Source organism: Rhodoferax sp. SPJ21 (assembly GCF_058216335.1).
Genome location: NZ_JBYZMO010000002.1, coordinates 111,541 through 1,015,541, shown reverse-complemented (window position 1 = coordinate 1,015,541; position 904,001 = coordinate 111,541). Strand labels below are relative to the sequence as shown.

At 62.7% G+C, this 904,001-nt stretch carries 845 protein-coding genes, 8 tRNA genes, 7 pseudogenes and 2 riboswitches (2 of these 862 only partly in view); of the genes and pseudogenes, 427 read left to right on the top strand and 433 right to left on the bottom strand.

Features of this window, described 5'->3' with window-relative positions; genetic code table 11:
- The 4 genes from AC4BBN_RS12555 to AC4BBN_RS12540 form a co-directional block, all read right to left on the bottom strand.
- On the bottom strand, positions 1-1,318 hold the start of the coding sequence (locus AC4BBN_RS12555) for a non-ribosomal peptide synthetase (protein ID WP_490592314.1). 2,531 nt of this gene lie to the left of the window's left edge; only the first 1,318 of its 3,849 coding nucleotides appear in the window; its start codon is at positions 1,316-1,318; the stop codon falls past the left edge of the window.
- Complete coding sequence (locus AC4BBN_RS12550) at positions 1,306-3,084, bottom strand: patatin-like phospholipase family protein (RefSeq protein WP_490592313.1); 1,779 nt, start codon at positions 3,082-3,084, stop codon at positions 1,306-1,308. Before AC4BBN_RS12550 ends, AC4BBN_RS12555 begins: the two co-directional genes overlap by 13 nt.
- 136 nt (positions 3,085-3,220) lie before the next feature.
- On the bottom strand, positions 3,221-3,928 hold the full coding sequence (gene lolD, locus AC4BBN_RS12545) for a lipoprotein-releasing ABC transporter ATP-binding protein LolD (protein ID WP_490592312.1): 708 nt from the start codon (positions 3,926-3,928) through the stop codon (positions 3,221-3,223).
- Entirely contained in the window at positions 3,921-5,177 is a 1,257-nt protein-coding gene (locus AC4BBN_RS12540; protein WP_490592311.1) for a lipoprotein-releasing ABC transporter permease subunit, read from the bottom strand. The genes lolD and AC4BBN_RS12540 overlap by 8 nt, the downstream gene beginning before the upstream one ends.
- Positions 5,178-5,754: 577 nt before the next feature.
- On the opposite strand from AC4BBN_RS12540, the gene AC4BBN_RS12535 reads away from it, so the two are divergent.
- The 7 genes from AC4BBN_RS12535 to AC4BBN_RS12505 all read left to right on the top strand — a co-directional run bounded on the left by AC4BBN_RS12535 (position 5,755) and on the right by AC4BBN_RS12505 (position 13,472).
- Positions 5,755-6,636, top strand: a complete 882-nt coding sequence (locus AC4BBN_RS12535) for a helix-turn-helix domain-containing protein (RefSeq protein WP_490592310.1) — start codon at positions 5,755-5,757, stop codon at positions 6,634-6,636.
- A gap of 148 nt (positions 6,637-6,784) precedes the next feature.
- Positions 6,785-7,513: an SDR family oxidoreductase gene (locus AC4BBN_RS12530; protein ID WP_490592309.1), complete on the top strand. Its 729-nt coding sequence runs from the start codon at positions 6,785-6,787 to the stop codon at positions 7,511-7,513.
- Positions 7,514-7,515: 2 nt separating this feature from the next.
- Positions 7,516-9,081, top strand: a complete 1,566-nt coding sequence (locus AC4BBN_RS12525; RefSeq protein WP_490592308.1) for an FGGY-family carbohydrate kinase — start codon at positions 7,516-7,518, stop codon at positions 9,079-9,081.
- 66 nt (positions 9,082-9,147) lie between these two features.
- Positions 9,148-10,221: an ABC transporter substrate-binding protein gene (locus AC4BBN_RS12520; RefSeq protein ID WP_490592307.1), complete on the top strand. Its 1,074-nt coding sequence runs from the start codon at positions 9,148-9,150 to the stop codon at positions 10,219-10,221.
- Between the two features lie 6 nt (positions 10,222-10,227).
- Positions 10,228-11,052 carry an ATP-binding cassette domain-containing protein gene (locus AC4BBN_RS12515; protein ID WP_490592306.1) on the top strand — a complete coding sequence of 275 codons (825 nt, stop codon included), beginning with the start codon at positions 10,228-10,230 and terminating at the stop codon, positions 11,050-11,052.
- Positions 11,049-12,311 (top strand): sugar ABC transporter permease, encoded by a 1,263-nt coding sequence (locus tag AC4BBN_RS12510; RefSeq protein WP_490592305.1) that lies wholly within the window; start codon positions 11,049-11,051, stop codon positions 12,309-12,311. Before AC4BBN_RS12515 ends, AC4BBN_RS12510 begins: the two co-directional genes overlap by 4 nt.
- Before the next feature lie 147 nt (positions 12,312-12,458).
- Positions 12,459-13,472 (top strand): hypothetical protein, encoded by a 1,014-nt coding sequence (locus AC4BBN_RS12505; protein WP_490592304.1) that lies wholly within the window; start codon positions 12,459-12,461, stop codon positions 13,470-13,472.
- Between the two features lie 72 nt (positions 13,473-13,544).
- Here the strand turns inward: AC4BBN_RS12505 and AC4BBN_RS12500 are convergent, their stop codons facing one another.
- Positions 13,545-13,865 (bottom strand): hypothetical protein, encoded by a 321-nt coding sequence (locus tag AC4BBN_RS12500; protein WP_490592303.1) that lies wholly within the window; start codon positions 13,863-13,865, stop codon positions 13,545-13,547.
- 179 nt (positions 13,866-14,044) lie between these two features.
- Between AC4BBN_RS12500 and AC4BBN_RS12495 the strand changes: the two genes are divergently transcribed.
- From AC4BBN_RS12495 to AC4BBN_RS12480, 4 genes are all read left to right on the top strand, one after another.
- On the top strand, positions 14,045-15,550 hold the full coding sequence (locus AC4BBN_RS12495) for an aminotransferase-like domain-containing protein (protein ID WP_490592302.1): 1,506 nt from the start codon (positions 14,045-14,047) through the stop codon (positions 15,548-15,550).
- A 195-nt stretch (positions 15,551-15,745) separates the two neighbouring features.
- Positions 15,746-16,915, top strand: a complete 1,170-nt coding sequence (gene ampC / locus AC4BBN_RS12490) for a class C beta-lactamase (RefSeq protein ID WP_490592868.1) — start codon at positions 15,746-15,748, stop codon at positions 16,913-16,915.
- A 33-nt stretch (positions 16,916-16,948) separates the two neighbouring features.
- The gene (locus tag AC4BBN_RS12485) at positions 16,949-17,569 is read left to right on the top strand and encodes a DUF1294 domain-containing protein (protein WP_490592301.1); all 621 of its coding nucleotides are present in this window, start codon (positions 16,949-16,951) and stop codon (positions 17,567-17,569) included.
- Between the two features lie 224 nt (positions 17,570-17,793).
- Positions 17,794-20,748 carry a PAS domain-containing protein gene (locus AC4BBN_RS12480; protein WP_490592300.1) on the top strand — a complete coding sequence of 985 codons (2,955 nt, stop codon included), beginning with the start codon at positions 17,794-17,796 and terminating at the stop codon, positions 20,746-20,748.
- Between the two features lie 71 nt (positions 20,749-20,819).
- Here the strand turns inward: AC4BBN_RS12480 and AC4BBN_RS12475 are convergent, their stop codons facing one another.
- The 5 genes from AC4BBN_RS12475 to AC4BBN_RS12455 form a co-directional block, all read right to left on the bottom strand.
- A complete protein-coding gene (locus tag AC4BBN_RS12475) occupies positions 20,820-21,710 on the bottom strand; it encodes an SMP-30/gluconolactonase/LRE family protein (protein ID WP_490592867.1) in 891 nt (296 codons plus the stop codon).
- Positions 21,707-22,468: an SDR family NAD(P)-dependent oxidoreductase gene (locus AC4BBN_RS12470; RefSeq protein ID WP_490592299.1), complete on the bottom strand. Its 762-nt coding sequence runs from the start codon at positions 22,466-22,468 to the stop codon at positions 21,707-21,709. The genes AC4BBN_RS12475 and AC4BBN_RS12470 overlap by 4 nt, the downstream gene beginning before the upstream one ends.
- A 40-nt stretch (positions 22,469-22,508) precedes the next feature.
- On the bottom strand, positions 22,509-24,665 hold the full coding sequence (locus AC4BBN_RS12465; protein ID WP_490592298.1) for an alpha-galactosidase: 2,157 nt from the start codon (positions 24,663-24,665) through the stop codon (positions 22,509-22,511).
- Positions 24,666-24,677: 12 nt separating this feature from the next.
- Positions 24,678-26,408 (bottom strand): IlvD/Edd family dehydratase, encoded by a 1,731-nt coding sequence (locus AC4BBN_RS12460; RefSeq protein ID WP_490592297.1) that lies wholly within the window; start codon positions 26,406-26,408, stop codon positions 24,678-24,680.
- Between the two features lie 79 nt (positions 26,409-26,487).
- On the bottom strand, positions 26,488-27,234 hold the full coding sequence (locus tag AC4BBN_RS12455; protein WP_490592296.1) for a FadR/GntR family transcriptional regulator: 747 nt from the start codon (positions 27,232-27,234) through the stop codon (positions 26,488-26,490).
- Between the two features lie 94 nt (positions 27,235-27,328).
- On the opposite strand from AC4BBN_RS12455, the gene AC4BBN_RS12450 reads away from it, so the two are divergent.
- Genes AC4BBN_RS12450 through AC4BBN_RS12440 form a run of 3 tightly spaced genes read left to right on the top strand, consistent with a single transcriptional unit; the run spans position 27,329 to position 29,176 of the window.
- The gene (locus AC4BBN_RS12450; protein WP_490592295.1) at positions 27,329-28,249 is read left to right on the top strand and encodes a 2-dehydro-3-deoxygalactonokinase; all 921 of its coding nucleotides are present in this window, start codon (positions 27,329-27,331) and stop codon (positions 28,247-28,249) included.
- 2 nt (positions 28,250-28,251) lie between these two features.
- The gene (locus AC4BBN_RS12445) at positions 28,252-28,869 is read left to right on the top strand and encodes a 2-dehydro-3-deoxy-6-phosphogalactonate aldolase (protein ID WP_490592294.1); all 618 of its coding nucleotides are present in this window, start codon (positions 28,252-28,254) and stop codon (positions 28,867-28,869) included.
- 49 nt (positions 28,870-28,918) lie between these two features.
- Complete coding sequence (locus tag AC4BBN_RS12440; RefSeq protein WP_490592293.1) at positions 28,919-29,176, top strand: hypothetical protein; 258 nt, start codon at positions 28,919-28,921, stop codon at positions 29,174-29,176.
- Between the two features lie 3 nt (positions 29,177-29,179).
- On the opposite strand, the gene AC4BBN_RS12435 is transcribed toward AC4BBN_RS12440, so the two are convergent.
- From AC4BBN_RS12435 to AC4BBN_RS12380, 12 genes are all read right to left on the bottom strand, one after another.
- The gene (locus tag AC4BBN_RS12435) at positions 29,180-30,160 is read right to left on the bottom strand and encodes an ABC transporter substrate-binding protein (protein WP_490592292.1); all 981 of its coding nucleotides are present in this window, start codon (positions 30,158-30,160) and stop codon (positions 29,180-29,182) included.
- Positions 30,157-30,429 carry an Mpo1-like protein gene (locus tag AC4BBN_RS12430; RefSeq protein ID WP_490592291.1) on the bottom strand — a complete coding sequence of 91 codons (273 nt, stop codon included), beginning with the start codon at positions 30,427-30,429 and terminating at the stop codon, positions 30,157-30,159. The genes AC4BBN_RS12435 and AC4BBN_RS12430 overlap by 4 nt, the downstream gene beginning before the upstream one ends.
- A 38-nt stretch (positions 30,430-30,467) precedes the next feature.
- Complete coding sequence (locus AC4BBN_RS12425) at positions 30,468-31,388, bottom strand: lactate/malate family dehydrogenase (protein ID WP_490592290.1); 921 nt, start codon at positions 31,386-31,388, stop codon at positions 30,468-30,470.
- A 9-nt stretch (positions 31,389-31,397) separates the two neighbouring features.
- Positions 31,398-31,832: a TIGR02594 family protein gene (locus AC4BBN_RS12420; protein WP_490592289.1), complete on the bottom strand. Its 435-nt coding sequence runs from the start codon at positions 31,830-31,832 to the stop codon at positions 31,398-31,400.
- Between the two features lies 1 nt (position 31,833).
- On the bottom strand, positions 31,834-32,544 hold the full coding sequence (locus tag AC4BBN_RS12415) for an SOS response-associated peptidase (RefSeq protein WP_490592288.1): 711 nt from the start codon (positions 32,542-32,544) through the stop codon (positions 31,834-31,836).
- Between the two features lie 42 nt (positions 32,545-32,586).
- Complete coding sequence (locus AC4BBN_RS12410; RefSeq protein ID WP_490592287.1) at positions 32,587-33,804, bottom strand: diguanylate cyclase domain-containing protein; 1,218 nt, start codon at positions 33,802-33,804, stop codon at positions 32,587-32,589.
- Complete coding sequence (locus AC4BBN_RS12405; protein ID WP_490592286.1) at positions 33,801-34,547, bottom strand: substrate-binding periplasmic protein; 747 nt, start codon at positions 34,545-34,547, stop codon at positions 33,801-33,803. Before AC4BBN_RS12405 ends, AC4BBN_RS12410 begins: the two co-directional genes overlap by 4 nt.
- 283 nt (positions 34,548-34,830) lie before the next feature.
- Positions 34,831-36,243 carry an amidohydrolase family protein gene (locus AC4BBN_RS12400; RefSeq protein WP_490592285.1) on the bottom strand — a complete coding sequence of 471 codons (1,413 nt, stop codon included), beginning with the start codon at positions 36,241-36,243 and terminating at the stop codon, positions 34,831-34,833.
- A complete protein-coding gene (locus tag AC4BBN_RS12395; protein ID WP_490592284.1) occupies positions 36,240-37,031 on the bottom strand; it encodes an ABC transporter permease in 792 nt (263 codons plus the stop codon). Before AC4BBN_RS12395 ends, AC4BBN_RS12400 begins: the two co-directional genes overlap by 4 nt.
- A gap of 13 nt (positions 37,032-37,044) precedes the next feature.
- The gene (locus AC4BBN_RS12390; protein WP_490592866.1) at positions 37,045-37,848 is read right to left on the bottom strand and encodes an ABC transporter ATP-binding protein; all 804 of its coding nucleotides are present in this window, start codon (positions 37,846-37,848) and stop codon (positions 37,045-37,047) included.
- A gap of 16 nt (positions 37,849-37,864) precedes the next feature.
- Positions 37,865-38,917 (bottom strand): aromatic ring-hydroxylating dioxygenase subunit alpha, encoded by a 1,053-nt coding sequence (locus AC4BBN_RS12385; protein ID WP_490592283.1) that lies wholly within the window; start codon positions 38,915-38,917, stop codon positions 37,865-37,867.
- A 245-nt stretch (positions 38,918-39,162) separates the two neighbouring features.
- Entirely contained in the window at positions 39,163-40,161 is a 999-nt protein-coding gene (locus tag AC4BBN_RS12380; RefSeq protein WP_490592282.1) for an ABC transporter substrate-binding protein, read from the bottom strand.
- A gap of 334 nt (positions 40,162-40,495) precedes the next feature.
- Between AC4BBN_RS12380 and AC4BBN_RS12375 the strand changes: the two genes are divergently transcribed.
- Positions 40,496-41,446: a phosphoglycerate mutase gene (locus AC4BBN_RS12375; protein WP_490592281.1), complete on the top strand. Its 951-nt coding sequence runs from the start codon at positions 40,496-40,498 to the stop codon at positions 41,444-41,446.
- Positions 41,443-43,167, top strand: coding sequence for a single-stranded-DNA-specific exonuclease RecJ (gene recJ / locus AC4BBN_RS12370; RefSeq protein ID WP_490592280.1), 1,725 nt, complete (start codon positions 41,443-41,445; stop codon positions 43,165-43,167). The genes AC4BBN_RS12375 and recJ overlap by 4 nt, the downstream gene beginning before the upstream one ends.
- Before the next feature lie 257 nt (positions 43,168-43,424).
- Here recJ and AC4BBN_RS12365 read toward each other — a convergent pair whose 3' ends face one another.
- From AC4BBN_RS12365 to hmpA, 4 genes are all read right to left on the bottom strand, one after another.
- Entirely contained in the window at positions 43,425-45,227 is a 1,803-nt protein-coding gene (locus AC4BBN_RS12365) for a methyl-accepting chemotaxis protein (RefSeq protein ID WP_490592279.1), read from the bottom strand.
- Between the two features lie 117 nt (positions 45,228-45,344).
- Positions 45,345-45,497 (bottom strand): hypothetical protein, encoded by a 153-nt coding sequence (locus AC4BBN_RS12360; RefSeq protein ID WP_490592278.1) that lies wholly within the window; start codon positions 45,495-45,497, stop codon positions 45,345-45,347.
- Entirely contained in the window at positions 45,484-45,642 is a 159-nt protein-coding gene (locus tag AC4BBN_RS12355; protein ID WP_490592277.1) for a hypothetical protein, read from the bottom strand. Before AC4BBN_RS12355 ends, AC4BBN_RS12360 begins: the two co-directional genes overlap by 14 nt.
- A 51-nt stretch (positions 45,643-45,693) precedes the next feature.
- Positions 45,694-46,875: an NO-inducible flavohemoprotein gene (gene hmpA, locus AC4BBN_RS12350; protein ID WP_490592276.1), complete on the bottom strand. Its 1,182-nt coding sequence runs from the start codon at positions 46,873-46,875 to the stop codon at positions 45,694-45,696.
- Positions 46,876-47,002: 127 nt separating this feature from the next.
- Between hmpA and norR the strand changes: the two genes are divergently transcribed.
- Both norR and AC4BBN_RS12340 read left to right on the top strand, forming a co-directional pair.
- The gene (norR, locus tag AC4BBN_RS12345; RefSeq protein WP_490592275.1) at positions 47,003-48,574 is read left to right on the top strand and encodes a nitric oxide reductase transcriptional regulator NorR; all 1,572 of its coding nucleotides are present in this window, start codon (positions 47,003-47,005) and stop codon (positions 48,572-48,574) included.
- Between the two features lie 33 nt (positions 48,575-48,607).
- Positions 48,608-49,093 (top strand): acyl-CoA thioesterase, encoded by a 486-nt coding sequence (locus AC4BBN_RS12340; protein WP_490592274.1) that lies wholly within the window; start codon positions 48,608-48,610, stop codon positions 49,091-49,093.
- Between the two features lie 58 nt (positions 49,094-49,151).
- Here AC4BBN_RS12340 and AC4BBN_RS12335 read toward each other — a convergent pair whose 3' ends face one another.
- The 4 genes from AC4BBN_RS12335 to AC4BBN_RS12320 are packed head-to-tail and all read right to left on the bottom strand — an operon-like array spanning position 49,152 to position 51,906.
- Complete coding sequence (locus AC4BBN_RS12335) at positions 49,152-49,691, bottom strand: NYN domain-containing protein (protein ID WP_490592273.1); 540 nt, start codon at positions 49,689-49,691, stop codon at positions 49,152-49,154.
- A gap of 5 nt (positions 49,692-49,696) precedes the next feature.
- Positions 49,697-50,089, bottom strand: coding sequence for an SMU1112c/YaeR family gloxylase I-like metalloprotein (gloA2, locus tag AC4BBN_RS12330; protein WP_490592272.1), 393 nt, complete (start codon positions 50,087-50,089; stop codon positions 49,697-49,699).
- 25 nt (positions 50,090-50,114) lie between these two features.
- Positions 50,115-50,855 carry a LytR/AlgR family response regulator transcription factor gene (locus AC4BBN_RS12325; RefSeq protein ID WP_490592271.1) on the bottom strand — a complete coding sequence of 247 codons (741 nt, stop codon included), beginning with the start codon at positions 50,853-50,855 and terminating at the stop codon, positions 50,115-50,117.
- Between the two features lie 13 nt (positions 50,856-50,868).
- A complete protein-coding gene (locus AC4BBN_RS12320; RefSeq protein ID WP_490592270.1) occupies positions 50,869-51,906 on the bottom strand; it encodes a sensor histidine kinase in 1,038 nt (345 codons plus the stop codon).
- A 104-nt stretch (positions 51,907-52,010) separates the two neighbouring features.
- Between AC4BBN_RS12320 and argH the strand changes: the two genes are divergently transcribed.
- From argH to AC4BBN_RS12300, 4 genes are all read left to right on the top strand, one after another.
- Entirely contained in the window at positions 52,011-53,402 is a 1,392-nt protein-coding gene (gene argH / locus AC4BBN_RS12315; RefSeq protein ID WP_490592865.1) for an argininosuccinate lyase, read from the top strand.
- Between the two features lie 186 nt (positions 53,403-53,588).
- Complete coding sequence (locus tag AC4BBN_RS12310; RefSeq protein WP_490592269.1) at positions 53,589-54,026, top strand: universal stress protein; 438 nt, start codon at positions 53,589-53,591, stop codon at positions 54,024-54,026.
- Between the two features lie 69 nt (positions 54,027-54,095).
- Entirely contained in the window at positions 54,096-54,755 is a 660-nt protein-coding gene (locus AC4BBN_RS12305; protein WP_490592268.1) for a response regulator, read from the top strand.
- Entirely contained in the window at positions 54,752-56,056 is a 1,305-nt protein-coding gene (locus tag AC4BBN_RS12300) for an ATP-binding protein (protein WP_490592267.1), read from the top strand. The genes AC4BBN_RS12305 and AC4BBN_RS12300 overlap by 4 nt, the downstream gene beginning before the upstream one ends.
- On the opposite strand, the gene AC4BBN_RS12295 is transcribed toward AC4BBN_RS12300, so the two are convergent.
- The gene (locus AC4BBN_RS12295) at positions 56,053-57,270 is read right to left on the bottom strand and encodes a glycosyltransferase (RefSeq protein WP_490592266.1); all 1,218 of its coding nucleotides are present in this window, start codon (positions 57,268-57,270) and stop codon (positions 56,053-56,055) included. The genes AC4BBN_RS12300 and AC4BBN_RS12295 overlap by 4 nt on opposite strands.
- Before the next feature lie 100 nt (positions 57,271-57,370).
- Here AC4BBN_RS12295 and AC4BBN_RS12290 point away from each other — a divergent pair, with 100 nt between their 5' ends.
- A complete protein-coding gene (locus AC4BBN_RS12290; protein WP_490592265.1) occupies positions 57,371-58,546 on the top strand; it encodes a right-handed parallel beta-helix repeat-containing protein in 1,176 nt (391 codons plus the stop codon).
- A 55-nt stretch (positions 58,547-58,601) separates the two neighbouring features.
- The gene (locus AC4BBN_RS12285; protein ID WP_490592264.1) at positions 58,602-60,275 is read left to right on the top strand and encodes an asparagine synthetase B family protein; all 1,674 of its coding nucleotides are present in this window, start codon (positions 58,602-58,604) and stop codon (positions 60,273-60,275) included.
- Between the two features lie 122 nt (positions 60,276-60,397).
- Here the strand turns inward: AC4BBN_RS12285 and hisD are convergent, their stop codons facing one another.
- From hisD to AC4BBN_RS12210, 15 genes are all read right to left on the bottom strand, one after another.
- Positions 60,398-61,720, bottom strand: a complete 1,323-nt coding sequence (gene hisD, locus AC4BBN_RS12280) for a histidinol dehydrogenase (RefSeq protein WP_490592263.1) — start codon at positions 61,718-61,720, stop codon at positions 60,398-60,400.
- Positions 61,721-61,725: 5 nt separating this feature from the next.
- On the bottom strand, positions 61,726-62,376 hold the full coding sequence (gene hisG / locus AC4BBN_RS12275; RefSeq protein ID WP_490592262.1) for an ATP phosphoribosyltransferase: 651 nt from the start codon (positions 62,374-62,376) through the stop codon (positions 61,726-61,728).
- Positions 62,373-63,653 (bottom strand): UDP-N-acetylglucosamine 1-carboxyvinyltransferase, encoded by a 1,281-nt coding sequence (gene murA, locus AC4BBN_RS12270; RefSeq protein ID WP_490592261.1) that lies wholly within the window; start codon positions 63,651-63,653, stop codon positions 62,373-62,375. The genes hisG and murA overlap by 4 nt, the downstream gene beginning before the upstream one ends.
- A gap of 21 nt (positions 63,654-63,674) precedes the next feature.
- Positions 63,675-63,917 carry a BolA family protein gene (locus tag AC4BBN_RS12265; protein ID WP_490592260.1) on the bottom strand — a complete coding sequence of 81 codons (243 nt, stop codon included), beginning with the start codon at positions 63,915-63,917 and terminating at the stop codon, positions 63,675-63,677.
- A 15-nt stretch (positions 63,918-63,932) separates the two neighbouring features.
- Positions 63,933-64,688 carry an ABC transporter permease gene (locus AC4BBN_RS12260; RefSeq protein WP_490592259.1) on the bottom strand — a complete coding sequence of 252 codons (756 nt, stop codon included), beginning with the start codon at positions 64,686-64,688 and terminating at the stop codon, positions 63,933-63,935.
- Positions 64,685-65,623: an ABC transporter ATP-binding protein gene (locus AC4BBN_RS12255; protein ID WP_490592258.1), complete on the bottom strand. Its 939-nt coding sequence runs from the start codon at positions 65,621-65,623 to the stop codon at positions 64,685-64,687. The genes AC4BBN_RS12260 and AC4BBN_RS12255 overlap by 4 nt, the downstream gene beginning before the upstream one ends.
- A 67-nt stretch (positions 65,624-65,690) precedes the next feature.
- Positions 65,691-65,957 (bottom strand): STAS domain-containing protein, encoded by a 267-nt coding sequence (locus tag AC4BBN_RS12250; protein WP_490592257.1) that lies wholly within the window; start codon positions 65,955-65,957, stop codon positions 65,691-65,693.
- A 2-nt stretch (positions 65,958-65,959) separates the two neighbouring features.
- Complete coding sequence (locus tag AC4BBN_RS12245; RefSeq protein ID WP_490592256.1) at positions 65,960-66,601, bottom strand: MlaC/ttg2D family ABC transporter substrate-binding protein; 642 nt, start codon at positions 66,599-66,601, stop codon at positions 65,960-65,962.
- Between the two features lie 125 nt (positions 66,602-66,726).
- A complete protein-coding gene (locus AC4BBN_RS12240; RefSeq protein WP_490592255.1) occupies positions 66,727-67,449 on the bottom strand; it encodes an MlaA family lipoprotein in 723 nt (240 codons plus the stop codon).
- Positions 67,450-67,470: 21 nt separating this feature from the next.
- Entirely contained in the window at positions 67,471-67,971 is a 501-nt protein-coding gene (gene mlaD / locus AC4BBN_RS12235; RefSeq protein ID WP_490592254.1) for an outer membrane lipid asymmetry maintenance protein MlaD, read from the bottom strand.
- 9 nt (positions 67,972-67,980) lie between these two features.
- Positions 67,981-68,763, bottom strand: a complete 783-nt coding sequence (mlaE, locus tag AC4BBN_RS12230) for a lipid asymmetry maintenance ABC transporter permease subunit MlaE (protein WP_490592253.1) — start codon at positions 68,761-68,763, stop codon at positions 67,981-67,983.
- Complete coding sequence (locus AC4BBN_RS12225) at positions 68,760-69,602, bottom strand: ABC transporter ATP-binding protein (protein ID WP_490592252.1); 843 nt, start codon at positions 69,600-69,602, stop codon at positions 68,760-68,762. Before AC4BBN_RS12225 ends, mlaE begins: the two co-directional genes overlap by 4 nt.
- Before the next feature lie 167 nt (positions 69,603-69,769).
- Positions 69,770-71,248, bottom strand: coding sequence for a glutamate synthase subunit beta (locus AC4BBN_RS12220; RefSeq protein WP_490592251.1), 1,479 nt, complete (start codon positions 71,246-71,248; stop codon positions 69,770-69,772).
- A gap of 34 nt (positions 71,249-71,282) precedes the next feature.
- A complete protein-coding gene (locus tag AC4BBN_RS12215) occupies positions 71,283-76,013 on the bottom strand; it encodes a glutamate synthase-related protein (protein WP_490592250.1) in 4,731 nt (1,576 codons plus the stop codon).
- A 180-nt stretch (positions 76,014-76,193) separates the two neighbouring features.
- Positions 76,194-76,892, bottom strand: coding sequence for an REP-associated tyrosine transposase (locus AC4BBN_RS12210; protein WP_490592249.1), 699 nt, complete (start codon positions 76,890-76,892; stop codon positions 76,194-76,196).
- A 155-nt stretch (positions 76,893-77,047) separates the two neighbouring features.
- On the opposite strand from AC4BBN_RS12210, the gene AC4BBN_RS12205 reads away from it, so the two are divergent.
- A complete protein-coding gene (locus AC4BBN_RS12205) occupies positions 77,048-77,404 on the top strand; it encodes a hypothetical protein (protein ID WP_490592248.1) in 357 nt (118 codons plus the stop codon).
- A gap of 3 nt (positions 77,405-77,407) precedes the next feature.
- On the opposite strand, the gene AC4BBN_RS12200 is transcribed toward AC4BBN_RS12205, so the two are convergent.
- The 12 genes from AC4BBN_RS12200 to AC4BBN_RS12145 all read right to left on the bottom strand — a co-directional run bounded on the left by AC4BBN_RS12200 (position 77,408) and on the right by AC4BBN_RS12145 (position 89,581).
- Positions 77,408-78,292: a class I SAM-dependent methyltransferase gene (locus AC4BBN_RS12200; protein ID WP_490592247.1), complete on the bottom strand. Its 885-nt coding sequence runs from the start codon at positions 78,290-78,292 to the stop codon at positions 77,408-77,410.
- Positions 78,279-78,977, bottom strand: a complete 699-nt coding sequence (locus AC4BBN_RS12195; protein WP_490592246.1) for a DUF1415 domain-containing protein — start codon at positions 78,975-78,977, stop codon at positions 78,279-78,281. Before AC4BBN_RS12195 ends, AC4BBN_RS12200 begins: the two co-directional genes overlap by 14 nt.
- Complete coding sequence (locus AC4BBN_RS12190; protein WP_490592245.1) at positions 78,974-79,621, bottom strand: hypothetical protein; 648 nt, start codon at positions 79,619-79,621, stop codon at positions 78,974-78,976. Before AC4BBN_RS12190 ends, AC4BBN_RS12195 begins: the two co-directional genes overlap by 4 nt.
- Before the next feature lie 31 nt (positions 79,622-79,652).
- Positions 79,653-80,807 (bottom strand): deoxyguanosinetriphosphate triphosphohydrolase, encoded by a 1,155-nt coding sequence (locus AC4BBN_RS12185; RefSeq protein WP_490592244.1) that lies wholly within the window; start codon positions 80,805-80,807, stop codon positions 79,653-79,655.
- A gap of 77 nt (positions 80,808-80,884) precedes the next feature.
- Positions 80,885-82,009, bottom strand: a complete 1,125-nt coding sequence (aroB, locus tag AC4BBN_RS12180) for a 3-dehydroquinate synthase (protein WP_490592243.1) — start codon at positions 82,007-82,009, stop codon at positions 80,885-80,887.
- 46 nt (positions 82,010-82,055) lie between these two features.
- Positions 82,056-82,580, bottom strand: coding sequence for a shikimate kinase (locus AC4BBN_RS12175; RefSeq protein ID WP_490592242.1), 525 nt, complete (start codon positions 82,578-82,580; stop codon positions 82,056-82,058).
- Position 82,581: 1 nt separating this feature from the next.
- Positions 82,582-84,507 (bottom strand): hypothetical protein, encoded by a 1,926-nt coding sequence (locus AC4BBN_RS12170; protein ID WP_490592241.1) that lies wholly within the window; start codon positions 84,505-84,507, stop codon positions 82,582-82,584.
- Between the two features lie 30 nt (positions 84,508-84,537).
- Positions 84,538-86,676 carry a type IV pilus secretin PilQ gene (locus AC4BBN_RS12165; RefSeq protein ID WP_490592240.1) on the bottom strand — a complete coding sequence of 713 codons (2,139 nt, stop codon included), beginning with the start codon at positions 86,674-86,676 and terminating at the stop codon, positions 84,538-84,540.
- The gene (locus AC4BBN_RS12160; RefSeq protein ID WP_490592239.1) at positions 86,673-87,215 is read right to left on the bottom strand and encodes a pilus assembly protein PilP; all 543 of its coding nucleotides are present in this window, start codon (positions 87,213-87,215) and stop codon (positions 86,673-86,675) included. The genes AC4BBN_RS12165 and AC4BBN_RS12160 overlap by 4 nt, the downstream gene beginning before the upstream one ends.
- The gene (locus AC4BBN_RS12155) at positions 87,212-87,871 is read right to left on the bottom strand and encodes a type IV pilus inner membrane component PilO (protein WP_490592238.1); all 660 of its coding nucleotides are present in this window, start codon (positions 87,869-87,871) and stop codon (positions 87,212-87,214) included. Before AC4BBN_RS12155 ends, AC4BBN_RS12160 begins: the two co-directional genes overlap by 4 nt.
- Before the next feature lie 10 nt (positions 87,872-87,881).
- Positions 87,882-88,505 carry a PilN domain-containing protein gene (locus AC4BBN_RS12150; protein WP_490592237.1) on the bottom strand — a complete coding sequence of 208 codons (624 nt, stop codon included), beginning with the start codon at positions 88,503-88,505 and terminating at the stop codon, positions 87,882-87,884.
- The gene (locus AC4BBN_RS12145) at positions 88,502-89,581 is read right to left on the bottom strand and encodes a pilus assembly protein PilM (protein ID WP_490592236.1); all 1,080 of its coding nucleotides are present in this window, start codon (positions 89,579-89,581) and stop codon (positions 88,502-88,504) included. The genes AC4BBN_RS12150 and AC4BBN_RS12145 overlap by 4 nt, the downstream gene beginning before the upstream one ends.
- A gap of 254 nt (positions 89,582-89,835) precedes the next feature.
- Here AC4BBN_RS12145 and AC4BBN_RS12140 point away from each other — a divergent pair, with 254 nt between their 5' ends.
- Positions 89,836-92,226 (top strand): penicillin-binding protein 1A, encoded by a 2,391-nt coding sequence (locus AC4BBN_RS12140; RefSeq protein WP_490592235.1) that lies wholly within the window; start codon positions 89,836-89,838, stop codon positions 92,224-92,226.
- Here AC4BBN_RS12140 and cyaY read toward each other — a convergent pair whose 3' ends face one another.
- Complete coding sequence (cyaY, locus tag AC4BBN_RS12135; protein WP_490592234.1) at positions 92,227-92,556, bottom strand: iron donor protein CyaY; 330 nt, start codon at positions 92,554-92,556, stop codon at positions 92,227-92,229.
- A gap of 11 nt (positions 92,557-92,567) precedes the next feature.
- Here cyaY and lptM point away from each other — a divergent pair, with 11 nt between their 5' ends.
- Both lptM and lysA read left to right on the top strand, forming a co-directional pair.
- Positions 92,568-92,759, top strand: coding sequence for an LPS translocon maturation chaperone LptM (gene lptM / locus AC4BBN_RS12130; protein ID WP_490592233.1), 192 nt, complete (start codon positions 92,568-92,570; stop codon positions 92,757-92,759).
- Positions 92,760-92,892: 133 nt separating this feature from the next.
- Entirely contained in the window at positions 92,893-94,170 is a 1,278-nt protein-coding gene (gene lysA / locus AC4BBN_RS12125) for a diaminopimelate decarboxylase (protein WP_490592232.1), read from the top strand.
- 71 nt (positions 94,171-94,241) lie between these two features.
- Here lysA and AC4BBN_RS12120 read toward each other — a convergent pair whose 3' ends face one another.
- Entirely contained in the window at positions 94,242-94,706 is a 465-nt protein-coding gene (locus AC4BBN_RS12120) for a hypothetical protein (RefSeq protein ID WP_490592231.1), read from the bottom strand.
- A 20-nt stretch (positions 94,707-94,726) separates the two neighbouring features.
- Positions 94,727-95,896 (bottom strand): hypothetical protein, encoded by a 1,170-nt coding sequence (locus AC4BBN_RS12115; RefSeq protein ID WP_490592230.1) that lies wholly within the window; start codon positions 95,894-95,896, stop codon positions 94,727-94,729.
- A 106-nt stretch (positions 95,897-96,002) separates the two neighbouring features.
- On the opposite strand from AC4BBN_RS12115, the gene AC4BBN_RS12110 reads away from it, so the two are divergent.
- Genes AC4BBN_RS12110 through AC4BBN_RS12100 form a run of 3 tightly spaced genes read left to right on the top strand, consistent with a single transcriptional unit; the run spans position 96,003 to position 98,525 of the window.
- On the top strand, positions 96,003-96,608 hold the full coding sequence (locus AC4BBN_RS12110; RefSeq protein ID WP_490592229.1) for an RNA polymerase sigma factor: 606 nt from the start codon (positions 96,003-96,005) through the stop codon (positions 96,606-96,608).
- Positions 96,598-97,128: a hypothetical protein gene (locus AC4BBN_RS12105; protein WP_490592228.1), complete on the top strand. Its 531-nt coding sequence runs from the start codon at positions 96,598-96,600 to the stop codon at positions 97,126-97,128. Before AC4BBN_RS12110 ends, AC4BBN_RS12105 begins: the two co-directional genes overlap by 11 nt.
- On the top strand, positions 97,125-98,525 hold the full coding sequence (locus AC4BBN_RS12100) for a caspase family protein (RefSeq protein WP_490592227.1): 1,401 nt from the start codon (positions 97,125-97,127) through the stop codon (positions 98,523-98,525). The genes AC4BBN_RS12105 and AC4BBN_RS12100 overlap by 4 nt, the downstream gene beginning before the upstream one ends.
- A 60-nt stretch (positions 98,526-98,585) precedes the next feature.
- On the opposite strand, the gene AC4BBN_RS12095 is transcribed toward AC4BBN_RS12100, so the two are convergent.
- The 7 genes from AC4BBN_RS12095 to AC4BBN_RS12065 all read right to left on the bottom strand — a co-directional run bounded on the left by AC4BBN_RS12095 (position 98,586) and on the right by AC4BBN_RS12065 (position 109,076).
- Complete coding sequence (locus tag AC4BBN_RS12095) at positions 98,586-100,865, bottom strand: CHAT domain-containing protein (RefSeq protein WP_490592226.1); 2,280 nt, start codon at positions 100,863-100,865, stop codon at positions 98,586-98,588.
- Entirely contained in the window at positions 100,865-102,961 is a 2,097-nt protein-coding gene (locus AC4BBN_RS12090) for a TonB-dependent receptor plug domain-containing protein (protein ID WP_490592225.1), read from the bottom strand. The genes AC4BBN_RS12095 and AC4BBN_RS12090 overlap by 1 nt, the downstream gene beginning before the upstream one ends.
- Before the next feature lie 57 nt (positions 102,962-103,018).
- Positions 103,019-103,654 carry a protein-methionine-sulfoxide reductase heme-binding subunit MsrQ gene (gene msrQ, locus AC4BBN_RS12085; RefSeq protein WP_490592224.1) on the bottom strand — a complete coding sequence of 212 codons (636 nt, stop codon included), beginning with the start codon at positions 103,652-103,654 and terminating at the stop codon, positions 103,019-103,021.
- 22 nt (positions 103,655-103,676) lie between these two features.
- Positions 103,677-104,678, bottom strand: coding sequence for a protein-methionine-sulfoxide reductase catalytic subunit MsrP (msrP, locus tag AC4BBN_RS12080; protein WP_490592223.1), 1,002 nt, complete (start codon positions 104,676-104,678; stop codon positions 103,677-103,679).
- A gap of 171 nt (positions 104,679-104,849) precedes the next feature.
- Positions 104,850-106,193: a c-type cytochrome biogenesis protein CcsB gene (gene ccsB / locus AC4BBN_RS12075; RefSeq protein WP_490592222.1), complete on the bottom strand. Its 1,344-nt coding sequence runs from the start codon at positions 106,191-106,193 to the stop codon at positions 104,850-104,852.
- Positions 106,190-108,307, bottom strand: a complete 2,118-nt coding sequence (locus AC4BBN_RS12070; RefSeq protein WP_490592221.1) for a cytochrome c biogenesis protein ResB — start codon at positions 108,305-108,307, stop codon at positions 106,190-106,192. The genes ccsB and AC4BBN_RS12070 overlap by 4 nt, the downstream gene beginning before the upstream one ends.
- 130 nt (positions 108,308-108,437) lie before the next feature.
- Positions 108,438-109,076, bottom strand: coding sequence for a c-type cytochrome (locus AC4BBN_RS12065; RefSeq protein WP_490592220.1), 639 nt, complete (start codon positions 109,074-109,076; stop codon positions 108,438-108,440).
- A 95-nt stretch (positions 109,077-109,171) separates the two neighbouring features.
- On the opposite strand from AC4BBN_RS12065, the gene yihA reads away from it, so the two are divergent.
- A complete protein-coding gene (gene yihA / locus AC4BBN_RS12060) occupies positions 109,172-109,942 on the top strand; it encodes a ribosome biogenesis GTP-binding protein YihA/YsxC (protein ID WP_490592219.1) in 771 nt (256 codons plus the stop codon).
- Between the two features lie 60 nt (positions 109,943-110,002).
- Here the strand turns inward: yihA and AC4BBN_RS12055 are convergent, their stop codons facing one another.
- Entirely contained in the window at positions 110,003-110,869 is an 867-nt protein-coding gene (locus AC4BBN_RS12055) for a lysophospholipid acyltransferase family protein (RefSeq protein ID WP_490592218.1), read from the bottom strand.
- Positions 110,870-110,882: 13 nt separating this feature from the next.
- On the bottom strand, positions 110,883-111,737 hold the full coding sequence (locus tag AC4BBN_RS12050) for a lysophospholipid acyltransferase family protein (RefSeq protein WP_490592217.1): 855 nt from the start codon (positions 111,735-111,737) through the stop codon (positions 110,883-110,885).
- Positions 111,738-111,888: 151 nt separating this feature from the next.
- Between AC4BBN_RS12050 and metK the strand changes: the two genes are divergently transcribed.
- The 3 genes from metK to AC4BBN_RS12035 all read left to right on the top strand — a co-directional run bounded on the left by metK (position 111,889) and on the right by AC4BBN_RS12035 (position 114,831).
- Positions 111,889-113,070, top strand: coding sequence for a methionine adenosyltransferase (gene metK / locus AC4BBN_RS12045; protein WP_490592216.1), 1,182 nt, complete (start codon positions 111,889-111,891; stop codon positions 113,068-113,070).
- Between the two features lie 8 nt (positions 113,071-113,078).
- Positions 113,079-113,465 carry a hypothetical protein gene (locus AC4BBN_RS12040; RefSeq protein ID WP_490592215.1) on the top strand — a complete coding sequence of 129 codons (387 nt, stop codon included), beginning with the start codon at positions 113,079-113,081 and terminating at the stop codon, positions 113,463-113,465.
- Positions 113,466-113,607: 142 nt separating this feature from the next.
- The gene (locus AC4BBN_RS12035; protein WP_490592214.1) at positions 113,608-114,831 is read left to right on the top strand and encodes a multidrug effflux MFS transporter; all 1,224 of its coding nucleotides are present in this window, start codon (positions 113,608-113,610) and stop codon (positions 114,829-114,831) included.
- Between the two features lie 16 nt (positions 114,832-114,847).
- On the opposite strand, the gene galE is transcribed toward AC4BBN_RS12035, so the two are convergent.
- The 3 genes from galE to hrcA form a co-directional block, all read right to left on the bottom strand.
- Entirely contained in the window at positions 114,848-115,858 is a 1,011-nt protein-coding gene (gene galE, locus AC4BBN_RS12030) for a UDP-glucose 4-epimerase GalE (protein WP_490592213.1), read from the bottom strand.
- 27 nt (positions 115,859-115,885) lie between these two features.
- A tRNA-Ile gene (locus tag AC4BBN_RS12025) sits at positions 115,886-115,962 on the bottom strand.
- A gap of 32 nt (positions 115,963-115,994) precedes the next feature.
- On the bottom strand, positions 115,995-116,999 hold the full coding sequence (hrcA, locus tag AC4BBN_RS12020; RefSeq protein ID WP_490592212.1) for a heat-inducible transcriptional repressor HrcA: 1,005 nt from the start codon (positions 116,997-116,999) through the stop codon (positions 115,995-115,997).
- Between the two features lie 28 nt (positions 117,000-117,027).
- Here hrcA and AC4BBN_RS12015 point away from each other — a divergent pair, with 28 nt between their 5' ends.
- From AC4BBN_RS12015 to rapZ, 3 genes are read left to right on the top strand one after another with little or no spacing between them, the layout of a single operon-like run.
- A complete protein-coding gene (locus AC4BBN_RS12015) occupies positions 117,028-117,921 on the top strand; it encodes an NAD kinase (protein ID WP_490592211.1) in 894 nt (297 codons plus the stop codon).
- A 3-nt stretch (positions 117,922-117,924) separates the two neighbouring features.
- The gene (gene recN, locus AC4BBN_RS12010) at positions 117,925-119,574 is read left to right on the top strand and encodes a DNA repair protein RecN (protein ID WP_490592210.1); all 1,650 of its coding nucleotides are present in this window, start codon (positions 117,925-117,927) and stop codon (positions 119,572-119,574) included.
- A gap of 5 nt (positions 119,575-119,579) precedes the next feature.
- Positions 119,580-120,494, top strand: a complete 915-nt coding sequence (gene rapZ, locus AC4BBN_RS12005) for an RNase adapter RapZ (RefSeq protein WP_490592209.1) — start codon at positions 119,580-119,582, stop codon at positions 120,492-120,494.
- 70 nt (positions 120,495-120,564) lie between these two features.
- On the opposite strand, the gene mutY is transcribed toward rapZ, so the two are convergent.
- From mutY to mutM, 3 genes are all read right to left on the bottom strand, one after another.
- Positions 120,565-121,647 (bottom strand): A/G-specific adenine glycosylase, encoded by a 1,083-nt coding sequence (gene mutY, locus AC4BBN_RS12000; RefSeq protein ID WP_490592208.1) that lies wholly within the window; start codon positions 121,645-121,647, stop codon positions 120,565-120,567.
- Entirely contained in the window at positions 121,644-123,596 is a 1,953-nt protein-coding gene (locus tag AC4BBN_RS11995) for a dynamin family protein (protein ID WP_490592207.1), read from the bottom strand. Before AC4BBN_RS11995 ends, mutY begins: the two co-directional genes overlap by 4 nt.
- 75 nt (positions 123,597-123,671) lie before the next feature.
- Positions 123,672-124,487 carry a bifunctional DNA-formamidopyrimidine glycosylase/DNA-(apurinic or apyrimidinic site) lyase gene (mutM, locus tag AC4BBN_RS11990; protein WP_490592206.1) on the bottom strand — a complete coding sequence of 272 codons (816 nt, stop codon included), beginning with the start codon at positions 124,485-124,487 and terminating at the stop codon, positions 123,672-123,674.
- 93 nt (positions 124,488-124,580) lie between these two features.
- Here mutM and AC4BBN_RS11985 point away from each other — a divergent pair, with 93 nt between their 5' ends.
- From AC4BBN_RS11985 to pth, 7 genes are all read left to right on the top strand, one after another.
- Positions 124,581-126,323 (top strand): tetratricopeptide repeat protein, encoded by a 1,743-nt coding sequence (locus AC4BBN_RS11985; RefSeq protein ID WP_490592205.1) that lies wholly within the window; start codon positions 124,581-124,583, stop codon positions 126,321-126,323.
- Positions 126,320-126,811, top strand: coding sequence for a lipoprotein insertase outer membrane protein LolB (locus AC4BBN_RS11980; RefSeq protein ID WP_490592204.1), 492 nt, complete (start codon positions 126,320-126,322; stop codon positions 126,809-126,811). Before AC4BBN_RS11985 ends, AC4BBN_RS11980 begins: the two co-directional genes overlap by 4 nt.
- A gap of 2 nt (positions 126,812-126,813) precedes the next feature.
- Positions 126,814-127,659 carry a 4-(cytidine 5'-diphospho)-2-C-methyl-D-erythritol kinase gene (ispE, locus tag AC4BBN_RS11975; protein ID WP_490592203.1) on the top strand — a complete coding sequence of 282 codons (846 nt, stop codon included), beginning with the start codon at positions 126,814-126,816 and terminating at the stop codon, positions 127,657-127,659.
- Positions 127,660-127,691: 32 nt separating this feature from the next.
- A tRNA-Gln gene (locus tag AC4BBN_RS11970) sits at positions 127,692-127,768 on the top strand.
- Between the two features lie 61 nt (positions 127,769-127,829).
- Positions 127,830-128,804, top strand: a complete 975-nt coding sequence (locus AC4BBN_RS11965; RefSeq protein WP_490592202.1) for a ribose-phosphate pyrophosphokinase — start codon at positions 127,830-127,832, stop codon at positions 128,802-128,804.
- A gap of 128 nt (positions 128,805-128,932) precedes the next feature.
- The gene (locus tag AC4BBN_RS11960; RefSeq protein WP_490592201.1) at positions 128,933-129,571 is read left to right on the top strand and encodes a 50S ribosomal protein L25/general stress protein Ctc; all 639 of its coding nucleotides are present in this window, start codon (positions 128,933-128,935) and stop codon (positions 129,569-129,571) included.
- A 72-nt stretch (positions 129,572-129,643) separates the two neighbouring features.
- A complete protein-coding gene (gene pth, locus AC4BBN_RS11955; RefSeq protein WP_490592200.1) occupies positions 129,644-130,291 on the top strand; it encodes an aminoacyl-tRNA hydrolase in 648 nt (215 codons plus the stop codon).
- On the opposite strand, the gene AC4BBN_RS11950 is transcribed toward pth, so the two are convergent.
- Positions 130,288-130,548, bottom strand: a complete 261-nt coding sequence (locus tag AC4BBN_RS11950; protein WP_490592199.1) for a YfhL family 4Fe-4S dicluster ferredoxin — start codon at positions 130,546-130,548, stop codon at positions 130,288-130,290. The genes pth and AC4BBN_RS11950 overlap by 4 nt on opposite strands.
- Positions 130,549-130,582: 34 nt before the next feature.
- On the bottom strand, positions 130,583-131,266 hold the full coding sequence (gene rpe / locus AC4BBN_RS11945; RefSeq protein ID WP_490592198.1) for a ribulose-phosphate 3-epimerase: 684 nt from the start codon (positions 131,264-131,266) through the stop codon (positions 130,583-130,585).
- A 60-nt stretch (positions 131,267-131,326) separates the two neighbouring features.
- On the opposite strand from rpe, the gene apaG reads away from it, so the two are divergent.
- The 5 genes from apaG to priA all read left to right on the top strand — a co-directional run bounded on the left by apaG (position 131,327) and on the right by priA (position 136,784).
- A complete protein-coding gene (gene apaG, locus AC4BBN_RS11940; RefSeq protein ID WP_490592197.1) occupies positions 131,327-131,725 on the top strand; it encodes a Co2+/Mg2+ efflux protein ApaG in 399 nt (132 codons plus the stop codon).
- Positions 131,726-131,733: 8 nt separating this feature from the next.
- Positions 131,734-132,726 (top strand): thiamine-phosphate kinase, encoded by a 993-nt coding sequence (gene thiL, locus AC4BBN_RS11935; protein WP_490592196.1) that lies wholly within the window; start codon positions 131,734-131,736, stop codon positions 132,724-132,726.
- An 18-nt stretch (positions 132,727-132,744) separates the two neighbouring features.
- Entirely contained in the window at positions 132,745-133,191 is a 447-nt protein-coding gene (locus AC4BBN_RS11930) for a CoA-binding protein (RefSeq protein WP_490592195.1), read from the top strand.
- Between the two features lie 50 nt (positions 133,192-133,241).
- A complete protein-coding gene (gene hemE, locus AC4BBN_RS11925; RefSeq protein ID WP_490592194.1) occupies positions 133,242-134,330 on the top strand; it encodes a uroporphyrinogen decarboxylase in 1,089 nt (362 codons plus the stop codon).
- 342 nt (positions 134,331-134,672) lie between these two features.
- Positions 134,673-136,784, top strand: coding sequence for a replication restart helicase PriA (gene priA, locus AC4BBN_RS11920; protein WP_490592193.1), 2,112 nt, complete (start codon positions 134,673-134,675; stop codon positions 136,782-136,784).
- A 216-nt stretch (positions 136,785-137,000) separates the two neighbouring features.
- Here priA and AC4BBN_RS11915 read toward each other — a convergent pair whose 3' ends face one another.
- The 4 genes from AC4BBN_RS11915 to ffh form a co-directional block, all read right to left on the bottom strand.
- Positions 137,001-137,627 (bottom strand): tRNA-uridine aminocarboxypropyltransferase, encoded by a 627-nt coding sequence (locus AC4BBN_RS11915; protein ID WP_490592192.1) that lies wholly within the window; start codon positions 137,625-137,627, stop codon positions 137,001-137,003.
- 66 nt (positions 137,628-137,693) lie between these two features.
- Positions 137,694-139,283 (bottom strand): methyl-accepting chemotaxis protein, encoded by a 1,590-nt coding sequence (locus AC4BBN_RS11910; RefSeq protein WP_490592191.1) that lies wholly within the window; start codon positions 139,281-139,283, stop codon positions 137,694-137,696.
- 207 nt (positions 139,284-139,490) lie between these two features.
- Entirely contained in the window at positions 139,491-141,068 is a 1,578-nt protein-coding gene (locus AC4BBN_RS11905; protein ID WP_490592190.1) for a methyl-accepting chemotaxis protein, read from the bottom strand.
- Between the two features lie 380 nt (positions 141,069-141,448).
- Positions 141,449-142,813 (bottom strand): signal recognition particle protein, encoded by a 1,365-nt coding sequence (gene ffh / locus AC4BBN_RS11900; RefSeq protein ID WP_490592189.1) that lies wholly within the window; start codon positions 142,811-142,813, stop codon positions 141,449-141,451.
- A gap of 89 nt (positions 142,814-142,902) precedes the next feature.
- On the opposite strand from ffh, the gene AC4BBN_RS11895 reads away from it, so the two are divergent.
- The 8 genes from AC4BBN_RS11895 (at position 142,903) to AC4BBN_RS11860 (ending at position 153,079) form a co-directional block, all read left to right on the top strand.
- The gene (locus tag AC4BBN_RS11895; protein ID WP_490592188.1) at positions 142,903-143,703 is read left to right on the top strand and encodes a cytochrome C assembly family protein; all 801 of its coding nucleotides are present in this window, start codon (positions 142,903-142,905) and stop codon (positions 143,701-143,703) included.
- Positions 143,700-143,918 carry a PP0621 family protein gene (locus AC4BBN_RS11890; RefSeq protein ID WP_490592187.1) on the top strand — a complete coding sequence of 73 codons (219 nt, stop codon included), beginning with the start codon at positions 143,700-143,702 and terminating at the stop codon, positions 143,916-143,918. Before AC4BBN_RS11895 ends, AC4BBN_RS11890 begins: the two co-directional genes overlap by 4 nt.
- The gene (locus AC4BBN_RS11885; protein ID WP_490592186.1) at positions 143,918-145,597 is read left to right on the top strand and encodes a sensor histidine kinase; all 1,680 of its coding nucleotides are present in this window, start codon (positions 143,918-143,920) and stop codon (positions 145,595-145,597) included. Before AC4BBN_RS11890 ends, AC4BBN_RS11885 begins: the two co-directional genes overlap by 1 nt.
- 2 nt (positions 145,598-145,599) lie before the next feature.
- The gene (locus tag AC4BBN_RS11880; protein ID WP_490592185.1) at positions 145,600-147,084 is read left to right on the top strand and encodes a sigma-54-dependent transcriptional regulator; all 1,485 of its coding nucleotides are present in this window, start codon (positions 145,600-145,602) and stop codon (positions 147,082-147,084) included.
- Positions 147,074-147,676, top strand: a complete 603-nt coding sequence (ampD, locus tag AC4BBN_RS11875; protein ID WP_490592184.1) for a 1,6-anhydro-N-acetylmuramyl-L-alanine amidase AmpD — start codon at positions 147,074-147,076, stop codon at positions 147,674-147,676. The genes AC4BBN_RS11880 and ampD overlap by 11 nt, the downstream gene beginning before the upstream one ends.
- A 353-nt stretch (positions 147,677-148,029) precedes the next feature.
- Positions 148,030-150,954 carry a ribonucleoside-diphosphate reductase subunit alpha gene (locus AC4BBN_RS11870; protein WP_490592183.1) on the top strand — a complete coding sequence of 975 codons (2,925 nt, stop codon included), beginning with the start codon at positions 148,030-148,032 and terminating at the stop codon, positions 150,952-150,954.
- A gap of 142 nt (positions 150,955-151,096) precedes the next feature.
- On the top strand, positions 151,097-152,305 hold the full coding sequence (locus AC4BBN_RS11865) for a ribonucleotide-diphosphate reductase subunit beta (RefSeq protein ID WP_490592182.1): 1,209 nt from the start codon (positions 151,097-151,099) through the stop codon (positions 152,303-152,305).
- A 174-nt stretch (positions 152,306-152,479) separates the two neighbouring features.
- Positions 152,480-153,079 (top strand): histone, encoded by a 600-nt coding sequence (locus AC4BBN_RS11860; protein WP_490592864.1) that lies wholly within the window; start codon positions 152,480-152,482, stop codon positions 153,077-153,079.
- Between the two features lie 58 nt (positions 153,080-153,137).
- Here AC4BBN_RS11860 and AC4BBN_RS11855 read toward each other — a convergent pair whose 3' ends face one another.
- From AC4BBN_RS11855 to AC4BBN_RS11830, 6 genes are all read right to left on the bottom strand, one after another.
- Positions 153,138-154,205, bottom strand: a complete 1,068-nt coding sequence (locus AC4BBN_RS11855) for a zinc-ribbon and DUF3426 domain-containing protein (protein ID WP_490592181.1) — start codon at positions 154,203-154,205, stop codon at positions 153,138-153,140.
- A gap of 34 nt (positions 154,206-154,239) precedes the next feature.
- On the bottom strand, positions 154,240-155,124 hold the full coding sequence (gene prmA / locus AC4BBN_RS11850) for a 50S ribosomal protein L11 methyltransferase (protein ID WP_490592180.1): 885 nt from the start codon (positions 155,122-155,124) through the stop codon (positions 154,240-154,242).
- A gap of 6 nt (positions 155,125-155,130) precedes the next feature.
- Positions 155,131-156,480: an acetyl-CoA carboxylase biotin carboxylase subunit gene (gene accC, locus AC4BBN_RS11845; protein ID WP_490592179.1), complete on the bottom strand. Its 1,350-nt coding sequence runs from the start codon at positions 156,478-156,480 to the stop codon at positions 155,131-155,133.
- Positions 156,481-156,501: 21 nt separating this feature from the next.
- Positions 156,502-156,966, bottom strand: a complete 465-nt coding sequence (gene accB, locus AC4BBN_RS11840; protein WP_490592178.1) for an acetyl-CoA carboxylase biotin carboxyl carrier protein — start codon at positions 156,964-156,966, stop codon at positions 156,502-156,504.
- A gap of 137 nt (positions 156,967-157,103) precedes the next feature.
- On the bottom strand, positions 157,104-157,640 hold the full coding sequence (locus AC4BBN_RS11835) for a TlpA disulfide reductase family protein (RefSeq protein WP_490592177.1): 537 nt from the start codon (positions 157,638-157,640) through the stop codon (positions 157,104-157,106).
- The gene (locus tag AC4BBN_RS11830; RefSeq protein ID WP_490592176.1) at positions 157,637-158,224 is read right to left on the bottom strand and encodes a hypothetical protein; all 588 of its coding nucleotides are present in this window, start codon (positions 158,222-158,224) and stop codon (positions 157,637-157,639) included. Before AC4BBN_RS11830 ends, AC4BBN_RS11835 begins: the two co-directional genes overlap by 4 nt.
- Before the next feature lie 65 nt (positions 158,225-158,289).
- On the opposite strand from AC4BBN_RS11830, the gene mpl reads away from it, so the two are divergent.
- Entirely contained in the window at positions 158,290-159,663 is a 1,374-nt protein-coding gene (mpl, locus tag AC4BBN_RS11825; RefSeq protein WP_490592175.1) for a UDP-N-acetylmuramate:L-alanyl-gamma-D-glutamyl-meso-diaminopimelate ligase, read from the top strand.
- A gap of 65 nt (positions 159,664-159,728) precedes the next feature.
- On the opposite strand, the gene AC4BBN_RS11820 is transcribed toward mpl, so the two are convergent.
- The 4 genes from AC4BBN_RS11820 to AC4BBN_RS11805 all read right to left on the bottom strand — a co-directional run bounded on the left by AC4BBN_RS11820 (position 159,729) and on the right by AC4BBN_RS11805 (position 165,351).
- Positions 159,729-160,853: a 3-deoxy-7-phosphoheptulonate synthase gene (locus AC4BBN_RS11820; protein ID WP_490592174.1), complete on the bottom strand. Its 1,125-nt coding sequence runs from the start codon at positions 160,851-160,853 to the stop codon at positions 159,729-159,731.
- Between the two features lie 232 nt (positions 160,854-161,085).
- Entirely contained in the window at positions 161,086-162,558 is a 1,473-nt protein-coding gene (gene tldD, locus AC4BBN_RS11815) for a metalloprotease TldD (protein ID WP_490592173.1), read from the bottom strand.
- 63 nt (positions 162,559-162,621) lie between these two features.
- Positions 162,622-163,776 carry a rod shape-determining protein RodA gene (rodA, locus tag AC4BBN_RS11810; protein ID WP_490592172.1) on the bottom strand — a complete coding sequence of 385 codons (1,155 nt, stop codon included), beginning with the start codon at positions 163,774-163,776 and terminating at the stop codon, positions 162,622-162,624.
- 39 nt (positions 163,777-163,815) lie between these two features.
- On the bottom strand, positions 163,816-165,351 hold the full coding sequence (locus AC4BBN_RS11805) for a GGDEF domain-containing protein (RefSeq protein WP_490592171.1): 1,536 nt from the start codon (positions 165,349-165,351) through the stop codon (positions 163,816-163,818).
- 144 nt (positions 165,352-165,495) lie between these two features.
- On the opposite strand from AC4BBN_RS11805, the gene AC4BBN_RS11800 reads away from it, so the two are divergent.
- From AC4BBN_RS11800 to AC4BBN_RS11680, 25 genes are all read left to right on the top strand, one after another.
- A complete protein-coding gene (locus tag AC4BBN_RS11800) occupies positions 165,496-167,544 on the top strand; it encodes a ribonuclease catalytic domain-containing protein (RefSeq protein WP_490592170.1) in 2,049 nt (682 codons plus the stop codon).
- A gap of 2 nt (positions 167,545-167,546) precedes the next feature.
- Entirely contained in the window at positions 167,547-168,416 is an 870-nt protein-coding gene (locus AC4BBN_RS11795) for an energy transducer TonB (protein ID WP_490592863.1), read from the top strand.
- 29 nt (positions 168,417-168,445) lie between these two features.
- The gene (aroE, locus tag AC4BBN_RS11790) at positions 168,446-169,273 is read left to right on the top strand and encodes a shikimate dehydrogenase (RefSeq protein WP_490592169.1); all 828 of its coding nucleotides are present in this window, start codon (positions 168,446-168,448) and stop codon (positions 169,271-169,273) included.
- Between the two features lie 3 nt (positions 169,274-169,276).
- The gene (locus AC4BBN_RS11785) at positions 169,277-170,026 is read left to right on the top strand and encodes a transglycosylase domain-containing protein (RefSeq protein ID WP_490592168.1); all 750 of its coding nucleotides are present in this window, start codon (positions 169,277-169,279) and stop codon (positions 170,024-170,026) included.
- 51 nt (positions 170,027-170,077) lie between these two features.
- On the top strand, positions 170,078-170,872 hold the full coding sequence (trpC, locus tag AC4BBN_RS11780) for an indole-3-glycerol phosphate synthase TrpC (RefSeq protein WP_490592167.1): 795 nt from the start codon (positions 170,078-170,080) through the stop codon (positions 170,870-170,872).
- Between the two features lie 24 nt (positions 170,873-170,896).
- A complete protein-coding gene (locus tag AC4BBN_RS11775) occupies positions 170,897-171,715 on the top strand; it encodes a uracil-DNA glycosylase (protein WP_490592166.1) in 819 nt (272 codons plus the stop codon).
- An 86-nt stretch (positions 171,716-171,801) separates the two neighbouring features.
- Positions 171,802-171,887, top strand: a tRNA-Tyr gene (locus AC4BBN_RS11770).
- A gap of 97 nt (positions 171,888-171,984) precedes the next feature.
- Positions 171,985-172,058, top strand: a tRNA-Gly gene (locus AC4BBN_RS11765).
- Positions 172,059-172,119: 61 nt separating this feature from the next.
- Positions 172,120-172,194 (top strand) — tRNA-Thr (locus tag AC4BBN_RS11760).
- A 42-nt stretch (positions 172,195-172,236) separates the two neighbouring features.
- Positions 172,237-173,427, top strand: a complete 1,191-nt coding sequence (gene tuf, locus AC4BBN_RS11755; RefSeq protein WP_490591558.1) for an elongation factor Tu — start codon at positions 172,237-172,239, stop codon at positions 173,425-173,427.
- A gap of 6 nt (positions 173,428-173,433) precedes the next feature.
- A tRNA-Trp gene (locus AC4BBN_RS11750) sits at positions 173,434-173,509 on the top strand.
- A 98-nt stretch (positions 173,510-173,607) separates the two neighbouring features.
- Positions 173,608-173,991 carry a preprotein translocase subunit SecE gene (secE, locus tag AC4BBN_RS11745; RefSeq protein WP_490592862.1) on the top strand — a complete coding sequence of 128 codons (384 nt, stop codon included), beginning with the start codon at positions 173,608-173,610 and terminating at the stop codon, positions 173,989-173,991.
- Positions 173,991-174,578 carry a transcription termination/antitermination protein NusG gene (gene nusG, locus AC4BBN_RS11740; protein WP_490592165.1) on the top strand — a complete coding sequence of 196 codons (588 nt, stop codon included), beginning with the start codon at positions 173,991-173,993 and terminating at the stop codon, positions 174,576-174,578. Before secE ends, nusG begins: the two co-directional genes overlap by 1 nt.
- 130 nt (positions 174,579-174,708) lie before the next feature.
- Positions 174,709-175,140, top strand: a complete 432-nt coding sequence (gene rplK, locus AC4BBN_RS11735; RefSeq protein ID WP_092762877.1) for a 50S ribosomal protein L11 — start codon at positions 174,709-174,711, stop codon at positions 175,138-175,140.
- Positions 175,141-175,836 (top strand): 50S ribosomal protein L1, encoded by a 696-nt coding sequence (gene rplA / locus AC4BBN_RS11730; RefSeq protein WP_490592164.1) that lies wholly within the window; start codon positions 175,141-175,143, stop codon positions 175,834-175,836.
- 233 nt (positions 175,837-176,069) lie between these two features.
- On the top strand, positions 176,070-176,609 hold the full coding sequence (gene rplJ, locus AC4BBN_RS11725; protein WP_490592163.1) for a 50S ribosomal protein L10: 540 nt from the start codon (positions 176,070-176,072) through the stop codon (positions 176,607-176,609).
- Between the two features lie 93 nt (positions 176,610-176,702).
- The gene (gene rplL, locus AC4BBN_RS11720) at positions 176,703-177,074 is read left to right on the top strand and encodes a 50S ribosomal protein L7/L12 (protein ID WP_490592162.1); all 372 of its coding nucleotides are present in this window, start codon (positions 176,703-176,705) and stop codon (positions 177,072-177,074) included.
- A gap of 265 nt (positions 177,075-177,339) precedes the next feature.
- Positions 177,340-181,452, top strand: a complete 4,113-nt coding sequence (rpoB, locus tag AC4BBN_RS11715) for a DNA-directed RNA polymerase subunit beta (protein WP_490592161.1) — start codon at positions 177,340-177,342, stop codon at positions 181,450-181,452.
- Between the two features lie 26 nt (positions 181,453-181,478).
- Positions 181,479-185,702: a DNA-directed RNA polymerase subunit beta' gene (gene rpoC, locus AC4BBN_RS11710; protein WP_490592160.1), complete on the top strand. Its 4,224-nt coding sequence runs from the start codon at positions 181,479-181,481 to the stop codon at positions 185,700-185,702.
- A gap of 118 nt (positions 185,703-185,820) precedes the next feature.
- Positions 185,821-186,372: a LemA family protein gene (locus AC4BBN_RS11705; RefSeq protein WP_490592159.1), complete on the top strand. Its 552-nt coding sequence runs from the start codon at positions 185,821-185,823 to the stop codon at positions 186,370-186,372.
- Positions 186,373-186,400: 28 nt separating this feature from the next.
- Positions 186,401-187,756: a 16S rRNA (cytosine(967)-C(5))-methyltransferase RsmB gene (gene rsmB, locus AC4BBN_RS11700; protein ID WP_490592158.1), complete on the top strand. Its 1,356-nt coding sequence runs from the start codon at positions 186,401-186,403 to the stop codon at positions 187,754-187,756.
- Positions 187,716-188,348, top strand: a complete 633-nt coding sequence (locus AC4BBN_RS11695; RefSeq protein WP_490592157.1) for a DUF4390 domain-containing protein — start codon at positions 187,716-187,718, stop codon at positions 188,346-188,348. Before rsmB ends, AC4BBN_RS11695 begins: the two co-directional genes overlap by 41 nt.
- On the top strand, positions 188,345-190,600 hold the full coding sequence (locus AC4BBN_RS11690) for a sensor histidine kinase (protein ID WP_490592156.1): 2,256 nt from the start codon (positions 188,345-188,347) through the stop codon (positions 190,598-190,600). Before AC4BBN_RS11695 ends, AC4BBN_RS11690 begins: the two co-directional genes overlap by 4 nt.
- A gap of 46 nt (positions 190,601-190,646) precedes the next feature.
- Positions 190,647-191,336: a response regulator gene (locus tag AC4BBN_RS11685; protein WP_490592155.1), complete on the top strand. Its 690-nt coding sequence runs from the start codon at positions 190,647-190,649 to the stop codon at positions 191,334-191,336.
- Positions 191,337-191,359: 23 nt separating this feature from the next.
- Positions 191,360-191,435, top strand: a tRNA-Phe gene (locus AC4BBN_RS11680).
- 525 nt (positions 191,436-191,960) lie between these two features.
- Here AC4BBN_RS11680 and AC4BBN_RS11675 read toward each other — a convergent pair.
- Complete coding sequence (locus AC4BBN_RS11675) at positions 191,961-192,227, bottom strand: Txe/YoeB family addiction module toxin (protein ID WP_490592154.1); 267 nt, start codon at positions 192,225-192,227, stop codon at positions 191,961-191,963.
- Between the two features lie 4 nt (positions 192,228-192,231).
- Positions 192,232-192,486: a type II toxin-antitoxin system Phd/YefM family antitoxin gene (locus AC4BBN_RS11670; RefSeq protein ID WP_490592153.1), complete on the bottom strand. Its 255-nt coding sequence runs from the start codon at positions 192,484-192,486 to the stop codon at positions 192,232-192,234.
- 77 nt (positions 192,487-192,563) lie between these two features.
- On the opposite strand from AC4BBN_RS11670, the gene AC4BBN_RS11665 reads away from it, so the two are divergent.
- From AC4BBN_RS11665 to AC4BBN_RS11640, 6 genes are all read left to right on the top strand, one after another.
- Positions 192,564-194,843 (top strand): FUSC family protein, encoded by a 2,280-nt coding sequence (locus AC4BBN_RS11665; RefSeq protein ID WP_490592152.1) that lies wholly within the window; start codon positions 192,564-192,566, stop codon positions 194,841-194,843.
- A gap of 4 nt (positions 194,844-194,847) precedes the next feature.
- Positions 194,848-196,050 (top strand): MFS transporter, encoded by a 1,203-nt coding sequence (locus AC4BBN_RS11660; protein WP_490592151.1) that lies wholly within the window; start codon positions 194,848-194,850, stop codon positions 196,048-196,050.
- An 8-nt stretch (positions 196,051-196,058) separates the two neighbouring features.
- On the top strand, positions 196,059-196,550 hold the full coding sequence (locus AC4BBN_RS11655) for a hypothetical protein (RefSeq protein ID WP_490592150.1): 492 nt from the start codon (positions 196,059-196,061) through the stop codon (positions 196,548-196,550).
- A gap of 140 nt (positions 196,551-196,690) precedes the next feature.
- A complete protein-coding gene (locus AC4BBN_RS11650; RefSeq protein WP_490592149.1) occupies positions 196,691-198,784 on the top strand; it encodes an ATP-dependent helicase in 2,094 nt (697 codons plus the stop codon).
- A complete protein-coding gene (locus AC4BBN_RS11645; protein WP_490592148.1) occupies positions 198,781-199,227 on the top strand; it encodes a hypothetical protein in 447 nt (148 codons plus the stop codon). The genes AC4BBN_RS11650 and AC4BBN_RS11645 overlap by 4 nt, the downstream gene beginning before the upstream one ends.
- A complete protein-coding gene (locus tag AC4BBN_RS11640; RefSeq protein WP_490592147.1) occupies positions 199,224-200,423 on the top strand; it encodes a phospholipase A in 1,200 nt (399 codons plus the stop codon). Before AC4BBN_RS11645 ends, AC4BBN_RS11640 begins: the two co-directional genes overlap by 4 nt.
- A 102-nt stretch (positions 200,424-200,525) precedes the next feature.
- On the opposite strand, the gene AC4BBN_RS11635 is transcribed toward AC4BBN_RS11640, so the two are convergent.
- The gene (locus tag AC4BBN_RS11635; RefSeq protein WP_490592146.1) at positions 200,526-200,924 is read right to left on the bottom strand and encodes a hypothetical protein; all 399 of its coding nucleotides are present in this window, start codon (positions 200,922-200,924) and stop codon (positions 200,526-200,528) included.
- Between the two features lie 146 nt (positions 200,925-201,070).
- On the opposite strand from AC4BBN_RS11635, the gene dbpA reads away from it, so the two are divergent.
- The gene (gene dbpA, locus AC4BBN_RS11630; protein ID WP_490592145.1) at positions 201,071-202,501 is read left to right on the top strand and encodes an ATP-dependent RNA helicase DbpA; all 1,431 of its coding nucleotides are present in this window, start codon (positions 201,071-201,073) and stop codon (positions 202,499-202,501) included.
- Between the two features lie 206 nt (positions 202,502-202,707).
- Here dbpA and AC4BBN_RS11625 read toward each other — a convergent pair whose 3' ends face one another.
- The 14 genes from AC4BBN_RS11625 to AC4BBN_RS11560 all read right to left on the bottom strand — a co-directional run bounded on the left by AC4BBN_RS11625 (position 202,708) and on the right by AC4BBN_RS11560 (position 217,386).
- On the bottom strand, positions 202,708-203,160 hold the full coding sequence (locus tag AC4BBN_RS11625; protein WP_490592144.1) for a GNAT family N-acetyltransferase: 453 nt from the start codon (positions 203,158-203,160) through the stop codon (positions 202,708-202,710).
- On the bottom strand, positions 203,157-204,032 hold the full coding sequence (htpX, locus tag AC4BBN_RS11620) for a protease HtpX (protein ID WP_490592143.1): 876 nt from the start codon (positions 204,030-204,032) through the stop codon (positions 203,157-203,159). The genes AC4BBN_RS11625 and htpX overlap by 4 nt, the downstream gene beginning before the upstream one ends.
- Before the next feature lie 51 nt (positions 204,033-204,083).
- Positions 204,084-204,860 (bottom strand): DUF3025 domain-containing protein, encoded by a 777-nt coding sequence (locus AC4BBN_RS11615; protein WP_490592142.1) that lies wholly within the window; start codon positions 204,858-204,860, stop codon positions 204,084-204,086.
- Complete coding sequence (gene pyrC / locus AC4BBN_RS11610) at positions 204,860-205,900, bottom strand: dihydroorotase (RefSeq protein WP_490592141.1); 1,041 nt, start codon at positions 205,898-205,900, stop codon at positions 204,860-204,862. The genes AC4BBN_RS11615 and pyrC overlap by 1 nt, the downstream gene beginning before the upstream one ends.
- 34 nt (positions 205,901-205,934) lie before the next feature.
- Positions 205,935-207,581, bottom strand: a complete 1,647-nt coding sequence (locus AC4BBN_RS11605; RefSeq protein WP_490592140.1) for a methyl-accepting chemotaxis protein — start codon at positions 207,579-207,581, stop codon at positions 205,935-205,937.
- A gap of 29 nt (positions 207,582-207,610) precedes the next feature.
- Positions 207,611-208,348, bottom strand: coding sequence for an amino acid ABC transporter ATP-binding protein (locus tag AC4BBN_RS11600; RefSeq protein ID WP_490592139.1), 738 nt, complete (start codon positions 208,346-208,348; stop codon positions 207,611-207,613).
- Positions 208,349-208,369: 21 nt separating this feature from the next.
- A complete protein-coding gene (locus AC4BBN_RS11595; RefSeq protein WP_490592138.1) occupies positions 208,370-209,056 on the bottom strand; it encodes an amino acid ABC transporter permease in 687 nt (228 codons plus the stop codon).
- A 1-nt stretch (position 209,057) separates the two neighbouring features.
- On the bottom strand, positions 209,058-209,780 hold the full coding sequence (locus tag AC4BBN_RS11590; RefSeq protein WP_490592861.1) for an amino acid ABC transporter permease: 723 nt from the start codon (positions 209,778-209,780) through the stop codon (positions 209,058-209,060).
- A 117-nt stretch (positions 209,781-209,897) separates the two neighbouring features.
- Positions 209,898-210,797: an amino acid ABC transporter substrate-binding protein gene (locus AC4BBN_RS11585; protein ID WP_490592137.1), complete on the bottom strand. Its 900-nt coding sequence runs from the start codon at positions 210,795-210,797 to the stop codon at positions 209,898-209,900.
- Positions 210,798-210,962: 165 nt separating this feature from the next.
- On the bottom strand, positions 210,963-211,856 hold the full coding sequence (locus tag AC4BBN_RS11580) for an amino acid ABC transporter substrate-binding protein (protein ID WP_490592136.1): 894 nt from the start codon (positions 211,854-211,856) through the stop codon (positions 210,963-210,965).
- 11 nt (positions 211,857-211,867) lie between these two features.
- Complete coding sequence (locus AC4BBN_RS11575) at positions 211,868-213,163, bottom strand: dicarboxylate/amino acid:cation symporter (protein ID WP_490592135.1); 1,296 nt, start codon at positions 213,161-213,163, stop codon at positions 211,868-211,870.
- A 344-nt stretch (positions 213,164-213,507) separates the two neighbouring features.
- Positions 213,508-214,440, bottom strand: a complete 933-nt coding sequence (locus AC4BBN_RS11570) for a LysR substrate-binding domain-containing protein (protein ID WP_490592134.1) — start codon at positions 214,438-214,440, stop codon at positions 213,508-213,510.
- 41 nt (positions 214,441-214,481) lie between these two features.
- Entirely contained in the window at positions 214,482-215,423 is a 942-nt protein-coding gene (locus AC4BBN_RS11565) for a 2-hydroxyacid dehydrogenase (protein ID WP_490592133.1), read from the bottom strand.
- A gap of 103 nt (positions 215,424-215,526) precedes the next feature.
- Positions 215,527-217,386 carry an ABCB family ABC transporter ATP-binding protein/permease gene (locus AC4BBN_RS11560; protein ID WP_490592860.1) on the bottom strand — a complete coding sequence of 620 codons (1,860 nt, stop codon included), beginning with the start codon at positions 217,384-217,386 and terminating at the stop codon, positions 215,527-215,529.
- A 41-nt stretch (positions 217,387-217,427) separates the two neighbouring features.
- Here AC4BBN_RS11560 and AC4BBN_RS11555 point away from each other — a divergent pair, with 41 nt between their 5' ends.
- Positions 217,428-217,838 (top strand): acyl-CoA thioesterase, encoded by a 411-nt coding sequence (locus tag AC4BBN_RS11555; protein ID WP_490592132.1) that lies wholly within the window; start codon positions 217,428-217,430, stop codon positions 217,836-217,838.
- Between the two features lie 23 nt (positions 217,839-217,861).
- On the top strand, positions 217,862-218,281 hold the full coding sequence (locus AC4BBN_RS11550; RefSeq protein WP_490592131.1) for a hypothetical protein: 420 nt from the start codon (positions 217,862-217,864) through the stop codon (positions 218,279-218,281).
- Between the two features lie 40 nt (positions 218,282-218,321).
- Here the strand turns inward: AC4BBN_RS11550 and AC4BBN_RS11545 are convergent, their stop codons facing one another.
- Both AC4BBN_RS11545 and AC4BBN_RS11540 read right to left on the bottom strand, forming a co-directional pair.
- Complete coding sequence (locus AC4BBN_RS11545; RefSeq protein ID WP_490592130.1) at positions 218,322-219,284, bottom strand: chemotaxis protein; 963 nt, start codon at positions 219,282-219,284, stop codon at positions 218,322-218,324.
- 174 nt (positions 219,285-219,458) lie between these two features.
- Positions 219,459-220,046: a chalcone isomerase family protein gene (locus AC4BBN_RS11540; RefSeq protein ID WP_490592129.1), complete on the bottom strand. Its 588-nt coding sequence runs from the start codon at positions 220,044-220,046 to the stop codon at positions 219,459-219,461.
- A gap of 341 nt (positions 220,047-220,387) precedes the next feature.
- On the opposite strand from AC4BBN_RS11540, the gene trpE reads away from it, so the two are divergent.
- The 5 genes from trpE to trpD are packed head-to-tail and all read left to right on the top strand — an operon-like array spanning position 220,388 to position 224,510.
- Positions 220,388-221,890 (top strand): anthranilate synthase component I, encoded by a 1,503-nt coding sequence (gene trpE, locus AC4BBN_RS11535; RefSeq protein ID WP_490592128.1) that lies wholly within the window; start codon positions 220,388-220,390, stop codon positions 221,888-221,890.
- On the top strand, positions 221,887-222,222 hold the full coding sequence (locus AC4BBN_RS11530; RefSeq protein WP_490592127.1) for a chorismate mutase: 336 nt from the start codon (positions 221,887-221,889) through the stop codon (positions 222,220-222,222). Before trpE ends, AC4BBN_RS11530 begins: the two co-directional genes overlap by 4 nt.
- Positions 222,219-222,794, top strand: coding sequence for an anthranilate synthase component II (locus AC4BBN_RS11525; RefSeq protein WP_490592126.1), 576 nt, complete (start codon positions 222,219-222,221; stop codon positions 222,792-222,794). Before AC4BBN_RS11530 ends, AC4BBN_RS11525 begins: the two co-directional genes overlap by 4 nt.
- Positions 222,791-223,477, top strand: coding sequence for a LysE family translocator (locus AC4BBN_RS11520; RefSeq protein WP_490592125.1), 687 nt, complete (start codon positions 222,791-222,793; stop codon positions 223,475-223,477). Before AC4BBN_RS11525 ends, AC4BBN_RS11520 begins: the two co-directional genes overlap by 4 nt.
- Before the next feature lie 13 nt (positions 223,478-223,490).
- A complete protein-coding gene (gene trpD / locus AC4BBN_RS11515; RefSeq protein WP_490592124.1) occupies positions 223,491-224,510 on the top strand; it encodes an anthranilate phosphoribosyltransferase in 1,020 nt (339 codons plus the stop codon).
- A 113-nt stretch (positions 224,511-224,623) separates the two neighbouring features.
- Here trpD and AC4BBN_RS11510 read toward each other — a convergent pair whose 3' ends face one another.
- The 6 genes from AC4BBN_RS11510 to AC4BBN_RS11485 all read right to left on the bottom strand — a co-directional run bounded on the left by AC4BBN_RS11510 (position 224,624) and on the right by AC4BBN_RS11485 (position 231,294).
- Positions 224,624-226,420 carry a diguanylate cyclase domain-containing protein gene (locus AC4BBN_RS11510; RefSeq protein ID WP_490592123.1) on the bottom strand — a complete coding sequence of 599 codons (1,797 nt, stop codon included), beginning with the start codon at positions 226,418-226,420 and terminating at the stop codon, positions 224,624-224,626.
- Positions 226,421-226,506: 86 nt separating this feature from the next.
- A complete protein-coding gene (locus tag AC4BBN_RS11505) occupies positions 226,507-228,561 on the bottom strand; it encodes a methyl-accepting chemotaxis protein (protein WP_490592122.1) in 2,055 nt (684 codons plus the stop codon).
- A gap of 248 nt (positions 228,562-228,809) precedes the next feature.
- Entirely contained in the window at positions 228,810-229,319 is a 510-nt protein-coding gene (locus AC4BBN_RS11500; protein WP_490592121.1) for a DoxX family protein, read from the bottom strand.
- Positions 229,320-229,322: 3 nt separating this feature from the next.
- Positions 229,323-230,075: an HvfC/BufC N-terminal domain-containing protein gene (locus AC4BBN_RS11495; RefSeq protein ID WP_490592120.1), complete on the bottom strand. Its 753-nt coding sequence runs from the start codon at positions 230,073-230,075 to the stop codon at positions 229,323-229,325.
- Positions 230,072-230,932, bottom strand: a complete 861-nt coding sequence (bufB, locus tag AC4BBN_RS11490) for an MNIO family bufferin maturase (RefSeq protein ID WP_490592859.1) — start codon at positions 230,930-230,932, stop codon at positions 230,072-230,074. Before bufB ends, AC4BBN_RS11495 begins: the two co-directional genes overlap by 4 nt.
- A 56-nt stretch (positions 230,933-230,988) precedes the next feature.
- Complete coding sequence (locus AC4BBN_RS11485; protein ID WP_490592119.1) at positions 230,989-231,294, bottom strand: BufA1 family periplasmic bufferin-type metallophore; 306 nt, start codon at positions 231,292-231,294, stop codon at positions 230,989-230,991.
- Positions 231,295-231,444: 150 nt separating this feature from the next.
- Between AC4BBN_RS11485 and AC4BBN_RS11480 the strand changes: the two genes are divergently transcribed.
- The 4 genes from AC4BBN_RS11480 to AC4BBN_RS11465 all read left to right on the top strand — a co-directional run bounded on the left by AC4BBN_RS11480 (position 231,445) and on the right by AC4BBN_RS11465 (position 237,602).
- Complete coding sequence (locus AC4BBN_RS11480) at positions 231,445-232,476, top strand: NAD(P)H-dependent flavin oxidoreductase (protein WP_490592118.1); 1,032 nt, start codon at positions 231,445-231,447, stop codon at positions 232,474-232,476.
- 225 nt (positions 232,477-232,701) lie between these two features.
- Entirely contained in the window at positions 232,702-235,836 is a 3,135-nt protein-coding gene (locus AC4BBN_RS11475; protein ID WP_490592117.1) for a glycoside hydrolase family 3 protein, read from the top strand.
- Between the two features lie 26 nt (positions 235,837-235,862).
- The gene (locus AC4BBN_RS11470; protein WP_490592116.1) at positions 235,863-236,534 is read left to right on the top strand and encodes a PEP-CTERM sorting domain-containing protein; all 672 of its coding nucleotides are present in this window, start codon (positions 235,863-235,865) and stop codon (positions 236,532-236,534) included.
- Positions 236,535-236,594: 60 nt separating this feature from the next.
- Positions 236,595-237,602 (top strand): LacI family DNA-binding transcriptional regulator, encoded by a 1,008-nt coding sequence (locus AC4BBN_RS11465; protein WP_490592115.1) that lies wholly within the window; start codon positions 236,595-236,597, stop codon positions 237,600-237,602.
- On the opposite strand, the gene AC4BBN_RS11460 is transcribed toward AC4BBN_RS11465, so the two are convergent.
- The 3 genes from AC4BBN_RS11460 to AC4BBN_RS11450 all read right to left on the bottom strand — a co-directional run bounded on the left by AC4BBN_RS11460 (position 237,599) and on the right by AC4BBN_RS11450 (position 239,759).
- The gene (locus AC4BBN_RS11460) at positions 237,599-238,756 is read right to left on the bottom strand and encodes a patatin-like phospholipase family protein (RefSeq protein WP_490592114.1); all 1,158 of its coding nucleotides are present in this window, start codon (positions 238,754-238,756) and stop codon (positions 237,599-237,601) included. The two genes, AC4BBN_RS11465 and AC4BBN_RS11460, sit on opposite strands and share 4 nt — an antisense overlap.
- Before the next feature lie 131 nt (positions 238,757-238,887).
- Positions 238,888-239,427, bottom strand: coding sequence for a pseudouridine synthase (locus tag AC4BBN_RS11455; protein WP_490592113.1), 540 nt, complete (start codon positions 239,425-239,427; stop codon positions 238,888-238,890).
- Positions 239,428-239,429: 2 nt separating this feature from the next.
- Entirely contained in the window at positions 239,430-239,759 is a 330-nt protein-coding gene (locus AC4BBN_RS11450) for a hypothetical protein (protein ID WP_490592112.1), read from the bottom strand.
- A gap of 164 nt (positions 239,760-239,923) precedes the next feature.
- Here AC4BBN_RS11450 and AC4BBN_RS11445 point away from each other — a divergent pair, with 164 nt between their 5' ends.
- From AC4BBN_RS11445 to AC4BBN_RS11435, 3 genes are read left to right on the top strand one after another with little or no spacing between them, the layout of a single operon-like run.
- The gene (locus tag AC4BBN_RS11445; RefSeq protein ID WP_490592111.1) at positions 239,924-240,934 is read left to right on the top strand and encodes a DnaJ domain-containing protein; all 1,011 of its coding nucleotides are present in this window, start codon (positions 239,924-239,926) and stop codon (positions 240,932-240,934) included.
- Between the two features lie 13 nt (positions 240,935-240,947).
- The gene (locus AC4BBN_RS11440; RefSeq protein WP_490592110.1) at positions 240,948-241,295 is read left to right on the top strand and encodes a hypothetical protein; all 348 of its coding nucleotides are present in this window, start codon (positions 240,948-240,950) and stop codon (positions 241,293-241,295) included.
- A gap of 25 nt (positions 241,296-241,320) precedes the next feature.
- A complete protein-coding gene (locus AC4BBN_RS11435) occupies positions 241,321-242,232 on the top strand; it encodes a J domain-containing protein (RefSeq protein ID WP_490592109.1) in 912 nt (303 codons plus the stop codon).
- Between the two features lie 225 nt (positions 242,233-242,457).
- On the opposite strand, the gene AC4BBN_RS11430 is transcribed toward AC4BBN_RS11435, so the two are convergent.
- The 6 genes from AC4BBN_RS11430 to AC4BBN_RS11405 all read right to left on the bottom strand — a co-directional run bounded on the left by AC4BBN_RS11430 (position 242,458) and on the right by AC4BBN_RS11405 (position 250,775).
- Positions 242,458-245,439 carry an L-glutamate gamma-semialdehyde dehydrogenase gene (locus tag AC4BBN_RS11430; protein ID WP_490592108.1) on the bottom strand — a complete coding sequence of 994 codons (2,982 nt, stop codon included), beginning with the start codon at positions 245,437-245,439 and terminating at the stop codon, positions 242,458-242,460.
- A gap of 118 nt (positions 245,440-245,557) precedes the next feature.
- Complete coding sequence (locus AC4BBN_RS11425) at positions 245,558-246,163, bottom strand: MarC family protein (protein ID WP_490592107.1); 606 nt, start codon at positions 246,161-246,163, stop codon at positions 245,558-245,560.
- A gap of 5 nt (positions 246,164-246,168) precedes the next feature.
- Entirely contained in the window at positions 246,169-247,110 is a 942-nt protein-coding gene (gene rocF / locus AC4BBN_RS11420; protein ID WP_490592106.1) for an arginase, read from the bottom strand.
- Positions 247,107-248,201 carry an ornithine cyclodeaminase gene (gene ocd / locus AC4BBN_RS11415; RefSeq protein WP_490592105.1) on the bottom strand — a complete coding sequence of 365 codons (1,095 nt, stop codon included), beginning with the start codon at positions 248,199-248,201 and terminating at the stop codon, positions 247,107-247,109. The genes rocF and ocd overlap by 4 nt, the downstream gene beginning before the upstream one ends.
- Positions 248,202-248,406: 205 nt before the next feature.
- A complete protein-coding gene (locus tag AC4BBN_RS11410; RefSeq protein WP_490592104.1) occupies positions 248,407-249,441 on the bottom strand; it encodes a porin in 1,035 nt (344 codons plus the stop codon).
- 332 nt (positions 249,442-249,773) lie between these two features.
- A complete protein-coding gene (locus AC4BBN_RS11405; RefSeq protein WP_490592103.1) occupies positions 249,774-250,775 on the bottom strand; it encodes a porin in 1,002 nt (333 codons plus the stop codon).
- A 249-nt stretch (positions 250,776-251,024) separates the two neighbouring features.
- On the opposite strand from AC4BBN_RS11405, the gene AC4BBN_RS11400 reads away from it, so the two are divergent.
- The gene (locus AC4BBN_RS11400) at positions 251,025-251,450 is read left to right on the top strand and encodes an Lrp/AsnC family transcriptional regulator (RefSeq protein WP_490592102.1); all 426 of its coding nucleotides are present in this window, start codon (positions 251,025-251,027) and stop codon (positions 251,448-251,450) included.
- Positions 251,447-251,923 (top strand): Lrp/AsnC ligand binding domain-containing protein, encoded by a 477-nt coding sequence (locus tag AC4BBN_RS11395; RefSeq protein ID WP_490592101.1) that lies wholly within the window; start codon positions 251,447-251,449, stop codon positions 251,921-251,923. The genes AC4BBN_RS11400 and AC4BBN_RS11395 overlap by 4 nt, the downstream gene beginning before the upstream one ends.
- Positions 251,924-251,930: 7 nt before the next feature.
- Here AC4BBN_RS11395 and AC4BBN_RS11390 read toward each other — a convergent pair whose 3' ends face one another.
- Positions 251,931-252,635 carry a YggS family pyridoxal phosphate-dependent enzyme gene (locus tag AC4BBN_RS11390; RefSeq protein WP_490592100.1) on the bottom strand — a complete coding sequence of 235 codons (705 nt, stop codon included), beginning with the start codon at positions 252,633-252,635 and terminating at the stop codon, positions 251,931-251,933.
- Positions 252,636-252,673: 38 nt separating this feature from the next.
- Between AC4BBN_RS11390 and AC4BBN_RS11385 the strand changes: the two genes are divergently transcribed.
- From AC4BBN_RS11385 to AC4BBN_RS11370, 4 genes are all read left to right on the top strand, one after another.
- Positions 252,674-253,717 carry a type IV pilus twitching motility protein PilT gene (locus AC4BBN_RS11385; protein ID WP_490592099.1) on the top strand — a complete coding sequence of 348 codons (1,044 nt, stop codon included), beginning with the start codon at positions 252,674-252,676 and terminating at the stop codon, positions 253,715-253,717.
- A gap of 22 nt (positions 253,718-253,739) precedes the next feature.
- Positions 253,740-254,372, top strand: coding sequence for a cyclic nucleotide-binding domain-containing protein (locus tag AC4BBN_RS11380; protein WP_490592098.1), 633 nt, complete (start codon positions 253,740-253,742; stop codon positions 254,370-254,372).
- 12 nt (positions 254,373-254,384) lie between these two features.
- The gene (locus AC4BBN_RS11375) at positions 254,385-255,521 is read left to right on the top strand and encodes a PilT/PilU family type 4a pilus ATPase (RefSeq protein ID WP_490592097.1); all 1,137 of its coding nucleotides are present in this window, start codon (positions 254,385-254,387) and stop codon (positions 255,519-255,521) included.
- Between the two features lie 165 nt (positions 255,522-255,686).
- Positions 255,687-256,601 carry an NAD(P)-dependent oxidoreductase gene (locus tag AC4BBN_RS11370; protein ID WP_490592096.1) on the top strand — a complete coding sequence of 305 codons (915 nt, stop codon included), beginning with the start codon at positions 255,687-255,689 and terminating at the stop codon, positions 256,599-256,601.
- 74 nt (positions 256,602-256,675) lie between these two features.
- Here AC4BBN_RS11370 and AC4BBN_RS11365 read toward each other — a convergent pair whose 3' ends face one another.
- From AC4BBN_RS11365 to AC4BBN_RS11355, 3 genes are read right to left on the bottom strand one after another with little or no spacing between them, the layout of a single operon-like run.
- Positions 256,676-257,314: a BON domain-containing protein gene (locus AC4BBN_RS11365; RefSeq protein WP_490592095.1), complete on the bottom strand. Its 639-nt coding sequence runs from the start codon at positions 257,312-257,314 to the stop codon at positions 256,676-256,678.
- Between the two features lie 32 nt (positions 257,315-257,346).
- The gene (locus tag AC4BBN_RS11360) at positions 257,347-257,946 is read right to left on the bottom strand and encodes a phosphoheptose isomerase (RefSeq protein ID WP_490592094.1); all 600 of its coding nucleotides are present in this window, start codon (positions 257,944-257,946) and stop codon (positions 257,347-257,349) included.
- A gap of 60 nt (positions 257,947-258,006) precedes the next feature.
- Positions 258,007-258,408: a YraN family protein gene (locus AC4BBN_RS11355; protein WP_490592093.1), complete on the bottom strand. Its 402-nt coding sequence runs from the start codon at positions 258,406-258,408 to the stop codon at positions 258,007-258,009.
- Between AC4BBN_RS11355 and rsmI the strand changes: the two genes are divergently transcribed.
- On the top strand, positions 258,408-259,322 hold the full coding sequence (rsmI, locus tag AC4BBN_RS11350; protein ID WP_490592092.1) for a 16S rRNA (cytidine(1402)-2'-O)-methyltransferase: 915 nt from the start codon (positions 258,408-258,410) through the stop codon (positions 259,320-259,322). The two genes, AC4BBN_RS11355 and rsmI, sit on opposite strands and share 1 nt — an antisense overlap.
- A 49-nt stretch (positions 259,323-259,371) precedes the next feature.
- On the opposite strand, the gene AC4BBN_RS11345 is transcribed toward rsmI, so the two are convergent.
- Complete coding sequence (locus AC4BBN_RS11345; protein ID WP_490592091.1) at positions 259,372-261,348, bottom strand: site-specific recombinase; 1,977 nt, start codon at positions 261,346-261,348, stop codon at positions 259,372-259,374.
- A 99-nt stretch (positions 261,349-261,447) separates the two neighbouring features.
- Positions 261,448-261,523, bottom strand: a tRNA-Arg gene (locus AC4BBN_RS11340).
- A gap of 132 nt (positions 261,524-261,655) precedes the next feature.
- Here AC4BBN_RS11340 and AC4BBN_RS11335 point away from each other — a divergent pair.
- Positions 261,656-262,237 carry a c-type cytochrome gene (locus AC4BBN_RS11335; RefSeq protein ID WP_490592090.1) on the top strand — a complete coding sequence of 194 codons (582 nt, stop codon included), beginning with the start codon at positions 261,656-261,658 and terminating at the stop codon, positions 262,235-262,237.
- A gap of 87 nt (positions 262,238-262,324) precedes the next feature.
- Here AC4BBN_RS11335 and AC4BBN_RS11330 read toward each other — a convergent pair whose 3' ends face one another.
- The 12 genes from AC4BBN_RS11330 to AC4BBN_RS11275 all read right to left on the bottom strand — a co-directional run bounded on the left by AC4BBN_RS11330 (position 262,325) and on the right by AC4BBN_RS11275 (position 271,817).
- Entirely contained in the window at positions 262,325-262,873 is a 549-nt protein-coding gene (locus tag AC4BBN_RS11330; RefSeq protein ID WP_490592089.1) for a DUF2946 family protein, read from the bottom strand.
- A gap of 20 nt (positions 262,874-262,893) precedes the next feature.
- A complete protein-coding gene (locus tag AC4BBN_RS11325) occupies positions 262,894-263,892 on the bottom strand; it encodes a YheT family hydrolase (protein ID WP_490592088.1) in 999 nt (332 codons plus the stop codon).
- A 55-nt stretch (positions 263,893-263,947) separates the two neighbouring features.
- A complete protein-coding gene (locus AC4BBN_RS11320; protein WP_490592087.1) occupies positions 263,948-264,397 on the bottom strand; it encodes a YybH family protein in 450 nt (149 codons plus the stop codon).
- Between the two features lie 170 nt (positions 264,398-264,567).
- Positions 264,568-264,984 carry a F0F1 ATP synthase subunit epsilon gene (locus AC4BBN_RS11315; RefSeq protein WP_490592086.1) on the bottom strand — a complete coding sequence of 139 codons (417 nt, stop codon included), beginning with the start codon at positions 264,982-264,984 and terminating at the stop codon, positions 264,568-264,570.
- Between the two features lie 82 nt (positions 264,985-265,066).
- Entirely contained in the window at positions 265,067-266,494 is a 1,428-nt protein-coding gene (gene atpD / locus AC4BBN_RS11310) for a F0F1 ATP synthase subunit beta (RefSeq protein ID WP_490592085.1), read from the bottom strand.
- A gap of 60 nt (positions 266,495-266,554) precedes the next feature.
- On the bottom strand, positions 266,555-267,430 hold the full coding sequence (gene atpG / locus AC4BBN_RS11305; protein WP_490592084.1) for a F0F1 ATP synthase subunit gamma: 876 nt from the start codon (positions 267,428-267,430) through the stop codon (positions 266,555-266,557).
- A gap of 20 nt (positions 267,431-267,450) precedes the next feature.
- Positions 267,451-269,004, bottom strand: coding sequence for a F0F1 ATP synthase subunit alpha (atpA, locus tag AC4BBN_RS11300; RefSeq protein ID WP_490592083.1), 1,554 nt, complete (start codon positions 269,002-269,004; stop codon positions 267,451-267,453).
- 75 nt (positions 269,005-269,079) lie between these two features.
- Positions 269,080-269,610, bottom strand: coding sequence for a F0F1 ATP synthase subunit delta (locus tag AC4BBN_RS11295; protein ID WP_490592082.1), 531 nt, complete (start codon positions 269,608-269,610; stop codon positions 269,080-269,082).
- Positions 269,611-269,624: 14 nt separating this feature from the next.
- Positions 269,625-270,095, bottom strand: coding sequence for a F0F1 ATP synthase subunit B (locus AC4BBN_RS11290; RefSeq protein WP_490592081.1), 471 nt, complete (start codon positions 270,093-270,095; stop codon positions 269,625-269,627).
- A gap of 38 nt (positions 270,096-270,133) precedes the next feature.
- Positions 270,134-270,379 (bottom strand): F0F1 ATP synthase subunit C, encoded by a 246-nt coding sequence (gene atpE / locus AC4BBN_RS11285; RefSeq protein ID WP_058721792.1) that lies wholly within the window; start codon positions 270,377-270,379, stop codon positions 270,134-270,136.
- Positions 270,380-270,430: 51 nt separating this feature from the next.
- Positions 270,431-271,330: a F0F1 ATP synthase subunit A gene (gene atpB / locus AC4BBN_RS11280; protein ID WP_490592080.1), complete on the bottom strand. Its 900-nt coding sequence runs from the start codon at positions 271,328-271,330 to the stop codon at positions 270,431-270,433.
- Between the two features lie 13 nt (positions 271,331-271,343).
- Positions 271,344-271,817: an ATP synthase subunit I gene (locus AC4BBN_RS11275; protein ID WP_490592079.1), complete on the bottom strand. Its 474-nt coding sequence runs from the start codon at positions 271,815-271,817 to the stop codon at positions 271,344-271,346.
- Between the two features lie 359 nt (positions 271,818-272,176).
- Between AC4BBN_RS11275 and AC4BBN_RS11270 the strand changes: the two genes are divergently transcribed.
- From AC4BBN_RS11270 to lipB, 3 genes are read left to right on the top strand one after another with little or no spacing between them, the layout of a single operon-like run.
- Positions 272,177-273,067: a D-amino acid aminotransferase gene (locus tag AC4BBN_RS11270; RefSeq protein WP_490592078.1), complete on the top strand. Its 891-nt coding sequence runs from the start codon at positions 272,177-272,179 to the stop codon at positions 273,065-273,067.
- A 5-nt stretch (positions 273,068-273,072) separates the two neighbouring features.
- Positions 273,073-273,378 (top strand): HP0495 family protein, encoded by a 306-nt coding sequence (locus AC4BBN_RS11265; protein ID WP_490592077.1) that lies wholly within the window; start codon positions 273,073-273,075, stop codon positions 273,376-273,378.
- A gap of 59 nt (positions 273,379-273,437) precedes the next feature.
- Positions 273,438-274,064: a lipoyl(octanoyl) transferase LipB gene (lipB, locus tag AC4BBN_RS11260; RefSeq protein ID WP_490592858.1), complete on the top strand. Its 627-nt coding sequence runs from the start codon at positions 273,438-273,440 to the stop codon at positions 274,062-274,064.
- Here lipB and AC4BBN_RS11255 read toward each other — a convergent pair.
- The gene (locus AC4BBN_RS11255) at positions 274,061-274,633 is read right to left on the bottom strand and encodes a restriction endonuclease (protein WP_490592076.1); all 573 of its coding nucleotides are present in this window, start codon (positions 274,631-274,633) and stop codon (positions 274,061-274,063) included. The two genes, lipB and AC4BBN_RS11255, sit on opposite strands and share 4 nt — an antisense overlap.
- A 27-nt stretch (positions 274,634-274,660) precedes the next feature.
- Positions 274,661-275,242 carry a 3'-5' exonuclease gene (locus AC4BBN_RS11250; RefSeq protein ID WP_490592075.1) on the bottom strand — a complete coding sequence of 194 codons (582 nt, stop codon included), beginning with the start codon at positions 275,240-275,242 and terminating at the stop codon, positions 274,661-274,663.
- A gap of 75 nt (positions 275,243-275,317) precedes the next feature.
- On the opposite strand from AC4BBN_RS11250, the gene chvE reads away from it, so the two are divergent.
- The 3 genes from chvE to AC4BBN_RS11235 all read left to right on the top strand — a co-directional run bounded on the left by chvE (position 275,318) and on the right by AC4BBN_RS11235 (position 278,474).
- Positions 275,318-276,397: a multiple monosaccharide ABC transporter substrate-binding protein gene (gene chvE / locus AC4BBN_RS11245; RefSeq protein ID WP_490592074.1), complete on the top strand. Its 1,080-nt coding sequence runs from the start codon at positions 275,318-275,320 to the stop codon at positions 276,395-276,397.
- Between the two features lie 102 nt (positions 276,398-276,499).
- Complete coding sequence (locus tag AC4BBN_RS11240; protein WP_490592073.1) at positions 276,500-277,876, top strand: esterase-like activity of phytase family protein; 1,377 nt, start codon at positions 276,500-276,502, stop codon at positions 277,874-277,876.
- Positions 277,877-277,901: 25 nt separating this feature from the next.
- On the top strand, positions 277,902-278,474 hold the full coding sequence (locus tag AC4BBN_RS11235; RefSeq protein ID WP_490592072.1) for a PEP-CTERM sorting domain-containing protein: 573 nt from the start codon (positions 277,902-277,904) through the stop codon (positions 278,472-278,474).
- A 155-nt stretch (positions 278,475-278,629) separates the two neighbouring features.
- Here the strand turns inward: AC4BBN_RS11235 and AC4BBN_RS11230 are convergent, their stop codons facing one another.
- Positions 278,630-281,365 carry an Hsp70 family protein gene (locus AC4BBN_RS11230; protein ID WP_490592071.1) on the bottom strand — a complete coding sequence of 912 codons (2,736 nt, stop codon included), beginning with the start codon at positions 281,363-281,365 and terminating at the stop codon, positions 278,630-278,632.
- A 92-nt stretch (positions 281,366-281,457) separates the two neighbouring features.
- Positions 281,458-282,237 carry a sigma-70 family RNA polymerase sigma factor gene (locus AC4BBN_RS11225; RefSeq protein WP_490592070.1) on the bottom strand — a complete coding sequence of 260 codons (780 nt, stop codon included), beginning with the start codon at positions 282,235-282,237 and terminating at the stop codon, positions 281,458-281,460.
- A 77-nt stretch (positions 282,238-282,314) separates the two neighbouring features.
- Here AC4BBN_RS11225 and AC4BBN_RS11220 point away from each other — a divergent pair, with 77 nt between their 5' ends.
- Entirely contained in the window at positions 282,315-282,908 is a 594-nt protein-coding gene (locus AC4BBN_RS11220; RefSeq protein ID WP_490592069.1) for an ATP-dependent Clp protease proteolytic subunit, read from the top strand.
- A 167-nt stretch (positions 282,909-283,075) separates the two neighbouring features.
- On the opposite strand, the gene AC4BBN_RS11215 is transcribed toward AC4BBN_RS11220, so the two are convergent.
- From AC4BBN_RS11215 to AC4BBN_RS11205, 3 genes are all read right to left on the bottom strand, one after another.
- Complete coding sequence (locus AC4BBN_RS11215; RefSeq protein ID WP_490592068.1) at positions 283,076-284,908, bottom strand: Hsp70 family protein; 1,833 nt, start codon at positions 284,906-284,908, stop codon at positions 283,076-283,078.
- The gene (locus AC4BBN_RS11210) at positions 284,905-285,468 is read right to left on the bottom strand and encodes a DUF2760 domain-containing protein (protein WP_490592067.1); all 564 of its coding nucleotides are present in this window, start codon (positions 285,466-285,468) and stop codon (positions 284,905-284,907) included. The genes AC4BBN_RS11215 and AC4BBN_RS11210 overlap by 4 nt, the downstream gene beginning before the upstream one ends.
- A gap of 92 nt (positions 285,469-285,560) precedes the next feature.
- Entirely contained in the window at positions 285,561-286,073 is a 513-nt protein-coding gene (locus AC4BBN_RS11205; protein WP_490592066.1) for a phasin family protein, read from the bottom strand.
- 190 nt (positions 286,074-286,263) lie between these two features.
- On the opposite strand from AC4BBN_RS11205, the gene lipA reads away from it, so the two are divergent.
- The 3 genes from lipA (at position 286,264) to pssA (ending at position 291,443) form a co-directional block, all read left to right on the top strand.
- Complete coding sequence (gene lipA / locus AC4BBN_RS11200) at positions 286,264-287,253, top strand: lipoyl synthase (RefSeq protein ID WP_490592065.1); 990 nt, start codon at positions 286,264-286,266, stop codon at positions 287,251-287,253.
- Positions 287,254-290,667 (top strand): DEAD/DEAH box helicase, encoded by a 3,414-nt coding sequence (locus tag AC4BBN_RS11195; RefSeq protein WP_490592064.1) that lies wholly within the window; start codon positions 287,254-287,256, stop codon positions 290,665-290,667. It abuts the gene before it with no gap.
- Positions 290,668-290,816: 149 nt separating this feature from the next.
- Entirely contained in the window at positions 290,817-291,443 is a 627-nt protein-coding gene (pssA, locus tag AC4BBN_RS11190) for a CDP-diacylglycerol--serine O-phosphatidyltransferase (protein WP_490592063.1), read from the top strand.
- An 89-nt stretch (positions 291,444-291,532) separates the two neighbouring features.
- Here the strand turns inward: pssA and ptsP are convergent, their stop codons facing one another.
- From ptsP to AC4BBN_RS11165, 5 genes are read right to left on the bottom strand one after another with little or no spacing between them, the layout of a single operon-like run.
- On the bottom strand, positions 291,533-293,350 hold the full coding sequence (ptsP, locus tag AC4BBN_RS11185) for a phosphoenolpyruvate--protein phosphotransferase (protein ID WP_490592062.1): 1,818 nt from the start codon (positions 293,348-293,350) through the stop codon (positions 291,533-291,535).
- Positions 293,351-293,393: 43 nt separating this feature from the next.
- Positions 293,394-293,663 (bottom strand): HPr family phosphocarrier protein, encoded by a 270-nt coding sequence (locus AC4BBN_RS11180; protein ID WP_490592061.1) that lies wholly within the window; start codon positions 293,661-293,663, stop codon positions 293,394-293,396.
- Positions 293,632-294,075 (bottom strand): PTS sugar transporter subunit IIA, encoded by a 444-nt coding sequence (locus AC4BBN_RS11175; protein WP_490592060.1) that lies wholly within the window; start codon positions 294,073-294,075, stop codon positions 293,632-293,634. Before AC4BBN_RS11175 ends, AC4BBN_RS11180 begins: the two co-directional genes overlap by 32 nt.
- 31 nt (positions 294,076-294,106) lie before the next feature.
- Positions 294,107-294,625, bottom strand: coding sequence for a hypothetical protein (locus AC4BBN_RS11170; RefSeq protein ID WP_490592059.1), 519 nt, complete (start codon positions 294,623-294,625; stop codon positions 294,107-294,109).
- Complete coding sequence (locus tag AC4BBN_RS11165; protein WP_490592058.1) at positions 294,626-295,327, bottom strand: DUF4197 domain-containing protein; 702 nt, start codon at positions 295,325-295,327, stop codon at positions 294,626-294,628.
- Positions 295,328-295,341: 14 nt separating this feature from the next.
- Here AC4BBN_RS11165 and AC4BBN_RS11160 point away from each other — a divergent pair, with 14 nt between their 5' ends.
- The 6 genes from AC4BBN_RS11160 (at position 295,342) to AC4BBN_RS11135 (ending at position 300,516) form a co-directional block, all read left to right on the top strand.
- A complete protein-coding gene (locus tag AC4BBN_RS11160; protein ID WP_490592057.1) occupies positions 295,342-295,845 on the top strand; it encodes a TlpA family protein disulfide reductase in 504 nt (167 codons plus the stop codon).
- Positions 295,846-295,968: 123 nt separating this feature from the next.
- Positions 295,969-296,457: a GNAT family N-acetyltransferase gene (locus tag AC4BBN_RS11155; RefSeq protein WP_490592056.1), complete on the top strand. Its 489-nt coding sequence runs from the start codon at positions 295,969-295,971 to the stop codon at positions 296,455-296,457.
- A gap of 81 nt (positions 296,458-296,538) precedes the next feature.
- A complete protein-coding gene (locus AC4BBN_RS11150) occupies positions 296,539-297,138 on the top strand; it encodes a methylamine utilization protein (RefSeq protein WP_490592055.1) in 600 nt (199 codons plus the stop codon).
- Complete coding sequence (locus AC4BBN_RS11145; RefSeq protein ID WP_490592054.1) at positions 297,135-299,507, top strand: bifunctional diguanylate cyclase/phosphodiesterase; 2,373 nt, start codon at positions 297,135-297,137, stop codon at positions 299,505-299,507. Before AC4BBN_RS11150 ends, AC4BBN_RS11145 begins: the two co-directional genes overlap by 4 nt.
- Positions 299,508-299,584: 77 nt before the next feature.
- Positions 299,585-299,806 (top strand): hypothetical protein, encoded by a 222-nt coding sequence (locus tag AC4BBN_RS11140; protein ID WP_490592053.1) that lies wholly within the window; start codon positions 299,585-299,587, stop codon positions 299,804-299,806.
- Positions 299,807-299,889: 83 nt separating this feature from the next.
- A complete protein-coding gene (locus AC4BBN_RS11135) occupies positions 299,890-300,516 on the top strand; it encodes a LysE family translocator (protein WP_490592052.1) in 627 nt (208 codons plus the stop codon).
- Between the two features lie 221 nt (positions 300,517-300,737).
- On the opposite strand, the gene AC4BBN_RS11130 is transcribed toward AC4BBN_RS11135, so the two are convergent.
- The 4 genes from AC4BBN_RS11130 to AC4BBN_RS11115 form a co-directional block, all read right to left on the bottom strand.
- On the bottom strand, positions 300,738-301,148 hold the full coding sequence (locus AC4BBN_RS11130) for a DUF6691 family protein (protein WP_490592051.1): 411 nt from the start codon (positions 301,146-301,148) through the stop codon (positions 300,738-300,740).
- Between the two features lie 10 nt (positions 301,149-301,158).
- A complete protein-coding gene (locus AC4BBN_RS11125) occupies positions 301,159-301,593 on the bottom strand; it encodes a YeeE/YedE family protein (RefSeq protein WP_490592050.1) in 435 nt (144 codons plus the stop codon).
- Entirely contained in the window at positions 301,593-301,916 is a 324-nt protein-coding gene (locus AC4BBN_RS11120) for an ArsR/SmtB family transcription factor (RefSeq protein WP_490592049.1), read from the bottom strand. The genes AC4BBN_RS11125 and AC4BBN_RS11120 overlap by 1 nt, the downstream gene beginning before the upstream one ends.
- A gap of 344 nt (positions 301,917-302,260) precedes the next feature.
- Complete coding sequence (locus AC4BBN_RS11115) at positions 302,261-302,668, bottom strand: DUF3224 domain-containing protein (RefSeq protein WP_490592048.1); 408 nt, start codon at positions 302,666-302,668, stop codon at positions 302,261-302,263.
- Between the two features lie 615 nt (positions 302,669-303,283).
- On the opposite strand from AC4BBN_RS11115, the gene kdpF reads away from it, so the two are divergent.
- The 7 genes from kdpF (at position 303,284) to AC4BBN_RS11080 (ending at position 312,401) form a co-directional block, all read left to right on the top strand.
- Complete coding sequence (gene kdpF / locus AC4BBN_RS11110; protein WP_490592047.1) at positions 303,284-303,382, top strand: K(+)-transporting ATPase subunit F; 99 nt, start codon at positions 303,284-303,286, stop codon at positions 303,380-303,382.
- Positions 303,382-305,181 carry a potassium-transporting ATPase subunit KdpA gene (gene kdpA, locus AC4BBN_RS11105; RefSeq protein WP_490592046.1) on the top strand — a complete coding sequence of 600 codons (1,800 nt, stop codon included), beginning with the start codon at positions 303,382-303,384 and terminating at the stop codon, positions 305,179-305,181. Before kdpF ends, kdpA begins: the two co-directional genes overlap by 1 nt.
- An 82-nt stretch (positions 305,182-305,263) precedes the next feature.
- Positions 305,264-307,336 carry a potassium-transporting ATPase subunit KdpB gene (gene kdpB / locus AC4BBN_RS11100; protein WP_490592045.1) on the top strand — a complete coding sequence of 691 codons (2,073 nt, stop codon included), beginning with the start codon at positions 305,264-305,266 and terminating at the stop codon, positions 307,334-307,336.
- Between the two features lie 10 nt (positions 307,337-307,346).
- Entirely contained in the window at positions 307,347-307,919 is a 573-nt protein-coding gene (kdpC, locus tag AC4BBN_RS11095) for a potassium-transporting ATPase subunit KdpC (protein ID WP_490592044.1), read from the top strand.
- A gap of 22 nt (positions 307,920-307,941) precedes the next feature.
- On the top strand, positions 307,942-310,701 hold the full coding sequence (locus AC4BBN_RS11090) for a DUF4118 domain-containing protein (protein ID WP_490592043.1): 2,760 nt from the start codon (positions 307,942-307,944) through the stop codon (positions 310,699-310,701).
- Positions 310,698-311,396 carry a two-component system response regulator KdpE gene (gene kdpE, locus AC4BBN_RS11085; protein WP_490592042.1) on the top strand — a complete coding sequence of 233 codons (699 nt, stop codon included), beginning with the start codon at positions 310,698-310,700 and terminating at the stop codon, positions 311,394-311,396. Before AC4BBN_RS11090 ends, kdpE begins: the two co-directional genes overlap by 4 nt.
- A 69-nt stretch (positions 311,397-311,465) precedes the next feature.
- Positions 311,466-312,401 carry a pseudouridine synthase gene (locus tag AC4BBN_RS11080; protein ID WP_490592041.1) on the top strand — a complete coding sequence of 312 codons (936 nt, stop codon included), beginning with the start codon at positions 311,466-311,468 and terminating at the stop codon, positions 312,399-312,401.
- A gap of 50 nt (positions 312,402-312,451) precedes the next feature.
- Here AC4BBN_RS11080 and aqpZ read toward each other — a convergent pair whose 3' ends face one another.
- Positions 312,452-313,165, bottom strand: coding sequence for an aquaporin Z (gene aqpZ, locus AC4BBN_RS11075; protein WP_490592040.1), 714 nt, complete (start codon positions 313,163-313,165; stop codon positions 312,452-312,454).
- A 230-nt stretch (positions 313,166-313,395) separates the two neighbouring features.
- Here aqpZ and htpG point away from each other — a divergent pair, with 230 nt between their 5' ends.
- Together htpG and AC4BBN_RS11065 are read left to right on the top strand one after the other, a co-directional pair.
- A complete protein-coding gene (gene htpG, locus AC4BBN_RS11070) occupies positions 313,396-315,378 on the top strand; it encodes a molecular chaperone HtpG (protein ID WP_490592039.1) in 1,983 nt (660 codons plus the stop codon).
- 221 nt (positions 315,379-315,599) lie between these two features.
- Positions 315,600-315,914, top strand: a pseudogene (locus AC4BBN_RS11065) (hypothetical protein); the annotation flags it as partial.
- A 166-nt stretch (positions 315,915-316,080) separates the two neighbouring features.
- Here AC4BBN_RS11065 and AC4BBN_RS11060 read toward each other — a convergent pair.
- Together AC4BBN_RS11060 and AC4BBN_RS11055 are read right to left on the bottom strand one after the other, a co-directional pair.
- Positions 316,081-317,070, bottom strand: a complete 990-nt coding sequence (locus AC4BBN_RS11060) for a dienelactone hydrolase family protein (RefSeq protein ID WP_490592038.1) — start codon at positions 317,068-317,070, stop codon at positions 316,081-316,083.
- 344 nt (positions 317,071-317,414) lie between these two features.
- On the bottom strand, positions 317,415-317,537 hold the full coding sequence (locus AC4BBN_RS11055) for a hypothetical protein (protein ID WP_490592037.1): 123 nt from the start codon (positions 317,535-317,537) through the stop codon (positions 317,415-317,417).
- A gap of 136 nt (positions 317,538-317,673) precedes the next feature.
- Here AC4BBN_RS11055 and AC4BBN_RS11050 point away from each other — a divergent pair, with 136 nt between their 5' ends.
- From AC4BBN_RS11050 to AC4BBN_RS11040, 3 genes are all read left to right on the top strand, one after another.
- Positions 317,674-318,714, top strand: a complete 1,041-nt coding sequence (locus AC4BBN_RS11050; protein WP_490592036.1) for a M14 family zinc carboxypeptidase — start codon at positions 317,674-317,676, stop codon at positions 318,712-318,714.
- On the top strand, positions 318,711-319,466 hold the full coding sequence (locus AC4BBN_RS11045; protein ID WP_490592035.1) for an alpha/beta fold hydrolase: 756 nt from the start codon (positions 318,711-318,713) through the stop codon (positions 319,464-319,466). Before AC4BBN_RS11050 ends, AC4BBN_RS11045 begins: the two co-directional genes overlap by 4 nt.
- A 121-nt stretch (positions 319,467-319,587) precedes the next feature.
- Positions 319,588-320,631, top strand: coding sequence for a Stealth CR1 domain-containing protein (locus AC4BBN_RS11040; RefSeq protein WP_490592034.1), 1,044 nt, complete (start codon positions 319,588-319,590; stop codon positions 320,629-320,631).
- An 85-nt stretch (positions 320,632-320,716) separates the two neighbouring features.
- Here the strand turns inward: AC4BBN_RS11040 and AC4BBN_RS11035 are convergent, their stop codons facing one another.
- Entirely contained in the window at positions 320,717-324,415 is a 3,699-nt protein-coding gene (locus AC4BBN_RS11035) for a response regulator (protein WP_490592033.1), read from the bottom strand.
- 182 nt (positions 324,416-324,597) lie between these two features.
- On the opposite strand from AC4BBN_RS11035, the gene AC4BBN_RS11030 reads away from it, so the two are divergent.
- Complete coding sequence (locus AC4BBN_RS11030; protein ID WP_490592032.1) at positions 324,598-326,340, top strand: methyl-accepting chemotaxis protein; 1,743 nt, start codon at positions 324,598-324,600, stop codon at positions 326,338-326,340.
- Here the strand turns inward: AC4BBN_RS11030 and AC4BBN_RS11025 are convergent.
- A complete protein-coding gene (locus AC4BBN_RS11025; RefSeq protein ID WP_490592031.1) occupies positions 326,337-327,566 on the bottom strand; it encodes a zinc-binding metallopeptidase family protein in 1,230 nt (409 codons plus the stop codon). The genes AC4BBN_RS11030 and AC4BBN_RS11025 overlap by 4 nt on opposite strands.
- 218 nt (positions 327,567-327,784) lie before the next feature.
- Here AC4BBN_RS11025 and AC4BBN_RS11020 point away from each other — a divergent pair, with 218 nt between their 5' ends.
- The 4 genes from AC4BBN_RS11020 to AC4BBN_RS11005 all read left to right on the top strand — a co-directional run bounded on the left by AC4BBN_RS11020 (position 327,785) and on the right by AC4BBN_RS11005 (position 333,400).
- On the top strand, positions 327,785-329,152 hold the full coding sequence (locus AC4BBN_RS11020) for an NAD(P)-dependent oxidoreductase (protein WP_490592030.1): 1,368 nt from the start codon (positions 327,785-327,787) through the stop codon (positions 329,150-329,152).
- On the top strand, positions 329,145-330,452 hold the full coding sequence (preA, locus tag AC4BBN_RS11015; RefSeq protein ID WP_490592029.1) for an NAD-dependent dihydropyrimidine dehydrogenase subunit PreA: 1,308 nt from the start codon (positions 329,145-329,147) through the stop codon (positions 330,450-330,452). The genes AC4BBN_RS11020 and preA overlap by 8 nt, the downstream gene beginning before the upstream one ends.
- A 178-nt stretch (positions 330,453-330,630) precedes the next feature.
- A complete protein-coding gene (hydA, locus tag AC4BBN_RS11010; protein WP_490592028.1) occupies positions 330,631-332,073 on the top strand; it encodes a dihydropyrimidinase in 1,443 nt (480 codons plus the stop codon).
- Positions 332,074-332,149: 76 nt separating this feature from the next.
- Entirely contained in the window at positions 332,150-333,400 is a 1,251-nt protein-coding gene (locus AC4BBN_RS11005; RefSeq protein ID WP_490592027.1) for a Zn-dependent hydrolase, read from the top strand.
- A 157-nt stretch (positions 333,401-333,557) separates the two neighbouring features.
- Here the strand turns inward: AC4BBN_RS11005 and AC4BBN_RS11000 are convergent, their stop codons facing one another.
- The gene (locus AC4BBN_RS11000; protein ID WP_490592026.1) at positions 333,558-333,773 is read right to left on the bottom strand and encodes a DUF4287 domain-containing protein; all 216 of its coding nucleotides are present in this window, start codon (positions 333,771-333,773) and stop codon (positions 333,558-333,560) included.
- Between the two features lie 156 nt (positions 333,774-333,929).
- Between AC4BBN_RS11000 and AC4BBN_RS10995 the strand changes: the two are divergent.
- From AC4BBN_RS10995 to AC4BBN_RS10980, 4 genes and pseudogenes are all read left to right on the top strand, one after another.
- A pseudogene (locus AC4BBN_RS10995) lies at positions 333,930-334,067 on the top strand (ribbon-helix-helix domain-containing protein); the annotation flags it as partial.
- 11 nt (positions 334,068-334,078) lie between these two features.
- Entirely contained in the window at positions 334,079-334,318 is a 240-nt protein-coding gene (locus AC4BBN_RS10990; RefSeq protein WP_490592857.1) for a type II toxin-antitoxin system RelE/ParE family toxin, read from the top strand.
- A 106-nt stretch (positions 334,319-334,424) separates the two neighbouring features.
- The gene (locus AC4BBN_RS10985) at positions 334,425-335,156 is read left to right on the top strand and encodes an MOSC domain-containing protein (RefSeq protein WP_490592025.1); all 732 of its coding nucleotides are present in this window, start codon (positions 334,425-334,427) and stop codon (positions 335,154-335,156) included.
- Positions 335,157-335,449: 293 nt separating this feature from the next.
- Complete coding sequence (locus tag AC4BBN_RS10980; RefSeq protein ID WP_490592024.1) at positions 335,450-335,914, top strand: Lrp/AsnC family transcriptional regulator; 465 nt, start codon at positions 335,450-335,452, stop codon at positions 335,912-335,914.
- Positions 335,915-335,943: 29 nt separating this feature from the next.
- Here AC4BBN_RS10980 and AC4BBN_RS10975 read toward each other — a convergent pair whose 3' ends face one another.
- The 4 genes from AC4BBN_RS10975 to AC4BBN_RS10960 are packed head-to-tail and all read right to left on the bottom strand — an operon-like array spanning position 335,944 to position 340,058.
- Positions 335,944-336,783, bottom strand: coding sequence for a fumarylacetoacetate hydrolase family protein (locus tag AC4BBN_RS10975; RefSeq protein ID WP_490592023.1), 840 nt, complete (start codon positions 336,781-336,783; stop codon positions 335,944-335,946).
- The gene (locus tag AC4BBN_RS10970; RefSeq protein WP_490592022.1) at positions 336,780-338,432 is read right to left on the bottom strand and encodes a bifunctional 3-(3-hydroxy-phenyl)propionate/3-hydroxycinnamic acid hydroxylase; all 1,653 of its coding nucleotides are present in this window, start codon (positions 338,430-338,432) and stop codon (positions 336,780-336,782) included. Before AC4BBN_RS10970 ends, AC4BBN_RS10975 begins: the two co-directional genes overlap by 4 nt.
- Positions 338,429-339,214 carry an IclR family transcriptional regulator gene (locus tag AC4BBN_RS10965; RefSeq protein ID WP_490592021.1) on the bottom strand — a complete coding sequence of 262 codons (786 nt, stop codon included), beginning with the start codon at positions 339,212-339,214 and terminating at the stop codon, positions 338,429-338,431. The genes AC4BBN_RS10970 and AC4BBN_RS10965 overlap by 4 nt, the downstream gene beginning before the upstream one ends.
- Positions 339,215-339,221: 7 nt before the next feature.
- On the bottom strand, positions 339,222-340,058 hold the full coding sequence (locus AC4BBN_RS10960; protein WP_490592020.1) for a VOC family protein: 837 nt from the start codon (positions 340,056-340,058) through the stop codon (positions 339,222-339,224).
- Positions 340,059-340,323: 265 nt separating this feature from the next.
- Here AC4BBN_RS10960 and AC4BBN_RS10955 point away from each other — a divergent pair, with 265 nt between their 5' ends.
- Genes AC4BBN_RS10955 through AC4BBN_RS10945 form a run of 3 tightly spaced genes read left to right on the top strand, consistent with a single transcriptional unit; the run spans position 340,324 to position 344,469 of the window.
- Complete coding sequence (locus tag AC4BBN_RS10955; RefSeq protein ID WP_490592019.1) at positions 340,324-341,508, top strand: MFS transporter; 1,185 nt, start codon at positions 340,324-340,326, stop codon at positions 341,506-341,508.
- 45 nt (positions 341,509-341,553) lie between these two features.
- Positions 341,554-343,011: a carotenoid oxygenase family protein gene (locus AC4BBN_RS10950; RefSeq protein WP_490592018.1), complete on the top strand. Its 1,458-nt coding sequence runs from the start codon at positions 341,554-341,556 to the stop codon at positions 343,009-343,011.
- 9 nt (positions 343,012-343,020) lie between these two features.
- Complete coding sequence (locus AC4BBN_RS10945) at positions 343,021-344,469, top strand: aldehyde dehydrogenase (protein WP_490592017.1); 1,449 nt, start codon at positions 343,021-343,023, stop codon at positions 344,467-344,469.
- Between the two features lie 15 nt (positions 344,470-344,484).
- On the opposite strand, the gene AC4BBN_RS10940 is transcribed toward AC4BBN_RS10945, so the two are convergent.
- A complete protein-coding gene (locus AC4BBN_RS10940; protein ID WP_490592016.1) occupies positions 344,485-345,465 on the bottom strand; it encodes a helix-turn-helix domain-containing protein in 981 nt (326 codons plus the stop codon).
- Positions 345,466-345,728: 263 nt separating this feature from the next.
- Here AC4BBN_RS10940 and AC4BBN_RS10935 point away from each other — a divergent pair, with 263 nt between their 5' ends.
- On the top strand, positions 345,729-346,715 hold the full coding sequence (locus AC4BBN_RS10935) for a SphA family protein (RefSeq protein WP_490592015.1): 987 nt from the start codon (positions 345,729-345,731) through the stop codon (positions 346,713-346,715).
- An 84-nt stretch (positions 346,716-346,799) separates the two neighbouring features.
- On the opposite strand, the gene AC4BBN_RS10930 is transcribed toward AC4BBN_RS10935, so the two are convergent.
- Together AC4BBN_RS10930 and AC4BBN_RS10925 are read right to left on the bottom strand one after the other, a co-directional pair.
- Positions 346,800-347,210 (bottom strand): hypothetical protein, encoded by a 411-nt coding sequence (locus tag AC4BBN_RS10930; RefSeq protein ID WP_490592014.1) that lies wholly within the window; start codon positions 347,208-347,210, stop codon positions 346,800-346,802.
- Positions 347,211-347,247: 37 nt separating this feature from the next.
- Positions 347,248-348,129: an aldo/keto reductase family oxidoreductase gene (locus AC4BBN_RS10925; RefSeq protein WP_490592013.1), complete on the bottom strand. Its 882-nt coding sequence runs from the start codon at positions 348,127-348,129 to the stop codon at positions 347,248-347,250.
- Positions 348,130-348,222: 93 nt separating this feature from the next.
- On the opposite strand from AC4BBN_RS10925, the gene AC4BBN_RS10920 reads away from it, so the two are divergent.
- Positions 348,223-349,125 (top strand): LysR family transcriptional regulator, encoded by a 903-nt coding sequence (locus AC4BBN_RS10920; protein WP_490592012.1) that lies wholly within the window; start codon positions 348,223-348,225, stop codon positions 349,123-349,125.
- 15 nt (positions 349,126-349,140) lie between these two features.
- Here AC4BBN_RS10920 and AC4BBN_RS10915 read toward each other — a convergent pair whose 3' ends face one another.
- From AC4BBN_RS10915 to AC4BBN_RS10795, 25 genes are all read right to left on the bottom strand, one after another.
- The gene (locus AC4BBN_RS10915) at positions 349,141-350,115 is read right to left on the bottom strand and encodes an MYG1 family protein (RefSeq protein WP_490592011.1); all 975 of its coding nucleotides are present in this window, start codon (positions 350,113-350,115) and stop codon (positions 349,141-349,143) included.
- A 106-nt stretch (positions 350,116-350,221) separates the two neighbouring features.
- Positions 350,222-351,265, bottom strand: a complete 1,044-nt coding sequence (locus AC4BBN_RS10910; RefSeq protein WP_490592010.1) for an LLM class flavin-dependent oxidoreductase — start codon at positions 351,263-351,265, stop codon at positions 350,222-350,224.
- A 2-nt stretch (positions 351,266-351,267) separates the two neighbouring features.
- Complete coding sequence (locus AC4BBN_RS10905; RefSeq protein WP_490592009.1) at positions 351,268-352,200, bottom strand: ABC transporter substrate-binding protein; 933 nt, start codon at positions 352,198-352,200, stop codon at positions 351,268-351,270.
- Between the two features lie 26 nt (positions 352,201-352,226).
- A complete protein-coding gene (locus AC4BBN_RS10900) occupies positions 352,227-353,162 on the bottom strand; it encodes an ABC transporter substrate-binding protein (RefSeq protein ID WP_490592008.1) in 936 nt (311 codons plus the stop codon).
- Positions 353,163-353,281: 119 nt separating this feature from the next.
- Entirely contained in the window at positions 353,282-355,081 is a 1,800-nt protein-coding gene (locus AC4BBN_RS10895) for an amino acid ABC transporter permease/ATP-binding protein (RefSeq protein ID WP_490592007.1), read from the bottom strand.
- Positions 355,078-355,668 (bottom strand): GNAT family N-acetyltransferase, encoded by a 591-nt coding sequence (locus AC4BBN_RS10890; RefSeq protein ID WP_490592006.1) that lies wholly within the window; start codon positions 355,666-355,668, stop codon positions 355,078-355,080. The genes AC4BBN_RS10895 and AC4BBN_RS10890 overlap by 4 nt, the downstream gene beginning before the upstream one ends.
- A gap of 16 nt (positions 355,669-355,684) precedes the next feature.
- Positions 355,685-356,875 carry a M20 aminoacylase family protein gene (locus AC4BBN_RS10885; RefSeq protein ID WP_490592005.1) on the bottom strand — a complete coding sequence of 397 codons (1,191 nt, stop codon included), beginning with the start codon at positions 356,873-356,875 and terminating at the stop codon, positions 355,685-355,687.
- Positions 356,875-358,221 carry an LLM class flavin-dependent oxidoreductase gene (locus tag AC4BBN_RS10880; RefSeq protein ID WP_490592004.1) on the bottom strand — a complete coding sequence of 449 codons (1,347 nt, stop codon included), beginning with the start codon at positions 358,219-358,221 and terminating at the stop codon, positions 356,875-356,877. The genes AC4BBN_RS10885 and AC4BBN_RS10880 overlap by 1 nt, the downstream gene beginning before the upstream one ends.
- A 26-nt stretch (positions 358,222-358,247) precedes the next feature.
- Entirely contained in the window at positions 358,248-359,249 is a 1,002-nt protein-coding gene (locus AC4BBN_RS10875) for an LLM class flavin-dependent oxidoreductase (protein ID WP_490592003.1), read from the bottom strand.
- A 210-nt stretch (positions 359,250-359,459) separates the two neighbouring features.
- The gene (locus tag AC4BBN_RS10870; protein WP_490592002.1) at positions 359,460-360,428 is read right to left on the bottom strand and encodes an ABC transporter permease; all 969 of its coding nucleotides are present in this window, start codon (positions 360,426-360,428) and stop codon (positions 359,460-359,462) included.
- Complete coding sequence (locus AC4BBN_RS10865) at positions 360,421-361,551, bottom strand: ABC transporter permease (RefSeq protein ID WP_490592001.1); 1,131 nt, start codon at positions 361,549-361,551, stop codon at positions 360,421-360,423. The genes AC4BBN_RS10870 and AC4BBN_RS10865 overlap by 8 nt, the downstream gene beginning before the upstream one ends.
- The gene (locus tag AC4BBN_RS10860; RefSeq protein ID WP_490592000.1) at positions 361,548-363,113 is read right to left on the bottom strand and encodes an ABC transporter ATP-binding protein; all 1,566 of its coding nucleotides are present in this window, start codon (positions 363,111-363,113) and stop codon (positions 361,548-361,550) included. Before AC4BBN_RS10860 ends, AC4BBN_RS10865 begins: the two co-directional genes overlap by 4 nt.
- 132 nt (positions 363,114-363,245) lie before the next feature.
- Positions 363,246-364,217: a BMP family lipoprotein gene (locus AC4BBN_RS10855; RefSeq protein WP_490591999.1), complete on the bottom strand. Its 972-nt coding sequence runs from the start codon at positions 364,215-364,217 to the stop codon at positions 363,246-363,248.
- Positions 364,218-364,387: 170 nt separating this feature from the next.
- On the bottom strand, positions 364,388-365,260 hold the full coding sequence (locus AC4BBN_RS10850) for a phytanoyl-CoA dioxygenase family protein (protein ID WP_490591998.1): 873 nt from the start codon (positions 365,258-365,260) through the stop codon (positions 364,388-364,390).
- 5 nt (positions 365,261-365,265) lie between these two features.
- Positions 365,266-366,192 carry a pseudouridine-5'-phosphate glycosidase gene (locus AC4BBN_RS10845; protein WP_490591997.1) on the bottom strand — a complete coding sequence of 309 codons (927 nt, stop codon included), beginning with the start codon at positions 366,190-366,192 and terminating at the stop codon, positions 365,266-365,268.
- A 23-nt stretch (positions 366,193-366,215) separates the two neighbouring features.
- Positions 366,216-367,136: a PfkB family carbohydrate kinase gene (locus AC4BBN_RS10840; RefSeq protein ID WP_490591996.1), complete on the bottom strand. Its 921-nt coding sequence runs from the start codon at positions 367,134-367,136 to the stop codon at positions 366,216-366,218.
- Positions 367,133-367,786, bottom strand: a complete 654-nt coding sequence (locus AC4BBN_RS10835; protein ID WP_490591995.1) for a TetR/AcrR family transcriptional regulator — start codon at positions 367,784-367,786, stop codon at positions 367,133-367,135. The genes AC4BBN_RS10840 and AC4BBN_RS10835 overlap by 4 nt, the downstream gene beginning before the upstream one ends.
- Before the next feature lie 109 nt (positions 367,787-367,895).
- The gene (locus AC4BBN_RS10830) at positions 367,896-368,903 is read right to left on the bottom strand and encodes an ABC transporter substrate-binding protein (protein WP_490591994.1); all 1,008 of its coding nucleotides are present in this window, start codon (positions 368,901-368,903) and stop codon (positions 367,896-367,898) included.
- Positions 368,904-368,936: 33 nt separating this feature from the next.
- Positions 368,937-369,761 carry an ABC transporter permease gene (locus AC4BBN_RS10825; RefSeq protein ID WP_490591993.1) on the bottom strand — a complete coding sequence of 275 codons (825 nt, stop codon included), beginning with the start codon at positions 369,759-369,761 and terminating at the stop codon, positions 368,937-368,939.
- Positions 369,762-369,880: 119 nt separating this feature from the next.
- On the bottom strand, positions 369,881-370,795 hold the full coding sequence (locus AC4BBN_RS10820; RefSeq protein ID WP_490591992.1) for an ABC transporter permease: 915 nt from the start codon (positions 370,793-370,795) through the stop codon (positions 369,881-369,883).
- Positions 370,782-371,585, bottom strand: a complete 804-nt coding sequence (locus AC4BBN_RS10815; RefSeq protein ID WP_490591991.1) for an ABC transporter ATP-binding protein — start codon at positions 371,583-371,585, stop codon at positions 370,782-370,784. The genes AC4BBN_RS10820 and AC4BBN_RS10815 overlap by 14 nt, the downstream gene beginning before the upstream one ends.
- A 132-nt stretch (positions 371,586-371,717) precedes the next feature.
- Positions 371,718-372,707, bottom strand: coding sequence for a response regulator (locus tag AC4BBN_RS10810; protein ID WP_490591990.1), 990 nt, complete (start codon positions 372,705-372,707; stop codon positions 371,718-371,720).
- Between the two features lie 3 nt (positions 372,708-372,710).
- A complete protein-coding gene (locus tag AC4BBN_RS10805; RefSeq protein ID WP_490591989.1) occupies positions 372,711-377,114 on the bottom strand; it encodes a response regulator in 4,404 nt (1,467 codons plus the stop codon).
- Positions 377,115-377,283: 169 nt separating this feature from the next.
- The gene (gene ssb, locus AC4BBN_RS10800) at positions 377,284-377,826 is read right to left on the bottom strand and encodes a single-stranded DNA-binding protein (RefSeq protein WP_490591988.1); all 543 of its coding nucleotides are present in this window, start codon (positions 377,824-377,826) and stop codon (positions 377,284-377,286) included.
- Between the two features lie 25 nt (positions 377,827-377,851).
- A complete protein-coding gene (locus AC4BBN_RS10795) occupies positions 377,852-379,018 on the bottom strand; it encodes an MFS transporter (protein ID WP_490592856.1) in 1,167 nt (388 codons plus the stop codon).
- 212 nt (positions 379,019-379,230) lie between these two features.
- On the opposite strand from AC4BBN_RS10795, the gene uvrA reads away from it, so the two are divergent.
- Positions 379,231-382,164: an excinuclease ABC subunit UvrA gene (gene uvrA, locus AC4BBN_RS10790; RefSeq protein ID WP_490591987.1), complete on the top strand. Its 2,934-nt coding sequence runs from the start codon at positions 379,231-379,233 to the stop codon at positions 382,162-382,164.
- Between the two features lie 66 nt (positions 382,165-382,230).
- Here uvrA and AC4BBN_RS10785 read toward each other — a convergent pair whose 3' ends face one another.
- From AC4BBN_RS10785 to AC4BBN_RS10770, 4 genes are all read right to left on the bottom strand, one after another.
- On the bottom strand, positions 382,231-382,560 hold the full coding sequence (locus AC4BBN_RS10785; RefSeq protein ID WP_490591986.1) for a YqjK family protein: 330 nt from the start codon (positions 382,558-382,560) through the stop codon (positions 382,231-382,233).
- A complete protein-coding gene (locus tag AC4BBN_RS10780) occupies positions 382,541-382,942 on the bottom strand; it encodes a phage holin family protein (protein WP_490591985.1) in 402 nt (133 codons plus the stop codon). Before AC4BBN_RS10780 ends, AC4BBN_RS10785 begins: the two co-directional genes overlap by 20 nt.
- A 29-nt stretch (positions 382,943-382,971) precedes the next feature.
- Positions 382,972-383,283 carry an ElaB/YgaM/YqjD family protein gene (locus AC4BBN_RS10775; protein WP_490591984.1) on the bottom strand — a complete coding sequence of 104 codons (312 nt, stop codon included), beginning with the start codon at positions 383,281-383,283 and terminating at the stop codon, positions 382,972-382,974.
- Between the two features lie 118 nt (positions 383,284-383,401).
- Entirely contained in the window at positions 383,402-385,030 is a 1,629-nt protein-coding gene (locus AC4BBN_RS10770; protein ID WP_490591983.1) for a methyl-accepting chemotaxis protein, read from the bottom strand.
- A 206-nt stretch (positions 385,031-385,236) separates the two neighbouring features.
- On the opposite strand from AC4BBN_RS10770, the gene AC4BBN_RS10765 reads away from it, so the two are divergent.
- Positions 385,237-385,428 (top strand): hypothetical protein, encoded by a 192-nt coding sequence (locus AC4BBN_RS10765; protein WP_490591982.1) that lies wholly within the window; start codon positions 385,237-385,239, stop codon positions 385,426-385,428.
- 214 nt (positions 385,429-385,642) lie between these two features.
- On the opposite strand, the gene pyrF is transcribed toward AC4BBN_RS10765, so the two are convergent.
- The 4 genes from pyrF to tsaB are packed head-to-tail and all read right to left on the bottom strand — an operon-like array spanning position 385,643 to position 388,499.
- Positions 385,643-386,470: an orotidine-5'-phosphate decarboxylase gene (gene pyrF / locus AC4BBN_RS10760; protein WP_490591981.1), complete on the bottom strand. Its 828-nt coding sequence runs from the start codon at positions 386,468-386,470 to the stop codon at positions 385,643-385,645.
- Between the two features lie 33 nt (positions 386,471-386,503).
- On the bottom strand, positions 386,504-387,322 hold the full coding sequence (locus tag AC4BBN_RS10755; protein WP_490591980.1) for a uracil-DNA glycosylase: 819 nt from the start codon (positions 387,320-387,322) through the stop codon (positions 386,504-386,506).
- Positions 387,319-387,804: a ribosomal protein S18-alanine N-acetyltransferase gene (rimI, locus tag AC4BBN_RS10750; RefSeq protein ID WP_490591979.1), complete on the bottom strand. Its 486-nt coding sequence runs from the start codon at positions 387,802-387,804 to the stop codon at positions 387,319-387,321. Before rimI ends, AC4BBN_RS10755 begins: the two co-directional genes overlap by 4 nt.
- On the bottom strand, positions 387,801-388,499 hold the full coding sequence (gene tsaB / locus AC4BBN_RS10745) for a tRNA (adenosine(37)-N6)-threonylcarbamoyltransferase complex dimerization subunit type 1 TsaB (RefSeq protein ID WP_490591978.1): 699 nt from the start codon (positions 388,497-388,499) through the stop codon (positions 387,801-387,803). Before tsaB ends, rimI begins: the two co-directional genes overlap by 4 nt.
- A gap of 102 nt (positions 388,500-388,601) precedes the next feature.
- On the opposite strand from tsaB, the gene dacB reads away from it, so the two are divergent.
- The 3 genes from dacB to AC4BBN_RS10730 all read left to right on the top strand — a co-directional run bounded on the left by dacB (position 388,602) and on the right by AC4BBN_RS10730 (position 392,051).
- A complete protein-coding gene (dacB, locus tag AC4BBN_RS10740; protein WP_490591977.1) occupies positions 388,602-390,041 on the top strand; it encodes a D-alanyl-D-alanine carboxypeptidase/D-alanyl-D-alanine endopeptidase in 1,440 nt (479 codons plus the stop codon).
- Between the two features lie 113 nt (positions 390,042-390,154).
- Positions 390,155-391,357 carry an SGNH/GDSL hydrolase family protein gene (locus AC4BBN_RS10735; RefSeq protein WP_490591976.1) on the top strand — a complete coding sequence of 401 codons (1,203 nt, stop codon included), beginning with the start codon at positions 390,155-390,157 and terminating at the stop codon, positions 391,355-391,357.
- A 25-nt stretch (positions 391,358-391,382) separates the two neighbouring features.
- Positions 391,383-392,051, top strand: coding sequence for an OmpW/AlkL family protein (locus AC4BBN_RS10730; RefSeq protein WP_490591975.1), 669 nt, complete (start codon positions 391,383-391,385; stop codon positions 392,049-392,051).
- 67 nt (positions 392,052-392,118) lie between these two features.
- Here the strand turns inward: AC4BBN_RS10730 and AC4BBN_RS10725 are convergent, their stop codons facing one another.
- The 4 genes from AC4BBN_RS10725 to purE form a co-directional block, all read right to left on the bottom strand.
- Positions 392,119-393,075: an SGNH/GDSL hydrolase family protein gene (locus AC4BBN_RS10725; RefSeq protein WP_490591974.1), complete on the bottom strand. Its 957-nt coding sequence runs from the start codon at positions 393,073-393,075 to the stop codon at positions 392,119-392,121.
- Between the two features lie 62 nt (positions 393,076-393,137).
- The gene (locus AC4BBN_RS10720; protein ID WP_490591973.1) at positions 393,138-394,142 is read right to left on the bottom strand and encodes an L-threonylcarbamoyladenylate synthase; all 1,005 of its coding nucleotides are present in this window, start codon (positions 394,140-394,142) and stop codon (positions 393,138-393,140) included.
- A 2-nt stretch (positions 394,143-394,144) separates the two neighbouring features.
- Positions 394,145-395,305 (bottom strand): 5-(carboxyamino)imidazole ribonucleotide synthase, encoded by a 1,161-nt coding sequence (locus tag AC4BBN_RS10715; protein WP_490591972.1) that lies wholly within the window; start codon positions 395,303-395,305, stop codon positions 394,145-394,147.
- Positions 395,302-395,805 carry a 5-(carboxyamino)imidazole ribonucleotide mutase gene (gene purE / locus AC4BBN_RS10710; protein WP_490591971.1) on the bottom strand — a complete coding sequence of 168 codons (504 nt, stop codon included), beginning with the start codon at positions 395,803-395,805 and terminating at the stop codon, positions 395,302-395,304. Before purE ends, AC4BBN_RS10715 begins: the two co-directional genes overlap by 4 nt.
- Before the next feature lie 78 nt (positions 395,806-395,883).
- Between purE and trxA the strand changes: the two genes are divergently transcribed.
- Entirely contained in the window at positions 395,884-396,843 is a 960-nt protein-coding gene (trxA, locus tag AC4BBN_RS10705; RefSeq protein ID WP_490591970.1) for a thioredoxin, read from the top strand.
- Positions 396,844-396,910: 67 nt separating this feature from the next.
- Here trxA and AC4BBN_RS10700 read toward each other — a convergent pair whose 3' ends face one another.
- Positions 396,911-397,273: a transposase gene (locus tag AC4BBN_RS10700; protein WP_490591969.1), complete on the bottom strand. Its 363-nt coding sequence runs from the start codon at positions 397,271-397,273 to the stop codon at positions 396,911-396,913.
- Positions 397,273-398,322 carry a fatty acid desaturase gene (locus AC4BBN_RS10695; RefSeq protein ID WP_490591968.1) on the bottom strand — a complete coding sequence of 350 codons (1,050 nt, stop codon included), beginning with the start codon at positions 398,320-398,322 and terminating at the stop codon, positions 397,273-397,275. The genes AC4BBN_RS10700 and AC4BBN_RS10695 overlap by 1 nt, the downstream gene beginning before the upstream one ends.
- A 151-nt stretch (positions 398,323-398,473) precedes the next feature.
- Between AC4BBN_RS10695 and AC4BBN_RS10690 the strand changes: the two genes are divergently transcribed.
- The gene (locus AC4BBN_RS10690) at positions 398,474-399,496 is read left to right on the top strand and encodes a LacI family DNA-binding transcriptional regulator (RefSeq protein ID WP_490591967.1); all 1,023 of its coding nucleotides are present in this window, start codon (positions 398,474-398,476) and stop codon (positions 399,494-399,496) included.
- 234 nt (positions 399,497-399,730) lie between these two features.
- Here AC4BBN_RS10690 and AC4BBN_RS10685 read toward each other — a convergent pair whose 3' ends face one another.
- From AC4BBN_RS10685 to AC4BBN_RS10655, 7 genes are all read right to left on the bottom strand, one after another.
- A complete protein-coding gene (locus tag AC4BBN_RS10685; protein WP_490591966.1) occupies positions 399,731-400,894 on the bottom strand; it encodes a DUF4268 domain-containing protein in 1,164 nt (387 codons plus the stop codon).
- A gap of 132 nt (positions 400,895-401,026) precedes the next feature.
- Positions 401,027-401,740, bottom strand: coding sequence for a creatininase family protein (locus tag AC4BBN_RS10680; protein ID WP_490591965.1), 714 nt, complete (start codon positions 401,738-401,740; stop codon positions 401,027-401,029).
- A gap of 5 nt (positions 401,741-401,745) precedes the next feature.
- Positions 401,746-402,720 carry an aldo/keto reductase gene (locus tag AC4BBN_RS10675; protein ID WP_490591964.1) on the bottom strand — a complete coding sequence of 325 codons (975 nt, stop codon included), beginning with the start codon at positions 402,718-402,720 and terminating at the stop codon, positions 401,746-401,748.
- Positions 402,721-402,732: 12 nt separating this feature from the next.
- The gene (locus AC4BBN_RS10670) at positions 402,733-403,656 is read right to left on the bottom strand and encodes a sugar ABC transporter substrate-binding protein (RefSeq protein WP_490591963.1); all 924 of its coding nucleotides are present in this window, start codon (positions 403,654-403,656) and stop codon (positions 402,733-402,735) included.
- Between the two features lie 555 nt (positions 403,657-404,211).
- Complete coding sequence (locus tag AC4BBN_RS10665; protein WP_490591962.1) at positions 404,212-404,577, bottom strand: ribbon-helix-helix domain-containing protein; 366 nt, start codon at positions 404,575-404,577, stop codon at positions 404,212-404,214.
- A 61-nt stretch (positions 404,578-404,638) separates the two neighbouring features.
- The gene (locus tag AC4BBN_RS10660; protein WP_490591961.1) at positions 404,639-405,220 is read right to left on the bottom strand and encodes a DJ-1/PfpI family protein; all 582 of its coding nucleotides are present in this window, start codon (positions 405,218-405,220) and stop codon (positions 404,639-404,641) included.
- A 234-nt stretch (positions 405,221-405,454) separates the two neighbouring features.
- Complete coding sequence (locus tag AC4BBN_RS10655) at positions 405,455-406,390, bottom strand: LysR family transcriptional regulator (protein WP_490591960.1); 936 nt, start codon at positions 406,388-406,390, stop codon at positions 405,455-405,457.
- Between the two features lie 171 nt (positions 406,391-406,561).
- Here AC4BBN_RS10655 and AC4BBN_RS10650 point away from each other — a divergent pair, with 171 nt between their 5' ends.
- The 10 genes from AC4BBN_RS10650 to AC4BBN_RS10605 all read left to right on the top strand — a co-directional run bounded on the left by AC4BBN_RS10650 (position 406,562) and on the right by AC4BBN_RS10605 (position 415,653).
- Entirely contained in the window at positions 406,562-407,263 is a 702-nt protein-coding gene (locus tag AC4BBN_RS10650) for a pirin family protein (protein ID WP_490591959.1), read from the top strand.
- 171 nt (positions 407,264-407,434) lie between these two features.
- Positions 407,435-408,088: an isochorismatase family protein gene (locus tag AC4BBN_RS10645; protein ID WP_490591958.1), complete on the top strand. Its 654-nt coding sequence runs from the start codon at positions 407,435-407,437 to the stop codon at positions 408,086-408,088.
- 166 nt (positions 408,089-408,254) lie between these two features.
- Positions 408,255-410,138, top strand: a complete 1,884-nt coding sequence (locus AC4BBN_RS10640) for an amidohydrolase (protein ID WP_490591957.1) — start codon at positions 408,255-408,257, stop codon at positions 410,136-410,138.
- Complete coding sequence (locus tag AC4BBN_RS10635) at positions 410,138-410,545, top strand: DoxX family protein (protein WP_490591956.1); 408 nt, start codon at positions 410,138-410,140, stop codon at positions 410,543-410,545. Before AC4BBN_RS10640 ends, AC4BBN_RS10635 begins: the two co-directional genes overlap by 1 nt.
- The gene (locus tag AC4BBN_RS10630) at positions 410,535-411,530 is read left to right on the top strand and encodes an SLAC1 anion channel family protein (protein WP_490591955.1); all 996 of its coding nucleotides are present in this window, start codon (positions 410,535-410,537) and stop codon (positions 411,528-411,530) included. Before AC4BBN_RS10635 ends, AC4BBN_RS10630 begins: the two co-directional genes overlap by 11 nt.
- 60 nt (positions 411,531-411,590) lie before the next feature.
- The gene (locus AC4BBN_RS10625; protein WP_490591954.1) at positions 411,591-412,427 is read left to right on the top strand and encodes an alpha/beta fold hydrolase; all 837 of its coding nucleotides are present in this window, start codon (positions 411,591-411,593) and stop codon (positions 412,425-412,427) included.
- Positions 412,424-412,786 carry a helix-turn-helix domain-containing protein gene (locus AC4BBN_RS10620; RefSeq protein ID WP_490591953.1) on the top strand — a complete coding sequence of 121 codons (363 nt, stop codon included), beginning with the start codon at positions 412,424-412,426 and terminating at the stop codon, positions 412,784-412,786. Before AC4BBN_RS10625 ends, AC4BBN_RS10620 begins: the two co-directional genes overlap by 4 nt.
- Before the next feature lie 124 nt (positions 412,787-412,910).
- The gene (locus AC4BBN_RS10615; protein WP_490591952.1) at positions 412,911-413,825 is read left to right on the top strand and encodes an AraC family transcriptional regulator; all 915 of its coding nucleotides are present in this window, start codon (positions 412,911-412,913) and stop codon (positions 413,823-413,825) included.
- A gap of 143 nt (positions 413,826-413,968) precedes the next feature.
- Positions 413,969-414,322: an H-NS histone family protein gene (locus AC4BBN_RS10610; protein ID WP_490591951.1), complete on the top strand. Its 354-nt coding sequence runs from the start codon at positions 413,969-413,971 to the stop codon at positions 414,320-414,322.
- 113 nt (positions 414,323-414,435) lie between these two features.
- Positions 414,436-415,653: a DUF2252 domain-containing protein gene (locus AC4BBN_RS10605; RefSeq protein WP_490591950.1), complete on the top strand. Its 1,218-nt coding sequence runs from the start codon at positions 414,436-414,438 to the stop codon at positions 415,651-415,653.
- 54 nt (positions 415,654-415,707) lie between these two features.
- Here AC4BBN_RS10605 and AC4BBN_RS10600 read toward each other — a convergent pair whose 3' ends face one another.
- The 7 genes from AC4BBN_RS10600 to cyoA all read right to left on the bottom strand — a co-directional run bounded on the left by AC4BBN_RS10600 (position 415,708) and on the right by cyoA (position 422,549).
- Positions 415,708-416,244: a response regulator transcription factor gene (locus AC4BBN_RS10600; RefSeq protein WP_490591949.1), complete on the bottom strand. Its 537-nt coding sequence runs from the start codon at positions 416,242-416,244 to the stop codon at positions 415,708-415,710.
- Positions 416,234-417,565: an ATP-binding protein gene (locus tag AC4BBN_RS10595; RefSeq protein ID WP_490591948.1), complete on the bottom strand. Its 1,332-nt coding sequence runs from the start codon at positions 417,563-417,565 to the stop codon at positions 416,234-416,236. The genes AC4BBN_RS10600 and AC4BBN_RS10595 overlap by 11 nt, the downstream gene beginning before the upstream one ends.
- An 8-nt stretch (positions 417,566-417,573) precedes the next feature.
- Positions 417,574-418,353 (bottom strand): SURF1 family protein, encoded by a 780-nt coding sequence (locus AC4BBN_RS10590; RefSeq protein WP_490591947.1) that lies wholly within the window; start codon positions 418,351-418,353, stop codon positions 417,574-417,576.
- Positions 418,353-418,760, bottom strand: a complete 408-nt coding sequence (gene cyoD / locus AC4BBN_RS10585; protein ID WP_490591946.1) for a cytochrome o ubiquinol oxidase subunit IV — start codon at positions 418,758-418,760, stop codon at positions 418,353-418,355. The genes AC4BBN_RS10590 and cyoD overlap by 1 nt, the downstream gene beginning before the upstream one ends.
- Positions 418,757-419,392, bottom strand: coding sequence for a cytochrome o ubiquinol oxidase subunit III (cyoC, locus tag AC4BBN_RS10580; protein WP_490591945.1), 636 nt, complete (start codon positions 419,390-419,392; stop codon positions 418,757-418,759). Before cyoC ends, cyoD begins: the two co-directional genes overlap by 4 nt.
- The gene (gene cyoB, locus AC4BBN_RS10575; protein WP_490591944.1) at positions 419,385-421,388 is read right to left on the bottom strand and encodes a cytochrome o ubiquinol oxidase subunit I; all 2,004 of its coding nucleotides are present in this window, start codon (positions 421,386-421,388) and stop codon (positions 419,385-419,387) included. The genes cyoC and cyoB overlap by 8 nt, the downstream gene beginning before the upstream one ends.
- Before the next feature lie 87 nt (positions 421,389-421,475).
- The gene (cyoA, locus tag AC4BBN_RS10570) at positions 421,476-422,549 is read right to left on the bottom strand and encodes a ubiquinol oxidase subunit II (protein ID WP_490591943.1); all 1,074 of its coding nucleotides are present in this window, start codon (positions 422,547-422,549) and stop codon (positions 421,476-421,478) included.
- A gap of 165 nt (positions 422,550-422,714) precedes the next feature.
- Between cyoA and AC4BBN_RS10565 the strand changes: the two genes are divergently transcribed.
- Entirely contained in the window at positions 422,715-424,058 is a 1,344-nt protein-coding gene (locus AC4BBN_RS10565; RefSeq protein WP_490591942.1) for an MFS transporter, read from the top strand.
- A gap of 107 nt (positions 424,059-424,165) precedes the next feature.
- Here AC4BBN_RS10565 and AC4BBN_RS10560 read toward each other — a convergent pair whose 3' ends face one another.
- The 3 genes from AC4BBN_RS10560 to AC4BBN_RS10550 form a co-directional block, all read right to left on the bottom strand.
- Positions 424,166-424,765 (bottom strand): SIS domain-containing protein, encoded by a 600-nt coding sequence (locus tag AC4BBN_RS10560; protein ID WP_490591941.1) that lies wholly within the window; start codon positions 424,763-424,765, stop codon positions 424,166-424,168.
- A 364-nt stretch (positions 424,766-425,129) separates the two neighbouring features.
- Entirely contained in the window at positions 425,130-425,438 is a 309-nt protein-coding gene (locus AC4BBN_RS10555) for a BON domain-containing protein (protein ID WP_490591940.1), read from the bottom strand.
- A gap of 194 nt (positions 425,439-425,632) precedes the next feature.
- Positions 425,633-426,103 carry an Lrp/AsnC family transcriptional regulator gene (locus AC4BBN_RS10550; RefSeq protein WP_490591939.1) on the bottom strand — a complete coding sequence of 157 codons (471 nt, stop codon included), beginning with the start codon at positions 426,101-426,103 and terminating at the stop codon, positions 425,633-425,635.
- A 130-nt stretch (positions 426,104-426,233) separates the two neighbouring features.
- On the opposite strand from AC4BBN_RS10550, the gene AC4BBN_RS10545 reads away from it, so the two are divergent.
- From AC4BBN_RS10545 to AC4BBN_RS10520, 6 genes are all read left to right on the top strand, one after another.
- Positions 426,234-426,389 (top strand): hypothetical protein, encoded by a 156-nt coding sequence (locus AC4BBN_RS10545; protein ID WP_490591938.1) that lies wholly within the window; start codon positions 426,234-426,236, stop codon positions 426,387-426,389.
- Entirely contained in the window at positions 426,386-429,934 is a 3,549-nt protein-coding gene (locus tag AC4BBN_RS10540) for an indolepyruvate ferredoxin oxidoreductase family protein (RefSeq protein WP_490591937.1), read from the top strand. The genes AC4BBN_RS10545 and AC4BBN_RS10540 overlap by 4 nt, the downstream gene beginning before the upstream one ends.
- Positions 429,935-430,129: 195 nt before the next feature.
- Entirely contained in the window at positions 430,130-430,465 is a 336-nt protein-coding gene (gene yajC / locus AC4BBN_RS10535) for a preprotein translocase subunit YajC (RefSeq protein WP_490591936.1), read from the top strand.
- Positions 430,466-430,492: 27 nt separating this feature from the next.
- The gene (gene secD, locus AC4BBN_RS10530) at positions 430,493-432,373 is read left to right on the top strand and encodes a protein translocase subunit SecD (RefSeq protein ID WP_490591935.1); all 1,881 of its coding nucleotides are present in this window, start codon (positions 430,493-430,495) and stop codon (positions 432,371-432,373) included.
- 12 nt (positions 432,374-432,385) lie between these two features.
- Positions 432,386-433,336: a protein translocase subunit SecF gene (gene secF / locus AC4BBN_RS10525; RefSeq protein WP_490591934.1), complete on the top strand. Its 951-nt coding sequence runs from the start codon at positions 432,386-432,388 to the stop codon at positions 433,334-433,336.
- A gap of 14 nt (positions 433,337-433,350) precedes the next feature.
- Positions 433,351-435,777, top strand: coding sequence for a DUF1631 family protein (locus tag AC4BBN_RS10520; RefSeq protein WP_490591933.1), 2,427 nt, complete (start codon positions 433,351-433,353; stop codon positions 435,775-435,777).
- A gap of 22 nt (positions 435,778-435,799) precedes the next feature.
- On the opposite strand, the gene AC4BBN_RS10515 is transcribed toward AC4BBN_RS10520, so the two are convergent.
- Genes AC4BBN_RS10515 through AC4BBN_RS10505 form a run of 3 tightly spaced genes read right to left on the bottom strand, consistent with a single transcriptional unit; the run spans position 435,800 to position 438,720 of the window.
- On the bottom strand, positions 435,800-436,303 hold the full coding sequence (locus AC4BBN_RS10515) for a Smg family protein (protein WP_490591932.1): 504 nt from the start codon (positions 436,301-436,303) through the stop codon (positions 435,800-435,802).
- A 45-nt stretch (positions 436,304-436,348) separates the two neighbouring features.
- Entirely contained in the window at positions 436,349-437,494 is a 1,146-nt protein-coding gene (dprA, locus tag AC4BBN_RS10510) for a DNA-processing protein DprA (RefSeq protein WP_490591931.1), read from the bottom strand.
- Between the two features lie 11 nt (positions 437,495-437,505).
- Positions 437,506-438,720, bottom strand: a complete 1,215-nt coding sequence (locus tag AC4BBN_RS10505) for a LysM peptidoglycan-binding domain-containing protein (protein ID WP_490592855.1) — start codon at positions 438,718-438,720, stop codon at positions 437,506-437,508.
- Between the two features lie 271 nt (positions 438,721-438,991).
- Here AC4BBN_RS10505 and def point away from each other — a divergent pair, with 271 nt between their 5' ends.
- Genes def through AC4BBN_RS10485 form a run of 4 tightly spaced genes read left to right on the top strand, consistent with a single transcriptional unit; the run spans position 438,992 to position 441,547 of the window.
- Positions 438,992-439,513, top strand: coding sequence for a peptide deformylase (gene def / locus AC4BBN_RS10500; RefSeq protein ID WP_490591930.1), 522 nt, complete (start codon positions 438,992-438,994; stop codon positions 439,511-439,513).
- A complete protein-coding gene (gene fmt / locus AC4BBN_RS10495; protein ID WP_490591929.1) occupies positions 439,513-440,478 on the top strand; it encodes a methionyl-tRNA formyltransferase in 966 nt (321 codons plus the stop codon). Before def ends, fmt begins: the two co-directional genes overlap by 1 nt.
- Positions 440,478-441,212, top strand: a complete 735-nt coding sequence (locus AC4BBN_RS10490; protein WP_490591928.1) for an AzlC family ABC transporter permease — start codon at positions 440,478-440,480, stop codon at positions 441,210-441,212. The genes fmt and AC4BBN_RS10490 overlap by 1 nt, the downstream gene beginning before the upstream one ends.
- Complete coding sequence (locus AC4BBN_RS10485; RefSeq protein WP_490591927.1) at positions 441,209-441,547, top strand: AzlD domain-containing protein; 339 nt, start codon at positions 441,209-441,211, stop codon at positions 441,545-441,547. The genes AC4BBN_RS10490 and AC4BBN_RS10485 overlap by 4 nt, the downstream gene beginning before the upstream one ends.
- Positions 441,548-441,558: 11 nt before the next feature.
- Here AC4BBN_RS10485 and AC4BBN_RS10480 read toward each other — a convergent pair whose 3' ends face one another.
- Both AC4BBN_RS10480 and AC4BBN_RS10475 read right to left on the bottom strand, forming a co-directional pair.
- The gene (locus tag AC4BBN_RS10480; protein WP_490591926.1) at positions 441,559-442,341 is read right to left on the bottom strand and encodes an anti-sigma factor; all 783 of its coding nucleotides are present in this window, start codon (positions 442,339-442,341) and stop codon (positions 441,559-441,561) included.
- Between the two features lie 19 nt (positions 442,342-442,360).
- Entirely contained in the window at positions 442,361-442,954 is a 594-nt protein-coding gene (locus tag AC4BBN_RS10475; protein WP_490591925.1) for an RNA polymerase sigma factor, read from the bottom strand.
- A 203-nt stretch (positions 442,955-443,157) separates the two neighbouring features.
- Here AC4BBN_RS10475 and AC4BBN_RS10470 point away from each other — a divergent pair, with 203 nt between their 5' ends.
- The 4 genes from AC4BBN_RS10470 (at position 443,158) to AC4BBN_RS10455 (ending at position 448,082) form a co-directional block, all read left to right on the top strand.
- A complete protein-coding gene (locus AC4BBN_RS10470) occupies positions 443,158-443,592 on the top strand; it encodes a c-type cytochrome (protein WP_490591924.1) in 435 nt (144 codons plus the stop codon).
- 122 nt (positions 443,593-443,714) lie between these two features.
- Positions 443,715-444,905, top strand: coding sequence for a phosphoglycerate kinase (locus AC4BBN_RS10465; protein ID WP_490591923.1), 1,191 nt, complete (start codon positions 443,715-443,717; stop codon positions 444,903-444,905).
- Between the two features lie 131 nt (positions 444,906-445,036).
- Positions 445,037-446,770 carry an ABC transporter permease gene (locus AC4BBN_RS10460; RefSeq protein ID WP_490591922.1) on the top strand — a complete coding sequence of 578 codons (1,734 nt, stop codon included), beginning with the start codon at positions 445,037-445,039 and terminating at the stop codon, positions 446,768-446,770.
- Positions 446,771-446,780: 10 nt separating this feature from the next.
- Positions 446,781-448,082, top strand: a complete 1,302-nt coding sequence (locus AC4BBN_RS10455) for an ABC transporter ATP-binding protein (protein WP_490591921.1) — start codon at positions 446,781-446,783, stop codon at positions 448,080-448,082.
- 65 nt (positions 448,083-448,147) lie between these two features.
- On the opposite strand, the gene AC4BBN_RS10450 is transcribed toward AC4BBN_RS10455, so the two are convergent.
- Both AC4BBN_RS10450 and AC4BBN_RS10445 read right to left on the bottom strand, forming a co-directional pair.
- Positions 448,148-448,738: an OmpW/AlkL family protein gene (locus AC4BBN_RS10450; protein ID WP_490591920.1), complete on the bottom strand. Its 591-nt coding sequence runs from the start codon at positions 448,736-448,738 to the stop codon at positions 448,148-448,150.
- Between the two features lie 138 nt (positions 448,739-448,876).
- Entirely contained in the window at positions 448,877-449,983 is a 1,107-nt protein-coding gene (locus AC4BBN_RS10445; protein WP_490591919.1) for a fatty acid desaturase, read from the bottom strand.
- A 262-nt stretch (positions 449,984-450,245) separates the two neighbouring features.
- Here AC4BBN_RS10445 and pyk point away from each other — a divergent pair, with 262 nt between their 5' ends.
- From pyk to AC4BBN_RS10430, 3 genes are all read left to right on the top strand, one after another.
- Positions 450,246-451,679: a pyruvate kinase gene (gene pyk, locus AC4BBN_RS10440; protein WP_490591918.1), complete on the top strand. Its 1,434-nt coding sequence runs from the start codon at positions 450,246-450,248 to the stop codon at positions 451,677-451,679.
- 281 nt (positions 451,680-451,960) lie between these two features.
- The gene (fba, locus tag AC4BBN_RS10435) at positions 451,961-453,025 is read left to right on the top strand and encodes a class II fructose-bisphosphate aldolase (RefSeq protein WP_490591917.1); all 1,065 of its coding nucleotides are present in this window, start codon (positions 451,961-451,963) and stop codon (positions 453,023-453,025) included.
- A 99-nt stretch (positions 453,026-453,124) separates the two neighbouring features.
- Positions 453,125-453,592, top strand: a complete 468-nt coding sequence (locus AC4BBN_RS10430; protein WP_490591916.1) for a YidB family protein — start codon at positions 453,125-453,127, stop codon at positions 453,590-453,592.
- Positions 453,593-453,655: 63 nt separating this feature from the next.
- On the opposite strand, the gene AC4BBN_RS10425 is transcribed toward AC4BBN_RS10430, so the two are convergent.
- The 3 genes from AC4BBN_RS10425 to AC4BBN_RS10415 all read right to left on the bottom strand — a co-directional run bounded on the left by AC4BBN_RS10425 (position 453,656) and on the right by AC4BBN_RS10415 (position 456,783).
- Entirely contained in the window at positions 453,656-455,134 is a 1,479-nt protein-coding gene (locus tag AC4BBN_RS10425; RefSeq protein WP_490591915.1) for a M20 family metallopeptidase, read from the bottom strand.
- A gap of 85 nt (positions 455,135-455,219) precedes the next feature.
- Positions 455,220-456,107, bottom strand: coding sequence for an alpha/beta hydrolase (locus AC4BBN_RS10420; RefSeq protein WP_490591914.1), 888 nt, complete (start codon positions 456,105-456,107; stop codon positions 455,220-455,222).
- Between the two features lie 73 nt (positions 456,108-456,180).
- Positions 456,181-456,783: a TetR/AcrR family transcriptional regulator gene (locus tag AC4BBN_RS10415; RefSeq protein WP_490591913.1), complete on the bottom strand. Its 603-nt coding sequence runs from the start codon at positions 456,781-456,783 to the stop codon at positions 456,181-456,183.
- Between the two features lie 172 nt (positions 456,784-456,955).
- Between AC4BBN_RS10415 and AC4BBN_RS10410 the strand changes: the two genes are divergently transcribed.
- The 7 genes from AC4BBN_RS10410 (at position 456,956) to AC4BBN_RS10380 (ending at position 463,209) form a co-directional block, all read left to right on the top strand.
- Positions 456,956-457,381: an RbsD/FucU family protein gene (locus tag AC4BBN_RS10410; RefSeq protein WP_490591912.1), complete on the top strand. Its 426-nt coding sequence runs from the start codon at positions 456,956-456,958 to the stop codon at positions 457,379-457,381.
- Positions 457,381-458,061, top strand: a complete 681-nt coding sequence (locus AC4BBN_RS10405) for a GntR family transcriptional regulator (protein WP_490591911.1) — start codon at positions 457,381-457,383, stop codon at positions 458,059-458,061. Before AC4BBN_RS10410 ends, AC4BBN_RS10405 begins: the two co-directional genes overlap by 1 nt.
- 32 nt (positions 458,062-458,093) lie before the next feature.
- Positions 458,094-459,008: a dihydrodipicolinate synthase family protein gene (locus AC4BBN_RS10400; protein ID WP_490591910.1), complete on the top strand. Its 915-nt coding sequence runs from the start codon at positions 458,094-458,096 to the stop codon at positions 459,006-459,008.
- 23 nt (positions 459,009-459,031) lie between these two features.
- Complete coding sequence (locus tag AC4BBN_RS10395) at positions 459,032-460,348, top strand: extracellular solute-binding protein (protein WP_490591909.1); 1,317 nt, start codon at positions 459,032-459,034, stop codon at positions 460,346-460,348.
- 84 nt (positions 460,349-460,432) lie between these two features.
- Positions 460,433-461,296: a carbohydrate ABC transporter permease gene (locus tag AC4BBN_RS10390; protein ID WP_490591908.1), complete on the top strand. Its 864-nt coding sequence runs from the start codon at positions 460,433-460,435 to the stop codon at positions 461,294-461,296.
- Positions 461,289-462,119, top strand: a complete 831-nt coding sequence (locus AC4BBN_RS10385; RefSeq protein ID WP_490591907.1) for a carbohydrate ABC transporter permease — start codon at positions 461,289-461,291, stop codon at positions 462,117-462,119. The genes AC4BBN_RS10390 and AC4BBN_RS10385 overlap by 8 nt, the downstream gene beginning before the upstream one ends.
- A 25-nt stretch (positions 462,120-462,144) precedes the next feature.
- Positions 462,145-463,209, top strand: a complete 1,065-nt coding sequence (locus AC4BBN_RS10380; protein ID WP_490591906.1) for an ABC transporter ATP-binding protein — start codon at positions 462,145-462,147, stop codon at positions 463,207-463,209.
- Between the two features lies 1 nt (position 463,210).
- Here the strand turns inward: AC4BBN_RS10380 and pdxR are convergent, their stop codons facing one another.
- Positions 463,211-464,662, bottom strand: coding sequence for a MocR-like pyridoxine biosynthesis transcription factor PdxR (pdxR, locus tag AC4BBN_RS10375; RefSeq protein ID WP_490591905.1), 1,452 nt, complete (start codon positions 464,660-464,662; stop codon positions 463,211-463,213).
- 96 nt (positions 464,663-464,758) lie between these two features.
- Between pdxR and AC4BBN_RS10370 the strand changes: the two genes are divergently transcribed.
- The gene (locus tag AC4BBN_RS10370) at positions 464,759-465,421 is read left to right on the top strand and encodes a pyridoxamine 5'-phosphate oxidase family protein (protein ID WP_490591904.1); all 663 of its coding nucleotides are present in this window, start codon (positions 464,759-464,761) and stop codon (positions 465,419-465,421) included.
- Between the two features lie 93 nt (positions 465,422-465,514).
- On the opposite strand, the gene fusA (AC4BBN_RS10365) is transcribed toward AC4BBN_RS10370, so the two are convergent.
- The 3 genes from fusA (AC4BBN_RS10365) to AC4BBN_RS10355 all read right to left on the bottom strand — a co-directional run bounded on the left by fusA (AC4BBN_RS10365) (position 465,515) and on the right by AC4BBN_RS10355 (position 469,237).
- The gene (fusA, locus tag AC4BBN_RS10365) at positions 465,515-467,521 is read right to left on the bottom strand and encodes an elongation factor G (protein WP_490591903.1); all 2,007 of its coding nucleotides are present in this window, start codon (positions 467,519-467,521) and stop codon (positions 465,515-465,517) included.
- Between the two features lie 416 nt (positions 467,522-467,937).
- The gene (locus tag AC4BBN_RS10360; protein ID WP_490591902.1) at positions 467,938-468,612 is read right to left on the bottom strand and encodes a response regulator; all 675 of its coding nucleotides are present in this window, start codon (positions 468,610-468,612) and stop codon (positions 467,938-467,940) included.
- 151 nt (positions 468,613-468,763) lie between these two features.
- Positions 468,764-469,237: a MarR family winged helix-turn-helix transcriptional regulator gene (locus tag AC4BBN_RS10355; protein ID WP_490591901.1), complete on the bottom strand. Its 474-nt coding sequence runs from the start codon at positions 469,235-469,237 to the stop codon at positions 468,764-468,766.
- 148 nt (positions 469,238-469,385) lie between these two features.
- On the opposite strand from AC4BBN_RS10355, the gene recA reads away from it, so the two are divergent.
- Together recA and recX are read left to right on the top strand one after the other, a co-directional pair.
- A complete protein-coding gene (gene recA / locus AC4BBN_RS10350; RefSeq protein WP_490591900.1) occupies positions 469,386-470,489 on the top strand; it encodes a recombinase RecA in 1,104 nt (367 codons plus the stop codon).
- A 54-nt stretch (positions 470,490-470,543) separates the two neighbouring features.
- A complete protein-coding gene (recX, locus tag AC4BBN_RS10345; protein ID WP_490591899.1) occupies positions 470,544-471,008 on the top strand; it encodes a recombination regulator RecX in 465 nt (154 codons plus the stop codon).
- Between the two features lie 79 nt (positions 471,009-471,087).
- Here the strand turns inward: recX and argC are convergent, their stop codons facing one another.
- Entirely contained in the window at positions 471,088-471,999 is a 912-nt protein-coding gene (gene argC, locus AC4BBN_RS10340) for an N-acetyl-gamma-glutamyl-phosphate reductase (RefSeq protein WP_490591898.1), read from the bottom strand.
- 125 nt (positions 472,000-472,124) lie between these two features.
- Here argC and sucC point away from each other — a divergent pair, with 125 nt between their 5' ends.
- The 9 genes from sucC to AC4BBN_RS10295 all read left to right on the top strand — a co-directional run bounded on the left by sucC (position 472,125) and on the right by AC4BBN_RS10295 (position 481,645).
- A complete protein-coding gene (sucC, locus tag AC4BBN_RS10335) occupies positions 472,125-473,291 on the top strand; it encodes an ADP-forming succinate--CoA ligase subunit beta (RefSeq protein WP_490591897.1) in 1,167 nt (388 codons plus the stop codon).
- 9 nt (positions 473,292-473,300) lie between these two features.
- Positions 473,301-474,197: a succinate--CoA ligase subunit alpha gene (sucD, locus tag AC4BBN_RS10330; protein ID WP_490591896.1), complete on the top strand. Its 897-nt coding sequence runs from the start codon at positions 473,301-473,303 to the stop codon at positions 474,195-474,197.
- 101 nt (positions 474,198-474,298) lie between these two features.
- The gene (locus AC4BBN_RS10325; RefSeq protein WP_490592854.1) at positions 474,299-474,985 is read left to right on the top strand and encodes a TerC family protein; all 687 of its coding nucleotides are present in this window, start codon (positions 474,299-474,301) and stop codon (positions 474,983-474,985) included.
- A gap of 237 nt (positions 474,986-475,222) precedes the next feature.
- Positions 475,223-476,008 carry a Stp1/IreP family PP2C-type Ser/Thr phosphatase gene (locus AC4BBN_RS10320; RefSeq protein WP_490591895.1) on the top strand — a complete coding sequence of 262 codons (786 nt, stop codon included), beginning with the start codon at positions 475,223-475,225 and terminating at the stop codon, positions 476,006-476,008.
- A 46-nt stretch (positions 476,009-476,054) separates the two neighbouring features.
- Positions 476,055-476,735: an FHA domain-containing protein gene (locus AC4BBN_RS10315; RefSeq protein WP_490591894.1), complete on the top strand. Its 681-nt coding sequence runs from the start codon at positions 476,055-476,057 to the stop codon at positions 476,733-476,735.
- Between the two features lie 116 nt (positions 476,736-476,851).
- The gene (locus AC4BBN_RS10310) at positions 476,852-477,640 is read left to right on the top strand and encodes a 3',5'-cyclic-nucleotide phosphodiesterase (RefSeq protein WP_490591893.1); all 789 of its coding nucleotides are present in this window, start codon (positions 476,852-476,854) and stop codon (positions 477,638-477,640) included.
- A gap of 206 nt (positions 477,641-477,846) precedes the next feature.
- Positions 477,847-478,278, top strand: coding sequence for a pilin (locus AC4BBN_RS10305; RefSeq protein WP_490591892.1), 432 nt, complete (start codon positions 477,847-477,849; stop codon positions 478,276-478,278).
- 95 nt (positions 478,279-478,373) lie between these two features.
- Entirely contained in the window at positions 478,374-480,113 is a 1,740-nt protein-coding gene (locus AC4BBN_RS10300; RefSeq protein ID WP_490591891.1) for a PglL family O-oligosaccharyltransferase, read from the top strand.
- Positions 480,114-480,190: 77 nt separating this feature from the next.
- A complete protein-coding gene (locus tag AC4BBN_RS10295) occupies positions 480,191-481,645 on the top strand; it encodes a PglL family O-oligosaccharyltransferase (protein ID WP_490591890.1) in 1,455 nt (484 codons plus the stop codon).
- A 13-nt stretch (positions 481,646-481,658) separates the two neighbouring features.
- Here AC4BBN_RS10295 and AC4BBN_RS10290 read toward each other — a convergent pair whose 3' ends face one another.
- Positions 481,659-482,741 (bottom strand): adenylate/guanylate cyclase domain-containing protein, encoded by a 1,083-nt coding sequence (locus AC4BBN_RS10290; protein ID WP_490591889.1) that lies wholly within the window; start codon positions 482,739-482,741, stop codon positions 481,659-481,661.
- 54 nt (positions 482,742-482,795) lie between these two features.
- On the bottom strand, positions 482,796-483,290 hold the full coding sequence (gene moaC / locus AC4BBN_RS10285) for a cyclic pyranopterin monophosphate synthase MoaC (RefSeq protein ID WP_490591888.1): 495 nt from the start codon (positions 483,288-483,290) through the stop codon (positions 482,796-482,798).
- A 56-nt stretch (positions 483,291-483,346) separates the two neighbouring features.
- Between moaC and tfpZ the strand changes: the two genes are divergently transcribed.
- Together tfpZ and AC4BBN_RS10275 are read left to right on the top strand one after the other, a co-directional pair.
- Positions 483,347-484,105 (top strand): TfpX/TfpZ family type IV pilin accessory protein, encoded by a 759-nt coding sequence (gene tfpZ, locus AC4BBN_RS10280; RefSeq protein WP_490591887.1) that lies wholly within the window; start codon positions 483,347-483,349, stop codon positions 484,103-484,105.
- A 74-nt stretch (positions 484,106-484,179) separates the two neighbouring features.
- Positions 484,180-485,664 (top strand): M48 family metalloprotease, encoded by a 1,485-nt coding sequence (locus AC4BBN_RS10275; RefSeq protein WP_490591886.1) that lies wholly within the window; start codon positions 484,180-484,182, stop codon positions 485,662-485,664.
- Positions 485,665-485,691: 27 nt separating this feature from the next.
- On the opposite strand, the gene AC4BBN_RS10270 is transcribed toward AC4BBN_RS10275, so the two are convergent.
- Together AC4BBN_RS10270 and AC4BBN_RS10265 are read right to left on the bottom strand one after the other, a co-directional pair.
- The gene (locus AC4BBN_RS10270) at positions 485,692-486,027 is read right to left on the bottom strand and encodes a phage holin family protein (RefSeq protein WP_490591885.1); all 336 of its coding nucleotides are present in this window, start codon (positions 486,025-486,027) and stop codon (positions 485,692-485,694) included.
- Between the two features lie 33 nt (positions 486,028-486,060).
- Complete coding sequence (locus tag AC4BBN_RS10265; RefSeq protein WP_490591884.1) at positions 486,061-486,756, bottom strand: TerC family protein; 696 nt, start codon at positions 486,754-486,756, stop codon at positions 486,061-486,063.
- Positions 486,757-487,137: 381 nt separating this feature from the next.
- Between AC4BBN_RS10265 and AC4BBN_RS10260 the strand changes: the two genes are divergently transcribed.
- Positions 487,138-487,563: a DUF3717 domain-containing protein gene (locus AC4BBN_RS10260; protein WP_490591883.1), complete on the top strand. Its 426-nt coding sequence runs from the start codon at positions 487,138-487,140 to the stop codon at positions 487,561-487,563.
- 47 nt (positions 487,564-487,610) lie between these two features.
- On the opposite strand, the gene AC4BBN_RS10255 is transcribed toward AC4BBN_RS10260, so the two are convergent.
- Both AC4BBN_RS10255 and purB read right to left on the bottom strand, forming a co-directional pair.
- On the bottom strand, positions 487,611-488,171 hold the full coding sequence (locus AC4BBN_RS10255) for a YaeQ family protein (protein ID WP_490591882.1): 561 nt from the start codon (positions 488,169-488,171) through the stop codon (positions 487,611-487,613).
- A gap of 207 nt (positions 488,172-488,378) precedes the next feature.
- Positions 488,379-489,782 carry an adenylosuccinate lyase gene (gene purB / locus AC4BBN_RS10250; protein ID WP_490591881.1) on the bottom strand — a complete coding sequence of 468 codons (1,404 nt, stop codon included), beginning with the start codon at positions 489,780-489,782 and terminating at the stop codon, positions 488,379-488,381.
- Positions 489,783-489,902: 120 nt separating this feature from the next.
- Between purB and AC4BBN_RS10245 the strand changes: the two genes are divergently transcribed.
- The 8 genes from AC4BBN_RS10245 to AC4BBN_RS10210 all read left to right on the top strand — a co-directional run bounded on the left by AC4BBN_RS10245 (position 489,903) and on the right by AC4BBN_RS10210 (position 497,935).
- A complete protein-coding gene (locus AC4BBN_RS10245; RefSeq protein WP_490591880.1) occupies positions 489,903-490,517 on the top strand; it encodes a glutathione S-transferase C-terminal domain-containing protein in 615 nt (204 codons plus the stop codon).
- Positions 490,518-490,684: 167 nt separating this feature from the next.
- A complete protein-coding gene (metX, locus tag AC4BBN_RS10240; RefSeq protein WP_490591879.1) occupies positions 490,685-491,818 on the top strand; it encodes a homoserine O-succinyltransferase MetX in 1,134 nt (377 codons plus the stop codon).
- Positions 491,815-492,399 carry a methionine biosynthesis protein MetW gene (gene metW / locus AC4BBN_RS10235; RefSeq protein ID WP_490591878.1) on the top strand — a complete coding sequence of 195 codons (585 nt, stop codon included), beginning with the start codon at positions 491,815-491,817 and terminating at the stop codon, positions 492,397-492,399. The genes metX and metW overlap by 4 nt, the downstream gene beginning before the upstream one ends.
- Positions 492,400-492,476: 77 nt before the next feature.
- Complete coding sequence (locus tag AC4BBN_RS10230) at positions 492,477-493,370, top strand: phosphoribosylaminoimidazolesuccinocarboxamide synthase (RefSeq protein ID WP_490591877.1); 894 nt, start codon at positions 492,477-492,479, stop codon at positions 493,368-493,370.
- A gap of 13 nt (positions 493,371-493,383) precedes the next feature.
- Positions 493,384-494,745 (top strand): adenosylmethionine--8-amino-7-oxononanoate transaminase, encoded by a 1,362-nt coding sequence (bioA, locus tag AC4BBN_RS10225; RefSeq protein ID WP_490591876.1) that lies wholly within the window; start codon positions 493,384-493,386, stop codon positions 494,743-494,745.
- Positions 494,711-495,955, top strand: a complete 1,245-nt coding sequence (gene bioF, locus AC4BBN_RS10220) for an 8-amino-7-oxononanoate synthase (protein ID WP_490591875.1) — start codon at positions 494,711-494,713, stop codon at positions 495,953-495,955. The genes bioA and bioF overlap by 35 nt, the downstream gene beginning before the upstream one ends.
- Before the next feature lie 64 nt (positions 495,956-496,019).
- The gene (gene bioD / locus AC4BBN_RS10215) at positions 496,020-496,712 is read left to right on the top strand and encodes a dethiobiotin synthase (RefSeq protein WP_490592853.1); all 693 of its coding nucleotides are present in this window, start codon (positions 496,020-496,022) and stop codon (positions 496,710-496,712) included.
- Positions 496,709-497,935, top strand: a complete 1,227-nt coding sequence (locus AC4BBN_RS10210; RefSeq protein WP_490591874.1) for a cytochrome P450 — start codon at positions 496,709-496,711, stop codon at positions 497,933-497,935. The genes bioD and AC4BBN_RS10210 overlap by 4 nt, the downstream gene beginning before the upstream one ends.
- Before the next feature lie 122 nt (positions 497,936-498,057).
- Here AC4BBN_RS10210 and gyrB read toward each other — a convergent pair whose 3' ends face one another.
- From gyrB to dnaA, 3 genes are all read right to left on the bottom strand, one after another.
- Positions 498,058-500,673 carry a DNA topoisomerase (ATP-hydrolyzing) subunit B gene (gene gyrB / locus AC4BBN_RS10205; RefSeq protein ID WP_490591873.1) on the bottom strand — a complete coding sequence of 872 codons (2,616 nt, stop codon included), beginning with the start codon at positions 500,671-500,673 and terminating at the stop codon, positions 498,058-498,060.
- Between the two features lie 113 nt (positions 500,674-500,786).
- Positions 500,787-501,893, bottom strand: a complete 1,107-nt coding sequence (gene dnaN, locus AC4BBN_RS10200) for a DNA polymerase III subunit beta (protein ID WP_490591872.1) — start codon at positions 501,891-501,893, stop codon at positions 500,787-500,789.
- A gap of 163 nt (positions 501,894-502,056) precedes the next feature.
- A complete protein-coding gene (dnaA, locus tag AC4BBN_RS10195; protein ID WP_490591871.1) occupies positions 502,057-503,469 on the bottom strand; it encodes a chromosomal replication initiator protein DnaA in 1,413 nt (470 codons plus the stop codon).
- 378 nt (positions 503,470-503,847) lie between these two features.
- Here dnaA and rpmH point away from each other — a divergent pair, with 378 nt between their 5' ends.
- From rpmH to mnmE, 5 genes are all read left to right on the top strand, one after another.
- Complete coding sequence (rpmH, locus tag AC4BBN_RS10190; RefSeq protein ID WP_092757190.1) at positions 503,848-503,982, top strand: 50S ribosomal protein L34; 135 nt, start codon at positions 503,848-503,850, stop codon at positions 503,980-503,982.
- A 63-nt stretch (positions 503,983-504,045) separates the two neighbouring features.
- On the top strand, positions 504,046-504,492 hold the full coding sequence (locus tag AC4BBN_RS10185) for a ribonuclease P protein component (RefSeq protein WP_490591870.1): 447 nt from the start codon (positions 504,046-504,048) through the stop codon (positions 504,490-504,492).
- Complete coding sequence (gene yidD, locus AC4BBN_RS10180; RefSeq protein ID WP_490591869.1) at positions 504,489-504,752, top strand: membrane protein insertion efficiency factor YidD; 264 nt, start codon at positions 504,489-504,491, stop codon at positions 504,750-504,752. Before AC4BBN_RS10185 ends, yidD begins: the two co-directional genes overlap by 4 nt.
- An 8-nt stretch (positions 504,753-504,760) precedes the next feature.
- A complete protein-coding gene (yidC, locus tag AC4BBN_RS10175; RefSeq protein ID WP_490591868.1) occupies positions 504,761-506,464 on the top strand; it encodes a membrane protein insertase YidC in 1,704 nt (567 codons plus the stop codon).
- Between the two features lie 92 nt (positions 506,465-506,556).
- On the top strand, positions 506,557-507,930 hold the full coding sequence (mnmE, locus tag AC4BBN_RS10170; RefSeq protein WP_490591867.1) for a tRNA uridine-5-carboxymethylaminomethyl(34) synthesis GTPase MnmE: 1,374 nt from the start codon (positions 506,557-506,559) through the stop codon (positions 507,928-507,930).
- 20 nt (positions 507,931-507,950) lie between these two features.
- On the opposite strand, the gene AC4BBN_RS10165 is transcribed toward mnmE, so the two are convergent.
- Positions 507,951-508,505, bottom strand: a complete 555-nt coding sequence (locus tag AC4BBN_RS10165) for an adenine phosphoribosyltransferase (protein ID WP_490591866.1) — start codon at positions 508,503-508,505, stop codon at positions 507,951-507,953.
- 64 nt (positions 508,506-508,569) lie between these two features.
- A complete protein-coding gene (locus AC4BBN_RS10160; RefSeq protein ID WP_490591865.1) occupies positions 508,570-510,555 on the bottom strand; it encodes a monovalent cation:proton antiporter family protein in 1,986 nt (661 codons plus the stop codon).
- 74 nt (positions 510,556-510,629) lie between these two features.
- On the opposite strand from AC4BBN_RS10160, the gene AC4BBN_RS10155 reads away from it, so the two are divergent.
- The 4 genes from AC4BBN_RS10155 to AC4BBN_RS10140 are packed head-to-tail and all read left to right on the top strand — an operon-like array spanning position 510,630 to position 513,601.
- The gene (locus AC4BBN_RS10155) at positions 510,630-511,628 is read left to right on the top strand and encodes a KpsF/GutQ family sugar-phosphate isomerase (protein WP_490592852.1); all 999 of its coding nucleotides are present in this window, start codon (positions 510,630-510,632) and stop codon (positions 511,626-511,628) included.
- On the top strand, positions 511,628-512,176 hold the full coding sequence (locus AC4BBN_RS10150) for a KdsC family phosphatase (protein ID WP_490591864.1): 549 nt from the start codon (positions 511,628-511,630) through the stop codon (positions 512,174-512,176). The genes AC4BBN_RS10155 and AC4BBN_RS10150 overlap by 1 nt, the downstream gene beginning before the upstream one ends.
- Positions 512,173-512,802, top strand: coding sequence for an LPS export ABC transporter periplasmic protein LptC (gene lptC / locus AC4BBN_RS10145; RefSeq protein WP_490591863.1), 630 nt, complete (start codon positions 512,173-512,175; stop codon positions 512,800-512,802). The genes AC4BBN_RS10150 and lptC overlap by 4 nt, the downstream gene beginning before the upstream one ends.
- Before the next feature lie 4 nt (positions 512,803-512,806).
- Positions 512,807-513,601: an SDR family oxidoreductase gene (locus AC4BBN_RS10140; protein WP_490591862.1), complete on the top strand. Its 795-nt coding sequence runs from the start codon at positions 512,807-512,809 to the stop codon at positions 513,599-513,601.
- Between the two features lie 71 nt (positions 513,602-513,672).
- Here the strand turns inward: AC4BBN_RS10140 and rbp (AC4BBN_RS10135) are convergent, their stop codons facing one another.
- The 10 genes from rbp (AC4BBN_RS10135) to AC4BBN_RS10090 form a co-directional block, all read right to left on the bottom strand.
- Positions 513,673-514,212, bottom strand: a complete 540-nt coding sequence (gene rbp / locus AC4BBN_RS10135; RefSeq protein WP_490591861.1) for an RNA-binding regulator — start codon at positions 514,210-514,212, stop codon at positions 513,673-513,675.
- A gap of 262 nt (positions 514,213-514,474) precedes the next feature.
- Positions 514,475-514,831 carry an RNA-binding regulator gene (gene rbp / locus AC4BBN_RS10130; protein ID WP_490591860.1) on the bottom strand — a complete coding sequence of 119 codons (357 nt, stop codon included), beginning with the start codon at positions 514,829-514,831 and terminating at the stop codon, positions 514,475-514,477.
- A gap of 221 nt (positions 514,832-515,052) precedes the next feature.
- Entirely contained in the window at positions 515,053-515,262 is a 210-nt protein-coding gene (locus AC4BBN_RS10125) for an anti-sigma factor family protein (protein ID WP_490591859.1), read from the bottom strand.
- Entirely contained in the window at positions 515,259-515,828 is a 570-nt protein-coding gene (locus AC4BBN_RS10120) for a sigma-70 family RNA polymerase sigma factor (RefSeq protein ID WP_490591858.1), read from the bottom strand. Before AC4BBN_RS10120 ends, AC4BBN_RS10125 begins: the two co-directional genes overlap by 4 nt.
- Positions 515,829-515,873: 45 nt before the next feature.
- Positions 515,874-517,091, bottom strand: coding sequence for a hypothetical protein (locus tag AC4BBN_RS10115; RefSeq protein WP_490591857.1), 1,218 nt, complete (start codon positions 517,089-517,091; stop codon positions 515,874-515,876).
- Complete coding sequence (locus AC4BBN_RS10110) at positions 517,034-519,859, bottom strand: ATP-binding protein (RefSeq protein ID WP_490591856.1); 2,826 nt, start codon at positions 519,857-519,859, stop codon at positions 517,034-517,036. Before AC4BBN_RS10110 ends, AC4BBN_RS10115 begins: the two co-directional genes overlap by 58 nt.
- Before the next feature lie 4 nt (positions 519,860-519,863).
- Positions 519,864-520,544, bottom strand: a complete 681-nt coding sequence (locus tag AC4BBN_RS10105; RefSeq protein WP_490591855.1) for a hypothetical protein — start codon at positions 520,542-520,544, stop codon at positions 519,864-519,866.
- The gene (locus AC4BBN_RS10100; protein WP_490591854.1) at positions 520,541-521,875 is read right to left on the bottom strand and encodes a hypothetical protein; all 1,335 of its coding nucleotides are present in this window, start codon (positions 521,873-521,875) and stop codon (positions 520,541-520,543) included. Before AC4BBN_RS10100 ends, AC4BBN_RS10105 begins: the two co-directional genes overlap by 4 nt.
- 2 nt (positions 521,876-521,877) lie before the next feature.
- A complete protein-coding gene (locus tag AC4BBN_RS10095; RefSeq protein WP_490591853.1) occupies positions 521,878-522,579 on the bottom strand; it encodes a 16S rRNA (uracil(1498)-N(3))-methyltransferase in 702 nt (233 codons plus the stop codon).
- A 76-nt stretch (positions 522,580-522,655) separates the two neighbouring features.
- Positions 522,656-523,744 (bottom strand): aminoglycoside phosphotransferase family protein, encoded by a 1,089-nt coding sequence (locus tag AC4BBN_RS10090; RefSeq protein ID WP_490591852.1) that lies wholly within the window; start codon positions 523,742-523,744, stop codon positions 522,656-522,658.
- An 87-nt stretch (positions 523,745-523,831) separates the two neighbouring features.
- Here AC4BBN_RS10090 and AC4BBN_RS10085 point away from each other — a divergent pair, with 87 nt between their 5' ends.
- The 3 genes from AC4BBN_RS10085 to rsmA all read left to right on the top strand — a co-directional run bounded on the left by AC4BBN_RS10085 (position 523,832) and on the right by rsmA (position 528,461).
- Positions 523,832-526,198: an LPS-assembly protein LptD gene (locus AC4BBN_RS10085; RefSeq protein WP_490591851.1), complete on the top strand. Its 2,367-nt coding sequence runs from the start codon at positions 523,832-523,834 to the stop codon at positions 526,196-526,198.
- Positions 526,199-526,270: 72 nt separating this feature from the next.
- Positions 526,271-527,656, top strand: a complete 1,386-nt coding sequence (locus AC4BBN_RS10080; RefSeq protein WP_490591850.1) for a peptidylprolyl isomerase — start codon at positions 526,271-526,273, stop codon at positions 527,654-527,656.
- 13 nt (positions 527,657-527,669) lie between these two features.
- On the top strand, positions 527,670-528,461 hold the full coding sequence (rsmA, locus tag AC4BBN_RS10075) for a 16S rRNA (adenine(1518)-N(6)/adenine(1519)-N(6))-dimethyltransferase RsmA (protein WP_490591849.1): 792 nt from the start codon (positions 527,670-527,672) through the stop codon (positions 528,459-528,461).
- A 71-nt stretch (positions 528,462-528,532) separates the two neighbouring features.
- Here rsmA and AC4BBN_RS10070 read toward each other — a convergent pair whose 3' ends face one another.
- The 9 genes from AC4BBN_RS10070 to AC4BBN_RS10030 all read right to left on the bottom strand — a co-directional run bounded on the left by AC4BBN_RS10070 (position 528,533) and on the right by AC4BBN_RS10030 (position 535,612).
- Positions 528,533-528,739 (bottom strand): hypothetical protein, encoded by a 207-nt coding sequence (locus AC4BBN_RS10070; RefSeq protein WP_490591848.1) that lies wholly within the window; start codon positions 528,737-528,739, stop codon positions 528,533-528,535.
- Positions 528,718-529,140, bottom strand: a complete 423-nt coding sequence (locus tag AC4BBN_RS10065; RefSeq protein WP_490591847.1) for a barstar family protein — start codon at positions 529,138-529,140, stop codon at positions 528,718-528,720. The genes AC4BBN_RS10070 and AC4BBN_RS10065 overlap by 22 nt, the downstream gene beginning before the upstream one ends.
- Before the next feature lie 47 nt (positions 529,141-529,187).
- Positions 529,188-529,592, bottom strand: coding sequence for a guanyl-specific ribonuclease (locus tag AC4BBN_RS10060; protein WP_490591846.1), 405 nt, complete (start codon positions 529,590-529,592; stop codon positions 529,188-529,190).
- A gap of 158 nt (positions 529,593-529,750) precedes the next feature.
- Positions 529,751-532,084 (bottom strand): NADP-dependent malic enzyme, encoded by a 2,334-nt coding sequence (locus tag AC4BBN_RS10055; protein WP_490591845.1) that lies wholly within the window; start codon positions 532,082-532,084, stop codon positions 529,751-529,753.
- A gap of 121 nt (positions 532,085-532,205) precedes the next feature.
- Positions 532,206-532,457, bottom strand: coding sequence for a translation initiation factor IF-1 (gene infA, locus AC4BBN_RS10050; protein WP_092757223.1), 252 nt, complete (start codon positions 532,455-532,457; stop codon positions 532,206-532,208).
- A 48-nt stretch (positions 532,458-532,505) separates the two neighbouring features.
- A complete protein-coding gene (locus AC4BBN_RS10045) occupies positions 532,506-532,973 on the bottom strand; it encodes a hypothetical protein (RefSeq protein ID WP_490591844.1) in 468 nt (155 codons plus the stop codon).
- Positions 532,974-533,039: 66 nt separating this feature from the next.
- Positions 533,040-534,425 carry an aminopeptidase P N-terminal domain-containing protein gene (locus AC4BBN_RS10040; protein WP_490591843.1) on the bottom strand — a complete coding sequence of 462 codons (1,386 nt, stop codon included), beginning with the start codon at positions 534,423-534,425 and terminating at the stop codon, positions 533,040-533,042.
- An 11-nt stretch (positions 534,426-534,436) separates the two neighbouring features.
- Positions 534,437-535,141: an N-acetylmuramate alpha-1-phosphate uridylyltransferase MurU gene (murU, locus tag AC4BBN_RS10035; RefSeq protein WP_490591842.1), complete on the bottom strand. Its 705-nt coding sequence runs from the start codon at positions 535,139-535,141 to the stop codon at positions 534,437-534,439.
- 96 nt (positions 535,142-535,237) lie between these two features.
- Positions 535,238-535,612 (bottom strand): tautomerase family protein, encoded by a 375-nt coding sequence (locus AC4BBN_RS10030; protein ID WP_490591841.1) that lies wholly within the window; start codon positions 535,610-535,612, stop codon positions 535,238-535,240.
- A gap of 244 nt (positions 535,613-535,856) precedes the next feature.
- Here AC4BBN_RS10030 and tkt point away from each other — a divergent pair, with 244 nt between their 5' ends.
- The gene (tkt, locus tag AC4BBN_RS10025; protein WP_490592851.1) at positions 535,857-537,860 is read left to right on the top strand and encodes a transketolase; all 2,004 of its coding nucleotides are present in this window, start codon (positions 535,857-535,859) and stop codon (positions 537,858-537,860) included.
- A 169-nt stretch (positions 537,861-538,029) separates the two neighbouring features.
- Positions 538,030-539,028, top strand: a complete 999-nt coding sequence (gene gap, locus AC4BBN_RS10020; RefSeq protein WP_490591840.1) for a type I glyceraldehyde-3-phosphate dehydrogenase — start codon at positions 538,030-538,032, stop codon at positions 539,026-539,028.
- A gap of 225 nt (positions 539,029-539,253) precedes the next feature.
- Here the strand turns inward: gap and AC4BBN_RS10015 are convergent, their stop codons facing one another.
- Both AC4BBN_RS10015 and AC4BBN_RS10010 read right to left on the bottom strand, forming a co-directional pair.
- Positions 539,254-540,786 carry an amino acid permease gene (locus AC4BBN_RS10015; protein WP_490591839.1) on the bottom strand — a complete coding sequence of 511 codons (1,533 nt, stop codon included), beginning with the start codon at positions 540,784-540,786 and terminating at the stop codon, positions 539,254-539,256.
- Between the two features lie 41 nt (positions 540,787-540,827).
- Positions 540,828-541,595 (bottom strand): SDR family NAD(P)-dependent oxidoreductase, encoded by a 768-nt coding sequence (locus AC4BBN_RS10010; protein WP_490591838.1) that lies wholly within the window; start codon positions 541,593-541,595, stop codon positions 540,828-540,830.
- 105 nt (positions 541,596-541,700) lie between these two features.
- Between AC4BBN_RS10010 and AC4BBN_RS10005 the strand changes: the two genes are divergently transcribed.
- The 6 genes and pseudogenes from AC4BBN_RS10005 to AC4BBN_RS09980 all read left to right on the top strand — a co-directional run bounded on the left by AC4BBN_RS10005 (position 541,701) and on the right by AC4BBN_RS09980 (position 548,075).
- Positions 541,701-542,699, top strand: a complete 999-nt coding sequence (locus AC4BBN_RS10005) for a helix-turn-helix domain-containing protein (RefSeq protein WP_490591837.1) — start codon at positions 541,701-541,703, stop codon at positions 542,697-542,699.
- Positions 542,700-542,739: 40 nt separating this feature from the next.
- Positions 542,740-542,850, top strand: a pseudogene (locus AC4BBN_RS10000) (Lrp/AsnC family transcriptional regulator); the annotation flags it as partial.
- A 115-nt stretch (positions 542,851-542,965) separates the two neighbouring features.
- Positions 542,966-543,844, top strand: a complete 879-nt coding sequence (gene rarD / locus AC4BBN_RS09995) for an EamA family transporter RarD (RefSeq protein ID WP_490591836.1) — start codon at positions 542,966-542,968, stop codon at positions 543,842-543,844.
- A 159-nt stretch (positions 543,845-544,003) separates the two neighbouring features.
- Entirely contained in the window at positions 544,004-544,966 is a 963-nt protein-coding gene (locus tag AC4BBN_RS09990) for a TerC family protein (RefSeq protein WP_490591835.1), read from the top strand.
- Positions 544,966-545,544 carry a DUF2062 domain-containing protein gene (locus AC4BBN_RS09985; protein ID WP_490591834.1) on the top strand — a complete coding sequence of 193 codons (579 nt, stop codon included), beginning with the start codon at positions 544,966-544,968 and terminating at the stop codon, positions 545,542-545,544. The genes AC4BBN_RS09990 and AC4BBN_RS09985 overlap by 1 nt, the downstream gene beginning before the upstream one ends.
- A gap of 191 nt (positions 545,545-545,735) precedes the next feature.
- The gene (locus tag AC4BBN_RS09980; RefSeq protein WP_490591833.1) at positions 545,736-548,075 is read left to right on the top strand and encodes a PhoX family protein; all 2,340 of its coding nucleotides are present in this window, start codon (positions 545,736-545,738) and stop codon (positions 548,073-548,075) included.
- Positions 548,076-548,163: 88 nt separating this feature from the next.
- Here the strand turns inward: AC4BBN_RS09980 and AC4BBN_RS09975 are convergent, their stop codons facing one another.
- The gene (locus tag AC4BBN_RS09975) at positions 548,164-549,081 is read right to left on the bottom strand and encodes a LysR family transcriptional regulator (RefSeq protein ID WP_490591832.1); all 918 of its coding nucleotides are present in this window, start codon (positions 549,079-549,081) and stop codon (positions 548,164-548,166) included.
- Positions 549,082-549,296: 215 nt separating this feature from the next.
- Here AC4BBN_RS09975 and AC4BBN_RS09970 point away from each other — a divergent pair.
- The 6 genes and pseudogenes from AC4BBN_RS09970 to AC4BBN_RS09945 all read left to right on the top strand — a co-directional run.
- Positions 549,297-549,443: pseudogene (locus tag AC4BBN_RS09970) on the top strand (SDR family oxidoreductase); the annotation flags it as partial.
- A gap of 15 nt (positions 549,444-549,458) precedes the next feature.
- Positions 549,459-550,445: an aldo/keto reductase gene (locus AC4BBN_RS09965; RefSeq protein WP_490591831.1), complete on the top strand. Its 987-nt coding sequence runs from the start codon at positions 549,459-549,461 to the stop codon at positions 550,443-550,445.
- Between the two features lie 300 nt (positions 550,446-550,745).
- The gene (locus AC4BBN_RS09960) at positions 550,746-551,933 is read left to right on the top strand and encodes an efflux RND transporter periplasmic adaptor subunit (protein WP_490591830.1); all 1,188 of its coding nucleotides are present in this window, start codon (positions 550,746-550,748) and stop codon (positions 551,931-551,933) included.
- Positions 551,934-551,947: 14 nt separating this feature from the next.
- Positions 551,948-553,894, top strand: coding sequence for a MacB family efflux pump subunit (locus AC4BBN_RS09955; protein WP_490592850.1), 1,947 nt, complete (start codon positions 551,948-551,950; stop codon positions 553,892-553,894).
- Positions 553,891-555,264, top strand: coding sequence for an efflux transporter outer membrane subunit (locus tag AC4BBN_RS09950; RefSeq protein WP_490591829.1), 1,374 nt, complete (start codon positions 553,891-553,893; stop codon positions 555,262-555,264). Before AC4BBN_RS09955 ends, AC4BBN_RS09950 begins: the two co-directional genes overlap by 4 nt.
- Positions 555,265-555,456: 192 nt before the next feature.
- Entirely contained in the window at positions 555,457-556,812 is a 1,356-nt protein-coding gene (locus AC4BBN_RS09945; RefSeq protein ID WP_490591828.1) for a Fic family protein, read from the top strand.
- Between the two features lie 20 nt (positions 556,813-556,832).
- Here the strand turns inward: AC4BBN_RS09945 and AC4BBN_RS09940 are convergent, their stop codons facing one another.
- From AC4BBN_RS09940 to AC4BBN_RS09930, 3 genes are all read right to left on the bottom strand, one after another.
- Positions 556,833-557,774 carry a bestrophin family protein gene (locus AC4BBN_RS09940; protein WP_490591827.1) on the bottom strand — a complete coding sequence of 314 codons (942 nt, stop codon included), beginning with the start codon at positions 557,772-557,774 and terminating at the stop codon, positions 556,833-556,835.
- 300 nt (positions 557,775-558,074) lie between these two features.
- Entirely contained in the window at positions 558,075-558,464 is a 390-nt protein-coding gene (locus AC4BBN_RS09935) for a hypothetical protein (protein ID WP_490591826.1), read from the bottom strand.
- Positions 558,465-558,810: 346 nt separating this feature from the next.
- Positions 558,811-559,107 carry a cupin domain-containing protein gene (locus AC4BBN_RS09930; protein ID WP_490591825.1) on the bottom strand — a complete coding sequence of 99 codons (297 nt, stop codon included), beginning with the start codon at positions 559,105-559,107 and terminating at the stop codon, positions 558,811-558,813.
- Positions 559,108-560,154: 1,047 nt separating this feature from the next.
- Between AC4BBN_RS09930 and AC4BBN_RS09925 the strand changes: the two genes are divergently transcribed.
- Entirely contained in the window at positions 560,155-561,237 is a 1,083-nt protein-coding gene (locus tag AC4BBN_RS09925; RefSeq protein ID WP_490591824.1) for a GTP pyrophosphokinase, read from the top strand.
- A gap of 47 nt (positions 561,238-561,284) precedes the next feature.
- Here the strand turns inward: AC4BBN_RS09925 and mltA are convergent, their stop codons facing one another.
- From mltA to AC4BBN_RS09900, 5 genes are all read right to left on the bottom strand, one after another.
- The gene (gene mltA, locus AC4BBN_RS09920; RefSeq protein ID WP_490591823.1) at positions 561,285-562,517 is read right to left on the bottom strand and encodes a murein transglycosylase A; all 1,233 of its coding nucleotides are present in this window, start codon (positions 562,515-562,517) and stop codon (positions 561,285-561,287) included.
- Between the two features lie 101 nt (positions 562,518-562,618).
- Entirely contained in the window at positions 562,619-563,245 is a 627-nt protein-coding gene (locus AC4BBN_RS09915; protein ID WP_490591822.1) for a response regulator transcription factor, read from the bottom strand.
- A 23-nt stretch (positions 563,246-563,268) separates the two neighbouring features.
- Entirely contained in the window at positions 563,269-565,263 is a 1,995-nt protein-coding gene (locus AC4BBN_RS09910; RefSeq protein ID WP_490592849.1) for a two-component system sensor histidine kinase NtrB, read from the bottom strand.
- 5 nt (positions 565,264-565,268) lie between these two features.
- Positions 565,269-566,084, bottom strand: coding sequence for a carbon-nitrogen hydrolase family protein (locus AC4BBN_RS09905; protein WP_490591821.1), 816 nt, complete (start codon positions 566,082-566,084; stop codon positions 565,269-565,271).
- Positions 566,081-570,139: a YhdP family protein gene (locus tag AC4BBN_RS09900; protein ID WP_490591820.1), complete on the bottom strand. Its 4,059-nt coding sequence runs from the start codon at positions 570,137-570,139 to the stop codon at positions 566,081-566,083. Before AC4BBN_RS09900 ends, AC4BBN_RS09905 begins: the two co-directional genes overlap by 4 nt.
- Before the next feature lie 34 nt (positions 570,140-570,173).
- Between AC4BBN_RS09900 and glnE the strand changes: the two genes are divergently transcribed.
- The 6 genes and pseudogenes from glnE (at position 570,174) to AC4BBN_RS09870 (ending at position 581,227) form a co-directional block, all read left to right on the top strand.
- The gene (gene glnE / locus AC4BBN_RS09895) at positions 570,174-572,945 is read left to right on the top strand and encodes a bifunctional [glutamate--ammonia ligase]-adenylyl-L-tyrosine phosphorylase/[glutamate--ammonia-ligase] adenylyltransferase (protein WP_490591819.1); all 2,772 of its coding nucleotides are present in this window, start codon (positions 570,174-570,176) and stop codon (positions 572,943-572,945) included.
- A 111-nt stretch (positions 572,946-573,056) separates the two neighbouring features.
- Positions 573,057-574,700 (top strand): diguanylate cyclase domain-containing protein, encoded by a 1,644-nt coding sequence (locus AC4BBN_RS09890; protein ID WP_490591818.1) that lies wholly within the window; start codon positions 573,057-573,059, stop codon positions 574,698-574,700.
- 185 nt (positions 574,701-574,885) lie between these two features.
- On the top strand, positions 574,886-576,325 hold the full coding sequence (locus tag AC4BBN_RS09885; RefSeq protein ID WP_490591817.1) for an efflux transporter outer membrane subunit: 1,440 nt from the start codon (positions 574,886-574,888) through the stop codon (positions 576,323-576,325).
- A gap of 26 nt (positions 576,326-576,351) precedes the next feature.
- Positions 576,352-577,503 carry an efflux RND transporter periplasmic adaptor subunit gene (locus AC4BBN_RS09880; RefSeq protein WP_490591816.1) on the top strand — a complete coding sequence of 384 codons (1,152 nt, stop codon included), beginning with the start codon at positions 576,352-576,354 and terminating at the stop codon, positions 577,501-577,503.
- 173 nt (positions 577,504-577,676) lie between these two features.
- Positions 577,677-580,832: an efflux RND transporter permease subunit gene (locus AC4BBN_RS09875; RefSeq protein ID WP_490591815.1), complete on the top strand. Its 3,156-nt coding sequence runs from the start codon at positions 577,677-577,679 to the stop codon at positions 580,830-580,832.
- Between the two features lie 72 nt (positions 580,833-580,904).
- Positions 580,905-581,227, top strand: a pseudogene (locus AC4BBN_RS09870) (low molecular weight protein tyrosine phosphatase family protein).
- Between the two features lie 358 nt (positions 581,228-581,585).
- On the opposite strand, the gene AC4BBN_RS09865 reads toward AC4BBN_RS09870, so the two are convergent.
- Positions 581,586-583,274 carry a retron Ec67 family RNA-directed DNA polymerase/endonuclease gene (locus AC4BBN_RS09865; RefSeq protein ID WP_490591814.1) on the bottom strand — a complete coding sequence of 563 codons (1,689 nt, stop codon included), beginning with the start codon at positions 583,272-583,274 and terminating at the stop codon, positions 581,586-581,588.
- Between the two features lie 462 nt (positions 583,275-583,736).
- On the opposite strand from AC4BBN_RS09865, the gene AC4BBN_RS09860 reads away from it, so the two are divergent.
- The 5 genes from AC4BBN_RS09860 to AC4BBN_RS09840 all read left to right on the top strand — a co-directional run bounded on the left by AC4BBN_RS09860 (position 583,737) and on the right by AC4BBN_RS09840 (position 588,292).
- Complete coding sequence (locus AC4BBN_RS09860; RefSeq protein ID WP_490591813.1) at positions 583,737-584,555, top strand: hypothetical protein; 819 nt, start codon at positions 583,737-583,739, stop codon at positions 584,553-584,555.
- Between the two features lie 353 nt (positions 584,556-584,908).
- Positions 584,909-586,180: an AAA family ATPase gene (locus AC4BBN_RS09855; protein WP_490591812.1), complete on the top strand. Its 1,272-nt coding sequence runs from the start codon at positions 584,909-584,911 to the stop codon at positions 586,178-586,180.
- Entirely contained in the window at positions 586,180-586,854 is a 675-nt protein-coding gene (locus tag AC4BBN_RS09850; RefSeq protein ID WP_490591811.1) for an RloB family protein, read from the top strand. The genes AC4BBN_RS09855 and AC4BBN_RS09850 overlap by 1 nt, the downstream gene beginning before the upstream one ends.
- Positions 586,855-587,029: 175 nt before the next feature.
- Complete coding sequence (locus tag AC4BBN_RS09845) at positions 587,030-587,284, top strand: helix-turn-helix domain-containing protein (protein WP_490591810.1); 255 nt, start codon at positions 587,030-587,032, stop codon at positions 587,282-587,284.
- 189 nt (positions 587,285-587,473) lie between these two features.
- Positions 587,474-588,292 carry a shikimate 5-dehydrogenase gene (locus tag AC4BBN_RS09840; protein WP_490591809.1) on the top strand — a complete coding sequence of 273 codons (819 nt, stop codon included), beginning with the start codon at positions 587,474-587,476 and terminating at the stop codon, positions 588,290-588,292.
- Positions 588,293-588,376: 84 nt separating this feature from the next.
- Here AC4BBN_RS09840 and AC4BBN_RS09835 read toward each other — a convergent pair whose 3' ends face one another.
- Both AC4BBN_RS09835 and rfaE2 read right to left on the bottom strand, forming a co-directional pair.
- Positions 588,377-589,501, bottom strand: coding sequence for an SLC13 family permease (locus AC4BBN_RS09835; protein WP_490591808.1), 1,125 nt, complete (start codon positions 589,499-589,501; stop codon positions 588,377-588,379).
- Positions 589,491-589,994, bottom strand: coding sequence for a D-glycero-beta-D-manno-heptose 1-phosphate adenylyltransferase (gene rfaE2, locus AC4BBN_RS09830; protein WP_490591807.1), 504 nt, complete (start codon positions 589,992-589,994; stop codon positions 589,491-589,493). Before rfaE2 ends, AC4BBN_RS09835 begins: the two co-directional genes overlap by 11 nt.
- Positions 589,995-590,072: 78 nt before the next feature.
- Here rfaE2 and AC4BBN_RS09825 point away from each other — a divergent pair, with 78 nt between their 5' ends.
- On the top strand, positions 590,073-590,957 hold the full coding sequence (locus tag AC4BBN_RS09825; protein WP_490591806.1) for an HD-GYP domain-containing protein: 885 nt from the start codon (positions 590,073-590,075) through the stop codon (positions 590,955-590,957).
- A 25-nt stretch (positions 590,958-590,982) separates the two neighbouring features.
- A complete protein-coding gene (locus tag AC4BBN_RS09820) occupies positions 590,983-592,185 on the top strand; it encodes an HD-GYP domain-containing protein (RefSeq protein WP_490591805.1) in 1,203 nt (400 codons plus the stop codon).
- A 19-nt stretch (positions 592,186-592,204) separates the two neighbouring features.
- On the opposite strand, the gene AC4BBN_RS09815 is transcribed toward AC4BBN_RS09820, so the two are convergent.
- Positions 592,205-593,065 (bottom strand): ferritin family protein, encoded by an 861-nt coding sequence (locus AC4BBN_RS09815; protein WP_490591804.1) that lies wholly within the window; start codon positions 593,063-593,065, stop codon positions 592,205-592,207.
- A gap of 396 nt (positions 593,066-593,461) precedes the next feature.
- Here AC4BBN_RS09815 and AC4BBN_RS09810 point away from each other — a divergent pair, with 396 nt between their 5' ends.
- The 9 genes from AC4BBN_RS09810 to AC4BBN_RS09770 all read left to right on the top strand — a co-directional run bounded on the left by AC4BBN_RS09810 (position 593,462) and on the right by AC4BBN_RS09770 (position 602,075).
- Positions 593,462-594,745: an NAD(P)/FAD-dependent oxidoreductase gene (locus tag AC4BBN_RS09810; RefSeq protein ID WP_490592848.1), complete on the top strand. Its 1,284-nt coding sequence runs from the start codon at positions 593,462-593,464 to the stop codon at positions 594,743-594,745.
- A complete protein-coding gene (locus tag AC4BBN_RS09805; protein ID WP_490591803.1) occupies positions 594,742-595,485 on the top strand; it encodes a DUF1365 domain-containing protein in 744 nt (247 codons plus the stop codon). The genes AC4BBN_RS09810 and AC4BBN_RS09805 overlap by 4 nt, the downstream gene beginning before the upstream one ends.
- A gap of 5 nt (positions 595,486-595,490) precedes the next feature.
- Positions 595,491-596,723: a class I SAM-dependent methyltransferase gene (locus tag AC4BBN_RS09800; protein WP_490591802.1), complete on the top strand. Its 1,233-nt coding sequence runs from the start codon at positions 595,491-595,493 to the stop codon at positions 596,721-596,723.
- A gap of 41 nt (positions 596,724-596,764) precedes the next feature.
- Positions 596,765-597,259 carry a chalcone isomerase family protein gene (locus tag AC4BBN_RS09795; protein ID WP_490591801.1) on the top strand — a complete coding sequence of 165 codons (495 nt, stop codon included), beginning with the start codon at positions 596,765-596,767 and terminating at the stop codon, positions 597,257-597,259.
- A 152-nt stretch (positions 597,260-597,411) separates the two neighbouring features.
- A complete protein-coding gene (locus tag AC4BBN_RS09790; RefSeq protein WP_490592847.1) occupies positions 597,412-598,644 on the top strand; it encodes an MFS transporter in 1,233 nt (410 codons plus the stop codon).
- The gene (locus AC4BBN_RS09785; RefSeq protein ID WP_490591800.1) at positions 598,641-599,168 is read left to right on the top strand and encodes a DUF3833 domain-containing protein; all 528 of its coding nucleotides are present in this window, start codon (positions 598,641-598,643) and stop codon (positions 599,166-599,168) included. Before AC4BBN_RS09790 ends, AC4BBN_RS09785 begins: the two co-directional genes overlap by 4 nt.
- A gap of 211 nt (positions 599,169-599,379) precedes the next feature.
- Complete coding sequence (locus tag AC4BBN_RS09780) at positions 599,380-600,150, top strand: SDR family NAD(P)-dependent oxidoreductase (protein ID WP_490591799.1); 771 nt, start codon at positions 599,380-599,382, stop codon at positions 600,148-600,150.
- Complete coding sequence (locus tag AC4BBN_RS09775) at positions 600,147-600,584, top strand: nuclear transport factor 2 family protein (protein ID WP_490591798.1); 438 nt, start codon at positions 600,147-600,149, stop codon at positions 600,582-600,584. Before AC4BBN_RS09780 ends, AC4BBN_RS09775 begins: the two co-directional genes overlap by 4 nt.
- Before the next feature lie 60 nt (positions 600,585-600,644).
- On the top strand, positions 600,645-602,075 hold the full coding sequence (locus AC4BBN_RS09770; protein ID WP_490591797.1) for a sensor histidine kinase: 1,431 nt from the start codon (positions 600,645-600,647) through the stop codon (positions 602,073-602,075).
- A gap of 19 nt (positions 602,076-602,094) precedes the next feature.
- On the opposite strand, the gene AC4BBN_RS09765 is transcribed toward AC4BBN_RS09770, so the two are convergent.
- Complete coding sequence (locus AC4BBN_RS09765; protein ID WP_490591796.1) at positions 602,095-602,658, bottom strand: cytochrome b; 564 nt, start codon at positions 602,656-602,658, stop codon at positions 602,095-602,097.
- Between the two features lie 309 nt (positions 602,659-602,967).
- Between AC4BBN_RS09765 and AC4BBN_RS09760 the strand changes: the two genes are divergently transcribed.
- Positions 602,968-603,657, top strand: a complete 690-nt coding sequence (locus AC4BBN_RS09760) for a VIT1/CCC1 transporter family protein (protein ID WP_490591795.1) — start codon at positions 602,968-602,970, stop codon at positions 603,655-603,657.
- Here AC4BBN_RS09760 and AC4BBN_RS09755 read toward each other — a convergent pair.
- The 4 genes from AC4BBN_RS09755 to AC4BBN_RS09740 form a co-directional block, all read right to left on the bottom strand.
- Entirely contained in the window at positions 603,654-604,622 is a 969-nt protein-coding gene (locus AC4BBN_RS09755) for a bifunctional helix-turn-helix transcriptional regulator/GNAT family N-acetyltransferase (RefSeq protein WP_490591794.1), read from the bottom strand. The two genes, AC4BBN_RS09760 and AC4BBN_RS09755, sit on opposite strands and share 4 nt — an antisense overlap.
- 53 nt (positions 604,623-604,675) lie before the next feature.
- Positions 604,676-605,281, bottom strand: coding sequence for a DUF4337 domain-containing protein (locus AC4BBN_RS09750; RefSeq protein WP_490591793.1), 606 nt, complete (start codon positions 605,279-605,281; stop codon positions 604,676-604,678).
- A 79-nt stretch (positions 605,282-605,360) separates the two neighbouring features.
- Complete coding sequence (locus AC4BBN_RS09745; RefSeq protein WP_490591792.1) at positions 605,361-606,206, bottom strand: DUF4399 domain-containing protein; 846 nt, start codon at positions 606,204-606,206, stop codon at positions 605,361-605,363.
- A gap of 389 nt (positions 606,207-606,595) precedes the next feature.
- Positions 606,596-607,582, bottom strand: coding sequence for a sodium-dependent bicarbonate transport family permease (locus tag AC4BBN_RS09740; RefSeq protein ID WP_490591791.1), 987 nt, complete (start codon positions 607,580-607,582; stop codon positions 606,596-606,598).
- Between the two features lie 84 nt (positions 607,583-607,666).
- On the opposite strand from AC4BBN_RS09740, the gene AC4BBN_RS09735 reads away from it, so the two are divergent.
- Positions 607,667-608,578 (top strand): LysR family transcriptional regulator, encoded by a 912-nt coding sequence (locus AC4BBN_RS09735; protein WP_490591790.1) that lies wholly within the window; start codon positions 607,667-607,669, stop codon positions 608,576-608,578.
- A gap of 3 nt (positions 608,579-608,581) precedes the next feature.
- Here the strand turns inward: AC4BBN_RS09735 and AC4BBN_RS09730 are convergent, their stop codons facing one another.
- From AC4BBN_RS09730 to AC4BBN_RS09715, 4 genes are all read right to left on the bottom strand, one after another.
- Positions 608,582-609,028 carry a DUF3429 domain-containing protein gene (locus tag AC4BBN_RS09730; protein ID WP_490591789.1) on the bottom strand — a complete coding sequence of 149 codons (447 nt, stop codon included), beginning with the start codon at positions 609,026-609,028 and terminating at the stop codon, positions 608,582-608,584.
- Between the two features lie 53 nt (positions 609,029-609,081).
- The gene (locus tag AC4BBN_RS09725; RefSeq protein WP_490591788.1) at positions 609,082-609,366 is read right to left on the bottom strand and encodes a DUF3297 family protein; all 285 of its coding nucleotides are present in this window, start codon (positions 609,364-609,366) and stop codon (positions 609,082-609,084) included.
- Positions 609,367-609,424: 58 nt separating this feature from the next.
- Complete coding sequence (locus tag AC4BBN_RS09720) at positions 609,425-609,850, bottom strand: GNAT family N-acetyltransferase (RefSeq protein ID WP_490591787.1); 426 nt, start codon at positions 609,848-609,850, stop codon at positions 609,425-609,427.
- A 161-nt stretch (positions 609,851-610,011) separates the two neighbouring features.
- Positions 610,012-610,521, bottom strand: coding sequence for a GNAT family N-acetyltransferase (locus AC4BBN_RS09715; RefSeq protein ID WP_490591786.1), 510 nt, complete (start codon positions 610,519-610,521; stop codon positions 610,012-610,014).
- A 182-nt stretch (positions 610,522-610,703) separates the two neighbouring features.
- On the opposite strand from AC4BBN_RS09715, the gene AC4BBN_RS09710 reads away from it, so the two are divergent.
- Positions 610,704-611,912 carry a methyltransferase gene (locus AC4BBN_RS09710; protein ID WP_490591785.1) on the top strand — a complete coding sequence of 403 codons (1,209 nt, stop codon included), beginning with the start codon at positions 610,704-610,706 and terminating at the stop codon, positions 611,910-611,912.
- A 51-nt stretch (positions 611,913-611,963) separates the two neighbouring features.
- Here AC4BBN_RS09710 and AC4BBN_RS09705 read toward each other — a convergent pair whose 3' ends face one another.
- From AC4BBN_RS09705 to AC4BBN_RS09685, 5 genes are read right to left on the bottom strand one after another with little or no spacing between them, the layout of a single operon-like run.
- Positions 611,964-612,716 carry a dienelactone hydrolase family protein gene (locus AC4BBN_RS09705; protein WP_490591784.1) on the bottom strand — a complete coding sequence of 251 codons (753 nt, stop codon included), beginning with the start codon at positions 612,714-612,716 and terminating at the stop codon, positions 611,964-611,966.
- A 21-nt stretch (positions 612,717-612,737) separates the two neighbouring features.
- Positions 612,738-614,063, bottom strand: a complete 1,326-nt coding sequence (locus AC4BBN_RS09700) for a voltage-gated chloride channel family protein (protein ID WP_490591783.1) — start codon at positions 614,061-614,063, stop codon at positions 612,738-612,740.
- 8 nt (positions 614,064-614,071) lie between these two features.
- Positions 614,072-614,779, bottom strand: a complete 708-nt coding sequence (locus tag AC4BBN_RS09695; RefSeq protein ID WP_490591782.1) for an SPOR domain-containing protein — start codon at positions 614,777-614,779, stop codon at positions 614,072-614,074.
- On the bottom strand, positions 614,776-615,552 hold the full coding sequence (locus AC4BBN_RS09690) for a biotin--[acetyl-CoA-carboxylase] ligase (RefSeq protein ID WP_490592846.1): 777 nt from the start codon (positions 615,550-615,552) through the stop codon (positions 614,776-614,778). Before AC4BBN_RS09690 ends, AC4BBN_RS09695 begins: the two co-directional genes overlap by 4 nt.
- The gene (locus AC4BBN_RS09685) at positions 615,552-616,055 is read right to left on the bottom strand and encodes an SET domain-containing protein (RefSeq protein ID WP_490591781.1); all 504 of its coding nucleotides are present in this window, start codon (positions 616,053-616,055) and stop codon (positions 615,552-615,554) included. The genes AC4BBN_RS09690 and AC4BBN_RS09685 overlap by 1 nt, the downstream gene beginning before the upstream one ends.
- A gap of 146 nt (positions 616,056-616,201) precedes the next feature.
- On the opposite strand from AC4BBN_RS09685, the gene AC4BBN_RS09680 reads away from it, so the two are divergent.
- A complete protein-coding gene (locus AC4BBN_RS09680; RefSeq protein ID WP_490591780.1) occupies positions 616,202-619,129 on the top strand; it encodes a DNA topoisomerase III in 2,928 nt (975 codons plus the stop codon).
- A gap of 156 nt (positions 619,130-619,285) precedes the next feature.
- Here AC4BBN_RS09680 and AC4BBN_RS09675 read toward each other — a convergent pair whose 3' ends face one another.
- Positions 619,286-620,203, bottom strand: coding sequence for a LysR family transcriptional regulator (locus AC4BBN_RS09675; RefSeq protein WP_490591779.1), 918 nt, complete (start codon positions 620,201-620,203; stop codon positions 619,286-619,288).
- A gap of 97 nt (positions 620,204-620,300) precedes the next feature.
- Here AC4BBN_RS09675 and gstA point away from each other — a divergent pair, with 97 nt between their 5' ends.
- Positions 620,301-620,912, top strand: coding sequence for a glutathione transferase GstA (gstA, locus tag AC4BBN_RS09670; RefSeq protein ID WP_490591778.1), 612 nt, complete (start codon positions 620,301-620,303; stop codon positions 620,910-620,912).
- A 91-nt stretch (positions 620,913-621,003) separates the two neighbouring features.
- Here gstA and AC4BBN_RS09665 read toward each other — a convergent pair whose 3' ends face one another.
- Positions 621,004-622,272, bottom strand: coding sequence for an MFS transporter (locus AC4BBN_RS09665; RefSeq protein ID WP_490591777.1), 1,269 nt, complete (start codon positions 622,270-622,272; stop codon positions 621,004-621,006).
- Between the two features lie 160 nt (positions 622,273-622,432).
- Here AC4BBN_RS09665 and AC4BBN_RS09660 point away from each other — a divergent pair, with 160 nt between their 5' ends.
- Positions 622,433-622,888 (top strand): MarR family winged helix-turn-helix transcriptional regulator, encoded by a 456-nt coding sequence (locus AC4BBN_RS09660; protein WP_490591776.1) that lies wholly within the window; start codon positions 622,433-622,435, stop codon positions 622,886-622,888.
- 80 nt (positions 622,889-622,968) lie between these two features.
- Here AC4BBN_RS09660 and AC4BBN_RS09655 read toward each other — a convergent pair whose 3' ends face one another.
- Entirely contained in the window at positions 622,969-623,322 is a 354-nt protein-coding gene (locus tag AC4BBN_RS09655; RefSeq protein WP_490591775.1) for a RidA family protein, read from the bottom strand.
- A 155-nt stretch (positions 623,323-623,477) separates the two neighbouring features.
- On the opposite strand from AC4BBN_RS09655, the gene AC4BBN_RS09650 reads away from it, so the two are divergent.
- The 3 genes from AC4BBN_RS09650 to AC4BBN_RS09640 all read left to right on the top strand — a co-directional run bounded on the left by AC4BBN_RS09650 (position 623,478) and on the right by AC4BBN_RS09640 (position 625,502).
- Entirely contained in the window at positions 623,478-624,170 is a 693-nt protein-coding gene (locus AC4BBN_RS09650) for an acid phosphatase (protein ID WP_490591774.1), read from the top strand.
- Between the two features lie 97 nt (positions 624,171-624,267).
- Positions 624,268-624,714, top strand: a complete 447-nt coding sequence (locus AC4BBN_RS09645; protein WP_490591773.1) for an SRPBCC family protein — start codon at positions 624,268-624,270, stop codon at positions 624,712-624,714.
- A 164-nt stretch (positions 624,715-624,878) separates the two neighbouring features.
- Positions 624,879-625,502 carry an FMN-binding negative transcriptional regulator gene (locus AC4BBN_RS09640; RefSeq protein WP_490591772.1) on the top strand — a complete coding sequence of 208 codons (624 nt, stop codon included), beginning with the start codon at positions 624,879-624,881 and terminating at the stop codon, positions 625,500-625,502.
- Positions 625,503-625,512: 10 nt separating this feature from the next.
- On the opposite strand, the gene eutC is transcribed toward AC4BBN_RS09640, so the two are convergent.
- From eutC to AC4BBN_RS09610, 6 genes are all read right to left on the bottom strand, one after another.
- Positions 625,513-626,310, bottom strand: a complete 798-nt coding sequence (eutC, locus tag AC4BBN_RS09635) for an ethanolamine ammonia-lyase subunit EutC (RefSeq protein ID WP_490591771.1) — start codon at positions 626,308-626,310, stop codon at positions 625,513-625,515.
- Entirely contained in the window at positions 626,307-627,698 is a 1,392-nt protein-coding gene (locus tag AC4BBN_RS09630; RefSeq protein ID WP_490591770.1) for an ethanolamine ammonia-lyase subunit EutB, read from the bottom strand. The genes eutC and AC4BBN_RS09630 overlap by 4 nt, the downstream gene beginning before the upstream one ends.
- 153 nt (positions 627,699-627,851) lie before the next feature.
- Positions 627,852-629,219, bottom strand: coding sequence for an aldehyde dehydrogenase family protein (locus AC4BBN_RS09625; RefSeq protein ID WP_490591769.1), 1,368 nt, complete (start codon positions 629,217-629,219; stop codon positions 627,852-627,854).
- Positions 629,216-630,019 carry a gamma-glutamyl-gamma-aminobutyrate hydrolase family protein gene (locus AC4BBN_RS09620; protein WP_490591768.1) on the bottom strand — a complete coding sequence of 268 codons (804 nt, stop codon included), beginning with the start codon at positions 630,017-630,019 and terminating at the stop codon, positions 629,216-629,218. The genes AC4BBN_RS09625 and AC4BBN_RS09620 overlap by 4 nt, the downstream gene beginning before the upstream one ends.
- A complete protein-coding gene (locus AC4BBN_RS09615) occupies positions 630,019-631,152 on the bottom strand; it encodes an iron-containing alcohol dehydrogenase (protein WP_490591767.1) in 1,134 nt (377 codons plus the stop codon). Before AC4BBN_RS09615 ends, AC4BBN_RS09620 begins: the two co-directional genes overlap by 1 nt.
- Positions 631,153-631,155: 3 nt before the next feature.
- Positions 631,156-632,538: a glutamine synthetase family protein gene (locus AC4BBN_RS09610; protein WP_490591766.1), complete on the bottom strand. Its 1,383-nt coding sequence runs from the start codon at positions 632,536-632,538 to the stop codon at positions 631,156-631,158.
- A gap of 284 nt (positions 632,539-632,822) precedes the next feature.
- Here AC4BBN_RS09610 and AC4BBN_RS09605 point away from each other — a divergent pair, with 284 nt between their 5' ends.
- Together AC4BBN_RS09605 and AC4BBN_RS09600 are read left to right on the top strand one after the other, a co-directional pair.
- Positions 632,823-634,301 (top strand): amino acid permease, encoded by a 1,479-nt coding sequence (locus AC4BBN_RS09605; protein ID WP_490591765.1) that lies wholly within the window; start codon positions 632,823-632,825, stop codon positions 634,299-634,301.
- 84 nt (positions 634,302-634,385) lie between these two features.
- Entirely contained in the window at positions 634,386-635,144 is a 759-nt protein-coding gene (locus tag AC4BBN_RS09600) for a phosphonate utilization associated transcriptional regulator (RefSeq protein ID WP_490591764.1), read from the top strand.
- Here AC4BBN_RS09600 and AC4BBN_RS09595 read toward each other — a convergent pair.
- Positions 635,076-636,527, bottom strand: a complete 1,452-nt coding sequence (locus tag AC4BBN_RS09595) for a tetratricopeptide repeat protein (RefSeq protein ID WP_490591763.1) — start codon at positions 636,525-636,527, stop codon at positions 635,076-635,078. The genes AC4BBN_RS09600 and AC4BBN_RS09595 overlap by 69 nt on opposite strands.
- 114 nt (positions 636,528-636,641) lie before the next feature.
- On the opposite strand from AC4BBN_RS09595, the gene AC4BBN_RS09590 reads away from it, so the two are divergent.
- The 4 genes from AC4BBN_RS09590 (at position 636,642) to AC4BBN_RS09575 (ending at position 641,591) form a co-directional block, all read left to right on the top strand.
- Positions 636,642-637,256, top strand: coding sequence for a 3'-5' exonuclease (locus AC4BBN_RS09590; RefSeq protein WP_490591762.1), 615 nt, complete (start codon positions 636,642-636,644; stop codon positions 637,254-637,256).
- A gap of 228 nt (positions 637,257-637,484) precedes the next feature.
- Positions 637,485-638,003 carry a PadR family transcriptional regulator gene (locus AC4BBN_RS09585; RefSeq protein WP_490591761.1) on the top strand — a complete coding sequence of 173 codons (519 nt, stop codon included), beginning with the start codon at positions 637,485-637,487 and terminating at the stop codon, positions 638,001-638,003.
- Entirely contained in the window at positions 638,004-638,822 is an 819-nt protein-coding gene (locus AC4BBN_RS09580) for a siderophore-interacting protein (RefSeq protein WP_490591760.1), read from the top strand. It begins immediately after the preceding gene.
- Between the two features lie 153 nt (positions 638,823-638,975).
- Entirely contained in the window at positions 638,976-641,591 is a 2,616-nt protein-coding gene (locus tag AC4BBN_RS09575) for a sensor domain-containing protein (RefSeq protein WP_490591759.1), read from the top strand.
- A gap of 367 nt (positions 641,592-641,958) precedes the next feature.
- On the opposite strand, the gene AC4BBN_RS09570 is transcribed toward AC4BBN_RS09575, so the two are convergent.
- Complete coding sequence (locus AC4BBN_RS09570) at positions 641,959-642,456, bottom strand: Spy/CpxP family protein refolding chaperone (RefSeq protein ID WP_490591758.1); 498 nt, start codon at positions 642,454-642,456, stop codon at positions 641,959-641,961.
- A gap of 233 nt (positions 642,457-642,689) precedes the next feature.
- Here AC4BBN_RS09570 and AC4BBN_RS09565 point away from each other — a divergent pair, with 233 nt between their 5' ends.
- On the top strand, positions 642,690-643,652 hold the full coding sequence (locus AC4BBN_RS09565; RefSeq protein WP_490591757.1) for a recombination-associated protein RdgC: 963 nt from the start codon (positions 642,690-642,692) through the stop codon (positions 643,650-643,652).
- Positions 643,653-643,742: 90 nt separating this feature from the next.
- Here the strand turns inward: AC4BBN_RS09565 and AC4BBN_RS09560 are convergent, their stop codons facing one another.
- The 20 genes from AC4BBN_RS09560 to AC4BBN_RS09465 all read right to left on the bottom strand — a co-directional run bounded on the left by AC4BBN_RS09560 (position 643,743) and on the right by AC4BBN_RS09465 (position 664,157).
- Positions 643,743-644,471, bottom strand: a complete 729-nt coding sequence (locus AC4BBN_RS09560) for a sterol desaturase family protein (protein ID WP_490591756.1) — start codon at positions 644,469-644,471, stop codon at positions 643,743-643,745.
- A 29-nt stretch (positions 644,472-644,500) separates the two neighbouring features.
- Positions 644,501-644,746, bottom strand: a complete 246-nt coding sequence (locus AC4BBN_RS09555) for a hypothetical protein (RefSeq protein ID WP_490591755.1) — start codon at positions 644,744-644,746, stop codon at positions 644,501-644,503.
- Positions 644,734-646,047, bottom strand: a complete 1,314-nt coding sequence (locus tag AC4BBN_RS09550; protein ID WP_490591754.1) for a hypothetical protein — start codon at positions 646,045-646,047, stop codon at positions 644,734-644,736. The genes AC4BBN_RS09555 and AC4BBN_RS09550 overlap by 13 nt, the downstream gene beginning before the upstream one ends.
- A gap of 79 nt (positions 646,048-646,126) precedes the next feature.
- Positions 646,127-646,804: a hypothetical protein gene (locus AC4BBN_RS09545; RefSeq protein ID WP_490591753.1), complete on the bottom strand. Its 678-nt coding sequence runs from the start codon at positions 646,802-646,804 to the stop codon at positions 646,127-646,129.
- Positions 646,805-647,115: 311 nt separating this feature from the next.
- On the bottom strand, positions 647,116-647,772 hold the full coding sequence (locus tag AC4BBN_RS09540) for a hypothetical protein (RefSeq protein ID WP_490591752.1): 657 nt from the start codon (positions 647,770-647,772) through the stop codon (positions 647,116-647,118).
- On the bottom strand, positions 647,744-648,757 hold the full coding sequence (locus AC4BBN_RS09535; RefSeq protein WP_490591751.1) for a hypothetical protein: 1,014 nt from the start codon (positions 648,755-648,757) through the stop codon (positions 647,744-647,746). Before AC4BBN_RS09535 ends, AC4BBN_RS09540 begins: the two co-directional genes overlap by 29 nt.
- Before the next feature lies 1 nt (position 648,758).
- Positions 648,759-651,614, bottom strand: coding sequence for a type VI secretion system Vgr family protein (locus AC4BBN_RS09530; protein ID WP_490591750.1), 2,856 nt, complete (start codon positions 651,612-651,614; stop codon positions 648,759-648,761).
- A 244-nt stretch (positions 651,615-651,858) separates the two neighbouring features.
- Positions 651,859-652,842: a DUF6976 family protein gene (locus AC4BBN_RS09525; protein WP_490591749.1), complete on the bottom strand. Its 984-nt coding sequence runs from the start codon at positions 652,840-652,842 to the stop codon at positions 651,859-651,861.
- Positions 652,843-652,854: 12 nt separating this feature from the next.
- The gene (locus AC4BBN_RS09520; RefSeq protein ID WP_490591748.1) at positions 652,855-653,070 is read right to left on the bottom strand and encodes a hypothetical protein; all 216 of its coding nucleotides are present in this window, start codon (positions 653,068-653,070) and stop codon (positions 652,855-652,857) included.
- 557 nt (positions 653,071-653,627) lie between these two features.
- Complete coding sequence (locus AC4BBN_RS09515; protein WP_490591747.1) at positions 653,628-654,362, bottom strand: aspartate/glutamate racemase family protein; 735 nt, start codon at positions 654,360-654,362, stop codon at positions 653,628-653,630.
- Positions 654,363-654,561: 199 nt separating this feature from the next.
- Positions 654,562-655,308, bottom strand: coding sequence for a GntR family transcriptional regulator (locus AC4BBN_RS09510; RefSeq protein WP_490591746.1), 747 nt, complete (start codon positions 655,306-655,308; stop codon positions 654,562-654,564).
- A 23-nt stretch (positions 655,309-655,331) separates the two neighbouring features.
- Entirely contained in the window at positions 655,332-656,204 is an 873-nt protein-coding gene (locus AC4BBN_RS09505; protein WP_490591745.1) for an ABC transporter permease, read from the bottom strand.
- Between the two features lies 1 nt (position 656,205).
- Positions 656,206-657,120 carry an ABC transporter permease gene (locus tag AC4BBN_RS09500; protein WP_490591744.1) on the bottom strand — a complete coding sequence of 305 codons (915 nt, stop codon included), beginning with the start codon at positions 657,118-657,120 and terminating at the stop codon, positions 656,206-656,208.
- A gap of 394 nt (positions 657,121-657,514) precedes the next feature.
- On the bottom strand, positions 657,515-658,798 hold the full coding sequence (locus tag AC4BBN_RS09495; protein WP_490591743.1) for an ABC transporter substrate-binding protein: 1,284 nt from the start codon (positions 658,796-658,798) through the stop codon (positions 657,515-657,517).
- Between the two features lie 35 nt (positions 658,799-658,833).
- The gene (locus AC4BBN_RS09490) at positions 658,834-659,910 is read right to left on the bottom strand and encodes an ABC transporter ATP-binding protein (protein ID WP_490591742.1); all 1,077 of its coding nucleotides are present in this window, start codon (positions 659,908-659,910) and stop codon (positions 658,834-658,836) included.
- 142 nt (positions 659,911-660,052) lie between these two features.
- Positions 660,053-660,700, bottom strand: coding sequence for a DsbA family oxidoreductase (locus AC4BBN_RS09485; RefSeq protein WP_490591741.1), 648 nt, complete (start codon positions 660,698-660,700; stop codon positions 660,053-660,055).
- Positions 660,701-661,145: 445 nt separating this feature from the next.
- Positions 661,146-662,249, bottom strand: a complete 1,104-nt coding sequence (locus tag AC4BBN_RS09480; RefSeq protein ID WP_490591740.1) for an alkene reductase — start codon at positions 662,247-662,249, stop codon at positions 661,146-661,148.
- Between the two features lie 59 nt (positions 662,250-662,308).
- Complete coding sequence (locus AC4BBN_RS09475) at positions 662,309-662,590, bottom strand: YkgJ family cysteine cluster protein (RefSeq protein WP_490591739.1); 282 nt, start codon at positions 662,588-662,590, stop codon at positions 662,309-662,311.
- 53 nt (positions 662,591-662,643) lie between these two features.
- Positions 662,644-663,222: an NADPH-dependent FMN reductase gene (locus AC4BBN_RS09470; RefSeq protein WP_490591738.1), complete on the bottom strand. Its 579-nt coding sequence runs from the start codon at positions 663,220-663,222 to the stop codon at positions 662,644-662,646.
- Positions 663,219-664,157 carry a helix-turn-helix transcriptional regulator gene (locus AC4BBN_RS09465; protein WP_490591737.1) on the bottom strand — a complete coding sequence of 313 codons (939 nt, stop codon included), beginning with the start codon at positions 664,155-664,157 and terminating at the stop codon, positions 663,219-663,221. Before AC4BBN_RS09465 ends, AC4BBN_RS09470 begins: the two co-directional genes overlap by 4 nt.
- Positions 664,158-664,281: 124 nt before the next feature.
- Between AC4BBN_RS09465 and AC4BBN_RS09460 the strand changes: the two genes are divergently transcribed.
- From AC4BBN_RS09460 to AC4BBN_RS09425, 8 genes are all read left to right on the top strand, one after another.
- Complete coding sequence (locus tag AC4BBN_RS09460) at positions 664,282-665,073, top strand: ThuA domain-containing protein (protein WP_490591736.1); 792 nt, start codon at positions 664,282-664,284, stop codon at positions 665,071-665,073.
- Positions 665,070-666,119 carry a Gfo/Idh/MocA family protein gene (locus AC4BBN_RS09455; RefSeq protein WP_490591735.1) on the top strand — a complete coding sequence of 350 codons (1,050 nt, stop codon included), beginning with the start codon at positions 665,070-665,072 and terminating at the stop codon, positions 666,117-666,119. Before AC4BBN_RS09460 ends, AC4BBN_RS09455 begins: the two co-directional genes overlap by 4 nt.
- Before the next feature lie 30 nt (positions 666,120-666,149).
- The gene (locus AC4BBN_RS09450) at positions 666,150-666,395 is read left to right on the top strand and encodes a hypothetical protein (RefSeq protein ID WP_490591734.1); all 246 of its coding nucleotides are present in this window, start codon (positions 666,150-666,152) and stop codon (positions 666,393-666,395) included.
- Between the two features lie 44 nt (positions 666,396-666,439).
- Positions 666,440-666,931, top strand: coding sequence for a C40 family peptidase (locus AC4BBN_RS09445; protein ID WP_490591733.1), 492 nt, complete (start codon positions 666,440-666,442; stop codon positions 666,929-666,931).
- A 66-nt stretch (positions 666,932-666,997) separates the two neighbouring features.
- Positions 666,998-667,771, top strand: a complete 774-nt coding sequence (fliD, locus tag AC4BBN_RS09440; protein WP_490591732.1) for a flagellar filament capping protein FliD — start codon at positions 666,998-667,000, stop codon at positions 667,769-667,771.
- A gap of 78 nt (positions 667,772-667,849) precedes the next feature.
- The gene (locus AC4BBN_RS09435) at positions 667,850-668,899 is read left to right on the top strand and encodes an NAD(P)-dependent alcohol dehydrogenase (protein ID WP_490591731.1); all 1,050 of its coding nucleotides are present in this window, start codon (positions 667,850-667,852) and stop codon (positions 668,897-668,899) included.
- Between the two features lie 82 nt (positions 668,900-668,981).
- Positions 668,982-669,449, top strand: a complete 468-nt coding sequence (locus tag AC4BBN_RS09430) for a heme-degrading domain-containing protein (protein WP_490591730.1) — start codon at positions 668,982-668,984, stop codon at positions 669,447-669,449.
- A gap of 26 nt (positions 669,450-669,475) precedes the next feature.
- Positions 669,476-669,955 carry a hypothetical protein gene (locus tag AC4BBN_RS09425; protein ID WP_490591729.1) on the top strand — a complete coding sequence of 160 codons (480 nt, stop codon included), beginning with the start codon at positions 669,476-669,478 and terminating at the stop codon, positions 669,953-669,955.
- An 87-nt stretch (positions 669,956-670,042) separates the two neighbouring features.
- On the opposite strand, the gene AC4BBN_RS09420 is transcribed toward AC4BBN_RS09425, so the two are convergent.
- The 4 genes from AC4BBN_RS09420 to AC4BBN_RS09405 form a co-directional block, all read right to left on the bottom strand.
- Positions 670,043-671,047, bottom strand: coding sequence for a transporter (locus tag AC4BBN_RS09420; protein ID WP_490591728.1), 1,005 nt, complete (start codon positions 671,045-671,047; stop codon positions 670,043-670,045).
- Positions 671,048-671,194: 147 nt separating this feature from the next.
- On the bottom strand, positions 671,195-672,820 hold the full coding sequence (locus AC4BBN_RS09415; RefSeq protein ID WP_490591727.1) for an inorganic phosphate transporter: 1,626 nt from the start codon (positions 672,818-672,820) through the stop codon (positions 671,195-671,197).
- A 147-nt stretch (positions 672,821-672,967) separates the two neighbouring features.
- Positions 672,968-673,891 carry a DUF808 domain-containing protein gene (locus AC4BBN_RS09410; protein WP_490591726.1) on the bottom strand — a complete coding sequence of 308 codons (924 nt, stop codon included), beginning with the start codon at positions 673,889-673,891 and terminating at the stop codon, positions 672,968-672,970.
- Between the two features lie 166 nt (positions 673,892-674,057).
- Positions 674,058-674,336: a DUF2164 domain-containing protein gene (locus tag AC4BBN_RS09405; protein ID WP_490591725.1), complete on the bottom strand. Its 279-nt coding sequence runs from the start codon at positions 674,334-674,336 to the stop codon at positions 674,058-674,060.
- A gap of 151 nt (positions 674,337-674,487) precedes the next feature.
- Between AC4BBN_RS09405 and mnmG the strand changes: the two genes are divergently transcribed.
- The 12 genes from mnmG (at position 674,488) to AC4BBN_RS09345 (ending at position 685,505) form a co-directional block, all read left to right on the top strand.
- Entirely contained in the window at positions 674,488-676,479 is a 1,992-nt protein-coding gene (gene mnmG / locus AC4BBN_RS09400; RefSeq protein WP_490591724.1) for a tRNA uridine-5-carboxymethylaminomethyl(34) synthesis enzyme MnmG, read from the top strand.
- Positions 676,476-677,120, top strand: coding sequence for a 16S rRNA (guanine(527)-N(7))-methyltransferase RsmG (gene rsmG, locus AC4BBN_RS09395; RefSeq protein WP_490591723.1), 645 nt, complete (start codon positions 676,476-676,478; stop codon positions 677,118-677,120). The genes mnmG and rsmG overlap by 4 nt, the downstream gene beginning before the upstream one ends.
- Before the next feature lie 40 nt (positions 677,121-677,160).
- Positions 677,161-677,775 carry a LysE family transporter gene (locus AC4BBN_RS09390; protein WP_490591722.1) on the top strand — a complete coding sequence of 205 codons (615 nt, stop codon included), beginning with the start codon at positions 677,161-677,163 and terminating at the stop codon, positions 677,773-677,775.
- 24 nt (positions 677,776-677,799) lie between these two features.
- Positions 677,800-678,570, top strand: a complete 771-nt coding sequence (locus AC4BBN_RS09385; protein WP_490591721.1) for a ParA family protein — start codon at positions 677,800-677,802, stop codon at positions 678,568-678,570.
- A gap of 57 nt (positions 678,571-678,627) precedes the next feature.
- Positions 678,628-679,161 (top strand): RBBP9/YdeN family alpha/beta hydrolase, encoded by a 534-nt coding sequence (locus AC4BBN_RS09380; RefSeq protein WP_490591720.1) that lies wholly within the window; start codon positions 678,628-678,630, stop codon positions 679,159-679,161.
- Positions 679,162-679,174: 13 nt separating this feature from the next.
- A complete protein-coding gene (locus AC4BBN_RS09375; RefSeq protein ID WP_490591719.1) occupies positions 679,175-680,095 on the top strand; it encodes a ParB/RepB/Spo0J family partition protein in 921 nt (306 codons plus the stop codon).
- A gap of 15 nt (positions 680,096-680,110) precedes the next feature.
- Entirely contained in the window at positions 680,111-680,842 is a 732-nt protein-coding gene (locus AC4BBN_RS09370) for a class I SAM-dependent methyltransferase (RefSeq protein WP_490591718.1), read from the top strand.
- Positions 680,843-681,136: 294 nt separating this feature from the next.
- Positions 681,137-682,564 carry a COG3014 family protein gene (locus AC4BBN_RS09365; RefSeq protein ID WP_490591717.1) on the top strand — a complete coding sequence of 476 codons (1,428 nt, stop codon included), beginning with the start codon at positions 681,137-681,139 and terminating at the stop codon, positions 682,562-682,564.
- A 23-nt stretch (positions 682,565-682,587) separates the two neighbouring features.
- Positions 682,588-682,968, top strand: a complete 381-nt coding sequence (locus tag AC4BBN_RS09360) for a YcfL family putative periplasmic lipoprotein (RefSeq protein ID WP_490591716.1) — start codon at positions 682,588-682,590, stop codon at positions 682,966-682,968.
- A gap of 113 nt (positions 682,969-683,081) precedes the next feature.
- Complete coding sequence (lpoB, locus tag AC4BBN_RS09355; protein WP_490591715.1) at positions 683,082-683,687, top strand: penicillin-binding protein activator LpoB; 606 nt, start codon at positions 683,082-683,084, stop codon at positions 683,685-683,687.
- Positions 683,688-683,697: 10 nt separating this feature from the next.
- Positions 683,698-684,570, top strand: a complete 873-nt coding sequence (locus tag AC4BBN_RS09350; protein WP_490591714.1) for a hypothetical protein — start codon at positions 683,698-683,700, stop codon at positions 684,568-684,570.
- On the top strand, positions 684,570-685,505 hold the full coding sequence (locus AC4BBN_RS09345) for an alpha/beta hydrolase family protein (protein WP_490591713.1): 936 nt from the start codon (positions 684,570-684,572) through the stop codon (positions 685,503-685,505). Before AC4BBN_RS09350 ends, AC4BBN_RS09345 begins: the two co-directional genes overlap by 1 nt.
- Before the next feature lie 78 nt (positions 685,506-685,583).
- Here AC4BBN_RS09345 and AC4BBN_RS09340 read toward each other — a convergent pair whose 3' ends face one another.
- A complete protein-coding gene (locus tag AC4BBN_RS09340) occupies positions 685,584-687,008 on the bottom strand; it encodes an FAD-binding oxidoreductase (protein ID WP_490591712.1) in 1,425 nt (474 codons plus the stop codon).
- Between the two features lie 72 nt (positions 687,009-687,080).
- On the opposite strand from AC4BBN_RS09340, the gene AC4BBN_RS09335 reads away from it, so the two are divergent.
- The gene (locus tag AC4BBN_RS09335) at positions 687,081-687,644 is read left to right on the top strand and encodes a cob(I)yrinic acid a,c-diamide adenosyltransferase (RefSeq protein WP_490591711.1); all 564 of its coding nucleotides are present in this window, start codon (positions 687,081-687,083) and stop codon (positions 687,642-687,644) included.
- Positions 687,645-687,691: 47 nt separating this feature from the next.
- Here AC4BBN_RS09335 and AC4BBN_RS09330 read toward each other — a convergent pair whose 3' ends face one another.
- Positions 687,692-688,114 carry a hotdog fold thioesterase gene (locus AC4BBN_RS09330; RefSeq protein ID WP_490591710.1) on the bottom strand — a complete coding sequence of 141 codons (423 nt, stop codon included), beginning with the start codon at positions 688,112-688,114 and terminating at the stop codon, positions 687,692-687,694.
- A 122-nt stretch (positions 688,115-688,236) separates the two neighbouring features.
- On the opposite strand from AC4BBN_RS09330, the gene AC4BBN_RS09325 reads away from it, so the two are divergent.
- The gene (locus AC4BBN_RS09325) at positions 688,237-689,139 is read left to right on the top strand and encodes a DMT family transporter (protein WP_490591709.1); all 903 of its coding nucleotides are present in this window, start codon (positions 688,237-688,239) and stop codon (positions 689,137-689,139) included.
- Positions 689,140-689,151: 12 nt separating this feature from the next.
- On the opposite strand, the gene AC4BBN_RS09320 is transcribed toward AC4BBN_RS09325, so the two are convergent.
- From AC4BBN_RS09320 to AC4BBN_RS09280, 9 genes are all read right to left on the bottom strand, one after another.
- Complete coding sequence (locus AC4BBN_RS09320; protein WP_490591708.1) at positions 689,152-690,342, bottom strand: Gfo/Idh/MocA family protein; 1,191 nt, start codon at positions 690,340-690,342, stop codon at positions 689,152-689,154.
- Complete coding sequence (locus AC4BBN_RS09315) at positions 690,339-690,860, bottom strand: heme-degrading domain-containing protein (protein ID WP_490591707.1); 522 nt, start codon at positions 690,858-690,860, stop codon at positions 690,339-690,341. Before AC4BBN_RS09315 ends, AC4BBN_RS09320 begins: the two co-directional genes overlap by 4 nt.
- 5 nt (positions 690,861-690,865) lie before the next feature.
- Positions 690,866-691,138 (bottom strand): MurR/RpiR family transcriptional regulator, encoded by a 273-nt coding sequence (locus tag AC4BBN_RS09310; RefSeq protein WP_490591706.1) that lies wholly within the window; start codon positions 691,136-691,138, stop codon positions 690,866-690,868.
- A 1-nt stretch (position 691,139) separates the two neighbouring features.
- Entirely contained in the window at positions 691,140-692,030 is an 891-nt protein-coding gene (locus tag AC4BBN_RS09305; RefSeq protein ID WP_490591705.1) for a sugar phosphate isomerase/epimerase family protein, read from the bottom strand.
- Positions 692,031-692,054: 24 nt separating this feature from the next.
- Positions 692,055-692,996 carry a sugar phosphate isomerase/epimerase family protein gene (locus AC4BBN_RS09300; RefSeq protein WP_490591704.1) on the bottom strand — a complete coding sequence of 314 codons (942 nt, stop codon included), beginning with the start codon at positions 692,994-692,996 and terminating at the stop codon, positions 692,055-692,057.
- An 18-nt stretch (positions 692,997-693,014) separates the two neighbouring features.
- Complete coding sequence (locus AC4BBN_RS09295) at positions 693,015-694,028, bottom strand: Gfo/Idh/MocA family protein (protein WP_490591703.1); 1,014 nt, start codon at positions 694,026-694,028, stop codon at positions 693,015-693,017.
- Positions 694,029-694,170: 142 nt separating this feature from the next.
- Positions 694,171-695,091, bottom strand: a complete 921-nt coding sequence (locus tag AC4BBN_RS09290; protein WP_490591702.1) for a sugar ABC transporter substrate-binding protein — start codon at positions 695,089-695,091, stop codon at positions 694,171-694,173.
- Between the two features lie 110 nt (positions 695,092-695,201).
- Positions 695,202-696,212: an ABC transporter permease gene (locus AC4BBN_RS09285; protein WP_490591701.1), complete on the bottom strand. Its 1,011-nt coding sequence runs from the start codon at positions 696,210-696,212 to the stop codon at positions 695,202-695,204.
- A complete protein-coding gene (locus AC4BBN_RS09280; protein ID WP_490591700.1) occupies positions 696,209-697,723 on the bottom strand; it encodes a sugar ABC transporter ATP-binding protein in 1,515 nt (504 codons plus the stop codon). Before AC4BBN_RS09280 ends, AC4BBN_RS09285 begins: the two co-directional genes overlap by 4 nt.
- 140 nt (positions 697,724-697,863) lie before the next feature.
- Between AC4BBN_RS09280 and AC4BBN_RS09275 the strand changes: the two genes are divergently transcribed.
- A complete protein-coding gene (locus AC4BBN_RS09275; RefSeq protein WP_490591699.1) occupies positions 697,864-698,916 on the top strand; it encodes a LacI family DNA-binding transcriptional regulator in 1,053 nt (350 codons plus the stop codon).
- A gap of 48 nt (positions 698,917-698,964) precedes the next feature.
- On the opposite strand, the gene AC4BBN_RS09270 is transcribed toward AC4BBN_RS09275, so the two are convergent.
- The 3 genes from AC4BBN_RS09270 to aptA form a co-directional block, all read right to left on the bottom strand.
- Positions 698,965-702,255, bottom strand: coding sequence for an ATP-binding protein (locus AC4BBN_RS09270; RefSeq protein WP_490591698.1), 3,291 nt, complete (start codon positions 702,253-702,255; stop codon positions 698,965-698,967).
- Between the two features lie 148 nt (positions 702,256-702,403).
- Complete coding sequence (locus AC4BBN_RS09265) at positions 702,404-702,697, bottom strand: cupin domain-containing protein (protein ID WP_490591697.1); 294 nt, start codon at positions 702,695-702,697, stop codon at positions 702,404-702,406.
- Between the two features lie 5 nt (positions 702,698-702,702).
- Complete coding sequence (gene aptA / locus AC4BBN_RS09260; protein ID WP_490591696.1) at positions 702,703-704,055, bottom strand: omega-aminotransferase AptA; 1,353 nt, start codon at positions 704,053-704,055, stop codon at positions 702,703-702,705.
- A gap of 90 nt (positions 704,056-704,145) precedes the next feature.
- Here aptA and AC4BBN_RS09255 point away from each other — a divergent pair, with 90 nt between their 5' ends.
- Positions 704,146-705,075 carry a LysR family transcriptional regulator gene (locus tag AC4BBN_RS09255; protein ID WP_490591695.1) on the top strand — a complete coding sequence of 310 codons (930 nt, stop codon included), beginning with the start codon at positions 704,146-704,148 and terminating at the stop codon, positions 705,073-705,075.
- Between the two features lie 30 nt (positions 705,076-705,105).
- On the opposite strand, the gene AC4BBN_RS09250 is transcribed toward AC4BBN_RS09255, so the two are convergent.
- The 9 genes from AC4BBN_RS09250 to AC4BBN_RS09210 all read right to left on the bottom strand — a co-directional run bounded on the left by AC4BBN_RS09250 (position 705,106) and on the right by AC4BBN_RS09210 (position 712,903).
- On the bottom strand, positions 705,106-705,933 hold the full coding sequence (locus tag AC4BBN_RS09250) for a shikimate dehydrogenase family protein (RefSeq protein ID WP_490591694.1): 828 nt from the start codon (positions 705,931-705,933) through the stop codon (positions 705,106-705,108).
- Between the two features lie 15 nt (positions 705,934-705,948).
- Complete coding sequence (locus AC4BBN_RS09245) at positions 705,949-706,920, bottom strand: 2-hydroxyacid dehydrogenase (protein WP_490591693.1); 972 nt, start codon at positions 706,918-706,920, stop codon at positions 705,949-705,951.
- An 8-nt stretch (positions 706,921-706,928) separates the two neighbouring features.
- Complete coding sequence (locus AC4BBN_RS09240) at positions 706,929-707,834, bottom strand: sugar kinase (RefSeq protein WP_490592845.1); 906 nt, start codon at positions 707,832-707,834, stop codon at positions 706,929-706,931.
- 98 nt (positions 707,835-707,932) lie between these two features.
- A complete protein-coding gene (locus tag AC4BBN_RS09235; RefSeq protein WP_490591692.1) occupies positions 707,933-708,697 on the bottom strand; it encodes a sugar phosphate isomerase/epimerase family protein in 765 nt (254 codons plus the stop codon).
- A complete protein-coding gene (locus AC4BBN_RS09230) occupies positions 708,694-709,440 on the bottom strand; it encodes an amino acid ABC transporter ATP-binding protein (protein ID WP_490591691.1) in 747 nt (248 codons plus the stop codon). Before AC4BBN_RS09230 ends, AC4BBN_RS09235 begins: the two co-directional genes overlap by 4 nt.
- The gene (locus tag AC4BBN_RS09225) at positions 709,427-710,077 is read right to left on the bottom strand and encodes an amino acid ABC transporter permease (protein ID WP_490591690.1); all 651 of its coding nucleotides are present in this window, start codon (positions 710,075-710,077) and stop codon (positions 709,427-709,429) included. Before AC4BBN_RS09225 ends, AC4BBN_RS09230 begins: the two co-directional genes overlap by 14 nt.
- A complete protein-coding gene (locus AC4BBN_RS09220) occupies positions 710,074-710,811 on the bottom strand; it encodes an amino acid ABC transporter permease (protein WP_490591689.1) in 738 nt (245 codons plus the stop codon). The genes AC4BBN_RS09225 and AC4BBN_RS09220 overlap by 4 nt, the downstream gene beginning before the upstream one ends.
- Before the next feature lie 57 nt (positions 710,812-710,868).
- Complete coding sequence (locus AC4BBN_RS09215; RefSeq protein WP_490591688.1) at positions 710,869-711,672, bottom strand: transporter substrate-binding domain-containing protein; 804 nt, start codon at positions 711,670-711,672, stop codon at positions 710,869-710,871.
- 181 nt (positions 711,673-711,853) lie between these two features.
- The gene (locus AC4BBN_RS09210) at positions 711,854-712,903 is read right to left on the bottom strand and encodes a LacI family DNA-binding transcriptional regulator (protein WP_490591687.1); all 1,050 of its coding nucleotides are present in this window, start codon (positions 712,901-712,903) and stop codon (positions 711,854-711,856) included.
- Between the two features lie 824 nt (positions 712,904-713,727).
- Between AC4BBN_RS09210 and gad the strand changes: the two genes are divergently transcribed.
- Complete coding sequence (gad, locus tag AC4BBN_RS09205) at positions 713,728-715,152, top strand: glutamate decarboxylase (protein WP_490591686.1); 1,425 nt, start codon at positions 713,728-713,730, stop codon at positions 715,150-715,152.
- Positions 715,152-716,852 carry an aspartate:alanine exchanger family transporter gene (locus AC4BBN_RS09200; RefSeq protein WP_490591685.1) on the top strand — a complete coding sequence of 567 codons (1,701 nt, stop codon included), beginning with the start codon at positions 715,152-715,154 and terminating at the stop codon, positions 716,850-716,852. Before gad ends, AC4BBN_RS09200 begins: the two co-directional genes overlap by 1 nt.
- Before the next feature lie 85 nt (positions 716,853-716,937).
- On the opposite strand, the gene AC4BBN_RS09195 is transcribed toward AC4BBN_RS09200, so the two are convergent.
- Positions 716,938-718,389, bottom strand: coding sequence for an aldehyde dehydrogenase family protein (locus tag AC4BBN_RS09195; protein WP_490591684.1), 1,452 nt, complete (start codon positions 718,387-718,389; stop codon positions 716,938-716,940).
- A 157-nt stretch (positions 718,390-718,546) separates the two neighbouring features.
- On the opposite strand from AC4BBN_RS09195, the gene AC4BBN_RS09190 reads away from it, so the two are divergent.
- Positions 718,547-719,830, top strand: a complete 1,284-nt coding sequence (locus AC4BBN_RS09190; RefSeq protein WP_490591683.1) for a D-amino acid dehydrogenase — start codon at positions 718,547-718,549, stop codon at positions 719,828-719,830.
- A gap of 16 nt (positions 719,831-719,846) precedes the next feature.
- The gene (locus tag AC4BBN_RS09185) at positions 719,847-720,755 is read left to right on the top strand and encodes a LysR family transcriptional regulator ArgP (protein WP_490591682.1); all 909 of its coding nucleotides are present in this window, start codon (positions 719,847-719,849) and stop codon (positions 720,753-720,755) included.
- A 56-nt stretch (positions 720,756-720,811) separates the two neighbouring features.
- Here AC4BBN_RS09185 and AC4BBN_RS09180 read toward each other — a convergent pair whose 3' ends face one another.
- The 3 genes from AC4BBN_RS09180 to AC4BBN_RS09170 form a co-directional block, all read right to left on the bottom strand.
- Positions 720,812-721,483 (bottom strand): flagellar basal body L-ring protein FlgH, encoded by a 672-nt coding sequence (locus AC4BBN_RS09180; protein ID WP_490591681.1) that lies wholly within the window; start codon positions 721,481-721,483, stop codon positions 720,812-720,814.
- 52 nt (positions 721,484-721,535) lie between these two features.
- A complete protein-coding gene (locus tag AC4BBN_RS09175) occupies positions 721,536-722,036 on the bottom strand; it encodes a cell division protein FtsI (protein WP_490591680.1) in 501 nt (166 codons plus the stop codon).
- A gap of 79 nt (positions 722,037-722,115) precedes the next feature.
- Positions 722,116-722,604 (bottom strand): hypothetical protein, encoded by a 489-nt coding sequence (locus AC4BBN_RS09170; protein ID WP_490591679.1) that lies wholly within the window; start codon positions 722,602-722,604, stop codon positions 722,116-722,118.
- A gap of 331 nt (positions 722,605-722,935) precedes the next feature.
- On the opposite strand from AC4BBN_RS09170, the gene AC4BBN_RS09165 reads away from it, so the two are divergent.
- A complete protein-coding gene (locus AC4BBN_RS09165) occupies positions 722,936-723,553 on the top strand; it encodes a TetR/AcrR family transcriptional regulator (RefSeq protein ID WP_490591678.1) in 618 nt (205 codons plus the stop codon).
- A 49-nt stretch (positions 723,554-723,602) separates the two neighbouring features.
- On the opposite strand, the gene AC4BBN_RS09160 is transcribed toward AC4BBN_RS09165, so the two are convergent.
- The gene (locus AC4BBN_RS09160) at positions 723,603-724,427 is read right to left on the bottom strand and encodes a metallophosphoesterase (protein ID WP_490591677.1); all 825 of its coding nucleotides are present in this window, start codon (positions 724,425-724,427) and stop codon (positions 723,603-723,605) included.
- A gap of 174 nt (positions 724,428-724,601) precedes the next feature.
- Here AC4BBN_RS09160 and AC4BBN_RS09155 point away from each other — a divergent pair, with 174 nt between their 5' ends.
- Positions 724,602-724,796 (top strand): hypothetical protein, encoded by a 195-nt coding sequence (locus AC4BBN_RS09155; RefSeq protein WP_490591676.1) that lies wholly within the window; start codon positions 724,602-724,604, stop codon positions 724,794-724,796.
- 5 nt (positions 724,797-724,801) lie between these two features.
- Here the strand turns inward: AC4BBN_RS09155 and AC4BBN_RS09150 are convergent, their stop codons facing one another.
- Positions 724,802-725,758, bottom strand: a complete 957-nt coding sequence (locus AC4BBN_RS09150) for a LysR family transcriptional regulator (protein ID WP_490591675.1) — start codon at positions 725,756-725,758, stop codon at positions 724,802-724,804.
- A gap of 403 nt (positions 725,759-726,161) precedes the next feature.
- Here AC4BBN_RS09150 and AC4BBN_RS09145 point away from each other — a divergent pair, with 403 nt between their 5' ends.
- On the top strand, positions 726,162-726,701 hold the full coding sequence (locus AC4BBN_RS09145) for a hypothetical protein (protein ID WP_490591674.1): 540 nt from the start codon (positions 726,162-726,164) through the stop codon (positions 726,699-726,701).
- A gap of 122 nt (positions 726,702-726,823) precedes the next feature.
- Here the strand turns inward: AC4BBN_RS09145 and AC4BBN_RS09140 are convergent, their stop codons facing one another.
- Positions 726,824-728,689, bottom strand: a complete 1,866-nt coding sequence (locus AC4BBN_RS09140; RefSeq protein WP_490591673.1) for a phosphoenolpyruvate carboxykinase (GTP) — start codon at positions 728,687-728,689, stop codon at positions 726,824-726,826.
- A gap of 424 nt (positions 728,690-729,113) precedes the next feature.
- Complete coding sequence (locus AC4BBN_RS09135) at positions 729,114-729,266, bottom strand: hypothetical protein (protein ID WP_490591672.1); 153 nt, start codon at positions 729,264-729,266, stop codon at positions 729,114-729,116.
- Between the two features lie 203 nt (positions 729,267-729,469).
- On the opposite strand from AC4BBN_RS09135, the gene AC4BBN_RS09130 reads away from it, so the two are divergent.
- Together AC4BBN_RS09130 and AC4BBN_RS09125 are read left to right on the top strand one after the other, a co-directional pair.
- Positions 729,470-731,785 (top strand): ATP-binding protein, encoded by a 2,316-nt coding sequence (locus AC4BBN_RS09130; protein ID WP_490591671.1) that lies wholly within the window; start codon positions 729,470-729,472, stop codon positions 731,783-731,785.
- Between the two features lie 4 nt (positions 731,786-731,789).
- Positions 731,790-733,148: a putative bifunctional diguanylate cyclase/phosphodiesterase gene (locus AC4BBN_RS09125; protein ID WP_490591670.1), complete on the top strand. Its 1,359-nt coding sequence runs from the start codon at positions 731,790-731,792 to the stop codon at positions 733,146-733,148.
- A 189-nt stretch (positions 733,149-733,337) separates the two neighbouring features.
- Here AC4BBN_RS09125 and recQ read toward each other — a convergent pair whose 3' ends face one another.
- On the bottom strand, positions 733,338-735,242 hold the full coding sequence (gene recQ, locus AC4BBN_RS09120; RefSeq protein WP_490591669.1) for a DNA helicase RecQ: 1,905 nt from the start codon (positions 735,240-735,242) through the stop codon (positions 733,338-733,340).
- Positions 735,243-735,414: 172 nt separating this feature from the next.
- Here recQ and AC4BBN_RS09115 point away from each other — a divergent pair, with 172 nt between their 5' ends.
- Positions 735,415-736,059 (top strand): AbiU2 domain-containing protein, encoded by a 645-nt coding sequence (locus AC4BBN_RS09115; RefSeq protein ID WP_490591668.1) that lies wholly within the window; start codon positions 735,415-735,417, stop codon positions 736,057-736,059.
- Here the strand turns inward: AC4BBN_RS09115 and AC4BBN_RS09110 are convergent.
- Positions 735,971-736,810: an oxidoreductase gene (locus AC4BBN_RS09110; protein ID WP_490591667.1), complete on the bottom strand. Its 840-nt coding sequence runs from the start codon at positions 736,808-736,810 to the stop codon at positions 735,971-735,973. The genes AC4BBN_RS09115 and AC4BBN_RS09110 overlap by 89 nt on opposite strands.
- Positions 736,811-736,902: 92 nt before the next feature.
- Between AC4BBN_RS09110 and AC4BBN_RS09105 the strand changes: the two genes are divergently transcribed.
- Genes AC4BBN_RS09105 through AC4BBN_RS09095 form a run of 3 tightly spaced genes read left to right on the top strand, consistent with a single transcriptional unit; the run spans position 736,903 to position 739,900 of the window.
- Positions 736,903-737,811: an AraC family transcriptional regulator gene (locus AC4BBN_RS09105; protein ID WP_490591666.1), complete on the top strand. Its 909-nt coding sequence runs from the start codon at positions 736,903-736,905 to the stop codon at positions 737,809-737,811.
- A gap of 36 nt (positions 737,812-737,847) precedes the next feature.
- Complete coding sequence (locus AC4BBN_RS09100) at positions 737,848-738,891, top strand: homocysteine S-methyltransferase family protein (protein ID WP_490591665.1); 1,044 nt, start codon at positions 737,848-737,850, stop codon at positions 738,889-738,891.
- Between the two features lies 1 nt (position 738,892).
- Positions 738,893-739,900: a Gfo/Idh/MocA family protein gene (locus tag AC4BBN_RS09095; RefSeq protein ID WP_490591664.1), complete on the top strand. Its 1,008-nt coding sequence runs from the start codon at positions 738,893-738,895 to the stop codon at positions 739,898-739,900.
- Positions 739,901-739,946: 46 nt separating this feature from the next.
- Here the strand turns inward: AC4BBN_RS09095 and AC4BBN_RS09090 are convergent, their stop codons facing one another.
- Positions 739,947-740,873, bottom strand: a complete 927-nt coding sequence (locus AC4BBN_RS09090; protein ID WP_490591663.1) for a LysR family transcriptional regulator — start codon at positions 740,871-740,873, stop codon at positions 739,947-739,949.
- 109 nt (positions 740,874-740,982) lie between these two features.
- Here AC4BBN_RS09090 and AC4BBN_RS09085 point away from each other — a divergent pair, with 109 nt between their 5' ends.
- The gene (locus AC4BBN_RS09085; RefSeq protein ID WP_490591662.1) at positions 740,983-741,420 is read left to right on the top strand and encodes a PACE efflux transporter; all 438 of its coding nucleotides are present in this window, start codon (positions 740,983-740,985) and stop codon (positions 741,418-741,420) included.
- A 97-nt stretch (positions 741,421-741,517) separates the two neighbouring features.
- The gene (locus tag AC4BBN_RS09080; protein WP_490591661.1) at positions 741,518-742,597 is read left to right on the top strand and encodes a YncE family protein; all 1,080 of its coding nucleotides are present in this window, start codon (positions 741,518-741,520) and stop codon (positions 742,595-742,597) included.
- A gap of 41 nt (positions 742,598-742,638) precedes the next feature.
- Here AC4BBN_RS09080 and AC4BBN_RS09075 read toward each other — a convergent pair whose 3' ends face one another.
- Positions 742,639-743,247: a cyclic nucleotide-binding domain-containing protein gene (locus tag AC4BBN_RS09075; protein WP_490591660.1), complete on the bottom strand. Its 609-nt coding sequence runs from the start codon at positions 743,245-743,247 to the stop codon at positions 742,639-742,641.
- Positions 743,248-743,353: 106 nt separating this feature from the next.
- A riboswitch (S-adenosyl-L-homocysteine riboswitch) is annotated at positions 743,354-743,436 on the top strand.
- 26 nt (positions 743,437-743,462) lie between these two features.
- Between AC4BBN_RS09075 and metH the strand changes: the two genes are divergently transcribed.
- From metH to AC4BBN_RS09055, 4 genes are all read left to right on the top strand, one after another.
- Positions 743,463-746,210 carry a methionine synthase gene (gene metH, locus AC4BBN_RS09070; RefSeq protein WP_490591659.1) on the top strand — a complete coding sequence of 916 codons (2,748 nt, stop codon included), beginning with the start codon at positions 743,463-743,465 and terminating at the stop codon, positions 746,208-746,210.
- A 147-nt stretch (positions 746,211-746,357) separates the two neighbouring features.
- A complete protein-coding gene (locus AC4BBN_RS09065) occupies positions 746,358-748,589 on the top strand; it encodes a putative bifunctional diguanylate cyclase/phosphodiesterase (RefSeq protein ID WP_490591658.1) in 2,232 nt (743 codons plus the stop codon).
- Entirely contained in the window at positions 748,586-749,677 is a 1,092-nt protein-coding gene (locus AC4BBN_RS09060) for an ABC transporter substrate-binding protein (RefSeq protein ID WP_490591657.1), read from the top strand. Before AC4BBN_RS09065 ends, AC4BBN_RS09060 begins: the two co-directional genes overlap by 4 nt.
- A complete protein-coding gene (locus tag AC4BBN_RS09055; RefSeq protein ID WP_490591656.1) occupies positions 749,674-751,956 on the top strand; it encodes a sensor histidine kinase in 2,283 nt (760 codons plus the stop codon). The genes AC4BBN_RS09060 and AC4BBN_RS09055 overlap by 4 nt, the downstream gene beginning before the upstream one ends.
- A 73-nt stretch (positions 751,957-752,029) precedes the next feature.
- Here the strand turns inward: AC4BBN_RS09055 and AC4BBN_RS09050 are convergent, their stop codons facing one another.
- Complete coding sequence (locus AC4BBN_RS09050) at positions 752,030-753,559, bottom strand: YifB family Mg chelatase-like AAA ATPase (RefSeq protein WP_490591655.1); 1,530 nt, start codon at positions 753,557-753,559, stop codon at positions 752,030-752,032.
- Between the two features lie 273 nt (positions 753,560-753,832).
- Here AC4BBN_RS09050 and glnK point away from each other — a divergent pair, with 273 nt between their 5' ends.
- From glnK to AC4BBN_RS09030, 4 genes are all read left to right on the top strand, one after another.
- The gene (gene glnK / locus AC4BBN_RS09045) at positions 753,833-754,171 is read left to right on the top strand and encodes a P-II family nitrogen regulator (RefSeq protein ID WP_490591654.1); all 339 of its coding nucleotides are present in this window, start codon (positions 753,833-753,835) and stop codon (positions 754,169-754,171) included.
- 35 nt (positions 754,172-754,206) lie between these two features.
- A complete protein-coding gene (locus tag AC4BBN_RS09040; RefSeq protein WP_490591653.1) occupies positions 754,207-755,769 on the top strand; it encodes an ammonium transporter in 1,563 nt (520 codons plus the stop codon).
- 141 nt (positions 755,770-755,910) lie between these two features.
- Positions 755,911-756,810: an SMP-30/gluconolactonase/LRE family protein gene (locus AC4BBN_RS09035; protein WP_490591652.1), complete on the top strand. Its 900-nt coding sequence runs from the start codon at positions 755,911-755,913 to the stop codon at positions 756,808-756,810.
- Between the two features lie 71 nt (positions 756,811-756,881).
- Positions 756,882-757,628, top strand: coding sequence for a YoaK family protein (locus tag AC4BBN_RS09030; protein WP_490591651.1), 747 nt, complete (start codon positions 756,882-756,884; stop codon positions 757,626-757,628).
- A 6-nt stretch (positions 757,629-757,634) separates the two neighbouring features.
- Here the strand turns inward: AC4BBN_RS09030 and AC4BBN_RS09025 are convergent, their stop codons facing one another.
- Positions 757,635-758,273 carry a glutathione S-transferase family protein gene (locus AC4BBN_RS09025; RefSeq protein WP_490591650.1) on the bottom strand — a complete coding sequence of 213 codons (639 nt, stop codon included), beginning with the start codon at positions 758,271-758,273 and terminating at the stop codon, positions 757,635-757,637.
- Positions 758,274-758,580: 307 nt separating this feature from the next.
- Here AC4BBN_RS09025 and xylF point away from each other — a divergent pair, with 307 nt between their 5' ends.
- From xylF to AC4BBN_RS08975, 10 genes are all read left to right on the top strand, one after another.
- Complete coding sequence (gene xylF, locus AC4BBN_RS09020; RefSeq protein ID WP_490592844.1) at positions 758,581-759,603, top strand: D-xylose ABC transporter substrate-binding protein; 1,023 nt, start codon at positions 758,581-758,583, stop codon at positions 759,601-759,603.
- 80 nt (positions 759,604-759,683) lie between these two features.
- On the top strand, positions 759,684-760,883 hold the full coding sequence (locus AC4BBN_RS09015) for a sugar ABC transporter permease (protein WP_490591649.1): 1,200 nt from the start codon (positions 759,684-759,686) through the stop codon (positions 760,881-760,883).
- Complete coding sequence (locus AC4BBN_RS09010; protein ID WP_490591648.1) at positions 760,884-761,663, top strand: ATP-binding cassette domain-containing protein; 780 nt, start codon at positions 760,884-760,886, stop codon at positions 761,661-761,663.
- A gap of 34 nt (positions 761,664-761,697) precedes the next feature.
- Positions 761,698-762,855 (top strand): ROK family transcriptional regulator, encoded by a 1,158-nt coding sequence (locus AC4BBN_RS09005; RefSeq protein ID WP_490591647.1) that lies wholly within the window; start codon positions 761,698-761,700, stop codon positions 762,853-762,855.
- A gap of 18 nt (positions 762,856-762,873) precedes the next feature.
- Positions 762,874-764,190, top strand: a complete 1,317-nt coding sequence (gene xylA, locus AC4BBN_RS09000; RefSeq protein ID WP_490591646.1) for a xylose isomerase — start codon at positions 762,874-762,876, stop codon at positions 764,188-764,190.
- Between the two features lie 921 nt (positions 764,191-765,111).
- A complete protein-coding gene (locus tag AC4BBN_RS08995) occupies positions 765,112-765,747 on the top strand; it encodes a YiiX family permuted papain-like enzyme (protein ID WP_490591645.1) in 636 nt (211 codons plus the stop codon).
- A gap of 108 nt (positions 765,748-765,855) precedes the next feature.
- Positions 765,856-766,365, top strand: a complete 510-nt coding sequence (locus AC4BBN_RS08990) for a hypothetical protein (RefSeq protein ID WP_490591644.1) — start codon at positions 765,856-765,858, stop codon at positions 766,363-766,365.
- 88 nt (positions 766,366-766,453) lie between these two features.
- On the top strand, positions 766,454-766,888 hold the full coding sequence (locus AC4BBN_RS08985) for a GNAT family N-acetyltransferase (RefSeq protein ID WP_490591643.1): 435 nt from the start codon (positions 766,454-766,456) through the stop codon (positions 766,886-766,888).
- Between the two features lie 374 nt (positions 766,889-767,262).
- On the top strand, positions 767,263-767,487 hold the full coding sequence (locus AC4BBN_RS08980; protein ID WP_490591642.1) for a type II toxin-antitoxin system Y4mF family antitoxin: 225 nt from the start codon (positions 767,263-767,265) through the stop codon (positions 767,485-767,487).
- Positions 767,484-768,740 (top strand): type II toxin-antitoxin system HipA family toxin, encoded by a 1,257-nt coding sequence (locus tag AC4BBN_RS08975; protein WP_490591641.1) that lies wholly within the window; start codon positions 767,484-767,486, stop codon positions 768,738-768,740. The genes AC4BBN_RS08980 and AC4BBN_RS08975 overlap by 4 nt, the downstream gene beginning before the upstream one ends.
- Positions 768,741-768,759: 19 nt before the next feature.
- Here the strand turns inward: AC4BBN_RS08975 and AC4BBN_RS08970 are convergent, their stop codons facing one another.
- The 6 genes from AC4BBN_RS08970 to lplT (AC4BBN_RS08945) form a co-directional block, all read right to left on the bottom strand.
- Entirely contained in the window at positions 768,760-769,674 is a 915-nt protein-coding gene (locus AC4BBN_RS08970) for a glutaminase (RefSeq protein WP_490591640.1), read from the bottom strand.
- Positions 769,675-769,900: 226 nt separating this feature from the next.
- Positions 769,901-770,329, bottom strand: a complete 429-nt coding sequence (locus AC4BBN_RS08965; protein ID WP_490591639.1) for a thiol-disulfide oxidoreductase DCC family protein — start codon at positions 770,327-770,329, stop codon at positions 769,901-769,903.
- Between the two features lie 134 nt (positions 770,330-770,463).
- Positions 770,464-770,745, bottom strand: coding sequence for a TIGR03643 family protein (locus AC4BBN_RS08960; RefSeq protein WP_490591638.1), 282 nt, complete (start codon positions 770,743-770,745; stop codon positions 770,464-770,466).
- 65 nt (positions 770,746-770,810) lie between these two features.
- The gene (locus AC4BBN_RS08955; RefSeq protein ID WP_490591637.1) at positions 770,811-771,311 is read right to left on the bottom strand and encodes a glutathione peroxidase; all 501 of its coding nucleotides are present in this window, start codon (positions 771,309-771,311) and stop codon (positions 770,811-770,813) included.
- Between the two features lie 34 nt (positions 771,312-771,345).
- The gene (locus AC4BBN_RS08950) at positions 771,346-772,221 is read right to left on the bottom strand and encodes an EamA family transporter (RefSeq protein WP_490591636.1); all 876 of its coding nucleotides are present in this window, start codon (positions 772,219-772,221) and stop codon (positions 771,346-771,348) included.
- Between the two features lie 40 nt (positions 772,222-772,261).
- Positions 772,262-773,542 carry a lysophospholipid transporter LplT gene (lplT, locus tag AC4BBN_RS08945; protein ID WP_490591635.1) on the bottom strand — a complete coding sequence of 427 codons (1,281 nt, stop codon included), beginning with the start codon at positions 773,540-773,542 and terminating at the stop codon, positions 772,262-772,264.
- A gap of 289 nt (positions 773,543-773,831) precedes the next feature.
- Between lplT (AC4BBN_RS08945) and alr the strand changes: the two genes are divergently transcribed.
- Positions 773,832-774,953: an alanine racemase gene (gene alr, locus AC4BBN_RS08940; protein WP_490591634.1), complete on the top strand. Its 1,122-nt coding sequence runs from the start codon at positions 773,832-773,834 to the stop codon at positions 774,951-774,953.
- Positions 774,954-775,014: 61 nt separating this feature from the next.
- Here alr and AC4BBN_RS08935 read toward each other — a convergent pair whose 3' ends face one another.
- Positions 775,015-775,557 carry a gamma carbonic anhydrase family protein gene (locus AC4BBN_RS08935; RefSeq protein WP_490591633.1) on the bottom strand — a complete coding sequence of 181 codons (543 nt, stop codon included), beginning with the start codon at positions 775,555-775,557 and terminating at the stop codon, positions 775,015-775,017.
- 131 nt (positions 775,558-775,688) lie between these two features.
- Between AC4BBN_RS08935 and AC4BBN_RS08930 the strand changes: the two genes are divergently transcribed.
- The 3 genes from AC4BBN_RS08930 to AC4BBN_RS08920 all read left to right on the top strand — a co-directional run bounded on the left by AC4BBN_RS08930 (position 775,689) and on the right by AC4BBN_RS08920 (position 779,014).
- On the top strand, positions 775,689-777,122 hold the full coding sequence (locus AC4BBN_RS08930) for a lipopolysaccharide biosynthesis protein (protein WP_490591632.1): 1,434 nt from the start codon (positions 775,689-775,691) through the stop codon (positions 777,120-777,122).
- A 141-nt stretch (positions 777,123-777,263) separates the two neighbouring features.
- On the top strand, positions 777,264-777,950 hold the full coding sequence (locus AC4BBN_RS08925) for a class I SAM-dependent methyltransferase (protein ID WP_490591631.1): 687 nt from the start codon (positions 777,264-777,266) through the stop codon (positions 777,948-777,950).
- Complete coding sequence (locus AC4BBN_RS08920) at positions 777,923-779,014, top strand: glycosyltransferase (protein ID WP_490591630.1); 1,092 nt, start codon at positions 777,923-777,925, stop codon at positions 779,012-779,014. Before AC4BBN_RS08925 ends, AC4BBN_RS08920 begins: the two co-directional genes overlap by 28 nt.
- 84 nt (positions 779,015-779,098) lie before the next feature.
- Here the strand turns inward: AC4BBN_RS08920 and AC4BBN_RS08915 are convergent, their stop codons facing one another.
- Positions 779,099-781,051, bottom strand: coding sequence for an alpha-amylase family glycosyl hydrolase (locus AC4BBN_RS08915; protein WP_490591629.1), 1,953 nt, complete (start codon positions 781,049-781,051; stop codon positions 779,099-779,101).
- A 183-nt stretch (positions 781,052-781,234) separates the two neighbouring features.
- Here AC4BBN_RS08915 and AC4BBN_RS08910 point away from each other — a divergent pair, with 183 nt between their 5' ends.
- Complete coding sequence (locus AC4BBN_RS08910) at positions 781,235-782,200, top strand: AraC family transcriptional regulator (protein WP_490591628.1); 966 nt, start codon at positions 781,235-781,237, stop codon at positions 782,198-782,200.
- Between the two features lie 708 nt (positions 782,201-782,908).
- On the opposite strand, the gene AC4BBN_RS08905 is transcribed toward AC4BBN_RS08910, so the two are convergent.
- Positions 782,909-783,934, bottom strand: coding sequence for an IS110 family RNA-guided transposase (locus AC4BBN_RS08905; protein WP_490591627.1), 1,026 nt, complete (start codon positions 783,932-783,934; stop codon positions 782,909-782,911).
- Between the two features lie 99 nt (positions 783,935-784,033).
- Here AC4BBN_RS08905 and AC4BBN_RS08900 point away from each other — a divergent pair, with 99 nt between their 5' ends.
- The 5 genes and pseudogenes from AC4BBN_RS08900 to AC4BBN_RS08880 form a co-directional block, all read left to right on the top strand.
- Positions 784,034-784,606 carry a LysR substrate-binding domain-containing protein gene (locus AC4BBN_RS08900; protein ID WP_490592843.1) on the top strand — a complete coding sequence of 191 codons (573 nt, stop codon included), beginning with the start codon at positions 784,034-784,036 and terminating at the stop codon, positions 784,604-784,606.
- A gap of 119 nt (positions 784,607-784,725) precedes the next feature.
- Positions 784,726-785,562, top strand: coding sequence for a DODA-type extradiol aromatic ring-opening family dioxygenase (locus tag AC4BBN_RS08895; RefSeq protein ID WP_490591626.1), 837 nt, complete (start codon positions 784,726-784,728; stop codon positions 785,560-785,562).
- Positions 785,563-785,594: 32 nt separating this feature from the next.
- Positions 785,595-786,152: an ester cyclase gene (locus AC4BBN_RS08890; protein ID WP_490591625.1), complete on the top strand. Its 558-nt coding sequence runs from the start codon at positions 785,595-785,597 to the stop codon at positions 786,150-786,152.
- Between the two features lie 112 nt (positions 786,153-786,264).
- Complete coding sequence (locus tag AC4BBN_RS08885) at positions 786,265-787,026, top strand: glucose 1-dehydrogenase (protein ID WP_490591624.1); 762 nt, start codon at positions 786,265-786,267, stop codon at positions 787,024-787,026.
- Positions 787,027-787,069: 43 nt separating this feature from the next.
- Positions 787,070-787,375: pseudogene (locus AC4BBN_RS08880) on the top strand (NADPH-dependent FMN reductase); the annotation flags it as partial.
- A gap of 302 nt (positions 787,376-787,677) precedes the next feature.
- Here AC4BBN_RS08880 and AC4BBN_RS08875 read toward each other — a convergent pair.
- Positions 787,678-788,940: a YXWGXW repeat-containing protein gene (locus AC4BBN_RS08875; protein ID WP_490591623.1), complete on the bottom strand. Its 1,263-nt coding sequence runs from the start codon at positions 788,938-788,940 to the stop codon at positions 787,678-787,680.
- Positions 788,941-789,384: 444 nt separating this feature from the next.
- Here AC4BBN_RS08875 and AC4BBN_RS08870 point away from each other — a divergent pair, with 444 nt between their 5' ends.
- Positions 789,385-789,603 (top strand): hypothetical protein, encoded by a 219-nt coding sequence (locus AC4BBN_RS08870; protein WP_490591622.1) that lies wholly within the window; start codon positions 789,385-789,387, stop codon positions 789,601-789,603.
- 365 nt (positions 789,604-789,968) lie between these two features.
- Here AC4BBN_RS08870 and AC4BBN_RS08865 read toward each other — a convergent pair whose 3' ends face one another.
- Complete coding sequence (locus AC4BBN_RS08865; protein WP_490591621.1) at positions 789,969-790,883, bottom strand: LysR family transcriptional regulator; 915 nt, start codon at positions 790,881-790,883, stop codon at positions 789,969-789,971.
- Between the two features lie 97 nt (positions 790,884-790,980).
- Here AC4BBN_RS08865 and AC4BBN_RS08860 point away from each other — a divergent pair, with 97 nt between their 5' ends.
- The 9 genes from AC4BBN_RS08860 (at position 790,981) to AC4BBN_RS08820 (ending at position 800,413) form a co-directional block, all read left to right on the top strand.
- Positions 790,981-792,183 carry an MFS transporter gene (locus AC4BBN_RS08860; protein ID WP_490591620.1) on the top strand — a complete coding sequence of 401 codons (1,203 nt, stop codon included), beginning with the start codon at positions 790,981-790,983 and terminating at the stop codon, positions 792,181-792,183.
- A gap of 62 nt (positions 792,184-792,245) precedes the next feature.
- The gene (locus AC4BBN_RS08855; RefSeq protein WP_490591619.1) at positions 792,246-793,433 is read left to right on the top strand and encodes an MFS transporter; all 1,188 of its coding nucleotides are present in this window, start codon (positions 792,246-792,248) and stop codon (positions 793,431-793,433) included.
- A 94-nt stretch (positions 793,434-793,527) separates the two neighbouring features.
- Positions 793,528-794,898, top strand: coding sequence for a DNA repair protein RadA (radA, locus tag AC4BBN_RS08850; protein ID WP_490591618.1), 1,371 nt, complete (start codon positions 793,528-793,530; stop codon positions 794,896-794,898).
- Between the two features lie 47 nt (positions 794,899-794,945).
- The gene (locus tag AC4BBN_RS08845; protein WP_490591617.1) at positions 794,946-795,173 is read left to right on the top strand and encodes a hypothetical protein; all 228 of its coding nucleotides are present in this window, start codon (positions 794,946-794,948) and stop codon (positions 795,171-795,173) included.
- Between the two features lie 164 nt (positions 795,174-795,337).
- Entirely contained in the window at positions 795,338-796,288 is a 951-nt protein-coding gene (locus AC4BBN_RS08840) for a branched-chain amino acid transaminase (protein WP_490591616.1), read from the top strand.
- Between the two features lie 133 nt (positions 796,289-796,421).
- Complete coding sequence (locus AC4BBN_RS08835) at positions 796,422-796,628, top strand: zinc-finger domain-containing protein (RefSeq protein ID WP_116607525.1); 207 nt, start codon at positions 796,422-796,424, stop codon at positions 796,626-796,628.
- Entirely contained in the window at positions 796,618-797,625 is a 1,008-nt protein-coding gene (waaF, locus tag AC4BBN_RS08830) for a lipopolysaccharide heptosyltransferase II (protein ID WP_490591615.1), read from the top strand. Before AC4BBN_RS08835 ends, waaF begins: the two co-directional genes overlap by 11 nt.
- Before the next feature lie 128 nt (positions 797,626-797,753).
- Positions 797,754-798,824 (top strand): GGDEF domain-containing protein, encoded by a 1,071-nt coding sequence (locus tag AC4BBN_RS08825; RefSeq protein ID WP_490591614.1) that lies wholly within the window; start codon positions 797,754-797,756, stop codon positions 798,822-798,824.
- Positions 798,825-798,913: 89 nt separating this feature from the next.
- The gene (locus AC4BBN_RS08820) at positions 798,914-800,413 is read left to right on the top strand and encodes a protein adenylyltransferase SelO (protein WP_490591613.1); all 1,500 of its coding nucleotides are present in this window, start codon (positions 798,914-798,916) and stop codon (positions 800,411-800,413) included.
- A 94-nt stretch (positions 800,414-800,507) separates the two neighbouring features.
- Here the strand turns inward: AC4BBN_RS08820 and AC4BBN_RS08815 are convergent, their stop codons facing one another.
- Positions 800,508-800,816, bottom strand: coding sequence for a BON domain-containing protein (locus AC4BBN_RS08815; RefSeq protein WP_490591612.1), 309 nt, complete (start codon positions 800,814-800,816; stop codon positions 800,508-800,510).
- A 282-nt stretch (positions 800,817-801,098) separates the two neighbouring features.
- Complete coding sequence (locus AC4BBN_RS08810; RefSeq protein WP_490591611.1) at positions 801,099-801,380, bottom strand: hypothetical protein; 282 nt, start codon at positions 801,378-801,380, stop codon at positions 801,099-801,101.
- A gap of 156 nt (positions 801,381-801,536) precedes the next feature.
- On the opposite strand from AC4BBN_RS08810, the gene AC4BBN_RS08805 reads away from it, so the two are divergent.
- The gene (locus tag AC4BBN_RS08805; protein WP_490591610.1) at positions 801,537-802,079 is read left to right on the top strand and encodes an NUDIX domain-containing protein; all 543 of its coding nucleotides are present in this window, start codon (positions 801,537-801,539) and stop codon (positions 802,077-802,079) included.
- Here AC4BBN_RS08805 and AC4BBN_RS08800 read toward each other — a convergent pair.
- Positions 802,063-802,227 (bottom strand): hypothetical protein, encoded by a 165-nt coding sequence (locus AC4BBN_RS08800; protein WP_490591609.1) that lies wholly within the window; start codon positions 802,225-802,227, stop codon positions 802,063-802,065. The genes AC4BBN_RS08805 and AC4BBN_RS08800 overlap by 17 nt on opposite strands.
- Here AC4BBN_RS08800 and AC4BBN_RS08795 point away from each other — a divergent pair.
- Positions 802,226-803,005: an N-acetylmuramidase domain-containing protein gene (locus tag AC4BBN_RS08795; RefSeq protein WP_490591608.1), complete on the top strand. Its 780-nt coding sequence runs from the start codon at positions 802,226-802,228 to the stop codon at positions 803,003-803,005. The two genes, AC4BBN_RS08800 and AC4BBN_RS08795, sit on opposite strands and share 2 nt — an antisense overlap.
- 15 nt (positions 803,006-803,020) lie before the next feature.
- On the opposite strand, the gene AC4BBN_RS08790 is transcribed toward AC4BBN_RS08795, so the two are convergent.
- Entirely contained in the window at positions 803,021-803,458 is a 438-nt protein-coding gene (locus AC4BBN_RS08790; RefSeq protein WP_490591607.1) for an EamA family transporter, read from the bottom strand.
- A gap of 160 nt (positions 803,459-803,618) precedes the next feature.
- Positions 803,619-804,518: a LysR family transcriptional regulator gene (locus AC4BBN_RS08785; RefSeq protein ID WP_490591606.1), complete on the bottom strand. Its 900-nt coding sequence runs from the start codon at positions 804,516-804,518 to the stop codon at positions 803,619-803,621.
- A 124-nt stretch (positions 804,519-804,642) separates the two neighbouring features.
- On the opposite strand from AC4BBN_RS08785, the gene AC4BBN_RS08780 reads away from it, so the two are divergent.
- Together AC4BBN_RS08780 and AC4BBN_RS08775 are read left to right on the top strand one after the other, a co-directional pair.
- A complete protein-coding gene (locus AC4BBN_RS08780) occupies positions 804,643-805,191 on the top strand; it encodes a carboxymuconolactone decarboxylase family protein (RefSeq protein ID WP_490591605.1) in 549 nt (182 codons plus the stop codon).
- A gap of 57 nt (positions 805,192-805,248) precedes the next feature.
- Positions 805,249-805,731 carry a nuclear transport factor 2 family protein gene (locus AC4BBN_RS08775; protein WP_490591604.1) on the top strand — a complete coding sequence of 161 codons (483 nt, stop codon included), beginning with the start codon at positions 805,249-805,251 and terminating at the stop codon, positions 805,729-805,731.
- 44 nt (positions 805,732-805,775) lie between these two features.
- On the opposite strand, the gene AC4BBN_RS08770 is transcribed toward AC4BBN_RS08775, so the two are convergent.
- The 6 genes from AC4BBN_RS08770 to AC4BBN_RS08745 all read right to left on the bottom strand — a co-directional run bounded on the left by AC4BBN_RS08770 (position 805,776) and on the right by AC4BBN_RS08745 (position 813,110).
- Positions 805,776-807,347, bottom strand: coding sequence for an EAL domain-containing protein (locus tag AC4BBN_RS08770; protein WP_490591603.1), 1,572 nt, complete (start codon positions 807,345-807,347; stop codon positions 805,776-805,778).
- Positions 807,348-807,594: 247 nt separating this feature from the next.
- On the bottom strand, positions 807,595-808,068 hold the full coding sequence (locus tag AC4BBN_RS08765) for a VOC family protein (protein ID WP_490591602.1): 474 nt from the start codon (positions 808,066-808,068) through the stop codon (positions 807,595-807,597).
- Between the two features lie 167 nt (positions 808,069-808,235).
- Positions 808,236-809,285: an L-glyceraldehyde 3-phosphate reductase gene (gene mgrA / locus AC4BBN_RS08760; RefSeq protein WP_490591601.1), complete on the bottom strand. Its 1,050-nt coding sequence runs from the start codon at positions 809,283-809,285 to the stop codon at positions 808,236-808,238.
- 250 nt (positions 809,286-809,535) lie between these two features.
- On the bottom strand, positions 809,536-810,843 hold the full coding sequence (locus AC4BBN_RS08755) for a sensor histidine kinase (RefSeq protein WP_490591600.1): 1,308 nt from the start codon (positions 810,841-810,843) through the stop codon (positions 809,536-809,538).
- 83 nt (positions 810,844-810,926) lie between these two features.
- Entirely contained in the window at positions 810,927-811,643 is a 717-nt protein-coding gene (locus AC4BBN_RS08750; RefSeq protein WP_490591599.1) for a response regulator, read from the bottom strand.
- Between the two features lie 180 nt (positions 811,644-811,823).
- Positions 811,824-813,110, bottom strand: a complete 1,287-nt coding sequence (locus AC4BBN_RS08745) for an AmpG family muropeptide MFS transporter (protein ID WP_490591598.1) — start codon at positions 813,108-813,110, stop codon at positions 811,824-811,826.
- 140 nt (positions 813,111-813,250) lie between these two features.
- Between AC4BBN_RS08745 and AC4BBN_RS08740 the strand changes: the two genes are divergently transcribed.
- Positions 813,251-814,063 carry a M48 family metallopeptidase gene (locus AC4BBN_RS08740; RefSeq protein WP_490591597.1) on the top strand — a complete coding sequence of 271 codons (813 nt, stop codon included), beginning with the start codon at positions 813,251-813,253 and terminating at the stop codon, positions 814,061-814,063.
- A 19-nt stretch (positions 814,064-814,082) separates the two neighbouring features.
- Positions 814,083-814,388, top strand: a complete 306-nt coding sequence (locus AC4BBN_RS08735; protein WP_490591596.1) for an NIPSNAP family protein — start codon at positions 814,083-814,085, stop codon at positions 814,386-814,388.
- An 87-nt stretch (positions 814,389-814,475) separates the two neighbouring features.
- Here the strand turns inward: AC4BBN_RS08735 and AC4BBN_RS08730 are convergent, their stop codons facing one another.
- The 3 genes from AC4BBN_RS08730 to AC4BBN_RS08720 are packed head-to-tail and all read right to left on the bottom strand — an operon-like array spanning position 814,476 to position 816,249.
- Positions 814,476-815,273, bottom strand: a complete 798-nt coding sequence (locus tag AC4BBN_RS08730) for an inositol monophosphatase family protein (RefSeq protein WP_490591595.1) — start codon at positions 815,271-815,273, stop codon at positions 814,476-814,478.
- Complete coding sequence (locus tag AC4BBN_RS08725) at positions 815,270-815,413, bottom strand: hypothetical protein (RefSeq protein ID WP_490591594.1); 144 nt, start codon at positions 815,411-815,413, stop codon at positions 815,270-815,272. The genes AC4BBN_RS08730 and AC4BBN_RS08725 overlap by 4 nt, the downstream gene beginning before the upstream one ends.
- 14 nt (positions 815,414-815,427) lie before the next feature.
- Positions 815,428-816,249, bottom strand: coding sequence for an exodeoxyribonuclease III (locus tag AC4BBN_RS08720; RefSeq protein WP_490591593.1), 822 nt, complete (start codon positions 816,247-816,249; stop codon positions 815,428-815,430).
- A gap of 11 nt (positions 816,250-816,260) precedes the next feature.
- On the opposite strand from AC4BBN_RS08720, the gene pyrE reads away from it, so the two are divergent.
- Both pyrE and AC4BBN_RS08710 read left to right on the top strand, forming a co-directional pair.
- Positions 816,261-816,953, top strand: a complete 693-nt coding sequence (pyrE, locus tag AC4BBN_RS08715; RefSeq protein WP_490591592.1) for an orotate phosphoribosyltransferase — start codon at positions 816,261-816,263, stop codon at positions 816,951-816,953.
- 23 nt (positions 816,954-816,976) lie between these two features.
- Positions 816,977-817,573 carry a DUF4124 domain-containing protein gene (locus AC4BBN_RS08710; protein ID WP_490591591.1) on the top strand — a complete coding sequence of 199 codons (597 nt, stop codon included), beginning with the start codon at positions 816,977-816,979 and terminating at the stop codon, positions 817,571-817,573.
- Between the two features lie 9 nt (positions 817,574-817,582).
- Here AC4BBN_RS08710 and gatB read toward each other — a convergent pair whose 3' ends face one another.
- From gatB to gatC, 3 genes are read right to left on the bottom strand one after another with little or no spacing between them, the layout of a single operon-like run.
- Positions 817,583-819,040 carry an Asp-tRNA(Asn)/Glu-tRNA(Gln) amidotransferase subunit GatB gene (gatB, locus tag AC4BBN_RS08705; protein WP_490591590.1) on the bottom strand — a complete coding sequence of 486 codons (1,458 nt, stop codon included), beginning with the start codon at positions 819,038-819,040 and terminating at the stop codon, positions 817,583-817,585.
- 1 nt (position 819,041) lies between these two features.
- A complete protein-coding gene (gene gatA, locus AC4BBN_RS08700) occupies positions 819,042-820,514 on the bottom strand; it encodes an Asp-tRNA(Asn)/Glu-tRNA(Gln) amidotransferase subunit GatA (RefSeq protein ID WP_490591589.1) in 1,473 nt (490 codons plus the stop codon).
- A 6-nt stretch (positions 820,515-820,520) separates the two neighbouring features.
- Entirely contained in the window at positions 820,521-820,820 is a 300-nt protein-coding gene (gene gatC, locus AC4BBN_RS08695) for an Asp-tRNA(Asn)/Glu-tRNA(Gln) amidotransferase subunit GatC (RefSeq protein WP_490591588.1), read from the bottom strand.
- Positions 820,821-821,019: 199 nt separating this feature from the next.
- On the opposite strand from gatC, the gene AC4BBN_RS08690 reads away from it, so the two are divergent.
- Genes AC4BBN_RS08690 through mrdA form a run of 4 tightly spaced genes read left to right on the top strand, consistent with a single transcriptional unit; the run spans position 821,020 to position 825,629 of the window.
- The gene (locus AC4BBN_RS08690; RefSeq protein WP_295952839.1) at positions 821,020-822,063 is read left to right on the top strand and encodes a rod shape-determining protein; all 1,044 of its coding nucleotides are present in this window, start codon (positions 821,020-821,022) and stop codon (positions 822,061-822,063) included.
- 35 nt (positions 822,064-822,098) lie between these two features.
- Complete coding sequence (mreC, locus tag AC4BBN_RS08685; protein WP_490591587.1) at positions 822,099-823,013, top strand: rod shape-determining protein MreC; 915 nt, start codon at positions 822,099-822,101, stop codon at positions 823,011-823,013.
- A 25-nt stretch (positions 823,014-823,038) separates the two neighbouring features.
- Positions 823,039-823,566 (top strand): rod shape-determining protein MreD, encoded by a 528-nt coding sequence (gene mreD, locus AC4BBN_RS08680; protein ID WP_490591586.1) that lies wholly within the window; start codon positions 823,039-823,041, stop codon positions 823,564-823,566.
- Positions 823,563-825,629, top strand: a complete 2,067-nt coding sequence (gene mrdA / locus AC4BBN_RS08675; RefSeq protein ID WP_490591585.1) for a penicillin-binding protein 2 — start codon at positions 823,563-823,565, stop codon at positions 825,627-825,629. The genes mreD and mrdA overlap by 4 nt, the downstream gene beginning before the upstream one ends.
- 57 nt (positions 825,630-825,686) lie before the next feature.
- Here the strand turns inward: mrdA and AC4BBN_RS08670 are convergent, their stop codons facing one another.
- The 4 genes from AC4BBN_RS08670 to AC4BBN_RS08655 form a co-directional block, all read right to left on the bottom strand.
- Positions 825,687-826,445, bottom strand: a complete 759-nt coding sequence (locus AC4BBN_RS08670; RefSeq protein WP_490591584.1) for a sulfite exporter TauE/SafE family protein — start codon at positions 826,443-826,445, stop codon at positions 825,687-825,689.
- Positions 826,446-826,738: 293 nt separating this feature from the next.
- Entirely contained in the window at positions 826,739-828,364 is a 1,626-nt protein-coding gene (locus AC4BBN_RS08665) for a GMC family oxidoreductase (protein ID WP_490591583.1), read from the bottom strand.
- 16 nt (positions 828,365-828,380) lie between these two features.
- A complete protein-coding gene (locus AC4BBN_RS08660; protein ID WP_490591582.1) occupies positions 828,381-828,845 on the bottom strand; it encodes a hypothetical protein in 465 nt (154 codons plus the stop codon).
- Between the two features lie 368 nt (positions 828,846-829,213).
- Entirely contained in the window at positions 829,214-829,573 is a 360-nt protein-coding gene (locus AC4BBN_RS08655) for an EF-hand domain-containing protein (RefSeq protein ID WP_490591581.1), read from the bottom strand.
- Positions 829,574-829,847: 274 nt separating this feature from the next.
- On the opposite strand from AC4BBN_RS08655, the gene AC4BBN_RS08650 reads away from it, so the two are divergent.
- Positions 829,848-830,570: a response regulator transcription factor gene (locus tag AC4BBN_RS08650; RefSeq protein ID WP_490591580.1), complete on the top strand. Its 723-nt coding sequence runs from the start codon at positions 829,848-829,850 to the stop codon at positions 830,568-830,570.
- Positions 830,571-830,596: 26 nt separating this feature from the next.
- Complete coding sequence (locus tag AC4BBN_RS08645; protein ID WP_490591579.1) at positions 830,597-831,880, top strand: sensor histidine kinase; 1,284 nt, start codon at positions 830,597-830,599, stop codon at positions 831,878-831,880.
- 48 nt (positions 831,881-831,928) lie between these two features.
- On the opposite strand, the gene AC4BBN_RS08640 is transcribed toward AC4BBN_RS08645, so the two are convergent.
- A complete protein-coding gene (locus AC4BBN_RS08640) occupies positions 831,929-832,282 on the bottom strand; it encodes an aminoacyl-tRNA synthetase (RefSeq protein ID WP_490591578.1) in 354 nt (117 codons plus the stop codon).
- Positions 832,283-832,404: 122 nt separating this feature from the next.
- Between AC4BBN_RS08640 and AC4BBN_RS08635 the strand changes: the two genes are divergently transcribed.
- Positions 832,405-833,742 (top strand): MATE family efflux transporter, encoded by a 1,338-nt coding sequence (locus tag AC4BBN_RS08635; protein ID WP_490591577.1) that lies wholly within the window; start codon positions 832,405-832,407, stop codon positions 833,740-833,742.
- 51 nt (positions 833,743-833,793) lie between these two features.
- Here the strand turns inward: AC4BBN_RS08635 and AC4BBN_RS08630 are convergent, their stop codons facing one another.
- From AC4BBN_RS08630 to AC4BBN_RS08610, 5 genes and pseudogenes are all read right to left on the bottom strand, one after another.
- A complete protein-coding gene (locus AC4BBN_RS08630; RefSeq protein ID WP_490591576.1) occupies positions 833,794-834,339 on the bottom strand; it encodes a lipocalin family protein in 546 nt (181 codons plus the stop codon).
- A gap of 169 nt (positions 834,340-834,508) precedes the next feature.
- On the bottom strand, positions 834,509-836,305 hold the full coding sequence (locus tag AC4BBN_RS08625) for an ankyrin repeat domain-containing protein (protein WP_490591575.1): 1,797 nt from the start codon (positions 836,303-836,305) through the stop codon (positions 834,509-834,511).
- A complete protein-coding gene (locus tag AC4BBN_RS08620) occupies positions 836,306-836,518 on the bottom strand; it encodes a hypothetical protein (protein WP_490592890.1) in 213 nt (70 codons plus the stop codon).
- An 81-nt stretch (positions 836,519-836,599) separates the two neighbouring features.
- Positions 836,600-837,229, bottom strand: coding sequence for a MarC family protein (locus AC4BBN_RS08615; protein ID WP_490591574.1), 630 nt, complete (start codon positions 837,227-837,229; stop codon positions 836,600-836,602).
- A gap of 79 nt (positions 837,230-837,308) precedes the next feature.
- A pseudogene (locus AC4BBN_RS08610) lies at positions 837,309-837,719 on the bottom strand (SDR family NAD(P)-dependent oxidoreductase); the annotation flags it as partial.
- A gap of 92 nt (positions 837,720-837,811) precedes the next feature.
- On the opposite strand from AC4BBN_RS08610, the gene AC4BBN_RS08605 reads away from it, so the two are divergent.
- The gene (locus AC4BBN_RS08605) at positions 837,812-838,498 is read left to right on the top strand and encodes a dienelactone hydrolase family protein (protein ID WP_490591573.1); all 687 of its coding nucleotides are present in this window, start codon (positions 837,812-837,814) and stop codon (positions 838,496-838,498) included.
- A complete protein-coding gene (locus AC4BBN_RS08600; RefSeq protein WP_490591572.1) occupies positions 838,495-839,142 on the top strand; it encodes a glutathione S-transferase family protein in 648 nt (215 codons plus the stop codon). The genes AC4BBN_RS08605 and AC4BBN_RS08600 overlap by 4 nt, the downstream gene beginning before the upstream one ends.
- A gap of 144 nt (positions 839,143-839,286) precedes the next feature.
- Here the strand turns inward: AC4BBN_RS08600 and AC4BBN_RS08595 are convergent, their stop codons facing one another.
- Positions 839,287-840,168 (bottom strand): LysR family transcriptional regulator, encoded by an 882-nt coding sequence (locus AC4BBN_RS08595; protein WP_490591571.1) that lies wholly within the window; start codon positions 840,166-840,168, stop codon positions 839,287-839,289.
- Positions 840,169-840,374: 206 nt separating this feature from the next.
- Between AC4BBN_RS08595 and AC4BBN_RS08590 the strand changes: the two genes are divergently transcribed.
- The 3 genes from AC4BBN_RS08590 to AC4BBN_RS08580 all read left to right on the top strand — a co-directional run bounded on the left by AC4BBN_RS08590 (position 840,375) and on the right by AC4BBN_RS08580 (position 844,429).
- Positions 840,375-840,674 (top strand): DUF4148 domain-containing protein, encoded by a 300-nt coding sequence (locus AC4BBN_RS08590; RefSeq protein WP_490591570.1) that lies wholly within the window; start codon positions 840,375-840,377, stop codon positions 840,672-840,674.
- Between the two features lie 115 nt (positions 840,675-840,789).
- Positions 840,790-841,089 (top strand): DUF4148 domain-containing protein, encoded by a 300-nt coding sequence (locus tag AC4BBN_RS08585; RefSeq protein WP_490591569.1) that lies wholly within the window; start codon positions 840,790-840,792, stop codon positions 841,087-841,089.
- 451 nt (positions 841,090-841,540) lie between these two features.
- On the top strand, positions 841,541-844,429 hold the full coding sequence (locus AC4BBN_RS08580) for a sensor domain-containing phosphodiesterase (protein WP_490591568.1): 2,889 nt from the start codon (positions 841,541-841,543) through the stop codon (positions 844,427-844,429).
- Positions 844,430-844,449: 20 nt separating this feature from the next.
- Here AC4BBN_RS08580 and AC4BBN_RS08575 read toward each other — a convergent pair whose 3' ends face one another.
- Both AC4BBN_RS08575 and hemB read right to left on the bottom strand, forming a co-directional pair.
- A complete protein-coding gene (locus tag AC4BBN_RS08575; RefSeq protein WP_490591567.1) occupies positions 844,450-845,559 on the bottom strand; it encodes a magnesium transporter CorA family protein in 1,110 nt (369 codons plus the stop codon).
- A gap of 73 nt (positions 845,560-845,632) precedes the next feature.
- Positions 845,633-846,652, bottom strand: coding sequence for a porphobilinogen synthase (hemB, locus tag AC4BBN_RS08570; RefSeq protein ID WP_490591566.1), 1,020 nt, complete (start codon positions 846,650-846,652; stop codon positions 845,633-845,635).
- 353 nt (positions 846,653-847,005) lie between these two features.
- On the opposite strand from hemB, the gene AC4BBN_RS08565 reads away from it, so the two are divergent.
- The 21 genes from AC4BBN_RS08565 to AC4BBN_RS08465 all read left to right on the top strand — a co-directional run bounded on the left by AC4BBN_RS08565 (position 847,006) and on the right by AC4BBN_RS08465 (position 861,622).
- Positions 847,006-847,434 (top strand): CopD family protein, encoded by a 429-nt coding sequence (locus AC4BBN_RS08565; RefSeq protein WP_490591565.1) that lies wholly within the window; start codon positions 847,006-847,008, stop codon positions 847,432-847,434.
- A gap of 20 nt (positions 847,435-847,454) precedes the next feature.
- Positions 847,455-848,549, top strand: coding sequence for a VanZ family protein (locus AC4BBN_RS08560; RefSeq protein WP_490591564.1), 1,095 nt, complete (start codon positions 847,455-847,457; stop codon positions 848,547-848,549).
- A gap of 9 nt (positions 848,550-848,558) precedes the next feature.
- A complete protein-coding gene (locus tag AC4BBN_RS08555) occupies positions 848,559-848,918 on the top strand; it encodes a (2Fe-2S) ferredoxin domain-containing protein (RefSeq protein WP_490591563.1) in 360 nt (119 codons plus the stop codon).
- A gap of 68 nt (positions 848,919-848,986) precedes the next feature.
- Positions 848,987-849,613, top strand: a complete 627-nt coding sequence (locus AC4BBN_RS08550; RefSeq protein WP_490591562.1) for an alpha/beta hydrolase — start codon at positions 848,987-848,989, stop codon at positions 849,611-849,613.
- 100 nt (positions 849,614-849,713) lie between these two features.
- Entirely contained in the window at positions 849,714-850,871 is a 1,158-nt protein-coding gene (locus tag AC4BBN_RS08545; protein ID WP_490591561.1) for a D-alanyl-D-alanine carboxypeptidase family protein, read from the top strand.
- Between the two features lie 162 nt (positions 850,872-851,033).
- Positions 851,034-851,411 (top strand): 30S ribosomal protein S12, encoded by a 378-nt coding sequence (gene rpsL, locus AC4BBN_RS08540; RefSeq protein WP_011466063.1) that lies wholly within the window; start codon positions 851,034-851,036, stop codon positions 851,409-851,411.
- A 148-nt stretch (positions 851,412-851,559) separates the two neighbouring features.
- Entirely contained in the window at positions 851,560-852,033 is a 474-nt protein-coding gene (gene rpsG, locus AC4BBN_RS08535) for a 30S ribosomal protein S7 (protein WP_490591560.1), read from the top strand.
- Between the two features lie 80 nt (positions 852,034-852,113).
- Complete coding sequence (gene fusA, locus AC4BBN_RS08530; protein ID WP_490591559.1) at positions 852,114-854,216, top strand: elongation factor G; 2,103 nt, start codon at positions 852,114-852,116, stop codon at positions 854,214-854,216.
- A gap of 149 nt (positions 854,217-854,365) precedes the next feature.
- Entirely contained in the window at positions 854,366-855,556 is a 1,191-nt protein-coding gene (gene tuf, locus AC4BBN_RS08525) for an elongation factor Tu (protein WP_490591558.1), read from the top strand.
- 18 nt (positions 855,557-855,574) lie between these two features.
- Positions 855,575-855,889: a 30S ribosomal protein S10 gene (gene rpsJ, locus AC4BBN_RS08520; RefSeq protein WP_019575636.1), complete on the top strand. Its 315-nt coding sequence runs from the start codon at positions 855,575-855,577 to the stop codon at positions 855,887-855,889.
- A gap of 202 nt (positions 855,890-856,091) precedes the next feature.
- The gene (gene rplC / locus AC4BBN_RS08515; protein WP_490591557.1) at positions 856,092-856,766 is read left to right on the top strand and encodes a 50S ribosomal protein L3; all 675 of its coding nucleotides are present in this window, start codon (positions 856,092-856,094) and stop codon (positions 856,764-856,766) included.
- Complete coding sequence (gene rplD / locus AC4BBN_RS08510) at positions 856,766-857,386, top strand: 50S ribosomal protein L4 (protein ID WP_092759960.1); 621 nt, start codon at positions 856,766-856,768, stop codon at positions 857,384-857,386. The genes rplC and rplD overlap by 1 nt, the downstream gene beginning before the upstream one ends.
- Positions 857,387-857,391: 5 nt before the next feature.
- A complete protein-coding gene (gene rplW / locus AC4BBN_RS08505) occupies positions 857,392-857,712 on the top strand; it encodes a 50S ribosomal protein L23 (protein WP_369821623.1) in 321 nt (106 codons plus the stop codon).
- A 2-nt stretch (positions 857,713-857,714) separates the two neighbouring features.
- The gene (rplB, locus tag AC4BBN_RS08500) at positions 857,715-858,539 is read left to right on the top strand and encodes a 50S ribosomal protein L2 (RefSeq protein WP_490591556.1); all 825 of its coding nucleotides are present in this window, start codon (positions 857,715-857,717) and stop codon (positions 858,537-858,539) included.
- A gap of 11 nt (positions 858,540-858,550) precedes the next feature.
- Positions 858,551-858,829 (top strand): 30S ribosomal protein S19, encoded by a 279-nt coding sequence (rpsS, locus tag AC4BBN_RS08495; protein WP_076196164.1) that lies wholly within the window; start codon positions 858,551-858,553, stop codon positions 858,827-858,829.
- A gap of 9 nt (positions 858,830-858,838) precedes the next feature.
- The gene (gene rplV, locus AC4BBN_RS08490) at positions 858,839-859,168 is read left to right on the top strand and encodes a 50S ribosomal protein L22 (protein WP_490591555.1); all 330 of its coding nucleotides are present in this window, start codon (positions 858,839-858,841) and stop codon (positions 859,166-859,168) included.
- Positions 859,169-859,182: 14 nt separating this feature from the next.
- The gene (rpsC, locus tag AC4BBN_RS08485; RefSeq protein ID WP_490591554.1) at positions 859,183-860,085 is read left to right on the top strand and encodes a 30S ribosomal protein S3; all 903 of its coding nucleotides are present in this window, start codon (positions 859,183-859,185) and stop codon (positions 860,083-860,085) included.
- 2 nt (positions 860,086-860,087) lie between these two features.
- Complete coding sequence (gene rplP, locus AC4BBN_RS08480; protein WP_029708121.1) at positions 860,088-860,504, top strand: 50S ribosomal protein L16; 417 nt, start codon at positions 860,088-860,090, stop codon at positions 860,502-860,504.
- 13 nt (positions 860,505-860,517) lie between these two features.
- Positions 860,518-860,727: a 50S ribosomal protein L29 gene (gene rpmC, locus AC4BBN_RS08475; RefSeq protein ID WP_490591553.1), complete on the top strand. Its 210-nt coding sequence runs from the start codon at positions 860,518-860,520 to the stop codon at positions 860,725-860,727.
- Between the two features lie 11 nt (positions 860,728-860,738).
- Positions 860,739-861,008: a 30S ribosomal protein S17 gene (gene rpsQ, locus AC4BBN_RS08470; RefSeq protein ID WP_092759968.1), complete on the top strand. Its 270-nt coding sequence runs from the start codon at positions 860,739-860,741 to the stop codon at positions 861,006-861,008.
- A gap of 104 nt (positions 861,009-861,112) precedes the next feature.
- Positions 861,113-861,622, top strand: coding sequence for a peroxiredoxin (locus AC4BBN_RS08465; protein WP_490591552.1), 510 nt, complete (start codon positions 861,113-861,115; stop codon positions 861,620-861,622).
- 85 nt (positions 861,623-861,707) lie between these two features.
- On the opposite strand, the gene AC4BBN_RS08460 is transcribed toward AC4BBN_RS08465, so the two are convergent.
- On the bottom strand, positions 861,708-862,580 hold the full coding sequence (locus tag AC4BBN_RS08460) for a LysR substrate-binding domain-containing protein (RefSeq protein ID WP_490591551.1): 873 nt from the start codon (positions 862,578-862,580) through the stop codon (positions 861,708-861,710).
- Positions 862,581-862,651: 71 nt separating this feature from the next.
- Between AC4BBN_RS08460 and asd (AC4BBN_RS08455) the strand changes: the two genes are divergently transcribed.
- Positions 862,652-863,491 (top strand): archaetidylserine decarboxylase, encoded by an 840-nt coding sequence (asd, locus tag AC4BBN_RS08455; RefSeq protein ID WP_490591550.1) that lies wholly within the window; start codon positions 862,652-862,654, stop codon positions 863,489-863,491.
- 133 nt (positions 863,492-863,624) lie between these two features.
- On the opposite strand, the gene purU is transcribed toward asd (AC4BBN_RS08455), so the two are convergent.
- The 4 genes from purU to AC4BBN_RS08435 form a co-directional block, all read right to left on the bottom strand.
- Positions 863,625-864,473 carry a formyltetrahydrofolate deformylase gene (purU, locus tag AC4BBN_RS08450; protein WP_490591549.1) on the bottom strand — a complete coding sequence of 283 codons (849 nt, stop codon included), beginning with the start codon at positions 864,471-864,473 and terminating at the stop codon, positions 863,625-863,627.
- A gap of 120 nt (positions 864,474-864,593) precedes the next feature.
- Positions 864,594-865,394, bottom strand: a complete 801-nt coding sequence (locus AC4BBN_RS08445; protein WP_490591548.1) for a ChaN family lipoprotein — start codon at positions 865,392-865,394, stop codon at positions 864,594-864,596.
- Positions 865,395-865,396: 2 nt separating this feature from the next.
- Positions 865,397-865,690: a BTH_I0359 family protein gene (locus AC4BBN_RS08440; RefSeq protein ID WP_490591547.1), complete on the bottom strand. Its 294-nt coding sequence runs from the start codon at positions 865,688-865,690 to the stop codon at positions 865,397-865,399.
- Positions 865,691-865,777: 87 nt separating this feature from the next.
- Positions 865,778-866,893, bottom strand: a complete 1,116-nt coding sequence (locus AC4BBN_RS08435; RefSeq protein WP_490591546.1) for a DUF3108 domain-containing protein — start codon at positions 866,891-866,893, stop codon at positions 865,778-865,780.
- 44 nt (positions 866,894-866,937) lie between these two features.
- Between AC4BBN_RS08435 and AC4BBN_RS08430 the strand changes: the two genes are divergently transcribed.
- The 4 genes from AC4BBN_RS08430 to AC4BBN_RS08415 all read left to right on the top strand — a co-directional run bounded on the left by AC4BBN_RS08430 (position 866,938) and on the right by AC4BBN_RS08415 (position 871,079).
- On the top strand, positions 866,938-867,927 hold the full coding sequence (locus AC4BBN_RS08430) for a fumarylacetoacetate hydrolase family protein (protein WP_490591545.1): 990 nt from the start codon (positions 866,938-866,940) through the stop codon (positions 867,925-867,927).
- Between the two features lie 22 nt (positions 867,928-867,949).
- A complete protein-coding gene (locus tag AC4BBN_RS08425; RefSeq protein WP_490591544.1) occupies positions 867,950-868,366 on the top strand; it encodes an energy transducer TonB in 417 nt (138 codons plus the stop codon).
- A 163-nt stretch (positions 868,367-868,529) separates the two neighbouring features.
- Positions 868,530-869,765, top strand: a complete 1,236-nt coding sequence (gene lplT / locus AC4BBN_RS08420) for a lysophospholipid transporter LplT (protein WP_490591543.1) — start codon at positions 868,530-868,532, stop codon at positions 869,763-869,765.
- A 54-nt stretch (positions 869,766-869,819) separates the two neighbouring features.
- A complete protein-coding gene (locus AC4BBN_RS08415; protein ID WP_490591542.1) occupies positions 869,820-871,079 on the top strand; it encodes a glycosyltransferase family 4 protein in 1,260 nt (419 codons plus the stop codon).
- Here AC4BBN_RS08415 and asd (AC4BBN_RS08410) read toward each other — a convergent pair.
- Entirely contained in the window at positions 871,060-871,941 is an 882-nt protein-coding gene (gene asd / locus AC4BBN_RS08410) for an archaetidylserine decarboxylase (protein WP_490591541.1), read from the bottom strand. The two genes, AC4BBN_RS08415 and asd (AC4BBN_RS08410), sit on opposite strands and share 20 nt — an antisense overlap.
- A 29-nt stretch (positions 871,942-871,970) precedes the next feature.
- On the opposite strand from asd (AC4BBN_RS08410), the gene AC4BBN_RS08405 reads away from it, so the two are divergent.
- Positions 871,971-873,620 carry an aminotransferase class III-fold pyridoxal phosphate-dependent enzyme gene (locus tag AC4BBN_RS08405; RefSeq protein ID WP_490591540.1) on the top strand — a complete coding sequence of 550 codons (1,650 nt, stop codon included), beginning with the start codon at positions 871,971-871,973 and terminating at the stop codon, positions 873,618-873,620.
- Positions 873,621-873,663: 43 nt separating this feature from the next.
- Here the strand turns inward: AC4BBN_RS08405 and AC4BBN_RS08400 are convergent, their stop codons facing one another.
- The 3 genes from AC4BBN_RS08400 to AC4BBN_RS08390 all read right to left on the bottom strand — a co-directional run bounded on the left by AC4BBN_RS08400 (position 873,664) and on the right by AC4BBN_RS08390 (position 877,031).
- Positions 873,664-874,269 (bottom strand): hypothetical protein, encoded by a 606-nt coding sequence (locus AC4BBN_RS08400; RefSeq protein WP_490591539.1) that lies wholly within the window; start codon positions 874,267-874,269, stop codon positions 873,664-873,666.
- Between the two features lie 143 nt (positions 874,270-874,412).
- Positions 874,413-875,342 (bottom strand): UDP-2,3-diacylglucosamine diphosphatase, encoded by a 930-nt coding sequence (locus AC4BBN_RS08395; RefSeq protein WP_490591538.1) that lies wholly within the window; start codon positions 875,340-875,342, stop codon positions 874,413-874,415.
- Between the two features lie 141 nt (positions 875,343-875,483).
- Positions 875,484-877,031 (bottom strand): T6SS phospholipase effector Tle1-like catalytic domain-containing protein, encoded by a 1,548-nt coding sequence (locus AC4BBN_RS08390; RefSeq protein ID WP_490591537.1) that lies wholly within the window; start codon positions 877,029-877,031, stop codon positions 875,484-875,486.
- 129 nt (positions 877,032-877,160) lie between these two features.
- On the opposite strand from AC4BBN_RS08390, the gene AC4BBN_RS08385 reads away from it, so the two are divergent.
- From AC4BBN_RS08385 to AC4BBN_RS08355, 7 genes are all read left to right on the top strand, one after another.
- Positions 877,161-877,520, top strand: a complete 360-nt coding sequence (locus AC4BBN_RS08385) for a DUF2946 family protein (RefSeq protein WP_490591536.1) — start codon at positions 877,161-877,163, stop codon at positions 877,518-877,520.
- Positions 877,521-877,596: 76 nt separating this feature from the next.
- Positions 877,597-878,154 (top strand): YcnI family protein, encoded by a 558-nt coding sequence (locus tag AC4BBN_RS08380; RefSeq protein ID WP_490591535.1) that lies wholly within the window; start codon positions 877,597-877,599, stop codon positions 878,152-878,154.
- 13 nt (positions 878,155-878,167) lie between these two features.
- Positions 878,168-878,665: a copper chaperone PCu(A)C gene (locus AC4BBN_RS08375; RefSeq protein WP_490591534.1), complete on the top strand. Its 498-nt coding sequence runs from the start codon at positions 878,168-878,170 to the stop codon at positions 878,663-878,665.
- 160 nt (positions 878,666-878,825) lie between these two features.
- A complete protein-coding gene (locus tag AC4BBN_RS08370) occupies positions 878,826-880,229 on the top strand; it encodes a PepSY-associated TM helix domain-containing protein (protein ID WP_490591533.1) in 1,404 nt (467 codons plus the stop codon).
- Between the two features lie 113 nt (positions 880,230-880,342).
- Positions 880,343-880,590, top strand: a riboswitch (cobalamin riboswitch).
- A gap of 188 nt (positions 880,591-880,778) precedes the next feature.
- A complete protein-coding gene (locus AC4BBN_RS08365; protein WP_490591532.1) occupies positions 880,779-881,456 on the top strand; it encodes an energy-coupling factor ABC transporter permease in 678 nt (225 codons plus the stop codon).
- Between the two features lie 78 nt (positions 881,457-881,534).
- Positions 881,535-882,242 carry a PhaM family polyhydroxyalkanoate granule multifunctional regulatory protein gene (locus AC4BBN_RS08360; protein WP_490591531.1) on the top strand — a complete coding sequence of 236 codons (708 nt, stop codon included), beginning with the start codon at positions 881,535-881,537 and terminating at the stop codon, positions 882,240-882,242.
- A 27-nt stretch (positions 882,243-882,269) separates the two neighbouring features.
- On the top strand, positions 882,270-883,544 hold the full coding sequence (locus AC4BBN_RS08355) for an FIST signal transduction protein (RefSeq protein WP_490591530.1): 1,275 nt from the start codon (positions 882,270-882,272) through the stop codon (positions 883,542-883,544).
- 82 nt (positions 883,545-883,626) lie between these two features.
- Here the strand turns inward: AC4BBN_RS08355 and AC4BBN_RS08350 are convergent, their stop codons facing one another.
- Positions 883,627-884,358: a helix-turn-helix domain-containing protein gene (locus AC4BBN_RS08350; protein WP_490591529.1), complete on the bottom strand. Its 732-nt coding sequence runs from the start codon at positions 884,356-884,358 to the stop codon at positions 883,627-883,629.
- Between the two features lie 214 nt (positions 884,359-884,572).
- On the opposite strand from AC4BBN_RS08350, the gene AC4BBN_RS08345 reads away from it, so the two are divergent.
- Positions 884,573-886,516 (top strand): MFS transporter, encoded by a 1,944-nt coding sequence (locus tag AC4BBN_RS08345; protein ID WP_490591528.1) that lies wholly within the window; start codon positions 884,573-884,575, stop codon positions 886,514-886,516.
- Here the strand turns inward: AC4BBN_RS08345 and AC4BBN_RS08340 are convergent.
- Positions 886,499-887,341, bottom strand: coding sequence for a PA4780 family RIO1-like protein kinase (locus tag AC4BBN_RS08340; RefSeq protein ID WP_490591527.1), 843 nt, complete (start codon positions 887,339-887,341; stop codon positions 886,499-886,501). The genes AC4BBN_RS08345 and AC4BBN_RS08340 overlap by 18 nt on opposite strands.
- A 154-nt stretch (positions 887,342-887,495) precedes the next feature.
- Between AC4BBN_RS08340 and AC4BBN_RS08335 the strand changes: the two genes are divergently transcribed.
- From AC4BBN_RS08335 to AC4BBN_RS08315, 5 genes are all read left to right on the top strand, one after another.
- Complete coding sequence (locus AC4BBN_RS08335) at positions 887,496-887,969, top strand: YiaA/YiaB family inner membrane protein (protein WP_490591526.1); 474 nt, start codon at positions 887,496-887,498, stop codon at positions 887,967-887,969.
- 15 nt (positions 887,970-887,984) lie between these two features.
- Complete coding sequence (locus AC4BBN_RS08330) at positions 887,985-888,443, top strand: hypothetical protein (RefSeq protein ID WP_490591525.1); 459 nt, start codon at positions 887,985-887,987, stop codon at positions 888,441-888,443.
- A 6-nt stretch (positions 888,444-888,449) separates the two neighbouring features.
- The gene (locus AC4BBN_RS08325) at positions 888,450-889,253 is read left to right on the top strand and encodes a DUF2145 domain-containing protein (protein WP_490591524.1); all 804 of its coding nucleotides are present in this window, start codon (positions 888,450-888,452) and stop codon (positions 889,251-889,253) included.
- Between the two features lie 10 nt (positions 889,254-889,263).
- A complete protein-coding gene (locus AC4BBN_RS08320) occupies positions 889,264-890,295 on the top strand; it encodes a serine endopeptidase (protein WP_490591523.1) in 1,032 nt (343 codons plus the stop codon).
- A 113-nt stretch (positions 890,296-890,408) separates the two neighbouring features.
- Positions 890,409-891,623, top strand: coding sequence for an MFS transporter (locus tag AC4BBN_RS08315; RefSeq protein WP_490591522.1), 1,215 nt, complete (start codon positions 890,409-890,411; stop codon positions 891,621-891,623).
- Positions 891,624-891,695: 72 nt separating this feature from the next.
- On the opposite strand, the gene tgt is transcribed toward AC4BBN_RS08315, so the two are convergent.
- The 3 genes from tgt to AC4BBN_RS08300 form a co-directional block, all read right to left on the bottom strand.
- Positions 891,696-892,892 carry a tRNA guanosine(34) transglycosylase Tgt gene (gene tgt, locus AC4BBN_RS08310; protein WP_490591521.1) on the bottom strand — a complete coding sequence of 399 codons (1,197 nt, stop codon included), beginning with the start codon at positions 892,890-892,892 and terminating at the stop codon, positions 891,696-891,698.
- Positions 892,893-892,894: 2 nt separating this feature from the next.
- Positions 892,895-893,944, bottom strand: coding sequence for a tRNA preQ1(34) S-adenosylmethionine ribosyltransferase-isomerase QueA (gene queA / locus AC4BBN_RS08305; RefSeq protein WP_490591520.1), 1,050 nt, complete (start codon positions 893,942-893,944; stop codon positions 892,895-892,897).
- A gap of 84 nt (positions 893,945-894,028) precedes the next feature.
- Positions 894,029-895,255 carry an HD-GYP domain-containing protein gene (locus AC4BBN_RS08300; RefSeq protein WP_490591519.1) on the bottom strand — a complete coding sequence of 409 codons (1,227 nt, stop codon included), beginning with the start codon at positions 895,253-895,255 and terminating at the stop codon, positions 894,029-894,031.
- A gap of 143 nt (positions 895,256-895,398) precedes the next feature.
- Here AC4BBN_RS08300 and recG point away from each other — a divergent pair, with 143 nt between their 5' ends.
- The gene (recG, locus tag AC4BBN_RS08295) at positions 895,399-897,483 is read left to right on the top strand and encodes an ATP-dependent DNA helicase RecG (RefSeq protein WP_490591518.1); all 2,085 of its coding nucleotides are present in this window, start codon (positions 895,399-895,401) and stop codon (positions 897,481-897,483) included.
- On the opposite strand, the gene AC4BBN_RS08290 is transcribed toward recG, so the two are convergent.
- A complete protein-coding gene (locus AC4BBN_RS08290) occupies positions 897,473-897,847 on the bottom strand; it encodes an alpha/beta fold hydrolase (protein WP_490591517.1) in 375 nt (124 codons plus the stop codon). The two genes, recG and AC4BBN_RS08290, sit on opposite strands and share 11 nt — an antisense overlap.
- Before the next feature lie 153 nt (positions 897,848-898,000).
- Between AC4BBN_RS08290 and AC4BBN_RS08285 the strand changes: the two genes are divergently transcribed.
- Positions 898,001-899,035 (top strand): helix-turn-helix domain-containing protein, encoded by a 1,035-nt coding sequence (locus AC4BBN_RS08285; protein ID WP_490591516.1) that lies wholly within the window; start codon positions 898,001-898,003, stop codon positions 899,033-899,035.
- On the opposite strand, the gene AC4BBN_RS08280 is transcribed toward AC4BBN_RS08285, so the two are convergent.
- Both AC4BBN_RS08280 and AC4BBN_RS08275 read right to left on the bottom strand, forming a co-directional pair.
- Entirely contained in the window at positions 899,030-900,262 is a 1,233-nt protein-coding gene (locus tag AC4BBN_RS08280) for a cyclic di-GMP phosphodiesterase (protein ID WP_490591515.1), read from the bottom strand. The two genes, AC4BBN_RS08285 and AC4BBN_RS08280, sit on opposite strands and share 6 nt — an antisense overlap.
- Before the next feature lie 430 nt (positions 900,263-900,692).
- Positions 900,693-902,219, bottom strand: coding sequence for a methyl-accepting chemotaxis protein (locus AC4BBN_RS08275; protein ID WP_490591514.1), 1,527 nt, complete (start codon positions 902,217-902,219; stop codon positions 900,693-900,695).
- Positions 902,220-902,436: 217 nt separating this feature from the next.
- Between AC4BBN_RS08275 and AC4BBN_RS08270 the strand changes: the two genes are divergently transcribed.
- The 3 genes from AC4BBN_RS08270 to AC4BBN_RS08260 form a co-directional block, all read left to right on the top strand.
- The gene (locus AC4BBN_RS08270; RefSeq protein ID WP_490591513.1) at positions 902,437-902,592 is read left to right on the top strand and encodes a hypothetical protein; all 156 of its coding nucleotides are present in this window, start codon (positions 902,437-902,439) and stop codon (positions 902,590-902,592) included.
- 65 nt (positions 902,593-902,657) lie between these two features.
- On the top strand, positions 902,658-903,611 hold the full coding sequence (locus tag AC4BBN_RS08265) for a LysR substrate-binding domain-containing protein (protein WP_490591512.1): 954 nt from the start codon (positions 902,658-902,660) through the stop codon (positions 903,609-903,611).
- A 17-nt stretch (positions 903,612-903,628) separates the two neighbouring features.
- Positions 903,629-904,001: the 5' end (the start) of a Dyp-type peroxidase gene (locus tag AC4BBN_RS08260; protein ID WP_490591511.1), read on the top strand. It continues 515 nt past the right edge of the window; only the first 373 of its 888 coding nucleotides appear in the window; the start codon lies at positions 903,629-903,631; its stop codon lies beyond the right edge, outside the window.

The window sequence follows — 904,001 nt, the reverse complement described above, 5'->3', positions numbered from 1 at the left end:
CGCTGTACACCGGGGCCTGGGGCGTATCGATGGCAGCCTGCACCAGGTTCAAGATGCGGCGCCCCAGCAGCTCCACTTCGCCAGCGGCAAAGCAGGCGTCGCTGGCTTCCAGCGCCAGCTCCACATCCTGGTCCGGGTCGAACTCACACACCGTCACGCCCAGCGGGAAGCGCGCCACGCCAGAGAACAGCTGGCGCGACTCCACCACCTTGGCCTGGCCAAACGACACCGCATAGTCCTGCCGCTCAAAAGACAACAACAGGTCGAACAGGCCATCGCGTCGATGGCGCGCCATCTCCAGGGTACGACCCAACTCGCTCAAAGGGTAGCGCGGGTGGCGCAACGCGGACCGCATGGCGCTGCCCACGGCGGCCAGCAGCCCCTCCAGCGTCATATCGGGTGTCAGACTGACAACTACGGGCATCACGCCGACAAACATGCCCAGGGTGTCGCTGAAGCGCCGCCCGCCCCGGTTCAGGCTGGGTACGCCCACCACCACTTCCTGGCGGTTGGCGATGCGCGCAAAGTACAACACCAGCGCCGCCAGGAAATAATTGAAGGCGCTGGAGCCCCGCTCTGCAGCCACTTGGCACAGCTTCGCGTAGTCCGCGCGCGCCAGGCGCTGCAGGGCGATATGGGCGCGTGGCAGCTCTTGCTGGCGGTTGCTGGCGTAGCGCCGCTCTATCAAGGGCTGCGGCAGCACCGGCATCTGCGATTGCCAGTACGCGGCATCGCGCTCGAAGGCAGGCGACTCGCGGTAGGCCTGCGATTCTTCGATAAATTGGGTGTAGCCCGGCACCCGCTTGGGGATGGGCACTTCGCCGGCTTCCAGCGCGTTGTAGATCTCGCTCCAGCGCTTGCCAACCTGGGTGGTGCCCCAGCCGTCCATCACCAGGTGGTGGAACTGGATCAACAAGCCGTGCAGCACGTCACTGCCGCGCAGCAGCACAAAGCGCCAGGGCGGCGTGCCATCCAGCACAAAGGGCACGGCCATGCGCTGCTGCCACCAGGTACGCATGGCGTCCTTGGGGTCGGGCTCGGTGGACAGGTTCACCAGGTCCAGATGCACAGCAACGTTGCTCAGCAGCTTCTGGCTGCCGTCGGCCATGGGTGCCAGGCGCAGGGCCTCGTTTTCCTGCACCAGCAGGGCCAGCGCGGCCTGGAAGCGATGCAAGTCCAGCGGCCCCACCAGATAGCAGCAACCGCCGATGTTCAGATGCGCGCTGCCAGCCCAGGTGGCCTGGTCCAGCCAGACCTCGCGCTGGCTCAGGGACAGATCGAGGTCTGCGTGCAAACCTGCAGGGCTTACGGTGTCCATTGCGCAATCTGCTCCACAGCGTAGCGGTAACCCAGCTCGGCAATTTCGTCGGCACGGCGGTAGGCCATCATGGGGAAATCTGCCACCGGCGGCTCCAGGTAATGGTCGGCCTGGGCCATGGTGGCGCTACGTTGGTTCAGCCCCCCGATGTGCCCGGCGCGGTAAAGAATGTCGGCAATACCCGGCGTAGCCCGGGCGCCGCGTGAGAAAAAACCCTTGACGGTCTGCCGCACGGACAGGCGATTGAGCGCCACGTCCACGCCCATATCCTGGCGCACATCCACGTCAATGGCGATGATGGTGCCGTTGCCATTGCGGCGCTCCAGTGGCGTACCCAGGCGCATGCGCATGGCCTCCACGGGCACGTTCTCCAGGATGGCGCCGTCCACCAGCAGCTCGCCCTGGTGGACCACCGGCGGAAACAGGCCAGCGGGCGAGTTGCTGGCCAGCACGGCGCGCCACAGCGGCCCGTTTTCCTGCACCGTGGTGCGGGCCGTGGTGAGGTTACAGGCGGCAGCGAAATACGGCGTCCACAGCGCGTCGATCTGGGTGTCGCCAAACATCAGGCGCAGGTCGCGCGCGACGCGCTGGCCCGACACCAGCGAGATCACCGGCAAGGTCAGCCGCTCGCCACCTTCGGCAAACTTGCGGGTCTGCTCGCGGATCTGCTCCAGCGGCAGACCGTAAGCGTACTGGGCGCCGATCAGCGCACCCATGCTGTTGCCGCCCACCACGTCCACCGGAATCTGAGCCTCGTGCAGGGCGCGCAGCACCCCTAAATGGGCAAAGCCACGGGCGCCACCGCCACCCAGTACCACACCCACCGCGCGCCCGGTCAGAAAGCGCGCCAGGCGTGCATAGTCGGCAGCATGTCCGCTGCGCACCGGGTAGACGCGCTCCAACGACCGGCCGGCGCGCCAGGGCCGGCGCGCCTCAGGCCACACGGCCTGGGCCGGGTGCAGCAGCACCATATGCTGGCGCTTCATGGCAAAGCCGGGCTCGGCAGCCAGGCTCTGCTCCAGTGCGTTCAGCTCCAGCGGGCTGCCCGCCGAGGCCACAAAAATGACCTGGTCGGCCTGCCGAAAGGCCTGGCGCGTCCAGGCCGATGGGCTGGTGTCGGCCTCGTACACCAGAAAGTCGAACTGGTCTTCCAGCACATCGAAATGGTGTTTGTGCACGTGCGTCTCGGCGGCAGGCGGGCCTATGTGCTGTACCGTGCCCATGCGGGCCAGTGCTGCCATCAGCGCCCGGGCCACCTCGGTGGCGGCTGCGCCGTCGCACAGAGGAACCACCACAAAAGCCTGGGCCTGGTGCCGCTTGGCGTGCTGGGTGGTGTGCCGCAGGTGGTCAAAGATCACTTGGGTGAAGACGCGGTTCAGCTCCAGCGGATGCTGCACCAGCAGCGCTTCAAAATCGGCCCGGCTGAGCACCGCCAGGGTGGAGTCGCGCACCGCCGTCACGTCCGCCGTGCGGGGCTGGCCCAGAATCAAGCCGACCTCGCCCACACTCTCGCCGGAACGGATTTCGTTGTAGAGCAAAACGCTGCCCTCGGGCTTGCGGCGCGACACCCGCAGCCGCCCAGTCACCACGAAAAGCATGCTGTCGGCAGGGGCGCCCTCCTCCAGCACCAGGTTGCCACCGCGCACATCCTGCTGCTGCAGCCCGGCAGCCAACGCGTTGAGCGTGGCTTCGCACAACGAGCCAAACACCCGGCTGTCGCGTAGCACCTGGATGACCCGCGCGTGGAACATCTCCCGCTCTAACATTGGTTCACGTCCTCGTCTTTGCCTCTGACGCGTTGTACTCCACGCCGCCTCAGTTCTGTATACAAATTAGCACATTGTTACAAGTGTACGTCGGCTGTATGACGGTTTGGCAGTTAGCCAATAACGTGTTGAAAGACTATGACAAGCTGCTGGACGGTGCAGGAGGGGCCGCAGAGAACTGCCCCAGGTTCAAACGCAGGGTGCGGCCGCAGCGGGCGGCCAGGGACTCGTCATGCGTGACCAGCACAAAGGCGGTGCCCTGGTCGCGCGCCAGCTGCAACATCAGCGCAAACACGCCGTCTGCGGTGCTGCGGTCCAGGTTACCGGTGGGTTCGTCGGCCAGCACACAGGCCGGCTGGGTCACCAAGGCACGGGCGATGGCCACGCGCTGGCGTTCACCGCCCGACAGCTCGGCCGGCCGGTGGTGGATGCGCTCGCCCAAACCCACGCTTGCTAGTATTTTGGTAGCTTGCTGCGCAGCATCGGCGCGCGGCATACGCCGAATCCACAGCGGCGTAGCGACGTTGTCCAGCGCGCTGAACTCAGGCAGCAAGTGGTGGAACTGGTACACAAAGCCCAGGTGCTGGTTGCGCAGCTGGCCCTGTTGTGCCGGGCCCAGCCGCGCCAGGTCCTGCCCATGCAGCTGTACCGAGCCACTGGTGGGCGCATCCAGCCCGCCCAGCAAATGCAGCAGCGTGCTCTTGCCGGAGCCGGAGGCACCCACAATGGCCAGGGTTTCGCCGGCAAACACCTGCAGGTCCACGCCCTTCAACACAGTCACGTCCAGACGGCCCTCGGTAAAACGCTTGGTCAGGCCTTGCGCCTGTAGAACTAACTTACTCATAGCGCAGAGCTTCCGCTGGATTGACGCGGCTGGCGTGCCAGCTCGGATAAATAGTGGCTACAAAAGCCAGGATCAGCGAGATCACCGCGATCGGCACGATGTCGGCCTGCTGCGGCTCGCTGGGCATGCGGCTGATGAAATACACCTCTTTGGGCAAAAAGCTGGCGTGGAACAAGTGCTCCAGCGCCGGCACGATGACGTCGATATTGAACGCCACGCCAAGGCCCAGCAGCAGCCCGACCAGGGTGCCCATCACGCCCACCATGGCGCCCTGCACCATGAAGATGCCCATGATGCTTTTCGGGCTGGCGCCCAGGGTGCGCAGGATGGCGATGTCGGCGCGCTTGTCGGTCACCGTCATCACCAGGGTGCTGACCAGGTTGAACGCGGCTACGGCGACGATCAGGGTCAGGATGATGAACATCATGCGTTTTTCCACCTCTACGGCGGCAAACCAGGTTTTGTTCTGCTGCGTCCAGTCGCGTATCAGCAGGTTGCCGCTGAGGCTGCCGGCCAGTTGCTGCGCCACCTGGCGCGCCTGGTGCAGGTCCTGCAGCTTGACGCGGATGCCGGTCGGGCCTTCCAGGCGGAAGATGCGGGCCGCATCGTCCATGTGCATCATCAGCAGGGCCGAATCGTATTCATAGTGGCCCGACTCGAAGGTACCCACCACCGTCATCTGCTTCAGGCGCGGCACCACGCCAGCCGGCGTCACCTGCCCGCTGGGGGCGATCAGTGTTACCGGGTCGCCCTCGCGCACGCCCAGGCTGCGCGCCAGGTCTATGCCCAGCACCACGCCAAACTGGCCCGGCACCAACTTGTCCAGCGTAGCCTTGGGCAGGGCCACGGCCAGATCGGTGACCTCACCCTCAACGGCCGGGTCTATGCCGCGCACCAAAGTGCCTTTCATGTCCTCACCGCGCGCCAGAAGTGCCTGGCTTGCTATGAAAGGTGCAGCACCCACCACATTTGGATTGTGTTTGACCTCGGCCAGGGTCTTGGCCACATCGGGCAAGGCCTGGCCGTCGGGGGCAAATATTTCGATATGCGCCACCACCGACAGCATGCGGTCGCGCACCTCTTTCTGGAAGCCGTTCATCACGCTGAGCACGATGATCAGCGCCGCCACCCCCAGGGCAATGCCCAGCATGGAGACACCGGAGATGAAGGAAATGAAGCCATTGCGGCGCGTCGCACGGCCAGCCCGGGTGTAGCGCCAGCCCACCAGGAGTTCATAAGGGATTTGCATGGAGCGGTTGGAAGCAAAACAGCGGCGATTGTGGCATCCCGTCCGCGCGGAGCCGGGGGCGCCCGCCACAAGCCCCCATGAAAAAAGCCTCTGCCACATAGAAGCTATGCGCCAGAGGCTGAAACCCAATACGGGCCGCCGTTGCCCTGGGGCGTCGGCGGTGTCGGGACTACAGGAAGAGTCCTCGAAGCCAACCCATGGGGAAGACAACGAGGCCGCAATCCTCCCAAGCGCGCCGCCTGGCTATGTGTCGGAATCGTGCGGGCAATGTTGCATTTGCAATCTAAGCCACACATTTACTATAAAAAATGTAGCTACTTGTGCACGGTATATATGCGCCAGAGGCCAAAAATACCTATGAAATACAAAACCCCGAATACATGCATTTGGGTGCCGATCTCGGCCCGTTTCCCGCCCACTGATACAAACTAAGTACTTACCCTAGAAGCAAAAAAAGTATCAGTAATGCAGGGCTTGCGCAGTAGTAAGACCGTAGGCGGCTTTCTAAACTAAGGCCATCGCAGGGTGCATTGCCCCTGCCAAGTGCAACCCCTACAAAAACACAAGGAGATGGTTGATGTCACCGTACCTCGAATTGGTAGGCATACAGCAGCAGGAATCGTTCAAGGTATGGTCGCATGGCTACCCCTATGAAACCGTGCGCTGGCACTTCCACCCGGAGTACGAGCTCAACTACATCAGCCACACCTCGGGGCGCTTTTATGTGGGCGACCGCACCGGCACCTTCGAGCCTGGCCAGCTGATGCTGATCGGCCCCAACCTGCCCCACAACTGGATCAGCGAAGTGCCGGCCGGCGTATCGGTGCCCGAGCGCTGCACGGTGCTGCAGTTCTCCGGCAAAAGCATCCAGGGCGGCATCGAGGCCTTTCCTGAGCTGGGCCAGCTGGAGACGCTGCTGGCCGATGCGCAGCGCGGCATTCTTTTCTCTCCCGAGGCCACCGCCAAGGCCGTGCCGCTGCTGACCGCATTGCTGGACGCGAAAGGCTTTCAGCGGGTCTACAAATTCCTGGCGCTGCTGGAAATCCTGTCGCAGGACCAAGGCTGCACGCTGCTGGCCAGCCCCACCTTTCGACCCGACACGCAGGGCTACCAGTCGTCCACCATCAACCAGGTGCTGGCCTACCTGGCTGACCATCTGCAAGAACGCCTGAACGAATCCGACCTGGCGCAGTACGCCGGCATGGAAGCCAGCGCCTTCTCGCGCTTCTTCCGCCGCCACACCAGCCTGCCGTTCATCCAGTACCTGAACCGGCTGCGCGTGAACCGGGCCTGCGAGCTGCTGATCTCGTCCGAGCAGCCGGTAACCGACATCTGCTACGCCTGTGGCTTCAACAACCTGTCGAACTTCAACCGCCAGTTCCTGGCACAGAAGTCCGTTCCGCCCTCGCAATTCAGGCGCTACTACCGGCTGAACGCGGACTGCGAGGCGGCAGCCTAGCGCCACCGCCCCCCCCTAACCCCGCCCCCCCGAAGAGGCTGCCGATGGCGGTCGGGGGAGAGCTTTATCCAAAATTTTCTCAACCTAGAACGACTATGCAGACACACAGCGCTTCCCTCCCCCACACCCGCAACCGGAGAGCACAGGCATGAACCACGCACTCCACGGAAAAGTTGCAGCCGTCACGGGCGCCGCGTCCGGCATCGGACTGGAATGCGCGCGCGCCATGCTCGCTGCGGGCGCCACGGTGTTTCTGGTGGACCGCGCAGCCGACCGGCTGGCAAGCCTGTGTGCCGAGCTGGGCGAGCGCGCCATTCCGCTGACGGTCAATCTGCTGGACGCCGCCAGCGTGGCCGGCATGCTGCCCGCCATACTGCAGCGCGCCGGCCAGCTGGACATCTTCCACGCCAATGCCGGTGCCTATATCGGCGGCGAAGTCGCCACCGGTAACCCGGACGACTGGGACCGCATGCTGAACCTGAACATCAACGCCTGCTTCCGCTCCATCCAGTCGGTGCTGCCGCACATGAAAGAGCGCAAGACCGGCGACATCATCGTCACCAGCTCCATCGCCGGCATCGTGCCCGTGGTGTGGGAGCCGATCTACACCGCCTCCAAATTCGCGGTGCAAGCCTTTGTGCATACCGTGCGCCGCCAGATCGCTCCGCATGGGCTGCGCATCGGCGCGGTGGCCCCCGGCCCCGTCGTCACCGCGCTGCTGGACGACTGGCCCAAGGCCAAGATGGACGAAGCCCTGGCCAACGGCAGCCTGATGCAACCCACAGAAGTGGCCGACTGCGTGATGTTCATGCTGACCCGCCCGCGCAACGTGGTGGTGCGCGACCTGGTCATACTGCCCCTGAGCGTGGACCTCTGACCATGCCACATACAGCGTATGTCATCGGTGTCGATATCGGCACCCAAAGCACCAAGGCGGTGTTGGTCAGCGCGCAGGGCGACATCGTGGCCCAGTGCGCACAGAGCTACCAGGTCGAAACGCCAAAACCACTGTGGGCCCAGCAGTGGCCGGACGTCTGGCTGGAGGCCGTGGAATATTGCATAAAAGGCGTTCTAGCGCAGGCAGGCATTGCGGCGGCTGCTATCAAATCCATATGCGTCAGCAGCCTGTATGGCGGCAGCGGCATCCCGGTGGATGCAAGCGGCAAGGCGCTCTACCCCTGCCTGATCTGGATGGACCGGCGCGCGCAGGACGAGGTGCGCTGGGTGCACGAAAACGTCGATCTGGAACGCCTGTACGACATCACCGGCAACGGCGTAGACAGCTACTACGGCTATACCAAGATGCTGTGGCTGCGCGAAAAGGAACCCGCCGTGTGGGCCCGCACCCACCATTTCCTGCCGCCCAACAGCTATGTCAACGCCCGCCTGACCGGAGAGGTGGCGGTAGACCACAGCTCGGCCGGCAATATCGGCGGTGTGTACGACGTGAAGGCCCGCGCGTGGTCGGATGAAGCCCTGCAGATGCTGGGCATTCCGCGCCGCATGATGCCGGACCGCCTGGTCGAATCCAGTGGTGTGGTCGGCCCGCTGCTGCCCGAGTGGGCCGAGCGCCTGGGCCTGCTGGCGGGCACACCGGTGGTCGCCGGTGGTGTGGACGCCGCCGTGGCCACGCTGGCCGCAGGTGCCGCGCAGCCGGGCAACCATGTGGCCATGATTGGCACCAGCATGTGCTGGGGCACCATACGCCCCAGCGTGGATGCGCGCCACGGCCTCATCAGCATGCCGCATGTGTTCAACGGTGCGCAGGACTTGTATGTATTCGGCGGCGCCATCACCGCCGGCGCATCGGTCACCTGGTTCCGCGAAACCTTTTGCCAGGCCGAGATCGCCGCCGGCAAGGCCCAGGGTGTGGACCCGCACAGCCTGCTGGAAAAAGACGCTGTGCTGCTGCCTCCCGGCAGCGATGGCCTGCTGTTCCTGCCCTACCTTATGGGCGAGCGCAGCCCGGTATGGGATGCACAGGCCAGCGGCAGCTTTGTGGGCCTGGGCCTGCACCATGGCCGGCCGCACCTGTACCGCGCGGTACTGGAAGGCGTGACCTACGCGCTGCGCCACAACATCGAGGCTGGCGTAAAAGGTATCGCCCAGCTGGACGAACGCCTGGTCGTGGTCGGCGGCGCCAGCCATTCGGACATGTGGATGCAGATCATTGCCGACGTCACCGGTCGCCCGGTCTACACCCTGGCCGACGACGTGGAGGCCTCGCTGGGCGCGGCCATGCTGGCCGCCTTTGGTGCCGGCTTGATCGGTGCCGACGCGGTACGCCAGGGCTGGGTCACACCGCTGCCGCGCACCACGCCCCAGCCGGCCGCACACGCCGCCTACAACCATTTCTTCCAGCAGTACGTGGAGCTGTATCCCGCACTCAAATCCACCATGCACCGCCTGCGCCAACCGCCCCAAGGAGACATACCGACGACCTAAGCACCGCTTTCACACCCTGCATTTGTTGAATTGCCAATTTAAGAATTACATCCATAGGAGATAGACATGCCAAAACTCACACACCTCACACACATCGCCGCACTGGCCACCCTGGTGCTGGGCACCACCACCGCGTATGCCCAGACCATCACGCCAGGCAAGGTCGCCTTTCTGATGCCCGACCAGGCATCCACCCGCTACGAAGAACACGACAAGCCGGGCTTCGTGGCCGAGATGAAAAAGCTCTGCGCCGCCTGCGAGGTGCTGTACCAAAATGCCGACGGCGATGCGTCGCGCCAGCAGCAGCAATTCAACTCGGTGATCTCGCAGGGTGCCAAGGCCATCGTGATCGACCCGGTGGACTCCACCGCCGCCGCGTCCCTTGTCAAAGCCGCCCAGGCCAAGGGCATCAAGGTCATTGCCTATGACCGGCCCATCCCCGATGCCAAGGCCGACTACTACGTGTCCTTCAACAACGAAGGCATTGGCAAGGCGATTGCCGATTCGCTGGTGGCACACCTGAAGGCCAAAGGCGTATCGCCAGCCGATGTGGGCTTGCTGCAGATCAACGGCTCGCCCACCGACGCCGCTGCCGGCCTCATCAAGAAGGGCATCCATTCCAGCCTGGACGCCAGCGGCTACAAGATCCTGGCCGAATACGACACCCCGGAATGGGTACCCGCCAAAGCCCAGCAGTGGGCCAGCGGCCAGATCTCGCGTTTCGGCAAAAAGATCGTCGGCGTAGTGGCTGCCAATGACGGCACCGGTGGCGGCGCCATTGCGGCCTTCAAGGCAGCCGGCGTGAACCCCGTGCCACCGGTCTCCGGCAACGACGCCACCATCGCCGCGCTGCAGTTGATCATTGCTGGCGACCAGTACAACACCATCTCCAAGCCCAGCGAAACCGTGGCCGCGGCCGCCGCGCAGGTGGTGGTGAAACTGCTGGCCGGTGAAACCCCGAAAGCCGAGACCACGCTGTACGGCACGCCGTCGCAGCTGTTCGTACCGGCCGTGGTGACGGCCGAAAACCTGAAGGCTGAAATCATCGACAAGATGGTCAGCGGCAAGCCCATCCAGACCGCTGCCGTACTGTGCGTAGACCGCTACGCCGAAGGCTGCAAGAAGCTCGGCATCAAGTAAACCACCATGACAGCACAATCAATGCAACAACCTGCCTCCGCACGCGAACCGGTACTGCGCCTTCGCGGCATCAACAAGCGCTTCGGCGCGGTGGCGGCCCTCACCGATATCGATCTCGACGTGCATCCAGGAGAGGTGGTTGCCTTGGTTGGGGACAACGGTGCCGGCAAGTCCACCCTGGTCAAAATCCTGGCCGGGGTGCACCAACCCACCTCGGGCACGATGCACTTCTGCGGCCAGCCGGTATCGCTGGACGGCCCCAGCGCCTCCTTGGCGCTGGGCATCGCCACCGTGTTCCAGGACCTCGCCCTGTGCGAGAACCTGGACGTGGTGGCCAATATTTTTCTCGGCAACGAGCTGCAGCCCTGGCAGCTGGACGAAGTCAGCATGGAGGTCAAAGCCTGGCAGCTGCTGAACGAGCTCAGCGCGCGCATCCCCAGCGTGCGCATTCCGGTGGCATCGCTGTCTGGCGGCCAGCGCCAGACGGTGGCTATCGCCCGCTCGCTACTGCTGGAGCCCAAGCTGATCTTGCTGGACGAGCCCACCGCCGCCTTGGGCGTAGCCCAGACCGCCGAGGTGCTGAACCTGATCGAACGCGTGCGCGACAAAGGCCTGGGTGTGGTGATGATCAGCCACAACATGGAAGACGTGCGCGCCGTGGCCGACCGCATCGTGGTACTGCGCCTGGGGCGCAACAACGGTGTGTTCACCCCCAACTCATCGAACCAGGAACTCGTAAGCGCCATTACCGGTGCATCCGACAACTCCGTCTCGCGCCGAGCAGGCCGCCATGCCCCCGCCAGCACCCCCACCGAACAAAGCACAGCATGACCCGCGAAACCCACACCATTCCACCAGCCGCCACACCACTACTAGACCGCAGCGACGAACGCTACAAGGTCGAAACCGGCGTGGGCGGAGCCATCCGCAGCTTCATCGACCGCGTGCGCGCAGGCGACCTGGGCTCGCTGCCGGTGATCGTCGGCCTGGCCGTGATCTGGACCATCTTCCAGAGCATGAACCCGATCTTTCTGTCCAGCAACAACCTGATCAATATGCTGTTCGACGCATCGACCATCGGAGTAATCTCGCTGGGCATCGTCTGCATTTTGATGGTCGGCGAGATCGATCTGTCGGTCGGCTCGGTCAGCGGCTTTGCCTCGGCCATGGTCGGCGTGCTGTGGGTCAACCACGGCTGGCCGGTAGGCCTGGCGATTGCGGCGGCGGTGGCTGCGGGCGCCGTGGTCGGCATCGTCTACGCCCAGTTGTTCAACCGCTTTGGCATGCCGAGTTTTGTGTCCACGCTGGCCGGCCTGCTAGCCATTTTGGGGGCGCAACTGTATGTGCTGGGCGGCACCGGTTCGATCAACCTACCGTATGAGTCGCCGCTGGTGAACCTGGGCCAGTCGCTGTTCATCCCGGTGTATGTGTCCTATGTCGTGGTGGCCATGGCAGGCCTTGCCATCTACCTGAGCGGCAAGGGTACCGCCGCGCGGCGCCAGGCGGCCGGTCTGTCGGCCGAATCGCATAGCCGCCTGCTGCTGCGCGCCGGGGTGTTCACCTTGGTGCTGGAGACCATCGCCTACTACTTCAACCAGGACCGGGGCATCCCCTGGCTGTTTGGCATCTTTGTCGGCCTGGTGGTGGCGCTGGACTATGCCTTCACCCGCACCCAGTGGGGCCGCATGGTGAACGCCGTGGGTGGCAACCGCGAAGCGGCGCGCCGATCCGGCATTGATGTGCGCAAGATCTACACCAGCGTATTCATCCTGTGTGCCTCGCTGGCGGCCCTGGGCGGCGTGCTGGCATCGGCCCGCCTGGCGTCGGCCAGCCAGCAGGCCGGCACCGGCGATGTGAATCTGAACGCGATTGCGGCGGCGGTGATCGGCGGCACCAGCCTGTTTGGTGGCCGTGGCAACGCCTACTCGGCGCTGCTGGGCATCATCGTGATCCAGTCGATTTCCAGCGGCCTGACGCTGCTGGACCTGTCGTCCTCGCTGCGCTACATGATCACCGGTGCGGTGCTGGCGGTAGCGGTCATCGTGGACTCCATAGCACGCCAGTCGCGTGTGTCGCACGGCCGGGCTTGAGCCTGCTGCGCTTGCCCTGATCCCTGGCCCCTATAGGGGCCAGGATCGCGCACAGGGGATGGGTGGCCAGGGTTGACACGAATCTTTCATCAAACTGCCACAAAGCACACCTACATTCCAGGCTTTTATCCTGCTAGGTGCATCCCCATGTTTGTCAAAAGTCTGGTTGCCGCCATTGCCGCGCTGAGTCTGGTTTCCTGCGCCACCACCGGTGCGTCTACGCCAGCGGGTTTCTCCTTCGGGCTGTGGGGTGACATGCCTTACAAGAAGGCGGGCGACGACCCCAAGCTGCCAGCGGTACTGCAGAGCATCAACCAGTCCGACATCGCCTTCTCGCTGTACGACGGCGACATCAAGGACGGCAGCTCCAAATGCACGGACGACATCTATGCCGATGCGCTGAAGATGTTCAACACCCTGGTCAAACCCGTGGTGTACGTGCCTGGCGACAACGAATGGACCGACTGCCACCGGCTGAACAACGGCGGCTATGACGGGCTGGAGCGCCTGGCCTACCTGCGCCGTGTGATGTTCCCCACCACCGCCAGCCTGGGCCAGACCCAGATGCCGCTGGAGCACCAGGGCAAGCTGGGTGAGAAGTATGTGGAGAACACCCGCTTCAGCCACGGCGGCGTGGTGTTTGTGGGCCTGAATGTGCCCGGCAGCAACAACAACCTGATCCTGAACGCCAAGGAATGCACGGCCAAGAGCGCCCGCAAGGCCGAGCAGTGCGACGCGTCCAACGCCGAATACCTGGAGCGCGACACGGCCAACATCGCCTGGCTGCAAGCCTCTTTCGCCCAGGCCAAGGCGCAGAAGGCAAAGGGCATAGTGCTGGTGCTGCAGGCCGACCCCGGCTTTGACCTGCCCGAAACCGAAGACGTGGACGAAAGCACCGCCCCCGGCTATGCCGGCTACCGCAACTTCATGGCGGCCGTGGTGAAGGAGACCGAGCAGTTCTCCGGCCAGGTGCTGTTTGTGCACGGCGACACCCACTTCTTCAAGGTAGACAAGCCCCTGTACAGCCCCACCAAGCTGCTGCCCAACCTGACCCGACTGCAGACCTTCGGCAGCCCCTCGCTGCACTGGGTGCGCGTGACGGTGAATACGGCCTCGGACAACGTCTTCACCATCCACCCGGTGATCGTGCGCCAGCCGTGATGGCCTGCTTCAATTGCTATTAAAAAAGTAGCTACTAGCGCAGGTGTTATCTGCGCCAGCGGCATAAATCGCTTAAAACTTGTTCGCAGCCGCTGGTGCTGCGGGTGTGCGTGGCCAGTAGGCGGTCAGCAGGGCCAGCCAGCTGCGACGTGGTTGCACAGACAGACAGGCGGGGGACAGGGCCTCGATCTCCAGCCAGCCGCCAGCCGATACCCGGTGGCTCTCGCCTGCGCCCAGGTACACCGGCATATACGCCCAGTCGTGCGCCAGGTACAGGCGCTGGTGCAGGCATATGCTGCCCTGCTCCACCCGGATTTCAGCGCCCGGCGGAATGCGCTCCCAGGCGCGCTGGTGGGTTTGCAGTTGCAGAGAGGATACGGTGGCAGAGGTCATGCGGCACTCCTTGTGGGTATGCCTGTAGCGTAAAAAATCTGGCCCCTGCGCAACAGCCACAGAGCAGGCCTATCTGTTACGCAGCAGTGCAGAAATTGCGCATCTGTTATGGTCTTCAGCATGCCCGTCTGTACCTGTTCAGCCCGCCCCAGGCCCCGCATCATGCAGGGGCCATGAGCATGCCCACTACCGTCGCCTCCGCACCTGCCACACCCAAATACCAAAGCCTGGCCGAGCACTACCGCAGCGCCATCCAGGCCGGTAGCCTGCTACCCGGCCAGCGCATGCCCTCGCTGCGCGAGCTGATGCGCCAGCACGCGGTCAGCCTGTCCACCACCATGCAAGTCTGCCGCCTGCTGGAGAGCGAAGGCTGGCTGGAGGCGCGGCCACGCTCGGGCTATTTCGTGCGGCCGCCCGCATCGGCCCACCTGGCTCCGGTGAACGACCCGCCCATGCAGCGCGCGCCCGACCCGGCGCAGTACGTGGGCATCCACACCAAGGTGTCGGAGTTTCTGGCGCTGGGCCGCATGCAGCGCTTCAAGACCAATCTGTCCACCGCCCGCTGCGCGCCTGAGCTGTACCCGGCGCAGGCCCTGCAGCAGGCCGCCCTGCGCAGCCTGCGCCAGCACCCGGACCAGCTGGTGCGCGCAGCACCACCGCAAGGCTGCCTGGAGTTCCGCGAGGTGCTGGCCCAGCGCGGGCTGGCCGCTGGCATGCGGCTGTCGGCCGGCGACATCCAGATCACCAACGGCTGCACCGAGGCGCTGAACCTGGCACTGCGCGCCGTGGCCAACCCCGGCGACACGATTGCGGTGGAGTCGCCCACCTTCTACGGCCTGCTGCAAACCCTGGAGGCCCTGGGCCTGAAGGCGCTGGAGATCCCCACCAGCCCGCGCACCGGCATCTCGGTGGACGCGGTGGAGCTGGCGCTGCGCAATGCTCCCGGCGTCAAGGCCGTGGTGGTCATCCCCTACCTGCAAAACCCCACCGGCAGCATCATGCCCAGCAGCCACAAACAGGCCCTGCTACGCCTGTGCCAGCAGCACGATGTGGCGCTGATCGAAGACGACACCTACAGCGCCCTGGTGGATGAATCTGTGTTGCGCGATGAGCCGCTGCGCGCCATCAAGTCCTGGGACGACAGCGGCCACGTGGTGTACTGCGCGTCACTGCACAAATGCCTGGCACCCGGCCTACGACTGGGCTGGGTCAGCGCCGGGCGCTGGCAGGCGCGGGTGGAGATGCTGAAGTTCGCCGCCTCGCGCAGCAACGAGCGCCTGGCCCAGATGGCCGCCGCCAGCTTCATAGCCTCTGCCGCTTATGACCGCTACCTGCGCCGCCTGCGCAGCGCCCTGGCCACGCAGCGCACGCAAACCGCCCAGGCCGTGGCCCGCTACTTCCCGCCTGGCACCAAGCTGACCGTGCCGCGCGGCGGCCTGTCGCTATGGGTGGAGCTGCCCGAAGGGTTGTCGGCCACCGCCCTGTTCCACGCCGCGCTGGCGGAGAACATGGTCATCGCGCCGGGCACCATCTTCACCAACTCGCAGCGGTTTGAAAGCAATCTGCGCGTCAACTGCGGCTGGCCCTTCACGCCCGAGATCGAGCATGCGTTTGCCCGCCTGGGGCAGCTGGTGAACACCTTGGTCGTGCCGCCAGCTGCAAGCAAATTGCTATCGAAAAAATAGCTGCTTGCGCAGGTATTACCTGCGCCACAGCCGGGTTTAGCCCAAAGATGTCGCGTCGTCTTTGATGGCGTCGGAAAACTTGACCATGAGCCGCACCAGGTCCTCGACATCCTGTGTGTCACTGGAGGCAAGGCAGGCCCTGATTTGTACGACCGATAAAATTTGACTAAGAGAGGGCTTGTTCCCTTGTGCCGAATGGTTAAAAAATTGAACAAACGATTGTTGGCTGGGGCTTTGTCTGCACTGGTGGTGGGCCTGGCATCTTTGTGCCATGCCGCCGACATATCCCGCGAGGACGCACTGCGCGCAACATCCGCAGTCGTCCTGCCCGCGATGGAGAAGAACCAAATACCGGGCGTGGCTGTCGGGCTGGTTCTGGGCGAGCACACCTACGTTTTCAATTTCGGCGTGGCATCGGTGGAGGGTCAACGCCGCGTAAACGATGCCACCATCTTTGAAATTGGCTCGGTCAGCAAAACATTCACCGCCACGCTGGCAAGCTATGCGGAGACTCTTGGCAAGCTGCAGCTTAGCGCCCCGGTCGCAAGCTACCTGCCAGAGCTCGCAGGCACAGACTTCGGGAGCCTGCAGCTCTATCACCTGGGCACGCACACCACCGGCGGGTTGCCCTTGCAAGTGCCAAACGACGTTCAGAACGAGGCACAACTCCTCAGCTACTTGAGAGCCTGGAAACCACCCTACAAGACAGGCGCCGTGCGCACCTATGCCAACCCGGGCATAGGCACGCTCGGCATGGTCACGGCGAAAAGCATGGGGCAGGATTTCAGTGTTGCCATGGGCCATGCAGTGTTCCAACCTCTTGGCCTGAAGAGTACCTACTTCAATGTGCCTTCCGAGAAGATGGCCAGTTACGCTCTTGGCTACACGAAAGACAATGCGCCGGTGCGGGTGAATCCGGGCATGCTTTCAAATGAGGCCTACGGTGTGAAGACTACCGCCCAAGACCTCACCCGGTTCCTGAAGGCGAACATGGGCATGCTCCATGTGGGCGGCGCACTGCAGACGGCCCTGGACAACACCCACAAGGGTTACTTCAAGGTCGGCGCCATGACACAAGACCTGATTTGGGAGGAATATGCGCTGCCAATAGATTTGCAAGTTCTGCAAAAAGGCAACTCCGGCGCACTGATCTACAACCCCACCCCCGTCATTGCCCTGGTTCCGCCTACGGCCCCGCATCCCAACGTATGGCGAAACAAGACCGGCTCAACCAACGGTTTTGGTGCGTATGTCGCTTTCGTCCCCGTCGAGCACTTTGGCATCGTCATACTGGCCAATAAGAACTACCCGAATGAGGAGCGCGTCGAGATTGCCCACAAAATCTTCGAGGCCTTGGCACGTTGAGGATGCTTTGCATCACTCTGGCGAAGACGTCCCATGCGATTCAACGGCAAGCTCCGCTCCTGGAACGATGAACGCGGGTTCGGGTTCATAGCGCCGGCACTTGGCGGGCAAGACATCTTTGTCCACATCTCAGCATTCCCGCCCGGCACCGGGCGCCCCGGCGTGGGCTTGCCGGTGTCGTTTGAGGTGGAAACAGGGCCGAACGGCAAGAAGCGGGCAAAGGCGGTCGCCTTCATCCGCATGAGCGCCAGGCGCAAGGCCCGCCGCGCGGAATCTGCGGCACGCTGGACGCCTGTGCGTGCGCTGGCCCTACCGCTGTTCGCCGGGGTCTATGTCTGCGTGGCTGCCATCTGGTCGGTGAAGCCTGCCGTCGCTCTGGCATATGCGGTTGCCAGCCTGGTCACCTTCATGGCCTACGCGCTGGACAAGTCGGCAGCCGTACAGGGCCGCTGGCGCATCGCCGAGTCCACCCTGCATACCCTGTCGCTGGCCTGCGGCTGGCCGGGTGCCTTGCTGGCGCAGCAGCTGCTGCGGCACAAGACCGCCAAGCCATCGTTCCTGGCGGTCTACTGGGCGACGGTGGCGCTGAACGTGGGCGGGTTCATCACCCTGCATTCACCCTGGCTGGCGGCGCTGGCAAGCGCCTTCAAATAACTCTCAAAGTGATAGCACACTGCGTAGACCCAATATGCGCCTAAGCCGCTTTTTACATACAAATAGCCCTGCGAAAAATACCGCAGAACGGCAACTTGCGCGAAAAGGGCTGCGCTCTTCCAGTTTCCACGTTTACCCTGAGCAGAGTATGGCCCACCCCGCGCTCCGAGTGCCCTAAGATTCAGCCACCCGGCAGAGCTTTCCAAGCCCGGAAGAAAGAAGACATGACTTACGCCGCGCCCATCCCGCTGGACGAAGATAAAAGGCTGAGCCGACTGCATTCCCTCGGTGTACTCGATACAGCGCCTGAGCCGATATTTGATGCCCTTACGCGCATGGCCTCGGCGGTATGCGGTGTACCGATCGCGCTACTGAGTCTGGTGGACGCAAACCGCCAGTGGTTCAAATCCAATATCGGGCTGGACGGGGTTGCGCAAACACCGCGCGACATCGCCTTCTGTGCCCACACCATCCTGCACCCCGCATTGATGGAAGTCACTGACGCGCTGCAGGACCCACGTTTTGCAGACAACCCTTTGGTAACCGAAGCCCCGCACATCCGCTTCTACGCCGGGGCTCCCATCGTCTTGCCTACCGGAGAAAGCGTGGGCACGCTGTGCGTGATAGACCAACAGGCTCACGTACTAAGCCCGCAACAGCGCACGGCCTTGAGCGATCTGGCGCTGGTGGCGGCCAAAGCCCTGGACATGCGCCGCAGCGCGCTGGAGCTGGATCGCCTGCATGCATTGGCCATCCGAAGGGCAGAGGAAGACAGCGCCAAAAGCGCGCTATACCACGCCATTGTGGAAGACCAGACCGATCTGATCTCGCTGGCATTGCCCTCGGGGGAGCTTACTTTTGTCAACTCGGCATATGCCAAGCATTTTGGTGAATCGCCCGAATCCATGGCAGGACGCAATCTGCTGGAGTACGTTGCCGAAAAGGACAGGGAATCGGTTGCAGCCCATTTGCGTGCCGTATGCAGCCAGCCAGGCACCGCCCAGGGCGAGAACCAGATGCGCTCGGTCTCGGGCGAGGAACGCTGGTTTGCCTGGTCCAATCGTGCCATCAGCAACGACCAAGGCCAGGTGATTGCGCTGCATTCGGTAGGCCGCGACATCACTGACAGAAAGCGCGCAGAACTCGCGCTGAAAGCCAGCCAGGATAGCTTTCGCGTCCTGTACGAAGCAACGCCGGCCATGCTGCACTCCATCGACCCACAAGGCCGGCTGCTGCACGTCAGCGACACCTGGCTGACCCAATTGGGCTATACGCGGGAGGAGGTCATTGGCCGCACATCGGCGGAATTTCTAACGCCTGCCTCCAGAGACTATGCGCGCTCTGTGGTGCTACCCCAATTCATGCAATCCGGCCGGTGTGTCGACATACAGTACCAGATGGTGCGTAAGAACGGCAGCACCATGGATGTGCTGCTGTCGGCCGTGCTGGAGCGGGACGCCCTGGGCCAACCCGTGCATTCACTCGCCGTGATCCAGGACGTGACGGAGAAAAATGCCATCTCCCGGGCCCTGCGTGCCAACGAGGAGCGCCTGGCCCTGGCAACCAGCGCCAACGGCATCGGTATCTGGGAGGTGGACCTGGCCACTGGCAGGCTGGACTGGAGCGACACCATGTTCGGCATTTTTGGCGGCACGCGCGCCAATTTTGATGGGCGGCTGGAGGACTGGTCGAGCAGACTGCACCCCGACGATATGGAGCGCAGCCAACAGGCGTTCCAGTCCTCCATCGACACGGGCGCCCCGCTGGACTACGACTTCCGCGTAGTGCATGGCGACGGCAGCATCCGCCACGTGAACGCCCGGGGCATGGTGATCAACGACGCCCAGGGAAAACCTATGCGGGTACTGGGCACCAACTACGATATTTCAGAGCGCAAAGAGGTGGTGCGCGCACTGGAGCACAGTGAGCAACGTATGCGGCTGATTGCAAACAATCTGCCGGTGCTGATCTCGCACATAGATACCGACTACCGCTACACCTTTACCAACGACAACTACCAGAAATGGTTTTCGCTGCCAGGTGGCACAGTTGGAAAAACCATCGCCGAGGTATTTGGCAATGCCGTTTTTGAAACCATACAACCGCGCATAGCCGAGGCCCTGGCGGGAACAGATGTTTCGTTCGAAATGAGGAACGTGCTCGCTGGCGCACCTTCCCATCTGTTTGTGCACTACGTACCTGACCGGGACGAAAACGGCAAAGTCATCGGCGTTTTTGGCATGGTGCTGGACCGATCGGAGCAGCACCAGGCTCAGGACCGCATAGAAGCCAGCGAACGCCAGCTGCGGGCCGTGACGGACAACCTACCAGCCTTCGTCGCCTATGCGGATACCCAGGAGCGTTACCGATTCATCAACAAAACGTACCGCGAATGGCTGGGTTTGGAGCAGGACGCCATCCTGGGCCGGCCCGTGGAGGAGGTACTGGGCCCCGAGCTCTACGCACAGCGGCGGGACGCGTTGCGGCGCGCGCTGCAGGGCGAACGTACGGCGTTCGAAGTCCGCTCGGTGTTGGATGGCGTCTCGCGCGATCTACAGACCACCTATGTGCCGGACGTATCGGCGGACGGCGAGATACACGGTGCATTCGTACTGGCCTCCGACGTAACAGAGCTCAAGCGCGTGGAGCAGGAGCTGCGTGACCTCTCACGCACCGACACCCTCACAGGCCTGCCCAATCGGCGCCAGTTTGGTGAGAATCTGGAACAAGCCCTGTCGCGCAGCTGCCGCACCAACAGCCCCATGGCGCTGATGTTCCTGGACGTGGACCACTTCAAATCCATCAACGACTCGCTGGGACATGCCGCAGGCGACGTGGTGCTGTGCGAGTTCGCCAAGCGCATACGTGCGGGCATACGTATCACCGACGCTGCCGCCCGGCTGGCCGGTGATGAGTTCGTGGTCATCCTGGAAGACGTGAAGACGCTGCCCGAGACGGAGGCGGTGGTGAACAAATTGATTGCAGCCGTACGGCAGCCGATTCAGGCCGAGGGCCACGAAATTCTGATCACCACCAGCATAGGCATTGCGTTTTTCCAGCCGGCAGGCCAGGCAGAGGCCCTGGGCGCCAGCGAACTGTTGGCACGTGCAGACCGGGCCCTGTACCGCGCAAAAGCAGCCGGCCGGAACACCTTTATGGTGGACGACAGCCCGCCATAGCAGCCCCACGTTACTATCAAATAAATAGCTACCAGCGCATATTCCACCTGCACTAGAGGCCATTTTTTTAATTAATTCGCCAGACCCCAGGCGTGGGCCGGCAGGCCCCGCACACCGGTACGCAGCGCAAAGGCCGAGCCGGCCAGGGGCTGCTGCGCCAGTTGCTCTGGCGTCAGGTCCACTCGGGCGCTGGTGACCAGCATCAGGTCCATGTCCGCGCCGCCAAACGCCACGTTGGTGATCTGGCTGGCAGGTAGATTGATGCGTTGCAGCTCAAGACCGGCCAGGTTGAAACGGCGCAGGCAACCGCCACCCCACATAGCCACCCACACATGGCCTTCGGCATCGAAGGTCATGCCGTCGGGCTCGCCCTCTTCCGCCGCAAAAGTCTTCCACAGCGTCTTGTTCTGCAACTGGCCATCGGCACCCAGGGTGTAGCGGTAGATGCTGCGCAGCAGGCTGTCGGTGTGCAGCATCACCGTGCCGTCGGCCGAGATGGCCGGGCCATTGGCAATGTGGATATTGCGCTCTACCACCTCGATGCGGCCGTCCGGGTGCAGGCAGGCCAGCTGGCCGCGCGCTTCTTGCGGGTTGTCGGAAAACATAGAGCCGGCCCAGATGCGGCCGGCCGCGTCGGCCTTGGCGTCGTTCAGGCGCACACCGGGCTGGTCGGGGTGCGGCGTGCCCAGGCGCTCGATACGCAGCTCGGGCTCCAGCGTTAGGCGCACAAAGCCGGACCGGAAGCCGGCCACAAAGCCCTGGCCATCGGCGCAGGGAATGATCCAGCCCACGTGCTCGGGCATGGGCCAGCTGTAGCGCTGGTCGGTGCTGGGCGACCAGGCATGCACCGCGCGGCCCATGATGTCCACGAAGAAGAAGCGCCCGCTCTCGGCATGCCACAGCGTGCCTTCGCCCAGCTGCAGGGTGGGCGTCCAGACTGAAGTGACGTCCACGCTGCTCATGTCCACCCCGCGTCCACCACGAAGTCTTGCGCGGTGACCATGCAGCTGTCATCGGCCGACAGGAACAGGGCCATGTTCGCCACGTCAGCACCTTTGATGCGGCCGGGCAGGCACTGGTTGGCGTCCAGCGCGCGTTCGCCTTCGGCGTCTACCCACTGGGTCAGCTGCTTCTCGGTCATGATCCAGCCGGGGGTCAGGGTGTTGACGCGGATGTTGTCCGGCCCCAGGTCGCGCGCCAGGCTGCGCGTCAGGCCCACCGTGGCGGCCTTGCAGGTAGCGTACAGCGGGTAGCCCTTGCCCTTCATCATCCAGCTGATGGAGCCCAGGTTGACGATAGCGCCGCCGCCCATGCGCCGCATGCCCGGCACCACGGCCTGGGCTGCAAACACGTGCGGACGCAGGTTGACGGCCACGCGCCAGTCGAAGTCTTCCACCGTCACGTCCATCAGGTCATGGCGCTGGTCATTGGCCACGTTGTTGATCAATACGTTGATGTCGCCGTGTGCCGCCACGGCCTGGGCCAGCGCCGCCTGCAGGGCCGCCACATCACTGGCCTCGCTTTGTAAAAACAAGGGTGTGGGTCCGACCGCGCTGGCTGCCGCCACCACTTTGGCTGCCGACTCGGCATTGCGGCCGGTAAATGCGACCTTGGCACCCTGGCGCGCAAAGGCCTCCACGATGTCGCCACCAATGCCGGAACTGCCACCAGTGACGAACACACTGCGGCCCTCCAGGCTGGGGTAGTTTGCGTATTTCAATCGATGTCTCCTGGTAAGGAAGAATGTAAAAAACGGCCCGTCAGCCCTCTGATCCGGGCACGCGGGAGAAAGAATAAAGCAGTGCCGACTCGGGCTGCATCACCGGTACCGGCAGGCCCATGCGGGCCAGCTCGCTGCCGGCTACGCGCACACCGTCCGCCTGGCGCAGCGCATCACCCCAGGGGTCCGGCGCGTCACCGCGTGCACGCGCCTGGCCAGCGCTGGCCAGCAGGCGCAGCTGCCACACACCGGTGCCGGCCAAGGAAGGCAGGCGCAGCGGCGGCTGGTAGGTGTAATTGGGCGGCTGCAAAGTAAACACGCCCAGCACGGCGCGGTCTGCGGCTTGCACCAGCCACCACACCAGGCCGTCCTCGGTGCGGCCCTGGTGGAACTGGCCGGTGTGCAAAACCCCGCGCAGCGATTTGTACAGGGCTATCCAGCGGGCCAGCGTTGCGCGGTCGGTATCCGGCAGCTGGCGCACATCGGCCTCCACGCCCATATGGCCAAAGCAGGCCACGGCGCAGCGGAAGTCCATGCTCTGGCTGCGCCCGGTGGCGTGCGCCGGCGCCGGGCCCACGTGGCTGCCCATCAGCTCCAGCGGAAACAGGCGCGCCGCCCCGCTCTGGATGGTGACGCGCGACACCGCGTCATTGTTGTCGCTGGTCCACAGGCGCTGGGTGTAGCGCAGCGCGCCCAGGTCGGCACGGCCACCGCCGGAGGCGCAGGTTTCAATTTCCAGCTGCGGGTGGGCCGCACGCAGGCGCTGCAGCAGCGCATACCAGGCGGTGATCTGGCTGCGCATGGCGACACTGCCGTCCAGGCCCACGGCCTGGGCGAAGGTGCGGTTCATGTCCCACTTCAGGTAGGCGATTGGGTGCGCCGTCAGCAGTGCGTGCAGCTTGTCGAACAGGTACTGGCCCACCTCGGGCCTGGCCACGTCCAGCACCAGCTGGTTTCGGCCCAGCACCAGGGCGTGGCCGGCCACCTGCAGCGCCCAGTCAGGGTGGGCGCGGAACAGGTCGCTGTCGGGGTTGACCATTTCGGGCTCGACCCACAGGCCGAACTCCATGCCCAGGCTGTGCACATGGGCGATCAGCGGGCCCAGGCCTTCGGGGTATTTGGCCGGGTCGGGCCACCAGTCGCCCAGGCCGGCGCGGTCATCCTTGCGGGCGGGGAACCAGCCGTCGTCCAACACAAAACGCTCCACACCTACCGCCGCAGCGGCGCGGGCCAGATCGAACAGCACATCGGCCTGGTGGTTGAAGTACACGGCCTCCCAGGTATTCAGGTGCACCGGGCGCGGGCGCATGCTACCGCCGGCCCATTGCAGCACCTGGCTGCGGGTGAATTGCTGCAGGCGCGCGCTGGCGCCGTTCATGCCGGCATCGGACCAGCCCAGGTGCAGGGTGGGCGTTTGCAGTGTGCCGCCTGGGGCCAAGACCACCTCGCCGGGGGCAAGCCATTCGCCGGCTTGCAGGCACAGGCGGCCGTCTTCGGCGCGGTCCAGCGCAAAGCGGTGGTTGCCGCTCCAGGCCAGCTGCGCGGCCACGGCCTCGCCCTGGTGGTCGCCGGCATCACGCGCCAGCACGAACACCGCCGGAGGGGCCTCGTGCCCGCTGCGGCCGGTACGGTTGTCGCGCTGCCAGCCGGCCATGGGCACGGGCTGGCGGGTCCATTGGAATTCATGCGACCACTGGCCGTGGAAGCTGCCCAGCTCTTGCAGCACGGGAGGCAGGGCCACGCTGGCGCAGGCCAGGTGGTCCACCGTGAGATCGGCCGTGCCGGTATTGCGCAGCACGCTGTGCAGGCTGAGCACGCCGCTCTCGGCACACAGCTGCAGGGTCACATCCACTGCAACCGCGGCTACCTCGTCGCGCAGCTGCAGCACCAGACTATGGGGATTGGTTTGTACAAAACCGGTGGCGCGCAGGTCCTGCACCGCGTCCAGGCCGGCACGGTGCGCGCGCAGCGCGGGTGCGCCGGGCTCGCCGTTGCCCCAGCAGGCTAGCAGCGGCACACCGGCGAGGCGGTCTAACGTGCCTGGTGCCATGCGCAGCAAATCGGTGGCCGGCCAGGCATCCATCAGCGGGGTGTGGGCCAGGGCGGCACCCCAGTAGCGCCACACGGGCATCTGGCCCACGGCAAATTCCAGCACCACCGCCACGCCGGCGGCCTCCATACGCAATAACTGGTTCATCGCAAGCAGGGCTTAATGGGAGTCACGCGGCACGGCGGAGCCACGGGTGCCCACCAGGAAGTCCATATCAGCGCCTTGGTCGGCCTGCAGCACATGGCGGTGGTACATGCGCACATAGCCAGAGGCCGGCTCGGGCGGCGGTACCCAGGCGGCGCGGCGGCGCGCCAGCTCTTCGTCGCTCACATGCAGGTGTAGGCCACGGCCGGCAACGTCGAGTTCGATCTCGTCACCGTCCTGCACCAGGGCCAGCGTGCCGCCGGCAGCTGCTTCGGGCGCCACGTGCAGTACCACCGTGCCGTAGGCGGTGCCGCTCATGCGGGCGTCCGAGATGCGCACCATGTCGGTAATGCCTTTTTGCAGCAGCTTGGGCGGCAGGCCCATATTGCCCACCTCGGCCATGCCGGGGTAGCCCTTGGGGCCGCAGTTCTTCAGCACCATGACGCAGTTCTCGTCGATGTCCAGGTCCGGCTCCATGATGCGTTCCTTGTAGTGTTCGATGTTCTCGAACACCACGGCACGGCCCCGGTGCTGCAGCAACTTGGCTGTCGCCGCCGAGGGCTTGATCACCGCGCCCTGCGGCGCCAGGTTGCCACGCAGAATTGCCAGGCCGCCCTGCTCCACCAAAGGCTGGTTCAGCGGACGGATCACCTTGTCGTTAAAGCACTCGGCGTGCTCAACGTTTTGCGCCTGGGTGCGGTTGTTGACGGTGATGGCGTCGCCGTGCAGCAGGCCGGCTTCCAGCAGGCGCTTCATCACCACCGGCAGGCCGCCGGCGTAGTAAAAATCTTCCATCAGGTACTCGCCGGACGGCATCAGGTTCACGATGGTCGGAATGTCCTTGCCCAGGCGGTCCCAATCGTCCAGCGACAGCGGCACGCCCATGCGGCCGGCGATGGCGATCAGGTGGATCACCGCATTGGTCGAGCCGCCGATGGCGCCGCAGACGCGGATGGCGTTTTCAAAGGCTTCGCGGGTCAGCACCTGCGACAAGCGCATATCGCGCTCGACCATGTCAACGATCATGCGGCCGGAGCGCTGCGCGAGCTCCAGGCGGCGCGAATCGACAGCCGGAATGGCGGCATTGGTCGGCAGCGAAACACCTAGCGCCTCGACCATGCTGGCCATCGTAGAGGCAGTGCCCATGGTCATGCAGACGCCCGCAGAGCGCGACATGCAGCTCTCGGCCTGCATGAACTGCGGCAGGGTCATCTTGCCGGCGTTCACCGCTTCAGAAAACTTCCACACATGGGTGCCAGAGCCAATCGCCTCGCCCCGGTAGTTGCCGTTCAACATGGCGCCGCCAGACACCACCAGGGTGGGCAAGTCCACACTGGCCGCGCCCATCAGGGTGGCAGGCGTAGTCTTATCGCAGCCGGCCAGCAGCACCACGCCGTCCAGCGGATGGGCGCGGATGGCTTCTTCCACGTCCATGCTGGCCAGGTTGCGGTACAGCATGGCGGTGGGGCGCATCAAGGTTTCGCCCAGCGAGGAGACCGGGAACTCCACCGCAATGCCACCGGCCTGCAGCACGCCGTGCTTCACGCGTTCGGCGATCTGGCGGAAATGCTGGTTGCAAGGGGTCAACTCGCTCCAGGTGTTGCAAATGCCGATGACCGGACGTCCGTCAAAGCTATCGTCTGGCAAACCTTCGCTTTTCATCCAGCTGCGGTGGATGAAGTTGTCCTTGCTGGTGCCGCCAAACCAATGCTGGGAACGGCGCTTTTTGGGGGATTCGGTGGTCATGGCGGCCTTAAACGGAGCGAGTGGGGTGTTTTAAATAAATCATACAAATAAAGCCCAAATTAAAACCTAGTGGATACCCTTAAACCGGGGCCACGTCGTCCAGCATGTCGGCCTGCTGCATCAGCTCACGGGTGTCTGACAGCATCACCGCCATGCGGTGCAGGGCGCGCTGCGGGTCGCCGTCGCGGATGGCGTCCAGCACCTTGCGGTGGTCGGGCAAAGCATCGTTGAAACCGCCGGCCTGGCGCGCCGTGATGCTGAGCAACGACTCCAGCGCACTGCTGGTAATGGCCACCAGCGGCACCAGCAGGGGGTTGTTGGTGGCCTGCAACACGGCGTTGTGGAAAGACAGGTCCGCCGCCACCCATTCGCCCACATTGCACGCGTCTTCCATGGCCTTGAAAGCCTGCTCCATTTCCGCCAGCTGTTCGGGGCTGCGGCTGCGCGCCGCCAGGGCTGCCGCTGCGGGTTCGATGATTTCACGCAGCTCCAGCAGGTGGCGGTAGAACTGCGCATCCGGCCCGGTGGCGCAGCGCCAGGCCAGCACATCCGGGTCCAGCATATTCCAGCCCACACGCGGCCGCACCCAGGTGCCCACGCGGGGCCGCGACTCCAGCAAACCCTTGGCCGCCAGAACCTTGATGGCCTCGCGCAGCGCCGTACGGCTCACATCCAGACTGCGGCACAAAGCCTCTTCATTGGGCAACAAAGCGCCCACCGGGTAGGTGCCGCCCACCACCGCATGGCCCAGGTTTTTAACCACCTGCCCATGCCGGTGGCGCCCGGCATACGTCGCCGCAAAAGTGTGTGTGGCAGTTGCCGTCATTGCATAAACCCCCGCTGAATGGCGCTGCACCTGTTCCCTACCAACCCGATTCGCAGCATAATAAATCATACAATCTAAAACAGAGACACATCTTATGGCAACTACCAACCCCGGCTGGATCGGCGTGGACTGGGGCACCACCCACCGCCGTGGCTACGCCATCACCCCCGAAGGCCAATGCATAGCCGAAGCCGACGACGACCAGGGCGCGCTGGCCGCGCGTGGGCGCTATCCCGAAGCATTGGCCGCCCTGCTCTCCCCTTTGCTCCCGCAAGCCGATGCCGACGCGCGCGTCGTCATGTCCGGCATGGTGGGTAGTGCCTTTGGCTGGCAGGAAGCCCCCTATCTGGGCCCGGAAGTCGCACTGGAAGAACTGCCCCGGCACCTGGTTGCGGTGGCCGGCCAGACAGAGCGCTACATCGTGCCCGGCTACTGCGTACGCAATGCCCAGGGCCAGCCGGATGTGATGCGCGGCGAAGAAACCCAGCTGCTGGGCGCCGTGGCCATGGGCCTGCGCGACGGCTGGTTCGTCCTGCCCGGCACGCACAGCAAATGGGTGCTGCTGCGCGACGGCCGAATTCAACAACTGCGCACCTATATGACGGGCGAGCTGTTCGCCCTGCTGTCGCAGCACGGAACGCTGGCCGCTGCAGCCCAGCCTGCCGGCACGGAGCCGCTGTGGAGCCAGGCCGCCTTTGCCGATGGCGTGGCCGCAGGCGGGCCCGGCGCACTGGCACACCAGCTGTTTGCCTGCCGCGCCCGTGTGGTCACCGGCACCATGCCGGCCAGCCAGGCCCAAGCCTATTTGAGCGGCCTGTTGATAGGCAGCGAGCTGCAGGACGTGCTGCGCGACCTGGGCAGCGCCAACAGCGCAGATTTCCACCTGATAGGTTCGCCCGCCCTAGCCCAGGCCTACCAGGTCGCCGCCACGCAGCTGGGCAGCCGCCTGCGGGTGCTATCGCCACGCGAGGTGATCTTGAGCGGCTTTCACCACATCCAAACCCACGGAGCTTGACTATGCACGCACCCCATCCACCCTTGGTCGCCATCTTGCGCGGCCTAGATACCGCTTCGGCCGAAGACGTTGGCCAGGCCTTGTTCGACGCCGGCTTCCGCATTCTGGAAGTGCCGCTGAACCGCCCGGGCGCGCTGGAATGCATACGCATTCTGTCGGCCATTGCGCCCAGCGACGCGCTGGTCGGCGCCGGCACGGTGCTGCGCACCGCCGATGTGGATGCGGTCAAAGCCGCCGGCGGCAAGCTCATCGTCTCACCCAACTGCAACCCGGCGGTGATCCGCCACAGCGTCGCTTCGGGCCTGTACAGCGCGCCGGGCATCGCCACGCCCAGCGAAGCCTTTGCCGCGCTGGAGGCCGGCGCCCACGCACTGAAGATATTCCCCGCCGAACAGGTCGGCACCGCCGGCCTAAAAGCCCTGTTGTCGGTGCTGCCCAGCGGCACGCCGATCTGGCCGGTGGGCGGCATCACGCCCGAAAGCATGGCGGCTTGGGTGAAAGTGGGCGCCACCGGCTTCGGCATTGGCGGCCAGCTGTATGCGCCCGGCACGCCAGCCGAGCAGGTGCGCACACGGGCCGCCGGCTTTGTGGCGGCGTGGAAGGCCTGCCAGCCGGGGTGAGCCAGCAAGGGGTTTACGATCGGCGCTCCTAGACATCCGCAAGACGCATATGAACGACGACATCGCGCGTGCCCTGCACGCACTCATCCAAGCCCAAGCCGGGCAGCTTCGGGCCATGCAGGTCATCAACGACGTGCTCATCACCACCCTGGGCCGGGCATCGCCCGAGCTGCTGGACGCGCTCAGCGAAGGCATAGGCACCATCACGCACTGGGGTGCTGAAAACCTGGAAGAAGGCAGTCTGGACAGCTACCACGCCATGATGGGCAACACCACACGCCTCATCGAGACGCTGCAGGAAAGCTAAAAACTAGTGCCCTAGCTGCACCGCCTCAGGCGCCACTTTGCGCAGCAGGGTCGGATCGACCACGTTGAGCAGGGTGTCCGGCCGGGGCTGCACCCGCATCTCGCGGATGGCCCAGCGGGCCTGGCTGTCCATGGTGTCTATCAGCGAGAAATCCAGCCCAAGGCGGAAGTCATGCTCACGCATCTGGGCTGCGGCCTGGGCCGGGGTGACACCCAGGCGGGCCACCATTACCTGCTGTGCTTTCAGAGGCTGCTCGGCGATGAAGCGCTCGGCCTGTTGCAAGGCCCGCAGCAGTTTCAGCAGGTCTACCTCCCGGGTCTTGATGAGCGCCCGGCTGGTAATCAAGCCAAACTGCTGGGTGTACAGCCCCGGATTTTCAAACAACACACCATCCGAGCCCAGGGCTGCAGCCGCTTTGCTGGCCACCGGCTCCCAGATCGCAGCGGCATCAATCTCACCGCGCTGCAATGCGGCAGCGATGCGGCCCGGCTCCATGGAAACGATGGCGCTGTCACGCCCCAGAGGATTGTCCAAAGCCAACCAGCGGCCCAAAAAATACGCGGCCGAGCTTCCCTGTACCGTGCCTACACGTTTGCCAGCCACCTGTGACGGCGCCGCAATACCCGCGCTGCGCCGGGCCACGATCTTGATCTGCGAAGACGATGCGCTGATAGAGGCGATGTAAGACAGGTCCTGGCGGGTGAAACTGTTCAGCGTGGCTATCAGCTCTGCGGCGGTGGCCAGCTGCACCGTCCCCTCGGCCATCAGCTTGTAGCAATCGCGGCCGCTGCTGCAGCTGCGGGTGGACAGGCTCAGGCCTTCGCGGTCAAAGTAGCCATTCGCCTGCGCCACATAAATCGGCAGGGATACCGGGCCGTCGGACACGCCCAGGCTCAGGGTCTGCGCAGCTGCGCCGACCACAAAGCCGCAACAGCTGACCAGCGCCAGCCCCCATGTTCGCATCCAGAATCTGATCTTGGTCAACTTGCGTCCTTGTCCTCATATGCAGTGCATCCGTGCCGGCCACAGCCGATAGCGCTCCAGGCGCCAAACCACACGGCCAACGCGGGCGTGAACACCCAGCCCATGGCGCGGACCGAAGGGCGTGACAACAGTACCGCAGTCGCGACAACCATCAGCGGAATGCCCACGCAATGGATCCGAACATTGCGCGGATGCCGGTGGTATGCAGCATAGCGGGACAGCTGCTCTACCAGGTTGCGCATCGCTCGCTCCGATACTACAAAATCCATAGCACTCCGCGCTTATAAAACGTGCGCTGCAGCCGAAATCACGCTACAGACGCCCGGGCCGCCCGCAGCACCTCGGCCGAATGCGCCAGCGCCGCACGCTCCACCGCATCCAGGGCCGGCTCCAGCACCTGCAGAGCGCCGCCGGCGCCCACGATGCACGGCAAGGACAAGGCCACGCTTTGCAAGCCCAGGGCGCCGGTCTGCACCCGCGACACCGTGAGCACGCGCCGCTCGTCGCGCAGCATGCCCGCCAGCAGGGAGGCCGTGACCAGGCCGATGGCATGGTTGGTTGAACCTTTGCGCCGTATCACCTCGTAGGCAGCGGTGCGCACGGCGTGGGCCATGCCCGCCTCGTACTCTGCCTGCCAGCCACTCCACTGGCGCAGCGGCACACCGCCGATGTCGGCACCTGACCACAGCACTACCTCCGAGTCGCCGTGCTCACCCACCACCTGGGCGTGGATGGAATGCGCGTCCAGCGCCAGCTGCTGGCCCAGCATCTGGCGCAGCCGGGCCGTATCCAGCATGGTGCCGGTACTGATGACGCGCTCGGGCGGCAGGCCGGACACCTCGGCAAAGTCGTACACCAGCACATCCACCGGATTGGTGACCACCACCACCACGCCCTGGTAGCCGCGCAGCTGCACCGCAATGCCCCGCAGAATGGCCAGGTTCTCCTTCAGCAGGTCCAGCCGGGTCTGGGTGGGGCTGCCGTTCTTGCCGGCGGCGATGACGATGGCACGGGTGCTGCGCATGTCCTCAATCTCCACCGCCCGCACCACGGCGGAAGGGTAAAAGGCCGAGCCCTGCGCCAGGTCCATGGCCTCGCCCTCGGCGAGGTCGGGCCGGGCGTCATGCAGCAGCAGCTCCTGCGCCGCGCCGCTGTGCAGCACCGACATGGCCACACTGGTGCCCACCCAGCCGGTGCCAATGATGCCGATGGAAGAACGCTCAGCCATGGTGTAGTCCTAAAGTAGCGACGCAGGCCAACGGTAACCCAGTACCGTGTGCGCAGGGTAAAAATGTTCACGCACGGCGTCAAGCTGGTTGCCGCCGAGCAAGTGCACATGCTCGGCGTCTGCGCGCAGGAAGAAGCCCACATGCCCCTTCCAGCCCGCCGGGTCCTCGCGCGACAGCACGGCAATGCAACCCGGCACCGGTACCTGCAGCGGCACGCCCCAATCCAGCCAGGAGCGGGCCAACGCCGAGCCGGTGCCGGCAATGCCCACCTGGGCCAGGCTCCAGTTGACAAACGACGAGCACCACGAGGCCTTGTCGTCATAGCCCGCTATATTGGTGTGGCCGTGGTATTGCGTGACACGCGGGTTGCTCTGGCCGGGTGGGTAGGTCTGCACACCCATCTCGGCCCGGGCTATCGGCATCCAGACAGCTGTGCCTGGCATGTCAGAACAGGCCCTTGGGCACTTTGTCGGCCTTGGTTTCCACCGGGTTGGCCGCCAACGACTGCGCTGGATAAGGACGCATGAACTCCTTGGCCTTCTCCACCCGGGCGTTCAGCCAGGCGTCCAACACGCCGTCGCCCAGGATGACCGGCATGTGCTTGTCGTTGCCCGCCGGCTGGTAGCGACGCATCAGCGCGTGGCTGTTGGCGTTCACCGTCAGCATGGCGTAGCTGAACAGCGGCTCGCCCTCGGGGCTGGTCCAGCAGGCCCACAGGCCGGCGACAGCCATGGGTTGCCCATCTACCCGCGAAATGCGCGTGGCCACGGCCTTGCCGCTGCGCCAGTCGTCCTCGTAAAAAGCCTGCACCGGCACGATGCAGCGCTGGCCGTTGAGCCAGGCGTCGCGGAAGTTCTGCGAGGTGGACGCCGTCTCGGAGCGCGCCACCACCAGCTTGGGCGCGCGCAGCTTGCCGTCCGATGCCGACTTGACCCAGTGCGGCACCAGGCCCCACTGGGCGGGCAGCAGCTCGCGCACCCGCGGCGCAACGGCGGCGGTGTCGGCCGAGGTATCCGCGGGTACCTCCACGGAACGGATGCAAAACCCCGGCTTGCGCGGCCACAGATGGCGTTCGCCCAGAACGGCGGGCGGCTCCACCTTGAAGGCATCGCGGTAACTGTCGGCTTGCTGCAGGGATTCGTAATGGCTTGTCATGCAGGGATGGTAGCAACAGCCGCAGCCCCGCCAGGGCAGGCTTCAGTCCTGCGGGTTGAAACAATGGAACTGGTTCTTGCCGGCCTTTTTGGCCTGGTACATGGCTTGGTCGGCCTGGCGCAACAGGAGGTCGGCATCGGGCGCGTCCTGCGCATCAAACCACGCCACGCCAATGCTGACCGAGACATGCAACACATGCGCCCCCACGGTGACCGGCTGCGCAGCCGCCCGCAGCAGGCGCTCCAGCAGCGGCGTAGCATCGCCCGGGCGCTGCAGGTCTATCAATATCGCCACAAACTCATCGCCGCCAAAGCGCGCCAGGGTGTCGCCCTCGCGCAGCACGGCTTGCAGGTGCTGGGCCACCGCCTTCAGCAACACATCGCCTACCTCATGGCCATGGCTGTCGTTGACACCCTTGAATCCATCCAGGTCCAAAAACAGCAAGGCCAGTGGCAGCTTGCGGCGCACGCTCTGGGACATGGCCTGCTGCAGCCGGTCGCCCAGCAGCACGCGATTGGGCAGACCTGTCAGCGCATCGTAGTGGGCGGTGTGCACCAGCTGCCGTTTGTGCATTTCGATAGCCGAAAACTGCTCGTGTAAAGCCGTCTGCATCTGCCGCATACGGTCTGCCAACTGGCCGATCTCGCGGATGCGGGCCTGGGCCACGGGCGTGGAGAGATTGCCGCCCGCAATCGCATCGGCAAAGCTGCCCAGTTTGCGCAGCGGGCGTATCACCCAACGGCCTAGCAGCGCCACCACCAGCCACACCGCCACCAGCAGCTGGGCCAGCGCAGTGAACACATAGAGCAAGCGATGACGCATCTGCAAAGCAGCGGCCAGGTGGTCGTCTATCTCGACCCGCACCTGCCCAATCTTCACGCCGTTGCGTACCACGTCGCGTTCACCCCGGTATTGGTGGCCGGTGGCGCGCTCGGGCCTGGACTCACGGTAGAAATCGCCAGCCGTTTCATGCTCCACCACCTGGACACTGACCACGTTCGGCGAGGCCATGACCGCCGAAACGACATTCGCAACACCCCGCTCCTCCAGGTTCCAAAGCACGTCCGGCAAACTCTGGGACAACAGATCCAGCTTGCTCTGCAGCTCTAACTCTTGTTCTTGTGCGGTGAGTTGCGGCTCGACAAAGCCCATCACCACCCCGCCAAGCACCAACACCGGAAGCAGTAAGCCAAAAGACGTGGCCAGCACAACCACCCACAGCAGGGAACGGGGGGCCGCGCGGGTCTGGTCTTGCGTCATAGGCCGGCCCTGGGTTTCACGCGCAGGTAACGGGCCTCTATCTGGGCCAAATTACCAGATTGGCGTATTTGCGCCAGGCCCGTATTGAAGGCATCCCGCAGCGCAGGCTCCCGGAAAACGATGCGGTAAGGAATCTCGTCAAACACCGCAAATATGTCTACCGCAAACGGCTGCTCAGTGAACGCGCTCTGGCGCAGCTGCTCGGTATGGTATTCAAAAATACGCGGGTCGCAAACGATGGCATCGGCCTGGTGGCCAAACAACATGCGGGCCTGCGAAAGCTGGTTGGCCTGCTCGGAATAGCGCCGATTGGCCTTGGCCATGGCGGCAAACTCAGCCCCCAGGTACAAGGAAGCATTCTGAAAACCAACCACCCGCAGGCCCTGCAGGTCGGCCATGCGCAAAGGCGAGGGCAACTGTCCTTTGGGTGCAATCACCATGTCCAGGTAATGCACGTACACCTCGGAATAGGCACCGGCCACGCCGGAATCCGGGGTGAGCGTAGCTGCGCCGTCAAACTGCGCATCCCGCATGGCCAAAGGCACCCGGGCCTGCGGAAGGAACATGGGCGACAGCGTGTGCCCAACGACCTTGAGCGCGGCACGGATGATGTCGATCTCCAGGCCCTTGCCGGTTTTTTCGTCGGCATAAGGCGCAAGCGACTGGCCAAACGCGATACGCACATCGGCGCCCTGGGCGTGGGCGCACCCCAACAGCAAAAGCACAATCCACCAACGACGCATGCAGGGCACTCCTCTGGACAGATATTCAAGCTGCGGGTCGTGGCTAGTCTACACCGCACCTGAATGCCCAAGCTGGCCGGCCACCGCCCCTAAATCCCCGGGCGTCCCCCACGTTAACGACAAACCCCAGCTTAGGGCCGAGCAACCAGCAAGCACGAGCACTTTAGGGCACTAGCGCATCACGTAGCGGTGAACCCTGCCCAGGCAAGACTACATTTTTAATAGCAGCTTGCGCAGGTACTACCTGCGCTACAGGCCTATTTCTTATAAACAATGGCTGCGCCTACGACGCCATCAATTGCCGCACGGCGGCCCGCGCCTGGGCCCGCAGCTCGGCCACATCCACACCCTGGGCCTGGTCGTCCGCCACCACCTTCTGCCCGGCTACGAACAAGGCCTTCAACCTGGGCCGCCCGCCGCTGACCACGGGGCCCAGCGCCACATCGTGCAAGCCAAAGTAGCGAGGGTCGTCCAGCGCGTAGATGGCCAGGTCTGCCGCCATGCCGGGCGCCAGCGTGCCGACGTCACCCAGGCCGAGCACGCTGGCACCGCCCGAGGTGCCCCAGGCGACCACGTCGTCGGCGCTCACCGCAACCCGATCGCCCTCGCCTGTGCCGCCACGGAACAGCGGCTGGGCCCGGTCACCCTGGGCGGCGCGCTGCATCAGCCAGACGGCATGGACTTCGGAAATCATGTCCGCCGCCTCGTTCGATGCCGCGCCGTCCACGCCGATGGAGATAGGCACGCCGGCGGCCTGCAGCGCCATCACCGGTGCGGTGCCGCTGCCCAGGCGGCCATTGCTTTGCGGGCAGTGGGCGATGCCGGTGCGGGTGCTGCCCAGCAAGGCGATTTCTTCGGCGTCCAGCTTCACCAGGTGGGCGAACCACACATCCGAGCCCAGCCATTCGTGCTCGGCAACAAAGCGCACCGGCGACATGCCGTGCATGCTGTGCACCGAGTCCTGGTAGCTCACGGTTTCCGACAAATGCGAATGCAGGCGTATGCCCAGCCGCCGCGCGGTGCGGGCGCACTCGACCAGCTCGCCCGGCGCCAGCGAATACGGCGGCGTGGTGGGCGCCAGGACGATGCGGCGCATCGCATCAGACGCCGGGTCGTGGTAGCGCGCGGTGAGGTGCTCCACATCGGCCAGGTAGGCGTCCAGCGTCTCGGGCCGCATGGCTTGGGGCAGCCCGGCCTCCAGCTGGCGGGTACGGGTGGCACCGCCCCGGCACAACACAAAGCGCAGGCCCATGCGCTCGGCCTCCTCGAAAAGAATAGCCGAGCTATCGAACGGCATGCCGGGGTAGTACAGGTAGTTGTGGTCGGCCACCGTGCCGCAGCCGGAGAGTGCCAGCTCCAGCAGGCCGATGCGCGCAGCGATACGGAACAGCCGCTCGTCAAACGCCGCGCGGAAGCGGTACGGCGTGGCCGCCAGCCAGGCCGTCAGCGGCAGGTCGATGCCATGCGCGTCCCCCTTCAGCAGCGACTGGAACAGATGGTGGTGGGTGTTGACCCAGCTGGGGTAGACGACGCAGTCGGTCGCGTCGACCACCGTCTCGCCCGGTTTCGGGCTGAGTTGGCCAATAGCCTCGATGCGCGTGCCACGCAGGCGGATGTCGGGACCGGCAAGGCGGGATGCAGCGCCGGGTTGGCCGCTGAGGATGGCAGCGGCGTTGCGAATCAAAGTGGTCGTCATACGGTACTTTCGTGCCAGTGGCCTAAAGCCCTATTGGAGAGCCAGACCATGCTGATAAAGAGTAATACACCGGTGACCGAAATCAGCACCAGCGCCGCAAATAGGCGCGGGATATTGATCTGGAATCCGGCCTGCAAAATCTCATACGCCAACCCTGCGCCGGTGCCGCCGGTGCCAGCCACAAACTCGGCCACCACCGCGCCGATCAAGGCCAGGCCGCTGGAGATGCGCAGGCCGCCAAAGAAGAACGGCAAGGCACTCGGAATGCGCAGCCGCACCAGGGTCTGCCAGCGGCTGGCGCCGTTCAGTTTGAACAGATTCAGCAAACCCGGGTTCACGCTGCGCAGGCCCAGCACGGTGTTCGACAGGATGGGAAACAGCGTCACCAGCGTGGCGCACAGCACCAGGGCGAAGGTGGGGTTCTTCACCCAGATGATGATCAACGGCGCAATCGCCACTACCGGCGTCACCTGCAGCAGGATGGCGTAGGGAAACAAGCTGGCCTCGATGAAGCGGTTCTGCACAAACAGAAAAGCCCCGGCCACACCCAGCACCACGGCCAGCGCAAACGCCAGTACCGTGACCTTCATGGTCACGCCCAGCGCGCGCAGCAGCGAGGGGCCGTCGGTCAGCAGGGTCTGGAAGATGTCACTGGGCTTGGGCACCAGGTACACCGGCACCTGCCAGGCACTGCACAGCGCCTGCCAGACCAGCAGCAACACGATGCCGAAGCCGATCGGGGCCAGCCAGTTAAGCACGCCGGGGCGTTGCAGCAAAGGGGTTGTCATGGTCATTACTCCTTCAATGTGCCGACATCAGCAGGGCTGAGAGCTCGCGGCAGTGGTCGGCGAATGTAGGGGACAGGCGGTAGCTCTCGGAGCGGTCCGATTCAATCAGAGGCACATCGGCCATCAGCCGGCCCGGCCGCGCCGCCATCATCACCACCCGGCTGGACAAGAACACCGCCTCGTAGATGCTGTGGGTGACGAACACCACCGTCAGCCCGCGCGCCGCCCACAGCGCGCGCAGGTCGGCATCCAGCTTGTTGCGGGTGAACTCGTCGAGCGCGCCGAAGGGTTCGTCCATCAGCAACACATCGGGCTCGGTGACCAGGGCGCGGGCAATCGAGGCACGCATCTGCATGCCGCCCGACAGCTCGCGGGGGTACGACTGGCCAAACGAGCCCAGCCCTACCTGCTCCAGCGCCGTGGCGACCCGGGCATCGGCCTCGGCGCGCGGTACGCCGTGCAGGTCCAGCGGCAGGCGCACATTCGCCGCCACCGTGGTCCAGGGCATCAGTGTGGCTTCCTGGAACACCATGGCCGTCTTCAGACCGGACTTGGCCGGCGCATCGAGGCCAGCCCAGCGCACATGGCCGTGCGACGGCGATTCCAGGCCGGCAAACATCTTCAACAGCGTGCTCTTGCCGCAGCCAGACGGGCCGAGCAGCGACACAAAATCGCCGCGCTGGATGCGCAGGCTCATGCGCGACAAGGCATGGGTGCCATTGCCGTAGGTCTTCTCCACCTGGTTGGCGTGGAGCACGGTGGCCGCGTCCGGCGGCAAAGACGGCAGGGACTGCACGGGGATGGGCAGGGCTTGCATCAGCATGGTGCGCTCCTTACGTGGATACAGGGTGGATGGGAATGCGCCGGTTGCCCTGGTGCACTTCTTCCTCGCCATGGGCCTTCAGCAGGTCCAGCAGCTGGCGGCGGACCATCAGGCCCGGGCGGTCGCTGGGCATGTGGAATTCCTGCCGGCGCGTGGTGTCGATGCAGGCATCGAAATCGGTGGCCTCCAGGATGTCGCGGTCTTCGGCGGTGATGGCCGCGTCCCAGGCTATCAGCTCCTGTGTGCTGCACTGGGCTTCGCTGTCATTGCGGTACAGCCACTGCACCAGCATCAGCCGGTCGTCGCTGATCGGCGTGGCGCAGTTGTAGATGATGTGGTCGATGCCGCTGTCCGGGTACTGGCAGCCAAAGCGGCGCGCAAACGGCAGGTAGTAGCGGTTGGTCAGATGCCGCTGCGTCATGGGCGCGGTGCTGCCGGTGACGCGGTGGCCGGCCGGCGGGTTCTTGATCGGCACCAGGGTCTCGGCTTCGAAGCCATAGTCGGTGTCATGGATCTCGTACTTCTGCGGCACCGGCTGGTCGATGTCGCCAAAGTTGGCCTTGTGGACAAAGCTGAAGTGCGAGTTGTCGAAGGCGTTTTCCATCACCCGTACCGGGCTGGTTTTCCATTCCTCATAGAACTGGAAGATGCGGCGGTAGCCGGGCGCGCCGTCTTCGGGGAAGTGTGGAATATCGCGCAGCGGGTCTTCCAGCGCCACCCACACATAGCCATAGCGCTCCTGGCAATGGAAGGCCGGCACCTTGGCCCCGGCGGGGATGTTGCCATCGGGGCTTTGCGGAATGCGCACGCAGCTGCCGCTGCAGTCATAGGTCCAACCGTGGTAGCCGCAGACGATGTTGTCGCCTTCGACAAAGCCTTTGGACAGCTTGGCCGTGCGGTGGCAGCAGCGGTCGCGCAGCGCGGCGGGTGTGCCGTCCTGCTTCTTCCACAGCACCAGGTTTTCACCCAGCAGGGTGAAGGGCTTAGGGCCGTCGTCCAGCTGGCTAATGGGCATCAGCGCGTACCAGAAGCGGCGCAATACGGGTTGTTGGGTGACTAACATTTCTCTCTCCTCGATCGGCGCAGAGCTGCATTGCAGCGGCTCTGCGCCACCGGCCGGCGCGCCAATGCGGTCGCCTTCGCCAGGGTCTCATCGTCTAGATCATCTAACTACTTACCACCCAACGACGGGCATACCGGCTTTCAAGCCAGGGAACCCGTGGAACCGGCTTTGCCGGGCCACTGGGTTCGCCCCCTGCAAGGGGGTTGGCGGAAACACGCAGTGTGGAGCCTGGGGGTGAGCAATCATTACGGAAGGACCTTCAGGTCTTTCACGAACTGCGTGGTGTAGGCCTTTTTCCAGTCCACACCGGGCTTCAGCAGGCCGGCGGAAAGCATGAATTTGTAGGTCTGCTCCCAGCGGGTGTCGGTCATCACACCGACGCCTTGCGTGGCTGCATCGCCGCCATCCACGGCCTTGACTTCCTTCATACGTTTCACCGCGAAGGCGAGCAGGTCGTCTTCCATCTTGGGGTTATCTTTCTTGATCAGCTCATTGCCGGGTGCCGGGTTCGCCAGGTAGCTTTTCCAGCCCTCCATCGAGGCGCGGACAAAGCGAGCCACCACGTCGGGCTTGTCGGCCACCATCTTCTGCAGAGTGACGATGGTGGTGCCGTAGGGCGGGTAGCCCTGGTCGGCCAGCAGAAAGAAATTGGCCGGCACATTGCTCTTCATGGCCATGAAGGGCTCGGACGACAGGTAGGCGCTTTGCGCCACGTTCTTGTCGGCAATGAAGGGCTGCAGATTGAAGGTGTAGGGCCGCACCTGGTCCATGCTGTAGCTGTATTTGCCGAGCAGCCAGGGCAGCCAGCTGGTCTGGGCGGAGGTGTTGGCCAGAATGGTCTTGCCCTTCAGGTCAGCCAGGCTCTTCACGTCGTCGTGCGCCATGATGCCCTGCAGGTCTTTCTGGAACGAGGCTGCCACCGTCACCACCGGCAGGCCTTTCTCGATGGAGTTCAGGGTCTGGATGTCGTAGCCCATGATGAAGTCGGCCTGGCCCGCTGCCAGCAGCTGGATGCCGTTGATCTGCGGGCCGCCCATTTTGATGGTCACGTCCAGCCCGTACTTTTTGTACAAGCCGGTGGCTGCCGCCTGGTAGAAGCCCCCGTGCTCGGCCTGGGCGTACCAGGAGGTGAGCAAGGTGACCTTGTCTTGCGCCCACGCGGCGCTGGCGAGAGTGGTGGTGGCCAGCGCGAATGTCAGGCGGGCACACCAGTGAACGGCGGGGGATGCTAGGTTGCGTTGCATTGTCGATCTCTCCTAAAGCTACTTGCTGTGGAAAGACGAAAGCACCGCGCGGAGTGGGCTGGCAGACCGCACGCAAAGGCACGGGGCACCACAGCTGATCTCCGTTGCGCCCACCGCCAGGTGTGGCACAAATGCCCACGCGGTAAGGCGTGGACATGCGACGGTACTTCCGTCACCGGAGCAATGACCGACAACCAACGCCTGACATGTATTGAGGCGGGTTGCTGACAGCTTCTACTCCAGCCCAGGCCATGCAAAGCCTGTGCCAGGGGCTTTGCACGGCTTTGGTGCCACCACTGCAACGGGGCGCGGCGGCATCCGGGACAATAGGCCCATGTCCACCTCTCTACACGTGTTGATCCCCCTTGCGGCCAGCGAGGTCGAGGGCTGCCGCCAAGCCCTGTCCAGCCTGCGCCTGCCCAACCTGGAACGCCTGCTGGCGCGCCTGACGCCCGCCGTGCTGGACAGCGGCCCCGACGACAGCCTGTCCCCCCCGCACGAACGCGCGCTGGCCCGCCACTACGGCCTGGGCGCCGCCGACGGCCAAATTCCCTGGGCCGCCTGGCAGGCCGGTGAGGCCGCCGACGGCCATGCCTGGGCCTTCATCACTCCCTGCCACTGGCAGGTGATGACGGACCACATCGTCATGCCCCACCCAGATAGCCTGGACCTGCAGGAGGCCGAGTCCCGCACCATCCTGGCCGCCGTGCGGCCCTTCTTTGAAGAAGATGGCATCCAGCTGGAATACGTCAGCCCCACGCGCTGGCTGGCACACAGCGAGGTCTTTCGCGGCCTGGCCACCGCCTCGCTGGACCGCGTGGTCAGCGGCGTGGGCGCGCGCAATGTAGACGAATGGATGCCCCCCACCGCGCAAGCCGGCCCGCTGCGCCGTCTGCAGAGCGAGATGCAGATGCTGCTCTACACCCATGCGGTGAACGACGCGCGCACCGAGCGCGGCCTGGCGCCGATCAACTCCTTCTGGGTCAGCGGCGCAGGCGCCCTGCCCGCCCCGCCGCCGCCAGTGGCCGCCCCGCGCATGCCGCCAACCCTGCTGCAAGCCGCGCAGTTTGAAGACTGGGCTCACTGGGCCGCCGCCTGGCAGCAGATCGACGCCAGCGCCTGCGCCGAGCTGCTGGCCGCGCTGGACCAGGGCCACAAGGTGCAACTCACCCTGTGCGGCGAACGGAATGCGCAAAGCTTCGAGGCTTTGCCGCGCAGCTTCATGCAAAAGGTTTCAAGCATTTTTGGCCGCCAGCGCATATCTACCGTGCTGGAGATGCTATGAAAATTACAGCACGCGACATCCCCCCGCGCGCCGTCTGGGCACTGGAACAGGCTGGCGTCCACCCGCTGCTGGCGCGCCTTTTCGCAGCCCGTGGCGTGGCCAACAAGGACGCGCTGGACGACGGCCTGGGCAAGCTGCTGCCGCCTTCCAGCATGCTGGGCGCGCAGGCCGCCGCCGTGCTGCTGGCCGACGCGATTGCCGCCGACAAGAAGCTCTGCATCGTGGCCGACTACGACTGCGATGGCGCCACCGCCTGCGCCGTGGGCCTGCGCGGCCTGCGCCTGCTGGGCGCCAAGCACGCCACCTACATCGTGCCCGACCGCGTGACGGACGGCTACGGCCTGACACCCAGCATCGCCCGCCGCGTCAAAGACAGCGGCGCCGACATGCTGGTCACGGTGGACAACGGCATTGCCAGCCTGGAAGGCGTGGCCGAGGCCAAGGCCCTGGGCCTGCAGGTACTGGTAACAGACCACCACTTGCCCGCACTGAAAGACGGCCAGATCGTGCTGCCCGACGCAGACGTGCTGGTCAACCCGAACCAGCCCGGCTGCACATTCGAGAGCAAGTCCATCGCCGGCGTCGGCGTCATGTTCTACGTGCTGCTGGCCTTGCGCGCCGAGCTGCGCAGCCGTGGTGTCTACACCGCCGAGAACCAACCTAAGCTGGACCCGCTCTTGACCCTGGTGGCACTGGGCACGGTGGCCGACGTGGTGAAGCTGGATGCCAACAACCGCCGCCTGGTAGCCCAAGGGTTAAAAAGGCTGCGCGCGCAGGCACAACCTGCGGGACTAGCTGCGTTATTTGTAGCAGCCGGCCGCCAGGCCAAGGTCGCCACCACCTTCGATTTCGGCTTTGCACTGGGCCCGCGCATCAACGCCGCCGGCCGCCTGGCCGACATGACGCTGGGCATCGAATGCCTGCTGACCGACGACACGGCGCGCGCCACCGAACTGGCCACCACGCTGGACAAAATCAACCGCGAGCGCCGCGAGATCGAAGGCGGCATGCGCGACCAGGCGATGCTGGTGGCCGAGTCGCTGTTCGACGAATCCGAAGAGCCGCCGCCAGCGGTCTGCGTGTTCGACCCCGACTTCCACGAAGGCGTGGTCGGCATCGTCGCCAGCCGCCTCAAAGACAAGCTGCACCGCCCGATCTTCGTGTTCGCCGCCAGCAAGGCGCCGGGCAAGGAACATGAGCTCAAAGGCTCGGGCCGCTCCATCCCCGGCTTCCACCTGCGCGACGCACTCGACCTGGTGGCCAAGCGCCATCCCGGCGTGCTGCTGCGCTTTGGCGGCCACGCCATGGCCGCTGGCTGCACCGTGCACGAGGACAATTTCGAGCAGTTCGAGCAAGGCCTGCAGCAGGTGGCGCTGGAATGGCTGGACGCCGCCACGCTGACGCGGCGCCTGGAAACCGACGGCCCGCTGGCGCCCGAATACTGCCGCGCCGAGCTGGTCGATGTGCTGCACAAGGAAGTCTGGGGCCAAGGCTTTGCGCCGCCCACCTTCAGTGAAGAAGTCGAAGTGGTGTCGCAGCGCCTGGTGGGCGAAAAGCATTTGTCGCTAAAACTCAAGCACCAGGGCCAGCCGGTGGACGGCATCTGGTTCGGCCACACCGAAAGCCTACCGGCCCGCGTAACGCTGGCCTTCCGCCTGGATGTGAACGAGTGGCAGGGCCAACGCCGGGTGCAGTTTCTAGTGGAAGCGGCGGAAGATTAATTATTTAGAGCGACGCTGAATAAGTCTGCGCGAGACTGCGTGCCCTGGATCGGGATGGGATGCAACGCCGCAGACCACCCAAGGCCAGCGATACGTAGACCGCGAGGGACTTGTTCAGCGTTGCCCTAAGGCACTTATCCAATCAAAAAAGAGCCTGATTAGGTACATGCCTCAGAACGGAACCACGCCCATGAAAAAGAGCTTCTAGCGCAGGTATTACCTACGCCAGAAGCTCTTTATTTGATAGCAAACCGGATTTAGAAACTTTCCCACTCGCCCTCGCCACCCGAAGCCGCCGCTGGCTTGCTGGCAGGGGCCAGGGCCTTCATCGGGGCGCGGATGGGAGCCTTTGCTGCGGGCTTGGCTGGCGCTTTAGCGGCTGCTTTGGCGGGGGCTTTCAAAGCGGCTCTGGCTGGGGCGCTCACAGCCGACTTGGGCACCGGCGCAGCGGCTGTTCGCGACGCGGGCGCATGCCGCAACGGCGGAGATGCAGCACGGCCACCCGCTGCGGCATGGCTGCCCACGTTGAAGATCGACACCACTTCAGCCAGGCGCTGGGACTGCTCGCGCAGGCCAGAAGCTGCAGCAGCGGATTCCTCCACCAGGGCGGCGTTCTGCTGCGTCATCTGATCCAGATTGGCGACAGCCTGGTTGACCTGGTTGATGCCGTCGCGCTGTTCGCCCGACGAGGCGCTGATCTCACCGATCAGGTCGCTGACGCGGCGCACGCTGCTGACGATTTCCCCCATGGTTTCACCCGCCTGGGCCACCTGCTGGGTGCCGGACTCCACGGTTGCTACCGAGGCACCGATGAGCACCTTGATCTCCTTGGCCGCCTGTGCCGAGCGCTGCGCCAGACTGCGCACTTCGCTGGCCACCACGGCAAAGCCACGGCCCTGCTCGCCTGCGCGGGCGGCTTCCACTGCGGCGTTCAAAGCCAGGATGTTCGTCTGGAAGGCAATGCCGTCGATAGTGCCGATGATCTCGGAAATTTTGTGTGAGGCCGAGCTGATGTTGTGCATCGTGCTGACCACCTGGGCCACCACTTCGCCGCCACGCGTGGCAGCCTGGGCGGCGGTGCTAGCAAGTTGGTTGGCCTGGCGCGCCGTGTCGGCCGACTGAGTGACTGTGCTGGTTAGCTCTTCCATGCTGGCGGCGGTTTGCTGCAGGTTCGAAGCTGTCTGCTCGGTGCGCTCAGACAGGTCGTGGTTGCCGGTAGCGATCTCGTTGGATGCGGTAGACACCGAGTCCACACCCAGACGCACCTCAGACACCACGCCACGCAGCTTGACCACCATGACTGACAGGCTACGTAGCAGCTGGCCAAACTCGTCTTTGCGCTCTTCCTGGATGTCATGCGTCAGGTCGCCGGACGCAATGGCGTCCGTCAGCGCAATTGCACGATGCAGGGGGCGGATGACCGAGCGCACCAATGCCACGACAAAGGCTATGCCTATTCCGAAGACGACACAGATACTGGCAAAGCCCCACAGAGCAACGTTGCCGAGGGCTTGCTCCGCTTGCAACTTGGCCGCGTCACGGTGCTGCTCCTGCAGTTTCAAGAACTCGTCCAGCGCCGAGAAATAATTCGCAATCGCAGGGAAAAATGTCTTTTCCACATAGGACTGTGTTGCAGCAGCATCGCCAGCAGCCTTCAGTTCCTTGCTTTTTGCCACTGCGGCGAGAACCGGAGACCGAGCAGAATTTATTTTTTCCAGGGCAGCCTTGTCATCGTCAGCGGTCGCGCCTTCTTTGATAGTGCTGTAAAGCTTGGAAATCTTGGCGATGAATTCTTTGAGTTGCGCATCCATGATGGCGACGTGCGCCTCATCAGTCGAGATGGCCCCGCCCACCGTTGCAGCCACCGCAGTCTCCACGTAACCACGCCACCGAGTGGCCATGGCAATTTTCTCTTGTGTCTGCTCAATGGACGCCATCGCCTCTGCATGGGCAATACTGGATCGATGTTGCGCCCAAAACGATACTGCCAACATGGATAGCAGAAGACCCAGAATGACCGCCCACAACTTGGTCGCGACACGGAGATCGTTGAATTTCATGGTTTCCCTCTTTTTGGTGGATGTTCAACACCACCAGCCCGTTAACAAATTGGGCCGTATGCTACATCTGGAAAATGCTGCTTCAGCTAGGGATTTAGCCTCCCCGGGGCGCTTATTTCAGTGCAGCTTGACGTGCGATTCGGTACGCCGTGTGATGGCGCGAGTGAGGGTTTCCAGCGCCACCTTGGTCACGCCGTGCAGCGCAAGTTCATGCATCTTGTACAACGAGGTGTACATCACGCGTGCCACCAGGCCGTCAATGTCTTGCAAGCAAACTGGCGCCTTGGTGCCCAGGCCGTTCGGGAGGGTCCAGCGCGACAGCGGAAATGCGCGGCGAGCTGGCCACGGCCACGCCGTCTTCGTCGATGAAGGGCTCCACATGGACCAGCTTGTTGGCGCGGTCCAGGCCATTCATCTCGCCCAGACCGCTCCGGAAAACTCTACGATGCTCCCGTAGCTCTATCGACTATTCGAGTGCGCCAGCCGGGCCGAAGAATTCATAGCGGGTTTGTGCCTCGGGCACGCCCAGGTCCCGCAGCTGCTTTTTCATCTGGCGCATAAAGGGCTTGGGCCCCAAAAAGTACGCATCCACATCGCGCGATGCGGGTAGCCACTGGGCCAGCTGCTGCGGCTGCAAATGGCCCACGGCGTCGGGGGCATCATCGGCGCCCACATGTTCGTCGTAGGCATAAAAGCGCCGCAACTGCGGGTGCTTGGCCAAGCGCGACTCGATCGCATGGCGGAAGGCATGCACCTGGCGGTTGCGCGCGCAATGGATGAAGTGCACCGGCCGCGTGCCCTGCAGCGCCGCGTCCAGCATGGCCAGGGTGGGTGTAATGCCGACGCCGCCGCTGATGAGCACCAGCGGCTTGTCGCCCGCAGCCAGCACAAAGTCACCGGCGGGCGGGAACACATCCAGCACCGTGCCGACCTGCACCTGGTCATGCAGGTAGTTGGACGCCACACCGCCGGCCTCGCGCTTGACGCTGATGCGGTAGTCCACGCCATTGGGCGCGGCCGACAACGAGTAGTTGCGGCGTATCTCGTTGCCGTTCACCACCAGGCGCAAGCCGATGTACTGGCCGGGCTGGAAGGCGATCAGCGCGCCAGCGTCCTGCGGCTGCAGGTAGAACGAGGTGATTTCATCACTCTCCGCTTCCTTGCGGGCTACGCGGAAGGCCCGCGCACCACGCCAGCCACCGGGCGCGGCTGCCACATCGGCATAGATTTTTTCTTCCGCGCCGATGAGGATGTCGGCCAATTGGCCATAGGCCGCGCCCCAGGCTGCGATAACGGCATCGGTGGCGATCTCGGCGCCCAGCACCTCGCGGATGGCGCGCAGCAGGCAGGCGCCAACGATGGGGTAGTGCGCGGCCTCAATCTGCAGCGACACATGCTTGCTGATGATCTGCGACACCAGGCCGCCGAGTTGCTCCAGTTGGTCGATGTGGCGGGCGTACATCAGCACGCCATTGGCCAGCGCGCGTGGTTGGTCGCCGTTGGCCTGGTGCGCTTGGTTGAAGAAGGGCCGCACCTCGGGGTGCTCGGCCAGCATGGTTTTGTAGAAATACGTGGTCAGTGCCTCGCCGCCGCTTTCGAGCAGAGGCACGGTGGATTTGACGATGGCACGTTGTTCAGAGGTCAGCATGGAGTGGCTTTCAATCGGATGCAGGGCGGCGCCCGGCTGCAAGTGCTAACTCAAGTTCCATGCCCGCCATTCACTCTATAAAAATCAACTACTTAGGCATGCAAAATATCTTTTTGATACATTCATAATGATCCACCAAGGAATCATTTTGATAACAAAAAACCTGCTCCAAACCCTGGTGCCGCTGGTCGATGACCTGGCGCGCGAACTGCCCGACGGCGAACGCTACCGCCGCCTGCTGGCCGCCGTGCGCGCCCTGCTTCCCTGCGATGCAGCTGCCCTGCTGCGGCTGGACGGCGGCTGGCTGCTGCCGCTGGCGGTAGATGGCCTGAGCCACGACACCCTGGGGCGGCGCTTCAAGGTCAGCGAACACCCGCGCCTGCAGCAGCTGCTGCAAGCCCCCGGCCCAACCCGCTTCCCGCCCGACAGCCCCCTGCCCGACCCCTATGACGGCCTGATCGACGGCGTGCAGCTGGAGGTGCACGACTGCATGGGCTGCCCGGTACTGCTGGGCGACACTCCATGGGGCGTGCTGACCCTGGACGCGCTGGACAAAGAGCGGTTTTCCAGCGTCGATCTGGGCGACCTGCAGGCCTTCGCCAGCCTGGCAGCGGCCACCGTCAGCGTGGTGCAGCGCATGGCCGGGCTGGCACAGCAGTTCGAGGCCGAGCATGCGCGCGCCGAAAGCTACCGCGCGCTGGCCGAAGAGCACCCAGCCCCCACGCTGATCGGCCAGAGCCCAGCCCACCAGCGCCTGCTGGCCGACATCGCCACCGTAGGCAACAGCGACTTGACGGTGCTGATCACCGGCGAAACCGGCGTCGGCAAGGAGCTGGTGGCCCAGGCCCTGCACGCCGCCTCGCCGCGCGCCAGCCGACCGCTGATCAGCCTGAACTGCGCGGCCCTGCCCGAGTCGCTGGTGGAAAGCGAGCTGTTCGGCCATGTGCGCGGCGCGTTCTCGGGCGCGGTGGCCGACCGGCGCGGCAAGTTCGAGCTGGCCGACGGGGGCACCCTGTTCCTGGACGAGGTGGGCGAGCTATCGCTGAGCGTGCAGGCCAAGCTGCTGCGCGGGCTGCAGGGCGGCCAGCTGCAGCGCCTGGGCTCGGACCGCGAGCACCGGGTCGATGTGCGGGTCATCGCCGCCACCAACCGCGACCTGGCGCAGGAGGTGCGCGCCGGCCGCTACCGCGCCGACTTCTACCACCGGCTCAGCGTCTACCCACTGCCGGTGCCACCGCTGCGCGAGCGCGGGCACGATGTGCTGCTGCTGGCCGGGCATTTCCTGGAGCTGAACCGATCCCGCCTCGGCCTGGGCAGCCTGCGGCTGGATGCCGACGCCCAGGCCGCACTGCTGGCCCATGGCTGGCCTGGCAATGTGCGCGAGCTGGAGCATCTGATCGCACGCAGCGCGCTGAAAGCCCTGCAGGGCGCGGCACCCCGGGCCCGCATCGTCAGCCTGACGGCTGCGCACCTGGACCTGGGAGCCCAATCCGCCCCGACCGCCGCCCCGGTCGCCTTGCAGAACGGTGTGGCCCCACCCGCCGATTTGCGCACCTCGCTGGACGACCACCAGCGCCAGCGCATCGCTGAAGGCCTGCAGCGCCACCAGGGCAACTGGGCCTCGCTGGCGCGCGAACTGGGCTTGCATCGGGCCAATTTAGTCCGGCTGGCCGGGCGGCTGGGTTTGCGCAAACAGTAATAATCGGCACCAAGAATTACACGAAAGCCCGCGATGGAACTCCCCGCACACCAACTGAGCATGACGGTCTTGATGACCCCGGATATGGCCAATTTTTCAGGCAATGTGCACGGTGGCGCCGTGCTCAAGCTGCTCGACCAGGTGGCCTACGCCTGTGCCAGCCGCTATGCCGGTCGCTATGTGGTCACCGTCAGCGTGGACCAGGTGATGTTCCTGCAGCCCATCCACGTGGGCGAGCTAGTGACCTTTCTGGCCAGCATCAACCACACCGGCACCTCGTCGATGGAAGTGGGCATCAAGGTGGTGGCCGAGAACATCCGCAGCCGCAGCGTGCGCCATGTGAACAGCTGCTTCTTCACCATGGTGGCCGTGGACGACGACCGCAAGCCCGCCCCCGTGCCGCCGCTGGTGCCCAGCACGGACGACGAAAAGCGCCGCTTCGAGCAGTCCATCATGCGCAAGAAAGTGCGCCGCGAGCTGGCCGCACGCTTCGCCTCCATCAAGGAAGTTGCTGAATAAAAAGTGGCTGTGACGCAGGTAAAACCAGCACCACCAGCTACCAATTCAATAGCAAACGCTATTTATCAATGGATGAGCCCATGTCATCCAGCCACAGCACGCGGTCGGCGTAGCACTGCAGGTCGGCCGACAGCGTGGCCTGTGCGCCGTTGAGCCAGACCTCTTTGCGCAGATCCGACTTGAGGTAGGAGATGGCGTCTTCAAAGTCGCCGTCGCCGGCCGACAGGATCACCCGGTCGTAAATGTCCTGGGCGGCGAGCTTGATCATCAGCGTGGCAATGGCCACGTCCACACCTTTTTGCACCGTGCGGTCGAAGTGGGTTTTGCACGACGGGCACTGGTTGTGCTGCTCCTTCAGCTTGTACAGCTGCACCCGCATCTGCGGGCCTTTGGGCGGCGCGGATTTGATCCAGGTATGAAAGGCGTTCTGCGCTTCGGCGTTCGGGTCGCCGGTGGAGTTCAGGTAGTAGCTCTCGTAGATCGGCCCGCCATTGGCCTTGACCAGCTCGTGCTTGAGCTTCAGGTAGTCAAAGCCGTTCGGCCGCGAGCGGCCGAAGTTGTACATATAGGCGGCGTCAACGATCCAGACGGTTTTCATGGGGGTCACGGATTCACTTCGTAGAGTTCAAGGGGCAGGCCGTCGGGGTCGGCAAAAAAGGTGAAACGCCGGCCGGTGAATTCATCGACACGCACAGGCTCCACGGCCACGCCGTCGGCTTGCAGGCTGGCGATATTGGCGTCCAGGTCGGCCACCGCAAACGCCAGGTGGCGCAGGCCGCAAGCCTCGGGGCGTGAGGGGCGCGGCGGCGGCGTGGGGAAGGAAAACAGCTCGATTTGCGAGCCGTCGGCCAAGGCCAGGTCCAGCTTGTAAGACTGGCGCTCGGCGCGCAGGTTCTCGGCCACGATGCGCAGGCCCAGGATGCGGGTGTAGAAGTCCCGAGACCGCGCATAGTCGGAACAAATAATGGCGGCGTGGTGCAGGCGGGCTAATTCCATAGGCCCAGAGCTTAACCCGCCCGAATTACCCCGCCATGGCTTCACGCACCGCCGCCAGCTGGCGGCGCGACACCATCAGCGCTTCATCCAGCCCTTGCAGGCGCACGGCCCAGCCCTCGCCCTCCTCGGGGTCGAAATGCTTCTCCAGCGCACGCAGCGCCCGGCGTGACACCAGGGCGTTGCGGTGCACGCGGATAAACACACTGGCGTGGCGCGCCTCCAGCTCGCTCAGGGAGCCGTCCAGCACATAGCTGCGGCCAGCGGTGCGCACGGTGATGTATTTCAGCTCGGCCTTCAGGTACAGCACGCTGGCCAGGGGCACGCGCTCGGTGCGGCCACGGTCGTGTATCACCAGCACATCTTGCATCAAATCGGGCTCTGGCGCAGGTGTTACCTGCAGCAGGCGCTCTACTTTCTGCAGCGCTTGCTGCAGGCGATCCAGCCGCACCGGCTTGGTCAAATAGTCTGCCGCCGCCAGGTCAAAAGCCTGCAGCGCATGGCCGGCGTGGGCGGTGACGAACACCACGGCCGGCGGCCGGGGCTGGGCCTGCAGCTGCTGGGCCAGTTGCAGGCCGTCCATGCCGGGCATATGGATGTCCAGCAGCAGCAGGTCTACCGTCTGGCCGGCCAGCGCGGCGCAGGCCTGCTGCGCGTTCGCCGCTTCGGCCACCACTTGGGCGGCCGGCGCCTTGCAGTCGCCCAGCAGGGTGCGAAGCCGGGCGCGGGCCAGCGCTTCGTCGTCCACGATCAATACCCTCAAGGTCATGGGCTGCGTCCTTTCATACCGGGATTTCGATGCGCACCAGGTAGATGCCATCCTTCAGCACCGCCTGGAACTGGCCCTGCACATCGTGCAGCAGCTTCAGGCGGTCGCGCACATTGTCCAGCGCCACGCCAAAGCCGGCCGCGCCCGGCCCGGCGGGCACAGTGTTGCTGATCTTGATGACCACGGTGTCGCCGCGCCGCTCGGTGCTAATGCGCAGGTCGGCCCCGCTGGCGCTGGGCTCCACACCGTGCTTCACCGCGTTTTCCACCAGCGGCTGCAGCAGCAGGGGCGGCAGCTGGGCCTGGGCGGCGCGGGGGTCCAACGCCCAGTGGATGCGCAGGCGCTCGCCAAAGCGCACCTGCTCGATGGACAGGTAGCGCTCGGCCAGCGTGGTCTCCTGCTCCAGCGTGACGGATTCGCCCTGGTCCACCAGCGCGTGGCGGAACAGGTCACTCAGGTCTTCCAGCAGGGCCTCGGCCCGGGCCGGCTCGGCGCGCACCAGGGCGATCGCACTATTGAGCGTGTTGAACAAAAAATGCGGCCGTATGCGTGCCTGCAGCTCGCCCAGCCGGGCCGTGGTGGCCGCCGGCGTGCGGGCGCGGGCGCGCAGCACCAGGCCAGCTACCACCAAGGCGGACAACCAGGCACCCGCAGCCGCGCAGGCCAGCCAAGGCACGGGGTCCATCAGGCCGATCAGGGCCAGCATGCCGCAGCCGTACAGGCCGGCCAGCGCGCCCAGCAGCACGCCGGCCACATACTGTGCCCAGGATGGCAGGCGCGCCAGCGTGCGCTTCACGCTGCAGGCGGCCAGCAGCCAGACCAGCACGGCGGGCAAGGCGCCGCCGGTCCACAGGGCCAGCCGGGTCAGCCAATCGGCAGCACCCTGTGCGCCAAACAGCGCCGCCACGGCCACCGCCAGCTCGACAAACAGCACGGCACGCAGGATCACGCCCACCTGGCAGGCATCAAATACCAAGGCCCTGGGCACGCGTGTGGGGGCGTCCGGGTCGGCTAGCGCGTCGAAGCTCGATAAAATTTGCGTCTCTTGCATACCAACTTCCATGACAAGGCCCGATTATTGGGTATGAACCGGCCGTTGGTAAGCCACTCCATCTCCCCCTCTGCCACATTGGTGCCTGCTGCATGTCCTCCTCCATCAACCAACTCGACAAAAAATCCGAAGCCTGGTCGGCCCTGTTCTCCGAGCCCATGAGCGACCTGGTCAAGCGCTACACCTCCAGCGTGTTTTTTGACAAGCGCCTGTGGCAGGCCGACATTGCCGGCAGCCTGGCCCACGCCGAGATGCTGGCCGCGCAAAACATCATCACGGCCCAAGACCACGCCGACATCCAGCGCGGCCTGGCGCAGATCAGCTCCGATATCGAGTCCGGCAACTTCGAGTGGAAGTTGGACCTGGAAGACGTGCACCTGAACATCGAAGCCCGCCTGACCCAGCTGGTTGGCGACGCCGGCAAACGCCTGCACACCGGCCGCAGCCGCAACGACCAGGTCGCTACCGACGTGCGCCTGTGGCTGCGCGGCGAGATGGACCTGATCAACGGCCTGCTGACCGACCTGCAGCTGGCCCTGGTCAGCATCGCCGAAAAGAATGTCGACGTGGTGATGCCCGGCTTCACCCACCTGCAGGTGGCCCAGCCGGTAAGCTTTGGCCACCATATGCTGGCCTATGTGGAAATGTTCGCCCGCGACGCCGAGCGCATGCTGGACGTGCGCAAACGCGTGAACCGCCTGCCGCTGGGCTCGGCCGCGCTGGCCGGCACCAGCTACCCGCTGGACCGCGAGCGCGTGGCCAAGACCCTGGGCATGGAAGGCGTGTGCCAGAACAGCCTGGACGCCGTGAGCGACCGCGACTTTGCGATCGAATTCACCGCCGCTGCCAGCATCGCCATGGTGCACATCAGCCGCTTGAGCGAAGAGCTGGTGCTGTGGATCAGCCAGAGCTTTGGCTTCATCGACATTGCCGACCGCTTCTGCACCGGCTCCAGCATCATGCCGCAGAAGAAGAACCCCGACGTGCCCGAGCTGGCGCGCGGCAAGACCGGCCGCGTGGTCGGCCACCTGATGGGCCTGATTACCCTGATGAAGGGCCAGCCCCTGGCCTACAACAAGGACAACCAGGAAGACAAGGAGCCGCTGTTCGACACCGTGGACACGCTCAAAGACACGCTGCGCATCTTTGCCGAAATGGTCGGCGGCATCACCGTCAAGCCCGAGGCGATGGAACGCGCTGCCCTGCGCGGCTACGCCACCGCCACCGATCTGGCCGACTACATGGTCAAAAAAGGCCTGCCCTTCCGCGACGCGCACGAGGCCGTGGCCCACGCGGTGAAGGCCGCCATCGCGCACAGCGTGGACCTGTCCGAGCTGCCGCTGAGCGTGCTGCAGCAGTTCAACCCGAAGATCGAAAAAGACGTGTACGACGTGCTGAGCCTGCGTGGCTCGATGAACGCCCGCAACACCCTGGGCGGCACCGCGCCCGCCCAGGTCAGCGCCCAGATTGCACGGCACCGCGCCCGCCTGGCCTGAACCGAATCGCTAGCAAATACATAGCTGCAAGCGCAGGATTTATCTGCGCTTGCAGCTATTTTTGCTTATGGTCAAACAAAGCCTTACAGCTGATACACGCAGGCTTGACCCAGATCAACAGCAGGGCCGGGGCACCGGTCGCACAATGCCATCACACACCACACACAGTGGATGGAAGGAGCGACTATGCTGAAACACATTTTGCTGGCCACCGACGGTTCTGCCGCCTCTGACCATGCGGCCGCACTGGCCGTGGACCTGGCGCGCAATATGGGCGCAAAACTGACCGCCCTGTACGCGGTGGACCCCTACCCCTACCTGGGCGTGGGTGAAGTCAGCGCCGAGGGTCTGCAGTACTACATGTCGGCCGCGCAAGAAGATGCCGCCACAGCCCACGCCAAAGTCGCCTCGCTGTGCAGCCAGGACACACCGGTGACGCTGATCCCGGTCACGGTAGAAGACCGCGCCGTGGCATCCGCCATCCTGGAATACGCCCATGGCCAGGGCGTGGACCTGATCGTCGTCGGCTCGCATGGGCGCTCGGGCATTGCCCGGCTGCTGCTGGGCAGCACCGCCACCAAGGTACTAGCCGAGTCCAAACTGCCGGTGCTGGTGGCCCGCTGAGGCTGGCTCTTTAAGCCCGGTCTAAGCCCGGGCGGGCATACTCGCCATCCAGAAGGAGCGAAGACCTGGATGCGACTGCTGCTGGTAGAAGACGACCCCATGATCGGCGAAACCGTGCTCGACGTACTGCGCGCCGAGCACTTTGCCGTGGACTGGGTCAAAGACGGCGCCATGGCCGATACAGCCTTGTGCACCCAGCAGTACGAGCTGGTGCTGCTGGACCTGGGCCTGCCCAAGAAAGACGGGCTGGACGTGCTCAAGGCCCTGCGCCAGCGCAAGGACTGCACGCCGGTGCTGATCGTCACCGCGCGCGACGCCGTGGCAGAGCGTATCAAGGGCCTGGACGCCGGGGCCGACGACTACGTGCTCAAACCCTATGACATCGACGAGCTGCTGGCCCGCATCCGCGCCCTGACGCGGCGCAGCGCCGGCCGTGCCGACCCGGTGCTAGAAATCCACGGCCTGCGCCTGAACCCTGTCACCCACGAAGCCACGCGCGAAGGCCAGACTATCGCCCTGTCGGCCCGTGAATGGGCTGTGCTGGAGGCGCTGATGGCACGCCCCGGCGTGGTGTTCTCACGCGCCCAACTGGAAGAAAAGCTTTACAGCTGGAAGGACGACGTCAGCAGCAACGCCGTCGAGGTCTACATCCACGGCCTGCGCAAGAAGCTGGGCAGCGAACTGATCCAAAACGTGCGTGGCCTTGGCTACGTGATACCGAAGCCATGACCAGCCCGTATTCCCTGCGCCGGCGCCTGCTGGGTTCGGTGATGACGGCCATCCTGGCCGCCGCACTGTTCCAGGCCGCGTCCGCCTACCACGGCGCGCTGCAGCAGGCCGACGAAATGTTCGACTACCACCTGCAGCAAATGGCCTACGCGCTGCGCAATGGCACCCCCAGGCAGCTCGATCCATTGGAGGCAGACGACGACGCTGACTACGAAGTACAGATATGGAGCGCCAACGGCGTGCAGCTGTTCCAGTCGCACCACAACCGCCTGCCACCGCAGGCCGTGCTGGGCTTTTCTGACGTAGTGCAAAACGGCACACGCTACCGGGTGTATTCCATCCAGACGCCAGCACAGACCATACAGATCGCCCAGGACATGAGCGCCCGCCAGGCCCGCGCCCGTGCCCTGGCGGTACGCGCCATGCTGCCCATGGCCTGGATGGCGCCACTGCTGATGCTGGCCCTGTGGTGGGCCATACGCCACGCGCTCAAACCGCTGGAGCGCACGCGCCGCCAAATTGCCACCCGCGCCGCCGACGACCTGTCGCCCCTGCCTGACAGCGGCCTGCCCGACGAAGTGCGCCCCCTGGTGCACGAGCTGAACCTGCTGTTCGCCCGGCTACATGCCGCGTTTGATGCGCAAAAGTCGTTTGTGGCGAATGCCGCCCACGAGCTGCGTTCGCCCCTGAGCGCACTCAAGCTACAGGCCCAGGCCCTGGGCCGCGCGGCCGATGGACCGGGCCGCGATGTCGCCGTGGCCCGGCTGCACCAAGGCATAGACCGCGCCATCCGGCTGATGAACCAGCTGCTGGTGCTGGCGCGGCAGGAGTCCGCCGCCGACACCCCGGCCAAGCCGCTGAATCTGCAAGACCTGGTGCGTCTGGCCGTGGAAGAAGCCCTGCCGCAGGCGCATGAGCGGCAGATGGACCTGGGTGTGAATGCCGACGCCCCGGCATGGGTACAAGGCCACGCCGAGGCCTTGCGCATCCTGCTGCGCAACCTGCTGGACAACGCGCTGAAGTACACGCCCGCACAGGGCCGGGTGGATGTGGGACTGGTAGCTACGCCGGGCAGCACTACGTTGACGGTAGAAGACTCCGGCCCCGGAATTGCGCCGGCCGACCTGCCCCATGTGTTTGACCGCTTCTACCGCAGCACGGACGCGGGTGCTAGCGGCAGCGGCCTGGGGCTGGCCATTGCCCAGGCCATCGCGCAAGCCCACAAGGCCACACTGACGCTGGACGCATCGCCCATGCTAGGCGGGCTGCGCGTAAAGCTGACCTTCCCCAGCGCAAGTTAAAGCGTATCTAGCAGCCGCGCAAAGGCCTGGGAACGACCCTGGCGCGAGGCATCGCGCACGGCAGCCGGGTTGGGCAAGGCCACCGACTGGCTGCGCACCGCGGCCAAAAAGCGCGGCAGCAGTTCGACCATGGCATCGACGGAATCCAGCGGGGCGATGGCATCCAGGCCCGCACCGCGCAGCACGCCCGCCGTATCGCCGACAGGGTCGGTCAGGCCCAGCAAGGGCCTGCCGGCGCGCAGGTATTCATAAATCTTGGCGGGAATCTGCGCATTGCAGTTGCTGGCCTGCATGACCAGCAGCGCATCGACTGACAGCATCTCGGCCAACGCCTGGCGGTAGGGCACGGCGGGGCAGAGTTCAAGGAAGTCCTGCACGCCGTACTGGCTGGACAGGCTGGTCAGCAGATCGTCGTGCGCCGAGGCGCGGAAGCGGATCTTCAGCTGCTGTGGCTGCAGGCTGCCCTGCGCACGCAGGCGCTGCAAGGCCTGGAACAGCTGGGTCGGGTCGCGCTCCGAGGGGTAGACGATGCCGCTGTGCAGCAACACCACCGGCTGGTCCGCCGCCAGCGGCTGGGCTGCTGCGGCCGGAGCGTTGGCAAAGCTTTCCTCGTCATAGCCGTTTTCCAGCACCGCAATGCGGCTGGCGGCCTGGGGGTAGCGCTCGCGGTACATCTGCGCCGCGCCGGGCGTGGTGAATAGGGAGTAGCGCGCCTGCTCCAACGCCTGCTGTTCGATGCGCTGGTAGCTGCGCCAGGTTTCGGGGTCGGCGGGGTAGCCGTCCTGGGCCATGGGGTCGCGGAAGTCGGCCACCCAGGGGATGCCAGTCTTCTGGTGCAGCTGCTGGCCAATCACATGGGCCGTGGCAATCGGGTAGGTGGACCAGATGGCGTCGGGCTTGTACTTCTTGATCATCTGCAGACCCTGGCGCACGGCGTCGAAGCGCCAGCTGACCCAGCGGTCCGGCCGGGCCATCCAGCCCATGTAGCGGCCCTTGATGTTCAGATGGCGCGCGGTGTCCAGGGCGAAGGCGCGCTGCACCACCGTCTCGGGCGGCACATCGGCCAGCAGGTCGGGGCTGGTGCGTTCGTAGGCGCGGTCTTCGGCCGTCAGCACCAAGGGGCGCCAGCCCAGCGCGGGCAGATGCTGCACAAACCGCAACGTGCGCTGTATGCCACTGCTGCCCGCCAAAGGCGGGAAGTGGTAGGCGATCATTAAAACTGTTTTCAAACGGCTAGCCCTGGGGTTGTGTTCTATGCAGCCAGAGATCATACGGGCAGACAGCGGGCCACCCGCATCCGGCAGAATGCCTGCCATGCGCAGCACCCCCTCCCTGTTCGCTACCTTATGCCGCCTGTGGCTACTAGCCTGGTTGCTGCTGGCAGGCGCTGCCGACGCGGCCACGCTGCTGCGGGTCGGCCCCCAGCGCACTATCAAAACAATAGCTGCAGCCGCAAAGACGGCGGGCGACAACACGGAAATTGAAGTAGATGCCGGCGACTATGTGGGCGACGTAGCGGTATGGACCCAGTCCCACGTCACCCTGCGCGCCGTGGGCGGCCGCGTGCGCGTGCAGGCCAATGGCATGGCGGCAGAGGGCAAAGGCATTTGGGTGGTGCGCAGCTCCCAGTTCACAGTAGAGGGCTTTGACTTTTCCGGCGCGCAGGTAGAGAGCCGCAACGGCGCCGGCATACGCTTTGAAGCCGGCAGGCTGGTGGTGCGCAACTGCAGCTTCACCTACAACGAGATGGGCCTGCTGACCAGCAACGACGCCAACGCGGTGCTGGAGGTGGAAGACAGCGAATTCGCCTACAACAGCCGCCCGGACGGCCACAACCACAACCTCTACATAGGCCGCATCGCGCGGGCCACCGTCAGCGGCAGCTATTTGCACCACGCCCGCACCGGCCACCTGCTGAAAAGCCGGGCCTCCACCAACTACATCCTCTACAACCGCCTGACCGACGAGGCCGGCGGCAGCGCCAGCTACGAGCTGGAGTTCCCCGACGGCGGCGTGGCCTATGTGATCGGCAACACCATTCAGCAAGGCCCGCAGACCGAAAACCCGCATGTGATTTCCTTCGGCGCCGAGGGCTATGCCTGGCCCAGCAACCAGCTGTATCTGTCGCACAACACCCTGGTGGACGATCTGCCCGGCGGCGGCACCTGGCTGCGCGTCAAACCCGGCGCCGACGCGGTGCTGGCCGTCAACAATCTGTTCATAGGCCCTACGCCCCTGCCCGGCACACCCGGCACCTGGCGCAACAACTTCCGGCTGGACCGCAGCGCCTTCGCCCCCGGCTACGACTACCGGCTGCGCGCCGACAGCCCCCTGGTCGGCAAAGCCATGGCCCCTGGCAGCGCCAACGGCCAGGATCTACGGCCCCAGCGTGAATATATTCACCCCGCGCACAGCGCGGCCCTGAACCCTGTGGGCAATGCCCCGCATAATCCCGGAGCGCTGCAGCAGCTGAACCCGGCCCGGCCTTGAGCTTTCAAGCCCCCGCGCTACTGCACTTGTATCGGCTTTTTTACCCTATCCGCCCATGTCCTTGACTGCTTCCTCACTGGTGCTTGGTTCCCCCCTGTTTGCAGATGCCCGCCTGGCCGCGCTGGCCCGCTCCGGCGGCGCGGAGGCCGCCTGGCAGGCCGCCTTTGCTGACAACCCGGCCACGGCCGCGCTGCAGGCCAGCGGAGACTTTGCCGTGGCGCTGCAAGAGGCATCCGGGCGCACCTTTCTGGCGGTAGACCGCTTCGCCGTACGCAGCCTGTGCTACCGCATCCAGGACGGCCAGCTGCGCTTTGCGGCCCGCGCGGACGAACTGGCCGATAAGCACGCCGAGGTGGACCCGCAGGCGATTTTTGACTACCTGTTCTTCCACGCCATCCCCTCGCCGCGCACCATCTTCAAGGACGTGTTCCGCCTGCCGGCCGGCCACTACGCCGTGTTCGACAAAGGCCAGCTGCTGGTCGCACCGTACTGGGTGCCCACTTTCAACGAGCAGACCGGGGCCTCTTTTGACACCCTGCGCGACGAGTTCCGCAGCCTGGTGCGCAGCGCCGTGGCAGGCGAGCTAGACGGCGGCAAGGCCGGCTGCTTCCTCAGTGGCGGCACCGACAGCTCCACCGTGGCCGGCATGATCGGCCAGGCCGCCGGCAAGCCCGCCGCCACCTATTCCATCGGCTTCGACGCCGAAGGCTATGACGAGATGGAGTACGCGCGCCTGGCCGCACGCCACTTCAAGACCGAACACCACGAGTACTACGTCACCCCCGAAGACCTGGTACGCAGCATTGCCGATGTGGCCGGCTCCTACGACCAGCCATTTGGCAACTCGTCCGCCCTGCCCTCGTACTACTGCGCGCGCATGGCCAAGGACGACGGCGTCACCAAGATCCTGGCCGGCGACGGCGGCGACGAGCTATTTGGTGGCAACAGCCGCTACGCCAAGCAGCGCGTCTTCGGCTGGTACGACGTGGTGCCCGCCCCCATCCGCAGCGGACTCATGGAGCCGCTGCTGGGCAAGACAGCCAACAGCGCCATCAGCCTGCTGAGCAAGGCCTCCAGCTATGTGGAACAGGCCAAAGTGCCCATGCCCGACCGGCTGCAGATGTACAACCTGCTGCTGCGCCTGGGCATCAGCGATGTGTTCACCCCCGATTTCCTGGCGCGCATCGACGTGCAGGGCCCGGCCGTGCAGCAGCGTGGCGTGTGGCAGCAGGCCCGCACCGACAGCCTGGTGAACCGCATGCTGGCCTTCGACTGGCGTTACACCCTGGCCGAAACCGACCTGCCCAAGGTCTGCGGCACCACCCAGCTGGCCGGTCTGCAGGTGGGCTTCCCCATGCTGAACCAGGCCCTGCTGGAGTTCTCGCTCAAGCTGCCCACCGAATACAAGCTCAAGGGTCTGAAGCTGCGCTGGTTCTTCAAGGAAGCGCTGCGCGGCTTCCTGCCGGACGAAATTCTGACCAAGAAGAAGCAAGGCTTCGGCCTACCCTTCGGCGTCTGGGCCACGCGCCACGACGGTCTGAAGAAACTGGCCAGCGACTCACTGAACAGCCTGGCCACACGCAACATCGTGCGCCCGGAATTCATCCGCAGCCTGCTGGCCGAGCGACTGCAAGAGCACCCCGGCTATTACGGCGAAATGGTCTGGATTCTGATGATGCTGGAGCAGTGGCTGCAAAAGCACGCGCCGCAGTTCAAGATGCCCAGCTGAGGTTGCCACCGGGTATTCGCTCTCTTTTTTAGCATCAAAAAGAATAGCTGCTAGCGCATATATCTACTGCGCTAGCAGCTATTTTTATGCCCGGAAAACGGGCCTATTTTTCCAAGTCCGGCTTAGGCTTTGTCCAAGCGCATCTCGGCGGCCTGGGCATGGGCCTGCAGGCCTTCGCCATACGCCAGCTCAGCCGCTATCGGGCCTAGCAGCTGGGCACCTGCCTGGCTGACCTCGATGATGCTGCTGCGCTTCTGGAAGTCGTAGACCCCCAGCGGGCTGGAGAAGCGTGCCGTGCCCGAGGTCGGCAGCACATGGTTTGGGCCAGCGCAGTAGTCGCCCAGGCTCTCGCTGGTGTAAGCGCCCAGGAAGATGGCGCCGGCGTGCTTGAGCAGCGGCTCCCAGCGGTGCGGGTCGTTGCTGCTGACTTCCAAGTGCTCGGGCGCGATGCGGTTGCTGATCTCGCAGGCCTCTTCCATGCTGCGGGTGTGGATCAGCGCGCCACGGCCGGTGAGGCTCTTGGCGATGATCTCGGCGCGCGGCATACCGTTCAGCAGGCGGTCGATAGCGGCCTGTACCTGGGCGATATAGCCAGCGTCCGGGCACAGCAAAATGCTTTGCGCCAGCTCGTCGTGCTCGGCCTGGCTGAACAGGTCCATCGCCACCCAGTCGGGCGGCGTGGTGCCGTCGGCCAGCACCAGAATTTCGCTCGGGCCAGCAATCATGTCGATGCCCACCGTGCCAAACACGCGGCGCTTGGCGGCGGCCACATAGGCATTGCCGGGGCCGGTGATCTTGTGCACGTTCGGAATGGTGGCCGTGCCATAGGCCAGCGCGGCCACGGCCTGCGCGCCGCCGATGGTGTAGGCGCGGGTGACGCCGGCCACGTAGGCGGCGGCCAGCACCAGGGCGTTCTTCTCGCCGCGCGGTGTGGGTACCACCATGATGATCTCGGCCACGCCGGCCACATGGGCGGGGATGGCATTCATCAGCACGCTGGATGGGTAGGCCGCCTTGCCGCCGGGCACGTAGATGCCCACGCGGTCCAACGGCGTGACCTTTTGGCCCAGCAGGGTGCCGTCGGCGTCACGGTAGCTCCAGCTCTCGCCCGAGGCTTTTTTCTGCGCCTCGTGGTAGCTGCGCACACGGGCAGCGGCGGCTTGCAGGGCTTCGCGCTGGGCGGCGGGAATGGCATCGAACGCGGCTTTCAGCTCGGCCTGGGTCAGCTCTAGCTCCGCCAGCGAAGTGGCGCTCAGGCCGTCAAAACGGTTGGTGTATTCCAGCACCGCCGCGTCGCCACGCTGCTGCACATCGGCCAGGATGTCTGCGACCGTCGTTTCGATCGCCGTGTCCGCCTCGGCAGACCAATGCAGGCGCGCCTTGAATTCGGCCTCAAAAGTGGCGCTAGCGGTGGAAAGATGTGCGGGAGCAGCTACAAATGTCATAGCAATCAGGAGGTAGAACGTTCGGCAACCGCCGCCGCGAAGGCGTCGATCAATGCGCGGATAGGGGCCTGCTTGAGTTTGAGCGCGGCCTGGTTGACCACCAAGCGCGAGCTGATGTCCATGATGCGCTCCACCTCTTTCAGGTGGTTGGCCTTCAAGGTATTGCCGGTGGACACCAAATCCACGATGGCGTCGGCCAAGCCGGTCAGCGGCGCCAATTCCATGCTGCCGTAGAGCTTGATCAGGTCCACGTGCACGCCTTTGGCGGCGAAGAATTCGCGTGCGATGGCTACATATTTGGTAGCAACCCGCAGCCGCGAACCCTGCTTCACAGCGCGTTCGTAATCAAAGTCGTTGCGCACCGCCACGCTGATGCGGCACTTGGCGATCTGCAGGTCCAGCGGCTGGTAGAGCCCAGAGCCACCGTGTTCAATCAGCGTGTCCTTGCCGGTAATGCCCAAGTCGGCACCGCCGTTTTCCACATAGGTGGGCACGTCGGAGGCGCGCACCAGCACCACCCGCATGCCGGGCTGGTTGGTGTCCAGAATCAGCTTGCGCGAGGTGTCTGGGTTGTCCAGCACCTCGATGTTGGCGGCACGCAGCAGCGGCAGCGTGTCGTCAAAGATGCGGCCTTTGGAGAGGGCTAAGGTAATCATGCTTTCACTCGCTCGATATCTGCGCCAATGCCGCGCAGCTTGGCTTCCATCTGGTCGTAGCCGCGGTCCAGGTGGTAGATGCGGTCCACCATGGTTTCGCCCTCGGCCACCAGGCCGGCGATCACCAGGCTGGCGGACGCGCGCAGGTCGGTGGCCATCACGGTGGCACCGGACAGCTTGGCCACGCCTTCGGTCACGGCCACCTTGCCGTCGATCTGGATGTGCGCGCCCAGGCGCACCAACTCGTTGACGTGCATGAAGCGGTTTTCAAAAATCGTCTCGGTGACCTTGCTCGGGCCCTGGGACACGCAATTCAAGGTCATGAACTGGGCTTGCATGTCGGTAGGGAAACCGGGGTATTCGGTGGTGCGGAAGCTCTGCGCCTTCAGATGCGTGTGGGCCGGGCCGGCAGAGTGCACGCGGATACCGTCCACTTCGGGCTCCACCGTCACCCCGGCCGCACGCAGCTTGTCGATCACGGCGTCCAGGTGGTCGGCACGGCCGTGCTGCAGCAACACGTTGCCACCGGTGGCCGCCACGGCGCACAGGAAGGTGCCGGTTTCGATGCGATCCGCCACCACCTGGTGGTTGCAGCCGTGGAGCTTGTCAACGCCCTGGATGCGGATGCGGTGCGTGCCGTGGCCTTCGATCTTCGCGCCCATCTTGATCAGCATCTCAGCCAGATCGGAGATTTCAGGTTCTTGCGCGGCGTTTTCCAGAATGGTCTCGCCTTCGGCCAGGGCTGCGGCCATCAGGAAGTTCTCGGTACCGGTAACCGTCACCATGTCGGTGGTGATGTGGCAGCCCTTGAGGCGGGTCCAGCCCTTGGGCAGCTTGGCGATCATGTAGCCATGCTCGACCACGATCTCGGCGCCCATGGCCTGCAGACCCTTGATGTGCTGGTCCACCGGACGCGAGCCGATGGCGCAGCCGCCGGGCAGCGACACCGTGGCTTCGCCAAAGCGCGCCAGCAGCGGGCCCAGTGCCAGCACCGAAGCGCGCATGGTTTTCACCAGCTCATAGGGCGCTTCGGGCGACGACAAGGCGCCGGCATTGATGCTCACCGTTCCGTCTTCAGAGCGCTCTGCGGTCACGCCCATGTTGCGGATCAGCGTGAGCATGGTGGCCACGTCCTGCAGGCGCGGCACATTGGTCAGGGTGACAGGGTCAGCCGTCAGCAAGGCTGCGCACAGCTCGGGCAACGCGGCGTTCTTGGCGCCAGAGATGCGGACCTGGCCTTGCAGGCTACGGCCACCGCGTATAAGAAGTTTGTCCATGGAAATGCAATCGGAATAGGGTTAGCGGGGCAAAGCGGCCCACTCTGCCGGGGTGTAGGTTTTCATCGACAAGGCATGCACTTCGTCGGTATGCATCTTGGCACCCAGCGTGGCGTAGACCCGCTGGTGGCGCTGGATGGCGCGGCGGCCTTCGAACTCGGCCGAGACAATGGTGGCATACCAGTGGCGGCCATCGCCTTCCAGTGTGATGTGCTCGCAGGGCAGGTGCAATGCGATGAGGTTTTGTAGTTCTTCTGCTGTCATGGGAGTGTTTTTGTATTAGCCGCGGATCTTGTAGCCGATGCGCAGCAGGTTCACGGTGATGGCGCTGACCACCAGCAAGGCCGTGCCGACGATGCCCAGGCTCAGCCAGGGCGACACATCGCTCACGCCAAAAAAGCCGTAGCGGAAGCCGTCGATCATGTAGAAGAACGGGTTCAGGTGGCTGACGGTCTGCCAGAACGGCGGCAGCGAGTGGATGGAATAGAACACGCCGCTCAAGAAGGTCATGGGCATGATGACGAAGTTCTGGAACGCCGCCATCTGGTCGAACTTCTCGGCCCACAGGCCGGCGATGATGCCCAGCGTACCCAGCAAGGCCGCGCCCAGCACCGCGAACACGATGATCCACAAGGGAGCCACAAAGCTGGAGCCAGTGAAGATGGCGGTCACCGCAAATACGCCGGTACCGACCAGCAGGCCGCGCGCCACGGCCGAGCCGGTATAGGCCCAGAACCAGCCCCAGTGCGATATCGGGGTGAGCAGCACAAACACCAGGCTGCCCATGATCTTGCTCTGGATCAGCGAGGACGAGCTGTTGGCAAAAGCGTTTTGCAGCACGCTCATCATCACCAAGCCGGGCACCAGAAAGGCGGTGTAGTTGATGCTGCCGTAGACCATGGCCTTGCCTTCCAGCACATGGCCGAAGATCAGCAGATACAGCACGGCGGTCAGCACCGGCGCGCCCACGGTCTGGAAGGCCACCTTCCAGAAGCGCAGCGATTCTTTGTATAAAAGGGTTTGCCAGCCGGTCATGCTGTTGCCTCAGTAGCCGTATAGCCGTTGGTCATCACGTCAAGGAACACATCTTCGAGATCGGCCTTGCGAATTTCGACATCTTCGGCAACCAAGCCGGCCTCACGGACCGCCGCCAGGTAGCGCTCAATCTCGGCCGCGTTGTGCGCGGGGAACTGTACGATGCGGCCCGTAATCCGGGCCTGCTGCGCCAGGGCGCTGGGCAGTTCGCTATCGACTTTGAAGCGCAGCACATTGCTGGAAGCGTTTTTCAGCAGCTCGCTGGTGCGGTCCAGCGCCACCACCCTGCCCTGTTTGAGCATGGCGATGCGCGAGCACAGGGCTTCAGCCTCTTCCAAGTAATGGGTGGTCAGCAGCACCGTGTGGCCTTGCTTGTTGAGCTTGGCGATGAACTGCCACAGGGTCTGGCGCAGTTCCACATCCACACCGGCGGTGGGCTCATCCAGCACGATCACCGGTGGCTTGTGCACCAGCGCCTGTGCGACCAGCACCCGGCGCTTCATGCCGCCGGAAAGCTGGCGCATGTTTGAGTTCGCCTTGTCGGCCAGGCCCAGGCTTTCCAGCAGTTCGTCAATCCAGGCGTCGTTGTTCTTCACGCCGAAGTAGCCGGACTGGATGCGCAGTGCCTCGCGCACATTGAAAAAGGGGTCAAACACCAGCTCTTGCGGCACCACGCCCAATTGGCGACGCGCGTTGGCGTAGTCACTGACCACGTCGTGGCCGTGCACCAGCACCTTACCGCTGGTGGCTCGGTTCAGGCCGGCCAGGATGCTGATCAGCGTGGTCTTGCCCGCGCCATTCGGGCCGAGAAGGCCAAAAAACTCCCCCTGGGCAATGTCGAAGCTGACGCTGTCGAGGGCTGTGAGCGGAGGGGTTTTAGCGCCGCGTGGGCTGGCGTAGGTCTTCGAGACCTGCTGGAAGGAGATGGCTGGCATGGGCCGGTGATTTTAACGGCTAGGCCCGGCCGCCGTCGGAGCAGGGCTTTCCTACCGGCGGAGCAGTTTAAGCCGCCGGCAGCAAGCCCGCGACACCGTACAGGCCAGCAAGGTCCGCCAGGCGCTGGGGCAAACCTCGCACCGCGAACGAGCGGCCCAGGCTGAAGCTCTCGCGGCGGCATTCCAGCAGCACGGCCAAGGCGGACGAATCGAAGCTGGTCAGCGCCGTGGCGTCCACGACCACCGCACCGGGCTGCGAACGCAGGCCCTGCAGCAGCATGTGCAGGGATGCGGTCGCCTGTGCGTGGGTCAACTCAGCGGGCAAGACCAACACGTTCAGCCCTTTTTGGCGTTGGTCTGGTTGCGCGTGGTCAGCGTGGTGATCAGACCGTCAATGCCCTTGGCGTTGATCTCGGATGCAAACTGGCTGCGGTAGGTTTCCACCAGCCAGACGCCCAGCACGTTCAGGTTGAAGATCTTCCAGCCTGCGCCGTCGCCCGGGGTCTTTTCCAGACGGTAGTCCAATTGGATGGGATCGCCATGGCCCTTGACTTCGGTACGCACGACAACTTCCTTGTCGTCCGCAGCCGCGCGGAAGGGCTTCAGGCTAATTTCCTGGTCGCTAGTGACTTGGGCCAGGGCGCCGGAATAGGTGCGCACCAGCAAGGTCTTGAACTCATCCTGCAAGCGCTTTTGCTGCTCAGGCGTGGCTTGGCGCCAGCCAGGGCCGACTGCGGAGGCCGTCATGCGCTGGAAGTTCACATTGGGCATGATCTTGGTATCGACCAGGCCCATGATCTTGTTCACGTTGCCCTGCTGCAGGCTCTTGTCCGCCTTGATGGTGTCCAGCACATCGGTGGAGATGCGCTTGACCAGGGCTTCTGGCGCCTCATCGGCGGCAAACACCTGCACAGACGTGGCAGACGCCACAGCCAACACCACACCAGCGGCCCAATGGCCCAAAGAACGACGGTTCATAAACACTTTCTCTTAGCGGGAAAAGCCCGCATCTCAATAATGGAACGGCCTACCGATGGGTTGACCCACACGGCGGCAGCGGCGTGCAATTTGCACAAGGCTTACACAGCAAGCCGGTAAAACATCTATTTGGGCGCATCCGTCGAAGGATCGGGCGGGTTGCCGTCATACACCTCGTTGGTGCGCAACTGCAGGTAGAAATCACGGGTGAACGTGTATTTGTCCAGCGCGGCCTCTTCCAGAGTAGCGGTGGCACGTAACAGATTGGCCCGTGTATCGATCAGGCTCAAGCCATACAGGCGGTCGTGGTCACCCGCGTGCGGCACGGCGTTCAGCAGGTTGCCCTGGGCGTCCACCGGCAAGGCGGCGGCATCACGCACGGTGGACGGGCCCAGCAACGGGATCACCAGATAAGGGCCAGACGGCACACCCCAGCTACCCAGGGTCTGGCCGAAATCTTCCTTGTGGCGCTCCAGGCCCATATCGGTCGCCAGGTCAAATACACCGCCTATGCCGAACACGGTGTTGATGCTGAAGCGCATCCAGCTCTCCACCGCGTTTTGGCCCTTGCCCTGCAAGGCGTTGTTAGCGGTATTCCAGACTTCGCCCAGGTTGGAGAAGAAATTAGTCACTCCGGTACGCACCAGCACAGGCGTTACTTTGGTGTAGGCCGTGGCCACGGGTTTGAACACCGCGTTGTCCACGACGTCATTGAAGCCGTAGATCTTGCGATTCATCGGCTCCAGCGGGTCGCGTGGATTGGCCTGCGGGCCTGTGGCGCATGCAGACACCAGAGCCAATAGGCCTCCAGCGCAGGTATATCGTGCGTATCTAGCTATTTTTTTCATAGTAAGCAAGCTTGTGTATTTTTATTTTTTGGTCGCGGGCGCCGTGGCGGCAGCCGGCGTGGAGGGGCCATCGGCTGCTTTGCTGTACAGAAACTGGCTGATCAGGTTTTCCAGCACTACGGCCGATTGCGTCGTGGAAATCGTGTCACCAGCCGCCAGCGTCTTTTCTTCGGCACCGGCTTCTATGCCAATGTATTGCTCACCCAGCAAGCCGCTGGTCAAAATTTTCAGCGAGCTGTCTTTCGGAAAAGCGAAACGCGTATCCATGGACAGCGTGACCTTGGCCTGGAAAGATTTGTCATCAAAAGTAATGCTCTCGACCCGGCCGACCACGACGCCCGCGCTCTTCACTGCCGCCTTTGGCTTGAGCCCGCCGATATTGTCGAACTTGGCACTCACGGTGTAGCCGGTCTGGAAATTCAGCGACAGCAGATTGGCCGACTGTAGGGCCAGAAACAGCAAGGCCGCCGCGCCCAGCAGCACAAAAAAACCAACCCACACATCGTTTTTCGAGCGTTGCATAAAACTGCCTTAAATAGAAAACATGGTGGCGGTGAGCAGGAAGTCCAACGCAAGCACCGCCAACGAAGCCACCACCACCGTGCGCGTGGTCGCGCGCGAAACGCCTTCGGGCGTGGGCTGGGCCTCATAGCCTTGCAGCAGCGCGACAAAGCTTACGGTGAAGCCAAAAACCACACTTTTGATTACACCGTTGCCAACGTCCTTGAAGACGTCTACGCCACCCTGCATCTGGCTCCAGAAAGCCCCGGAATCGACGCCAATCATCAACACGCCCACAATCCAGCCGCCGATAACGCCTACAGCGCTGAACAGCGCAGCCAGCAAAGGCAGCGTAATCACGCCGGCCCAAAAACGCGGCGCAAGGATGCGCTGCACCGGGTCCACGGCCATCAGCTCCATGGCGCTCAGCTGCTCACCCGCCTTCATAAGGCCGATGCCAGCCGTCAGCGAAGTACCGGCGCGCCCGGCGAACAGCAAAGCCGTGATGACCGGCCCCAGCTCGCGCACCAGGCTCAGCGCCACCAACAGCCCTAGGGCCTCCGAAGAACCATAGCGCTGCAGCGTGTAATAGCCCTGCAAGCCCAGCACAAAGCCGACGAACAGGCCGGACACGCCGATCAGCGCCAGCGAATAATTACCCAGAAAGTGGATCTGGTCACGCACCAGGCCAAAGCGCTTGAGGGTCGGCCCCAGCGATGCCAGCAGGCGCAGAAACAAACGCGTGCCGTGGCCTATGTCGGCCAATTTGGAGCGCACGGCAAAACCGACGTCCGAGGGCTTGTACCAGGTCATGGCCGACCTCCCGCACGCGGCACCGTGGGCAATCCGGCGCCAAAATCCTGCTCCACAGTCGGACCAGGGTAATGGAAGCGCACCGGGCCATCGGGCAAGGCATTGATAAATTGGTGTACCAAAGGGTCAGTGCTGGTCCGCACCTCGTCTGGCGTGCCCTGGGCCACGATCTTGCCGTTAGCCAGAACCACCACCTTGTCGGCAATATGGAAGGTTTCGTCCAGATCGTGCGAAACGATGACGCTGGTCAGGCCCATGGTGTCGTTGAGTTCCCGGATCAAACGGGCCGAGGTACCCAGAGAGATAGGGTCCAGACCGGCAAAGGGCTCGTCGTACATCACCAGATCCGGGTCAAGCGCAATCGCGCGGGCCAGGGCGACGCGGCGGGCCATACCGCCCGACACCTCGCTGGGCATCAAATCGCGCGCGCCGCGCAGGCCTACAGCGTTGAGCTTCATCAGCACGATGTCGCGCACCAACGCTTCCGACAGATCAGTGTGCTCGCGCAGCGGAAAGGCCACGTTGTCAAACACGGTCATATCGGTAAACAGCGCGCCGAACTGGAACAGCACGCCCATGCGGCGCCGCGCTGCGTACCAACCTGCCTGGTCAAATGCGGCAACGTTCTTGCCGTTCAACAGCAACTCGCCCGCCTGGGCCTTGATCTGGCCGCCAATCAGGCGCAGGACGGTCGTTTTACCGCCACCAGAGGCACCCATGAGTGCCGTCACCTTGCCTCGCGGGATGCTCAGCGTAATGCCGTCCAGCACCGGGCGCTCCCCGTACCCGAAGGTAAGCTGGCGTATTTCAACGAGGTTGTCTGGTGTGGCTGTGGTCATAGAAAGGCAAAAGCCGGAACGCTTCCGGCTTTTGCATGATAAGGGATTGTCCTAGGGCTTGGCCTGTAGCGCCTCGCAAACCTATACATACTTGTATGTATGTATGCAAAGCCCAACACCCTGGCGCCCTCATGGAGCGCAGCCAATGGCCGCACTCCATCTGGCTTTTAACGAGGCAGGTCGCTGAAACCCATCAGGAACTCATCGACAGCACGGGCCGCCTGACGCCCCTCGCGAATCGCCCACACCACCAGGCTCTGGCCACGGCGGATGTCGCCTGCCGCAAACACCTTGGGCACGTTGGTGGCATAGCCACCGGTAAAGTCGGTATGCGCCTTGGCATTGCCACGCGCATCCTTCTCGATTCCGAACGCATCCAGGATGCCTGCGACAGGGCTGACAAAGCCCATGGCCAGCAGCACCAGATCGGCCTTCATCGTGACTTCGGTACCAGGAATCTCGACCAGCTTGCCGTCCTTGAACTCCACACGCACGGTTTTCAGACCGGTGACCTTGCCCTTTTCGCCAATGAATTCCTTGGTAGAGATGGCGAACTCGCGCTCGCAACCTTCGTCATGGCTGGAGCTGGTGCGCAGCTTGATCGGCCAGTAAGGCCAGGTCATGGGGCGGTTTTCTTCTTCCGGCGGACGCGGCATGACTTCGAACTGGGTCACGCTGACCGCGCCGTGGCGGTTGCTGGTGCCCACGCAGTCGGAGCCGGTGTCGCCACCGCCGATGACGATGACGTTCTTGCCGTCTGCACGCAGCTGGCCCTTGAGCTTGTCGCCCGCGTTGACCTTGTTTTGCTGGGGCAGGAATTCCATTGCGAAATGGATGCCATCCAGGTCGCGGCCGGGCACGGGCAGGTCGCGCGATTGCTCGGCACCACCGGTCAGCACTACGGCGTCAAAGTCTTTTTGCAGTTGCTCGGGGCTGATGGTTTCCTTGGCCCAGTTGGTGACCTTGGAACCCTTGCCCAGCGGGTCTTTGGCGGCGCCGACCAGCACGCCGGTGCGGAAGGTGACGCCCTCGGCGGTCATCTGCTCGACGCGGCGGTCGATGTGGCTCTTCTCCATCTTGAAGTCGGGAATACCGTAGCGCAGCAAGCCACCGACGCGGTCGTTCTTTTCGAACAGAGTCACGTCATGGCCGGCGCGCGCCAGCTGCTGGGCTGCTGCCAGGCCGGCGGGGCCGGAGCCGACCACCGCGACCTTCTTGCCGGTCTTGTGCTTGGCCACGCGGGGCTGGACCCAACCCTCGTCCCAGGCGCGATCGATGATGGCGTGCTCAATCGACTTGATGCCCACTGCCTGGTCACTCACGTTCAGCGTGCAGGCTGCCTCGCAAGGTGCGGGGCAGATGCGGCCCGTGAACTCGGGGAAGTTGTTGGTGCTGTGCAGCACCTCGATGGCGTTCTTCCAGTCGCCGCGGTACACCAGATCGTTGAAGTCCGGAATGATGTTGTTAACTGGGCAGCCGTTGTTGCAGAACGGAATGCCGCAGTCCATGCAGCGCGCGCCCTGGATTTTGGCTTGCGACTCGTCGAGCCCGACGACGAATTCCTTGTAGTGTTTCAGACGCTCGGCCGGTGGCTTGTAGCCCTCTTCCAGCCGACCGTATTCCATGAAGCCCGTGACTTTTCCCATGATTAGATCCTGTTCGTCTTTGATATGGCTGCGCTTACTTCGCAGGAACCACTTCAGTTTTTGTAGCACCTTGCGCAGATGCAGCCTGCGCTAGAGCCACTTTTTTTGCATGCAATTCCGCCAGGGCGCGCTGGTATTCCAGCGGGAACACCTTGACGAACTTGCCGCGGGCTTCGGACCAGTTGTCCAGCAGGTCGCGGGCGCGCTTGCTGCCGGTCCAGCGGTTATGGTCTTCCAGCAGCTTCTTCAGCTGGGCTTCATCCGTCTGGCCGTTGTGCCACTGGTCGGCCACGCCCAGGCCCTGCTGTTCGCCGGATGGCAACACTTTTTCAAGCGACACCATAGCCATATTGCAGCGCTTGGCGAACTGGCCATCTTCGTCATAGACGTAGGCGACGCCGCCGCTCATGCCGGCAGCAAAGTTGCGGCCCGTCTTGCCCAAAATCAGCGCGGTACCGCCGGTCATGTATTCACAACCATGGTCGCCCGTGCCTTCGACCACCGTGGTGGCGCCCGACAGACGCACGGCGAAACGCTCGCCAGCCACGCCGCTGAAGAAGGACTCGCCGCTGGTGGCGCCGTACATCACCGTGTTGCCCACGATGGTGTTCTGCGTGGCCACGCCTCGGAAGTCGATGCTGGGGCGCACGACGATGCGGCCGCCGCTCAAGCCCTTGCCGGTGTAGTCGTTGGCATCTCCAATCAGGTACAGCGTGATGCCCCTGGCCAGGAAGGCGCCGAAAGACTGGCCGCCCGTGCCTTCGAGCTGGATGCGGATGGTGTCATCCGGCAAGCCCTCAGGGTGCACCTTGGTCAGAGCGCCGGACAGCATGGCACCCAGCGAACGGTTGACGTTGCGCGCGACTTCCATGAACTTGACCTTCTCGCCGCGCAGGATGGCGGGCTGGGCCTTTTCGATCAGCACGTTGTCCAGCGACTTCTCCAGGCCGTGCTCTTGGTTTTGCACGTGGTAGCGCGGCACATCGGCAGGCACCGGAGCCTGGGCGAACAGGCGGTTGAAGTCCAGGCCGCTGGCCTTCCAGTGGGCGATGCCCTTGCGGGTATCGAGCAGGTCGGCGCGACCGATCAGGTCGTCGAACTTGCGGATGCCCAGCTGGGCCATGATTTGGCGCACTTCTTCGGCGATGAAGAAGAAGAAGTTCACAACATGTTCGGGCTTGCCCTGGAATTTCTTGCGCAAGACCGGGTCTTGCGTGGCCACGCCCACTGGGCAGGTATTCAGATGGCATTTGCGCATCATGATGCAGCCCTCGACCACCAGCGGCGCGGTGGCGAAGCCGAATTCATCTGCACCCAGCAGCGCGCCGATGGCGACATCGCGGCCGGTCTTCATCTGGCCGTCGGCCTGCACGCGCACACGGCCGCGCAGACGGTTCAGCACCAGGGTCTGCTGGGTTTCGGCCAGGCCGATTTCCCACGGGCCGCCTGCATGCTTGATGGACGACCAGGGCGATGCGCCCGTGCCGCCGTCGTGGCCGGCAATCACGATGTGGTCACTCTTGCACTTGGTCACGCCTGCGGCGATGGTGCCCACGCCCACTTCCGACACCAGCTTGGTGCTGATGCTGGCGTGCGGTGCCACGTTCTTCAAGTCGTGGATCAGCTGGGCCAAATCTTCGATCGAATAGATGTCGTGGTGCGGCGGGGGCGAAATCAGGCCCACGCCTGGAACGGAATGGCGCAGCTTGCCGATGTACTCGGACACCTTGCCGCCGGGCAGCTGACCGCCCTCGCCTGGCTTGGCGCCCTGGGCCATCTTGATCTGGATCTGGTCAGAAGACACCAGGTATTCGGCGGTGACACCGAAGCGGCCGGACGCCACCTGCTTGATGCGCGAACGCAGCGAGTCACCGTCTTGCAACGGGTAGTTGGTGGTTTCCACCACTTCAGGGCCAATGATCTCGCGCAGCGTCTGGCCTTGCTTGATCGGGATGCCCTTCAACTCCTGGCGGTAGCGGTTGGAGTCCTCGCCGCCTTCGCCGGTGTTGCTCTTGCCGCCGATGCGGTTCATGGCCACGGCCAGCGTGGTGTGCGCCTCGGTGGAAATCGAGCCCATGGACATCGCGCCGGTGGCGAAACGCTTGACGATCTCCTTGGCGGCTTCGACTTCTTCCACGGGAATCGCCTTGGCCGGATCGATCTTGAACTCGAACAGACCGCGCAGCGTCATGTGGCGGCGGCTCTGGTCGTTGATCAGCTGAGCGTATTCCTTATAGGTGTTCCAGTTGTTGGCACGGGTGCTGTGCTGCAGCTTGGCAATGGCGTCAGGCGTCCACATATGCTCTTCGCCGCGCACGCGCCAGGCGTATTCACCTCCGGCATCCAGCATGGTGGCCAGCACGGGATCGTCACCGAATGCAGCCTTGTGCATGCGCAGGGCTTCTTCGGCAATCTCGAAGACGCCAATGCCTTCCACCCGGCTGGAGGTGCCGGTGAAATACTTGGACACGGTCTCTTGGTTCAAGCCAATCACCTCGAACAGCTGCGCGCCGCAGTAGCTCATGTAGGTGCTCACGCCCATCTTGGACATGATCTTCGACAAGCCCTTGCCGATAGCCTTGACGTAGTTGTAGATGGCTTTCTCAGGCGACAGCGCGCCGCTCAGGTCCTTGTGCAGGTCAGCAAGGGTTTCCATCGCCAGATAGGGGTGGACGGCTTCTGCGCCGTAACCGGCCAGCACGCCAAAGTGGTGTACTTCGCGGGCAGTACCGGTTTCCACCACCAGGCCGGTGGTGGTACGCAGACCGTTGGTCACCAGATGCTGGTGGATGGCGCTGCTGGCCAGCAGCGCAGGGATGGCGATCTGCGTGGCGCTGACGTTGCGGTCGCTGACGATCAGGATGTTCTTGCCGCTCTTGATGGCATCCACCGCCTCGGCACACAGAGAGGCCAGCTTCGCTTCCACACCTTCGCGACCCCAGGCCGCGGGGTAGGTGATGTCGAGCGTGGCGCTCTTGAATTTGCCGTGGGTGTGGCGTTCGATGTCGCGCAGCTTGGCCATGTCCTCGAAGTCGAGGATGGGCTGGGCTACTTCCAGGCGCATCGGTGGGTTGACCTGGTTGATGTCCAGCAGGTTGGGTTTGGGCCCAATGAAGGACACCAGCGACATGACGATGGCTTCGCGGATCGGGTCGATCGGCGGGTTCGTCACCTGGGCGAACATCTGGCGGAAGTAGTTGTACAGCGGCTTGTTCTTATCGCTCAGCACGGCCAAGGGGCTGTCGTTGCCCATAGAGCCAATACCCTCTTCACCGGCCTGGGCCATGGGCGACAACAGGAACTTCACGTCTTCCTGGGTGTAGCCAAAGGCCTGCTGGCGGTCCAACAGGGACGTAGCGCTAACGGGCGCAACTGCCGCATCCGCAGGCACGTTGTCCAGCTTGATGCGCAGGTTATCGATCCACTGCTTGTAGGGCTTGGTGTTGACGATGTTGGCCTTGAGCTCTTCGTCGTCGATCATGCGGCCTTGTTCTAGGTCGATCATGAACATCTTGCCGGGCTGCAAGCGCCATTTGCGGACGATCTTGTTCTCTGGCACAGGCAGCACGCCCGATTCCGACGCCATGATGACCAGGTCGTCGTCGGTGACGCAATAGCGCGAGGGGCGCAGGCCGTTGCGGTCCAGTGTGGCGCCGATCTGGCGACCGTCGGTAAACACGATGGACGCCGGGCCGTCCCAAGGCTCCATCATCGCGGCGTGGTATTCATAGAAAGCGCGGCGGCGCTCGTCCATATTGGTGTGCTGCTCCCAGGGCTCAGGGATCATCATCATCACGGCCTGGCTGATCGGATAGCCGGCCATGGTCAGCAGTTCCAGGCAGTTGTCGAAGGTCGCCGTGTCGGACTGGTTGGCGAAGCTAATGGGGTACAGCTTGGCCAAGTCGGCTGCCAGAACGGGCGAGGCCATCACGCCTTCGCGGGCCTTCATCCAGTTGTAGTTGCCCTTGACGGTATTGATTTCACCGTTGTGCGCCACATAGCGGTATGGGTGAGCCAACGGCCACTCGGGGAAGGTGTTGGTGGAGAAACGTTGGTGCACCAAGCCGATAGCCGAGATGCAACGCTCGTCAGACAAATCCTTGTAGTACACGCCAACCTGGTCGGCCAGCAGCAGACCCTTGTAGATGACCGTGCGACTGGACATGCTGGGCACGTAATACTCTTTGCTGTGCTTGAGCTTCAGGTTCTGAATATTGGCGCTGGCGGTCTTGCGGATCACGTACAGCTTGCGCTCCAGCGCGTCTTGCACGATGACATCGTCGCCGCGGCCAATGAAAACCTGCTTGAGCAATGGCTCGGTCTTGCGCACGGTGGGCGACATGGGCATGTCTTTATCGACCGGCACGTCGCGCCAGCCCAGGAACACCTGGCCTTCGGCGGTAATCGCACGTTCCATTTCCTGCATACAGGCCTGGCGGGAGGCGTGTTCTTTTGGCAAGAAGATCATGCCGACGCCGTACTCACCCGCTGCGGGCAAGGTCACACCCTGCTTGGCCATTTCTTCGCGGTACAGCGCGTCGGGGATCTGGATCAAGATGCCCGCGCCGTCGCCCATCAGCTTGTCAGCGCCCACGGCGCCTCGGTGGTCGATGTTCTCCAGTATCTTCAGCGCCTGGGTGACGATATCGTGGCGCTTTTCGCCTTTGATATGAGCCACAAAACCCAGACCGCAAGCGTCATGCTCGTTGCCGGAAGAATACAAACCGTGTTCGTTGAGATACTGGATCTCGGCAGCCGTTGTCATGGCGCTCTCCTATAGTGTTTCGCGGGGATTGCAAGCATAAAGGACAGCAACAACAATGCCAAGCACAATAATCGGGGTCAGATTCCAATTAACTCAAAATGAACTGCATCAAAAAATATTTAGGGACAAATCAAAATAAATAGCAAAGAGTGTTTATTTAATAAGCGCTGAAAGCCTTTTTCATATCCCCTCTTTTCGCGAAACTGGGCGGCCAGCAACAGACTGCGTCAACCTGCGATCGGTTCTCTTTTGTAAATCCGCAACAAAATCCGCATCCCCTAACGCCCACCCCCGGAGCGCGGATTCGGTCAGTTCATGCTGCTGGGTCGCCGTGATGCCGGCCTGCACCAAATTGGCGTAGGCCGCTTCACGGGCAAATGGCGTATTGCCCAAGTTCCACCACAGCGGGTGGGGCGCGACCAGCTTGTCCGCACGCAGGCCGATCGCATGGCCGTAGCTGGACCACGGATAGTCGCGCGGGTCCTGCACCAGGCCGGCACGCACGGGGTTCAGGTCAATATAGACCATGCAGGCCAGCAGATAGCGCTCGGTCTGCACCAGCGTGGACCGGTAACGCCCTTCCCACAACGTGCCGCTGCGGCCCTGCTTATCGTTGAAGTAGCGCACATAGCGCCGCCCGACCGCCTGCATCATCTGTGGCAGGCCCCGGTCCGTTTCCGGCGTGGCCAGCAGATGGAAATGGTTGCCCATCAGCACATAAGCATGCACCTGCACATCAAAACGCTTAGCGTTCTCGGCCAGCAGATCGATGAAGAAGTTGTAGTCCGCCGCTTCCTCAAAGATAGCCTGACGGTTGTTGCCGCGCTGGATCACGTGGTGGGGAACACCGGGCAAGGTCAGTCGGGGAAGGCGGGCCATACGCAAAAAAGTTGGAGCCAAGGAATGCCGATGGTAATTGGAATCTGACCCCTATTTTTCTTTACAAAAGATTACGGCAAAAGTTGTAGATGTCTGACGGCTGTGAATTGTTATAGAAGGGTCGGCAACATATGGCTTGCCACGGAGAAAACACAATGCGTATTCGATTTGCGGTTCCGGTTCTGGCGGGTTTATTGGGCGCTGTAGCGCTGTCTGGCTGCGTAGTGGCACCGCCCAGGCAACAGATCGTCTACACCACGCCTGCACAACCCGCAGGCCCCGTGGTGTACACCGAAGTTGCACCTCCTCCGCCCCAGGTGGAGGTGATTGGCGTAGCACCTGCCCCCGGCTATTTCTGGCTGTCAGGCGTGTGGATCTGGGAAGGTGGCCGCCATGTATGGCACCCCGGCCACTGGGAAGCCCACCGCCCGGGCTACGCCTGGACTCCGCACCGCTGGGTGCAGACCGGCCACGGTTGGCAACTGCACGGTGGCTTCTGGGCGCATGGCTAGAAGCTAAGCACTGGCTATAGTGCTGGTTTCAGGCAGCTTGAAACGGGTATCCGCCAGGCCAGACAAGCCAAACTCAGCCAGCAGACTAGCCAAGCGCTCGGCTGCGGCCCGCTTTTTCTGGCCGGTATATTTGGCGATGATGAGCTCGTTCTTCATGCTGTGCTCCCAGCCCACCAGCTCGGTCACGGTGACCTGGTAGCCCCAGGCTTCCAGGTACAGACAGCGCAGCACATTGGTGACCTGGCTGCCCAGCTCCCGGGTGTGCAACGGGTGACGCCACAGCTCGGCCAGCGGAGTTTTGGTGCCATTCAAGGCCTTGTTCTGGCGCAGACAAGCAGCCACCTCGGCCTGGCAGCAAGGCACGAGCACCATGGCCCTCGCCTTCTTTTGCAAGCCGAAGGCAATGGCGTCATCGGTCGCGGTGTCGCAGGCATGCAGCGCGGTCACAACGTCAATGCGCTGTGGCAACAGGTCTGAGCCAGTGGACTCGGCCACACTCAGGTTCAGAAACGACATCCGGGCGAAGCCCAAGCGTGCCGCCAACTCCTGCGACTTCGCGACCAATTCGGCACGGGTCTCTATGCCATAGATATGGCCCGCCCCCAAAGCCTTGAAGAACAGGTCGTAGACGATGAACCCCAGATAGGACTTGCCCGCGCCGTGGTCGGCCAGGGTCAAGCCGGCCTCGCCCGCAGGCATCTCTTTCAGCAGCTTTTCGATGAACTGGAACAGGTGGTAGACCTGCTTGAGCTTGCGGCGCGAATCCTGGTTAAGTTTGCCGTCACGGGTAAGGATGTGCAGCTCTTTGAGCAGCTCAACGGACTGGGCCGGGTCGATTTCAGGCGGCAGCGCAGGAGCCACTAGCAACTTGTGTTTAGGAATCTTCATGGGGTGATCGTAACGACTCGGAGGCCACACCAGGAACCCATGGGACCGGCTGTGCCGGACCATCGGGTTCGCCCCCTGCAAGGGGGTTGGCGGCCACACGAAGTGGGCAAGCCTGGGGGTGTGCAGTTGCAGCCACGCCAAGCGAATCCCAGCCGGCTTGCCCCAATGCCTCCAGTGTTTCCATATTGCGCTCGAAGATGGCCTCGGCCTCGGGGAAGGCCGCTACGGCGCGGTCGATGCTAGCCTCGCGCAGCAAATGCAGGCAGGGGTAAGGGGCGCGGTTGGTGTAGTTGGTGATGTCGTCAGGCTCGGTGCCGCCAAACTGGAAGTCGGGGTGAAAGCTGGCGATCTGCACCGTGCCTTCCAGTCGCATGCGGCGCAGCACGCGGTCTGCCTCGCCCAGGAAAGCATTGAAGTCCAGAAAGTCTTGCAGCACCCTAGGCGCTATCAAAAGTGTAGTATCCCGCGCAGACGGTTCCTGCGCTAGAAGCCCATTAAGCTCTTCAATCAACTGCTCGCGCAAAGCCTCGGCATCCAGCGCTGGACTGACGGCATAGTGGATCTGGCCCTTGGTATGCACGGCCTTGGCGAAGGGACATAGGTTCAGGCCAATCACGGCGCGCTCAAGCCAGCGGCGCATGTCATCCACCACAGTGGCATCGCTTGGGACCAAGGCATTAGTCATAGAAATCGGTTCGGCTGGGCCAGCAGCAGGCGCGCCAGCTCGTCCATCAGGCCTTGGTTGATTTCTGCGGCGGGTCGCTCGGCGCTCAATACATCAAAGCCATTGGCGTTGCTGATGCGGAATGCCAGCAGGGCCTGGTCATGGTCGGGCGTGATGCGTACGCTGCCCATCAACTCGGTCATGTATTCAAAGCGGATAGATAAGAGCTTGCGCGACTCGGGGTGGCGTATCTCTTGCCGATCGTGCTTCAGGCGGCCCAGAGTCAGTCGCGACTCAACGCGCTCCAGATCGGGCGGAAAGTTGACGCTGACCGCCCCCTTCACCGGTGGCCCATCCAGCGGCACCACACGCCAGCCCATGCCAATGTAGTCCACCACATCGACCCCACGCAGCCGCTTCTGGCGCACATCGCAACGAAAATCGACCAGGCGCATGGCGGGCCAGGGGGTCTTGCCGTCGAGCGAGAAAGCCGGCGCGAGCGGCGTGATCACACTCAGCTGCTGTGCCAGGTCAACCAGGTAGCTAGCAATCGTCTTGCAGGCTGCCTCGGTCTGGGCCAAACGGGTCTCGGCCGTGTGCTGTTGCGCACTGTGCTGGTCGCGCAGTGCATGGGCCTGGTTTTTGAGTTGGTTCAGAAAACTCATCGCGGCTCCAAATCACATAGGCATGGGGTCATCATCCCCACAATTTCTGGCCCGTCAAGCGTTCGTGCTCGCGGGCGGCGTAACGGTCCGTCATACCGGCGATGTAGTCGGCCACATTGCGCGGCACGGCCTCCGTCTCGCGCGAGGCAAAACGCGCCGGCATCTCCTGAGGCGCGGCCAGATAGGCGTCGAACAACTGGCGCACCATGGTCTTGGCCAGGTCCATCGTCTCTACCACGCGGGGGTGGCGGTACAGGTTCTTCATCAAAAAACGCTTCAGCTCCAGGGACTGGACGCGCATGTGTGGGGTAAACGACAGCAGGGGTGGACACAGCCGCGCGGCATCCGCATCCATGGGGCCAGCTGCCTGCACGGCGGCTTGGGTGGCCGCAATCACGTCATACACCTGGGCACTGAGCATGCGGCGGATGGACTCGTACAACAGGCGGCGGGCCGGCAGCTGTGGGTATTCAGCCAAGGTCTGGTCATGGAAGTGGGCCACCAACGGCACCTCTTGCAGCTGCTCCAGCGTGATCAGGCCAGACCGTACGCCGTCGTCAATGTCGTGTGCGTTGTAGGCGATTTCGTCCGCCAAATTGCACAGCTGCGCCTCCAGGCTGGGCTGGGTGTGCGCCAGAAAGCGCTGGCCTACGTCACCACGGCCATCGGGGTGTACGGGCGCCAAGGCCTCCAGCTTTTCGGCGTTGCTGCGAGAGCAGTGCTTCAAAATGCCTTCACGGGTCTCAAAAGTGAGGTTCAAGCCGTCGAACTGAGGGTAGCGCTCTTCCAGCGCATCGACCACGCGCAGACTTTGCAGGTTGTGCTCGAAACCGCCGTAGTCAGCCATGCAGGCGTTCAGCGCGTCCTGGCCCGCATGGCCAAACGGGGTATGACCCAGATCATGCGCCAGAGCAATCGCCTCCACCAGGTCTTCGTTCAGTGCCAGCGCCCTGGCGATGGAGCGACCCAGTTGTGCCACCTCGATGGAGTGGGTCAGGCGCGTACGGAACAAGTCACCTTCGTGGTTCAAAAACACCTGGGTTTTGTAAACCAGACGCCGAAAAGCGGTGGAATGGACGATGCGGTCACGGTCGCGTTGGTATTCAGTGCGCGTGGGCGCAGCCACTTCCGGAAAGCGGCGACCCCGCGTAGCGGCCGGGTTGCAGGCGTAAGGGGCTAATTGCATCATTCCAATCCAACAGGCCGCTAGCGCATATAGAGCCTGCGCAAGCAGCTACCAATTAAATAGCAAACAGGTGCAGACTAGGCGCAGCAGTAATCAACCACTTCACGCACCAGTGCATCGGGCGCACCGCGCATCACTGCGTTGCCTGGCGGCTGAATGAGCACGAACTTGATTTCACCGGCCTCGGACTTTTTATCCACCCGCATCAGCTGCAGGTAGCGGCCCGCGTTGTCGGTAGCATCCAGCACGGCGCCGCGCGTGGGCAAACCCGCCTGCTGCACCAGGCGGGTCAGGCGCTCAACAAACGGCATGTCCACGCCGCCCAGGCGCTGGGACAAATGCGCCGCCATTACCATGCCGCTCCCCACGCCCTCGCCGTGCAGCCAGGCGCCGTAGCCCATGCCGGCCTCGATCGCATGGCCGAACGTGTGGCCAAAATTCAGAATCGCCCGCAGGCCGGACTCACGCTCATCCTGGCCCACCACATGGGCCTTGATCTCGCAGCTGCGCTTGACGGCGTAACCCAGGGCGGCTGGGTCGCCCGCGCGCAAAGCATCGATATTCGCCTCCAGCCAATCCAGCAGCGCCATGTCGGCAATCGGGCCGTATTTGATGACTTCGGCCAAGCCAGCGCTGAGCTCACGCGCCGGCAAGGTGGCCAAGGTATCCAGGTCGCACACCACTTTGCAGGGCTGGTAGAAGGCGCCCACCATGTTCTTGCCCAGCGGATGGTTGATAGCTGTCTTGCCGCCCACCGAAGAGTCCACCTGGGCCAGCAGCGTAGTGGGTACTTGCACAAAGGGCACTCCGCGCATGTAGCTGGCGGCGGCAAATCCGGTCATATCCCCCACCACTCCGCCACCCAGCGCAAACAGCACCGTCTTGCGGTCGCAGCCGTGGCCCAGCAGGGCATCGAAAATCAGATTCAGGGTTTCCCAGGTCTTGAACGCCTCGCCATCAGGTAGCACCACGGTGTGGATGGCCGCGTAGCGCCCCTGCAGTGCGGCCTGCAAACGCTGGGCATACAGCGGACCCACCGTAGTGTTCGTCACGATCAAGGCCGCAGCGGCGCGCGGCAGATCGGCCCAGGTGGCGGGGTTGTCCAGCAACTGGGTGCCGATCACGATGGGATAACTGCGGTCACCCAGGCTGATGGAAACGGTTTGAGGGGCAGCGGCGGAAGTAGCAGAAAGGGCATGCATAGCCGCACAGTTTAAGGCGGAACGCCGGGCCTACCGCCAGCGCCACTCACTCAGTTGGAGGATGGGGCGTACCCAGCTCCAGCTGCATCACAATCATGTTCACCAGATTGGCGACCGATGGACGACCGGTCTCAATCACGAAATGCGCCGTCTCCCGGTACAGGGGGTCCCGCACCCCAAACAAATCGCGCAAACGGGTCAAAGGATCATTCACCTGCAGCAAAGGCCGGTTCACGTCGTTGCGCACGCGGCGAAACACTTCTTCAGGTGTGGAACGCAGGTAAATCACCTGGCAACGCTCCTTCAGGTGTAGGCGATTGGCCGGCCGCAAGGTTGCGCCGCCACCGGTCGCCAGCACGCCATGCGGCTGCAGCGTCAGTTCGTCCAACACAGACTCTTCCACATCGCGGAAACGCGCTTCCCCCTCACGTTCAAAGAACTCACGGATGGAGCAGCCGATGCGCTGCTCTATGACGTGGTCCGAGTCAGTGAAGGGGACTTGCAGCCGCCGGGCGAGTTGGCGGCCGACGGTGGATTTACCGGAGCCGGGGAGGCCTACGAGAGAGATCAAATCAGAAAGGAACCCGGGTTACATTGCCTTTGGGCGTAGTAACAGTCACAGTTACCTGCACTGTGGTGCAGTCTGAGGCGCCGTCCAATGCCACCACATGGGTAGTAGCACTTATAGCCCCCCCCGGCACAGTAGCAGAGGTTACAGACTTAACAGTACACAAAGGACTCGTCGAAGTAATGGCTGCAGCCACAGTGGAGCCACTGGGCATCGCATTCCCTCTATTGGTGGAGTCTTGGATAATGACGGAGAAACCCGATGCAGTACGTGATCCACTGAGCGCCATTCGGGCATTCAAGCCCGCAGACCAAGTAATGGTTGTCTGGCGGCGAACCTTGATAGAACTACTCCACCTGCCGTCACATGTATTCGCAACCCAGGGAGTATTCGAATCAGTCGCCACGCAAGCAGTGGTACCAGTCTGGCCACCGTTAACCAACTCATCACCTGCGTTAAAAGTCAAATTACCGTCTACATCTTTGTAGGCTTGACCTATATCGGTGAACGTTTCACCACTGTCGTACGCACCACTGCCGTTGGTATCTACAAAGCTTTCCTCTCCATCCAAATAAGCCAAAACAATATCCCGTCCATTCACAGGCGGCGTGCCAGCATCGGCCCTGTAAGTCACAGTACAAACAGAGTTAGACAGCACGCACCCGCCGTCGACGTTGCCAGATGCTGCAACAAAAGTCACGGCAGTGCCGTCTGGTACGTTGTTACCAGAGCGGTCGCTGACAGAAAAAGTTAACTTCGTGGTCAAACCTGTCCAAGATAAAGCCTCCAAACTATGTTCATTGGCCTCCAGCACAGCCTTCGACTGCGACGGTGTGCCCGATGTCACCACCAGGCTATTAGAGGACGCCGTGATCGCTGTGTTGGAATCCAAAGTTGCGACAACAACCACCGGAACTGGGATAGTGCCCGACGCGATCGTGACAGACACATATCCATCGGTATCGGTGGTCAACCCCGTACTGGCGCTGGCAAAAGTGACTCCCGCCGCTGCGACGGTAGTGGGCAGTGAAAAACTCACCGCCTGCGAAGCCAAGCCGGTGGTTCCGCTGGCATCTACAACCCTGAATCTCAACGTCGCGTTTTTAACGCCAGTCGGCGCTGTAGACACATAAATCTTGCCTGTCGTGGGCGACGTCACCGAATCAAACACCATATTGGTAGCCGTCGCAGCTGCCACCACCACCGACGTAGTTTGGTCGGTGGCACCTGTTGCAGAAGCAGTCAACGTGACAGAGCGCCCTCCGCAAGCGGACAAAGACTTGTAAGTGGAGCTCGCCACACCATTACTTGGGGTGGGCACGCTAGCAGGACTGAAAGTGCCACAACTGGCAGTAAATTTCACATTCACGCCTGCTGCAGCCGCGCCCTCCACCATACCCACCACAGATACAGACGAAGTACCCAGGGCAGCAATACTGGCAGGCGAAGCCGCCAAATTGGAAAGTGACACGTTGGCCGCAGTGGTGCTGAAATTAAGGCTGGATGAAACTGTGGTGCTGCTCACGGTCGTGGTTGCAGTCAGTCGTGCGGCGCCCGTCGTGGTGAGATCAAGCGGGCTGATCAATATCTTTGCAACGCCGCTGCTGTCGGTCAACGCAGCAGTATCTGAGGCACTACCCGCCAAGGTTGCAACCGTGTACGTGGTGGAAAAAGTTACCAACTGGTTAGGCAATGCCGCGCCACTAGAGTCGGTCACGACGGCTTTTGCATAGTAATTGGCACTTTTACTAATGGCATTTGCAGTGAGCGCCGCGCCAGACCCATTCACCAAGGACAAAGCAATGGCTGGCAAAGAGGTGGTTGTTGTCGTAGTGGTGGAGCCACCTGTAGCCCCAGGATTCCCCCCACCTCCGCAAGCGGCCAGCACAACTGCGGCCAATAGCAACAACCAATATTTCACATAACGCATAGATCTTCCCTGCTTTGAATTCGACAGCAATTACCGCGCGGCGGAGCGCTCAATAATCATCTTGGGCGTAATAAACACCAGCATTTCTTTCTTGGTACTTGCCTGAGTTTTTGTTTTGAACAGATTACCCAAATAAGGTATGTCGCCCAATACGGGCACCTTGGTCACGCTGTCTGTCTCATCGAGAGTAAAGATACCGCCAATAACCACTGTCCCGCCGTTTTCCACCAGAACCTGAGTCTTAATGTGCTTGGTATCAATCGCTATACCCGCTGAGGTGGTTTCACCACGGCTATCTTTATTGATATCAAGATCCAGAATGATATTGCCCTCAGGGGTGATCTGCGGGGTGACTTCCAGCTTCAGGTTGGCCTTGCGGAAAGCGACAGATGTTGCACCGCTGGATGTTGCCTGTTGGTAAGGAAACTCGGTACCCTGCTCAATCAATGCCTTAGTCTGGTCGGCGGTCACAATGCGCGGGCTCGATACCAGCTTACCCTTCCCATCGTTTTCCAAAGCCGATATCTCCAAGTTCAAGAAGCGATTCGCTGCACTGCTAAAAATGGACAACGCAAAAGACGCTGCGTCATACCCTCCCTGCCCTACGGCCCCCAGATTCACAAAATTGCTACTGGTATCCACAGCCGCCCCACTCGAGCCATTGCTAGCCGTCACATTGCTGTAACTCGTACCAACCGTAAAACGGGTGTTACCAGAAAGTCCGTAGCTGCCTGCGGCAGTTCCCGAAGTAGTCGAACTTCCCGCCGTAGAGCCCAGCTTTACACCCAGTGATTTACCGAATGTATCTGAGGCCTCGACAATTCGCGCCTCAATCAAAACCTGACGTACGGCAATATCCAGCTTTTTGATGAGTTCCTGAACAGCTAACAAACGGCTCGGAATATCTGTTACGAACAACTGGTTGGTACGCGGCTCAGATATCGCGGTGCCACGAGCGCTGAGAAAGCGCGGGCCGGTGCTGACAGTTCCGTTCGCAGAGCCACCCAATTGCGTCACGATATCCGACGCTTTGGCATAGTTCATTTGGAACGACTGGGTCTGCAAAGGCTCCAATGCCTGCATAGATGCGATGGATTCCAAGTCCTTTTTGGTACGCGCGTCAATTTCGTCCTTGGGGGCAATCCACAAGACAGAACCCGACTTGCGCATGCCCAAGCCCTTGGAGTCCATGATGATTTGTAGTGCCTGATCCCACGGCACATCTTTCAGGCGCAAGGTAACCGACCCGGTTACCGAGTCAGAGGTCACCACGTTGAAGTTAGTGAAGTCGGCAATGACCTGCAGCAATGCCCGCACTTCAATGCTCTGGAAGTTCAGCGACAGCTTTTCACCAGAGAACCCTGGCGTTTGCACCAGCTTGGTGGTGTCTACTTTTTGTTGGCGTATCTCGACTACAAACTGGCCATCGCTTTGGTAGGCGCTGTGGTCCCAGGCGCCTTTAGGCTCAATAACCATGCGAACACGATCACCTTGTTGGGTGGTGGTGATGGTTTGAACGGGGGTACCAAAATCAGCGACATCCAAGCGGCGACGCAAACCCTCGGGCAAGGTAGAGCTCAAGAACTCCACCACCAAACTCTGGCCTTGCTGGCGCACATCCACACCGACCTGGCTGTTTTGCAGGGAAACGATCACACGACCCGCATTGTCATCAGCGCGGCGGAAATCAATATCCTTTAGCGGCGCCTTGTCTCGGCTGCCGTTATCCGCAAAAGTGGGCGCCGCAGCCATAATCGGAGCCGAGGCAACTGGGTCGAGCACCACCAGCAAAGATTTGCCCTTGATTTCCGCCTTGTAGGAAGTAGCTTGCTTGAGATTGAGCACCACGCGCGAACGCTCACCCACTTGAACCACATTCACAGAACGCAAATTACCCTGGTTCACATCAATAGACGAACGGCCAATGCCGTTGGACACACCAGGGAAATCCAATGCGATGCGGGCAGGAGACTGGATGGACACACCAGAAGGCAAAGCGGCCAATGGCGCAGAAAGATCAATCCGAATAACTTCGGATCCCCCTTGCAGGGAACCTGTCACAGATTCGATCGCAGTCTGGGCATGTGCTGTGACCGAGACCACAGCCATTACCAATGCGATTGCCAAACGGTCTAGCATGTGCCACCCCTTCAGATTTTGCTTTTTCATTTCGCTCTCTCTTGTAGCACCAAACTAGCCTGCCGCTCGACCCAATCACCCGTGGCGTCTTGCACGATTTCCCGCAAACTCATTTCGGACTCGTCAATCTTGGTCACCAAACCGTAGTTCAAACCCAAGTGGTTGCCTACACGGACCTGGTACAACAAATTATCAATACGCACCAAAGCCACGGGTTGACCGGCTTTGCGCAAGCTACCGACCATGACCATGGAGTCCACAGGATAGGCCTCAAGTGCCTCCTTACGACGGGCCAATTCTGGCGCGATCAATGCAGTGTTCGCCACGCTCTGGGTTGAATCGCGCTTAAGTGCCTGCGTCAACTTCTGCAGGTTAAACGGGTCTACAGCGCCTTCTTGAGTATAGGCCTGGGGAATAAATTTCTTAGGCTCAACCAATGGGATGACACGTGGATGAACCGTGCTGCGTTGCTCACTCATCCATTGGCGCAACTCATCTTCACCGGATGCACCGCACCCAGCCAACAGCGCAATCGAAAACCCAACCAATGCATACGACAGGAACCTCATTTTTTGGCTCCTGGTTTCTGCGCCGCAATTTCATCGGCATCCAGATATCGGAAAGTGCGCGCAGTCACATCCATCGACAAGTTGCCATCTGCTAATGGCTGAATTGAAAGATTATTTAAAGTCACAATGCGCGAAAGATTCGCCACATCGGAAGCAAAAGATCCAATATCGTGATAACGCCCAGTAACTCTTACGGCAATAGGAAGCTCTGCGTAATAATCTTTAACAATTACTTGCCCAGGACGGAAAACTTCAAACTGCAAACTTCGTCCCAAGCCTGCCTGGTTAATATCCGACAGCAATGCCGCCATTTCCGCCTTGCTTGGCAATTGCTTTTCCAGCTGCGTCACATATTGCTGCACCTGCTCACGCTGCTTCTTCAGCGCATCCAAGTTCACCGCCTTGGCAAATTTTTTCTGGTACGTGTCGCGTAGCTCTACTTCTTTGGCGCGCTCAGCATTGAGGTCATCTTCGTAGCTGCTAAGCCAGGCAAACCAGAGAGCAAAAACCACGGCCAAAATTACAGCCAAAAACAATAGCGCGCGAGGCACCACGGGCCATTGCGACGGATCACTGGGGTGCAAGTTGCGAAACTGCTTTTGCACCGTCTCCTGTACCGCAGGGAGGTCAATATTAAATGAAGGTTTTTTAGCCATGACAGTCTTGCTATGGACGAGCGGGAGCAGAAGCTGGAACGGCATCGGAAGCATCAGCGGCTTTTTGCACTTCGCTGGATCGCATCAATCGCACACGTAGATTGAATTTGGCCACGCGCCGTTGATCCCTTGGCGTCAACGCTACGCTGCCTGCGACGATTTCCGTCAATTCGGGACGTGAGAGCCAAGGGGAGTTGTTTGCCAAATTCCTCAATAGCTCGGAAATACGCTCGTTCGATTGCGCCACGCCTTGTATGGCGACGCTTTGGCCTTCCTGCTTAAGGCTGGTGATATAGGTGCCGTCCGGCAGCTGTTTCACCAACTCATTCAGCAGATACACCGGCAGATTTCTATCCGCCTGCAAGTCTTCCACCGCCTTCTGGCGTTCCGTCAAAGCCTTGATCTCCGCCTCGATATTGGCGATTTCCTTGATCTGCCCGTCTAGCACCGCGACTTCTTTGGTCAAAAAAGCATTGCGCTCTTGCTGATCAGATATCTGGTTTTCATACCAAAGAAATCCCACACCTATCAGCAAGGCGCCAAACACTGCAGACAGCGCCAAGGTGGCGTTGAAAGTCTCACGCCTACGCTTTCGGGCCGCCTCACGGTGCGGCAATAGATTGATCAGAATCACTGCAGAAACCTCCGCATGGCCAGACCACAAGAGGTCAAATACGAAGGCGCTTCGCGCATCACTTTGTTCAGACGCACGTCACTACCCATTTCCATGCCATCGAACGGATTGACCAAAGTGCAGGCAAATGAAGAAACCTGGGTCACCGCCTCGACAAGGCCCGGCAAGGAGGCAGAGCCTCCAGCCAGAAACACCATGTCCACCGAGTTATACGGCGTACTGGTGAAGAAGAATTGCAGCGCCCGCCCGACTTCCTGGGCCAAGCTATCCACAAAGGGCTGCAGTACGACGCTGGCGTAGTCCTCTGGCAGTTCACCGCTGCGTTTTTTGGACTCTGCCTCTTCCGGGGAAAACCCATACTGCCGGACGATCAGTTGCGTCAGCTGAGCACCACCAAACGCCTGGTCACGCTCATACAAGACCTCGTCGTTGCAAATGATCTGCATACTGGTGGTCAAAGCTCCTACCTCAAACAGTGCCACCTTGAGGTTGACACCTTGGTTGGGCATGCGCTCAATCAACCGCGAAGCTGCCAAGCGAGAGGAGTAGGACTCAATGTCCAAAACGACTGGGTTCAGGCCTGCAGCCTCCGCCAACCCTTGTCGATCTTGAACTTTTTCTTTGCGCGACGCGGCAATCAACACATCCACATCGCCTGCAGAACTTGCACTCGGGCCCACCACACAAAAATCCAAGCTCACTTCTTCCAGAGAAAACGGGATGTATTGATTGGCCTCTGATTCGACCTGGACTTCCAACTCCATATCAGACATGCCACCAGGCAACACGATTCGCTTGGTAATCACGGCCGATGGAGGCAACGCCATGGCCACGTTCTTGGTGCGAGTACCGCTTTTCTTGACCAACCGACGCACAGCTTCCGCTACTTCGTCGAATTTTTCGATATTTCCATCGGTGATCCAGCCGCGTTCGAGCGGCTCAATCGCGCACCGCTTCAAAACCAAATTACCGGCAGCATCGTGGTCCAGCTCGACCAGCTTCAGGCTGGATGAGCTCACGTCAATACCCAATAGCGGCAAAGGTTTACGGCTGAATAACGATCCCAATGAGATCAAATCCTTCTCCTGGTAGTGCGCAAGACGCTACAAAATCTAACAAATTTTGGGGATGCTATCAGCAAGATTGGGGCCGGCAAAGCATATTTATCAATACGCCGAACCCATTCGTGGCTGAAAAACACCGCTGCTGCGGCATGGTATCCGGACAATGCGCCAAGTCTACTGCGTGAGCCATACCGAGCGTAAAGGCAAAATGAGGGCAATTTACGTAGCTTTCATTCCCATCGTCCCTATTTGGCACTCTGTTTGTTATGCCCACAAAACCCACGTCTAGTGCCCCGCCTCCCGCGCCCAAGTCCCGATCCACTCTGGCCACCTGGTCCCTACGTTTGCTGCTGTGGGGCTCAGGTATCGTTGCTGCGGGCGTACTGGCTGTTGCATTAGTTATCGGCATCGCACTGGCGGTTGCATACCCCAACTTGCCCGATATTTCGGATCTTTCCGACTATCGCCCCAAGCTTCCTTTGCGGGTGTTCTCGTCCGAGGGCATCTTGTTGGGCGAATATGGGGAAGAACGCCGCTCCTTAACGCCCATCAAAGAAATCCCGCAGGTCATGAAAGATGCCGTTCTGGCCATCGAAGATGCGCGCTTTTACCAGCACGGCGGCGTGGATTACAAAGGCATGGTGCGCGCCACGCTGGCCAATTTGGGGCACGTCAAAAGCCAGGGCGCCTCGACCATCACCATGCAGGTGGCGCGTAACGTCTATCTGACCGCTGAGAAAAGCTATACACGCAAGATCTATGAAATCCTGCTGACCTTCAAGCTGGAGCACGCCTTCAGCAAGGACCAGATTCTGGAAATCTATATGAATCAGATCTTCCTAGGCAACCGTGCCTATGGCTTTGCAGCTGCGGCAGAAACCTATTTCGGCAAACCACTGAAAAACATCTCGGTTGCCGAGGCCGCCATGTTGGCAGGCCTGCCCAAGGCACCCTCCGCTTACAACCCGATCACCAACCCGTCCCGCGCCAAGGTGCGTCAGCAGTACATCATTACCCGGATGGAGGAAAACGGCTTCATCACCGAGGAACAGGCCAATGCCGCGCGCAAGGAAGAGCTGAAAGTTCGCTCTGGCGCCAGCAACGACCGCGTACATGCCGAATACGTGACCGAAACCGTGCGACAGCTGATGTTCAACCAATACGGCGAAGAAACCTACACCCGTGGGCTGAATGTGTACACCACGCTCAAAGCCGAAAACCAGGACGCAGCCTACAAATCCCTGCGCAGGGGCTTGATGGACTTCGAGCGCCGCCAGATCTACCGCGGCCCGGAAAAATTTGTCACTTTGCCCACCAAAGCCGATGAAGTGGACGATGCGATTGACGAAGCCTTGACCGACCACCCAGACAACGGCGACGTAATGTCAGCCATCGTGCTGGACGCCAACCCCAAGAAGATCACTGCCGTGCGCCAAAACGGCGATGCAGTGGAAATCACCGGCGACGGGCTCAAGCCAGCCCAATCCGGCCTGTCCGACAAAGCCCCGCCCAATATCAAGATCCGCCGCGGCGCCATCATCCGCGTCACCAAGACGCCGAAAAACACCTGGGAAATCACCCAGCTGCCCGAGGTCGAAGGCGCTTTCGTGGCCCTGGACCCACGCGACGGAGCCATCAAGGCTCTGGTCGGAGGCTTCGACTTCCAGAAAAACAAGTTCAACCACGTTACCCAGGCCTGGCGCCAACCCGGCTCCAGCTTCAAGCCTTTTATTTACTCTGCGGCGTTGGAAAAAGGCTTTACGCCGGCCACGGTGGTCAACGATGCGCCGCTATTCTTTGATGCGGGCGTGACCGGCGGCCAGCCCTGGGAGCCCAAAAACTACGACGGCAAGTTTGAAGGTCCGATGCCATTGCGCACCGCCCTTGCCAAGTCGAAAAACATGGTGTCCATTCGCATTCTGCAGGCCGTGGGACCCCAAACGGCCCAGGAATGGATCACCCATTTCGGCTTCGAGGCCGAAAAGCACCCGGCCTACCTGACCATGGCACTGGGCGCGGGCTCGGTCACACCCATGCAGATGGCCACGGCTTACTCGGTATTTGCCAATGGCGGCTACCGCATCAACCCCTGGCTGATTACCAAGGTCACAGACCAACGCGGAAAGGTGCTGGTCGAAACCAAGCCCAACGGACTGAACGAGACCATGCGCGCCATCAGCCCGCGCAACGCGTTCATGATGTCTAGCCTACTGAATGAAGTCACGTTGCGCGGTACTGCCGCCTCGGCCCAGCGCATCTTGAAACGCCCCGACGTGTACGGGAAGACCGGCACCACCAACGACTCGATAGATGCCTGGTTCGCGGGCTACCAGCCCACGCTCACCGCCATCACCTGGATTGGCTACGACACCCCACGCAACCTGGGCGCACGCGAAACCGGCGGCGGGTTAAGCCTGCCGGTGTGGATCAGCTTCATGGAAAAGGCCCTCAGCGGCGTACCCGTGGCAGAACTCGTGGCACCCGAGGGCGTGACCAACGTGGGCGGAGAATGGTTCTACAACGAATACAGCCGCACCAGCGGAGTCTCCAGCCTGGGCCTGGACGACAAGGGGGCCGCCACCAATGGCGGCACAGCGCCCCCAGCACCACCGGCCACCGAGGAGCGCAACCGCATCCTCGACCTGTTCAAAAACTGATCAGGCGGAGAACACCAGCGGCAGGCCCGCCTGCGCGCTGGCATCACGCGACAGGCTGGCAAAAAACTCGCCCTGGCCCTTGGTATCTCTCCACTGCTCGCTATCAAACTTGTAGTGGTAGCCGCCCGACTTGGCGGCCATCCATACCTCTTGCAGAGGCTTTTGCAGATTGATGATGATCTGGCTGCGGTTAGGGAAGGTCAGCGTCACCATGCCGCCGGTGCGCTGGTTGTCGATATCCGCGTCGGTGCTGTCGTTGATGCGGTCGCAGCTTGCCTCCACAGCCTGAAGCAAAATTTCTGCGCGGTCCATGAACTCGGGGTCGGTCATACAATTTCGCCATGTTGAAGTTAAGCCAAATTCTAGTCAGACCCGTTGTTGCTACCGCCTGTATGGTGATTCTGGGCGCCTGCGGCCAGAAGGGTGAGCTCTACCACCCGACCGAGCCAGCCGCAGCCAAGCGCGCCACGCTGCCGCAAACACTGACGCCAGAGATACTTAAACCGGCAGAAAAGCCAGCCTCTGCCCCCTGAAAACCGCGACTTAAAGTGTTTTGCCGGAAAAGCTTGGATCTACAGGCTCGACCGTGAAAACACCTTGTATTCGCCATGGCCTTTGCCCTGCTGGCGCAACTAACATGGCACAAACTTTTTGCTCGACCATCCTATGACCTCCACGCCCCTGCCCGGCCAGCCCCATATTGCCTACCAAGACAACGTCCTCTGCGTGGAAGGCCAGTCGCTGGCGGCGCTGGCGCATACCCACGGCACGCCCTTGTACGTGTACTCCAAAGCCGCGATGCTGGACGCGCTAGCAGCCTACCAGCGCGGCTTTGCAGGGCGCAATGCGCAGATCTGCTACGCCATGAAGGCCAACTCCTCCCTGGGCGTGCTGCAGGTCTTTGCCGAAGCAGGCTGCGGTTTTGACATCGTGTCCCAAGGGGAGCTGGAGCGTGTGCTGGCTGCAGGAGCCGTGCCGTCCAAGGTGATCTTCTCAGGTGTGGGCAAGACCCGCGCCGAAATGCGCCACGCCCTGCAAGCGGGTATTGGCTGCTTCAACGTGGAAAGCACAGCCGAGCTGGAAGTGCTGAACGAGGTAGCCCTGTCCCTGGGGCTGCGTGCACCCATCAGCATCCGCGTGAACCCGAACGTAGACCCCAAGACCCACCCCTATATTTCCACCGGGCTCAAAGGCAACAAGTTCGGTATTGCCCACGAAGACACCCTCGCCACCTACCAGCGCGCGGCCAGCTTGTCCGGCCTGGAGGTGAAGGGCATTGACTGCCATATCGGCTCGCAGATCACCGAAGAAACGCCCTACCTGGACGCCATGGACCGCGTGCTGGACCTGGTGGACGCCATCGAAGCCGCCGGCATCACCCTGCACCACATCGACTTTGGTGGCGGCCTGGGTATCAACTACCAAGGCGACACGCCACCTGCCGCCGACGCGCTGTGGCACAAGCTGCTGGCCAAGCTGGACGCCCGTGGCTACGGCCAACGCCAGCTGATGATCGAGCCCGGCCGCTCCCTGGTGGGCAATGCCGGTGTCTGCCTGACCGAGGTGCTCTACCTCAAGCCCGGAGAGCAAAAGAACTTCTGCATCATCGACGCGGCCATGAACGACCTGCCCCGCCCGGCCATGTACCAGGCTTACCACCACATAGCACCAGTCACGCCACGCGCAGATGTCACCACTGCGTACGACGTGGTCGGCCCGGTGTGTGAAAGCGGAGACTGGATTGGCCGCGACCGCGACCTGGCGGTGCAACCCGGCGACGTGCTCGCCGTGCTGTCCGCTGGCGCCTACTGCATGAGCATGGCCAGCAACTACAACAGCCGGGGCCGCGCGGCGGAAATCTTGGTGGATGGAAACAAGGCCCACGTCATTCGCGCCCGGGAAAGCCTGGCCGACCAACTGCGGCTGGAAACACTGGTGCGTTAAATACTATTATTTTGATAGCTACCAGCGCATGTATTACTTGCGCCGGCGGGCTATTTGATCAATAAATGGCTTTAGCTTTTGAGTGGAATGCCGCCCAGCCTCTTCAGCACGGGCTGCACTTTCAGGATGTGCTGGATCTCGGTGCCGAACATGAGGTACAGCAACCCCCAATACACCAACAGCGCAATCAGGGGCGCCATGCCGTTCGTTACCGAGGCAATGCCTCCGTAGATCGCAGCGCCAAACCCTAGGCCCATCAGCAGCACAAAAACCAAGGTCGCCATGCTGCGGGACCAGTAGTAAATCTTGCCTCCGGGCAGCTTCACGCCGACGATGTTTTTGCCCGCCAGGTACAGCGTTACCGGATGGCCCAGGCCCCGGGGCATGAAGTCCTCCAGGCTTTGGGCCGTGGTGACTTTTTGCAGGATATGGTCCCCAATTTCGATGGTGTCGTAGCGGACAAATGATTTGCCCGCCGCGTTGCGGGTGACTGCTGCACTGCCGAGCATGGCCAGTGTTCCAGATATTTCTTGCATGGCGATGTCGCTTTTGGAAGTTACTTCTTGCTGCACAAGGTGACGCTACGGGCACCATCGCGCTCCACCGCCAATACGCTGGCCGACAGCGGCAGCGCCAACACGCCACTTCCGTTGAAAGTGCTGACAACCATGCCTGGGAAGGTCAGCAAGGCTCCATTGCTGGCGTTCACCTTGTTGTAAGACAGGGTTTCTGTCCAGCTGCTGGGGGTTTCTGCAGGGTTGGTCACGGCGTTGGTGTTGCCGTTGATCGCCAGGGTGGCGGTAGCGTTGCCGACCGGGCAGGTCCATCCGCCATTGAGCTCATTGCTCTGCAAGGTTTGCGCCTTCACCGCGTAAAAGTTACCCACACGCACCGTGTTGCTCAAGCCGCTGTCGCCATTGCCATAGCGGTCGATCAGCAGCACGGTGCCCAGGTTGCCGTTTTGCACCAGCAGATTGCCAAAGTCGTGGGTCTGGTTGTCGCCGCCTGTGATGGTTAATTTGTAGAAGCCTCCATTGCTGCCGCTCACCTTGCTGACGGCCAGCACGCCCTTCTCGGGTGCCTGGCCACTGCTGTCTACCACGGTGCAATTGCCGCTGCTATCCACCCCGCCACCCACACACAGGGTTGCGCTGGCGCCATTGCTGGAAATCGACAGCTGGCCTGCATAGAACTCGCTGTTCGTGCCGCCTACCTTGTCGCGGGTGGTGCCGATGAAGTTGTAGATACCGGCCAGCTTGCTGGCGTCAGCCACTTGGTAGGGCGTGCCCGAGACTTGGGCGGTTTGCCCTCCCACAGTCATGCTGCCCAGCAAGGCGCCCGTACGGGTGTCTTGGGTCAGGCTGACTTTGTTGGCCAACGTGTAGGTAACCACATCGCCCACAACGGTACGGCTCAGGGTGCCGGACTCGGCAGCCAGGGCGTATTGCGAGTTGTTGGGCGTCAAGGTGTAAGCCCCTGTGGTTTTGTTCACCACCAGGCGCCAGGTGTCGCCGATGCTGGCCAGCACGTCAAAGGCTTCTGAATTGCTATCGCTGGAGATAGCGGTGGCCGACAACGCGGTCAGGTTGTTGGAAGCCGCAGTTGCCACCGGCGAGGCCGTGTTGCTGCTCGTATCCGATGTCCCGCCGCCGCTACCGCCGCCGCAGGCGGTCAAAGCAGCAACCAAAAGAGCCGAGAGAGTCAGATGGATTTGTGGTGTCTTCATGAGGGGGGTCCGTAGTAAAAAAAGTAGCCGCCCGTCTTATTCGCTGCCGCGACACATTCGGTTCAAAAAATATGCACCGCTACGCAGCTATCATTCCGCCGACCCCATGCAGCCCCAGTCCCATCCGTCCGAACTGCTCGCCGCCATCCGCACCGGTGACACCCGCGCCCTTGACAGCCTGTACCGCAGCTGGTCGGCCAAGGTGCGGCTGTTTGCGCGCATGCAACTGGCGCCCAGCGGCTTGGATGCAGAGGCGCTGGCCGACGAAATCACGATTGATGTGTTCCACGACCTGTGGCGTGCGCCCGAGCGATTCGACGGACGTGTGGCCTTCAGCACCTGGTTGTTCACCCTGGCACGTAACAAAGCCATTGACCGCCTGCGCCATCTGCAACGCCGCGTGCCCACGGAAAGCCTGGACGATCTGGATGGCATAGACCCACCCGCCGACACGCAGTACGAGCCCCCTGCACAACTGGCACAACGGCAACGGCAGCACGGCGTAATGGACTGCCTGCGCCGCCTGCGCAACCCGCTGCAGCGCGAGGGCCTGATGCTCTGGGCGCTGGAGGACATGCCCCTGGCCGACATCGCCCTGCTGCAAAACAGCCCTGAAAACACCGTCAAGACGCGGCTCTACCATGGCCGCCTGAACCTGCGCGCCTGCCTGGAACGCTGGTTGGCCCAAGAAGGAGGCTCCGATGGCACATAGCCATTTAGACAGCGATGCGGACGCCGCACTGCACACCAGCCTGCAGCAGGCCCTGCACGCCGAGCTGACACACATCGATCCCGAAGCCGGGCTGGCCCAGTTGCACGCCCGCCTGCAAGCCGACGCAGCCCATGCTCCGGTACGCGCGCCCCAGCCGGCCTGGCACGATAGCCTGCGCCGCTGGTTCACCCGCTGGCCCACCGCCCTGGCCAGCCTGGTCATCGTGCTGCAGGCCGGGCTGCTGGCCTGGCAGAACCACGCGCCCCAGGAAGCCGCGGTGGCCTGGCGCGGCGGCGAGTTAGATGCCCTGCGGGCGGCCACGACCCCCGTGGTGGTGCAGTTCGCACCCCAAGCCTCGCTGCAAGAAGTCAGCGCCCTGCTGCACAGCCTGCAAGCTGAAGCCGTTGCCGGCCCTGATGCCCGTGGGCAATGGACATTGGCCCTGCCGGCCACGCAGGCCGAAGCGGCGCTGGCAAGCCTGCGTGCAAGCCCCCTGGTGCACTCGGCCACGGCCCCGTGACACTCCGCTCGCTGAGCCGCACACTGTGCGCCGCGCTGGCGTGCCTGGTACTTGTAGCCACAGCCCACGCTGAACGCTATGCCGTCTTGGTAGGCGTGTCGCAACTGACCTACCAGCCACGCAACCTGTGGCTGGACGGACCGCAACACGACGTACAAGCCCTGCAAGCCACCCTGCCCGCCCAAGGCATTCGTGCAGACCACACCACCGTGCTGGCGGACGGCGTCGCTGGCGCCACCCCACCGACCCAGGCCGCTATCCTGAATGCGCTGGACGCACTCACTCCCCGGCTGCGGTCTGGCGACAGCGTGTTGCTGTACTGGTCGGGCCACGGCGTGCGCAGCCCGGCCCCACCCAAGCTGCGCCAGGAACCCGATGGGCAAGACGAATACCTGCTGGCACGCGATGCGCAGCTTGAGCGCCGCAGCGGCACCCCTGTGCTGCGCGGGGCCGTGCACGATGCTGCGCTGGGTGCGCGCATCGACGCGTGGCAAACCCGGGGCGCACAGGTGTTTGCGGTGTTCGACTCCTGCCATGCCGCGTCCAGCACGCGAGATATGGCGCCCACCGGGCTGCGCTGGCGCGGGCTGGAACTACGCCAACTCTCCCCAGCGCCAGGCCGGCCCAACATAAACATTGACCCCGACGGCTCTCTGCCTGCACCCCAGCCGCGCCCCGCATTTGTGGCGTTTTACGCCAGCGAAAGCCACCAACGTACGCCCGAATGGAAGGGCGCAGGGCTATTCACCCAGGCCCTGCTGGCGGCCTGGACCGCAGGCCAACCCAGCTACCGCAGCCTGGCGGCCTCCACCCTGCAGCAGTACCAGCAGCTGGCCGCCCGCCTTCCCATTGCCCGCAGCACCTGGCCATCGCCTTTGTTCGAAGGAGATCTGGATGCACCGCTGTGGGGGCACAGCCCTCCGCGCAGCGCAGATGAGCGCTTGCCTGGAGCTGCTGAGCTTTCGGCGCCGGCCCCGCTACCAGCCGGTGTGCGGGCCGGCATCACCCTGCAGCGCCCCGGTCAAGCTACGCAGCGGATCAACGCCCAGGGAAACAACGACCTAGGTCGTTTGCCCGCAGGCAGTCTGCTGACGCTGGTGGTGGAGAACACCAGCGGCACGTCGCTGGACATGGCAGTCACCTACCTGCCCCGCCAGGGCGCATCCCGGGTGCTGTACCCAGCGCAGGCCGGCGATACCAACCGGTTAGAAGCCGGCACACCCGCCGCTCCGGCACGCTGGCAGCAGGCTTTTGCGCTAATCGATGACGGCGCCAAGAGCCAAGAATCACTGCAATTGACCCTGGCGCCTGCATTGCCACAGTCGCTACCGCGAACCTTTTCCGCCGGAGAAGATAGCGGACCTGCGCCTTGGTGGGCGCGCATTACGTGGCGCTGAGCAGCCGCAATACGCGCCTGTCTTTTGTGCCTCTAGCGCATATAAATAGTACGCAAGCAGCTATATTTTAGATAGCAAAACAAACGCCCCCCAGTAATACGGGTGGCGGCCCTCGCCGCCTGGCGCAAGTGGCTGTAGACCCCGAGCCGGCTGGGCCCCGCTGGTTAGCAGCGTCCCTTGGCCCAATTCAGCCAGCTGGGCCGCGCGCAGGGCGTCGGCTTTGCTTTGGCCCTCGGCCAGGTGCTGGTAGAAGCGGCCCATCAGCGTGGCGGTGGACGCATCCGGCACCGGCCATAGACTGGCCAGTACATTCTTGGCGCCGCGTGTGTGGGCCAGCCAGGCCAGGCCGTCGAGGCTGCGGCCCTGTGCGTCTACACCCAGAGGTACAGCCGTGTCGCAGGCGCTGAGGGTCAGCAGGTCCAGCCCGTCGAAGCGGTACGCACCACCCGCCATCGCCGCCAAGGAAACATGTTGGCCATTGCCCAACTGCAACCAGGAAGCACGGCTGTCACCCGGCGCCAGAACGAAATGGCTGGCGATGTGCACCACACTGCGTTGGGCCAGGGCCGCCTGCAGACGCGCCACGGTAAAGCCCGCGTTCAGCGCCAGTGCGCTGTCTGGCGGCGCGGCGCGGCGGATACTGGCCAGCTCGCGCGCGACCTGGGGCAGAGGTGCCAGCCCTGCCTCGCCCCGGCTAGCGCCGAACAAAGCCCAGCCGCCCCGGTCCGCACCAGGAGTCTGCGCAGGCACTGCGCCGCCATCGGCGTTCAATGCCAAGGCATAGCTCTCCACCAGCCAGTGCATGCCATCGTGCAGGGTGCCAAACGGCAGGTAGCGCAGCACGCCTTCGGGGTGCAACAAGACCGGCGTGCCGGTGGGTGGGGGCAAGAGGTGGGCGATAGGGGCCCACAGCAGCGCATACAGGGCCTGGGCCTGCGGGCGGGCATCGCGGCTGGGGTTTTGCAGCGCACGGCGCAGCGCCGCAACCTGCTGCAGCAGCTCCGGCTCGGACACGGGCACATCCACCACGTCCAAGGCGTCGCCACGGGCGACAGCAATCCGCAGGCGGTCGGGCGTGGGCAGGTAAAACACCTGCGGAGTGCCGGTAGCGCTTGAAACCGTGGGCGCAGTGGGCGCCAGGGGCTGGGCCTGCGGCAATGCCTGGCCAGCCAGCAGTGCGGCCACGGCAGCATCCAGAGCCTGCTGCAGCGGCTGCTCCGCCAGGCCCAAGGGCGGGTCCTGGCGGCGCCATTCAGCATAGGCGCGCTCTAGCCGCTGGCGGTGTTGGCCCAGTGCCTGAGCCAGCGGCAGCTCGGCCCCAGTAAATGCCAACCGCTGCCGGCGCGGCTCTTGGCTGCGCACAAGCTGGTGGTAGTCCTCCTCACGGGCCATGGCCAGCACCTGCTCGGCTTCGGGCAGGCGGCGCTGCTCCAGCAGGGCGTCGGCCAGGTCCACGTAGTCCTCGCGCTTATCTTGCATAAAGCTTTGCTGGCGCGTGGGGGGCAAGTCCAAGGTGCTGCTGCGCTCGGTTTGGGCCGCGTTGATGGCCCACTTGGCATAAAAAATTTGTGCAGCGGGAAGTGCAGCCCGGCGGGCACTGTTGGACAGCCGCAGCCCGGAATACAGCTGCAGCCCGGGCTCCTGCAGGGCCCAGCCAATGGCCAAGGACTCCGCCGCAAGGCGCGCCGCAGCCGCCGTGTCACCCAGGCGTTTGACCAGCGTGGACTGCAGGCGCAACAGACTGGCGCGCTCGGCACTGGCACGGCCGTGAAGTTGTTGCGCGTGCGCGGCCATGGCGGCAATATCGGCGACGGCCGGGCCCAATACGGCGGGATCGTCCACCTCGAAATGGGCCAGCAGATCCAAGCGGGCGCGCTGCGCGGTTTGCCGTGGCGCGCTATCAGGGGGCAAGCTGGCCGCACGCGACAAGGCGGTGTCCAGCCATTGCAGGGCGTCGGGCTGGCGGTCCATCCGGCGGGCCAGGTCGGCCAGGTTGATGGCGTTCCAAGCAGCACCTTCGGCAGATGTGGACGCGGCGTTGCGCTCTATGGTCTGGGCCAGGGCGTAAGCAGCATCCAGCTCACCCAGGGCCTTGTGCAGCAGCAGCCTGTCTACTTGCACCTGGCGGCAGCGCTGGTCGGCGCAGGCCTCATCCGATGGCAACCGGGGCTGCAGCCATGCCACCTGGGCCTGGGCGGCCCCCCATTGCTGCAGGCGAACCGCCTGGTGAAGCTGCTGCACATGCCCTGCCAAGAACTGCACAGCAGGGGCCGCCTGCAGGCTGGCACAGGCGCACTGGGCTATGACCAGGGCTGCACGCAACATGCGGGGCCAAGGCATCAGAACTCTTTCTCCAGCGCGACAGAGGCTGCCCACAGCCGGGTTTGCCGCAGTGCAGTGCGCTCAGCGTTGCCGTAGGTATCGGTCATGAGGTAGGAGACGCTGGTGTTGCGGGCACCCAGCTGCGATGCGTTCAGGCGCAGACGGGTGCGCGGGTCGAACTGCCACTGGGCGTAGAGGTCCAGCGCTCGGCGAACACCCGTATCCACGGTCTGCTGGCTGCTGGTGCGTGCGGTGTAGCTGGGCGCAACGTTCAGGTTGCCACCCCAGGAGAGCGGCCAGCGGGCGCTGTGTACGTCAAACCCCAGGTTGAGCAGGGCTCGGGGCTGGCCCGGCAAGCCGTTGGGGCTGGCCACGTCGTCCAGCCGGGTGCGGTACAGGCCCAGGCTGCCGCGCAGGGTCAGCGGCAAGGCGGCTGCCGTGTGGGCCAAGGCCCAGCGGCCATCCAGCTCCAGGCCCTGCACCCGTGCGCCGCCGGCGTTCACCGGAGCCAGCAGCCAGCGGTCGTCTACCCAATCCAGCTGGTACTGGATACGCTGCTGGATGCGGCGCTGCAGCAGGGTGATGCCGAATTCGCCCTGCTGGCCGTCTTCATCCAGCAGCTGGGCCAGGCCCAGCTCTATGCCCGTGGCGCGCTCGGGCTGCAGCAGAGGGTTGCCTTCGGTATCGGGATTGCCAGGCACATTCCAACTGGTGCTGCGGCGGCTGGGCGACAGGTCTTTGAGGCGGGGCGAGCGGTAGGTACGGCCCGCATTCAGGCGCAGGGTGCGCTGTGCATCCAGGCTCCAGGCCAAGGTGGCCGATGGCAGCCAGATGCCCTGCGCGGTTTGGCGCGCCATGCTGTCGTCGGCCACGTCGAGCTGGGTGCGCTCATGGCGCAGGCCGGCCTCCAACTTCCAGCCGGGGGCCAGCTGGGCGATAGCCTGCACGAAGGTGGCCGTTTGCCGGCGCTGCACGCTGCTGTGGCTTTCGTCGCCCCCTTCTGTGTCGGTTTCGCGCTGGGCTTCGGCGTCCACGCGGTAGCCCAACACCCAGTGCAGTGCGTCGTTGGTGGCCACGTCCCAGCGCAGGCCGAGGTGGTGGCCGCTTTGGCGGGTACGCCATTGCTGGTCCTCGGATGAGATTTCGCTGCCCGTGGCATCCCACTGCTGCTGGGCCCAGCTGCCGACATTCCAGCTGCGGTTGCCGCCGACATCGACGGTGAAACGGTCGCCGTTGTCCAGGCGGTGCTTCCACTGCATCTGCGGGCGCAGGCTCCAGGTATGGCTGCGCTCGCGGGTGGGCATGCTGGCGTAGTCGGCTGGCCAGGGAGCTTGCAGACTGTAGGTTTGGTCGGTGTCCAGGCGCTCCATGCTTTTCTCGGCCATGCTGGTAAAGGTCAAGGTGTCGCGCGGGCTGGCGCGCCAGACGATTTGCGGCTCCATGGAAAGGCCACCAGTCTGGTTGGTGCGCACAGTACCGGTCTGGCTGGTGGCGTAGGCCGCACCGCCGGCATCCAGACTGGCACCATCGGCCTGGTCGCGGGGCGCCACGCGGCGTTGCTTGGCGCGGGCGCTAAGCTGGTAGTCCACATCGCCCAAACTACCACTCCACACCAGGCCCAGGGTGGCGCTGGGGCGGCCAGCGTCGGCCCCCCACTGGGTGCTGACGCGCAGCCGCTCGCTTCCGCTGGCGGCGCGGGTGGTGATGCGCAGAATGCCGGCCACGGCCTCACCGCTGTTGGTCGCCGATGCGCCTCGCACCAGCTCCACCTGCTCCACCATATCCACGGTCAGGCCGTCCAGCACAGGGCCGGCGCCAAGTCCGCCAACCGCCTCGCCGTTCACTTCGATACGGGTATAGCCGTTACCCATCCCGCGCAGTTGGACACGACCCTCGGGGCTGATCTGCACGCCGGGCAAGCGGCGCAGCACCTCACTCAAATCGCCACCGTCGCCGAACCGAGCCAGTTCGTCACGGTCGAACACAAGGGTATTGGGGCTAGGCGCCAGCGGGCCGATGACTGTGATGGGTGTCAGTTCAGCGGCATAGGAGACGCCGACAGCAGCGGTAGTGGCCACAAAAGCCACACAGAACAAGGAGCGGGGAGTATTCATACCCCCGCAAGTATCTCAAAATGTAACCAACCTTTTACAAAGCAGTCACTATTCTTTTCATAGCTGCCCGCGCATATTGTTTGTGCGCTGCAAGCCCTTTTTCTTTAAAAACTGCAGCACGCGCCAACCCAACAACACCGCAATGATGGCGGCATACACCGCCACTTCGGCAAAGTTGTGCTTTCCGGCACGCATCCAGAAAAAGTGCAGCACGCCCAGGCCGGCAATCAGATAGACCAGCTTATGCAGCAGCTGCCAGCGTTTGGCGCCCATGGCCTTGATGGCGCGGTTGAAGGACGTGGCAGCCAGCGGTGTCAGTAGCACAAAGGCCAGAAAGCCCACCAGGATGAACGGCCGCTTGGCGATGTCATGAGCGATGTCGCCTACGTCAAAACCCATGTCAAAGCCGCTGTAGCTCAGCAGGTGGACCACCACGTAGAAATACGCAAACAGCCCCAGCATGCGCCGAAACCGGGCCAAGGCAGGCCAGTTGGCGATGGTGCGCAGCGGTGTCACTACCAGCACGATGCAGATAAAGCGCAGAGTCCAGTCGCCGGTGGCGCGGATCAGGTACTCGGCCGGGTTCGCCCCCAGACCGTTGGTGAATGCGCCATACACAAGCCAGGCAAACGGCAGCAAACACAAAACAAACACCAACGGCTTGGCCGCCGGATGCAACAGCAACTTTTTCATGGCAGAACTTTCCGGCGAGCGCTCAGTAGAACTTTTTCAGGTCCATGCCGGCGTACAGCTGGCCAACCTGGGCCTCGTAGCCGTTGAACATCAGCGTCTTGCGCTTCTTGGCGAACAGGCCGTCTTCACCGATGCGGCGCTCGGTCGCCTGGCTCCAGCGCGGGTGGTCCACATCGGGGTTCACGTTGGAAAAGAAGCCATATTCGTTGGAAGCAGCCTTGTTCCAGGCGGTTGCCGGCTGCTTGTCGGTGAAGCGGATCTTGACGATGCTCTTGCCGCTCTTGAAGCCGTATTTCCATGGCACGACCATGCGCACTGGCGCACCGCTTTGGTTGGGCAGCACCTCGCCGTACATGCCAAACGTTAGCAAGGCCAACGGGTGCATGGCCTCGTCCAGGCGCAGACCTTCGACATAGGGCCACGACAAGACCCGCGAACCCACAAAAGGCATGGTCTTGGGGTCTGCCAGGGTGACGAATTCCACATACTTGGCGCTGCCCAAGGGCTCCACGGCCTTGATCAGCGCGCTGAGCGAATAGCCCACCCAGGGGATCACCATGGACCAGCCCTCTACGCAGCGCAGGCGGTAGATGCGCTCTTCCATGGGGCTGAGCTTGAGCAGGTCTTCCAGGGTGTACTTGGCCGGCTTTTTGACCATGCCCTCGATCTCGACCGTCCATGGCTTGGTTTGCAGCGTGCCGGCGTTTTTGGCTGGGTCGGCCTTATCGGTGCCGAATTCGTAGAAGTTGTTGTAGCTGCTGGCGTCTTTGTAGTCGGTGACTTTCTCCATCACCACCGCGCCCGCCACGGACGACTTGGCGCCCACCAGCGGCGGCAGCTTGCCCCCACCTTGTCCAGCCCCCTGGGCCATTGCCTCACGCCCGGCCCAGCCTGCCAAGGCCGCCCCGGCTACCCCCGAGGCCATCAGCTTGACCATGTCACGCCGGCCCTCATAGATGCGCTGCGGCGTGATGTCGCTGGGGGTGGAATGGATGAAACCGTTAGCGCGGGACTTGATCAACATGGAGACTCCTTGGATACATGAGTATCAGTCGTCCGACACAAAAAAACCTTACAAGTTTCCTTCACTGTCCAACTTCTCCATTCCAGAGATACCGTGGAGCCGGCTTCGCCGGGCCACTGGTATCGCCACCTGCAAGGGGGTTGGCGCAGCCTGGGGGTGTTTCAAAGCCTTTTACAAGGTTCCGTAGCTGTGCAATCCACTCAGGAACATGTTCACCCCCAAGAAGGCAAAACTGGTGACGCCCAGGCCGGCCAGCGCCCACCAGGCCGCCACAGTCCCGCGCAGACCCTTCATCAGACGCATATGCAGCCAGGCGGCATAGTTGAGCCAGACGATCAGCGCCCAGGTTTCCTTCGGGTCCCAGCTCCAGTAGCCGCCCCAGGCCTCGGCAGCCCACAAAGCCCCCAGCACAGTGGCGATAGTGAAGAAGGCGAAGCCGACGGCGATGGACTTGTACATCACGTCGTCCAGAATATCCAAAGCGGGCAAGCGCGAAGCGATGCGCTTGCGCCCGGCCAGTATGCCGCCCATGATGGCCGCCGAAATCGCAAAATACACGGCCCAGTAGCTGCCGCCAGCCTCCGCCGTGGTCTTGCGGAACACCAACGGCATGAAGCACAGCACGATGCCCAACAGCCACAGCGGCGTGAGCTTGTGCCAGCGGGTTTCCAGCGCCTGCTGCTTGACCAGATAGGCGAACGCCACCATCGCCGCCAGGGAAAACGTGCCGTAGCCGATGAAATTGGCCGGCACATGCAGCTTCATCCACCAGCTCTTCAGGGCGGGCACCAGGGGCTGGATTTCATGCGCTTCGCGCACCACGGTGTACCAGAGTAAGAAACCCACCGCAGCACTGACCACCAGCATCACCATGGCACCCAGCGCGCGGGTGTTGTATTGGGCCTCGAAGTACAGGTAGAAGGTGGTCGTGAGCCAGCAGAACAGCACAAACACTTCGTACAAATTACTGACTGGAATGTGACCCACATCGGCGCCGATTAAATAGCTTTCGTACCAACGCACCATGGTGCCCACCAAGGCCATGGTCACTGCGGCCCAGGCGATACGCGAGCCTATGGATTCCAGGCTGGCACTATTGCTGCCCGCAGCCACCACGCCCAACCAATAAAAAATGGTGGACATGAAAACCAGCACGCTCATCCACAGAATGGCCGACTGGCTGGACAGGAAATACTTCAACCAGAACACCGACTCCGAGCGCGGCAAACTGCCCTGGCCGTCCACCTGGTAGGACCAAATCGCCAGCAGCGACAAGGCCGTCACCAGCAGCATCAAAGCCCGCAAGGGCCGCCAAAACCAACCCACCCAGATAGCGGCGGGCATGGCGGCCAACATGATGCCTTTTTCATACACGTCCATATAGGCCATGTAGCGACTGAAGGCGAACAGCCCACCCGCCAGCACCAGGACGGCAAACACCCAGTCGAAGGTGTTGCGGCGAGAGAAATAGCCTTCGTTCAACTGGACAGTTGCGGGCGTGGATACGGTGTTCATAGTAGCTCCTTGGCCCCAATCAGCCTTCTCTTGAGGTGGTCAAATTCGCGGTCACCGTCCAGGGTCTTGCGGTTGGTGGACAGGGCCATGGTGGCCTGCGTCCCGCCATCGCGGCGGCTGAGCCAGACCCATACCCGGCGTTCACGTACGTACAACATGGCAAACACGCCCAGTATCAGGAAGGCACAGCCAAGATACACCACTTTTTTACCCGGCGCGCGCGCCACCTGGAACACACTGGCCTGCACCTGGTGAAAGTCAAGCAACTCAAACGCCATGGGTGCGGGGTAGAGCTGCACATCGCTCAGCGCCAATACGGCCTGGGTCATGAAGCCCTGGTTGTGGACATTGGGCTCCAGCGGAGGCAGGCCGGCTTTCTCCTGGCCGACCTGGGCCAATTCAAACAGCACGCCGTTCAGGATACGCACCAGCACCTCGCCGGCCCGTGGGCGCTCGGCTTCAGGCACATTGGCCTCGATGAAATCAGAAATTGCCTGCAACCCGCCCTTGGCCGTACCCGCTGCGGAGGGCGACTGCGCGCCAGCAAACAAGGCCATAGCCCGGCCGGCGGACACCGACAATTGCTGCGCCAGCTCAGGGCGGGACGGGTCCACCGCCTTGGCCGCATAGCGCTGCACCGCACGCTCACGCTGCACAGGATCGGCCAGGGCCGCACGCAAACGCTGGAAGCCGTCCATGCCACCTTGCTCGTCCGCCGGTATGCGCAGATAACGGAAGGCATCGGCCGGGTTCTCGCGCACGCCCAACAGGAAGGCGGGGACACCGTCGCCGGTATCCACGGGCAGCATGTAGTTGTGGAATTCGCGGGCCTGGCCTGCAGCGTCGCGTAGCTTGTAGCCGATGCTGGGGCCGACGTTACGCAGCACCTTCTGGGTTTGCGTCTTGTTCGCAGCCCCCAGGCGCGAGTCAATGGAGTGGCGCAGGTCTACCTTGCGTGGGTCGGCACCGGAGCCGCCCGCATCGCCAAAATTCTCCACGTTGATCACCCGCAGCGCGGTGTATTCCAGCGTCAGCTTGTCACCGTCGATGCCGTGGCTCAGTGGGGTGTTGCCGCCAATCACACCATTGACCTCGAATGGCTTGTTGCTGACGACCATGGGCACGGCCCGCAGCTTGACCGACGAGCCGCCATCGTCAAAGCTGGACTGGTAAATCTCCACGCCCTTATAGCTGGCCGGATGGTTGACCTCAACCCGCGCCGGGATGGCGGCGCCGGTTTCCTTGTCATGGATGACGATATCGCTGGCAAACAGCTTAGGCATGCCGGTGGAGTAGTACTCGACGATGAACTTCTTCAGCTCAATGGCAAACGGCAAGTCTTGCAGCACCACGCCATCGGCGCGGTTCAGGATGGCCACACTGGCCTGCGAGCCTTCGGCCACCAGGATATTGCCGCGAAACGTCGGGTTGTTCGGGCCCAAACGGTTGGCCTGCGGCACATCGGCAATCAATCCACCGCCGGTGTAGACCGACTTGCCATTCAGCAGCATTTGCGCCTTCACCACCAAATCACCATCGGACAGCCCCCCCAGGCAAATCAGCACGATGGCACTGTGTGCGGCGATGTAGCCCAGCTTGTTGGCCGCGCCGGCCTTGGCTGCCACCATCCAGCCATGGTCGCGCTGCTGCAGCTTGACCTTCCAGCCCCCGCTGACCAGAGTTTGCCCGATACGGCGTGCAGCCGCTTCGGGCTCTTCGTCAAGGGCCGCCTCAGCACGATGGCCAAACGCCCTCAAACTCTGTTCGCGGATGTTTTCCTTGTAGGCGCGCAGATCCACCAGTATCTTGGGTGTGCTGCGGGCGATGCACAGCGAGGTGCTGAGCACCAGGAACGCCAGGATCAGCATGAACCACCAGGCGCTGTAGATGGTGGTCAGGCTGGCTGCGGCAAACACTTGGGCCCAGAACGGCCCAAACTGGTTCACGTAGTTCACCAGCGGCTCTTGCTGCTTGAGCACAGTGCCGATGACGGAGGCAATGCAGATCACCGTCAGCAGAGAGATCGAAAATCGCATCGACGACAGCAGCTCCACAGCAGAGCGCAGTGCCTGGGAGCCGGTTTTGACGCGAACGCCGTGGGTGGTAACGGTCATGTGAAAGAGAGGGAAACTGCGGTGGCAGGAATCAAAAAAGGCGGACCATCGAGGATGGCCCGCCTTTTAGGGTATCGGTGGCGTGCTTGGTTCCATCACAGAACCCGCACCAGGGCTTATCTCTGGGCAATCAATGCAGGCCGGCCACGTAGTCGGCAACCGCCTTGATTTCACGGTCGTTCAGCTTGGCCGCTACCTGGGTCATCTGCAGGCTGTTATTGCGAACACCGTCACGGAACGAGGTCAGCTGTGCCGCCACATAGTCGGCGTGCTGACCGCCCAAACGGGGGTACTGTGCAGGAATGCCTGCGCCATTGGGGCTGTGGCAACCAGCGCAGGCGGCGATCTGGCGGTCGGCAATGCCACCACGGTAGATGCGCTCACCCAATGCGACCAGTTCCTTGTCCTTGGCGAAGCCAGGTTTGGCCTTCTTGGTGGTGACCCAGTAGGCGATATTGCGCATGTCCTCATCGCTGAGAGTGCTGGCAAAGCCTTTCATGATGGCATTGTTGCGCTTGCCGGACTTGAACTCCTGCAGCTGCTTCACCAGGTACTGAGGATGTTGCTGGGCCAGCTTGGGATTGGCCGGAACGCCTGAATTACCGTCGGCGCCATGGCAGGCTGCGCATACCGCCGTGAAGCTTGCCTCGCCTTTGACCAGATCCGGCTTCGCTGCCGCCGATGCAGGGGCGGCCGCTTCGGCCGCTGTGGCTGAGAACATGGGTACGGCCAGAGCGACGGCGGTAAGCAAGGAGACAAGAAGCTTCATATCGTGTTTCTTATTAATGTCTGTTCGTGTGCATACAACCCGATGATTCTACAATGCGGGTCCGGTTCTCTCCATGAGAACCTCTTGAAGATCGCATGATTCCTACCTCTACACCGCCCTCCGACGGCTCCGCGGCGAGCCCGTCCGGCGCGCCCCGCAGCCCTGCTGCACCTGCTACACCGGCACCCCCCGCCAAAAGCCAGGCCATCATCGCCTCGGGCTGGATGCACACGGCCAGGTTCCTGACCACCGCACCGCAGTTGCACCATTTGCCGCCGCTGACCGTGCCCGAGATCGCTTTCGTGGGCCGCTCCAACGCAGGCAAGTCCACCTGTATCAACACGCTGACCCAACAAAAACAGCTGGCCTACGCCTCCAAGAAACCCGGCCGCACCCAGCACATCAACCTGTTCAGCCTGGGCAAACAGGGCGTGATGGATGCCGTGCTGGCCGACTTACCCGGCTATGGCTACGCAGCCGTGCCCAAGGCCGACAAGATCCGTTGGCAACAGGTGATGGCCAACTACCTGGTCACCCGGGAAAACCTGGTGGGCATCGTGATGATGTGCGACCCGCGCCACGGCCTGACCGAGCTAGACGAAATCCTGCTGGACATCGTGCGCCCACGCGTGGTGGAGGGGCTGAAGTTCCTTATCCTGCTGACCAAGGCCGACAAGCTGAACCGTGAAGAGTCCACCAAGGCCCTGTCCATAGCGCGCCTGCAGGCCGGTGGCGGCGAGGTGAAGCTGTTCTCGGCGCTGAAAAAGCGCGGCATTGACGAAGCCAGCCAGCTGCTCTGGGACTGGGCCCATCCAGCCACGCCACAAGGCTCAACCCTGCCACAAGAGCCAGCCGAAGAAGAATAGTCTTTTAGGCCTCTGGCGCAGGTAGAACCTGCGCCAGCAGCTCCTAAAAAAAGAGCAAACTCAGTACACCTCGGCCGATCCTTCGGGCCGGGTCTTGAAACGTTTGTGCACCCAAAAGTACTGCTCGGGCATGCGGAGGATGTAGTCTTGCAGGCGCTGGTTCATCAGCGCTGTATCCGCCTCTACATCGTTCGTTGGGTAGTCCGTCCAGGCCGGCAGTATCTGCACCTCATAACCCTGTGGCGTCATGCGCGTCAGCACCGGCACCACCTTGGCCCGGCCCAGGCGGGCAAAGCGTGGCAACGACGGTACAGTGGCGGCCAGCACACCAAAGAAGGGGACGAAGAACGCATCTTTGGCACCGAAGTCCATATCGGGCAGCAGATACAGCGGTTGACCTTTGCGCAGCGACGCCACGATATCCTTTACCCCCTGACTACGGTCAAACAACCGGGCATTGCCAAAGCGCTGGCGCCCGCGGGCAATCCATCCATCCATGATTTTGTTGGACTGCGGGGTGAAAATCGTATTGAAATCGCGCGGCACCTGCTGGGACAGCGCGGTCGCCCCCGCATCCAGACCCACAAAATGCGGCGCAAACAAAACGGCGGGCGCGTCGCCCTCCAACTGGGCCACATCGCCAGTCAGCCTCAAGCGGCGTAAAGTCCGCGCAGGCGAACCGCTCCAGAGCCAACCACGGTCCAGCCACGCCTGGGTAAAGTGCACGAATATTTTGCGCACCAGCGTACGCCGATCCTGCACAGAGCGCTCCGGAAAGCATAGCGCCAAATTGGCCATCGCCACCGCGCGCCGACTGGCCAGCAGCCCGTACAAAAGCATGCCCAAAGCCCAGCCGATGGCACGCAACCAGGACAAGGGCAAGCGCGCCAGCAGGCGCATCACAACAATCACAGCATGGGACAACATCAACGCTCCAGAATCAGGCCAAGGGCGGGGTTTCTTTGCGCGGCTGCTTGTAGCGCGCGTAACTCCAGAGGTACATGCCGGGACGCTGGCGAATCAGCGCTTCCATCGCCTGGTTCAGCGCGGTAGCAGCCACTTCATCACCCTGGTCCAGCGGTAATTGCAGGGAGTGCACATGAATGACATAGCCACGCCCCCAGGGCAAACGGTCACCTAAGGCTACCAGGATTGGGGCCCCGGTTTGGCGCGCCAAACGTAAAGCCAAGGTCATGGTGTAGGCCGGGCGGCCAAAGAACGGCGCCCATACGCCCTGCCCTTCACCGGGCACCTGGTCGGGCAGCATGCCAACCACGCGGCCCTGCCTCAGCGATTTGAGGATCATGCGCACGCCAGCGGTGGTGGTGGGCGCGGCTTCCAGTCCCGGCGCCGAGCGGGCATCTTTCAGCAAGCCGTCGAGCCAGGCGAATTTGGAGGGCTTGTACAGAATCGTCATGGCACCGTACTGCGCGGAAAAGCGCGCGGCATGCGCCTGCGGCACAACTTCAAAGCTGCCCACATGGGGCGTCATGAAGACCAGGCCTTTGCCCTGGGCCAGTGCGGCCTCCAGCAGTTCCACTCCCTGCCAGGTGATCTTGGGCAGTTTCTGCGCCCGTGGACGCAACCACAGCCAGGGCAGCTCGGTCACCAACTTACCGGCTTCGGCAATCGCGCGACGCGCTTGGCGCGGCGCAATGCCAGCCTGGGCTACGTTCTCACGAAAGCGCCTGCGGTAGGTGGGCGAAGCCAGGTAAGCCACCCAGCCCAGCAGTGCGCCCACCATGTGCAACACCGACAGAGGCAAATAAGCAGACCATCGAAATATCAGGGACATAAAACTAGGCGGTAAAATAAAAACTGTCGCTGAGTTAATTGAACTACTTGCAGGGCGACTTAAAACACATCTGCTAAAGCGTTCGCCAAGGCCCCAAGCTAGAAGCAACGCATCCCGTGTATTGTCTTCAAAACGAAGGAGCTTAATCAAAATGGCGAACGACTTCCTCTTTACCTCCGAATCCGTCTCCGAAGGCCATCCCGACAAGGTAGCCGACCAAATCTCTGACGCGATTCTGGACGCTATCTTCAAACAAGACCCGCTGAGCCGCGTCGCCGCAGAGACGCTGACCAACACCGGCCTAGTCGTGCTGGCCGGTGAGATCACCACCAACGCGCATGTGGACTACATCCAGGTGGCGCGCGACACCATCAAGCGCATCGGCTACGACAACACCGAATACGGCATCGACCACAAGGGTTGCGCGGTCATGGTTTGCTATGACAAGCAGAGCAACGACATCGCCCAAGGCGTGGACCACGCGAGCGACGACCACCTGAACACCGGCGCCGGCGACCAGGGCCTGATGTTCGGCTACGCCTGCAATGAGACGCCCGAGCTGATGCCCGCGCCTATCTACTACGCACACCGCCTGGTTGAGCGCCAGGCCCAGTTGCGCAAAGACGGCCGCCTGCCCTTCCTGCGCCCCGACGCGAAGAGCCAGGTGACCATGCGCTACGTGGACGGCAAACCGCACAGCATCGACACAGTGGTGCTGTCCACCCAGCACAGCCCGGACCAGAGCGAGACCGACAAGAAGATGAAGGCATCGTTTACCGAGGCCATCATCGAAGAAATCATCAAACCCGTGCTGCCTAAAGAGTGGCTGCTGGACACCAAGTACCTGATCAACCCCACCGGCCGCTTCGTCATCGGAGGCCCACAAGGTGACTGCGGCTTGACCGGTCGCAAGATCATTGTGGACACCTACGGCGGCGCCTGCCCGCACGGCGGTGGCGCATTCAGCGGCAAAGACCCCACGAAGGTGGACCGCTCGGCAGCCTACGCGGCCCGCTATGTGGCCAAGAACATCGTGGCCGCCGGCCTGGCGCGCCAGTGCCAGATCCAGGTGGCCTACGCCATCGGCGTGGCACGTCCGATGAACGTCACCGTCTACACCGAAGGCACGGGCGTGATTCCTGACGAGCAGATCGCCGCCCTGGTGAACGAGCACTTCGACCTGCGCCCCAAGGGCATCATCCAGATGCTGGACCTGCTGCGCCCAATCTACGAAAAGACCGCAGCCTACGGCCACTTCGGCCGCGAAGAACCCGAGTTCACCTGGGAGCGCACTGACAAAGCAGCCGCACTACGGGCCGCAGCAGGCCTGTAAAGACCTCCGTGGCACGCACAGCAGCACGCCGTTGGGGCGCGCTGGGTCCATGGGATGCCTTGCGGCAGCCCCTGCCGCGCAAATTGCTGATCCTGGGTCCGCAAGGCCTGGGTGATGCAATTGCCCTGCTGCCCGCGTTGCGCATGCTGCAGCGCCACGTCAAGATAGACATCAGCTGGACGGGCAGCCGCACCCACCAGCACCAGGCAGCAGTTGTGGACGCAAGTGATTTCATTCCACTCGACGCGGACCAAACCACAACCTGTTTTGACCCGCCGCAAAGAGTGGAAATACGAATGAACCTGCGAGCACCCGCAGTACGCCGCACGCATATCCGTCCGACCGCTACGACTCGTCGCCCTATGCCTGCATGCACGACCTGTTACCAAGAGTGATCGCACCAACAATACCTGCAATGCCAAGCGACGGCATCCAGCTACAAGCCACTCCACCAAGGTGCCTGATGAGCAAGACCCAGTTCAACGATGTTGCCGGCGACACCTCAAGCTACGCGGGCAGCACGGCCCCCCTCGCACCATGAACCCTAACGCCGCCCAACTATGGGTCGCGCCCCGCTGGGCCCTGGCCATATTGCTGGCGGTGCTGGGCATGCTGGGGCCGTTTTCCATCGACACCTTCATACCCGCATTCGACGGAATAGCCAACTCCTTGGGGGCCTCGCCGGCACAGATGCAGCAGACGCTATCGGCCTATCTGTTTGGCTTTGCCTTCATGAATCTGTTCCACGGAGCCCTGTCCGACAGCTTCGGCAGGCGTCCGGTGGTGCTGACCGGGTTGGCCGTGTTCACGGCAGCCAGCATGGGCTGTGCGCTGTCGCAAAGCGTTGCACAACTGGTGTTCTTCCGCGCGCTGCAAGGCCTTTCCACCGGCGCGGGCATCGTGGTATCGCGCGCCGTAGTCCGCGATATGTTTCCACCGGCGCAGGCACAAAAGGTGATGAGCCAGGTCACCATCTACTTTGGTGTGGCGCCTGCCATTGCGCCCATCATCGGGGGGTGGCTATTCGTCCACCTGGGTTGGCACAGCATCTTCTGGTTTCTGGCGGGCGTTGGATTGCTACTGTGGATCTCCAACTTCCGTTATCTGCCGGAAACCCTAGACCCGACCCAGCGCCAGCCCTTCAATGCACGGCATCTGCTTCAGGGCTATGGCGAGCTGTGCTCCAACCCGCGCTTTCTGCTGCTGGCACTGGCCAGCGGCATTCCGTTCAACGGCATGTTTTTGTACGTGCTGTCCGCACCGGCCTTCCTGGGACAAATCCTGGAGCTACGGCCCACAGAATTCTTCTGGTTTTTTGTGCTGACCATCAGCGGCATCATGACGGGTGCATGGATCAGCGGACGCATGGCAGGCAAGGTGCCACCCAAGACACAAATCCGCCATGGCTTTGCCATCATGGTGCTGGTGTCCGTCGGCAATGTGGTGGCCAATTTGCTGTTCAAAGCCCACGTGGCCTGGGCCTTGATTCCTGTGGCGATCTTCGCCCTGGGTTGGGCCATGATGGTGCCGGCCGTCACCCTGTTGGTGTTGGATCTCTACCCGGCGCGACGCGGCATGTCCTCGTCTCTGCAGGCCTGCCTGGGTTCCATTGCCAATGGCTTGGTGGCAGGCATACTCGCGCCGCTGGTCATGCATTCTGCGCAAGCCCTGGCACTGGCATCGCTAACCATGATGTCCATTGGCCTTTTTGCCTGGATGTGGCTACATCGGCGCTGGCCGGACATCGGCCGCTCGGCCTGATTGAAGGAAAGCGGCTTTAGGCCGCAAACCCACGCGGGTTCGCGCTTTGCCAACGCCAGGCATCGGCGCACATGGCATCCAGGCCCCGCTCGGCACGCCAGCCCAGCAGCTCTGCTGCCGCATGCGGTTCGGCATAGCAAGCCGCCACATCGCCCGGGCGCCGAGCCGCAACTTGGTAAGGCACAGGCTTGCCGCTGGCCCGCTCAAAGGCTTTGACCATGTCGAGCACGCTGTAGCCTATACCGGTGCCCAGATTCACCGTGAGGAAATCAGGCACGGACTGCAAACGCTCCAGCGCCTTCAAGTGGCCCACGGCCAGGTCCACCACGTGGATGTAATCACGCACACCGGTGCCATCGGATGTGTCGTAATCGTTGCCCCATACATTCAAAAACTCTCGCTGCCCCACAGCCACCTGGGCCACGAAAGGCATCAGGTTGTTGGGAATGCCGCGAGGATCCTCACCAATCAGGCCGCTGATGTGCGCCCCCACCGGGTTGAAGTAACGCAATATGCCAATGCGCCAGGACGCGTCGCTGCGGTGCAAGTCGCGCAGCAGATCTTCCACCATCAGCTTGCTACGGCCGTAAGGGTTGGTCGCGGACAGTGGATGGTCCTCGGTCAGCGGCAGCCGCTGCGGGTCTCCGTATACCGTGGCCGACGAACTGAACACCAGCGTCTTCACGCCGCACTCGCCCATGGCCTCCAGAAGACGCAAAGTGCCCACCACATTGTTGTCGTAATAACGCAGGGGCTGCTGCACCGATTCCCCCACGGCCTTCAGGCCTGCGCAATGGATAACGGCAGTAGCGCCGCTGCCACGCAGTGCCGCAACCAGTACCGCACGGTCCCGGATATCGCCCTCAATCACGTTAGGCTTCTTGCCAGTGATGCGTTCCACGCGCGCGAGGGACTCGGGCTGGCTGTTGCAGAAGTTGTCAAATACCGTGACGTCTTGCCCTGCATTCAGCAGTTCAACGCAGGTATGCGTCCCGATATAACCAGCACCACCCGTCACGAGAATCATGGGAGCCTTTTCATGCGAAAGATGAAATGGTAGGGCGTGAGTGACTTGAACACTCGACCAAAGGATTATGAGTCCTCTGCTCTAACCAACTGAGCTAACGCCCCACACAACCCAGCATTCTAACTGGCGCCGGGGCCTATTTTTGGTGGCTGAGGGCGTTGCTGACTAGCTTGGACGTAATGTCCACAATTTGGATCATGCGGTCATAGGCCATGCGGGTGGGGCCGATGACGCCCAGGGTGCCGACGATCTGGCCATCGACCTCGTAGGGGGCGCTGACGATGGACAGCTCTTCGAAGGGCACGACCTGGCTTTCACCACCGATATAGATGCGCACGCCCTCGGCCCGGCTGGAGACATCCAACAGGCGCATCAGCTGCGTCTTTTGCTCGAACAGATCAAACGCCCGGCGCAAGTGGCCCATGTCGCTGGAAAAGTCGCTGACGGACAGCAGGTTGCGCTCTCCCGAGATAACGACCTCGTCCTGCTCGCGCGCCAGGGCTTCGGAGCCGGCATTCACCGCCGCCTGCATCAGGCTGGCGATTTCGCCACGCAATGACTCGACCTCGTTCTTCAACCGCTCGCGCACCTGCTCAATGGATAGGCCGGCGTAGTTACCGTTGAGGTAGTTGGCCGCCTCGACCAGTTGCGAGGATGAGTAATCGACCTCGGTGAAGATCACGCGGTTTTGCACGTCGCCATCGGGCGAGACGATGATGACCAGAAAGCGCCGCTCGGACAGACGCAAGAATTCGATATGGCGAAACACCGAGGTACGCCGGGGCGCCATCACCACGCCGACAAACTGCGACAGGTTAGACAGCAGGTTGGCGGCGTTGACGATGACTTTTTGCGGCTGCTCGGCGACCAGCTTGGGCGGCGCCAACGGGCCGGGCTGGGCGGTGAGCATGGTGTCCACAAACAGGCGGTAGCCGCGCGCCGTGGGAATGCGACCGGCCGAGGTGTGCGGACTGACAATCAGGCCCAACTCTTCCAGGTCGGACATTACGTTGCGGATGGTGGCCGGCGACAGGTCCAAGCCAGAAGCTTTAGATAGCGTGCGCGAGCCAATCGGTTGGCCATCGGCGATATAGCGCTCGACCAGCGCTTTCATTAACAACTTGGCACGGTCATCGAGCATGTCACCATTTTAATGATGTAATTTGTGGATGAAATCACAATTCCGCCACGTGGCGCTATTTGGGAAATATGCTGCACCAGGCACCCTTGTCGCCAACGCCTCGTCGTGCAAGGTGCTGGAGGACATTGCGCAATTTTTAAGCAGCCAGGGATGCACCGTGGTGGTGGACCTGGAGACAGTGGCCAACACCGGCCTGCAGGGCTATCCGGCGCTGGATGTGGACGCGATTGGCAGGCAATGCGACCTGGGCCTGGTGGTCGGCGGCGACGGCACCATGTTGGGCATAGGCCGGCAGATGGCCCAGTACGGCGTGCCGCTGATCGGTATCAACCAGGGGCGCCTGGGCTTTATTACCGACATCCCTCTCAACAACTACCAGGCCACGCTGACGCCCATGCTGCTGGGCGCCTTCGAGGAAGACCACCGCAGCCTGATGCACGCGAGGGTGATGCGTGGTGGCGAGTGCGTGTTCAGCGCACTGGCCATGAACGACGTGGTGGTGAACCGCGGCGCCACCTCCGGCATGGTGGAACTGCGGGTGGAGGTGGACGGCCACCTGGTGTCCAACCAGCGGGCCGACGGCCTGATCATCGCCACGCCCACCGGCTCCACCGCCTATGCACTGTCGGCTGGCGGGCCGCTGATGCACCCCTCCATCCCTGGCTGGCTGATGGTGCCCATTGCCCCGCACACATTGACAAACAGGCCTATCGTGCTTGCAGATGCTGCAGAGGTAGCTATAGAACTCATAGCAGGCCGAGATGCCAGCGCGAACTTCGACATGCAGTCGCTGGCCACCTTGCAGCACGGTGACCGCATCGTCGTGCGCCGCTCCGAGCACCGTGGGCGCTTTCTGCACCCCCAGGGCTGGAGCTACTTCGACACCCTGCGCAAAAAACTCCACTGGAACGAGGGCGCCTGAGCCATGGCATTGAAACGCATCACCCTGCGCGACTTCGTGATCGTGCGCGAACTGGAACTGGACCTGCACACCGGCTTCAGCGTGCTCACCGGCGAAACCGGTGCCGGCAAATCCATACTGATCGACGCGCTGCAGCTAGCCCTGGGCAGCCGGGCCGACGCAGGTACGGTGCGTGAAGGTGCAACCCGAGCCGACATCAGTGCCGAATTCGACACCGCCCCCGCCACCACGGCCTGGCTGGAAACCGCTGGCTTTGACCTGGGCGACAGCCTGCTGCTGCGCCGCACCGTGGACACGCAAGGCAAGAGCCGCTCGTGGATCAACGGCAGCCCAGCCACCGCCACCCAGCTGCGTGACATCGGCGACCTGCTGCTGGACATCCATGGCCAGCACGCCTGGCAAAGCCTGACCCGGCCCGACACCGTGCGCGGCCTGCTGGATGCCTACGCGGGCTGCAACACCGCCGCATTACAAACCCGTTGGACCCAGTGGCGCAGCGCCCAAAAAGCGCTGGCCGACGCCCATGCGGCCCGCGACTCGCTGCAGCAGGAGCAAGAGCGCCTGGCCTGGCAAATTGGCGAGGTCGGCAAACTGGCGCCCGGCACCGACGAGTGGGAGGGGCTGAACGCCGAACACACCCGCCTGTCGCACGCCCAGGCCTTGCTGGACGCGGTGCAGACTGCCATCGACGCCCTCGAAGGCGAAGACTCCGGCGCCCTGTCCGGCCTGTCGCGCGCCCACACCGCGCTACATAATCAGGAGCACATTGCGCCCGAATATGCTGCGCTAGCCGAGGTTTTGGCCTCCAGCCTGGCGCAGGCCGAAGATGCCGCCCATTCGCTGCACGCCACGCTGCGCAAGACCGAGCTGGACCCGGACCGCCAGGCCCAGCTGGACGAACGCATGGCGCAATGGGTGTCGCTGGCGCGGCGCTACAAACGCACGCCACCCGAGCTACCGGCCCTGCTGGACAGCTGGAAAACCGAGCTGGCCCGGCTGGACGCCGCCGCCGATGCCGGCAAGCTGGAAGCCGCCGAGCGCCAGGCACACAAAGCGTATCTGGCCGAAGCCCAGGCGCTCACCAAGGCCCGCACCCTCGCCGCCCCCAAGCTGGCCAAGGCCATTACCCTGGCCATGCAGGGCCTGGGCATGCAAGGCGGCCAGTTCCAGGTGGCGCTGCAAAAAACCGAGCCCAGCGCCAGCGGCATGGAAGAGGTGCAGTTCCTGGTGGCAGGTCACGCCGGCAGCACGCCACGCGCCGTGGGCAAGGTGGCCTCTGGCGGCGAGCTGTCGCGTATCGCGTTGGCGATTGCAGTGACCACCAGCGAACTGGGCACGGCACAGACATTGATTTTTGACGAAGTGGATTCCGGCGTGGGCGGAGCCGTGGCCGAGACGGTGGGCCGGCTGATGAAGCAGCTGGGCCGCGACCGCCAGGTGCTGGCCGTCACCCACCTGCCCCAGGTAGCAGCCTGCGCCGACCACCATCTGGTGGTAGCCAAGCAGCGCGACGGCAAAAGTACGGTCAGCAGCGTGGCCTTGGTACAGGGCGAACAGCGCGTGGCCGAAGTTGCGCGCATGCTGGGCGGTGAAAAATTATCCGGCACCACCTTGGCACACGCCAAAGAAATGCTGGGCCCCACCTACTCCTAAGTGCCATGAAACTTGAAATCATCCTCATCACCGGCATGTCCGGCTCGGGCAAGTCGGTCGCCCTGCATGCGCTGGAAGACGCGGGCTACTACTGCGTGGACAACCTGCCGCCCGAGCTGCTGCTGAGCTTTGCCAAGCTGGAGCAAACCCAGGGCGCGCAGAAGGTGGCGATTGCCATGGACGTGCGCAGCGCCACCTCGCTGCCCCTGGTGCCGCAGTACCTATCCACCCTGCGCAAAAGCGGCGTCACGGTCAAGTCACTGTTCCTGGACGCCACTACCGACACCCTGGTGCAGCGCTATTCTGAGACCCGGCGCAAGCACCCGCTGTCGCGCTCGGACCAGGTGGACCAGCAGCACGCTCTGGTGGAAGCCATCGAACTGGAACGCGAGCTGCTGTCTGACTTGCGCGACCTGGCCCATGTGATCGACTCCAGCATCATCCGACCCTCGCAACTGCAGAGCTATATCAAGTCCCTGGTGGCCGCAGCCGATGCACAGCTGACACTGGTGTTCGAGTCCTTCGCCTTCAAGCGCGGCATTCCCGTGGACGCGGACTATGTGTTCGACGTGCGCATGCTGCCCAACCCGCACTACGAGCCTGACCTGCGCGCGCTGACCGGGCGCGACGCGCCGGTAGCCGAGTTTCTGCACAAGAGCCGCGACGTGGCGCAGATGTTCACCCACATCGAGCAATTCCTTTCACACTGGCTGGATCGGCTGGCGCGCGACCACCGCAGCTATGTCACGGTGGCGGTGGGCTGCACCGGCGGACAGCACCGCTCGGTCTACCTGGTGGAGCAATTGGCCGCCGCGTTCAACACCCGCTGGGTCACGCTGAAGCGGCATCGTGAGCTGGATGCCCGTGCCAGTGCCCGGGGCCCGTCCAGCGAACCTACGGCAGGCGCCACTATTTTTTAAACAAAAAGTGCCTCCAGCGCAGGATATACCTGCGCAAGCAGCTACACAATCAATAGCAAATCAACTTAAATCAAGCGGCAGACAGCAGCTTGCGTATGGGTGCCGGCAAGCCCACCTCGGGCCACCGCGCAGCCTCTACCCAGTCGCCTTCCAGGCCTGGGCGGGTGCCCGGCGCCAACTGCAGCTGCACCGGGTGCAGATACAGGTCTTTGTGCGTCAGCACATGCAGAAATACCGGCAGATCGTCCAGCTCCGCGGCCCCGGTCGTAGCGGCCAGCGCGTCGCGGCTTTCGAACACCGGCAGGCAGTACAGGCCGGCCCACACGCCAGCATCCGGCCGTCGCTGCAGCCACACGCGGCCGGCCGCGTCCTGTGCCCACAGCAGCCACCAGGATTCGGTGCTGCGCTTGAGCTTGCGGGTCTTGACCGGATATTTTTCTGGCGCGCCCTCGCGCTGGGCGGTGCACACCGGCTGTACCGGGCACAGCAGGCAGGTGGGCTGGCGCGGCATGCAGACGGTGGCGCCCAGGTCCATCAGGCCCTGGGTGTAGCGCGGCATGGTGTGCAGGCCGGCCTGCGCGGGCAGCAGGGCCGTGGCCTGGTCCCACAATGCACGCTCATTGGCGGCCACAGCCAGGTCGGCATCGAAACCCAGCACCCGGGTCAGCACCCGCTTCACATTCGCGTCCAGGATGGCGGCACGCTCGCCATAGCAGAACGAGGCGATCGCAGCAGCAGTCGATCGGCCTATGCCGGGCAGGGTCTGCAGCAGCTCCGCCGTGGGCGGAAAGCGGCCGCCGTGCACCTCCATGACCTGCTGGGCGCAGCGGTACAAGTTGCGGGCACGGCTGTAGTAGCCCAGGCCGCTCCATAGGGCCAGCACATCGTCCAGGCTGGCGGCAGCCAGGCTTTGCACATCCGGGAAGCGGGCCAGAAAGCGCGGAAAGTATTCCAGCACCGAGCTCACCTGGGTCTGCTGCAGCATGATTTCAGATAGCCAGACGCGGTACGGGTCCTGCGTGTTCTGCCAGGGCAGACTGTTGCGGCCATGGCTTTGCTGCCAGTGGATCACCTGCGAGGCAAACGCGGTCGCCACCGCCTGGTGCGACGCGAATGGTGGCGCGGCCTCGCGCGCGGCCAGGACCTCCGTCATGCGCCCTCAGGCCGGGGCGGCAAATGCGCGCCTGCGGTGGAAATGAAGTACGAGGTCAACAGCTGCAGGCGGGTGTCGAACTGGCCCAGCACCGCTTCTTGCGCCTCGATTTCGGCGACCCGTTCATCCAGGCCGCCAGCAGCTTCCTGGATGCGGTCTATGGCGTCTATGCGCCGCACAAAGCTTTTTTGCCGCTCTTTGAGCTGGTCGTCCAGTTGGGCTGCGGCGGACTTGCTCCACAGCTCGACATCGCCAAACGCCGACTCGAAAACCAAGCGCAGGCGCGCGGTCAATGCCCGCACCAGCCGTTCGACAAACTCGGGCTGGGCCAGCTTCATCACATTGCGCAGGCCCAGGTACTGGATGTGGCTGTTTTCGATCTGGTCCAACTCGCCCTGGTAGTGCGGCACATCGGGCATGCCGTACAGCTGCAGCGAGAAGCTGTATTCGGCATTCAGCTGGCGGAAGGTGCCGTCCAGCATCTGCTGCATCTCCAGCGCCAAGGTCTGGGCGCGGGCCAAGTTGTCACGCAACCGGGTAAAAGTGGCGGTGTAGACGCCCTTGGCGCCCAGTTTCAGGCCAGGTTGGCGCAGGGCCTGGGCCAGCAAAGCCATCTCGGCCTTCACCGCGCGGCTGCCCAGCAGCGCAAACACATCCCCCAGCAGGCGGTGCTGTACGGAGCGCACGGCCTGTATCTTGGTACTGCCCATCTCGAAAGCGCGCTTTTCCTGTTCGATGCGGGAGCGCATGTTTTTCACCACCACCGTGTTCTTGCCGCCCAGGCCTTGTAGCTCCTGCTTTTGCTCGGCCAGGTCGCGGCGGCGGATGTGCAGCACACGACCGGTTTCCTTGCGCAGATCAGAAATGCCGCGCGACAGCTCGTCGCGCAATATGGCATGGCGCTGGCCCAGAATGCCTTCGCTAAGCGCGGTCTCCAACAGAGGCAAGCCACTGGCCTCCAGCAGGGCCGCGTTGGCGCCGATCTTGGCGACCAGGCCCTTCTGGGCCGAAACGGCCAATACACGTTCCACCGCCACCCCCAGCAGGGCAGCCGACTCGGAACGCTGGCGGTCGATTTGTGTCTTTAGCTGCTCGGCTGTGCTCAGCGTGTCCCACAAGGTGTCAACCTTGTTCAACACAACTAGACGGGCATGGCTGTTTGCAGCATCCAGGCCCAGGTGCTCGCGCCATACCGCCAGGTCGGACTTGGTCACGCCGGTGTCAGCCGCCAACAAAAACACCACGGCATTGGCCTGGGGGATCAGGTTGACAGTCAACTCGGGTTCGGCGCCGATGGCATTCAGCCCTGGCGTATCCAGAATCACCAGGCCTTGCGCCAGCAGGGGGTGCTCCACATTCACCACGGCATGCCGCCAGCGCGGCACTTCCACCTTGCCTTCGGCGTCGAGCACGGGGTTGTCCTCGGGCACTTCGTCATGCCAGAAGCCCAAAGCACGGGCCTCGGACTGGCTCACACGGCGGACTTCGGTGACTTTTTCCAGCGCGTTGGCCAAATGCTCGGCGTTGTCCACGTCAAGCTCGAACTGGGTCCACTTGTCGGGCGACTGGCGCCATTCGGCCAGGGACTGGGGCAGCAGCCGCGACTCGATGGGCAGCAGGCGCAGGCTGGGCGACGTACCTGCATCGAAGCGCAGCTCGGTCGGGCACATGGTGGTGCGGCCAGCGCTAGCGGGCATGATGCGCCGCCCGTAGCCAGCGAAAAACAAAGCGTTGATCAGTTCCGACTTGCCACGCGAAAACTCGGCCACAAAGGCCACCGTGACCTTGTCGCTGCGCATCTGCTCTTCCAGACGCTGCAGGCGGGCCTCCACCCCGGCGTCCATCAAGGCGTGCTCTTTCATCCAAGCTGAAAGCAGCTTCAAACGCAGCACGAACTCGCGTCGCCAAGCTGCGTATTCGCCTAATTGTTGGTTGATGGAGGTCACCACGGTGGGCTGTGCTTTACTTGATATAAGGCGTTAAAAAACCAATATAGCACCGCCAGGTAACGCCATTTGCGGGCACTAGCGCTTTTGGCATTGTGGGCAGAAGTAGGTCGACCGCTGACCTTGCCGCAGAAGCTGTATTGTGCTGCCACAAACCCGGCACGGCAGACCCTGGCGGTCATAGACCATCGCCTCCAGCTGGAAATAACCACTTTCGCCGTGGGCATTGGAAAAGTCACGCAAGGTGCTGCCGCCCTTGAGCACTGCACGCGCCAGCACCGTGCGCACCGCTTCGTGCAACCTGGCCACCCGCGCGCGGCCAATGCTGGACGCCTTGGTGGTCGGCCGTATGCCCGCCATAAACAGCGCCTCGGACGCGTAAATATTGCCAACCCCCACCACCACCTCGCCCGCCAGCAGCACCTGCTTGATGGCCGTCTTGCGCGCATGCAGGCCCGCGTAAAACGCAGTCAGGGGAAATTCGTCGCCCAGCGGCTCCATGCCCAGGTGGCCCAACAGCTTGGTCGCCACTGGTGCATCCTGGCTGTCGGCATACACCACGGCGCCGAACCGGCGCGGGTCGTGCAGGCGCAACGTACCCCTGCTGGTAAACAGATCGCAGTGGTCGTGCACCCCGGCAGGCGGCAGCTCTGACGCGAAATGTAGGCTGCCCGACATGCCAAGGTGCAGCAATAGCAGGCCACGGTCCAGGTCCAACAGCAGGTATTTGCCACGCCGACGCACCTGCAGCACCGTGCGCCCCTGCAGCAAGGATGTGTCACAACCCAAGGGCCAGCGCAAAGGCTTACCCATGCGCAGCTGCTGTATGCGCGCACCCTGGATGCGGTCGGCAAAACTCAGTCGGGTGACTTCTACCTCTGGTAATTCGGGCATGGCGGGCAGGGGTTCAAGTAAAGTATTTTCAAGGCCAAGGGCGGCAAGCCCCCGTGCAGTCGCAAGTTCGCAGGCTTGGATTATTATGAGTCGATGAAGCGATTCCACCGTTTAGCCGCCACCAGTCTTGCAATACTGGCCATAGTCACAGGCAGTTTGCCCGCACAGGCGCAAACACCTGGCACGCCCTCTACAGAGCCAGCGCAGTCCGCATTGAATGGCGAGCTGTTCTACATTCTGCTGCTGGGTGAGCTGAATGCGGCAGGCGGCGAGCCGGGCTACGCCTACCAGCTCTACCTGGAAGGCGCACGCAAAGCCAACGATGCCAGCCTGTACCAACGCGCTATCGAAATTGCGCTGCAGTCCAGATCTGGCGATGCCGCGCTGCAAGCCGCACGCGCATGGAACAAGGCCCAGCCCCACTCCCGCGAAGCCAACCGCTACGTGCTGCAAATTCTGCTGGCGCTAAACCGCGTCGCGGACACTGCCGAACCACTGAAAACCGAGCTGGCCATGGCCCCGGCCATGGAGCAGGCCGCAGCCATCAACGCCATACCTCCCAGCTACGCACAAAGCTCCGACAAAAAACAAGCTGCCAATGTGGTGGAAACGGCATTGGCAGACTACCTCGCCAGCCCCAGCGTAGGCGCATATGCTTGGACCACCGTGGGCCGTATGCGCCTGGCTGCAGGCGACAGCACCAGCGCCCTGGATGCCGCACGCCGCGCCCAGGAGATAGACCGCAACGCACCGGGTCCCGCCATGCTGGCCCTGGAAATGATGGGCCCCCAAACTCCTTTGGCCGAACCCATCGTGCAGCACTATATGGCGGGCCAGCCGGCGCCAGAGCTGCGCATGAGTTATGCGCGTGTGTTGATCGACGGACAACGCTTCGACGATGCAAGTGCGCAAGCCAAGCTGCTGACCGAGCAAAACCCTGACTTTGCCGATGGCTGGCTGCTGCAAGGCAGTCTGCAATTGCAAGATAAGCGGCCTGCAGCAGCCGAAACCTCGTTCAAACAATTCGTAGCACTGGCCCACCCCCTGCCTGCAGGAGAGGCGCGCAGCCGTGGCCTGGCTCAGGCATATTTGTCGCTGGCCCAGATCGCCGAAAACCGCAAGGACTACGCCGGGGCAGATGCCTGGCTGCAGAAAGTCGATGATGGACAAGACCGTATCGCTTTGCAGGGCCGCCGGGCAAGCCTGCTGGCCAAGCAGGGCAAGCTGGCACAAGCCCGCGCCTTGCTGCAAGCATTGCCGGAACAAAGCGCCACAGACGCACGGCAAAAGCTGGTGGCCGAAGTACAACTGCTACGCGACAACAAGCAATACAAGGCTGCGTATGACCTGATGGCCACGGCCATCAAGCAGGCGCCCGACGATACCGACTTGCTCTACGACCAGGCCATGCTGGCCGAAAGACTCAACAAGATGGATGAGATGGAGCGCCTGCTGCGCCAGTTGATTCAGCTCAAGCCGACTTACCACCATGCGTACAACGCTTTAGGCTACTCCCTGGCAGACCGCAACATCCGGCTGCCAGAAGCCCGGGACTTGATACGCAAGGCCCTGGAGTTCGTGCCCAACGATCCCTTTATTTCCGACAGCATGGGCTGGGTGGAATTTCGCATGGGCAACCAAGCAGAAGCTTTACGCGTACTGGACTCTGCCTACAAGGCCAAGCCCGACGCCGAAATTGCCGCCCACCTGGGCGAAGTCCTGTGGGCCCTGGGCCAACGCGAACGAGCCGCCAGCATCTGGAAAGAAGGGCTGCAACTGAATGCCGACAACGAAACACTGCAGGAAACACTCAAGCGCCTGCACGTAAAACTTTGAAGCACCTCGCTCGCCGCACAGGGCTGCTGCTGTGCATCGCACTGCTCAGCGGCTGCGCCCATCTTGGCACCACTACGCAGCGCACCGAAGGCACGCCTTTCTGGAGTGGCCGTTTGGCTTTACAGGTAGAGGGCTCTGCAGCCCAGTCCTTTTCGGCAGGCTTTGAGCTCAAAGGCTCGGCCCAAACGGGCGAACTCAACCTGTTTAACCCACTCGGCGGAACCGTTGCCCGCATGGCATGGCAGCCCGGCTCCGCCACACTACTGGCGCGTGGTGAGACACGCCAGTTTGACTCGTTGACCAGCCTGGTTGAGCAAGCCACAGGCGCCCCGCTGCCCGTCGCGGCGCTATTCGACTGGCTGCGCGGCGACAATACTGCCGTCGCCGGTTGGCAGGCCGACTTGTCGCAACTGGCCGACGGGCGCCTGAGCGCAGTGCGCAGCCAGCCCCCGCCCACAGCCACGCTGCGGGTCGTTATCGACCAATAAACATGCAAGCCCTGTACGACGTAGCCGCCCCGGCCAAACTGAATCTTTTTTTGCACATCACCGGCCGCCGTGACGATGGCTACCACCTGCTGCAATCCGTTTTCATGCTGATCGACTGGTGCGACACACTGCACTTCGAGCTGCGCAGCGACGGCCAGCTCAGCCGCGAAGACCTCAGCACCCCATTGCCGCCAGACGATCTGGTGTTGCGCGCGGCGCGGGCTTTGCAGGCGGCCACCGGCACACGGCAAGGTGCACATATCGGCGTGCACAAAGACATACCCGCGCAGGCCGGCATGGGCGGCGGTTCATCGGATGCTGCATCCTGCCTGCTGGCGTTGAACCGCCTGTGGAACTTGAAATTCAGCGTGGCCCAGCTACAGGCCATCGCTTTACCTCTCGGCGCCGACGTGCCATTTTTTGTAGGCGGGCGCAATGCCTGGGTTGAAGGTATCGGCGAAAAAATCACCCCGCTGTCACTACCCCCCAGCCGCTTTCTGGTCGCAAAACCACCCGAAGGACTGGATACGAAATTAATTTTCTCCTCGCCAGATCTAAAGCGCAATTCAGACCATGCTATACTCGCAGGCTTTGCTGCTAGGCCACTTCACTTCGGTGAAAACGTCTTGCAACCAGTCGCAGAAAATCTTTGCCCTGCTGTAAAACAAGTCCTTGAGTGGCTTGAAAGCAAAGGTTTACATGCTAGAATGACTGGCTCAGGAAGCGCAGTATTTGCGCAAATGCCAAGCGATGTAGATGCAACAGATGCGCCAAGCGCCTGGAGCATTCGCAAATGCAGCAATATGGATGTTCATCCTCTGGTGGGTTGGGCATTCAGCGATGGTTAATAGGTTAGCAGCGTCACGCTGTTGACCCGTGTAGGGGAGTCGCCAAGTTGGTTAAGGCACTGGATTTTGATTCCAGCATGCGAAGGTTCGAATCCTTCTTCCCCTGCCAAATATTTTGAACCTGCGGATGTTCAAAATATGCACACAGTCAATTCATCGCAAAGACGTTCATGCAGCCCCACCACACTGATTTCATGATTTTCACTGGCAATGCCAATCCTGGCATGGCCTCCGATATTGCCAAACACCTGGGCATCTCACTGGGCGCAGCCCGTGTAGGTCGCTTCTCGGATGGCGAAGTAACCGTTGAAATCAACCAAAACGTGCGCGCTCGCGACGTTTTCGTGGTGCAAAGCACATGCGCGCCCACCAATGAAAACCTGATGGAATTGCTGATCATGGTCGATGCGCTCAAGCGTGCATCGGCAGAGCGCATCAGTGCAGTCATTCCTTATTTCGGTTATGCCCGGCAAGATCGCCGCCCCCGCTCGGCACGTGTGCCTATCACCGCCAAGGTCGTGGCCAATATGCTGCAGGCAGTGGGCGTGGACCGCGTCCTCACCATGGACTTGCACGCTGACCAAATCCAGGGCTTCTTCGACATCCCGGTCGACAATATTTACGCATCGCCCGTACTGCTGGGCGATCTGCGCCAAAAGAATTACGAAGACCTGATCGTGGTATCGCCCGACGTGGGCGGCGTGGTGCGCGCACGCGCCCTGGCCAAACAGCTTGGCTGCGACATGGCCATCATCGACAAGCGCCGCCCCAAGGCCAATGTCAGCGAAGTGATGCACGTGATCGGTGAAATCGATGGCCGCAACTGCGTGATCATGGACGACATGATCGACACAGCAGGCACCCTGGTGAAAGCCGCCGAAGTGTTGAAAGAGCGTGGCGCCAAGAAGGTCTACGCCTATTGCACGCATCCTATTTTCTCGGGCCCCGCCATCGAACGTATTGCCAATGGCTCTGCGCTCGACGAAGTGGTGGTGACCAACACCATTCCGCTCAGCCCAGCTGCTGCGGCATGTTCCAAGATTCGTCAGCTCACCGTGGCGCCGCTGATCGCTGAAACGATCCAGCGCATTGCCAACGGCGAGTCGGTCATGAGCTTGTTCTCGGACCAAGACAGCGCGTTTTAAGGTTGCATCCCAGCAGCCTCCCCTATTTGTTCTGAACAGGACAAAAAGTAGACCGGTGTGCACTGTGCCCACCGGTTTTTTGAAATCGGAGTGACACTGGTCGCGGTGCACTCTTACAGGAGTTAGTTATGAAATTCGTCGCTTTTGAGCGCGCAAAGCAGGGCACGGGTGCGAGCCGCCGTCTCCGCATTACTGGCCGTACCCCCGGCATCGTTTACGGTGGCGCTACGCCTGCCAGCCAGATCGAAGTCGATCACAACGCGCTGTGGCACGCCCTGAAAAAGGAAACCTTCCACTCCACCATTCTGGACATGGAATTGGACGGCAAGGAAAGCAAGGTTCTGCTGCGTAACGTGCAAATGCACCCCTTCCGCCAGTTGATCCTGCACGTGGACTTCCAACGCGTGGAAGCCGACACCAAGCTGACCATGAAAGTGCCACTGCACTACAGCGGCCAGGAAGTGTCCCCCGCCGTGAAGACGGAAAACTGCATGGTCACCCCCGTGGTGACAGAGCTGTTGATTTCCTGCCTGCCTGCCGATCTGCCTGAGTTCATCGCTGTGGACCTGAGCGGCCTGACCAAGGGATCTTCCTTGCACGCCAAGGATCTGACTTTGCCCAAGGGCGTGTCGGTTGTGACCCGCGGCAAAGAAAACCCCGCTCTGGTGTCCGTCGTGGCTCTGGCTGAAGAAGTGGCCGTGGACCCCGCTGCCGCTGCTGCACCCGCCAAGGGCAAGGCCGGCGCCAAGCCAGCTGGCAAGAAGTAATTCACTTCTTAGCTCTGCACAACGGCCCACTTCGGTGGGCCGTTTTTGTTTCTGCTTCGGGATAATCTGCGCATGATCAAATTGTTTGTTGGCCTGGGAAACCCCGGCCCGGAATACGAGGCGACCCGCCACAACGCCGGCTTCTGGTGGATAGACGCCTTGGCTCAAGAGCTGAAAACCAGCCTGCAGCCGGATAAAAGTTATTACGGCTTCGTGGCCCGCACGGTGGTGGACGGCGAGCCGCGCTGGCTGCTCAAGCCACAGACCTTTATGAACCTGTCGGGCAAATCGGTGGCGGCATTGGCCCGTTTCTTCAAGATCCAGCCCGCCGAGATTCTGGTGGTGCACGACGAGCTGGACGTGGTCCCCGGCCAAGCCAAACTCAAGCTGGGCGGCAGCCATGCGGGCCACAACGGCCTGCGCGATATCCACGGCCAACTGGGCAGCCCGGACTACTGGCGGCTGCGCATCGGCATAGGCCACCCTGGATCCAGGGAGGAAGTCGCCAACTGGGTACTCAAAAAACCCTCGGCAGAGCACCGCCATGCCATAGAAGACAGCATGCACCGCGCGCTGAAAGCCCTGCCGGCGCTGCTGGCCGGCGATATGAACAAGGCCACCATGGCCATCCACACCACGAAACCGCCACGCCCCAAGCCAGAGCGTCCGCCGGAAACCCCCAAAGCGCCAGAGGCTCCGGCGACCCCTGACAAGAGCTAGGGTTTGGCTATACCGGCCTGCAGCCGCCGGTATTTCTGCAGCAGGGTTTCCTTGTCTTCCACAAAGTCCGGGTTCACCGGAATGCAGGACACCGGGCAGACCTGCACGCACTGCGGTTCGTCGAAATGGCCCACGCACTCGGTGCACTTGTGCGGGTCGATCTCGTAGATCTTCTCGCCCAGGTAAATTGCATCGTTCGGGCACTCGGGTTCGCACACATCGCAGTTGATGCACTCGTCGGTGATGATCAAAGCCATGGTGCGGTCCGGTCGTTCATATGCGGATGGTAGGTCACACGCCCGCCAAAGCGCTGCGCATGCTGTCAATCACCGCCTTGTAATCAGGGTTGCCGAAGATCGCGCTGCCCGCCACAAAGGTATCTGCGCCGGCCGAGGCCACACGCGCAATATTGTCGGTTTTGATGCCGCCGTCCACTTCCAGGCGGATGTCCTTGCCGGAAGCCTCGATACGCTTGCGCGCCTGCTCAATCTTGCGCAGGGCTGAATCGATAAAGCTCTGCCCGCCGAAACCCGGGTTGACGCTCATGATCAGGATCAGGTCGATATCGTCAATCACCCAGTCCAGCACGTCCAGCGGCGTGGCGGGGTTGAACACCACACCGGCCTGGCAGCCCTTGGACTTGATGGCCTGTACGCTGCGGTGCACGTGGCCCGAGGCTTCGGGGTGGAAGCTGATCAAGGAAGCCCCCGCATCGGCAAACGAAGCGGCCAGCGCGTCCACGGGCTGCACCATCAGGTGCACGTCAATGGGCACAGGCGTGCCGTCAGGCTTTTTGGCATGCGGCTTCAGGGCGCTGCAGATCATCGGCCCGAAGGTCAGATTGGGCACGTAATGGTTGTCCATCACGTCAAAATGGATCCAGTCGGCACCGGCCTGGATGACATTTTTGACCTCGTCGCCCAGGCGGGCGAAGTCGGCGGACAGGATCGAGGGGGCGATGCGGTAATTTTTCATGGGCCGTATTTTCGCAGGCCTTGTCCAGCAAGGGCCAAAACGGCGCTGTACGATGCCGCCATGCCCAAATACCAGTTCACCATCGAAGCGGTGCCGCAGTACCTGCCCGAGCAGTCTGCGCCCGCGCAATCCGTGTTCAGCTTCGCCTACACCATCACCATCCGCAACACCGGCAGCGTGGCGGCCCAGCTGATCTCGCGCCACTGGAACATCAGCGATGCCAACGGCCATCTGCAAGAGGTCAAAGGCCTGGGTGTGGTGGGCCACCAGCCGCTGCTACAGCCCGGCGAGTCCTTCCAGTACAGCAGCGGGTGCCAGCTGCGCAGCAGCACCGGGGCGATGCGCGGTAGCTACTTCTTTGTGGCGGAGGATGGCGAACGCTTTGACGTGCCCATTCCTACCTTTGTGCTCGACTCCACCGGCGACACCGGCCTGCCCGCGTCGCACACGCTGCACTGAGCGCCAGCATGGGTGAATTCGACCTGATACGGCGCTATTTCACGCGCCCCACGCCGCGCGCCGTACTGGGCGTGGGCGACGACTGCGCCCTGCTGCAGCCACGCCCCGGCATGCAGCTGGCCATCTCCAGCGACATGCTGGTCGAGGGCCGGCACTTTCTGTCCACCGTGGACCCGGCCGCGCTGGGCCACAAGGCGCTGGCGGTGAACCTCAGCGATCTGGCCGCCTGTGGTGCCCAGCCCCTGGCCTTCACCCTGGCCCTGGCCCTGCCCAGCGCCGACGCAAACTGGCTGAAGCCGTTCTCGCAAGGCCTGCTGGCCCTGGCCGACGCCCATGGCTGTGAACTGGTGGGCGGCGACACCACGCGCGGGCCCTTGAACATCTGCATCACCGTCTTCGGCGAAGTGCCGCCTGGCCAGGCCCTGCTGCGCTCTGGCGCAAGCGTGGGCGACGACTTGTACGTGAGTGGCACGCTGGGCGATGCCCGGATGGCGCTGGAGGTATTCCGCGGCACGCTGTCGCTGCCCGAAGCGGCTTTTGCCCAGGCCCGCCAGCGGCTGGAGCGCCCCACACCCCGCGTGGCGCTGGGCCTGGCGCTGCGCGGCGTGGCCAGTGCCGCAGCCGACATCAGCGACGGCCTGCTGGGCGACCTGGGCCACATCCTGCAAGCCTCCGGCGTGGGCGCCGTGGTGGATGCCGATGTTGCTGCCAATTTGATAGCTACCCGCGCAGATATTTCCTGCACCAACGGCAGTTTTGGCTTGAAAAAGCAAAGAGAGTACGCACTGGCTGGCGGCGACGACTACGAGCTCGTATTTACCGCCCCCGCAAGCGCACGCCAGGCGGTACAAGCCGCAGCGGCCCAGGCCCAGACACCGGTGACCCGCATTGGCCTGATCGAGACCCGCGCAGCCCAGGGCCTGGCCATCCGCCTGGTAGACGCCCAAGGCCTGCGCCTGGACTTGGATTTGCCCGGCTTCGACCACTTCGGCCAAGGGTAAACACGCAGCACAGCCGCCATGCGTAAACTGTGGCGCATGAACGAAGCTGACGCCATCCGCCAAATACTGACCCATGCCCGCACCATCGCGGTCGTAGGTCTGTCGCCCGATCCGGGCCGGGCCAGCCATGACGTTGCCAGCACCCTGCAGTCGCGGGGCTACCGCATCATTCCGATCAACCCGGCCACGGATGCAACCGAGATCCTGGGTGAAAAGGTCTACCCCAGCCTGCAAGCTGCTGCGCGGGAGCACACCATCGAGGTGGTGAACTGCTTCCGCAAGAGCCAGGATATTCCGCCCATCGTAGAAGAAGCTATTGCCATCGGCGCCAAGGCCATATGGATGCAACAAGGCATATCCCACCGCGAAGCCGCCAAGCGGGCCACGACCGCCGGCCTGCGGGTGGTACAGAACAAATGCATCAAGACAGCGCACACCGTCCTGTCCGCGCGCGGAGTGATCTAGCCAGGTGGGTACGGTAAGCTTGGCGTTTCCCCACGCCCCGCTTGCACACCATGTCCTTCGCCCCGCTCCAGAACGATAGCTTCCTGCGCGCCTGCCTGCGCCAGTCCACCGACCACACCCCTGTCTGGCTGATGCGCCAGGCCGGCCGCTACCTGCCGGAATATGTGGCCACGCGGGCCAAGGCGGGCAGCTTCATGGGCCTGGCAACCAACACCGACTACGCCACCGAAGTCACGCTGCAGCCCCTGGAGCGCTACCCCCTGGACGCGGCCATTCTGTTCAGCGACATCCTCACCGTGCCCGACGCCATGGGCCTGGGCCTGAGCTTTGCCCAGGGCGAAGGCCCGCGCTTTGCCAGCCCGGTGCGCGACGAGGCCGCCGTGGCCGCGCTGCAGGTGCCCGACATGGACAAGCTGCGCTATGTGTTCGACGCCGTCACCTCCATCCGCAAGGCCCTGAACGGCCGGGTGCCGCTGATTGGCTTCTCCGGCAGCCCCTGGACCCTGGCCTGCTACATGGTCGAAGGCAAGGGCTCGGACGACTACCGCCTGGTCAAGAGCATGCTGTACAGCCGCCCGGACTTGATGCACCGCATGCTGCAAGTCAACGCCGATGCCGTGGCCGCTTACCTGAACGCTCAAATCGAAGCTGGCGCCCAGGCGGTGATGATTTTCGACAGCTGGGGCGGCGTGCTGGCCGACGGCGCTTTCCAGCAGTTCAGCATGGCCTATACCCAGCAGGTTCTCAAGCAACTCAAGACCGAGCACAACGGCCAACGCATTCCGCGCCTGGTGTTCACCAAGGGTGGCGGACTCTGGCTGGACGAAATGGCCGGCCTGGATTGCGAGGTGCTGGGCCTGGACTGGACGGTGAACCTGGCCAAGGCACGCGCCCTGGTCGGCGGCAGCAAAGCATTGCAAGGCAATATCGACCCGAACGTGCTGTTTGCCCCGCCCGCACAGATCGAAGCCGAGGTGGACAAGGTGGTGCACAGCTTTGGCCGGCCCCACCAGGGCGCTGGCACCGGACCAACGCATATCTTCAACCTGGGCCACGGCATCAGCCAGTACACGCCACCAGAGCACGTAGCCGCGCTGGTGGCCGCTGTGCACCGTGCTTCGCGCCGTATCCGGGCCTAAATAGCGGTCCTGCCCGCTAAAAATAGTTTTGGCAAGCCCCAGTTATGCACAAAACTTGTGCTTGCCATTTGGTGAAGCCGCCGCAAAGCGGCAAGCCGCTATAAAACGAATAGCGCATCTAAGTGATTGATTTATATAGTCATCTGAAAATGCTTTTTTTACAGGCAAAGTGTTGAGAGCCTTGATTTACGGGCCTTTACAGCGCCCCCGCCAGGGATATCAACAAAGTTATCCACAGCTTCTCGGGATAGCTTTCAAATCATTTGTAAATCAAGCACTTAGGCTCCAATCCACAAGTTTCTGTGAACAAACGCACATAAGCTGCACCCTCCGCCCCCCTCCATGTCCCACCGGCTTTCCGTCGTTGTCCAAACCCCCGCCCACAGCGCGCTGTCCGGCCCGCTGACCTACAGCCACGCCACGCCGCTGCCTCCGGGCAGCCTGGTGCGCGTGCCACTGGGTAAGCGCGAGACCCTGGGCGTGGTGTGGGACGTAGTGCCCGAGGAAAGCGAATTCGAGATCCGCCCCCTCAGCGCCGCGCTGGACGGGCTGCCGCCGCTGAACGCCGCCTGGCGCGGCCTGGTGCAGTTTGCCGCCCAGTACTACCAGCGCGCCGTGGGCGAGGTGGCGCTGGCCGCCCTGCCCCCGCAGCTGCGCGAGCTGGACACCACCCAGCTGGCACGCCGGCTGAAGCGCCCGCAGGCTGGCGCAGCGGCAGGCACTGAGGATGCTACACATTCAGTAGCACTCAGCGCAGAGCAAACCTGCGCCATCGCCGAATTTGATGCACAGGCCGGGCCGTTCCTATTGTTCGGCGCCACCGGCAGCGGCAAGACCGAGGTCTACCTGCAGCTGGTGCAAAGCCTGCTGGCCCGCGACCCCACCGCCCAGGCGCTGGTGATGGTGCCCGAGATCAACCTCACGCCCCAGCTGGAAGCCCGCTTCCGCGAGCGCTTCGAGCCGCAATATGGCGCTGCGTCGGTCGTGTCCATGCACAGCGGCATGACGCCGCCGCAGCGCCTGAAAAGCTGGATGGCGGCGCACTTTGGCACGGCCCGCATCGTGCTGGGCACGCGCATGGCGGTGTTTGCCTCCATGCCGCGCCTGAAGCTGATCGTGGTGGATGAAGAGCACGACCCCAGCTACAAGCAGCAGGAAGGCGCGCGCTACTCGGCCCGCGACCTGGCCGTCTACCGCAGCCAGCTGGAAACCCGCCTGGCCACCCAGGGCGATGCGGCAGCCACACCCTGCAAGGTGCTGCTGGGCTCGGCCACGCCTTCGCTGGAGAGCTGGCACCACAGCCGCCCGGCCGCAGAAGGCGGCCGCTACGTGCGGCTGTCCATGCCCAGCCGCATAGGCGCCGGCGCCCTGCCCAAGGTGCGCCTGGTGGACATGAACCTGCAGCAGAAGAAAACCGTGTTCTCGCCCCAGCTGCTGGCCGCCATCCAGCAGCGGGTGGAGCGCGGCGAGCAAAGCATGGTGTTTTTGAACCGGCGCGGCTACGCCCCGGTGCTGGCCTGCAACGCCTGCGAGTGGAAGAGCGAATGCCCGCACTGCAGCGCCTACCGCGTGTTCCACAAAATCGACCGCAGCCTGCGCTGCCACCACTGCGGCTACGCCGAGCCGGTGCCGCGCGCCTGCCCGACCTGTGGCAACCCCGATATTTCACCCGTGGGCCGTGGTACCGAAAGGCTGGAGGAATACCTGGCCGAGCTGCTGGTGGACCTGCGCCGCCCCGACGGCGGCCGGGTGGTGGTGGCGCGCATCGACGCCGACAGCACCAAGGCCAAGGGCGCACTCGAAGCCCAGCTGGACCAGGTGCACACCGGCGCGGTGGACGTGCTGGTCGGCACGCAGATGATTGCCAAGGGCCACGACTTTCGCCGCATCACCCTGGTGGCCGCCATCAACCCGGACGGGGCGCTGTTCTCCAGCGACTTCCGCGCGCCGGAGCGCCTCTTCAGCTTGCTGATGCAAGCCGGTGGGCGCGCCGGCCGCGACGCAGCCCACAGCCAGAGCAGCGAGATGTGGGTTCAGACCGAGCACCCCACACACGCCCTGTTCACCGCGCTGCGCCAGCACGACTACCCGGCCTTCGCGCAGAGCCAGCTGGGCGAGCGCCTGGGGGCCGGCATGCCGCCGTTCAGCTACCAGGCCCTGGTGCGGGCCGAAGCACGCACGCAGGAAGCCGCCCAGGCCTTTTTGACCCTGGCCAGCGCAGCCGCCTGCGATGTGCCAGACGCCGACCGCGTCACGCTCTACCCCGCCGTGCCCATGGGCGTGCAGCGGGTGGCGAATATCGAGCGCGCCCAGATGCTGGTGGAGAGCCCATCGCGCCAGGCGCTGCAGCGCTTCCTGGCGACCTGGCAAGCCGTGCTGCGCGCCACCCGCAGCCAGCCCGAGGCCAAGGGACTGATCCGCTGGGCCATCGACGTAGACCCGTTAGGGATTTAAGAGAAATCACCTGATTAGATACATGCCTCAGATCGCAACACGCACATGAAAGACCCCGTGCGCCCTGAGCTTGTCGAAGGGCTTGCAAATGGAGCCCTTCGACAAGCTCAGGGCGAACGGTTGTGGTTGTGTGTCTGAGGCAAGTAGCTAATCAGGAGAAATCAGGCTCTGGCGCAGGTAGCACGTGCGCGAGAAGCTATCAAAACTGCAGCAAACCTAATCTGGCCTATATGCCAGCTGCTGCGCCACAAAGCCGTCGAACGCATCCAGCAGGGGTCGGTAGCGCTCGGCGTCGCCCTCCAGCTGGGCCAGGGCCTGGCAGGTCGCCTCCAGGGTGGAAAGCTGATCTGGCCGGTGCGCCTTGCGGATGCGGTAGCGCGAGGCTGGCACGTCGCGCAGGCCCAGGCGCGGCAGCTGCTGCAGCGCGGGGCTTTGGTAGAGCATCTTGCGGCTTTTGCGCCAGGTGCCGTCCAGCACCACCAGGCGGATCTGCGCGGGGTCTGGCAGCGCGGCGGGGTCCAGGGCGGGTGCGGGCAGCAGGCCCAAAGCGGCGTCTTCCGGCGTATCGGGGTAGAGCAGCACGGTGTGGCGCGGCGCAGCCCGGCTCCAGGGGGCGCTTAGCAGCGCGGCGTCCGGCAGGGATTCGCAGACCAGCATGCGGCTGTGCGGCAGGCTCAGGTGCAGCAGGCGCGCGCTGCCCTTGGCCTGGTCCACTTCCAGCGGGTGCTGCAGCAACAACAGCTCGACCGCATGTTCAGTCGGCCGCACCCAGGCGCAAATGCAGGTCCGCTGCGGGCGCAGGCAGACCGGGCAACGGGGGCGTGAGATGGCAAGCGCAGGCATGGGCGCTGGATTCTACCCAGCCCCCAGCAAAAACCTAGCTAGCGCATATAAAACCTGCGCAGGCAGCTATGCATTCAATAGCAATCTACGCGACTCCACGGCTCCCAGCGGCTGCTCGGGCAGGGTAAAAACCTCCACGGTGGCAACCAGCTCGTGCGCCTGGGTCTTCATGCTGCGGGCCGAAGCGGCCATTTCCTCGACCATGGCCGCGTTTTGCTGGGTCGCCTGGTCGATCTGGCCCACGGCCTGCAGGATGTGGGCCACGCCCGCGCTTTGGCCGCTGCTGGCGGCGCTGATCTCGGCCACGATGGCGGTCACCTGGCGGATCGCGTCCACCACCTCACCCATGGTGGTGCCGGCCTTGTCCACCAATGCCGTGCCCTGGGCGACCCGGTCCACGCTGGCGGAAATCAGCAGCTTGATTTCCTTGGCCGCATCGGCACTGCGCCCGGCCAGGCTGCGTACTTCGCTGGCCACCACGGCAAAGCCCCGGCCCTGCTCGCCGGCGCGGGCGGCCTCCACGGCGGCATTCAGCGCCAGGATATTCGTCTGGAAGGCGATGCCGTCGATCACACCAATGATGTCGCTGATCTTGCGTGAAGAGGCATTGATGCCCTGCATGGTGGTCACCACTTCGGCCACCACAGCACCACCCTGCAGGGCCACCGTACTGGCGCGCTGGGCCAGTTGATTCGCCTGTACAGCGCTGTTGGCGTTGTGCTGCACGGTGGCGCTGAGCGTGTCCATCGATGCGGCCGCCTCCTGCAGTGCGCTGGCCTGTTGCTCGGTACGCACGCTGAGGTGGTGGTTGCCCTGGGCGATTTCGGCACTGGCAGCCGCCACGGACTGCGCCCCCTGACGCACATTCACTACCACAGTGGACAAGCTGCTCTGCATAGCGGCCAGGGACTGCATCACGGCGGCCACCTCGTCTCTGCCGGCCGTGTCCACGGTTTGGTCCAGGCGTCCGCCGGCCACCGCTTGAGCCAGATCGCCGGCGCGCAGCAGGGGCACGGTGATGCCACGCACCAGCGTCCAGCCAAACAGCACAGAGAACAGCAGGCCAAATGTGATGGCGGCAATGCAGGCGGTACGGATGGCGTGGTAGCGCAGCACAGCGGCGTCATAGTCTTGCTGGGCCTCGTCGGCGGTGAGCTTGAGCAGTGCCACGATGTCGTTGCTGATGGGGTTGAACAAGGCGGTGAACTTACCCAGCACCAGCACCTGGGCGGGCAGAAAGTCGTCGTCGCGCAGACGCTCCATCACCGGTTTGAGGCCCTCTTGCTGGAAGCTTTGGCGCTTCTGGGTCAGCTCCTTCACCAGGCCTTCGGCGGCGGGGGACATCGGGGTGGCAATGAAGATGTCCCACGCCTTCTGGGATGCGGCGCTGATGGCATCCACCTCCTGGATATTTTTGGCCACCACCAGGGGCGCGGGGTCGATCAGCGTGTCGGAAATCACCTGCCGCGCGCGCATGGCCAGGAACTGGTAGTTGCCCAGGGCGGCAATCGACTGCATCCTCTGTTTGTACATGGCCTCGACCACCGTATTCGCCTGGGCAATGCCCAGCAGGCCAAGGCAGCCCACGGCGACCAGCAAGCTGGACAGAACGCCCACCAGTACTAGCAGGCGGGTGGATATTTTGAGATGTTTCATGTGCTAACCCTGTGCAACGGGCAAGGCCAGACAAGTGCTGCCTGCTGCTACGCCCGGTAATGTTGCGCCACCGATGTGGCGATCTAGGGTTAGACCTTAGCGGTTGTAACTACATGTCTTTGTGACAAGTCCACAAAATTGTCACACTTCTCCTTAAAACATGGCGTGCAGTGCGGCCCATCGACCTGGTGGGCTTAGAACGCGTTCTTAGGTGTGGGCAATCGGCACCAGAGCCATGTGGTCCTGCGGCAGCCGGAACACGGCCACCGCGTCCACCAGGTCTTGGGCCTGGGTGCGCATGCTGCTGGCGGCCGCCGCCATCTGCTCGACCAGCGCGGCATTTTGCTGCGTGGTTTGGTCCATCTGGGTCACGGCTTCGCCTATCTGGGACACACCCAGGCTTTGCTCCTGGCTGGCGGAGCTGATCTCGCCCATGATGCTGGTGGCACGGTGGATGGCATCTACCACCTCGGTCATGGTGGTGCCAGCCTTGTCCACCAACAGGCTGCCCTGGGCCACACGCTCCACGCTGGCAGAAATTAGCTGTTTGATTTCCTTGGCTGCGTCGGCCGAACGTCCGGCCAGGCTGCGGACCTCGCTGGCCACCACCGCAAAGCCACGCCCCTGCTCGCCGGCGCGGGCGGCCTCCACGGCGGCATTCAGCGCCAGGATGTTGGTCTGAAAAGCGATGCCGTCAATGACACCGATGATGTCGCTGATCTTGCGCGAAGACTCATTGATGCCCTGCATGGTTGTGACCACCTCGGCCACCACCTCGCCGCCCTGCATGGCGACCTGGCTGGCCCGCAGCGCCAACTGGTTGGCCTGGGACGCGCTGTCAGCGTTCTGGCGTACGGTGGAGCCCAGCTCCTCCATGGACGCAGCGGTTTCTTCCAGTGCGCTGGCCTGGTGTTCAGTACGGGCCGACAAATCATGGTTGCCTTCGGCAATCTCGGCGCTGGCATTGGCCACGCTCTCAGAACCACGGCGCACCGTGGCCACCACCTGCGACAGGCTGGACTGCATGGAACTGAGCGCCAGCATCACGGACGACACTTCGTCCGTGCCCGTGGTGTCGATCTGCTGGCTCAAGTCGCCACTGGCTACCGCATTCGCCACCTGGCTGGCCTGCTGCAGCGGCCGGGTGATGCTGCGCATCAAAGCGAAACCAAACAGCACCGCGAATACGACGCCGACGACGATGGCAGCGATGGCGACATTGCGAATCACCAGGTAGCGCGCCTCGGCATCTTGGTAATCATGTAACGTGGCCTCTTTGGTCAGGGCCAGCAGGGCGCTGGTGTCGTCCAGCAGCGGGTCGAACAGGTCGGCAAACTTGCGCACCACCAGCACCCGCGCCGTGGCCGTGTCTTCGCTGGTCAGGGCCGCCATGGCAGGCTGCAGCCCCTCCTGCATGATCTTTTGGTTCTGGTCGCCAATCGCCTTGATCAGCTTGCTGCCCTCCGGCCCCATCGGCACTGCCGACAAGGAGGCCCACACCGTATTCACCTTCTGGATATTGGCGGTGGCCTCGGCCATCGCCTTGGCAACCTTCTCCGGCACCGGCGACATCAGCGCATTGGACACCAACAAGCGGTTGCGCGTGGTCAGCAGCAAGAAGTCAGACACCCAGGTCTGGGTCTGCATGCGGTCCTTGTACATGGAATCAATGGCCCCATTCGACTTGGCTATCCCAAACAGCCCCAACGCGCCAATGGCCACCAGCAAGGCCGACAAAACACCGACCAACACCAGCAAACGGGTGGATATATTGAGATTTTTCATTCGTGCGGTCCTGCACCCAAAATGTAAGTGGATGTCAGAATAACCCAGCAACTGCGCGCTGGGGCCATCCAAAGGGGGCAAACCGGGACAACCCAGGGTAATGCCGGATACGTTTTTTGTAACCGAAGCATTGCCATATGGGTATGGGCCCTTACCGGGCAGCCCTCAGCCAACGAGAGCCCCCCCCTGCGAGGGCTTGGGCTCGGACACACAGGGCGGCACAACTTCAAACCCGCAAGAATGCCCGTCCGCTCCACAAGACAGAAAGGCGCGTGGAAAACGCCTTGCTGGCGATGTGGAAAATCAACCAGGGTTGATTCAAAAATCATAGCTACTGGCGCATATTCCACCTGCGCCAGCGGCCTAAAAGGCTTAAAAGCCTAGAACGGCATCTTGGGCATGCCCTTCATGCCACCCATGCGTTTGAGCATCTTCATCATGCCGCCGCCCTTCATCTTTTTCATCATTTCCTGCATCTGGCCAAACTCGTTCAGCATGCGGTTCACTTCCTGCACCTGCACACCAGCGCCGGCGGCGATGCGGCGCTTGCGGGTGGCCTTGATCAGGTCGGGCTTGCGGCGCTCCAGCGGGGTCATGCTGTGGATGATGCCCTCCTTGCGGCGGATGTCGCGCTCGGCCTTGTCCATGTCCATCTGACCAGCCTTGGCGGTCATTTGCGTGGGCAGCTTGTCCATCAGGCTGGACAGGCCGCCCATTTGCTTCATCTGCTGGATTTGGCCCAGGAAGTCGTTCAGGTCAAAACTCTCGCCGCTCTTCACCTTCAGGGCGAGCTTTTGCGCAGCCGCCATGTCCACGCCGGCCGTGACCTGTTCGACCAGAGCCAGGATGTCACCCATGCCCAGCACGCGGCCAGCATGGCGCTCGGCGTCGAACACTTCCAGACCGTCGATCTTTTCGCTGGTACCGGCAAACTTGATGGGCACGCCGGTGACATGGCGCACCGACAGGGCCGCGCCGCCGCGCGAATCGCCATCGGTCTTGGTCAGGATGATGCCGGTCAGCGGCAGCGCATCCGAGAAAGCCTTGGCGGTGTTGATCGCGTCCTGGCCCTGCATGGCATCGACCACGAACAGGGTTTCCACCGGCTTGAGCAGCGCGTGCAGGCCCTTGATTTCGTTCATCAGCACTTCGTCGATGGCCAGGCGGCCGGCGGTATCGACCAGCAGCACGTCAAAGTAGTGCTTGCGGGCGTAGTCGATGGCGGCTGCGGCAATGTCCAACGGCTTTTGGTCGGGCGTGCTGGGGAACCATTCGGCACCGGCTTGCTTGGTGACCATCTTCAGCTGTTCGATAGCGGCGGGGCGGTAGACGTCGCCCGACACGGTGAGCACCTTCTTCTTGCGTTTTTCAATCAGGTGCTTGGCCAGCTTGGCGGTGGTGGTGGTCTTGCCTGCACCTTGCAGACCGGCCATCAAAATCACGGCGGGCGGCTGGGCGGCCAGGTTGATGTCGCTCACGCCCTCGCCCATAGTGCGGCTGAGCTCGCGGTTGACGATGCCCACCAGCGCCTGGCCAGGAGACAAAGAACCCATCACCTCCTGGCCCAGGGCCTTCTCCTTCACCCGGGCGATGAAGTCGCGCACCACCGGCAGGGCCACATCGGCCTCCAGCAGGGCCATGCGCACTTCGCGCAGCATGTCGGCCACATTGGACTCGGTGATACGGGCCTGGCCCCGGATTTCTTTGACCAGGCGGGAGAGTTTGTCGGTGAGGGCGGAGGCCATAAGAAATTTCCGGAGAGGGTTGTGCGGGTGCTGCGCAAGGCAGGCCCAAGCCAAGGACTGGGTACGGGGCGAAACGCTAAACTGTGCCCATGATTTTAACGACTGCGCCCTTCGCCAACGTGCTGCTGTGCGTGGCTGCCGCACTGGCCTACGCGGTACCCGCGCTGGGCGCCCCGCACCTCAGCATGCGGGCCAGCAAAAGCGCGTTGTGGCTGGCCTGGCTATTGCACGGGCTGGCCCTCAGCATTGGATTGTTTGACTCGCCGCCCCACTTCGGCTTTGCCCCGGCACTGTCGGTCACGGCCTGGCTGGTGCTGACGGTGTATGCGGTGGAAAGCCATTTGTTTCCACAGCTGGAGGCGCGCTGGGCCCTGGCCGGACTGGGAGCGGTGGCGGTGCTGCTGGCCCTGCTGTTCCCTGGCAGCTCGCTGCACGACATGGCCTCACCCTGGCTGCCTCTGCACTGGGCCCTGGGCATTGCGTCCTATGGTTTGTTTGGGGCGGCGGTGGTGCACGCCTGGCTGATGACGCGGGCCGAACGCCAGATGCGCAACGCCGCAGAAGCCCCCAGCGGCCTGCCTTTGCTGACCCTGGAGCGGCTGACGTTCCGGCTGGTCGCAGCGGGATTTGTGCTGCTGTCCGCTACGCTGCTGGTGGGCTGGTTTTTTGACGAACAGCTGTATGGCGTGCATGGCTGGCGGTGGAGCCACAAGACGGTGTTCTCGCTGCTGTCCTGGCTGACCTTTGCGATTCTGCTGCTGGGGCGTAGCCGCTTTGGTTGGCGCGGGCGCAAGGCCGTGCGGGTGCTCTACATAGGCGCCGGCCTGCTGTTGCTGGCCTATGTGGGTTCGCAGTTTGTGCTGGAAGTGGTGCTGAGGCGCGGCGTATGAAGCTGTTGCTGGTTTTGCTGGCCGTGTTGTTCGGCGTATGGCTGTGGCGATCGAGACGACTCGCCGAGCGCCCCCAAACGCCACGCCGTCCTGCGGAATTGCAAAACATGGTGACTTGCCGGGTGTGCGGCGTGCATTTACCGTCCACCGAGGCGGTCCGTACAGCGCATGGCGCTTACTGTGGCGAAGGACACCGCAAGCAGGCGGAGAAGTGATGGCAGACGCCACCTCCGCCCAGCCAGCCCCCACTGAGCCGCTGGCATTGGCGCGGGTCTGGTACGGGTTCATGACGGCCCGGGTCAGCATTGCGCTGGCAATTTTGCTGTTGCATCTCTCGCTATGGGCACTGGGCCAGGACGCATCACTATGGATGCTGCTGTTCTGCGCTGGCTATTTCGCCAGCACCCTGGCGGTACGCCTGCGCATGCACCCCAGCGGCGATGCGCAGCCGCCAGCCCGCTTCTGGGCCGGCACGGTCGGGGTGGATGCGCTGGTGTTCTCCATCTTGCAGTTGCTGGAATCCAGCAGCATCAACTACAGCCCGCTACTGGCGCTGCCGGTGCTGCTGGCTGCGGTACAGGGTTCGCGCCGCATCGCCCTGGGCACGGCCGCCTGCATGACCCTGCTGCTGCTGCTGGAAGCCTGGTGGACAACCCACCACAGCGCGGACGGCACCGCCCGGCTGGTGCAAAGTGGGCTCACCGGCATGGGATATTTCGTGGTTGCCTTCCTGGTTAATCAGCTGGCAGCCCGGCTGGTGGGGGAAGAACAGCTGGCCCTGCGCAGCCAGATGGATGCACAACTGCAGACCCGCGTAAATGAATTGGTGATCGAAACCCTGGCCGACGGCGTGCTGGTGGTCGATATCCACGGCACCACCCGTACGGCCAACCCGGCAGCCCGCTGGCTGCTGGGAGCAGAGGCGGGCCCTCCGCTACTCCTGTCCAGCGAGCCCGGTTGGCGCACTTTGCTGGCGCTGGCGCAAAAGACCTTTGCCACAGAGAGCCCCCAGAACGGCGATATCAGCATTCACGCCACGGGCAAGAGCCCGCGCCGCGTACGGGTTCGCACCCGCATGACGGTGGCGCAGGCCGCTCGCACGGAAAGCCTGTGCGTGCTGTTTTTGCACGATCTGCGCGAAATTGAGGCCCGGCTGCGTACCGAAAAAATGGCCGCCATGGGCCGCATGTCGGCCGCCGTAGCGCATGAAATCCGCAACCCGCTGGCCGCCATCACGCAGGCCAATGCGTTATTGGAAGAAGACCTGACAGACCCGGCCCACCAGCGGCTGACGCATATGGTGCAACAGAATGCATTGCGACTATCCAAGATTGTCGATGAAGTACTGGGCATTGCCCGCCTACAGCACGCTGGCACCGGCCGCCCGCCGCAAACCCGGTTGGACGAAGCCATCAACAACATTTGCTCGGATTGGATGCAACAGGATGCGCGCCGCCAGCCGGTCAAGGTCACGCCGGCCACCCTGGGTATGCCAGTGGACTTCGATGCCGACCACTTGCGGCGCGTGCTGCTGAATCTGCTGGACAACGCGGCACGCCACATCAGCACCCAGCCAGAGGCCATTCAGGTCAGCACCAGCCTGTCGACCAACCAGCAATCGCATCTACAGGTCTGGAGTGATGGTCCTGCACTGGAGCAAACCGTAGAGCAACATTTGTTTGAGCCTTTTTTCAGCTCCGAGAGCCGCTCCAGCGGCCTGGGTCTGTATATTTGTCGGGAGTTGTGCGAGCGCCACCGCGCCAGCATCGGCTACCAGCGTGCGACACGGGTGCGCAACGGCCAGGAAGTACAAGGCAATGAGTTTTTTGTGCAGTTCCGCCCGCCCAAGCCAAGCAGCCTGGCGGCACGTCCTTTCGATATCCAACCTGTCTGACCATGGCTCCACCCAGTGCATCCCTCCCGGCATCCGTCTTGGTGGTGGATGATGAACCCGATCTGCGCACGCTGTATGAGCTAACCTTGCTGCGTGAGGGCTACCGCATTGATACCGCCGCCGACCTGCAAGAGGCCAGCCTGATGCTGGCCCAGCAGCGCTTCGATGTCGTAATCACTGATATGCGCTTGCCCGACGGACTGGGAAGCGCACTGCTGCACAGCCTGAAAGCCCAGCAACGCTCAGAGCGCGTCATCGTCATGACCGCCTACGGCTCGGCCGAAAATGCGGTGGAGGCGCTAAAGGCAGGTGCGTTCGACTACCTGACCAAACCTGTGGACCTGAAGCAGTTTCGTACCGTAGTGGCTTCGGCCATCCAGGACAGCAACCGAACACAGCGTGCCAGTACCGTGAATGAAATAGCCCCCCAGCGCACAGCGGCCGGGGACAGCGCGCTACAAAAATTGGTAGGTACCTCGGACGCCATGCAGCAGGTCAAGCAGCGCATCGTCAAGGTCGCGCGCAGCATGGCGCCGGTACTGGTACGCGGCGAGTCGGGTACGGGCAAGGAGCTGGTGGCCAAGGCCTTGCACGCCAACAGCCACCGCGCCTCGGGCCCGCTGGTGGCGGTAAATTGCAGCGCCATTCCGGAGAGCCTGCTGGAGGCCGAGTTCTTCGGCGCCAAAAAGGGCTCCTACACCGGCTCCACGCAGGACAGGCAAGGCTACTTCCAGGCCGCCCGCGATGGCACCTTGTTTTTAGATGAAATTGGCGACCTCCCACTGGCCATGCAGTCCAAGCTGCTGCGCGCCATACAGGAGCGCAGCGTACGCGCCCTGGGTTCGGTCCAGGAAGAGGCAGTAGACGTGCGCATCGTCAGCGCCACGCACAAGGACCTGGCCGCAGATGTCAAGGCCGGCCGCTTCCGCCAGGACCTGTATTACCGGCTGAACGTGATCGAGATTGCCATACCGCCGCTGAGGGAACGCCGGGGAGACTTGCCATCGCTGTGCGAAGCCTTGCTGGAGCGCATCGCACAAGAGTCGGGCATGCCGCCACCGCGCCTATCCCGTGAGTTGCTGGAGCAGTTGGCCAACCACCCACTGAGCGGCAATGTGCGCGAACTTGAAAACCTGCTGCACCGCGCGGTCGCCATGGGCGATGGCGAAGCCTTGCACCTGGACCTGGACTTTGAACCTACGCAGGACATGGGGTTGGCAGCACTACCAGAAGCTTCTCCAGAGCCGGCCGTACCTGCCGCTCCAGGCATCACATCCAACCCTTGGACCCTGGACACGGTCCCCTCCGACCTTCAGGCATTTCTGGACCGGCAGGAGCGCGAGATCCTGGTCAAGGTACTGCATGAGACCGGCTTCAACCGCACAGCGGCGGCCAACCGCCTGGGCCTGAGCCTGCGCCAGATACGCTACCGCATCGAACGGCTCAACATCGCCACACCGCAGGACAACGAGCCCCATGACGCCTAAAGCACCCACCGCCCCCAGCCGCCCCCTGTGGTCGAACGGCTGGTATCGCTTTGCCCACCAGCAACGCTCACCCAATTACGGCCCACGTCCGCCTCAGGCCCGCATCGACTTGGTGGTAGTCCACTCCATCAGCCTGCCGCCAGGTCAATATGGCGGAGACGAGGTGATGGCGCTGTTCGCCAATACCCTGGACTGGGACGCCCACCCTTATTTCAGCAGCATCCGCGGGCTGCAGGTATCTGCCCACTTCTATATACGCCGCAATGGCGAACTGTGGCAGTTTGTGAGCACGGAAGACAGGGCCTGGCATGCCGGGGTATCCCGGTACCGGGGGCGCAGCAACTGCAACGATGACTCCATAGGCATCGAACTGGAGGGGCTGGAGGGCGACAGCTTCGAAGCCGCGCAATATGAAACCTTGGCCAGCCTGGTTCCAGCGATTGCACAGGCCCATCCGATCCGCCATATCGCGGGCCATGAACATATTGCCCCGGGCCGCAAAAACGACCCGGGAGCCGGATTCAGCTGGCAAGAACTGCAACGCGGAACCGGCTGGGACGCGCGCTATTTCCCGCCCGGCACCGGACTCTGAGAAATATTTTTAGCCTGCTGGTGGCAGCCAGAAACACCCGGACACATGCCTCGCCCTAGGAGTTACGCTGCCAAACAAGGCAAACTCTTCCGAAACCCGCATCCAGCCTAGGTTTTTGTGCCACAGACAAGGCAGCGCAACACTTGCCGGAGGGTTGCACCAGCAACCCTCATAAAACCTGTCCCGCCATGCGCCATTCGCAGGGCGGTACACTACCGGTAGTGGCTTGAATTGATTTGAGACCCTATATATAGTGTCCAGCCAGTGCCGCGAGGCACCTCTATTTCACTGCGGCGGTTGCCATAACCGCCCTTCCCACTCCTCATACTGTCCCAAAAGTCTAAAAGGAAGCTATGCAAACCGCATTGAACACACCGTCTACCGTCCCCCAGCCACATTCAACGCTCCACGACACAAGCCATGGCGACGCCACAGTGCAAGGAACGCTGGCCCACTACCAGGTCATCCGTCGCAATGGCGCAGTCGTGCCTTTTGAGCCGGGCAAGATTGCTATCGCCATGATGAAAGCCTTCTTGGCTGTGCACGGCACGCAAGGCGCCGCATCGGCCAGCGTACGTGAAGTGGTAGACACGTTGACGCAGGGCGTGATTCGGGCCCTGGTGCGCTCGCGTCCAGGCGGCGGCACCTTCCATATAGAAGACGTGCAGGACCATGTGGAACTGGGCCTCATGCGTGGCGGCCACCATGAAGTCGCACGCGCCTATGTGCTGTACCGCGAGCGTCATTCCCAAGAGCGCGCCAAACAAAGCGTTGAGCAGGCACCGGCAGCCCCTGTTCTGCATGTGCTGGACGCGGGCCAACGCGTGCCACTGGACACAGCACGTTTGCAACAACTGATCGAACAGGCATGTGCGAACCTGGGCAGCGAAGTGACGGCCGCCCCTATCGTGGCGGAAACCATGCGCAACCTGTACGACGGCGTGCCCATGGAAGAGGTCTACAAGGCGGCCATTCTGGCTGCCCGTACCCTCATCGAAACCGACCCTGACTACACCTACGCCACGGCCCGCCTGCTGCTGCATACCATTGCCAAAGAAGTGCTGGGCAAGGACGTCACTCAAACCGAGCTGGCGCAGGAATACGCAAACTATTTCCCCGGTTACATCCAAAAAGGTGTAGAGGCTGAACTACTGGATGCCAAGCTGTTGACATTCGATCTGCAAAAGCTCGGCGCGGCACTCAAGCCCCAGCGCGACCTGCAGTTTGACTACCTGGGCCTGCAAACCCTATATGACCGCTATTTCCTGCACATCCGCAAGACCCGCATCGAGTTGCCACAGGCCTTCTTCATGCGCGTAGCCATGGGCCTGGCACTGAACGAAACCGACCGCGAAGCCCGCGCTATCGAGTTCTACGAAGTCATGTCGGCGTTTGACTTCATGTCCAGCACGCCTACGCTGTTCAACAGCGGCACGTTGCGCCCCCAACTGTCGTCCTGCTATCTGACCACCGTGCCCGACGATCTGGACGGCATTTACGAGTCCATCAAGGAAAACGCCCTGCTGTCGAAGTTTGCCGGCGGCCTGGGCAACGACTGGACCCGCGTGCGCGCTTTGGGCAGCCACATCAAGGGCACCAATGGCGAGTCGCAAGGTGTGGTCCCCTTCCTGAAGGTGGTAAATGACACCGCTGTCGCGGTGAACCAGGGTGGCAAGCGCAAGGGCGCTGTCTGCACTTACCTGGAAACCTGGCATCTGGACATCGAAGAGTTCCTGGAGCTGCGCAAGAACACGGGCGACGACCGCCGCCGCACCCACGACATGAATACCGCCAACTGGGTGCCCGATCTGTTCATGCGCCGCGTCATGGAAGGTGGCAGCTGGACGCTGTTCTCGCCCTCCAATGTGCCCGACCTGCACGACAAGTTCGGAGCCGATTTCGAAAAGGCCTACACCGCCTACGAAGCCCAGGCACAACGCGGCGAAATCAAGCCTTCGCGCACCCTGCAGGCCAGCGACCTGTGGCGCAAGATGCTGACCATGCTGTTCGAAACCGGCCACCCCTGGATCACGTTCAAGGACGCCTGCAATGTGCGCAGCCCGCAACAACACGCTGGTGTGGTGCACTCCTCCAATCTGTGCACTGAAATCACGCTGAACACCAGCGATACCGAAACCGCTGTCTGCAATCTGGGGTCGGTCAATCTGCGCCAGCACATCACCAATGGCCAACTTGACCACGCCAAGCTGCGAAAGACCATTTCCACGGCCATGCGCATGCTCGACAACGTGATCGACATCAACTACTACGCTGTCAAAAAAGCCCGCGACTCGAATATGCTGCACCGCCCAGTCGGCCTGGGCCTGATGGGCTTCCAGGACAGCCTGTACGCGCTACGCATCGCCTACGCAAGTGAAGGCGCTGTCGCATTCGCCGACACCTCGATGGAAGCTATCTGCTACTACGCCTACTGGGCGTCCAGCGAACTGGCCAAAGAGCGTGGCCAATACTCCACCTACAAGGGCTCGCTGTGGGACCAAGGCATCCTGCCACTGGACACGCTGGACCTGCTGGCCCAAGCCCGCGGCGGCTATGTGGATGTGGACCGTTCGGCGACCCTGGACTGGGATGCGCTGCGCCAAAAAATCAAGGCCGATGGCATGCGCAATTCCAACTGCGTCGCCATCGCCCCCACCGCCACGATTTCCAACATCATCGGCGTGGACGCATCTATTGAACCTTGCTTCGGCAACCTGTCCGTCAAGTCCAATCTGTCCGGCGAGTTCACCGTCATCAACGGCTACCTTGTGCATGACCTGAAGCGCCTGGGCCTGTGGGACAACGTAATGCTGATGGACCTGAAGCACTTCGATGGTTCGCTGCAATCGATCGACCGCGTGCCGAATGAAATCAAGGCCCTGTACCGCACGGCCTTCGAGGTGGAAACCACCTGGCTGGTAGAGGCCGCGTCACGTCGCCAGAAATGGATAGACCAAGCCCAATCGCTCAACATCTACATGGCCGGCGCATCGGGCAAGAAGCTCGACGACACCTACAAGCTGGCGTGGACACGCGGCCTGAAAACGACCTACTACCTGCGTACCCGCAGCGCCACCCATGTGGAAAAATCTACCGTGGCCGCCGGCCGCATGAATGCCGTTTCGTCAGGCCAAGCTCCTGGGCAAACCATGAGCGCAGTCGATGCAGCAGCAGTTGCTGCACGCCAGCAAATGAACGCCGATGCACTGGCCACCAGCCCGGCAACGGACATCAAGTTTTGCGCCATTGACGATCCAGGCTGCGAAGCCTGCCAATAAACCCAAGCCCGCTTGCCACGCATCGTGAAACCCTGTTTTCACGATGCGCATGAGCAACACAAACGGCACAAAATAGCGGCGTTGAAAATGAATACTTTTCATTTTGTGGCGCTGCTCTCATAATCCTAGCATTGGAAAATTTATGTTGACCTGGGACGAAGAAGTCACGCCCTCATCGCCATCTGCAGCGCAAACCGGTTTACCCATCAACCGTGAGTCATCACACGCCGTTTTTACGGCGACACAAGCCGCAGCAACACCCACTCCATCGATTGCATCTCAGCCTGCTATGGCTACCGCCGCAGTGCATGTCACCGCACAAGCCACGGCCGCTCGCCGCGTGAATGCCGCCGACAAGCGCATCATCAATGGTCAGACCGATGTCAACCAGTTGGTGCCCTTCAAATACAAATGGGCCTGGGAGAAATACCTGGCCTCCTGCGCCAACCACTGGATGCCGCAAGAGGTCAATATGACCCGCGACATCGCACTCTGGAAAGACCCCAACGGCCTGACCGAAGATGAGCGCCGCATTGTCAAGCGCAACCTTGGTTTCTTTGTGACTGCCGACTCTCTGGCCGCCAACAACATCGTGCTGGGCACCTACCGCCACATCACGGCGCCCGAATGCCGACAGTTCCTACTGCGCCAGGCGTTTGAAGAAGCCATCCATACCCATGCCTACCAGTACATCGTGGAATCGCTGGGCCTGGATGAAAGCGAAATCTTCAACGCATACAACGAAGTCGCATCCATCCGCAACAAGGACGAGTTCCTGATCCCCTTCATTGAAGCGATCATGGACCCGAATTTCCATACGGGCACGCCGGAAAACGACCAGACCCTGCTGAAGTCGTTGATTGTGTTTGCATGCCTGATGGAAGGCCTGTTCTTCTACGTCGGATTCACCCAGATCCTGGCTTTAGGCCGGCAAAACAAGATGACGGGTGCAGCCGAGCAGTACCAGTACATCCTGCGCGACGAGTCCATGCATTGCAACTTTGGCATCGATTTGATCAACCAACTCAAGCTGGAAAATCCGCACCTGTGGACCGCTGAGTTCAAGACCGAAATCAAAGACCTGTTCATGAAAGCCGTCGAACTGGAGTACCAGTACGCAGAAGACACCATGCCGCGTGGTGTGCTGGGCATGAATGCATCCATGTTCAAAGGCTATCTGCGTTACATCGCCAACCGTCGCGCGACCCAGATCGGCCTGGAAGCCTGCTTCCCGCACGAAGAAAATCCATTTCCATGGATGAGCGAAATGATCGACCTCAAGAAAGAGCGCAATTTCTTTGAAACCCGCGTGATTGAATACCAATCGGGCGGCGCGCTCTCCTGGGATTAAGCTTTTCTTGCCCCATGCTTTCCAACAACGCGCAAACCACCATTCGCCTCGAAGAGCGACTAGGTGTATGCGCTCCCGAGTACATGGTGCTGGGCATTGGCCCAACGCCATGCATCGCTTGATGCCAACCAACCGGCAGCAAGTGCTCTTTGTAAACAGATCAAGGAGAAAATAATGGCAACTGCAAAAAAACCAGCCGCAAAAAAGGCTGTTCCCGCAAAGAAAGCGGCCCCCGTGAAAGCGGCACCAGCAAAAAAAGTAGCGGCGGCTAAGCCCGCTGCAAAAAAAGCAGCGCCCGTGAAGGCTGCACCAGCAAAGAAAGCTGTCGCACCCGCCAAGAAGGCTGCGCCTGCGAAAAAAGTAGCGGCTCCGGCCAAAAAAGCTGCTGTCGCTCCAGCAAAGAAAGCTGCACCAGCCAAGAAGGCCGCTCCCGCCAAGAAGGCAGTTGCAGTCAAGGCCCCAGCAGCCAAGGCCGCTCCCGTAAAGGCAGCAGCCAAGAAAGCAGCTCCCGTCAAGGCAGCAGCAAAAAAGGCCGCTCCTGCGCCCAAGGCCGCCGCCAAGAAGGCAGCACCAGCCAAGAAAGCCGCACCGGCGAAAAAAGCAGCTGTTGTAGCCAAGAAAGCCCCTGCGTCCAAGAAGGCCACAAAAACGGTAGCAAAAAAAGCTACAAAGGCGCCTGCAGCGAAGCCTGCACCTTCCCCCGCAGCATCTTCGGCACAGACCACGCTCAATCCGCAAGCTGCTTGGCCGTTTCCGACTGCAAGCAAACCCTGATCGAGCAGGTGTTTTTCGTCTCAGGCCTGGCATCGCGAGATGCCAGGCCTTTTTTACCTCAGGGGTAAAACGCTAGCAAGCGGTAGCCGACGATACGGGCCTTCAGGGCATCGTCCAACACCTGCACATCGACCGTTGTCGCCCATTCCCGTCCAGCAAATAATAGCCGGGATGCGCCACCGAAATCCGATGGGGACAGCACGCGGCGGACCAACGCCTGTTCATCGCCGTCCGTCAGCACAAACTCCAGCGCAGGCATCGCCAAATCAACCATCGCATGGTTTTTTAACACTAGGCTCAAATGGTAGGCATCGTTGCGAGCAACACTCAGCGATGAACTGTCGATAGCGATGGACTCGATGTGACGCAACGCCCGGACCTCACACCCTAACAGCCCACACGCCGAATGAAACCATGGTTTTGTAACCGACCAGCTGGCAACAATACGGTCACGCCCGTACAACAGCATCTGCAAGCCCAGCAGCAAACCCAGCAAGCCCACTCCCACCAAGACGCCCCCGCGCGCAAACCATGTCTGGCCATAGCGTGGAGGGGTTGGGGCCCGGGCAAAAGAGTAGTTTGCAGCCAATGATTCCTCAGAAGGCTCCGGCGCAAAAAGTACAGGAGAAGAACGTAGCCCTTCCTCGAACTCTGGCGCACCCTCAGCTTCCGTCTCAAACTTCGCTTCGGGCACCAACACTGTATCGACTTGCTCAACTGCAGGAAAAGCATCCGATGCCTGAGGGGCAACTTCTATATCCAGCGGGAGTGGCGGCACCGCAGGCTCATCTTCGGGCTCGCCAAATAAAACCTCTTCCTGAACAGGAAGCTCAGGCACCGATACCGGATTCAGGTAATTGGTAAAAGACTCGGGCTCTATCGGACTCACATACGGAGCATGGGCCGGCGTCGCAAGCTCCACAGGTGCTACGTCAAGAACGGGATCGGCCGCAGGGCCTAAATCCGAAGTCCCCGGCATCTCCATCTCGCCCTGCTGGAGATCACTGGACGCATCAAAAACCTCGGCGCATTGACCACAGCGCACCCAGCCCTCGGAAATCCTGAGCTGGTCAGGAACAACCTTGAACTGGGTACCGCAGACAGGACAACGTGTAATCAAGGCCATATACTTTTGTAGTTCCAGCCAACACCTGAATGCGCTACAAGCTTGCCGTCATCAGTACCCAACCATCTTCCCGGTCCGATACCTCCAACTGCGCCCAGGGCGCATAAGCCTGTTTCAGCTCTTCCGACTGGCGCTCCAAAATGCCTGCCAGCACCAAAGAGCCGCCCGGCGCCACATGGGAACACAACAAGGGTGCGAGCACCTTCAATGGCGTCGCCAAGATATTGGCGAGCACCGTGTGATACTGGCCCTTGGCGCGGTCCGGCAAACCGGCGTGCAACTGCACATGGTTTGCATGTGCGTTAAGAACCGTAGACTCCACAGCAGCATCGTCAATATCGACTGCATCAATTTCAGCGGCACCAAACTTGGCTGCACCAATAGCCAAAATGCCAGAACCACAACCGTAGTCCAGCACTCGGACCAGGCGACTGGCATCCTGGCCCGCAATCCAGCGCAAACACATACGGGTTGTGGGGTGGGTTCCGGTACCAAATGCCAAGCCCGGATCCAAACGAATTACGCGCGTCGCCTGCTCCGGCGGCTCGTGCCAGGTCGGCACGATCCAAAAAGCAGGTGTAATTTCCACAGGTACAAACTGGGACTGCGTCACGCGGACCCAGTCTTGCTCAGGCACGGCAGCCACACCCAGCACACTGCAATCGGCAAAAAAGTCCTGCGCAGCCAAAACTTCAGCGGCATCCCGCGCCAAAGCCTCGTTGGCAAACAGCGCCTGTATGCGGGAGCGCTGCCAACCATCCTGCGGCGGTGGCATGCCGGGCTCGCCAAACAGCGCCTGCTCGGCATCGGTTTGCGCGTCTGCATCTTCCACGCTCACGCTCAGGGCATCCAGAGCGTCCAGCGCATCGCTGAGCATCTCCACCCGGTCTTGCGGGCACATCAGACTGATTTCAAACATCTGCGCTTACCGTTTGTGCTGAGACAGCCACTCTTCCAGGTAATGGATATTGGTGGCTCCGGCCATGAACTTGGCGTCCACCATCAACTCGCGGTGCAACGGAATATTGGTGTTGATACCTTCAACCACTGTCTCCAGCAAGGCCGTACGCATACGGGCCAAAGCCTGCTCGCGGGTGTCGCCGTGCACAATGATCTTGCCGACCATCGAGTCGTAATTCGGTGGTACGTAGTAGTTCGTGTAGACATGCGAATCCACCCGCACGCCAGGACCACCAGGTGGATGCCACATGGTGATACGCCCAGGGGACGGAGTGAACTTATAGGGATCTTCAGCATTCACGCGGCATTCAATCGCATGTCCACGAATTTCGATCTGGCGCTGGGCAAACGGCAGCTTCTCACCGGCCGCCACCATGATCTGCGTGCGCACAATGTCGATGCCCGTGATCATCTCGGTCACAGGATGTTCGACCTGTACCCGGGTGTTCATTTCAATGAAATAGAACTCGCCGTTTTCGTACAGAAACTCGAAGGTACCCGCACCGCGGTAACCGATCTTCTTGCACGCAGCAACACAGCGCTCGCCGATACGTTCGATCAGCTTGCGTGGAATGCCAGGCGCAGGCGCTTCTTCCAGCACCTTTTGGTGACGGCGCTGCATGGAGCAGTCGCGCTCGCCCAGGTAGACGGCGTTCTTGAACTTGTCCGCGAGGATCTGGATTTCAATATGGCGCGGGTTCTGGAGGTATTTCTCCATGTACACGGCGCCATTGCCAAATGCAGCCAAGGCTTCCGCCTTGGTCATCTGGACGGCATTGACCAGTGCGGCCTCGGTATGCACCACGCGCATACCGCGACCACCACCACCACCGGCCGCCTTGATGATGACCGGATAGCCCACAGCTTTCGCGGTACGGCGAATAATGACCGGGTCATCCGGCAACTCACCTTCCGAGCCGGGCACACAAGGCACACCGGCCTTGATCATGGCCTGCTTGGCAGACACCTTGTCACCCATGGTGCGGATGTTTTCCGGGGTTGGGCCAATGAACTGGAAGCCGCTTTTTTCCACGCGCTCCGCAAAATCGGCGTTTTCACTCAAGAAACCATAGCCGGGGTGAATCGCCTCAGCATCCGTGACTTCTGCCGCCGAAATCAGGGCTGGCATATTCAGATAACTCAGAGCAGAAGACGCAGGCCCAATGCAAACTGCCTCATCTGCCAGCTTGACGTACTTGGCGTCTCGGTCGGCTTCTGAGTACACCATGACTGCCTTGATACCCATTTCGCGGCACGCGCGTTGGATACGTAGGGCAATTTCGCCGCGATTCGCGACCAGTATTTTTTTAAACATGCTCCACCAAATCCTGCGGGATCACTCGATCACGTACAAAGGTTGACCGTATTCCACGGCCTGCCCGTTTTCACACAAGACCTGCACCACCGTGCCGGCCTTGTCCGCTTCGATTTCATTCAAAATCTTCATCGCTTCAATAATGCAGATGGTGTCGCCTTCTTTGACCTGGCTGCCCACCTCCACAAAGGCCTTGGCACCCGGACTAGACGAGCGGTAGAAGGTACCCACCATGGGCGACTTGACCACATGGCCCGTAGCGGCCTCTGCAACCGGTGCTGCCACCACTGCAGCGGCTGCCACGGGAGCCACGGGAGCCACCGTTTCAGCATGCGCAGGCGCCATCATCACGGGAGCGGCTTGGTACACCATGGCGCCACCACCTTTGACAATGCGGACCTTGCCTTCGGCTTCGGTAATTTCCAGTTCCGATACATTGGAATCAGACACCAGGTCGATCAACGTTTTGAGTTTGCGCAAATCCATAAAACCTCCAGCCACGACGTAAGAAAATGGGGCAATCTACCCCAAATAGATCGAACAGTCGCTTATTTCTTTGATTTTGATTTACACGCCAGGTCGGAATTTAGTCCGAAAGAGGGCGTGCATGAAGGTTGAAGCCACTACTTCAACCCGGCCCACAGCTGTAAATCAGCGGGGCTTAGCTTACCCATTTTACGATGAAGCACCACCCCGGATGCCCCCAAGAGCAGTGTAAAGGGCAGGCCTCCGCTCAGGTTGCCCAAAGACCGGCCCAACTCCGTGCCGCCCAAACCGGCCATTCCGATGGGATAACTGACAGGGGTTTTCTGCAAAAATTGCCGCACCGCCCCAGGCTGATCCACCGCCAACCCGACGACTTGCCAGCCGTTACCCGCATTTTCTTTAAAAAAGCGATCAATCAACGGCATCTCTTCCACACAGGGTGGGCACCATGTGGCCCAGAAGTTCAGCAGCACCGGCTTGCCGCGCATTGCCTGCATATCCAGCACGCCGCCAGAGGGCGTATCGAACTGAAGCCTCCACAGCGCCTGTTCAGCCTGGCTCAATGCGGATTCCGACTGGTGTTTCCACCAAGCCAGCCCTGCCCCCGCCAAGCCGGCCACTGCTGCAACGCCACCAACCAGTCGCCGGCGATGCACTGAAGTGGGTGTACTCATGCCGCCCCCTGTAATAAGTTACGCACGGCGGCCGTATCACCACGCGGACTCCGTCCCTTGCTGTCCGGCTTCAGCGCGCCGCGCAAATCATCCAGGTCGTACACCATCAAATGCACCCCCACGGCCAAACCCAACTCCGAGCTCTGGCTGGCGAAACTCAAGGCCTCAACCGGCTCGCCCCGAAAACCGGTGACCGTGGCCGGTTCATACGGCACGCGGTGGTCAATCAGGGCAATCTCTGCCGATTTGGAGTCATCACAAAACAGCTGGATGGAAATATCCGACATGCGGGTTGCCGTGCCGTGCCAGACCGCACCACACAAATGGGGACGGAATACGGCCAAGCGCTCCATCCATACCAGAGCCATGGAGCGCAAGGCCTGCAACTCGGCCGGCTGCGTATCCTCACAAAACAGTTCGATGTACTCACGCACAGCGTCTTCCAGCTCGTCATTGCTGGGCAGCGGCGCACGGCCGACGCCCAACTGGGATGCTGCACGGCGCTTCGCAGGGCCGTACTCCAGCCCCTCCTCGACCACCAGGCGGGCGGCCGTGGCCGCAATTTCAGAAGTCAATGCTTGCATGACCCGGATTTTGCACCTTTTGCCAAAGCCCTGAAGGCGCCGTCCAGCACCCTAAAATCCCCGCCATGCACATTCATATTCTGGGTATTTGCGGTACTTTCATGGGCGGACTGGCGGCTTTGGCGCGCGAAGCCGGGCACCGGGTTACCGGTTGCGACGCCGGGGTCTACCCCCCCATGAGCGACCAGCTGCGCGCACTGGACATCGGTTTGATCGAAGGCTTCTCGGCCGACCAATTGGCGCTCAAACCCGATATGTTCGTAGTCGGCAATGTGGTGTCACGCGCCCGCCTGGCCGACGGCAGCCCCAAATTCCCGCTGATGGAAGCCATCCTGGACGCCGGCCTGCCCTATACCAGCGGCCCGCAGTGGCTGGCCGAACATGTGCTGCAAGGCAGGCACGTGCTGGCCGTAGCCGGCACCCATGGCAAAACCACCACCACCGCCATGCTGACCTGGGTGCTGGAACACGCCGGGCTGGCCCCCGGCTTCCTGGTGGGTGGCGTGCCGCTGAACTTTGGCGTGTCCGCGCGCCTGGGCAGTGGCAAAACCTTTGTCATCGAGGCCGACGAATACGACACGGCCTTCTTCGACAAGCGCAGCAAGTTTGTGCATTACCGCCCGCGCACCGCTGTGCTGAACAACCTGGAGTTCGACCACGCCGACATCTTTGACGACCTGGCCGCCATCGAGCGCCAGTTTCACCACCTGCTGCGCACCGTGCCGCCCAGTGGGCGCGTGGTGAGCAACGGCCTGGAAGAAAGCCTGACCCGCGTGTTGCACCAGGGCTGCTGGAGCGAGGTGCGTAGCTTTGGCGCGGCGGTCAGCGACTTTAGTGCGCGCGGCGAGCCACACCATTTCGAAGTACTGCAACAGGGCAAACCTGTCGCTACGGTGGAATGGTCACTGGGCGGTGTACACAACCAGCTCAATGCCCTGGCCGCCATTGCTGCGGCAGACCATGTGGGCGTCGCGCCCGCCGTGGCGGCCGAAGCCTTGGCCCGTTTTCAGAATGTGAAGCGGCGCATGGAAGTGCGCGGCACGGTACGGGGCATCACGGTCTATGACGATTTTGCCCACCACCCCACGGCCATCCGCACCACGGTGGACGGACTGCGCCGACGCCTGCCGCCGGGCCAGCGCATCCTGGCCGTGTTCGAACCGCGCAGCAACACCATGAAGCTGGGAGCCATGAAAGCCCAGCTGCCCTGGAGCCTGGAAGAAGCCGACCTGGCCTTCTGCCATGCGGGCGGACTAGGCTGGGATGCGCGCGGCGCCCTGGAACCCATGGGCGCCCGGGCCCAGGTCGCCGACAGCATCGACGCCCTGGTGCAGCAGGTATGTGCTGCCGCCCAGCCTGGCGACCACATACTTTGCATGAGCAACGGCGGCTTTGGCGGCATCCACGCCAAATTACTGGATGCGCTACAAAATAAATAGCTACCAGCGCAGGTACAAGCTGCGCCAGAGGCCTATTTCCCTTAATCCCCTGGCGCAGGCAGCAATCAGCGTGCGCGGCGCGCCTTCACCGCATCGGACAGGATTTCCAGGGTCTGCAGGGACTGGTCCCAGCCCAGGCAGGCATCGGTAATGCTGCGGCCGTATTCCAGGGTTTTCTGGTCGGTCTTGCCGGGGGTGAACTTTTGTGCGCCTTCCTGCAGATGGCTTTCGACCATCAAACCAAAGACCTGGCGCGATCCACCCGCCACTTGACCAGCGATGTCGCGGGCCACGTCGATCTGCTTCTCGTGCTGCTTGCTGCTGTTGGCGTGGCTGCAATCCACCATCAGGGTAGCCGGCATCTGGGCTGCAGCCAACTCCGCACAGGCAGCAGCGACGCTGGCAGCATCGTAGTTAGGCGTTTTGCCGCCGCGCAGAATCACGTGGCAGTCCTTGTTGCCATTGGTTTGCACGATGGCGACCTGGCCGCTCTTGTGGATGGACAGGAAGTGGTGGCCGCGCGCAGCTGCCTGGATGGCGTCAGTGGCGATACGGATATTGCCGTCAGTTCCGTTCTTGAAGCCGATGGGCGCCGACAGGCCCGAGGCCAGCTCGCGGTGCACCTGGCTCTCGGTGGTGCGCGCACCGATCGCGCCCCAGGAGATCAGGTCGCCGATGTACTGCGGAGAAATCACGTCCAGGAATTCGCTGCCAGCAGGCAGCCCCAGGCGGTTGATCTCGATCAGCAGCTGGCGTGCAATACGCAGGCCCTCGTCGATACGGTAGCTCTCGTCCAGGTAGGGGTCGTTGATCAGGCCCTTCCAGCCCACGGTGGTGCGTGGCTTTTCGAAGTAGACGCGCATCACGATTTCCAGCGTGTCCGCGTATTTCAAGCGCTGCTCTTGCAGGCGGCGGGCGTATTCCAATGCTGCAGCCGGGTCGTGAATGGAGCAAGGGCCGATCACCACCAGCAAGCGGTCGTCCGAGCCGGAAATGATGTTGTGGATGTTCTTGCGGGTGTCGGTGATCAGTGTCTCCACCGCGGTACCGCGGATGGGGAAGAAGCGGATCAGATGTTCTGGAGGTGGTAGCACGGAAATATCCTTAATACGTTCGTCGTCGGTTTGGCTGGTTTTTTCGACGCTCGCATACCAGGCTTCACTGCTGGCGGGATAGGTTTTCGCATTCATGGGGTGACTCCTGTAAGGATTGGTATAGGAATGAAACAAACGAAAAAAAACCGCCGGAGTTTTGGACTCCGGCGGTTTTTTAGGAAGGACTTGCAGTTTTTACAGCTTAGCCTCTCATCCGCCGGGGACCGAGAACCAAAAGTAAAAAAAGGCAAACACGTGTTTTTGCATAGAGGTTCAATGTACCACAGTCAATTGCACAACATGCCGGGGCGAAACCCTAGGGCCGTGGTCAGGCCGTACCACCGACCGTCAGGCCGTCGATGCGCAAGGTGGGCTGGCCCACGCCCACAGGCACGCTCTGGCCTTCCTTGCCGCAAGTGCCTACGCCCGGGTCCAGCTTCATATCGTTGCCGATCATGCTGACCTTCTTCAGGCATTCAGGTCCGCTGCCGACGATGGTGGCACCCTTCACGGGGTAAAGGATCTTGCCGTTTTCCACCCAGTAGGCTTCGCTGGCAGAGAACACGAACTTGCCCGAGGTGATGTCCACCTGGCCGCCGCCAAAGTTGCTGGCGTACAAGCCCTTCTTGATGCTGGCGATGATTTCTGCGGGCTCTTTGTCGCCACCCAACATATAGGTGTTGGTCATGCGGGGCATGGGAATGTGGGCATAGCTCTCGCGGCGACCATTGCCAGTGGGCTTGACACCCATCAAGCGGGCGTTCATCGAGTCCTGGATATAGCCCTTCAAGATGCCGTCTTCGATCAGCACATTGCGCTGGCTGGCGTGGCCTTCGTCGTCCACGTTCAGCGAGCCGCGGCGGTCTTTGATCGTGCCGTCGTCCAGCACCGTCACGCCCTTGGCGGCCACCCGCTGGCCGATGCGGCCGCTGAATGCGCTGGAGCCCTTCCGGTTGAAGTCCCCTTCCAGCCCGTGGCCGATAGCCTCGTGCAACAGGATGCCAGGCCAGCCGGAACCCAGCACCACTGTCATCACGCCGGCCGGCGCGGGGCGCGATTCCAGATTGGTCAGAGCCGCATGGACAGCGTCGTTCACATATTGGTTGATCATGGCGTCGTCAAAATAGGCCAGACCGAAACGGCCACCGCCGCCACCCGAGCCGACTTCGCGGCGCACGACGCCCTTGACCGTGGCCTCGGCAATCACCGTGACGCTCAGGCGCACCAGCGGGCGCACGTCGGCGGCCAGCGTGCCGTCGGCACGGGCAACCATGACCACATCGTATTCGGCGGCCAGGCCAGCCATGACCTGCGCCACACGCGGGTCCTTGGCACGGGCCAGCTTTTCTACGCGCTCCAGCAGCTTGACTTTGGCCGTACTGTCCAGCGAGGCGATGGGGTCCACACCAGGGTAAAGACTGCGCCCTTTTGCTACCTTTTGTGTAGCTACCTTCGTACGTTTTGTCTGCGCCGCAGCCGAAATAGACCGCACGGTGCGTGCCGCATCCAGCAGCGATGCCTCGGATATATCGTCGGAGTACGCGAAGGCGGTTTTCTCACCGCTGACGGCGCGAACACCCACACCCTGGTCGATGCTGAAAGAACCGGTCTTGACGATGCCCTCCTCCAGGCTCCAGCCCTCGCTGCGGGTGTACTGGAAGTACAGATCGGCGTCGTCCACCTTGTGCGCGGTGATTTCGGCCAGCGCCCGGCTCAGGTGAGCAGGCGTCAGACCAAACGGGTCCAGCAACAGGGATTGGGCAATGGCGAGGCGTTCGAGGGTGGGTTCACGGAGGGTCATGCAGGCATTTTAGGCCTGCACCAAGGGCTGCGCGCACCACGCAGCGCATCCCCATGGCGCCGCCTAGGACAACACCATCCGCCGGGCCTTGGCGATGGACATCAAGATGCCCAAACCCAGCCCCAAAGTCACCATCGCCGTGCCGCCATAGCTGATGAAGGGCAGGGGCACCCCCACCACCGGCAAGATGCCGCTGACCATGCCCATGTTCACAAAGGCATAGGTAAAGAAAATCAGCGTCACACTGCCCGCCAGCAAGCGCGAGAACATGGTGGGCGCGTCCATGGCAATCACCAGCCCCCGCATGACCAGGAACAAGAAACCTGCAATCAGCAGCAGATTGCCGATCAGACCGAACTCTTCAGAGAAGGCGGCAAAGATGAAGTCGGTGGTGCGCTCTGGGATGAACTCCAGATGGGTTTGCGTGCCCTGCATAAAGCCCTTGCCCAGTACGCCGCCCGAGCCGATGGCAATCATGCCCTGGATGATGTGAAAGCCCTTGCCCAACGGGTCGCGGCTCGGGTCCAAGAGCGTACAGATGCGCTGCTGCTGGTAGTCGTGCAACACCACCCAGCGCACGCCATCGGCGCACAGTGCCGGTTCGTTCCACACCACCAGACCAATACCCACTAAACCCAAAAGCACCGGCGGCACAATCAGCTTCCAGCTCAAACCGGCAAAAAACAGCACGGACAAGCCCGTTGTCATCACCAGAATGGCGGTACCCAGGTCGGGCTGTTTCACGATCAGCCCCACCGGTATCGCCAGCAACACGCCGCCGACCAGGAAGTCCAGCGGACGCAACTGGCCTTCCCGCCGCTGAAACCACCAGGACAGCATCAAGGGCATCGCAATCTTCAGAATCTCGCTGGGCTGGATGGTGATGCCCACATTCAACCAGCGCCGGGCCCCCTTCTTGGTAATGCCGAAGATGGCCACGGCAATCAGCAAGGCCACGCCCACTGTATAAAGCGGCACGGCAAAAGCCATGAGGCGCTGCGGTGGAATCTGCGCCACCACAAACAAAATAGCCCCGGCCAGCAACATATTGCGGCCATGGTCCACAAACCGGGCACCATGGTCGTAGCCGGATGAATACATGGTCAGCAGTCCGGCGCACACCAGCATGAAGACAGCAAACGCCAATGGCCCGTCAAAGCCGCGGAACATGGGGGCGACGCGCCGCCACAGAGGTGGTTTTTCAAAAACAACAGACATGGCGCAATTATCGGCGCACGCTGTGAACCAGGTCGCCCGCTAGCCGCCCAACACCCGGTTCTTGCCGGTGCGCTTGGCCAGATACATCGCCTTGTCCGCCCGCTTGATGCATTCCTGACCGTCCTCGTCGGCGGCCAGTTGGGCTACGCCGGCGCTGAAGGTGATCAGCACCTTCTGGTTCTCACGCAGAAAGAATTTCTTGGTTAACTCGCGCTGCAGCCGGGTCAGGGCGACAACTCCCATGTCCATCACGGTATCGGGCAGCACGATTACAAACTCTTCGCCGCCAAAACGGGCCAGGCTATCCTGCGGGCGCATGGATTCACGCGTCACCTGGGCCAGGTGGCTCAGCGCCTCGTCGCCGGCCTCGTGCCCGAGGTCGTCGTTGAGCTTTTTGAAGTTATCCACGTCCAGCAACGCCAGGCACAAGGGCGTACCCTTGCGCCGGGCGTTGGCGATCTCGCGCTGGATGACTTCGTCCAGGCCGCGGCGGTTCAGGGCGCCGGTCAGCGGATCGTGCCGGGCCTGCACGCTCACGCGGTCCAGCTCTTGGTGCAGCTTGAAGATTTCGGCCTCGGCTTTGTCGGTCTTGTCCCGCATCGCCTGTAATTGGTCGCGCGCCGCCTGGGTGTCGTGCGCCATGTGGCGGGTCGCCCCCAGCGCAGCCTGCAGCACGGGGCTCAGCTCTTCAATCGACTGGGCTTGTTCTATCTGCCGGGCGCATTCTTCGATCTTGCTCTGGTAGGCGCCACTGGCCTCACCCATGATGGACAAACGGTCCACAAAAGCCACCAGCAGCTGGCGCATCTCCTGTTGTGCTTCGACGGCGCGCTCCTTGGCCTCGGACTGCTTGGCGATCACATCCACCAGCCGACGTTGCACATCGTCCAGCCGGCGCAGGCTCAACGGCGGCTTGGAGGCCTCCATCAAGGCGTCGATCTGTCCTGTCAGCCACTGGTCGTCTACGCACAGCACGCCGATATTGGTGAACACCAGGTGCAGCAGCTGCAGCAGCACTGTTTTGATCTCGCCCTGGTCTTCTGCCGTGAACGACAAGCGGTGGCTGAAATCGGCCAGCATGGTCTTGGTACGTGGTAAATCAGGCACCGGCTGTCGCATAAAGCTAAGTAGCTCCTCGGCTTGCCCCAAAAACCGGGTGTCCTCATCGCCCAGCGCCGGCAGCATATTGCCGATCAGGCGCGCAATCTGCTCCATGAACTCGGGGGTCAGCGCCGGGTTGCTCAGGTTAGACGCTGCGGTCAGGCCGCTCTGCTGGCTGTCGGAAGCGGCTACACCGAAGCTGGCATAAGCCATCAGCGCGTTATGCACGCCGTCCCAGCTGCGCTGGCCGATGGCGGACTCCATCAGCCCCAACTGGCGCTGCTGCCCGGGGTTTCTGGCCGGCAGAGAGGCCGCGATCTGTCGCAGCGGCTCATAGGGGAAATGGGCCGGCACCATGGTACCGGCCACCTCATGGTAGAGCGCTTGGTAGTTGTCCGGCGTGGGCGCCAGCTTACGGGTAGTCAGCAGCTTAAGAGTTTCGCGTGCAATTTCGCCAGAAGATCGGGTAGACATGGGTTTTCACAATTAGGTCGGCTGCGGACAATCGCATCGACAGGCTGTGATCGTAGCGGCTAAGCCCCACATATCCAAACCACCAAACCAAGCGCTTTACGCCCACTCGGCAGACCCCGGCCGCCGCATGGGAGAATTCATCCCATGTTTGCAATATTTGAAGAAGCCGGAAAATTCATGGCCGGGCGTATCCTGTCTGAGGCGGAGTCATCCGCCCAGGTAGAGCTGGACAGCGGCAAGCGGGTCAAGGTCAAGGCCGCCAACCTGCTGCTGAAATTCGACAAACCGGCTCCCGCCGTACTGCTGCGCGACGCCCAGGCGCTAAGCCAAACCATTGAGCTGGAGCTGGCCTGGGAGTTTGCCCCCGAGGAAGACTTCGGCTTCGCCGACCTGGCGCGCGACTACTTCAGCGCCAACGCCACGCTGGAGCAACAAACCGCCATGCTGCTGCGCCTGTTCGAGGTGCCGCACTATTTCCGCCGTGCCGGCAAAGGCCGTTTCCGCAAGGCACCGGCCGATATCCTGCAGCTGGCACTAGCCGCCATCGAAAAAAAGGCCCAACTGCAGTTACAGATCGCCGCCTGGGCCGAAGAGCTGGGCCGTGGCGAATGCCCACCGGCCGTGCGCGAACAGCTTTACAAGATTCTCTTCAAGCCGGACAAAAACGGCCCCGAATACAAGGCCGTGGTCGAAGCCTCCCGTGCCACCCACAAGGCGCCGCTGGTGCTGCTCCAGCATGCCGGCGCCATCGACTCGCCTTACCAGTTCCACTGGCGCCGCTTCTTGCTGGAGAACTTCCCCAAGGGCACGGGCTTCCCCGCGCTGGAGGCACCACAGATCAAAGACGAGCTGCCACTATCCACCGCGCAAGCCTTTTCCATCGACGACTCGCAAACCACCGAGATCGACGATGCGCTGTCGGTACAAAACCTGGGTTCGGGCACGGTCACGGTCGGCATCCACATCGCCGCGCCTGGCCTGGCCATCACACCGGGCAGCGCTGTGGACCAGTTGGGCCGCTCCCGCCTGTCCACGGTCTATATGCCTGGGTACAAGCTGACCATGCTGCCCGACGCCGTGGTGCAAAACTACACCCTGCAAGAAGGCCGCGACTGCCCGGCCGTGTCGCTGTACGTCACACTGGACGAGGCTACGCTGGAGATCACCGCCAGCGAAACCAAACTGGAGCGCGTGCGCATCGCCGCCAACCTGCGCCATGACCAGCTCGACACCCTGGTCACCGAGGCCTGGCTGGAAGACCCCGCGTTTGAGCATGAAAAAGGCCTGCAGCGCACAGATATACAGCGCGAGCAGCTATCATTTTTATACCGCCTGGCAAAACACCTGAAAGGCCTGCGCGAAATCGCACGCGGCAAGCCTGAGAACTTCAACCGCCCCGACTACAACTTCAAGCTGGTCGGCAACGACGGCGCCGAGCCTAGCGGCAACGAGCTGGTGCAGATCAGCACCCGCCAGCGCGGCGCGCCGCTGGACCTGATCGTGGCCGAGGCCATGATCCTGGCCAACAGCACCTGGGGCGAATGGATGGCCGACAACGGCGTGCCCGGCATTTACCGCAGCCAGGCCAGCCTGCTGCCGGGCGTGAAGGTGCGCATGGGTACCAAAGCCCTGCCGCACGCCGGCATCGGCGTCAAAAGCTATGCCTGGAGCACCTCGCCCCTGCGCCGGTACACCGATCTGGTCAACCAGTGGCAGATCATTGCCTGCGCCCGGCACGGCAAGACCGCCGCGCTGGCAGCGCCGTTCAAGCCGAAAGACGCCGACCTGTTCTCTATCATCTCTATGTTTGACGCGGCGTATGCCACGTACAACGGCTACCAAGGTGCGATGGAGCGCTTCTGGACGCTGAAGTATCTGCAGCAAAACAGCATCAGCGACATCGTCGGCACCGTCTTCAAAGAAGGCATGGTGCGCGCCGACAACCTGCCCCTGGTGCTGCCGGTGCTAGGCACGCAAGACCTGCCGCGCGGAGCCAAGGTGCGGGTGCAGCTGGGTGCCATCGACGAAATCACGCTGGACATTGCCGGCACCGTCGTGGAACGGCTGGACGCGCCCGCCGAAACGCCGGCGGACGACACCGAAGAAGACGACGAACCCAGCGCCGGGCCTATCGCCATCGCTGTCGATATCGACGAAACTGAGCCCCCCGCCGCCACCGACGCCACACCGTGATCTTGCGCATCCTCAGCACCATTCGCCATCTGGGTACTCTGCAGTGGGCGCTTGGCGCCTCCATCGGCGTGCACGTGGTCCTGCTGACGGTGCGCTTCATAGACCCCGAAAGCTTCAACCGCGTGTTCCAGGACACGCCGCTGGAGGTGATTCTGGTCAACGCCCAGTCCACCAGCCCTCCAGACAAGGCCACCGCCATTGCCCAAGCCTCGCTAGCAGGCGGCGGCGAGGCCGACAAAGGACGCGCCACGTCGCCGCTGCCGCCTTCGGCGTTCACCGACATCGGCGAGACCATGGAGGAAACCCAGCGCAAGATGGACGCCATGCAGCAGCAGCAAGCCATGCTGCTGGCGCAGGTCAGTCAAAAGCTGGCTACCATGCCGCTGCCCGACCCCAAGCTGGCCAGCAATGCGCCCGAGGCCACCGCCCAAGAGGAAAAGCGCCGCCAACTGCTGAACCTGCTGGCCGAAATCGAGCGCCGCATCAACCAGGAAAACTCGCGCCCCAAACGCCGATACGTCAGCCCCTCGACCCGCGAGGAGGTCTATGCGGTGTACTACGACAGCCTGCGCCACAAGGTGGAAGACCGCGGCACCGAGAACTTCCCCGAGTACGGCGGCAAAAAACTCTACGGCGCACTCACCATGATCGTCACCGTCAACTTTGACGGCCAGGTGCTGGCCACCCAGATTGCAGAAAGCTCGGGTAACCGCGTGCTGGACCGCCGCGCCGAAGCCATCGTGCGCAGCGCCGGCCCTTTCGGCCCCTTCTCTGATGCGATGCGCAACAAAGTGGACCAACTGGTGGTGGTTTCACGCTTTCGCTTCACCCGCGACCAGACGCTGGAAACCAAGGTCAGCGCCTCTCCCTGAACCCTTCCCTATTTGTAAAGAGCCTTTTCATGGACCAGTATTGCGTAATGGGTAACCCGGTAGAACACAGCCGGTCGCCCTGGATCCACGCCCGCTTCGCCGAATTGACCGGACATAGCCTGCAGTACAGCAAAAAGCTGGTCCCGCTGGATGGTTTTGACGCTGCGGTTGCAGCCTTTCGCGCCGAGGGAGGCTTGGGCTGCAACGTCACCGTACCGTTCAAATTTGACGCGGCCCGCATCAGCACCTCACAAACACCCCGGGCCCAGTTGGCAGGCGCCTGCAACACCCTGCACCTGCGCCCCGACGGCATCTTTGCCGACAACACCGACGGTGCCGGCCTGGTCAATGACATCCAATCCAATGCCGGCTTCACCCTGGCCGGGCGCGATGTGCTGCTGATTGGCGCGGGCGGCGCGTCCGCAGGCGTCATCGGCCCGATGATTGAGGCCAAGGTACGCAGCATCACCATAGCCAACCGCACACTGGCCAAGGCCGACGACCTGGTGGCACGCCACGCGGCACTGGCCCAGCAGCATGGCGCCTTATTGCGCGCCAGCGAACTGCACGGCGTACAGAGCCCATTCGACGTGGTGGTCAATGCCACCGCCAGCAGCCTCAGCGGCGCCGGAGTCCCGGTGTCGCCCGCAGTACTCAAACCCGGTGCACTGGCGCTGGACATGATGTACGGCCCCGCCGCCGCAGGCTTCATGGACTGGGCCCGTGCGCACCAAGCGGTGCCGCGCGACGGACTGGGCATGCTGGTGGAACAGGCGGCCGAAGCCTTCCTGATCTGGCGCGGCGTGCGCCCGCCATCGGCGCAGGTATTGGCCGAATTGCGCGCCACACTGGCCTGATCCATGCGCCCGCTATTGCGCTGGTGCGTGCTGGCGGCGTGTGCCACGCTGGCACTGCAGCTGTTTTTTATCGGCCGCATTGCCATGATGGCGGCTATTGCCCCTGAATCGACGGCATTTGAACGCTCGGAAGCCTGGCGACTGCTGACCAGCCCCGACAGCCCGGGACTGCGCTGGAGACAGCAGTGGGTGCCGTACACGCAGATCTCCGACAACCTCAAGCGCGCCGTCATCGCGTCAGAAGACGGTTCTTTCGTCAACCACGACGGCGTGGACTGGGAAGCACTAGAGAAGGCCTGGCAGAAAAACGAAAAGGCCCAGGAACGCGCCACCAAGCAAGCCGCCCCCACCAAAGCCAAGACGCAGACGCCAATACGGGCCCCAAAAATCATTGGCGGCTCCACTATCACCCAGCAATTGGCCAAAAACCTGCTGCTATCGGGCGAACGCACCCTGCTGCGCAAGGGACAAGAGTTTGTGCTGACCATGGCGCTGGAACTGCTGCTGGACAAGCAGCGCATCCTGGAGATTTACCTCAACAACGTGGAATGGGGCGAAGGTGTATTTGGGGCGGAGGCCGCGGCCCAGCATTACTTTCGCAAGCCCGCAGCGCGTCTGAGCGCATTTGAAGCCGCCCGCCTGGCCGTGATGCTGCCACGCCCCAAATATTTCGAGAAACTGCCAAACTCGGGCTACCTGAGCAGCCGGGCGGGCACCATCGTCGCCCGCATGTCCAGCGTGGAACTACCTTGAAGGGTGTAGAGGGATAATGCAGCCCGACCCATCTGAACCTGCCCAAGCCCCATGTCCGACATCCTGAACAAAATTATTGACGTCAAGCGCGAAGAAATCGCCCAAGCCAGCAAGCGTAAGCCCTTGGCGGAAATGCGTGCCGACGCTGAATCCCGCGTGCTGACCCGAGATTTCGTGGGTTCGATTCGAGCAAAGATCGCCGCGGGACAAGCTGCAGTGATCGCCGAGATCAAGAAAGCCAGTCCGTCCAAAGGCGTCATCCGTGCAGACTTCATTCCCGCAGACATCGCCCAGAGCTATGCGGAATATGGAGCTGCCTGTCTTTCGGTGTTGACCGACAAACAGTTTTTCCAGGGCCAGATCGACTATCTCAAGCAAGCACGCGCCTCCTGCCAACTGCCGGTACTGCGCAAGGATTTCATGGTCGACGCGTACCAAATATACGAATCCCGCGCCATGGGGGCCGATTGCATCCTGTTGATCGCGGCCGCGCTGGACGACGCGCAGATGGCTGACTTTGAAGCCATTGCCCGCACCCTGGACATGGCAGTGCTGGTGGAAGTGCACGACGCAGCAGAGCTACAACGAGCCCTGAAGCTGAAAACCCCCTTGGTAGGCGTGAACAACCGCAATCTGCGAACCTTTGAAGTCAGCGTAGAAACCACACTGGCACTGCGTAAAGACGTACCTGGCGATCGTATCCTTGTCACCGAGAGCGGCATCATGACCCCTGCCGATGTGCAGCGCATGCGTGATGCAAAAGTGGACGCTTTCTTGGTTGGCGAAGCCTTCATGCGCGCCGAAGAGCCCGGAGCCGCACTGTCCAAACTATTTAGCCTGGACTGACTTACGGCATCCGAGACACCCCGAATGCCGACGCCGGCCCAAGCCCAGCGACAACTGGCGTTGCTCGACGCTTCAGATGCCGTGCCAAGTTTGCGCACATGGCCCCCAGAACCAGGAGCCGTGGCACCTGACTGGCAAGCAACGGTGGCGCTGTTTTGGGCCAGCCCCCAGGGCAAGAAGCTGTCGCAGTTTGTCACCACGCGCCTGGCCGAGCAGGCGATCATTTACCCACCCGAACCACTGCGAGCCCTACGACTAACGCCATTGAACTCCGTGCGCGTAGTCATATTGGGCCAAGATCCCTACCACGGCCCAGGCCAAGGCGAAGGTCTAGCCTTCTCTGTAGCGCCAGGCGTCATACCTCCTCCCTCGCTCCGCAATATCTTTAAAGAACTGCACCAGGAAGGATTGCGCCCCGCACACCAAGTCAGCACCAACGGATCCCTCACATCCTGGGCACAACAAGGCGTACTGCTCCTAAACACCTGTCTGACGGTGGAAGACGGCCACCCCGCCAGCCATGCAAAAAAGGGATGGGAAGCACTCACGGACGCCATCGTTGCGCAAATCGCTCAAACCGCGCAAATCTGCGTCTTCATGCTGTGGGGCGCCCATGCCCAGGCCAAGGCCCCCATGGTTCAGCAACTGGCGGCTGCACATAGTCGCAATATTTTGATGTTGCAGGCCAACCATCCATCCCCCTTGTCGGCGAATCGTCCGCCGACACCATTCATGGGGTGCGGCCACTTCCAGGCTGCCAATGATTTTTTGGTACACCATGGAGCCCAGCCGATTCATTGGAACAACATACTGCAAGCAGAATTTCGAAGCTATCACGCATAGACAAGAAAGCACGCTATAATAGAAAGCTATCGAACATAGACGCACAAAATGCAACAGCATTGTGATGCTATAATTCGAAGTTCGCCGGAGAGGTGGCCGAGTGGTTAATGGCAGCAGACTGTAAATCTGCCCTCTTACGAGTACGCTGGTTCGAATCCAGCCCTCTCCACCAGCGACAAGCTTGCTTGCGAGCTGTGAGTTTTTTGATGTGTTGATGCGCGTTTTTGGATTTAGCGGCGGCGTTTCGCATAGAAGTTTCGACTTCATATGCGGGAGTAGTTCAATGGTAGAACCCTAGCCTTCCAAGCTAATGACGCGGGTTCGATTCCCGTCTCCCGCTCCAAAAGCGATCGTCGGCGCGAAAGTTTTGTTTAGGTTGCTGCGAATTTGCGGCAACTTGAAATGCCCATTTGGCTCAGTGGCAGAGCACTCCCTTGGTAAGGGAGAGGTCCCGGGTCCGATTCCCGGAATGGGCACCAATATTTCGGTTGATTTGGTTTGTTTTTTTCGGAGTCGAAAAAATGGGAAAAGAAAAGTTCACGCGTACCAAGCCCCACGTCAACGTGGGCACGATCGGTCACGTTGACCACGGCAAGACCACGCTGACAGCCGCCATCACCACCGTGCTGGCAGCCAAGTTCGGCGGCTCGGCCAAGGCCTACGACCAAATCGACGCGGCACCTGAAGAAAAGGCCCGCGGTATTACCATCAATACCGCCCACGTCGAATACGAAACCGCCAACCGCCACTACGCCCACGTGGACTGCCCAGGCCACGCTGACTATGTGAAGAACATGATCACCGGCGCTGCTCAAATGGACGGCGCTATCTTGGTGTGCTCGGCTGCTGACGGCCCAATGCCCCAGACCCGTGAACACATCCTGTTGGCTCGCCAAGTGGGCGTGCCTTACATCATCGTGTTCCTGAACAAGTGCGACATGGTGGACGACGCCGAACTGCTCGAACTCGTTGAAATGGAAGTGCGCGAGCTGCTCGACAAGTACGATTTCCCAGGCGATGACACCCCCATCATCCACGGCAGCGCCAAGCTGGCCATGGAAGGTGACAAGGGTCCTCTGGGCGAAGAAGCCATTATGAAGCTGGCCGATGCACTGGACAGCTATATCCCCCTGCCAGAGCGTGCAGTTGACGGCGCGTTCCTGATGCCTGTGGAAGACGTGTTCTCCATCTCCGGCCGTGGTACCGTGGTGACCGGTCGCGTTGAACGCGGCATCGTCAAGGTCGGCGAAGAAATCGAAATCGTCGGTATTGCTGACACCCAAAAGACCACCTGCACCGGCGTGGAAATGTTCCGCAAGCTGCTGGACCAAGGCCAAGCGGGCGACAACGTCGGCATCTTGCTGCGCGGTACCAAGCGCGAAGACGTGCAACGCGGCCAAGTGCTGTGCAAGCCAGGCTCGATCAAGCCACACACGCATTTCACTTCGGAAATCTACGTGCTGAGCAAAGATGAAGGCGGCCGCCACACACCTTTCTTCAACAACTACCGTCCCCAGTTCTACTTCCGTACCACGGACGTGACCGGTGCGATCGCGTTGCCAGAAGGCAAGGAAATGGTCATGCCAGGCGACAACGTGTCGATCACCGTCAAGCTGATCAACCCCATCGCCATGGAAGAAGGTCTGCGTTTCGCCATCCGTGAAGGCGGCAAGACCGTCGGCGCCGGCGTGGTTGCCAAGATCATTGCTTAATTTTGTAGGGGCGTAGCTCAATTGGCAGAGCGTCGGTCTCCAAAACCGAAGGTTGATGGTTCGATTCCTTCCGCCCCTGCCACCTAATCTCTAAAGGTGGCGATAAACAAAGCCCGTCATGACCTGACGGGCTTCTGTGTCTCAGGACACACCATGTATCAGAAGCAGGAAAAGCCAAAAATGGCCACCCCACAAGTTGAAACAGTAAACACCAACGCAGACAAAGCCAAACTAGGCTTGTCTGCCGCGCTGGTTATTGCTGCATTGGCCGCCTTTTACCTCCTCAGCAAACAGGGGCAAATTGTCCAATGGGGAGCATTGATAGTTGGTATAGCCGCAGCTATTGCTTTGTTTATGGCATCCGAACCTGGTAAGCAATTGCTGGTGTTTGGGCGCGATGCTTGGCGAGAGGTCAAGAAGGTTGTCTGGCCTACCCGCAAAGAGGCCACACAGATGACACTTTACGTCTTCGGCTTTGTGGTCATCATGGCCTTGTTCCTCTGGCTCACTGATAAGACGCTGGAGTGGGTTTTTTACGACTTGATTCTGGGCTGGAAAAAGTAATGACTGATGTTGTAGAAACCGGCGCAGCAGAAACGCCCGCCACCCCCGTTAATCCAGACTTACGCTGGTATATCGTGCACGCTTACTCCGGAATGGAAAAAGCAGTCGAACGCAATATTACCGAGCGCATCCAACAGTCTGGCATGCAGCAAAAGTTTGCGCGTATTCTTGTTCCAACAGAAGAAGTCGTTGAAATCAAGAATGGTCAGCGCAAGACCACAGAACGCCGTCTATTCCCAGGCTATGTTTTTGTCGAAATGGTCATGGATGACGAGTCCTGGCATTTGGTCAAGCACACAAATAAAGTGACTGGCTTTGTTGGCGGAGCTAAAAACCGCCCTGCCCCAATCTCTGAATCTGAAGTTCAGAAAATTGTGAGTCAAATGCAAGAAGGCACGGACAAGCCCCGCCACAAGGTGGAATTCTTGGTTGGAGAGTTTGTGCGTGTGAAGGAAGGTCCTTTCACCGACTTCAATGGCTCCGTAGAAGAGGTGAACTACGAAAAAAGCAAAGTTCGCGTCTCGGTCACCATTTTTGGTCGAGCCACACCGGTTGAGCTGGAATTCAGTCAGATCGAAAAGACCTGATCCTTCGTTCCAAATTTTAGGATTCCAAGCTTTACGACTCGGCTTGGATGTTTTAAGAGTCGCAACCCCGGGGAGCTGATGTATGTCTGTTATGACGACCATCAGCGATATCACCCGCAAGGAGTAAAAAATGGCGAAAAAAATCGTCGGTTTTATCAAGCTGCAAGTTCCAGCAGGTAAGGCTAACCCATCCCCCCCGATCGGCCCCGCACTGGGTCAACGTGGTCTGAACATCATGGAATTCTGCAAAGCATTCAATGCGCAGACCCAAGGTGTTGAGCCCGGCTTGCCTCTGCCAGTGGTTATCACGGCATTCGCAGACAAGAGCTTCACTTTCATCATCAAGACGCCCCCTGCGACCGTTTTGATCAAGAAGTCGATCAAGCTCGACAAGGGCTCTTCCACGCCACACAGCGCCAAGGTCGGCAAGATCACCCGCGCTCAACTGGAAGAAATTGCAAAGACCAAGATGAAGGACATGACGGCCGCCGATTTGGACGCCGCCGTTCGCACCATCGCAGGTACCGCCCGTTCCATGGGTGTGAATGTGGAGGGCGTGTAAATGTCCAAATTGACAAAAAAGCAAAAAGCCTTCGTTGGCAAGATTGATACCACCAAGCTGTACCCTTTGGGTGACGCTTTGGCCATCATCAAAGAATGCGCAAATGCCAAGTTCGATGAGTCCATCGACGTCGCAGTGCAACTTGGTATAGATGCAAAGAAATCAGACCAAGTGGTGCGTGGCGCTGTCGTGTTGCCCAACGGCACCGGCAAAACCAAGCGCGTTGCAGTGTTCGCCCAAGGAGCCAAGGCAGAAGAAGCCAAGGCTGCTGGTGCAGACATCGTCGGTATGGACGACTTAGCTGCAATGATCAAGGCGGGTGATATGCCTTTTGACGTTGTGATTGCTGCTCCTGATGCAATGCGTATTGTCGGAACCTTGGGCCAAATCCTAGGCCCACGCGGCTTGATGCCCAACCCAAAGGTTGGCACGGTAACGCCAGATGTCGCAACGGCTGTGAAGAACGCGAAAGCTGGTCAAGTCCAGTTCCGTGTTGACAAAGCCGGTATCGTGCACAGCACGATTGGCCGCCGCTCGTTCGACTCTGACAAGTTGCAAGGTAACTTGGCTGCGTTGATCGACGCCTTGGCAAAAGCTAAGCCTGCATCCAGCAAGGGTTTGTATTTGAGAAAAGTTGCGGTTTCGAGCACGATGGGTGTGGGCGTTCGCGTCGACACGCAAACCATCGCAGCGTAATCGCAAAATTTGGAGGCTTTGAGAAAAGGCTCCAAAGTGGTGGGTCGTCGGGATATTTCTATCCAGGCGAGCCATCCAAGACCGTTGGTGTGCAGCTTGTCTGCGCTTAATCAGTGAAAACCAACGCAGATGGCGATCCCGCTGCAGATGGAATATGTTCCTAAACAGTTGGTCGCTGCAAAGTAGTGTGTTGAACGGCAATCAGCCGAACGGCACTTTTTAAGGAGTAGACCTTGAGTCTTAATCGCAGTGAGAAAGAAGCGGTCATTACCGATGTGACCAGCCTCGCCGCTAAAGCTCAAACGCTCGTGATGGCGGAGTACCGTGGCATCACGGTCGCTGACATGACCAAATTGCGCTCGGCTGCGCGTAGCAACGGTGTGACCCTCAGCGTGTTGAAGAACACTCTGGCTCGCCGTGCTGTAGCAGGCAGTGCATTTGAAGTTGTGTCCGACCAGATGACCGGTCCGCTGATCTATGGCTTTTCTGTTGACGCCGTCGCCGCCGCAAAAGTGGTGGCTGAGTTTTCGAAGACCAACGACAAGTTGGTAATTCGTGGTGGCGCTTTCGGCGGAAAAGTTCTGGACGTAAACGGCGTTAAGCAGTTGGCAAGCATTCCTTCTAAGGAAGTTTTGCTGGCTCAATTGCTGGGCTTGATGCAGTCCCCCATTTCGCGTACGGCACGTGTGCTGGCCGCTCTGGCGGACAAGAAGGGCGCAGGCTCTGCAGCCGAGGCAACCACCGAAGCGGCTGCAGAAGTTGCTCCGGCCTAACGTAGTTGTTACGGTCGATATTGACAAAAACTTTGTTGGATAGTGCTTTGCATATGCGAAGTCTGTCCCCAACTGAAATTACTGGAAATCAAAATGGCATTCGATAAAGACGCATTTTTGACCGCGCTGGACAGCATGACGGTCTTGGAACTCAACGACCTGGTGAAAGCCATCGAAGAGAAGTTTGGCGTGAGCGCTGCCGCCATGGCTGGCCCCGCTGCTGCCGCTGGCCCAGCCGCTGCTGCCGAAGAAAAGACGGAGTTCAATGTTGTGCTGGTCGAAGCTGGCGCCAACAAGGTGTCGGTCATTAAGGCTGTGCGCGAAATCACCGGCCTGGGCCTGAAAGAAGCTAAGGACCTGGTTGACGGCGCCCCCAAGGCAGTCAAGGAAGGCATTGCCAAGGCTGACGCTGAAGCAGCTCTGAAGAAGCTGGTGGAAGCCGGTGCTAAGGCTGAATTGAAGTAATCAAGTTACTTTGCCGAGGCTGGGAGCTCCAAAAGGGCTCCCAGCCTTTGGCGCTTGTAAGAGAACACTGAAAAGTAGCGCTGGTCGTTCTTTTTCAGTGTCTTCTGGCTCCGACTGCGGAAGATGCCTTGGTTCGGATTGCGTGCAATGCGCAATCGTCCGCCATGGTTGGTAGTGGCCAACCGCCAAGTTTGTTGCGCATGATGCGCAAAACGACAGTTGACAGGCCCCCTTGGACCCCCAGTCCTTGCCCCCCGGAGATCTCATGGCTTATACGTACACCGAACGCAAACGCATTCGTAAAAATTTCGGAAGTCGCGACAGCGTACTTGAAGTCCCCTACTTGTTGCAGATGCAAAAAGATGCTTACACCGCATTTTTGCAAGCCGATATCGCCCCCCAAAAACGTACCGTAGAAGGTTTGCAGGCGGCATTCGACGCAGCATTCCCAATCGTTTCCCACAACGGTTTTGTGGAAATGAAGTACGTTGAATACAACCTCGCCAAGCCTGCATTCGACGTACGCGAATGCCAGACGCGCGGCCTGACATTTGCATCTGCAGTGCGGGCGAAAGTACAGCTGGTCATTTATGACCGCGAGTCTTCCACCTCCCAGTCCAAGGTCGTCAAGGAAGTCAAAGAGCAAGAAGTCTATATGGGTGAAGTGCCCTTGATGACTGAAAAAGGCTCGTTCATCATCAATGGCACGGAGCGTGTCATCGTATCGCAGCTGCATCGTTCGCCCGGTGTGTTTTTCGAGCACGACAAGGGTAAAACCCACAGCTCGGGGAAGCTGCTTTTCTCTGCACGCGTGATCCCATACCGTGGCTCCTGGCTCGACTTCGAGTTCGACCCCAAAGACATTCTGTACTTCCGGGTGGACCGCCGCCGCAAGATGCCGGTCACCATTCTGCTCAAAGCGATTGGATTGACCCCCGAATCCATTTTGGCGAACTTCTTCGTCAACGATAACTTCCGCCTGATGGACAGCGGCGCACAAATGGAATTTGTCGCCGAACGTCTGCGCGGTGAAGTGGCACGTTTCGACATCACGGATAAAACCGGCAAGGTGGTCGTCGCTAAAGATAAGCGCATTACCGCTCGCCACACCCGTGATATGGAGCAATCCAACACGACCCACATCAGCGTGCCTGAAGACTTCCTGGTGGGCCGCGTGGTTGCCAAGAATATCGTTGATGCTGACACCGGTGAAATCATTGCCAAGGCCAACGAAGAGTTGACCGAAGCACTGCTAAAGAAGCTCCGCGGTGCTGGCGTGCAAGATTTGCAATGCATTTACACCAACGAATTGGACCAAGGCGCTTACATTTCGCAAACCTTGCGTAGCGATGAAACCGTGGACGAATTTGCCGCCCGCGTTGCCATCTATCGCATGATGCGTCCTGGCGAGCCACCGACGGAAGACGCAGTGCAGGCGCTGTTCCAACGTCTGTTTTACAACCCCGATACCTACGACCTGTCGCGTGTTGGTCGTATGAAGTTCAACGCCAAGATGGGCCGTAACGAGTCCACCGGCCCCATGGTGCTGACCAACGAAGACATCCTGGCGGTCGTTAAGATTCTGGTGGATCTGCGCAATGGCCGCGGCGAAGTAGATGACATCGACCATTTGGGTAACCGCCGCGTGCGTTGCGTCGGTGAACTGGCAGAAAACCAATACCGTGCAGGTTTGGCACGCATTGAAAAAGCCGTGAAGGAGCGCCTGGGTCAAGCAGAGCAAGAGCCCCTGATGCCGCACGACCTGATCAACAGCAAGCCGATTTCTGCGGCCCTGAAAGAGTTCTTCGGTGCGTCGCAGTTGTCTCAGTTCATGGACCAGACCAACCCGCTGGCAGAAATCACCCACAAGCGCCGTGTTTCGGCCCTTGGCCCGGGCGGTTTGACCCGTGAACGTGCTGGCTTCGAAGTGCGTGACGTGCACGTGACCCATTACGGACGCGTATGCCCGATTGAAACGCCTGAAGGCCCAAACATCGGCCTGATCAACTCCTTGGCTTTGTATGCGCGCCTGAACGAATACGGATTCATTGAAACGCCGTACCGTCGTGTGGTGGACAGCAAGGTCACCAACGACATCGACTATCTGTCGGCTATTGAAGAAGGCAAGTACGTCATTGCCCAGGCCAATGCGGCTCTGGACAAAGAAGGCAAGCTCACTGGTGACCTGGTTTCTGCGCGTGAAAAAGGCGAATCCATCTTGGTCGGCGCCGAACGTGTGCAGTACATGGACGTGTCGCCAGCACAAATCGTTTCCGTGGCGGCTTCGCTGGTTCCTTTCCTGGAGCACGATGATGCAAACCGCGCATTGATGGGCGCCAACATGTCGCGCCAGGCTGTGCCCGTACTGCGTCCTGAAAAGCCCCTGGTTGGTACTGGCATTGAACGTGTTGCAGCAGTCGATTCCGGCACCGTGGTAACCGCAACCCGTGGTGGTATCGTTGACTATGTCGATGCAACACGTATCGTGATCCGCGTAAACGACGCTGAAGCCGCGGCGGGTGAAGTGGGTGTGGACATCTACAACCTGATCAAGTACCAACGTTCCAACCAGAACACCAACATCCACCAGCGCCCCATCGTCAAGAAGGGCGACAAACTGGTTAAGGGTGATGTGATTGCCGACGGCGCATCCACCGACTTCGGTGAAATCGCCATTGGTCAGAACATGCTGATCGCCTTCATGCCATGGAACGGCTACAACTTCGAAGACTCGATTTTGATCTCCGAACGCGTGGTTGCGGATGACCGCTACACCTCGATCCACATCGAGGAATTGGTCGTGATGGCTCGTGACACCAAGCTAGGCGCGGAAGAAATCACCCGCGATATTCCCAACCTGAGCGAGCAGCAGCTGAACCGTCTGGACGAATCCGGCATCATCTACGTGGGAGCAGAAGTGCAACCCGGCGATACCCTGGTCGGCAAGGTCACACCCAAGGGCGAGACCACCCTCACGCCAGAAGAAAAATTGCTGCGCGCCATCTTCGGCGAAAAAGCTAGCGATGTGAAAGACACTTCCTTGCGTGTGGACCAAGGCTCACAAGGCACGGTGATCGACGTGCAGGTGTTCACCCGTGAAGGTATCGTGCGCGACAAGCGCGCCCAACAGATCATCGATGATGAACTGAAGCGCTTCCGCCTGGATTTGAACGACCAATTGCGTATCGTGGAAGCCGACGCGTTCGACCGTATCGAGAAACTGTTGACTGGTAAGGTTGCCAATGGCGGCCCGCAAAAGCTGGCCAAAGGCACCAAACTCGACAAGGCATATCTGTCCTCGGTGGAAAAGTTCCATTGGTTCGATATCCGCCCTGCAGACGAAGAAGTGGCAACCCAGTTGGAGTCCATCAAGAACTCTCTGGAACAAACCCGTCACAGCTTCGACCTTGCCTACGAAGAAAAGCGCAAGAAGCTGACACAAGGCGACGAGCTGCCCGCTGGCGTGCTGAAGATGGTCAAGGTTTACCTGGCCGTGAAGCGCCGCCTGCAGCCTGGTGACAAGATGGCCGGCCGCCACGGTAACAAGGGTGTGGTGTCCAAGATCGTTCCGGTCGAAGACATGCCTTACATGGCCGACGGTACGCCATGCGACATTTGCTTGAACCCGCTGGGCGTGCCATCACGGATGAACGTCGGTCAGGTTCTGGAAGTGCATTTGGGTTGGGCTGCCAAGGGTATTGGTCAACGCATTGGCGATATGCTGCAAGCCGAAGCCAAGGTCGCAGAAGTCCGCAGCTTCATGGACAAGCTGTACAACGGTTCTGGCCGCAAGGAAGACCTGAGCCAACTCAGTGACGAAGAGGTTCTGAACATGGCTGCGAACATGTCACACGGCGCCACCTTCGCAACGCCTGTGTTCGATGGTGCTTCTGAAGAAGACATCCGAGGCATGCTGCAGTTGGCCTACCCGGACGACATCGCAAAGCACAAAGGCCTGACTGCTACGCGCACCCAGGCAAATCTGTTCGATGGCCGCTCGGGTGAGCCTTTTGAACGTCCAACCACCGTGGGCTATATGCACTTCTTGAAGCTGCACCATTTGGTCGACGACAAGATGCACGCACGTTCTACAGGTCCCTACAGCTTGGTTACGCAACAACCATTGGGCGGTAAAGCCCAGTTCGGTGGCCAACGTTTCGGGGAAATGGAAGTGTGGGCACTGGAAGCGTATGGCGCGTCCTACACCCTGCAGGAAATGCTGACCGTGAAGTCCGACGACGTGGTGGGCCGTACCAAGGTGTACGAAAGCATCGTCAAGGGCGAACACGCTATTGAAGCAGGCATGCCGGAATCGTTCAACGTGCTGGTCAAGGAAATCCGTTCCTTGGGTCTGGACATCGAACTCGAGCGTAGCTAATTGCGGACAAGAAAAGGATTTAACACATGAAATCATTACTCGACCTGTTCAAGCAGTTCACCCCCGATTCGCATTTCGATGCCATTCGGATCGGTATGGCTTCGCCCGAAAAGATCCGTTCGTGGTCTTTCGGTGAGGTCAAAAAACCTGAGACCATCAACTACCGTACATTCAAGCCGGAGCGTGATGGTCTGTTCTGCGCCAAGATTTTTGGCCCTATCAAGGACTACGAATGCCTGTGCGGCAAGTACAAGCGCCTCAAGCACCGCGGTGTTATCTGCGAAAAATGCGGCGTTGAAGTTACACAGACCAAGGTTCGCCGCGAGCGTATGGGCCACATCGATCTGGCCGCACCTTGCGCCCACATCTGGTTCCTGAAGTCGCTGCCATCGCGTCTGGGCCTGGTGCTGGACATGACGCTGCGCGACATTGAACGCGTGCTGTACTTTGAAGCATATGTAGTCACCGACCCTGGCATGACCCCGCTGAAGAAATTCGCGATCATGTCGGAAGACGACTTCGATGCGAAGACGAAGGAATACGGCGACGAATTCGTGGCCAAGATGGGTGCGGAGGGCATCAAGGACTTGCTGGAAGCGATCGAAATCGATTCGTCCATCGAGCGCCTGCGCAACGACCTGACCGGTTCCGAAGTCAAGATCAAGAAGAACGCCAAGCGCCTCAAGCTGCTAGAAGCATTCAAGAAGTCAGGCATCAAGCCTGAATGGATGGTGCTGAATGTGCTGCCCGTGCTGCCACCAGACCTGCGTCCATTGGTGCCCCTGGACGGCGGCCGTTTCGCGACCTCCGATTTGAACGATCTGTACCGTCGCGTCATCAACCGCAACAGCCGTCTGCGCCGTCTGCTGGAACTGAAGGCTCCGGAAATCATTGCCCGCAACGAAAAGCGCATGCTGCAAGAAGCTGTCGATTCGCTGTTGGACAACGGTCGCCGCGGCAAGGCCATGACCGGCGCCAACAAGCGTGCACTGAAGTCCCTGGCCGACATGATCAAGGGCAAGAGCGGTCGTTTCCGTCAGAACTTGCTGGGCAAGCGCGTCGACTACTCTGGCCGTTCGGTCATTGTGGTGGGCCCAACCCTCAAGCTACACCAGTGCGGCCTGCCTAAGCTGATGGCTCTGGAACTGTTCAAGCCGTTCATCTTCTCGCGCCTGGAAGCCATGGGCATTGCGACCACCATCAAGGCGGCCAAGAAGGAAGTGGAATCTGGCACGCCCGTGGTGTGGGACATTCTGGAAGAGGTGATCAAAGAGCACCCCATCATGCTGAACCGTGCGCCTACGCTGCACCGTTTGGGCATCCAGGCTTTTGAGCCTATCCTGATCGAAGGCAAAGCCATCCAGTTGCACCCACTCGTCTGCTCGGCATTCAACGCCGACTTTGACGGTGACCAAATGGCTGTCCACGTACCCTTGTCGGTAGAAGCGCAGATGGAAGCCCGCACGCTGATGCTGGCCTCGAACAACATCTTGTTCCCTGCCAACGGTGAACCATCGATCGTGCCAAGCCAGGACGTGGTGCTGGGTCTGTACTACACGACCCGTGACCGCGTAAATGGCAAGGGCGAAGGTCTGATCTTCTCCGATACCGGTGAAGTGCAGCGCGCATTTGACGCAGGCCAGGTCGAACTGACGGCCCGCATCAACGTCCGCCTGACCGAGTACACCAAGGACAAGGCCACCGGCGAGTTTGTGCCATCGACCAAGCTGTGGGAAACCACCGCCGGCCGTGCGCTGCTGTCCGAGATCCTGCCCAAGGGCCTGCCTTTCTCCAACATCAACAAGGCGTTGAAGAAGAAGGAAATCTCCAAGCTGATCAACGTGTCGTTCCGCAAGTGCGGATTGAAAGAGACCGTAGTCTTTGCCGACAAGCTGTTGCAAAACGGTTTCCGTCTGGCAACCAAGGCCGGTATCTCGATCTGCATCGACGACATGCTGGTGCCGCAAGAAAAGCACGGCATCATTGCCCGCGCTGAAAAGGAAGTCAAAGAGATTGCCAACCAGTATGTGTCTGGTCTGGTGACGGCTGGCGAGCGCTACAACAAGGTGGTGGACATTTGGGGCAAGGCCGGTGACGAAGTCTCCAAGGTCATGATGGCCCAGCTCTCCAAAGAGAAGACCATTGACCGTGACGGCAAGGAAGTCGAACAAGAGTCCTTCAACTCCATCTACATGATGGCCGACTCTGGCGCCCGCGGTTCTGCAGCCCAGATTCGCCAGGTGGCCGGTATGCGGGGTCTGATGGCCAAGCCGGACGGCTCCATCATTGAAACGCCGATTACCGCGAACTTCCGCGAAGGTCTGAACGTGTTGGAGTACTTCATTTCCACCCACGGTGCCCGTAAGGGTCTCGCGGATACGGCTTTGAAGACCGCCAACTCGGGTTACCTGACCCGTCGTCTGGTGGATGTGACGCAGGACTTGGTCGTGACCGAGAATGACTGCGGTACGGCCAACGGCTACCTGATGCGCGCCATCGTCGAAGGCGGTGAAGTCATCGAATCGCTGCGCGACCGCATCCTGGGTCGTACCGCCGCAGAAGATGTGCTGCACCCAGAAGACCGCTCGGTTCTGGCTAGCGCCGGCGCCATGATGGACGAGGACATGCTCGACATCCTGGAAACCGCTGGTGTGGACGAAGTCAAGGTGCGCACGGCGCTGACCTGCGCTACCCGCTTTGGTATCTGCGCCAAGTGCTACGGCCGCGATCTGGGTCGTGGTGGTCTGATCAATGGTGGCGAGGCCGTGGGTGTGATTGCTGCGCAATCCATCGGCGAACCTGGTACCCAGCTGACCATGCGTACCTTCCACATCGGCGGTGCGGCATCCCGTGCGGCCATCGCCTCCAGCGTGGAAGCAAAGTCCAACGGCACGATCGGCTTCAACGCCACAATGCGTTACGTGACCAACAGCAAGAACGAGTTGGTCGTGATTGCCCGCTCCGGTGAAATCATCATCACCGAGCATGGCCGTGAACGCGAACGCCACAAAGTGCCTTACGGCGCTATTCTGTCGGTCAAGGTGGACCAGGCTGTCAAGGCCGGCACCATTCTGGCCAACTGGGATCCGCTGACCCGCCCCATCATTACCGAGTTCGCTGGTACCAGCAAATTCGAGAATGTGGAAGAAGGTCTGACGGTCGCCCGCCAAGTGGACGAAGTGACCGGTTTGGCAACTCTGGTGGTTATCGATCCGAAGCGCCGTGGCGCTGCCAAGGTTGTGCGTCCGCAGGTCAAGCTGATCGACGCGTCGGGTAACGAAGTGAAGATCACCGGTACAGACCACTCAGTGACCATCGGCTTCCCCGTCGGCGCGCTGATCCAGGTGCGCGACGGCCAGGAAGTGGGCCGCGGCGAAGTGCTGGCACGGATCCCGATCGAAGGTCAAAAGACCCGCGACATTACCGGCGGTTTGCCACGTGTGGCCGAATTGTTCGAAGCCCGTACACCGAAGGACAAGGGCATGCTGGCCGAAATGACCGGAACCGTGTCGTTCGGCAAGGAAACCAAGGGCAAGGTTCGCCTGCAGATCACCGATCCAGAAGGCAAGGTCTGGGACGAACTGATCCCCAAGGAAAAGAGCATCCTGGTGCACGAAGGCCAAGTGGTCAACAAGGGCGAAAACATTGTGGACGGCCCAGCCGACCCGCAAGACATTCTGCGCTTGCTGGGCATGGAAGAGCTGGCCCGCTACATCGTGGACGAAGTCCAGGACGTGTACCGCTTGCAAGGCGTGAAGATCAATGACAAGCACATTGAAGTGATCGTGCGTCAGATGCTGCGCCGCGTGGTGGTAGAGAACGCAGGTGACTCTGGTTACATCAACGGCGAACAAGTGGAACGCAGTGAAATGCTCGACACCAACGACGCACTACGCGCCGAAGGCAAGATCCCTGCTGTATTCACCAACCTGCTGCTGGGTATTACCAAGGCATCGCTGTCCACCGACAGCTTCATCAGCGCCGCGTCCTTCCAGGAAACCACGCGCGTGCTGACCGAAGCCGCCATCATGGGCAAGCGCGACGAGCTGCGTGGTCTGAAGGAAAACGTGATCGTCGGCCGCCTGATCCCCGCAGGTACCGGCATGGCTTACCACCAGGCACGTGTGGCCAAGGACCTGATGGACGACGCCGAGCGCCGTGCCATCGCCGAAGCCGAAGCGGCTGAGCTTGCAGGAACGCAAGATGAAACTGCCAGCGTGGAAGTCAGCGAAGGCCACGTCGGAGAGTAACGAAAGCCGACGGCCTTAAGCCAAGCACCTCAAGCCCTCAACGGGGCTTGGGGTGTTTTTTTATGGGGCCTGGCTTACGTGACATCCTTCTCCCCGCTTTGTACTGGAAGCTCTGCCGTTGACCTCTTCAACCATCATCTGGTGGTGTCTATTAGCCACCTTGCTATTTTGGTCTGTAGGCGCCTACAACCGGCTGGTTCGGCTGCGCTCGCAGGCGTCTCGTACTTTTGCGGCCATCGCACTGCAGTTGCCGCGCTATGCTGAGATCATTGCAGCCGCTCAAACCTTAGATACCCCTTCGGACAGCCCCTCGGTTGAGAAGGCATCCGACCAAGGATGGGCGGGGCTGCTCGGTGCGCTCCAGCAACTCACTGCCACCCTGGCAATGGCGCGCGATCGCCCCTTGCAGGCACCGGCCATCCGCGCCTTGACTGCAGCCGATGAAGTGGTGCAAAACGCCTGGCTACGGGTCTGCGCAGACGGACGCAGCCAGGACGGCGCCCCCCTCCCCGCTAGCCTGCTCTTGCAATGGCAAGATGCAGAACAGCAGGTACAGCACGCGCGCATTGCCTTCAGCGAGGCCGTACACAGCTATAACGCCGCCATTGCGCAATTTCCGGCCCGGCTATTGGCTTGGCTGTTTGGCTTTCGCATGGCCCAAGCATTTTGAAACTCTGCCACCCGAGATACTTTCACCTATGACCGAATCCCCCGCGCAGGGTCAAAAAATGGCGCCGCACAATGCCGCGCCGATTCCTCTTTGGCGCCAACTGCAAGCTGCAGCGGACGTCTTGCTTGCCATCCGTGGCGGGGCGTCGGCCACGCCCTCTTTGGCGGCCGTCAATGGCCTCCTGCGCCCCGGGGTGCAGGCTATCGTGTTCCATACCCTGCGCAACCTGGGCCGCGCCGAAGCCCTGCGTTTGCAGCTGGCGCGCCGCGCACCACCGGCGCCGGCAGACGCGCTGCTGTGCACAGCCTTGGCTCTGGTTTGGCTTGACGGCGAAGCGCCCTATGAAATCTTCACGCTGGTGGACCAAACGGTGGAGGCTGCACTACGTGGCAAAGCCAAGGCGCAGGCCAGCTTCATCAACGCCTGCCTGCGCCGCTTTTTACGGGAGCGAGAGGCGCTGGTGGCGGCTACCAACCGCGACCCGGTGGCATTGTGGAACCACCCCCGTTGGTGGATTCAGCGGCTCAAGCAAGAGCAGCCACAGCAGTGGCAAAACATCTTGCAAGCCAATAATACGCACGCCCCCATGAGCCTGCGGGTTAATGCAAGAAAATCGACTCCAGCGCAGGTAATATCTGTGCTGGCAGCTATGAATATTGCAGCAACCCCGGTCGGCGCTTCTGGCGTACTCCTGGCCAACCCCATGCCGGTCCAGCAGATCCCGGGCTTTGCCGAAGGCGCCGTCTCGGTACAAGATGCCGCCGCACAACTAGCCGCGCCCTTGCTGTTGCAGGGCTGGGACCTGAGCCAGCCCTTGCGCATTCTGGACGCCTGTGCCGCCCCGGGTGGCAAGACCGCCCACCTGCTGGAGTTGGCCAACGCAGACGTCACCGCCCTGGACATCGACCCGCTTCGCTGCGAACGCATTGGCCAGAATCTGCAGCGCCAGGGCTTGAACGCCACGGTGCGGGCGGCCGATGCCAACCAACCCGCCAGCTGGTGGGACGGCCAGTTGTTCGATGCCATCTTGCTGGATGCGCCCTGCACTGCGTCCGGCATCGTGCGCCGCCATCCGGATGTGCGCTGGCTGCGCCGCGAGACCGATATTGCCCAATTGGCCGCCATACAGGCCAGCCTGCTGCAACAGCTTTGGCCTCTGGTACGCCCCGGTGGACGCCTGCTCTACTGCACCTGCTCGCTGTTCCATGCGGAAGGGCGCGACCAGGTGGAAACGTTCCTTGCGCGCCACACCGACGCGCTTTTACAACCCTCACCCGGGCACTTAATCCCCCACACTACGACTTCGGCGGATACCCTAGCCGACAATGTTCTGTGTGATAACGATGGATTCTTTTACGCGTTACTGGAAAAGCGTGCGGCTTAGCCGGGTCCTGCTGCGCTTGTGCGCCTATGTTGTGCTGTGCCTGCAGACCCATGTCTGGGCCGAAAACACCATTGTGGAAATCAACCAGATGCAGGTAGAGCGCGAAGACGGCGGCGTGTTTTTCTCCGCCAACCTGAAGTTCGAGCTGCCCAGCCTGGTAGAAGATGCCTTGCACAAAGGCATCCCCATGTTCTTTGTGGCCGAGGTGGAAGTTCTGCGTGACCGCTGGTACTGGTACGACCGCAAGCAGGCCTCGGAGGCGCGCCATATGCGTCTGGCCTATCTGCCGCTGACACGGCGCTGGCGCCTGAACGTTTCTCCGACCCCCATAGGCAATAGCGGGCTGGGCGTGACGCTGAGCCAGAACTTCGAATCCCTGTCTGACGCACTCACCTACATACAGCGCTTTTCCCATTGGAAAATTGCCGACGCAACCGATGTCGAGTTCGATGGCAAGACCCACCTGGACTTCAGCTTCCGCCTGGATGTATCACAGCTCCCCCGACCGTTCCAGATCAGCACCTTGGGCCAGGCCGACTGGAGCCTCTCCGGCAGCCGCAATATCCGCCTAGGACAAGAAGGCGGCAAATGAAGCAGCCATCCGCACGTAGTGCGCAAAGCAGCACCCGCGCACTACGCTGGGCGGTGGTGGTCGGCGTCGTGGTGGCTATGGCGGTAGGGTTGATTCTGCTGCTGCTGCTGACCCAATCCACCAGCAATCGGGCTTTATTCGAACGCAATTACACCCGCCTTTTTGCTGTCAACGTCGTGGTGGCGGCCACCTTGCTCTCGGTGATTGTGTGGATGGCTGTGCGCCTGTTGACGCGGCTACGCAAAGGCAAGTTCGGCAGCCGCTTGCTGGTCAAACTAGCCACTATTTTTGCGCTGGTCGGCCTGATGCCAGGCTTGCTGATCTATGTGGTGTCCTACCAATTCGTGTCCCGCTCCATCGAGAGCTGGTTTGACGTCAAGGTGGAAGGCGCGCTGGACGCCGGCGTGAACCTGGGTAGAACGACCCTGGATGTATTGGCCAATGACCTGGCCGACAAGGCCCGTAGCGCCAGCCGGCAGCTCTCGGATACCCCGGATGCCGCCGCTGGCCTGACACTGGAGCGCATGCGCGACCAGCTCAGCGTAAATGACGTGGTGCTGTGGAATGCCAGTGGACAGCCGATTGCCAGCGCCGGCCAATCTCGCTTTCTACTGAATCCGGAGCACCCCAGCAGCCAACAACTGCGCAATGTGCGCAGCCAGAAGGCTGTTGCTTCTATCGAGGGCCTGGACGAAACCGGGCTTACACCGGGCACGCCAGCACAAATCAAGGCATTGGCGGTCGTGGCCAGCCCGGGCGTGGGGCTGCTGGCAGAGCCACGTTACCTGCAGCTCACCCAAACCCTGCCCCAGCAACTGGTGGACAACGCTCTGGCGGTGCAAGCCGCCAACCGCGAGTACCAGGAGCGCGCCCTGGCCCGTAACGGGCTCAAACGCATGTACATCGGCACGCTAACACTGAGCCTGTTTTTGGCCGTCTTCGGCGCGGTTCTGCTGGCCGTGGTGCTGGGCAACCAGCTAGCGCGTCCACTACTGCTGCTTGCGGAAGGTGTGCGGCAGGTGGCTGCCGGGGATCTGACGCCCAAGTCGGTACTACAGGGTAAGGATGAGCTCGGTGGATTGACGCGCTCCTTCGCCGACATGACACAGCAACTTGCGGACGCACGTTCGGCGGTGGACCACAGCATGGCCCAGGTCAGCGCCGCGCGGGCCAATCTGCAAACCATTTTGGACAACCTGACTGCCGGTGTGATCGTGCTGAGTCAGCAGAATGTCATCGAATCCAGCAACCCAGGTGCCACCCGCATCCTGCGCGTACCGCTGGCTGCGTACGAGGGCAAGCCACTCGCCGAAGTAACGGGGCTGGAACATTTCGCGCAGCGCGTACAAGAGCAATTTTCCGCCTTCGCCAGCGAGCAAGCACACCACGGGCTGGACCATTGGCAGCAGTCGTTTGAACTGAACGGCACGCAGTCACCATTTGCACAAGATGCTATTGTTTTAATAGCGCGAGGTGCTGAACTACCTGGCAGCAACCGGTTGCTGGTATTTGATGATGTCTCCGAGATGGTATCGGCCCAACGTGCCCAGGCCTGGGGCGAAGTCGCACGCCGACTGGCGCACGAAATCAAGAACCCGCTGACGCCCATTCAGCTGTCTGCGGAACGGCTGGAGATGAAGCTCACTGGCAAGGTGGCCGACCCGGAACAAGCCTTGCTCACCAAATCCGTCAAAACCATTGTGGACCAGGTCGAAGCCATGAAACGCCTGGTCAATGAATTCCGAGACTATGCCCGGCTACCTAGTGCGGATCTCAAGCCACTCGACCTGAACCACCTCGTACAGGACGTGCTGCAGTTGTACGATGCATCTGCAGTGCAAATCTCCGCCGAACTCGACGATCTATGCCCTCCGATTCTGGGCGATGCAGAACAGCTGCGCCAGGTCATCCACAATCTGCTACAGAATGCGCAAGATGCCTCCGAAGCCAAGGCCGCATCCGGCCAAACGCAGCAAGTTCTTTTGCGCACACAATGGATTCCCAGCGTACAACGCGTGCGCCTGACGGTGAACGACCACGGCTCCGGTTTTCCAGAAAATATCTTGAAGCGCGCTTTTGAGCCCTACGTGACCACTAAGAGCCGAGGCACCGGACTTGGACTCGCTGTCGTCAAGAAAATCGCCGATGAACACGGCGCCCGTATAGACCTCTCCAACCGCATCGCAGATGGTATGGTGGTTGGGGCGCAAGTATCGTTATCATTCTCCATACACAACAAAGCAGCTGCCTAACACGCGCTGCAACGTTTTATTTTCATTCGGGAACGCGCTCTCAACCATGGCAAACATTTTGGTCGTCGACGATGAACTCGGCATACGCGATCTCCTCTTCGAAATCCTCAACGATGAAGGCCACAACGTCGAACTTGCAGAGAATGCCGCCGAGGCCCGAGCTGCACACCTACGCACGCGCCATGATTTGGTCTTGCTGGACATCTGGATGCCCGATACGGACGGCGTCTCCCTCCTGAAAGAATGGGCGGCTACCGGCACACTCACCATGCCCGTCATCATGATGAGCGGGCACGCCACCATCGACACCGCCGTAGAAGCGACCCGCATAGGCGCTTATTCTTTCCTGGAAAAGCCCATCACACTCCAGAAGCTGCTCAAAGCCGTAGAACTTGGCCTGACACGCAACGCCACACGCAAGCCAGCTGCCCCAACGCCAACCCACCCCGTCGAGCTCAAAGCCGCAGCCTCCGAATTACCCAGCGAACTTGCCAGCATCGGCTTGCAAACACTACATAACGCTGACGGAAGCCCACATGCTCAACAGACGTTCAACCTGGACAAGCCATTGCGCGAAGCACGAGATGGCTTCGAGAAAGCCTACTTTGAATTCCACCTCGCCCAAGAAGGTGGATCCATGACACGCGTAGCCGAACAAACCGGTTTAGAGCGCACACATCTGTATCGGAAACTAAAGCAACTAGGAATAGATCTTAGCCGTGGAAAACGCACTTAAATTTGGTATATAATAGTGGTCTTGGCCCGGTAGCTCAGTCGGTAGAGCAGAGGATTGAAAATCCTTGTGTCGGCGGTTCGATTCCGTCCCAGGCCACCAAACAATCCTTATGGATACCAAAAAGCCTGCTATCTAATACATAGCAGGCTTTTTCATTGCTGCTCCATGTTGCCACCAAGTGGTCGGCGGTACGGTTTTTTGCACCGCGCAGCTCCTCCTGCCATGCGTACAAAAGAAAACCCACACGCAGCGGGTTTGTCATTCGGTCTAATGGCTCCAGGCCATTGCTGACCTTCTCGATCATGACCCGGATTCCGTGGGCGCCGAACTTGCATTTATCGCCCTTTTTGCGCACGTCTTGCTGCGGCATGCGTTGGCCAATCGCTCTGCCCCACGGGTCCATGCCTTCCAGCCGGCGCACAGCAGCACCACATAGTCCCTTTGTTTCCAACTGCAACTTTGTTTTATGTGTCCGTACAAGCCCCGAACGCCGAGGATGCCGTCTTCCAAATATAGAAATTTGGCCAGCCCGTACACCGCCCAGCCAAGGGACACATCACATGGCCAGCCCCAGTTTCAGAGGCCCATACTTAATCAGCTCAGGTCTGCCGCGTGTGCGCAGCCTCAATAGTCGTAATGCCCCCGGCAAGCCACCACATCCAGATCGGCATCGTCCACGGCATACACCAGCCGATGGGTTTCATCGATACGCCGGCACCAATAGCCGGCCAAGTTGCCCAGCAGCGGCTCTGGCTTGCCGATACCGGCGAAGGGCTCGCACACCGTGGCTTCGATCAGGGTGTTGATACGCTTCAGGGTTTTCTTGTCTTGGCCCTGCCAATAGGTGTAGTCGACCCACGCCGCCGGGGTGAAGCGAATGGAGCGCGCCACCGGTTTAGCCTTTGGCCAGTTCCCGGCGCACAGCCTTGCCGGCCTTGTGCTGGGCGATGGACTTCGCCAAATGGGCGGCATTCGCGGGGGTGGACAGCAAATGCATGGTTTCCATGATGCTTTGGTAATGGTCCAGCGACATGACCACGGCGTCCGCACCGTCTCGGCGGCTGATGATCGTGACATCAGCGTCGTCGCTCACAGCATCCAGCACCGATTTCAGCGAGCTGCGGGCTTCCGAATAGGTAATGATGCGCATGAAAGCCCCCTCAAACTTGTACAAAAACCAGTGCAAGTATAAACCTGCGTCAGCTTGAGTCTGCTAAATTGACCAGCATGCCCCCTGTATCCCGCCAGATAGACCCCAACCTCTCCACCCGCCTCCTCTCCCGAGGCGAAAACTTCCTGCGCGTGGCGCTGAGCCACTACGTGGCCAATGGACTGAGCGTGACGCTGGGGCTGATCGCCATCATGTTGCTGATCTTTGAGGCGGCGGGTCTGGCGGGGGCGTCCAGCGCGGCGGTGGGGGTGCTTATTACCAGTCTGCCGGACGTACCCGCGCCGCGCCGGCGCAAGATCATGCAGATGTTGCCGGCGCCGCTGCTGGGCACGCCGCTGTTCATGCTGGTGCAGCTAGTACGCGAAGACGTGCTGCTGCTGGGCGTGGTGCTGGTGGCGGGCACGTTCCTGGCGGTGATGGTGATGGCCTGGGGCAAGCGCGGCGGGCCGCTGACGTTTTCGCTGCTGTTCTCGATGCTGTTTTCCATGGCCGCGCCGCCCGTGGGCGAGCTGGACCAGATAGCGGTGCACGGCGGCTGGTTTGCGCTGGGTGCGGGGCTGTACCTGGTGTGGGGTGTATGCACCACGCACTGGCTGAACCGGCGCTACCGCGTACAGCTGCTGGCCGAGTGCATGCACAGCTTTGCGCAGATTCTGCGCACCCAGGCGCAGCGCTTCTCGCCCAGCGCCGACCCGCAGGCGCTGCTGGCCAAAATGCTGGAGCAGCAAGCCACTTTTGCCGAACACCTGCAAAACACACGCGACGTGGTGCTGGAGTCGCCCACCAACCCGGCGCGCATGCGCATGGCGGCGGTGCTGCTGGGCCTGCTGGAGGCGCGTGACCACCAGCTGGCCTGCGACCTGGACCTGGACATGCTGCTGCTGGTAGAGAGCAGCGCCGTGCGCCTGCCCGCGCTGCAGCAGGTGCTGAACACCACCGCACTGCAGCTGGAGCAGCTGAGCCTGTCGCTGCTGCTGGGCAAGCGCTTGCAGGCGCTGGCGCCCATCGCCCCGCTGCGTGGCGACCTGATCCAGTCGCTGCCGCCGCGCCACAGCTTCATGGACGAGGCCGTGCTGCCGGCCGAGCGGCGCGCCGTGGCCCTGCTGCACAGCATGGCCGACCGCATCAGCCACATCAACGACGAGGCGGTGCGCATAGCCGCCCTGGCGCGCGGCGACGTGCCGCCCGAACTAGCGGCGGTGCGCACGCAATGGCAGCTGTTTGTGAGCCCCACGCGCTGGGCCTGGGCGCCACTGCTAGGCCAACTGACCTGGCGCGCCCCCACGCTGCGCTATGCGCTGCGCGCCACGCTAGCGGTGGGTGCAGGCTACCTGGTGTCGCAACACCTGCCCTGGGCGGCGCACAAGTACTGGATATTGACCACCATCGTGGTGGTGATGCGCGGCAACCTGGCGCAGACGCTGCAGCGGCGCGATGCGCGGGTGGCGGGCACGGTGCTCGGCTGCCTGATGGTGATGGGGGTGCTGGCCACGCACCCCGGCGCGCGCACCCTGCTGGCCATTACCGCGCTGTCCATGGGGCTGGCCCATGCGTTTGCGCTGCGGCGCTACCTGTACACCACTATTTTTGCCACGCTGGCCGGGCTGTTGCAGGCGCACATGCTGCTGGTGGGCGTGGCGCCCAGCTTTGCCGTGGTCGAGCGCGTGGGCGACACGCTGCTGGGCGCGGCGCTGGCCTGGATCTTCAGCTACGTGCTGCCGGCCTGGGAGCGAAACCAGCTGCCCGGCCTGGTACGGCGCAGCATGCAGGCGCAAAGCCAGCACGCCAAGCTGGCCCTGGCGCTTAGCGAGCCGGCACAGGCGTCAGACCTGCCCTGGCGGCTGGCGCGGCGCGAGGCATATGACAGCCTGTCGGCCCTGACGATGGCCACCCAGCGCAGCCTGGCCGAGCCCAGCCAAGTGCGCCCGCCGCTAGCGCCGCTGGAGGCGGTGCAGGCCCGCAGCTACCGGCTGCTGGCGCAGCTGACGGCCATCAAATCCCTGCTGCTGCTACGCCGTCCCCAGCTGGACATGGCGGTGGCCGGGCCAGCCCTGCAAAAGGCCGCGCAGCAGATCACCGATGCACTAGCCGCCCCGCCCAAGGACGCACCCGACACGATCATGACCGGACTGGACGGCGAAGCGGGTGGTGGCGTGGGCAGCGCCGACATGGACGAAGAAAGCCCTGAAGCGCTGATAGAGCGCCCCTTCCAGCCCCGGCCCGACCCGCTGCAGCAAGACGACCTGACACCCTGGCTGATGCGCCGCCTGGCCCTGGCCACCGGCATGGCGCGCGACCTGCGCCGCGCCGCCACGCAAGCCCAGCGGGTGGGCTGAGCCCATGGCCGCACCACACGCCCCCAGCACGCTGGGCCAGATACCGCGCGGCATTTGGGTGCTGGGCTTTGTCAGCATGCTGATGGATATTTCTTCGGAGATGGTGCACAGCCTGCTGCCGCTGTTCATGGTGACGGTGCTGGGCACCAGCGCGCTGACGGTGGGCATCATCGAGGGGCTGGCCGAGTCCACCGCGCTGATCGTCAAAGTGTTCTCTGGCACGCTGAGCGACTACCTGGGCAAACGCAAGGGCCTGGCGCTGCTGGGCTACGGCCTGGGCGCGCTGACCAAGCCGCTGTTTGCCATCGCCCCTGGCATGGGCCTGGTGCTGACGGCGCGCCTGCTGGACCGGGTGGGCAAGGGCATACGCGGTGCGCCACGCGACGCGCTGGTGGCCGACATCACGCCGCCCCATTTGCGCGGCGCGGCGTTTGGCCTGCGCCAGTCGCTGGACACGGTGGGCGCCTTCATCGGGCCGCTGCTGGCCGTGGGGCTGATGCTGCTGTGGGCCAACGATTTCCGCGCCGTGTTCTGGGTGGCGGTAGTGCCCGGCCTGCTGGCTGTGGCCCTGCTGTTCTTTGGCCTGCAGGAGCCCGCGCCCCAGCCCGGCGCCAAGCGCAACAACCCCATCAGCCGCGAGAACCTGCGCCACCTGAGCCCGGCCTACTGGTGGGTGGTGGGCATAGGCGCGGTGTTCACGCTGGCGCGCTTCAGCGAGGCCTTCCTGGTGCTGCGCGCCCAGCAAGGCGGCATGCCTGTGGCCCTGGTGCCGCTGGTGATGGTGGCGATGAACCTGGTGTACGCCGCGTCGGCCTACCCGTTTGGCAAGCTGTCGGACCGCATGGGGCACAGGCAGCTGCTGGCTATCGGCCTGCTGGTGCTGGTGGCCGCCGACCTGGTGCTGGCGCACAGCAGCCACTGGGGCGTGGTGCTGGCCGGCGTGGCGCTGTGGGGCGTGCACATGGGCATCACCCAGGGCCTGCTGGCCACCATGGTGGCCGACACCGCGCCGGCCACGCTGCGCGGTACGGCCTATGGCCTGTTCAACCTGGTCAGCGGCCTGGCCATGCTGGTGGCCAGCGGGTTGGCAGGTCTGCTGTGGGACGGCTGGGGCGCGGCGTCCACGTTTTATGCGGGAGCGGGCTTTTGCGGTGTGGCGCTGCTGGGCCTGGCCTGGCAGCCGGGGGCGCAAAAACCGGCCGTTTAAAATTTCCCATGCCTAACGACACCCCGCACGACGAAGCCCCCACCAAGATACAAGAACCCCGCCTTTGGACCGGCGACGGCTGGACCGCCCAGGTCATCAAGAACGAAGACGACGACGGCTGGGCCGTGGCCATGCTGAAAGACGGCGAGCCCGAACCGGCCCTGGTAGGCCCCTGGACCATGGGGCGCGACAAAAAGAACCCCAAACCGCTGGACAGCAGCGCCTTCAGCACCCTGGTGAAGACGGCCAACGAGTTCGTGCGCCGGCACGAGCAACAGCTGCACGCCAGTCTGCACCAGAGCATCACCGTCACGGCCAACGCAGGCCGCGTCACCGTCTACCTGGACATTACGCCCGACGAAGACAACCCCAGCGCCACCCTGCGCGCCGAAGACGATGGCGGAGACACCCTGGCCGAGGTGCGCGTGGCGCCCAGCTTCAAGCTGAACCGCAGCAGCGCCGTAGCCTGGGCCGATGGTGGCTTTGCCAAACCACGTTAACGCTATTTAATTGATAGCTTCCCGCGCAGGCATTACCTGCGCCAACCGCTTATTTCACCATAAGAAATAACCCCGGATTTCCAGCCAGACACGGTGGCTCTGTATGATCCAACGCTTTGTCTAAAGCATCCCCCCACACCATGTCCGCCGGAATGAACCCTGCCCAGCAGGAGGCAGTGAACTACATGCACGGGCCTTGCCTGGTGCTGGCGGGCGCGGGCTCGGGCAAAACGCGGGTCATCACGCACAAGATCGGCCGGCTGATCCAGTCCGGCATGGCGCCCAAGAAGATTGCCGCCATCACCTTTACCAACAAGGCGGCGATGGAAATGCGCGAGCGGGCCAAGGCGCTGATTGGCCGCGAGGCGAAGGACGTGGTGATCTGTACCTTCCACGCCCTGGGCGTGCGCATGGTGCGCGAGGACGGATTCCGCGTGGGCCTGAAGCCTCAGTTCAGCATCCTGGACGCCGACGATGTGACCAGCATCCTGAAAGACGCCGGCGGCAGCACCGACGTGGCCACCGCCCGCACCTGGCAGTGGACCATCAGCAAGTGGAAGAACATGGGCTTGAACGCTGAAGCAGCAGCAGCCCAGGCAGCGGACGACAACGAGGCCATCACCGCCCGCGTGATGGCGCTGTACGAAGAGCGCCTGACGGCCTACCAAAGCGTGGACTTTGACGACCTGATCAGCCTGCCGCTGCGCCTGCTGCGAGACCATGAAGAGGTGCGCGCCAAATGGCAGACCGTGCTGGGCCATGTGCTGGTGGACGAATACCAGGACACCAACGCCACCCAGTACGAGGTACTGAAGTACCTGGTGGGTGAAAAAGCGCACTTCACCGCCGTGGGCGATGACGACCAGTCCATTTACGGCTGGCGCGGCGCCACGCTGGACAATTTGCGCAAGCTGCCGATCGACTTCCCGCAGCTCAAGGTGATCAAGCTGGAGCAAAACTACCGCTCCACCAGCGCCATCCTGCGCGCGGCCAACAACGTGATTGGCCCCAACCCCAAGCTGTTCCCCAAGACCCTGTTCAGCGAGCTGGGCGAGGGCGAGCCGGTGCGGGTGATAGACGCAGACAACGAAGAGCACGAGGCCGAGCGCGCCGTGGCCCGCATCCAGAGCCTGCGTGCAGGCACGGTAGTGACGCAGGGGCCGCAGTTCCAGGACTTCAAGCACTTCGCCATCCTGTACCGCGCCAACCACCAGGCCAAGCCGTTTGAAAAAGCGCTGCGCAAGGCCGGCATTCCGTACAAGGTATCGGGCGGCACAGGCTTCTTTGACAGGGCTGAAATCAAGGACCTGTGCGCCTGGTTCCGCCTGTGGATCAACAACGACGACGACCCAGCCTTTCTGCGCTGCATCACCACGCCCAAGCGCGGCATAGGCCACACCACACTGGCCAAGCTGGGCGAGTTCGCCACGCAGTACAAGCTGAGTTTGTTCGAGTCGCTCTTTGCCTCCTCGCTGGGCGCCGTGGTGCCGGCGCGCGGGCTGGAAGGTCTGCACGAGTTTGGCCGCTACGTGAACGACCTGGAATACCAGGCGCGGCGCACCATAGGCGCCGAAGACTCGCTGGCCTTCATGCTGCAGTGGCTGAAGGACATCGAGTACGAGCAGCATCTGTACGACAACGAAGACAGCGAAAAAGCCGCCGCCGCGCGCTGGACCAATGTGCTGGAGTTCTGCGACTGGATGGCGGCCCGTGCCGGCGGCCAGACTGACGAGGATTCGGGCACAACGACCGTGCGCGAGACCAAGAGCCTGCTGGAGGTGGCGCAGACCATCGCCCTGCTGTCCACCATCAGCCAGCGCGAGAAAGAGGCCGACGTGGTCACCCTGTCCACCCTGCACGCCTCCAAGGGGCTGGAGTGGCCGCACGTGATCATGGCCGGCGTGACAGAGGGCATGCTGCCCTTCAAGCTGGACGACGACGAAGGCCGCCAGCAGGTGGTGAGCGACGACATCACGCAGAAGCTGCAGGAAGAGCGCCGCCTGATGTACGTGGGCATTACCCGCGCCCAGCGTAGCCTGGCCGTCAGCTGGACCCGCCGCAAGAAAAAGGGCCGCGAAATGGTGGCCGCCCAGCCCAGCCGCTTCATCAAGGAAATGGCGCTGGACGCGAACACCGCCAAGGAAGACCCGCGCGAAAAGCTGCGCGCACTGCGCGCCGAATTCGCCAAGAAGTCGCAAGACAGCGCCGCTGCCCGCGCGGCACAAGAACCATGAAGCCCCGCAACGCTCTGCTTTTGATAGCTGTCTGCGCAGGTATTACCTGCGCTAGCGGCCAAAATCTTATAAATCCAGCGCCCACCGCCTGCCCAGCGCCGCGCGACCTGGCGCCGCTGCAGCTCTACGGCCAGTGGCAAGTGCAGATAGACGGCCAGCCCGGCCCAGCCAGCCTGCGCCTGGAAAAAGACCCCGAGCAACCCGACAGCCTGGTCGGCAGCATCCACCGCGCGGGCAAGCAGGCCCAGGTGGCGGGCGAGATCGAGCAGGGCAACTTCAACCTCGAAGAGTCAGACGACGGCACGCGCATCAGCGCCACCTGGACAGGCCAGGTGAGCGAAGGCTCGTGCGGAAAAGAAATTACCGGACTATGGACCAACACACTGCAGGACAACGCCACCCCGCTCGCCTTCGTGCTGCGCAAATCAAGCGGCTGGGAATGAAACCGCTGGCAAGCATCTGCGCCGGGCTGGCGCTGGCCACTGGGACCGCCGCCGCGCAGGCCCAGCCAGCCAACACCGTATCCAATATTGCCTCAACCACCAACGTGGCACCTGCGAGCGCAACCGCGTCTGGACCAGTGCCGTCCGCACCGTGGTTGTCTTGCGCCCGCCTGATCAACGACAAAGATGCACGGCTGGCCTGCTATGACGAACTGGCAGAGCAACAGACTGCGGCAGTAGCACCACCCGCTCCGGCCCTGGCCACATCCACCGCCGCCTTGCCGGCGGTGCCTCCACAGCCCGTGGCTGTGGCCTTGGCTATCGCCGCCGACAAGGGCTGCGAGGACAAGCGCTATTCGGAGTTCTCACGCTTCTGGGAGCTGGAGGCCGGCAGCGACTGCGGCACCTTCGGCATCCGCGGCTACCGGCCCATCAGCCTGTCGGTGATCGGCAGCGACAGCGTGAACGAACTGCCTAGTTCGCCCGCCGCCGGCCACACCGCCACCACTGCCATCGACTACAAGCGCACCGAGACGCGCATCCAGCTGTCGGTGCGGACCAAGGTGGCCCAGGGCCTGCTCACCCAGGGCGAACCCAGCCTGCGCGACTCGCTGTGGTTTGGCTACACCCAGCAGTCGTACTGGCAGCTGTTCAGCGCCGACCTGTCGCGCCCCTTCCGCAGCACCGACCACGAGCCCGAGCTGGTCTACGTCTACCCCACCACCCTGGCGCTGCCCGGAGACTGGAAGCTGCGCTACAGCGGCATGGGTCTGGTGCACCAATCCAACGGCCAAAGCCTGCCGCTGTCGCGCAGCTGGAACCGCGTCTACCTGATGGCCGGGCTGGAAAAAGCCGGCCAGTGGAATGTGCAAGGCCGTATCTGGCAGCGCATCAACGAGAGCAATGGCAGCGACGACAACCCCGGCATCAGCGACTACATCGGCCGGGGCGAGCTCAGCGCCCTGTGGCACGCCAGCAAAGACAGCACCTTTGGCGTAACGCTGCGCCACTCCATGCGGCAAGACGCGCGCGGTTCGGTGCGGCTGGAATGGCTGCAAGCCCTGGGCGGCAGCGACAGCCACAAGAGCGACCTGCGCTTCCATACCCAGCTGTTCAGCGGCTACGGCGACAGCCTGATCGACTACAACCGCCGCCGGACTGTGCTGAGCGTGGGGCTGAGCCTGGTGGATTTTTAGAACTGACGAGGATTCACCCACCTCCCGTTCGGGCTGAGGTCGAAGGGCTCCATTAGCAGGCCCTTCGACACCTCAGGGCGAACGAGAGCCACACCCGGGTGGCTAAACCGTAGAGCTGGCCTTGCTGGCGGATTTGAAGGGTTTGGTGTTGAACTTACCGTGCGGCAAGGTAGCCAGGCGCTTGAGCATCCAGCGGCAGTAGCCCTGTATGCCCAGGCATTTGTTCAGCTCGTCCACCGGCAGCGGGCCGGACACCACCACGATGTCGTTGGCGCTGTCTTGCGCCCCCGCCGCCCGCAGCCGCCGGCGTGCGCCCATGGCCCAGGACTGGATGCGCGTAGGGTCGCCATGCTGGTGCAGCTCGCCGGTGCTGGCGTCAAAGGCAATGGCCACCGTGTCCGTCTTCAACCGAAAGCGGCGCTCACCCGTGACCGCGCTGGGAGGCGTGGACATGTCGTACAGGTAGTAGCTGCCACCTTTGAGTTGGTATTGCAAATCCATAGGGTTTACGGCGGAGGGAGGACCTCATTGTGGACGAATTTTGGCGACGCCCAAATAAGTATTACGAGCATACCCCAAGCCGCCCCAGCAGACGTCCGCGCAAGGCCGCGACAGGCGGACCTGCAGCCCCCAACGATAATCGGGGCATGACTACACCGCACACGCCCGCCATCTCTGGCACCTCCTCGTCCGATTTCAGCAGCCTGCCCCTGGCACCGGCCATGCTGGCCAACCTGGAGCAACTGGGCTATTTACAGATGACGCCCATCCAGGCCGCCAGCCTGCCTTTGGCGCTGCTGGGGCAGGACTTGATCGCCCAAGCCATGACCGGCAGCGGCAAGACCGCCGCCTTCGCCCTGGCCCTGCTGGCCAACCTGAACCCACGCCGCTTCGCCATCCAAAGCATGGTGCTGTGCCCCACGCGCGAGCTGGCCGACCAGGTAACCACCGAAATCCGCCGCCTGGCGCGCGCCGAGGAAAACATCAAGGTCGTTACCCTGTGTGGCGGCGTGGCCCTGCGCGGCCAGAACGCCAGCCTGGAGCATGGCGCCCACATCGTGGTGGGTACGCCAGGCCGCATCATGGACCACCTGGAGCGCGGCAACCTGGACCTGTCGGCCCTGAACACCCTGGTGCTGGACGAGGCCGACCGCATGCTGGACATGGGCTTCTTTGAAGACATGGTGACCGTCATCAAGCAGTGCCCGAAAGAGCGCCAGACCCTGCTGTTCTCGGCCACCTACCCCGAGGGCATCGAGAAACTAAGCCAGCAGTTCATGCGCACGCCCAAGAGCATCACCGTGCAGGCGCAGCACGCCACCACCAAAATCTCGCAGCGCTGGTACCAGGTGGACAAGTCTGAGCGCCTGGCCACGGTGGGCAAGCTGCTGAACCACTTCCGCCCCGAGAGCGCACTGGCCTTCTGCAACACCAAGGCCCGCTGCCGCGAACTGGTGGACGCGCTGCAGGCCGAAGGCTTCAGCGCACTGGCGCTGTACGGCGAGCTGGAGCAACGTGAGCGCGACCAGGTGCTGGTGCAGTTTGCCAACCGCAGCTGCAGCGTGCTGGTGGCCACCGACGTGGCCGCACGCGGGCTGGACATTGCCGACCTGGCCGCCGTGATCAACGTGGACGTAACGCCCGACTCCGAGGTGCACATCCACCGCATCGGCCGCACCGGCCGCGCGGGAGCGGAAGGCCTGGCGCTGAACCTGGCGTCGATGAACGAGATGGGCTTCGTCGGCAAAATCGAAGTGCTGCAGGACCGCGAGTCCGAATGGCACAAGCTGGACGAGCTGACGCCCACCAGCAAAGAACCGCTGCGCCCACCGATGATGACGCTGCAGATCACCGGCGGCCGCAAGGAAAAGATCCGCGCCGGCGACGTGCTGGGCGCACTGACCGGTGACGCTGGCTACACCCGCGAGCAGATCGGCAAGATCAATGTGAACGAATACTCCACTTACGTGGCGGTAGACCGCCGCATCGCCCATGAAGCCGAGCGCAAGCTGAACGCCGGCAAGATCAAGGGCAAGAGCGTGCGGGTGCGGCTGCTGACTGAACAGACCGATTTATAAGAAATAAGGCGATGGCGCAGGTAACACCTGCGCCAGTAGCTATCAAATTTGACATGCAATTAGACCAGCAGCGACTCCGCCCCCACACAGTTTGGTGAACAAGCCTTCCAAAAACACCGCAGAACTGGCTCCGCCAGGCTGCTGGTGTTGCCCCCTGCAAGGGGGTTGGCGAAAAGCGCTTGCGCTGTAGCCTGGGGGTGAGCCACTCACCCGGGGCGCAGCATTTCGATGTGCGGAATGTCGTCTTCCAGGTACATCTCGCCCATCGGTGCAAAACCAAAACTTTGGTAAAACTTCAGCAGGTACTGCTGGGCGCTGATGCGGTTCGCCAGGCCGGGCCAGGTCTGGTCGCAGCGCTGCAAGGCCTCCGTCAGCAACTCTTGCCCCAAGCCCTGGCCACGGAAGTCCGGCGCAGTAAGCACCCGGCCTAGCGAGGGCTCGGGGTATTTGCTGCCGGGGTCGGTCACGCGCAGATAGGCCGCTAGGTCGTCACCCGCCCAGGCCAGCAGATGCCAGCATTGCAGGTCGTAGGTATCGGTGTCCTGGTAGACGCAGTTCTGCTCCACCACGAACACCGTGTCGCGCAACAGCTTGGCGGCGTGGAAGTCGCGGGCGCGCAAGTCGTCCATGCGCGCCCACTGGAAACGCAGAGCTGTCATGTTTGTGCGTTTTGCAGAGCGGCGATGCGGGCCTCAATCGGCGGATGGGTGGAGAACAGCTGGCCTATGCTGCCGGCAATGCCGAAGGCGGCCACGCTCTTGGGCAGCTCGGCGGTGTGCAGGCCGCCCAGGCGCGCCAGGGCGTTGATCATGGGCTGGCGGCGGCCCATCAGCTGGGCGGCACCGGCGTCGGCGCGGAATTCGCGGTGGCGCGAGAACCAGGCCACCACCATGGAGGCGGCAAAGCCCAGCACGATGTCCAGTACGATGGTGCTGATGTAGTAGCCAATGCCGGGGCCGCTGTTGCGGTCGTCACCCTTGCGCAGGAAACTGTCCACCGCGTAGCCGATGACGCGGCTCAGGAACACCACAAAGGTGTTCATCACGCCCTGGATCAGCGTCATGGTGACCATGTCGCCATTCGCCACGTGGGCGATCTCGTGGCCCAGCACGGCTTCGATTTCTTCGTGCGTCATGTTTTGCAGCAGGCCGGTAGAGACGGCCACCAGGGCCGAGTTCTTGAACGCGCCGGTAGCGAAGGCGTTTGGGTCGCCTTCAAAAATACCCACCTCGGGCATGCCGATCTGGGCCTTGTCGGCCAGGCGGCGCACGGTGTCCACAATCCAGGCCTCGTCGGCGTTCTGCGGCTGTTCGATCACGCGCACGCCCGAGCTCCATTTGGCCATGGGCTTGCTCATCAGCAGCGAAATGATGGCGCCGCCAAAACCCATCACCAGCGCGAAACCCAGCAGCGCGCCGAGGTTCAAACCGTTGGCCGTCAGGTACCGGTTCACCCCCAGCAGGCTGGCCACAATGCCCAGCACCGTGACCACCAGAACGTTGGTAAGAATGAACAGAAGAATGCGTTTCATAGTTTTTCCCGTGGAATGACTGGGGTTTAGATGGGGTTTCGCCGCAGAAGTTCAAGCCAAACTGCGCGGCGGACGGAACACCTGGGCATCGTCATAAAACTCCGGCTGCGTGTTCTCGGGCCACCAGCCAGGCACACCCAGCACCGGCATGGGCAGAAACGGCTTGCTGGCAAGACTCGATGCACTCAGCTGGGCCGCCACCTGCGCGTCCACATCCGCTATTGAATGTATAGCTACCGGCGCGCAGTATATGTGCGCCACCATCGCTTTTCTAGGCTTAACCAGCTTCTCCATGAGGGCATGGCCAAAGAGCAGCAACTGGGCCTGGCCCCACAGCGGGCGCAGGGTGACAAACAGGCGGTGCCAGTCGCGCGCCTGCAGCGCGTCCCATAGCGCAGGCGGGGCGATAAGGAAGGCCCCGTTCTCGTCCAGCACCGTCAGCGCGTCGCGCACCGGGCCGCGCAGAGGCTGGACGCCAACGGCGGCAATCTCGGCCGCCTGCAGCTGGTTCAGCCGGGTCTTGGTCTGCGGGAAATGCAGCCAGCACAGGCCGTTGAAGAAGTCGTGCAGGTTGTCGCGCGTGGGTACGGTGCGGGTGCGGAAAATGAAGGCTTCATAGGCCTCGCCAGGCAGCAAAGCGCTTTGCGGCACAAAGCCCACCGGCGCGGAGTGCTGCGTGTTCAGCGCATGGGGCAAGGGCACCCCACGGGCGAGCGCGGCGCATACGCGTTCGCCCTGCATGCGAATGCGCTGCATCCAGGGGCGGGACCAGTCTATGGCCTGCAGATCCAGCGCAGCAGGCACCGTGTCCAGCCCCCAGGTGGCCATCAGCCCAACAGTTTCCAGGGCAAGGACTCGCCCGAGCGCAGCGGCTTGAGCTGGGCTTCGCCGAAGGGGAAGCTTTCGGGCGGAGTCCAGCTTTCCTTCACCAAGGTAATGGTGCCCTGGTTGCGCGGCAGGTTGTAGAAGTCTGGCCCGTTAAAGCTGGCAAAGGCTTCCAGTTTGTCCAAGGCTCCGGCGTTGTCAAAGGCCTCGGCATACAGCTCCATCGCGGCATGGGAGGTGTAGCAGCCGGCGCAACCGCTGGCGTGCTCTTTCAGGTGCGCAGCATGCGGTGCGCTGTCCGTTCCCAGGAAGAACTTGTGGCTTCCGCAGGTAGCCGCCTCCACCAGCGCCACCCGGTGGGTTTCGCGCTTCAGCACCGGCAGGCAGTAGTAATGCGGGCGGATACCACCGGTGAAGATGGCATTGCGGTTGTACAGCAGGTGGTGGGCGGTGATGGTGGCAGCCGTGAACTGGTCAGACGCTTGCACGTATTGCGCAGCCTCTTTGGTCGTGATGTGCTCGAAAACAATCTTCAGCTCGGGGAAGTCGCGGCGCAGCGGGATCATCTGGCGGTCGATGAACACGGCCTCGCGGTCGAACAGGTCGATGTCGGCGTTAGTCACTTCGCCATGCACCAGCAGCAGCATGCCGGCACGCTGCATGGCTTCCAGCGTCTTGTAGATTTTGCGCAGGTCGGTCACACCGGCGTCGCTATTGGTGGTGGCGCCAGCGGGGTACAGCTTGGCGGCGACCACGCCGGCGTCTTTAGCGCGGGCAATCTCGTCGGGTGGCAGGCTGTCCGTCAGGTACAGCGACATCAGCGGCTCGAAAGTTGCGCCTGCGGGCACGGCGGCCAGGATGCGCTCTTTATAGGCCAGCGCCTGGGCGGTACTGGTGACCGGCGGGCGCAAGTTGGGCATGATCAGGGCGCGGCCGAACTGGGCGGCTGCGTGCGGCACAACGGTGTGCAAAGCGGCGCCGTCGCGCACATGCAAATGCCAGTCGTCTGGCCGGGTCAGGGTAATGGTGGAGGCGGTGGTCATGCCCCAGATTGTCGCTGAAGCTGCCCCGCCGGTATCAGCCCTGGCTAGGCCCTGACAGGCTGAGGCCGGTGCCGCTGCCGTAGCCGCCAGCGACCGGCACCTTGCCATTGCGCTCCAGCTTGAAGGTGCTGACGGCTGCAGCCAGTTGCACCGCATGGCCGTTCATGGTGTCGGCTGCGGCAGCGCTTTGCTCCACCAAGGCCGAGTTTTGTTGCGTCATCTGGTCCAGTGCGGCAATGGCAGAGTTGATCTGGCCAATGCCCCGGCTCTGCTCGGTGGCAGCGGCGGTGATTTCGCTGAGGGTATCGGTCACGCGCTGCACCGAACTCACGATCTCGCCCATGGTGGCGCCTGCATCGGCCACAAGGCGTGTGCCTTTTTCGACCCGTTCGACGCTGGCGCCGATCAAGGTCTTGATTTCCTTGGCGGCCTGGGCCGACCGGCCGGCCAGGCTACGCACTTCGCTGGCCACTACGGCAAAACCGCGACCCTGTTCGCCCGCGCGCGCAGCTTCCACCGCTGCATTCAAGGCCAGGATATTGGTCTGGAAAGCAATGCCGTCAATGACAGCAATGATGTCGGCAATCTTCTTGGAACTGCCATTGATGTCGTCCATGGTGGTCACCACTTCTGACACCACCGCACCGCCGCGCGCTGCCACCTGTGCAGCCGACATGGCCAACTGGTTGGCCTGCTGGGCCGCGTCTGCGCTGTGCGAAACGATACCGGTCAGGTGGTCCATAGCATGCGCGGTTTGCTGCAGATTGGCGGCCGTTTGCTCGGTACGCTGGCTCAGGTCCTGGTTACCTGCGGCCACCTCGCTGCTCGCCACCTGGATGGAGTCCGCCGCCAGGCGGATGCCGCCGACCAGGGATTTGAGCTTTTCCTGCATGGCAGAGATGGCCTGCAATACCCGGCCGGTCTCGTCAAAAATACGTACTTCGACCTGGGACGACAAGTCACCAGTGGCAATGCGTTCAGCCAGCACCACCGCGCGGTTCATGGGCGCGGTCAAGGTCGTGGTGATATGCCAGGTAATGACACCTCCGGCCACCAGCGCAATCGCCACCAGCACGCCCTCTACCAGGAAGGCCTGCTTTTCCAGGGCCTCCACCTCGGCGGCGGCCACCTCGGTCTGCTTGCGCTGCAGCTCGATCAGCTCAGACACCTTGGCACGCAGATCGGCCTCGGCAGGGCGCACCCGCTTCATCAAGGTCATCACGGCGGCCACGTTGTCACCGTCCATGGCTTGCTTCAAGGCTTCCCCGACTTCGGGAAAGGCCTTTTTGCTGATCTGGGAAATATCGGCGATCAGAGCCCGCTCCTGCTCCGACGCACCGGGCTGGGACAACAGCGCATTCAGCTCTTGCTCGGTCTTCAGATAGGTGGCTTCGGCGGTCTGGGCGGCCTTGAACTCCACATCCAGTTGCTTGGGGTCCAGCTCGGTAAACAAAGCCACCGAGCGGCTTTGAATGGCCACACTGCTGATGGAGCCCATCAGCTGGTTGGCCAACTCGCTCTTGCGGTTATTGGTGTGAACGATGCGGTCCACATGGGCACCCAGGAGGTGCATGGCATACATGCTGGTGGCAGCCACAGCCACCAGCAGGGCCAGTATGTTCACAAACCCCAGGGTGAGACGACGGGCAATCGAGATGGAGCGAGAGAGGTGGAAAGCCATTGTTTACCCTGGATGTTTAGTGGTCTGGCCTAGTGCGCCAGGATCTTGTTCAAAAAGTCTTTGGTACGCGGTTGGCGGTTTTCGGGATGGCTGAAGAACTCTTCCTTGGAGCAATCTTCCAGAATCCGGCCACCCACGTCGATAAAGATCACGCGGCTGGCCACCTTGCGTGCAAAGCCCATTTCATGGGTCACGCACATCATGGTCATGCCTTCTTTGGCCAGGGTCACCATCACGTCCAGCACTTCGCCGACCATTTCGGGGTCGAGCGCCGAAGTAGGTTCGTCAAACAACATGACCATCGGGTCCATGCTCAACGCACGGGCAATCGCCACACGCTGCTGCTGGCCGCCGGAGAGCTGGCCGGGGAACTTGTCCTTGTGCGCCATCAGGCCCACGCGGTCGAGCATCTTCAGGCCACGGACCTTGGCGTCGTCAGCGGAGCGGCCCAGCACCTTGATTTGCGCCAGGGTCAGGTTTTCGGTCACCGACAAATGCGGGAACAGCTCGAAATGCTGGAACACCATGCCGACGCGGCTGCGCAGCTTGGGCAAGTCTGTCTTGGGGTCATGCAGAGGAATGCCATCGACAAAAATCTCGCCCTTCTGGAAGGGTTCCAGCGCGTTGACGGTTTTGATCAGCGTCGATTTGCCCGAGCCCGACGGACCGCACACCACCACCACATCGCCCTTTTTAATGCTGACATTGCAGTTGTTCAGCACCTGAACCGGGCCATACCATTTGGAAACGTTTTTAATTTCAATCATGTTTTACTCCACGAATCTGTATCAGCGAATGATCGCAATCTTGAGCTGCAGCTTTTTAACGATGTAAGACAGGCCAAAGCAAAGCACGAAATACACCACAGCGGCCAGCAGATAGGCTTCTTCCGGGCGTCCATACAGCTTGCCAGCGGTAGTGAAGCCCTTGAGCAAATCGTAGGCGCCAATCGCATAGACCAGGGAGGTGTCCTGGAACAGGATGATGGTCTGCGTCAGCAGCACCGGCAGCATGTTGCGAAACGCCTGGGGCAGGATCACCAGTTTCATGTTCTGACCATAGGTCATGCCCAAAGCCTGGCCTGCATGCACCTGGCCACGCGGGATGGACTGGATACCGGCGCGCATGATCTCGCTGAAGTAGGCAGCTTCAAACGCGATGAAGGTGATGGCGGCCGAATATTCCGAGCGGTAGTTGGCTCCATCGGGCAGATACGAATAAAAGCCGCTAGGCACCAGCAGGAAAAACCACAAAATCACCATCACCAGCGGGATGGAGCGCATCACGTTGACGTACACAGTCGCCGGCCACATCAACAGCTTGGCGCCCGAAAGGCGCATCAAAGCCAGCACCGTACCCAGCAAAATGCCGCCGATCGTGGCGATCACTGTCAGTTCGATACTGAAGAGAAAGCCCTTCTGCACGAACTTGCTGATGATCTCCCAGCTGAAAAACGAAAGGTCTAGTCCGCCCATATCAATGTCCCCCTCCGGTACCGCCGGCTACGATAAAGCCGGGGATCGCCATTTTTTTCTCTACAAAACCCATCACACGGTTCACGGCAAAGGCCGACACCGCATATAGCAGTGTTACGCCCAGATAGATCTCGATTCCACGCGAGGTTTCTTCCTGGGCCTGCATAGCAAACATGGTGAGTTCAGAAATCGACACCGCAAACGCCACGGACGAGTTCTTCAACAGGTTCATGGACTCGCTGGTCAGCGGCGGGAAGATGATGCGAAACGCCATTGGCAAAATGACATAGCGGTAGGTCTGAAAAGTAGAAAATCCCATTGCCATGCCCGCATAGCGCTGCCCCTTGGGCAGGGCTTGGATACCAGCACGGACCTGCTCGGCAATACGCGCCGAGGTGAAGAAGCCTAATGACATCACCACCAGTGCAAAGCCCGGGACTTTCTGCATGGGCGGGAAAATCTTGGGTACGACAAAGTACCAGATGAAAATTTGTACCAGCAGCGGGATGTTGCGAAACAACTCCACCCACATATTGGCGAAACGCACGAGCCACGGGCTGTTTGGCAGGGTACGCAGGGTTCCCATCAAGGCCCCGACCACCATAGATACAACCCAGGAACAGCCTGCCACGGCCAAGGTCCAACGCCAAGCCTCCATCATCCACTGCAGATAGGTGCGCCCACTGCCGTCATCGTTGAGAAATACCTGCCAATCCAAACCCATAACGCTCTCCTCCAAAAATATGCCACCCAGATGGGTTGCAGCCATAGCGCAGCCCGTTGGCAAACAAAAACCCCGCCCCTGTAAATAAGGGAGGCGGGGTTGGGTTTACCTATTCACTTATTTTTTTGCGTAATCTTCGGCAGGCTTGTCGTTCAGATTTGCCCAGGCAGCCTTGGTCGCATCGCTGGCGGGCAGACCCACCTTGGTGTTCTTGGGAGGAATGGGCTGCATGAACCACTTGTCATACAGCTTTGCCATTTCACCCGACTTGACCATGCCGGCAATCGTCTCGTCTGCCAGCTTCTTGAACGCAGGGTCGTCCTTGCGCAGCATGATGCCGATGGGCTCCACGCTCAGCACTTCGCCAACAATCTTGTAGTCGGCAGGCGACTTGGAGGTGGCGATGTTGCCTGCCAAAATTTGGCCGTCCATCACGAAAGCGTCGGCGCGGCCGGACTCCAGCAGCAGGAAGCTGTCGGCGTGGTCCTTGCCAAAGACTTCCTTGAAGTCCACGCCCGTGGCGCGCTCATGCTTGCGCAGCAGTTGGACCGAGGTCGTACCCGTGGTCGTTGCCACGTTCTTGCCGTTCAGCTGCGCGATCGAGGTAATACCGGAATTGGCCTTGGTAGCAATGCGCACTTCTTCCACATACACGGTGTTGGCAAACGACACGTCTTTTTGGCGCGTGGCGTTGTTGGTGGTGGAGCCACACTCAATATCCACTGTGCCGTTTTGCACCAATGGAATACGGTTTTGCGAAGTTACCAGCTGGTACTTGGTTTCAACTTTCTTGCCCACGGCCTTTTCCAGACTGGCAATGATGTGCTGGCAGACTTCGACATGGAACCCCGCAAACTTACCATCACCCAGGGTGTAGGACAGTGCGCCAGACGAATCGCGCACACCCATGGTCACCACGCCCGATGCCTTGACCTTGCCAATGGTGTCGGAGGCTTGCGCAAAAGCGCCGCCTACTGCCAAAGCGGACACAGCCAAAGCCAACAAATGCTTCTTCATGAAAAACTCCTGGATAAGAAAGTAATAACTACACAACGCAAATTTTAGGGACTGCGCCCCGCGGGATAACCCTTGCGCCCGCATTTGGTGCACATCATGTGCGCACAAATACACATTTCACACTATGCAGACTCTGTGCCTGCCATCATGCAACCACCGCATAACTTACTCCGGTTTGGACACCAAGGACTGAAAAATGGTGGCCAACTGGGGACTCATGGGTAAATTAATGCCGGGGCCAGATGGCAAAGGACGCAAAAACCAGCGGGTATACAGCCGCTCCAGGTCCCCCTCTTCCGCCTGGCGGCGAAAGCTTTGGTCCACGAGTTGCGCCAACGCAGCGTCGTCCTTGCGGAACATGATGCCATAGGGGTCATAGGATAGAAACTCGCCCACCACCACAAAGTCGGCCTGGGCCTTGTTTTGCGCCAGCAGGCCGTAAAGCAGGACATCATCGGTTGCGAACGCATCCACCTGGCCCGCCTTCAGCTCGGCAAACGACTCTGCGTGGTCATGCGCCACCACCAGTTGCATCCCCAGCTTGAATTTGTCCGACAGGGCGCGCATGGTTTTCTCATTCGTCGTGCCTTCGGTGACCACGACGCGCTTGCCGACCAGGTCGCGGAACGAACGCAGGGCAGACCCTTTGCGGACCATCAACTTGGTGCCGGATACAAAGGTGACAGGAGAGAACGCCACCTGTTTTTCGCGCTCGACGTTATGGGTCGTGGAGCCACATTCCATGTCCACCTGCCCTGAGCTCACGGCCTGCATGCGCGACTCGGCTGTCACCGGCTGCCAGCGCAGCACCAACTCGCGGCCCAGCGCATCCTCCATGGACGCCACCAGGGCACGGCAGATATCGATGGCGTAGCCTATGGGCTCACCCCGGGCTGATAGATAAGAAAACGGCACCGACGAAGCCCGGTAGCCTAGGGTCACAGCCCCGGTATCCCAAGCCTTTTTCAAGGTCCCAGTCAGCGCCTGCGCATGGCCGGCACTGGCCATCAGGACGGCCGCTGCGCCGGTCAGCAGGCATTGAGTCCACTTAAACGGCATGCTGTGCACCTTTATGGGCTGACGACCCGCACGGCCGCTGCGTCCATGGCGCGGGCATTCATGTCAGCTGCCTCTTCTGGCAGCAGCTCACCTTCCCACTTGGCAACGACAGCGGTGGCGATGGAATTGCCCACCGCATTGGTGGCCGAGCGGCCCATGTCCAGAAAGGTATCCACACCGAGAATCAGCAACAGACCGGCCTCAGGAATATGGAACTGGTTCAGCGTCGCCGCGATCACCACCAGGGACGCACGCGGCACGCCAGCCATGCCCTTGGAGGTCATCATCAAAATCAGCAGCATGGTGATCTGCGTGGACAGCGGCAGATGGATGTCGTAGGCCTGGGCAATGAACAGCGTGGCAAAGGTGCAATACATCATGGAGCCGTCCAGATTGAATGAATAGCCCATGGGCATCACAAAGCTGGAAATCTTGCGCTTCACGCCGAAACGGTCCAGTGCGTCCAGAATCTTGGGGTAGGCGGCCTCGGAGCTGGCGGTGGCGAACGACAGCAAGAACGCCTCTTTGATCAGCACCAGCAGCTTGAACACGCGCGGCCCCAGGAAGGCAAAGCCCGCCAAGATCAGCACGCCCCAAAGCAGAAACAGGCCCAGATAGAAGTCGCCCATAAAGACCGCGAACTTCAGCAAAATCTCCAGCCCATTCACAGAAACTGTAGCAGCCATCGCAGCCAGCACGGCCAGCGGCGCCAGTTTCATCACATAACCGGTAATCTTCAGCATGACGTGCGACAGCTCGTCAATAGCCGTCACCAGCACCTTGGCCTTGTCGCCCAGCGCGGCCATGGCCACGCCAAAAAACATGGAGAACACCACGATCTGCAGAATTTCGTTATTCGCCATGGCTTCGGCGAAAGACTTGGGCACAAGATGGCTAACAAAGTCCTTGAGGGTAAATTTAGAGGTGGCCAAACCAGCAGACGCACCAATGTCGGGCAAGGGCAGGCCCAGGTTTTTGCCAGGTTCCAACAGATTGGCCATCACCAGGCCCAGCACCAGCGAGATCAGCGAAGCGGTCACGAACCAACCAAGCGCCTTGCCGAACACCCGACCCACCGCCGATGCATCGCCCATGTGCGCGATACCAACCACCAGGGTAGAGAACACCAGCGGCGCAATCAGCATCTTGATCAGGCGCAGAAAGATGTCCGACATGATGGAGATGTAGCCGGCTATCTCGCTGGCGGCCTTCTTGTCGGGGAAGTTGAGGAACACCACATAGCCGATCAGGATGCCCAGCAGCATGGCTAAAAGTATGGTGACTGCCGGAGGCATTTTGCGTTTCATGTGTCTTCCTAATTCTGTACATCGGACCCGTGGCGGGAGCGCATGCCCCGCACAGGCCGTGGTGATCCATGGTGCGGCTGGGCAGCCAGCCCCAGGCCGGCATCCGCCGCCCAAGTGCAACAGCACCGCCTATCCACGGTGCTATATCGCCCCAAAACCTCCATGCAACGCGGCTGTCCGCCGAGGTCCAGCCCCCTTGGCTTCATGAAGGTGGCGAACTGTAAATGTCTGTTTGGCCAAACACCAATGCTGATTGCGCGCCGCCATATGCAAACTTTTCATAGTCTGCCAACTGCGCTTATCCTGGCATTTAGACCACCGGCGCAAGGGCGCCAGCGGCCGACTTACTTTGTGGCTTTTTGCGATGCCAGGTAGGTCCACAAAGCCTGGGCCGTGCCCTTGGCGGCCGTGGGGCCACTGGGCTTTTCGCGGTAAGCCCGCACATCCATGGTCATCTCCAGCCCGGTGAGGCCGGGTGGCGCAGCACTGACCAGCTTGCGCGTTCGTAGCTCTTTCTTGACGGCACTGTAGGGCAAAAACGCAATGCCGTGGCCCTCCAGAGCCATCGCTTTCAAGCCCTCGGCCATGTCGGTCTCATACACCCGGTCCAGGTGGATGGGCGTGGCCGATTGCTTCAAAATCATGTCCACCGTCTGGCCCAGATAAGCGCCCGGAGCGTAGCCCAAGTAGGGCAGCAGTTGGCCCGGTCGGCCCGGCAACTGGAACAGCGGTGCGCCCTCAGAGTCCGCCTTGACGTAGGGTGCAATCACCTCCTGCCCCAGGCTGACCATCTCGTAACGGTCGGCCGCCAGCTGAAAGGGCTGGGAGCTGTGGTGATAGGCAATCAACAGGTCGCAGCTGCCTTCCACCAGACGCATCACCGCGTCGTGCACATTCAGGGCAATCAGGCGGCTCTTGATCGGGCCAAACTTCTCGCGCAGCAAGGACACCCAGGCCGGGAAAAAGGTGAACGCCAGGGTGTGCGGCACGGCGAACTCAATCACGTCCTGCCCGGCCGAATGGTGGCCGCGCAGCATGGCGCGCGTACTTTGCAGCGCCTGCAGCATCTCCAGCGATTGCGCGTAAAGGGTTTCGCCTGCGGGTGTGAGCCGCGTCGGGTACGAGCTGCGGTCCACCAGATCGGTACCGGCCCAGCCCTCCAACGCCTGGATGCGGCGTGAGAACGCCGGCTGGGTCACGTGTCGCAACTGGGCGGAGCGGCTGAAGCTGCGGGTTTCAGCCAAGCTGATGAAATCTTCTAGCCATTTGGTTTCCATGGCCAGATTATCGCCGCAGCCCCCAAAACCACACGCCAAGGCTAAATGGGAGAAACCACCGGCTGACCCGCAAAGTGCCGGGTCGCGTTCTCAAGGAAGCGCTGCACCGACGCCTCAATCGCCTGGGGCGACCAGCCACCCAAGTGCGGCGTCAGCACCAGATTGTCGAAGTCCAGTAGCGCCGCAGGCGGCTGAGGCTCGCTCTCGTACACATCCAGGCCGGCACCGGCGATCTGGCCGCTGCGCAAGGCGTCGGCCAGCGCAGCGGTATCCACCACGCTGCCGCGCGCCACGTTGACCAAATATCCACCAGCCCCCAGCGCAGCCAGCACCTCGGCATTCACCAGATGGCGCGTCGCCGGCCCGCCGGGCGTGGCCACCACCAGGAAGTCGGCCCAGGCCGCCAACGACTGCAAATCGGCAAAGTAGCGGTGCGGCACCTGCTCTTGCTGCTTTCGGCCGTGGTAGCCAATCTGCATGCCGAAGCCCTGCGCTCGTTGGGCCACCTTGTGGCCGATGCCGCCCAGGCCGACGATGCCCATGCGACGGTGCGACACGCTGGCCGGCAACGGCAAGACATCGCGCCACAGGCCCTGGCGGCATTGCTGGTCCAGCTTGGGCACGTTGCGCACCACGGCCAACAGCAAAGCCATGGCATGGTCGGCCACGCAGTCGTCGTTGGTGCCGGCGCCGTTGGCCAGTACCACGCCGCGCGCCCGAGCGTGGGCCAGGTCGATATTTTCAAAGCCCACGCCCAGGGCGCAGACCAGTTGCAGCGCGGGCATGGCGTCCATTTCGGCAGCCGTGAGCCCTACGCTGCCGATGGTCAGCACCACCTGGATGGCCGGGCCATCGGTCGCTATATGGGCGGCCCGCAAGTCCGCCGTGGGCGCGTAAATCAGGTCAAAAAATGGCGTGACCATGGCCTGGTGGACATCGGCCATGAAGTTCAAGACAAGCAGTTTGGGGCGTAGAGATGGCATGGTCAGAACGGTCTACTCAGTCGGTGAACTCCACCGGTTACTATTAAATTCATAGCTGCTCGCGTAGGTAATATCTGCGCCAGAGGCATATTTCCCTTAAATTCTATTCAGCGCTTTGCTGTAGCGCCCACATGGCGGCATAGCGGCCATTGGCCAGCAACAGCTGGCTGTGCGTTCCGCGCTCGATGATGCGGCCCGCGTCCATCACCAGGATCTCGTGCGCGTCCACCACGGTGGACAGGCGGTGGGCGATCACCAGCGTGGTCTTGTTGCGTGCGGCGGTTTGCAGCTCGGCCTGGATGGCCCGCTCGTTGGCCGAGTCCAGAGCCGAGGTGGCTTCGTCGAAGATCAGGATGGGCGGGTTCTTCAGCAGGGTGCGGGCAATGGCCACGCGCTGCTTTTCGCCGCCCGACAGCTTCAGCCCGCGCTCGCCCACCATGGTGTCGTAGCCCTTGGGCGTGGCACTGATGAAGCCATGGATGCGCGCGGCCTGGGCGGCCGCTTCCACCTCGGCCCGGCTGGCGCCCGGGCGACCGTAGGCGATGTTGTATTCCACCGTGTCGTTGAACAGCACAGTGTCTTGCGGCACGATGCCTATGGCCTGGCGCACGCTGGCCTGGGTCACGCTCTGGATGTTCTGCCCGGCAATCAGGATCTCGCCCTGCTGCACATCGTAAAAGCGGAACAGCAGGCGGGCCAACGTGGACTTGCCCGAGCCCGAAGGCCCCACCACCGCCACCGTCTTGCCTGCCGGAATATGCAGGCTGACGTCCTGCAGAATCGGCCGCGCCGGCTCGTAGGCAAAGAACACATGCTCAAACCGCACATCGGCATGGCCGTCGGTCGCGTCCAGCTGCAGCGGCAAGGCGCCTGGCCGGTCGGCGATTTCGCGCTCTTTCTCCAGCAGGGCGAACATCTTTTCCAGGTCGGTCAGGCTTTGCTTGATCTCGCGGTAGATCACGCCCAGAAAGCCCAGGGGAATGTAGAGCTGGATCATGAAGGCGTTGACCATCACCAGGTCGCCCAGGGTCATGCGGCCATCCACCACGCCCTGGGTGGCACGCCAGAGCATGGCCACCAGGCTGGACGCAATGATGAGCTGCTGGCCGGTGTTGAGCAGGCTCAGCGTGGTCTGGCTCTTCACCGAGGCGCGGCGGTAGCGCTCAAGGTTCTCGTCGTAGCGCTTGGCCTCAAAGGCTTCGTTGTTGAAGTATTTGACGGTCTCGAAGTTCAGCAGCGAATCAATAGCGCGGCTTTGCGCATGCGAGTCCAGCTCGTTCATGGTCTTGCGAAACTGGGTACGCCATTCGGTCACCGTCACGGTAAACGCGATATAGAACACCAAGGCAATCAAGGTGATCCAGGCGAACCACACGTCGAACTTCACGGCCAGCAGGGTCAACACAAAGCCGACTTCGATCAGCGTGGGGATGATGCTGTAGAGCGAGTACGAGATCAGCGAATTCACCGCCCGCGTGCCGCGCTCGATGTCGCGCGTCATGCCGCCGGTCTGGCGCTCCAGATGGAAGCGCAGGCTCAGGGCGTGCAGGTGCTGAAACACCTCCAGCGAAATCCGCCGCGCCGCGCCCGCCGTGGCCTTGGCAAACACCAGTTCACGCAGCTCGGTGAACAAAGAGGTTGAAAGGCGCAGCAAGCCATAGCCCACCAGCAGCGCCGCCGGCACGGCAATCACCAGGGTGGGGACCACCGCCTGGGCCGACATCCCGGCCACATGCCCGCCCCCGGGGCTCATGGCGTCGACAAGCTTTTTCAGCAGCAAGGGCACGCTGACGCTGGCCGCCTTGGCCCCGACCATGAAGGTCAGCGCGGCGATCACCCGCCATTTGTACTCCCACAGGTAAGGAAAAAGGCGACGCAGGGTATGCCAGTCGGACTGCGTGGGCGCAGCTGCGGAATGGCCAGGCATGACGGGAAGAGGGGCAATTTCGCCAGAGCGGCGCATCGGGGAGAATCTCACGTGTTATTACCAACCGATTGTCCCTGATGTCCGCACTTTCCGACGCGCATGTGGCTTTGCCCACCGATATGGAACTGGTACTGAAAGTAGTTCCCATGCCGAACAACTGCAATTCCAGCGGCGACATTTTTGGTGGCTGGGTCATGTCGCAAGTCGATCTGGCGGGATCGGTCATCCCGGCCCGCATCGCGCAGGGACGGGTTGCAACCGTGGCCGTGAAGGAATTCGTATTCAAGCAGCCCGTGCATCTGGGTGACATCTTGTCACTGTATGCCGCCACCACCCACATCGGGCGCACCTCCGTCACCGTGCAGGTAGAGGTGTATTCGGAACGCCTACACCGCCAGGGCCGCTACACCAAGGTCACAGAAGCCTCACTCACCTATGTCGCCATTAACGAAACTGGTGAACCGCGCCCCCTGCCCCCGCAAGACTAAACAACCCTCAGGTACCTTCATACATGCCTATTGCCCCCCACTCCGCCCTGATCGAAGAATGGCGCACCCTGCAAAACAACCATGAGCAATACGAACGCGGCGCTTTGCTGCTGAAGCTGGCGGCCCTGCTGGCTTTTGCCACGGGCTACGTGCTGGCGCTACCCTATGAACTGACGGCCGGCCTGGCCTTGCTGGTCTGGATTCAGGAGAGCATCTACCGCACATCCCAAGCGCGCCTGGGAACCCGCCTGGTGCGGGTGGAGCAACTGGTGCAAAGCGATGGTCCCGCTACCAGCGCCTGCCAGCTGCACACCGAGTGGCTGGCAAGCCGCCCCAGCACCACCGGCCTGCTGGCTGAATATGCCAGCCATGCGCTGCGGCCTACCGTAGCTTTTCCGTATGTGGTGTTGGTGATTTTGGAACTGGTCGGCTACCTGGGGTGATGGCCGAAGAGACCCGAAAGGGCCGCCACCCCAAGGGCAATTAGCCCGCTTGGGCCAGAATTTTGCGGATGGTTGCCGCCAGTTCCTCGGCCACGAACTTGCCGACGTAGGCATCTGCCCCCACGCTCTTCACATGCACCTCGTTGGCCGAGCCCGACAGGGACGAGTGGATGATGACTGGAATCGATTTGAGCCGCGAATCTTTCTTGATGTTGCGGGTCAAGGTAAAGCCGTCCATCTCGGGCATTTCCAGGTCGGTCAATACCAGGGCAATCTTGTCCTGGATGGACTTGCCTTCTGCCTGCGCAGCCTCGGACAAAGCCTGGACCTTCTCCCAGGCCTCCTTGCCGGTCTTGCACATGATGTAAGGCACGCCGACGGCGGTCAGACCTTGTTCGACCAAGGTGCGCGCCAGCGGAGAATCGTCGGCAGCGATGACCACAGAACCAGGGCGCAAGGTGATCTTCGGACCCACACTGGCCGGGTCCACATCTGGCTCTTTGGGAGGCATCACGTTGCGCAGAATCTGCTCCACGTCCAGCACCTGGGCCAGACGGGTGTTATCTATGTCACCGTCGAGGCGCGCGATGCTGGTGATCATGCCGCCAGCGGTGTTGGACTCAGCCGACAGAACTTGCCCCCAGTCCAGGCGCACGATCTGGTCCACTTCTTCCACCGCGAACGCCTGCGTAGAGCGAGCGTATTCAGTGACCATCAGGATGTTCAGGCCATTCTTTGGCAGGCAACCCACGGCACCGGCCAAGTCGATCACCGGAATCACCTGGCCCCGGATATTGGTCATGCCCAGCAGATGTTTGGACGAGCCCGCCACAGCGGTAATCGTCGGCATCACCATGATTTCACGCACCTTGAACACGTTGATGCCGAACAGCTCGCGATTGGCGGAATGCGGGGCTTCACCGAGGCGGAACAACAAAAGCTCAAATTTGTTGCTGCTGGTCAGGTTGGTACGTTCGTCAATCTCTTGCTGTACGGTCGCCATAGTTTTCCCCTTTAGTGCGTGCCATTAGAACTGGATTTGGATTTTTTACAAGTTTTAACATGATCACCCAAAATACAGCGCGAGCCCCTAGATACCTGTTCAATATTTATTCAGGGCAGAAGAATGTAACAACATGCTTTGAGACTTGTCGATAGCCGTTACACCTGAAAAACATCAACCCGGCTTGCCAAGCAGGGCGTCCTTGAGCTTCCAGTCCGCCGGGCTGCTCCCCAGCCAGATACGCAGCAAGGCATTGAAAAACTCGGGTTCGGGGAAAACCTCGCCCTGTTGCTTACCTTTGACGAACAGCAGAGTGCCCTCGCCCGGCGTCCACTCCAGCACAAAATTGTCGCCCGGCAGCAGCTTCTTTTGCTCTGCAAACACCTGGCCCATGCGGAACAGGCTGGGCACCAGCTTGGACAATTCGCTACGGCTGGTGTTGTCCTCCACACCCCGGGTAAACAGCTTGCCCAGCTCGTTGGCATCAATCTCGCGCAGCATGGTGATGCTGACACGCTTGGGGCCGGGCAAGCCAAGCACATCCTCGGGCGTGTTTGCCTTTTTGCCCAGGTAAAGGCCCGCGCTGTAGACCTTGAATACCGCCTTGTAGCGCACACCCGCGCCATTCAGCTGCAGCGCCACACCCCGCTGCTCCACGCTGTCCGGGTAAGCCACGCCGGCCAGCGTCACGCCATAGGCCGCCCCAGCCGCCCACAAACACAGCAAAATCGTGCCCCCAAAACACCTCGCAAGCATATGCATCCACCTTGTGTAAGCGGCCTCGACCGCAGCAAATGCATTCTCGTCTTTGCAAAGGCTCAGCCGGGCCGCCGGGCTCCTGACAAACCCTGAGCCCGGGTCACCTAGGCGACCAGTGGCCAGCGGTTTGCTACACTTTAGCCATGTCTATCCCATGCACGATCACTGCAGGTTGCCTCGGCCAGGGAGCCTGGTCTTGGCGTAAGCCAATTTCTGCGCGCACCTGATCTGCACGGCCCCGCCGTGCGCCCCGCGCCTCGCCCAGAGGCAATGCTTGATAGACCCAGCACAACGTGCTGACGCCCAGCCCCCAGCGGCTTGGCATTTCACATAAGGTGAATTTCGTGATTACCGAACTTGAATTCAAAAGCCTGGCCCAGGACGGGTACAACCGCATCCCCTTGATGCTGGAAGCCTTCGCCGACCTGGAAACCCCGCTCTCGCTCTACCTGAAACTGGCCTACACCCGCAACGGCGGTGCCTACAGCTTTCTGCTGGAATCGGTGGTTGGCGGCGAGCGCTTTGGGCGCTACAGCTTCATAGGTCTGCCAGCCCGCAGCTTCCTGCGCGCCAGCGGCTTTGGTGCTGAGGCAAAAACCGAAGTGGTGTGCGACGGCGTCGTAGTGGAGACCAACCACGGCAATCCGCTGGACTTCATCGCTGCCTACCAAAAGCGCTTCAAAGTGGCGCTGCGCCCCGGCCTGCCGCGCTTCTGCGGCGGCCTGGCAGGCTACTTTGGCTACGACGCGGTGCGCTACATCGAGAAAAAGCTCGAAGCCACTTGCCCGCCCGACACCCTGGGCTGCCCTGACATCATGCTGCTGCAGTGCGAAGAGCTGGCGGTGATAGACAACCTGTCCGGCAAGCTGTACCTGATCGTTTACGCCGACCCGGGCCAGCCCGAGGCCTATGCCACCGCCAAGAAGCGCCTGCGCGAGCTCAAGGAGCAATTGAAGTACTCGGTTAGCGCGCCCATCGTCAAACCCACGCAAAGCCACCCCACCGAACGCGAATTCGCCAAGGCCGACTACATCGCAGCGGTAGAACGCGCCAAGGAGCTGATCGCCGGTGGTGACTTCATGCAGGTGCAAGTCGGCCAGCGCATCAAGAAGCGCTTCACCGAATCTCCGCTGTCGCTGTACCGCGCGCTGCGAGCGCTGAACCCCTCGCCCTATATGTTCTTCTACAACATGGGCGACTTCCATGTGGTGGCGGCCTCGCCCGAAATCCTGGTCCGCCAGGAATCCATGCCCGGCGGTGAGCAGAAGGTCACCATCCGCCCACTGGCCGGCACACGGCCCCGCGCCTCGTCGCCCGAAGCCGACAAGGCCGTAGAAGCCGAGCTGATCGCTGACCCGAAAGAACGCGCCGAACACGTCATGCTGATCGACCTGGCGCGCAACGACATTGGCCGCATCGCCAAGATCGGCAGCGTCAAAGTCACCGAAGCCTTTGCGGTGGAGCGCTACAGCCATGTGATGCACATCGTGAGCAATGTCGAAGGCACGCTGCTGGACGGCATGAGCGCCATCGACGTGCTCAAAGCCACCTTCCCCGCCGGCACCCTGACCGGCGCGCCCAAGGTGCATGCGATGGAGCTGATCGACCAGCTGGAGCCCACCAAGCGCGGGCTGTACGGCGGCGCCTGCGGCTACATCAGCTACGCGGGCGACATGGACGTGGCCATCACCATACGCACCGGCATCATCAAGGACCAAACGCTGTACGTGCAGGCCGCAGCTGGCGTGGTGGCCGACTCGGTCCCCGAACTGGAGTGGAAAGAGACCGAAGCCAAGGCCCGGGCTCTGCTGCGCGCCAGCGAACTCGTGGAGGAAGGCCTGGAATGAGCACGCCCATCAAAGCCCAGCACTGCAACAACATGGCCGAGGTGCGCCAGCACATCGACGCCCTGGACGAGCGCATTGTTGCCCTGGTGGCCGAGCGCAGCGACTACATGACCCAGGCTGCGCGCATCAAGCAGCGCGCCGACCAGATCGTCGATCTGGAGCGGGTCGAGTTCATCGTCGCCCGCGTCAAGGCCCAGGCCGCCCGCCTGGGTGCGCCGCCGGAAATTCTGGAAGCCACCTACCGCGCCATGATCGATGCGTCCATCGTCTATGAGCAACGCACGTTTGACAAAATCCACGCAGCACACAACCAAGCAGGGGTATCCGCATGAAACTGCTGATGATCGACAACTACGACAGCTTCACCTACAACATCGTCCAGTACTTCGGTGAACTGGGCGCCGATGTAGACGTGGTGCGCAACGACGAGATTACCCTTGAGGAAATCACCGCACGCAAGCCGGACCGGCTGGTGATCTCCCCCGGCCCGTGCTCGCCCAAAGAAGCCGGCATTTCGGTCGCAGCGATCCAGCACTTCGCCGGCAAGCTGCCTATCCTCGGCGTCTGCCTGGGCCACCAGGCGATTGGCGCGGCCTTTGGCGGCACCATCATCCGGGCACAGCAGCTGATGCACGGCAAGACCAGCGTCATCACCACTACCCAGCAAGGCGTGTTCGCCGGCCTGCCGGAACAGTTCACCGTGAACCGCTACCACTCGCTGTCCATCGAGCGCAGCACTTGCCCAGCGGACCTGGAGATTACCGCCTGGACCGATGACGGCGAGATCATGGGCGTGCGCCACAAGACGCTGGCTATCGAGGGTGTGCAGTTCCACCCCGAGTCCATCCTCACCGAGCACGGCCACGCCATGCTGAAGAACTTCCTGGACCAGGGCGCACGATGACCCCCTTCAGCCTTGACGGCCTGGGCATACAGCACCTGCCGCTGTTTGTCGGCGCTGGCTGGCTGTTGAACCTGACGCCGGGGCCGGATGTGTTCTACATCCTGGCCAACGGCCTGCGTGGCGGCTGGCGTGCGGGTGTAGTGGCGGCGCTGGGCATCACCGGCGGCTGCTTTGTGCACATCTTTGCCGCTGCGATTGGCGTCAGCGCGCTGATCACCGCCTCGGCCACGGCTTTCACCGTGCTGAAGTGGCTGGGCGCGGCCTACCTGGTGTGGGTCGGCATCCAGATGCTGCGCTCCCCTCGCCCCGCAGATGCTACAGATTCAATAGCTTCCCCCGCAGGTGATACCAGCGCCAGCGCCCCAAAAAGCTTGAAGAAGGTATTTCTGCAAGGCTTCTGGACAAATGCGCTGAACCCCAAGGTAGCGCTGTTCTTCCTGGCCTTTCTGCCGCAGTTCATCACGCCCGGCGCGGCGCACCCAACCCTGTCGTTTGTGCTGCTGGGCCTGCTGTTCAACGTGAATGCCATCCCCATCAACCTGGGCTACGCCGTGCTGGCGGCCTGGGCGGCCCGCCGCATGGGCGCCGTGCGGCGCGGCATGCACCGGCTGGAGCAAGGCGCAGGCGCGCTGTTCGTGGCCTTTGGCGTCAAGCTGGCGCTTTCAGCCACTCCCCACCATTGAACCGGAAACACCCATGATCACCCCCCAACAAGCCCTGCAGCGCACCATCGAACACCGCGAAATATTCCACGACGAGATGCTGCACCTGATGCGGCTGATCATGAACGGCGAGATGTCGCCGGTGATGATGGCCGCGCTGGTCACCGGGCTGCGCGTGAAGAAGGAAACCATCGGCGAGATCACCGCCGCCGCCCAGGTGATGCGCGAGTTCTCCAACAAGGTACACGTGGCCGACACCACCCACATGGTGGACATCGTGGGCACCGGCGGCGACGGTTCGCACACCTTCAACATCTCCACCTGCAGCATGTTCGTGGCAGCGGCAGCCGGCGCCAAGGTCAGCAAACATGGCGGGCGCAGCGTCAGCAGCAGCAGCGGCAGCGCCGACGTGCTGGAAAGCCTGGGCGTGAACATCAACCTCGCCTCGCCGGCCATCGCCCAGTGCATTGCCGACGTGGGCATAGGCTTTATGTTCGCCCCCAACCACCACCCGGCCATGAAGAACGTGGCCCCGGTGCGCAAGGAACTGGGCGTGCGCACCATCTTCAACATCCTGGGCCCGCTGACCAACCCGGCTGGCGCCCCCAACATCCTGATGGGCGTGTTCCACCAGGACCTGGTCGGCATCCAGGTGCGGGCACTTCAGCGCCTGGGCGCCGAGCATGCGCTGGTGGTCTACGGCAAGGACGGCATGGACGAAGTCAGCCTGGGCGCTGCCACCCTGGTGGGCGAGCTGAAGAATGGCGAGATCACCGAATACGAAATCCACCCCGAAGACTTCGGCATGACCATGACCAGCCACCGCAATCTGCGCGTGGACACGCCTGAGCAATCCAAGGCCATGCTGATGGGCGTGCTGAACAACGACCATGGTGCTGCACGCGACATCGTGATCCTCAACGCCGGCGCTGCGCTGTATGCCGCCAATGTGGCCGATTCGCTGGCAGCGGGCTTGCAGCTGGCGCGGACCGCGATCGAATCCGGCGCGGCCAAGTCCAAGTTGGCCCAGCTGGTGCAGGCGACCAACGCCTAGTTGCGACGCCTGGCAAGCGCGGCCCATCGCCGCGCTTGCTTCTATTTTGATAGCTGCCTACGCACAGAGTATTTGCGCCACAGGCATAAAAGGCATTGAAGCGGCCAAAACCGCTAAAGGCGCGAATCCCCGGCGTCCATGTATTGCGCGTAAAACCGGTAGCCATTGCGCCCTTCCTTCTTGACGCGGTACATGGCGGTGTCGCTGTGCTTCAGCAGGCAGTCCACATCTTCGCCATCGACCGGGTAGACCGCGATACCTATGCTGCAACCGATGTTCAGCTCCCGGCCGTCCACGTGGAATGGCTGGGACAGCGCGGCCACCAGCTTGTCGGCCAGCGTGGCGGGGCCATGGGCGTTTTCCAGGTGCGGCATGAAGACGATGAATTCATCGCCCCCCTGGCGCGCCACGGTATCTTCGCTGCGCACACAGGCGCGCAGGCGTTGCGCAGCCTGCACCAGCAGTGCGTCGCCCACGTCATGGCCCAGCGAGTCGTTGACCACCTTGAACGCGTCCAGGTCGATGAACAGCACGGCGGCCAGTGCGCTGGCGCGCCGTTCGTCGTTCAGCGCGTGGGCCATGCGCTCGCGCAGCAGGCGCCGGTTGGCCAGCCCCGTCAGCACGTCATGGGTGGCCACGTGCAGCATGCTTTGCTCGGACAGCTTGCGCTCGGTCACGTCGATGCAGATAGAGATGAAGCGCGCCACCTGGCCCCTACCGTCTTTCAGCGGCACCACGGCCGCGTCCACCCAGAACAAATCGCCGGTCTTGTTGCGGTTACAGATCACGCCGCGCCAGGTGTTGCCGGCCCGGATGGTGTGCCAGAACTGCTCCCAGAAGGCTGCGCCATGGGTACCCGAATTCAGCACCCGGTAGTCCTGCTCCAGCAGTTCGTCAAGGGCGTAGCCGCTCAAGGCCAGCAGCTTGTCGTTGGCCTGCAGAATGCGGCCCATGCTGTCGGACACCGACATCATTGCGTGCTGGTCGATTGCCTGCATATAGCTGGACAGCTCGGTCAGCGCGGACTCCACGCCCTGCTTGGCCTCTAGCAAGGCCTGGGCAGATTGCATCTCCCGCTCGGCGTTTTCCAGCCGCAGGGCAGTCTCAAGCAGACTGGTTTCGCGCCTGGCCAGCCGGGCGTTGAACCAGGCCATGGCCAGAAAACTGGCCACCAAAATCGCACAGATGAACACGCTGGCGCGGCGAATCTCGATGCCGGCCACCTGTTCCGCCCGGTCCAGCGGCACCGTGATCGACAGGGCGCCCAGCAGCTGGTGCTGCACCCACTGCTTGCCCACGGGCACGCCGCTGGCAGCGCGCATGGCCATGATTTCGGGCCGTTGCTCAAAGCTGTTGTGGCAGGCCACGCAGGCCTGCTGCGACGCGGGGTCGGCGATCAAATAGCGCAGCACGCGCTGGCCGTTCTGCTGCTCGTAGCGCGACACCGCCTGCCAGGCAATCGGGGCCACGGGCTTGGCGCGGTCCTGCTTTTCAAGTTGCGGCCAGGCCCAGCGCAAGAAGCCGTCCCCCAGGCCCTGGCTAGGTTCCAGGTTCCAGCGGCTGACGGGCTTGTATTCGTAGAGCTTGTTCGATTGGGCCGAGGTCGCCTGGCCCACCAGTTTTAAAAACTTCGAAGGAATCGGGATGGCGTCTGTCGCGGGCATCTGGCCCAGCAGGGTCACTACGCGCTCTTCCACCAGTTTTTCTGCCACATCGTGGGAATAGACCGAGCGCGCTGTGGTCGCCTGGTTCGCGACGATTTCGGCAATGGCGAGCGCCTGGTGTTCCACGGTATTGGTCACCGCATCTTTCACCACCAGGTACCCGAGGGCACCGGCCAGCAAGAACACGGCAAGCAAAACGCCCAGGGTCCGCGATCGCCGCATTCTTTGGACCGACAAGGTGTCCATGGGGGGCGTGCCGTTGTTCATGAGCCGCAGATTTTAGTCGGCACGCAAACCAACGGCAGGCCTTTACATCCTTGCTACACGCGTGCTTAAAAGGTTTCCCAGTCACCCTCGCCACCCGTAGGTTGGGCGGGTTTGGCAGGTACGGGCTTGCGGGCCGATGGCGCCGGCAGCTTGGCCGCGATGGGCCGTGCTGGTGCCTGGGTCTTGGCCGCCGAGGCCAAAGGTTTGGCAACTGCGGCCTTGGTCACGGGCCGCGGTGCAGGCGCCACGCTGGCCCGGTGCGGTGCGGCCACCGGGGCCAAGGCATTGCGCTGCGGCTTGCGGGACGTTTGAGGTGTCGGCGACGAATGCGATGCCAGTTTGAACACGCCCACCACGTCCACCAGATCGCCCGCCTGGGACTTGAGGCTGCTGGCCGCTGCGGCCATCTGCTCCACCAGCGCGGCGTTTTGCTGGGTCACCTGGTCCATCTGGGTGACGGCCTCGCCGATCTGCGACACGCCGGAGCTTTGCTCGGCACTGGCAACGCTGATCTCGCCCATGATCTGCGTCACGCGCTGGATGGAACCCACCACCTCGGTCATGGTGGCGCCGGCCTGGTCCACCAGGGCCGTGCCCTGCTCCACCCGCTCCACGCTGGTCGAAATGAGTTGCTTGATTTTCTTGGCCGCGTCGGCGCTGCGCCCAGCCAGGCTGCGCACCTCGCTGGCCACCACGGCAAAGCCCCGGCCCTGCTCACCCGCGCGGGCGGCTTCCACGGCGGCGTTCAGTGCCAAGATGTTGGTCTGGAAGGCGATGCCGTCGATCACGCCAATGATGTCGCTGATCTTGCGCGAGGACTCGTTGATGCCCTTCATGGTCTCCACCACCTGGCCCACCACCTCGCCGCCCTGGATGGCCACAGAGGACGCGGTCATTGCCAGCTGGTTGGCTTGGCGCGCGCTGTCAGCGTTTTGTTTGACGGTGGCGCCCAGCTCTTCCATGGATGCAGAAGTCTGCTCCAGCGCGCTGGCCTGGTTTTCGGTGCGCGCGCTCAGGTCGTTATTGCCCTGCGAGATTTCCACACTGGCCATGGCCACGCCGTCGGCGCTGGTCCGCACCTGTTGCATCACGGCGTGGATCTTCTCGACAAACTGGTTGAAGCTGGAGGCAATGGTGGCCAGCTCGTCGTTGCCGCTGGTGGCCACGCGCAGGGTCAGGTCGCCGTCGCCCGAGCCTACCTCTTGCATGGCGTCGCGCAGCACGGTCAGGCGGCTCAGGGTCTTGCTGAGCACTGTGGCAATGATGGACAGCACGGCTACCGCCACCACCAGAGCGCCAATGACCGAGGACCACAGCATGGCGCGGATGCCAGCCGTGGCTTCGTCGCGTTGCAGGGCCACGACCAGCGACCAGTCGGTGCCCGCAATCGGCGCAGCATAGACCAATCGCGGTTCATTGCGGATCACCACTTCGGTCAGCCCGTGCAGGCCGGCCACACCACTTTGCCCCAGGCTGGGGGCAATATCGGACAAGGGTTTTAGCAGCAGGCTGCTATCTTCATGCACCACGATCTTGCCGCTCTTGGAGACGATGAAACCGTAGGTCCCCGGGGTGGGCCGGATGGATGCGATGTTCCGGGAGATCGTGTCCATGTAGACATCGGCTGCCACCACCGCTTTAACCGCGCCACCCTCTCTGCTCGCAGCGGCAAAAGTAATGACGAGCTTCTTGGTGCTGGCATCTACGTAGGGGTCGGTCACCACGGGCCCCGATGCGGCTGCAGCCTGCAGGTACCAAGGCCGGGCTGTCGGATCCCAGCCTGGCGGCACGGTGGGTGTTTCAGAGAAAAATGCCTTTTTGTCGGGGTACCCGATATAGACACTATCGACAGCGCCTGCGATTTTGGCCTGCACCAGAGACTTCACCGGGTTCTCTTCGCTCACCGCAGCAGCCAGGGACGCCACCACTCTGTGGTTCTGCGCAACCCACTCGGCGACCCCCTCCGCATGTGACGTCGCGAGCGAGCGAGTCTGACTGTCCAGCGCTTCCTGTGCGTACTGGCGCGAAGTCCAGACGTTGTTGATGGACAAACCGGCCAGCCCTACCAACAGTACGGCGGCGGTGATAGCGACGAGCTTGCCGCGAAGAGAGGTAAACATTGCAAGCATAGGTTCTCCAGGCTGGTGAGGTGTGCGTGCAGAGACCGTTTGGCACGGCCCATGTTACGAAAAGTAAGACGCATCTATTCTTGCCGAGAACACCTCCGCTGCGTAGGGTTTTGTGATGGCAGAGCCATATTTATTACATGTTTGCATAGAGCCAGCACGCCGCAGAGATTTAAACAAAAATGGCCGGCTAGCGCATGAAATACCTGCGTTAGCAGCTATTCAAACCATAGCAAACAGCATCAACCGTAGCGGCGGGCGATGGCGTGGTCCAGCGACAGCTTGCCTGGCCCTTGCGCCACCAGGTACAGCAGCAGGGCTGCCCAGGTGCCGTGGGTGGGGTAGGCCTCGGGGTAGACGAAGAGCTGGATGGTCAGCGTCATGCCCAGCAGCGCCAGTGCCGACAGGCGCGTGCCCAGGCCCAGCAGTATCAGCAGCGGGAAAAAATGCTCGGCGCAGGCAGCCAGGGGCGCGGCCATCTCGGGCGGCACCAGGGGCAGCTTGTATTCCTCGCGAAACAGCGCCACCGCCGAGTCCGACAGGTGCGGCCAGCCCAGGTGGAACTCCCCGCCCACCAGGTCGATGGCCAGGCCCTGCACCTTGGTCTGGCCCGACTTCCAGAACACCGCAGCGATGGAGAAGCGCGCCAGAAAGGCGATCGGCGTATGCGGTATCTGCGAGCACAGCGCGATGAGCTTGCGCAGTGCGGCGGCAGGGGGCGATACGGTCGATGGGGTGTGTACGGTCTGCATGGTTCAGTCTCCAAAATCAAGGTGGGTGATCAGCTGCTGGCGCACCAGGTGGGCCAGCGTGGCCGGTAAATCGAGCTCACTGTCGGCGCTGGCGGCGGCCAGCAGGCTTTCGCCTTGCAACACAGCGCGGATGAACTGGCCGGTGGCCGGGCTGACCGCCACTGTCTGCACCTGCATGTCCTGGCGGTAGACCAGCGCGGTCTCGGCCTGGTCGGGGTCCACACTGGCCAGATCCAGCGCGCCCTGGTGCGCGGCCCACAGCGAGAACACCGCGTAGCGTGAGGCCAGCACCTGCATCGACGGATGCAGACCCAGCCGCAAAGTTGCCAGCCGCTCGGGCTGCGACAGGGCGGCCTGCAGGGCTTTGGGCATTACAGCGGCCACATCGGCTGCGTGGTAGGCCCGCACGCGGGCCATTTCCAAGCGCGCCACGTCGGCCAGGTAAGGCAGGCTGGCGGCGGGCTCAAAACGGTCCATGAAGTCAGGCAGCTCAGTGCCGTACCAAGCCAGGATGCGCGACTGCGGCGGATGGGTACGCACAAACAGCGCGGCCATGGCGCGGAAGAATTCCTCGCCGACCAGGGCTTGCACCACCGGAAACGTTGCGGCCAGCGCATCGACCAGCGAGACCAGCACGTTGTTGCGGTACACCGCGAAACGCAGCGCCGGGTCAGAGCCGTTCCAGGTGCGCAGGCCCTCGGGGCAGGCTTGTGCAGGCTGCAACAGGGCCTGGGCGAATAGGTTTTGCGTGCTCATGCCGGCACCCGGATGGTGTGCAGCCGGTGCTCGGCCATTCCGGCCTCGGCCAGCAGCACCGGCAAGGCGGGTAGATCGTTGTCACGCTCTATCAGCGTGGCGACCGGGCCGGTCAAGCCCAGTACGTAGTCGTACAGCTGCCATACCGCCGCGTCCACCGGTGCGCCGTGGTGGTCGATCAGCAGCGGGTCGCCGGCGGCGTCTACCTGCTCGGCAAAGCCGGCCAGATGGATCTCGCCCACCCGGTCCAGTGGCAGTGCGCGCACATAGGCCTGGGCGTCGAAGTGGTGGTTGACGCTGCTAACAAACACATTGTTCACGTCCAGCAGCAGGCCGCAGCCGGTGCGTTGCAGCACCTCGGCGATGAAGGCCGCTTCGTCCCAGCTGGACTCGGCAAACTGCACATAGGTGGCGGGGTTCTCCAGCAGCATGCGCCGGCGCAGGCGGGTCTGTACCTGGTCGATGTGCTCGCACACGCGCTGCAGGGTGCGGCCGGTATAGGGCAAAGGCAGCAGGTCGTTCAGGAACACCCCGCCATGGCTGGACCAGGCCAGGTGTTCGGAAAATGATGCGGGCTGGTAGCGGTCCAGCAGGGCCGCCAGCGCGTCCAGATGGCAGGCGTCCAACGGGCCTTCGGCACCTATGGACAAACCCACACCGTGGATGGACAGCGGGTAGTACTCGCAAATGCGGGTGAGGTGCTGGTGGAAGGGGCCGCCGTCCACCATATAGTTTTCGGCATGCACCTCGAAGAAACCGAGCGCGGGCAGGGTCTGCAAAATCTCGCCCACATGCGCGGATTTGAGGCCTATGCCTAAGCGGGCGGGCAAGCCCACAGGGCTTGCACCGCTTGGCAACGACTGTGTATCAAAGAATTGGGACATGGCAGTCGCTGCGCAGGCTGAAGCTGTGCTTACATCTTTGCAGTGAAAGCCATTTTCTGGCCCATGCCGGTGGGCGATGTGGCGGACTTCATGGTTTCGCAGGTGCCGGCGGGCACGAACTTCCAGGAGTTGGCTTGGTAGTCCATCTTGGAGGTGCCTGCACAGGTGGTGCCGGCGCCTGCAGCGCAGTCGTTCTTGCCGGCCATGGCCACGCCGAAGCACTTTTCCTTGGCGTCGTCTGCAGCAGATGCGGGGGCCGCGGCCATGGCAAGGGCAGAGCCCAAAGCCAGGGCCAGAACAGCGGTGGAAGCGAAGCGGGTGTTGGTAGCGGTCATGGTGATCTCCAGTCAATAAAAATGAAAAAGGGTTTTGTCTGCAGCAAGGTGTGCGGTATGCAGTCTTGCTGTGAAGTAGTCGCGGCAGCGCCAGGGTTCTTACAGGCTCTGTATAGTTTTTTCATATTCTTTTTTCAGACAGGACACGCCATGCCACTCGCTTTAGGTACCGCCCTGCCCCTGGTCCAGGCGCCCATGGCAGGCGTACAAGGCAGTGCCATGGCGGTCGCTGTCAGCGAGGCCGGTGGCCTGGGTTCGCTGCCCGCTGCGCTGCTGGGGCTGGATGCCTTGCGCGACGAGCTGGAACGCATCCATGCGCAGACCCGCAAGCCCTATAACGTCAACTTCTTTTGCCACACACCACCGGAGCCGCAAGACGGCCAGCCAGCGCGCTGGCACGCGGCGCTAGCCCCCTACTACGCAGAGATGGGGCTGGACATGGCGCAGATTGCCTCCGGCCCGGGGCGCGCGCCGTTCAGCGATGCGGCGGCCGATGTGCTGCAGGCCTTTCGCCCGCCGGTGGTGAGCTTCCACTTCGGCCTGCCCACGCCCGCACTGCTGGAGCGGGTGCGCAGCTGGGGCAGCAAGATACTGGCCTCGGCCACCACGGTGGACGAAGCGCTGTGGCTTCAGGCGCAGGGGGTGGACGCCATCATTGCCCAGGGTTTGGAGGCCGGTGGCCACCGGGGCCACTTCTTGTCGCACGACCTATCGCTGCAAATGGGCAGCTTCACGCTGCTGCCGCAGATCGTGCGCGCAGTCTCGGTGCCGGTGATTGCCGCCGGCGGCATTGCCGATGCACAGGGTGTGGCCGCCGCCATGGCACTGGGCGCGGCCGGGGTGCAGGTGGGTACCGCGTATCTGTTGAGCGATGAGGCCACCACCAGCAAGCCACACCGCGCGGTGCTGCAATCGCCAGCGGCACGGCATACGGTGTTGACCCATTTGTTCACCGGGCGGCCCGCACGCGGCATCGTCAACCGGGTGATACGCGAGCTGGGCGCACTGAACGATGCAGCCCCCGCATTCCCCATGGCCACGGCGGCCATGGCACCGCTGCGCGCCCATGCCGAGCGCCTGGGCAGCGGCGACTTTTCGCCCCTGTGGTCAGGTCAAAACGCCAGCAGGTGCTTGGCCTTGCCGGCGGCGGAAATTACGCGGATGTTGGCCAAGGGCTTCTAAGAGCCCGCTAGGGCTGCGCGTTACACCCGGACACAAATGGACCCCGGTTACGGGGCGGTACTACGGGCAATTCCCGATGCTCCGCCCTACTGCGCAGAGAAAATGTAACCGCTTACATTTGCTTTGCAAACGCGACATATGTAGGTACACAAACCTGTCGAAGCAGCGTCTGCGGCAAGCTTGCACGCACGACCGGGCCCGGCATGACCACCCGTTGGAGACACCATGCACTACACATTTCACACGTCCAGACGCAGAGGCCTCGCCGCGGCCCTTGGCGCCGCAGCCTGGCTCGCCGGCTGCGGGGGCGGATCAAGCCCTGATGCACTGGACGCCCAGGCCAAAGCCGCGGCAGCCGCCACCATTGCGCAGTACGCAGACTGGCCGCATATCACCAGCGAGATTCCGACCGACGCGGCGATGGAGTCCAGGATCAAAGCCATCGTGAACGGCATGACGCTGGCCGAAAAAGTCGGCCAGATGACGCAACCCGAAATCAAGAGCATCACGCCGGCACAGGTAACGCAGTACTACATAGGCTCGGTGCTGAACGGCGGCGGCTCCTGGCCGCAGAACAACAAGCACGCGCTGTCCAGCGACTGGGTGAAGCTGGCCGACGACTACTGGATGGCCTCCATGTCCACCGACTCCAAGGTGAAGATTCCGGTGATCTGGGGCACCGACGCGGTACACGGCCACGGCAATGTGTATGGCGCCACGCTGTTTCCGCACAACATCGGCCTGGGTGCCGCCAACGACCCGGCGCTGATCCGCCGCATCGGCCAGGCGGTGGCCACGCAGGTGGCCTCCACTGGCATCGACTGGAGCTTTGCGCCGACGCTGGCGGTGGTGCGCGACGACCGCTGGGGCCGCACCTACGAGGGCTATTCGGAAGACCCGCTGATCGTCAATAAATACGGCTACGAAATGATCAAGGGCCTGCAGGGCGACTTCGCCCGCCCGGCCACTGTGATCGCCACCGCCAAGCATTTCATGGGCGACGGTGGCACCGACCAGGGCAAGGACCAGGGCGTCAACATGTCGACCAAGGCCGAGATGATCAACATCCACGGCCAGGGCTATTACTCGGCGCTGGGTGCGGGTGCACAGACCGTAATGGCCTCCTTCAACAGTTGGACCAACGAGGCCGCAGGCATCACCATTGGCAAGATGCACGGCAGCAAGGAAATGCTGACCGATGTGCTGAAGACCAAGATCGGTTTTGACGGCTTCGTCATCGGCGACTGGAACGGCCACGGCCAGGTACCGGGCTGCAGCGATGCCAGCTGCGCCCAGGCCATCAACGCCGGGGTGGACATGATCATGGTGCCCGACCAGTGGAAGGCCTTCATTGCCAACACCATCACCCAGGTGCAGAACGGTGCCATTCCACTCGCCCGGATTGACGACGCCGTGACCCGCATCCTGCGCGTCAAGATGCGCGCCGGCATCTTCAACGCCAAGCGCCCGCTGGAGCGCCTGAACGCCGGTGACGCAGCCCAGCTGCAGCACCGCGTGCTGGCCCGCGAGGCGGTGCGCAAATCCCTGGTTCTGCTGAAGAACGACAAGCAGCTGCTGCCCCTGGTGCGCGGGCAGAAGGTGCTGGTGGTGGGCAAGTCGGCCGACAACCTGTCGAACCAGACCGGTGGCTGGTCGCTGACCTGGCAAGGCACGTCCAACACCAATGCCGACTTCCCGAACGCCGACAGCATCCTGGCCGGCATCAAGGCCGCCACCGGCGCGGCCAATGTGGTCTACAGCGAGACCGGCACCGACGTGAACATCAGCGACTTCAAGACCGTGATTGCCGTGATCGGCGAAACGCCCTATGCCGAGGGAGTGGGCGATATCGGCAAGACCGGCACGCTGGAACATGCACGCCGCTACCCCGAAGATCTGGCGGTGCTGAACGCCGTCAGCGGCAAGGGTGTGCCCGTGGTCACTGTGCTGGTCACCGGCCGACCGGTACTGGTCAACAAGGAGATCAACCGCTCCGATGCCTTTGTGGTGGCCTGGCTGCCCGGCACCGAGGGCAAGGGCGTGGGCGACGTGCTCTACCGCACCTACAACGGCAAGGTGAATTTCGACACCGTGGGCAAGCTGTCCTTCTCCTGGCCCAAGTCTGGCTGCCAGACACCGCTGAATGTGGGTGATGCAGCCTACGACCCGCTGTTCCCTTACGGCTACGGCATGCGCTACGCCGACCTGAAGACGCTGGCCAAGCTGGATGAAACCGTGCCCGCCCTGGGCTGCGGGCAAACCGCTGGCGGCGGCACGGCCACAGTCGATCTGGAAATCTTCAAGTCCACCGACAAGCCCCCATTCGCGCTGGGCATAGGCTCGCCGGAAAACTGGGGCGGCACCGCCATAGGTTCCGACCTGAATGCCGTGGTGTCACACGCCACGATCAAGGTCGAAACCACCCAGATCAATGTGCAGCAAGATGCCAAGAAGGTCACCTGGACCGGCACCGGCCAGTTCTACTCGCAGGCACCTAGCACCAGCGACCAGCAAAGCTACCTGAACGCCGACGGCGCCCTGGTGTTCGACACCATCGTCCACAAGACACCGGACGGCCTGGTCAAACTGCGCATTGACTGCAGCTACCCCTGCATCGGCGAAGTGGATGGCACAACGCTGTTCAGCACCCTGGGCCTGGATACCAAGCGCACGGTGAAGATTCCGCTGGCATGCTTTGCCGCCAAGGGCACGGACTTCGCCGCGATCAACACGCCGATCCTGGTCTACACCGAGAAGGCCTTCACCGCCTCGTTTGCCAACATCCGCTGGGTACCGGGCGCCGCCAAGGACGCCGATGCCGTGGCCTGCGACAGCCTGGTGCCGCCCACCGCCGCCCTACCCACGCCCAAGCCCGGCCCGAGCTACACCATGTTCAGCAACGGCGTGGTGTCGGACGGCTTCAAGATCAACACCTATTCCACCAACAATGTGCATACCAGCTACAGCGTGTTGTCCGGTGGCGAACTGGCGCTGAACTTTGCAGCCGATGGCGGCGATGGTCTGCTGTTCTTCAACGACGGTGCCCCAATCAACCTGGTCAACTTTGCCGGCGGCAAGCTGGAGTTCGAACTGAACGTCAGCAGCTACGGCAGCAACAGCGGCGGCCTGGTGGTGAAGATGGAAAGTGCAGGCACCAACTGCACCACCGGCGACGTGCTGTTCGGCCGGCCCGCAGCCGGTAGCTGGCAGACCGTCAGCCTGCCCATGGGCACCCTCACCGCCGCCAAGACCGCCTGCTTTGATGTGCGCCGCACCAGCGTGCCGTTTGCCATCTTCCCCAAGTGGGGCGACCAGCAAGGCGTGCAGTTCCAGGTGCGCAACGTGCGCTTCACCCAATAGTCCAATCCCCCTTGAACGGAAACACCATGTTCACTACCACTTCGAAAATCATGGCGGCGGCGCTGCTCGCCATCGGCCTGGCCACGTCGGCGCAGGCCACGCTGGTCACCTTCACTGGCGGCACGGTTACCCACAACGATGGCTCCACAGTCGTCACCAACAACGCCGTCAACTGGGACGATGTGCGCAGCTACCAGGAGGCGGGCTACCGCTTCGACTTCTTCGGCACCGACTCGGCCTTCTCCAGCAATGTGGGCGACTTCTATGAGGTCGGCAACGACGTGCTGCAAGGCCACTGGGCTACGGGCAACTTTGGCTACCTGACGCAGATACGGTTGACCCGGATCGACGGCGGCGCCTTCAGCCTGAGCAGCTTCGATATCGTCTCCAACACCGATACCGGTGGCGGCCCGGCATCCGGCAACGAACAGGTCTACATCCATGCGTCGGCCAACGGCGTCTCTGACGACTTCGCCCAGCTGCTGACCAGCGAAGACTCGGGCTTCCCGGCCAGCAACTTCGGCCTGGGCTCGCCTTTCTCGAACGTGAAAGCCGTATGGTTTGACGTGACCGGAGCCTCCGACAGTTTTGGGGCCGACAACTTCCTGCTGCAAACCGTGCCCGAACCCGGCTCCTTGGCCTTGTTTGGCGCGGCGGCACTGGGCCTGTTCGCCAGCCGACGCCGCCGCCCTGGCTAAGTGACACGGCCGCCGGGCCGTGGTTGGTAAGATGCTGCGGCCACTTGCATCGCTACCACCATGTCCACCATCCATACCGTCGCGGCGCGGGCCGGCGTCTCCAGTGCCACGGTGTCGCGGGTCATGAACGAACCGCACAAGGTGCGCGAAGCCACCCGGCTGAAGGTGGAGCAGGCCATGCGCGAGCTGGACTTCTCACGCAACAGCTTTGCCGCCTCGCTGGCCAGCCGGCGCTCAAACTGCGTGGGGTTGGTGGTGCCCCATCTGTCTAGCGCTTTCTTTGCACCCCTGGTGAACGAGATTGAAAACGCCGTGAGCGCCGTCGGCAGCTACCTGGCCATCACCTGCGGCAAAAACAGCCAGGCCGAGGTGGCGGGTGGCCTACAGTTCTTACGCCAGCGGCGCTGCGACGCCATCATCCTGTATCCGGGCGAGCTGACTGACCAGGCGCTGGCCGACATACTGCGCAACAACCCGCATGTAGTGGTGATCCACCGCACCGTACCCGGCTTCGAAGCGCGCTGCGTACAACTGGACAACCCCAGCGGCGGCCGGCTGGCAGCTGAATACCTAGTGGGCTGCGGCCACCGCGCCATTGGCGTCATTGCAGGCCCCAACAGCAACCCCGAAAGCAAGCAGCGCCTGGCCGCCTTTCGCAAAAGCTTGCGCGCAGCCGGTGTGAAGCTGCCAGCGAGCCAGGTGGTCGAAGGCGATTTCCATTTCGAGTCCGGCCGCCAGTGCATGGCCGCGCTGCGGGCCGCCCAACCGGCGTTAACCGCCGTGTTCTGCCTGAATGACCAGATGGCCTTTGGCGCGCTGAACTACTGCCGCGCTGCAGGCATTGATGTGCCGTCCCAGTTGTCCTTGGTCGGCTTTGACGATGTGGAATACGCCGATCTGATCCAGCCCCGCTTGACCACCGTACACCACCCGGTCGCCGCATTGGCTCGGACTGCTGCCCAGCTGGCACTGCGCCTGGCCATGGGCGAGACCTTGACCGAAGCTCAAGGCTTGCTGGAACCCCGCCTGGTGGTGCGCGACTCCGTGCAACCTTGCTCTAAAGCTTAGTCCTTCTCAGGCCGCGTCAAATCCAGCACCGTGATGCCGACCTGCGAGCGGCAGCGTTCTGCCCAGCGTGGATCGGCCAGGCTGCGCTCCACATCTGCACGACCGGCATCCCAGTGTTCACGCACCGTGGTGCGCGAGAACTCGTAGTCCTTGGACTGGGTTTCGTAGTGCTTGCTGCGGTGGATCAGGTGCACGATGGTCAAGGCGGCCGCCGAACCAACGTTCAGCAACTGCTGCAAGTCCGGGTCGTTGGCAAATTCGGGCGGCAGTTTGGCGGCCAGTTTTTGGGCTGCGCTGGACAGCCTTTGTTGTGTGGCTACCAGGTCGGTATTGAAGCGGGTACGGCTGGCAAACTGGATGTCCTTGCCCCGCTCGGCCACCTCGCTCAAATTGCGCGGAAGCCGGCCCCGCGCACTGAACAGGTCCACCTGGAACACCAGCATGTCGTGCACCGCAGGCTGGTCGATCACGTACTGCAAAGGGGTGTTGGACACCAGGCCGCCATCCCAGTAGAAATCGCCGTCGATCTCCACCGGCGCAAAGCCGGGCGGCAGCGCGCCACTGGCCATGACGTGCTCGGGCCCCATAGGCTTGCGGGTTTGTGCCACGTCCTCCGAGTCGAAATAGGCGAAGTTGCCCGTCGTCACATGCACCGCACCGACCGACAAGCGCACCTTGTCGTTCACCTTTTGGGCATTGATGCGGTCAAAGTCCACCAGCCGCAGCAAGGTGTCGCGCAGCGGCCCGGTGTCGTAATAGCTGAGGGCTGCCGGCGTGCCATGCGGCTGAAAAGGTGCGGGCGGCACACGCGGGTTGAAGAAGCCCGGCACGCCAAACATCGACACCCAGGCCGCGCTGGACTCGTTGAAGAATTCCCGCGCCTCTATCCCATAGCTGGCGGGCAGCGGTGGTGCCAGCAGGTTCGCAGATACCCCCTCCCAAAACTCCCGCAGGCGGGCCACCCGCAGCTCGGGCCGGTTGCCCGCAATGATGGCGGCATTGATGGCACCAATGGACACGCCCGACACCCAGTCTGGGGCAATACCGTGGTCATGCAGGGCTTCGTACACCCCCGCCTGGTAGGCGCCCAGGGCACCACCGCCTTGCAGCACCAGCGTGCATTGTTCGGGATAGGGTACGGGGGAAGCGCTCATGCAAACACCTTTCAGACGCAGTAAATGCTGCATTGCAGTATAGGGTGACAGGGTAAAGCCAGGTTTACAGAAGAACCCCTTTTGCTCTCAAAAATATAGCTACCTGCGCAGATACCAATTGCGCTACAGCCCTATGGAGCTGCAAGCCGCCAGGCACCCTGCGGCAGATCCCCTAGTTGGTAGTCGCCTATTTGCACGCGTACCAAGCGCAAGGTGGGCAGGCCCACCGCCGCCGTCATGCGCCGCACCTGGCGGTTGCGCCCTTCGCAGATGCGTATCTCCAGCCAGGAGGTCGGCAGCTGCGCGCGATACCGCACCGGCGGCGTGCGGTCCCAGACAGCGGGCGGCTCCATGGCCTGGGCGCTGGCGGGCAAGGTCATGCCATCGTTGAGCAGCACGCCCTGGCGCAGCGCCTGCAGCGCCGCCTCGGTGGGCAGGCCGTCCACCTGCACCCAGTAGGTTTTGAACTGCTTGCGCCGGGGCTGGGTAATGCGCGCGTTCAACGCGCCGTCGTCGGTCAGCAGCAGCAGGCCTTCCGAATCGCGGTCCAGGCGCCCCGCCACGCGCAGGCTGGGGTCTTGGATGTACTGCGCCAGCGTCGGCCGGTCGCCATCCGGGCGGAACTGGGTCAGCACGTTGAACGGCTTGTTGAAAAGAACAACTTTGGACATGGCTAATTGCCGAAATAAGCGAAATACATTTCCACCAGCCAACCCACTACAGACAGGCCCACGCCCACCATAGAAGCCGCCAGCGTCCAACGGTTCTGGCGCGAAGGCCGGGAGCGGCGCGAAGCCAGCCGCGCCCAGCCACCCACAAAATAGTAGGCCGGGTCGAGAGCGGCGACCAGCAGCACGATGGCCAAGCCAGCGCCCTGCAGAGCACCCCATCCATCCAGGTCGTGCGCCAGCTTGAGTGTATAGACCAGCGCCACCAGCCCGCAGGCCAGCAGCAAGGCGCAACCAAGCAGCTCAGCAATCGAAAAAGGGGAACGGTCTTGCATGCGGGGTACCCAGGCCGGGCAAAACGAATAAGGCGGCAGCTTGAAAAGCCGAAGTGTGGCGACCAACATCTGCGGCAACAGGCCTGCAGCGCTTCATGCAACTTCAAACTTGTTCACGCGAAGGGCAAAGACGGTACCATAGCCAGCGAAATATTTCGTAACACATGCCCGTCGCCACAGGCATGCCACCCCGCTGTGCAGAGTTCAATGTGACCCCTCGCAAGAAAACCCTTTACGAGTTCCTGAAAGTACCCGCCACAGCCACGGATGCCGACATCCAGGCGGCTTACGAACGCGTAGGCGCCCAGTTGCAAGCACAGAAGGACCGCATCAGCCCGGATGACTTTGACTTCAAGCTCAAGGTGCTGAACGTCGCTTTCAAAACCCTGTCCTCCCCCAGCGAGCGCGCGGCGTACGACGCCAGAATCGCACCGCCCGTACCCGAGCCCTCCTCTCTACCGGCTGCGGCCCCGTTGGCCATAGCACCGCTGCCGGCCGATGCCGAAGCCATGGCCTTGCGCGCCGAAGCGATGGCACTACGGGCCGATGCAATGACCATGCGGGCCGACGCCATGGCCTTGCGTTCCGGGGCCACCGCGTCCTACCCGGCTTTCCGGGAAAGCAGCAGCTTCTCCGCCCACCTGGCAGCGTCGGCGGCTCAGCGCACAAGCTCCATGCCGCGCAAGCTGGCGATGGTCGTGGGCACCATGGTGGCAGTGCTGGCCATCGCCCAGGTCGCCACCATGGTGGTCAACAGCCGCCGGGCCGAAATGGCCGAAGCCGCCGCTGCGGCCGCCGCAGCCAATGCCCAGGCCAACGACAAGGTGCTGCTGCAGGAGTACTACCAGACCCACGGCGTACGCCCCGCAAACCGGGCCGAGCTGGAACTGCTGCAGGCCGAAGACCGCCGCAAGGACAACGAACAACGCCAGGCCGACCGCAACAAAGCCCAGGCCGAGCAGAACGCCAAACGCTTTGAAGACGAGTCTCGTCGGCGCGGCGAGCAGGTATCAGCCGAGCTGCGCATGGCCGAGCTGCAAGCCAAGGAACAGGCGCGCCGAGAAGACGAGCGCCTGGCCTGGCAGCAAAAAGAAGACCAGCGCGTAAAGGAGCAGATTGAGCGCAACCGCATCGAGCGGCAAAAGGCCGAGTGGAATAGTGTGTTGCGGCGTTAACCCACGGCGTGCGTTGCTGCTGGCAGCCTGCGCGGCCACGCTGCTGGCCCTGCCCGCTTGCAACCGGCACACCCCCATCGACGCCAAGGTCTTCGTCGGCAAATGGCATTCCTCCCGCCTGGCCACGCCCTTGTACCTGTATGCCAACGGTGAATGGGAAATCCGGCAGGACGACGGCACGGTGCTGCAATACGGCGTGTGGGAATACAAGGACCGCCACCTGTTGTGGAGCTACAAGCTGGGCAAGCAGTTTGGCCATGAGACGACGACGGTGCTGGCCGCCAGCCCGCAGGAAATCCGCCTGCAGGAAAGCGACAACAGCACCACCGTCTTCACCAAGCTCGGCCCGGTGACACACTAGCCCGTTGCACCGCACACCACATCCCATGGCCGAGCAACCCGCGAACTACTACGACATCCTGGAAGTCAGCCCCCGCGCCAGCGCGGAGGTGCTGCGCGCCGCCTACAAAAGCCTGATGCAGCGCCACCACCCGGACAAGCACGGGACCGACAGCCGCATGGCCCAACGCGCCAGCCTGATCGCCCAGGCCTATGGTGTGCTGTCGGACAGCAGCCAGCGGGCCGCATACGACGCCCAGTTGGCACGGCAGCAAGCGCCCAGGCCACCGCTGTCCGCCGCCCATGCGCCCAGCAACACCCGCCGCGCCGCCGCCCCCGCGCCACGCTCGAACTGGTACCTCTGGCTGCTGGCCACGGTGATCGCCTTGTGCGGCGCTGCAATGTGGGCGCTGTCCGGTAAAAAGCCGATCACCCGGCCAGATGCCAGCGCTGCACAGCCGGCAGCCAGCCAACCCGTGGCACAGAAGCCGGAAACCGCCAGCCCGACCACTACCGACAGCAGCAGGGCCAACGACAGCAAAGCGCCCAGCCCCCTGCAAATCGCCCTGCTGGGCTCCGACCTGCGCATCGTCCTGGCCAGCAGCGAGCCCCTGCCCGAGAACGTGGAAGCCAGCCGGCATATCCTGACCATACCGGCACTCACGGTGGACATAGGCCCGGCGGACGCCGACAAGTTTGCCAGCGCCCTCACCCAGCACAAAGAGACCGTGCTGGCCAAGCTGGCCGACAAGCTGGTCTACGCCAGCTACCCCGAACTGAAGATTGACGGCGACAAATACCTGGCCCGCTTCATCCAGGACGCGCTACGCGAGATCACCGGCACCCAGGGGCTGGACGACAAGACATCTCCCAGCGCCAACAGCACCCCGGCCAACACCGAAACACCACGCTACGGCATCGTCGCCGTCACGCTACCGGCGTCTTTCGGGCTGCGCTGACTGCAAGGAATTTAGCCTGATTAGCTGCTTGCCTCAGACACACCACCACAACCGTTCGCCCTGAGCCTGTCGAAGGGCTTGCTGATAGAGCCCTTCGACAGGCTCAGGGCGAACGGGGTCTTTCATGTGCGTACTTGCAATCTGAGGCATGTAGCTAATCAGGGAATTTAGCCCGCTAGCGCAGATAGCACCTGCGCCAGCAGCTCTTTATTCCATAGCAAACGCTTAGGGCAGCGAAGCCAGCAGCGCCGCGTTGCCGCCTGCTGCCGTGGTGTTCACCGTCAGCGTCTGCTCGGCGCAGAAGCGGTACAGGTAATGCGGGCCACCGGCTTTGGGGCCGGTGCCGCTCAAGCCTTCGCCGCCGAAGGGCTGCACACCCACCACCGCGCCGATGATGTTGCGGTTGATGTAGACATTGCCAATGTGGGCGGCGGCGGCCAGCGCGTGGGCGCGGCTGTCGATGCGGGTCTGGATGCCCAGGGTCAGGCCGTAGCCCAGGGCGTTGATCTGCTCGATCACCGCCTGCGGATCGCCCGACCAGCGCACGATGTGCAGCACCGGGCCGAAGATTTCCTGCGCCACGTCGCTCACCTGGTTCAGCTCAAAAGCCTGCGGCGCTATCAAGTTAGTAGCTGCCTGCGCAGGAGCTACCTGCGGCAAAAGCACTTTCGCGGTGGAATTCAGGCGCTGGATGTGCTTCTGGATGCCGTCGAAGGCTTCCTTGTCGATCACCGGGCCCACGTCGGTCGCCCACGCTGCGGTATTGCCCAGCACCAGCTCTTTTGCCGCCCCCTGGACCATCTCGATCACGTGGTCGGCAATCGCATCGTGCACGCACAGCAGACGCAGAGCCGAGCAGCGCTGCCCGGCGCTACGGAAGGCGCTTTGCACCACGGCATCGACCACCTGCTCGGGCAGCGCGGTGCTGTCCACCAACATGGCGTTGATGCCGCCGGTTTCAGCGATCAGCGGCACGATGGGGCCGTCTTTGGCGGCCAGCGCGCGGTTGATGATGCGGGCTACCGGGGTCGAGCCGGTGAACACCACGCCGGCGATACCGGGCAGCGCCACCAGGGCCGCGCCCACAGTTTCGCCAGGGCCGTGCAGCAGCTGCACCGCGCCCTCAGGCACACCGACCGAGTGCAGCAGGCGCACGGCTTCCAATGCGACGAACGGGGTTTGCTCGGCCGGCTTGGCCAAGACCGTGTTGCCGGTGGCAAGTGCCGCCGCGACCTGGCCCATGAAGATGGCCAGCGGGAAGTTCCAGGGGCTGATACAGACCCAGACGCCGCGCGCGCTCAGGCGCAGCTCGTTGGTTTCACCCGTGGGGCCGGGCAAGGCGACGGGGGCCATGATGCGCTCGGCCTCGTCGGCGTAGAAGCGCAGGAAGTCCACGGCTTCGCGCACTTCGGACACGGCGTCGCCCCAGGTCTTGAAGGCTTCTTTCACCAGGATGGCGCAAAAGCGTGGCATCTGGTGTTCCAGCGCGTCGGCGCTCTGGCGCAGCAGGGCGGCGCGCTCGGCAACCGGGGTTTTGCTCCATATTTTGTAGCTAGCTGCGCTGGTGGAATATGCGCTAGCGGCCTGTTTTGCATCAAACTCTGGCACCGAGGGAACGGTCAGGTTGTCATAGGCGGTTTGCAGCGCGGCGCGCTGGGTAGCGACTTCCAGATCCAAACCGGCGCTATTTTTGCGGCCGGTACCAAACAGCTTGGGCGGCAGCACAAAGGCGGACTCTGGCTCCAGGCGCAGGGGCGACACCAGAATTTCCTCCATGCCCACCGACTCGTCGGCCAGCTGGTGCACGAAGGACGAGTTCGCGCCGTTCTCCAGCAGGCGGCGCACCAGGTAGGCCAGCAGGTCGCGGTGCTTGCCCACCGGGGCGTACACGCGGCAGCCAATCAGCGGATTCTTCAGCACCTCGCGGTACACGCCCTCGCCCATGCCGTGCAGGCGCTGCAGCTCGAACGGGTTGCCGCTCTTGGCCGCCAGGCTCAGGATGGCGGCGATGGTGGCGGCGTTGTGCGTGGCGAATTGCGGGTAGATGGCATCGGGCGCGTCCAGCAGCGCCTTGGCACAGGCCAGGTACGACACATCGGTGTGGTGCTTGTGCGTGAACACCGGGTAGTGCGGCAGACCCAGCTCTTGGGCGCGCTTGATTTCCGAATCCCAGTACGCGCCCTTGACCAGGCGGCACATCAGGCGCAGCTTGTATTTGCGGCCGATGCTGGCGATATGCTGGATCAGCTCCAGCGCCCGGGTTTGGTAGGCCTGCATGGCCAGGCCAAAGCCGCGCCACTGCGGCTGGTGCTGGGCCACCAGCGCAGCCAGGGCTTCAAACACGTCGAGCGACAGCTCCAGGCGGTCCACTTCTTCGGCGTCGATGGTCAGGTTGATGTTGGCACGGGCGGCTTGTTCGCACAGGCTCCAGACGCGCGGCACCAGCTCGGCCAGCACGCGTTCGCGCTGGGTCCACTCGTAGCGTGGGTGCAGGGCGCTGAGCTTGATGGAAATACCATCATTCTTCTCGGTAGCGCCCGTCTTATCTGCGCGGCCAGCTATGGCTTCGATAGCATTTTTGTAACTTTGCAGGTAGTTCAACGCATCGGCATCGGTGCGTGCACCCTCGCCCAGCATGTCGTAGCTGTAGGTCAATTGGGACTGCTTTTTACGGGCCGCATCGGCTTCGTCCATGGCGTCGCCAATGGTCTGGCCGAGCACGAACTGGCGGCCCAGCAGCTGCACGGCACGCACGGTGGCGGCGACCACGGTCTTGGCGCCCAACTTGGTCAACAAACCGTGGGGCGCTTCGGCGTCGGGCAGGAATTTTTTCGACAAGGCTATGGCGCTACTGGACAGCTTGGCCAGCGTAGAGCGGCCCAACACCTGGGCGGCTCCGGTTTCGTCCATGCCGTCAAAGTCGGCACGGCCCAATTGGTCGGCTGTCAGGGCGATGGCGGTTTCAGCATCAGGCACGCGCAGCAGGGCTTCGGCCAGGCGCATCAGGGCCAAACCTTCGGCACTGGAAATGGGGTATTCGCGCAGCAGGCTTTCCATGGCCCAGAACGGCGGCGGGTTGTCGCGCACAGCCTGTACCCAGGGGCGCGCGGGGGCGGAGGCTATGGCCCAGTCCAGCGCACCCGACAAGGCGGCAAGACGGTGGGCAACGACTTCGGCCTCGGGCCGGTAAGGGGTGGGCAGACGCATGGTGAACTCCGGTGGAAATGAGGAACAACAAATTGCAACATCCGCTAGTTTGCCGCGCATACACCCGATAATTTCACCAAATTTTTAATGCAAACTAGTTTAAAAAACTACGCCCATGCTATTGAGCGATTCCAGGAAAGGCGTTGCGCAGCCCCGAAATGAGCATCTCCACCGCCATCGCCGCCAGCAGCAGTCCCATCAGCCGCTCCAGCGCGATCAGGCCGGATTTACCCAGGCGCCGCGCCAGGGCGCTGGCCGATAGCAGCACCAGCCAGACCACCACCATGCTGAGTGCAATGGCGGCAGCCCAGGTCCAGGCGCGCTCGGGCTGGCGCGAGGCCAGCAGCAACACCGTGGCCAGCGAGGACGGACCGGCAATCATCGGAATGGCCAAGGGCACCAGCACCGGCTCGCCCTCTTCCTCCGGGCCGGAGAAGCTAACCCCCATGCTGGGGAACGCCATGCCCATAGCGATCAGGAACAGGATCACGCCGCCCGCAATCTCCAGCGAAGCGTCAGTGAGGTGCATGACGTGCAGCAGCCGGTCTCCACCCCACATGAAGACCAGCAAAATCACCAGCGCAAAAAAGCATTCGCGGCTGACGACGGCAAAGCGCCGCTCGCGCGGCGTATTGCGCAACAGGCTGAGCACGATGGGCACGTTGCCCAGAGGGTCGAGCACGATCAACAAGACCATCAAGGCCGAATAGAAATCGTGCTGCATGGCGATTAGCTGTTGGCGGGCGACACCTGGCGCATCAGCGTGCTCTTGCCGAACAGGCTTTCCACCAGGTCCACGGCCAGTTCAGCCGTCTGGTTGCGCACGTCCAGCGCCGGGTTCAGCTCGACGATGTCCAGCGAGGCCAACAGGCCGGTGTCGGCAATCATCTCCATGCACAGCTGGGCTTCACGGTAGTTGGGGCCGCCACGCACGGTGGTGCCCACGCCGGGGGCGATGTCGGGGTCGAGAAAGTCCACGTCCAGGCTGATGTGCAGATGGGTGTTTTCATCCAGTCCGTCCAGCGCCATTTCCATGGTGTGGCGTATGCCCATCTCGTCAATGAAGCGCATGTCGAAGACTTCGATGCCGATCTCGTGCACAAAACGCTTTTCGCCTGCGTCCACACTGCGGATGCCGATTTCGACGATTTCCGACGGGCTGATGGCGGGCACATGGCCACCGATTTCGATCAGCGACTTCGGGCCATGGCCGCACAGGCAGGCGACCGGCATGCCGTGGATGTTGCCGCTGGGCGTGAGGGCCGCAGTGTTGAAGTCGGAATGCGCGTCCAACCACAGCACGCGCAGCTTCTTGCCGGTTTCACGGCAGTGGCGCGCTACCGCGCTGATCGAGCCAATGCCCAGGCAATGGTCGCCACCGAGCATGATGGGCATGCGGCCCGATTGCAGCTCGAAGTGCACCACCTTGTGGACCAGCTCGTTCCACTGGGCGACTTCCGGCAGATGGCGGTAGCCATCCACGGGTTCTTGCCAGGGGTTGGCCGGGCCACGGATATTGCCGCAGTCGCGCACATCCAGGCCCGCCAATTCCAGGGCCTGGGCCAGGCCCGCAACGCGCAAGGCCTCGGGCCCCATGCGGGCGCCCCGCGTGCCGGCACCGATGTCGGTGGGAACGCCAATCAGGCTCACGCCCTTACTCGAAGATGTCATGCTGCTACTGCTTCCGGTGAGAGTGCTGGTGCGGATACCCCGGTCTTTACAACCGAGGGACGTACCAAACTATACAAATCTTTGGGGTCGTCCAGCCCAGGAATCAGCGCCAAGCGCTGGCCCAAGCCAAGCTCTTGTGCAGTGTCGCGCATAAAGCGCAGTGCGGAGTAGTCCTCCAGCGCAAAACCTACCGAATCGAAGACCGTAATTTGCGCCTCGCTGCTACGGCCCACGGCCTTGCCGCTGAGGACTTGCCACAGCTCGGTCACGGCAAAGTCGGCTGGCAGCTGTTGCAGGTCACCTTCGATGCGGGTTTGCGGCTCGTATTCCACGAAGACGCTGGCAGCGCGCAGCACGTCGGGGTGCAGCTCGGTCTTGCCGGGGCAGTCACCACCCACGCCGTTGATATGCATGCCAGGCTCCAGCATGTCCGGCGTGAGGATGGTGGCATTGGTCTTGTCGGCGGTCACGGTGGTCACGATGTCAGCACCGCGCACGGCCTCTAAGGTGCTGGCACAGACCACAACCTTCAAGGCGGTGCCGCGCAGGTTGTCCACCAGCTTGGCCGTGGCCAGCGAGTCGGTGTCGAACAAGCGCACTTCTTCGATCCCCATCAGGTGGTGGAAAGCCAGGGCCTGGAACTCGCTTTGAGCGCCATTGCCAATCAGCGCCATGCTGCGGCTGTTCGGGCGGGCCAAAGCACGCGCGGCGACCACGGAGGTGGCGGCGGTGCGGATGGCGGTGGTGAGGGTCAGCTCGCTCAGCAGCTCAGGTACGCCGGTGGCCACGCTGGCCAGTACGCCAAACGCCATGACCGTCGGCAGGCCGTGCAGCGCATTGTTCTTGGGGTGGCCGTTGACGTATTTGAAAGCGTAGCTGTGGTCGTCGGCAATCGGCATCAGCTCGATCACGCCTTCGGCGGAATGGCTGGCGACGCGGGCACATTTGTCAAAAGCCTGCCAGCGCAAAAAATCGGCCTGGATGGTGTCGGCCATGCCGCGCAAGCAGGCGGACAGCCCCTTTCGTTGGACGATGCTGGCCACGTCTTGGGCGCTAAGGAATTGGGTGGGGACTAGTGCGATGTTGTGCATGGTGCAGGTCTTTCTAGGAATGCACGCAGTGTCGCAACAGAGACTGTCAATGTACATCGTCAATATTGCCATCTTTTAGACAAAAAACTATCGTTTTGCTATAAATTTCTATCTAAATGACAATTCAGGATAAAAAAAAGCCACCCGGAAAACCGGGTGGCTTTTTTGCATAACTAAATCCAAACCGGCTTAAGCCGGCAGGGAATTAGAAAGCGTGGCGAACGCCCACAGCGAACACGTCAGACTTCAGATCAGCAGCGCCGTCTTGCTTAGCCTTGGAGTAGTTCAAAGCGGTGTACACGGAGGTACGCTTGGACAGGCTGTAGGAAGCGCCAACTGCGAAACCGTTGCCGGTCACGTCGTTGATGCCAGCCAATTCGCTCTTGGAGTGAGCGTAACCAGCGGACACAACCAGAGCTGCGCCAACTGGAATGTCAGCACCGATTTGGTACACGCGTTGCTTGTCGAAACTGACGCTGTTGAAACCGGCAACCAAACCATTGGTCGTGGTGTTCTTCACATCACGGTAGCTAGCCAAGATCTTGGCAACGCCCAGATCGTACGTAGCGTTCAGGAAGGTGTCCTTGTTGTTCTTGCCGGTACCAATGAAGGTCTTCTTGTCTTGTTGGTGAGCGAGACCAATGTACAAAGGACCAGCAGCATATTGAACGTTCACAGCTGCAACGCCTTCAGCGCTTTGGTTAGCCGTCTTGTTTTCACCCAGAGCGTAGCTGACTGCACCGGAGAAACCGGAGAAGCTAGGCGTCAGGTACTTGATTTGGTTGTTGGGGTTGGAGTTGTAGCCGGACTCGATGAACACGGAAGGCGAGAAAGCCGAGTCAAACACTGCGTGAGCAGCGCCGTTGATGTCATCACGTGCGGTGTAGTCGTTACCCAGGCGGATTTCACCGAAACCACCGGAGAAGCCAACCCACGATTGACGGTTGAACTGGGCGCCAGCAGCGGCACCGGTGCTCGCGTCAAAACCGTTTTCCAGAACGAAGTTGGCCTTCAAGCCACCGCCCAGATCTTCGGAACCCTTCAGGCCCCAACGGCTGGTGGAAACGCCACCGCTGGACAAGGTGTTTTGACGAACAGCGGCAGCACCTGCAACGCTATTGATTTCGTCTTTGCCAGACTGCAAGCTCAAGTCAACGATGCCATACAGGCTCACCGACGACTGGGCCATTGCAGCACCAGTGGAAGCCAGAACGGCCAAAGCAATCAAACTCTTTTTCATGGGATTTTCCTAACGGGTTGAAAAATTGGTGTTTGAAGTTTGCCCCCAAAACACATAGCAACCCGCAATAACCCTGCAATTTCTTCAGAACCTGTTGTTATTGAGATACAACTTCACGGACCTTTCACACACCAAACGTTAGCAATTACTTTTTTTGAATCCAATTGTTAATGCTGTGTGTAGTTATGAAAAGAGACGGTGTTTTAACCATAATTTCTCAAGATCCCGTCATCGTCGATACGCCGGAATGCCCCCATGATCACTTGGTCTATCAGGGAAGCCCCCCCGGCTAGGGGTGGCTTTCAAAGCAAGCCGGACAAGCCGGCATCTACTTAAAACGAGTGATTCAGGCCTACCGTGTAGATGTCGGTCTTGACCTTGTCGCCAACCGCAGGCTTGCTTTGTTCCCACATTGCGCCGGTGTACAAGAAGGTGCGCTTGGACAGGCTGTACTTCGCACCCAGACCCAGGCCGTCACGCTTCGTTCCACTGACGCCATTCGTGTCCTTATCCTTCGAATAAGCATAGCCGGTGGACAGAACTAAAGCTGGGCCAACGGGAACGTCCACACCGAATTGGAATTGATTGGACTTCAAGTCCAGATCGGTCGTGTTTTGGTTGTAGCTACCTTCGAGCTTCACGACGCCGAGATCATATGACGCGTTAAAAAGCACGTCTTTGTACGAAGCTGCGCCAGTACGGCCAGCTGTAGTGTGTGCCTTGCTGTCTTCTTGGTAAGCCAAGCTCAGGTACAGAGGACCGCCGGTGTACTGCACATTCACAGCAGCAACGCCCTTAGCGCTGGTCGTAGCCGTCTTGTTTTCACCCAATGCATAGCTCGCAGCAACAGTCACGCCACCAAAGCTGGGGGAGCTGTACTTGATCATGTTGCCTGGCTTGCCGTTGTAGGCAGCACCGTTCTGCCACACGGTGTAAGCAGGAGCCAACAGGCCGTCCCACAGCGGATCGCTGTTGATGGCAGTGTCATCGTACGCCGTACCGGTATTGCCGAAATCGAACTCACCAAAAGATCCCGCCAGACCGACATACGACTGCCGGTTAAAAATAGAGCCAGCCTTACCAGTACCGGTGTCCACGTTAAAGCCACTTTCCAGATTGAAGACAGCCTTCAAGCCGCCGCCCAAATCTTCAGCGCCTTTGAGCCCCCAACGGCTACCGTTAATGCCGCCGCTCTCCAGCAAGGTTTTACGCAAGTCGTTTGCCTTTGTAGACTGCAAATTCACATCAATGATGCCGTACAACGTGACCGAAGACTGGGCCATCGCAGCACCAGTCGAAGCCAACACGGCCAAGGCAATCAGACTCTTCTTCATGGGAAATTCCTAATAGATAAAAATTGGTAGAAATAGTGGCCCCAATCGGCCACAACGCGAACTGATAGAGCCACGGTCGACATCACGTCCATGGTTTGCTGTTATTTGCTTACTGCTTTCCAGCCGTTACACAATTAACGTAGCATTAATGCAAATCCCATGCCACAAATCGCCAGCGCACTAGCAGCAAAAGCACGCAAGATTGGCGATTTTTGGCTATTTCATGTCCATTAGCAGCAAAATGACACCATGGACGCAACCGACCAACAGCTCATCTCTCTACTGCGCAAGGACGCTCGCACCACAGTGGCAACCCTTGCGCACAAGCTTGGCGTGTCACGCGGCACCGTCACCAACCGCATTACGAAACTGGAAGATGCCGGCGTCATCGTCGGCTACACCATACGGCTGCGGCCCGACGCACAGCCCAATGAGATCCGCGCCTGGATGGGTATTGCCGTAGCAGGCAATGCCACACGCGCAGTCATTGACAGCCTACTGGGTGAACCCGGTGTGGCCGCACTGCACGACACCAACGGCCGCTGGGATTTGCTAGCAGAGCTGCGTGCAGCCAACCTTGCCGAGCTATCGCAAGTACTGGAACGTATCCGCTTGGTACGCGGCATCAGTGCCACAGAGACCAGCATCCACCTTGAAACCTACCGCTTGTCGTGACCAGCACCCTTTTAGACCTAGACCGCATCGACCTGAAAATCCTGGACTTTCTGCAGGAAGATGGGCGCATCTCCAACCTCAAGCTGGCTGAAAAGGTCAGCCTGTCGCCCACTGCCGTGCTGGCGCGAGTGCAACGCCTGACGAAAGAGGGCTACATCCTGGGCTACGAGGCTCGTCTCAACCCCCTGCAGTTGGGCGCGTCCATGATGGTCTTCGTCGAGGTTCTACTGGACCGCACCACACCAAACGTCTTCGAAGCCTTCAAAGCGGCGGTGCAAGTGCGTCCCGAAATCATGGAGTGCCATATGGTCGCGGGCGGCTTTGATTACCTGCTCAAGACCCGCATGGCCGACATGCTGGCCTACCGCGAGTTTGCAGGCACTGTGTTGTGGCAGCTGCCCGGGGTTCGCGAAACCCGCACCTACGCCGTCATGGAAGAAGTGAAGAACTCCACCCGTCTGCGCCTGGGCTGAGCCCCCCTCAAGCGGGGTAGCTGCGTCCACCAAAAATCGCAGTCCCCACGCGCACCATGCTGCTGCCCGCCAGCACTGCGGCCTCCAGATCCGCGCTCATGCCCATGGACAAGGTATCAAAGCGGTCCACCCCAGGCAATGCGGCCGCCACGATGGCGTCGAACAGGGCGCGGGTTTGCTGGTGCACCGCCAGTTGCTGCGCAAACTCGGACAAGGGCTCCGGTATCGACATGATGCCGCGCAGACACAGGCGGGGCAAAGCGGCAACCTGGGCGGCCAAGGCCTGGACCTGCCCGGGCTCCACACCCGACTTGGTAGGCCCGCCATCGACGTTCACCTGTAGGCAAACATTCAAAGGCGGCAAATGGACCGGGCGCTGGTCACTGAGCCGCTGCGCGATCTTCAAACGGTCTACGGTATGTACCCAATCGAAGTTCTCTGCAACCAGCCGGCTCTTGTTGCTCTGGATCGGGCCTATGCAGTGCCACTCCAGCGGCAGATCGCGCAGGGCAGCCATCTTGTCCACCGCTTCCTGGATGTAATTCTCACCAAAACAAGTCTGGCCCGCTGCATGGGCTTCACGCACGGCGGACGCGCCCCAGGTCTTGGATACGGCCAGCAAAGTCACCGCGTCGGTGGGGCGCTGCGCCTGCGCGCAGGCGGCAGAAATCCTTTCTAAGACCTGCTGGAGATTGTGGCTAATGGTCGTCATAATCAAAGCCCACAGCGTACCAAAACATCGAGGGATCCGTGGACATCACCCAACTGCTTGCGTTCAGCGTAAAAAACAAGGCCTCCGACTTGCACCTGTCCGCGGGGTTGCCCCCCATGATCCGGGTGCACGGGGATGTTCGGCGCATCAATGTGGAGCCACTGGACCACAAGACCGTTCACGCCATGGTGTACGACATCATGAGCGACAGCCAGCGCAAGCATTACGAAGAATTTCTGGAGGTGGACTTCTCCTTCGAAATCGAGGGTCTGGCGCGCTTCCGCGTGAATGCATTCAACCACGCCCGTGGCGCAGGCGCCGTGCTGCGGACCATCCCGTCCAAGATCCTGACCCTGGACCAATTGAACGCCCCCAAGATCTTTGCCGACCTAGCGCTCAAGCCCCGGGGCATGGTGCTGGTCACAGGTCCCACAGGCTCGGGCAAATCCACCACCCTGGCAGCCATGGTCAACCACCTGAACGAAACCGAGTACGGCCACGTCCTGACCGTGGAAGACCCTATTGAATTCGTACACGAGTCCAAAAAATGCCTGGTCAACCAGCGTGAAGTAGGCCCGCACACCCTGAGCTTTTCCAACGCATTGCGTTCAGCACTGCGTGAAGATCCAGACGCCATCCTGGTGGGTGAAATGCGCGACCTGGAAACCATCCGACTGGCGATGACGGCGGCCGAAACCGGCCACCTGGTGTTTGGCACTCTGCACACCTCCAGCGCGGCCAAGACCATAGACCGGATCATTGACGTGTTCCCAGCCGAAGAAAAGGAAATGATCCGAGCCATGCTGTCGGAATCCTTGCAAGCGGTCATTTCCCAGACGCTGTGCAAAACCAAGGACGGCCAGGGCCGCGTGGCAGCGCATGAAATCATGCTGGGCACCAGCGCCATCCGCAACCTGATCCGTGAAGCCAAGGTGGCACAGATGTACTCCACCATCCAAACCGGCAACGGTGTTGGCATGCAGACGCTGGACCAGAACCTGACCGACTTGGTGCGTCGCAATATCATCAGCCCGGCCGAGGCCCGGGGCAAAGCGAAAATACCGGAAAACTTCCCCGGCTGAACACTGACCATTGGAGCGCCCCATGAAGGGTATTCTCGAGTTTCTACTCAATAAAAAAGAACCAGAGCCCGGCGCGACCACCCCCGACTCGGTGCTGTTCACCACGGCCTTCAACGGCCAGGATGTGGACCCGTCCATGCTGGTGCCCTGGGATGCGCGCGCCGTCGAAGTCGGCGCCAAGCGCCTGGCCTCCTCCAGCAGTGTCAAGCTGCTGCAAAACCTATGGGCCAAAGACAAGAATATGGAGCACCTGGAAGCGGCCTCCATCGAGCGCATGGAACGCTTTTGCCAGTTTGCCGTGGTACCCGGCGGACGAGACATCATCCGCCAGGGCGAATACGGCAACTTCATGGTCGTCTTGCTCAAGGGCACCATCGCCATCGACCGGCTACAGCCCTGGGGAGAGCATCTTCGCCTGGCAGAAGCCAAGCCGGGTGACATCCTGGGTGAAATGTCGCTGTTGGACAGCGGCATGCGGTTTTCTGCCTGCACCACCCTGGACGACTGCGAGATCGCCGTGCTCAGCGCCGAGTCCATGGACGACATGATGAACACCGACCCCCGTCTTGCTGCCAGCCTGATTGCCTTGCTGGCACGCAAACTCTCGCTGCGCCTGCGCGCCATCAGCGCCCGGTTCAGTGACCGACCCAACTAAAAGGGCAACACAATGGAACGTGACCAGGCCAGCAAGTTCATCAACGACCTTCTGAAATTGATGGTCAGTCGCAGCGGCAGCGACCTGTTCTTGACCGCAGAATTCCCACCTGGCATCAAGGTCGATGGCAGCGTCACCAAGGTTTCGCCCCAGCCACTGACCTCGGCCCACACCTTGGCGCTGGCCCGCGCCATCATGAGCGACAAGCAAGCAGCCGAGTTCGAGCGCACCAAGGAATGCAACTTTGCCATTTCCCCTGCTGCGATTGGCCGATTCCGGGTCAACGCCTTCATGCAGCAAGGCAAGGTTGGACTGGTGATACGTGTCATACCCAACTCCGTGCCCACCATCGACGGCATGGGCCTGCCGCCCGTACTGAAAGACGTGGTCATGAGCAAGCGCGGCCTGTGCATCCTGGTGGGCGCCACCGGCTGCGGCAAGACCACCACCCTGGCCGCCATGGTGGACTGGCGTAACGACCAATCCTTTGGACACATCATCACCATCGAAGATCCAGTGGAGTTTGTGCACGCCCACAAGAATTGCGTGGTGACCCACCGCGAAATCGGGCTGGACACAGACAACTGGGACATCGCACTGAAGAACACCCTGCGCCAGGCACCCGATGTGATCATGATGGGCGAAATACGCGACCGTACCACCATGGAGCACGCCATCGCATTCTCGGAAACCGGCCATCTGTGTCTGGCCACGCTGCACGCCAACAACTCCAACCAGGCGCTGGAGCGGATACTCAACTTCTTCCCCGAAGACCGCCGCCCCCAACTGCTGATGGACTTGTCGCTGAACTTGCGCGCCATCGTGTCGCAACGCCTGGTGCCACGCCAAGACAACAAGGGCCGCACAGCAGCGGTCGAAATCTTGCTGAATACGCCGCTGATCTCTGACCTGGTATTCAAGGGTGAAGTCTCGGAAATCAAGGAGGTGATGAAGAAAAGTCGCAACCTCGGCATGCAGACTTTTGACCAGTCCTTGTTCGATGCCTACGAAAGCCAGCTCATCAGCTACGAAGATGCCCTGCGCAACGCCGACTCGCTCAACGACCTGCGCCTGCAGATCAAGCTCAACAGCCAGCGTGCCAAGACCCAGGACCTGGCGGCGGGCACGGAACATTTCGCGATTGTTTAGGCTCACCCCCAGGCTACACACTGCGTGTTTCCGCCAACCCCACTTGCATCGGTTTGCCAAAACCGATGCGACATGCAGGGGGCGATACCAGTGGCCTGGCGAAGCCAGTTCCACGGTATCTCGCGGGGCATGCGTTCCGTCTATTAGTTCCGTCTCATTATTGATATGTCCAGTACCAACCCGAAAACCTACGATTCCGTTCCTTCCAAAAAAGTCGCCTTCATCGGCCTGGGCGTCATGGGCTACCCCATGGCGGCGCATCTGGCCTTGGCCGGACATGCGGTCACGGTGTACAACCGCACCACTACAAAATCCATAGCATGGTGCGCAGAATATTTCAGCACTACAGCCCCAAAACATGCTGAAACCCCACGGCTGGCAGCAATAGGTGCCGACATCGTTTTTTGCTGCGTGGGCAATGACGATGACCTGCGCGCCGTCACTCTGGGCGCCGACGGTGCGTTTGCCGGCATGGAGCCAGGTGCCATTTTTGTGGACCACACCACGGCATCGGCCGAAGTCGCGCGCGAGCTGGATGGTGCCGCACGCACGCTGGGCCTGCGCTTCATCGACGCGCCCGTATCCGGCGGCCAGGCGGGTGCGCAGAATGGCCTGCTGACAGTCATGTGCGGTGGCGATGCACAGGCATTTGACGCTATCGCCCCGACAGCCATGGCCTTCTCCCGCGCCATCACCCGGGTCGGCGAAAGCGGCGCCGGCCAACTGGCCAAGATGGTCAACCAAATCTGCATTGCTGGGCTGGTACAAGGCCTGAGCGAGGCCGTGGCCTTCGGCCAGCGCGCTGGTCTGGACATGCTGCAGGTGCTGGAGGTGATTGGCAAGGGCGCCGCCCAAAGCTGGCAGCTGGACAACCGTGGCAAGACCATGGTGGCCGACAAGTTCGATTTCGGCTTCGCGGTGGACTGGATGCGCAAGGACCTGGGCCTGGTGCTGGACGAGGCCAAGCGCAACGGCGCGCGCCTGCCTGTGACGGCCCTGGTGGACCAGTTCTATGCCGATGTGCAGCTGATGGGTGGCCAGCGCTGGGACACGTCCAGCCTGATCAAGCGCCTCAAGTAATTCCGCGTTTCACCCGACCATAAAAAAGCCCCCGGCATCTGGATGCCGGGGGCTTTTTTTTATGGTGCCAGGACTCAGGAAGCCGGCGTTGCCGTGCTCACCGGAGCCGGTTGGGGAACGGCGTTCTTCAACTCGTCCTCGCTCAGCACTTCAAACACGCGCACCACTTTCTGCACGCCGCTGACGTTGCGGGCCAGCTCGGTGGCCCGGTCAGCCTCGCGCTGCGAAACACGGCCCATCAGGTAGACCGTGCCTCGCTCGGTCACCACCTTGAACACATTCGACTGCAGGTCACGCGCATCGACCAGTGCAGCCTTGACCTTGCCCGTCACCAGGGTGTCAGACGACCGCTGCGACAGCGAGGTCGAGCCCAGCACTGCCACCTCGTTCACTACCGAACGCACGTTGTCCACCTTCAGCACCAGGTCATCGAGCTTTTGCTTGTCGGCAGCGGTGGGTACTTCACCGGTCAGCAAGACCTGGCGGTTGTAGCTGGTCACGTTGATGTGGGCCTGCTCGCTCAGCGCCTGGCCGATACGGTTGTTGGAGCGCAGCTCGATGCCCTCGTCTTCCAGCTGTGCACCGGACGTGCGGCGGTCCGTGGCCACCATGGTCGAGCCCACAAATGCACCTCCCATCACCAGCGGCACGCACGCCGAAAGGCTCGCACCCAATACCACCGAAGCCACGCAAGTCAAATAAAACGGACGCATAGTGTCTTTCAAATTCAAAGGGGTTAAAAAGCCTAGAGAGGCGCCTCAAGGTCGCCTAGCAGCTGCGAGTCCACGCCGTCGCACAAGCAGTGCAAGACCAGCAAATGGACTTCCTGGATGCGGGCCGTACGGTCGTGCGGCACGCAGATGTGCACGTCGGTCTCCCGCAGTGCCGCGCCCATCTTACCGCCGCCCTTACCGGTCAAGGCCACCACGGTCATCTCGCGCTCGTGGGCAGCCTCGATGGCCGCCAGCACATTGGCCGAATTGCCGCTGGTGGTTATCGCCAGCAGCACGTCGCCCGGCTGCCCCAGGGCGCGCACCTGCTTGGAGAAGATCACATCGAAGTTGTAGTCGTTGCCGATAGCGGTGAGGATGGAGCTATCGGTGGTCAGCGCGATCGCGCCGAGCTCGGGCCGCTCACGCTCGAAACGGCCCACAAACTCTGCAGCGAAATGCTGTGCATCGGCTGCCGATCCGCCGTTGCCGCAGGCCAGCACCTTGCCGCCGCTGGTCACACTGGCCAGCATGGCCTGGATGCCCGCCGCAATCGGCTTGCTAAGGGGTTGCGCAGACTGGTATTTGAGGTCGGCGCTGTCGATGAAATGCTGCTGAATACGTTGTTCAATCATGGTCAGCGATGATACCCCCGCCCTATGTAGTCACGGTGTAGCTACGAGGTAAGCCGCGTTTCAACCCGCGTCGAACGCGGCGCGTAGCCATTGCAGGCCTTGCGCCTCCAGCACCACCACGTCAAAACGGCAGGGCGGTGGCGTAGCCAGGCCCAGCAAATAATGGCGCGCCGCCAGCACAATGCGCTTTTGCTTGGTAGCGCTGACGCTGGCCGCAGCGCCGCCGAACCCCGCGTGGGCGCGCTTGCGCACCTCGACAAACACCAGCGTACCGTCGGGTGCGCGCATCACCAGATCGATTTCACCGCCGCCTCGCCCGGGCGTCCGATAATTGCGCTCCAGCAGACGCAGGCCCTGGGCCTGCAAATGCGCCAGCGCCTGGTTTTCGGCCGCATCACCGGCCTGTTTGGTGGTCGGCGCAGTGCCGGTACGAACCAGAGCTAATTTTTTGAGGAAACCCATTGAGCGCTTCTTTTGCTTCCGCCTTGAACGCCGCCCACGAGGCCGCGTCTTCGCAGCATTATCCGGCGGGCACGCTCTACATCGTGGCCACGCCGATTGGCAACCTGTGCGACATCAGCCTGCGCGCCCTGCATGTGCTGGGCCTGGTGGATGCGATTGCCTGCGAAGACACGCGCCACACCCAGTCCCTGCTACGTGCCTACGGCATCGACAAGCCCTCGGCCCAGCTGCTGGCAGTGCACCAGCACAACGAGTCCGAGGCCGCCCAGAACGTGGTGCGGCGCCTGCAGCAGGGCGAGCGCATCGCCTATGTGAGCGACGCAGGCACGCCTGCCATCAGCGACCCCGGCGCCCGCGTGGCCGCCGCAGCACGGGCCGTGGGCCTACCCGTGGTGCCGCTGCCCGGTGCCAGCAGCATCACCACCGCGCTCAGCGCCGCCGGCATCGTGCAAGACACGGGCTTTGTGTTCATCGGCTTTCTGTCCAGCAAGGCGGCCGAGCGCGATACCGCGGCCCAGGGCCTGCTAGCCGAGCCCCGCGCCGTGGTGCTGCTGGAAGCCCCGCACCGCATCGAGGCGCTGGCCCGCAGCCTGGCCTGCCTGGGCGCACGGCCCGTCACCATGGCGCGCGAGTTGACCAAGCAGTTTGAAGAAATTGCCACCGTCCCGGCGCAGGATCTGCCCAGCTGGCTGGCGGCCCAGGCATCGCGCACACGCGGAGAATTTGTGGTGGTGGTGCACCCAGCCCCACCCTCCGAGACGCCAGAACAAGACCTGCGCGTACTCAAGCTGCTGCTGGCCGAGCTACCTCTAAAAACTGCGGTGCAACTGTGTGCCGACATCACCGGCCAGCCGCGCAAGCTCTTGTACAGTGCCGCCCTGGCGTTGAAGCCGGCGCCCGAGGAAGACTCCTAAAATAATAGCTGCCGGCGCAGGTATTACCTGCGCTGCAGGCCTATTTCTTTTAAGACTTTCGGCGCGGCCAGAGAAAGCTCAACGGCTGCTGGCGCACCCGCTGCCACACGGCCGAACGCAGGCGCAGGCGGTCCAGGCCGCTGACGCTGTGGGCGCCCAGCGCCAGCTGCAGGGCCAAGTAGAAGCTCACCGTCAGATTCAGCGCGCCAATCAGCGGAATCGCCGCAACGCACCACCAGAAAGCCGACATAGTCCACACCTGGGAGCCCACCGCCGAAGCCGCCGCAGCCAGTTGACCCGACGACAAAGTGACGTGGCGGGCCTCCAGCCCCAGGCCCACAAAAGCCAGCACCGGCGGCAACAGACCCAGCATGAAACCCAATGAAATGTTCGACGCAAAGCCCGAAATGTGCTCCCGCATGAAATGCGCCCAGCGGTCGGCCCGCGCCACGCCCAGCACGGCGGTGATGCGCGGGTTGTAGCGCAGGGCAGAGTCCAAGCGGTGCAACACAAACCAGTTCTCCGTCGCGCCAGCAATCAGGCTGGCCAGGAACAACAACACCCCGGTGAACGCCGCAAATAGCAAGGTGCTGGGCGTGAGCAGGTGCAGGGTCTGGAACACATGTGCGGCCTCAGCCTTGCTGATCATGGGTTTGCCGCCCAGCCACAGCATGCCAAAACTGATCAGGCAGACACAGGGCACAACCATGCCCACATTGCCCAGCACGGCCGCCACCTGGGAGCGCACCAGGTGGGTCACCTCGTCCACAAATTCGTCCACCGCACTGCCGCCGCTCAGGTCCTTGAGCTTGGCCGCCATGGCCGGCGCTGTCATGGCCGGTTGCTTGGTGGCCAGCGTCCAGTGCAGCAGCTGGATCAGCACAAAGCTGGCCGCATACATCAGGCCGGACGCCATGCCCGACCAGAACGCCGTCAGGCCCAGGGCGCCGATGGCGAACTTCAACAAGGTAGTCAACGAGGTGGCCGCCCCGCCGCCGGCCGCCTTGGCCAGCATGCCTCGGTATTCGGCATGGTCGCGGGTGATGTAGTGCGCGCCGGTTTCCGCACTGCGCTCGGTTACCTTGGCCGCCAGCATGGAGGCATTCACACGCACCAGGGCACGCACACTGCGCCGCTCCTGCCCGGCTTCGGCCAGCTTGGACACCAGGCGTGCAGCACTGGCCTCAGGCGTGATGGATACCAGACCATCCATCAGATCACGCACCCGCAAGACCCGCTCGCGCAGCTGGCGCAGCATGAACACCAGGTTGATCGAAATGCCGTGTTCGTTCAAATGCGGATACACGCTAGCTGCCGCCTGGCGGCACAGTTCCAGGCGCTCACGCAGGCGCTGCGCCGCAGCCTCCAGCTCCTGCGGCTCGCGGGGTGTGGCAATAAAGGCCAGGCGGAAGGCATCCACGTCGGCCGACAAATCGCTGAATGGCTGGGCCTGGCGTGCACCGTCGCTCATGCGCAGACGCAACTCCGAGGCAAAGCCCGTGGCGCGGATCTGGCTGGTGCAGAACACAATCGCCTGCAGCAAAGCGTCTTGCCACAGGGTGACGCAGGGCGTGCGGGAAGGCGCCGTTAGCAGCCCAGCCAAGCGCTGCAGGCTGCTGCTATCCAGCGCAGCCAACCACTGCGCATCGCCCTTGTCGCGCAGCACCAGGCTGAACAGCTCTGCGGCATCGGTTGTTTCGGGGGTCGCGGGCAGAATCTTGCGGCCAAGGCGACCGCCCAGCTCACTCAAAAATGCCGAGCTATGCGAGAAGCCATAGTCGGCCAACACGGTGGTGCTGTCCACGGTTTGCAGCAACACCAGCCACCAGGCGCGCAGGCTCTGCTGCAGCTGTGGCCGTGTCTGCAGCGCATCCAGGAAGAACTGCATCCGGCGTACCGATGCATCGGCAGAGCTACCATCGCCGCGTATCCAATCCAGCAAGCCAATCAGCCACAGATGGCGCTGCGCCAAAGGGGCATTGGCATCCAGCGCGTCGAGCAAAAAGGGGAGGTCAGATTGTGTCAATAGTGCGTTCAGAAGAGGTGTCGCTGCAGGAATAAACCTGCCGGGAGGGAAAGCGCAAACTGGGGGATACCAACAACTTGCGCGGCTTCTAACGGTGATTGGTGCGGCTGGCGGGGATCGAACCCACGACCCTTGGCTTCGGAGGCCAATACTCTATCCACTGAGCTACAGCCGCAACGCAGCCGATTGTAGCCGCTGCGTACAAGGCCTTGCGCAGATACCCGGACGCCGCGCCAGACAAGGCCAGACGAGGGGTGACAGGTATACTCGCGCGTTGAACAAAGCCCCCGATTTTTTTGAGGACATCATGAGCGCCAATTCCCACGATCATGCGGCCGAAGAAGCCCACACCGGCCCCATCAAAAACCCCAAGCAATTGCTGGTGGCGGTCTTCTTCTCGTTCGTTGTGCCGATTTTCGCCATCATCGGCCTGGTGTACTTCGTGGTGTCCGCCGCCAAGCCGGCAGGCACCAATATCGAGGAATCCATGGCTCTAGGCGGCGTGACAGAACAATCCCAGAACATTGCGGTGGCCCAGCGCATCCAGAAGGTGGGCGCGGTAGAAATCCGCGATGCCAACCGCGAACTCAAATCGGGTGAAGACGTATTCAAGGCCCAGTGCACCACCTGCCATAGCACAGGCGTTGCTGGCGCCCCTAAATTCGGCGATGCAGCCGCCTGGGGTCCACGCATTGCCACCGGCTTTGAATCTCTGCTGCACTCCGCCCTGAAGGGCAAGGGTGCCATGGGTGCGCAGGGCGGCGGCGACTTTGAAGATACCGAAGTGGCCCGTGCCGTGGTCTACATGGCGAATGCCGGCGGCGCCAAGTTCCCAATTCCGCAAAAGCCAGCTGCTGCTGCATCCGACCCTGCAGAAGCTGCGAAGTAAGCCACACTCTGGCGCATCCTACAGGCCGGCATTGCCGGCCTTTTTATTGAAAAAGGCTGCCAGCGCAGGATTTACTTGCGTCAGCAGCTATTTTTTATGTAGCGCCTGAGGACTTAGAACATACCCAAACCGAGCCGGCAGTTCTTGGGTCTCGAAGGGCTGCGGCACCCACAGGCCCTGCTCCACCGCTTCAGCGGCAAACCCCATGTCCAGGCTGTGCACAAGACCGAAACCAATATCAGTGTCCAAGTAGACGCGGCCCTCGCTGTCGAGCACACAACGCTGCACACGAGCCGCCTGGCCGGTGTGGGCCAACACTGAGAAGTCGGGGTGCACCCGCCACACCAGCGGCGCCGCTTCCAGTTCCACATACACGCGCTGCGGACCATTCTGGAAGAACCACTGCCCGGAGGCATCGGCCTCGTAGTTGCGTTGAATGAAGTCGATCAGCTTGGTATGTTGCAAGCGGCTGCCCTTGCTGAGCGTATTACCACCAGCCGATGCCGCAAACGGACCCGCCGCCTGGGCCGCGTCGTCGCGCATATACCAGCTGCCCCGTGCATCCAGGCCCAGCCAGCCGTAGCAGTCGGGCACATTCGGCCATTTGGCGATGGCTTGTCTGACGATGTCGTCCATGGTTTCAGTCGCTCCGCAGCTCAGGCCTGGCTGGCCTGCAACAACCATCCACCTACCGCGTCCGGCAGGCTGCGCACATGCCCCGGAATCGGCCCCTGCGGAAACCCGACATGGCCGCCGTGCGCTGGCTGCCAAAGGGTGACATGGTTGCCCACAGCATCCTGGTGCGGCAGGCTCCACACCGGCACAAAAGGGTCGTTCATGGCGTTCACCACCAGCGCAGGGATCTGGATGCGTGCCAAGTGCGGCTTGGCCGATGCGCGGGCCCAGTAATCTTCCGTGCTGTTAAAGCCGTGCAGCGGGGCGGTAAACACGTTGTCAAATTCGTAGAGGTCACGGGCCGCCAGCATGGCTTCGCGGTCAAACAACCCAGGGTGCTGGTCCAGCTTCTGCAGAGCCTTGGGCTTCATGCTGCGCAAAAACATACGGGTGTACACCTGCCGGTTCAGACCCCGACCTATGGCCCAGCCTGCAGCCGCAAGATCCAGCGGCGCACAGACAGAAGCCACCGCACGCACGATCCGCCCGGCCCGCTCGCCCATTTCCTCGGCCCAGCGTAGCAAAGCATTGCCACCGAGCGACACGCCGACCGCAATGATCTCACCTTTGTGGCGGGCCTTGAGGCGTTTCAAGACCCAGCCTATCTCCTCGTAGTCGCCAGAGTGGTAGGCGCGCGGTGCCAGGTTCAGCTCGCCACTACAGCCCCGAAAGTGCGGTACGGCATAGCCCATGCCGTGGGCCCGCGCGTAGTCACCAAAAGCCTCGGAATAGTGGCTGGAGGAAGATCCTTCCAGACCATGGAACAACACCAGCAGAGGTCGCGCATCCTCGCTCAGTGCAGGATCGGCCACCATCGCGGGCGGGTCGCAGAAATCGACATCCATGAAGTCCAGGTCGGGGGTGATCCAGCGTTCCCGCCTGAAGCGCAAAGACGGGCCGAAGACCCGCCGCGAATACAGCGCCGGCCAAATCGTCTGCGCGTGCCCGCTGGGCAACCACCAGGGCGCTGCATAATTCATAGCACGCCTCGTAGGTGGAATGTGCGGCAGAAGGCTAAAAGGTTTGAGACCAGCATCAGTGCAGCACCTGCGGGGCGCCACTACTTTCCTGCATCTCCAAGCCGGTGCCAGGGCTGGCATGGTGGGCCACCATGCGCCAGCCCTGGGCCGTCTTGTGATAAACGTTGGTGGCAATGGCAAACGCCTGGCGAGGGCCGTCGGCAGTCATGACCTCAATGCTTTCGACGACGTTGTGCATGGCACTGCCCAGCGATTCAACCTTGCGCACCTGCAACGGCGTAGCGCGGATACTGCTCTGCGCAAACATGGCCTCAAAGGTCGTACGCACGGCCGCAACGCCCACCACCCGCAGCCCACCGGGGTGCACGCAGACCACATCGTCCTCGTCGGCCCAGCAGGCCATGAGCTTGTCGATGTCGCCGTTGTGCAAGGCCTCGTAAAAAGCAGCTTCCGTATCGTCAGCACTGCCACCCATGGTGGCGGCGTGCAACTTGGCTTTGGACATAAAACGCACCCGCGTGGAACAAGCTTTGATTTTGCCCTGCTTTATGCGGCCTGCGCGCATCGTCTCACCCAGTAAAAAACACGAACCGGTGGCTGCCGGGCAGCCCGGAAGACGCGCACAAAAAAGCCGCTCGAAAGCGGCTTTTTTGAAGATCGTCGTCCTTTTGGGGATCAACGCTTTTGGCGAAACTTGCGCAGAGCAGAAATCTGGGCTGCCATGATGGCCAGCTCGGATTGCGCCTTGGCAATATCCAGTTCACCCTTGGCATTGCGCAGCGCGTCTTCGGCTGCGGCCTTGGCCGTGTTGGCCTTTTCATCGTCCAGATCCTTGCCGCGGATGGCGGTGTCGGACAGCACGGTGACGCAGTTGGGTTGCACTTCCAAGATACCGCCGGCTACGAAAATGAACTCTTCTGTGCCGTCAGCCTTCTCGATGCGAACCGAACCGGGCTTGATCCGGGTGATCAGCGGGGTGTGACGTGGGTAAATGCCCAGCTCGCCAGACTCACCAGGCAAAGCCACAAACTTGGCTTCGCCGGAGAAGATGGAGGCTTCGGCACTGACAACGTCCACATGAATGGTCGACATACGTTTCCTTTGGGGTCAGCGTGGTGAAGGGAAAAGGCAAGACGCTGGCAGCGCCACAAAGGCACTGCCCGCGCCCAAGGCATTAAACCTTCTTGGCCTTTTCAATGGCTTCGTCGATCGTACCCACCATGTAGAACGCTTGTTCTGGCATGTGGTCGCATTCGCCGCTGACAATCATCTTGAAGCCACGGATGGTTTCCGACAATGGCACGTACTTGCCGGGCGAACCGGTAAACACTTCGGCCACGTGGAAAGGCTGGCTCAGGAAACGCTGGATCTTGCGGGCGCGGGCCACAGCCAGCTTGTCCTCAGGAGCCAAGTCATCCATACCCATGATGGCGATGATGTCGCGCAGTTCGCGGTAACGCTGCAGCGTACCTTGCACAGCACGGGCGGTGTTGTAGTGGTCTTCACCCACGACCAGCGGGTCCAGCTGGCGGCTGGTGGAGTCGAGTGGATCGACCGCAGGGTAGATACCCAACGAAGCGATGTCACGGCTCAACACCACGGTGGAGTCCAAGTGGGCGAAAGTCGTCGCAGGCGACGGATCGGTCAAGTCATCCGCCGGCACGTAAACAGCCTGGATGGAGGTGATCGAGCCCACCTTGGTGGAGGTAATACGCTCTTGCAGGCGGCCCATTTCTTCAGCCAGGGTAGGCTGGTAGCCCACGGCGGAAGGCATACGGCCCAGCAGTGCGGACACTTCGGTACCGGCCAGGGTGTAGCGGTAGATGTTGTCCACAAAGAACAGCACGTCACGGCCTTCGTCACGGAAGGATTCCGCAATGGTCAGACCGGTCAAAGCCACGCGCAGACGGTTGCCTGGGGGTTCGTTCATCTGGCCGTAGACCATCGCCACTTTGGACTCAGGCAGGTTTTCCAGATTCACAACGCCGGAGTCGGCCATCTCGTGGTAAAAATCGTTCCCTTCACGGGTACGCTCACCCACACCAGCGAACACGGACAAGCCGCTGTGCGCCTTGGCGATGTTGTTGATCAACTCCATCATGTTCACGGTCTTGCCCACACCGGCACCACCGAACAGACCGACCTTGCCGCCCTTGGCGAACGGGCAGATCAAGTCAATCACCTTGATGCCGGTTTCCAGCAGTTCTTGCGAAGGGCTGAGTTCGTCGTAGGCCGGAGCCTTACGGTGGATGGTTGCGGTCAGTTCCTGGCCGACAGGACCACGTTCGTCGATGGGCGCGCCCAGCACGTCCATGATGCGGCCCAGGGTGGCCTTGCCCACGGGAACGGTGATACCCGCGCCGGTGTTGTAGACCATCAGGCCACGGCGCAGGCCGTCGGAAGAACCCAACGCAATAGTACGGACGATGCCGTCACCCAATTGCTGTTGCACTTCCAGGGTCAGCGCGGAGCCTTCCATTTTCAGTGCATCGTAAATGCGGGGCATATGGCTGCGTGGGAACTCCACGTCCACCACGGCGCCAATACACTGGACAATTTTTCCCTGAACGCGGGCGTTCACTTCTGCATTTTCTTGAGCCATGTTTGCTCCAATAAATTGAATCTTTAAATCGACCGATGACTAACCGGGACGGTTGGCTGTTTAAACAGCCGCAGCACCTGCCACAATTTCGGACAGCTCTTTGGTGATCGCAGCTTGGCGGGTCTTGTTGTAGACCAGCTTCAGCTCGCCAATCACGCTACCTGCGTTATCCGTAGCAGCCTTCATGGCAACCATGCGCGCAGCATGTTCCGAAGCCATGTTTTCAGCGACCGCCTGGTAAGCCAGCGCTTCGACATAACGCACCAACAGGTCGTCAATCACCGATTGCGCATCTGGTTCGTAGATGTAGTCCCAAGCATGCGCACCTGCTGCCTTGGTTTCCGCCAGCATCTTGGACGCCGACAAAGGCAACAACTGCTCAATAACCGGCTCTTGTTTCATGGTGCTGACAAACTTGTTGTAGACCAGATGCACGGCACTGATTTCGCCTTTTTCGTAGGCGTCCAGCAATACCTTCAGCGGTCCGATCAGCTTGTCCAGATGCGGCTTGTCGCCCAGATGAGTGACATGTGACACCACCTTGGCGCCGATGCGAGTCAGAAAACCCAAACCCTTGCCACCGATGGCCACCGCCTGCGCGCTATTGCCCGCAGCCTGCGAGTCGCGCAGCTTGATGGTCAAGGAGCGAAACAGATTGGTGTTCAAACCGCCGCACAAACCTTTATCGGTCGTGATGACCACAAAACCTTCGGCTTTGGCGCCGTTGGTTTGCATAAAGGTGTGCACGTACTCCGGATTCGCCTGACCCAGGTTTGCAGCGATGTCACGGATCTTCTCGCTGTACGGACGCGCTGCGCGCATCCGCTCCTGCGCTTTACGCATCTTGGAAACGGAGATCATCTCCATCGCCTTAGTGATCTTCTTGGTGTTTTCCACCGATTTGATCTTGCTGCGTAGTTCCTTGCCTGATGCCATGGGTGGCTCCTAGTTTGGAATTAAGCGAACGTCTTTTTGAACGCTGCCACAGCGGCGAGCAATTCAGCCTCAGCTTCCTTGTCCAGCGCTTTGGAAGCTTCAACCTTGGCCAGCAAGGCAGCGTGTTTGTCTTTGAGGTAGCCGTGCAGGCCATGCTCAAATGCCAACACCTTCTTTACCGCGATATCGTCCATGAAGCCCTTGTTCACCGCGAACAGCGTGGCGCCCATCAAGGAGATGGACAGCGGGCTGTACTGGGCTTGCTTGAGCAGTTCGGTCACGCGGGCACCGCGGTCCAGCTGCTTGCGGGTGGACTCATCCAGGTCAGAAGCGAACTGGGCGAAAGCCGCCAATTCACGATACTGCGCCAAGTCGGTACGGATACCGCCGGACTGGCCCTTGATGATCTTGGTTTGCGCTGCGCTACCCACGCGAGACACCGAAATACCAGCGTTGATCGCGGGACGGATGCCGGCGTTGAACAACGAGGTTTCCAGGAAGATCTGGCCGTCGGTAATCGAGATCACGTTGGTCGGCACGAATGCAGACACGTCACCGGCTTGCGTTTCAATGATGGGCAGAGCCGTCAAAGAACCGGTCTTGCCCTTGACTTCACCCTTGGTGAAGGCTTCGACGTAGTCGGCATTCACGCGGGCGGCACGTTCCAGCAAGCGGCTGTGCAGGTAGAACACGTCGCCTGGGTAGGCTTCGCGGCCTGGTGGACGGCGCAACAGCAGGGACACTTGGCGGTAAGCCACGGCTTGCTTGGACAGATCGTCGTACACGATCAGTGCGTCTTGGCCGCGGTCACGGAAGTATTCACCCATGGTGCAACCGGAGTAGGCGCTGACGTACTGCATAGCAGCCGACTCAGAAGCCGAAGCCGCCACCACAATGGTGTACTCCATCGCGCCAGCTTGTTCCAGAGCGCGCACCACGTTCTTGATCGATGAGGCCTTTTGACCAATCGCGACGTAAACGCAGGACATGTTCTGTCCCTTTTGGTTGATGATGGCGTCGATAGCCACGGCGGTCTTACCCGTCTGGCGGTCACCAATGATCAGTTCGCGTTGGCCACGACCCACAGGCACCATGGAGTCAATCGACTTCAGGCCAGTCTGCATGGGCTGGTCCACCGACTTACGGGCGATCACGCCCGGTGCGACCTTTTCGATCACGTCGGTGAGCTTGGCGTTGATAGGACCCTTGCCGTCGATAGGCTGGCCCAGTGCATTCACCACGCGACCCAGCAACTCAGGGCCGACGGGCACTTCCAAAATACGACCCGTGCACTTGACGACGTCGCCTTCGGAAATGTGTTCGTATTCACCCAAGATCACGGAACCGACCGAGTCGCGCTCCAGATTCAAGGCCAGGCCGTAGGTGGGTTGACCGTCGCTGCCGGCAGGGAACTCCAACATTTCGCCTTGCATCACGTCGGACAAACCATGGATGCGGCAAATACCGTCGGTCACGGACACCACGGTGCCCTGGTTGCGGATGTCAGCCTGAGCCGTCAAGCCTTCGATACGGCTCTTGATCAGTTCAGAAATTTCTGCGGGATTGAGTTGCATGACTCTTTCCTTCTCTTTCTTTGGTTAGCAAACAACCGGAGCCACGGGCTCTGGCCGAAAACGCTGGCTCCAACCTTAGGCGGTCAGGGCCAATTTCATATGTTCCAGGCGGGCTTTGATCGAAGTGTCCAGCACCTCGTCACCCACCACGACGCGAATTCCGCCAATCAACTCCGGCTCTAACGCTACGGTGAGATTGAGCTTCCGTCCAAAACGCTTTTCCAAGGCTGAAGCCACGCCCGCCAAAGCCGCTGCATCCATCGCAAAGGCACTAAAGACCGTTGCATCGGAAGAGCCGCCCACCGCATTTTTCAATGCGCGGAACTGGGTAGCAATCTCGGGCAGCACGCTCAAGCGGCCGTTTTCAATGACCAGCTGCAGAAAGTTCTTGGCAGCTTCTGGCAAGGCCGACTTGGCCACACCAGCAATCACTTCGAACACCTGGGCGGCTTCCACCTTGGGATTGTCGGCAAACTGCAGCAGCTGAGAATTGCCTGCAATCGCAGCCAATTCATCCAGCCACACAGCCGTACCGGCCAAGTTGGAGGCGCTTGCCTTGAACAGTGCTTCTGCGTAAGGACGGGCAATGGTTGCTATTTCAGCCATGGTCGTTCTGTCGCTCAGAGTTCAGTTTGGAGTCGGTTCAGCAAGTCCGCGTGGACACCGGCATTGACTTCCTTGCGGAGAATCTGCTCGGCACCCTTGACTGCCAGTGCGGCGACCTGCTCACGCAGTGCTTCACGGGCCTTCACGGTTTGCTGGTCGGCTTCGGCACGAGCTGCGGCCACGATCTTGTTGCCTTCTTCCGTTGCACGGGCTTTGGCTTCTTCGATGATGGTCTGGGCACGGCGGTCGGCATCAGCCAGGCGCGATGCGGTCTCGGTACGCGACTTGGCCAATTCTTCTTCCACGCGCTTGTTGGCGCTGGTAAGTTCAGACTTGGCTTTATCGGCGGCGGCAAGACCGTCAGAGATTTTCTGTGCCCGCTCGTCCAATGCCTTGGTAATGGGAGGCCACACGAATTTCATCGTGAACCACACCAGAATCGCAAAGACAACGGCCTGCAGGAACAGGGTTGAATTAATGTTCACGGCTTAATTCCTTTCGGTCGTGAAAGGTCGGCCAAAAATTAAATCGCGAAAGGCTTAGCGAAAGCGAACAGCAGGGCAATAGCCACGCCGATCAGGAAAGCCGCGTCGATCAGACCGGCCAAGATGAACATCTTGGTTTGCAATTCGTTCATCAGCTCAGGTTGGCGAGCCGAAGACTCAAGGAACTTGCCGCCCATCAAAGCGATACCGATGGAGGCACCCAGTGCGCCCAGACCAACGATCAAACCACAAGCCAAAGCGACGAGACCCAGAATGTTTTCCATGATTGCTCCTAAAAATTACAGGTAAAAGAAAAAGAAAAGCGAAAACGAACCTTAGTGCGCCTCATGGGACTGGCCCACGTAAATCAGCGTCAGCATCATAAAGATGAAGGCTTGCAAGGTGATCACCAGAATGTGGAAGATGCTCCACGCTGCTCCAGCGATAACATGCCCAACACCTAGCCAGAACCCGCCCACCAGGGGGTTGAACTGCCAGGCCCACGTGCCGCCCATCAGGGCGATCAACATGAATACCAATTCACCAGCGAACATGTTGCCGAACAACCGCATGCCGTGCGAAACCGTTTTTGCCAGGTACTCGATCACTTGCATCAGCAAGTTGATGGGGTACAGGAACCAGTGGTCGCCGAATGGCGCTGCGACCAACTCGTGCGCCCAGCCGCCCAGGCCCTTGATCTTGATGTTGTAGACCAAGCAAACAAACAAAACGCTAACCGACAGACCCAGCGTGGTGGACAAATCGGCCGTGGGGACCACTCGCATGAAAGCATGGTGCGCATCATTACCAGCGGACACATAAGCGTGCTCCCACAGCTTGGGCAGCAAGTCGACCGGCAGCATGTCCATGCCGTTCATCATGAAGATCCAGACAAAAACAGTCAGCGCCAGAGGAGCCACCAGCTTGCGGCTTGTCGCGTTATGAATTACGCCCTTGGCCTGCGTGTCGACCATTTCCGAAAGAATTTCTACCGCCGCCTGGAAGCGGCCAGGGACACCCGACGTAGCCTTGCGCGCCGCACGCCACAAAAAGAAGCAGCCGACGATACCGAGAATGATCGAATACAGCACCGAGTCTAGATTGAACAAGCTGAAATCCACGATGTGGCTTTGCTTGACGCTCTGAAACGAAAAGTCTCTTTGCAAATGCTGCAAATGGTGAACGATGTATTCGCCCGCCTTCGGGCCTTCTGTAGCAGCGTGTTCAGTCGACATATTTAGCAGTCCATCAATTATGTTGAGCCGGATGTGGGCGTTTGGAGCGGAACATAAGCGCCAACCAAACCACCTTCATCGTCACTACAAAGCCGGCCACCAGGGCCAACCAATTTAACTCTGTGACCCACTTCGGCGCCGCAAACAACATCGCGACGGTCAAAATGATCTTCACCAATTCCCACACAAAAAAACCCAGCATCGCAGCACCCGGCACAGCCTGCGCCAAACGCCCCGTGACGCCGCGCGCAAAAACTGCCGCAGGCAACACCACTGAAAGTGCGCCATAAGCGGCTGACCACCCCATGCTGGACTTGCCCGTCAGGAGCCAGGCCACTACTGCAACCAGACAACCTGCCAGACTTTGCCCCATCAGCACCCGCCACATCGACAGCGGCGGATTCTGCCTGCGCCACTGTTGCGCCTCGGCTGCCGTCAGGGGCTTGAAACCTTCGCCTTGCTCCCCATCTTCTTGGTCAAAGGTCATTGTTCACCTGTTTTATGACACCCAGGTTTACCCTGAACAATTTAGCAAAGCCTACTATTATATGTAGAAACTGCTGGCTATCAAATGACAATGACAGAGCGTGAGAAATGGCCTGTTTTACGCAAGCTTTACACATATGGTACCCGTCACAGCTGGCGTCACGCTTACACGCACCCGCCGGGGGCAGATTGTGCCCTTATTCGGTGCACACCAAACCCATTAGCCCCTGAATCCCTCCGGCCTCTTCGACAGGCACTTGTCCGCTACCGCAGATCTCATACCCATGGTTGACGAAACCCGGGCGCGGTCTGCTCGCAAGAACGGTCCAAAATAACGAACTTAGCTTCTCCTTTCCCGCCATGCATTCCCTGCCCGACTTTCCCTGCTACCTCAACGGCAACTACACACCGTTGTGCGACGCCAAGATCAGCGTCATGGACCGTGGCTTCATCTTCGGCGATGGTGTCTACGAGGTCGTGCCGGTCTACGGCGGCCGCCTGTTTCGCTTTGAACAGCACATGGCGCGGCTGGACCGCAGCCTGGCCGAGCTGCGCATCCCCAATCCGCACACGCACGAGGCCTGGCATGCGATTGCTTCTAAATTAATAGCATCTCGCGCAGAACATACCAGCACCGACGGCACAAAAGCCTCACATAACAACCAACTGGTGTACATCCAGGTAAGCCGTGGTGTCGCCATGCGAGACCACGCCATGCTGGCCGATATGCAGCCCACGGTCTTCGCCATGGCCAACACCATGAACCTGCCTTCCGAAGCACAGCGCCGCCTGGGCGTGATGTGCGTCACGGCCGACGACTTCCGCTGGGAAAAGGCCCACATCAAAAGCACCAGCCTGCTGGGCGCGGTGTTTGCCCGGCAGATTGGCGTAGACGCGGGTGCGGTAGAAACCGTGATGTTCCGCGACGGCTTTCTGAGCGAGGCCGCCTCCAGCAATGTATGGCTGATCAAGGACGGCGCAGTCTACGGCCCGCCGAACGACAATCTGGTGCTGGAAGGCATACGCTACGGCCTGATCGCAGAGCTCTGCCAGGCGCAGGGCATTCCATTCCAATTGCGCCGCATCAGCCGCGATGAGGTGCGGACCGCCGACGAACTGCTGCTGTCCAGCGCCTCCAAGGAAGTCCTGGCCATCACCAGCCTGGACGGCCGACCGGTTGGCAACGGCCAGCCCGGGCCGGTCTACCAAAAACTGTATGCGGCCTACGTCGCCACCAAAGAAAGCCTTTGAACCCCATGAGCACACCGACCACCAACACGCCCGCCGAGCCCACCGATCCACGCAAGGACTCGCTGATCGAATACCCATCCCAGTTCCCCATCAAGGTCATGGGCCTGCGCGCAGAGGGCTTTGTCCACGCCATCACCAGCATCGCCAAACAGTTCGACCCCAGTTATGACGCCAGCACGGTTGAGTTGCGCGAAAGCAAGGGCGGCAACTACCTGGGCATCACCATCACCATCACGGCCACCAGCCGCGAACAGCTGGACGAGCTCTACCGCACGCTGAGCACCCACCCCATGGTGAAGATGGTCTTGTGACCGCCTCTCTGCCCTGTCAGCTACTGGGCCGCGTGGACTACCTGCCCACCGTCCAGGCCATGCAGGATTTCACCGCCCAGCGCACGCCGGATGCGCGTGACCAGCTATGGATTTGTGAGCACCCGCCGGTGTTCACCCAAGGCCTGGCCGGCAAGGCCGAGCACCTGCTGCTGCCTGGCGACATCCCCGTAGTGCAAACCAACCGTGGCGGCCAGGTGACCTACCACGGGCCAGGCCAGGTAGTCGGCTACCCGCTGCTGGACCTCAAGCGGGCCGGCTACTTCGTCAAGGAATATGTGTTTCGCATTGAAGAGGCCGTGGTGCAAACCCTGGCGCACTTCGGCGTGACTGGCCTGCGTGTACCAGGCGCACCGGGCATCTATGTTCGGCTGCAAGACCCGTTTGGCCATGCGCGTCTGGAAGCCGGCTTTGCAGCCAAGGAACTGGAGACCAGGCCCGATTACCTGGGCAAGATCGCCGCACTGGGCATCAAGGTCAGCCGGCACTGCACTTACCACGGCGTGGCGCTGAATGTCGCCATGGACCTGGAGCCCTTCCAGCGCATCAACCCCTGCGGCTACGCCGGGCTGCAAACCGTGGACCTTGCCCGCCTGGACGTGCATGTGCCCTGGCAGGATGCCGCCCTGGTGCTGGGTGAAAAGCTCGGCCGCTACCTGCCGGCCTAAGCCGCGTCTTGCAGCAACTGCGCCAGCGTGGTACCCGACACCAGCTGAATACCCTGCTCCTGCGCAAAAGCGCGGGCCTTGCCTGTCACTTCGCCAGCGCTGATGTAGATGCAGGCATCGGCACCACGCCGCTCTTTTTCCGTCGCCAGATCGCGCAACGACTCCACGCCCTGGTTCGCAGCCTTCCAGCGCTTAGCGGCCACCAAAGTACTTTTCCCGTCTTTCGACAGCTGCAAATCCGCTGCCGCCCCATTCAGCCGCGTCACCATATGGCCCTGGGCGCGGTAGGCCGCGTCCAGGCTGTCGGCAAAGTCGCGCCAGGGCATGGCGCCCGCACGCTCCAGCAGCTCGGCCACGCGGGCAGCACTGGGCACATTCCATTGACGCTGCAAGGCCATCAGGCCGATCACGAAGAAGGGCAGCGCGCCCATCACACCGAAAGGCACATACGCCTTGGGCAGCAGGGCCGCCGACGCCAGGCCGAAAGCCAGCACCAGCAGCATGCTGATCCACCACGGCGAGCGCAGCAAGACTGCGAAAAGAGAGTTCTTGGCCATTTTGAGTTTCATGCCCAAGAGTGTACGAGTCGCTGGAGGCTACAAGGCCTGGTACACCCGCAGTGCCGCAAAGGCATCGTTGGCCGCATACAGCATTTGCGTCGGGCTCAGCTGGGGCTGGGCCCAGTTCGAGGTGGTGGTCTTTTTGGACTTGTGGAAACGCTGGCGCAGCACCACGCCTACCGCCGCGCGCACTCCCATGGAGGTGCCATACCCCTGCTGGCGAAAAATGCTGTTCAGGTCCAACACGGCCTGCATCGTCACGCCCAGCCGGGCGTGGATTTGCCCACGGTCCTGCTCCAGGCCGAAACCCACTTTGCGCACCGCAGGCGACTGCAGTATCTGCACCAGACAGGGCAGCGATTCCGGCCGGTGCAGCTGGAACAAGAAAGCCTGCGTTGGCAGCGCGAACTGCACCACATGCGGCCCGCTGCTGACCTCGCCCGGCGCAAACGTGGGCTTGGCTTCGGTATCAAAACCCACGGCGCCGGCTGCCAGGATATGCGCCGTGGCGGCCGCAAATTCGGCTTCGGTGCGGGGCACCAGAATGCGGTCCAGCGGCAGGCCCTGGAACGGCGGCAGCACACCGGTTTCGGCTTTGGTGGGTGCGGTTTTTTTCATTTTTTAGTACCAAGAGGGAAGCAGCCGGTCTGCTACGATCAAATCAGAACAATACACATTTGGAGACAAGTAGCCATGCAATCTGTGCGCAGACAGCTGTTAGGAGGTTTGGTGGGCGGATTGCTGCCCGGATTGCTGCCTTTGGGCGTCTTTTCCCAAACTGCGGAAAAAGGGGTGATCGGCATCTCCCTGCCCACCATCACCTCGCTGCGCTGGGTGATCGAAGGCCTGGCCATGACCCGCTTTATGGACAAGCTGGGCTACCGCGCCATTTTGCAGTACGCCAACGACGACCTGGCCGCCCAGACCGCCCAGATTGAGGACATGATCGCCAAAGGCGCCTCGGTACTGGTGATCGGCGCCATTGACGGCACCAAGCTGGCGCCCGTGCTGCAGAAGGCCGCTGACAAAAAAGTGAAGGTCATCGCCTACGACCGGCTGATACGCGGCAGCAACCATGTGGACTACTACGCCACCTTCGACAACTTCCAGGTCGGCGTGCTGCAGGGCAGCGACATCGCCAACCGGCTGGGCCTGGCCGAGGGCAAAGGCCCCTTCCGCATCGAACTGTTCGCCGGCTCGCCCGATGACAACAACGCCCACTTTTTCTACAACGGCGCCATGTCGGTGCTCAAGCCGTTTATCGACAAAGGCCAGCTGGTAGTGGGTTCGGGCCAGATGGGCATGGACAAGGTGTCCACCATGCGCTGGAGCGGCAGCGTGGCGCGTGCCCGCCTGGTCGGCATACTGGAGCGCAACTACGCCAAACAACACCTGGACGCCATCCTCTCTCCCTACGACGGCATCACCATCGACCTGATCGAGGCATTGAAAAAAGCCGGTTATGGGCAAGGGGGCCAGCCCCTGCCCTTCACCACCGGCCAGGATGGAGAACTGCCCTCGGTGCGCTCCATCATCCGGGGCGAGCAGAGCTCCACCATCTTCAAGGACACGCGCGAACTGGCCCAGGTCACCGCCACCATGGTAGACGCCATCCTGTCCGGCAAAAAGCCCAACATCAACGACGAGAAGACCTACAACAACGGTGAAAAAGTCGTGCCCGCCATGCTGCTCAAGCCGCTGCTGGTGGATGTGAAAAACTGGCGTGCCGCCCTGGTGGACAGCGGTTTCTACAAGCCCGAGCAGTTCCGCTAACGGCGTGTATACAACCTAGACGGCGGTGCGCAGCGGCGCACAACGTCACCACACCGTCACACGGCGTACGCATGATGCGTCCTTTTTGCACCAAGGACACCCATGCGCTACCCGCACTCGCGTATTTCCCTGCTAACCGCAGCCCTGGTCTGCGCCCTTACAGCCATGTCCGCCCAGGCCATCGACCTGGTGGCTATCGGCAAACTCTCCGCGACCGCCAGCGACCTGTCCGGCCAAAGCGGTGCACTGGAAAACGGCGTGCGCGGCGACCTGCTGGGCGGCGTGGGCTCCGGCCTCACCTGGGCCGGCGGCAGCACCTTCCTGGCCCTGCCCGACCGTGGCCCCAACGCCACCGCCTGGAACGCCAGCGTAGACAACACCGCCAGCTACATTCCCCGCTTCCACACCCTGAACCTGGCACTCAGCCAAACGCCTGACGCGACCACAGGCCTGCCCTTCACCCTGAGCCCCAGCCTGCTGGGGACCACCCTGCTGTACAGCCGCACCGCACTGCATTACGGCGAACCCGTCGCAGGCTACTCGGCCGTGCCAGCAGCCAACACCACAGGCAAGTTCTACTTCTCGGGCCGCTCGGACAACTTTGCCGCCGCCAGCACCTCGGCCGACGTGGCCGACGCCCGCTTGGACCCAGAAGGCATACGCCTGTCGCGCAGCGGCAGCTCGGTGTTCATCTCCGACGAATACGGCCCCTACATCTACCAGTTTGACCGCGCCAGCGGCGGCCGTGGCCGCACCATCACCCTGCCGGCCAGCCTGGCCATCGCCAAAAAAGCCGCCTCCGGCGCCACCGAAATCAGCGGCAACACCAGCGGCCGCGTGGCCAACAAGGGCATGGAAGGCCTGGCCATCTCGCCCGACGGCACCACCCTGTTCGGCTTCATGCAAAGCCCGCTGATCCAGGACGGCGGCGACGGCGGCCGCGCCAACCGCATCCTGAGCATCAACATCGCCTCCGGTGCCACCCAGCAGTACGTCTACGACAACTACCTGGCCGACATGGGCAAGGGCTATAACAGCAGCGAAATCCTGGCCCTCAACAGCCATGAAATCCTGGTGCTGGAGCGCGACGGCAAGGGCCTGGGCGACGACAGCAAAGCCGTGGTCAAGCGCGTCTACAAGATCGACCTGGCCGGCGCCACCGACGTCAGCCAGCTCAGCGGAGAAGCCAACCTGCTGCCCTATGCCGTGCCCAAGACCCTGTTCCTGGACATCGCCGCCAAGCTACAGGCCGCTGGCCTGAAGAACACCCAAATCCCCGCCAAGCTCGAAAGCATGGCCTTTGGCCAGGACGTGGTGGTGAACCGCGCGGTCAAGCACACCCTGTACATCGGCAACGACAACGACTTCCTGCCCGTTACCGCCGGCGGCCTGGCCAACCCCAACCAGTGGTTCGTCTTCACCTTCGACGACGCAGACCTGGGCGGCTCCAGTTTCGTCAACCAAATCTTGCCCAACTAAGCCCCCATCTTCCTAGGCCCACACCATGTACTCCAAATTTCTCGCCATCTCCGCCCTGGCCCTCGGGCTGGCTGGCACCGCCCACGCCGACTTCGTGCTGAACACCGCCCCCGCCAACTGGACCACGGCCAACAGCAATGGCGGCAACGGCACCGTCGTGGCCAACAGCAGCACCTTGACGCTGAACTCGTCCAACTTCAGCGACTTCAACAGCGCGCCGCTGGACCCGACCACGCTGAGCTACAGCCTGCTGTTCAACCAGAACACCCTGCTGAGCTTCAACTGGAACTACAGCACCGCCGACGACGGCGGCTCCAGCAACGACAGCTTTGGCTACATCCTGGACGGCGTGCTGCACCAGCTCAGCACCGACGGGCTGTTCGACCCGCAGTCCGGCAGCCTGTCGCTGCTGGTGAATGCTGGCAGCACCTTCGGGTTTGAAACCACGTCGGTGGACAGCCTGTTTGGCGGCGCCCGCACTGTGGTGTCCAACTTCAGCGCCACCAACCAGATTCCCGAGCCCGGCAGCATGGCGCTGGTGTTCACCGGCCTGCTGGCGGCGGGTGCCGTCGCCAAGCGCCGCAGCAAGCAGGCTTGAGGCTACGTCTACCGTTCGCCCTGAGCCTGTCGAAAGGCCCTTCGACAGGCTCAGGGCGAACGGGAAATTTCACTCTGCAGTCTTAAATCTGCGAATGTTTTAGGCCTGCAGCGCAGGTAATACCAGCGCAAGCAGCTATCAAACAAATAGCAGCCTCAGTCCACCAGCTTCAAGCCCACCGGCAGCGATTCGCCGAATACGCGCCGGGTATCGGCCTCGTCCAGCACCGTCACCTCGCGCACCATGGCCACCCAGGCGGGTGCGGCACGGACGGCCAGCAAACGGTCTACCACGCGCTGGCGCAGGGCATCGGGCACATCGCGTGCGCGGTCGCCAGTGGTGCGGGCGATCTGGGTGGCGGCAAAGGCCGCCGGCTCCACCTTTGACCAGTCTTGCGCCAGCACGGCCTCCAGCCATTGCGCTGCCACCTCGGGCGGCACCACGTGGTGCAAGCTGGCATACAGCGGCTGGCGCGCGCCTATGCGGCCCAGCGCCCACCAGCTTTGCGGGTTCTCGCCGGGTTTCTGCAGGCGCTGCACCAGCCATTGGCCCAACTGCACCTTGTGGGCAACCGCTAGGCGCTCGAACGAGGCCGCCATGCGCAGCATCTCGTCCAGCGCCAACATGGGCGGGCCGCCGGGCGCTTCAATGTCTTGGCCGCCCACGGGCTGCAGGTAGTAGGCGATGGCCTCATAGACCATGTCTTGTTGCTCGGCCGTCAGCCCGCCGGCCACGCGGCGCCACAGCGTCCACCATTCGGACCACTGCTGTGGCTCGTGGCTGTGGGCGATGCCGGGCTCGAACAAGTCCCACATCTGCTGCACACGCCAGTCGTCCAGCGGGTGGCCGAAGCCGGGGCGCAGCGCATAGCCGGTCAGGTTGAACCACTGGCGCTCGTGCTGGGCCGTGCGGCGCCTGCGCTTGGCGCGCTCCAGCAGCTGGCCGAACAGGGTGCGCAGCAGCGGCGTATCCCAGCTATCGCGGCTGCCCAGCAGGCGCTCTAGATGGGCGCGCAGCTGCTTCACCTCCTTGGCGTCCACGCCCTGGGCGCGGTCGCCGTAGACGCGGTCTATGGCCGCGCTGGCGTCCGCCAGGCGCGGGTGTGGCGGAGCCTCCTGAGTGGCTTCAGGTATATCACCTCGTAATTGGAATTCCAGCTGCCACTGCTGGGCCGGGGCGTCCACGGCGATGCAATGCATCTCCAGCGTGCCCACCTCGGTCAGCGCGGTGCGCAGCTGCACCAACACCTCGCGGGCGCTGCCCTGCACCACGGTAGCGATCGGGGGTAGGCGCACGAAGTGGCCGGTGGACAGGTCGATCAGCTCGCCCGGCTGGTGCCGGGTATCGGTGACGCTAGACGCCAGGTAAAAGCGCACCGGCCGCCCCAGGCGCAGCGCAAACGTGCGGTCGGCCAGCAGGATGGGCTTGCCTTCCTCCGCGCCGTGCGGCAGCACGCAGATGCCACGCTGGCTGGTCAGGCCGCCATTGTCGCCATCGTCCAGCACCAAGAAGTAGCTGCGGGCCGAGCCCCCGCCAATGCGCGGTGCCTTGCCCGCGCGGGCCAGCGCATAAGCCACGGCACCACGCGCCACGGCGGCGTCCAGCTGCGGGTTGTGCAGCAGCTGCAGCGGCTGAGCGCTCCAGCTGTTCAGGGTGTCATGCAGGCGCTGCACCAGGGCCTCGGCATGGAACACCCCTCCGTTCAGCAGCAGCGCATCCGGCCGCACGCCGGGGTGGCGCTGCAAGAAGGCCGCCACATGCCGGGTGATAGCCGCGTCGCTCGCATACGGCAGGCCAAACGCTACCAGGCCACCACGTCCGCCATGGGCACGCTGGGGCTGGGCGTCAGCGGCAACTTGCGGAAAGAAGCCTTCAACCAACAGCTGCTGTAAATCCGCCCGGTGCAGGGGGGCAGAACGCGCGCCGCCTATGAGTCGGGAGCCGCTGCCCAGCAGCGTCACCGTGGTGCTGTCCGGTGCGCCGGGGCTCCACAGCAGCTCCTTGGCGGCGCGGCAGCGCTGGGTCAGCTGGGCCAATTGGGTGGCGCTCAGGCGCTCGCTGCCCAGGCGCGACTCGACCAAATGCGCCAGCGCCAGGTCCATGTTGTCGCCGCCCAGCACCAGGTGGTCGCCCACGCCGGTGCGGGTCAGCCGGGGTTCGCCGTGGACGACGTCCACGTCGATCAGCGTCAGGTCGGTGGTGCCGCCGCCCACGTCGCAAACCAGCACGCGGCGGGTGGTTTTCAAATCTTCGGCCAGGGTGTCGCGGTGGCTGTAGACCCAGTCGTAAAACGCGGCCTGGGGTTCCTCGATCAGCCTGACGCCAGGCAAACCGGCCAGGCGCGCGGCCTCCAGCGTGAGTGCGCGCGCACCTTCGTCGAAGGAGGCGGGCACGGTCAGCACCAGCTCCTGCTGCTCCAGCGGGGCTTGGGGGTGCTGGGCGTTCCAAGCGGCGCGCACATGGGCCAGGGTGCTGGCGCTGGCGGCCAGGGGCGAAACCTTGGCAATGTCGTCCGGTGCGCCCCAGGGCAGGATGGGCGCGGTGCGGTCCACCGCCGTGTGCGACAGCCAGCTCTTGGCGCTGGCCACCAAGCGCCCGGGCACCTGCGCGCCCAGCTCCAGCGCAAAGCGGCCCAATACCGCAGATTCCGCCGACTCGGTAGACGGCCAGGGCAGTTGCACATCGGCCGGCGCCAGCGTGCCCGGCGCGGGATGGAAGCGCACCGAAGCCAGTTGCGGCAGCGCCGCCACCTCGCCCGCCGCTACCAGCTGGGCGATGGGGAACAGCTGGATCTGCGCCGCCCCGCGTTCGGCAAACGCCACCACCGTGTGGGTGGTGCCCAGGTCGATACCAACGGTGTAGCGCGGCTTCTTGCTTGCTACATTAACCATAGCTGCTTGCGCAAACAACATCTGCGGCGGAGGCATTTTTCATACTTGAAGTGTAATCAGCCCACGGCAACGGCCAGCCCGGACTGCGGTTCTCAATGCAGCGCAGCTTCCGGCTCACACTCGGGCCGCACGCCCAGCGGCAGCACACACAGCCGGACGCCGTCCAGGCTGAGCACCAGGCCGAGTTGACCACCTATCTGCACGACGCCGCAGGTGGTCGCAGGCGATGCTGTCGTGGCTGCTACCGTCAGCGTGGACATAGCCGCCAAGGCGCTGATCGGCGGCCGGCGCAGCATCGCCCACAGGGTGTGCGGATCGCGCAGCTGCAGGGATTGCAGGTAGAGGCGGAAAACGGTCTCTTGCTCCGCCGCTGGCTCCGAATCGACCTCGGGGCCAGCCGCTTGGCGCAGCCGCAGCAGCGCCCGGCGCAGCTGCTGCCGGCTGGCGGCTTCGGACCGGCCGCTGGCCTCGGCAATCTCGGCATGGGCGGCCTCAAAGACTTCGTGCAGCAACAAGGCCGCGCCGTCTTCCGGCGCCAGCTGGGACGCGAGCAGACGCAAAGCGTGGGTGGTTTCCTCGGCCAGGGCAGCGTCCATCTCGGCCGAGGGGGATGTGGCGGCGTCGGCGTCCATTCCGGCCAGCCATTGCTGCATCCAGTCGCGGCGACGCAGGCGGTCTATGGCCAGGTTGCGCACCACGGTGAGCAGCCAGGCCTGGGCCACATTGGGCGCCTGTGCGTCTGGCGCCAGCGCACGCAGGTAGGCGTCTTGCACCGCATCCTCGGCTTCCGCCGGGCCCAGCAAGCGGGTGGCGGCGCGCAGCAGGCGGCGGCGGTCGGAATCCAGCAGAACCCAGTGGTGTTCGTCGTACATGGGCACAGCATGCCACAGGCGGCATGTCACAAACGCCGTGCCGTATCCGTCTAGGCAGTTCAATCACAAGGAAACCCATGGACACCCCAGACAAGCCAGACACCGCCACGGCCGAGCCGCGTACCTCCTACCTGGAGGAAAAAGCCTTCAAGTCCCGCACACTGCTGGTCTTCGGCACCGTCACCGACGTGATGGCCGCCGACATCACGCGCCGGCTGATCGCACTGGATGCCGACAGCGCCGAGCCCATCGACGTACTGGTCAGCTCGCCGGGCGGACACCTGGAGTCAGGCGACGCCATCCACGACATGCTGCGCTTCATTGCCGCGCCGGTGAATATGGTCGGCACCGGCTGGGTTGGCAGTGCCGCCACCCATTTGTTCCTAGCCGCGCCGCTTGAGAAGCGCTACTGCCTGCCGAACACGCGCTTTCTGATCCACCAACCCAGCGGCGGCGCGGGCGGGCCGGCCAGCGACATCGCCATCCAGGCCCGTGAGATCGTCAAGGCCCGCGAGCGCATCGCCCGCACCATCGCCCGCGAAACCGGCAAGCCGCTGGAGCAGGTGCTGGTGGACATAGAGCGGGACCGCTGGCTGTCGGCCGAGGAAGCGGTGGAGTACGGCCTGGTGTCGCGCATCATCGAGCGCAAGACCGAGCTCAGAGAGGCGTGATGCTCTCTAATTAATAGCTGCTGGCGCAGGTAATACCTGCGCCAGCAGCCTGTTTAACGTGAACATTCCCTGCCAAAGAACCCGTGGAACCGGCTTTGCCGGGCCACTGGGTTCGCCCCCTGCAAGGGGGTTGGCGGAAACGCGCAGCGTGGAGCCTGGGGGTGAGCCTAATTCCTGACTTCAAACTCGATCTTCCAGCCTTCGCCGCCGTTGCGTGGAATGGCTTGCAGCTGCAGCGTGCCGGCTTCAGTCACCGCAGCGCGCAGCTTGACGGGCACCACCTCGCCAGGCGCGCGGCCGTCAGCGGGCAAGTGGGCTTCGATCTCGGCCAGTTCCTGCAATTCGTCGGGGGTCCAGAAGTCCAGCAGCATGCCGACCGCGTCTTCGCGCCGCACGGACGAGCCGAAGAAGCGGAAGCGCACGGCCTCGCCGACCACCAAGCCGAATTCTTGCGGCGGCAAGTCGGCTTGGCTGCCCTCCTCCATGCCGAACGGTGCCACGCACAGGGCCTGCACCGGCGGCTCCAGGCCGGGCACGGCGGGCATGGCGGACTCAATGCCCACGTAGTAGGACTGGGCCGTGCCACCGCGGATGCGAATGCCCTGGCCTTGGCGCACCGTGCCGTAGTAGGCGGCGCCCCGGGCTACGGCGTAGTCCAGATCGGCACCGTCGAGCAAGCGGGCTACGGGCGCGCCTTCGGCCTCCAGCCAGCTGTTGAGCGTGGCCAGGGTGCGTTGCACCAGCAGGTCCGACTTGAACACGCCGCCATTGAACAGCACGGCCGTGGGGTGCAGGAAGCTGGCGTTGGCATCGGGCGCAAAGCCGCCAAGCGCGGCAGTGGCGCCCACCTGGCGGCCCAAGAGCGCAGCCAGGTGGCGGGTGACGGCGGCGTCCTGCGCATAGGGCAGGCCCAGCTGCGTCAAACCGGCGCGGGCCCGGCTGATGGGGCGGGCGCTGCTGTCCACCTGGGGGAAGAAGCCTTCGAGGATGGTGGCCGTCAGCGCTTCGCGGCGCAGCTCGGCGTTGATGGAGCCGCCGATCAGGCGTGCGCCGCGGCTGGGGATGACCAGGGGCACGGTTTGTACCTCAGCGTCGCTGAGCAGCTTCTCTTTGGCCAGACGGCAGGCGTAGGTGAGTGCGCGCAGCTGCCAGGCATCCAGCGACTTGCCATCTGCCGCCAGTTGCCGGGCCACCCCGTGTGCCAATGCCAGGTCCATGTTGTCGCCGCCGAGCAGGATGTGCTCGCCCACGGCGACGCGGTGCAGCTGCAGATTGCCTTCGGATTCGACCACGGCGATCAGCGAGAAGTCGCTGGTGCCGCCGCCTACGTCGACGACCAGAATCACGTCGCCCACCTTGACCTGCTTGCGCCAGCCGCCACCGCTCTGAGCGATCCAGCTGTACAGCGCGGCCTGGGGCTCTTCCAGCAGCGTAACGCCGGTGTAGCCAGCGGCCTGGGCGGCCTCGGCCGTGAGTTCGCGGGCGGCGGGGTCGAAGGATGCGGGGATGGTCACCGTCAGCGCCTGCTGGCCGAACGGGGCTTCAGGATGCGCGCTGTTCCAGGCATCGCGCAGATGCGCCAGGTAGCGGGTGCTGGCCTCCAGCGGCGAGATGCGCGCCACCTCGTCCGCTGCAGCACCAGGTAAGTCGGGCGGCAAGATGGCCGCGCGGCGGTCCACACCGGGGTGGCAGAGCCAGCTTTTGGCGCTGGACACCAGGCGGATCGGCGTTTGCGCGCCATGGCTGCGCGCCCATTCGCCAACCACGCCCGTGGGTGCTGCGTCCCAAGGCAAGGCCAGGTCGCCAGGGGCGAATTCGCTGCTGTGGGGCAGGTAGATGAAGGACGGCAGCAGCGCGTAGTCCTGCACCGCACCGGGGCCGCTTTGCTGCGGGATGGGCAGCAGCTGGGGCGCAGCGTCTGGATTGCCCAGCTCGGTGAAAGACAGGGCACAGTGGGTGGTGCCCAGGTCTATACCGATAGCGTAGCGGGCCTCACTCATAGCTCCACCTCGGCCGCGGCGATGACGTGCGGGTCATGGCCCTCGGTGGTGCGCGGCAGGCGCACGTCGGTGGCTTTCCAGCCCGGGTGGCGCAGCGTGCCACGGAACGGGGCCTGGCCAACCACATTCCCGGTCAGGCGCACGCTGCTGGCGTCAAAGCCGGCCTCCAGCACCACGCGGCTGCCTTCGGCCTCGCCGCGGGCGGGTACCAGGGTGAAATGCTCTTGCAGCACCTTGCGGCAGCCGGTGTGCACCAGGCGCGCGGCGCCGCCAATGTCGGCGTCTGAATAGGCGGCCACATCTTCCTGGATGAAATCCACAAACCGGGCTTCACGCTGCAGCAGGCCCAGCAACTGCAGGGCGGCGTCGGGCGTGGAGACTTTCACCACCGGAGCAGGCGGTGGCACGGGAACGGGTGGCGCAACGGGAGCGGGGGCAGGGGCCGGTGCGGCCGGCACGCCATCACGCAGTGCTTGCAGGCGGGCGGCCAGTGCGCCATCGCCCAGCACGGCAAATGCCAGGGCCAGGCGGCTGAAAAAAGAGGGGCTTGGGTTGGTCATACAGGTTTTCCACAAAGACAAACGGCCCGGTGATCCACCAGGCCGCAGGGCATATTGTCAGGGATGGACGCCGTAGCGCCCGAGCACAGGTTTTAAGCCTTGGCTTCCAGCGTGGCTTCCACCGCTTCGACGGCCTTGTCGGTGGCTTTCTTCGCCACTTGCTGGGCGGATTCGAGGGCGTTGGTGGCGGCAGCCACGGCAGACTTCACCAGGGCCACGGCGTTTTCGGAGCCAGCAGGTGCGTTTTTGGCAGCGGCTTCCACGAAGCTGCTGATTTCAGCCTTGGCATCGGTGGCAGCCGCTTCCACGTATTCGCGCACTTCGTTGCCGCTGGCGGTCACGATGGACTGCACGTGGCGCAGGTAGGAAGCAGCCTTTTCGGGAGCAGCCTTCAGGGCCTGGCTTTGCAGCTCGGCAAAAGCCTGGGGGTTTTGGGCACCGGCCAGAGCCTGGCTGGCGTCGGCGGCTTCTTGCAGCGTGGCCTTGGCAGCTTGCAGATTCAGGCGCACCAGGCTTTCGGCGCTGCCGAACAGGGAGTTCGACAGGTCGAACAGGCCGGCAACAGCGGATTTTTGGGTAGCGAGGATGTTTTCGAAATTCAGCATGGATAGCTCCAGTGGTAGTGAACGGTGGAAGTAGATGGTGGTGATCAGGTCGGGCGGTACAACAATATGTTGCACTGCAACATAATTCAAACTATACGCCCCAAACCATGGCAATTCCAAGACAGGAAGCTCTAATCTGTGTGCCGGGCGATAATCCACCCCCTGGCAAACCATTCGAAGCACCACGCCCATGAGCACCAATGAAGTCGTCCGCGACGCGCAATCCGTAGAGTCCTACAACCCGCTGGCCAAGCAGAAAGCGGGCGCCAAGCTGTCGCGCATCCCGGTCAAGGTCGTGCAAGGCGAAGTGTTGAAGAAGCCCGAATGGATCCGTGTGAAGGCCGGTTCGCCCAGCACCCGGTTTTACGAAATCAAACAAATCTTGCGCGAAAGCAATCTGCACACGGTGTGCGAGGAAGCCAGCTGCCCCAACATCGGCGAGTGCTTCGGCAAGGGCACGGCCACCTTCATGATCATGGGCGACAAGTGCACGCGCCGCTGCCCCTTCTGCGACGTGGGCCATGGCCGCCCCGATCCGCTGGACGTGGACGAGCCGCTGAACCTGGCCAAGACCATCGCCAAGCTGAAGCTGAAATACGTGGTGATCACCAGCGTGGACCGCGACGACCTGCGCGACGGCGGTGCCCAGCACTTTGTGGATTGCATCAAGAACATCCGCGAGCTGTCGCCCCAAACCCAGATCGAGGTGCTGGTGCCCGACTTCCGTGGCCGCGACGACCGGGCATTGGAGATCCTGAAGCTGGCCCCGCCCGACGTGATGAACCACAACCTGGAAACCGCGCCGCGCCTGTACAAGGAAGCCCGCCCCGGCTCCGACTACCAGTTCAGCCTGAACCTGCTCAAAAAATTCAAGGCCCTGCACCCCAATGTGCCGACCAAGAGCGGCATCATGGTCGGCCTGGGCGAAACGGACGAAGAAATCCTGCAGGTCATGCAGGACATGCGCGACCACAACATCGACATGCTGACCATCGGCCAGTACCTGTCGCCCAGCAACAGCCACCTGCCAGTGAAGCGCTACGTGCACCCCGACACCTTCAAGATGTTCGAGGAAAAGGCCTACGCCATGGGCTTCAGCCACGCCGCCGTGGGCGCCATGGTGCGTAGCAGCTACCACGCCGACCAACAAGCCGAACACGCATTGGCCGCCCAGCAATAAATGGCAACTGTCGGGGGCCTGTGGTTCAACCCTAGAAACCTGGGCAACTTCGTCTCCAGCGCGGTGCTGGAGCGGGGCCTGACCCTGTACCGGGGCCAGAAGGTACTGGACATGGAAGTCCGCGCCATCGACAACGGGCGCTGGCAGCTCAGCGGGTCGGTACAGGGCAGTGAACGCAGCCCGTACACGCAAAACATCCGCCTGCACATCAATGTGCACGGCATGCTGACGCACTGGGATGCCGACTGCAGCTGCCCGGTGGGCGTGGACTGCAAGCACGCAGTCGCGCTTTCGCTAAAAGCCGCCTACCGCACCCAGACCAGCAACACCCCGCCGCCCGCCAAACCACCCACCGAGGCGGAGCTGGCCGCCGCCCGCCAGGCCGCCACTGAGCGCAGCCGCGCTGCGGCGCAGGCCAAGGTGGGCCACTGGCTGGCCCAATTCGATGCGCTGGAACGCGGCCCCTCGGCCGCCCATACCGAGCTGTGGGAAAGCTTTGTCTATGTGCTCGGCCCCAACCCGGGCGCGCATTTGGCGGGCATGCTGGAGCTCCAGCTGCACAAATCCCGGCCCAAGAAAAACGGCGACTGGAGCAAGCCCAAGAGCATCGCCACCCTGCCCACGCCCGGCCACCCCATGTGGGACGACGCCAGCCCGCAAGACCAGGAGCTGCTACTGCTACTGAAGGGCCAGAGCGTGGCCTCGCCCAGCCCGTCCTACGGCATCAGCGCCGTGGTGGCCGGTGCGGCCGGCCTGCTGGCGCTGCAGCTGGCCTCCGCCACCGGGCGGCTGTTTGCACTGGCCGATGGCGGCTTTCTGGGCAAAACCCTGCAGTGGAGCCCGCCGCGCGACATGGCCTGGGAATGGCAGGCCAGCAAGGACAGCAAGGCCGATGAACCGTTCTGGAACCTGCGCGCCCGGCTGGACCGTGGCCAGGACACTGCACAGATCTACGCCAACCACCCGCCGCTGTACCTGGACCTGGCCCAGGGCTGCTGCGGCCTGGCACAGACCCAGGGCATCCCCGCCGCCCAGCTGCCCCTGCTGCTGAACGCGCCGCCCGTGCCGCAGTCTGCCCTGCAACCGCTGCAGGCGCCACTGCTGCGCCGCCTGGCCGCCGTGGCCATGCCGCCCACCTTGACGCCCCTGCCCTCGGTGCAGGGCGTGGCACCACGCGGCCTGTTGCACCTGTCACCGGTCAGCCCCAAGGACGAAGCCAGCCACGGCTTGTTGCGCGCGCAGCTGACGTTTGACTACGCCGGCCTGCAAGGCCAGTGGGACCACCGCGAGCCCACCGTGCTGGTGCAGAACGGCAGCACCCGTACCCTGCTCTTCCGCGACCAGGAAGCCGAAAAAAACCTCTGCGCCCGGCTTGAAGACCTGGGCCTGCAAGGCTCGCCGACCACGGGCTACGGAATTCCCGGCCAGCAGCCTCAGCAGCCCTGGCTGGACTGGGCCGACGACGACTTTGCCGTCTTCCGCACAGCCGGCTTCCAGGTCAGCCAGGACGCGGCCTTGCAGCACTGGCTGCAGCGCGCCGATGTGCTGCAGGTGGAAATGCAACCCCAGGGCGCAGCCGACCCTGAGGCATCGCCCTGGTTCGACCTGTCGCTGGGCATGGAGATCAACGGCCAGCGGCACAACATCCTGCCCTGGCTGCCCAGTCTGCTGGCCCAGCTGGCCAATGCCCCGGTGGATGCGCACAGCGGCGAGCGCGTGCTGCCGCCCCATGTCTTTTTGCGCCAGCCCGAGGGCGAGGCCTTCATCCGCGTGCCCACCGAGCCGCTGCGGCCCTGGCTCTCGGCCCTGCTGGAACTGGCGGGCAGCCGCCAGCACGACCTGGGCGGCGACAGCCTGCGCCTGAGCCGCATGGAGGCGCTGCGCGCCGGTGCGGCACTGGGCCAAGGCGCGGTATGGAGCGGAGCCCAGGGCCTGCAGGAGCTGGTGGCCCAGCTCGCCGGCCAGCAAGCCCTGCCCGAAGTAGCCCTACCAGCCGGCGTGCAGGCCAGCCTGCGGCCCTACCAGCAGCAGGGCCTGAACTGGCTGCAGTTTCTGCGCCGTGCCGGGCTGAACGGCATCCTGGCCGACGACATGGGCCTGGGCAAGACCCTGCAGACCCTGGCCCATATCCAGGTCGAAAAAGACGCCGGCCGGCTGACCAACCCAGCGCTAATCATTGCCCCGGTGAGCCTGATGGGCAACTGGCAGCGCGAGGCCCAGCGCTTCTGCCCCGGCCTGCGCACCCTGGTGCTGCACGGCGCCGACCGCCACGAGGTGGCCGACACCACGCATGCCCACGACGTGGTGATTGCCCCCTATTCCCTGCTGCAGCGCGACCGCGACAGCTGGCTGCAAGCCCCCTGGCACACGGTGGTGCTGGACGAGGCGCAAAACATCAAGAACGCCAGCACCCAGGCCGCGCAGGTGGTGGGCGAACTGAACACCCAGCACCGCCTGGCGCTGAGCGGCACGCCCATGGAAAACCACCTGGGCGAGATCTGGAGCCTGTTCCACTTTCTGATGCCCGGCTTTCTGGGCAGCCAGGCGCAGTTCAATACGCTGTTCCGCGCGCCTATCGAGAAGGCCGGCGACAGCGAGCGCCTGGCCCAGCTGCGCCGGCGCATCACGCCCTTTATGTTGCGCCGGACCAAGGCCCTGGTAGCCCACGAGCTGCCGCCCAAGGTAGAAACCGTGATGCGCGTGGAGCTGGCCGGCGCCCAGGCCGACCTGTACGAAACCATACGCCTGAGCACCGAGAAGGCCGTGCGCGAAGCCCTCAGCGGCAAAGGCCTGGCGAAGTCGCACATCACCATCCTCGACGCCCTGCTGAAGCTGCGCCAGGTCTGCTGCGACCCACGGCTGCTGCCGCTGGAAGCCGCGCAAAACATGCAGCAGTCGGCCAAGCTGGAGCAACTGATGGAAGTGCTGCCCGAGATGCTGGCCGAGGGCCGCCGGGTGCTGCTGTTCTCGCAGTTCACCAGCATGCTGGCGCGCATCGAGGTGGAGCTGAAAAAACGCGGCATCGCCTGGACCAAGCTCACCGGCCAGTCGCAAAAGCGCGACGAGATCATTGAGCAGTTCACCAGCGGCGCCGTGCCGCTGTTCCTGATCAGCCTGAAGGCCGGCGGCGTGGGCCTGAACCTGCCGCAGGCCGACACGGTGATCCATTACGACCCCTGGTGGAACCCGGCGGTGGAGGCTCAGGCCACCGACCGCGCCCACCGCATCGGCCAAACCCAAAGCGTGTGGGTGGTGAAGCTGGTGGCCCAGGGCACCATCGAAGAGCGCATACTGGCCCTGCAAGACCGCAAGGCCGCTCTGGCCGAGAGCATGTACAGCGGCGCCCAGGCCCGCAAGGAGCCGCTGTTCTCGGAAGACGATCTGCAAGAGCTGCTGAAGCCGCTATCGAAATAAGAGCTGCCTGCGCAGGAAATACCTGCGCTAGCGGCCTGTTTCTTATAAATCCCCTACAACCGGCCTGCGGCGCAGGTGGCCTAGCGCCGCTACAGCCGCTATCCTTGGCGGGTTGACCATCTACTTGCATCCAAAGGAACTGATATCCCATGACACCCGGTACACCGCCCAAGCCGTTTTCGATGATCCGCGAATTCCACTTGGCCGATTGGTTCACGCTGGCAAACGCCGTGTGCGGGGTGGGCGCGCTGTTCTCCATCATGACCTATCTGGAGATACGCGACGTGCGGCATGTGTACTTTGCCTGCTGGCTGGTGCTGGCGGCCTTTGTGTTCGACGTACTGGACGGCAAGATCGCCCGCTGGCGGCAAAAGACCTCCATTATGGGCCGCGAGCTGGACTCGCTGGCCGACGTGATCTCGTTTGGCGTGGCGCCCGCCATCATTGCCTACGGCTGCGGCATGCAGGGCCTGTATGACCGCATCGTGCTGGCCTTCTTCGTGGCCTGCGGGGTGTCGCGGCTGGCGCGCTTCAACGTTACGGCCGAAATGCTGTCCGACGGCGGCAACAAGGTGAAGTACTTCGAAGGCACACCCATCCCCACCTCCATCATTCCCGTGTTTGTCATGGCCCTGGCCGCCTGGTCGGGTGCGCTGCGCGAGAACCTGTGGTTCGGCAGCCTGGAGCTGGGCGGCTTCCACTTCCACCCGCTGGTGCTGATGTTCGCGGTGTCGGGCTCGCTGATGATCAGCCGCATCCGCATTCCCAAACCTTAGTTGCTATAAATTCAGGAGCTGCTTGCGCAGGCATTACCTGCGCCAATGCCTGATTCTGCTGTGTAACGCCCCGGGCGTGCAGCGGAATTTCAGTACGTGCTCAGCGGCCCCATACCGGAATCCCACCCTACGCCTTCGCTACGGGCGCTCAGCGGCAGGTTGATGGCCTCCGACGGGTCTTCGGACTGCAGCACGCCCTGCGCCCAGGGTGCCAGGCGCGAGGTGTCGGCGCGCAGCACCTCCTGCTTCACGGCCAGGATCTGAGCCGGGTGCATGGAGAAGCTGCGCAGGCCCAGGCCCAGCAGCAGCCGGGTCATGGCCACATCGCCGGCCATTTCGCCGCAGACACTGACCCCCTTGCCCTGCGCATGGCAGGCCTGGATGGTGTCAGCCAGCAGGCGCAGCACGGCCGGGTGCAGCGGGTCGTACAGGTGGGCCACTGACTCGTCAGCACGGTCGATCGCCAGGGTGTACTGGATCAGGTCGTTGGTACCGACCGACAGAAAGTCAAAGTACTTCAGGAACAGCGACAGGGACAGCGCCGCTGCCGGAATCTCGATCATCGCGCCCAGCTTCAGCGGGCCGTAGGCAATGCCCCGGTTGTCCAGCTCCGCCCGCGCGAAGTCTAGCAACGACAGGGTCTGCCGTATCTCGCTGCCGTGCGCCAGCATGGGGATCAGCAGATTCACCTGGCCGTGCACGGCGGCTCGCAAAATGGCGCGCAGCTGGGTCAGGAACATGGCCGGGTCGGCCAGGCTCCAGCGTATGGCACGCAGGCCCAGCGCGGGGTTGAGGTGGGTGTCTTCCTTCTGGCCCTTGTCCAGCGGCTTGTCGGCACCGATGTCCACCGTGCGGATGGTGACCGGCATGCCCTGCATGCCCTCCACCGCGCGGCGGTAGGCCTGGTATTGCTCTTCCTCGTCGGGCAGGCGGCCCTGGCGACCCATGAACAGGAATTCGCTGCGGAACAGGCCCACGCCCAGGGCGCCAGCCTCCACTGCACCGCCAGCGTCTTCGGGCATCTCGATATTGGCCAGCAGCTCGACCTTCTGGCCGTCCAGGGTGATCGCTGGCGTGTGGCGCAGGCGCACCAGGCGCTCGCGCTCCAGCGTGCCCTGGCGCTGCTTGAAACCGTATTCGGCCAGGATGATGGTGGACGGGTCCACGATCACCACACCGGCGTCGCCGTCAATGATGACCCAGTCGTCCTGGCGCACCAGCTGGCTGGCCGTACGAGCGCCCACTACGGCGGGGATGTCCATGCTGCGCGCCACGATGGCGGTGTGCGAGGTTTTGCCGCCCACATCGGTCACAAAGCCAGCGAACACGCTTTGCTTGAACTGCAACATGTCGGCCGGCGACAGGTCGTGTGCGATCAGCACCAGGGGCACGGGCAGGTTTTCGTCGGGGAACAGGCCTTCACCAGACTTGCGCCGCACCGGCGCGGGGGGTGCCACCGGCGACACCACGCCCTTCATATAGCGCAGGATACGTTCGACCACCTGCTCCAGGTCGGCCTTGCGCTCGCGCAGGTATTCATCCTCCATCTCGTCGAACTGGCGCGAAATGATCTCCAGCTGGGTGGTCAGCGCCCATTCAGCGTTGTACAGGCGGTCGGTGATCCAGTGCTTGATGCCGATGGTCAGGGTCTCGTCTTCCAGCAGCATCAGGTGCACGTCTAGCAAGGCGGCCAACTCGTGCGGCGCGTCCTTGGGCATGTCGTGCTGCAGGCGCTGCAGCTCATCCACCACCGCATTGCGGCCGACGCGCACCCGGTTGATCTCGGCCTCGACCTGGTCGGGAGTGATGAAGTAGTGCGCCACCTCGACCCGGCTGGAGCCCACCAACACGGCGCGTCCGATGGCAATGCCGCGGGCAACAGGAAGGCCGTGGATGGAAAAAGTCATGGATGAATTATCCGCAGTAAAAGTGACGCGACCGCGCCGTCAATTACTGTCCTTCACCAAACTTGTCGTCAATCAGTGCCAGCAGCGCGTCCATGGCCTGTTGCTCTTGAGGGCCGTCGGTGTCGATGACCACGGTGGAGCCTATGCCGGCGGCCAGCATCATCACGCCCATGATGCTTTTGGCGTTCACGCGGCGTTCGCCCCGGGCGATCCAGACCTCACACGGGAAACTGCCCGCCAGCTTGGTGAGCTTGGCGGACGCGCGGGCATGCAGGCCCAATTTATTGCTGATGGTCGTAGTGGCTTTGATCATGCTTCTTGCGGGCTTGGTTCTGGGGTGCGGTGATGGCGACTTGCATGATGCCCTGCGAACCGCCAATCAGCGCGCGGGACACCAAGGCCTCCAGCGATTCATGGCGGTAGCTGACAGTGCGCAGCAGCATGGGCAGGTTGACGCCGGTGATGAGCTTGGATTTGACGCCATCCACCAGCTTCTGCGCCACATTGCAGGGCGTGGCACCGAACACGTCGGTCAGCACCAAAAAATGGGAGGAGCGCATCTGCTCCATGGCGATGCGCGCCATGGAGAAAGTCTCTTCGGGAGAGGTGTGCGGCTGTACATCCAGCGCTACCACGCCTTCCGCGCAGTCGGGAAACACGTGCAAGGCGCATTCGCGCAAGGCATGGGCCAACGGAGCGTGGGCGATGATGAGAATGCTGTTCATAGCGCTTTATTATGGTCTGAGGCGAAGAGCCTCATTCAAGTTTCAATCCGGCAAAAAAAGTATCGGCTACGGCGCTATCGGCCTGGTCGGCCAGCACCACTGCATGAAACAGGTCCACAGCTGCCGGACTGCGGCGGGCAAACCACACGGCCTGAGCACTGAAAACGCGGCCATCAGCGCGCTGGCCCTGGGCCTGCAAGCGCACGCCGGCGGGCTGGGGTGTACTGCCGGGCAGGGCAAACGGCTGCTCCTGCACCGCGCTGGCGTGCCAATTCGCCAGCGTGGCGCTCTTCCAGCCGGCCAGGGCTTCATCAGCCCGCGCCGGATCGGCCAGGCGCACATGGGAAACGGCAAAGGTGGCGCCGTCGGCCTCGCAGCCCTGCATGTCCAGCGGCACGCTGGCGCCGGCCATGGGCACCTCGCGGCTGCCTTTGTCGGGTTTGCAGGGCAACAGCATCTGCAGGGCATGCTGGTCCGAGCGCACGCTGCGCCAGTTCAGCGTGGGGCTGCAGGCCGCCAGGGCCAGCACAAACACGGGCAAACAGCGCATTCAGGAAGCGCCGAACACCTTTTTCAGCAGCGCGCTGCCGGTGCCCACCGGGTCCTGGCGGATGTTCTTTTCCTGCTCGCCAATCATCACGTACAGGCCGTCCAGGGTTTTGCGGGTGATGTACTGCTGGATGGAGGCATCCTCTTGCTTCAGCAGACCCAGGCCCACGGCCTTGCCGGCCAACTGGTTGTATTTCTCGGCGGCACCCACGCGCTCGGTGGCCTGTGTGACCACCGGCAGAAACTTGCCAAACAGCGGCTCACGGGTTTTCTCGGCGAAAAACGTGGTCATGGCGGTGTCGCCCCCGCTCAGGATGTTCTTGGCATCGGTAAAGCTCATGCTTTTCACGGCGCTGACCAGTTGGTCCTTGGCCAGGGGCACGGCGGCCTCGGCAGCGCGGTTCATGGCGGTGACAAGCTCGTCCACGCGCTGGCCCTGGCCCAGCTTTTTCAGCCATTTGGCGGCATCTTCCAAAAAACCAGGCAGGGGAATGCGAACTTTTTCATTGCCCAGGAATCCATCGGTGCGGCCCAGCAAGCCAACGGCCGCCACAGCGGACTTCTCTAGCGCGGCTTTCAGCCCCTGAGAGGCCTCTTTATCGCTCAGGTCGGAAAAAGACAGGGCATGCACCTGCTGCGCTGTGCCCCAGAGCAGCAAAGTCAGCGCAGAAAGTGAAGCGGAATTAAAATCGCGGCGTTCCATAGGGTCCCCTTGAAATGAAAAAAGCCATCTACATAGCCGGTATCGCAGCCATCCTGGCCGCAGGTTCAGGGGCCTATTATCTGACTGCAGGCAGCAGCAATGCGGCGCCCATGGCCACTTACGTGCTGCTGGATGGCAGCCAGAAAACCACGGCCGACCTCAAGGGCCGGGTCACCCTGGTGAACTTCTGGGCCACCAGCTGCGTCACCTGCGTGGGCGAAATGCCCAAGATCATCGCCACCTACAACAAATACCATACCCAAGGCTTTGACACCCTGGCGGTGGCCATGTCTTACGACCCGCCCAGCTACGTGGTGAATTACGCGGAAACCCGCAAACTGCCCTTCCAGGTGGCGATAGACAACACCGGTGCGGCCGCCAACGCCTGGGGCCAGGTACAGCTCACACCCACCACCTTTCTGGTCAACAAGCGCGGTGAAATCGTCAAACGCTTCGTGGGGGAGCCTGATTTTGACGACCTGCACCGCCTGATCGAAAAACTGCTGGCAGAAGCCTGAAACCGCTCCAACGCAGACAGAACCTGCGACAGAAGCTACAAAAAAAGTAGCGCCTCACATGTCCGAATTGAAGCATTCGGTACAGGGCTAAACTGGCGGCGTTGCTTTTCTCTAACGCCCGCCTTGACCACTCCATTGATTGAGATCGTGACGCCCACGTCTGTGGGCGCACTGGACGCCACCCGCAGCATCTTCCAGGAATATGCGGCCCAGCTGGGTATCGATCTGCGCTTTCAGTCTTTTGACGAAGAACTGACCCAACTGCCCTGGGACTATGCCGCGCCGCGCGGCAGTTTGCTGTTGGCCCTGGTGGACGGCGAAATCGCCGGCTGCTGCGCCCTGCGCCCGCTGGACAATGTGGACTACGCCAACGCCTGCGAAATGAAGCGCCTGTTTGTGCGCAAGGCCTTCCGAGGCTTTGGCCTGGGGCGCCAGCTGGTCGAGGCCACCCTGGACAGTGCCCGCGCTATGGGCTACAGCTGCGTGCTGCTCGACACATTGGACGACATGGAAGCCGCCCGCACCTTGTACGAAGATATGGGCTTTCAGGACATTCCCCCGTACTACCACAACCCCATCCCCGGCGCGCACTACCTAAGGGCAAGTATTTGATGCCGGGCCAGCCTGCCAAGCGCTGCTCGTATTAATATCCCGTAGCGTCTTGCCCAGCGCACCCCTACCCGAATGACAAACATGCGCCTACCCTTGCTGTTCAGCTCTTTCCTTTGCGCCGCTGTGCCCGCGCTGGCCGCCAAGCTGCAGGTGCAAGTGCAGGACGGTGCCGGCCGACCGCTGAGCGAAGCCGTGGTGTTCCTGGAATCACGCGAGGCCCAGGCCGCCGTCAAGCCGCTACAGGGCGCTGAAGTCGCCCAGGTCAACAAGCAATTCGACCCGCAGGTTCGCGTGGTCACCGTGGGCACCGCCGTCAGCTTCCCCAACCACGACACGGTGCGCCACCAGGTGTATTCGTTCTCGCCCACCAAGACCTTTGAGCTCAAGCTGTATGCGGGCACTACCGCCAACCCGGTGGTCTTCGATAAGCCCGGCATCGCCGTGCTGGGCTGCAATATCCACGACAAGATGGTCGCCTGGATCGTGGTGGTGGAAACGCCCTACTTTGGCCGCAGCGGTGCGGATGGCAAGTTCCAGCTCGATAACGTACCGCCCGGCAACTACCACCTGCGCATCTGGCATGCCAACCTGCCAGTCGGTGCGCCCGCGCTAGACCAGCCCCTGGCGCTGGCCGCCGCCGGTGGCAATGTGAGCGTGCGTGTGCCAGGACTGGCTCCATGAAACTACGCTGGAGCTGGTGGCCCGACATAGGCGGTTGGCGCCTGTCCACCCGCATCGTGATGATGTCCATGCTGCTGCTGCTGCTCGTGCAGGCGGCAGGCATGCTGGTAGTGCGCAGTGGCATTGAACGTAACGCCCGCGCCCAAGTGGCCAAAGATCTGGAAGTGGCCGAGCGCGTGTGGGGCAACCTGGTCGAGCAAAACGCTGAGCGCCTGACCAAGGGGGCAGAAGTACAGGCGACCGACTACGGCTTTCGCGAGGCGGTCAGCTCGCACGACATGAAGACGATGGGTACAGCCCTGGAAAATCTCAGCGAACGCATGGAGGCAGGGACCGCAGCATTCCTCGACCCCCAGCTAAACCCCGTGGCGATCTACGAGGGCCAGCTCAAGATGGAAGCGACCCTGTTTTCGCAGATTGCCGCACCGCTGCGAGAGCCCAAGGGAAAAGGTGGGCAGCTGGCCTTGCTGAACGGCCACCCCTACCTGTTTGTGATGGCTCCCGTGCGCTCACCGTTGCTGGTCGGCTGGATACTGATGGGCTTTGCGGCTGACGACAAGCTGGCAAAAAGCCTGTATGCGCAGTCCGGCGTCTGGCTCGCGGCAGTGGTCAGCAGCCCCGGCCAGTCCGCGACCGTCCCTATCACGACGCTGTCTGCGCAGAAGCTGGCAGACCTACAGCGCAGCGGCCTCTCGGCGTCTGAGTTTCGTAGCGAAGGCGATACGCTGATCATCCGCAGCATGCACCCACCCACCATAGGCGGCAATGTCAACACCTTGCTGCTGCGCTCGCTGAACCAGGCAGTTGCGCCATTCAACGACCTGCAGTTGTTTTTGCTGCTGATCACCGGTGGCGGTCTGTTGCTGTTTGGTGTGGGCAGCTTGTGGGCCGCGCGTCGCATCGCGACGCCCTTGCGCTCACTGGTCGAGGGGGCGGACCGCCTGGGCAGCGGCAACTACGAACAGCGCATGCTCTACACCGAGCGGCGCGACGAAATCGGCGACCTGGCGAACGCGTTTGACCGCATGCGTAAAAGCATCTCCATCAGCCGCAACGAAATCCAGCAACTGGCCTATTGGGACCGGCTGACCCGCCTGCCCAACCGGGTGCGCTTTCGCACTGCCATCCAGGAGGTCATAGCCCAGCGCGACCCCAGTAGCTACAACACCCAGTCCCTGGCGGTCATCACGCTGAATCTGGACCGTTTCAAACACGTTAACGACATCCTGGGCTACGCCGTGGGCGACCGCCTGCTGGTGGCAGTTGCCGAGCGCCTGCTGGTGCGCATGGGCGACCAGATGCTGGTGGCACGCCTGGGGGGTGACGAATTCGCCGTATTGCTGCCCATGGCCAATGCCGACAGTGCACTGGTGGTGGCGCAGGCAATTGGCACCTCGTTCGAATCCCCGCTGACCTACGACGAACACACGGTGGATCTCAGTGCCAGCCTGGGCGTAGCCTGCTGGCCGCAGCACGCTACCGACGTGGACAGCTTGCTGGGCCGGGCAGAGGTCGCCATGTATGCGGCCAAGCGCAAGGCCACCGTGACCCAGCTGTACGACCCGGCCCTGGACTCCAGCAGCAAGCAAACCCTGTCCCTGCTGTCCGAGCTGCGCCACGCGGTGGAACACAACGAGCTACGGCTATTCCTGCAGCCCAAGATTTCCCTGGCCACCGGCCAGGTGGTGGCCGCCGAAGCCCTGGTGCGCTGGCAGCACCCGCAACGTGGCCTGGTGCCGCCGGACTCCTTCATCCCCTTTTGCGAACAGACCGGCTTTGTGCGCCAGCTCACGCTGTGGATGTTCGACGAAGCCGCTCGCCTATGGGCCCAGCTACAGGTGCCCGGCCTGCCGCTGCGCATCGCCATCAACCTGTCCACCCGCGACCTGCTGGACCTGGAGTTCCCGGCCCGCCTGGAGAGCCTGCTGTCCAAACACAACGTGGCGCCCGAGGGCTTCTGCCTGGAGATCACCGAAAGCGCCATCATGGACGACCCGCTGCGCGCCGAGGGCACGCTCAAGCGCCTGTCCGACCGGGGCTTCAAGCTGTCCATCGACGACTTCGGCACCGGCTACTCGTCCCTGGCCTACCTCAAGCGCCTGCCGGTGGACGAGCTGAAGATCGACAAGTCCTTTGTGATGGCCATGGAGCGTGAGCCAGACGACGCCAAGATCGTGCGCTCCACCATCGACCTGGCCCACAACATGGGCCTGACCGTGGTCGCCGAGGGTGTGGAAAACGCCGCCATCTGGGACCTGCTGCGCGAGCAGGGCTGTGACGAAGCCCAGGGCTACCACATGAGCCGCCCTTTGCCGGTGGCCGACTTCATGCTCTGGCGCGAACGCTGGATGCAACGCGCCGAAGCCTGAGCCAGCAGCGGCGTAGCGCAAAATGCAGCTCCTGCGGGTTTTAGCGCCCGCTTCGCCATCCTTCCGAAAGCCCCTCCATGAACGCAGTCAAACTGTTTGCCGTTGTCCTCATCGCCGCCGGCACCCTGGCCCTGGTGTACGGCAGCTTCAGCTACACCAAGGACACCACCGCCGTCAAAATCGGCCCGCTGGAGCTGTCGGTGAAAGAGAAGGAAACCGTCAACGTCCCGGTCTGGGCCGGCGTGGGTGCCATCGTGGTCGGCGGCCTGCTGCTGGCCTTTGGCGGCAAAAAGGGCTGAGCCAGCCACTATTAAAAACATAGCTGCCAGCGCAGATACTGTCTGCGCTAGCGGCCAATTTCCCTTGAAACTCTAAGGCCCGCATGTTGTCGCTGGATACCTGTATCGCTTTCTTCACCCTGTCGCTGCTGCTGGGCTTCACGCCCGGGCCGGACAATATTTTTGTGCTGATGCAGTCCGCCACCCAGGGGCGCAAGGCGGGCTTTGTGGTCACCCTGGGCCTGTGCGCCGGCCTGGTAGTGCACACCCTGGCCGTAGCCTTTGGCCTGGCGGCGGTGTTTGCTGCGTCGGCCACGGCCTTTACCGTGCTGAAAGTGGTGGGCGCGGCCTATCTGGTGTACCTGGCCTGGCAGGCATTCCGCGCGCCGGTGGGTGCGCTGGCGTCGCAGGTGGAGCAGCAGCCAAACCTGCGCCGCATGTTTCTGCGCGGCTGGATCATGAATCTGACCAACCCCAAGATCGTGTTCTTCTTTCTGGCGCTACTGCCGCAGTTTGTGCATGCCGAGCGCGGCGCAGTGGCCCTGCAGCTGTGCGCGCTGGGCGGTATCTTCATCCTGACCACACTGATCGCATTTGGCGCCATCACCTACTTCGCCGCCACGGTCAGCACCCGGCTGCGCCGCTCGCCCGCAGCCCAGCTGTGGCTGAACCGCGTGGCGGGCACGGTGTTCCTGGGCATGGCGGCGCGGCTGGCCATGGCCGAGCGTTGAGCCAATTGCTGCATAAAAAGTAGCTGCTTACGCCCGTAGGATCAGCGCAGGCAGCCTAAGACCTTGCACACGTTCTAAGCGACTAAACCTTTTAAACCAGGACATCCTGAGGGCCGCATCGGTCAAACCCGGCCTGCGCCAGCAGCGCCTCGTAGCCCGCCAGGATCCGTAGGGTGGCCCATGCGGCCAGCCAGGTGGCGTTGCCCGTCATGGCGGCCTGGCTACCGCCGTTCCAGCCACGCGAACAGGCCCATGCCCACCAGCATGGCTGCGACGAATGCCATGGCCTTGGCCAGGCCCATGCCCACACCGACCAGGGCCGGCCCCGGGCAGAAGCCCGCCACGCCCCAGCCCACACCAAACAGCAGGCTGCCCAGCACCAGGCGGCGGTCGATGTGGAGGGCATTGGGCAGGCGCATGGGGGTGCCCAGCAGCGACGTGCTGCGCCGCTTGGCCACGGCAAAAGCCACGGCCCCCACGGCGATGGCGCCGCCCATCACGAACGCCAGCGACGGGTCCCACAGGCCACCCAGATCCAGAAAACCCAGCACTTTGGCCGGATTGGCCATGCCGGAGACGATGAGGCCCAGGCCAAACACCAGGCCAGACAGCAATGCAGAGATAAAAGCCATGGAGCCCTCCTTACCAACCCAAGATATGGCGGACCACGAACACTGTGGCAAAACCTGCGACCATGAAGGCAGTTGTCGCCACCAGGGAGCGCGGCGACAGGCGCGACAGTCCGCACACGCCGTGCCCGCTGGTGCAGCCCGCGCCATAGCGCGTGCCCACGCCCACCAGCAGCCCGGCCAGCACCAAGCTGCCGTAGCCCGCGTCGATCTGGGGCGTGGGAAGCGCCCTGAACAAGCCGTACACCAGCGGCGCGCCCACCAATCCCAGCACAAAAGCCAGTCGCCAGGCGACATCGCCCCGCGTGGGCACCAGCAACCCGCCCAGCACGCCGCTGATGCCGGCAATGCGCCCGTTCAGCAGCACAAACAAGGCTGCGGCCAGGCCGATCAAGGCGCCGCCGGCCAATGCAGCCAGCGGGGTGAAATGGTTCCAGTCCAGGGTCATCACGCCTCCTTGGGGCAGTACAGGCGGTACAGCACCGCCAGGATTTCCAGCATCGCCGGGTCGGCCACGCTGTAGTAAATGTTCTTGCCCTCACGGCGCGGGACGATCACGCCCTCATTGCGCAGCACGCCCAGTTGCTGCGACAAGGTGGGCTGGCGGATGTCCAGCCGCTGCTCCAGATCACCCACGCACATCTCACCCTGCGACAGCTGGCACAACAGCATCAAACGGTCTTCATTGGCCAGCACTTTCATGGCGGCCACCGCATGGTGGGCGGCACCGCGTAGCACGGCGGTGTCGATGGCATCAGAGGCTTGTGTCATGGGTACGTATCGAGGAAGCGGCTCTTTTATTATATAAATTTATATAATATTTATCAGTCAAAAGTAGGCAGTTATACGCCTCCATCTACCGCCTGCGGACGACAACGGTGTGGCTACGGGCGTATCCCGCTGAACGCGCTGCCGGTGCATGGGCGAATAGATTGAATTGCTACTAAAAGCGTAGCTGCTTGCGCAGCATTTATCAGCGCAAGCGGGCGAATAACACACTATTCAACCCACCCATGCTGACCGAAAATCAAGCTGCAACGGAAGAGTTGAACGAACAGAAAGAGCGGCTATGAGGTAAGCCGAGTACAAGGGGTTTTTACAGTGCCAATGTCCGGCTAGGCATTGGGTGCAAACGAGTAGTGGAACGATGCCTGCGCGGGCTCACCGTGCCCGGCTATATAGTTACCTTCGCCTTGAAGGCCCGTGAGGCCTTCGGTGCCAGAGCCGACAACTACCGTCCACGCACTATAAGCCTTGCCATCCGCGAAGCTGCCAACGTGCTGAAGGACAAACGTTCCAGTTCGTCCCTCAACCGTGCCAGTGACTCGCTCGAGGCCGACAAAATGGGCTGTACCTTGAGTTGTGTAGGACATGAGGTACTCGATGCTGCTCGTGCCCTCGATGGCCCCGGAATAAGTCTGCGTGACCTTCGCATTTGAGAGCTTTGCGCCGCCCCCAATGTCTTCGTACGTCTTTTCGTCCCAGCCGGTGATCTGGAACGAGCATTTGGTTTCTGCTGACATCTGCATGCCTCTGATGTGATGAAAAATTGAACCGTGCCCACGATGGCTTTGACCGGCATGCAGCACGTGCCTCGCAGCGGTATTCTGCAGCTGTGTGTCCGAGATGGGCCGCGCGTGGGTGTTGCGCCTTTTATCTCGGCGTCTGCGGGCCAGACGCTGAACCACTATAGCCCGCGGCAAACGTGCGGCTCCCAGTCCGCTGGCATCTTTCCCTTAAAAAGGTGGAACTACCACGTGCTCTATTTTTTATAGCTGCTTGCGGAGGTTGAATTTGCACTGGAGCCAGTTTTCTTTGAAGATTTATGTGCGGTTTGGGTGGTGCGGACGGCGTCTGGCGTCCATGCGATCCCTGGCCGGGCGCACATCCCGGCCAGGGAGCCCATAAGCCCCCAGACCCCAAGAAGACAGCAGGCATTTTTACGCTTTCTTTATACCCCCGCCCCTGCTCTCTACCCCGTTTTTACGCCCGTTTACATACGCTTACCCCATCAATTTCTGAAGAAAGAGGGATCGTATGGACGTGGTCTATCTGGCAGGCGCAGGCCTGCTGTGGGGCGTGATGGTGTTGCTGATGAAGGGCTTCCAGAAGCTCGAAAAACCCAAGGGAGGCCGCGCATGATCCCGCTCGACATGCTCTATGGCCTGGGCGGCGTCTGCGCCGTTCTACTGCTGGCCTACCTGGTCTACGCGCTGATCTGCGCCGAGGAGTTCTGATGAACGCCAATGCTTGGGGCCTGCTGGCCCTGTATCTCGTAGTCTTGCTGGCCACTGCCTGGCCGCTGGGCCTGTGGCTAGCGCGGCTGGCCGAGGGGCGCATTCCTGGCTGGATGCGCCGCGTCGAAGCGCCACTGTACCGCCTGGCCGGTACCGACCCCGACAAGTCCATGCACTGGGCCCACTACACGCTGGCCCTGCTGGCCTTCAACACGCTGGGCGTGCTGGTGGTGTACGCACTGCAGCGCCTGCAGCTGTGGCTGCCGCTGAACCCGCAAGCCCTGGCGCCTATCAGCCCGGACTCGGCCTTCAACACCGCTGTGAGCTTTGTCACCAACACCAACTGGCAGGGTTACGCAGGCGAGTCCACCATGGGCTACCTGACGCAGATGCTGGCGCTGGCGGTGCAGAACTTCTTCTCGGCCGCCACTGGCGTGGCCGTGGTGTTTGCACTGATGCGCGGCTTTGCGGCGCGCTCCACCGCCGTCATCGGCAACTTCTGGGTCGACATGGTGCGCGTCACCGCCTGGGTGCTGGTGCCGCTGTCGCTGGTGTTCGCCGTATTCCTGATCGGCCAAGGCGTGGTGCAGAACTTTGACAGCTACAAGGACGTGACCACGCTCGAAGTCACCGCCTTCCAACAACCCAAGGTGGATGCCGCCGGCCAGCCCGTGCTGGACGCCAAGGGCCAGCCGGTGATGGAAGACGCCAAGACCCAGACGCAAACCCTGCCCATGGGCCCGGTGGCGTCGCAAGAGGCCATCAAGATGGTCGGCACCAATGGTGGCGGCTTCTTCAACGCCAACTCGGCCCACCCGTATGAGAACCCTACGGCGCTGAGCAACTTCTTCCAGATGCTGTCCATCTTCCTGATCCCGGCCGCACTGTGCTTCTGCTTCGGCAGCGTGGTGGGCGACAAGCGCCAGGGCTGGGCCGTGTTGGCGGCCATGACGGTGATGTTCGTGGTGGCGGTTATCGCCATCATCCCCGCCGAGCAGGCCGGCAACCCGCTGCTGACACCGCTGGGTGTGGACCAGGTCGCCAGCAGCCTGCAGGCCGGCGGCAATATGGAAGGCAAGGAGCTGCGTTTTGGTATCAACGCCAGCAGCCTATTTGCAGTGATCACCACAGCAGCATCCTGCGGCGCGGTGAACGCCATGCACGACTCGTTCACGCCCCTGGGCGGCATGGTGCCGCTGGTGATGATGCAGCTGGGCGAGGTGGTGTTTGGCGGTGTCGGCACCGGCCTGTACGGCATGCTGATCTTCGCCATCCTGGCGGTGTTTATCGCCGGGCTGATGATTGGCCGCACGCCGGAATACCTGGGCAAGAAGATCGAGGTGCATGAGATGAAGCTGACCTCCATCGCCATCCTGGTGACACCCATCGTGGTGCTGTCGGGTACGGGGGTAGCTGTGCTGTCGGGTGCGGGTGTGGCAGGTATCGCCAACCCCGGCGCGCATGGCTTCAGCGAGATTTTGTACGCATTCAGCTCGGCTGCGAACAACAACGGCAGCGCCTTCGCCGGGCTGTCGGCCAACACGCCGTTCTACAACGTGCTGCTCGGCATCGCCATGTGGCTAGGCCGCTTTGGCGTGATCGTGCCGGTGCTGGCGATTGCCGGTGCACTGGCCGCCAAGCAGCGCCTGCCGGTGACCAGCGGCACCCTGCCCACGCACGGCCCGCTGTTCGTTACGCTGCTGATCGGCACGGTGCTGCTGGTGGGCCTGCTGAACTACGTGCCAGCCCTGGCGCTGGGCCCAGTCATCGAACACCTGACGCTGTGGAGCGGACGATGAACGCTACATATTTCATAGCTGCTTGCGAAGCTAGTACCTGCGCTACAGGCCTTATTCGTTTAAATTTCAGAAAGTCATTGGTATGACTACATCCAAATCCCTGGTGCTGATGGACCCGGCTTTGCTCAAGCCGGCACTGCGCGCTGCCTTCACCAAGCTCAGTCCCCGCGTGCAATGGCGCAACCCGGTGATGTTCGTGGTTTACATCGGCAGCCTATTGACCACCTTGTTCGGCGTGCTGGCGCTGCAAAGCGGCGACGGCACGGCCAGCTTCGTGCTGAACGTGGCGGTATGGCTGTGGTTCACCGTGCTGTTCGCCAACTTTGCCGAAGCCCTGGCCGAAGGCCGGGCCCAGGCCCAGGCCGCATCACTGCGCGGGCTGAAGAAAAGCACCGTCGCCAAGAAGCTGCAAAAGCCGGTGCATGGCGCCACATGGCTTCCTGAGCCAGCAGAAAACCTGCGCAAGGGCGACGTGGTGCTGGTGGAACCAAACGACCTGATCCCACTGGACGGCGAGGTCATCGAAGGCGTGGCCTCGGTGGACGAGAGCGCTATCACCGGGGAGTCGGCCCCTGTGGTACGCGAGTCGGGCGGCGACTTTGCATCGGTCACCGGCGGCACCCGCGTGCTGTCCGACTGGCTGGTGGTGCGCATCGCGGTGAACCCCGGCGAGTCCTTCCTGGACCGCATGATCAGCATGGTCGAAGGCGCCAAGCGCCAAAAGACACCCAACGAAATCGCGCTGACGATTCTGCTGGTGGCACTGACCATTGTGTTTCTGGTGGTCACCGTGACGCTGCTGCCCTTCTCCATGTTCAGCGTGCAGGCCGCGGGCGCAGGCACCGTGGTCAGCATGACAGCGCTGATTGCGCTGCTGGTCTGCCTGATCCCGACCACCATCGGCGGCCTGCTGTCGGCCGTGGGTGTGGCCGGCATGAGCCGCATGATGCAGGCCAACGTGATCGCCACATCCGGCCGCGCGGTGGAAGCCGCTGGCGACGTGGACGTGCTGCTGCTGGACAAGACTGGCACCATCACCCACGGCAACCGCCAGGCCTCGGCCTTCTTCCCCGCCCCAGGCGTGAGCGATACCCAGTTGGCCACCTGTGCCGCCCAGGCCTCGCAGGCCGATGAAACGCCCGAAGGCCGCAGCATCGTCACGCTGGCCCAGCGCCTGGGTGCGGTACAGCCGCTGGTCGGTAGCGTCATCGAAGTACCGTTCACGGCGCAGACCCGCATGAGCGGTGTGGACGTGCAAGCCGCCGACGGCTGTGTGCGTGTGCTGCGCAAGGGCGCGGTGGATGCCATGCGCAAATACGTGCAGGCCCAAAACGGCCGCATGCCCACCGAAGTCTCCCGCCATGCAGACGACGTAGCCCGCCGTGGCAGCACACCGCTGGTGGTGGCAGAGGGCAACACCGTGCTGGGCGTGGTGGAGCTGAAGGACATCGTCAAATCAGGCATCAAGGAGCGCTTTGGCGAGCTGCGCCGCATGGGCATCAAGACGGTGATGATCACCGGCGACAACCGGCTCACCGCTGCGGCAATAGCCGCCGAAGCCGGTGTGGACGACTTCCTGGCCGAAGCCACTCCCGAACAAAAGCTGGCCCTGATCCGCCAGTACCAGAGCGAAGGCCGCCTGGTCGCCATGACCGGCGACGGCACCAACGATGCGCCCGCACTGGCCCAGGCCGACGTGGCCGTGGCCATGAACAGCGGCACGCAGGCAGCCAAGGAAGCCGGCAATATGGTGGACCTGGACTCCAACCCCACCAAGCTGCTGGAGATTGTGGAAACCGGCAAGGCGCTGCTGATGACGCGCGGCTCGCTGACCACCTTCTCGATTGCCAACGACGTGGCCAAGTACTTCGCCATCATCCCGGCGATCTTTGTCAGCACCTACCCGCAGCTGAAGGCGCTGAATGTGATGGAGCTGGGCAGCCCTTCGTCGGCGATTTTGTCGGCGGTGATCTTCAACGCCCTGGTCATCATGTTCCTGGTGCCGCTGGCCTTGAAGGGCGTGCGCTACCGGCCCGTGGGTGCCGCCGCGCTGCTGCGCCGCAACCTGCTGGTCTACGGCCTGGGCGGGCTGATCGTGCCCTTCATCGGCATCAAGATCATTGACGTGATTTTGGTCGCCCTGCACCTTGTTTAAGGAGTTCAACGTGAACGCAATTCTTCGCCCTACTTTGGTTTTATTCACCGCGCTGACCGTGCTGACCGGTGTGGCCTACCCGCTGGTCGTCACCGGCGTGGGCCAGGCGGTATTCCCGGCCCAGGCCGCAGGCAGCCTGGTGCTGCGTGACGGCAAGGCCGTGGGTTCCGCGCTGATCGGCCAAAACTTCAGCGACCCCAAGCACTTCTGGGGCCGCCCCTCGGCCACCGGCCCGCAGCCCTACAACGGCACGGCCTCCAGCGGCTCCAACCAGGGCCCGTTGAACCCCGCGCTGACCGATGCCGTCAAAGGCCGCATCCAGGCGCTGCGCGATGCCGATCCCGGCAACACCGCGCCGGTGCCGGTGGACCTGGTGACGGCGTCGGCCAGCGGCCTGGACCCGCACATCAGCCCCGCTGCTGCGGCCTACCAAGTGGCCCGCGTGGCCAAAGCCCGTGGCCTGCCCGTGGCGACGGTGCAGGCCTTGGTGGCACAACAAACGCAAAAGCCCCTGGCCGGCTTTCTGGGCGAGGCACAGGTCAACGTGCTGCAACTGAACCTGGCACTGGACGCCCCACAGTAACGCCATGCAGTAACCTCTGCGAATGACCGACAACCGCCCCGACCCCGATGCCCTGCTGCAGCGCCTGCAGGAGCAGGACGTGGCGCGCAGCCGGGGCCGGCTGCGCATCTACTTCGGTGCGAATGCCGGTGTCGGCAAAACCTACGCCATGCTCAGCGCCGCCCAGCAGGCCCAAAAAGCCGGCAAAGAGGTGCTGGTGGGCGTGGTGGAAACCCATGGCCGCAGCGACACCGCCGCGCTGCTGCACGGTCTGGACCAGCTGCCCCTGCGCCAACTGCCTTACCGGGGCAAGTCGCTGCCCGAATTTGATCTGGATGCAGCACTGGCGCGCAAGCCCGCCATCCTGCTGGTGGACGAGCTGGCCCACACCAATGTGGAGGGCTCGCGCCACCCCAAGCGCTGGCAAGACGTGCAGGAGCTGCTGGCCGCCGGCATCGACGTGTGGTCGGCCATCAATGTGCAGCACCTGGAAAGCCTGAACGGCACGGTGGGCGCCATCACCGGCATCCGCGTGCATGAAACCGTGCCCGACACGGTGCTGGACAGCGCTGACGAAGTCGTCCTGGTGGACGTGACGCCAGACGAGCTCACCGCCCGGCTGCAGGCGGGCAAGGTCTATATGCCGCAACAGGCCGCGCGCGCCACGCAGAACTTCTTCCGCAAGGGCAACCTGATCGCACTGCGCGAAATCGCCCTGCGCCGCACCGCCGAGCATGTGGAAGACGATGTGCGCAGCTACCGCGTGGAGCAGTCCGGCGGCGGCCAGCAGGCGGCATGGAACACCTCGGGCGCCATCCTGGCCTGCATCGGCCCACAGGAAGGAGCCGAGCACACGGTGCGCAGCGCAGCCCGCCTGGCCGGCCAGCTGAACGTGCGCTGGTACGCCGCCTATGTGGAGACCCCGCAGCTGCAGCTGCTGGTAGCGGCCGAACGCGACCGCATCCTGACTGTGCTGCAACTGGCCGAAACCCTGGGCGCAGACACCGCCGTGCTCACCGGCAGCAACCCCGCCGTGGAGCTGGTGCGCCAGGCCCAAACGCTGAACTGCGCCACCCTGGTGCTGGGCCGGCCCAGCGTGCCGCCGCGCTGGCAGATCTGGCGCCGCTGGGAGCGCTCCATGACGCGCCAGCTGGCCACCCTGGCGCCCACGCTGGAGCTGGTGGAGGTAGGCCACAGCCACAGCGCGCGCCGCCTGCCGATCAGCCTGGTGCGCAGCGTGGACGACGAGGAACAGGCCACACTGCGCCAACCCTGGCTGCCCCTCGCCTGGGCCGCTGGCAGTTCAGCGCTGGTCACCCTGCTGGTGCTGCCCCTGGCCAACCGGCTGGACCTGGCCAATATCGTGATGCTGTTCCTGGCCGCCGTGGTGCTGGTGGCACTGCGCTTTGGCCGTGGCCCGGCCGCGCTGGCAGCAGTGCTGAACGTGGTGGCCTTTGACTTCTTTTTTGTGTCGCCACGCTTCTCGTTTGCGGTGAGCGACATCCAGTACCTGGTGACCTTTGCCGTGATGCTGGCGATTGGCCTGCTGATCGGCCAGCTGACGGCTGGGTTGCGCTTTGCCGCACGCATCTCAGCCAGCCGCGAGCGCCGCGCCCAAGCGCTGTTCGACCTGAGCCGGGAGCTTTCAGGCGCCCTGCTGACCAGCCAGGTGGTAGAAATTGGCCAGGCCGCCGTGCAGCGCCTGTTCACGCAAGTGGAAGGCCTGGCCTACGACCCGGTCAAAGGCGGCAAGGTGATGGTGCTGGTGGCCGAACACGGCGATGCCGCGCAGGGCGGCGCCAGCCATCTGCAGCTGCCCGCACTACTGCCACACGACTTCGACCCTGGCATTGCCGACTGGGCGCTGCGCACCGGCCAAAGCGCCGGCCTGGCCACCACCACCCTGCCCGCCCACCCCTGGCATTGCGTGCCGCTGCAAGCCCCCATGCGCGTGCGCGGCGTGCTGGCGCTCAAGCCCACGCAGGCGCGCTGGCTGCTGATACCCGAGCAGCAGCAACTGCTGCAAACCCTGGCCCGGCAGATCGCTATTGCGCTGGAGCGTGTGCACTACGTGGAGGTGGCGCAGCAGGCCGTGGTGCATATGGAGTCCGAGCGCCTGCGCAACACCTTGCTGGCCGCCATCTCGCACGATGTGCGCACACCGCTGACGGCGCTGATGGGCCTGGCCGAGTCGCTGCAAACCTCGCAGCCGCCGCTGGCCGTGGCGCAGGCCGGCATGGCCCAATCCATGGCAGTGCAGGCACGCGAGCTGTCGGCCCTGGTCACCAACCTGCTGGACATGGCGCGGCTGCAGAACGGTGGCGTGGCGCTGCGCAGCGAATGGCAGTCGGTGGAGGAACTGGTGGGCTCGGCCATCCGCGCCGCCGGCCCGGCACTGGACGGCCAGCCGGTGGAAACCGACATTCCGGCCAACCTGCCGCTGGTGGAATATGACGCCGTGCTGATGGAGCGCGTGCTGGTGAACTTGCTGGAGAACGCCGCCAAATACGGCCAGCCGCCCATCGTGCTGCGCGCCCGCGCCACGCCCACCAGCCTGGTGCTGGCCGTGCGCGACCACGGCGCCGGCCTGCCCAAGGCGGTGCTGGGCCGCGAGGCCGCACTTTTCGACAAATTCACCCGAGGCAATGCCGAGTCCGCCACGCCTGGCGTGGGCCTGGGCCTGGCCATCTGCAAGGCCATTGTGGACGCCCACCGGGGCCAGATCGTTGCCACCAACGCCGGCGGCGGTGGGGCAGAATTCAGCATCACCCTGCCACGCCGGCCCGCACCGGAAATACTTTGAGCACACTTGTTGCCGTCCTGATCGAAGACGAACCCCATATCCGCCGCTTTGTGCGCAGCGCGCTGGAGGGCGAAGGCTGGCAGGTGTTCGAGGCCGACACCGCCAAGCAGGGCCTGACCGAGGCCGGCACCCGCAAGCCCGACCTGCTGGTGCTGGACCTGGGCCTGCCCGACGGCGACGGGCTGGACGTAATACGCGACGTGCGCGGCTGGTCGGCCGTGCCCATCATCGTGTTGTCGGCCCGCAGCGACGAGGTCGACAAGATCGCCGCGCTGGACGCCGGAGCCGACGACTACCTGACCAAGCCCTTTGGCGTGGGCGAGCTGCTGGCCCGGGTGCGCGCCAACCGCCGCCGCCCACGCGCCGCCACCGCCGACGGCAGCACAGAGGCCGACCCGGTATTCCGCTTCGGCACAGTAGAGGTAGACCGCACCGCCCGCCTGGTGCGCCGCGATGGCGCCGAGGTACACCTAACCCCCATTGAATACCGCCTGCTGACCGTGCTGATTGCCAACACCGGCCGGGTGCTGACGCAGCGCCAACTGCTGCGCGAGGTGTGGGGCCCAGCCCACACCCAGCAAAGCCACTACCTGCGCATCTACATGGGCCATCTGCGGCAAAAGCTAGAGGCCGACCCGGCGCAGCCGCAGCACCTGCTGACCGAAACTGCGGTGGGCTACCGGCTCGTCGCTTAAAATATAAGCAAAATCTGCCTCTGACGCTGGTACATCATGCGCAGGCAGCTATTTATTTGATAGCGCACCATGAACACCCCCATCAAGCCACCGAATCCCACCGTCGCCTTCCGCCGTGCCGCGCCACCTGCCGGGCCCGCCGCCAGCAATGAACCCACGCGGCTCAATAAGCGCATGGCCGAGCTGAACATGTGCTCGCGCCGCGAGGCCGACGAATGGATCGCCAAGGGCTGGGTCAAAGTGAATGGCGCCGTGGCAGAGATGGGCGTCAAAGTCACACCCAGCGACCGCATCCAGATCGACAAGGCGGCCACCGGCCAGCAGGCCAACCAGGTCACCATCCTGATCAACAAGCCCCTGGGCTTTGTGAGTGGCCAGGCCGAAGATGGGCACGAGCCCGCCATCACCCTGGTGCAGCCGCAGAACCGCTGGCGCGACGACAACGCCCGCTTCTTCTTCCACGGCAGCCAGCTCAAAAGCCTGGTGCCGGCCGGTCGGCTGGACATCGACTCCACCGGCCTGCTGGTGCTGACGCAGGACGGCCGCATTGCCCGCCAGTTGATCGGCGAAGACTCGGTGATGGAAAAGGAATACCTGGTGCGCGTGGCCTACACCGGCGTGGCCAACCCCGCCGCCGCCAACTCGGCCGCCGCCACCTATGGCGGCCTGCAATCCAGCGGTAAGACCCAACAACTGGTGCGCATTGACGACGACGACCCGGTCACCAGCGATGTGCAAAGCGCCTTCCCGCCGGCCATGCTGGCCCGCCTGCGCCACGGCCTGAGCCTGGACGGCCAGGCCCTCAAACCCGCCCAGGTGAACTGGCAAAACCCCGAGCAGTTGCGCTTTGTGCTGACCGAAGGCAAGAAACGCCAGATCCGCCGCATGTGTGAACTGGTGGGCCTGAAGGTGGTGGGCCTGAAGCGCGTGCGCGTGGGCAATGTGATGCTGGGCAATCTACCGGTAGGCCAGTGGCGCTACCTGGCGCCGCACGAGAAGTTCTAAGCACAAAAAAGCCGCGACACATCGCGGCTTTTTTGATGGGCCAAGGCCGGTTATTCGTCGCTAAGCAGCACGTTGTAAATCACCGCACCGATCACGGCACCGACGATAGGCGCCACCCAGAACAGCCACAGATCGCCCATGGCACCGGGCACAAACAGCGCCGGGCCGGTGCTGCGGGCCGGGTTCACCGAGGTGTTGGAGACCGGGATCGAGATCAGATGGATCAACGTCAGGCACAAGCCGATGCTGAGGCCACCAAAGCTGCCAGCCGCACGCTTGGCGGTGCTGCCCAGTATGACGATCAGGAAGATGGCTGTCATCACCACTTCGGTGATCAGCACCGACTGCATGCTGAAGCCGCCGGGCGAGTGGGCGCCATAGCCATTGGTGGCAAACGCGCCGGCACCGGTGAAGGCCTTGGCCGCATCAAAGTCAGCCTTGCCAGAAACGATCAGGTACAACACGCCCGCAGCCGCGCAAGCGCCCAGCACCTGGGAAACGATGTAGCCCAGCAAGCCAGATACCGGAAAGCGCTTGCCCACGGCCAGGCCAATCGACACAGCGGGGTTGAAGTGGCCACCAGAAATCGGCCCCAAGGCATACGCCCCCGTCACTACCGTCAGGCCAAAGGCCAGCGACACACCCAGCAGACCAATGCCCACGCCGGGGAAGGCCGCTGCCAGCACCGCGCTACCGCAGCCGCCCAGCGTCAGCCAGAAGGTACCGAGAAACTCCGCCGACCACTTTTTGAGATTGCTATCCATTTTTGTACTCCTTTGTTGTTGGGTATTGCACCGCCCGGGATGTTCGCAAGCGTATGTGACAAGGTCAAGGGGCGCGCTGGCAGAGCTGGCCAGCCATCCCCCATTGAAATGAAAACAGGGTGCGGCGGCAACGGGGCTTGAAGTTTGACGAAACGGCCATAATTGAAGGCTGCCCGGCACATGGCTGCCGGAGTTCAGTTTTTTGATATTTCCAAGGCATTGATCCCAACATGACCAAGCAAACCATGAATTTCCAGGCCGAAGTAGCCCAGCTGCTGCACCTGGTGACCCACGCGCTCTACTCCAACAAAGAAATCTTCATGCGCGAGCTGGTGTCCAACGCGTCCGACGCCTGCGACAAGCTGCGCTACGAAGCCATCAGCAACAGCGCCCTGCTGGAAGACGCGCCCAACCTGGAAGTGCGCGTGGCCTTCGACAAGGATGCCAAGACCCTGACCATCACCGACAACGGCATCGGCCTGTCACAGCAGGAAGCCATCGACAACCTGGGCACCATCGCCAAGAGCGGCACCAAGGACTTCGTCAGCAAGCTGTCTGGCGACCAAAAGTCTGACTCGCAGCTCATCGGCCAGTTCGGCGTGGGCTTCTACTCCGGCTTCATCGTGGCCGACCGCATCACCGTGGAATCGCGCCGCGCCGGCCTGCCCGCCAGCGAAGGCGTGCGCTGGACCAGCGACGGCGGTGCCAGCGGTGGCGGCGCCTTCGAAGTGGAAAGCATCACCCGCGAAAAGCGCGGCACCAGCGTGATCCTGCACCTGCGCGACGACGCCCTGGAATACGCCAGCGCCTGGAAGCTCAAAGGCATCATCAGCAAGTACTCTGACCACATCAGCCTGCCCATCCTGATGGAAAAGGAAGAGTGGAAAGACGGCGACCTGATCGACCCGTCGAACGAAGAAGCCGGCCGCCTGCCCGGCGGCATGGTTGCCACCGGCGAATGGGAAGCCGTCAACAAGGCCAGCGCCATCTGGACGCGCGCCAAGAAGGACATCACCCAAGAACAGTACGACGACTTCTACAAGCAAATCAGCCACGACTTCGAAGCCCCACTGGCCCACACCCACAACCGCGTGGAAGGCAGCACCGAATACACCCAGCTGCTGTACGTGCCAGCCAGGGCCCCGCAAGACCTGTGGAACCGCGACCACAAGGGCGGCCTGAAGCTATACGTCAAGCGCGTCTTCATCATGGACGACGCCGAAGCCCTGCTGCCCAGCTACCTGCGCTTTGTGAAGGGCGTGGTGGACTCCGCCGACCTGCCCCTGAACGTGAGCCGCGAGCTGCTGCAAGAAAGCCGCGACGTCAAAGCCATCCGCGAAGGCTGCACCAAGCGCGTGCTGGGCATGCTGGAAGACCTGGCCAAGTTTGACAAGGCACCTGCTGCCGCTGAAGGCGATGTCACCGACGTGCTGTCTGAAGAAGACAAGGCCAAGGAAGGCAAATACGCCAAGTTCTACGCCGAATTCGGCGCGGTGCTGAAAGAAGGCCTGGGCGAAGACTTCGCCAACCGCGACCGCCTGGCCAAGCTGCTGCGCTTCGCCAGCAGCACCACCGACAGCACCAGCGTGTCGCTGGCCGACTACAAGGCCCGCATGAAAGAAGGCCAGGAGGCCATCTACTACATCACCGCCGACAACGCCGCCGCTGCCAAGAGCAGCCCGCAGCTCGAAGTCTTCAAGAAGAAGGGCATCGAAGTGCTGCTGATGACCGACCGCGTGGACGAGTGGGCGCTGAACTACCTGCAAGACTTCGACGGCACACCCATGCAGTCCGTCGCCAAGGGCGCCGTGGACCTGGGCAAGCTGCTCGACGAAGACGAAAAGAAAGCCGCCGAAGAAGCCGCCGAAACCTTCAAGCCCCTGCTGGCCAAGCTGAAAGAGGCGCTGAAAGACAAGGCCGAAGACGTGCGCGTCACCACCCGCCTGGTGGACAGCCCTGCCTGCCTGGTGGTGCAAGACGGCGGCATGAGCACCCAGCTGGCCCGCATGCTCAAGCAAGCCGGCCAGACCGCGCCCGAAACCAAGCCCGTGCTGGAAGTCAACGCCGAACACGCCCTGGTCAAGAAGCTGGAAGGCTCGGTGCACTTCAACGACCTGGCCCACATCCTGTTCGACCAGGCCCTGCTGGCCGAAGGCGGTTTGCCTGCCAACCCAGCGGCCTACGTGAAGCGCGTGAATGCGCTGCTGGTGTAAGCCGGTTTGAAAGAAATGTGCCGCTGGCGCAGATAGATACTGCGCTGGCAGCTATTGAATAAATAGCAAATGCGCAATCTAAAAAGCCCCGCAGTTGTGAGACTGGCGGGGCTTTTTTTATGGCCGGCGCGCAGCCAGCTTCACGGAACCAACCGGTACGGGATATGCCAGTTGCAATACCGCAATTGCTTACAAGTGACTGTTCGCATCCTGTTAGTCTTATGTTGATGTCTAACACACACACTGTCACTGCCATCGTTTCCAGCCTTCTACTCAGCGCCTGCAGCTCCGTCGGCGTGGGCGTCAGCGTGCCCCTGCTGCCAGGTGTCAGCATCGGCGTGGGTGCGGGCTCGGGCGGGGTGCATCTGGGCGTGGGGGCCGGGGTGGGACCGGTGGGGGTTGGGGTGGGTGTGAACCAGCGCGGCCAGGTGGGTGCCGGGGTGGGGGTGGGCACCAGCACCCATGTCGGCGGCGCGCAGGTGGGGGTTGGCGTGGGGACCGGCACCACGATTTACGACCCGGCACAGCCCAAGGCAAACCGCTAGCAGCGTGCGGACACGCATTTTTTCATAGCAAATTTTGCCTATACAAATAGGCCGTCACCGCAGGTTTTATCTGCACAAGCAGCTACTGAATAGATAGCATTTTCTTCAAAAAAGCCCTGCTGCAATACACCTGCGCAGGGCTTTTTTGTCTACCGTTTTAGAGGTTGTTGCGGAAGAAGCGTGTCACGCGGTCGCGGGACTTGTAGGCCTGCGCCACGTCTGGAATGGCGATGACATTGGGCATGGCGGACAAGCCCAGCAGATAGCTGCCCTGGTTGGCGAATGGGTCGGGTGCGGTCATGGGCACCATCAGGCGGTCGAAGTCATGGTAGGCGCCGGGGTATTCCGCCACGCTCACCACGCCGCCGTTGCTGGGGTTGACGCCAGCCGCCAGCGCCTGGCAGGGCGCGGCGCTGTTGTCGTAGCTGTCCTTGCTGCCGATCTGGATCAGCACCGGGGCGCCGGTGAGGTTCAGGTACTGGGTGCCGGCCTGGGCGGGCGCCACGCCAAATGCACGCAGGATGGCCGCGTTATTGGCGCCGTAGCACACAGGGTAGTTGGCCACGTGGGCCGCGAACTTGCGGCCACCGCCGAACTGGCCCGCATACAGGCGCTCGGATGTACCCAGGCTGATCACGCCACCCCAGGAGAAGCCCAGCACGCCGATGCGATCCGGGTCGATATGGGCCTGGCTGCTCAAGAAGGCTAGTGCCGAAAAGGCGTCGGGGTAGGTGAGGATGGGCAACTGCGGGCGATTCGCCAGCCCGGTCACGCCGCGCGCTTCCCACATATCGATCTGCAGGGTGGCAATGCCGGCGGCGTTCAGCGCCTCTTCATAAAAATTGCCTCGCGCATCGATGCCGGCCGTGCCGTGCAATAGAACCACCGCGGGCAGCTTTTCGTTGCGGTATTTCTTATTGCCAAAAGGGAAGCAGTTCCAGCGGCCGTCCACCTTGCCGGGCAGGCTGAGCTTGCCCTTGATGGTCAGCGGACTGGCCGGCGCGGCAAGGTTGGGCGACTGGAACTGGATGAAGCTGATTTGTGGCTGCCCACGTTCTCTGCAGCCCTCGTCATCGGCGTGGGCCGCCGCCGCCATACCTGCCACGAACGTTATAGCCAAGGCCCGAAGCCACTTGGAATGCAGCATGCAATTCTCCTGTGTAGAAATAATGGATCACCCAAAACCGGTCGCTGTGACCGCCCTGGTGCGCGGCCCACATTAACCACCGCCCCAGGGTGTGTCAACGCGCGGCAGATGGCAGCGCAGCTGCTGAAAACCTGCTGGGTGGCTGGGTGCAATGGGCCGTTTACACAGTTAGCCATTCATATGTCAAAGATGGCCCTGGCGCACATGAATACTGCGCAGCCAGCTATTAAATAAGTAGCGCTATGGATGGGCAGCAGGCGCTTGCTACAGCGATAGCGACAACGCCAAACGGGCGGCCTTGGGTACGCCCACCACGCCCCAAAGCTTCATACATATTGGGTACCTCAGTGCCCGAAGCGGCGCTGCTCCCAGCGTGCGCGCTGCAAGGCCCACAGCTCTGCCAGGCCCCAGGCCAGGCAGGCGGGCACGGCGAGTAAGCGCATCAGCGTGGTTCTGCGAAGCAGCATGTCGGAGGCTCCCCTTGGGTGGTGTGCGGACCACCTTAGGCATGGCATATGACAGCGGCGTGTCAGCCGTGTAATAGCCGTACACCCGGCCACATTTCGCACCGCGCAAGCGTCTGTGTGGCTATGCTGCGGGGCTGTGCCCGCCACCTCCTCCACCGCCCTTGAACTGCCCGAACTGCTAGCGTTGGAGCGCACCATCGCGCTGGGCGGGCAGCATCTGCAGGCGCGCACCGTCTGCACAGTAGCGCTGCCGGGCGGCACCCACTTTCCGGTGCACGCCATCACCCTGGGCAACCCCTCGCTGGACGTACCAGCCGTGGGCTACTTTGGCGGCGTGCATGGGTTGGAGCGCATAGGTGCGGGCGTGGTGATCGCCTATCTGCACAGCCTGGTGACCCGCCTGCAATGGGACAGTGCACTGCACCGCCAGCTGGAGGCTGTGCGCCTGGTGTTCATGCCCATCATCAACCCCGGTGGCATGGCGCTCGGCACGCGGGCGAATCCGCAGGGCGTGGACCTGATGCGCAATGCGCCCGTGGAGGCGCGCGACCCCGTGCCCTTCCTGGTAGGCGGCCAGCGCCTCAGTGCCCGCCTGCCCTGGTACCGTGGCCGCTATGCGGCGGCCATGGAGGCCGAGAACCTGGCCGTGTGCGAGGTGGTGCAGGCCGAGCTGCTGTCGCGCGCCTTCAGCGTATCGGTGGACTGCCATTCGGGCTTTGGCGTGAGCGACCGGCTGTGGTTTCCGTATGCGCATACCCGCACGCCGATTGCGCACCTGGCGGAGATGCATGCGCTCAAACGCATCTTCATGGAGTCGCACAGCCACCACCGCTATATTTTTGAGCCGCAAAGCCTGCAGTACCTGGCGCATGGCGACCTGTGGGACCACCTGTACCAGCAAGCCTGCCGCCAGTCGCCTGAGCGCGTCTTCTTGCCGCTGACGCTGGAGATGGGATCCTGGCTATGGGTGAAGAAGAACCCGCGCCAGCTGTTCTCGCGCCACGGCATCTTCAACCCGCAAATCGCCCACCGGCAGCAGCGGGTGCTGCGCCAGCACCAGTCCTTGCTGGACTTTCTGGGCCGCGCCGCACAAGGGCACAGGCTGTGGCTGCCCAACGTGGAGGCACGCACCTACCACCACGCCCAGGCCCGGCACGACTGGTACGGCCCCAAATGAAGACCTGGCTACTGCTGCGCGGCCTGACGCGCGAGAGCGGCCACTGGGGCAGCTTCGTCGCGCAACTCCAGGCCGCGCAGCCGGGCAGCCGCATCGTGGCGCTGGACCTGCCGGGCAACGGCAGCCTGTACGCGCAACGCAGCCCCAGCCACATCCGTGCGATGGTGGAGCACTGCAGCGCCGCGCTGCAAGCGCAGCAGATCACCGGCCCGGTGCACATCCTGGCCATGTCCCTGGGGGCGATGGTGGCAGCCAGCTGGGCCAGCAGCGCCCCACAAGAGGTGGCGGCCCAGGTGCTGGTCAACACCAGCCTGCGGCCGTTCAGCCCGTTCTACCAGCGGCTGCGGCCGCGCCACTACGGCCTGCTGCTGCGCCTGGCACTGGGGGGCGCATCCGCACTGGACTGGGAGCGCAGCATTCTGCGCATCACCAGCAACGGCCAACATCCAGACGTGTTGGAGCAATGGCTGGCGCTGCGCCAGCAGCATCCGGTGACACGGGGCAATGCACTGCGCCAGCTGTTGGCGGCGGCGCGCTACCAGGCCCCTGCTAGCCCGCCGCACACGCCGACCCTGCTGCTGGCCAGCGCACAGGACGGCCTGGTGTCTGTCCGTTGCTCGCGCAGCCTGGCGGTGCAATGGAACTGCACCCTGCGGGAGCACCCCTGGGCCGGGCACGACCTGCCGCTGGACGACGGCGCCTGGGTGGCAGGCCAGGTACGGGATTGGCTGCAGCACCTAGCGCAGAAATAAGTCAATTTAACGACTTTACAAACGCCCCCGCCAAATCTGGCTAACATGCGCGACTTGCCTGCGGGTGGCGCCCTCTGTCTGGCCGCCCACAGGCTGTACTCCACGCAACAAACACGGGCCCATGGATCACTTTGCGTTTAACAAGCCTGCGATTGATGTCGTCTACCTGTGGGTGGATGGCAACGACCCAGCATGGCGAACCAAGCGGCAGCGAGCCGCCGCAGCCCTGAGCAGCGACACCCTGAACCACATGGCCCTGTACGGTAACGTGGAGGGCCGCTTCCGCGACAACGATGAGCTGCGCTACAGCCTGCGCGCGCTGGAGCGCTTCTTTCCGCAGCACGGCCATGTGTACATCGTCACCGACGGCCAAACGCCCGCCTGGCTAAAGCCCAGCGATCACCTGACCGTGGTGGACCACCGCACGCTGATACCTGCGGCGCAGCTGCCCACGTTTGACTCGGGCCATATCGAGTCCTATGTGCACCGCATTCCGGGCCTGTCTGAGCGCTACTTCTACCTCAACGACGACGTGTTCTTTGGCGCGCCGGTGCACACCGCAGACTGGTTCTCGGACGACGGCGTGTTTGTTGCCTGGTCGGACGAGCCCGCCGTCAGCGACGAGGCGCTGCGCCCCGATGCCACCGCGCTGGAGAACGCCTGCCGGCTGTCGCACCAGTGGCTGCGGGCGCACCCGCCGCTGACACAGGGCTACCTGCACACTTTCCGCACTTTTGCCCATGCGCCGCGCCCGCTGCGCAAGTCGCTGCTGAACCGGCTGGAACGCGAGGCACCAGAGATGTTTGCCAGCGTGCGCTCCACCGTGTTCCGCAGCTGGGACAAGCCGGCCATCGTGTCCGACTTCGTGCTGCGCTGGGCGCTGGCCCAGGGCGTGGCGCAGCTGCGCGAATACCGGCATATGCACCTGTCCACCGGAGACAGCAACAGCCAGGCCGGCCTGGCCCAGCTGGAGGCCGATGTAGGCGCGCTGGACTTCTTTTGCCTGAACGACACCACCGACAACGCCGCCCCGCAGGACCCGCGCCTGGCCCGCGTACGCCATAGCCTGCAGCGCATGTTCCCCTCGCCCTCAGGCTTTGAGCGCGCAGCCCCGGCACAGCCGGCGAACGCCCAGGCCGGACGCATGCAGGGTGCCTACGTTTAGAACCTGTTCTTAAAACTGTTGTCTGTAGAAAAATAGCCTGTAGCGCAGTCTCTACCTGCGCGAGTAGCTCCTAATTCAATAGCAATCAGGACTGCGCCTGCTCCAGCTGCTGCAGCGCAGCCCCGAAGTCGTAGCGCGCTACCGCAGCGGCGATGCCGGCGTAGGCGTCTTGCAGGCCGTGGCGCAGCAAGCTGGCGTGCTGCTGTAGCAGCTCAATGGCCTCGGCATCATCCTCCCGCAGCAGGCGGGCGAGCTGCGCACGCACGGCCTGGGCCTGCTCACTGTCCACCACGGGCGGCTCCACCGGAGCACGCTCTGCCGGCAACTGCGGCGTGATGGCGGCAACCAGAACCTCCAGCTGATGGCGGGTGCGGTCGGCCAGCAGCTGCACCGCATCTGCGGGCTGGTGGTGGATGGCCTGCTCCAGAACCTCGGCCTCGGCCTGTAGGGCCGTGGCGCCAATATTGCCAGCCGTGCCCTTCAGCGTGTGGGCAGCGCGCTCGGCGCTGGCCAGGTCGCCGGCCCGCAGGTGCTCCAGAACCTCGTCCACCGCCCCACCCTGACCGGCGGCAAAGCGGCGCAGCATGTCCAGGTAGCGCTGCGGCTTGCCCATGGCGCGGCGCAGACCGGGCGCCACGTCCAGCCCGGGAATCGCGCGCAAGGCGGCTATGCGGGCCTCATCGGTCAGACTGGCAGAAGTACTTTCGGTGCGCCGCACCTGGCCCAGGCCATGGTGCGGGCGTATCCAGCGCGCCAGTACGCGCCACAGTTCTTCGGGCTCCACGGGTTTGGCCACAAAGTCGTTCATGCCGGCGTCCAGGCAGCGCTGGCGGTCAGAGGCCATGGCATTGGCCGTCATGGCGATGACCGGCAGCGCGGTGTTGCGGTTGTCCTGGCGGATCAGACGGGTGGCGCTGACACCGTCAAGCACCGGCATCTGCATGTCCATCAGCACCAGGTCATAGGCCTGGGCGGTATGGGACTGGGCAATCAGTTCCAGAGCGTGTTGGCCGTTGTCGGCCAGGGCCACCAGCATTCCTGCCTCGGCCAGCAGCTCGCTGGCGACCTGTTGGTTAAGCTCGTTGTCTTCCACCAGCAGCACCCGGGCACCGGCCAGGGGGGCCAGTGCGTCCAGCCCTGCGCGGGCATCGTCCACCGCGCGGGCCGACTGCACGCCACGCCCCATGGCTTGCATCAAGGTGTCAAACAGCAAAGATGCGTTGACCGGCTTGATCAGCAAATCCTGGATGCCGGCGTCATGCGCAGTGGGTACCAATTCCTCGCGGCCGTAGGCGGTCACGAGGATCGGCTTGGGCTGCTTAGGCAAGGGCAACGCTGCGATCGCGCGGGCGGTTTGCAGGCCGTCCATGCCGGGCATCTGCCAGTCCAGCAATGCGATGTCAAAAGCCTGGCCCATGGCTGCGGCGTCGCGGGCTGCCGCCACGGCCAGCGCCCCGGAGTGCACGGACTCCACCTCGAAACCCATGGCTTGCAGCATCTCGGCCAGCACCTGGGCGGCGTGCGCGTTGTCGTCCACCACCAGCACCCGGCGGCCGCGCAGGTCCAGGTCGGCCCGGCGCTGGGGCGGGCGCGTGCGGTCCAGGCCGACGCGGGCGGTAAACCAGAAGGTTGACCCCTCACCAAAGGTGCTGCAGACACCCACCGCGCCGCCCATGGCCTCGGCCAGCGCCTTGCTGATGGCCAGGCCCAGGCCGGTGCCACCGTATTTGCGGGTAATGGAGCTATCGGCCTGGCTGAAGCTCTGGAACAGGCGGCCCTGCTGCTCGGCCGTCATGCCAATGCCGGTGTCGCGCACCTCAAAGCGCAGCAGGACGTGCTCGGCCGCACTGTCCTGCACCCGCACGGTAATGCTGATCTCGCCCTGCTCGGTAAATTTGACGGCGTTGTTGACCAGATTGATCAGCACCTGGCCCAGGCGCAGCACGTCACCGCTCAAACTTTGCGGTACGTCGGGGCGCACATCGCACACCAACTCCAGTCCCTTGGCGCCGGCCTTCTCGGCCACCACATTGGCCACGTTGTCGAGCAGGCCGTCCAGGGTGAAGGGCTGGTTTTCTACCGTCAGCTTGCCGGCCTCGACCTTGGAGAAGTCCAGGATGTCGTTGATCACGCCCAGCAGGTGCTGGCCAGACTGGTGGATCTTGCCCAGGTAGTCGCGCTGGCGCGGCGACAGGTCGGTCTTCAGGGCCAGGTAGGACATACCGATGACCGCGTTCATGGGCGTGCGGATTTCATGGCTCATATTGGCCAAGAAGTCGCTCTTGAAACGGTTGGTGTCCTCGGCCAATTCTTTGGCGCGGCGCATCTCGGCCTCAGCATGCTTGCGCTCACTGATGTCATCCAGCAGCCAGATCACCGCTTCCACATAGGCCGCAACAGCCACACGCAGCCCCACCAGCCGGCCTTCAAACACGCTGCCGTCAGCCCGGCAAAAGCTGCGCTCCAGCACCACCCGCTCGCCATTGGCCAGCGGCAGCCCCACCTCGGCCTCAAAAGCAGCAAACGCCTGCGGCGTGTCAAACAGCATGGCCAGGCTGCGCTCGCCCAGCTCCGCGCCAGGCAGCCCAACGATGCTGGCAAAACCCGCGTTGTACTGGCGGATCAGGCCGTCGGCGGCGAACACCACGCCGGAGGGGATGTTGTCAAAAATGACCTGCTGCTGCTCGGTCACCTCGCGCAAGCGGTTTTCGCGCTCCTTGATGGCATCCACCACCTGCAGATAGCCGGTGAACATGACCGAGCCATCCGGCAAGGCCCGGGGTACCGAGGCACAGTGAACCCAGTGCGTGTTGCCGTTCGGGTGCCAGATACGCAAGTCTTGCGCGGCGGGCTGCAGATGTAGCAGGGCCTCAGCCTCCACCCGCGCCCGTTCGCCCCGGTCGGCGGCGTGCACCACCCGGTCCAGCTCCGAGGGATCGCGCAATACCGCATCCACCGAGATGCCCAGAATCTCCTGCGCCCGGTCGCTCATATAGGTGTAGCGGCGGGTGCCGTCCGCAAAGCATTGCAGGCGGTACACCACCAGGGGCAGCGCGGCGGTGATCTCCTGCAAATCGGCCTGGGCAGCGCGTTGCACGGCCTCGGTTTCCAGCCGGACGCCGGCCTCCAGCACGTGCAGCCGCTGCGCCTGCGCCTGTTGCCGGGACGCCTCGCGCTGGCGGTACTGTAGATAAAACGCTAGCACCAGGCCGAATGTCAGCAATGCCTGGAACAGCGTCAATAGCCGGGTGGTGGTGATTTGGCGATGCACCTCCACCGTACGCCGGTCCCCCACCTCGGATGCGGACTGCGAAGCCTCCAGCGAGAGATTGCGTATGGGCTCGCGCAACGTGGATACATGGCTTTGCAAAGCCAGCAGTTGCTCTAGGGTTGGTGGCTTGGCCGCCGGGTCCAGCACCGCATCGGCCTCCGCAACAAACTGCTGCACCAAAGAGCGAACCTCCTGCATGAGCTGCTGGTTCTTCAGCAAGGCCGCCGACTCACCTGTCTTGAGCGAAGCTACGCGGCTCACAAACAGGTCGTAGCGCAGCTGCAGCTCATCCTGGGCGGCGTCCTGCGGACTCAGGATACGGTGGTCCAGCGCGGCAGAGAACCGGAAATACTCGACTTCCAGCTGCACCACGCCCCACACCACTTCCCGGTCGCCGCGTCGGCTGACCTGGCTCAAACCGTCCTGCTGGTTCAGCTGGACGACCGCAATGGCCGCGTAAACGACCAGCAGTACGGCGATCAACAGGGCCAGGATTTTGCTGCTACGAGCCATAGAAAAAGATCAAACAGACCCACGGGGGGCGAATCCACACATTGTGGCGTACGGCACCTGGCCGCTGCTATTGTCAAATTAGCTGGGTAGATTTGCAACAATTTGCAAGATCACAATTGCTCTTGTAATTCACCCGCGTCGCTTGTACAAAGCAACACCTTCTACGCCACGAGGACACCGCCATGGCAGCTTCTAGCTCTGACATCTCCATCACCAAGCGCCTGGGTTTGGGATTTGCCTTCATTTTGCTGCTGTCTTTGACCTCCATGCTGGTGGGTATCAGCAAACTCAACAGCTCGGCGGAATCGACCCAGTTCATGCTGAACAACCCGATCCAGACCGAGCGCATCATCAGCGACTGGTACCGGGACATCCACACCAGCGTGCGCCGCACCACGGCCATTGCCAAAAGCAGCGACCCGTCACTGGCCACCTATTTCGCCAAGGACGCGGCCGAGGCCTCTGAACGCTCCAGCAAGGCCCAGAAGGCCGTAGAAGCGCTGATGACGTCTGACGAGGAAAAGAAACTCTTCGCCGCAGTGGGCGAGGCCCGCAAAACCTATGTCACCAACCGCGACGCAGTTTCGGCCCTGAAAAAGGAAGAGAAATCCGAAGAAGCCAACCAGTTGCTGGAGCAGAAATTTGTGCCCGCCGGCAAGGCCTATCTGGATGCGTTGGACGCCTTGATGAAAGCCCAGCGCGTGAAGATTGACCTGAGTGCCCAGAGCATTGCCTCCGCCAACACCCAGGGCCGCAACCTGCTGATCGGCCTAGGCGTGTTCGGCGTGGCGTTCGGCGTGGGCTGCGCCTGGTGGCTGTCGCGCTCCATCATCCGGCCGCTGACCCAGGCCAACGGAGCAGCGCGCCAGGTAGCCACCGGCGACCTGACCGGGCATATCGAAAAAAGCGGTAACGATGAAGTCGGCCAGCTGCTGTCCAGCCTGCAGGACATGCAGGCCAACCTGGTCAAAGTAGTGACCAGTGTGCGCCAGGGCGCGGACGGTGTATCCACCGCCAGCGCCGAAATCGCCCAGGGCAATAACGACCTGAGCGCGCGCACTGAAAACCAAGCCAGCGCACTGGAGCAGACCGCTGCGTCCATGGAAGAGCTGAACTCCACCGTCAAGCAAAACGCCGACAACGCGCGCCAGGCCAACCAGCTCGCCATGAGCGCCTCTACCGTAGCTATCCAGGGCGGAGAAGTGGTGAACCAGGTGGTGGAGACCATGAAGGGCATCAACGACAGCTCGCAAAAGATCGCCGACATCATCGGCGTGATCGACGGTATCGCCTTCCAGACCAACATCCTGGCCCTGAACGCCGCCGTGGAAGCTGCGCGCGCCGGCGAACAAGGCCGTGGTTTTGCCGTGGTGGCCAGCGAGGTGCGCAGCCTGGCCGGCCGCAGTGCCGACGCCGCCAAGGAAATCAAGAACCTGATTCATGCCAGTGTGGAACGCGTGGCGCAGGGCACAGCCCTGGTGGACCGGGCCGGTACCACCATGACCGAGGTGGTCAGCTCCATTCGACGCGTGACCGACATCGTGGGTGAAATCAGCGCCGCCAGCAATGAGCAAAGCCAGGGCGTGGCCCAGGTGGGTGAGGCTATCAACCAGATCGACCAGGTCACGCAGCAAAACGCCGCCCTGGTGGAACAAATGGCCGCTGCGGCAGGCAGCCTGCAAACCCAGGCCGCCGACTTGGTACAGGTGGTGTCGCAGTTCAAGCTGGAAGGCGGCCACATGGTGTCTGCGCCCTCGCGCCCCGCAGTAGCAGCCCCGCACCGCCCGGCCATGTCCAAGCCGGCAGCGGCGCCCAAGGCACTGGCCAAAAAGCCTGCCCGCCCGCCCCTGGCCGCCCCGCGCGCCTCGGCACCGGTGGCCAAGGCTCCGGCCAAACCGAACGACGACGACTGGGCTGCGTTTTAAGAAGCCGTCTGCTGCGCCTGCACTTGCGTCGGCATAGGTGCAGGCGCATCGGGCTGCACCGGTTGGCGCGCCTGCAACACCACGCAGTGGATGAACTGCAGCTTGGCCACCACGGCCGGCGTCAGCACAAAGGGGTAGAAATCGGGCTCGCCCATGCTGCGCGACATCTCGTTGAGCACGCCGGTCAGCTCCACCCAGCCATTGACGATCTGTAGAAAGCCCTCGGCATCCGGGTTTTGCGGGCGCCACAGCGCATCCACCGTGAACGGTGCATACGGCAGCTCCACGTCTTTCGCGTCCAGGCCAAAGCGCATGGCCGTGCCCAGGGTGTCCACCATGTGCAGGTAGTGCGCCCAGGTCTCGGCCCAGTCTTCCCAGGGGTGGGTGCTGGCATAGCTGCTGACGAAATGCTGTGGCCAGTCGGGCGGGGGGCCCTGGGTGTAGTTGCGCTGCAGTGCCTCGGCATAGCTGGCCCGCTCGTCGCCAAACAGGCCACGGTAGTCGTCCAGCCAGGCGCTGTTCAGCACCAGCCGATCCCAATAGTAGTGCCCCACCTCGTGCCGGAAATGCCCTAACAGCGTGCGATAGGACTCGCCCATTTGCGCGCGCACCTGCTCGCGGCGGGCGTCGTCGGCCTCGTCCATGTTCAGCGTAATCAGGCCGTGGTCGTGCCCGGTCAGCACTGGCTGCTCGGGCGTGGGGCGCAGGAAGTCAAACGCCAGGCCCAAAACGTCCGGGGCCTGTGGATTGCGCGGCTCCACCGGCAGGCCCATGGCCAGCAACTGCGCTACCAGGTGGCGCTTGGCCATTTCCAGCGCGCGCCAGGCGGCCAGGTTCACAGGGTCCGATGGGTCGGACACGGTACGGTTCAGGCTGCAGGCCAGGCACACCCTGCCAGGGGCTGCATCGCCCGGCACCAGCCAGTTGCAGCCCACCATGTCCAGGTTGGCACAGCGCCGAAATCGCGGCCCATCGGGAGCGCTCCAAAGCGTCCACTGGTCCGGCGCATCGGCCACCGGCGCCAGTGGCTCCAGGCGCGATCTCTCAGCCACAAAACCCAGCGGCGTGCCGCAGGACAGGCAAGCACTGTTGCGGAAGAAAACCGGCCGCCCGCACTGGCACACATAGGCGCGCGAGGCACGGATGGCGCCGTAGTCCTCCGTGCGCTGGGTCCAGAAGCTCTCAAAGCGGGCGAAAGGGCGAAAAACGGTGGTGAAAAAGTCCATGGCAATACTCTACGCGCTGCAGTCTGCTGCGGTCTGTAAGACACCTGGCCGTTGGGATGCCCGTAAATACCCTATATGCCTGGCATGGCTTTTGCAATAACGTCGGCACTTCTTGACCATTTGGTCAGGATTTGGACACCCCCAGCCAATTCCGGGCATGGCGTGCTGCAGATTGGTGCAGCACGCCCCGTCTGGGAACCACAGCCACAGGAGTTACCGTGCCAGAAACTTCCTCCACCGCCGCGCCGGACATCCGCGCCGGCCGCCTCAGTGCTGCGCAGTACGCGCAGCACTTTGCGGATGCCACCCCGCCCATGAACGCATCCCAGGCCATGCTCGAATCCGAGCGCTGCCTGTACTGCTTCGATGCACCCTGCCAGACCGCCTGCCCCACCGACATCGACGTGCCCAGCTTCATCAAAAGCATCTCCGATGGCAACCTGCGCGGCGCGGCACGCACCATCCTAGAAGCCAACCCGCTGGGCGGCATGTGCGCCCGGGTCTGCCCCACCGAGGTGCTGTGCGAACAGTCTTGCGTGCGCAACACCCAGACCGACACACCGATCCAGATCGGCCGGCTGCAGCGCCATGCTGTCGATGCACTGATGGCCAGCCCCCAGCCGCAGCTGTTCACCCGCGCAACCCCCACCGGCAAGCGCATCGCCGTGGTCGGCTCCGGCCCCGCCGGCCTGGCCTGCGCGCACCGTCTGGCACGGCTGGGCAACGATGTAATCATCTTCGACGCCAAGCCCAAGGCCGGCGGCCTGAACGAGTACGGCCTGGCCAGCTACAAGACCACCGACGACTTCGCGCAGAAGGAAGTGCAGTGGCTGCTGGACATCGGCGGCATCACCATCCAGAACAGCTGGCGCTTCGAAGGCGCAGCCTCGCTGGACAAGCTGCAGACCGAATTTGATGCCGTGTTCCTGGGCCTGGGCCTGTCCAAGGTGCAAGCCTTGGGCGTACCGGGCGAGGCATTGGCCAACGTGCGCAATGCAGTGGATTTCATCGCCGAGCTGCGCCAGGTCGAGCATGTGAACCAGTTGCCGGTGGGCCGGCGCGTGGTGGTGATCGGCGGCGGTATGACCGCCGTGGACGCTGCCGTGCAGGCCAAACTGCTGGGCGCTGAAGAGGTGCACATGGTGTACCGCCGTGGCGTGGGAAGCATGGGCGCATCTGCGGCCGAGCAAGAGTGGGCGCAAACCAACGGCGTGGTACTGCACCACTGGCTGGCCCCGGTGGAAGTGCTGGGCAGCAGCCACGCCACCGGCGTACGCTTTGTCGAGCAAGCCCTGGTGGACGGCAAGCTGCAAGCCACCGGCAAGGAGCTGGTGCTGAGCGCCGACATGGTGTTCAAGGCCATTGGCCAAAAGCTGGACGACAGCCCGCTGCAAGCCACCGGCCTGGCCCTGCAGGGCGGCCGCATCGTGACCGCAGAGGACGGCAAGACCAACCTGAAGGGCGTATGGGCCGGTGGCGACTGCCGCGCCGGGGGCCGCGACCTGACCGTAGAAGCCGTAGAGCACGGCAAACGCGCCGCTGAAAGCATGCACAAGGAACTCAACCTGGAGGCCACCCATGGCTGATCTGTCTACCACCTTCGCCGGCGTGAAGACGCCCAACCCCTTCTGGCTGGCCTCCGCGCCCCCCACCGACAAGGCCTACAACGTCAACCGCGCTTTCGAAGCCGGTTGGGGCGGCGTGGTGTGGAAGACGCTGGGCGAAGCCGGCCCGCCTGTGGTCAACGTCAACGGCCCGCGCTACGGCGCCCTGCTGTCGAACGACCGGCGCATGCTGGGTTTCAACAACATCGAACTCATCACCGACCGGGATCTGGAACTGAACCTGCGCGAAATCACCGAGGTGAAGCGCCTGTGGCCCGACCGCGCGATGGTCGTCTCGCTGATGGTGCCTTGCGTCGAGGAGTCGTGGAAGGCGATCCTGCCGCGCGTCGAAGACACCGGCGCCGATGCCATCGAGCTGAACTTCGGCTGCCCGCACGGCATGAGCGAGCGCGGCATGGGCGCGGCAGTGGGCCAGGTGCCGGAATACATCGAAATGGTCACCCGCTGGTGCAAGCAGTACAGCAAGCTGCCGGTGATCGTGAAGCTCACGCCCAACATCACCGATGTGCGCCTGCCCGCCCGCGCCGCCAAGCGTGGTGGGGCTGACGCGGTGTCGCTGATCAACACCATCAACTCCATCATCGGCGTAGACCCGGACAGCCTGATGATGTCGCCCACCACCGGCGGCATGGGCTCGCACGGCGGCTACTGTGGCCCGGCGGTCAAGCCCATCGCGCTGAACATGGTGGCCGAGATTGGCCGCGACGCCGAAACCCGTGGCCTGCCGATCAGCGGCATCGGCGGCGTGGGCAACTGGCGCGACGCGCTGGACTTCATCGCGCTGGGCGCCGGCACGGTGCAGGTCTGCACCGCCGCCATGGTGTTCGGCTTCAAGATCGTGCAAGAGATGACCTCTGGCCTGTCGGACTACATGGACAGCAAGGGCTTCAAGAGCCTGGACGACTTCCGAGGTGCCGCCCTGCCCACGGTGAAGGAATGGAAGAACCTGAACCTGAACCACGTCAGCAAGGCGGTCATCAACCAGGACTCGTGCATCTCCTGCGGGCGCTGCCACATCGCCTGCGAAGACACCTCGCACCAGGCCATCACCAAGATGAAAAACGGCGTGCGCCACTTCGAGGTGATGGAAGACGAATGCGTGGGCTGCAACCTGTGCGTCACCGTCTGCCCCGTGCCCAACACGATTTCACTGCGCGATTTGAAACCGGGCGAAAAAGACTTGCGCACCGGCCTCATCGTGAGCGATAAACATGCGGATTGGACGACGCACGCCAATAACCCGATACGCACCGCCGCTTAACCAAGGCCCTCCCCCGTTCGGGCTGAGCTTGTCGAAGCCTTTCCCGTTTGACCAGGCCCTTCGACAAGCTCAGGGCGAACGGGGGGAGATGGTAGGTTGAGGTCCAACAAAATAGGTATTAAACATGCTTGCAGTGCAGACAATACCTGCGCTAGCAGCTACTAATTTAGGAGCAACCATGTCCAGTGTTTTGATCCGAGGCGGCACGGTAGTCAACGCCGACCGCGCCTTCCGAGCCGATGTTTTGTGTATCGACGGCAAGATCGCCGAAGTGGGCGACAACCTCGCGGCCCCCGCAGGCGCCCAGGTGGTAGACGCCGGCGGCCAGTACGTCATGCCCGGCGGCATCGACCCGCACACGCATATGCAGCTGCCGTTCATGGGCACGGTGACGATGGACGACTTCTACAGCGGCACGGCGGCGGGCCTGGCCGGTGGCACCACCAGCATCATCGACTTCGTTATTCCCAGTCCGAAGCAGCCGCTGATGGACGCCTACCGCACCTGGCGCGAGTGGGCTGAAAAGTCCGCCGCCGATTACAGCTTCCACGTCGCCGTCACCTGGTGGGACGAAACCGTGCACCGCGACATGGGCACCCTGGTGCATGAAGAAGGCGTGAACAGCTTCAAGCATTTCATGGCCTATAAAAACGCCATCATGTGCGATGACGAAACCCTGGTGAACAGCTTCAAGCGCTCGCTGGAACTCGGCGCCATGCCCACCGTGCACGCCGAGAACGGCGAGCTGGTGTATCTGCTGCAGGCCGACATGAAAGCCAAGGGCATCTTCGGCCCCGAAGGCCACCCGCTGTCGCGCCCGCCCGCCGTGGAGGCCGAGGCCGCCCAGCGCGCCATCGCCATTGCGAATGTGCTGAACGTGCCGATCTACGTGGTGCATGTGTCCTGCGTCGAATCGGCCGAGGCGATTGCCCGCGCCCGCGCCGCCGGCCAACGTGTGTACGGCGAGGTACTGGCTGGGCATTTGACGGTGGACGACAGCGTCTACCGCAACCCCGACTTTGCCTACGCCGCCGGCCACGTAATGAGCCCGCCCTTCCGCAACAAGACCAACCAGGACGCGCTGTGGCACGGCCTGCAAGCCGGTCATCTGCACACCACCGCCACCGACCACTGCACCTTCTGCGCCGCGCAAAAGGCCGCCGGCAAGGACGACTTCAGCAAGATCCCCAACGGCTGCGGCGGCGTGGAAGAGCGCCTGGCCGTGATCTGGGATGAAGGCGTGAACACGGGCCGCCTCACGCCCAGCGAGTTCGTCGCCATTACCTCGGCAAACGCCGCCAAGCTGTTCAACATCTACCCGCGCAAAGGCTGCGTGGTGGCCGGCGCCGATGCCGACCTGGTGGTGTGGGACCCGGCGGGTACCAAGACCCTGTCGGTCAAGACGCAGAAGTCGCTGGGCGACTTCAACATCTTCGAGGGCCGCACCGTCACCGGCGTGCCCAGCCACACGCTGAGCCAGGGCAAGGTGGTCTACGCGAATGGTGATCTGCGTGCCGAGCGCGGCGTTGGCAAGTACGTGAAGCGCCCACCGTTCGGCCCGCAGTTCGACGCGCTGGCCAAGAAGACCGCGCTGCAAGCGCCCCACCCTGTCAGCCGCTAACTCCCCCACTCCCTCTCCCTCCGGGAGAGGGCCGGGGTGAGGGCAGGCCGCCACCCACCCAATCCAAAGGAACCCCATGCCCCCCAACATTGAATCCCTGCGCATCAACGGCGAGCGCCTATGGGCCTCGCTGATGGAACTCGCCCAGATCGGCGCCACGCCCAAAGGCGGCGTCTGCCGCCTGGCCCTGACCGAGCTGGACAAACAAGGCCGCGACCTGGTCACCCGCTGGGCCCAAGAGGCTGGCATGAGCGTCACCATCGACAAGATCGGCAACGGCTTCATGCGCCGCCCAGGCCGCAACAACAGCCTGCCGCCCATCATGACCGGCAGCCACATCGACACCCAGCCCACGGGCGGCAAGTTCGACGGCAACTACGGCGTGCTGGCGGGCATCGAGGTGGTGCGCACGCTGAACGACCACGGCATCGAAACCGAAGCGCCGATCGAAGTGGCCTTCTGGACCAATGAAGAAGGATCGCGCTTTGTGCCGGTGATGATGGGCTCGGGCGTGTTCGCCAAAGCCTTCACGCTGGAGCATGCCTACGCGGCGGTGGACACCGAGGGCAAGAGCGTGCAAAGCGAGCTGCAGAGCATCGGCTACATCGGCGACCAGGAGCCCGGCGACCACCCGATTGGCGCGTACTTTGAAACCCACATCGAGCAAGGCCCGGTGCTGGAAGACAACGACATCACCATCGGCGTGGTGCAGGGCGTGCTGGGCATACGCTGGTTCGACTGCACCGTCACCGGCATGGAAGCCCATGCCGGCCCCACGCCCATGGCGCTGCGCAAAGACGCGATGCTGGCCGCCACCCGCATCATGCAAGACGTGGTGGCCGCAGCCCACCGCCACCCGCCGCACGGCCGTGGCACGGTGGGCATGGTGCAGGTGTTCCCGAACAGCCGCAACGTGATTCCAGGCCGCGTGAAGTTCAGCATCGACCTGCGCAACAGCACGGACGCGCTGGTGGACCAGATGGTCGAAGAAGTCAAAGCCTTTGCCGCCAGCGTTGCCAAAGAGCACGGCGTGGACGTGAAGATCGAAATGGTCTCCAGCTACAACGCGATCGCCTTCCACGACAACTGCGTAGACGCCGTAGCCCGCGCCGCCGCCAAGCTGGGCTACTCCAACATGCCCGTCGTATCCGGTGCAGGGCACGACGCGGTGTACATGGCCAAGCTAACTTCCAGCGGCATGACCTTCATCCCCTGCAAGGACGGCATCAGCCACAACGAGATCGAGGATGCGAAGCCCGAGCACATCACCGCCGGGTGCAATGTGCTGCTGCATGCGATGTTGGAGCGGGCGGGGGTGGCTGGCTAGGCTGACCGGCCGTTGCTCCGCCCTGCGGGTGCCACGAGGTGAATTGACCTCTGGCGCCAGTACCTACTGCATAAACAGCTCCTGATTTAGGAGCAAATAGCCTGATCGATTCAGGCTGTAGTGCAAGTACGGTCAAGCTACCCACGCGTCCCTGGTGCTACTCTTTCACCCCGGCCAAGCAAAACGCCACCACCGCATTCGCATGGCCATGCCCCAGGCCGTGCTCTGACTTGAGCCAGTTCACGATCTCCATGTGCTTCAGGCCCTGCTGCGTGCGCACCAAGGCAAACCAATGCTCCATAGGCTGGCCGTAGGTTTTCTCGATGGACGGGAAATACGAGGCCGGGCCTTTGACTTTCTCGGGTGCTGCCATGCTGGACTCCTTGGGATTGGGCTTGCTGTGAGGTTCCTATTGTTACCACGCCAACCTGGCCTGCGCATGCTTACGAAGTACCGCAAGCAACGGACATACGGGATGGGTCAAACCTCACATCTGGCAAATTTTGCCCATCTTTCTAGAAACGTCCACATGACCGCCATGAACATCTCCCTGCCCGACAGCCTCAAGGAGTTCGTGGACACGCAAGTCGGTTCGCGGGGCTTTGGCACCAGCAGCGAATATGTGCGCGAGCTGATCCGCAAAGACCAGGACCGGCAACAGCTGCGCCCTTGGGCTTTGTGAATGGTTTTGTGGATGCGTTAGAGCGTGCCTACATCCATATCGGCAAGCACTCCGCCAAGGGGTTACCGCGCTACGCGCATGCGCTGGACATTCCCGGTCTGCGCTCATGGCCTCTCAGCAAGTATCCTTACCTGGTTTCCTATGTGGAGCGCACTGACCATATCGACGTGTGGCGCGTGCTCCATATGCAGCGCAACATCCCGGCCTGGATGACCGATGGCTCGGAAGACGCGTAGAAGTCTTTAAGATCAAATCGACCTCCAGCGCATATACAACCTGCGCGAGCCGCTACAAATTTAGCAGCACCCTATGCACAAGCCCGCCCAAGCTAACACGCCCGATATGAACACCCTACCCTGGTCGCCTGCAGGGCAGGTGCTGGCCCTGTACCAGCGCGTGGCCAAGGAGCCGGCGCCGCGCCGGGTGACGCAGGTGCAGGCGGTGGCGCACTACGGCCTGGTGGGCGACAAGCACGCGCTACCCCATTCGCCACGCCAGCTGCTGCTGGCCGATGTGGCGACCTACCAGGATTTCCATCTGCCGGAAGCGGCGCTGCGGGAGAACATGCTGATCGACTTCAGCGCGGCAGACTTGGCATCAGGTACCTTGCTGCGCATAGGTGCAGAGGTGGTGCTGTGGATCACCTTCCACTGCGAGCCGTGTAGCCTGCTGGAGCGCCGCTGCCCTGGTACCTTGAAGGCCATTGGCCAGCGCCGGGGTGTGCTGGCGCGGGTGGTGCGTGGCGGAGTGGTTCAGCAAGGGGATGCCATTTGTACCGCAGCGTCTGGAATGCACGCCATCAGCGGCGACTGGCAGGCGCGGGTTTTGTGGGTGGCCCAGTCGGTGCCTGCGGGCCAGCACATTTCTTACCGCTTGCTCGCCGAGATGGCGGGCGTGGCCAGCGGGTACTGCCGCGCATTTCCCAAGGTGTTGGCCCGCTTGGCGCCTGAGGTGGCCAGCAGAGTGCACTCTGCAGCCAGCGCACAACCGGGCCCAACGTGGAATGGGGCAGAGCTTTTCGACACCAGCGGCCATATCGGCGCGGCAGCGCCTGCAAGCCATAGCCGCACATAGGCGTGCCGCTTTTCGCACGCACCACGCGGGGCGACAGAGGGCTTGAGATGTGATGGGCTGGGGGGGAGAAGCATGCTCCCCGGGCCTGGATACGCCCGGGGATTCGGCTTGGTGGTCGCGGCCTTTGTGGGGCCGGTGGGTGCGCTGCTGGCTTGTGACCAGGGTGGCGGGGGTCTGTGTGTTGCAGAGACTTCAGTGTAGGCCAAGGCCAGGGGCAGAATATTGCGTTGTTGGCTCTCAATTCTCTATTCTTGGCATAATCTGCCAACATTCTGAAAATTCAAGGCATACGTATGGATTTAGACCGGTATGACAGGCAAATTCTGGAAATCCTGCAGGTCGATGGTCGGGTCAACAACCAGGACCTGGCGGACCGCATTGGCTTGTCACCCTCGCCCTGCCTGCGCCGGGTGCGGGCGCTGGAGGAGTCGGGCCTGATCCTGGGCTACCGGGCCTTGCTGGATGCCAAGAAGCTGGGGCTGTCGCTGATGGCCCTGGTGCACATCTCCATGGACCGGCACACGCCGGAGCGCTTCGCCAACTTCGAAGCCTCGGTAGACGTATTGCCCGAGGTGCTGGAGTGCCTGCTGATCACCGGCCAGTCTGCCGACTACCAGATCAAGGTGGCGGTGCGCGATATGGACCACTACCAGGACTTGCTGCTGAACAAGCTGACGCGCATCGAGGGCGTGACCGGCGTGCATTCCAGCTTTGTGCTGCGCCGGGTGGTGGACAGGACCGCACTGGCGCTGTCCTAAGCCCGCCCCCCCCCGGGCAAGCTGCGGGTTCAGCCGGGGTCGCGCTCTATCGTGTTCGACAACACACCCACCTGGCTGACCCCCACCTCAACACGGTCGCCCGGCTGCATCCACACGGGTGGATTGCGCTTGGCGCCCACGCCGCCGGGGGTGCCCGTCACGATCACATCACCGGGCTGCAACGTAGTGAAGGTGGAGATGTACTGGATCAGCACCGGGATGGGGAAGATCATCGACGCGGTGGTGGTGCGCTGCATGAGCTCGCCGTTGAGGCGCGTCTCCAGCGTCAGCTCGGCGCCGTCGGCGATCTCGCTGCGCGTGACCAGCCAGGGGCCAAAGGCGCCGGTGCCGCTGAAGTTCTTGCCGGCGGTGAACTGCAGGGTGTGGCGCTGCCAATCGCGGATGGAGCCGTCGTTGTAGGCGCTGTAGCCGGCCACATGCTCCCACGCGTCTTCTTCGCGGATACGGCGGCCAGCCTTGCCGATGACGATGGCGATCTCGCCCTCGTAGTCCAGCTGCGTGGATTCAGGCGGCAGCAAGATGTCCTGGCCATGGGCCGTCTGCGATTCGGCCACCCGCATGAAGAGCAGCGGGAACTGGGTCTTGTCGCGTGCGGTCTCGATGCGGTGTTCCTCGTAGTTGTGGCCTACGCAAAAAATCTTGCCCGGCGCGGGGATGACCGGCAAAAACACAATGTCAGCCAACGGCAGTACCGGGGCAGTTGCTTCGGCGGCGATGGCATCCAGCGTGCCCGCCTGCAGCGCGCTCAGCAGGCTGGGGTAGCGGGCACTACCCAAGGGCTGCACGCCGGCATCGGTGAACATGCCCCAGCTGGGTTGGTCTTGGTAGAGATAACTGATCAGTTTCATGCTGCACTTTCTAAAGTGGTGGTGGGTTGATTGAAATAAGGGGTCAGCGGCTGCAGGCGCTGCTGGTCAGGCGTGCCGGCACACCCGAGGTAGGCCAGCACATAGCGGTCGGGCCGCAGCAGCAGCGCACGGGCTCCGGCGCTGCGGAGGATGCGTTCCAGCACACCATCCACGTCGCGCAGCACGGCGTCCACGCCGTCTGCGGCGGGCAAAAAGTCGTCCTGCTGGGCCAGCACGCGCAGGGTGCGGCAGGGCAGGTGGAAGGCGGTGGGCAGCGGGGCAGCGGACAGGCCCAGCCATACGAAGCCGTGGCCCAGCAAGTCGTCCAGCGGCACATGGGTGCCACCCGGCAGCTCCACCTGCGGCTGGGGTAGCAGTTGGCCCGCAGGCACGAGCGCATCGGCATGCTCGCCAGACACAAAAAAGCCTTCAAAAAAGCGCGGCTTGGGCTTGAACTTGAGATGCAGCACATAGTCGCGCACCGGCCGATACAGGCTGCACAACTTCAGCGCACCCTGCGTCAACATGGCCGCCAGCACCGACTTGGGCTGCATGAAGGTGCCGATGCGCACTGCCATGCGTATCAGCGACCAGGCATGGGGCTTGCGCTCCTGCGCGTAGCTGGCGAGCAGACTGGGCGCCATGTCGCCGCGCACCACAGCGGCCAGCTTCCAGGCCAGGTTGGCCGCATCGCGCACGCCGCTGTTCATGCCCTGGCCGGCGAACGGTGGCGTGAGGTGGGCCGCATCACCCGCCAGAAACACCCGGCCCGTTTGCCAACGCTCGGCCACCCGCGCATGGAAGGCGTAGACCACCTTGCGGGCAATGGCCAACTCCGCGTCGGCCGGGTTGCGTGCGCGTATCCAGGCCCGCACGTTCGCCTCGTCCAGCACCTGGTCCGGGTCTTCGCCGGGGTGCAGCATGAACTCGTAGCGCAACGTACCCTGTGGCCCGGGCAGGCGGATCGCAGGCCGCGCCGGGTCGCAATAGGTGCGGGTGTGGCGAAAGGCCGAGTCACGTTCCAGCAGATCGACGATCAGCCACTTTTCATCGTAGGTGCTGCCCGTGAGCTTGATACCCAGCTGCTCGCGCACCGGGCTGCGGCCACCGTCGCAAGCCACCAGCCACTGGCAGCTGATGTGTTTCGTCTCGCCTGCGTGGTGGAGCTGCAGGTGCACGGCCTGGCCATCTTCGCCCTCGTCACGGAACTGCACCAGCTCGTGGCCAAACCAGATGGCGGTGTGCGCAAAGCGCTGCAGGCCATCTCGCAGCTGGCCCACCAGCAGCTGCTGGCGAAACGCATTGCGCTTAGGGAACCCGTACTCCTGGCTCTGCGGCTCGATGCGGGCGAACTCCTTGTTACGCCATGAGTAGTAGTGCACGCCATAGCCTTGCACCACCTGGGGCAGCACCTCGCCAATTAGGCCGGTGGCCTGCACGGTGCGCAGGCTTTCATCGTCGATGGTGACGGCACGGGGCTCGCCCACCGTATTGGTGCTGCGCTCAACCACCAGCGTGCGTATGCCCTGCTGGCCGAGCAGGTTGGCCAGTGCCAGCCCGGTGGGGCCGGCTCCAATAATCACCACGGGAAAATGTGTCTCGTCGGCCATGCCGGGGGGAATGGCGGACAAAGGCAGGGCTGCGTTCATGGGGTCTCCGTTTTGCTTTTTTGGGCGCGCGCCTTGTCGCGCTGGTCTTGCAGCCGCCCTTCGATGCGGCCGGCTGCGCTTTGCAGGCGGCTCAATGTGGTTTTGCGCTGTGCTGCAGTCAGCGTGGCAGCTGGCATCACCACGCTGAGGCTGCCCAGCAGCTGCTCGCCGTCGCGCAGCGGCACGGCAAAGCCCACCGCATCGGGATCGACCTCGCCCGTGGTCACGCAGTAGCCGGTCTGCCGCAGCGCGGCCAGCACCTCGACGAGCTGGGCGTAGTCGTCGGGCAGGCCTGCAGCCACCAGGGTGGCGCGCTCGCTGGCCCACAGCTGCTTCAGCTGGGCAGGTGGCAAGCAGGCAAGGATGATCTTGGACGTGGCACCACGGTACAGAGGCATGGCGCGGCCACGCTCATAGCTCACCGACAGCGACGGGTTACGGCCATTGACTTGGTGGATACACATCACCTTGTTGGCATGGAAGCGGCACAGCAAAATGGTGCCACCGGTCTCGTCGGCCAGCTTGCCAGGCAGTTCCTGCGCGGCTTCCAGCAAGGGGTCGGTCAGGCGGATTTGCCGGTCCAGCTCGACCACCATGGGGCCGAGCACATAGCCCCGGTCGGCCACGCGTTCGAGCATGCCGGCACGTGTCAGCTGGCCGAGGTCGCGGTACACGCTGGCGCGCGACACCCCAAGCTCTTCCATCAGCCACTCCGGCGATATCACCGGGCGGTCCAGGGCGAACAGGCCAAGGATGCGCAGCATGCGGTTGGTACTGGGCATGCTGTTCTCAGCTGCGCAAAATGGCCTTGCCCCAGAGGTTGAGCGTGCGCTCCTCGTGGGCCCATTCGCCGGCGGGACGGCCGGGTTCGCAATGCTCTATCTCGGCGGAAATCTCGGCCAGGTTGCCGTCCGGGTCGCGCACCATGAAGAACACGTCGTTGCCCGGGCCATGGCGCCCAATGCCCCAGACGATGGGCTCGCGCAGGCTGGCCATGTGGTCGCCCCAGGCCTTCATGCTGGCCCAGTCGGGTGCTTCAAAGGACTGGTGGTCAAAGCACGATACGGGCGCAAAAAACAGCGCCAGCGCATGGTGCAGATGGTCGCTTCGCAAAAAGCAGGCACGCAGTTGGCCTTCGGCGTCGCGCACCGCGTCGGACAGCACAAATCCCAGCTGCTCGGTATAGAAGGCCAGCATCTGCGGCAGTTGCTGTGTGCGCAAGGCGAAGTGCTGCAGCGTGGCCGCCGGCAGTTCGGCATGGCTGCCGGCCAGGGAGAAACGATCCGGCGCAGTGAAGACGATCAGGTTGCCATCGGGGTCGCGCACGGCGACGGATCCAGCGGGGCAGTGGGCGGGCACGGCCTGGGTTTCCAGTGCCTGGACGCGTTGGCACAGATGCTGCCAGGCAGCCGGCGTGTGCAGCGCGAACTGTGCATAACCCAGCTGGTTGGCGGGGCCGGTGGTGATCTGCACCTGGCGGCCCGGGCCACGGCAGGCATAACCGCCCTCCACCGCCTCCAGCGACATGCCATACGCAGCGCTGTAGAAGCTGGCCATGGCCAGCGGGTTGGGTGAATACAAGCTGATGGTGTGCAGGGCGGCCTGCAGGTCTGTCGTGTTGTGCATAGCGGCAATCAAGGTGATGGAGCAGTGCAGCAACTGTCGCCTCCATTCCCAAGACCGTCAACGCAAAGTCTCAATAGGTGAGACTGAAAAGCACATTCTCCCCATCGGATCTGGCCTCGCCATATGCAGCCATAGGCCGACTACAGGGCGCCAGGGAAATCCCTGAGACGGCGCTGACACGCTCAGTCAATCCCGGCGCGCTGATGCCAGATGCATGCGGCCGTATTTCCTATTCTTGCCTGACCCAATCTACGGAGACAGTGCTATGCACGCAATGACAAAAATCGACAGCAAGACCACCATGTTTGCGCTGGCCCTCTGCATGGTGACCGCCATGGGAACCATACAAATGCAGCCCGTACTCGGCGGTGCCCTGGTGGACCGCATGGGCATCAGCCTGCAACAAATGGGCATGCTGTTTGGCATTGAATTGGTGTCCATGGCGCTGGCCTGCACCATCACGGCCTTTGGCGCGCATCGGCAGAACCGGCAGCACCTGATGCGCATCGCCCTGGTGGTTCTGTTGGCCTCCAACGCCTGGAGCATGGTGGCCGATAGCTTTGCCCTGTTTTGCGCGGCCCGCTTGCTGTCGGGCGCTGCGGGCGGCGTGGCCCAGGCCGTGGTCTACGCAAGCACTACCTTGCGAACCCACAAGGACAAAACCTTTGCCACGCTCAACATCTGCGTCCTGCTGTGGGGCGCGATCTCGCTGGGCGTGCTGCCGCCGGTCATTGCGGCGCACGGTATTCCCGCCGTGTTTGCTGGCTTCGTTGTGATGTGTGTGGCGAGCCTGCTGGTGTGTGGACGGATTCCTGCACATGGGCTGGCAGCGGAAAGCAAGGGCACAGGCTCGATTGCATCCAATCCCCTGCAGCTGAACCACCTACTGCTGCTGGTGCTGGTGGTGCTGCTCTTCGCCGGACATGGCGCCCTGTGGATCTACCAGGAGCGCATCGGCAAAGCCATCGGCATTGCGCCCGAGCACATCGGCATGATCCTCGGACTCAGCGTTCTGTCGGGTGCGGCAGGCGCAGCGTTGGCAGGCATGCTGGGGCAACGCATTAGCCACCGTAGCGCCCAGCTACTGGGGTTTGCGGGCTCTATGGTTGCGACGCTGCTCATGGTCTATGGCGACAACGTAGCGGTGTATGCGCTTACCGCCTGCGTCACCATGCTGGTGTGGTTCTTCGGGCTGACCTATCTGTTGACTCTTTCCGCCGAGATGGACACCACAGGCCGCTTGCCAGGCCTGGCCAATGCGTCCGTCTTCATGGGCCAGGCATTGGGCCCCGCTATCGGCGCCTTCGCTGTAGGGGCCGGCAGCTTCAGAAACGTGGGCTGGGCAGCAGCCCTGGTCTACGCCATTGCGCTGGCCGTGTCTGTGGTGGTGACCTCGCGCCATGCGCACGGAGGCCATCGCCGCAGTGCTTCACCGCTCAGCCCCACTTGAAGCTGCAAGCACCCACTCCCCCTAACCACCCAACCATCCCTAGCCATGCCTAACGATTCAAGCCCCAGCCGCCAGTTTCCCCCCCTGCCGCAATTCAGCGGAATGAATGCGCCCTCTCGCATCGAATGCCACATCAAAGACCTGGAAGTGGTGGGTGAGCTGCCCCAGGCACTGCAAGGCACCTGGTACCGGTGCGGCCCCGACCCCCAATACCCGCCGATGCTGGGCGACGATATCTACATCAACGGCGACGGTGCCGTGAGCGCATTCAGCTTTGCCGACGGCCGTGTGGATTTCACGATGCGCTACGTGCGCACACAGCGTTTTGAAGCCGAGCGTGCGGCCCACCGATCCCTGTTCGGCTTGTACCGCAACCCGTACACCGACCATGCCTCAGTGCGCGGGCTGGACCGTGGTACGGCCAACACAACCGCCTTCGTGCATGCAGGGCGCTTGTTCGCACTCAAGGAAGACAGTCTGCCCTACGAGCTGGACCCGGTGACACTGGAGACCAAGGGCCGGCACGACTTCGACGGCCAACTGCGTTCGCGCACCGTCACCGCCCACCCCAAGCGGGACCCCGAGACCGGCGAATGGCTGTTCTTTGGCTACGAAGCGGCCGGCGATGCCAGCAAGGACGTGGCCTTCTGCGTAGCCGACAAACACGGCGCGCTGGTACGCGAAGAATGGTTCGAAGCGCCTTACGCCGCCATGCAGCACGATTTCGCGGTGACGCGCGACTACGTCATCTTCTCCGTCTTCCCTACGGTCTGCGATCTGGACCATATGAAGGCCGGCGGCACGCACTGGATGTGGGACGGCACACTGGACACCTGGATAGGCGTGATGCGCCGAGACGGCTCGGTCAAAGACATGCGCTGGTTCCGCCGGCCGGCCTGCTATTCCTACCATGTCGGCAACGCCTTCAATACCGGCAGCCAGATCACCATCGACCTGTGCGTATCGGCACGCAATGTCTTCCCCTATGTGCCGGCGCGGGACGGCAGCGCGCACGACCCGGAGGCCAATGCGCCCTACCTCACGCGCTGGAGCTTTGACGCCGACAGCCCCGAATCCTCGTTCACCTCCCGCGTCTTGAGCCCGATACCAGGGGAGCTGCCGCGCATCGACGACCGCGTGTCCATGCACCCGCACCGCTTCATCTACTACGGCGGCATCGACCCCCGCAAAAGCCAGCTCATGGCTGGGCCCATAGGCCCGGGCTCGAACCACCTGGTGCGCGTGGACACGCAAACGGGTGGCGTCACCGCCCTGTTTCTGTCGAACACCACCACCTTCCAGGAGCCGCAGCTGGTGCCGGTTCCCGGCGCGGAAGGCCTGCTGCTGGCCGTGGTGGACCACCACGACACAGGGCTGGCCTCTGTCGTGGTGTTGAACGCCGCCGACATCACAGCCGGCCCCATCGCGCAGATCAAGCTACCCATCCGGCTGCGCGATGCCTTTCACGGCGACTGGGCGCCATTGACCCCCAAAACCATTTAGGAGATCCCCATGAACACTGTGCAACTTCTCATCCAAGGCGAATCTGCCGATGCCCGCTCGGGGGCCACATTCCAGCGCCGCAACCCGGTCACCCAAGAGGTCGTCACCACCGCTGCGGCGGCCAGCCCAGCAGATGCCGTGGCGGCCGTAGTCTCGGCACAGCTGGCCTTCCCAGCATGGTCGCAAACCGGCCCAGCCCAAAGGCGCTTGATGCTGACAAAAGCGGCAGACGAATTGGAGCGCAACCAGGCCAGCTTGATCGCAACCATGGTGAGCGAGACTGGCGCCAGCGAACTCTGGGCCGGCTTCAACGCCATCACCGCCGTAGGCATACTGCGCGAAGCAGCCGCGCTCACCACCCAGATCAATGGCGAAGTCATCCCCTCCGACGTGCCCGGCAATCTGGCGCTGGCGGTGCGCCAGCCGGCCGGCGTGTCTCTGGGCATCGCCCCCTGGAATGCGCCGCTGATTCTGGGCGTACGCGCCATTGCCGTGCCCCTGGCCTGCGGGAACACCGTGGTTTTCAAGGCATCGGAATCCTGCCCGGCGACCCACCGGGCTATCGCCGATGCGTTCACCCGCGCCGGCGTGCCTGCGGGCGTGGTGAACTTCATTAGCAACGCGCCTGCCGATGCGGGCGCCGTGGTGGCCGCCATGGTTGCACACCCCGCTGTACGCCGCGTCAACTTCACCGGCTCCACCAAGGTGGGCAAGATCATCGCCGCCCAATGCGCCGAACACCTCAAGCCCGTGGTGCTGGAGCTGGGCGGCAAAGCACCGCTGGTCGTGCTTGACGATGCAGACCTGGACCAGGCGGTGGACGGCACCATCTTTGGCGCATTCCTCAACTCGGGGCAAATCTGCATGTCCACCGAACGCATCATCGTGGACGAGAGCGTTGCGGACGAATTTGTGGCGCGGCTCGCGCGCAAGGCCCGTACGCTGGTGCCTGGCGCAGCAGGCTCAGGCGCCGCCCTGGGCTCCGTCATCGACCAGACCACGGTAGATCGCTGCAATCTGCTGCTGGACGACGCGCTGCAAGCCGGTGGCCAACTGCTGTGCGGTGGCCGCGCAGACAGCACGCTCATGCTGCCGACGCTGATCGACCACGTCACCCCCGCCATGAAGATCTACAGCGAAGAATCCTTCGGTCCGGTCAAAGGCATCGTGCGAGTCCGTGGCGTGGAAGATGCTGTGCGCTGCGCCAATGACAACGCATACGGCTTGTCGGCAGCCGTCTATGGCCGAGATATTGCCCGCGCACTGCAGGTGGCGCAGCGCATTGAGTCCGGCATCTGCCACGTCAACGGCCCCACGGTGCACGACGAGCCACAGATGCCGTTTGGCGGAGTGAAGGCCAGCGGTGTCGGCCGGTTTGGCGGGCGCGCCGGTATCGACGCATTTACCGACTTGCGCTGGCTCAGCGTGCAGACCACGCCCCGGCACTATCCGATCTGAGCTTGGAACGTGGTCTTAGGCCGCCGCGCGGTAGGCCTTGGGGGAGACCCCCAGGCTGCTGCGGAACACCCGGCTGAAATGCGAGGAGCTGGAGAAGCCCCACTGCATGGCAATGTCCGTCAAGGAACGGGATGCATGGCGCGGGTTCTTCAGGTCGCTGGCGCACTGGGCCACCCGCTGCTGCCAGATGTATTCAGAGGCGGAGCCCAGGGCATCGTCGGCAAAGGCGCGGTGCACCGTGCGCACAGAGCAGCCGCAGCCCTGGGCCACCATCTCTACACACAGCCCGGGCTCGGCCAGGTGCTTGTCAATAAAGGCCTTGAACTTGTTGCGTTGGGTGTCGCGCACCGTGTCCTTGCCTGGGGCTGCGAACCGTTCCTGCACCGCATGCCAGGCCAGCGCCGTGATCGCATCGGCCAGGGTTTTGGCAGTGGTGGCCGGCAGCCGGTCAAACTGCCCATAGGCCTCGCGGACCATGGTTTGCACCAGGCGCGACGAGCCGCTGCGCCCGTCACAGCGCGATGCGCGGGTGCGCGCGATCAGGTCTACCAGCGCGGGGTCGGAGGGGCGGGGCGGCGTCAGAATGATCTGGTCGCATCCATACGGGTGGTCCACCACAAAGGGCTGCGCGGCGTCCAGGATGCACCAGTCGCCCGGCTCCAGCATCGCACTGCGCCCATCCTGCTCCAGCAGGGCACAGCCTTTTTGCTGCATCAGCAGCATCAGCGGGCTGGGGATGTCGTCCTGCCGGGCGGCCATCGCCCGGCTGAACCGGTGTGGCGTAGCCACCAGGCGGCAAAAGCCGGCGCCGCCCAGCATGCCGTATTCCAGGCTGCCGGAAAAGGTTTGGCCGACCAAGGGCTCCCAGTGGCTGGCATCCCGCAGGCGAAACGACTCTGGCGTGCGCCCCACATGGGTGCTGATCAAATCGTGCCAGGCCGGTAGCCGCTGGGATGGGCTTACGGCATCTACCGAAACGTGGGTGCGACTGGGCATGTGTGTCTCCTTCTTCTGCTCCAGCATATTCGGCAGACCTCTGCCTTCTGTCAAACCACAGTCTCAGCATATGAGACAGCCCACCAAAATCCTGGCCGCCAGCGGACTGCACATTTTTAGCCCGCCCGGGTTAACCACGACGACACAGCGGCAGACCTGGGCAAGTGTGTCACCCTCAAGCAAGCTGCATCAGGCCACCATTTTTATCCTTCAGGCATCGGAGCACCCCGCTGCGAAACACAGAGTTCTGGAGGAGACCATTGATGAAAAAGAAACATGCCCACGCCACCTGGTTGATAGCTGCCGCAAGCGCACTGGCGGCGACTAGTGCAAGCGCACAGGTGCCAACCGTGAGCCAGACCGCCGGCCTGAACCTGGGCGGCACCAGCTTCTATGACGGCTTCTCGGGCGCGCCGGGATGGACCTGGCTGAGCTGGGTACGCAACGCATCGGCGAACGCCATCAAGGACAACAGCGGCAACAACGTCGCGGCGTTCAACAGCCCCAAGATCAGCAGCACCTCGTGGGCCAACCAGCTCAGCTACTCATCGCCCACCAGCATCGCGGGCTGGCACCCAGGCGTTACCGCCATCTTGCCGCTGGTCGCCCTCAACAGCAGCTTTGGCCCGGGAGCGTCGATGACGGACGGTGGCACCAACCTGGGTGGCATCACCGTCGGCGCATTTATGCAGAGTGAGCCGTTAATGACCGAACAAGGCCAGCCCCTCTTCGTTCAGCGCCTGTCCCTCGATGCCATCCTGCCCACTGGCAAGTACGACCAGCACACCGACATCAACCAGAGCGCGGGTTTCGCATCGCTGAACCCGTACTGGGCGGCCACGCTGTTCCCGGCCGACCGCTGGGAAGTCAGCTGGCGGCTGCACTACCTGTACAACTTCAAGAACGACAAGCCGGCCTCCAGCAACCCGCAGCAAAGCTACAACGGCGCCCCGCTCACCAGCACGCAGGCCGGACAGGCCAGCTGGGTGAATTTCACCGCCTCCTATGCGGTGACGCCCGAAGTCAGCCTGGGCATCAACGGCTACCTGTTCCAGCAGCTGAGCGATAGCAAGGCCAACGGCAGCACGCTTGCCGACGCGAAAGAGCGTGTGCTCGGCATCGGCCCCGGGCTGATGTGGCGCATCAGCCGCGACACCTCGCTATGGGTCAACACCTACCACGAGACCCTGGTGCGCAACCGCACAAGCGCCCCGCTCACCGCCCAGGTGCGGCTGGCGATGCACTTCTAGCAAGATTTATAAGAAATAGGCCTGTAGCGCAGGTAGTACCTGCGCAAGCAGCTCCTTATTTAGGAGCAAATCAGGAGCTACCAGTTAGCCCCGCAGCGCGGCGTTCTCCGCCTCCAGCTGCGCAATGCGCTGCTCTGCGGCCTGAAGCGCCTGCGTCAAATGCTCCACTTGCGCAGCCAGGCCATCGGCCACCTCTGTGACCCGCTCGCGCGTGCCGTCGCGGGTCTGGGCCAACTGCCCTGCAATTCCGTCCAGCCAGGCCATGATCTCCACCCGCGTCGTGTCCTTGTGCACGGGGTTTTGCAGCGTGGCCTTTTTGACGTCGGCGCGGCGGCACAGCTCGGACTGGGTCACGCGGCCAAAGTTGAAGGGATAGATGCCCTGGTGCGCCGCAATCTCGGCCTCGATGTCGCGCATGGCCTTGTGCAGGCGGGCCAGCGCGGCTTCGGTGCGGGCATTGGGTTTGTCGATGGACGGATTCGAGTCGGTAGTCATGGCAAAAGTTTAAGCGCCCTGGCCGACCCGCGTCGCATCAGGCCGGCGGGGTTTCGCCCGCGATCTGGTCCAACCGCGCCACAGTGCTGGACGGCAGCACTAGCTGGGCCGCTGCCAGGTTTTCGCGCAGATGCGTGACCGACGAGGTTCCGGGAATCAGCAGGATATTAGGCGAGCGCTGTAGCAGCCAAGCCAGTGCGACCTGCATGGGCGTGGCGCCAAGCTCTTCGGCCACGGCGGAGAGGCCCGCCGACTGCAAGGGGCTGAAGCCGCCCAGCGGGAAGAACGGCACGTAAGCCGTGCCGTCGCGGGCCAGGTCGGCGATCAGGCCGTCGTCCGCACGGTGCGCCAGGTTGTACTGGTTCTGCACGCACACAATGCTGCAGATGCTGCGCCCTTGGGCGATTTGCGTGGGTGTGGCGTTGCTTAAACCGATGTGGCGCACCAGGCCCTGCTGCTGCAGCCCGGCCAGCACGCTGAGCGGTTCTTCCAGCGAGCCTTCGGCCGGCCCGTGGATGCTGAACATGCTGCGCAGGTTGACCACGTCGAGCACATCCAGGCCCAGATTGCGCAGGTTGTCGTGCACCGCCTGGGTCAGTTCCTCGCGTGCAAAAGCTGGGTTCCAGGAGCCATCCGCGCCGCGCCGGGCGCCGATTTTGGTGACGATGGTGAGACCGTCGCGGTAGGGGTGCAGCGCCTCGCGCAGGATCTGGTTGGTGATGTGCGGGCCGTAAAAGTCGCTAGTGTCGATGTGGTTGACGCCGCTTTCCACGGCCTCGCGCAGCACGGCGACGGCCGCCTTGCGGTCCTTCGGCGGGCCGAATACGCCGGGGCCGGCGAGCTGCATGGCGCCGTATCCCAGACGCTGTACGCTGCGGTCGCCGAGTGTGTAATTTCCTGCTTGGCCAATGTCGATCATGTTCGTTCCTCTTTGGTGAGCCACGAATGTAGGCAAGAACACCGCGTACGATAAGTGGGTTGAATCAGCACAGCTTGTGCAGAAAGGCGAACAATGACCGCAAACCTGGCAGACCTGACGGCCTTCGTGGCGGTGGCGCGTGCAGGCGGCTTTCGGGGTGCGGCCCTTGCCAACGGTGGCAGCGCCTCCAGCCTCAGCGAGGCCGTGCGCCGGCTCGAAACCCGGCTTGGCGTACGGCTGCTCAACCGCAGCACGCGCAGCGTCGCACTGACAGAGGCAGGCGCCCGTCTGCTGGAGCGGCTGGGCCCGGCGCTGGGCGAGGTGGAGGCCGCGCTGGACGTGGCCAACGGTTTTCGGGACCGGCCCGCCGGTACGCTGCGGCTGAATGTGCCGCTCAGCGCGGCCCGCCTGGTGCTGCCGCGCATCGTGCCGCCATTTCTGGCCGCCTACCCCGACATCGTGCTGGAGGTGATCGCCGAAGAAAGCTTTGTGGACATGCTGGCCGAGGGCTGCGATGCGGGCATCCGCTACGAGGAGCGGCTGGAGCAGGACATGGTCGCCATCCCCATCGGCCCGCGTGTGCAGCGCTTTGCGGCCGCTGCCGCACCCGCCTACTTGGACCAGCGTGGCCGACCCGAGCATCCACGCGACCTGCTGGGCCACGCCTGCCTGCGTGGCAAATTCGCCAGCGGCGCCATGCCAGCCTGGGAATTCGAGAGGGACGGCGAAACCATCAAGGTGGACACCAGCGGCCCGCTGATCGTCAGGATAGGTGGTGCCGTGGAACTGGCGGTGGATGCAGCTGTGGCCGGCAGCGGCGTCATCTACCTGTTCGAAGACTGGTTGCGCCCCCATCTCGACAGCGGCGCCCTGGAGCCGGTGCTGCAAGCCTGGTGGCCCAGCTTCTCCGGCCCCTACCTGTACTACCCCAGCCGCCGCCAACTGCCCGCGCCGCTGCGCGCCTTTGTCGATTTCATCCAGGCGCTGCGCCCGTAGCGGAGTACCTTTTAATCAGACGGGCTCCGCCAATGCCAGTTCGGCCAGCTTCAGCGCGCCTTCGAAGCTACGGGCTCCGCCGATGAACAGGTTGAGGTGGCAGAACACACTGTCGGGCACGCCGGTGACGGCGGCCAGTTCCTGGTCGCGCAGGCCGGCCCAGCTGGCGGGCAGGTCCATGCGGGTGTCGAACGAGCCAGGCTCCGTCGGCACGGTCTTGATCTGGTACTGATTGCCGTCGGAGTCGGGGTAGATGACGAACATCACCTCGGGCATTTCATCGACCACCACGCGGGTCCAGGGCATGCCGCCCTCACGCAGGTGCAGCAGCTTGCCGCCCAGCAGGCGCGGCGCCTGGCGCACGATGTCCATGGCGCGGATCTGCGCCACTTTTTTGCTGATGGCATGGTCCAGAAACTTACGGGTGATGGCGATGGCCTCGCGGAATCGGGTTTCCAGCAGCTGGGCCTTGGCGGCCAGGTCCAGGCCCTGCTCTTCCAGCCAATGCGTGTTCAGCTGCGCAACCAGGCTGGACAGGCCGAAGATGCCGGGCGCCACATCGCCCTGGCCGGTGTCGACGATGTCGAGGTACTGCACCAGCGAGTGATCGATGGTGTGCACCACGCTGGCCACGGCCTCTTCGTCCAGCGTATGGCCATGGGTCTGGGCCCAGGCCTGCACATAGGCCGTGCCGAAAGCCGACCAGACCAGGCCAGCGCTGGCATAGCCCACGCCGGGTACGCTTTGGCCGTCAACCAAGCGGGCCGGGCGCGCGCCTTCAAAGCCGCGCTGGTGGTGGTCGAAACGGCCGGTCGCCGCATCCCAGGTGCCGCCCACGTCGACCACAAAGTCGGCGGTAGCGATCAGGGCCTTGTCACGCGTGCGCAGCAGGCTGTGCGCGGGGAACACCCCCATCAGAACGCCAACGCCAAAAACGTCGTCGGCATGGAAAGTGCCACTGTGGGTGGCGATCGTGGTGTTTTTTGTCATCGGCCGATTTTAGCGAGGCCCCTGCAGTGGCACACCCGGGGTTTAAGCAAAATCAGCCTCCAGCGCAGGTAATACCTGCGCCAGCAGCTATCAAAACCATAGTGCTTTAAAACACAGCCTCCGGCACCGGCGCAACCGCCTCGGCAGCAGGCTGCCAGCCCAGCGCCGGCGCGATGGAGCGCACCACGTCGTGCAGGATTTGCGCGTAGTCCTGCGGCGCAAAGTCGTAGGGCAGCTCCAGGCGCAGCTCGCGCACCAGCGGCAGCACAGGGTCTTGGTGCAGCAGCTCCAGAATCTCGTCGCTGGTGCCTACCAGGTCGGGCGCATACAGCGTACGGCGCTCGCCTTGCGGCTGCAGCGTGCGGGCCTTGCGGCTCTCGGCATAGGCGCGGTAGCGCTGGCGGGTGGTGGCGTCGGCGCTGTCCAGCGGCACGATGACGCGGCCCAGGGCGATGCGGGGCGTGTAGTCGGCCGCCCAGTGCTGCTGGAACAGCGCCACATGGCCGTACTGGGTCACGTAGAAGTCGTCCGACGTTTCGCCGGTATTGATATTGCCCAGCAACAGGTTGAAGCCGTTGCGCCCGGCCCACTCCACCGACCGGCGCGAGCCGCCGCCGTACCACAGGCGCTCGGCCAGGCCCGGCGCCCAAGGGTGCAGACGCGCGCGCTGTGGCCCTGCCGGCGATGGGATCAACGCGGTCTCGTCGCCGATCCAGCCGCCCTGCAGATTGCCGCGCAGCCGGGCAATGCGCTGGTGCGAATAGTCCACGTCCTTGGCGTCACCGTCCAGAAAACGCTCGCCCAGCAGCGGTCCATAGGGCGGCGCACCCGCACTCAGGCCCACAAGCAAACGACCGCGCGACAGCACATCCACCGTGGCCAAGTCTTCGGCCAGGCGGAACGGGTTTTCATAGCCCATCTGGATCACGGCCGTGCCCAGGGCGATGCGGCGGGTGCGCTGGCTGGCCGCAGCCAGAAACACGCTGGCCGAGGACACGGCGCGCTCCAGGTGCCGCTGGCGCACCCAGCCGTGGTCGTAGCCCAGGTCTTCGCCCTGCTGGAACAGCTGCAGGCTCTGCTCCAGCCCGGTGAAGGGGTCGGTATCGGTGTAGTTGCCGGGGGTCAAGAAGCCCAGTTTTTCGATGGCCATGGTTAGAACTTGGGCAAGCCCGGCGGGTTGGTTTCCGATGCCGCCAGTGCCTCTTCGTTCAGGCTCCAGCGGGCCAGCGCTTGCTGGTATTTGCCGGCCCTGATAAGGCCGTTGCCCGCGATGGTTAGCGCCTGCGCCAGGCCGCTGCCCTTGCGCGTGGTGATGGCCACGTCGGACTTCAGCGGCCAGCCGGCGTTCACCGTGCCGACCAGCTTGATCTTGCCCTCTTTGGCCGCGTGGTAGGCCTGTGGCGCATTGGGGTTGAAGTTGGCATCTGCGCGCCCCGACACCACCGCCAGCACCCGCGCCACGTCGTCGTCAAAGTACTGCAGCTCCAGCGGCTTGAGGCCCGCAGCGGTGTTCTGCCGGTTCCATTCCAGCAGGATTTTTTCCTGGTTGGTACCGGCCCCGGTGACGATCTTCAGCCCCGCCACGTCCTTGGGTTCCTTGATGCTTCGGATAGCGCTGTCGGCCCGCACGTAGAAGCCATGCAGGCCCAGGCGGTAGGTCGAGAAGTCGAATTTCTCTTTGCGCTGCTCGGTCACGCCCACGTTGGAGATCACCGCGTCGTATTTGCCGGAGACCAAGCCCAGCGGCCAGTCGGCCCAGGCAATAGGCTGCAGGTCCAGCTTCAGGCCCAGGGCGTCGGCCACCAGCTGCGCGTAGTCGGGGTCGAAGCCGACCACGGTCTTTGCGTCGGTGGCGTAGCTCGAAATCGGCGGTGCCATAGGCGAAATCGCCACGGTAAACACCCCGTCTTTTACAAAGCGGAAGTCCTTGGGCAGGGCCTTGATGGCCTCGGCGTCTTTGGTGGCGCGCACGCGGCCCGCCTGCTCGGGGCTGAAGTCAAAGCGGTCAGCGGCCCCAGCCGCTACCGCGTAGAGCCAAACAGCGGCCAAGGCAGCGCGGCGGCAGAAAGATGAAATACACAGCATGGTGTGGTTCCTAGCAACATTCCGCATCAGGACTTGGGCAGACCGGGCGGGTTGGTGCGCGACTTCTCAATGGCCTCGGAGCCCAGGTTCCAGCGGGCCAGCGCCTTGGTGTAGTTGCCGTTGCGGATCTGTTCGTTCAGCGCGGCGGTCACCGCGTCGGCCAGGCCCGAGCCCTTGCGCGTGGTGACGGCAATTTCGGCGCTGAGTGGCCAGCCGCCAGAGAAGGTGCCGGCCAGCCGGGTCTTGCCGTCGCGGGCCTCGTAGGCAGCCAACGCGTTCGGGCCCAGGTAGGCATCGGCGCGGTTCGACTGGATCGCCAGGCGCTGCACCACATCATCGTCGTAGTACTGGATCTCCACCGGCTTCAGGCCGGCGGCCACGTTCTGCTGGTTCCAGCGCAGCAGGATTTGCTCTTGGTTGGTGCTGGCGCCGACGATCACGCGCAGGCCGGCTATGTCTTTAGGCTCTTTCACGCTGGCGACCTTGCTGTCGCTCTTCACGTAGATGCCCAGCGTGTCGTTGCGGTAGGTGGAGAAGTCGAACTTCTCCTTGCGCGCCTCGGTCACGGTGACGTTGGACACCACCGCGTCGAACTTGCCAGACTGCAGGCCCAGCGGCCAGTCGGCCCAGGCGACGGGCACCAGCTCCAGCTTGCGACCCAGGCTGTCGGCCACCAGCAGTGCGATGTCGGGCTCGTTGCCGACAAAGGTTTTGTTGTCATTGGCGAAAGAGCCCAAGGGCAACCGTCCCAGCGCGATACCCACGGTGAAAGTGCCGTCCTTGGTGAACTTGTAGTCTTTGGACAGCAGCTTCAGCGCTTCGTCGGACTTCTGGGCGCGGATGCGGCCCGGCTGCGCGGGGTCCAGGTCACCGGCCTGGGACCAGGCGTGCAGCGGCAGCAAAGTGGCGGCGGCGGTAGCGATGCCGATCAGGACATTTCGGAAGGGGGCATGAAGTCGCATGGTGTGGGTCCAATCAAAAGGTTCAGGTTGAGAAAAATCACGGCAAGCCTCTCCCCTGCCGGCCGCACAGGGCGTACGGCCAGCCAGAGGATCAGCGTGGGTAAGTGATGGGCTGTGGGCTACAGCACCTTGGCCAAGAAGGCTGCGGTACGCGCGTGTTGCGGGGCGTTGAACACCTGGTCGGGCGTGCCCACTTCGACGATGCGGCCCAGCTCCATGAAGACGATGCGGTCGGCCACCTCACGGGCAAAACCGATCTCGTGCGTGACGATCAGCAAGGTGGTGCCTGAGCGCGCCAGCTCCTTAATCACGTCCAGCACCTCGCCCACCAGCTCGGGGTCCAGCGCAGATGTGGGCTCATCAAACAGCAACACCTTGGGCCGCAGCGCCAGCGCCCGGGCAATCGCCACGCGCTGCTGCTGGCCGCCCGACAGCTGGAGCGGATAGGCGTGGGCCTTGTCGGCCAGACCCACGCGGGCCAATAGCTCGAAGGCTTGCGACTCGGCATCCGCCCGGTGCTGGCCGCGCACGGCAATCGGTGCCTCGACGATGTTTTCCAGCACCGTCAGGTGCGGGAACAGATTGAAGCTCTGGAACACCATGCCGACATCGACACGGCGCGCCAGGATGTCGCTCTCGCGCAGCTCGTACAGCGTGTCGGCGTCTTTGCGGTAGCCGACCAGTTCGCCGTCGATGGCGATAAAGCCCTCGTCCACGCGCTCCAGGTGGTTGATGGTGCGCAGCAGGGTCGATTTGCCAGAGCCTGACGGGCCGAGCACCACGGTCACGCTACCGCGTGGCACGCTCAAGGTCACGTCCTGCAGCACCTTCAGCGCGCCAAAGCTCTTCGAAATGCCATGCACCGTGACCTCGCCACCCGTGCTGGGTGGCACGGCACGGCGCGCCGGAGCTTCGCGGCGCACCGCTGGCGCTGTGGCCTGCGCTGGGAGGCGTGCGCGCAACCAGCGGGCCCAGGGTGCAGCCTGGTGGTTGCGCAGCGCACCCTTGGAGAAGTGACGCTCGATCTGGTGCTGGGCAATCGACAGCACCGTCAGTATCACCAGGTACCAGACCGTGGCCACCATCAGCAACGGAATCACCTCCAGGTTGCGGCGGTAGATGATCTGGATGGTGTAGAACAGCTCGGGTAGCGCCAGGATATACACGTTGGAGGTGCCCTTGGCCAGGCCGATGATTTCATTGAAGGCGCTAGGCAGTATCGAGCGCATGGCCTGCGGCAACACGATACGAAACGCCTGGCGGCGGCGTGGCAGCCCCAGCGCGGCAGCCGCCTCCAACTGGCCCTGGTCTACCGACAAGATGCCGCCACGGATGATCTCCGAAGAAAACGCCGCCTGGTTCAAGGTCAAGCCTAGTAGCGCCGCCACAAACGGGCTGATCAGTTGCGTCGTGGGGTACGAAAAAAACACCGTGCCGGTGAATGGCACACCCAGCGACACCGTTTCATACAGGTAGCCCAGGTTGTTGATGATCAACAGCAGCACGATCACCGGAATCGAGCGGAAGATCCACACAAAACCCCAGGACAGGCGCGCCAGCAGGGGCGAGCGCGAGACCCGCGCCAGCGCCAGCCCGGTGCCGAGAATGAAGCCAAACAGCGCGCCCGCTGCCGTGAGCAGCAGCGTGCGGCCCAGGCCGATCAGCACCGGCTCGGCAAAGAACCATTCGGCAAACACGCCCCAGCCCCAGCGCGGATTGGTGAACACCGACTGCAGTACGGCGGCAATCACCAAGACCGCCAGCACCGTGCCGACGGTACGGCCCGGGTAACGCGCAGGGACGACCCTGTACTGCGAGTAGTCGCCTTTTTCCCGTGCAGCCGGAGCGGGTGCGGGCGCCGCCACATTGGGCGCTGCGGCGGCCTCGGGGGCCAAGTCAAAATAGGTGGTACTGGTCATGGTGCGACGGCTCCTTCCAGTGCAGCAGCGCTGCGCAGCGCGAGCACACCTTGCAGCAGATCGCTGCGCTTGGCCACGATCTCTTGAAACTCGACCTTGGCGCTGGGTACCAGCAGCTTCTGGAACGGCAGGCTGCCGATGGTGGCCGGGTCCTGCGCCAGATCGAACAATGGCGTGTAGCCATGGCCCAGGTACAGCGCCACCGCCTCGGGCTGGCGAAAGCCGGTGGTCAGGTAGCCACGGCTATAGCCCTGGCGCACGGCCTGCGCCTCCAGCTCGACCATGATCTTGCGGGCCAGGCCCTGGCGGCGCAACTCGGCATGGGTCCAGATGCGTTTGAACTCGGCGGTGTGCGGGTCCAGCCGCATGAAGGCGCCGCCGCCAATCGCCACACCATCGCGCAGCAGCAGCACAAAGTTGCCGTGCGGTGGTGCAAACACCTCGGGCGGGTACCGGTCCATTTCTTTCGGCTCGCCCTCGGCGCGCGGTATGTCGCCGTAACGGGTGTCGTACTCGCGCGTCAATGCCTCGATCAGCGGCCGGGCGGCCGGATCGTGCGGTTGGGTGTAGAGGAATGTTTCGCTCACGGAAAGTCTCCTTGGCTTATACAGCGGGTGCCAGAAACCGCTCGGCCAGCCGGGTCCAGTAGGTGGCGGCCAGGCCCAGCACGGCGTCGTTAAAGTTGTAGCGCGGGCTGTGCAGCGAAGCGCCTTCGCCGTTGCCCAAAAACACATAGCTGCCCTTGCGCGCCTGCAGCATGTAGGCGAAGTCTTCGCTGGCGGTGCGCGGGCGAAAACCTGCCTCGACCTGGCCGGCGCCGAAGGTGTCTTCGGCCACGCTGCGGGCAAACGCGGTCTCGTCCACATGGTTCAGCACCGCCGGAAATCCCAGCTGGTAGTCCACCTCGGCTTCGGCACCAAAGCTCTCGGCCTGGGCCTTGGCCAGCGCGGGTACGCGCTCTTGCAAGAGCTTGCGGATTTCGGGACGGAAGGAACGCATGGTCAGCTTCAGCTCCACCGCGTCAGGGATCACATTCGAGGCCGATCCGCCGTGGATCGAACCCACCGTAACCACGCCCATGTCCAGCGGGTCCACATTGCGCGAAACAATGGTCTGCAGCGCAGTGATCAGGTGTGCGCTGACGACCACCGGGTCCACCGTGCGGTGGGGCTCGGCACCATGGCCGCCCTTGCCGCGAATGGTGATGACGGCCTGGTCGATAGAGGCCATGGCGGGACCGGCCACGCAGCCCAGGTGGCCGGCAGGCACGCCCGGCCAGTTGTGCAAGCCAAACACTGCGTCGCACGGGAAGCGGTCGAACAGGCCCTCGGAAATCATCCTGCGGGCACCCGTGCCGGTTTCCTCGGCCGGCTGGAAGATCAGCTGCAACTGGCCGTCGAATTGGCCCACCTCGGCCAGCGTGCGCGCCGCCGCCAGGAGGATGGCGGTGTGCCCATCATGGCCGCACGCATGCATCACGCCGGCATTCACGCTGGCATAGGGCAGGCCGGTGGCTTCCTGGATGGGCAGAGCGTCCATATCGGCGCGGATACCCAGTGTCTTGCTGCCGTTGCCACGGCGCAGACTACCGACCACACCGGTGCCTGCGATCCCACGCGTGACTTCATAGCCCCACGATGCCAAGCGCGCAGCCACGATGTCAGAGGTTCGGTGCTCTTTGAAAGAAAGCTCGGGGTGTTGGTGGATGTCCTGGCGCAATGCCACGAACTCGTTGATATACGACGCCACGCGAGATTCCACGCGGCGGACGTCGGTAGCTTCTTCACGCGGCATCAGGCTACCTTCCGTTCGGCGTGCGCAGAGCTGCTGGGCTCGGCATAGCGGCTGGCCTTGCGCGGCAGACCCAGGTGGTCCCGCAGGGTGGTGCCAGGCAGCGTGCGTTCATAGCGGCCGCGGGCTTCCAGCACGGGGATCACATGCGCAATGAAGTCATCCAGGCCTTGCGCCACCACCGGGAAACCGAGGATGAAGCCATCGGCCGCCTCGGCGTCGATCCAGCGGATGATTTCATCGGCAATGCGCTCGCCGGTGCCGACAAACTGCGACTTCGGCGTAGCCACTTCCAGCGCCACCTCGCGCAAGCTCTGCCCGCTTTTCGCGGCCTCGGCCTTGATGCGGTCGGTGGTGGAGCGAAAGCTGTTTTTGCCGATGTCACCCAGCTCAGGGAACGGTGCGTCCAGCGGGTACTGGCTGAAGTCGTGGTGGTCGAAAAACCGGCCCAGGTAGGCCAGGGCCTCGTCGATGCTGAGCAGCTCGCGGATCGCCTGGTACTTGGCGTCAGCCTCGGCCTGCGTGGCGCCCACCACCGGTCCGATGCCGGGAAATACCTTCACGTCGGAACCGGCACGGCCCTGGGCAATCGCGCTGGCCTTCACCTGCCGCGAGAAGCTGCGGGTTTCTTCCAACGAGGGCGAATGGGTGAACACCGCGTCGGCGTATTTGCCAGCCAGGCCAATGCCTGCATCAGATGAACCTGCCTGGAAGATCACCGGCTGGCCCTGGGGCGAGCGGCCGATGTTCAGCGGGCCAGCGACCTCGAAAAAGCGGCCTTTGAAGTCCAGCGTGTGCAGCTTGCTCTTGTCGAAGAACTGGCCGGTGCTGCGGTTGCGCACCACGGCATCGTCGTCCCAACTGTCCCACAGGCCTTGTGTGACCTGCAGGTATTCGTCAGCGATCTGGTAGCGCTGCGCATGCTCGGGGTGCGTGCGGCTGTAGTTTTTGGCCGTGCCTTCGAGGGGCGTGGTGACCACGTTCCAGCCAGCGCGGCCCTGGCTGATCAGGTCCAGCGAGGCGAACTGCCGCGCCACGGTAAACGGGTCGCTGTACGAGGTGGAGATGGTGCCGGCCAGGCCGATCTTGCGGGTCACTGCCGCCAGCGCCGACAGAATGGAAATGGGCTCAAAGCGGTTCAGGAAATGCGGTATCGACTTCTCGTTGATATACAGCCCGTCGGCGACGAAGGCGAAGGCGATGCCTGCAGCTTCGGCCTTCTGAGCGGTACGGATGTAGAAGTCCAAGTTGACGCTAGCGTCGGCCGGGCCGCTGGGGTGCTTCCAGGCGTTCATGTGGCCGCCGGCGCCGTGCAGCATGATGCCGAAGCGAATGGGTGTCTGTGCCATGGTGGTGTCTCGTTCTGGGTCAAAAATCAAGCAGCTATGGCGTGCTCTGCGCCGGCCAGCAGCTCTACGGAAGCCCAGCGGTCGGCAAAGCCCACCACCGGGGTGTCGATGACAAATTCGTGGATGCCGTAGCGGGCGCTCAGGGCGTCCAGCGCGTGGCGCACGCTCTCGGGCGTGCCGGTGAGCACGTAAGGCCGCGTCTCTTCAATGCGGTAGTCGGCCACGCCGGCCTGGCGCGCAAACTCGGCTGCGGCCTCTTCGCTCGGCAGATTCACACTCTGGCCAGTGGACAGGTGCAGTTTGAAGATGCGCAGCGCCCCCACCAGGCGCTCGGCTTTGTCCTTGCTTGCGGCGGCAAAGGCATATAAGGCCAGCGCCGCAGGTCGGCCCGTGGCCTGCTGGTAGGCCGCAACCGAGCGCTCGATGTTGGCCGGATCGGCATTGAAATGCCCAGCGTAGGTGAAGTCCCAACCCAGCCGCGCAGCCAACTCGGCGCTGGCCGCACTGCCGCCGAGCAGAATGCGCTCGGGCAGCTCTGGCGGTGTGGGGTAGGCCACAGCGCCGCTGAGTGGATGGCCGTCGATCACGGTTCCTTCCAAAAATGCATCCAGGTCGGCCAGTTGCTGCGCAAAGTCGGGCTTACGCGCTGCGTCATGCAGCCACTGCAATGCGTGGCTGGCCAGCGGCAACCCACCCGGCGCCTTGCCGACGCCCAGGTCCACACGGCCAGGCGCCAGCGCGGCCAGCAGCTTGAAGACCTCGGCCACCTTGAACGGGCTGTAATGCTGCAGCATCACGCCGCCGGAGCCGACGCGGATACGCGTGGTACGGGCCAGGATGTGGGCGATCAGCACCTCGGGCGCGCTGCTGGCCAAGGTCGGGTTGCCATGGTGCTCTGCCACCCAGAAGCGCTGGTAGCCCAGTTCTTCGGCGCGCTGGGCCAGCGCCACGGTACGCTGCAATGCCTGGGCAGCGCTGGCACCTGGCGGGATGGGGCTCTTATCGAGCAGAGAAAGTGAATACGGCATAGCGGTGGCACGGTGCGTGGTAAGAATGTCGATTCATTCTGGCCCGTCAGAGCACTGCCGTTTGCGCTATCTTTTTCTATCGATATGCGCGAATCACCAGCGTTGCTTCAACACAAGTCCCACGCATAAAGATGGGGTTCGCCCCAAGAAAAAAGGGGTGCACGCCCCACTGGCGAACACCCCTTTTTAATCAGCTCGAAAGCACCTGCTTCAGCGCTCTTTCACGTAGGGCTGGCCCAGCGCCTTGGGCACGGCTGTCTTGCCGATAAAGCCGGCCAACAGCACGACCGTCAGCAAATAGGGCAAGGCCTGCACGGCCTGCACTGGTACCTCGCCCACGCCGGGCAGGCTGACGCCTTGCAGGCGGATGGCCATGGCGTCCAAAAAGCCAAACAACAAGCACGCCCACAGCGCCCGCACCGGACGCCAGTTGCCAAAGATCATGGCGGCCAGGGCCATGAAGCCACGGCCGGCGGTCATATGCGGCACAAACGAGGCGTTCTGCGCCAGCACCATATAGCTGCCGGCCAGGCCGCACAGAATGCCGTTCAGCGTCAGCGCGGTGTAGCGCAGGCGCAGCACCGAGACGCCGGCAGCATCCACCATGTGGGCGTTTTCGCCCACTGCGCGCAGGCGCAGGCCGAAGCGCGTGCGGTACACCAGCCACCAGACTGCGGCTACCAAAGCCAGCGCCAGGTAGACCATGATGTTGTGGCTGAGCAGGCCTAGGCCGATGATCTGCCCGACCAGCGGAATGCCTTGCAAGGCGTCTGCCGCGCCGGGCCACAGCGCGTGCAGGCGCACGCCATCGGCCACGGTAGGTGTCTGCCCGCCCTGGTGGAACCAGGCCAGGCCCAGCACCACCGTCAGCCCCGTGGCAATGATGTTCAAGGCCACGCCGGACACCACCTGGTCCCCCCGATGGCTGACGCAAGCATAGCCATGCATCCAGGACAAGGCCACGGCGATGCCTATGGAGGCTAGCAAGGCGATCGTGATGGAGCCAAAGGCGGCGCCGCTGGCACCGGCGATGAAGGCGGCAAACAGCATCTTGCCCTCCAGCCCCACGTCGATGACGCCGGCGCGTTCGGACAGCAGGCCGGCCAGGGCGCACAGGATCAGGGGCGTGGCCATACGCAGCGTGGACGCCAGCAGGTCCGCAATCAGGGCTTCATCCATGCTGGGCTCCTGCGGTCTTGGGGGTCAACAAGGCCAGGCCGCGCGACAGCATGGGCGCGAACACGTAGGCCATGGCGCCCGAGAACATCACGATGAAGCCTTGCAACATCACCACCATGTCGCGGCTGAAGCCGGGCACATCAAAACTCACTTCGGCCCCGCCCTGGAACAGCGCACCAAACAGGATGCTGGCCAGCACGATGCCAAATGGGTGGTTACGCCCCATCAAGGCCACGGCAATGCCGGTGAAGCCGGCACCGGCCACGAAGTCCAGCAGGAGCTTGCCGTTGACGCCAGCGATTTCGTTCATGCCGATCATGCCGGACAGGCCGCCCGACAAGGCCATGGCAAACACCACCTGGTGCTTGGCATTGATGCCAGCATACGAGGCCGCACCTTCGCTGGAACCCACGGCCCGCAAGCGATAGCCGGCCCGGCTGTGCCAGAGCAAAAAGTACACGCCTACCGCCGCTGCCAGGGCCAGAATCAGGCTGACGTTGAGCGGCGATGAAGGCCATTCCACCCCAACCCAGGCCAACGCCTGCTGCATACCGGGCAGCTTGGCCGAGTCGGCAAAGGGGGCGCTTTCCACCGACATGGTGCCCGGTGGCTTCAGCCGGTTCACCAGCAGATAGGCCAGCAGGCTGGTCGCCAGGAAATTGAACATGATGGTGGTGATCACCACATGGCTGTGGCGGTAGGCCTGCAAATAACCGGGTATGGCCGCCCACAGCATGCCGAACAGCACGCCGGCCAGCAGCATCAAGGGCAGCATGACCACAGCTGGCAGACTGTGCGACAGCCACAGCGCAATCAGGCCCGTGCCCAGCCCGCCCACCACGGCCTGCCCTTCCACGCCGATGTTGAACAGGCCGCCGTGGAAGGCGACAGACACCGCCAGCCCGGCAAAGATGAAGGTGGTGGCGTAGTACAGGGTGTAGCTTAAGCCCCGCTGCGTGCCAAAGGCGCCGTGCACCAGCACTTCCATCACCTGGCGCGGGTTCTGGCCCACCAGGGCCACCACCACGCCGGCCACCAGCAGCGCAATCAGCAGATTCACCGCAGGCAGCAGGAACACATCGGCCCATCGCGGCAGGGGCTTGGCCGTATTCGTCGCGCTCATGCCTTCAATCCTTGTTCTTTGGTTTCCACCATGAGCAGGCCCAGCCGGGCCTCGCTGCAGTCTGCAATCGGCAGCTCGCCCGTCACACAGCCCTGGTTCAGCACCAGCACGCGGTCGGCCAGGGCCAAAATTTCGTCCAACTCGCTGGACACCACCAGCACGGCACAGCCCGCATCGCGCATGGCGCGCAGCTGGGCGTGGATGAATTCAATCGCGCCAATGTCCACCCCGCGCGTGGGCTGGCCCACCAGCAGCACCTGGGGCGCCTGGCCGATCTCGCGCGCCAGCACCAGCTTTTGCTGGTTGCCCCCGGAGAATTTGGAGCTGACCAGATCCGGGTCACGCGGGCGTACATCGAAGCGCTCCATCATGGCCGCCGTGGCCGCGCGCATCGCGCCGTGGCGCATCCAGCCGCCCGCGCTACTGTATTCGGGCAGGGCCTCATAGCCCAGCACCGCCGATTCCCAAGCGGCAAAGTTCATCACCATGGCGCGGGCGTGCCGGTCCTCGGGCACATGGGCCAGGCCGAGGCTGCGGGCTACACCGGGGGTGAGCCACTGACCTGGGGTAAAGCTGCGTCCACCCAGCTGCAGCTCGCCCGCGCTGGGGGCCAGCAGGCCGGACAAAACCTCCAACAGCTCACTCTGGCCGTTGCCAGCCACGCCGGCCACGCCAACGATTTCGCCGGCACGCAGGCTCAAGTCAAAGTCTTGCAGACGGGTCACTTGCAGCGCGTCGCGCACCACCAGCCCGCGCGCCTGCAGCAGCACCGCACCCAATGCGATGGCCGCATGGCCCTGGCGGCCCATATTCACTTTGCGGCCCACCATGGCTTCGGCCAGTATCTCCACCGAGGCCTGGGCAATGGCACATTCATGCACCACGCGCCCGCTGCGCATGACGGTGACATGGTCACACAAGCGCATCACTTCCTTGAGCTTGTGGGTGATCAGCAAGATAGTGGTGCCCTGCGTGCGCAGACGCGCCAGCACCTCGAACAATTGTTCGGTTTCCTGCGGGGTGAGCACGGCGGTGGGCTCATCCAGAATCAGTATCTTGGCGCCGCGGTACAGCGCCTTCAAAATCTCCAGGCGCTGGCGGTCGCCCACGGAGAGCTGGTCCACCGTGGCGTCCAGGTCCACGTGCAGGCCAGTAGATTGCATCAGCGCGCCCAGCTTGCTACGCACGATGCTCTCTGCTTTGCTCAACAGAGCGTGGGGCTCGGCGCCCAGCATGACGTTTTCCAGCGCCGTCAGCGTGTCCACCAGCATGAAGTGCTGATGCACCATGCCAATGCCCAGCGCGATGGCTTCATGCGCATTGCGGATGCGGGCCGGCTGGCCAAAGACTTCGATGCTGCCGCTGTCGGCACTGTAGAAGCCATACAAGATGGACATCAGCGTGCTTTTGCCCGCGCCGTTCTCGCCCACGATGCCGTGCACCGTGCCAGAGCGCACACGCAGGTCTACGCCATCATTGGCCCGCACAGCGCCAAAACGCTTGCTGATGCCCGCCATGTGCACAGCGGTCGCATCCACCACAGAAGATTGTTGGGTTGTCATGGAAATCCGAGATGCCGAGGGCTACAACTGTGTCCCGCCAGAGAACCCGTGGAACCGGCTCCGCCGGGCCACTGGGTTCGCCCCCTGCAAGGGGGTTGGCGAAAACACGAAGTGTGTAGCCTGGGGGTGTGCTTACTTACAAGCGTTGGCGGTCATGTAGTCCACGACCTTGATCTTGCCGCTGACGATGTCGGCCTTGGCGGCATCGACCTTCTTCTTCATCTCGGGCGTCACCAGCTTGGCGTTGAACTCGTCCATGGAGTAGCCCACGCCATCTTCCTTCAAGCCCAGGGAAGTCACACCGGCCTTGTAGTTCTTCAGGATGTTGTACACCGCCACGTCCACGCGCTTGACCATGGAGGACAGCATGGTGCCGGGTTGCACGTAGTTCTGGTTACTGTCCACACCGATGGCGAGTTTGCCAGCGTCTTTGGCCGCCTGGTACACGCCAATGCCGGTACCGCCGGCAGCGGCGAACACCACGTCAGCGCCCTTGGCAAACTGGGACTTGGTCAGCTCGCCGCCACGGCCTGGGTCGTTCCAGGCAGCACCGGTGGTGCCGGTCATGTTGGCAAAGGTTTCCACCTTGGGGTTGGCGTACTTGGCGCCTTGTTCATAGCCACACTGGAATTTGCGGATCAGCGGAATGTCCATGCCGCCCACAAAACCGACCTTGCCGGTCTTGCTGGCTTCTGCGGCCAACATGCCGACCAGGAAGCTGCCTTCGTGTTCCTTGAACACTACCGACTGCACGTTGGGTGCTTCCACCACGTCATCGATGATGGCGAATTGCAGCTTGGGGAATTCCTTGGACACCTTGGCCATGGCAGAAGCCTGGCTGAAGCTGATGCCAATGATGGGGCTGGCACCGCGCTCTGCCATGCGGCGGATGGCTTGCTCGCGCTGGGTTTCGTTGGCGACTTCGAATTCGAGGTAGGGCTTGCCGGTTTCCTTCTTCCAGCGCTCCATGCCTTCATAGGCGCTTTGGTTGAAGGATTTGTCAAACTTGCCACCCATGTCAAAAATGATGGCCGGATCGGCCCAAGCGGAGAAGGTGGAAACCAGCGCGGCGGCCAAGAAGCCCAGTTTGAGTGTGTTTTTCATGTTGGTTTAAGTTTCAGGGTGGTGGTGGACGAAGAACCCGCTGCAATTGAGTGGGCAGAATGTAGCGCCATTTCAATTCAGCCGGAATTGTGCCTGTTATAGGCAAAATATGAAAAGTGGTATGCGGTGTAAAGCCGATGCAATCCTCCTCGTGTTCGTGCGGTCTGTGCTTACGCAAAGCCGGTAAATGGCGCTCCGTGGGGTTGTATCCAGTTGCTGTCCGGATAATGCGCCCGACCGTCCACCGCATGCAAGGTATAGGCGTGGCGCGACTGGGCCGAGCGGTTGGGTTCTGACAAATGGGGGAACAGGCCGTTGAACACAATCAAGCTGCCCTGGCGCACCTCCAGCCACTCTAGCTGCTCCATATCCCATGGCGCGCTGGCTTGCAGCTGCTCCAACCGTAAAGTCCCATCGGCCTGGCGGCGGAACACCTCTTTCAGCCCATGGCGGTGCCCGCCTGGTACGCCACCCAGGCAACCATTGCTGCGGTGCGCATCCTCGATCGCAAACCAGAAGCCCACTACCGACTGCGGCTCGGTGTACAGATAGGTCGCGTCCTGGTGGCAGTTCACCTCGCCGCCAATGCCGGGCTGCTTGAAGATGTACATGGACTGGACGAGCCGGGCATCTGCCAGGCCGAGACCATCCGCCACCGCCTGCAAGCGCGGGCCGCGCGAGAAGGCCTGGAACACCGGGTCCAGGTCATGCATGGCATGGCCCAGCTTGTTGATGGCGCGCTCCAGCGGCACCTGCAGCTGGCCCTGCGCATCGAACGCCCCCTCTTCAAAGAACGCGCCTATGCCCCGGGCCGAAGCGGCAAAGTAAGCGTCCTTGGCATGGCGCTGGTCGCGGGCAGAAAAAACGGTGCCGGGCGCACGCGGTGCATGCTCGGCCACCAGTTCGAGTGCGCGTGCCTGCAAAGCCTGGCATTGGGCAACAGACACAAAGTCCTCCAGCACCAGCACGCCGTCGCGCGCATAGGCGGCGCGGGCGTCCGCCGAGAGGCCCTGTGCGTCGTCCAGCACCGTGCGGTAAACCATGGCGCTCAGGCCACCCGCTGCTGGTAGGCGACGGCAATACCTGCCGCCAGCCGCGCATTGTTCAGCACCAGCTGGATGTTGGAAGCCAGGCTGTTGCCACCGGTGATCTCGCTGACGCGGGCCAGCAAGAATGGGGTGGACTGCTTGCCCGCCACGCCCTGGGCGCGGGCCTCTTGCAGCGCCTGCTCGATAGCGGCGTCAATGGTCGCGCGCGGCATGGCATAGGCCTCAGGAATCGGGTTGGACACCACCATGCCACCCTGCAGCCCCATGGCCCACTGGGCCTGCATGGCGCCGGCGATGGCGTCGGGCGTATCCAGCCGGTAGTCCACCTTGAAGCCGCTTTCACGGGTGTAGAAAGCCGGCAGATTATTGGTTTGGTAGCCCACCACGGGCACGCCGTGTGTTTCCAGGTATTCGAGCGTCAGCCCCAGGTCCAGAATCGACTTGATGCCGGCACAGACCACGGCCACCGGGGTTTGCGCCAGCTCCAGCAAGTCGGCCGAAATATCAAAGCTCTGCGCCGCCCCCCGGTGCACGCCGCCAATGCCGCCGGTGGCGAACACGCGGATGCCGGCCATGGCCGCAATCAGCATGGTCGAGGCCACGGTGGTGGCACCGGTCTGGCCTGCGGCCACAATGAACGCCATATCGCGGCGGCTGACCTTGACGACGTCGCGCCCGCCACGCCCCAGTTGTTCAATTTCGTCGTGGCTGAGGCCGACTTTCAAACGCCCCTGCACGATGGCGATGGTGGCTGGCACAGCGCCATGGGCGCGCACCTCGGCCTCTACCTGCAGCGCCGTGGCCACATTGTTCGGGTAGGGCATGCCATGGGCAATGATGGTGGACTCCAGCGCCACCACGGGACGTTTGGCGGCCAGGGCAGCCGCTACTTCGGGATGGATGTCGAGAAAAGGAATAGCCGTCATCAAAATCTTTCTAGGTCACATATTCAGGTCATGCATAGCGATTGTTGCACCAGTGCCTGCGACAGTTGTGGGTGGTTGGCACCCTGCACACCCAGCGTCAGGGCCGCACAGGCAGAGCCAAAGTCCACGGCCTCCGACAGAGTCTGGCCCTGGGCATGCGCATGCATCAACCCGGCCATGAGTGCGTCGCCCGCGCCTGTGGCGTTCACTACTGCGACGTAGGGGGCGCTCTGCAGGCCCTGGCTGCCATCCGCATCGCTCCAGAACACACCTTGCGCGCCAAAACTCAGCACCACCTGCCGCACGCCCTTGCGGTGCAGCCAGGCCGCCACGGCGGGCGCGTCGGCCAGGCTGTCCAGCGGCAAGCCTGTCAGGGCCTGGGCTTCGAGCCGGTTGGGTTTGAGCAGGTGCACATGCTGCAGCCAGGGGGCAATGCGCTGGCACTTATGGGTGGAGACGGTATCCACAAAAATCGGCGTGCCGCCGCTGTGCGTGCACAGCCAGGCCAGGGCTGCATCGGTCAAATTGCAGTCCAGCAGCAGGGCCTGGGCGGCGACGATATCGGCGGCCAAGGGCGCCAGCCGTTCGGGCGTGATGCGGGCCACGATGCGCATATCGTTCACCGCCATGGCCATATCGCCGTCCGGTCCATGCAGCGACAAATAGCTGGAGGTAGCCTCGCCCGGCAGCACCCAGCAGGCACGCAGATCCACTCCGGCTGCGGCTGTGGCGTCCAGCAGGCTGCGGCCTGGCGTGTCGTCGCCCACCGCGCTGACCAGCCGTGTGCAGTTACCCAGGCGCGCCAGGTTTTCTGCCACATTGCGCGCCACGCCGCCCGGGGCCAAAGCGATATGGCCGGGGTTGGAGTCGCCCAGCACCACGGCCTGGCTGCTGTGGCCGGCAATGTCCATATTCGAGGCGCCCACGGCCAGCATGTAACTCATGGCGCGGGGTCTGGGTTCAGGCCGCAGCCGCGCAGTATCAAGGCCAGCACATGGGTGGTGGCGCGGCTGTGGTCGTTGCGGGTCAGGGCTGGCTTACCCAGCACGGCGCTGACCTGGATGTCGAAGTCGGCATAGGTCTGGGTCGCGGCCCAGATGGTGAAGAACAGGTGCGTGCTGTCTACCGGGGCCATCTTGCCCTCGGCAATCCATTGGTCGATGACGGCGGACTTGGCGCGCACGGTGGCACGCAGCTCGGTGGCCAGCAGCTGCCGCACCACGGTGGCGCCGTGCAGCAGCTCGTTGGCCCAGACTTTGGACGCATGCGGCCGCGCAGCAGACAGGGCCATCTTGCTGCGGATGTAAGCACCTATGGCCTGGCTCGGGTCGGCCTCAGGGGTGATGCCGTGGGTGGGTGCCAGCCAGTCCTCCAGAATGCGGGCCAGCACCGCGCGGTACAGCGCTTCCTTGTTGCCAAAGTAATAGTGCAGATTGGCCTTGGGCAGGCCGGACTCTTCGGAAATCTGCGCCATGGTGGCGCCACTGAAACCCGCCCCGGCAAACACACGTTCTGCTGCGGCGAGTATCAGCTCTTCATTGGCCTGGCGGATCTGGCCCTTGGTATCCGCCGTGCTGGCTGTCAATCGACTCATTCCCTGTCCACTTCCATACGAAATTCGGTGTGCTGCCCCTGGCCGTGCTGGCCTGCGACAAGAAAACCCGACACCATAACGGATGAAAACGATGGAAGCGGACCGGCGATCACTTTTTGGAGGCCGCGTCCCACACCACATGGCTCATGGCGGCGGCGCCCGGGTCCTTCTTGATGACGGGTGCGCTGCCGCCAGACATCAGCACCTTCACCGTACGCTCATAGGCGGCGGGTTCCAGATAGCCCATCTTCGGCGTGTTGGCGGTGGTGATCAGCTTGGCCACGTTCTCCATCTGGCGCTTTTGCACTGCCAGGGTGGCGCTGCCGGACATGTCGTTGGAGACCACGATCTTGGCGGCTTCTTCGGGGTTCTTCACCGCGTCGTTCCAGCCCTTGAAGGTCGCCTTCAGAAACTTGGCCATGCGGGCCACGAAGACCGGGTCTTTGAGCTTGGATTCGAGCACGTACAGGCCGTCTTCCAGCGAGGCCACACCCTGGTCTTCATAGAAGAAGGTGACCAGGTCGCTCTCTTTCACGCCGGCGTCAATGATTTGCCAGTACTCGTTGTAGATCATGGTGGACACACACGCGGCTTGGTTCTGCAGCAGCGGGTCCACGTTGAAGCCTTGCTTCAGCACTTTGATGTCGGTGTCGGGCTTGAATCCCAGCTTGCCCATCCAGTTCAGGAACGGGTATTCATTGCCGCCATACCAGACGCCCAGGGTCTTGCCCTTCAGGTCCTTCGGGCTGCTGACACCGCTGGCCTTTTTGCAGGTCAGCATCAGGCCGGAGCGGTTGAACACCTGGGCGATGTTTACTAGCGGAACACCAGCCTCGCGGGCGGCCAGCGCATCGGGCATCCAGTTGACGATTACGTCAGCGTTGTTGCCGGCGATCACCTGCACCGGCGAAATATCGGGGCCGCCGGGTTTGATGGTCACGTCCAATCCCTCGGCCTTGTAGTAGCCCTTGGCGGCCGCCACGTAGTAGCCGGCAAACTGGGCTTGCGGCACCCATTTCAGCTGCACGGTGACCTTCTCTTGCGCCTGGGCGGCGAGGCTGCCAACCGCAAACGCGGCGGCCAGCAGGCATTGACTCAACTTGGACAGTTTTTGCATCAAATACTCCTAGGTGGGGACAGGTGGGGAAATCTATTTTTGGGACCGGACCGACGGGTGCCAGAACGCAAAGCGCCGCTCCAGCTGAACCAACAGGGCATAGGCCGCCGAGCCGGTGATGGCGGCCACCACAATTGCGCCCCACACCAGCGGCATGTGCATCTTGGCCGCCTCGGTGGAAATGCGAAAGCCCAGGCCCGCCGTGGGCGATCCGAAGAACTCGGCCACGATGGCGCCGATCAAGGCCAGCGTGGCATTCACCTTCAGCGCGCCAAAGATGAACGGCATGGCGCTGGGCAGGCGCAACGCCAACAGGGTTTGGCCATAGCCCGCCGCGTAGCTGTACATCAGCTCGCGCTCCAGCTTGCCTGCGGCCTTCAGCCCGGCCAGCGTGGACACCAGCATGGGGAAGAAGGTCATCAAGACCACCACCGCCGCCTTGGACGGCCAATCAAAGCCAAACCACATCACCGCAATCGGCGCCACACCGACCAAGGGCACGGTGCTGGTCAGCGAGGCGATAGGCAGCAGGCCGCGCTGCAGAAACGGCATACGGTCAATCGCCACCGCCACGGCGAACCCCAGGCCGCAACCCAGCAGCCAGCCGGTCAGCACCGACTTGAGTACGGTCTGTACAAAGTCGGTCCACAGCACCGGCCACTGCTCCGCCATGGCCTGGGCAATGAACGAAGGCGCAGGCAGCAGAACGCGCGGCACCTCGAAAGCCGTCACCAGCAGCTGCCAGAAGTACAGCAGCCACAGGCCGAACAGGCCGGCCGTCAGCATGCCGTAAATGGCCCGACCGTCTAGCGCAGCGCAGGCCCGCACCGTCCACACGGCCAATGCCAGCACCAACACAATCCCAGGATAAAAAAGGCTGCTAGCGCTTGAAATACCTGCGGGAGTAGCTATAAAAATAGAAGCAAAAACAGCACTGGCGAGCACCAGGCCAGCCACGGCCAACGGACTGCGCGCCTTCATGCTGCAGCCCCTGGCCGCACACCGTGGCGGCGCAGTACCAGGCGCTCCACGCCCAGCACGGCGGCGGTCAAACCCAGGCCCAGCAAGGCCGACATCAGCAGGGCCGACCAGATAGCAACCGTATTGCCGTAGTAGGAGCCCAGCAGCAGCTTGGCGCCCAGGCCGGCCTGGGCACCGGTAGGCAGCTCGGCCACCATGGCGCCCACCAGACCTGCAGCGATGCCCACGCGCAGCGCGGGAAACAAGAACGGCAAGGCCGCAGGCACACGCAGCAGCCAGAAGGCCTGCCAGGGCGAGGCGGCGTAGGTGTAGAGCAGCTCGGTATCGATCTTCTGTGGCGAGCGCAAGCCCTGCACCATGGCCACTGTGACCGGGAAGAAGCACAAGTACATGGCAATCACCGCCTTGGGCCAGACGCCAGAGAAACCCAGGCTGCCCAGAATGATCAGCACGATGGGCGCAATCGCCAGCACGGGAATGGTTTGCGAGGCTACGATCCAGGGCATCAGCGCCCTGTCCAGGGTGCGCGAATGCACGATGCCGGCCGACAGCAGCAGGCCAAACACCGTGCCCATCACAAAGCCCAGCAGGCTGGACTGGGCGGTCACGGCCACGTGGTACAGCAGATTGCGCGGCGAATCCACCGGCCAATCGACCAGGCTGGACCAGAAGTCCAGCGCTACCTGCTGCGGCGCGGGCAGCACCGGGCGCTGCATGGACAGTGTGGTCTGCACCAGATCGGCCCAGGTCCAGCTGGCACCGGGCGCCAGGCGGGGCGTGAGCACGCGCTCGATGGCACCAGGTGCGTTTAACCACACGGCACCCACGTACCAAAGCAAAATAACCGCCAGTAGCACGGTGGCCATGGGCATAGCGCTATCGAAAGCAGAGCGGTTTTTAATGGTGGCCATCTGCTAATGACTCCCGCACTGCGTGCGCCAAGGCCATGAATTCCGGCGTGTCGCGCAGGCCCAGGTGGCGTGCGTCGGGCAGGGTGGATTCGATCACCTTCACGATGCGCCCAGGCCGTGGCGACATCACCACGATGCGGGTGGACAGGTACACCGCCTCGGCAATCGAGTGGGTGACGAAGACCACGGTGCGGCGCTCGCGCTGCCAGAGCTGTTGCAGCTGCTCGTTGAGCCGGTCGCGGGTGATTTCATCCAGCGCTCCAAAGGGCTCGTCCATCATCAGGATGCGAGGCTCGAACGCCAGCGCACGGGCAATCGACACGCGCTGCTGCATGCCGCCGGAGAGCTGCCAGGGATACTTCTTCTCAAAGCCTTTCAGGCCCACACGCTCCAGCTGTTCCAGGGCGATGCGCTGGCTCTCGGCCTTGCCGCGCCCTTGTATCTGCAGCGGCAGCACTACATTGGCCAGCACCGTACGCCAGGGGAACAGCGCGGGAGCCTGGAACACATAACCGTAGGAGCGGGCCAGGCGCGCATCATGCGGACTGACGCCGTTCACCAGCATGGTGCCGGAGCTGATGGGTTCCAGGTCGGCAATGGCACGCAACAGGGTTGTCTTGCCGCAGCCGGACGGGCCGATCAGCGAGACAAATTCCCCCTGGCGCACCGTCAGGTCGATGTCCTGCAAGGCATGCACCGGCGCATCGGCAGCGGGGTACACCACGTTCGCCTTGCGCACCTCTACGGCGGGTAATACGGCAACGCCGGCGGAAGGATCAGATGGCTTCATGGATACCTGGCTAGCTGATGGATGGACATGGGAACCCACTATAAAGCTAACCAAACGGTCAGCTTCTTGGGGTTTAAGCTAGTTTTGTGCCAGTTTCTGGCCATCGATTGCACCGCAGGGGTGCACAGGCTCTTAGCCGGCCTCTACCCGCATCCAATGGGTCCGGATGTCCAGCAGCTCCGGAAGAATGCTCTTGAACGCCCGCACCATCGCCGGGTCAAAGTGGCATTCGGCGTCGGCATGGATGTAGTCCAGGATCTGCTCCACCGTCCAGGCTTCTTTGTAGGGGCGGCGCATGCACAAGGCATCGAACACGTCGGCCAGGGCCACAATGCGCGCGGACTGCGGAATTTCGCGCCCACGCAAGCCGCCGGGGTAGCCGCTGCCGTCCCATTTTTCGTGGTGCCGCAATGCCACTTCAGCGGCCAGCTGGAATACCGGCGCATCGCTTTTGCTGAGGATGTCATAACCGATCTGGGGGTGCGTCTTCATCACCTCCCATTCCTCGTCGTTCAGCGGCCCAGGCTTGCGCAGGATGGCATGGGGTATGCCCAGCTTGCCCGTGTCGTGCATGGGCGCGGCCAGTTCAAGCTGCATGCTGCGTTCGGTATCCCAGCCTACCGCCTGAGCCAAAGCACGGGCGTAGGCCGCCATACGCCAGATGTGCGAGCCGGTGTCGTTGTCGTTGTAATGCCCGGCCTGGCCCAGCATCAGCACGGCTTCGCGGTAGCTCTTCTCCAGCGCTGTAGCCCGCACCAGAGACAAATGCGCGGCCACACGGGCACGCACAATCGGCGGCGATACCGGCTTCACGATGTAGTCCACGCCACCGGCATCGAAGCCTGCGGCCTCGTGCGCGACATCGGTATAGCCCGTAACAAAAATCACCTCTACAGCATGGGTGGGGTCGGTTTGCTTGATCTGCCGGCACAGGTCGTAGCCGTTGGTGTCCGGCAAACCTACGTCCAACAGCACCATGGCGGGCAGGTGCTTTTGTACCGCTGCCAGGGTCTCCATTCCATTGCGTGCAAACACCAGCTTGTAGCTGCTGGCCAAGATATCGCGCATCACGGCCAAATTGCCGGGCTCGTCATCCACAACCAGAATGGTGGGTGAAAGCATGGCTTACTCCTGCAAAGGAATGCCCTGCACCCGGGCCAAGGCATAAACGGCGGCCTCGGCTCCCCGAAAATCGAAACCATGCACGCAGGCCTGGATCTCTTCCAATGCATGGGCGGGCATATGGTGCGCCAATTGCGCCAGCAGCGGCTCGACCGGCGTGGGGTCGTCCGCGTCCAAAGCCCCCAGTATTTGCCGGAACAAATCCTTCAGATTGAACGCCCCCGCCGTCGTCGATGCTGCGGCTTGCGGCGCGTTCTTGGCCACCACCACGGGCGGTACAAAGCGGCCAATCGCGGACACCGCATCTTTGATTGCCTCGTCCAGGCGGGCCAGCACATGGGTGGGGTCGTAGCCTGCGGACAAGACGCGCTCGGCCTCCCCCGCCAGGCGGGCAGTCTCGGGCAGCGCCATGTTCGCCGCCGCCCCCATCAGCTTGTGCGCCAGAGCGGCGGCGGCGGGGCGGTCTGCGATGGCCAAACTGGCATTCATGACGGCCACGGCGCCGCCATAGCTGTCCGCAAAGCGCCTCAGATAGCCTCGGTAAATATTGACGTCCGACCAAAGCTGCAGCCCCTGGGCAACATCCATCACACTCAGGATCGCCGGCGCGGGTACCTCGGCATGCGCAAGCGGAGGGACTGCGGTGACGTCCGAATTCTCAGGCGCCCGTGGCCTTGGGCGGCGACGCAGCCGCTGGATCAAGGCAATGGTGGACGGCACGTCAAAAGGCTTGCTGATGAACTCGGTCATGCCCGCTGCAAATGCCGCTTCCTGCTGCGATTTAAAGGCGCCTGCGGTCAACGCCACCACCGGCAGGTCCTTGAAATGGGGAACTCGGCGCAACCTGCGTGTCGCCTCGATGCCATCCATCACCGGCATTTGCACATCCATCAGCACAAGGTCCACCTCTTCGGGGTGTGCCATGAGCCACTTCAACGCGTCTTCGCCGTCTTCCGCCAGTGCCACGATGGCCCCCTGATCCGCCAGGATGCGCTGCGCGACCTCGCGGTTGATGTCGCTATCGTCCACCACCAGCACCCGCACATCTACCAGACTGCACCCCTCCGCCTGCTGCATCGCATGCGGTATGCCCACCGTGGCAGCACGACGGCGCTGCGCTTCGATGACCGCGTTGTAGAGGGTCGAGGTAGTCACCGGCTTGTTCAGGATCGCATCCACCAGTTCTGCACCGGGTTGGCTGGACAGACTGGACAGTGAATAGGCGGTGGCCATGATCACGATAGGGCATTCGTCGGGCGGCACGCTGGCCCGTATGGCACGCGCCGTAGCCAGCCCATCCAAACCCGGCATCTTCCAGTCCAAAACCACTACGTGGGGCAGCTTGCCGCTCTTGCGCTCCTGCACCTGCGACAGCACGGCCTCGCCAGAGTCCATCGCATCCACCTGCCAGCCAAGGCCCTGGGCAATCGCCACCACGGCCTGCAAGGCGATCTCGCTGTCATCGGCCACCAGGGCATCAATGCGCACCATGTCGGGTGACGAAAAGTCGGTGTGGGGCACCTGCTGCATGGGCAGCGTGAACCAGAATTCACTGCCTTCGCCTGGCGTGCTGGTCAGCCCAATCTCGCCGCCCATCAAACCCACCAGTTGGCGGCAGATGGTCAACCCCAGTCCCGTGCCACCATAGCGGCGCGTGGTGGAGCTATCGGCCTGGGTGAAAGCAGAGAAAACGTCCTTTTGCAAGGCCGGAGCAATGCCTATGCCGGTGTCCTTGACGCAGAAATGCAGAACAAGCTTGTTGTCATACATGGACAACAGCTCGGTACGTACCTCAACCCGGCCCACATGGGTGAATTTGATGGCATTGCTGGTCAGGTTGGTGAGCACCTGCTCCAGCCGCAAAGCGTCGCCTTTGACCACGGAAACACCAGGAGGCAGCGGCTGAATCACCAGCTCAATATTTTTGTCCCCTGCGTTGATGCCCATGGTGCCGGCCAGGTTGTCCATCACATCACCCAAGCGGAACGGCGTTTGCTCAATCACCATATGGCCAGCATCGATCTTGGAGACGTCCAGGATATCGTTGATGATGCCCAGCAGCGAACGGCCGGAGCCGCGTATCTTGCGCACCATATCCAGCGCGTCTCGCTCCAGCCGCCCCTGTTCCAGCAGGTAGGCCAAGCCCAGAATTGCATTCAATGGCGACCGTATTTCGTGGCTCATATTTGCCAGGAATTCAGCCTTGCTGCGGTTCGCCGCCTCTGCCACATCGCGGGCCTGAAGCAATGCTGCCTCCGCCTGTTTCTGGGCCGAAATATCCTGGGCGAATACCAGCGTGGCAGGCCCATCGGCGAGGTCAACGCGGGTTGTGGTGTTGAAGATCGACACCAACTGCCCGTCCTTACCCAGACTGATTGCCTCAAACATCTGCTCTATGGGCGAGTCTTCGTTGACGCGGGCTTCCTCGACCAACAAGCCAGCCCGTGATTTTGGAGCGATCATGCTGCTCCACATGCATCCAACGAGATTGTCCGAATCTTCGTAGCCGTGCAAACGGTGGTAACGCGGATTCACATAGACAAAGCGACCCGCCCGAAGAATCGCAATCGCCAGTGGCGCATCTTCAATCAAGGTACGAAACCTCGCCTCGCTCTCACGCAAGGCATTGGTCAGCCGACGCTCTGAAACGTCTTTGCAGGCAACGATCAGTAGCGCCATCTCTCCTGATACGTCATAAATGGCGGATGTGCTGTGCTCTACAAAAACAGACGTGCCACTGTCTTTGCGGCGGACTTCGAACTGTAAGTCCCGCATGAATTGACCGCGCACGCCCTGCTGGCTAGGCCATTGGTCTGCTTGCAACAAATTGCCGTCCATTTGCACAAGCTCAATGTTGTTCACCACATTCTCAAACGGGGTATCGGCATCGAACAAGCCGTGCATGGACCGCCCAGCGCGGTTGACGCGGACCAATTGATGGTTTTGGTCAAACACAAAGACAGCATCTGCCAGACTGTCAAAAACATTCAGAAGCTCGTTACGGCCCCGAACAACCTCCTGCTCGGCAAGCTTGGCAGCCGTGACATCCATATGCGTGCCCATGATGGTGATGGCCCGGCCATCACCATCCCGCGCAATCGCCTGTGCACGGCACATGACCCAGACCCAGTGGCCCAGCTTGTGCCGTATGCGGTAAGTCGCCTCAAAAAAGGGCACGCTGCCGTCAATACACTGCTCCTTCGCCGCTGTGTAGACCGGCAAATCCTCCTCACAAATGCGGCTGTTCCAGAAGTCCGGTTCCTTCTCCATGTCGTGTGGAGAGTGCCCCAGCATGGCAAAGGAGTTCGCATCAAACGTACGTGCAGAGGTGGGCACATGGAAACTCCACAGCCCCAGGTTTGCCCCACGCAAGGCCAGCTTCAACCTATCGGCGGCCTCCAGGCGCTCACGGTCGAGTTCTGCCTCCATCGTCTCCATACGCGCTCGGCGCAATTGGGTCCAATACAGCGCCATGCTGCACAAAAAAGCCAGGACGGCATAAAACACACCATAGGTGATGGCCTGACGCCTTAGCGGTTGTGCAATCACGGCCAACTCGCGACTGACACCAACGATCAAAGGCTTGTCCATATCCAGCACCGCCGGCTGTACGGTATAGGTGGCGACCTGTCGCTCCTCACCCCCTGGAAACAAAGCGCCAGTCAATTCACTGCGGGTACGAGCACTCTGCATGTGCTGGTTGAACAGGCTACCGGCCTGGCTGAAGTTCGCGCTTTGAAAGCTCGTCACAGGCGGATAGCTGAGCAGGGGCAAGCCACTACCGTGGATCACAAAAGACAACACATCCGGGGCATACATGATGGGCCGAAATATGCCCGCAAAGTAAGCCGGGTCCAGCGTTGCAAAAGCCAGGCCCATGAACTGCCCTTCGGCATTCGGCACCATGCGAGACAGAGTGATCACCACCTCTTTCTGGACGGACACAAACGGTTCAGAAACATACAGCGTCGACACACTGGGGTGGTCGCGCACCGTCTTGAAATACTCCCGGTGGCTGAGGTCCATGCCCACGTATTCAGGTCGGTGAGCTGCAATGGACATACCGTTGGCATCCAACACCACCATGGACCGAACGCCCGGCATGGCGTCAACCAAGGCCCGCAAACGCATTGCAAGCTCCTGGCTACGTACCGGTTCAGGCCCCACCATATAGTCTTTGATGACCTCTTGCAGGGCAAGGCTAGCTACCGTCAAATTTCCCTGGATGTCATTGGCGACCACGTTGGCCTGGGTGCGTAGGCGCTCACGCTCTGTCGCGTTGACGCGGTCCACTTCGGCGGTGTAGATATAGGCAATGAAAATGCCTACCAAGCCCAGCACCACGACCAGGGAGCGCCACTCGAAGGAAACACGTCGGGGAAGCAAGTGGGGTGTAGTAGAAGCCATTCACTTCATGCTATCGACTCGACCACACCCGCACAACCAGGGTTGTAATACCGTACTCTGCCCTGTGTTTAAACATCCCCCATTTGTAGGACGGGCACAAAAAAACCGCCCGTGCGCTATATGCACACGGGCGGTTAGAAGTTGAGCTTAAACGCTGCGAAAGTGCAGGTTAAAACGGGATATCGTCGTCCATATCATCGAATCCGCTCGAAGAGCGTGCTGCAGGAGCGGGTGCTGGCGGGCGCGACGGGGGCGCCATCGCCGGGCGGGCGGCGGGTGCCATTGGGCGGCGGGCCGGCGCAGGCGGTGGGCTGTTGTCGTAGCCACCGTCGTCATAGCCGCCGTCATTGCCACCACCTTGCGGGCCGCCCATGCCCTGGCGGCTACCCAGCATGGTCATTTCACTGGCAATGATTTCGGTAATCGACTTTTCCATGCCGGTCGCGTCGTTGTACTTGCGGCTACGGATAGAGCCTTCCACATAGACCTGCGAACCCTTGCGCAGGTACTGCTCGACGATGCCGGCCAAACCACCGCGAAACACCACACGGTGCCATTCGGTAGCTTCGCGACGCTCGCCGGTCTGCTTGTCTTTCCAGGTTTCGGTGGTAGCAATGGTGACATTGGCGACCCGATCGCCGCTGGGGAAAGTGCGCACTTCAGGGTCGCGGCCCAGGTTGCCGACGATGATGACTTTGTTGACGGATGCCATGGTGAATTCCTCTAGAGGGGGTAGATTATGCTTTGCCGGGGACCCGCATTGGCCAAGCAACCATCAGCCAGACCAGCATAGCCCCACCGCAGACCGCAAACAAGCCCTGGGGGCCAAGATGCTTCAACAAGGCCCCTCCGGCCAGCCCCCCTACAAAAAAACCCAAGGACTGCAGCGTGTTGTACACCCCCAATGCCGTACCCCGCACATGGGCCGGAGCCAATCGTGACGCCAGGCTGGGCTGGCTGGCCTCCAGTACATTGAAGCCGCAAAAAAACAAAAACAACAAAGTTGCCAAGCTACTGATATGCGGTGCATCTGCCACCCAGAAGAGCCCCAACTGCACCAGCGCAATCAAAGAAATGGCCACCAGGAACACCGCACGCAGGTAGCCACGGCGCTCCAGCGGAAACAGCCCGCCACCCATCACCACGAACGAACCCAGCACCGCAGGCAAATACACCCACCAATGGTGCGCCTTGTCCAGCCCGGCCTGCACCAACAGCGCCGGTACGGCCATCCACATCGCCAACTGAACCGCATGCAGAATAAACACGCCCGCATCCAGCCGCAGCAGCCCTGCATGTGACAACACCTCGGACAGCCTGCCACGGGGCTGCTGCGTGTGCAGCAACGGCTCGGGCGGCACCACCCACAGTACAACGGCAATACCGGCCAGCGCGAGACTGCCAGTCAGCACGAACAGACCGCCCAGCCCTACGACTGCCGCCAACGCCGGCGCCAGCACCAACGACAAGGCAAACATCAACGCGATGCTGCCGCCCACCAAAGCCATGGCCTTGGTACGGACGGCATCGCGTGTCTGGTCGGCCAGCAAGGCGGTCACAGCGGCCGATACGGCGCCCGCGCCTTGCAGCGCACGCCCCAGGGTCAGCGCGGTCAAGCTATCGGCCCAGGCGGCCACAAAGCTACCCGCCGCAAACAACAACAAGCCCAGCACAATCACACGCTTGCGGCCAAACCGGTCTGAAGCCATGCCAAACGGCAGCTGCAAAAAGCCCTGCGTCAGCCCATATATGCCCATCGCCAAGCCCACGCGGGCGGGATCGTCACCACCTGGGAATTTGGCCGCCTCCAGAGCAAATACAGGCAATACCAAAAACAAGCCCAACATACGCAGGGCAAAAATACCCGCCAGCGACAGGCTGGCGCGCCGCTCCAACGCAGTCATGGCGAGTGACACAACCGGCATAGCAACAGCGGGGGGGATGGACGCAGAGGAAGAAGCAGAAGACTGGGGCACGCAAGACACCATGGACGAAAGCAAGCACGAATTGTGCGATTCTCCTTGATCTTCACTATCATGGCGGGTTTACTCTTGCTTTTGGGCTCTGTGGGCGCCTGCCCTGGCCTGAAGCCGATTTCTCCCAAGGCCGGCCCACATTGAACCCCGCTCATCCCGAAGCCTCGTCTGAAGGCACCTACCTGCGCAATGCTTTGCAGCTGCAGCGCATCAGCATCCGTGGCGCACGCACGCACAACCTGAAGAACATCGACCTGGACATCCCACGCAACCAGCTGGTGGTGATCACCGGTCTGAGCGGCTCGGGCAAGTCCAGCCTGGCGTTTGACACCCTGTACGCCGAAGGCCAGCGCCGCTATGTGGAAAGCCTGAGCACCTACGCCCGCCAGTTCCTGCAGCTGATGGACAAGCCGGATGTGGATCTGATCGAAGGCCTGAGCCCGGCCATCTCCATCGAGCAAAAGGCCACCAGCCACAACCCGCGCTCCACCGTGGGCACGGTGACGGAAATCCACGACTACCTGCGCCTGCTGTTTGCCCGCGCTGGCACGCCCTACTGCCCAGACCACAACCTGCCGCTGCAGGCCCAGACCGTCAGCCAGATGGTGGACGCAGTGCTGGCCCTGCCGGTAGACACACGATTGATGGTGGTCGCCCCCATCGCCCGCGAACGCAAGGGCGAATACGCCGATGTATTCACTGAAATGCAGGCCCAGGGCTATGTGCGCTTCCGGGTGGACGGCCAGACCTTCGAGTTCGACCAACTGCCCAAGCTCAAGAAGACCGAGAAGCACAACATCGACGTGGTGATAGACCGCGTCAAAGTGCACGGCGACAGCGAACCCCAGGCAGTAGCCGCCCAGCGCCAGCGCCTGGCCGAAAGCTTTGAAGCCTCGCTGCGCCTGGCCGAGGGCAAGGCCATCGTGGTGGAGATGGCATCAGGCCAGGAGCACCTGTTCAACGCCAAGTTCGCCTGCCCGGTGTGCAACTACTCGATCGCCGAGCTGGAGCCGCGCCTGTTCTCGTTCAACTCCCCCGTCGGCGCCTGCCCCACCTGCGATGGGCTGGGCATGCAAGAGCTGTTCGACCCGACACGGGTCGTAGCCTTCCCGTCGCTCAGCCTGGCCAGCGGCGCCATCAAAGGCTGGGACCGGCGCAACGGCTACTACTTCGCCATGCTGGAAAGCCTGGCCAAACATTACCAATTCGACATCGAAGTGGCTTTTGAATCCCTGCCCGCACCCGTACAGCAAGCCCTGCTGTACGGCTCGGGCGAGGAAGACATCAAGTTCAGCTATGTGATGGACTCGGGCGCCTCCCAGGGCAAGAAGGTCAGCAAGAAGCACCCGTTCGAAGGCATCATCCCGAACATGCAGCGGCGCTACCGCGAGACCGACTCCAACCTGGTACGCGAAGACCTGGCCCGCTACCGCACCAGCCAGCCCTGCGCCAGCTGCAATGGCTCGCGCCTGCGCCGCGAAGCCCGCCACGTCAAAGTGGGTGAAGGCACGCAAGCACGCGCGATATTTGAGATCAGCCACACCACGCTGCGCGAAAGTTTTGAGTACTTCAACCAGCTGACCATGGGCGGCGCCAAGGGGGAGATTGCCGGCAAGATCGTGCGCGAAATCGGCCTGCGGCTGAAGTTTCTGAACGACGTGGGCCTGAACTACCTGAGCCTGGACCGCAGCGCCGAAACCCTCAGCGGAGGCGAGTCACAGCGCATCCGCCTGGCATCGCAAATTGGCTCCGGGCTGACAGGCGTGATGTACGTGCTGGACGAGCCCAGCATTGGCCTGCACCAGCGCGACAACGACCGCCTCATCGCCACGCTGCAGCACCTGCGCGACATCGGCAACAGCGTGCTGGTGGTCGAGCATGACGAAGACATGATGCGCGCCGCCGACCATGTGATCGACCTCGGCCCCGGCGCCGGCATCCACGGTGGCCGCATCATGGCCCAGGGCACGTTTGACGAGGTCAAGGCGAACCCTGATTCGCTGACTGGCCAGTACCTGGCGGGCACGCTGAAGATCGAGGTGCCTACCGAACGTCACACCCAGAAGCAGCCCGCGCCTGGTGAAGGCTGGCTGTCCATCGTGGGCGCCAAGGGCCACAACCTGAAGGGCGTCAACGTGGACTTCCCCGTGGGGCTGCTGACCTGCGTGACCGGTGTGTCGGGCTCGGGCAAATCCACCCTGGTCAACGACACGCTCTACACCGCCGTGGCGCGCCAGCTGTACCGGGCGCACAACGAGCCTGCCGAGCACGAGGAAATCATCGGCATCGAGCAGTTCGACAAGGTCATCAACGTGGACCAGTCGCCCATCGGCCGCACCCCGCGCAGCAACCCCGCCACCTACACCGGCCTGTTCACCCCTATCCGCGAGCTGATGGCCGAAGTGCCCATGGCGCGTGAACGCGGCTACGGCGCGGGCCGCTTCAGCTTCAACGTGGCCGGTGGCCGCTGCGAAGCCTGCCAGGGCGACGGCATGGTGAAGGTCGAGATGCACTTTTTGCCCGACGTGTACGTGCCCTGTGACGTGTGCAAAGGCCAGCGCTACAACCGGGAAACCCTGGAGGTGCAGTACAAGGGCAAAAACATCGCGCAGATTCTGGAGCTGACAGTCGAGGCCGCGTACGAATTCCTAAAGGCCGTGCCCACCATCGCCCGCAAGCTGCACACCCTGCTGGACGTGGGCCTGAGCTACATCAAGCTGGGCCAGTCGGCCACCACCTTGTCGGGCGGCGAGGCGCAACGCGTCAAGCTGGCACTGGAGTTGAGCAAGCGCGACACCGGCCGCACGCTCTACATCCTGGACGAACCCACCACCGGCCTGCACTTTGCCGACATTGCATTGCTGCTCAAGGTGCTGCACCAGCTGCGCAGCGCCGGCAACACCATCGTGGTGATCGAGCACAACCTGGATGTGATCAAGACGGCAGACTGGCTGATCGACATGGGCCCCGAAGGCGGCGCCGGCGGCGGCACCGTGGTGGGCGTGGGCACACCGGAGCAGATTGCAGCCAACCCCGCCAGCCATACCGGCAAGTACCTGGCGCGCATCTTGTAAAAAAAATAGGCTGCTAGCGCAGGTATTACCTACGCTAGCAGCTACTTATTTAATAGCAATCGTAGATTAAATGAAGCGGCGCAGCAGCTGCAGCAAAGTGCCGGGCTGCCACTGCTGCACCATGCGCCAGCCGCGCCATAGAAAGAAGCCGCGCTTTGCCATGCGCCAGGCCATGCGTGGCTTGAACACCAGCACGACAGCAGCGACGGCCCCCAGCGTCAATGGGTTCTGCCGCGCAAAAGCCAGCAGCTCGGCTGCCAGCCCTGCCAGGTGATCACCCTTTTGGGCCACGCGCTGCAGCGGGGCACATTCGCGCGCCAGCAAGCTGCGCTGGTACTGGATGCGTTCCAGCAAGCGCCCACGCTCGTAAGCCAGCTCAGTGTGGGTCTTGCCCATGGCCCGCTTCGGCTTTGAGTTGGCGCAGGTCTTCCTGCAGTTCGGCCAGGCTGGCGGCAAACATATTGTCGGACGCCACGGCAGAGCGGCGCAGCAGGGCATAACAAATCACAGCCAGCCCCACAAACAGCACAGACAGGCAGGACAACACGGCCACCCGCTGGTCCCACAACAAGCTCAGTACCAACACCACGGCCAGCACGACACCCAGCCCGGCGAAGGCCACCATGGCCAGCACCAGACTGAGCTCACGCAATACATGGAGTTTGGCGGTCTGCAGCTCGTTGCCGAATAGCTGCAGACGCGTGCGCACCACGGTCAGCAAAGTGACCGGGATGCCTTTCAAAGCGGCGTACAGCCCGCCGCCGAACAAGTTACGCATAGAAACCCAGGCCCGCAGCGGGCCAGGATTCAGCGGCGGCCAATGATGAGACCAACCAGCAGGCCTACGCCAGCGGCCACGCCCACGGCGGTCCAGGGGGACTCGTGCACGTAGTCGTCAGCAGCACGGGCGGCAACCTTGGTGTTGTGGCGCAAGGCGGCTTCGGCGTCGATCAGGCGTTCACGGGCGTCGCTCAGGCGGGCCTTGACGCGGGCGCGCAGGCTGGCAAGCTTCTCACCAGTCTGGTCGGCGGTTGCGCTGAGCATGTCTTCCGCGTCTGAGATGACCGACTTGATATCACTGACCAGTTGTTCTTGGGATTCGATGCTGGTTTTAGCCATGGCGGTTCTTTCAAGTAGGTTGTACGAATAAAGGTTATCAGATTGGTGAGGGCAAATTCAGCAATCACAAGCACCCTATGACATTTTGAAACACTTTACCCACCTGAGCCCTCAGGCCTCAGGCGATACGCAGCGGCCTGCCGCCTCCCGCAACCATCGCGGCAGGCACAGCTGCATGCCGCGCATGCACGCCTTGCCCTAACTTGAAGACAGACACGGCCGCCACCAGGTCGTCCGCCTGGCCCTTCATGCTGTTGGCAGCCGCAGCCATCTCCTCGACCAGCGCGGCGTTCTGCTGGGTGGCATTGTCCATCTGGGTCACCGCTTCACCGATTTGGGACACACCGGAACTCTGCTCGTTATTCGCGGCGCTGATTTCCCCCACCAGGTCGGTCACCCGGCGGATGGAGCTGACCACCTCGCTCATGGTGGCACCAGCTTTGTCCACCAGCGCCGTACCTTGCTCGACCCGCTCCACGCTGGTCGAGATCAATTGCTTGATTTCCTTGGCGGCCTCGGCACTGCGTCCGGCCAGGCTACGTACCTCACTGGCCACCACGGCAAAGCCTCGGCCTTGCTCGCCGGCGCGCGCCGCTTCAACCGCCGCATTCAGCGCCAGGATGTTGGTCTGAAACGCAATGCCATCGATCACACCAATGATGTCGCTGATCTTGCGCGAAGACTCGTTAATGCCCTGCATGGTCGTCACCACCTCGGCCACCACATCGCCGCCTTGCTTCGCAACCTTGCTGGCGCTCACCGCCAGCTGGTTGGCCTGGCGGGCGCTGTCGGCATTCTGTTTCACAGTGGCGCCCAGCTGTTCCATGGAGGCGGCAGTTTCCTCAAGCGCGCTGGCCTGCTGTTCCGTGCGGGAGCTCAGGTCCTGGTTGCCCTGGGAAATCTGGGCGCTGGCAGCCGCCACGCTCTCAGAACTTTGGCGCACGCCGGCCACCAAGCGGACCAAACTCTCCTGCATGGTCTTCAGCTGGGCCATCAGGCTGCTGTTGTCGCCCTGCTGCAGCTGGATATGGATGCTGAGATCGCCCGACGCCACGCCCTGGGCCAGGGCGGCGGCCTCGCTAGGCTCAGCACCCAACTGGCGCAGGATGGAACGGGTGATCAACCAGCCGCACCCCGCCGCCAAAGCAACGCTGATCAAGCACGCCGCCCACAGCAGGTTGCGCGCATGAACATAGTCCGCCAAGGCTTCTTCGTACTGGCTGTTGTTCTGTGCCTCTTGGTAGTTGATGTTTTCGAGAATCGCATCCTGCCACTTCGTGTTGGCGGGGTTGGCTTCTTTCAAGAGCAGTTCCTTGGCTTCATCGGCCTTGTTGGCCAGGCCGAGCTCCACTAACCGGTTGTTGATGGGGCGGGTCTTGGCAGCCTGCTCCTCAATCTTGGCGCTCATGGCCTTGGCGGCATCGGTGTCGGGAAGACTCTGCAACGCAGCCCAGCTTTTATCGTAGCTGGCACGCGCCTGGGTAATTTTTTCTTTTTCGACGGCCATCTGGCCCTCGTCTTCCAGAATGATCAAAGTGCGGATCACCCGGGCCACCACATGTATCGCCTGAGACATGTCATTGTTCAAGCGAATCTTGTAGTTGTTGTCCTTCACCACGTCTTCCAGACTAGCCTGCACGCTGGCGAGCTTGTTCAAAGACAGGCCCGCCGACAGCAGCGACAAGAGGACAAGCAAACCAAAACCAAAGGTCAGACGGGTGCTGATTTTCAATTGGGACAACTGCATGCAAGGCTCCTTGGGGTGATTCAACAGGAAAGCCACAGCCACTTTGGCCTATGGAGTGACGATCGTAAGCTTTTGTAAATTTATTGCATGCAAATTCACCCTACGCAGATTGTTGCTTTCAACTGCTTTGGGGATAAAACAGCGCAGCACAGACCGCTGGAAAATTGCCAGCAGCGCACTACACTTCGCAAAAGAAGAGGCCCCCTATGCCAAATAGACCGCCGCAACGATTTTGGGAAGTTGACCTGCGCGTAGTGCTGCTGCAGTGGTGGAATGACATTGCCGCGTTCGCCATGACCACGCTGATGTTTTGCGCTCTGTCACTGCCCGTAGTCATACCCACGCTGATTTTGTGGTTCATGCTGGCCAACGACATCAGCTTCCAAGCCACGCCCTGAGCTGGGTACCCAAGCGGCCTGATTAGCTACTTGCCTCAGACACACCACTACAACCGTTCGCCCTGAGCTTGTCGAAGGGCTCCATTTGCAAGCCCTTCGACAGGCTCAGGGCGAACGGGGTCTCTATTGCGAGCGGTTGTCGATCTGACGCATGCAGCCAATCAGGAAAAACCGCCTCCAGCGCAGGCGATACCTGCGCAAGAAGCTATTCTTTTTATAGTGGCAGTGCGGCCTGCAACTGGTCGCGCGTCTGCTGGGCAGCACTGCGTGCGGCATCGGCGAAGTCGTCGCCGGACGATGCGTACAGCACGGCACGCGAAGAGTTGACGATGAGCGGGCCGTTGGCGGTCCAGCCGGCCCGCACCGTGGCATGGGCATCGCCGCCCTGCGCGCCCACGCCGGGCACCAGCAGCGGCACGGTGGGTGCCAGAGCGCGTACACGGGCGATTTCCGCCGGGTAGGTCGCACCCACCACCAGGCCGAGCTGGCCGTTCAGGTTCCACGGGCCTTGGGCCAATTGGGCGATGTGCTCGTACAGCAGGGGCTGGCCGGGCACGCTGGCCAGGCGCTGGTTTTGCAGGTCGTCACCGCCGGGGTTGGAGGTGCGGCACAGCAGGAAAGCGCCCTTGCCGGGGTACTTCAGGTAGGGCTGGAGCGAGTCGAAACCCATGAAGGGCGACAGGGTGACGGCGTCGGCCTGGTAGCGCTCAAATGCTTCGACAGCGTACTGCTCGGCGGTGGAGCCGATGTCGCCGCGCTTGGCGTCCAGGATGATGGGCACATGCGGCGCGACGCGGCGGATGTGCGCCACCACGCGCTCCAGCTGGTCTTCGGCGCGGTGCGCGGCAAAGTAGGCGATCTGGGGTTTGAAGGCGATGGCCAGGTCGGCCGTGGCGTCCACGATGCGGTTGCAAAAGTCGGCAATCTTGCTGGCATCACCGCGCCATGCGCCCGGAAAGCGGGCCGGATCGGGGTCGAGCCCCACGCAGAGCATGGAGGCATTGCGCTGCCCGGCGTTTTGGAGCATGTCTAGAAAGGTCATGCCCCGATTTTACGGGCCGGCGCTAGAACGTATTTACGCTGAAGCCGACATCGCCAGGCACAGGTCGGCCCAGGCCTTGGCTTTTTCAGCGGGGTTGCGCAACAAGGTGGCCGGGGCATAGGACACCACCACCGGCACGCCCTGGTAGCGGTGCACACGGCCGCGCAACTGCCCCAAAGGCGTGGCGTCGCGCAGCAGCAACTGGGCGGCAAACGGGCCCAAGGCCAGGATCAGCCGGGGCTGCAGCAGGCGCACATGGCGCTCCAGATGGGGCGCATTGAAGACCAGCGGGTCGGCATCGGGCTGGTCCGCAAGCCGTGTTTTCAGCACGCTGGTCAGTTGGGCCGAGCGCTGCGGCGCCTGGGCGCGGATGCCTACCGCACGCAGCATATTGTCCAGCAGCACACCAGCATCGCCCACAAACGGCGCGCTGGCGGGGTCGTCGCTGATGGCCAGCGCCTCGCCCAGCACCAGCCAGTCGGGCGACGCGCCGGCAGCCGCACCCAGCGCGCGGCTGGCCTGGCACGCGCTCCAGCCGGCACGCAGGGCCGCCATGTCGGCATCACCCATATCGGCGCCAGAAAAATCCAAGCCATTTTTGGCTTCGGCGCTTGTATTACCTGCGCGAGCAGCTATTAATTCAGGAGCATTTTGCATGGCCTCTGCCAGGCTGTGCATGCCGCTGCGGGCGGGTGCCGGTGCCTCAGGAGCGGGGGCAGGGACGGCCAATGCTACGGGCGGAGCTGCCCGCGCCGGTGCCGTGGCAACCGACACTTCTGCAGCCGGCCACCAGACCGGCACCTGCATTTCGGCCAGCATGGCGCGCTGGCGGGCGTCCAGGTCCAGGCTCATAGCGGCAAGCTCATCACCACCGCATGCTCGCGCTGGCCGGGCCCGTTGGGGTAGTAGTCCTTGCGCAGGCCGACGCGGCTGAAGCCGAACTGGGTGTACACATGCAGTGCCCGCAGATTGCTGGCGCGCGCTTCCAGCCACAGCCACTGCGCTCCCTGGCCGCGCGACCACAGGGCCAGCGCGTCCAGCATCAAATGCGACCAGCCCTGGCGCAGGTAAGCCGGGGTCACGGTGATGTTCAGCAGATGCACCTCGTCAACGCCCTTCATGGCCACGAAGTAACCCAGCACGGTGGTGCCGGCCAGCAATATCTGGCATTCATAGCCGGCGGCCAGCGTGTCTTTGAAATTGGCGAGCGACCAGGGGTGGGCATAGGCGGTCTGCTCTATGCGGACGATCTCGTCCAGCCACAGCGCGGTCAGCGGCTCGAAGCGGACCTCCGCTGGCTCCGGCGCTTGTGGCGATTGCAACTGGGCGCTCATGGCGCTACCGCCCCGGCCGCCGCCTTGGCGGCCATGCGTTCGTCGGTGGTCTGGGCCACTTTGTCACGGATATAGCGCGGCAGGGCCTGGTCGGCTGGCACCGCCTGGCCGGCGGCCAGCAAGGCCGGGGCCAGGCGCAGCATGGCGGCTGCGGCAGGCAGCACCGCGTAACGCGGGCCACTGGAAGGAGGAATGCGGTCGGCATACACAGCCAGTGCATTGCCGGCCAGCGCCCAGCCCTCTTCCTGCAGCACAGCTTCGGGCCGCAGCAGCTGGAAGTCGGCGCGTTGCTGCCAGCGGCCTTGCGCGTAGGCATAGAAGCCGGTGTAAATCTCGTCCATGCGCGCGTCCAGCAGGGCCTGTACCTGCTCCACGCCGTGCTGCACACGGGCTTCTTCGGCCACTGCCATCAGCGTGTCGATGGGCAGCACCGGCTTGCCGGCGCCAAACGCCAGGCCTTGCGCCACCGAGCAGGCGGTACGCAGACCGGTGAACGAGCCCGGGCCGCTGCCAAAAGCGATGGCATCCAGCTGGTCCAGCCGCAGCCCGGACTGGGCCAGCAGCGCCAGGATGGCCGGAATCAGCGTGGTCGATGCCTGGGCGCCGCCCGCGCCGCTGTGCAGCCACACCTGTGCGCCATCGCCCACGGCGATGGAAAGGGTGTCGGTGCTGGTGTCAAAGGCAAGAAGCGGCATGGGCAATAAGTTAGACAAGAAATGGGTGTGTGGCGCAGGATTATCCTGCCCAAGCTGCTACTATTTCTATAGCTATTTGATAAATGTCTGCAGATCGGAACCATGGCTATTTTCACTCCTATTAAAGCGGCGCTGGTGGCCCTGGCCTGCAGCACGCTGCTACTGGCCTTGCCCAGCCAGGCGCAGCGCCTGCCGCCCGACATCGCCACAGCCCTGGCTCGCGCCAAGGTGCCGCCCGACGCGGTCAGCCTGCTGGTGCAAGCCGCCGACGGCAATGCCCGGCCACGCCTGAGCCACCGGGCCGAGGTGTCTGTGAACCCGGCCTCGGTGATGAAGCTGGTCACCACCTTTGCCGCGCTGGACCTGCTGGGCCCCGACTACACCTGGAAGACCCGCTTCTACGCCGATGGCCCGGTGCGCGACGGCGTGCTTTACGGCAACCTCTACATCCGGGGGGGTGGCGACCCCAAGCTGGTGCTGGAGCGCATCACGCCCATGTTCCAGGCCCTGCAGGCGCGCGGCGTGCAGAAGGTGCGCGGCGACATCGTGCTGGACCACGGCTTCTTCGAGCCGGTGGCACGCGACCCGGCAGCCTTTGACGGCCAGGCCCTGAGCCCCTACAACGCCACGCCGGACGGCCTGCTGGTCAACTTCAAGTCGCTGATCCTGAGCTTCACACCCGAGCCCGGCAGCCGCACGGCCCAGGTACGTAGCGAGCCCCCAATGGCCGGCGTCGCCATAGACGCGCAGGTGCCGCTGGACAGCCAGGCCTGCGGCGACTGGCGCGGCGGGCTGCAGGCAGACTTTTCCGACCCCAACCAGGTGCGCTTTCTGGGCAGCTACCCGGTGCGCTGCGGCGAACGCAGCTGGCCCGTAGCCTATAGCGACCCGGCCAGCTTTGCGCGCCGGGTGCTGCAGGCCCTGTACCTGGGCGCGGGCGGCACGCTGGATGGCATGGTGCGCGACGGCCATACGCCGCCCACCGCCGAGTGGTTGATGGACGCGCCATCGCTGCCGCTGGGCGAGCTGATCGCCGACGTCAACAAGTTCAGCAACAACGTGATGGCGCAACAGGTCTTTCTAACCCTGGGCGCGCAGGATGGCCAGCCCGGCAGTTTTGCGGCCTCCCGCGCAGTCGTCGCCGCCTGGTGGCCGCGCGCCATCGGCCGCGAGGTGCCCGCACCCACGCTGGAAAACGGCTCCGGCCTGAGCCGCGAAGAGCGCACCAGCGCACGCGCACTGGGCCAGCTACTGCGCCGCGCGGCCAGCCACCCGAATGGCGCGGTGCTGGCCCAGTCCCTGTCCATCGCCGGGGTGGACGGCACCACGCTGCGCATGCGCGATCGCGGCCTGGCCCCCGAAGCCATGGGCCGCGCCCAGCTGAAAACCGGCACGCTGGACGGCGTCGCCTCGGTGGCCGGCTATGCCACCGGGCGCAGCGGCAAGCGCTATGTGGTGGTGGGCATCGTCAACCACGGCAACGCCGCTGCCGCCCGGCCGGCACTGGATGCACTTATCGAATGGGCCGTAAAAGAGGAATAAATCACACATGGATACCCGACTTATCCGTACTAACCCTTTGCGATTTTTGAAGCGACCCGCGTAACATTCAGCACAAACGAACGACCGTTCTTTTTTACTACAGGAGCCCCCCAATGCATTGGAATCCCACAAAACTCACCGCCCTGACAGCGGCCTTGCTCTTGTCCGCTTGCGGCGGCGGCGGCAGTGAAACCAGCACCAAAGTCACGTTCACATCTTTGGTGTCATTTGGCGACAGTCTGAGCGATGTGGGCACCTACAAGGTGGGCACGATTGCAGCCGTAGGCGGCGGCAAGTTCACGGTCAACAACAGTACCTCCACCTCGCCCCAGAACTGGACCGAATTCCTGGCTGGCCAACTAAACCTGAGCGCGCCGTGCGCAGCAGAAACCGGCATATTGCCCAACGCAGCCATGGTGTCCGCAGGCATTGTCTCGGTCGCCGTTACCGAACACACCAGCTGCACAAACTACGCCCAGGGCAGCGCCCGCGTGACATCGACGTTTGCCCCCGGCAGCGTGGCATTGCAAAGCCTGAGCACTGCGGCAAATCTGGGCCTGATGGCAGTACCGGTCAAGACCCAGATCTCCAACCATTTGTCGCGCGTCACACAGTTCTCTGGCACTGAGCTTGTCACCGTGCTGGCCGGCGCCAATGATGCCTTCATGCACCTGAATGCGGTCTCGGCCGTCACCACCTTGCTGACCACCGACACCACGACCACCCGCACCGCCGCCTATGGAGCAGCTGTCGCTGCGGGCTGGTCTCCCACCCTCCAAGGCCAGATCATCGGTGGCACGCCCGCCGCGACCCTGGCAGCAGCAGCCCCTGCAGCCGCTGTCACCGGCATGGCCACTGCGGCAACGGAGCTGGCGGGTTATGTCAAGAACTCGATAGTCGGCAAGGGTGCCAAGTACGTCGTCGTCGTCACTGTGCCCAACATCGTGCAAACCCCCAGAGGCCAAAGCCTGAGCGCCTCGGCCCAAACCCTGTTGGGCACCATGGTCACGACCTATAACAGCACGCTCACAGCCGCTTTGCCCACCAGCGTGGTGCAGGCGGACGCCTATGCACAAGGTATGGACCAGTACGGCAACCCTGCGCAATACGGCTTGACCAATGTGACCACCTCGGTCTGCTCCGCAACGGGCAACATCCTGGCTGGTTTGTCCCTGGTCTGCAACTCCAGCAACCTGGTTTCGGGTACAGATTTCAACACCTACCAGTTTGCCGACGACGTGCACCCCACGGTCGCTGGCTACAGGCTGTTGAACCGTTTCGTCGCCCTGAAATTGGCCGCCGCTGGCTGGCTGTAATCCGTCTAGACACAAGGACACCCCCATGAAATTCCAAACCACCTGCCTGGCTGCGACCCTGTTGCTGATGGCCGGCGCAGCCCAAGCCCAAACCGCAGGTACCTGGATGGTGCGCGGCGGCATTACCAACATCACGCCGGCCGTGGACAGCGGTGATCTGTCGGCTTCTAGCCTGCCCCATACCAAGATCGATTCGAATGGCAATACCCAGCTGGGTGGCGGCATTACCTACATGGTGGACGACCACTGGGCCGTGGATCTGCCCCTGGCGACGCCGTTCACACACAACCTGTATGGCGCTGGCGCCATTTCCGGCGCCGGCAAGATCGCTGAAACCAAGGCTCTGCCCATATCTTTGTTTGGCCAGTACCACTTTGGCGAAGCCAACGCACAGTTCCGTCCCTATGTGGGCGCCGGCCCCACCTATGCCAAGTTCTACAAGGAAAAGGGTACGGCCGTGCTGACCGCCATCACCGGTGGCTCATCCAGCACCCCCACGACCTTGTCGCTGGAGTCCAGGCTGGGACTGACCGTACAGGTGGGCGGCACGGTAACGTTGAATGAACGCTGGTTCATCGACGGAATGATTGCCAAGACCTTCGTGAAGACCCGTGGCACGCTGTCTACCGGCCAGACCATCGACGTTACGCTGAACCCCGTGACCGTTGCAGTCGCCGTCGGCTACAAGTTCTAAATAGCTTCGGCCCAACAAAAAGCCGACCCAAGGGTCGGCTTTTTTACGTCTGGATATTGCTGCAGCCTTACCAGCGCGCGTGTACCTTGCCGTAAGCGTACACGCCAAACAGGCGCTGCACCGCAGGGGTCACGTAAAGGCGGTCGGCGAACATGTACAAATCGTAGGTCGTGCCAGACGAATTGGCCGTGATGGCTGCAATCGTGGAGGTTGTGCACAAAGACGAATTGACCTGGCCCGTGCCGGTGCCGATGCCCGCACCCGAATCTGTCGAAGTACACGCCAGATCGGTGCTATTGGTCAGACCATACGAGGTAGGGGTAGCCTGCACCAGGTTGAAGTAATAGGCAGCATCCACGTACAACACGGTGTCACCCAGGTCCACGATGGACACCAGCATGGCCTCGTTGAAGGCACTGCTGGCGCTCTTCAACAAGCTGTTCTGACCAATCGCCGTGGCCCAGGGGCTGACGCCCAGGTTGTAAGGGCCGACCACCACCACGTGCTTGCCGCCAGCGTTCACCAATCGCCGCACTTGCGCGCCCAGGTCTTTGCCGTACTGTTTGGCATTGGCCAGCATCGTGTCCGAGTTTTCGGTATTGGCTGTCACGGCCGCCATCTCCACCACCAGGTCGCTGATGCCTCCATTGACTACCACCACATCGTTAGCGCTGAGGGTGTTGCTGGCCAGAAAGCTGTCGATCTGCTGCGTCACCGTCAAAGTGCTGGTGCTGCCCGCTGCGTCCGTCGTAGCGCTGATGCGGGCATTGCCCTGTGCATATACCAACGATGTATTCAAAGTCTGGCCATAGCTGGAGGCGAATTGCGCCAACCAGGTATTGATGGCCGAGTCGTTCACCGTATAGCTGGCACCCGACTTGACCACGTTGAACGCGTCACCAAAGCCAATGATGCGCGACGGCGTGAGTTGCGACTCCACCGTGCTGGAACCGCAGGCGGTCAGCAGGGTTGCTGAGGCACATGCCAGCCACACAAAGGCCCGGCGCAAACTAGAAATAGCCATGAGGACTCCAAAAATCAATCAGGTAGTTTAACGAGGCACGGGTAACGGAGCGTAAAGACATGTCAAGCCGCCGATGCGCGCTGCAAACGATCGCGCACACCTTCCCATTCCGGGGTGTCCGGCGGGGTTTCTATCCAGATCAGCCGCACGCCCTGGGCATCGAAATTGCGCAGCGCTGCGAACAGCTCCTGGGCTGCCGCAGCCGCGTCGTCGGGCATGGCGCGCAGCAGGGCCTGGCGCGAATGGTTGTGCAGTGCGCTGCGTGCATACACGCCAATTGAGCCGGGCACGCCGTCCTGCACCTGGCCCAGCAGGTCCAGCGCGGTTTGCAGCACCTTGGTGTCCATCAGCCGCACCTTGGCGCTGGGCGCGTAATGGGCCTCCAGCGTGCCCGACGCGCGCGGATCGGGCGCGGCCAGGTCTTCCTTGGAACGCAGCGGCTGGCCGCAAGCCTGCTCGATCTGGTCGCGGCTGATGCTGCCGGGGCGCAGCAGTACCGGCACGCCACGGGTGCAGTCCACGATGGTGGACTCGATCCCCATGGTGCAGGGCCCGCCGTCCAACACCAGCAGGCCATCATCAAACTCGGACTGCACATGGGCCGCCGTGGTCGGGCTCACGCGGCCAAACTTGTTGGCGCTGGGTGCCGCCACACCGGCCACACCCAGGGCCGCAGCGGCGCGCAACACTGCTTGCGCCACCGGGTGCGAAGGGCAACGCAGGCCAATCGAATCCTGCCCGCCCGCCGCTGCCGCACCCACGCCATCCCGGCGCGGCAGGATCAGCGTCAGCGGGCCAGGCCAGAACGCCTCCATCAACTGCTGGGCGAATGCTGGCACCTGGCTGGCGAAATGCGCCACGCCGGGGCCGTCGGGCGCTATGTGCACGATCAGCGGGTGGTCGCTGGGCCGGCCCTTGGCAGCGAATATCTTGGCTACCGCAGCGTCATTGGATGCGTCCGCAGCCAGCCCGTACACCGTCTCGGTGGGCAGGCCCAGCAGGTCGCCACCGGCCAGCGCCTGCGCGGCTTGCTGGACCGCTGCCGGGTCACGACCGTCGAGCAGCATGCTCAAAACGCCTCTATGCCCAGCAGCGCCGCTGCCTGCAAGGCGGTGGCGCGCACAGCCTCCACCGAAGCGCCGGTCATCGTCAGGTGGCCCATCTTGCGGCCGGGCTTGGCGCCAGACTTGCCGTACAGGTGCAGATGCGCGCCCGGCAGAGCCAGCACGTCGGCCCAAGGCGGCGTGGCAGCTTTTTCAGAGCGCACGAACCACAGGTCGCCCAGCAGGTTCAGCATCAGCGCCGGGCTGTGCTGGCGCGGCTGCACCAGGGGCAGGCCGGCAAGCGTGCGCACCTGCAGCTCGAATTGCGACACGTCGCAGCAGTCCATGCTGGCGTGGCCGCTGTTGTGCGGGCGCGGCGCGATCTCGTTGACCACCAGGCTGCCATCGTCCAGCACGAAGAACTCCACGCACAGCACGCCCACGTAATTCAGCTCGTTTGCTATTGATTTCGCAGCTGCCAGCGCATGTTCTTCCTGCGCTGCAGGCATATTTCCCTCATAAACCTCGGTGACGGCCAGAATGCCGTCACGGTGCAGATTGCGCTGCACCGGCAGGTGGACCATCTGGCCGTCGGCACCACGCGCGACGATGACCGAGCACTCGGCGGCCAGCGGCAGCATCTTCTCCAGCACGCAGGGCACGCCCTTCAGGTCCAGCCAGGCCTGGGCCAACTCGGCGTAGGTCGCCACGCGGACCTGGCCCTTGCCGTCGTAGCCCATGCGGGCGGTCTTCAATATGCCGGGCAGCAGGTCGTCTGTCACGGCGGCCAGTTGCGCCGCAGTTTCAATCACCGCATAGGGTGCGCAGGGCACGCCGCAGGCCACAAAGTGGGCTTTCTCCTGCGCGCGGTCCTGGGCGATGGCGACGGACGCGGCTGCGGGCGACACGGTGGTGTACACCGCCAGGCGGGCCAGGGCCGGGGCGGGCACGTTCTCGAACTCGGTGGTGATGGCGTCGCAGGTCTCGGCCAGCTGGCCCAGGCCAGGGGCGTCCATGTAGTCGGTGGCGATATGGTGGTGGCTCACGCGGCCAGCGGGGCTGTTGGCGTCCGGGTCCAGCACGGCGGTGAAATAGCCCATGCGTTGGGCCGCGTGGATGAACATGCGGCCCAGCTGGCCGCCGCCCATCACGCCCAGCGTGGCACCGGGTAGTAAGACCTGGCTCATAGGGCGTGGGGCGCGGGTGGCAGGGTCATATTGCGCGCCACTTCGGTCTGGGCGGCACGGAAGGCCTCCAGCTGGGTGCGCAGCGCGGGGTTCTCGTTAGCCAACAGGGCTACGGCGAACAGCGCCGCGTTGGCTGCACCGGCCGTGCCAATAGCGAACGTAGCCACGGGGATGCCCTTGGGCATCTGCACGATGCTGTGCAGCGAATCCACACCCTGCAGGTGGCGGCTGGCCACCGGCACACCCAGCACCGGCACCGTGGTCTTGGCGGCCAGCATGCCGGGCAAGTGGGCGGCGCCGCCGGCGCCAGCGATGATGGCTTTCATACCCCGGCCAGCGGCGGCCTCGGCGTAAGCAAACATATCATCGGGCATGCGGTGGGCGGAAACCACTTTCGCCTCGAAGGTGATACCAAACTGTTGGAGAATCTGCACCGCGTGCTGCATGGTGTCCCAGTCGGAGCTGGAACCCATCACCACACCAATTTGAATAGAAGTCATAGGGCTTTGTTCTAAGAGCGCCCACGATGGGGCTGCCAAAACCTCGATTTTACTTTTTGCCCCCAAGAGACACCCACCATGATCAACGTTACCGTCGAAAACTTTGAAACCGAGGTCATTGCCGCCTCCATGACCACGCCGGTACTGGTGGACTTTTGGGCGCCCTGGTGCGGCCCCTGCAAGGTCATCGGCCCGCTACTGGAAAAGGTCGAAGCTGAATACGGCGGTCGCTTCAAGCTGGCCAAGATCGACTCCGACCAAGAGCAACAACTGGCCGCCGCCTTTGGCATACGCAGCATCCCCACCTGCATCCTGGTGATCAACGGCCAGCCGGTGGACGGCTTCCAGGGCGCAATTCCCGAAGGCCAGCTCAAGGAATTCCTGGACAAACACGTGCCCGAAGGCGAGCCGCTGGACGCCGAACCCACGGAAGCCGAGCAAGCCCAGGCCCTGCTCGAATCCGGCGACACCGACGCCGCCCTGCACAAGTTACATGAAGCCCTGGCCCTTGACCCGGCCAACGACGACGCCCGCTATGACTACGTGCGCCTGCTGGTTGAAACCGGCAACCTGGAAGAAGCCGAGGCCGCACTGCAGCCCACGCTGAAATACATACCGCTGCAGCTGCGCTTTGAAGCCTTGGCGCAATGGATAGCCGCTCTCAATTTCGCAGCTAGTGACGCAGCACAGGCCAGCGGCATAGCCGGTTTTGATGCTCAGATCACCGCTAACAAACGCGACTTTGACGCCCGCTTCGCCAAGTCCCAGGTCCTGATGGCCCTGGGCGACTGGACCGCTGCCATGGACGAGCTGCTGGAGATCATCATGCGCGACAAGAAATGGAACGACGAAGCCCCCCGCAAGCTCTTCGTCGCCATCCTGGAGCTGCTGACCCCGCCCAAGCCCAAGGCCAGCGCCGATGCGGGCACCAAGAGCGCCGGTGGCATCGAGATCTCGGGCAAGTCCGTCACCGAGCAAGACCCCCAGGCCCAACTGGTATCCACCTACCGTCGTCGCCTCAGCATGATGCTGAACTAGGCTTCCGCAGCCCCCCGCTTACACCAGGCGTAATAGCCTGCCCGTGTCACCTGGTAGTACTGGCACATCAGTTGCACGGAATAGGTGTCCCGGTTTGCCCCGATAAAACGGAAAACTTCGGCTTTGGATCGAAAGCAAACCGGATGGCTTTTTTTAGCAGTTCATGCTCCTGTTGCAGGCGTTTGAACTGCTGCTCCACGGCGCACAGGCGCTGCAGCTCCACCACCGTATTCGCATCCACGGCAGCAGGCGGGCCGACCAGCTCGCCGTCGCGCACCTGCTTGCGCCATTTGGACAGCATAAACGGGTGAATACCTAACGTGGCCGCCACGTCCTTGATGCGCACACCGCTTTGCTGGCTCATCTGCACCGCCTGCAGCTTGAATTCAGCGCCGTAGCGGTGCACTTTCTGGGGCCCGGGCGTGGCCATTACACGGCTCCGGGTACAGGCCGGGTGACCTGGAAGCTGGCGTCATGGGCCTGGCGCTGCAAGGCGGGCAGGATCTCGGCCCAGGCGGCCCACACGCTGGGGTAGACCGGCGGGCACTGGGTCTTGATGGCCGCGTGCAGCTTGGGCAGCTGGTGCCAGGGCACCATGGGCAGGCTGTGGTGCTCGATGTGGAAGTTCATATTGCAGTACAGCCACTGGAACACCGGGTTCGTCACAAAGGTGCGGGTGTTCAGCCGGTGGTCGTACACGTCTTCGGCCAGGCCGGTGTGCTGGGTGGCGTTGAAAAACTGGGCAAAGAAGCCGCCGTAAAAGCGCGGCAACACGACATACATCGCCGGCAGGATGCTCTGGCTGTAAACGCAGGCGGCGATCACGGCGGCAAACACCAGCATGAAGATGCGTGCCGAGCGGATGACCTTGCTGCGCTCGGTAGCGGGGATGAAATGCTCGCCGTCCGGGCTGATGCGGCCCACCGACTGCAAGGCAATGTCACGCAGCAGCAGCACGCCCGATTTCAAAAAGAAGAAATCCAGCAGCGCATACAGCCGGTTGGCCGGGCGCGGAAAGGCGATTTCTGGGTCCTTGCCCACGATGATGGTGTGCGTGTGGTGGCGCGTGTGGCTCCAGCGCCAGTAGTGGCCCTCGTGCAGGGTCATGAAGGCGTTGAGGTGGTAGAGCGCCTCGTTCAGCCAGCGGGTTTTGAAGGGCGTGCCGTGCGACAACTCATGCGCCCGGTGGTCGCTGGTGGAATACAGCACGCCGTAGACCAGGAAGCAGGGCACGGCCCACCAGGTGCCCCAGGTAAAGAAGCCCGCCACGCCGCTGGCCACCAGCAGTGCGATCCACAGGCCGTAGTTCCACAGCGACTCTGTGTCAGAGCGTTTCATGAGCTGTTTCAAAAGCTTGCGGTCGATCTGCGGCGTAAACCAGCGGGCGCTGACTTCGGACTCGAATTCCTCCCGGCGCAAGTCGCCGGTGGGGGCCTGGTCGTCCCGCAGGGCGTAGCGGGAATAAGTGGGTTTTGGCATGGTTTTTTGTCTCCGTTTTGGCGTGACTGGATGCTACGAGGCCACACTCTTTTTGGGTACTACTGGCGCCGTTTCTGCCCCATAATGTGTCAAACCAATGCCTACTTTTGACACAAATATGTCAAGCAAAACCCCCTCCCGCCGCCCCACCATGGATGACGTAGCCCGCCACTGCGGGCACAGCCGTTCCACCGTGGACCGGGTGCTGAATGGCCGCAGCAATGTGCGCGAAGACACGGCCCAGCGCATCCGCGCCTCCGCCGAAGCCCTGGGCTTTTACGCGGCGGGTGTCATCACCGAGCGCCTGCGCGATGTGCGCCCGCGCCTCACGCTGGGGTTTTTGCTGCAGCTGCCCAACGCGGTGTTCTACCGGGGCCTGGCCGCCGCGCTCACCCAGGCCACGCAAGACTGCCCCACGCTGCGCGGCCGCGCGGTGGTGGAGTACCTGAAGGACCAAACCCCCGAGTGCGTGGCCGAGCACCTGGCCGACCTGGGCCAGCGGGTGGATGCCATCGCGGTGGTCACGGCAGACCACGCCCTGGTCAACAACGCCATCGAGGCCTTGCACCAGCGCCAGGTGCCGGTGTTCGGGCTGATTTCTGATTTGAGCTCGCCCTTGCGCGCAGGCTACGCAGGGCTGGACAACCGCCGGGTGGGGCGCACGGCAGCCTGGCTGATTTCGGAGCTGGCGCACGCACCCGGCCCGGTGGCGATTTTTGTGGGCAGCCACCGCTTCCAGTGCCAGGAGCTGAGCGAGATCAGCCTGCGCTCGTACATGCGCGAGCACGCCCCCGACTTTGACCTGCTGGAGACCATTTCCACGCTGGAAAGCGATGCCTATGGCGAGGAACGCACCCACGAACTGCTGGACAGCCACCCCGACCTGGTGGGCTTCTACATGGGCGGCAGCGGCATTGAAGGCGTGCTCAAAGCGCTGGAGCAGCGCCGCCAGCGCAACCGAGCTGGCCAGCGGGTGGTGGGCATAGGCACCGAGCTCACGCCCGTGACCCGCGCCGGGCTGATCCACCGGCACTTCGCCGCCGTGCTGTCGCACCCCCTGCCCCAACTCTGCCGCGAACTGGTGGCCCAGATGGCCGAGGCGGTGGTGCAACCGACAGCAGGCATACGGCAGGTGCTGGTGCCGATGGACATCCACCTGCCCGAAAGCGTGTGAGCCAGCGGGCTTTGCTATCGTATTTAACTCTCTTTTTGATAGCTGCTGGCGCTGGTTTTTACTGCACCGATGGTTTATTCGATGCTTGGAAAATGGGGTAAAACACGTAACAGGCGACTAAGGACGATACCCCAGTGGGAGCATCCATATGTGCTGGCCCCTCTTGGCGGCTGGACGTGCCTCCTTGGTAAGGTGTTACCTGCTCCATCGCATGCCGTGGACTAGCTTGCCGCCTTACTTGCCATCTCCATCAATGGTCTGCACACCCACTCCCAGTGACTGCCTAAGCGCAGACCTTAGCATTGGTACTTGTGGGCTAAAAGCCTTTTCCATACGTTGCACATGCTCCACCAGCCATGCCACCATCTCGGGCCAACTGGCCCGGTTGTGGCCGTCAAACGCCTTGCCGCAGCCGATAATGGATACCTTTTTGTCATCCATGCGCCGCCAAGTCAGGGGAGCACCGAACACGGATTCCAGCTCCATCGAGCGGGTATGCAGCAGGTCAAACAGGGCTTTGTTTTGTTCTTGAGAGGCCCGATTGAGTTCAAAGTGGACGCGGGCCTCGTCCTTGTTAAAGATCATGGCGTAATGCACACCACCCAGCCCCGATCCCGTGGTCAGCCAATGGTCTCGGCTGGGCGACTTGTTGGCATATAGATCGACCTTGGCTTGCTCCAGTGCTTCCAGCGTCTGGTGCCAAAAATCGGCACGCAGCAGTTCACGGGGGACTTGATTGCGCTCGGCAGATTGCTCCTCTACCTCTTTTTCTGAGATGCCGATCATCAGCTCTTCGGCTTCGGGGAGCGGGATGAGCTGCTCCACGGTCAGGAACACATCCGCGCCGTCCTGGAAGGGCGTGGCTTTGAAGCATTTCACAAAGACCCTGTGCTTCAACAGCCACAGTACCGTCGAAGTGACTTCTTTGCGAAACTCGGCCGCCACCATGATGATGCGCTGGTCGTTGCCGGGGTTAAGCACCACTTCAGCAAACTCTTCCTTGCCCAAAAACTCACAAATTTGCGCCAAGGCATCTTTGCCAGGATCGGTTTTATCCAGATATTTTTGGTACATCACTCCAATCTGGGTTTTCGACAAAGTAGAACAGTACGAAGCGTATTTGAGTGACTGCCAGACAACGTTGCGCCCTGAGTCGTCCAGCTTGTTTTCAATGACGACCAGCGTGCCCATTTTGTCCAGCGCCAGCAAGTCCAGCCGCTCCCGCGTATCGTCAAAACCGTCGAACTCTTTTTGTAGTATCAGCAGCTCTTCGCCCAGAGCATCGGGTTGGTTAGCTAGCCACTCCTGCAAGTGATTACGCTCCGAAAATCCCAACTCGCTGAACTTCATCTGCTGGAGCTTGGTTATGCGGTTGGTCTGGTGGTTAATGCGGTACATGCAATGCGTTGCGCTTGTGTGGCTGGAGGGGTCTATAAATATAACTGAGTAGCTATATTTCTCCTTTTTTGATAGCTTTCAGCGCTGGTGTTTACTGCGCTATCGGCCTATTTAATGCCTGAAAATTCAAATTCAGGCCACCTCCGCCACCAGCCAGGCCACCACCGCCTCCAGCAGCTCTGGCCCACGCGCCGGGTCGAAGTCGCGCGGGTCCGGGCCCACCACGCCCCACAGGGGGTGGCCTTGCACATGGCGCTGCGGGCCCCAGCCGTCTTCTTCGATGTTGCCGGTGCGCACGGGCTTGGGCGGCAGCTGGGCTATGTCCACCCGATCAGGCCACAGGGCGTGCAGCAGCGTGGTCTCGAAAGGGCCGGCGTGGTCGGGGGCGATGGGTGGCTGGGGCAGCATATTGATGGACAGCGCCTGCACCTGCAGCGTGTGGCCTTCGACCTGCCAGTCTTGGGCCAGCTGGCGCACCATGGCGATCTGCTCGTCGGCAAAGTGCCCGGTGAACAGCACCGCCTGGGCCACGCCAAACACCTCCAGCCGGGCCAGGGTTTTACGCAGCTGGGCGACGATCTCGGAGCCGGTTTCCATCATCACCGTCCACGGGTAGATGCCGTGGCCGCCGCCGGTGCCGTAGTGCAGCGTGGGGTAGACCAGGCCGCCGCTGCGCTGGGCGGCACGCAGGCACACGCCGTGGGCGGTCAGCGCGTCCAGCCCCACCGGCAAATGCTCGCAATGCCATTCGATGGTGCCCAGCGGCAGGTAGACGCGGGAGGCGCGGGCCAGCTCGGCGCGGATTTCATGCGGCCGCAACAGCTCCAGTTGGTGCGCTTGCAGCAAGGTGCTCATTGGTAGTAGTTCCGAATCCAAAGGTGTTCACCCAGCTTTTCCAACAGCTCGGCAGGGAAGGCCTGGCCATCGGAATACACCAGGTTCATATCCACCTCGGCACGGGTTTGCATGCCCGGGATGAGGGTGGACACCTGCCGGGAATCCAGCACGTAGCGCATGGCCGCCTCGGCCAGGGTGGGGTAGTAGGGGGCGCACAACTTTTTGAGTCGCTTCACCCGCTCCAAGGTCTCGGCAAACCGGCCCTCGCGGAACATGGTGTGCGGCACCGAGCCGGGGGCCCAGCGGGCGTAGGTATCGGCCGTCCAGTGGCCGACCAGCGCGCCGGAATCCAGCGGCACCCGGGCGATGAACGCCGTCGATGACTGCTCGCCAGCCGGAAACAGGCCGTGGCGCGGGCGCTGCTCGAACAGGTTGTAGACCACCTGGATGGAGTCCACCAGGCCAAAGCGGGCCAGGTCTATACCCTCGTCGGGCCGGAAGTCGCGCAGGGACACACCGATTTTGTCGATCTTGCCCTCGGCGCGCAGGCGGTTCAAGGTCTCCAGCCAGTCCAGCGCGTACAGGCCGTCGCCCATCCAGCTGTGCAGCTGCAGCAGGTCCAGCCGCTCCACGCCCAGGCGCTCCAGCGACTTTTCGACGCTGTCGCGCAGATACCAGTCGGGGTAGCGGCCGCGCATGGCCGGGTGGTCGTCGTTTGCGTTAGGCCACTGGATGGGTTGCACCTTGGTGGCAACATAGATTTTGTCGCCATGCCAGGCCCGCAGCGCCCGGCCAATCACCTCCTCGCTGTGGCCTTTGCCGTACAGCTCGGCGGTATCGACGAAGTTGATGCCTTTGTCAAAGGCGTACAACAAGGTGTCGATAGAGCGCATATCGTCTACCGCGCCCCAGTCGCCACCGATCTGCCAGGCCCCAAAGGCCACCTCACTCACCTTCCAGCCGGTGCGGCCAAAGTCGCGGTATCGCATACAGGCCCTGCTTTACTTGGCGTATTTGGCCAGGTTGGCAGGCGTAACCAGCTCAAACGGGATGTTCACAAAGCGGTCCACCGGCTGCTTCTTGATCAGCTTGATGGCGGCTTCAAGCGAGCCCCGGCCCTGGCCTGCGGCGTTCTGGAACACGGTGACTTTCAGGTCGCCGGCCTTCATCGAAGCCAGGGCATCGGGCGTGGCGTCGATACCGGCGACCATGAAGTCGGGCGTCCAGCGCTTGGCGGCTTTCAGGGCCTGCACCGCACCGATCGCCATTTCGTCGTTGTTGGCGATGATGGCGTCAAACTTCAGTCCGGCGGTGATCCAGTTCGACACGATGTCCGTGCCCTTGGTGCGCAGCCAGGTGCCTTCGCGTTTGTCCAGAATCTTGATGCCCGCGCATTCCTTCGTGGCCAGCACTTCCTCGATGTCCTTGGTGCGGGTGCGTGCAGCTTCGTTGGACAGCTCGCCCATCAGCACCACGATATTGCCCTTGCCCTTCATCACGCGGCAGACTTCCTGGGTTTGCAGCGTGCCCGAGACTTTTTCGTCCGAGGCCACAAAGGCCACGTTCTTCGGCAGCTTCTCGAAGTCCACCGGCTTACGGTTCACATAGACCAGAGGGATGCCGGCCTCGGTCACCATCTTGGTGATCTTGGTGGTGGCATCGGTATCCACCGGGTTGACGATGATGGCCTCTACCTTCTGGGTGATGAAGTTCTGGATCTGGTTGAGCTGCTTGCTCACGTCGTTCTCCGCCGACTCCATCTGCACATTGGCCCCGACGGTTTTCGCCTGCGCCAGCAGGGCGTCGGACATGTAGGCCAGGAAGGTTTCCTGGTTAGCCATGGCCAGGCCGATCTTCTGGGCATGCGCGGCAAAAGGGGTCAACACAGAGGCGGTGACGGCGGCGGCGATAAAGAGCTTTTTCATTTTGAAAATTTCCTAGTGGTGGGTATAGGGTTTATCGGAACGCCGCTACTTTAAACACCAATTTGAATAAATTTTCTAAGTAGTTACTCCTAGAGAAATTAATTTCTTTGATTTATTCAACAATAAAAAATGCCGCCAAAGTTAGTTACCTGGCGACCTGCACAGGCATTCAAAACCTCCAATTTCATTGGTGAAACACCTTATTTCAGCGAGGAAAATCGACCTACTCCTCGGCGCACCGCATACATTATCCGGACGCCTGTAGATAATAAAAATTATCAAAAGTTAGTTAATTGACACTTAAACCTAACCGTCGCCATCCAATCAAGATGTCGATTAATCCAGAAAATAAAAATTAGCAGCCAGCGCACACTTGGCAATCGCGAGATTGAAAGAAAATTAGCCACGCAGCACTGCGCAGGCGACTGCAAGCCAAAGGCGTAACGCCACGCTGTAGTTACAAAGGAAAAGTGCCTGCATCGCAGGCATGAACTGCGCTAGAAGCTATTGATTTTGTAGCACACGCCTTGCGGCCAACGCGGACCGCCAACAGGCTTATGCAGCCCGCGCCAATAGGCTGCGGTGCCCTTCGGTCGCCAGCACTTGTGGCGCATTCAGGCTGCGGATGGAAATCGAGGTGTCCTGCGGGATGCCGCCCGACAGCTGCAGCGCCATGTAACGGCCACAGCAGACGCGCAAAAAGGACGCAAAGTTGTCCACCGCTCCGCGCTCGGCCACCAGCTCGTCATACAGCTTGGCGCAGAGCTGCGGCACGCCCATGCCGTCGCGCTGGGCGATCTCGGCCAGCACCTGCCAGAACAGATTTTCCAGCTTGATGCTGGTCGCCACGCCATGCAGGCGCACGGAGCGGGCGCGGCTGTCGTACAGATGCGGATCGGCGCTGATGAAAACTTGGCACATGGTGATTACCCCTGGAACGGCCTCCATCATCGGAGGCCGCAGGGCTGCGGTCAATGGCGGATTACAAGCTGATGCGCGTGCCCAGCAGGGCCAGAAACTGCGCAATCCAGGCCGGGTGCGCCGGCCAGGCGGGGGCGGACACCAGGTTGCCGTCCGTCACCGCCGCGTCAATCGCAATCTCGGCATAGGTGCCGCCCGCAATCTCCACCTCGGCCCGGCAGGCTGGGTAGGCCGAGCAGGTGCGGCCCTTGAGCACGCCGGCACCGGCCAGCAACTGCGCGCCGTGGCACACCGCTGCCACGGGCTTGTTGGCTTCAAAGAAATGCTTCACCGCCGAGATCACCGCCGGGTAGGTGCGCAGGTACTCGGGGCCACGGCCGCCGGGGATCACCAATGCGTCGTAGCTGGCCACGTCCAGGCCGGCGAAGGTGGCGTTCAGTGTGAAGTTGTGGCCGGGCTTTTCGCTATAGGTCTGCGCGCCTTCAAAGTCGTGGATCGCCGTCTTGATCGCGTCGCCGGCCTTCTTGTCTGGGCACACCGCATGGACGGTGTGGCCCACCGCCAGCAGCGCCTGGAACGGCACCATGGTTTCGTAGTCTTCGCAGTAGTCGCCGCAAATCATCAGAATCTTTTTCGCTGCCATGGATGTCTCCTCAAGGGTGGTTGGGAGCCCATTGTTGGGCGATGCGGGGGGCGGCGGGTGTTAGCCGGCTACTACATGGGTGACGGGGTGTATCGGGGTGTATCGGGGTGATGCAGGCTGCCTTTTGTGCGCCGCCCCATTCAGCGTCGCCCTAAGCGCGCGGCAATCCCGTGTTCAATGCATGAAGTTTGATTTTCCATTCCTGTAGCGGGCATCGGTCGCGTGCCTGAGAGGCTAGCGCCCTGCTCTTGCTTCCGGCTCCTGGGCCCACGGCGCCTGCGCAAAATGGTGGGCCAGGAACTCGATGAGCGCCTGCACCCGCGCGGGCCGTGCGCGGCCCGGGGGGGTGACGATGTGCAGGGCAATCGGGGGCACCTGCCAGTCGTCCAGTGCCGTCTCTAGCAACCCCGACTGCAGGTCGTGCCAGGCCAGAAACTCGGGCTGCAGTGCCAGGCCCAAGCCGGCGTGCAGCGCGGGGATCAGGCCTTCGGCGTTGTTGGCGCGCAGCGTGGCTGGGACCACCTGTGAAAACTCGCCCAACCGCGCGTGCTGAAAGCGCCAGGCCTCGCCGGTGCGGGTGTGCACATAGCGCAGCGCCCGGTGTGTGGCCAGATCGCGCGGATGGCTGGGGCGGCCATGTTGCGCGAAGTACGCGGGGGCGCCCACTAGCAGCAGGCGCACGGTGCACAGGCGGCGCGCCAGCAGGCTGGAGTCGGGCAGGTTCGAGATGCGCAGCGCCACGTCAAACCCGTCGGCCACCATGTCGATCAGCTCGTCGCTGAAATGCAGGTCCGGGGCCACGTCGGGGTGCAGGGCCATGAACGCAGGCAGGGCGGGCGCCAGGTGCGACACACCAAACGACATGGGCGCTGCAATGCGGATGGGGCCGCGCAGGTTCTTGGACTGCTCGGTAACTTCCGCCTCCACGGCTTCGCCTTCGCTGAGGATGCGGGCCGCCCGCTCCAGCGAGGCCTGGCCGCTGGCGGTGAGCGACATGCGCCGCGAGGTGCGGTGGAACAAGGTGGTTTTGAGCCGGCCCTCCAGACGTGTCAGCGCCTTGGACACGGTGGGTTGCGAGATGCCCAGCTCGGCCGCCGCCTTGGCGAAAGAGCCGGTTTCGGCCACCTTGGCAAAGATGGCCCAGGCTTCGAGGTCAGGCAGTCTGGTCATGTGTCAGTGGCGCCCGGCCGCCCGAAGCCACTGAGCGCCCCCTCGGGGGGGCAGCGATGAGCGTGGGGCATGCAGATTTTGGAATGGATTGTTTTCCATCTTTTCTATTCTCTTATTGATCGCCGAATCATAAAGTCTCTCCATCGCAACACAACTTCTCGGAGAAACACCATGATTGAACGCAGACCTTTCGACTCCCTCGGCGGCGCAGACCACGGCTGGCTCAATGCCAAGCACCATTTTTCGTTTGCCGAATACCACGACCCGGCACGCATGGGCTGGGGTGCCCTGCGGGTCTGGAACGACGACACGATTGCCGCCGGCACCGGCTTCCCTCCGCATGCCCATGCCAATATGGAAATCATCACCTACGTCCGTGAAGGTGCCATCACCCACCAGGACAACCTGGGCAACAAGGGCCGCACCGAAGCAGGTGACGTGCAGGTGATGAGCGCGGGCACCGGTATCCGCCACTCGGAATACAACCAGGAACCCGGTGTGACCAAGATCTTCCAAATCTGGATCATGCCGGACGGCCGAGGCCTGCCACCTTCCTGGGGCGCCAAGCCCTTCCCCAAGGGCGACCGCTCCGGCAGCTTTGTTGCGCTGGCCAGCGGCCTGCCGGGTGACGAAGGCGCCTTGCCCATCCGTACCAATGCACGGGTGTCCGGTGCCACGCTGAAGGCCGGTGAAACGGCGGAATACCACCTGGGCAAGAACCGCCGCGCCTACCTGGTGCCCGCCATCGGCGAAGTGGAAGTGGACGGCGTGCGCCTGCTGGCCCGCGACGGTGCCGCCATCAGCGACGTGGAGACGATCCGTGTCACAGCCATCGCCGATGCCGAGCTGGTGCTGGTGGACACCGCACCGTAAGTTGGGGGCGCTGCTGCAAGGGCTTGTAACAAGCTCTTGCACTGCCAGCGCACATTTGTCCAAAAAATCGCGCAAACCGTCTATCTGTTGCGGGCCGCTGCATCTAACGTGCACCGGGTAAGTACTTAGTCGTTCGCAACATCGATTTTTCACATCCCAGGAGTTCTCACCATGGCCATCACCGCTACCCCCACCGCCGGCGCCAAGTTGCTCACCCCCCATGACCACACCCTGGTCATGATCGACTTCCAGTCGCAAATGGCGTTTGCTACCAACTCCATCGACCCGGTGCTGCTGCGCTCCAACGCGGGCCTGGTGGCTAGCGCTGCGGCCGGCTTCGGCGCATCGACCATCCTCACCACCGTGGCCGAGAAAAGCTTCTCGGGCCCGATGTTTGAAGAAGTCACCGCGCCCTTCCCTGGCCAGGCCTTGCTGGACCGCACCTCTATGAACACCTGGGAAGACGCGGCTGTGATCCAGCGCATCAACGAAATCGGCAAGAGCCGCATCGTGCTGGCCGGTCTGTGGACCAGCGTGTGCATCGTGGGTCCGGCTTTGTCGGCCATTGACCAGGGCTTCGAGGTGTATGTGATTGCCGATGCCTGCGGCGATATTTCCAATGAGGCGCACAACCGCGCCATGGAGCGCATGGTGCAGGCCGGCGCACAGCCCATGACCTCGCTGCAATACCTGCTGGAAATGCAACGCGACTGGGCGCGTACCGACACCTACGACATGACCACCGGTGTGGCGAAGAGGTTTGGCGGCGGCTACGGTATCGGCATCAACTACGCCCGCGCCATGTTTGGTGCACACGAAGGCTGAGAGCCTAGGCCATCTGCCTACTGCGCGGCCCGATCTCGTGTCTGCGGTCCTCGCCGTACGGGAGTACGGCTCCGGTCCTCAACGCGACCTCGGCCCGCTCGCTACGGCATCTGACCCAGCCTCTCGCCGCCATATTGTTTCGATTGCTTCACTGAAAGACTGTCCCATGGCTGATGTATATCCCGACCTGATCCTGCACCGCGGGCTGTTCACCACACTCGACCGCGCCAACCCAACGGCCAGTGCGGTGGCGATCCGGGACGGGCGCTTCACCCATGTTGGCAGCGACCAAGAAGTCATGCCGCTGGCGGGGCCGAACACCAAGCGCATCGACATGCGTGGCAAGCGCGTGTTGCCAGGTCTGATCGACAACCACCTGCACATCATCCGGGGTGGGCTCAACTTCAACCTGGAGCTGCGCTGGGACGGCGTGCGCAGCCTGGCCGATGCCATGGGCATGCTCAAGCGCCAGGTGGACATCACGCCCGCGCCGCAGTGGGTGCGGGTGGTGGGCGGCTTTACCGAACACCAGTTTGCCGAGAAGCGCTTGCCCACCATCGCCGAACTGAATGCGGTGGCGCCCGACACGCCCGTGTTCCTGCTGCACCTGTACGACCGCGCCTTGCTCAACGGCGCCGCGCTGCGCGCCGTGGGCTACACCAAGGACACGCCCGCGCCACCCGGCGGCGAAATCGTGCGCGACAGCGCGGGCAACCCCAGCGGCTTGCTGCTGGCCAAGCCCAACGCGTCCATCCTCTACGCCACGCTGGCCAAGGGCCCCAAGCTACCGTATGAATACCAACTGAATTCCACACGCCATTTCATGCGCGAACTGAACCGCCTGGGCGTAACTGGCGCCATCGACGCCGGCGGCGGTTTCCAGAACTACCCGGACGACTACCAGGTCATAGCAGAACTGGCCAAGGCCGACCAACTGACCATTCGCCTGGCCTACAACCTGTTCACCCAAAAGCCCAAGCAGGAGAAGGCCGATTTCCTGAACTGGACGGCCACGTCTCAGTACAAGCAGGGCACAGACTACTTCCGCCACAACGGTGCGGGTGAGATGCTGGTGTTCTCTGCCGCCGACTTTGAAGACTTCCGCCAGCCGCGCCCCGACATGGCGCCCGAGATGGAAGGCGAGCTTGAAGAAGTGGTGCGCCTGCTGGCGCAGAACCGCTGGCCCTGGCGCCTGCATGCCACCTACGACGAAACCATCAGCCGCGCGCTGGACGTGTTCGAGCGTGTCAACCAGGATGTACCGTTGCAAGGCCTGAACTGGTTCTTTGACCACTGCGAAACCATCTCCGACCAGTCCATCGACCGCATCGCCGCACTGGGCGGTGGCATCGCCGTGCAGCACCGCATGGCCTACCAGGGCGAATACTTTGTCGAGCGCTACGGCCATGGCGCAGCCGAGGCTACGCCGCCGGTGAAGAAAATTCTGGAGAAGGGCGTGAAGGTCTCTGCCGGTACCGACGCCACCCGTGTCGCCTCGTACAACCCCTGGGTATCGCTGTCCTGGCTGGTCACCGGCAAGACCGTGGGTGGCATGCAGCTGTACCCACAACGCAACTGCCTGGACCGCGAAGCCGCCCTGCGCATGTGGACCGAGAACGTGACCTGGTTCAGCAATGAAGTCGGCAAGAAGGGCCGCATCGAAGTGGGCCAGTTCGCCGACCTGGTGGTGCCCGACCGCGACTTCTTCGCCTGTGCCGAATCCGAGATTGCCGACACCACGGCGCTGCTGACCATCGTCGGCGGCAAGGTGGTCTATGGCAAGGGGGATTTCGCCGCGCATGACGACAGCCCACTGCCACCGGCCATGCCCGACTGGTCGCCGGTGCGCCGCTTTGGTGGCTACGCGGGTTGGGGCGAGCAGGGTGCGCCCATGCAAGCCGTGATGCGCCAGGCCGCAGCGGCCTGTGCCTGCGCCAACGACTGCAACGTGCACGGCCACCAGCACGCCACGGCCTGGAGCAGCAAGCTGCCTATTGCCGACCTGAAGAGCTTCTGGGGCGCGCTGGGTTGCGCCTGCTGGGCGGTCTGATGGACGCGCTGCGGCAGGTTTTCACAGCGCCCTGGGTGCACGGCCTGGCGCTGCTGTGTCTGTGCGCTGCCTATCTGCAGGGCGCGTTCGACAAGGCGCGTGACTTCCAGTCTGCAGTGGCAGAAATGCGGCGCTTTGGCTTGGCGCCGGCGGCACCCTTGGCGGCCCTCACCATCGCTTTTGAATTCGGAGCTTCGGCCATGGTGCTGACCGGCTATTACCGCTGGCTGGGGGCTGTGATGTTGGCGGCCTTCACGGCGCTTGCGAATTGCCTGGCGGACCGCTTCTGGTCCACAGACGGTGCGCGAAAGCGCGTGGTGGCGAATGCATTTTTCGAACATTGGGGTTTGGTCGGGGGCTTCATCGTGGTTGCCTGGTACGACCTGGGAGGTCACAGTGGTATCTGAAGCAAGCCCCGTCCCTACGCTGGCACCCGCAGTGGAGAAACCGTTGTTGGCGCGCTTGTCCATCTCCATGTTTTCCATGGTGATGGGCATAGGCGGCCTGGCCAACGCCTGGGCGGGCGCGCACCGGGTTTTTGGCCTGCCCTTGGTCATCAGCCAGATCTTGTTGTTCATCGCCGTGCTCAGTTTCGTGGTGCTGGTGCTGCTACACCTGGCCAAGCTGAAGTTTTGTTTTGCCGAGGTGGTGGAGGAGTTTGCGCACCCTGTGCGGTCCAGCTTCTTCCCGGCGGTGTCGGTAGCTACCGTGGTGCTGTCCATCGGTCTGCGGGCCTATTCCTGGGCATTGGCAGATGCGCTGTGGTGGATCGGCGCGACCATGCATTTCACATTCGCCGTGACATTGATTCGCCGCTGGATACTGCATCCGCAGGACGAAGGCGTGCTGACGCCGGCCTGGTTCATCCCGGTGGTGGGCAATATCCTGGTGCCGGTAGGTGGCGTGCCGCTGGGCCATGTGGAGATCAGCTGGTTCTTTTTCTCCATCGGTCTGATTCTGTGGCTGTCGTTCTTCACCATCGTGCTGCACCGCGTGCTGTTTGTGCCCACGATGAGCCAGCGCAGCATGCCCACGCTATTCATCTTGCTGGCGCCGCCGTCGATTGGTTTGTCGGCCTATCTCGCCTTCACGGGTGGGCAGCCCGGGCCGCTGGGCGACATGCTGTACTGCCTGGCCTTGTTCATCGCCATTTTGTTAGCCAGCTTGGGTCGGCATCTGGCGCATGGTGCGTTCTTCATGAGCTGGTGGGCGATGACATTTCCGGCCGATGGCTGGGCCGGTGCCACCCTGGGCTACTACCTTGCGCGCCCAACGACCTACACCCTGGTGATTGCGGCCGTGGCGCTGACGGCCGCCACCTTGATCGTGTCATGGGTCGTGGTGCGCACCGCTCTGCATATGGCTAGCGGCGCGGCATTTCGTGAAGACTAGTCCATTCTTTTCTCAACCGCAGCAGAAGCCGCTGCAGCAACCCTCGGAGATATTTCAAGCATGTCAACTGTTACGACCCAAGACGGCGTCCAGATCTTCTACAAAGATTGGGGCCCCAAGAGCGCACAACCGATCATGTTCCACCACGGTTGGCCACTGTCCAGCGACGACTGGGATGCGCAAATGCTGTTCTTCCTACAGCACGGCTACCGCGTGGTTGCGCACGATCGGCGCGGCCACGGGCGCTCGGCGCAGGTGAGCGAGGGCCACGACATGGACCACTATGCTGCCGATGCCTTTGCGGTGGTGGAGGCGCTGGACCTGAAGAACGTGGTCCACATTGGTCACTCCACCGGCGGGGGTGAGGTGGCGCGCTACGTTGCCAAGCACGGCCAGCCCAGCGGCCGCACGGCCAAGGCGGTGCTGGTGAGCGCGGTCCCGCCATTGATGCTCAAGACGGCCAGCAATCCCGAGGGCTTGCCCATGGAAGTGTTCGACGGCTTCCGCAAGGGCGTGGCCGAGAACCGCGCGCAGATGTTCATGGACGTGCCTGCAGGCCCGTTCTACGGCTTTAACCGCCCAGGGGCCAAGGTCTATCCGGGCGTGGTCCAGAACTGGTGGCGCCAAGGCATGATGGGCAGCGCCAAGGCGCACTACGACGGTGTGAAGGCCTTCTCGGAAACCGAGCAAACCGAAGACTTGAAGGCGATCACCCTGGCAACGCTGGTGATGCACGGTGATGACGACCAGATCGTGCCGATTGCGGACTCCGCCCTGAAGGCCGTGAAGCTCTTGAAGAACGGCTCACTCAAGGTCTACACGGGCTACCCCCACGGCATGCTGACCACCCAGGCCGACGTGATCAATCCAGACTTGCTGGCCTTCGTGCGGTCGTGACAGCCCAGGCGCCCCTGCCACCGGGGGCGCCCGCATTGCCGGAGCAGGAGCACGAGGCGATTCTGCAGGCGCTGGTGGAGGCCTTGTTGGCGGCGCTGGAAGCCCCGTATCCCATCGACAGCCCCTTCGTTGGGCAATTGCTGCAGGCGCTGCAAACCCATGTGCAGGCGCAGGTGGGCGCCACCTATCTGGGCCGCTTGGTGCCGCAGCAGCGGTCTCTGCACTACAGGCTTGCTTTGTCGGTGGTGCTGCTGCAGTGCGGTATGCCTCTGGCCGATATTGCCGCTGCATGCGGCTTCAAGGACGTGCGCCATTTCTCGCGCAGTTTCCGTCGCGTGATGGGCATTCCGCCGAGGTAAACGGTACCCGTCTGCTGCGACTGCTTGTGTCGCCACTTGCCACTAAAAAGTGCTACCGTACAAACACTTATGCTTCTTCAACGCTCTTCCGGTCTGCCCGTACGCTGGGACGCAAAGGCGCGCAATGCGGCTTGAGCACATGCCTACTGTGCAGCCGCAGACGGTGCAGGCCAAGGACTCCCTGGGTTGCCTGGCCAGCGGGCTCCACCAAGACCAGGAGCTGGCCGGCGCGGGTGCGCGCTTCTACCGTAAACGCGTCGAAAGCCCCGGCCTGAGCCCGGTCTTCACCCCGGCCAGCGACCGGGGCTACCTGGTGGGCATTTCACTCAACGGGGGCCACCGGCGCCGCATCTTCCACGAGCACCACGCTTCCTCGCACGAGTTCGACGCCAGCGCTGTGTATGTGCGGAATTTTGCCGACGATTACCGAGCCGACCTGCAAGGACCATTCGACTTTTTGCTGGTGGAAATTTCGCGTGAATTCTTCAACAGCGCCACCGATGAGCGCGACGGCCGGCGTGTCACCGGCCTGGAATGTGTGACCGGCATGCACGACCCGGTGCTGGCCAACCTGGCCCGCGCCATGGCCCCCACGCTGGCGCGGCCGCATGAAGCCAGCACGCTATTTGTGGACCAGATGAGTGTGGCCATAGGCACCTACCTGATTGAACAGTACGGCGGTGCGGCAGTGCGGTCACCGCGCCCGAAGCGGCGCCTGTCGCGGCAGCACGAGGCGCGCGCCAAGGAGATGCTGCTGGGTAGCCTGGACGGCAGGCTGTCGGTCAGCGACATCGCCCAGGCCTGCGGCTTGTCGCGCAGCTATTTCATCCGCGCATTCCACGACACCTTGGGCCAGACGCCGCACCAGTGGCTGATGAAGCAGCGGGTGGACATGGCTTGCGGCCTGCTTGTGCAAGGTGCTCAGTCACTGGCCGATATTGCGGCAGGCTGCGGCTTTGCCGACCAGAGCCATTTCAGCCGGGTATTCACCCAACACATAGGCACGCCGCCGGGCACATGGCGGCGGCGGCACGGCTAACCGGGCTTGCGTTTTCCGGTTTTCTGGCCATGGCTACCAAGTTAGCGCGAAAATACGGACGGTGGAGCAAAACAGATTAGATTGCTGCCACGCCACCGCAGCGGTGGTTCCAGCCCGATAACGACGTTACCTTGGAAATCTTCATGGCAAAAACTTTGGCAAGCATTCAGCGTCAAATTGACAAACTTCAAAAAGAAGCCACTGCGATCCGTGCAAAAGAAGTCGGCGGCGTGATTGAGCGCATACAAAGTGCCATCAGCTTTTACGGCCTGACCGTGGACGATCTCTTTGGTGCCAAGCCTGCAGCCAAAACCCGGGGCCGGCGCAAGGCCACGGACCCGGCGGCAAAAGCGGCTGCCAAGCCCAAGGCCGAGCGCGTCATCAAGTACCGGGACGAAGCGGGTAACAGCTGGACTGGGCACGGCAAGCGCCCCGGCTGGTTCAAGGCCGCGCTGGAAAGCGGCAAGACGGCCGAAGACCTGCTGGTGAAGTCCTGAGCCTGCTATCTGCACCTGCAGTGTTTCGGCGCAATAATTTATAAAAAATAAGGCTCTAGCGCAGGTATTACCTGCGCTGATAGCTCATATTTTTGTAGCGCCTGTGTGGATCGATGGGAGGCAGCATGGACGTGGTGCGGCAGATTTTGGACTTCAACGCAGGCCGCGAGCCCGAGCGCCTGCAGCTCAAGTACGACAAGATGCAGGCCGATGCATTTGTCTTCCTGCGCGGTAGCTGCCATCTGTTCTACCAGCAGCTGGCGTGCAAAGGCGTGTTCAAGTCGGCGCCGCCGGTGTGGTCTTGTGGCGACCTGCATTTTGAGAACTTCGGCAGCTACAAGGGCGACAACCGGCTGGCGTATTTCGACATGAATGACTTCGACGAAGCCATTCTGGCGCCGGCCAGCTGGGACCTGGTCCGCATGCTTACCAGCCTGCAGGTGGGCGCGCACAGCCTGGGCCTGCGCGCCGATGAGGCACGGCAGCTGTGCGAGGGCTTTCTGCAAAGCTACGCCAGCACCCTGTCGCAGGGCAAGGCCTATTGGGTCGAGACGCAAACCGCGCGCGGTCTGGTGGGTGACTTGCTAGACGGGCTGCGCAATCGCCTGCGCCCGGCATTGCTGGATGCCTATGCCCCCATGGCCGGCAAGAAGCGCGCATTCAAGGGTGGCCGCAAAAAGACCCTGCCCGCCAGCCGGGAGCAGCGGGCGCAGGTTATCGAGCAGATGGCCACCTTTGCGGCCACCCAGGCCGAGCCCCGGTTCTACAAGGTGCTGGACGTGGCACGCCGCGTCGCCGGCACCGGCAGCCTGGGGGTGGAGCGTTACGCGGTGCTGGTGCAGGGCAAGGGCTCGCCAGACGGCAACTACCTGCTGGACCTGAAGCAGGCCCTGCCCTCGGCGGTGCAGGCCTATGTACCGTGTGCACAGCCGGCCTGGCCGTCGCAGGCGGCGCGCATTGTGGAGCTGCAGCGGCGCGTGCAGGCGGTGTCCATGGCGTTTTTGCAGCCCGTGGTGCGCGGGCGCACCTCCTACGTGCTGCGCGGGCTGCAGCCGACCGAAGACAGGGTCAGCCTGGACCGCGCCCGGCAGTCGCTGGCGGATATCCAGAAGGTGATGGCCACCATGGGCCAGATCGTGGCCTGGGGCCAGCTGCGCAGTGGCGGACGGCAGGGTTCGGCCACGGCAGACGAACTCATAAACTTTGCCCAGGGCCGCAAGTGGCAGTCCAAGCTGCTGGAGGCCGCTGCGGACTGTGGCCAGCAGGTGGAACGGGACTATCACCTCTATGCCCAGGCCTATGCGGATGGGCTTTTCCGTATATGGAAATAATGCCTCTGGCGCAGGTAGCACCTGCACAGACAGCTATTTATTTAGTAGCAAGCCTTATTTGACCTGCTGCTTTTCCAGCTTGCGTGCCAGGGTGCGGCGGTGCATGCCCAGGCGCCGCGCGGCCTCGGAAATGTTGAAGCCGGTTTCCGCCAGGGTCTGGTGGATACGCTCCCATTCCAGGGTTTTCAGGGTGCTGGCACGGTTGGTCAGCTGCACCTCGGCATTGCCGGCGGTGGACTCAAACGCGGCTTCAATGTCGTCGGTATTGGACGGCTTGGCCAGGTAGTGGCAGGCGCCTAGCTTGATGGCCTCCACTGCGGTGGCGATGCTGGCAAAGCCGGTCAGCACCACGATCAGCATGGCCGGGGCGTGCGTGGCCAGCATCTGCACGCAGGCCAGGCCGGAGGCATCGCCATTCAGTTTCAGGTCCACCACCGCATAACCGGGGGTATGGGTTTGCAGCAGGGTGGTGACCTCTTCCAGGCTGCTAGCCTGCCGCACCTGGTAGCCCCGGCGCTCGAAGGATCTGCTGAGCGTGCGGGCAAAAGCAGCGTCATCCTCCACGATCAGCAACTGGCGCTCAGTGGACATACGCGGCGCCGCCTTGCAACACAATGGACGAGAGCGGCAGGCGTATGCGGACTTCAGCACCCCCTACGGCGGGGTTGCTGGCCGAAACCGTGCCGCCCAGGGTGCGCGCCACGTTGACCACCAGGAACAGGCCCAGGCCGCTGCCAGCCCGGCCCTTGGTGGACTGGTAGGGCTTGCCTACATGCTCCAGCATGGCGGGCGGAAAGCCGGGGCCGGCGTCGGTGACGCGCAGGGTCAATATCTCTTCATCGCACGAGGCTTCCAGGCGTACTAAGCGGGGTGAGGCCTCGAAGGCGTTGTCCAGCACATTGCAAACCATTTGCTGGATGGTGGAGTCGGAAACCATGGGTAAGTCTTGCACCAGCTGATTGTCGTAGACCAGGGCCGTGGCCGAGCGGGTAGCCCGCCATTCCCTTACCAGCTCGTCCAGAAAGGTGCAGATGGAGGTCTTCGCGGGCGCCTCGCCGCGCGTCTCGCCGGCTGACAGCAGGATGCCACTGACGATGCTTTTGCAGCGTTTCACCTGTGCCTGCATTTCGCCGACCTCTTGCAGCAGTTCTGGGTCACTGGTGAAGGTGGGCATGCGCTTCCAGTCGCCCAGGATGACCGCCAGCGTGGCCAGTGGCGTGCCCAGCTCGTGCGCGGCCCCCGAAGCCAGCAGGCCCATGCGCACGATGTGCTCTTCCTCGGCGGCGCGTTGGCGCAGGCTGGCCAGGCGCGCGTCGCGCTGGCGCAGATTGCGCTCGATGCGGGTGATGAAGATCACCAGCAAGATGGCGTTCAGCGCAAAGCAGACCAGCATGCCTTCCACGTAGGGGCTGTACAGACCCAGGTCGTGGGCCATGGGGAGCGGCAAGGGCTGGGCGAAGACAGCCAGGCCGGCAAAGCAGGCTGCGGTAATCGCCACCATGGTCCAGGTGGCCCAGGTGCGCAGCAGCACGGCACCCAGTGTGACCTGCAGCAGGTACAGAAAGGTGAACGGGTTACTGACGCCACCGCTGAGGTAGAGCTGGGCCGTCAGCGTGCCCACATCGACCAACAGGGCAATGAACAGCTCGCCGTTGGACACATCGCGGTGGGTGCGCCAGTACAGCAGGCTGGTCAGGTTGAACAGCAACAGGCAGCCCAGCACGGCCAGCATGGGCTGCAGCGGCAGGTGGATGCCGAAACCGTAGTGCACGATGAAGATGGTGGCCACTTGTCCGAACGCGGCAAACCAGCGCAGCTGTATCAGCTGCTGCATGTTCATGATGTCCGCAGTGTCGTCCCGTTCAGCGCTGCTGACAGTGTCTGGACTGGTGCTGGTGGGGGCTGGCTTCATGGCGAGAGTCAGGATAGCGCAACACCCTTTGCTGCGCGCCGCAGCCTCCATTCGACCCTTGCCACAAACCAGCTGGCACCCGCCACCATCAAGGCCAGGGTGTACCAGGTGAGTGCGTACACCAGGTGGCTGTTGTGGAAGTTGATGACCGTCAGTCCGCCCACCGGCAAGATGGCATCGTTGGCCGCAGCGTCCGCATCCACGAAATACGGTGCGACAGGCGCCAAGCCATGGGCCTCAGCGATTGCCTGTACATCGCGCGAGTACCAGCGGCCTGCAGCGGCATCGTTGCGGCGCAGAAAGCCACCGTCGGGCTCGGTCAAACGCAGCAGTCCAGTGACGGTGGTGTTGCCCTGCGGCTCGGCGTCGCGCCGGGTGGCTCGTTCGCGTGCCTCGGGCGGCACAAAGCCTCGGTTCACCAGAACCAGGCTGCCGTCCGCCAGTTGCAAAGGGGTCAGCACCCAGAAGCCGGTACCTTGCACCGTGCTGGCCTGTACCAGGGTTTCCTTGTCGTGCAGGTAGCTACCGCTCAGGGTCACGTGGCGGTATTCATCTGCCGTGGCGTTGATCTGCGGCCATTGCGCCTGGCCGGGGGCTGGTGTGGGCGTGGCATGCACGCGCTGTTCCACGCGGGCAATCAGGTCCAGCTTCCAGGCACGGCGTTCAACCTGCCAGGTGCCCAGTGCCAGGAAGCCGACAAACAAAAAGGCCGCGCACAGTGCGAGCGCGGCCAGGGCCCCGGCAGGGCGCGGACCACGTCCGGGCGCTGCAGTGGAGTCTTTTGCCATCAAGGCATGTTCTTCATTTCATGCGCGGAGACGGGCATCATGTTGTGGTTGAGGTGGTACATCACCCACAGCGAGCCAGCCAGCATGATGACCACGACCATGACGGTGAAGATCAGCGCCAGCAGCGTCCAGCCGCCTTCGGACTTGGTGTTCATGTGCAGGAAGTACACCATGTGCACCACGATCTGCACGGCGGCAAAACCCAGCACCACAAAGGCGGTGGTTGAGGGCTTGTCGAAGACCTTGGCCATCACCAGCCAGAACGGAATCGCCGTCAGGATGATGGACAGCACGAAGCCCGTCATATAGCCGCCAAAGGTGCTGTGGGCAGCGCCGTCGTCATGGCCGTGGCCATGGTCGTCTGCGCCATGCGCGTGGCTATTGTGGCTATCGTTGTGTGCGCTCATGCCAGCACTCCCATCAGGTAGACAAAGGTAAATACGCCGATCCAGACCACGTCCAAGAAATGCCAGAACATGGACAGGCACATCAGACGGCGACGGTTGGCAGCGGTGAAGCCGTGCTTGCTCACCTGCACCATCAGCGTGATCAGCCAGATGATGCCGAAGCTGACGTGCAGCCCATGGGTGCCTACCAGCGTGAAGAACGATGACAAGAACGCACTGCGTTGCGGGCCCGCGCCTTCGTGGATCAGGTGGATGAACTCATACAGCTCCAGGCTGATGAAGACCGCACCGAACACGCCGGTGATAGCCAGCCAGCCCAGGGTGGCACTGACCTTGTTCTTCTGCATCTCCAGCATGGCAAAGCCATAGGTGATGGAAGACAGCAGCAGCATGGAGGTATTGACCGCCACCAGGGGCAGGTCGAACAACTCGGCGCCCGAAGGGCCGGCCGCGTAGCTGCGCCCCACCACCGCATGCACCGCGAACAGGCAGGCGAAGATGAGACAGTCGCTCATCAGGTAGATCCAGAAGCCCAGCGCCGTGCTGTTTTCGACGTGGTGCTCGTTGGGCAGGTAGTAGCGGTATTTGTCCGACGCGCCTGCGGCGGAGGTGTGGGCAGTGGTGTTAGACATGTTGGGCAAGCAGACGGGTACGGACGGCTTCGGTACGGACGACTTCGTCCGCGCTGATGTGGTAGTCACGTTTGTAGTTGAAGGTATGCACGATCGTGGCGACCACCAGGGCGAGGAAGGCCAGGATGGCCAGGGGCCACATATGCCAGATCGCTGCGAAGCCAAATACCGTGCTCAGGCCTGCCAGGATGGCGCCAGCGCCGGTGTTCTTGGGCATGTGGATGGCGATGAAGCCGTCCGTGGGGCGAACATAGCCGTTTTTCTTCATGTCCCACCAGGCGTCGTTGTCATGCACCACGGGGGTGAAGGCGAAGTTGTAGGCGGGCGGTGGCGAAGAGGTCGCCCATTCCAGGGTACGGCCTTGCCATGGGTCACCGGTGTGGTCGCGCAACGATTCACGGCGGATATAGCTGACGACCAGCTGGATCAGGAAGCAGCCAATACCGATGGCGATCAGTGCAGCACCGAAGGCTGCGATCTGGAACCAGATCTGCAACGAGGGGTCTTCAAAGTGGCTCATGCGGCGGGTCACGCCCATCAGGCCCAGCACATACAGCGGCATGAAGGCGAAGTAGAAGCCGACGAACCAGAACCAGAACGAGCACTTGCCCCAGAACGAGTCCAGCTTGTAGCCGAAGGCCTTGGGGAACCAGTAGGTGATGCCGGCCATCAAGCCGAACAGCACGCCACCGATGATCACGTTGTGGAAGTGGGCAATCAGGAACAGGCTGTTGTGCAGCACGAAGTCGGCTGGGGGCACAGCCAGCAGCACGCCAGTCATGCCGCCGATCACGAAGGTGATCATGAAACCAATGGTCCACAGCATGGGCACTTCAAAACGGATACGGCCACGGTACATGGTGAACAACCAGTTGAAGATCTTCGCCCCGGTGGGGATGGAGATGATCATCGTCGTGATGCCGAAGAACGAATTGACGCTGGCACCCGAACCCATGGTGAAGAAGTGGTGCAGCCACACCAGGTAGGACAAGATGGTGATCACCACCGTGGCGTACACCATGGAGGCGTAGCCAAACAGACGCTTGCTGCAGAAGGTGGCAACCACTTCGGAGAACACGCCAAACACCGGCAGCACCAGGATGTAGACCTCGGGGTGACCCCAGATCCAGATCAGGTTCACGTACATCATGGCGTTGCCGCCGAAGTCGTTGGTGAAGAAGTTGGTGCCGACATAGCGATCCAGCGACAGCAGTGCCAGCACAGCGGTCAGGATGGGGAAGGCAGCCACGATCAGCACGTTGGTGCACAGTGCGGTCCAGGTGAACACGGGCATGTTCATCATCTTCATGCCGGGTGCGCGCATCTTCACGATGGTGGCCAGCAGGTTGATACCCGATAGCAGCGTACCGACACCGGCAATCTGCAGTGACCAGATGTAGTAGTCCACCCCCACGTCAGGGCTGTACAGCAGGCCGGACAGCGGCGGGTAGGCCAACCAGCCGGTGCGGGCGAATTCACCCACGAACAGCGACATCATCACCAGCACGGCACCGCTGGCCGTCATCCAGAAGCTGAAGTTGTTCAGGAACGGGAATGCCACGTCGCGTGCGCCGATTTGCAGCGGCACCACAAAGTTCATCAGACCGGTCACCAAGGGCATGGCCACGAAGAAGATCATGATCACGCCATGGGCGGTGAACACCTGGTCATAGTGGTGCGGCGGCAGAAAGCCGGCGTTGTCACCGAACGACAAAGCCTGCTGTGCACGCATCATCACCGCGTCAGCAAAGCCGCGCAGCAGCATCACCAAGCCGAGGATGACATACATGATGCCGATGCGTTTGTGGTCGATGCTGGTGAACCATTCGCGCCAGAGGTAACCCCAGAGGCGGAAATAGGTCAGCGCGCCCAGCACTGCCACGCCACCGATCGCCACTGCGATGAAGGTGGCCAGCAGAATCGGCTCGTGGAATGGAATGGCGTCCCAGGTGAGACGGCCGAATATGAGCTTTGTTAGGTCGAGGTTGTCGAACATCGTGATTCCGGATGCCAAAAAATAAACGGCTCAGGCCGAAATGCCGGTATGAGCGGCGCGGGGAGAAAGAACTGGCTGGGCTAAGCCTCAGATCGGCTGGGTCGCGGCGCTAGCCGTTGAACCCAGAGGATCATTGACCGTGCACATGGCGCCCACATATTTGCGGTTGGTGGCGTCCACACCAATACGGTTGCGGGTCGCGGCATCCATCGAGGCAATGTTGTACTTGCCTTCCGGGCCGGCCACGCCACCCTGGGCATCGATGGCCATCATGTCCTTCATGCACATGCGGTTGCTTTCCACACAGCGGTTCAGGATGGCGTCATACAGGTCTTCGGACACGGAGGCATAGCGGTGCACCGGGTCACGGTTGCTGGGTTGTTCCAGCTTCAGGTAGGCGTCGCGGCCCAACGCGCCGCCGTCACCGGCTTTGGCGGTCTTGACCCACTGGTCGAAATCGGCTTCGTTCACGCCATGGAACTTGAAGCGCATGCCCGAAAAACCGGCGCCGCTGTAGTTGGCCGAAAAGCCTTCGTATTCACCCGCCTTGTTGATCACGGCATGCAGCTTGGTTTCCATGCCTGGCATGGCGTAGATCTGGCCGGCCAGCGCGGGTACAAAGAAGGAATTCATCACCGAGGAGGCGGTGATCTTGAAGCTGATCGGGCGGTCTACCGGTGCCACCAGCTCGTTTACCACGGCAATGCCTTGCTCGGGGTAGATGAACAGCCACTTCCAGTCCAGCGCCACGACTTCCACCACCAGCGGCTTGGTGTCGGCGGGAACCACGCGGTCCGCGTCCAGGCGTTGCAGCGGACGGTAGGGGTCCAGCGTGTGGGTGCTGATCCAGGTAATGGCGCCCAGGGCAATGATGATCAGCAGCGGTGCGCCCCAGATCATCAGCTCCAGCTTGGTGGAGTGGTGCCACTCGGGGTCGTAGGTAGCTGCGGTATTGCTTTTGCGGTAACGCCAAGCGAACACCAACGTCAGGATGATCACCGGAATGATGATCAACAACATCAGCAAAGTGGAAACAATGATCAGGTCACGTTGCTGAACAGCGATGTCGCCGGACGGGCTCATGAGTACGGCTTTGCAGCCACCCAACAAGGCGATGGCCGGCAACAGAAGCAATCCGCGGAGTTTTTTGAAGGAGGGCATGCCAGTCAGTTAGAAAGAGCGGAAACACAATGGGTTACGTATTTTCCCTGATATATGCGCCAAAAAACTGGGACATTTTGTCCTATGCATGTGGCAACATGTCCCTAACAGTGCGATCTCGCGACACCCGTCCGCCGCACAGTTTCAATATAGCAAGGAGAAAGTATGGTGCCAAGCATCGCGCAAGAATATCCCTCCACGCCAATACGTACTTCGGCGCCCGCGGGCCATTCAGATGGCCCCGAAGACCAGGGTCACGTAGCCCCCAGCGACATCGCTGTGGGAGTGGTGATAGGACGCACCTCCGAGTATTTCGACTTCTTTGTGTACGGCCTGGCCTCGGTGCTGGTGTTCCCTTCGGTGTTTTTCCCGTTCGATGGACGACTGGAAGGCACGCTGTATTCCTTCATTATCTTTTCCTTCGCATTCATTGCACGCCCCATCGGCTCGGCCCTGTTCATGGCCATCCAGCGGCGCTGGGGGCGCGGCGTCAAGTTGACCACGGCGCTATTCCTGCTGGGCATCTCTACGGCGGGCATGGCGTTTTTGCCGGGCTATGCCAGCCTGGGCTTTACCGCCATCGTGATGCTGTCGGTGCTGCGTTTCCTGCAAGGGATTGCACTGGGCGGCTCCTGGGACGGCCTGCCTTCGCTGCTGGCGCTGAACGCACCACCAAACCGCCGTGGCTGGTACGCCATGCTGGGCCAGCTGGGCGCGCCGATCGGCTTCATGGCGGCCAGCGGACTGTATTTGTATCTGCACTCCAGCCTGTCCTCGGTGGACTTCCTGGATTGGGGCTGGCGCTTTCCCTTCTACGTAGCCTTTGCCATCAACGTGGTGGCCTTGTTTGCGCGCTTGCAGCTGGTGGTGACCGATGAATTCACCCGTCTGCTGGAAGAGCGCGAGCTGGAGCCTGCCGGGACCATCGAGCTGTTGCGTGCAGAAGGCTACAACGTGTTTCTGGGTGCGTTTGCTGCGCTGGCTAGCTACGCGCTGTTCCACCTGGTGACGGTGTTCCCGCTGTCCTGGATCAATCTGCATGCCTCCCAGCCGGTGAACAGCGTGTTGGTGGTGCAGATCTTCGGTGGCGCCATCGGCATCGTTGGCGTGATTGCCTCGGGTCTGATAGCCGACCGCATCGGCCGGCGCAGCACCCTGGGCCTGCTGGCCTGCCTGATTGCGGTGTTCAGCGTGTTTGCGCCCATTTTGCTGGACGGCGGCCCGGCCATGCAGGATGCCTTCATCTTGATCGGCTTTGCACTGCTGGGCTTGTCGTATGGCCAGGCAGCTGGCGCCATGACCAGCAACTTCAGCGCCAAGTACCGCTATACGGGCGCGGCGTTCACCACCGACATGGCCTGGCTGATTGGCGCCGCCTTTGCCCCTCTGGTTGCACTGGGCTTATCTGCCCGCTTTGGCCTGGCCTATGTGAGTATTTATCTGCTGTCGGGCGCGATCTGCACCCTGGCCGCCTTGCGCGTCAACCGGGTACTGGCCGACCGCGACTAAAGCGTACGCGACACGGGCGCCCTTGCGGCGCTCGGCTAAGGCATAAAAATAGCTGCTAGCGCAGGAACTACCTGCACTAGCAGCTATATTTTTTGTAGCCCTAAAAATTAGACTGCAGCGCTGGCGTAGTTCTGTGGAAACAGCTTGCGCTCAATTAGCTCAATCAGGATGTGCAGCACCTTGATATGCAGCTCCTGCACCCGGTCAGCGAACTGGCCGCCAGGCGTGCAGATGTAGACCGTGCTCAAAGCTTCCAGTGCCTGACTACGCTTGCCACTGAGGATGATGACTTCCATACCCACTGCACGGGCGGCGGCGGCGGCACGCACCACGTTCTTGCTGGTGCCGCTGGTGCTCAGCGCCACCAGGCAGTCGCCGGGTCGGCCATGGGACTCGACATAGCGCGAAAACACCTGCTCGTAGCCCAGGTCATTGCCCACGCAGGTCATGTGGCCGGCATCGCTGATGGCGGTGGCGGCCAGGCCGGGGCGGTCCAGGCGGTAGCGGCCGGTCAGCTCCTCGGCGAAATGCATGGCATCGCACATCGATCCGCCATTGCCGCAGGAATACACGCGGCCCTTGTTTTCGAACACGCGTATCAGCAACTGGGCCGCATCTTCGATGGTGGCCAGCGCCACAGGGTTGCTCAACAGAGCAGTCAGTGCTGCCTGGGCCTCGGTCAGGCTGGCTGTGATGTGGTTTTGCATGGGCTCTCCTGTGGTGTGTGCGCCGGGGCGTTTGGCGGGCTGGCGACTATAGCCCAGGGCCGGCTTCCGCGTCGCGGGCGTGGTGGACGCGGTTGGTGACAGGCTTGCGAGCCACAAGAAAAATCATCGGCTAGCGCAGGTATTAGCTGCGCCAGCAGCTATTTAACGTATAGCAAGGCATCCATAAAAAAGCGGTGCATGCCACGCTTGCGTGGCATGCACCGTCAATGTAATCAGCCGATGGATGCGGCCCGATGCAGTCTGGCTGGCCTTGGGCTTGCCGGGGGCAGGGCAGGCCTAAAGCCGGCGGTGCAAACCGCATCAGGTCGCACCCATCGCGGCTCCCGCAGGAGCCGCCACGGTATCAATCGTTGCTGGCTTGAGAGAAAGTGCGGACCGTGCTGTAGGCATTGCCCACACCCGGCACTTTGCTCGCGACATAGCGGGCTTTGGATTCTTCACGTGGGCCTTGTGCCCAGCCGTGTAGGGTCACGGTGCTGCCTTCGGCGGTTACGGTGAGCTTCTTGGCTGCGTCGCCCATACTGCTGTCCAGGGCGGATTGCACGGCTCCGGCCAAGTCGGCATCGTTGGTGGCAGCGTGGGCGGGCAGGAAGGCGCCGGCGGTCAGTGCAAACAGGGCGGAAGCGGCGAAGCGGGTGAAAGTGCGTGTCATGGTGAATCCTTGTGTTGTTGCACCGTTGTCGGTGCGATGGAGTGATCTTCCCAAATCTGGCTGGTTTTTGTGTTTCGGCGACCCGTTAGCCGTATGACATCTGCAATCTAGGGTTAAACCCTAGGTGTCTCAGGTGCTGCGAAATTCATAGCTGCCGTCGCAGGTTTTATCTGCGCTATAGCCCTAAAAGATGCTTATTTAGCCAAGTGCCCCAGCGGCAAGACGCCGTGGCCCTTCACCTCGCCCAGCGAGAAACTGGTGTGCAGGTCTTTCACATTGGGCAGATTCACCAGCACTTGCCGGGCGAACTGGCTGAAGGTATTTAAGTCGCGCGACACCACCTGCAACTCAAAGGTGCCGGTGCCGCTGATGTAGTGGCAGGACACCACCTCGGGGATGTTGCGTATCGCCTCCTCCAGCCCCTGCAGCGCCGGGCCGCTGTTTTGCACCGCGTCCAGCCGTACAAAGGCCAGCACGTCCAGGCCGATCTTGTGGCGGTCTATCTCGGCGCGGTAACCACGGATATAGCCGGCCTCCTCCAGCGCCCGCACGCGCCGCCAGCAGGGCGCGGCCGACAAGCCCACGCGCTGGGCCAGCTCGGCGTTGGTCAGGCGGGCGTTGGCCTGCAAAGCATCGAGGATGGTGAGGTCAAACTTATCCAGCATGGATTCACTGTATCTGCGCAAGATCCTTTCGCGCAGTAGGGGAAACGAGGCAAAGAACGCAAACACTTACCGGGCTTGCAGGCATACACTTTTTCGCAAAGCGGAGCCCACTCCGTTGGAGACAAGCACGATGAATGCACCGTTGCCCGACAGCATCCGCAAGGCCCTGGAAAGTGCCTCTCTGGACGACAAGCCGCATAGCGGCTTGCGCCGAAGGCACACATACAGCGCGGGCGGCGTAGCCGGACGCACGGTATTTGGCGTCGAGCCAGGAGGTACGGTATGAACGCCCCGCTACCTGAACACATTCTCCAGGCCCTGGAAACGGTCACGCTCGACGACAAATACCGCCTGGAACACGGGCGCGCCTTCATGAGCGGGGTGCAAGCCCTGGTCAAACTGCCCATGCTGCAGCAGCTGCGCGACGTGCAGGCCGGGCACCACACGGCGGGCTTCATCAGCGGCTACCGAGGCTCACCGCTGGGCACCTACGACCAGGCGCTGTGGAAGGCCGAGAAATACCTGAGGGCGCAGAACATCGTGTTCCAGCCCGGCGTGAACGAAGAGCTGGCCGCCACGGCAGTCTGGGGCACACAGCAGCTGGGCTTTTCCCCCCCGGGCACCAACAAGTTCGACGGCGTGTTCGGCATCTGGTACGGCAAGGGGCCGGGCGCGGACCGCTGCTCCGACGTGTTCAAGCACGCCAACATGGCCGGCACCACAGCCTTGGGCGGCGTGATCGCGGTGGCGGGCGACGACCATATTTCCAAAAGCTCCACCGCCGCCCACCAGAGCGACCACATCTTCAAGGCCTGCGGCTTGCCCGTGTTCTTCCCCACCAATGTGCAGGAGATCCTGGACCTGGGCCTGCATGCGTTTGCCATGAGCCGCTTCTCCGGCGTGTGGGCCGGCATGAAGACCATCCAGGAAATCGTTGAGTCCAGCGCCACGGTGTGGGTGGACCCGGAGCGGGTGCACATCCAAATCCCCACAGACTTTCTGATGCCGCCCGGTGGCCTGCACATCCGCTGGCCCGACCACGCGCTGGAGCAGGAGGCGCGCCTCATGCACTACAAGTGGTACGCCGCCCTGGCCTACATCCGCGCCAACCGCCTGAACTACAACGTGATCGAGGGCCCCCACGATAGATTCGGCGTGATCGCTAGCGGCAAGGCCTACAACGACACGCGCCAGGCGCTGCTTGATTTAGGGTTAGATGACGCAACGTGCCGCCGCATCGGCCTGCGCCTGCACAAGGTCGCCGTGGTCTGGCCGCTGGAGGCCCAGCTGACGCGTGAATTCGCCACCGGCCTGCAAGAGATTCTGGTGGTCGAAGAAAAGCGCCAGGTCATCGAATACCAGCTGAAGGAAGAGCTGTACAACTGGCGCGCCGATGTGCGGCCGAATGTGCTGGGCAAGTTCAACGAGCCCGAGGGCGACCTCAGCGGCGGCGAGTGGTCCATGGCCAACCCGACCGCCAACACCTTGCTGCGCGCCAATGCCGACCTGTCGCCCGCACTGATCGCCCGCGCCCTGGCCCAGCGTCTGAAGAAGCTGGGTGTCGATGCCGACGTGACGGCCCGTATCGACGCCCACCTGGCCGTGCTGGACGCGCAAGACAGCGCCTTGCGCGCGCTCAGCCAGCGCCATGCGCCGGTGGCCCGCCTGCCCTGGTACTGCTCGGGCTGCCCGCACAACACCAGCACCGTGGTGCCGGACGGTTCGCGCGCCATGGGCGGCATAGGCTGCCACTTTATGGCGACCTGGATGGACCGCAGCACGGTGGGCTTCACCCAGATGGGCGGCGAGGGCGTGCCCTGGGTGGGCCAGCAGCCCTTCACCACAGACCAGCACATCTTTGCCAACCTGGGCGACGGCACGTACTTCCACAGCGGTTTGCTGGCGATACGCCAGGCCATTGCCGCCGGGGTCAACATCACCTACAAAATTCTGTACAACGACGCCGTGGCCATGACCGGCGGCCAGCAGGTCGGCGAGCGCCCGGAAGGTCACTCGGTTGTGCAGATAGCGCAGTCTGTGCTTGCGGAAGGCGCTATCAAAACCGTAGTGGTAACGGACGAGCCGGAGAAGTACCAGGGCGTGGCGCTGGCGCCCGGTGTGGAGGTCAAGCACCGCGACCTGCTGGACGATATCCAGCGTGCATTCCGCGAGATCCAAGGCACGACCATCATCATCTACGACCAGACCTGCGCCACCGAAAAGCGCCGTCGCCGCAAGCGCGGCACCCTGGTGGACCCGGCCGTGCGCGTGGTCATCAACGAGCTGGTTTGCGAGGGCTGCGGCGACTGCGGCGACCAGAGCAACTGCCTGAGCGTGGAGCCGCTGGAAACCCCGTTTGGCCGCAAGCGCCAGATCAACCAGTCCAGCTGCAACAAGGACCTGAGCTGCGTGAAAGGCTTCTGCCCCAGCTTTGTCACGGTAGAAGGCGGGCAACTGCGCAAAAAGCGCGGCGACCAGGCGGCATCGCCCTTCAGCGGCGGCCCGCTGCCCGAGCCCCACTGGGCCAGCACCGCCACGGTGTGGGGCATTGTGGTGGCCGGCGTGGGCGGTACCGGCGTCATCACCATAGGCCAGCTGCTGGGCGTGGCCGCGCACCTGGAGGGCAAGGGCATCGTCACCCAGGACGCGGCCGGCCTGGCGCAAAAAGGCGGCGCAACCTGGAGCCATGTGTTGATCGCCGACACGCAGGACAGCATCCGCACCACCCGCGTGGGCCAGGCGGCGGCCGACCTGATTTTGGGCTGCGACCCGGTGGTCACCGCCGCAGCGGAAACCCTGCTGCGCATGCGTCCGGGCCGTACCCAGGTGGTGTTGAACACGCACAGCGCACCCACGGCAGCCTTTGTGCACAACGCCGACTGGACCAACCCCGGCGAGGCCTGCGGGGCCGACATCCTGCAGGCCGCGGGGGCTGGCGGGGTGAGCAGTTTCGACTTTGACGCCGCCGCCAACCGCCTGATGGGCGACAGCCTCTACGCCAACCCCATGCAGCTGGGCTACGCCTGGCAAAAGGGCTGGGTACCGCTGCAGCTGGACTCGCTGCTGCGCGCCATCGAGCTCAACAATATGGCGGTGGAGGCCAACAAGACCGCCTTCGCCTGGGGGTGCCGCGCCGCGCTGGACCCGGCTGGCGTCGCGACGCCAGCCCAGCCCATTACCTGGCATAAGCGCGAATCGCTTGATGCGATGGTCCAGCGCCGGGTGGAGTTCCTGACGGGCTACCAGAATGCCGCCTATGCCGACAGCTACCGTACTTTTGTTGCCCAGGTGCGCCAGGCCGAGCAGCCGCTAAATTCCCGCCTGCCGCTGACCGAGGCCGTGGCCCGCTACCTGTTCAAGCTAATGGCCTACAAGGATGAGTACGAGGTGGCGCGGCTGCAGACCGACCCGGCCTTCCTGGCCCGGATTGGCGAGCAGTTTGAGGGCGACTTCCACCTGCACTACCACCTGGCGCCGCCGCTGCTGTCCCGCAAGAACGCCAAGGGAGAGCTGCAAAAGCGCAAGTTCGGCCCGGCCACCGGCTTGCTGCTGCGCTGGCTCGCCCGGTTCAAGGGCTTGCGCGGCACGCCGTTCGACCCGTTTGGCTACCAGGCCGAGCGCCGAGCAGAGCGTGCCCTGGTGGACGAATACCGGGCCAGCATTGCCCAGATGCTGCCGGTTTTGACGCCCGCCAACCATGCAGCGGCGCTGGCGCTGGCCCGCATTCCGGAGCGCATCCGCGGCTATGGCCACATCAAGCAGCGGCACCTGGTGGCCGCCCGGCTTGAATGGGCCACGCAGATGGCCACTTTTAACTTGAATACGAAATAGGCTTCTAGCGCTTTTATTACCTGCGCTGGAAGCTATATTAAATATAGCAACCCTTGGGCGGGTACGCCCGGCCTGTGCTCGGTTTGGGCGCAGCAATCCTGACGCATACAATCGGCGTTGCCCTCGCCTGGCGGGTTCGCGCTCGCCGCGCCCTGCCTGCGGGTTTTATTTTGTATTTCGAAGTTGGAGCCATTTGTGTTCATTTCCTCTGCTTTTGCCCAAACTGCCCCCGCTGCTGCAGCTGCTGGTGGCGACATGATGTCGTCCATTACGGGCATGCTCCCGCTGATCCTGATGTTCGTGGTGCTGTACTTCGTGATGATCCGCCCCCAGATGAAAAAGCAGAAAGAGCACCGCGCCATGATCGACGCGCTGGCCAAGGGCGATGAAGTCGCCACCACCGGCGGTCTGCTGGGCAAGGTCACCAAGCTGGGTGACGGCTTTGTCAGCCTGGAAATCGCCAACGGCGTTGAAGTACAGCTGCAACGCAGCGCAGTCGTCCAAGTCATGCCCAAGGGCACGGTTAAATAATTAGAAGCTGGAAGCGCAAGCGCGATCATGAATCGATACCCGGTATGGAAGTACGTGATCCTTCTGGTCGCGCTACTGGTGGGGACCATTTACACCCTGCCCAATTTCTTTGGTGAAGCACCCGCGGTGCAGGTCTCGGCGGCCCGCTCTTCGGTCAAGATCGACAGCACTACGCTAGCCAAGGTGCAAGAGGCCTTGGCCGCCAATAGCCTGACGCCCACGCTGGTCGAGATCGAGGGCAACTCGGTCAAGGCCCGCTTTGACTCCACCGACAGCCAACTCAAGGCCAAGGACGTGGTGCAAAAGGCCCTGGTGCCCGATGCCAACGACGCAAGCTATGTGGTGGCGTTGAATTTGCTGTCGCGTTCGCCTTCGTGGCTGACCGCCCTGCGCGCCGTGCCCATGTATCTGGGCCTGGACTTGCGTGGCGGCGTGCACTTTATGTTGCAGGTGGACATGCAGGCCGCGTTGACGAAGAAGGCCGAGTCGCTGACCGGCGACCTGCGCACCAGCATGCGCGATAAGAACGTGCGCCACAGCGGTATCAGCCGCAATGGCCAGGCGATTGAAGTGCGCTTCCGCGACAGCGAAACCCTGGCCGCCGGCAAGGCCGTGGTGCAAGACCAGTTCCCCGACCTGATCACCACCGATGCGCCCGACGGCACCGAATACAAGCTCACCGCCACCATCCGCCCCGAGGCCGCGCGCCGCGTGCAGGACCAGGCGCTGAAGCAGAACATCACCACCCTGCACAACCGTATCAACGAACTCGGCGTGTCCGAGCCGGTGATCCAGCAGCAGGGCCTGGACCGTATCGTGGTGCAACTGCCCGGTGTGCAGGACACCGCCAAGGCCAAGGACATTCTCGGCCGTACCGCCACACTGGAAGTGCGCCTGGTGGACGAAAGTACCGAAGCCGCCGCTGCAGCCGTGGGCTCTGGCGCCGTACCGTTTGGCGACGAGCGCTATCTGGAGCGCAGCGGCCAGCCGGTGATCGTCAAGAAGCAGGTCGTGCTAACCGGCGAAAACCTGACCGATGCCCAGCCCGGCTTTGAAAGCCAGACCCAGGAGCCCACCGTCAACCTGACGCTGGACGCCAAGGGTTCGCGCATCTTCAAGGACGTCACGCGTGAAAACATCGGTAAGCGCATGGCCATCATCCTGTTCGAAAAGGGCAAAGGCGAGGTCGTGACCGCACCGGTGATCCGTTCCGAAATCGCCGGTGGCCGTGTGCAGATCTCGGGCCGCATGACCACCCAGGAAGCCAGCGACACTGCGCTGCTGCTGCGCGCCGGCTCGTTGGCTGCGCCGATGGAAATCATCGAAGAGCGCACCATTGGCCCCAGCTTAGGTGCGGAAAACATCTCCAAGGGCTTCCACAGTGTGCTGTGGGGCTTCCTGACCGTGGCGGCCTTCATGTGCGGCTACTACATGCTGTTTGGCGTGTTCTCCAGTATTGCGTTGGCGTTCAACTTGCTGCTGCTGGTGGCCGTGCTGTCCATGCTGCAAGCTACCCTGACCCTGCCGGGTATGGCGGCCATGGCCCTGGTACTGGGTATGGCCATCGACTCCAACGTGCTGATCAACGAACGCGTGCGTGAGGAGCTGCGTGCCGGCGCCTCGCCGCAGGCCGCCATCCACGCCGGTTTTGACCGCGCCTGGGCGACGATTCTGGATTCGAACATCACCAGCGCTATAGTGGGTATCGCACTGCTGGCATTTGGCTCCGGCCCGGTGCGGGGCTTCGCGGTGGTGCACGTGCTGGGCATTGCGACCAGCATCTTCTCCAGCGTGTTCTTCTCGCGCGGCTTGGTGAACCTGTGGTACGGCCGCCAGAAGAAGCTCAAGAGTGTGTCGATTGGCACGGTGTGGCGTCCTGACGCTGCTGTTGAAACGAACGCCAAGTAAGGACGCGACACCATGGAGTTTTTCAAGATCCACCGCGACATCCCGTTCATGCGGCATGCCCTGGTGTTCAATATCATTTCCTTCCTCACTTTTGTGGCGGCGGTGTTCTTCCTGTTCTCGCGCGGGCTGCACCTGTCGGTGGAGTTCACTGGCGGTACCCTGATGGAGGTCAGCTATTCCCAGCCGGCTGACCTGACCAAGGTGCGTGCGGTCGTGGGCGGCCTGGGTCTGCAGGATGTGCAGGTGCAGAACTTCGGCACTTCGCAGGACGTGCTGATCCGCATGCCGGTTCAAAAGGGCGTGACCTCGGCCCAGCAAAGCGACCAGGTACTGACCGCGCTGAAAACCGAAGATGCTTCAGTGCAGCTCAAGCGCACCGAGTTTGTCGGCCCGCAAGTCGGCGATGAGCTGGCGGTTGACGGCCTGAAGGCGCTGGCCTTTGTGGTCGTGGGCATCATGCTGTATTTGGCCGTCCGGTTTGAGTGGAAGTTTGCGGTGGCGGCCATCTTCGCCAACTTGCACGATGTGGTCATCATCCTGGGCTTTTTTGCCTTCTTCCAGTGGGAATTCTCGCTGCCGGTGCTGGCAGCGGTGCTGGCCGTGCTGGGCTACTCGGTAAACGAATCGGTGGTGATTTTTGACCGCATACGCGAGAACTTCCGCCGCATGCGCAAGATGACGCCGATGCAGGTAATCGACAACGCGATCACCTCCACCATCAGCCGCACTATCATTACCCACGGCTCGACCCAGATCATGGTGCTGTCCATGCTGCTGTTCGGTGGCCCGACCTTGCATTACTTCGCGCTTGCGCTCACTATTGGTATCTGCTTCGGTATTTACTCATCCGTGTTCGTGGCTGCGGCGATTGCCATGTGGCTCGGTATCCAGCGAGAAGATCTAGTGAAGTCGTCCTCCAAGAAAGAAGATCCCAACGATCCCAACGCAGGTGCGACTGTCTGACCTGCTTTTGATGTATGGCCGCAGCCACTCCTTCTTCTGCTGACCTACAACTCGCTCGCACGGCGCGCGAGAGCTTTGTCACGGAGGCGTGCCACGGCCTGGAGGTCACCGCACGCGTAGTGGGGGCCCGGCTGACGACCCTGATAGAGGAAGTTCGTCCGGCGCGCGAGATGCAGGAGCGACGTGATGCCTGGACCGCATTCCAGCGCCAGGGGCGCGTGTGGGAGCAGGCAACAGCCAATGCGTGGCGCCAGGCATTAAAGCCACAGGCGCCGGCCTTGCCAGCGCGCAGCTCGTCCATGCAGTTCGAGTTGATGGGCGACGATGTGGTCGAAAACAAGATCCTGGCTTCGCGGCTGTCGCTTTCCATCCAGGATCGGCTGGCCGAGCCCTATGCCAATGCCAGTGCCGCCTTGCAGCAGCTGGAAGGGCGAGGCGAGCTCACCGCACAGGACCCTTTGCGCCCCGAGGTATTGATGCTGTTGTTGGTAGAGCAATGGGCGAGCTCTGGTCTGCCACGCAATACGCTGCAACTGGTCACCGATGTCTTGCAGCGTGAACTTGGCACACATCTGCTGGCGGCCTATGAGGCTTGCAACGCTTTCTTGTTATCCAGCGGTGTGGAGGTCCTATCAGATTTGCGTGGTCGGGTGAAGCGTACAGCCGCTGGTTCAGCGTCCGATGCACCTCGGTTCACTAAAGAGCCGCAGTTCCGCCCGGGAGATGAGGATTCTGAATGGGACGGAATGCATAGCGTGCCGTCTTCGTATTCAGGAGTCGGATTTACGGATGCTCGCGGCCCGGGCGCTACCACGAGGCCGTTTGGCACAGCAGGCAGCCCAGGCACTGCTGCGCAAGGTGTGACGAATAACCAGGGAGCTGCACAGCGTGGGCACCATCCGGCGGACGAAACCCGCATGATGACGGTGGCTTCGCCTATGTTGCGGGCGCGGCGTCGTGCCCAGGGCGTCATGGGCCATTTAAAGCGCATGCTGAGTGACCATGTGAGTGGCTTTGATGCCACCGTGGCGCAACCAATTTCACCGGCACTGGCGCGCGCCGTGGCGCGCCCTGAAGACGGAGGCAGTACCAGCCCCTTGCCCATCGGCATGATGTCCACCGGCCGCTACGAATATGGCCAAGCAGATGTTTCCCAGGCTGCGAACATTCTGCGCGAGCGCTCCAACCAGCTCAAACAGAAAGCCTCCACCGCCTCGGAAAAAGCCACCATCGAGATTGTGGCCCTGATGTTCCAGAGCATCCTGGCCGAAGAGCGTATCCCTCCGTCGGCGCGTGTCTGGTTCGCCCGTTTGCAGCTACCGGTGCTGCGTGTAGCCCTGGCTGAGCCCGAGTTTTTTGGTACGGTGGACCACCCGGCACGCCAGTTGATCGACCGCATGGGCTCTTGCGTCATGGGCTTCGATGCCAGTGCGATTGGCGGTACTGCGCTGGAGTCCGAGATTCGGCGTGTGGTGCAGGTGATCGAGCAGTATCCGGAAACCGGCCGCCGTGTGTTCCAACTGGTCTACGACGAATTTGTTCTCTTCCTGTCCAAGCACCTGACAGAAAAAGGCAGTACCCAGCGCTTGGTGACGCTGGCGCAGCAGGTGGAGCAAAAAGAAACCTTGGCCATCCAGTACACCATTGAGCTGCGCAATATGCTCAAGGACATGCCGGTGCGTGAGGAGATCCGCGAGTTCCTGTTCAAGGTCTGGGCCGAGGCTCTGGCACTGGCTGCCGTACGCAACGGCCGGCAGCACGAAGAAACCGTGGCTTTGAAGAAGGCCGCCTCGGAGTTGGTCTGGTCGGCCAGCGCCAAGCCCAACCGGGCCGATCGCGCACGCGTTATCCAGAGCCTTCCCATGCTGCTGCAGCGCTTGCGCCAAGGCATGGGTCTGCTGGGCCTGGATACGGCCGCGCAGGAAGGGCATATCAAGCGTATCAGCGATACCCTAGCCGACGCCTTCATGTCCAAGACCGAGGCCATTCCGCAGTCACGGCTAGAAGCCATGTCGGTGCATCTGGCGAATCTGGAAGACTTCTTCAGCGATGACGATCTGGGCGACCTGCCGCTGGACGCCGAAAATATTGAAATGATGCTGGGTATGGATGCCTCCAGCATCGATGTGATTGCTGATGGCGGCTCCAAGCCCAGCGAAGCCATGCTGGCCTGGGCGCAAGAGCTGCAACTAGGTCACTGGTTTGTGCTGGACCATAACCGCCAGGTCAACCGTGTGCAATTTGCATGGCGCAGCGAGCGCAAGCAGCTGCATTTGTTTGCCTCTATGGACGGGCATAGCTATTTGATCCAGGCGCGCCGCCTGGCGGCCTATCTGCAGGCCGGCCTGCTAGTTCCGCAGGAAGACGAGGCTCTGACCCTGCGCGCCACCCGTGACGCCCTGAACAAGCTGGACGCGAATCCCGAACGCCTCCTGGCCTGACACCTAGGCGCCACGCGGGGAGTCAGTGCGCGATACGCTCCGATGCGTCGTCGCAGAGTTCGTCCAGCACCAGGGCGTCGGGTTCTTCGCCAAAACTCCAGTAGACCATCAGGATGATGATTTTCAGGTCGTCCAGGCAGACCGGGTTATCACCCGTGGCCATGGCGCGGTCCAGCACGATTTCCCGCATGGCAGCTGGCAGCACCCCGGCATCTTCCAGAAAGCAGATGAAGCCCAGGCAATCCGCACCCAGCCTATCTTGCTCAGCCACCGAGTAGATGCGCATGCTGTCGAGCGTGGGCAAAACGGTAGGTGGCAAGTTGGTCAGCGTGCCCGGCGTGCGTGCGATCAGGGCCGGGTCTGTGCCCATGGCGGCCCGTTGCAGGCCATCCAGCCAGCGCATGGCGTCGGCGATTTCGTCTGCAGCAAAACCCACCGCGCTCAGTTTGCGTTCCAGCAGGGGGGCTTCGGGGCAGGCATCGCCCCGCCAGTAGTTCTCATAAACGAAAACAAGTACTTCAAACATGGACCCAATATAGCGCAGATCGGCGCCGTGCGACGGCGCGCGCGATCAGGTCGCCGCCATGCGCTGGAATAGTCCGCCCGGCAGGCGCGCGACGCGGTTGTCCAGCTCCAGTTCCAGCAGCTGCACCTGCAGGCTGGCGGTGTCCATGCCCGTGCGCGCCACCAGCGCGTCCAAGCTGACGGGGTCGTAGCCTAACGCGCTGAGCAAAGGATCTTTTGCGTCATTTTCGTCGCTAGCGCAGGCTTCATCTGCGCTGGCAGCTATGCTTTTGGAAGCAAGCTGGGGTTGAAGCTCGTCCAGCACGTCCTGGATGTTTTCCACCAGCTTGGCACCCTGCTTGATCAGCGCGTGGCAACCACGGGCTTGCGGTGACTGGATGGAGCCGGGAATCGCAAACACTTCTTTGCCTTGCTCGGCCGCGAGCCTGGCGGTGATCAACGAGCCCGACTGCAGCGCGGCCTCGACCACGAGCGTGCCTTGCGTGAGCCCGGCGATCAGGCGGTTTCGCTTGGGGAAGTTGGCCGGTAGCGGCGGTGTGCCCAGCAAGTATTCGCTGAGCAATACACCCTGCCGGGCAATGCGGTGCGCCAGTGCCAGGTTGCGTTTGGGGTAGACCCGGTCCAGGCCAGTGCCGACCACTGCCACCGTAGCCAACTGGTCGGCGTGTGCGCCCTCCAGCGCCCCCTGGTGGGCGGCGCTGTCCACACCCAGCGCCAGGCCGGACACGACGGTCCAGCCTGCCTGTGCGCATGCCTGCCCAAACTGCTGAGCATGCGTTTCGCCCTGGGCTGTGGGGTTGCGGCTGCCGACGATGGCTATGCTGCGCTGGTTGATGGTCTCCCACAGGTCGATGCGGCCCAGGACAAACAGCAGCAGAGGCGGGTCGGCCATGGCCAACAGTGATTCCGGGTAGAGCGCGTCACCCAGGGTGATGACGGCTCGCTGGCCCTGGGCCAAGTCGGCCTGCGCCAGCCAGCTCTCGGTGTTGTCCAACTGGGCGGCGGCATCGGGCGGCGGTAGCTGCAGGGCCTTGGCTTGCGCGGGGGTAACGAACTGCTCCAGCGAAGCTCTAGACTGTGTGAAAACGTCTTGGGGCAGGCCATAGGCAGCCAGCAGACGGCGCGCGGTTTCGTTACCTATGCCCGGCGTCATCACCAAGCGCAGCCACGCCGCCAGTTCTTCGCGCTCCATGCGTACTACGCTTAGCGCGGCGTGGTCACGCGGTCGCCAATCTTGACGCCCGACTTGATTTCTAGGATGAGTCCATAAGACAGCCGCTCGAATGGGCGGAACACCATCAGCAGGCCGTTGTTTTCGTCGGGCAGCTTGATGTCAGCTTTGCTGGGGTCGGTTTTGTCCATCATGCGCGGGCCATCGGACAGCAGCGACAGCACATGGCCGCGCTCTATACCGTCTTTGGTGCCACGGTTGATGACCACGATCTGGTTTTGTGCCGCATTGGTCACGGCGCTGCCGTAGACCGAAACAATCCGTCCATCGACGGCGCTGGCGGGTGCCCGTGGCACGAAATTCAGCAGCTCACGCTCGGGCTCGGTTACCAGGCGGTCACCAATGCTGATTTCCTCCTTGGTCGACACAATGTCGAGGCTGGCGGGGACAACATCCAGCAGTGGCTTGCCATCACGGTCTTTGTCCTTGGAAACTTGTGTGCTTTCGCTGGTCACCAATGCGGCCTTGCCGACGAACTGGGCTTCGTAGCCCAGGATTTCCTGGGTGCCGGGGTCCCTAAGAGGCGTGGCGTTGCGGAACACACGGAAGTTCAGGGGCTTGCCGCGCGCGTCGCTCAGCGGTGCGGTGGCTGGGCCACGTGCATAGGCGCGGTCGCCACGGCTCACCAGCACACGGTCTTCCTGGGTGGCGACGATGCGAGGGGCTTGCTCTAGCGTGGTGGCATCAATGATCAATGGTTCGGCCAGAAAGGGCTCGATCAAATGGGTCTTGAGTGTCGGCAGGGCGTTGTCCGAAAGCAGCTCGCTGCGTGTGCGCGGCGACAACCGCACGGTCTGGGCCACGTCGCCGGTTGGTACTGCGCCGGCCTGCAGCATGGCACGGCCGTCCTTCTTCACCAGACGCAGTTCCTGGCCAGGGTAGATCCGGTGCGGGTTACGGATTTCCTGCTGGTTCATGCCCCACAGTTCAGGCCAGCGCCAGGGGCTGGTCAAGAACAGGCCAGAAATGGCCCACAGCGTGTCGCCGGCCTTCACGGTGTAGCGGTCCGGGGCATTGGGGGCCAGGGCGCTGAGCGGTACACCAGCCTGGGCTACCTCGTTAGCAGTGGCCTGCTGGGTGGGTGAAATGGGGTAGTTCTGTGCCTGTGCAGTGGTACCTAGCATGCTGGCGCAAAGCGCCATTCCCGTCGATGCCAGGGCCCAACGTGCCCCCACTCCCGCCATCATGTATTTCATATGTTGTTGCACCACAAATGCCCGCCTGGTGGGCCGCTGCCCCGGCTGGAGCGGCTCCCTTGCAGGGCGGAAAACTTAGTCAAATTACGCGCGATTCTGCGCCCAAGCCCCTGCTTGGGCAACGAATATCCGGCACGGGCCGCTCCCCGTGTCCTAAAAGTAGCGAAAATAGCTACACACGACATACCGAATTCCAGACTGAACAGCCCCGGGCTTTTCGGCCTGGCTTTCAGTATGTCTTCGACATTTTCGGTGAGATTCCATGGCGCTACTTTCAATTCTTCAATATCCAGATCCCAAACTGCACACCTTAGCACGACCGGTTGCTGCGGTGGATGCACGCATCCGTTCCTTGATCCAGGACATGCTTGAAACCATGTACGACGCCAACGGCATCGGCCTGGCGGCGACCCAGGTGAATGTGCATGAGCGCCTGGTCGTGATCGACGTGTCCGAAGAGCGCAATGAGCCTCTGGTGCTGATCAACCCCGATATCGTTTGGGCCAGCGAAGAGCGCGTGGTGAACGACGAAGGCTGCCTGTCTGTGCCCGGTATCTATGACGGCGTGGAGCGTTCCACCCAGGTCAAGGTGTCGGCGCTGGATGGCGAGGGCGTGGTGCGCACCATCGAGGCCGAGGGACTGCTGGCCGTTTGCATCCAGCACGAGATGGACCACCTCAAGGGCAAGGTGTTTGTGGAATACCTGTCGCCGCTCAAGCGCAACCGCATCAAGAGCAAGATGCTCAAGACACGGCGCGCGCTGGGCAAGTCGGACGAGGCTTGATGCGCGTCATTTTTGCGGGCACACCCGAATTCGCCCGGGTGGCCCTGGAGGCCTTGCAGGCTGCGGGCCATGAGATCGTGCTGGCGCTGACCCAGCCGGACCGCCCCGCCGGCCGTGGCATGAAGCTGCAGGCCTCGCCTGTCAAGCAGCATGCGGTGGCCCATGGCATTCCCGTGGCCCAGCCGCGCAGCCTGCGCCTGGATGGCAAATACCCGGAAGACGCGGCCGAAGCCCAGCGCCTGTTGCAGGCTGCGCAGGCCGACGTGATGGTGGTAGTGGCTTACGGGTTGATCCTGCCGCAGTGGGTACTGGATTTGCCACGTACCGGTTGTTTGAACATCCACGCCAGCCTGCTGCCGCGCTGGCGCGGCGCAGCGCCGATCCACCGGGCCATAGAGGCGGGCGACGCCGTCACGGGCGTGACCATCATGCAAATGGATGCCGGGCTGGATACGGGCGATATGCTGCTGGTCGAGTCCCTGCCCATATTGGACAGCGACACCACCGGCAGCCTGCACGACAAGCTAGCGGCGCTGGGCGGCAGCATGGTGGTGCAGGCGCTGGCACAGCTACCCGACCTGGTACGTACGGTGCAGCCGGAAGAAGGTGTTTGTTACGCCCACAAGATAGAGAAGCGCGAAGCCGCGATCGACTGGACGCAGGACGCCAAGACCATTGTTCGCCGTATCCGCGCATTCAACCCCTTCCCCGGCGCGGCGACGCTGCTGGGCGGCGAGAGCCTGAAAGTCTGGTCAGCCTCGGTGTCGGATGCACCTGCACCCGTGGGACTGGTTTGTGGGTCAATTTGTGCTCTGACGCAGGAATACATTGCGGTAGTAGCTATGAGTTCTGTAGTACATATCCATGAATTGCAGCGTCCGGGCGGTAAGCGCTTGCCGGTGGCCGAGTTCCTCCGTGGGGCCGATGTACAGCTGGGCATGGCTTTTGAGGCGGTGGCGGCCTGATGTTCTTGCAGCGCGCGAACCGCATCCACGCCGAGTTCCGGGTGGGCGCTGCTGAGATGTGGCCGCAGGCGCCGGGAATGGCGGCCTGGGGCCTGATGACCGGCGTGGCCATGGCCAAATCTGGCATGGGCATGCTGGAGGCCTTGTTCATGGCCTTGACCGTGTTTGCAGGCAGTTCCCAGCTGGCGGCCACACCCCTGCTGGTGGCCGGCGCGCCGGCCTGGGTGGTACTGGCCACGGCGTTTTGCGTCAACCTGCGCTTCGTGGTGTTCAGCCTGCACCTGCGAGCCTACCTGGTGCATCTGCCCTGGCTGGAGCGCATCAGCCACGGCTATCTGACAACCGACATGACCTACGTGTTGTTCACCCGGCGCTTCCAGCACCCGGCGGAAGACGCCGCCGGGCGGCGCGCCCAGGAGGCCTATCTGGCGGGCAGCAACAGCGTCACCTGGGTTAGCTGGATGCTGCCCAGCATCGTGGGCATTGTGTTGGCCAACTTCATCCCCACCGCCTGGGGGCTGGGTTTTGCCGGGATTTTGTGCTTGCTGGGCATACAGTGCTCGCTGGCAACCACACGGCTGCGCCTGCTGTCGGCGGCGGTGGCTGCGATTGCGGCGGTGGTGGCCTATGCCCTGCCGTTCAAGCTAAATATCGTGGTGGCAATTGCGGTGGCGGTATTGATCTGTCTGGGCGCCGAGAAGCTGCGCCCAGCACCTGCCGGGACCGCCGCATGAACGCTGACATCGATTTCCACACCCTGGCCATCATCTGCGGCCTGGCCTGCGTGACCGTGTTGACGCGCTGCTTTTTCTTCCTGTCCAGCAAGAGCTGGAGCCTGCCCGCCTGGATGCTGCGCGGCTTGCAATACGCGCCGATTGCCGCCCTGTCGGCCGTGGTGCTGCCCGAGATCGTGATGGCGCAAGGCCATCTGATCACCACCTGGATGGACGCCCGCGTGTTTGGCGCGGCGGCCGGCGCGCTGCTGTATTTCTGGCGGCGCGACGTGTTGTTGACCATCGTGGCCGGCATGGCCGTGTACCTGCCGTTGCATCTGGGGTTAGGCTGGTAAGCCCAGCGTTCCTAAATCACCTTCTGAATCAGCGCGCCCTTGAACAGCACGGGGCCGGTGGGGCCTCCCTGCCCGGGTACGCCGCCCTTGGGCTCCAGGCTGATCGCCAGGGTCGGGATTTCCTTCACGTCGCCTTCGCCGGCCGTCAGTTGCAACAGCTTGTCGCGCCCCAGTACGCCCAGAGAGCGCGGGCTGCCCGCCGGTGGTAGGGCCCACAGCTGCAGAGATTTGTCGCCTGCCTCCTGGAAGCCTCCCACGCGTTGCAGCACCAGCTTATGGTTTTTGGGGTCGAAGGTCACCAACATGGATGCTGCAGCGGCGTTGTCTTGCAGCACCGCTACGTACTCGATTTGCGGTGCGGCCTGTATTTGCGTTTGTAGGGATGCAATCTGGCCGGTCAAGTGCTGCTGCTGGTTCAGGCCCACCACAACAGCCACCGCAGCTGTGGCAACGCCAGCAAAAGTTGCGCCGCGCCAGAGCAGCAGATTGCGCAACCAGCCGCCGGGGTCGGCCGGTGTCGTGACGGGGACGCGAGCGTTCAGCATGGCTTGTTGCTCCTGTTCGGCGCGCAGCAAGTTGTCTATGCGCGTCCAGACGGCGGCAGCGGGCGCTGCCTGCTGCTGGAGTTCGGCCACGCTGCCCAGGCGGGACTGCCAGATCAGCGCAGCTGCGCGCACGGGGGCTTGCTCGCGCGCCAGGGTTTCAAAGCGGCGGCGGGCGCCTGCGCGCAGGGTGCCCAGGGCGTAGCTGGCCGCCAGGCGGTCCAAGAGTTCGGGGTGTTGGGGAAGATGCATGGTTAGGTTCTCAGGCAACTCAGGCAAACCGCGCCATACACACGCGCAGTTGTTCCAGTCCACGGCGTATCCAGCTCTTTACCGAGCCTAGCGGCAGGCGCAGTTGCTCCGCCAGTTCGCTGTGGCTGAGGTCGCGCAGATAGGCCAGGCTGACCAGCTCGCGCTGGCGCTGGTCCAGCCGTGTCATGCACTGGTGCAGCGCCCAGGCCTGCTGGCTGGCCTGGGCCGTGTCCATGGGGTTGGGGCTGTCGCCGTCCAGCGTGTCCGCCAAGACCTCGTCCAGCTCCTGGGTGATGTTGCTGCGATCTGCCGTGCGGCGGCGCAAAAAGTCCAACCCGCGGCTGCGCACGATCAGGCCCATCCAGGCCAGGGGTGGACTCAGGGACGCCCGGTAGCTACCGGCCGACCGCCAGATGGTCATATAGGCTTCTTGCAGCACGTCTTCAGCCCATTCGCGTTTGCCCACAACCCGCATCGCCAGCCCGTAGAGCTTGGACGAGGTGTGCTCGTAAAGCTCTTTCAGCGCCGGCGCCTCCTGGGCGGCGATGCGGTCCAGCAAGGCCATAAGGGCGTGGTCCGGGTTGGCGGAAGAATTGGGGTCGTTGGGGTTCATGGAAGGGCATTGTGGGGCAGATGTGCATTGGCACGGTCTTGGCATGAATACGGAGCCGCAGTGTGTTTAGATGCACAGGCTTTAACTTGATTAAAAAAATCGGGTAATAACATCCACTTACATGCGGCCTGCGTATAGCGTATGGGAGCCACGTGTTGTGTTGGCCCAGTCCCCTATCTCCTTTCTGCAATGACTTTCCCTCTATGAGCACTATCCCTGGCAAGCCCGTACGCTGGCGTGGTTTGAGCCTGCGCCGCGCCGGTATCTGCGCTGCGGTGGTGGCCGTGGCCGGCGCCCTATTCTTGCTGGTGGACCAGCGTGTACAGGCCCAGTCCGTGCAACGCGGCCAGACGGTGTATGCGGCGCAGTGCATGGCCTGTCACAGCCTTGATGACAACCGTACCGGCCCCAGGCACCGTGACGTGTTGAACCGTCGCGCTGGCAGCGTGCCGGGCTTCGACTACTCACCCGCTTTGCGCAACAGCCATCTGGTGTGGACGCCTGAGCATCTATTGGCTTGGCTGAAGGACCCCGAGGCGTTGATTCCCGGCCAGGCGATGGATTTCCAACTGGAGCAAGCGCGTGACCGCGAAGACGTGGTGGCCTATCTGGCCAGTGTCAAAGTGCCAGGCCCGTAGACGTTTGCAGGTCTGGGCAGGCGAGCGGAATGCGCGCGGATGAGCCTGCTCTGTAACAAGCGGACCGGGGTGGCTTTTAGAATGCGCCACGCGACTTTTTTCACAACCAACCCAGCACTGCCATGAACGTCATCCGCTTCTCCGATCTCTGCGCCCAAGGCAAAGCCTCTGGCCAACGTGTTTTCATCCGTGCCGACCTGAACGTGCCGCAGGACGACAACGGTGCCATCACCGAAGACACCCGCATCCGTGCCTCCGTGCCCTGCATCCAGATGGCGCTGGCAGCCGGCGCTGCGGTGATGGTGACCTCGCACCTGGGGCGCCCCACAGAGGGCGCGTTTAAACCCGAGGACTCGCTGGCACCCGTAGCCAAGCGCCTGGGTGAACTGCTGGGCCGTGAAGTCCCCCTGCTGGCCAACTGGGTGGACGGCGTCACGGTCGCCCCCGGCCAGGTGGTGCTGTTAGAGAACTGCCGCGTGAACGTCGGCGAAAAGAAGAACAGCCCTGAGCTGGCAAAGAAAATGGCCGCCTTGTGCGACATCTTCGTCAACGATGCCTTCGGTACCGCCCATCGCGCCGAAGGCACGACCTACGGCATTGCCGAATACGCCAAGATTGCCTGCGCCGGCCCATTGCTGGCCGCCGAAATAGATGCCATCACCAAGGCCCTGGCCCACCCCCAGCGTCCGCTGGTGGCCATTGTGGCGGGCTCCAAAGTGTCGACCAAGCTGACCATCCTCAAGAGCCTGTCCGAAAAGGTAGACCAGTTGATCGTGGGCGGCGGTATCGCCAACACCTTTATGCTGGCCGCTGGCCTGAAGATTGGCAAGTCGCTGGCCGAACCCGATCTGGTGGACCAGGCCAAGGCCGTGATCGAAGCCATGAAGGCCCGTGGCGCCGCCGTGCCGATCCCGGTCGATGTGGTGACGGCCAAAACCTTCTCCGCTGATGCCGTAGCCACTGTGAAAGCCGCTGCCGATGTGGCCGATGACGACCTGATTCTGGACATTGGCCCACAAACTGCCGCCGCCTTGGCCACCCAACTGAAGGCTGCAGGCACCATCGTCTGGAACGGCCCTGTGGGCGTGTTTGAGTTCGACGCTTTTGCCCATGGCACCGAAACCATCGCCCGCGCGATCGCCGATAGTGCTGCGTTTTCTATAGCAGGTGGTGGAGATACCCTGGCCGCTATCGCCAAATACGGCATTGAAAACCAAGTCGGTTATATCTCCACCGGCGGCGGCGCTTTCCTGGAAATCTTGGAAGGCAAAACCTTGCCAGCGTTCGAGATCCTGCAAAAGCGCGCGGCCTGATCCTCTCACGAGCCCACCGCCTCGGCATTTTTGAATGCTGGGGCGGCTCTTCATGTTGCGGACACGCGGCGGTGTTCTACTCGTTCGCTACACACTGAATCTTTACTTGCCGCGCTGAGGGATCGCTAAACATGTTTGAGCTGTTTCATCCGCAGGCGCGTGGCGGCAATGTGTTCGCGAAAAAACCCAACCGCTGGGACCTGGCTCTGCTTCCGTTGGTGCTGGCCATTCTGCTGGCCCTGGCGTTTGGCGCCTCGCAGATGGCTCGCCCTTTCGCCATGGGCGAAGCGCTGGAAATCTCGCTGGACCCGTCCTATCTGCCCTATTACCTGCTGCGCACCATTCTGCGCATGTTCATTGCGCTGGGCTTTTCGCTGCTGTTCAGCTTTGTCTTCGCGGCGATAGCCGCAAAGTACCGCACGGCCGAGAAGGCCATGATCCCGATTCTGGACATTCTGCAGTCGGTGCCGATTCTCGGCTTCCAGGCGATTGCAATTGCGCCATTCATTGCACTCTTCCCGGGTAGCCTGCTGGGCGTGGAATGCGCGGCGATTTTCGCCATCTTCACGTCGCAGGCCTGGAACATGGCGTTCAGTCTGTACCAGTCGATCCGCACCGTGCCTGAAGAACTCAAGGAAGCGGCGCGGATATTCCGGCTGTCGGGTTGGCAGCGCTTCTGGCGACTGGAGTTGCCATTTGCCATGCCGGGGCTGCTGTGGAACATGATGATGTCCATGTCCGGGGGCTGGTTCTTTCTGGTGGCGGCGGAAGCAATTTCGGTGGCGAACCAGGACATCAAACTGCCAGGTATAGGCTCCTATATCGCGGTGGCGATCGAGGCAGAAAACGGCAAGGCCATCGCCTGGGCGATTGGGGCGATGCTGGCGGGCATTCTGTTGTACGACCAACTGTTCTTTCGGCCTTTGCTGGCCTGGGCCGACAAGTTTCGTTTTGAAGAGTCGCAGGGTGAAACCGCGCAGCAATCCTGGCTGCTGGACTGGATGCGCCGCAGCCGCTGGATGAGCGCACTGAGCGGCCAGTTCTGGAGCTTGTTACGCGGTGCGCTAGGCTGGTTCAGTGTGCGCCACGACGGAACCGCAGTTGAGGCGCGGCCACGCGTCCAGAACCCGCTGTGGCCGCGTATTTGGGATGGCGTGTTGCTGCTGATTGCCTTGCTGGCGGTGTACCGCCTGGTGGTGTTTGTGCACAGCGATGTGGGCTGGGGCGAGGCAGGCCATGTGGTGGTCTTGGGCTGCATTACCTTGTTGCGGGTCATGCTACTGATAGCGCTGGCCTCGGTCGTCTGGGTGCCGGTGGCCGTGTGGATTGGTCTGCGTCCGCAGTATTCGCAGCGGGTACAGGCCGTGGCTCAGTTTTTGGCGGCATTTCCGGTGAACCTGATGTTCCCACTGGTGGTGTTCGTCCTGGTGACGCTGCGCTTGAACCCCAATATCTGGCTCAGCCCTTTGATGGTGTTTGGCACCCAGTGGTACATCCTGTTCAACGTGGTGGCAGGTGCTGCAACCATTCCCAACGAGCTGCGCTTGGCTGCAGACAACCTGGGCGTCAAGGGCTGGCTGAAGTGGAAGCGCATTTACCTGCCCGCCGTGTTTCCCAGCTACCTGACGGGTGCCATTACCGCCAGCGGCGGCTCCTGGAACGCCAGCATCGTGGCCGAGTACGTCACCTGGGGCAAGACCACGCTGGTGGCCGATGGCCTGGGTAGCTACATCAAGCAAATGACCGATGCCGGCGACTTCCACCGCATTGCGCTGGGCATTGGTGTGATGTGTATTTTTGTGATGTTTTTAAACCGATTCTTCTGGCGCAAGCTGTACCTGCTGGCCGAAGACCGCAGCCGCTAGAGGAGCCAAGATGGGCAAGAACCTACTCATTGAACTGGGCGGCGTCGCCAAGTCATTCCTGGCAGCCGACGGTACAGCCCGCACGGTGCTGGACAAGGTGGACTTCCAGCTAGCGGAGGGCGAAATAGTCGCCTTGCTCGGCAAATCCGGCTCGGGCAAATCGACTCTGCTGCGCATCATGGCCGGCCTGATTCCGGCCGACCACGGCCAAGTCAGCTACCGCCAGAAGCCTATTTATGGCCCTGTGGCCGGCATCGCCATGGTGTTCCAGTCGTTTGCGCTGTTTCCCTGGCTGACAGTGCAGCAGAACGTGGAGCTGGGTCTGGAGGCCCAGGGTGTGGCGCCTGACGAGCGCGAAAAGCGTGCCGATGCGGTGCTGGAGATGATTGGTCTGGCTGGCTTCGGCGGCGCCTTGCCGCGCGAGCTGTCGGGCGGCATGAAGCAGCGCGTGGGGATTGCGCGCGCGTTGGTGACTAACCCCGACATACTGTTGATGGACGAGGCCTTTTCCGCCCTGGATGTGTTGACTGGCGAGACCCTGCGTAACGACATGCTGGAGCTGTGGGACGGCGACAAGATCCCCACCAAGGGCATTCTGATTGTTTCGCACAATATCGAAGAGGCCGTGATGATGGCCGACCGCGTCATCATCCTGTCCAGCGACCCAGGCCGTATCCGGGTCGAGGTGAAGATTGATTTGCCACGCCCGCGCGATGCCGACGGGGTCGAAGTCCGCGCCCTGATCGACGAGGTTTACGGCCTGATGACCATGCGCCCGGCACAAGAAGTTGCACCTGGCATGCCGACCACCCTGCACCTGGGCTATCGCTTGCCGGAAACCGACATTACCCGTATCGAAGGTGTGCTGGACCTGCTGGCCGATACACCGTTTGACGGACATGCCGACTTGCCGCAATTGGCCGAAGAGTCCGAGCTGGCCGATGAAGAGCTTTTCCCCACCTATGAGGCCCTGGGTATGCTGGGCTTGGCCCATGTGGACAAGGGCGACATCATGCTGACTGCGCTGGGCCGCAACTATGTGGAGGCGGACCAGGCCCAAAAGCAGGAAATCTTCGGCCAGCAACTGTTGACCCATGTGCCTCTGGCGGCGCATATCCGGCGCAGCCTGGAAGACGAGCCGTCTGGGAATCTGGCCGAAAAGCGCTTCCTGGATCTGCTGGAGGAGTTCATGGAGGCCGACAAGGCCAAGCGCGTGCTGGAGGTGGCCATTGAGTGGGGGCGCTATGGCGAGGTCTACAGCTACGACTACCACACGGGTCGATTGACGTTGCCAGAGCAGTCCGAGGATTGAGCCCAGGTTGTGCAGGGCTATCCGTCAAGAAAAAAGCGCCCATCGGGGCGCTTTTTTATGGGTGCTTAGAAACGCCAGCCCAGACCGACACCGTACAAAACGGGATCAATTTTGAAGGTGCCCAATTTGGCGCCGCTCGCGCTGACGTCGGTGCGGATGTAGACCTTCTTAACGTCAAAGTTCAAATACAAATTTTTTGACAGTGGAATGTCTACGCCGGCCTGCAGCGCGGGGCCAAAGCTGCTCCGATCTACATCGACGCCGGCAGGCAGATCGACTGCACTGATGCGGGTGTAGTTGAGGCCCGCACCCACATAAGGCTTGAAGCCTGCGGCGTTGAAGTGGTACTGCAGCGTCAAGGTGGGTGGCAGGTGCTTGAAGCTGCCAATCGCGGTGCTGCCGGCACTCAGAGTTTGTTTTTGTGGAACAGTGAGCACCAGCTCGGCGGCGATCTGCGGCGTGAAGAAGTAGCTGATGTCCACTTCGGGCAGCCATTTGTCATTGATGCTCAGTGAGAGCGGTGTGCTGTCACCATTGCTGCTTTGAAGGTACACGGCACGGGCACGTACCAGCCAGGGGCCCTCGGTGGTGGATTGGGCGAAAGCCGAAGCCGAAACCATTGCACACAGGGCGGCAGCAAGCAGGGTCTTATTCATGATTTTCTTTCGATCACGGTAGCGGGGATATTCCCAGCCCTGATTACAAAAGAGTCCGCCGCTGGCCACTTTGCGCCTGGTCAAAGTGGCTTAACGTGGCAATAGGCCCTGCTTGCGCTATATCAAATGTGGGTCTGATCAGGTCACTGCGTGGCGCGGCGTGCTGGTGGAGTTGCCGGCAAAATCGGTCCAGCAATTGCGCGTCAGGTCGTACAGCTTGCAGCTACGGGCAGTCTGAAAGTACCAGCGCCAGGAGAATGCCTGGATGATGATGCGTCCTGGCAGCAACTCTTCCAGCGTTTTCTGGGCTTCTTTCAAGCGGTACAGCGGAATGCTCATATCCACGTGGTGGGCCGTGTGCTCCATGATGTGGTGCATCAGTGCGCCTATATGGAACGAGAAGGTGAGGTGCACCGTGGTCGATACGAAGGGCTGTGCCTTGGCCCAGGTGGCGCGGTCACCATGCCAAGACACCTTGGTATGGGTATGGTGCACATACACCACGAAGCCGATCATGGAGAACCAGAACAGCAGCGGCACGATAAAGCCGGTGGCGATGAGCAGGGCCAGTGATTGCTGCGTCACCAGCGCAGCCGTGGTGATGGCAGCCAGCCACAAAAGTCCGAAGCTGGAAATCAGCACGCAATCCCAGGTGAAGATGGAGCGCTGAGTGCCCATGCTGGACTTGCTGGGAAAGAACATGCGACGCCACCATATCTCCACGATGTAGTAAAGGCCGGGTGCCCAGCCGCTGCGGTAGATGCGCTGCATGAAGCGCTGCAGGGGCGACAAGGCCTGGTATTCCTCGGGTGTCAGTGGTGCCCAGACGAAGTCCACGCCCTTGAGGTTGGTGAAGCCATGGTGCACCACGTTGTGGCCCACATCCCACAAGCTATAGGCCGTCAGCGAAGGCAGGAAGGCGATACGTCCCAGCCATTTGTTCAGGCGGCGGTGGGGCGTCAGGCTCTGGTGGCAGCCATCGTGGCCGATGATGAAAAGTCGCCCAATCACGAAGCCCGCTACCAGACCGCACAGCAGTTTGAGCCAGGGCGATGCCAGCAGCACCGTGGCACTGAGTGCCGCCGCAAGCAAGGCGTAGTCCAGCGCGAGCAGGAACAAGGCCCTCAAGGTGGTGCGCTGGGAGAGTGGAATCAGCCAGGAGCGTATGACTTTGCGGTGTGGCAGTGGTTCACCCGGAGGCAGTGGACTCGGAAGATGGGGTGTACTGTGAATGGAAGAGGTCATAGGGAAAACACGGGTCAGGAATCTGCACGCGGCACACGGTGGTGGCGGCAAACGCAAAAGTTGCGTGCCATGATACTAGCCGCGCGGGATGAATTGCCTCTGACCAGGATCAATACAGTGTGCAATAGAGTTGATGCGCCCATTTTGAGCGAGCCGAAAGGCTCTAGCTTAGCGCCCGCTGAGGGCGGCTCAGGCTGTAACCTTTTGGTAACTTGTTTCATGTAAAAATCGAAACTAAATTACATACCCGGAGACTTATCCCATGCCCCGCCTTGCTACCAAAATCGTTGCCACCTTGGGCCCAGCCTCGAATAGCCCGGAAATCCTGGAGCAACTGATCCGTGCAGGTGTGAATGTTGTACGGCTGAACTTCAGCCATGGCAAGGCACAAGACCATATCGATCGCGCCATGATGGTGCGTGAAGCCGCCAAGCGCGCCGGCGTCGAGGTGGCCATCATGGCCGACCTGCAAGGCCCGAAGATCCGCGTTGCCAAGTTTGCCGAAGGCAAGGTCATGCTGGAGCCTGGCCAGAAATTCGTGTTGGATGCAGCCCGCGCCGAACCCGGTGACATCAATGGCGTTGGCCTGGACTACAAAGAGTTGCCCCGCGAGGTGAAGTCTGGCGATGTGCTGCTGCTGAACGACGGTTTGATCGTCATGACCGTGGAGTTTGTGCGTGGCGAAGCCGTGCACACCGTGGTGAATCTCGGCGGTGAGCTGTCCAACAACAAGGGCATTAACAAAAAGGGTGGTGGCCTGACCGCCCCTGCGCTGACCTCCAAGGACATGGAAGATATCAAGACCGCGATGTCTTTCCAGGCCGACTACGTGGCCGTCAGCTTCCCCAAGAACGCGACCGACATGGAAATGGCGCGCCAGCTGTGCAATGTGGCTGCAGCCGAATACCGCCACAAACCCGGCATGATCGCCAAGATCGAGCGCGCAGAAGCCATTCCGCTGCTGCAATCGATTCTGGACGCCAGCGACGGCATCATGGTGGCGCGCGGCGACTTGGCTGTTGAAGTGGGCAATGCCGCTGTGCCAGCGCTGCAAAAACGCATGATCCGCATGGCGCGTGCCAGCGACAAGGTGGTGATTACCGCCACCCAGATGATGGAAAGCATGATCACCAACCCCGTGCCGACCCGTGCCGAGGTCAGCGACGTGGCCAATGCGGTGCTGGACGGCACCGATGCAGTGATGTTGAGCGCGGAAACCGCGGCCGGCAAGTTCCCGCTGGAAACCGTGCTGGAAATGGCCAATATCTGCCGTGAAGCCGAAAAGGCCGAATACGGTGAGCTGGAAGCCGACTTCAAGGGCAAGACTTTTGAACGCATCGACCAGTCCATTGCCATGGGCGCACTGTTTACCGCCCAGCATCTGGGCGCCAAGGCGATTGTGGCCATGACCGATAGCGGCTCTACCGCCTTGTGGATGAGCCGCCACAGCATCCACGTGCCTATCTATGCCCTGACGCCTCGTCTGGCCACCCAGCGCAAGATGTGCCTGTACCGCAATGTGCTGCCGTTGCTGATGGACGCCAGCAGTGACCGTGACACGGCGTTGGGCCAGGCAGAGCGCCATTTGACGCAGCGCGGCATCGTGCAGCGCGGCGACATTTATGCCATTACCTGCGGTGAACCCATGGGCGCCCCTGGCGGCACCAATATGCTGAAGATCTGCCAGGTCGGCTAAACCTTTTTCGCCCTGCCGCCGGGTTTTCAACCCGGCCCAACGCCCGCTTCCTGCGGGCGTTTGTGTTTCCAGGCCCCAGTCGTTTTAGTTCGGCTGTAAAACTGTTGTTTCAAAATGAAAAAAGCGGGTGTTTGCCAAGGCTGGCCCGTGTTTTGCAAATCGTTTGAAGCAAGGGCACGGCTAAAATTAAGAAAGTTACCAAGCGGTTACGAAGGAATTGCTATCCGTACCAGCCTCGATTGGCCGCCTTGTCCTGATTTTTAACTCTCTGGAAGCACCCTATGGCACTCGTCTCTATGCGTGAATTGTTGGACCATGCCGCCGAAAACGGCTATGGCATCCCGGCTTTCAATGTCAATAATCTGGAGCAGGTCCAGGCCGTGATGTCGGCCGCGGACGAGGTGGGCGCTCCCGTCATACTGCAAGCCAGTGCGGGTGCGCGCAAATATGCTGGCGAGCCCTTCATCAAGCATCTGATCCAGGCGGCACTGGAAACCTGGCCACACATTCCCCTGGTCATGCACCAGGACCATGGCCAAAGCCCGGATGTGTGCCAAGGCGCGATCAACCTGGGTTTCAGCTCTGTGATGATGGATGGTTCTTTGCATGCCGACGGCAAAACCATCGCCAGCTACGACTACAACGTGGAGGTTACCGCCAAGGTGGCCGCCATGGCCCACAGGGTGGGTGTAACCGTGGAAGGCGAGCTTGGCTGCCTGGGCTCTCTGGAAACCATGAAGGGCGACAAGGAAGACGGCCACGGCACCGATGCCACCATGACCATGGACCAACTGCTGACCGACCCTGAGCAGGCTGCCGACTTCGTCAAGCGCACCCAGATCGATGCCCTGGCCATTGCCATCGGCACCAGCCACGGCGCTTACAAGTTCACCCGCAAGCCCACGGGCGACATTCTGGCGATCTCACGCATCAAGGAAATCCACCGCCGCATTCCCAACACCCACTTGGTGATGCATGGCAGCTCCAGCGTGCCACAAGAGTTCCTGGCCATCATCCGCGAACACGGTGGCGACATGAAGGAAACCTATGGCGTGCCCGTCGAGGAGATCCAGGAAGCCATCAAGTACGGCGTGCGCAAGATCAACATCGACACCGATGTGCGCTTGGCCATGACGGCGGCGATCCGCAAGTACTTCACGCAGAACCCCGACAAGTTCGACCCGCGCGACTACCTCAAGCCAGCGCGCGAAGCGGCCAAGCAACTGTGCAAGCAGCGTTACCTGGAGTTCGGCTGCGAAGGCCAGGCCGCCAGCATCAAGGGCGACAACCTGGTGGTGGTGGCCAGCCACTATGCCGAAGGGCGCCTGGCCCAAGTGGTGCACTGAAACACCGCCTAGCCCAGTTACGCAGAAGGCTGTATCGCCGACAATCTGCTTGCGACCCCTGCGGTTGCGGGCAGATTCAACTCACTCTAAGGAAACACCATGGGCTTACTGGACTCGGTTCTCGGCGCGGTTTTGAACAACAGCCAACAGCAACAACAGCCTCAGGGCGGCGGGCTGGGTGGCATCATCGGCATGCTGGCCAGCAACCCGCAGCTGATCCAGGCGGTCACGGGCATGCTGGGCAATAACAGCCAGCTCGGTGGTTTGGGCGGCCTGGTGGAGAAATTCCAGCAAGCCGGCCTGGGCGATGTGGTGGGTTCGTGGATCGGTTCTGGGCAGAACCAGCCGATTTCGGCCGATCAACTCTCCAGCGTGCTGGGCTCGGATGCACTGTCTGGTCTGGCCGCCAAGCTGGGCGTAGATCCATCCGAGGCCGCAGGGCAACTGGCACAGGTGCTGCCAGGTCTGGTAGACCACCTCACCCCCGCCGGCCAAGCCCCGCAAGAAGGGCTGGGCGACAGCGGCGATTTGATGGGAGCTTTGAGCGGAATGCTACAAAAACTGTAACTGCCGGCGCAGGCGCTATCTGCGCAAGCGGTCTTTTTCTTTAAAAGAAAATGACCGCTTTTTTTATGCGCTGGGGAACTTCGAAATGACCTGCGCCACCGCTGCGGTGAGTTTCTTGGCATAGGGCACGTGCAGGAATTCATTCGGCCCATGGGCATTGCTTTTCGGGCCCAGCACGCCGCAGACCATCATCTGAGCCGTTGGGAAGCCTTGCGACAGCATATTCATCAGCGGAATCGTGCCGCCCTGGCCTATGTAGCCGCAGGGTGCGCCAAATTGGGCTTGCGATGCCGCATGCAAAGCCTGTTCGAACCAGGCTGCGGTGCTGGGGGCGTTCCAGCCGGTGGCAGCGCCTTCGGGGTGGAAGGTCACACGCGCCTGGTAAGGGGCGTTGTCTTCCAGTAAGGTTTTGAGTTGCTGCACGGCTTGCGGCGCATCCACCAGCGGCGGCAGGCGCAGCGACAGCTTGAATGCGGTGTAAGGGCGCAGCACATTGCCGGCGTTCTTCAGCTCGGGCAGGCCTTCGGCGCCGGTCACGCTTAGCGTAGGCGTCCAGGTACGGTTCAAAAGGGCTTGCACCGGGTCGGTGGTGGTCGGCAGGGCGAAGGCCGTGGAGCCGCCGCAGTCGTAATGCGCCCAGGGGAAGCGTTTGTAGATTTCATCGCCCAGGATGGCGGCGGTGGCCTGGGCCTGGGCCAGCCGGTCGGCGGGGACTTCGCAGTGGAAGCTGGCGGGCAGCAGGCGGCCGGTGGTGCTGTCTTCTAGCCGGTCCAGCACCTGGCGCATGATGCGAAAGCTGGACGGTACCAGGCCGCTGGCGTCACCGGAGTGGATGCCTTCGGTCAGTACCTCCACCTTCAGCACGCCGCTGGCCATGCCGCGCAGGCTGCTGGTCAGCCACAGCTGGTCGTAGTTGCCAGCGCCAGAATCCAGGCAGATCACCAGGGCCACGTCCCCCAGGCGGTTGTTACCGGGAGCACGCAGCGCATCCACGTAAGGCAGTAGGTCGTAAGAGCCACTTTCTTCGCAGGTTTCGATCAGACCCACGATGCGCGGGTGGGGCAGCTTCTGTTCTTTCAGCGCTTGCACGGCAGCGATACTGGCGTAGATGGCGTAACCATCGTCGGCACCGCCCCGGCCATAGAGCTTGCCGTCTTCGTACTTGGGTGTCCACGGTCCCAGGTCGTTGCGCCAGCCGCTGAACTCGGGTTGCTTGTCCAAGTGGCCATACATCAGCACGGTTTGGGCGGTGGTGGTTTGGCTGGCGGCCACTTCGAAGAACAGCACTGGCGTGCGACCTTCCATGCGGATGATTTCCAGCTTCAGGCCTTCTACTTTTTGCGCTTCGACCCAGCTGGCGGCATTGCGCAGCACGGTTTCCAGGTGGCCATGGGCTGCCCAATCGGCATCGAAAGCCGGCGACTTGGCTGGAATCGCAATGTAGTCACTGAGCTGCGGCACGATGGCTTCGTCCCAGCGCTGGCTCACCTGGGCCAGAGCCTGTGCTGGATTGAGGATAGAAGGGGCTACGCGGGCGTTCATGGCGGATCCTGGAAGCAGCAAAAGCCTTATTGCACCACAATGCCGGCCCCAGCGCAGTGGTAGCACCTGGTGCCTGGCTGGGCGGTCAAGCGGCCACGAATTCCGCCACCTCGGCCAGCACCGCCGGGTCTTGCAGGATGCGCCGGTGGCCCAGGCCCTGGGTCGCCACCAGTCGGGCATTCTGGATCGCCTGGCTATAGGCCAGGCCGTCGGCAAAGCGGTTGACCCGGTCGCCGCGGTCGTGCACCACCAGGGTCTGGGCGCGGATGCGCGGGCCCACCGCAGCTGGCTCCAGCTGGGTCAGCACAATGCCTTCACGGGCTTCCAGGCGCTGTTCTAGCCTGGCGCGCAGGGCTTCCCGCAGACCAAACACCTGGGCGAACTGGTGGGTGTACTGGCGCGGCGAAGCCAGTGGTGCCAGCAGCACCAGTTTGGCCGCCGGCAGGCCGCGCGCCATCGCAAAGGCAGCTGCATTGGCGCCCAGCGAATGCGCCACCACGGCCCGCAATTGCCGTCCTTCTTGCAGCAGGCGGGCACTCACATACTCCATGGCCCGGGTGAACTGCGGCAGATTGCTGGTCTGGCCGGCGCTGCGGCCGTGGGCCGGCATCTCTACCAACACCGGGCGCAGGCCTTGTTCCGCCAGAGCCTGTGCCAAAGGCAGCATTTGGGCCGCATGGCCGCCCCAGCCGTGCAGCAGCAATACGCAGGGGGCGTCGGGGGTGGCAGGCAGGCTGTAGACCGTCAGGCTTGCCTCCTCGAAGGCCCAGCGTTCGGTCTGCCAGCCTGGGCCCCAGGTGTGTTTGCGGCCCAGCCATTTGAGCGGTAGTGGCGTACCGAACAAGCGGTAGGCCGATCGCAGCGCGAGCGACGGCGAAACCTGCTGCATGGCGCGCAAACCCCAGCGCAGCCAGCGGGTCATGGCATGGGTGTCGTAATAGCTCAAAGCGGCTGGCAACGTGGCATCGGTCATGGTGAGCTCCTTTGTGAAATAAATAGCACAGACGTGCGAAATTTGAATAAAAAAACGGGCGCCCGCTTAGGGTTCAGGACTGGTAGCTGGCAACCAGCCGGGTCCAGCTGGTCTGTGTGCGCTCGATGGCACGCGGGTCGCGCATGAAGCGGGCATCGTGCAGCAGGCCCATGACCAGGCCGTACAACTCGCCTACCAGTTGCCCGGCATCGGTGTCGGCCCGCAACTGGCCTAGCGTGATGGCTTGCTGCACGGTGCGACGCAGTGCCGTGCGCCAGCCGCTGATGGCTTGCACCAGGTGGTCGCGCAACTCGCCTTCCCGGTCATGCAGCTCAAAGGCACCCGCAGTAAAAATGCAGCCACTGCGTACCTCCACCTGGCAGACCCGCAAGCTCCAGCGCCGCATGATCTCGTTCAGCCGGGGCAGTCCCCGGGGGAGCTGCATGGCGGGCACAAATACGTCGGCCAGAAAGCGGTGGCCATATTCATCAACGACTGCTTTTTGCAATGCCTCGCGCGAGCCGATGCGCGAAAACACGCCGCTCTTGGACAGGCCCACGCGGTCTGCCACGGCTTGCAGGCTGATCGCTTCCAGGCCCTGGGCGGCTGCCAGTTCCATGGCTGCGCCAACGATGGTGGCGCGGGTGAGTTCGCTTTTCTGGGTTTTTGCATCCATTCCAAAATATTAGCACGACTGTGCGAAATTTGAGTGGATGCGGCATTAAGTATTTGCCTGCACGGGTTTGTACCGGTACCGGTTCTGCCAGCCGTACCTATAGTGGCGTAGCACATAACTGACATGTTAGCGTGCAATCGAAACCTGTCTTACACCTGCCACCCTTCGCTCCATGCTTAAAAACCTGTCGCCCCTGCTGTCTGCCGACCTGCTGCACATTCTTGCCTCCATGGGCCATGGTGATGAGATCGTGCTGGCAGATGCCAACTTTCCCGCCGCCACGAATGCCAAACGGCTGGTGCGCTTGCCGGGCGTGGACGCGACACGGGTGCTGGATGCCGTGCTGTCGGTGCTGCCCCTGGACAGTTTTGAGCCCCACGCTGCCTTCACCATGCAAGTGGTGGGGGACGCCAGCGCCGTGCCGCCCGCCGTGCAAGATTTCACCCAGACCTTGCAGCGCCATGGCGAGCAGCCACCGGCCTCGTTAGAGCGCTATGCGTTCTATGCCCGCGCGGCCCAGGCCTTCGCGGTCGTAGCCACCGGTGAAACCCGGCTGTACGGCAACATCCTGCTCAAAAAAGGCGTGGTGGGTGCGTGATGGCAACCGTCAGCCCAGAGCCCACCAGCCAGCGTGCCCGCGCTTACCAGGGCTTTACCCAGCAAATTCTCAGCGGCAGCATCCGGCCCGGCCAGTTCGTCTCGCAGCGCGAGTTGATGACCCTGCTGGACATGCCACTGGGCGCGGTGCGCGAGATGATTCCACGTCTGGAGGCTGGCGGCCTGGTCAAAACCGTGCCACAGCGTGGCCTGCAGATCGCCCATGTGGACTTGAAGCTGGTGCGCAACGCCTTCCAGGTGCGTAGCCTGATCGAGCGTGAGGCGGTGCGGCATTTCACCAGCAGCGTCAGCGACGCCGAACTGGAGGCCATCACCGCCAGCCACCAGGACATCCTGCAGCGCGCCAGCGCCGACCAGCCCGATGCCACTCTGCTGGACGACGCCCAGGCGGTGGACTGGGGCCTGCACGACCGCATGGTGGATGCGCTAGGCAACGAAATCATCTCCGAGATCTACCGCGTGAACAGCCTGCGCGTGCGCCTGATCAAGCTGGAGCAAAGCGTGATCACCCCGGCCCGCCTGATACCCGCCATGCAGGAACACCTGCGCTTCATCGCCGCCTTGCAGCAGCGCGACGCCGTTGCCGCAGAGCAATTGCTGGAGGTGCACCTGGACAGCGCGCGCCACCGCGTGCTGACGGTGGACCATCCCATCGCCTAACCCACTCACAACCGACCCACAGGAGCACTTTTTTGACACACGCTATCAAGGGCCTGTGGCCCGCCTTGTTGATGCCTTTCGACGCCAGCGGCCAGCTCGATCTACCACGTACCCTGGCACACATCCAGCGCATGCTGGCGGCGGGCTGTGACGGTGTGACGCTGTTCGGCACTACCGGCGAAGGCCTGTCGTTCAGCATGGCCGAGCGCAGAAGCTTGCTGGAGGCGGTGCTGGCCAGCGGCGTGCGCCCCGACCAGATCGTCGTCACCATCTCGGCCTGTGCGCTGGCCGAGGCGATTGAACTGGGCCGCCACGCGATCGCGCTGGGCTGCACGCGCCAGCTGCTGATGCCGCCGTTCTTCTTCAATCACCCGCGCGAGGCGGGCGTGGTGTCCGCCGTCAGCCAGGTCATCCGTGGCATAGGCTCGGACGATTTGCGCGTGCTGCTGTACCACTTCCCCTCGCTGAGCAATGTGACCTTCACGCACGCGGCGGTGGCCGAGCTGATGCGCCTGCATCCGAAGCAGGTAGTTGGCTTCAAGGACAGCGCGGGGGACCTAGCGCATTCGCTGGACACCATCAAGGCATTTCCCAAGCTGGCGATTCTGGTCGGCTCTGAAGCGCATATTGCGACTGCCATGCGCGCCGGCAGCCCGGGCTCCATCAATGGCTTATCGAACCTGGCACCGCATCTGATCAGCCGCGTCATGCGCAACCCCGAGGCCGCGTCCGCTGCCGACGAGGCGCTGATCCTGGACCTGCTGAAGCTGCTGAGCCTGATGCCGAACATGCCCTTCGTCAGCGCCTACAAAACCGCCTTGGCTGAGCAAACCGGTGACGACACCTGGCTGAACGTGCGTGCCCCGCTGACCCCGCTGGATAACACCGAGGCGCAGGCAGTGCGTGCCGCGTACCGTGCGCTTGGCCTGAACGCCGCAACTCTGTAGAACAAAAAGTAGGAGACAAAGACATGACACGTTCCATCCCTCGCCGTACCGTCTTGCAGGCCGCAGCCGGTGCCACCGCGCTGGCCGGCTTACCTACCACCCAAGCCCAGGGCGCCTTCGACTGGAAGCGCTACAGCGGCCAGAGCATCGAGGTGCATCTGATCAAAAGTCCGCGCGGCGAGTTGCTGCAAAAGTACCAAAAGGAATTCGAAGAGCTGACCGGTATCAAGGTCGGCGCCGAGCAGGTGCCCGAGCAGCAGTCGCGCCAGAAGACGGTGATCGAGTTCAATTCCGGCAAGACCAGTTTTGACGTGGTGCACCTGAGCTACCACGTGCAAAAACGCCAGTTCGCCAAAGGCAAATGGATGGAGGATTTGCGCAGCATGTTTGCCAATGCGGCGGCCCCTGATTTCGACCTGAAAGACTTTTCGTCAGGCGGCATGTTCTACGCAACCCAGAGCGACGGCCGCATCGACAGCCTGCCGTTCAACCTCGACCCCTGGGTGCTGTACTGGAACAAGGAACTCTTCGTCGCCAAGGGCGTGGCCTACCCTACCAGCTATGCCGACATCGTCAACGCAGCGAAGAAGCTGCATGACCCGGCCAATGGCGTGGTGGGCTTCGTCGGGCGCGGTTTGAAGAATGCCAACGTGCCTTTGTGGACCGGCTTCTTCCTGGGCTTCGGCGGGCAGTTCTTCGACGCTTCGGGCAAGCTGATGACCGATTCGCCAGAGGCCCTGGCCTCGGCAAACATGTACCGCGACCTGCTCAAAAACACCGGCCCAGCCGGTGTGGCTGGCTACAACTGGAACGAGGCACAAAGTCTGTTTCTGCAAGGCAAGGCTGCGATGTGGATCGACGGCTCGGGCTTCGCGCCGCCGTTGGAAGACGCATCCAAGTCCAAGGTGGTGGGCAAGGTCGGTTACGGCATCTTGCCGCCCGGCCCCAAGCTGCAGGTATCGCCCACCTTTGGTGACGGCATCGGCGTATCGGCCTATTCCAACAAGAAAGGCCCGGCCTGGTACTACATCCAATGGGCGACCGGCAAGGCCATGCAGGCCCGCATGTTGGCGACCGCATCCGGTGCGCCGGTGCGCTTGTCGGCCTACTCGAATGCCGAGGCAATAGCCAACCTCAAGGTACCGCCAGAGTGGCTGTCTGCAGTGGCGGGCTCGCTGAAGATTGCCCGCCCTGGCCTGCCCATCATCGAGCCGGTGAACGAGTTCCGTGATGTGTTCGGCATAGCGCTGAGCAACATGCTCAGCGGCAGCGACGTGGCGGCCGAGCTGAAGAAAGCCACGGCAGACTTCGCCCCGGTGGCGGCCAAAGCCGACGCCTGATCCGGCAGCCCGCGCACCTTAGCGCGGCTTGTTTTCACCTGTCCCTTGTGTGCGCTCTTTGCAGCGCACGTGGAGTCTGTTGGCATGCGCAAGCTTTCGCCTTTTTTATGGTTCATCCTGCCGGCCGTGGTGGTGATCACGGCGGTGATCGTCTTCCCCTGGATGTTCACGCTATGGATGAGCCTGTTCGACTGGAAGATCGGCTCCAAAGCCACGTTTGCCGGCCTGGGCAATTACGCCGAATTGATGGGCAATACGCGCTTTCTGGAGTCGATTGCCCATACGTTGATCTTCACCGCGCTGGCCGTGGCGGGGCCGCTGGTGCTGGGCACCGCCGCCGCGCTGGTGTTCAACCAGAAGTTCGCCTGGCGCGGATTTTGGCGCGGTGCTTTTGTGCTGCCCATGATGGCTACGCCGGTGGCGATTGCGCTGGTGTGGGTGATGATGTTCCACCCGCAGCAGGGCGTGCTGAACTACCTGCTGTCCCTGGTCGGCATAGGCCCGAGCGAGTGGGTGTATTCGCCCAAGCTGGCCATTCTGTGCCTGGTGATGGTGGACGTGTGGCAATGGACACCACTGGTCATGCTGATCGTGCTGGGCGGCCTTGCCTCCTTGCCCACCGACCCATTTGAGGCCGCCTACATGGAGGGCGCCAGCCGCTGGCAGACCTTCCGCCACGTCACCTTTCCGCTGCTGTTGCCCTTCATTTTGGTGGCTGCCGTTGTGCGGCTGATCGACGCGCTGAAGACCTTTGACACCATCTACGTCATCACCCAGGGCGGGCCGGGCACGTCAACCGAGACCATCAACATCTACCTGTACCTGCAGGCGTTTTCCTTCTACCAGATAGGCAAATCGTCGGCCGTGGTGGTGGTGTTCTTTGTCTTGGTCGTGGCTCTTTCCATGCTTCTCTTCTGGCTACGCGAGCGTTCCAAATATTATGAATAACACCCGTGACCGCCTACGCGACAAGCTGCTGCTGGGCTTGTGCGTTTTCCTGCTGGTGTCTCCCGCTATCAGCTTCTTTGTATGGATGCTGTCGCTGGCCTTCAAGAACGAGGTGGACAACCTGGCCTACCCGCCGGTGTTCATTCCCAGCCCGCCCACGTTGGACAACTTCGTCAAGGTGTTCGACAGCGGGCCGTTCTTCCAGTACCTGCTGAACAGCATCATGGTCTCGGGCACGGCGACTATCGTGGCCTTGTTGATCGGCGTGCCTGCCGGCTACGGCGTGGCCCGCATGAAGGCGCGCAAGCTGCTGATGGTGATCCTGATCGCCCGCATGACGCCGGCCATCAGCTTCCTGATTCCGCTGTTCACGCTGTTCCAGGCGCTGGGGCTGACGGGTACCTTGGCGCCGGTGATCATTACCCACTTGGTGATCACCGTGCCCATCATGGTCTACATCGTGTCGGGCTACTTCGAGACCTTGCCCATCGAGCTGGAAGAGGCTGCCGTGGTCGATGGCTGCTCGCCCTGGCAGCGCTTTCGCCATATCGCCCTGCCGCTGGCGCGCCCTGGCATCACGGTGGCGGGCATTCTGGCCTTCATCTTTTCGTGGAACAACTTCATCTTCGGCGCGGTGCTGGCTGGGCGTGAAACCCGCACCCTGCCGGTGGCCATCTACAACGTGCTGACCTTCGAGCAAATCGCCTGGGGCCCGCTGGCTGCGGCGGCCTTGCTGGTCACCTTGCCGGTGCTGATCCTCACCTTGCTGATCCAGAAAGAAATCGTTGGCGGCCTCACTGCGGGTGGCGTCAAAGGTGGTTAATCCCTTCTTCAGAGCATAAAAATCCATGGCATCCGTAACCCTCTCCGGCATTGAGAAATCCTTTGCCAATACCCAAGTCATCAAAGGCGTGGACATCTCCATTGGCGACGGGGAGTTTGCCGTCTTCGTCGGCCCCAGCGGCTGCGGCAAATCCACTCTGCTGCGCATGCTGGCCGGGCTGGACGCACCCAGCGCAGGCCAGATCCGCATAGGTGACACGGTGGTCAACGACCTGCCGCCCAAGGAGCGCGGCATCTCCATGGTGTTCCAGACCTATGCGCTGTACCCGCACATGACGGTGGAGGCGAATATGGGCTTCGGCCTGATGATTGCCGGCACGCCCCAGGGCACCATCGCCAGCAAGGTGGCGAGTGCGGCCAAGATGCTGGGCCTGGACAAGATGCTGGACCGCCTGCCGCGCCAGCTCTCCGGCGGCCAGCGCCAGCGCGTGGCCATGGGCCGGGCCATGGTGCGCGACCCGCAGGTGTTTTTGTTCGACGAGCCGCTGAGCAACCTGGACGCCAAGCTGCGCGTGCAAATGCGCACCGAAATTCGCGCCCTGCACCAGCGGCTGAAGACCACATCCATCTACGTCACCCACGACCAGATCGAAGCCATGACCATGGCCGATCGCATCATCGTGCTGCGCGACGGCAAGGTAGAGCAGATCGGCACGCCGGCCGAGCTGTACGACCGTCCCTGCAATAGCTTCGTTGCCACCTTTATCGGCTCGCCCGCTATGAATATAGTAGCTGGCAGCGCAGATAATACCTGCGCCAGAGCCGATTTTGGCGGTCAGGTTCTATTGGAAGACCGGTTTGCCAACCTGGGCCAGCGCCGGGTGCTGCTGGGCTTGCGGCCCGAGCATCTGCAGGTGCGCCCGGCGGGCGAGGCCCACGGCATACCTTGCGAGGTGAAGGTGGTGGAGTTCAGCGGTGCCGACACCTTGCTGACCTGCGAAGCCCAGGGCCAGCCCATCCAGGCCCTGGTGCATGACCGCTTGCTGGTGAAGTCGGGCGACAACATCACGCTGGCGATTGCTGCCGAGCGGGTTCACTTGTTTGACGAGGCCACGCAGCAGCGCTTGTAGTTCAGCCGAGCTTGCGGACGATGGCCGCCAGCTTTTTCACCGCCGCCTCCATCTGCTCCACCGGCACCTGGGCGTAGCCCAGCATCAGCCCGTTCCACACCGGGCCGCCACCGACAGCGTGGGCGCTCAAGGGGTGGGCGACTATGCCTTTTTGCAGCGCCTGGGTGCTCACAGTCACATCGGAAATGGCGGCGTCCAGCACCAGCGCCAGATGCATGCCGGCCGAGCCACCGTGCACGCTGCCCACATCGCCCAGCTGCCGTTGCAGCGCGCTGCGCAGTGCATCACGCCGCTGCCGGTACAGCCTGCGCATGCGGCGCAAATGGGTGGCGAACTGGCCGCTGCGTAAAAACTCCGCCAGGGCCAGTTGGTCGGCGGCGCGGCCACGGGGCACCGACTGCGTGACCAGGCGCTGCAGCGGCTCCACCAGGTTCTGTGGCACCACCATGAAGCCTATGCGCAGCGCCGGGAACATGGTTTTGCTGAAAGTGCCCAGGTACAGCACCGGCGCGTCCGGCTGCAGGCCCTGCATCGCGGCCAGCGGCGGGCCGTCATGGCGAAATTCGCTGTCGTAATCGTCCTCGATCAGCAGCGCGCCCGCAGCCTGGGCCTGCCCAATCAGCGCCAGCCGCCGCGACAGGCTGAGCACGCTGCCCAGCGGGTACTGGTGCGACGGTGTGGCGTAGACCAGCTTGGGCCCATGCTGGCGCCAGTCGGCAGCGCTGGGTGCCATGCCCTCGGTATCCACCGAAATGCCGTGCACGCGCAGCTCTGCCGCCCTGAACGCAGTGAGTGCGCCCCGGTAGCCGGGGTTCTCCAGCCACACGGTGTCGCCCGCGTCGGCGAAGGCGTGGGCGCACAGGTCCAGGCTGCTCTGCGTGCCGTCGGTGATGAAAACCTGGCGCGCCTCGCAGACCACGCCGCGTGAGGCGCGCAGATGCTCGGCAATGGCCTCGCGCAGCGCGGGTTGGCCCGCTGGCCCGCCGTAGTTCAGCTGCACGGTGGACATGCTGCGCCAGGCCTTTTCTACCAGGCGCCGCCAGGCTGGCAGCGGGAAGTCGGCCAGCGCCGGCACGCCGGGCACGAAGGCGCCCATCAACTGGGCTTCGGGCAGGGGTTCGGTGGTTTGGGCGCGCCGCGACAGGCTGGGTGACGGCTGGGCCGGGCGGGCGCGTGGTGCGGCGCGGGCGACGGCCATGTCTGCCACCACGGTGCCGCGCCGGTCTGGCTGCACATAGCCTTCGGTAGCCAGTTGCTCGTACGCATACAGCACGGTGTTGCGCGACACGCCCAGGTCGCCGGCCAGTTGCCGCGTCGCCAGCAGGCGCGTACCGGTGCCCAGCGTGCCGTTGCGGATGGCCGCGCGCAGACAGGCATGCAGCAGGCGCTGGCGCGACCAGCCTTGCTGCGCATGGTCTTGGCTGAATTGCGCGAACAGCACGGAGTAGTCCATCGTGGCCCTAGAAAATGAAGCGGTAATGGTTCTAATTTTGGAACCACAAAAAATTATAGTGCGCAGCCTTTTACTCAATTCTTAGAAACCTGCCCCATGACCGACACCGCCGCCGCACCGCCCAGCGCACGCACCCGCATCCGCCGCGTGGCCGAGAACGCCGATTACCAGCGCAGCACGCTGCACGCCCTCATCGACGCGGCCTATGTCTGCCACATCGCCTTCGTGGACGACAAGGGCACGCACAACATACCCACCGCCTGCTGGCGCGAGGGCGAGCATTTGTACATCCACGGCTCGAACGGCGGCCGTCTGCTGAAGCTGCTGGGCACGGGCACCCAGGCCTGCGTGGCCATCACCCATGTGGACGGCCTGGTGCTGGCGCGCTCGGCCTTCAACCATTCCATGAACTACAGATCGGCCATGGTCTACGGCAGCTTTGAGCGGGTAGTGGAAGACGCCGACAAACGCGCTGCGCTGGACGCTTTCATGGACAAGCTGGCGCCGGGCCGGAATGCGCAAGTCCGCCGTGGCAATGACAAGGAATTCGCCGCCACCACGGTGATGCGCATCGCGCTGACGGAAGCCGTGTGCAAGGTGCGCACCGGCCCGCCCATCGACGACGCGGAGGACATGGACATTCCGGTGTGGACCGGCGTGTTGCCGCTGGTACAGACCCACGCCGCTCCGGTGGTGGACGCACCCGGGCCCGGCGAGGTGCCGGCGTATGTACAGCAGTGGCAGACTGCTACTTTTTAGATAGCTGCCCGCGCAGGTGAAACATGCGCTAGAGGCTGATTTTGTGCATAAAAAAAGGGCGGACCTTTCGGTCCGCCCATCTCAGGCTCAGGCTCAGGCCTGGCGTGGCGCTTCGGCGTAGTGGTCAAACTGCATGGTGTAGCTGGCCCGCCCAGCGGTCAGCGCACGCAGATTACCGATGTAGCCAAACAGCGTCTGCAGCGGCACCATGGCGCGCACGACTGCCGCGTTGCCGCGTTGGTCCTGGCTGCGCACATGGCCGCGCCGGCGGTTCAGGTCGCCGATCACGTCACCCACGTGGTCCATGGGCGTGGTGACTTCCACGGCCATCACCGGCTCCAGCAGCGTCGGCCCTGCTTCGCGCAGCGCCTGGGTGAAGGCAGCCGCACCGGCCACCTCAAACGCCAGCGTGGACGAGTCCTTTTCGTGGAAGCTGCCGTCTTCCAGCGTGACCAGCAGGTCCACCACCGGGTGGCCGGCTAGCACGCCGGCCAGGGCTGCGCGCCGCACACCTTGTTCCACACTGGGGATGTACTCCCGGGGGATTACACCGCCGGTGATGGCGTTCTCGAAACGCAGGCCTGCGCCGCGCTCCAGCGGCTCCACGCGCAGCGCCACTTCCGCATACTGGCCCGGGCCGCCGCTCTGCTTTTTGTGCAGATAGCGTACGTTGGCCGCACGGGCAATGGTCTCGCGCATGGCCACCTGGGGCGGGCCGGTGTGCACCGTCACGCCGAAGCGGCTGCGCAGCTTCTCCAGCGTCACCTCCAGCTGCAGCTCGCCCACGCCGGACAGCAGGGTCTGGCCGGTGTCGGCGTCCTGGCCCAGGCGCAGGCTGGGGTCTTCGTCCACCAGCGTGTGCAGGCCGCGCGAGAAGTTGTTTTGCTCGTCGCGCGAGTGCGGTTCCACCGCCATCGAAATGACAGGTTCGGGCGCGTGGATTTCCTCCAGCACCAGGGGCTGCGCGGGGTCGCTCAGCGTGTGACCGGTCTTGCTGCCTTTGAGCCCTGCCACGGCCACGATGTCACCGGCTTGCGCCAGCGCCAGCTCCTCACGCCGGTCCGCGTGCATTTGCACCACGCGCGACAAACGTTCGCGCTGGCCGGTGTTGGCGTTCAGTACCTGGCTGCCCGCATGGGCTTCGCCACGGTAAACGCGTAGATAGCTCAGCGTGCCATGTTCGTCGTGCACCACCTTGAACACCAGCGCGGCAAAGCCGTCACCGGGTGGCAGGTCGTTGTTGCGGTCTTCGGGCGCGGGCAGGTAGTCCACCACCGCATCCAGCAGCGGTTCCACGCCTTTGTTCTTCAGCGCGGCGCCGCCCAGCACGGGCACGAAGGCGCCGGCCAGTGTGCCCTGGCGGATACATGCGCGCAGCTGCGCTTCCGACAGTTCTTCACCGTTCAGATAGGCGGTCAGCAGCGCGTCGTTTTGCTCCACGGCGGTCTCTACCAGCGTGCGGCGCGCAGCCTCCACGGCGGCCTGCATGTAGGCGGGCACGGGGCCGCGTTGCAGCGTCGGTTTGCCTTGGGCATTGGGCGGCCAATAGAGGGCTTGCTGGGTCAGCAGATCGACCACGCCGCTGAACTCGGCTTCTGTGCCGATGGGCAGCTGTAGCACCAGGGGTTTGACGCCCAGGCGTTCGGCCATCATCGCCACCACGCGCGCGAAATCCGCGCCGGTGCGGTCCAGCTTGTTGACCAGCGCAATACGCGGCACATGGTATTGGTCGGCCAGGCGCCAGTTGGTTTCGGTTTGAGGCTCTACGCCGGCCACGCCGTCGAACACCACGACCGCGCCGTCGAGCACGCGCAGCGAGCGGCTCACCTCGATGTTGAAGTCGATGTGGCCGGGCGTGTCGATCAGGTTGATCTGGTGGCCGCGCCAGGCCACGGTGGTGGCTGCGCTGTTGATGGTGATGCCGCGCGCCCGCTCCTGCGGGTCGTAGTCCATGGTGGCGTTTCCGTCGTGTACTTCACCGGTACGGTGGATTTCACCGGTGGTGAACAGCACCCGCTCGCTGACGGTGGTCTTGCCAGCGTCTACGTGGGCGATGATGCCGATGTTGCGAAGTTGTCGCGCATGTGTGTTCGTAGTCATACGATGTTCCTTAAAGACAAAACCCTGGCCCGCTTGTCGCTGGCCAGGGTTTTCAACGGTTGTTTCCCAACCTTGAAAAAATCCCGCAGCTAGCGGTTTATGTCTTGCGCAGATGCGATGGCACCAATGGACGAGCGCAAGCCCACCATCCACTGGTGCGGATGAATTGTGGCGATCAGCTTGTCAAAGGTACGCATAGAAACTTTCTTAAAAAACACAGGCCCAGAAAACAAAAAACCCCGCGCAAATTGCCGGGGTTGTGTGGGTTCCGGCAAGGCGCATAAGCCCTCCGAAAAATCGGAAGGCGTTTAGAGGATCAAAGCTTGGGTGCTCATGTGCATGGTCGCAATTATAAAATTTTCTGTAGGTTTTGTCTTTGGGCGCTTATGTTTCAATAGCAATGTGCTATGTAACATTCAAGGCGCGATCTTTTCCAGGCAGTAGCCCAGACCGCGCACGGTGGCGATGCGGATCGGGCCTTTCTCTATCTTCTTGCGCAGCCGGTAGATGTAGACCTCGATGGCGTTGACGCTGACCTCTTCGCCCCATTCGCAAAGGCGCTCGATCAGCTGCTCCTTGCTGACCAGGCGGCCGGCGCGCTGCAGCAGCACCTCCAGCAGGCCCAGTTCGCGGGCAGACAGCTCGACCAGCTTACCGTCGATGGTGGCCATGCGCCCTGCGTGGTCGTAGACCAGCGGGCCGTGCTGGATGCTGCTGCTGGCGCCACCTGCGCCGCGCCGCGCCAGGGCACGCACCCGGGCCTCCAGCTCCTGCAGCGAAAACGGTTTGGCCATGTAGTCGTCGGCCCCGTAGTCCAGGCCCTTGACGCGTTCTTCCACGCTGTCGGCGGCCGTCAGTATCAGCACCGGCAGCGAGGAGCCCCGGGCGCGCAGCCGCTTCAGTACCTCCAGCCCATGCATCTTGGGCAGGCCCAGGTCCAGGATCAGCAGATCGAACTCGCGGTTGGTCATCAGTGCGGCGTCGGCTTCGCTGCCACTGGAAACATGGTCTACAGCAGCCCCTGAGGCCCGCAGCGCACGCAACAGGCCATCGGCCAATACCTGGTCGTCTTCCGCAATCAGAATGCGCATTTTTTTTGTCTCCTGAACCCCTCCATTTTGTACCCAATGGCTTGTCTCAGGGATACCACGGGGCCGGCTTTGCCGGACCGTTGGTATCGCCCCCTGCAAGGGGGGTGGCGGAGCGACACACAGTGCGCGCAGCCTGGGGGTGTGCCTATGTTTAGGCCGCGTAGGCCTCTAGGCCCAGCGATACCACGGTCGCTACGTCCTGGCCCACGGCAGCGCGGAATTCGTCTTCCGTCTGGGCCACGGCGTCGCGGTAGGCCTGTAGCCAGGCCAGGCCGGTGGCGGTGAACACCACGCGGCGGGCGCGGGCGTCCAGCGGGTCGGGTTCGCGCGCCACCATGCCCCAGGCGGCGCACTGGTCCACCAGGTCGCCCATGGCCTGTTTGCTCATGCCGGCCTGGGCGGCTAGCTCGGTCAGGCGCGCGCCCTGCAGCGGCAGGTGCCTGGTGATGTGGATATGAGCGGCGCCCACTTGCGCACGGGCTGCCAGGTTGCCCAGGGCAAGCGGTACCTCGATATTGCGCGCCATCAGCTCCAGCACGCGCGCGTCGAACTGGCGCAGGGCAGCGTCCAGCCGCCGACCCAAATGTGTTTCCCGCCAAGCGGGGTCTATTATGTTAGCAGCCATGGATTAATAGTAAGGCAAACTGACCAAAAATATGCTTTGCAGGTTTAAAACTGCGCTTTAAACTACTGTTCAAGCATCCAGCCTGTTGTTAATAGCAGGCCATGCAGGCCCACAAATTCTTGACCCCTTGATTTTGAAAGACACCGCCATGAACCCCACCGCTGCCCGCGCTCCCGCTGTCGCCCCCACCCCCGCTGCCCTGGCTGAAAAAGCCAAAGCCCTGCAAGCCGCTTTGGCGCAGATCGAAAAGCAGTTCGGCAAGGGCACCATCATGCGCCTGGGCGAGGGCGAGGTAATTGAGGACATCCAGGTGGTTTCCACCGGCTCGCTGGGTCTGGACGTGGCGCTGGGCGTCGGCGGCCTGCCACGCGGCCGGGTCATTGAAATCTACGGCCCTGAGTCCAGCGGCAAGACCACGCTGACCCTGCAAGTGATTGCCGAGATGCAAAAACTGGGCGGCACCTGCGCCTTCGTCGATGCCGAGCACGCACTCGACACCCAGTACGCGCAAAACCTGGGCGTGAACCTGCAGGAAATGCTGATCAGCCAGCCCGACACCGGCGAGCAGGCCCTGGAAATCGTCGATTCGCTGGTGCGCTCCGGTGCCATCGATTTGATCGTGGTGGACTCGGTGGCGGCGCTCACGCCCAAGGCCGAGCTGGAAGGCGAAATGGGCGACAGCCTGCCCGGCCTGCAAGCCCGTTTGATGAGCCAGGCGCTGCGCAAGCTGACTGCCACCATCAAGAAGGCCAACTGCATGGTCATCTTCATCAACCAGATCCGCATGAAGATCGGCGTGATGTTCGGCTCGCCCGAAACCACCACCGGCGGCAATGCGCTGAAGTTCTACGCCTCGGTGCGCCTGGACATCCGCCGCACTGGCACCATCAAGAAGGGCGACGACTCCATCGGCAACGAAACCAAGGTCAAGGTGGTGAAGAACAAGGTTGCGCCCCCGTTCAAGACGGCCGAGTTCGACATCTTGTTCGGCGAAGGCATCAGCCGCCATGGCGAAATCATCGACATGGGCGTCGAAGCCAAGATCATCGAAAAGTCTGGCGCCTGGTATGCCTACAACGGCGAAAAAATCGGCCAAGGCCGCGACAACGCCCGCGAATTCCTGCGCGAGAACCCCGGCCTGTCGATCGAAATCGAGAACAAGGTGCGCGAATCTCTGGGCATCCCTCTGGTCCCCGTGGCAGAAGAAGCCAAGGAAGTGAAAGAGGGCAAGAAGACCAAGGCCGAGGCATAAAGAGCCTGCTAGCGTATATATTACCTGCGCTAGCAGCTATTAAAGGCATAGCAAATGGCGTTTCTATCGGCCACCACACCTATCAGTCTCAAGGGCCGCGCCCTGCGCCTGCTCAGCGGCCGCGAGCACTCGCGGGTAGAGCTGGAGCGCAAGCTGGCAGTGTTTGAAGAAACCCCGGGTGAGCTGGCCCAGGCGCTGGATGAGCTGCAGGCCAAGGGCTTCATCAACGAGCAGCGCGTGCTGGACTCGGTGCTGTACCGGCGCGCTGGCAAGCTGGGTGCCTCGCGCATCCGCCTGGAGCTGCAAAGCAAGGGCCTGGACCCGTCAGCTGTGTTGGATGCGGTAGCTGGCTTGCAGGCCACAGAGCTGGACCGTGCCCGCGAAGTCTGGCGCAAGAAGTTTGGCAGTCCGCCGGTGGATGCTGCGGCGCGTGCCAAGCAGCAGCGCTTTTTGCTGGCGCGGGGCTTTTCATCGGATGCCGTGCGGCGCGTGGTGGCCGGCAGCGACGACGATTGCTGAGAACAGGACTACAAGCTTTTTAGGCCGCTAGCGCAGATAATATCTGCGCTAGTAGCTATAAAAAGTGTAGTGATCTGGTTTACAGACCCAGCATCAGTTTCAGGTTTTGCACGGCGGCACCGCTGGCACCTTTGCCCAGGTTGTCGAGCCGGGCGATCAGCACCGCGTGGCGGTGGGTTTCGTTGGCGAACACCCGCAGCTCCATCTTGTTGGTGTCGACTAGCGCCAGTGCGTCCAGCTTGCCGCTGTCGCCGGGGGCTTCAACGGTGACCCATTCGCTGCCGGCGTAGTGCTTGGCCAGGGCGTTGTGCAGGTCTTGGCCGGTGGGTTTGCCGGGCAGCAGGTCCAGATGCAGCGGCAGTTGCACCAGCATGCCTTGGGCGAAGTTGCCCACAGACGGCACAAAGATCGGCCGGCGGGTCAGGCCGGTGTAGCGCATGATTTCCGGCAGATGCTTGTGCTGCAAGCCCAGTGCGTAGATTTCAAACAGCGGTGCTTCGCCCTTTTCATAGGCTTCGATCATGCTGCGTCCGCCGCCGGAATAGCCGCTGACCGAAGGCAAGGCCAATGCGGCGTCCGGGTCCAGCAGGCCGGCATCCACCAGCGGGCGGATCAGCGCAATGGCTCCGGTGGCGTAGCAGCCGGGGTTGCCCACGCGGTCGGCATGCGCCACGGCGTCTTTTTGCCCGGCTACCAGTTCGGGGAAGCCGAAGACCCAACCCGGCGCCGTACGGTGTGCGGTAGAGGCGTCGATGATCTTGGGCTTTTTGCCGGGCAGGCTGTCGATCATGGCCACAGATTCGATGGCGGCATCGTCGTGCAGGCAGAGGATGACCAGGTCCACGGTGGACATCAGTGCGAGCTTGGCTGCAGGGTCCTTGCGCAGCTCGGGCGCGATGCTGACCAGCTCAATCTGCGGCATGGATTGCAGGCGTTCGCGGATTTGCAGGCCGGTGGTACCGGCTTCGCCATCGATGAAGACTTTGGACATGGTGAGCCTATGCTGTAAGGTGTTGTGCGGTGCAGCATGATACATTCGCGGGCTGACAAAACGCAGCCCGCAAGTCTTATACAAGACCGTCGGGCAAAAACCCATCCATTCCTGAGAGAGCCCTCATGAAGATTCACGAATACCAAGGCAAGGAAATCTTGCGCAATTTTGGTGTGCCAGTGCCGAAGGGCATTCCGGCATTCACGGTGCAAGAAGCGGTGGAAGCCGCCCAAAAACTCGGCGGCCCAGTGTGGGTTGTCAAGGCACAGATCCACGCCGGTGGACGTGGCAAGGGCGGCGGCGTCAAGGTCGCCAAGACCATTGATGACGTGAAGAAGCTGGCCGGCGAAATCCTCGGCATGCAGCTCAAGACGCACCAGACCGGCCCTGAAGGCCAGAAGGTTCGCCGCCTCTATATCGAAGACGGCGCCGACATCAAGAGCGAACTGTATGTGTCCCTGGTCACCGACCGCGCCACGCAGAAGGTTGCCTTTATCGCTTCGAGCGAAGGTGGCATGGACATCGAGGAAGTGGCGCACGCCACGCCCGAGAAGATCATCACCGAGTACATCGATCCGCAAACCGGCATTACGGCCGAACAGTCGAAGAAGATCGCTGCGGCTATCGGCCTGACGGGCGCTTCGGTGGACCAGGCTGTGGACTTGTTCGCCAAGCTGTACAAGTGCTACATGGACACCGATGCGTCCCTGGTGGAAATCAACCCGCTGAACTGCGATTCCAAGGGTGATCTGATGGCGTTGGACGCCAAGTTCAACTTTGACCCGAACGCGCTGTTCCGCCACCCAGAAATCGTCGCTTACCGCGATCTGGACGAAGAAGACGCTGCTGAAGTCGAAGCTTCCAAGTTCGACCTGGCCTACATCAGCCTGGACGGAAACATCGGCTGCCTGGTAAACGGCGCCGGCCTGGCCATGGCCACCATGGACACCATCAAGCTGTACGGTGCTGAGCCGGCCAACTTCTTGGACGTTGGCGGCGGCGCTACCCCCGAGAAAGTTACCGAAGCCTTCAAGATCATGCTGAAGAACCCCAAGGTTGAGGCCATCATGGTCAACATCTTCGGCGGCATCATGAAGTGCGACACCATCGCCACCGGCGTGATCACGGCCTGCAAGGCAGTGAACCTGTCCGTGCCTCTGGTGGTGCGCATGAAGGGCACCAACGAAGACCTGGGCAAGAAGATGCTGGCCGAGTCCGGTCTGCCCATCATCAGTGCGGACAGCATGGCTGAAGCGGCCGAAAAAGTTGTCGCAGCCGTTAAAGCCCGCTAAGGAATCGTCATGTCCATCTATATCAACAAAGACACCAAAGTCATCACCCAAGGTATTACCGGCAAGACCGGCCAATTCCACACTGAAAAGTGCCAGGAATACGCCAACGGTAAAAACGCTTTCGTCGCGGGTGTGAACCCCAAGAAGGCCGGCGAGTCGATCTTCAACATCCCAATCTACGCCTCCGTCAAGGAAGCGGCTTCGGAAACCGGCGCTACCGTGTCGGTGATCTATGTGCCGCCAGCCGGCGCCGCTGCTGCGATCTGGGAAGCTGTTGAAGCCGATCTGGACTTGGCGATCTGCATTACCGAAGGCATCCCCGTCAAGGACATGCTGGAAGTGCGCAACCGCATGAAGGCCAAGGAAGCCGCTGGCGGCAAGAAGACCCTGCTGCTGGGCCCCAACTGCCCCGGCCTGATCACGCCTGACGAAATCAAGATTGGCATCATGCCCGGCCACATCCACCGCAAGGGTCGGATTGGCGTGGTCAGCCGTTCCGGCACGCTGACCTACGAAGCTGTGGCGCAACTGACCGAAATCGGTCTGGGCCAGTCCACCGCTGTCGGTATCGGTGGCGACCCGATCAACGGCCTGAAGCACATCGACGTGATGCAGGCTTTCAACGAAGATCCAGATACCGACGCGGTCATCATGATCGGCGAAATCGGTGGTCCGGACGAAGCTGAAGCGGCCCGCTGGTGCAAGCTGAACATGAAGAAGCCTATCGTTGGCTTCATCGCTGGCGTGACCGCGCCTCCCGGCAAGCGCATGGGCCACGCCGGTGCGCTGATCTCCGGTGGCGCCGACACTGCGGATGCCAAGCTGGCTGTGATGGAAGAGTGCGGTTTCACCGTCACGCGCAATCCGTCTGAAATGGGCAAGCTGTTGAAGGCTTTGCTGAAGTAATAGAGGTTGCCTCTACAGGCAGCCTTCGAATCCATGCCGGGCACCTAGGGTGCCCGGCGTTGTTTTAACGTGCTTGTAGAGGGCGGGCTATGTTTTTTGGACTGGATTTCACTTCACCGCTCTTCTGGAGCGCTTTTGGCTCGATCGTGCTGGCCAATGTTGTCTTGAGTGGAGACAACGCCGTGGTGATTGCCATGGCGGCGCGCACCTTGAAACCGGAGCAGCAGCAGAAAGCCATTGTGTGGGGCAGCGCTGCCGCCATCGTGATGCGGATTGTGCTGACGGTGGTGGCCATCAAACTGCTGGCCATGCCATTTCTGAAGTTGCTGGGGGCGGTCTTGCTGGTGTATATCGGTGTGGATCTGCTCAAGGACGAGGGCGAAGGCGACGGCGGGCATGGCAAGCAGATCCATGGCTTGCTGGCAGCGATTCGCACTATTCTGATTGCCGATCTGGTCATGAGTCTCGACAACGTACTGGCAGTGGCAGCAGCCGCTAATGGAAATGTTCCTTTGTTGGTGCTGGGTTTGTTGGTGAGCATTCCCTTGATCGTGTTTGGCGCCACTTTGCTCACGAAGGTGATGGAACGCTTCCCCATCATCATCACGATAGGGGCTGCGCTTTTGGGGTTCTTGGCGGGCGAAATGTTGTTGACGGACCCAGCGGTGGTGACCCAGTTTGGTGAAACCAAGGAGCAGACCGTGAATTTCGCTGGTGTCGTCGGCGCCGTGTTGGTTGTTGTTTTGGGTACCTGGTTACAAAAGCGCCGCAATTCAACGCCAATTTGATAGGCGCGCCCTCTATTTTTAGGATGCGACATGAAAAACTACCCCTGCATGGGGTTTTTTTGCCGCCTACTTGTAACAAAATACTGCAGAAATAGGTATCGGCACCTGTTGCGTCGTGGCGGCGGGCGGATCATTTATGCGTCCAGGTTCAAGGTCGTGGCAAACTAGACCTAGCCGGTTAACGGCTCGCAAGCCGCCTATTGCATTGGAAATCAACGAGCTCAGTTCGACAACAAGATGATTTACGAGTTCTGTACGCAGACCCATCCCGGTCTTTTGCGCGAAAACAATGAGGACGCTGCCGCTTTTGACGAGCCCAGCGGGTTGGCGGTATTGGCGGATGGCATGGGTGGCTACAACGCAGGTGAGGTCGCCAGTAGCATGGCGACCACGTTTATCCATACCGAGTTGGCGCGGTGGCTCTTGGAGGCTGGGCCGCAGGTGAGTGCCCGGGATCTGCGCCGAGCAGTAGATGCCTGCGTGCACAATGCCAATTTAGCGGTGTACACCGCAGCCAACGTGAATGAGCATTACGCTGGCATGGGTACGACCTTGGTGGTGGGGGTATTCCAAGATAACCGGGTGCTGGTGGGCCATATAGGCGACTCCCGATGCTATCGGTTTCGGCGCAACGCGCTGCAGCAAATCACCAAGGACCATTCTCTGTTGCAGGAACAATTGGATGCAGGCTTGATTACGCCTCAGCAGGCTGCGACGTCTAACAATAAAAATTTGGTGACGCGCGCTCTGGGCATAGATGACAGCGTGCTGCTGGAGTTGCACGAGCACGGGGTGGAAGAAGGTGACCTGTACCTGATGTGCTCGGATGGGCTCTCGGATATGGTCGATGATGCGCCGATCGCACGTATCATGGAGACCGACGCCACGCTTGAGCAAAAGGCCAGACAGCTGGTTAGTATCGCCAATGCACATGGCGGGCGAGATAATATTACGGTCCTGCTCGTCCAAGCGGTGGCCGGCACCAAGAAGCGGGGACTTGTATCCCGGCTATTGGGAAGCTAGATCCATTCACAGGTGCCAATTCCATGAATAGACACGGTAACTGACCATGCCAAAACTGATTGTTTCAATCGACGGCGTAGTCATCAAAGAAGTGCAGTTGACCAAAGACCGCACGACGCTGGGCCGTAGGCCTTATAACGATATCGTGATCGATAATCTGGCGATCAGTGGTGAGCATGCGGTGGTACTGATGGTTGGTAGCGATGTCCACCTAGAGGACTTAAATAGCACCAATGGCACTTACATCAACGGTAAGGCTGTCCGCAAGCAAATTTTGCAGAACAATGATCTGATTGAAGTTGGCAAATACAAGCTCAAGTTTGTGGGTGACGGCATGGATTCGGGTTTCGAGCGCGGCATGGCTTCTCGGCCCAGCCCTTTGGCTGGCGGTGTTGGCCAGCAGGTGCGCCGTGTGTCGCACCATTCGGCATCCATGCCGCTGGTGGGCGCTGAAATCGCGCCGCACATTACGGCCGCCATCCGCGTGCTGTCTGGTGCAGCCGCAGGGCGTGAAGTAACCTTAACCAAAATAGTGACGACGTTGGGCAAGCCAGGAATCGCTGTTGCTGCGATTACGCGTCGCCCCCATGGTTACGTTGTAGTGCATGTAGAAGGTGACACCCAGCCCGTGCTCAATGGCAATGCGATAGGGGCTACTCCGGTCGCGCTGAAAAATGGCGATCTTTTGCAACTGGCCGGCACACAAATGCAGTTTGTGCAGCCTTGACAAAATTGGTGTCTGGTCGAAGCATGGGCACCGCGCTGCTTCAAGAAGCCTGCTTCTGTAGATGACACCCCTGGGATGGCGCGGTCCATTTCCAAAATGATTCAAAGGGTCTGGCCATGAAGGTCCGTGTACTGGGATGCTCTGGTGCCATCGCCAAAGACTGCAGAACCACGTCCTTTTTGGTTGATTCTGATGTCTTGATCGATGCAGGCACGGGGGTCGGCGATCTCACATTGGATGAAATGTGCGCGATCAACCACATCTTCCTGACCCATTCCCATCTGGACCACGTTGCAGCACTGCCCTTGATGGTGGACGCGGTGGCTTCTCAGCGAACCGGACCGTTTCAGATCTATGCGCTGGCCGACACCATTGCCGCGCTCAAAGCGCATATATTTAATAACGTGATATGGCCAGACTTCAGCGTGATTCCCTCAGAAGCTGAGCCATTTATCCGTTTCAACGAAATAAGCCTAGGGCAAATTGTGCACGTTCGCGACAAGCGTATTGAGGCACTGCCGGCCGTGCATTCTGTCCCCGCCGTGGGTTACGCCGTATCCGCAGATGGGCCATGCTGGGTGTTCACAGGCGACACGGAGCGCAACCCTGCGTTTTGGCTGCGTTTGGCGCAGCTGGATGTAGCCGCCCTGGTGATTGAAACCGCGTTCAGCAACCGCGAAAAAGACCTGGCCCACCGCAGCCTGCATTTGTCACCTGCGACCTTGGCGGAGGAGTTGAAAAATATTGGCGAACAGCAATTCCCGATTTTCATCACCCACACCAAGCCGTTCGAGACCAAGTTGATCATGGACGAGATTGCGCAATTTGAGGCTACACAGCCTTTAGACCGCCCCATCCCCCATGACATCCGTTGGTTGCAGGCGGGGCAGGGGTTTGAGGTTTAAATGGTGGCAATGTGCCCAAAATGTCGCAAGACACAAAATCCTCAACCTGCGGATAGCAAAAATGTAAGCCTTTGCATAGTTGGTGCCCGAACAATCACGGTAAATCGCACCGAAAGCCTTCCGCGTGCAATCAACTTGGCGTCAACGCAAAGTTGGCACGTTATCTGCCTTAGTATCGTGTCTTAACATTTTCCCTAGGAGCATTCATGAAGCGTTCTATGCAACAAGGTTTCACCTTGATCGAACTGATGATCGTTGTTGCGATCATCGGTATTTTGGCTGCTGTGGCTTTGCCTGCATACCAAGACTACACAGTACGCGCCAAAGTTTCGGAAGTGATCTTGGCTGCATCGTCCGGTCGTACGGTCGTGTCCGAGGCTGCCCAAGTTAATGGTGGCATGCCAACGACGGCAAGTCTCACCATTTCTAGTCAATCCTCTAAATATGTGCAGTCGGTGGGTTACACATCGACCGCCACTCCTACTGGCGTGATCACTGCTACCGCCCAAGGTGAAGCCAAGATTACCGGCGCTACGATTACCCTGACGGGAACGGTTGACGCAACTACCAATCAAGTTACCTGGGTTTGCGGAGGCACGATTTCCAACAAGTATCGTCCCGCAAGCTGCCAAGGTTAATAAACCGCGGCATATCCAAAGCCTCCTTCGGGGGGCTTTTTTTATGGCGTGAACCAACTTACCCACATGTGACTGAATTTGTAGGCCCGAAACCATTGACTGCTAAAGACCCCCTTCCTCCATTGTGGTTTTGCCTGTGGATGCCATTGTTAGCGATGGGCTGGCTGCTTCCCAATCACTACTATCCTTGGGCTACTTTTCATACGGATGCCTGGGTCGCCACCATGTTGGCACTTGCTGCTGCAGCGGTGGCCGTACGAACGCAGGGTAGTTTGAAATGGCATTACCTGCCGATCTTGTTTGCGTTTTTAGCGGTTACCCCTTTCATTCAATACATGACGGGGACTATTTTTTTCATGGGGCGGGCTTGGGTCAACGCGGCCTATGTATTGGGCTTGCTGCTAGCGCTTTTAGTCGGGGCACGCTGGGAAGCGAGTACGCCTGGGCGGGCAGCAGATGGGCTGTTTTGTGCCATTGGTATTGCGGCCTTCGTATCGGTGGGCCTGCAACTGCGTGAATGGTTCGAGATAGGCGATTCCTCTGATGTTATGCAGATATGGGCCGAGGAGTTTTCTCCCGGGCGACCCTCTGCCAATTTGGGGCAGCCCAATTTGTTGGCAACTCTCTTGTTGTGGGGGATGCTTGCTTGCGTCTGGGGTATGGCCAGGCAAAAGATCCGTGGGCGGTTTGCGGCCTTAGCAGCTGTCTTTTTATTGTTTGGTGTGGCCTTGACGCAATCGCGGATTGCATCGATTGCTGTACTTACCCTGACATGTGCCGCCTGGATATGGCGCCGTTGGCTTCCGACGCGTGCACCCTGGGTTGCTACTGGATTGCTGCTGTATTTCGCGACCTGCTATTTTTCTTTGCACATCTTAAGTGATTGGATTGGGTTGGGTATTCAGATTCGCCCTGCCACGCTGGGGGGGGAGTCCACACAGCTGCGACTGGATGCCTATGCCTTGTTTTTGGACGCCATTCGGCACCAACCCTGGTGGGGGTATGGGTGGAATCAGTTGGTTGTTGCGCAAATGGCTGTGGCCCAGGACCACGCAAGCCTGGCATCTTTTTTCATGCATTCGCACAACCTGTTTTTAGACTTGATGCTGTGGTGCGGCATTCCTATTGGCGCCTTGGTCTCTCTGTCCCTCGTGGTTTGGTTTGTACGCAGCGTGTTTCGGGTCAGTTGCCTGGAAGATGCGGTGTTGATGTTATTTTTGGTGGCTATAGGGTTGCACGCTATGGTCGAATTGCCTTTGCACCACGCATATTTCTTATTGCCAACTGGTTTAGTCATGGGGATGCTGAATCAGCGACTGCAACACCGTGTGGTGTGGACCAGCAGTAAATGGGTTCTGCTGGGATTGTGGCTGGGTGCGGTGATGCTTTTGTGCATCATTGTGCGTGACTATTTCAATGTGGATGCCGGCATGCGAACGCTCAAGCTGGACGCAGCGCGCATAGGACGATCGCAGCCGGGTACTCCCCCCGACGTGTTGATCCTGGATGACATGCGTGAAATTATTCGATACGCACGGTTTGTGGTGGAGCCGAGTATCAGTGAAGAAGAGCTGGAGTACGTTCGCAAGGTGAGCTACATGTCGCCCACGCCGTCCAATTTGTTCAACGTAGCCAAAGCCTTGGCGTTCCGTCACCGGCCAGAAGAGGCCAGCGCATGGATTCAAAAAATGCAGCGGGTTCAGCCAGATGGCTTCGACCAGGACTTACGGCGTATTTGGGATAACCAGGCCAAGACGCAGCCGGCTATGGCCGCCGTACAGTGGCCGAAGTTTGAGCCAAGAAGCTTAGCGCCAAGTAATCTTCATTTGCGCTGAGATTTCTTTCGACCAATTACCAGTTTTTAATGCGCGATACGACTACATCGAGAGCAGTAGCTTGGGCGATCACTGCGATGTTCGCTCTCCCCTGGCTCAACCCCTTCGCCCCCGGCCCCACTTCCGCCGTAGTGCCCTGGCTCACCGCCTGCTGCGTGCTGGCTTTGGTGCTGGGTCTGCAAGCCATCAGACCTGTCGGTAATGTGTGGCCACGGGTTGCTGCCAGCACTTGGCTGCTGGCAGGCGCACTCAGTAGCGCCATCGGCCTGGTCCAGTACTTTGGCCTGAGTGCGCAACTGACGCCTTGGGTGAATGCCACCCCGCTGGGCGAGGCGTTTGGCAATTTGCGGCAGCGCAACCAGTACGCCAGTTTGACCAACATCGCTTTTACTGCCTTGCTGTGGTGGGTGGTGCAGGCCAAGCCAGTGGCGGGCGCTGCTTGGCTGCGCGGGGTGCAACTAGGGCTGGCGGTATTGCTGGCGGCGGGGAACGCGGTGTCGTCTTCTCGTACGGGCATGTTCCAGATGGTGGTGTTGCTGGCCTTGGTGCTGATGTGGGGAGGCTGGCGCCGGGCCGATCTGCGGCGGATCGCGCTGGCCTACGTGCTGGCCTATGTGGCGGCGTTGATGCTGTTGCCGGTGCTGATCGGCCTGGACCCCTGGTCCAGCGGCGCTTGGGCGCGCTTGCAGGCGGGGGATGCGGTGTGCTCCAGCCGGTTGACGCTGTGGCACAACGTGTTGACCCTGATTGCCCAGCACCCCTGGGGCGGCTGGGGTTGGGGTGGGCTGAACTACGCGCACTACATCACTCTGTTTGATGGCCCGCGCTTTTGCGACATTCTGGACAACGCGCATAACCTGCCTTTGCACTTGGCGGTGGAGCTGGGCATCCCTGCAGCGCTGCTGGCGTGCGGCCTGTTGTTGTATTGGGTGCTGCGGTCGAAGCCCTGGGCAGAGACGGATGCCACACGCCAGCTGGCCTGGTCGGTACTGGCGGTGATTGGCTTGCACAGTCTTCTGGAATACCCGCTGTGGTATGGGCCGTTCCAAACGGCGGCCGGCCTGTGCGTGCTGTTGCTCTGGCGAGGCCCGTCGTTGTTTGAAAGAAATCGGGCTCTGGCGCAGGTAATCTGTGCGCTTTTAGCTACTGTATTGATAGCAATATGCAGCTATGTGGCCTGGGATTACCACCGTATCAGCCAGATCTATTTGTCGCCCGATGACCGTGATCCGGCCTACCGCATGGACACCCTGGACAAGCTGCATGCGAGCTGGATGTTTCACGACCAAGTAGAGTTTGCCGAGCTTTCGATCACTCCGCTGACTTTGGCCAACGCGCCAGAGCAGTACCGCATGGCCTTGGAGATGCTGCACTTTTCGCCCGAGCGGCGCGTCATAGAGCGGGTGATAGACGCCGCCTTGCTGCTGGGGCGGGACCGGGATGCGGTCTTCCATCTGGCGCGCTACCAGGCGGCTTTCCCGGAGGGCTACGCCGAATGGGTGGTTACACACCGGGCGCCGTCGCCGCTCTAGCGCTGGGCCCAGGCTAGTCGGTGTTGAGCTCCACAATGCCGTCCACAAACTCTTTGATGGCCTGCTGCGCCTTGCTGTCGATGGACGTGAACTCCACCGGGCATTTGTAGGCGCCCTGCACCTCGGTTACGCGCAGTACCTTGGCGTAGATATCGGTCAGCTCGCCGCTGAGCAGCGATAGCGACAGCGCCATCTTGATATCGTCGAACGGCAGCAGGGGCACCGGGCTAAGGACAAACATCCCGCCATAGCCCAGGTCCACGATGCGGCCCGCGTGCTGCCGGGGCATGACGGACTTGCCGTCCAGCACCTGGAAGGCCAGGGGCATGTCCACCTCGACCCGTGGGCTAGCCCGCACTTCGCGCCGTGGTGTGGTTAGCGGGTGGCTGCCGCGCAGGGCCAGCAGCTCGACCATGCGCACGCTGCCTTTTTTGCCTTTGACTTGCACCTCGTTGATCTCGCCGACGTCGATGTAGTCCTTGGCCAGCTGATAGGTGCTTTCGCTGAGCAGGATTTGCCCGCGCAGGCTGTGTGATTCGACCCGGGACGCGAGGTTGACCTGGTCGCCGATGACGGTGTATTCGGTGTACAGCTTTGATCCCAGGTGGCCCACCACCACGTCGCCGGTGTTGATGCCAATGCCCATGTACAGCGGGCTCATGCACAGGTGCTGGTTCTGTGCGTTGATATCGTCCATCGCCAATTGCATCTCGATGGCGCAGGCCAGCGCTGCTTCGATGGGATTGTCCAGCGCCTTGGGCGCGCCGAACAGCACCATGATGCCGTCGCCCATGAATTTGTCTATGCTGCCGCCGTGGCGCAGGATGATGTGGGTCATGCGTTCCAGGTAGCGGTTCAGCGCGGTCACCATGTCCATGGCGCTGCAGGCTTCCGCCATGGCGGTGAAGCCACGCAGGTCGGACAGCAGAATCGTCACCTGCCGGGTTTCGCTGTCTATAGCGTGGGCTGCGGCTTGGTCAATCGCCTCGTGGACGGCCTGCAGGCGTGCGGCATCGCCTTGTGAAGATAGGGGATTGCCGGGGTCGAAGATCTCGACCAATCTGGCGGCAAGCTGTTTCCGGTCGACGTGCCACATTGCGACTCCCTCGGTTCAGCGATAGGCCAGAATAGCAGAGCCAGGCCCCGCCATTCAATCCTGGGCGGTGGGCGCATCCGCCCGGTAGCTGCCAGACTTGCCGCCATCCTTTTGCAGGACCCGTACGCCCTCGATCACCATACCGCGGTCTACCGCCTTGCACATGTCGTAGATGGTCAGCAGCGCGACCTGGACTGCGCACAGCGCCTCCATTTCCACACCAGTAGGCCCCACGGTTTCCACGGTGGCACGGCATTCAACGGATGGTGGCTGGGCATGGCACACAAAGTCCACGGCCACCCGGGTCAGCGCCAGCGGATGGCATAGGGGCACCAGGTCACTGGTCTTCTTGGCGGCCTGGATGCCGGCGATGCGGGCGATGCCCAGCACATCGCCCTTTTTGGCGTTGCCGCCCTCGATCAGCGCCAGCGTGGCGGGCTGCATGGCGATACGCCCGTTGGCCACGGCTGTGCGGTGGGTATGGGCCTTGGCAGCCACATCGACCATATGGGCCTGGCCGTGCGCATCAAAATGTGTCAAAGAAGGCATGCCCGGCCTCCGCTACGATTTACAAAGTGTTCACTCATTTCGCGGATCATACGGCCATGCTTTATTGGAAAGATCGTTTCAGGGCTTCAGCCATCCATCTGGCTCTTTGCTTATGCGTCGCGTTGCTGGCGGGCTTGCTGGTGCTGGGTGTGTGGTACCCCTACCCGTACCGCGAGATCTCTGGCGGGCGTGAGCTGTTCATGTTGGTGGTGGCAGTGGACGTGGTGCTGGGCCCGTTGCTGACATTTGCCATCTTCACACGCAGCAAACCCTGGCGCGTGCTGCGGCGGGACTTGGCCGTTATCGCCCTGTTCCAGCTGGCAGGCCTGGGCTATGGCCTGTGGACGGTGTACCTGGCGCGGCCGGTGCACCTGGTGTTTGATATCAGCCGCTTCCAGGTGGTACATGCGGTGGATGTGCCTGGGGTGCTGCTGGACAAAACGCCCCCTGGCATCCGTGCCTTGCCGCTGGACGGGCCCAGCCTGCTGTCGGTGCGCCCCTTCAAGGACAACAACGAGAAAATCGATGTCACCCTGGCCGCCATGAGCGGAGTGGACGAGGCGGCACGGCCCGACCTTTGGCAAAGTTATGCGGCCGGCCAGGCGGGCGTGCTGAAATTTGGCAAACCGACTGCGGAGCTCAAGGCGCGCTTTCCCGACCAGGCCGCCGCCATCGACCAGGTGCTGGCCGCCGCCGGGCATACTGAGCAGAGCACGCTCTACCTGCAGTTGGTGGGGCGCAAAAGTTTCTGGACTGTATTTGTCGATGCCCGTACCGCCGAGGTGGTGGCCTTTCTGCCGCTGGATTCATTTTGAAAATATACAGACAAAATAGGTCGCTGGCGCAGGTATTACGTGCGCCAGTAGCTCATCTTTTGATAGCGTCTCATATGATGCTGGCATGGCCTGCTGCGGCCCAGGCGCAGGGCGTTGGGGGCTCCCAATTGCCCAGCCTGGGCGACGGCAGCAGCATGAGCACCAGTGCCGAGCGGCGCCTGGGCGAGCGCATCGCCCGCGAGCTGTACCGCGACCCCGACTACATCGACGACCCGGTGCTGGTCGAATACGTGCAAAGCATCTGGCAACCCCTGCTGGACGCGGCCCGCCAGCGCGGCGAGCTGACCGACGAGATGGACCAGCGCTACGCCTGGGAAATCTTGATGGGTGCCGACCGCACCATCAACGCCTTTGCCCTGCCCGGCGGCTACCTGGGCCTGCACCTGGGCCTGGTGGGTGTTGTCACCAGCCCGGACGAGCTGGCATCGGTGCTGGGGCATGAGCTCAGCCATGTCACCCAGCGGCATATCTCCCGCATGATGGAATCCCAGGGGCGCACCACGCCCTGGTTGATCGGTGCGATGATTCTGGGCGCTCTGGCGGCCAGCAAAAGCCCGGACGCAGCCAATGCCGTCATCGTCGGCGGGCAGGCGGCTGCGGTGCAGAACCAGCTGAACTTCTCGCGCGACATGGAGCGCGAGGCCGACCGCATAGGCTACGGCGTGATGACCCAGGCAGGTTTCGACCCGCTGGGCTTTGTCAGCATGTTCGAGAAGCTGCAGCAGGCCTCGCGCCTGAGCGACAACGGCTCTTTTCCCTATTTGCGCACCCACCCGCTGACCACCGAGCGCATCGCCGACATGCAGTCGCGCCAGGCTCTGGATGCCCGCCCGGCACCGCGCCCGCCCAGCGCCGTCCATTCCATGATGGCCGCCCGCGCCCGGGTGCTGGGCAGCCCTGGCGTGGATTTGCTGCGCGCCTGGGTCGGCGAAGCGAAGATGCTGCGCCCCACCGGCCCGGCCATGGACACCCGCGCCGCTGCCGTGCTGTATGCGGGCACTTTGGCGGCCCTGCGCCAGCGCGACTTTGTGCAGGCACGCAGCCTGGCGGTAAGGCTGCAGGCCCTGGTGGCACCCGAGCCCGCCGCTGCGCGCCTGGCGCGCTTGCTGGCAGCTGAAATCGAATGGAATGCGGGTGATGCAGCGGCCACGGCGGCCTTGCTGGACCTGCAGGCACCGGGCCGACCCGAACTGCTGCTGGGCTCCCAAGTGCGCACCCGCATGGGCCAGGCGCCCGAGGCCATTGCCCGGCTGCAGCCCTGGGTGGCTTTGCATCCGCGCGATGGCACGGCCTGGCAGTTGTTGGCGTCGGCCTACAACGCCCAGGGACAGACCCTGCGCGCCGTCCGTGCCGAAGCCGAGATGCAGGTGGCCCGGCTGGACTACAACGGCGCGCTGGACCGCTTCCGTGCGGCGCAGGACATGGTGCGCCGTCCGCCGCCGGGCAGCGGGCCGGTGGATGACATCGAGGCGTCCATCATTGACACCCGCACCCGCCAAGTCCAGGCGCACCTGAAAGAGTTGGCGCAGGAAAAATAAGCCTGCGCGGCGGGGTGGTTTGGAAGCTTAGGAGATTGCGGCGTCGATCACGATACCCAGCGCCGAGTACAGCAGCGAGCCGATCAAGGCCGCTGTGAAGCCTGTCACGTGGAAGCCCACCAGCAGGCCGGAGGCCGACCAGAACATCAGCGCGTTCACCACGAACAGGAACAGCCCCAGCGTAAGGATGGTGACCGGCAGGGTCAACACCACCAGCACCGGGCGCAGCACCGTGTTCAGCAGGCCGATCACCAGCGAGGCGATCAGCGCGGCCGTGAAGCTTTGCACTTGTACGCCGCTGTACAAATGGGCCACCAGAAGCAAGGCGACTGCGCTCAGCAGCCATTTGAGTAGAAGTTTCATGGGCCCAAGGATACGCCGATTGGCGCGTCGGCTTTAAGTCGCCGGCTGGGCTTTACGCCGGGCGCTCCAGGTGCCGGTGGCCAGCACGCCAGCGATGGCAATGGCGTACAGGCCCCAGTGCGCTGCGGTGCTCCAGGGCGCGGCCGGGCCGAACACCGATGCCAGCAGGGACTCTCCCACAATCATCTTGGCCGCCGTGAAGGCCAGCACGGCAGCACCCAGCTGGATGATGACGGGGAAGCGTTCCACCAGCTTCAGCACTACCGTACTGCCCAGCACCACGATAGGCACGCTGACCAGCAGGCCGATGATCACCAGGTCGAACGCACCATGCGCGGCGCCGGCTACGCCCAGCACGTTGTCAATGCCCATCAGCGCATCGGCAACGAGGATGGTTTTCATCGCACCCCAGAAGGTGGTGACAGCCGGGCCGTCGTGGCCGCCATCGTCACCTTGGTCGGCCAGCAGCTTGTAGGCAATCCACAGCAGGCCCAGGCCGCCGACCAGCATCAGGCCAGGGATCTTCAGCAGCCAGACTACGCCGATGGTCATGGCCGAACGCACGATGATGGCGCCAACCGTGCCCCAGAGAATCGCCTTTTTTTGCAGATGTTGGGGCAGACTGCGTGCGGCCAGCGCGATCACGATGGCGTTGTCCCCCGCAAGCACCAGGTCAATCAGGATGATGGCCAGCAGGGCGGACCACCAAGGGGCTGATAAAAATTCCATAAAAACACTCCATTGCCGTAACTATCACGTTGGGTCAGCGCAAACGGAAGATCAGGTGTGGACGGAGTGAATAGCCGCCAAGCACGCTTCGATCCCCGCCATTGCCGGTGGGTCTCGAAGGTCTTGCTCGGCACAGGTCCTGGGACCATGCCCCACGCGCCGGATGCCGCAAGGGCAACGTGTTGACGACGGGTGGATACCCAGGCATTGCGCCATGGGCGGGAGCTACTCCCCTTCAGCCCCCAATTAGATCACAGCAAAGGTGTAAGCCGCAGATGTATTTCTTGAGTATCGCGCGAGGATATAAGGGCAAGAAATCGGGGCTATGATCCACCCCCCTTACGTTGCGACTCCCCGCAACAGCTGCAGCCCCCATTCCCCATGGCCGGAATCCACATCACTGACATCGAAGCCGCCATCAATTATTGGCGGGCCCGCAAGCCGTCACCCGACGGCGTGACCCTGTGCGCCGAACTGCGCGCGTTGGCCGAGGTGTATGCGCTGATGGTGTACCACCACGAGGACGAGGCAGACGAAGCCTCGATGCCGTCCAAGGCCTATGACGCCTGGTTGGGCTGGTACGAGACCACGCCCGATACGCCTTGCATCGCCATCTGCTCCACCTTCCAGGGCGACGCCCTGTGCAAGGGCTGTGGCCGCACGTTTGAAGAGGTCCAGCTTTGGCCCGCCATGGGCCCGGCCGATAAGCGTGTCACCTGGCGCCGCATCACCCTGGAAGGTGATTCCTGGCGCTTCAACCGCTACGCCGAGCGCGCCGCCGAAGGGCGCATTCCTGCTATTGATTAAATAGCTGCTAGCGCAGGTTCTATATGCGCTAGCGGCTTAAAAGGCCGTTACTTCCAGCGGACGCATTCCACATCGACGCTGCCCAGGTTGCTGCTCAATGTCAGCGCACCTTCTTGTACCGTGGCTTGCAGCTGCATGCTGCGTTCCGCCAGGCTGGCCAGGGCTTGAGAGGCTTCGGTGGGCACGCGCCAGACCTGCAGGTTCTGCGGACGCGACAGCTTGGATTCCATGCCGCGCCACCAGATGTCCGCCGAGGAGCTGAACGGGTACAGCAGCACCTGGTCGGACTTGCCGCAGGCCTTGATCAAGGGCTTGTCCTCGGGTTGGCCCACTTCAATCCACAGCCGCGTCTGGCCGGTGAAATCGCGCAGGCTGACATCCGGGTCGTCCGGGTTGCTGAGTCCCGCACCAAAGGCCAGCACGCCGTCACCCTTGCACACGCTGTTGAGCTGGTAGGCGTTCAGCGCCAGCGCCACCAGGCGCACCATCATGCGTTCATCGGTCTCGCTGGGGTGGCGCGCCAGGGTCAGCGCGTGGTCGGCGTAGTAGTTGTGGTCAATGTCGGCAATCTGCAGATTGGCTTTAAAGATCGTGGACTTGAGAGCCATGCTGATTACTATTTTTTTTGTAGCTGCTAGCGCAGATAGCATGTGCGCTGGCAACCTATTTCATTAAAAGCTGTAACTACCCACCACCCAACGCTGGGCACCATGGCACCGAGGCCAGGAACCCGTGGAACCGGCTCCGCCGGGCCACTGGGTTCGCCCCCTGCAAGGGGGTTGGCGGAAACACGAAGTGTGTAGCCTGGGGGTGTGCTAAGCCCTGCGTGCCAGATCGGCGGCGATGCCGATGTACGAGCCTGGTGTCATGGCCAGCAGGCGTTGCTTTTCGGCTTCGGGGATCTCCAGCGAGGCGATCAGGCCGTGCAGCGCCTCGGCGGTCACGGTCTTGCCACGGGTGACTTCCTTGAGCTTTTCGTAGGCGCCTTGCACGCCAAAGCGGCGCATCACCGTCTGAATCGGCTCGGCCAGCACTTCCCAGGACGTATCCAGGTCCACGGCCAGGGCTTCTTCGTTGAGTTCCAGCTTGTTCAGGCCGGTCATCAGCGATTGGTAGGCCAGCGCGGCATAGCCCACGGCCACGCCCATATTGCGCAGCACGGTGGAGTCGGTCAGGTCGCGCTGCATGCGGCTGATGGGCAGCTTTTCGCTCAGGTGGCGCAGCATGGCATTGGCCAGGCCCAGGTTGCCTTCGGCGTTTTCGAAGTCGATCGGGTTGACTTTGTGCGGCATGGTGCTGGAGCCGATTTCGCCAGCCTTCAGGCGCTGCTTGAAGTAACCCAGGCTCACATAGCTCCACACGTCGCGCGACCAGTCGATCAGGATGGTGTTGGCGCGGGCGATGGCGTCGAACAGCTCGGCCATGTAGTCGTGCGGCTCGATCTGGATGCTGTAGGGCTGGAAGGTCAGGCCCAGACCCCAAGGGTTGATGCCGGTGTCGGGACCGTGTTCGGGGGTTTCGATGACCTTGCGGCTGAAGGCTTCCCAGTCAAAGTCGGGCCAGGCGGACAAGTGCGCGTTGTAGTTGCCTACGGCGCCGTTCATCTTGGCCATTAGCGGTACATCGGCGATTTTTTCGCGGGCCTTGCTCAGGCGTACCAGCACGTTGGCGACTTCCTTGCCCACGGTGGTGGGGCTGGCGGTCTGGCCGTGGGTGCGGCTGAGCATGGGCACGGCGGCAAAGGCGTGGGCCATTTCGCGCAGCTTGGCGATCAGCGCGTCCAGGCCGGGCAGCAGCACCTGGCTGCGCGCGCCCTTGAGCTGCAGTGCGTGGCTGGTGTTGTTGATGTCTTCGCTGGTGCAGGCAAAGTGCACGAACTCGCTGGCGTGTTCCAGCTCGGGCCGGGCTTCGAACTTGGACTTGATCCAGTATTCCACCGCCTTGACGTCGTGGTTGGTGGTCTTTTCGATCTCTTTGATGGCCTTGCCATCGGTCTCGCTGAAGTTCTTCACCAGATTCAGCAAGTAGGTGCGTGCACCGGGGGTTAGCGGCTTGAATTCGGCAAACCCAGCATCGCTCAGGGCGATAAACCAGGCCACTTCGACCTGGACGCGGCGTTGCATATAGCCCAGTTCGCTCATTAAAGGGCGCAGGGCGGCGAGTTTGGCGGCGTAGCGGCCATCCAGTGGCGACAGAGCCGAAATGGTGGATAAAGTCATAAGCGAATTGTAGGTGCCACGCCACGCCCGGTCGCCAGACCGCTGTTGCGCGGGGGTGAATCGATAGAATGGGCCTCAACCAAGCCGCCTGTTCCAGGCCATGTCTCTGTTCTATTGCCCATGAAACTTATTGGATCTCTCAGCAGCCCCTACGTACGCAAAGTGCGCGTGGTGATGGCTGAAAAAAAACTTGATTACCAGTTTGTGCTGGACGACGTCTGGACTGCCGGTAGCCAGGTGGGGGAGTCCAACCCCCTGGGCAAGGTGCCCTGTCTGGTGATGGAAGCCGGCGAAGCCATTTTTGACTCGCGCGTCATCGTGGAATACCTGGACACGCTGTCACCTGTGGGCAAATTGATTCCCGCGCAAAGTCGCGAACGTGTAGAGGTCAAGACCTGGGAGGCCCTGGCCGACGGCGTCTGCGATGCCGGCGTGCTGGCCCGTATGGAGTCCACCTGGGTGGAGCGCTCGGACGGGCAGCGTAGCCAGGCCTGGATAGATCGCCAAATGGCCAAGGTGGAGTCAGGGCTGAAAGCCATGTCGCGCGGCCTGGGTGACAAGGCGTTCTGCAGCGGCATCCATTTCAGCCTGTCGGACATCGCCGTGGGCTGTGCCCTGGGCTGGCTGGATTTCCGTTTTCCAGACCTTAACTGGCGCGCCAACCACCCCAACCTGGCGAAGCTGCAAGATAAGCTGGTGCAGCGCCAGAGCTTTGTGGATACCAAGCCGCAGTAATTCCTGCAGCTTGTCCGGTAGCAGCCCCGGTTGCTATACTTCCACCCAGCGCCAATTTGCTCCAGCTTGCGGGCGCTTTATAAATACAGCTAAAGACGGACCGCTCCTGTACCAGCCCGGCCTCGTTTTTAGCGTTGCCGGGTTTTTTTATTTCCGTATCTTTCCGTATGGGAGCGCGCTTGATCGCTACACCTCAGTCCGCACATTTTCCAGACAACCTGCGCTTGCAGGGTGGTGGGTCCATCCGTGCCTACGATCTGGCTTTTGAAACCTATGGCACGTTGAACGCCGACAAGTCGAACGCCGTGCTGGTCTGCCACGCGCTGAACGCTTCGCATCACGTGGCCGGCGTGTACGCCAACCAGCCCAAGTCGGCCGGGTGGTGGGACAACATGGTGGGCCCGGGCAAGCCGCTGGACACCGATCGCTTTTTCGTCATCGGCGTGAACAACCTGGGCTCCTGCTTCGGCTCCACCGGGCCTATGCATGTGAACCCGGACAGCGGCCAGGTGTACGGCGCCGACTTCCCGGTGGTCACGGTGGAAGATTGGGTCAACGCCCAGGCCCGGCTGCTGGACCAACTGGGCATCCAGACCCTGGCCGCCGTCATGGGCGGCAGCCTGGGCGGCATGCAGGCTCTGGGCTGGACGCTACAGTATCCAGAGCGGGTGCGGCATGCGGTGGTGATTGCCAGTGCCCCCAATCTGACGGCAGAGAACATCGCCTTCAACGAAGTGGCGCGCCGCGCCATCGTCACCGACCCCGACTTCCACGGCGGCCACTTCTACCAGCACGGCGTGGTGCCGCAGCGCGGACTGCGCATCGCCCGCATGATCGGCCACATCACCTACCTCAGCGACGACGTGATGAACACCAAGTTTGGCCGTCAGCTGATTGATGAGGGTTACCGCTACAGCACGCAGGACGCGGAATTCCAGATCGAAAGCTATCTGCGATACCAGGGCGACAAGTTCAGCGAATACTTTGACGCCAACACCTACCTGCTGATCACCCGTGCGCTGGACTACTTTGACCCGGCGCGGCATTTCGGCGGCAGCCTGACTGCTGCTTTCGCCCGGGTGCAGGCCAAGTTCCTGCTGGTCAGCTTCACCACCGACTGGCGCTTTTCGCCCCAGCGCAGCCGCGAAATGGTCAAGGCCCTGCTGGACAACCGCCGCACCGTCAGCTATGCCGAGATCGATGCGCCGCACGGTCACGATGCCTTTTTGCTCGACGATGCCCGCTATATGGCGACAGTACGGGCCTACTTTGACCGCGTTGCACAGGAGTTGACTGTATGAGCGCGCACACCATGATGGAATCCATCGCCCGCCTGGTGCCCCAGGGTTCCCGCGTGCTCGACCTGGGCTGCGGCGACGGCGCCCTGCTGGCGCATCTGCAGGCCACCCGTGGCTGCAGTGGCTACGGCATTGAAATCGACGACGCCAAGCTGTTGACCTGCGTACAGCGCGGTGTGAACGTGATCCAGCTGAACCTGGACGAGGGGCTGGCCATGTTCGACGACGCCTCGTTCGACGTGGTGCTACAGATCGACACCCTCCAGCATCTGCGCAATGCCGAGGTCATGCTGCGTGAGACGGCCCGTGTGGGCCGCATGGGCGTGCTGGCCTTCCCCAACTTTGCGCACTGGCCGAACCGCATGAGCATTCTGCGCGGCCACATGCCAGTGACCAAGCGCCTGCCCTACCAGTGGTACGACACGCCGAATATCCGTGTTGGCACCTTCAAGGACTTCGAGGCGCTGGCCGAGAAGAACGACCTGCACATCCTGGACGCCTTTGGCCTGCAGGAAGGCCGCGAAGTGCGCGTCTGGCCGAACGCGTTCGCCGGCACGGCAGTGTTCAAGTTCCAGCGCGGATAGGCCCCGATGGGGCACACCGTCCGCAGAGTTTTACACTCCAGGGTTGGCCCGCCTTATTTCCTTTTGAGAATGCCCCGATGACCACAGTCCACACATCTTCCATCCATAGTCTGCCCCTGCTGGCGCGCGGCAAAGTGCGCGATAACTACGCCGTGGGCACGGACCGCATCCTGATGGTGGCCAGTGACCGCCTGAGCGCTTTTGACGTGATCATGGGCGAGCCCATCCCGGGAAAAGGCATTTTGCTGACGCAAATGGCATTGTTCTGGTTCGAACGGTTGGGCCACATATGCCCCAACCATCTGACCGGTGACGCCCCCGAGAGCGTGGTCCAGCCCGACGAAATCGCCCAGGTCACGGGCCGCTCCATGCTGGTCAAGCGCCTCAAACCCATTCCGGTCGAAGCCGTGGTGCGCGGCTACCTGGCCGGCAGCGGCTGGAAGGAATACCAGGAGAACAGCGCTGTCTGCGGCGTCGTGCTGCCCGCCGGCCTGCAAAACGCCTCCAAGCTGCCCGTACCCATCTACACGCCGGCTGCCAAGGCCGCGGTGGGCGACCATGACGAGAACATCACCTTCGACAAGACCGTGGAAATGATCGGCCTGGACCTGGCCACCCGCATCCGCGACCTGAGCATCCAGATCTATAGCGCCGCTGCTGAGATTGCTCTGGCCAAGGGCGTGATCATTGCCGACACCAAGTTTGAGTTTGGCCTGGACACCGACGGCACGCTGGTGTTGATGGACGAGGTGCTGACGCCCGACTCCTCGCGTTTCTGGCCCGTCGAAGGCTATGTAGAAGGCAGCAACCCGCCCAGCTACGACAAGCAGTTCGTGCGCGACTGGCTGGAGCAGGTGCAGATCGACGGCAAGCCCTGGAACAAGACCCCGCCAGCACCCCGCGTGCCGCAAGAGGTCATCGCCAAGACCGCCGCCAAGTACCAGGAAGCGCTGCAACGCCTCACGGCCTGAGCCCCCGCCCCTTATGGCTACTCTTGCAGCGCGCAGCCTGGCACATATTTGGCACCCCTGTACCCAGATGCAGCGTGCGGCCCAGGTGCCGCCGCTGGCCATCAGCCACGGCCAGGGCGTGTGGCTGTATGACGAAGACGGCAAGCGCTACTTTGACGCCGTCAGTTCCTGGTGGGTCAATCTGTTTGGCCATGCCGATGCGCGCATCAACGCCGCCCTGAAAGACCAGCTGGACCGCTTGCCGCACGTGATGCTGGCCGGCTGCACCCACGCCCCGGCGGTGGAGCTGGCCGAGCGTCTGTCCGCGCTCACTGGCGGCGTGCTGGGCCACTGCTTCTTCGCCAGCGATGGCGCGTCTGCCGTGGAAATCGCTTTGAAGATGGCCTTCCACCACTGGCGCAACCGGGGGCTCACCGACAAACGCGAATTCGTCTGCCTGCGCCAGGGCTACCATGGCGAAACCCTGGGCGCGCTGGCCGTGACCGACGTGCAAATCTTCCGCGACGCCTACGACCCGTTGCTGATGCAGTCGCACCAGGTGATGTCGCCCGACGCCCGCCAAGCCTTGCCCGGCGAATCCGCTGCCGACGTGGCCCGCCGCGCCGCCGCCGAGCTGCAGGCCTTGCTGGAAGCGCGCAGCGGCCACATCGCCGCGCTGATACTGGAGCCGCTGGTGCAGGGCGCCGCCGGCATGGCCATGTACCACCCGGCCTATCTGCAGGCGGCACGTGCGCTGTGCGACCAGCACCAGGTGCTGCTGATTGCAGATGAGATCGCCGTCGGCTGCGGCCGCACCGGCAGCTTCTTCGCCTGTGAACACGCCGGCATCTGGCCCGATCTGCTGTGCCTGTCCAAAGGCATCAGCGGTGGCTATCTGCCCCTGTCGCTGGTGCTGTCGCGCGACAGCGTGTACCAGGCCTTTCTGGACGACGACGTGGCGCGCGGCTTTCTGCACTCGCATTCCTACACCGGCAACGCCCTGGCCTGCCGCGCCGCGCTGGCCGTGCTGGACCGCTTCGAGCATGACGACGTGCTGGCCCGCAACCGCCAGCAGGCCGCAGGCCTGAGCGCTGCGCTGGCGCCCCTGCAGGCCGACCCGCGTGTGGAGAACTTCCGCCATGTCGGCATGATTTGGGCCTTTGACGTGAAAGAGCCGTTGGTGGGCGCACGCTTTCCCGAGCGCTTCCACTTGGCCGGCCGCGCCCGCGAGCTGCTGATACGCCCCATAGGCCGCACCGTCTATTTGCTGCCGCCGTATTTGCTGGACGACACGCTGTCGCCCTGGCTGGCCCGGCAAGTCCTGGCCACGCTGGACGATGTGCTGAACCAAACACCTGAAGATGCTGCTAGACCACCTGAACCGCCAACTGCGTGACCGTACGGCACAAAGCCTGACGCGCACGCGCCGCACCGCCGAGACGCCCTGCGCGCCGCAGCAACGCGTCGCTGCGGGCTTGGGCGTGGAAAGCCAGCCGGCCCGCGACATGCTGGCCTTTGCCAGCAACGACTACCTGGGCCTGGCCCAGCACCCGGTGCTGATCGACGCCCTGGCCGAAGGCGCCCGCCGCTATGGCGCGGGCAGCGGGGCTTCGCACCTGGTCAGCGGCCATTCCCGCGCGCACGCCCAGCTGGAAGCTGAGCTGGCCAACTGGCTGGCGCCCCATATTCCCCAGGCGCAGGCCTTGTACTTTTGCACCGGCTACATGGCAAATGTGGCTCTGGTGCAGGCGCTATCTGCGCAGAGTGCTACGATTTTTGCAGACAAGCTGAACCATGCCTCGCTGGTGGATGGCGCGCTGCTGTCCAAAGCCCCATTCCAGCGCTACGCCCACCGCAACCTGACGGTGCTAGAGCGCCAGCTGGCCGCCTGCGACACACCCATCAAGCTCATCGTGACCGATGCCGTATTCAGCATGGACGGCGACCTGGCTGACCTGCCCGCCATGCTGGCCCTGGCCGAGCAATATGACGCCTGGCTGGTGGTGGACGATGCGCATGGCTTTGGAGTGCTCGGCGCGCAGGGCAGGGGCAGCCTGGCCCACTTCGGTTTGCGCAGCGAGCGCCTGATCTACATGGGCACGCTGGGCAAGGCGGTGGGCGCTGGCGGCGCTTTCGTGGCCGCCCACCCCACCATCGTCGAGTGGCTGGTGCAGACCGCCCGCCCGTACATCTACACCACCGCCGCGCCGCCCGCCATTGCGCACGCCGTCAGCGCCAGCCTGGCCTTGATCGCTGGCGCAGAAGGCGAGCAGCGCCGCGCCCAGCTGCAGCAGCGCGTGGCCCAATTGCGCACGGGCCTGGCGGTATTGATTGCGGCCTACCCGGCCGCCGGCTGGCAGCTGGCCGATTCGGCCACCGCCATCCAACCCCTGGTGGTGGGCGACAACGCTGCCACCATGGCCTTGTCCGCTGCGCTGGACGCACAGGGCCTGTGGGTGCCAGCCATCCGCCCACCCACCGTGCCTGTAGGCACCGCCCGCCTGCGCATCACCCTCAGTGCCGCCCATAGCGCCGCCGACGTACAGCGCCTGCTGGACGGCCTGGCGCTGGCTGCCAAAGACTTGTATGACAGAACCTCTGACTGAATCTATTCCCGCACCCGAGGCCGCCACTGAGCCCGTATTCCTGCGCGACCGCCAGGGCCACTCCATGCGCGGCTGCTTTGTCACTGGCACCGACACCGAAATCGGCAAAACCAGCATCAGCGCGGCCCTGCTGCACTGGTGCACCCAGCAGGGCTGGCGCAGCGCCGGCCTGAAGCCCGTGGCCGCCGGTGTAGACGGCCGGGGCGTGAACGAAGACGTGCGCGCCCTGCGCGACGCCAGCTCGCTGCTGCTCAGCCATGCCGAGGTGGGCCCGCTGCAGTTCCGCGCCGCCTGCGCGCCGCAAATCGCCGCTGCGCTGGAAGGGCACACCATCGATTCGCAAACCCTGGTAGACCATGCCCAGACCCTGGCCGAGCGCGCCGACGTACTGGTGGTGGAGGGCGTGGGCGGCTTCTGCGTACCCCTGGGGCCGGACTTCGATACCGCCGACCTGGCCCAGGCTCTACATCTGCCCGTGGTGCTGGTGGTGGGCCTGCGGCTGGGCTGCATCAACCACGCGCTGCTGACGGCCGAGGCCATCCGCGCGCGCGGCCTCACGTTAGCCGGCTGGGTCGCCAACACGCTGGACCCCGGCATGGAACACATATCGGGCAACCTGGACACGCTGCGCCACGAATTCATGCGCCGCTACCAGGCGCCCTGCCTGGGCCTGGTGCCGCGCCTTGCCGAACCCAGCCCGGCCGCCGTGGCCATGTACCTGGACGCCGAAGCCCTGCGCTCCGTGTTCGCCCTATGAGTTTGGTGACGACTCGGGAGCCCTGCGCGCCCTTTGTGGACGCAGCCTTCTACGCCAACCCCTACCCGGCCTACCAGGCCCTGCGTGAGGCCGCCCCCCTGCACTGGAGCACCGAGTTCTTCGGCGGCGCCTGGCTGCTGACCCGCCACGCCGATGTGGAGCAGGTGCTGCGCGACCCGCGCTTCTCCGCCCAGCGCACCGGCGGCTGGGTCACCGACCGCGAGCAAGAGAAAGGCGAGCTGGCCGGCTTCCAGCAGCTGTTCGCCCGGGCCATGTTGTTCCTGGATGCGCCCGACCACACCCGCATCCGCAAGGTGCTGAACGCCGGCTTCAAGCCCGAGGCCATCCAAGCCCTGGTGCCGCATATTGAACAGACCGTGGTCGAATTGCTGGACGCGGTCGCAGACCAACCCAGCTTCGATTTCATGCAGGCCGTGGCCCGCCCGCTGCCGGTACGCGTCATCGCCAAGATGATGGGCATAGACGATGCGGCCAATGCCGACTTCGTCACCTGGTCCGACGACCTGGCCGTCTTCATCGGCGCCCCGCTGGCCACCCACGCCCAGGCCCGCCGCGCCCAGGCCAGCCTGCTGGCCATGGGGCGTTATTTTGAAACCCTGGTGGCCCAGCGCCGCCAGAGCCCGGGCGACGATCTGGTCAGCCGCCTGCTGCAGGCTGAAGATGCAGGCGACATCCACAGCCACGCCGAGCTGCTGGCCCAGTGCGCCATGCTGCTGTTCGCCGGGCATGAAACCACGCGCAACCTGCTGGGCAACGGCTTGCACGCCTTGCTCAGCCACCCCGACCAATGGCAACAGCTGCAACAGAACCCCAGCTTGTTACCCGGCGCCGTGCGCGAGCTGCTCCGCTTCGACAGCCCCGTGCAATACACAGGCCGCCGCGTCGCCGCCGACATGGAGCTACACGGCCAGCAGCTGCGCCGTGGCGACCTGGTCGTCCCCCTGATAGGCGCCGCCAACCGCGACCCGGCGCGGCATGCCGCGCCTGACCGGCTAGACGTGACGGGGCGCGACGGCGGCTCCGTCTCCTTCGGCTCCGGCCCGCACGTCTGCATAGGCGCCATGCTGACGCGGGTGGAGGCGGAAATTACTTTCCGGCTGGTGCTGCAGCGCTTCCCAGGCTTGCGCCTGGGCGCAGAGACGGTGCAATGGGTGGCTAATCCGGCTTATCGGGGGCTAGCAGGGTTACCGTTGTACCTCTGAAATTCAGCGCTACGGAGTTGAAAGCCGAGCATTGAAAGTTCTTGATCCAAAGTAGGAGAGCCATAAGTTTCTCAACATATGGCTCTCAAATTCTCAGCTTATGGGTCTAGCTGCAACAGCTCTTAGACGTCAATATTCCCCGCCCGCAGCGCATTGGTCTCAATGAATTCCCGCCGCGGCTCGACTTCGTCGCCCATAAGCATGGTGAACACACGGTCGGCTTCGATGGCGTCGTCGATTTGTACGCGCAGCAGCCGGCGTACGGTGGGGTCCATGGTGGTTTCCCACAGCTGCTCGGGGTTCATTTCGCCCAAGCCTTTGTAGCGCTGGCGGCTGGTGGTACGTTCGGCCTCAGAAATGAGCCAGGCCATGGCCTGACGGAAGTCGCCAACTTTTTCTTCCTTCTGGCGTTCGCCTTCGCCGCGCTGCACTTTGGCACCTTCGGACAGCAGGCCGCGGAAGGTGTTGGCGGCTTCGGCCAGGGCGGCGTAGTCGGCGCCGTGCACGAAGTCCTGGGTGAGCACGCTGCTCTTGATGTTGCCGTGGTGGCGGCGGCTGATGCGCAGGATGGGCTTGTCGGTGCGCACATCGAATTCGCCGGCCACTTCGGCGCCGCTGCCCAGCTCCAGCAGGCGCTTTTGCAGCGCAGCAGCAGAGACTTCTGCATCGGCCACGGTGTCCAGGTTCAGGGCCACGCCGTCGGCAATAGCGCGCAGGGCCTCTGCGTCCATGAAGGCTTGCAGACGGGCGATGACGGCTTCAGCGACCTGGTGTTTGCGCGCCAGCTCGGCCAGGGCGTCACCGGTCAGGGTGCTGCCACTCTCGCCACCGGTGTAGACCGAGGCGTTGACCAGGGCGATGCGCAGCAGGAAGCCATCCAGCGCGCTGGCGTCCTTCAGGTACAGCTCTTCCTTACCGGCCTTGACCTTGTACAGCGGCGGCTGGGCAATGTAGATGTGGCCACGTTCGACCAGCTCGGGCATTTGGCGGTAGAAGAATGTCAGCAGCAGGGTGCGGATGTGGGCGCCGTCAACGTCGGCGTCGGTCATGATGATGATGCGGTGGTAGCGCAGCTTGGCGACGTTGAAGTCGTCGTTGCCGGTGGTGCCGCCGGCCTTGCCGATGCCGGTGCCCAGGGCGGTGATCAGCGTCAGAATTTCGTTGCTGGTCAGCAGCTTTTCGTAGCGGGCTTTTTCCACGTTCAATATCTTGCCGCGCAGGGGCAGGATGGCCTGGAACTTACGGTCGCGGCCTTGCTTGGCGGAGCCGCCGGCGGAGTCACCCTCGACGATGTAGATTTCGCAGCCAGCGGGGTCTTTTTCCTGGCAGTCGGCCAGCTTGCCAGGCAGGCCCATGCCGTCCAGCACGCCCTTGCGGCGCGTCATGTCTCGGGCCTTGCGGGCGGCTTCGCGGGCACGGGCGGCTTCGATGATCTTGCCTACGATGATCTTGGCATCGGCCGGGCGTTCTTGCAGGTAGTCGTACAGCAGCTTGCTGACGATGTCTTCCACCGGGCCGCGCACTTCGCTGGAGACCAGCTTGTCCTTGGTCTGGCTGCTGAATTTGGGCTCGGGCACTTTCACGCTGAGCACGCAGCACAGACCTTCGCGCATGTCGTCGCCGGTGACTTCGACCTTGGCTTTTTTAGCGACCTCGGTGTCGTCAATGTACTTGTTGATGATGCGGGTCATGGCCGCGCGCAGACCGGTCAAATGGGTGCCGCCGTCGCGCTGCGGGATGTTGTTGGTGAAGCACAGCACTTGCTCGTTGTAGCCGCTGTTCCACTGCATCGCCACTTCCACGCCGATGTTGGTGCCCTGGTCGCTTTGGCGGTCGCCCATGGCGTGGAAGATGTTGGGGTTCAACACCGACTTGCCCTTGTTGATGAAGTTGACGAAGCCTTGCACGCCACCGGCGCCGGAGAAGTCGTCTTCCTTGCCGCTGCGCTCGTCCTTCAGGCGGATCTTCACGCCGTTGTTCAGGAAGCTGAGTTCGCGCAGGCGCTTGCTCAGGATTTCGTAGTGGAAATCGTTGTTCTCTTTAAAGATCTCGGTGTCGGGCAGGAAGTGCACCTCGGTGCCGCGCTTCTCGGTGTCGCCGATGACTTGCATGGGCGAGACTTCAACGCCGTCCACGGTGTCCAGCAGGCGGTTTTGCACAAAGCCTTTGCTGAACTCCATCACATGGATCTTGCCGTCGCGGCGGATGGTCAGGCGCAGCATCTTGGACAGCGCGTTCACGCAGCTCACGCCCACGCCGTGCAGGCCGCCAGACACTTTGTAGCTGTTCTGGTTGAACTTGCCGCCGGCGTGCAGCTCGGTCAGGGCGATTTCAGCGGCCGAGCGTTTGGGCTCGTGCTTGTCGTCCATCTTGATGCCGGTCGGAATGCCCCGGCCGTTATCGACCACGCTGATCGAGTTGTCAGAGTGGATGGTGACCAAAATGTCGTCGCAATGGCCCGCCAGTGATTCGTCGATGGAGTTGTCCACCACCTCGAACACCAGATGGTGCAGGCCGGTGCCGTCAGACGTATCGCCGATGTACATGCCCGGGCGCTTGCGCACCGCTTCCAGGCCTTCCAGGATCTGGATCGAACCTTCGCCGTAGGCTTCGGTGGCGCCGGCCTGGTTGGTGTCGATCGTTGGCTGGAAGTTGGAGCTAGAAGCCGTGCTGTCGCCGGTATTCACGGCATCCATAGCATCGGTAGCAGCGGGGACGGGCTTGTTTTCTTCGGTCATGGCGTACTGTGCGTGTCGGGAGGAATGCTCCCCCAGATGCCGCAATATTTATAAGGTAAATCTGCCTCTGGCGCAGATGGATAGTGCGGGAGTAGCTACTTTTTATATAGCAGTTAAATCCGCATCGGCATGACCACGTATTTGAAGGTCTCGTTCTCGGGGATGGTCAGCAGCGCAGAGCTGTTGCCGTCGCTGAGCGAGATCGTCACCATGTCTTGCGCCATATTGGCCAAGGCATCGATCAGGTAGGTCACGTTGAAGCCGATTTCGATGGTGTCACCACCGTAGTCGATGTCCAGCTCGTCCACGGCTTCTTCTTGTTCGGCATTGTTCGAGGCCACACGCAGGCTGCCGGGTTCGACGTTCAGGCGTACGCCCTTGAACTTGTCGCTGGTCAGAATGGCGGTGCGCTGCAGGCTGGACAGGAAGGCCTGGCGGCCCAGGGTGATGTGGTTCTGGTGGTTCTTCGGAATCACGCGGTTGTAGTCGGGGAACTTGCCCTCGACCAGCTTGGTGACGAACTCCATGCCGTCAAAACTGAACTTGGCCTGGTTGCTGGCGAACTGCATCTCGATAGCGCCTTCGGCATCGCTCAACAGGCGCTGCATCTCCAGCACGGTCTTGCGCGGCAAGATGACTTCTTGCTTGGGCACTTCGACGTCCAGCGCGGCCGAGGCAAATGCCAGGCGGTGGCCGTCAGTGGACACCAGGCTGAGTTGGTTGCCTTCGGCGACGAACAAGATGCCGTTGAGGTAGTAGCGGATGTCATGCACGGCCATCGCGAAGGACACCTGGCTCAGCAGCGCCTTCAGCACCTTTTGGGGCACGCTGAACACCGGGCCGAAGCTGGCAGCTTCCTGCACCAGCGGGAAGTCTTCAGAGGGCAGGGTCTGCAAGGTGAACTTGCTCTTGCCACCTTTGAGGATCAGCTTGTTCTGGCTGGATTCCAGGCTAACGGTCTGGTCGGCGGGCATGGTGCGCAGGATGTCGATCAGCTTGCGGGCCCCCACGGTGGTGCTGAAGTCGCCGGCGTCGCCATCCAGCTCGGCATTGGTGCGGATCTGGATTTCCAGGTCGCTGGTGGTCAGCTGCACAGTGCCGCCGGTTTTGCGCAGCATCACGTTGGCCAGAATCGGCAACGTGTGGCGCCGTTCAACAATGCCGGCCACCGACTGCAGAACCGCGAGCACTTTGCTTTGTGTTGCCTTCAAAACGATCATGTCAACCCCGTGTGTTTATAAATAAGCTTGGCGAGAAACCCGCGCGTCGATTTCGAGCAAAGCGTGATTTTCCCTGTTTTTACCTGCACTTTTGGCTAGCCTTCAGGACTTACGCAAGTCCCTTGTGCGCCCAGAGGGCAGCATAGGGGACGCTGCGTAAGTTCTAACCCTTTAATGTTTGCTCCAGCACGTGCAATTGCTGGTTCAACTCGGTCAGTTGCTGGCGTTCGCCGCCAATCTTGCGCACCGCGTGCAGCACCGTGGTGTGGTCGCGCCCGCCGAACAGCTCGCCGATCTCGGGCAGGCTCTTTTGCGTCAGCTCCTTGGCCAGGTACATCGCGATCTGGCGCGGCCGCGCAATGGAGGCCGGGCGCTTCTTGCTGTACATGTCGGCGACTTTGATCTTGTAGTAATCGGCCACCGTCTTCTGGATGTTTTCTACCGAAATCTGCCGATTCTGGATGGACAGCAAGTCACGCAAGGCTTCGCGGGCCAGCTGGATCGACATTTCCTTCTGGTTGAAACGCGAATAGGCCAGGCATTTGCGCAGCGCGCCTTCGAGCTCGCGCACGTTGGAACGCACGTTCTTGGCGACGAAAAAGGCGACTTCCTCGGGCATTTCGGTGCCCTCGGCACGCGACTTGTTGATCAGAATCGCGACGCGCATCTCCAGCTCGGGCGGCTCGATGGCCACCGTCAGGCCCGAGTCGAAACGCGACACCAAGCGCTCATGGATGTCGGCCAGACCCTTGGGATAAGTGTCGCTGGTCATCACGATGTGCGACTTCTTGGTCAGCAGGGCTTCGAACGCGTTGAAGAACTCTTCTTGCGTGCGGTCCTTGTTGGCGAAGAACTGCACGTCGTCAATCAGCAACAGGTCCAGCGAGTGGTAACGCTCTTTAAATTCGTCAAAAGTCTTGCGCTGGTAGGCTTTAACCACATCCGAAACAAATTGCTCCGCATGGATGTAGAGAACTTTGGCATCCGGCCGGTCAGCCAGCAAGCGGTTGCCCACGGCGTGCATCAAATGGGTCTTGCCCAGACCCACGCCACCGTAGATAAACAACGGGTTGTAGAGCTGGCCGGGCGTACCGGAAACATGCATGGCCGCAGCCCGCGCCATGCGGTTGGCCGTACCTTCCACCAGGGTGTCGAAGGTCAGAGCGGTGTTCAGTCGGTTCTTGAATTGCGCCTGCGCGGGGTCTTCTCCGACCACCACGACCGGCTCGGGAACCGCCCCAACCCCTTGGGGCACCAAGGCAGCGATGGACGTGCGCACCTGCGCCTCACGAGGAGTAAGCGCTAACTCGAGCGGAATAATCTGGCCATACAGCTTTTCCAATAAGGCACTGATACGGCCCACGTACTGCGCACGGATCCAGTCAAGCTTGAAGCGATTCGCGACAAACAAGGTCACTTTAGAGAAGTCATCGGTAACCTGCGCCACCAAGGGCTTGATCCAGGTATTGAACTGCTGCTCTGGCAGTTCCTGTGCCAGCTGTTCTACGCAGGCCTGCCAGAGACTGTGCCCGGCACTACTTCCTGCGCCAGCATGGGCATGGGTTCCCTCGGTCATTATTCTGTTTCTACTTCTGTGGATAAATTAGGGATCGGCGAACCGACCATTGTAATTTATCCATCCCTTATCCACAATTTCGCCGATAAGAGACAGGCATCCCGCCCCGCCGCCTTCGATGCAGAAGTGTATTGCCAGACGGCCGATTATTTGCCATAATGCCGGGTTTCCCTGGCCAAATTTGCCTTAGGTTCTTTTTTGCGGCTGCACGCAAAAACCCGAGAAGGCGGACCAGTGCAGTCCCCGGTAGTGCTTGCAAAAGTCCAGCGTGGGTTGTGCTTCAGGGGCCACCAAGGGCGTTAAGCCCTCTTTTTTTAGCGATGTACCTCGGGTTTACCTTGGGGGAGTTGCTGTACCGAACTCTTCTAGGAAGTCATCATGAAACGCACTTATCAACCATCGAAAATCAAGCGTGCCCGTACCCATGGTTTCATGGTCCGTATGAAAACCCGCGGTGGCCGTGCCGTCATCAACGCACGTCGCGCCAAGGGCCGCAAGCGCCTGGCTGTCTAAGCCTGCGCCCCGGTTGGCGCGCACTACCGCTCCCGATTTTTCTACTTCGGCCCAACACCTGACGTGCAGCGACTCAAAACGCGGGCGCAGTTCCAGGCTGTATTGGCAGGAAAAACGGTTGCACGGACAGCCCATTTCGCGCTGCACCGTGCAGCACTAGATGCGCGTCCAGTGCCAACTTCCATGGCCAGCACACCAACGACACCTCCATTAGGGCCCGAGTCTTTACGACCGCAGGCCCTTTTTGCTGTGGACGGCGTTTGGCTGGGTGCCATGGTGCCCAAACGCTGGGCCAAGCGGGCCGTGACCCGCAACACCATCAAGCGCCAGATTTACCAAGTGATCCAAGCTTTTGAGCCGCGCTTTCCGCATGCTGCCCATGTGGTGCGCTTGCGCAGTGGCTTTGATCGCAAGGTTTTCATCAGCGCAACGTCCGACCAGCTCAAGCACGCTGTGCGGACCGAGCTGGAGCAGCTCTTTGACCGGGCCGTCGCCGGTGCTACGCCATGATGCGTACCGCCTTGATAACGCTGGTACGCGGCTACCGGTTGCTGCTTAGTCCCTGGCTGGGATCGGCCTGCCGTTTTGAACCTACCTGTTCTGTGTATGCATTGCAGGCCCTGGAACAGCACGGCGCATCCGCAGGAACTTATCTGACATTACGGCGTCTGGCACGTTGCCACCCTTGGTGTGACGGCGGTTTGGACCCCGTTCCGCAAAAACGTCCTGCGCTATTCGCCCATCTGCTTTCCTCTTCCTCACATAAGTAGTCCTTTACATGAACGATATTCGCCGGACCATCCTATGGGTGATTTTTGGTTTCTCCATGGTCTTGCTGTGGGACCAGTGGCAGGTCTATAACGGCCATAAAGCCACCTTTTTTCCGACGCCTGCATCCAAGGTTGCTCCGGTAGCTACCGCACCAGTGTCTGGCGCGTCCAGCGTCCCAGCGCCAGTTGCAGCCGGACCGGTAGCTGTGGCAGGCCAGCTCCCCGTGACCGCCGGTGCTCCGGCGGCAGCCAAGGAGCGCGTGGAAGTGGTGACCGATGTACTCAAGCTGACCTTCGACACCGAAGGTGGCAGCTTGGTCCGCTCCGAGTTGCTGAACCAGGTGGATATGACCGACAAGTCGAAGAACTTCGTCTTGCTCGACGATAGCAAAGAACGCGTCTATGTTGCCCAAACCGGTCTGATCGCCGGCGCTGGCTCTGCCGCAGGCGCCACGCTGCCCAGCCACAAAACGGTCATGACATTGGTACCTGGCGATCGCAGTCTGAAAGACGGCGCGCAAAACCTGGTGCTGCGCTTCGAATCGCCTGATGTGGGCGGTGTGAAACTGGTGAAGACCTTCACCCTCACCCGTGGCTCCTACGTGATGGACGTAAAGCACGAAGTCGTCAACACCGGCACCACCGCTGTGTCGCCTCAGCTGTACCTGCAACTGGTGCGCGATGGCAATAAGCCTGCAGGCGAATCCTCTTTCTACTCGACCTTCACCGGCCCGGCGGTCTATACCGAAGCCAAGAAGTACGAAAAGGTGGACTTCAAAGACATCGAAAACAACAAGGTCGATATCGAAAAGCAATCCAGCAACGGCTACGTTGCCATGGTGCAGCACTACTTTGCCAGTGCCTGGCTGCTGGGTGACGGCATCCAGCGCGACCTGTTCATGCGCAAGGTGGACACCAACCTGTATGCGGTGGGCATGATCACACCGATGAACGATATCGCACCGGGCGCCAGCAAGACAGTGGAAGCCCGCATGTTTGTAGGCCCTGAACTCGAAAAAGTACTGGAAAAACTCTCGCCCGGCCTGGAGCGCGTGAAAGACTATGGCCGCTTGACCATCCTGGCCCAGCCTTTGTACTGGCTGCTGGACCAACTGCACAACGTGATCCAGAACTGGGGCTGGTCCATCGTGGCACTGGTGCTGCTGCTGAAGATCGCCTTCTACTGGCTGAATGCCAAGGCTTACGCCAGCATGGCCAAGATGAAGGCTATCAACCCGCGTATCACCGAAATGCGTGAGCGCCTGAAGGACAAGCCGCAGGAAATGCAACAGGCCATGATGAAGATCTACCGTGAGGAAAAGATCAACCCCATGGGCGGCTGCTTCCCCATCATGATCCAGATCCCGGTGTTCATCGCGCTGTACAACGTGCTGCTGTCCAGCGTAGAGATGCGCAATGCCCCCTGGGCGCTGTGGATCCACGACCTGTCCTCACCTGATCCTTACTACATCCTGCCCATCGTCATGGCTTTGACGACCATGCTGCAAACCTCGCTGAACCCCGCACCGCCGGATCCGCTGCAGGCCAAGATGATGTGGTTCATGCCGTTGGCCTTCTCGGTGATGTTCTTCTTCTTCCCGGCCGGCCTGGTGATGTACTGGATTACCAACAACGCCTTGTCCATTGCCCAGCAATGGATCATCAATACCCGCATGGGTGTGCCACCCAAGTTCCACCTGCCCAAGTTCTAAGGGCGGTACGGGCAGCAACACTGCCTGGTTGACATCCAAAGGCCGCTTCAACCTCCGGGTTGAACGGCCTTTTTTCTATAAGCTGCTACTCCATGCCCGCCCATAACGACTATCCCATCGCCGCCATCGCCACCGCACCAGGACGTGGTGCCGTGGGCATTGTGCGGGTCAGCGGCAAGCAGATCGCACCCATCATCGAGGCCTTGTGTGGCCGAGCGCTGAAAGCCCGCGAAGCCACTTATCTGCCGTTCCGCGACGCGGCTGGTCAGGCCATAGACCAGGGCCTGGCCATCCACTTCCCGGCACCGCACTCCTATACCGGCGAAGACGTGCTGGAGCTGCAGGCCCACGGCGGACCGGTGGTGCTGCAGCTCTTGCTGGCGCGCTGCCTGGAGGCGGGTGCCGCCATGGGCATGCGCCTGGCCCAGCCGGGCGAGTTCACGCAGCGGGCCTTCTTGAACGACAAGATAGACCTGGCGCAGGCCGAGGCAATTGCCGACCTGATCGACGCCAGCACCGAGGCCGCCGCGCGCAGCGCCACCCGTTCGCTGTCCGGCGAGTTCTCGCAGGAGATCCATAGTCTGCGTGATGGTCTGGTGCACCTGCGTATGTTGGTCGAGGCCACGCTAGATTTTCCTGAGGAAGAAATCGACTTCCTGCGCAAGGCGGACGCGCACGGGCAGCTATCAAAACTGCAGCAACGCCTGGCCGCGGTGATGCAGCGCACACGCCAGGGGGCGCTGCTGCGCGAGGGCATCAAGGTGGTGATTGCCGGCCAACCCAACGCGGGCAAGTCGTCGCTGCTGAACGCGCTGGCAGGGGCCGAGCTGGCCATCGTCACCCCGATCGCCGGCACCACCCGCGACAAGGTGGCGCAGACCATCCAGATCGAGGGCGTGCCCATCCACGTCATCGACACCGCCGGCCTGCGCAGCAGCGATGACGCCATCGAAACCATAGGCATTGAACGCGCCTGGGCTGAAATCGCGGCAGCCGATGCGGTGCTGTTTCTGCACGACCTGACCCGCGCCCAATTGGCGGACTACCAGCAGGCGGACGCCGCGATAGGCGCCGAACTGGCGCAAAAGCTGCCGTCCCGCGTACCGGTCATCGATGTCTGGAACAAATCGGATGCAGCTACCGCAACCGCTGCAGAGGCCCTGACCCTGTCCGCCAAGATCGGCACCGGGCTGGACCCACTGCGCCGCAAGCTATTGGAAGTGGCGGGATGGCAAACCTCGCCCGAAGGGGTTTTCATCGCCCGGGCGCGCCATGTGCACGCCTTGCAGCGTGTGGACGAACACATCGAGATGGCGGTGGCGCATCTGGCCAGCCAGGCCCAGTCGCTGGACTTGCTGGCCGAGGAGCTGCGCCTGGCGCAGAACGCGCTGAACGAAATCACCGGAGCCTTCAGCGCCGACGACCTGCTGGGCGTGATCTTTTCGCAGTTCTGTATCGGCAAATAAGCCGGGTTCTGGGCAGACTTTCAGTGCCCGGCGAAATCCACCAAAGTGAACAGTGGAAGCCCGCTTTCCCGCAGCTTGGTAGAACCGCCCAGTTCGGGTAGATCCACAATGGCCGCGCCTTCGACCACGGTGGCGCCAAGCTTCTCCAGCAGCTTCTTTCCGGCCATCATGGTGCCGCCGGTGGCGATAAGGTCGTCGATCAACAGCACGCGGTCGCCGGCCTTCACGGCATCGGTGTGCAGCTCAACTGTGGCGCTGCCGTATTCCAATTCATAGGTTTCTTCCACCGTGGTGAATGGCAGCTTGCCCTTTTTACGGATGGGTACAAAGCCGATATTCAGCTCGTAAGCCACTACCGCACCCAGAATGAAGCCGCGCGCGTCCAGCCCGGCTACTACGTCCGGGCGCAGGGCCGGGTCCATGTAGCGGTGCACGAACGCATCGATCATCACGCGGAACACCCGGGGGTTTTGCAGCAAGGGAGTGATGTCCCGGAACTGCACGCCCGGCGCAGGCCAATCGGGCACCGTGCGCATATGGGCCTTGAGGTATGCGTTGACGCTAAAGCTTGTCATGGGAAATCAACCAAAAATGGGGAGGGCCGCTATTGTGCCTTGCGCGGCTGCGCCGCCTTACGGCTTAACCCTTTTGGAACTTCTCTTCCGCTAACGCCAGGGTTTCCGCCTTGCCAGACAAGACCAGGGTATCGCCGTCTTCCAGCAGCACATCGTCTCCGGGTGACTCGGTTTTGCCGCTGTGCCGTCGCAGACTGACCACCCGCACACCCATCGCGTGCAGAGCCAGACGACCCAACGGCTTACCAAGGCACTTGGCGGCGATGGTCAGGGTCACGGTCGTCAACCGTTCGTGGCGCAACTCGTCCACGCCGTCGTCGTCCGCCCCGTGGAAGTAGCCGCGCAGAAGGTTGTAGCGCGCGTCACGCTGGTCCTGTACCACACGTATCACCCGGCGCATTGGCACGCCGACCAAGGCAAGAGCATGGCTGGCCAACATCAACGAACCCTCGATAGCCTCGGGCACCACTTCAGTGGCGCCAGCATTGCGTAGTTTTTCCAGATCGTGGTCGTCCTGGGTACGCACAATCACCGGCACCTGGGGCGCGTGGGTATGGGTGTTGGCCAGCACCTTCATGGCACCCGGCACATCCAGGTAGGTGATGACCACCGCGCTGGCCCGGGCCAAGCCGGCAGCCATCAAGGCCTGCAGGCGCGCCGCATCGCCGAACACCACCGAGTCGCCGGCCGCGGCAGCCTTGCGCACCCGGTCTGGGTCCAGGTCCAGTGCCATGTAGGGAATGCTCTCGCGCTCCAACATGCGCGCAAGGTTCTGCCCGCAACGCCCGTAGCCGCAAATGATCACGTGCTTGTTGGCATTAATGGACTTGCGGGCAATAGTCGTCATCTGCAACGACTGCTGCAACCACTCACTGCTCACCAGTTTCATCACGATGCGGTTGCTGTACATGATGATGAACGGCGTTGCCAACATGGACAGCACCATACTGGCCAGAATCGGATTCAACAGCGAGGCCGGCACCAGTTTGTTTTCTTGGGCCAAGGTCAGCAACACAAACCCGAACTCACCCGCCTGGGCCAGGTACAGGCCGGTACGCAAGGAGACGCCCGCCGTGCCCCCCAGCGACTTGGACAGCGCCGCAACCAGAGCCAGCTTGAACAGCACCGGCAAGGTCACCAGCAACAACACCAGAGGCCAGTGCTCCAGCACCAGGCGCCAGTCCAGCAGCATGCCGATGGTGATGAAAAACAAGCCCAGCAGCACATCGTGAAACGGCCGTATGTCAGTCTCCACTTGGTGCTTGTATTCGGTTTCGGAAATGAGCATGCCGGCAATAAAAGCCCCCAGGGCCAGGCTCAGGCCCGCCAGCTCGGTCAACCAGGCCAGGCCCAGGGTGATCAGCAAGAGGTTCAACACAAACAGCTCTTCGCTGCGCCGCCGCGCCACAATGGTCAGCCACCAACGCATCACCTTCTGTCCGCCCACTAACAGAACGGTGATCAACGCCGCCGCCTTGATGGACGCCAGCGCGAGTGACATCAGCAGCTCTTCAGGCGAGGCGCCCAAGGCGGGTATCAACACCAGCAAGGGCACCACGGCCAAATCCTGGAACAGCAGCACACCCATCACCCGCTTGCCATGCTCCGACTCCAGCTCCAGCCGCTCCGCCATCAGCTTCACCACAATGGCTGTGCTGCTCATCGCCAGCGCCCCCGCAAGCGCCAAGGCAGTACGCCACTCCATGTGCCATAGCGTGGGCGCCATGGTGGCAAACATCAGTGAAGCAAACGTGGCGATCAGCATCGTGCCCGCGACCTGGAACAAGCCCAAGCCAAACACGTGGCCACGCATGGCACGCAGCTTGGGCAGGTTGAATTCCAACCCGATGACAAACATCAAAAACACCACGCCGAACTCACCCAGGTGTTTGATCCCCTCAGAGTTCTGCGCCAGCGCCAGCGCATTCGGGCCGATGACCACGCCCACCACCAGATAACCCAGCATAGGCGGCAACTTCAGCGAGCGGAACGTCACCACCCCCAGCACGGCGGCCAGCAAGTACATCAGCGTCAATTCCAGTGCGGTCATGCCACCATGCTAACAAGGGAAATGCGCATTCCCCCGAAAAGAACGGCAGCATGCACGCCGATAGAATCGACGGCATGACATCCGCACCGCAGACCACTGCTTCCTTCGATTCCGCACGCGCCTTACGCAAGGCTTTTGACACTCTGGATATCGAAGCCGCAGCGGTCACGGACCTGAAGCGCCGCCTCACGGACTCCTTCGCCCGGTCGGTGCAGATGATCCTCGCATTGCGCGGCCGTGTGGTGGTCATGGGCATGGGTAAAAGCGGCCATGTGGGCCGAAAAATTGCCGCCACACTCGCCTCCACCGGCACCCCCGCACTATTCGTGCACCCGGCCGAAGCCAGCCACGGCGACCTGGGCATGATCCGCGCAATGGACATCGTCCTGGCCATTTCCAACAGCGGCGAAAGCGCGGAGATCACCGTATTGCTGCCGGTGCTCAAGCGCCAGGGCGTGCCCCTGATCGCCATTACCGGCAATCTGCAATCCACACTGGCCCAGCATGCCACCGAGATATTGAACGGCGGCGTGGACAAAGAAGCCTGCCCCCTGAACCTGGCGCCCACCGCCAGTACCACCGCCCAGCTGGCCCTGGGTGACGCGCTGGCCGTTGCCCTGCTGGATGCGCGTGGCTTCAAGGCCGAAGACTTCGCCCGCTCCCACCCGGGTGGCGCCTTGGGCCGCAAACTGCTCACCCATGTTAGCGATGTGATGCGCTCCGGCGATGAGGTGCCCCGCGTCACACCAGACACCGCTTTCAGCGACATGATGCGTGAGATGAGCGCCAAAGGCGGCATCACTGCGGTGGTGGACGCGCAGCAGCAAGTGCTGGGTGTATTCACCGACGGAGATTTGCGGCGCCTGATTGAAAACGGTGTAGACCTGCGCGCCATGCGTGCCCAAGACGTGATGCATCACCACCCTCGCAGCATTCGGCCCGATGCACTTGCCGTAGAGGCCGCCGAACTGATGGAGCAGCACCGTATCACCTGCGTGCTGGTCGTCAATGCAGACGGCACGCTGGTCGGCGTAGTACATATTGGTGACCTGATGCGGGCTAAAGTTATCTAATGGCCGCCGTTGCCATCGCATTCGCGCCAGAGCTACTGTTGCGCGCCCAGAACGTCCGCGTCGCCTTCTTCGATGTGGATGGCGTCTTAACCGACGGTGGCCTGTATTTTTCAGAGACCGGCGAAACCCTCAAGCGCTTCAATACTTTGGATGGCCACGGCCTGAAGCTATTGCAAAAAGCCGGCATCATCCCCGCCGTCATCACCGGGCGTGACTCCTTGCCGCTGCGCAAACGGCTGCAGGCGCTAGGCATCACCCACGTACATTTCGGCACCGAGGACAAGCGCCCGGCGGCTGAACAAACACTGGCGGCGCTCGGCCTGGACTGGTCACAGGCTGCGGCTATGGGCGACGACTGGCCCGACCTGCCCGTCATGCGCCGCAGCGCCATCGCCTGCGCCCCGGCAAATGCCCAAGCCGAAGTGCTGGCAGCTGCGCAGTACACCACCCAACGCTCTGGCGGCCAGGGCGCGGCCCGTGAATTTTGCGATCTGCTACTGGTGGCAAGCGGCCACTATGCACGCCTGCTGGAAGAGTACACAGCGTGAAGTCCTTGCTGCGTGCCGCCTGGGAACAGGTTTCCATTTACCTGCCCGTTTTGCTGATGGGTGTTTTGGCACTGGGCACCTATTGGCTGGTGCGCAATACACCCATCTTCGCGCCAGCAGCGGCACCGGTTGCAGCCACCCACGAACCCGATTACTTCATGCGGAAATTTTCGGTCAAAACCTTCGATTCCACCGGGCGCTTGAAAAGCGAAGTCATGGGTGCGGAAGCCCGCCACTTTCCGGACACCGACACCATCGAAATCACCAAAGTGCGTATCCGCTCAGTCAACCCGGACGGCCTGATTACCACCGCCAGCGGCGACCGTGGCCTGAGCAATAGCGACGGCTCGGAGGTACAACTGTTTGACAACGCCATCGTGGTCCGCGACGCAGTAACAAACAAGAGTGGCAGCATGGTGCAGCCGCGTCTGGAACTACGCAGCGACTTTCTGCACGCCTATTTGAATACAGAACGCGTCCGCTCCAACATGCCGGTAGTCATCACCCGTGGCACAGACACCTTTACCGCCGACTCCATGGATTACGACAATCTAGACCGCGTAATGCAACTCCAGGGACGCGTGCGAGGCCTATTGGTTCCCGCTCCCGCGCCATCTCATAAGTAAACCGATGTCCTCGTCTCCACTGGCATTCATTACCGGAGCGTCCAGCGGCATTGGCCAGGCGCTGGCGCTACGCTACTTCCAGGCCGGCTACCGCCTGGCCCTTGTTGCCCGTCGGACTTCAGTCGTCGAGTCATGGGCTAGCGCACATGGAATAAGCGCAAGCAGCTATCAAATATATAGTGCAGACGTTTCTGTAATTGACAGCATCGTGGCTGCCGGCAAGGCCTGCATCGCCCTGCAAGGCGTGCCAGACGTCGTAGTTGCCTGCGCGGGCGCCAGCATCGGCGTGGACACGGCGGTGTACGAAGACCTGGCCATCATGGCGCAAACCTTTGCCACCAAAAACGTCGGCACGGCAGCGACCTTTCACCCTTTTATCCACGCCATGCAACAGCGTGGCAGCGGAGCCCTGGTTGGCATAGGCAGTGTGGCTGGCATCCGTGGTCTGCCTGGCCACGGCGCCTACTGCGCCAGCAATGCCGGCGTCATCAGCTATTGCGAAAGTCTGCGCGGTGAGTTACGCGGGACCGGGGTCAAAGTTGTCACCATTTGCCCCGGCTATGTGGATACACCACTGACCCAGAAAAACGGCTATGGAATGCCCTTCCTCATGCAAGCTCAAGACTTTGCGGAAAAGGCCTTCCAGACCATCCAGACTGGCAATAGCTACCGCGTTATTCCCTGGCAGATGGGTGTCATCGCCAAAGTACTGCGCCTGCTGCCAAACGCGATATTTGACAAATTATTGGTAGGCCGCGCACGCAAACCCAGGCAGACAACGCCGCCAGAAAATCCCTAATGCGCTTTCAATAGGCAACAAAAAAGGCTCCTACGGAGCCTTTTTCAATTCTGCAAAGTGCAGTCGGAGTATCAGTAACCGCCGCGGCCACCGCCGCCATTGCCACCGCCACCACTGCGGGGGCCGGAACCGTAAGGGCTACGGAAACCACCGTCGCCACCGCCACCGCTGCGACCACCGCCGCCGCCATAACCACCGCCCTCGCCACCACGGCCGCCACCGCCGCCGTAACCGCCGCCACCGCTACGGCCACCGCCGCCGCCGTAACCGCCGCCGCCTTCACCGCCACGGCCACCGCCGTAACCACCACCACCGCCGCCGCCATAACCACCACCGCCGCCACCGCTACGGGGAGGACGGGCTTCCATGGGTCGTGCTTCATTCACGACGCAGCTGCGGCCGCCGAGAGGCTGGCCATTCATTCCATTGATAGCGGCTTGTGCTTCGGCATCGCTGCCCATTTCCACAAAACCAAAACCCTTCGACCGGCCCGTATCACGCTCCATCATCACTTTGGCGCTGGTGACACTGCCAAACTGGCTGAAAGATTGCTCCAGATCGTTGTCGCGCACTGAGTAAGGCAGGTTGCCGACGTACAGTTTGTTGCCCATCAAGGGACTCCTCAAAAACACATTAATAAAGCGATGGAGTTCCGAAAACGCAATCAACCGAAAGCAAGGACGCGAAACTGACCGACACCGCAAACTTGTGTGGATTTTTATACCCACACTTTTGCATTATGCGACTAGATCAAAAGATTTCAACTAAAAAATACGATGGCTGTAAGCACGAAAATATGCGCACATTAAAAAAGGGCCCAGAGGGCCCTTTTTCAAATTTGCAAAAGGAGGAAAAACCTCCTATTGGCAAGATTTAGTAGCTGTTGCGGCCACCGCCGTAACCACCACCATTGCCGCCGCCGTAGCCGCCGCCATTGCCACCACCGTAGCCGCCACCGCCGCCGGTGCGGGGAGGACGTGCCTCCATCGGACGGGCTTCGTTGACAACCAGGTTACGGCCGCCCATGGACTGACCGTTCATGCCCTTGATAGCAGCTTGTGCTTCAGCATCGTTGCCCATTTCGACAAAGCCGAAACCCTTGGAGCGGCCGGTGTCACGTTCCATCATGACCTTGGCGCTGGAGATGGAGCCGAACTGGCTGAAAGCCTGTTGCATGTCTTCATCGCGGAAAGAGTAGGGCAGGTTGCCCACGTAAAGTTTGTTGCCCATGAAAGGACTCCTCAAAAAAACGCAAAACGCGATGGAGTCCGATAACCGCAATCAACAAACCATTGAAGACTAAAGCAGACGCGAAACTGACCATTCACCGCAAACCTGTGCAGCCGTTGGAGCGGCTGAACCAATTGATTATGCTACATCTGGCCCATAAGCACAAAAATACTTGTGCGGCTGTTGTAGGCGAGCCCATGCAGGGGGGCGATTTCTGTCGCCTAGGCGTCAGTTTCCACGTCTTCCGCATAGTGGCGCCATTGCCGCATGGCATTGCGCATGGTGAGCAACTGGCGCTCAAAGCGTGGGCAGGCTTTGCACGCCATCAGATGCAGGCGCAAAGCCACACTGTCAGGCAGCGTGATGGCGCGGTCCTCACGGGCGATCAGAATGGCTGCAACTTGCTTGCAGGTGCGCCGTAGCGGGATCACGTGGCCTCCTTTGATGTACCAAACCAGTTGAGCTCCAGACATTCGCGTAGCCGTATGCGGGCGCGGTGCAACTGGACGTAGAGATTGGTCGGCGTAAGGCCGAGATCCTTACAAATTTCTTCGCTGGACAGCTCCAGCCACTCGCGCATCAGGAACACGCGGCCCAACACAGGCGGTAATTTGTCGGTGCACGCCTCCAGCACCAGGAAGAATTGGCGCGAATGCAGGTCCTGCTCGGGGTTGCCCCAGTCTGCGGGCGTCTGGGCGAAATGGCCGTCGGCCTTGAACAACAGGTTCTCCAGCTCTTCCGCACCGCCTTCTTCGCTCTCACTGTCCAGACACACCTCGCGGGCATTGCTGCGAAACATGTCCAGCACTTTGTGCTTGAGGATGCCGACCAGCCAGGTCTTGAGCTGTGACTTGTTGCCAAACGACTGCGGCTTGCTTAAAGCGGCCAGCAGCGTCTCGGACACGGCATCCTCGGCCCAGGCGTCATTGCGTAGCTGCAGACGCGCAAAGCGCAACAAGTAGGTGCGGTGCTGTGCCAGTTCAGTTTCGAAGTGCATGTCACTCTTTGGTCGGTAGGCGCGCAGTATCTACGATAGCTTTTCTCACAGCCAGCCTTCCTGTTCCGCCTTGCATGCCGTGCGGTGCAAATAGTCTCGCAACACGACCAGATCGGTGGGCAAGTCGATGCGCAGTGCCAAGCGCTCCAGTGTCTGGTGGTCATAGTGGGTGAGTGGCAGTGTTTTGCCGTCCTGCCAGACTTCGGGTGCCATATGGGTGCAGCGCCAAACCAGTCCACGCTGCATCCATAGTTGACCTGCTGTGAGCGCAATTTCGATGCCCGCAGGATCTGGGTCGCAGCTGATGTCTGCAGGCGCTGGAGCCTGCTCCAACAACCATTGCATGGCCTTGAGCCAATCTTGCGATGGCCGTCCCGGCAGCCATACGACGCAATGGTCTGTCGGCGCTTTCACAGCGCAACGCTCAAAACTGGCTCGGTTCTCGATCAGCCAGTAGCGGGCAGGGCTTGTCGCCACGGTCATTCGCGCGTCCAGGCGGCGGGCCGGTATAGCAGCCCAACCCAGGGCTGCCGCATCCAGTTGGCCATTCGGGCCTTGCAAACGAAGTGCGCCACCCAGCCACAGCAAGGGTTCAAAGCGCCCGATGCCCAGGCCTTCCAGGTCGCAATGTGCTTCCAGCCAGGCCCATTCATGGGGCTTGATGTCTTTGGTGTGTTCGCGGGCAAACAGGGCAAAGTCTTGCCGTAGGCCAAAGCGCTGTTCTGCATGCCATTCAGCCAAAGCTTGCAGCAGCTGTGCCCGGGCGACCAAACTTGCTGTGGGCAAAGCCAGGCTGCTTTGAACGGCACTGGCTGCCCAGGGCTGGGCTAAGGCCAAATTCTGCAATTTTTGCAACAGATCCAGGCGCTGCGCGTCACGTTCGGTAGCGGGCTGGATGCCACAGGTTTTTTGTAGCTGAGGCAGGTCCGTCCAGACGATGCGCTGCGGCCACCATTGGCCATTTTTAAAGACCTGTTTGACCTGCAGTGCGCCCGCTTCCAGCAGCGCTTGCAACAAGGTTTCGGTGTGGTCGAGGTACTCCGTTCCCGCCTCGTTGAGCAATGACTGCCAGGCCCGCTCCTTGGCATGCGACGCCACCCACCGCAACAGCACAATGCGCTGCACTTCGCGCAACGCTGGCAAGCCGGCAAACCCCGCCTGGGACTGGCAGGTGCGCTTGCCTTTGCCCGTGGCGGTGGTCTCGATCATGGCGTACTGGTAACGACACCCCGCCGCTTGGCCACCGCGATCGGTGGCGCCCATTTGGCGTTCTTCGGCTTCTTGCTGGTGATCAGGGTAATCTCGGCGGGCTCGAAGACTTCCAGGTTGTGGGTGATAGGCGTGGTCAGCACGTACTGGGCCTGGGTGGAGCGCAGGAAGTGGCCGACCAGCTGGATGTTGCGCACGTCCAGGTGGGCAAAGGGCTCGTCGATGAAGACAAAGCCGCCCGAGGCGGTTTCGTCGTCCTTCAGCAGCGCCACCAGCAGGATCAGCGACTTGATGACCTGCTGGCCACCGGATGCCTCGCCGTCGTTCATGCCGATGCTGCCCTTGCCGTCGAAGTTGAAGTGCACCTTCAGGCCGGCCTGGGCCAGCACGGTGTCGCTGTTTTCCAACGCGGGCAGGTCGGCAGTCACGGCCACGCCGGCCAGCTCGCCGAGTTCCTGGATGTTTTTGCGGTAGCGGCGCACCGTGGTGCGCAGCACCTCGATATAGCTCTCGCGGGCGTTGTGCACGGCGATGGCGGCCTGGGCATTCTTGGCCTGATGGTCGCCCAGGTTCAGCCCCTGCTCGCGCACCAGCACCTCCATGCGGCGGAAGCGTTCTTCCACCGTGGCGTCTTTTTCCCAGGTGTCGAGCTGCAACTCCTCATGCACGGACTGCAGGCGCAGGCGGGCTTGCGTGTCGTTCTGGTAGGTTTTGACCAGGGACTGCAGCAATTCGGGCGTGCGCCACTGAGGCGGGATCTGGCCGCGCCGGGTGTTGGAGTTGTCCACATCCACAGTGAGCTGCTTGCGGCGCTGGGCCAGCTCGGCGATCAGGCGGTCGGCCTCCTGGTGCTTTTGGCGCAGGGCCTGCTCGGTCTGGCGGTACTGGGTGTCGATCTGCTGGTAGCGGGTCTTGGCGTCGCCATAGGCCTTGTCCAGCGCCTGCCAGTGCTGGGCGGCGGCGATGCGGGCCTGCTTGGCGCCGGGCCAGGCTTCACGGGCGGCGGCGAATTCTTCGCTACGGCGCGCCAGCTCTTCGGCCGCGCTATGGCCTTCCAGCGATTTCTGGATGTCCTTGACCTGGCGTTTGACGGCCATCAGCTCCTGCGTCAGCGGGCCAAGTTCGCCGTCCAGACGGCGCAGATCGCGCTCCAGGCCGTCGCGGCGGGCTACCAGGGCGGCAGCGCCGAACTGGTGGTCGCGCGGCTCGACCCAGACCGAGCGGGCGCCGCGCCCGTCAAAGCTGTAGGCCTGCGGCGTGATCCAGCTGCCGCTGGTCTTGCGGCCCTCGGCCGGGCTGTCCACGCAGCGCAGGTTTTGCAGCTGCTGGATCAGCCAGCGCGGCAGCTTGGCGTCGAACTTCGTCTGCGCCAGCAGCGATTGGGCATCGGCAGTCGGCACAGGGTCGCCCGGGGCGGTGATGTAGTGGCGGTAGCGGTCGGCGCTGGCGATGGTGTCGGCCTGGGCCAGGTCGTCATTTTTCTCCAGCAGCACCATCCAGCGCAGCGGACGCAGCACGCCTTCGACAGCAGCACGCCAGTATTCGTCGCGCACCTCGACCACCTCGGCCAGGAAGCGGTGGCCGATCTTGGCGGCCTGCAGGCGCTGGCGCAGGCGTCGGGCGTCTTCCGGGTGGGGAGGAGTGTTTTGGCCTTCCAGCGCAGACAGCGCCTGCGCAACCAGCTCTCTTTTCTGTAGCACAGCGCTGTGCTTGGCCTGTAGCGCGGCCTGTTGGTTGTGCAGGGTGTTGAGGTGGGCGTTTAGCGCCTCGGCGTCGCTTTCCTTGTCTACCAGGGCCAGCAGCTCGGTTTCGCGCTTGACCACGTCTTCCAGCGGGCGCTCCAGGTCGCGGCAGTTTTCGCGCTGCACATTGGCCGCATCGCGCTCGCGCAGCAAGCGGGCTTCATCGTCTTCGGCCTGGCTGCGTTGCTCCAATAAAGAGAGCAGCTTGTCATTGTCCTGCTTGCGCTGGGCGATGTTTTGGCTTGCATGCTGGCGCTGGCGGCGCTGCTCGCGGCTGCGCTCGGTGAGCTTTTGGCGCTGGATGTGCCATTCCAGCACCGGCACCACCTCGGTGGCCAGGCGCTCGTGCTCCTGCACCTTGTGCTGCCAGTTTTGGTAGTTGCTGACGCGGCTTTGCAGCTCGGCCAGCTGGGCCTTGCTGTGGTCCAGCTCGTGGCTGGCCTGCTCCATCTCGCGGGCCAGCTGCTGCTGGTGTTCGCGGGCGGTGTCGTAATGGTTCAGCACCTCCTGGTCGCCAAACACGTCGAACACCAGACGCAGCAGCTCGCGCGGGCTGAATTCACAGAGTCGGTCGGTCTGGCCCTGCTCCAGCGACAGCACCTTGGCAATCGCGGGCGACAGGCCGGCGGCGGACAGGGTTTTGCCCCAGGCCTCGATGCCCATGGTGGCCAGCTCTTTCTCGGTTTTTTCGCTCAGCTGCTCGATGCTGACGTCGCCTTCCAACACCATGTAGCGGCGCTGCCAGTCGCCACCGTTGCGTTCGATGCGGCAGGCCAGGGTGACCTGGTCGCTATACAGCAGGCGTTTGGCAAACGGGCGGCTGCTGGTCTGGCGGTTGTGCGGGCGGTTGTCCACCACGGCACGCAGCCAGGCTACGTTGGCACCGGCGTGGCGGGCATAGGTTTTGAAGTCGCGCGGCGACGAGCATTTCAGGCCCAGCAGGGTGCGCAGCGCGTCCAGCAAGGTGGTCTTGCCCGAGCCGTTGGGGCCAGCGATGGTGATGATGCTGGCGTCCAGCGGCAGGCTGACGCGTTGGCAGTAGTCCCAGTGGACCAGCTCAAGGCTTTGCAGATGGAACATGGGCTCAGTCTTCGGTAGGGGTTTCGGCAGCCAACTGGGCCTCGGCGGCCAGGCGGGCGGCTTGCTCGCGGGCCAGCACGTCGGCCAGGGCGCCGTCGAGGATGCGCGGGGCCAGGATGTCGTAGTCCAGCAGCACGTCGAGCAGCGGGCCTTCGGCAATGTCGTCTTGCCGGCGCAGGATGAAGCCGTGGCGCTCCAGCAGCTTGAGGTTGCCGTCGAGCCGGGTCTTTTTACCCAGCTGTGTGCCGTAGTCTTCCAGTAGGGCCTTGTACGACAGCACGGGGCTGACGTCGCGCACGGGCGGCAGCGGCTTGCTGGTGGCGAACATGTCGTTCTGCGTCTCGGCCACCGGGGCGCGGCTGGTCTGGCGTTCGCGCTTGGGCAGGATGATCAGCGCCCACAGCACCACCAGCAGGGCCTGGCCGTCGCGCGGCAGATCCAGGTTGTTGTTGGCGTTCAGGCCGGCCTCGCCCATCACGCTGCTTTGCGCGGCAGGCAGCAGGGCCAGGCTGACGTGTTCGGCGTAGATGTTGTCCATCCAGCGCAGGCCAATGTCGGCCAGGCGCTGCTCCACCTGGGCAAACAGCTCGGCGTTGACCAGGGCTTTGCGCACGCGGGGATGGGTGCGCGGCAGGCTGCGGCGGGCCAGCAGCTCGGCAACCAGCAGGGCGGCTTCGTCGGTCATGGGGTGGTCTTCTCAGTAGATTCGTTCGGGCCTTCGACCGGGTGCAAAGCCCCGGCGCTGACCTGGGCCAGCACGGGGTGCTGCAGGTCGAGCAGCTCGGTGCTCCATTCCACGCGCCAGGGCTGGCGCGCCAGGTCGCCGGTGGCGCCAGGCAGCAGGCAGGCCTGGGCGTCGCCCAGCAGCGGCAGCAGCTGGGCCTTGTAGGCAACCTCGGCGTAGGCGGCTTCGAGGGGCTCGGCACCCAGCAAGGCCTGGACGGCGGTGCGGGGCTCGCTGCCGTCGGTGTTCCAGCTGGCCAGCAGCTCGGACAAATCGGCCAGCGCCTGCGGCAGGGCCACGGCGCTGAGTTCGCCAAGCGGCGCAGCCTGCGATACCGGCAGGGCATCGGGCAGGGACAGCGTGGGGCGGTCGCGTTCAAATTCGGCTTCGGTCACATCCAGCAATTCATGGGGGGCCAGCATGACGGGCGCGACCGGGCAGGCCAGCGCGTCTTGCAGCAGGTGTTCGGGGGCGGCGACGGTTTGCAGCCAGCGTTTCACGTCGGTGCTGGTGATGCCGGTGGTGCCCAGGGTGACGCGCTGGCGGTCCACCTGCTGCAGCGCGCGGTTGAACTGGCTGGCCATGGCCAGCAAGCGGCTCTGCGCCTGGCCCAGGGCGCGGGCGGCGCGCTCCATCACCACATGGCCGTGGGCGTGGCTGATGATGGCGGTGATGGCAGTAGAGGCCTTGTCGATCAGGCGCGCGGCGCGGTCGTAGCGTTTGCGCGCCTCGCGCAGGCGGAATTCGGAGCCGCTGGCAATCGCGTCCTCAAACTCGGCGTGCAGGCGGCCCAGCTGGGCTTGCAGCATTTGCACCTGGGCGGCGTCCAGTGTGCCCAACTGGTCGGCACCGACCACCTGGCTCAGCAGGCTGGCCAGGTCGCCGTCTTCGCCATCGGCCGGCGGCGCGGTATTCAGCACGCCCAGCACAGCAGACAGTTGCTGGGCCAGCGGGGTCAGGCTGGTACGGCGCTGGGTTTCGTCCCACAGCAGCAGGCCGGTGTCGCGGAAGCGTTTGAACACGGTGTCCAGCGCTTCCGGGCGCACGGCGTGGAACAGCTCGTTGATGTCATCGCGGCTCAGGCTGGCCTCGCTCTGGCCCAGCAGGCCCATGAAGACCCACAGGCGCAGGCGCACCAGGCCGGCCGGGCCGTAGAACAGGGCGCGAAGGGCGTCAATCAGCGCGCCCTGCGCGTCGATGCGGAAGGCCAGCAGGGATTCGGCGGCAAAGTCAGCGTCGCGGAAGTAATCCGACAGCGTGGTGTCGCTGTCGGGTAGCGTTGTGTCTTCCATCGTCAGAACTGGAGTTGGGCCAGTGCGGCCAGGGGTGCGGTCTCGGCGCGCAGCACGCGGTTGGCCAGGGTCACTGGGCGGTAGCCACGGGCGATGGCCGCGTCTTCCTCAGCAGGACTGAGGCCACCCTCGGGGCCGCTGAGGAAGTGGATGGGGCCACTGGCGGGCACCGCATGCAGCATTGGCTGGCTGCCAGGGCGCAGCGACAGCAGCAGGCCGGCATCTGCCGTGGACACCCAGTCGGCAAAGCTGCGCACGGGGTGGACCTCGGGCACGCGGTTGCGGCCGGACTGTTCACAGGCGGCGACGCCCACGGCGAACCAGTGGGCGCGCTTTTTGTCAGCACGTTCACCGTTCAGGCGCAGCACGCTGCGCTCTGCCACCAGGGGCTGGATGCTGGCCACGCCAAGCTCGGCGGCTTTTTCGACCAGCCAGTCCATGCGGTCATTCGCCGGCATGGCCAGCACGATGTGCACGGCGCGCGCGGCTTCGCGCTCCACCGGGTCGTGGCTGGCGACGGTCACGGCCACATCGCTGCGGCCCATGCGTTCAATGGTGGCCTCAAACTCACCGCCCTGCCCGTTGAACAGGGTGATGCTCTGGCCGGGCTGCATGCGTAACACCTGCACATGGCGGGCCGGGCCGGCGGGCAAGTCCAGCGTGGCACCCATGGCCAAGGGGGCGGGACAGTAGAAACGTGGCATGGCTATATTTGCTATTTTTTATATAGCTGCTTGCGCAGGTGTTACCTACGCTAGAGCCGTATTTCTTTTAAATGATTTACATACGTCCGTAGGCAAAGCCCACGGCGGCCTGCGTGCCTTCAATCTGGTCCACCAGGCGCAGCAAGGGCGTCAGCTCGCGGTAACGGCCGGCAGTGGCGCGGATGTAGGCGATGAAACGGGGCGTATCGGCCAGGTACTTGGGCTTGCCGTCGCGCAGGGTCAGGCGGGCGAAGATGCCGGCTACTTTCAGGTGGCGCTGCAGGCCCATCCATTCCACGCTGCGGTAGAAGGCGCCGAAGTCGTCGCCCACCGGCAGGCCGGCCTTGCGCGCCTTTTGCCAGTAGCGGATGGTGACGTCCAGCACAAAGTCTTCTTCCCAGCTGTGGAAGGCGTCGCGCGTCAGGCAGGCGATGTCGTAGGTGATGGGGCCGTAGAGGGCGTCCTGGAAGTCCAGCACGCCCAGCTTGTCGCCGCCGACCATGAGATTTCTTGGCATGAAGTCACGGTGCACGTAGACGCTGGGGGCTTCCAGGTTGTTGGCCACGATCTGGGCGAACACCTTGTCCAAGGTGGCGCGCTGGGTGTCGTCCAGGGTGATGCCACGGTGCTGGGCGATGTACCAGTCGGGGAACAGGGCCAGCTCGCGCTGCAGCACGGCAGCGTCGTACACCGGCAGCGCGCCGGGCTGGGAGGCCAGCTGTAGCGTCACCAGGGTGTCGATCGCCTGGGTGAACAGGCCGGCAGCCGGCGGCGGCGCGTCAGACTGCAGGGCCTGCAGCATGGTCTGCGTACCCAGGTCACTGAGCAGCATGAAGCCCTGGGCCTGGTCCCAGGCCAGCACCTCGGGCACGCGCAGGCCGGCCTGGGCAAACAAGCTGGCGATGCGCACAAAGGGCTCGCAGTTTTCCTTGTCGGGCGGCGCATCCATCACGATGCAGCTGCCGTGGGCACTTTGCAGACGGAAGTAACGGCGAAAACCGGCATCGGCTGCAGCCATCTGCAGGGTATGCGCTTGCAGCTGGTGGGCGCCGGCGATCTGCTCCAGCCAGGCATGGAACGCGCTTTCGCGCGCGGTGTCAGCCCAGATGATGGGGCCGGAATCGGGTAAAGAAGCGGGATGCGCTGGAGTGGAGGTAGGGCTCATGGATAATCCATTCTACAAATCCGGCTTATCTGTATAGCTGGCCCGCCTCTGTGTACAACCCTTTCGCCGGACCGATCCACCTCTTTCATGCCTGCCCTGATGCCTGAATTCCAGCGCAGCACCCGCCGCGGCCGCTTTACCCTGACGCCTGTGGCACTTGTCGCCGCCCTGCTGTGTTCGGCCACGGCACGCGCCGATGACGCCCCAAAGCCCCTGGTCCTGAAGTCCACGCCCCTGCTGCAGGAACAGATTCCGCAGGCGATGCGGGAGCAGATGCCCAGCTTCTTCTCTGGCGACCACACCCTGGGCCGGCCCGATCTGGACACCGTGATCGATGGCAACGCCGAGATGCGCAAGGGCGATATGGTGCTGAAGGCCGACCGGGTGGAGTACTACCAGCCCGACGATCTGGTCAAGGCGCGCGGCAATGTGCACATCAACCGCGCCGGCAATATCTACGAAGGCCCGGCGCTGGAGCTGAAGGTGGATTCGTTCGAGGGCTTTTTCGTCCAGCCGCACTACCAGTTCATCAAGAACGGTGCTTATGGCGACGCGGACCGCGCTGATTTCGTGGACGACAACCGCATGGTGCTGCAAAACGCCACCTACAGCACCTGCCGCCGCCAACCCGGCCCCAGCTGGCTGCCCGACTGGATACTGCGCGCCACCTCGATCAGCATAGACACTGAGGAAGAAGTCGGCGTGGCCGACGGCGCAGTGCTGCGTTTCAAGGATGTGCCCATACTGGCATTCCCGGCCATGAGCTTTCCGCTGACGGACAAGCGCAAATCCGGCTTTTTGCCACCCAGCATCGGTTTGGACAGCACCAACGGTGCGGAGCTGACGGTTCCCTACTACTGGAATATCGCGCCCAACCGCGACGCCACCATCACCCCGTCGGTGATGACCAGCAGGGGTGTGAACCTGGACGGCGAGTTCCGCTACCTGGAGCCGGAATACAAAGGCCAGATCAAGGGCAATTACCTGCCCGACGACAAACTGCGCGGCGAATCCCGCTGGGGCATTGCGGCGACGCATTCGGGAACCATACAAACCGGGCTGAGCGGTATCGGCGGCCTGGGTTTGAACGTAGCACTGAACCGCGTCAGCGACGATAACTACTGGACCGACTTTGGCAGTTCCTCGACCACGCTGACGCAGCGCCTGCTGTCCAATGACGCGACCCTGAGTTGGGCCAAAGACAATTTCAGCGCCAGCGTGCGCACGCTGAAATGGCAAACCCTGCAAAGCACCAGTTCGACCATAGTTCCGCCCTACGACCGGCTGCCCGAGCTCAACGCCAAGTACGCACGCTACGACCTAGCCGGCATAGATGCATCATTGGAAACCGACTACACCGAATTCTCGGCCGACCGCACGCTGACGAGGCAACCCAATGCCAAGCGCGGCTTCGCGCTAGGACAAATCAGCCGCCCCTGGGTGGCCCCAGGCTGGTTTGTCACGCCCAAGGTCCAGCTGCATGCCACCAGCTACCAGTTTGACCAAGCCTTGAGCAATGGCGCCACCTCGGCCAGCAGCACGGTTCCCACCTTCAGCCTGGACAGCGGCATGGTGTTCGAGCGATCCGCCAATTTCTGGGGCAAGGCGCTCACCCAGACGCTGGAGCCGCGCGCGTTCTACGTGAACACGCCCTACCGCGACCAGAGCATGCTGCCGGTCTACGACACGGGTCTGAACGACTTCAACTTCGCCACCGTCTATACCGAAAACTCGTTTTCCGGCAATGACCGCATTGCCGACAACAACCTGCTGACCTTGGGTGTGACCACCCGCTTCCTGGAGCCCGACACCAGCGAAGAGCTGGCACGTTTCAGCTTCGCCCAGAGGCTGCGCTTCAAGGACCAGAACGTCACCCTGCCCGGTGGCACGACTGTGACCGACCGCTGGAGCGACTTCCTGGTCGGCACCCAGCTGAATTGGGACAAGCGCTGGGCTTTCGACAGCACCGTCCAGTACAACCCGCAGACCCGCCGCTCCGAGCGCTCCACCATCGGTGGCCGCTGGAATCCGGGCGATTTCCGCGTCATCAGCGCCAATTACCGGTACCAACGCGACAGCAGCGAACAAATCGACCTGGGCTGGCAATGGCCAATCAGCGATTTGTGGAACGGCAAAAACAGCTCCGGGCAGACCGAAGGGCGCTGGTACAGCGTGGGTCGCCTGAACTACAGCATGTATGACCGCAAGATGGTCAACGCGGTCATGGGCTTTGAATATGATGCCGGTTGCTGGGTTGGCCGCGTGGTGCTGGACAGAACCCAGACCAGCACCACCGCGTCCACCCAGAAGATTTCCTTCCAGCTGGAGTTTGTAGGCTTTACGCGCCTGGGTGTTGGCAACAACCCCTTGTCGGTCCTGAAGGAAAACATCCCCCGATACCAGTATCTGCGCGAGCAGGTCACTACCCCCAGCCGCTTCAGCCAATACGACTAACCACCGACTTGCACCAGCAGAGGAAGGCCGCGCCTTCCCCGCCAGGCAAATCCACTCACATCCACCCGAACCATGAACCACCGTTTATTTCGCACGACGCTCCTGAGCTTGGCGGCACTAGCGGCCTTGTCCGTATCAGCCCAAGGCCTGCGCCCTGCGTCGCCGTCCGGCACCGGATTAACCGGCAGCAGCAGCGTACCGCTGACAGCCCGTGCACCCGAAGGCCCCCGTCAGGCCGACTTCATCGTTGCGGTGGTGAACTCCGAGCCCGTCACCAACAACGAAGTCCGCGCCCGTGTAGGCCGCGCGTTGCAGCAAATGTCGCAGCAAGGTGAAGCTGCCAACCCGACGCCCGAGCTGGTCCGCCAGGTATTGGAACGGCTGATCGTCGAAAAAGCCCAGCTGCAGATGGCGCGTGAAACCGGTGTAAAGGTCGATGATGCGGCCGTGGACGCAGCCGAAGAAAACGTGGCACGCCAGAACCAGCTGAGCGTGGCCGAGCTGCGCCGCCGCCTGGTGCAGGACGGCATGGTCCCCACCCAGTTCCGCGAAGAGCTGCGCAACCAGATCCTGATCACCCGTCTGCGCGACCGTGAACTGGACAGCCGCCAACGCGTCAGCGACGCCGATGTGGACCAATACCTGAGGGACCAGCAAGGCAACGCTAACGCGTCGTCCCTGGAGCTCAATCTAGGCATGGTGCTGGTGGAAGTCCCAGAAAACGCCACTCCCGAACAGATCGCAACACTGCAGGCCAAGGCCGAAAAAGTCCGCGAACGCGCGCTGGCAGGCGAAGACTTCGCGGCCCTGGCCCGCGCACTTTCAGACGCACCCGACCACACCAAGAACAGCGGCGTACTCGGCCTGCGCAGTGCAGACAGGTACCCGGAACTGTTCGTCAGCGCAGCACAAGGCCTGGATACCGGGGCCATCAGCCCGGTAATACGCTCTGGCGCAGGCTTCCATGTGCTCAAGGTGCTCGACAAACGCCAGGGTGGCGTGGCCACAGCCGTCGTCCAGCAACATTCTCGACACATCCTGCTGCGCACCGGCCCACGGCTAACCGAAGCCGCCGCCCTGGAACGGCTGAACGACTTCAAGAAGCGCATCCAAAACAAGCAGGCAGATTTTGCACAGCTAGCCAAGGAAAACTCGGCCGATGGCAGTGCCGCACAAGGCGGCGACCTGGGCTGGGCCAGCCCCGGCCAGTTCGTGCCGGAATTTGAAGAGGTGCTCAACAACCTGACACCCGGCCAGATTGCTCCTCCCTTTGTGTCCCGCTTTGGCGTGCACCTGGTACAGCTGCTGGAACGCCGCACCGCCACACTGTCGCAGCGCGAACAGCGCGAGATGGTCCGTGGCCTGGTGCGCGAGAAGAAATTGGACGAAGCCTACGCCCGCTGGATCGACGAGCTGCGCTCACGCGCCTACGTCGAATACCGCGAATCCCCGCAATAACATTGAATTCGCCGTGAAGCACATCCCCCGTAAACGCTTCGGCCAGCATTTCCTGTCCGACAACGGCATCATCGACTCTATCGTCGATGCGATTGCCCCCCAGCCTGGCGACAATATGGTGGAGATCGGTCCCGGCTTGGCGGCACTGACCCAGCCCCTGGTCGAACGGCTGGGCCATCTGACGGTGGTAGAGCTGGACCGCGATCTAGCCCAGCGCCTGCGCCAGCACCCCCAGCTGACGGTGGTGGAATCTGATGTATTAAAAGTAGACTTCACGCAGTTTCTACCTGCGGCAGTAGCTACGGATTCAATAGCAAGCCCTGCAAAAAAAGTCAGGGTAGTCGGCAACCTGCCCTACAACATATCCACCCCCATCCTGTTCCACCTGCTGGATGCGGTCCATGTCGTCGAAGACCAGCACTTCATGCTGCAAAAAGAAGTCATAGACCGCATGGTGGCCCGCCCCAGCACTGCCGCCTATGGCCGGCTCAGCGTCATGCTGCAATGGCGCTACGCGATGGAAAATGTACTGTTTGTGCCGCCCGAATCCTTCGATCCGCCGCCGCGCGTGGACAGCGCCGTGGTGCGCATGGTGCCCCTGGCCCAGCCAGCAGCCGTGGACGTGCAGTTGCTGAGCGAGATCGTCCAGGTAGCGTTCAGCCAGCGCCGCAAAATCATGCGCCACACCCTGGGCCAATGGCTGGAAACCAAGGCCTTCAGCGGCAGCTTCGACGTCAAACGCCGCGCCGAAGAAGTCCCAGTAGAAGAATATGTGGCACTAGCAAGCAGCCTGGCACACATATAAAAAAAGCCCGTCGTTGACGGGCTTTTTTGATGGAAGTGGCTGCAGCTCACAGCATGCAACCCACCCCGGAATCAGGCTGCGGCCAGCCAGTAACCCGCATTAAACGGGCTGCTCATACGCAAGGCCAGAGGCGACACATCTACCAACTTGTCGGTAGGCATCTTCTCGCCGGATTCGCTATTCAATTCAATGCCCGAGACGGCATCGCTGCCTGCCTCGTTCGCCCGTTCTGCTTGGCTGTTTTGTGCAGAACGGGCTACAGAAAAGAATAGAAGCATCGGAACGGAATCTTCCGGTCCCCCCAGTAGTCGGCGGCATCACGGAAGATGTCGAGCAGTTGCTCGCGTGCTTCCTTGTCAAACTTGGCGTGCGCCGGAATTTGCTCCAGCACCACCACAAATCCAGGCTGTGGGCCCGATTTATGCAATGGGTCTGTCATGCAGTCGTACAGCGCATCAAAATTCTTGCCGAAGTGCGTCGGAAAGGTGAACTGCTGGGCGATCATGTCCAGCACATCCTGCTTGCTCTGGGCGTTCGCCAGGTTCGCGTACAAGAAATGCTGACCCAGACCCAAAGCAGCATCTTGCAGATCTTGCACCCTGAAGGCACGAATAGACTGCACGATATTGGTTCTTACATTGCGAAGAGGCATATCCGTCTCCGCTTTCTTTTCAATCATCTAATTTACCCCGGCTTCAAAATTCTGAGGGAGCAGCCCCTTACGCTCTATTCGACAATTCGACGAAAGCTGGCGTAATGGTCACTGCTATAAAAACATGCATCTGGCGTTCTAGGAGGCCCGCCGCAAACAATTCGCTTAGCACCCCGGTTACTGGCTCCCACCGTTTTCACGGTGTACTCCCGGTAATATCCACGCTTCTGGAGCGGCAAAATACGTTCACGGTTCCCAAAGACCACGCCATCCTTATCAAAAGGAAAAGGACCGCCTTGCTTGATCAGCGCATACGTTGCCTGACCTTGCGAGGGAAGTGCCGAGAGGCCGATGACCTCGCTAGCCTCCTGTGGGGCAGCCTGGCGCGCCTGCCCCAATGGGGTGCACACAACAGAAACAGCCAACAGCAGCGAAGCAAAAACACGCCTGCATGCAGAGTCACGGACATTTAAAACCATGCGGGAATGCGCCTTTGGAGAACTTCGGGTTAACCCGTAAATTTCAAGGCGTAAGTGTGCCGTATGTGCACCAAAAAAGCAAGGGGCTGCCCAAAATTTGGGCAGCCCCTTGCAAGTCTTTACACCAACAAAGTTAGTACTTGCTGGCGAATTAGGCTTTATCGAACCACGTTAGCGTCGGCTACCGTCAAAGCCGTCATATTCACGATTCGGCGCACGGTGGTGCTGGCGGTCAGAATATGCACGGGCTTTGCCGCTCCCAGCAGCACGGGGCCAATCGCAATATTGCCGCCCGCTGCCATTTTCAGCAAGTTATAGGCAATATTGGCCGCATCGATGTTAGGGAACACCAACAAGTTGGCGTCACCGACCAGCGGGCTATTCGGCATGGTGGCAGCACGGGCTACGCCATCCAGCGCGATGTCGCCGTGCATTTCGCCGTCCACCTCCAGCCACGGAGCCTCTGTACGCAAAAGCTCCAGAACACGGCGCATCTTCACCGCGCTGGGCTGGTTGCTTTGGCCATAGTTGCTATGCGACAGCAAAGCAGCCTTGGGTTGGATACCAAAGCGCAGCATTTCCTCGGCCGCCATGACCGTGATCTCCGTCAACTCTTCCGCCGTAGGGTCGTAATTGACGTGGGTGTCCACCAGGAAAACTTGGCGGCCCGGCAGCATCAAGCCGTTCATGCAGGCATAGATGGGCACGTCCTGCGGGGTGCTGGGGCAGCCACCTGCGCGTTTGCCGATCACCTGGTCGATGTAGTGCAAATGGATGGAGGTGTGGCCCCAGGTGCCGCAAATCATGCCATCTACTTCACCCTTGTGCAGCAGCATGCTGCCAATCAGCGTCAAGCGACGGCGCATTTCGATCTTGGCCATTTGCGCCGTCACGCCTTTGCGTTCGGTCATGCGGTGGTAGGTCTGCCAGAAATCGCGATAACGGTGGTCCTGCTCGACGTTCACCACGTCGTAGTCCAGCTCTTCGCGCAGGCGCAAGCCGAATTTCTTGATCCGCTCGGCGATCACGGCCGGGCGCCCGATCAGCGTGGGTCGGGCCAAACCTTCGTCCACCACGATCTGGGCAGCCCGCAGCACGCGCTCTTCTTCGCCTTCGGCGTAGCAAACGCGCTTCTTGGCTGCGTTCTTGGCTGCGTCGTAAATCGGCTTCATAGTCGTGCCGGAGGCATAAACGAAGCTTTGCAGGCGATTGCGGTAGGCGTCCATGTCCAAGATGGGGCGCAGAGCCACGCCGCTGTCTGCAGCGGCCTTGGCCACAGCAGGCGCGATCTTGATCATCAGCCGCGGGTCAAAGGGCTTGGGGATGATGTATTCGGGGCCAAACGCCAGCTGTTCGCCGGCATAGGCGGCGGCGACCACTTCGCTTTGCTCGGCCTGGGCCAGCTCGGCAATCGCGTGTACCGCAGCGATTTCCATCTCCAGAGTGATGGTAGATGCCCCCGCATCCAAAGCACCGCGAAAGATGTAGGGGAAGCACAGGACGTTATTGACCTGGTTCGGGTAATCGGTGCGGCCGGTCGCGATGATGGCATCGCTGCGCACGGACTTCACGTCTTCAGGAGTGATTTCAGGGTTGGGGTTGGCTAGCGCAAAAATCACAGGCTTGGCAGCCATCTTGGCAACCATCTCCTTTTTTAGCACGCCGCCTGCTGACAGACCCAGGAACACGTCGGCCCCTTCGATGATTTCAGACAGAGTACGCGCCGAGGTGTTCTGTGCGTAGATGATCTTGTCTTCATCCATCAACTCGGTGCGGCCCTCGTAGACCACACCGGCCAGGTCCGTCACATAAATATTTTCGCGACGTATGCCCAGCTTGACCAGCAGGCCCAGGCAGGCCAGCGCAGCAGCACCGGCGCCGGAGGTCACCAATTTGACGTCTTTGGGGTCTTTGCCCACGACCTTCAATCCGTTCAGCAGGGCCGCGCCCACGCAGATCGCCGTACCGTGCTGGTCGTCGTGGAACACCGGAATCTTCATGCGTTCACGCAGCTTGCGCTCGACGTAGAAGCAGTCCGGGGCCTTGATGTCTTCGAGGTTGATGCCGCCGAAGGTGGGCTCCAGCGAGGCGATGATGTCGACCAGTTTGTCGAGGTCGTGCTTTTCGTCGATTTCGATGTCGAACACGTCGATGCCAGCGAACTTCTTGAACAGCACGCCCTTGCCTTCCATCACCGGCTTGGACGCCAGCGGGCCGATGTCACCCAAGCCCAGCACGGCCGTGCCGTTAGTGATCACGGCGACCAGGTTGCCCCGGCTCGTGTACTTGAACGCGTTGTTCGGGTCCTTGACGATTTCCTCGCAAGGAGCCGCCACACCAGGCGAATAAGCCAGCGCCAGATCATGCTGGTTGACCAGCTGCTTGGTCGCCGCAATGGCTATCTTCCCGGGGCTAGGAAACTGGTGGTATTCAAGGGCTGCACGCCGTAATTCGGCGCGTTTTTCTTCGGCATTCACCGTGGTATTGCTCATCTGGCGTCTCCTGCCATGGCCGCCGACTGGAAATATGCCGGGCAGTCACTGTGTCAAAGGGACTGCGATTGTAGGTGCCGCCCAATGACGGCCTCCGTACGGGGTTTTGCGTACGCCGGTATCAGGCGAAACGCGTAGACGTCGGGGCGCGGCCAGCAATGTGGCGGAAGGTGATGCGGCCCTTGGACAGATCGTAAGGCGACAGTTCCAGCGACACGTGGTCACCTGCCAGAATGCGGATGTGGTTCTTGCGCATCTTGCCAGCGGTGTAGGCGATCAGCACATGGCCGTTTTCCAACGTCACGCGGAAACGCGAGTCGGGCAAGACTTCGGACACAAGGCCCTTCATTTCGATCAGTTCTTCTTTTGCCATGGATAAATTCCTTGAGGATGGGACAGTATCTAAGTAACTAACTAATTTTTAGGCGTGTGCAGCGCTTGGATTGGAGTGGCGCGCACGCACCCACTGCAAACCTTGCTCAACTGCGTATTGTGTCGCGGTTGTGGCATCGTCGAACAGGGCCACGAAACGCATGACTCGGTCGTGCGAACCATTTCGGATCGACACGGAGGAGCCAAAACGGCCATCGGCCTGTTCGCGGGTCAGCGGCGAGAGCAAATATTTGCCGGCAGCAATCGAATTATTTTTATTCATTATGGAAAACAAGGCGGCCTCACTAATGGGCGCGCCAGAAATACGTGTTGTCACACTGCGGGTTTTAGACAGGCTTCCGATGGAATTGCACTGGAGGCAGGTCTTGCGCAGCACCCGGTGGGAAGGGGTTTTGCGCGCAAAGCACTTAGAGCCCTGGGTCCACACAGCATGACAGGGTGCAGACAAACTCGGGGGTGCAGGCTCGGCGTGGTGTTGCGATGTGTTGGGTTGCATCGCGGAGCTCCATGGCGAAGCCCATCTACCGAGATCACGATTATAGCGTAGAGCCGTAAAAGCTGCTTAATCCCGCATCAAGGCCTCGATCGCGTCCGGATCCACCGGCACGCCACGGCTGATCAGCTCGCAGCCGCTGGCCGTGACGATGGCGTCGTCTTCGATGCGGATGCCGATGTTGTGGAAGGCCTCAGGCACGCCCGGGCCGGGGCGCACATAGATGCCGGGCTCGATGGTCAGCGCCATGCCGGGTTGCAGGATGCGGCTGGGCCGGTTGATGATGGTCTCGCCGCTCAGCGGGTCCTTGCGCTGGCTGCTGGCGCCGATTTCCGACTGCTCGACATAGCTGCCGCAGTCGTGCACGTCCATGCCGATCCAGTGGCCGGTGCGGTGCATGTAGAAGGCGAAGTAGGCACGGCTGGCGATCACATCGTCCACGGTACCGACCTTGTTCTTGTCCAGCAGGCCCACGTCCAGCATGCCCTGGGCCAGCACTTTCACCGTGGCGTCATGCGGATCGGTAAAGCGCGCGCCGGGCTTGGTGGCGGCCACGGCCGCATCCTGGCTGGCCAGCACCAGCTCGTACAGCGTGCGCTGCGGGCCGGTGAATTTGCCATTCGCCGGGAAGGTGCGGGTGATGTCGCTGGCATAGCCGTCGAGCTCGCAGCCGGCGTCGATCAGCACCAGCTCGCCGTCGCGCACCGGGGCCTTGTCGGCGCGGTAGTGCAACACGCAGGCATTCGCACCAGCGGCGACGATGCTGCCGTAGGCCGGGTACTGCGAACCATGGCGGCGGAATTCGTGCAACAGCTCGGCGTCCAGGTGGTACTCGCGCACTTCCTGGCCGGCGCGCAGCATGCGGGCCGACAGCTGCATGGCGCGGATGTGGGCGCCGGCGCTGATCTGCGCGGCGCGGCGCATGGTGTCTTGCTCGCTGGCGTCCTTGAACATGCGCATTTCGTCCAGCACGCTGCACAGATCGCGCTGGGTGTCGGGGCACAGGGCGCCGTAGCGGACCCGCGCGCGCACCTTGTTCAGCCAGCCATCGACACGGCCTTCCAGGCCTTTGTGCGTGGCGAACGGGGTCCACACAGCGCTGCGGTTTTCCAGCAAGCGGGGCAGCTGGGTGTCCAGGTCTGCTACAGAATATGCAGCATCTACTGCAAGCACTGCGGGCGCTGCATCCGGTCCGAGTCGGAAGCCGTCCCAGATCTCGCGCTCCAGATCCTTGGGCGCACAGAACAGCGTGGACTGGCCTTCGCCAGTCACCACCAGCCAGGCGTTGGGTTCGGTGAAGCCGGTCAGGTAGTAGAAATAGCTGTCGGCGCGGTACAGGAAATCGCTGTCGCGGTTGCGCTGCTGCTCGGGCGCGGTGGGGACGATGGCGATGCCGCCGGGGCCGATTTCACGGGCCAGTTGGGCGCGGCGTTGGGCGTAGACGTTGGTGCTCATGGTGTGTCGCTTCAGTGGAGTTCGGCCAGTTGTTCGGGGGTGCCCACGTTGTGCCATGGGCCGTCAAAACGGGATGCGGTGATGCGCTGCTGGCGTATCGCGTCAAACAGCAGCGGGCCCAGCGCGGCCTTGCTGCCCAGGGGCACGGCACGGCACAGTTCGGCGCGCACCAGGGCCAGACTGCTATAGGTCCAGCGCTGGCCATCGGGCCCGGGGGCGTCCAGCGCCAGGCCGTTGTCGGCAATGCCGAAGTCGCCGCGCGGGTGGTAGGGCGGGTTCGGCACCATCCACAGATGCGCCAGAGCATCGTTACGCGCGAAGTCGTTGGCGGCGCTAGCATCAAAGCGGAAGCTGGGCGCGTAGATATCGCCGGCCACCACCCAGAAGGCATCGCCCAGCAAGGGCAGGGCCTTGCGGATGCCGCCGGCGGTTTCCAGCGCACCGCCGTGGTCGCGGCCTTCCATGGAATACGTGATCTTCAGGCCCCAGCGCGAGCCATCGCCCAGCGCGGCGGGGATCTGCTCCTCCAGCCAGGCGGTGTTGATGACGACGTGGCGCACACCGGCGGCCGCCAGCGCTTCCAGGTGCCAGACGATCAGCGGTTTGCCTTGTACGGGCAGCAGCGGCTTGGGCGTGTGGTCGGTCAGCGGGCGCATGCGTTCACCGCGGCCGGCGGCGAGCACGATGGCATGGGTAATCAGGGGGTGGGCGGGCATGGTGTGGATTATCGGGCGGGTCATGCTACGGCTGTATTTGCTATTGAATAAATAGCTGCTGCCGCAGATGGTTATTGCGCTAGCGGCCTAAAAGGCTTAAACCTTGGGTGCGGTGTCAGAGGCTGGCACACCTAGGATGCCCCAGCTTTCCTTGGGCGGCTCGGTCAGCACCACCATTACGTCCAGCGGCGCAATACCCAGCGCCCCGAAGCGCTGCACGATGCCCTGGTACAGCGTGCGCTTGGCATCGATGCTGCGGCCGGGGAACATCATCACCTCGACCAGTGTGTAGTTTTCGGTCTTGCCCGGTGCCACCCAAAAATGCTCGGGGCGGTGCTCGACATAGCGCACCTGGCGGTCGTCTTCCGGCACTTTCAGGGCTTCGCGCATGGACAGGTAGACCGCCTCCATCAATGCGGCAACTTCGGCAGCGGGGCGGCTGCGGCGGACTTCAATTTTGGCAAGCGGCATGGCGGTTAAGGTTGGGCAAACGAGGTGCTGTCTATTGTGCTGTCTTTGCCGCACCCGCCCCGCGTTACCAGGGCAGCACAAGGCGCAAGGTGTCAGCCCCGTAAAATAACGGGCTTACCAGAATATCCACCCCGAACTTTCTCCGGAGCTGACCTCGATGGCCGACACCCCCCTGAACGAAAACACCCCCGAAGTGGCGGTTCTTCCTGCTGCGGCTCCGGCTGCTGCAAAGCCCACCACCGCCATGGCCAACGCCATCCGCGCGCTGGCCATGGACGCGGTGCAACAGGCCAACTCCGGCCACCCAGGCGCACCCATGGGCATGGCCGACATGGCTGTCGCCCTGTGGGACGAGCACCTGCAGCACAACCCGAAGAACCCGAACTGGCTGAACCGCGATCGCTTTATCCTGTCCAACGGCCACGGCTCCATGCTGCTGTACGCGCTGCTGCACCTGACCGGCTACAAGCTGCCCATGAGTGAGCTGAAGAACTTCCGCCAGCTGCACAGCAAGACCCCTGGCCACCCCGAATACGGCTACACGCCTGGCGTGGAAACCACCACCGGCCCGCTGGGCCAAGGTATCACCAATGCCGTCGGCTTTGCATTGGCTGAAAAGCTGCTGGCGCAAGAGTTCAACCGCGAAGGCCATGCCATCGTCGACCACCACACCTACGCCTTCATGGGCGACGGTTGCCTGATGGAGGGCATCAGCCACGAAGCCGCGGCTCTGGCCGGCGCCTGGAAGCTGAACAAGCTGATCGCCCTGTACGACGACAACGGCATCTCCATCGACGGCCAGGTCGCCCCCTGGTTCATCGACAACACCGCCCTGCGCTTTGTGGCCTACGGCTGGAACGTGCTGGGCCCGATCGACGGCCATGACGCCGCCGTGGTGTCCCAAGCCATTGCCGATGCCAAGAAGTCGGCCGACAAGCCCACGCTGATCATCTGCAAGACGCATATCGGCAAGGGCAGCCCGAACCGCGCCAACACCTCCAAGGCACACGGCGAACCCCTGGGCGCCGAAGAAATCAAGCTGACCCGCGAAGCGCTGAACTGGCCTTACGCCCCGTTCACCATCCCCAAGGACATCGCTGCCGCCTGGGACGCCAAGAGCGCCGGCGCCGCCCGCGAAGCCGCCTGGAACACCCAGTTCGCCGCGTACAAAGCGGCCTTCCCCGCTGAAGCCAAGGAACTGCTGCGCCGCATGAAGGGCGAACTGCCGAAGAACTTTGCCCAGACCGCTGTGGACACCGTGATTGCGGCCCACACCAAGGGCGAAACGGTGGCATCGCGCAAAGCCTCGCAGCTGGCGTTGGAAGCCTTCACCGCCGCCCTGCCTGAAATGCTGGGTGGCTCTGCCGACCTGACCGGCTCCAACCTGACCAACACCAAGTCCACCCCCAATCTGCGCTTCGATGCGCTGACCGGTGCTGGCAACGGTGGCCGCCACATCAACTACGGCGTACGTGAATTCGGCATGGCCGCCATCATGAACGGCGTGGCGCTGCACGGTGGTTTCATCCCCTACGGCGGTACCTTCCTGACCTTCAGCGACTACAGCCGCAACGCCATCCGCATGGCCGCGCTGATGAAGCTGCGCGTCGTGCACGTGTTCACCCACGACTCCATCGGTCTGGGCGAAGACGGCCCGACCCACCAGTCGGTGGAACACGCAGCCAGCCTGCGCCTGATCCCCAACCTGGACGTCTGGCGTCCGGGCGACACGGCTGAAACCGCCGTGGCCTGGGCTGTGGCACTGGAAAACAAGAGCCGTCCTTCGGCCCTGCTGCTGAGCCGCCAGAACATTGCCTACGCCGCCAAGGCCGACCTGGGCGACATCAGCCGCGGCGCCTATGTGCTGTCCGAACCCGCTGCCGTCGGCATCAAGAAGAAGGCCCAGGCCGTCATCATCGCCACCGGCTCCGAAGTGCAACTGGCAATCGCTGCCCAAGCCCTGCTTGCTACCAAAGGCATAGCTGTCCGCGTAGTCTCTATGCCCAGCAACAGCGTTTTTGATCGCCAAACCGAAGCCTACAAAACCGAAGTGCTGCCGGCCAATCTGCCGCGCATCGCGGTCGAAATGGGCGTTACCGACGGCTGGTGGAAATACGGCTGCGCCGCCGTGGTGGGCCTGGACACGTACGGCGAATCGGCACCTGCGCCGGTGCTGTTCAAGCTGTTCGGCTTCACGCCCGAAAACGTGGCGATGACGGTCGAAAAAGTCCTGCGTAAGAAGAAGTAACAAGGCTCACCCCCAGGCTGCGCTGCGCTCCGCCCACCCCCTTGCAGGGGGCGATACCAGTGGCCCGGCAAAGCCGGTTCCACGGTATCCCTGAGAGGGAGGGGCCCGCCATACGTTGGGGGTAGAGTGATTGAGGTTGGTTTAATTTTTCACTATGGAGATACAAGCAATGGCAATCAAGATTGGTATCAACGGCTTTGGCCGTATCGGGCGCATGGTGTTCCGTGCCGCCATCCAAAACTTCCAAGACGTGGAAATCGTTGGCATCAACGACCTGCTGGAGCCCGACTACCTGGCTTACATGCTGCAGTACGACAGCGTGCACGGCCGCTTCAAGGGTGAAGTCTCGGTGGACAACGGCGTGTTGGTCGTCAACGGCAAGAAGATCCGCCTGACGCAAGAGCGTGACCCTGCGAACCTGAAGTGGGCCGAAGTCGGCGCCGACATCGTGGTCGAATCCACCGGCCTGTTCCTGACCAAGGAAACCGCACAAAAGCACATCGACGCTGGCGCCAAGAAGGTCATCCTGTCGGCACCGTCCAAGGACGACACCCCCATGTTCGTGTATGGCGTGAACGACAAGAGCTACGCTGGCCAGGCCATCATCTCCAACGCTTCGTGCACCACCAACTGCCTGGCCCCACTGGCCAAGGTGATCAATGACAAGTTCGGCATCAAGCGCGGCCTGATGACCACCGTGCACGCTGCCACCGCCACGCAGAAGACCGTAGACGGACCCAGCAACAAAGACTGGCGCGGCGGCCGCGGCATTCTGGAAAACATCATTCCATCGAGCACTGGCGCAGCCAAGGCCGTGGGCGTGGTGATTCCTGAGCTGAACAAGAAGCTGACCGGCATGGCCTTCCGCGTGCCGACCAGCGATGTGTCGGTGGTGGACTTGACAGTCGAGTTGAACACCTCGGCCACCCTGGCCGAGATCAACGCCGAGCTGAAGGCCCAATCCGAAGGCGCCCTGAAGGGCATCTTGGGTTACACCGAAGACAAGGTCGTCGCGACCGACTTCCGTGGTGACAGCCGCACCTCCATCTACGACGCAGAAGCCTCCATCGCCCTGGACGGCACCTTCGTCAAGCTGGTGAGCTGGTACGACAACGAATGGGGTTACTCCAACAAGGTGTTGGAGATGGCCCGCGTCGTCGCTAAATAAGACACACCCTCAGGCTACACACTGCGTGTTTTCGCCAACCCCCTTGCAGGGGGCGAACCCAGTGGCCCGGCATAGCCGGTTCCACGGGTTCCTTGGGCTAAGACAGTGGTGCTTGTTGTTATTGGGGACGTCCTTTGGACCAATAAAAACGCGCCTTAGGGCGCGTTTTTTTATGTGCATCATTTAGGCTGCTAGCGCAGGTAATACTAATATAGCAACACAGTCTCAACCCTTCTGCGCGGCGAACTCGGCTTCGATCTCGCCCATGTGAGACTGGCGCTCGGCAATACGCTTGCCGATCGGGGGGCCGGCAAAGTGCTTGCGCACGCCGAAGACAAACCAGATCACCAGCAGCGCAAGCAACAAGGCCACGGTCACATACGCCACCTTTTCGTTCGGCGGCTGCATGCCCACATAGGCCAGCACCAGCGCGCCCACGGTGCCCAGCAGGGCGAAGGGTTTGGACCAGGCACCCAGGTTGAACGGGCCCTTCTTGGTCCAGGTCTTACCCTCGGCGAACACGCCGGCGGCGATGGGCATGGCGTAGGAGATGAACAGGAACACAGCGCTACCGGCGCTCAGCACGGTGAACGCGTCGCCATACAGCGTGATGGAAATCGCCAGCACGGCGGTCACCCAGATGGCGGTGCCGGGCGTGCGCTGCACATGGTGCACTTGCTTGAGCCAGCGCGAGCCGGGCAGGCCACCGTCGCGGGCGAAGGCATACATCATGCGCGAGCAGGAAGTCACTGCCGCCAGGCCGCAGACGAAGTTGATGAAGAACATCAGAACCTCGATGGTGACGCGCAGCGCGGTGGGAATAGGCGCCAGAATGGCTTCGAAAAAGCCGGTGCCCATCTTCATGCCCGCAGTCAGGTCGGGCATGACCAGCACGAAGCTGCACACCATCACATAGCCAAACAGCACCGACCACAGCACCGAGCTGATGATGCCCTTGGGCACGTTTTTGGCGGCGTCGCGGGTTTCTTCGGCGGTATGGGCCGAGGCATCAAAACCAGTAATGGTGTAGGCCGTCAGCAGCAGGCCGGACAAGAAGGCCATGACCAGCGTTTGCTGTGGCCAGGCGCTGCCATCGGTACCGGTGAGGTTGGTGAAGGTGTACAGGCGGCTGAAGTCCAGCTTGCCGGGCGCGTAGGCGATCAGAGACACCACCAGCACGACCGTGACCACGAAGATCAGGTAGCCCGACAGGTCGGTGATGCGGCTGGCCAGCTTGATGAAGCGGTGGTTCAGCAGCGCCTGCAGGCCGGTGATGACGCTCAGGAAAATCGTCTGGTGCACCCAACCCAGCGACTCGGGCGCCACGCCAAACATGGGCGCTATCAAGGTCTTGAAGAACGGGTCGTAGGTGCCGAAGTTAATCGCCGCCACCACGAACACCAGGCCCAGCAAATTGAACCACGCGGTGATCCAGCCCCAGGCCTTGCCGCCCAGGATGGAGCCCCAGTGGTACAGGCCGCCAGCGGTCGGGTAAGCCGAAGCGATTTGCGCCATGGACGCGGCCACGATCATGGCGAACAGGCCGCCCAGCGGCCAACCCAGGCCGATGGATGCGCCACCGGCGGCCGACAAGCCCATCTGGAAGGACGTGATGCCGCCCGACAAGATGCAGATCAAAGAGAACGACACAGCGAAGTTGGAGAAGCGCCCCATGCGGCGCGACAGCTCTTGGGCGTAGCCCATTTCATGCAGGAGCTTGACGTCCGCGTCCATAGCGGGAGGAGAGATGGCACTCATAAACAGACCTTTCGGTGAGGGGGTGGAAGTTCAAACAAACATCAAGCTGCGGTGAAGCAGTTGTCGACGAACAGGTGCGCGCCGTTGACGAAGCTCGCGTCGTCGCTGGCCAGGAACAGAGCGGCCTTGGCCACTTCTTCGGGCTGGCACAGCCGGCCCTGCTGGACCGACAGCGCCTCGACCGTGGCGTCGAAGCCGTGCTCAGCCAGGGCCTTGATCTCGCGCTGGCCGTGCGGGGTGTCGATGAAGCCTGGGCAGACCGCGTTGCAGCGTATGCCGCGGTCGCGGTACTCCACCGCCACAGCGCGTGCCAGCATGGCGCAAGCGCCCTTGGTCATGCAGTACAGCACCTCCAGCGGCGTGGCGGCTACGGATGAGATAGATGCGGTGCAGACGATGCTGCCCTTGCCGGCGGCCAGCATCTGCGGCAGCACGGCGCGGGTCACCATGAACATGCTCTTGACGTTGATGTCCATCAGCCGGTCGTAGTCTTCGTCCGTGGTGTCCAGAAACGGCTTCACGGTGATGGTGCCGGCGTGGTTGAACAGCACGGAGATGGTGCCGAAGCGCGCGCTGGCGGCCGCCACGGCGCTGTCCACCTGGTCGCGGCGCGACACATCGGCGGCAAAGAATGCAGCGTCGCCGCCCGCAGCGATGATCTCGGCCACCACCGCTTCGCCGGCGGCTACGTTGATGTCGACCACCGCCACGCGCGCGCCTTCTGCTGCAAACAACTTGGATGCCGCACCGCCTGCGCCGGTGGCACCACCGGAAATAAGGGCCGTCTTGCCCGCCAATCTGCCTGCCATGGAATGTGTCCTTTTAGAAATGGGTTGTGCTGGTTCGCCCCAGTCTAAAAATTCCGTGGCGATGGCACTATCCCGAATTGGCAAAAGACTTGCTTAATGTTTTCCATGTCCATCGCCGCCGCTACTGCCGCCCCGCACTTCCAGGTTTTCCGCTGCCGCGACACCGACGAGCAGGCCGCAGTGCTGCACGGCTGGAACCAGTCCTACTGCCAGCTGTCGCCCGGTGCCTTCGACGGCAGCGTGACCGCCATCGACACCGGTGCGGTGCATATCGTGGTCGAGCACCTGAACCGTGCCGTGCTGCAGCGTGGTGCGCTATCGCCCGGCTGCGTGGCCATCGGCGTGCCTTTGCAACTGGAAGGCCACTCGCTGTTGTGCGGCCAGCGCAGCCACATCAACGGCCTGCATGTGTTTTCGGGTGCCGACGGCTTCGAATTCCGCTCGCCCGAAAAGCATGTGGTGGTGGATATCGAGTTCTATCCGCAGCGTTTTGCCAACCCGGCGCTGCGCGAAGCCCTGGCCCGCATTGCCGGCAAGCTGGGTGCGCGGGCCACTGTGCTGGACATGCCTGGCGAGCGCATGGACGCGCTGCGCCAGTTGCTGCGCGCCATGCTGGACGCGGTGGGCAACGCCCCCGATTTGCTGGACAACCCCCAGGTCTGCGAAGCCTTCGAGAAATCCCTGGTCTACGGCCTGCTGGACCTGCTGGAGGCCGATCCGCTGCGGGAGTCGGCCACGCTGCCCAGTGCCAACCGCAGCTGGCGCCTGGCCCAGGCAGCGCGATCACACATAGAGCAATCGGCCCGCGCCTGTCCGCTGTCGGTAGCCGAGCTGGTAGCCCTGCTGGGCGTGAGCCGGCGCTGCTTGCAATACGCCTTCCAGGACGCGCTGGGCCTGAACCCAGCGTCCTACCTGCGCGCCGAGCGGCTGAACCGCGTACGCCAGACCATGGGCGAGGCCGATTCGGTGACCGAGGCAGCCACGCGCTTCGGCTTCTGGCATTTCGGCCACTTTGCCACCGACTACCGCGCGCTGTTTGGCGAGCGGCCATCGGACACCTTCCGGCGCCGGCACGGGCAGGCGGTGCCAAGCCGGTTCAACTAAACGACAGGCGTTGCCAGAAACACCGGCAGCTGTTCGGCCTGAGCCGCGAAGCCTGCCAGTGCGGGATGCACTGGCGGTGCACGGCGCGGTGACCACCTCGCTGGTGCTGTCCAGCCCGGTGCGCAAGTTCGCCACCATCCAATCTGTGTAAGGAATAAGCCCCCAGCGCAGATAGATTCTGCGCAGATAGCTACAATTTATGTAGTGCCCGTGGGCCTGCCATTTTCGGTAGCCGCGCTGCACGATCTCTTTACCCCCCCTTCGCCATGCATCCCGGAATCCTTTACGCCACCCTGGCCTACGCAGCCTGGGGCCTGTTCCCGCTGTACTTCCACCACCTGAACCAGGTGCCGGCGCTGGAGATGGTGCTGCACCGCACCCTGTGGTCGCTGGTGTTTGTGTTGCTGCTGCTGGGCGTGCTCAAGCGCTGGTCCTGGATGCGCGCGCTGCGCGGCCAGCCCAAGGTGCTGGGGGCGTTTGCGCTGTCGGCGCTGCTGCTGTCAGGCAACTGGCTGGTCTATGTCTGGGCGGTACAACACCAGCACATCGTGGACGCCAGCCTGGGCTACTTCATCCTGCCGCTGGTCAGCGTGGCGCTGGGCTTTGTGTTCCTGGGCGAACGGCCACGGCCCGGCCAGTGGCTGGCGGTGGCGGTGGCTAGCGGCGGTGTCGTGTGGCTGACAGTGCAGACCGGGCACCTGCCCTGGATCTCGCTGGTGCTGGCGCTGACCTTCGGCTTCTACGGCCTGCTGCGCAAGGTAGCCCACCTGGGCGCACTGGAAGGCCTGGCGCTGGAGACCATGCTGCTGGCGCCTATCGCCGCCATCATGCTGGGCTGGACAACCTGGCAAGGCCAGGGCGTGCTGGCGCAGGGCGACAGCGCCACCATCGCCCTGCTGGTCTTTGCCGGGCCCATGACCGCCGTGCCGCTGCTGCTGTTTGCCGCAGGCGCGCGCCTGATCCCCATGTCCACCATGGGCATCCTGCAGTACATCTCGCCCAGCCTGCAGTTCGCCACCGGCGTATGGCTGTTCCACGAGCCCTTCCAGTTGTCGCGCCTGGCGGGCTTTGCAATGATCTGGGCGGCGCTGGTGGTGTACAGCCTGGAAGGCTGGTGGACCAGCCGGCGCGCCGTCGCCGCATAAGTAGGGCAAACTGCCAGGCGGTGGCGGCCGCACATTTCGTTATTTCCGAAGATACGCTATGGTTTAAGCATGTTTTTCCGGAAATAAGTGATCCCTAGACTTAGGCCCTGGCGCCCGGCAGATCTGCACGGGGCCTGGCATACGAAAGGACGCAGCGGCATGGAAACAATCGGAACCTGGTGGATGTGGGTCGGCTTTGCCGTCTTCGTGGTGGTGGCCATCGGCATCGACCTGTGGGTGATGGAGCGCCAGGGCGCGCACCAGGTCACCATGAAAGAGGCCGCAGGCTGGAGCGTGCTGTGGTTCTCGCTGGCCTTTGTTTTCGTGGGTCTATTGTGGACCTACCTGGACTACAGCCAGAGCCGCACGGTGGCCAATACCGTGTCCATGCAGTTCATCACCGGCTACCTGGTGGAGAAGAGCCTGTCGATAGACAACATCTTTGTGTTCCTGATGATCTTCAGCTACTTCGGCGTGCCACCGCAGTACCAAAAGCGCGCGCTGATCACCGGCATCATCGGCGCCATCGTGCTGCGCGCCATCCTGATTTTGGCCGGTGCCTGGCTACTGGCCACCTTCCACTGGCTGCTGTACGTGTTCGGCGCCTTCCTTGTGTTCACCGGCGCCAAGATGTGGCTGGCCGCTGGCAAGGAGCCGGACATTGCACAAAACCCGGTGCTGCGCTTTTTGCGCGGCCGCATGAAGATCAGCAACGCGTTTGACGGCGAAAAGCTGTCCACCCAGATCGATGGCGTCAAGTACTACACGCCGCTGTTCGTGGTGCTGGTGCTGATCGGTACCACCGACGTGATTTTTGCGGTAGACAGCATCCCCGCCATCTTCGCCATCACCAGCGACCCGTTCATCGTGTTGACGGCCAACATCTTCGCCATTCTGGGCCTGCGCGCGCTGTACTTTCTGCTGGCCGACTTGGCGGATCGCTTCCACCTGCTGGCCTACGGCCTGGCCCTGGTGCTGGTCTTCATCGGCGGCAAGATGCTGTTGATCGACCTGGTGAAGATCCCGATTGGCTACGCCCTGCTGGTGACGGCGGCACTCATTGCCGCGTCCATCGTGGCATCGCTCGTCACCTCGCGCAAACCCGGCCCGCCGGCGCACTGATGGCCAGTTACGCACACACATTGCGCCATTGGCTGCGCGGCCTGGAGCCCCGGGTGCTGGCCCACCTGCACGGGCCGCTGCTGCAGCGCATGCGGCCCTGGCTAGACCGGCGCGAGGTGTTCAACTTCAACCGCCGCCCGCTGGCCCTGGGCGTGGCCATCGGCATGTTCTGCGGGCTGATCCCCGGGCCGCTGCAGGTGCCCGCCACCTTTGCTGCTTGCGCCTGGCTGCGCGGCAATGCGATCGCCGGCGCACTGGCCACCTGCTACACCAACCCGCTGACCATCGTGCCGCTGTACCTGCTGGCCTTCCAACTCGGCCAATGGGTGCTGCCCGGCGCGCAAACCCTGCCGCCACTGCCCAGCATGGGCGATGGCGTTGCCGACTGGATGCAGGGCCTGCTGGTGTGGGTACAGGCCATGGGCTGGCCGCTGCTGGTGGGTCTGCCGATGCTGGGCGCCGCCTTGGCGCTCATCGCTTTTGGGGCCATGCAGGCACTGTGGCTGAGCCCGGCCATCAAGCGTGCATGGCAGCAGGCCCGACGCAGGCACAAAGCGTCTCACGCGAAAATGACTTAAATGCCTAACAGGGCTCTGGCGCTGATAGAACCTGCGCCAGCAGCTACAAATTTAGGAGCTAAGCAGTCCTCGCGCCGACTCGCTCCCCCGCAAAAAATGCCCGCTTTAGCCCTGGGAAATTGCGGGTCTTTACATTAATTTACCTGTCATACACCGTCGCTACGCTTTGGATTTTTAACACCAAAGCCACCATGAACCACGGTACCGCCCCTGACAGCTTCATCGACCCCGACGACTTCGACAACAACCCCAGCCACAACCGCCACCTCAGCGATGTGATGGCCACGCAGGTGCAGCGCCGCAGCGTGCTGCGCTCCGGCGTGGGTGCGCTGGCGGGTGCCGCGCTGGGCGGTGTGGGCCTCAGCGCCTGCGGCGGTGGCAGCGAAGGTGGCCCCTTCGTCACCGTGCCACCACCGGTACTGGGCTTTACCGCTGTAGCCAAAGACCTGGTCGACCGCGTGACGGTGCCCGCCGGCTACACCGCCACCGTGATCTACGCCACCGGCGACTCGATCGACCCCGCCGTCACCGACTACCAGAACAACGGCAGCGACAGCAACTTTGCGCGCCGCAGTGGCGAGCACCATGACGGTATGCACTACTTCGGCCTGGGCAGCGACGGCAAGCCCTCGCTGAGCAGCAACACCCGCGCGCTGATGGCCATCAACCACGAGGCCATCAACGGCACGGTGCAGTTCATGCACCCCAATGGCCAGACCAATATCAGCTCCAGCGCCGGCCCGCGCCCCGAGGCAGAAGCACTGAAAGAAGTCGAAGCCCATGGCGCATCGGTGATCGAGATCGCCAAGACCAGCGGCAGCTTTGGCCTGGTGAAATCGTCCAGCTTCAACCGCCGCATCACGCCGCGCACGCCCATGGCCTTTGGTGGCCCGGCCAAGGGCTCGGCCTTGCTGGTCACCAAGTACTCGACCGACGGCACGCTGACGCGCGGCATGATCGGCAACTGCGCCAGCGGCTACACGCCCTGGGGCACCTACCTGACCTGCGAAGAAAACTTTGCCGGCTTCTTCCGCCGTGGCAGTGCCGACGACGCGCAGCGCAGCGCCAAGGAGCGCACGGCCTTCAAACGCATCGGCCTGGCGCAAGGTGCGGCGGGCGGCCAACGCTGGGCCACCGTGGTGCCCGCCGACAGCAACAACACCGAATACGCCCGCTGGGACGCGAGCAAGCTGGGCACGTCCAGCGACGGCAGCGACGACTTCCGCAACACCCACAACACCTTTGGCTGGGTGGTCGAAATCGACCCCTACAGCCCTAGCTCCACCCCGGTCAAGCGCACCGCCCTGGGCCGCTTCGCCCATGAAGGCGCCTGGCCCAGCAACCCCGTCGTCGGCAAGCCGCTGGCCTGGTACATGGGCGACGACTCGCGCAGCGAATACGTCTACAAATACGTCTCCAACGCAGTCTGGTCGGAGGCCGATGCCAGCCCCGCAGACCGTCTGGCTACCGGCGCCAAATACCTGGACAACGGCACGCTGTATGCCGCCAAGTTCAACGCCGACGGCACCGGCACCTGGCTGAAGCTGGACCTGAGCAATACCGCCATCAGCGGCAACAGCGCCTATGCCTTTGCCGACCTGGCCGACGTGCTGGTGAATGCCCGCCTGGCCGCCGACGCCGCTGGCGCCACCAAGTGCGACCGCCCCGAGTGGACCGCCGTGAACCCGCGCAATGGCGAGATCTACATCACCATGACCGAGAACCCGGACCGTGGCAACGTGGGCAGCACCAGCAGCAACAACGTGCCCAACCCCGATGTGGACCCTGCCTTCCCGCGCTACTGGCTGGACAACAAGGGCGTATCCACCCAGAACGCCACCACCACCACGCTCAAGGGCAACGTCAACGGCCAGGTGATGCGCATCCGCGAAACCGGTAACGACCCGTCTGCCGCCACCTTCAACTGGGACATCTACCTGTTCGCCAGCCAGGCCACCGCCGACATCGGCCTGGACAACGTGAACTACCAGGCCAATGTGAATCTGTCTGGCCTGACCGCGGTGAACGACCTGTCCAAGCCGGACGGCTGCTGGTTCTCCAAGGCCAGCGGCATCTTGTGGATAGAGACCGACGACAACGCCTACACCGACGTCACCAACTGCATGCTGCTGGCCGCCGTACCCGGCAGCTACGGCGACGGCGGCCCGGTCACGGTGACCAACCAGGCGAATGGCAAACCCGGCACTGCCGGCACCGGCCCGGTCTCGGTCAACACCTTTGCCGGCAAGAAGATGAACGAGACCATCTTCAAGCGCTTCCTGACCGCACCGCTGGGCTCCGAGGTCACCGGCCTGGCCGAGTCGCCCGATGGCAAGGCCTTGTTCATCAACATCCAGCACCCGGGTGAGAACACCGCCACCGCCAACATCGGCGACCCCAGCAAGTACGAGAGCCACTGGCCCGGCAACGGTGCCGGCGTAGCCGCCTACGGCCCCGGCGGCAGCACCGCACGCCCGCGCTCGGCCACAGTGATGATCACCAAGAACGATGGCGGCGTGATCGGCCTGTAAAGGCGGCTCTGTAGCGCGGCTTCTCCATTCGCCTGCTCACCAGTTGGGGGGGCGAATGGGCACCGCACCACGGCAACCACCCGCCGCTTTAGCGGAGCTTGCTGAGCGACTGCTGCACGCGAATGATGTTCACCAGCTTACGCAGCGCCGGGTGGTTGTGCCGGCGGCCGCTGTAGTACATGTGAAACGGTTCCGCCTTGAACGCGTGGTCGGCCAACACCAGCTGCAAGCTGCCTTCGTCCAGCTCGGCAGCGATGCGTTGCTCCAGAAAATAGGCCAGGCCCATGCCTGATTTGGCAGCCTCAATGGAGGTGGCGGTGTCATTGATCGTGATAGCACCGGGCACGCGTATCTGCCGTTTCGCACGCCCCCGGCCTAGCTCCCATTTGTAGCTGGAGTTGTCACCCAGCAGCAGCTGGATACAGGTATGGTGGGCCAGGTCATCCGGGTGCAAGGGCGCACCGAACTTTGCCAGGTAAGCCGGCGCTGCCGCCACCACCCACCGCTGGGCGCCACTCAAGGGCACGGCGACCATGTCCTCGGGCACGTGGTGGCCATACCGGATTCCGGCGTCATAGCCCTCGGCCACGATGTCGATAGGCCGGTCCTCCACCACGACAGTCAGCCGCACCTCCGGGCACAGCCTGGCAAATTCGGGAATGGCCGGCGCAATCAGCAGGTGCGCCGCGTCGGCAAACACGTTGATGCGCAGCTCGCCATACCGGCCAGCGCCGGGCGCGTCCAGCTCAGCGAGCGCGAGGCCGATCTTGTCGAAGCCATCTTCCAGACGCAGCGCCAGATCGCGGCCGACATCGGTGGTGGTCACCGCCCGGCTGGAGCGGTTGAACAGCTTGGTTGCCAACCGCGCTTCCAGGCGCCGCATCGCATGGCTGACCGCCGAAGGTGTCACCCCCAGCTGGATCGCTGCCGCCTTGAAACTGCGCGTGCGCACAATCGTTACAAAGACCCGCAGGTCTGCCAGTTCGACACTGTCAAAGAGCGACACAGATGAATTTCCTTCACTAACGCAGTGATTTTGGATCACCCTTCATCTTAGCCTTGCGCGAGACATCGGGGCTATAAATAAGACTGCACAACAAGGCGTGCGGCGGTCGCATGAGGGCGACGCTGAATATGTACCCGCGAGGCTGCGCGCCCTGGCTCGGAATGGGATGCAAGGCGCAAACCGCGAGGGACTTGCTCCGCGTTGCCTCAGGGTTCGCGGCCCAAAGCGCCACCATTCCGATCGCCCGGGCGGGACGGCCGGATGAGTGCATGGGTGCCTTTCTTTTCCTCGCATCAGAGGCGTTGTCTGGCTACATCACCGGCCAGACCATCGAAATCAACGGTGGACAGCTAATGCCCTAACAGGCAAGACTTGATATGCAACAAAGACCATTTGGAAACACCGGCAAAACCGTATCGGAAATTGGCTTCGGCGCCTGGGCGATTGGCGGCGCCTGGGGCGACGTCAGCAAACACGATGCGAAGTCGGCCTTGCACGCGGCGCTGGACCAGGGCACAAACTTTCTTGACACTGCCGACGTCTATGGCGACGGCCGCTCAGAACAGTTCATCGCCGAAGTGCTGAAAGAGCGTGGCGGCACACCACCGCTGGTTGCCACCAAGATCGGCAGACGGCTTTCGCCGCATGTGGCGGATGGCTATACCAAAGAGAACCTGACGGGCTTCGTCGAACGTTCGTTGCGCAATCTGGACACCGATTGCCTCGACCTGGTGCAACTGCACTGCCCGCCGCCTGCGGTCTATTACCAACCCGAAGTCTTTGGCTACATGGACGAACTGGTTGCCGCCGGAAAGATCCGTCACTACGGGGTGTCGGTTGAAAAGGTCGAAGAAGGCCTGAAAGCCATCGCGTACCCGAACGTCGCCTCGGTGCAGATCATCTTCAACATCTTCAGGCAACGGCCAGCATCGCTGTTTTTTGCCGAGGCCCAGAAACAGGGCGTTGCCGTGATCGCGCGGGTGCCTCTGGCATCGGGCCTGCTGACCGGAAAGATGAACGCAAACACCGCCTTCGCAGCCGATGACCACCGCGCCTTCAACCGCAATGGCGAAGCGTTCGACGTGGGCGAAACCTTTGCAGGCGTGCCCTACGAAGTCGCACTGTCGGTGGTGGAAGACATCCGACGCCTGGTGCCCGAAGGTGTCTCGATGGCGCAGTTCGCGCTGCGCTGGATACTGATGGAAGCGGCAGTCAGCACCGTGATACCCGGTGCCAAAAATGCCGTCCAGGCCCAGAGCAATGGCGCAGCCAGCGGTCTGCCACCCCTCTCGGCACCCAGCATGGCTGCATTGCGCGCGCTGTACGTGGACCGCATAGCACCGCACGTGCACCAACGCTGGTGATCGCGAGCTGGGTGCACAGCGCAGCCTGATTTATTTAAGAAATACTCTGTTTTTGATAGCGGCCAGCGCAGATTCAATCTGCGCTGGAGTGCATTCAGCCTTATGGTTTTTAATGCCAAAACCATAGCACCCACCCAGCTCGCGCCCTGGGTGCGATACGGTGCCAGGTACCGCTGGGGCCAGACCATCTACCAGGGCACGTACCGACGCCAGCGGGCGCTTTACATTCGGTTTACCCCCACCATGCAACGCGGGTACCAGCGCCTTGTAAAGTGCGTCCACCTTCTACTGTCGCCTTCCATGCCCAAAAACAAAATCCTTCGCTATTTGCTGCTGGCCCTGCTGGTTCTGGGCCTAGCCATCGGGGTCAAGCTGGTGTTTTTCCCGGCTGCCAAAAAGCCTGACTACGTGACCGCCACCGCCGCCCTGGCCGACATCGAGCAGGCGGTGCTGGCATCGGGCACGCTGCAGGCCTTCAAGCAGGTCAGCGTGGGCGCGCAGGCCTCGGGCCAGATCAAGTCGCTGAAAGTAGCGCTGGGCGACGTTGTCAAAAAAGGCCAGCTGGTGGCCGAGATCGACTCGCTGACCCAGCAAAACAGCCTGCGCAACGCCCAGGCTGCGCTGGCCAATGTGCAGGCCCAGCTGCTCTTTAAACAGGCCACGCAGAAGCAGGCCGAGCTGGCCTTCCAGCGCGCCCAAACCCTGCTGGCGGCCGACGCCGGCTCGCGCGCCGACTTTGAGGCCGCCGACGCCGCGCTGCACACCGCCCGCGCCGACGTGAGCGCGCTGCAAGCGCAAATCACCCAGGCCCAGATCGCCGTCAACACCGCCCAGCTGAACCTGGGCTACACCCAGATCCTGGCGCCCATGGAAGGCGTGGTGGTGGCCCTGGTGGCACTGGAAGGGCAGACCGTCAACGCCAACCAAAGCACGCCCACCATCATCAAGCTGGCACGGCTGGACACCATCACCGTGAAGGCGCAAATCTCCGAGGCCGACGTGGTGCGCGTGAAGCCCGGGCAGAAGGTCTACTTCACCATCCTCGGCGCACCCGAGAAGCGCTACACCACCACCCTGCGCACCGTGGAGCCCGCGCCCGACTCCATCCTGACCGACACCACCAGCAGCACCTCGACCACCACCAGCGCCACCGCGATCTACTACAACGGCCTGCTGGACGTGCCCAACCCCGACGGCCAGCTGCGCATCTCCATGACGGCCCAGGTCAACATCCTGCTGGACGAGGCGAAGCAGGTGCTCAGCATCCCCTCGGCCGCACTGGGTGAGCGCGACAAGCAGGGCCGCACCATGGTGCGCGTGCTGGGCCCAGACGGCCTGGCCGTACCGCGCGCCGTGAAGGTCGGATTGAACAACAACATCCACGCACAGATTCTGGAAGGCCTGAAGGCCGGCGACCAGGTGGTGGTCAGCGAAGCCGCTGCGGGCGACAGCAGCACCCGCATGCGCCGACCTCCCATGGGCATGTAGGCATGGACCAGCGTATATCTGGCCCCCTGCTGGAACTCACCGCCTTGCGGCGGGAGTTCCCCGCAGGCGAAGACACCATCACCGTCCTGAAGGACCTGAACCTGCAGATCCACGCGGGCGAAATGATCGCCATCGTGGGCGCGTCCGGCTCGGGCAAGTCCACCTTGATGAACATCCTGGGCTGCCTGGACCGGCCCACTACCGGCTCCTACCGCGTGGCCGGGCGCGAAACCGGCCAGCTGGACCCGGACGCCCTGGCCGAGCTGCGGCGCGAACACTTTGGCTTCATCTTCCAGCGCTACCACCTGCTGGGCGACCTGAGTGCGCTGGGCAATGTGGAAGTGCCCGCCGTCTACGCCGGCAAAGACAAGGCCGCGCGCCTGGAGCGCGCCGCCGCGCTGCTGACGCGCCTGGGCATGGCCGACCGCATGCGCCACAAGCCCGGCCAGCTGTCGGGCGGGCAGCAGCAGCGCGTCAGTATTGCGCGTGCGCTGATGAACGGCGGCAGCGTGATCCTGGCCGACGAGCCCACCGGCGCGCTGGACAAAAGTAGCGGCGCCGAGGTGATGAAGATCCTGCAGGAGCTGCATGCCGAGGGCCACACCATCATCCTGGTGACGCACGATATGCAGGTGGCCGAGCACGCCCAGCGCATCATCGAAATCAGCGACGGCGAGATCATTGCCGACCGCCAGGTGCGGCCCGCCACCGTGGCGCCCGCGCTGGCCGCACCTCCTGCGGGCAGCGCAGGCTGGGGTGCCGTGTGGGACCGCTTCACCGAGGCCTTCCGCATGGCCGTGCTGGCGCTGCGCTCGCACCCGCTGCGCAGCTTTCTGACCATGCTGGGCATCATCATCGGCATCGCCTCGGTGGTGTCGGTGGTGGCGCTGGGCGAGGGCTCGCGCCAGCAGGTGCTGAAGAACATCAGCTCCATAGGCACCAACACGATCGAGATCTTTTCCGGCGCCGGCTTTGGCGACCAGCGCGCGGCGCGCGTGCGCACCCTGGTGCCGGGCGACGCCGACGCGCTGGCCCAGCAGGTCTACGCCGACAGCGTGACGCCCACCGCCTCCAGCTCGGCCACGCTGCGCTTTGGCAACGTGGCCGTTACCGGCAACATCAATGGCGTGGGCGAGCAGTACTTCCGCGTGAAGGGCGTGCAGCTGGCGCAGGGCCGCTTCTTCAACCTAGCCAGCATCACCAAGCTGGCGCAAGAGGTGGTGATAGACGACAACACCCGCAAACAGCTGTTCCCCACCGACCCCAACCCGGTGGGCCAGGTGATTCTGCTGGGCAGCGTGCCCTTCCAGGTGGTCGGCGTGGCGAAAAAGGCCGAGTCCGGCTTTGGCAATGCCGAGGCGCTGAACGTCTACATCCCCTACACCGCCGCCATGCGCCGGGTGCTGGGCCAGGGCTATCTGCGCTCCATCACCGTGCGGGTCAGCGACGACGTATCCACCAAGGCCGCCGAGGCCGGCATCAACAGCCTGCTGAAGCAGCGCCACGGCGTGGTGGACTTCTATGTGCTCAACACCGACACCATCCGCCAGACCATTGAAAGCACCACCCAGGTGCTGACCCTGCTGGTGTCGGCCATTGCCCTCATCTCGCTGGTGGTGGGCGGTATCGGCGTGATGAACATCATGCTGGTGTCCGTCACCGAGCGCACCGGCGAGATCGGCGTGCGCATGGCCGTGGGCGCGCGGCAGAGCGACATCCGCCAGCAGTTCCTGATCGAAGCCGTGCTGGTCTGCCTGGTGGGCGGGGTGATGGGCATAGGCCTGTCGCTGGGCATAGGCTGGCTGTTCAGCCTGGCCGGCACCAGCTTCCAGATGGTCTATTCCACGGCCTCCATGGTGGCGGCGTTTGTCTGCTCCACCCTCATCGGCATCGTGTTCGGCTTTCTGCCGGCCAGCAACGCCTCTCAGCTCAACCCCGTCGAAGCACTGGCCCGCGAATGAAATTCAGCCCCCTTACTCTGGCCGTCCCATCCGCCTTGCTATGCGCGCTGCTGCTAGCCGGCTGCGCCACCCAACAGGCTGCCTACACACCGCCGACCACCACGCTCGCCAGCCAATGGAAGTACGCGGACGCCAGCCAGGCCGTCAGCAACGACGCCTGGTGGAAAGCCTTCAACGACCCGGTGCTGGACCAACTGGTCGCCCAGGCCCTGGCGCGCAACAACAATCTGGCCGCCGCCACCATCAAGCTGCGCCAGGCCCAGCTGCAAGCCGGTCTGGCAGAAAACCGCCCCGTCTTTAGCGGCAGCCTCAGCGGCACGTCCACGCGCACGCTGGACAGCCCGCAGCAAACCACCCACAGCAGCGGCACCAGCCTGGGCGTCAGCTACGAGCTGGACCTGTGGAACAAGCTGGGCAGCCAGCGCGACGTGGCCCTGTGGGAAGCCCGCGCCACCGAGCAAGACCGCGCCAGCACCGCACTCACCCTGGTGGCCACCACCGCCCAGCTGTACTGGCAACTGGGCTATGCCCAGCAGCGCCTGGCCTCCAATTTGCAAAGCATCGCCTATGCCCAGAAAACCCTGGCCCTGGTACAGGCCCAGGCCAGCGCGGGCGCCGTGGGCGGCCTGGAGCTGGCCGAGGCCCGGCAAAGCCTGTTGAACCTGCAAGCCACCCAGACCACGCTGCAGCAAAACGTGGTCACCGCCAACACCGCCCTGGCCCTGCTGTTCGATGCCGCGCCGGTGCCCGCCTCGCCACAGATGCTGCCCAGCAGCCCGCTGCCCGAGGTGGCCGCAGGCCTGCCTTCCGAGCTGCTGGCGCGCCGCCCCGACCTGCGCGCCGCCGAGCTGCGCCTGCGCGAAGCCCATGTGCAGATAGACGCCACCCGCGCCAGCTACTACCCGGCGCTCACACTCACCGGCGCGCTGGGCACCTCCAGCACCTCGCTGGTGAACCTGCTGCAAAACCCGTTTGCCAGCCTGGGCGCAGCGCTGAGCCTGCCGTTCCTGAACCAGCAGACCATGGACCTGAACATCCAGGTCGCCCAGGCCCAGCGCGACCAAGCCGTGGTCAACTTCCGCCAGACGCTGTACACCGCCCTGGGCGATGTGGACAACGCCCTGTCCGCCCGCCAGCAGTACCGCCAGCAAGCGGTGGTGCTGCAGCAGGCGCTGGACGCCGCCACCCAGGCCGAGCGCCTGTACGAAATCCGCTACCGCGCCGGCTCCGTCGCCCTGCGCCCCTGGCTGGACGCGCAAGACAGCCGCCGCACCGCCGAGATCGCCGTGGCCGAAAACCGTTTGAACCAATATGTGAACCACGCCACGCTGGTGCTGGCGCTGGGGGGGAGTGCAGGGGCGGTGAAATAGTGTTTGCTATTTAAAACATAGCTGCTAGCGCACGGTTTATCTGCGCCAACGGGCTAAAAGGCTGGCAACTTTGAGGAATGGCCGACCTTGCATTGCGCGCCTGTATCCTCTCAATATCCTATCAATACTGAGAAGATGACGATAAGATAACCCCAATCTCATCTCCATTGACTCGATATTGATAAGTTAACCATGGCCGAAAACCAGCTTGCCTCTCTGATCCAGACCTATCTGGCAGACCGTGCCCGGCAGGGGCTGGAGCCGGTGGGCGCTGAAGCCATCACGGCGCAAGTCCTCGGCAAGCGGCCCACCGTTAACCGCTACCTGGCGGCGCTGGTCAGCCAGGGCGACATCCTGAGGGAAGGGGTGGGCCCTGCGACCCGCTACCGCATAGCTGACGCCGCTACGTCCTCCGCCGCAGCGGCGGACACCCCCCGCGCCAAAGCCTCACCGCCATGGACCGCCGAGGCGCTGAAATTGCGCGCCCAGTTGCAGGCGCCGCTGGGCACGCGCATGCCGGTGACGTACCGCAGGGAGTTTGTCGATAGCTATGTGCCCAACCAGTCGTCCTTGCTGCCAGCCGATCTGGCCGCAGACTTGCTGGCCAGCGGCCGTGCCCAGGGCCAGCAGCCCGCCAGCACCTATGCCCGCAAGGTGCTGGAACAGTTACTGATCGACCTGTCCTGGCATTCATCGCGCCTGGAAGGCAACCGCACCAGCCTGCTGGACACCCAGACGCTGTTTGCCAAGGGCCGCTCCACCGGCGACGACGTGGACGCGACCATGCTGCTAAACCACAAGGACGCCATCGAGTTCATGGTGGACGCAGTGCCCGAATACGGCATCACCACGCCCGTGGTGCGCAACATCCAAAGCTTGCTGATGCAGGGCCTGCTGGAGAACCCGGACGCGGTGGGCGCGATCCGCAACACCGTCGTCCACATCACCGATTCCGTCTACGTGCCGACGCAGGTGCCGTCATTGCTGGAAGAGATGCTGGGGCTCATCGTGGACACGGCCCGGCAGGTCAAGAACCCAGTCGAGGCGGCGTTCTTCCTGTGGGTCCATATTGCCTATTTGCAGCCCTTTGAAGACGGCAACAAACGCACCAGCCGCCTGTGTGCCAACCTGCCGTTGATGCTGACCAACTGCGCGCCTTTGTCCTTCCTGGACGTAGCTGCGGACGACTACGCCATCGCCGTGACCGGCGTGTACGAGCGGCTGGACGTGACGCTGGCCGCAGAGCTGTTTGCCTGGACCTACCGCCGCTCCATCGCCAAGTACCGGGTGGTGCTGGAATCCATGGCCGCACCAGACCCATTCCGGGCCCGCTACCGCGAGCATGTGGGCGAGGCCATCCGCCATGTGGTGGAAGGCGCGACTGCGGTAGAGGCCATTGCCGCCCTGGCCCTGCCAGAACCCGACCAGCCGCTGTTCCACGCGCTGCTGCGCAAAGAGCTACAGAGCTTGGAGGCTTTTAACTGCGCCCGCTACCGGCTGGCGATACGCAAAACGGAGCAGTGGATCGCGCAAGGCAGGCCGACGTAATTCCATTTCCAGCCCCCACATCAACTCAACCGGAAGTCCACCGGCACCAGGGGCGGAGGAATATCGGTGTCATCCAGCGACTCACGCAAATTGATTTCCAGGCTACGGCAGATCGCGTCCAGCGGCAGGTCATTCGGCTCCAGGCCAAACGGCTCTTCAATCTCGTCGCCCAGCGCGTCCAAGGCAAAGAAGGTGTAGGTCACGATGGCCACCACCAGAGGCGTCATAAAGCCAATCGAATCCACCAGCCCGAAAGGCAGCAAAAAGCAATACATGTATGCCGTGCGGTGCAGCAGCAGCGTGTACGAGAACGGAATGGGCGTGCTCTTGATGCGCTCACATGCCGCGCCCGCCCCGGCGATGGCGGACACCGTCGCGTCGATGGACGCGGCCAGGCAGGGGTCGATGCGGCCCTCTTGCAGGCACAGCTGCAGGTCCGCGCCCATGCGCAGCATCAAGTAGTCGGGCGGGTTGGACGACGTGCCCATTTTCTGCGACTCGGCAGGCAGCAGGAAGCGCAGGGTGTCGTCCACCGCACTGCTGCCCCGCAGATAGTGGCGCAGCGCGTGCGCGTAGGCAACGCAGCGGTAGACCATACGCACCCGCACATCGTCCAGGCCGCTACTGGCCTGCACGGGCTGCGGATAGGCCAGCAAGCTGGTGCACTGCCGCGCCAGGTTGCGGCTGCGCAGCAAGATCTCGCCCCACAGCTTGCGGCCTTCCCAATACCGGTCATAGGCCGCCGTATTGCGAAAGCCCAAAAAGATCGCAATCGGCAGGCCGATCAGCGTGAAGGGTATGGTGGTCAGCGTGATCTTGTGGGTGAACAGATCACCGTGCGTGAGCGTCACCACGATGGCGATCAAGGTGTTGACCAGCAGCGCAGGCAAGATGCGCGGCAGCACCGACCCCCGCAATATCAAAAACAGGCGCAAGCCGGAGGGGCGGTCTCGGACGATCATGGGAGGCATCCCATGGCTTGGGATGGGGAGTGGGAATGCATGGGGCTAGTTTAGAGCCGGTGCGTAAAGGGGTTGTGAGGCTGGAACTACTGGGCCTTGGTTGCGGTGCTTAAAACATGGGGGCAGGCTTCGAAATCGGCGCCCCCGGACTCGCTCAGCGAAGGCACATAGTCGCCAAACGCATCTCCAACCAGCTTGTGCAAAAGCAAGCGGACAAGCCTCAACGTGCGCGTTCAGCGGTGAGCAACAGGGCACGCAGTGCGCTGTTGCTCACCGCTGGACCGAATGGTTAGCCATTTCTTACGGGACATACTTGACGACTGCAAATTGCATACGCCTTACGCCCGCAGCCAAGTACATGCCCGGAGCGGTTCGGACGACCCCTGAAAAGGCAGAGTTATTGTTGACTTGGATAGCGGCGTCGCCGCCTCGCCTTCTGACTTCCGATGCAACAGAGGAGCGAATGATTGCTTCATCTCCGACACCACTTCCGATTTCGCTCACTACCACACCGATAATTGAATACTTACGCGGCGGGGTGCCGTTCGCCCAAAACTCGATGCCATCAACGACAACCTTTGTTCCGCCTTCACCTTCATACAGGTTGTTCTTGCCTTCATACGGTTGAAAGTCAACGCTTGCACAGGCAGAAAGGCCAACCAATAACGCAATGACTGCTAGACAGCGCATATGAGCTCCTTAAAGATGCCTAACGTAATGTAGACGGCAAAAGCTGCCGGAGAAAAAAGGTTGTTGCGGTCTATATTGGTCATCAAAATCTCCTGGAAGTGGCTTGCAGACTGGCTCTCTGGCGAAGTACTTGGATAAATATCCAGGTATAAAAAATTGGACAAACACCGCATGCCAAGCGCATGAACCACTATAGCCCAGGGCAACCGTTAGACACCTGATCCGCAGGCATCTTGCCTCCAATGGCGGAGTTACACAGCGCTCTACTTTTCATAGCTGCTCACGCAAATGGAATCTGCGCCAGAGCCACTTTTCATTTGAAGATTCTGATGCCCAAGATGGGCCGTCACTGGTCGATGATGACCAGCGTGCCCTGGCTGCCCGCTGCCACGGCGTGGGCTTGGCCGGCGGGCACCAGGAAGACCTCGCCGGCTTGCACGCAGATCAGTTGGCCGTCGATTTCCAGGTTCATGTGGCCGTCCACGACCAGCAGGGCTTCGACGAAGGGGTGGGTTTCAGGCGGGTAGGCAGTGGCGTCCATGCGCAGCACTTTGACGTTGGCGCCTGCGGCCTTGCCGAGCACGCTGGATCGCCAGGGAATGGGCAGGCGGCTCGCCTCTGCGATGAGATTCAGTTTGGACATGGGGGGTGGATGTGGGTCTAGACGAAGGGCCTGTATTGCCCGGTGCAAACTAGGAAGCACTATAGCCCAGCGCTACTTTTTTCATAGCTTCTCGCGCTGGTGGTATTTGCGCTAGAGGCTGGTTCTTCTTGAAGATATTTCCATGTGGATTTGGGTGGTGCGGATGGCTTTTGCCGTCTTTACGATCCCTGGCCGGGATGTGCGCCCGGCGGCGCAGTACCTTTTCTTTTGCGCAAAAGAAAAGGCACCAAAAGAAAGGCGCCCCCACTGTCTGCGCCCTCCGCTGGCGCTACGGGAACCTGCGGTGCTCGCTGCAAGTGGGGTCCCGCTCGAACTCGGCCTGCGGCCTCAAACAATCGCGGGCCCTGATCCACTTGCAGCTGCGCTCCTCGGCGCATACAGAGGGGGACCCCGGGGATCGGGATCGGTGGCGCGCAGCGCCACATCGCGCCTAAGGCGCGACTTTGCCCTCACCCCAACCCTCTCCCCGGCGGGGAGAGGGGGCAATACCGGCGCGGAAATTACGCGTGTCCCCGCATGACTCCCTCGCCCCTGTGGGGAGAGGGCTGGGGTGAGGGCCTCGCGGGATACGCGATGCCCGGCGCAGCCGGGCTGGATGTCCGCTCCCGCTCCCACGCCGTGTGGCGTCGGCGAGTAGCGCAGGGCTGGGCGGATCAGGGCCCGCGACTGTTTGAGGCCGTAGGCCGAGTTCGAGCGGGACCCCGCACAGACCGAGCAACGCAGCGTACCGGCGCAGCCGGGCGACGACTTCGGCTGGCCTTTTTGTGGTTACTATTTTTGGCCACGCAAAAATAGTGACTGCGCCGCCGGGCGCACTTCCCGGCCGGGGATGCCAGTGGCGCCAACAAGTCCCAAAGAAACTTCAAGCCAAATCGACCGCTAGCGCACGAATTACCAGCGCACCCAGCTATTAATTAAAGAGCAATTATCTACCTACCCCTATGGCCTTATGCCGGGTCGTAGCTGGCACGGATCCGTGGGTTTTATGATGCGGGCACGCATCCATCACGCCCCCATTTCTTGACCATGCCATCACTCCAATTTGACCAGGAAGAGCAGCTCTTCACGTCCTTCTATTCCAGCCAGGCGCCGCTGCTGGACAGCATGTGCCAGAGCTTACAAAGCCGCATCGCCGAGCTGCTGGGGGGTGCTGGCGGTGTTGCGGGCGTGAAGGTGGAGGGGCGCATCAAAGACCGCGATGAGTGCCTGCGCAAGTTCGCCAACAAATACCGCTATGCGCTGGAAGAGGCCAACCAGGCCTATGCCATCCACGACCACCTGACGGACCTGATCGGCATCCGAGTCGTGTGCATGTACGAGGACGAAATCTGGAAGATTGCGGAGCTGATACGGCCCAGCTTCAGCGTGATCGAAATCTCCGACAAGATCGCCAAGGTGGAGGGCACCGACGATTCCTTTGGCTACAAGGGCCTGCACCTGGACTTGGGGTTTCGGGCCGAGGACGTGGGCCTGGCGCCCGAGGCCACGCTGCAGGTGCGCCAGTTTGAGTTGCAGGTGCGCACCATCATCCAGGACTCTTGGAGCGTGCTGGACCACCAGATCAAGTACAAAAAGTCCATCCCCAGCCCGCTCAAGCGGCGCATCAACGTACTGGCGGCGTTGTTCGAGCTGGCCGACCGCGAGTTTCGGCAGATACGTGACGAAACAGAAGCCGGCCTGCAGTCGGCGCTGGATGAATCGGCCTTGGCGGAAGCAGCACCCGACACCCGCTCCACTGCACGGGACAGCCATGCGCAGAGCGAGCTGAACGCCTTCACCTTCTTGAAGATCGTGAACCACTTCTTCAAGGACTTTGCGTTTGAGCCGGCCAAGGTGGACAGCTTTGTGGAGAGCATCAAGTCCTGGTCGCCCAGGATCAACCGCAGCGAATTCAACTCCATCGTGCGCCACCAGATTGGGACTGTGAAGAAGTACAAGCTGTACTTCGAGGACCGCAACGACAGCCTCAAGTTCAACCCCTACACCGTGATCCGCCACTGCCTGTACCTGAGCGACAAGGACACCTACGAGCTGGCCCTGCGCCGCAACGCCAAGGAGTCCTTTGATGCCTGGCTGGAGCAAAACACCCCGCCTGCGGCAGGGGTGTGAAGTCTGAGCCCCCCGGACGCAGCGCGGCGATCGCAATGCACACCCGCCTACTTAGGCCACAGCACCCATAGCTTCAGCGGCTGCTTCAAGCGGCCAGCCAACTCGCCCGCCTCGGGGCCCCAGCCTGCGAAGTAGTCGGCACGCACGGCGCCGACGATGGCGCTGCCGGTGTCCTGGGCCAGCACCAGCTTTTGCAGCTGCACATTGGGGCCGCTGGAGGCCAGCCACACGGGGGTGCCGTAGGGGATGCTGGCCGGGTCCACCGCGATGGATCGGCCTGGGGTCAGCGCCACGCCCTGGGCGCCGCGCGGGCCGAAGGCGGCATCGAATTCAGACAACACCTCTTCACGGAAGAACACCATGCGCGGGTTGCTCCACAGCAGCTCGTTGATGCGCTGCGGGTTCTGGGCGATCCAGGCCTTGATGCCGGGCCAGGTGGCGTCGCGCACCAAGCCCTGGTCCAGCAGCCAGCGGCCCACGCTCTTGTAGGGCTGGTCGTTGGTGCCGGCATAGGCCAGGCGCACCAGGCGCTGGCTGCCGTCGGCCTCGGTGATGCGCAGCCGGCCGGAGCCCTGGATTTGCAGCACCAATGCATCCACCGGGTCGGCCAGCCAGGCGATGGCACGGCCGGCCAGCTGGGCTTTGGCCTCGGGCAGGGTATCCATCTCTTGCCGGGTGTACCAGGGCTTGCGCTGGCCCAGGGTGGCGGGCGGGCGGTACAGGGGCACGGCAGAGGCGCTGGTGGGGTTGCGCGTGGCGTCCATCAGCGGTTCGTAGTAGCTGGTCAGCAGGCCCTCGGCGCTGCCCTGCAGAGGCTCTACGCGGTAGGGCTGGAAGCGGGCCACCATCCAGGCGCGCTGCTCGTCGCCCGTGCCTATGCTGAGGCGGCGCACGTCCTTGCACAGTGCAGCGTGTACCGGGCTGGGGCGTTCGCAGCTTTTGATCCAGGCGTTCCAGGCCTCAAACAGCGGGTCTTGGGCGAAGCCGGGCAGCTCGGCCCAGCGCACGGGGGTCCAGCGGCTCTTGCCCTGCACGATGGGGGCGGGCAGCGGGCCGGTGTCGCCGGGCACCACGAAGGGCGGGGCTTCGGGTGCAGGCGTGGTCGGAGTGGTGGGCGGGCTGGGCTCGGGGGCGTAGTCGGGCATGCGGGTGGCGCAGGCGGCCAGGGTTCCTACAATCGCGGCCATCACAGATTGCTGAAGGAGTCGGTTCATGGTGTTGCTATTGCTTGAAGCGCTAGGGGCGGGCTTGTTACTGGTGCTGATAGTCTGGTGGACCATGTTCTCGGGCCGCAGCGGAGGTGAGATTATCCAGCCCCCCAGCGAGCCCAAGGACTCTGAGGAAAAAAGGCCTCCAGCGCAGGAATAATCTGCGCAAGCAGCTACATCTTTTGCAGCAAGTTGGCCAATTCGACAGCCGACTTAACCTCCATCTTGTCGAACACCCGGGCGCGGTGCACCTCCACCGTGCGTACGCTGATGTCCAGCTGGTCGGCCACCAGCTTGTTGGGCAGGCCCTGCACCACCAGGCGCATCACGTCGCGCTCGCGCTCTGTCAGCTCGTCCACCCGGGTCTGCAGCTGGCTGCGGCTGTGCAGCCGCTGCAGATGCTGTGCCGACTGCTGCAGCGCCTGTTCGATGCGGTCCACCAGTGCGTTGTCGGAAAAAGGTTTTTCGCAGAAATCAAAGGCCCCGCGCTTCACCGCGTCCACCGCCGTGGGCACATCGGCATGGCCAGTCAGAAAGATCACCGGCATGGCCGTGTGCAGGCCCCGCGCCACCAGCTTGTCAAACAAGGCCAGGCCGCTCATACCGGGCATGCGCACGTCCAGCAGCACGCAGCAGGCCTGGCGCGGCGTGAAGTCGGGGCCCAGCATGGCGTCGAACACCTCGGCGCTGGGAAAGCTCTCGCTGAACAGGCGGCGCGAGCGCAACAGCCAGGACAGCGCGTCGCGCACGCTGGCGTCGTCGTCCACGATGAATACGGTGGCGTCTTGTATGGGTTGCATGGCGGGTTGGCGAACGAAAGAGGCTACTTCACCGTGGGCAGGGTAAATCGGAACACGGTACCACGCGGATAGTTGGCCTCGAATCCCAAAAATCCCCCATGCTGCTCGACCACCGTGCGGCACAAACTTAGGCCCAGGCCCATGCCCTCCAGCTTGGTGGTGAAGAAGGGTGTGAACAGGCGCTGGGCCACGTCCTCAGAAATGCCGTCGCCCTGGTCCAGCACCGCAAACTCCAGCCAGCCGCTGGGCTGGGAGGCGCGCAGATTCGCGCCGGCCTGGCTGACGCGCAGCACCAGCAGGCGCTGGCTGATGTTCGGCTGGTCCATGGCCTGCATGGCATTGCGGGCCAGGTTCAGCAGCACCTGCTCGACCATGGTGCGGTCGCACAGCACGGCGGGCAAATCGGCCGGCAGCTCGGTCTGCACCTGCACGCCTAGCTTGCGGGCCTGCAGCTCGACCAGGGGCATGATGGCGTCCAGCAGGGTCTGCGGTGCCACGGCCTCGCGGGCCTCGGCACGGCGCCGCACAAAGTCGTGCACGCTGCGGATCACCTTGCCGGCGCGCTCGGCCTGCTCGGCAATGCGGCGCATGGCCATGGCCAAGTCGGCGCCGTCCAGCGCGTCGGCCTGCAGCAGGTTCAGCGAGCCGGTGGCGTAGCTGGAGATGGCGGCCAGCGGCTGGTTCAGCTCGTGGCTGAGCAGCGACGCCATCTCGCCCACGGTGGCCAGGCGGGCCGTGGCCTGCAGCCGGTCCTGGCTGGTGCGCGACAGCTCTTCGATGCGGCGCTGCTCGGTCAGGTCCACCACGGCGCTCATCCAGCCAGTTTGCGTGCCCTGGGCGTCGATCAGGGCGGCCTCGATGATCAGCACCGGGAAGCGGGTGCCGTCCTTGCGCATGAATACCGAGCTGAAGCCCTCGCGCGGCGGCGCGTTGCCGGCCAGGCGGACCTCCTGGCGCTGCTGGTATTCCTCGGCCAGGTCGGGCGGCCAGTAGGGCGCTGGCATGGCGTGGTCGGCCAGCTCGTCCACGGTGAAACCCACCATGTGGCAAAAGGCGGGGTTGACGTAGGTGATGCGGCCTTGCAGGTCGCGCGCGCGCAGGCCGGTCAGCAGCGAGTCCTCCATGGCTTTGCGAAACGCCAGGGCGTCGGCCAGGCCGCGCTCGGCACGCTGGCGCAGCCGCGTGTCGCGCGCCAGCAGCACGGTGACGGTGATCAGCGCCAGCGACATCAGCGTCACCAGGGCCATCATCAGATTCGGGAACACACCGGGCGCGCCGCGCCAGCTATCCACCCGCACCACGAGGGTGTTGCCGGGCAGGTCCAGCAGCTGGCGGGCGGTAAAGACGGGCGTGCCACGCCGCGCCACGCCGTTCAGTGCCAGGCGGGCGCCATCGGCCTCGGCAAACGACACCTCCTGGCTGCGCGTCAGTTGGCGGGCCACCAGGCCGGCCAGAATCTCCGGCAGCGAATAGGTGGCCACCACATAGCCGGTGATGCCACCGCCCGCAGCCAGGGGCAGGCAGACCTCCATCACCTCCATGCCCAGGCCGTCTTTTTGCGGCAAAAAGTAATTCGTGGAATAGGCCGCGCCATTGAAGCGGCGGGCGGTAGCGCAGCCCAGCGCCACGTCGGCCTGGGCATAACCACGGCCCAGCATGTCGAAAGCGGGCGGACGAAACGGTGAATCCACCGCGGCCAGGGTGTCCATGGCCGGGGTACGCCACTCCACGCGCAACAGCTCGCGGTGCTCGCCCATGAACTGGGTGGCGTTGTCTGTCCAGCTGCTGGGCGAGGGGTCGCGTGCATGCAGGGCCTGCAGGCTTTGCACATTGCGGGTAAGGCCGCTGCGGATGTCGTTGACCACATCGGCGGCGTCACGCTCCAGCTTTTCCTGCACCTGACTGGCTTCGAAGCGACCGGCCAGCCACACCAGGGTGACCAGCAGCAGCAACATCAGGCCCAGCAGCAGCCCCCACAGGAACCAACGGTGTCCCGCCGGGCTGCGGGGCCAGCGCAGGGCTTTCACAGAACCCGGTGCTCCAGCGCCGGCAGCTGGCGCCGGTAGCTGTCGCGCTGCGCGGCGTCCAGCAGGCCGGCCACCACGGCGTCGCCCTCGGCGTGCTGGGCCAGCACGGTGCCCCAGGGGTCTACCAACATGCTGTGGCCCCAGGTGCGGCGGCCGTTCTCGTGCAGGCCGCCCTGGGCTGGCGCGAGCACATAGGCCAGGTTTTCTACCGCGCGGGCGCGTAGCAGCAGCTCCCAATGGGCCTGGCCGGTGGTGTGGGTAAAGGCACTGGGCACCAGCAGCAGGTCCGCGCCCTGGGCGGCGTAGCGCCGGTACAGCTCGGGAAAGCGCAGGTCGTAGCACACGCTCATGCCGATGCGCCAGGGCTGGCCGTCGCGCGCTGTCAGCTCGAACAGCACCGGCTCGCTGCCGGGCTCCAGCACGCGCGACTCGTCAAAGCGCTCCTGCCCATTGTCGAAGCGGAACAGGTGGATCTTGTCGTAGCGCGCCACGCAGGCACCGGTGGCGTCGAACACCAGGCTGCTGTTGCGCACGCGGCTACCGTCACCAACAGTCAGCGGCAGCGTGCCGCCCACGATGCACATGCCCAACTGGCGGGCGCTGCGGGCCAGCAAGTCCTGGATAGGGCCGCTGCCATAGGCCTCCTGGATTTGCAGCTTGTCGGTGTCCTTGCGGCCCAGCAGGCAGAAGTACTCGGGCAGCACGGCCAGCTCGGCACCACCGGCTGCCGCCTCGGCCAGCAGCTGGCCGGCACGCTCCAGGTTCGCCGTCAGGCTGGTGCTTGAGACCATCTGGATGGCGGCAACTTTCATGGCGTGGTTCCTGGCTTGGGTGGCAGATCGGCTTTGCTTTCCGAGATCTTATGCGGCACCTTGGTGATTTTCGGGTCGGCCCAGGTGCCGTCAATATGAAATTCCTGCGTGGCGGCCTCGGTCAGGGGGCGGCGCAGGAACCACTGGGCCAGGAAGGACCCTATGCCGATGGCCGGGTTGATCACGGTGGCCACCAGCGAGGCCGTACCGGCGTTGATCTCGGGCACCACCACCACCTTCAGGTTCTGCGTTTCGTTCGGGATGCTGGCGCTGCCTTCCATCAGCACGGCGGCGTTAACGCCCTTCATCTGCAGGTTGTTGGTGCTGGCCGTGCCCTGGTCTATGCGCACATCGCCACGTATGAAATCGAACGCAAAGCCTTCGCTGAACACATCGCGGAAATCCAGCGTCAGCCGGCGGGGTAGAGCTTGCAGGTTCAGCACACCCAGCAGCTTGGCCAGTCCGGGGTCGGCCTTGAGGAACTGGCCGTTTTCCACCTCCAGATTGAACTGCCCGCCCAGCGAGGGGTAGTCCAGCGACAGCGGCGATCCCACCCAGGCCACCTGGCCTTCCATCTGCCCCTTGCCGCGCCGAATCACGCCGGCCATGCCCAGGCGGGTGAGCAGGGCGCCGGCGTCATTGATGTCCAGCTTGAAGTTCATCACCGAGCGGTGCGGCATATAACCGGATGCCAGACCCTGCGCTGAGGGCAGGGCGGCGCTGGCCAGCGCCGTCCAGTTGCCGGTGGCGCTGAGCTGGGCTTCCGGGGTGGTGATGGTGAGCTTGTTCAGCCGCCAGTCGCGCATGCCCCGGTTGACGGCGTCCACCTCCACCCGGCCCAGCTTCTTGCCCTTGAGCTCCAGATCGTCCACCACGATGTCCAGCGCTGGCACGCTCTCGGTGGGTTCGTCGAACAGGGTGTTGACCTCGGTGCTGGCGCTGGGCGTCAGGGTCAAACGGGTCAGGCGGGCGTAGACACGGCCGGGGTTACCGCCGCCAGGCTGGCGGAATTCCACATAGCCATTGAGTTCGTCGGCATCCATATTGGCATGCCATGTCGTGCCCTGGCGCGTGCCGTCCATCACCAAATGGTGCAGGGTACGCCCGCTGGAGGTCAGCGTATTGACCCGCAGCTTCAATGTATTGGGCAGGTAGGCGATGGCGTTCGGGTCCACGGCGGCCATGCCCGTGGCTCCGGGGGTGGATGCCAGCAGGCGGTCCCAGGCGTCGGTATTGATGCTGTCCACGCGGACGTTCGCGGCCACGCCTTCTTCCGGCATGGCCACCGTCTCGCCTGCTGGCAGGCCCACGGCCATGCTGCCACGCAGCACCCGGGGCTCGGGTCCGCTCACATCGCGCACATAGGCCACGCTGCCAATGCCGGGCAGGTCCAGCGCCAGGCGGTCGCGCAACGTGCCGGCCGGGCTGGGCAGCAGGGTGTTTTCAAACCGCAAAGGCATAGACGCCTCGGCCGATTTTTTATAGGGTGCGGGCAGGTCCAGGGCCATGCCTTGCAGTGTGCTGTTGACCGCCACCTCCAGCACCTGCTGGCGCAGGCCCAGCACGGCGGAATAGGCCGCGCTGCCGGCCATGCGCGCAGTCAGGCGCGACAGACTGCCCAACCCTGGGGCCTGGCGCAGACCATCGGCCGTGGCCACGCCCTGCACGCGGAACTGCAGGCTCGCATCGCGGGCGGCTACAAGGGCGGTCGGGTTGTTACCCGCTACCGGTGCCCGCGTGCCGCCGTCGATGCGCGCCTCACCCCCGAGCAAACGCGCCTGCCCCCCCGCCACGGTAAAGCCCGACTCGGTAAAGTTCACCACGCCGCGCACTTTCTCCAGGCCCACGGTACCGGGCACCACCTGCAAGTCGTTGCCGCCCAAAACCAGGCTGCCCTGTATCTTGCTCTGCTCAATCTTGTCTATCGGCAGCTGCAGCTGCAGGCGGATATCAGCCGTGCCGGTGCCGCTGGCGCGGTCCAGCGCATGCTCGGTCAGCGCCGCCAGCGGGGACCGCGCCATGGCGCCCAGCATGTCGGGCAGGGGGCCGCGCCCCTGGCCCTTGAACACCACCACCGCGTGCTCCACGTCGGCAATCTGCACCTCGGCCTGGTGGATGCGCAGGTTCGGCGCACCCGCCAGCACAGCGGTGGCCCGGTTGACTTGCAGGGAGCCACGGTCCAGCACCAGCTCGCCAGACAATTGCTCCAGCGCCGGCCAAGGCAAACTGCCCGCCGGGTGCAGGCTGGGTGGGGAATAAGCGTAGGTAGCGTTTTTCACATCGGCCACCACGCGGAACTCGCCCTGCTGCGGCTTCAGGAACGGGAAGTCGTGCAGATCCCCCTTGACGCGGAACTTCACCCGGTCCGAGCTGCCGGCCAGCAAGGCATCGCGCAGGTAGTGGCGCGTCTCGGGTAGGGACAAAGGCAGGTAGCGGTGCACGCGCGCGCCCTCGGCCCGGCTCAGCTGGCCCTGCAGGTCCAACACGCCGGGAAAGCGCGAACGGCTGCCGGAGCGTGCCGGGTCGCTGGTGTGCCAGCTGGCCTGCAGCGTACCTTCCAGGTCGGGGTTGGCAAAGCGCATATCGCTGACCTGCACCGCCAAGGCCTGGCCATCGATCTTCCAGGCCAGGCCGGCCGACAACTGGTCCACCGGCAGCACAGGTTCTTCAAACACGCCAGGCAGCTCCAGTGCGCCCTGGGCGATCTGCAGGCTGGCCTTGCCAGCGGCCTGGTTCAGGTCAAAGTCCAGGGTGGCGCCACGCACGCCCAGCGCCGCAGCACCACCCACGTCCAAGTTCGTCGCACGGCCCTTGGCCTGGAACTGGGTGGGTGCCGCCACATCGCCCTGCCAGCTGGCCTCGATACGTTCCACCAGGCCTTTGGGTGCGTAGGTATCCAGCGCCGTATGGACATCCGGGCCCAGCGGCAGGCGCTCGGCAATCTGCGCCAGAGTGGCCAGGTCCAGGCGGTCGGCACGCAGCTGGCCCTGCTTTTCTTGCAGCCGGGCAAACACATTGCCGCCAGACCATTGCACGCCCGCATCGGTGGTGAACTGCAGGCCCTCGGTACTGAATTCGACGCCGCCAGCCAGGGGACGCCCGGTCAGCCGGCCCTGCAGCTGTTGCAAGGCCAGGGGCTGCAGATCAGCGCCCAGCTGAACCCGCACATTGGCCAAGGCCACGTCGGCCGTGGCGGCCTGCAGCTTGCCGTGCTGCAGCTCGGCCCATAGCCGCAAAGCCCCTACACCCTGGGCGACATCCAGGCCCATGTCGCTGCCCAGGTCGGTGTACTGCCGCAGCTGCGACACATCTACGCGGGGCAGGCTGGCGTACACCGGGCCATCCCATTCCTTCCAACGGCCCCGGTGCACGCTCAGCAGCGGCTGGCGGAACTGGGCCATGGCGCTGAAGCGCTCGCCCCATTCGGCCGGTGGCGACGCGTCCAGGCGCAGGCTATGGCGCAGGCCCTTGTTGCGCATCACGAAGTCCACCGCGCTCAAGGCCAGCGGCGGGGCTCCACGCTGTTCGTCGGTCCAGCGCACGGTGCCGCCGCGCACTACCAGCTCGGTTTGGGAAAACAGCCAGTCCAGCGCCCGGGTGTCCTGGCTGTCGCCTTGCGACACATCCAGCCCGGCCACCAGCAGGCGGCCATCGGCGCTGCGGCGCACATCCAGCTCGGGCTGGTCTATCACCAGTTGTTCAAAGCCCAGCTTCAACAGCGAAGCGGGGGACAGGGCCGCCAGCACGCGGGGCAAGCGCAGGGCTTCACGGCCCTGCGGGTCCAGCACCGCCACATCGTGCAGCTCCACAGAAGGTATCCAACCCGTGGAATGGGCCGAAATAGAGCCGATGCGCACCGGTACCCCTAGCGCCAGGCTGGCCTGCGCTTCCAGCTGCGGGCGAAACTCGCCAATTCGCGGCACAATCCAGCCGTGCAGGGCCCCCCAAGCGATGGCCAACACCAACCACGCCGCCGCCACCAGGCCCAGGCCCCAGGGCGCTGCCTTGGCAGCCAGTCGCAGCAGACGCGTAGGTTGGGGCTTAGATTCAGTCATTGGACACATGGATGCAACAAGAATTATCACTCCCATGCTTCGCCCCCCTGTGGCGCAGCCCCAGCGAAACGGTGAAGTTTTGTTAATAAGCCAGCCCCCCACCGCCCTCCTGTCTGAGCATTCGCGCTTTGTGCAGCGCCTGCGCCGCCGTTATGCCGACCAGCTGAGTCTGCTGCCACCTGGGCCGCCGGTGTATGAGAGCATGCATGCCACCCTGGCTGCCCTGCTGGCCCAGGGCCTGGAACTCGGTGCCGCCCTGCGCACACTGCGCCAGCTGGTGATGGAGCGCCTGGTCAGCCTGGACTGCGATAGCCAGGCCCCGCTGGCCGTGGTGACCCACGCTGTCACGGTGCTGGCCGAAATCGCCCTGGACGCCGCCTGTACCCACGCACAGCAAACCCTGGACGAGCAGCACGGCATGCCCCTGGGCCCCGACGGCCAGCGCGCCCAGCTGTGGGTCATCGGCATGGGCAAGCTGGGCGCACGCGAGCTGAATGTGTCCAGCGACATCGACCTGATCTACATCTACAGCCAGGGCGGAGACACTGCCGGCACGCCAGAGGGCCGGGGCCGCATCTCCAACCACGAATACTTCAGCAAGGCCGTCAAGACCATTTACGCCCTGGTGGGCGACACCACCGAGCACGGCTTTGTTTTCCGGGTGGACTTGGCACTGCGCCCGCATGGCAACTCCGGCCCAGTAGCGCTGTCGCTGGACGCGCTGGAAGACTATCTGCAGCAGCAGGGCCGCGAGTGGGAACGCTTTGCCTGGCTCAAAAGCCGGGTGGTGGCGCCACGCGCACACATCCAAGACGCCTGCGCGCTGCGCGGCGTGGTGCTGCCCTTTGTGTTCCGCCGCTACCTGGACTACAGCGTGTTCGACGCGCTGCGCAACCTGCACCAGCAAATCCGCGAGCACGCTGCACGCCGCAGCGCGGGCCGGCCCGAGCGGGCCAACGACGTCAAGCTGTCGCGCGGCGGCATACGCGAGATCGAATTCACCGTGCAGCTGCTGCAGGTGGTGCGTGGCGGCCAGTTCCCTGAACTGCGCACCCGCCCCACGCTGGACGCACTGCAGCGCCTGGCCCATGCGGGCCTGATGCCGCAATCCACAGCCGACGCGCTGGCCCAGGCATACACCTTTCTGCGCAAAGTCGAGCACCGCATCCAGTACCTGGACGACCAGCAAACCCATGTGCTGCCCACCGCCGACGAAGACCTGGCCTGGATCGCCCACACCATGGGCTACCCCGACTGCTGCGCCTTCCTGTGCGAGCTGGACAGCCACCGTGAACGCGTGGCGCAAGAGTTCGACACCCTGCTGGGCGGCGCGGGTAAAAAAGACTGCAAAGGCGGCAGCTGCAAAGGCAGCAAGAGCGGCAGCAACGACCTGGGCAATGTCCCTGACCTGGCCACACTGGCCGAGCAGCTGCAAGAACCCCTGCGCGCGCGCCTGCTGCAATGGGCCGAAAACAGCCGCATCCAGGCGCTGCGTGACGCCCCCCGCGCCCGCCTGTCGCGCCTGGTGCAGCGCACCGCCGGCTGGCTGCGCGACGGCACGGCCAGCGAAGAAGGCGCGCTGCGCTGGATGGACTGGATCGAATCCCTGCTGCGCCGCGAAAGCTACCTGGCCCTGCTGCTGGAGCGCCCCGCCATCCACCAGCGCCTGCTGCGCCTGCTGGGCGCCGCCAAATGGCCGGCCCGCTACCTGCAGCAACACCCGGGCGTGATCGACGAGCTGGCCGCCAACACCATGCTGGACGAGCGCTTTGTGCCCGCCGAATTCGAGGCCGAGCTCGAAGCCCGCCGCGCCGCCCTGCAGTCCACCCAGGAAGACGACGACGAAACCCTGCTCAATCTGCTGCGCCGCGCCCACCACGCCGAGCTGTTCCGCACCCTGGCGCGCGACGTGGAAGGCCGCACCAGCGTGGAGCAGGTGGCCGACGACCTGAGCGCACTGGCCGACGTGGTGCTGCGCGTCACCGCCCGCTGGTGCTGGCAGCGCCTTAAAAACCACCACCTGGACGAGCCGCGCTTTGCCGTTATCGGCTACGGCAAACTGGGCGGCAAAGAGCTGGGCTACGGCAGCGACCTGGACATTGTTTTCGTCTACGAAGACGACGACGACCGCGCCCCCGAAGCCTATGCCAACCTGGTGCGCAAGCTGATCAACTGGCTGAGCGTGAAGACCGCCGAAGGCGACCTGTTTGAGATCGACACCGCGCTGCGGCCCAACGGCAATTCCGGCCTGCTGGTCAGCACCATGAACGCCTACGCCAGCTACCAGGAAGGCCGTGGCAGCAACACCGCCTGGACCTGGGAACACCAGGCCATGACCCGTGCGCGCTGCGTGCTTGGCCCCGCCGACCTGCACCAGCGCTTCGACGCGGTGCGCCAGGCCGTCATCACCGCGCCACGCGACCTGCCCGCACTGCAGGCCGAGATCGTCGCCATGCGCGAAAAAGTGCGCGGCGCCCACCCGGTGCGCGGCGGCAATTTCGACGTGAAGCACAGCCCCGGCGCCATGGTGGACGCAGAATTCGCCGTGCAGTACCTGGTGCTGGCCCATGCGGCCCAGCACCCGGCGCTGCAGGACAACGTAGGCAATATCGCCCTGCTGCAGCGTGCTGAAGCCTGCGGCCTGCTGCCGGCAGGCGTAGGCACGGCAGCCGCCAACGCCTACCGCGTGCTGCGCAAGGTACAGCACCACGCGCGGCTGAACGAAACGCCCACCCAGGTCGCCCCCGAGCCACTGCAGGCCGAGCGGGATGCGGTGCTGGCGCTGTGGCACGCGGTATTTGGCTAAAGGCAACGCTGAATAAGTCTGGCGTGACCTTCCGCAGGAGTTTTATCCGCATTGCTATGCCCCCGATACGGCGCTAAGCTGTATCGATATGCACATCTTTGCACTTGCTCCATGGGTTCGTTAAGGCAGAGTCCGCTTGCCAGGCTGGCACAGCGCGGGCTAGGCATAGGCCCGCGGATCGTCGCCCTGTTTGTGCTGGTATTCGGGCTGATGGGCGGGCTGGGCCTGCTGCTGATGCAGAGCAAGCTGCTGCCCGCCTTCGACGCCATCGAAAAGCACTTCGCCCAAGACAGTGCCAAGCGCGTGGCCAGCGGCTTTGACGAGCAGCTCGCGGCCCTCAGCATCCTCAACCACGACTGGGCGTTCTCAGACGAGCTGTACAGCCACATGCAGCAGCGCAGCAAAGCCTTTGAAGACAGCAATCTCAGCGATGCCACTATGCTGACCTCGCATCTGAACGCCGTGCTGCTGGTAGACCGCCAGGGCCAGCTGGTCGGTATCGGCAGACGCCCGCAGAGCGACAACAGCCTGCTGCAACCGGATGACGTGTTGCCGGCCCTGCAACGCCGCCTGGCCCGCCTTCCCCGGCATTCCCGGCCCACCGAATGCGGGCTCATACAGGTCGGCAAGATCCTGTCCGCCGTGTGCTGGACGCCTATCGTGCACAGCGATGGCCATGGTGCTGTCAGCGGCCTGGTAGTGATGGTGCAAGAGTTGGACGACAGCGCCTTGGCTGTGATCGCGCAGAACGCTAGCACCGCCTTCTCCATAGAACCACACGCCGAGGAACCCAACAACCCCGACGCCGTCGAGCTGGCCTGGGAACTGCCCAAGTTCAAATACTTCAGCAACCGCCAGGTGCACGCCAGCTACGAGCCGCAGAACATCACCTTGCACTACCTGCTGCGCGACCTGGAAGACAAGCCCCTGTCCACCGTGCACATGAACCTGGCGCGCAACCTGACCCTGGAGGCCCAGCGCATCCTGCAGGAAGTGGCCTGGCAGCTCGCCGCGCTGGCCCTGGTCACTGGGCTGGTACTGCTGCTGGCCCTGCACCACTGGCTGGTACGCCCCATCCGCCAGCTGCAGGCCGAGCTGGCCAACATGACCGCCTCGCGGCGCTGGGACCGCGTGCTGACGGCCAAGCGCCCCGATGAAATCGGTGCCCTGACCCAGGGGGTGAACGCCCTGCTGCAGGTGCTGCACAGCCAGGTAGATGCGCTGAAGACCCTGTCCAGCACCGATGCGCTTACTGGCATCGCCAACCGCCGCCAATTCGACGAACGACTGGCCTACGAGATCGTGCGTCTGGCGCGCCGGCCGGCACCCTTGTCGCTGCTGCTGCTGGACGTGGACCACTTCAAACGCTACAACGACCTGTATGGCCACCCCATGGGCGACGTGGCCCTGCAAAAAATCGGTCTGCTGCTGAAAGACCTGTGCCGCCAGCAAGACCTGCCAGCCCGCATAGGCGGCGAAGAGTTTGCCCTGCTGCTGCCCGAAACCGATGCGGAAGGCGCCATTGCCTTGGCCCACAAATGCATGCTGGCTTTGGCAGCACTGGCCCTGCCACACGACAGCTCGCCCACCGACCGCTACCTGACGCTCAGCATAGGCATCGCCACCTGCGCAGCCGGCCAGCGCGCCGACGCGAACGCGCTGCGAGAACAGGCCGACGAAGCGCTCTACGCCGCCAAGGACCTGGGCCGTAACCGCGCCTGCCACCGCGACCAGATAAGCCACCCAGCCTCTTGAAAACCGGTTCAAGTTTCTGACATAAATCGACACAATCCGATACGCGGCTGCGACGCGCAAAACCGCCGCATCTGGCACCATGGCGGCGCCGCGTCTACCCTATGGCGGACATGCGCCAGCCGGGGCTTTCCACCAGCCCGGTTCCCCCCATTACGATAGGCCCCCCATCCCCAGGAGCTTTCTGCATGCATGTGCCCCGTTGGTTTCTTTTGTGTGCTCTGCCGCTGTGTCTGGCGGCCTGCGCCAGTGCACCGCTACCGGCCCCCAGCGCTGCAGCGCTGGCCCCCGCGCAGTGGCAGGCGCCACTGCCCTCCAATGTGCCCCACCACGGCGACATGGGCGACCTGGCCAGCTGGTGGCAGCGGCTGGACGACCCGCTGCTGGTGCAGTTGATTGAAGCCGCGCAAAACGCCAGCCCCACGGTGGCCTCGGCCGCTTCGCGCATCAGCCAGGCGCGCGCCACTGCCGTGGGCGCGGGCGCTGCGCTGGGCCCCACGCTGGACGCGTCGGCCAGCGCCAGCCGGGGCATTTCACAACCCGCTACACCCGTCGCCACCACGCTGCAAGGCGGGCTGCAGGCGGCCTGGGAGATCGACCTGTTTGGCACCCAACGCGCCGCGTTGAACGCCGCCCAGGCGCGCCAGCAGGGCGCCCAGGCGCTGTGGCATGACGCCCGCGTCTCGGTGGCCGCCGAGGTGGCCAACCAGTACGTTAACGTGCGCGCCTGCGCCCTGTTGCGTGGCCTGGCCGGTGAAGACGCCCGCTCGCGCCAGGAGACGGCCCGCCTCTCAACCTTAAGCACCCGCGCCGGCTTCACCGCCCCGGCGGTGGACGCACTGGCCCGCGCCAGCGCCGCCGAGGCAAATAACCGCCTCAACCAGCAGCTCACGCAGTGCGACCTGTACCTGAAAGCCATGGTGGCGCTGACCGCGCTGCCCGAGGCGGACTTGGCACAAAAACTGGCTGCAGCGCACGCACCGTCTGCGCAGATAGCTCTGTTTTCCATAGCATCCATCCCGGCCCAGGCACTGGCCCAGCGGCCCGATGTATTCAGCGCCGAGCGCGACGTGGCCGCCGCCAGCTTCGACGTGGGCAACGCCCAGGGCCAGCGCTACCCGCGCCTGGGACTCAGCGGCAACATCGGCGCCCTGAGCTACCGCACCGGCGGCGGCAATGTGGACATGAACACCTGGTCCATCGGCCCGCTGAGCCTGTCGCTGCCGCTATTGGATGGCGGCGTGCGCAGCGCCAATATCGACGCCGCCCAGGCCCGCTACACCGAGGCCGTGGCCCTGTACCAGGCCAAGGTGCGCCAGGCCGTGCGCGAGGTGGAGGAATCGCTGGTCAACCTGCGCAGCAGCGACGAGCGCATGGCCGACACCCAGACCGCCGCCGCCGGCTACCAAGCGTCGTACGAAGCCACCCAGGCGCGCTACAAAGCCGGCCTGGCCAGCCTGCCCGAACTCGAAGACGCGCGCCGCAACGCCCTGGCCGCCGACACCAACGTCATCGCCCTGCAGCGCGAGCGCCTGCTGGCCTGGATCTCCCTGTACCGCGCCGTAGGCGGCGGCTGGGCTGGCCCCGATGCCAACACCACCGCCAGCACCGCAAACACTGCGCAATAGCCCTGACACGCCCCTGGACACACAGCATGACTTTCAAACCTAACGCTATCGTTTTCGCAGCTGCTTGCGCACTGTATATCTGCGCTGCAGGCCTTTTTTCTTTAAATTCGCAAGCTGCAGATGACAAGACCCAGGCCCAGCCCAAGCCGGCCCTCAGCGTCACCACCGTGCAGCCGCAAGCGCTGGCCTGGCCGCTGCAGCTCAGCGCCAACGGCAACGTCGCCGCCTGGCAGGAGGCCAGCATCGGTAGCGAGGCCGCCGGCCTGCGCCTGCTGGAGGTGCGCGCCAATGTGGGCGACGTGGTGCGTGCCGGCCAGGTGCTGGCCACCTTTGCGTCTGAGAGCGTGCAGGCCGACCTGGCCCAGGCCCGCGCCAATCTGCTGGAGGCCCAGGCCAATGCGCTGGACGCCAGTGGCAACGCCGCCCGCGCCCGCACCCTGCAAAGCACCGGCGCCCTGAGCGAGCAGCAAATCAACCAGTACCTGACCACCGAGCAGGTCGCCAAGGCCCGCGTCGAGGCCGCCAAGGCCACGGTGGCAGTGCAGCAGCAGCGCATGAAAAACACCACCGTGCTGGCGCCCGACAGCGGCGTCATCAGCGCCCGCAGCGCCACCGTGGGCGCGGTGCTGGGCAGCGGCACCGAGCTGTTCCGCATGGTGCGCCAGGGCCGGCTGGAGTGGCGCGCCGAGGTCACCGCCAGCGAGCTGGAACGCATACGCGTGGGCACCAACGTGCAGGTCAGCACGGCCAACGGCACGCCGGTCAAAGGCAAGGTGCGCATGGTGGCCCCCACGGTGGATACGCAAACCCGCGCCGGCCTGGTCTATGTGGACCTGCCCGCAGGCAACGCCCTGAAAGCCGGCATGTTCGCCAAGGGCGCGTTCGAGCTGGGCCAGACCAACGCGCTGACCGTGCCGCAAACCACCGTGGTGGTGCGCGATGCCTTCAGCTATGTCTACCGGCTGAACGCCGACAAGCGCGTGACGCAGATCAAGGTGCAGACCGGCCGGCAAATCGGCGACCGGGTCGAAGTGCTGAGCCCGCTGCCGCCCGACGTACAACTGGTGGCCAGCGGCGCCGGCTTCCTGAACGACGGCGACCTGGTGCGGGTACTCGAACCCTCCAAACAAAATACGGCTCCAGCGCAGGTAGTACCTGCGCAAGCAGCTAGCAAATAAGGAGCAAATATGCCGTATCTAAAGATAGCTGATGCCCGCCCGCCCCTCACCCCCACCCTCTCCCCGGAGGGGCGAGGGAGCCAGTCAAGGGGCCGCATCGCCCCCGCCCTGGATGTTCTGTCTTGCCCCCTCTCCCGCCGTGCGGGAGAGGGTTGGGGTGAGGGTGCAACGCCATGAATGTCTCCGCCTGGTCCATCAAAAACCCCATTCCGGCGGTCATGCTCTTCGTGATGCTGACCTTTGCCGGCCTGCTGTCCTTCAACGCCATGAAGGTGCAGAACTTCCCCGACATCGATCTGCCCACGGTCACCGTCACCGCGTCCCTGCCCGGCGCCGCGCCGGCGCAACTGGAAACCGAGGTGGCCCGCAAGATCGAGAACTCCATCGCCACCGTGCAGGGGCTGAAGCACATCTACACCTCGGTGAAGGATGGTGGCGTGGTCGTCACGGCCGAGTTCCGGCTAGAGAAGCCGGTGCAAGAAGCGGTGGACGATGTGCGCTCCGCCGTGGCCACGGTGCGCAGCGACCTGCCCGCCGATGTGCGCGACCCCATCGTCGCCAAGATGGACATGGCGGCCCAGCCGGTGCTGGCCTTCACCATCACCAGCCCGAAGATGGACGGCGAGGCCCTGTCCTGGTTCGTCGATAACGACGTCACCCGCAAGCTGCTGGCCGTGCGCGGCGTGGGTGCGGTGAGCCGCGTGGGCGGCGTGACGCGCGAGGTGCGTGTGTCGCTGGACCCGCTGAAACTGCAGGCCCTGGGCGCCACCGCTGCCGACATCTCGCGCCAGCTGCGCTTGGTGCAGCTGGACAGCGCCGGCGGCCGTGCCGACCTGGGCAGTGGCGAACAACCCGTGCGCACCCTGGCCACGGTACAAACCGCCCAGGAGCTAGGCCAGCTGCAGCTGGCGCTGAGCGACGGCCGCCGCATCCGCCTGGACCAGGTGGCGACAGTGAGCGACACCACCGCCGAGCAACGCTCTGCCGCCTTGCTCAACGGCAAGCCGGTGGTGGGCTTTGAAGTCTCGCGCAGCCGAGGCGAGAGCGAGGTGTCCGTCGGTGCAGCGGTAGAGAAGGCGCTGGAAGAACTCAAGACCCAGCACCCCGACATCACGCTCACCGAGTCCTTCAACTTCGTGGCCCCGGTGCAAGAGGAATACACCGGCTCCATGCATTTGCTGTACGAGGGCGCCATCCTCGCCGTGGTGGTGGTGTGGCTTTTCTTGCGCGACTGGCGCGCCACCTTTGTGTCGGCCGTGGCGCTGCCGCTGTCGGTGATACCGGCCTTCATCGGCATGGCCTGGCTGGGCTTCTCGGTCAACGTGATCACGCTGCTGGCGCTGTCGCTGGTGGTGGGCATTCTGGTGGACGACGCCATCGTCGAGGTGGAGAACATCGTGCGCCATCTGCGCATGGGCAAGACGCCCTACCAGGCGGCCATGGAGGCGGCAGACGAGATCGGCCTGGCCGTCGTCGCCACCACCTTCACCCTGGTGGCGGTGTTCCTGCCCACGGCCTTCATGAGCGGCATTGCCGGCAAGTTCTTCAAGCAGTTTGGCTGGACCGCGGCGCTGGCCGTGGTGGCCTCGCTGGTGGTAGCCCGGGTGCTGACGCCGATGATGTCGGCCTACATGCTGAAGCCCATCGTCACTGCCGCGAAGGAACCCGGCTGGCTGCGCGTCTACATGCGCTGGGCCGCCTGGTGCCTGAAGCACCGGGTGCTGACCATGCTGGGCGCCACGCTGTTTTTCATCGGCTCGGTGATGCTGATCCCGCTGCTGCCCACAGGCTTCATCCCGCCCGACGACAACTCGCAAACCCAGGTCACGCTGGAGCTGCCACCCGGCTCCACGCTGGCGCAAACCAGCAGCGTGGCCGAGCAGGCGCGCCTGCTGCTGGCCCAGCTGGACACGGTTAAAAGCATCTACACCACGGTAGGCGGCGGCAGCGTGGGCGGCGACCCGTTTGCGCCCGCCGGCACCGCCGAAACCCGCAAGGCCTCGCTCACCATCACCCTGACCCCGCGCGGCGAACGCCCCCGCAAACAGGTGATTGAAAACCGCATGCGTACCGCACTGGAGGCCCTGCCCGGCGTGCGCAGCAAGGTGGGCCTGGGCGGCTCGGGCGAGAAGTACGTGCTGGTGCTCAGCGGCGAAGACCCGGTGGCCTTGCAAGACGCGGCCATGGCCGTGGGCAAGGATTTGCGCACCATCCCCGGCCTGGGCAGCGTGGCCTCCACCGCCAGCCTGATACGCCCGGAAATCGCCGTGCGCCCCGACTTTGCGCGTGCCGCCGACCTGGGCGTCACCAGCAACGCCATCGGCGAAACCCTGCGCATCGCCACGGTGGGCGACTACGACACCTCCCTGCCCAAGCTCAACCTGTCGCAGCGCCAGGTGCCCATCCTGGTGAAGCTGGATGACGCCGCGCGCAAAGACCTGGCCGTGTTGGAACGCCTGGCCGTGCCCGGCAGCAAAGGCCCGGTGATGCTAGGCCAGGTCGCCACGCTGCAGACCACCGGCGGCCCGGCCGTCATCAGCCGCTACGACCGCACGCGCAACGTCAACTTCGAGATCGAGCTGTCCGGCCTGCCGCTGGGCGACGTCACCGCCGCAGTCGCCAAGCTGCCCTCCATCCAGCAGCTACCGCCGGGTGTGCAGGTGGTGGCCGTGGGCGATGCGGAAGTGATGGGCGAGCTGTTCGCCAGCTTCGGCCTGGCCATGCTGACCGGCGTGCTGTGCATCTACATCGTGCTGGTGCTGCTGTTCAAGGACTTCCTGCACCCGGTGACGATTCTGTGCGCGCTGCCACTGTCGCTGGGCGGCGCCTTCGTGGGTCTACTGATCGCACAAAAGAGCTTCTCCATGCCCTCGCTCATCGGCCTCATCATGCTGATGGGCATCGCCACCAAAAACTCCATCCTGCTGGTCGAATACGCCATCGTGGCCCGACGAGGCCAACCGGCACACGATGGCCGGCCGGCCGTCGCTGGAATGTCCCGCATAGAAGCCCTGCTAGACGCCTGCCACAAACGCGCCCGCCCCATCATCATGACCACGCTAGCCATGGGCGCCGGCATGCTGCCCATCGCCCTGGGCTGGGGCGCCGCCGACAGCAGCTTCCGCAGCCCCATGTCGGTGGCCGTGATAGGCGGCCTCATCACCTCCACGGTGCTAAGTTTGCTGGTGGTGCCGGCGGTGTTCACCTACATCGACGATTTGGAGCATTGGTTCAAGCGCATGGGCCGCAAGCTGCGTGGCAAACCGGCCGAGCCGCCGGCACCACCCACCCAGTTGCCACCGGCACCACAGACGCAGTTGTTATCGTAATAAGAGCTGCTAGCGCAGGTATTACCTGCGCTGGCGGGCTTTTTTGTTTAAACCTGGGATACAGCGCCAGCCATGCCACGCGTACTCTTCATCTGCAGCCGCAACAGACTGCGCACCCCAAGGCAGAGCAGGTCTTCTCCACCATACCCGGCATAGAAACAGACTCCGCCGGCCTGGCGCCCGACGCAAACTGCCCGCTGAGCGCAGACCAGGTCGATTGGGCCGACATCATCTGCGTGATGGAGAAGCGGCACCGCACGCAACTGGCCCAGCGGTTCAAGCGGCACTTATCCGGCAAAAAAGTGGTGTGTCTGGATATTCCGGACAACTACCAGTTCATGCAGCCGGAGCTGGTGGCGTTGTTGGAGAAGAGAGTGGCGGGGCATTTGCGGTAGGTTTGCGTATCGGCCGAGGCTGCGTCCGATTCAAACCGAGTACCGTCAAAACAATTAGCGGCTCAATAGCTGGTACTTTCAACGCCAGCAAACAGGAGCTCCCCCTGATGCCGGAGGATTTTCAATCCGTTGCGAAAGGCTTCTTTATCCGCTATATGCAGCTATATCAACGACTTGCACACGTTACGCAGCAATACCGTAGAGCCACTTACTCGCTATAGAGTTGACGATGCGTTGACATAAAAATATTCAACAAAGTCAGCTTCCAAGGGGGCATTCAGTTGGCCAAGACGCGCTATGAACTGGAAGAAAACAAACCGGTTTAGATAAAGAACATCCAATGCAAATGGCCAAGCTCTCAAAGTTTTTCGAAATGAGTTACTGCCAGCTCTATATCTTGCAGTAGTGGGCGAAATTGTACGTAATCCACATTTGTTGCATTCGGCAAGACATGTTTTATAAATGTCATTTTCCCGTACTCTTTTTGTGAATCATAAGAGTTACTTAGGGAAAATGACCTTCCACTTACCTTTGTATTCAATAACGTTTTTGGAAAAAGATTCTCAATTACCAAATTATTTCCAGGTACCATTGTCACGTAAACATTTGGAGCTACAAAAAGCACACTTCCACCGATGGGCGTGCCAGACTTCAAACTACTCTTTACGCTTCTTCCCGCAGAGTCGGAATCCACAACGACTATAAGAGGTGTGGTCGGTTTTTGCTTCAAATATGATCGGCAGCCTTTAAGATAAAGATGAATCGCATTAATCAAATCGGAAGTTCCGCCATTAAGCGCAAGCACGCGACTGCTAATTTTCGAATGCGAATGAAACCTCACCAAAGTTTTGTTAGAAGTCGGTGAATATAATTTTGAAAAAATTCCCGCATTTGCCGAGATAGCATTTTTTATATAAACGTTATCCGTCTTTCCCTCACACAATAAAAGGGGAAGTTCACCATGCTGAAAGTGTGAGTGATACAAGAAATTTCTATAAACAACTTCGTCTGAATGAAGTGAAACGGAAGACGCAGACGCTACTTTACTTTCAAGGTCCTGGGAAATTAAGTAGGTTTTCCGATTGTGGCGGTGAGAGCTATAAATATAAGAAAGTAAACCATTCAATCTTTTTACTGATCCGGCGGGCCGATCTTTCTGAGGTGGTCCGACAAAAGACTTAGGTATAGGTTCGTAGAAATTACCTTTTGAAAGAAGTTCGTGTACAGCACTACGAGCCCATCTGCGCCGCTCAACCGGAATAGATGGTTTTCTGTTTACAACGACGCCCGTGACCTCTTGCCGAGATGATTTGTATTGCATACGTGTTTTAGCCGGATTAATGACAAAACCACATTGCGTAACAATTTTTTGCAAGTCCTTTCCTACTATCCACTCATCCAATCCTTTATTTTCAGCAATTGAAGTAGGAAACAATCTCTTATTACTGGAAAATGTTAGATCATCTGCATATCTTGTATATGTCAGCCCATCTCTCTTCGCAATTCGTACCAAATGAAAGTCGAGCATCCGACCTAACAGATTTGATACAACAGGAGACGTTGGAGCACCTTGAGGCAAGCAACCCTTATAACAAACTATATTTGCTAACGCGTGAGCAACCTCGGGATGTAGCTTAAAGTGGTCGCTTGCAATTAGATATCCTTTGATACGGCCAAAATGTAGAGATGGAAAAAAATCCTTTAGATCACAATTGAAGACGTATCTTCTACGGGTGTGCCGAGCTGCATTTGTAAATATGGATTTCCCGCTCTTGAATCCATGTGACGGAGAGACACCGACTCCATCGATCTCACCAAGACAGTGATTTAGGATAATGGAAAGTCTTTTTTGAAGGCTTTTCAGTTTATTTTCAGGAGCTGAAATATCCCGATATCCCCCAGATTTTTTAGAAATCTGGAATTGCTGATAGCTATTATCGGGGCGTTGCTTGTAAAGCAAATAACTTAAGGCAGTAGGGCTATATCCAAGTACAACAGCCAGACTTGCTACCGACTTGCAGGCTCTAAGTTTTTCAAGATTGGTCATAAAGGAGGAGCCTTAGAAACTCATTAAGCGCCAGAGGCACATAGAGAGCTAGCGGGAAAACGTAGGCAATCCACCTAACATTGTTTTCAATCGACCCGATGCAGGCCGTAAGTTCTTTCTAAGGCTCCTCGACAAATGTTACATATGCTTGCGCCCAATGTCTAGTTAGCACTGGCATCCCTGACGCTGCGTACATAGCAGAGCTTGAACTAGATGGCCTGATCTGGAGGTCTCAGGCTATTCGATGGCACTGCTTTGGCATCTGAACTCGCTCCGCAAACATATGCCACGGATCAACCACCGCCTTCAACAACCGGTGCAGACTAGATCCAGGCGGTTGGATTTTCTACCTCCATGGCAGCACTCGTAGGTAGCGAATCTGCGCTGCAGGCCAGTTGAATGAACTGCGGCCATAGACAAAGCCGCTTGCCTCCTCAACCCCCTCCCGGTTACCCTGGGTCCATGTCATCAAGCCGCCACAATTTTTCGCTAGTCCCCATCGAAGCCGATATAGGGGTCCTGTCCTGGTGGCGAGCGTTATGCGCCATTGCTGTGCTGAATGTATGCCTGTGGCTGGCCGTGCTGCACATGGGGCCGGGCAGCGGGATCTACGCGGGGCTGCAGCTGGCCTTGTCGGGCGTGTACGTGCTGGTGTGCGCCTACCGCTCGGTGCTGCCCCGGGTGGACCTGGAGCGGCTGGTGGTGGTGGACACGCGCTTGTCCAGCATTTTCCTGGGCCGGTCCGCAGCCACGGTGGCCGAGATCTGCTTTGCGCTGCAGCTGGGGCTACTGGTGCACCAGCTGGGCGTGCATGCCGGCCTGCCGTGGGTGCAGATGGCCGCGTGGGCGATACCTGTGTTCATGATGGTGGCCCAGGGTTTCTGCTGGCACAGCGTGCTGACGCTGAACCACATTACCCAGGCGGTCGAGTCCTCGCTGTGGGCGGCGGGCTTTTCGTGGATGGCGGCGCTGCTGGGCGCCGTGGCCTTGGGCAGCGGCGGCTGGGTGCAGGCACTGGCCATCGCCGGCATCGTGGGCGCGCTGTCTTTCGTGGCCTATGTGCTGTGCGTGGACGTGCCGATGTACTGGCGCCGCTACCAGCATGGCCGCGCCCACGGGCTGGCCTATATGCGCCTGGACCAGGGCGCGCGCGACGCCTGGCAGCGCCGTGTGCCCAGCGGCAACTGGGCCGCATGGAAGGCCGACGCACTGTGGCTGACGCCGTACTTCAGCTTTGGCGTGTGGGTCAGCATCGCCATGGTGTTCGTGCCCGGCGCCTGATTCCAGCTCCAGATCAATCCGACTATGTCGCTGCTTCGCCTTGCCGTGGCAAACCACTGTCTGCGGCTTCGCGCCTAATCTCGTATTGATCTGGAAATGGAATAACGCCCCAGGGTGGAGGCTGTGGCGGGCACTGCGTTTGCTATTTTTAATATAGCATCTAGCGTAGATGGTGTAAGGGCGGTCTCATCAAAATCCTGGATGCGATCTCCCCCATAGCCCACGTACTTTTCATTTTTAGGCTCGATGAGCTTTCCCTGCCAAAACCTCCATGTGAAGTCCATAATAAATTGATAATTTGCTTTATCAAGTCATAATGTGAGTATATTTTTACTCTCATCTGGATAAACACAATGCTGGTCGAGTTCCGCACCAAGAACTTTCGCAGCCTGCGCGACGAGCAGGTGCTCAGTCTGGTGGCCTCCACCGACAAGACCTTGTTGGACACCCATGCCTTTGGTACCGGACTGAAGGCGGCACCGCATTTACTCAAGAGTGCGGTGGTGTACGGTGCCAACGCCAGTGGCAAGTCCAACCTCATCAAGGCGCTGCAATTCATGCGCGGGGTGGTGCTGGAGTCGGCCGCTCTACAGCCGGGGCAGGCCTTTGACCGGCTCCAGCCCTTCAAGCTGGACGCCACATCGGGCAGCCAGCCCACCGCATTCGAAGTCACCTTTATCCTGGCCGGTGTGCGCTACCAGTATGGGTTTGCCATGGATGCGCAACGCATCGTGAGCGAACAACTTTTGGTCTACAAGGCGTTCAAGCCGCAACGTTGGTTTGAGCGCCACTTCGATGCCGAGAGCGGCAAGGATGTGTATGAGTTTGGTTCTAACCTGAAGGGTGCCAAGAACCTGTGGGAGGGTGCGACCCGACCTAATGCCTTGTTTCTGTCCGTGGCTGTGCAACTCAACAGCGATGCATTGCGTCCGGTGTTTGACTGGTTCGCAAATCGTCTTGTGATCATCAACGAGCAGTCGCCGCTGTCTCCGCAGTTTTCGATGCAAATGCTCAAGCAGGAGCCGCAGCGCAAAGCTATTTGCGAGTTCCTGCGTGCCGCCGACATCAGCATTGCCGAAATTGAAGTCGCCACCAAGCAGGCCATGGTGCACACCATCAATTTCGACCTCGCCACTGGAAAACGCGAGGAGACAGCCGGTGAGCAGGCCGTGGACGAAGTGAGGTTTCACCACGTCACCGAGCACGGCAAGGCCGTTTTCGACCTGCTGGACGAATCCAGTGGTACCCGCAACCTCTTGTTCCTCACCGGGCCCATCCTGGACATCCTGAACAAGGGACTAACCCTGGTGGTGGATGAGCTCGATACCAGCCTGCACACGCTGCTAGTGCAGGCTCTGGTGCGCTTGTTTCACCGGCCTGAAGCCAACACCGGTAGTGCTCAACTCGTCTTCACCACGCACGACACCTCGCTGCTCGATGCGTACGGCCTGTTCCGGCGCGATCAGGTCTGGTTTGTTGAAAAGCGCCCGGACCAAAGCTCGTCGCTGTATCCGCTGCTCGACTTCAGCCCTCGCAAGAACGAAGCGCTGGAGCGTGGCTATTTGCAGGGACGCTACGGTGCGCTGCCCCTCTTGCGCAGCCAGGCTTTGGGAGTTTCGCGCTGATGGGGCGCGACAACCAGGCGAAAGATCGGCAGTTGCGCCGCAAGGCTACCAAGGCGTCGCAGCGTGCCAGTTACGCCCGCATACTCATCGTGACCGAGGGCAGCAAAACCGAACCGCTGTATCTGGAGGAGATCCGCGCCGCGCACCATCTGCATTCCGCCAATGTGGAAGTACAGCCGGGTCAGCTGGGCACCGCGCCCATCCAGGTGGTGCGTTATGCCCAGCAACTGTTTGAAGAAGGTGATCTGCGCAAAGGCATTCGCGCCAAAAGCTTCGACCAGGTCTATGCCGTGTTTGACCGCGACGACCACGTCAGCTATGTCAACGCCCTGAATGTGGCCCAGTCGCTGGATGGCAAGCTGCGCAATGACGACAGGCAGCCCATCAGCTTCAAGGCCATCGCCTCCATTCCCAGCTTCGAGCTGTGGTTGTTGCTGCACTACGAGGATATTCAGGCACCAATGCACCGCAATGCGGTGATGCATCGTTTGAAGCAGCACATCCCCGGCTATGACAAAGGCGCAGGCGGCGCGTTTGCAACCACCCGCAGTCGGTTGGAAACAGCGACGCAACGGGCGCAGGCACTGGCAACGCAGTTCAATGCCTACACCGATCCCGCACCCTTTACCGCCCTGCACGAACTGGTCACGCTGCTGACCACGCTACGCGCTTGAAGAAGGTCTATCCAATGTGGGTACGCCGAGTGCATCAAGACTAAGTTGACTGGATTCACAGCTCCAAACCAGTCGCTCAAGGATGATGGTTTGTGGCCCTTTCAGCAGCTAGTGACCACATGCCACTTTCGGTTGCCGCTGGAAGCGGAAGTTCGCCTAGGTAGACAATCCAGCCATGACCCAAGGCAAACGAATCTCTCCCCACATAAGCAACGACGCGGTGCAGGCCATCAAGGACATGGGCGCCGCAGCCAAGCTGGCCCGCGTGGCCGCAGGCGAAGGGCAGGCGGCAGCGGCAGCCCGCCTGGGTGTGCACGTGCAGACCATTGCCCGCGTGGAGTCGGGCGAGCCAGGCGTTGCGATTGGCCATGTGCTGGGCCTGCTGGCGCTGTATGGCATAGGCACGCGGCTGGAGTCGCCGCAGGCCTGACGCGCTGTGCTGCGGGGCCCACCCAGCCCCGCTGAATGCCGCGCCAGCACCAGGATGCGTGTGCCGGGCCGGCCAGGCCCAGTGCCATGCCATCGCCAGGGACGTAACGCCGACAGAAGAACTTCGCCGCCACCAGCATCGATCATCGAACTGAGGGCTCAGACCAGGTAACCGAATGGACATGGAACCATGACAAGACAGATCACCAAAGACACCACACTGTGCATGTCGCTTGCGGCACGCCCGAGCAATTTTGGCACCCGCTTCCACAATTTCTTGTACGAGGCCTTGGGCCTGGACTACATCTACAAGGCCTTCACCACCACCGACCTGGCGGCGGCGATAGGGGGCGTGCGGGCGCTGGGCGTTCGCGGCTGCGCGGTCTCCATGCCGTTCAAGGAAGCCTGCATTCCCATGCTGGACGAGCTGGATGCATCGGCCACGGCCATCCGTTCCGTCAACACCATTGTCAACACCGATGGCCATCTCAAGGCCTACAACACGGACTACATCGCCATCGCCAAGCTCTTGGCCCAACACCAGGTCTCCAGCGATCTGGCTTTTGCGGTGCGCGGCAGCGGGGGCATGGCCAAGGCGGTGACCTGCGCCCTGAAAGACGCGGGTTTCAAGAACGGCTATGTGGTGGCCCGCAATGAAGCCCAGGGCCGGCAGCTGGCCGGACTGTACGGCTACCCATGGCGGCCCGATATGGAGCAGGTGCAGGCCGAGCTGCTGGTCAACGTCACGCCGGTAGGCATGGCGGGCGGCGTCGATGCCCAAGCCCTGTCGTTCAGTGCCGCAGCGATCCAGGCGGCACAGGTGGTGTTCGACGTGGTGGCCCTGCCTGCGGAGACGCCGCTGGTCCAATCGGCGCGGGCGCACGGCAAGAAGACCATCACCGGTGCCGAGGTTTTTGCGATCCAGGCGGTGGAGCAGTTCGTGCTTTACACCGGCGTCCGGCCCGACGACGCGCTGTTCCAGCGGGCGGCCGCCTTTGCGCGTGGGTGATGCCAGGGGCACCTTGGCCAGGTAATTTATTTACCAGCCTAATATGCCTCTAGCGCATACTTTACCTGCGTCAGCAGCTACTATTTAAATAGCAAACAGCAGCACCCAGCCCAAGGCCGCACCCGCCGCCAGGAAAGGGATGGACCACACATGGAAGTGGACCCAGGCGCGTTTGTCGGGTGCCATGCGCAGGGCGATCAGGTTGGCCAGCGAGCCCACCATCAGGCCAAAGCCGCCGATGTTGACGGCGTAGGCCAGCACCTTCCAGTCCTTGGAAAACTCGGCCAGGGCAATGGCCGCCGGCACATTGCTGACCACCTGCGAGGCGGCAATGCCGGCCCAGAAAAGGTGCATGGGCTGCTGCAGCCCCCAGCCGGCGAGGGCGTGCTGCACAACATCCAGCCCGGCCAGCAGGCGCAGGTCGATAAACATCAGCACGAACACCAATAGCAGCCCCCAGTCGATCTGCGCCAGCACGCGCCAGCGCAGCAGGCCCAGGCACACCAGCACGGCCAGCAGTGCCCAGGGTGCGTAGTGCAGGTCGGTCAGCACCAGGAACACCGGGTACAGCAGCAGCGACACGGCCAGCAGCGGACGGCTGAGCGCGTGCCCGGACTCGGGGTCGCTGGTCTTTAGCGCGCGGCCCGAGAAGGCCAGCGCCGTGACTGCCCACAGCAGCAACATCAAAATGCCCACCAGCGGCAACATGTGCCAGAGAAACTGACCAAAGGAGCTGCCCGACAGCTGCCACAGGAACAGGTTTTGCGGATTGCCGATGGGTGTGAGTGCCGAGCCGGCGTTGACGGCCAGCGCCTCGAACACCACCAGGCGCGTGGTGGGCAGCGGAGTGATGCGGCAGATGCCCAGCGTCAGCGGCACGATGACGAACAGCGCCACGTCGTTGGTCAGCACGGTGGACAGCACGGCGGCGGCTGTCACCAGGCACAGGGCGGCAGCGCGCTCGCTGGTCATGTAGCCGACCAGCCAGTGGCCCAGGCGGTACAGCGCGCCGCTGCTTTCCACGCCCTTGGTCAGCGCCAGCAGGCCGGTGAGGGCGGCGATGGTGGGCCAGTCCACCAGGGTGGGGTAGGCACGCAGCGGCGTGCGGGTGGCGCAGCTCAGGCCCACCAGGGCCAGCAGCAATATCTGCAGAAATGTGTCGTTACGCAGCGTCTGCCAGACGCGTTGCAGCAGCGGTTCAGCCGCCATGCGGCTGCTTGATCTTGCGCACCAGTGCAGTGGTGGAATAGCCGTCTACAAAGGGTATGGCCAGCGCCGTGCCGCCATAGGCTTGCACCACGGCGGTCTCGGCCAGCTTTTGCATGTCGTAGTCGCCGCCCTTGACCAGGATGTCGGGGCGCAGCTCGGTGATCAGCTCCAGCGGGGTGTTTTCATCGAACCAGGTGACCAGGCTGACGGACTCCAGCGCGGCCATCATCACGGCGCGGTCGGCCTCAAGATTCAGCGGGCGGTCCGGGCCCTTGCCCAGGCGGCGCGCCGAGGCGTCGCTGTTCAGCGCCACCACCAGGCTGCCGCCCAGCGATCGGGCCTGGGCCAGGTAGGTGGCGTGGCCACGGTGCAGGATGTCGAACACCCCATTGGTAAACACCCAGGGGCGGGGCAGGCGGGCCAGATGGGCCGCTGCATCCGCACGGGAGCATATTTTTTGCAGGAAAGCGGGTGCAGCAAGCGTTGACGTCATGGTCAAATGCTAGCAGGCTCAGAACCTGCTTAGAACATGGTTGATTTGTCGATAGCTGAATAGATAATCCTTGCCACCATGTCGCCCTCCCCATCCGATCTGCCAGACTGGACTGCACTGCAGCAAAAAGCCCATGCCTTGTTGCGCGACACCCAGAGCACGCAGTTCCTGCCGCAGCTGGAGCAGCTCTACCAGGAGCTGCACGGGCTGGTGCAGCACTATCCCGATGCCACGCTGTTTGCACTGATCTATCTCTCGGCCACCGAGATGCGCAACTACAGCGCCACCCATGCCATGCTGGTCTACGTGGTGAGCAGCCTGGCCGCCAGCGAAACACTGAACTGGTCGCCCAAATGCGATGCCACCCTGGGCAAGGCCGCGTTGACCATGAACATCAGCATGTCGGCGCTGCAGGACGACCTGGTGCTGCAAACCAAACCATTGAGCGTGGCCCAGATGGAAGCAGTGGAACAGCATGCCGAACGCTCCTGCGCCATGCTGCGCAACATGGGCGTGACCGACGAACAGTGGCTGCTGGCCGTGCGCCACCACCACGACCGCACGCCCGGCCCGCCGGCCAGCGAGGCACTGCACATCGCCCGCCTGATACAGCGCGCCGACATCTATGCAGCGCGCCTGTCGCCGCGCCTGGGCCGGCTATGCCTGCCACCGTTAGCGGCCACGCAGTCCGATGAAACCGGTGCCGCCCTGGTGCAGACGGTGGGCCTTTACGCACCGGGCACCCTGGTCCGGCTGGCCAGCCAGGAGATTGCGGCCGTGATCCGGCGCGGCATCCACAACACCACACCGCAGGTCGCGGTACTGATCAACCGGCAGGGCTTCCCTACCGGCGAATGGATCGTGCGCGACACCCAGCAGTCCAGCTACAAAATCACCGGCCACGTGGCGCGGCGCGATGTGCGCACCGCTGTGCCCATGGAGCAGCTGCTGGAGCTGATTTGACCCTGCACACCCAGGCATCGACACCATGAACCTCATCCCCGTCAACCTCAGCACCCTACGCCTGGGGCAGCCGCTGCCATTCACCCTGCGCAACGAAAACGGCGTGCTGCTGGCCAACAAGGGCTACACCATTACCAGCCGCGAGGAGATCACCTACTGGACTTCACGCGGCATGACCCTGTGCGTAGACGTGGACGCGGCCGACAACCACCGGGCCTATGTGGGCAAGCTGTACGACATGGTGCGCACCGACTCCACGCTGGGCGACATCGCTGAAATGAAGCTGGGCGCCGACGACCTGGCGCCGGTCACGGCCACCGAAGCCTCGGGCATCCCGGACTGGACGGCGCTGCAGCTACGCGCCAACAACTTGCTGCGCGACCCGCAGGCCGAAAACTTCCTGCCCCGGCTGGACAAGCTGTACAACGAGCTGCACAACCTGGTGCAGCAGCACCCCGACGCCACCCTGTGCGCACTGATGCACCTGGCCGCCACCGAGGTGCACATGTACAGCGCCACCCACGCCATGCTGGTGTACGTGGTGTGCAGCATGGCCGCACGCGATGTGCTGAACTGGCCGCCTGAGCAAGACGCCACGCTGGGCCGGGCCGCGCTGACCATGAACATCGCCATGACCGCGCTGCAGGACCAGTTGACGGTGCAGAACCAAGCCATGACGGCGCAACAGATAGAGGCCGTGGAGCAGCACCCGCAGCGCGCCTTCACCATGCTGCTGGCCCTGGGCGTGGACAGCGAAGACTGGCTGCTGGCCGTGCGCCACCACCATGACCGCGCCCCCGGCCCGCTGGACGCCAAGACCGTGGCCCTGCGCATGTCCCGGCTGATCCAGCGTGCCGATGCCTTTATCGCCCGGCTGTCGCCCCGCGTAGGGCGCGAGTCGATACCTCCCGCCACGGCCATGCAGGCCTGCTATTACGACGAAGAAAAGAACGTGGACGAGGCCGGCGCGGCCATCATCAAGGCCGTGGGCGTGTACTCACCAGGGGTCTTTGTGCGCCTGGCAAATGGAGAAATTGCCGCCGTCATACGCCGCAGCGCCAACACCACGGCCCCCCGCGTGGCCGTGCTGGTCAACCGCGAAGGCATGCCCACCGGCGAGCTGATCGTGCGCGAGACCAACATCCCCAGCTACAAGATCGTGGCCCATGTGCTGCACCGCGACGTGCGCGTGCAAGTGCAGCTGCACAAGCTGCTAGCGCTGATCTAGCAGCGCCAGCATTGCCCCACTAGGCCGGTGCTACCGGCGGTGTGGCTTCGGCCAGTTCCCGGGTGATTTCCTTGCGGTAGCGGTTCAGCTCTTGCACGGTTTTGAAGCTGCGGTCCATCAGCAGGCTCAGGTTGTGCAGGATGCGGTCCACCACCTTGCCTTCCCATACAGCGTCGAACTTGATCTGCGTGTCCAGCCAGTGCTCCAGCCACTCGGGGTTGGGCACGCGGCTTTGGATGGTGTCGCGCGGGAACAGGCTCTCGTTCACGTGCAGATTGGTCGGGTGCAGGGCCTGGGCCGTACGGCGGGCGCTGGCCATCAGCACACCCACCTTGGTGAAGGCGGTGCGGGCTTCGTTGCCCACATTGGCGATGGCGCGCTTCATATAGCGCAGGTAGGCGCCGCCATGGCGGGCTTCGTCCTGGCTGAGCTTGGTGTAGATGTTCTTGATGACAGGCTCGGAGTGCCATTCGCTGGCGCGGCGGTACCAGTGGTTCAGGCGGATCTCGCCGCAGAAATGCAGCATGAGCGTCTCGAGCGCAGGGGCTGGGTCAAACTCGAAGCGCACATCGTGCAGCTCTTCTTCGGTGGGCACCAGGTCCGGGCGGAAGCGGCGAAGGTACTCCATCAGCACCAGCGAATGCTTTTGCTCTTCAAAGAACCAGATCGACATGAAGGCCGAGAAGTCGCTGTCGTCCTGGTTGTCGCGCAAGAACATCTCGGTGGCCGGCAATGCCGCCCATTCGGTGATGGCGTTCATCTTGATGGTCTGGGCCTGCTCTTCGGTCAGCAGCGCCGGGTCGAAATCGGCCCAGGGAACATCCTTTTCCATGTTCCAACGCACGGCTTCGAGTTGCTTGAAAAGTTCAGGGTAGAGCATGGCAGTCCTTCGTAGCTGGTTTCATTCTAGGTGGTGCGGATGACATTTATTCTCAAAACCATCAAGTACACAAACCTGTAACGACCTAAATATAACTTACTGGTCACAATGTGACTGATTGGTATATTATCGCACCATGCGATCCACAGTCCTATTTCCCGTAGTGTCGCCAACCCTTCGCGGTTGGGGGAACTTTTTAGCCCCAGCCGCTGTCACTACCCGTGTTGCCACTGTGCGCGCAACCTGTTTTTACTGGCAGCGAAGCCGTCCGCGTTTTGTGCGTGGACACGATGCCCCAGGGCGGTTCTCCTCCTCCCTCACTCCCTCGTTCGCTCCGGGGTGCTTCGCGGCCACTTTCCTCACCCTCGTTGCTGGCGGTCGACCATGACAGCGCGCATGCGACTGGCCATCGTCGGCTCCGGCATCTCCGGCCTAGCCGTAGCCCATGCCCTGCGCGACCACGCCGACATCACCCTTTTCGAAGCGGGCAGCTACTTTGGCGGCCATACCCACACGGTGGACCTGACTCTGCCCACGCCCCAGGGGCCGGTCACGCATGGGGTGGACACCGGCTTTCTCGTCTTCAACGAACGCACTTACCCGAACCTAATTGCGCTGTTCCAGCAGCTGGAGGTGGACACCAGCAAGACCGACATGTCTTTCTCGGCCCAGATCCCCGGGCCGCAGCACCTGGAATGGAGCGGCAGCAGCCTCTCTAGCGTGTTTGCCCAGCGCAGCAACTTGTGGAACCCGCGCTTCTGGGGCATGTTGCGCGATTTGCTGCGCTTTAACAAGCTCTGCACCCAGCTGGCTTTGGGCAATAACGATGCCGCACTGGCGCAACCGCTGGGCGACTTCCTGGCGCAGCACCGCTTTGGCAGCGCCTTCCGCGACTGGTACTTTCTGCCCATGATGGGCTGCATCTGGAGCTGCCCCACAGAGCAGATGCTGCAGTTCCCGGTGGCCACCATGGTGCGCTTCTGCCACAACCACGGCCTGCTGCAGGTGCTGAACCGGCCCCAGTGGTGGACCGTAACCGGCGGCGCGCGCCACTATGTGGACAAGATCACGGCCCGCATTGCCGACAAGCGCCTGCACAGCCCCGTGCAGCGCATTGAACGCCGCCCTGATGGCGTGTTCATCGCCAGCCAGGAGCACGGCTTCAGCCGCAGCGAGCGCTTCGACAAGGTGGTGCTGGCCACCCATTCCGACCAGGCCCTGGCCCTGCTGGACCAGCCCACACAGGCCGAGGCCGCCACCCTGGGCGCCATCCATTACCACGCCAACCAGGCGGTGCTGCACACCGACGCCTCGGTGCTGCCGCGCAACCCGGTGGCCTGGGCCGCCTGGAACTATGAGCGGGCGCCGGCCACCGCGACCGAGTCATCCCGCGTATGCCTGCACTACTGGCTGAACAAGCTGCAGCCCTTGCCATGGCAACAGCCGGTGGTGGTTTCCTTGAATCCAATCCGCGAGATTGCGCGTACCCATGTCATGGGCACTTTTGATTACGCACACCCGGTACTAGACCTGGCCGCCATCGCGGCGCAAAAACGCATGCCGGCGCTGCAAGGCCAGCAGCACACCTATTTCTGCGGCGCCTGGATGGGCTACGGCTTCCATGAAGACGGCCTGAAGGCCGGCCTGGCCGTGGCCGAGCAGATCAAGGCGGGGGCATGAACACAGCGGCAGCACCATTGATCGGCTTTGGCCAGGTGCGCCACACGCGCCTGCGCCCGGTACGCCATGCGTTTGCCTACCCCACCTATTTTTTAATGCTGCCCATGCGCTCGCTGGGCGGGACACAGCTGGCCATCAACCGCCGCGCCGCTCTGAGCTTTTATGACGCTGACCACGGCGACGGCCAGGGCAGCGCGCTGGCATGGGTCGAAGCCCTGCTGCAGCGCGAAGGCATTGCAGACGCCGACGGCGAAATCTGGCTGCACTGCTACCCGCGTGTGTTTGGCTACACCTTCAAGCCGGTGAGCTTCTGGTACTGCCACCGTGCCGATGGGTCCTTGCGCGCCATCGTGGTCGAGGTCAACAACACCTTTGGCGAACGCCACTGCTATGTGCTGGACCAGCCGCGCTATGGCCAAGAGTTAACCGCCGACAAGGTCTTCCACGTCTCGCCGTTCTGCCCGGTGGAGGGCGGCTACCGCTTCCGCTTCATGCGCGCGGGCGACAAGACCGTGGCCCGGGTGGACTACGACGACGCGCAGGGCGCACTCATTGAAACCAGCGTCAGCGGCACGCTGGAACCCATCACGCCCGCCAGCATGCGCCGCGCCCTGTGGCGCTACCCGGCCATGACCCTGGGCGTGATGGCCCGCATCCACTGGCAAGCCTTCAAGCTGTGGCGCCAGCGCGTGCCCTTCTTCAGCAAGCCCCAGCCACCCCAAGATTTTGTGACGAGATAGAGCCTATGCCCATCAGCACCACCGCTTCGCGCTTCGCCATTCCCTCCGACGCGCCCGCCGCCGCCCGCAGCGCCTTGCAGCTGCTGCAGCGCCTGCGCCACGGCAGCCTGACCATGCAGCTGCCCGACGGCAGCATGCAGGTCTTCGGCAACCACCAGCAGCACGGCGACGCACCTACCGCAGCCATGACGCTGAAGAACTGGAACGTCTGCGCGGCGGCCCTCAAGTCCGGCGACATCGGCGTGGCCGAAACCTATATCGCCGGCGACTGGACCACGCCGGACCTGACCGATCTGCTGACCGTCTTCATCTGCAACCGGCAAGAGATCGAAGACGTGGTGTACGGCCACTGGATAGGCCGGCTGTGGTACCGCATCAAGCACTTGCTGAACCGCAATACCAAGGCGAATAGCCAGAAGAACATCCACGCCCACTACGACCTGGGCAATGCCTTCTACAGCCTGTGGCTGGACGACAGCATGAACTACTCGTCCGCCTGGTTCGAAGGCGCGCTGGACCAGCCGCTGCGCCTGGCGCAAAACGCCAAGGTGCGCCGCGCCCTGCGCATGGCCAACGTGCAGCCTGGCGACCGCGTGCTGGAAATCGGCTGTGGCTGGGGCGCGTTGGCCGAAATGGGCACGGTGGAATTCAACGCCAGCGTCACCGGCGTGACGCTGAGCACCGAGCAGCTGGCATTTGCCAACCAGCGCGTGCAACGCCTGGGCGTGGACAGCCGGGCGGACCTGCGCCTGCAGGACTACCGCGACATCGCCGACGCACCGTTTGACGCCATCTGCTCCATCGAGATGGTGGAAGCCGTGGGCCGCGAATACTGGCCCACCTACTTCCAGACCGTGGCCCGTTTGCTGAAACCCGGTGGCCGCGCCTGCATCCAGAGCATCGTCATCGACGACAGCCTGTTCGAGCGCTACATCAGCAGCACCGACTTCATCCAGCAGTACATCTTCCCCGGCGGCTGCCTGCCGTGCCCGCGCGAATTCAAGCGCGAAGCCGCTGCAGCCGGGCTGGAGGTGGTGGACGAGTTCGCCTTCGGCCCCGACTACGCCGAAACCCTGCGCCGCTGGCGCGACAAGTTTCTGGCCGCCCGCAGCGAGGTGCTGCAACTGGGTTTTGACGAAAGGTTTATGCGCTTATGGGAGTTCTACCTGGCCTACTGCGAAGCCGCCTTCGACAAGGGCAATATCAATCTGATTCAATATACGCTATTAAAAAAATAGCTACCTGCGCAGGTATTACCTGCGCTACAGGCCTTTTTTGCTTGAATATATGGGCAGCCGACCTGCCCACCCCGGTGGCCCAGGCCGTACCGCAGGCCACGCTCAGCGGCAGCACGCGCCTGCGCGTGTGGGGCTTTGAGGTGTACGACGCCCAGCTCTGGGTGGCGCCGGGCTTCCAGGCCGCGCGCTATGCCGACACGCCGTTCGCCCTAGAGCTGCGCTACTTGCGCGATTTCAGCCGCGCCGACATCGCCCGCCGCTCGATAGACGAGATGCGCCGCAGCGCCAGCATTCCCGACGCGCAGTCCCAAGCCTGGCAGCAAAAGCTGGAGGCAGCCTTCCCCGATGTCAAGAAGGGCGACCGCATCCTGGGCATCTACGAGCCGCAGACGCAAACCGCGCGCTTCCTGACCAATGGCCAGCCCACCGGCGAAATCCGCGACGGCAACTTTGCCGCGCTGTTCTTCGGCATCTGGCTGTCGCCCCAAACCTCCGAGCCGGCCATGCGCAAGGCCTTGCTGGCAGGCAATCCATGACGCAGAAGTCACCCTCACCCCAACCCTCTCCCGCCCACGGGAGAGGGGGTACAAGCCTGGACCCTGCGCTACTCCCTCTCCCGCGCGCGGTAGAGGGCCGGGGTGAGGGCCAGGCAGCCTTCAGCCCCCGCAACGGCCTGCTCTACGGCCTGATGGGCCTGCCCCTGGCCTTTGTGGCGCTGCCGCTCTACGTGGTGCTGCCCAACCACTACGCCACCACCCTGGGCGTGCCCCTGGCGCTGCTGGGCCCGCTGTTGCTGGCGGCCCGGGTGCTGGACGGCGTGGTGGACCCGCTGCTGGGCCGCTGGGGCGACCGGCTGTTTGCCACATCGCGCCGCGCCGTGCTGGCGGTGGCGGCAGGCGCCGCCCTGCTGATGGCGCTGGGCTTTGCCGGCCTGTTCTTTCCCTGGGCCAGCACACCGCAGAGCCTGCTGCTGTGGGCCGGTGCGCTGCTGGTGCTGACCTATACCTCCTACAGCACGCTGGGCGTGCTGCACCAGTCCTGGGCCGCGCTGCTGGGTGGCAGCGAGGCCGAGCGCAGCCGCATCGTGGCCTGGCGCGAAGGCCTGGGCTTGGTGGGCGTGGTCACCGCCAGCGTGGCCCCGGTGCTGCTGGGCCTGCCCGCCACCGTGGGTCTGCTGGTGCTGGGCCTGGCTGGCGGCTGGTGGGCCTGGAGCCGCTCGGTAGCGCCATCCACCCAGGCAGCGGCGGCACACGCCAGCCCCGCAGCGCTATGGCAACCCTGGCGCAACCCGGCGTTTCGCCGGCTGCTGGCGGTGTTCCTGCTGAACGGCATTGCCAGCGCCGTGCCCGCCACCCTGGTGCTGTTTTTTGTGCAAGACCGGCTGCAGGCCGCAGCGGCGCTGCAGCCGCTGTTTTTGGCGACCTATTTCATCTGCGCAGCGCTGTCCATTCCGCTCTGGCTGAAAGTGGTGGAGCGCCTGGGCCTGGCGCGCACCTGGCTGGTGGGCATGGGCTTGTCGGTCATCACCTTTGTCTGTGCCAGCCTGCTGGGTGCGGGTGACAACACCGCTTTTTTGCTGGTCTGCGTGGCCTCGGGCGCTGCGCTGGGCACCGACCTGGCCCTACCCAGCGCGCTGCTGGCGGGCGTGGTCAAAGACGCCAAGCACCACGGCGCAGGCGGCAACGCCACCGGCCTGTACTTTGGCTGGTGGAACTTCGCCACCAAGCTGAACCTGGCGCTGGCCGCCGGCCTGGCCCTGCCGCTGCTGGCCCTGGCCGGCTACACCCCCGGCGCACAGGACGCACCCGCCCTGCGCGCCCTCAGCGCCGTCTACTGCCTGCTGCCCTGCGTGCTGAAAGCCATAGCAGCCGCTGCTTTGTATTTGCTCATCGTCCGTCCAACCCACGAGGTATCTCCATGAAACGCCGTCTTCTGCTTGCCGCCACTGCCATCACCGCCCTGGCCGGCTGCGCGGGCCCCCAAGTAACCGACTACGCGGGCCAGACCCCCACGCTGGACCTGCGCAGCTACTTCAACGGCACGCTGGACGCCTATGGCGTGTTCACAGACCGATCCGGCAAAGTTGTGAAGCGCTTCACCGTGGTGATGCTGTGCAGCTGGCAGGGCGACGACGGTGTGCTCGACGAGTCGTTCAGCTACTCCGACGGGACCACGCAAAAGCGCATCTGGCGCCTGCACCGAGAAGCCGATGGACGCTACAGCGGCCGGGCCGACGACGTGGTGGGCGCGGCCCTGGGCGAGGAAGGCGGCAACGCCTTCCACTGGAACTACACCCTGGCGCTGCCGGTGGACGGCTCGGTCTACAACGTGCAGATGGACGACTGGATGTACCTGGTCAACGAGCGCGTGATGCTGAACAAAGCCCGCATGTCCAAGCTCGGCATCCACCTGGGTGACGTCACTCTCTCATTCACGAAGCGATGACTCACCCCCAGGCTCCAGTGCTGCGCACTTTCCGCCACCCCCCTTGCAGGGGGCAACACCAGCAGCCTGGCAAAGCCAGTTCTGCGGTGTTTCTGGCGAACATACGTTCTGCCTGCAAACGGGAGCACAGTATTTTCAATACCTTTAGCCCAATTGGCCGTCTGCGCACACAAAACCTGCGCAAGCAGCTATCAAAATCATAGTAGGCAGCATGTCACTCAACCCTCGCATCACCGACTGGCACGGCAAAACCGTGTGGCTGATCGGCGCCTCCAGCGGCATCGGCCTGGCCACGGCGCAGGCGCTACACGGCCAGGGCGCCCAGGTGGTGGTGTCGGCCCGCCAAGCGGACGCACTGCAGCGCTTCGTGGACCAGCACCCCGGCGCCCGCGCCCTGCCGCTGGACACGGCCGACCACGCCGCCCTGCAGGCCGCCGCGCTCAGCCTGGGCCAACTGGGGCGTATCGACGCCGTGGTCTACTGCGCCGGCTACTACCGCGCCCAGCGCGCCACCGCCTTCGACCTGGCGCAGATGCAGCAGCACCTGCAAGTCAACTACGTGGGCGTGCTGCACATGCTGGACGCGGTGCTGCCCGTACTGCTGCGCCAAGGCAGCGGCCACATCAGCCTGGTCGCCAGCGTGGCCGGCTACAGCGGCCTGCCGCAAAGCCTGGCCTACGGCCCCACCAAGGCCGCGCTCATCAACCTAGCGGAGACCCTGTACCTGGACCTGCATGACCAGGGAATCGGCGTGAGCCTGGTCTGCCCCGGCTTCGTCAAAACCCCGCTGACCGCGCAAAACGACTTCCAGATGCCGGCCCTGATCACCCCCGAACAAGCCGCCACCGCCATGCTGGCCGGCTGGGCCCGGGGCGCGTTTGAAATCCACTTCCCGAAACGCTTCACCCTGTGGATGAAGGCCCTGCGCCTGCTACCCTACAGCGCCTACTTCCGGGCGGTACGCGGCATGACTGGCCTATGAACGACACCCCCATCCCCCTGCAGAGCATCGTCGATTTCTTCGAGACGCTAACACCCAGCTCGGTGGCGCGCTGCGGCGACATCTACGCCACCGACGCCCGCTTCAAAGACCCGTTCAAAGACGTGCAAGGCCTGCCCGCCATCCAGGGCATTTACAGCCATATGTTCAACGCGCTGCACGAGCCCCGCTTTGTGGTGCTGGAGCGCATCAGCAACGGGCCGCAGTGCTTCCTGACCTGGGACTTCCAGTTCCGCTTCAAAAGCTTCAGCCCCACGGTCACCCAGACCATCCACGGCGGATCGCACCTGCAGCTGGGGCCAGACGGCCGCATCACCCTGCACCGCGACTACTGGGATGCGGCCGAGGAACTGTACGAAAAGCTGCCCGTGGTGGGTGGGCTGATGCGTTGGTTGAAACACAGGGTGAACACGTAAGCTTCGCATCGGGCGGCGTCGCTAAGATGGGCAAGTGACACACGCTCTAACGCCCACCCCGTGAAAATCTTCCAGCGCGAACAACGCTCGCTCTTCGGCGAAATCCTGGACTGGATGCTCACGCCACTGCTGCTGCTGTGGCCGGTCAGCCTGGCGCTGACCTGGCTGGTGGCCCAGGGCATTGCGGGCAAGCCGTTTGACAGGGCGCTGGAATACAACGTGCAGGCGCTGTCGCAGTTGCTGGTGGTGGCCCAGCCCGACCACGCGCAGTTCAATCTGCCGCTGCCTGCGCGTGAAATCATGCGCGCCGACGACTCCGACCAGGTCTACTACCAGGTGCGCGGCGTGCGTGGCGAACTGCTCAGCGGCGATACCGACCTGCCGCTGCCACCGGCCGATGAAAAGCCCGCCGAAGGCCCGGTGCATCTGCGTGACGATGAGATGCGGGGGCTGGACGTGCGCGTGGCCTATCTGTGGATCAAGCTGGACATTGCCGGCAGCCAGCTGGCACTGGTGCAGGTGGCCGAAACGCGTGAAAAGCGTTCGGTGCTGGCGGCCGAAATTATCAAAGGCGTGATGCTGCCGCAGTTCGTCATCCTGCCGCTGGCCGTGCTGCTGGTGTGGCTGGCGCTGGCGCGCGGAATACGCCCGCTGAAGCGCCTGGAGGACCGCATCCGCGCCCGCACCTCAGACGACCTGAGCCCGCTGGACGAAAAGGCCGTGCCACTGGAAGTAGCCCCGCTGGTCTCGTCGGTAAACGACCTGCTGACACGGCTAAAGGACTCCATCGCCACGCAAAAGCGCTTTCTGGCCGATGCCGCCCACCAGCTGAAAACCCCGCTGGCCGGGCTGCGCATGCAGGCCGACCTGGCCCAGCGCGAAGGCACCAGCACGGCCGAGTTGAAGCGCTCGCTGCAGCAGATTGGCCGCTCCAGCATCCGCGCCACCCACACCGTGAACCAGCTGCTGGCTCTGGCCCGGGCCGAGAACGGTGGCGTCAGCCTGACGCTGCAGGACTGTGACCTGGCCCGACTGACCATGGAGGTGGTGCGTGACTGCGTGCCCCGCGCGCTGGAGAAACGCATCGACCTCGGCTACGACGGCGCCGAGGCCGGCAGCCCCGGCCTGCAGATCCAGGGCAACCCCACGCTGCTGAAAGAGCTGGTGCGCAACCTGGTGGAAAACGCCATCCACTACACGCCGTCCAGCGAAGCGCATACCGGCATCATCACCGTGCGCGCCCTGGCGGATGCCGGTCAGGGCGCCGTGCTGCAGGTGGAGGACAACGGCCCGGGCATTCCTGCCGCAGAACGCGCGCTGGTGTTCCAGCCCTTCTACCGTGCGCTAGGCACCGAGGCCGATGGCTCGGGCCTGGGCCTGTCTATCGTGCAAGAGATTGCACGGCAGCACAATGCCGAGGTTCTGCTGGAAGATGCGCATCCGGATGCCGTACCGCTGGGGCTGCGGGTCACGGTCCATTTTCAAACCTGAAAACAGACCGTTCTGCGGGTCACTTGCGGCCGGGCAACATCGCCCGCAAAACCCCGTCTTTGAGAAATACATGGTGGAAGATGGCTGCCGCTGCATGCACGCCAGCCAGCCACATGATGGTGTCGCCCAGAAAGCCGTGCACATCGCCCCAGTCGGCCAGCTCGGCAATGGCGGAGTCGGCAATCCAGGGCATGTGATCGACGCGGATGCCGCCGAGCAGCGTCAAAGGATGGTCCTCGCTACCCAAAGCCAAGAGGGCCGTAACCGGCAGTGCCAGCAACAGCAACCACAAGACGATGTGCCCGAGTTTGCTGGCCATGTGCATGGGCCCGCTCATCTCAAACTGTGGCGCGGCAGGGCGGAAAGCGACCCACAACAAGCGCAACAGGGTGAGCACCAGGACCAGAATGCCCAGGGACTCATGCCAAACGATATCGATTCGCGTTGCGGGATCGACACCCTCGTGCATCAAACGTCCGAAGCCGCCCGGGCCGAGGATGAACGCGATGGTCACGACGATGGCCGTGAGCCAATGGAAAGCCTGGCTGAGGCGGTCGTAGCGCGGTGTGGCTTGTGGGTTCATATTGTTTTCCTCAAAGGTGAGACTATGCGTCTATGGGTTAGCAATGGTATGGGTTTAGGTCAAATGTGTGTGAACTATGGATGGCTTTCCATCGCCTCACCGAAGGTCCGGCCAGGTGGTGATGCAATCAAAGCCAGGCATGCTGGCCAACAGCACACAGCTCTTATCGGCTGTACGGGGCCAAGCAGGCATTGGATACCGCTCAGATGAAGATAAGCTGAAGAGTGTCGCCGTGGCGATGGCCGTTTGGATTCAGGCTGCATTCATATTCATGGCTTGTAATGGTCTTCTTTCCACCCAAGGAATTTCATGCGGCATATTGAACGACACAGAACCCAGCACATAGGCTGGCTAAGGGCATCCGTGCTGGGGGCCAACGACGGCATTGTCTCCACGGCCAGCCTGATCGTGGGCATCGCTGCGGCGCATTCCAGCATTGGCAACATCCTGATGACCGGTTTGGCCGGCCTGGTTGCTGGAGCTATGTCCATGGCCGCAGGAGAATATGTGTCGGTGCACTCCCAGGCAGATACCGAGAGTGCCGACCTGGCACGGGAACGCGCCGAGCTGGAAGCCGACCCCGTGGCCGAGCGGCGCGAGCTGACGGCCATCTACACCGGCCGGGGGTTGACGCCCGAGCTGGCCCGCGAAGTGGCAGAGCAGCTCATGGCGCACGACGCCATCGGGGCCCATGCGCGCGACGAGCTCGGCATTTCTGAAATAGCCACAGCACGGCCTCTGCAAGCGGCCTGGGCATCAGCGGGCAGTTTTGCCATAGGCGCAGCGCTGCCGCTGGCCGTCGCTGCACTGGCGCCTGCGCAGGGGCTGCTGTGGTGGATCGCAGCCATGTCGCTGCTCTTCCTGGCCGTGCTCGGTGCGGTGGCGGCGCGCGTGGGCGGCGCCAATCCCAGGCTGGGCGCATGGCGTGTCACCTTTTGGGGGGCGCTGGCCATGGCGGTGACGGCTGGAGTCGGCAGCCTGTTCGGGGCGGTGGTCTAGCTACTTTCATGCGCGGGCAAGCGGCGCACAAAGCGCTGCTCCACCACCTGGGTTCCCCACTGCTTCCCTGGCCGCTCCTCAGCCAGGGTGAAACCGCAGTCTTCGTACAGCTTGCGCGCCGCATCCAGCCCCCGGAAGGTCCATAGATGGGTTTCGGCAAAGGCCTGGCGGTCGCAGAACGCCGTGGCCTCCGACAGCAGCTGCCTGCCGGCGCCTAGGCCGCGCAAACCGTCATCCACGATGAACCAGCGCAGATGGGCGGTGTTCGCGCCCAGGTCTTCACCATCCACCGCCACCGAACCCACGATGCGCCCAGCATGCAGCGCCAGCCACAGGCCATTGCGCGGGCTCTCCAGGCGGGCGCTGAACTCGGCCAGGCCGCTGGCCACCAGGCTTTCAAAGTAGGCGCCAAAGCCCACGCTGCGGCTGTAATAGCGGGCATGCATTTCCGCGATGCGGCCTATCGCACCGGGCTGGTAGCCCTGCACGGTCTGCAGCGCCGAACCCGGTGCCAACGGTATGCCGGTGCGCCGCGCCTGCAAGGCCTGGGCGTAGGTCGCCAGGCCCTCGGCCACCGCTTGCTGCTGGACTTCCGTCAGCTGCGCCAACGCGCCAGAGACCTGCTTGCGCCCGTAGGTATGGATGGACTTGAGGCTGCGTTTGCCCAGCGCCGTCAGTGCCAGGTATTTCACCCGGCCATCGTCGCCGCTGGCGGACTCCTGCAGCTCGCCCGCATCCACCAGTTTGCGCACCATGCGGCTGACGCTGGACTTCTCCAGGCCCAGCACCTCACCCAGCTGCACCGCCGTCAGCGTGCGCTGGGCACCAATCTCCAGAATGGCGTGCACAGCCGACGGTGGGTAGTCGGTAGCCGCCAGGGTGGACTGCATGAAGCCAAGTTCGCGCACCATCTGGCGCGATGCGCTGCGGATGCGGTCGACGATAGAAGCAGGTGTACTGGGCATGGCTCAAGTTCACGGTTTCAATATGGTTGCATGATACAACCATGCTGCACTAATCAACTCAGCAGCTTGATCAGCGCGTCCGGGTGGATGCCCAGGCCGACCAGGCCCGACACGCCCATCAGAACGCCGAACCCTGCCGGCACCAAACTCAGCACGTACAGAGCCGGAAGCTGTGTGAGCGAGGCCACGGCCAGCATGGAGATGGCGATGGCAATCAGCGCGTCGCACAGGTCAAACTGGTCGTCGCGGAAGTTCAGCGCGTCGTAGGTCTTCTGGTCTTGCTCGGCCTGGGTTTTGAGCTCGTCCTTCTTTTGATTCTCTTTCTGTGCCAGTGCCGTATAGGCGCTGATCTGCTGCTGGTAGGCGGCCTGCTGGGCCGGTACTGTCACGCCCATGGCCTGCAGGCGCAGCTGGGCCAGCGTGGCGTTGGCGATCTCTTCACGCACATTGCGCGCCTGGTAGAACTGCCAGTGGTCCAGCTTGTCGGCCTGGGCCTGCTGCATGCCCTGCACGATGTTGTCGTCCTTGACCTTGCAGATGCCTAAAAACGTGGCCAGCAGTGCCACGGTAATGGCCACCGCCGGGTTCAACCAGCGGCGCTTAGTGGGCCTTCTGGCGGGTTTGGCATGGTCAACGATGTCTAGCGGGTCCAGTTCCATGGCGTTACTCCTGTAGCGTGCCCGCCACCGAACGGTGGCCTGGCGATACAGGCTTGTAACAGCTAAGCCCTTCGGATTCTTAGCGCAGACTTAAGGCAACGCTGAACGCCACCGGCGTAGACCGCGCCGCCACGCTCTCTGGCTGGGCGGCATTGCGCACCAGCTCCAGCCGCGCGGTGTACGCGCCTTTGGGCGGGTTGAGCCACACCTCGGTCTGGCCGGAGCTGAAGTTCATCACTTCGGGCGCGGCACCCGGGCGGTCCAGCAACAGGCGGAAGTAGTGCGTGTCCGGCAGCTGCGCCGCACGCGGAGCGATGTTGAAGCCAGACGCATGGAACTGGATGCGAAACGGCGGCTGCAGCGCCGCGCCATCGGCCACGCCCATGATCTCCACACGCGGCGGGCCCAGCACGCTGGCTGCGGGCATGTCCTTGTTCTGCGACGTCACAGTCACGTGCAGCAGCTTGCTGTAGACGAAGTACGGTATGTGGCCCTGGTCGGCCAGCACCAGGCGCAGGTCGTAATTGCCAGGTGGCAGGTTCAGCGCGGTCTCCATCTGGCCCTTGCCGAAGTGGATGTACTTCTCGGTGAACGGCAGGGCCTTGGTGAAGTCCAGCGGCAGCGGCTGGTTGATCAGCAGGTGGTGGTGACCGGCCAGGCCCGCACTATGACCGGCCGGCACCAGGCCGCGCATGGACAGGCCAAAGCGCAGCACGAAAGGCGACTCCACCGTAGCCGGACTTTGCCGGTTGGTGAAGTACGCCTCGGGGCTGCGCTGTGGCGGTAAAAACACCCAGGGGTGGGAGAAAGTGGCGTCGGCCTCGCTGTCTGCCGCAGCCGCGACGGGCTTGGCCGCCCCTGCCGGACCTGCGCTCGCGCAGAGCGCGCCGCACACCAAACCCAGGACACATGCTGCATATTTCATAAGGCCTTACCTGTCAGAAAGTAAAGTGAAACAGTCACCTGATTAGCTACTTGCCTAGGCATTCAAAAGCACAGGAATGCGGTGCGCAGCCTTCTTTGTCTGCAGGGAAATAGTAGTTCGCACCGTGGCAATTCCTGGCAGCTTGCGCTGTACGCCATCCACAAAGTTAGTGTAATCGTGGGGTTCAGTGGCGCCGGGGTTGCCGCTGACTCTTGCGCCATCTCTCACGCTATTGATTCAATAGCTGCTTGCGCATTATTTTTCAGGGCGTCAGCCAGATTTATCTCTCAGCCCCAAAACCTGCAACACGTACCCGATGAAGCAGCTGGGCCTGGGCACGCAGTCCTGCTGCACAGGTACCAGCCCCATCAAGACGGTACGCAAGACGTTTATTGCAGCACCGCCCGCGCCACGGCCGTGTAGGTAGGAATGCCGAACAGCAAATTCAGCGGGAAAGTCACGCCCAGACTCAGGCCGAAGTACAGAGAAGGGTTGGCCTCTGGCAGCGCATACCGCAGCACGGCAGGCACTGCAATATACGAAGCACTTGCGGCCAGCACCATGAGCAAGGCAGCGTCGCCCACGGGCAGGCCCAACACCCATGCGAGGCCCAGGGCGAGACTCGCATGCACCAGCGGCCCCAGCACGGCGTAGGCAATCAGCACGGGCGACTTACCCCGGATCTGCGGCAGGTTGCGCGCTGCCATCAGGCCCATGTCCAGCAGGAAGAATGACAACATGCCCTTGAACAGGTCTCCCGAGAACGGCTGCATGGCGGCTTTGCCGGTGTCACCCGTAATCAGCCCCACCGCCATGGCCCCGAGCAGCAGCAACTGCGCGCCATCCGTGAAAGATTCATGCAGGATCTTGCCCACCGACACGCCGGCCTTGGACGTCTCGCTGCCCGGTGTGCCCACCGCCGGCGCGGCTTTTCGACGCAGCCCGTTGGCAAACACAATGGCCATGATGATGGCTGGCGACTCCATCAAGGCCATGCCTGCGGCCATGTGCCCACCATAGGCCACATGCTGGTTTTCCAAATACTGGACGGCGGTCACAAAAGTCACCGCACTGACAGACCCATACGTCGCGGCAATCGCTGCAGCATCAAAACCAGAGATAAACCGCCGCAGGAACCAGTAGCCCAGCAATGGGACACAGATCGCCAGCGCAATCGCAGCCGCCAGACTGACGCCGACGTTGGCCGTCAGCCCAGAGTGGGAGAGCGCAAACCCACCCTTGAGACCCAGCGCCATCAAAAGATACAAAGACAAAAACCTTGAGATGGCGGGCGGAATTTCAAGGTTGGATTTGACGGTGCCGGCCAGCACACCAAAGACGAAGAAAAGAATGGCGGGATCGAGCAGGTTTTGCATAAGTGGTTTCCTTGCGTCGATCCTAAAAACAAGCATCCATTTTGTAAAATCGATTTCCATGTGCTCAGGAATAGATAAAACCTTATGAATGTCACGTTCCGCCAGCTGCGGCTGTTCCTGGCCTTGGCCGATACCGGTAGCGTGAGCGCGGCTGCCAAGGCCACGCATGTAACCCAGCCCACGGCCTCCATGCAGTTGAAAGACATGAGCCAGTCGGTCGGCCTGCCGCTGTACGAGGTGGTGGGCAAAAAGATCTACCTCACCGATGTAGGCAAGGAGCTGGCCGTCACCGCGCGTTCTGTGGCCCAGACCTGGGACGCCTTTGAGCAGGGCGTGGATGCGGCCAAGGGCCTGTCGCGCGGCAAGCTGCGGGTGGCCGTGGTCAGCACGGCCAAGTACTTCATGCCGCGCCTGATTGGCAGCTTTTGCAAGCAGCATCCGGCCATCGACGTGTCACTACAGATCCTCAACCGCGATGGCGTGGTGCACCGCCTGCGTGAAAACCTGGACGACCTCTACATCATGTCCACGCCACCGACGGACATGGACTTGAGCGACGAGGTGTTCATGCCCAACCCCATCGTGGTGATTGCACCAAGCTCCGACCCCTTGGCCAAACGCAAAAGCGTGCCGCTGGATGCACTCGCGCAGCGCCGCTTCATTCTGCGAGAAAAAGGCTCGGGCACCCGCATGACCGGCGACCAGTATTTCCGCAAGCTGAAGTTCCGGCCCGACGTCCGGCTGGAGTTAGGCAGCAACGAGGCGGTGAAAGAGTCCGTGGCCGGTGGACTGGGCGTAGGGTTGGTTTCGCGCCATGCCTTGCACGGCCTGCTAAAAGAGCACGGCGTCAGCGTGATCGATATGGAAGGCTTTCCCTTGCCATCGGCTTGGCATATCGTTCACCCGGCTGGCAAGAAATTTTCGCCGCTGGCTTTGGCATTCAAGCAGCATTTGCTCAAAGACGTGGTCCGCCGCAAATGGGACCAAGCGGTGTGATTTTTAGCGCCACAAAGCCACAGCACCGGCAACGCAACTAGCGCTGGCCACCACGGTCAACACCAGCCGCATCGGCAGCCAGCCCTGCATCTGAAAGCGGGGGTACATGGCGCGGTCCACGCCAAAACAGGTCCATAGCAAGCCCGCCATCAGCAGCAAGCCCGGTACCGGGCCTAGCAGCAGCCCGAGCCAGGCCACCAAGCAGGGCACCACGCCCCACACCAGGAGACGCGGCGAGGGCGTAGATGCATCACGCATCAGCAAACCCCAATAGATGGCGCCCAGAAAGCTGGCGATCGTGGCCCCGTAACCCAGCAGAGCCAGCCCTGCGGCAGAGCGCTGCGCCGGTGCCAACACCCAAAGCGCCAGCGCAAGCCCCACAAAGGGAATCAAGCCGCCAAACCCCAGGCGCTGGGCCCACACGGTAGGAACAGATGTATTTGCTGCCATTACCCCAAACCCTTTTGCATTTTGAAGCCCTGTGGACGCAGCCCGCCGCACACTCAGCGGTAATAGGCCTCGACCTTGCCCTTGATCTTCATCAGCAAGGGGCGGCCGTGGCGGTCACGCGTCTTGCCGGAGGGCACCTTCACCCAGCCTTCGCTGATGCAGTATTCCTCCACGTCTGAACGCTCCTTGTCGTTCAGGCGGATGCCGATGTCATGCTCGAACACGGCGGCCACGTGGAAGGGGCTGCGTGGGTCGGCGGACAGGTGGTCGGGCAGGGCGGGAGCGGCGCTGCTATCCGCAGTGGCGTTGGTATCGGTGCTGTTGTTGGTATCGGTCATGGCAATGTCGGTAGAAAAATCAAATCGACCCGCATTGTCCCGGATTTACCTGCCCCACCTACTGCGCCAGGATCTGCATCATCCGCTCTGGCTTGGCCAGCGGCTCGAAACCAAACTGCGCATACAGCCCATGCGCATCGGCCGTGGCCAACAAAAAGCGGCGCAGGCCTTGCAGTTCCGGGTGGGCCAAGATGGTCTGCACCAGCCACTTCGACAAACCCTGGCCCCGGTGCGCCTCCAGCACATACACATCGGCCAGGTAGGCAAAGGTCGTCTTGTCGGTCACCACCCGGGCAAAGCCTACCTGCTCGGCACCATGGAACAAACCAAAACACAGCGAATTCGCCGCCGCCCGCTGCACCCGCTCGAACGCAATACCCGGCGACCAATAGCTACGCATAAGGTAGGCATGGACGGCCACCATGTCCAGGCTGGCGGGATCAGTATCGATGCGGTAGGCACCGCGTTGGACGGTGATGTGCATGTTCTGCAGTTTCGGGTGAAATGAGGCTATAGCGTAGATATTACCTGCGGTGGTAGCTATTACTTATGTAGCACTTTTCGAACAGACCGAGGTAGATACTAAGTGTGGTTCCTGGGAGAAGGTTGACGCTATGACTGCACTTTCTTCAGCCCCACTACAGCCTACCGCACCCCAGGCGGCGCCGGGTGCAGCCGCGCCATGGCATGCACATCTACATACTGCCCGTGCCGCAAGGCATAGGCGCGGTGCGTGCCCTCCAGCACAAAACCGTGGCGCTGGTACAGGCGCTGGGCGGGCGAGTTATCGGCGTACACAGTCAGCTCCAGGCGCAGCAGGTTGAGCCAGTTGTCGGCCAGGTCGATGGCGGCTTGCAGCAGGGCTGTGCCTATGCCTTGGCCTTGCAGTTCGTCGCGCACCGCCATACCGATGCCGGCCACGTGGGCGCGGCGCGGATGGGGCACGGGGTGGATGCCCAGGTTACCCACTACCTCGCCATTGACTACCGCCACCAGCATGCGGTCCAGCGGGCCCATGCCGGCCAAGCGCTTCTTCCACACCTCACGCGACTGCAGCGGGATCTGCATGGTGCCGGCGGCCGCCAGGGGCAGCGCATAGATCAAGGCAATGGCGTCGTAATCGTCGGGCTCGGCATGGCGGATAGTGGGCGGCATGGGCGATGGCTCCTGCAAATCGGCAAACCATGATAGCTGGATTTATAAAAAATCGGCCTCTAGCGCAGATAATATCTGCACGAGCAGCTACCAAATGCATAGCAAAGTAAATTCCGCCTGCAACGTGCAGGGGGCCTGCCGTCTGGTAAAAGACTCGGTCCCCCAACAGCGTGAAAGCAAGCATGTCCACCCCCACACCCGCCACGCTATCTCCCCAACCTAGCTCCAGCCCCACCCTGCACTGGACCGAGAACGACCAGCCGCAGTCTGCCCATTGGCGCTCCGAGCGCGGCGCGCCGCCGCCCAAAAAAGTGGTGCTGGCCGACGACACGATGAACGCCGACACCGCCTACCGCCTGGCCTGCGAAGGCACGGCACTGCTGTGGCGTGGCGACTTTCATAACGCGCGCCAGCTGCTGCAGGCGATGACGCGGCGCATCGACAAAACCCCGGCCCGCAAGCAGCGCAAAGCCCCCAAGGATGCGGGCTCGCTGGCCGATGCCTTTCACCTGCACCGCCAGGCCCAGGCGCAGCGCGCGCGGGTGCTGAACATGCTGCTGGTGCCCATGGCGGCAGACTACAGCGTGCCGCTGCGCCGCGCCCCCAAAGTGCACGCCGCCTGCCTGGCTGCCTGGGGCCCGGCGGACCTCGCCGCCGGCCCATCGGTCATCACCCTGCGCGAGCTTCAGGGCCTGACCAGCGCGCACGAATGGCGCCGCGTGGGCATTGAAATACCGGCGCTGGGCGATGCGCCGCAGAACCGCATCCACCCGCACTACGGCGTGTTTTCACCGGTGCGGGGCGAATACATCGACCTGGTGGCCAAGGCGCCGCTGCCTGCCGATACGGCGGTGGCGTTCGACATCGGCACCGGCTCGGGCGTGCTGGCGGCCGTGCTGGCACGGCGCGGCGTGGCCCAGGTGGTGGCCACCGACCAGGACCCACGCGCCCTGGCCTGCGCACGCGCCAACCTGCTGCAGCTAGGCGTGGCGCCAACCGTGCAGGTGGTGCAAACCGATATGTTCCCCGAGGGCCAGGCCCAGCTGATCGTCTGCAACCCGCCCTGGCTGCCGGCCCGGCCTGGCTCGCCCATAGAGCACGCGGTGTACGACGAAGGCAGCCGCATGCTGCTGGCGTTTCTGGCCGGCTTGAAGAAGCACCTGGCGCCGGGAGGCGAGGGCTGGCTGGTCATTTCTGACCTGGCGGAGCACCTGGGCCTGCGCACGCCCACCGAGCTGCAGGACGCATTTACCCAGCACGGCCTGCAAGTGCTGGGCCGGCTGGACGCCAAGCCGCAGCACCCCAAGGCTACCGACGCCACCGCCGCCCTGCATGCGGCACGCGCGGCAGAGCTGACGACGCTGTGGCGGCTGGCGGTGTTGCCGCTTTAGTGGTCTAAACCCAGCAAGCTATTCACCGTTCTGGGCCAGGTCCGCAAGCCGTCAGTACAGCGCGCGACGGAACAGGCTGAGCGCCAGCTGGTAGCCCAGCAGCTGCAGTTCCGCGTCATAGCGCTCGCCTTCGTCGCGCATGAAGGCGTGCACGCCGTTGAACTCGTGCCAGGTGAAGTTGACGCTGGCGTCGCTGAGCTTTTGGTAGACCAGGGTGCGGCCGGCGGCGGGGATGTGCGGGTCTTGCTTGCCCCAGACCATTTGCAGCTCGCCCTTGATTTCGCCGGTGCGGCCCAGGCTGTCGTTGCCGGGCTGGGACGGCACCATGCCCGAATGGATGTCGGTGGCATAGAAGCACGATGTGGCGGCAATCGCCGGGTTCAGCGCCGCGCGGTAGGCCAGGCCGCCACCCAGGCAGAAGCCCATGGCGCCTATGCTGCCCGCGTAGTAGGGCAGGCTGGCGGCGTAGTCGATGATGGCCTGGGTGTCGCTGTCATGCGCCTCCAGGGTCTTGGCGACCTTGTCGGCGTTGCCTTTGTCGCGGCCCGCGTCGTCGTAGCCCAGCACGGTGCCGATGGGGTTCAGCTCGTGGAACACCTCGGGCACGATGACGATGAACCCGTGGCCGGCCATGGTTTGCGCGCTGCGGCGTATCGGGCCGGTCTGCTGGAAGATCTCGGAGTACAGGATGATGGCCGGGTACTGCCGGGGCTTGGCAGCACCGCCATCCTTGGGCCGGTACACATAGCAGCGCATGGGGCCGGTGGGGGTGGTCAGATCGACTTCATGGGCTTGGATTTGCACGGCGGGTTTCCTAGGGACGTTCTAAGGTTGGGAGTCGTTGGCAGCGGCCTTGCGCGCCAGGTCTTGCTGGTGGGCGGCCAGGTCACCCAGGCGTATGTTTTCGGGCGCACCTGCTACTTTAGGCAGCTTGGCATGGCCCACGCGCTGCGCTTTGTAAATACCGCTGTGGCCTGAAAAAAGATAGCTGGTGACGCAGGCCAGTGCTGCGTAAACACCGATTTCAGCACCAAACAATTCCATGGCCATCAGGGTGGATGCCAGCGGTGTATTCGCCGCGCCGGCAAACACCGCCACAAAGCCCACGCCGGCCAGCAAGGGGAAGGGCAGCTGCAGAACCGGCGCCAGCACATTGCCCAAGGTAGCGCCCAGGTAGAACAGCGGGGTCACCTCGCCGCCCTTGAAAGCCGTGCCCAGCGAGGCCACGGTGAAGACGAACTTGCCCAGGTAGTCGGTCATGGCCAGCGGGTGCTGGAATGCCTCCACGATGGTGGGGATGCCCAGGCCGATGTAGCGGTCTGCGCCCAGCCAGAACCAGGCCGCCGTGGCCACCACCACGCCGCCCAGGAAGGGGCGCAAGGGGCTGTAGGCGATGTGCTTCTTCATGAAGCCGCCCAGGGCGTGGGTGGCATCGGCAAACAGCTTGCCAGTCAGGCCAAACAGGCAGCCCGCCAGTACCATGGCCAACAGCGGCCAGGCGGTAACGGGCGGCGCCAGCGGCACGGTGTAATGGGTATGGTGCACGCCCCAGAGCAGACCCACCTGGTCGGCCACGATGGCGGCCACCAGGCAGGGCAGCAGGGCGTTGAAACGCATGCGGCCCAGGGCCAGCACCTCCAACCCGAAGATCGCGCCCGCCAGCGGCGTGCCGAACACCGAGGCAAAGCCTGCGCTGATGCCGGCCATCAGCACCATGCGGCGGTCTTCCGGCTGCAGGCGGAACACGCGGGTGAGCTGGTCAGCCAGGGCACCGCCCATTTGCACGGCCGTGCCCTCGCGCCCCACGGACGCGCCGAACAGGTGCGACACCACGGTGCCGAACAGCACCAACGGCGCCATGCGCAATGGAATGGTGGCCTGCGGGTTGTGGATCTCGTCGATCAGCAGGTTGTTGCCAGCCTCCACGCGCTGGCCAAAGCGCAGGTACAGCCAGCCTACGCCAAAGCCGGCGAACGGCAGCAGCAGCAACAGCCAGCGGTGGGCGATGCGGGTTTGGGTAGCCCATTCCAGCGCGAACAAAAAGAAGGCGGACGCACTGCCCGCCAGCACCGCCACCAGCGTTGCCAGCGCGATCCACTTGCCCAGGTAGAGCAGCACATCCAAGGCCTCGGGGCGTTGTAGCGAGGGCATGGGTGAACTTAATTGGCCGGGCAGGTCCGTAGTGGCTTGCCGGCCAGCGCGGTCTTCAGGCCGTCCAGCTGGGTCTTCTGCGCTGCGTCCACCGCTGGCAGGCGCAGCTGCAGGCCGCGCTGCTCGGGCCGCTCGACCACCACTTTGGCGGTACGTACGCCGCGCTGGGCCAGGTCGCCCAGGGATTTGTTGGCTGCGGCCTCGCTGTCGAAACGGCCCAGCAGAATGCCGGGCTCCAGCGACGCGGGCGCGGCCTCGTATTTGACGTGCAGGCCGCGCAGCTCGGCCTTTTTGCGGTCGGTGAACTCGGTGGTCTGGTAGCGGCCCATATAGACGATCCAGCGGCCTGGCTCGGTGGCGGCATCCAGCGACCAGGAACCCGCAGGCAGGGCCGCCGCCAGGGCATCGCCCAACTGCTTGCCGCGCGCAGCGTCAAACAGGCCGGCCACCAGGCACTCGGTGGGCTCGTTCGCCGCGACGGCGGGCGCCGAAGCCGGCGCGCTGGCGGCAGAGGCCGCAGCCGCTGCTGCCGCTGCGGCCTCGGGCGTCATCACCACCAGCATCTCAGGGTGGATTTGCTGCTGCAAGCGTTGCGGCTCAGACTGCGGCTCCGGCGCCAGCCCGTAGGCGGCCAGCAGGCCTTGCGACCAGGCAAAAAACAGGGCGTTGGCCAACACCAGGGCGAGTAAGAGCGCGCGCAGCAAGCCCATCTTCATGCAGATGCTCCGGGCACGGCGCCTGGGGCTGCAGGCCGCACGCTGACCTCGGAGCTGGTCACCGTCTGCATGCCCGCCGAGGTTTGCAGCAGCAGGCCGCCCTGCGCGTCCACACCACGCGCCATGCCCACGGTGCCGTTGCTCAGGGTTACGGCTTGGCCGCACAGCAGGTCACGCCGTACAAAGCCGGGTAGGAAGGGCGCCAAGCCGGCCAATTGGAAGGCCGCCAAGGCCTGCAGCAAGGGCGGCGCCACCCGCAGCAAGGCCTGGCCCGCATCGATACCCGGCAGCAGCTCCTGCAGGCAGGCGGGTGGGGTGGACAGGCCCTGGGCATCACGCGGCGCGATATTGATGCCCACGCCCACCACCACCACTCGCTGGTCGCCGGCACTGGCGGTTTCGATCAGCACGCCGGCCAGCTTGCGGCCCTGCAGCCACAGGTCGTTGGGCCACTTGAGCTGGATGTCCGGGTGCAGGCTCTCGGCCACGCTCACGCCCACGGCCAGCGACAGGCCGGACCAGTCGGCCGGCGCCAGGGGCAGGGAAACAGAGAAAGTCAGCGAATCGCCCACCTGGCTGTGCCAGTCGCGGCCCAGGCGACCCCGGCCGGCGGTTTGCTGCTCGGCCACCAGCAGGGTGGGCTCACAGCGGCCGGCGCGCACGCGGCGCATCAGCTCGCTGTTGGTGGAGTCGATCTGCGGCAGCACCTCGACCGTGAAGTCCGGCCACTGGGGCGACACTGCCTCCCAGATCGCCTCGGCGGGCCAGCGCATCACTTGTGCAGCCTGCTCAGGCGGCGTTTAGGTGCCAGCAGCGTGCCACGGCAGCTGGGGGCGCCGCACCAGCAGGGGTATTCGGCCTTGAGCTTGGGGGTGTAGCGCTCTTCCAGCATCAGGCCGTAGTCGTAGTTCAGCTCTTCGCCAGCTTTGATGTCGCGCAGGGCGATGATGAAGATGCGGCCGTCCTGCTCGTCGGTTTCGCAGTTTGGCTCGCAGGCGTGGTTGATCCAGCGTGAGGAATTGCCCCCAAAATTGGCGTCGATCACCCGGTCTGCGTCCACATGGAAATAAAACGTGTGGTTGGGCTGGCTGGGGTCGTGCGGATGGCGGTCCTGGGCTTCGTCCCAGGTGATGATTTCGCCTACATATTCGACCACTACATCGCCGGCGGCGATGTCCTGCAGTGCAAATACGCCCTTGCCATGCACGCCGGAACGGCGGACCTGGATGCGTCGCCCTGGATTTTTCACAGCTTTAGGTCGGGTTTTGGAAGTCACGGCAAAACTCTGTTAACTTAAATAAGGAGCCCATACGCGAATTTGTGCGCGAAATGGGACAAAGCCGGATTGTAGAAGTGGCCCCGCCCCGGTTGACGCCGCTCAGACAAAGTCCGCACAAATTCAAAAATTGGCCCAATAAAGTTATGACAAAAACCCTGGTGATTGCCGAAAAACCCTCGGTGGCGCAAGACATCGTGCGTGCGCTCACGCCCACTGCTGGCAAATTCGAAAAGTTCGACGAGTATTTCGAGAGCGAAAAATACGTGGTGACCAGCGCGGTCGGCCACCTGGTGGAGATCCAGGCGCCGGAGGAATTCGACGTCAAGCGCGGCAAATGGAGCTTTGCGCATCTGCCGGTAATCCCCCCATATTTCGACCTAAAACCCGTCGATAAAACCAAAACGCGACTGAACGCCGTGGTCAAACAGGCCAAGCGCAAGGACGTGACCGACATCATCAACGCCTGCGATGCGGGCCGCGAGGGTGAGCTGATTTTCCGCCTGATCGAGCAGTACGCTGGCGGCAGCAAGCCCCTGGCCAAGCCGGTGCGCCGGCTGTGGCTGCAGTCCATGACGCCGCAGGCCATCCGCGACGGCTTCAGCGCGCTTCGCTCCGAAGCCCAGATGCAGGGCCTGGCCGATGCGGCACGTTCGCGCTCCGAGGCCGACTGGCTGGTGGGCATCAACGGCACCCGCGCCATGACCGCGTTCAACTCACGCGACGGCGGCTTCTTCCTGACCACCGTGGGCCGGGTGCAAACGCCCACGCTGTCGGTGGTGGTGGAGCGCGAGGAAAAAATCCGCAAATTCGTCAGCCGCGACTACTGGGAAATCCACGGCACTTTCGACGCCGAGGCCGGCAACTACCCCGGCAAATGGTTCAACCCCGACTGGAAAAAACCGCCCCCCGGCCCGGACGGCCAGCCCGACGCCGAGCAGCGCGCTGACCGCGTCTGGTCCGCCCGCGAAGCGCAGGAGATTGCCAACGCGGCACGCGGCAAACCCGCCACGGTGACGGAAGAAAGCAAGCCGACCACGCAGGCCTCGCCCGCCCTGTTCGACCTGACATCCCTGCAGCGCGAGGCCAATAGCCGCTTCGGCTTCAGCGCCAAGACCACGCTGGCCCTGGCCCAAAGCCTGTACGAGCGCCACAAGGCGCTGACCTACCCGCGTACCGATTCCCGCGCCCTGCCCGAAGACTACCTGCCGGTGGTCAAGGAAACCATGGGCATGCTGGCCAACAGCGGCATGAAGCACCTGGCCCCCTTCGCCAAGCAGGCGGTGGACGGCAACTACGTGAAGCCCACCAAGCGCGTGTTCGACAACGCCAAGGTCAGCGATCACTTTGCCATCATCCCCACGCTGCAAGCCCCCAGCGGACTCAGCGAAGCCGAGCAGCGCTTGTACGACTTCGTGGTGCGCCGCTTTATGTCGGTGTTCTTCCCCAGTGCCGAATACCAGGTCACCACCCGCGTCAGCACGGTGGCGACCGAGGGTAAAAAGTACGCCTTCCGCAGCGACGGCAAGGTGCTGGTCAAGCCGGGCTGGCTGGCCATTTACGGCAAGGAAGCCGTCAGCGACGACGACGAAAAAGACGGCAAAAACCTGGTGCTGGTGAAGCCGGGCGAAGTGGTGCAGACCGCCTCCGCCGACCCCAAGGCGCTGAAGACCCGGCCCCCGGCGCGCTACTCCGAAGCCACGCTGCTGGGCGCCATGGAAGGCGCGGGCAAGACGATTGACGACGACGAGCTGCGCGAAGCCATGCAGGAGAAGGGCCTGGGCACGCCAGCCACCCGCTCCAGCATCATCGAAGGCCTGATCGCCGAAAAGTACATGCTGCGCGAAGGCCGCGAGCTGATCCCCACGGCCAAGGCCTTCCAGCTGATGACGCTGTTGCGCGGCCTGGACGTGGAAGAGCTGTGCCACGCCGAGCTCACCGGCGAGTGGGAATACAAGCTGTCGCAGATGGAGCGAGGCCTGATCAGCCGCGCCACCTTCATGGCCGAAATCGCCGCCATGACCGAACGCCTGGTGAAAAAGGCCAAGGAATACGACCGCGACACCATCCCCGGCGACTACGCCACCTTGTCCGCACCCTGCCCGAACTGCGGCGGCGTGGTCAAGGAAAACTACCGCCGCTACACCTGTACCGGCGCCGATGGCCACAGCGAAGGCTGCGGTTTCTCCTTCGGCAAATCGCCCGCAGGCCGCACTTTCGAGCCGGCCGAGGTCGAGCAATTCATGCGCGACCGCCGCATCGGCCCGCTGGACGGCTTCCGTTCCAAAGCCGGCTGGCCGTTCACCGCCGAGATGCTCATCAAATTTGATGAAGAAACCAAGAACTACAAACTGGAGTTTGACTTCGGCGACGACAAGGCCGGCGAAGAAACCGGCGAGCTGGTGGACTTCAGCGCCGTGGCCAACCTGGGCAACTGCCCCAAGTGCGGCAGCCCGGTGCACGAGCACGGTGCCAACTATGTGTGCGAAAAAAGCGTGCCCACCCAGGCCCAGGCCACGCCCAGCTGCGACTTCAAAAGCGGCAAGATCATCCTGCAGCAAACGGTGGAGCCCGAGCAGATGCACAAGCTGCTGACCACCGGCAAGACCGATCTGCTGGACAAGTTCGTCTCCATGCGGACGCGCCGCAACTTCAAGGCCTTCCTGGCCTGGGACGCGGAAGCTGGCAAGGTGAACTTCGAGTTCGCGCCCAGCAAGTTCCCGCCTAAACCCGGTGCAGCTGGTGCAGCCGCCAAGAAAGCCGCACCAGCCAAGAAGGCAGCACCCGCCAAAAAGGCCGCAGCCAAGAAAACCGCAGCCGCCAAAACTCCGCGCAAAACGCCCACCACCGGCGGCCTGACGCCCAGCCCGGCACTGGCGGCAGTAGTGGGTGCTGAAGCCGCTTCGCGCCCGCAAATGGTCAAGAAGATGTGGGACTACATCAAGGCCCACAACCTGCAGGACGCCACCAACAAGCGCAACATCAACGCCGACGCACTGCTGGCGCCGGTGTTCGGCAAGCCGCAGGTCAGCATGTTTGAGCTGACCGGGCTGATCGGCAAGCACCTGAGCTAAGCCAAGCCCCTACTGCTACACAATTGATAGCCGCTAACGCAGGTAATACCTGCGTTAGCGGCTATTTCATTTGTGTATCTGCTTCAGCCCATGCCAGCGTACAAGATCCAGGCCCACGCGTTTTCGGGCGCGGCCAGCGTTGATGGCCCGATAGCTTCAGCCACACAGAAAATCCACCAGCACGCGCACCCGCGTAGCCAGGTTGCGGTTGTGCGGGTACAGCAGATAAAACGACCGGGTCCGGCCGGCCAGTGCGGGCAGCACCTCGACCAGCTCACCGGGGTGGGCATCAGCTATCCACTGTGTGGTTTGCACCAGGCCCATGCCGGCGCGTGCCAGGGTGACCACGCCCAGCGGGTCTTCCGAGGTCTGCACTGTGCTGCGCGGCAGTATCTCCACTGGCTGGCCGTCACGCTGGAACAGCCACGGCCGCATGCGCCCGGTGCTGGGCATCAAAAACGGCAGCAAGGTATGGCGGGTGGCGTCTTGTAGCGCGTCCAGGTCCTGGGGCACGCCGTGGCGCTGCAAATAGCCAGGGCTGGCGTACACGCCAATACGGGCCTCCTCCAGTTGGCGCGCCACCAGGCGGGAATCGGGCGGCTGGCCCTGGCGTATGGCCACGTCGTAGCCTTCTTCTACAAAGTCGATGTTGCGGTTGGAGACATGCAGCTCCAGCTCCACCTCGGGGTAGCGGTCGCGGAACGCGGGCAGGCGCGGCAGCAGGCGGTAGTGCGCGTAGGTGCTGGGCAGGCTGATGCGCAGCAGTCCACGCGCCTGGGTGTGCTGGCCGGTGATGGTTTTCTCTACATCATCGATCTGGCCTAGGGCCGCGCGGCACTGCGCAAAGTACAACTGGCCGTCGTCGGTGAGCTGCATGCTGCGCGTGGTGCGGCGCAGCAGCTTGACGCCCAGGCGGTCCTCCAGACGTCCCACGGCCCGGCTGACGGCAGCCGGCGTCAGGCCCAGCACGCGGGCGGCGGCCGTAAAGCTCTTCAGCTCGGCCGCCTTGCAGAACAGGGCGATAGTGCCCAGCTGGATTTGCAGGCTGTCTTCCGGGGCGCTGGCGGGTCGCATTAATTACACTGTGTAAGTATTAAATTGAAAATTTAGCGGTTTATCTTGTTCCAGGTAATGAATAGGATAGCGGCTCTTCACCACTACAAAGACGACCATGAAACTATTCTTCTCGCCCGGCGCCTGCTCACTCGCCCCCCATATCGTGCTGCGTGAATCGGGCGCCGACTTTTCACTGGACCAGGTGGACATTCCCAACCACCGCACCGCCAGCGGCGCGGACTACTACAGCATCACCCCCAAGGGCCAAGTGCCGCTGCTGCAGCTGGACGACGGCAGCACGCTCAGCGAAGGCGCCATCATTGCCCAGTACATCGCCGACCACGCCGGCGCCACCAGCCTGCTGCCCGCAGCCGGCAGCACGGCCCGCTACCGGGTGATGGAGTGGCAGAACTACATTGGCTCCGAGCTGCACAAGAGCTTCTCGCCGCTGTTCAACCCGGCCTTCGATGCAGCAGCCAAAACCATCCACGCAGGCCTGCTGCGCAAGAAGTTCGAATGGGTGGACACCAAGTTGGCCAGTACCGACTACCTGACCGGCGATGACTTCACCGTAGCCGACGCCTACCTGTTCACCGTGGCGGGCTGGTCCAAGATGGTGGCGCTGGACCTGTCGGACCTGGCCCATCTGCAGGCCTTCCTGGCCCGCGTGGCGGCCCGCCCGGCGGTGCAGGCGGCACTGAAGGCCGAGGGTTTGATTCCGGCCTGAGTATTCTGCTAATGCTATGAAAAAAAGAGCTTTTGGCGCAGGTATTACCTGCGCCAGCAGCCCTTTTCTTATGTAATCTCTAAAAGAGCCGTTAACCGGCCTGGGCCAAGCTGGGGTTTGCCGCGCTGCGCAACTGCAGGCCCTGGTGCACCCGCCACGCCAGGAAGGCCGCCGTCAGCGTGGAGCCGACCACCACGTAGCCGATCACGCCGTAGTTCTGCAGCTTGCCATCCGCACCAAACGACACGATATGCCCCGCCACCAGCGATGCCAGGCCACCGGCTAGCTGCTGGATGGCGGCGCTGATGGCGTTGTACGCGCCGCGCTGGGTGGCCTGCGGCACCATGCTGGACATGGCCTGGAACGGAATCAGACGCGAGAAGATGCCGACAAACAGCACCACGTTGACCGCCACCAGCAGCCAGAAAGGCACGGCCGCCAGGTGGGTGTAGACCAGCACCATGGCGATGGTCAAAGCGCTGCCCACCAAGAACACCGGCAGCTTGCCCCAGGTATCCGCCGCCCGGCCGACCAGCGGGCCGACAAAGATGGTGAACACACCGGTGATCAGGTAGATCGTGGGCAGGCGTTCCATGGCGATGCCCACGTTGTTCACGATGAACGCGCTGCTGAACGGCATCAGCATGAAGCCGCCGGTGGTCAGCAGGGCGGTGGTGGCAAAAGCCATCAGGTAGCGCGGCTCGACCACGGTGTGCCACAAGTGCATGAAGGCGCTTTTCTCCTGCGGGATGCGCAGGTGGTCGGCCACCGGCTTCATACCTAAGACGATGACCAGCCCACCAAGGCCCCCGACCAGCACCATCGCCAGAAACGGGGCATGCCAGTTCCAGCGGCTGGCCAGGTACAGGCCCACGGGCAAACCCAGCACTTGGCTGGCAGCGAAAGCGGTCTGAATCACACCCATGACACGGCCGCGCTGCTCGGCGCTAAACAGATCGGCCGCAATGGCCATCACCACCGAGCCAATGACACCGCCAAAAATGCCGGTCACCACACGGGCCACCAGCAGCATTTCATAGGTCGGCGCCAGCCCGCACCACAACGTGGCCAACACGAAGCCGATGTAGAAGAACAGCAGTAGCTTCTTGCGGTCAAAGCGGTCCGCGAAGCCCGCCGTCAGCAGGCCCGACAGGCCGGCGCTAAAAGCATAGGCCGACACGACCATGCCGAACTGGCGCGGGCTGATCTGCAGTGCGGGCATGATCAGCGCGCCCAGCGGCGACATGATCATGAAGTCCAGAATCACGGCAAATTGCAGCGCCGCCAGCAGGCCCGCCACAAAGCTCTGGTAGCCGGTGAACTTGGCCGGTGCGGCCTTGTGGAGGGCGGTGGATGTCATGCGGTGGCCCACTCAAAGAACTGCACAGTCTGCCGCGCAGGCAGGGCTGGCGCCGATAATGGCAAGGTAAAGATGCTGTTGCATAGGCGATGGTTGAACTTGGAATTTAATATAGGTGCCTATATATTAATATAGCCTCCTATGTATTGTCAAACGAGATATGAGCGACGACCATTTACCCCCCAACCCGCTAAAGCTGGTAGGCCGCGCACACCGCAGCTTTGCCCGCATCGCCGATGTAGAGCTACGCGACCTGGGTTTCGCCACGGGGCAAATGCCGGTGTTGATGGGACTCAAAGGTGGCCAGGCGCTGTCGCAGGCCGAGCTGGCCCGCATTGCGCAGGTCGAGCAGCCCAGCATGGCCCAGTTGCTGAACCGCATGGAGCGCGACGGCCTGGTGGAACGCGTCCCCGACCCTGCAGACAAGCGCAGCAGACTGATTTCGCTGACCACCACAGCGGCCAAGCGCATGCCCAAGGTCAGGGCGGTGATGGACGTACTGAAGGCGCAGGCGCTGGTCGACTTCACGCCCGACGAGATCGCCCAGCTCGCCAATTTCATGGAACGGTTGAACAACAACATCGACCAGATGGCGATCGAAAGAAGCGGCGCCTAAATCGCGAAGGCTCCGCCTAGGCTTTACTACAAACTTGATAGCTGCCAGCGCAGCTCGTATCTGCGCTAGCGGGCATTTTCTTACTTAACGGCAGCAATCGCCATGATCTCGACCTTGATCTCCGGGCGGGCCAGGCGGGCCTCGACCGTGGCACGGGCGGGGCCGATGCCGGTGGTGCCGATCCAGGCGTCCCACACCGCGTTCATGGCGGCGAAGTCGCCCATGCTGGACAGGTAAATCGTGGCGCTGAGGATGTGCGCCTTGTCGCTGCCGGCCTGGGCCAGCACGGTGTCGATCTGGTCCAGCACGCTCTGGGTCTGGGCGGCGATGGGCAGGCTGGCGTCTTCCGGGATCTGACCGGCCAGATAGGCCACACCGTTGTGGATGGTGGCGTCGCAGAGTCGGTTGCCGGGGTTGATGCGTTGCAGAGCCATGGGAGTCTTTCTGAAAAGTGGGTGGATAAAAACCTTGGATCGTACTGTCTTGGCACCACGCGCATTTGTCCTGTAAAGCTGAAAAGCAGTCTCCAAATCGTCACGCATCTGAAATATCTAGGCTATCCAATGCGGGGTTTATTTGGGAAACACCTATGTTCATCCGCCGTGCCCTGCTGGGCTGTGCCATCGCTTTCAGCTTCAGCGCATTTGCCGCAGAAAGCCCCTACCTCACCCACAAGCAGCTCGACATCATCCCCTTCATGCCCGCACCCGTGGCCAACGGCAGCGCCGACGACCGCGCCCAGCAGATGCTGGTACTGGCGGCCCAAAAAGCCGCCACGCCCGAGCGCATTGCACTGGCCAACAGCGATGCTGAAGAGACGGTGTACGCCATGTTCTCCTCGGTGCTGGGGGCCAACTTCAAGCCCGCCAATCTGCCCTTGTTTACCGCCATGTTTGCACGCATGGGCGACACCGAAGACGCCGTGGTGGACCCGGTCAAAGCCTTCTTTGGCCGCACGCGCCCGTTCCTGAACAACCCGGACATCAAGCCCCTGGTGAAGCCGTCTAAAACCGGGTCCTACCCGTCGGGCCACACCTCGCGCTCCACCATGATGGCCATCGTGCTGAGTAGCATGCTGCCGGAACAACGGGCCGCCATTTTTGCGCGCGCCAACGACTACGCCGAAAGCCGCGTCATCGGTGGCATGCACTACCCCAACGACCTGGACGCAGGCCGCCGTGCGGGCAGCGCCATGGCTGCGACGCTGCTGGCCAGCCCCACATTCAACACCGATTTCGAAGCAGCCAAGTTGGAGCTACGCAAGGCGCTAAGCCTGCAGTAAGCGCAAGGCGCTGGCGATAGAACCGGGCGGGCACTGGCTTTGCCCGCGCATGCGGCAGACAATGGCCGTCCCTGTTTCTGTCCAAGGAGATCTGAACATGGCTACTGGAACTGTCCGCCTGCACCGCGTGTTGAAAACCCGGCCGGAGAAAATCTACCGCGCATTTCTGGATGCCACGGCACTAGCCAAATGGCTGCCGCCCTATGGTTTCGTCTGCAAGGTGCAGCATATGGAGGCCAAAGTCGGCGGTACGTTCAAGATGTCGTTCGAGAACTTTTCCACCGGGCAGGGCCACTCGTTCGGCGGCGAATACAAGAAGCTGGTCCCCAATGAGCTGATCCAGTACACCGACACCTTTGACGACCCGAATTTGCCCGGCGAGATCCTGGTGACGGTCAGCCTCAAGCCCGTGCTGTGCGGCACGGAAGTGCATATCGAGCAGTCTGGCCTCCCCGAAGTCATCCCCGTGGAGATGTGCTACCTGGGCTGGCAGGAGTCGCTGGCACAGCTGGCGAACCTGGTGGAGCCGGAGATACCGGGTTGAGGCTGCGAGAAGCTTGTCCGGGCTTGCCTTAAGGTCACGCTGGCAACGCCAGAGTCGCCCTCAGAGAGCTTGAACTGGCCCCTAAAGAATCAACGCTACTGGCTCTTCTGATGGCACCAGTTTCAGGCGATATTCGGCTACCTACAGCTACACCACCCCACACCATGTACATCCCTGCGCACTTCGCCGAAAACCGGCCTGAACAGCTGCAGCGCATCATCCGCGAGCACCCCCTGGGCACCCTGGTCAGCCACGCTGACGGTGGGCTGGACGCCGACCACCTGCCCTTCGAATTCGACCCCGAGGTGGGGCCGCATGGCCTGCTGTCGGCCCATGTGGCCCGCGCCAACCCGGTGTGGCAGCGCTGCCCCACGGGCAGCCCGGTGATGGTGATTTTTCGCGGCGCGCAGGCCTATATCTCGCCCACCTGGTACCCGAGCAAACACGAAACCCACCGCCAGGTGCCGACCTGGAACTACGAGGTGGTGCACGCCCACGGCGTGCTGACCGTGCGTGACGATGAACGCTTTGTGCGCGGCATCGTGGCGCGCCTGACGCGGCGCCACGAAGCAACTGAGCCCTCGCCGTGGAAGATGGGCGACTCGGCGCCGGAGTACATAGCCAGCATGCTGCGCAACATCGTGGGCATCGAGATCGCCATCACCTCCCTGGTGGGCAAAGTCAAGCTCAGCCAAAACCGCGAATTGCGCGACCGCATCGGCGCTGCCGACACGCTGCAGGCGCGCGGCCACGAGGAGCTGGCCGGGCTGATGCGGCCTGCGGAATAAACCGCCGCGATCAGGGCAGCAAGAAGTTGCGCATGGCGCCGTTATCTGACGCCAGCACATCCACCGTCTCGTCCTTCAAATCCACACCCGACAGCTGGCGGCGGCGGGACTCGCGCAGCAGCATGTGCAGCTTGTAGGCGGCATCACCGTAAGACAGGCCTTCGGGGCGCACGTTGGAGATGCAGTTGCGCGCAGCGTCGGTCAAGCCCACGTGGGGCGCCCAGGTGAGGTACAGGCCCATGCTGTCGGGCGAGCTCAGGCCCGGGCGTTCGCCGACCAGCACCACCACGGCCTTGGCGCCCAGCAGTTGGCCCACCTCGTCGCCCACTGCCACGCGGCCCTGGGTGACGATGGTGGTGGGCGCCAGCGACCAGTCCTCGGGCGCTAGGCGCTGCAGCAGGGCGTGGATGAAGGGCGCGGCGTTCTGCGCGATGGCCAGCGCGGACAGGCCGTCCACCACCACCAGCGCCAGGTCGTAGGGGCGGGCTGGTTGGTAGAAGGACTCCAGCAAATCGTGCGAGGTGGCGTCCAGCCGGCGGCCCAGGTCAGGACGCTGCAGATAGGTACCACGGTCGTGCGCGGCGCTGGCCAGCTGGATGGCATCGGGGTGGCCGGGCAGCACCTCGCCCAGGTCTTGCGCCAGTTGCGCGGTGTCCAGCGGCAGGTGCACGGCGTCACGGGCGCGGGCATGGGCCAATTGGAATTCGAGCTGCGGCGCGGTGGGCAGGCTGATGCCGGTGCGGCCCAGGGCGATGCGTGCGGCAGTCAGGCTGCGCAAGGTGTGCCAAGGATTCGGAACTACGCTCATACCTGGGCCAACAGTACTTGGGCAAACGGTTCTGGCAATGCAGACGCCAGTTGCGCCACGCCTTCGCCTTCAAAAATCTGCATGCGGCGCAGCCAGTCTTCAAACTCGGGCGCAGGGCGCAGACCCAGTAGGCGGCGCGTGTACAGCGCGTCGTGGAACGAGGTGGTCTGGTAGTTCAGCATGATGTCGTCCGAGCCGGGGATGCCCATCACGAAGTTGCAGCCGGCGGCGGCCAGCAGGGTCAGCAGCACGTCCATATCGTTCTGGTCGGCCTCGGCATGGTTGGTGTAGCACACGTCGCAGCCCATGGGCAGGCCCAAGAGCTTGGCGCAGAAATGGTCTTCCAGGCCGGCGCGGATGATCTGCTTGCCGTCGAACAAATACTCCGGCCCGATGAAGCCGACCACGGTGTTCACCAGCAGCGGCTTGAAGGCGCGGGCCACGGCGTAGGCGCGGGCCTCGCAGGTCTGCTGGTCCATGCCATGGTGGGCGTTGGCCGATAGGGCGCTGCCCTGGCCGGTTTCGAAATACATCACGTTGTCGCCCACCGTGCCGCGCTTCAGCGACAGGGCGGCACTGCGTGCTTCGGCCAGCATGGCCAAGTCGATGCCGAAGCTGCGGTTGGCCGCCTGCGTGCCGGCGATGGACTGGAACACCAGGTCCACCGGCGCGCCGCGCTCTATGGCCTGGATGGTGTTGGTCACATGGGTCAGCACGCAGCTTTGCGTGGGAATTTCGTAGCGCTGGATGATGGCGTCCAGCATGGTGACGATCTTGACCACCTGGGGCACGTTGTCGGTGGCCGGGTTGATGCCGATCACGGCGTCGCCGCTGCCGTACAGCAGGCCGTCGAGCACGCTGGCGGCGATGCCACTGGTGTCATCGGTCGGGTGGTTGGGCTGCAGGCGCGTAGACAGGCGCTGCTCCAGGCCGATGGTGTTGCGGAAGGCGGTGATGACGCGGCATTTCTTGGCCACCAGGATCAAATCCTGGTTGCGCATGATCTTGCTGACGGCCGCCGCCATTTCGGGCGTGATGCCGGGCGACACCGCCGCCAGCGTAGCGCTGTCCACCGCATCGCTGAGCAGCCAGTTGCGGAAGTCGCCGACCGTCAGGTGGCGGATGGGCGCGAAGGCGGCGGCGTCATGGCTGTCGATGATCAGGCGGGTGACTTCATCACTCTCGTAGGGCACCACGGGCTGCTGCAGAAACGTGGCCAGGGGCAGGTCGGCCAGCGCCATCTGCGCGGCCACGCGCTCCTGCGCGTTGCCGGCGGCCACACCGGCCAGCAGGTCGCCAGAGCGTAGCGGCGTGGCCTTGGCGAGCAGCTCGCGGAGATCTCGGAAACGGTAGCTGTGGGCGCCTACCGTGTGGACAAACTGGGGCATTGCAGACCTTTAAAAGCGGCTTTGGTGCACGTGGGCATGCACTGCAGTGGTCGTGCAAATTTGATGCCAATCGCAGGCTTGGCCGGCGCTGCAGTATTGATAGCTGCCTGCACAGGTATTAGCTGCGCTGGAGGCTTATTTCATCTACATGATTCAAACCTGGCGCAGATGCCAGGCCTTGGGCCGGGTGAAGGTTTGTATGCCGTAGGTGGACAGGGTCAGGCCTACGCCCGAATCGCCGTGGCCGCTCCAGGGCAGGCGCGGGCTGACGCGGTCGCAGCAATTCCAGTAGACGCTGCCGGCGTTCACCTGGGCCAGCACGGCACGGGCGCGTTGCTCGTTGGGGGTGAAGACACCGGCGGTCAGGCCGTAACGGGTGTCGTTCATCAAGGCCACGGCCTCAGCGTCGCTGGCCACCTTCTGGATGCCGATGATGGGGCCGAAGCTTTCCTCGCGCATCACGTCCATGCTGTGGTCCACGCCCACCAGCACCGTGGGCGCGTAGCTATTGCCGGGCAGGCGCTGGCCACCGGTCAGCAGGGTAGCGCCCTTGGCGACAGCGTCAGCGACCTGGGCGTCCAGCACGTCCAGCTGCTGCGCGCGGGTGATGGCGCCGATGTAGGTGTCGTCGGCCATGGGCTCGCCCACTTTGAAGCCGTGCACGGTGTCCACAAAGGCCGCCACAAAGGCGTCAAAAATTTGGGCGTGCACATAGATGCGCTCCACCGAGCAGCAGCTTTGGCCGGTGTTGTACATGGCACCATCGGCCAGCGATGCGGCGGCGTTGTGCACCTGGGCGTCGTCGCAGACATAGGTCGGGTCCTTGCCGCCCAGCTCCAGCTGCAGCTTGACCATGCGCGGCCCCAGGGCCTGGGCGATCTTGACGCCGGTGGCGTACGAGCCGGTGAAGAACAGACCGTCGATACGCTGCGCCTGCAGAGCTGCGCCCACGGCAGCACCGCCCACCAGGGCGATCAGCACATCCGTGGGTACGCCGGCCGCATGCAGCAGACGCACAATATTCAAGCCGGTCAGCGTGGCGTATTCAGACGGCTTGTAGAGCACGGCATTGCCGGTCAGCAGGGCCGGCAGGATGACGTTGCAGCCCACAAACCAGGGGTAGTTCCAGGCGGAGATGTTCGCCACCACACCCAGCGGGATGTGCTGTATTTGCTCGGTCATGCCGCCCTCGGCGAACACGGTTTGGGTGGCGGTACTGGCGTCCACCTCGGCCAGGAAGAAGTCGATGCGGCCCAGCAGGCCGTTCAGCTCGTTGCGCGACATGGCGATGGGCTTGCCGGTCTCGCTGGTCATGGTGGCGGCCAGGGCTTCGAGCTCGGCCACCACGGCAGCGCGAAAGCGCAGCACGCAGGCCTTGCGCATCTCCAAGGGCGCGGCCGCCCACACAGGCCGGGCGGCGCGCGCGGCCAGGGCTTTGGCGGCGACCGAGGCCGCGTCGTCGGCCGGCACTTCGGCAATCTTGGCGCCGCTGGCGGGGTTGTGGATGGCGAGGGTGGTCATGGCGTGTCCTTGGCAAGCTTTACGACGTGTGCTGCGGCTAAAAAGTCGGTGAGCAAAGGGGTGTCGTCCAGCGTGCCCAGGGCCGGCTGGTGGAATTCAGGGTGCCATTGCACGGCTGCCACATAGGCAGGGCCGGTGCTGCGGATGGCTTCGATCACGCCGTCTTCGGGGCTGCGCGCTTCCACCACAAAGCCGGGCGCCAGGTCTTTGATGCCCTGGTGGTGTATGCTATTTATTTTATAGCTGCTACCGCCCGGCAATAGTGCGCTGAGCCGTGTTTCTGGAACGATTTGCAGCGGGTGAAAATGCTGGTCGTAGGCATCGGCATCGCGGTGCGCCACGGCCTCGGGGCGCTGTGTGGCGATGTCCTGGTACAGCGTGCCGCCAAAGGCCACGTTGATGAGCTGCAGGCCACGGCACACGCCAAACACCGGCTTGCCGGCCGCCACAAAGGCCTTCACCAAGGCCTGCTCGTATTCGTCGCGGATGCGGTCACCGCTCCAGCGTTCCTGCAGCGGAGTTTCGCCGTAGCTGCCGGGCCACACGTCGGCGCCGCCGTGCAGCACCAGGCCGTCCAGCCACTGCGCGTAGTCGTCAAAGTGCACCTCGCCACGCGCGGTGTCGCCCACAGGCGAGGGCACCATCACCGGCAACGCGCCGCCGGACATGATCCAGTGCGCCATGGACTGCTCGACGTACTGCAGCGTCTTTTTGGCAAAGGCCGCGCGGGCAGGGTCGGGGTGTAGAAAGCAGGCGCTGATGCCGATCTTCAAGCGCTCGGGTCGGGTGGGGTTGGACATTACATCGCCGCCTTGAAAAGCATTTCGAAATCCTCCGCTGTGCAGGGACGCGGATTGGTATGGTGGCAGATGTCGGCGGTGGCGATTTCCACCAGGCGCGGCAGGTGCTCGTGGCGCACGCCGTGGTCGGCCAGGCGGCCGGTAATGCCAATGGAGTGCTTGAGTTCGCGCAGCCAGGCCACAAAGGCCTTGCCACCACCCGGCACCTGGCAGACGTGGGCCAGCTCGTCGAACTTGAGCGGCACCACCGCCTGGTTCCAGACCAGCACGGTGTCAATCATCAGCGCGTTCGCCAGGCCGTGGTGCAGGTCGCACACGGCGCCCAACGCATGTGCACAGGAGTGCACCGCACCCAGGTCTTTCTGGAAGGCGATGGCGCCCATCATCGAGGCCATCATCATGTCGGACCGGGCCTGCAGATTGCTGGGCTCGTGTACTGCCGTGCGCAGGGCGGCGGCGGCAATGCGCGTGCCCTCCAAAGCAATGCCATCGCACAGCGGGTGGTAGGCCGGCGAGAGATAGCTTTCGATGTTGTGGGTGAGGGCATCCATGCCTGTCGCGGCAGTCACATGGGCCGGCAGGCCGAGCGTGAGTTCTGGGTCGGCAAACACGACCTTGGCCAGAATTTTGGGGCTGAAGATCACGCGTTTGAGGTGGGTGTCGTTCTCGCTCACCACGCTGGAGCGACCGACCTCGGACCCCGTGCCCGAAGTGGTGGGCAGGGCTACAAAATACGGCAGCGGCTGGTCGATGGGGCGCACCTGCGGGTGGTCCCACACGTATTCCAGAATATCGCCCGGGTGGGTGGCTGCAATGCCCACCACCTTGGCCACATCCAGTGCGGCGCCGCCGCCAAAGCCGATCACGCAATCGGCGTTGTGGTCCTTGAAGGCCACGGCCCCGTCCATCACCTGGCTGCAGGTCGGGTTGCCGTGCACACCGCTGTACAAGCCCACCACCAGACCATCCAGGTGGCTGACGAACTCGGCCATCACCGGCAGGGAAGCCAGGGCCCGATCGGTCACGATCAGGGGCCGCTGCAGGCCCTGGTCCAGCAGATGCTGGGCCACGAGCTTGCGCGCGCCAGCACCAAATTTGATGGGCGTGGGAAAGGCAAAATTGGTAATGGTCATGGTTCAAATGATCTCAAAGTAACGTTTCAGTTCCCAGTCGGTGACGGCGTCCAGCCATTGGCGCCATTCCCATTCACGGGTGGCGGCGAAGTGGTCGACAAAGGTGTCGCCCAACCAATCGCGCGCGATAGCCGACTGCTGGAACACGCGGGTGGTTTCGATCAAGGTGCGCGGTGCGCGGGCAATGTGCTCGGCGCCGCCATTGGTGCCGGTGATGGGCGGGGCTGTGAGCTTCAAACCCTTTTCGACGCCGTCCAGCCCGGCGGCTATGACGGCGGCCATGGCCAGGTAGGGGTTCACGTCGGCACCCGGGCAACGGGTTTCCAGCCGGGTCGCCTTGGGGCTGCCGGCAATCACGCGGAAGCTGGCGGTGCGGTTGTCCATGCCCCAGGTGGGTTTGGTCGGTGCCCAGAAGCCATCTACCAGGCGCTTGTAGCTGTTGATGGTGGGCCAGATCATGGGGCCGAAATCCACCATGCAGGCCACCTGGCCGGCGAGATAGCTTTCAAACAGCTTGCTCATCTTGCGCGGCTGCTTGGCGTCGTAGAACAGATTGTTCTTGCCATCGCTTAGGCTTTGGTGGATGTGCCCGCTGCAACCCGGCAGGTTCGCGTGCGGCTTGGCCATGAAGCTGGGCATGATGCCGTAGCGGGCGCCAATTTCTTTCACACCGGTCTTGAACAGAATGGCCCGGTCGGCCTGGGCCAGGGCTTCGCTGAAACCGATGGCCACTTCAAACACGCCGGGGCCGGTCTCGGTGTGCAGGCCCTCGATGGGCACGCCGAAGGCCAGCATGTCGTCCATGATGGCGTTGAAGAAATCTCGGTTCTGGTTCATGCGCAGCAGTGAATAGCCGAACATGCCAGGCGTCAGCTTGGTGGCGCCGACGCCGTTTTTTTCGGCCCAGCTGTGCGGCGTTTCCAGAAAGTTGAACCACTCGAACTCCATGCCGGTCATGACCTGCAGGCCCATCTTCTCGGCGCGCTTGAGCACGCGCTTCAAGGTCTGGCGCGGGCACAGCGGGTGCGGCGTGCCGTCGGCAAGCACAAACTCACCCAGGAAAAAAGGCACCTGCTTGTCCCAAGGCACATGGCGCGCCGTGCCCAGGTCCAGCCGGGCCAGCGCATCGGGAAAACCGTGCTGCCAGCCGGTGACGGTGGTGTTGTCGTAGCAGCTGTCCATCATGTCCCAGCCCAGCACCACGTCGCAAAAGCCGAAACCGCCAGCCGGGTAAGGCTCGGCCGCGCCTAGGAACTTGTCGATGTGCAGATATTTGCCGCGCAGCACGCCGTCGATGTCGCTGACGGCGACCTTGACCTTGGCCGCGCCAGATTGCTGGAGGGCCGCCAGGGCAGGGTGCTGGGCAGGTGTTTTCTTGGATGCCATGTTGTCTCTCACCGTTTTGTATTCCAAGTCCATGGCGCACCAACTTGGGCCGCTACGCCTTGCTTCTTGTATGTGTGTTTCAGGGCTGGGACATTGAAACGCTTCGCACCCAGCTTGTCAATTGCTCTACTGTAGATTGTTAACAATCTGCAAATTTTGCTTGCACGACGGAAGGATCGCGGTTACACCCGCAGGGCAATTTCCATGGTCCAAAACCCTGCGGAAGCATCAGGCATGGGATGTGCATATGTTCATTTTCCATTCATCCTATTCAGGAGTACTTGATGACACTTTCTGCGAACACGTCAGGCGCAGCCGCCGACGACGCCAGCGTGCTGCAAAGCATGGGCTACAAACAAGAGCTGTCGCGCAGCATGAAGCCGTTTTCGAACTTTGCGATCTCGTTCTCCATCATCTGCATCTTGTCGGGCGGCATCAACTCGCTGTCACAGGGTATCTCTGGCGTGGGCGGCGCGGCCATCGGCATCGGCTGGTTGATCGGTAGCGCCATCAGCCTGGTGTTTGCTCTGGGCATGGCGCAGATCGGCTCGGCCTTTCCCACTGCCGGCGGCCTGTACCACTGGAGCTCGATCCTGGGCGGGCGGGGCTGGGGCTGGCTGACGGCTTGGCTGAACCTGCTGGGCCTGGTGACAGTGCTGGGTGCCATCAATGTGGGCACGTTTTATTTCTTCATCGGTGCATTTGGCACCAGCTTGGGGTGGGAAGCCAATTTCCAAACCCAGGCAGCCTTCGTCATCGGCATCACCGTGCTGCAGGCCCTGGCCAACCATTTCGGCATCAAGCTCACAGCCTTTTTGACCGACATTAGCGGCTACCTGATCTTCGCCACCGCCATTGGCCTGACCGTGGCGCTGCTGGTGTACGCACCCAGTTTCGATCTGTCGCGCCTGGTGACCTTCAAGAACTACAGCGGTGACGTCGGTGGCGGCGTGTGGCCTGAAACCAAGAGCATGTGGCTGCTGTTCGGCCTGGGTTTACTGCTGCCGATCTACACCATCACAGGGTTTGATGCTTCGGCCCACACCGCCGAAGAAACGGTCAATGCATCCAGTGCCGTACCCAAAGGCATCGTCACTTCGGTGCTGTATTCATCTCTGTTTGGCTACCTGATGCTGTGCGCCTTCGTGATCGCCATTCCTGACATGGACAAGGCCGCTGCTACGGGTGGCAATGTGTTTTTTGCCACCATGGACGCCGTGCTGCCGGCCGGTCTGAAGGCTGTGTTGTACTGGGCCATTACTGCCTCGCAATTCCTGTGCGGGCTGGCCACCGTGACCTCGGCTTCGCGCATGATCTTCGCGTTTGCCCGCGACGGCGGCTTGCCCGCATCGGGCGCGCTGAAGAAGGTGCACGCCACGCTGAAGTCCCCCGTGGCCGCGATCTGGACGGCCTGCGTCATAGCCGTGCTGTTCACGCTGTACACCCCGGCCTACACCACCATCGTATCGGTCACCGTGATCTTCATCTTCATCTCTTACGGCCTGCCAATTGCCTTGGGTGGCCTGGCCTATGGCGGCCGCTGGAACAAGATGGGCCCCTGGGACATGGGACCTTTATTCCGTCTGGTGGCCCTGCTGGTGACGCTGTCGGCAGTGTTGATCTTGTTCCTGGGTGTACAGCCCCCGAACGACGCCGCCTTGCAGATCACGCTGGCCTTTTTGGTGCTGACAGCCGTGGTCTGGTTTGGCTTTGAGCGCCGACGCTTCAAGGGCCCACCGGTCACCACCATGGGCAAGAAATAAAGCGTTGTTGTATCGCCCCAGAACCGCTTGGATTCTGGGGCTTTTTGCCAAGTTATTTATACAAACTGTGCTCCAATTCGGAGCATGTCTGCTGCACCCCATCCCACCATCGCCCTCCTCCAAAGCAGCTCGCTGACGAGTGTGGTGCAACAGGAAATAGAGCGCGCCATCCTGGTCGGCGAATACGGCCCCGGCACCAAGCTGATCGAGGCCACGCTGGCCCTGAAGCTGGGTGTATCCCGGGGCCCGGTACGCGAAGCCTTTCGCATGCTGGAAGAGGGCGGCCTGCTGCGCTTCGAGAAGAACCGGGGCGTGTTTGTACGCGACATTCCCACCGACGAAGCGGTAGAAATTTTTGACCTGCGCGCCTCGCTGGACGAGCTGGTGGGGCGCCAACTGGCCACCCACATCACAGCTGCCCAACTGAAAGAAATCAAGGGTCTGGTGACGGAGATGGAGCGCCAGGTCAAGGCCCAGGACGCCTACAACTACCACCTGCTGAACCTGAAGTTCCACGACCGGCTGGTGGAGCTGGCAGGCAACCGCAAGCTGACAGAAATCTACCGCAAGCTGATCAAGGAGCTGTCGCTGTTTCGGCGCCTGAACCTGGCCGACAGCTGGCTGATGCCCATCACCGCCAACGAGCACCGCCCCATCGTCGCCGCGATTGCCTCGGGCGACCCCGACGCCGCCGGACGCGCCATGTTCGACCACGCCATGGACAGCAAAAACCGCACCATTGCCAACGAGCTCAGCCGCAACAGCGCAAGCAAGCTAAGCGTGGCGAAGCCCCCCATTTCCAGCGCCCCCGCCACCACCAGCCCCCGCCGCAAACGCGTGTAAGGCGGCCGCCAGCGCATCCACCACCGGCGCCCAGCCGCCACCTGCGGGCTGGCGAAACAGACGCATCACACCCGGGTACCAAGGCGTGTCGCTGCGCTCGGCCAGCCATCGCCAGTCGGTCAGGTAGTCGGGCAGCATCACCCAGCACGGCACCGCCAGCGCACCGGCCAGGTGGGCTACGCCGGTATCAACCGAGATCAACAAATCCAGCTGCGCCAAGATAGCAGCGGTATCGGCAAAGTCGCGTATCTGCGGCCCCAGGGCGTGCACGGCCATGCCTGGGGGTGGATGCGCGGCCTCGTCCTCTCCCGCGCCTTTTTGCAGACTGATGAAGGAAACGCCAGGCACGGCGGCCAGCGGCAGAAGGGTGGTCAAGCTGGCCAGAGAGCGCTCGGCATCGTTCTCAAAGCTGCTGCTGCCCTTCCACACCAGGCCCACGCGCAGGTCGCCCACCGGCACCTGGGCCAGGGCCGGGTGGCGCGCCCATTCGGCCAGCAGGGCCGGCTCGGCATGCAGATAGGGCAGGGGAGCCGGCACGCTATCCACCCGGGTCTGGCACAGCGATGGCAGGCTCATCAAAGGCGTCCAGCAGTCCCAGGCCGTATCCGGCAGGTCCTCGTCATAGCCCACCAGCACATCCACGCCTGCCAGGCTGGCAAACAGACGTTTCAGGGGCGGGTGGCAGACCAAGGTGACGTGGCGAGCGCCGCGCGCCTTCAGCTCTGCCACATAGCGGCAGAACTGCAGCATGTCGCCATGGCCAGCCTCGTAAGCCACCAGGATGGACTGGCCCGCCAGCGGCTCGCCGCGCCAACGTGGGCAGTGCATCAGGCGGGCCATGGAGGCATACCAGTCGCGCGACTCGAAATGCGCCCAGCCTTCTTCCCAGCGCCCCTGGCGCAGCAGCAGGTAGGCCAGGTTGAAGCGGGCTTTGGGGTAGCCGGGTTCCAGCAACAGGGCTTCGCGGCAGCATTCTTCGGACTCCACCTCCAGCCCCATGCGGGCGTAAACCACACCCAGGTTGCACCAGATGTGCGGGTCGTCGCGGCGCAGCCGCAGGGCCATGGCGCAGGCGGCTTCGGCCTCGTCCAGCTGGCGCAGCAGTATCAGCACACCTGCCAGGTTCACATAGCTATCGACCAAAGTGGGGTTGTGTGCAATCGACTGGCGGTAACAGTCAGCAGCCTCGGGCCACGCATGCCGCAACTCCAGCGCCAGACCCAGGTTGGCATGGGCCTCGGCCAGGGTAGGGGCCAGTTGCACAGCGGCGCGCAATGCGGCTTCGGCACCAACCAAGTCGCCTTGCTGCAGGCGCTGCGTGCCGTCAAAGAAAAGCGCCTCGGCGCTGGCAGGTGCGCCCGGCACCGGGTTCAGAACGTCCATGGCTGTGCATGGTACGCCTCAGCCCATGCGACAAGGGAAACAGACTGCGAGAAGCCCAGCCACAAGTTGTTTTTGACGAGCCAGCCCCTTCGCGCTGGCTAGAATCGCGCCCCTATGACCCGCCTGGCTGTGATCGACTTTGAAACCACCGGCATCTCGCCCGCCCAAGGCGACCGCGCCACCGAAGTGGCTATCGTGCTGCTGGAGCAGGGCCGAGTGGTGGACCGTTACCAGAGTCTGATGAATGCCGGCGTGCGCATCCCGGCGTTCATCACCCAGCTGACCGGCATCAGCAACGCCATGCTGGCCGACGCACCGACCGCGGCCCAGGCCATGGCAGAGGCCAGCCGCTTCGTCGGCAATGTTCCCCTGGTGGCGCACAACGCGGCCTTCGACCGCAAGTTCTGGCAGGCCGAGCTGGCGCGCATCGACCTGCCCGCCGAACAGCCCTTTGTTTGCACCCTGCTACTGGCACGCCGCCTGTACCCGCAGGCGCCTAGCCACAAGCTGGGCAGCCTGGTGGACTTCCACCGCTTGCCGCGCACCGGCCAGGCCCACCGCGCCTTGGCCGATGCCGAAATGGCCGCCCACCTGCTAGGCCAGATCCAGCACGACCTGCGCCAGCGCTGGGGCATCGCCCAGCCACATAGCGCACTGCTGATGGATTTGCAGCGCTGCACCAAGGCCGCGCTTGGCAAACGCCTGGCGCAGCTGGCTAGCGCCTGCTAGACCACTGGTGCCTGGGGCAGCTGCTGCACACCGGCTTGTCCGGTCTTATATAAAAAATAGGCCTGCAGCGCAGGATTTACCTACGCCAGCAGCTACAAAAATCATAGTGACTATCCACAAACCAAGCCTGTAATACCCCTGGGCGTTATCAGGGTTTCTCTGTTTTAGACTTACTTTCGATCTAATTTAGATATATCGTAATAGCATCTAAACTACATCGGAAACACTATGCGACCTTTCGAAGAAGGGCTGGAACGCGGCGGCCGTGGTGGCGGTCGCCACGGCAGCGGCGGTCGGATATTTGGCCATGGCGGCCTGCGCCTGGTACTGCTGCAGCTGATTGCCGACAAGCCGCGCCACGGCTACGAGCTGATCAAGGAGATCGGCGACCGCCTGGGCGGCAGCTACAGCCCCAGCCCCGGCGTGATCTACCCCACGCTGACCCTGCTGGAAGAAATGGGCTACACCACCATGGCCGAGAACGGCGGTGGCCGCAAGCTCTACAGCATCACTGAGGCCGGCCAAACCTACCTGGCCGAAAACCGCGCCCTCGCCGACGCCATGCTGGCGCGCATGCAAGACACCGGCAGCCCGCCCACCGGCCGGCCACCGCAAGTCGTGCGAGCGCTGGAAAACTTCAAGATGGCAGTGCGCCTGCGCCTTGCCGGCACCGAGCTGACCGAAGAACAAGCCCACGCCTTCGCACAGGTGCTGGACCAAGCCGCACAAAACCTGGAACGTATCTAAATGGAAACCACCACCCCCAACCGTACTCCGCAACGCGTGCGCCATGAGTTGCACTTTCGCCTGCTGGACGTGGTCGCCACCCAGCGCCTTAGCCCGCACATGGTGCGCATCACCCTAGGCGGCCCAGACCTGCAAGGCTTCAACAGCCCGGGCTTTGACGACCATGTGAAGCTCTTCTTCCCCGACCCGGTCAGCGGCGAACTGGTGCGGCCCAGCAGCCCGCCGGGCTCCGGTGCGCCGCAGGACGGCCCCCGGCCCACCATGCGCGACTACACACCACGCCGCTTTGACACCGAAGCCCTGACTCTGGAAATCGACTTTGCCCTGCACGACGCCGGCCCCGCCACCACCTGGGCCCTCCAGGCACAGGTGGGGCAGCGCATAGGCGTGGCCGGCCCGCGCGGCTCCTTCATCCTGCCCACCGACTTTGATGGCCACCTGCTGATCGGTGACGACACCGCCCTGCCGGCGATTGCACGCCGCCTGGCCGAGCTGCCCGCTGGCGCCCCTACCCTGGTACTGGCCGAGGTGGATGGCCCCGCCGACGAGCTGCCCATGGACAGCGCGGCCGATGTCACCACGGTCTGGGTCCACCGTCTGGGCCGTCCGCATGGCCAACCCAACCTGCTGCTGGACCGCCTGAAGGACCTGGCCCTGCCCGCCGGCGATATCTATGCCTGGGTGGCCTGTGAAACCCATGCCGCCAAGGCCCTGCGCAGCCATTTGGTCGATACGCGCGGCGTCCGCCCGGAATGGATCAAAGCCGCAGGCTACTGGCGCCAGGGTACGGCCGACAGCCACGAAAACATCGAAGGCTGAAGCAACATAGACAGGACACGCACAGCCTGTGGTGACACAGGCTGTTCCGTGAGAACATACAGCTCCAGCGCGGAGCCTTTGTGTGGCGCCGTGCCTACCCTCCTGTAGAAATGGACCATGGCAGAGACGTCGACACAAGCGCCCCCTGACACGATGCAGCCCCTTCCACCGCTGGAAGACCTGCAGCGCATGGAGACTCCAGCTGCCGAACTGCAACAGCTACAGGCTTCAGAGCGGCAGTACCGCACGCTGTTTGAACACAACCCCTTGCCGATGTGGGTAACGGACAAGGCCCAGCACACCATCCTGGAGGTGAACCAGGCCGCCGTCGCCCACTACGGCTACAGCAGGGCCGAATTCCTGGCTATGGACCTGTACACGCTACAGGCTGAGGCACTGCCAGACCAAGAACACATCCACGCCGTGCCGCGCAAGCACCGCAAAAAAGATGGGCAGACCATCGATGTCGAGGTGTCTTGCGACAGCCTGCTGTTTAACGGCCGACATGCCCGAATGGTGCTGGCCCACGACGTCAGCCAACATGTGCAGGCCAAAAAAGACCTGGCCCGACTCAGCCGCGCCCATAGCATGATCAGTGCCTGCAACGAAGCTCTGGTGCGGGCCACCTCCGAGCTGACTTTGCTGCACGAGATCTGCCAGATTGCCGTGGAGATCGGCGGCTACCGCATGGCATGGGTAGGATTTGCCCAGGACAATATTGAAAAATCCATTCTCATCGTGGCCCATGCCGGCGCGATCTCTGAGCACTTCACCATATGGCCCATGTCCTGGTCGGCCGACTCACCCTATGGTCAAGGCCCGGCGGGCCGCGCCCTGCGCTCAGGCGAAACCATCATCGTGCCGGACATCCGCAAAGAAGCAATCTTCAAGAGCTGGCTAAATGAATCCTGGGTAGACGACTTGCGCTCTGTAGCCAGCCTGCCGCTGCGCTACAACGACAACACGCTGGGGCTTTTCTACCTGTATGCCAACACCACCGTAGACATAGGCGCAGAAGAAGTCCCGCTGCTCAAGCAGCTGGCGAATGACATCGCGTTCGGCATAGACCATGTGCGTGCGCAGGAAAGTAAGCGCCTGTCCGACGCCCGTATCCACCACCAGGCAACCCTGCTGGACCAGGCGCAGGATGCCATCGTTGTCCGTGGCATGGACCGCAGCGTGCTGTATGCCAATAAAAGTGCCGAACGGCTCTACGGCTGGACGGCCAAAGAGGTCATAGGCCACGTACTGGTGGACCGCGTGTTCCGCAACCCGGAGGCCGTCAAAGCGGCCCAGCAGGCCGTGATGCGCGACGGCGAATGGCGAGGCGAACTCACGATCCACCGCAAGGACGAAACGGAAATAGAAGCCGAGACGCGCTGGACGCTGATCACCGACGTGGACAACCAGCCCCATTCCATACTTTCTATCAGCACCGACATCTCCCAGCGCAAGGCGACCGAGCGCGAAATCCAGAAGCTGGCTTTTTACGACCCGCTGACCCAGCTACCCAACCGCCAGCTGCTGATAGACCGGTTGCAGCACGCCCTGGCCACCAGTGCCCGCAACGGGCAGGGCGGCGCGCTGCTGTTCATCGACCTGGACCACTTCAAAACGCTAAACGACACCCTGGGCCACGACAAAGGCGATCTGCTGCTGCAACAAGTGGCCCTGAGGTTGTCTGCCTGCGTGCGCGATATGGACACCGTGGCACGCCTGGGTGGCGATGAGTTCGTGGTCATGCTTGAAGACCTGGGCGACAACCCGCAAAGCATCGGAGAGCAGGCCCGGCGCATCGGCGAAAAAATCTTGCAGGCCCTGAGCCAGCCCTACCAACTGGAAGGGCATGAGCACCAAAGCACCTCCAGCATCGGCATCGCCCCTTTCAGCCACGCGCCGAATAGCGTGGGCGAGTTGCTCAAGCAGGCTGACATCGCCATGTACCAAGCCAAGGCCGCCGGGCGCAATACGCTGGGGTTTTTCGACCCCCAGCTGCAAGCAGCGGTCAGCGAAAGAGCCTCACTGGAAGCCGACCTGCGCGTCACCATTGCACAAGACGCGCTGCGCCTGCATTACCAGACCCAGCACAACGCCCAGGGGGTTATGACCGGCGTGGAGGCCCTGGCCCGCTGGCAACACCCGCTGCGCGGCATGGTGTCACCCGCCACCTTCATCCCGTTGGCAGAGGAAACCGGCCTGATCCTGGAGCTGGGCCGCCAGGTGCTGCAACAGGCCTGTGCTCTGCAAGCCACCTGGCAGGGCAACACCGCCACCCGGCACCTGACCATGGCCGTCAACGTCAGCTCGCGCCAATTCAAGCACGTAGGCTTTGTACAGCAGGTGCTCGACACCCTGGCCCAGACCGGCGCCAACCCGGCCCAGTTAAAGCTGGAGCTGACCGAGAGCCTGCTGGCCGAGGACATCGAGCAGATCATTTCCAAAATGGAAGCCCTGCGCGCCCATGGCGTAGGCTTTTCACTGGACGACTTCGGCACAGGCTATTCCTCGCTGTCCTACCTCAAGCGCCTGCCACTGGATCTGCTGAAGATCGACCAGTCCTTTGTGCGCGATGTCATGACCGACCCGAACGACGCCACCATCGCCCGCACCATCATCGGCCTGGGCCAAAGCCTGGGCTTGAATGTGATTGCCGAGGGCGTAGAAACCGCTGAGCAGCGCAACTTCTTGGTTCAGCACGGTTGCCTGGCCTTCCAGGGCTATCTGTTTGGCCGACCCATGCCTGCAGAACAGCTGCAGTTTTATAAATAAAAACAGGCTCCAGCGTAGGTATTTACTGCGCGAGTAGCTATCAAAAATATAGTATTTGCGTGCAGACGCCCGGGGCCGGACTTTGTCCTGACTCTTCTTCTATATCTTTAATTTAAAGAATAGTAGTAGTAGTAAGCACCCCGGTGGTCTGTGGATAAGCCTCATTTCCCTTTGCCAGACAGGCACTTAGCCCATGTGGACGGCTGTGCGTGACCCTGCTTTGGGTTTGCTTCGCCAACAGGGATAAGTTGGAGCAGCGCGGCCAGCCTGTGGATAAGCCAGGTCTTATGCAAAAACTATCCACATAGTTATGCGGCGCCACACCACGCCCTGCATTCACACGGATGCAGGGCGGGCTGGAATAGCCTTAACCCTTGTGCGGGTGGCCTTCGGGGCCGTGGTCGCCGGGGCCGAAGTGCGGCATGGCGTTCGCGTCAAACACCTTTTGCTGCTCGGGCGTCAGCGCGGCATAGAAGGCCTTGGTGGCATCGGCGCGTTTATCCATGGCGGCGTCGCGTTCTGTACGCATGGCGCGCATCTTGTCGATACGTTCAGGCGTGGTCAGCTTGGCCATTTCGGCGTGGTCTGGCCGGGGACCCATGGGCGCCGCCGGCTGCATGCTGGCGGTGAAGGTGGTCCAGGCGGGTTCCTGGGCAGAGGTCAGCTGCAGCTTGGCCTTCAGCGCAGCCATGTGTTTGAGCATGCGCTCGTGCATCTTGGCGGGGTCCATGTGGGCCATGCCTGGACCTGCACCTGGGCCTTGGGGTGGCGGTGGGGGCGCATCAGCTGCAAAGGCGGCGTGGCCCGCCGTGGCGAGCATGCCTGCCAGAACCAGACTCTTGAACGCGGTGTGTACGGAAGCCATATCAATCTCCTAGGTGGATCGTGGAAAACCAAAGCCTGCAGTCGGGTTTGGCTGCAGGTTGAATGGCAGTGTGCAAGCCGCTTGTGTACCCGCCATGACCCGTGAATATGGCTTTGTAAAGCTGCAGGTGCCAAACCAGCGGCGACAATAACGACCCAGAAGGCTCACGCCCATTAATTTTCCTTGTTAGAACGTGTCCGCATGCTTTGCGGGCCTATGCAGAAAGAATTCCCGTGTTCAAAAACGTATTGGTGTACCGCATAGGGGCCGGTTGGGTCCCTGATCTGTTGAAGATAGAAGCCGAGCTGGACAAAGACCGTTTCGTCGAATGTGGCGCCAGCCAGGAAATGTCCATGGGCTGGGTCGAGCCGCGCGGCACGGCGCATGGTCCGCTGGTTGAATCCATTGGCGGCCAGCTGATCTTCAAGATCATGTTCGAGAGCAAGTCGGTGCCCGCCTCGATCATCAAGCGCAAGTCCGAAGAACGCCTGGCGCAGATCGAGGCCACCACCGGCCGCAAGCCCGGCAAAAAAGAACGCAAGGAAATCGGCGAAGACGTGAAGTTGTCGCTGCTGCCCATGGCCTTCAGCAAGCGCGGCGCCACCACCGTCTGGATCGACCCCGCCGCACTGGTGCTAGTTGTGGATGCCAGCAGCCAGGGCCGGGCCGATGAAATCATCACCGCCCTGGTCAAAGCCATAGACGGCTTTGCCGTGCAGCAGATCAACACTGCGATCTCGCCCGCCACCGCCATGGCAAACTGGCTGACCACCCAGGAGCCACCCGCCGGCTTCACCGTGGACCGCGAGTGCGAACTGAAGGCCGCCGATGAGTCCAAAGCCGTCGTCAAATACGCCCGCCATGCACTGGACATCGACGAAGTGCGCCAGCATGTCGCCGACGGCAAGCTGCCCACCAAGCTGGCCATGACCTGGGAAGGCCGCGTCTCCTTCATGTTGACCGAAGGCATGCAGATCAAGAAAGTCACCTTCCTGGACGGCGTGTTCGACGGTACCTCGCAGGAAAAGGAAGACAACTTCGACGCCGACGCCGCCATCTCGACTGGCGAAATGCGCCAGCTCATCCCCGACCTGCTGCTGGCCCTGGGCGGCGAGATGGCCCTGGGCTCCGTAGGCACCACGCCAGATGCGCCCGCGCCCTTGCAACCGGTGAATCTGGCGGAATCGCCGTTTTAAAGAATTCGGGCCCTGGCGCAGGTGGTATATGCGCTGGGTGCTATTGAAAACAGAGCAAGAACTTTACGGCGGTGTTTCTTGCTGCACAAGCTACTGGTGTACATCGCGGAACATCAGCATGTCTGTAATGCGCTGTGATTTCGCTTCGTCAAACCCGAGGTTCTGGGCACGCTGGGCAGGATTCACCCAGGTGCCAAAAAGCATGTCCCACAGGGGAAGACCATAGTTCTGCGCGTGGTGGCCATACGCGTGGTGCACCGTATGCATTTCCGGGCGCTGCACCAAGACGCCAAGCCATCTGGGCGTAACAAGGTCGCTGTGGAGGAAAAGGTCAAAGACGCCCGTCAGCAAGAGTGCCAAGCCCGCTGCTAGCGGCGACGCTCCCAGGACGACATAGCTAGAGAAGCCGCTGATGAGCACGGCAGCCGCAGAATCCAACGGATGCGCATAAAAGGCCGTCAGCGCCTCCACCCTCTTGGCGCTATGGTGAAGCTGATGAAAGACGCGCCACAGCACATCGAATTTGTGCGTGGCCCGATGCCACCAGTAGAAGACAAAGCTGGTGAGGAAAAAGCTCAGCAGACCAATCACTCCGTCTGGCAACAGCTCGGCGCTAGAAATCCATGCGTGTTGTTTGATTTTTTGGCTAAAAACATAGCCAATCAAAAGCGTCGTCGCGATGGTTGCAACAGCAGAGCAAGTAGACAGAATCAGCCAACGATGGTCACAGCTATTGCGTGAAGCGGGTGCAATCACTTCCCGGCAAAAAATGCCGATGAAAAGCAGGGCTAAGGCGGGGTAGATGTAGAACTCGATCATTGCTTAGCGCAGGTCGCCTGGGCTCGGCGTTAGCTGAGGGTTTGGATGTGCACATGAAGGGCCTCGCGGCCTCGTTCATCCAGAGATTTTTCCATTTTTCTGTACCAATCTGGAATATCCGCATTCGCCATATTGGCCTGCAAGATAGGTAAGGATTTTTCTAAAAAGACAGAGAAAAAAGGCACGCCCCGTGCCCACAAGAAATGCGAGTCTGTAATGGACAGACTGGCATAGAGGTCTGCAAACCAATCCAGATGGGGCATTAACGCAGCCATTTCCCCTTTTTTTCAAGCGCAGATATGTAGTTTGTACGCAGTGTTGGACTCGGCATCTCTCGGCTGCTTGCATTGAGGTTTTCGGCTTTCTCAAACCAGGCCTGCCCACGCAAAAGCTCTCCACACATCACGGACGTCGTAGCCAGCTGCAAAGCATTGTGGGCTGAAGATTCGTATTGAAACAATTCATGAAAGCAGTTGAACGCTTGCTCCCATTGCAATAGTGCGCAATGGCACAGTGCGCAGAGTCGAAAGGCATCTGCTTTTACCGCCGGGTCTGGATGTTGACAATGCGCGCCAGCCAAAGCAATAGCATTTGCGTGCTGACCCGCTTGGTAGGCGGCCAGCGCCGACTCCAGCTCAGTCGGCGTAGGCCGTGGCTGTTCGTTGGAGGAACCCGCTTCGCTGTGCATGGCCTCTTGACTGGACGCCTTTTCTACATGGCGCATGTGCTGAACAATATCGGCGTAGTCTTCTGCGGAAACGGGCCACGCTGTCGCCACCAGTTTTTTTACGGTGTTGATGCCACCTTTGTCATTGCGCGTTTGCTCTACCGTCGTAATGTTGAGCCATTTGACAGGAGCGTCTGCACCGGTGCTGAAGCCTTCTACCGCAATAGTCCACCACTGGGACGCGATGCTGGTTTGAAGATCTGCCGCTCTTGGCATCGCAAGCAGGCAACGCGGGCCGTGTTGGACCAGGTATTCCAATAGATCGCCAGACTGCACATCGGCTAAATACAGTTCTCCCAAGGCTTCTTTAGCTGCCCATTTTTGGGAGTCTTCCGCATACGGTTCGCATGCCCCATTGCGCGCCACCATCACACTGAGGCCCACCACTGTCACCGTTTCGGCCAACCATGCGACGCAATGCGCCAAAGGTGAAAACGCTCCAGGTGCACCAGCCTGCGCAACCGCAACATCCCACAGCACCGGAAAGAACAGCGGGCCCGATGCAACAAACTCGGTGGCCAGTGGCACCCCATATCCGCGCAACGTTACCAGCCAGCGAACCCACAGCGCACACAGTGCCAGCACGACCGCCAACACCGTATTCCAGCGCACCGAGCGCGAATGCCCAGCGTTCGCTGCGTGGGTAATCGTGACCGCACACACCGCAGCAAATACTAGCGCCAAAAACGCTGCGACAACGCCAGGGACGTTTAACAACAAGAGACAGGCATAGCCCCAGCTAACTGCGGCTAATAGGGGCAATGCCCATACCATGGCCCGCAAAAGCAGGCGCACGTTGATGCGACCGGAAGGTTGGTGTGTGGGGAGGGTAAAGGAGGCTGTTGTCATGATTATCGGTAGTACGGCTGCGCGCTAGTAGCTACTTGCGCAGGTAGCAATTGCGCTAATGAGCTATTTCTTCAGAAACTCAATTACTTTTAAATGGATTTTCCAAGTCAGCACGTTGAATCCAACCAAAGGTGACATTTGGATTATTAGTAATCCTACTCATATCGGTATCCACATATCGTCCATACGAATATATGCCGGCATTTTTTTGAACAACAAAAACATCATTTTGGGTAATAAAAGATTTCATGGGAGTAAATTTCCCATTGGTATTTTTATAGAAATGAGTCTTCTTCGTGGCAAATAGCAATTCAATAGCAGTTATGTTTTTTACGATTTTAAATTTTTTTACTCCTTTTTCTTGGGGACCTAATTTAAAATTCCAGCTTACCGCTGCATTACATCCTGCGACTTGATCTTCTAACGCAACTATCCAACTACCTTCACTTTTGTAGAGCTGACCTGAAATATCTGCACTTTCATTTCTATTTTGAAAACTTGATTCAGTATAAAAGCTAATTATTTTTTTGGGTGAAGATAAACTTTTTTCAGACTCAAGGGTTTGAAAGAAAAAGACACACGAAAATCCTGTTCGACTATTTGATGATCCGTAGTAACCATAAATTTTCCCATTTGATTCAAACCCAATAAGAGCAGGTTCTTCAAATTGAACAAATGTTCCTGCCTGTGCTTTATTAAATAAAAGCACCAGTGCAATTAGGATTAATTTAAAAACCTTACTAAGATTTTGCGGCATTATAGAAATCCTCCATTTTTTATGGAGACTTAGGATTTTGTGTTTTCCATTTAGCACCGTTGTGGTTATAGGTAAAAGTTTCCCACTCTTTAACGAATAATGCCTTTAAATCTGCATGATTAATTTTGAAAAACCAGCAATAATGCACCAAGCCCTAACTGTGGACGCCATCTGATATTCACAGCATGGTTCATGTCAGCACTTCAGTGCCGACGCGCAGGGCAAACTGGTTGCCCCAGTTGGGGTCGGCTATGTTCCTTTTCACTATCAAATCAATAGCTATTTGCGCGTGTGCCAATTGCGCTGGTGAGCTATTCCTTCAGAAATTCTATTTCTTTGAAATTGTTAGACAAACGAGCACGAGGGTTCCCATCAAGATTTTCATATGATAAAAAATTAATCAACAAATTCCCATCATCTACAGAAAAATAGCCCAAACTATTGGTTGGTGATTCAGAATCCATTAATTCAATATTCTTAGAGCAACTTCCAATTAATATTTGAGAAACAGTCACTGGTCTGTTAGAACTTAAATCTAATGTATTTAGATAAATTTCAGCGCCGGATCCACATTGACCCCCACCTTTACTCGAGGTTGACCTAATTGCCGACATATATAACAAAATATTTTTTGAAATATATGGCTGCAAATTTTCTGGTAATATTAAGAAATACTTCTCAGCACCAACCATTTCTGGATTAAATCCAGCAGGTATTCTGTTTAGCAAAAAATTCTTATTTTTGATAGAGAAAGATACGTTTCTTTCCTTGAAGAAGTATTTCAATGAAAATTCATTTTTATCAAAACAGAATCTTGATACGACTCCATCTTTATTTCTTACCATTTGGTGGCTTTTAACAGATTTGGTGCAAATATCTTCTGCACTAGTCGCGATAGCTGGTAGAAAAATAAGTATGAAACCAAGAAGCAAAAAGAATTTATTTCTGATTGTTAATATGTTCTGCATAACAACGTCCCGTATAAACTGGTTTTGTACCTTTTCCGTCTCTGAGGTCTTTTAACGATTTTCCTTTGTTTTCAACCAAACTCATATTCCAACCTGTATTAGATTGATCTGGGTCACATAAAACATCGCTGTTCTCAATCCATTTTTTTACAGAACTATCCCAGACATGATAATGGAAATTTGCTCCGTTGTAATAAACCAAAGTTTCCAAATTTAGTTGTTCATCATTATATGAGCCGTGGGTGTCTAAGTACTTTTTTGCAGCAGCTCTTTTCTCTTTAATTACTTGGGTTACTATATATTTGATATGCTTTTTCCAATCCCAAACTTGTTCATATGAGGGAACTGGTGTAGTTGCTTGTCCTAAGCCATATCCATTATCAAATGATACCAATGGACGTTCATCTGAATAGAAATTTTTAAATTTTGATTCTTGTTTGAATATTTTTTTTGCCAAAATAATTTCATTTGGATACTTTTCAGAGAAAGTATCCAATTCGTCATTTATTTTTTTCTCGCCAGGCTCTTTTCCTGAAATTAAAGTTTTTCTAACAAATGTTTTTGCCCCGACTTTAACCTTGACAGTCAAGTCGCCACCAATTGTTTTTTTATTTAACTCCGCAGTCCATTTTTTCAAATCAGATTTAAATGACCCATTTTCGGAAAAAGTTTTTTCAGTTTTTGGTTTAAATCTTGTTTTATTTTGTTTTTGAGGACATGCAAGTACGGGCCATTTTATTTCCCACGACCACTCAAATGGCCCTTCTTCATCTGTCTTTATTTCATATGTGATGCTTGGAAACTTTGCGTCCTCATCAATATAAAAAGTTTTACAAGAATCGGGGGAAATCCATTCACCAAACTCCATTTTTACTTCACATTTAACGAGCGATTTATCTATATCGTTTGTTGTTCCTGCGGACTTAGATTTCGCTGCCGGCTTTTTCTTCTTGGCAGTTTGTGGTTTTGTGGCTTTATTTGGCACTTTAATCACCTATATTGATTTCTTCATCAAATTCAAATACTTCAATATTTAAATCAACTTTTTCATCAGTAAATACACGTTCTGTATATCCTTGTGAATCAGTTACACCTTCAAAAACTTCTCCACTTGAAGTGGTTATTCGATACCGTGTGTTTGCAATAGGATGATCAGTACCAGGAAGAACCAAGTGGAACTGCTCATCAAACAATTTCACCCGCGTATCCGGCAACTTCGCCACCTCAGCCGCGTCATTCCCCGGCCCCTCAAACGGATGTGCCCCACCCTTGACGGTGAACGTGCCCGGGCAGGTAAACGTGATGCTGCCCCCGTTCAGCACCACCGACGACTGCCCGGCCTGCAGCGTGACCTTGTCCTTGGCCAGGATCTGGATGTCGCCGTTGACGCTGATGACGGTGACGGCCTGGTCGGCCAGGATCTCCAGGGCATCGGTATGGGCCTGCACGGATACCGGGCCGTTGGCGGCGTACGCCTGGATGCCGCCTGCGTGGCTGAACAGGCTGGTGGCCTCGCCTGACACGCTGGAGAGGGTGGCGCCTGCGGCCCAGTGGGTGTCGCTTTGGGTGGTCCATTGCAGTTGGTTGCCTGCAAAGATGGCGGTGCTGGCCGGGCTGGCCCAGTGGGTGCTGGCTGGGGTTTCCAGCAGTACCAGCGGGGTGGCGAACTTCTCGACCGGGGCGCTGGTATCGAGTTCTCGGCTGCCTGTTCCTGTTGCTGCGGCTTTGAACGCTTGCTGGCCGTTGACGCTGCCGGGGTGTTTGCCCTTTTGCTGCGGGTCAATGGCGGTGATGAAGTCGCTATGGGCCTGGGTGGCTTGGCGGCTGGTGCCTGCGCTCTGGTGGGTGGCGGCATCGACCAGGGCCTGGGTGAGCTGCTGGGCGCTTTGGAGTTGGGCCAGGCTTTCCTTGGCGTCCATCTGGGTAGATGCCACGCTGGTGCCTTGCTGGGGCCGGGCGTGGGTGCTGAGCAGCACGCCTTCACCGCCGCGCACTACGCCCCAGGCGTCGGTGCGCAGCTCGAAGCCGCTGCCCCGGTAGCTGCCGCGCTGGGCGCTATTCGGGGCCTGGCTGACCAGGTAGCCCAGGTTGAGCTGGCTGGCAGCGGTGCTTGAGCCTAAGCGCATGCGCAGCTGGCCGGTGCTGTCGTCCACCACCCATTGGTTGTAGCCCTGGCCGTCCAGGCCCTGGCTGTGCATGCCGCTGATGACGCCAGCGTGGTTAACGCCAGAGTCCAGCCCGGCGCTGAACGGCGGCAGGTCGGCTCCGTTATAGAGCTGGCCCAGTACCACCGGGCGGTCCATGTCACCTTCTGCGAAGTTGACCAACACTTCGGAGCCTATGCGCGGGGTGAATTGGCTGCCCCAGTTGGGGCCGGCGATGGCTTCAGCCACGCGGACCCAGGTGCCGCTGCTGTCATCGCCGGGGGCATTGCCTTGGGTGTCTGTGCTGTTGCCGGTGTCGAACAGGCCCCCGGCCAGGGGGCGAGTGCCGCGCTGCCAGGGGAACTGGATTTTGACGCGGTGGTCGCGGTCGGTGGTGACGGCGGTGTCAGGCAAGCCCACGACGATGGCGGTTTGCGGGCCCGGTGCGGTGGGCCGTGCAGGCTGTGCGGCGGCCAGGGGGACGATGGGTACCGTGGTCTGTACGCAGCTGAAGTGGTTGCTGTAGGTTCCACTTTCTGTACCTGCGGGCATGTTTGCCAGCAGACCAGACAAGCCACCTGCATTGCCAATGCCGATATCCAGGTTGTTCACGGCGGCATGGGTCACGCACAGCACCTTGAAGGCGTTGCTGCTGCCGTCTTCGGCATAGCCGTCGTGTTGGGTGAGCTGGAAGCTGAAGCCGGGCTGCAGCTGGCGTACCGCGCCTTCGCCATGGAAAGTGACGCTGTCCAGCGCCAGGGCCTGCTGCATCCAGCGGGCTTGGCGGTGGGCGTGGTCGGCGTCTTGCAGCTGGCGTTCGCCGCTGCCGTCGAACACCTCCAGCGTGGGCACGGCTTGCGCTGCGGGCGGCTGGCTGGCGCTTGCGGCGTGGGCCAACAGCTGCTGGGGGTGCCAGCTGGCGCGCACCACGGCGTTGGGGCGCACGGCTTGGCTGGCGCGGAATGCGGTGATGGCGTCGTGCTCTTCGGTGGCGTCCATGCGGTGGAAGCGGATGCTCTCAAAACCGCCGGGCAAGGGCGGGGCCTCGGCGGCGGCGTCGAACACCACCAGTTGGTGGCGAGCGCGCAGGCTGCTGTCGGCATTGCTCTCACCGCTGGCCGCATCTTCCTGGCTGTGGGTGAAGTACCAGCTCAGGCCCTCAGACGCCAGCAGGCGGGTGAAGAAGTCGAGGTCGGTTTCTCGGTACTGGGTGCAGATGGCGCGCTGCTGCAGGGTCTGGCTGGCTTGCCATTGCAGGCTGGCTTGTGGGTAGTCGGCCAGCAGCTCGGCCACGATTTGCTGGGCGGTCTGGTCCTGGAAGATGTAGCTGTCACGGCGCAAGCGCAAGAACGCGAGAAAGGGCTCCAGCCGCAGCCGGTAGCGGGCCACGCCGCCGTCGGTGCCCAGCCATGCGGCATCGGTGCAGTACCCGTGCCAGGCGCGCTGGCTACCGTCGGCCTGCAGCAGGCGCAGCGTGAGTTCTTCGCCCAGAAAGGATTCCAGCGGCAGGTCGGTGGACAGCGACAGGGCATCCACATCAAAGCAGAACAAGGCGTTGACTGCCTCTGTGCCGGTGAAGCGTTCTACCGACAAAACGGCACTGAGTCCACTGGCTTCCGAGGCCTGGATGGTGATGAGGCGGGCGTGTTGGCTGAGGCCATTGCCGAAGATGGCGGTAAGGTCTGAAAGGCTGGTCATGCGGTTCCCGTGGACAGGGGCTGGAATGGCGCCAGACCCATGGGGCTCGCACCAGGCAGGCGAGCCAAAATTATGGGCGCACTTGGGTACCGCTTTTTTGTGACCTATGACCCAAATAACAATCTGAAACAGATCTATTGTTGTAGATGAAAAAAGCTGCTAGCGCAATTTGAATGTGCACTAGCAGCTCTTATTTTTATAGCGTATTGCTATATTGCTGAACCTAGGTTCAGCCTCCCACGAATCAGGAAATACGGATCATCACCATGGTTTGGTTCAGCAATTGGTACGCAATTTCACCAAAAGTTACTGGCCCTTGCACGCCACCGATGGCCTTGCCTTCCAGCTCCCCGTACAAGAAGTTCAGAATGCAGTTACAGCCTAGGACCACGCCCTGGGAATCCACCTCGGCCAGGCGTGCCCGAAAGGCGTTTGCATAGTCTGGCACTGGCTTGGCAAAGTGGTAATCCACACCGGGAAACACCGGGGCATATAGATTTACCACGCCTTTGGCGTCATCGATGTTTTGTATGGAGGCATTGATACGCGCGCCGGCAAAGTCACCAACCAGGGGCAACTTGCCTGCATTTAAGCCGTTGCTGCGCAGGTACTGCGCAAAATCAACTGTCTTGCCGTTCACCAGACATTCCCTAACCTGGAAGGACGTTGCCGAAAACTGTAGCAAATCGCCGCCATCGGATTCAAACAGGTTGACAATTTCTACCGAGGCAAGTTTGTCTGAAGGCAAGCTGACGTAGGCCACGACCGCCCGGTCTTCATATTTGCTGGCGTTACGGCCGTCATACACCTTGGGGCTTATGTGGCCCAGGTCCGAAAGATGCACACCTGAGATCCACCCCACCGTGGGTTTCAGGAAAGCATCCGGATTGTTGGAGGCTTCAGCTGCAAAGCGTTGATGGGCTTGGCCCCCGGCAGGGATGATGGTCAGGGAAAAACCATTCTCGGGTGCGTGTTCCACAATGCCTGCGAGTTCAGCCGGCTCATAGTTGGCTATATTGATGTGTCCCAACTTGGACAGATCGGTAACAAATACCTTGCCTTCAGTCACCACGGTACCGCCGTCGGCCACCATGAAATACGGGATGGTGCCACCAATCCAGTTGCCTGCTGGTAATTGATCTAATGCAGATTCGGGGCCAGCCAGGCTCAATGCAGCACCGTTACGGATAAGTTCAGCTGCTGCGGCTACGGAAATGAGTTCGTTCATAAAGGACTCCAATTAAAGAGAAGCAAGTTGAGAAACTTCTGTTGGGAGCGCTCTTTCCCATTTTGAAAAGTAGGCGTGCAGTTCACTGGCCTTCACAGCGATAGGGTCCGTGCTGCGCTCGATGCGTTTGGTCATCAACTGGGTCCCGAGATGTTGAGTTTTCAGGCGGGTAATGCTGCCGTTGGCAAGACGTTGCCAGCATGGATGGCTGGAGGCGGGAACAGTCATGGTGTGTCTCCTGTTTGATAACTGCTAAATGCGGCAAGAGCTGGACCAGAACAATTGCCGACAATTTCGTCCGACAACTTGACCGCGACTGCAATGATGGGCACTGCAGACAGTATTTAACTTGATGAAAATCAAACAAACAAGAGCATAAATTGATGAATTTGTCTTTAATATGAAAAATTAACGCATTTTTCCTCATTTTAAAGTATGTTTTTATCACTTTAATGGTGGATTATGGATTTTGTAAGAGTCCATCAAATTTGAGGGTTTGGCACTTACCGTGCGGCGCAAAGTCCAACATCTTCAAATACATGCCGTGGATATGCATGCTGGGTTCGGGGCATTTACGCGCAGCCAGCAGGTTCAAAAGCCCGAATTTTCTAAAGCTGGTACTGTTTTACAGCCTGCTTGTAAGGCTCTTTCACGAAGAACTACTTAGTACCACTCACAAACGCGCACGATGAAAATGGGCCGTTTACCAAAACATGCCGCCATGTTTAACAACTGGCATGGCTTGTACGCTGCAGCAGATGTTTGCTGCGTTCCTCAGATGGCCTTCATGTGCTGCCGGTCAGGGCCATCAGTTCCGGCGACAAACCCGTCCAAATACCGGGCAGTGCAGATCGCATCACTGCGCCGGCCGGGGCGAGTAGAGCCTGGCGTGCGCCGGCCAGCACGCTGTCTATCACCGGCACACCCACCGCGCCTTGCACCCGTGCCGCCATGCCGGCCAGACCGGCACCGCCCAGGATGACGGCCTGCACGCCGGTGGCTTGCGCAACTTCGCTGCAGGCTTTGGCCAGCAGGGCACAAGCCGCCTCGGGGTCGGCCGCCAGCTCGGCGCCGGTGGCTTCCACGGTATGGATGTGGGCCAGACTGTCGCCGTAACCTAGGCTATAGGCCAGGCGCTGCAACATGGGCTTCCAGGCGGCGCCGCCGGTGACCACGGCAAAGCGGCCGTGCTGCGCGGCTTCGATGAATGCTGCCTCGGCCAGGCCTATGACGGGTGCGGCGCTGCACTCGCGCAGAGCCAGCAGGCCGGGGTCGCCAAAGCAGCCAATCAGCACGGCGTCGGGCATCGGGCCGTCCTGGGCCAACCAGTGGGCCCAAGCGTCCAAGGTGGCGTGACCGGCCACGGCGTAACTGGCTTCCGAGGAGATGTAGCGCGCACCAAAACGAGCGGTGACGGTATGCACGGCCACATCGGGTGCGCTGGCGGCCAGCACATGGGTGCGCAGCAGCCCGGTCACGCTGTCGCTGGTGTTGGGATTGATGACTAAGAGATGGCGCATAACGGAGAGATTCGAAAACCGGAGAGAAAAACACCACCCTTGTACTTATTGACGTAAGCAACCATGCGCGGCATACCGCAGAACTGGCTTTGCAGAGCTGCTGGTATGGCCCCCTGCGTGTCGCATCGGTTTTTACAAACCGATGCGAGGGGGGTTGGCGGAAAGTGCATTAGCACTGGAGCCTGGGGGTGTTCATAGCTCAGGCGGCGTGGCCGAAGAGCTCGATGAGGTCAGGTGGCGAGGCAGAAACTGTCTGGAACTGCAATTGGTCTTCCAGATGGCTTAGGTGTTCGCGCATCAAGCGGGTGGCTTCTTTCATGTCACGCAGGCGGATGGCGTCCAGCACGGCACGGTGCTCCAGGCAGCCGCAGGCACCGGCCCGTGCGCTGCTGGCCGACAGGCTTACCGGGCCCCAGGTCATCAGGATCAGCGAGGTGCGCGACACCAGTTCGCGCAGGATGCGGCCCAGGGTCTGCTGGCCCGCGCGCTCGGCAATCAACAGATGGAAGTCGCCCGACATGCGGATGGCGTGGCGCAGGTCGCCGCTTTCACGCGCGGCCTCTTCTTCAGAAATGAAGCGCGTGAGCGTGGCGATATCGTCGGCAGTGGCCAGGGCCATAAAGCGTTCCAGCAGCGGCGGCTCGACCAGGCGGCGGGCTTCGAAGACTTCGCGGGCTTCCTGCTCGGTGGGCTGGGCTACGCAGGCGCCACGGTTGGGCGTGATGGTGACGATCTGCTCATTAGCCAGGCGCACCAGCACCGGGCGAATGCGTGTGCGCGACACGCCAAAGGCTGCGCCCAGCTTGTCTTCCACCAGCTTGGTACCGGGCTGCAGCCGGTGGTCCAGGATGGCGGAGACGATGCGCTCGTATATCTCGTTGTCGCTGAGCGCGGGGGCGGGGGATGGGGTCACTGTCAACGGCCTTTGTGTTGGCGTCCCGGCCATTTGGCCAGGCATGCACTATGGGTTTATTTTTTACCGGGTTTCAACAACCATACCAGCATCAGCGTGAGTCCCATCACGATGAACGAGACCACCGTGGTCACCGTGCCGATGGCGTAGATCGAAGGCGTAGTGACGGTGGTGGTCAGACCCTGCAACTCCAGCGGCAGGGTGTTGACGTCGCCAATCGCCTGGGAGGTACGGGCGATTTCGTCCCACGACAAGGTGAAACCGAACATGCCGATGCCGACTACCGAAGGTGCAATCAGCGGTAGCACCACGTGCTTGAAGGTCTGCCAGGGCGTAGCGCCCAGGTCGCGGGCGGCTTCTTCGTACGACGGGTTGAAGCGGTTGAAGATGGCAAACATGATGAGCAGGCCGAAGGGCAGGGTCCAGGTCAGGTGCGCGCCCAGGGCCGAGGTGTAAATGCCCAGGGCCGTGCCATAGCTGTCCAGCGTGTCTTGCCAGCCCAGAAATTCCAAAGCCTTCTTGATGCCGCTGTCGAGCAGGCGGAACTCCAGTCCAATGCCCAGGGACACGATGATGGACGGCATGATCAGGCTGGCCACCACGATGAAGAACAGAATGCTGCCGCCGCTGAGCTTCTTGCGAAACGCCAGACCGGCCAGCACCGAGAACACCACCGTCAAGGCCATCACCATGAGGCCCAGGCCCAGCGAACGTTTCAATGCGGCGCCGATGTCCACCACGCCAAGCCCTTTGAACAGCTCGTGGAACCAGTGCAGTGACACGCCCCGCATCGGGAAAGTCAAGCCGCCCTCGGGGCCCTGGAAGCTGAGCACCACGATCACCAGCATGGGGCCGTAGAGGAACAGCACATAGGCGACAAAAATCAGCGCCAAGATCCAGAAGGCGGCGGGTTTTTTGTTCAGGTTCATGTCACAGCTCCTTGCGAATATCGACCATGCGGGTCAGCGCCCAGATGATCATCAGGACCAGGGCCAGCAAAATCATGGCGTTGGCCGCTGCCAGCGGGAACTGCAGGTACGAGGTCTGCACCTGGATGATCTTGCCCACCGAGGCGATTTGCTGCCCGCCCATCACGCCGATGGTGACGAAGTCGCCCATCACGATGGTGATGACGAAGATGGAGCCGATGATGATGCCGGAGCGGCACAGCGGCACGATCACGTTCCACAGTGTTTGCCAGCCCGAGGCGCCGCTGTCGTTGGCGGCCTCGATCAGGCTGCGGTCGATGCGCATCATGCTGTTGAAAATCGGCACGATCATGAAGGTGGTGAACAGGTGCACAAAGGCCAGCACCACCGAGAAGCTGGAGAACAACAGCCACTCCACCGGCTTGTCGACCAGCCCCGTAGTCAGCAGCGCCTGGTTCACCAAGCCGTTGCGCCCCAGCAGCGGCACCCAGGCGATCATGCGGATCACATTCGAGGTCCAGAACGGAATCGTGCACAACACAAACAGCACCACCTGCACGCCGCTGGACTTGATGTGAAACGCCAGGAAATACGACACGGTAAAACCAATCACCAGCGTGATCAGCCAGACCAGCAGACAGAACTTGAAGGTAGACAAATAGGTCTTGAAGGTGACGCACATATCGTCCCCCCCGCTGAGGCAGCCCTCAAAAATCGCAGCGTAGTTCTTGAAGGTGAAATCGGGCAAAAGTTCGTACTGGTTGTAGTCCCAAAAGCTGACCATCAACACCAGCGCCAGCGGCACCAGAAAGAACAAAACAAACACCGTGGTCAACGGCAAAGCCTGCCACCAGGCCGCAATACTGCGGCCCGGCGCGGCCGTAGGCGAAGGAAGTGGTGCGCTAGGTGTGCTCATCGGTGTGTGTCCACGTTATTCCATTTCCAGATCAATCCGAATGTGTCGTTGCTTCGCCTTGCCGTGGTAAACCACTGTCTGCGGCTTCGCGCCTAATCTCGTATTGATCTGGAAATAGAATTACTATAAAAATAGTAGCTGCTTGCGTAAGTAATACCTGCGCTACAGGCCGATTTCTTATAAATTCAGCTAACCAGAAAACCCCTCACCCCAACCCTCTCCCGCACGCGGGAGAGGGGGTAAAACCGGGGCCTATTAACAGCCCGGTAGTGCCACCGGCGAGCGAAGCAAGCCCCTTCGTGGACAACCGCGGAACTGGCTTTGCCAGGCCGCTGGTTGTGCCCCCTGCAAGGGGGGAGGAGGCCACACGAAGTGGGCAAGCCTGGGGGTGAGCTTATGCAGCTACGAATTCATTCCATTTCTGAACCATGTAAGCGTTCTCGTCCATCACGGCGTTCCAGCAAGCGATGCCGCCCATGCGGTCTTCGTAGCTGCCGCCGTCGCGGGTTTCGCCCTTCTTGGCCAGCAGGTCGCCGTGCGGGCTCTTGATGTCTTGGGTGGCAGGCTTGCCTTCCATCCAGTAAGCCCATTCGTAGGCTTCCATCTTGGACTTGGCGGTGTCCAGCACAGCGCTGTAATAGCCTTGGCGGTTCAGGTAGGCACCGGCCCAGCCGTCCAGGAACCAGTTGATGAACTCGTAGGCGCCGTCCAGCTTTTTGCCAGACAAGGTAGCGGGCAAACCAAAGCCAGAAGCCCAGGCGCGATAGCCTTCCTTCAGCGGCTGGAAGGTGCAGGCCAGGCCCTTGGTGCGCACGGCGGTGACGGCAGGGCTCCACATCGACTGGATCACCACTTCGCCGGAGGCCATCAGGTTGACGGACTCATTGAAGTCCTTCCACAGGCTGCGGAACTGGCCTTGCTTCTTGGCTTCAATCAGGGTCTTGATGGTCAAATCAATTTCCTTCTTGGTCATGTTGCCCTTGTCGGGGTACTTGTAGATGCCCATGGCTTCCACCACCATGGCGGCGTCCATGATGCCGATGGACGGGATGTTCAGAATCGCGGCCTTGCCTTTGAATTCAGGGTTCAGCAATTCAGCCCAGGAGCTGATGGGGCGCTTGATCAGGTCAGGGCGGATGCCCAGCGTGTCGGCGTTGTACACGGTGGGGATCAGGCTCATGAACTGGGTGGGCGTGGCGGAGAATTTCTTGCTCTTCTCACCTTCCAGGTAGATCACCTTCTTGGGTGCGGTACCTTGGTCGCCGACCTTCTTGCCGCCGACTTCACCCTTGGTGAACAGGCTGGTGATCTTGTCGGCATTCTTGATGCGCTTGGTGTCGATGCCCTTCAGATTGCCGGTGGGGACGATGTTCTTCAGCGAGAAGTATTCCGAGTCGATCAGGTCAAAGCTATTGGGTGCGGTGACGGCGCGCTTGGTCACGTCGTCGGTGGTCACGGCCACGTACTGGATCTTGATGCCGGTGTCTTTTTCGAACTTGTCGGCAATCTCTTTGTCTTGGTTCACCGCCGTGCCCAGGTAGCGCAACACGATGGGGTCCGCCGCGTGCACGGCCGGGAAAATGCCGGTGGCCAAGATACCTGCGGTGCCCTTGAGCAGCGAGCGGCGCTGCATGGTGGCAGCGAGGGCGTTGGTGGGTTTGGGTAGTACGTCAGACATGGTGAAAACTCCTGGGGGTTACAGTAGAAAACGACTTACGCCGTGGCGGGAACGGAAACGGGGGCAGATACAGAACTCAAGGAATGGGCGGCCTCCGGGGCCCATGCCAGCTGGACTTTTTCAGCAACGCTGTAGGGCCGGGCGGCAAACTGCGCCTCGGACACCATCACGGAAAATTCAGCGGTGCTGTTGGCGGTTTGAGCCACACCGGGTTTTTGCAGGCCCAGCAGCACATAGGTGCCCTGGTATTCCACGTCGCTGACCACGGCACGCATGTTGTGCGGGCCATCCGGCTGGGCCGCTTCGGCGGGAATGATCTGCATGTGGTCGGTACGCACACCAATCTTGCCGGCGGCTGTATCCAGTACGTTGTGGCCGCCCATGAAGCGCGCCACGAATTCACTGGCAGGGCGGTTGTAAACCTCGTGCGGCGAACCCACTTGCTCGATCAAACCGTGGTTCATCACCACCATGGTGTCGGCCAGCGCCATCGCCTCTTCCTGCGAATGGGTCACGTGGATGAAGGTCAGTCCCAGCTCCTTTTGCCAGCGGCGCAGCTCGGCGCGCATCTGTATGCGCAGGAAAGGGTCCAGCGCGGACAAAGGCTCATCCAGCAACAGCACCTTGGGCTGGGTGATCAGCGCACGGGCCAGGGCCACGCGCTGCTGTTGGCCACCCGAGAGTTCACCTGGCTTACGGTCGGCCAGATGGCCCATGGCCACACGTTCCAACAAGTCCTTGGCCTTGGCATGGCGCTGGGCTTTGTCCACGCCTTTCATCTTCAAGCTGAAGGCCACGTTGTCCAGCGCTGACAGGTGGGGGAACAGCGCAAAGCTCTGGAACATCATGGCCGTACCACGCTCTGCCGCAGGCAGGTCGGTGATGTTGCGGTTCTCCAGCAGGATGTCGCCGCTGCTGACCGACTCGTGCCCGGCCACCATGCGCAGCGTGGTGCTCTTGCCGCAACCCGACGGGCCCAGCAAACAGCAGTAGCTGCCGCTGGCGATGCGCAGATTGATGCTGTCAACGGCCGGCTTACCCGATCCATAGCGCTTGGTCAGCGCGATGATTTCAATGGCCGAGGGCGAGGAGGTAGGGGTGGAGGCTTGCATAGGGATGCCCTATGCATAGGCCGTGCCAACTTATGTGCTCAATACAAAGAGCAGATTGTGTACAAAGTGCACCAGCTATGTGCACACAATGCGGCGCAACCCGGCTACTGGCGCTGGCTTGGTGCGCTGGCCGGGCGGGCGCTCATTCCCCGGATGCAATTTGGCGCAAAGCGCGCTCAAACACCTCGGGCGGCTGGCCGCCGGAGATCAGATGCTTGTCGTTGATGATGATGGCGGGCACCGAATGGATGCCGTGGTCGGTATAGAAGCGCTCACGCTCGCGCACCTCGTCGGCATAGGTGTCCGATTCCAGAATGGCTTGCGCCTGCGCAGTGTCCAGGCCCACTTGCCCGGCCACGCGCACCAGCAAGGCGTGCGAGCTGGGGTCTTCGCCTTCGGTGAAATACGCGTCAAACAAAGCCTGCTTTAGCGCGTGCTGCTTGCCTTCCAGCTCGGCCCAGTGCAGTAGGCGGTGCGCATCGAAGGTGTTGTAGATGCGGTGGCGCTTGTCCATACGGAAAGTAAAACCCAACTCAGCCCCGCGGGCGCGGATGTTTTCGCGATTGGCAGCGGCTTGCTCGGGGGTGGAGCCGTATTTGCGGGCCAGGTGCTCGTTGGTGTCTTCGCCCTCGGGCGCCATCTGCGGATTCAGCTCGAAGGGCTGGAAGTGCAGCTCCGTCGGGATGCTGTCACCCACACGCTCCAGCGCCTGTTCCAGCGACTTCAAACCCACCACGCACCAGGGGCAGGAGACATCAGACACGAAATCAATCTTCAAAGGGGAGGCCATAAAAATCCTATGTTTAAAAGCCTGTGGATAGTTCTGGCACAACGCAGTAGTTATCCACAGGAGATCATGGTTTTCAAAAGTTGTTCATATTTGCGTGACACCAAAAATGCAGGGTCACACACATCCAGGTACACGGCCTAAGCTGTTGATAACAAAGCCAAAAACCCGCTTACCCACAGACAAGGCCCATGCTTACTACTACTACTATGTATTAATAAAAGATTTAGAAGAATAGCCAACACAGAAGTCCGCATGCGATCCGTGGATTTCTGGCGAGGCGTCAGCAGCGGTCAAAAAATTTTTAAAACCATATTTGCTATTTAATTTATAGCTACATGCGCAGGTAATACGTGCGCTATAGCCGTATTTGTTTCAAAACCATAAAAAAAGCCTCCACAGCGGCCAAAGGCACGCCATGGAGGCTTTAGGTGGGTTTCTGGGTGGTTTAGGCGGGCAGCGCGGGGTAGTCGGTATAGCCCTTGGCGCCGCCGCCGTAGAACGTAGCCTGGTCAGGCGGGTTCAGGGGCGCGTTGTCACGCAGGCGGCGTACCAGGTCTGGGTTGCTGATAAAAGGCTTGCCAAAGGCCACTAGATCGTCTCCATTCAGCAAGGCTTGCTCGGCCAGGGCCTTGGTAAAGCCGTTGTTCACCATCCAGGCAGCTTTGCCACCGGCTTGGCGGTAGGCCGCTTTCAGGGCGGCGTAGTCGAACGGGCGGTCAGGCAGCTCACGCGGGCCGCCGGTGGCGCCTTCCACCACGTGCACATAGGCCAGGTCCAGCGGCGCCAATGCGCGCACCACGTAGTCGAACAAGGGCTGTGGCTCGGCGTCGTAAATATCGTTGGCCGGTGTCACCGGCGAAATACGCAGCGCAGTACGGCCGCCGCCAATTTCTTCGGCCACGGCGCGCATTACTTCCAACAGCAGGCGGGCCCGGTTCTCGATGCTGCCGCCGTAGTCGTCGGTGCGGTGGTTGGCGCTGCGTTTCAGGAACTGGTCCAACAGATAGCCGTTGGCTGCGTGGATCTCGACCCCGTCAAAGCCGGCCTGGATGGCGTTGCGTGCAGCGTGGCGGTAGTTGTAGACGATGCCGGGCAGCTCTTCGGCCTTCAGTGCGCGGGGCACCGAAGTGGGTACGAATCTGCCCTGGCCGTCTTGGATGATGTAGGTTTTGGCTTTGGCGGCAATGGCCGAAGGGGCCACGGGCGCCAAGCCATCGGGTTGCAGGTCTACATGCGATACGCGGCCCACGTGCCACAGCTGCACCACGATCTTGCCGCCTTTTGCGTGCACCGCGTCAGTGACGCGCTTCCAGCCGTCCAGCTGCTCGGTGCCGTACAGGCCGGGTACGTCGGCATAGCCTTGGCCTTGCTGGGTGATGGCAGTGGCTTCGGTGATGATCAGGCCGGCGCTGGCGCGCTGGGCGTAGTATTCGGCCACCAGTGGGGTGGGAATGGCGTTGGGCGAGCGGTTGCGCGTCAACGGTGCCATCACGATGCGGTTGGCCAGTTGCAGGCTACCGGCCTGTACCGGTTCGAACAATGAAGTCATGCGGGTTCCCTGTGAAAAACTGCAGGGTAGCCCCAAAGAAGAAGCTGTGCTGGTGGGAGCTAATCGGACTTTTCTGTAGGACAAGTAGCCCGCTCTAACTGGTCCAAATAGTGCAAAGCATGGGCTTGGTTGGCACCGCACATGTCTGCGGCGGGTTGCAACTGGCCGCACACGGCCGGGCGTTCTGGTTGCCCGAAGATGCGGCACAGGTTGGCGTCGTCGAGTTGCACGCAGCGTACCCCCGCAGGTTTGCTGATGCCGTTAATGACCGGCATGCCGGGGATGGGCGAGCTGATGCTGGGCGCAATGCAACACGCGCCGCAGCCGAGTCTACATTCCATATGCTATCAAATTAAGAGCTGCTGGCGCAGGTATTACCTGCGCCAGAGCCCAATCAAGCATGGAACTTGCGGGCGGCCCACAGCACTTGGTCAATGACGGTTTGCACGCCGGCGCGGTGGGCGTCTTGCTTCAAGCTGCCGTCTTCGGCAAAGGCTTCAAAGGCGCGGCTGAGGGCGAACTGTTTGGGGCTGACCCAGCACTGCAGATTCAGCATCAGCGGTGCCAGGTGCGACAGCGAACGCAGGCCGCCCAGGCCGCCAGGCGAGGCGCTCAGCAGGCCCACGACCTTGCCGCTGAAGGAGCGCATGCCGTCCTTCCACACCGGGTCGTTTTTGACCGGGCTGGACGCCCAGTCCAGCGTGTTCTTCAGCAGGGCGGGGTAGCTGCCGTTGTACTCAGGTGCGCAGATGATCCAGGCGGGGTGCTCGAACATCAGCTGCTTCAGCCGCATCACGTCGGCTGGCGTGCCCTCGGCCTCCAGGTCGGCGTTGTACATGGGGATGTTGAAGTCCGCCAGCTCGATGTGCGTCACCTCGGCCCCGGCGGCGGTGGCCAGCAGGGTGGTGGCCGCAGCCAGTTTGCGGTTGTAGGACTGTTGGCGGGTGCTGCCCGCGAAGATGAGGGTTTTCATGCGGCAGATTTCACCACAGCCGGGGCCTGTCGGTAGGCTTTGGGTGTTTGCCCGTGCTGCGCACGGAAGGTGTGGATGAAATAGCTGGGGTTGGCAAAACCGCAGGCCCAGGCGACTTCTTTCACCGCCAGCGCGCTCTCGGCCAGCAGCCGGGCGGCGCGGTTGATGCGCATGCGGTTGATATAGGCCACCAGGGCTTCTCCGGTTTGCTGGCGAAACAGGTGCGACAGGTAGTCTGCCGTGCAGCCGCATTGCTGGGCCAGGCCGCGCACGCTCAAATCTTGGTCTCCCAGCTGGTTTTGCACCAGTACGCGCACCCGTGTGACCCAGGTGGATTCGGGTGCGGCCTGCGGGTCTACCGTGTCCAGCGCACGCAACACGCCGGCAGTAGCGGCGGCCACCAGGGCTTGCACCTGGGTGGGGCCCCACACAGCGTCGCCATTCTGGCCCAGCTGTGCGGCATCGCTCAGCCAGTCGTGGATACGCCGGGCTTGGGGGTGTTGCCGCATTTCCAGATGGCGTATGCCGGGCTGGCTGGGCTGTGTCTCTTGCGCCAGATGGCAGGTCAACGCATGGGCTTCGGCATACACCACCAGGTTGGCAAAACGGTCCGACCCGTCAGCGCCTACCTGTTCATGGTGCAGCAGCTGGGGTGGCATCAACAGTGCCTCGCCCGGACCCAGGGTCAGCTCGCCGTAGGGAAAGCTGAAGCGGGTCCAGCCACCGGTCTGCAGGAACAGCTCAGGCCCGATGTGGAAATGCCCCTCGCCACGTGTGACTTGTGCGCTGCGTGGCAGGTGCACCCGTAGCTGGCCCGCCATGGCGCGCTGTAGGAAATCGGCCAGGTGTTGGCGCATGGCGTGGGCGTCTGGTCCGTTGGCTGGTGCGTCCGGGCTGGCCTGCAAGCAGGAGCTGGCTTCAAGTCTGCGGTCCATGATTTTTGCTATTCATTGCGGATTTTTGGCAGTAATCGCGCTTGAGGCAGCCCGATCGCAAGCCTACAGTCTAGGCCACTTAGCTGGACAAACCGGCCTAAATGCTTAACCCAGGAGCCTATCCGTGAAAACCCGTATTTCTGTTATTGTGTGGAATGAATTCCGCCACGAGCGCGAGAACGCAGCCGTAGGCGCTATCTACCCCGATGGCCTGCACACCACCATCGCCCAGGCGCTGCAGCGCAGCCCCGGCACGCTGGCATTGGATGTGACCACCGCCACGCTGGACGAGCCCGAGCATGGCCTGAGCGAAGAGCGCCTGGCCAACTGCGATGTGCTGGTCTGGTGGGGCCACAAGGTGCACAACCTGGTGGACGACGCCATCGTGGACCGGGTGCAAAAACGTGTGCTGGAAGGCATGGGCCTGATCGTGTTGCACTCCGGCCATTTCAGCAAAATCTTCCGCCGCATGATGGGCACCAACTGCTCGCTGAAATGGCGCGAGGCGCACGAGAAAGAGCGCCTGTGGGTGGTCGAGCCATCACACCCCATCGCCGCCGGCCTGGGCGAATATTTCGAGCTGCCGAACGAGGAGATGTACGGCGAGCGCTTTGACATTCCGCAGCCGGACAGCACGGTGTTTATCTCGTGGTTTGAGGGCGGCGAGGTGTTCCGCTCAGGCTGCTGCTGGGAGCGCGGCCATGGCCGCATCTTCTACTTCCGTCCTGGCCACGAGGCTTACCCGACTTATCACGACAAGAACGTGCAACGTGTGATTGCCAACGCCGTGCAGTGGGCCGCGCCGCGCGTGAACATCGTCGATGTGTGCCCGAACGCCGCGCCGCTGGAGCCCATCAGCCCCAAGCCGGGTTTCACCAACGTCGGCATCACCCAAACCAAGGCAGATCTCGTATGAGCGCAGTACAAAAACTACGCGTAGGGGTTATCGGCCTGGGCATAGGCCGGCACCACATCAAGGGCTGGCAGGAACACCCGCTGGTCGATGTGGTGGCGATTGCCGACCCTGATGCAGAGCGGCTGGCGCTGGTGGGTGATGAGTTTGGCATTGCGGGCCGCTACGCCAGCGCAGCGGCACTGCTGGACAACGCGCAGCTGGACGTGGTCAGCGTCTGTACGCCCAACAAGTTCCACAAGGAGCTGACCCTGGCCGCATTGGCTGCCGGCTGCCATGTGCTGTGCGAAAAACCGATGGCGATGAACGCGCAAGAGGGCCGCGAGATGCTGGACGCGGCCCATGCGGCGGGCAAGCGGCTGATGATCAATTTTTCGTACCGTTTCTCTGCCGCTTCACGCGCGCTGAAGACGCAGGTGGATGCGGGCCTGTTTGGCGACTTCTACTTTGGCCGCAGCATCTGGCACCGCCGCCGTGGCATGCCGGGTTTTGGCGGCTGGTTTGGCACCAAGGCCCTGGCCGGTGGCGGCCCGTTGATCGACCTGGGCGTGCACCGCCTGGACCTGGCCCTGTGGCTGATGGGCTACCCGCAGCCGACCTGGGTGATGGGCAGCACCTACAACCCCATCGCCAGCGAGATCGCTACAAAGGCCGGCAAGACCTTTGACGTGGAAGACTTGGCCGCCGGCTTCATCCGCTTTGAAAACGGCGCCACGCTGGCGCTGGAGGCCTCCTGGGCCGCCAACATCCAGGAGGCCGAGCTGATGGAAACCCGGCTGCTGGGCACCAAGGCTGGTTTGCTGCAGAAGAACTTGAACGAGGGCTACACCTTCGACGCCCATGTGTTCACCGAAGTCAACGGCGCGCCGGTGGATATGCACCTGTGCCCGCCCACGGCGCTGGCCAAGTCGGCCATGCACGACTATGCCGAGGCCATACTTAGCGGCCAGCCGCACCCGGCAGGGGGCGATCAGGGCCTGGTGGTGATGCAGATTCTGGACGCGCTGTACGAGAGCGCGCGCACGGGGGCACCGGTAAAGATTGGTTAGCCAGGCGGTGCGCGGTTTACCATGCCGCGCATGAATGATCTGGATACCTTGCAGTCCATGGGATTGACCTTGCCCAGCCCGGCCTACCTGGTGGGTGTGCTGCTGTTCAGCATCGTCGGTTATGTGGCTTTTCGCCATGGCCGTAAGGCCGAGCGCAAGGACCATCTCTGCGTGGGCCTGGCCTTGATGTTCTACCCCTATGCCGTGTCGCAGACGCTTGCGCTGTGGCTGGTGGGTGCGGTGATGAGCGCCTGGGTGGTATGGAAGTGGAACTGATGGGCGCGCGGGCGCATCCTAGCTGCCATTACAGTGGGGCTGCCATGCAACTTCGTCAAAACTTGTGTCTGTTTCCGTTGGTTGCCGCGCTGCTGGTGCTGGGTGGTTGCGCCAGTCCGCCCCGGGCACCAGAGGCCAACAACATTGCCAGTGCAGTTCCGTCACGCCTGTCGGTAGACCAGGCGAACGATGTCACGCTGTATGCGCTGAGCCTGGTGGGCACGCCTTACCGCTATGGGGGCAACACACCAGACGGTGGCTTTGACTGCAGCGGGCTGATTGGCTACGTGTACCAAAGTCGCGCCGGCCTGCGCCTGCCGCGCACCGTGGCGCAATTGCAAGGTGAAGGCCAGGCCGTACCACGGGACCAGCTGCGCACCGGTGACCTGGTGGTGTTTGGCCGGGGTACGCATGCCGGCATCTACGTCGGCGAGGGCCGTTTTGTGCACGCGCCGTCTACGGGTGGCGAAGTGCGGCTAGACCCGCTGGATACGCGTTACTGGGCGAGCCAGAAAGTGGCCTTCCGCCGGCCGTAGCTATCTGCAGCGATAAGGACTAGACTGGTCTGCTGGCCCACCGTTTTTACGCTGGCCGGATGCACCATGAACATCAATGACTTCGTCAAGGCCAATGCGGTAGCCCTCTACCTAGGGACGAATGCGAGCCAGCAGACGGCAAATTCGGGAAGTGCGGGCAAGACCGGACTGGCAGCGCAGCCCGGCCTCCAAAAGGCCGAAAAACGCATACAGGCCCAGGTGGATGTGGTCACGGCCCAGTTGTCTACGTTTGGCAAGCTCAAGTCGGCCTTGTCGGACGTGCAGGCGGGAGGCCAAGCATTGGCGGCTGCGGCGGGCGGCAGCAAGCCTGCTGCACAAAAGGCCGCGCTGAGCCAGTTCGTCACCATGTACAACGCTGCCATTGACAGCGCCACATCCGCAGCCTCGCTGGCTGGTGATGGTGCGGCCACGCAAAGCGCACTGCGCACCATCAAAGACCTGCTGCATGCAGTGAATGCCAAAAATGGAAGCCAGAGCGTATTAGGTCAGTTGGGCCTGGACCTGGGCGCCAGCGGCAAGCTGGTGTGGGACAGCAGCGCTTTCGATGCCGCACAAAAAACCAATCCCTCAGCCGTAGCCCAAGGGCTGGCGGGCATGGGCCAGCAGGTGTCTGCGGCCAGCACGCAAGAGCTGGCAACGGATGGCCACCTGGGCCTGTACCTGTCGGCCTTGGCCCAGCGCTCCAGCCTCCTGAAAAGCCAACAGGGCATGCTCGCGTCCTTGGGGCAATCCAGCAGCATGGGCCAGGGCAGCAGCGCTGGCGGTAGCTACGATTTCGGCTTGGCGGCTTACCGTAAAAGTCTGCAGCCTGGTTCTTGAATACCCTGAAATACCCTTGCGCTGCGCACGTCTGCGCTTCGCCCTACCATGCCCGTTTGCCCTCTACCGGAGACCTCGATGTCTATCGCCAAAGCCTACGCCGCCACATCCCCCACCGCCGCTCTGGCGCCTCACAACATTGAACGCCGCAGCCCTGGCGCGCAAGACGTAGCGATGGACGTGCTGTACTGCGGCGTCTGCCATTCTGACCTGCACACGGTGCGCAACGAGTGGCAGAACGCCATCTACCCCGCGGTGCCCGGCCACGAGATCGTGGGCCGCGTTACCGCCGTGGGCAACCTGGTGTCCAAATACAAGGTGGGTGACATCGTGGGCGTAGGCTGCATGGTGGACAGCTGCCAGCATTGCAGCGCCTGCGCCGAAGACCTGGAGCAGTACTGCGACAACGGCATGACCGGCACCTACAACAGCCCGGAGCAGGGCACGGGCGCCAACACCTATGGCGGCTATTCCAGCCACATCGTGGTGCGCGAGTCCTTTGTGCTGAAGGTCAGCCATGCCGAGTCCGACCTGGCCGCCGTAGCGCCGCTGCTGTGCGCCGGTATCACCACCTATTCGCCGTTGCGCCAGTGGAAGGTGGGACCGGGGCAAAAGGTCGGCATCGTCGGCCTGGGCGGGCTGGGCCATATGGGCGTGAAGATCGCTGCCGCCATGGGCGCGCATGTGGTGTTGTTCACCACCTCGGCCAGCAAGCGCGAAGACGCGTTGCGCCTGGGCGCCAAGGAGGTCGTGGTGTCCAAAAACGCCGACGAAATGGCTGCGCACGCCAATAGCTTCGACTTCATCTTGAACACCGTGGCGGCTTCGCACAATCTGGATGATTTCATTGCCCTGCTCAAGCGCGACGGCACCATGACGCTGGTGGGCGCGCCGGAACACGCCCACCCTTCACCCAATGTGTTCGGCCTGATCATGCGCCGCCGCCGCATTGCCGGCTCGCTGATCGGCGGTATCCGCGAGACGCAGGAGATGCTGGACTTCTGCGCCCAGCACGGCATCACCGCCGACATCGAAACCATCGCCATGGACCAGATCGAAGCCGCTTACGCCCGGATGCTCAAGAGCGATGTGAAGTACCGCTTCGTCATCGATATGGCTACTCTCTAGATTGATAAGGAAAATGCTGGAAGCGCAGATATAAGCTGCGCTAGTAGCTACTATAAATATAGCAATTTGAAGGAAGACACGGATGTCGCAAGCCGATAAAGACCTGCTGCCCGAGCTGCTGCGCCAGGAAGATGCCTTGCAGTTCAGCCGCTTCTCGCATGCCACGGCGCTGGACCTGGGCCTGGCCGTTGTCAGCGCGGCGCAGCGCGTGGGCCAACTGGTGATGGTGGACATACGCTGGGGCGACTTGCAGGTCTTCCAGCACGCCATGGAGGGCACGACGGCCGACAACGCCGACTGGGTGCGGCGCAAGGTCAACGTGGTGCGCCGTTTTGCCCATAGCTCGTTCTACATGGGGGCGCTGTACCGCAGCAAGGGCAAGGACTTTGAAGCCGACTCCGGCCTGGACCCGCGCGAATATGCGGCCCATGGAGGCGCGTTTCCGCTGCGCATACGCGGGGCCGGCCTGTTCGGTGTGCTTACTGTGTCTGGCCTGCCCCAGGCAGAAGACCACGCGCTAGCCGTGGCCGTACTGCAAACCATGGTGTGATTGTTTTTGGCGAAGGAATGATGGGTATGCGTACTTTCCGTACCTTGGCGGGCGCGCTGTGTGCCGCCGCAGTGGTGGCGCTGGCGGGCTGCGCCGTTACGCCCGGGATGACCCGGGATGAAGTCTTGTCGGCGCGCGGTAAACCTACCGCCGAACTAGACCGCGCCGGTGTGCACCGCCTGCAGTACTCCCAGCAGCCCATGGGCCAGTCGGTACTGATGGTGGACATGGACGCCGGCGGTAAGGTGCAGCAGGCGCGCGAGGTGATGAACCTCAACGCGTTTTCGCAAATCGACCTGTCTGGCAGCACCACCCGCGACGACATCCTCTGGGCCTTCGGCCCACCGGCCCAGGTGGACCATGTGATGTCCTGGACCGGCGACATCTGGGCCTACCGCTGGCGCGAGCTGCAGGACATGTGGTTCTGGGTCTACTTCGACCCGCAAGGCGTGGTGCGGCGCACGCAGCAGGGCTTGGACTTGTCGTTATTCCGGCTGGTGCGTTGACTTTTCTGTGCGTTGACTGTCGATGAATATCGGCTGCAAGCGCAGGCAGAATATGCGTGAGAAGCTACTAAAAATGTAGCAAAAGTCTTATTTCTTCTGCTTGTAAACGTACCAGGCGGCAAACACCGTAAACGCCAAGATGATGGCCACCACCACCCAGAAGCCTTCAGGGTGCTGGGCCAGCGGGATGCCGCCCACGTTCATGCCCAGCAGACCGGCCACGATGTTGATGGGCAGAGCCAGCACGGTGACCATGGTCAGGGTGAAGACGCTCTGGTTGGTCTGCTCGCTCACCTGCGCGGCGATTTCTTCCTGCAGCAGCTTGATGCGTTCTTTCAGCTCCGACATGTCGCGGATGGTCAGCGAGAACTCTTCCGTGGCCTGGCGCAGCTCTTCCAGGTCGTGCTCGCTGATCCACGGCGGCGGCAGGCGCAGCAGGCGGAACAACGCGCCTGGCTCGGGCGCCAGCAGGCGCTGCAGGCGCACCAGCACGCGGCGCAGTTTGCCCAGGTCGGCGCGCCGGTTGTGCAGCCGGCCCACCAGAAACTTGTCTTCGATCACGTCCACCTGCACCGTGGCGTCGCGCACGATGCGGACCAGCACGTCGCCCTGTTCATGCAGCAAAGTGTTCAGGAAGGCGACGGAGGAGGCCAGTGGTTTGCCGTTCTTCACGGCGGCCCGCATGCGGTCTATGGAGCGCAGGGGGTGCGAGCGGGCGCTCAGCGCCAGGTGCGGGCCGACGTTAAGCCACAGCGTGGCGATCTCGGCGGGGTCGAAGGCGAACTCGTAGGCCACGTCGTTGACCACCGCGATCAGGTTGTCGTGCGCGTCCTCGATGCGGGTGGAGCGGGAACCCTCGTGCAGGGCTTCAAAGAACTCGGGCACCACGTCCAGCTGCTTGTGGATGCAGGCCTCGGCGGCGGCGTCGCTCAGGTTGAAGTGCAGCCAGACGAAGTCTGACTGGCCCTTGGGCTGCTCGCTGCGCAGCCAGGCGCTGGCCTGGGCCAGATCGACCGGCGTGCCGGGCGCACCGTTTTCAAACAGGTAGCCGCACAGCAGCCCGTTCTTGTCGGAACCGTAGGTAATGTCCATCCGTCGCCAAGCTAAAGGGCCGAGTGTCTGGCGTTTGTGTGACAGTGATGTGACTTTTGTATGAAACGGCGCGCGCCCAGGCGGCCAGGCGGTGCCATGGCGCGTCGTCTCAGATCACATCAGCGGTGCAAAGCGCCAGCGTGGCATTTAGAAAATGTGGGCAAACAGCCAGTACAAGGAGCCCGACAGCAGGATGGACGCGGGCAGTGTCAGCACCCAGGCCATCAGCAGGTTGCGGATGGTGGACATCTGCAGGCCCGATTTGTTGGCCGCCATGGTGCCAGCCACGCCGGACGACAGCACATGCGTGGTGGACACCGGCAGGCCGTACATATCGGCCGCGCCGATGGTCAGCATGGCGACCAGCTCGGCGGATGCGCCTTGGGCGTAGGTCAGGTGGGTCTTGCCGATCTTCTCGCCCACGGTGACGACGATGCGCTTCCAGCCCACCATGGTGCCCAGGCCGAGTGCGATGGCCACAGCCACCTTGACCCACAGCGGGATGAACTTGGTGGCGTCGTCGATGCGGCCTTTGAAGGCTTTCAGATTGGTCTTGGCGTCGGGGCTCAGGTGCGCGGCTTCGGATTTGTCAAGGAAGCGGATGGCTTCGGACGCCAAATACATGTCGTTGCGCATATTGCCCACGGCGGCGGCGGGCACCTTGGCCAGCGTGCCGTGCTCCTTCACCTGCGTGCCGATGTCGCCCACCACCACGCTCAGCGCGGGCACCACCTCGGGTGTGAACTCCTTGGTGCGCAGGTAGGTGGTCAATGTTTCACGTGGATCAATGGGTGCCACTACCGTATTGGTGCTACCCAGCGACTGCTGCGTGACCTGGGCCATGGCGGCGAACTGGACCACCTGGTCGGCGGGCATGGCGCGGTTCAGCGCGTAGGCCATGGGCACGGTGCCCACCAGGATTAGCATGATCAGGCCCATGCCTTTTTGGCCGTCGTTGGAGCCGTGGGCGAAGGACACGCCGGTGCAGGTCAGCACCAGCAGGCTGCGTATCCACCAGGGTGGTGGCTTGTTGCCTTTGGGTTCGGCATACAGCTCTTTATTCTTCACCAGGGCGCGCAGGGCCAGCAGCAGCAGGGCGGCGCAGCCAAAGCCTACCAGGGGCGACAGCAGCAGCGAATAACCGATCTTGGTGGCCTGGGCCCAGTCCACGCCGCTGGTGCCGTCACGGCCGTGCATCAGCGCGTTGGCAATGCCCACGCCCAGGATGGAGCCGATTAGCGTGTGCGAGCTGGATGCGGGCAGCCCCAGCCACCAGGTGCCCAGGTTCCACAGAATGGCGGCGATCAGCAGGGCGAACACCATGGCAAAGCCGGCGCTGGAGCCCACATGCAGTATCAGCTCTACCGGCAGCAGCGAGATGATGCCGAAGGCCACCGCGCCGCTGGACAGCAGCACGCCCAGGAAGTTGAAGAAGCCCGACCACATCACCGCCACATTCGGCGGCAGGGAATGGGTGTAGATCACCGTGGCTACGGCGTTGGCAGTGTCGTGAAAGCCGTTAACGAACTCGAAGCCCAGCGCGATCAGCAGGGCCACGCCCAGCAGCAAATAGGGCAGCCAGGTGGTGGCCACGGCGCCGGCATCCTGCACATCGCTGACCAGGCTGTAGCCGCTGAACAGCAGGCCTGCAGCCAGCAGCCCGATGAATACGATGGCCGTCATGGGTCCGCTTTTGCGGTCCAGTTGCGGCCGTGAGGTGGGTTGGGGGTGTGCCGGCTTGAAGGGCGCGGCTGCCGAGCTTGCGGTGTTCATGGAAAGAGCCTCTTATGGGTATAAATTCCCGCAAGTGTCTTTCTGGGCGGTGACAGCGCTATGACAAGCCCGCCCTGGGCGTTAGTGGAGAAATGAGGCTGTAGCGCAGGTACTATCTGCGCTGGCAGCTATAAATTCAGTAGCGTATCAGTGCGCGGCCTTGCCAGGACGCAGGCGCTGCACCAGCGTCACGCCGGCCAGTACCAGCGCGCCGGCCAGCACGCCGGTAATGCCGTCCGCCAGCAAGGGCAGCAGGGTGGCCGCACCGGGCACGGCGGCCAGTTGCTGGGTAGCGGCCTCCACCCAGTGGTGCAACACGGGCAGGCCGTGGGTCAGAATGCCGCCGCCCACCAGGAACATGGCGGCCGTGCCGACGACCGACAAGGCCTTCATCATCCACGGCGCGAACACCAGAATGCCCCGGCCCAGACGTTGCTGCCAGGCGCTAGCCTGCTGGGTGAGGTACAGGCCGCCGTCGTCCAGCTTCACGATGCCGGCCACCAGGCCGTACACGCCGATGGTCATCACGATGGCGATGGTACTCAGCACCGTCAGCTGGGTGCTGAAGCCGCTGGTCTGCACCGTGCCCAGGGTGATGGCGATGATCTCGGCGGAGAGGATGAAGTCGGTACGCACCGCGCCCTGGATCTTGTCCTTCTCCAGCGCCACCAGGTCCACCTTCGGGTCGGCCACGGCGGCTGCCAGGGCCTGGTGCTGGGCGGCGTCCTCGTCCGGGCTGTGCAGGTATTTGTGCGCCAGTTTTTCAAAACCTTCAAAGCACAGGTAGGCGCCGCCCACCATCAGCAGCGGAGTTACGGCCCAGGGTGCGAAGGCGCTGATGGCCAGCGCCGCCGGAACCAGGATCAGCTTGTTGCGCAGCGAGCCCTTGAACACCGCCCACACCACCGGCAGCTCGCGTTCGGCCTTGACGCCCGCCACCTGCTGCGCGTTCAGCGCCAGGTCGTCGCCCAGCACGCCGGTGGTCTTCTTGGCTGCGACCTTGGTCAGCAGGGCCACGTCGTCCAGGATGGAGGCAATATCGTCAATCAACACAAACAGGCTAGAGGCCATGGGGCAGGGTCTTTTCAGGTAAGGAGTTGCGACAGATTGTCGCCGGGGCGGCGCAGCGGCTACCGGAGTGTGGCGGAAGATTTAAAGGAAAAAGGCCGCTGGCGCAGAAACTACCTGCGCAGGTAGCTACTAAATAAATAGCAAAATGCCTTGGCCCGTGTAAGGTTTACTTGGCGCGGCCTTTGGTGGCGCGGTCGTACTTGTGCCAGTAGGTGAAGGCGTCTTCATGCACTTCGATGTCCACCTCCATCACCCGCGCCTGCAGCCGTTCCTGCACGTCGCTCACGCCCTGGTTGTAAACCAGCGGCCCGATCTCTTCGAGGAAGAAGCCCAGCAGGGCGCCAGCAGCGACGTTGCCAATCTTTTCCTCCATGTTCTGCTGGAAGTAGCGCTCGATGGACGCGATGGCTTGGGTGCGGGCTTCTTTGGGGATGGTGATGGGCATGGGAGCAGTCGGGGTGTGGGGAATCGGGCACAGGGGGGCAAAAACGGCCCAGCCCACTAAAATATACAACCCCCCAGCTTTGTACCCCGCACGACGCGCCGACGCGCCCGTGCATGGACCAGTGGGCGCTTGAACCGATAGAGGAATGCGTATGTTGTACCCCCAGGAATTTGATGTGATCGTGGTTGGCGGCGGCCATGCCGGCACCGAGGCCGCGCTGGCCGCTGCGCGCATGGGCAGCAAAACCTTGCTGCTGACGCACAACATTGAGACCCTGGGCCAGATGAGCTGCAACCCGTCCATCGGCGGCATTGGCAAGGGCCACCTGGTGAAAGAGGTGGACGCACTCGGCGGCGCGATGGCCTTGGCGACCGACGAGGGTGGCATCCAGTTCCGTATCCTCAATTCCAGCAAGGGCCCGGCCGTGCGCGCCACCCGCGCCCAGGCCGACCGGGTTTTGTACAAAGCGGCGATCCGCCGCATGCTAGAGAACCAGCCCAACCTGTGGCTGTTCCAGCAGGCTGTGGATGATTTGATGGTGGAGGGTGACCGCGTGGTCGGCGCCGTTACCCAGGTGGGCATCCGCTTTCGCAGCCGCACCGTGGTGCTGACGGCGGGCACCTTCCTGGACGGCAAGATCCACGTCGGCCTGAACAACTACGCCGCTGGCCGTGCGGGCGACCCGCCGGCGGTGTCGCTGAGCGCGCGCCTGAAGGAGTTGAAGCTGCCGCAAGCCCGCCTGAAAACCGGCACGCCGCCGCGCATTGATGGCCGCAGCATCGACTACAGCAAACTGGCTGAGCAGCCTGGCGACGGCACGCCGGGCGGGGTAGGGGATCAGATTCCGGTGTTCAGCTTCATGGGCAAGCGCTCCATGCACCCAGCACAAATGCCGTGCTGGATCACGCATACGAATGCCCGTACGCACGAGATCATCCGCTCTGGCTTCGACCGCAGCCCCATGTTCACCGGCAAGATCGAGGGCGTGGGCCCGCGCTATTGCCCCAGTGTGGAAGACAAGATCAACCGCTTTGCCGATAAAGAAAGCCACCAGATCTTCCTGGAGCCCGAAGGCCTGACTACGCATGAGATCTACCCCAACGGCATCTCCACCAGCCTGCCGTTCGACGTGCAGTACGACCTGGTGCGCTCCATGGTGGGGCTGGAAAACGCCCACATCCTGCGCCCTGGCTACGCCATTGAATACGACTACTTTGACCCGCGCAGCCTGAAGAGCAGCTTCGAGACGCGGCAGATCGGCGGCCTGTTCTTCGCCGGTCAGATCAACGGCACCACCGGATACGAAGAGGCGGCGGCGCAAGGCCTATTCGCCGGTATCAACGCCGCGCTGCAATGCCGGGGTGAAGCCAGTTGGCTGCCAGGCCGCGACCAGGCCTACCTGGGTGTGCTGGTGGACGACCTGATCACCAAGGGCGTGACCGAGCCCTATCGTATGTTTACCAGCCGCGCGGAGTTCCGCCTGCAGCTGCGCGAGGACAACGCCGACATGCGCCTGACCGAAGCCGGCCGCCAAATGGGCTTGGTGGATGATGCGCGCTGGGAGTCGTTTAACCGCAAGCGCGATGCTGTTTCACGTGAAACAGAACGCCTGCGTGGTTTGTGGATCAGCCCCAAGAATCTGGCGGCAACCGAGTCAGAGCGGGTGCTGGGCAAGGCGATAGAACACGAATACAGCCTGGCTGAATTGCTGCGCCGCCCCGATGTGAGCTACGGCCAGCTGATGACCCTGGCCGGTGGCAAGTTTGATGTGGAGGAGTTCTCTGCTACTGTTTCACGTGAAACGGCCGAGGCAGACTTTGTGGCCTCCGTGCTGGAGCAGGTGGACATCAACGCCAAATACTCGGGCTACATCGAACGCCAGAAGTCCGAGATCGACCGCGCTGCGCACTACGAACACCTGAAGATTCCCGCCGACCTGGACTACCTGGCGGTGACCGCATTGAGCTTTGAAGTGCGGCAAACTTTGAACAAGCACCGCCCCGAAACCTTGGGCCTGGCCTCGCGCATGACCGGCGTGACGCCCGCTGCGATTTCGCTGCTGCTGGTGCACCTGAAAAAAATGGGCTGGAAGGACCGGCCCACCACCACCGCCGTTGCCACCACAGAGGAAACCGTTTCGTGAGCGACCGTTTACAGATACTGACGACCAGCGCCGAAAAGCTTGGCTTGGCCCTCTCGGTCGAACAATGCCAAACCCTGCTGCGCTACCTGGACCTGATCCTGAAGTGGAACAAGGTCTACAACCTGACGGCGCTGCGCGACCCAGCCGAGGCCTTGACCCACCATTTGATCGACAGCCTGTCTGCCGTGCCGCCGTTGCAAAGGCATTTGGCTACGCTAGGGCAGGGCGCGCGTCTGCTCGACGTGGGCTCGGGCGGTGGCCTGCCGGGCGTGGTGTTTGCCATCTGCTGCCCTGAACTGAGTGTCAGCTGTGTGGACACAGTGGGCAAGAAGGCGGCCTTTGTGCAGCAGGTGGCGCTGGAGCTGAAGCTGCGCAATCTGCGCGGCGTGCATGCGCGGGTAGAGAGCCTGACCGATACCTACGAGGTGGTGAGCTCGCGCGCCTTTGCCTCGCTGCTGGACTTCACCACCTGGTCGCAGGCTGCGCTGGCCGAGCAGGGCGTGTGGCTGGCCATGAAGGGCAAACACCCCGATGCCGAACTGGCCGCGCTGCCCGCCACGGTCGAAGTGTTTCACGTGGAACCACTATCTGTGCCCGGCCTGGACGCCGAGCGCTGCATTGTCTGGATGAAGCGGAAATAGCCCTCGCTTAAACTCGGCGTTCACTCCGAGGATTTCCACCATGTTTGGCATTGCAAACTACGGCGCATTTGTCGCTGCCATCATCGTTTTCCTGCTGATTCCCGGCCCCGGCAATCTGGCCTTGATCACCTCCACCAGCAAGGGCGGCATCCGTGGCGGCCTGGCGGCCACCCTGGGCGTGATCCTGGGTGACCAGGTTCTAATGTGGACAGCGGTGGCCGGTGTGGCTGCTTTGTTGGCCAGTTACCCGGTGGCGTTTGCGGCAGTGCAGTGGCTGGGCGCTGCCTACCTGGCCTACCTGGGCGCCAAGATGCTGCTGGCCAAGCCGGGCGACGCGCCCATTTTGAATATTCGCCCATCGCACTTCCTGCGCCAGGCCCTGATGATTACTTTGCTGAACCCCAAGGCCATCGTGTTCTATATGGCTTTCTTCCCGCTGTTTGTGGACCCGGTGCACCACCAAGGTTTGTTGACCTTCGCGGTGATGGCGCTGACGATTGCTGCGCTGACCTTTGTGTACGGCCTGATCGCCACCCTGTTGACCCATTTTCTGGCCGAGCGCATGCGTGCGAACCCGGTCGTGTCCCGCGCGCTGAACAAGCTGGCGGGTGTTTTCCTGATTGGCTTCGGCGTCAAGCTGGCCCTGTCGAAATAAGTTAAGTAAGCGCTGAAAGTTTCCATGGCTAAAGTATTTTGTGTAGCGAACCAAAAGGGTGGAGTGGGCAAGACCACCACTACCGTCAATCTGGCGGCCGGCCTGGCCAAGGTCGGCCAGCGTGTCTTGATGATCGACCTGGACCCGCAGGGCAACGCCACCATGGGCTCGGGCGTGGACAAGCGCACGCTGGAGCTCACGGTGTACGACGTGCTGCTGGAGTCGGCCACGATTTCCGAGGCGCGGGTCAAGTCCGAGAAATGCGGCTACGACGTGCTCGGCTCCAGCCGCGAACTCAGCGGTGCCGAGGTGGAACTGGTGGCCATGGAGCGGCGCGAAAAGCGCTTGCACGCGGCCGTCGAGGCGGTGGCTGCGGACTACGACTTTGTGCTGATCGATTGCCCGCCCAGCCTGTCCATGCTGACCCTGAACGGCCTGTGCGCCGCTAACGGTGTGATCGTGCCCATGCAGTGCGAATACTTTGCGCTGGAAGGTCTGACCGACCTGGTCAATACCATCAAGCAGGTGCATGCCAACCTGAACAAAGACCTGCAGATCATCGGCCTGCTGCGCGTGATGTTCGACCCGCGCATTACCTTGCAGCAGCAGGTGAGCGACCAGCTGAAGGCACACTTCGCTGACAAGGTGTTCAACAGTGTCATTCCGCGCAACGTCCGCCTGGCCGAAGCGCCCAGCTACGGCCTGCCGGGCGTGGTGTTCGACCCGTCCGCCAAGGGCAGTGTGGCCTACATCGAGTTTGCCGAAGAGATGGTCCTGCGCATTAAAACCATGTAATAAATAGGCTGCTTGCGCAGGATTTACCTGCGCAAGCAGCTACTAAATCAATAGCAAATGACATCAGCACGCGTACTCTTGCTTCCCGGCTGGCAAAATTCCGGCCCCGGCCATTGGCAAACCCTGTGGGAAACCCAGTTCGGCGACCTGCGGGTCGAACAGCACGACTGGATGCAGCCCCTGCGTGGCGACTGGATCACCCGCCTGGAAGAGGTGGTGCAGCAACAAGACGGCCCGGTACTGCTGGCAGCGCACAGCCTGGGCTGCCATTTGGTGGCGGCCTGGGCGGCGGTGTCGCGTAGCACCGCGAAAGTGCAGGGCGCTTTGCTGGTGGCGCCGCCCGATGTGGAGCAGCCCAACTTTCCACCACAGCTGCACCGTTGGGCCGTGCCGGTGTTGACTGCGTTGCCGTTTCCGTCCGCTCTGGCGGCATCCACCGACGACCCCTATTGCAGCTTTGACGCGGCGGCCCAGTTTGCCGCGCACTGGGGTGCGTCGCTGCACAACCTGGGCGCGCGCGGCCATATCAATGCCGAATCCGGCCTGGGCGACTGGCCGCAGGGCAGGGCGCTGTTAATGAATCAAAAATAGAAAGCACACGAACATGGCAACTCCTAAACGCAAAGGCCTGGGCATGGGCTTGGACGCCCTGCTCGGCCCCAAGGTGCAAGACCCCGTGCCGCAAGAGGCCGGCCTGCCCACCGAGCTGCTGCTGACAGAGATGGTCGCCGGCCAGTACCAGCCACGCACCCGCATGGACGAGGGCGCGCTGTACGAGCTGGCCGAGAGCATCAAGGCCCAGGGCATCATGCAGCCCATTCTGGTACGGCGCCTGCACAGCGGTGAGAACGCCGGCAAGTACGAAATCATCGCCGGTGAGCGCCGCTTCCGGGCTGCCCGCTTGGCCGGGCTGGACCGCGTGCCGGTGCTGGTGCGCGATGTGCCGGACGAGTCGGCGGCTGCCATGGCGCTGATCGAAAACATCCAGCGCGAAGACCTGAACCCGCTGGAAGAGGCCCAGGGCCTGCAGCGCCTGGTGAAGGAATTCGGCCTGACGCATGAGTTGGCCGCCCAGGCCGTGGGCCGCTCGCGCAGCGCCGCCAGCAACCTGCTGCGCCTGCTGAACCTGGCCGACCCGGTGCAGACCATGTTGATGGCCGGTGACCTGGACATGGGCCACGCCCGCGCCCTGCTGTCGCTGGACCGGGCCACACAGATCACGGCCGCCAGCCAGATCGCTGCCAAGAAGATGTCGGTGCGCGAGGCCGAGGGCCTGGTCAAGAAGCTCAGCGCCGAGTTTTCGCTGACCGCCTCGCCCAAGGCCAAGAAAGAGAAGTCGCGCGACCTGAAGCGGGTGGAAGAAGAGCTCTCCGACCTGCTCATGGCCGAGGTCGAAATCCAGATCAAGAAGCGCGTCAAGCGCCACGGCAAGATCGAGGAAATGGGCGAGATCGTGGTGCAGTTCGGCTCGCTGGACGAGCTCAACGGCCTGATCGAAAAGTTGTCGCGCAGCGCAGCGCGCTAAGCCGGCTCGCTCCCCTTGCAACGCCTGCCCTGGCCCCTGCCTGCGCTGCTGGCCTGGGGCGGCGCCTGGGCGGCTTTTACCGTACTGCAGCAGCTGGGCTGGTCCGGTATGGCGGCCTTGCTGTTGGCCACCGCCGGCGGTGCAATCTGTAGCCTATGGGGTGCGACCTGGTGGCGGCGTGGATTGATTGGCGCCGGCTTCCCGCTGTCGCTGGCCTTGTCGGGCACCGTGGCCTTGCCGGCCTGGGCCTGGCTGCTGCCCCTGGCCTTGCTGCTGCTGGTCTACCCCCTGAATGCCTGGCGCGACGCGCCGCTGTTTCCCACCCCTGCACGGGCTTTGCAAGGCCTGGCCGAGGTCGTGCCTCTGCCCAAGGGCGCGCTGGTGCTGGATGCCGGTTGCGGCCTGGGCCATGGCCTGCAGGCGCTGCGCCTAGCCTACCCGCAGGCGCGCTTGCAGGGCCTGGAATGGAGTTGGCCGCTGCGCGCCCTGTGCGCCCTGCGCTGCCCCTGGGCCCGGGTGCGCAGGGGTGATATCTGGCGCGCCGACTGGGCGCCGTACGCCATGGTGTATTTGTTCCAGCGCCCCGAAAGCATGGCCCGCGCCTGGGACAAGGCCCGTGCGCAGCAGCAGCCCGGCAGCTGGCTGGTCAGCCTGGAATTTGAGGTGCCTAGCGTGCGCGCCACTGGTCGCCTGCAGGCCCCGGATGGACGGCCCGTGTGGCTGTACCGGGTGCCGCCGCCTGCGTAAGTACGCCATTCCTTACCCCAAATGGAGGACGCCGGGTGGCTGTGCTGCCGGTAGAATTCTGCGGCCGATCTTTACAAGATAGACGGTTTTCTTCACAAAAATATCTTGTGAAGGGCCCTGTTGGGTGATTCCTCTGAGGTCGTAGGCACTGGGCTTTATGCGAAGTGCGTGCAGACGAAAGACGGTGGCCGCCTTCCGGGCTGTTTAGCTCCAACCACTAGGAAAATAATGATATTTCGCACTCGCGGATTGACGGCACTGGCATTTGCTTTGGCCCTGGCAGGTTGCGCAAACATGCAGAGTCACGATAAGAAGACGGCCGATATCGACGCCGCATCCCGCACAGGCGGTCTGCCTGCTGCGATTGCCCAGCTCGAATCCACCGCCAAGACCGAAGAGGAAAAAACGGCCCTGCTCTACAACCTGGAGCGCGGCGAGCTGCTGCGCATGAACCGCCAGTACCCCGACAGCATTAACGCATTCTTGCTGGCTGACATCCAGGTGAACAACTGGGAAGAGGCCGCCAAGACCAATCCGCAAAAACTCCTGGGCAGCGCAGGCGCCGCTCTTATCAGTGAGCGCCTGAAGGTGTACGAAGGCCAGGACTATGAAAAAGTCTGGCTCACTACCCGCCTAGCGCTTAACCGTGTTGCCGTCGGTGATTTTGAGAATGCCCGCGTGGATATCAAGCGCACCCACGAGCGGGAAGCGGTAATTGCTGAATTCCGCGCCAAGGAAACTGTGGCAGCAGAAGAAGAAGCCAAGACCAAGGGCGTGACCAGTCAAAGCAAAGAGCTAAACGGTTACCCCGTAGAAAGCCTGAACGACCCCGAAGTGCTGGCCCTGAAAAACGGCTACCAAAATGCATTGAGCCATTACCTGGCTGGCTTTTTGTACGAAGCTATGAACGAGTCGGGTCTGGCTGCCCCAGGCTACCGCAAGGCGATTGAGCTCAAGCCCAACACTGCAGTACTGGAAGAAGGGCTGCGCGGTCTGGACGCTCGCACCAGCTTCACCCAGCGTCGGCGCCAAAAGATGACCGACGTGTTGTTTGTCGTAGAGGCAGGCAACGCACCGGCCCGCAAACCGAAGGCGTTCACCGTGCCTGTTCCGCTGGGCGGCTCCATCGGCACGGTCAGCATTTCCTACCCGGTGATCGAACCCTCCAACGACCCGCTGCTCACAACCCTCACTGTTTCCGGCAACGCATTCAAGCTTGAAAAAGTAGTAGACGTGAATGTCATGGCACGCCGTGCCCTGAAGGATGAAATGCCGGGCATGGTATTGCGTGGTTTTACCCGCGCCGTAGTCAAGGGCGTGGCGCAAGACCAGTTGCAAAAGCACGCAGGCGTATTTGGCTCGATCATTGGTTCATTGGGTTCTGCTCTGACAGAGCAGGCAGATGACCGTATGTGGCGCATGCTGCCGGGCCGTGTGTATGTGGCACGGGGTTATTTGCCACCCGGCGAACACAAGGTGGTGGTCGACGGCCGAGACTACAACGTGACTATCCAGGTGGACGGCCAGTACGCCCTTGTACCTCTGCGCTTCTACGAGAATAGCGCCCTCCAAGGCGATGTGGGCATGTTTGGCAAGCTGCCTGCTGTAGCCCCAGCACCCGAACCCGTGGCGCCTTCGGCCGCCGTTAAACCAGTAGCCAAGCCTACCGCCAAAGCACCGGCCAAGTCCGTGACCAAGAAGCTGGTTGAAGAAACCAAATAAGCCCGTTTTCAAAGGATTCTTCCATGATCAAACATTCTTTTACCCTCTGTGCTTTGTGCTTGGCTTTGGCCGTACAGGCCCAAACCCAAGACCCCGGCACGCCCGCAGCGGTAGCCGCTAAAGTCGCGTTGCGCGGCGAAGCCCAAGGTGTGCGCGTCAGCGAAATGCGCATCACCCGACCAAATGACATCCTGGTCGTGCAAGCCGATCTGGCCAATAGCGAGCGCGGTGACCGTACTGTGTTTTACCGTTTTCGCTGGCTGGACAACGTGGGCAACCAGGTTGGCGACGGCGAATCCTGGAAGCAACTGGGCGTGTTGGGCAAGGGCCAACAAACCGTTAAGAGCGTAGCTCCTTCGGGCGCCGCTACCGATTTCCGTTTGGAAATGAACGTCGAAAAGTAATCCCTTCAGTTGCGCTTGCCGCTCTCGCGGACGGCGCCACTATGGTCGGTTCCGAGCATCGTCCTGCGCGGGGCTGCCAGATCGAGAAGTAACCCGTTTAAGAAAGATTTGATATGCAAACACGTAGTCTTCTGTCCCTCAGCGTACTGGCCAGCGTACTGGTTTTAAGCGCTTGCCAGACCCAGGTGTCCTCTCCTGTTGTGCGTTTTGACCGCCAGGTCAACTACGGGGATGCCAAAGCCGTCGAGTTGGTGACCAACGAATTTGGCTCTACTGACCTGCAGATGATTGCGGAAAAAATGACCGGTGGCTTGCTGGAAACGGGCATTTTTCAGGGACGCCCTACGGTCACTATTTCGACCGTTAAGAACAAGACCAGCGAATACATTGACACCACGAACGTGATGAACTCCATCCAGACCACGCTGGTCAAGTCGGGAAAGGTGCGTTTCACCCGTTCCATCAACGAAATGCAGGCTGGCGTAGATGAATTGCAGCGCCAAAACCAGAGCGGCCTGTACAAACAAGGCACTACCGCCAAGGTCGGCCAGATGACAGCCGCCAAGTACAGCCTGGAAGGCGAGCTGACCAGCATCGTCAAGCAAAACGCCAACACGAAGGACGTGTTCTACAAGTTCACCCTGAAGATGTTCGACGTGCAAGAAGGCACGATCGAATGGCAGGACGAAAAAGAAATTCGCAAGACCAGCAAGCGTTAAGGAGTCCCGCATGCAACGTCGTACCGTTCTCTCCGCCACCGTATTGGCGCTCGCTCTGGTGGCTAACGTCCAGGCCCAGAACGCCCCCAAGATTGCTGTGACCGATCTAGCCTATACCCAGGCCGTGTCGCAGTATTTTGAAGCTGGCACCTACCAGTCCAGCAGCCAACTCAATGCCAACCGCAACAGCATTTCGGCATCTGAGCAGTCCAGCGGCACTTACGTGGCTGGCCGCTACAGCTACATGGAGCAGCGTGAGTTGGGCTCTTTCACCAACGACATCAAGGGCGCCTTGCTGCGCGGTACGGTGTTCCATGTTGTTCAGGGCAAGGGCTTCGACGCTGGTGCACCGCAGCCCACCAAGGCCGAGCAGGTACTGAACCAACTCAAGACCGGCAAGGTGGCCACCCCCGTTCGCCAACCCGAGGTCAAGGACATCATTGCGCGCATCCGCAAGGGTGAATTCAACGGCGCCGATTACGTGCTGTTCGGCACCCTCTCTAGCGCGGAGTTTCGTGACACCCTGTCACCACTGCAAGGCACCAGTAGCGCCAGCTACCAGTTCAGCCTGGACATCCTGGCTGATTTCTCGTTGATCAACACCAAGACCTTCGAGATCAAGTCGTCCTTTTCGGCGCAGGGCGCGGGCAACGACACCAAGCTGCTGTCCAACCGCGGTGACGTGGTGCCGCCGAACCGTGCCAAGGTCATGCGTGAAACCTCGCAGACCCTTGCCGCCAACGTCTACGAACAGCTGGTGGACCAGCTTGGCCTGAGCGACCCCAACATGGCCCGTGGCGTGCGTCAGCCAATGCAGCAGGGCCAGCCTTTGCAGATGCAGCCGCAAGTGCAACCCCAACCCCAGGCCATCATCTTGAAGTGATGTTGCGCCCGTGCATACGTGCCGCCTTGGCGGCAGGTTTGCTCCATGTGTTGGTGGGGGGCTGCGTGCAAGCGCAGCCCCTTTTTGCGTCTGGCGCTTTGCCAGGTGCATCTGCCGCCAGTCCGGTGCCCACACTGCAGCGCGAAGCACTGCAGCCGCCGTTGCGCTTTCGCGTAATCGTGTTGCCGGGCTCGGGCTGTTCCGGTATGGCGCCGGTGGCGGTGCGCTACTTTGCGGGTCTGCTGCACGCCCAGGTCCTGGTGCTGCACAAACCGGGTACCGATCTGCAGGCAGGGCTTATGCCCACCGAATGTCCAGACGGTTTTGTTCGGCGCGACAGCTTGGCCCGCTGGCAGGCGCATGCCAGCGCGGCCCTGCGCGCCGATGCCCTGGCCCGCGCCGGCCTGGAGCCGCTGCCTACCGTGCTGGTCGGTATTTCCGAAGGCGCTGAACTGCTGCCCGGCCTGGCGGCCGAGGTGCCCCACCTGGCGGGCCTGGTGCTGCTATCGGGCTCCGGGCTCGACCCGCTGGAGGCCGGGGCGATGCAAGCCCAGCGTCTGGGCCAGCTGCCCGCCTGGCAGGTACTTGACGCAGCCCAGCGCTCTGATGCGCCGGACAGCGATATTGTTCAGGGCCGCAGCCTGCGCTACTGGCGTGACCTTTGGCGCTGGCGCGTCACCCGTCCTCTGCTGGAGTCGCCCTGGCCCATTCTGCAGGCCTGGGGCGACGCCGACGCCCTAGTGCCCCCACTGGCCTACCAAAGCTTTGCCGAACGCGCACAGGGCCGTTCTGTTCCTTTCTGCACGTTGCGCATCTCCGGTGCTGACCATGGCCTGCAGCAGTCCGGCGCAGACGGCGTGCAGCGGCTGTGGGCCTGGCTGGAGAACTGGGCCCGCGCGCCGGCCCAGGGCCTATGCGGCGTGGCCTCGCCCTGAGCGCGGGTCGTGCAAGAGAATGCTATTGAAATCGTAGCTGCCTGTGCAGGCGCCACCTGCGGAAAAGCCCTAAAAGGCTTAAATTCTAAAAATCTTCCCCGGGTTCAAAATATTCAGCGGGTCCAGCGCCTGTTTGATGGCGCGCATCATGGCCACGGCACCGGCGCCGGTCTCGTTCACCAGGAAGTCCATCTTGTGCAGGCCCACGCCGTGTTCGCCGGTGCAGGTGCCGTCCAGCGCCAGCGCGCGGTGCACTAGCGCGTGGTTGAGTTGCTCGGCCTTCTCGCGCTCCTCGGCGCTGTCGGGGTCGATCAGGTAGCCAAAGTGGAAGTTGCCGTCGCCCACGTGGCCGACCAGAAAGTAGGGGATGCCGGAGGCGTCGGCCTCGGTAATCGAATCTAGCAAGCAATCGGCCAGGCGCGAGATGGGTACGCAGGTGTCGGTAGAGATGGCTTTGCAGCCCGGGCGTGACTGCACGGCGGCAAAGTAGGCGTTGTGCCGCGCCGTCCACAGGCGGGTGCGCTCCTCGGGCGTGCTGGCCCATTCGAATGCCTGGCCACCAAAGTCGGAGGCAATCTCCTGCACCAGCTCGGCCTGCTCTTTCACGCCGGTGGGCGAGCCGTGGAACTCCATCAGCAGCAGGGGTTCCTCGCGCAGGCCCAGTTTGGAATGGGCGTTGACCATGCGCACGGTATTCGCGTCGATCAGCTCCACCCGCGCAATCGGCACGCCCAGCTGGATCACCTGGATGGTGCTGCGCACGGCGGCCTCGATGCTGGGGAAGGAGCAGATGGCAGCCGATATCGCCTCGGGCAGCGGATAGATCTTCAGCGTGACCGAGGTGATCACGCCCAGCGTGCCCTCGCTGCCCACCATCAGCCGCGTCAGGTCGTAGCCCGCGCTGGACTTTTTGGCGCGCGTGCCGGTGTGGATGACTTCGCCGCTGGCGGTGACCACTTCGAGCGCCAGCACGTTCTCGCGCATGGTGCCGTAACGCACGGCGTTGGTGCCGCTGGCGCGGGTGGCGCACATGCCGCCAATGGAGGCGTCGGCTCCGGGGTCGATGGGGAAGAACAGGCCGGTGTCTTTGATGGCCTCGTTCAGTTGCTTGCGCGTCACGCCGGGCTGCACGGTCACCGTCAGGTCTTCGGCGTTGACGCTGAGGATGGCGTTCATGCGGCCCACATCCAGGCTGATGCCGCCTTGCACCGCCAGCAAATGGCCTTCCAGTGACGAGCCCACGCCGAACGGGATGATGGGCGTGGCATGGGCAGCGGCCAGCCGCACCGCGTCGGCCACATCGGCCGTGCTTTCTGCAAACACCACAGCGGTAGGCGGCGGCACGGCAAAGGCGGATTCATCGCGCCCATGGTGCTCGCGCACGGCCAGCGCGGTGCTGAACTGCGCGCCGAAGCGGGTGTGCAGGGCCTCGACCAGGGCCGGCGGCACCTCGCGGATGGCCAGGGTGGGCAGCAGGTGCTGGGCGGCGGTGGGGGCGTTCATGGGGTCTCTCCGGTTATCGACAGATCACAGACAATTCTGCCTCCATTCACTAGGTTCACAAGGAGCAGCGCCATGGCTAACCGCCTCACACAAATTGCCACCCGCACCGGCGACAACGGCACCACCGGCCTGGGCGACAACACCCGTGTCTCCAAGAACAGCCTGCGCGTGCACGCCATGGGCGACGTGGACGAGCTGAATAGCCACATCGGCCTGCTGCTGTGCGAGCCCGTGCCCGAGGGCGTGCGCGCATTGCTGGTCGAGGTGCAGCACCAGTTGTTCAACCTGGGTGGCGAGCTGTCGATTCCGGGTTTTGAGCTGCTCAAACCCGACGCCGTACTGGCGCTGGACCAAGCCCTGGCCGAACACAACGCCACGCTGCCGCGCCTGGCCGAATTCATCCTGCCCGCCGGCACCCGCGCCGCGTCCCAAGCCCATGTGTGCCGCACCGTAGCCCGCCGCGCCGAGCGCACCGTGGTGGCGCTGGAGCAGCAAGACGCGCTGAAAGACACCCCCCGCCATTACCTGAACCGCCTGAGCGATCTGCTGTTCGTGCTGGCCCGGGTGCTGAACCGCGTGGACGGCGGGGATGATGTGTACTGGAAGAGCGAGCGCATGGCCCGCGTCAGCGAATAGCTATATTTTGTGTAGCTGCTTGCGCAGGTAAATCCTACGCTGCAGCCTTATTTGGGCTCCAATACAGCCACGGTGATGCGTGACACGCAGGTGGGCTTGCCAGCATCGTCCACCATGTCGATTTGCCACACCTGGGTGGTGCGGCCTATGTGTACCGGGCGGGCGGTGCCGGTGACCCAGCCGCTGGTCACGCCGCGCAGGTGGTTGGCGTTGATGTCCAGGCCCACGGCGCGGTGGCCGGGCGGGGCTGCGAACATGGCACCGCAGGAGCCCAGGGTTTCGGCCAGCACCACGCTAACGCCGCCGTGCAGCAGGCCGTAGGGCTGGCAGGTGCGTGAATCCACCGGCACACGGGCGCGCAGAAAGTCGTCGCCGACTTCCAGAAACTCAATGCCCAGGTGGGCGATGGCGGTGCCCAGGCCAGAGGCGCTGAGCGATTCGACGCTGACGGCTTGTTTCCAGATTGGCATATGCATGTCCCTACGGTAGCGGCCAGATGCAGGCCTTGGCTATAGTTGGGTGACATGGTAGCGGCTCGCACGGTGCATACGTTTTGGCACCGCGCGCCGCGCCGCTTCACCGAGTTCTGCACGTGTCTTCCGTCCCTTCCGCATCCTCTTCTTCTGCTGCCAATCTGCGCGGTATCGTCGCCATGGTGGTGGCCGTCGGCGCTTTTTCGATGATGGACGCGTCCATGAAATCGCTGACCGGTAGCTACCCGCCGCTGCAGGTGGCCTGCCTGCGCGGCCTGGCGGCCATGCCCCTGGTCTGCTTGTATGTGCTGTGGCGCAGGGAGTGGGGTGGTTTGCTGAAGGTGCGCTGGCCGCTGCATCTGCTGCGCACGGTGGTGGGGGTGACCATGCTGTCGTCGTTCGTCTACGGGCTGCGGACGCTGGGGCTGGCCGAGGCCTATGCCATCTTCTTCGTGGCGCCGATGCTGATCACCATGCTGTCCATCCCGGTGCTGAAGGAGCGGGTGCGGTCCAGCCACTGGCTGGCGATTGCGGGTGGGTTTTGTGGGGTGCTGGTGGCGCTGCGGCCCAGCCAGGGGGCCTTTTTGTCATGGGGTGCGCTGGCCGTGCTGGCGTCGGCCAGCTGCTACGCCATATCGGCCATTACCGGGCGCATTCTGAGCCGCACCGACTCCAGCGCCAGCCTGGTGTTCTGGGGTACCAGCGGGTTGGCCGTGGCCGGAGGTGCGTTGGCCTGGCCAGACTGGGTGGCGGTGCAGTCTGCGCATATTCCGCAGCTGGTGGTGATAGGCATCAGCGGATTTATCGGGCAGCTGGCGATCACCCAGGCTTTTCGCTCGGGCCAGGCTTCGGTAGTGGCGCCGTTCGAGTACACCGCGCTGGCCTGGGGCATCGTGCTGGACGGCCTGCTGTGGCAGACCCTGCCGCAGGCCCGCACCCTGCTGGGGGGGGCCATCATCATCGCCAGCGGCCTGTACCTGATACGCCAGGAGCGCTCCAAGGAGCTGGTGGTCGCGCCCTGAAGTTGGGGGGCGTTACGTCCCGGGGCTTAGCCCTCTGCTCTCGCTGCGGGGGAAATCCACCGGCAGGGGCTGTGGCCGCTCGCAGCTGCTGTGCAGCTTGTAGAACGTACCGTTGGTGGCAGATTCCAGGAGGCCGTGCATCAGCTCCAGGCTGTGCAGCGCCATTTCACCGCTGGCACGCGCGGCGCGCTGTTGGGTGATGGCATAGGCCATATCCACCAGCCCTATGCCGCGGCTATTTACGCGGTGGCTGGTTTCGGCGAACGGGTGCTGTACGGGAACCTCGGCCCAGTCTGGCAGGGACTGCGGGCGAGGCAGGCTCTTCCAGCGGTATTGTTTGGCGGTACGTAGCAATACCGGGCCGCCGAACAGATTGGGACCGTCTATCGGGTCGATGTCGCGCAGGCAGATCGTGCCTTTCGTGCCGTAGATCTCCATGCGCGGCAGCTCCGAATCCCAGACGTCGAAGCTGGCCAGCAGCGTGCCAATGGCGCCGCTGGCGAATTCCAGATTGCCCGTGATATGGGTGTCCACCTCGACCGGAAAGCTCTTGCCGCGCAGTGGCGCGCTTTCCACCGTGCGCGTAGCAAAGGTTTTCTTGGCCATGGCGGAGCAGCGCTTCACCGGTCCCAGCAGGGACAGCAGGGCCGTTACATAGTAGGGTCCGATGTCCAGCAGCGGTCCCCCGCCAGCTTGGTAGAAAAATTCCGGGCCCGGGTGGAACCACTCATGCCCATGGCTCACTACAAACGCGCTGGCGGCCGTGACCTCACCTATGGCGCCATCGTCAATCAGCTTGCGACAGGTCTGTAGGCGTGCACCCAGAAAGGTGTCGGGGGCAGAAGCCACCATCAGGCCGCGCTCGCGCGCAAGTGCCAGAACGGACTGGCCTTCTGCCAGGGTGGCGGCTAGCGGTTTCTCGGTGTAAACATGCTTGCCGGCCCGCAGCGCCGCCAGGCTGATCTCCGCATGCGCGGCGGGCAGCGTCAGGTTCAGGATGATGTCGATATCCGGGTCGGCGATCAGCTCCGCGGCGGAGGCATAGGGACGCGCAATTCCGTGCTGCTGGGCTTTTTGCCGGGCTTTTTCCAGGCTTCGGCCCGCGCAGGCCAGTACATGGACGATGGGGTACTGCTGCAGATTGCGTATGTAGACATCGCTGATGTCGCCAATGCCGATAACGCCCACGTTAAAGGTTTTCATGGCTGCTCCGGGGGGAGGGGGGTGGCAGGCAGATCCGTACGGCCCAGGTGGCGGGCCAGCACGGCCACCACCAGGTCGTGGTCTTCATACGAGGGCAGGCCGGACACGGCAATTGCGGCAATCACGCCCGTGCCTTGCACACGCACCGGGAAAGCACCGCCATGGACGGCGTAGTCCCCATCTGGCAGCGCGGCATCGGGCCAGGGGGTGCGTCCCTCGGCCTGCAACCGCAGCCGGACCAGGTAGGACGAGGCATGGCAGCGCAGGGCGACATTGCCTTTGCGGCGGGCCCAGTCCTCATTGTCGGGTGTGGCGCCTGGCAGTGCGGTGTAGAACAGCCGCCGAGAGGCACTGCGTATATCGATGGCCACTGGCGCCTGTTGCCGCGCGGCGGCAGCGCGTAGCGCCTGGCCTATGGCGTAGGCGGTTTCTTCGTCAAAGCTGGTGAATACCAGCGCCTGCTCTTGCTGTTGCAGTGCGGCTATGGCCTGTGGCCTGGTGCTGTCGTGGCTGGGCATGGGTCTTACATGGTGTGGAGTGCGTCGCTGCGGAACACCGCCTTGAAATCGCGGTAGCCGTGGAAGCCGAAGTGCTTGGCGAAGCGCACCACGGCCGAGGGTTGCACATTGCAGCTGCGCGCCAGATTGACGATTTTTTCGCTTCCTATGTGCTGAGGGTGCTGCTGCACATAGCGGGCAATGCTGCAGAGCTGCCGGCTCAGGTTGTCGCGCTCACGGCCAATGCAGGCCAGCAGGGGCGCGACGCCGTCCGGGCTGCGGGTCGGCGGCGTCGGCATTTCAGCCCCAGTATTTGTCGATGTAGCGCTGGATTTCCTTGCGCATGAAGCTTGATGAGTCGTCGGCTCGCTCGTCCCAGCCAAATACGCAACTGGACAGTACGCCATCAAAGCCGATATCGGCCAGAGTCTTGAAGAACAGGTCCCAATCGATTTCGCCCCGCCCCATGTCAAGGTGCTGATGTACACGTACTTTGGCCCCAGGGGGGTTCACCGTGTAGCGCATCGCCGACGAGGCCTTGTGATTGAAAGTATCAGCCACACGCACATGGGCTAGCACAGGGGATGCGGCACGCAGCATCGCCTCCATGTCGTCGCCATAGTAGAAGGTATGTGGCGCGATGTAAGAAATCTTGACCTGGGAAGAGCCGATGGAGCGCACTATATCGATAGCAGGAGCAATGGTCTCGATCCAGTCCTCGGGGTGAGGCTCTATGGATAGCACGATGCCCTCACGCTCGAAAATTGGGACCAGCTCGTCCATAGATCTCCAGAATGCCGCCTCGCAGGCCTCCGGTGTGTTGAAGCTTTGACCGGCTGAGCGTTCGGGCGATGCGCCGCGACCGAACTCCGAAATCATTGTGTCGCAATCCATTTCCACCGCTACCTGGATTGCCTTTTTCCAATAGCGCATCGCCGCCTGGCGCTCGTCTTCTAGTGGGCTGGACCAACGGTACATAGGCTGCAGCGTAGCCAGCTTCACACCGTGGTCCTTGAGTGCACCTTTGAACTCCTGGATCCGCTCTGGGTACACACGGGGTTGGGCCCACCATTCAAGGAAGTCGGACCGCGGCGAGAGTTCTATGTATTCGTAACCCAGCTCGGCTGTTTTGCGGCAAAGCTCGGTCAGCGGCAAGTGACGATGCATAAATGGGTCTAAGGCGATCTTCATATGGGCTCCTGTTGGAAGAGTTATTTACTGGCTGATAGTTTGTTGCAATGCGGAAATAGAAGTGAGTACCCCTGCCTCTGTAGACATGGTTAGATCTTCCATTTCCAGCGAGACATGGGCGTCGTAGCCCACCATGCGGCAGACCGAGAAGAACTCCTTCCACCACTGCAGGTCCTTGCCGCAGCCCACGGCGACATAGTTCCAGCTGCGGTTGACCGTGTCGGTGACGGGCCGGGTTTCCAACAGACCATTGATGTCGACCAGGCCACGCTCAATGCGTGCGTCCTTACCGTGGATGTGGTACAGCGCGCCCTTCAGGTTGCGTGCCGCGGCGATGGGGTCGGCACCCATGGCGATCAAGTGCGACGGGTCCAGGTTCATGCCGACCAGCGGGCCGACCGCATTGCGCAGGCGCCACAGGGTGTCGGGGTTGTAGACCAGCATGCAGGGGAATTCTTCGATGGCGATCTGCTCCACGCCATGGGCGCGGCAGTGCTCGGCGAACTTCTTCCACCATGGAATGGCCACCTCGTTCCACTGGTATTCCAGCGCGGGTGCCATGTAGTCGGGCCAGGACACCGTGGAGGTGATCCAGTTCGGCGTCTTGTCGCCGGGCGCGCCGGCCGGGCAGCCGGACATCATCACAATCTTCTTCACGCCGAGCTTGCCAGCCAGCACCACGGTGTCGTAGGTGGACTGGGTGTGCTTGACGCCCATCTCGCCGGGGCTCAACGGGTTGCCCGAGCAGTTGAGGGCGGCGATCTGCATGTCGCGCTTTTCCAATTCGGCCTGGAAGGCCTGCAGCTTGCTCTCGCTAGCCAGCAGCTGGGCGGTAGGTACGTGGGGGCAGGTGGCCCAGCCGCCGGCCGTCATCTCCACAGCGTGCACGCCCAGGGACTGGACCTTGCCCAGCATGTCGGGAAAGGACAGGTTGTTGTATACGTCGGTACAGATGGATAACTTCATTGCGATGTCCTGAACGGTTTATTTGGCGTAAAAACTGGGGCGTTGTGCCAGGCGGATCGGCACGATGGCCTTGCTGTTCCGGGCTTCCACGCAAGCTTCGGCGGTGGCCGAGGCGAAGTAGCCGTCCCATGCCGTGGGGCCGCTGACCAGGCCCTGCTGGGTCGCGTTAATCCATTCCTGCAGCTCCACGTCGTAGGCGTCGATGAAGCGCTGCTTCCAGTCGGTCTGGATGGCGGTGGAGGCACGGCCGTCCAGGCGTAGGGCCACACTGGCGGGCTCGGGCAGGAAGGCTGCGCCGATTTCACCCACTACCTGGCACTGGATGTCGTAGCCGAAACGGCAGCCGACAAAAATTTCGGTGTCGATACGTATGCCCTTGCTGGTTTCCAGCAGCACCATCACTGGGTCGTGCAGGCCTTCGTGGCAGTTGCGGCTCTTGCGGCCTTGCACCACCTGGGCGCTGACGTAGTCGTCGTTCAGCAGCCAACGCAGCACATCGATCTCGTGCACAAAGGTGTCTGTGATGCACATATCACCCACATACATCTCGGGCACGCTGGGGTTGCGGTGGGCGCAGTGCACCATCAGCGCGTCGCCTATGGTGCCCGCGTCCAGGGTCTTTTTCAGGGCGCGGTAGCCGGCGTCAAATCGGCGCATGAAGCCGACCTGCACCAGCTTCTTGCCGGCCTTCACCTCGGCTTCCACCACCCGCAGGCCGCTTTCGGCCGACGTGGTCATGGGCTTTTCGCAAAACACGGGCTTGCCGGCGGCAATACAAGCCAGCAGCTGTTCGGCATGGGCCGGGCCCCAGGACGCGACCAGCAGTGCATCCACATCCGGGGCATTGATGAGGTCCTGGTAGTTCTCATACACCTTAGCGCCCAGGCGGGAGCTATCGTTGAAGGCGTGGGTGGCTGCCAGGTTGATGTCGTTGAGGGCCACGATGCGGGCGCCGCTGAGCTTGCGGTGGATGCGCACAGCGTGGTCTTGGCCAATAGCGCCGCAACCGATGACGCCGATTCTGAGTTCCATGGTGATCACTTTAGGTAGGGATAAAAACTGGTGGCACGGTTTTTCGGCCAGGAACCCACGGGACCGGCTTTGCCGGACCGTAGGGTTCGCCCCCTGCAAGGGGGTTGGCGGAGACACGAAGTGCGTAGCCTGGGGGTGTGCTCTATTTCGTGTATTTATCGACGTTGTCTTTAACGATGGATTCAAAGGCGATCAGCTTTTCCTTGGGGGCGGGCTCGCCTTTCTTGATCATCTCGACCACCTCGAACGCACCCTGGGCCTGGCCCTTGGCGTTCTGGAAGATGGACTGCGCCATATCGCCTGCCTTGATGGCGTCCAGCGCGTCCTTCACGCCGTCGATGCCAGAGATCACAACGCCCTTGCGGCCAGCGGCTTTCAGCGCTTGCAGTGCGCCCAGGGCCATTTGGTCGTTGGCGGCAATCAGCGCGTCAAACTTGGGAAACTTTTGCACCCAGTCCTCGGTGATCTTCATGCCCTGCGCGCGGTCGTAGTTGGCGGGCAGGTTGGCGATGATCTTCACGTCGGTGCGGCCTGCCAGTGCCTTGGTAAAACCTTCCAAGCGTTCCTTGGAGTGGTACAGGCCTGGTTCACCTTGCAGGTAGACGATCTGTGCGTTCTTCGGCAGAGTCTTGGCCATGAATTCGCCCTGCATGCGGCCGGCATCCACATTCTTGGAGCCGACGAAGGTGAACTTGCCGCCAGCGGACTCAATGCCCAGCGCGATCACCGGAATGCCGGCCTTGTTGGCCTTTTCTACTCCGGGAACGATGCCCTGGTAGTCCACGGGCACGATGACGATGGCGTTGACCTTCTGGGCAATGAAATTATCGATCTGGTCCAGCTGCTTGCTGGCATCGCCATTGGCGTCGGCAAACGACACGCTGACTGCCGGGTCGGCCTTCACGGCGTCGATGAAGGCGTTCTTGCGGCTCATGGTGAACACATCGGTGTCGGCCAGGTTGGCGTAGCCGACGACGAATTTCTTGCCTTGCGCAAACACCGGGCCGGGCAATATGGCCAGAACGACGGAGCAGGCCAGGGCGGCTTTGATAAAGGTTTTCATGATTTGGCTTCCTTTTGAAAGTTGGTTTTTGTTTTACAACGGCTGTCTCTATACCGGGGAAATATGGGTTTACGCGATAAGCGGCCTCCAGAGATTGGTGTTTGAAATATTCAAGCTTTCTTGCGGGCACCGCCGGTTTTGGTTTTCACATCCAAAATCACGGCCACAGCAATAATCAAACCCTTGACGATTTGCTGCCAATACGAGCTGACATTCATCAAGTTCAAGATATTGTTGATAACGCCGATAATCATGGCGCCAATCACGGTGCCGGTAATCGTGCCGGTGCCACCCATCAAACTGGTGCCGCCCACGACCACTGCGGTAATGGCATCGAATTCATAGGCCACCCCAGCAGCTGGTTGGCCAGAATTCACGCGGGACATCAGCACAATACCGGCAATCGCAGCCAATACACCATTGAATACAAAGGCCTTGCGTAATACGCTATCGGTATTGATGCCGGATGCCAGCGATGCCTTGGCATTGCCGCCCACGGCATAAATATGGCGACCAAACTTGGTTCGGTTCAGCAATATCCAGGACACCAGCACCACGAATGCCAAAATCAATACCGATATTGGCACCGGGCCGATATCGCCCTGACCAATGATTTTGAAATCACCCAGATTACTCACCGGCACGCCTGCCGTGTACAACAGGATCGCGCCCCGCGCCACGGTCGTCATGGCCAGCGTCATGATGAAGGACGGGATCTTGAAGTAAGTGATGACATACCCGTTGAGCAAGCCTGTGACTACACCCATGCCTATGCCGGCCGCGATGGCCAGCGGCACGCTGCCGGTCAGGGACATCACGCTGGCGGCGATGGTGCCGGTCAGTGCGACCACCGAGCCCAGCGATACGTCAATATGGCCCAGGATAATGATGAAAGTCACACCGCAGGCAAGCAAACTCACGACCACCACCTGGCGCAATACATTGGTTAAATTGCCGGTGGTTAAGAAGGTTTCATTCAATACCGATGCCAGTATGAAGATGCCGATGAAAATTAAAATGGTGCCGTATTTCCTATAAATCTCAGAAAGACCCATTTCGCGTATTTTGGAGAACATACCGGTCTGCTGTGTAGTGGGGGAGTTTTGGATAATGGCGCTCATGTTTTTGCTCCGGTGGCCAGGGCCATGATGTTTTCCTGGGTGGCATTGGCGCGAGTAAGTTCACCTCGCATATGTCCTTCCTGCATCACCACCACACGGTCGCTCATACCCAGAATTTCAGGTAATTCGGACGAAATCATGATGATGGCCAGGCCCTGTTTGGCGAATTGCGTCATCAGGCGGTGGATTTCCGATTTGGAGCCCACGTCAATGCCGCGAGTGGGTTCGTCCAGAATCAATACCTTTAAATCGCGCAGCAGCCATTTGGCAATCGCGATTTTTTGCTGGTTGCCGCCGCTTAATGTGCCGACCACGGTATTCAAATCCGCGGTTTTGATTTGCAGCATGGAGCGCATTTTTTGGCCGGCCTCGGTTTCGGCTTGTAAATCGAGCAGCAGGCCGGGCGCGAATTTCTCCAAATTGGCCAGGGAGATGTTTTCCTGCACCGAGCGGCACAGCACCAAGCCCTCGGCCTTGCGGTCTTCCGAGACCATGGCAATGCCCTGCTGGATGGCGTCGCTGGGCTGGTTCAGCGTGAGTTTCTGGCCGTTCAGCCAGATCTCGCCCTTGTCCAGCCGGTCCAGGCCGAAGATGGCGCGCGCGACCTCGGTGCGTCCGGCGCCGATCAGGCCTGCCAGGCCGACGATCTCGCCCTGGCGCACGTCGAAACTGATGTTCTGGAACACGCCATGGCGGGTCGCGCCGCGCACCGACAGTGCCAGTTCGCCCAGGGGCACGGTTTCCTTGGGAAAGATGCTGGAGATGGTGCGCCCCACCATCAGGCCGATCAGCTTGTGCTGGTCGTAGCTGCTGGCCGGACCGGAGTCCACGTACTGGCCGTCGCGGATGATGGTGATGTCGTCGGCGATCTGGAAGATCTCGTCCATCTTGTGGGTGATGTAGATCATGGCCACACCACGCGCCTTCAGGTCGGCGATCTGGCGGAACAGCATGGCCACCTCGGTGTCGCTGATGGCCGAGGTGGGCTCGTCCATGATGACCAGGGCCGCGTGGCGCGAAATGGCTTTGGCGATCTCCACCAGCTGCATGCCGGCGATGCTGAGCTCGCGCATCTTCTGCTCGGCGCGGTAGGGCAGGCCCAGCCGGTCCAGCAGGGCCTGGGTTTCACGCGCCATGCGCTCGAAGTCGACAAACAGGCCCAGCCAGCGGGTTTGCATGGGCTCGCGACCGAGGAAGATGTTCTCGGCAATCGTCATGTCCAGCACGGGGCTCAGTTCCTGGTGGATCATGGCAATGCCCAGTTCCAGTGCGGCCCGGGTGTTCTGCTGGCCCAGCTGCGTGCCCTGGAAGAAGATTTCGCCGCTGTCCACCGCGTGCTCGCCGCTGAGGATCTTCATCAGTGTGGATTTACCGGCGCCGTTTTCCCCCACCAGCACATGCACCGAACCCTTGCGCACCTGTAGCTGTACGCCGTCCAGGGCCTTCACGCCGGGGAAGGACTTGGTGATGCCGCGCATCTCCAGCACCCAGTCTTCGGTTTTGACTTTCATTAACACCTTGTCTCCTTATGTGGCGCCAGCCGGGCTGGTGCTTTGCGGCGGATTCTAGGTAGCCGTCATAAAAAAAGAAGTGAAATGAAATGAAAACTGTCATAGACTTTCATTTCATTAGGGTTTGTATTGAAAGAGTTATGTCAAAAGCAGCGCATCCCGCCCGCATCACCATTGCCGACGTGGCCAAGGCCGCCGGCGTCAGCCTGTCCACCGTGGACCGGGTGCTGAATGGCCGGGCTCCGGTGCGGCGGGATACGGCCCAGCGCATCCGCGAGGTGGCCGAGGCCATAGGCTTTCACGCGGCCGGCGTCATCAGCGAGCGGGTGCGCGGCAAACGGGCACGCCGCACCCTGGGCTTTCTGCTGGAGCCGCGGGAATCGGCCTTCCACTGCGAGGTGGGCCGGGTGCTGGCCCAGGCGGTGGAGGCGCGCAGCGAGTTCTGCGAGGCCCCGGTGATCGAGCATGTGGACGACATCTCGCCCGAAGGCGTGTCGCAGCGCCTGCGCGATATGGGGCAGCGGGTGGACGCGGTGGCGCTGACGGCCGCTGACCACCCGCTGATCAGCGCCGAGATCGAGCGCCTGAAGGCCCAGGGCGTGCCGGTGTTCGCCCTCATCTCCGACCTGAGTTCCCCTGCTCGCGCGGGCTATGCGGGGCTGGACAACCGCAGTGTGGGCCGCACCGCTGCCTGGTTGATCACCCACATGGCGCGCGAGCCGGGCAAGCTGGCGATCTTTGTAGGCAGCCACCGCTTTCTGTGCCAGGAGCTGTGCGAAATGAGCTTTCGCTCCTATGTACGCGAGCACGCGCCCAGCTTCGAGCTGATGGAGCCGCGCGCCACGCTGGAGAGCGACCAGATGGCCGAAGAAGTCGCACGCGATCTGCTGCACCAGCATGCCGACATCGTCGGCGTGTTTGTCACCTCGGGCGGCGTGGACGGCGTGCTGCGGGCCCTGCGCGAGCACCGTCTGCAGCATGGCGGAGCGCGCCCCATTGGTGTGGTGCGCGAGCTGACGTCCAGCATCCGCGAAGGCTTGCTGGCCGGCGATATGCACGCGGCCCTGTCCCACCCCCTGCCACAGCTGGCGCAGGGCCTGGTGGCCGCCATGCTGGATGTGCTGGACAACCCCGGCCTGGGCCTGCAGCAGGTGGTGGTGCCCATGGATACCCAGACGCCCGAGAGTATTTAAGAAAAAATGCCGCTAGCGCACAGAATACCTGCGTGAGCAGCTACTAAATCAATAGCATTGGGGCAAAGCAGCCTGCGCCAGCGCGTCTGTCAGCAGGCCGTGCGCGACTTCGAAGTCGAAGCGCTGGATGGCGTTGTGCATGGCGCTGAAGCCGCCCGGCGGGAACAGGCTGCGCAGGCTGGCCGCATGGGCTTGCAGATATTCCACGCAGTCGCCGTCGCTGTCGGCCAGCAGCTGGGCCAGGTGCCGGCCGCGCGCCTGGGCGACCGGGTCGGGCGGGGCCGGCGGTTCGTCGGCCGCGTCGGGCGTAGCGGCTTCCAGCAGGGCGCGCAGGGCGCTTACCGCGCGCCGGTTCTGCAGCTGCAGCTGCTCCATGGCGACGTCTACCGCCGCACTGGCTGGGGCGTGGCGCTGCAGCCGCTCTTCCACCGCCTGGGCCGCATCGGCCAGTTCGGCCAGACCGATATTGCCAGCTACGCCGCGGATGGTGTGCAGGATGCGGCGCGCGCCGTCCGCATCGCCCTGGTTGAGCGCGACCTGGGCGCGGGTGGCGGCCTGCGCGTGGGTGTCGGTGAACTGGCCCAGCAGACGCAGGTACAGGGCCTCGTTGCCGGCCACGCGGCGCAGGCCGGCCTCGAGGTCCAGTCCGGGCTGGGGGGCCAGGCGGTGGCCGGGTGTGGTCGCAGGGGCCAGGGGCGGGGCGCTGTGCGGGTGGGCGGTCCGGGCCCAGCGCTGCACGCATTGCAGCAGGCCCAGCGGGTCCAGCGGCTTGGTGATGTGGTCCACCATGCCGGCGGCCAGGCAGCGTTCGCGCTCTTCCTGCAGGGCGTGGGCGGTCATGGCGATCACGGGCAGGCCCTGGTAGCGGGCATCGGCGTGGATGTGCTGTGCCGCCTCCAGCCCGCCCATGACGGGCATTTGCAGGTCCAGCAGCACGGCGTGGTAGTGCGTGGGCGTGGCGGCGTGCAGCATGTCCAGGGTCTGGCGGCCGTTGTCGGCCAGGTCCACCATGGCGCCGGCGCTGTGCAGCAGTTCGGTGGCGATCTGCTGGTTGATGTCGTTGTCTTCGGCCAGCAGCAGGCGCAAGCCGTCCAGCCGGGGGCCGTCGTATTCCGGCGGCGGCACCAGGCTGGTGGAGTCGGCCAGGCCCAGCCAGAGGTTGAAGCTGAAGCAGCTGCCTTTGCCGGGCGTGGACTGCACGTCGATCTGCCCGCCCATGCCTTCCACCAGCCCGCGGCTGATGGCCAGGCCCAGGCCGGTACCGCCGTATTTGCGGGTCACCGAGCCATCAGCCTGGGTGAAGGCCTGGAACAGCCGGGCCGCCTGCGCCCCGTCCATGCCGATGCCGGTATCGGTCACGGCAATGTGCAGTTGCACGTCGCCGGGCCGTGTATCCACTACGCGCACGGCCACGCTGACATAGCCGACGTCGGTGAACTTCACCGCATTGCCCAGCAGATTGGTCAGCACCTGGCCCAGGCGCAGCGGGTCGCCAAGCAGGGTCGATGGCACTTCGGAGGCCACGTCGAACACCAGGGCCAGCTCTTTGGCTGCGGCGCGGTCGGCCACCATGGCGGAGGCGTGGTTCAGCACCTCGTCTAGCCGGAACGGCGTGTGCTCCACCTCCAGCTTGCCGGCCTCGATCTTGGAGAAGTCCAGGATGTCGTTGATGATGCCCAGCAGGTTCTGCCCAGCGCGGTGGATCTTGCTTATGTAGTCGCGCTGGCGCGGGTCCAGGTGGGTCTTCAGCGCCAGGTGCGAGAGTCCGATGACGGCGTTCATCGGCGTGCGTATCTCGTGGCTCATGTTTGCCAGGAACATGGACTTGGCCTGGGTGGCTTCTTCGGCCACCTCCTTGGCCAGCCGCAGCAGTTCCTGCGCCTGGGTCAGCTCGGTAATGTCCACCAGCACGCCCACCAGGCCGGCCATGCTGCCATCGGCGTTGCGGAAGGTGGTGTTGGAGTACAGCGTGGTGTGCGGCTTGCCGTCGGTATAGGTGAACACGCCGATGCGGCTGAAGCGCCCGCCGGTGGCCAGCAGCTGGGTCTGCTCGGCCATCAGCGCTTCGCGCACCGCCAGCGGCACGGTGTCTATGGCCATCACGGTAGTACCCCGCAGCGATTCGGCGGTGTAGCCAAAGGCTTCGTGATAGGCCTTGTTGCTGCCCCGATACCGGGCCTGGGCATCGCGGTACAAAATGGGGATGGGGATGCAATCGATCATGGCTTGCAGGAAGTCGCCGTGCTCCTGCGTCAAGCGCAGCGCGGCATGGCGCTGGCGCAGCACCTGGCCCAGCACGCGGTCCAGCAGCAGCAGTACGACCAGGCCCATTGCCGCCACTAGCGCGCCTTGCCCGTAGTGCCACCGTACCATGGCGTCCAGCGTGTCCAGCCGGCTCAGCGCCAGCAGCTCGTAGCCGGGCTCGGACAGGGGGCTGCGCGTCAGCAGATAGGGGTTGCCATCCACCAGCCAATGGTCAGGATGTCTCGGCTGCGCCGGCCGCTCTATGGGTATGGTGGCAGCCGTGCCGGTAGGCGGCTGGCCACGGCTCAGCGGGCCCACATGGCGCAGCATGTATTCCGTGCGTGAGGCGCTGACCACGGTGCCGGTGCTGTCCAGCACCAGCGCGATCTGGTTGCTGGACAGCAGCGGAGCCAATGTGCCGGCGTTGTGGTTGATGACGACCACGCCAGTGGGCACCTCGTCATGGTCTATGCGCAGCGAGAAGAAGAAGCCCGGCTGGCTATTGGTGTGGATGGCCGTGAACAGCTGGCCCTGGCCGTTGGCCATGGCGTCGTTGAAGTCGCTGCGGCTTTTGTAGGACTTGCCGACCATGCCCTCGGCCAGCTGCCAGTCGCTGGAGGCCACCACCAGGCCGGCCACGTTGACGATGAAGATGCGCTCATAGCCCAGGCGCTTGGCCAGGCCGGCCAGGCTGTCACCAAGTTCGCGCACATCCAGGCTGTGCAGCAGGCGCCGGCGCCGTTCCGTGTCCGGGAAGTACAGCAGGGTGGCCGCCTGTGGGTTGTACTGGGCCAGCACGGTATGCACTTCGGGCTGCTGCCCCAGCAGGCGCGCTACGCTGGCGACTTCGACAAAAGTGCGGTCGATGATGCGGCCGGAGGAGTTGGCCTCGCGTGCCGCGGTGGCTGCCTCGGCGCTGATGCGTGCTGCGACGATGCTGTCTGACACCATGAACGTCACGCCAGCTACCAGCATCAGCCATAGGCAGGCGGCCAAGCCTATTCCTTGGCTGAGCTGGCGCTGCTGCCGCTGCAAGGCCTGCGGGCTGCTCGCTACGGGCGGGCCTGCGGGGCCCCGGTGCGTGGATGTGGGCATGCCATTTCCTGCAATGGGTGGCACCACCATACTGCAGGCGTAAGCGTGTGTAAACAGGACTTGCCAGCAGCCCTGAATGCTATGCTATTCGTAGCCGCCAGCGCAGGTATTGCCTGCGCTGGCGGCCTGAAAGATGTAGATTTTCAGGCTACTTGAGCTCGACCTCGACAAACACGAAATCGTGGTCGTTGGCGTTCACCACGTTGTGCTCCACGCCGGTCAGCCGGGTGTAGGACTGGCCGGCGGTCAAGGCGCTGTGCACTTCGCCATCCGGGGTCTCCAGCAGCAGGGTGCCGCTGGTCATGGGCACCACCACATAGTCCATGCCGTGGCGGTGCCAGCCGGTGTGGGCGCCGGGTGGAAAGCGCCATTCGGTCACCTTGACGCGGGCATTGTCGATCTGCACCGTCGGTATGGCCGAAGGGCGCTGCGTGGCGGTCATGCCGCTCAGGCCTGCGCGTTCAGCGTCTCGCCCAGGGCGTTCACCAGGCTGTCGATTTCGGCCGCGCTGATGACGAAGGGTGGTGCCAGCTGGATGGTGTCGCCACCGTAGCGCACGTAAAAGCCCTTTTTCCACATCGCCATGGCGATCTCATAGGGGCGGCGTGCCGGCTCGCCAGGGACGGCAGCGATGGTGATGCCGCTGGCCAGGCCGTAGTTGCGGATGTCGGTGACGTGCTTGGCACCCTTCAGGCTGTGCACCGCGCTTTCAAAATGCGGGGCCATGCTGCGCACGCGCTGGGGCATGTCTTCTTTGACCAGGATGTCCAGCGTGGCCAGCGCCACGGCGCAGGCCACAGGGTGGGCCGAGTAGGTGTAGCCGTGGGCAAATTCCAGCATGTAGTCGGGGCCGCCTGCGGCCATGAAGGTGTCGTAGATGTCCTTCTTCACCAGCACCGCGCCCATGGGCTGCGAGCCGTTGGTGATCTGCTTGGCCACGTTCATGATGTCGGGCGTGACGCCAAATGCCTCGGCACCGGTCATCGCACCCATGCGGCCAAAGCCGGTGATCACTTCGTCAAAAATCAACAGGATGTTGTGGGCCGTGCAGATCTCGCGCAGGCGCTGCAAGTAGCCCACGGGTGGCACCACCACGCCAGCCGAACCGGACATGGGCTCCACAATGACGGCAGCGATGTTGCTCGCGTCGTGCAGGGTAATCAGGTCTAACAGCTCGTCGGCCAGCTCGGCGCCGCTGGTCGGCATGCCGCGCGAGAAGGCGTTGCTTTTCAGCTGGGTGTGCGGCAGGTGGTCGGCTTGCAGTGCCTCGCCAAACATCTTGCGGTTGGCACCGATGCCGCCCACCGAGATGCCGCCAAAGCCCACGCCGTGGTAGCCCTTTTCACGGCCAATGAAGCGCGTCTTGCTGGCCTGGCCCTTGGTGCGCCAGTAGGCGCGCGCCATCTTCAGCGAGGTGTCGGCAGATTCCGAACCCGAGCCGGTGAAGAACACGTGGTCCAGCCCGGCGGGCGTCAATTCTTTCAGTTTATTGGCCAGCTCGAACGACAGCGGGTGGCCGAACTGGAAGGCGGGCGAGTAGTCCAGCGTTGCCATTTGGTGCGCGGCGGCAGCGGTCAGCTCGGCGCGGCCATGGCCCAGGCCGGAACACCACAGGCCGGACAGGCCGTCCAGGATCTGGCGACCGTCGATATCGGTGTAGTAGCAGCCCTTGGCACTGGTGATGATGCGCGGGTCGGCCTTGAAGTTGCGGTTGCCGCTGTAGGGCATCCAGTGCGCGTCCAGCCAGGCGGCGTCGGTACGGGGGCGTTGGCTGAGTTTGTGGCTGTCGGTCATGTCCATGGCACTGTCCAATTGAAAAAGAATGGCTGGATTCTTGCCGCGCCTGTTACTCTCATAAAGAGTTAAATATCAATCTTCAGTTAGCAGAATATGCAAGTGAAAAATAAAGCTGTGCTGGGCCAGCTGACCGATATGGACATCCGCCTGCTGCGGGTGTTCAAGAGCGTGGTCGAGTGTGGCGGCATGGCGGCGGCCGAGCTGGAGCTGAACATCGGCACCTCCACCGTCAGCCGCCATGTCAAAGACCTGGAAACCCGCTTGGGCCTGACGCTGTGCCGGCGTGGCCGCAGCGGCTTTGCGCTGACGCCCGAGGGCCAGCAGATCTATACCGAAACCCTGCGCCTGCTGGCCGGGGCCGAGGCTTTCCGCGCCAGTGTGGACGCGTTGCACCACCGCATGGGCGGCGAGATCCACCTGGCCGTTTTCGACCAGACCGCCAGCAACCCGCAGGCGCGCATCAGTGCGGCCATCGCCCAGTTTGCCCAGCAGGCGCCGGACGTCAGCCTGTGCCTGCACGTAGCACCCATCCAGGCGATCGAGCGCGGCGTGATCGACGGCCAGTTCCAGGTCGGGGTGATCCCGGGCCACCGCACGTCGGACATCCTGGTGTACGACGACTTGTTTGGCGAAACCATGCACCTCTACTGCGGCCAGCAGCACCCGCTGTTTGCGCAGGAGCCGCAGGGACTGGACTGGGACGGCCTGCGCCGCTACCCGTTTGCCGGCCTGGGCTACCACTCGCCAAACATGGAGTTCAGCCAGCAGGTGCGCTTGCCGCGCAAGGCCACCGGCTTCGACCAGGAGTCGATTGCCACGCTGATACTGTCCGGCCAGTACCTGGGTTTTTTGCCGGAGCACTATGCCGAGGCCTTTGTGCAAAGAGGGCGCATGCGTGCCTTGCAGCCCGCGCTGTTCCGCTACGACTGCCAGTTTCTGGGCATCACCCGCCGTACCCCCGAACCGGCACGGGCCACCAAGGTGCTGCAGGCCTGCTTGCAGGCGGCGCATGGGAGCGCTTAGCCGGCACTGCGCAACGCCACCTATCCGGTTCTAGCGTGCTGAGGCTTCGACGATACGGATTTCGTCGAGCAGGGCGGTTTCCATCGCCTCGATCGGTGCGCGCGCGCAGCCGGTGTAGAGCTCGATCTGGCCGCAGGCCTGGTGCAGCATCATGCGGGTGCCGCCGATGGTGCGGCAGCCCAGCGCCTCGGCATCGCGCAGCAGTTTGGTGCGCAGCGGCAGAAAGGCCGCATCCATCACCAGCAGGTGCGGCGCCAGCAGGCCTTCCAATGGGTTCATGTCGGGGGCACGGAAGCCCGCCGCAGTGGCGTTGACCACGGTGTCGAAGCCGGCCGCGTCAAAGTCACCCAGGCCGCCACCGAAGCGCAGGCCAAAGTCGTCGGCCAGCGCCTGGCCGCGCTCGGCGGTGCGGTTAAAGATGGTGACTTGCGCCCCTGCCCCGCGCAAACCGTACGCCACGGCCCGGCCCGCGCCACCGGCACCCAGCAGCGCGACCCGCTGGCCCGCCAGCGGCCCTGCCTCTTCCAGCGCGCGCACCGCGCCGACGCAATCGGTGTTGTAGCCGGTGAGGTGGCCGTCCAGGTTGTTGATGGTGTTGACCGCGCCGATGTCGCGCGCGGTCGCGTCCAGCGCGTCCAGGTGCGGCATCACCGCCTGCTTGAACGGCATGGATACGTTCATGCCGCGCACGCCCAGCGCACGGATGGCCGCCACGCCCGCCACCGGGTCGTCGATGCCGAAGCAGACAAAGGTATAGGGCAGGCCGAGCGCCTGGTAGGCGGCGTTGTGCATGCGCACATTGAAACTCATGGGCTGGCCCATGATGGAGCCGCAAAGGGTGGGAATCGAGTGGAGCATGGGTCGTCCTTGGTTTCAGTGAACCGCCAGCTGCATCGCGTTGGCCGGGCGTTCGCCCGCCAGGGCCTGCAGTAAGCTGCGGGTGGCCAGCTCGGCCATGGCGCGGCGGGTTTCGTGGGTGGCCGAGCCGATGTGCGGCAGCGCAGTGACGCGCGGGTGGTTGCGCAGCGGCGAGTCCTGCGGCAGCGGTTCGGTGGCGAACACATCGAGGCCTGCAGCGCGCAGGTGGCCGCTGTCCAGCGCGGCCAACAGCGCCGGTTCCTGCACGATCTGGCCGCGTGCGCCGTTGACAAAGATGGCGCCGGGCTTCATCGCGGCAAACTCTTGCGGGCCCATCAGGCCGCGTGTGGCGTCGGTCAGAGGTAAGGTCATGGCGACGATGTCGGCACGCGCCAAGGCCTCGGCAAGCGTGACGCGCGTGGTGTGGCCAGCGAGCGCCGGCAGATCGACATCGCTTTCATTCACATACAGCACCCGCATGCCGAAGCCCAGCGCAGCGCGGCGTGCCACGGCCTGGCCGATGCGGCCGAAGCCGATGATGGCCAGTGTCTTGCCGTGCACGTCGGAGCCGAAGAGGTCTACATCGATGTTCTTCGTCCAGCGGCCTTCGCGCACATGGTTGGCGAGTTCGACCAGACGGCGGCTGCTCGCCATGATCAGCGAGAACACGGTGTCGGCCGTGGTCTCGGTCAATACGCCGGGCGTATGGCACAGCGTGATACCGCGCTGCGCCAGGTAGTCCAAGTCGTAGTTGTCCACGCCCACCGAGATGCTGGACACCACTTCCAGCTGCGGTGCGGCCCCTAGTTCGGCGGCACCGAGCTTGACGCTGGAGCCGATCAGGCCATGGGCACCGGGCAGCGCTGCATGAAAAGCCGCCACCTGCTCCGGCTTGCGAGGGTCGGCCACGGTCACGTGGTGGGCCTCCTGCAAGCGCGCCAGCAGGTCGTCGGGCAGGGATCGGAATACGAGTACGTTTTTACGCATGGAATCTCTCATAGGGCCTGTGCGGCCAGTTGTTGACGGGTGGGCAGGCCTTCGGTATCACCGAGGACCTGTACGGCACGGGCGCCGATCCAAGCTCCGCGTTGGACGGCTTCGGGCAAGGCCCTGCCTTCGAGCAAGGCGCTGATCACGCCCACGGCGAAGCCATCGCCGGCACCCACGGTGTCGACCACCTGGGCTACCGGGTAGGCGGCGATGCGGCCACAACCAGCGGGGCTGTCGAAATAAGCGCCATCAGGTCCGAGCTTGACCACCACCAGCTGGGCGCCCCGCGCACGGTAGAACGCGGCGATGTCTTCCGGCGCCGCGTGGCCGGTCAGCAGGCGGCCTTCTTCCAGCCCAGGCAGCACCCAGTCGCAGTGCTGCGCCAGATCGTTCAGCGTCTCGCGCATCACTTCGGGCGAGCGCCACAGCGTGGGCCGCAGGTTCGGATCGAAGGAGATCGTGCGACCCGCCGCGCGCATGGTGGCGATGGCCTTGCGCGTGGCATCCAGCGTAGCCGCCGACAGCGCGGGGAACACGCCGGTCACGTGCAGATGGCGGGCGCGCAGCAGCCAGTCGGCATTGACCGCGTCGGCACCCATGGTGCTGGCGGCCGAGCCGCGGCGGTGGTACTCCACCGGCGGGTCGCTGCCATCGAGCACCCGGCCCTTGAACTGGAAGCCGGTGCGCTGGCCGGCATCGCAGACCACCTGGGCGCAGTCCACGCCCTCGGACTCCAAGGCACTCAGCAGGTAGCGCGCCATCGAGTCGTTGCCCAGGCGGCTGGCCCAGCCTACCTGCAGGCCCAGCCGCGCCAGGCCGATAGCCACATTGGTCTCGGCACCCGCGGTGCGCTTGTGGAAGCTCTGCACCTTGTCGAGCGGACCGGGTTCGGCGGCCACCAGCATTAGCATGGCTTCGCCCAAGGTCACTACGTCGAAATCATGGCTATCTGTACTACCTTCGCCCTGGCGGGCTGCGGTGCGAGCGTCTCCGTGCGGGCGTGCTGCGCTCATGCGGTTTGCTCCGCCGAACGCAGCAGAGCCAGGTGCCGGCGCGTGACCTGCACTAAGTCGTCGCCCTGCAGCGGGAACTCGATGGCGCGCGGCACATTGGTGGGCAGATGGCGCAGCACGCCGCGCCAGGGCGCGGCAGAGTCTTCCAGCGGCACGGCCACCCATTTGCCCGGCAGGCGCTGCACACCCTTGCAATGGATATAGCCGACTTGCGCACCCAGGATGCGGGCGGCGGCCAGCGGGTCCTCGCCGGTCCAGCACCAGTTGCCCATGTCGAAGGTCATGGGCACATGGCAGCCCAGCGCCGCCAGGCGGCCGAAAAAGTCCTGTAACAGCGGCAGCGTGCCGGCGGCAGCGGTCTGGTCGTTCTCCACCACCAGCTCCATGCCGTCGCGCTGCAACCAGGGCAGCAGACCGTCGAGAGCCCGGTCGGGGGTGTAGGCACCCAGCGACATCTTTACCCGGCTGGCGCCCAGCGCCTGGGCGGTGGTGAAGGCACGCTCCAGCGCTGCTCCATCCAAGGCGCCATCGGTGGCCCAGATGCCCTCGGGGCTGGACCAGACAACCGCCAGGCCATGCGCCTGCGCGACGGCAGCCTGCTCGGCCAGCTCGTCGGCAACGCCGCGCTGCAGCTCGCCACGGTATTCGATGCCATCGGCACCCGCCGCTGCCGCGATGCGCGCCAGCTCTGCCTGGCCGACGCGCAGCGCCAGCTCGGCACCGTAGGAGCCCAGCGATACCAGAACTTGCACGGCGCTCATTTCAGGGCTCCTGCAGACAGAAACTGCTGCAGCTCCGGGGTCTGCGGTGCGGCGAACAGCGCCTTGGATTCGCCGGCTTCGTGCACGCGGCCCTGGTGCATGAAGATGGTTTGGTGCGCCATGCGGCGCGCGAATTCCATCTCGTGCGTGACCAGCACCATGGTCATGCCGGAGGCCGCCAGCTGCTCCATCACCCGCAGCACTTCGGCGGTGAGTTCGGGGTCGAGCGCCGAGGTCACCTCGTCGAACAGCATCACTTCGGGCTCCATCGCCAGTGAGCGCGCAATCGCTACCCGCTGCTGCTGGCCGCCGGACAGCTGCTCGGGGTATGCATCCTTTTTCTCCCGCAGGCCGACCTGGCCCAGCACGCGGTCGACGATGGCCTCGATCTGCACGGCCGTCAGCTTGCGTACGATGCGCGGCGCCAGCGCCACGTTTTCGCCTACCGTCAGGTGCGGAAACAGGTTGTAGCTCTGGAAGACCATGCCGACATCGCGGCGCAGTTCCAGCAACTGCTTGCGGCTGTGGTCTAGCGTGTGGCCGGCCACGCGGACCCGGCCGGAGTTGATGGATTCCAAGCCGTTCAAGCAGCGCAGCATGGTGCTTTTGCCCGAGCCGCTGCGGCCGATGATGGCCACCACCTGGCCCTTCTCGACCTGGAACGAAACGCCCTTGAGCACTTCGATGTGTCCGTAGGACTTGTGCACCGCGTGGGCTTCGACGATGGGTTCAGCGAGAGACATGGAGTTTCCTTTCCAGGCGCTTGGCTGCCGACGACAGCGGGAAGCACAGCGCAAAATAAATGACGGCAACGGTGACGAACACTATGAAGGGCTGAAACGTCGCGTTGTTGATGAGTTGCCCGGCCCGGGTTAGCTCGACCACACCAATGACCGAGGTGATCGAGGTGTTCTTGACGATCTGCACCGAAAACCCAACGGTGGGCGGCACCGCCAGCCGCAGCGCCTGCGGCAGCACCACATGGCGCAGCTGCTGCCAGCGGGTCATTGCCAGCGATTCGCTGGCCTCCCATTGGCCGTGCGCCACGGCTTCGATGCAGCCGCGCCAGATCTCACCCAGGTAGGCGCTGGCATAGACCGACATGGCCAGCATGGCCGCCACCATGGGTGACAGCTTGACGCCCAGCACCGACAGGCCGTAGTAGCTGAGGAACAGCACGATCAGCACCGGGGTGCCCTGCACCAGCTGGATGTAGACCATGCTGGCGTTACGTAGCCAAGCGCTGCGCGAAGTGCGGCACAAGGCCACCACGAAACCGGCCGCCGCCCCACCAACAAAGGCCAGTAGCGACACCAGCAGGGTCCAGCGTGCGGCCAGCAGCAGGATGTTCAGGTGGTTCCAGGAGAATTCGGTAATCATTTGGCGGCTCCTATCGGGCGGGCCTTCAGGCCCTGGCTCTTTTTCGACAGCCGCTGGCTGCGCGCCACCGCCCGGCGGCGTCGGAACACCAGGCTACCCAGCAGGTAGAACGACAGCCGCAGCAGCAGGGACAGCGCGATGTAGATCAGCATCACCAGGATGTAGCTCTCGAAGGTGCGGAAGGTCTGCGAATCGATCTGGCTGGCCACCGCCGTGAGTTCTTCGACCGAGATGGTCGAGACCACGCTGGAGGTCAGCATCATCAGCGTGAACTGGCTGGCCAGCGCCGGGTAGACCTTCTCGAAGGCCGGCACCAGCACCACGTGGCGTATCGCCTGCCAGCGCGTCATGGCCAGGGCCGCTGCGGCTTCCAGCTGGGTACGGTGGGTGGCCTGCAGGCCGGAGCGGATGATTTCGGTGGAATAGGCGCCCAGGTTGACGCTCATGGCAATCAGCGCCGCCGTCACCGCATCGATCTGCAGGCCGATGGTCGGCAGGCCGAAGAAGATGATGAACAGCTGGATCAGAAAGGGCGTGTTGCGGATGGTCTCGACGTAGGCCGCCACGCCGCGCCGCACCCAGGGGCCGCCGTAGCTGGCGGCGATGGCACCACAGGTGCCGACCAGGGTGCCGAGCGCGATGGAGCTAAAGCTCAGCGCCAGGGTCATGCCCGCGCCTGCGGCAAAGCGGTCCAGCTGGCCCAGTACCGGGCTCCAGTCAAATTGGTAGTTCATGCGGTTTCCTAAGGGCCCCGGCGCGGGCCGGGGCGGTCGGGTGGATGGTCAGCCGCCTCAGAACACGGGCAGTACGGGCAGCGGGTTGCCGGTCCACTTGCGCGCAATCGCATCCAGCTCGCCATTGAGCTTGATGTAGGAAATAGTGGTGTTCAGCCACTGGTGCAGGTCGAACGCGTCCTTGCGAACGGTCATGGCGTTGGGCTGCAGCGAGAAGGCAAACTTGGCGTCAAACTTGCCCGCGCCGCGCGCCTTCATGATCTCGACACCGGTGGTACTGGGCAGGGCAATCGCCTCCACCTGGTTGCTGATCAGCGCCTGCGCCGAGGTGGCATCGTCCTCGAAGCGGACGATGTTGGTGCCGGGAAGCGCCAGCCGGGTGAGTGCGCTGTCCTGCGTGCTGCCGCGCGTCACGCCGACCTTGCGCTTGGCCAGGTCGGCCAGCTTGGCGTATTTGGCCGTGCTGGGCGCGAAGATGGTCAGCTCGAAGGCGCTGTAGGGCATGCTGAACATAACTGCCTTGGCTCGCTCCGGCGTCGGTGCCAGGGTGGCGACCAGGAAATCGACCTTGCCCGACTCCAGCGCCGGAATCCGGCTGGGCGAGGTCAGTGGCACCAGCTCCACCGGCACACCCATGTACTTGCCCAGCAGGTTCGCTACATCCACGTCGTAGCCAGCGGGTTTACCTTCTGCGTCGGTGGTGCCGAACGGTGGCGCACCCGTCACGACACCGATGGTGACGCGGCCCTTTTTGACGATCTCGCTGACGCTCTGCGCTTGCGCGCCCAGGGTGGTCGCTGCTAACAGCAGTGAAACGAGCAGCGGCTTGGCCAGGCGTTGCAGGCGGGATTGCTTGTTCATGTATGTCTCCATCACGGTAAGTGGGTTGTGCACCGGCGGGATGGGCTGTGAAACACGTCTCTGAAACCGGTTTCTGAATTTTATGATACCGGTTTCAAGCACATATCAGTGCAAACCCTAGACGGTTCGCCACAGGATGCAAAAGTACGGGGAATGCGCGCCGCGCCGGGCGGCGCGTGGCTCAGCTGCGCCGGGTGGACCCGCGCACGTTCAGCGTGCCGGGCAGCAGAATCTGGCGCGGTGGCAGGGTAATGCCGCGCAGGCGTTCAAGCAGGCAGTTGATGGCGAAGCGGCCGATGTCGTCAGTGGGCTGGGAGATCGCGCTCAGTCCCGGCCCGACCAGCGGTGCCCATTCGGGGTCGTCGAAGCCGAGCAGGCCGATGTCGCGTCCCAGCGTCCAGCCGAGCCGTGCCACGGCGGCCACCACGCGCAGCGCAATCACCGCATTCGCGGCCAGCACTGCACAGGGCTTGGCACCGGCATCGCGCCGTAGCGCCCGTAGGGCCGCGTCCAGCGAGGCATCGTCGCCCGGCTGGGCCTCGAACGTGCTGCCCGCCAGCATATCCGGGCGCTCGGCCACGAAACTGCGGAAAGCCCGCGCGCGCTGTTCGCGCGAACCCACGCCCTTCATCGGTTCGGTGGCGAACAGCAGCTGGCGGTAGTCGGCCTCCACCAGATGTTCAGCCGCCATGCGCACGGCGGCATCGTTGTCAAGCCCGACCAGGTCGAGCTGGGCATCGCCGCTGCGCCGGTCGATCAGCACTACCGGCTTGTGCAGGCGCGCCGCGTCGGCCAGCGCCGCCGCGTCATTGCCCAGGGTGTGCAGGATGAAGCCCTCGACCTGGTAGGACGACAGCGCGCGTATGGCCTCGCGTTCCAGTACATGGTCGTTGCCAAGGTTAAACAGCATCACCATGTAGCCCGCCTCGCGGCATGCTTTTTCGGCGCCGCGCAGCACGGCCACCGAGAACGAGTTGGACACATCCGCCACCACCAGGCCGATCAGCCGGGACTTGCCGCGCTTAAGCGCCTGCGCCATCGGGCTCGGACTGTAGCCGAGCTCGCGCACCGCTGCTGAGACGCGGGCCTCGATGTCGGCCGATAGCTGTTCGCCACCCCGGTTCAGAAAGCGCGAGACCGTGGCCTTGGAGACACCGGCGTGGTTGGCCACGTCCTGGATGGTCAGCGCTGCAGTTCCGGCGCGGCGCGCGGTGGGAGAGGATGGGGGCATGGCGGGTTTGGGTCCAAAAAACCGGTTTCACACCGGGTGGACGATTGTGCCACCGGGCTCCGAATGCGGCGCTGATCGGGGTCCGCGCCGCGCCGCGACATGCCACCACTTTCTACCGCCATCCCTGTCTCAATCTCCCAGAATCCTCCGCTCCTGGGTCAGCTTGCCAAACCGCGCCCTGTCCGCATACGTCTTGGCACCAAACGCTGTGGGTGTCATTGGCGCCACATTGCCGCCGAGTCCGGCTATCCGCTCCGTCATCGCTTGCGTGGTCAGGATCTCGGCGGGCAGGCAGGCGGGGGCGTAGACGCCGAACACGGTGTCTGCGTCGGCACATCAGGGAACAGCAGCGAGCGGTGGGGGCTGCCGACGGCCAGCAGCTTGAGCTTGCAGGCGCGCACCTGGTTCAGGCCGATGCCAGGGTCGTGCTGCCAGCGCCGGCAGGACGACTGATTGCTCCTAAAGTAATAGCTGCTGGTGCAGGTATTGTCTGCGCTATAGGCACTTTATTGGCCCTTTATAGGCGACAGACTTTGAACGTAGGACAGCGCACCTCCGCGCTGTCGGACAAGCGCCAAATTGGCTCGCAGGCCCGCCCAAGCCTTGCTTTGCCCGGTGTAGAGGAACACATTAAGCCGGTGCCTGGCGACGCCCGGCATGGCGGTGCCCCACCAGCCCATCGGTTTTTCAATCTGCCCGCATGCCCGCCTCGCGCGCCGGGCGTGTCTTAGGCCTCGTACCTCCCTCGTTTGTCCCTGCCACCACGGCGCCATGGCGCCGTGCGTGCAGCCTTTTGCCTCACTTTCCCTTACCGAGTAAACCCCATGGCCCTGTACCAGACTGCCGAGTCCCACGATCTTTCCATCGAGGATGTGTATTCCAGCGGAGCCTCGGAGCGGCGCCTGCCCAAGTACCGCCTGCCCGACCATTCCACTGCGCCATCGGCGGCCTACAACCTGGTGCGCGACGAGCTGCTGCTGGACGGCAATTCGCGCCAGAACCTGGCCACGTTTTGCACTACCTGGGTTGAGCCCGAGGTGCAAAAGCTGATGGCCGACGCGCTCGACAAGAACATGATCGACAAGGACGAATACCCGCAAACAGCCGAGATCGAAAACCGCTGCGTGCACATCATTGCCGACCTCTGGCATGCGCCCAAATCCTGGGACACCATAGGCTGCTCGACCACCGGCTCCAGCGAAGCCGCCATGCTCGGCGGCCTGGCCTTGAAATGGGCCTGGAAGAAGCGCCGCGAAGCTGCCGGGTTGCCCACGGACAAACCCAACTTTGTCTGCGGCCCGGTGCAGATCTGCTGGAAGAAGTTCGCCCGCTACTTCGACGTGGAAATGCGCGAAGTGCCGCTGCGTGGCGACGCCCTGGGCCTGCAGCCCGCCGACCTGCGCGCATACTGCGACGAGAACACCATTGGCGTGGTGGCTACGCTGGGCGTGACCTTCACCGGCGTGTATGAACCGGTGGCGGCGCTGGCGGCCGAGCTGGACGCACTGGAGCGTGACCTGGGGCTGGACATTCCCATCCATGTGGATGCGGCCAGCGGTGGCTTTGTGGCGCCCTTCATCCAGCGCGAGCTGGAGTGGGATTTCTGCGTCGACCGGGTCAAGTCCATCAATGCCTCGGGCCACAAATACGGCCTGGCGCCGCTGGGTGTGGGCTGGGTGGTGTGGCGTGCCAAGGCCGACCTGCCGCAGGAGCTGATCTTCAACGTGGACTACCTGGGCGGCAATATGCCGACTTTCGCGCTGAACTTCAGCCGGCCCGGCGGCGAAATCATTGCCCAGTACTACAACTTTTTGCGCCTGGGGCGCGACGGTTACACCCGCATCCAGCAGGCCTGCTCTGACACCGCGCAGTGGCTGGCGCAAGAGATCGCCAAGTTCAGCCCGCTGGAGCTGGTGTACGACGGCAAGGATGGCCTGCCTGCCGTCTGCTACAAGCTGAAGGACGGCGTGGAGCATGGCTTCACGCTGTACGACCTGTCCGAGCGCGTACGCATGCGCGGCTGGCAGATTGCCTCGTACCCGTTGCCTTCGGACCGGCAGACCGTGGTGGTGCAACGCGTGCTGGTGCGCCACGGTGTCAGCCGCGACCTGATCGCTCTGCTGCTGGACGACTTGCGCAAAGCCATCGACTTCTTGCAGAACAACCCGGTACTGCGCTCCGAGGCGGGCCCTAGCTTCAGCCATGGGGCGCTAGCTGAGCCGGAACTGCGCGTGCTGGCCGCAGCGTGATGGTCGCCTTTCTGACCTTTCTGCAGAAGAACCCCTACATCCTGCTGTTTCTGGTGGTGGGGCTGTCTGTCTGGGTGGGGCGCGGCACCATCAAGGGCTATGGCCTGGGCGCGGTGGCTGCGGCCATTGTGATCGGCTGCGGTGTGGCGACCTGGGGCGCGGCGTACGGCGTGCGCTTCGAGCTGGACAACTTCACCAAGAGCCTGTTTTATTACCTGTTCATGTACGGCGTGGGCTTGCGTGTGGGGCCGTCGTTTATCAACAGCCTGAAGGGCGACGGGCTGAAGTTCACCGTGCTGGCGGTTTTATCGTCCTTCCTGGGCCTGGGCATCGTGGTGCTGGGCACGCGCTGGCTGTCTTTGCCTGTGGGCGCGGCGGGCGGCATTCTGGCAGGTTCGCAAACCATGTCGGCGGCCATAGGCTCGGCCGAGCAGGCCATCACCTCCGGCGTGGTGCCGCTGCCGCCGGGTACTACGGCCGAGGCCGCGACGGCGATGATTGCCTTGTCTTACGGCATCACCTACATCTGGGGCACGGTGGGCATCATCCTGATCTGCAAATACCTGCCGCGCTGGTGGGGGGTGGACGCGCGCAGCGCCGCCAAGACCTACGAGGTGGAGCATGGCGTGCCGAATGTGGACGACGCAGGCCTCAGCGGCTACCGCCCGTTCGACCTGCGTGCCTACCGCCTGGTCAACCCCGAGCTGAGCGGCCAGAGCATCGCGCAGTTCCGCACGCGCTATGCGCAGTACCAGATCGAAAACGTGGAACGCGGCAAAGAGCTGCTGGGAGCCGACCCGGCGCTGGTTCTACAGCTGGGCGACGTGATCGCATTGGGCGGCAGCCTGGGCGCGTTGACCGATCACATGGGCCTGATCGGCCCCGAGGTGCCCGATGCACGGGCGCTCAACATCCCGCTGGACCAGGCCGAGATTCTGGTCACGCACCGCGACGCGGTGGGCAAGGCGCTGAAGGAGTTCAGCCGTTCGCCCATCGCCGGGCAGGTGCAGCTGGTGGGCCTGGAGCGCGGCGGCGCGCCCCTGCCCATGGGGTTGGAGACGCGTTTGCAGCGCATGGATGTGTTGCACCTGGTGGGCTTGCGCAGCGCGATAGACCAGGCGGCGGCCTTGATCGGCAAAGTGGCGCGGCCCAGCACCGCGACCGATCTGCTGACCCTGTCGCTGGGCATGATTCTGGGGCTGCTGATTGGTCAGATACAGGTGCCTGCCTTCGGTGCGTCGGTGGGCCTGGGCAATGCGGGCGGCCTGCTGGTGTCGGGCATCATCGTGTCGTCGCTGGTGTCGCGCGTGCGCTTTTTTGGCAACACGCCGAACGCCGCGCGCAACATCCTGGAAGACATGGGCCTGATCTTCTTTGTAGCCATCGTGGGCGTGAATGCGGGGGCCAATCTGCTGTCTCAGCTCAACGGCATGGTGGCGCTGAAGATCTTTGCGCTGGGCTTTGTGGCCTGCACCATTCCGCCGTTCATCGTCTGGGCGATGGGTTTCCATGTCTTCAAGATCAACCCCGCCGTGCTGATGGGCGGGGTGGCCGGTGCGCGCAGCCATTCCGGCCCGGCCCGCGAGGCCGCCAAGGAGATCGGTAGCAGCGTGCCGTGGATAGGCTTCCCGGTGGCCTACGCGGTGTCTGGCATCTTGTTGACGGTGTTTGGCTATTTCGCCATGTTATTGGCAGCCTAATCAAGGAAACTTTGCTATCAAAAACGCAGCTGATGCCGCAGGATATATCTGCGGCAGCAGCGGTTTTTATGAATAGAAAATCTACTCAAAAAGGATAGTGCCGTGGCGTGGTCTGCACCGTGACCCAGCGCAGGTCGGTAAACGCCGCGATGCCGGCGGCACCGCCAAAGCTGCCGATGCCGCTGCCCTTGACGCCGCCGAACGGCATCTGCGGTTCGTCGTGCACCGTAGGGCCGTTGACGTGGCAGATGCCGGACTGGATGCGCCCGGCGACCTGCAGCGCGCGCGCAATGTCGCGACCAAACACCGCGCTGGACAGGCCATAGGCGTTGTCATTGGCGCAGGCCACGGCGGCATCGAGGCCGCTAACGCGGACGATGGCTTTCACCGGGCCGAAGGATTCTTCGCTGTAGATCTTCATCGCTGGCGTCACGTGGTCCAGCAGGGTGGCGGGCATCAAGGTGCTGTCGGCCTTGCCGCCGCAGAGCAGCTTGGCGCCTTTGGCCAGCGCGTCATCGATCAGCGTGTTGCAGCGCTGCACTGTGCTCATGTCGACCACCGAACCCAGTACGACCGGGCCTTTGCGCGGGTCGCCCAGCGGCAGGCTGGCGGCCTTGGTGGCGAGCAGGGCGACGAAGGCATCGGCAATCTTTTCGTCGACGATGATGCGTTCGGTGGACATACAGATCTGGCCCGAATTGGCGAATGCGCCGAAGGCCGCTGCGTTGACGGCTGCGTCCAGATCGGCATCGTCCAGCACCAGCAGCGGCGCCTTGCCGCCCAGCTCCAGCACCACGGGTTTCAGGTATTTGGCGCAGACGCCGGCAATGATCTTGCCCACATGGGTGGAGCCGGTGAAGTTGACGCGGCGCACGGCGGGGTGGGCGACCATGGCTTCGACCACCGCCGCCGCGTCGGCCGGCGCATTGGTGATGAAGTTCACCACGCCGGGCGGCAAGCCGGCCTCTTGCAGCGCCTCGATGATCAGGCCGTGGGTGGCGGGGCAGAGTTCCGAGCCCTTCAGCACCACGGTGTTGCCGCAGGCCAGCGGCACGGCGACGGCGCGCACACCCAGGATCACCGGCGCGTTCCACGGCGCCATGCCCAGCACCACGCCGGCGGCCTGGCGCACGCCCATGGACAGGCTGCCGGGCACGTCGGACGGAATGACTTCGCCGCTGATCTGCGTGGTCAGCGACGCGGCTTCCAGCAGGGTGCCGGCGGCCAGGTGCACGTTGAAACCGGCCCACATGGCGGAGGCGCCGGTCTCGGCGGCCATGGCAGCGATGAAGGCCGGCGCTTTGGCTTCCAGCGCGGCAGCAGCTTTGGTCAGCAGCGCGCGACGCTGGCCCGGGCCGGTGGCCGACCAGGCGGGGAAGGCGGCGGCTGCGGCTTCTACCGCGGCCACCGCGTCCTGCACCGTGGCGGCGGGCGCGCGGGTGGCGACGCTGCCGTCCAGGGGGTTGCGGCGTTCGAAGGTAGTGCCGGTGGAGGCGGGGACGGACTGGCCGTTGATAAGCAAGGTGGTGTTGGGCATGGTGTGTTTCTTGCGGCACGGGGCCGTTGTCTCTGGGACTGCAAGCATCTCACAACAGACCCTAATTCAGAATTAGAGTTTCTAATAAACCATGGTGTTCTGGATTAGGTCAACTTATATTTCGGCAAGTTTCAATTTCTCACAAAGCGAGCGCCACATGAAAGTTCTGATCTTGGGTAGCGGGGTGATAGGCACCACAACTGCGTACTACCTGGCCAAGGCCGGACACCAGGTCACGGTGGTGGACCGCCAGCCCGGCCCCGCGCTGGAGACCAGCTACGGCAATGCGGGCGAGGTGTCGCCCGGCTATTCGGCGCCCTGGGCCGGGCCGGGTGTGCCGCTCAAGGCCATCCAGTGGTTGATGATGCACCACAGCCCGCTGGTGATACGCCCGCTGCTGGACCCGAGCATGTGGCGCTGGGGTGCCCAAATGCTGCGCAACTGCACCGAGGCGCGCTACCAGGTCAACAAGGGCCGCATGGTGCGTCTGGCCGAGTACAGCCGCGACTGCCTGAAGCAGCTGCGCGCCGACACCGGCATTGCCTACGACGAGCGTAGCCAGGGCACGCTGCAGCTGTTTCGCACCCAAAAGCAGCTGGACGGCACCGCTGGCGATATTGCCATCCTGAAACAATATGGCGTGCCCTACCAGCTGCTGGACCGCGAGGCCTATCTGCAGTACGAACCCGCGTTGGCTTTGGTGAAGGAAAAGTTTGTCGGCGCGCTGCGCCTGCCCGGTGATGAAACCGGCGACTGCTTCAAGTTCACCAACCGCCTGGCCAAGATGGCCGAAGCCTTGGGCGTGCAATTCCGCTACGGCGTGCAGATCGAACGCATTGCCGCAGATGGCAACAAGATCACCGGCGTCCACACCGGTGCCGGCCTGCTGCAGGCCGACAGCTATCTGGTAGCGCTGGGCAGCTATTCGCCCATCTTGCTCAAGCCGCTGGGCTTCAACCTGCCGGTGTACCCGGTGAAGGGCTATTCCATCACCGTGCCGATTACCGACGCGGCCTGTGCGCCCGAATCCACCGTGATGGACGAAACCCACAAGGTCGCCGTGACCCGCCTGGGCGACCGTATCCGCGTGGGCGGCACGGCCGAGCTGGCTGGCTACAGCCTGCAGTTGCATGAAGAGCGCCGCAATACCCTGAACCACGTGGTCACCGACCTGTTCCCCAAGGGCGGCGATGTGTCCAAGGCCGAGTTCTGGACCGGCCTGCGCCCCATGACGCCCGATGGCACGCCGGTGCTGGGTGAAACCCCGTACCCGAATCTGCACCTGTCCACCGGCCACGGCACCCTGGGCTGGACCATGGCCGCCGGCACCGGCCGCGTGATGGCTGACCTGTTGTCGCAGCGCAAGCCCGACATCAGCATGGAAGGCCTGAGCCTGGCCCGCTACGGCAACGGATTTAGCGGTCGGGTCCATACAGGCTGAGGTACATTCGCTTTCCATGAGCAGTTTTGACCCCGACGCCCTTGAATGCCTTGCCGCGATAGTGGAAGAGGGGGGCTTCGAGCGTGCTGCGCAGCGGCTGAACATCACGCAGTCGGCGGTATCGCAGCGCCTGCGCTCGCTGGAGGCCCAGGCCGGCACCGTGCTGGTGGTGCGCAGCCGCCCGCTCAAGCCCACGGCCGCCGGCCATTTGCTCATCAAACACACCAAGCAGCTGCGCCTGCTGCGCGCCGATCTGGAGCGCGACATGCAGGAGCTGGCGCCCAGCATCAACGGTGGTGCGCGCGACGAGGAGCGGGTGTCTATTGCCATCAACGCCGACAGCATTGCCACCTGGGCCATGGGCGCCTTGCAGGGCGTGGTGGCGCAGGGCCTGCCGCTGGAAATCATCACCGACGACCAGGATTTCACCCAGGAATGGCTGCGTGAAGGCCAGGTGCTGGGCTGCGTGACGACCTTGAAGCAGGCCCTGCGCGGCTGCAAGGTGGTGCACCTGGGCGCCATGCGCTACGTGGCCGTTGCACAGGCCGAGTACGCCCGCCGGCATTTGCCGCATGGGCTGACGGCGCACAACTTTCGCAACGTGCCGTTTGTCGCCTTTAACCGCAAGGACGATATGCAGCGCGAGTTCGTCAGCCAGCTATTCGGTTTGAAGCGGGTGTCGCTACGCCAGGTTTTTGTGCCCAGCTCTGAAGGCCAGGTGCGTGCTGTGCGCGCCGGCTGGGGTATCAGCGTGGTGCCCGAGTTGCTGGCCAGCGAGTTGTTAGCCCAGGGGGAATTGGTGAACCTGGTTCCTAAAGAGGCTTTGCAGATCCAGCTCTACTGGCACTGCTGGAATCTGCAGTCCGAAGTGCTGGACACCTTGAGCGCCGCGCTGACTGACGCGGCGGCGGCTGCGCTGCAGTAAGGATTGGGCTGAGGTAGAACTGTCCGCAGTAGCGTGCGCGCAGCCCAGGGGACTGGCTACCAAAAACTCAGGCTCTTGGCCAGAATGCGCTGCATCCAGTTGCGAGAGGTGGCGTCTTGCACATCGCCCTTGCCGACCAGTTCCAGCTTGGCATCCACCACATCGCCCGAGGCGACCACGTTGCCGGCGGTGATGTCATACGGGTTCACCACGCCAGAGAAGCGCAGCGTGCTCATGCCGTTGTTCAACACAATGCTTTTCTCGCCGGCGACCAGCAGGTAGCCGTTGGGCATGACGTTGATGACGGCAGCCGCGAGTCGGCCGCTGAACTTGCTGTTGTTGCCGGCGGTGCCCGTGCCCTTGAGCGTGTCGGAGCCTGAGGCGGTTGCATCCACGTTCATGATGCCTTTGAGGATACTGCCCAGAGAGCTGGACTCAGAACCCGGCCCCTTCTGTGTCAGCTTGGTTTCCTTGCTGGTATTGCTGGTTTGTTCGCTGGTGGCGCTCAGGGTTTCAGAAATATCGATTTTCAGTGCATCGCCGATTTTGGTTGGTTTTCTACGGTCTGAAAATAGCGAGGTTACCGTCATATTCGAGCGGAATATCGCACCGGTGGCTACCGGCTCTATATCCATGGGCTGCTGCAAGGCCGCCACACGCACCGGCGGCGGGACAATACTGTCCGATCCGGCACAGGCCCCCAACGCGGCCAGTGCAAATAATGCCATTAAATATGCGTGTACGCGGTAGATAGTCTGTGCCATATAAATCCTCAGGTGTTTAATTTTCAAATCCGGTGAGTAATGCGGTAATAACCGGTGCAACCTTGCTGCGGGTGGATGACCATTTGCCCATGCCATATACCGGGTCTAGCGCATAACTGCTCTTGGACAGCACTTTTCCAGTGGATGTACGCAATGTCAGTGTGGTGCTGGTCAAATAGGTCTTGTAATCATTGGTGAATGGTGGAATATCCCACTCCACATACGCTACATAATTTAGCCAAATTTCGCAGGTACTGGGTGCGGTGCCGGCTTCATAAATCCGACTTTCTATTTGGTGCAAGCGCAATTCGGATTGCACTGCTGGCAAGATTTCAACCGCCTGTGATTGCGGATTGAATTCAATACAGACTTTGCCGAAAGTGGGGTGTATGTGGTAGACCGTGTCCTTTGCCTTGCTGGGTCCGACCGTAATCAGTGTGCTGGCAGCCGTGCCTGAGGCCTTCACCAGCTCAAACAGCGGCACGGGCGTAAATATGGAGCAGGCGGTTTGCAGCAAACACGCCGCTACCGCAGCTCCGCGCAGGCAATAGGACTTAAACAGAATATTCTCCTGGACCTGTATGCCGGGCTACTGGTTAAACCAGTGCGCTCACGATTTGCGTGGCACCCGATATACCCGCCTGCGTATATCCGGCTGCGGCATTGGCTACTGCGCCAATACCTTTGGCAGTAGCGTTATAGGCAGTTTTTAAACCATCTGCGCTTTCATGGGCCAGGGTCACTGTGCTGTCGACGGCAGATTTGGCGGTGTTTTCCACGGCCTGCACTGCGCTGGTGGCAGCATTGCTGATGCCGCTGGTTACGCTGTTATAGGCACTCTTTAATTCTTTAGTGCCTTCTGAAACCGTGGAGGCGGTATTTTCTACCGCCGATTTCACGGTGTTAATTGCACTGTTGCCCAGACTTTTAGCCGCTGTGCCCGCCGAATTAGCCAGACCCATGGCATCGGCAGTAGCTGCGCTAAAAGCCTTCGCACTATTTTCATGGGTACTGGAGCTTTTGGAGGCTGCCGTAGATGTTTTGGCAGTGCTGGCAGGAACGGTGGTTGCATTGCTGATTTGCATGGTGATCCTCTGGGTTGATGGACGGGCAATTAAATTCTGTCAGCCAGCCCCAGACGTAAATCACAGATAAAGCGCTATAAAACCCGCCAGGTACATTGGATTCACAATCAGGTGTGCAATGGGTACAAATGGTATATGTACTGAAACATAAATGCGCCGATGCAATCGTTTATTAAATAAATTAAAGATAATATGGCTGGATTTTTGAAACTCCGTTGTCAGCAGATCCAGCCGATCGCCAGTGTGTTGTACGCATGCTGTGTTTAGTGACTTGCGGGTCTAACAATAGACCCATAGTTCTTGTTTTGTGCGTCTGCACTTAAAATGCGGCATGCGCTCCTCCCTCCAACCCAAAATTTCCTTCAAGCAGCAGATGCTGCAAGCCCGTGAAGAGGCCATCGTGCAAACCGTTAACCGGCTGCTGGCTGAAAAGGGCTTTGACGCCATGACGGTGGACGAGGTGGCGCTGGGCGTGGGCATCGCCAAGGCCAGCCTGTACAAGCACTTTCCCAGCAAGGAAGACCTGGCCGCTGCCGCCATGGTGCGTGTGCTGCAGCGCACGCGGGACTTTCTGCAAACCCTGCCGGCCACCGATGCCCCTTTGTTGAAGCTGCAAGCCTTGGTGCGCTGGGCGATGCAGGTGCAGTTGGCCGGTGAAATGCCATCCCTACCCAGCCAGAACTCCAGCCTGCGTGCCAACCTGATGGGCAATAACGCCTACCTGGATGTGCTGGTGCAGGTCAGCGACCAGCTCGGCGGCTGGATACAGGCCGCGCAAACCGCTGGCCAGATCAACCCGCAGCTGCCGGCTGTGGCCGTGCTCTACACGCTGTATGCGCGTGCCTGCGACCCGGTGCTGGGCTTTTTGCAGGCCGGGGGCCAGCACAGCAATGAGCAGATTATCGAATGGGTGCTGTCTACCTGCTTTGATGGTCTGATTGCCCGCTAGCGCGGGTATTACCTGCGCTAGCAGCTATTAAAACCATAGTAGCCATGGCTCAAAGCGGAATGCAGCGCGCCTCTTGGAAGTGCAGTTGCTCGTTCTTGCGGGTATAGCCTCTGGGGTTGGCTACGACCCGGCATCCTCTGTGCACGTAGTCGCTGGGGGCATGTAGATGGCCGTGTAACCATAGCTGCGCGTGCGGCAGCAGATCGTCCAGCGCATTGCAGAAGCCGGCCGTGCCCGGCGTGCGCCCGTAGCGCGGGTCGGCGCTGTGCAGGCTGGGCGCAAAGTGGGTGACTACGACCGTGGGGCCGGCAAAGGTTGCGGCCAGGGCCTTGCGCAGCCAGGCCTGGCAGTCCAGGGCCTGCGCACGGATGGCATCGGCCAGCATGGGTTGGCCGTCGCGGGTGGCCGAGTTCTTCGTCAGATAGTAGTTGGCCGCGCGGAAGGCCTTGTCGCGCGCCTTGAGTTGTTGGGCCAGCGTGGCTTCGGTGGCTGTGTCGTCTGGCCCGAGTGCGTCAAAGTCGCTCCACAGCGTGGTGCCTATGAAGCGTACGCCCTGCAGTTCCACGGTTTCGCGTTCCAGCCAGACCAGCCCCAAGCGTTCGCAGGTGGCGCGCAGGCGCTGGTGGGCGGTGTCGAAGTCCAGCCCGTCGTATTCATGGTTGCCTGGAACGAACAACACCGGCGTGGGCCAGCCGGTGTGCTGGGGCAGGGGGGAGAAGCGGGCCAGGCCGAAGTCGCTATCGTCCAGGCGCGAACCCGCCTGGTAGGAGCCGATATCGCCGGCCAGCACCAGCACATCGGCGTCGGGCGCGGGCGTGGGCGCAAAGTCTGGGTGGGTTTCTAGGTGCAGGTCGGACAGCAGTTGGATCTTCATGGCGGCGCCAGTCTACGCGGGATCTTGCTTGTTGATTACTGCACAGAGAATGCCCGCCACAGCGGGTCTGCAGCAGGTTATGCAGCAAGTGCATAGCTTTGGGCTTGAATATCTAGGGAAAACCCTTATTCTTCACTCATCGTTGTTTTTCACCGTTTGTCCGGTGGTATTTGTATGTTGAGTCTGCTCCTCCAAAAGATCTTGTTCCGTAGCGTCAGCGCAGCTGTGCCTGCCATCCGTCGCCGCAAAGACACGCCCAATGTGGCCCAGGATTTGATGGAAAGCGCGGGTGCCCGCTCTGGCACCAACCCCTACCAGTCGGCCGAACTGCGTGGCGCGGCACTGGCCTTTCTCAGCGTGATGCGCTGATAGCTTTAGTTCGCAAATGCCTTTTTGGCAGAGCGAGCCAAGGCCAGGCGCAGCCAGGTGTGGGCTGCGTCATGCTCCATACGCCGGTGCCATAGCGCATCGACGTGCACCGCAGGCACCGTGAACGGCAGCTCTTGCAACTGCAGCGCATCGCCCATGCCGGTGACGCTGACGAAGTGCCGTGGCAGCACCGTCAGCAAGTCAGAATTGACCACCACCCGGCCTGCGGTGAAAAACTGGTTCACCGTTAGCACCACGCGGCGCTCGCGTTTCAGGCGGGTCAAAGCCTCGTCTATAAAGCCAAAGGCCCGGCCGGAAAAGCTCACCAGCAAGTGGCGGGCTGCACAAAACGCGTCCAGCGTCAGGCCGGCGGGGGCCAGCGGATGGCTTTTGCGCATCGCGCATACATATTGACCGTCGTAGAGGCGCTGGTGCGCATACGGCGTGGCCTTGCCCACCTGGGCGCGGGCTGTGAGGTCGCTCATTACCGCCGGGAAATAGCCCACGGCCAGGTCGGCCACCTCATCTTCCAACAGCTTGCGCGGGTCGCGCGTGGTCAGCGGCACGACGCGCAGCGAGATGCCGGGCGCCTCGGTTTCCAGAATATCTACCAGCCCAGGTATCAGCTCGGCCGCTGTAGCATCGGCCATGGCCAGCACAAAGGTGTTGTCTGCCAGCGCAGGTACGAAGTCGCTGGGCACCAGCGAGGCTTGTAGCTGCCGCAAGGCCTCGCGTACCACCGGCCACAGCGCCAGGGCGCGCGGTGTGACCTCCAGGCTTTGGCCGCGCCGCCGCACCAGCTCGTCATCCAGGGTTTCACGCAGGCGCCGCAGGGCGTTGCTGACGGCAGGCTGGGTCAGCGCCAGGTTTTGCGCCGCCCGGGTGAGGCTGCGCTCGGCCATGATTTCATCAAACACCCGCAGCAGGTTGAGATCGAAAGTGCGAAAGTTAGGCAGGCTCATGGCGGGTGGCGCAAAGGTTTGCGTAGTGGTAAGTGCAGTGTGTTGCTTTATAGATACGGTGCATCGTCATGGCCATGCGCTGGTACGACGACTGATGCAGGTGCCAAAAAAACCGTTTTTGCATACCATATTTATAAACTGAGTTTGCTATGGTTATGAGAGCTGCTAGCGCAAAGAGCACATGCGTTAGAGGCATATTCCACAGCAATGTTTACATACGTATGAAAGCCCTTTACAGATCGGTCTGGCTAGCTTGCAGGGTGGCAAGTCGCAAGCTATTCATCACTGTGGTGAATGGAGATCATCACAAAGATAAAGTAGGGTCGTATGGGTATAAACCCTAAGATTCGCTTGCGTCTACGGCGATCCCGTCCAGAGGACGCTAGATCCAAAGGAAATTACCATGACCAGCATTGCCCAAACCAGCTTCCCTACCGCACTCAACAGCGCAACCCGTGCTGAGTCGGCAACCGGAAACCTGTCCGAACGTTTTGACTCCGCCAAGGGCCTGTCCACCATTTTGTTGGCCGCCATTGTGTCCGCACTGGTGGTTGCTGCCGACCAGTTGGTAGACAACTGGGGCGAAGGCCATCTGCTGGCCGCCTGGGGCGCTGTGTGGGCCGTAGGCTTTGTTGCTCTGGCACTGTTTGCAGGCACGGCCCGCCGCGCTGCCGCACGCATCGTGCTGGCTCTGGATGCATGGTCGCTGCGCCAAGCCCGTGCCCGCGCTGACCAACGTCTGTGGGCTACCGCTTTGAGCGACCCCCGCATCATGGCCGACCTGCAAGTCGCCATGGGCCGCCACGCAGAAGCCGACGCTACCGTGGTGGCAGACAAGGCTCCCGTATCAGGCCGTCTGGGCCGTGCTGCACTGGCTGCTTTTGACCGCCTGGACGCGCAAGCTTACGCTGCTGCGCAGTACCGCCTGTCCGCACACCTGTAATTGCGCAAACCGCGCTGCCGTCAACGCCTGTCGATCAGGCACTGCCGGCCGCGTAGTGAGCCGAACATGAGGCCCCAAAGCCCCGCCCATCTTGTGCGGGGCTTTTTGCATTCAGCGTTACCTCAAGCCGCCAGGCGCTGTTCCAGCGCCTTTTTGGTGTCCACCAAAGCCTGCGGCAAGTGGTAGGCCAGCTGGGTGAACAGCTCGGTGTGCAGCACCAGTTCCTGCTGCCAGGCGGCTTTGTCGATGCTGGTGACGGTGTCGAACTGTGCAGGCGTGAAATCCAGCCCGGTCCAGTTCAGTTCGCCATAGGTCGGGCTGACGCCGAAGATGTTTTCCTGGCCCGCAGCCTGCCCTTCGATGCGGTCAATCATCCACTTCAGTACGCGCATATTTTCGCCGTAGCCTGGCCAGACAAACTTGCCGTCTTCACCCTTGCGGAACCAGTTGGTGCAGTAGATTGGGGGCTGCTTGGCGCCCGATGCAGTCAGCTTGTCGCCCACATTCAGCCAGTGCTGGAAGTAGTCGCTCATGTTGTAGCCGGTGAACGGCAGCATGGCGAACGGGTCGCGGCGCACCACGCCCATTTGGCCCACGGCGGCGGCGGTGGTTTCCGAACCCATGGTCGCGGCCATGTAAACGCCTTCGGTCCAGGATCTAGCTTCGGTCACCAGGGGCACGGTGGTGGAGCGGCGGCCGCCAAAGATGAAGGCGTCGATAGCTACACCCGCAGCGTCGTCCCAGGCCGGGTCCAGCGCGGGGTTGTTTGTGGCAGGCACAGTGAAGCGCGAATTGGGGTGTGCGGCCTTGGCGCCGGTTTCACGGGCGATGGCGGGTGTCCAGTCCTTGCCTTGCCAATCGATCAGATGCTCGGGCAGGCTGCCGCTGTCCTTCTCCATGCCTTCCCACCACACGTCGCCGTCATCGGTCAGCGCTACGTTGGTGAAGATCACGTCCTTGTCCAGGCTGGCCATGCAGTTCGGGTTGGTGTGGTAGTTGGTGCCAGGGGCCACGCCAAAGTAACCGGCTTCTGGGTTGATGGCGTACAGGCGGCCGTCCGCACCGGGCTTGATCCAGGCGATGTCGTCACCGATGGTGGTGACCTTCCAGCCATCGAAACCGGTTGGCGGCACCAGCATCGAGAAATTGGTCTTGCCGCAGGCGCTGGGGAAGGCGGCTGCCACGTGGTACTTCTTGCCTTGTGGATTGGTGACACCCAGGATCAGCATGTGCTCGGCCAGCCAACCCTGGTCGCGGCCCATGTTCGACGCGATACGCAGCGCGAAGCATTTTTTGCCCAGCAGCGCGTTGCCGCCGTAACCCGAGCCGTAGGACCAGATTTCGCGGGTTTCCGGGAAGTGCACGATGTACTTGGTTTTGTTGCAGGGCCATTTCACATCGGCCTGGCCTTCTGCCAGCGGTGCGCCCACGGTGTGCATGCAGGGGACGAAGCGGCCCTCGGTGCCCAGCAGTTCCACCACAGCCTTGCCCATGCGGGTCATGGTTTTCATGTTGACGGCCACGTAGGGGCTGTCGGACAGCTCCACGCCGATGTGGGCGATGGGCGAGCCCAGCGGGCCCATGCTGAACGGCACCACGTATAGGGTGCGGCCCTGCATGCAGCCGGCAAACAGCGGGCCCAGGGTGGCGCGCATTTCGGCGGGTTCCATCCAGTTATTGGTAGGGCCGGCGTCTTCTTTCTTTTCAGAGCAGATGTAGGTGCGGTCTTCCACGCGGGCCACGTCGCTAGGGTCGCTGCAGGCCAGGAAGGAGTTGGGGCGCTTGGCGGGGTTGAGCTTCTTGAAGGTGCCGGCGTCCACCAGTTGCTGGCACAGGCGGGCGTATTCCTCTTCGCTGCCGTCGCACCAGTACACAGCCTTAGGCTGGGTCAGAGCAGCCATGTCGGCAACCCAGGCGAGGAGCTGGGTGTTTTTGACGTAATCGGGGGCGTTCAAGTCCAGTCCCAGGCCCATGGTGCGTGCGTTCATCGAGGTACTCCTAAGTTGAAAATCGTCTTTTCAAAAAGAGGCTCGATGCGGGAGCGGCCTTTTCAGAAAACGGCTTTGCTACTCAGTCGGTGGTCGGCGTTGTCAGCGCGGGTCGGCTGGGAGTTCGATTCTAAAGAGACAGGACAAAGTTACGGTGCGATTACACACAAAATGTATGCAAACGTTGCATGAGGTTATGCGGTGCATTTTTGAGGGTAAAAATGGCGCATATTTCCACCCCGTAGCGCAGACAAATGCTGCACCAGTAGCTACAAGAAACGTAGCAAAAAAGGCTAAATAAGGGGAGTGACTAGGGCAAAAACGGCGTTCTACATTGCATAAAACGCTGCACCGGCCTGTGGTTCAGGCGCGGCGCTTTTCTATCAGCGGCGGCAAGTCCGGCCGGGCTGCCGCCACGCTGGCGTCAGGCCATGTATACGGCGATAAAGGCCAGCAGGAAGATCAGCACACCGCCGACGATGGGCAAAACCATGGGGATCATGGGCACGATGGCTTCCACGGCATCGGCGGGAGCGTGGGCGCTGGCGCCGTGTTCGCTGGTATCAGGGCTGGACATAGATATTCCTTGGGGTGGTGTCAAAAACCTGCCCTGCCGGGCAGCTTGGCAGGCCAAAACCTGCAAGCTAGACATCGTACCAACTTTAAGGACTTGTCCCTAGGTGGGTTCTACCGGGCATATTTCACGGGCCATGTCTTCCCATGCTTGACGGCCTGCGTTATGGTGCGGCAACAAACCACTTTGTGGCTGGGAGCATTTCCATGGCGAAGCGCTTGATTTCTGATTCTGCCAACGCACCGCTGATTCCATCACCGGGGCTGAAGGCTGCGCCGGTGCTGGATTTGATGTGCTCGCACTTTGTGCTGACCCTGGTGGCGCGCCAAGGCCCCAAATTCAATGTCCGCCGCGACCTGAACAGCCTGCTGGCCATGGCCGGCAGGCACTTGGTGTGGCCGAAACCGGTGCTGCTGCGCTTGCGCGAATTCCTGCTGCGCCGCTGCAAGGACAACGAGTTTTGGCGCGGCCATGATGACCTGGGCACCGCCGAGTTCCTGGAGCGCCACGGCATCTGGCGCGGCCCGTATGAAGAAGGCACGCTGTTCTTCTATCTGGACGAATACGCCAAGGACCAGCCAAAGGACCTGCTGTCGGCCCTGGCCGTCACCGGCGAATGGTTGACCCACGCGCTAAAGTCCCAGTCCACCCTGGTCGAAAAAAATATCGACGCCTTGTCCGGCCTGCTGCAGCTGAACAAGGCCGAACGTGCCTTGTTGCTCTACGGCACACTGGCCCGCTACCAGCGCGACCTGCGCACAATCCTGGTCGAGGTCAAGGTGAACAATGCGCCCGAAGCCTATGCGGCGATTGCCGAGGTCGCCGGCGTCAGCCCGGCCGAGGTGGGCGAGGCCCTGCGCGCAGGCTCGCGGCTGGAGCGCATCGGCCTGGTAGAAAACCTGATCTCCGAGCACAACATCACCGACCTGGCCGACCTGATGAAGGTCAGCGAAAAGCTCCCCCCGGTGCTGATGCGCGAGTACCGCGACCAGAGCGAGCTGATGGCCGTCTTCACCCGCCCGGCCACCAAGAGCGCGCTGGCATTGACCGACTTCACCTATGTGCTGGACGACACCCAGGTGCTGGTATCCCTTTTGCGCAACGCCGTGGCCCGCAAGGAACCGGGCGTCAACGTACTGCTGTACGGCCCGCCCGGCACCGGCAAGACCGAACTTGCCCGCGTCGTCGCCCAGGCCGCCGGGCTCGACCTGTTCGAAGTGGAATACGCGGACCGCGACGGCAACTCGCTCAGCGGCCGCGACCGCTACCGCTCGCTGCAGATCGCCCAGGTGTTCCTGAAAGGCAGCGTGCAGGCGGCGTTGCTGTTCGACGAGGTGGAAGACGTGTTCCCGCCCATCAGCTCCGAGGCCGCCCAGCTTATGGCGCGGGCCGAGCAGGTGGCTGCGCCCAGTTCCGGCTCGGTCAGTGGTAAGGCCTGGGTGAACCAGATCCTGGAGTCCAACGCCGTGCCCACGCTGTGGGTCACCAACCGCATCGAGCAGATCGACCCGGCCTTCCGCCGCCGCTTTGCCTACCACCTGGAGCTGAAGTCGCCGCCGCCCGGCGCGCGTGAAGGCCTGGTGCGCAAGACCTTAGAAGGCGTGCAGGTGTCCGATGCATTCGTGGCCAAGCTCACCGAACGCAAAGGCCTGACGCCGGCGCAAATCCGCACCGCCGTGCGCTTCGCTGGCCTGGTGACACCGCAGACCGACACGGCCTTTGAAAGCCTGATCGAGCGTCAACTGAAGAATGCCGACCAGGCGCTGGGCAACCGTGCGGCCGACGCTGCCCAGCGACCCACCGTGACCCAGTACAGCCTGGACATGCTCAACGTGGAAAGCCGCTTTGAGCTGCCGCGCATCGTGCAAGCACTGAAGGCCCGGGGCCACGGCACGCTGTGCTTCTATGGCGCCCCCGGCACCGGCAAGACCGCGCTGGCCGAGCACATCGCCAAGGCGCTGGATAAGCCCCTGTTGGTCAAGCAGGCCAGCGACCTGATGAGTAAATTTGTGGGTGAAACCGAGCAGAAGATGGCCGCCATGTTCAAGGAGGCCGAGGCCGAAAAAGCCGTACTGCTGCTGGACGAGGCCGACAGCTTCTTGCAAGACCGTCGCGGCGCCCAGCGCACCTACGAGGTCACCGAGGTCAACGAAATGCTGCAGGGCATGGAGCGCTACCGTGGCATCTTTGTGTGCACCACCAATTTGCTGGACCGCATAGACCAGGCCGCGCTGCGTCGCTTCACCTTCAAGATCCAGTTCAAGCCGCTACTACGCACGCAGCGCGAAACCATGTTCGTGGTGGAAGCCCTGGGTGGCGATGCCAGCCGCTTGGACGACAGCCTGAAAGCCCGTTTGGCCCGCATGGACCAGCTCTGCCCCGGCGACTTCGCCGCCGTCAAACGCCAGGGCGAAATCCTGGACGCACAGCTCGCCCCGGAAGAATTCATGGACCAACTTGAAGCAGAGCACCGCATCAAGCCCGAGGTGCGCGAGTCCCGAGGCATAGGCTTTATGCACTGAAGGCATGGCCCACCCTGCCATGCACAACCCCTTGCTGCGCCGGCCAGCGCCCGCATCCAAGCACGCACTGCGCATGCGCCGCACTGTTGTGCTGCTCAGCATTACCACAGCGTGCGCAGGAGTGTTCTGGACGATCTACTTCGCGCTGCGCAGCAACTGGGTACTGGTCGAACTGGAGATCCTGTTGGCCTTGGTGGCGGTCACCTCGTTGTGGCTGGTGCGAACCGGCCGCCACCGTGCGGCCGTGCTGCTGCTGGTGGCCATCCTGGCCGTTTGGCTCAGCGTGCTGTGCCTGGTGCTGGACATCCCCTCGCCACAGGCGCCACGCTCGTCCCACCACTACTTTCTGGTCATGGGCATGGGCACCTTTCTGATGTTCCGTGGCGAAACCGCCTGGCTGCGCCACGGCATTCCGCTGGCCTGTTTTGCCGCTTACTTCGGCTTTGCCAGCAGCCAGTGGGGCCTGGTCACGCCCTACGCCATGCCCGACGACGTACGCATCCCAGGCACCTGGATCAGCAACGCCCTGGCCCTGCTCGTGGTCTACGGCCTGCTGTTCGTAATGCAGTCCGACATGAAGGCCCTGCACACACTGGAGGCCGACCTGCACAAGGCCCTGGGCCGCAACCAATTCGCACTGCATTACCAGCCGCAGATTGGCGCCGACGGCCACATCGTCGGCGCCGAGGCTCTGCTGCGCTGGAACCATCCGGTGCTGGGCCGGGTCTCGCCCGCCGACTTCATCCCCGTGGCCGAGCAGAGCGGCTTCATCTTGCCGCTGGGGCACTGGGTGCTGGGCACGGCCTGCGCCCAGTTGGTGGCCTGGGCGCAGCGGCCCGAGACCGCCGACCTGGTGTTAGCAGTGAACGTCAGCGCCCAGCAGTTCCGCCAGCCCGACTACGTGGCCCAGGTGGGCTCGGTGCTGGAGCGATCCGGCGCGCGCGCCTCCCAGCTCAAGCTGGAGCTGACCGAGAGCCTGCTGGTCAATGACGTGGACGACATCATCACCAAGATGTCGGCCCTGAAAGCATGGGGCGTGCGCCTGTCGCTGGACGACTTCGGCACCGGCTATTCGTCGCTCAGCTACCTGAAGAAGCTGCCGCTGGACCAGCTGAAGATCGACCAGTCTTTTGTGCGCGATGTGCTCACCGACCCGCAGGACGCTGCCATTGCCCGCACCGTCGTCAACTTGGGCCAAAGCATGGGGCTTGACGTGATTGCCGAAGGCGTCGAAACCGAGGGCCAGCGGGCCTTCCTGCAAGACATAGGCTGCTTGTCGTACCAGGGCTACCTCGTCAGCCCGGCGCTACCGATTGCCGAGTTTGACGCCTTCTACAACGCGCACCAGTCTGCCTATATTTGAGGCAACGCTGAACAAGTCCCTCGCGGTCTGCGGCGTTGCAAATCCTCCCCATAGCCCAAGCTATGTCTGCGGTTTGCGCCTTGCATCACATCCCGAGCCAGGGCGCGCAGCCTCGCGGGGACTTATTCAGTGTCGCCCCAAGCCCAATCGGCCTCTGGCGCAAATAGCATCTGCGCAAGCAGCTCTTATTTATGTAGCATTCTCAGCGCACACGCGCAGCACTTCCGCGCCATAGGCTTCCAGCTTCTTGGTGCCCAGCCCGCTCACGCCGGCCAGTGCATCCAGGCTGTCCGGTGCCAGGGCGGCGATGGCGGCTAGCGTCGCGTCGTGGAAGATCACATAGGCCGGCAGGTTGTGTTCACGGGCCACCTCGGCGCGCCAGGCTTTCAGTGCGGTGAAGCGTACCTGGGCTGCATCGTCAAGTGCGGCCGCCACGGCGGATTTGGCCGTGCTTTTGCCGCTACGGTCGCGCTTGGGTTTACGCTCTGCCGGGCCGGAGAGGGAGGCGCGCAGCATCAGCGGCACCTCGCCCTTCAGCACCGCGCGCGAGCCCTCGGTCAGGCACAGCGTGCTGTACGCGCCCTCTACCGCCACCGCGCCAATGGCGATCAGCTGGCGCAGCACGCCGCGCAGTTGCTGCTCGGTGTAGTCCGTACCCAGGCCGAAGGTGCTCAGCGTGGCGTGGTTGAACTGGGTCACCTTGTCGGTGGTCTTGCCGCGCAAGATGTCCATGATGTGGCCGGCACCAAAGGTGATGCCGCTCATCTGCTGGATGCGGTAGATGGTGGACAGCAGCTTGCGCGCCGCCTCGGTGCCATCCCAGATCGGCGGCGGCTCTAAACAGTTGTCGCAGTTGCCGCAAGGCTCTGACTTCTCGCCGAAGTAGGCCAGCAGCCGCACGCGGCGGCAGTCGGTGGCTTCGGCCAGACCCAGCAGGGCGTCCAGCTTGCCGCGCATCACCTGCTTGAATTCTTCGCCCGCCGGGCTCTCGTCGATCATGCGGCGCTGGTTCACCACGTCCTGCAGGCCATAGGCCATCCAGGCGTCGGCGGGCATGCCATCGCGCCCCGCACGGCCGGTTTCCTGGTAGTAGCCTTCGATGTTCTTCGGCATGTCCAGGTGCGCCACAAAGCGCACGTCTGGCTTGTCGATACCCATGCCGAAGGCAATGGTCGCCACCATCACGATGCCTTCTTCGCGCAGAAAGCGGTCCTGGTGGGTCTGGCGCAGTTTCGCGTCCAGGCCGGCGTGGTAGGGCAGGGCGTTGATGCCCTGCTCGCACAGCATCTGCGCCACCTCTTCCACCCGCTTGCGCGACTGGCAATAGACCACGCCCGCGTCCTCGTCGTGCTCGCGCTCGATGAAGCGCAGTAGTTGCGTGGTGGCGTCCTTTTTCTCGACGATGGTGTAGCGGATGTTGGGCCGGTCAAAGCTGCTGACGAAATGCTGGGCCTCTTCCAGCTGCAGCCGCTCCACGATGTCGGCGCGTGTCAGTGCGTCCGCCGTGGCTGTCAGCGCGATGCGCGGCACGCTGGCATAGCGCTGGTGCAGCACCGTCAGCGCACGGTATTCAGGGCGGAAGTCGTGGCCCCACTGGCTGACGCAATGCACCTCGTCAATCGCAAACAGGCTCAGCTGCCGGCGCGCCAGCAGGTCGTCCAACAGGTCCAGAAAACGCGGCGTGGTGATGCGCTCGGGCGCGGCGTACAGCATGGTGATGTCGCCACGCATCAGCCGCCGCTCCACGTCCAGCGCCTCGTCGAACGATAAGGTGGAGTTCAAGAACGCCGCCTTCACCCCCGCCTCGTGTAGCGCCCCCACCTGGTCGTGCATCAGCGCGATCAGCGGTGAGATGACGATGGTGATGCCATGCCCGTCCAGCTGCCGCGCAATCGCCGGGATCTGGTAGCACAGCGACTTGCCGCCGCCCGTAGGCATCAGCACCAGCGCATCGCCGCCCGCTACGACATGCTCAACGATGGCCTGCTGCGGGCCCCGAAACTGCTCGTAGCCAAAGGTTTCACGCAGAATGGCGAGGGGGGACGAGGACAATGCTTTTGCTCTGGAATTTGTAGCTGCTGGCGCAGGTGGCATATGCGCTAGGGGCTGATTTTGTATGTAAACCAGCGCTGGGCTGGGTGAGCGGGTATTGTGCCCCGTGCCGGGAGGGTGGCGTTTTCGTCCGGCTATAGTGGTCCTGGGCTTTCATCTGCAGTTTTGCAACAGAACACGCATGTGTTTCAGCGTACTAAATTGGGTAGCACCTATGGCAGCAGTTGAACTCGACCGGACGAAAAATGCGTTCAATGCGTTCCGAGTCGAATCTATATGGGTGAGAAGGGTGTTCGATATCGCTGCTGCACTGTATTCGTCTGGTGCTGACACCGACGCATTACTGCGGCGAACAGCACAGCAATTCTTTGGCGACTTGAATTCCATACTGGTCGAGTATTGGGTACTTGTAGTGTGTCGGATAACTGATCCCCCAATGACTCGTAAACGTGAGAACTTGACCGTAGAAAACCTTGTTGAGGATCTGAAGGTCTTGGGGCTTCTCACAGATGCAATTAAGCAAGAAGCTGCTGGTATTCAGGTTTACAGAGACATCCTTAACAACAGCCGCAATCGAGCTGTCTCGCACGCCGACAAAGAAACATTCCTCAATCCAGAGTTGCTGGGCGACCACAGTGAGAGTGACGTTCAGGCTTTTCTCGACAGCTTGCAGAACTTCAATGATTTAGTTGGTGAAGCGCTCGGCGAAGGGCCGCTCGATTTCCGAGGAACATCTGGACCAGGAGATGCTTACGATCTTCTTAGGGCGCTTAACGATGGAGATTCCTATCCGTCGTTACCGACAGCGCCTGCCAAGCCTCCAGCTCTCCCCGCAGCGCCTCAATCTTCGCCCCAATGATCGCCACCGCATCGCTACCCGCCGCAAAACGCAGCGGCGGCGTGGGATGCGCCGCCAGTTGCAGCAGCACCGCAGCCAGCCGCGCCGGGTCGCCGGGCTGCAGGTGGTTGCGGGCACCAAAACCTGCGCGGGTCTGGGTCGACTGGGCGGCGTAGTCGGCGATGGGCTGGCTGCCAAAGCGCATGGACTGGCCGTCCAGAAAGTCGGTGCGGAACGCGCCGGGCTCCACGATGGTGACGCGGATGCCGAACGGGGCCAGCTCCTGCGCCAACCCTTCGGAGAAGCCCTCCACCGCGAACTTGCTGGCGCAGTACAGCGTGCCGCCGGGGATGCCGCGCATGCCGGCGATGGACGAGAGGTTGAACACATGGCCGGCACGCTGCGCGCGCATCACCGGCAGCACGGAACGGGTGACGTGGAGCAGGCCAAACACATTGGTGGCGAACTGCTGCTCCGCATCGGCCGCCGTGCTTTCTTCGAACAGGCCGAGCTGGCCGTAGCCGGCGTTGTTGACCAGCACGTCGATGCGGCCAAAGCGGGCCACGGCGGCTTGCACGGCGGCCTGGGCCTGGGCCGCGTCGGTGACGTCCAGGTCCAGCGCCAGCAGGCGGTCGTCGGTCAGGGTGATGCTGTCGCGCTTGCGGGCCGTGGCGACCACGTTGTGGCCGGCGGCCAGCGCGGCCTGCACGGTGTGGGCACCGATGCCGCGTGCGGCGCCGGTGATGAACCAGGTGTGGGGTTGGAAAGACATGCAGAAGCTCCGGGTAGTTGAGGGCTTGACTATCCGCGCGCCGGCCCTTGCAGCGGTAGCCTGATGCTGCGCAGCTCTTGCATAATCCTCGCATGTTACCGTCGCCTACGCCAGACTCCCTCAAAGAGCTGTGTGCCCTGATTGCACAACACTGCCATGGGCGTCGCACCGCCACCGTCATCCCGCGCGTTGGCCTGGTGCGCTCCGATACCCCGACCCTGCCCATGGGCGTGGTCTACCAGCCCATGCTGTACATCGTGGCGCAAGGGGCCAAGCGCACATTGCTGGGCAACAGCATCGTGGAATACGCTGCCGGCCAGTATTTGGTGGTGTCGGTGGACCTGCCCATCACCGGCTCGGTCATCCAGGCCAGTCCAGACGCACCGTATCTGGCGTTGTCTCTGGAGCTGGACCCGGCGGTGCTGGCCGACATGCTGCTCACCTTGCCGGGGGCAGCTCAGGACGCCCCCTTGCCCGGCCTGGCCGTCAGCCCGGTCACGCCCGACCTGCTGGACGCCGCCGTGCGCTTGCTGCGGCTGCTGGACCGGCCGGCCGACATCCCCATGCTGGCGCCGCTGGCCGAGCGCGAAATTCTGTACCGTCTGCTGACCGGCGCCCAGGCTCCCATGCTGCGCCAGATCGCGCTGGCCCACAGCCGCATGGCCCAGGTGGGCCAGGCCATAGGCTGGATACGTAGCCACTTTGCCGAGCCGCTGCGCATTGACGCGGTGGCGCAGCGGGCGAATATGAGCGCCTCCACCTTCCACCGGCATTTCAAGGCCGTGACCGCCATGAGCCCGCTGCAGTACCAGAAGCAGATCCGCCTGCAAGAGGCGCGGCGCTTGCTGCTGGCTGGCCAGGCGGATGCGGCCAGCATCGGCTTCACCGTGGGCTATGAGAGCCCGTCGCAATTCAGCCGCGAATACGCCCGCATGTACGGCCAGCCGCCGCTGCGCGACGCCGTACGCCTACGCGGACTGGGGCCACTGGCGGCGGTGTAACGGAGCCGTGCCGGGGTTTCCTACAATCGAGCCCTCATGAAAACGCCCACCTACACCCGCGCCCAACAACTGCCCGCCATCCTGGCACAACGCATTGCCATCCTGGATGGCGCGATGGGCACCATGATCCAGCGCTTCAAGCTGACCGAAGAGCAGTACCGCGGCGAGCGCTTTAAGGACTTTCACAAGGATGTGAAGGGCAATAACGAGCTGCTGAGCCTGACTCGGCCCGACGTGATCCGCGACATCCACGAGGGCTACCTGGCCGCCGGTGCCGACCTGATCGAGACCAATACCTTCGGCGCCACCACTGTGGCCCAAGAGGACTACGACATGGCCGATCTGGCGATCGAGATGAACTTCGAATCGGCCAAAATCGCCCGCGCCGCCTGCGACAAATACAGCACGCCGGACAAGCCCCGCTTCGTCGCCGGCGCCCTCGGCCCCACGCCCAAGACCGCCAGCATCAGCCCCGATGTGAACGACCCCGGCGCGCGCAACGTCAACTTCGAGCAGCTGCGCAAAGCCTATTACGAGCAGACCAAGGCCCTGGTCGAAGGCGGCGCGGACGTGATCCTGGTCGAGACAATTTTCGACACCCTGAACGCCAAGGCCGCGCTGTTCGCGGTAGACGAATACTTTGAAGACTCGGGCCAGCGCCTGCCGCTAATCATCAGCGGCACGGTGACCGATGCCTCGGGCCGCATCCTCAGCGGCCAGACCGTCACCGCCTTCTGGCACAGCGTGCGCCACGCCCAGCCGCTGGCCGTGGGCCTGAACTGCGCACTCGGCGCGGCGCTGATGCGCCCCTACATCCAGGAGCTGCACCGCGTGGCGCCCGACACCTTCATCAGCTGCTACCCCAATGCAGGCCTGCCCAACCCGATGAGCGACACCGGCTTCGACGAAACGCCGGACGTCACCTCGGCCCTGGTGCGCGAATTCGCCGCCGAAGGCCTGGTCAACATCGTCGGTGGCTGCTGCGGCACCACGCCCGACCACATCGCCGCCATCCACGACGCGGTGAACCCGCTGCCCGGCCGCGTGCTACGCCCGTTCTTCTACAAAGAGGCTGCCTGATATGCAAAAAGTGCGCTGGGGTGTGTTGAGCACTGCCAAGATTGGCATGGAGAAAGTTACCCCGGCGCTGATGCGCAGCCAGTGGTGCGATGTGCAGGCGATTGCCTCGCGCTCGCTGCCATCGGCCCGTGCCGCTGCGGACACACTGGGCATCCCTAACGCCTACGGCTCCTACGAAGAGCTGCTGGCCGACCCGAGCATCGAGGCCATTTACAACCCGTTGCCCAACGACTTGCATGTGCCCATGACCCTGGCCGCAGCCCGCGCCGGCAAGCATGTGCTGTGCGAAAAGCCTATCGCGCTGAACGCCAATGAAGCCGCGCAGTTGCGCGAGGTGGCCGGCAAGGTCCACATCATGGAAGCCTTCATGGTGCGCTTCCACCCGCAGTGGCTGCGTACGCGCGAGCTGGTGCAGAGCGGCGCCCTGGGCGAGTTGCGCACGGTGCAGGCCTGGTTCTCCTACTTCAACCGCGACGCCAGCAACATCCGCAACGATGCGGCAAAGGGCGGCGGCGCGCTGTTCGACATCGGCTGCTACCCCATCGTCGCCGGGCGCTTTCTGTTCGGTGCCGAGCCGGTGCGCGTGATGGCGCTGGCCGACATGGACCCCGATTTCAATGTGGACCGCACGTTCAGCGCCTTGCTGGACTTTGGTGGCGGCCGGCACCTGGACTTCACCGTCTCCACCCAGTCCACGCCCTACCAGCGCGTGCACGTAGTGGGCACGCAGCAGCGGGTGGAAATTGAGATTCCGTTCAACGCGCCGCAGGGTGAAGCCACCCGCATCTTCATCGACAACGGCCAGCAACTGGGCGGCGCCAGCGCCACGGTGGAGAGCTTTGCGCCCTGCGACCAGTACAGCCTGGAAGGCGATGCGTTTTCAAAGGCGATCCGTGGTGAAGCGCCGCTGCCGTACGGCGTGGAAGACGCGGTCCAGAACATGCGCATCATCGACGCGCTGTTTGCCTCGCAGCGCAGCGGGCGCTGGGAAACCCTGGCTGCTATTTAATTCGTAGCTGCTTGTGCAGTTAATATCTGCGCTACAGGCCTATTTGTTATAAATTATTGGCGGATGTCGCCAGCAGTTTGCTGGCTTCCCTGCGGGCGCTGACCAGGGCGATAAAGCGCCGCGCCGCCAGGCCCAGCGGCCGTTCCTTGGACCAGACGACGTCTACCCACAGCTCCATGTGGTTGGTCAGGTTGTCGAACGGTATCTGCACCAGCGTGCCAGAGGCGATCTGGCTGCGCACAAAAGATTGCGGCAGCCAGCCCCAGCCGATGCCGGCCTCGATCAGGCCCAGCGCGGCGATGTGGTTGTCGGTGCGCCAGCAGTGCCGGGCAAAGGCAAAGCGCCGGTCTATGGTGGCCAGGTCGCGGCTGGCCACCACGATCTGGCGGGTGTTGGTTAGTTGCTCTTCGCGCAGGCCGTCCGGGCCTTGCAGGGTGCGCGCCAGCAGCTCGGGCGACATCACTGCCACCAGGGTTTCGCTGCTGACTTCTTGAAAGCCTTCGCGCCCGTCCAGGCTGGGCCGCTCGAACACCAGGGCCAGGTTGGCCCGACCTGCGTGCAGCATGCTCAACGCATCGGCCTGCGGTGCGGCCAGCACCTCCACTTCCAGCAGGGGATATTCCTGCGCCAGTGTGGCCAGTGGGCTGCGCCACTGGGCTGCCAGTAGCTCGGGGGCGATGGCCAGGGTCAGGCGGTTTTCCAGCCCTTGCGTCAGCCCCAGTGCCTGTGCGTTCAGCTGCTGCAGCTGGCCGGCCAGCAGGCGGGCCTGCGGCTCCAGCGACCGCGCGGTGGCCGTGGGCCGGGGCTCGCGCCCGCTGCGGTCGAACAGCTCTAGCCCCAGCTCGGCCTCCAGGTGGGCGACGGCCATGCTGACCGCCGACGGCACCCGCCCCAGGGCGCGCGCAGCGGCTGAGAACGAGCCCCTGTCCAGCACGGCCAGAAATACCTGCACGCTCTCGGTGGTGAATGCCATGGCTCAACCCATCAATAAAACTGACATAAGCTGACTTTATATATCAGAATTAAAGACATAAAGTGGCGGCATTACCGGTTCCAAGGCGGCTAAGCCGTTCAGATTTGCCATGCAAGGTATCAAGCGCAAGTTGGTTTATGTAAGTTTGTTCGAAGGCATTGCCATTCTGGCGACCACCCTCGGTTTGTCCGGCATGACGGGCCACGGCATGCAGGATTCAAGCGTGGTGGCGGTCGCTGCCTCCAGCATCGCCATCACCTGGAACCTGGTGTTCAACACCTTGTTCGAGCGCTGGGAAGCCCGCCAGGCGGTGTATGGCCGCAGCCTGGGCCGGCGCATTGCGCATGCCATAGGCTTCGAAGGTGGGCTGACGGTGTTTCTGGTGCCCTTGATGGCCTGGTGGTTCGACGCCACGCTGTGGCAGGCCCTGCTGATGGACCTGGGCTTGCTGGTGTTCTTCCTGGTTTACGCCTTCGTGTTCAACTGGGTTTTTGACCGCGTGTTTGGCCTGCCTACTTCAGCAGTGCGCAAGACGCAGCCGGCCTAGTTGCCTGCACGGACTGCGGCGATTACGTAAGGATTAGCACCCTGCGCCAAACGGTGGCGCAGACCTAGGATGCGGGCTCCCATCCCTAGGAGTTCTTATGTCCGTGTGCAAATTGCTTTCCGTGGCCGCCGCTGTCGCAGCCGTTGTTTCCATGCCCCTGCCCGCCGCTGCGTTTGACGGCTGGCACCTGGACAACGCCACGGCGATCCCGGGCAAGGGCTCCGCCTGGGACTATGTATCGTTGGACGCAGCGCGCGGTCACCTGTTCATCGGCCGCCGTGGCGCGGGCCTGCAGGTGTACGACCTGGCCAGCCACAAGGCGCTTGGCATCATCGGCACGACGGCCAGCGACAGCGCTAACGGCGCCACCTTGATGCCCGAGTTCGACCTCGGCATTTCATACAACGAAAACGGCACCATCACCCCCTTCAAGCTGTCCACACTGGAGGCGCAAGCGTCCATCAAGCTGGGCGACGAGCTGGATGCCACCCACTACGACCCGGCCACCAAGCGCATCATCGTGAATATGGCGGCAGGAAAAGACGGCACGGAGTTGCAGGTGCTGGAGGCCCCCTCATTGAAAAAGGTTGGCTCCATCAAGGTCAGCACCAAAAAGCCTGAGCACGCCGAAGCCGACGGCCAGGGCAATTTCTACATGGCCTCGCGCGACGAGAACGCGGTGTACCGCATCAACACCAAAGACATGACCGTCACGGCCCAGTGGCCCACACCTGGTTGCGCCCAGACTAACGGCCTGGCGCTGGATGCGGCCAACCGCCGCATCTTCCTGGGCTGCCGTGGCAGCGCGACGGTGAAGCCGTCTTTTGCGGTGATGGATGCTGACAACGGCGCCATCCTCTACACCTTTGAAATCGGTGGCGGCAACGATGACGTGGTGTATGACGCCGAGCTGAAACGGGTGTTCCTGACCAACGGTGTGAACTCGGTCATGAATGTGTTCGAGCAGGTCGATGCCAATACCTACAAGCCGTCTGAAGCGCTGGGCACCATGGCCGGCGTACGCACCATGGCCATGGACCACAAGAGCAAGAAGATCTACGCCATCACCGCAGAAGGCAGCGCCGACTACAGCAAGAAGATCACCACCAGCGTGTCGCCGTACTACGCCAATACCTTTTTTGACAACAAGTTCTACGTGCTGACCTACAGCAAGTAAGCCCGGTGGCTTACTGATTCCGCCCCCTGTCGGGGGCGAAATCAGGTCGGCATCAGGTGGTCGATTTCCTGCTGCATGGCCTGCACCAGCTGGCTGTAGCGCTTCAGCTTCTCTGAGGTTTCGCGTAGCCGCTCGGCCACGCGCATGGAAATCGCCAGCAGCAGCTTGGCGGCAGTATGCGGGTCGTCCTGGCTGAGCTTTTCCAGAGCGGCGCGCGACAGGATGGCGCAGACCACATTGGTGCTGGCGGTACACGAGGCCAGCCGCGCCTGGCCGTCGATCAGGCCCATTTCGCCAATCAGGCTGCCCGGGCCTAGCACGGTCACGGTGACCGGGTTGTGCCGGCTGACGATAACGTTTTCTACCGTCACTTCGCCTTCCAGCAGCAGAACCATGTAGCCGGTTTCGCTTTTGTCCCCCTCGACAATGAAGGTGGTGTCTATCGGGATGCGGCGCGGTGTCATATAGCTGACGACGGTCAGCGCCTCTTCGGGTAGCAGCTGCATCAGCGCCGTGGGGGCGATGAGCAGCTCGGCCGCCCGGTTGGCCGACTCGGAGCCTTCTACGGCCCGCATGCGCTGCTTGGGCAGAAGGTCTTCGGGTTGTTGGCCTTGAACGGTTTTCTTGCTGCCAAAGAAGTTTTCAAACATGCTGGGGGAGGGGTGTAGAAGTAACAGATTGTCTGCGCGGGAAGTTTAGAGCTTTCTCGGGACCCAGGGTAGGGCGGCGGGTTCGCGCATAGCCTTTAAAATCGGCGCTTCCAAGGAGCGTTGCAGCGGGGCTGGTCCCCGTCAGGCTTGGAAAGCTCTTGTACGAGACCGCAACGACGCTCACCTGAACCATGCCCCCTCCACAGGTGAGTTGAATGTCCGAACCCGTCGCAAATTCCGTCCCCCCCATGCTGTTGTCCGGCCTGGAGCCTGTGCTCATTGGCCCCGGCACGCTGTTCGTCAACATCGGCGAGCGCACCAATGTCACCGGCTCCAAGGCCTTCGCCCGCATGATTTTGAATGGCGAATTCGACCAGGCCTTGTCGGTGGCCCGCCAGCAGGTGGAAAACGGCGCCCAGGTGATCGACATCAACATGGACGAAGCCATGCTGGACAGCAAGGCGGCCATGGTGCGCTTTTTGAACCTGATCGCCAGCGAGCCCGACATCGCCCGCGTGCCGATCATGATTGACTCGTCGAAGTGGGAAGTCATCGAAGCCGGCCTGCGCTGCATCCAGGGCAAGGGCATCGTCAACTCGATCAGCATGAAAGAAGGCGTGGAGCAGTTCAAGCACCACGCCAAGCTACTGCGCCGCTACGGTGCGGCCGCCGTGGTGATGGCCTTTGACGAAAAAGGCCAGGCCGATACCTATGAGCGCAAGGTTGAGATCTGCGAACGCGCCTACCGCATTCTGGTGGACGAGGTGGGCTATCCGCCAGAAGACATCATCTTCGACCCGAACATCTTTGCCGTGGCCACCGGTATCGAGGAGCACAACAACTACGCGGTGGATTTCATCGAAGCCACGCGCTGGATCAAGCAGAACCTGCCGGGCGCCAAGGTATCGGGCGGTGTCTCGAACGTGTCTTTCAGCTTCCGTGGCAACGACCCGGTGCGCGAGGCCATCCACACCGTGTTTCTGTACCACGCCATCCAGGCGGGTATGGACATGGGCATCGTTAACGCCGGCATGGTCGGTGTGTACGACGACCTGGAGCCGGTGCTGCGCGAGCGCGTGGAAGACGTGGTGCTGAACCGCCGGCCCGACGCGGGCGAGCGCTTGGTCGAAATTGCCGAAACCGCCAAGAGCGGCGCCAAAGACGAGAGCAAGCGCCTGGACTGGCGCGGCACGGCGGACCACCCCGTGTCGGTGGAAGACCGGTTGAGCCACGCCATGGTGCACGGCATCACCGAATTCATCGTGCCCGATACCGAAGAGGCCTACCAGGCCGTGCTGGCCAAGGGTGGCCGTCCGCTGCATGTGATCGAAGGCCCGCTGATGGCGGGCATGAACATCGTGGGCGACCTGTTTGGCCAGGGCAAGATGTTCTTGCCGCAGGTGGTGAAGTCGGCACGGGTGATGAAGTCCGCAGTGGCGCATTTGATTCCTTACATCGAAGAAGAAAAACGCCTGGACGAAGCCGCTGGCCGCGATGTGCGCACCAAGGGCAAGATCATCATCGCCACCGTCAAGGGCGATGTGCACGACATTGGCAAGAACATCGTCACGGTAGTTTTGCAGTGCAATAACTTCGAGGTGGTGAACATGGGCGTGATGGTGCCCTGCCACGAGATCCTGGCGCGCGCCAAGGTCGAGGGCGCCGACATTGTCGGCCTGAGCGGCCTCATCACCCCCAGCCTGGAAGAAATGCAGTACGTGGCTGGCGAGATGCAAAAGGACGACCACTTCCGCGTCAAGAAGATCCCGCTGATGATCGGCGGCGCCACCACCAGCCGCGTGCACACCGCCGTGAAGATCGCCCACCACTACGACGGCCCGGTGGTCTACGTGCCAGATGCATCGCGCAGTGTGGGTGTGGCGCAGAGCTTACTTGGGGATGGTGCTGCAGATTTCATAGCAGAACTGAATGCCGACTACGACAAGGTGCGCCTGCAGCACGCCAACAAGAAGCAGACCCCGCTGTGGCCGCTGGCCAAATGCCGGGCCAACAAGACGCCGATCAACTGGACCGGCTATACGCCCAAGGTGCCCAAGTTCATCGGCCGCCGTGTCTTCAAGAATTTCGACCTGACCGAGCTGGCCAAGTACATCGACTGGGGCCCGTTCTTCCAGACCTGGGACCTGGCCGGCCCGTACCCCGCCATCCTGACCGACGAAGTGGTCGGCATAGAAGCCACCCGTGTCCACAAGGATGCGCAGGCCATGCTCAAGCGCGTGGTCGAAGGCCGCTGGCTCACCGCCAACGGTGTGATTGCCCTGTACCCGGCGAACACGGTGAATGACGACGATATCGTTTTCTACACCGACGAGTCGCGCGCGGAAGTCGCCATGACCTGGTATGGCCTGCGCCAGCAGGCCGAAAAGCAGGCGGTGGACGGTGTCATGCGCCCCAGCCGCTGCCTGGCCGACTTCGTGGCACCCAAGGCCAGTGGCGTGGCGGACTACGCGGGCATGTTTGCCGTCACCGCCGGCCTGGGCGCCGAGAAGAAGGAAGCCCAGTTCATGGCCGAGCTGGACGACTACTCCAGCATCATGTTCAAAGCCATCGCCGACCGCCTGGCCGAGGCCTTTGCGGAATGCCTGCACCAGCGCGTGCGCACCGACCTGTGGGGCACCTCGCCGCAGGAGGCGCTGACCGTCGAAGAGATGATTGGCGAAAAATACACCGGCATCCGCCCTGCGCCCGGCTACCCTGCCTGCCCTGACCACAGCGCCAAGCGCGAGATGTTCGACCTGCTGCAGTGCCATGACATCGGCATGGAGCTGACCGAAAGCCTGGCGATGATGCCGGCCGCCAGTGTCAGCGGCTTCTACCTGGGTCACCCAGACAGCGTGTACTTCAACGTTGGCAAGATTGGCGAAGACCAGCTGAAAGACCTGGCCCAGCGCCGGGGCGTGGCCGAGAAGGATTTGCAACGCCTTTTGGCACCGAATCTGTAAAACCTGGGGCTCGTCCGCATGCGGGCGCGTGGATTTACGTGGAAGATGGGTCTTAAGCGCTCAGCTTACAAACTTGTACTTTGCTACAGTTTGTAAGAAACTGAGTTAATCCCCCCACTTAGCGCCACGCCTTCTGCCGGACTGCCCATGGATGACGATGACCTGCTTGAGTTCATAGACGCCCCCTCGGCCGCCGAGACCTCTGCGGGTGCGACCATGCCGGAGGCCTGGCGCATTGTGGTGGTGGACGACGACCCCGATGTGCACGAAAGCACGTCTTACGGCTTGCGTGGCCTGGAGGTCGAGGGCCGTGGTCTGCAGTTGCTGCACGCCTATTCGGCGGCCCAGGCCCTGCAGATGTTGCGTGACGAAACCGGCGTTGCTGTGGTGCTGCTGGACGTGGTGATGGAAACCGAAGACGCTGGCCTGGCCACGGTAGGCGCCATCCGTGACGGGTTGGGCCTGGCTAATCTGCGCATCATCCTGCGCACCGGACAGCCAGGCCAGGCACCCGAGATCGAGACCATACGCCGCTACGACATCAATGACTACAAGACCAAGAGCGAGCTGACCCGCACCAAGCTCTATACCGCGCTGACCACCGCTATCCGCTCCTATGACCAGCTGTGCCGCCTGGATGCCAGCCGCAAGGGGCTGGAGCAGATCGTGGCGGCCAGCAACCAATTCATTGCCGATGCCGGCGTGCAGACATTTGCCCAGGGCGTAATCACGCAAATTGCCGGGCTGATCGGCATCGAGGCGGAAGGCCTGGTGTGTGCCTCTACCGGCGTCGGTGAGGGCTCTGCGCAGTATGTCGTGATTGCGGCGGCCGGGCATCTGGCCTATTTGATGCGCCGCCGTATCAGCGAGATCGACGACCCACATATCGTTGCCAGCCTGACGCAATGTCTGGCGGAGCGCCGCAACCTGGTCACCGAGCGCAGCATCACCTTGTTTTTCGAAGGGCGGGAGTCGGGCGATTTCGCTGCGTTTGTGTATTCGGCCCAGCCTTTGCGCGCAGTGGACATGCATTTGATGCAGGTGTTTTGCACGAACATCGCCCTGTGCGCGTCGAATGTGGAGCTGGTAGCCCGCCTGCGTGACTATGCCTTTGTGGACCGCATGCTGGGCTTGCCCAACCGCACCGCCCTGATCGAGCATATGGACCGGGCTATTGCCGACGGCTCGGCGCAGGGCTGTGCTCTGGGTCTGATGGATGTGGACCAGTTTGCCGAGACCAACGATATGTTTGGCCACGTGTACGGCGACCTGTTGCTGGCCGCCATCACCCGCCGGCTGCGCGGCCTGCATGGGGGCGACGCGTTTTTGGCGCGGGTGGGTGGCGATACCTTTGCCTTGTTTGGCGCTGAAACCCGGGTCCAGCCCGAGGTGTTGCGCGCGGTGTTCGAGCAGCCCTTTGAGATCGAGGACATTCAGCGCCCGGTGTCCATCTGCATCGGTCTGGTGCACTGCGATGCGGCCGGTGGCAGCGGCCTGGAACTGCTGAAGAATGCGTCGATTGCGCTCAAGCGTGCCAAGGAGTTGGGCCAGGGCCGCAGCGCGTACTACTCGGCCGAGATCGGCATTGCCACACGCGAACGCACCCGCTTGCTGCATGGTTTGCAGCGTGCCTTTGACCACGAACGCTTGTTCGTCGTTTACCAGCCGCAAATGTCTTTGCGCACCGGGCTGCCCATAGGTTTTGAGGCGCTGCTGCGCTGGCGCACCGAAGACGGCCAGTTCGTGCCGCCCGACCGCTTCATCCCTGTGGCCGAGCAGTCCGGTCTGATCGTGGCCATCGGCGCCTGGGTCCTGCGCACGGCGCTGCACGCCCACGGCCAGCTGCGCGCAGCTGGCATACAGGGCATACGCATGGCGGTGAACGTGTCGTCGGTGCAGTTCGCGCAGCCCCAGTTTCTGGCCACGGTGGACGAGGCACTGGCCGACACCGGCATGCCGCCCGACTGCCTGGAGCTGGAGATCACCGAGTCTGTGGCGGTGATGGGCATGGAGCGCGTCGCCAGCGTGCTGCGCGCCATCAAGGAGCGCGGCATTGCGGTGGCGATTGACGACTTCGGTACCGGCTTTTCTTCGCTGTCCTACCTGGACCAGTTGCCCGCAGACCGGCTGAAGATTGACCGCGCCTTTGTCAGCTCGCTGGACTCGGGCCGGCTGGGCGCGCGCATTGCCGAGATGATCGTGCCGCTGGGCCACCAGCTGGGCATGCAGGTGCTGGCCGAAGGGGTGGAAACCGAGGTCCAGGCCAGCATCTTGCGCAGCCTGGGCTGCGACGAGGCCCAGGGCTATTTGTACGCCAAAGCCATGGTCATCGAAGACCTGCTGCCTTGGCTGGCACAGCGCCTGGGTATAAAGCCGTGAAATTCTGGCCCTGGCTGCTGCTGGCAGGGCTGTTGGCAGGCTGTGGCCCTGGCCAGCCGGTGCGCATAGGCTTTATTGCCAGCTTGTCCAACCGCAGTCCAGATGTCGAAGAGGACGGTCGCAATGGCCTGATGCTGGCCATAGAGCAGCGCAACCAGGCCGGCGGCCTGGGCGGCCACCCGATTGAGCTGGTGGTGCGTGACAGCGGCCAGACGCCGCAACAGGCACAGTCGGCCATGCAGGCGCTGGTGCAGTCCAAGGTGGTGGTGGCGGTGGGCTCGATTACCAGTGCCACCGCCGCCTTGGTGGTGCCGCTGGCCGATGCGGCCCAGCTGGTGCTGCTCAGCCCCACGGTGACGTCCATGGATTTTGTGGGCAAAGATGACTACTTCTTTCGCATGAACCGCAATGCACGCGAAAACGCCAGCGCGTATGCGGCCAAGCTGTTTCAGCGCGGCCAGCGCCGCGTGTCCGTGTTGTACGACGTGCGCAACAAAAGCCTGTCCAGCTCCTGGGTCCACGAGTTCCGGTCTGCCTATGCCGTTGCGGGCGGCCAGGTGGCGGCCGAAGTGCCTTTTGGCGCGGAGGGGCAGGGCGTGGGCGACAGCGTGCGCCAGATGCTTGCGGCACAGCCAGACGGTTTGCTGTTCATCGCCGCAACGCTGGACGTGGCGCAGCTGGCCCAGCAGGCCGAAAAGCTGGCCCCCGGCTTGCCCAAGACAGCCTCGGAATGGGCTTCTGGCGACTATCTGGTGGAGCTGGGCGGACGGGCGGTAGAGGGCATGGTGACGTCCCAGGTGTTTGACCGCGCTGACACTTCCGAGCGTTACCGCCGCTTTCGTGATGCGTACCAGACGCGATTTGCACGGCCACCCAGCTTTAGCGCCGTAGCTTCGTTTGATGCGGGTACGGTTTTGCTGCAGGCTTTGGATCGGCGCTCCTGGCATGAGTCGGTCAAGGATGCCTTGCTGAAATACGGTCCCTACGAAGGGCTGCAGCAGAGCATCCAGTTCGACCGCTTTGGCGATGCCACGCGCAAGATGATCTTCACCCAGATCCAGGCGGGTCAGTTCGTGCCCTTGCCATGATGGTTTGGCGGCTGCGCAGCTATCTGGCGGGTCTGCTGGTGGCCACTATGCTGGTGACCCTGGTGATTGTGGGCAGTGCCATTTTGTGGATGCGTATTCCGCAGATCGAGCAGGCCAACAAGGAAAAGGTGGCTCGGGACATCGGAGAGATGGCCGCCCTGATGGAGATTCTGCTGGGCTCGGTGGAGTCGCGTGTGCAGGTGCTCAGCCAGGCGGTGCGGCTGGCGCCTGCGTCGCAGGCGAATGCGCTGCTCGATGAAGCCGTGGGTAACGCGCATGTGATGGGGGCTATTTACCTGGTGTCGGGAGCTGGCCGTGTACTGGCTGCCGGTGTGCCTGAGACCCTGCGTGCCCAGCGCGAGGACTGGCTGGGCACCGATCTGTCGGCCAACCCGCTGTTTCGCGCGGCCCAGACCCGCCAGCAGCTGGTCTGGGGGGACAAATACTTGTCTCTGCTGTCCGGCGTGGTGACGGTAGGGCTGGCCTATCCGGTGGACGCCCAGCGTGTGCTTGTGGCCGAGGTGCCACTGTCCTATTTGCTGCGCACCTTCCAGCTGGCGGCGGGCCAGCGTGACTCCCTCATCTGGCTGGTGGACCGGCGTGGCGAGGTGCTGGCCGATACCGAAGGGGGGGCGCTGGTGGGCCGCGTGAATGTGTTGAACCTCCCGCTGATATCTACCTTTCAACAGGGCCAGGCTTTGCCCGATCTGTTTAGCTTCATGGACCGGGAGTTTCACCCGGCCATATCCCACTCCATGGACCTGGACTGGTATTTCTTGGGCGGCATGCCCTCTGGCCTGGAGAACCGAGAGATCCGCGGCCTAGTGGTAGTGGTTTTCACGGTATTTCTGGGGGCTCTGGTGGTGGGCTTCCTGTTGGCTCCGTTCTGGGCGTCCCGCTTGATACGCCCGCTGCGGGGGATTGTGGTGCGCGCCGGCCAAATATCTGCCGGCGAGCAGGTCGGCCCTTGGCCGCAGGGGACGATCGCCGAGTTCAACCGCCTCTCGGGCGACCTGGAAAAAATGGCGGCCACGCTGCAGGAGCGCCAGCAGAAATCTCAGGCCATCTTCAACACCTCGCCGGTGGCCATGTCGGTGACCAGCACGGAATCTCCGTTCGCCCTGCTGGACGTGAATCTGGCCTGGTGCCGGGTGTTCCGGCGCCGCCGTGAAGATGCATTGGGCCGCACAGGGACGGAGCTGAATATGTGGCGCTCGCTGGACGACCGCGCGGCCATGTTTGCCGCGTTCCAGGCAGGGCATGCCACCGCCGAGGCCTGGATGCTGCGCGGTGACGGCGAGCCCGTGCTGATCCAGTTATCGCGTGACAAGGTACATATCGGTGCATTGCAGATGATGGTCTGGGCGGGCGTGGATATTACCGAGATGCACCGCATCGATAACGCCTTGCGCGAGCTCAACGCCGAGCTGGAGGAGCGCGTGGCGCGCCGTACCGAGGCCCTGGCCGGTGCCAACGACGATCTCTCCACTGCCATTGCCGAGCTGCGTCAAACCCAGACCGAGCTGGTGCGGGCCGAAAAGATGGCGGCTCTGGGTGGCCTGGTGGCCGGCGTGGCGCACGAGCTGAACACCCCGCTGGGTAACGGCCTGATGGCGGTGACCGCGCTGGGCGATGAAGTGCGCAAATTCAGGCAGTCCATGCAGGACGGGCTGCGGCGTACCGCCCTGGAGGCTCTGCTGTCCAGTGTCGAGCAGGCCACCGATATATCCACCCGCAACCTCTACCGCGCGGCAGAGCTGGTGAGCAACTTCAAGCAGGTGGCAGTGGACCAGACCAGCGCCCAGCGCCGGCGTTTTGCGCTGGCCGAGGTAGTGGCCGAAATCGTCAGCAGCCTGCGCCCTTCGTTTGCCCGCACCCCTTACAAGGTGGTGGTGGAGATACCGCCCGGGCTGTGGATGGACAGCTACCCCGGTGCCTTGGGCCAGGTGGTGACCAATCTGGTGAATAACGCGGTGCTGCATGGCTTCGAAGGCCGTAACCAAGGCACGGTGCGTATCACCGGCGAGGCCCAGGACGAGGGCTGGCTGCTGCTACGCGTGGCCGACGACGGCCGTGGCATTCCAGCCGATTTGCTGGACCGCATTTTCGACCCCTTTGTGACCACCAAGATGGGTCGAGGCGGTACCGGCTTGGGTCTGCATATTTCCTATAACGCGGTAGTTAGCTTGCTGGGTGGCAGCATCAGCGTGCGCAGTGCGGAGGGTGAGGGGACGGATTTCGAGTTGCTTCTGCCCAGCAGCGCGCCACGGGCGAGTTGAGTGCGAATTGAGGGTGAAAAATGCTGCTAGCGCAGGAATTAACTACGCTGGCAGCTATCAAAAGTATAGTAATTTAGCTGGATGCTCGAAGCGCCCGGCGGTACTGCACGGCTTCGGCAATATGGCTGACATCGGTCGTGCTGGAGCCCGCCAGGTCGGCAATAGTGCGAGCCACTTTCAGTGTGCGGTGGATGCTGCGAGCCGACCAGCCCAGACGGGCTGCCGTGGTGTTCAGGAATTTGCCGGCGGCGCTGTCCAGTGCCACATGTTGGTCCATCTCCTGTCCTTGCAATGCCTGGTTGGACTTGCCCTGGCGCTCCATGGCCTGTTGCCGGGCGGCGCTGCTGCGTTGGCGAATCGTGGCCGTGGATTCGCCTGGTGGCGCGTTGAGCAGGTCCTGGGCCGGCAGCGCCGGCACTTCGATATGCAGATCGATACGGTCCATCAAGGGGCCGCTGAGCTTGCCTTGGTAACGCAAAACTTGGTCTGGCGAGCAGCGGCAGGCCTGCTGGCGCGAACCCAGGTAGCCGCAGGGGCAGGGGTTCATGGCGGCAATCAGCTGGAAGCGGGCTGGGAATTCGGCCCGCCGAGCAGCGCGCGAGATGGTGATGTGGCCGGTTTCCAGCGGCTCGCGCAGGGCCTCCAGTGCGGCCCTCGGAAATTCCGGCAGTTCATCTAAAAAGAGTACGCCATGGTGGGCCAGCGAGATTTCGCCGGGCCGCGGCGGCGATCCTCCGCCCACCAAAGCCACAGCGCTGGCCGTGTGGTGGGGGCTGCAAGTGGGGCGGGTTGCCCAGCGCTCCAGGGAGAAGCGCCCACCCAGGCTGGCCACGGCAGCACTTTGCAGCGCCTCTTCCACTGTCATAGGGGGCAGTAGTCCGGCGAAACGCTGGGCCAGCATGGATTTGCCCGAGCCGGGCGGCCCGATCAACAATAGGCTATGCCCGCCTGCGGCCGCAATCTCCAGCGCCCGTTTGGCCCCGGCCTGGCCTTTGACATCGGCCAGGTCGGCATAGCCGGCCGTGGTGGGCCGGGCGGTCTGCTGCAGTTGGCGCCAGCCTTCGGCCGGTGCGTCGCCTTCGCCTTGCGGCAAAAACTGCTGCACCACATCCAATAGGTGTTGGGCGCAGTACACCTGCGCACCAGGCACCAGGGCGGCCTCTTCGGCGCTGCCCGGTGGCAATACCAGACGGGTGTGCACTTCTTGTGCGTGCAGCGCCAGGCTGGTGGCCAGCGCACCGCGCACCGGGCGCAATGCACCAGACAGCGACAACTCCCCGGCAAACTCGTGGCCGGTCAGGCGTTCTGCCGCAATCTGGCCGCTGGCGGCCAGGATACCCAGCGCAATCGGCAGATCGAAGCGGCCCGAGTCCTTGGGCAGGTCGGCCGGCGCCAGGTTCACGGTGATGCGCTTGTTGTGCGGAAACTCCAGGCCGGAATTCTGGATGGCCGAGCGCACGCGTTCGCGTGCCTCCTTGACCTCCACGTCCGCCAGCCCGACCAAGGTAAAGCTGGGCAGGCCGTTGGTTAGATGCACCTCAACGGTGACGGCGGGCGCTTCCAGGCCCAGCAAGGCACGGCTCTGCACCAAACACAAGCTCATCGTCGTTTTACTCCCTGTATCGGTGCGCGGATGACGACCGAAGTTCACATTTCTTTGCAATGCACCATTTGTGTGCGATAAATACCAATCCAAAGCTGTGCATCGGCATGCATGGATAAAGGGTAGGTTAACAAATTGACACCAATTTGGCACGCTACATGCTTAGTGGTAGCCGATTCCCCTCATTATTTTGGAGAAGACAATGAAACTGCCAGCGCCCGAGGCCGGCCGCCTTGACGCCCACCCTCTCTACAGCCCATCGAAGGACCAGCCATGAAACTTGTCACCGCCATTATCAAACCGTTCAAGCTCGACGAGGTGCGCGAAGCCTTGTCCGGCATTGGTGTGCAGGGTATCACCGTGACGGAAGTCAAGGGTTTTGGCCGCCAGAAGGGCCATACCGAGCTGTACCGTGGCGCTGAGTACGTTGTTGATTTCTTGCCCAAGGTCAAGATTGAAGCAGCCATCGCCGACGAGTTGGTGGACCGCGTGATCGAGGCCGTAGAGGGCGCAGCCCGTACCGGCAAGATCGGCGACGGCAAGATTTTTGTCTACAACCTGGAGCAGGTTGTTCGCATCCGTACCGGCGAGACCGGCAAAGAAGCGCTGTAAGCGCGGCGTGCGTCATTAACGAAAGCCAAACAACCATGAAAAAACTTCTCGCATCTTTTGCCCTGGGTATGGGGCTGCTATGGGGCGCATCTTTCGCCCAAGCCCAGGCTCCGGCTGCCGAGCCGGCTGCAAGCATGGCGGCACCTGCCGCATCGGAAGAAGCCAAGCCGGCTGATGCCGCCGCCCCTGCACCTGCTGCAGCGGCCGCCGCAGCGCCTGCTGCCTCGGCACCTGCGGATGCCGCTTCGGCCGCACCCGCTCCGGTTCCAAACAAGGGCGACACCGCCTGGATGATGGTTTCCACGCTGCTGGTCATCATGATGACCGTGCCCGGTTTGGCTCTGTTCTACGGCGGCCTGGTGCGTAGCAAGAACATGCTGTCCGTGCTGATGCAGGTTTTGGTCACGTTCTCGCTGATCGTGGTGCTGTGGTTTATCTACGGCTACAGCCTGGCGTTCACCGAAGGCAATGCCTACATCGGTGGCTTTGACCGGCTCTTCATGAAGGGCATATGGGACAACGCTGCGGGCACGTTTGCCACTGGCGCCACCTTCAGCAAGGGTGTGCCAATGTATGAAATCGTGTTTGCCTTCTTCCAGGCTACCTTTGCAGGTATCACTTGCTGCCTGATCGTGGGTGCTTTCGCAGAACGTATCAAGTTCTCTGCAGTGCTGCTGTTCACAGCCATCTGGTTCACCTTCAGCTACGCTCCTATCGCCCACATGGTGTGGTTCTGGATGGGCCCTGACGCCTACGCTTCCAAAGAAGTGGTTGACGCTATGAACGCCAAGGCCGGTCTGATCTGGCAATGGGGCGCGCTGGACTTCGCCGGCGGCACCGTGGTGCACATCAACGCCGCTGTGGCTGGCTTGGTCGGTGCCTACATGATTGGCAAGCGCGTTGGCTACGGCAAGGAATCGATGGCACCTCACAGCCTGACGCTGACCATGGTCGGTGCCTCGCTGCTGTGGGTGGGCTGGTTCGGTTTTAACGCTGGCTCCGCTCTGGAAGCCAACGGCTTCGCTGCTCTGGCATTCATCAACACCCTGGGTGCTACCGCTGCGGCTGTGCTGGCATGGTGTGTCGGTGAAGCGCTGATGAAGGGCAAGGCTTCCATGCTGGGTGCTGCATCCGGCGCGGTGGCTGGCCTGGTGGCGATTACGCCTGCTTGCGGTAACGTCGGTATTGGCGGCGGCCTGGTGATCGGCTTCGTGGCAGGCTTCGCTTGCCTGTGGGGTGTGACTGGCCTGAAGAAGATTCTGGGCGCTGACGACTCGCTGGACGTGTTCGGCGTGCACGGTGTAGGCGGTATCCTGGGTGCGCTGCTGACCGGCGTGTTCAACAGCCCCAGCCTGGGTGGCCCGTCCACCGTGGCTGACTGGGTTTCCGCTGGCATGACGCCCGCTGACGCCTACTCCGTGGCTGCCCAAGTGTGGATCCAGGCCAAGGCTGTGCTGCTGACCATCGTCTGGTCCGGTGTCGTGTCTCTGGTTGCCTACAAGATTGTGGATCTGACCATTGGTCTGCGCGTCTCCGAAGAAGAAGAGCGCGAAGGTCTGGACATCAGCTCCCACGGCGAAACGGCTTACCACCGGTAAGCCACCCGGCGCTGCAGCCCACCGAGGCTGCAGCAAAGCCGCAGGATCTTTTTCCAAAGATTCGGCCCGCCCGCAGCAATGCCGGTGGGCTATTTTTTTGCCCGTTCACAATACGGGCACTGCAAACTTCTACCTCCCACCATGACCTGGCAAACCGTCACCACCGAACCCAACCTCTTGGGTGAGTCCCCCTTTTGGCATCCGCAGGAAAAACGCCTGTACTGGGTCGATGTACCCGGCAAGCTGCTGCAGCGCCTGGACGTGGCCAGCGGCGTGGTCGAGCGCTGGGCCATGCCTTCCGAGCCCGGCTGCATTGCCCCTGCTGCCAGCGGTGGCCTGGTGGTGGCGCTGCGCGAGGGTATTTACCGCGCGCCGGTCTGGGGTGGCGATCTGCAGCTATTGGCTGCCGCACCGTATGACCCGGCCACCACCCGCTTCAACGACGGCAAGTGCGACCCGCTGGGCCGCTTCTGGGCCAGCACCATCTACGAGCCACGCGATGCGCGCAAGGCCGAGCTGTACTGCCTGGAGGCCGGCAGGCTGAGCAGCAAGGCGGGCAACGCCATCACCGGCAACGGCCTGGCCTGGTCGCCCGACGCCAAGACCCTGTACTGGTCGGACACGCCGCACCACATCGTCCACGCCTGGGACTGGGACGCAGCCTCGAATGTGCTGTCGAACTACCGCGAATTCCTGCAGATGGCGCCCAAGCCCGCCGGCTGGCAGGCCGGCATGCCCGGCTACGGCGGCCGCCCCGACGGCGCGGCGGTGGACGTACAGGGCAACTACTACTCGGCCCAGTTTGAAGGCCAGCGCCTGTGCAAGTTTTCGCCGGACGGCGAGCTGCTGAAGGCCTACCCACTGCCCGTGCGTTGCCCCACCATGCCCTGCTTCGGTGGCGACGATCTGCAAACCCTGTACCTCACCAGCGGTCGCCATGGCCGTTCGGATGCAGAGCTGGCGGCGCTGCCCGCATCCGGCCACGTGCTGTCTTTGCGCGTGGATGTGCCGGGCCTACCGGTGAACTTCTTCAAAGACTAGGTTTGCTATTGTTTAAATAGCTGCTGGCGCAGATAGTATCTGCGCTGTAGCAGTATTTCTTATAAATCCCTATGCGCCGCTTGCGCCATCTTTCTAGCCATCACCGCACCCCGGCTACCAACCGGCTGCTGGGCGGCTTGCTGGCCTTCAACGCGGGGGCCATCAACGCCGGGGGCTTTCTGGTGGTGGGCATGTACACCTCGCACATGAGCGGTTTTGCGTCCATGGTGGCCGACAACCTGGTGCTGGGCCAGTTCACCTTGGTGTTAGGCGCGCTGGGCACCTTGCTGGCCTTCACCTGCGGCGCGGCCACCACGGCAGTGCTGGTCAACTGGGCGCGCCAGCACCATTTGCGTAGCGCCTACGCCTTGCCCTTGTTGTGCGAGGCGCTGCTGATGCTGGTGTTCGGCCTGATCGGCGCCACGCTGAACCGCCAGACCCCGTTTGCCGTGCCGCTGACCGTGCTGGTGCTGGCCTACACCATGGGCCTGCAGAACGCGCTGATCAGCAAGATCTCCTTATCGCAGATACGTACCACCCACATGACCGGCGTGGTGACCGACCTGGGCATTGAGCTGGGCAAGATGCTCTACATGAACCGCCAGGGCAGCCCGGTGGAATCGCGCGTGCGGGCCAACCTCGTCAAGATGCGTCTGTACGGCACCTTGTTAGGCGCCTTCGTCACGGGCGGGCTGGTGGGCGCCACCGGCTTCAAATACGTGGGTTTCATTTGGGTGGTACCGCTGGCCCTGCTGCTCTTGGCCTTGTCGCTGCCGCCGCTGTTGGCGGACCTGGCCCGCCCGCGCCCGGTACGTTAAGCCAGGTTAAGCCACGTCTTGCGGCCGTGGGTGGCCGGGCATCAGCTGGTAGGGCGCGAGCCAGCCAGGCTGGCCTTGGATGCGCTGCAGCCAGGCGCCAATAGCCGGGTAATCGGCCCAGTCCACGCCAAATTCAGCCGGCCAGAACAGGTAGCCGCATAGCGACAAGTCAGCCGTTGTCAGCCGCTGGCCCACCACGTATTGGCGGCCGTCCAGGTGCTGGTTCAGTATCTTCAGTGCGGCCACCATGCGGCCGCGCAAAAAGGCGGTGACTGGCGTTTCGCCCGTCTTGGCGAACTGCAGCTGGAAGCGCAGCGTGGCGATGTTGCTGGTCAGCTTGTGGTTATCAAACAAGATCCAGCGCAGCACTTCGCGGCGCTCGTCCTCGTTGGCCGGCGCCAGCTGCGGGAACTGTGCGGCCAGATAGTCCAGGATCACGCCCGACTGGCTGAGGCGCAGGCCGTTGTGCTCCAGTACCGGCACCTCGCCCATCACGTTGATATCGCGGTAGGCCGGCGTGCGGGTTTCGCCGTTGAAGAAATCCACAAAGCGCGGCGTCCATTCGGCGCCGCAGAGCTGCAGCGCCAGCGCCACCTTGTAGGCATTGCCCGACTGGGCGAAACAATAAAGTTGGTAAGCGGCCATGGTGTCTTTCGGGTGGGGTGGGCTGAATGCGCCATCGTAGCCGCAACCCTGGATGCTCTGTTTTTGATAGCTAATAGTGCACAGGGAATATGCGCTGGAAGGTTTTTTGTCGTCCATGCCAATGGGGCCAACTCCGTGAATCCCCGTATTAGGGCAAGTCCTAGTCCTTATTTTCTGGAAATGAAAGATAGTTCGTGCGGCAGTCGAACTAAGTGGTTTTGCGGAATTCCCGCCGCTGCCAAGGTGCGTTGGGCCGTCCGCCTGCAGCCGCCTCGTTGTTCCACAAAAACGGAGACAAAACATGAAGATCGCTTTCAAACAGACCCTGTCCATCCTGGCTTTGGGCCTGGCCAGCAGCGCCGCCTTGGCGCAAATGACCGTGGGCGTCAGCTGGTCCAACTTCCAGGAAGAACGCTGGAAGACAGACGAGGCCGCCATCAAGACCCAGCTGGAAAAGCTCGGCGCCAAGTACATCAGCGCCGATGCCGGTGGCTCGCCCGAAAAGCAGCTGGGCGACATCGACAGCCTGATGAGCAAGGGCGCGAAAGTGCTGATCGTGCTGGCCATGGACAAGGACGCCATCCTGCCCGCCGTCAACAAGGCCACCAAGCAAAAAGTGCCAGTCGTCGCCTATGACCGCCTGATCGAAGCGCCCGGTGTGTACTACATCACCTTCGACAACAAGGAAGTCGGCCGCCTGCAGGCTGCCGCCGTGTTCAAGGCCCAGCCCAAGGGCAACTACGTGATGATCAAGGGCTCGCCCACCGACCCGAACGCCAACTTCCTGCGCGAAGGCCAGCAAGAGGTGATCGACGCCGCCGTGAAGTCCGGCGCCATCAAGATCGTCGGCGAGGAATACACCGACGGCTGGAAGCCCGAAGTCGCGCAAAAGAACATGGAGCAAATCCTCACCAAGAACGGTGGCAAGGTGGATGCCGTGGTCGCCTCCAACGACGGCACCGCCGGTGGCGTGGTCGCCGCGCTGACCAGCAAGGGCATCAAGGGCATCCCCGTCTCCGGCCAGGACGGCGACTTTGCCGCTTTGAACCGCGTGGCCCTGGGCTCGCAAACCGTCTCGGTCTGGAAGGACGCACGTGACCTGGGCCGCGAAGCCGCCAGCGCCGCTGTGGCACTGGGTAATGGCAAGAAAGTGGACGGTACGGTGAGCTGGAACGGCGGCGAAAAGAAGATCGCGCTGGACTCGCACTTCCTCAAGCCCGTAGCCGTCACCCGCGACAACCTGGACGTGGTGGTCAAGGCTGGCTGGATCAAGAAGGATGAGCTGTGCAAGGGCGTTGCTGCGGCAACCGCACCAGCGGCCTGCAAATAACTCCCCGGTGCTGAAGCGCTCCGCCCTGCAGGCCAGGGCGGGCGCCAGCCTGGAGTCCTTTCTTCTTCCGGAACCCTGATATGAGCGATTCCCCCAACCCCTGGCAAAGTTCTTGGCGCCAGGCCAACATCGACTGGCGGCTCGTGCTGATGAGCCTGGTGCTGGCCGTGCTGGCCACGGTGTTTGGCCTGCTAACCGAAGGCATCTTCTTCTCGCCCGAGAACCTGTACAACATCGCCCAGCAGACGGCGGTGGTGGGCATCGTCTCCACCGTCATGGTGCTGGTCATCGTGGCCCGGCATATCGACTTATCGGTGGGCTCGGTGATGGGCTTTGTGGGTGTACTCATTGCCTATCTGCAGTACAGCGCCAACTGGTCCTGGCCCACGGCCTGCCTGGCCGGGCTGGCGGTAGCCTTGGCCGCTTCGATCTACCAGGGCTGGCTGACGGCGGTGCTGGGCGTTCCCTCATTCGTGGTCACGCTGGGCGGCTTGATGTCGTTTCGCGGCGCGGCATTTTTGGTGGCCGATGGCAAGACCCAGCCGGTCACCGACGAATTTTTTCTGCGCCTGGGCGGTGGCTACGACGGCGGCATTGGCACCACGGCCACCTGGTGGGTGACCGGCCTGGTCTGCCTGGCGCTGTTGCTGCGCGCCGTGCAAAAGCGCCGATCCCGCCAGCGCCACGGCGTGGCCAACGACCCGCTGTGGATGGAGGCCCTGCTGACCGGCGTGCCCATCCTGCTGCTGCTGGCCTTTGCCAACACCATGAACCACTACCTCATCTCCTCCAAGACCGAGCCGCAGGGCATACCGATACCGGTGCTGATCTGGGCCGTGGTGGCCGGCGCGCTGTCCTTCATCGTGCACCGCACCCGCTTTGGCCGCTATGTCTACGCCATGGGCGGCAACCCCGACGCGGCGGCGCTGGTGGGCATTCCGGTGAAGCGCGTCACCTTGCAATTATTTGCGCTGCTGGCCGTATTGATTACGGTGGCAGCTATTGTTTCCATAGCGCGGCTGAACGCCGGCACCAACTCGCTGGGCACCGGCATGGAGCTGTATGTGATTGCCGCGGCCGTCATCGGCGGCACGGCGCTGGCCGGAGGCAGCGGCTCCATCTTCGGCTCTGTCCTGGGCGCGCTGATCATGCAGTCGCTCGACAGCGGCATGCTGCTGCTGGACGTGTCCATCGGAAAGCGCATGGTGATCATCGGCCAGGTGCTGATCGTCGCCGTGGTGTTTGATGTTCTCTATCGCAAGTTCACGGGAGATCGTTAAATGACCGACCACTCCCAACCCTTGGTCCAACTGCGCGACATCCGCAAAGCCTTTGGCGGCGTGGTCGCTGTCGATGGCGTCAGCGTCAACCTCTACCCCGGCGAGGTCGTCGCCCTGCTGGGCCACAACGGCGCGGGCAAGTCCACGCTGATGAAGATGCTGGCCGGCGCCTACCCCATAGACAGCGGCGACACCGTGATTGCCGGCCACAAGGTGCACATCCGTACCCCGGCCGAAGCCCAGGCCCAGGGCATCGAAACCATCTACCAGACCCTGGCGCTGGCCGACAACCTGGACTCCGTCGCCAACCTGTTCCTCGGCCGCGAAAAGATGACCGCCTGGAACACGCTGGACGACCACTTCATGGAGGTCAACGCCCGCAAAGTCTTCGCCCGGTTGAACAAGAACTTCACCAACATCCGCGTGCCTGTGCGCCGCCTGTCCGGTGGCCAGCGCCAGGTGGTGGCGATTTCACGCGCGCTGTACTTCAACGCCCGCATCCTCATCATGGACGAGCCCTGCGCGGCCCTGGGCCCGGAGGAAACCGCCATGGTCGGCCGCCTGGTGCAGCAGCTCAAAAGCGAAGGCGTGGGCATCTTCCTGATCACCCACGACATGCCGGATGTGTTCAGTCTCAGCGACCGGCTGGCGGTGATGAAGAACGGCAAGCTGGTCGGCACCTACAACACTGCGGACGTGACCGAGGACGAGGTGCTGGGCATGATCATCACCGGCAAGCGGCCCGAGGGTAAGGCGCAGGCGGAGCGTGCGCAGAATTAGACTCAGGTCTTCTTTTGTTCACACGGCAACCCTTATGAAAACCACCGGCGACCAACAACTCGTCAAGCGCATCAACCGCAGTGTGCTGCTGCGCCTGCTGCGCGCCCAGCCCGGCCTGTCGCGGGCCCGCCTGGCGGCCGAGAGCGGCCTGACCAAGTCCACGGTCAGCCTGCTGGTGCGTGAGCTGCTCGACGACGGCTGGCTGACCGAGGCCGCCGAGCCGGTGAACGACGGCATAGGCCGCCCGTCCACCCCGCTGCGCATCCACGAAGGCGTGCGTGCGCTGATCGGCGTGGAGATCGCGGTCGAGGTGGTGCGCGTGGCCTGCGTCACGCTGCAGGGCGAGGTGCTGCACTCTGCCCAGCAGCCGCTGGCCAGCAATAGCCCCGTGCAGGCCGCGCAGCAAACCGCGCGCATGGTGGCCACCGCCTATGAAGGCCTGCGGGCGCTGGACCTGCAGCTGGTGGGCGTGGGCGTGTGCACGCCGGGCGCCATCGACCACGACACCGGCCTGGTGTTGTTCGCCCCCAACCTGGGCTGGCGCCAGCTGGACCTGCTGGACCTGCTGACCCGCGCCATGGCCAAAGCCGGCCTGCCGCCTGTGCCCGTGCAGCTGCAGAACGATGCGGACGCCGGCGCGCTGGGCGAATATGAATTTGCGCAGGGCGAGGGCGAAGACCCGCTGATCTTCGTCAGCTGCGACGTGGGCGTGGGCGCGGGCATTGTGTCCAACGACCGGCTGTTCACCGGCGCCCAGGGCATGGCCGGCGAAATCGGCCACACCATCATGCAGATCGACGGCCCGCTGTGCTCCTGCGGCCGCAAGGGCTGCGCCGAGGCCTTCATCGGCCTGCGCGCGCTGCGCAGCCACCCCATGGACCTGAGCCGCTCCGGCCACTACCTGGGCGTGCTGCTGCAAAACCTGTGGACCACCTTCAACCCGCGCGCCATTGTGGTGGGCGGCAAGTCGTGCGACCGCCACCCTGAATTCCTGCAGGCCGCGCAAAAAACCGTGGCCGCCTACTCTGAGAGCGCCGGCATGACGCCACCCAGCATCCGCGTGGCCCGCTACGGCCCCATGGCCGCTGCCGTGGGTGCAGCCGCGCTGACGCTGCATGAATACCTGCGGCCCATGCACCCCAATTCCGAAGCCCGGCGCGCGCGCGCGGGGCAGGCTCTTTCACCCCCTTAACTTTCTTAAAGGACTTCCATGGCTTCCTATTTCTCAGACATTGCCCCTATCGCGTTCGAAGGCCCCGCGTCCTCGAACCCGCTGGCCTTCAAGTGGTACGACCGCGACAGGCTGGTGCTGGGAAAGCGCATGGAAGACCACCTGCGGTTCGCCGCCTGCTACTGGCACAGCTTCTGCTGGAATGGCTTTGACCCGTTCAGCCACGACGGCACCTTCGAGCGCCCCTGGATGCGCATTGCCGACCCCATGGAAGCCGCCCGCGCCAAGGCCGACGCGGCCTTCGAATTCTTCGCCCGGCTCGGCGCCCCTTACTACTGCTTCCATGACCGCGACGTCGCCCCAGAAGGCGCCACCCCGCGCGAGAGTCTGAACAACTTGCACGCCATGGTCGACGTGCTGGGCGCCAAGCAGCAAGACACCGGCATGAAGCTGCTGTGGGGCACGGCCAACATGTTCAGCCACCGCCGCTTCATGGCCGGTGCCTCCACCAACCCCGACCCGGCCATCTTCGGCATGGCCGCCCTGCAGGTGCGCGCCGCCATGGACGCCACCTTGAAACTCGGCGGTGAAAACTATGTGCTGTGGGGCGGCCGCGAAGGCTACGAGACCCTGCTCAACACCCGCATGGGCCAGGAGCTGGACCAGATGGGCCGCTTCATGAACATGGTGGTCGAGTACAAGCACAAGATCGGCTTCAAGGGCACCATCCTCATCGAACCCAAGCCCCGCGAACCCACCAAGCACCAGTACGACTACGACGTCGCCACCGTCTACGGCTTCCTGTGCCGCTACGGCCTGGAGAAGGAAATCAAGGTCAACATCGAAGCCAACCACGCCACCCTGGCCGGCCACAGCTTCGAGCATGAAATCGCCACCGCCATCGACCTAGGCATCTTCGGCAGCATCGACATGAACCGAGGCGACATGCAATGCCAGTGGGACACCGACCAGTTCCCCAACAGCATCCCCGACACCGCGCTGGCCATGTATTTGATCTTGCAGGGCGGCGGCTTTACCACCGGCGGCGTCAACTTCGACAGCAAGGTCCGCCGCCAGTCCATCGACCCCGAAGACATGTTCTACGGCCACGTAGGAGCCATGGACGTCAGTGCCCGCTCTTTGCTGATAGCAGAAAAGATGATCAACGACGGCCGCCTGGAAAAGCACGTCGCCGCCCGCTACGCCGGCTGGCAAGGTGCTGAGGCACAGAATATCCTGGCCGGCAAGGTCAGCCTGGACACCCTGGCCGACCAGGTCCTGGCCAGCGGCGCCGACCCCCGCCCGGTCTCCGGCCGCCAGGAGTACATCGAAAACCTGCTGAACGCATATATCTGAGCGGATGCTATTGAAATCGTAGCTGCTGGCGCAGGTTCTATCTGTACCAGCGGCCGATTTGGTTTGCAAGCCCGCTGAAAGGGCTCCCCGCGCAGGGAGGCCATGGGGTCAGATCCGAATTGCGCTCTGTCTGCGTATTGGCGTCCAAGATGCCCACCCGCATTTCGGCTCTGACCCCAGGGCCGGATAAACACCCACTCTCAAATTGATAGCTGGTTGCGCAGGTAATTGCTGCGCGAGCGGTCGATTCGGCTTGTAGGTTCTTTGGGCGCTGACGACACCAGGCGCATCCCCGGCCGGGTAGTCGCCCCGGCAGGCGACTAACTTCTTTTGCTTCGCCAAAAGAAGTCAGCAAGAAAAGGCGAGCCGAAGTCGTCGCCCCTGCGCTGCGCTCCGGGTACGCTGCGTTGCTCGGTCTGGTCGGGGTCCCGCTCGAACTCGGCCTACGGCCTCAAACAATCGCGGGCCCTGATCCGCCCAGCCCTGCGCTACTCGCCGACGCCACACGGCATGGGAGCGGACAGCCAAACAGCCAGCCCGGCTACGCCGGGCATCGCGCCCTGCACGGGCTGCGACTTCAGGTAGCTTTCTGCTATATAAATAGGAGCTTCTAGCGCTGGTATTACCTGCGCTGGCGTCCTATTTGGCGTACAACCATTTGCCAGCCAACAAGCTGCGCCAGGCCATGGGGTCAGATCCGAATTGCGCTCTCTTTGCACATCAGAATTCACGTCGTCCACCCGCATTTCGGCTCTGACCCCAGGGCCGGGTAGATCCCCCCGGCTATAGTGGCCCATCACTTTGACCTGCCACTTTTGCTGGAACTCTTATATCCTTTGACCGCATGTTGGAAACCCCGGAAACCCAAGCCAACCGGGCATATGACACACATAGGAGCGTCGATGTCGGGAGGACACATTTGTGTCGCTTGATCTTGGGGCGGGCGTCATCATGAGATTCACCGTCATCTTGGCGTTGGCCTTTTTCGCTCACAGTGCTAGCGCAGAAATCTCGCCGCTTCACGACGGTGATGTCGTGTTTCAAACCTCTCGCTCGTCGCAAAGCATTGCTGTTCAGAACGCAACCGGTTCCCGCTACAGCCATATGGGCATCGTTTTCATCCGCAAAGGCAAGCCATTCGTTTACGAGGCCGCCAGCGAGGTGCAGTACACACCTTTGGACGTATGGGTTGCTCGTGGCATCGGAGGTCACGTTGTGGCCAAGCGATTGAAGGATGCTTCAGTCATACTTAATCCTGCTGGCGTCGAGCGGCTACGCCAGGCAGCACGGGGCTTTGAGGGCAAGCCCTACGATCTCACCTTTGAGTGGTCGGATGATCGAATCTACTGTTCTGAGCTTGTTTGGAAGATCTATCAGCGTGCTCTTGGGGTTGAGTTGGGTGCACTCCAGAAGATCAAGGAGTTCAACCTGAAAGACCCAGCGGTCCAGCAGAAAATGAAGGAACGCTATGGCGCACACGTTCCGCTCGAAGAGCCTGCCATTTCGCCGGTCGCCATGTTTGGCTCCTCCCGCCTGGTAACTGTGCTGGAGCGTTAGGGATGCTGGGCTCAACGTCAACTTGCCGAGAAGACCAAAAGCCCTGTTTCACTTTAGCGCGGCTAACAAAACAACCTCCACGAAAACCGTGGCTATTCAAGATGAGTTATGCCAAAGTTGCAATCCGCTTCTAAAACTGCCCCCCATATTGCGCTAGCGATAGCAGCTCACGCATTCGTACTCTTGCTGGTTACTGTGATCCCCGTACTGGTTTTCGAGGCTATAGCTTCCTACGCTCAAGACGGGCACAAGCGAGCATATGCATTTGATTTCATAGGTGGTGTCACTTATCCGCTTTACATCGGATATTGGCTCCTCAAGGCAAAGAGTTTCACGTTTAAGTTAACCACTTTGCATCTTCTTACGCTGGTGACATTCACAATTTTTGTCACTAACTTTTGTGACGTCTATAAATTGCCTAGGGTACAGGTAATGTTTCCGATTGTGTGGTCGCTGCTTGCGGCACCTGTCGCAGCTGTCGCACATACACGCGGTCAATCATTTTTTGTGCGAGCTTGCGTTACCAGTCTACTCATCTCATTTCCGCTAGCGTTACTCATGTCCGCTCTGCTGGCGTATGCCCAAGGCATGTCATCCATGGCCGGCATGCGCTGGTGAACTAATAGTTCAACTGACTCCGATCAGTGCGTTGCAATCGAACCCTTTGCAAGGTAACAAAGTTAAAGGGGGCACTTGCCTCGAAGTTATGACCGCCTTCTCACTCCGCCGCGCATCCGAGCCCGATAGAAACTTCATCTTTGAAGCCTTCAAAACCTCTATGCGCGATTACGTGGAGTGGGCTTGGGGATGGAATGAGGAGTTTCAGCGTAGTGGTTTTTGGGCCAATCTAGCGGTACAGAATTTCCAACTGATTTGCGATGGTGGGCAAAACACGGGGGCGCTGTATGTCGAAGAGAGCACGCAAAACCATTGGGTACGCACCCTCTTTCTGAAACCAGAATTCCAGGGGCGCGGGGTGGGTTCCTCTGTGCTTGCGCAAGAAGTGGTTCGCGCCACAGCCGTCCACAAGCCCCTCGTCCTGAAAGTGATCAAGATCAATCCGGCCAAACGCCTTTATGACCGCATGGGGTTCAAGGTCGTGCAAGAGGACGAGGCCACCTTCCATATGCAATGGGGCTGAGGTCGCAGGGATGGACGCGTCCACAACGCTGAAACGGGTGCTGCTATGCAGCTGGGTGCCTATGCCGCGCTTCTGAAAAGATAGCGACCAGCGCAGGATTTACCTACGCTAGCGGTCGATCAGGCTATTGCCTTTTATTTTCAAGCAAGGACCCGTGCGGCTCGGCGCCCTGGCTGTAGCGGGTGGCGCACCACAGCCCACGCCGGCCAGGGTTTTCATTTGCGGGTGGCGCTCTGTGGCCTTAAAAATTACCCATCGGTAATTTTCAATGGCATCCATGTCTTGGGCAGGATAAAATTACCCATCGGTAACTTTGGAGCGTGGCCATGCCGGAATCGCCGTTAACATTCCCGAGCGGTAATATTTCTCTGCCTGTGACGCTTCGTTCGACGGACGATGTGGGGGCCGTCGTGCGTGCGCAGCGCCAGGCCTTGGGTCTGCGCCAGATGGACTTGGCGGGTATCGGCGGAACGGGCAACCGTTTGATCGTGGACATCGAGAAGGGCAAGCCCACCGTGCAGTTGCAGAAGGTGCTCGACGTGCTGGACTTGCTGGGCCTGGAGCTGACGGTGCGACAGAAAGCGTCGAGGCCGCTGTGAAGCAAAGAGCGGCTGCACTGGATGTTTTCTACGGCACGGAGCGCATGGGCACGGTCCATGACGTTTCTCCCCTGGCATTTGAATACGCGCAGACTTGGTTGGACCGGAGGGATGCATTCCCTCTGTCCGTGATCGCGTTGCAGGCCGGCATGGTCGCGTCTGCGTATGTGCAGGCGTTTTTTGAGAACCTGCTGCCAGAGGGTGAACTGCGCATCTATCTGTCCGAGCAGCGCAAAGCCTCTACCTTGTTTTCCCTGTTGTTGGAGGTGGCTGGCGATACGGCGGGTGCCTTTGTCATGCTGCCCCAAGGTCAGCAACCCGAGCCGCCTGTGTACGTGCCCAGTGCGTGGGAGGCGCTGGCAAAAATCGTCAAGAACAAGTCCGCAGCCGCGATACAGATCCAAGGGGAAGACACCCGGATTTCTCTGGCCGGTGCGCAAGATAAGGCTTCGATTGCGATCTTTGACGGCAAGACACCGCTTTTGCCCCAGGGGTCAGCTCCGTCTACACACATCCTCAAACCAGACATTCGGCGCCTGGCCAAGGTGCGGGAATCCGCCGCCAACGAAGCGATCATCATGCGCACGGCAGCCCACTGCGGGCTCAACACCGCCAAGGTTTTTTACGAGCCGCTGACCCATGCCTGCGTTGTCGAGCGCTTCGACCGCTTCACCCGCGCTGACGGCACGCTGGGGCGACTCATCCAGTACGACCTGTGCCAGATCTCCGGCACAGGCTCTGACCGGAAATACGAAAAGGAGGGTGGCCCCGGCGTGGCCCAGTGTGCGCAGCTCATCCGCCGGTACAGCGCGCGTGCAGCCCTGGACCTGCAGGCCTTCGCGCAGTGGATATTTTTCAATCTTTACGTGGGCAACAACGACAGCCACGCCAAGAACCTCTCGGTCTATGAACGTGCTGGCGAGGGGGTTCGCCTCACACCGTTCTACGACATGATGTGTACCCGGATCTACCCTGGCCTGTCGAAGGAGTTCGCGTTCAATATCGGCGGCGAACTGCGTCCTGGCGAAATGGGCAAGGCCCAGGTGCAGGGCTTGGCCGTACAAATCGGCATGGGGTCTAAATACCTGCAATCGGTGGCGATGGACCTCGCAGCCAAGCTGCCTGACGCCATCGACAAGGCGACGAACGAGATTGCCCCCAGCCTTTCCAAAAGCGGGCTCATCTTTGCCGACAAGCTCGCCATGAAGGTGAAGTCGATCACGCGGAGCGCGGCTGCGCGCATCGACAGCTAAGAACTTGTCCGACCAGCGCCTAAAAAATAGACAACCCCGTCCGCCCCACAAACAGCTCCAACGCCTGCATGCCCAGCAGCGAATTGCCGCTGGCGTCCAGCGCGGGGGACCAGACGCACAGGCTGAGCTGGTCGGGCACCACGGCGACGATGCCGCCGCCTACGCCGCTCTTGCAGGGCAGGCCGATGCGGAAGGCGAATTCGCCGGCGGCGTCGTAGGTGCCGCAGGTCAGCATCAGGGCGTTGACGCGGCGTGTCTGGCTGGCGCTGACAACGGTTTGGTCCGCACGGTAGGGGTGGCGGCCGTCGCGGCACAGGTAGCCGGCGGCGCGGGCCATTTGCTGGCAGCTCATGCGGATGGCGCACTGGTGGAAGTACAGGTCCAGCACGGCGGCCACTGGGTTGTCGAGCTTGCCAAAGCTTTTCATGAAGTTGGCCAGTGCGTGGTTGCGAAAGCCGGTCTGGGCCTCAGACCGGGCCACCTCGGGGTCCAGGTGCACCGGCTCGTTGCACAGCTCGGACAACAGTTCCAGCACGTTGCCTACGCCGTTGCCGTGCGACAGCAGCCGGTCGGCCACGGCGATGGCGCCGGCATTGATGAAGGGGTTGCGCGGCTTGCCTTGCTCGTTTTCCAGTTGCACCAGCGAGTTGAACGGGTTGCCCGAGGGCTCGCGACCTATGCGCTGCCACAGCGCGTCGCCCAGGTGCTGCATCGCCATGGTCAGCGAAAACAGCTTGGACATGCTCTGGATGGAGAACGGCGTGGCGTAGTCGCCGCTGGCCGCCTCCAGCCCATCGCAGGTGCGCAGGGCAATGCCAAATTGCTGCGGCGAGACGCGGGCCAGCGCCGGGATGTAGCTGGCCACCGTGCCTTGCGCGCCGAGCTGGGGCCGCACGGCAGCAACGATGTCGTCGAGGATGGCTTGGAAGTTCACACGGGGCTCCGCACAAAAGGGAGCATGGATTGTCCCGCATTCCGGCCGTCAGGTAGAAGTCCAAATGCTATTGAATAAATAGCTGCTTGCGCAGGCGGAATATGCGCCAGAGGCCGATTTGGCTTGGTTCTATGCGGAGCAAGCCTCGTTCAGTTGGACTTGGGATGCTGGGCATGTTTGTCTGCCGCGATGGCATCGGGCACCGTCAAAAACCTCCGCCGCTGGCTTATTTGCACGGGGTTTGCTCTGCACTTCGCGCCCAGCGTTGCAGGCGAGGCCTGAGTCGCAAAAAGCCACAGTAGGCCAGTTCCAGCAGCGCAGTGACGCCGGGCAGCCGACCCACGCGACCCACCCAGCGCCAGCCTGGCATGGCCAGCCACAGCGCGACAAAGGCAGCAGCGCCACTGAGTACTTGGCCGTCTTGCAGGCGAACGTGAAAGCGGGCCATGTAGCGGGCCTGTTCAGCCGCAACCAAGCCCGCGTTGTCACTACTGACATCCAACCATGCCACAGGCTGCAGTGGCGCAAGCGACTGGTACAGGCCGATTTCCCGCTGGCACAAAGGGCAGGCACCGTCAAACATCACGGTCAATGTGCCGCAGTTCGCGTCCGGTGTGTTGTGAAGGTCGGGGCAATTTTGTGGAGCGGCGGACATAGGCAAAAGCTTCAGGTATGCCAGAACATGCTGGATGCCTGTTGTAACGCAACAGCCAATGCGCCGCTTGCGTCAGGGTATCAAGACACGACCCCATAACGCCCGGCGGTAGCCAGCACCGGCTGCAATGGAGATCACGACCGAGAGTTTGTGGCGCGGTGGCGCAAAAAAGCGGCGCCGCGCAATACGGCATGCTTCGTGCGCCGCCCGGCCACGCGTTGTCGCCACATCCGAAAGGAGGAAGGTTTCATATGCCTGCGCATCAAGGCGATGACAGCGGACTCATCCAGCCCGAACTGGGCCTCGATCGCCTCAAATGCGGTGCGGTCCTCCCATGCCATCTCGACAACGCGCGAGATGTCGGCATCACCCAAGGGTGTAGTACCCACGGCGCGGCGGTTCTTCAAATCAGGCATTGCATAGACCCTGAACCCCGTATTTTTAATGTTGCAAAACAGGACTTCCTTTTTACGAAGGTACCTTAAATGCCCAGCGCCGCCTCGATGTCTTTGTCCAGGCTCTTGGGCGTGTCGGTAGGGGCGTAGCGCTTGAGCACCTGGCCGTCTTTGCCGACCAGAAACTTGGTGAAGTTCCACTTGATGGCCTTGGTGCCCAGCAGGCCGGGGGCTTCGGCGGTGAGCCATTTGTAGAGCGGGTCGGCACCCGCGCCGTTGACCTCGATCTTGGCCATCATGGGGAAGCTGACGCCGTAGTTCAGCTGGCAGAAGCTGGCGATCTCGTCGTTGCTGCCTTTGTCTTGCGCGCCAAACTGGTTGCACGGAAAGCCCAGCACCGCCAGGCCCTTCGCGCCGTAGCGCTTGTGCAGCTCTTCCAGTCCGGCGAACTGGGGCGTGAAGCCACAGGCGCTGGCGGTGTTGACGACCAGCAAAACCTGGCCTTTGAACTGCGACAGGGCGACCGGTTGGCCGGCAATGTCTGTGGCGCTGAAGTCGTAAATCGTGGTGGGCGAGGAGGTAGTCATTCCATTCATTTAAGCAGACTTCGCCAGTGCTTGCTTATTCGCTACGCGCTGCCAACACAGACGCCAACAGTATCAACGCCGCACCCGCGAGGGTGCGCAGCGACAGGGTGGCTGCACCCAGTGCCACCGACGATACGCTGGCGAACACGATCTCGGTCAGCATCACGATGGAGCTGTTGGCCGACGACATGCGTGCCGCGCCGTATTGCAGCCCCATATTGCCGAAGAAGAACAACAGCCCCATGACCGCGATAGCGCTGGCCCAATCTAGCTGCAGCGGGGGAATAACGGGCACCAAGCCAAACTGCGCGCCCAAGGAGGCCGCCAGCGCGGGTATCAGTACGCCGCCAGCAAACATGGCGCCCATGCGCGCGGTGCCGGGCACATGCTGCAGGCGGCGCAGCTGCACATTGGTCAGCGCAAAGCTGAAGCCACCCAGCAAGGCCAGCGCATCGGCCGCTGAAAATCCCTGGCCGGCCAGCGCCCCCAAGCCGCCAGCTGGCCACAGCACCACCAGCACGCCGACCAGTGCCAGCACCAGGCGCAGCAGCGCGGCGCGTGTGGGCCGCTCGCCCAGCACCAGCCAACCCAGTAGCACGGCCCAGCCGGGCATCAGATAAAACAGCAGCACCACGCGCACCACATCGCCAATCGCCACCGCCCAGTTGAATGCCGCGTTGCTCAGGCCGGTAGCCAGTAGCAGCAGCCACAGGCCAGGTTGGCGCAGCATGCCGCGCGAGGCGGCAGGGCGGGCCAGCAGCAGACCCAGCAAGGCTACGGCGTAAAGCAGCGAGGTGGACCACAGTGGATGCAGGCCCAGCTGCTGCAGCTGGCGGAACGGCCACCAGGACACGCCCCAGATAAAGGCGTTGAGCACCAGCGCGAGAACGGGGAGCAGGGCGGCAGGCATGCGAGAGGGTACGCCCAGCCGCAGGGGCGGGCGCGGGAGGCTAGTGTGTGTTGTCGGTACGGGCCAGCATCAGCAGATGGTCAACCTCGTCCTTGTACTTGATGCAGTTGTTGGCGTGCCAGCGCTTGATCAGCCACATGAAGCCGGCCACCACCAGGCCAAAGGCGGTGATGGCGCCGAAGGAAGACAGGCCCAGGCCAGTGGACACGCTGTAGAACGCGCCCAGGGCCAGGATGCACAGCTGCTCGTTGAAGTTTTGCACCGCGATCGAACGGCCCGCACCCATCAGGTTGTGGCCCCGGTGTTGCAGCAGCGCGTTCATCGGCACCACCATGAAGCCGCCCAGGCCACCCAGCACCACCAGGAAAGGCACGGCCAGCCAGACGTTGTGGATGAAGTTCATCAAGATCACCAGCAGGCCCATTAGCAGGCCCAGCGGGATCACCTTGGTGGCCGTGTCCAGCCGCATGCGCATGGACGCTGCCACGGCGCCGGCTGCGGTGCCTATGGCCACCACGCCCAGCAGGCTGGTTGATTGGGTGATGCTGTAGCCCAGGGCGGTGGCGCTCCAGGCCAGCACGATGTACTTCAAATTGCCGCTAACACCCCAGAACAGTGTGGTGGTGGCCAGGGTGATCTGGCCCAGCTTGTCGGTCCAGAGGCGGGAGTTGCAGCGCCAGAAGTCGGGCAGCAGGGCCAGCACATTGCTTGGCATGGGGCGCATTTCCACCCCGGTATCGGGGATGCGGGTGTTGAACCAGGCGGCCAGCGCGTATACGGCGATCAGTACGCTCACGGCGGCTTGCGGCGGGGTGCTGATGCCGGTGTCAATGAAAGGGAAGTCCAGCGCCAACAGCTTGGCCGATACCGCCGGCCCCACCAGTTGGCCGCCAAACAGCACGCCCAGAATGATGGAGGCAATCGTCAGGCCCTCGATCCAGCCATTGGCTTGCACCAGCTGCGAGGCCGGCAGCATCTCGGTCAGGATGCCGTACTTGGCCGGCGAATAGGCCGCCGCACCCAGTCCCACCACGGCCGTGGCCAGCAGCGGGTGGATGCCAAACAGCATCATCAGGCAGCCCACCATCTTGATGGAATTGCTGGCCAGCATCACCTTGCCTTTGGGGAAGGCGTCGGCCAGCGCGCCCAGCCAGGGGGCCAGGATCACATAAAACAGCGCAAACATGGGTACCAAGGCGGCCTGTTGCCAGGGGGCACCTCCGGCACCTCGGATCATCGCAATCGACGCCACAAAAAGCGCCTGGTCGGCCAGTGACGAGCAGAACTGCGCCGACATGAGGGTAAAGAAACCGCGCTTCATTAAATGCTTGTGGCGGCATCAGTTGTGCTGATGCAGGTTGATTTAAGACAAGTCTCCAAAGACAGCGGGTTATATCACGCGCTGGAATGCCAAAATCCCGGAATAACCATTCCCCCCAGGCTTCGCGCACTGCGTGTCGCTTTCGCCAACCCCCTACAGGGGGCGAACCCTTGTGGCCCGGCAAAGCCGGTTCCACGGGGTCCCTTGGTGTGAGCGTTCTGACTCTGCAGCTTGGGGCGAAATAGTCAAAGTCCAGCAACCCTATTTGTCTGCCCTACCGGAACCCCCCATGCCGCGTCCCATCCAGGCCACCATCCATACCGACTCTTTGCGCCATAACCTGGCGCGTGCCCGCGCCGCTGCGGGTGATGCCCGGGTCTGGGCGGTCGTCAAGGCGAATGCCTACGGCCACGGCATCGAGCGTGTTTTTGAGGGCCTGCGCGGCGCTGACGGCTTTGCGCTGCTGGACCTGAACGAGGCCGAACGCGTGCGAGCTCTGGGCTGGCGCGGCCCGGTGCTGCTGCTGGAAGGCGTGTTCGAACAGCGCGACCTGGAGCTGTGTTCGCGCCTGGACCTGTGGCACACCGTCCACTGCGATGCCCAGATCGACATGCTGGCCATCCATAAAACCAATGTGCCGCACCGCGTGTTCCTGAAGATGAACAGCGGCATGAACCGCCTGGGCTTCACGCCCGAGCGCTACCGCTCGGCCTGGACCCGCCTGAACCTGCTGCCCCAGGTGGACGAGATCTCGCTGATCACCCATTTCAGCGACGCCGACGGCCCGCGCGGCATTGCCGAAGCCATGGCGGTGTTCAACGCCGTCACGGCCGACTTGCCTGGCGAACGCAGCGTGGCCAACAGCGCCGCCACCCTGCGCCACACCCCCGGTGCGCCGCTGCAGCAGCCCACGCTGGCGGCCCAGGTGGCGGGCGACTGGGTGCGCCCCGGCATCGCCATCTACGGCAGCGCGCCCGACTTCCCAGCCTATACCTCGGCCGATTGGGGTCTGCAGCCGGCCATGACGCTCACTGCAAAAATCATAGCTACCCAAGATCTACAGCCGGGCGCTACCGTGGGTTATGGCTCCAACTTTGTGGCCGAGCAGGCCATGCGTATCGGCATCGTGGCCTGCGGCTATGCCGACGGCTACCCGCGCATCTGCCCCACCGGTACCCCGGTGCTGGTGGACGGTGTGCGCAGCCGCACCCTGGGCCGCGTCAGCATGGACATGCTGGCGGTAGACCTGACCCCCACGCCCCAGGCCCATATCGGTACACCCGTCACCCTCTGGGGCCGGGCTGCGAATGGGGCGGTATTGCCGATCGACGAGGTGGCGCAAAAGGCGGGCACCGTGGGTTACGAGCTGATGTGTGCGCTGGCCCAGCGCGTGCCGGTGGTGGTGGAGTAAGTCGAGTTACTCTTATTTTGATAGCTGGCAGCGCAGGCGCTCATTGCGCTGGAGGCTATTTTTATATTTGGGCTTCGCTGGCGAGGAAATTGTCTTTCACCCGCACATAGTGCTCGGCCGAATAGCGCAGGTAGGCGATTTCTTCGGGGGTGAGCGCCCGAACCTTGGTGGCCGGCCGGCCCATATACAGGTAGCCGCTTTCCAGCACCTTGCCCGGGCCTATCAGACTGCCGGCGCCGACCATGGTGCGCGCCGGTACCACCACATCGTCCATGATGATGCTGCCCATGCCGATCAGGCACTCATCGCCAATGCTGCAGCCGTGCAGGATCACCGAATGCCCAATGGTTACGTAGTTGCCGATCAGCAGCGGCGAGCCCTCGGGCTTGCTGGCGCTCTTGTGCGACACATGGCCCATGCTCAGGTCCTGGATATTGCTGCTGTGGCCAATGCGTATGCGGTTCACATCGCCCCGCAGCACGGTGTTGCACCACACCGAGCTGTCGTTGCCGATATGCACATCGCCGATGACCTGGGCCGAGGCATGGATGAATACGCCGTCGGCGAGCTGGGGTTGGGTGTGGAGATAGGCGGTCAAGGACATGGGCTAGGCTCGGAGGTGGCTGTGCGATACTTTAAAACAGGCGGAAGCGTAGCCTATCCGCAGCCGTCTACCAGCCAACGCGAAGCCTCGCTGGCCTGGCGACGCTGACCGTTCAGTCCGCAACGAGCACTATGTCCACCCGTAAATCGCTGTTTTTTTCGTTCCTGGACCGCTATGCGAGTCTGGCCATTTCAGTGGGCTCGTCCATGGTCATTGCCCGGCTGCTGACGCCGGCCGAGATTGGGGTGTTCTCCGTCACCATGGTCTTGCTGATGCTGGTCGCATCGGTGCGCGACATGGGCGCCGGCCAGTATCTGGTGCAGGAGCGCGACCTCACCATCGAACGCATCCGCGCCGTCTGGGCGGTTCAGTTGGGATTGGGCGTCGGGCTGGCCTGCCTGGTGCTGCTGGCCAGCTATCCGGTGGCCTTGTTCTACAAAGAGCCGCGCATGCGGGACATCATGCTGGTGATCGCGTTGAACTACGCTATCAATCCATTTGGCTCCCTGACCTATGCCTGGCTGATGCGAGAGATGCGCTTCGAGAACGTGGCCTTGATGCGGTTTACTTCGGCTGTTTGCGGTGCCTTGGTATCTGTTGGGCTTGCGTGGCTCGGCCATGGTGCCATTAGCCTAGCGTTTGGTTCTTTGACTGCTACTCTGGCCAATGCGCTGATGGCTTCCTATTTTCGGCCTAAGTTTTTTCCTTGGATGCCGGGCTTGGGTGAGGTCAAACGGGTCTTGTCGTTCGGCTCCAAACTCACTGCTAGCTCCGTCATCGGGATGGTGTCTGGTGGTTCACCCGAACTATTGCTTGGCAAACTTCAAGACCTGACGGCAGCAGGTTTGTATTCGCGTTCGAACGGTTTAGTCCAGATGTTTAACCGGCTCATTACGGATGCCGTAGGCTCGGTATGTCTGCCCTGGTTTGCTAAACAATCGCGTGAGGTGGGCGATTTCGTGGCGCCGTTCTTGAAAGCCACGGCCTATGTGTCTGCGCTGGGTTGGTCGTTTTGCGTGTTAATAGTTTGCTTGGCCCACCCTATCGTACGTGTTTTGTATGGCACCCAATGGGATGCTTCTGTGGATTTGGCACGGTATTTGGCGGTGGCTATGGCTTTTAGCGTACCAGCTGCTTTATGCAATGTCGCCTTGCTGTCATCTGGCGCAGTGGAAAAAATTGCCCGTCTGACAGTGGTGAATGCATTGCAGACAGTTGCACTTGTGGCGTTGGGGGCATCACAGGGATTGCTTGCCCTCAGTATTGCTGTGATATTCAGTTCCGCCGTCAGTGCGGGCTACACGCTACGCATTACTTCACTTCACCTTGGCTTTTCTGTGTACAAGTTGCTTCCTGCATTGCGCTCGAGTGCGCTGGTAACTCTGTGTGCATCCATAGCGCCTTTGCTAACGGTTCTACTATATGGGCCCTATCCGAAGGCATCGTTGCTCCCGCTTACGCTGGGAGGCTTTGGCTCTTTGGCGGGATTATTCTCGGGTGTTATGTTCTTCAAACACCCGTTGCATGAAGAGTGGGCTGCGATGTGGGGGAAATTCAAGCGTTAGGAATAAGTGGTTTTTAGGTATTTTCGTGGCATTAAAAAAGGTTCTAATGAAAATATCTAAAACGTGTGCTCGCAAATTTGTGAGTGTTTATTGGTTGCTAAAGTGCATCCGAAATTCGCTATGCCAACCTAGGAGTCGTAATTGTCTGCTATATCAAGTCAGCGAGATGCCGCATATACCACGTCGCGGCCTGATGTGTGTGACATGGTACCGGCGGAGGCGCGCCGTATTCTGGATGTTGGCTGCAGCAATGGTGCACTCGGACGTTTTTTACAGCAAGCTCAGCCTGAGCGCAGAGTATCCGGCATAGAGTTTGACGCAGTTTTTGCGCAAGAAGCTGCAAAGCATCTTGAATATGTGGTCCATGCGGACCTCAATTTACTTGATTGGCGATTGGCGTTTGGCGATCGTCGCTTTGACTGTATTATTTTTGCGGATGTTCTAGAGCATTTGATTGATCCTCTAAGCTGCTTGCGGCAAGCCGTACAGCACTTGCAACCGCAGGGCTGTTTCGTAATTAGCCTTCCGAACATCAGACACCTTTCCGCAATGAGCGCCATCTTTTTTAAGGGACATTTCCCTCAAAGGGACCGTGGAATTTTCGATAGAACACATCTACGCTGGTTTACTTATGCAGATGCATTGCAATTGCTTGAAGATTGTGGATTGGAAAACAACGCACACAGCGCAGTTCTGCGCTGGGGTGATCGTGGCGGTGGCCGCATGAATCGTCTGCTCAACCGACTACCCATGTCTCTCCAACGGTGGCGGCCTGTGCGTGAGTTTCTTGGTTATCAGATATGTCTTTCCGCAAAAATAGCGAGATGACTTCCCGATGTGTTGGATTTGTTCTGTGTTCCAGTGTCCAAGATCCAATTCCGAGTACACGGATCGCCGTGCTGAATATGTTGTCGTATTTGCGATCAGCAGCGTGGCAAACCCATATTCTTTTTGAACCATCTATTCCAAGCGAAACGCCAGATATTACCGGCGTGGTGGAGCGTGCTGTGGCGGCCCGGTGTGAGATCGTGGTATTTCAGAAAGTAAGGGGGGCTGGAGCGGAGGCATTGGCGCAGCATCTGCGAACGGCCGGGATCCGAACGGTTTATTTGGTGTGTGATCTGGTCGATATACCCATGGCCACAGCGACAGATGCAACTGTCGTAGTCACAGACTATCTGAAGTCACTATATCCTTCTACGCTACAAGACCGCATTTATTCGGTGCATGACGGTATTGAAAGGCCTCATGCATGCAAGCGTTTTGCTGGTGTTGATGCCAACGCACAAGGAAGACCGCTACAAGCCGTGCTGGTGACCTCCTCTGCTCTTAGAAGTGTGCCGGTATTAGATCAAGTGCCCGCATGGTTGAGGGTGCGCATCGTGGGGCGGTATGCGAGCGGCCTTCAGCGCTGGCGTGAGCTGTACCGTGAATGGCTTCAGCAACAACCTTCAGCGCGTCTGGCTTATTTTCGTTTTCTGACGGATCGGCGTATTTCATGTATTCCATGGCATCCCGACCTTGTGTATTGTGAAATGCAGAAAGCTGACATAGGCATCATTCCGATCGATACCTACCCAGCGGCACAAGGCTCTAACTTGCCGCCAAGCTGGAAGGTCAAGTCGGAAAACCGACTAACCATGAAAATGGCAATGGGCCTACCTGTGATTGCTACGCCGATACCATCTTATGAACCAATCATAGAACACGGTGTGAACGGATTTTTTGCGCGCTCGGCGCAGGATTGGCAGATTTGTTTTAAAGCATTACGCGATCCAGATCGCCGCCTTGAAATGGGGCAAGCGGCGCGAGCATCCGTAATAGAAAAATACTCGATGGACGCACAAGCAGCCAAGTTTCTTGCAGTGTTGCAGGCGGTTTGTGGTTTATGAAATATTGATTTTTCGCTGGCAGAAACCCTTGCGCGTTGCACATGGATTCGGGCGAGTTCGAGTCAACTCCACCTAAACGTTCGACTAACTTTTCGCCGCTTTGCAATCCAGCCAAAGCACCTGGTAAGGCGCAAGGGAAAGTCCACCCCGCAGCGCATGCGCTTCGTTCGTCAGCAAGTCCACCGCGCTTTCGGGCTGGGCGCTGAAGACGACGGCCGGGCACTGCTGCGCTTGCTCGCTGAAGTTGGCCAGCACCAGCACATGCGCCCCTGGCGCGCCGCGCATATAGCCCAGCACGCTGGGGTTGCCGGCGCGAAAGCCGGTGAGGTGGCCGCCGGCAAACACCTCTAGCGACTGGCGCACCTCCACCATGCGGCGCAGGCCCTGGTAGATCTGGCCGGGCACGCTGTTCTTTTTGGTCCGCTGCGCGTATAGGCTGGCGGCGCGGGCCGGGCGGTGCACCCAGCGGCTATCGCTGGCCTTGGCCGGGTCGCTCAAATAGCTGGGGTCGTTGGGCGTGCCCACTTCATCGCCCAGGTAAATCAGCGGTATGCCGCCGGTGCTGAGTGCCACACTGTGCAGCAGCAGAATGCGCGCCGGGGCCAGCGGGTCGCCCTGCTCGATGCCGGCCAGTGAGGCGCAGGTGCCGCTGATGCGGCAGTCGCCAGTGGCGGGGTTGTCCTGGAACGGCACGCCACGGGCGAAGCTGCCCTCGAAGCGGTTCACATAAAAGCGGTTCAAAAACTGCCGGTGCGGAAAGCCCTGGATGCCCAGCTGGATGGCGTCCTCGTCGGCAAAGGTCCAGCCTATGTCGTCGTGGCTGCGCACATAGTTGACCCAGCTGGTGTCGGGGTCCAGGTTATGGCGCTGCTCCAGCGCCTGCTGTAGCAAATTCACCTCGCGCGTGGCCAGGCTGTTCCACAGCAAGGCCATTTGCAGAGGGTTGTACGAGAGCTGGCATTCCTGGGGCGAGATGTACTTGACCACGTCGTCCGGATGCACGATGGCCTCGCTCTTGAACAGCATGCTGGGCGCGGCTATGCGCACCAGCGCGCTGAAGGCGCGGATCACCGTGTGCGCCTCGGGCAGGTTCTCGCACACCGTGCCCAGGCGCTTCCACACAAAGGCCACCGCGTCCATGCGCAAAATCTCGGTGCCCAGGTTGGCGATGGCTAGCATCTCGCCGGCCATGGCGGTGAACACGGCCGGGTTGCTGTAGTTCAGGTCCCACTGGAAGCTGTTGAAGGTGGTCCAGACCCAGCGGCCATCGGGCAGCTGCGAGAACGCGCCGGGGTGCTGGTCGGGGAATATCTCGCGCACGGTTTTGTCATACGCGTCAGGCAGCGTGCGGTCGGGAAACAGGTAGTAGAAATCGGCGTACTGCGGGTCGCCGGCCACGCAGGCGCGGGCCCAGTCGTGCTCGTCCGAGGTGTGGTTGAAGATGAAGTCCAGCACCAGGCTAATGCCCTCGGCGCGCAGCGCAGCGGCCAGTGCCTGCAGGTCGGCCATGCTACCCAGGGCGGGGTTCACCTCGCGGTAGCTGCTGACCGCGTAGCCGCCGTCGCTATTGCCCGCCGGGCATTTGAACAGCGGCATCAGGTGCAGATAGGTCAGGCCCAGTTCCTTAAAGTACGGAATCTGCTTCAGCAGCCCCTTCAGATTGCCCGCGTACAGGTCCACGTAGCACACGCCGCCCAGCATCTTTTGCGACTGGAACCAGCGCGGATTCTTCTCGCGCTGCACGTCCAGCGCCTGCAGATCGACCGGGCGCGCCAGCCAGGCGTCGAAGCTCTTGGCCAGCAGATCGACCAGGAAATCCAGAAAGTCCGCCCGCGCCCCATACAGCGGCGCCAGCTCGGCCAGCAGGGTGGGAAAGTGCGCGTCTAGCCGCGTGGCGAAGGCCTTCCAGGACTTGCGTGCGGACTTGGCTTCGGGGCGGGCGGCCAGCTGGGCCGTGACGTGTTGCTGGGCGAGCTGGGTTTGGTGGGCGAGGGACAGCATGGGCGGGCGTATTCCGGTGGTCAGAACAAGTTTCAAAGCGCTTTGAATGTAGCAAAGATTGAAACCTGCTGGTGCCTCCTGGCACACAGGGGAAACACCAGGGCAGACGCAGGCCTACACCATCTCTGTCTACACATAAAAACCGCCTCTAGCGCAGATAGTATCTGCGCTGGTAGCTACTTTTTTGGTAGCAAACCAGTGGCGCTACACTGCGCCACCATGGACTCACCCACCTTGCCGCACAGCCATGCCGTGGAGTACGCCCAGCGCATGAACCGGGTGCTGGACCATATCGACCGGCACCTCGATACCCCGCTGGACCTGGCGGGCTTGGCCGACGTGGCGCACTTCTCGGCCTTCCATTTCCACCGCGTGTTTGCCGCGTGGATGGGCGAGACCCTGGGCGACTACCTGCGCCGGCGCCGGCTGGAGGTGGGCGCGCTGCAACTGGCCCGCCTGCCGCAGGCGCCGGTGCTGCAGATCGCGCTGGCCGTGGGCTTTGGCTCGGGCGAGGCGTTCGCGCGGGCCTTCAAGCTGCGCTTTGGCTGCACACCCAGCGCCTGGCGCGCCGCCACGCCGCAGCGCTGGGCGGACGAGCTGGCCCAGGTGCGCCGCCAGCAAGACCGCAATCTGGATCAGGCCCAGAGCAATAGCGATCAGGCGGCCCGGGCTGGTTCCAGCAACCATCGAAGCCTCAACCACTCGGAGCCATTTATGGAAGTCAGCATCGCCACCTTGCCCCCTGTCCGCGTCGCCTACATGCGCCACATCGGCCCTTACGGTGCCACCATCAGCCGCTTCTGGGCCGAGCAGTTCATGCCCTGGCGCAGCGCCCAGGGGCTGGACGGCGCGGCCTGCTACGGCATCGGCCGCGACGACCCCCACATCACCCCGCCAGAACAGTGCCGCTACGACGCCTGCGTGCAGGTGCCCGAAGACTTTGTGGCCCGCAGCCCGGTCAGCGCGGCGCAACTGCCTGGCGGGCGCTACGCCTTGGGCGCGTTTCGCGGCACGGGTGTGCAGATCGGCCTGGCGTGGAGTGAGATGCTGCGCGACTGGCTGCCCGCCAGCGGCATGCAAGGCGACGCACGGCCCTACTTCGAGCACTACCCGGTAGGCAGCTACTACGACCCCGCGACAGGTGTGTTCTCCTGCCAGATTTGCCTACCTGTGCGGCCCCTGTAGTTTTTAAAGAAAATAGGGCTCTGGCGCAGGTAAGGCCTGCACTAGCAGCTATATATTCAATAGCAAAATCTTTCTGCAGATAGGTTCTGTCACCGGGGCTGGCATAACTGTGTGGATACTTTCCCCATAAGGTCCTACTTATCCCCAGCAATTGCAGAGGCGCCCAACTTATCCCTGTAGCGGTAGCAGATGCCAAGCAAGGTCACGCACACCTGTTCACGCTGGCTAAGTACCCGGTAGCGCTGGAGAAAATGGCCTTATCCACACAAAGGCGCTGTGCTTACTACTACTACTATCTTTTAAATAAAAGAATTAAGTAAGAAGACAGCACACAGCAAGGTTCTCTTTGACGACCCGGTGCGCTGCTGTTTTGATAGCGTTTTCTTGCCAGCAATCCAAGACGTAGCGCACGCAATATCTGCGGTAGCAGCTACCTAAGGCGACGCTTATATGGGCGCCTCCCGGATTGCAAGAACTCGTGTGTGTGAAGGTTCAGGAGGCAGGGCGGCAGTCTTATATCCGGCCTGTTGCGCAGGCTGATACGCCTGCAGGCCCTGATGGTTTTCGCTAACGGGGTTCCCATCTGAACATCGAGCTTGATGCTCTTGCGCCTTATCGGAATGTCCCCGTCCCGGTCCGACCTGTCTGTCCCATCACACGCGTGGTCGCTTGCTCTCCTTCAAACTGGTTGTTTCGTAAGTTTCATCTTTAACGCGCGGCCTGCCACGCTTCAGGCCTCCAAGCCTGTCCGCGTGCCAGTACGGCCCAGATCGTTCGCGCCAACTTGTTCGCTACGGCTGCGACCGCCACGCTGTACGGCCGACGTTGCAACAAAGCCGTCAGCCATGGCCATGTCGGACCATCCTTGGATCTAACGACGACGGCTCGCGCGCCGTGCATGAGGAGCGTGCGCAAGTAGGCATCGCCACGCTTGCTGATGCCGAGCTGCCTCACCCGTCCACCCGTGCCAGTCTGGCGCGGAACCAATCCGACCCATGCGGCAAACTCCCGTGCGTCCTTGAACGTCGATGGGGTTCCCATGCTGGCGACGATTGCCGTGGCCGTCAGAAGGCCCACACCGGGAATTTCGGCGACCGCCTTGCAGGCTGGCATTTCCCGCAATTGCAAAGACAGCCTGCGCTCAATGAGGCCAATGTCTGCCTGCAGTTGCTGGACTCGCCTGAGCTGCTCGTCCAGGCTGTCCATGAACATCGCTGGCAGCCGTGTCTTTGCGTCGCACATGGCGTCAGGAAAGGCCTTAAGCAGCGCCGCATGACCTTCCGGCAACACGATGCCGAACTCGTAGAGCAACCCTCTGAGTGCGTTGGTTTGCATGATGCGAGTCTTCATGAGCTGTGAGCGCATCCGGTGCAGCGATAGCACTATCTGCTGGGCCTCGCTCTTGACGGGCACGAAGCGCATTCCCGGCTGACGGCATGCGGTCCAGATCACTTGAGCGTGCGCAGCGTCGGTCTTGTTGCGCTGAACGAACGGGCGTACCTTGCCCGGGGAGATGAGCTGTACCTCGTGGCCCAGTGCCATCAAGGCTCGGCCCCAGTCGTGTGCGCCGCCGCAAGCTTCCATCACGATAAGCGAAGCAGTGCGATTGGCAAACCATTCGAGCAGCTTGGCGCGCTTCAACTGCAACCTCTCAATGCACCCGGTGTCCATCTCGACCCAGTGCAGCTGAAACACCTTCTTGGCAATGTCGACGGCAATGACGGTACGTTCCATGATGGTCTGCGTTTCGATGTTGACGATGGGATCTCCAATCTGGCACTACCCAGGGCGCAGTGCAAGTAGCGGCAGGAGGGAGGCGCCCATGCCATCTGAATAAGTCCCCGCGAGGCTGCGTGCCCTGGATCGGGATGGGATGCAAGGCGCAAACCGCAGACCGCCCTCAGTGGCTCTGCACCGCTGCCCGCGGACATCGTGGTGCGGGAAGTAACCAAGAGCCACGCAGTGCTCTATGCCGCGCCAGCCTATTTGAAGAAATTTGGCGAACCCAGGCTGCCGAGCGACTTGGGTGCACACCGCATGCTGCGCTTACGCTTGGCGAGTGGACGGATGGATCCATTAAAACTGATGAGCCCCGAAACTGGCACCCCGGACGTACTGGTCGAAACCCCTGTGGTCCTCATCGCAGACCATACCGACACATTGTTGCGTGCAACGCTGGATGGGGGAAGCATCAGCAGCCAAGGAGAGGATATTGCGGCCCCATTTGTCAACAACCAACAATTGCACAGAGTGGTTGCGCCTTGGATCACCAACCGTCTCAGCCTCGTGGCGGCATATCCCAATCGCAAATTTCTGCCCGCAAGGGGACGTGTTTTTCTGGAGCACCTGATTGCGCATGTGCGGGCCAATATGGCCCAAGCTACAGCACGTGCCCAATCACGCTAAGGCGTGGTGGGGGTTGATTATTGACGTTGCGTCAATAACGCATGGATGTGCGCCCTATTTTTCTCGAAGGCCACCGCTCTTAAAGTCAGGAACAACAACCTGACTGATTCGGGCAAAAAATGACTGAAACTACCGGCGCAGCACGCATGCCCGTCTACTTCCTTTCCCACGGTGGCGGCCCTTGGCCCTGGGTGGACGGCATGAAACAGATGTTCGCGAAGACCGCCCGAGAATTTGCGGCATTGCCGTCGCGCCTACCCGCCAAACCCAAGGCGGTACTGATAATCACCGGCCACTGGGAGGCAGCACGGTTCTCGGTATCGACGTCTGAGCGTCCACCCATTGACTACGACTATTTCGGCTTTCCGGAACACACCTACCGCTTGCAATACCCGGCACCTGGATCGCCGGCACTAGCAGGGCAGATACAGCAACTGCTGGCCAAAGCCGGATTCGAATGTGCCGGCGATGCGGGCCGAGGTTTTGACCACGGTACTTTCGTGCCGCTGAGTCTGATGTATCCCGATGCCGATGTGCCGATCGTTCTTTTGTCTCTCAGGAGTGACTACTCCGCGGTTGACCATATTCGCGTGGGCGAAGCCATCAGCAGCTTGCGCGACGACGGTGTATTGATCATGGGCAGTGGCTTAACGTACCACAGCATGCGCGGCTTCGGCCGCAGCGCGTCGACACCGGTTGCCGAGGCATTTGAGGCGTATCTCAACGCCGCTATTGGCCAGCCCGATGCCGCAAAGCGCAGCGACATGCTCGTCCAGTGGGAGCAAGCGCAGGGTGCACGCTTGGCACACCCACAGGAAGACCATCTTCTGCCACTGATGGTGGTGGCAGGTGCTGCCGGTCAGGACGTAGGCCACCGTGTTTTTGTGGATCACGCAATGAGCGTGGCGATGGCATCGTACCAATTTGGCGAATCGCGTGTCTCCGCTTCGGCTTGAAGCATTTCTTATTCTTTTCCAAGGTATTGACCATGAAAACTCTCGTTTCTTCCCTGATTTTGGGCTCCGCATGGTTTGCGGCTTCCACCGCCTTTGCACAATCTTCGTCGGAGGTGGACGCCATGAAACAGCAGTTGGCCAACGTCATGAAATCGCGACAAATGGAGACGGCCCACTTGGCAAACTTCGATGATCTAGATTTCAATGTCTACAGCGGCCAAAAGTGGGATGAGCTTCAAAAGAGCCATTCGAAGGACATCACGGTGCATTACGCGGACGGGCATGTGAGCAAGGGCATTTCGTCGCACATCGACGAATTGAAAGCCCAGTTCGTGTTTGCCCCTGACTCGCGTGTAACGGAGCATCCCATCCGCATTGCGTCCGGCGATTGGACCGCGGTGATGGGAACCTTTGAGGGAACTTTTAGCCAACCCATGCCGATCGGTGACGGCAAAAGCATTCCTGCCACCGGCAAGACGTTCAAGATGTCCATGACCACCATTGGACATTGGAAAGACGGCGTGATGGACGAAGAGTGGCTGTTTTGGGACAACTTAGCCTTCATGAAGCAGGTCGGCATCGCACCTTGATGGCTCTTTGGGCTGTCGAAGACCGAACTTGGGCTCAAAACCATTACGGGTATCTGGCTGGGAAAGCCCGAGCCATCAAAATTTTTTTACGTTAACAAATCAAGGTTGAAACATGTTGAACCCCTCATTTTTCGCAGGCAAAGTTGTCCTGGTCACTGGCGCGAGCAGCGGCATTGGTCGAGCAACCGCGCTCGCCTTTGGACGAAACGGCGCAAAGGTCGTGATTGGCGACTTCGACGAGAAAGCGGCCGAAACCGCCTCACTCATCACCCAGGAAGGTGGAGAAGCGCTATTCGTGAAGACCGATGTCAGCCAGGCCAGCTCGGTCGAGGCACTAGTCCAGGCGACGGTCAGTGCGTATGGCCGTCTTGATATTGCCTTCAACAATGCCGGTCTCTTGCCCCACACCGCTGACCTTGCGGACATGAAGCTGGAGGATTTCGACCGCACCATTTCCGTCGATCTTCGCGGCGTGTTCCTGTGCCTTAAATACGAGATCAGCCAAATGCTTAAGGACGGCGGGGGGGCGATCGTCAACACAGCATCTGTTGCGGGTCTGGTGGCAGATGCGGGCATGTCGCCCTATGTCGCCGCCAAGCACGGCGTCGTGGGGCTAACCAAGGCCGCCGCGCTGGACTACGCAACCCGCAACATCCGGGTCAATGCCGTTGCCCCCGGGCTGGTCGCCACGCCCATGACGCAACGGTGGCTGGCCGATCCCGCCTTCAAGCAGAAACTGATGGAAAACAGCCCGATCGGCCGGCCTGCCGAGCCTGAGGAAATCGCGGGAACGGTGCTGCACCTGTGCTCAGACGCTGCTTCTTTCGTGACTGGTCAAACCTACGTCATCGACGGCGGCCAGACTTCGCACTGAAATTCCGAACCGTGCGATCCGCAACGACCCTGGACACATTTCAATGAGCACAGAAATCAACATCGCCGTTATCGTCGGTAGCCTGCGGCGTGATTCGCTGACCCTCCAGTTCGCCAGAGCCTTGATGGCATTGGCTCCCGCCTCCGTGAAAATGGAGCTGGTGCCGATCGGCGAGCTCCCACTTTACAACCCGGACCTCTAAAATTCGGAGCCAGCGGCTTGGAGTGCCTTTCGGGCGCGCCTTCGTGCCGTGGACGCTGTGTTGTTCGCGACACCTGAATACAACCGGTCCCTGCCTGGCGCGCTGAAGAACGCCCTCGACGTGGGGTCCAGGCCTTATGGAGCAAGCGACCAGGCGTGTGATAGAACAGACAGGTCGGACCGGGACGGGGACATTCCGATAAGGCATAAGAGCATCAAGCTCGATGTTCAGATGGGAGCCTCGTTAGCGAAAACCATCAAGGCCAGCGGGCGTATCAGTCTGCGCAACAGGCCGGATATCACAGAGGCCATCACCTACTACCGCCTGATGAAGGCGCAATGCCCACAGTTGAAAATCACCGCCCTCTTCGACCCGAATATGAGGGATGCGCAGACCGCGAGGGACTTGTTCAGCGTTGCCCGAATGCACAGCACTCTTTGAACACCTTCTTAGGGTTTGGCTTCGCTTTCCTCTAGCTTTCTTTTTTCCTTATCTTTTTCCTTGGCGGCTCTGGCTTTTTCATCCGCGCCGTGTTGGTGGCCTTCGGCGTGGCGTGCGGCATCCTGGGCAGCTCTCTCTTTCTCGGCCCTTTGCATTTGTTGCTGTTGCAGGGCGCGTGCCTTCTCCTGCGCGGCCTCGGCCTGCGGTGCCACAGGCTTCACGGCTTCTGCCGGTCTGGGCATATCGATGGGGCGCCGTTCGGCCTCGACGGGCCGTGCCGCGCTGGCTGGGGGCTGGGCGGCGGGCATGGGCAAGAAGTGCTGCGGCGGCGTGGCTTCTATGTTTGGTAGATTGGCGGCGGCATGGGCGGGCATCGGCTGGGCGGGCGGGCGTTCAGCCGCGGAAACCGGTGGCGCGGGCTTGGCGGCAGGGGGCGGCGCTGGCATGCGGACCGCCGGGGCCTGGGCGGCGGCCAGGTGGGCCAGGGCCGGCACATGGGACTCGAAGGCCTGGCCGCTGGCGGTGGCGCCGGCCGGGGCCACGATGGTCACGTTCGTGATGTTGGTGACATGGGTGATGCGCTGCGCGTTATTGACCGTGTTGTTCACCGTGTTGTTGCTGTTCACCTGGTTCTGGATGTGCATGCCCACATGCGTCACCGGCGGCGCGCCCACCACCACGGCCGGTGGCGTGCCTATCGGCGCCGGGATGATCAGGCCCAAACGTGAGCCGGGTGGCGCGGGTACGAACACACCGGATGGCCCCTGTGGCCGTGGCCCTGGCACGTTACCGCCGATGTTGATTGCCACGTTCAGGCTCAGCGTGGGCGGCGGCGGCACAAACACCACGCCGGGTGGCGACCAGTGGCCGGTGATGAAGACCACCACGCCGTCACGGTTCTCGTAATAGGGGTGGACCCAGTGGTACTCGGGATGCGGCGGTGGTGCCCAGCGCCCGGTGGCCCAGACCCAGCGGTCCTGCCAGGCCCAGTAGCCGCCGATCCACACCGCGCCGGCAAACGGCATGGGCGGCGGCGGCTCCACCAGCATTGGCGGCGGTGCCGAGGCAATCACCACGGGCGCGGGCTGGTACAGAGGCGGCTCCACATAGACGCTGACCACCGGGGCGGCGGGGGCGGGCGCCGGTGCATAGGCCACGGGCGGCGGCGGGCTGACGTAAACCCGCTGGGGCGGGGCTTGCACCACGCAGCCCGCCACCGCGAGGGTGGCCAGGGCGAGCACGGTGGGGCGGAGCAGTTGGGTGGCTTGCATCGGTGCTGGTCAGAAGTGGACTTGCTCTTCCAACGTGCCGCCGGGCCGGTACGCCGACCAGTGTGCGCCCTGTTCACCGGGATTTTACCTCTGTGAGTTTGTGTGAGAATTTATAACAAATGAGGCGCTGGCGCAGGTTTTACCTGCGCGAGTAGCTATGAAAAAGAGAGCTACTTTGGGCTCTGGTTACGTGCGAGCACGGACTCGCAGGACGTGGCCAAGCCGCTGCACGACATGGTTAAGTCCTTTGCTTTTTGGCCGCAACGGGCCCAACGCAGTCTTTCGTTGTTCCTTGTACAAGCACATGCCCCACCTTCACCTGAAGGGGTGGGTTTGAATATGTGACGAATTCCACAACTTGTAACAGTGTTTGCTGCGGGTCTGTGGCCATGCTCAGAACGCGTGCTGATAGGTTGCAAACTAGGGTTTTCAGGGCCTTTACCGATGCATCAGCAGATCCGTTTCAACGGCAATATTCGCCGCGTAGCCATCATTTTGGCTAGCATTTTTCTTGCAGTCCACGGCGCTGAATATCTCGATGCTGAACACTTCTTCGATTCACAACCTACGCCGGCTGAACAAAAAATAGCTTCTCCTGGCAGCAAACCCATTACCGCCCAGGCCACTGACGCGGCGTTGCAAAAAAAAGTTAGTTTGAAATAGGAGCCGCACAATCCTCACCGGCAGGGGACGGGAATTGCCTCATGACCCGAAACACTGCTCCTGGCCGATAGCCGCTGACCTAGGCCTGCCACATATTCAGTTCACTGAAGCCTGCCCAACGTCACCCAGTTATTTGGGTTTCGAAAAAGCTTATACAAAACATGGCTTCCGCGCAGTTTTTATATGCGCTGTAAGCTATCAAATATAGAGCAGATACCCTGCTCAAGCCATCAATACCGGCTTGAGCTTTTGCTGGGTTGCTCCAACCAGTACAGCATTACCAGCCAGTCAATCAGCCGCCACCACCCGCTGTTCGGCCAGTGTGCGCCTTCCTCCATGTGCGGGATGTCGGCTAGGCATGATTTTTAAGTCATGCGGTCCAACCCCTGCAGCAGATCAGCGCGCACGATGTCGGAAAAGCGGCGCAGCTTGGCCGGGTAGAACTGGGCGTAGGGGTACAGCAGGTACATGGGCAGCGGGGCTGCGTGCCATTCGGGCAGCAGGTGCAGCAGGCGGCCGGCTTTGACGTCGTCGGCCACCGCCCAGGCGGATGCCACGCAGACGCCAAGTCCCATCAACGCGGCGTTGCGCAGGGCAAACAGGCTGTCGGTGCTGATGCGCGGCTGCAGCGGCAGGCGCAGTTGCTCGCCGTCGCTGTGCTGCAGGGTGATGTCGTTGCGGTAGAAGGTGCGCAGGGCCAGCCAGGGCAGGGCGCCCAGCTGGGACGCGTGCGTGGGCGGCGGCGCGTCGCCCAGCAGCGACGGTGCAGCCACCACGATGCGCGGGATCTCGGCCATCTTCACCGCCACCACGGCCGGGTCTTCTACGGTGCCGACGTGGATGGCGCAGTCGATGCCGTCGGAGATGAAGTTGGGCGTGCCGTCGTGCAGCAGCCATTCCACTGCGACGCGCGGGTACTGGCGCAGGTAACGGGCCAGTGGCGCGATCAGCTGCTGCTGGCCAAAGGCGTGCGGCGCCATCACGCGCAGCGTGCCCTCGGGCAGGTCGTGGCTGCCGCGCAGGTCGGACTCGAAGGCTTCCCAGCGGCCCAGCAGCTCCTTGGCGCGGTCAAAGCAGCGCGCACCGTCTTCGGTCAGCTGCATGGCGTGGGTAGAGCGTTGCAGCAGCTTGATGCCCAGCGAGCGTTCCAGCGCCTGCAAGCGGCGGCTCACCGTGGGCTGGGTGGCGCCCATTTGCGCGGCGGCGGCAGACAGGCTGCCGGCCTCCACGATGCGCACAAAGGTTTGCATCAGCTCAATACGGTCAGGCGTCGTCTTCATACGCACAGCGTATAACAATTCTGCCCAGCGGGGGCGTTCCCAGGCGTGGCGCTTTCCAAGACACTTGCGGCATTCTGCAAAAGCAAGGGTTTTCACCATGTCTTCCACCGTTTTAACGCATAACCAACCAGCTGCCATGCCCGGCGCGCTGGTGTTGCTGCTGGCCGCTGCCGCCGGCCTGGCCGCTGCCGCGCTGTACTACAGCCAGCCCATGCTGGGCGTGCTGGCCAGCGAGTTCAACGCCAGCCCCGGCACCATCGGCCTGGTGCCCACGCTGACCCAGCTGGGCTACGCCGTGGGCCTGCTGCTGCTGGCGCCGCTGGGCGACCGCTTCGACCGGCGCCGCATCATCCTGGGCAAGGCGGTGGTGCTGACCCTGGCTCTGTTACTGGCTGCCGCTGCGCCGAGCATCCAGGTGCTGCTGGGCGCCAGCCTGGTGATTGGCCTGTCGGCCACGCTGGCGCAAGACATCGTGCCCGCCGCCGCCACGCTGGCGCCCGAGGCGCACCGTGGCAAAACCGTAGGTACGGTGATGACCGGGTTGTTGATGGGCATTTTGCTGTCGCGCGTGGTGTCCGGCTTTGTGGCCGAGCATGCGGGTTGGCGCGGTATGTTCGCGGTGGCGGCTACCAGCATTGCGCTGCTGGGTGTGGCTGTGTGGCGCGGTTTGCCACGCTTCAAGGCGACTACGCAGATGTCCTACATGGCGCTGATGGCCAGCCTGTTCACCTTGTGGAAGCGGTACACGCCGCTGCGCCGGGCTGCCCTGGCACAGGGCCTGCTGAGCGTGGCCTTTAGCGCCTTCTGGTCCACGCTGGCGGTGATGCTGCATGCCGCTCCCTTCCATCTGGGCAGCGCCGCTGCCGGTGCCTTCGGCCTGGCCGGCGCCGCCGGCGCCCTGGCCGCGCCCCTGGCCGGCCGGGTGGCTGACCGCAAGGGCCCCGAGGTGGTAACGCGTTTGGGTGCGGCCCTGGTGGTGGCGTCCTTCCTGGCCATGGCCCTGGGCGAAACCGGCGGCAGCAGCCCGCTGTGGCTGATTGCCGTGGGTGCGGTGGTGTTTGACCTGGGCGTGCAAGCCAGCCTGATCGCGCACCAAACCATCATCTACAGCCTGGAGCCCGCCGCCCGCAGCCGTCTGAACGCGGTGCTGATGAGCAGCATGTTCATCGGCATGGCCAGCGGCGCCTGGCTGGGCAGCCTGGCCCTGGGCCAGTATGGATGGCAGGGCGTGTGCGGACTGGCGGCGCTGGCGGCGACGGCGGCCTTGGTGGTGCGGATGTGGTCTAAAGCCCGGGCATAAAATAGGCCGTACTTGCTGATTCCATAAGCGCAAGCAGCTATATTTTTAAAAGCACTCTTTCTTTGCACAAGGCCCCACTCTCCACGACCCACTGGCCGCGCGTCATGACGCTCTGGCTGTGCGGCGTGCTGGCGGCCATGCAGTTTTCCAAGGTGTCGTTTGCGTTCCAGGCCCTGCAGTCGGCCTATGGCGCCACCCCAGCGGCCATGGGCTGGATCTTGTCCACCGTGGGCATGGTCGGCCTGGTGTTTGGCGTCACCGTGGGCCTGGTGGCACCGGCACTGGGCTACCGGCGCCTGCTGCTGTTGGGCATGGGACTGGGCGCCGCCCTGGCCGGTGTGCAGGCCCTGGCACCGCCATTTGCCCTGCTGTGGCTGACGCGGCTGCTGGAAGGCGTGTCGCAGCTGGCGGTGGTGGTGGCCGCGCCCACGCTGATCATGCAGCATAGCGCGCCACAGCACCGCGCTATTGCCATGGGGCTGTGGAGCACGTTTGTGGGCGTAGCGTTTGCGCTGACGGCGGCCGGCGGTAGCTGGGTGCTGGCGCACTTCGGTCTGAGTGGGCTGCTGCTGGCCCACGCCATCGGCATGGCCGTGATGTTTGTCGCCGTGCTGTGCATGTTGCCGCCGGACGGCGCGGCCCAGCCCTGGCCACGCCTGGCCGACCTGCCGCAGCTGCATGCGCGCATTTACAGCCAGTGGGCCACGGCGCTGCCGGGCTGCTGTTTCTTCTTCTACACCGTCACGGCGATTGCACTGCTGACCTTCATTCCGCAGCAGGCCGGGGCGGACCGGCCCTGGCTGGCCGTGGTGCTGCCCATGGTCAGCATTGCCGGCACGTTTTCGGCGGGCTGGCTGGCGCAGTCGGTGCTGGCGCCGGCCTGGCTGGTGCGTGCTGCGTTTGCCGGCGTGGCGCTGGCCGGGCTGGCCCTGGGCGGCTGCCTGGGCATGGGCTGGCCCATCGCGCCTGTGGCCCTGCTGCTGGTGTACCTGGTGGGCTTGTCGGGTGGGGCCTCGTTCGCGCTGGTTCCGAGCCTGAGCCAGGTGCCAGCGGTGCAGGCCCGCGCCACCGGCGCCGTGGCCCAGATGGGCAACCTGGGTTCCACCCTGGGCCCGCCGGTGTTTGCCTATGCCATCGCCAACCTGGGCGGCGTTGGCCTGGTGCTGCCGGTGCTGGTGTTTGCGCTGCTGGGCTGCAGCCTGGCGGTGGTGGGCACACTGCGCCACCAGCGGGCGTTGCAAACCTCATAGGGAAATAGGCCGCTGGCGCAGGTATTACATGCGCAGGCAGCTATCAAAATAGGAGTGCTGTGTTTTTGAACAGTATTCGGCTATAGTCCCGGCCATGGCCAAAGACAAAACCATCTACACCTGCAACGAGTGCGGCGGCACCACGCCCAAATGGCTGGGCAAGTGCCCGCACTGCCAGGCCTGGAACACGCTGATCGAGTCCATCGCCGAGCCGGCCGGCGCCAGCAAGAACAACCGCTTCGCCGCACTGGCCAAAACCGCCGAGGTGATGACCCTGGCCGACATCGACGCCACCGACTTCGCGCGCACCCCCACCGGCCTGGACGAGCTGGACCGCGTGCTGGGTGGCGGCATCGTCGAGGGCGGCGTGGTGCTGATCGGCGGCGACCCCGGCATCGGTAAATCCACGCTGCTGCTGCAGGCACTGGACGCCCTGCAACGCGCGGGGCAAAAGACGCTGTACGTCACCGGCGAAGAGAGTGGCGCCCAGGTGGCGCTGCGCTCGCGCCGCTTGGGCATCGTCAACAGCCAGGTGCAGGTGCTGGCCGAGATCCAGCTGGAGAAAATCTTGCACACCCTGCAGGCCCACAAGCCGGCGATTGCGGTGATCGACTCCATCCAGACGGTCTATTCCGACCAGCTCACCTCCGCCCCCGGCTCGGTGGCCCAGGTGCGCGAATGTGCGGCCCACCTCACGCGCGCGGCCAAGTCCAGCGGCGTGGCCATCGTGCTGGTCGGCCATGTGACCAAGGAGGGGGCTCTCGCCGGCCCGCGCGTGCTGGAGCACATGGTGGACACGGTGCTGTACTTCGAGGGCGATACGCACAGTAGCTTCCGCCTGGTGCGTGCCATCAAGAACCGCTTTGGCGCGGTCAACGAGATCGGCGTCTTCGCCATGACCGAGAGCGGTCTGAAGGGCGTGAGCAACCCCAGCGCCATCTTCCTCAGCCAGCATGCCGAGCCGGTGCCCGGCAGCTGCGTGATGGTGACGCTGGAGGGCACGCGCCCGCTGCTGGTCGAAATCCAGGCGCTGGTCGATAGCGGCGGCCCGTCGCCCAGGCGATTGAGCGTGGGCCTGGACAAAGACCGCTTGGCCATGCTGCTGGCCGTGCTGCACCGCCACGCCGGCGTGGCCTGCATGGACCAGGACGTGTTCGTCAACGCAGTCGGCGGCGTGCGCATCAACGAACCGGCGGCTGACTTGGCCGTGCTGCTGGCCATCACCTCCAGTCTGCGCGGCAAGCCACTGCCCAAGGGCTTCATCGCTTTCGGTGAGATCGGCCTGGCCGGCGAAGTACGCCCCGCGCCGCGCGGCCAGGAGCGCCTGAAAGAAGCCGCCAAGCTCGGCTTCAGCGTGGCCATCGTGCCCAAGGCGAATGCGCCGAAGAAGCCGATTGAGGGGCTGACTATTCACGCCGTGGAACGGGTGGAGCAGGCGATGGAGGTGGTGCGCTCTATCGGTTAATTAGGCTCGTGGTTTCGCTGCGCCACCGCTGGGGCGAGAATTTGCGCATGCCATTTCAAAAGATTCTGCTGCCAGCCGCAGGTGTGCTGTTGTGTGCGCTGGCCTACCGACACTGGGGCAGGTCGGGGGTGGCTTTGGCGCTGGGCGCCATCGTGATGTGGGGGCTGCTGCATGTTTCCCGCTTATTGGGGCTGATGCGGCGCGCTTCCTACCAGTCCGTGAGGTCGGTGGCCCTGAGCCGTCCGCTAGGCGAGCTTCAATCGCCCCCGGGTTGACAGCCGGAGCACTACCGCTGGACTAACGCCAGCGTGTCCCACGCCAGCTGCGTCTTCCAGGATGGCAAACTGCTGCATTGGCAGCTGTGGCGGCCCGCGCCGTACGGCGCCTGAGCAGCCCGTAAAATCACCGACTTTCCCCCACGCATTTCTGAGGAACCGCTATGTCCCCGCTTCCCCCTTCAATGGCTGACCGTGACGGCAAAATCTGGATGGACGGCCAGATGGTCGATTGGCGCGACGCCAAGATCCACGTGCTGACGCACACCCTGCACTACGGTTGCGGCGCGTTCGAAGGCGTGCGGGCCTACAACACCGTCAATGGCCCGGCCATCTTCCGGCTGCAGGAGCATACCGAGCGCCTGTTCAACAGCGCCAAGATCCTGCGCATGCAGATCCCGTTTACCCAAGCAGAAGTGAACGACGCGCAATGCGCCGTGATCCGCGAGAACAAGCTCGAATCCGGCTACCTGCGCCCGCTGACCTGGATCGGCGACAAGAAGCTGGGCGTCAGCCCCAAGGGCAACACCATCCACCTGATGGTTGCCGCCTGGCCCTGGGGCGCCTATCTGGGTGAAGAAGGCATGAAGCGCGGCATCCGCGTGAAGATTTCCAGCTACACCCGCCACCACGTCAACATCACCATGACGCAGGCCAAGGCGGTGAGCAACTACACCAACTCCATCCTGGCGAACATGGAAGCCACCGATGATGGCTACGACGAAGCCATGCTGCTGGACGCCAACGGCTTTGTGTCCGAAGGCGCGGGCGAGAACCTGTTTGTGGTCAAGGGCGGAGTGGTCTATACCCCCGATCTGTCGGCCGGCGCATTGAACGGCATCACCCGCAACACCGTGTTCCACATCTGCAAGGATCTGGGCCTGGAAGTGGTGCAAAAGCGCATCACCCGCGACGAGGTGTACATCGCCGACGAGGCCTTCTTCACCGGCACCGCCGCCGAAGTCACGCCCATCCGCGAACTCGACCGCATCGAACTCGGCCGCGACGACTACGTCGGCAGCCGCGGCCCGATCACCGAAAAAATCCAAAGCGCCTTCTTTGACATCGTCAACGGCCGCAATCCCAAATACGCCCACTGGCTGAGCAAGGTGTAACACCCCCAGGCTGCAGCGCCACGCGTCTTTCGCCCACCCCCTTGCAGGGGGCAACACCAGCGGCCCGGCAAAGCCGGTTCCGCGGTGTTCTTGGAAAAACCGGCTACCTCACGGGCCACGGAGAAATTGAAAAATGAGCAACGCCAATATTGAACTGCTAGCCAAAGACCTGAACGCCCAAGGCGGCGTGTTCTGCCCCAGCCCCAAGGCTGACATGAAGCTGTGGAACAGCCACCCCAAGGTCTACCTGGACGTGGCCCACACCGGCTCGGCCAAGTGCCCGTACTGCGGCACGGTGTACGCATTGAAAGCCGGCGAACACTTCGGCGGTGGGCACTAACTCCCTGGTCATCGCGCCCCAATGGATTGGGGACGCGGTGATGACCGAGCCGCTGATGCGTCGCCTGCATGCGCGCGGCGAGCGGCTCACCGTGGGGGCCTTGCCCTGGGTGGCGCCGGTGTACCGCGCCATGCCGCAGGTGGCCGAGGTCATCGACTTTCCCTTTCAGCATGGCGGCTTGCAGTGGCAGGCGCGCCGCGCGATGGCGGCGCAACTCAAGGGCCGTTTCGACACCGCCTACGTGCTGCCGAATTCGCTGAAGAGTGCGTTGCTACCGTTTTTGGCGGGCATTCCGCGCCGTATGGGTTATGTGGGCGAGTCGCGCCTGGTGTTGCTGAACCAGCGCTTGGCCAACCCGCCCAAGGGCCAACGTCCACCCATGGTGGCTTATTACTCGGCCTTGAGTGGTGAAACCGGTCTGGAGCAGGATCGTCCGCATCTGCATCTGGACGCCCAGCCGGTGGCCCAGGCCCTGGCCGCGCTAGGGCTGCAGATCGGCGGCTATGTGGTGTTTGCGCCGGGGGCTGAGTTTGGCCCGGCCAAACGCTGGCCGGCCGCGCACTTTGCGGCCCTGGCCCAGCAGCTGGATGTGCCGGTGGTGTTGCTGGGCTCGGGCAAGGAGCACGCGTTGTGCGAGGAAATCGCCGGCCCGGTCAACGCCGTGCGCCCCGGTTGGGCCCTGAACTTTGCAGGGAAAACCACGCTGGCTCAGGCACTGTCTGCGATAGCTGCTAGCAAAAGTGTAGTGAGCAACGACTCCGGCCTGATGCATGTGGCCGCTGCTTTTGGCGTGCCCCAGGTGGCGGTGTTTGGCTCCAGCAGCCCGCTGCATACACCGCCGCTGAACGAGCACGCCCATGTGCTGTGGTTGAAGCAGGATGCCACCTACCAGCCACCGCTGGATTGCGCGCCGTGCTTCCAGCGCAGCTGCCCTTTGGGCCATACGCGCTGCCTGGTAGACGTGGGGCCGGAACGGGTATTGCATGCTTTAGCATGAGAGGATGCCGCATGAAGTGTATGCACATGGTGCGGCCGTAGTTTTGTAAGAAGCTGTTACATTCCAGCCTCACAGTGGCTTTGCGCCGCACGTCGGAACCAGAGCTTGCCGTCGCTCCAGGTTCTTGGATGAACAACAGAGAAGTGTTTGCCCCATTCATTGCGATGACACCCAAGAATCTCACCCCCGTTTTGCAGCATTTGGTCGATATCACCGGCCACCGCGACCACTCCCGGCTGGAGCTGTCTGTGGTTTCGGCGCTGCGCCAGTTGATGGGCATCCGCCGCATCCGCAAGCTGGAATTTCTTACGCGGGACGATGTGACGTATGTGCGAGGGTATTTGTTGCTGGAGAACGACCAGGTGTTCGCCATGGAAGAAAACAGCTCCGAAGACAACGTGGAGCTGCTCAGCGAATACCCGGAATTGGTGCATTGCATAGAGCAGCAGACCGATCGCGTGCATCGCATCGAGGCAGATGGTTCCGATGTGCTGTGGCTGCCCGTGCGGCTGGACAACAAGATCGTCTCCTGCATTGAGATCACCAACGACACCGCCTACAGTGTCCAGGCCATCGACACGATCCACGGCATCATCGAGGTCTACCGCAATTACCAGAGCCTGCTGGACTACAGCGAGCGCGACGCGCTCACCGGGCTGTTCAACCGCAAGACCTTTGACGAACAGTTTTCGCGCTACGCACGCACCAACGTCGCCCCGGGTCCTACGGGCGAGCGGCGCAACAGTGGCGACACGCAGTGGCTGGCCGTGGTGGACATCGACCACTTCAAGCTGGTCAACGACCGGTTTGGCCACGTCTATGGCGACGAGGTGTTGATCCTGGTGGCCAATTTGTTGCGTTCGTCGTTCCGCAGCAATGACCGTATCTTCCGCTTTGGTGGGGAAGAGTTTGTGGTGCTGGTGCGGTCGGCCGACCTGGAGATTGCACGCAGCATCTTTGAGCGCTTCCGCCAGAACATCGAGGAATACGAGTTCCCGCAGGTGGGCCGCGTCACCGTCAGCGTAGGCTTTACCGGCACCAGCCAGGGTGCGCCGGTGGAAATCCTCGGCCATGCCGACCAGGCCCTGTATTACGCCAAGCAGCACGGCCGTAACCAGGTGTGCTACTACGAAGAGTTGATGTCCAGTGGCGGCCTGCATGTGGCCGACGTGGCGCACAACGACGTGGAATTGTTCTAAAAAGCCTGGCTGTCTTGCGCGCGTCTGCTTTAGCCTAAAGTAGGGGGTATGCAGGGTTGTCCCTGCCCCGCCAACCCGAAAGCCGCGCCATGCCCCTTGAGACCGACGTTGCCTTCCGCTTCGACAACAGCTACGCCCGCGAGCTGACAGGCTTTTACGCGCCCTGGCAACCCGCCCAGGTGCCCCAGCCCGCCATGGTCAAACTCAACCGCGCCCTGGCGACCGAGCTGGGTCTGGATGCCGAGGCCCTGGACTCTCCCAAAGGCGCGGACATCTTCGCTGGCAACCGCGTGCCCGATGGCGCCCAACCCCTGGCCCAGGCCTACGCAGGCCACCAGTTCGGCGGCTTCTCACCCCAGTTGGGCGATGGCCGGGCGCTGTTGCTGGGCGAGGTAATTGACGTGCACGGCCGGCGGCGCGACATCGCCCTCAAAGGCTCAGGCCGCACGCCGTTTTCACGGGGTGGTGACGGCAAGGCCGCGCTGGGCCCGGTGTTGCGCGAGTACCTCATGGGCGAGGCCATGCACGCCTTGGGCATTCCCACGACGCGCGCGCTGGCAGCAGTGACCACGGGTGAGAAAGTGCGCCGCGACGGTGCGCCTCCTGGCGCCGTGCTGGCCCGCGTGGCGGCCAGCCATATCCGCGTAGGCACCTTCCAGTTCTTCGCCGCGCAGGGTGAGGAGCTGCAGCTGAAAAAGCTGGCCGACTACGTCATCGCCCGGCACGACCCAGAGGCTGCACACGCCGCCAACCCCTATCTGGCGCTGTTCCAGGCCGTGTGTGAACGCCAGGCGCAGCTGGTGGCGCAGTGGATGCTGGTCGGCTTCATCCACGGCGTGATGAACACCGACAACATGGCCTTGTCTGGCGAAACCATTGATTACGGCCCCTGCGCCTTCATGGACCCGTACGACCCGGCCACGGTGTTCAGCTCTATCGACCACCAGGGCCGCTACGCCTACGGCAACCAGCCGGCCATCGTCCGCTGGAACCTGGCCCGCCTGGCCGAGACCCTGCTGCCCCTGGTGCACGCCGACAGCGACCAGGCCGTGGCCCTGGTCACCGAGGTGCTGGACCTGTTCCCCGACCGCTACCAGCAGCATTGGCTGGACGGCATGCGCCGCAAGCTGGGCCTGGCCAGCGCGCAACAAGACGACCTGGTGCTGGCCCAGGGCTTTCTGGCCACGCTGCAAGACCAGGCGGTGGATTACACCCAGGCCTTCCGTGGCCTGGCCGACCTGGTGGACGCGCCCGGCGGCCCAGAGGCGGATGCACTGCGGGCCCGTTTCAGCGACACCAGCGCCCTGGATACCTGGCTTGCCCGCTGGCAGGCCCGCCAGGGCCAGGACGCTATGCCGGCCGCGCAGCGCGCCCAGGCTATGCGCCAAGTCAACCCGGTCTATATCCCGCGCAACCACCGGGTCGAAGAAGCCCTGGCTGCCGCCGTGGAGCGTGGCGACTATGCCCCTTTCGAACGCCTGCTGGCCGTGCTGTCGCACCCCTTCGATGCGCAGGCAGGCTCTGCAGCCTACGCCGAGCCCGCGCCTGCGGCCACGCAGCAGGGCTACCGCACTTTTTGCGGCACCTGAACGCCAACGGCCCCTGCTATCTTTGCGATAGCAGGGGCCGTTGGATCCATCAACGCCGGGCGGCAATTAGCCGCTGTAGGCCGCTGGTGGCTGATTACTCGTTGTTGTCGGTCGAGAAGGTGCGCACTGCGCTGTAAGCGTTGGCTACGCCGGGAACCTTGCTGGCCACAAAGCGGGCCTTGGCTTCTTCCACGGGGCCTTGGGTCCAGCCGTGCAGGGTGATGCTGCCGTTGTCGGCGGTCACGGTCAGGTCCTTGGCGTCGCTGCCCAGGCTGCTGCTCAGAGCGGTTTGAACTTGGCCTGCCAGGTCGGCGTCGTTGCTGGCGGCGTGTGCGGGCAAGAAAGCGCCAGCGGTCAGGGCAAACAGAGCGGAAGCGGCGATGCGGTTGAAAGTGCGTGTCATGGTGGTTCCTTTGGGTTAACTGGGTTTTTGCACCGTATCCGGTGCAGTGTGTTGTCGATGGGGTGATCTTCCCAAGCCGCCGCCAACCCCGTGTTGCGGAACCCCGCAGGCAGATTTCAACTGCAATCTAGGGTGAAACCCTAGGTATTCTGCACACTATGGATTTAATAGCTGTCTACGCAGGTAGAAGCTGCGCTGCAGCCTGATTTCTTCATATTTCAAATCGGACATAAAAAAGCCCGCCATATTGCTACGGCGGGCTCTCTGTTCACGCAGAGGGGCTTATGCGTGGTGCAGGATCTTGTGTTTGGTGGCTGGGTGGTGGGCCGTCTTGCTCAGCTTGCCGTCGGCCTTCACCGGGGTATGGGCTACCTTGTGGACAGGGTGCTTCACCACTTTCTTGGCAGCGACCTTGTGCACGGGCTTGGCGGGTGCGGAGGTGGTCTTCACCACCGGCGCGGTGGCGGGTGCCACGGTGGGGGTTGCGGCGGCGGGGGCCTGGGCAAAGCTGGCGGCGCTGGCGGCAGCGAGGGCGAAGGCGGCGATCAGGGTCTTGGCTTGCATGGTGGCTCCTGGAAAGTAGCGTTTAGGTCTATCGTTTGTCACGGGTATGGAGTGTTGAATTCCATGTGTCTACAACGCCTGCGGCTGGCGCTCTGGCCGACGCCTGTGCCTGCAAAGTTTTGTAATCCTGCGCGGCGGCTAGACCACAATGGCGGCATGACAGCACCCGAGATCCACACCACCGCTAGCCAGATCGTTTACCGCAACCGTTGGATGGCGGTGCGCGAGGACAGCATCGTGCGCGCCGACGGCAGCACCGGCATCTACGGCGTGGTCGAGAAGCCAGACTTCGCCGTCATCGCCGCGCTGCGTGACGGCCAGCTCTATCTGGTCGAGCAGTACCGCTACCCGGTGCGCCAGCGCTTCTGGGAGCTACCCCAAGGCTCATGGGAGGGCCAGACCATAGACCCGTTGAGTCTGGCGCGCGCCGAGTTGCGGGAAGAAACCGGCCTGGTGGCTGGCCAGATGCAGCACGCCGGCCGCCTGTTCCTGGGCTACGGCTATTCCACCCAGGCCTACGACCTGTTCCTGGCCACCGACTGCGAGCAGCACGCGCCGGAGCTGGATGTGGAAGAGCAGGGCCTGGTGGCGCGACCCTTCGACATCGCCACCGTACAAGCCATGGTGTGCGACGGCAGCATCCAGGACGCCACCACCGTCGCCGCCTTTGGCCTGCTGCGCCTCAAAGGTTTGATTTAAACGCTCTTGTTTTGCTAGCTTCCAGCGCAGGCTGCGCCTGGGCTGGAGAGCCCAACGCCTTGCGAAAGTAAGCGCGGGTGTAGCGCTGTCGCTGAAATCGGCGTTCAACATCGGCCGCGTCATCCTTTGCCTCAAGGAGTTGTGCCATGGAGTTCACCGGAAAAACCAGCCCTTTGACTGCCCAGGGCGTTGCGAACGCCGCCGCCTCCTTGGGCGTAGATCCGCCCGCGCTATGGGCCGTGCTGACGGTGGAGACCAGTGGCTGCGGCTTTCTGCCGGACCGCCGACCCAAGATACTGTTTGAACGCCATTGGTTCAGCCGCCTGACCCATGGCCGGTTTGACGCCGACCCCTCGGGCATTAGCAACCCGGTGGCTGGGGGCTACGGCGCTGGCGGCGCCCCGCAGTACGACCGCCTGACCCAAGCCATGGCGCTGGACGCCGACGCCGCTTTGCAAAGCACGTCTTGGGGCCTGGGCCAGATCATGGGCTTCAACGCCGTGGCCGCCGGCTGTGCCAATGTGAACGCGCTGGTCGCCGCCTCGCAGGACTCTGAAGACGCCCAGCTCCGCGCCATGGCGGCCTTTGTGCAGCACGCGAAATTGGCCGACAGTCTGCGCCGCGGCGACTGGGCCCAGTTCGCCCTGCACTACAAGGGCACGGACTTCCAGAAGAACAAGTACGACCAGAAGCTGGATCTGTTCCACAAACGCTATCTGCAAGGCCCCATGCCCGATCTGACGGTGCGCGGCGTGCAGCTAGGCCTGATGGTGCTGGGCTACGGCGGTAACGGCTTTGTGGACGGCTGGTTTGGCGCCGCCACCCAGAGAGCGCTGATGCGCTACCAGCAGCAGGCAGGCCTGCCTGTAAGCGGCGCCATCGATGCGGCCACGCAGGCGCGGCTGTGGGGCGATCTGGGCTGGTAACCAGCCGGGCGCTGCTCAGCGCTTGACCGCCAGTACCAGCACGCCGCCGGCCACCAGGCCAATGCCCGCCCATTCGCGCAGCGAGGGGCGCTCGCCCAGGAATGCAAAGGCAAACACCGCTACCAGCACCAGGCTGAACTTGTCCACCGGCGCCACCTGCGAGGCCTGGCCCATTTGCAATGCCCGGAAGTAGCACACCCACGACGCCCCCGTGGCCAGGGCCGACAGGCCCAGGAACAGCAGGGTGCGTGGCGACAGACTGCGCGGGTCCATCCACTTGCCGGTGGCACCCACAAACACCGCCAGCAGACAGACGATGATGGCCGTTCGCACCAGCGTGGCGAAGTCCGAATCCACGCCCTGTATGCCCACCTTGGCAAAGATCGCCGTCAGCGCCGCAAAGCAGGCCGACAAAGCGGCCCAGAAGAACCAGCCGTGGGAGGATTCAAGCATGGGTGGCCTTTCGTACATGCAGTGGTGCTGATTCTGCATCCGCGCTGTTTGCTTGCGTGTGGTTGCTATGTAAAGAGTAGCTGCTGGCGCAGGCAGTATCTGCGCCATAGGGCAATTTGCCTTAAATCCCTGGGGCGTATAGAACGGCCAAGATCGGTGCCTACTCCAGCGCCCCTACGCCCCGCAACCGCTCCACCGCCATGTCCAGAAACGCCCGTACCCGCTGCGCTGCGTAGCGCCCCTCGCGGTGCAGCAGGTGTACCGGCAGGACTGGGGGCTCGTAGTCGGCCAGCAGAATCTGCAGGCGTCCGGCGCGCACATGCTCGGCCACCTGGTAGGACAGCAGGCGGGTGATGCCAAAGCCGCTGACGGCGGCGGCCATGGCGGCGTCGTTGGTGGTGGTGAGCATGCGGGGCTGCAGCTTGACCACACGCGGCTCGCCCTGGTGCCAGAAGCGCCATTCGCTGGTGGGGCCCGTGCCGTGGATGGTGGTGACGGTGTGGTCTGCCAGGTCCTGCGGCGTGCTGGGTGTGCCGTGCTGGGCCAGGTAGGCGGGAGCGGCGCAGACCACGCGGCGCACCTGGTTGACGCGCACCGCCTGCATGCTGGAGTCGGGCAGGGCGCCTATGCGCACGGCCACGTCCACCCCTTCGTCCAGCAGGTTCACCACCCGGTCCAGGAACAGGCAGTGGGCCTGCACCTCGGGGTAGCGCTGCAGGTAGTCGGTGACCACAGGCATGACGTGCATCGCACCAAACATCAGCGGCGCGGTCAGCACCAGGCGGCCACGCGGTGCGCCGTGCATGCCGGCCACCGAGGCGTCGGCATCGGCCAGCTCGGCCAGGATGCGGCGGCAGTCCTCGGCGTGGCGGGCGCCGGCCTCGGTCAGGCGCACCACCCGGGTGGTGCGCGTGAGTAGGCGCACGCCCAGGTGGCTTTCCAGGTCGTTGATGGCGCGGGTCACGGCCGGGGGCGACAGCTGCAGCTGGCGCGCGGCGCCTGCGAAGCCTTGCGCGTCGGCCACGGCCACAAAGATCTGCATGGCCTGGAGTCTGTCCATATTCTTCCTGTTTGTGGAATGGTGTATTGAAAATTTAGGTGATTCTATTTGTTGGAAGGTATTAATACAGTACATCCATCCGCTGCATACCGCACGGACACAGCCCTAACTAAAGGAAACCACCATGTCCCGTATCTCCATCCCCACCGTCGAACAATCTCTGCCGGCTGCCCAGCCTCTGCTGGCCGCTGTACAACAGCAGCTGGGCGTGGTACCCAATCTGATGAAGCTGGTGGGCCACAGCCCGGCCGCGCTGGAGGGCTATTTGTCGCTGAATGGCGCGCTGGCCAAGGCCTCGTTGAACGCTGGCCTGCGCGAGCGTATTGCCCTGGCGGTGGCGGAATACAACGGCTGCGATTACTGCCTGTCGGCCCACACCTATCTGGGCTTACATGTGGCCAAGCTCAGCCAGGAGGAGATCACCGCCGCCCGAGCCGGTGAGTCCAGCGATGCACGGACCGCCGCTGCTTTGCGTTTTGCCCGCAGTGTGGCGAGCAACCGTGGCCGTGTGTCCGATGCCGAGTTGGCCGCTGTGCGCGCCGCAGGTTTTGGCGAAGCCGCCGTGCTGGAAATTGTGGCCACAGTGGCCTTGAATGTGCTGACCAACTACATCAACAATGTGGCGCAGACCGATATTGACTTCCCGGTCGTGCGCGCTGGCGCAGCCGCCTGATAGCTTGTTGGCAGACGCTGCCCGTCTGCCTGGTTTAACCTTTGCCTGGAGCCCACCATGAGCCTGACCCCCGAAGCCCCCCGCCCACCCCTGCCGCCGTTCAACGCCGACACCGCCGCACAGAAGGTGCGCCTGGCCGAGGACGCCTGGAACAGCCGCGATCCGGCCCGCGTGGCGCTGGCCTACACGCCGGACAGCCGCTGGCGCAACCGCGCGGAGTTTCCGCAGGGCCGTGCTGAGATCGAGGTGTTTCTGCAGCGCAAATGGGTGCGCGAGCTGGACTACCGGTTGATCAAGGAGCTGTGGGCTTTTCAGGGCAACCGTATTGCCGTGCGCTTTGCCTATGAGTGGCGCGACGCGGCGGGCCAGTGGTTTCGCTCCTACGGCAATGAGAATTGGCTGTTTGATGCGCACGGCTTTATGGCCGAGCGCCACGCCAGCATCAACGACCTGGCGATCACCGAGGCCGAGCGCAAATTCCATTGGCCCCTAGGTCGCCGGCCCGAAGACCACCCAGGGCTGAGCGCACTGGGTTTATGAAAGTGCTACGTTTTTGATAGCTGTTGGCGCAGTATTTATATGCGCTAGCGCTGATTTTCAGCCGCAAGGTAGTCCAGAAATGCCTGCAGCGGCATGGGCTTGGCAAAGTAGTAGCCCTGGCCGTACTGCACGCCCAGGGCGCTGAGCTGGGCTGCCTGGGCGGCGTTTTCAATGCCTTCGGCGACGACCTTGCTGTCTACCGCCTTGGCGATGGCGACGATCTCGGGGATCAGGCTGGAGCGCAGGCTGGCGTCTTCCATCTCGAACACAAAGGACTTGTCGATTTTCAGGAAGTCGGGCGCCACGCGCTTGACCATGCCCAGGTTGGAATAGCCGGTGCCGAAGTCGTCGATGGCGATCAGGTAGCCGTCGGCCTTGAGGCGCTGCAGTTCGGGCACGATCTCGGGTGAGAAGTTGTACTCGGTGACCTCCAGCTCCACCTGCAGGTCTTTGCGGCCGGTGGCGTGCATGACGGCTTGCAGGTGCGCATGGACCCGGTCGCGTTGCAGGTTATTGGGGAAGAAGTTCAGCGCGATCTTGAATTCGGTTTGCGCCGGCAGGGCCGCGCCCAGTTCGCGTAGGGCGCAGGCGCTGACTGCCGCGTCAAAAGTCCAGCCCAGGTTTTGCAGTACCAGCGCGGGGATGAACTGGTCGGGGTAGACCAGCTTTTTGCGGTCCTGCAGCCGTGCCAGTACCTCGCAGCCTATGGTGCGGCCGGTGGCCAGGTCGCGGATCGGCTGGTAGTGGCAGACCACGTTGTCCGGCCGGCACAGGTGGCGGATGCGGTAGTCCATGGACTGGTAGTGCCGGCAGCGCCGGGTCACCACGTCGGCGACCAGAAAGCCCAGCAGCGTGCACAGGCCCAGGGCGCCCAGCAGCAGGGCCCAGTAGTCGGCCAATAGTTCGCGCAGCTGCAGTACCGACTGGGCCGACAGCTGGACCATGTTGGGCAGGGTGTTGCTGACCTGGAGCACGCCCTTGTCGGTGTCCAGTTGCAGGTGCGGTGTGTTGGGGCCGACCCGGGGGCTGGTCAGGCTGGCGCGCTCACCACGGAAAACCTGGGTGCGTTCGGCGCTGCGGCCGGCCCACAGCGTGTCGCTGTATTGCACCTTGGCATCGCGGGTGGCGTTGTCGTCCAGTGCGACCTGGAAGTGGCCGCTTTCCACCAGGGTCACGAATACGGTTTCATTGGCCAGCGGCAAGGGGGCGTTCAGGTAGTAGTGGCCGGCCTGGCCCTGGAACCCGCCGGTGTTGGGTGCCAGGGGCGGGTAGATGTCGCCCAGGCTGGTGCTGCAGACCAATTGGCGCTGGTCGTCGAGGATGCCGATGTCGCCCACCACCCGGTGTTTAAACAGCAGGCTGCGCAGTTTGGTGCGGTTGTCGTTGGTGCAGTCTGCGGGGTAGATGCTGTTGAGCTCCAGCAGCAGCGCGCCGACTTCCACGCGCCGGTTCTCCATGACGCGGAACAAGGTGGCATGGCCGCGGTCGAGCTCGCGCACGCGCAGTACGACGCCGGCCAGCACGATCGCCAGGCCCATGGTCAGCGCTATGGCAATGCCGCTCAGGCCGCCGACCAGCCGGGGGCGTCGCCCAAGCGCGCGCTTCAAACCTGGCATGGCTGCATATTCCAACGACCCGGCATGGTTGGCTCCCCTTTGAACACTTTCTTACGGCTATTGGTTGCGCTGGCCGGGTGCCGCCCCGGCGCAGAGCTTATGCATTGTCAACACATTTATTCCGCTCTCAGATGGTGGGAACCCGTGCGGAGCGTACAGCCGGATTCTAGGAGTGGAATATGCCTGGGTGTAGATGAATTCTACGTAGGCAGCTATCAAAAAATGAGTACAAATGGCTACCGTTGGCTCAGGCGCTGTGGTAGGCCTGCTCCAGGGCCGCAATGTCGAGCTTGACCATTTGCAGCATGGCGGCCACGGCGCGTTGGGCTGCGGCTGTGTCGCTGTCTTGCATCATGGCAGTCAAGGTTTTGGGCACGATCTGCCAGGACACGCCGAATTTATCGGTCAGCCAGCCGCATTGCTGGGCGTGGCCACCCTCCAGCAGACGGCTCCACAGTTGGTCCAACTGGGCTTGTGTGTCGCACGGAACCACCATGGAGATGGCTGGAGAAAAGTGGAAGTAGGGCCCGCCGTTGAGCGCCACGAATTCCTGGCCATCCAGCACAAACTCTACCGTCATGACCGAGCCTACGGGCCGGTGTGTGCTCTCCACATAGCGCGTGGTGCTGACGATGCGTGCGTTGGGGAAGACGGAGACATAGAAATGTGCCGCTTCTTCGGCCATTCCGTCAAACCACAGGCAAGGACCGATTTTTTGCATGAAAAGCACCTCCAGTCGTGGGTATGCAGGGCGGGTAAATAAACCTTCAAACCCACGACTGTAGTGCTCCGGCGGCACGTACGTGCTTTTTTTATTGCTACTGTTTGTATAGCTCGTAACGGACCTGTGTGGACGTGCTCGGCGCTAGGCGGGCGCGGGTGCCGGGGTCAGGCCAGGCGCTGGTCCGTGGAGGGCTTTTTCCACAGGTTGATGCCGCCGTCTACCGCATGCTGGTCGATCGCAGCCAGCTCTTCCGCGCTGAACTGCGCGTTTTTCAGCGCTCCCACCAGCTCCACGATTTGCTCTGGCCGGCTGGCACCGATCAGCGCCGAGGTCACGCGCGGATCGCGCAGCACCCAGGCGATGGCCATCTGCGCCAGGCTTTGGCCGCGCGCCAGGGCCATGTCGTTGAGCGCACGCACATGGGCCAGATTTTGCGGGCTCAGGTGCTCGCTCTTGAACGAGCCGCCGCCGGGCTGGTTGATGCGTGCCGTAGCCGGAATGCCGTTCAGGTATTTGTCGGTCAGCAGGCCCTGGGCCAGTGCGCTGAAGGCGATGCAGCCTATGCCTTGTTCACCCAGGGTGTCCAGCAGCTCTTCTTCGATCCAGCGGTTCAGCATGCTGTAGGACGGCTGGTGGATCAGGCAGGGTACGCCCATTTCTTTCAGGATGGCGGAGGCCTCGCGGGTCTTGCCGGCCGAGTAGCTGGACAGGCCCACATACAGCGCCTTGCCCTGCTGCACGGCCGTGGCCAGCGCGCCCATGGTTTCTTCCAGCGGGGTGTCGGGGTCGAAGCGGTGCGAGTAGAAGATATCTACATAGTCCAGGCCCATGCGCTGCAGGCTTTGGTCCAGGCTGGCCAGCACGTACTTGCGGCCACCGCCGCCCTGGCCGTAGGGGCCGGGCCACATGTCGTAGCCGGCCTTGCTGGAGATCACCAGCTCGTCGCGGTAGGGCTTGAAGTCGCGGCGCATGTGCTCGCCGAAGTTGGTTTCGGCGCTGCCATAGGGCGGGCCGTAGTTGTTGGCCAGGTCGAAGTGGGTGATACCCAGGTCAAAGGCGGTGCGCAGCATGGCTCGCTGGGTTGCCAGTGGCGTGGTGTCGCCAAAGTTGTGCCATAGGCCCAGGGTGATGGCGGGAAGCTGCAGGCCGCTGCGCCCAGAGCGGCGGTACGGCATTTTGTCGTCGTAGCGATCGGCTGCGGCGTGGTAGGTCATGTTCTGTCTCCAAGGCTGTTGTTAGAACGTTCTAATCGGAGCAGGCATTCTAGGAAGGATCGCCGCGATTTGTGCGGCAGCCGCACTATCCCCTCGCAGGCATATGGAAGCTTATGGCGGCCTCTAGCCGTCAAGGGTGGTGGAAGGCAAGCCTTCCAGAAACAGCGCAGAACTGGCTATGCCAGGCTGCAGCTGTTGCCCCCTGCAAGGGGGTTGGCGAAAAGTGCGTAGCACTGTAGCCTGGGGGTGTTCAACAAGGCAGTTCGATGACAAAGCAGGCGCCGCCGCCTTCGCGGCCTTCGCAGCGCACGCTGCCACCGTGGCGTTCGGCGATGGACTTGACCAGGGCCAGGCCCAGGCCTACACCGCCATCGCGTTCGCTGGCGCCGGGCAGGCGGTAGAAGGGCTCAAAAATGCGTTCGCGCAGCTCGACCGGCACGCCAGGGCCGCGGTCGAATACGCGCAGTACCGCGTTGCCGCCGTGCCGCTGCAGGCTGACGTCCACATCGCCGCTGGTGTAGCGGCGGGCGTTTTCCAGCAGATTACGCACTGCGCGGCGCAGCAGCTTGGCCACGCCGTGCACCTCGTAGGTTTGGTCGGGCTCGCCTTCCACACCGACCTCAAACGAGGCATCGGTGCGGGCGCATTCTTCGGCCACCAGGCCGGTCAGGTCCACCTCTTCCACTGTGCCCAGGTCGGCCTCTTTGGCGTCCAGCCGGCTGGCCAGCAGGATTTCGTCCACCAACTGGTCCAGCTCAGCGATGTTGCGGTTGATCTCGTTCTTGAAGGCCGGCGAGGGCGATGAGCCCATCAGCTCGATACCCATGCGGATGCGCGTGAGTGGCGAGCGCAGCTCGTGCGAGGCATTCGCCAGCAGGGACTTTTGCGACTGCAGCAAAGTTTTGTGCGAGGCCACCAGGGTCTCAATGCGTTCGGCTGCGGTGTTGAAGCGCTGGGCCAGCAGGCCAGCCTCGTCGCGGCCATGGATGGGCACGCGTACCGACAGGTCACCGGTGCCCCATTGCTCCACGCTGCGCTGCAGCGATTCCAGGCGCCGCGTCAGGCGCCGGATGATGGGGTACATGGCCAGTGCCATGGCAATACCCACCATGCCCAACGTCCAGAAGAAGCCAAACGGCGGGCGCAGCCACCAGGTGCGGGCCGGGCGCGGCAGGTGGATCAGCACACGTTGGCCGTCATGCATGCGGACCACGAATTCGGGGCCCCGGCTGTCCATGGTTTCGGGCGAGGGCGGGGGCAGCTCCGTGAGGTCGTCGGCATCCTCTGGTGCTACAGGCGCGGCCGGGGCGCTGGCCGGCGGGACGATCTGCAGCCCATCGGGCGAAACGCGCAATTGGCGGGTCGTGCCTTTGCCGATGATTTCTCCGGCCCGGTTGCGTATGACCAGTTCGCGCAGCGGTGGATCGGCGGCCATGCGCCAAGCCAGGCCAACCATCAGCATCAGCACGGCCAGGGCCAGCAGCACGGCCAGCCAGATGCGCACGTACAAGCGCTGCAGCAGCGAGGGCAGGGAAGGTTGCATCGGGACGTAGTCCATCTCAGTTCTATCCGGTCGGGCTGTGAAGCCCCGAAATGTACCGCGCTGGCGGGCGGCACCCACGGAGGGAACCGGACGGCGGGCTAGTCTTGCTGTTTGGCGAAGACGTAGCCAGCGCCGCGTACGGTGACGATGCGGCGTGGGTTCTTGGAGTCGGTTTCGATGGCCGCGCGGATGCGGCCCATGTGCACGTCGATAGAGCGGTCAAACGCCTCCAGTTCACGGCCGCGTACGGCTTCCATGATCTGGTCGCGCGTCAGCACCCGGCCGGCGCGTTCGGCCAGCGCCACCAGCAGGTCGAACTGGTACGAGGTCAGGTCGGCCGGCTGGCCGTTGACGGTCACGGAGCGTGCGTCGCGGTCGATCTCCAGCGAGCCGAAGCGCAGCACCTTGTTGGCGGTGGCGGCGGTATCGCCCTGGCGGCGCAAAATGGCGCGGATGCGGGCCAACAGCTCGCGCGGCTCGAAGGGCTTGGGCAGGTAGTCGTCGGCACCCAGTTCCAGGCCGATGATGCGGTCTAGCGGGTCGCCCTTGGCGGTCAGCATCAGCACTGGCACCTGGGCGATGTCGCCGGTGCTGTTGCGGATGCGCTTGCAGACTTCCAGGCCGTCCAGGTCGGGCAGCATCAGGTCCAGGATCACCAGGTCGGGACGGGTCGGGCCGCTCTGGCCTTGCAGCTGCGCCAAACCGCCCATGGCTGTGGGCTGGTGCGACACGTTGAAGCCAGACTGGCCCAGGAACTCGCCGACCATGCTGGCCAGGCGGGTGTCGTCTTCAATCATTAGCAGGTTTGCGCTCATGGGGTATCCGTTAAGTGGTCTGGCCGTTGGGAAAGCATTTGTAAAGCAGATGGTGCTCCTTTGCCGCCAACTTGGGTTGTAGCCACCGTAAAGTTAGGTAAATACTTTACATCCACTTTGCTATCAAATAAATAGCTGTAGGCACTTGTTTTATATGCGCTAGAAGGCTTTTAGGCTGGTTCATATTTTGTTCCGCTGCATGCGCCACAGCAGCAATAGCAGCAGCATGGGCGGGATGGCAGTCAGCCCGGTGGCCACGAAGGCGGTGGCGTAAGCGCCCAGCAGCCCGTAGGTGGGCGTGAGGGTTTCGACCGCAATTCCAGAGAATCCTTTCAGGAACTTGCCCAGCAAAGCGTAGGTGGAGGACAGCATGGCGTACTGGGTCGCGGTGTAGCCCAGGCTGGTCAGGCTAGACATATACGTCACCAGGGCGACGCCGGCAAACGACTGTGCAAACGCGTCCAGCGCCATCACCCCGGCAAAAACCTCTGTACCAGGGTGGAAGCTCAGCAAGGCGAATGCCGCCGTGCCGAGCCCTTCGAGCACCAGCCCGGCAACCAGCGTGGGCAGCAAGCCGATCCGGATGGCGCTGATGCCAGCCGCCGCAATGCCCACAAAGGTGGCGACCAGGCCAAAGGAGCCGCGCACCCAGGCGACCGTGTCCTTGGACAGACCGAGGTCATGGTAGAACGGGTTGTACATCGGCCCCATCACGAAGTCTGGCAAGCGGTACAGCGCCACCATCAGCAGCATGACCAGTCCGGCGACTTTGTGCTTGGCGAAGAAATCGACAAACGGGCCGACGATGGCATCGACCAGGCCGCGCAAGGTCCAGAGCGAGGGCTTTTGCTGCAGCACCACATCGGCGCGCGCCGGCTCCGAGGCGTACAGAGTGGCCACCATGCACAGCGCCATCAGCACCGCCATGCCCACGTACGACATGCTCCACCCGACACGGGCCGCTGCGGCAATGATCAAGGCATCGGTAATCAGCAGGGCCACGCGGTAGCCCACCTGGGCCGCCGAGGTCATCAGGCCTACCTCATCCGCATCGGACGCAGACTCGATGCGCCAGGCATCGATGGCGATGTCCTGCGTGGCCGATGCGAAGGCCGTCAGCAAGGCAAAGGCGCCAATCGCGGCCAGCCCGCCCGCCGTGCCCACCGTGGCCATGCCCAGCAGCCCGATGGTGACCAGAATCTGGCAGAGCAACATCCAGCCGCGCCGCCGGCCCAGGCGGCCCAGCAGCGGCACGTCGATGCGGTCCACCAGGGGCGACCAATACACCTTGAACGCATAGGCGAATCCAACCCAGGAAATGAAGCCGATGGCCACCAGGCTGGTGCCGTCGTCCCGCAGCCAGTAGCCAAAGGTATTCGCGGTGAGCAGAAACGGCAGGCCCGAGGCAAAGCCCAGCGCCAGCATGACCGCCACCTTGGGCTGCCTGAGTTCTCTCAGCACCTCCATCGCTGAACGTTTGCGGCGCGGGGCGGAAGCAGGCTCTGGCTGAGGGGAGATCGGGGTACTGGCAGAAGAGGGGGACGTCATCCGGGAATAATACTTGCTGCGTTAAGTACGGCTTACACATAGATTGAAGGTGGCGACGAATGCAGATGAACCCTGGGTGGCGGTCAGTTTGTTTGGGTCTGGCCCTGGTGCTGGCTCCTGCGGCATGGGCGCGCGACGGCGTGGATGTGGGGGGCAACTCGGCCTTTTCTAAGCTGGTGTCGGCGGACCAGGTGGAGGAAACCGCTAAGCTGCAATACCAGCAGACCTTGCAGCAGGCGCAGCAAAAGCAGGCACTGGCGCCCGCCGACCACCCGCAATTGGTGCGTTTGCGCCGCATCGCGCAGCGCATCATTCCGTATACCGCCGACTGGAACCCGCGCGCCAAGGACTGGAAGTGGCAGGTCAACCTGATCGGCAGCAGCCAGGTCAACGCCTGGTGCATGCCCGGCGGCAAGATCGCCTTCTACACCGGCATTCTGGACAAGTTGCAGCTCAACGACGACGAAATCGCCGCCGTGATGGGCCATGAAATCGCCCACGCCTTGCGCGAGCATGCGCGTGAACGCATGGGTAAGTCCGCCGCCACCAATCTGGGCGCGAATCTGCTCAGCCAGCTGCTGGGTGCCGGTGCACTGGGCCAGCAGGTGATAGGCGGCGGTGCCCAATTGCTGAACCTGCAGTTCAGCCGGTCGGACGAAACCGAGGCCGACTTGGTCGGCCTGGAGCTGGCAGCCCGCGCCGGCTTCGACCCGCGCGCCGGCATCAGCCTGTGGCAGAAAATGAGCACCCAGAATACGGGGGCTCCGCCGCAATGGCTGAGCACCCACCCGGCCAGCAGCACCCGCATCGCCCAGATCGAGAAGAATCTGCCCAAGGTGCTGCCGCTGTACGAGCAGGCCAGGAAAAGTTAAACCCTGAAAGTTCTATGCGATGGTGACCTGCTACCTGCGTTATGTGATCGACCCCTACAGACTCGCCGAATTCGAGCACTACGGCAAGCTGTGGATTCCGCTGGTGGAGAAGTTTGGTGGCCAGCACCATGGCTACTTTTTGCCCTCCGAGGGGGCCAACAATATCGCGCTGGCGATGTTCACCTTCCCGTCGCTGGCCGAGTACGAGGTGTACCGCGCCGCGTCCCTGCAGGACCCGGACTGCCAGGCCGCCTTTCGCTTTGCCGAGGACACTCGCTGCATCCTCAGCTACGAGCGCAGCTTTTTCCGGCCTGTGTTTGCCTGAGCTTCCAGGATTTAAGTAAAAAGAGCTGCTGGCGCAGACAGTACCTGCGCCAGCAGCTCTTCTTTTTGTAGCAATAACAACGGATAGCTAACGTGCCGTGTCCGGATCTATCAGCGCCAGAAGCGGCGCATAGATGTGCGCACCGGCAGCGATGATGGGGTTGCCCTTGTGCAGCCCGTTGTGTGCCAGGAAGTCATTCACCTGGCCGCCGGCCTCGCGTACCAGCACGATGGCGGCTAGGCAGTCCCAGGAATTGATGTGCGGCTCGTAGTAGCCAATCAGCCGGCCGGCCGCCACATAAGACAGCATCAGCGCACCCGAGCCATTGCGGATGAACATGCCGCCCGCCTCCAGCACCCGGCCTAGAAACGGCACAAACGCGCTGACTGGCACGCGGTGTGAGAAGCCCACGCCCAGCACGCCTTCGGTGATGCTGCGGGCCTGGTGCGTATGGATGGGCTGCTGGTTGACGAAAGCGCCCTGGCCGTCGCAGGCGTGGAACATCTCGTTGCTATTCGGGTCGAACACCACGCCGACCACCGGCTTGCCCTGGTAGGTCACGGCGATGGACAGGCACCAGGCATGCATGCCATTGACGAAGCAGGCCGTTCCGTCGATCGGGTCGATGACCCACAGATAAGCCGCATCCTCGCGGTCCAGTCCGCCTTCTTCGCCCAGAAAGCCGTCGTCGGCAAACTGCGCCAGCACCTGGGCGCGGATGTACAGCTCGGTGTCCTTGTCAGCAGCGCTGACCATGTCCTGCAAACCCTTGGATTCGATCACCAACTGGTCGCGCTTGCGGAACCATTCCAGGGCCTGCATGCCGGCCTGGCGGGCAATGCTCTGGGCCAGCGCGTAGCGCGCGGCGATAGCTGCGGTGCTCATGCCTGGCCTCCTACGATGCAAACGCCGTGCTGGGCGAAGCGGATGCCGACCGACGCGCCCACGGCCAGCGGCTGGTGCATATCGGTCTGGCGTGGCGCACGGGCAAACGTGAACCAGAGCGGGTGGTTGTTGGTGGGCATGGAGCTGCTGTGACTTACAGCGTGAAGTCGTAGTCGATAGTGATGGGCGCGTGGTCCGAGAACTTCACATCCTTGTAGATGTGCTCGCTGCGTGCCAGGGCGGCGATGGCTGGCGTGGCTAAGTGGTAGTCCAGTCGCCATCCCACGTTGTTGGCATAGGCCTGGCCGCGATTGCTCCACCAGGTGTAGGCGGTGTCGGTGGCCGTGGGTTGCAGTTGCCGGTACACGTCCACCAGGCCCAGGCCTTCGGCTGCTAGCGGGTCCAGGTCGGCACGGGCCAGGAGGTGGGTCATCCAGGCGCGCTCTTCGGGCAGGAAGCCGCTGTTCTTCTGGTTGCCGCGCCAGTTTTTCAGGTCCATGGCCTGGTGGGCGATATTGACGTCACCACAAAGGATGAAATCGCGGCTTTGCTTCAAGGCGGTCAAGTAGGGGCGCATCTCGGCCAGAAAGCGGAACTTGGCCTGCTGCCGCTCCTCCCCGGATGAGCCGCTTGGAAAGTAGCAACTAATGACCGAGAACTTGCGCTGTGGCGTGTCGAAGCGTAGCTCCACATAGCGGCCTTCGGCGTCAAATTCCGGTGAGCCATAGCCCGTGATGACTTCGCTGGGAGCATGTTTGCTGTATACGCCCACGCCGGAGTAGCCCTTCTTTTCGGCGAAGTGAAAGTAGCCTTGCAGGCCGGCCATTTGTTCGAATTTGCCCTGCACATCGGCCGCCTGGGCCTTTACTTCTTGGACACAAATACAATCCGGCGCAGTAGCGGCAATCCAGGCTTCTACGCCTTTGGTGGCAGCCGAGCGGATACCGTTTAAATTCAGGCTAGTTAATTTGAACAAGGAATTCCCCCATGGTGGAAAGTAAAGCGCCGGACAGCCTGGCGCAGGATTTTGTGCAATTCGCGGTGGATGCGGGGGTGCTGCGTTTTGGTGAATTCAAAACCAAAGCTGGCCGCATGAGCCCCTACTTCTTCAACGCCGGCTTGTTTGACGACGGCGCCCGCATGCAGCGTCTGGCCGAATTTTATGCACAGGCCTTGCTGCACAGCGGCATCGAGTTTGACATGATTTTTGGCCCGGCCTACAAAGGCATTCCGCTGGCTGCTACGGTGGCGGTGGAGCTGGCCCGGCATGGCCGCAACCTGCCATTTGCCTATAACCGCAAGGAAGCCAAGGACCACGGCGAGGGTGGCACTTTGGTAGGCGCGCCGCTCAAGGGTCGGGTGTTGATCGTGGACGATGTGATGTCGGCCGGCACGGCGGCCCGCGAGTCGATTGCCCTGATCCAGGCAGCCGGCGCCACGCCCCATGCGGTGGTGATTGCGCTGGATCGCCAGGAAATGGCGACCGAGGCCGGGCGTGATGTACCGCACAGCGCGGTGCAGTACGTACGTGACCAACTGGGTATGCAGGTGTGCGCTATTGCGAAGTTGGCCGACTTGCTGCAATATTTGGAAACAAATGGCACAGACGAGCTGCGGGCCCACTACCCGAAGGTGCTGGCATACAGGCAGCGCTACGGCGTAGACAAAGGAACCGTGTGATCGCTTGGGTGAGGTGTTTGGGGATGTTTGCTTTGTGTGCTGGCCTGCACCTCGGAGTGGGCGCGCAAGGCATCTTCACCTGCATAGACGGGCGGGGTAAGCGCCTCACCTCCGACCGGCCGATCCCCGAGTGCATGGACCGAGAGCAAAAAGAGCTCAACTCCAACGGCACGGTGAAACGCAGTGTCGGCCCGGTACTCACCCCGCAGGAAGAAGCCGCCCAGGTGGCCCTGGATAAAAAGGACATGGAAGACAAAGCCCGTGTCAACGAAGAACGCCGACGCAACCGCGCGCTGCTGGCCCGCTACAAAAACCAGGCCGCACACGACGCCAGCCGCAGCGAGGCCCTGACCCAGGTGGACGAGGTGATCCGCGCGGCCAATGCCCGTTTGGCCGACTTGGCGCAGCAGCGCAAGTCTTTGGACACCGAGATGGAGTTCTACGCCAAGGACCCCAGCAAGGCACCTATTGCTCTACGCCGCCGCATTACAGACAACGGCGACAGCGTGCTGGCCCAGCAACGGTTCATCGCCAACCAGCAACAAGAGAAGCAGCGCGTGAACGACCGCTTCGACGAGGAGCTGGCCCGGCTCAAACCCCTGTGGAGCGGGGCCCGCTGAGCAGCGCTGTCAGGCCAGCTTGGCTTTCAGCATCTCATTGATCTGCCCCGGGTTGGCCTTGCCCTGGCTGGCCTTCATGATCTGACCCACTAGTGCATTCAATGCCTTGCTGTTGCCGGCTTTGAACTCGGCTACGTTCTTGGCGTTGGCGGCAATCACCGTATCCACGATAGTTTCCAGCGCACCTGTGTCGTTCATCTGGCGCAGGCCCTTGGCCTCGATGATGGCGTCCACTTGCGCATCGGCATCGCTCCACAGCGTATCGAACACCTGCTTGGCGGCATTGTTGGAGATGGTGCTGTCGGCAATGCGCACCAGCAGTTGCGCCAGCTTTGCAGCGGACACGGGGGCTTGGGCAATGTCCAGATCCTGCCCGTTCAGGCGCCGTGCCAGCTCGCCCATGATCCAGTTGGCTGCCAGCTTGGGCTGGGCGCCAGCGGCTATGGCGGCTTCGAAATAGCCGGCAATGTCCTTGCTCTGCGTCAAGGCATTTGCGTCGTATTCCGACAGACTGAAATCGGCCACAAAGCGTGCGGCCATGACACGCGGTAGCTCGGCCATTTCAGAGCGCACGCGTTCCACCCACTCGGGCGCCACTACCAGCGGAGGCAAATCCGGGTCGGGGAAATAGCGGTAATCGGCCGCGTCTTCCTTGGTGCGCATGGCGCGGGTTTCACCGGTGTCGGGGTTGAACAGCACGGTGGCCTGCTGGATTTCCAGCCCGTCTTCGATCTGCTCGATCTGCCAGCGCACCTCGAAGTCAATGGCTTGCTGCATGAACTTGAAGCTGTTCAAGTTCTTGATCTCGCGGCGCGTGCCCAATGGGCCACCGGGCTTGCGGACGGAAACGTTGGCGTCGCAGCGGAAGCTGCCTTCCTGCATATTGCCGTCGCAGATGCCGATCCAGGTAACGATCTTATGCAGCTCTTTGGCGTAGGCCACGGCCTCGGCGCTGGAGCGCATGTCTGGCTCGGTAACGATCTCCAGCAGCGGCGTACCCGCGCGGTTCAGGTCGATGCCGGTTTGGCCAATGAAGTCTTCGTGCAGCGATTTGCCCGCATCTTCTTCTAAATGCGCGCGCACCAGGCGTACGGTTTTCTTCTCGTCACCCAGGAAGAACTCCACGCTGCCGCCTTGCACCACGGGGATCTCGAACTGGCTGATCTGGTAGCCCTTGGGCAGATCGGGGTAGAAGTAATTTTTGCGCGCAAACACGCTACGCGGCGCGATGTGCGAGCCCAGCGCCAGGCCGAGCTGGATGGCGCGTTCCACCGCGCCCTTGTTCATCACCGGCAGCGTACCGGGCAAGGCCAGATCGACCGCGCAGGCCTGGGTGTTGGGCTCGGCCCCGAAAGCCGTGGAGGCGCGGCTGAAGATTTTGCTCTGCGTGGAGAGCTGGGCATGGGTTTCAAAGCCGATGACGACTTCATAGCCCTGCACCAGCAGGGAGGTTGTAGCTTTGCTCATGTCAGATACCGGCGGGTTGCTGGAGATGGAAATCGGTGGCTTGCTGGAAGCGGTGGGCCACGTTCAGCAGCTTGGCTTCTTGCAGATAGTTGCCGATCAGCTGCAGGCCGACGGGCATGCCGGCCTCGCCAAAGCCGGCGGGGATGCTCATGCCGGGCAGACCGGCCAGCGATGAGGGCAGGGTGAAGATGTCGGCCAGGTAGCTGGCGACCGGGTCGGCAGACTTGTCGCCCAGTTTCCAGGCCACGGTGGGCGCCACCGGGCCGGCGATGACGTCGCACTGCTGGAAGGCTTGCTGGAAGTCGTCGGCAATCATGCGGCGGATTTTTTGAGCCTGCAGGTAGTAGGCGTCGTAGTAGCCATGGCTCAGCACATAGGTGCCGATCATGATGCGGCGCTTCACCTCGTCGCCAAAACCTTCAGCGCGCGTTTTTTTGTACATATCGACCAGGTCGGTGTACTTGTCGGCGCGGTGGCCGAACTTCACGCCGTCGAAGCGGCTCAGGTTGCTAGACGCTTCGGCCGGCGCAATGATGTAGTAGACCGGGATCGACAGCTCGGTGCGCGGCAGGCTGATCGGCACCAGCTTGGCGCCCAGTTTGGTGTATTCCTGCAGAGCGCTATCCACAGCGGCGCGCACGTCAGGGGCCAGGCCCTCGCCGAAGAATTCCGCCGGCACGCCGATGCGCAGGCCGTCGATGGAGTCGTTCAGTTGCCGGCTGTAGTCCTCGGCTGGAATGTCCAGCGAGGTGGAGTCGCGGTCCAGGTCCGGGCCGCACAGTGTGCTCAGTAGCAGCGCGCAGTCTTCGGCGCTGCGGGCCATCGGGCCGGCCTGGTCCAGGCTGGAGGCAAACGCGACCATGCCGTAGCGCGACGCGCGGCCATAGGTGGGTTTGATGCCGGTGATGCCGCAGAACGAGGCTGGCTGGCGGATCGAGCCGCCGGTGTCGGTGCCTGTGGCTGCCGGTACCAGGCGCGCCGCCACGGCGACCGCGCTGCCGCCCGAAGAGCCGCCTGGGATGCGGCTGGTGTCCCAGGGGTTTTGCACGGGTTGGAAGGCCGAGTTCTCGTTGGCCGAGCCCATGGCGAATTCGTCGCAATTCAGTTTGCCCAAGGTAACCACGCCCTGCTGCGCCAGCTGATTGACCACTGTGCTATCAAAAGGTGAGCGGTAGCCGGCCAACATCTTGGAGCCGGCGGTGGTCGGGAAGTCTTTGGTGACGAAGATGTCCTTGTGCGCCATGGGCACGCCTTCCAGCGTGCCGGCCGTGCCGTTGGCCAGTCGCGCATCGGCGGCCTGGGCTTGGCGCAGGCTGACGGCTTCGTCCATGGCCAGGTAGGCGCCCAGCGGCGCGTGGGTTTTGGCGCGGGCCAGGAAATGCTGGGTGGTTTCGACGGCGGAGACCGTGCGTGCGCGCAGTTGTTGGGCCAGTTCGACCAGCGACAGGTCGTGGAGTTGGGATGGGAGGCTCATGGCGCTTTATTCGATGACTTTGGGGACGAGAAACAGGCCGCGTTCCACGGCAGGGGCGGTTTGCTGGTTAGCTTCGCGCTGGTTCGGCTCGCTGACCACGTCGTCGCGCAGGCGCAGCGTGATGTCCTGGATGGTCGCCACCGGGTGCGCCAGCGGTTCAATTCCGGCGGTGTCCACCGAGCGCATTTTTTCCACAATGCCAAAAAAACCGTTGAGCTGCGAGAGCAGGCGTTCGCTCTCGGCGGGTTGGAGTTCTAGCCGTGCCAGATTGGCAATGCGGTCGAGTTCTTGGTGCGTCAGGGCCATGTGTAAGACAGGTGAGAAAACGAAAGTAAAGTGCCGTTTACGCGGCGTACGCGGGCGTTCTGCACAGGGGATGCGGTATTATCCCGCCTTTGGTGTATCCGCTGCGAAATTGCCGGTATTTGCACCGAAAACCCCTATTTGACCCGTTATACAGGGCGATGGCAGGCCGATGCGCAGGCCATGCCCGAGAGGATTTTGCATGTTTGGGACTTTTCGTCGGTACTTTTCCACCGACCTGGCCATTGACCTTGGCACCGCCAACACCCTGATTTACGTACGCGGCAAGGGCATTGTGCTCGACGAACCGTCCGTAGTCGCCATCCGCCACGAAGGCGGACCCCAGGGTAAAAAAACCATCCAGGCCGTCGGCAAAGAAGCCAAGGCCATGTTGGGCAAAGTGCCTGGCAACATCGAGGCGATTCGCCCGATGAAAGACGGCGTGATTGCCGACTTCACCGTCACTGAGCAGATGCTCAAGCAGTTCATCAAGATGGTGCACCCACGTGGCGTATTCCGCCCCAGCCCGCGCATCATCATCTGTGTGCCCTGCGGTTCCACCCAGGTCGAACGCCGCGCCATCCGTGAATCGGCTTTGGGCGCGGGTGCTTCCGAGGTCTACCTGATTGAAGAACCCATGGCAGCGGCCATCGGCGCTGGCTTGCCAGTGTCGGAAGCCAGCGGCTCCATGGTGGTGGACATCGGCGGCGGTACCACCGAAGTCGGTGTGATCTCGCTGGGCGGTATGGTTTACAAGGGCAGCGTGCGCGTCGGTGGCGACCGTTTCGACGACGCCATCATCAACTACATCCGCCGCAACTACGGCATGCTGATCGGCGAGCCCACTGCCGAAGCCATCAAGAAAAACATCGGCTCGGCCTTTCCCGGCTCCGAAGTCAAAGAGATGGAAGTCAAGGGCCGCAACCTGTCTGAAGGCGTGCCGCGCAGCTTCACCATTTCCAGCAACGAAATTCTGGAAGCGCTGACCGACCCGCTGAACAACATTGTCGCCTCCGTCAAGAACGCGCTGGAACAAACCCCGCCCGAACTCGGCGCCGACATTGCCGACCGCGGCATGATGCTGACCGGCGGTGGCGCGCTCTTACGCGACCTGGACCGCCTGCTGGCCGAAGAAACCGGCCTGCCGGTGCTGGTGGCCGAAGAGCCTTTGACCTGCGTGGTGCGCGGCTGCGGTATCGCCCTGGAGCGGATGGAGCGTTTGGGCTCCATCTTCACCAGCGAATAAGCCGGGTTTAGCGACTTCCAACCAGAGGTACAGCGATGCCACTCGGTACGCTGGACAGAAACCCCCCGCCGTTCTTCAAGCAGGGCCCTTCGGCCCTGAGCAAACTGGTTTTCTTTAGCGCCCTGGCCCTGTTTCTGATGGTGGCCGATGCGCGCTTTACCCTGATGCGCCCCTTGCGCGCAGCTCTAGGCACCGCGCTGTACCCCGTGCAGTGGGTGGTGATGGAGCCCCTGCGCCTGGTGCGTGGTGGGGGCGCCTATATGGAGTCCATGGCAAGCCTGCAGGCTCAGGCCGACCAGGCCCAGCGGCAGCTGGCAGTCCAGTCGCAACGCGCCGGCCAGGTGGAAATGCTGGCGCTGGAGAACCAACGCTTGCGCCAACTGCTGGAGTTGCGTGCCCAAATCTCAACACCCCAGCAGACGGCCGAAGTGCTGTATGACGCGGCTGACCCCTATACCCGCAAGATCATCATCGACAAGGGCACAACCCAGGGCGTGGTGGCCGGCTCGCCGGTGCTCGACGGTCTGGGCGTGCTGGGCCAGGTGACGCGGGCCCACCCCATGGTCAGCGAGGTCACTTTGCTGATCGACCGCGACCAGGCGATTCCCGTGTTGAACACCCGCACCGGCGCCCGCAGCGTGGCCTATGGCGACCCTACCAGCGCCTCCGGCAGCCAGCTGGAGCTGCGCTTCATGGCCGGTAATTCGGATGTGCAGGTGGGTGATGTGCTGACTACCAGCGGGGTGGATGGTGTCTACCCGCTGGGCCTGCAGGTAGCCAAGATCGCCCGTATCGAGCGCCGTGCCGATTCGGCCTTTGCGCGTATTTACTGCAGCCCGGTGGCCCAGGTATCGGGCGCGCGCCATGTGATGGTGCTGCAACCTGTGGGCCTGCCTGATCTGCCGTTGCCTGCTCCTGTGGTTGCTCCCAAAAAAGGAGCAAAGAAGTGAGAGCTTATATGCGCGGGGGCTGCTTATGATCATGCGTCCTGGCCAGCAGCTGCTGCTGCCTGCGAATCCGGTTTTCATTGCCTTCAGCCTGGTGCTGGCGCTGTTCTTCAACATGGCGGTGAACATGGCCTGGGGCCGTGTGCCGTGGGTGCCTGACCTGCTGGCCGTGCTGCTGGTGTTCTGGAGCGTGCACCAGCCGCTGCGCGTGGGCATTGGCACGGCCTTCTTTTTCGGGCTGTGCATGGATGTGCACCAGACCGGCCTGCTGGGCCAGCACGCGTTGTCCTATACCGTGCTGAGCTTTCTGGCGATTGCCATGCACCGCCGGCTGCTGTGGTTCACCGTGCCGTCCCAGGCCATGCAGGTGTTGCCCTTGTTTATGGCGGCGCATGTGATCGACCTGGTGCTGCGCATGCTGGGCGGCGGCATCTTCCCCGGCTGGTGGATGTTGCTGGCGCCCCTGCTGGAGTCCGTGCTGTGGCCATTGGTCAGCGTGGTCCTGCTGGCGCCGCAGCGCATGGCACCCAATCCCGATAAAACCCGGCCTCTATGACCGAACTGAAGGACGTTGGCGCCGAGCTGTCGCGCTTTCGCACACGGCTTGTCGCGGCAGGGGTGGTGGTGGCGCTGGCGTTTACCGGGCTGGTGACACGCCTGGGCTATCTGCAAATCGTGCGCCATGAGGACTTGCTGGAGCAGGCCGAAAACAACCGCACGGCGATTGTCCCGGTGGTGCCCAATCGCGGCCTGATCCTGGACCGCAACGGCGTGGTGCTGGCCAGCAACTATTCGGCCTACACCCTGGAGATCACGCCCAGCAAGGTGGGAGACCTGGAGGAAACCATCGAGGGCTTGTCTCAGGTGGTGGACATCCAGCCGCGCGACCGGCGCCGCTTCAAGAAGCTGCTGGAGGAGTCGCGCAATTTCGAGTCGCTGCCGATTCGCACCCGGCTGACGGATATCGAGGTGGCCCGCTTCTCCGCCCAGCGTTACCGTTTTCCGGGCGTGGACGTAAAAGCCCGGCTGTTCCGCAGCTACCCGTATGGCGAACTGGCCAGCCATGTGATTGGCTACATTGGCCGCATCAACCAGGCCGAAAAGGCGCGCATCGACGATTCGGACGATGCCGACAACTACAACGGCACGGAATACATAGGCAAGCTGGGCGTGGAGCAAAGCTTTGAGCCCCAGTTGCACGGCCTGACCGGGGTGGAAGAAATCGAAACCTCGGCGGGCGGCCGCGCTGTGCGCAAGCTGGCCAGCAACCCGGCCACGCCCGGCAACACCGTGGTCATGTCTTTGGACATCAAACTGCAGAAGTTGGTGGAAGACCTGTATGGCGACCGGCGCGGTGCCATGGTGGCGCTGGACCCGAAGACCGGCGAGGTGCTGGCCTTTGTCAGCAAGCCCACCTTCGACCCGAACCTGTTTGTGGAAGGCATCGACGTCGAGAACTGGCAGGCACTGAACGAGTCGCCCGACAAGCCGCTGCTGAACCGGGCCCTGCGCGGCACCTACCCGCCAGGCTCCACTTACAAACCCTTTATGGCCCTGGCCGCGCTGGAAACAGGCAAGCGCACACCGCAGCAGGCGATTTTCGACCCCGGCTTCTTCTTGCTGGCCGGCCACCGCTTCCGCGACGACAAGGAGGGCGGCCATGGCACGGTGGACATGTACAAATCCATCGTCCAGTCCTGCGACACCTATTACTACATGCTGGCCAACGACATGGGCGTGGACCTGATCCACGACGAGGTGGGCAAGTTCGGCTTTGGCAGCCTGACGGGTATCGACATCAATGGCGAGGTGCGCGGGATTCTGCCGTCCACCGACTGGAAGCGCCGCGCCTACAAACGGCCCGAGCAGCAGAAGTGGTATGCCGGCGAGACCATCTCGCTGGGCATTGGCCAGGGCTATAACAACTTCACCATGCTCCAGCTGGCCTCGGCCACCGGCATCATCGCCAACGACGGCGTGAAGATGAAGCCGCACCTGGTGAAAGAGGTGGTGGACGTGGTTTCCCACACCGCGCAGCAAACCTTGCGTGAAATCAAGGCCGAGTCGATTGCCAAGGCCGTGAACATCGATGTCATCAAGAAGGCCCTGGTGGGCGTGAACGTGGAGGGCACGGGCGCCACCGCCTTCCGTGGCGCCGGCTATGTGGCTGCTGGCAAGACCGGCACTGCCCAGGTGGTGACCATAGGCCAGAACGAGAAATACAACGCCTCGCGCACCGCCGAGCGCTTCCGCGACCACGCCTTGTACATGGCCTTTGCCCCGGCGGACAACCCAACGATCGCCCTGGCCATGGTGGTGGAAAACGCCGGTTTTGGCGGAGCCAGTGCGGCACCGATCGCGCGCCGCGTTTTCGACTACTGGCTGCTGCACCAGTACCCCTCGGTAGAAGACATGGCGGCGGTGCAAAAGGGGCTGGCCCAGACGCCCATAGGCACGCCGCGCGCCGTGGCCGATGTGCCCGATCTGCCGGGTGCGCCGGCGTCGGCACCCGCGGCGGCGGCTTCTGCCGCTGCCGCAGTGGCCTTAGCGGCACCAGGTGCATCTGCACCTCGCACGCCTGCCAGTCGCCCGGTGGCTGTACAGAAAAAAGCCGGCTAGCGCAGGTAATACCTGCGCAGAAAGCTATCTAATTGGTAGCAATGCAGCCCCGGCGGGCTATTGCAAAAAGGCGGCGTAGCCCGTCTTCAAGATCAGCGCACTCACCACCGCGATGAATACGCCGCGCACAAAGCCTGTGCCGTGCTTCAGCGCCAGGCGGGAGCCCAGCACGCTGCCCACCACATTGGCGATGGCCATGAACAGCACGTAGTGCCACCATATGTGGCCGGTGGAGATGAACAGAATCAGCGCCGCCAGGTTGGTGGCGGTATTCAGCAGCTTGGCCGAGGCGGATGCGGTCAGAAAGTCGTAGCCCAGCCAGCGCACCAGCAGAAACACAAAGAAGCTGCCCGTGCCGGGGCCGAAGAAGCCGTCGTAGAAACCAATCGTCAGCCCGATGGCGCTGGCCACCAGCGCCTCTTGGCGGCCGCTGAAGCGCGGCGCATGCACCCGTCCCAGGTCTTTTTTCAGCAGCGTGTAGCCCAGTACGGCGACCAGCACCAGGGGCAGCAGCTTGCGCAAGAAGTCGGGCGAAATCACCGTCACCAGCCAGGCACCGCCGAAGGCGCCCACGAAGCCGGCCAGCGCGGCTGGCAGCAGCGCAGCCCAGCGCATCTCGACGCGGCGGCTGTACTGCCAGGTGGCAAAGCCCGTGCCCCAAATGGAGGCGCCCTTGTTCACGCCGAACAGCGTAGCGGGGTGGGTGGTGGGGAAGGTGGCGAACAGGGCGGGCACCAGGATCAGGCCACCACCGCCGACGATGGCGTCGATAAAACCGGCCAGAAGCGAGGCCAACGAGACAAATAGGAGTTCCATGGCGGGGATTTTCCCATCCCCGGGTTGCTACATATTTAGTAGCTGCTTGCGCAGGCAGAATATGCGCTAGAGGCTATTTCGTCCGGAAAATAAAAAAGCGCCGGGATGAAGCGGCGCTTTTGAAAAACATCTCGTTCGGATGCCTAGATCATATTTTGATAATTCTGCTGTATGTCTCCCCGGACCCTCGCTGGTAGAGGCGCTGGTCCTCTCTGCAAGTGGCGTAAATGTAGCCCCATGTCGGTGCACATGAATCAGGACTTACCCTCCCTCGGACTGGCGTTTGATCTGTATCAAAGTTCCGGCTGGCGTATCCACTCGGCGGCCTTTTCGGCCAGCATCAGCGTGGGCGCATTGGTATTGCCGCTGGTGATGCTGGGCATGGCGCCCGCGTCCACCACCCGCAGGCCGGCCACGCCGCGCACGCGCAGGCGGCTGTCCAGCACGGCCAGCGGGTCGTCGGCCCGGCCCATGCGGGTGGTGCCCACGGGGTGGAAGATGGTGGTGGCGATGTCGCCAGCCAGCGCGGCCAGTTCGGCATCGCTCTGGTACTGCACGCCGGGCTTCCATTCCTCGGGGCGGTAGGGCGCCAGCGCCGGTTGGGCGACGATGCGCCGGGTCATGCGCAGCGAATCGGCGGCCACCTGGCGGTCCTCAGGTGTGCTGAGGTACTGGGGGGCAATGGCCGGCGGGTCGTCCATGCGCGGGCTCTGGATCTGCACCGTGCCACGGCTGGTGGGGTTGAGGTTGCAAACGCTGGCGGTGAATGCCGGAAAGCGGTGCAGCGGCTCGCCAAACGCGTCCAGCGACAACGGCTGCACGTGGTACTGGATGTTCGGGTAGGGCTGTGCCGGGTCGCTGCGGGTGAAGGCCCCCAGCTGGCTGGGCGCCATGCTCATCGGGCCGCTGCGGTGCAGCGCGTATTCCAGGCCGATGCGGGCCTTGCCCCACAGGCTGTTGGCCAGCACGTTCAGCGTGGGCACGCCGTGCACCTTGAAGACGGCGCGTATCTGCAAATGGTCTTGCAGATTGGCCCCCACGCCTGGCAGGTCGTGCACCACGGCAATGCCGTGCCGCTGCAGCAGCGCGCCCGGGCCAATGCCGGACAGCTGCAGGATCTGTGGCGAGCCTATGCTGCCAGCGCACAGGATGACTTCTTGCGCGGCGTGGACCGTGAGCATCTGCCCGTCCACCCGCACCTGGGCGCCGGTGCAGCGCAAGCTGCCGTCGGGCTGGGTGGCGGTGTTCAGCTTCTCCACCTGGGCCGAGGTCCATAGCGTGAAGTTGGGCCGGCCCATGCAGGCCGGGCGCAGAAAGGCCTTGGCCGTGTTCCAGCGCCAGCCGCGCTTTTGCGTGACTTCGAAATAGCCCACGCCGTGGTTGTCGCCGCGGTTGAAGTCGGGGCTGGCCGGTATGCCAGCCTGCTGCGCCGCCAGAGCGAAGGCGTCCAGCACGTCCCAGCGCAGGCGCTGCTTTTCAATGCGCCATTCGCCGCCCGCACCGTGCAGCGCGTCGCCGCCCAGGTAGTGGTCTTCATGGCGGCGGAAGTAGGGCAGGGTTTGTTCCCAGCGCCAGGCCGGGTCGCCGGTCAGCTTGGCCCAGTGGTCGTAGTCGCGGGCCTGGCCGCGCATATAGATCATGCCGTTGATGCTGGAGCTGCCGCCCAGCACCTTGCCGCGCGGGTAGCGCAGTGCGCGGCCGTTCAGGCCGGGCTCGGGTTGGGTGCGGTAAAGCCAGTCGGTGCGCGGGTTGCCTATGCAGTACAGATAGCCCACCGGGATGTGGATCCAGGGGTAGTTGTCGTGCTGGCCGGCTTCCAGCAGCAGCACGCGGCGCTGCGGGTCTTCGCTCAGGCGCTTGGCCAGCAGGCAGCCAGCGGTGCCGGCGCCGATGATGATGGTGTCGAAATACGTGTCCACCGCCGGTGGCGTTGGCTTAGTGGGGGGCCAGTACGGCGCTGCCCAGTTGCTCGGCCTGGTGGTTGCCGAACTTGGCGGCCAGTTGCTCTTCGGCGATGAAGTCGCTGTAGGTGAACTCGGCGTGTGCCAGCGGGGTGGCGGTCTGCTCGTCCTTGAGGGTTTGCGTCAGCAGCTTGCGCAGCACCATCAGGCTGCCGGGATCCAGCGACTTCTCGGTTTCGTTCAGCGTGCGTTGCAGGTCGGAGCTGCCCACATGGGCCTTTTGGGCATCGTCGTATTCGATGCCGCGTATCAGCCGCAGCGTCAGCTGCCGTGTGGCTGTGAAGCGTGTCGCGACGAAGGCCGGGTGGACGCGGCTAAGCACCAGTTGCAGGCCGCCCAGCAGAATCTGCAGCTCCAGCAGTTGGTGGTTGTCTGTCACACGGGGCAACAACAGCTCGGTGTTCCAGGGCGAATCGTGGCGCAGGCTTGGGTTGTTCATGGAGAGCCATGGTAACGATTGGCCTTACCAATGAATTGCAGCAAAGCGGTTGAAAATCCCTGCAATTCCTGCGTTTGGAGGGCTGGCTGACTTCAAGACGCTGTGTGTTGTCCTTGTCCTTGTCCTTGTGTACATACCAGCTTGGGTACGGCACCAATGCCACTGCCTTAGCTTTTGGTATTCCAGTAAAAGTCTTCTTTGCTGTGTGCGGCGTAGGTGGTACCCGTTAGCAGGTTGGCGCCCAAGCAAGCCGTGATGAATACTAGAAGCTGCAGTAGGTGGCGATTTCTATTCATCCCCATCTCTCCCATTTGTCTTTGTGATGGATGCCGGCGGGGGGGGCGGCCCCTCGCCGGAAGATGCTGGACTTAGTTGGCTGCAGGGGCGGTAGCTGCGGGTGCGGCAGATGTGGTCGTTGCATCGGCGGCTGCGCTGGTGGACGCTGCCATTTTTCCGCTGGCCATGGCGGCCTTGATATCTTCCAGGCTCACAAAGCCGCTGTTGCTTTTGTCGATCTGGGTGAAGTGCTTGGCCACCACGGGCATGCCTGCCTTGGCTTCGTCCAGGGACAACTTGCCGTCATGGTTTTTGTCGGCCTGGGCAAAGCGTGCTTCCAGAACTTTCAGCTCTTGTGCCGCAGCCTTGTCTTGCAAACCTGCATTGGCTGTTTGAGCGCCCACGCAGAACATGGCGGCGGCGAGAAGGCTGAGTTTGATTTTGCTGTGCATATGGTGTGTGCGAGTCGTAGTTAAGAGAGGAAAAATTGCGATCCATTTCCGGCTGGACAGTCATCCCATGGGGCGGGCTTCTGTTCATGTGCGCCACGGATTTGGGTGCGAAGTAAGTTTCCTCAAATTACCCCTCGCCATGTGAGACGTGTCGAGACGTTTCACGACACGGCTGTTACATACGCGCCTGTTATGTCGCACCACCATTGCGGACACTTGACTTACGATAGCCCGGCTATGTTCTTTGTACCCAGACCCCACCGCTCCGCTGCCGATGTCTAAAGCTGTTGTGTTGATCGTTGACGACGATCTCGAACTTTCGTCCATGCTGGTGCGCTTGCTGGAGGGAGAAGGCTGGGCGGTTCAGGCTGCGTACACCGGCGTGCAGGCCGAGCAGCTGCTGCAACAGGGTTTGCCAGCCGTGGTTTTGCTCGACGTGATGCTGCCCGATGCCAGTGGGATGGAGCTGTGCCGGCGCTGGCGCGGCATGTACCCGGGTTTGGGCCTGCTCATGCTGACGGCGCGGGGTGATCCATTTGACCGCGTGCTGGGTCTGGAGCTGGGGGCTGACGACTACCTGGCCAAGCCTTTCGAAAAGCGTGAACTGGTGGCGCGGTTGCGCGCCTTGATACGCCGGCAGTCGACAGCGGTACCGGCGCCCGTGACCCAATGGAATTTTGGCAGTCTGACCATCGAACTGCTGCGTCGTGAAGTGCTGGTAGATGGCCGCGTAGCGGACTTGACCAGCATTGAATACAAGCTATTGGTCGAATTGGCCCGCGTGCCCGGGCAGGCGGTGTCGCGCCAGCAACTGAGTAATGCCGTGCAAGCCACGGCCTATCGCCCGCTGGATCGGACTGTGGATGTGCAGGTGGGGCGGTTGCGCCGCCGCTTGGCGCAGATGGCGCCGGGTAGCGAGTGGATAGAAACCGTGCGCGGGGAGGGATACGCCTTTGTGCCGCGGGGAGGGGCACCGAGTTCCCCTGTCAACGGATGATCTTCCGAAAATTCGACTCGCTTTTCATGCGCCTGGCACTTGCGCAAACCGTGCTGTTGGTTAGCTCACTACTGGTCATCGGCGGTCTATTGGTGATAGAGCGCAACCAGCTGTCGGCACCTGAATTTGCCATTTTGCTGGCCCCGAGCATCAAGGTGGCAGTGCAGGCCGATGTCAACCAGGCGGTGCCGGTGGATGGACTCGGCTTGACCATACGCCGCCATACGCAGCTGCCCGATGGCTGGAAGCTGCGGATCTACCAGAGACCTGCGGTGGCCGATTTTGTGAGGGCCTTGGCCAAGTACCAGGTGGTGGTCGATGATGTTTGGCTCAATCGCCGGGATGGCCACTTCACCTTGTGGGTACATGTGTTGGTGCCGGGCAGTGCACCGGTGTGGCTTAGCGGCAATGTGCCGTCGGCGCTGCCTGAATGGGCCCCGCGTATGACGGTCGGCCTGGTGCTGTTGGTGCTTGTGAGCGGCTTGGTAAGTTGGGGTTTTGCCATTCGCGTGACCCGCCCACTGAGCCAGTTGCGCAACCGTATGCAGTTGCATGCGCATAACGGTGTGGAGCCAACCCTGCCGTGGCCTTCCATGCAAAGCCGCAAAGCGCCGCCGGAGCTGGTGGAAATTGAAAATGCCTACCGCCTGCTTGCCGAGCGTTTGCAGCGCAACGAGCGCGAGCGTGCGCTGCTGTTGGCCGGTGTGTCCCACGATCTGCGCAGCCCGCTGAGCCGCATCCGGCTGGCCGCCGAGATGTTGCCCGAGTCTGCCGACAACGCGGCCGGCGTCGCCAGCATCACCCGCAATGTGGACCACGCGGATCGCTTGACCTCCAGTTTCTTGGAGTTCATTCGCGCCAGCACGGTGGCCATGGATGAAGTGGTGGACCTGGCTGCAGTGGCGCTGGAGGCCGTTGTCGGCTTTGAGCGTCCGGTGCATGAATTGCAGTTGAGTTCGCCAGACAGTGTGTGGCTGCAACAGGCCCATGGATTGCTGGTGCAGCGCCTGATCATCAACCTCGTGGACAACGCACTCAAACATGGTGGCTTGCCGGTTGAAGTCGATATTGCGGAAGAGGGCGGCTGGGCCACCATGACCGTGTCGGATACAGGGCCGGGCTTGCCGCAGAACGGGGATGGGCGTTTGATGGAAGCGTTCGCACGCGGTGACGCCAGCCGCGGTCTGCCTGGCTTCGGCTTGGGGTTGGCGATTGCGCAGCAAATTGTGGTGCGCTTGCATGGCGAGCTGCGCTTCGCACAGGATGGAGCGCGGCACCAGGTGGTGGTGCGGCTACCGTTGCAGGGCTGAGCCTGCGGCAGCAGAGCCCCGTTGGCTGACGACCGCGCTACGGCGTAGTCACGCGGCGCGCACGGCCTTGGGGTGCTCCAGCCGGTGTATCAGCTCCTTGACCACGGCCACCATCACCGCGCGGTCGGCGTTGGGGTGGTCGGCCATGTGCTGGGTGGTGGTGCCGGCGCGCACCCAGGCGCCCGCCGCGTCGCTGCCAAACACCAGCTGGATGCCGTGCTGCGCCAGCAGCGGCCCGCAGGCGGCCCAGCTGCGGGTCCACTGCGGTAGCTTGTGCGTGCCTTCCCACAGCGTGCCGGCGCTCTCGTAGCATTCCTCGATCTGGTGGTGGCCCAGCAAATGGGCCAGCTGGCGCTCCTTGGCGACACAGCTGCGGAAGTACTCTTCGTCGGTGATGCGCATGGTTAGCTCCTACGTAGTTGCAAGTAAAACCAGCCGTTTGCGCAGATATAGCCAGCGCAAGCAGCTATATATTTAATAGTGCAGCACAGTTACCATGGTGCCCCGTTTTACCGGTTTGCGCCATGCCTGAATCCCCTGGTCCTGCCCCTGCCCGTTTTGTGACTGGCCCCTTGTTTCGCCATGTGGCGGTGATGTCCACCACCTCGGCCATCGGCCTGGTGGCGGTGTTTGTGGTGGACCTGATCAACCTGTTCTACATCGCCCGGCTGGGCGAGCAGTCGATTGCCGCAGCCGTGGGCTTTGCCGGGGTGGTGGGCTTCTTTCACACCTCGCTGTGCATAGGGCTGACCATCGGTATTGCTGCAGTGGTGTCACGTAGGGTGGGTGCTGGCCGGGCCGAGGATGCGCGGCGCCTGGCCATGTCCAGCCTGTTCTGGATGGTGCTGGCAGCGGCGCTGGTAGGCAGCGGCACGGCGCCGTTTCTGCACCCGCTGCTGCGCACCTTGGGCGCTGCGGGCGAGACCGAGCGGCTGGCCGCGCGCTACCTGGGCGTCACCGTGCATTCCCTGCCGCTGCTGGGCATAGGCATGGCCTGCTCGGCCCTGCTGCGCTCGGTGGGCGATGCGCGGGGCGCCATGAACGTGACGCTGGGCGCGGCGGTGGTCACGGCGGTGCTGGACCCGATCCTGATCTTCGGCCTGCACATGGGGCTGGACGGCGCTGCGGCCACGGCGGTGGTGTCACGCAGCATATTGGCGGTGGTGGGGTTGCGCGGCGTGATGCGCCACCATCTGCTGGGCCGGCTGGAACGCGGTTACTTGCTGGCCGATGCCCGGGCCCTGGCGGCGGTGGCCGGCCCCGGTGTGCTGAGCAATCTGGCGACGCCGGTGGGGGCGGCCTTTGTGACGCATTCCATCGCACAGTTTGGCGCCTCGGCAGTCGCCGGCCAGGCCATCATCGACCGGCTGACGCCCGTGGCATTTGGCATGGTGTACGCGCTCAGCGGTGCGGTCGGCCCTATCCTGGGCCAAAACCTGGGGGCCCGCGCCTTCGACCGGGTGCGCCAGGGCCTGCGCGACAGCCTGCGCTTCATGGTGATGGCCGTGGGGGCTGCGTGGTTGTTTCTGGCGCTGGGCCAGGGCCTGCTGGTGCAGGCCTTTGGGGTCGACGGTGATGCGGCGCATCTGGTCCGCATGTACTGCAGCTGGCTGGCGCCCAGCTTCTTCTTCATCGGCGCGCTGTTCGTGGCGAATGCCGCGTTCAACAACCTGGGCCGCCCGCTGTGGTCCACCGGCTTCAACTGGGCCCGGGCCACGCTGGGCACCATCCCGTTTGCCTGGTGGGGTGCGCACTACGGCCCGGTGGGGGTGCTGGCCGGGGCCGGTGTGGGCAGCGCCATTTTTGGCCTGCTGGCGATGTTGGTGGCTACGCGTTTGGTCCGCCAGCTTGCGCATGAATAATGCCGCTGGCGCATGTTATATATGCGCTAGTAGCTATAAATTAAATAGCAATCAGCTGTCGCTGCGGGTCTGCGCCACCCACAGCAGCTGGTCCACCGCCACGCCTAATTGCCGGGCCTTCTCTACCAGCTGGGTGCGGATGGCGGGTGGCAGCTGCTTGTCGCGCGCCAGTATCCAGGCGTAGCTGCGGTCAGCGCCAATCACCAGGGCCCAGCGGTAGTCCGGGTCCAGCGCCACCACGTGGTAGCCGCCATAGAACGGGCCGAAGAAAGACACCTTCAGTGATGCCGTGTGCGGGTCGCCGGTGAACTTGGCCACGCCCTCGGCTTCCTTCCAGGCGTTCTTTTCCGTGTTGAAGCCCCGGTTGATGACCTGCACGCTTCCGTCTGGCTGCAGGGTGTAGCGGGCGCTGACGTTGTCCAGCCCGCGCTCAAACGAATGGTCGAGCCGGGCAATCTCAAACCACTTGCCCGCGTAGCGTGTGGCATCGAACGATGTGACGGCGGCAATGCCCTCGGGCAGCGCTGTGGAGCAGCCGCCCAGGGCGAGCACGGAGGCCAGCAGCAAGGGGCCTAAACGGCAAAAAGTGTGGCGCATAAAATTTATAAGAAATCAGTCTCTAGCGATTATGCTGCCTGCGTAATCTGCTATTAAAACCGCAGCACAACCCAAAATGGGAAACTGCTTTTGCAGGCCGTCGGCCATTAGGTCCACGGCAATGCTGGCCCTCGCGGCGGCGTGCATACCGGTTTAGCCCAGAAGGGGCTCAACGCAGTGAGCCAGGTGTGCCGCGCCTGGATTGGGCTTGTGGCCACAGCGCGCTGGCAGCATAGGCCTGGTTAATCTGAGCGTCGGCCAGATTTTTAAGTAACGCATCCAGATCATCGAAATCGCTTTCGCAGCGCGGATTTCGCAACAGCGTCAGCATGATCTTCTTTGCCTCCTGACCCGTCGCAGAGCTCAACGGGGGGGCTGAAGCACGACCACGCGAATCGAACTGTGGTTGTAGCGCTTGCGCGATGCTGTGTACGGTGGCACCACACCACGGTGGCACCGAATTCAATGTCCCCAGATACTCACCTAACAAGGCCAGTTTGGTGGCAGCGCCGCGCTTGATCAGGTAGGGCACCACCGGAGTGGTGTCACCCTGAAATGCGTCGGTACGAATGGCCGGGCTGGCACCATGCTGCAGAAAGCGCAGGTACAGTGCGTCGGGCATCTCATCCACATATAGCGGTAGCAAACCCAGGCCAGAGGTGGAATCATCCAGACTGGTGAGCCACAGATCACCCCAGCCCAACTGCGTGGACAGGCGCACTGCCGGGTTGACCTTGGCATCCAAGTCGAGCAAGCGGTGCAGGGTGTACTCCAAATTCTGCTTGCGCTGCAGCATGAACTGGTACTCCGCGAGTTGCTTTGCCGTGGCTTGGGGATTTTTGGCCGGGTCATTTTGGTTGATGCGAGCAGGTAAACCCCCGTATTGCCCTACCGCATCGTAGATGGCCGGAAAACCGATCTCGCCGGGTGCGATGGGCTGTGCCACGCGCACCAGTTCGTCAAACAGGGTCCAGCGGGGGCTGGCAACGCCCAGCAACTGCGTCAACGCCGGATTCGACTGCCCAAAGTCAAAGCCCACCCATTCGGGTGCGGCGGTGCCCGAAACGCCCGGCCCGCCGGACTTACCTTCGGGGCAATCGAGCTGGGCTTCGTGCGGGCCACCAATGCCGCCCCAACGCGGGTTGGCGCCATGCTTCAACAATCGCCACACCTGTTCCTCGTACTGCAACTCCACCGTGCTCTGACGTTCTCCATAACCTGCACTCAAACCGGCTGCGCGCAACAACGGCGTGGCGTACATCATGTAACCCCAATCGCCTGCACCGTAGTAGGCGTTGGTCATCTCATTCACATTGGGATTGGCACCCGCCTCCAGCAGCAATTGCATGGCTTCACTGGAACCCAAGGAGTCAAACAGCGCCGTAGCGCAACTTTTGGTTTTACGCCTCTCCAACTGCGGGTGCTGTGCCAGGATTCGTTTGAAGGCTTCAGGCCGAAACGGCCGGTGGCCGACGACCAGCATCAAAATGGTTTCGTTGCGATTCAGTGCATCGACATTCGCCCCCTGCTGAAACAGTAGATTCAACCAGCGCACATCGTAGGGCCGGGGTGCAGGTGCAATTCCCGCCCAATACGCATAGGAGAGTGCAGAAAAACCGTCGCGCGTGGTTTGGTTGGCATCGGCTCCGTGCTGCAGCAACCACGTGGCCGCGTTGAATTGCCGACGTTCCAGTGCACGTATCAGCGCGCTCTTGCCCTTCTCTTGCGCGTCGATTTCTATGCCATTGGCAACGAATTTTTGCAGCCCTGCTACGTCGCCAGCTTCAGCAGCCCCCCAAATGTTTTCGACTGCGACGGGCTCTGCGCTAGGCGACGCGGCCCTGAGCGGTGCGGCATGCCACACGAGGATCCAGAGCAGCAGCCACGCCACGAGTTGGGCCGCGGACTGGAAGATGCGACGCGGAGTTTGCTGCCGCACGAAAAATTCACACCGGAAGGACTGCATTCATGCTCTCCGAAAATACTGGGCCATTGGAAAAAACTGCCCCACCCCCATCGCATCGCCGTCATCTGTTGGTACTGGATTGGGATCGGGTCGAACGGCTTTGGCGGCGTTGAGGAGCGTTTGTTGGTTGCCATCCCATTGAGGGAGTTGGGCGTGCGGGAGCGGCAGGACTTTGTCGAGGTTGGGGAAGCACAGGACGGTGAAAGAAGGCATGGGTTTGTGGTGGAATTTAACGCATTAAATCAGGCTACAGCCCATTCAATACCTGCGCCAGTAGCTATTAAAAAAGGAGCATTAGCCTAAAATAGGAAACAGCTTGTGCAGGCCCTCGGCCATCACCTCCACCGCCAGCGCGGCCAGGATCAGGCCCATCAGCCGGGTCATCACATTGATGCCGGTTTTGCCCAGGATGCGGGCGATGGGCTGGGCCAGCGCGAAGCACAGGGCGGTGGCCAGGCCGATCACCACGCCATAGCCCACCAGCGTCATCAGCTGCCAGAAGGACTTGGCGCGGTCGGCGTAGATCACCACGGTGGACATGCTGGCTGGGCCGGTCAGCAGGGGAATGGCCAGCGGCACCACGGCGATGCTGGAGCCCACGGCGGCGCGCTCAGAGGCGTCCTGTATTTCGTCAGCGTTGGACTTGGCCTCGGCAGGCTGGGCGTTCAGCATGTTCAGCGAAGAGGTCATCAGCAGCAGGCCGCCGCCTACCTGGAAGCTGGCCAGCGAGATATTGAAAAAGTCCAGGATCTGCAGGCCCAGCAGTGCGCTGACGGCGATCACCACGAACACGCTGAACGACGACACCCAGATGGTGCGCTTGCGCTGTGCCGCCGAAAAGCTCTGCGTGTAGTGGATGAAGAAGGGCACGATGGCCAGCGGGTTGACGATGGCCAGCAGGGTGATGAGGGGTTTGGTATCCATGGGCGCAGAGCTTAACGTCCGCCCGCCACATCCACCAGTGCCATGGTGGTGTAGCTGGCCTCGGGGCTGAGTTGCGCTCGCCTTGGCGCGTACCCATGCGCCGCACGGCTTCGCGGGCACACAAAAAGCTGCCAATCACGTTCACGCTGAACATGCGCTGCAGCCGGGCTGCATCCATGTTGTCTACGCGGGTGGTCACATCCACCACGCCAGCGTTGTTGACCAGGGCGCGCAGCGGCCCCAGCTGCGCATCCACCGTGGTGAACAGCCGCACTACCTGGGCTTCGTCGGAAACATCGGCCTGTACCGCGATGGCCTGGCCGCCCTGGGCCTGGATGTCGGCGGCCAGCCGTTCGGCCGCAGCGGCCTGGTGCGCGTAGTTAATGGCCACCGCATAGCCGCGCTGTGCGGCCAGGCGCGCAGTGGCCGCGCCGATGCCACGGCCGCCGCCGGTGACCAGCAATACGGGGCGAGCAGGGGATGGGGTCATGTCAGGCCTTGTCTGTAGAGATGGAACGATACCAGTACCATGCCGCTCTCTGGTAAATCCGTGCCCACTTAGTCCTTTCAGGAGCTGCTTGTATGTCTTCTTCTTTTGTTGATCTCACCGCCGCCGACGGTTGTGTGCTGCCGGCCTACGTGGCTACGCCCAGCGGTGCACCCAAGGGCGCGGTGCTGGTGCTCCAGGAAATCTTTGGCGTGAACCGCCACATCCGCTCCGTGGCCGATGCTTACGCTGCCGCGGGTTATCTGGCCGTGGCGCCGGCCATGTTCCAGCGTGTCAAGCCCGGTGTGGACATTGGCTACACCCCTGAGGATGTGCAGGCCGGTATCGCCTTGAAGGCTGCCGCCGAGGCCCAAGGCGTCACCACCCTGATGCATGACATCCAGGCCGCGCTGGCCTATGCGGCCCGTGCTGGCAAAGTCGGTACCGTGGGCTACTGCTGGGGCGGTTTGCTCAGCTGGCGCGCGGCCAGCCTGGTGCCAGGGCTGAGCGCGGCGGTGACCTACTACGGCGGTGGCATGACCGGCCCCGCCGAAGTGGCACGCCAGCCCCTGGTACCTGTTCTGTCGCACTTTGGCGAACGCGACCACGGCATCAGCCTGGAGTCGGTCAAGGCCTTTGGCCAGGCCCACCCCGGCGTGGACTTGCGCCTGTACCCGGCAGACCATGGCTTTAACTGCGACCAGCGCGGCGCTTTTGACGCCCCGTCGGCCGCCCTGGCACTGGAGCGCTCGCTGGCATTCTTTGAGCGGCACCTGGCATGAGCAAGCTGCAGCTGCATTACTTTCCCAGCACGGCCAGTATGGCGCCGCACATCGTGCTGGAAGAACTTGGCGTGCCGTTCGAACTGGTATGGGTAGACCGTGAACACGATGCGCACAAGTCACCCGACTATCTGCGGCTGAACCCGAACGGCCTGATCCCCGTGCTGGTGGACGGCAGCCTGGTGCTGTACGAGGCCGCCGCCATCTGCCTGCATCTGGCGGACTGCCACCCTGCAGCCAGCCTGGCGCCACCCCTGGCCACGCCCGAGCGTGCGCACTTCTACAAATGGATGGTGTGGTTGACGAACACGCTGCAGGCCGATTTGATCCTGTACTTCTACCCCGAGCGCTGGGCTGACGACGACGCTGGCGTGGCCAGCGTCAAGGCGCACGCCGAAGCACGCGTCGGCAGCCTGCTGGACCAGCTGGAAGCCGAGCTGGCCCGCCACGGCGGCCCCTGGCTGCTGGGCGCACAGTACAGCGCCGTAGACGCCTACGCCCTGATGCTGTGCCGCTGGACCCGCAACTTCACCCGCCCCGCGCGCAGCCTGCCGCAGCTAGGTGCATACCTGCAGCGGGTACTGGCCCGCCCCGCAGTGCAACGCGCCTTTGCGACAGAAAAGATCGGTCAGCCGCTGGTGTAAACAACAGCGGCATCAATTAAACGCAGCGGCGCGAATCTCCCCCTTCCAGAGATACCACGGAACCGGCTCCGCCTGGCCGTTGGTATCGCCCCCTGCAAGGGGGTTGGCGAAGCGACACGCAGTGCGCGCAGCCTGGGGGTGAGCCTAGTCTCTCCAGCGTTCTTCCATAAAGGTGAGCAAGGCTTTCAGCGCCGCGCTGTTGTGGCGGCGCTGCGTGTAGGCGGCGTACAGCCACAGGTCGTTCGACTGAAAGCCCTCCAGCACGGGCTGCAGGGCGCCGCTGTCCAGGTGCTTCTGTATCAGCATGCGCGGCATGTTCACCACCCCCATGTCCTGCAACGCCATGTGCACCAGCGGCGCGCTGTCGGTGGCGTCCATGCGGCTTTGTACCGGCACCAGGTACAGCGCGCCATCCACCGTGAAGCGCCACTCCGGTGGCCCCACCAGGGCATAGGTCAGCGCGTCATGCTCGGCCAGGTCGTCCGGGTGCAGCGGCGTGCCCCGCTGCTGCCAGTAGGCCGGGCTGGCGCAGACCAGCATGTCGATGCTGCGCAGCTTGCGCACGATCAGGTTGGAATCGGTGATGCGGCCAATGCGCAGTGCGAGGTCTATGCCCTCGTCCACCATGTCAATCTGGCGGTTGCTCAGGTCCAGGCTGATGTGCACGTCGGGGTAGCGGCGTATGAAGTCGGCCAGCAAATCGGGCAGCTCGGTGTTGCCCAGGCCCACTGGCGCGGTCAGGCGCAGGCGCCCACTGGGCAGGCGCGAGCGGTGCTTCAGTTCGTCGCGGGTCAGGTCCACGATCTCCAGCAAGGGCGTGCTGCGTTTGAGCAACAGGCTGCCAGCATCGGTCAGGCTGACGGTACGGGTGGTGCGGTTTAGCAGGCGCGTGCCCAGGCGGGCTTCTAGGGCCGCCACGTATTTGCTGACATTGGCCTTGGACACGTCCAGCGTTTTCGCGGCCATGGAAAAGCTGCCGCGCAGAGCGACTTCGCGGAAGGTGCGTATGAGTTCGAGGGTATCCATTGTTTCCGTTGCCGAAACAGTCTTGTTCCATTTCGACCTGTTTAAAGATGAAACTTCGCGCTTATCTGCTATTCACAGTATTAGCAAGCTTGCAAACCCTAGCTTGCAACACTGTGAGTGTGCTTTGAATGCGATGTAACCCAGGAAGACGGGTGCATGGCGACAAGGTTCCCTCTGTTTGATGTTTATGTTTAAAAGGAATCACCATGTCTGCATCTAAATTCGCCGCTTCCGCCCTGATTGCTCTGGCATCCGTCGCCGCCACCAGCGCTGCCTTTGCCGGAAACGACAACAACTATCCCCAGATCAACACCCGCAGCACCTTGAGCCGGGCTGAAGTGCAAGCCCAGCTGGCGCAAGTCCGCAAGGACGGCACGCTGCAAATCGGCAATGACGACAGCTACCCCGTGTTGCCGCAAGTTGCCAGCAACAAGACCCGTGCCGACGTGATCGCCGAGTACGTGGCTGCCCGCAAGGCCGGCCTGATCCCGGTTGAACATAGCTAATCAAGAACAGGCCCGAGGGCGTGCCGTGCTGCCATGCAGTCCTCTGCAAGAGAGGGCGCATGGCGCCAAAGTTCCCTCGCATTACATCCTACTAACAACTCTAAGGAACTACCCCATGTCTACTTCTAAATTCGCCGTTTCCGCCCTGATCGCTTTGGCTTCCGTAGCCGCTACCAGTGCTGCATTTGCTGAAAGCGATAACAACTACCCCCAGATCGCCAGTGTTAGCACCAAGACCCGCGCTGAGGTGCAAGCCGAGCTGGCCCAGGCCCGCAAGGACGGCACGCTGCAAATCGGCAACGACAACAGCTACCCCGTAATCGCCGAAGCCGCCAGCAGCAAGACCCGTGAACAGGTCATGGCCGAGTACGTAGCCGCCCGCAATGCTGGCCTGATCCCGGTTGAACACAGCTAATCTCCGCAAGGTCGATAGTTTCAAGGGCGGTGGCGACACCGCCCTTTTTGCATTTGTGCCTTTTGTGGCTTGGGGCAACCCTGAACAAGTCCCTCGCGGTCTGCGCATCCCTGGCCTCGGGCGTTCTGCGGCGTTGCAAATCCTCGCCATAGCTAAGGCTATGTCTGCGGTTTGCGCCTTGCATCCCATCCCGATCCAAGGCACGCAGTCTCGCGGAGATTTATTCAACGCCGCCTTAGATAAAAATGGCCGCTAGCACATATAAATACTGCGCAAATAGCTATAAACTTTGTAGCAATATGGTGTGTGTGGATTCACAGACCTGCGGCCGCTGGGAACGACTCAAAAAACGCGGATTGCGGCATTGGGGATGCTAAAAATACAAAGGTAACTTGCAATTCGCGCTCGCAAACAACGAAGATAGCGGGTTGACAGCTGGCATGGAGCGCCGATGACTTCCCGTTTGCCCACACTAGACCCACCGCCATCGCACGCAGGCCACACTGCGGTGGAGCCGGGCGCGTCCGGCAACGCAGATGCTGCGCACACCGCAGCCCACCGCGGCAGCTTGCAAGCCTTGATGGATGCAGTCCAGACCAGCATGCCAACCCTGTCATGGGCGGCATACCGTGCGGGAGACACACTGCATCGTATCGAGCAGGGTGTCCCGGCTGCGCACTGGCCCGAAGCGCTTGCCCAAGAGGCATTCGACGCGTTTTGCCAGGACCAGGGGTTGCACCGGTGGGTCACCGGCCAGGGTGAAAGCGCCTTGGGTTGGTTGCTGGCTCCGCACGGCGAAGCCGGCAACCCGTACTTGGCGGATCTGGCGCACAAGCTGGGATTGCGCCTGCAGACCGACGCACTGGCCCGGGCCCAGGCCAGCCAGCGGGTGCTGTTTGAAATCACCTACCTGGCCAGCTCCACCCGCGAGCGCCGGACCTTTCTGCAAGGTGTGCACCGCCATCTGTCCACCCTGATCGATGCCGAAAACTTCTATCTGGCGCTGTACGACAGCCAAGACGACAAGGTCACCTATCCGTACTACATCGACAACGCCGATGCGTTTGAGACCGAGGAGCATGAGTCCATCGACCGCCAGCGCCTGTCCATGACCCACTATGTGCTGACCACTGGCCAGGCCCTGTTCATTGACGCCACGGACATTGCCGCAGCGCAGGCGCAAGGGCGCTTTTACTGCGTGGGCCATCGCCCAGAGTTCTGGATGGGGGTGCCGCTGAAGAACGCTTCGGACGAAGTGTTCGGCATGCTGGCGATGCAGGTCTACGACGTATCGCGCATCTACAGCGTGGAGGACCGCGAGTTGTTTCTGGTGGTGGCGCGCCACGTGGCCATGGCGCTGGACCGGATTCTGCACCGCGCCCACCTCGAAGAAACCGTGGCCCGGCGCACGCTGGAGCTGTCCACCCTGAACGACGCGCTCCGCCACGAGGTGGCCGACCGCGAACGTGCCGAGCACCTGCAGCGCGCCTTGTTCCAGATCACCGAACTGGCCAGCCAGCCGGGCGACATGGCAGAACTGTTCCGTGGACTGCACGGCATCGTGGGTGAGCTGCTGTTTGCTCGCAACTTCTACATCGCGCTGTTTGACGATGCGACCGCCGAGGTGACCTTTCCGTACTATGTGGACCAATTCCGAGACAGCCCGCCCAAGCCCCGGCGTGGTGAGCGCGGCGCGACTGAATATGTGATTCGCCAGCGCCGCCCGTGCCTGATGAACCGCCAGGAGGCTCAGCGCTTGGACAGCCTGGGTGAGATTGCGGTGCAGCACGACCCTAACCAGTCCTACTCCTGGCTGGGAATTCCGCTGTTCGATGGCGACACGGTGCGCGGCGTGCTGGCGGTGCAAAGTTATTCGGCCGACATCCACTATTCCCTGCGCGACCAGGAATTGCTGACCTTTGTATCCCGGCACATCGACACGGCCTTGTCCCGGCGCAGCGCGGCCGAAGCCATCCACACCGCCAATATGCGGCTGGAAGCACGGGTGCAGGACCGCACCCGCGAGCTGGACCACGCCAATGCGAAGCTGCAGCATGAAAACGCCCACGACTCGCTGACCGGCCTGCCCAACCGCGCCCACTTGCAACAACGCCTGCACAGCGCCTGGCAGGCCTTTTGCGCCCATGGCCACGAGCTGGTGGTGATGTTTATCGACCTGGACCGCTTCAAGATGGTCAACGACAGCCTGGGCCACCACTGCGGCGATCTGCTGCTGGTCCAGGTCGCGCAGCGCCTGCGCCACTGCATGCGCGACAGCGATCTGCTGGCCCGTCTGGGCGGCGACGAATTTGCGGTACTGGCCTTTGGTGCATCGCCGGAGGTCACGGCGGCCATAGCCGAACGCATTGTGCAGGCCTTCGACCTGCCGTTCCATGTGGATGGGCACACGGTGTTTTCATCCTGCAGTGTCGGCGTGGTGGGTGCCAACAGCCAGTTCCACCAGGAGCCGGCCGACCTGCTGCGCGATGCCGACACGGCGATGTACCGCGTCAAAAACGCCGGGCGCGACAGCTATGCGTTGTTCAGCCAGGAAGTGCGCCGCGAGGTGTCCGACCAAATGGAGCAGGAGACCGCCCTGCGCAACGCGCTCAAACGCACAGATGAATTGCTGCCGTATTTCCAGCCCATCCTGGATGTGCAGAGCGGCGCCATTGTGGCTTTGGAGGCCTTGATCCGCTGGCACCAGCCGGGCGGCAATATCGTCGCACCCGGTCAGTTTTTGCCCGCGCTGGAGGGCTTGCGACTGATCGGTAGGCTGGACTTCTACATGCTGCACAGCGTGGTGGAGATCCTGGCGCAGCCCGCGCACGCGCACTGGCCGACCGTGCATGTGAACTGCTCCAGCTACAGCATCACCCGCAGCGAATTCTCCAGCGAAGTGCTGAGTCTGTTGGCCGAATATGGCGTGGCGCCCTCGCGCATCTGCCTGGAGCTGACTGAAGGCGCCCTGGTGGCCGAACCCGAGCTGGCGCGCCAGGCCATGAAGCACCTGGCCGACAACGGCGTCTCGGTGGTGCTGGACGATTTCGGCGCGGGCTTCTCGTCGCTGAGCTACGTGCACCAGTACCACTTCAGCGGCTTGAAGATCGACAAGTCTTTCATCCTGGAGCTGAGCGCCAGCCCGCGCAGCCGTGCCATCGTCCGGGCCATTGTGCGCATGGCCGAATCGCTGGGTTTGAGCGTCGTTGCCGAGGGGGTGGAAGATGCCGAAACCTTGGCCTTGCTGCGCGATATGGGCGCCGGCCAGGCGCAGGGCTACTACTTCTCCAGGCCAGTGCCCAAGGAGGTGTTGGACCTCAGCCTTCTGCCCGCCGTGTAGCTACGCGACCGGGATAGTTTTTAACGGCCGGTGCGTGCCAGATACCGGTTGCGCCAGAACAGCAGCACCATTCCCAATGCAATGAGCACCATCGCGCCCATGGCCCACCAGAAGCCGCCTTGCCGGTGCAGCAGGGGGATCACCTCGAAGTTCATGCCGAAGATACCGGCGATCAGGTTCAGCGGCAGGAAGATGGCGGTCAATACCGTCAGCGTCAGCATGATGTCGTTGGTCCGGTTGCCCTGCACGCTGAAGTGCATCTGCACCGCCGTCTCAACGCTTTGCTCCAGCCGCCGCACATGGTGCACCACCCGTTCAATGTGTTCCAGCACATCGCGGCTGCGCACTTGTAGCAGCTCGCGTTCGCGCAGCTCGGCCATGCCTTGTGCGTCCGGCCAGGTTTTTACCGCCTCGATCCAGTCCTGGATGGACGAGCGCTGTTCTTCACACACATCGTCCAATTGGTGCAGGGTCAGCCGCGCGTCCAGCAGCGCGCTCCAGTTGCTGAAACGGGCCCCAGGCTTGAGCAGCTCGCTCTGCCAATGGTCCAGCTGGCGGGTCAGTTCGCGGCGCAGGTCCAGGTAGCCATCGACCATGGTGTTGACGATGCGCAGCATCAAATCGGCCGGGCTGGTGGGTACGCGGGCGCCGGTGGCCCGCAGCTCGGTGGAGGTGGCGGCCAGCAGCTTCTCGGCATAGCTGTCGCGCACCGCGCAGTCGCTGGGGTGTACGGTCAGCAACACCTGGTCGAACACCGCAAAGCCCACCGGGTTGGTGTTGATGCGGCGCAGGATGGGTGGGCCGCCGCGCTTCATCGGCTGGCCTGGCGGTACGGCGGGTGCATCCGATCCAGCCTCCTTGGGGCCGGCCGCCAGCCGGCGAAATACCAGCAGGTCGTATTGCGATGTGTAGTCGTAGTGCGACGGCAGCTGGTTGTTCAGCAAATCGGACACGTGCAGATCCACCAGTTGCTGGCCACAGAGCTGTTGCAGCGTGGACTGCAGCAGCGCCTGCTGGACTTCAAATTCGCTCCGTGCGCAGGCGATCCAGACGTAGCCGCCCGGCACCGGCGCGCTGGGCAGGGCGGTGTTTTCCACCACACTGGTGCCGACAATTGTGAAGATCCGCATGGTGTTAAAAATTTATAAGAAATAGGCCGTTGGCGCAGGTTCTATCTGCGCAGACAGCTATTATTTTAGGAGCTTACGCGTTCTGTGCCTGGAGCAGGCGGGCGGCGGCGATGGCGCTGTAGGTCAGCACGCCGTCGGCCCCGGCGCGCTTGAAGGCCATCAGGCTCTCCAGCACCACGCGGTCGTGGTCCAGCCAGCCGTTTTGCACGGCGGCCTGCAGCATCGCGTATTCGCCCGACACCTGGTAGGCGAAGGTGGGCACGCGGAATTCGTCCTTCACCCGGCGCACCACGTCCAGGTAGGGCATGCCGGGCTTGACCATCACCATGTCCGCGCCTTCGGCGATGTCCATGGCCACCTCGCGCAGAGCTTCATCGGTGTTGGCTGGGTCCATCTGATAGGTCTTTTTGTCGCTCTTGCCCAGGTTGGCGGCCGAGCCCACCGCGTCGCGGAACGGGCCGTAGAACGCGCTGGCGTACTTGGCGCTGTAAGCCATGATCTGTGTGTGGATGTGGCCCCGCGTCTCCAGCGCCTGGCGGATGGCGCCGATGCGCCCGTCCATCATGTCGCTGGGGGCGACGATGTCCACCCCGGCATCGGCCTGGGCCAGCACCTGCTGCACCAGGGCGGCGATGGTGGCTTCGTTCTGGATGTAGCCGTTTTCGTCGGGCAGGCCGTCCTGGCCGTGGCTGGTGTAGGGGTCCAGCGCCACATCGGTCATCACGCCGAGTTCGGGGAAGCGCTTTTTCAGTTCCCGCACCACGCGCGGCACCAGGCCTTCGGGGTTGAAGGCTTCTTCGCCGCCGTAGGTCTTCAGCGACTGGTCGATCACCGGGAACAAGGCCATCACCGGGATTTGCAGCTTCACGCATTCCTCGGCCACCGGCAGCAGCAGGTCTAGGCTCAGGCGCTCCACGCCGGGCATGGAGGCCACGGCTTCGCGGCGGTTGGTGCCCTCGTGCACAAACACCGGGTAGATCAGGTCGTGGGCGGTCAGGGTGTTTTCACGCACCAAGTTGCGGCTAAAGGCTGCGCGGCGCAGGCGGCGGGGCCGGCCGGCGGGGTAGGGGGCGTAGGGGGTGGAGGAGGTCATGGACAAAATTGTGCCCCATCCGCTCAGGCTTGCCGGAATATCCAGATAAGCCCTCTTGAATCCCGGTGGGGCCTTTGCTAAATTGCTTTCAGGGCGGCTTGCCGTCCTCCCGCTTTACCTCCCTGAGCGGGGCCCAGCGGTCCACGACCCACGGGCTTAGCACCCCGGCCTCTGGCCGGGGTATTTTTTTGGTGAATAGGAACACCCCCAGGCTGCGCGCGCTATGCGTCGCTACGCCAACCCCCTTGCAGGGGGCAACAGCAGTGGCCCGGCAAAGCCGGTTCCACGCTGTTCACGAAGGGGCTTCATTCGGGTGGTGCTTGGTTTTGCCTGCCCTGGGCTATGCTCTCACCATGCTCTGGGTCAAGTCCTTCCACATCGTCTTCATCGCCAGCTGGTTTGCTGGTCTGTTCTACCTGCCGCGCATCTTCGTCAATCTGGCGATGGTGCCGCCGGACTCGCTGGCCGAGCGTGAACGTCTGTTGCTGATGGCGGGCAAGCTGTTGCGCTTCACCACCTTGCTGGCCGTGCCGGCGGTGCTGTTCGGCGCCTGGCTGTGGCTGGGCTACGGCATTGGGTGGGGGCCGGGCAATGGCTGGATGCATGCCAAGCTGACCCTGGTGCTGCTGGTCATCGGTTACCACCACAGCTGCGGCGTGCTGCTGCGCAAGATGCGCGCCGGCGCCCCCATGCGCAGCCACACCTGGTACCGCTGGTTCAACGAACTGCCGGTGCTGCTGTTGCTGGCCATCGTGATTCTGGTGGTGGTGAAACCCTTTTAACCTGGAGGGCCTGTCCTGGGATGCACAAGACCTCGGCTTGGCCGCTCGCCTGGTTGTATGTCGGGCTGGTGCTGTATGCCAGCCTGTATCCCTTTGACGGCTGGCGCGACCAGGGCATCACGCCCTGGTTTTTTGTGACCGCGCCGCTGCCGAAATACTGGACCGGGTTTGACGTGGCCATCAACGTCACCGGCTACGCCCCACTGGGTTTTTTGTGGGCGTTGAGCGGCCTGCGCTCGGGCCGCACCCGGGTGCCGGTGCTGGCGGCCACGCTGGCGGCTTGTCTGTTGTCGCTGGCGATGGAGATGCTGCAGAGTTATCTGCCGGTGCGGGTGCCGTCGAATGTGGACTGGGCTCTGAACAGCGCCGGGGCTCTTCTGGGGGCTGTTGCGGCGACGCTGCTGGAATGGCTGGGTGCGATCGACCGCTGGAGCCGCTTCCGCGACCGCTGGTTTGTCAGCGATGCGCGCAACGCCCTGGTGCTGCTGGCGCTCTGGCCGGTGGCCCTGCTGTTCCCTGCCGCCGTACCGCTGGGCCTCGGTCAGGTGCTGGAGCGGGTCGAGGCCGGTCTGGCCGAGATGCTGGCAGACACGCCTTTTCTGGACTGGTTGCCGGTGCGCGATGTCGAGCTGCAGCCCCTGGTGCCGGGGGCTGAGCTGCTGTGTGTGCTGCTGGGCGCGTTGATTCCGTGCCTGCTGGGCTATTGCGTGCTGCGCCAGGTACGCCAGCGCCTGGTGTTTGCGCCGCTGATCCTGCTGCTGGGTCTGGCGGCGGCGGCAGTGTCGGCCGGCCTGAGCTATGGCCCCATCCATGCGCTGCAGTGGTTGACCCTGCCGGTGCGCGTGGGTTTGTGGGCCGGCTTGGCGGTGTCCGTGGCCCTGGTCTGGGTGCCGCGCCGGGCCTGTGCGGCGCTGCTGCTGCTGGCCTTGGCCGTACACCTGGGTGTGCTGAACCAGGCGCCGGCCAGCGCCTACTTCGCACAAACTTTGCAAACCTGGGAGCAGGGCAAGTTCATCCGCTTCAATGGTCTGGTGCAGTGGCTGGGCTGGCTGTGGCCCTATGTGGCACTGGCCGTGGTGGTGGGCCGCATCGCCCGACCCGCAGCGGAAAACTAAAATACCCCCATGACTGACAACACCACCCCAGCTGCACCCACCGGGTCGTACTACGGACGCCATATCTTCTTCTGCCTGAACGACCGCACCAACGGCGAAGACAGCTGCGCCCACCACAACGCCCAGGCCGGCTTCGACCGCTGCAAAGCGCTGGTCAAGCAGGCGGGCCTGTCTGGCCCTGGCCAGGTGCGCGTCAACAAGGCCGGTTGCTTGGACCGCTGCGCCGCTGGCCCGGTGGCTGTGGTCTACCCGGAAGCGGTCTGGTACAGCTTCGTGGACGAAAGCGATATCGACGAAATCGTCGAATCGCACCTCAAGAACGGCAAGGTGGTGGAGCGCTTGGTGACGCCAGCCCACCTGGGTCGTTGATTTAAGCTTTTTAGGCCGCCGGCGCAGGTATTGCCTGCGCTGGTAGCTATCAATTTGGTAGTAATCTCGTGAATGCATCTACCCAGCGTTTGACCCTGAGCGGCGCCGCCGGCGCCATAGAAGCCGCCCAGGACGCGCCTGCAGGCGAGTCGCGCGGCATCGCCGTCATCGCCCACCCGCACCCCTTGTTTGGCGGCACCATGGACAACAAGGTGGTGCAAACCATGGCGCGGGCCTTTGTACAGGCCGGCTGGACGGCGGTGCGCTTCAACTTTCGCGGTGTCGGCGCCAGTGCCGGGTCGCACGACGAAGGCCGTGGCGAAATGGAAGACCTGTTGGCCGTAGTGGCGCAGACGGCACCGGCCGGCCAGCCGCTGGCCCTGGCGGGGTTTTCCTTCGGCGCCTTCGTCACCACCCACGCAGTGCGGGCGCTGTGGGACAGCCGCCCGGTTGAAAAGCTGGTGCTGGTCGGGACTTCCACCGCGCGGGCACCCGCAGCCACCCTGCCGCCAGCGGTGCACGAGCGCACCCTGGTCGTCCATGGTGAGCAGGACGACACCGTTGCCCTGGCCTCTGTCATGGACTGGGCGCGGCCGCAGATACTTCCTGTGACGGTTGTGCCAGCAGGCGGGCATTTTTTTCACGGACAATTGCCGTTGTTGAAAAATCTGGTGCTGCGCCACCTGCATGCATGAAACTTTGCGGCCCTGCCAGGGGTCGCACCGGGGGTTTCCCCTGACCCGGGTGGCCACTGCGCCACCCGTCCTGTTGACCTCTCACTCTCCATTCCCATCCATGAAATACTTCTTGCAGGCTGTTGCTGCACCCTTGTTGGCCTCTGTTTCTTTGCTGGCGGCAGCCCAACCGGTGGCCGGCCCTGAAATCGCGGCCAAGGCCTATATGGTGCTGGACGTCACCGCCAACCAGGTCTTGCTGGAAAAAGACATCGACATGCCGGTCGAGCAGGCCTCGTTGACCAAGCTGATGACCGCTTACCTGGTGTTCGACGCGCTGCGCAGCAAAAAAATCAGCCTGACGCAAACCCTGCCGGTCAGCCTCAAGGCCTGGAAGATGCCCGGCTCGCGCATGTTCATCGACCCCAAGATGCAGGTGCCGGTGGAAGACCTGATCAAGGGCATGATCGTCCAGTCGGGTAACGACGCCACCATGGCACTGGCCGAAGGCGTGGGCGGCACGGAAGAGCATTTTGTGGAAATGATGAACCAGCAGGCCAAGGCCCTGGGCATGAAAGCCACCAGCTACCGCAACCCCGAAGGCCTGACCGAAGCCGGCCACATCACCACTGCGCGCGACTTGAGCATCTTGGCGACCCGGCTGATGCGTGATTTTCCAGAGTACGCGCACTACGACGGCATGAAGAAGTACCACTACCCCGGTACGCCCGTCAGCAATGAAAACAACCGCAACGGCCTGCTGTTCCGTGACCCGACGGTGGATGGCCTGAAGACCGGCCACACCGATGCCGCAGGCTACTGCCTGATCGCCACCGCCAAGCGCGACTTCCCCAACCTGGGCAGTCGCCGCATTCTGACCATCGTGCTGGGCACGGCCAGCGAAAACGCCCGCCTGAACGAATCGCAAAAGCTGCTGAACTGGGGCTACACCGCCTATGAAGGCGTCAAGCTGTTTGACGCCAACCAGGCCGTGGTCACGCCGAATGTCTGGAAGGGCAAGGATGCCACCGTCAAGCTGGGCCGTCCCGAAGCTGTGGTGGTGGCCGTGCCTGCCGGCAGCGCCGCCAAGGTCAAGACCGAAATCCAGCGGCCCGATCCCCTTGTGGCGCCTTTCACCAAGGGTCAGGCCGTGGGCTCTTTGAAGGTGGTTTTGGGCGACCAAACCCTGCAAACCGTCCCCTTGGTGGCCTTGGACGGTGTGGAGCAGGCCGGCATTCTGGGCCGCGCTTGGGATTCCATTCGTTTGTGGATTAAGTAATTTGCATAAGTGAGCGCATGCAAACTTGTTAAAACAACAGCAGGTTTGCACTCGCTGATTCAAAAAGCTATACTCGAAGGCTTTTCGGAACTTTCCGAAGGGATTCACGTTTTCTGTTAGTTTTAAACGTTTAGGGACGTTTTCTTTGTCAAGGAGGCTTTAGTGCCAACCATTAACCAGCTAGTACGTCAGGGACGCGAGGTCGAAACGATCAAGTCCAAGAGCCCTGCGATGCAAAATTCTCCGCAACGCCGTGGCGTTTGCACCCGCGTCTACACCACGACGCCTAAAAAGCCTAACTCCGCTCTGCGTAAGGTTGCCAAAGTGCGCCTGACCAACGGTTTTGAGGTCATCTCCTACATCGGCGGCGAAGGCCACAACCTGCAAGAACACAGCGTTGTGCTGGTTCGCGGCGGCCGTGTGAAGGATTTGCCCGGTGTGCGTTACCACATCGTGCGCGGTTCGCTCGACTTGCAAGGCGTGAAAGACCGCAAGCAATCGCGTTCCAAGTACGGCGCGAAGAAGCCAAAGGCTAAGTAAGCCCTCGGTTTTTAGTATGTATCGGTGCTGTTTCCCGCGTGGCGCGGTGATGCAGCGTAGTGACCCGCTGTGGGTCGAGTAAGTGAAAACCAAAATGGTTTTTGCGGTGTCTGCCAAGACGCCAACTGAAGCAATTAAGAGGTGAAAAATGCCACGTCGTCGCGAAGTCCCTAAACGTGAAATCCTGCCGGATCCTAAGTTCGGCAATGTTGAGCTGTCCAAATTCATGAACGTGATCATGGAAGGCGGCAAGAAGGCAATCGCTGAGCGCATCATTTATGGCGCTCTCGATTTCATCGAAAAGAAGAACCCAGGCAAAGACCCACTGGAAGCCTTCACCTTGGCGATCAACAACGTCAAGCCCATGGTCGAAGTGAAGTCCCGCCGCGTTGGTGGTGCCAACTACCAAGTGCCGGTCGAAGTGCGCCCTGTCCGTCGTTTGGCTTTGTCCATGCGCTGGTTGAAGGAAGCCGCTCGCAAGCGTGGCGAAAAATCCATGTCCCTGCGTTTGGCCAACGAACTGATGGAAGCCACCGAAGGTCGTGGTGGTGCCATGAAGAAGCGTGATGAAGTCCACCGTATGGCTGAAGCCAACAAGGCCTTCTCGCACTTCCGTTTCTAAGCAACCCTCCCATCTCAAGCTTACAAGCCCGCACCACCCTTTGGCGGATGGCGGGCTTGTGGCTTTAACGAAAGAGAACTATGGCTCGCCATACCCCCATTGAGCGCTATCGCAATATTGGTATCTCCGCGCACATCGATGCCGGCAAGACCACCACCACCGAGCGCATTCTGTTTTACACCGGCGTGAACCACAAGATTGGTGAAGTGCACGACGGCGCTGCCACCATGGACTGGATGGAGCAAGAGCAAGAGCGTGGTATCACGATTACCTCGGCAGCTACCACCTGCTTCTGGAAGGGTATGGACACGTCCTTGCCTGAACACCGCATCAACATCATTGACACCCCTGGCCACGTGGACTTCACGATTGAAGTCGAGCGCTCGATGCGCGTGCTGGACGGTGCTTGCATGGTGTACTGCGCTGTGGGCGGCGTGCAGCCCCAGTCCGAAACCGTGTGGCGCCAAGCTAACAAGTACAAAGTGCCACGTCTGGCCTTTGTGAACAAGATGGACCGTACCGGTGCCAACTTCTTCAAGGTTGTGGACCAGATGAAGCTGCGCCTGAAGGCCAGCCCTGTGCCCATGGTCATCCCAATCGGCGCTGAAGAAAACTTCACCGGCGTGGTTGATCTGATCAAGATGAAAGCCATCATCTGGGACGAAGCCTCGCAAGGCATGAAGTTCGAGTATAAGGACATCCCTGCCGAGCTGGTCGAGCTGGCCAAGGAATGGCGCGAAAAGATGGTTGAAGCAGCCGCTGAAGCCTCCGAAGAGTTCATGAACAAGTACCTCGAAGAAGGTGACTTGACCGAAGAAGAAATCAAGCTGGGCATTCGCACGCGTACCATCGCCAGCGAAATCCAGCCCATGTACTGCGGCACCGCGTTCAAGAACAAGGGTGTGCAGCGCATGTTGGACGCCGTGATCGAATTCATGCCTTCGCCCGTGGATATTCCACCCGTTGGTGGTATGGACGAAGACGACGCTCCCGTGGTCCGCAAGGCCGACGACAGCGAGAAGTTCTCCGCGCTGGCATTCAAGCTCATGACCGACCCGTTCGTCGGCCAGTTGACCTTCGTGCGCGTCTATTCCGGCGTGCTGCAAAAGGGCGACAGCGTCTACAACCCGATCCGCGGCAAAAAAGAGCGTATTGGCCGTATCGTGCAGATGCACGCCAACAACCGCGAAGAAGTCAGCGAAATTCGCGCTGGTGACATCGCGGCTTGCGTGGGCTTGAAAGACGTGACCACCGGTGAAACCCTGTGCGATCCAACCGCGATTGTGACGCTGGAACGCATGGTGTTCCCTGAGCCTGTGATCACCCAGGCTGTGGAGCCCAAGACCAAGGCCGACCAGGAAAAAATGGGCATTGCCTTGCAACGTCTGGCCCAGGAAGATCCTTCGTTCCGCGTGAAGACCGACGAAGAGTCCGGTCAAACGCTGATCGCCGGTATGGGCGAGTTGCATCTGGAAATTATTGTTGACCGCATGAAACGCGAATTCGGCGTGGAAGCCAACGTTGGTAAGCCACAAGTGGCGTACCGCGAAACCATCCGCAAGACGATCGAAGATGCTGAAGGCAAGTTCGTTCGCCAGTCCGGTGGTAAGGGCCAATACGGTCACGTGGTGCTGAAGATCGAACCCAACGAAGCCGGCAAGGGCATCGAGTTCGTCGACGCTATCAAGGGCGGTGTGGTTCCTCGCGAATACATTCCTGCAGTTGAAAAGGGTATCCACGAAGCCGTGACGCAAGGTGTGTTGGCTGGCTACCCTGTGGTGGACGTCAAGGTCACGCTGCACTTCGGTTCGTACCACGATGTGGACTCGAACGAACTGGCGTTCAAGATGGCTGCCATCTTCGGTTTCAAGGAAGGTTGCCGCAAGGCGGGCCCCGTGATTCTGGAGCCCATGATGGCTGTGGAAGTGGAAACCCCTGAGGACTACGCCGGTAGCGTGATGGGCGATTTGTCCAGCCGTCGCGGTATGGTCCAGGGTATGGATGACATGGTTGGTGGCGGCAAGGCCATCAAGGCCGAAGTTCCGCTGTCGGAAATGTTTGGTTACTCCACCACGCTGCGTTCGATGTCGCAAGGCCGCGCCACGTACACGATGGAGTTCAAGCACTACAGCGAAGCTCCTCGCAACGTGTCCGAAGCCATCATGGCTTCCCGCGCTAAGTAAATTGAAGTTGGGCTCGTCGCGTCAAGCGGCCGAGCCTTCAATCCCCTGTCTGCGACAGTGTGCCGCCTTGTTCCCGTGCGAGGCGATCAAGCAACATTGTGCAGACGTTAAACCTCACACGGGAAAAGCTCTTTCTGGAGAATTGAAAAATGGGAAAAGAAAAGTTCACACGTACCAAGCCCCACGTCAACGTGGGCACGATCGGTCACGTTGACCACGGCAAGACCACGCTGACAGCCGCCATCACCACCGTGCTGGCAGCCAAGTTCGGCGGCTCGGCCAAGGCCTACGACCAAATCGACGCGGCACCTGAAGAAAAGGCCCGCGGTATTACCATCAATACCGCCCACGTCGAATACGAAACCGCCAACCGCCACTACGCCCACGTGGACTGCCCAGGCCACGCTGACTATGTGAAGAACATGATCACCGGCGCTGCTCAAATGGACGGCGCTATCTTGGTGTGCTCGGCTGCTGACGGCCCAATGCCCCAGACCCGTGAACACATCCTGTTGGCTCGCCAAGTGGGCGTGCCTTACATCATCGTGTTCCTGAACAAGTGCGACATGGTGGACGACGCCGAACTGCTCGAACTCGTTGAAATGGAAGTGCGCGAGCTGCTCGACAAGTACGATTTCCCAGGCGATGACACCCCCATCATCCACGGCAGCGCCAAGCTGGCCATGGAAGGTGACAAGGGTCCTCTGGGCGAAGAAGCCATTATGAAGCTGGCCGATGCACTGGACAGCTATATCCCCCTGCCAGAGCGTGCAGTTGACGGCGCGTTCCTGATGCCTGTGGAAGACGTGTTCTCCATCTCCGGCCGTGGTACCGTGGTGACCGGTCGCGTTGAACGCGGCATCGTCAAGGTCGGCGAAGAAATCGAAATCGTCGGTATTGCTGACACCCAAAAGACCACCTGCACCGGCGTGGAAATGTTCCGCAAGCTGCTGGACCAAGGCCAAGCGGGCGACAACGTCGGCATCTTGCTGCGCGGTACCAAGCGCGAAGACGTGCAACGCGGCCAAGTGCTGTGCAAGCCAGGCTCGATCAAGCCACACACGCATTTCACTTCGGAAATCTACGTGCTGAGCAAAGATGAAGGCGGCCGCCACACACCTTTCTTCAACAACTACCGTCCCCAGTTCTACTTCCGTACCACGGACGTGACCGGTGCGATCGCGTTGCCAGAAGGCAAGGAAATGGTCATGCCAGGCGACAACGTGTCGATCACCGTCAAGCTGATCAACCCCATCGCCATGGAAGAAGGTCTGCGTTTCGCCATCCGTGAAGGCGGCAAGACCGTCGGCGCCGGCGTGGTTGCCAAGATCATTGCTTAAAACGACGTAGGAAACACCATGTCTACCAAGCAAAAAATCCGCATCCGCCTGAAGGCTTTTGACTACAAGCTCATCGACCAATCGGCCGCTGAAATTGTGGATACCGCAAAGCGCACCGGCGCGATTGTCAAGGGTCCCGTGCCCCTGCCAACCCGCATGAAGCGTTTCGACATCCTGCGTTCGCCACACGTCAACAAGACCAGCCGTGACCAGTTCGAAATCCGTACGCACCAGCGTCTGATGGACATCGTTGACCCAACGGACAAGACCGTTGACGCGTTGATGAAGCTCGATCTACCCGCTGGCGTGGACGTCGAAATCAAGCTGCAATAAGCAAACGGTGTGGTTTTCGCGCAAGCGAAAGCTGCTACCACCCCAAGGAAATAACCCGCACTTGCTGAAAACGCAAGCGCGGGCTATACTCCAAGGCTGCTCCAAAATAGGATTCTGTTTTGGCGCGGTTTTATTAACAGTCTTTCACACTAAAACCGTGTAGCCAATTGCAGTTACATGGGTGGAAGTTACGGAGAAAAAAATGAGTCAAAGCAACTCCCTAGGGTTGCTGGGCCGCAAGGTAGGCATGATGCGCCTATTCACCGATGACGGGGACGCAGTTCCTGTCACGGTGGTAGACGTGTCTAACAACCGTGTTACCCAGATCAAATCCCAAGAGAACGACGGCTACGTGGCCTTGCAGGTCACGTTCGGCGCACGCAAAGCTTCGCGTGTGACCAAGCCAGAAGCCGGTCACCTTGCGAAAGCAGGCGTGGAAGCCGGTGAAATCATCCAAGAATTCCGCGTCACGTCGGATGCTGCAGCCCAATACAAAGCGGGTTCTGTGGTGTCGGCCGGTGCTGTGTTTGCGGTGGGTCAAAAAGTCGACGTGCAAGGTACGACGATTGGTAAAGGCTACGCCGGTACCATCAAGCGTCACCACATGAGCTCGCAACGTGCTTCGCACGGTAACAGCCGCTCGCACAATGTTCCTGGCTCCATTGGTATGGCCCAGGATCCAGGTCGCGTGTTCCCTGGCAAGCGCATGACGGGTCATTTGGGTGTGGACACAGTCACCACTCAAAACCTGGATGTGATCCGTATTGACGAAGCCCGTCAGCTGCTTTTGATCCGGGGCGCAGTTCCTGGTTCCAAGGGTGGGTTTGTGACGGTGCGTCCGGCCATTAAGGCCAAAGCAGCAAAAGGAGCGAACTAATGCAGCTCGAACTCCTGAATGACCAAGGTCAGGCCGCATCGAAGATCGATGTGCCCGAAACCGTATTCGGTCGTGCTTACAACGAAGACTTGGTTCACCAAGTCGTAGTCGCTTTCCAAGCCAACGCGCGTCAAGGCACCCGTGCCCAAAAAGACCGCGAGCAGGTTCGCCACTCGACCAAGAAGCCATTCAAGCAAAAGGGAACTGGCCGCGCACGTGCCGGTATGACGTCCTCGCCACTGTGGCGCGGAGGCGGTCGTATTTTCCCGAACATGCCTGATGAAAACTTCACGCAAAAGATCAACAAGAAGATGTACCGCGCTGGTATGGCCGCGATTTTGTCGCAGCTGGCCCGTGAAGGTCGTCTGGCCGTGGTCGATTCGTTGACGGTGGATTCCCCCAAGACCAAGCCCCTGGCGGCAAAGTTCAAGGCTATGAACCTGGCATCCGTGCTGGTCATCTCTGACCAAATCGATGAAAACCTGTATCTGGCTTCCCGTAACCTCGTGAACATTCTGGTGGTTGAACCCCGTTACGCCGATCCGGTGTCGCTGGTGCACTACAAGAAGGTTCTGGTGACCAAGGCTGCCATGGACAAACTCCAGGAGATGTTCGCATGAGCCGCATGAATTTGACCAACCGTCAATTCGACGAAGGCCGTCTGATGCAAGTGCTGATCGCTCCCATCGTGTCCGAAAAGGCCACCATGGTTGCTGAAAAGTCCAATGCTGTGACGTTCAAGGTACTCCAGGACGCGACGAAGCACGAAATCATGGCTGCTGTGCAGCTGATGTTCAAGGTGGAAGTCAAGGGCGTTTCTGTGGTCAACACCAAGGGCAAAACCAAGCGTTTTGGCAAATCCATCGGTCGCCGCGACAACGTTCGTAAGGCCTATGTGACGCTGAAGCCAGGTCAAGAGCTGAACCTGACTGGGGAGGCCGCGTAATCATGGCTGTCATTAAAATGAAACCCACTTCGCCAGGCCAACGCGGCATGGTGAAGGTCACGCGTGATCACCTGTACAAGGGTGCTCCTCACGCAGCTTTGCTGGAGCCTCAGTTCCAGAAGGCCGGCCGTAACAACAACGGTCACATCACGACGCGTCATCGCGGCGGTGGTCACAAGCACCATTACCGCGTTGTGGACTTTGTTCGCAACAAGGACGGCATTCCCGCTAAAGTGGAACGCATTGAATACGACCCAAACCGTACTGCCCACATCGCTTTGGTGTGCTATGCCGACGGCGAACGTCGTTACATCATTGCTCCCCGTGGTCTGGAAGCCGGTGCAACCCTGCTGAGTGGTGCTGAAGCCCCGATCCGCGCTGGTAACACTCTGCCAATCCGCAACATTCCTGTGGGTTCCACCATCCATTGCATCGAGCTCAAGCCCGGTGCTGGTGCGCAAATCGCGCGTTCGGCTGGTACCTCGGCAACGCTGCTGGCACGTGAAGGCACCTACGCTCAAGTGCGTATGCGCTCCGGTGAAGTTCGCAAGATCCACATCGAATGCCGCGCCACCATTGGTGAAGTCGCCAACGAAGAACACAGCCTGCGCCGCTTGGGCAAGGCCGGTGTGAAGCGCTGGATGGGTATCCGCCCAACCGTTCGCGGTGTGGTCATGAACCCTGTGGATCACCCACACGGCGGTGGTGAAGGTAAGACCGGCGAAGGCCGTCATCCAGTCGATCCTTGGGGCAATCTGACCAAGGGTTACCGTACCCGTAACAACAAGCGCACCCAAGTGATGGTGGTGTCGCGTCGTAAGAAGTAAGGGGTAGCTAGATGACTCGCTCACTCAAAAAAGGTCCATTCGTAGACCACCACCTGATTGCCAAGGCTGAAAAAGCCGTAGCAACCAAGGACAAAAAGCCAATCAAGACCTGGTCGCGTCGTTCCATGATCTTGCCCGATTTCATCGGCCTGACCATTGCTGTGCACAACGGCAAACAGCACGTCCCTGTCTATATCACCGACCAAATGGTGGGCCACAAGTTGGGAGAGTTCGCACTCACCCGTACTTTCAAGGGTCACCCTGCCGACAAAAAAGTCGTGCGGAAATAAGGAAAGACCATGGAAACACGTGCAGTCCTTCGCGGCGTTCGCTTGTCTGTTGACAAGGGTCGCCTGGTCGCAGATTTGATCCGCGGCAAAAAGGTAGACCAAGCTCTGAACGTTCTTGAATTCACGCAGAAAAAAGCTGCTGTGATCATCAAGAAGGTTCTGGAGTCCGCTATCGCCAACGCTGAGCACAATGACGGTGCCGATATCGACGAGTTGAAGGTTAAAACCATCTTCGTTGAACAAGGTGCCACGCTCAAGCGCTTCACGGCCCGTGCAAAAGGCCGTGGTAACCGTATCAGCAAGCCCACGTGCCATGTGTACGTGACGGTTGGCAATTAAGAGGTCGGGAAGATATGGGACAAAAAATCCACCCAACCGGCTTCCGTTTGTCGGTCAGCCGCAACTGGTCCAGCCGCTGGTACGCCAGCAATAATGACTTCGCCGGCATGCTGGCTGAAGACATCAAGGTGCGTGAGTACTTGAAGGCCAAGCTGAAGAACGCTTCGGTTTCGCGCATTCTGATCGAGCGTCCTGCCAAGAACGCCCGTATCACGATTTTCTCGGCTCGTCCGGGCGTCGTGATCGGCAAGAAAGGCGAAGACATCGAGAACCTCAAGCGTGATCTGGCCAAGCAGCTGAACGTGCCAGTGGCAGTGAACATCGAAGAAGTGCGCAAGCCTGAAATCGATGCCAAGCTGATCGCTGACTCGATCACCCAGCAGCTCGAAAAGCGCATCATGTTCCGCCGTGCTATGAAGCGCGCCATGCAAAACGCCATGCGTCTGGGTGCCCTGGGCATCAAGATCATGTCGTCTGGCCGTCTGAATGGCATTGAAATCGCTCGTTGCGAGTGGTATCGCGAAGGTCGCGTGCCACTGCACACCTTGCGTGCAGACATCGACTACGGCACCTCTGAAGCCAAAACCACTTACGGCATTATTGGCGTGAAGGTTTGGGTCTACAAGGGTGACACCCTGGGTCGTAACGATCTGCCTGCAGTGCAAGAGCCGCGCAATGAAGAAGAGCGTCGCCCCCGTGGCCCCCGTCGCGATGATCGCGGTGGCCGTCCCGGTGGTAACGACCGTCCTCCAGCACGTGGTCCCCGTCGTCCAGCAGGTGCCAATGCGGCTCCTGCAGACGGCAGCGACAAGCCTGTTGAAGCCACAGGTGCAGCTGCACCGAAATCTACCGTTCAGCGCGTCCGTAAAGTAGCCGCGCCTGCTGCACCTGTTGCAGCTGACGGTAAAGGAGAATAAACATGTTGCAACCAGCGCGTCGCAAGTACCGCAAAGAGCAAAAAGGCCGTAACACCGGCATCGCAACCCGGGGTAGCTCGGTTGCGTTCGGTGATTTCGGTCTGAAGTGCACGGATCGTGGCCGTCTGACGGCCCGCCAGATTGAAGCCGCACGCCGTGCGATTTCCCGTCACGTGAAGCGTGGCGGCCGTATCTGGATCCGCGTGTTCCCTGACAAGCCAATTTCCCAAAAGCCTGCTGAAGTGCGTATGGGTAACGGTAAGGGTAACCCTGAGTATTACGTGGCTGAAATTCAGCCGGGTAAGATTGTTTTTGAAATCGTCGGCGTTCCTGAAGAACTGGCCCGTGAAGCGTTCCGTTTGGCTGCTGCCAAATTGCCTTTGCGTACCACCTTCGTTGCCCGCATGATTGGCCAGTAAGCAGGAGACTGATATGACCAAATCTACTGAACTGCGCACCAAAGACGTCGCCGGCCTGAAGGACGAAGTGAAAGCGCTGCAACGCGCCCATTTCGGCCTGCGTATGCAAAAAGCCACGCAACAACTCAACAACACAGCCACGATCCGCACTGCGCGTCGTGATATTGCCCGCGCCAAGACCATTCTTGTCGAGAAGCAAGCCGCTGACAAAGCCGCTAAGTAAGGAGCGAAAACATGACGGAAGCTAAAACATCCCTCAAGCGCACCTTGATTGGCAAGGTGGTCAGCGACAAACGAGCAAAGACTGTGACCGTGCTGATCGAGCGCCGTGTGAAGCACGAGCTCTACGGCAAGATCGTTGGTAAGTCGAGCAAGTACCACGCCCATGACGAAAAGGGCGAGTTCAAGCTGGGCGACACCATTGAGATCACGGAAAGCCGTCCGATCTCGAAGACCAAGAACTGGGTTGCTACCCGCTTGGTACAAAAGGCTATTGCGGTTTAATACTGCAAGCTGCTTAGGAAACGGTCCACAATGTGGACCGTTTTTGTTTGTGGGGCGACGGAAACGTGGCCCCTTTTTTATTTCTTCATTCCCAGGAGCATTCCATGATCAAAGTCGGCGACACACTTCCTTCCACCACCTTGTTTGAGTACTCCGAAGTCGAAGGTGAAGGCTGCAGCATCGGCCCGAACGCGGTGGATGTTGCCAAGGCCACGGCCGGCAAGACGATTGCCCTGTTTGCACTGCCAGGCGCGTTCACGCCCACCTGCTCGGCCCAGCATGTGCCGGGCTACCTGGCCAGCGCGGAAGCGTTCAAGGCAGCCGGTGTGGATGAAATCTGGTGTGTCAGCGTGAACGACGCTTTCGTCATGGGCGCCTGGGCGCGCGACCAGAAGACTGCTGGCAAGGTCCGTATGCTGGGAGATGGCAGTGCCGATTTCGCCAAGGCCACCGGCCTGACGCTGGACCTGACGGCCAAGGGTCTGGGCCTGCGCAGCAACCGCTATTCCATGCTGGTGAAAAACGGCGTGGTTGTTACCTTGAATGTTGAAGCTGGTGGCAAATTCGAAGTCAGCGACGCAGCCACCTTGCTGGCCCAAGCCAAAGCCGCGTAAGCTGTTTGCTATCAATAATAGAGCTGCTGGCGCAGGTATTACCTGCGCCAGCAGCTCTTTTTGTTTGTAAAGTCAGATTGCGCGTTCAGGCCATGGCCTTCTTCAACCAGTCGGCGAAAGCGGCGCATTCCCAGCGGTCCATCGTGCCGGTTTGCCAGCACAGGTAATGGGCATGGGGGCTGGGCACGCTGCGGGTGAACAGTTTGACCAGCGCTCCGCTTTCCAACCAAGGCGCGCCCAGGCGCAGGCGCACCAGGCCAATGCCCATGCCGGCCGCGGCGGCGTCGCACATCAGGCCGATGTCGTTGAACTGGGAGCCATCTGCGGGCTCGGGCCAGTCCAGCTGGTGGGCGGCGAACCATGTGCGCCACGGTTCGAGCGGTGAGCGGAGTAGCTGCGCTCCTTCCAGGTCGGCCACGCTGTCGAATGGACCGTGCTCGCGGACAAAAGCAGGCGAGGCCAGCGGCGTGACCTCGTCGCGGGTCAGGCAGATGTGTTCCACGTCGGCATAGCGACCGGTGCCGAAGCGCACCACCAGGTCAGCATCCTCGGCCACCACGTCTAGCAGCGGTATGGAGACGTGCAAAGCCAAGTCGATCTCGGGATAGGCCTCGGTGAACTGGCGCAGCCGAGGAATCAGGATGGACCGGGCAAACGTGGGCGTCACGGCCAGGCGCAGCTTGCGCTTGCCTGGGGCAGATGCGGTGCTGGGAAAGCGTTCCAGGATGGACAGGCCTTCGCGTACATGGGCCAGGTACTCGCTGCCCTCGGTCGTGAGCGAAAAGTCGGCCCTGCCAAATAGCTTGGTGCCCAAGATTTGCTCCAGCTGTTTGACCCGATGGCTGACCGCACTGGAGGTGACGCACAGCTCTTCGGCCGCCTGCGTTACGCTGCGCAAGCGGGCTAAAGCTTCGAAGGTCAGCAGGCACTGAATCGGGGGTATACGCGTAGCACTCATGCCGGCATTGTCCCCCTTGTCGCAGGGGGTGCTCGGTACAATGGCCCCCTTTTTTGCCTAGGGGATTGCGCGTGTCTGACCGTTTCAAAGTGTGGCTGCAGTACCTGTTGCCCAAGCACGCCATCACCGCATTTGGCTGGCACGTCGCCACGGCCCGCGCCGGCAGCATCACTACCGGAATCATCCGTTGGTTTGTAGGCAAATACGGGGTGAATATGGCCGAGGCGGCCAATCCAGACATCACCAGCTACGCAAGCTTCAACGAGTTTTTCACCCGTGCATTGAAGCCTGGTGCGCGCCCGCTGGCCCAGGCCGATCTGGTGTGCCCGGTGGATGGCGCGATCAGCCAGTTTGGCCGTATCGAGCGCGACCAGATCTTCCAGGCCAAGGGCCATACTTTTTCAACCACCGCGCTGGTAGGCGGCGACGCGGCGTTGGGCGCGCAGTTCGAGAACGGCCACTTTGCCAATATCTACCTGAGCCCTAAGGACTACCACCGCATCCACATGCCCTGCGATGGGCGCCTGACGCGCATGGTTTACGTGCCGGGCGACCTGTTCTCGGTGAATCCGGTGACGGCGCAGGGCGTGCCTGGTCTGTTCGCGCGCAACGAGCGGGTGGTCTGCGTGTTTGACTCGGAGCGCGGTCCGTTTGTGCTGGTGTTGGTGGGGGCCGCCATCGTCGGCAGCATGGCGACTGTCTGGCAAGGTGTGATCAACCCGCCGCGTGGCCCGGTGCGCGAATGGCGCTATGACCAGCAGCAGATCGTCTTGAAGCAGGGCGAGGAGATGGGCCGCTTTCTGCTGGGCTCCACCGTGGTGATGTTGTTCCCCGAGGGCCCGCTGAACTTCAACCCCGCCTGGGCGCCCGCTAGCAGCGTACGCCTGGGCGAAGTGATGGCAAAGCGCTAGCACACCCCCAGGCTCCACACTGCGTGTTTCCGCCCACCCCCCTCGCATCGGTTTGTAATACCGATGAGACATGCAGGGGGCACCACCAGCGGCCTGGCAAAGCCAGTTCCGCGGTGGTTCTGGAACTAAACAGTTACTTGAAGATGACCGTCTTGTGGCCGTTGAGCAGCACGCGGTGCTCGCTGTGCCACTTGACGGCGCGGGCCAGCACTTGGCTCTCGGTATCCCGGCCCTGGGCGGTGAAGTGCTCTACCGTGCGGCTGTGGTCCACGCGGGCTACGTCCTGCTCAATGATCGGGCCTTCGTCCAGGTCCGCTGTCACATAGTGGGCGGTGGCACCGATCAGTTTCACGCCACGGTCATGCGCCTGGTAGTAGGGCTTGGCACCCTTGAAGCTGGGCAGAAAGCTGTGGTGGATGTTGATGGCCCGGCCACTCAGCTTCTGGCATAGGTCGTTGCTCAAAATCTGCATGTAGCGCGCCAGCACCACCAGTTCCGCGCCTTCGTTTTCGATGACTTCGTAGATGCGCGCCTCGGCCTGGGCCTTGGTCGCAGCGGTCACGGGGATGTGGTGGAAGGGCACGTTGTAGCTGGCGGCCAGTTGGTAGAAGTCGCGGTGGTTGCTGACGATGGCGCGGATGTCCAGCGGCAGCAGGCCGCTTTTCCAGCGGAACAGCAGGTCGTTCAGGCAATGGCCTTCCTTGCTGACCATCAGCACCGTGCGCACCGGCTCCGAGGTGTTGTGCAGGCTCCACTGCATTTTGAAACCTTCGGCGAAGCTGGTCAGCGCGCTGCGCAGTACGTCGGCGGGAATCTGGTCGCAGGCGAACTGCACTCGCATGAAGAACAGGCCGGTGTCGTGGTCGTTGTACTGGGCGGCTTCTTCGATGTTGCTGCCGCGCTCCAGCAGGAAACCCGAGACGGCGTGGACGATGCCAGGGCGGTCCGGGCAAGACAGGGTGAGGATGTAAGCAGTGGTCATTGTTGTACACCCCCAGGCTGCGCGCATTGCATGTCGCTGCGCCAACCCCCTTGCAGGGGGCGAATCCGACGGCCCGGCAAAGCCGGTTCCGTGGGTTCTTTGGCCTGGGGCCTTGTGTGTTTACGGTGGTTTGGCTTGAAGTGTAGAGCAGTAGTCTTTTGCCGGGATGCTGGGCGTCACCCAGGTCTGGTCGAAGGATGCTATGTTTTTGCTAGCTTCTTGCGCAGATTGCACCTGCAGCACAATAGATTTTGACGTGAAATTGTCCGGTAGGTGCTGCGGCACGCCCAGGCTGGGGTCGGCATGGCCGCTGCCGGTCAGTAGCAGCACGGTCTTGCCAGGCAGCGCCGCAGCCTGCAGGGTCTGCGCCATGGCCTGGTCGCGGGCTATCTGGATGCGCGTCATGGGGCCGATCTGGCTTTCAGGCAGCAGGCCGCAGTGGCCCAGGCGGATGGACTGCTGCTGGGCTTTGAGTGCGGGGCCGGGCAGTTGCATGTCCAAGCTGGCGTTGCCCATGGCCGTACGCATTTGCGCGCGCGGCAGATTGGCACCCAGTACCGGCACGCCGGCGTGGACTGCGGCCATCACCGCCGGGCCGTAGGCGGCCCAAGGCCAGCCAGCGTCGTCCCACTGGAGCGCGGTCTGTACTTGTTCCTGGGATGCGTCGCGGGGCAGGGCGCGGGTGTCGTGGCCTTGCTCGGCCATTTCCAGGGCCACGGCGGCTAGTTGGCCGCGTGTTGCCAGGGTTTCAATCACCTGGCGGTGGATCTGCTGGTGCTCGGTGGCGTCGTGCTGCTCGCCGAGCAGGATGGCGTCGGCCGGCAGCAGGGCCTGCACACGCTGGTCTACGCTGGGTACGCTGGCGCAGCCCCACAACAGGGCGGTGCAGCAAGCCAGCAGCGTGGCGGCGCTGAGCCGCACGCTCAGTGCACCAGTACCGGGTTTTGCGCCAGGCCGGCGTATTGCTCCAGCGTGTCTTCGACTTCTTCCTGGGTCGGCGTGTTCAGCTGCCAGGCCGAAATATGCTGCTGGAACAACTCGGCCCAGGACCCGTCCAGGTAGACCTCTTTACCCGAGCGTTTGTCGACGATTTCAAAGCCGTGGCGTTCCAGCGTGGGCGCGCGCGGCGGGTCGGCGGGCGCCAGCAGGGCGGCGTTGGCAGCGTCGGGCTGCATGTGGACCACCGCAAAGGATTCGGAGTCGTATAGCGTGTTCATGGTGGGTGTCCTTTTCTCAATCACTATGGGCTATATGGTCGCGATAGCGGGGAATTCAAGTTCTGTGCCACTTCTCGCTATCTCAGCTTAGGGCTTTTCGACCGCACGCAACTGCTGGTCGAGGAAATCTCCGTTCGGTTCCGTGATTTTCAGCCGCACTGGCAGGTAGGAAATGCTGGGGCCCAGCCACAGCTCGACCTTTTTGTCGAACTCCTTGAGTGGCTCGCGGGTGAGTTTCAGGGTGTCTATGCTGTCGTAGGGCACGTAGGCCTTGTCTGGCCCTTCGACATTGAACTTCCAGATGTCGGCGTCGCGCGGGCCCACGGTCTGCAGCGTGATGGTGCTGCCCGGCGGGTAGTGCGACGGGTCGGCGGCCAGCATGCCGCCGATCTGCAGCACCACGCTGAGCTGGTCCTGTGCGGCGGGCAGCAGGGGCACGTCGGGCGTATTGGCGCTGAAGGTGGCGCGGCCCTTGTCGTAGTCGAAATGGGCGGCGAGTTCGCTAGACCGTTTGTAAGAAAAGCGCTGGGGCGCTAGTCCGGCGGTCGTGATGCTGCCGCTGCTGGTATAGGTGAGCGAAAAAAGAAACAGCATCCTACCGGCTAGCCTGGCATCGTAATGCTGGCCGTCCTGCTGCCACAGCAATTCTCCACGGGCGTCGTAGTGCAGCTTTTTGGCCTGACCGCTGAGGTTGTAGAGCAGCCGCACCGGGTCGGCAAAGCGGAAGGCGGTGGCCTGGGTCACTGTAGGTGCTGGCGGTACGGGGGCGGACGCCACGGGCTCGGGCGCTGGCGCGGGTGGCGGAGGTACTGGGGTGGCTATGGGCTCGGATGCGGCAGGGGCAGCTGCTTCGGCGGCAGAGGCGGCGGGGTCGGGGAGCGGCGCTACCGGCGAGGCGTCGGCAACTGCCACGCTGTCCGCTGGTTCAGGGGCTGGTTCAGCGGCGCGTGGCGTTGGGCGCGGCTTGAGTGGTGCGGGCGGTTTGGCGATGGGCACCGGCGGTGCCGGTGGCGCAGGCACGGGCGCCGGAATGCTGCGCGTATTCAGGGCACGCACCGTCGTAGCGCCAGGTGCATTCACCTGCAGCACGGCGGGCAGCGTTTGTAGCACGGCCAGGTGGGCCAGCACCACGGCGGCGCCCAGCACCAGCAGGCCCCGCAGCGGGACGGAAGAGGTTGCGGCGGAAGCCTTCGTTAAACTCATTTGACTATGCAACGCTTCTCCATCCCCTCCCGGCGGACACCGCCATGAAATTAGCCACCTACCAAGACGGTTCGCGCGACGGCCAGCTGGTGGTGGTGTCGCGCGACCTGGCGACGGCCCATTATGCGACCGGCATCGCCAGCCGCCTGCAGCAGGTGCTGGACGACTGGGGCTTTATGAGCCCGCAGCTGCAAGACCTGTACGACGCGCTCAACCACGGCAGGGGCCGCCACAGCTTCCCGTTCGACGCGCGCCAGTGCATGGCACCTTTGCCGCGTGCCTACCAGTGGGCCGAGGCCCAGGCCTACCCCAGCTTGCTGCGCCCGCCCGAGTCCGATACCAGCCTGGTGATGGCCCCTGGCAGCGGCGACCATTTCCTGGGCGCCTGCGAGCCGCTGCGCTGCGGCTCTGAAGCCCTGGGCGTGGACTTCTGCGCAGGTCTGGCCGCCATCACCGCCGATGTCCCCCAAGGCGCCAGCCCCGAGCAGGCGCTGGACGGCGTGCGCCTGCTGCTGCTGGCCAATAGCGTGCGTCTGCGCAGCGTGGAGGCGGCGGAGCAGGCCAAGGGCGCGGGCTGGGTGCAGAGCGCGCCGGCCGTGGCCTTCAGCCCGGTGGCTATCACGCTGGACGAGCTGGGCGACACCTGGGACAAGGGCCGCGTGCACCTGCCTCTGCACACCAGCTGGAACGGCCGCAAGGTTGGCATGTGCGACGCGGGGCCTGAGATGCGGTTCCATTTCGGCCAGCTGGTGGCCCATGTGTGCAGCACCCGCGCCGTGCGTGCCGGTAGCATCATCGGCAGCGGCCCGGTGGCGAATGCTGGCGTGGCGCAGAAAGCGCAGATGCAGTGGCCCAAGGGCTACCACAGCATCGCGGAAAAGCGCGCCATGGAGGCCCAGGACCCGCTGAACGGTGGCACGCCCAGTACCGGCTATCTGCAGTACGGCGACACCGTACGCATCGAGATGATGGGCAAGGACGGCCACAGCCTGTTTGGCGCCATCGACCATGAACTGGCGCCCTGGTTGCGCTGAAGAATATTCAAAGGATATGTTGATGCGAAATTTAATCGCTAAGAAATCGTTGGCGGGCCTGTGCTCCGCCTTGTTGGCCGCGCTGCTGGTATCGGCATGCGCCTCGTCCATCCCCGAGCCGGTCTGGCCGGACCAGGAGGCACGGCTGCAAGACCTGGGCATCACGGCGCAGGTGCAGCCCAAGGTGCCACCGCCGGAAAAAGACCTGGTGCGCGACCGCTCGCACAACAGCACGGTGGTGGTGCAGATGCTGGTGGACGCCTCGGGCAGCGTGCTGCGTTCGCGGGTGTCGCAGTCCAGCGCAAACCCGCTGCTGGACCAGGCCGCGTTGGACGCTGTGCAGGGCCTGCGCCTGAACCCTTATTACAGCCAGGGTAAGGCCCAGGCGGTGACGGTCAGCGTGCCGTTCACCTTCCCGTTCTACGACCGGCCCCGTTAAGCTGATTGCTATGGTTTATGTAGCTGCTTGCGCAGGTATTATCTGCGCTACAGCCCGTTTTGGCACAAATACTCCATAGCGTCACACAGACTACACAGGGTTTTGTTGGAATCGCTGGCTGACCGCACCGACTGTGGCGCGGCGCTACCAGTGTGCCTCCACCATGCCAGCTTTCTACCGGGTCATTGCGGTGCAGTTTGTCTCCGCACTGGCCGACAACGCCTTGCTCATCGTGGCCATCGCCCGCATGCTGGAGCTGGCGGCCGAGGCCTGGACTGTGCCCCTGCTGAAGCTCAGCTTCACCCTGTGCTATGTGTTCCTGGCGCCGTTTGTCGGCGCGCTGGCCGACACCTGGCCCAAGGGCCGGGTCATGGTGGCGGCGAATCTTCTGAAGGCCCTGGCCGCCGCCCTGCTGGTGGCGGGCTCCGACCCGATGCTGGCTTTGGCCCTGGCCGGTCTGGGTGCCGCCGTCTACGCGCCCGCCAAATACGGACTGATCACCGAGATGCTGCCGGCTGACCAGTTGGTGCGGGCCAACGGCTATATCGAAGGCAGCACAGTCTGCGCGGCCCTGCTGGGCACAGTGCTGGGTGGCGCGCTGGTCAGCCCGCAGCTGCGCAATCTGCTGCCGCCCGAGCTCGCGGTGGCCGTGGGTGCCACGCCCACTTCGCTGCATGCCGGCATGCTGGGCCTGTTGCTGCTGTACCTGCTGGCCGCGCTGCTGAATGCCGGTGTGCCGGACAGCGGCGTGCGCTATGCCCGGCATTCCTTCCACGCGGTGTACCTGGTGCGCCGCTTCTTCCGTGAAAACCTGACGCTGTGGCGCGATCCGCTGGGTGGCGTGTCCATGGCGGTGACCACGCTGCTCTGGGGCATTGGCGCCACCTTGCAGCTGGTGGTGCTGCGCTGGGCCGAGTCCGCGCTGGGCCTGGCGCTGAGCCAGGCGGCTTATCTGCAGGGCGTGACGGCAGTGGGCGTGATCGCCGGGGCCACGCTGGCCAGCCAAATGTTGCGCCTGGAGCAAGCCACCCGCGTGCTGCCCCTGGGCATCGCCATGGGCCTGCTGGTGCCTTGCATGGTGGGCGTGCACTCCCTGGGCTGGGCGGCGGGCCTGTTGATGCTGGTGGGTGGGCTGGCAGGCTTCTTCGTGGTGCCCATGAATGCCCTGCTGCAGCACCGCGGACAGCAGCTGCTGACGGCCGGGCGCTCAATCGCCGTACAGGGTTTTAACGAGAACGCCGGCATCCTGCTGATGCTGTCGCTGTACGCGGCTGCCACCGCGCTGCGGCTGGAGCTGCACCAGCTGCTGTGGTGCTTTGGCCTGCTGGTGGCCAGCACCATGGCCTTGATCACGCTGCGCCACCACCGGGCGGGAGTGGCGAATGCTGCGGTGTCTTGAAACTGCCATAAAAGCATCATCAATCTGAAATTAGCAGTCCGTAGCCTCGGGCCTGTGAAAAACACCGAAGAGATCATCGTCGAATCGTTCGCTGCCCACCCGTCCAGTCTGCGGATTGCATTGGTGACAGAGACCTTCCCGCCCGAGGTCAACGGGGTCGCCATGACCCTGGGCCGCCTGGTGGAGGGGCTGTTGCAGCGTGGCCATGCGGTACAGATCGTGCGCCCGCGCCAGCCTGGCGCCGACGTCGGCAGTCCGCCGCGCGAGGGGCTGGACGAGGTGCTGTCGCCCGGCGTGCCGATTCCCAGCTACGGCAACTTCCGCTTCGGCCTGCCGTCCAAGAACCGGCTGGTCAAGCTGTGGCAGCAGATGCGGCCCGACGTGGTGCATGTGGCCACCGAAGGCCCGCTGGGCTGGTCGGCCGTGACAGCCGCGCGCAAGCTGCAGCTGCCGGTGACCAGCTCGTTCCACACCAATTTCCATAACTACTCCGGCCACTACGGCCTGGGTCTGTTGAAGACGCCCATAGACGCATATTTGCGCAAGCTACACAACCGCACCATGGCCACTTTAGTGCCCACGCCGGCCCTGGTGGCGGCGCTGCAGGCGCGCGGCTACCGCAATGTGTCGGTGCTATCGCGCGGCGTGGAGCTATCGCAGTTCAGCCCGGCCCGCCGCTCCAGCGCATTGCGCGCCAGCTGGGGCGTGGCCGAGGACGATCTGGTGGTGGTGCATGTGGGCCGCCTGGCCAAGGAAAAGAATGTGGGTTCGGTGATGCTGGCCTTTGCCGCCATCCAGGCCCGTGTACCCAATGCCAAGCTGGTGCTGGTGGGCGATGGCCCGCTGCGCAAGCTGCTGCAGGACAACTGCCCGCACGCCCATTTCGCCGGCCTGCGCCAGGGCGAAGACCTGGCTACCCATTACGCATCGGGCGACCTGTTCCTGTTCCCCAGCACCACCGAAACCTATGGCAATGTGGTGCCCGAGGCCCTGGCCAGCGGCGTGCCGGTGCTGGCCTACGACTATGCGGCGGCAGCCAATGTGGTGCGGCCTGGCCACAACGGCACGCTGGTGCCCCTGGGCGAAGAAATGCAGTTTGTACAGGCTGCCGTGGCCATGGCCAGCGACCGGCCCGCCTTGCAGGCCATGCGCCAGCAGGCGGCGGCCAGCGTGGCCCACCTGGGCTGGGCTGCGGTGTACGACAGCTTTGTGGGCACCTTGCGCACCGTGGTGCAGTGCCACGGAGGCCATTTCAGCCTGGCGCCGCACCTCCTGCCTAGCGCCACCAGCGCAACTAGCGTTCCCAGCGCATAAGGGCTTGGCCCATGCGGACCGCCGAGCCTTCGCGCAGACCTTCGCACAGCGTGAAGCCCTTGGGCGCTAGCACGATGATGGTGGAGCCGTGCTGAAACCAGCCCATCTCCTGCCCCTTGCGGAAGCTGGCGTTGCAGGGCAGGGTGGTCGGGCCCTTGTACTTCAGGTGCAGCAGCACATCCAGAAAATGCAGGCGGATGCTGGCCACCAGAATGGCAGCCACCGGCACCAGCGCAATCGGCTGGCCCTGGGCCGGGCCGTCGCCGGTGATGCGGGTCTTGATAAAGGCGCGCTCGTTCTTGCAGAACAGTTTCTCAACCCGCTTCAAGGCGATCGGATTCACGTTCCATGTGTCGCCGGAAAAGTAGGTCACTTTCTCCACCGTGCAGTCCTGCGGCGCGTGGAAGCGGTGGTACATGCTGGACGTGAGCCTCAGCGTAACGAAGTAGCCATCGCGCCATTCGCCGCTGTGCGCTTCATCGCCCAGCAGGTCTTCCAGCATGTACGGAAAGCTCTTGGCCTGGAACACCTGCGTGCCCTGGATGGGGCCGCTGGCGCCCACGATGCCGTCGCTGGGGCTGCTCATGACCGCAGGGTCCATGGCCAGCGGGCGCAAGCCGTCTTTCAGCTCGCGGGTAAAGCAGTCGTGCATGCTTTTGAACTGCGTTTTCTTCGCCTCCGACAGGTCCAGGTCGGAGAAGAACTTCCACACCGCGATGGATGCGTCGCGCACCAGCGGCTGCTCAATCTGGCTGAACCAACCCATGGCCTGGGTCAGCCAGCGCCGGGGCAGGCGGTTGGTCAGCAAAAAGTTCAGGTCCTCGTGCTTCAGCAGTTGCTGGATGTGCTGGCGTATCTGCATGGTCAATCTCTTTTGAAAGGAAAAATGTTGTGAATGAAACTCTGGCTCTGTACGCCGCCGCAGGCGGTGCCCTGCTGTACGGTGCGGCACGCGTGAAGACCCGGCTGGAGCTGTCGCTGGCCAAGCACGGCTCGCTCACCGGCCACCCGCGCATGGCGCGCCGCATGGCGGCCCAACTGCCCAGCTACCGCTACGACGAAACGCAAGCCTTTGGCCTGGACGGCGCACCGCCCGAAGTGGTGGGCCTGCGCAAGACCGCGCTGGCCCGGCTGGCCGCACAGTTCGGCGAGCGCTATGCCAAAAGCCTGGCGCTGACGCGTGCGGCCGAGGGCGATATTTCGGACATGCAATTCATAGCTGCCTACAAGCTGCCCTACCAGTTCCGCGAGCTGTTCGGCAAGGCGCTGAAGACCGGCTCTTTTGTGCAGTCCACCAGCGGCGTGACGCTGACCGATATGGACGGCAATGTGTTCTACGACCTGACCGGGTCCTACGGCGTGAACCTGTTCGGCAACGACTACTACAAGGACAGCATTGCCCAAGGCAGTGCCCTGGTGGCAGAGCTGGGCCCGGTACTGGGCTCCTACCACCCGGTGGTGGCCGACAACGCGCAGCGGCTTAAGGCCATCTCCGGTATGGACGAGGTGAGTTTCCACATGTCCGGCACCGAGGCGGTGATGCAGGCCGTGCGACTGGCGCGCTACCACACGGGCCGCACGCACCTGCTGCGCTTTTGCGGCGCGTACCACGGCTGGTGGGGCGATGTGCAGCCTGGCATCGGCAACCCCATGACCGAGCGCGATACCTACACCCTGAAGGACATGGGCGAGGCGACCTTGAGCGTGCTGCGCAAGCGCAAGGATATTGCCTGCGTGCTGGTGAACCCGCTGCAAGCCCTGCACCCGAATATCGGCGCGCCCGGCGACTCGTCGCTGCTCGACAGCTCGCGCCAAGCGCATTACGACCGCGCGGCCTACACCCGCTGGCTGCAGCGGTTGCGCGAGATCTGCACCGAGAAAAACATTGCCCTGATCTTCGACGAAGTGTTTGTCGGCTTCCGCCTGGCACCCGGCGGCGCGCAGCAGTACTTTGGCGTGCAGGCCGATATGGTCACCTACGGCAAGACCCTGGGCGGCGGCCTGCCGGTGGGCGTGGTCTGCGGCAAGCATGCGTGGATGAAGCGCTTTCGTGATGAGGCTCCGGCCGACATCTGCTTCGCGCGCGGCACCTTCAACGCCCATCCCTATGTGATGGGCGCGATGAACGTGTTTTTGCAAAGCCTGGACACAGCGCCGATCCAGGCGCTGTACGCCGGGCAGGACGCACGCTGGGACCAGCGTGCTGCCCTGCTGAACCAGCGCCTGCAGGCCGCCGGCCTGCCGGTGCAGGTGGCGAATATGTCGTCCATCTGGACCGTGCTCTATACCCAGCCGGCCTGCTACAACTTTTTGCTTCAACATTATTTGCGGCTGGAAGGCTTGGCTTTGAGCTGGGTGGGCACGGGGCGTTTCATCTTCAGCCTGAACTACAGCGACGCCGACTTTGAAGCCGTGGCCCAGCGCTTTGTGCGCGCCGCCCAGGCCATGCAGGCCGACGGCTGGTGGTGGCATAACCCGGAGCTGACCAACAAGTCCATCAAGCGCCGGGTGTTGCGGGAAATGTTGGCGAAGAAGTTTTGAACGGGACTGTGCCCCTGCTGCGAAGCCGGGGCACAGCTTTGTTTTAGGCGTGGTGGGCTTGGCGTGGCTCGATCAACTCGCCACGCATCAAGGCCAGAGGGGCCTTGTAGTACAGCGTGATGTCGTGGAAGGGGTCGGTCAGGATCTTGGTCATCCACACCAGGCCGGCCTCTACGTCCTTGATGAAGAACAGGTGCACGGTGCGGAACACCAGGCCGCCCACGCCGACCGCCAGCCACACCATGCCGGTGTTGCGTGCAAAGCTTTCCCAGCCGGTGTGCGGGTCCAGCAGGCCGAACAGGCTGGGCTGCCACACCAGCAGCAGTGGCGACGCGACCCAGATGGCCATCAGCACCACCTTGCGGCGCAGGTTGTAGCCCACCTTGATGTCTTCCTTGTGCTCGTGCGTGGCTTGGTTCACCACGTCATAGCCCTTGGGTTCGAAGAAGAAGTGGCCGGCCTGGCGGCTGGTCATGGACACCAGCCAGGCCAGCAGCGCGGCCAGGGCCGGGTCCTTGAACAGTAGGGCGTAGGCGCAGACGAAGCTGACCGCGCTGACCAGATGCAGCGACTGGTTGATGCGGCTGTGGTGGTAGTAGCGGTGGTCGTCCCAGCGCTGGATCTTGAGTTGCTCGAAAAAATCAGACATGGTGGCTCCTTATGTGGGCGGTAAAAAATCGGGGTGACGAAACAGTGACAGGCGCTGTGACAGGCGGGTGAATTTGCTGGCGGACGCAGGTGGGTGTGGTGCTGTGCATGGCGCGTATCCGGCGTGATGAAGCGCTGCTTGCCTTAGCGCACCACTTCGGCGGGCTGGCTGGCCACGGCGGCTGCGGCCTTAGGGCGCGGCGCGGCGATGGCAGCGCTGGGCGTGGCCTCCACCGGGTCCTGCCAATGCAGCACTTCCAGGCGCCCGTCCATGTGCTCCACCAGGGCGGTGCGGCTCTCTACCCAGTCGCCGTCGTTGCAGTACAGCGTGCCGTTGATGGTGCGCATCTCGGCGCGGTGGATATGGCCGCAGACCACGCCGTGGTGGCCGCGCTTGCGGGCCTCGGCGGCTACGGCGTCTTCAAAGTCGGTGACGTAGTTCAGCGCGGTCTTTACCTTGCCCTTCAGGTACGACGATAGCGACCAATAGGGCAGGCCCATGCGCGCGCGAAAGCTGTTCAGGTGGCGGTTCAGCTTCAGCGTCAGCTCGTACAGGTTGTCGCCCAGATAGGCCAGCCATTTGGCGTACTGCACCACGGCGTCGAAGTGGTCGCCGTGCACCACCCACAGCTTGCGGCCATCGGTGGTGACGTGCACCGCGTCCTGCACCACCTCGATGCCGCCGAAGTGGTGGCCTACGAAGCCGCGTGCGAACTCATCGTGGTTGCCGGGCACAAAGATCACGCGGCAGCCTTTGCGGGCGCGGCGCAGCAGCTTTTGCACCACGTCGTTGTGGGCCTGCGGCCAGTACCAGCGCCGGCGCAGCTGCCAACCGTCGATGATGTCGCCCACCAGGTACAGGTAGTCGCTGGGGTGCGCTTTCAAAAAGCGCAACAGCGGCTCGGCCTGGCAGCCGGGTGTACCCAGGTGCAGGTCCGAGATGAAGATGCAGCGGTAGCGCTGGCCATGGCCGATGTCGTCGTCATGGTCGTGCTCTGTGCTCCCGGGCTTGGGCTGCAGGGCCGCCAGCCAGGGCGCCGTGCCTGCACGGCCTGCGTCAAACTGCTGCAGCATCGGCGCTCCTGCGGCACAGGATGGGCGTCAAATCGGGCATGGCGGCTCCTTGTCAAAGCGATGTCCCGCCAGTGTGTCGCGCTGATGTGACGGCTCCACGGCATTGCTGTGTCATTTGCATGACACGGCAACGCCGTGCGCTTACGCGGTGCGCGTGATGGTCAGCCGCACGCTGCCGTGGTTGTTGCCATACAGGCTCCATACGTCGTTGGCAAAGCAGAACAGGTAGCCGGGGTTTTGCACCTGGAAGGCGTTGTGTTCATGCGCGGGCAAGTCCAGGTACTCGTGCGGGCTGGGGCTGCCGTCGTTGGGCACGATGGCGTCCACGCCGGAGTCGTTGGCGATGGCGCCCACCAGCGTGAACCAGCCGTAGCTCTCCACCCGTTTGCTCAGCCAGAAATCGGTGGACGGATTCTTGCTGGCCTTCTTCACCAGGTCTTCTATGTGGCCCAGGGCCGAGCCGCCCAGGCGGATGATGTCGCCAGCTGTGAAGTTGCCGTCTTCGGTGCCACGCCAGTCGCAAGCGTCGTTGGCATCCAGCCATTCCCCAGTGGCACTGAAGCGGTATTTTTCGCCCGCCGCCAGGTACACGCCGCTGGCGTTCCACTGGGTGTCGGCGTGCACGTCCAGCGTGTGGCTTTGGCCGGGTGCTAGCCGGGTGGTGGGGTGGTAGGCGGGGTAGGCGATGGGCGACGCAGCCTGGCGCGCCAGCACGCTGGGGTGGAACAGCGCCTGGTTGGCTGGCACCATCGCCTCCAGTTTGCGTGGGCGCGAGCGCAGCTTGGCAAATGCACCTTTGTAGGAGTTGTGCAGCACGCCCAGTGGGTTGGGTTTGAGTATGTCTTGCACCCCGGGGCGGAAGGTAATGCCGGCGGCCTGGGCCTCTTGCATCATCCATTGCAGTGCGCTGTCGGAGAGATCTGTGTTGGCATAGCCGCCGCCCACATTGCAGTGCACGCCGGGAAACCACAACTCCTTTGCGTCCGGGTGCTCGCTGGCATTGGCCCAGCGCGTGACGGTGAAGCTGGCGCGAATTTCGTCGATGGCCATGGCATGGCGTGCGGTGCGCACATGGGCGCCCAGCCGGGTATCGTGGAAGCGCCATTTTTCGGCGTTGTCAAACAGGTTCAGTAGCTCCAGGTCGTCTGGTACGCCTAAAGCGCCCACCGTGTCCCACACGCCGATGAAGCGTATTGGCGTGGCGTCCAGGCCGTGGAAGAAGTTCCAGCCAGCGGCCCAGCGGCGGTCGTCCAGTGTGCGTTTTTCGTACTGCTGGTAGGCCGCGTAGGCCGCGTCCACGCGGGCCCAGGCGTCCTTGGGCGGCAGGTTGCGCAGGTCCAGCAGGCCTCGGCCCAGCAGACCGCCCAGGCTGCGTGCGGTGAAGGCACCCCGGCTGAAGCCGAAGATGTAGATCTCGTCGCCCGGTTCGTACTGCGTGGCCAGCCAGTGGTAGGCGCTGCAGATGTGCTTGCTGATGCCCGCGCCCACGGCGCCGCCGGCGGCCGTCTCCAGCAGATGGGTCTTGGCGCCCACGCCGGGGTGGTAGTAGGAGACTTGTTCCACCCCGTCGCTGCTGTGCAATGCCAGGGCGTTGTGCAGCTTGACCACATTGGTCGGTGCAAGCACACCGTTGTCTTCCTGGTCGGGGGCGTTCCAGGTACCGTCGTTGGAAATGATGAGTCGCTTCATAGTGCTGCGGTGGTGGTGCGGGCGGGGCCGCAGGTTGGGCGTGAAAGAAGGCCATTCTTATTCTGTGCAGGCTTTCGGCAAATAGCAATCTGCGTCGGCACGCGCTGCGGCGCGGTAGATAATTGCCACATGTTCTTCCTGCGCCACACACACGCCATTGCCCGCTGGGCGCTGCTGTGCTTTGTGTTGTCGCTGGGTGTGGCGATCGCCGCGCCGCTGGTCAACCACCAGTCGCTGGAGCTGGTCTGCTCCAGCGTGGGTAGTGTCAAGCTGCTGGTCAAGTCGGCCGACGGCAGCAGCCAGGTGGTAAGCCAGATGGGCGACTGCCCGCTGTGCATCACCGGTGGTGGCCTGCCACCGCCCGAGGTGCAGCTGCGTGTGGCGCCCGCCCAGCCGCTGGCCTATGCGCTGCGCAGCATCCCCGCCGCGCGCCTGGCCTGGCTGACCGCTGCGCCCCTGCCCGCACGCGGGCCCCCGACCTTCCTCTGACTATCAAATGTGTAGCTGCCAGCGCAGGTTGTATCTGCGCTGGAGGCTTGTTTCGTCTTGATCCAGAGGTTGTTCCATGTCTTTTTCTTTTGCTATTAAATTCGTAGCTGCTTGCGCAGTATCCGTGTGCGCCAGCAGCACTTTTGCCCATATTGTTCTGGCCGAGCCCGCCGCCTTGGGCAACACCGGCTACAACGCGGCCCTGCGCGTGGGCCACGGCTGCAACGGCACTGCCACCACGGCCATCCGCGTCACCGTGCCGGCTGGCTTCCAGGGCGCCAAGCCCATGCCCAAGGCGGGCTGGGTGTTGTCCACCGTGGTCGGCAAGCTGGACAAGCCGTTGGATGACCACGGCAAGCAGATCACCGAAGGTGTGACCAGCATCACCTGGACCGCATCCCCCGGCAACGCGCTGCCCGATGCCTACTTCGACGAATTCGTGCTGCGCGGCAGCCTGCCGGCTACCGGTGGTGAGGGTGGTGCGATGTGGTTCAAAGTGCTGCAAACCTGCGAACAAGGCAGCACCGACTGGGCCGAGATTCCGGCCCCCGGCAAATCTGCGCATGACCTGAAATCGCCCGCTGCCAAGCTGGAAATCATCCCCTCCGACCACGTCGGCGGCCACCAACATTGAGGCTTTGATTACTATGAAATTTATAGCTATTGCCGCAGCTATTCTCTGCGCTAGCGGGCTTTTTTATCAAAATGCGTATGCCCAAAACGTAGTGGTCAAGGACGCCTGGGTCCGCACCAGCGTACAGGGTCAAAAGGCCTCTGGCGCCTTTATGACCCTGACCGCCAAGGAAAACACCAAGCTGGTGGCCGTGTCCACCCCCGTGGCCGGCCTGGCCGAGGTGCACGAGATGAAGATGGACGGCGACGTGATGCGCATGCGCGCGGTGCAGGGTGGCCTGGACTTGCCCGCTGGCAAGCCCGTGGCACTGAGCCCCGGCGGGTTCCACGTCATGCTGATGGACCTGAAAGCAGCCCTGCCCAAGGACAGCACCATCCCGCTGACGCTGACCTTCAAGGACGCCAAGGGTGTGGAAAGCAAGCTGGACCTGAAGCTGCCCGTCGCCACGGTAGCCCCTGGGGCCAGCAGCGCAGGTGCCGGGCACGGCGCGCACGCGGACCACGTCCACTAAGGCGCGTCGGTCTTTCCGGCCCCTATTCAGCCCCCGGTTGCCGGGGCTGCTGCAGGGCTGACGCCCTGTCGATCTGAATGTCCCGCGCCGACAGGCGCATCTGTAGCTGTATGCACCCCATTTTGGGGTCGCATGGGGCTGCGCAATCTATTTTCAAACTATGACTTCCGCGACTGCAACGGCGCCTGCGCGCGCCACGGGTACGTCCCGTTTTTATGCCACGGCCTGGCGTTGGCACTTCTACACCGGTCTGTTCGTTGTGCCCTTTTTGGTGGTGCTGGCGGTGACCGGCCTGGTGATGGTGTACTTCACCGGCTTTCAAACCCGGCTGGGCCCGACGGTGTATGTCGCGCCCCAGGGCCAGACACAGCCCGTGACGGCCCAGTTCAAGCCCGTACTGACGCAGCTCCCCGCCGCCCAGCTGCGCGAGTACATCGCCCCCAAGGCGCCCGACCTTGCCAGCTGGTTCCTGATGGCGCACGACGGTGTCACCGATGCGGTGGCCGTGAACCCCTACACGGCCGAGGTGCTCAAGGTGGTGAACAAGGACAGCACCGTATTTGCCTGGGCCCGGCAGATCCACGCCAAGCTGCTGCTGGGCGCGGTCGGCGGCTACCTGATGGAAGTGGCCGCAGGTTTGGGCATTGTGATGGTCATCACCGGCCTTTATTTGTTTTGGCCGCGCCAGTTGAACCAGTGGTCCGAAGTGCTGCTGCCCGATTGGCGGGCCACTGGCCGCAAGTGGTGGAAGTCTTTGCACTCCAGCCTGGGCATTTGGTTGGGCGTGGTGTTGTTCCTATTCCTGCTCAGCGGCATGTCGTGGACCAGCGTATGGGGTGCGAAGTATGTGCAACCCTGGAGCACATTCCCGGCCAGCAAGTGGGACGCCGTGCCGACATCGGACGCCACCCATGCTGCGCTCGACAGTGGTGGCATACGCGGTGCGCCCTGGGGGCTGGAGCAAACGCCGCTGCCGGTATCCGGCTCGCAGCTCGGCACGCCGGGCATCCTGGCCGGTGAAGCCGTCAACCTGGATGGCGTGGCCGCGCTGGCCCAGCGCCTGGGGTTCACCGGGCAGTACCACATCAACGTACCGCAGGACGCCACGGGCGTGTACTCCATCTCGGCCGACACCATGAACGGCGATATGGGCAATCCCTTCCAAGACCGCTTTGTGCACGTAGACCGTTACACCGGTCGCATCCTGGCCGAGGCAGCCTATGCCGACTATTCGCCCATGGCCAAGGCCATGGCGGTGGGCATTGCCTTGCACCAGGGCGACGTGGGGCTGTGGAGCGCCTGCGCCAATGTGCTGTTTTGCCTGGCCGTGGTGCTGCTGTGCGTCAGCGGCGTGGTGATGTGGTGGCTGCGGCGCCCCAAGGGCAGCGGCCGTTTGGCGGCACCCAGCGTGCCCGCCCAGGCCCCGCTGTGGAAGGGCGGCGCAGTGGTGATGCTGCTGACCGCGCTGGCATTCCCCTTGGCCGGTGGCGTACTGCTGGCGGTGCTGCTGCTGGACTGGCTGCTGATCTCGCGCTTTTCAGCGCTGAGAACCGTACTGTCTTGATGCCATGCACCTGGCGACAGTTCAAACATTCCACGGAAGCAATCACGTTGGTGCTCTTTCTGCGCCGAGAAGGTCATCGCTTTAATCGATAGATGCCAAATGCCAAATGCCCCGCCTAAAATGCCGTCGTTGGTGCTCGCGGCGTGGTTCACATGCCGCAGTTCAACGGGAAGCAGGAGTGTGATGGGGCAACAACCCATCGCGCCACCTGCGCTGCCCCCGCAACGGTCAATTGGATGGATGGAGCTGTGTCTCCATTCCGCTTTCATCAACCAGCCACTGAGCGCCCTGAACAAGCGCTTGGGAAGGCGATGGAAGTTGTGCCATCAGCCCGGATACCGGCCAACAAGGTGCGTTGCATGGATGTGCGGCGTTGACGTTCATGCCCTGGCGGGGAAGCCAGGGAGAACTCTTATCGGGTCCTTGATTCCATGAAAACTCTTTCATTGACCATCTCTGGATGGCGAAACCACGTCTGGGTGCAACGCATGTACCTTTCAAACCGCGCACCATTCTTTCAACCTGCGTTACCACTTGAGGAAATACACCATGCACATTGAACCCGGACTTGTTGACGGCAGCAAAATCATTCTGAGCTACGCGACTGCGCTGGCGGCCCTTGGCTACAGCGCCAAACTCGCGGTAGATGCTGTGAAGAAGGATGGCATGCTGGCCTTGCTGCTGCGCTCTGCCATCACCACCGCCCTGGTGTTCAGCTTTTTTGAACTACTGCCGCACCATCCCGTGGGTGTGTCCGAGGTGCACCTGATTCTGGGCACGACCCTGATGCTGATTTTTGGTGTGGCACCCGCGGCCATCGGCTTGGCAGCGGGTTTGTTGGTCCAGGGCCTGTTTTTCGAATGGCAAGACGTGCCCCAGTACGGAATGAACGTCACGACCTTGCTTGTGCCCCTGTTTGCCACTTCTGCGCTGGCGCGCCGCATCATCCCGGACACCGTGGCCTATGTGGACATTGGCTACCAGCAGGCGTTCAAGCTGTCGGTGGCATACCAAGGTGGCATCGTGGTCTGGGTTGGCTTCTGGGCTTTGTATGGCCGAGGCGTCGGAGCTGAAAACCTGGGCCAGATCGCCAGCTTTGGCGCTGCCTATATGACGGTCGTGCTGGTAGAGCCTCTGGTAGACCTGGGCGTGCTGGCTGCTGCCAAGGCCTGGCGCCGACTGCAAGGCACAGCCTTGGTCGAGCAGCGTTTGTACAGCGCCGTGTGAGGTTTGTCTCTGGTGGACTAGCCATCTCTTCTGGTGTTGGTTGGGGTAAGCTGTGTAGGCAACACCCAAGGAGACACCATGAGCGATACATCCGCCTTTGATTTCAGCAAATTCGTGCCCGGTTTTGACTTCCTGAAGAACCTGGGCAAGGGGGCGGCTGGCGCTGCCCCGGCGTCGCCACTCGGCGGTTGGGTGGCGCCCACCATCAATGTGGAAGAGCTGGAAAAGCGCATCACCGAGCTGAAGGCGGTGCAGTTCTGGCTGGACCAGAATGCGGTGGCGCTGAAAGCCACCATCCAGGCGCTGGAGGTGCAGAAAATGACCCTGGCCACACTCAAGGGCATGAACTTCAGCATGGCCGACCTGGCGGATGCCTTCAAGCTCAAACCCACCCCCGCGCCCGAGGCAGCACCCGAGCCTGAACCGGAACCCACGCCTCCACCCCAGGCCGCCGCACCTGAGCCCCAAGCCGAGCCCGCAGCCCCGCTGCCCGGCGTGGTGGACCCACTGAAATGGTGGGGCTCGCTGACCGAACAGTTCCAGCACATTGCCGGCGCTGCGTTGAAAGATGCTGGCACCCAGGCCGCGCTGGAAAAGAGCAAGGACCTGGCCAGCAACTTTGCGGCGGAGGCGCTGAAAAGCGTGGGCGAGTTCGCCAAGGCCGCCACCCCCAAGGCCAAGCCCGCTGCCGAACCCCAAGCTGCCCCGGCCAAGGCCGCAGCCAATAAGACGCCCGCCAAAAAAGCCCCTGCTAAAAAAGCTGTTCCCAAAAAGCGCGTAATCTGAGGCTTTATTTTTTCGGACGCTAGGCCCATGCCTGCCCTCAAACTTTTCCCCCATGGCCATGCCACGCACCCCCAGTGGCGCATGGCAGCCGGCCTGGTGCTGGCCCAGCTGCGTGCGCAGATGGCGCTGCCGGATTACGCCAACGCGCCCAGCCTGGGCCTGCTCTACATCACCGACCATTACGCTGGCGATGCGCAGGACATCCTGGACCACCTGAGCGGCGAGCTGCCCGAGGTGACCGACTGGTCAGGCACCGTCGGCATAGGCATTGCCGCCAACAATGTCGAGTACTTTGACGAGCCCGCGCTCAGCGTCATGCTGTGCGACCTGCCGGCCGACCAGTACCGCGTGTTCTCCGGCGTGGCGCCGCTGGGTCTGGGCTTTGAGGCGCATACCGCCCTGGTCCACGCCGACGCGAACACCCACGACCTGACCGAGCTGGTGGCCGAGATGGCCCAGCGCACCGAGACTGGCTACCTGTTCGGCGGCCTGGCCTCCAGCCGCACCCGCTCGGTACAGTTTGCCGTGGGTGGCAACGGCAATATCAAAGGCCATGGCGCGGCTGGTGGCGTGTTCAGCGGCGGTCTTAGCGGCGTGGCCTTTGCCGATGGCGTGCACCTGGTGTCGCGCATCACCCAGGGCTGCCAGCCCATCAGCGCCAACCGCACGGTCACGGCCTCGGACGGCAACCTGGTGTTGGAACTGGACGGCCAGCCCGCGCTGACCGTGCTGCTGCACGACCTGGGCGTGAACCTGGCCCAGCCGCAAGAGGCCTTGGCCAAGGTGCGCAACACCCTGGTCGGGCTGACGCGCTCGCCCGCCGGCGATGCCATGCTGCGCACCGCGCATTTCGGCAGCGACGTGGTGGTGCGCCACATCATCGGCCTGGACCCCGCGCGCGAAGGCATTGCCATTGCCGACACGGTCGAGGTCGGCACCCGGTTGGCCTTTTGCCAGCGCAATATGCAGGCCGCGCGCTCCGACCTGGTGCGCATCTGCGCCGAAATCCGTGAAGAGCTGGAGCCCGAGGAGCTGTCGGTAGAGATCGCCGCCGCGCTCGCCGTCCCCGAGGCCGAATCCGCCCCACACCCGGCACGGCGCATTGCCGGGGCTGTGTACGTCAGCTGCACCGGCCGTGGCGGCAACCATTTCGGCGGCCCCAGCGCCGAGCTGCAGATCGTGCGCCGCGCGCTGGGCGATGTGCCCCTGGTGGGCTTCTTCGCCGCCGGCGAAATCGCCCGGCAGAATTTGTATGGGTATACGGGCGTGTTGACGGTATTTACGGACAGCGTTTCGGCCTAGGCAACTCGTTCGCCCTGAGCTTGTCGAAGGGCCCTTCGACAAGCTCAGGGCGAACGGTTGATGGGCTTTGAACCGCAGCGTTTCAGCGCCTCAATGCGGTAAACGCCGCAAACTCCCAACGCCGCATGCCCAGCAGCAGGGTGTAGCCCTCCAGCGCGGCTTCGGGCAGCTTCTGGTCGGCCAGGTGCTGTTGCGCAAAGTCCTGCGCCACGCGCTGCAGCCGCTCCAGAAACAGCGGCGCCAGGCTGCGGCTGACGCTGCCGTGCACCAGCAGCAGGCCCTCGCCGGGGCCGTCAAAACCGCCGTTGTAGTAGTCCAGCAGCACGTCCTCGCGGAAGAACTGCATCACCGGCCCGTGCGGCAGCCAGCGAAAGGTCTTGGCCAGCTTCAGGCGGTAGCGGTTCAGCGGGCGCAGCTCGATGATGCCGACGCGGTCCAGCTGGGCCAGGCAGCGTATGCACTCGGCCTCGCTCAGGCGGTAGCTGGCCACGATCTGCTCCAGCGTCCACTGGCTCAACACGCAGATCGCCACCAGCAGTAGCTTCTTGTCGGCCACCACGGCGCGCTCCTGCTCCTGCGTCAGCCCGGCCAGCAGCGGCTGGGCATCGGCCACGCGGCGGGCCAGCTCGGCAAAGTCCAGTTTCAGCGCACGGCAGATGGCGTCCACACGCGACAGCGGCATGTCGCCCTTGGCCAGCATGCGCTTCACACTGGACTCGGCCACGCCCAGCTGCACGGCCAGGTCGGCATAGGTCATGTGCGCGGCTTTGAGTTCCTTCTTCAGGGCGGTAACGAGGTCGGCGGTGGTGCTCATAGGTATCGATTATTGATACCTTTTGGGGCGCTGGGTCAGTCCAGTTCGAAATGCTGCCGCCGCCGTGGTAGGCGTGTCACATACTGACGCCACCATCAAGGCACACGCAATTTGGCAAGTGCCATGGTGCTTGCGCTGGTCTTGAAGTAGCTATATTTTTAATAGCTTTACCCGCACATAGAATGTGCGTCACAGCCATATTGGGTTTATAAAAATGACGACACAGACAGCCGATGTTCCTGCCGATCAAGCACCCGTTCAAGCGCACCCGAACCAGTTCGCCCTGTTGAAGCAGCGCCGCTTCGCGCCGTTCTTCTGGACCCAGTTTTCCGGCGCGGCGAACGACAACCTGTTCAAGTTCTCGTTCACGGTGATGGTGACCTACCAGCTCAGCGTCAGCTGGCTGCCGCCGGCCATGGCCGGGCTCGTGATTGGGGCGTTGTTCATCCTGCCGTTTTTGCTGTTCTCGGCCACCAGCGGCCAGCTGACCGACAAGTTCCCCAAGACGGCCATGATCCGCGCGGTGAAGAACCTGGAGATCGCCATCATGCTGTTGGCGGCCTATGGCTTCTTCACCAGCAATGTGGCGGTGCAGGTGCCGGTGCTGCTGTCTTGCGTGTTTTTGATGGGCCTGCATTCCACGCTGTTCGGGCCGGTGAAGTTTGCCTATCTGCCGCAGGTGCTGAATGATGCCGAGCTGACCGGCGGCAACGGCATGGTCGAGATGGGCACCTTCGTGGCCATCTTGCTGGGCGACATCGTCGGCGGCCTGCTGGTGGCCGTGCCCGAGGTGGGCCACACGGCGGTGGCCATTGGCTGCGTGGGTCTGGCGCTGGTGGGGCGTTGCGTGGCGCAGGCGATTCCGCAGCTGCCAGCCACCGACCCGGGCCTGAAGATCAACTGGAACCCGTTCACCGAAACCTGCCGCAACCTGCAGCTGGCGCACGGCAATCTGGTGGTGTTCCGCTCGCTGCTGGGCATCAGCTGGATGTGGTTCTTTGGCGCGGTGTTCTTGAGCCAGTTCCCCAGCTTTGCCAAGGAAGTGCTGCACGGCGACGAGCAGGTAGCCACGCTGCTGCTGGTGGTGTTCTCTATCGGTATCGGCACCGGCTCGCTGCTGTGCGAGGTGCTGAGCCGCCGCCATGTGGAGATCGGCCTGGTGCCGCTGGGTGCCATCGGCATGAGCGTGTTTGCGGTGGACCTGTACTTTGCATCGCGTGGCCTGCCCGATACGGGTGTGATGGGCCTGGGTGCCTTCGTGGCGCAGGCCGCGCATTGGCGGGTGATGGCCGACCTGGCGCTGCTGAGCCTGTTTGCCGGCTTGTACAGCGTGCCCATGTATGCGCTGATCCAGCTGCGCAGCCAGCCCACGCACCGGGCGCGCATCATCGCCGCGAACAACATCTTGAACGCGCTGTTCATGATTGCCAGCTCGGTGCTGGCCGGCGCGCTGCTGGGCGCGGGCTGCACCATTCCGCAGATATTCCTGTTCACCGGCTTGGCGAATGCGGTGGTGGCTGCCTACATCTTCCTGGTGGTGCCCGAGTACCTGCTGCGCTTTGTGGCCTGGCTGCTGTCGCACTGCGTATACCGCTTCAAGGTGCAGGGCGACGAGCACATCCCGGTGCACGGCGCGGCCATTCTGGCCTGCAACCACGTGAGCTTTGTCGACGCGGTGTTGCTGATGGCGGCCAGCCCGCGCCCCATCACCTTCTTGATGGACCACCGCATCTTCCAGGTGCCGGTGCTGGGCTGGCTGTTCCGCCTGGCCAAGGCCATCCCCATCGCCCCGCGTGCCGAAGACCCACAGGCCTACGAGGCCGCCTTTGCCGCCGCCGCCAAGGTGCTGGCCGATGGCGATCTGCTGGGCATCTTCCCCGAAGGCGGGCTGACCAAGGACGGCCAGCTGCAGGAGTTCAAGGGCGGCATCATGAAGATTCTGGAGGCCGCACCAGTGCCGGTGATTCCCATGGCCTTGACCAATCTGTGGGGCTCGTTCTTCAGCCGCATCGAAGGCGGCACGGCCATGGCCAAGCCCTTTCGGCGCGGCGTGCTGAACCGGGTGGGGCTGAATGTGGGGCAGCCCATGGCGGCGGCAGAGGTGCAGCCGGAGCTGCTGCGGGCGCGGGTGGCGGGGTTGTTAGCCGCCCATCCGTAGCCTACGCGCAGCATCCTCCGCCCGCGCGTCGTCGATCTCGCGCAGCACGCTGCCCATGTCTACCGCGCCGGCCTTCGCGGTGTACTTGCCGGTGAGCGCCACCTCGGTGGTCAGCAGGCCGCGCTGGTACAGCTCCCACATTTCCGGGCCATAGGCCGTGTGCCGCAGTTCGGGGGCGAACTGGCCGAAGAAGTCGCGCAGGTTCGCCACGTCGCGCAGCAGCATGCGCTGGGCATGGTTGTTGCCGGCGGCGTCCACCGCCTGGGGCAGGTCGATGATGACGGGGCCGTCGGCAGCCAGCAGGATGTTGAACTCTGACAAATCGCCGTGCACCGTGCCCGCGCAGAGCATGCGCACCACCTCGGCCAGCAGCGTGGCGTGGTGGCGGCGGGCGTCTTCGGGGCTGAACACCACGTCGTTCAGGCGCGGGGCGGCGTCGCCATGGGCGTCGGTCACCAGCTCCATCAGCAGCACACCTTCAAAGAAGTTGTAGGGCTTGGGCACGCGCACGCCGGCATCGGCCATCTTGTACAGCGCATCGACCTCGGCGCTTTGCCAGGCCGCCTCTTGCGCCTCGCGGCCGAATTTGCTGCCCTTGGCCATGGCGCGGGCCTGGCGGCTGTTCTTCACCTTGCGGTTCTCGGTGTAGTCCACCGCCTGGCGGAAGCTGCGGTTGGTCGCTTCCTTGTAGATCTTGGCGCACAGGGTGTGGTCGCCGCTGCGCACCACGTAGACCATGGCTTCCTTGCCGCTCATCAGCTGGCGGACCACGGTGTCGATCAGGCCTTCTTCGACCAAGGCTTGCAGTCTGGGTGGTGCTTTCATCCTGGCGATTGTGCATGCAGTGGGTAGCGGTCAGAAAGTATCGTTTTTTCATACCTTGCAGCTTATTTTTTGCCACTGGTGCTGAAAAATGCACGGCCTAGCGTGGCGGCTTTTGATAATCGCGGCCATCTTCAACCACTAGCCAGAGGGCAGCATGCAAAACACCAAACAAGTTCTGATCCACCGTGACTCCAAAGCCTGGTCTTTGCAGGTCTGGGTCTCGTTCGCCCTGGCGGTCTTTGTCTGTGCCGTGGGCCTTGCCTATCTGCCCGGCAAGGACCTGGACCGCGCCTTCATGGTAATGGGCTACTTCTTCTGCCTGACGGCGGCGTTCGTGTTGTCCAAGTTTGTGCGTGACAACGAAAAAACCCAGGGCGACCTGCGCACTGCCGACACGCCCATGTTCAAGCTGGTGGTCTGGGGCGGCTTCTTCCTTGCCATGGGCCTGACCGGCTGGGGTCTGGTGCGCATGGAGGTGAACGATACCTACAAGGCCTTTCTGGGCGTGAGCTGGCTCTACCTGATCACCGGCAGCTTCACCCTGGCCAAGACTTTGCGCGATAGGCATGAGGCTGATGTGGCCGATGCCCAGCTGCGCAACCGCCAGCACCGCGCCGACGCTGAATAACTTCTGGAGACTTTCATGCGAAACCCAATTGCTAGTATTTTTATAGCTGCCTGCGCAGGTATCTTCTGCGCTACAGCCCCATTTGATGCCAAAGCCCAAAGCGAGGCATCTGCGCTGAGCGCCGTGTCGGCCCTGCCGATTGCCTCGGTAGTGGTGGGCTCGACGGCGGCGGCCAGCGCGGTCGTGGCCCTGCCGGTGGTACTGCTGACGGCGGGTGCGGTGTTGGTGGTGAAGACGGTGCAGTCCACCGCCCGCGGCACGGTGTACCTGCTGGAACGCGCCTCGGACGGCGCCCAGGCCAGCGTGGAGATCGGCGCCAGGGCCGTGTCGGGCACGGCGCTGGCGGTGGGCAGCGTGGTGACGGTCAGCGTCATCGGGGCCGGCGTGGTGCTGTCGGCGGCGGGCGAGGCGATTGCCTTCATTCCCAACGCCCTGGGCCGGGCCTTGCTGTACAACGAAAAAGTCACGGGCTAGTCGGCCATGCGGACCCGTTTCTTCTCCATTCTCTGGCTCTGCGCTGGCCTGTGGCTGGCCCAGCCCGCGTTGGCAGGGCGCAACTGCGCCGCCGAGCAGCCGCCCAAGGCCGCCACGGTAGAGCGCAGCCTGACCCTGGCCGAGCGCACCCTTGCGGCGCTGGACGCCAGCGGTGCACGCGTAGTCATCCTGGCCCGCGCGGGCCAGGACCTGGGCGCCTACGGCCTGCGCTACTCGCACCTCGGCCTGGCCTACCAGCAGCCCGACGGGCAGGGCGGCCATGTGTGGCGCGTGCTGCACAAGCTCAACCAGTGCGGCACGCCGGACGCCGCCATTTACCGCCAAGGCCTGGGCGAGTTCTTCCTGGACGACTTGTGGCGCTATGAAGCCGCCTGGGTCGTGCCCACGCCCGAGGTGCAGGACCGCCTGCTGGCGCTGCTGCAGGACCCGGCCCGCGCCACCCGCCTGCACACTAAGCCCTACAGCCTGGTCAGCTACGCCTGGGGCACGCGCTACCAGCAGTCCAACCAGTGGGCGATGGAAACCCTGGCCTCGGCCATGGAGCCTGGTGCCGACAGCCGGTCGCGCGCCCAGGCCTGGCTGCAGTTCAAGGGCTATGAACCCACGGCGCTGCACATCGGCCCGCTGACGCGTCTGGGGGCGCGTGCGACGCAGGCGAATGTGGCCTTTGACGACCACCCGAATGCCAAGCGCTTCAGCGACCGCATCGAGACAGTCACCGTAGACTCGGTGTTTGCCTGGTTGCAGCGGGCCCAGCTGGGCCAGGCGCCGGTCCGTTTGTCCCTGTGAAGGAGTTGCGATGAGCAAAACACTGCGTTTGTCTGAAAAATGGTTCCGCCGTGGCCTGTGGCTGGTAGCCCTTGTGTTCGGCGGCTTCTTGATCGGCCTGGGCGGCAGCATCGTCGGCGACCTGCCGCAGGTGGAGCACCAGTACAGCCAGGAGGACTTCATCGACAAGCCCGCCGCCGCCCAGGCGCGTGCCGCTGTGAAGACCGGCCAGCAGGCCGAGCAAGAGGCCAACACCGCGCTGGAGCAGGCGCAGCTGAAGCTGCAGGTGGCGCAGACCGATGCCGCAGCCGCGCGCGAAACCTTCGACAACTGGCTGGCCACCCGCCACGCCACCGGCAGCGCCGACCAGGACCCCGAGCTGCTATCGCGCACCAAGGCGCTGGACAAACTCAAGGCCGCCGAGCGCAGCGCCCAGAGCCAGATCGAACAGCTGGAGCAACGCGCCCTGGACGCCCGCCAGTCGGTGCAGGCCGCTCACAAGCAGCTGTCCACCCTGGAGCAGAAGGCTCAGGAAGGCCTGTACGCCGAGCAGCGCAAGCAGGAGCTGCGGGTGTTCGGCTACCGGCTGGCGCTGACCCTGCCCTTGCTGGTGGTGGCCGGCTGGCTGTTTGCCAAGAAGCGCAAGAGCACCTACTGGCCGTTTGTCTGGGGCTTCATTTACTTTGCGCTGTTCGCCTTCTTCATCGAGCTGGTGCCCTACCTGCCCAGCTACGGCGGTTATGTGCGCTACGTGGTCGGCATCGTACTGACCGTGCTGGTGGGCCGCCAGGCCATCGTGGGCCTGAACCGCTATCTGGAAAAACAAAAGCTGGCCGAAGCCCTGCCCGATGCCCAGCGGCGCGAAGAACTCAGCTACGACGTGGCCCTGGCCCGCCTGGCCAAAAGCGTGTGCCCCGGCTGCGAGCGCCAGGTAGATTTGAAAGATGCCGGCATCGACTTCTGCCCGCACTGCGGCATCGGCCTGTTCGACCACTGCAAACCTTGCAACACCCGCAAGAGCGCATTTGCCAAGTTCTGCCACGCATGTGGAACCCCGGCATAGGCTGGGGGCTTCATCGGGGCGAGCGGGGCGCAGGGAAGCTCGGCCCGTAAGATACCGTTAACCCCTGCCCCACCTTTCTCGCCTCTTTTCGCCCCGCAACGGGGCTACCCACCATGAGCTTTCTGACCCATTTGCGCCAGCGTATACCCCTGTTCGCCTTGACTGCGGGCGCCTTCGGCATCGGCTCCACCGAATTCGTCATCATGGGTTTGCTGCCCGAGGTGGCGGCGGACTTGAAGGTGTCCATTCCGTCTGCCGGCATGCTGGTCACCGGCTATGCGATGGGCGTGGTGGTGGGGGCGCCGGTGATGGCGGCGGCCTTGTCCAAGGCGCCGCGCAAGGGGTCCTTGCTGTTGCTGATGGCCATCTTCATGCTGGGCAACCTGCTGTGCGCTGTGGCGCCCAGCTTCGGGCTGATGATGGCGGCGCGCGTGTTCACCGCGTTTGCGCATGCGGCCTTCTTCGGCATGGGCGCGGTGGTGGCGGCCGACCTGGTGCCGCGAGACCAACGTGCCCAGGCCATGGCCCTGATGTTTGCGGGCTTGACCGTGGCCAATGTGCTGGGCGTGCCCGGCGGCACGGCGCTGGGCCAGGCCCTGGGCTGGCGCTACACCTTTGCGGTGGTCGCGGTCATCGGCCTGGTGGCGCTGGTGGGCCTGGCGGCCTTGCTGCCCAAGATGGCCGCCGTGCCAGGCCCGGGCCTGGCCCAGGAGTTCGGCATGCTGCGCGACCCGCGCGTGCTGCTGGGCATGGCCTTGAGCGGCGTGTCGGCTGCCAGCCTGTTTTCCGTCTTCACCTATGTGCGGCCGATTTTGGCCAACGTGACCCAGGTGAACGACCATGATGCGAGCCTGTTTCTGCTGATCTTCGGCGTGGGGCTGACCGTGGGCAACTTGCTGGGCGGCCGGCTGGCCGACCGGCGCCCGCTGCGCATGCTGGTGGCTGTTTTCTTCTTGTTGAGCCTGTTGTTGGCGGGCTTTACCGTAGCCAGCGCCTACTGGTGGCCGTGCCTGGTGATGCTGTTCGTCTGGGGCATGGTGTCGTTTGCCGCTGTGCCGGCACTGCAGATCCGCGTGATGGACGCCGCGCACAACGCGCCTAACCTGGCGTCTACCCTGAACCAGGGCGGCTTCAACATCGGTTGCGCGGGCGGTGCCTGGCTAGGCGCCACGGCCCTGCAGTCTGGCGTGTCATATACCCACCTACCCTGGGTCGGCGCCGCTTTGGCGCTGCTGGCTTTCAGCATGACCTTCCTGGCCCGCGCGCAAGACCGCAAGTACGCGCACCGCACAGCCAGCGCGCGCGAGGCCGCGATGTTTGCGCATTGAATTTCAAGCAAAAAACGCCGCTGGCGCAGGTTTTTCCTGCGCGAGAAGCTATGTTTTATGTAGCGCTACGGTTCAGACCCCGCGCGCCCGGTCGGCCTTGAACTGCGCGCGGAACTGGCCGAAGCTGCCGGCGTCCAGCGCCTCGCGGATTTCGCGCATCAGGTTCAGGTAGTAGTGCAGGTTGTGCACCGTGGTCAGCATGGGGCCCAGCATTTCGCCGCAGCGGTCCAGGTGGTGCAGGTAGGCACGGCTGAAACCGTCGCGGCCACCGTCGGCCCAACTCACGCCAGAGGTTCCGGCACACGCGTGGCAGGTGCAGGTCGGGTCCAGCGGCTGGTGGTCGGTCTTGTGCCGTGCGTTGCGCAGCTTCAGGTCGCCGTAGCGCGTGAAGATGGTGCCGTTGCGCGCGTTGCGCGTGGGCATCACGCAGTCAAACATGTCCACGCCATCGGCCACGCCCTGCACCAGGTCTTCGGGTGTGCCCACGCCCATCAGGTAGCGCGGCTTATTCGCCGGCAGCAGGTGCGGCGTGTGCGCCATGATCTCCAGCATCTCGTCCTTGGGCTCGCCGACCGAAACGCCGCCCACGGCGTAGCCGGGGAAGTCCATTTCGACCAGTGCCTGCAGCGACTCCTGGCGTAAGTTGGTGTACATGCCGCCCTGCACGATGCCGAACAGCGCATTGGGATTGCCCAGGCGTTCAAACTCGTCCTTGGAGCGCTTGGCCCAGCGGCGGCTCATCTCCATGGACTTGCGCGCCTCGGCCTCGGTGGTCTTGTGGCCATTGGTCTCGTACGGTGTGCACTCGTCGAGCTGCATCACGATGTCGGAGTTCAGCCCGGTCTGGATCTGCATGCTGACCTCGGGCGACATAAACAGCTTGTCGCCGTTCACCGGTGAGGCGAAGGTCACGCCTTCCTCGGTGATCTTGCGCATCGCACCCAGGCTCCACACCTGGAATCCGCCTGAATCGGTGAGGATGGGCTTGTTCCACTTCTCGAAGCCGTGCAGGCCACCGAAGCTCTGCATCACATCCCGCCCTGGCCGCATCCACAGGTGGAAGGTGTTGCCCAGGATGATTTGCGCGCCCATTTCTTCCAGGCTGCGCGGCATCACGCCCTTGACCGTGCCGTAGGTGCCCACGGGCATGAAGATCGGGGTTTGCACCACGCCGTGGTTCAGCGTCAGCGCGCCACGGCGCGCATGGCTGCCCAGGTAGCTGCCGTCGGCAGAAGGGGCGTCAGTCTTGAGTAGGTCGAATTGCAACATGGTCAGGCGGTCTTTCGCTGGAGCAGCATGGCATCGCCATAGCTGAAGAAACGGTATTGGTGGGCGATGGCGTGGCGGTACAGGTCCATGACGTGCTCATAGCCGGCCAACGCGCTCACCAGCATCATCAGGCTGGACTTGGGCAAATGGAAGTTGGTCACCAGCAGGTCCACATGCTGGAACGCAAAGCCCGGGGTGATGAAGATGCGCGTGTCGCCGCTGGCCACGCCCGACTGGGCCCAGGACTCCAGCGTGCGTACGGTGGTGGTGCCCACGGCGACCACGCGGCCGCCACGGGCCTTGCAGGCGGCAATGGCTTGCTGGGTGGCGGCGGGTACTTCGTACCACTCGCTGTGCATCTGGTGCTCGGCGATGTTCTCGGTCTTTACCGGCTGGAAGGTGCCGGCGCCCACGTGCAGGGTGACGCTGGCGCGCTGCACGCCCTGGGCTTCCAGTTGGGCCAGCAGGGCTTCGTCAAAGTGCAGGGCGGCGGTGGGCGCGGCCACGGCGCCGGGTGCGCGGGCGAATACGGTCTGGTAGCGCTGCGCGTCCTCGGCCGAATCGGTGTGCGTGATGTAGGGCGGCAGCGGCACATGGCCGTGGCGCTCCATCAGGGTGTAGGGGTCATCGCCTGCGTCGTTACTGAGCACGAAGCGGAACAGCGTGCCGTCGGCATCGGGCCAGCGGCCCAGCAGGGTGGCGCGGAAGCCAGGCTCACCCACCAAGTCGATGGTGGCACCTGGCTCGGGCTTTTTGCTGACGCGCATATGGGCGGCGACCTGGTTGCCGGTCAGCACGCGCTCGACCAGCAGCTCGACCTTGCCGCCGCTGGATTTTTCGCCGAACAGGCGGGCTTTAAGCACCTTGGTGTCGTTAAAGACCAGCAGGTCGCCGGCTTGGAGCAGGCTGGGCAGGTCGCGGAAGATGCGGTCCTGGGCGGTGGTGCCCGTGCCGTCCAGCAGGCGGGAGCTGCTGCGTTCAGGGGCGGGGTGCTGGGCGATCAGGGCCTCAGGCAGGATGAAGTCGAAATCGCTGAGGGAATAGGTGCGCATGGAACTTGAGGGCTGGACAAACCCATACCAAGAGTTGGGGAACAACCCGCGATTGTCCCATGCGCGGCGACCAGGTCGGTAGGGCTAGCTACCGCTGGCCCATAGCTCGTCTAGGTCCGCGAAGTTCCAGAAGGCGGGGTTTTCGCGACCGACGATCTTTTCTTTGGTGGTCGATGCGGCCAGGTCCACCACTTCCGGGGGGATGCGCATTTCGGATTTGGTCGAGTAAAACACCTTGACCAGGGGCTTGAGCAGGCTGCTGGGGTTTTGCTCGGTCACCACGCCCAAGCGGCCCGACGCCAGCTTGACCAGGGAGCCTACCGGGTAGATGCCCAGGCTTTTCACAAAGGCCTGAAACACCATCGGGTCCAGATGGCCCGAGGTCCATTCGGCCATGCGCTTGATGGATTCGGCGGGGTCCCAGCCCTTTTTATAGGGGCGGTTGGAGGTGATGGCGTCGTACACATCGCAGACCGCGCCCATGCGGGCGAACAGGCTCATGGCACCGCCCTTTTGCTGGTCGGGGTAGCCGGTGCCGTCGGTGCGCTCGTGGTGGTGTAGCACCACGTCCAGCACGATGTTGTCCACCGCCTGGCCTTCGACGAGCATGCTGTAGCCCTTCAGGGGGTGGGACTTGATGACGTCGAACTCGGCGTCGGTCAGCTTGCCGGGCTTGTTCAGCACCTCCATGGGCATCAGGGCCTTGCCCAGGTCATGCAGCAGGCCGGCCAGGCCCAGGGAGCGGATTTGCTCTTCCTTCAGGCGCAGCTGGCGGCCCAGTGCAATCATCAGGGCGCATACCGCCACGGAATGCATGTAGGTGTAGTCGTCTACCGACTTCAGCCGGGCCAGGCTGATCAGTGCGCCGGGGTTGCGGGCCACCGAGTCGGAGATTTCCTGCACCAGATGGCCGGCCAACTCGGTATTCACCGCGTTGCCCATGCGGGCTTCCTGGAACATGGCGACGACGGCCTCTTTGGCCTTGTTGCAGATGTTGGCGGCGCGCTTTAGTTCTACGGCAGCGGAGGTGGGGGCGGTATCGCGTAAGGGCTCGGGCAGGGTGAATTCGTCTTCCAGTGTCGCGAACATAGAGGCGGCTTCGGCCATAGGGGACTCGCCGACCGCAATGTCACGTCCCTTTTGGGTATCTATCCACACTTCCTGGATGGCGCTGGCCTTGGCACGGACCAGATCCTGGGGGTCGGTCAGCACAAAATGGTTGCGCCAGAACGGGTGGTCCATCCAGGGCCCGCAAAAGCCGTCAATGTGCATTCCTAGCGTCAGGTGTTCAACTTTGATTCTTTTGAGCATAGGACAAGAAAAACGAGCGAGTGACGTGGCGCCCTCATCAGCGGCACGGACCAGCATACATACATAGTATGGCCCAGGATGCTGGGTCTGCCGTCACAAAGTTTGCGCTGTGCGCTATGGACAACAAGGCAAAATCCAGCCCCATGGTTGCCCCCCCCGCGAAGCTCAATCCCGCCCAGAAAGCCCTGCTCAAACTCGGATTGCGCCGCGACATCGATCTGGCCTTGCATCTGCCGCTGCGCTACGAGGACGAAACCCGCATCACCCGCCTGGCCGATGCACGCGAGGGCGAGACGGTGCAGATAGAGGCCACGGTCACCCACAGCGAGGTCACGCTGCACGGCCGCCGCCAACTGCTGGTGACGGTGGACGACGGGTCCGACACCTGCCAGCTGCGCTTCTTCAGCTTCTACCCCTCGCACCAGAAGACCTTGTCCGTGGGCGCACGGCTGCGTGTACGCGGCGAGATGAAGGGGGGATTTATTGGGCGCCAGATGCTGCACCCGGTGTTCAAGCTGGCCGGTGGCGAGCTACCCGATGCGCTCACACCGGTCTACCCCACTACGGCGGGTCTGCCGCAGGCTTATCTGCGCCGTGCGGTTCTGGGTGGCCTGAAACGCGCGCCCTTGTCCGAAACCCTGCCGCCCGGTGCTGCAGATGCGGATTTAAGAAAAATAGGCCGCCAGCGCATATGGAATCTGCGCGAGGCGCTATCTTTTTTGCACCACCCCACGCCCGATGTCTCGCTGGCTGCGCTGGAAGACCGCAGCCACCCCGCCTGGCAGCGCCTGAAGGCCGAGGAGCTGCTGGCCCAGCAGCTCTCGCAGCTGCAGGCCAAGCGCGAGCGCGACCGCCTGCGCGCGCCGCCGCTGCACCCGCTGCCCGGCGCACGGCTACAGCAAGACCTGCTGGCCGCGCTGCCATTCGGGCTGACCGGGGCGCAGCAGCGCGTGGGCGTGGAGATCGCCGCCGACCTGGCTTTGCCCGTACCCATGCACCGCCTGCTGCAGGGCGACGTGGGATCGGGCAAGACCGTGGTGGCGGCGCTGGCCGCCTGCATCGCGATGGATGCCGGCTGGCAGTGCGCGCTGATGGCGCCCACCGAGATCCTGGCCGACCAGCATTTCCGCAAGCTGGTGGGCTGGCTGGAGCCGCTGCTCACGCCCCTGGGCAAATGCGTGGCCTGGCTCACCGGCAGCCAAAAGACCAAGGCCCGCCGCGAGATGCTGGCCAAAATCGCCAGCGGCGAAGCCGCGCTGGTGGTCGGCACCCACGCCGTGATCCAGGACAAGGTGGAGTTCAAAAACCTAGCCCTGGCGCTGATCGACGAGCAGCACCGCTTCGGCGTGGCCCAGCGCCTGGCGCTGCGCAGCAAGCTACAGGAAGATGGCCTGGAGCCGCACCTGCTGATGATGACGGCCACCCCCATTCCGCGTACCCTGGCCATGAGCTACTACGCCGACCTGGAGGTGTCCACCATCGACGAATTGCCGCCCGGCCGCACGCCCATCGTCACCAAGCTGGTGAACGACGCCCGGCGCGACGAGGTGATAGAGCGCATCCGCGTCCAGATCGACCAGGGCCGCCAGGTCTACTGGGTATGCCCGTTGATCGAGGAGAGCGAGGCACTGGATCTTGTCAACGCCACCCAAACCCATGCCGACCTGAGCGAAGCCTTGCCGGGCGTGCTGGTCGGCCTGCTGCACTCGCGCATGGCGGTGGCCGAGAAGAAGGCGGTGATGGACATGTTCAACGAAGGCCTGATGGGCGTGCTGGTCAGCACTACCGTGATCGAGGTCGGCGTGGACGTGCCGAATGCCTCGCTGATGGTGATTGAGCATGCCGAGCGCTTTGGCCTGAGCCAGCTGCACCAGCTGCGCGGCCGGGTGGGGCGGGGCGCCGCTGCATCGGCCTGCGTGCTGCTGTACTCCACCGGCGACGCGCCGCGCCTGGGCGAGGTGGCCCGCGCCCGCCTGAAAGCCATGGCCGAGACCAACGACGGCTTCGAGATCGCCCGGCGTGACCTGGAGATACGCGGCCCCGGCGAGTTCCTGGGCGCGCGCCAGTCGGGTGCCGCCTTGCTGCGCTTTGCGGACCTGGAAACCGACCACGAGCTGCTGGAATGGGCCCGCGCCTTGGCACCGACCATGCTGGACCGCTACCCGGACCTGGCCGAGCAGCATGTGCAGCGCTGGCTGGGCAGCAAGGCCGAATACCTCAAGGCCTGAGCAGGGCTTGGGCCACCCGCGCGCGGTCGCTGCCGTCGTCGCAAATCGGGTCTGGTTCGTCCTCTCTGGCCAGCATGGACCGGCTATCGGGCCGGCACAGGCCTAGAAAGCTGAAGTGGATGGCATCGGCGACGGTGGCGTAGGTAGAGCCAGGAATGGCCTGTGCAAGCGGTGCGGCTTCCACTGCGAGGGGATGGGTGCCGGGCCGACCCAGGTTGATGATGTGCACCGGCACTGTGATGCCGCGCAAGCTGTCCCTTTCAAAAGCCTGGGCCAGGCCCGGGGCGTCTTGCGACCAGGCGCAAGGGCTGATGCACAGCAAACAGAGCAGCAAATATCGCCAGCGGGAGAAGATCAGGTTCATAGTATTTCCTCAGGTAGAGTGGGCGCGCCGGCGGCTGGCCCGCAGCAGCCCAAGAATGGCGCTTGGCCCCTGTTTTGGCGCCCTGCAAGCGGATAGAGGCCGACCTGGAACACGATCTAGGCCTTTCGATTGACTGATTTACCGATTCCATCCATGTTTTTTGTTCCCCTTCCATTTGTTGTGGCTTTGGTGCTGGTGTATTTGCTGGCGCAGATGACCTGGCGCCAGGGCGCTGTGGTGCTGGCGAACCGGCGCTTTCGTTTGCTGCTGGGCGGCTATGCCCTGTTGTCGATGCTGCTGGGCCTGCGATGGGGTTATGGCGTGAAGACGCTGCTACCGCTGCAGGCGACCTTGGCCGTGGCGCTGGCGGCCTGGGCCTGGTGCTGTTACCAGAGTCTGGCTGCAGCCTCGGCTCCCCGCTGGCCGGGGCTGCACGGCTTGCCTGCGGTGGTGGTCGTGCTGTTGTTTGCGGCCTGGCCCGATGGGGTGGATGCGGTCGTGGTGCTGGCCTCTCTGGGCTACGGCCTGGCCTTGCTGCGGCTGGCGCGGCGTGGGCCGGATGCGCTGGGCCTGGCCCGGCTGGACGAGGCCTTGCTGGCGCACCGCGCGCTGTGGGCTACGGCACTGCTGTTGCTGATGTCGGCGCTGGCCGATGTGTTCATCGCCTGGGACATACGCCATAACGCGGGCAGCCATAGCGCTGCGGTGGTGGGGGCGGGCCAGTTGCTGATGCTTTTGTTGTGCGGCTACGCGGCTGCGGTGGCGGCAGACAGCTTGACAGAGACCGAGAACACGGCTGAGCCCGTGACCGACACGCCGCCACCCGTGGCCGAGCCGTTGGCGGATGGCCCCCGCATCCGCGATGCGCTCCATGCGCTGCTGCAGCAACAGCCGCTGTATCTGCAGCCCGACCTGAACCTGCTGCGCCTGGCGCGCAAGAGCGGCATCCCGGCGCGCCAGATTTCGGCGGCCATCAACCAGGTGGAGGGCAAGAACGTGTCCCAGTACGTCAACGACTTCCGGGTCCAGCATGCCTGCCGCTTGCTCTTGACCACCGAGCAGACCGTGGCCGACGCCATGCTGGCCAGCGGCTTCCAGACCAAGTCGAATTTTCAGCGTGAATTTCGCCGCGTGACAGGTACCACGCCGCAGCTGTGGCGGCAGGCCCAGAAAGACGGAGTGCTATAGAGCTGCGGGTTCAAAGCCTGACCACAGCGGGTTCAGGTCCGGGAACTGCCATTGCTGCGGGTCTTCGCGGGCGACGATTTTTTCCTTGCAGTCGGGTGCGCTCAGGTCGATCAAAAAGGGCGGCAAACGCAGATTGGACCTGGTCGAGAAAAACACCTTCACCACCGGCTTGAGCAGGGCGCCCTCGCTTTGCGCGGTGACCACACCGATGCGCCCGGAGCTGAGCCGCACCAGCGAGCCTGTGGGGTAGATGCCCCGGCTCTTCACAAAGGCCTGGAACATTCGGCCGTCCAAGTGGCTGTTGGTCCAGCTGGCCATCATGCGCAGCGCCTCGGACGGGTCCCAGCCCTTTTTGTAGGGCCGGTCGGAGGTGATGGCGTCGTACACGTCGCAGATAGCGCCCATCCTGGCCAGCAGGCTGATTTCGTCGCCCTTCAGTCCTTCGGGGTAGCCGCTGCCGTCTGCCTTCTCGTGGTGGTGCAGCACGATGTCCAGCACCATGGCGTCCACGCTGGGGTCGTTCAACAGCATTTTGTGGCCCTCTACCGGGTGGGCCTTGATGATGGCGAACTCGGCGTCGGTCAGCTTGCCTGGTTTGTTCAGCACATCCATCGGCATGGCGGCCTTGCCCAGGTCATGCAGCAGGCCGCCCATGCCCGCGCAGCGGGTTTGCTCTTCGTCCAGCTGCAGCTGCAGTGCCAGTGCCACCATCAGCCCGCACACGGCCACCGAATGCATATAGGTGTAGTTGTCGGCCGTCTTCAGCCGGGCCAGGCTGACCATGGCGTCTGGGTTGCGCATGATGGAGTCGGAGATCTCCTGCACCAGGCCCTGGGCTAGCGCGGTGTTCAAGGGCCTGCCCAGCTGGGCATCCTGGAAGATGTCTGCCATGGCCTGGCGGGACTTGTTGCAGATAACGGCCGCGCGGGCATATTCCACGGCGGCTGGGGTGGGGAGGGTGTCGCGTACCGGTGCTGGCAAGGGGGCGGGTGGAGCGACTGGGGTGGTTACGCGGGCTTCTGCTGTCTCGGGCTCGGGGGCTACGTCCAGGCCTTTGCTGGTGTCTATCCAGACCTCTTGCACGCTGCTGTTGCGCACCCTCTCCAGATCGTGCGGGTCGCTCAGCACGAAGTGGTTGCGCCAGAACGGATGCTCCATCCACGGGGCACAAAAACCGTCGATGTGCATCCCCAGGGTGAGGTGTTGAACGTGGATTCGTTTGAGCATGGTCCTGGGCAGCGGGGATCGTGGACAACAGGTGCCTGCCGGAGCCCTACACCTGCGCTGCCTAGTATGGCGCAGGATGGCTGGTTTGCCCTAGCGGGCGCTCGCGATGTTCCTGTGGTTTGTGGACGAAATCGTAGTTTGCGCAGGCATTACCTGCGTGAGGCGCTATGTTTTTTGAAGTGACATCGAGGCAGCAGCTCGTCACGGCTGCGCCACGCAGCGTTTTATCGCAGCAGGTTGGCATGCCTTGATCTCCGGTTCTTATGGCGGGCATTCGTTGCCGCGTGCCCCAGGGCCGCTGGGGCTTTTGACGCTTTGGACCGTTCCCCATGCAGACCCCTTTCCGATTCCGATTCCGTACCCTGTGCGCCGATTTGGCCGTGGACCACGCTGGCCGCACCCACCGGCTTCAGCGGGCTGTGGCGAAGGGCTAGCCGAAGCGGAACACCGCCACGGCGTCTTTCAGGTGGTCGGCCTGCTCTTTCAGGCTGCTGGCGGCGGCGGCGCTTTCTTCCACCATGGCCGCGTTCTGCTGGGTCATATGGTCTAGCTCGGCAACCGAATGGTTGATCTGCGACAGCTCCTGGCTCTGCCGCTCGGTAGAGTCCGCAACCTCTTGCAACAAGCCGGCCACGGCTTGCACGCTTTGCACCAGGTCGCCGATGGAGCCGCCGGCGGCGGTGGCCAGGGTCACGCCGGCATTCACGTTCTGCACGCTGTTGGCGATCAGGCCGCGGATTTCCTGCGCGGCGGTGGCGCTGCGCTGCGCCAGGGTGCGCACCTCGTTGGCCACCACGGCAAAGCCACGGCCGTTTTCACCGGCGCGTGCGGCTTCCACGGCCGCGTTCAGCGCCAGGATGTTGGTCTGGAAGGCGATGCTGTCGATCACGGCGGTGATTTCGCCAATCTTGCTGCTGCTGGAGGCCATTTGCTGCATGCTGGCCACCAGCTCATTCATTTGCGCGCTGCGCTGCACGGCGTTCGCGCTGGCGCTCTTGGCCAGCTGGCTGGCCTGGGTGGCGTTGTGGGCGTTGTTGTGCACGGCCGTGGTCATCTGCTCCATGGTGGAGGCGGTCTTTTGCAGGGTGCCGGCCTGTTGCTCGGTGCGCACGCTGAGGTCGTTGTTGGCGGAGGCGATTTCGCCCGAGCCCAGCTGCACGGCCTCGGCCGATGTCTGGATGCTGGAGAGCGTGGTGCGCAGGCGCTCGCACATGCTTTCCTGGGCGCCAAACAGCTGCTCCAGCTCGCCCTGTACCTTGACCGTGCTGCGTGCCGTCAGGTCACCCTGGGCCACGGCGTGGGCCATGCGCACGGCCTCCATCAGCGCGCGGCGGATGCCGCTGGACAGGCGCCAGGCCACCACGCCACCCACGGCGCAGGCCAGTATGCCCAGCAGCAGCATGGCGCGGATGCCATTGGCGCGCTCTACATCGGCGGCGGCGCGGCCCTGGTCCATCTGCTCCTGCTGGCGCTGTGCCAGCGTTTCCAGCAGGTCCTGGTAGGTGCGCACGGCGGGGGCGAACTTGTCGTAGAACTCCGAGCGCATGAAGTCGCTGGAGCCCGAGCCCACCGCGTCCATGAAGTCCTTGGTGGCGGCGGTAAAGTTTGCATGCGCTTTGCTGATGGGGGCTTGCGCATCGTCGCGCTTGGCGTAGGCGGTGTGCAGCGCCGTGATGCGGGCCGTGCCGCTATTGAGCTCGTCCACCAGCGGCTTGAGTTTTTCGGGGTCGCTGGTGACCAGCACGCCGTTGGCCGTCAGGGCGTTGCGCCCCAGCAGGGTCTGCCATTGCCGGGCCTCGCGCTCGCGGGTGGCCAGGTGGTCGATGAGGTGGTCCGAGGTCGCGCCCAGGCGGTTCATTTGCACCCAGGCCACACCGATGTTCAGTGCCATAAAGACCAATAGCGCGGCAAAACCGCAGGCCAGCCGTCCGCTGATGGTGTTCGGAATAAGTCGCATCGATACGTCTCCAAAAACAGGTTGCTGGCAGTCTGCTGGCGGTTGCCGGATGAAATTGTGACCCTACCCAAGGGGTAGGCGGGGACTTATTTTGAACGCATTTTTTGGGGCATCGGGGCGATCTATACGGTTGTGTACGAAATGGTGCACAGCCCCGGATCGGGCCAGCAGCGCAGGTTTTATGATGCGGCTTGGTCTTTCAACAACTGGGGTGTGTATGCGGCGATGGATGTGGGCAGTGGCGATGGCGTTGGCGTGCAGTGGCTGCGCCGTGGTGGCCGTGGCCGATGCCGTGGTGACCACCGGCGCCGTCATCGTCAAGACCGGCGTGAAAGCCACCGGCGCGGTGATCGACGCCGTGATTCCCGACTAGCTTCGCCGGCACCGCCCAGGCAAAGGGGGGTGCAGATAGCCTTGGACCGGTAGACAATACAGCCCATGACCCTCACCGAACTCAAATACATCGTGGCGGTGGCCCGCGAGAAGCACTTTGGCAAGGCGGCCGATGCCTGCTTTGTGTCGCAGCCCACGCTGTCGGTGGCGATCAAGAAGCTGGAAGAAGAGCTGGACGTGAAGCTCTTTGAGCGCAGCGCCAACGAGGTCACCATCACCCCGCTGGGTGAAGAGATCGTGCGCCAGGCGCAAAGCGTGCTGGAGCAGGCCGCCAACATCAAGGAAATTGCCCAGCGCGGCAAAGACCCGCTGGGCGGCGCGCTGCGCCTGGGCATCATCTACACCATTGCCCCGTATCTACTGCCCGACCTGGTCCGGCAGGTCATCAGCCGCACGCCGCAAATGCCGCTGATGCTGCAAGAGAACTTCACCGTCAAGCTGCTGGAAATGCTGCGCATGGGCGAGATCGATTGCGCCATCATGGCCGAGCCCTTCCCCGACACCGGCCTGGCCGTGGCACCGCTGTACGACGAACCCTTCATGGTTGCCGTACCCACCAGCCACCCACTGGCGGCGCTGCCCGCCGTCACCTCCGACCAGCTCAAGGCCGAGACCATGCTGCTACTGGGCAACGGCCACTGCTTCCGCGACCATGTGCTGGAGGTATGCCCCGAGTTCGCTCGCTTCTCCAGCGGAGCCGAGGGCATACGCAAGAGCTTCGAAGGCTCGTCGCTGGAAACCATCAAGCACATGGTCGCCGCCGGCATGGGCATCACCCTGGTGCCGCGTCTGAGCGTGCCCAAGGCCGCCCTGGCTGCCAAGCCACGCCGTGGCCGCGACGAAGACCCGTATGTGCGCTACCTGCCGTTCGACGGCGAGCCGCCCATGCGCCGCGTGGTGCTGGCCTGGCGGCGCAGCTTTACCCGCTACGAGGCGATTGCCGCCCTGCGCAATGCCATCTACGCCTGCGAACTGCCGGGCGTGAAACGCCTTTCCTGATCTTTGTGGAGCACCTTGTGGAATTTGTACAAGCCGGCATCTTGCAAGCCGTACCCGCCCATGGGCGTTACCTGTTTTTCTCCATTCCGGCCCAGACCAATGCAGACGTACTGCGCAGTGCGCTGCAGCGACTGGCCGGTCAAGTTGATGGCCGCAGCGTCGTAGCTGGCCTGGGCGCTACCCTGGTGCAGGCGCTGGGTGCCGAAGTACCCGGCCTGCGGCCCATGCCCGACATGTCCGGGCACGGCGTGCAGGTGCCCAGCACGCCCGTGGCGCTGTGGTGCTGGCTGCGCGGCGCGGCGCAAGGCGAACTGGTGCTGCAGGCCCGCGCGCTGGAAAAGGCGCTGGCCCCGGCCTTCCACCTGGACCGCGTGCTGGACGGCTTTCGCC

Excerpts from the sequence above, each read along its gene's own strand:
- AC4BBN_RS08710 (WP_490591591.1), top strand. The coding sequence starts at position 816,977 with ATGTTTGCTTTGTGTGCTGGCCTGCACCTCGGAGTGGGCGCGCAAGGC.
- AC4BBN_RS09235 (WP_490591692.1), bottom strand. The coding sequence starts at position 708,697 with ATGAGCGCCGTGCAAGTTCTGGTATCGCTGGGCTCCTACGGTGCCGAG.
- AC4BBN_RS09365 (WP_490591717.1), top strand. The coding sequence starts at position 681,137 with ATGCAGAGTCACGATAAGAAGACGGCCGATATCGACGCCGCATCCCGC.
- AC4BBN_RS08635 (WP_490591577.1), top strand. The coding sequence starts at position 832,405 with ATGCCTGAATCCCCTGGTCCTGCCCCTGCCCGTTTTGTGACTGGCCCC.
- AC4BBN_RS11530 (WP_490592127.1), top strand. The coding sequence starts at position 221,887 with ATGAGCACGCCCATCAAAGCCCAGCACTGCAACAACATGGCCGAGGTG.
- mutY (WP_490592208.1), bottom strand. The coding sequence starts at position 121,647 with ATGACGGAGGTCCTGGCCGCGCGCGAGGCCGCGCCACCATTCGCGTCG.
- AC4BBN_RS10855 (WP_490591999.1), bottom strand. The coding sequence starts at position 364,217 with ATGAAAAACACACTCAAACTGGGCTTCTTGGCCGCCGCGCTGGTTTCC.
- AC4BBN_RS12430 (WP_490592291.1), bottom strand. The coding sequence starts at position 30,429 with ATGGATTTTGTAGTATCGGAGCGAGCGATGCGCAACCTGGTAGAGCAG.
- AC4BBN_RS10540 (WP_490591937.1), top strand. The coding sequence starts at position 426,386 with ATGAACGCCCCGCTACCTGAACACATTCTCCAGGCCCTGGAAACGGTC.
- mnmE (WP_490591867.1), top strand. The coding sequence starts at position 506,557 with ATGCCCGCCCATAACGACTATCCCATCGCCGCCATCGCCACCGCACCA.
- AC4BBN_RS08950 (WP_490591636.1), bottom strand. The coding sequence starts at position 772,221 with ATGCCTGCCGCCCTGCTCCCCGTTCTCGCGCTGGTGCTCAACGCCTTT.
- aptA (WP_490591696.1), bottom strand. The coding sequence starts at position 704,055 with ATGGACATGACCGACAGCCACAAACTCAGCCAACGCCCCCGTACCGAC.
- AC4BBN_RS11605 (WP_490592140.1), bottom strand. The coding sequence starts at position 207,581 with ATGGCTTTCCACCTCTCTCGCTCCATCTCGATTGCCCGTCGTCTCACC.
- atpB (WP_490592080.1), bottom strand. The coding sequence starts at position 271,330 with ATGTCGACTGAACACGCTGCTACAGAAGGCCCGAAGGCGGGCGAATAC.
- AC4BBN_RS12365 (WP_490592279.1), bottom strand. The coding sequence starts at position 45,227 with ATGAAATTCAACGATCTCCGTGTCGCGACCAAGTTGTGGGCGGTCATT.
- AC4BBN_RS09510 (WP_490591746.1), bottom strand. The coding sequence starts at position 655,308 with ATGGCCGGGACGCCAACACAAAGGCCGTTGACAGTGACCCCATCCCCC.
- AC4BBN_RS11205 (WP_490592066.1), bottom strand. The coding sequence starts at position 286,073 with ATGCTGAATTTCGAAAACATCCTCGCTACCCAAAAATCCGCTGTTGCC.
- AC4BBN_RS12390 (WP_490592866.1), bottom strand. The coding sequence starts at position 37,848 with ATGCAAGCCCTGCCCATCCCCGTGCAGTCCCTGCCGTCTTTGCCGCCG.
- mreC (WP_490591587.1), top strand. The coding sequence starts at position 822,099 with ATGCCACTCGGTACGCTGGACAGAAACCCCCCGCCGTTCTTCAAGCAG.
- rpsQ (WP_092759968.1), top strand. The coding sequence starts at position 860,739 with ATGACGGAAGCTAAAACATCCCTCAAGCGCACCTTGATTGGCAAGGTG.
- rpsC (WP_490591554.1), top strand. The coding sequence starts at position 859,183 with ATGGGACAAAAAATCCACCCAACCGGCTTCCGTTTGTCGGTCAGCCGC.
- AC4BBN_RS08400 (WP_490591539.1), bottom strand. The coding sequence starts at position 874,269 with ATGTCTGATTTTTTCGAGCAACTCAAGATCCAGCGCTGGGACGACCAC.
- tldD (WP_490592173.1), bottom strand. The coding sequence starts at position 162,558 with ATGACCCTCCGTGAACCCACCCTCGAACGCCTCGCCATTGCCCAATCC.
- AC4BBN_RS09725 (WP_490591788.1), bottom strand. The coding sequence starts at position 609,366 with ATGACCGATACCAACAACAGCACCGATACCAACGCCACTGCGGATAGC.
- AC4BBN_RS11135 (WP_490592052.1), top strand. The coding sequence starts at position 299,890 with ATGTTGTCGCTGGATACCTGTATCGCTTTCTTCACCCTGTCGCTGCTG.
- lolD (WP_490592312.1), bottom strand. The coding sequence starts at position 3,928 with ATGAGTAAGTTAGTTCTACAGGCGCAAGGCCTGACCAAGCGTTTTACC.
- AC4BBN_RS11580 (WP_490592136.1), bottom strand. The coding sequence starts at position 211,856 with ATGCCGTTTAAGTGGACTCAATGCCTGCTGACCGGCGCAGCGGCCGTC.
- AC4BBN_RS12200 (WP_490592247.1), bottom strand. The coding sequence starts at position 78,292 with ATGAAGATTCCTAAACACAAGTTGCTAGTGGCTCCTGCGCTGCCGCCT.
- AC4BBN_RS09645 (WP_490591773.1), top strand. The coding sequence starts at position 624,268 with ATGGCTACTGGAACTGTCCGCCTGCACCGCGTGTTGAAAACCCGGCCG.
- AC4BBN_RS10960 (WP_490592020.1), bottom strand. The coding sequence starts at position 340,058 with ATGCACAACACGACAGACCTGCAGGCCGCCCTGCACACCATCAGCTTG.
- AC4BBN_RS09470 (WP_490591738.1), bottom strand. The coding sequence starts at position 663,222 with ATGAAAACCCTCATCTTCGCGGGCAGCACCCGCCAACAGTCCTACAAC.
- AC4BBN_RS10605 (WP_490591950.1), top strand. The coding sequence starts at position 414,436 with ATGGGAGGCAGCATGGACGTGGTGCGGCAGATTTTGGACTTCAACGCA.
- AC4BBN_RS12195 (WP_490592246.1), bottom strand. The coding sequence starts at position 78,977 with ATGACTAATGCCTTGGTCCCAAGCGATGCCACTGTGGTGGATGACATG.
- AC4BBN_RS12445 (WP_490592294.1), top strand. The coding sequence starts at position 28,252 with ATGCACGCACCCCATCCACCCTTGGTCGCCATCTTGCGCGGCCTAGAT.
- AC4BBN_RS11960 (WP_490592201.1), top strand. The coding sequence starts at position 128,933 with ATGAAATTCGTCGCTTTTGAGCGCGCAAAGCAGGGCACGGGTGCGAGC.
- AC4BBN_RS09485 (WP_490591741.1), bottom strand. The coding sequence starts at position 660,700 with ATGGCCTCCCCTTTGAAGATTGATTTCGTGTCTGATGTCTCCTGCCCC.
- AC4BBN_RS10600 (WP_490591949.1), bottom strand. The coding sequence starts at position 416,244 with ATGTCCACTGAGCGCCAGTTGCTGATCGTGGAGGATGACGCTGCTTTT.
- ssb (WP_490591988.1), bottom strand. The coding sequence starts at position 377,826 with ATGGCATCCGTCAACAAAGTCATCATCGTCGGCAACCTGGGCCGCGAC.
- AC4BBN_RS08735 (WP_490591596.1), top strand. The coding sequence starts at position 814,083 with ATGGTGACCTGCTACCTGCGTTATGTGATCGACCCCTACAGACTCGCC.
- AC4BBN_RS12215 (WP_490592250.1), bottom strand. The coding sequence starts at position 76,013 with ATGACAACGGCTGCCGAGATCCAGTATCTCAACGAACACGGTTTGTAT.
- AC4BBN_RS10975 (WP_490592023.1), bottom strand. The coding sequence starts at position 336,783 with ATGAAACTGATCAGTTATCTCTACCAAGACCAACCCAGCTGGGGCATG.
- AC4BBN_RS08670 (WP_490591584.1), bottom strand. The coding sequence starts at position 826,445 with ATGGAACTCCTATTTGTCTCGTTGGCCTCGCTTCTGGCCGGTTTTATC.
- AC4BBN_RS10015 (WP_490591839.1), bottom strand. The coding sequence starts at position 540,786 with ATGAGTGCCATCTCTCCTCCCGCTATGGACGCGGACGTCAAGCTCCTG.
- AC4BBN_RS11915 (WP_490592192.1), bottom strand. The coding sequence starts at position 137,627 with ATGCCTGCGCTTGCCATCTCACGCCCCCGTTGCCCGGTCTGCCTGCGC.
- AC4BBN_RS12375 (WP_490592281.1), top strand. The coding sequence starts at position 40,496 with ATGTCCACCTCTCTACACGTGTTGATCCCCCTTGCGGCCAGCGAGGTC.
- AC4BBN_RS11895 (WP_490592188.1), top strand. The coding sequence starts at position 142,903 with ATGATTTTAACGACTGCGCCCTTCGCCAACGTGCTGCTGTGCGTGGCT.
- AC4BBN_RS12540 (WP_490592311.1), bottom strand. The coding sequence starts at position 5,177 with ATGCAAATCCCTTATGAACTCCTGGTGGGCTGGCGCTACACCCGGGCT.
- bioF (WP_490591875.1), top strand. The coding sequence starts at position 494,711 with ATGCTGCTAGACCACCTGAACCGCCAACTGCGTGACCGTACGGCACAA.
- AC4BBN_RS09285 (WP_490591701.1), bottom strand. The coding sequence starts at position 696,212 with ATGAGCGCCATTATCCAAAACTCCCCCACTACACAGCAGACCGGTATG.
- AC4BBN_RS08795 (WP_490591608.1), top strand. The coding sequence starts at position 802,226 with ATGGAGTTCACCGGAAAAACCAGCCCTTTGACTGCCCAGGGCGTTGCG.
- AC4BBN_RS10045 (WP_490591844.1), bottom strand. The coding sequence starts at position 532,973 with ATGCAACCCAACACATCGCAACACCACGCCGAGCCTGCACCCCCGAGT.
- AC4BBN_RS10120 (WP_490591858.1), bottom strand. The coding sequence starts at position 515,828 with ATGCACTTCGAAACTGAACTGGCACAGCACCGCACCTACTTGTTGCGC.
- AC4BBN_RS10720 (WP_490591973.1), bottom strand. The coding sequence starts at position 394,142 with ATGCTGCTCGACGGTCGTGACCCGGCAGCGGTCCAGCAAGCCGCGCAG.
- AC4BBN_RS12305 (WP_490592268.1), top strand. The coding sequence starts at position 54,096 with ATGCGACTGCTGCTGGTAGAAGACGACCCCATGATCGGCGAAACCGTG.
- AC4BBN_RS10870 (WP_490592002.1), bottom strand. The coding sequence starts at position 360,428 with ATGGATGAAGCCCTGATTGCGGACCTGCTGGCGTCCACGCTGCGTATG.
- AC4BBN_RS12205 (WP_490592248.1), top strand. The coding sequence starts at position 77,048 with ATGCGTATTCGATTTGCGGTTCCGGTTCTGGCGGGTTTATTGGGCGCT.
- hydA (WP_490592028.1), top strand. The coding sequence starts at position 330,631 with ATGTCCAGTGTTTTGATCCGAGGCGGCACGGTAGTCAACGCCGACCGC.
- ispE (WP_490592203.1), top strand. The coding sequence starts at position 126,814 with ATGCAAGCCCTGTACGACGTAGCCGCCCCGGCCAAACTGAATCTTTTT.
- AC4BBN_RS08815 (WP_490591612.1), bottom strand. The coding sequence starts at position 800,816 with ATGACACGCACTTTCAACCGCATCGCCGCTTCCGCTCTGTTTGCCCTG.
- AC4BBN_RS09720 (WP_490591787.1), bottom strand. The coding sequence starts at position 609,850 with ATGCACATCACCGTCCAACGCGGTGCCTACCGCATCGATACTGATCCC.
- AC4BBN_RS11225 (WP_490592070.1), bottom strand. The coding sequence starts at position 282,237 with ATGTACGACGAACACCACTGGGTTCTGCTGGATTCCGACCGCCGCCGC.
- AC4BBN_RS11435 (WP_490592109.1), top strand. The coding sequence starts at position 241,321 with ATGGCCGAGCAACCCGCGAACTACTACGACATCCTGGAAGTCAGCCCC.
- AC4BBN_RS09860 (WP_490591813.1), top strand. The coding sequence starts at position 583,737 with ATGTCATCAAGCCGCCACAATTTTTCGCTAGTCCCCATCGAAGCCGAT.
- AC4BBN_RS11820 (WP_490592174.1), bottom strand. The coding sequence starts at position 160,853 with ATGAATGCGAAAACCTATCCCGCCAGCAGTGAAGCCTGGTATGCGAGC.
- AC4BBN_RS10815 (WP_490591991.1), bottom strand. The coding sequence starts at position 371,585 with ATGAAGCCATCTGATCCTTCCGCCGGCGTTGCCGTATTACCCGCCGTA.
- AC4BBN_RS09215 (WP_490591688.1), bottom strand. The coding sequence starts at position 711,672 with ATGAACAAGCAATCCCGCCTGCAACGCCTGGCCAAGCCGCTGCTCGTT.
- rimI (WP_490591979.1), bottom strand. The coding sequence starts at position 387,804 with ATGAGCGCCCAGTTGCAATCGCCACAAGCGCCGGAGCCAGCGGAGGTC.
- AC4BBN_RS09825 (WP_490591806.1), top strand. The coding sequence starts at position 590,073 with ATGTCGCCCTCCCCATCCGATCTGCCAGACTGGACTGCACTGCAGCAA.
- rpmH (WP_092757190.1), top strand. The coding sequence starts at position 503,848 with ATGAAACGCACTTATCAACCATCGAAAATCAAGCGTGCCCGTACCCAT.
- AC4BBN_RS11665 (WP_490592152.1), top strand. The coding sequence starts at position 192,564 with ATGCCCCCTGTATCCCGCCAGATAGACCCCAACCTCTCCACCCGCCTC.
- AC4BBN_RS10615 (WP_490591952.1), top strand. The coding sequence starts at position 412,911 with ATGCGGCTTGAGCACATGCCTACTGTGCAGCCGCAGACGGTGCAGGCC.
- AC4BBN_RS09760 (WP_490591795.1), top strand. The coding sequence starts at position 602,968 with ATGCGGCATATTGAACGACACAGAACCCAGCACATAGGCTGGCTAAGG.
- pth (WP_490592200.1), top strand. The coding sequence starts at position 129,644 with ATGATCAAATTGTTTGTTGGCCTGGGAAACCCCGGCCCGGAATACGAG.
- rplL (WP_490592162.1), top strand. The coding sequence starts at position 176,703 with ATGGCATTCGATAAAGACGCATTTTTGACCGCGCTGGACAGCATGACG.
- AC4BBN_RS12465 (WP_490592298.1), bottom strand. The coding sequence starts at position 24,665 with ATGAACCAGTTATTGCGTATGGAGGCCGCCGGCGTGGCGGTGGTGCTG.
- AC4BBN_RS10980 (WP_490592024.1), top strand. The coding sequence starts at position 335,450 with ATGGATTTAGACCGGTATGACAGGCAAATTCTGGAAATCCTGCAGGTC.
- pyrF (WP_490591981.1), bottom strand. The coding sequence starts at position 386,470 with ATGACCTTTCTAGACATGCTCCAAAACGCCGGGCAGCGCAATGCCTCC.
- AC4BBN_RS11455 (WP_490592113.1), bottom strand. The coding sequence starts at position 239,427 with ATGTCCAAAGTTGTTCTTTTCAACAAGCCGTTCAACGTGCTGACCCAG.
- AC4BBN_RS11565 (WP_490592133.1), bottom strand. The coding sequence starts at position 215,423 with ATGCCATCTCTACGCCCCAAACTGCTTGTCTTGAACTTCATGGCCGAT.
- dnaA (WP_490591871.1), bottom strand. The coding sequence starts at position 503,469 with ATGACCGAGGGAACCCATGCCCATGCTGGCGCAGGAAGTAGTGCCGGG.
- fba (WP_490591917.1), top strand. The coding sequence starts at position 451,961 with ATGGCACTCGTCTCTATGCGTGAATTGTTGGACCATGCCGCCGAAAAC.
- AC4BBN_RS08265 (WP_490591512.1), top strand. The coding sequence starts at position 902,658 with ATGACCCTCACCGAACTCAAATACATCGTGGCGGTGGCCCGCGAGAAG.
- AC4BBN_RS10290 (WP_490591889.1), bottom strand. The coding sequence starts at position 482,741 with ATGTGGCACGTCGACCGGAAACAGCTTGCCGCCAGATTGGTCGAGATC.
- AC4BBN_RS08775 (WP_490591604.1), top strand. The coding sequence starts at position 805,249 with ATGAGCCTGACCCCCGAAGCCCCCCGCCCACCCCTGCCGCCGTTCAAC.
- AC4BBN_RS09655 (WP_490591775.1), bottom strand. The coding sequence starts at position 623,322 with ATGGCTCTGCAACGCATCAACCCCGGCAACCGACTCTGCGACGCCACC.
- thiL (WP_490592196.1), top strand. The coding sequence starts at position 131,734 with ATGGGTGAATTCGACCTGATACGGCGCTATTTCACGCGCCCCACGCCG.
- AC4BBN_RS12065 (WP_490592220.1), bottom strand. The coding sequence starts at position 109,076 with ATGAAGCTTCTTGTCTCCTTGCTTACCGCCGTCGCTCTGGCCGTACCC.
- AC4BBN_RS09680 (WP_490591780.1), top strand. The coding sequence starts at position 616,202 with ATGACAAAAACCCTGGTGATTGCCGAAAAACCCTCGGTGGCGCAAGAC.
- rpsJ (WP_019575636.1), top strand. The coding sequence starts at position 855,575 with ATGTCTACCAAGCAAAAAATCCGCATCCGCCTGAAGGCTTTTGACTAC.
- mlaD (WP_490592254.1), bottom strand. The coding sequence starts at position 67,971 with ATGCAACGCTCGAAAAACGATGTGTGGGTTGGTTTTTTTGTGCTGCTG.
- AC4BBN_RS09050 (WP_490591655.1), bottom strand. The coding sequence starts at position 753,559 with ATGAGCTTGTGTTTGGTGCAGAGCCGTGCCTTGCTGGGCCTGGAAGCG.
- AC4BBN_RS11430 (WP_490592108.1), bottom strand. The coding sequence starts at position 245,439 with ATGCGTCTGCCCACCCCTTACCGGCCCGAGGCCGAAGTCGTTGCCCAC.
- AC4BBN_RS08590 (WP_490591570.1), top strand. The coding sequence starts at position 840,375 with ATGTCTGCATCTAAATTCGCCGCTTCCGCCCTGATTGCTCTGGCATCC.
- AC4BBN_RS08370 (WP_490591533.1), top strand. The coding sequence starts at position 878,826 with ATGACTTCCGCGACTGCAACGGCGCCTGCGCGCGCCACGGGTACGTCC.
- AC4BBN_RS10885 (WP_490592005.1), bottom strand. The coding sequence starts at position 356,875 with ATGCCGCGTGAAGAAGCTACCGACGTCCGCCGCGTGGAATCTCGCGTG.
- AC4BBN_RS11485 (WP_490592119.1), bottom strand. The coding sequence starts at position 231,294 with ATGACCGCTACCAACACCCGCTTCGCTTCCACCGCTGTTCTGGCCCTG.
- AC4BBN_RS10155 (WP_490592852.1), top strand. The coding sequence starts at position 510,630 with ATGACATCCGCACCGCAGACCACTGCTTCCTTCGATTCCGCACGCGCC.
- AC4BBN_RS12325 (WP_490592271.1), bottom strand. The coding sequence starts at position 50,855 with ATGACCTTGAGGGTATTGATCGTGGACGACGAAGCGCTGGCCCGCGCC.
- AC4BBN_RS10160 (WP_490591865.1), bottom strand. The coding sequence starts at position 510,555 with ATGACCGCACTGGAATTGACGCTGATGTACTTGCTGGCCGCCGTGCTG.
- AC4BBN_RS10275 (WP_490591886.1), top strand. The coding sequence starts at position 484,180 with ATGATGCTGGCATGGCCTGCTGCGGCCCAGGCGCAGGGCGTTGGGGGC.
- AC4BBN_RS08770 (WP_490591603.1), bottom strand. The coding sequence starts at position 807,347 with ATGCCAGGTTTGAAGCGCGCGCTTGGGCGACGCCCCCGGCTGGTCGGC.
- AC4BBN_RS09940 (WP_490591827.1), bottom strand. The coding sequence starts at position 557,774 with ATGATCGTCCGAGACCGCCCCTCCGGCTTGCGCCTGTTTTTGATATTG.
- AC4BBN_RS10865 (WP_490592001.1), bottom strand. The coding sequence starts at position 361,551 with ATGAGCGCGACGAATACGGCCAAGCCCCTGCCGCGATGGGCCGATGTG.
- AC4BBN_RS10245 (WP_490591880.1), top strand. The coding sequence starts at position 489,903 with ATGAAACTTATTGGATCTCTCAGCAGCCCCTACGTACGCAAAGTGCGC.
- AC4BBN_RS08360 (WP_490591531.1), top strand. The coding sequence starts at position 881,535 with ATGAGCGATACATCCGCCTTTGATTTCAGCAAATTCGTGCCCGGTTTT.
- bioD (WP_490592853.1), top strand. The coding sequence starts at position 496,020 with ATGCGCGGCTGCTTTGTCACTGGCACCGACACCGAAATCGGCAAAACC.
- AC4BBN_RS09850 (WP_490591811.1), top strand. The coding sequence starts at position 586,180 with ATGGGGCGCGACAACCAGGCGAAAGATCGGCAGTTGCGCCGCAAGGCT.
- sucC (WP_490591897.1), top strand. The coding sequence starts at position 472,125 with ATGAAGATTCACGAATACCAAGGCAAGGAAATCTTGCGCAATTTTGGT.
- AC4BBN_RS11025 (WP_490592031.1), bottom strand. The coding sequence starts at position 327,566 with ATGGACTTTTTCACCACCGTTTTTCGCCCTTTCGCCCGCTTTGAGAGC.
- AC4BBN_RS10785 (WP_490591986.1), bottom strand. The coding sequence starts at position 382,560 with ATGGGCAAGACCCACACTGAGCTGGCTTACGAGCGTGGGCGCTTGCTG.
- mltA (WP_490591823.1), bottom strand. The coding sequence starts at position 562,517 with ATGGTCCACCAGACTATCAGCACCAGTAACAAGCCCGCCCCTAGCGCT.
- AC4BBN_RS09675 (WP_490591779.1), bottom strand. The coding sequence starts at position 620,203 with ATGCGACCCGCCAGCGCCCCGGAAGACAGCCTGCAAATCCAGCTGGGC.
- rsmB (WP_490592158.1), top strand. The coding sequence starts at position 186,401 with ATGACCGAATCCCCCGCGCAGGGTCAAAAAATGGCGCCGCACAATGCC.
- AC4BBN_RS10485 (WP_490591927.1), top strand. The coding sequence starts at position 441,209 with ATGAACGCTGACATCGATTTCCACACCCTGGCCATCATCTGCGGCCTG.
- AC4BBN_RS09055 (WP_490591656.1), top strand. The coding sequence starts at position 749,674 with ATGATGGTTTGGCGGCTGCGCAGCTATCTGGCGGGTCTGCTGGTGGCC.
- dacB (WP_490591977.1), top strand. The coding sequence starts at position 388,602 with ATGGCTATTTTCACTCCTATTAAAGCGGCGCTGGTGGCCCTGGCCTGC.
- AC4BBN_RS12505 (WP_490592304.1), top strand. The coding sequence starts at position 12,459 with ATGTTTGTCAAAAGTCTGGTTGCCGCCATTGCCGCGCTGAGTCTGGTT.
- AC4BBN_RS11275 (WP_490592079.1), bottom strand. The coding sequence starts at position 271,817 with ATGACCTTTGACCAAGAAGATGGGGAGCAAGGCGAAGGTTTCAAGCCC.
- AC4BBN_RS12120 (WP_490592231.1), bottom strand. The coding sequence starts at position 94,706 with ATGCAAGAAATATCTGGAACACTGGCCATGCTCGGCAGTGCAGCAGTC.
- AC4BBN_RS08460 (WP_490591551.1), bottom strand. The coding sequence starts at position 862,580 with ATGAGTGCTACGCGTATACCCCCGATTCAGTGCCTGCTGACCTTCGAA.
- mlaE (WP_490592253.1), bottom strand. The coding sequence starts at position 68,763 with ATGACCTGGTACAAGCCCTCGGACGTCGGTTTTGCCGTGCGCTCCAAA.
- AC4BBN_RS11505 (WP_490592122.1), bottom strand. The coding sequence starts at position 228,561 with ATGTTTACCTCTCTTCGCGGCAAGCTCGTCGCTATCACCGCCGCCGTA.
- AC4BBN_RS09620 (WP_490591768.1), bottom strand. The coding sequence starts at position 630,019 with ATGTCCAACCCCACCCGACCCGAGCGCTTGAAGATCGGCATCAGCGCC.
- AC4BBN_RS09580 (WP_490591760.1), top strand. The coding sequence starts at position 638,004 with ATGGAAACCACCACCCCCAACCGTACTCCGCAACGCGTGCGCCATGAG.
- AC4BBN_RS09360 (WP_490591716.1), top strand. The coding sequence starts at position 682,588 with ATGATCAAACATTCTTTTACCCTCTGTGCTTTGTGCTTGGCTTTGGCC.
- AC4BBN_RS12285 (WP_490592264.1), top strand. The coding sequence starts at position 58,602 with ATGTCCTTGACTGCTTCCTCACTGGTGCTTGGTTCCCCCCTGTTTGCA.
- AC4BBN_RS09465 (WP_490591737.1), bottom strand. The coding sequence starts at position 664,157 with ATGGACCGCAGACTTGAAGCCAGCTCCTGCTTGCAGGCCAGCCCGGAC.
- AC4BBN_RS08300 (WP_490591519.1), bottom strand. The coding sequence starts at position 895,255 with ATGCTCAAAAGAATCAAAGTTGAACACCTGACGCTAGGAATGCACATT.
- AC4BBN_RS10805 (WP_490591989.1), bottom strand. The coding sequence starts at position 377,114 with ATGGCTTCTACTACACCCCACTTGCTTCCCCGACGTGTTTCCTTCGAG.
- AC4BBN_RS10820 (WP_490591992.1), bottom strand. The coding sequence starts at position 370,795 with ATGGCCACCATTAAAAACCGCTCTGCTTTCGATAGCGCTATGCCCATG.
- AC4BBN_RS11445 (WP_490592111.1), top strand. The coding sequence starts at position 239,924 with ATGCCCGTCGCCACAGGCATGCCACCCCGCTGTGCAGAGTTCAATGTG.
- AC4BBN_RS11890 (WP_490592187.1), top strand. The coding sequence starts at position 143,700 with ATGAAGCTGTTGCTGGTTTTGCTGGCCGTGTTGTTCGGCGTATGGCTG.
- AC4BBN_RS12290 (WP_490592265.1), top strand. The coding sequence starts at position 57,371 with ATGCGCAGCACCCCCTCCCTGTTCGCTACCTTATGCCGCCTGTGGCTA.
- AC4BBN_RS10945 (WP_490592017.1), top strand. The coding sequence starts at position 343,021 with ATGAACACTGTGCAACTTCTCATCCAAGGCGAATCTGCCGATGCCCGC.
- AC4BBN_RS08285 (WP_490591516.1), top strand. The coding sequence starts at position 898,001 with ATGTTTTTTGTTCCCCTTCCATTTGTTGTGGCTTTGGTGCTGGTGTAT.
- AC4BBN_RS09445 (WP_490591733.1), top strand. The coding sequence starts at position 666,440 with ATGCAACTTCGTCAAAACTTGTGTCTGTTTCCGTTGGTTGCCGCGCTG.
- AC4BBN_RS08905 (WP_490591627.1), bottom strand. The coding sequence starts at position 783,934 with ATGGAACGTACCGTCATTGCCGTCGACATTGCCAAGAAGGTGTTTCAG.
- AC4BBN_RS09885 (WP_490591817.1), top strand. The coding sequence starts at position 574,886 with ATGCATGTGCCCCGTTGGTTTCTTTTGTGTGCTCTGCCGCTGTGTCTG.
- AC4BBN_RS10410 (WP_490591912.1), top strand. The coding sequence starts at position 456,956 with ATGCTTAAAAACCTGTCGCCCCTGCTGTCTGCCGACCTGCTGCACATT.
- AC4BBN_RS10935 (WP_490592015.1), top strand. The coding sequence starts at position 345,729 with ATGAAAAAGAAACATGCCCACGCCACCTGGTTGATAGCTGCCGCAAGC.
- preA (WP_490592029.1), top strand. The coding sequence starts at position 329,145 with ATGGCTGATCTGTCTACCACCTTCGCCGGCGTGAAGACGCCCAACCCC.
- AC4BBN_RS11080 (WP_490592041.1), top strand. The coding sequence starts at position 311,466 with ATGAACACCCCCATCAAGCCACCGAATCCCACCGTCGCCTTCCGCCGT.
- AC4BBN_RS10845 (WP_490591997.1), bottom strand. The coding sequence starts at position 366,192 with ATGACGGCTATTCCTTTTCTCGACATCCATCCCGAAGTAGCGGCTGCC.
- yidD (WP_490591869.1), top strand. The coding sequence starts at position 504,489 with ATGATGCGTACCGCCTTGATAACGCTGGTACGCGGCTACCGGTTGCTG.
- AC4BBN_RS11645 (WP_490592148.1), top strand. The coding sequence starts at position 198,781 with ATGAAGCCCCGCAACGCTCTGCTTTTGATAGCTGTCTGCGCAGGTATT.
- fusA (WP_490591903.1), bottom strand. The coding sequence starts at position 467,521 with ATGACTACGAACACACATGCGCGACAACTTCGCAACATCGGCATCATC.
- AC4BBN_RS09845 (WP_490591810.1), top strand. The coding sequence starts at position 587,030 with ATGACCCAAGGCAAACGAATCTCTCCCCACATAAGCAACGACGCGGTG.
- moaC (WP_490591888.1), bottom strand. The coding sequence starts at position 483,290 with ATGCCTTCTTTGACACATTTTGATGCGCACGGCCAGGCCCATATGGTC.
- AC4BBN_RS09390 (WP_490591722.1), top strand. The coding sequence starts at position 677,161 with ATGTTTGGCATTGCAAACTACGGCGCATTTGTCGCTGCCATCATCGTT.
- AC4BBN_RS08395 (WP_490591538.1), bottom strand. The coding sequence starts at position 875,342 with ATGCTGCAGCAGTTTGACGCAGGCCGTGCAGGCACGGCGCCCTGGCTG.
- def (WP_490591930.1), top strand. The coding sequence starts at position 438,992 with ATGGCGCTACTTTCAATTCTTCAATATCCAGATCCCAAACTGCACACC.
- AC4BBN_RS08985 (WP_490591643.1), top strand. The coding sequence starts at position 766,454 with ATGACCGCCTTCTCACTCCGCCGCGCATCCGAGCCCGATAGAAACTTC.
- AC4BBN_RS09525 (WP_490591749.1), bottom strand. The coding sequence starts at position 652,842 with ATGAACGAACTCATTTCCGTAGCCGCAGCAGCTGAACTTATCCGTAAC.
- AC4BBN_RS08835 (WP_116607525.1), top strand. The coding sequence starts at position 796,422 with ATGAGCAACGCCAATATTGAACTGCTAGCCAAAGACCTGAACGCCCAA.
- AC4BBN_RS08330 (WP_490591525.1), top strand. The coding sequence starts at position 887,985 with ATGCGAAACCCAATTGCTAGTATTTTTATAGCTGCCTGCGCAGGTATC.
- AC4BBN_RS09430 (WP_490591730.1), top strand. The coding sequence starts at position 668,982 with ATGTCGCAAGCCGATAAAGACCTGCTGCCCGAGCTGCTGCGCCAGGAA.
- AC4BBN_RS09715 (WP_490591786.1), bottom strand. The coding sequence starts at position 610,521 with ATGCCGCCCACTATCCGCCATGCCGAGCCCGACGATTACGACGCCATT.
- AC4BBN_RS08655 (WP_490591581.1), bottom strand. The coding sequence starts at position 829,573 with ATGCACAGCAAAATCAAACTCAGCCTTCTCGCCGCCGCCATGTTCTGC.
- AC4BBN_RS10450 (WP_490591920.1), bottom strand. The coding sequence starts at position 448,738 with ATGAATAAGACCCTGCTTGCTGCCGCCCTGTGTGCAATGGTTTCGGCT.
- AC4BBN_RS08780 (WP_490591605.1), top strand. The coding sequence starts at position 804,643 with ATGTCCCGTATCTCCATCCCCACCGTCGAACAATCTCTGCCGGCTGCC.
- AC4BBN_RS10545 (WP_490591938.1), top strand. The coding sequence starts at position 426,234 with ATGAATGCACCGTTGCCCGACAGCATCCGCAAGGCCCTGGAAAGTGCC.
- AC4BBN_RS10950 (WP_490592018.1), top strand. The coding sequence starts at position 341,554 with ATGCCTAACGATTCAAGCCCCAGCCGCCAGTTTCCCCCCCTGCCGCAA.
- AC4BBN_RS10655 (WP_490591960.1), bottom strand. The coding sequence starts at position 406,390 with ATGACCAGACTGCCTGACCTCGAAGCCTGGGCCATCTTTGCCAAGGTG.
- AC4BBN_RS10305 (WP_490591892.1), top strand. The coding sequence starts at position 477,847 with ATGAAGCGTTCTATGCAACAAGGTTTCACCTTGATCGAACTGATGATC.
- AC4BBN_RS08865 (WP_490591621.1), bottom strand. The coding sequence starts at position 790,883 with ATGAAGACGACGCCTGACCGTATTGAGCTGATGCAAACCTTTGTGCGC.
- AC4BBN_RS11965 (WP_490592202.1), top strand. The coding sequence starts at position 127,830 with ATGCAGCCCCACCACACTGATTTCATGATTTTCACTGGCAATGCCAAT.
- priA (WP_490592193.1), top strand. The coding sequence starts at position 134,673 with ATGTCCCACCGGCTTTCCGTCGTTGTCCAAACCCCCGCCCACAGCGCG.
- AC4BBN_RS09080 (WP_490591661.1), top strand. The coding sequence starts at position 741,518 with ATGTCCGTGTGCAAATTGCTTTCCGTGGCCGCCGCTGTCGCAGCCGTT.
- AC4BBN_RS09745 (WP_490591792.1), bottom strand. The coding sequence starts at position 606,206 with ATGAAATATGCAGCATGTGTCCTGGGTTTGGTGTGCGGCGCGCTCTGC.
- AC4BBN_RS11240 (WP_490592073.1), top strand. The coding sequence starts at position 276,500 with ATGCGCTACCCGCACTCGCGTATTTCCCTGCTAACCGCAGCCCTGGTC.
- AC4BBN_RS10770 (WP_490591983.1), bottom strand. The coding sequence starts at position 385,030 with ATGCAGTTGTCCCAATTGAAAATCAGCACCCGTCTGACCTTTGGTTTT.
- AC4BBN_RS10625 (WP_490591954.1), top strand. The coding sequence starts at position 411,591 with ATGTCAACTGTTACGACCCAAGACGGCGTCCAGATCTTCTACAAAGAT.
- AC4BBN_RS10415 (WP_490591913.1), bottom strand. The coding sequence starts at position 456,783 with ATGGATGCAAAAACCCAGAAAAGCGAACTCACCCGCGCCACCATCGTT.
- AC4BBN_RS09425 (WP_490591729.1), top strand. The coding sequence starts at position 669,476 with ATGCGTACTTTCCGTACCTTGGCGGGCGCGCTGTGTGCCGCCGCAGTG.
- AC4BBN_RS08920 (WP_490591630.1), top strand. The coding sequence starts at position 777,923 with ATGTCTTTCCGCAAAAATAGCGAGATGACTTCCCGATGTGTTGGATTT.
- AC4BBN_RS10590 (WP_490591947.1), bottom strand. The coding sequence starts at position 418,353 with ATGGCAAAAGACTCCACTGCAGCGCCCGGACGTGGTCCGCGCCCTGCC.
- pssA (WP_490592063.1), top strand. The coding sequence starts at position 290,817 with ATGACACCCGGTACACCGCCCAAGCCGTTTTCGATGATCCGCGAATTC.
- AC4BBN_RS09570 (WP_490591758.1), bottom strand. The coding sequence starts at position 642,456 with ATGGCTTCCGTACACACCGCGTTCAAGAGTCTGGTTCTGGCAGGCATG.
- mgrA (WP_490591601.1), bottom strand. The coding sequence starts at position 809,285 with ATGACCTACCACGCCGCAGCCGATCGCTACGACGACAAAATGCCGTAC.
- AC4BBN_RS10985 (WP_490592025.1), top strand. The coding sequence starts at position 334,425 with ATGAACACCCTACCCTGGTCGCCTGCAGGGCAGGTGCTGGCCCTGTAC.
- AC4BBN_RS10060 (WP_490591846.1), bottom strand. The coding sequence starts at position 529,592 with ATGGTTTTAAATGTCCGTGACTCTGCATGCAGGCGTGTTTTTGCTTCG.
- AC4BBN_RS09455 (WP_490591735.1), top strand. The coding sequence starts at position 665,070 with ATGAGCGCAGTACAAAAACTACGCGTAGGGGTTATCGGCCTGGGCATA.
- AC4BBN_RS09405 (WP_490591725.1), bottom strand. The coding sequence starts at position 674,336 with ATGCCCATCACCATCCCCAAAGAAGCCCGCACCCAAGCCATCGCGTCC.
- AC4BBN_RS09135 (WP_490591672.1), bottom strand. The coding sequence starts at position 729,266 with ATGTCCAGCCCTGATACCAGCGAACACGGCGCCAGCGCCCACGCTCCC.
- AC4BBN_RS08840 (WP_490591616.1), top strand. The coding sequence starts at position 795,338 with ATGTCCCCGCTTCCCCCTTCAATGGCTGACCGTGACGGCAAAATCTGG.
- purB (WP_490591881.1), bottom strand. The coding sequence starts at position 489,782 with ATGACTTTATCCACCATTTCGGCTCTGTCGCCACTGGATGGCCGCTAC.
- secE (WP_490592862.1), top strand. The coding sequence starts at position 173,608 with ATGGCCACCCCACAAGTTGAAACAGTAAACACCAACGCAGACAAAGCC.
- AC4BBN_RS11930 (WP_490592195.1), top strand. The coding sequence starts at position 132,745 with ATGCGTAAACTGTGGCGCATGAACGAAGCTGACGCCATCCGCCAAATA.
- AC4BBN_RS11655 (WP_490592150.1), top strand. The coding sequence starts at position 196,059 with ATGCCTAACGACACCCCGCACGACGAAGCCCCCACCAAGATACAAGAA.
- AC4BBN_RS10925 (WP_490592013.1), bottom strand. The coding sequence starts at position 348,129 with ATGATCGACATTGGCCAAGCAGGAAATTACACACTCGGCGACCGCAGC.
- AC4BBN_RS08365 (WP_490591532.1), top strand. The coding sequence starts at position 880,779 with ATGCACATTGAACCCGGACTTGTTGACGGCAGCAAAATCATTCTGAGC.
- AC4BBN_RS09075 (WP_490591660.1), bottom strand. The coding sequence starts at position 743,247 with ATGTTTGAAAACTTCTTTGGCAGCAAGAAAACCGTTCAAGGCCAACAA.
- AC4BBN_RS08870 (WP_490591622.1), top strand. The coding sequence starts at position 789,385 with ATGCATCAGCAGATCCGTTTCAACGGCAATATTCGCCGCGTAGCCATC.
- recG (WP_490591518.1), top strand. The coding sequence starts at position 895,399 with ATGGTTGCCCCCCCCGCGAAGCTCAATCCCGCCCAGAAAGCCCTGCTC.
- AC4BBN_RS12050 (WP_490592217.1), bottom strand. The coding sequence starts at position 111,737 with ATGTCCCTGATATTTCGATGGTCTGCTTATTTGCCTCTGTCGGTGTTG.
- AC4BBN_RS09615 (WP_490591767.1), bottom strand. The coding sequence starts at position 631,152 with ATGACCATTACCAATTTTGCCTTTCCCACGCCCATCAAATTTGGTGCT.
- AC4BBN_RS08575 (WP_490591567.1), bottom strand. The coding sequence starts at position 845,559 with ATGCGGATCTTCACAATTGTCGGCACCAGTGTGGTGGAAAACACCGCC.
- AC4BBN_RS12300 (WP_490592267.1), top strand. The coding sequence starts at position 54,752 with ATGACCAGCCCGTATTCCCTGCGCCGGCGCCTGCTGGGTTCGGTGATG.
- lplT (WP_490591543.1), top strand. The coding sequence starts at position 868,530 with ATGCCAGCTTTCTACCGGGTCATTGCGGTGCAGTTTGTCTCCGCACTG.
- AC4BBN_RS11180 (WP_490592061.1), bottom strand. The coding sequence starts at position 293,663 with ATGATCAAAGCCACTACGACCATCAGCAATAAATTGGGCCTGCATGCC.
- AC4BBN_RS11330 (WP_490592089.1), bottom strand. The coding sequence starts at position 262,873 with ATGGACGACATCGTCAGACAAGCCATCGCCAAATGGCCGAATGTGCCC.
- lysA (WP_490592232.1), top strand. The coding sequence starts at position 92,893 with ATGACCTCCACGCCCCTGCCCGGCCAGCCCCATATTGCCTACCAAGAC.
- AC4BBN_RS12475 (WP_490592867.1), bottom strand. The coding sequence starts at position 21,710 with ATGAGCAGCGTGGACGTCACTTCAGTCTGGACGCCCACCCTGCAGCTG.
- AC4BBN_RS10610 (WP_490591951.1), top strand. The coding sequence starts at position 413,969 with ATGGCAAAAACTTTGGCAAGCATTCAGCGTCAAATTGACAAACTTCAA.
- AC4BBN_RS12355 (WP_490592277.1), bottom strand. The coding sequence starts at position 45,642 with ATGAATGGCCTGGACCGCGCCAACAAGCTGGTCCATGTGGAGCCCTTC.
- AC4BBN_RS08425 (WP_490591544.1), top strand. The coding sequence starts at position 867,950 with ATGCGAAATTTAATCGCTAAGAAATCGTTGGCGGGCCTGTGCTCCGCC.
- AC4BBN_RS08990 (WP_490591644.1), top strand. The coding sequence starts at position 765,856 with ATGCCAAAGTTGCAATCCGCTTCTAAAACTGCCCCCCATATTGCGCTA.
- AC4BBN_RS09880 (WP_490591816.1), top strand. The coding sequence starts at position 576,352 with ATGACTTTCAAACCTAACGCTATCGTTTTCGCAGCTGCTTGCGCACTG.
- AC4BBN_RS11805 (WP_490592171.1), bottom strand. The coding sequence starts at position 165,351 with ATGTCTACCCGATCTTCTGGCGAAATTGCACGCGAAACTCTTAAGCTG.
- AC4BBN_RS11800 (WP_490592170.1), top strand. The coding sequence starts at position 165,496 with ATGTTTGCAATATTTGAAGAAGCCGGAAAATTCATGGCCGGGCGTATC.
- AC4BBN_RS12220 (WP_490592251.1), bottom strand. The coding sequence starts at position 71,248 with ATGGGAAAAGTCACGGGCTTCATGGAATACGGTCGGCTGGAAGAGGGC.
- AC4BBN_RS10555 (WP_490591940.1), bottom strand. The coding sequence starts at position 425,438 with ATGACACGCACTTTCACCCGCTTCGCCGCTTCCGCCCTGTTTGCACTG.
- tgt (WP_490591521.1), bottom strand. The coding sequence starts at position 892,892 with ATGTTGCAATTCGACCTACTCAAGACTGACGCCCCTTCTGCCGACGGC.
- norR (WP_490592275.1), top strand. The coding sequence starts at position 47,003 with ATGATCCACCAAGGAATCATTTTGATAACAAAAAACCTGCTCCAAACC.
- dprA (WP_490591931.1), bottom strand. The coding sequence starts at position 437,494 with ATGGAGCGCGAAGAACTGGCGGCGTGGCTGCGCTTGGTGATGACGCCG.
- AC4BBN_RS11210 (WP_490592067.1), bottom strand. The coding sequence starts at position 285,468 with ATGACCAACCCAAGCCCCTCTTTTTTCAGCCGCCTGGCCCTGGCATTT.
- trpC (WP_490592167.1), top strand. The coding sequence starts at position 170,078 with ATGTCCGACATCCTGAACAAAATTATTGACGTCAAGCGCGAAGAAATC.
- AC4BBN_RS10965 (WP_490592021.1), bottom strand. The coding sequence starts at position 339,214 with ATGCCCAGTACCAACCGCATGCTGCGCATCCTTGGCCTGTTCGCCCTG.
- AC4BBN_RS10465 (WP_490591923.1), top strand. The coding sequence starts at position 443,715 with ATGAACGTCATCCGCTTCTCCGATCTCTGCGCCCAAGGCAAAGCCTCT.
- AC4BBN_RS10635 (WP_490591956.1), top strand. The coding sequence starts at position 410,138 with ATGGACGCGCTGCGGCAGGTTTTCACAGCGCCCTGGGTGCACGGCCTG.
- AC4BBN_RS11650 (WP_490592149.1), top strand. The coding sequence starts at position 196,691 with ATGTCCGCCGGAATGAACCCTGCCCAGCAGGAGGCAGTGAACTACATG.
- AC4BBN_RS09100 (WP_490591665.1), top strand. The coding sequence starts at position 737,848 with ATGAAAACGCCCACCTACACCCGCGCCCAACAACTGCCCGCCATCCTG.
- infA (WP_092757223.1), bottom strand. The coding sequence starts at position 532,457 with ATGGCAAAAGAAGAACTGATCGAAATGAAGGGCCTTGTGTCCGAAGTC.
- AC4BBN_RS08890 (WP_490591625.1), top strand. The coding sequence starts at position 785,595 with ATGAAAACTCTCGTTTCTTCCCTGATTTTGGGCTCCGCATGGTTTGCG.
- AC4BBN_RS08930 (WP_490591632.1), top strand. The coding sequence starts at position 775,689 with ATGTCCACCCGTAAATCGCTGTTTTTTTCGTTCCTGGACCGCTATGCG.
- AC4BBN_RS09340 (WP_490591712.1), bottom strand. The coding sequence starts at position 687,008 with ATGAACGCCCCCACCGCCGCCCAGCACCTGCTGCCCACCCTGGCCATC.
- AC4BBN_RS11495 (WP_490592120.1), bottom strand. The coding sequence starts at position 230,075 with ATGAGCACGCAAAACCTATTCGCCCAGGCCCTGTTGCAGCCTGCACAA.
- AC4BBN_RS09290 (WP_490591702.1), bottom strand. The coding sequence starts at position 695,091 with ATGAAAACCTTTATCAAAGCCGCCCTGGCCTGCTCCGTCGTTCTGGCC.
- AC4BBN_RS09190 (WP_490591683.1), top strand. The coding sequence starts at position 718,547 with ATGAAAGTTCTGATCTTGGGTAGCGGGGTGATAGGCACCACAACTGCG.
- AC4BBN_RS12190 (WP_490592245.1), bottom strand. The coding sequence starts at position 79,621 with ATGAGTTTTCTGAACCAACTCAAAAACCAGGCCCATGCACTGCGCGAC.
- AC4BBN_RS09140 (WP_490591673.1), bottom strand. The coding sequence starts at position 728,689 with ATGAACGCACGCACCATGGGCCTGGGACTGGACTTGAACGCCCCCGAT.
- rfaE2 (WP_490591807.1), bottom strand. The coding sequence starts at position 589,994 with ATGACGTCAACGCTTGCTGCACCCGCTTTCCTGCAAAAAATATGCTCC.
- cyoC (WP_490591945.1), bottom strand. The coding sequence starts at position 419,392 with ATGTCTAACACCACTGCCCACACCTCCGCCGCAGGCGCGTCGGACAAA.
- AC4BBN_RS08875 (WP_490591623.1), bottom strand. The coding sequence starts at position 788,940 with ATGCAAGCCACCCAACTGCTCCGCCCCACCGTGCTCGCCCTGGCCACC.
- AC4BBN_RS10970 (WP_490592022.1), bottom strand. The coding sequence starts at position 338,432 with ATGAACGCAGCCCTGCCTTTGTCCGCCATTCCCCCCGGCATGGCCGAC.
- AC4BBN_RS10420 (WP_490591914.1), bottom strand. The coding sequence starts at position 456,107 with ATGACCGATGCCACGTTGCCAGCCGCTTTGAGCTATTACGACACCCAT.
- AC4BBN_RS09250 (WP_490591694.1), bottom strand. The coding sequence starts at position 705,933 with ATGCTCCACTCGATTCCCACCCTTTGCGGCTCCATCATGGGCCAGCCC.
- AC4BBN_RS11550 (WP_490592131.1), top strand. The coding sequence starts at position 217,862 with ATGCCTATTGCCCCCCACTCCGCCCTGATCGAAGAATGGCGCACCCTG.
- AC4BBN_RS09065 (WP_490591658.1), top strand. The coding sequence starts at position 746,358 with ATGGATGACGATGACCTGCTTGAGTTCATAGACGCCCCCTCGGCCGCC.
- glnE (WP_490591819.1), top strand. The coding sequence starts at position 570,174 with ATGCTTCGCCCCCCTGTGGCGCAGCCCCAGCGAAACGGTGAAGTTTTG.
- lplT (WP_490591635.1), bottom strand. The coding sequence starts at position 773,542 with ATGAAGCGCGGTTTCTTTACCCTCATGTCGGCGCAGTTCTGCTCGTCA.
- AC4BBN_RS09435 (WP_490591731.1), top strand. The coding sequence starts at position 667,850 with ATGTCTATCGCCAAAGCCTACGCCGCCACATCCCCCACCGCCGCTCTG.
- AC4BBN_RS11410 (WP_490592104.1), bottom strand. The coding sequence starts at position 249,441 with ATGAAAAAGAGTTTGATTGCTTTGGCCGTTCTGGCTTCCACTGGTGCT.
- AC4BBN_RS12415 (WP_490592288.1), bottom strand. The coding sequence starts at position 32,544 with ATGACAAGCCATTACGAATCCCTGCAGCAAGCCGACAGTTACCGCGAT.
- AC4BBN_RS12155 (WP_490592238.1), bottom strand. The coding sequence starts at position 87,871 with ATGGCTAAAAAACCTTCATTTAATATTGACCTCCCTGCGGTACAGGAG.
- AC4BBN_RS10100 (WP_490591854.1), bottom strand. The coding sequence starts at position 521,875 with ATGGAAGACACAACGCTACCCGACAGCGACACCACGCTGTCGGATTAC.
- AC4BBN_RS12320 (WP_490592270.1), bottom strand. The coding sequence starts at position 51,906 with ATGCAAGAGACGCAAATTTTATCGAGCTTCGACGCGCTAGCCGACCCG.
- AC4BBN_RS12310 (WP_490592269.1), top strand. The coding sequence starts at position 53,589 with ATGCTGAAACACATTTTGCTGGCCACCGACGGTTCTGCCGCCTCTGAC.
- AC4BBN_RS10920 (WP_490592012.1), top strand. The coding sequence starts at position 348,223 with ATGACCGCAAACCTGGCAGACCTGACGGCCTTCGTGGCGGTGGCGCGT.
- AC4BBN_RS10895 (WP_490592007.1), bottom strand. The coding sequence starts at position 355,081 with ATGACCAGTACCACCTATTTTGACTTGGCCCCCGAGGCCGCCGCAGCG.
- rarD (WP_490591836.1), top strand. The coding sequence starts at position 542,966 with ATGCATCCCGGAATCCTTTACGCCACCCTGGCCTACGCAGCCTGGGGC.
- AC4BBN_RS08690 (WP_295952839.1), top strand. The coding sequence starts at position 821,020 with ATGTTTGGGACTTTTCGTCGGTACTTTTCCACCGACCTGGCCATTGAC.
- AC4BBN_RS10490 (WP_490591928.1), top strand. The coding sequence starts at position 440,478 with ATGTTCTTGCAGCGCGCGAACCGCATCCACGCCGAGTTCCGGGTGGGC.
- AC4BBN_RS09165 (WP_490591678.1), top strand. The coding sequence starts at position 722,936 with ATGCGCTCCTCCCTCCAACCCAAAATTTCCTTCAAGCAGCAGATGCTG.
- radA (WP_490591618.1), top strand. The coding sequence starts at position 793,528 with ATGGCCAAAGACAAAACCATCTACACCTGCAACGAGTGCGGCGGCACC.
- lptM (WP_490592233.1), top strand. The coding sequence starts at position 92,568 with ATGTTGAAGTTAAGCCAAATTCTAGTCAGACCCGTTGTTGCTACCGCC.
- recN (WP_490592210.1), top strand. The coding sequence starts at position 117,925 with ATGGCATTGAAACGCATCACCCTGCGCGACTTCGTGATCGTGCGCGAA.
- AC4BBN_RS11250 (WP_490592075.1), bottom strand. The coding sequence starts at position 275,242 with ATGAAAAAAACCGCACCCACCAAAGCCGAAACCGGTGTGCTGCCGCCG.
- rpsS (WP_076196164.1), top strand. The coding sequence starts at position 858,551 with ATGACTCGCTCACTCAAAAAAGGTCCATTCGTAGACCACCACCTGATT.
- AC4BBN_RS08320 (WP_490591523.1), top strand. The coding sequence starts at position 889,264 with ATGAGCAAAACACTGCGTTTGTCTGAAAAATGGTTCCGCCGTGGCCTG.
- asd (WP_490591541.1), bottom strand. The coding sequence starts at position 871,941 with ATGCAGATACGCCAGCACATCCAGCAACTGCTGAAGCACGAGGACCTG.
- AC4BBN_RS08640 (WP_490591578.1), bottom strand. The coding sequence starts at position 832,282 with ATGCGCATCACCGACGAAGAGTACTTCCGCAGCTGTGTCGCCAAGGAG.
- AC4BBN_RS11660 (WP_490592151.1), top strand. The coding sequence starts at position 194,848 with ATGGCCGCACCACACGCCCCCAGCACGCTGGGCCAGATACCGCGCGGC.
- secF (WP_490591934.1), top strand. The coding sequence starts at position 432,386 with ATGGAGTTTTTCAAGATCCACCGCGACATCCCGTTCATGCGGCATGCC.
- apaG (WP_490592197.1), top strand. The coding sequence starts at position 131,327 with ATGCCCAAATACCAGTTCACCATCGAAGCGGTGCCGCAGTACCTGCCC.
- AC4BBN_RS10640 (WP_490591957.1), top strand. The coding sequence starts at position 408,255 with ATGGCTGATGTATATCCCGACCTGATCCTGCACCGCGGGCTGTTCACC.
- AC4BBN_RS10080 (WP_490591850.1), top strand. The coding sequence starts at position 526,271 with ATGAACCACCGTTTATTTCGCACGACGCTCCTGAGCTTGGCGGCACTA.
- AC4BBN_RS11115 (WP_490592048.1), bottom strand. The coding sequence starts at position 302,668 with ATGTCAGCAGAAACCAAATGCTCGTTCCAGATCACCGGCTGGGACGAA.
- AC4BBN_RS11670 (WP_490592153.1), bottom strand. The coding sequence starts at position 192,486 with ATGCGCATCATTACCTATTCGGAAGCCCGCAGCTCGCTGAAATCGGTG.
- AC4BBN_RS10110 (WP_490591856.1), bottom strand. The coding sequence starts at position 519,859 with ATGTTCCATCTGCAAAGCCTTGAGCTGGTCCACTGGGACTACTGCCAA.
- AC4BBN_RS10700 (WP_490591969.1), bottom strand. The coding sequence starts at position 397,273 with ATGGCCACGCCCGGGCCCCAGAAAGTGCACCGCTACGGCGCTGAATTC.
- AC4BBN_RS08375 (WP_490591534.1), top strand. The coding sequence starts at position 878,168 with ATGAAATTTATAGCTATTGCCGCAGCTATTCTCTGCGCTAGCGGGCTT.
- AC4BBN_RS09855 (WP_490591812.1), top strand. The coding sequence starts at position 584,909 with ATGCTGGTCGAGTTCCGCACCAAGAACTTTCGCAGCCTGCGCGACGAG.
- AC4BBN_RS11315 (WP_490592086.1), bottom strand. The coding sequence starts at position 264,984 with ATGTCGACCATTCATGTGGACGTTGTCAGTGCCGAAGCCTCCATCTTC.
- pyk (WP_490591918.1), top strand. The coding sequence starts at position 450,246 with ATGCCCCGCCTTGCTACCAAAATCGTTGCCACCTTGGGCCCAGCCTCG.
- AC4BBN_RS11390 (WP_490592100.1), bottom strand. The coding sequence starts at position 252,635 with ATGACGACCATTAGCCACAATCTCCAGCAGGTCTTAGAAAGGATTTCT.
- mnmG (WP_490591724.1), top strand. The coding sequence starts at position 674,488 with ATGTTGTACCCCCAGGAATTTGATGTGATCGTGGTTGGCGGCGGCCAT.
- AC4BBN_RS10755 (WP_490591980.1), bottom strand. The coding sequence starts at position 387,322 with ATGAGCCTGGACCTGGACGCCCGCCAGCGCGCCATGCTGGCCGAAATG.
- msrQ (WP_490592224.1), bottom strand. The coding sequence starts at position 103,654 with ATGAAAAAGTTGCTGTTGCATCCGGCGGCCAAGCCGTTGGTGTTTGTT.
- AC4BBN_RS11985 (WP_490592205.1), top strand. The coding sequence starts at position 124,581 with ATGAAGCGATTCCACCGTTTAGCCGCCACCAGTCTTGCAATACTGGCC.
- gap (WP_490591840.1), top strand. The coding sequence starts at position 538,030 with ATGGCAATCAAGATTGGTATCAACGGCTTTGGCCGTATCGGGCGCATG.
- AC4BBN_RS10010 (WP_490591838.1), bottom strand. The coding sequence starts at position 541,595 with ATGGCAGGCAGATTGGCGGGCAAGACGGCCCTTATTTCCGGTGGTGCC.
- AC4BBN_RS10255 (WP_490591882.1), bottom strand. The coding sequence starts at position 488,171 with ATGGCTCTCAAGTCCACGATCTTTAAAGCCAATCTGCAGATTGCCGAC.
- cyoB (WP_490591944.1), bottom strand. The coding sequence starts at position 421,388 with ATGTTCGACAACCTCGACCTAACAAAGCTCATATTCGGCCGTCTCACC.
- AC4BBN_RS09555 (WP_490591755.1), bottom strand. The coding sequence starts at position 644,746 with ATGGCTGCGTTAATGCCCCATCTGGATTGGTTTGCAGACCTCTATGCC.
- AC4BBN_RS09150 (WP_490591675.1), bottom strand. The coding sequence starts at position 725,758 with ATGAGCCTGCCTAACTTTCGCACTTTCGATCTCAACCTGCTGCGGGTG.
- xylA (WP_490591646.1), top strand. The coding sequence starts at position 762,874 with ATGGCTTCCTATTTCTCAGACATTGCCCCTATCGCGTTCGAAGGCCCC.
- AC4BBN_RS08440 (WP_490591547.1), bottom strand. The coding sequence starts at position 865,690 with ATGAACACGCTATACGACTCCGAATCCTTTGCGGTGGTCCACATGCAG.
- metH (WP_490591659.1), top strand. The coding sequence starts at position 743,463 with ATGTCCGAACCCGTCGCAAATTCCGTCCCCCCCATGCTGTTGTCCGGC.
- AC4BBN_RS08625 (WP_490591575.1), bottom strand. The coding sequence starts at position 836,305 with ATGCAGTCCTTCCGGTGTGAATTTTTCGTGCGGCAGCAAACTCCGCGT.
- AC4BBN_RS10915 (WP_490592011.1), bottom strand. The coding sequence starts at position 350,115 with ATGACAAAAAACACCACGATCGCCACCCACAGTGGCACTTTCCATGCC.
- AC4BBN_RS11125 (WP_490592050.1), bottom strand. The coding sequence starts at position 301,593 with ATGACCCTGGACTGGAACCATTTCACCCCGCTGGCTGCATTGGCCGGC.
- AC4BBN_RS09875 (WP_490591815.1), top strand. The coding sequence starts at position 577,677 with ATGAATGTCTCCGCCTGGTCCATCAAAAACCCCATTCCGGCGGTCATG.
- AC4BBN_RS12090 (WP_490592225.1), bottom strand. The coding sequence starts at position 102,961 with ATGAATACTCCCCGCTCCTTGTTCTGTGTGGCTTTTGTGGCCACTACC.
- AC4BBN_RS09575 (WP_490591759.1), top strand. The coding sequence starts at position 638,976 with ATGCAGCCCCTTCCACCGCTGGAAGACCTGCAGCGCATGGAGACTCCA.
- yidC (WP_490591868.1), top strand. The coding sequence starts at position 504,761 with ATGAACGATATTCGCCGGACCATCCTATGGGTGATTTTTGGTTTCTCC.
- AC4BBN_RS09015 (WP_490591649.1), top strand. The coding sequence starts at position 759,684 with ATGAGCGATTCCCCCAACCCCTGGCAAAGTTCTTGGCGCCAGGCCAAC.
- AC4BBN_RS11380 (WP_490592098.1), top strand. The coding sequence starts at position 253,740 with ATGAAGGGTATTCTCGAGTTTCTACTCAATAAAAAAGAACCAGAGCCC.
- AC4BBN_RS09780 (WP_490591799.1), top strand. The coding sequence starts at position 599,380 with ATGTCACTCAACCCTCGCATCACCGACTGGCACGGCAAAACCGTGTGG.
- AC4BBN_RS10650 (WP_490591959.1), top strand. The coding sequence starts at position 406,562 with ATGATTGAACGCAGACCTTTCGACTCCCTCGGCGGCGCAGACCACGGC.
- purE (WP_490591971.1), bottom strand. The coding sequence starts at position 395,805 with ATGACTTCTATTCAAATTGGTGTGGTGATGGGTTCCAGCTCCGACTGG.
- AC4BBN_RS12520 (WP_490592307.1), top strand. The coding sequence starts at position 9,148 with ATGCCAAAACTCACACACCTCACACACATCGCCGCACTGGCCACCCTG.
- AC4BBN_RS11055 (WP_490592037.1), bottom strand. The coding sequence starts at position 317,537 with ATGCTGCTTCGCAGAACCACGCTGATGCGCTTACTCGCCGTGCCCGCC.
- AC4BBN_RS11865 (WP_490592182.1), top strand. The coding sequence starts at position 151,097 with ATGTTGACCTGGGACGAAGAAGTCACGCCCTCATCGCCATCTGCAGCG.
- AC4BBN_RS10065 (WP_490591847.1), bottom strand. The coding sequence starts at position 529,140 with ATGATTGAAAAGAAAGCGGAGACGGATATGCCTCTTCGCAATGTAAGA.
- AC4BBN_RS11270 (WP_490592078.1), top strand. The coding sequence starts at position 272,177 with ATGCATTCCCTGCCCGACTTTCCCTGCTACCTCAACGGCAACTACACA.
- AC4BBN_RS11325 (WP_490592088.1), bottom strand. The coding sequence starts at position 263,892 with ATGAATTATGCAGCGCCCTGGTGGTTGCCCAGCGGGCACGCGCAGACG.
- AC4BBN_RS10665 (WP_490591962.1), bottom strand. The coding sequence starts at position 404,577 with ATGTGCCAAGTTTTCATCAGCGCCGATCCGCATCTGTACGACAGCCGC.
- gstA (WP_490591778.1), top strand. The coding sequence starts at position 620,301 with ATGAAACTATTCTTCTCGCCCGGCGCCTGCTCACTCGCCCCCCATATC.
- AC4BBN_RS08745 (WP_490591598.1), bottom strand. The coding sequence starts at position 813,110 with ATGGAGGTGCTGAGAGAACTCAGGCAGCCCAAGGTGGCGGTCATGCTG.
- AC4BBN_RS10905 (WP_490592009.1), bottom strand. The coding sequence starts at position 352,200 with ATGCTGTGTATTTCATCTTTCTGCCGCCGCGCTGCCTTGGCCGCTGTT.
- AC4BBN_RS08385 (WP_490591536.1), top strand. The coding sequence starts at position 877,161 with ATGTTCTTCCTGCGCCACACACACGCCATTGCCCGCTGGGCGCTGCTG.
- AC4BBN_RS09500 (WP_490591744.1), bottom strand. The coding sequence starts at position 657,120 with ATGAGCACACCTAGCGCACCACTTCCTTCGCCTACGGCCGCGCCGGGC.
- ocd (WP_490592105.1), bottom strand. The coding sequence starts at position 248,201 with ATGCACAACATCGCACTAGTCCCCACCCAATTCCTTAGCGCCCAAGAC.
- rplW (WP_369821623.1), top strand. The coding sequence starts at position 857,392 with ATGAATTTGACCAACCGTCAATTCGACGAAGGCCGTCTGATGCAAGTG.
- AC4BBN_RS11690 (WP_490592156.1), top strand. The coding sequence starts at position 188,345 with ATGAAGCAGCCATCCGCACGTAGTGCGCAAAGCAGCACCCGCGCACTA.
- AC4BBN_RS11570 (WP_490592134.1), bottom strand. The coding sequence starts at position 214,440 with ATGGAAACCAAATGGCTAGAAGATTTCATCAGCTTGGCTGAAACCCGC.
- gatC (WP_490591588.1), bottom strand. The coding sequence starts at position 820,820 with ATGGCCCTGACGCACCAAGAACTCGACCGCATTGCCAATCTGGCACGG.
- AC4BBN_RS10360 (WP_490591902.1), bottom strand. The coding sequence starts at position 468,612 with ATGCGCATTCTGATTGCGGAAGACGACCAGGTATTGGCCGATGGCCTG.
- AC4BBN_RS09775 (WP_490591798.1), top strand. The coding sequence starts at position 600,147 with ATGAACGACACCCCCATCCCCCTGCAGAGCATCGTCGATTTCTTCGAG.
- gyrB (WP_490591873.1), bottom strand. The coding sequence starts at position 500,673 with ATGACCGAAGAAAACAAGCCCGTCCCCGCTGCTACCGATGCTATGGAT.
- AC4BBN_RS09230 (WP_490591691.1), bottom strand. The coding sequence starts at position 709,440 with ATGTCTCTCGCTGAACCCATCGTCGAAGCCCACGCGGTGCACAAGTCC.
- AC4BBN_RS11880 (WP_490592185.1), top strand. The coding sequence starts at position 145,600 with ATGGCTCCACCCAGTGCATCCCTCCCGGCATCCGTCTTGGTGGTGGAT.
- AC4BBN_RS10310 (WP_490591893.1), top strand. The coding sequence starts at position 476,852 with ATGAAGGTCCGTGTACTGGGATGCTCTGGTGCCATCGCCAAAGACTGC.
- AC4BBN_RS10320 (WP_490591895.1), top strand. The coding sequence starts at position 475,223 with ATGATTTACGAGTTCTGTACGCAGACCCATCCCGGTCTTTTGCGCGAA.
- tfpZ (WP_490591887.1), top strand. The coding sequence starts at position 483,347 with ATGCTTTATTGGAAAGATCGTTTCAGGGCTTCAGCCATCCATCTGGCT.
- AC4BBN_RS10550 (WP_490591939.1), bottom strand. The coding sequence starts at position 426,103 with ATGCTGGATAAGTTTGACCTCACCATCCTCGATGCTTTGCAGGCCAAC.
- AC4BBN_RS10055 (WP_490591845.1), bottom strand. The coding sequence starts at position 532,084 with ATGAGCAATACCACGGTGAATGCCGAAGAAAAACGCGCCGAATTACGG.
- AC4BBN_RS09415 (WP_490591727.1), bottom strand. The coding sequence starts at position 672,820 with ATGAACACCGCAAGCTCGGCAGCCGCGCCCTTCAAGCCGGCACACCCC.
- metX (WP_490591879.1), top strand. The coding sequence starts at position 490,685 with ATGGGAGCGCGCTTGATCGCTACACCTCAGTCCGCACATTTTCCAGAC.
- AC4BBN_RS09610 (WP_490591766.1), bottom strand. The coding sequence starts at position 632,538 with ATGGCATCCAAGAAAACACCTGCCCAGCACCCTGCCCTGGCGGCCCTC.
- AC4BBN_RS09335 (WP_490591711.1), top strand. The coding sequence starts at position 687,081 with ATGGCTAACCGCCTCACACAAATTGCCACCCGCACCGGCGACAACGGC.
- purU (WP_490591549.1), bottom strand. The coding sequence starts at position 864,473 with ATGACCACTGCTTACATCCTCACCCTGTCTTGCCCGGACCGCCCTGGC.
- AC4BBN_RS10115 (WP_490591857.1), bottom strand. The coding sequence starts at position 517,091 with ATGGGCGCCACCGATCGCGGTGGCCAAGCGGCGGGGTGTCGTTACCAG.
- AC4BBN_RS09530 (WP_490591750.1), bottom strand. The coding sequence starts at position 651,614 with ATGACCAGCCTTTCAGACCTTACCGCCATCTTCGGCAATGGCCTCAGC.
- AC4BBN_RS09475 (WP_490591739.1), bottom strand. The coding sequence starts at position 662,590 with ATGGAATGTAGACTCGGCTGCGGCGCGTGTTGCATTGCGCCCAGCATC.
- AC4BBN_RS09010 (WP_490591648.1), top strand. The coding sequence starts at position 760,884 with ATGACCGACCACTCCCAACCCTTGGTCCAACTGCGCGACATCCGCAAA.
- gatB (WP_490591590.1), bottom strand. The coding sequence starts at position 819,040 with ATGAGCAAAGCTACAACCTCCCTGCTGGTGCAGGGCTATGAAGTCGTC.
- AC4BBN_RS12535 (WP_490592310.1), top strand. The coding sequence starts at position 5,755 with ATGTCACCGTACCTCGAATTGGTAGGCATACAGCAGCAGGAATCGTTC.
- AC4BBN_RS10730 (WP_490591975.1), top strand. The coding sequence starts at position 391,383 with ATGAAATTCCAAACCACCTGCCTGGCTGCGACCCTGTTGCTGATGGCC.
- pdxR (WP_490591905.1), bottom strand. The coding sequence starts at position 464,662 with ATGGACTACTCCGTGCTGTTCGCGCAATTCAGCCAAGACCATGCGCAG.
- hisG (WP_490592262.1), bottom strand. The coding sequence starts at position 62,376 with ATGATTACCTTAGCCCTCTCCAAAGGCCGCATCTTTGACGACACGCTG.
- AC4BBN_RS11320 (WP_490592087.1), bottom strand. The coding sequence starts at position 264,397 with ATGTCCAAAGCCAAGTTGCACGCCGCCACCATGGGTGGCAGTGCTGAC.
- AC4BBN_RS11460 (WP_490592114.1), bottom strand. The coding sequence starts at position 238,756 with ATGAGCGCTTCCCCCGTACCCTATCCCGAACAATGCACGCTGGTGCTG.
- AC4BBN_RS09110 (WP_490591667.1), bottom strand. The coding sequence starts at position 736,810 with ATGTCTTTCCAACCCCACACCTGGTTCATCACCGGCGCCGCACGCGGC.
- AC4BBN_RS10260 (WP_490591883.1), top strand. The coding sequence starts at position 487,138 with ATGGCCGGAATCCACATCACTGACATCGAAGCCGCCATCAATTATTGG.
- lipB (WP_490592858.1), top strand. The coding sequence starts at position 273,438 with ATGCAGGATTTCACCGCCCAGCGCACGCCGGATGCGCGTGACCAGCTA.
- AC4BBN_RS09785 (WP_490591800.1), top strand. The coding sequence starts at position 598,641 with ATGAAACGCCGTCTTCTGCTTGCCGCCACTGCCATCACCGCCCTGGCC.
- AC4BBN_RS09750 (WP_490591793.1), bottom strand. The coding sequence starts at position 605,281 with ATGGAACTGGACCCGCTAGACATCGTTGACCATGCCAAACCCGCCAGA.
- AC4BBN_RS11165 (WP_490592058.1), bottom strand. The coding sequence starts at position 295,327 with ATGGAACGCCGCGATTTTAATTCCGCTTCACTTTCTGCGCTGACTTTG.
- mutM (WP_490592206.1), bottom strand. The coding sequence starts at position 124,487 with ATGCCCGAATTACCAGAGGTAGAAGTCACCCGACTGAGTTTTGCCGAC.
- AC4BBN_RS10105 (WP_490591855.1), bottom strand. The coding sequence starts at position 520,544 with ATGACCGACGAAGCCGCCCTGCTGGTTGCCGAGCTGCTGGCCCGCCGC.
- AC4BBN_RS10165 (WP_490591866.1), bottom strand. The coding sequence starts at position 508,505 with ATGACAAGCTTTAGCGTCAACGCATACCTCAAGGCCCATATGCGCACG.
- AC4BBN_RS10670 (WP_490591963.1), bottom strand. The coding sequence starts at position 403,656 with ATGAAAAAGCTCTTTATCGCCGCCGCCGTCACCGCCTCTGTGTTGACC.
- AC4BBN_RS09915 (WP_490591822.1), bottom strand. The coding sequence starts at position 563,245 with ATGCAACCCATACAAGACGCCACCGTATTCATCGTGGACGACGACGCC.
- AC4BBN_RS08430 (WP_490591545.1), top strand. The coding sequence starts at position 866,938 with ATGAAATTAGCCACCTACCAAGACGGTTCGCGCGACGGCCAGCTGGTG.
- AC4BBN_RS10595 (WP_490591948.1), bottom strand. The coding sequence starts at position 417,565 with ATGAAGCCAGCCCCCACCAGCACCAGTCCAGACACTGTCAGCAGCGCT.
- rplK (WP_092762877.1), top strand. The coding sequence starts at position 174,709 with ATGGCGAAAAAAATCGTCGGTTTTATCAAGCTGCAAGTTCCAGCAGGT.
- tuf (WP_490591558.1), top strand. The coding sequence starts at position 172,237 with ATGGGAAAAGAAAAGTTCACGCGTACCAAGCCCCACGTCAACGTGGGC.
- AC4BBN_RS11215 (WP_490592068.1), bottom strand. The coding sequence starts at position 284,908 with ATGAGTGAGGCCCGCTACGCTATCGGTATAGACCTGGGCACCACCCAC.
- AC4BBN_RS08600 (WP_490591572.1), top strand. The coding sequence starts at position 838,495 with ATGAGCAAGCTGCAGCTGCATTACTTTCCCAGCACGGCCAGTATGGCG.
- AC4BBN_RS09605 (WP_490591765.1), top strand. The coding sequence starts at position 632,823 with ATGACACTTTCTGCGAACACGTCAGGCGCAGCCGCCGACGACGCCAGC.
- AC4BBN_RS08935 (WP_490591633.1), bottom strand. The coding sequence starts at position 775,557 with ATGTCCTTGACCGCCTATCTCCACACCCAACCCCAGCTCGCCGACGGC.
- AC4BBN_RS11335 (WP_490592090.1), top strand. The coding sequence starts at position 261,656 with ATGAGCGCCAATTCCCACGATCATGCGGCCGAAGAAGCCCACACCGGC.
- AC4BBN_RS12070 (WP_490592221.1), bottom strand. The coding sequence starts at position 108,307 with ATGACCGTTACCACCCACGGCGTTCGCGTCAAAACCGGCTCCCAGGCA.
- AC4BBN_RS09985 (WP_490591834.1), top strand. The coding sequence starts at position 544,966 with ATGGCCAGTTACGCACACACATTGCGCCATTGGCTGCGCGGCCTGGAG.
- AC4BBN_RS11030 (WP_490592032.1), top strand. The coding sequence starts at position 324,598 with ATGGCAGCTTCTAGCTCTGACATCTCCATCACCAAGCGCCTGGGTTTG.
- trxA (WP_490591970.1), top strand. The coding sequence starts at position 395,884 with ATGATCAACGTTACCGTCGAAAACTTTGAAACCGAGGTCATTGCCGCC.
- AC4BBN_RS08605 (WP_490591573.1), top strand. The coding sequence starts at position 837,812 with ATGTCTTCTTCTTTTGTTGATCTCACCGCCGCCGACGGTTGTGTGCTG.
- AC4BBN_RS09025 (WP_490591650.1), bottom strand. The coding sequence starts at position 758,273 with ATGGCCGCTTACCAACTTTATTGTTTCGCCCAGTCGGGCAATGCCTAC.
- AC4BBN_RS11540 (WP_490592129.1), bottom strand. The coding sequence starts at position 220,046 with ATGCATATGCTTGCGAGGTGTTTTGGGGGCACGATTTTGCTGTGTTTG.
- AC4BBN_RS11830 (WP_490592176.1), bottom strand. The coding sequence starts at position 158,224 with ATGCAAGCATTGACTTCTGAAATTGCGGCCACGGCCGCCCGCCTGGTG.
- AC4BBN_RS10505 (WP_490592855.1), bottom strand. The coding sequence starts at position 438,720 with ATGATGGCGGGAGTGGGGGCACGTTGGGCCCTGGCATCGACGGGAATG.
- AC4BBN_RS12055 (WP_490592218.1), bottom strand. The coding sequence starts at position 110,869 with ATGTTGTCCCATGCTGTGATTGTTGTGATGCGCCTGCTGGCGCGCTTG.
- AC4BBN_RS11130 (WP_490592051.1), bottom strand. The coding sequence starts at position 301,148 with ATGGCTTTTATCTCTGCATTGCTGTCTGGCCTGGTGTTTGGCCTGGGC.
- AC4BBN_RS09245 (WP_490591693.1), bottom strand. The coding sequence starts at position 706,920 with ATGCGTAAAAACGTACTCGTATTCCGATCCCTGCCCGACGACCTGCTG.
- AC4BBN_RS08355 (WP_490591530.1), top strand. The coding sequence starts at position 882,270 with ATGCCTGCCCTCAAACTTTTCCCCCATGGCCATGCCACGCACCCCCAG.
- AC4BBN_RS12210 (WP_490592249.1), bottom strand. The coding sequence starts at position 76,892 with ATGGCCCGCCTTCCCCGACTGACCTTGCCCGGTGTTCCCCACCACGTG.
- AC4BBN_RS09980 (WP_490591833.1), top strand. The coding sequence starts at position 545,736 with ATGAACCACGGTACCGCCCCTGACAGCTTCATCGACCCCGACGACTTC.
- AC4BBN_RS08825 (WP_490591614.1), top strand. The coding sequence starts at position 797,754 with ATGAACAACAGAGAAGTGTTTGCCCCATTCATTGCGATGACACCCAAG.
- rplB (WP_490591556.1), top strand. The coding sequence starts at position 857,715 with ATGGCTGTCATTAAAATGAAACCCACTTCGCCAGGCCAACGCGGCATG.
- AC4BBN_RS09560 (WP_490591756.1), bottom strand. The coding sequence starts at position 644,471 with ATGATCGAGTTCTACATCTACCCCGCCTTAGCCCTGCTTTTCATCGGC.
- AC4BBN_RS10660 (WP_490591961.1), bottom strand. The coding sequence starts at position 405,220 with ATGGCAGCGAAAAAGATTCTGATGATTTGCGGCGACTACTGCGAAGAC.
- gatA (WP_490591589.1), bottom strand. The coding sequence starts at position 820,514 with ATGAGCCTCCCATCCCAACTCCACGACCTGTCGCTGGTCGAACTGGCC.
- AC4BBN_RS08270 (WP_490591513.1), top strand. The coding sequence starts at position 902,437 with ATGCGGCGATGGATGTGGGCAGTGGCGATGGCGTTGGCGTGCAGTGGC.
- AC4BBN_RS09790 (WP_490592847.1), top strand. The coding sequence starts at position 597,412 with ATGGGCCTGCCCCTGGCCTTTGTGGCGCTGCCGCTCTACGTGGTGCTG.
- AC4BBN_RS10030 (WP_490591841.1), bottom strand. The coding sequence starts at position 535,612 with ATGCCGCTTGCCAAAATTGAAGTCCGCCGCAGCCGCCCCGCTGCCGAA.
- AC4BBN_RS11905 (WP_490592190.1), bottom strand. The coding sequence starts at position 141,068 with ATGAAAAATCTCAATATATCCACCCGTTTGCTGGTGTTGGTCGGTGTT.
- AC4BBN_RS12385 (WP_490592283.1), bottom strand. The coding sequence starts at position 38,917 with ATGTTAGTCACCCAACAACCCGTATTGCGCCGCTTCTGGTACGCGCTG.
- AC4BBN_RS11545 (WP_490592130.1), bottom strand. The coding sequence starts at position 219,284 with ATGGCGACCGTACAGCAAGAGATTGACGAACGTACCAACCTGACCAGC.
- AC4BBN_RS11425 (WP_490592107.1), bottom strand. The coding sequence starts at position 246,163 with ATGCAGCACGATTTCTATTCGGCCTTGATGGTCTTGTTGATCGTGCTC.
- AC4BBN_RS08565 (WP_490591565.1), top strand. The coding sequence starts at position 847,006 with ATGCTCTGGGTCAAGTCCTTCCACATCGTCTTCATCGCCAGCTGGTTT.
- AC4BBN_RS09035 (WP_490591652.1), top strand. The coding sequence starts at position 755,911 with ATGACCTGGCAAACCGTCACCACCGAACCCAACCTCTTGGGTGAGTCC.
- kdpB (WP_490592045.1), top strand. The coding sequence starts at position 305,264 with ATGACTACATCCAAATCCCTGGTGCTGATGGACCCGGCTTTGCTCAAG.
- AC4BBN_RS09520 (WP_490591748.1), bottom strand. The coding sequence starts at position 653,070 with ATGACTGTTCCCGCCTCCAGCCATCCATGCTGGCAACGTCTTGCCAAC.
- AC4BBN_RS11575 (WP_490592135.1), bottom strand. The coding sequence starts at position 213,163 with ATGAAACGCAAAATGCCTCCGGCAGTCACCATACTTTTAGCCATGCTG.
- AC4BBN_RS08560 (WP_490591564.1), top strand. The coding sequence starts at position 847,455 with ATGCACAAGACCTCGGCTTGGCCGCTCGCCTGGTTGTATGTCGGGCTG.
- AC4BBN_RS10765 (WP_490591982.1), top strand. The coding sequence starts at position 385,237 with ATGCCAAATAGACCGCCGCAACGATTTTGGGAAGTTGACCTGCGCGTA.
- AC4BBN_RS12185 (WP_490592244.1), bottom strand. The coding sequence starts at position 80,807 with ATGCAATTAGCCCCTTACGCCTGCAACCCGGCCGCTACGCGGGGTCGC.
- AC4BBN_RS12165 (WP_490592240.1), bottom strand. The coding sequence starts at position 86,676 with ATGAAAAAGCAAAATCTGAAGGGGTGGCACATGCTAGACCGTTTGGCA.
- AC4BBN_RS10910 (WP_490592010.1), bottom strand. The coding sequence starts at position 351,265 with ATGGCCATCGAAAAACTGGGCTTCTTGACCCCCGGCAACTACACCGAT.
- AC4BBN_RS08785 (WP_490591606.1), bottom strand. The coding sequence starts at position 804,518 with ATGGACAGACTCCAGGCCATGCAGATCTTTGTGGCCGTGGCCGACGCG.
- AC4BBN_RS10385 (WP_490591907.1), top strand. The coding sequence starts at position 461,289 with ATGAATAACACCCGTGACCGCCTACGCGACAAGCTGCTGCTGGGCTTG.
- AC4BBN_RS09220 (WP_490591689.1), bottom strand. The coding sequence starts at position 710,811 with ATGAACTACCAATTTGACTGGAGCCCGGTACTGGGCCAGCTGGACCGC.
- AC4BBN_RS09200 (WP_490591685.1), top strand. The coding sequence starts at position 715,152 with ATGGTCGCCTTTCTGACCTTTCTGCAGAAGAACCCCTACATCCTGCTG.
- AC4BBN_RS09625 (WP_490591769.1), bottom strand. The coding sequence starts at position 629,219 with ATGACCACCCTCGCCATCCACAACCCCGCCAGCGGCGCCAAGATTGCC.
- AC4BBN_RS10315 (WP_490591894.1), top strand. The coding sequence starts at position 476,055 with ATGCCAAAACTGATTGTTTCAATCGACGGCGTAGTCATCAAAGAAGTG.
- AC4BBN_RS12495 (WP_490592302.1), top strand. The coding sequence starts at position 14,045 with ATGCCCACTACCGTCGCCTCCGCACCTGCCACACCCAAATACCAAAGC.
- AC4BBN_RS09195 (WP_490591684.1), bottom strand. The coding sequence starts at position 718,389 with ATGCCCAACACCACCTTGCTTATCAACGGCCAGTCCGTCCCCGCCTCC.
- AC4BBN_RS10875 (WP_490592003.1), bottom strand. The coding sequence starts at position 359,249 with ATGCCGTATTCACTTTCTCTGCTCGATAAGAGCCCCATCCCGCCAGGT.
- AC4BBN_RS09640 (WP_490591772.1), top strand. The coding sequence starts at position 624,879 with ATGTACATCCCTGCGCACTTCGCCGAAAACCGGCCTGAACAGCTGCAG.
- fliD (WP_490591732.1), top strand. The coding sequence starts at position 666,998 with ATGAACATCAATGACTTCGTCAAGGCCAATGCGGTAGCCCTCTACCTA.
- AC4BBN_RS09265 (WP_490591697.1), bottom strand. The coding sequence starts at position 702,697 with ATGACCGCCACGCAGCGCCCTTCGGCCATACCGACGGTGCAGATCGAC.
- AC4BBN_RS11695 (WP_490592157.1), top strand. The coding sequence starts at position 187,716 with ATGGATTCTTTTACGCGTTACTGGAAAAGCGTGCGGCTTAGCCGGGTC.
- AC4BBN_RS08615 (WP_490591574.1), bottom strand. The coding sequence starts at position 837,229 with ATGGATACCAAACCCCTCATCACCCTGCTGGCCATCGTCAACCCGCTG.
- AC4BBN_RS10515 (WP_490591932.1), bottom strand. The coding sequence starts at position 436,303 with ATGTTTGAAGTACTTGTTTTCGTTTATGAGAACTACTGGCGGGGCGAT.
- AC4BBN_RS10810 (WP_490591990.1), bottom strand. The coding sequence starts at position 372,707 with ATGCTTTCACCCACCATTCTGGTTGTGGATGACGAGCCCGGCAATTTG.
- chvE (WP_490592074.1), top strand. The coding sequence starts at position 275,318 with ATGCAATCTGTGCGCAGACAGCTGTTAGGAGGTTTGGTGGGCGGATTG.
- AC4BBN_RS12420 (WP_490592289.1), bottom strand. The coding sequence starts at position 31,832 with ATGCCAGGCACAGCTGTCTGGATGCCGATAGCCCGGGCCGAGATGGGT.
- AC4BBN_RS11640 (WP_490592147.1), top strand. The coding sequence starts at position 199,224 with ATGAAACCGCTGGCAAGCATCTGCGCCGGGCTGGCGCTGGCCACTGGG.
- AC4BBN_RS12410 (WP_490592287.1), bottom strand. The coding sequence starts at position 33,804 with ATGACGCAAGACCAGACCCGCGCGGCCCCCCGTTCCCTGCTGTGGGTG.
- AC4BBN_RS10520 (WP_490591933.1), top strand. The coding sequence starts at position 433,351 with ATGGCCGCAGCCACTCCTTCTTCTGCTGACCTACAACTCGCTCGCACG.
- AC4BBN_RS09960 (WP_490591830.1), top strand. The coding sequence starts at position 550,746 with ATGCCCAAAAACAAAATCCTTCGCTATTTGCTGCTGGCCCTGCTGGTT.
- AC4BBN_RS08350 (WP_490591529.1), bottom strand. The coding sequence starts at position 884,358 with ATGAGCACCACCGCCGACCTCGTTACCGCCCTGAAGAAGGAACTCAAA.
- AC4BBN_RS10795 (WP_490592856.1), bottom strand. The coding sequence starts at position 379,018 with ATGACTGCGTTGGAGCGGCGCGCCAGCCTGTCGCTGGCGGGTATTTTT.
- AC4BBN_RS11870 (WP_490592183.1), top strand. The coding sequence starts at position 148,030 with ATGCAAACCGCATTGAACACACCGTCTACCGTCCCCCAGCCACATTCA.
- AC4BBN_RS10210 (WP_490591874.1), top strand. The coding sequence starts at position 496,709 with ATGAGTTTGGTGACGACTCGGGAGCCCTGCGCGCCCTTTGTGGACGCA.
- tkt (WP_490592851.1), top strand. The coding sequence starts at position 535,857 with ATGGCCAACGCCATCCGCGCGCTGGCCATGGACGCGGTGCAACAGGCC.
- AC4BBN_RS09735 (WP_490591790.1), top strand. The coding sequence starts at position 607,667 with ATGAATGTCACGTTCCGCCAGCTGCGGCTGTTCCTGGCCTTGGCCGAT.
- AC4BBN_RS11950 (WP_490592199.1), bottom strand. The coding sequence starts at position 130,548 with ATGGCTTTGATCATCACCGACGAGTGCATCAACTGCGATGTGTGCGAA.
- AC4BBN_RS09115 (WP_490591668.1), top strand. The coding sequence starts at position 735,415 with ATGGCAGCAGTTGAACTCGACCGGACGAAAAATGCGTTCAATGCGTTC.
- AC4BBN_RS10955 (WP_490592019.1), top strand. The coding sequence starts at position 340,324 with ATGCACGCAATGACAAAAATCGACAGCAAGACCACCATGTTTGCGCTG.
- AC4BBN_RS12095 (WP_490592226.1), bottom strand. The coding sequence starts at position 100,865 with ATGCCTTGGCCCCGCATGTTGCGTGCAGCCCTGGTCATAGCCCAGTGC.
- AC4BBN_RS09630 (WP_490591770.1), bottom strand. The coding sequence starts at position 627,698 with ATGCCCCAGTTTGTCCACACGGTAGGCGCCCACAGCTACCGTTTCCGA.
- AC4BBN_RS11140 (WP_490592053.1), top strand. The coding sequence starts at position 299,585 with ATGAACGCAGTCAAACTGTTTGCCGTTGTCCTCATCGCCGCCGGCACC.
- AC4BBN_RS08390 (WP_490591537.1), bottom strand. The coding sequence starts at position 877,031 with ATGAAGCGACTCATCATTTCCAACGACGGTACCTGGAACGCCCCCGAC.
- AC4BBN_RS09515 (WP_490591747.1), bottom strand. The coding sequence starts at position 654,362 with ATGCGCCATCTCTTAGTCATCAATCCCAACACCAGCGACAGCGTGACC.
- AC4BBN_RS12485 (WP_490592301.1), top strand. The coding sequence starts at position 16,949 with ATGCGATTCAACGGCAAGCTCCGCTCCTGGAACGATGAACGCGGGTTC.
- AC4BBN_RS10850 (WP_490591998.1), bottom strand. The coding sequence starts at position 365,260 with ATGGTTTACCGCACGGTGCTGGACGACGCACAGGGCCTCTCGGCGGAC.
- AC4BBN_RS10470 (WP_490591924.1), top strand. The coding sequence starts at position 443,158 with ATGAGCACTATCCCTGGCAAGCCCGTACGCTGGCGTGGTTTGAGCCTG.
- kdpF (WP_490592047.1), top strand. The coding sequence starts at position 303,284 with ATGATCCCGCTCGACATGCTCTATGGCCTGGGCGGCGTCTGCGCCGTT.
- AC4BBN_RS10070 (WP_490591848.1), bottom strand. The coding sequence starts at position 528,739 with ATGCTTCTATTCTTTTCTGTAGCCCGTTCTGCACAAAACAGCCAAGCA.
- recJ (WP_490592280.1), top strand. The coding sequence starts at position 41,443 with ATGAAAATTACAGCACGCGACATCCCCCCGCGCGCCGTCTGGGCACTG.
- AC4BBN_RS09700 (WP_490591783.1), bottom strand. The coding sequence starts at position 614,063 with ATGCCCTCGCTACAACGCCCCGAGGCCTTGGATGTGCTGCTCTACCTG.
- AC4BBN_RS09765 (WP_490591796.1), bottom strand. The coding sequence starts at position 602,658 with ATGAACCCACAAGCCACACCGCGCTACGACCGCCTCAGCCAGGCTTTC.
- AC4BBN_RS11635 (WP_490592146.1), bottom strand. The coding sequence starts at position 200,924 with ATGGATTTGCAATACCAACTCAAAGGTGGCAGCTACTACCTGTACGAC.
- AC4BBN_RS12105 (WP_490592228.1), top strand. The coding sequence starts at position 96,598 with ATGGCACATAGCCATTTAGACAGCGATGCGGACGCCGCACTGCACACC.
- AC4BBN_RS09410 (WP_490591726.1), bottom strand. The coding sequence starts at position 673,891 with ATGGCCTCTAGCCTGTTTGTGTTGATTGACGATATTGCCTCCATCCTG.
- AC4BBN_RS09730 (WP_490591789.1), bottom strand. The coding sequence starts at position 609,028 with ATGGCAGCAAATACATCTGTTCCTACCGTGTGGGCCCAGCGCCTGGGG.
- AC4BBN_RS09170 (WP_490591679.1), bottom strand. The coding sequence starts at position 722,604 with ATGCAAATCAGCAATGCAACCACCGTTCCTGCCAGCACTGCCAAAACA.
- AC4BBN_RS10265 (WP_490591884.1), bottom strand. The coding sequence starts at position 486,756 with ATGGAATTTTTATCAGCCCCTTGGTGGTCCGCCCTGCTGGCCATCATC.
- sucD (WP_490591896.1), top strand. The coding sequence starts at position 473,301 with ATGTCCATCTATATCAACAAAGACACCAAAGTCATCACCCAAGGTATT.
- accC (WP_490592179.1), bottom strand. The coding sequence starts at position 156,480 with ATGTTTAAAAAAATACTGGTCGCGAATCGCGGCGAAATTGCCCTACGT.
- AC4BBN_RS08555 (WP_490591563.1), top strand. The coding sequence starts at position 848,559 with ATGACTGACAACACCACCCCAGCTGCACCCACCGGGTCGTACTACGGA.
- AC4BBN_RS09320 (WP_490591708.1), bottom strand. The coding sequence starts at position 690,342 with ATGAAAACCTTTAACGTGGGCGTTATCGGCATTGGCGACATCAGCGAT.
- AC4BBN_RS11035 (WP_490592033.1), bottom strand. The coding sequence starts at position 324,415 with ATGGCTCGTAGCAGCAAAATCCTGGCCCTGTTGATCGCCGTACTGCTG.
- AC4BBN_RS08895 (WP_490591626.1), top strand. The coding sequence starts at position 784,726 with ATGACTGAAACTACCGGCGCAGCACGCATGCCCGTCTACTTCCTTTCC.
- AC4BBN_RS09155 (WP_490591676.1), top strand. The coding sequence starts at position 724,602 with ATGTTGAGTCTGCTCCTCCAAAAGATCTTGTTCCGTAGCGTCAGCGCA.
- AC4BBN_RS09225 (WP_490591690.1), bottom strand. The coding sequence starts at position 710,077 with ATGATTACCGAATTCTCCTGGAACCACCTGAACATCCTGCTGCTGGCC.
- AC4BBN_RS09755 (WP_490591794.1), bottom strand. The coding sequence starts at position 604,622 with ATGCCCAGTACACCTGCTTCTATCGTCGACCGCATCCGCAGCGCATCG.
- AC4BBN_RS10930 (WP_490592014.1), bottom strand. The coding sequence starts at position 347,210 with ATGACTACCGACTCGAATCCGTCCATCGACAAACCCAATGCCCGCACC.
- AC4BBN_RS12455 (WP_490592296.1), bottom strand. The coding sequence starts at position 27,234 with ATGACGGCAACTGCCACACACACTTTTGCGGCGACGTATGCCGGGCGC.
- rpsG (WP_490591560.1), top strand. The coding sequence starts at position 851,560 with ATGCCACGTCGTCGCGAAGTCCCTAAACGTGAAATCCTGCCGGATCCT.
- AC4BBN_RS11365 (WP_490592095.1), bottom strand. The coding sequence starts at position 257,314 with ATGCGTCCGTTTTATTTGACTTGCGTGGCTTCGGTGGTATTGGGTGCG.
- AC4BBN_RS09945 (WP_490591828.1), top strand. The coding sequence starts at position 555,457 with ATGGCCGAAAACCAGCTTGCCTCTCTGATCCAGACCTATCTGGCAGAC.
- AC4BBN_RS12530 (WP_490592309.1), top strand. The coding sequence starts at position 6,785 with ATGAACCACGCACTCCACGGAAAAGTTGCAGCCGTCACGGGCGCCGCG.
- AC4BBN_RS09930 (WP_490591825.1), bottom strand. The coding sequence starts at position 559,107 with ATGTCCAAACTGAATCTCATCGCAGAGGCGAGCCGCCTGCCCATTCCC.
- AC4BBN_RS10445 (WP_490591919.1), bottom strand. The coding sequence starts at position 449,983 with ATGACCTCTTCCATTCACAGTACACCCCATCTTCCGAGTCCACTGCCT.
- AC4BBN_RS10780 (WP_490591985.1), bottom strand. The coding sequence starts at position 382,942 with ATGCGTAACTTGTTCGGCGGCGGGCTGTACGCCGCTTTGAAAGGCATC.
- AC4BBN_RS10695 (WP_490591968.1), bottom strand. The coding sequence starts at position 398,322 with ATGCCAAAACCCACTTATTCCCGCTACGCCCTGCGGGACGACCAGGCC.
- msrP (WP_490592223.1), bottom strand. The coding sequence starts at position 104,678 with ATGTTGATCAAGTCCCGCGCTAACGGTTTCATCCATTCCACCCCCAGC.
- AC4BBN_RS09160 (WP_490591677.1), bottom strand. The coding sequence starts at position 724,427 with ATGAAGATCCAACTGCTGTCCGACCTGCACCTAGAAACCCACCCAGAC.
- AC4BBN_RS09145 (WP_490591674.1), top strand. The coding sequence starts at position 726,162 with ATGACCAGCATTGCCCAAACCAGCTTCCCTACCGCACTCAACAGCGCA.
- AC4BBN_RS10840 (WP_490591996.1), bottom strand. The coding sequence starts at position 367,136 with ATGAGTTACATGCTGGCCGTGGGCGCCTCGAATATGGACATTGCCGGC.
- AC4BBN_RS09420 (WP_490591728.1), bottom strand. The coding sequence starts at position 671,047 with ATGGACATTACCTACGGTTCCGACAAGAACGGGCTGCTGTGCGGCTAC.
- tsaB (WP_490591978.1), bottom strand. The coding sequence starts at position 388,499 with ATGCCGCTTCTTGCCTTTGACACCAGCACCGACACCCTTTCCATCGCC.
- AC4BBN_RS12170 (WP_490592241.1), bottom strand. The coding sequence starts at position 84,507 with ATGCGTTATGTGAAATATTGGTTGTTGCTATTGGCCGCAGTTGTGCTG.
- AC4BBN_RS12395 (WP_490592284.1), bottom strand. The coding sequence starts at position 37,031 with ATGACAACCCCTTTGCTGCAACGCCCCGGCGTGCTTAACTGGCTGGCC.
- recQ (WP_490591669.1), bottom strand. The coding sequence starts at position 735,242 with ATGCCACCTGCGCCAGCAGCTACAAATTCCAGAGCAAAAGCATTGTCC.
- AC4BBN_RS11255 (WP_490592076.1), bottom strand. The coding sequence starts at position 274,633 with ATGAAACTCAAAATGGCCAAGAACTCTCTTTTCGCAGTCTTGCTGCGC.
- alr (WP_490591634.1), top strand. The coding sequence starts at position 773,832 with ATGCCGCGTCCCATCCAGGCCACCATCCATACCGACTCTTTGCGCCAT.
- dbpA (WP_490592145.1), top strand. The coding sequence starts at position 201,071 with ATGACTACACCGCACACGCCCGCCATCTCTGGCACCTCCTCGTCCGAT.
- AC4BBN_RS08800 (WP_490591609.1), bottom strand. The coding sequence starts at position 802,227 with ATGGCACAACTCCTTGAGGCAAAGGATGACGCGGCCGATGTTGAACGC.
- AC4BBN_RS10460 (WP_490591922.1), top strand. The coding sequence starts at position 445,037 with ATGTTTGAGCTGTTTCATCCGCAGGCGCGTGGCGGCAATGTGTTCGCG.
- argC (WP_490591898.1), bottom strand. The coding sequence starts at position 471,999 with ATGTCCAAAGTCTTCATCGATGGCGAAGCCGGTACCACCGGCCTGCAA.
- AC4BBN_RS11585 (WP_490592137.1), bottom strand. The coding sequence starts at position 210,797 with ATGAAGAAGCATTTGTTGGCTTTGGCTGTGTCCGCTTTGGCAGTAGGC.
- AC4BBN_RS08845 (WP_490591617.1), top strand. The coding sequence starts at position 794,946 with ATGCCATTTCAAAAGATTCTGCTGCCAGCCGCAGGTGTGCTGTTGTGT.
- AC4BBN_RS11470 (WP_490592116.1), top strand. The coding sequence starts at position 235,863 with ATGTTCACTACCACTTCGAAAATCATGGCGGCGGCGCTGCTCGCCATC.
- ptsP (WP_490592062.1), bottom strand. The coding sequence starts at position 293,350 with ATGACTTTTTCCATCCACGGCCTTCCTGTTGCCCGCGGCATTGCCATC.
- AC4BBN_RS11045 (WP_490592035.1), top strand. The coding sequence starts at position 318,711 with ATGAAGACCTGGCTACTGCTGCGCGGCCTGACGCGCGAGAGCGGCCAC.
- AC4BBN_RS12450 (WP_490592295.1), top strand. The coding sequence starts at position 27,329 with ATGGCAACTACCAACCCCGGCTGGATCGGCGTGGACTGGGGCACCACC.
- hemB (WP_490591566.1), bottom strand. The coding sequence starts at position 846,652 with ATGACCTCCTCCACCCCCTACGCCCCCTACCCCGCCGGCCGGCCCCGC.
- AC4BBN_RS12260 (WP_490592259.1), bottom strand. The coding sequence starts at position 64,688 with ATGACCGGCTGGCAAACCCTTTTATACAAAGAATCGCTGCGCTTCTGG.
- AC4BBN_RS09350 (WP_490591714.1), top strand. The coding sequence starts at position 683,698 with ATGCAACGTCGTACCGTTCTCTCCGCCACCGTATTGGCGCTCGCTCTG.
- AC4BBN_RS08280 (WP_490591515.1), bottom strand. The coding sequence starts at position 900,262 with ATGCTCAAACGAATCCACGTTCAACACCTCACCCTGGGGATGCACATC.
- AC4BBN_RS11525 (WP_490592126.1), top strand. The coding sequence starts at position 222,219 with ATGAAACTGCTGATGATCGACAACTACGACAGCTTCACCTACAACATC.
- AC4BBN_RS11060 (WP_490592038.1), bottom strand. The coding sequence starts at position 317,070 with ATGCTGCATTCCAAGTGGCTTCGGGCCTTGGCTATAACGTTCGTGGCA.
- AC4BBN_RS08730 (WP_490591595.1), bottom strand. The coding sequence starts at position 815,273 with ATGAGCACCGCAGCTATCGCCGCGCGCTACGCGCTGGCCCAGAGCATT.
- AC4BBN_RS11520 (WP_490592125.1), top strand. The coding sequence starts at position 222,791 with ATGACCCCCTTCAGCCTTGACGGCCTGGGCATACAGCACCTGCCGCTG.
- AC4BBN_RS09125 (WP_490591670.1), top strand. The coding sequence starts at position 731,790 with ATGGCCCACCCTGCCATGCACAACCCCTTGCTGCGCCGGCCAGCGCCC.
- AC4BBN_RS09925 (WP_490591824.1), top strand. The coding sequence starts at position 560,155 with ATGCCATCACTCCAATTTGACCAGGAAGAGCAGCTCTTCACGTCCTTC.
- AC4BBN_RS08630 (WP_490591576.1), bottom strand. The coding sequence starts at position 834,339 with ATGCGCCACACTTTTTGCCGTTTAGGCCCCTTGCTGCTGGCCTCCGTG.
- AC4BBN_RS09240 (WP_490592845.1), bottom strand. The coding sequence starts at position 707,834 with ATGCTAATGCTGGTGGCCGCCGAACCCGGTCCGCTCGACAAGGTGCAG.
- AC4BBN_RS11375 (WP_490592097.1), top strand. The coding sequence starts at position 254,385 with ATGGAACGTGACCAGGCCAGCAAGTTCATCAACGACCTTCTGAAATTG.
- AC4BBN_RS09495 (WP_490591743.1), bottom strand. The coding sequence starts at position 658,798 with ATGTCTGACGTACTACCCAAACCCACCAACGCCCTCGCTGCCACCATG.
- AC4BBN_RS12245 (WP_490592256.1), bottom strand. The coding sequence starts at position 66,601 with ATGAACCGTCGTTCTTTGGGCCATTGGGCCGCTGGTGTGGTGTTGGCT.
- AC4BBN_RS11150 (WP_490592055.1), top strand. The coding sequence starts at position 296,539 with ATGCGCCTACCCTTGCTGTTCAGCTCTTTCCTTTGCGCCGCTGTGCCC.
- AC4BBN_RS11040 (WP_490592034.1), top strand. The coding sequence starts at position 319,588 with ATGGATCACTTTGCGTTTAACAAGCCTGCGATTGATGTCGTCTACCTG.
- AC4BBN_RS08820 (WP_490591613.1), top strand. The coding sequence starts at position 798,914 with ATGCCCCTTGAGACCGACGTTGCCTTCCGCTTCGACAACAGCTACGCC.
- AC4BBN_RS10880 (WP_490592004.1), bottom strand. The coding sequence starts at position 358,221 with ATGGCACAGACACCCATTCGCTTCGGCATCATGCTGCACGGCGCCGGC.
- AC4BBN_RS09105 (WP_490591666.1), top strand. The coding sequence starts at position 736,903 with ATGTTACCGTCGCCTACGCCAGACTCCCTCAAAGAGCTGTGTGCCCTG.
- AC4BBN_RS09900 (WP_490591820.1), bottom strand. The coding sequence starts at position 570,139 with ATGACTGAATCTAAGCCCCAACCTACGCGTCTGCTGCGACTGGCTGCC.
- AC4BBN_RS12460 (WP_490592297.1), bottom strand. The coding sequence starts at position 26,408 with ATGACCACCGAATCCCCCAAAAAGCGCCGTTCCCAGCATTGGTTTGGC.
- AC4BBN_RS09030 (WP_490591651.1), top strand. The coding sequence starts at position 756,882 with ATGCGCCGCTTGCGCCATCTTTCTAGCCATCACCGCACCCCGGCTACC.
- AC4BBN_RS10560 (WP_490591941.1), bottom strand. The coding sequence starts at position 424,765 with ATGCAAAACCACATCACAGCCAGCCTGACCGAGGCCCAGGCAGCACTG.
- AC4BBN_RS09185 (WP_490591682.1), top strand. The coding sequence starts at position 719,847 with ATGAGCAGTTTTGACCCCGACGCCCTTGAATGCCTTGCCGCGATAGTG.
- AC4BBN_RS10725 (WP_490591974.1), bottom strand. The coding sequence starts at position 393,075 with ATGGCTATTTCTAGTTTGCGCCGGGCCTTTGTGTGGCTGGCATGTGCC.
- AC4BBN_RS09375 (WP_490591719.1), top strand. The coding sequence starts at position 679,175 with ATGGCAACTCCTAAACGCAAAGGCCTGGGCATGGGCTTGGACGCCCTG.
- metW (WP_490591878.1), top strand. The coding sequence starts at position 491,815 with ATGAGCGCGCACACCATGATGGAATCCATCGCCCGCCTGGTGCCCCAG.
- AC4BBN_RS11615 (WP_490592142.1), bottom strand. The coding sequence starts at position 204,860 with ATGGCCACCTGGGGGCTGGACACGGTGCCTGCTGCGCTGGATCTGCAG.
- AC4BBN_RS08465 (WP_490591552.1), top strand. The coding sequence starts at position 861,113 with ATGATCAAAGTCGGCGACACACTTCCTTCCACCACCTTGTTTGAGTAC.
- AC4BBN_RS11775 (WP_490592166.1), top strand. The coding sequence starts at position 170,897 with ATGCCGACGCCGGCCCAAGCCCAGCGACAACTGGCGTTGCTCGACGCT.
- AC4BBN_RS10395 (WP_490591909.1), top strand. The coding sequence starts at position 459,032 with ATGACACGTTCCATCCCTCGCCGTACCGTCTTGCAGGCCGCAGCCGGT.
- recX (WP_490591899.1), top strand. The coding sequence starts at position 470,544 with ATGGCGTTTCTATCGGCCACCACACCTATCAGTCTCAAGGGCCGCGCC.
- AC4BBN_RS09180 (WP_490591681.1), bottom strand. The coding sequence starts at position 721,483 with ATGGCATTATTTGCACTGGCCGCGTTGGGGGCCTGTGCCGGATCGGAC.
- AC4BBN_RS12550 (WP_490592313.1), bottom strand. The coding sequence starts at position 3,084 with ATGTTAGAGCGGGAGATGTTCCACGCGCGGGTCATCCAGGTGCTACGC.
- AC4BBN_RS10775 (WP_490591984.1), bottom strand. The coding sequence starts at position 383,283 with ATGGCTAAAACCAGCATCGAATCCCAAGAACAACTGGTCAGTGATATC.
- AC4BBN_RS09540 (WP_490591752.1), bottom strand. The coding sequence starts at position 647,772 with ATGCAGAACATATTAACAATCAGAAATAAATTCTTTTTGCTTCTTGGT.
- eutC (WP_490591771.1), bottom strand. The coding sequence starts at position 626,310 with ATGAGCGTAGTTCCGAATCCTTGGCACACCTTGCGCAGCCTGACTGCC.
- metK (WP_490592216.1), top strand. The coding sequence starts at position 111,889 with ATGGCGAACGACTTCCTCTTTACCTCCGAATCCGTCTCCGAAGGCCAT.
- rpe (WP_490592198.1), bottom strand. The coding sequence starts at position 131,266 with ATGAAAAATTACCGCATCGCCCCCTCGATCCTGTCCGCCGACTTCGCC.
- atpD (WP_490592085.1), bottom strand. The coding sequence starts at position 266,494 with ATGGCTCAAGAAAATGCAGAAGTGAACGCCCGCGTTCAGGGAAAAATT.
- AC4BBN_RS11400 (WP_490592102.1), top strand. The coding sequence starts at position 251,025 with ATGGACGCAACCGACCAACAGCTCATCTCTCTACTGCGCAAGGACGCT.
- AC4BBN_RS09820 (WP_490591805.1), top strand. The coding sequence starts at position 590,983 with ATGAACCTCATCCCCGTCAACCTCAGCACCCTACGCCTGGGGCAGCCG.
- AC4BBN_RS09650 (WP_490591774.1), top strand. The coding sequence starts at position 623,478 with ATGTTCATCCGCCGTGCCCTGCTGGGCTGTGCCATCGCTTTCAGCTTC.
- atpE (WP_058721792.1), bottom strand. The coding sequence starts at position 270,379 with ATGGAAAACATTCTGGGTCTCGTCGCTTTGGCTTGTGGTTTGATCGTT.
- gloA2 (WP_490592272.1), bottom strand. The coding sequence starts at position 50,089 with ATGGAATTAGCCCGCCTGCACCACGCCGCCATTATTTGTTCCGACTAT.
- AC4BBN_RS09690 (WP_490592846.1), bottom strand. The coding sequence starts at position 615,552 with ATGCGCTGGCCCGCCGAGGCGATCTGGGAGGCAGTGTCGCCCCAGTGG.
- AC4BBN_RS11370 (WP_490592096.1), top strand. The coding sequence starts at position 255,687 with ATGTCCAGTACCAACCCGAAAACCTACGATTCCGTTCCTTCCAAAAAA.
- AC4BBN_RS12510 (WP_490592305.1), top strand. The coding sequence starts at position 11,049 with ATGACCCGCGAAACCCACACCATTCCACCAGCCGCCACACCACTACTA.
- AC4BBN_RS08965 (WP_490591639.1), bottom strand. The coding sequence starts at position 770,329 with ATGTCCGCCGCTCCACAAAATTGCCCCGACCTTCACAACACACCGGAC.
- gad (WP_490591686.1), top strand. The coding sequence starts at position 713,728 with ATGGCCCTGTACCAGACTGCCGAGTCCCACGATCTTTCCATCGAGGAT.
- rocF (WP_490592106.1), bottom strand. The coding sequence starts at position 247,110 with ATGACATCTTCGAGTAAGGGCGTGAGCCTGATTGGCGTTCCCACCGAC.
- lpoB (WP_490591715.1), top strand. The coding sequence starts at position 683,082 with ATGCAAACACGTAGTCTTCTGTCCCTCAGCGTACTGGCCAGCGTACTG.
- AC4BBN_RS08580 (WP_490591568.1), top strand. The coding sequence starts at position 841,541 with ATGACTTCCCGTTTGCCCACACTAGACCCACCGCCATCGCACGCAGGC.
- mpl (WP_490592175.1), top strand. The coding sequence starts at position 158,290 with ATGCACATTCATATTCTGGGTATTTGCGGTACTTTCATGGGCGGACTG.
- AC4BBN_RS09085 (WP_490591662.1), top strand. The coding sequence starts at position 740,983 with ATGCAAGGTATCAAGCGCAAGTTGGTTTATGTAAGTTTGTTCGAAGGC.
- AC4BBN_RS11685 (WP_490592155.1), top strand. The coding sequence starts at position 190,647 with ATGGCAAACATTTTGGTCGTCGACGATGAACTCGGCATACGCGATCTC.
- dnaN (WP_490591872.1), bottom strand. The coding sequence starts at position 501,893 with ATGATCGTTTTGAAGGCAACACAAAGCAAAGTGCTCGCGGTTCTGCAG.
- mrdA (WP_490591585.1), top strand. The coding sequence starts at position 823,563 with ATGACCGAACTGAAGGACGTTGGCGCCGAGCTGTCGCGCTTTCGCACA.
- AC4BBN_RS12160 (WP_490592239.1), bottom strand. The coding sequence starts at position 87,215 with ATGAGGTTCCTGTCGTATGCATTGGTTGGGTTTTCGATTGCGCTGTTG.
- AC4BBN_RS11265 (WP_490592077.1), top strand. The coding sequence starts at position 273,073 with ATGAGCACACCGACCACCAACACGCCCGCCGAGCCCACCGATCCACGC.
- AC4BBN_RS12015 (WP_490592211.1), top strand. The coding sequence starts at position 117,028 with ATGAAATCACAATTCCGCCACGTGGCGCTATTTGGGAAATATGCTGCA.
- ampC (WP_490592868.1), top strand. The coding sequence starts at position 15,746 with ATGGTTAAAAAATTGAACAAACGATTGTTGGCTGGGGCTTTGTCTGCA.
- AC4BBN_RS11855 (WP_490592181.1), bottom strand. The coding sequence starts at position 154,205 with ATGGCCTTGATTACACGTTGTCCTGTCTGCGGTACCCAGTTCAAGGTT.
- AC4BBN_RS09095 (WP_490591664.1), top strand. The coding sequence starts at position 738,893 with ATGCAAAAAGTGCGCTGGGGTGTGTTGAGCACTGCCAAGATTGGCATG.
- AC4BBN_RS09345 (WP_490591713.1), top strand. The coding sequence starts at position 684,570 with ATGTTGCGCCCGTGCATACGTGCCGCCTTGGCGGCAGGTTTGCTCCAT.
- AC4BBN_RS09385 (WP_490591721.1), top strand. The coding sequence starts at position 677,800 with ATGGCTAAAGTATTTTGTGTAGCGAACCAAAAGGGTGGAGTGGGCAAG.
- aroB (WP_490592243.1), bottom strand. The coding sequence starts at position 82,009 with ATGCATGCCCTTTCTGCTACTTCCGCCGCTGCCCCTCAAACCGTTTCC.
- AC4BBN_RS12425 (WP_490592290.1), bottom strand. The coding sequence starts at position 31,388 with ATGGCTGAGCGTTCTTCCATCGGCATCATTGGCACCGGCTGGGTGGGC.
- trpD (WP_490592124.1), top strand. The coding sequence starts at position 223,491 with ATGATCACCCCCCAACAAGCCCTGCAGCGCACCATCGAACACCGCGAA.
- AC4BBN_RS11555 (WP_490592132.1), top strand. The coding sequence starts at position 217,428 with ATGTCCGCACTTTCCGACGCGCATGTGGCTTTGCCCACCGATATGGAA.
- AC4BBN_RS12140 (WP_490592235.1), top strand. The coding sequence starts at position 89,836 with ATGCCCACAAAACCCACGTCTAGTGCCCCGCCTCCCGCGCCCAAGTCC.
- AC4BBN_RS11885 (WP_490592186.1), top strand. The coding sequence starts at position 143,918 with ATGGCAGACGCCACCTCCGCCCAGCCAGCCCCCACTGAGCCGCTGGCA.
- AC4BBN_RS10475 (WP_490591925.1), bottom strand. The coding sequence starts at position 442,954 with ATGAACCCCAACGACCCCAATTCTTCCGCCAACCCGGACCACGCCCTT.
- AC4BBN_RS09275 (WP_490591699.1), top strand. The coding sequence starts at position 697,864 with ATGTCAAAAGCAGCGCATCCCGCCCGCATCACCATTGCCGACGTGGCC.
- AC4BBN_RS10040 (WP_490591843.1), bottom strand. The coding sequence starts at position 534,425 with ATGAGCACCAACGTCTACGCCCAACGCCGCGCCCAACTGGCCCGTGAA.
- atpG (WP_490592084.1), bottom strand. The coding sequence starts at position 267,430 with ATGGCATCAGGCAAGGAACTACGCAGCAAGATCAAATCGGTGGAAAAC.
- AC4BBN_RS08750 (WP_490591599.1), bottom strand. The coding sequence starts at position 811,643 with ATGAGCGCAAACCTGCTAATGATTGAAGACGACACCCGCCTGGCCAGC.
- AC4BBN_RS10480 (WP_490591926.1), bottom strand. The coding sequence starts at position 442,341 with ATGCATCTTCCCCAACACCCCGAACTCTTGGACCGCCTGGCGGCCAGC.
- AC4BBN_RS09590 (WP_490591762.1), top strand. The coding sequence starts at position 636,642 with ATGACCCGCCTGGCTGTGATCGACTTTGAAACCACCGGCATCTCGCCC.
- AC4BBN_RS09255 (WP_490591695.1), top strand. The coding sequence starts at position 704,146 with ATGCAAGTGAAAAATAAAGCTGTGCTGGGCCAGCTGACCGATATGGAC.
- ampD (WP_490592184.1), top strand. The coding sequence starts at position 147,074 with ATGACGCCTAAAGCACCCACCGCCCCCAGCCGCCCCCTGTGGTCGAAC.
- rpoB (WP_490592161.1), top strand. The coding sequence starts at position 177,340 with ATGGCTTATACGTACACCGAACGCAAACGCATTCGTAAAAATTTCGGA.
- AC4BBN_RS12255 (WP_490592258.1), bottom strand. The coding sequence starts at position 65,623 with ATGCCAGCCATCTCCTTCCAGCAGGTCTCGAAGACCTACGCCAGCCCA.
- AC4BBN_RS12295 (WP_490592266.1), bottom strand. The coding sequence starts at position 57,270 with ATGATCGCCTACCACTTCCCGCCTTTGGCGGGCAGCAGTGGCATACAG.
- AC4BBN_RS09965 (WP_490591831.1), top strand. The coding sequence starts at position 549,459 with ATGCAACAAAGACCATTTGGAAACACCGGCAAAACCGTATCGGAAATT.
- AC4BBN_RS09295 (WP_490591703.1), bottom strand. The coding sequence starts at position 694,028 with ATGGAACTCAGAATCGGCGTCATCGGTTGCGGCGCTATTGGCCAAGAC.
- AC4BBN_RS08290 (WP_490591517.1), bottom strand. The coding sequence starts at position 897,847 with ATGAACCTGATCTTCTCCCGCTGGCGATATTTGCTGCTCTGTTTGCTG.
- AC4BBN_RS11160 (WP_490592057.1), top strand. The coding sequence starts at position 295,342 with ATGAAAAAAGCCATCTACATAGCCGGTATCGCAGCCATCCTGGCCGCA.
- AC4BBN_RS12240 (WP_490592255.1), bottom strand. The coding sequence starts at position 67,449 with ATGAAAAAAATAGCTAGATACGCACGATATACCTGCGCTGGAGGCCTA.
- AC4BBN_RS08585 (WP_490591569.1), top strand. The coding sequence starts at position 840,790 with ATGTCTACTTCTAAATTCGCCGTTTCCGCCCTGATCGCTTTGGCTTCC.
- AC4BBN_RS11360 (WP_490592094.1), bottom strand. The coding sequence starts at position 257,946 with ATGATTGAACAACGTATTCAGCAGCATTTCATCGACAGCGCCGACCTC.
- htpG (WP_490592039.1), top strand. The coding sequence starts at position 313,396 with ATGACCAAGCAAACCATGAATTTCCAGGCCGAAGTAGCCCAGCTGCTG.
- AC4BBN_RS10140 (WP_490591862.1), top strand. The coding sequence starts at position 512,807 with ATGTCCTCGTCTCCACTGGCATTCATTACCGGAGCGTCCAGCGGCATT.
- AC4BBN_RS09890 (WP_490591818.1), top strand. The coding sequence starts at position 573,057 with ATGGGTTCGTTAAGGCAGAGTCCGCTTGCCAGGCTGGCACAGCGCGGG.
- AC4BBN_RS09935 (WP_490591826.1), bottom strand. The coding sequence starts at position 558,464 with ATGCGCTGTCTAGCAGTCATTGCGTTATTGGTTGGCCTTTCTGCCTGT.
- nusG (WP_490592165.1), top strand. The coding sequence starts at position 173,991 with ATGACTGATGTTGTAGAAACCGGCGCAGCAGAAACGCCCGCCACCCCC.
- AC4BBN_RS11090 (WP_490592043.1), top strand. The coding sequence starts at position 307,942 with ATGACCGACAACCGCCCCGACCCCGATGCCCTGCTGCAGCGCCTGCAG.
- AC4BBN_RS08595 (WP_490591571.1), bottom strand. The coding sequence starts at position 840,168 with ATGGATACCCTCGAACTCATACGCACCTTCCGCGAAGTCGCTCTGCGC.
- AC4BBN_RS08650 (WP_490591580.1), top strand. The coding sequence starts at position 829,848 with ATGTCTAAAGCTGTTGTGTTGATCGTTGACGACGATCTCGAACTTTCG.
- rplP (WP_029708121.1), top strand. The coding sequence starts at position 860,088 with ATGTTGCAACCAGCGCGTCGCAAGTACCGCAAAGAGCAAAAAGGCCGT.
- AC4BBN_RS09950 (WP_490591829.1), top strand. The coding sequence starts at position 553,891 with ATGAAATTCAGCCCCCTTACTCTGGCCGTCCCATCCGCCTTGCTATGC.
- AC4BBN_RS08275 (WP_490591514.1), bottom strand. The coding sequence starts at position 902,219 with ATGCGACTTATTCCGAACACCATCAGCGGACGGCTGGCCTGCGGTTTT.
- AC4BBN_RS12525 (WP_490592308.1), top strand. The coding sequence starts at position 7,516 with ATGCCACATACAGCGTATGTCATCGGTGTCGATATCGGCACCCAAAGC.
- AC4BBN_RS09835 (WP_490591808.1), bottom strand. The coding sequence starts at position 589,501 with ATGGCGGCTGAACCGCTGCTGCAACGCGTCTGGCAGACGCTGCGTAAC.
- AC4BBN_RS12480 (WP_490592300.1), top strand. The coding sequence starts at position 17,794 with ATGACTTACGCCGCGCCCATCCCGCTGGACGAAGATAAAAGGCTGAGC.
- AC4BBN_RS09595 (WP_490591763.1), bottom strand. The coding sequence starts at position 636,527 with ATGGACGTTCTGAACCCGGTGCCGGGCGCACCTGCCAGCGCCGAGGCG.
- accB (WP_490592178.1), bottom strand. The coding sequence starts at position 156,966 with ATGGATTTGCGCAAACTCAAAACGTTGATCGACCTGGTGTCTGATTCC.
- pyrC (WP_490592141.1), bottom strand. The coding sequence starts at position 205,900 with ATGACCACCGCCTCCACCATTACCCTGACCCGGCCAGACGACTGGCAT.
- AC4BBN_RS09490 (WP_490591742.1), bottom strand. The coding sequence starts at position 659,910 with ATGCAAGCCTCCACCCCTACCTCCTCGCCCTCGGCCATTGAAATCATC.
- AC4BBN_RS10830 (WP_490591994.1), bottom strand. The coding sequence starts at position 368,903 with ATGCAAAAACTGTCCAAGTTGAGTCAATGCCTGCTGGCCGCCGCGTTT.
- AC4BBN_RS11120 (WP_490592049.1), bottom strand. The coding sequence starts at position 301,916 with ATGACACAAGCCTCTGATGCCATCGACACCGCCGTGCTACGCGGTGCC.
- AC4BBN_RS09130 (WP_490591671.1), top strand. The coding sequence starts at position 729,470 with ATGGCGAAGCGCTTGATTTCTGATTCTGCCAACGCACCGCTGATTCCA.
- AC4BBN_RS10390 (WP_490591908.1), top strand. The coding sequence starts at position 460,433 with ATGCGCAAGCTTTCGCCTTTTTTATGGTTCATCCTGCCGGCCGTGGTG.
- AC4BBN_RS09815 (WP_490591804.1), bottom strand. The coding sequence starts at position 593,065 with ATGCTCTACCCTGAACTTTTCAAGCAACTCGAAGCCGTGCGTTGGAAC.
- rplC (WP_490591557.1), top strand. The coding sequence starts at position 856,092 with ATGAGTCAAAGCAACTCCCTAGGGTTGCTGGGCCGCAAGGTAGGCATG.
- AC4BBN_RS11600 (WP_490592139.1), bottom strand. The coding sequence starts at position 208,348 with ATGATTGAAATTAAAAACGTTTCCAAATGGTATGGCCCGGTTCAGGTG.
- AC4BBN_RS12225 (WP_490592252.1), bottom strand. The coding sequence starts at position 69,602 with ATGACCACAGCCACACCAGACAACCTCGTTGAAATACGCCAGCTTACC.
- yihA (WP_490592219.1), top strand. The coding sequence starts at position 109,172 with ATGATTCCTACCTCTACACCGCCCTCCGACGGCTCCGCGGCGAGCCCG.
- AC4BBN_RS11595 (WP_490592138.1), bottom strand. The coding sequence starts at position 209,056 with ATGGGCGGACTAGACCTTTCGTTTTTCAGCTGGGAGATCATCAGCAAG.
- queA (WP_490591520.1), bottom strand. The coding sequence starts at position 893,944 with ATGCGCACCTATTCCCTCAGCGATTTCGACTTCATCCTGCCTGAGGCC.
- AC4BBN_RS09040 (WP_490591653.1), top strand. The coding sequence starts at position 754,207 with ATGAAAAAACTTCTCGCATCTTTTGCCCTGGGTATGGGGCTGCTATGG.
- AC4BBN_RS10565 (WP_490591942.1), top strand. The coding sequence starts at position 422,715 with ATGGTGCCAAGCATCGCGCAAGAATATCCCTCCACGCCAATACGTACT.
- AC4BBN_RS09810 (WP_490592848.1), top strand. The coding sequence starts at position 593,462 with ATGCGACTGGCCATCGTCGGCTCCGGCATCTCCGGCCTAGCCGTAGCC.
- AC4BBN_RS08810 (WP_490591611.1), bottom strand. The coding sequence starts at position 801,380 with ATGCAAGCCAAGACCCTGATCGCCGCCTTCGCCCTCGCTGCCGCCAGC.
- rplD (WP_092759960.1), top strand. The coding sequence starts at position 856,766 with ATGCAGCTCGAACTCCTGAATGACCAAGGTCAGGCCGCATCGAAGATC.
- AC4BBN_RS08335 (WP_490591526.1), top strand. The coding sequence starts at position 887,496 with ATGCAAAACACCAAACAAGTTCTGATCCACCGTGACTCCAAAGCCTGG.
- AC4BBN_RS09305 (WP_490591705.1), bottom strand. The coding sequence starts at position 692,030 with ATGAAGATCGCCTTAGACCCATTTATGCATCGTCACTTGCCGCTGACC.
- bioA (WP_490591876.1), top strand. The coding sequence starts at position 493,384 with ATGGCTACTCTTGCAGCGCGCAGCCTGGCACATATTTGGCACCCCTGT.
- rbp (WP_490591861.1), bottom strand. The coding sequence starts at position 514,212 with ATGGGCAACAAACTGTACGTCGGCAACCTGCCTTACTCAGTGCGCGAC.
- AC4BBN_RS10690 (WP_490591967.1), top strand. The coding sequence starts at position 398,474 with ATGGATGACGTAGCCCGCCACTGCGGGCACAGCCGTTCCACCGTGGAC.
- AC4BBN_RS09990 (WP_490591835.1), top strand. The coding sequence starts at position 544,004 with ATGGAAACAATCGGAACCTGGTGGATGTGGGTCGGCTTTGCCGTCTTC.
- AC4BBN_RS09695 (WP_490591782.1), bottom strand. The coding sequence starts at position 614,779 with ATGAAGATGGGCTTGCTGCGCGCGCTCTTACTCGCCCTGGTGTTGGCC.
- AC4BBN_RS12440 (WP_490592293.1), top strand. The coding sequence starts at position 28,919 with ATGAACGACGACATCGCGCGTGCCCTGCACGCACTCATCCAAGCCCAA.
- AC4BBN_RS10940 (WP_490592016.1), bottom strand. The coding sequence starts at position 345,465 with ATGCCCAGTCGCACCCACGTTTCGGTAGATGCCGTAAGCCCATCCCAG.
- AC4BBN_RS11590 (WP_490592861.1), bottom strand. The coding sequence starts at position 209,780 with ATGGGTTTGGATTGGCAGGTATTTCTCAACGATGACGGCAGTGGGCGC.
- AC4BBN_RS08960 (WP_490591638.1), bottom strand. The coding sequence starts at position 770,745 with ATGCCTGATTTGAAGAACCGCCGCGCCGTGGGTACTACACCCTTGGGT.
- AC4BBN_RS11355 (WP_490592093.1), bottom strand. The coding sequence starts at position 258,408 with ATGGGTTTCCTCAAAAAATTAGCTCTGGTTCGTACCGGCACTGCGCCG.
- galE (WP_490592213.1), bottom strand. The coding sequence starts at position 115,858 with ATGATTCTCGTGACGGGTGGTGCTGGTTATATCGGGACGCATACCTGC.
- AC4BBN_RS10150 (WP_490591864.1), top strand. The coding sequence starts at position 511,628 with ATGGCCGCCGTTGCCATCGCATTCGCGCCAGAGCTACTGTTGCGCGCC.
- AC4BBN_RS11480 (WP_490592118.1), top strand. The coding sequence starts at position 231,445 with ATGCCACTCGCTTTAGGTACCGCCCTGCCCCTGGTCCAGGCGCCCATG.
- AC4BBN_RS09090 (WP_490591663.1), bottom strand. The coding sequence starts at position 740,873 with ATGGCATTCACCACCGAGAGCGTGCAGGTATTTCTGGCCGTGCTGGAC.
- htpX (WP_490592143.1), bottom strand. The coding sequence starts at position 204,032 with ATGAAACGCATTCTTCTGTTCATTCTTACCAACGTTCTGGTGGTCACG.
- atpA (WP_490592083.1), bottom strand. The coding sequence starts at position 269,004 with ATGCAACTCAATCCCGCAGAAATTTCTGAACTGATCAAGAGCCGTATC.
- rapZ (WP_490592209.1), top strand. The coding sequence starts at position 119,580 with ATGAAACTTGAAATCATCCTCATCACCGGCATGTCCGGCTCGGGCAAG.
- AC4BBN_RS11560 (WP_490592860.1), bottom strand. The coding sequence starts at position 217,386 with ATGCGCCGCTCTGGCGAAATTGCCCCTCTTCCCGTCATGCCTGGCCAT.
- AC4BBN_RS10355 (WP_490591901.1), bottom strand. The coding sequence starts at position 469,237 with ATGGCTGCTAACATAATAGACCCCGCTTGGCGGGAAACACATTTGGGT.
- AC4BBN_RS11195 (WP_490592064.1), top strand. The coding sequence starts at position 287,254 with ATGGCAACTGTCGGGGGCCTGTGGTTCAACCCTAGAAACCTGGGCAAC.
- AC4BBN_RS11175 (WP_490592060.1), bottom strand. The coding sequence starts at position 294,075 with ATGAACAGCATTCTCATCATCGCCCACGCTCCGTTGGCCCATGCCTTG.
- AC4BBN_RS12405 (WP_490592286.1), bottom strand. The coding sequence starts at position 34,547 with ATGCGTCGTTGGTGGATTGTGCTTTTGCTGTTGGGGTGCGCCCACGCC.
- AC4BBN_RS09585 (WP_490591761.1), top strand. The coding sequence starts at position 637,485 with ATGCGACCTTTCGAAGAAGGGCTGGAACGCGGCGGCCGTGGTGGCGGT.
- AC4BBN_RS11405 (WP_490592103.1), bottom strand. The coding sequence starts at position 250,775 with ATGAAGAAGAGTCTGATTGCCTTGGCCGTGTTGGCTTCGACTGGTGCT.
- AC4BBN_RS09210 (WP_490591687.1), bottom strand. The coding sequence starts at position 712,903 with ATGCCCCCATCCTCTCCCACCGCGCGCCGCGCCGGAACTGCAGCGCTG.
- AC4BBN_RS10090 (WP_490591852.1), bottom strand. The coding sequence starts at position 523,744 with ATGAGCCCTACCTCCACTCCAGCGCATCCCGCTTCTTTACCCGATTCC.
- ffh (WP_490592189.1), bottom strand. The coding sequence starts at position 142,813 with ATGGCCTCCGCCCTCACCGACAAACTCTCCCGCCTGGTCAAAGAAATC.
- AC4BBN_RS09805 (WP_490591803.1), top strand. The coding sequence starts at position 594,742 with ATGAACACAGCGGCAGCACCATTGATCGGCTTTGGCCAGGTGCGCCAC.
- AC4BBN_RS08380 (WP_490591535.1), top strand. The coding sequence starts at position 877,597 with ATGTCTTTTTCTTTTGCTATTAAATTCGTAGCTGCTTGCGCAGTATCC.
- AC4BBN_RS09905 (WP_490591821.1), bottom strand. The coding sequence starts at position 566,084 with ATGAAAGTTGCCGCCATCCAGATGGTCTCAAGCACCAGCCTGACGGCG.
- AC4BBN_RS11510 (WP_490592123.1), bottom strand. The coding sequence starts at position 226,420 with ATGGACACCTTGTCGGTCCAAAGAATGCGGCGATCGCGGACCCTGGGC.
- AC4BBN_RS12110 (WP_490592229.1), top strand. The coding sequence starts at position 96,003 with ATGCAGCCCCAGTCCCATCCGTCCGAACTGCTCGCCGCCATCCGCACC.
- mreD (WP_490591586.1), top strand. The coding sequence starts at position 823,039 with ATGATCATGCGTCCTGGCCAGCAGCTGCTGCTGCCTGCGAATCCGGTT.
- murA (WP_490592261.1), bottom strand. The coding sequence starts at position 63,653 with ATGGACAAACTTCTTATACGCGGTGGCCGTAGCCTGCAAGGCCAGGTC.
- kdpA (WP_490592046.1), top strand. The coding sequence starts at position 303,382 with ATGAACGCCAATGCTTGGGGCCTGCTGGCCCTGTATCTCGTAGTCTTG.
- AC4BBN_RS10900 (WP_490592008.1), bottom strand. The coding sequence starts at position 353,162 with ATGCGACTTCATGCCCCCTTCCGAAATGTCCTGATCGGCATCGCTACC.
- rpoC (WP_490592160.1), top strand. The coding sequence starts at position 181,479 with ATGAAATCATTACTCGACCTGTTCAAGCAGTTCACCCCCGATTCGCAT.
- AC4BBN_RS09270 (WP_490591698.1), bottom strand. The coding sequence starts at position 702,255 with ATGCCCACATCCACGCACCGGGGCCCCGCAGGCCCGCCCGTAGCGAGC.
- AC4BBN_RS09505 (WP_490591745.1), bottom strand. The coding sequence starts at position 656,204 with ATGAACCTGAACAAAAAACCCGCCGCCTTCTGGATCTTGGCGCTGATT.
- hisD (WP_490592263.1), bottom strand. The coding sequence starts at position 61,720 with ATGACATTTGTAGCTGCTCCCGCACATCTTTCCACCGCTAGCGCCACT.
- AC4BBN_RS12380 (WP_490592282.1), bottom strand. The coding sequence starts at position 40,161 with ATGCAACGCAACCTAGCATCCCCCGCCGTTCACTGGTGTGCCCGCCTG.
- AC4BBN_RS08545 (WP_490591561.1), top strand. The coding sequence starts at position 849,714 with ATGAAATACTTCTTGCAGGCTGTTGCTGCACCCTTGTTGGCCTCTGTT.
- AC4BBN_RS08340 (WP_490591527.1), bottom strand. The coding sequence starts at position 887,341 with ATGAAAGCACCACCCAGACTGCAAGCCTTGGTCGAAGAAGGCCTGATC.
- AC4BBN_RS08860 (WP_490591620.1), top strand. The coding sequence starts at position 790,981 with ATGTCTTCCACCGTTTTAACGCATAACCAACCAGCTGCCATGCCCGGC.
- AC4BBN_RS10735 (WP_490591976.1), top strand. The coding sequence starts at position 390,155 with ATGCATTGGAATCCCACAAAACTCACCGCCCTGACAGCGGCCTTGCTC.
- AC4BBN_RS10430 (WP_490591916.1), top strand. The coding sequence starts at position 453,125 with ATGGGCTTACTGGACTCGGTTCTCGGCGCGGTTTTGAACAACAGCCAA.
- AC4BBN_RS10860 (WP_490592000.1), bottom strand. The coding sequence starts at position 363,113 with ATGACAACCCAACAATCTTCTGTGGTGGATGCGACCGCTGTGCACATG.
- fusA (WP_490591559.1), top strand. The coding sequence starts at position 852,114 with ATGGCTCGCCATACCCCCATTGAGCGCTATCGCAATATTGGTATCTCC.
- AC4BBN_RS08645 (WP_490591579.1), top strand. The coding sequence starts at position 830,597 with ATGCGCCTGGCACTTGCGCAAACCGTGCTGTTGGTTAGCTCACTACTG.
- AC4BBN_RS08725 (WP_490591594.1), bottom strand. The coding sequence starts at position 815,413 with ATGCCCACCAACAACCACCCGCTCTGGTTCACGTTTGCCCGTGCGCCA.
- AC4BBN_RS10095 (WP_490591853.1), bottom strand. The coding sequence starts at position 522,579 with ATGCCACGTTTCTACTGTCCCGCCCCCTTGGCCATGGGTGCCACGCTG.
- AC4BBN_RS10685 (WP_490591966.1), bottom strand. The coding sequence starts at position 400,894 with ATGTACCGCATTAACCACCAGACCAACCGCATAACCAAGCTCCAGCAG.
- glnK (WP_490591654.1), top strand. The coding sequence starts at position 753,833 with ATGAAACTTGTCACCGCCATTATCAAACCGTTCAAGCTCGACGAGGTG.
- AC4BBN_RS11450 (WP_490592112.1), bottom strand. The coding sequence starts at position 239,759 with ATGCAAGACCGTTCCCCTTTTTCGATTGCTGAGCTGCTTGGTTGCGCC.
- AC4BBN_RS08325 (WP_490591524.1), top strand. The coding sequence starts at position 888,450 with ATGCGGACCCGTTTCTTCTCCATTCTCTGGCTCTGCGCTGGCCTGTGG.
- AC4BBN_RS09280 (WP_490591700.1), bottom strand. The coding sequence starts at position 697,723 with ATGAAAGTCAAAACCGAAGACTGGGTGCTGGAGATGCGCGGCATCACC.
- aroE (WP_490592169.1), top strand. The coding sequence starts at position 168,446 with ATGGACCAGTATTGCGTAATGGGTAACCCGGTAGAACACAGCCGGTCG.
- AC4BBN_RS09600 (WP_490591764.1), top strand. The coding sequence starts at position 634,386 with ATGTCTGCTGCACCCCATCCCACCATCGCCCTCCTCCAAAGCAGCTCG.
- AC4BBN_RS08740 (WP_490591597.1), top strand. The coding sequence starts at position 813,251 with ATGCAGATGAACCCTGGGTGGCGGTCAGTTTGTTTGGGTCTGGCCCTG.
- AC4BBN_RS10270 (WP_490591885.1), bottom strand. The coding sequence starts at position 486,027 with ATGAAACTTCTACTCAAATGGCTGCTGAGCGCAGTCGCCTTGCTTCTG.
- AC4BBN_RS09740 (WP_490591791.1), bottom strand. The coding sequence starts at position 607,582 with ATGCAAAACCTGCTCGATCCCGCCATTCTTTTCTTCGTCTTTGGTGTG.
- AC4BBN_RS09550 (WP_490591754.1), bottom strand. The coding sequence starts at position 646,047 with ATGACAACAGCCTCCTTTACCCTCCCCACACACCAACCTTCCGGTCGC.
- AC4BBN_RS11230 (WP_490592071.1), bottom strand. The coding sequence starts at position 281,365 with ATGGTTAATGTAGCAAGCAAGAAGCCGCGCTACACCGTTGGTATCGAC.
- AC4BBN_RS09380 (WP_490591720.1), top strand. The coding sequence starts at position 678,628 with ATGACATCAGCACGCGTACTCTTGCTTCCCGGCTGGCAAAATTCCGGC.
- AC4BBN_RS08805 (WP_490591610.1), top strand. The coding sequence starts at position 801,537 with ATGACAGCACCCGAGATCCACACCACCGCTAGCCAGATCGTTTACCGC.
- AC4BBN_RS12265 (WP_490592260.1), bottom strand. The coding sequence starts at position 63,917 with ATGACAGCAGAAGAACTACAAAACCTCATCGCATTGCACCTGCCCTGC.
- cyoD (WP_490591946.1), bottom strand. The coding sequence starts at position 418,760 with ATGAGCGCACACAACGATAGCCACAATAGCCACGCGCATGGCGCAGAC.
- AC4BBN_RS12115 (WP_490592230.1), bottom strand. The coding sequence starts at position 95,896 with ATGAAGACACCACAAATCCATCTGACTCTCTCGGCTCTTTTGGTTGCT.
- AC4BBN_RS09710 (WP_490591785.1), top strand. The coding sequence starts at position 610,704 with ATGTCCACCCCCACACCCGCCACGCTATCTCCCCAACCTAGCTCCAGC.
- AC4BBN_RS11785 (WP_490592168.1), top strand. The coding sequence starts at position 169,277 with ATGCGCCCGCTATTGCGCTGGTGCGTGCTGGCGGCGTGTGCCACGCTG.
- AC4BBN_RS11475 (WP_490592117.1), top strand. The coding sequence starts at position 232,702 with ATGCACTACACATTTCACACGTCCAGACGCAGAGGCCTCGCCGCGGCC.
- AC4BBN_RS10005 (WP_490591837.1), top strand. The coding sequence starts at position 541,701 with ATGTCCATCGCCGCCGCTACTGCCGCCCCGCACTTCCAGGTTTTCCGC.
- AC4BBN_RS08790 (WP_490591607.1), bottom strand. The coding sequence starts at position 803,458 with ATGCTTGAATCCTCCCACGGCTGGTTCTTCTGGGCCGCTTTGTCGGCC.
- AC4BBN_RS09330 (WP_490591710.1), bottom strand. The coding sequence starts at position 688,114 with ATGCCAATCTGGAAACAAGCCGTCAGCGTCGAATCGCTCAGCGCCTCT.
- prmA (WP_490592180.1), bottom strand. The coding sequence starts at position 155,124 with ATGTTTGAAATCAGTCTGATGTGCCCGCAAGACCGGGTGGAGATGCTC.
- AC4BBN_RS11295 (WP_490592082.1), bottom strand. The coding sequence starts at position 269,610 with ATGGCTGAAATAGCAACCATTGCCCGTCCTTACGCAGAAGCACTGTTC.
- AC4BBN_RS11005 (WP_490592027.1), top strand. The coding sequence starts at position 332,150 with ATGCCCCCCAACATTGAATCCCTGCGCATCAACGGCGAGCGCCTATGG.
- AC4BBN_RS11835 (WP_490592177.1), bottom strand. The coding sequence starts at position 157,640 with ATGAGTACACCCACTTCAGTGCATCGCCGGCGACTGGTTGGTGGCGTT.
- pyrE (WP_490591592.1), top strand. The coding sequence starts at position 816,261 with ATGGTGGAAAGTAAAGCGCCGGACAGCCTGGCGCAGGATTTTGTGCAA.
- AC4BBN_RS09545 (WP_490591753.1), bottom strand. The coding sequence starts at position 646,804 with ATGCCGCAAAATCTTAGTAAGGTTTTTAAATTAATCCTAATTGCACTG.
- aqpZ (WP_490592040.1), bottom strand. The coding sequence starts at position 313,165 with ATGGATAGCAATCTCAAAAAGTGGTCGGCGGAGTTTCTCGGTACCTTC.
- AC4BBN_RS11000 (WP_490592026.1), bottom strand. The coding sequence starts at position 333,773 with ATGGCAGCACCCGAGAAAGTCAAAGGCCCGGCCTCGTATTTCCCGTCC.
- AC4BBN_RS10645 (WP_490591958.1), top strand. The coding sequence starts at position 407,435 with ATGGCCATCACCGCTACCCCCACCGCCGGCGCCAAGTTGCTCACCCCC.
- lipA (WP_490592065.1), top strand. The coding sequence starts at position 286,264 with ATGAGCACCAATGAAGTCGTCCGCGACGCGCAATCCGTAGAGTCCTAC.
- secD (WP_490591935.1), top strand. The coding sequence starts at position 430,493 with ATGAATCGATACCCGGTATGGAAGTACGTGATCCTTCTGGTCGCGCTA.
- AC4BBN_RS10455 (WP_490591921.1), top strand. The coding sequence starts at position 446,781 with ATGGGCAAGAACCTACTCATTGAACTGGGCGGCGTCGCCAAGTCATTC.
- AC4BBN_RS10425 (WP_490591915.1), bottom strand. The coding sequence starts at position 455,134 with ATGAACGCCCGCGTAGCCCCTTCTATCCTCAATCCAGCACAGGCTCTG.
- AC4BBN_RS11625 (WP_490592144.1), bottom strand. The coding sequence starts at position 203,160 with ATGACAGCTCTGCGTTTCCAGTGGGCGCGCATGGACGACTTGCGCGCC.
- AC4BBN_RS09300 (WP_490591704.1), bottom strand. The coding sequence starts at position 692,996 with ATGAAGTTATCCATCTGTACCGACGTATACAACAACCTGTCCTTTCCC.
- AC4BBN_RS09800 (WP_490591802.1), top strand. The coding sequence starts at position 595,491 with ATGCCCATCAGCACCACCGCTTCGCGCTTCGCCATTCCCTCCGACGCG.
- AC4BBN_RS09450 (WP_490591734.1), top strand. The coding sequence starts at position 666,150 with ATGAATGATCTGGATACCTTGCAGTCCATGGGATTGACCTTGCCCAGC.
- AC4BBN_RS12500 (WP_490592303.1), bottom strand. The coding sequence starts at position 13,865 with ATGACCTCTGCCACCGTATCCTCTCTGCAACTGCAAACCCACCAGCGC.
- AC4BBN_RS12335 (WP_490592273.1), bottom strand. The coding sequence starts at position 49,691 with ATGAAAACCGTCTGGATCGTTGACGCCGCCTATATGTACAACTTCGGC.
- AC4BBN_RS11220 (WP_490592069.1), top strand. The coding sequence starts at position 282,315 with ATGGACACCCCAGACAAGCCAGACACCGCCACGGCCGAGCCGCGTACC.
- AC4BBN_RS09665 (WP_490591777.1), bottom strand. The coding sequence starts at position 622,272 with ATGACATCCACCGCCCTCCACAAGGCCGCACCGGCCAAGTTCACCGGC.
- fmt (WP_490591929.1), top strand. The coding sequence starts at position 439,513 with ATGCGCGTCATTTTTGCGGGCACACCCGAATTCGCCCGGGTGGCCCTG.
- AC4BBN_RS09840 (WP_490591809.1), top strand. The coding sequence starts at position 587,474 with ATGACAAGACAGATCACCAAAGACACCACACTGTGCATGTCGCTTGCG.
- AC4BBN_RS12400 (WP_490592285.1), bottom strand. The coding sequence starts at position 36,243 with ATGACGACCACTTTGATTCGCAACGCCGCTGCCATCCTCAGCGGCCAA.
- AC4BBN_RS10380 (WP_490591906.1), top strand. The coding sequence starts at position 462,145 with ATGGCATCCGTAACCCTCTCCGGCATTGAGAAATCCTTTGCCAATACC.
- AC4BBN_RS08885 (WP_490591624.1), top strand. The coding sequence starts at position 786,265 with ATGTTGAACCCCTCATTTTTCGCAGGCAAAGTTGTCCTGGTCACTGGC.
- cyoA (WP_490591943.1), bottom strand. The coding sequence starts at position 422,549 with ATGCCCTCCTTCAAAAAACTCCGCGGATTGCTTCTGTTGCCGGCCATC.
- rpmC (WP_490591553.1), top strand. The coding sequence starts at position 860,518 with ATGACCAAATCTACTGAACTGCGCACCAAAGACGTCGCCGGCCTGAAG.
- rplA (WP_490592164.1), top strand. The coding sequence starts at position 175,141 with ATGTCCAAATTGACAAAAAAGCAAAAAGCCTTCGTTGGCAAGATTGAT.
- AC4BBN_RS09315 (WP_490591707.1), bottom strand. The coding sequence starts at position 690,860 with ATGCCCAGCCACGACAGCACCAGGCCACAGGCCATAGCCGCACTGCAA.
- AC4BBN_RS10835 (WP_490591995.1), bottom strand. The coding sequence starts at position 367,786 with ATGAGTCGATTGACAGCCAGCACGGCGGATACCAAGGGCCAGATCCGC.
- AC4BBN_RS09865 (WP_490591814.1), bottom strand. The coding sequence starts at position 583,274 with ATGACCAATCTTGAAAAACTTAGAGCCTGCAAGTCGGTAGCAAGTCTG.
- rodA (WP_490592172.1), bottom strand. The coding sequence starts at position 163,776 with ATGTCTGTTGTTTTTGAAAAACCACCTCTGTGGCGGCGCGTCGCCCCC.
- AC4BBN_RS09660 (WP_490591776.1), top strand. The coding sequence starts at position 622,433 with ATGAGCGACGACCATTTACCCCCCAACCCGCTAAAGCTGGTAGGCCGC.
- AC4BBN_RS12340 (WP_490592274.1), top strand. The coding sequence starts at position 48,608 with ATGGAACTCCCCGCACACCAACTGAGCATGACGGTCTTGATGACCCCG.
- AC4BBN_RS10405 (WP_490591911.1), top strand. The coding sequence starts at position 457,381 with ATGGCAACCGTCAGCCCAGAGCCCACCAGCCAGCGTGCCCGCGCTTAC.
- AC4BBN_RS09005 (WP_490591647.1), top strand. The coding sequence starts at position 761,698 with ATGAAAACCACCGGCGACCAACAACTCGTCAAGCGCATCAACCGCAGT.
- tuf (WP_490591558.1), top strand. The coding sequence starts at position 854,366 with ATGGGAAAAGAAAAGTTCACACGTACCAAGCCCCACGTCAACGTGGGC.
- AC4BBN_RS08910 (WP_490591628.1), top strand. The coding sequence starts at position 781,235 with ATGGACTCACCCACCTTGCCGCACAGCCATGCCGTGGAGTACGCCCAG.
- AC4BBN_RS08955 (WP_490591637.1), bottom strand. The coding sequence starts at position 771,311 with ATGACTACCTCCTCGCCCACCACGATTTACGACTTCAGCGCCACAGAC.
- AC4BBN_RS10370 (WP_490591904.1), top strand. The coding sequence starts at position 464,759 with ATGACCGACACCGCCGCCGCACCGCCCAGCGCACGCACCCGCATCCGC.
- AC4BBN_RS10295 (WP_490591890.1), top strand. The coding sequence starts at position 480,191 with ATGTTCGCTCTCCCCTGGCTCAACCCCTTCGCCCCCGGCCCCACTTCC.
- AC4BBN_RS11170 (WP_490592059.1), bottom strand. The coding sequence starts at position 294,625 with ATGCGCTGTTTGCCCGTGTTTGTGCTGGCCCTGGCGGCCTGCAGCCCC.
- AC4BBN_RS11860 (WP_490592864.1), top strand. The coding sequence starts at position 152,480 with ATGGCAACTGCAAAAAAACCAGCCGCAAAAAAGGCTGTTCCCGCAAAG.
- AC4BBN_RS12035 (WP_490592214.1), top strand. The coding sequence starts at position 113,608 with ATGAACCCTAACGCCGCCCAACTATGGGTCGCGCCCCGCTGGGCCCTG.
- AC4BBN_RS08660 (WP_490591582.1), bottom strand. The coding sequence starts at position 828,845 with ATGAACAACCCAAGCCTGCGCCACGATTCGCCCTGGAACACCGAGCTG.
- AC4BBN_RS10085 (WP_490591851.1), top strand. The coding sequence starts at position 523,832 with ATGCCTGCCCTGATGCCTGAATTCCAGCGCAGCACCCGCCGCGGCCGC.
- AC4BBN_RS08345 (WP_490591528.1), top strand. The coding sequence starts at position 884,573 with ATGACGACACAGACAGCCGATGTTCCTGCCGATCAAGCACCCGTTCAA.
- AC4BBN_RS11145 (WP_490592054.1), top strand. The coding sequence starts at position 297,135 with ATGAAACTACGCTGGAGCTGGTGGCCCGACATAGGCGGTTGGCGCCTG.
- AC4BBN_RS08315 (WP_490591522.1), top strand. The coding sequence starts at position 890,409 with ATGAGCTTTCTGACCCATTTGCGCCAGCGTATACCCCTGTTCGCCTTG.
- AC4BBN_RS08765 (WP_490591602.1), bottom strand. The coding sequence starts at position 808,068 with ATGCAAAAAATCGGTCCTTGCCTGTGGTTTGACGGAATGGCCGAAGAA.
- hrcA (WP_490592212.1), bottom strand. The coding sequence starts at position 116,999 with ATGCTCGATGACCGTGCCAAGTTGTTAATGAAAGCGCTGGTCGAGCGC.
- AC4BBN_RS11465 (WP_490592115.1), top strand. The coding sequence starts at position 236,595 with ATGTCCACCATCCATACCGTCGCGGCGCGGGCCGGCGTCTCCAGTGCC.
- cyaY (WP_490592234.1), bottom strand. The coding sequence starts at position 92,556 with ATGACCGACCCCGAGTTCATGGACCGCGCAGAAATTTTGCTTCAGGCT.
- AC4BBN_RS10675 (WP_490591964.1), bottom strand. The coding sequence starts at position 402,720 with ATGCGATACCGCGACTTTGGCCGCACCGGCTGGAAGGTGAGTGAGGTG.
- hemE (WP_490592194.1), top strand. The coding sequence starts at position 133,242 with ATGTCCTTCGCCCCGCTCCAGAACGATAGCTTCCTGCGCGCCTGCCTG.
- AC4BBN_RS09310 (WP_490591706.1), bottom strand. The coding sequence starts at position 691,138 with ATGCCGACGCCGCCGACCCGCAGCCCGGACGGCGTCGCGCCCCTGCTG.
- AC4BBN_RS11910 (WP_490592191.1), bottom strand. The coding sequence starts at position 139,283 with ATGAAACATCTCAAAATATCCACCCGCCTGCTAGTACTGGTGGGCGTT.
- rplV (WP_490591555.1), top strand. The coding sequence starts at position 858,839 with ATGGAAACACGTGCAGTCCTTCGCGGCGTTCGCTTGTCTGTTGACAAG.
- ccsB (WP_490592222.1), bottom strand. The coding sequence starts at position 106,193 with ATGAACACCGTATCCACGCCCGCAACTGTCCAGTTGAACGAAGGCTAT.
- AC4BBN_RS10715 (WP_490591972.1), bottom strand. The coding sequence starts at position 395,305 with ATGAGCCAGGTCTTACTACCCGGTGCCACGCTGGGCGTGATGGGCGGC.
- rbp (WP_490591860.1), bottom strand. The coding sequence starts at position 514,831 with ATGGGCAACAAACTTTACGTGGGCAACCTGCCCTACTCTTTCCGCGAT.
- AC4BBN_RS09480 (WP_490591740.1), bottom strand. The coding sequence starts at position 662,249 with ATGACTTCATTGTTCGAACCGGTACAGGCCGGTAGCCTGCAACTGGCC.
- AC4BBN_RS12515 (WP_490592306.1), top strand. The coding sequence starts at position 10,228 with ATGACAGCACAATCAATGCAACAACCTGCCTCCGCACGCGAACCGGTA.
- AC4BBN_RS11235 (WP_490592072.1), top strand. The coding sequence starts at position 277,902 with ATGTACTCCAAATTTCTCGCCATCTCCGCCCTGGCCCTCGGGCTGGCT.
- AC4BBN_RS08620 (WP_490592890.1), bottom strand. The coding sequence starts at position 836,518 with ATGCCTTCTTTCACCGTCCTGTGCTTCCCCAACCTCGACAAAGTCCTG.
- recA (WP_490591900.1), top strand. The coding sequence starts at position 469,386 with ATGAACCCCACCGCTGCCCGCGCTCCCGCTGTCGCCCCCACCCCCGCT.
- murU (WP_490591842.1), bottom strand. The coding sequence starts at position 535,141 with ATGCCCGCCCACCCCCTGATTACCCATGCCATCGTGCTCGCCGCCGGC.
- AC4BBN_RS08755 (WP_490591600.1), bottom strand. The coding sequence starts at position 810,843 with ATGGACTACGTCCCGATGCAACCTTCCCTGCCCTCGCTGCTGCAGCGC.
- AC4BBN_RS08435 (WP_490591546.1), bottom strand. The coding sequence starts at position 866,893 with ATGAGTTTAACGAAGGCTTCCGCCGCAACCTCTTCCGTCCCGCTGCGG.
- AC4BBN_RS11500 (WP_490592121.1), bottom strand. The coding sequence starts at position 229,319 with ATGCAGACCGTACACACCCCATCGACCGTATCGCCCCCTGCCGCCGCA.
- hmpA (WP_490592276.1), bottom strand. The coding sequence starts at position 46,875 with ATGCTGACCTCTGAACAACGTGCCATCGTCAAATCCACCGTGCCTCTG.
- AC4BBN_RS10230 (WP_490591877.1), top strand. The coding sequence starts at position 492,477 with ATGACCACAGTCCACACATCTTCCATCCATAGTCTGCCCCTGCTGGCG.